The organism is Lysobacter stagni, assembly GCF_030053425.1.
Lineage (GTDB): Bacteria > Pseudomonadota > Gammaproteobacteria > Xanthomonadales > Xanthomonadaceae > Lysobacter_J > Lysobacter_J stagni.
Genome location: NZ_JASGBI010000001.1, coordinates 2,901,768 through 3,621,332 on the forward strand (window position 1 = coordinate 2,901,768; position 719,565 = coordinate 3,621,332).

At 67.6% G+C, this 719,565-nt stretch carries 658 protein-coding genes, 12 tRNA genes, 3 pseudogenes and 3 riboswitches (1 of these 676 cut by a window edge); of the genes and pseudogenes, 309 read left to right on the forward strand and 364 right to left on the reverse strand.

Translation table 11 applies throughout. The annotated features are described in order from the left end of the window. From QLQ15_RS13425 to QLQ15_RS13440, 4 genes are all read right to left on the reverse strand, one after another. Positions 1-2,107, reverse strand: the 5' portion of a protein-coding gene (locus tag QLQ15_RS13425) for a BAR domain-containing protein (RefSeq protein ID WP_283213270.1). Its footprint begins 557 nt before the window's first position; only the first 2,107 of its 2,664 coding nucleotides appear in the window; its start codon is at positions 2,105-2,107; its stop codon lies beyond the left edge, outside the window. A gap of 58 nt (positions 2,108-2,165) precedes the next feature. Beyond that, positions 2,166-5,282 (reverse strand): hypothetical protein, encoded by a 3,117-nt coding sequence (locus QLQ15_RS13430; protein WP_283213271.1) that lies wholly within the window; start codon positions 5,280-5,282, stop codon positions 2,166-2,168. A gap of 127 nt (positions 5,283-5,409) precedes the next feature. Next, on the reverse strand, positions 5,410-6,021 hold the full coding sequence (locus tag QLQ15_RS13435) for a hypothetical protein (RefSeq protein WP_283213272.1): 612 nt from the start codon (positions 6,019-6,021) through the stop codon (positions 5,410-5,412). Then, complete coding sequence (locus QLQ15_RS13440; protein ID WP_283213273.1) at positions 6,018-6,698, reverse strand: hypothetical protein; 681 nt, start codon at positions 6,696-6,698, stop codon at positions 6,018-6,020. Before QLQ15_RS13440 ends, QLQ15_RS13435 begins: the two co-directional genes overlap by 4 nt. Positions 6,699-7,106: 408 nt before the next feature. Here QLQ15_RS13440 and QLQ15_RS13445 point away from each other — a divergent pair, with 408 nt between their 5' ends. Next, on the forward strand, positions 7,107-8,048 hold the full coding sequence (locus QLQ15_RS13445) for an alpha/beta fold hydrolase (RefSeq protein WP_283213274.1): 942 nt from the start codon (positions 7,107-7,109) through the stop codon (positions 8,046-8,048). 39 nt (positions 8,049-8,087) lie between these two features. Here the strand turns inward: QLQ15_RS13445 and QLQ15_RS13450 are convergent, their stop codons facing one another. Further along, complete coding sequence (locus tag QLQ15_RS13450; protein ID WP_283213275.1) at positions 8,088-8,765, reverse strand: alpha/beta hydrolase family protein; 678 nt, start codon at positions 8,763-8,765, stop codon at positions 8,088-8,090. A gap of 9 nt (positions 8,766-8,774) precedes the next feature. Then, on the reverse strand, positions 8,775-9,482 hold the full coding sequence (locus QLQ15_RS13455) for a DUF72 domain-containing protein (RefSeq protein WP_283213276.1): 708 nt from the start codon (positions 9,480-9,482) through the stop codon (positions 8,775-8,777). Positions 9,483-9,899: 417 nt separating this feature from the next. Between QLQ15_RS13455 and QLQ15_RS13460 the strand changes: the two genes are divergently transcribed. Continuing rightward, positions 9,900-10,478, forward strand: coding sequence for a DUF4136 domain-containing protein (locus QLQ15_RS13460; RefSeq protein ID WP_283213277.1), 579 nt, complete (start codon positions 9,900-9,902; stop codon positions 10,476-10,478). A gap of 110 nt (positions 10,479-10,588) precedes the next feature. On the opposite strand, the gene QLQ15_RS13465 is transcribed toward QLQ15_RS13460, so the two are convergent. Both QLQ15_RS13465 and adhP read right to left on the reverse strand, forming a co-directional pair. Further along, complete coding sequence (locus QLQ15_RS13465) at positions 10,589-10,891, reverse strand: YciI family protein (RefSeq protein WP_283213278.1); 303 nt, start codon at positions 10,889-10,891, stop codon at positions 10,589-10,591. Positions 10,892-11,296: 405 nt separating this feature from the next. Next, on the reverse strand, positions 11,297-12,325 hold the full coding sequence (adhP, locus tag QLQ15_RS13470; RefSeq protein ID WP_283213279.1) for an alcohol dehydrogenase AdhP: 1,029 nt from the start codon (positions 12,323-12,325) through the stop codon (positions 11,297-11,299). A 278-nt stretch (positions 12,326-12,603) separates the two neighbouring features. On the opposite strand from adhP, the gene QLQ15_RS13475 reads away from it, so the two are divergent. From QLQ15_RS13475 to QLQ15_RS13485, 3 genes are all read left to right on the forward strand, one after another. After that, complete coding sequence (locus tag QLQ15_RS13475) at positions 12,604-13,716, forward strand: WD40 repeat domain-containing protein (protein ID WP_283213280.1); 1,113 nt, start codon at positions 12,604-12,606, stop codon at positions 13,714-13,716. Positions 13,717-13,845: 129 nt separating this feature from the next. After that, positions 13,846-14,145, forward strand: a complete 300-nt coding sequence (locus tag QLQ15_RS13480) for a hypothetical protein (RefSeq protein WP_283213281.1) — start codon at positions 13,846-13,848, stop codon at positions 14,143-14,145. 541 nt (positions 14,146-14,686) lie between these two features. Further along, positions 14,687-15,295 carry a porin gene (locus QLQ15_RS13485; protein ID WP_283213282.1) on the forward strand — a complete coding sequence of 203 codons (609 nt, stop codon included), beginning with the start codon at positions 14,687-14,689 and terminating at the stop codon, positions 15,293-15,295. Between the two features lie 67 nt (positions 15,296-15,362). On the opposite strand, the gene QLQ15_RS13490 is transcribed toward QLQ15_RS13485, so the two are convergent. Both QLQ15_RS13490 and QLQ15_RS13495 read right to left on the reverse strand, forming a co-directional pair. Then, complete coding sequence (locus tag QLQ15_RS13490; protein WP_283213283.1) at positions 15,363-19,463, reverse strand: response regulator; 4,101 nt, start codon at positions 19,461-19,463, stop codon at positions 15,363-15,365. Between the two features lie 29 nt (positions 19,464-19,492). Continuing rightward, entirely contained in the window at positions 19,493-20,614 is a 1,122-nt protein-coding gene (locus tag QLQ15_RS13495; RefSeq protein WP_283213284.1) for an HD domain-containing phosphohydrolase, read from the reverse strand. 174 nt (positions 20,615-20,788) lie between these two features. On the opposite strand from QLQ15_RS13495, the gene pgaA reads away from it, so the two are divergent. From pgaA to pgaD, 4 genes are read left to right on the forward strand one after another with little or no spacing between them, the layout of a single operon-like run. Next, positions 20,789-22,804: a poly-beta-1,6 N-acetyl-D-glucosamine export porin PgaA gene (pgaA, locus tag QLQ15_RS13500; RefSeq protein ID WP_283213285.1), complete on the forward strand. Its 2,016-nt coding sequence runs from the start codon at positions 20,789-20,791 to the stop codon at positions 22,802-22,804. Positions 22,805-22,816: 12 nt separating this feature from the next. Further along, positions 22,817-24,541: a poly-beta-1,6-N-acetyl-D-glucosamine N-deacetylase PgaB gene (pgaB, locus tag QLQ15_RS13505; RefSeq protein ID WP_283213286.1), complete on the forward strand. Its 1,725-nt coding sequence runs from the start codon at positions 22,817-22,819 to the stop codon at positions 24,539-24,541. Further along, positions 24,538-25,788: a poly-beta-1,6-N-acetyl-D-glucosamine synthase gene (gene pgaC / locus QLQ15_RS13510; protein WP_283213287.1), complete on the forward strand. Its 1,251-nt coding sequence runs from the start codon at positions 24,538-24,540 to the stop codon at positions 25,786-25,788. Before pgaB ends, pgaC begins: the two co-directional genes overlap by 4 nt. After that, on the forward strand, positions 25,788-26,246 hold the full coding sequence (gene pgaD / locus QLQ15_RS13515) for a poly-beta-1,6-N-acetyl-D-glucosamine biosynthesis protein PgaD (protein WP_283213288.1): 459 nt from the start codon (positions 25,788-25,790) through the stop codon (positions 26,244-26,246). The genes pgaC and pgaD overlap by 1 nt, the downstream gene beginning before the upstream one ends. 54 nt (positions 26,247-26,300) lie before the next feature. On the opposite strand, the gene QLQ15_RS13520 is transcribed toward pgaD, so the two are convergent. From QLQ15_RS13520 to QLQ15_RS13535, 4 genes are all read right to left on the reverse strand, one after another. After that, positions 26,301-26,708 (reverse strand): DUF1801 domain-containing protein, encoded by a 408-nt coding sequence (locus tag QLQ15_RS13520; RefSeq protein ID WP_283213289.1) that lies wholly within the window; start codon positions 26,706-26,708, stop codon positions 26,301-26,303. A gap of 319 nt (positions 26,709-27,027) precedes the next feature. Beyond that, entirely contained in the window at positions 27,028-27,216 is a 189-nt protein-coding gene (locus QLQ15_RS13525) for a hypothetical protein (RefSeq protein ID WP_283213290.1), read from the reverse strand. A 186-nt stretch (positions 27,217-27,402) separates the two neighbouring features. Continuing rightward, positions 27,403-27,717: a hypothetical protein gene (locus tag QLQ15_RS13530; RefSeq protein ID WP_283213291.1), complete on the reverse strand. Its 315-nt coding sequence runs from the start codon at positions 27,715-27,717 to the stop codon at positions 27,403-27,405. A 101-nt stretch (positions 27,718-27,818) separates the two neighbouring features. Beyond that, positions 27,819-28,067 (reverse strand): hypothetical protein, encoded by a 249-nt coding sequence (locus QLQ15_RS13535; RefSeq protein WP_283213292.1) that lies wholly within the window; start codon positions 28,065-28,067, stop codon positions 27,819-27,821. 324 nt (positions 28,068-28,391) lie between these two features. On the opposite strand from QLQ15_RS13535, the gene QLQ15_RS13540 reads away from it, so the two are divergent. Beyond that, on the forward strand, positions 28,392-29,642 hold the full coding sequence (locus QLQ15_RS13540) for a threonine synthase (protein ID WP_283213293.1): 1,251 nt from the start codon (positions 28,392-28,394) through the stop codon (positions 29,640-29,642). A gap of 177 nt (positions 29,643-29,819) precedes the next feature. Here QLQ15_RS13540 and QLQ15_RS13545 read toward each other — a convergent pair whose 3' ends face one another. From QLQ15_RS13545 to QLQ15_RS13555, 3 genes are all read right to left on the reverse strand, one after another. Next, positions 29,820-30,164 (reverse strand): ribonuclease E inhibitor RraB, encoded by a 345-nt coding sequence (locus tag QLQ15_RS13545; protein ID WP_283213294.1) that lies wholly within the window; start codon positions 30,162-30,164, stop codon positions 29,820-29,822. Between the two features lie 160 nt (positions 30,165-30,324). Continuing rightward, complete coding sequence (locus QLQ15_RS13550) at positions 30,325-30,813, reverse strand: hypothetical protein (RefSeq protein WP_283213295.1); 489 nt, start codon at positions 30,811-30,813, stop codon at positions 30,325-30,327. After that, complete coding sequence (locus QLQ15_RS13555) at positions 30,810-31,670, reverse strand: DUF2145 domain-containing protein (RefSeq protein WP_283213296.1); 861 nt, start codon at positions 31,668-31,670, stop codon at positions 30,810-30,812. Before QLQ15_RS13555 ends, QLQ15_RS13550 begins: the two co-directional genes overlap by 4 nt. A 206-nt stretch (positions 31,671-31,876) precedes the next feature. Between QLQ15_RS13555 and QLQ15_RS13560 the strand changes: the two genes are divergently transcribed. Next, the gene (locus tag QLQ15_RS13560) at positions 31,877-32,425 is read left to right on the forward strand and encodes a hypothetical protein (protein WP_283213297.1); all 549 of its coding nucleotides are present in this window, start codon (positions 31,877-31,879) and stop codon (positions 32,423-32,425) included. A gap of 21 nt (positions 32,426-32,446) precedes the next feature. On the opposite strand, the gene QLQ15_RS13565 is transcribed toward QLQ15_RS13560, so the two are convergent. The 7 genes from QLQ15_RS13565 to nirK (QLQ15_RS13595) form a co-directional block, all read right to left on the reverse strand. Continuing rightward, positions 32,447-32,680 (reverse strand): hypothetical protein, encoded by a 234-nt coding sequence (locus QLQ15_RS13565; protein ID WP_283213298.1) that lies wholly within the window; start codon positions 32,678-32,680, stop codon positions 32,447-32,449. Between the two features lie 26 nt (positions 32,681-32,706). After that, positions 32,707-34,677 carry a pyridoxal phosphate-dependent decarboxylase family protein gene (locus tag QLQ15_RS13570; RefSeq protein WP_283213299.1) on the reverse strand — a complete coding sequence of 657 codons (1,971 nt, stop codon included), beginning with the start codon at positions 34,675-34,677 and terminating at the stop codon, positions 32,707-32,709. Between the two features lie 64 nt (positions 34,678-34,741). Continuing rightward, positions 34,742-35,917, reverse strand: coding sequence for a PLP-dependent cysteine synthase family protein (locus tag QLQ15_RS13575; protein WP_283213300.1), 1,176 nt, complete (start codon positions 35,915-35,917; stop codon positions 34,742-34,744). A 64-nt stretch (positions 35,918-35,981) separates the two neighbouring features. Further along, positions 35,982-36,440 carry an azurin gene (azu, locus tag QLQ15_RS13580; RefSeq protein ID WP_283213301.1) on the reverse strand — a complete coding sequence of 153 codons (459 nt, stop codon included), beginning with the start codon at positions 36,438-36,440 and terminating at the stop codon, positions 35,982-35,984. Positions 36,441-36,483: 43 nt separating this feature from the next. Further along, positions 36,484-37,074 carry an SCO family protein gene (locus QLQ15_RS13585; RefSeq protein WP_283213302.1) on the reverse strand — a complete coding sequence of 197 codons (591 nt, stop codon included), beginning with the start codon at positions 37,072-37,074 and terminating at the stop codon, positions 36,484-36,486. Continuing rightward, positions 37,071-37,826 (reverse strand): formylglycine-generating enzyme family protein, encoded by a 756-nt coding sequence (locus QLQ15_RS13590; RefSeq protein ID WP_283213303.1) that lies wholly within the window; start codon positions 37,824-37,826, stop codon positions 37,071-37,073. Before QLQ15_RS13590 ends, QLQ15_RS13585 begins: the two co-directional genes overlap by 4 nt. A gap of 22 nt (positions 37,827-37,848) precedes the next feature. After that, positions 37,849-38,916: a copper-containing nitrite reductase gene (gene nirK, locus QLQ15_RS13595; RefSeq protein WP_283213304.1), complete on the reverse strand. Its 1,068-nt coding sequence runs from the start codon at positions 38,914-38,916 to the stop codon at positions 37,849-37,851. Positions 38,917-39,159: 243 nt separating this feature from the next. On the opposite strand from nirK (QLQ15_RS13595), the gene QLQ15_RS13600 reads away from it, so the two are divergent. The 5 genes from QLQ15_RS13600 (at position 39,160) to QLQ15_RS13620 (ending at position 45,084) form a co-directional block, all read left to right on the forward strand. Continuing rightward, positions 39,160-41,256, forward strand: coding sequence for a TonB-dependent copper receptor (locus QLQ15_RS13600; RefSeq protein ID WP_432277860.1), 2,097 nt, complete (start codon positions 39,160-39,162; stop codon positions 41,254-41,256). A 117-nt stretch (positions 41,257-41,373) separates the two neighbouring features. Next, positions 41,374-41,628 carry a hypothetical protein gene (locus QLQ15_RS13605; RefSeq protein ID WP_283213306.1) on the forward strand — a complete coding sequence of 85 codons (255 nt, stop codon included), beginning with the start codon at positions 41,374-41,376 and terminating at the stop codon, positions 41,626-41,628. A 28-nt stretch (positions 41,629-41,656) separates the two neighbouring features. Further along, positions 41,657-43,153: a UbiD family decarboxylase gene (locus tag QLQ15_RS13610; RefSeq protein ID WP_283213307.1), complete on the forward strand. Its 1,497-nt coding sequence runs from the start codon at positions 41,657-41,659 to the stop codon at positions 43,151-43,153. A 43-nt stretch (positions 43,154-43,196) separates the two neighbouring features. Then, positions 43,197-44,195 (forward strand): ubiquinone anaerobic biosynthesis protein UbiU, encoded by a 999-nt coding sequence (gene ubiU, locus QLQ15_RS13615; protein WP_283213308.1) that lies wholly within the window; start codon positions 43,197-43,199, stop codon positions 44,193-44,195. A gap of 1 nt (position 44,196) precedes the next feature. Continuing rightward, complete coding sequence (locus tag QLQ15_RS13620; protein WP_283213309.1) at positions 44,197-45,084, forward strand: U32 family peptidase; 888 nt, start codon at positions 44,197-44,199, stop codon at positions 45,082-45,084. 3 nt (positions 45,085-45,087) lie between these two features. On the opposite strand, the gene QLQ15_RS13625 is transcribed toward QLQ15_RS13620, so the two are convergent. The 11 genes from QLQ15_RS13625 to hemN all read right to left on the reverse strand — a co-directional run bounded on the left by QLQ15_RS13625 (position 45,088) and on the right by hemN (position 56,547). After that, positions 45,088-46,506, reverse strand: coding sequence for an L-aspartate oxidase (locus QLQ15_RS13625; protein WP_283213310.1), 1,419 nt, complete (start codon positions 46,504-46,506; stop codon positions 45,088-45,090). Further along, the gene (nadA, locus tag QLQ15_RS13630) at positions 46,503-47,519 is read right to left on the reverse strand and encodes a quinolinate synthase NadA (protein WP_283213311.1); all 1,017 of its coding nucleotides are present in this window, start codon (positions 47,517-47,519) and stop codon (positions 46,503-46,505) included. The genes QLQ15_RS13625 and nadA overlap by 4 nt, the downstream gene beginning before the upstream one ends. 9 nt (positions 47,520-47,528) lie before the next feature. Then, entirely contained in the window at positions 47,529-48,374 is an 846-nt protein-coding gene (gene ubiT, locus QLQ15_RS13635; protein ID WP_283213312.1) for a ubiquinone anaerobic biosynthesis accessory factor UbiT, read from the reverse strand. A gap of 102 nt (positions 48,375-48,476) precedes the next feature. Next, positions 48,477-49,754 (reverse strand): hypothetical protein, encoded by a 1,278-nt coding sequence (locus QLQ15_RS13640; protein WP_283213313.1) that lies wholly within the window; start codon positions 49,752-49,754, stop codon positions 48,477-48,479. Then, on the reverse strand, positions 49,751-50,002 hold the full coding sequence (locus QLQ15_RS13645) for a DUF2249 domain-containing protein (RefSeq protein ID WP_283213314.1): 252 nt from the start codon (positions 50,000-50,002) through the stop codon (positions 49,751-49,753). Before QLQ15_RS13645 ends, QLQ15_RS13640 begins: the two co-directional genes overlap by 4 nt. Positions 50,003-50,019: 17 nt before the next feature. Beyond that, entirely contained in the window at positions 50,020-50,160 is a 141-nt protein-coding gene (locus QLQ15_RS13650) for a hypothetical protein (RefSeq protein ID WP_283213315.1), read from the reverse strand. 10 nt (positions 50,161-50,170) lie between these two features. Further along, positions 50,171-50,569 carry a SirB2 family protein gene (locus tag QLQ15_RS13655; protein WP_283213316.1) on the reverse strand — a complete coding sequence of 133 codons (399 nt, stop codon included), beginning with the start codon at positions 50,567-50,569 and terminating at the stop codon, positions 50,171-50,173. Between the two features lie 10 nt (positions 50,570-50,579). After that, the gene (locus QLQ15_RS13660; protein ID WP_283213317.1) at positions 50,580-51,809 is read right to left on the reverse strand and encodes an NnrS family protein; all 1,230 of its coding nucleotides are present in this window, start codon (positions 51,807-51,809) and stop codon (positions 50,580-50,582) included. Positions 51,810-51,950: 141 nt separating this feature from the next. After that, the gene (locus tag QLQ15_RS13665; RefSeq protein ID WP_283213318.1) at positions 51,951-54,224 is read right to left on the reverse strand and encodes a nitric-oxide reductase large subunit; all 2,274 of its coding nucleotides are present in this window, start codon (positions 54,222-54,224) and stop codon (positions 51,951-51,953) included. A 147-nt stretch (positions 54,225-54,371) separates the two neighbouring features. Beyond that, positions 54,372-55,127, reverse strand: a complete 756-nt coding sequence (locus QLQ15_RS13670; RefSeq protein ID WP_283213319.1) for a helix-turn-helix domain-containing protein — start codon at positions 55,125-55,127, stop codon at positions 54,372-54,374. 19 nt (positions 55,128-55,146) lie between these two features. Then, entirely contained in the window at positions 55,147-56,547 is a 1,401-nt protein-coding gene (hemN, locus tag QLQ15_RS13675) for an oxygen-independent coproporphyrinogen III oxidase (RefSeq protein ID WP_283213320.1), read from the reverse strand. A gap of 258 nt (positions 56,548-56,805) precedes the next feature. Here hemN and QLQ15_RS13680 point away from each other — a divergent pair, with 258 nt between their 5' ends. From QLQ15_RS13680 to QLQ15_RS13690, 3 genes are all read left to right on the forward strand, one after another. Beyond that, the gene (locus tag QLQ15_RS13680) at positions 56,806-57,246 is read left to right on the forward strand and encodes a CopD family copper resistance protein (protein ID WP_283213321.1); all 441 of its coding nucleotides are present in this window, start codon (positions 56,806-56,808) and stop codon (positions 57,244-57,246) included. Between the two features lie 90 nt (positions 57,247-57,336). Further along, on the forward strand, positions 57,337-58,590 hold the full coding sequence (locus tag QLQ15_RS13685; RefSeq protein ID WP_283213322.1) for an alginate export family protein: 1,254 nt from the start codon (positions 57,337-57,339) through the stop codon (positions 58,588-58,590). A gap of 122 nt (positions 58,591-58,712) precedes the next feature. Beyond that, positions 58,713-58,970 carry a DUF2249 domain-containing protein gene (locus QLQ15_RS13690; protein ID WP_283213323.1) on the forward strand — a complete coding sequence of 86 codons (258 nt, stop codon included), beginning with the start codon at positions 58,713-58,715 and terminating at the stop codon, positions 58,968-58,970. A gap of 125 nt (positions 58,971-59,095) precedes the next feature. On the opposite strand, the gene QLQ15_RS13695 is transcribed toward QLQ15_RS13690, so the two are convergent. The 14 genes from QLQ15_RS13695 to QLQ15_RS13760 all read right to left on the reverse strand — a co-directional run bounded on the left by QLQ15_RS13695 (position 59,096) and on the right by QLQ15_RS13760 (position 75,499). Then, on the reverse strand, positions 59,096-61,234 hold the full coding sequence (locus tag QLQ15_RS13695; protein ID WP_283213324.1) for a methyl-accepting chemotaxis protein: 2,139 nt from the start codon (positions 61,232-61,234) through the stop codon (positions 59,096-59,098). Positions 61,235-61,343: 109 nt separating this feature from the next. Then, positions 61,344-62,066, reverse strand: coding sequence for an adenosylcobinamide-GDP ribazoletransferase (locus tag QLQ15_RS13700; RefSeq protein WP_283213325.1), 723 nt, complete (start codon positions 62,064-62,066; stop codon positions 61,344-61,346). Beyond that, on the reverse strand, positions 62,063-62,620 hold the full coding sequence (locus QLQ15_RS13705) for a histidine phosphatase family protein (RefSeq protein WP_283213326.1): 558 nt from the start codon (positions 62,618-62,620) through the stop codon (positions 62,063-62,065). The genes QLQ15_RS13700 and QLQ15_RS13705 overlap by 4 nt, the downstream gene beginning before the upstream one ends. Further along, the gene (gene cobT, locus QLQ15_RS13710; RefSeq protein ID WP_283213327.1) at positions 62,617-63,672 is read right to left on the reverse strand and encodes a nicotinate-nucleotide--dimethylbenzimidazole phosphoribosyltransferase; all 1,056 of its coding nucleotides are present in this window, start codon (positions 63,670-63,672) and stop codon (positions 62,617-62,619) included. Before cobT ends, QLQ15_RS13705 begins: the two co-directional genes overlap by 4 nt. Beyond that, positions 63,669-64,190 carry a bifunctional adenosylcobinamide kinase/adenosylcobinamide-phosphate guanylyltransferase gene (gene cobU / locus QLQ15_RS13715; protein WP_283213328.1) on the reverse strand — a complete coding sequence of 174 codons (522 nt, stop codon included), beginning with the start codon at positions 64,188-64,190 and terminating at the stop codon, positions 63,669-63,671. The genes cobT and cobU overlap by 4 nt, the downstream gene beginning before the upstream one ends. Then, positions 64,178-65,653, reverse strand: coding sequence for a cobyric acid synthase (locus QLQ15_RS13720; protein ID WP_283213329.1), 1,476 nt, complete (start codon positions 65,651-65,653; stop codon positions 64,178-64,180). Before QLQ15_RS13720 ends, cobU begins: the two co-directional genes overlap by 13 nt. Beyond that, a complete protein-coding gene (cobD, locus tag QLQ15_RS13725; protein WP_283213330.1) occupies positions 65,650-66,633 on the reverse strand; it encodes a threonine-phosphate decarboxylase CobD in 984 nt (327 codons plus the stop codon). The genes QLQ15_RS13720 and cobD overlap by 4 nt, the downstream gene beginning before the upstream one ends. Next, positions 66,626-67,549 carry an adenosylcobinamide-phosphate synthase CbiB gene (cbiB, locus tag QLQ15_RS13730; protein ID WP_283213331.1) on the reverse strand — a complete coding sequence of 308 codons (924 nt, stop codon included), beginning with the start codon at positions 67,547-67,549 and terminating at the stop codon, positions 66,626-66,628. The genes cobD and cbiB overlap by 8 nt, the downstream gene beginning before the upstream one ends. Continuing rightward, positions 67,546-68,841 (reverse strand): cobyrinic acid a,c-diamide synthase CobB, encoded by a 1,296-nt coding sequence (locus tag QLQ15_RS13735; RefSeq protein WP_283213332.1) that lies wholly within the window; start codon positions 68,839-68,841, stop codon positions 67,546-67,548. The genes cbiB and QLQ15_RS13735 overlap by 4 nt, the downstream gene beginning before the upstream one ends. A 2-nt stretch (positions 68,842-68,843) precedes the next feature. Beyond that, a complete protein-coding gene (cobO, locus tag QLQ15_RS13740) occupies positions 68,844-69,470 on the reverse strand; it encodes a cob(I)yrinic acid a,c-diamide adenosyltransferase (RefSeq protein ID WP_283213333.1) in 627 nt (208 codons plus the stop codon). After that, a complete protein-coding gene (locus tag QLQ15_RS13745; RefSeq protein ID WP_432277817.1) occupies positions 69,467-70,081 on the reverse strand; it encodes a hypothetical protein in 615 nt (204 codons plus the stop codon). Before QLQ15_RS13745 ends, cobO begins: the two co-directional genes overlap by 4 nt. 18 nt (positions 70,082-70,099) lie before the next feature. Beyond that, complete coding sequence (locus QLQ15_RS13750) at positions 70,100-70,678, reverse strand: hypothetical protein (protein WP_283213334.1); 579 nt, start codon at positions 70,676-70,678, stop codon at positions 70,100-70,102. Positions 70,679-70,709: 31 nt separating this feature from the next. After that, positions 70,710-72,578: a TonB-dependent vitamin B12 receptor gene (gene btuB, locus QLQ15_RS13755; protein ID WP_283213335.1), complete on the reverse strand. Its 1,869-nt coding sequence runs from the start codon at positions 72,576-72,578 to the stop codon at positions 70,710-70,712. A gap of 111 nt (positions 72,579-72,689) precedes the next feature. Further along, a riboswitch (cobalamin riboswitch) is annotated at positions 72,690-72,922 on the reverse strand. Positions 72,923-73,021: 99 nt separating this feature from the next. Further along, positions 73,022-75,499 (reverse strand): mechanosensitive ion channel family protein, encoded by a 2,478-nt coding sequence (locus QLQ15_RS13760; RefSeq protein ID WP_283213336.1) that lies wholly within the window; start codon positions 75,497-75,499, stop codon positions 73,022-73,024. A 268-nt stretch (positions 75,500-75,767) separates the two neighbouring features. Here QLQ15_RS13760 and QLQ15_RS13765 point away from each other — a divergent pair, with 268 nt between their 5' ends. The 3 genes from QLQ15_RS13765 to QLQ15_RS13775 are packed head-to-tail and all read left to right on the forward strand — an operon-like array spanning position 75,768 to position 81,245. After that, positions 75,768-77,204, forward strand: coding sequence for a Wadjet anti-phage system protein JetA family protein (locus QLQ15_RS13765; protein WP_283213337.1), 1,437 nt, complete (start codon positions 75,768-75,770; stop codon positions 77,202-77,204). Further along, a complete protein-coding gene (locus QLQ15_RS13770) occupies positions 77,201-77,827 on the forward strand; it encodes a DUF4194 domain-containing protein (RefSeq protein WP_283213338.1) in 627 nt (208 codons plus the stop codon). Before QLQ15_RS13765 ends, QLQ15_RS13770 begins: the two co-directional genes overlap by 4 nt. After that, entirely contained in the window at positions 77,814-81,245 is a 3,432-nt protein-coding gene (locus QLQ15_RS13775) for an SbcC/MukB-like Walker B domain-containing protein (protein ID WP_283213339.1), read from the forward strand. Before QLQ15_RS13770 ends, QLQ15_RS13775 begins: the two co-directional genes overlap by 14 nt. A gap of 122 nt (positions 81,246-81,367) precedes the next feature. Here QLQ15_RS13775 and QLQ15_RS13780 read toward each other — a convergent pair whose 3' ends face one another. The 3 genes from QLQ15_RS13780 to QLQ15_RS13790 all read right to left on the reverse strand — a co-directional run bounded on the left by QLQ15_RS13780 (position 81,368) and on the right by QLQ15_RS13790 (position 82,737). Next, the gene (locus QLQ15_RS13780) at positions 81,368-81,784 is read right to left on the reverse strand and encodes a hypothetical protein (RefSeq protein ID WP_283213340.1); all 417 of its coding nucleotides are present in this window, start codon (positions 81,782-81,784) and stop codon (positions 81,368-81,370) included. Between the two features lie 102 nt (positions 81,785-81,886). After that, positions 81,887-82,207 carry a hypothetical protein gene (locus tag QLQ15_RS13785; RefSeq protein ID WP_283213341.1) on the reverse strand — a complete coding sequence of 107 codons (321 nt, stop codon included), beginning with the start codon at positions 82,205-82,207 and terminating at the stop codon, positions 81,887-81,889. Positions 82,208-82,209: 2 nt separating this feature from the next. Further along, positions 82,210-82,737: a phage baseplate assembly protein V gene (locus QLQ15_RS13790; RefSeq protein WP_283213342.1), complete on the reverse strand. Its 528-nt coding sequence runs from the start codon at positions 82,735-82,737 to the stop codon at positions 82,210-82,212. Between the two features lie 148 nt (positions 82,738-82,885). On the opposite strand from QLQ15_RS13790, the gene QLQ15_RS13795 reads away from it, so the two are divergent. From QLQ15_RS13795 to QLQ15_RS13805, 3 genes are all read left to right on the forward strand, one after another. Continuing rightward, positions 82,886-83,260, forward strand: coding sequence for an ArsR/SmtB family transcription factor (locus QLQ15_RS13795; protein WP_283213343.1), 375 nt, complete (start codon positions 82,886-82,888; stop codon positions 83,258-83,260). Positions 83,261-83,304: 44 nt separating this feature from the next. Further along, positions 83,305-83,838, forward strand: a complete 534-nt coding sequence (locus QLQ15_RS13800) for an SRPBCC family protein (protein WP_283213344.1) — start codon at positions 83,305-83,307, stop codon at positions 83,836-83,838. Between the two features lie 82 nt (positions 83,839-83,920). Continuing rightward, positions 83,921-84,376 (forward strand): FKBP-type peptidyl-prolyl cis-trans isomerase, encoded by a 456-nt coding sequence (locus QLQ15_RS13805; RefSeq protein WP_283213345.1) that lies wholly within the window; start codon positions 83,921-83,923, stop codon positions 84,374-84,376. A gap of 173 nt (positions 84,377-84,549) precedes the next feature. Here QLQ15_RS13805 and QLQ15_RS13810 read toward each other — a convergent pair whose 3' ends face one another. Together QLQ15_RS13810 and QLQ15_RS13815 are read right to left on the reverse strand one after the other, a co-directional pair. Continuing rightward, a complete protein-coding gene (locus QLQ15_RS13810; RefSeq protein WP_283213346.1) occupies positions 84,550-85,536 on the reverse strand; it encodes an LLM class flavin-dependent oxidoreductase in 987 nt (328 codons plus the stop codon). Positions 85,537-85,669: 133 nt separating this feature from the next. Then, on the reverse strand, positions 85,670-86,140 hold the full coding sequence (locus QLQ15_RS13815; protein WP_283213347.1) for a hypothetical protein: 471 nt from the start codon (positions 86,138-86,140) through the stop codon (positions 85,670-85,672). Positions 86,141-86,227: 87 nt separating this feature from the next. Between QLQ15_RS13815 and chrA the strand changes: the two genes are divergently transcribed. Next, positions 86,228-87,418 carry a chromate efflux transporter gene (gene chrA, locus QLQ15_RS13820; protein ID WP_345782434.1) on the forward strand — a complete coding sequence of 397 codons (1,191 nt, stop codon included), beginning with the start codon at positions 86,228-86,230 and terminating at the stop codon, positions 87,416-87,418. A gap of 1 nt (position 87,419) precedes the next feature. Here chrA and QLQ15_RS13825 read toward each other — a convergent pair whose 3' ends face one another. Continuing rightward, entirely contained in the window at positions 87,420-89,084 is a 1,665-nt protein-coding gene (locus tag QLQ15_RS13825) for a serine hydrolase (RefSeq protein WP_283213349.1), read from the reverse strand. A 131-nt stretch (positions 89,085-89,215) separates the two neighbouring features. On the opposite strand from QLQ15_RS13825, the gene QLQ15_RS13830 reads away from it, so the two are divergent. Continuing rightward, positions 89,216-90,460 (forward strand): TIGR03862 family flavoprotein, encoded by a 1,245-nt coding sequence (locus QLQ15_RS13830; RefSeq protein WP_283214022.1) that lies wholly within the window; start codon positions 89,216-89,218, stop codon positions 90,458-90,460. A 6-nt stretch (positions 90,461-90,466) separates the two neighbouring features. Here QLQ15_RS13830 and QLQ15_RS13835 read toward each other — a convergent pair whose 3' ends face one another. The 6 genes from QLQ15_RS13835 to soxR form a co-directional block, all read right to left on the reverse strand. After that, on the reverse strand, positions 90,467-91,129 hold the full coding sequence (locus QLQ15_RS13835) for a hypothetical protein (protein ID WP_283213350.1): 663 nt from the start codon (positions 91,127-91,129) through the stop codon (positions 90,467-90,469). 67 nt (positions 91,130-91,196) lie between these two features. Further along, entirely contained in the window at positions 91,197-91,937 is a 741-nt protein-coding gene (locus tag QLQ15_RS13840; protein ID WP_283213351.1) for a sulfurtransferase, read from the reverse strand. Between the two features lie 52 nt (positions 91,938-91,989). Beyond that, the gene (locus tag QLQ15_RS13845; RefSeq protein WP_283213352.1) at positions 91,990-92,631 is read right to left on the reverse strand and encodes a DUF998 domain-containing protein; all 642 of its coding nucleotides are present in this window, start codon (positions 92,629-92,631) and stop codon (positions 91,990-91,992) included. A 5-nt stretch (positions 92,632-92,636) separates the two neighbouring features. Further along, positions 92,637-93,146 carry a DUF1993 domain-containing protein gene (locus QLQ15_RS13850; RefSeq protein WP_283213353.1) on the reverse strand — a complete coding sequence of 170 codons (510 nt, stop codon included), beginning with the start codon at positions 93,144-93,146 and terminating at the stop codon, positions 92,637-92,639. A 77-nt stretch (positions 93,147-93,223) separates the two neighbouring features. Then, positions 93,224-94,411, reverse strand: coding sequence for a glycosyltransferase (locus QLQ15_RS13855; RefSeq protein WP_283213354.1), 1,188 nt, complete (start codon positions 94,409-94,411; stop codon positions 93,224-93,226). A gap of 80 nt (positions 94,412-94,491) precedes the next feature. After that, the gene (gene soxR, locus QLQ15_RS13860; protein ID WP_283213355.1) at positions 94,492-94,953 is read right to left on the reverse strand and encodes a redox-sensitive transcriptional activator SoxR; all 462 of its coding nucleotides are present in this window, start codon (positions 94,951-94,953) and stop codon (positions 94,492-94,494) included. Between the two features lie 64 nt (positions 94,954-95,017). Here soxR and QLQ15_RS13865 point away from each other — a divergent pair, with 64 nt between their 5' ends. Both QLQ15_RS13865 and QLQ15_RS13870 read left to right on the forward strand, forming a co-directional pair. Further along, on the forward strand, positions 95,018-96,010 hold the full coding sequence (locus QLQ15_RS13865) for an NADP-dependent oxidoreductase (protein WP_283213356.1): 993 nt from the start codon (positions 95,018-95,020) through the stop codon (positions 96,008-96,010). A 104-nt stretch (positions 96,011-96,114) separates the two neighbouring features. Then, positions 96,115-97,458: an MFS transporter gene (locus QLQ15_RS13870; RefSeq protein WP_283213357.1), complete on the forward strand. Its 1,344-nt coding sequence runs from the start codon at positions 96,115-96,117 to the stop codon at positions 97,456-97,458. Here QLQ15_RS13870 and QLQ15_RS13875 read toward each other — a convergent pair. Then, entirely contained in the window at positions 97,455-97,664 is a 210-nt protein-coding gene (locus tag QLQ15_RS13875; protein ID WP_283213358.1) for a hypothetical protein, read from the reverse strand. The genes QLQ15_RS13870 and QLQ15_RS13875 overlap by 4 nt on opposite strands. A gap of 43 nt (positions 97,665-97,707) precedes the next feature. Beyond that, a complete protein-coding gene (locus QLQ15_RS13880; protein ID WP_283213359.1) occupies positions 97,708-98,637 on the reverse strand; it encodes an AraC family transcriptional regulator in 930 nt (309 codons plus the stop codon). Between the two features lie 179 nt (positions 98,638-98,816). On the opposite strand from QLQ15_RS13880, the gene QLQ15_RS13885 reads away from it, so the two are divergent. The 3 genes from QLQ15_RS13885 (at position 98,817) to QLQ15_RS13895 (ending at position 101,829) form a co-directional block, all read left to right on the forward strand. Then, entirely contained in the window at positions 98,817-99,809 is a 993-nt protein-coding gene (locus QLQ15_RS13885; RefSeq protein WP_283214023.1) for an aldo/keto reductase, read from the forward strand. Between the two features lie 100 nt (positions 99,810-99,909). Then, entirely contained in the window at positions 99,910-100,668 is a 759-nt protein-coding gene (locus QLQ15_RS13890; RefSeq protein ID WP_283213360.1) for an SDR family oxidoreductase, read from the forward strand. A gap of 129 nt (positions 100,669-100,797) precedes the next feature. Continuing rightward, positions 100,798-101,829, forward strand: a complete 1,032-nt coding sequence (locus QLQ15_RS13895; RefSeq protein WP_283213361.1) for an NAD(P)-dependent alcohol dehydrogenase — start codon at positions 100,798-100,800, stop codon at positions 101,827-101,829. A 27-nt stretch (positions 101,830-101,856) separates the two neighbouring features. On the opposite strand, the gene QLQ15_RS13900 is transcribed toward QLQ15_RS13895, so the two are convergent. From QLQ15_RS13900 to QLQ15_RS13960, 13 genes are all read right to left on the reverse strand, one after another. Then, complete coding sequence (locus QLQ15_RS13900) at positions 101,857-102,336, reverse strand: YbhB/YbcL family Raf kinase inhibitor-like protein (protein WP_283213362.1); 480 nt, start codon at positions 102,334-102,336, stop codon at positions 101,857-101,859. Between the two features lie 150 nt (positions 102,337-102,486). Continuing rightward, positions 102,487-103,116: an HD domain-containing protein gene (locus QLQ15_RS13905; protein WP_283213363.1), complete on the reverse strand. Its 630-nt coding sequence runs from the start codon at positions 103,114-103,116 to the stop codon at positions 102,487-102,489. Positions 103,117-103,137: 21 nt separating this feature from the next. Beyond that, positions 103,138-103,944: an arylamine N-acetyltransferase family protein gene (locus tag QLQ15_RS13910; protein ID WP_283213364.1), complete on the reverse strand. Its 807-nt coding sequence runs from the start codon at positions 103,942-103,944 to the stop codon at positions 103,138-103,140. 86 nt (positions 103,945-104,030) lie between these two features. Further along, entirely contained in the window at positions 104,031-104,594 is a 564-nt protein-coding gene (locus QLQ15_RS13915; protein WP_283213365.1) for an NADPH-dependent FMN reductase, read from the reverse strand. A gap of 82 nt (positions 104,595-104,676) precedes the next feature. Next, positions 104,677-105,018, reverse strand: a complete 342-nt coding sequence (locus QLQ15_RS13920; protein ID WP_283213366.1) for a zinc ribbon domain-containing protein YjdM — start codon at positions 105,016-105,018, stop codon at positions 104,677-104,679. 64 nt (positions 105,019-105,082) lie between these two features. Then, entirely contained in the window at positions 105,083-105,433 is a 351-nt protein-coding gene (locus QLQ15_RS13925) for a DUF1622 domain-containing protein (protein ID WP_283213367.1), read from the reverse strand. Continuing rightward, positions 105,426-106,391, reverse strand: a complete 966-nt coding sequence (locus QLQ15_RS13930; RefSeq protein ID WP_283213368.1) for a formylglycine-generating enzyme family protein — start codon at positions 106,389-106,391, stop codon at positions 105,426-105,428. Before QLQ15_RS13930 ends, QLQ15_RS13925 begins: the two co-directional genes overlap by 8 nt. Next, complete coding sequence (locus tag QLQ15_RS13935; protein WP_283213369.1) at positions 106,384-107,337, reverse strand: HAD family hydrolase; 954 nt, start codon at positions 107,335-107,337, stop codon at positions 106,384-106,386. The genes QLQ15_RS13930 and QLQ15_RS13935 overlap by 8 nt, the downstream gene beginning before the upstream one ends. Next, positions 107,337-108,962 (reverse strand): arylsulfatase, encoded by a 1,626-nt coding sequence (locus QLQ15_RS13940; protein ID WP_283213370.1) that lies wholly within the window; start codon positions 108,960-108,962, stop codon positions 107,337-107,339. The genes QLQ15_RS13935 and QLQ15_RS13940 overlap by 1 nt, the downstream gene beginning before the upstream one ends. A gap of 68 nt (positions 108,963-109,030) precedes the next feature. Further along, positions 109,031-109,705, reverse strand: a complete 675-nt coding sequence (locus QLQ15_RS13945) for a YidH family protein (protein ID WP_283213371.1) — start codon at positions 109,703-109,705, stop codon at positions 109,031-109,033. A gap of 17 nt (positions 109,706-109,722) precedes the next feature. Then, on the reverse strand, positions 109,723-110,133 hold the full coding sequence (locus QLQ15_RS13950) for a hypothetical protein (protein ID WP_283213372.1): 411 nt from the start codon (positions 110,131-110,133) through the stop codon (positions 109,723-109,725). Between the two features lie 213 nt (positions 110,134-110,346). Further along, positions 110,347-111,060 (reverse strand): DNA alkylation repair protein, encoded by a 714-nt coding sequence (locus QLQ15_RS13955; protein ID WP_283213373.1) that lies wholly within the window; start codon positions 111,058-111,060, stop codon positions 110,347-110,349. Positions 111,061-111,152: 92 nt separating this feature from the next. Next, on the reverse strand, positions 111,153-111,524 hold the full coding sequence (locus QLQ15_RS13960) for a VOC family protein (RefSeq protein WP_283213374.1): 372 nt from the start codon (positions 111,522-111,524) through the stop codon (positions 111,153-111,155). 200 nt (positions 111,525-111,724) lie between these two features. Between QLQ15_RS13960 and QLQ15_RS13965 the strand changes: the two genes are divergently transcribed. Continuing rightward, complete coding sequence (locus QLQ15_RS13965; RefSeq protein ID WP_283213375.1) at positions 111,725-112,222, forward strand: VOC family protein; 498 nt, start codon at positions 111,725-111,727, stop codon at positions 112,220-112,222. Between the two features lie 3 nt (positions 112,223-112,225). Here QLQ15_RS13965 and QLQ15_RS13970 read toward each other — a convergent pair whose 3' ends face one another. After that, positions 112,226-112,702, reverse strand: coding sequence for a hypothetical protein (locus QLQ15_RS13970; protein ID WP_283213376.1), 477 nt, complete (start codon positions 112,700-112,702; stop codon positions 112,226-112,228). A 152-nt stretch (positions 112,703-112,854) separates the two neighbouring features. Between QLQ15_RS13970 and QLQ15_RS13975 the strand changes: the two genes are divergently transcribed. From QLQ15_RS13975 to QLQ15_RS13995, 5 genes are all read left to right on the forward strand, one after another. Next, positions 112,855-113,244 (forward strand): BlaI/MecI/CopY family transcriptional regulator, encoded by a 390-nt coding sequence (locus QLQ15_RS13975; protein WP_283213377.1) that lies wholly within the window; start codon positions 112,855-112,857, stop codon positions 113,242-113,244. Then, positions 113,237-115,159 (forward strand): M56 family metallopeptidase, encoded by a 1,923-nt coding sequence (locus QLQ15_RS13980; protein WP_283213378.1) that lies wholly within the window; start codon positions 113,237-113,239, stop codon positions 115,157-115,159. Before QLQ15_RS13975 ends, QLQ15_RS13980 begins: the two co-directional genes overlap by 8 nt. 267 nt (positions 115,160-115,426) lie before the next feature. Continuing rightward, on the forward strand, positions 115,427-117,094 hold the full coding sequence (locus QLQ15_RS13985) for an FAD-dependent oxidoreductase (RefSeq protein WP_283213379.1): 1,668 nt from the start codon (positions 115,427-115,429) through the stop codon (positions 117,092-117,094). Between the two features lie 26 nt (positions 117,095-117,120). Beyond that, on the forward strand, positions 117,121-117,504 hold the full coding sequence (locus tag QLQ15_RS13990; protein ID WP_283213380.1) for a VOC family protein: 384 nt from the start codon (positions 117,121-117,123) through the stop codon (positions 117,502-117,504). 60 nt (positions 117,505-117,564) lie between these two features. Further along, a complete protein-coding gene (locus QLQ15_RS13995; RefSeq protein ID WP_283213381.1) occupies positions 117,565-118,029 on the forward strand; it encodes a GNAT family N-acetyltransferase in 465 nt (154 codons plus the stop codon). A 10-nt stretch (positions 118,030-118,039) separates the two neighbouring features. On the opposite strand, the gene QLQ15_RS14000 is transcribed toward QLQ15_RS13995, so the two are convergent. Continuing rightward, on the reverse strand, positions 118,040-118,306 hold the full coding sequence (locus tag QLQ15_RS14000; RefSeq protein WP_283213382.1) for a DksA/TraR family C4-type zinc finger protein: 267 nt from the start codon (positions 118,304-118,306) through the stop codon (positions 118,040-118,042). A 192-nt stretch (positions 118,307-118,498) separates the two neighbouring features. Between QLQ15_RS14000 and QLQ15_RS14005 the strand changes: the two genes are divergently transcribed. Both QLQ15_RS14005 and QLQ15_RS14010 read left to right on the forward strand, forming a co-directional pair. Further along, positions 118,499-119,566, forward strand: a complete 1,068-nt coding sequence (locus QLQ15_RS14005; RefSeq protein WP_283213383.1) for a tetratricopeptide repeat protein — start codon at positions 118,499-118,501, stop codon at positions 119,564-119,566. A 100-nt stretch (positions 119,567-119,666) separates the two neighbouring features. Further along, a complete protein-coding gene (locus tag QLQ15_RS14010; protein ID WP_283213384.1) occupies positions 119,667-120,479 on the forward strand; it encodes a methyltransferase, TIGR04325 family in 813 nt (270 codons plus the stop codon). Positions 120,480-120,533: 54 nt separating this feature from the next. On the opposite strand, the gene QLQ15_RS14015 is transcribed toward QLQ15_RS14010, so the two are convergent. Further along, on the reverse strand, positions 120,534-121,085 hold the full coding sequence (locus QLQ15_RS14015) for a DUF4136 domain-containing protein (protein WP_283213385.1): 552 nt from the start codon (positions 121,083-121,085) through the stop codon (positions 120,534-120,536). Positions 121,086-121,271: 186 nt separating this feature from the next. Here QLQ15_RS14015 and QLQ15_RS14020 point away from each other — a divergent pair, with 186 nt between their 5' ends. Further along, positions 121,272-122,261, forward strand: a complete 990-nt coding sequence (locus QLQ15_RS14020) for an HAD family hydrolase (RefSeq protein ID WP_283213386.1) — start codon at positions 121,272-121,274, stop codon at positions 122,259-122,261. Between the two features lie 27 nt (positions 122,262-122,288). Here the strand turns inward: QLQ15_RS14020 and QLQ15_RS14025 are convergent, their stop codons facing one another. The 10 genes from QLQ15_RS14025 to QLQ15_RS14070 form a co-directional block, all read right to left on the reverse strand. Beyond that, positions 122,289-123,707 (reverse strand): acetate kinase, encoded by a 1,419-nt coding sequence (locus QLQ15_RS14025; protein ID WP_283213387.1) that lies wholly within the window; start codon positions 123,705-123,707, stop codon positions 122,289-122,291. 97 nt (positions 123,708-123,804) lie between these two features. Beyond that, positions 123,805-124,305, reverse strand: a complete 501-nt coding sequence (locus QLQ15_RS14030) for a hypothetical protein (protein ID WP_283213388.1) — start codon at positions 124,303-124,305, stop codon at positions 123,805-123,807. A gap of 11 nt (positions 124,306-124,316) precedes the next feature. Next, positions 124,317-125,018 carry a C39 family peptidase gene (locus QLQ15_RS14035; protein ID WP_283213389.1) on the reverse strand — a complete coding sequence of 234 codons (702 nt, stop codon included), beginning with the start codon at positions 125,016-125,018 and terminating at the stop codon, positions 124,317-124,319. Next, positions 125,015-125,437 (reverse strand): hypothetical protein, encoded by a 423-nt coding sequence (locus QLQ15_RS14040; RefSeq protein WP_283213390.1) that lies wholly within the window; start codon positions 125,435-125,437, stop codon positions 125,015-125,017. Before QLQ15_RS14040 ends, QLQ15_RS14035 begins: the two co-directional genes overlap by 4 nt. Before the next feature lie 142 nt (positions 125,438-125,579). After that, a complete protein-coding gene (locus QLQ15_RS14045; RefSeq protein WP_283213391.1) occupies positions 125,580-126,866 on the reverse strand; it encodes a hypothetical protein in 1,287 nt (428 codons plus the stop codon). 439 nt (positions 126,867-127,305) lie between these two features. Further along, positions 127,306-128,619: a replication-associated recombination protein A gene (locus QLQ15_RS14050; RefSeq protein WP_283214024.1), complete on the reverse strand. Its 1,314-nt coding sequence runs from the start codon at positions 128,617-128,619 to the stop codon at positions 127,306-127,308. 146 nt (positions 128,620-128,765) lie between these two features. Beyond that, positions 128,766-129,440: a hypothetical protein gene (locus tag QLQ15_RS14055; RefSeq protein ID WP_283213392.1), complete on the reverse strand. Its 675-nt coding sequence runs from the start codon at positions 129,438-129,440 to the stop codon at positions 128,766-128,768. 92 nt (positions 129,441-129,532) lie between these two features. Continuing rightward, positions 129,533-130,159 (reverse strand): outer membrane lipoprotein periplasmic chaperone LolA, encoded by a 627-nt coding sequence (lolA, locus tag QLQ15_RS14060; RefSeq protein ID WP_283213393.1) that lies wholly within the window; start codon positions 130,157-130,159, stop codon positions 129,533-129,535. A 76-nt stretch (positions 130,160-130,235) separates the two neighbouring features. Then, complete coding sequence (locus tag QLQ15_RS14065) at positions 130,236-132,590, reverse strand: DNA translocase FtsK (protein ID WP_283214025.1); 2,355 nt, start codon at positions 132,588-132,590, stop codon at positions 130,236-130,238. Between the two features lie 208 nt (positions 132,591-132,798). Next, a complete protein-coding gene (locus QLQ15_RS14070) occupies positions 132,799-133,869 on the reverse strand; it encodes an alanine dehydrogenase (protein ID WP_283213394.1) in 1,071 nt (356 codons plus the stop codon). A 298-nt stretch (positions 133,870-134,167) separates the two neighbouring features. On the opposite strand from QLQ15_RS14070, the gene trxB reads away from it, so the two are divergent. The 6 genes from trxB (at position 134,168) to QLQ15_RS14100 (ending at position 139,726) form a co-directional block, all read left to right on the forward strand. After that, positions 134,168-135,121: a thioredoxin-disulfide reductase gene (gene trxB, locus QLQ15_RS14075; RefSeq protein WP_283213395.1), complete on the forward strand. Its 954-nt coding sequence runs from the start codon at positions 134,168-134,170 to the stop codon at positions 135,119-135,121. Positions 135,122-135,139: 18 nt separating this feature from the next. Then, positions 135,140-136,027 (forward strand): metallophosphoesterase, encoded by an 888-nt coding sequence (locus tag QLQ15_RS14080; protein ID WP_283213396.1) that lies wholly within the window; start codon positions 135,140-135,142, stop codon positions 136,025-136,027. Positions 136,028-136,034: 7 nt separating this feature from the next. Beyond that, a complete protein-coding gene (locus QLQ15_RS14085) occupies positions 136,035-137,186 on the forward strand; it encodes a GNAT family N-acetyltransferase (RefSeq protein WP_283213397.1) in 1,152 nt (383 codons plus the stop codon). Then, positions 137,183-137,944, forward strand: coding sequence for a leucyl/phenylalanyl-tRNA--protein transferase (gene aat / locus QLQ15_RS14090; protein ID WP_283213398.1), 762 nt, complete (start codon positions 137,183-137,185; stop codon positions 137,942-137,944). Before QLQ15_RS14085 ends, aat begins: the two co-directional genes overlap by 4 nt. Positions 137,945-138,039: 95 nt before the next feature. Further along, a complete protein-coding gene (gene infA, locus QLQ15_RS14095; RefSeq protein ID WP_031372296.1) occupies positions 138,040-138,258 on the forward strand; it encodes a translation initiation factor IF-1 in 219 nt (72 codons plus the stop codon). A 136-nt stretch (positions 138,259-138,394) separates the two neighbouring features. Next, positions 138,395-139,726: an aminotransferase class V-fold PLP-dependent enzyme gene (locus tag QLQ15_RS14100; RefSeq protein WP_283213399.1), complete on the forward strand. Its 1,332-nt coding sequence runs from the start codon at positions 138,395-138,397 to the stop codon at positions 139,724-139,726. Positions 139,727-139,834: 108 nt separating this feature from the next. Here QLQ15_RS14100 and clpA read toward each other — a convergent pair whose 3' ends face one another. Next, positions 139,835-142,117, reverse strand: coding sequence for an ATP-dependent Clp protease ATP-binding subunit ClpA (gene clpA / locus QLQ15_RS14105; protein ID WP_283213400.1), 2,283 nt, complete (start codon positions 142,115-142,117; stop codon positions 139,835-139,837). A gap of 136 nt (positions 142,118-142,253) precedes the next feature. Next, positions 142,254-142,574: an ATP-dependent Clp protease adapter ClpS gene (gene clpS, locus QLQ15_RS14110; protein WP_115841517.1), complete on the reverse strand. Its 321-nt coding sequence runs from the start codon at positions 142,572-142,574 to the stop codon at positions 142,254-142,256. 106 nt (positions 142,575-142,680) lie between these two features. On the opposite strand from clpS, the gene QLQ15_RS14115 reads away from it, so the two are divergent. From QLQ15_RS14115 to hflD, 4 genes are read left to right on the forward strand one after another with little or no spacing between them, the layout of a single operon-like run. Next, a complete protein-coding gene (locus tag QLQ15_RS14115) occupies positions 142,681-143,187 on the forward strand; it encodes a hypothetical protein (RefSeq protein ID WP_283213401.1) in 507 nt (168 codons plus the stop codon). Continuing rightward, a complete protein-coding gene (locus QLQ15_RS14120) occupies positions 143,187-143,663 on the forward strand; it encodes an NUDIX hydrolase (RefSeq protein WP_283213402.1) in 477 nt (158 codons plus the stop codon). Before QLQ15_RS14115 ends, QLQ15_RS14120 begins: the two co-directional genes overlap by 1 nt. Continuing rightward, the gene (mnmA, locus tag QLQ15_RS14125; RefSeq protein WP_283213403.1) at positions 143,660-144,781 is read left to right on the forward strand and encodes a tRNA 2-thiouridine(34) synthase MnmA; all 1,122 of its coding nucleotides are present in this window, start codon (positions 143,660-143,662) and stop codon (positions 144,779-144,781) included. Before QLQ15_RS14120 ends, mnmA begins: the two co-directional genes overlap by 4 nt. A gap of 14 nt (positions 144,782-144,795) precedes the next feature. Next, complete coding sequence (gene hflD, locus QLQ15_RS14130; protein WP_283214026.1) at positions 144,796-145,395, forward strand: high frequency lysogenization protein HflD; 600 nt, start codon at positions 144,796-144,798, stop codon at positions 145,393-145,395. A gap of 30 nt (positions 145,396-145,425) precedes the next feature. Here the strand turns inward: hflD and QLQ15_RS14135 are convergent, their stop codons facing one another. From QLQ15_RS14135 to QLQ15_RS14150, 4 genes are all read right to left on the reverse strand, one after another. Continuing rightward, a complete protein-coding gene (locus QLQ15_RS14135; RefSeq protein WP_283213404.1) occupies positions 145,426-145,554 on the reverse strand; it encodes a hypothetical protein in 129 nt (42 codons plus the stop codon). A gap of 331 nt (positions 145,555-145,885) precedes the next feature. Beyond that, entirely contained in the window at positions 145,886-148,471 is a 2,586-nt protein-coding gene (gene acnB / locus QLQ15_RS14140; RefSeq protein ID WP_283213405.1) for a bifunctional aconitate hydratase 2/2-methylisocitrate dehydratase, read from the reverse strand. A 44-nt stretch (positions 148,472-148,515) separates the two neighbouring features. Beyond that, a complete protein-coding gene (locus tag QLQ15_RS14145; protein WP_283213406.1) occupies positions 148,516-148,923 on the reverse strand; it encodes a type II toxin-antitoxin system VapC family toxin in 408 nt (135 codons plus the stop codon). After that, positions 148,920-149,165: an AbrB/MazE/SpoVT family DNA-binding domain-containing protein gene (locus tag QLQ15_RS14150; RefSeq protein WP_283213407.1), complete on the reverse strand. Its 246-nt coding sequence runs from the start codon at positions 149,163-149,165 to the stop codon at positions 148,920-148,922. The genes QLQ15_RS14145 and QLQ15_RS14150 overlap by 4 nt, the downstream gene beginning before the upstream one ends. 210 nt (positions 149,166-149,375) lie before the next feature. Between QLQ15_RS14150 and acnA the strand changes: the two genes are divergently transcribed. Beyond that, on the forward strand, positions 149,376-152,138 hold the full coding sequence (gene acnA, locus QLQ15_RS14155) for an aconitate hydratase AcnA (protein WP_283213408.1): 2,763 nt from the start codon (positions 149,376-149,378) through the stop codon (positions 152,136-152,138). Between the two features lie 151 nt (positions 152,139-152,289). On the opposite strand, the gene QLQ15_RS14160 is transcribed toward acnA, so the two are convergent. Then, positions 152,290-152,733, reverse strand: coding sequence for a YybH family protein (locus tag QLQ15_RS14160; protein ID WP_283213409.1), 444 nt, complete (start codon positions 152,731-152,733; stop codon positions 152,290-152,292). A 186-nt stretch (positions 152,734-152,919) separates the two neighbouring features. Between QLQ15_RS14160 and QLQ15_RS14165 the strand changes: the two genes are divergently transcribed. Next, the gene (locus tag QLQ15_RS14165) at positions 152,920-154,599 is read left to right on the forward strand and encodes a long-chain fatty acid--CoA ligase (RefSeq protein WP_283213410.1); all 1,680 of its coding nucleotides are present in this window, start codon (positions 152,920-152,922) and stop codon (positions 154,597-154,599) included. Positions 154,600-154,756: 157 nt separating this feature from the next. Then, complete coding sequence (locus QLQ15_RS14170) at positions 154,757-155,632, forward strand: crotonase/enoyl-CoA hydratase family protein (protein ID WP_283213411.1); 876 nt, start codon at positions 154,757-154,759, stop codon at positions 155,630-155,632. 36 nt (positions 155,633-155,668) lie between these two features. On the opposite strand, the gene QLQ15_RS14175 is transcribed toward QLQ15_RS14170, so the two are convergent. The 6 genes from QLQ15_RS14175 to QLQ15_RS14200 form a co-directional block, all read right to left on the reverse strand. Next, positions 155,669-157,846, reverse strand: a complete 2,178-nt coding sequence (locus QLQ15_RS14175; RefSeq protein ID WP_283213412.1) for an ATP-binding protein — start codon at positions 157,844-157,846, stop codon at positions 155,669-155,671. A gap of 17 nt (positions 157,847-157,863) precedes the next feature. Then, complete coding sequence (gene rpfG, locus QLQ15_RS14180) at positions 157,864-158,973, reverse strand: cyclic di-GMP phosphodiesterase response regulator RpfG (protein ID WP_283213413.1); 1,110 nt, start codon at positions 158,971-158,973, stop codon at positions 157,864-157,866. A 372-nt stretch (positions 158,974-159,345) separates the two neighbouring features. Further along, positions 159,346-160,863: a lysine--tRNA ligase gene (gene lysS, locus QLQ15_RS14185; protein WP_283213414.1), complete on the reverse strand. Its 1,518-nt coding sequence runs from the start codon at positions 160,861-160,863 to the stop codon at positions 159,346-159,348. Positions 160,864-160,997: 134 nt separating this feature from the next. Beyond that, positions 160,998-162,126, reverse strand: a protein-coding gene (gene prfB, locus QLQ15_RS14190) for a peptide chain release factor 2 (protein ID WP_283213415.1) whose coding sequence is annotated in 2 segments (ribosomal slippage) — positions 160,998-162,050 and positions 162,052-162,126 — 1,128 coding nt in all. Because the reading frame shifts where the segments join, the coding sequence is not laid out codon by codon here. Positions 162,127-162,298: 172 nt separating this feature from the next. Further along, the gene (locus QLQ15_RS14195) at positions 162,299-162,946 is read right to left on the reverse strand and encodes a YkvA family protein (RefSeq protein WP_283213416.1); all 648 of its coding nucleotides are present in this window, start codon (positions 162,944-162,946) and stop codon (positions 162,299-162,301) included. 75 nt (positions 162,947-163,021) lie between these two features. Next, positions 163,022-163,891, reverse strand: coding sequence for a LytTR family DNA-binding domain-containing protein (locus QLQ15_RS14200; RefSeq protein WP_283213417.1), 870 nt, complete (start codon positions 163,889-163,891; stop codon positions 163,022-163,024). Positions 163,892-164,049: 158 nt separating this feature from the next. Between QLQ15_RS14200 and QLQ15_RS14205 the strand changes: the two genes are divergently transcribed. Beyond that, positions 164,050-165,234, forward strand: a complete 1,185-nt coding sequence (locus tag QLQ15_RS14205) for an acyltransferase family protein (RefSeq protein ID WP_283213418.1) — start codon at positions 164,050-164,052, stop codon at positions 165,232-165,234. 58 nt (positions 165,235-165,292) lie between these two features. On the opposite strand, the gene QLQ15_RS14210 is transcribed toward QLQ15_RS14205, so the two are convergent. The 12 genes from QLQ15_RS14210 to hrcA all read right to left on the reverse strand — a co-directional run bounded on the left by QLQ15_RS14210 (position 165,293) and on the right by hrcA (position 182,623). Continuing rightward, positions 165,293-168,184 carry a DUF2135 domain-containing protein gene (locus QLQ15_RS14210; RefSeq protein ID WP_283213419.1) on the reverse strand — a complete coding sequence of 964 codons (2,892 nt, stop codon included), beginning with the start codon at positions 168,182-168,184 and terminating at the stop codon, positions 165,293-165,295. Between the two features lie 149 nt (positions 168,185-168,333). Beyond that, positions 168,334-170,058, reverse strand: coding sequence for a single-stranded-DNA-specific exonuclease RecJ (gene recJ / locus QLQ15_RS14215; protein ID WP_283213420.1), 1,725 nt, complete (start codon positions 170,056-170,058; stop codon positions 168,334-168,336). Further along, the gene (locus tag QLQ15_RS14220) at positions 170,055-170,999 is read right to left on the reverse strand and encodes a phosphoglycerate mutase (protein WP_283213421.1); all 945 of its coding nucleotides are present in this window, start codon (positions 170,997-170,999) and stop codon (positions 170,055-170,057) included. The genes recJ and QLQ15_RS14220 overlap by 4 nt, the downstream gene beginning before the upstream one ends. Continuing rightward, entirely contained in the window at positions 170,999-171,475 is a 477-nt protein-coding gene (gene greA / locus QLQ15_RS14225) for a transcription elongation factor GreA (RefSeq protein WP_283213422.1), read from the reverse strand. The genes QLQ15_RS14220 and greA overlap by 1 nt, the downstream gene beginning before the upstream one ends. A 264-nt stretch (positions 171,476-171,739) precedes the next feature. Next, positions 171,740-174,991: a carbamoyl-phosphate synthase large subunit gene (gene carB, locus QLQ15_RS14230; protein ID WP_283213423.1), complete on the reverse strand. Its 3,252-nt coding sequence runs from the start codon at positions 174,989-174,991 to the stop codon at positions 171,740-171,742. Between the two features lie 8 nt (positions 174,992-174,999). Beyond that, entirely contained in the window at positions 175,000-175,422 is a 423-nt protein-coding gene (locus QLQ15_RS14235; protein ID WP_283214027.1) for a DUF6973 domain-containing protein, read from the reverse strand. Positions 175,423-175,442: 20 nt separating this feature from the next. Continuing rightward, entirely contained in the window at positions 175,443-176,567 is a 1,125-nt protein-coding gene (carA, locus tag QLQ15_RS14240) for a glutamine-hydrolyzing carbamoyl-phosphate synthase small subunit (protein WP_283213424.1), read from the reverse strand. Between the two features lie 195 nt (positions 176,568-176,762). After that, the gene (gene dapB, locus QLQ15_RS14245) at positions 176,763-177,485 is read right to left on the reverse strand and encodes a 4-hydroxy-tetrahydrodipicolinate reductase (protein WP_283213425.1); all 723 of its coding nucleotides are present in this window, start codon (positions 177,483-177,485) and stop codon (positions 176,763-176,765) included. A 113-nt stretch (positions 177,486-177,598) separates the two neighbouring features. Then, positions 177,599-178,723: a molecular chaperone DnaJ gene (gene dnaJ / locus QLQ15_RS14250; protein ID WP_283213426.1), complete on the reverse strand. Its 1,125-nt coding sequence runs from the start codon at positions 178,721-178,723 to the stop codon at positions 177,599-177,601. A 118-nt stretch (positions 178,724-178,841) separates the two neighbouring features. After that, positions 178,842-180,761, reverse strand: coding sequence for a molecular chaperone DnaK (gene dnaK, locus QLQ15_RS14255; protein WP_283213427.1), 1,920 nt, complete (start codon positions 180,759-180,761; stop codon positions 178,842-178,844). 143 nt (positions 180,762-180,904) lie between these two features. Continuing rightward, positions 180,905-181,426: a nucleotide exchange factor GrpE gene (gene grpE / locus QLQ15_RS14260; protein WP_283213428.1), complete on the reverse strand. Its 522-nt coding sequence runs from the start codon at positions 181,424-181,426 to the stop codon at positions 180,905-180,907. 144 nt (positions 181,427-181,570) lie between these two features. Next, a complete protein-coding gene (gene hrcA, locus QLQ15_RS14265) occupies positions 181,571-182,623 on the reverse strand; it encodes a heat-inducible transcriptional repressor HrcA (RefSeq protein WP_283213429.1) in 1,053 nt (350 codons plus the stop codon). A gap of 133 nt (positions 182,624-182,756) precedes the next feature. Between hrcA and recN the strand changes: the two genes are divergently transcribed. Continuing rightward, entirely contained in the window at positions 182,757-184,424 is a 1,668-nt protein-coding gene (recN, locus tag QLQ15_RS14270) for a DNA repair protein RecN (RefSeq protein ID WP_283213430.1), read from the forward strand. Positions 184,425-184,646: 222 nt separating this feature from the next. Here recN and fur read toward each other — a convergent pair whose 3' ends face one another. Beyond that, entirely contained in the window at positions 184,647-185,048 is a 402-nt protein-coding gene (fur, locus tag QLQ15_RS14275; RefSeq protein ID WP_283213431.1) for a ferric iron uptake transcriptional regulator, read from the reverse strand. Positions 185,049-185,193: 145 nt separating this feature from the next. On the opposite strand from fur, the gene QLQ15_RS14280 reads away from it, so the two are divergent. Then, a complete protein-coding gene (locus QLQ15_RS14280) occupies positions 185,194-185,607 on the forward strand; it encodes an outer membrane protein assembly factor BamE (protein WP_283213432.1) in 414 nt (137 codons plus the stop codon). A gap of 33 nt (positions 185,608-185,640) precedes the next feature. Here the strand turns inward: QLQ15_RS14280 and QLQ15_RS14285 are convergent, their stop codons facing one another. After that, on the reverse strand, positions 185,641-185,919 hold the full coding sequence (locus QLQ15_RS14285; protein WP_283213433.1) for an RnfH family protein: 279 nt from the start codon (positions 185,917-185,919) through the stop codon (positions 185,641-185,643). A 1-nt stretch (position 185,920) separates the two neighbouring features. Further along, a complete protein-coding gene (locus QLQ15_RS14290) occupies positions 185,921-186,355 on the reverse strand; it encodes a type II toxin-antitoxin system RatA family toxin (protein WP_283213434.1) in 435 nt (144 codons plus the stop codon). Positions 186,356-186,413: 58 nt separating this feature from the next. Here QLQ15_RS14290 and smpB point away from each other — a divergent pair, with 58 nt between their 5' ends. The 5 genes from smpB to QLQ15_RS14315 all read left to right on the forward strand — a co-directional run bounded on the left by smpB (position 186,414) and on the right by QLQ15_RS14315 (position 193,085). Beyond that, positions 186,414-186,926: an SsrA-binding protein SmpB gene (gene smpB / locus QLQ15_RS14295; protein WP_283213435.1), complete on the forward strand. Its 513-nt coding sequence runs from the start codon at positions 186,414-186,416 to the stop codon at positions 186,924-186,926. Between the two features lie 185 nt (positions 186,927-187,111). Next, entirely contained in the window at positions 187,112-187,744 is a 633-nt protein-coding gene (lexA, locus tag QLQ15_RS14300) for a transcriptional repressor LexA (protein WP_283213436.1), read from the forward strand. Then, positions 187,744-188,367 (forward strand): translesion DNA synthesis-associated protein ImuA, encoded by a 624-nt coding sequence (imuA, locus tag QLQ15_RS14305; RefSeq protein WP_283213437.1) that lies wholly within the window; start codon positions 187,744-187,746, stop codon positions 188,365-188,367. Before lexA (QLQ15_RS14300) ends, imuA begins: the two co-directional genes overlap by 1 nt. 9 nt (positions 188,368-188,376) lie before the next feature. Next, positions 188,377-189,798, forward strand: a complete 1,422-nt coding sequence (locus tag QLQ15_RS14310) for a Y-family DNA polymerase (protein ID WP_283213438.1) — start codon at positions 188,377-188,379, stop codon at positions 189,796-189,798. Beyond that, entirely contained in the window at positions 189,795-193,085 is a 3,291-nt protein-coding gene (locus QLQ15_RS14315; RefSeq protein WP_283213439.1) for an error-prone DNA polymerase, read from the forward strand. The genes QLQ15_RS14310 and QLQ15_RS14315 overlap by 4 nt, the downstream gene beginning before the upstream one ends. Before the next feature lie 208 nt (positions 193,086-193,293). Here QLQ15_RS14315 and QLQ15_RS14320 read toward each other — a convergent pair whose 3' ends face one another. The 5 genes from QLQ15_RS14320 to QLQ15_RS14340 form a co-directional block, all read right to left on the reverse strand. Continuing rightward, complete coding sequence (locus QLQ15_RS14320) at positions 193,294-195,840, reverse strand: glycoside hydrolase family 3 protein (RefSeq protein WP_283213440.1); 2,547 nt, start codon at positions 195,838-195,840, stop codon at positions 193,294-193,296. 80 nt (positions 195,841-195,920) lie between these two features. After that, positions 195,921-197,441 carry a tryptophan halogenase family protein gene (locus QLQ15_RS14325; RefSeq protein ID WP_283213441.1) on the reverse strand — a complete coding sequence of 507 codons (1,521 nt, stop codon included), beginning with the start codon at positions 197,439-197,441 and terminating at the stop codon, positions 195,921-195,923. A gap of 42 nt (positions 197,442-197,483) precedes the next feature. Then, a complete protein-coding gene (locus QLQ15_RS14330) occupies positions 197,484-198,503 on the reverse strand; it encodes a cupin-like domain-containing protein (protein ID WP_283213442.1) in 1,020 nt (339 codons plus the stop codon). Then, positions 198,503-199,246: a SapC family protein gene (locus QLQ15_RS14335; protein WP_283213443.1), complete on the reverse strand. Its 744-nt coding sequence runs from the start codon at positions 199,244-199,246 to the stop codon at positions 198,503-198,505. The genes QLQ15_RS14330 and QLQ15_RS14335 overlap by 1 nt, the downstream gene beginning before the upstream one ends. A 184-nt stretch (positions 199,247-199,430) precedes the next feature. Continuing rightward, positions 199,431-202,619, reverse strand: coding sequence for a TonB-dependent receptor (locus QLQ15_RS14340; RefSeq protein ID WP_432277818.1), 3,189 nt, complete (start codon positions 202,617-202,619; stop codon positions 199,431-199,433). Between the two features lie 615 nt (positions 202,620-203,234). On the opposite strand from QLQ15_RS14340, the gene QLQ15_RS14345 reads away from it, so the two are divergent. Both QLQ15_RS14345 and QLQ15_RS14350 read left to right on the forward strand, forming a co-directional pair. Next, a complete protein-coding gene (locus QLQ15_RS14345) occupies positions 203,235-204,353 on the forward strand; it encodes a LacI family DNA-binding transcriptional regulator (RefSeq protein WP_283213445.1) in 1,119 nt (372 codons plus the stop codon). A gap of 101 nt (positions 204,354-204,454) precedes the next feature. Continuing rightward, positions 204,455-204,868 carry a hypothetical protein gene (locus QLQ15_RS14350; protein WP_283213446.1) on the forward strand — a complete coding sequence of 138 codons (414 nt, stop codon included), beginning with the start codon at positions 204,455-204,457 and terminating at the stop codon, positions 204,866-204,868. Between the two features lie 22 nt (positions 204,869-204,890). On the opposite strand, the gene QLQ15_RS14355 is transcribed toward QLQ15_RS14350, so the two are convergent. Beyond that, the gene (locus tag QLQ15_RS14355) at positions 204,891-205,112 is read right to left on the reverse strand and encodes a hypothetical protein (protein ID WP_283213447.1); all 222 of its coding nucleotides are present in this window, start codon (positions 205,110-205,112) and stop codon (positions 204,891-204,893) included. Positions 205,113-205,318: 206 nt separating this feature from the next. Between QLQ15_RS14355 and QLQ15_RS14360 the strand changes: the two genes are divergently transcribed. Beyond that, positions 205,319-207,652, forward strand: a complete 2,334-nt coding sequence (locus QLQ15_RS14360) for an arylsulfatase (protein ID WP_283213448.1) — start codon at positions 205,319-205,321, stop codon at positions 207,650-207,652. A gap of 280 nt (positions 207,653-207,932) precedes the next feature. After that, positions 207,933-208,175: a DUF6522 family protein gene (locus QLQ15_RS14365; protein WP_283213449.1), complete on the forward strand. Its 243-nt coding sequence runs from the start codon at positions 207,933-207,935 to the stop codon at positions 208,173-208,175. 246 nt (positions 208,176-208,421) lie between these two features. Here QLQ15_RS14365 and QLQ15_RS14370 read toward each other — a convergent pair whose 3' ends face one another. The 5 genes from QLQ15_RS14370 to QLQ15_RS14390 all read right to left on the reverse strand — a co-directional run bounded on the left by QLQ15_RS14370 (position 208,422) and on the right by QLQ15_RS14390 (position 215,085). Next, on the reverse strand, positions 208,422-210,755 hold the full coding sequence (locus tag QLQ15_RS14370; RefSeq protein ID WP_283213450.1) for a nitric-oxide reductase large subunit: 2,334 nt from the start codon (positions 210,753-210,755) through the stop codon (positions 208,422-208,424). Positions 210,756-210,926: 171 nt separating this feature from the next. Further along, positions 210,927-211,367, reverse strand: coding sequence for a hypothetical protein (locus tag QLQ15_RS14375; protein WP_283213451.1), 441 nt, complete (start codon positions 211,365-211,367; stop codon positions 210,927-210,929). Between the two features lie 89 nt (positions 211,368-211,456). Beyond that, positions 211,457-212,599, reverse strand: a complete 1,143-nt coding sequence (locus QLQ15_RS14380; RefSeq protein ID WP_283213452.1) for an SDR family oxidoreductase — start codon at positions 212,597-212,599, stop codon at positions 211,457-211,459. 984 nt (positions 212,600-213,583) lie between these two features. Then, positions 213,584-213,925 (reverse strand): hypothetical protein, encoded by a 342-nt coding sequence (locus tag QLQ15_RS14385; RefSeq protein ID WP_283213453.1) that lies wholly within the window; start codon positions 213,923-213,925, stop codon positions 213,584-213,586. Between the two features lie 131 nt (positions 213,926-214,056). Further along, positions 214,057-215,085 carry an AraC family transcriptional regulator gene (locus QLQ15_RS14390; RefSeq protein ID WP_283213454.1) on the reverse strand — a complete coding sequence of 343 codons (1,029 nt, stop codon included), beginning with the start codon at positions 215,083-215,085 and terminating at the stop codon, positions 214,057-214,059. 74 nt (positions 215,086-215,159) lie between these two features. Here QLQ15_RS14390 and QLQ15_RS14395 point away from each other — a divergent pair, with 74 nt between their 5' ends. Both QLQ15_RS14395 and QLQ15_RS14400 read left to right on the forward strand, forming a co-directional pair. Further along, positions 215,160-216,392 carry an MFS transporter gene (locus QLQ15_RS14395; RefSeq protein ID WP_283213455.1) on the forward strand — a complete coding sequence of 411 codons (1,233 nt, stop codon included), beginning with the start codon at positions 215,160-215,162 and terminating at the stop codon, positions 216,390-216,392. Between the two features lie 10 nt (positions 216,393-216,402). Next, on the forward strand, positions 216,403-217,434 hold the full coding sequence (locus QLQ15_RS14400) for an NADP-dependent oxidoreductase (protein ID WP_283213456.1): 1,032 nt from the start codon (positions 216,403-216,405) through the stop codon (positions 217,432-217,434). Between the two features lie 70 nt (positions 217,435-217,504). On the opposite strand, the gene QLQ15_RS14405 is transcribed toward QLQ15_RS14400, so the two are convergent. The 6 genes from QLQ15_RS14405 to QLQ15_RS14430 all read right to left on the reverse strand — a co-directional run bounded on the left by QLQ15_RS14405 (position 217,505) and on the right by QLQ15_RS14430 (position 221,895). Then, positions 217,505-217,732 carry a hypothetical protein gene (locus QLQ15_RS14405; protein WP_283213457.1) on the reverse strand — a complete coding sequence of 76 codons (228 nt, stop codon included), beginning with the start codon at positions 217,730-217,732 and terminating at the stop codon, positions 217,505-217,507. Positions 217,733-217,847: 115 nt separating this feature from the next. Next, positions 217,848-218,999 (reverse strand): hypothetical protein, encoded by a 1,152-nt coding sequence (locus QLQ15_RS14410; RefSeq protein WP_283213458.1) that lies wholly within the window; start codon positions 218,997-218,999, stop codon positions 217,848-217,850. Between the two features lie 91 nt (positions 219,000-219,090). After that, complete coding sequence (locus QLQ15_RS14415; protein ID WP_283213459.1) at positions 219,091-219,519, reverse strand: hypothetical protein; 429 nt, start codon at positions 219,517-219,519, stop codon at positions 219,091-219,093. 533 nt (positions 219,520-220,052) lie between these two features. Next, positions 220,053-220,733, reverse strand: a complete 681-nt coding sequence (locus tag QLQ15_RS14420; protein ID WP_283214028.1) for a hypothetical protein — start codon at positions 220,731-220,733, stop codon at positions 220,053-220,055. Between the two features lie 164 nt (positions 220,734-220,897). After that, on the reverse strand, positions 220,898-221,161 hold the full coding sequence (locus tag QLQ15_RS14425; RefSeq protein WP_283213460.1) for a hypothetical protein: 264 nt from the start codon (positions 221,159-221,161) through the stop codon (positions 220,898-220,900). A gap of 152 nt (positions 221,162-221,313) precedes the next feature. After that, complete coding sequence (locus QLQ15_RS14430) at positions 221,314-221,895, reverse strand: DUF7010 family protein (RefSeq protein WP_283213461.1); 582 nt, start codon at positions 221,893-221,895, stop codon at positions 221,314-221,316. Positions 221,896-222,498: 603 nt separating this feature from the next. Between QLQ15_RS14430 and QLQ15_RS14435 the strand changes: the two genes are divergently transcribed. Further along, on the forward strand, positions 222,499-226,653 hold the full coding sequence (locus QLQ15_RS14435; RefSeq protein ID WP_283213462.1) for an MBG domain-containing protein: 4,155 nt from the start codon (positions 222,499-222,501) through the stop codon (positions 226,651-226,653). Next, complete coding sequence (locus tag QLQ15_RS14440) at positions 226,650-228,359, forward strand: ShlB/FhaC/HecB family hemolysin secretion/activation protein (protein ID WP_283213463.1); 1,710 nt, start codon at positions 226,650-226,652, stop codon at positions 228,357-228,359. Before QLQ15_RS14435 ends, QLQ15_RS14440 begins: the two co-directional genes overlap by 4 nt. Positions 228,360-228,523: 164 nt before the next feature. Here QLQ15_RS14440 and QLQ15_RS14445 read toward each other — a convergent pair whose 3' ends face one another. After that, entirely contained in the window at positions 228,524-228,838 is a 315-nt protein-coding gene (locus tag QLQ15_RS14445; RefSeq protein WP_283213464.1) for a DUF3658 domain-containing protein, read from the reverse strand. 155 nt (positions 228,839-228,993) lie between these two features. Here QLQ15_RS14445 and QLQ15_RS14450 point away from each other — a divergent pair, with 155 nt between their 5' ends. Further along, the gene (locus QLQ15_RS14450) at positions 228,994-229,290 is read left to right on the forward strand and encodes an autorepressor SdpR family transcription factor (RefSeq protein ID WP_283213465.1); all 297 of its coding nucleotides are present in this window, start codon (positions 228,994-228,996) and stop codon (positions 229,288-229,290) included. Further along, the gene (locus QLQ15_RS14455; RefSeq protein WP_283213466.1) at positions 229,287-229,670 is read left to right on the forward strand and encodes a hypothetical protein; all 384 of its coding nucleotides are present in this window, start codon (positions 229,287-229,289) and stop codon (positions 229,668-229,670) included. The genes QLQ15_RS14450 and QLQ15_RS14455 overlap by 4 nt, the downstream gene beginning before the upstream one ends. 89 nt (positions 229,671-229,759) lie before the next feature. Here QLQ15_RS14455 and QLQ15_RS14460 read toward each other — a convergent pair whose 3' ends face one another. Beyond that, positions 229,760-230,599, reverse strand: coding sequence for a LysR family transcriptional regulator (locus QLQ15_RS14460; RefSeq protein ID WP_283213467.1), 840 nt, complete (start codon positions 230,597-230,599; stop codon positions 229,760-229,762). A gap of 115 nt (positions 230,600-230,714) precedes the next feature. Between QLQ15_RS14460 and QLQ15_RS14465 the strand changes: the two genes are divergently transcribed. Next, the gene (locus QLQ15_RS14465) at positions 230,715-231,200 is read left to right on the forward strand and encodes a lipocalin-like domain-containing protein (protein ID WP_283213468.1); all 486 of its coding nucleotides are present in this window, start codon (positions 230,715-230,717) and stop codon (positions 231,198-231,200) included. Between the two features lie 60 nt (positions 231,201-231,260). Then, positions 231,261-231,605, forward strand: coding sequence for a 5-carboxymethyl-2-hydroxymuconate Delta-isomerase (locus QLQ15_RS14470; RefSeq protein ID WP_283213469.1), 345 nt, complete (start codon positions 231,261-231,263; stop codon positions 231,603-231,605). Between the two features lie 33 nt (positions 231,606-231,638). Here QLQ15_RS14470 and QLQ15_RS14475 read toward each other — a convergent pair whose 3' ends face one another. The 3 genes from QLQ15_RS14475 to QLQ15_RS14485 form a co-directional block, all read right to left on the reverse strand. Then, positions 231,639-232,292 carry a GNAT family N-acetyltransferase gene (locus QLQ15_RS14475; protein WP_283213470.1) on the reverse strand — a complete coding sequence of 218 codons (654 nt, stop codon included), beginning with the start codon at positions 232,290-232,292 and terminating at the stop codon, positions 231,639-231,641. Between the two features lie 150 nt (positions 232,293-232,442). Beyond that, positions 232,443-232,532, reverse strand: a tRNA-Ser gene (locus QLQ15_RS14480). Between the two features lie 114 nt (positions 232,533-232,646). Then, positions 232,647-233,675 carry a LysR family transcriptional regulator gene (locus QLQ15_RS14485; RefSeq protein ID WP_432277861.1) on the reverse strand — a complete coding sequence of 343 codons (1,029 nt, stop codon included), beginning with the start codon at positions 233,673-233,675 and terminating at the stop codon, positions 232,647-232,649. A gap of 105 nt (positions 233,676-233,780) precedes the next feature. Here QLQ15_RS14485 and QLQ15_RS14490 point away from each other — a divergent pair, with 105 nt between their 5' ends. Then, positions 233,781-234,362: an FMN-dependent NADH-azoreductase gene (locus QLQ15_RS14490; protein ID WP_283213471.1), complete on the forward strand. Its 582-nt coding sequence runs from the start codon at positions 233,781-233,783 to the stop codon at positions 234,360-234,362. Positions 234,363-234,670: 308 nt separating this feature from the next. Here QLQ15_RS14490 and serS read toward each other — a convergent pair whose 3' ends face one another. After that, positions 234,671-235,963, reverse strand: coding sequence for a serine--tRNA ligase (gene serS / locus QLQ15_RS14495; RefSeq protein WP_283213472.1), 1,293 nt, complete (start codon positions 235,961-235,963; stop codon positions 234,671-234,673). Between the two features lie 133 nt (positions 235,964-236,096). Between serS and QLQ15_RS14500 the strand changes: the two genes are divergently transcribed. Further along, entirely contained in the window at positions 236,097-236,753 is a 657-nt protein-coding gene (locus QLQ15_RS14500) for an energy transducer TonB (RefSeq protein WP_283213473.1), read from the forward strand. 10 nt (positions 236,754-236,763) lie between these two features. Here the strand turns inward: QLQ15_RS14500 and aroA are convergent, their stop codons facing one another. The 4 genes from aroA to serC are packed head-to-tail and all read right to left on the reverse strand — an operon-like array spanning position 236,764 to position 241,553. Beyond that, on the reverse strand, positions 236,764-238,077 hold the full coding sequence (gene aroA / locus QLQ15_RS14505) for a 3-phosphoshikimate 1-carboxyvinyltransferase (RefSeq protein WP_283213474.1): 1,314 nt from the start codon (positions 238,075-238,077) through the stop codon (positions 236,764-236,766). Next, entirely contained in the window at positions 238,074-239,246 is a 1,173-nt protein-coding gene (gene hisC, locus QLQ15_RS14510; protein WP_283213475.1) for a histidinol-phosphate transaminase, read from the reverse strand. The genes aroA and hisC overlap by 4 nt, the downstream gene beginning before the upstream one ends. Continuing rightward, complete coding sequence (pheA, locus tag QLQ15_RS14515) at positions 239,243-240,454, reverse strand: prephenate dehydratase (protein ID WP_283213476.1); 1,212 nt, start codon at positions 240,452-240,454, stop codon at positions 239,243-239,245. Before pheA ends, hisC begins: the two co-directional genes overlap by 4 nt. Positions 240,455-240,467: 13 nt before the next feature. Further along, the gene (gene serC / locus QLQ15_RS14520; protein WP_283213477.1) at positions 240,468-241,553 is read right to left on the reverse strand and encodes a 3-phosphoserine/phosphohydroxythreonine transaminase; all 1,086 of its coding nucleotides are present in this window, start codon (positions 241,551-241,553) and stop codon (positions 240,468-240,470) included. A gap of 179 nt (positions 241,554-241,732) precedes the next feature. Between serC and msrP the strand changes: the two genes are divergently transcribed. Next, positions 241,733-242,701 carry a protein-methionine-sulfoxide reductase catalytic subunit MsrP gene (gene msrP, locus QLQ15_RS14525; protein WP_283213478.1) on the forward strand — a complete coding sequence of 323 codons (969 nt, stop codon included), beginning with the start codon at positions 241,733-241,735 and terminating at the stop codon, positions 242,699-242,701. Between the two features lie 13 nt (positions 242,702-242,714). Then, entirely contained in the window at positions 242,715-243,362 is a 648-nt protein-coding gene (gene msrQ / locus QLQ15_RS14530) for a protein-methionine-sulfoxide reductase heme-binding subunit MsrQ (RefSeq protein WP_283214029.1), read from the forward strand. Here msrQ and QLQ15_RS14535 read toward each other — a convergent pair. Continuing rightward, positions 243,331-244,131: an FHA domain-containing protein gene (locus QLQ15_RS14535; protein ID WP_283213479.1), complete on the reverse strand. Its 801-nt coding sequence runs from the start codon at positions 244,129-244,131 to the stop codon at positions 243,331-243,333. The genes msrQ and QLQ15_RS14535 overlap by 32 nt on opposite strands. A 105-nt stretch (positions 244,132-244,236) precedes the next feature. Between QLQ15_RS14535 and QLQ15_RS14540 the strand changes: the two genes are divergently transcribed. Then, positions 244,237-244,512 carry a polyhydroxyalkanoic acid system family protein gene (locus QLQ15_RS14540; protein ID WP_283213480.1) on the forward strand — a complete coding sequence of 92 codons (276 nt, stop codon included), beginning with the start codon at positions 244,237-244,239 and terminating at the stop codon, positions 244,510-244,512. A 1-nt stretch (position 244,513) separates the two neighbouring features. Here the strand turns inward: QLQ15_RS14540 and QLQ15_RS14545 are convergent, their stop codons facing one another. Next, positions 244,514-245,260, reverse strand: a complete 747-nt coding sequence (locus tag QLQ15_RS14545) for a DUF8198 family protein (RefSeq protein ID WP_283213481.1) — start codon at positions 245,258-245,260, stop codon at positions 244,514-244,516. Positions 245,261-245,361: 101 nt separating this feature from the next. Here QLQ15_RS14545 and QLQ15_RS14550 point away from each other — a divergent pair, with 101 nt between their 5' ends. The 5 genes from QLQ15_RS14550 to QLQ15_RS14570 all read left to right on the forward strand — a co-directional run bounded on the left by QLQ15_RS14550 (position 245,362) and on the right by QLQ15_RS14570 (position 251,001). After that, a complete protein-coding gene (locus QLQ15_RS14550; protein WP_283213482.1) occupies positions 245,362-246,627 on the forward strand; it encodes a patatin-like phospholipase family protein in 1,266 nt (421 codons plus the stop codon). A 72-nt stretch (positions 246,628-246,699) separates the two neighbouring features. Further along, on the forward strand, positions 246,700-247,596 hold the full coding sequence (locus QLQ15_RS14555) for an NAD(P)/FAD-dependent oxidoreductase (protein WP_283213483.1): 897 nt from the start codon (positions 246,700-246,702) through the stop codon (positions 247,594-247,596). Positions 247,597-247,697: 101 nt separating this feature from the next. Beyond that, positions 247,698-249,464, forward strand: coding sequence for a M14 family metallopeptidase (locus tag QLQ15_RS14560; protein WP_283213484.1), 1,767 nt, complete (start codon positions 247,698-247,700; stop codon positions 249,462-249,464). A gap of 52 nt (positions 249,465-249,516) precedes the next feature. After that, positions 249,517-250,584, forward strand: a complete 1,068-nt coding sequence (locus tag QLQ15_RS14565; protein ID WP_283213485.1) for an MliC family protein — start codon at positions 249,517-249,519, stop codon at positions 250,582-250,584. Between the two features lie 27 nt (positions 250,585-250,611). Then, positions 250,612-251,001 (forward strand): SpoIIAA family protein, encoded by a 390-nt coding sequence (locus QLQ15_RS14570; protein ID WP_283213486.1) that lies wholly within the window; start codon positions 250,612-250,614, stop codon positions 250,999-251,001. 16 nt (positions 251,002-251,017) lie between these two features. Here the strand turns inward: QLQ15_RS14570 and QLQ15_RS14575 are convergent, their stop codons facing one another. Further along, a complete protein-coding gene (locus QLQ15_RS14575) occupies positions 251,018-251,614 on the reverse strand; it encodes a YdeI/OmpD-associated family protein (protein WP_283213487.1) in 597 nt (198 codons plus the stop codon). A gap of 83 nt (positions 251,615-251,697) precedes the next feature. On the opposite strand from QLQ15_RS14575, the gene QLQ15_RS14580 reads away from it, so the two are divergent. Continuing rightward, positions 251,698-251,937 (forward strand): hypothetical protein, encoded by a 240-nt coding sequence (locus QLQ15_RS14580; protein WP_283213488.1) that lies wholly within the window; start codon positions 251,698-251,700, stop codon positions 251,935-251,937. Positions 251,938-251,959: 22 nt separating this feature from the next. Here the strand turns inward: QLQ15_RS14580 and thpR are convergent, their stop codons facing one another. The 4 genes from thpR to QLQ15_RS14600 form a co-directional block, all read right to left on the reverse strand. Beyond that, a complete protein-coding gene (gene thpR, locus QLQ15_RS14585) occupies positions 251,960-252,484 on the reverse strand; it encodes an RNA 2',3'-cyclic phosphodiesterase (RefSeq protein WP_283213489.1) in 525 nt (174 codons plus the stop codon). 80 nt (positions 252,485-252,564) lie between these two features. Then, a complete protein-coding gene (locus QLQ15_RS14590; RefSeq protein WP_283213490.1) occupies positions 252,565-253,125 on the reverse strand; it encodes an SRPBCC family protein in 561 nt (186 codons plus the stop codon). 69 nt (positions 253,126-253,194) lie between these two features. After that, complete coding sequence (locus QLQ15_RS14595; RefSeq protein ID WP_283213491.1) at positions 253,195-253,809, reverse strand: alpha-ketoglutarate-dependent dioxygenase AlkB family protein; 615 nt, start codon at positions 253,807-253,809, stop codon at positions 253,195-253,197. A gap of 83 nt (positions 253,810-253,892) precedes the next feature. Then, positions 253,893-255,767 carry an ATP-binding cassette domain-containing protein gene (locus QLQ15_RS14600; protein ID WP_283213492.1) on the reverse strand — a complete coding sequence of 625 codons (1,875 nt, stop codon included), beginning with the start codon at positions 255,765-255,767 and terminating at the stop codon, positions 253,893-253,895. A 180-nt stretch (positions 255,768-255,947) separates the two neighbouring features. Here QLQ15_RS14600 and QLQ15_RS14605 point away from each other — a divergent pair, with 180 nt between their 5' ends. Then, positions 255,948-256,880, forward strand: coding sequence for an oxygenase MpaB family protein (locus QLQ15_RS14605; RefSeq protein ID WP_283213493.1), 933 nt, complete (start codon positions 255,948-255,950; stop codon positions 256,878-256,880). Positions 256,881-256,886: 6 nt separating this feature from the next. Here the strand turns inward: QLQ15_RS14605 and QLQ15_RS14610 are convergent, their stop codons facing one another. Continuing rightward, on the reverse strand, positions 256,887-258,446 hold the full coding sequence (locus tag QLQ15_RS14610; protein ID WP_283213494.1) for a protein adenylyltransferase SelO: 1,560 nt from the start codon (positions 258,444-258,446) through the stop codon (positions 256,887-256,889). Between the two features lie 148 nt (positions 258,447-258,594). On the opposite strand from QLQ15_RS14610, the gene QLQ15_RS14615 reads away from it, so the two are divergent. The 6 genes from QLQ15_RS14615 (at position 258,595) to QLQ15_RS14640 (ending at position 265,883) form a co-directional block, all read left to right on the forward strand. Continuing rightward, positions 258,595-259,986: a metal-dependent hydrolase family protein gene (locus QLQ15_RS14615; protein ID WP_283213495.1), complete on the forward strand. Its 1,392-nt coding sequence runs from the start codon at positions 258,595-258,597 to the stop codon at positions 259,984-259,986. Between the two features lie 241 nt (positions 259,987-260,227). Next, the gene (locus tag QLQ15_RS14620) at positions 260,228-262,294 is read left to right on the forward strand and encodes a DEAD/DEAH box helicase (protein WP_283213496.1); all 2,067 of its coding nucleotides are present in this window, start codon (positions 260,228-260,230) and stop codon (positions 262,292-262,294) included. A 30-nt stretch (positions 262,295-262,324) separates the two neighbouring features. Continuing rightward, on the forward strand, positions 262,325-263,203 hold the full coding sequence (locus QLQ15_RS14625; protein ID WP_283213497.1) for an EamA family transporter: 879 nt from the start codon (positions 262,325-262,327) through the stop codon (positions 263,201-263,203). A 60-nt stretch (positions 263,204-263,263) separates the two neighbouring features. Continuing rightward, a complete protein-coding gene (locus QLQ15_RS14630) occupies positions 263,264-264,031 on the forward strand; it encodes a type 1 glutamine amidotransferase (protein ID WP_283213498.1) in 768 nt (255 codons plus the stop codon). Positions 264,032-264,133: 102 nt separating this feature from the next. Then, the gene (locus QLQ15_RS14635; RefSeq protein WP_283213499.1) at positions 264,134-264,691 is read left to right on the forward strand and encodes a phasin family protein; all 558 of its coding nucleotides are present in this window, start codon (positions 264,134-264,136) and stop codon (positions 264,689-264,691) included. Positions 264,692-264,908: 217 nt separating this feature from the next. Next, on the forward strand, positions 264,909-265,883 hold the full coding sequence (locus QLQ15_RS14640) for a restriction endonuclease (protein ID WP_283213500.1): 975 nt from the start codon (positions 264,909-264,911) through the stop codon (positions 265,881-265,883). A gap of 42 nt (positions 265,884-265,925) precedes the next feature. On the opposite strand, the gene QLQ15_RS14645 is transcribed toward QLQ15_RS14640, so the two are convergent. Beyond that, positions 265,926-267,917 carry an SDR family oxidoreductase gene (locus QLQ15_RS14645; RefSeq protein WP_283213501.1) on the reverse strand — a complete coding sequence of 664 codons (1,992 nt, stop codon included), beginning with the start codon at positions 267,915-267,917 and terminating at the stop codon, positions 265,926-265,928. 153 nt (positions 267,918-268,070) lie between these two features. Between QLQ15_RS14645 and QLQ15_RS14650 the strand changes: the two genes are divergently transcribed. Then, a complete protein-coding gene (locus tag QLQ15_RS14650; protein ID WP_283213502.1) occupies positions 268,071-268,328 on the forward strand; it encodes an acyl-CoA-binding protein in 258 nt (85 codons plus the stop codon). 41 nt (positions 268,329-268,369) lie between these two features. Next, positions 268,370-268,996 (forward strand): TetR/AcrR family transcriptional regulator, encoded by a 627-nt coding sequence (locus QLQ15_RS14655; RefSeq protein WP_283213503.1) that lies wholly within the window; start codon positions 268,370-268,372, stop codon positions 268,994-268,996. A 19-nt stretch (positions 268,997-269,015) separates the two neighbouring features. Here QLQ15_RS14655 and QLQ15_RS14660 read toward each other — a convergent pair whose 3' ends face one another. Next, positions 269,016-269,396 carry a hypothetical protein gene (locus tag QLQ15_RS14660; protein ID WP_283213504.1) on the reverse strand — a complete coding sequence of 127 codons (381 nt, stop codon included), beginning with the start codon at positions 269,394-269,396 and terminating at the stop codon, positions 269,016-269,018. 149 nt (positions 269,397-269,545) lie between these two features. Here QLQ15_RS14660 and QLQ15_RS14665 point away from each other — a divergent pair, with 149 nt between their 5' ends. Next, on the forward strand, positions 269,546-270,400 hold the full coding sequence (locus QLQ15_RS14665) for a hypothetical protein (protein WP_283213505.1): 855 nt from the start codon (positions 269,546-269,548) through the stop codon (positions 270,398-270,400). A 25-nt stretch (positions 270,401-270,425) separates the two neighbouring features. On the opposite strand, the gene QLQ15_RS14670 is transcribed toward QLQ15_RS14665, so the two are convergent. Next, a complete protein-coding gene (locus QLQ15_RS14670; protein ID WP_283213506.1) occupies positions 270,426-271,091 on the reverse strand; it encodes a response regulator transcription factor in 666 nt (221 codons plus the stop codon). A 101-nt stretch (positions 271,092-271,192) separates the two neighbouring features. Between QLQ15_RS14670 and QLQ15_RS14675 the strand changes: the two genes are divergently transcribed. Both QLQ15_RS14675 and QLQ15_RS14680 read left to right on the forward strand, forming a co-directional pair. Then, positions 271,193-271,267: transfer RNA gene (locus QLQ15_RS14675), tRNA-Val, on the forward strand. 40 nt (positions 271,268-271,307) lie between these two features. Further along, positions 271,308-271,508, forward strand: a complete 201-nt coding sequence (locus QLQ15_RS14680) for a hypothetical protein (RefSeq protein WP_283213507.1) — start codon at positions 271,308-271,310, stop codon at positions 271,506-271,508. Here QLQ15_RS14680 and QLQ15_RS14685 read toward each other — a convergent pair. Continuing rightward, positions 271,505-272,446, reverse strand: coding sequence for a GlxA family transcriptional regulator (locus tag QLQ15_RS14685; protein WP_283213508.1), 942 nt, complete (start codon positions 272,444-272,446; stop codon positions 271,505-271,507). The genes QLQ15_RS14680 and QLQ15_RS14685 overlap by 4 nt on opposite strands. A gap of 123 nt (positions 272,447-272,569) precedes the next feature. Here QLQ15_RS14685 and QLQ15_RS14690 point away from each other — a divergent pair, with 123 nt between their 5' ends. Genes QLQ15_RS14690 through QLQ15_RS14715 form a run of 6 tightly spaced genes read left to right on the forward strand, consistent with a single transcriptional unit; the run spans position 272,570 to position 278,006 of the window. Next, the gene (locus tag QLQ15_RS14690) at positions 272,570-273,379 is read left to right on the forward strand and encodes an SDR family NAD(P)-dependent oxidoreductase (RefSeq protein WP_283213509.1); all 810 of its coding nucleotides are present in this window, start codon (positions 272,570-272,572) and stop codon (positions 273,377-273,379) included. Between the two features lie 59 nt (positions 273,380-273,438). Beyond that, positions 273,439-275,013, forward strand: a complete 1,575-nt coding sequence (locus QLQ15_RS14695) for an MFS transporter (RefSeq protein WP_283213510.1) — start codon at positions 273,439-273,441, stop codon at positions 275,011-275,013. Continuing rightward, complete coding sequence (locus QLQ15_RS14700; RefSeq protein WP_283213511.1) at positions 275,010-276,035, forward strand: HlyD family secretion protein; 1,026 nt, start codon at positions 275,010-275,012, stop codon at positions 276,033-276,035. The genes QLQ15_RS14695 and QLQ15_RS14700 overlap by 4 nt, the downstream gene beginning before the upstream one ends. 46 nt (positions 276,036-276,081) lie before the next feature. Beyond that, positions 276,082-276,537: a carboxymuconolactone decarboxylase family protein gene (locus tag QLQ15_RS14705; RefSeq protein ID WP_283213512.1), complete on the forward strand. Its 456-nt coding sequence runs from the start codon at positions 276,082-276,084 to the stop codon at positions 276,535-276,537. A 25-nt stretch (positions 276,538-276,562) separates the two neighbouring features. Next, a complete protein-coding gene (locus QLQ15_RS14710) occupies positions 276,563-277,045 on the forward strand; it encodes a DUF6130 family protein (RefSeq protein WP_283213513.1) in 483 nt (160 codons plus the stop codon). 31 nt (positions 277,046-277,076) lie between these two features. After that, positions 277,077-278,006 carry an alpha/beta fold hydrolase gene (locus QLQ15_RS14715; RefSeq protein ID WP_283213514.1) on the forward strand — a complete coding sequence of 310 codons (930 nt, stop codon included), beginning with the start codon at positions 277,077-277,079 and terminating at the stop codon, positions 278,004-278,006. Between the two features lie 72 nt (positions 278,007-278,078). Here the strand turns inward: QLQ15_RS14715 and QLQ15_RS14720 are convergent, their stop codons facing one another. Further along, on the reverse strand, positions 278,079-278,534 hold the full coding sequence (locus tag QLQ15_RS14720; protein WP_283213515.1) for a MarR family winged helix-turn-helix transcriptional regulator: 456 nt from the start codon (positions 278,532-278,534) through the stop codon (positions 278,079-278,081). Positions 278,535-278,813: 279 nt separating this feature from the next. Here QLQ15_RS14720 and QLQ15_RS14725 point away from each other — a divergent pair, with 279 nt between their 5' ends. From QLQ15_RS14725 to arsC, 6 genes are all read left to right on the forward strand, one after another. Continuing rightward, positions 278,814-279,260, forward strand: a complete 447-nt coding sequence (locus QLQ15_RS14725) for an Ohr family peroxiredoxin (protein WP_283213516.1) — start codon at positions 278,814-278,816, stop codon at positions 279,258-279,260. Between the two features lie 78 nt (positions 279,261-279,338). Next, entirely contained in the window at positions 279,339-279,611 is a 273-nt protein-coding gene (locus tag QLQ15_RS14730) for a hypothetical protein (RefSeq protein ID WP_283213517.1), read from the forward strand. A 27-nt stretch (positions 279,612-279,638) separates the two neighbouring features. Then, positions 279,639-280,334 (forward strand): cytochrome c biogenesis CcdA family protein, encoded by a 696-nt coding sequence (locus tag QLQ15_RS14735; protein ID WP_283213518.1) that lies wholly within the window; start codon positions 279,639-279,641, stop codon positions 280,332-280,334. A gap of 2 nt (positions 280,335-280,336) precedes the next feature. After that, complete coding sequence (locus tag QLQ15_RS14740) at positions 280,337-280,912, forward strand: thioredoxin family protein (RefSeq protein WP_283213519.1); 576 nt, start codon at positions 280,337-280,339, stop codon at positions 280,910-280,912. A gap of 34 nt (positions 280,913-280,946) precedes the next feature. Further along, on the forward strand, positions 280,947-281,354 hold the full coding sequence (locus QLQ15_RS14745; RefSeq protein ID WP_283213520.1) for a cupin domain-containing protein: 408 nt from the start codon (positions 280,947-280,949) through the stop codon (positions 281,352-281,354). A 504-nt stretch (positions 281,355-281,858) separates the two neighbouring features. Next, entirely contained in the window at positions 281,859-282,212 is a 354-nt protein-coding gene (gene arsC / locus QLQ15_RS14750; protein ID WP_283213521.1) for an arsenate reductase (glutaredoxin), read from the forward strand. A 6-nt stretch (positions 282,213-282,218) separates the two neighbouring features. Here the strand turns inward: arsC and QLQ15_RS14755 are convergent, their stop codons facing one another. Next, the gene (locus QLQ15_RS14755; protein WP_283213522.1) at positions 282,219-283,496 is read right to left on the reverse strand and encodes a nucleotide sugar dehydrogenase; all 1,278 of its coding nucleotides are present in this window, start codon (positions 283,494-283,496) and stop codon (positions 282,219-282,221) included. Between the two features lie 67 nt (positions 283,497-283,563). After that, entirely contained in the window at positions 283,564-284,583 is a 1,020-nt protein-coding gene (locus QLQ15_RS14760; RefSeq protein ID WP_283213523.1) for a YeiH family protein, read from the reverse strand. Positions 284,584-284,654: 71 nt separating this feature from the next. On the opposite strand from QLQ15_RS14760, the gene QLQ15_RS14765 reads away from it, so the two are divergent. Next, the gene (locus tag QLQ15_RS14765; protein WP_283213524.1) at positions 284,655-285,548 is read left to right on the forward strand and encodes a LysR substrate-binding domain-containing protein; all 894 of its coding nucleotides are present in this window, start codon (positions 284,655-284,657) and stop codon (positions 285,546-285,548) included. Positions 285,549-285,552: 4 nt separating this feature from the next. Here QLQ15_RS14765 and QLQ15_RS14770 read toward each other — a convergent pair. The 22 genes from QLQ15_RS14770 to QLQ15_RS14875 all read right to left on the reverse strand — a co-directional run bounded on the left by QLQ15_RS14770 (position 285,553) and on the right by QLQ15_RS14875 (position 303,111). After that, positions 285,553-285,639, reverse strand: a tRNA-Leu gene (locus QLQ15_RS14770). A gap of 107 nt (positions 285,640-285,746) precedes the next feature. Then, a tRNA-Cys gene (locus QLQ15_RS14775) sits at positions 285,747-285,820 on the reverse strand. A 102-nt stretch (positions 285,821-285,922) separates the two neighbouring features. Beyond that, positions 285,923-285,998, reverse strand: a tRNA-Gly gene (locus QLQ15_RS14780). 153 nt (positions 285,999-286,151) lie between these two features. Beyond that, positions 286,152-286,718 (reverse strand): CDP-diacylglycerol--glycerol-3-phosphate 3-phosphatidyltransferase, encoded by a 567-nt coding sequence (gene pgsA / locus QLQ15_RS14785; protein ID WP_283213525.1) that lies wholly within the window; start codon positions 286,716-286,718, stop codon positions 286,152-286,154. Then, complete coding sequence (gene uvrC / locus QLQ15_RS14790) at positions 286,715-288,601, reverse strand: excinuclease ABC subunit UvrC (protein ID WP_283213526.1); 1,887 nt, start codon at positions 288,599-288,601, stop codon at positions 286,715-286,717. The genes pgsA and uvrC overlap by 4 nt, the downstream gene beginning before the upstream one ends. 187 nt (positions 288,602-288,788) lie before the next feature. Continuing rightward, positions 288,789-289,271: a low molecular weight protein-tyrosine-phosphatase gene (locus QLQ15_RS14795; protein ID WP_283214030.1), complete on the reverse strand. Its 483-nt coding sequence runs from the start codon at positions 289,269-289,271 to the stop codon at positions 288,789-288,791. A 4-nt stretch (positions 289,272-289,275) separates the two neighbouring features. Next, positions 289,276-290,058, reverse strand: coding sequence for a 3-deoxy-manno-octulosonate cytidylyltransferase (gene kdsB, locus QLQ15_RS14800; RefSeq protein WP_283213527.1), 783 nt, complete (start codon positions 290,056-290,058; stop codon positions 289,276-289,278). Continuing rightward, positions 290,055-291,095 (reverse strand): tetraacyldisaccharide 4'-kinase, encoded by a 1,041-nt coding sequence (gene lpxK / locus QLQ15_RS14805; protein WP_283213528.1) that lies wholly within the window; start codon positions 291,093-291,095, stop codon positions 290,055-290,057. The genes kdsB and lpxK overlap by 4 nt, the downstream gene beginning before the upstream one ends. Continuing rightward, positions 291,092-292,840 carry a lipid A export permease/ATP-binding protein MsbA gene (gene msbA, locus QLQ15_RS14810; protein WP_283213529.1) on the reverse strand — a complete coding sequence of 583 codons (1,749 nt, stop codon included), beginning with the start codon at positions 292,838-292,840 and terminating at the stop codon, positions 291,092-291,094. The genes lpxK and msbA overlap by 4 nt, the downstream gene beginning before the upstream one ends. Beyond that, a complete protein-coding gene (locus tag QLQ15_RS14815) occupies positions 292,837-293,274 on the reverse strand; it encodes an ExbD/TolR family protein (RefSeq protein WP_283213530.1) in 438 nt (145 codons plus the stop codon). The genes msbA and QLQ15_RS14815 overlap by 4 nt, the downstream gene beginning before the upstream one ends. 13 nt (positions 293,275-293,287) lie before the next feature. Beyond that, on the reverse strand, positions 293,288-293,923 hold the full coding sequence (locus QLQ15_RS14820; RefSeq protein WP_283213531.1) for a MotA/TolQ/ExbB proton channel family protein: 636 nt from the start codon (positions 293,921-293,923) through the stop codon (positions 293,288-293,290). A 24-nt stretch (positions 293,924-293,947) separates the two neighbouring features. Continuing rightward, the gene (locus QLQ15_RS14825) at positions 293,948-296,224 is read right to left on the reverse strand and encodes a DNA internalization-related competence protein ComEC/Rec2 (protein ID WP_283213532.1); all 2,277 of its coding nucleotides are present in this window, start codon (positions 296,222-296,224) and stop codon (positions 293,948-293,950) included. A 90-nt stretch (positions 296,225-296,314) separates the two neighbouring features. Beyond that, entirely contained in the window at positions 296,315-297,040 is a 726-nt protein-coding gene (lolD, locus tag QLQ15_RS14830) for a lipoprotein-releasing ABC transporter ATP-binding protein LolD (RefSeq protein WP_283213533.1), read from the reverse strand. Next, positions 297,033-298,277 (reverse strand): lipoprotein-releasing ABC transporter permease subunit, encoded by a 1,245-nt coding sequence (locus tag QLQ15_RS14835; protein WP_283213534.1) that lies wholly within the window; start codon positions 298,275-298,277, stop codon positions 297,033-297,035. Before QLQ15_RS14835 ends, lolD begins: the two co-directional genes overlap by 8 nt. Before the next feature lie 6 nt (positions 298,278-298,283). Beyond that, positions 298,284-298,733: a YgfX family protein gene (locus QLQ15_RS14840; RefSeq protein WP_345782426.1), complete on the reverse strand. Its 450-nt coding sequence runs from the start codon at positions 298,731-298,733 to the stop codon at positions 298,284-298,286. Then, positions 298,684-298,950 (reverse strand): FAD assembly factor SdhE, encoded by a 267-nt coding sequence (locus tag QLQ15_RS14845; protein ID WP_283213536.1) that lies wholly within the window; start codon positions 298,948-298,950, stop codon positions 298,684-298,686. The genes QLQ15_RS14840 and QLQ15_RS14845 overlap by 50 nt, the downstream gene beginning before the upstream one ends. After that, positions 298,935-299,357 (reverse strand): MAPEG family protein, encoded by a 423-nt coding sequence (locus QLQ15_RS14850; RefSeq protein ID WP_283213537.1) that lies wholly within the window; start codon positions 299,355-299,357, stop codon positions 298,935-298,937. The genes QLQ15_RS14845 and QLQ15_RS14850 overlap by 16 nt, the downstream gene beginning before the upstream one ends. Positions 299,358-299,421: 64 nt before the next feature. After that, positions 299,422-300,204: a succinate dehydrogenase iron-sulfur subunit gene (locus QLQ15_RS14855; protein WP_283213538.1), complete on the reverse strand. Its 783-nt coding sequence runs from the start codon at positions 300,202-300,204 to the stop codon at positions 299,422-299,424. A gap of 15 nt (positions 300,205-300,219) precedes the next feature. Continuing rightward, entirely contained in the window at positions 300,220-302,010 is a 1,791-nt protein-coding gene (gene sdhA / locus QLQ15_RS14860; RefSeq protein WP_283213539.1) for a succinate dehydrogenase flavoprotein subunit, read from the reverse strand. Positions 302,011-302,014: 4 nt separating this feature from the next. Then, on the reverse strand, positions 302,015-302,410 hold the full coding sequence (sdhD, locus tag QLQ15_RS14865; RefSeq protein ID WP_432277819.1) for a succinate dehydrogenase, hydrophobic membrane anchor protein: 396 nt from the start codon (positions 302,408-302,410) through the stop codon (positions 302,015-302,017). Then, positions 302,407-302,802, reverse strand: a complete 396-nt coding sequence (gene sdhC, locus QLQ15_RS14870; RefSeq protein WP_283213540.1) for a succinate dehydrogenase, cytochrome b556 subunit — start codon at positions 302,800-302,802, stop codon at positions 302,407-302,409. The genes sdhD and sdhC overlap by 4 nt, the downstream gene beginning before the upstream one ends. Before the next feature lie 60 nt (positions 302,803-302,862). Further along, positions 302,863-303,111: a DUF1674 domain-containing protein gene (locus QLQ15_RS14875; protein ID WP_432277820.1), complete on the reverse strand. Its 249-nt coding sequence runs from the start codon at positions 303,109-303,111 to the stop codon at positions 302,863-302,865. On the opposite strand from QLQ15_RS14875, the gene ygfZ reads away from it, so the two are divergent. Continuing rightward, positions 303,058-303,936, forward strand: a complete 879-nt coding sequence (gene ygfZ / locus QLQ15_RS14880) for a CAF17-like 4Fe-4S cluster assembly/insertion protein YgfZ (RefSeq protein WP_432277821.1) — start codon at positions 303,058-303,060, stop codon at positions 303,934-303,936. The two genes, QLQ15_RS14875 and ygfZ, sit on opposite strands and share 54 nt — an antisense overlap. Positions 303,937-303,949: 13 nt before the next feature. Here the strand turns inward: ygfZ and asnB (QLQ15_RS14885) are convergent, their stop codons facing one another. From asnB (QLQ15_RS14885) to QLQ15_RS14910, 6 genes are all read right to left on the reverse strand, one after another. Next, positions 303,950-305,890 carry an asparagine synthase (glutamine-hydrolyzing) gene (asnB, locus tag QLQ15_RS14885; RefSeq protein WP_283213543.1) on the reverse strand — a complete coding sequence of 647 codons (1,941 nt, stop codon included), beginning with the start codon at positions 305,888-305,890 and terminating at the stop codon, positions 303,950-303,952. Positions 305,891-305,900: 10 nt separating this feature from the next. Then, positions 305,901-308,168, reverse strand: coding sequence for a thiamine pyrophosphate-dependent enzyme (locus tag QLQ15_RS14890; protein ID WP_283213544.1), 2,268 nt, complete (start codon positions 308,166-308,168; stop codon positions 305,901-305,903). A gap of 61 nt (positions 308,169-308,229) precedes the next feature. Next, the gene (locus QLQ15_RS14895) at positions 308,230-308,880 is read right to left on the reverse strand and encodes a glutathione S-transferase family protein (RefSeq protein ID WP_283213545.1); all 651 of its coding nucleotides are present in this window, start codon (positions 308,878-308,880) and stop codon (positions 308,230-308,232) included. After that, the gene (locus QLQ15_RS14900) at positions 308,877-309,434 is read right to left on the reverse strand and encodes a GNAT family N-acetyltransferase (protein WP_283213546.1); all 558 of its coding nucleotides are present in this window, start codon (positions 309,432-309,434) and stop codon (positions 308,877-308,879) included. The genes QLQ15_RS14895 and QLQ15_RS14900 overlap by 4 nt, the downstream gene beginning before the upstream one ends. A gap of 13 nt (positions 309,435-309,447) precedes the next feature. Further along, entirely contained in the window at positions 309,448-310,611 is a 1,164-nt protein-coding gene (locus QLQ15_RS14905) for an acyl-CoA dehydrogenase family protein (RefSeq protein WP_283213547.1), read from the reverse strand. Between the two features lie 141 nt (positions 310,612-310,752). After that, entirely contained in the window at positions 310,753-311,556 is an 804-nt protein-coding gene (locus QLQ15_RS14910) for a glycine zipper 2TM domain-containing protein (RefSeq protein WP_283213548.1), read from the reverse strand. A gap of 163 nt (positions 311,557-311,719) precedes the next feature. Between QLQ15_RS14910 and QLQ15_RS14915 the strand changes: the two genes are divergently transcribed. Together QLQ15_RS14915 and QLQ15_RS14920 are read left to right on the forward strand one after the other, a co-directional pair. After that, the gene (locus QLQ15_RS14915) at positions 311,720-311,935 is read left to right on the forward strand and encodes a DUF6116 family protein (protein ID WP_283213549.1); all 216 of its coding nucleotides are present in this window, start codon (positions 311,720-311,722) and stop codon (positions 311,933-311,935) included. Continuing rightward, positions 311,936-312,706: a TatD family hydrolase gene (locus tag QLQ15_RS14920; RefSeq protein WP_283213550.1), complete on the forward strand. Its 771-nt coding sequence runs from the start codon at positions 311,936-311,938 to the stop codon at positions 312,704-312,706. Here the strand turns inward: QLQ15_RS14920 and QLQ15_RS14925 are convergent, their stop codons facing one another. Further along, positions 312,707-313,525, reverse strand: a complete 819-nt coding sequence (locus QLQ15_RS14925) for a tRNA threonylcarbamoyladenosine dehydratase (protein ID WP_283213551.1) — start codon at positions 313,523-313,525, stop codon at positions 312,707-312,709. It abuts the gene before it with no gap. Between the two features lie 85 nt (positions 313,526-313,610). Between QLQ15_RS14925 and QLQ15_RS14930 the strand changes: the two genes are divergently transcribed. The 3 genes from QLQ15_RS14930 (at position 313,611) to QLQ15_RS14940 (ending at position 315,968) form a co-directional block, all read left to right on the forward strand. Beyond that, the gene (locus tag QLQ15_RS14930; RefSeq protein WP_283213552.1) at positions 313,611-314,045 is read left to right on the forward strand and encodes a hypothetical protein; all 435 of its coding nucleotides are present in this window, start codon (positions 313,611-313,613) and stop codon (positions 314,043-314,045) included. Positions 314,046-314,188: 143 nt separating this feature from the next. Beyond that, positions 314,189-314,683, forward strand: coding sequence for a glycine zipper 2TM domain-containing protein (locus QLQ15_RS14935; protein ID WP_283213553.1), 495 nt, complete (start codon positions 314,189-314,191; stop codon positions 314,681-314,683). Between the two features lie 175 nt (positions 314,684-314,858). Continuing rightward, positions 314,859-315,968 (forward strand): M35 family metalloendopeptidase, encoded by a 1,110-nt coding sequence (locus QLQ15_RS14940; protein WP_283213554.1) that lies wholly within the window; start codon positions 314,859-314,861, stop codon positions 315,966-315,968. Positions 315,969-316,051: 83 nt separating this feature from the next. Here the strand turns inward: QLQ15_RS14940 and QLQ15_RS14945 are convergent, their stop codons facing one another. Next, positions 316,052-316,261 (reverse strand): cold-shock protein, encoded by a 210-nt coding sequence (locus tag QLQ15_RS14945; protein ID WP_283213555.1) that lies wholly within the window; start codon positions 316,259-316,261, stop codon positions 316,052-316,054. 216 nt (positions 316,262-316,477) lie between these two features. Here QLQ15_RS14945 and QLQ15_RS14950 point away from each other — a divergent pair, with 216 nt between their 5' ends. The 4 genes from QLQ15_RS14950 (at position 316,478) to QLQ15_RS14965 (ending at position 320,443) form a co-directional block, all read left to right on the forward strand. After that, entirely contained in the window at positions 316,478-316,963 is a 486-nt protein-coding gene (locus QLQ15_RS14950) for a DUF456 domain-containing protein (protein ID WP_283213556.1), read from the forward strand. Positions 316,964-317,040: 77 nt separating this feature from the next. Next, positions 317,041-318,222 (forward strand): phospholipase A, encoded by a 1,182-nt coding sequence (locus QLQ15_RS14955; protein ID WP_283213557.1) that lies wholly within the window; start codon positions 317,041-317,043, stop codon positions 318,220-318,222. Positions 318,223-318,265: 43 nt separating this feature from the next. After that, a complete protein-coding gene (locus QLQ15_RS14960) occupies positions 318,266-319,384 on the forward strand; it encodes a sterol desaturase family protein (protein ID WP_283213558.1) in 1,119 nt (372 codons plus the stop codon). A gap of 84 nt (positions 319,385-319,468) precedes the next feature. Beyond that, a complete protein-coding gene (locus QLQ15_RS14965; RefSeq protein ID WP_283213559.1) occupies positions 319,469-320,443 on the forward strand; it encodes a CBASS cGAMP-activated phospholipase in 975 nt (324 codons plus the stop codon). A 133-nt stretch (positions 320,444-320,576) separates the two neighbouring features. Here QLQ15_RS14965 and QLQ15_RS14970 read toward each other — a convergent pair whose 3' ends face one another. After that, positions 320,577-322,094: a fumarate hydratase gene (locus QLQ15_RS14970; protein ID WP_283213560.1), complete on the reverse strand. Its 1,518-nt coding sequence runs from the start codon at positions 322,092-322,094 to the stop codon at positions 320,577-320,579. 110 nt (positions 322,095-322,204) lie between these two features. On the opposite strand from QLQ15_RS14970, the gene sigJ reads away from it, so the two are divergent. After that, positions 322,205-323,074, forward strand: coding sequence for an RNA polymerase sigma factor SigJ (sigJ, locus tag QLQ15_RS14975; protein WP_283213561.1), 870 nt, complete (start codon positions 322,205-322,207; stop codon positions 323,072-323,074). Positions 323,075-323,193: 119 nt separating this feature from the next. After that, a complete protein-coding gene (locus tag QLQ15_RS14980) occupies positions 323,194-323,652 on the forward strand; it encodes a carboxymuconolactone decarboxylase family protein (RefSeq protein WP_283213562.1) in 459 nt (152 codons plus the stop codon). A 51-nt stretch (positions 323,653-323,703) separates the two neighbouring features. On the opposite strand, the gene QLQ15_RS14985 is transcribed toward QLQ15_RS14980, so the two are convergent. Then, positions 323,704-324,042 carry a HesB/IscA family protein gene (locus QLQ15_RS14985; protein WP_283213563.1) on the reverse strand — a complete coding sequence of 113 codons (339 nt, stop codon included), beginning with the start codon at positions 324,040-324,042 and terminating at the stop codon, positions 323,704-323,706. Between the two features lie 117 nt (positions 324,043-324,159). On the opposite strand from QLQ15_RS14985, the gene asnS reads away from it, so the two are divergent. From asnS to QLQ15_RS15075, 18 genes are all read left to right on the forward strand, one after another. Next, positions 324,160-325,554 (forward strand): asparagine--tRNA ligase, encoded by a 1,395-nt coding sequence (gene asnS / locus QLQ15_RS14990; RefSeq protein WP_283213564.1) that lies wholly within the window; start codon positions 324,160-324,162, stop codon positions 325,552-325,554. A gap of 10 nt (positions 325,555-325,564) precedes the next feature. Next, positions 325,565-325,933 carry an ADP-ribosylation/crystallin J1 gene (locus tag QLQ15_RS14995; RefSeq protein ID WP_283213565.1) on the forward strand — a complete coding sequence of 123 codons (369 nt, stop codon included), beginning with the start codon at positions 325,565-325,567 and terminating at the stop codon, positions 325,931-325,933. Beyond that, the gene (locus QLQ15_RS15000) at positions 325,930-326,235 is read left to right on the forward strand and encodes a hypothetical protein (protein WP_283213566.1); all 306 of its coding nucleotides are present in this window, start codon (positions 325,930-325,932) and stop codon (positions 326,233-326,235) included. Before QLQ15_RS14995 ends, QLQ15_RS15000 begins: the two co-directional genes overlap by 4 nt. After that, positions 326,232-326,543: a hypothetical protein gene (locus QLQ15_RS15005; RefSeq protein ID WP_283213567.1), complete on the forward strand. Its 312-nt coding sequence runs from the start codon at positions 326,232-326,234 to the stop codon at positions 326,541-326,543. The genes QLQ15_RS15000 and QLQ15_RS15005 overlap by 4 nt, the downstream gene beginning before the upstream one ends. Before the next feature lie 12 nt (positions 326,544-326,555). Continuing rightward, positions 326,556-327,188: an FMN-binding negative transcriptional regulator gene (locus QLQ15_RS15010; RefSeq protein WP_283213568.1), complete on the forward strand. Its 633-nt coding sequence runs from the start codon at positions 326,556-326,558 to the stop codon at positions 327,186-327,188. Position 327,189: 1 nt separating this feature from the next. Beyond that, on the forward strand, positions 327,190-327,975 hold the full coding sequence (locus QLQ15_RS15015; RefSeq protein WP_283213569.1) for an SDR family oxidoreductase: 786 nt from the start codon (positions 327,190-327,192) through the stop codon (positions 327,973-327,975). 87 nt (positions 327,976-328,062) lie between these two features. After that, positions 328,063-329,487 carry an aldehyde dehydrogenase gene (locus tag QLQ15_RS15020; RefSeq protein ID WP_283213570.1) on the forward strand — a complete coding sequence of 475 codons (1,425 nt, stop codon included), beginning with the start codon at positions 328,063-328,065 and terminating at the stop codon, positions 329,485-329,487. 12 nt (positions 329,488-329,499) lie between these two features. Continuing rightward, positions 329,500-330,171, forward strand: a complete 672-nt coding sequence (gene can / locus QLQ15_RS15025; protein WP_283213571.1) for a carbonate dehydratase — start codon at positions 329,500-329,502, stop codon at positions 330,169-330,171. Then, positions 330,168-330,620: a RidA family protein gene (locus QLQ15_RS15030; RefSeq protein WP_283213572.1), complete on the forward strand. Its 453-nt coding sequence runs from the start codon at positions 330,168-330,170 to the stop codon at positions 330,618-330,620. Before can ends, QLQ15_RS15030 begins: the two co-directional genes overlap by 4 nt. Positions 330,621-330,623: 3 nt before the next feature. After that, positions 330,624-331,154 carry a 3-hydroxyanthranilate 3,4-dioxygenase gene (locus tag QLQ15_RS15035; protein ID WP_283213573.1) on the forward strand — a complete coding sequence of 177 codons (531 nt, stop codon included), beginning with the start codon at positions 330,624-330,626 and terminating at the stop codon, positions 331,152-331,154. Further along, on the forward strand, positions 331,154-331,669 hold the full coding sequence (locus QLQ15_RS15040; protein ID WP_283213574.1) for a hypothetical protein: 516 nt from the start codon (positions 331,154-331,156) through the stop codon (positions 331,667-331,669). Before QLQ15_RS15035 ends, QLQ15_RS15040 begins: the two co-directional genes overlap by 1 nt. Positions 331,670-331,673: 4 nt before the next feature. Continuing rightward, positions 331,674-332,684: an amidohydrolase family protein gene (locus QLQ15_RS15045; RefSeq protein ID WP_283213575.1), complete on the forward strand. Its 1,011-nt coding sequence runs from the start codon at positions 331,674-331,676 to the stop codon at positions 332,682-332,684. A gap of 3 nt (positions 332,685-332,687) precedes the next feature. Further along, positions 332,688-333,056: a 5-carboxymethyl-2-hydroxymuconate Delta-isomerase gene (locus QLQ15_RS15050; protein WP_283213576.1), complete on the forward strand. Its 369-nt coding sequence runs from the start codon at positions 332,688-332,690 to the stop codon at positions 333,054-333,056. A gap of 4 nt (positions 333,057-333,060) precedes the next feature. Then, on the forward strand, positions 333,061-334,347 hold the full coding sequence (kynU, locus tag QLQ15_RS15055) for a kynureninase (RefSeq protein WP_283213577.1): 1,287 nt from the start codon (positions 333,061-333,063) through the stop codon (positions 334,345-334,347). Positions 334,348-334,403: 56 nt separating this feature from the next. Beyond that, positions 334,404-334,700: a GIY-YIG nuclease family protein gene (locus QLQ15_RS15060; protein ID WP_283213578.1), complete on the forward strand. Its 297-nt coding sequence runs from the start codon at positions 334,404-334,406 to the stop codon at positions 334,698-334,700. Positions 334,701-334,746: 46 nt separating this feature from the next. Further along, positions 334,747-336,114 carry an FAD-dependent oxidoreductase gene (locus QLQ15_RS15065; RefSeq protein WP_283213579.1) on the forward strand — a complete coding sequence of 456 codons (1,368 nt, stop codon included), beginning with the start codon at positions 334,747-334,749 and terminating at the stop codon, positions 336,112-336,114. 1 nt (position 336,115) lies between these two features. Continuing rightward, positions 336,116-337,558: an exodeoxyribonuclease I gene (gene sbcB / locus QLQ15_RS15070; RefSeq protein ID WP_283213580.1), complete on the forward strand. Its 1,443-nt coding sequence runs from the start codon at positions 336,116-336,118 to the stop codon at positions 337,556-337,558. Positions 337,559-337,605: 47 nt separating this feature from the next. Next, a complete protein-coding gene (locus QLQ15_RS15075) occupies positions 337,606-338,292 on the forward strand; it encodes a DUF2461 domain-containing protein (RefSeq protein ID WP_283213581.1) in 687 nt (228 codons plus the stop codon). A gap of 15 nt (positions 338,293-338,307) precedes the next feature. Here the strand turns inward: QLQ15_RS15075 and cfa are convergent, their stop codons facing one another. From cfa to QLQ15_RS15100, 5 genes are all read right to left on the reverse strand, one after another. Further along, positions 338,308-339,438, reverse strand: coding sequence for a cyclopropane fatty acyl phospholipid synthase (cfa, locus tag QLQ15_RS15080; protein WP_283214032.1), 1,131 nt, complete (start codon positions 339,436-339,438; stop codon positions 338,308-338,310). A 46-nt stretch (positions 339,439-339,484) separates the two neighbouring features. Further along, the gene (locus QLQ15_RS15085) at positions 339,485-340,354 is read right to left on the reverse strand and encodes a DUF3298 and DUF4163 domain-containing protein (RefSeq protein ID WP_283213582.1); all 870 of its coding nucleotides are present in this window, start codon (positions 340,352-340,354) and stop codon (positions 339,485-339,487) included. A gap of 82 nt (positions 340,355-340,436) precedes the next feature. After that, positions 340,437-341,195, reverse strand: a complete 759-nt coding sequence (locus tag QLQ15_RS15090) for a pseudouridine synthase (RefSeq protein ID WP_283213583.1) — start codon at positions 341,193-341,195, stop codon at positions 340,437-340,439. 119 nt (positions 341,196-341,314) lie between these two features. Next, positions 341,315-341,593 carry a GNAT family N-acetyltransferase gene (locus QLQ15_RS15095; RefSeq protein ID WP_283213584.1) on the reverse strand — a complete coding sequence of 93 codons (279 nt, stop codon included), beginning with the start codon at positions 341,591-341,593 and terminating at the stop codon, positions 341,315-341,317. A 35-nt stretch (positions 341,594-341,628) separates the two neighbouring features. Continuing rightward, positions 341,629-342,354 (reverse strand): hypothetical protein, encoded by a 726-nt coding sequence (locus QLQ15_RS15100; protein ID WP_283213585.1) that lies wholly within the window; start codon positions 342,352-342,354, stop codon positions 341,629-341,631. 211 nt (positions 342,355-342,565) lie between these two features. Here QLQ15_RS15100 and QLQ15_RS15105 point away from each other — a divergent pair, with 211 nt between their 5' ends. After that, a complete protein-coding gene (locus tag QLQ15_RS15105) occupies positions 342,566-342,751 on the forward strand; it encodes a hypothetical protein (RefSeq protein ID WP_283213586.1) in 186 nt (61 codons plus the stop codon). A gap of 43 nt (positions 342,752-342,794) precedes the next feature. Here the strand turns inward: QLQ15_RS15105 and QLQ15_RS15110 are convergent, their stop codons facing one another. The 4 genes from QLQ15_RS15110 to QLQ15_RS15125 form a co-directional block, all read right to left on the reverse strand. Beyond that, positions 342,795-343,397: a rhomboid family intramembrane serine protease gene (locus QLQ15_RS15110; RefSeq protein WP_283213587.1), complete on the reverse strand. Its 603-nt coding sequence runs from the start codon at positions 343,395-343,397 to the stop codon at positions 342,795-342,797. 17 nt (positions 343,398-343,414) lie between these two features. Then, positions 343,415-345,046, reverse strand: a complete 1,632-nt coding sequence (locus QLQ15_RS15115) for a POT-type proton-dependent oligopeptide transporter (RefSeq protein WP_283213588.1) — start codon at positions 345,044-345,046, stop codon at positions 343,415-343,417. Positions 345,047-345,226: 180 nt separating this feature from the next. Then, positions 345,227-346,036 carry a hypothetical protein gene (locus tag QLQ15_RS15120; protein ID WP_283213589.1) on the reverse strand — a complete coding sequence of 270 codons (810 nt, stop codon included), beginning with the start codon at positions 346,034-346,036 and terminating at the stop codon, positions 345,227-345,229. After that, complete coding sequence (locus tag QLQ15_RS15125) at positions 346,033-346,662, reverse strand: glutathione S-transferase family protein (RefSeq protein ID WP_283213590.1); 630 nt, start codon at positions 346,660-346,662, stop codon at positions 346,033-346,035. Before QLQ15_RS15125 ends, QLQ15_RS15120 begins: the two co-directional genes overlap by 4 nt. 156 nt (positions 346,663-346,818) lie before the next feature. Here QLQ15_RS15125 and ligD (QLQ15_RS15130) point away from each other — a divergent pair, with 156 nt between their 5' ends. Further along, positions 346,819-349,365: a DNA ligase D gene (gene ligD, locus QLQ15_RS15130; protein WP_283213591.1), complete on the forward strand. Its 2,547-nt coding sequence runs from the start codon at positions 346,819-346,821 to the stop codon at positions 349,363-349,365. 22 nt (positions 349,366-349,387) lie between these two features. Here ligD (QLQ15_RS15130) and QLQ15_RS15135 read toward each other — a convergent pair whose 3' ends face one another. Next, complete coding sequence (locus tag QLQ15_RS15135; RefSeq protein WP_283213592.1) at positions 349,388-350,305, reverse strand: LysR family transcriptional regulator; 918 nt, start codon at positions 350,303-350,305, stop codon at positions 349,388-349,390. Between the two features lie 115 nt (positions 350,306-350,420). On the opposite strand from QLQ15_RS15135, the gene QLQ15_RS15140 reads away from it, so the two are divergent. From QLQ15_RS15140 to QLQ15_RS15235, 20 genes are all read left to right on the forward strand, one after another. Then, entirely contained in the window at positions 350,421-351,122 is a 702-nt protein-coding gene (locus tag QLQ15_RS15140) for a pirin family protein (RefSeq protein WP_283213593.1), read from the forward strand. Positions 351,123-351,337: 215 nt separating this feature from the next. Further along, positions 351,338-351,862, forward strand: a complete 525-nt coding sequence (locus tag QLQ15_RS15145) for a hypothetical protein (protein ID WP_283213594.1) — start codon at positions 351,338-351,340, stop codon at positions 351,860-351,862. A gap of 128 nt (positions 351,863-351,990) precedes the next feature. Further along, entirely contained in the window at positions 351,991-352,899 is a 909-nt protein-coding gene (gene ku / locus QLQ15_RS15150; RefSeq protein WP_283213595.1) for a non-homologous end joining protein Ku, read from the forward strand. 24 nt (positions 352,900-352,923) lie between these two features. Continuing rightward, the gene (gene ligD, locus QLQ15_RS15155; RefSeq protein ID WP_345782427.1) at positions 352,924-353,790 is read left to right on the forward strand and encodes a non-homologous end-joining DNA ligase; all 867 of its coding nucleotides are present in this window, start codon (positions 352,924-352,926) and stop codon (positions 353,788-353,790) included. A gap of 62 nt (positions 353,791-353,852) precedes the next feature. Then, positions 353,853-354,287 (forward strand): low molecular weight protein-tyrosine-phosphatase, encoded by a 435-nt coding sequence (locus QLQ15_RS15160; protein ID WP_283213596.1) that lies wholly within the window; start codon positions 353,853-353,855, stop codon positions 354,285-354,287. 268 nt (positions 354,288-354,555) lie between these two features. Next, positions 354,556-356,973 carry a UDP-N-acetylglucosamine 2-epimerase gene (locus QLQ15_RS15165; RefSeq protein WP_283213597.1) on the forward strand — a complete coding sequence of 806 codons (2,418 nt, stop codon included), beginning with the start codon at positions 354,556-354,558 and terminating at the stop codon, positions 356,971-356,973. Positions 356,974-357,100: 127 nt separating this feature from the next. Then, on the forward strand, positions 357,101-359,368 hold the full coding sequence (locus QLQ15_RS15170) for a polysaccharide biosynthesis tyrosine autokinase (RefSeq protein ID WP_283213598.1): 2,268 nt from the start codon (positions 357,101-357,103) through the stop codon (positions 359,366-359,368). Positions 359,369-359,373: 5 nt separating this feature from the next. Then, on the forward strand, positions 359,374-360,816 hold the full coding sequence (locus QLQ15_RS15175) for an asparagine synthase-related protein (protein WP_283213599.1): 1,443 nt from the start codon (positions 359,374-359,376) through the stop codon (positions 360,814-360,816). Continuing rightward, entirely contained in the window at positions 360,809-361,885 is a 1,077-nt protein-coding gene (locus tag QLQ15_RS15180) for a right-handed parallel beta-helix repeat-containing protein (protein ID WP_283213600.1), read from the forward strand. Before QLQ15_RS15175 ends, QLQ15_RS15180 begins: the two co-directional genes overlap by 8 nt. 263 nt (positions 361,886-362,148) lie before the next feature. After that, the gene (locus tag QLQ15_RS15185; RefSeq protein ID WP_283213601.1) at positions 362,149-363,354 is read left to right on the forward strand and encodes a right-handed parallel beta-helix repeat-containing protein; all 1,206 of its coding nucleotides are present in this window, start codon (positions 362,149-362,151) and stop codon (positions 363,352-363,354) included. A 271-nt stretch (positions 363,355-363,625) separates the two neighbouring features. Then, positions 363,626-364,801, forward strand: a complete 1,176-nt coding sequence (locus QLQ15_RS15190; RefSeq protein ID WP_283213602.1) for a glycosyltransferase family 4 protein — start codon at positions 363,626-363,628, stop codon at positions 364,799-364,801. After that, positions 364,798-366,090 (forward strand): lipopolysaccharide biosynthesis protein, encoded by a 1,293-nt coding sequence (locus QLQ15_RS15195; RefSeq protein ID WP_283213603.1) that lies wholly within the window; start codon positions 364,798-364,800, stop codon positions 366,088-366,090. The genes QLQ15_RS15190 and QLQ15_RS15195 overlap by 4 nt, the downstream gene beginning before the upstream one ends. Beyond that, entirely contained in the window at positions 366,087-367,253 is a 1,167-nt protein-coding gene (locus QLQ15_RS15200; RefSeq protein ID WP_283213604.1) for a polysaccharide pyruvyl transferase family protein, read from the forward strand. Before QLQ15_RS15195 ends, QLQ15_RS15200 begins: the two co-directional genes overlap by 4 nt. Continuing rightward, positions 367,214-368,083, forward strand: coding sequence for a glycosyltransferase family 2 protein (locus QLQ15_RS15205; RefSeq protein ID WP_283213605.1), 870 nt, complete (start codon positions 367,214-367,216; stop codon positions 368,081-368,083). The genes QLQ15_RS15200 and QLQ15_RS15205 overlap by 40 nt, the downstream gene beginning before the upstream one ends. After that, positions 368,080-369,138: an EpsG family protein gene (locus QLQ15_RS15210; RefSeq protein ID WP_283213606.1), complete on the forward strand. Its 1,059-nt coding sequence runs from the start codon at positions 368,080-368,082 to the stop codon at positions 369,136-369,138. Before QLQ15_RS15205 ends, QLQ15_RS15210 begins: the two co-directional genes overlap by 4 nt. 15 nt (positions 369,139-369,153) lie before the next feature. Further along, on the forward strand, positions 369,154-369,918 hold the full coding sequence (locus QLQ15_RS15215) for a YdcF family protein (RefSeq protein WP_283213607.1): 765 nt from the start codon (positions 369,154-369,156) through the stop codon (positions 369,916-369,918). A gap of 302 nt (positions 369,919-370,220) precedes the next feature. Beyond that, complete coding sequence (locus QLQ15_RS15220) at positions 370,221-371,231, forward strand: polysaccharide biosynthesis/export family protein (RefSeq protein ID WP_283213608.1); 1,011 nt, start codon at positions 370,221-370,223, stop codon at positions 371,229-371,231. A 127-nt stretch (positions 371,232-371,358) separates the two neighbouring features. Beyond that, on the forward strand, positions 371,359-372,018 hold the full coding sequence (locus tag QLQ15_RS15225) for a glutathione S-transferase family protein (protein ID WP_283213609.1): 660 nt from the start codon (positions 371,359-371,361) through the stop codon (positions 372,016-372,018). A 50-nt stretch (positions 372,019-372,068) separates the two neighbouring features. After that, positions 372,069-372,716: a hypothetical protein gene (locus QLQ15_RS15230; RefSeq protein WP_283213610.1), complete on the forward strand. Its 648-nt coding sequence runs from the start codon at positions 372,069-372,071 to the stop codon at positions 372,714-372,716. 9 nt (positions 372,717-372,725) lie between these two features. After that, on the forward strand, positions 372,726-372,974 hold the full coding sequence (locus tag QLQ15_RS15235; RefSeq protein WP_283213611.1) for a hypothetical protein: 249 nt from the start codon (positions 372,726-372,728) through the stop codon (positions 372,972-372,974). 9 nt (positions 372,975-372,983) lie between these two features. Here QLQ15_RS15235 and QLQ15_RS15240 read toward each other — a convergent pair whose 3' ends face one another. After that, positions 372,984-373,292, reverse strand: a complete 309-nt coding sequence (locus QLQ15_RS15240) for a hypothetical protein (RefSeq protein WP_283213612.1) — start codon at positions 373,290-373,292, stop codon at positions 372,984-372,986. Positions 373,293-373,601: 309 nt separating this feature from the next. Here QLQ15_RS15240 and QLQ15_RS15245 point away from each other — a divergent pair, with 309 nt between their 5' ends. After that, positions 373,602-374,180 carry a mechanosensitive ion channel domain-containing protein gene (locus tag QLQ15_RS15245; protein ID WP_432277822.1) on the forward strand — a complete coding sequence of 193 codons (579 nt, stop codon included), beginning with the start codon at positions 373,602-373,604 and terminating at the stop codon, positions 374,178-374,180. Between the two features lie 44 nt (positions 374,181-374,224). Here QLQ15_RS15245 and QLQ15_RS15250 read toward each other — a convergent pair whose 3' ends face one another. The 3 genes from QLQ15_RS15250 to QLQ15_RS15260 all read right to left on the reverse strand — a co-directional run bounded on the left by QLQ15_RS15250 (position 374,225) and on the right by QLQ15_RS15260 (position 378,558). Beyond that, the gene (locus tag QLQ15_RS15250; RefSeq protein WP_283213613.1) at positions 374,225-374,995 is read right to left on the reverse strand and encodes a TerC family protein; all 771 of its coding nucleotides are present in this window, start codon (positions 374,993-374,995) and stop codon (positions 374,225-374,227) included. 622 nt (positions 374,996-375,617) lie between these two features. Then, positions 375,618-375,791 carry a DUF1328 family protein gene (locus QLQ15_RS15255; protein ID WP_283213614.1) on the reverse strand — a complete coding sequence of 58 codons (174 nt, stop codon included), beginning with the start codon at positions 375,789-375,791 and terminating at the stop codon, positions 375,618-375,620. Between the two features lie 70 nt (positions 375,792-375,861). Then, positions 375,862-378,558 carry a bifunctional acetate--CoA ligase family protein/GNAT family N-acetyltransferase gene (locus QLQ15_RS15260; protein ID WP_283213615.1) on the reverse strand — a complete coding sequence of 899 codons (2,697 nt, stop codon included), beginning with the start codon at positions 378,556-378,558 and terminating at the stop codon, positions 375,862-375,864. 194 nt (positions 378,559-378,752) lie between these two features. On the opposite strand from QLQ15_RS15260, the gene dinB reads away from it, so the two are divergent. Continuing rightward, on the forward strand, positions 378,753-379,868 hold the full coding sequence (dinB, locus tag QLQ15_RS15265) for a DNA polymerase IV (RefSeq protein ID WP_283214034.1): 1,116 nt from the start codon (positions 378,753-378,755) through the stop codon (positions 379,866-379,868). On the opposite strand, the gene QLQ15_RS15270 is transcribed toward dinB, so the two are convergent. The 3 genes from QLQ15_RS15270 to QLQ15_RS15280 form a co-directional block, all read right to left on the reverse strand. Beyond that, on the reverse strand, positions 379,865-381,364 hold the full coding sequence (locus QLQ15_RS15270) for a ComEA family DNA-binding protein (protein ID WP_283213616.1): 1,500 nt from the start codon (positions 381,362-381,364) through the stop codon (positions 379,865-379,867). The two genes, dinB and QLQ15_RS15270, sit on opposite strands and share 4 nt — an antisense overlap. 191 nt (positions 381,365-381,555) lie before the next feature. Continuing rightward, positions 381,556-383,235, reverse strand: coding sequence for a phosphoethanolamine transferase (locus QLQ15_RS15275; RefSeq protein ID WP_283213617.1), 1,680 nt, complete (start codon positions 383,233-383,235; stop codon positions 381,556-381,558). Next, the gene (locus tag QLQ15_RS15280; protein WP_283213618.1) at positions 383,232-384,056 is read right to left on the reverse strand and encodes a phosphatase PAP2 family protein; all 825 of its coding nucleotides are present in this window, start codon (positions 384,054-384,056) and stop codon (positions 383,232-383,234) included. Before QLQ15_RS15280 ends, QLQ15_RS15275 begins: the two co-directional genes overlap by 4 nt. A gap of 224 nt (positions 384,057-384,280) precedes the next feature. Between QLQ15_RS15280 and QLQ15_RS15285 the strand changes: the two genes are divergently transcribed. Beyond that, positions 384,281-384,997, forward strand: coding sequence for a response regulator transcription factor (locus QLQ15_RS15285; RefSeq protein ID WP_283213619.1), 717 nt, complete (start codon positions 384,281-384,283; stop codon positions 384,995-384,997). Beyond that, positions 384,984-386,255 carry a sensor histidine kinase gene (locus QLQ15_RS15290; RefSeq protein WP_283213620.1) on the forward strand — a complete coding sequence of 424 codons (1,272 nt, stop codon included), beginning with the start codon at positions 384,984-384,986 and terminating at the stop codon, positions 386,253-386,255. The genes QLQ15_RS15285 and QLQ15_RS15290 overlap by 14 nt, the downstream gene beginning before the upstream one ends. 27 nt (positions 386,256-386,282) lie before the next feature. On the opposite strand, the gene QLQ15_RS15295 is transcribed toward QLQ15_RS15290, so the two are convergent. The 27 genes from QLQ15_RS15295 to tpiA form a co-directional block, all read right to left on the reverse strand. After that, positions 386,283-386,672 carry a hypothetical protein gene (locus tag QLQ15_RS15295; RefSeq protein ID WP_283213621.1) on the reverse strand — a complete coding sequence of 130 codons (390 nt, stop codon included), beginning with the start codon at positions 386,670-386,672 and terminating at the stop codon, positions 386,283-386,285. Between the two features lie 47 nt (positions 386,673-386,719). After that, positions 386,720-387,358 carry a DUF5671 domain-containing protein gene (locus tag QLQ15_RS15300; protein ID WP_283213622.1) on the reverse strand — a complete coding sequence of 213 codons (639 nt, stop codon included), beginning with the start codon at positions 387,356-387,358 and terminating at the stop codon, positions 386,720-386,722. A gap of 139 nt (positions 387,359-387,497) precedes the next feature. Continuing rightward, the gene (pnp, locus tag QLQ15_RS15305) at positions 387,498-389,606 is read right to left on the reverse strand and encodes a polyribonucleotide nucleotidyltransferase (RefSeq protein ID WP_283213623.1); all 2,109 of its coding nucleotides are present in this window, start codon (positions 389,604-389,606) and stop codon (positions 387,498-387,500) included. Positions 389,607-389,790: 184 nt separating this feature from the next. Then, the gene (rpsO, locus tag QLQ15_RS15310) at positions 389,791-390,051 is read right to left on the reverse strand and encodes a 30S ribosomal protein S15 (RefSeq protein ID WP_194931017.1); all 261 of its coding nucleotides are present in this window, start codon (positions 390,049-390,051) and stop codon (positions 389,791-389,793) included. 196 nt (positions 390,052-390,247) lie between these two features. Continuing rightward, positions 390,248-391,207 (reverse strand): tRNA pseudouridine(55) synthase TruB, encoded by a 960-nt coding sequence (gene truB / locus QLQ15_RS15315; RefSeq protein ID WP_283213624.1) that lies wholly within the window; start codon positions 391,205-391,207, stop codon positions 390,248-390,250. 175 nt (positions 391,208-391,382) lie between these two features. After that, positions 391,383-391,754: a 30S ribosome-binding factor RbfA gene (gene rbfA, locus QLQ15_RS15320; RefSeq protein WP_283214035.1), complete on the reverse strand. Its 372-nt coding sequence runs from the start codon at positions 391,752-391,754 to the stop codon at positions 391,383-391,385. 9 nt (positions 391,755-391,763) lie between these two features. Then, positions 391,764-394,373, reverse strand: coding sequence for a translation initiation factor IF-2 (gene infB, locus QLQ15_RS15325; RefSeq protein WP_283213625.1), 2,610 nt, complete (start codon positions 394,371-394,373; stop codon positions 391,764-391,766). A gap of 89 nt (positions 394,374-394,462) precedes the next feature. Then, positions 394,463-395,950 (reverse strand): transcription termination factor NusA, encoded by a 1,488-nt coding sequence (gene nusA, locus QLQ15_RS15330; RefSeq protein ID WP_283213626.1) that lies wholly within the window; start codon positions 395,948-395,950, stop codon positions 394,463-394,465. A 62-nt stretch (positions 395,951-396,012) separates the two neighbouring features. Next, positions 396,013-396,588: a ribosome maturation factor RimP gene (gene rimP / locus QLQ15_RS15335; protein WP_283213627.1), complete on the reverse strand. Its 576-nt coding sequence runs from the start codon at positions 396,586-396,588 to the stop codon at positions 396,013-396,015. Between the two features lie 234 nt (positions 396,589-396,822). Then, positions 396,823-396,899 (reverse strand) — tRNA-Met (locus QLQ15_RS15340). Between the two features lie 83 nt (positions 396,900-396,982). Then, positions 396,983-398,428: an NADH-quinone oxidoreductase subunit NuoN gene (nuoN, locus tag QLQ15_RS15345; RefSeq protein ID WP_283213628.1), complete on the reverse strand. Its 1,446-nt coding sequence runs from the start codon at positions 398,426-398,428 to the stop codon at positions 396,983-396,985. 11 nt (positions 398,429-398,439) lie between these two features. After that, the gene (locus QLQ15_RS15350; protein WP_283214036.1) at positions 398,440-399,936 is read right to left on the reverse strand and encodes an NADH-quinone oxidoreductase subunit M; all 1,497 of its coding nucleotides are present in this window, start codon (positions 399,934-399,936) and stop codon (positions 398,440-398,442) included. A gap of 49 nt (positions 399,937-399,985) precedes the next feature. Beyond that, a complete protein-coding gene (nuoL, locus tag QLQ15_RS15355) occupies positions 399,986-402,163 on the reverse strand; it encodes an NADH-quinone oxidoreductase subunit L (RefSeq protein WP_283213629.1) in 2,178 nt (725 codons plus the stop codon). Positions 402,164-402,182: 19 nt separating this feature from the next. Beyond that, positions 402,183-402,485, reverse strand: a complete 303-nt coding sequence (gene nuoK / locus QLQ15_RS15360) for an NADH-quinone oxidoreductase subunit NuoK (protein ID WP_283214037.1) — start codon at positions 402,483-402,485, stop codon at positions 402,183-402,185. Between the two features lie 20 nt (positions 402,486-402,505). Next, entirely contained in the window at positions 402,506-403,141 is a 636-nt protein-coding gene (locus QLQ15_RS15365; protein ID WP_283213630.1) for an NADH-quinone oxidoreductase subunit J, read from the reverse strand. Between the two features lie 13 nt (positions 403,142-403,154). Then, a complete protein-coding gene (gene nuoI / locus QLQ15_RS15370) occupies positions 403,155-403,643 on the reverse strand; it encodes an NADH-quinone oxidoreductase subunit NuoI (protein WP_283213631.1) in 489 nt (162 codons plus the stop codon). 12 nt (positions 403,644-403,655) lie between these two features. Continuing rightward, positions 403,656-404,729 (reverse strand): NADH-quinone oxidoreductase subunit NuoH, encoded by a 1,074-nt coding sequence (nuoH, locus tag QLQ15_RS15375; protein ID WP_432277823.1) that lies wholly within the window; start codon positions 404,727-404,729, stop codon positions 403,656-403,658. A 3-nt stretch (positions 404,730-404,732) separates the two neighbouring features. Then, on the reverse strand, positions 404,733-406,961 hold the full coding sequence (gene nuoG, locus QLQ15_RS15380; RefSeq protein WP_283213632.1) for an NADH-quinone oxidoreductase subunit NuoG: 2,229 nt from the start codon (positions 406,959-406,961) through the stop codon (positions 404,733-404,735). Then, the gene (gene nuoF, locus QLQ15_RS15385; protein ID WP_283213633.1) at positions 406,958-408,325 is read right to left on the reverse strand and encodes an NADH-quinone oxidoreductase subunit NuoF; all 1,368 of its coding nucleotides are present in this window, start codon (positions 408,323-408,325) and stop codon (positions 406,958-406,960) included. Before nuoF ends, nuoG begins: the two co-directional genes overlap by 4 nt. 10 nt (positions 408,326-408,335) lie before the next feature. Then, complete coding sequence (gene nuoE, locus QLQ15_RS15390; RefSeq protein ID WP_283213634.1) at positions 408,336-408,863, reverse strand: NADH-quinone oxidoreductase subunit NuoE; 528 nt, start codon at positions 408,861-408,863, stop codon at positions 408,336-408,338. A 30-nt stretch (positions 408,864-408,893) separates the two neighbouring features. Further along, complete coding sequence (locus QLQ15_RS15395; protein WP_283213635.1) at positions 408,894-410,198, reverse strand: NADH-quinone oxidoreductase subunit D; 1,305 nt, start codon at positions 410,196-410,198, stop codon at positions 408,894-408,896. After that, positions 410,195-410,923, reverse strand: a complete 729-nt coding sequence (locus tag QLQ15_RS15400) for an NADH-quinone oxidoreductase subunit C (protein WP_283213636.1) — start codon at positions 410,921-410,923, stop codon at positions 410,195-410,197. The genes QLQ15_RS15395 and QLQ15_RS15400 overlap by 4 nt, the downstream gene beginning before the upstream one ends. Position 410,924: 1 nt before the next feature. Then, positions 410,925-411,497, reverse strand: a complete 573-nt coding sequence (locus QLQ15_RS15405) for a NuoB/complex I 20 kDa subunit family protein (RefSeq protein WP_283213637.1) — start codon at positions 411,495-411,497, stop codon at positions 410,925-410,927. Then, the gene (locus tag QLQ15_RS15410; protein ID WP_283213638.1) at positions 411,488-411,844 is read right to left on the reverse strand and encodes an NADH-quinone oxidoreductase subunit A; all 357 of its coding nucleotides are present in this window, start codon (positions 411,842-411,844) and stop codon (positions 411,488-411,490) included. Before QLQ15_RS15410 ends, QLQ15_RS15405 begins: the two co-directional genes overlap by 10 nt. A 151-nt stretch (positions 411,845-411,995) precedes the next feature. After that, positions 411,996-412,080, reverse strand: a tRNA-Leu gene (locus QLQ15_RS15415). A gap of 140 nt (positions 412,081-412,220) precedes the next feature. Further along, positions 412,221-412,739, reverse strand: coding sequence for a preprotein translocase subunit SecG (secG, locus tag QLQ15_RS15420; RefSeq protein WP_283213639.1), 519 nt, complete (start codon positions 412,737-412,739; stop codon positions 412,221-412,223). Positions 412,740-412,798: 59 nt separating this feature from the next. Continuing rightward, positions 412,799-413,551, reverse strand: a complete 753-nt coding sequence (gene tpiA, locus QLQ15_RS15425) for a triose-phosphate isomerase (protein WP_283213640.1) — start codon at positions 413,549-413,551, stop codon at positions 412,799-412,801. A gap of 92 nt (positions 413,552-413,643) precedes the next feature. On the opposite strand from tpiA, the gene QLQ15_RS15430 reads away from it, so the two are divergent. Next, complete coding sequence (locus QLQ15_RS15430) at positions 413,644-414,183, forward strand: DNA-deoxyinosine glycosylase (RefSeq protein ID WP_283213641.1); 540 nt, start codon at positions 413,644-413,646, stop codon at positions 414,181-414,183. A gap of 3 nt (positions 414,184-414,186) precedes the next feature. On the opposite strand, the gene QLQ15_RS15435 is transcribed toward QLQ15_RS15430, so the two are convergent. Continuing rightward, positions 414,187-415,137, reverse strand: coding sequence for an isopenicillin N synthase family dioxygenase (locus QLQ15_RS15435; RefSeq protein WP_283213642.1), 951 nt, complete (start codon positions 415,135-415,137; stop codon positions 414,187-414,189). A gap of 174 nt (positions 415,138-415,311) precedes the next feature. Here QLQ15_RS15435 and QLQ15_RS15440 point away from each other — a divergent pair, with 174 nt between their 5' ends. Beyond that, positions 415,312-417,147, forward strand: coding sequence for a DUF3413 domain-containing protein (locus QLQ15_RS15440; RefSeq protein WP_283213643.1), 1,836 nt, complete (start codon positions 415,312-415,314; stop codon positions 417,145-417,147). A 43-nt stretch (positions 417,148-417,190) separates the two neighbouring features. Here the strand turns inward: QLQ15_RS15440 and glmM are convergent, their stop codons facing one another. The 4 genes from glmM to trpB all read right to left on the reverse strand — a co-directional run bounded on the left by glmM (position 417,191) and on the right by trpB (position 421,631). Continuing rightward, positions 417,191-418,531 carry a phosphoglucosamine mutase gene (gene glmM / locus QLQ15_RS15445; protein ID WP_283213644.1) on the reverse strand — a complete coding sequence of 447 codons (1,341 nt, stop codon included), beginning with the start codon at positions 418,529-418,531 and terminating at the stop codon, positions 417,191-417,193. Then, a complete protein-coding gene (gene accD / locus QLQ15_RS15450; RefSeq protein WP_283213645.1) occupies positions 418,528-419,415 on the reverse strand; it encodes an acetyl-CoA carboxylase, carboxyltransferase subunit beta in 888 nt (295 codons plus the stop codon). The genes glmM and accD overlap by 4 nt, the downstream gene beginning before the upstream one ends. A gap of 80 nt (positions 419,416-419,495) precedes the next feature. Then, entirely contained in the window at positions 419,496-420,296 is an 801-nt protein-coding gene (gene trpA / locus QLQ15_RS15455; RefSeq protein ID WP_283213646.1) for a tryptophan synthase subunit alpha, read from the reverse strand. Positions 420,297-420,422: 126 nt separating this feature from the next. Beyond that, positions 420,423-421,631: a tryptophan synthase subunit beta gene (gene trpB, locus QLQ15_RS15460; protein WP_283213647.1), complete on the reverse strand. Its 1,209-nt coding sequence runs from the start codon at positions 421,629-421,631 to the stop codon at positions 420,423-420,425. Between the two features lie 76 nt (positions 421,632-421,707). Here trpB and QLQ15_RS15465 point away from each other — a divergent pair, with 76 nt between their 5' ends. Then, positions 421,708-422,595: a LysR family transcriptional regulator gene (locus QLQ15_RS15465; protein ID WP_283213648.1), complete on the forward strand. Its 888-nt coding sequence runs from the start codon at positions 421,708-421,710 to the stop codon at positions 422,593-422,595. A gap of 25 nt (positions 422,596-422,620) precedes the next feature. On the opposite strand, the gene QLQ15_RS15470 is transcribed toward QLQ15_RS15465, so the two are convergent. The 9 genes from QLQ15_RS15470 to prmB form a co-directional block, all read right to left on the reverse strand. Beyond that, the gene (locus QLQ15_RS15470) at positions 422,621-423,271 is read right to left on the reverse strand and encodes a phosphoribosylanthranilate isomerase (RefSeq protein ID WP_283213649.1); all 651 of its coding nucleotides are present in this window, start codon (positions 423,269-423,271) and stop codon (positions 422,621-422,623) included. Further along, the gene (truA, locus tag QLQ15_RS15475; RefSeq protein ID WP_283214039.1) at positions 423,268-424,071 is read right to left on the reverse strand and encodes a tRNA pseudouridine(38-40) synthase TruA; all 804 of its coding nucleotides are present in this window, start codon (positions 424,069-424,071) and stop codon (positions 423,268-423,270) included. The genes QLQ15_RS15470 and truA overlap by 4 nt, the downstream gene beginning before the upstream one ends. A 44-nt stretch (positions 424,072-424,115) precedes the next feature. Continuing rightward, on the reverse strand, positions 424,116-426,035 hold the full coding sequence (locus QLQ15_RS15480) for a type IV pilus assembly protein FimV (protein ID WP_283213650.1): 1,920 nt from the start codon (positions 426,033-426,035) through the stop codon (positions 424,116-424,118). A gap of 112 nt (positions 426,036-426,147) precedes the next feature. Then, on the reverse strand, positions 426,148-427,173 hold the full coding sequence (locus tag QLQ15_RS15485; protein WP_283213651.1) for an aspartate-semialdehyde dehydrogenase: 1,026 nt from the start codon (positions 427,171-427,173) through the stop codon (positions 426,148-426,150). Positions 427,174-427,255: 82 nt separating this feature from the next. Beyond that, complete coding sequence (locus QLQ15_RS15490; RefSeq protein ID WP_283213652.1) at positions 427,256-427,612, reverse strand: NIPSNAP family protein; 357 nt, start codon at positions 427,610-427,612, stop codon at positions 427,256-427,258. Positions 427,613-427,678: 66 nt separating this feature from the next. Continuing rightward, positions 427,679-428,707, reverse strand: coding sequence for a 2-hydroxyacid dehydrogenase (locus tag QLQ15_RS15495; protein ID WP_283213653.1), 1,029 nt, complete (start codon positions 428,705-428,707; stop codon positions 427,679-427,681). Continuing rightward, the gene (gene aroC, locus QLQ15_RS15500) at positions 428,700-429,803 is read right to left on the reverse strand and encodes a chorismate synthase (protein WP_283213654.1); all 1,104 of its coding nucleotides are present in this window, start codon (positions 429,801-429,803) and stop codon (positions 428,700-428,702) included. Before aroC ends, QLQ15_RS15495 begins: the two co-directional genes overlap by 8 nt. 87 nt (positions 429,804-429,890) lie before the next feature. After that, entirely contained in the window at positions 429,891-430,457 is a 567-nt protein-coding gene (locus QLQ15_RS15505; RefSeq protein WP_283213655.1) for a PH domain-containing protein, read from the reverse strand. 180 nt (positions 430,458-430,637) lie between these two features. Beyond that, positions 430,638-431,582 carry a 50S ribosomal protein L3 N(5)-glutamine methyltransferase gene (gene prmB, locus QLQ15_RS15510; protein WP_283213656.1) on the reverse strand — a complete coding sequence of 315 codons (945 nt, stop codon included), beginning with the start codon at positions 431,580-431,582 and terminating at the stop codon, positions 430,638-430,640. 98 nt (positions 431,583-431,680) lie between these two features. On the opposite strand from prmB, the gene QLQ15_RS15515 reads away from it, so the two are divergent. Together QLQ15_RS15515 and asd are read left to right on the forward strand one after the other, a co-directional pair. Continuing rightward, positions 431,681-432,334, forward strand: a complete 654-nt coding sequence (locus QLQ15_RS15515) for an SCO family protein (protein WP_283213657.1) — start codon at positions 431,681-431,683, stop codon at positions 432,332-432,334. Between the two features lie 97 nt (positions 432,335-432,431). Then, positions 432,432-433,277, forward strand: coding sequence for an archaetidylserine decarboxylase (asd, locus tag QLQ15_RS15520; RefSeq protein ID WP_283213658.1), 846 nt, complete (start codon positions 432,432-432,434; stop codon positions 433,275-433,277). A 45-nt stretch (positions 433,278-433,322) separates the two neighbouring features. Here asd and QLQ15_RS15525 read toward each other — a convergent pair whose 3' ends face one another. From QLQ15_RS15525 to QLQ15_RS15540, 4 genes are read right to left on the reverse strand one after another with little or no spacing between them, the layout of a single operon-like run. Further along, the gene (locus QLQ15_RS15525; protein WP_283213659.1) at positions 433,323-434,009 is read right to left on the reverse strand and encodes a lysoplasmalogenase; all 687 of its coding nucleotides are present in this window, start codon (positions 434,007-434,009) and stop codon (positions 433,323-433,325) included. A 5-nt stretch (positions 434,010-434,014) separates the two neighbouring features. Then, a complete protein-coding gene (locus QLQ15_RS15530; RefSeq protein ID WP_283213660.1) occupies positions 434,015-434,662 on the reverse strand; it encodes a DUF6891 domain-containing protein in 648 nt (215 codons plus the stop codon). A gap of 57 nt (positions 434,663-434,719) precedes the next feature. Then, the gene (locus QLQ15_RS15535; protein WP_283213661.1) at positions 434,720-435,256 is read right to left on the reverse strand and encodes a hypothetical protein; all 537 of its coding nucleotides are present in this window, start codon (positions 435,254-435,256) and stop codon (positions 434,720-434,722) included. Further along, positions 435,253-436,809 (reverse strand): transglycosylase SLT domain-containing protein, encoded by a 1,557-nt coding sequence (locus QLQ15_RS15540; RefSeq protein ID WP_283213662.1) that lies wholly within the window; start codon positions 436,807-436,809, stop codon positions 435,253-435,255. Before QLQ15_RS15540 ends, QLQ15_RS15535 begins: the two co-directional genes overlap by 4 nt. Before the next feature lie 222 nt (positions 436,810-437,031). Here QLQ15_RS15540 and QLQ15_RS15545 point away from each other — a divergent pair, with 222 nt between their 5' ends. The 5 genes from QLQ15_RS15545 (at position 437,032) to QLQ15_RS15565 (ending at position 441,462) form a co-directional block, all read left to right on the forward strand. Next, on the forward strand, positions 437,032-438,558 hold the full coding sequence (locus QLQ15_RS15545) for a helicase HerA-like domain-containing protein (RefSeq protein WP_283213663.1): 1,527 nt from the start codon (positions 437,032-437,034) through the stop codon (positions 438,556-438,558). Positions 438,559-438,635: 77 nt separating this feature from the next. Beyond that, on the forward strand, positions 438,636-439,130 hold the full coding sequence (locus QLQ15_RS15550; RefSeq protein ID WP_283213664.1) for a copper resistance protein NlpE: 495 nt from the start codon (positions 438,636-438,638) through the stop codon (positions 439,128-439,130). Positions 439,131-439,205: 75 nt separating this feature from the next. Next, the gene (gene greB, locus QLQ15_RS15555; protein WP_283213665.1) at positions 439,206-439,715 is read left to right on the forward strand and encodes a transcription elongation factor GreB; all 510 of its coding nucleotides are present in this window, start codon (positions 439,206-439,208) and stop codon (positions 439,713-439,715) included. Next, positions 439,705-440,169, forward strand: a complete 465-nt coding sequence (locus QLQ15_RS15560; protein ID WP_283213666.1) for a GNAT family N-acetyltransferase — start codon at positions 439,705-439,707, stop codon at positions 440,167-440,169. The genes greB and QLQ15_RS15560 overlap by 11 nt, the downstream gene beginning before the upstream one ends. A gap of 27 nt (positions 440,170-440,196) precedes the next feature. Beyond that, the gene (locus QLQ15_RS15565; RefSeq protein WP_283213667.1) at positions 440,197-441,462 is read left to right on the forward strand and encodes an MgtC/SapB family protein; all 1,266 of its coding nucleotides are present in this window, start codon (positions 440,197-440,199) and stop codon (positions 441,460-441,462) included. Positions 441,463-442,020: 558 nt separating this feature from the next. On the opposite strand, the gene rimO is transcribed toward QLQ15_RS15565, so the two are convergent. Continuing rightward, the gene (gene rimO, locus QLQ15_RS15570; RefSeq protein ID WP_283213668.1) at positions 442,021-443,370 is read right to left on the reverse strand and encodes a 30S ribosomal protein S12 methylthiotransferase RimO; all 1,350 of its coding nucleotides are present in this window, start codon (positions 443,368-443,370) and stop codon (positions 442,021-442,023) included. A gap of 142 nt (positions 443,371-443,512) precedes the next feature. Between rimO and QLQ15_RS15575 the strand changes: the two genes are divergently transcribed. From QLQ15_RS15575 to QLQ15_RS15615, 9 genes are read left to right on the forward strand one after another with little or no spacing between them, the layout of a single operon-like run. Then, the gene (locus QLQ15_RS15575; protein WP_283213669.1) at positions 443,513-444,181 is read left to right on the forward strand and encodes a dienelactone hydrolase family protein; all 669 of its coding nucleotides are present in this window, start codon (positions 443,513-443,515) and stop codon (positions 444,179-444,181) included. Then, positions 444,178-444,606, forward strand: a complete 429-nt coding sequence (locus QLQ15_RS15580; protein ID WP_283213670.1) for an HIT domain-containing protein — start codon at positions 444,178-444,180, stop codon at positions 444,604-444,606. The genes QLQ15_RS15575 and QLQ15_RS15580 overlap by 4 nt, the downstream gene beginning before the upstream one ends. Beyond that, positions 444,603-446,264, forward strand: a complete 1,662-nt coding sequence (gene pxpB / locus QLQ15_RS15585) for a 5-oxoprolinase subunit PxpB (RefSeq protein ID WP_283213671.1) — start codon at positions 444,603-444,605, stop codon at positions 446,262-446,264. The genes QLQ15_RS15580 and pxpB overlap by 4 nt, the downstream gene beginning before the upstream one ends. A 27-nt stretch (positions 446,265-446,291) precedes the next feature. Next, positions 446,292-446,456, forward strand: coding sequence for a LiaI-LiaF-like domain-containing protein (locus QLQ15_RS15590; protein ID WP_283213672.1), 165 nt, complete (start codon positions 446,292-446,294; stop codon positions 446,454-446,456). Between the two features lie 20 nt (positions 446,457-446,476). Then, positions 446,477-447,229, forward strand: coding sequence for a 5-oxoprolinase subunit PxpA (locus QLQ15_RS15595; protein WP_283213673.1), 753 nt, complete (start codon positions 446,477-446,479; stop codon positions 447,227-447,229). Further along, entirely contained in the window at positions 447,226-447,954 is a 729-nt protein-coding gene (locus tag QLQ15_RS15600) for a DUF969 domain-containing protein (protein WP_283213674.1), read from the forward strand. The genes QLQ15_RS15595 and QLQ15_RS15600 overlap by 4 nt, the downstream gene beginning before the upstream one ends. Further along, entirely contained in the window at positions 447,941-448,906 is a 966-nt protein-coding gene (locus QLQ15_RS15605) for a DUF979 domain-containing protein (protein WP_283213675.1), read from the forward strand. Before QLQ15_RS15600 ends, QLQ15_RS15605 begins: the two co-directional genes overlap by 14 nt. Further along, positions 448,903-449,562 (forward strand): pyroglutamyl-peptidase I, encoded by a 660-nt coding sequence (gene pcp / locus QLQ15_RS15610; RefSeq protein ID WP_283213676.1) that lies wholly within the window; start codon positions 448,903-448,905, stop codon positions 449,560-449,562. The genes QLQ15_RS15605 and pcp overlap by 4 nt, the downstream gene beginning before the upstream one ends. 26 nt (positions 449,563-449,588) lie before the next feature. Then, a complete protein-coding gene (locus QLQ15_RS15615; protein WP_283213677.1) occupies positions 449,589-449,882 on the forward strand; it encodes a hypothetical protein in 294 nt (97 codons plus the stop codon). A gap of 61 nt (positions 449,883-449,943) precedes the next feature. Here the strand turns inward: QLQ15_RS15615 and QLQ15_RS15620 are convergent, their stop codons facing one another. The 3 genes from QLQ15_RS15620 to apbC form a co-directional block, all read right to left on the reverse strand. Continuing rightward, positions 449,944-450,717 carry a M48 family metallopeptidase gene (locus QLQ15_RS15620; protein WP_283213678.1) on the reverse strand — a complete coding sequence of 258 codons (774 nt, stop codon included), beginning with the start codon at positions 450,715-450,717 and terminating at the stop codon, positions 449,944-449,946. Between the two features lie 136 nt (positions 450,718-450,853). After that, positions 450,854-451,423, reverse strand: a complete 570-nt coding sequence (dcd, locus tag QLQ15_RS15625; protein ID WP_283213679.1) for a dCTP deaminase — start codon at positions 451,421-451,423, stop codon at positions 450,854-450,856. Between the two features lie 87 nt (positions 451,424-451,510). Continuing rightward, the gene (gene apbC, locus QLQ15_RS15630) at positions 451,511-452,374 is read right to left on the reverse strand and encodes an iron-sulfur cluster carrier protein ApbC (protein ID WP_283214040.1); all 864 of its coding nucleotides are present in this window, start codon (positions 452,372-452,374) and stop codon (positions 451,511-451,513) included. Between the two features lie 363 nt (positions 452,375-452,737). On the opposite strand from apbC, the gene QLQ15_RS15635 reads away from it, so the two are divergent. The 6 genes from QLQ15_RS15635 to QLQ15_RS15660 all read left to right on the forward strand — a co-directional run bounded on the left by QLQ15_RS15635 (position 452,738) and on the right by QLQ15_RS15660 (position 458,974). Further along, positions 452,738-453,172, forward strand: coding sequence for a DUF2147 domain-containing protein (locus QLQ15_RS15635; protein ID WP_283213680.1), 435 nt, complete (start codon positions 452,738-452,740; stop codon positions 453,170-453,172). 129 nt (positions 453,173-453,301) lie between these two features. Further along, a complete protein-coding gene (gene metG / locus QLQ15_RS15640; protein WP_283213681.1) occupies positions 453,302-455,383 on the forward strand; it encodes a methionine--tRNA ligase in 2,082 nt (693 codons plus the stop codon). Positions 455,384-455,460: 77 nt separating this feature from the next. Further along, positions 455,461-455,904 (forward strand): Rnf electron transport complex subunit RnfB, encoded by a 444-nt coding sequence (rnfB, locus tag QLQ15_RS15645; RefSeq protein WP_283213682.1) that lies wholly within the window; start codon positions 455,461-455,463, stop codon positions 455,902-455,904. Positions 455,905-456,110: 206 nt separating this feature from the next. Next, positions 456,111-457,595, forward strand: a complete 1,485-nt coding sequence (gene nirK / locus QLQ15_RS15650; protein WP_283213683.1) for a copper-containing nitrite reductase — start codon at positions 456,111-456,113, stop codon at positions 457,593-457,595. 3 nt (positions 457,596-457,598) lie between these two features. Then, entirely contained in the window at positions 457,599-458,375 is a 777-nt protein-coding gene (locus QLQ15_RS15655; RefSeq protein WP_283213684.1) for a formylglycine-generating enzyme family protein, read from the forward strand. After that, positions 458,372-458,974 carry an SCO family protein gene (locus QLQ15_RS15660; RefSeq protein ID WP_283213685.1) on the forward strand — a complete coding sequence of 201 codons (603 nt, stop codon included), beginning with the start codon at positions 458,372-458,374 and terminating at the stop codon, positions 458,972-458,974. Before QLQ15_RS15655 ends, QLQ15_RS15660 begins: the two co-directional genes overlap by 4 nt. Before the next feature lie 34 nt (positions 458,975-459,008). Here QLQ15_RS15660 and QLQ15_RS15665 read toward each other — a convergent pair whose 3' ends face one another. From QLQ15_RS15665 to QLQ15_RS15690, 6 genes are all read right to left on the reverse strand, one after another. Continuing rightward, on the reverse strand, positions 459,009-460,004 hold the full coding sequence (locus tag QLQ15_RS15665; RefSeq protein WP_283213686.1) for a TraB/GumN family protein: 996 nt from the start codon (positions 460,002-460,004) through the stop codon (positions 459,009-459,011). A gap of 22 nt (positions 460,005-460,026) precedes the next feature. Then, positions 460,027-460,971: a DUF1684 domain-containing protein gene (locus tag QLQ15_RS15670; RefSeq protein WP_283213687.1), complete on the reverse strand. Its 945-nt coding sequence runs from the start codon at positions 460,969-460,971 to the stop codon at positions 460,027-460,029. Continuing rightward, a complete protein-coding gene (mutL, locus tag QLQ15_RS15675; protein ID WP_283213688.1) occupies positions 460,972-462,780 on the reverse strand; it encodes a DNA mismatch repair endonuclease MutL in 1,809 nt (602 codons plus the stop codon). Between the two features lie 105 nt (positions 462,781-462,885). Further along, positions 462,886-464,562: an N-acetylmuramoyl-L-alanine amidase gene (locus QLQ15_RS15680; protein ID WP_283213689.1), complete on the reverse strand. Its 1,677-nt coding sequence runs from the start codon at positions 464,560-464,562 to the stop codon at positions 462,886-462,888. Positions 464,563-464,649: 87 nt separating this feature from the next. After that, entirely contained in the window at positions 464,650-465,126 is a 477-nt protein-coding gene (gene tsaE, locus QLQ15_RS15685) for a tRNA (adenosine(37)-N6)-threonylcarbamoyltransferase complex ATPase subunit type 1 TsaE (protein WP_283213690.1), read from the reverse strand. Then, positions 465,123-466,631: an NAD(P)H-hydrate dehydratase gene (locus QLQ15_RS15690; RefSeq protein WP_283213691.1), complete on the reverse strand. Its 1,509-nt coding sequence runs from the start codon at positions 466,629-466,631 to the stop codon at positions 465,123-465,125. Before QLQ15_RS15690 ends, tsaE begins: the two co-directional genes overlap by 4 nt. A 25-nt stretch (positions 466,632-466,656) precedes the next feature. On the opposite strand from QLQ15_RS15690, the gene queG reads away from it, so the two are divergent. Further along, positions 466,657-467,739, forward strand: a complete 1,083-nt coding sequence (gene queG / locus QLQ15_RS15695) for a tRNA epoxyqueuosine(34) reductase QueG (RefSeq protein WP_432277824.1) — start codon at positions 466,657-466,659, stop codon at positions 467,737-467,739. A gap of 37 nt (positions 467,740-467,776) precedes the next feature. Here the strand turns inward: queG and pgi are convergent, their stop codons facing one another. From pgi to pcnB, 6 genes and pseudogenes are all read right to left on the reverse strand, one after another. Next, positions 467,777-469,285: a glucose-6-phosphate isomerase gene (gene pgi, locus QLQ15_RS15700; RefSeq protein WP_283213692.1), complete on the reverse strand. Its 1,509-nt coding sequence runs from the start codon at positions 469,283-469,285 to the stop codon at positions 467,777-467,779. Between the two features lie 7 nt (positions 469,286-469,292). After that, positions 469,293-469,673, reverse strand: coding sequence for an aspartate 1-decarboxylase (gene panD, locus QLQ15_RS15705; RefSeq protein WP_158730628.1), 381 nt, complete (start codon positions 469,671-469,673; stop codon positions 469,293-469,295). 147 nt (positions 469,674-469,820) lie between these two features. Further along, a complete protein-coding gene (gene panC, locus QLQ15_RS15710; protein ID WP_283213693.1) occupies positions 469,821-470,669 on the reverse strand; it encodes a pantoate--beta-alanine ligase in 849 nt (282 codons plus the stop codon). Between the two features lie 20 nt (positions 470,670-470,689). Beyond that, the gene (gene panB, locus QLQ15_RS15715; RefSeq protein WP_283213694.1) at positions 470,690-471,508 is read right to left on the reverse strand and encodes a 3-methyl-2-oxobutanoate hydroxymethyltransferase; all 819 of its coding nucleotides are present in this window, start codon (positions 471,506-471,508) and stop codon (positions 470,690-470,692) included. Between the two features lie 24 nt (positions 471,509-471,532). Then, the gene (gene folK / locus QLQ15_RS15720; RefSeq protein WP_283213695.1) at positions 471,533-472,066 is read right to left on the reverse strand and encodes a 2-amino-4-hydroxy-6-hydroxymethyldihydropteridine diphosphokinase; all 534 of its coding nucleotides are present in this window, start codon (positions 472,064-472,066) and stop codon (positions 471,533-471,535) included. Next, positions 472,063-473,370, reverse strand: a pseudogene (gene pcnB, locus QLQ15_RS15725) (polynucleotide adenylyltransferase PcnB); the annotation flags it as partial. The gene folK and the pseudogene pcnB, both read right to left, overlap by 4 nt. A gap of 141 nt (positions 473,371-473,511) precedes the next feature. Between pcnB and QLQ15_RS15730 the strand changes: the two are divergent. Both QLQ15_RS15730 and fdxA read left to right on the forward strand, forming a co-directional pair. Continuing rightward, positions 473,512-473,587, forward strand: a tRNA-Glu gene (locus QLQ15_RS15730). 182 nt (positions 473,588-473,769) lie between these two features. Beyond that, complete coding sequence (gene fdxA, locus QLQ15_RS15735) at positions 473,770-474,093, forward strand: ferredoxin FdxA (RefSeq protein ID WP_283213697.1); 324 nt, start codon at positions 473,770-473,772, stop codon at positions 474,091-474,093. Between the two features lie 90 nt (positions 474,094-474,183). On the opposite strand, the gene QLQ15_RS15740 is transcribed toward fdxA, so the two are convergent. Both QLQ15_RS15740 and dapA read right to left on the reverse strand, forming a co-directional pair. Further along, complete coding sequence (locus QLQ15_RS15740; protein WP_283213698.1) at positions 474,184-474,684, reverse strand: hypothetical protein; 501 nt, start codon at positions 474,682-474,684, stop codon at positions 474,184-474,186. Between the two features lie 18 nt (positions 474,685-474,702). Next, entirely contained in the window at positions 474,703-475,608 is a 906-nt protein-coding gene (dapA, locus tag QLQ15_RS15745; protein ID WP_283213699.1) for a 4-hydroxy-tetrahydrodipicolinate synthase, read from the reverse strand. 202 nt (positions 475,609-475,810) lie between these two features. Between dapA and QLQ15_RS15750 the strand changes: the two genes are divergently transcribed. The 7 genes from QLQ15_RS15750 to QLQ15_RS15780 all read left to right on the forward strand — a co-directional run bounded on the left by QLQ15_RS15750 (position 475,811) and on the right by QLQ15_RS15780 (position 482,936). Continuing rightward, positions 475,811-476,371: a glycine cleavage system transcriptional repressor gene (locus tag QLQ15_RS15750; RefSeq protein WP_283213700.1), complete on the forward strand. Its 561-nt coding sequence runs from the start codon at positions 475,811-475,813 to the stop codon at positions 476,369-476,371. 66 nt (positions 476,372-476,437) lie between these two features. After that, positions 476,438-476,920 (forward strand): peroxiredoxin, encoded by a 483-nt coding sequence (locus QLQ15_RS15755; RefSeq protein ID WP_283213701.1) that lies wholly within the window; start codon positions 476,438-476,440, stop codon positions 476,918-476,920. A 148-nt stretch (positions 476,921-477,068) separates the two neighbouring features. Further along, on the forward strand, positions 477,069-478,466 hold the full coding sequence (locus QLQ15_RS15760; protein WP_283213702.1) for a PhoH family protein: 1,398 nt from the start codon (positions 477,069-477,071) through the stop codon (positions 478,464-478,466). A 138-nt stretch (positions 478,467-478,604) separates the two neighbouring features. Beyond that, positions 478,605-479,285 (forward strand): YoaK family protein, encoded by a 681-nt coding sequence (locus QLQ15_RS15765; RefSeq protein ID WP_283213703.1) that lies wholly within the window; start codon positions 478,605-478,607, stop codon positions 479,283-479,285. Beyond that, on the forward strand, positions 479,282-480,106 hold the full coding sequence (gene thiD / locus QLQ15_RS15770; protein WP_283213704.1) for a bifunctional hydroxymethylpyrimidine kinase/phosphomethylpyrimidine kinase: 825 nt from the start codon (positions 479,282-479,284) through the stop codon (positions 480,104-480,106). The genes QLQ15_RS15765 and thiD overlap by 4 nt, the downstream gene beginning before the upstream one ends. Further along, a complete protein-coding gene (locus QLQ15_RS15775; protein ID WP_283213705.1) occupies positions 480,099-480,953 on the forward strand; it encodes an alpha/beta hydrolase family protein in 855 nt (284 codons plus the stop codon). The genes thiD and QLQ15_RS15775 overlap by 8 nt, the downstream gene beginning before the upstream one ends. 189 nt (positions 480,954-481,142) lie before the next feature. Further along, positions 481,143-482,936, forward strand: a complete 1,794-nt coding sequence (locus QLQ15_RS15780) for a sulfatase-like hydrolase/transferase (RefSeq protein WP_283213706.1) — start codon at positions 481,143-481,145, stop codon at positions 482,934-482,936. A 52-nt stretch (positions 482,937-482,988) separates the two neighbouring features. Here the strand turns inward: QLQ15_RS15780 and galE are convergent, their stop codons facing one another. Beyond that, positions 482,989-484,074 carry a UDP-glucose 4-epimerase GalE gene (galE, locus tag QLQ15_RS15785; RefSeq protein WP_283213707.1) on the reverse strand — a complete coding sequence of 362 codons (1,086 nt, stop codon included), beginning with the start codon at positions 484,072-484,074 and terminating at the stop codon, positions 482,989-482,991. A 369-nt stretch (positions 484,075-484,443) separates the two neighbouring features. Between galE and QLQ15_RS15790 the strand changes: the two genes are divergently transcribed. From QLQ15_RS15790 to QLQ15_RS15840, 11 genes are all read left to right on the forward strand, one after another. Beyond that, the gene (locus tag QLQ15_RS15790; RefSeq protein ID WP_283213708.1) at positions 484,444-484,953 is read left to right on the forward strand and encodes an XrtA/PEP-CTERM system exopolysaccharide export protein; all 510 of its coding nucleotides are present in this window, start codon (positions 484,444-484,446) and stop codon (positions 484,951-484,953) included. 11 nt (positions 484,954-484,964) lie between these two features. Further along, on the forward strand, positions 484,965-486,569 hold the full coding sequence (locus QLQ15_RS15795) for an XrtA system polysaccharide chain length determinant (protein WP_283213709.1): 1,605 nt from the start codon (positions 484,965-484,967) through the stop codon (positions 486,567-486,569). Continuing rightward, complete coding sequence (locus QLQ15_RS15800; RefSeq protein ID WP_283213710.1) at positions 486,566-487,303, forward strand: P-loop NTPase family protein; 738 nt, start codon at positions 486,566-486,568, stop codon at positions 487,301-487,303. Before QLQ15_RS15795 ends, QLQ15_RS15800 begins: the two co-directional genes overlap by 4 nt. Positions 487,304-487,384: 81 nt before the next feature. Continuing rightward, positions 487,385-488,668: an outer membrane beta-barrel protein gene (locus QLQ15_RS15805; protein ID WP_283213711.1), complete on the forward strand. Its 1,284-nt coding sequence runs from the start codon at positions 487,385-487,387 to the stop codon at positions 488,666-488,668. 4 nt (positions 488,669-488,672) lie between these two features. Then, complete coding sequence (locus QLQ15_RS15810; RefSeq protein ID WP_283213712.1) at positions 488,673-489,836, forward strand: glycosyltransferase; 1,164 nt, start codon at positions 488,673-488,675, stop codon at positions 489,834-489,836. Further along, positions 489,833-490,972, forward strand: a complete 1,140-nt coding sequence (locus tag QLQ15_RS15815) for a glycosyltransferase (protein WP_283213713.1) — start codon at positions 489,833-489,835, stop codon at positions 490,970-490,972. Before QLQ15_RS15810 ends, QLQ15_RS15815 begins: the two co-directional genes overlap by 4 nt. Positions 490,973-491,018: 46 nt before the next feature. Then, on the forward strand, positions 491,019-492,302 hold the full coding sequence (locus tag QLQ15_RS15820; RefSeq protein WP_283213714.1) for an O-antigen ligase family protein: 1,284 nt from the start codon (positions 491,019-491,021) through the stop codon (positions 492,300-492,302). After that, positions 492,299-493,333: a polysaccharide deacetylase family protein gene (locus QLQ15_RS15825; protein WP_283213715.1), complete on the forward strand. Its 1,035-nt coding sequence runs from the start codon at positions 492,299-492,301 to the stop codon at positions 493,331-493,333. The genes QLQ15_RS15820 and QLQ15_RS15825 overlap by 4 nt, the downstream gene beginning before the upstream one ends. A gap of 2 nt (positions 493,334-493,335) precedes the next feature. Continuing rightward, a complete protein-coding gene (locus QLQ15_RS15830) occupies positions 493,336-494,100 on the forward strand; it encodes a polysaccharide deacetylase family protein (protein ID WP_283213716.1) in 765 nt (254 codons plus the stop codon). Continuing rightward, positions 494,097-495,221, forward strand: a complete 1,125-nt coding sequence (locus QLQ15_RS15835) for a glycosyltransferase family 2 protein (RefSeq protein WP_283213717.1) — start codon at positions 494,097-494,099, stop codon at positions 495,219-495,221. The genes QLQ15_RS15830 and QLQ15_RS15835 overlap by 4 nt, the downstream gene beginning before the upstream one ends. Next, positions 495,221-496,459, forward strand: a complete 1,239-nt coding sequence (locus QLQ15_RS15840) for a glycosyltransferase family 4 protein (protein WP_283213718.1) — start codon at positions 495,221-495,223, stop codon at positions 496,457-496,459. Before QLQ15_RS15835 ends, QLQ15_RS15840 begins: the two co-directional genes overlap by 1 nt. Here the strand turns inward: QLQ15_RS15840 and QLQ15_RS15845 are convergent. Next, on the reverse strand, positions 496,456-497,199 hold the full coding sequence (locus QLQ15_RS15845) for a YdcF family protein (protein ID WP_283213719.1): 744 nt from the start codon (positions 497,197-497,199) through the stop codon (positions 496,456-496,458). The genes QLQ15_RS15840 and QLQ15_RS15845 overlap by 4 nt on opposite strands. A 120-nt stretch (positions 497,200-497,319) precedes the next feature. On the opposite strand from QLQ15_RS15845, the gene QLQ15_RS15850 reads away from it, so the two are divergent. Next, positions 497,320-499,173 carry a right-handed parallel beta-helix repeat-containing protein gene (locus tag QLQ15_RS15850; RefSeq protein WP_283213720.1) on the forward strand — a complete coding sequence of 618 codons (1,854 nt, stop codon included), beginning with the start codon at positions 497,320-497,322 and terminating at the stop codon, positions 499,171-499,173. Between the two features lie 94 nt (positions 499,174-499,267). After that, positions 499,268-499,783: a YybH family protein gene (locus QLQ15_RS15855; RefSeq protein WP_283213721.1), complete on the forward strand. Its 516-nt coding sequence runs from the start codon at positions 499,268-499,270 to the stop codon at positions 499,781-499,783. A gap of 156 nt (positions 499,784-499,939) precedes the next feature. Here QLQ15_RS15855 and QLQ15_RS15860 read toward each other — a convergent pair whose 3' ends face one another. The 5 genes from QLQ15_RS15860 to QLQ15_RS15880 are packed head-to-tail and all read right to left on the reverse strand — an operon-like array spanning position 499,940 to position 516,527. Next, the gene (locus QLQ15_RS15860; protein ID WP_283213722.1) at positions 499,940-501,436 is read right to left on the reverse strand and encodes a lipopolysaccharide biosynthesis protein; all 1,497 of its coding nucleotides are present in this window, start codon (positions 501,434-501,436) and stop codon (positions 499,940-499,942) included. Positions 501,437-501,440: 4 nt separating this feature from the next. Next, the gene (locus QLQ15_RS15865; RefSeq protein WP_283213723.1) at positions 501,441-502,301 is read right to left on the reverse strand and encodes an alpha/beta fold hydrolase; all 861 of its coding nucleotides are present in this window, start codon (positions 502,299-502,301) and stop codon (positions 501,441-501,443) included. After that, a complete protein-coding gene (locus QLQ15_RS15870) occupies positions 502,298-503,110 on the reverse strand; it encodes an alpha/beta hydrolase family protein (protein WP_283213724.1) in 813 nt (270 codons plus the stop codon). Before QLQ15_RS15870 ends, QLQ15_RS15865 begins: the two co-directional genes overlap by 4 nt. Further along, the gene (locus QLQ15_RS15875) at positions 503,107-509,232 is read right to left on the reverse strand and encodes a non-ribosomal peptide synthetase (RefSeq protein WP_283213725.1); all 6,126 of its coding nucleotides are present in this window, start codon (positions 509,230-509,232) and stop codon (positions 503,107-503,109) included. The genes QLQ15_RS15870 and QLQ15_RS15875 overlap by 4 nt, the downstream gene beginning before the upstream one ends. After that, positions 509,229-516,527, reverse strand: a complete 7,299-nt coding sequence (locus tag QLQ15_RS15880; protein WP_283213726.1) for a polyketide synthase — start codon at positions 516,525-516,527, stop codon at positions 509,229-509,231. The genes QLQ15_RS15875 and QLQ15_RS15880 overlap by 4 nt, the downstream gene beginning before the upstream one ends. A 440-nt stretch (positions 516,528-516,967) precedes the next feature. Here QLQ15_RS15880 and QLQ15_RS15885 point away from each other — a divergent pair, with 440 nt between their 5' ends. After that, the gene (locus tag QLQ15_RS15885; protein WP_283213727.1) at positions 516,968-517,648 is read left to right on the forward strand and encodes a J domain-containing protein; all 681 of its coding nucleotides are present in this window, start codon (positions 516,968-516,970) and stop codon (positions 517,646-517,648) included. A gap of 170 nt (positions 517,649-517,818) precedes the next feature. Here the strand turns inward: QLQ15_RS15885 and QLQ15_RS15890 are convergent, their stop codons facing one another. Both QLQ15_RS15890 and QLQ15_RS15895 read right to left on the reverse strand, forming a co-directional pair. Then, on the reverse strand, positions 517,819-519,213 hold the full coding sequence (locus tag QLQ15_RS15890; RefSeq protein ID WP_283213728.1) for a TIGR03013 family XrtA/PEP-CTERM system glycosyltransferase: 1,395 nt from the start codon (positions 519,211-519,213) through the stop codon (positions 517,819-517,821). Positions 519,214-519,358: 145 nt separating this feature from the next. Continuing rightward, the gene (locus QLQ15_RS15895; RefSeq protein ID WP_283213729.1) at positions 519,359-520,153 is read right to left on the reverse strand and encodes a 4'-phosphopantetheinyl transferase family protein; all 795 of its coding nucleotides are present in this window, start codon (positions 520,151-520,153) and stop codon (positions 519,359-519,361) included. A gap of 318 nt (positions 520,154-520,471) precedes the next feature. Between QLQ15_RS15895 and tviB the strand changes: the two genes are divergently transcribed. Both tviB and QLQ15_RS15905 read left to right on the forward strand, forming a co-directional pair. Next, positions 520,472-521,740, forward strand: coding sequence for a Vi polysaccharide biosynthesis UDP-N-acetylglucosamine C-6 dehydrogenase TviB (gene tviB / locus QLQ15_RS15900; protein ID WP_432277862.1), 1,269 nt, complete (start codon positions 520,472-520,474; stop codon positions 521,738-521,740). A 3-nt stretch (positions 521,741-521,743) separates the two neighbouring features. Next, entirely contained in the window at positions 521,744-522,805 is a 1,062-nt protein-coding gene (locus QLQ15_RS15905) for an NAD-dependent epimerase (protein ID WP_283213730.1), read from the forward strand. A 184-nt stretch (positions 522,806-522,989) separates the two neighbouring features. Here QLQ15_RS15905 and QLQ15_RS15910 read toward each other — a convergent pair. The 8 genes from QLQ15_RS15910 to QLQ15_RS15945 form a co-directional block, all read right to left on the reverse strand. After that, positions 522,990-523,066, reverse strand: a tRNA-Arg gene (locus QLQ15_RS15910). A gap of 208 nt (positions 523,067-523,274) precedes the next feature. Further along, positions 523,275-523,367, reverse strand: a tRNA-Ser gene (locus tag QLQ15_RS15915). 66 nt (positions 523,368-523,433) lie between these two features. After that, entirely contained in the window at positions 523,434-523,637 is a 204-nt protein-coding gene (gene csrA, locus QLQ15_RS15920; RefSeq protein ID WP_283213731.1) for a carbon storage regulator CsrA, read from the reverse strand. 140 nt (positions 523,638-523,777) lie between these two features. Then, the gene (gene alaS, locus QLQ15_RS15925; RefSeq protein WP_283213732.1) at positions 523,778-526,411 is read right to left on the reverse strand and encodes an alanine--tRNA ligase; all 2,634 of its coding nucleotides are present in this window, start codon (positions 526,409-526,411) and stop codon (positions 523,778-523,780) included. Positions 526,412-526,676: 265 nt separating this feature from the next. After that, the gene (gene recX / locus QLQ15_RS15930; RefSeq protein WP_283213733.1) at positions 526,677-527,183 is read right to left on the reverse strand and encodes a recombination regulator RecX; all 507 of its coding nucleotides are present in this window, start codon (positions 527,181-527,183) and stop codon (positions 526,677-526,679) included. An 18-nt stretch (positions 527,184-527,201) separates the two neighbouring features. Next, on the reverse strand, positions 527,202-528,239 hold the full coding sequence (recA, locus tag QLQ15_RS15935) for a recombinase RecA (RefSeq protein WP_283213734.1): 1,038 nt from the start codon (positions 528,237-528,239) through the stop codon (positions 527,202-527,204). Between the two features lie 203 nt (positions 528,240-528,442). Next, positions 528,443-529,099 carry a transcriptional repressor LexA gene (lexA, locus tag QLQ15_RS15940; protein WP_283213735.1) on the reverse strand — a complete coding sequence of 219 codons (657 nt, stop codon included), beginning with the start codon at positions 529,097-529,099 and terminating at the stop codon, positions 528,443-528,445. A 58-nt stretch (positions 529,100-529,157) separates the two neighbouring features. Next, positions 529,158-529,658 (reverse strand): CinA family protein, encoded by a 501-nt coding sequence (locus QLQ15_RS15945; RefSeq protein ID WP_283213736.1) that lies wholly within the window; start codon positions 529,656-529,658, stop codon positions 529,158-529,160. A 213-nt stretch (positions 529,659-529,871) separates the two neighbouring features. On the opposite strand from QLQ15_RS15945, the gene QLQ15_RS15950 reads away from it, so the two are divergent. Next, the gene (locus tag QLQ15_RS15950) at positions 529,872-530,372 is read left to right on the forward strand and encodes a hypothetical protein (RefSeq protein WP_283213737.1); all 501 of its coding nucleotides are present in this window, start codon (positions 529,872-529,874) and stop codon (positions 530,370-530,372) included. A 10-nt stretch (positions 530,373-530,382) separates the two neighbouring features. Here the strand turns inward: QLQ15_RS15950 and QLQ15_RS15955 are convergent, their stop codons facing one another. The 4 genes from QLQ15_RS15955 to QLQ15_RS15970 all read right to left on the reverse strand — a co-directional run bounded on the left by QLQ15_RS15955 (position 530,383) and on the right by QLQ15_RS15970 (position 533,414). Beyond that, the gene (locus QLQ15_RS15955; RefSeq protein ID WP_283213738.1) at positions 530,383-531,039 is read right to left on the reverse strand and encodes a hypothetical protein; all 657 of its coding nucleotides are present in this window, start codon (positions 531,037-531,039) and stop codon (positions 530,383-530,385) included. A 24-nt stretch (positions 531,040-531,063) separates the two neighbouring features. Next, positions 531,064-531,555 (reverse strand): RNA polymerase sigma factor, encoded by a 492-nt coding sequence (locus QLQ15_RS15960; RefSeq protein WP_283214043.1) that lies wholly within the window; start codon positions 531,553-531,555, stop codon positions 531,064-531,066. A 96-nt stretch (positions 531,556-531,651) separates the two neighbouring features. Further along, complete coding sequence (locus QLQ15_RS15965) at positions 531,652-532,197, reverse strand: response regulator transcription factor (protein ID WP_283213739.1); 546 nt, start codon at positions 532,195-532,197, stop codon at positions 531,652-531,654. Further along, positions 532,194-533,414 carry an ATP-binding protein gene (locus tag QLQ15_RS15970; RefSeq protein WP_283213740.1) on the reverse strand — a complete coding sequence of 407 codons (1,221 nt, stop codon included), beginning with the start codon at positions 533,412-533,414 and terminating at the stop codon, positions 532,194-532,196. The genes QLQ15_RS15965 and QLQ15_RS15970 overlap by 4 nt, the downstream gene beginning before the upstream one ends. Positions 533,415-533,527: 113 nt before the next feature. Between QLQ15_RS15970 and mutS the strand changes: the two genes are divergently transcribed. From mutS to QLQ15_RS15985, 3 genes are all read left to right on the forward strand, one after another. Then, positions 533,528-536,104: a DNA mismatch repair protein MutS gene (gene mutS / locus QLQ15_RS15975; RefSeq protein ID WP_432277825.1), complete on the forward strand. Its 2,577-nt coding sequence runs from the start codon at positions 533,528-533,530 to the stop codon at positions 536,102-536,104. Between the two features lie 426 nt (positions 536,105-536,530). After that, positions 536,531-538,711, forward strand: coding sequence for a catalase/peroxidase HPI (gene katG, locus QLQ15_RS15980; protein ID WP_283213742.1), 2,181 nt, complete (start codon positions 536,531-536,533; stop codon positions 538,709-538,711). Between the two features lie 125 nt (positions 538,712-538,836). Further along, on the forward strand, positions 538,837-539,454 hold the full coding sequence (locus tag QLQ15_RS15985; protein ID WP_283213743.1) for a DUF937 domain-containing protein: 618 nt from the start codon (positions 538,837-538,839) through the stop codon (positions 539,452-539,454). A gap of 107 nt (positions 539,455-539,561) precedes the next feature. Here QLQ15_RS15985 and QLQ15_RS15990 read toward each other — a convergent pair whose 3' ends face one another. Next, positions 539,562-539,984: an RNA-binding S4 domain-containing protein gene (locus QLQ15_RS15990; RefSeq protein ID WP_432277826.1), complete on the reverse strand. Its 423-nt coding sequence runs from the start codon at positions 539,982-539,984 to the stop codon at positions 539,562-539,564. A 127-nt stretch (positions 539,985-540,111) separates the two neighbouring features. On the opposite strand from QLQ15_RS15990, the gene QLQ15_RS15995 reads away from it, so the two are divergent. Next, a complete protein-coding gene (locus QLQ15_RS15995) occupies positions 540,112-541,599 on the forward strand; it encodes an MATE family efflux transporter (RefSeq protein ID WP_283213745.1) in 1,488 nt (495 codons plus the stop codon). An 18-nt stretch (positions 541,600-541,617) separates the two neighbouring features. Here the strand turns inward: QLQ15_RS15995 and QLQ15_RS16000 are convergent, their stop codons facing one another. The 6 genes from QLQ15_RS16000 to ffh all read right to left on the reverse strand — a co-directional run bounded on the left by QLQ15_RS16000 (position 541,618) and on the right by ffh (position 546,482). Continuing rightward, a complete protein-coding gene (locus tag QLQ15_RS16000) occupies positions 541,618-542,556 on the reverse strand; it encodes a Mut7-C RNAse domain-containing protein (protein ID WP_283213746.1) in 939 nt (312 codons plus the stop codon). A 113-nt stretch (positions 542,557-542,669) separates the two neighbouring features. After that, on the reverse strand, positions 542,670-543,050 hold the full coding sequence (gene rplS / locus QLQ15_RS16005; RefSeq protein WP_283213747.1) for a 50S ribosomal protein L19: 381 nt from the start codon (positions 543,048-543,050) through the stop codon (positions 542,670-542,672). 122 nt (positions 543,051-543,172) lie between these two features. After that, positions 543,173-543,964: a tRNA (guanosine(37)-N1)-methyltransferase TrmD gene (gene trmD / locus QLQ15_RS16010; RefSeq protein ID WP_283213748.1), complete on the reverse strand. Its 792-nt coding sequence runs from the start codon at positions 543,962-543,964 to the stop codon at positions 543,173-543,175. Positions 543,965-544,051: 87 nt separating this feature from the next. Further along, the gene (rimM, locus tag QLQ15_RS16015; protein WP_283213749.1) at positions 544,052-544,591 is read right to left on the reverse strand and encodes a ribosome maturation factor RimM; all 540 of its coding nucleotides are present in this window, start codon (positions 544,589-544,591) and stop codon (positions 544,052-544,054) included. A 35-nt stretch (positions 544,592-544,626) separates the two neighbouring features. Then, positions 544,627-544,884, reverse strand: a complete 258-nt coding sequence (gene rpsP, locus QLQ15_RS16020; protein WP_158985471.1) for a 30S ribosomal protein S16 — start codon at positions 544,882-544,884, stop codon at positions 544,627-544,629. Positions 544,885-545,114: 230 nt separating this feature from the next. Further along, the gene (ffh, locus tag QLQ15_RS16025; RefSeq protein WP_283213750.1) at positions 545,115-546,482 is read right to left on the reverse strand and encodes a signal recognition particle protein; all 1,368 of its coding nucleotides are present in this window, start codon (positions 546,480-546,482) and stop codon (positions 545,115-545,117) included. Between the two features lie 118 nt (positions 546,483-546,600). Here ffh and QLQ15_RS16030 point away from each other — a divergent pair, with 118 nt between their 5' ends. The 7 genes from QLQ15_RS16030 (at position 546,601) to QLQ15_RS16060 (ending at position 553,846) form a co-directional block, all read left to right on the forward strand. Next, positions 546,601-547,386 carry a cytochrome C assembly family protein gene (locus QLQ15_RS16030; protein WP_283213751.1) on the forward strand — a complete coding sequence of 262 codons (786 nt, stop codon included), beginning with the start codon at positions 546,601-546,603 and terminating at the stop codon, positions 547,384-547,386. A 99-nt stretch (positions 547,387-547,485) separates the two neighbouring features. Beyond that, positions 547,486-547,941, forward strand: a complete 456-nt coding sequence (locus tag QLQ15_RS16035; RefSeq protein ID WP_283213752.1) for a MarR family winged helix-turn-helix transcriptional regulator — start codon at positions 547,486-547,488, stop codon at positions 547,939-547,941. A 2-nt stretch (positions 547,942-547,943) separates the two neighbouring features. Continuing rightward, entirely contained in the window at positions 547,944-549,434 is a 1,491-nt protein-coding gene (locus QLQ15_RS16040; protein WP_283213753.1) for an efflux transporter outer membrane subunit, read from the forward strand. After that, positions 549,431-550,627, forward strand: coding sequence for an HlyD/EmrA/EmrK family protein (locus tag QLQ15_RS16045; RefSeq protein WP_283213754.1), 1,197 nt, complete (start codon positions 549,431-549,433; stop codon positions 550,625-550,627). Before QLQ15_RS16040 ends, QLQ15_RS16045 begins: the two co-directional genes overlap by 4 nt. A 197-nt stretch (positions 550,628-550,824) precedes the next feature. Continuing rightward, complete coding sequence (locus QLQ15_RS16050; protein ID WP_283214044.1) at positions 550,825-552,387, forward strand: DHA2 family efflux MFS transporter permease subunit; 1,563 nt, start codon at positions 550,825-550,827, stop codon at positions 552,385-552,387. Between the two features lie 110 nt (positions 552,388-552,497). Beyond that, on the forward strand, positions 552,498-553,349 hold the full coding sequence (gene purU, locus QLQ15_RS16055; protein WP_283213755.1) for a formyltetrahydrofolate deformylase: 852 nt from the start codon (positions 552,498-552,500) through the stop codon (positions 553,347-553,349). Positions 553,350-553,399: 50 nt separating this feature from the next. Next, positions 553,400-553,846, forward strand: coding sequence for a hypothetical protein (locus QLQ15_RS16060; RefSeq protein ID WP_283213756.1), 447 nt, complete (start codon positions 553,400-553,402; stop codon positions 553,844-553,846). Positions 553,847-553,875: 29 nt separating this feature from the next. Here the strand turns inward: QLQ15_RS16060 and radA are convergent, their stop codons facing one another. The 8 genes from radA to murJ form a co-directional block, all read right to left on the reverse strand. Then, positions 553,876-555,282 (reverse strand): DNA repair protein RadA, encoded by a 1,407-nt coding sequence (gene radA / locus QLQ15_RS16065; protein WP_283213757.1) that lies wholly within the window; start codon positions 555,280-555,282, stop codon positions 553,876-553,878. Between the two features lie 79 nt (positions 555,283-555,361). Then, entirely contained in the window at positions 555,362-555,649 is a 288-nt protein-coding gene (locus tag QLQ15_RS16070; protein ID WP_283213758.1) for a hypothetical protein, read from the reverse strand. A 270-nt stretch (positions 555,650-555,919) separates the two neighbouring features. After that, positions 555,920-555,995, reverse strand: a tRNA-Thr gene (locus tag QLQ15_RS16075). Between the two features lie 98 nt (positions 555,996-556,093). Beyond that, positions 556,094-557,050, reverse strand: a complete 957-nt coding sequence (gene ispH / locus QLQ15_RS16080; protein WP_283213759.1) for a 4-hydroxy-3-methylbut-2-enyl diphosphate reductase — start codon at positions 557,048-557,050, stop codon at positions 556,094-556,096. A gap of 16 nt (positions 557,051-557,066) precedes the next feature. After that, positions 557,067-557,570 (reverse strand): signal peptidase II, encoded by a 504-nt coding sequence (lspA, locus tag QLQ15_RS16085; protein ID WP_283213760.1) that lies wholly within the window; start codon positions 557,568-557,570, stop codon positions 557,067-557,069. Beyond that, entirely contained in the window at positions 557,570-560,383 is a 2,814-nt protein-coding gene (ileS, locus tag QLQ15_RS16090) for an isoleucine--tRNA ligase (protein ID WP_283214045.1), read from the reverse strand. Before ileS ends, lspA begins: the two co-directional genes overlap by 1 nt. A gap of 72 nt (positions 560,384-560,455) precedes the next feature. Then, positions 560,456-561,415, reverse strand: coding sequence for a bifunctional riboflavin kinase/FAD synthetase (locus tag QLQ15_RS16095; protein ID WP_283213761.1), 960 nt, complete (start codon positions 561,413-561,415; stop codon positions 560,456-560,458). A gap of 42 nt (positions 561,416-561,457) precedes the next feature. Further along, positions 561,458-563,050 carry a murein biosynthesis integral membrane protein MurJ gene (murJ, locus tag QLQ15_RS16100; RefSeq protein WP_283214046.1) on the reverse strand — a complete coding sequence of 531 codons (1,593 nt, stop codon included), beginning with the start codon at positions 563,048-563,050 and terminating at the stop codon, positions 561,458-561,460. 128 nt (positions 563,051-563,178) lie between these two features. Between murJ and rpsT the strand changes: the two genes are divergently transcribed. Then, positions 563,179-563,448 (forward strand): 30S ribosomal protein S20, encoded by a 270-nt coding sequence (rpsT, locus tag QLQ15_RS16105; RefSeq protein ID WP_216958655.1) that lies wholly within the window; start codon positions 563,179-563,181, stop codon positions 563,446-563,448. Between the two features lie 115 nt (positions 563,449-563,563). On the opposite strand, the gene cgtA is transcribed toward rpsT, so the two are convergent. From cgtA to rplU, 3 genes are all read right to left on the reverse strand, one after another. Further along, complete coding sequence (gene cgtA, locus QLQ15_RS16110; protein WP_283213762.1) at positions 563,564-564,637, reverse strand: Obg family GTPase CgtA; 1,074 nt, start codon at positions 564,635-564,637, stop codon at positions 563,564-563,566. A gap of 184 nt (positions 564,638-564,821) precedes the next feature. After that, positions 564,822-565,079, reverse strand: coding sequence for a 50S ribosomal protein L27 (gene rpmA / locus QLQ15_RS16115; RefSeq protein ID WP_194930872.1), 258 nt, complete (start codon positions 565,077-565,079; stop codon positions 564,822-564,824). Between the two features lie 15 nt (positions 565,080-565,094). Continuing rightward, positions 565,095-565,403, reverse strand: a complete 309-nt coding sequence (gene rplU / locus QLQ15_RS16120) for a 50S ribosomal protein L21 (RefSeq protein ID WP_137833398.1) — start codon at positions 565,401-565,403, stop codon at positions 565,095-565,097. 623 nt (positions 565,404-566,026) lie between these two features. On the opposite strand from rplU, the gene QLQ15_RS16125 reads away from it, so the two are divergent. The 4 genes from QLQ15_RS16125 (at position 566,027) to QLQ15_RS16140 (ending at position 572,713) form a co-directional block, all read left to right on the forward strand. After that, positions 566,027-568,105 (forward strand): S8 family peptidase, encoded by a 2,079-nt coding sequence (locus QLQ15_RS16125; protein WP_283213763.1) that lies wholly within the window; start codon positions 566,027-566,029, stop codon positions 568,103-568,105. Between the two features lie 88 nt (positions 568,106-568,193). After that, positions 568,194-569,078 carry an OmpA family protein gene (locus QLQ15_RS16130; protein ID WP_283213764.1) on the forward strand — a complete coding sequence of 295 codons (885 nt, stop codon included), beginning with the start codon at positions 568,194-568,196 and terminating at the stop codon, positions 569,076-569,078. Positions 569,079-569,267: 189 nt separating this feature from the next. After that, on the forward strand, positions 569,268-572,186 hold the full coding sequence (gene uvrA / locus QLQ15_RS16135; RefSeq protein WP_432277827.1) for an excinuclease ABC subunit UvrA: 2,919 nt from the start codon (positions 569,268-569,270) through the stop codon (positions 572,184-572,186). A gap of 140 nt (positions 572,187-572,326) precedes the next feature. Continuing rightward, positions 572,327-572,713 carry an acyl-CoA thioesterase gene (locus tag QLQ15_RS16140; protein WP_283214047.1) on the forward strand — a complete coding sequence of 129 codons (387 nt, stop codon included), beginning with the start codon at positions 572,327-572,329 and terminating at the stop codon, positions 572,711-572,713. 87 nt (positions 572,714-572,800) lie between these two features. Here QLQ15_RS16140 and QLQ15_RS16145 read toward each other — a convergent pair whose 3' ends face one another. Further along, positions 572,801-573,244, reverse strand: a complete 444-nt coding sequence (locus QLQ15_RS16145) for a copper chaperone PCu(A)C (RefSeq protein WP_283213765.1) — start codon at positions 573,242-573,244, stop codon at positions 572,801-572,803. Between the two features lie 53 nt (positions 573,245-573,297). On the opposite strand from QLQ15_RS16145, the gene QLQ15_RS16150 reads away from it, so the two are divergent. Next, positions 573,298-574,071, forward strand: a complete 774-nt coding sequence (locus QLQ15_RS16150) for an enoyl-CoA hydratase/isomerase family protein (protein WP_283213766.1) — start codon at positions 573,298-573,300, stop codon at positions 574,069-574,071. A 3-nt stretch (positions 574,072-574,074) separates the two neighbouring features. Here the strand turns inward: QLQ15_RS16150 and QLQ15_RS16155 are convergent, their stop codons facing one another. The 4 genes and pseudogenes from QLQ15_RS16155 to QLQ15_RS16170 form a co-directional block, all read right to left on the reverse strand. Beyond that, positions 574,075-575,412, reverse strand: a complete 1,338-nt coding sequence (locus QLQ15_RS16155; protein WP_283213767.1) for a substrate-binding domain-containing protein — start codon at positions 575,410-575,412, stop codon at positions 574,075-574,077. Positions 575,413-575,522: 110 nt separating this feature from the next. Next, a complete protein-coding gene (locus QLQ15_RS16160; protein ID WP_283213768.1) occupies positions 575,523-576,380 on the reverse strand; it encodes a sulfurtransferase in 858 nt (285 codons plus the stop codon). Next, positions 576,377-577,194: pseudogene (locus tag QLQ15_RS16165) on the reverse strand (CoA pyrophosphatase). Before QLQ15_RS16165 ends, QLQ15_RS16160 begins: the two are co-directional and overlap by 4 nt. A 153-nt stretch (positions 577,195-577,347) precedes the next feature. After that, positions 577,348-578,034 (reverse strand): FKBP-type peptidyl-prolyl cis-trans isomerase N-terminal domain-containing protein, encoded by a 687-nt coding sequence (locus QLQ15_RS16170; RefSeq protein ID WP_283213769.1) that lies wholly within the window; start codon positions 578,032-578,034, stop codon positions 577,348-577,350. Between the two features lie 218 nt (positions 578,035-578,252). Here QLQ15_RS16170 and QLQ15_RS16175 point away from each other — a divergent pair, with 218 nt between their 5' ends. From QLQ15_RS16175 to QLQ15_RS16250, 16 genes are all read left to right on the forward strand, one after another. Then, entirely contained in the window at positions 578,253-579,035 is a 783-nt protein-coding gene (locus QLQ15_RS16175; protein WP_283213770.1) for an enoyl-CoA hydratase/isomerase family protein, read from the forward strand. A gap of 17 nt (positions 579,036-579,052) precedes the next feature. After that, positions 579,053-579,457, forward strand: coding sequence for a hypothetical protein (locus QLQ15_RS16180; RefSeq protein WP_283213771.1), 405 nt, complete (start codon positions 579,053-579,055; stop codon positions 579,455-579,457). 17 nt (positions 579,458-579,474) lie between these two features. Next, a complete protein-coding gene (nth, locus tag QLQ15_RS16185; RefSeq protein ID WP_283214048.1) occupies positions 579,475-580,167 on the forward strand; it encodes an endonuclease III in 693 nt (230 codons plus the stop codon). 125 nt (positions 580,168-580,292) lie between these two features. Continuing rightward, positions 580,293-581,579: an OprO/OprP family phosphate-selective porin gene (locus QLQ15_RS16190; RefSeq protein ID WP_283213772.1), complete on the forward strand. Its 1,287-nt coding sequence runs from the start codon at positions 580,293-580,295 to the stop codon at positions 581,577-581,579. Positions 581,580-581,820: 241 nt separating this feature from the next. After that, complete coding sequence (pstS, locus tag QLQ15_RS16195; protein WP_283213773.1) at positions 581,821-582,840, forward strand: phosphate ABC transporter substrate-binding protein PstS; 1,020 nt, start codon at positions 581,821-581,823, stop codon at positions 582,838-582,840. A gap of 228 nt (positions 582,841-583,068) precedes the next feature. Further along, positions 583,069-584,157, forward strand: a complete 1,089-nt coding sequence (gene pstS / locus QLQ15_RS16200) for a phosphate ABC transporter substrate-binding protein PstS (RefSeq protein WP_283213774.1) — start codon at positions 583,069-583,071, stop codon at positions 584,155-584,157. Positions 584,158-584,491: 334 nt separating this feature from the next. Continuing rightward, the gene (gene pstC, locus QLQ15_RS16205; RefSeq protein WP_283213775.1) at positions 584,492-585,463 is read left to right on the forward strand and encodes a phosphate ABC transporter permease subunit PstC; all 972 of its coding nucleotides are present in this window, start codon (positions 584,492-584,494) and stop codon (positions 585,461-585,463) included. Next, positions 585,463-586,362: a phosphate ABC transporter permease PstA gene (gene pstA, locus QLQ15_RS16210; protein ID WP_283213776.1), complete on the forward strand. Its 900-nt coding sequence runs from the start codon at positions 585,463-585,465 to the stop codon at positions 586,360-586,362. The genes pstC and pstA overlap by 1 nt, the downstream gene beginning before the upstream one ends. A gap of 34 nt (positions 586,363-586,396) precedes the next feature. Further along, positions 586,397-587,212: a phosphate ABC transporter ATP-binding protein PstB gene (pstB, locus tag QLQ15_RS16215; RefSeq protein ID WP_283213777.1), complete on the forward strand. Its 816-nt coding sequence runs from the start codon at positions 586,397-586,399 to the stop codon at positions 587,210-587,212. 148 nt (positions 587,213-587,360) lie between these two features. After that, on the forward strand, positions 587,361-588,071 hold the full coding sequence (gene phoU / locus QLQ15_RS16220) for a phosphate signaling complex protein PhoU (RefSeq protein WP_283213778.1): 711 nt from the start codon (positions 587,361-587,363) through the stop codon (positions 588,069-588,071). A 301-nt stretch (positions 588,072-588,372) separates the two neighbouring features. Next, positions 588,373-588,747: an HvfA family oxazolone/thioamide-modified RiPP metallophore gene (locus QLQ15_RS16225; RefSeq protein WP_283213779.1), complete on the forward strand. Its 375-nt coding sequence runs from the start codon at positions 588,373-588,375 to the stop codon at positions 588,745-588,747. A gap of 57 nt (positions 588,748-588,804) precedes the next feature. Beyond that, positions 588,805-589,668: an HvfB family MNIO-type RiPP peptide maturase gene (locus QLQ15_RS16230; protein ID WP_283213780.1), complete on the forward strand. Its 864-nt coding sequence runs from the start codon at positions 588,805-588,807 to the stop codon at positions 589,666-589,668. Next, entirely contained in the window at positions 589,655-590,428 is a 774-nt protein-coding gene (locus tag QLQ15_RS16235; protein ID WP_283213781.1) for an HvfC family RiPP maturation protein, read from the forward strand. Before QLQ15_RS16230 ends, QLQ15_RS16235 begins: the two co-directional genes overlap by 14 nt. Positions 590,429-590,477: 49 nt before the next feature. Further along, positions 590,478-591,128, forward strand: a complete 651-nt coding sequence (gene rnt / locus QLQ15_RS16240) for a ribonuclease T (protein ID WP_283213782.1) — start codon at positions 590,478-590,480, stop codon at positions 591,126-591,128. Beyond that, positions 591,125-591,694, forward strand: coding sequence for a sugar O-acetyltransferase (locus tag QLQ15_RS16245; RefSeq protein ID WP_283213783.1), 570 nt, complete (start codon positions 591,125-591,127; stop codon positions 591,692-591,694). Before rnt ends, QLQ15_RS16245 begins: the two co-directional genes overlap by 4 nt. Positions 591,695-591,887: 193 nt before the next feature. Beyond that, positions 591,888-592,937, forward strand: coding sequence for a lipid A deacylase LpxR family protein (locus QLQ15_RS16250; RefSeq protein WP_283213784.1), 1,050 nt, complete (start codon positions 591,888-591,890; stop codon positions 592,935-592,937). 40 nt (positions 592,938-592,977) lie between these two features. Here QLQ15_RS16250 and sugE read toward each other — a convergent pair whose 3' ends face one another. From sugE to QLQ15_RS16280, 6 genes are all read right to left on the reverse strand, one after another. Further along, the gene (sugE, locus tag QLQ15_RS16255) at positions 592,978-593,295 is read right to left on the reverse strand and encodes a quaternary ammonium compound efflux SMR transporter SugE (protein WP_283213785.1); all 318 of its coding nucleotides are present in this window, start codon (positions 593,293-593,295) and stop codon (positions 592,978-592,980) included. 87 nt (positions 593,296-593,382) lie between these two features. Further along, on the reverse strand, positions 593,383-596,388 hold the full coding sequence (locus QLQ15_RS16260; protein ID WP_283213786.1) for a ligand-binding sensor domain-containing diguanylate cyclase: 3,006 nt from the start codon (positions 596,386-596,388) through the stop codon (positions 593,383-593,385). Between the two features lie 79 nt (positions 596,389-596,467). Further along, positions 596,468-597,211 (reverse strand): 23S rRNA (guanosine(2251)-2'-O)-methyltransferase RlmB, encoded by a 744-nt coding sequence (gene rlmB, locus QLQ15_RS16265; protein WP_283213787.1) that lies wholly within the window; start codon positions 597,209-597,211, stop codon positions 596,468-596,470. Positions 597,212-597,341: 130 nt separating this feature from the next. After that, a complete protein-coding gene (gene rnr, locus QLQ15_RS16270) occupies positions 597,342-599,786 on the reverse strand; it encodes a ribonuclease R (RefSeq protein WP_283213788.1) in 2,445 nt (814 codons plus the stop codon). A 149-nt stretch (positions 599,787-599,935) separates the two neighbouring features. Then, positions 599,936-600,967, reverse strand: a complete 1,032-nt coding sequence (locus QLQ15_RS16275) for an autotransporter outer membrane beta-barrel domain-containing protein (RefSeq protein WP_283213789.1) — start codon at positions 600,965-600,967, stop codon at positions 599,936-599,938. 2,076 nt (positions 600,968-603,043) lie between these two features. Next, positions 603,044-603,128: transfer RNA gene (locus QLQ15_RS16280), tRNA-Leu, on the reverse strand. Positions 603,129-603,411: 283 nt separating this feature from the next. On the opposite strand from QLQ15_RS16280, the gene rnk reads away from it, so the two are divergent. The 3 genes from rnk to QLQ15_RS16295 all read left to right on the forward strand — a co-directional run bounded on the left by rnk (position 603,412) and on the right by QLQ15_RS16295 (position 606,908). Beyond that, on the forward strand, positions 603,412-603,825 hold the full coding sequence (rnk, locus tag QLQ15_RS16285) for a nucleoside diphosphate kinase regulator (protein ID WP_283213790.1): 414 nt from the start codon (positions 603,412-603,414) through the stop codon (positions 603,823-603,825). Positions 603,826-603,908: 83 nt separating this feature from the next. Further along, a complete protein-coding gene (gene parC, locus QLQ15_RS16290) occupies positions 603,909-606,152 on the forward strand; it encodes a DNA topoisomerase IV subunit A (RefSeq protein ID WP_283213791.1) in 2,244 nt (747 codons plus the stop codon). A gap of 96 nt (positions 606,153-606,248) precedes the next feature. Beyond that, positions 606,249-606,908: a thiopurine S-methyltransferase gene (locus QLQ15_RS16295; RefSeq protein ID WP_283213792.1), complete on the forward strand. Its 660-nt coding sequence runs from the start codon at positions 606,249-606,251 to the stop codon at positions 606,906-606,908. An 18-nt stretch (positions 606,909-606,926) separates the two neighbouring features. Here QLQ15_RS16295 and bfr read toward each other — a convergent pair whose 3' ends face one another. The 4 genes from bfr to QLQ15_RS16315 form a co-directional block, all read right to left on the reverse strand. Further along, positions 606,927-607,412, reverse strand: a complete 486-nt coding sequence (bfr, locus tag QLQ15_RS16300) for a bacterioferritin (RefSeq protein WP_283213793.1) — start codon at positions 607,410-607,412, stop codon at positions 606,927-606,929. 98 nt (positions 607,413-607,510) lie between these two features. Then, positions 607,511-608,665 (reverse strand): threonine aldolase family protein, encoded by a 1,155-nt coding sequence (locus QLQ15_RS16305; RefSeq protein ID WP_283213794.1) that lies wholly within the window; start codon positions 608,663-608,665, stop codon positions 607,511-607,513. 115 nt (positions 608,666-608,780) lie between these two features. Then, positions 608,781-610,475 carry an asparagine synthase B gene (gene asnB / locus QLQ15_RS16310; protein ID WP_283213795.1) on the reverse strand — a complete coding sequence of 565 codons (1,695 nt, stop codon included), beginning with the start codon at positions 610,473-610,475 and terminating at the stop codon, positions 608,781-608,783. A 107-nt stretch (positions 610,476-610,582) separates the two neighbouring features. Next, on the reverse strand, positions 610,583-610,831 hold the full coding sequence (locus QLQ15_RS16315) for a hypothetical protein (protein WP_283213796.1): 249 nt from the start codon (positions 610,829-610,831) through the stop codon (positions 610,583-610,585). Here QLQ15_RS16315 and QLQ15_RS16320 point away from each other — a divergent pair. Beyond that, positions 610,830-613,181 (forward strand): penicillin acylase family protein, encoded by a 2,352-nt coding sequence (locus QLQ15_RS16320; protein ID WP_283213797.1) that lies wholly within the window; start codon positions 610,830-610,832, stop codon positions 613,179-613,181. The two genes, QLQ15_RS16315 and QLQ15_RS16320, sit on opposite strands and share 2 nt — an antisense overlap. A 40-nt stretch (positions 613,182-613,221) precedes the next feature. Here QLQ15_RS16320 and dapE read toward each other — a convergent pair whose 3' ends face one another. The 5 genes from dapE to map are packed head-to-tail and all read right to left on the reverse strand — an operon-like array spanning position 613,222 to position 619,035. Further along, a complete protein-coding gene (gene dapE / locus QLQ15_RS16325; protein WP_283213798.1) occupies positions 613,222-614,367 on the reverse strand; it encodes a succinyl-diaminopimelate desuccinylase in 1,146 nt (381 codons plus the stop codon). Beyond that, positions 614,364-614,726: a Spx/MgsR family RNA polymerase-binding regulatory protein gene (locus QLQ15_RS16330; RefSeq protein ID WP_283213799.1), complete on the reverse strand. Its 363-nt coding sequence runs from the start codon at positions 614,724-614,726 to the stop codon at positions 614,364-614,366. The genes dapE and QLQ15_RS16330 overlap by 4 nt, the downstream gene beginning before the upstream one ends. 8 nt (positions 614,727-614,734) lie before the next feature. Further along, positions 614,735-615,628 carry a 2,3,4,5-tetrahydropyridine-2,6-dicarboxylate N-succinyltransferase gene (dapD, locus tag QLQ15_RS16335; protein WP_283213800.1) on the reverse strand — a complete coding sequence of 298 codons (894 nt, stop codon included), beginning with the start codon at positions 615,626-615,628 and terminating at the stop codon, positions 614,735-614,737. Next, positions 615,629-618,262: a [protein-PII] uridylyltransferase gene (glnD, locus tag QLQ15_RS16340; protein ID WP_283213801.1), complete on the reverse strand. Its 2,634-nt coding sequence runs from the start codon at positions 618,260-618,262 to the stop codon at positions 615,629-615,631. It lies immediately after the preceding gene. Continuing rightward, on the reverse strand, positions 618,259-619,035 hold the full coding sequence (map, locus tag QLQ15_RS16345) for a type I methionyl aminopeptidase (RefSeq protein ID WP_283213802.1): 777 nt from the start codon (positions 619,033-619,035) through the stop codon (positions 618,259-618,261). Before map ends, glnD begins: the two co-directional genes overlap by 4 nt. Positions 619,036-619,374: 339 nt before the next feature. Between map and rpsB the strand changes: the two genes are divergently transcribed. Together rpsB and tsf are read left to right on the forward strand one after the other, a co-directional pair. Then, on the forward strand, positions 619,375-620,187 hold the full coding sequence (rpsB, locus tag QLQ15_RS16350) for a 30S ribosomal protein S2 (protein ID WP_283213803.1): 813 nt from the start codon (positions 619,375-619,377) through the stop codon (positions 620,185-620,187). A 135-nt stretch (positions 620,188-620,322) separates the two neighbouring features. Continuing rightward, positions 620,323-621,204 carry a translation elongation factor Ts gene (gene tsf / locus QLQ15_RS16355; RefSeq protein WP_283213804.1) on the forward strand — a complete coding sequence of 294 codons (882 nt, stop codon included), beginning with the start codon at positions 620,323-620,325 and terminating at the stop codon, positions 621,202-621,204. 369 nt (positions 621,205-621,573) lie between these two features. Here the strand turns inward: tsf and QLQ15_RS16360 are convergent, their stop codons facing one another. From QLQ15_RS16360 to QLQ15_RS16370, 3 genes are all read right to left on the reverse strand, one after another. Further along, a complete protein-coding gene (locus tag QLQ15_RS16360; RefSeq protein WP_283213805.1) occupies positions 621,574-624,414 on the reverse strand; it encodes a TonB-dependent receptor in 2,841 nt (946 codons plus the stop codon). 112 nt (positions 624,415-624,526) lie between these two features. Beyond that, positions 624,527-625,534, reverse strand: a complete 1,008-nt coding sequence (locus QLQ15_RS16365; RefSeq protein ID WP_283213806.1) for a FecR family protein — start codon at positions 625,532-625,534, stop codon at positions 624,527-624,529. Then, positions 625,531-626,343 carry an RNA polymerase sigma factor gene (locus tag QLQ15_RS16370; RefSeq protein WP_345782430.1) on the reverse strand — a complete coding sequence of 271 codons (813 nt, stop codon included), beginning with the start codon at positions 626,341-626,343 and terminating at the stop codon, positions 625,531-625,533. Before QLQ15_RS16370 ends, QLQ15_RS16365 begins: the two co-directional genes overlap by 4 nt. 288 nt (positions 626,344-626,631) lie before the next feature. On the opposite strand from QLQ15_RS16370, the gene pyrH reads away from it, so the two are divergent. The 13 genes from pyrH to rnhB all read left to right on the forward strand — a co-directional run bounded on the left by pyrH (position 626,632) and on the right by rnhB (position 640,217). Beyond that, complete coding sequence (gene pyrH / locus QLQ15_RS16375) at positions 626,632-627,354, forward strand: UMP kinase (RefSeq protein ID WP_283213807.1); 723 nt, start codon at positions 626,632-626,634, stop codon at positions 627,352-627,354. Positions 627,355-627,468: 114 nt separating this feature from the next. Then, positions 627,469-628,425, forward strand: coding sequence for a cation diffusion facilitator family transporter (locus QLQ15_RS16380; protein ID WP_283213808.1), 957 nt, complete (start codon positions 627,469-627,471; stop codon positions 628,423-628,425). A 119-nt stretch (positions 628,426-628,544) separates the two neighbouring features. Continuing rightward, positions 628,545-629,102 (forward strand): ribosome recycling factor, encoded by a 558-nt coding sequence (gene frr / locus QLQ15_RS16385; RefSeq protein WP_283213809.1) that lies wholly within the window; start codon positions 628,545-628,547, stop codon positions 629,100-629,102. A gap of 19 nt (positions 629,103-629,121) precedes the next feature. Then, positions 629,122-629,886: a polyprenyl diphosphate synthase gene (uppS, locus tag QLQ15_RS16390; RefSeq protein ID WP_283213810.1), complete on the forward strand. Its 765-nt coding sequence runs from the start codon at positions 629,122-629,124 to the stop codon at positions 629,884-629,886. Next, entirely contained in the window at positions 629,883-630,734 is an 852-nt protein-coding gene (locus tag QLQ15_RS16395) for a phosphatidate cytidylyltransferase (RefSeq protein ID WP_283213811.1), read from the forward strand. Before uppS ends, QLQ15_RS16395 begins: the two co-directional genes overlap by 4 nt. Positions 630,735-630,736: 2 nt before the next feature. Continuing rightward, a complete protein-coding gene (locus QLQ15_RS16400; protein WP_432277828.1) occupies positions 630,737-631,903 on the forward strand; it encodes a 1-deoxy-D-xylulose-5-phosphate reductoisomerase in 1,167 nt (388 codons plus the stop codon). Positions 631,904-631,927: 24 nt separating this feature from the next. Beyond that, a complete protein-coding gene (gene rseP, locus QLQ15_RS16405) occupies positions 631,928-633,289 on the forward strand; it encodes an RIP metalloprotease RseP (RefSeq protein ID WP_283213812.1) in 1,362 nt (453 codons plus the stop codon). Positions 633,290-633,375: 86 nt separating this feature from the next. Next, a complete protein-coding gene (gene bamA, locus QLQ15_RS16410; RefSeq protein ID WP_283213813.1) occupies positions 633,376-635,838 on the forward strand; it encodes an outer membrane protein assembly factor BamA in 2,463 nt (820 codons plus the stop codon). 21 nt (positions 635,839-635,859) lie between these two features. Further along, entirely contained in the window at positions 635,860-636,873 is a 1,014-nt protein-coding gene (lpxD, locus tag QLQ15_RS16415; protein WP_283213814.1) for a UDP-3-O-(3-hydroxymyristoyl)glucosamine N-acyltransferase, read from the forward strand. A gap of 126 nt (positions 636,874-636,999) precedes the next feature. Continuing rightward, positions 637,000-637,455: a 3-hydroxyacyl-ACP dehydratase FabZ gene (fabZ, locus tag QLQ15_RS16420; RefSeq protein WP_283213815.1), complete on the forward strand. Its 456-nt coding sequence runs from the start codon at positions 637,000-637,002 to the stop codon at positions 637,453-637,455. Between the two features lie 3 nt (positions 637,456-637,458). Further along, positions 637,459-638,244, forward strand: coding sequence for an acyl-ACP--UDP-N-acetylglucosamine O-acyltransferase (gene lpxA / locus QLQ15_RS16425; protein ID WP_283213816.1), 786 nt, complete (start codon positions 637,459-637,461; stop codon positions 638,242-638,244). 109 nt (positions 638,245-638,353) lie between these two features. After that, the gene (lpxB, locus tag QLQ15_RS16430) at positions 638,354-639,556 is read left to right on the forward strand and encodes a lipid-A-disaccharide synthase (RefSeq protein WP_283213817.1); all 1,203 of its coding nucleotides are present in this window, start codon (positions 638,354-638,356) and stop codon (positions 639,554-639,556) included. Next, complete coding sequence (gene rnhB, locus QLQ15_RS16435) at positions 639,546-640,217, forward strand: ribonuclease HII (RefSeq protein WP_283213818.1); 672 nt, start codon at positions 639,546-639,548, stop codon at positions 640,215-640,217. The genes lpxB and rnhB overlap by 11 nt, the downstream gene beginning before the upstream one ends. Positions 640,218-640,254: 37 nt before the next feature. On the opposite strand, the gene QLQ15_RS16440 is transcribed toward rnhB, so the two are convergent. The 3 genes from QLQ15_RS16440 to QLQ15_RS16450 form a co-directional block, all read right to left on the reverse strand. Further along, entirely contained in the window at positions 640,255-640,392 is a 138-nt protein-coding gene (locus QLQ15_RS16440) for a hypothetical protein (protein ID WP_283213819.1), read from the reverse strand. 100 nt (positions 640,393-640,492) lie between these two features. Further along, positions 640,493-640,693: a hypothetical protein gene (locus tag QLQ15_RS16445; RefSeq protein ID WP_283213820.1), complete on the reverse strand. Its 201-nt coding sequence runs from the start codon at positions 640,691-640,693 to the stop codon at positions 640,493-640,495. Positions 640,694-640,756: 63 nt separating this feature from the next. Further along, entirely contained in the window at positions 640,757-642,919 is a 2,163-nt protein-coding gene (locus QLQ15_RS16450) for a winged helix-turn-helix domain-containing protein (RefSeq protein ID WP_283213821.1), read from the reverse strand. Between the two features lie 142 nt (positions 642,920-643,061). On the opposite strand from QLQ15_RS16450, the gene QLQ15_RS16455 reads away from it, so the two are divergent. The 3 genes from QLQ15_RS16455 (at position 643,062) to dnaE (ending at position 648,265) form a co-directional block, all read left to right on the forward strand. Then, positions 643,062-643,700: a DUF1232 domain-containing protein gene (locus tag QLQ15_RS16455; RefSeq protein ID WP_283213822.1), complete on the forward strand. Its 639-nt coding sequence runs from the start codon at positions 643,062-643,064 to the stop codon at positions 643,698-643,700. 288 nt (positions 643,701-643,988) lie between these two features. After that, positions 643,989-644,612, forward strand: a complete 624-nt coding sequence (locus QLQ15_RS16460; RefSeq protein WP_283213823.1) for a hypothetical protein — start codon at positions 643,989-643,991, stop codon at positions 644,610-644,612. Between the two features lie 128 nt (positions 644,613-644,740). After that, positions 644,741-648,265 (forward strand): DNA polymerase III subunit alpha, encoded by a 3,525-nt coding sequence (gene dnaE / locus QLQ15_RS16465; protein WP_283213824.1) that lies wholly within the window; start codon positions 644,741-644,743, stop codon positions 648,263-648,265. A gap of 69 nt (positions 648,266-648,334) precedes the next feature. On the opposite strand, the gene QLQ15_RS16470 is transcribed toward dnaE, so the two are convergent. Continuing rightward, positions 648,335-650,794 carry a glycoside hydrolase family 31 protein gene (locus QLQ15_RS16470; RefSeq protein WP_283213825.1) on the reverse strand — a complete coding sequence of 820 codons (2,460 nt, stop codon included), beginning with the start codon at positions 650,792-650,794 and terminating at the stop codon, positions 648,335-648,337. Between the two features lie 179 nt (positions 650,795-650,973). Between QLQ15_RS16470 and QLQ15_RS16475 the strand changes: the two genes are divergently transcribed. Further along, positions 650,974-651,933, forward strand: a complete 960-nt coding sequence (locus QLQ15_RS16475; RefSeq protein ID WP_283213826.1) for an acetyl-CoA carboxylase carboxyltransferase subunit alpha — start codon at positions 650,974-650,976, stop codon at positions 651,931-651,933. Between the two features lie 507 nt (positions 651,934-652,440). Here the strand turns inward: QLQ15_RS16475 and QLQ15_RS16480 are convergent. Further along, on the reverse strand, positions 652,441-653,502 hold the full coding sequence (locus QLQ15_RS16480; RefSeq protein ID WP_283213827.1) for an NADH:flavin oxidoreductase/NADH oxidase: 1,062 nt from the start codon (positions 653,500-653,502) through the stop codon (positions 652,441-652,443). A 116-nt stretch (positions 653,503-653,618) separates the two neighbouring features. On the opposite strand from QLQ15_RS16480, the gene tilS reads away from it, so the two are divergent. The 3 genes from tilS to QLQ15_RS16495 are packed head-to-tail and all read left to right on the forward strand — an operon-like array spanning position 653,619 to position 656,119. Then, positions 653,619-654,935: a tRNA lysidine(34) synthetase TilS gene (gene tilS, locus QLQ15_RS16485; RefSeq protein WP_283213828.1), complete on the forward strand. Its 1,317-nt coding sequence runs from the start codon at positions 653,619-653,621 to the stop codon at positions 654,933-654,935. A 31-nt stretch (positions 654,936-654,966) separates the two neighbouring features. Then, positions 654,967-655,251, forward strand: a complete 285-nt coding sequence (locus tag QLQ15_RS16490; RefSeq protein WP_283213829.1) for an exodeoxyribonuclease VII small subunit — start codon at positions 654,967-654,969, stop codon at positions 655,249-655,251. Next, a complete protein-coding gene (locus QLQ15_RS16495; RefSeq protein ID WP_283213830.1) occupies positions 655,244-656,119 on the forward strand; it encodes a polyprenyl synthetase family protein in 876 nt (291 codons plus the stop codon). The genes QLQ15_RS16490 and QLQ15_RS16495 overlap by 8 nt, the downstream gene beginning before the upstream one ends. A 27-nt stretch (positions 656,120-656,146) precedes the next feature. Here the strand turns inward: QLQ15_RS16495 and QLQ15_RS16500 are convergent, their stop codons facing one another. The 3 genes from QLQ15_RS16500 to pmbA form a co-directional block, all read right to left on the reverse strand. Next, entirely contained in the window at positions 656,147-656,482 is a 336-nt protein-coding gene (locus QLQ15_RS16500) for a hypothetical protein (protein WP_283213831.1), read from the reverse strand. A gap of 14 nt (positions 656,483-656,496) precedes the next feature. Further along, positions 656,497-656,940, reverse strand: coding sequence for a DUF4870 domain-containing protein (locus QLQ15_RS16505; RefSeq protein WP_283213832.1), 444 nt, complete (start codon positions 656,938-656,940; stop codon positions 656,497-656,499). A 77-nt stretch (positions 656,941-657,017) separates the two neighbouring features. Continuing rightward, positions 657,018-658,403: a metalloprotease PmbA gene (pmbA, locus tag QLQ15_RS16510; protein ID WP_432277829.1), complete on the reverse strand. Its 1,386-nt coding sequence runs from the start codon at positions 658,401-658,403 to the stop codon at positions 657,018-657,020. 109 nt (positions 658,404-658,512) lie between these two features. Here pmbA and yjgA point away from each other — a divergent pair, with 109 nt between their 5' ends. Beyond that, a complete protein-coding gene (yjgA, locus tag QLQ15_RS16515) occupies positions 658,513-659,076 on the forward strand; it encodes a ribosome biogenesis factor YjgA (RefSeq protein WP_283213833.1) in 564 nt (187 codons plus the stop codon). A 191-nt stretch (positions 659,077-659,267) separates the two neighbouring features. Here yjgA and tldD read toward each other — a convergent pair whose 3' ends face one another. The 4 genes from tldD to QLQ15_RS16535 form a co-directional block, all read right to left on the reverse strand. Continuing rightward, the gene (tldD, locus tag QLQ15_RS16520; RefSeq protein WP_283213834.1) at positions 659,268-660,710 is read right to left on the reverse strand and encodes a metalloprotease TldD; all 1,443 of its coding nucleotides are present in this window, start codon (positions 660,708-660,710) and stop codon (positions 659,268-659,270) included. Between the two features lie 165 nt (positions 660,711-660,875). Then, positions 660,876-664,730, reverse strand: a complete 3,855-nt coding sequence (locus tag QLQ15_RS16525; protein WP_283213835.1) for a YhdP family protein — start codon at positions 664,728-664,730, stop codon at positions 660,876-660,878. Positions 664,731-664,826: 96 nt separating this feature from the next. Next, complete coding sequence (gene rng, locus QLQ15_RS16530) at positions 664,827-666,320, reverse strand: ribonuclease G (RefSeq protein ID WP_283213836.1); 1,494 nt, start codon at positions 666,318-666,320, stop codon at positions 664,827-664,829. Next, the gene (locus tag QLQ15_RS16535) at positions 666,317-666,901 is read right to left on the reverse strand and encodes a Maf family protein (protein WP_283213837.1); all 585 of its coding nucleotides are present in this window, start codon (positions 666,899-666,901) and stop codon (positions 666,317-666,319) included. The genes rng and QLQ15_RS16535 overlap by 4 nt, the downstream gene beginning before the upstream one ends. Before the next feature lie 145 nt (positions 666,902-667,046). Between QLQ15_RS16535 and QLQ15_RS16540 the strand changes: the two genes are divergently transcribed. The 4 genes from QLQ15_RS16540 (at position 667,047) to QLQ15_RS16555 (ending at position 672,192) form a co-directional block, all read left to right on the forward strand. Next, positions 667,047-667,796: an SIMPL domain-containing protein gene (locus QLQ15_RS16540; protein ID WP_283213838.1), complete on the forward strand. Its 750-nt coding sequence runs from the start codon at positions 667,047-667,049 to the stop codon at positions 667,794-667,796. Positions 667,797-667,799: 3 nt separating this feature from the next. Further along, positions 667,800-667,982: a hypothetical protein gene (locus QLQ15_RS16545; RefSeq protein WP_283213839.1), complete on the forward strand. Its 183-nt coding sequence runs from the start codon at positions 667,800-667,802 to the stop codon at positions 667,980-667,982. A gap of 134 nt (positions 667,983-668,116) precedes the next feature. Then, positions 668,117-668,794, forward strand: coding sequence for an energy transducer TonB (locus QLQ15_RS16550; protein ID WP_283213840.1), 678 nt, complete (start codon positions 668,117-668,119; stop codon positions 668,792-668,794). A 212-nt stretch (positions 668,795-669,006) separates the two neighbouring features. Then, positions 669,007-672,192 carry an autotransporter outer membrane beta-barrel domain-containing protein gene (locus tag QLQ15_RS16555; protein WP_283213841.1) on the forward strand — a complete coding sequence of 1,062 codons (3,186 nt, stop codon included), beginning with the start codon at positions 669,007-669,009 and terminating at the stop codon, positions 672,190-672,192. A 72-nt stretch (positions 672,193-672,264) separates the two neighbouring features. Here the strand turns inward: QLQ15_RS16555 and rlmH are convergent, their stop codons facing one another. Next, positions 672,265-672,735 (reverse strand): 23S rRNA (pseudouridine(1915)-N(3))-methyltransferase RlmH, encoded by a 471-nt coding sequence (gene rlmH / locus QLQ15_RS16560; RefSeq protein WP_283213842.1) that lies wholly within the window; start codon positions 672,733-672,735, stop codon positions 672,265-672,267. 119 nt (positions 672,736-672,854) lie between these two features. On the opposite strand from rlmH, the gene QLQ15_RS16565 reads away from it, so the two are divergent. From QLQ15_RS16565 to QLQ15_RS16575, 3 genes are all read left to right on the forward strand, one after another. Continuing rightward, entirely contained in the window at positions 672,855-674,402 is a 1,548-nt protein-coding gene (locus tag QLQ15_RS16565; RefSeq protein ID WP_283213843.1) for an alkaline phosphatase PhoX, read from the forward strand. Positions 674,403-674,605: 203 nt separating this feature from the next. Beyond that, entirely contained in the window at positions 674,606-675,517 is a 912-nt protein-coding gene (tesB, locus tag QLQ15_RS16570; RefSeq protein WP_283213844.1) for an acyl-CoA thioesterase II, read from the forward strand. 115 nt (positions 675,518-675,632) lie between these two features. Beyond that, positions 675,633-676,484, forward strand: a complete 852-nt coding sequence (locus tag QLQ15_RS16575) for a hypothetical protein (protein WP_283213845.1) — start codon at positions 675,633-675,635, stop codon at positions 676,482-676,484. Between the two features lie 267 nt (positions 676,485-676,751). Here the strand turns inward: QLQ15_RS16575 and QLQ15_RS16580 are convergent, their stop codons facing one another. Then, the gene (locus QLQ15_RS16580) at positions 676,752-677,384 is read right to left on the reverse strand and encodes an EF-hand domain-containing protein (protein ID WP_283213846.1); all 633 of its coding nucleotides are present in this window, start codon (positions 677,382-677,384) and stop codon (positions 676,752-676,754) included. A gap of 140 nt (positions 677,385-677,524) precedes the next feature. Between QLQ15_RS16580 and QLQ15_RS16585 the strand changes: the two genes are divergently transcribed. The 3 genes from QLQ15_RS16585 (at position 677,525) to QLQ15_RS16595 (ending at position 679,901) form a co-directional block, all read left to right on the forward strand. Beyond that, positions 677,525-678,259, forward strand: a complete 735-nt coding sequence (locus QLQ15_RS16585) for an arginyltransferase (RefSeq protein ID WP_283213847.1) — start codon at positions 677,525-677,527, stop codon at positions 678,257-678,259. 64 nt (positions 678,260-678,323) lie between these two features. Beyond that, complete coding sequence (locus tag QLQ15_RS16590) at positions 678,324-679,559, forward strand: endonuclease/exonuclease/phosphatase family protein (RefSeq protein ID WP_283213848.1); 1,236 nt, start codon at positions 678,324-678,326, stop codon at positions 679,557-679,559. Between the two features lie 6 nt (positions 679,560-679,565). Beyond that, positions 679,566-679,901, forward strand: a complete 336-nt coding sequence (locus QLQ15_RS16595; RefSeq protein ID WP_283213849.1) for a hypothetical protein — start codon at positions 679,566-679,568, stop codon at positions 679,899-679,901. Between the two features lie 727 nt (positions 679,902-680,628). Here QLQ15_RS16595 and QLQ15_RS16600 read toward each other — a convergent pair. Both QLQ15_RS16600 and purT read right to left on the reverse strand, forming a co-directional pair. After that, positions 680,629-681,039, reverse strand: coding sequence for a hypothetical protein (locus QLQ15_RS16600; RefSeq protein WP_283213850.1), 411 nt, complete (start codon positions 681,037-681,039; stop codon positions 680,629-680,631). A 9-nt stretch (positions 681,040-681,048) separates the two neighbouring features. Continuing rightward, positions 681,049-682,248, reverse strand: coding sequence for a formate-dependent phosphoribosylglycinamide formyltransferase (gene purT, locus QLQ15_RS16605; protein WP_283213851.1), 1,200 nt, complete (start codon positions 682,246-682,248; stop codon positions 681,049-681,051). Positions 682,249-682,405: 157 nt separating this feature from the next. On the opposite strand from purT, the gene QLQ15_RS16610 reads away from it, so the two are divergent. The 7 genes from QLQ15_RS16610 (at position 682,406) to QLQ15_RS16640 (ending at position 686,518) form a co-directional block, all read left to right on the forward strand. Then, positions 682,406-683,281: an SdiA-regulated/phytase-like domain-containing protein gene (locus QLQ15_RS16610; protein ID WP_283213852.1), complete on the forward strand. Its 876-nt coding sequence runs from the start codon at positions 682,406-682,408 to the stop codon at positions 683,279-683,281. Between the two features lie 87 nt (positions 683,282-683,368). Then, positions 683,369-684,232 carry an SPFH domain-containing protein gene (locus QLQ15_RS16615; protein ID WP_283213853.1) on the forward strand — a complete coding sequence of 288 codons (864 nt, stop codon included), beginning with the start codon at positions 683,369-683,371 and terminating at the stop codon, positions 684,230-684,232. A 13-nt stretch (positions 684,233-684,245) separates the two neighbouring features. Then, positions 684,246-684,524 (forward strand): hypothetical protein, encoded by a 279-nt coding sequence (locus tag QLQ15_RS16620; protein WP_283213854.1) that lies wholly within the window; start codon positions 684,246-684,248, stop codon positions 684,522-684,524. Beyond that, positions 684,521-684,703, forward strand: coding sequence for a type II toxin-antitoxin system antitoxin (locus QLQ15_RS16625; protein ID WP_283213855.1), 183 nt, complete (start codon positions 684,521-684,523; stop codon positions 684,701-684,703). The genes QLQ15_RS16620 and QLQ15_RS16625 overlap by 4 nt, the downstream gene beginning before the upstream one ends. Then, positions 684,700-684,873: a DUF4177 domain-containing protein gene (locus QLQ15_RS16630; RefSeq protein ID WP_283213856.1), complete on the forward strand. Its 174-nt coding sequence runs from the start codon at positions 684,700-684,702 to the stop codon at positions 684,871-684,873. Before QLQ15_RS16625 ends, QLQ15_RS16630 begins: the two co-directional genes overlap by 4 nt. A gap of 55 nt (positions 684,874-684,928) precedes the next feature. Beyond that, complete coding sequence (locus tag QLQ15_RS16635) at positions 684,929-685,726, forward strand: M15 family metallopeptidase (RefSeq protein ID WP_283213857.1); 798 nt, start codon at positions 684,929-684,931, stop codon at positions 685,724-685,726. Positions 685,727-685,831: 105 nt separating this feature from the next. Further along, positions 685,832-686,518 (forward strand): SEL1-like repeat protein, encoded by a 687-nt coding sequence (locus QLQ15_RS16640; protein WP_283213858.1) that lies wholly within the window; start codon positions 685,832-685,834, stop codon positions 686,516-686,518. Between the two features lie 3 nt (positions 686,519-686,521). On the opposite strand, the gene QLQ15_RS16645 is transcribed toward QLQ15_RS16640, so the two are convergent. From QLQ15_RS16645 to QLQ15_RS16675, 7 genes and pseudogenes are all read right to left on the reverse strand, one after another. Further along, positions 686,522-686,893, reverse strand: coding sequence for a hypothetical protein (locus tag QLQ15_RS16645; protein WP_283213859.1), 372 nt, complete (start codon positions 686,891-686,893; stop codon positions 686,522-686,524). A gap of 135 nt (positions 686,894-687,028) precedes the next feature. Further along, on the reverse strand, positions 687,029-687,703 hold the full coding sequence (locus QLQ15_RS16650) for a DNA-3-methyladenine glycosylase family protein (protein WP_283213860.1): 675 nt from the start codon (positions 687,701-687,703) through the stop codon (positions 687,029-687,031). 2 nt (positions 687,704-687,705) lie between these two features. Next, a complete protein-coding gene (locus QLQ15_RS16655) occupies positions 687,706-688,083 on the reverse strand; it encodes a DUF423 domain-containing protein (protein ID WP_283213861.1) in 378 nt (125 codons plus the stop codon). A gap of 112 nt (positions 688,084-688,195) precedes the next feature. Continuing rightward, positions 688,196-689,272, reverse strand: a complete 1,077-nt coding sequence (locus QLQ15_RS16660) for a polyketide cyclase (protein ID WP_283213862.1) — start codon at positions 689,270-689,272, stop codon at positions 688,196-688,198. Between the two features lie 344 nt (positions 689,273-689,616). After that, positions 689,617-689,685, reverse strand: a pseudogene (locus QLQ15_RS16665) (DNA-binding response regulator); the annotation flags it as partial. Between the two features lie 232 nt (positions 689,686-689,917). Then, complete coding sequence (locus QLQ15_RS16670) at positions 689,918-690,559, reverse strand: response regulator (protein WP_283213863.1); 642 nt, start codon at positions 690,557-690,559, stop codon at positions 689,918-689,920. Further along, complete coding sequence (locus tag QLQ15_RS16675) at positions 690,556-691,752, reverse strand: sensor histidine kinase (protein WP_283213864.1); 1,197 nt, start codon at positions 691,750-691,752, stop codon at positions 690,556-690,558. The genes QLQ15_RS16670 and QLQ15_RS16675 overlap by 4 nt, the downstream gene beginning before the upstream one ends. 151 nt (positions 691,753-691,903) lie before the next feature. On the opposite strand from QLQ15_RS16675, the gene QLQ15_RS16680 reads away from it, so the two are divergent. From QLQ15_RS16680 to QLQ15_RS16720, 9 genes are all read left to right on the forward strand, one after another. Beyond that, positions 691,904-692,512 carry a GNAT family N-acetyltransferase gene (locus QLQ15_RS16680; RefSeq protein WP_283213865.1) on the forward strand — a complete coding sequence of 203 codons (609 nt, stop codon included), beginning with the start codon at positions 691,904-691,906 and terminating at the stop codon, positions 692,510-692,512. Next, complete coding sequence (gene minC, locus QLQ15_RS16685; protein WP_283213866.1) at positions 692,509-693,300, forward strand: septum site-determining protein MinC; 792 nt, start codon at positions 692,509-692,511, stop codon at positions 693,298-693,300. The genes QLQ15_RS16680 and minC overlap by 4 nt, the downstream gene beginning before the upstream one ends. A gap of 25 nt (positions 693,301-693,325) precedes the next feature. Beyond that, entirely contained in the window at positions 693,326-694,135 is an 810-nt protein-coding gene (gene minD / locus QLQ15_RS16690; RefSeq protein WP_283213867.1) for a septum site-determining protein MinD, read from the forward strand. A gap of 2 nt (positions 694,136-694,137) precedes the next feature. Further along, on the forward strand, positions 694,138-694,404 hold the full coding sequence (gene minE / locus QLQ15_RS16695; RefSeq protein WP_283213868.1) for a cell division topological specificity factor MinE: 267 nt from the start codon (positions 694,138-694,140) through the stop codon (positions 694,402-694,404). Positions 694,405-694,515: 111 nt separating this feature from the next. Beyond that, on the forward strand, positions 694,516-694,995 hold the full coding sequence (locus tag QLQ15_RS16700) for a hypothetical protein (RefSeq protein WP_283213869.1): 480 nt from the start codon (positions 694,516-694,518) through the stop codon (positions 694,993-694,995). Positions 694,996-695,152: 157 nt separating this feature from the next. Then, entirely contained in the window at positions 695,153-697,165 is a 2,013-nt protein-coding gene (locus tag QLQ15_RS16705; RefSeq protein WP_283213870.1) for a M2 family metallopeptidase, read from the forward strand. Positions 697,166-697,322: 157 nt separating this feature from the next. Further along, on the forward strand, positions 697,323-698,783 hold the full coding sequence (locus QLQ15_RS16710) for an amidohydrolase family protein (protein WP_283213871.1): 1,461 nt from the start codon (positions 697,323-697,325) through the stop codon (positions 698,781-698,783). A 46-nt stretch (positions 698,784-698,829) separates the two neighbouring features. After that, entirely contained in the window at positions 698,830-699,918 is a 1,089-nt protein-coding gene (locus tag QLQ15_RS16715; protein WP_283213872.1) for an aromatic ring-hydroxylating oxygenase subunit alpha, read from the forward strand. A gap of 165 nt (positions 699,919-700,083) precedes the next feature. Then, entirely contained in the window at positions 700,084-701,358 is a 1,275-nt protein-coding gene (locus QLQ15_RS16720) for an amino acid permease (RefSeq protein WP_283213873.1), read from the forward strand. Positions 701,359-701,361: 3 nt separating this feature from the next. On the opposite strand, the gene QLQ15_RS16725 is transcribed toward QLQ15_RS16720, so the two are convergent. From QLQ15_RS16725 to QLQ15_RS16735, 3 genes are all read right to left on the reverse strand, one after another. Continuing rightward, positions 701,362-702,615, reverse strand: a complete 1,254-nt coding sequence (locus QLQ15_RS16725) for a multidrug effflux MFS transporter (RefSeq protein WP_283213874.1) — start codon at positions 702,613-702,615, stop codon at positions 701,362-701,364. Between the two features lie 164 nt (positions 702,616-702,779). Then, on the reverse strand, positions 702,780-703,202 hold the full coding sequence (locus QLQ15_RS16730) for a VOC family protein (protein ID WP_283213875.1): 423 nt from the start codon (positions 703,200-703,202) through the stop codon (positions 702,780-702,782). A gap of 157 nt (positions 703,203-703,359) precedes the next feature. Then, complete coding sequence (locus QLQ15_RS16735) at positions 703,360-707,124, reverse strand: ESPR-type extended signal peptide-containing protein (RefSeq protein ID WP_283213876.1); 3,765 nt, start codon at positions 707,122-707,124, stop codon at positions 703,360-703,362. A gap of 383 nt (positions 707,125-707,507) precedes the next feature. Then, positions 707,508-707,607: riboswitch (glycine riboswitch) on the forward strand. A gap of 1 nt (position 707,608) precedes the next feature. Continuing rightward, a riboswitch (glycine riboswitch) is annotated at positions 707,609-707,723 on the forward strand. Between the two features lie 59 nt (positions 707,724-707,782). On the opposite strand from QLQ15_RS16735, the gene gcvP reads away from it, so the two are divergent. Then, complete coding sequence (gcvP, locus tag QLQ15_RS16740) at positions 707,783-710,677, forward strand: aminomethyl-transferring glycine dehydrogenase (RefSeq protein ID WP_283213877.1); 2,895 nt, start codon at positions 707,783-707,785, stop codon at positions 710,675-710,677. A 105-nt stretch (positions 710,678-710,782) separates the two neighbouring features. Here gcvP and QLQ15_RS16745 read toward each other — a convergent pair whose 3' ends face one another. The 4 genes from QLQ15_RS16745 to QLQ15_RS16760 all read right to left on the reverse strand — a co-directional run bounded on the left by QLQ15_RS16745 (position 710,783) and on the right by QLQ15_RS16760 (position 713,530). Further along, positions 710,783-711,316: a hypothetical protein gene (locus QLQ15_RS16745; RefSeq protein ID WP_283213878.1), complete on the reverse strand. Its 534-nt coding sequence runs from the start codon at positions 711,314-711,316 to the stop codon at positions 710,783-710,785. 72 nt (positions 711,317-711,388) lie between these two features. Continuing rightward, positions 711,389-712,366, reverse strand: coding sequence for a hypothetical protein (locus QLQ15_RS16750; protein WP_283213879.1), 978 nt, complete (start codon positions 712,364-712,366; stop codon positions 711,389-711,391). A 34-nt stretch (positions 712,367-712,400) separates the two neighbouring features. Then, positions 712,401-712,679 carry a DUF4242 domain-containing protein gene (locus tag QLQ15_RS16755; protein ID WP_283213880.1) on the reverse strand — a complete coding sequence of 93 codons (279 nt, stop codon included), beginning with the start codon at positions 712,677-712,679 and terminating at the stop codon, positions 712,401-712,403. Between the two features lie 50 nt (positions 712,680-712,729). Further along, positions 712,730-713,530 carry a methyltransferase domain-containing protein gene (locus QLQ15_RS16760; protein WP_283213881.1) on the reverse strand — a complete coding sequence of 267 codons (801 nt, stop codon included), beginning with the start codon at positions 713,528-713,530 and terminating at the stop codon, positions 712,730-712,732. A 153-nt stretch (positions 713,531-713,683) separates the two neighbouring features. Here QLQ15_RS16760 and QLQ15_RS16765 point away from each other — a divergent pair, with 153 nt between their 5' ends. After that, complete coding sequence (locus QLQ15_RS16765) at positions 713,684-714,400, forward strand: response regulator (RefSeq protein ID WP_283213882.1); 717 nt, start codon at positions 713,684-713,686, stop codon at positions 714,398-714,400. Between the two features lie 232 nt (positions 714,401-714,632). On the opposite strand, the gene QLQ15_RS16770 is transcribed toward QLQ15_RS16765, so the two are convergent. Further along, positions 714,633-714,938: a hypothetical protein gene (locus tag QLQ15_RS16770; protein WP_283213883.1), complete on the reverse strand. Its 306-nt coding sequence runs from the start codon at positions 714,936-714,938 to the stop codon at positions 714,633-714,635. A gap of 653 nt (positions 714,939-715,591) precedes the next feature. On the opposite strand from QLQ15_RS16770, the gene rpoN reads away from it, so the two are divergent. From rpoN to QLQ15_RS16785, 3 genes are read left to right on the forward strand one after another with little or no spacing between them, the layout of a single operon-like run. After that, positions 715,592-716,977 (forward strand): RNA polymerase factor sigma-54, encoded by a 1,386-nt coding sequence (gene rpoN / locus QLQ15_RS16775; protein WP_283213884.1) that lies wholly within the window; start codon positions 715,592-715,594, stop codon positions 716,975-716,977. A gap of 7 nt (positions 716,978-716,984) precedes the next feature. Continuing rightward, a complete protein-coding gene (locus tag QLQ15_RS16780; protein ID WP_283213885.1) occupies positions 716,985-717,371 on the forward strand; it encodes a response regulator in 387 nt (128 codons plus the stop codon). After that, positions 717,368-718,837 (forward strand): sigma-54 dependent transcriptional regulator, encoded by a 1,470-nt coding sequence (locus QLQ15_RS16785; RefSeq protein ID WP_283213886.1) that lies wholly within the window; start codon positions 717,368-717,370, stop codon positions 718,835-718,837. The genes QLQ15_RS16780 and QLQ15_RS16785 overlap by 4 nt, the downstream gene beginning before the upstream one ends. The last annotated feature ends 728 nt before the right edge of the window (positions 718,838-719,565 follow it).

The following is a 719,565-nucleotide window of genomic DNA, read 5'->3' on the forward strand; positions in this document are numbered from 1 at the left end:
CGATGGGCTGGAAGGTGCTACCCGGGTCGGTGCCGCTATCCACAGTGCCGCTCAACTTCAACGTCACGAGTCCAGGCTTCTGGATATCGAGCGATGGAGCTACCGGCGATTCGCTCCAGTTCAGCCCCCCGGGCTTGCTGTCCTGCAGGATCCGCCACGTGAAGGGTTGTTGCCCTCTCGTTGCGGTGATCGCCGCGGAGTACTGCTTTCCGCGCGCGGCGGGCATCCAGGTCCCACCGACGATCTCGAGCGCGTCACGGCTGTCCATTTCGATCGGAACGTGCAGCAGGAACGGAACCTCCACCTGCGTTCCCGTGCCGACCACGGTGAAGCTGCCGTCGCCATTGGGCGCGTACAGCGTGCGCGTGACCGTGAGCCGCTTGGCATCCGTCCTCGGCAGGGCGCTGACGTGGTAGCTCTTGTGTCCGACGACCTGCGTCTCGCCCGTCGTGCCACGCACCAGCGCCGATGCCTTGGTGAAGTCGCCGATGGCACTCATCACCGAGGTATCCGGCCCGTTGCCGCCCTCCCCGTCGTACGGACAGGTGGTATCGATCGGCTGCGCAAACGCGATGAGTCCCGGCTGGCGCGGGTCGTCGATCGCCAGATCCAGGCGCAACCCCGCCGGGTCGATGCCCGAGAACGCCGTCAGGCTCATGCGCACTTCGTAGAAGTCGGTTTCCACAAGGCCCGGCAGTTCGTATGCGCTCGCGTCGAGTACGCCGACACAGGCGTTGGCCAGTCCGAGCTGCGGAATGCCATCCGTGTCGAGTTGCTGGTACGACTTGAGCGTCGTCGCTTTCGGGTAGAAGCGCGTTTCGGTGGCCGGCGGCGTGTACGTGAACATCGCCACGCGACCGGTGGCATTGCCCTGCGCGTCGGTCTCGTCGACGCGGAATCCGGACACGGTCTGTGCACCGGCGCCCGCACCCAGCTTGATCGAGTCGCCAGCGAACAGGTCGGCCGGCGTCTTGCGTCCGGCATCACTGGCGGCCGCGATGAGCTTGCCGACGTCGAACGTCGAGTCGTAAGGCGTGCGACAGAAGTCGACCACCGATCCACCGAGCGTCGCCGTGAACGCGGCGGGCCGTGCCGCATTCGCACGCAACGACCTGCGTGGCGCGGGCGATTCCTTCTTCGTCGGCAACAACACGCTCGCATCCAGAAGCGCGTCGGCGTAGCCCGTCATCGTGCGGACCTGGCCCGTCGTTTCGAACCACAGGTAGCACTTGCGTTTGCCGCCCGAGGTGCAATGCATGTCCATCGTCAGGCGCGTGGAGTCGCCCTTCGTTGCGGGCAGCGCGCAAGAAATCACCCCGGCGCGATAGAACACGTCCGTGCCCTGGCGGGCGCCCACGCTCACGGAGAGCTGCTGCGTCGCCGGATCGCAGGCGATCACCAGCGGATCGTCGGCCAGCTCCCACAGCTCGGTATCGGTGTAGCGCAGCTGATAGGTACCCGCCCAGATCGCCGGCGGCTCCTCGCCGCGATCGTGAAGCACGCCTGCCGCTGTGGAGACGCCGCGCTTTCCCTGGAGTTTCCGCGGTACGGAGTCCAGCGCCTTGATCGTCAGAACACCGTCGACCGTCACCTGGAAACGCTCGGCAAGCGCCTCAAGATCCGTGTCGGCTGCAGTGAGGTCGACCCCGTCCGCCGACGTCCCGAACGCGATGTCGAGCGCCACCTGATCGTTGTCGACCACCAGCCGTCCGTTGGCGAACGCTCCGCCCTCGCTCGGGCCGCGGAACACCTCGTCGGTGCCATCCAGCAGCAGGCTGATGTCGGTCGAGTTGATCAGCAGCGCATGCACGTGATCCTGCTCGTCGAGCAGCGCGTAGTTGCCGGCCCAGACGCCGGCATGCGCCGCATGCAACTGGTCGTACTGGGCGCCGAGGCTGGCCTGATCCGTCGCATAGCCCAGCGACTGGATCGCATCGTCGATCGCCTGGTTGACCTCATCGTCCGAGGGGTCTGGCTCGTTGTCGAACAGGTCGTTGACCGCCTGCGACGTTGCATTGAGCATCTCCAGTGCCGACATCGGGTCCTTGCCGTGCAGGAGTACGAGCGCGCGAGCGACCTGCTCGCTGGAAGTCAGTTGCGGTGCCATGGATTCCTCCTGGATGGGTCCTTGGTCTTGCGGATACGGCGCCGACGATGTCCCAGTGCTAACGGCGCGAAAGCAGTGCGGCACCGAGCGAGGCGCGGAAGATCACGCGGAAGTGGACGTCGAGGTTCACCTGCGACACGTCCTTGACCGCACGCAAACCGGTGTTGAGGCCTCCATCCGGAATCGACAGCTGGAACGGCACGTAGATGCCGCGTTTGTCGACGTACTCGTCGCTGACCTCGCCGGCCGCGTCTCCGGCCATGCCGTTGTTGGTCTGGTCGGATAGCGAAATGTCGGTGTAGTGAGCGAACTGCGTGCTGATGGCCTTCTGTTCGTAGCCGTAGTAGCGCGCGTTCGGCGGCACCTTCGCGTCGACGATGTAGGCGCTGGTGCCCAGCTTGATGTGGAACTGCACGGTGCCGCTGTCGGTCTGGATACCTTCGATCCACGGGTTGACGTGCGTGATGCGGATGTCCCAGTCGCGGCCCGCGATCAGCGGATAGGCCGCCACGCCGGTCGGGATCTTCGGCGCGGTGGTGGACGCGACGCCGGCCGCATCGATGTAGCGGCCCGTGAACGTCGCCGGCTGCACCACCTGGAGCCATACCGCGCGATGCGCCAGCAACGTGGTGAGCACTCCCGCGTCCTGCGGCGCGGAATTGCCGCGCACCGAGATGTAGAAGGTGCTCTTCTTGTCCACGGCGGTCGCGTCCGGCGCCTGGATCACGATCGACTGGCTGCCGGCGTTGTACTGCGCCAGGCGGTAGCGGACGCTGCTTGAATCGTCGCTGCCGACGACCGCACTCTTCTCTATGTCCCAGTTCCCGTCCGCCTGGTCCGCCATCGCCTGCGCGGATGTGGCGTCCGCCGCCGACCAGAACGCGGAGATGTTGCCGACGAAATCGTCGTCTGGCAGGTCATCGTCCAGCGTCACGTACGCGAACTTGCGCAACATCTGCGCGCGCAGGTCGGCGGTCCGTTCCAGATTGGCCAGGTACATACCGGTGTAGATCTGCACCGCATCGACCAGGTTGCCCGACAGCTCCTGCTGTGTGCTTTCGTCGAGCGTCTGCTTCTTCGCCAGCGCCGCCTGATAGTCCTCCCACTCCTTGGCGAGCTGGTAGACCTTGTCGTTGTAGTCCATCCAGATGTCATTCTTGTAGTTCACCTTCTGGCGCAGCGCAGCGACTTCATCGAGAACGTCCGTTCCCGCATCACCGAGAACCTTGGTGAAGCGCGACACGTAGGCGTCGATGTTGTCGAGCGAGGTGAGGATGGCCTGGTCGAGCCGGCCCACTTCCTGGTTCGGAACCATGCCGTTGACCATCTTTGCCAGGTCGTCGACGCTGCCCGTCATCTGATGGAGCTGGGTGATGACCGCGTCCTTGGCCATCGAGTTTCCCGTGTCGTCGGTGACGTCGTTCTTGGCCTTCTCGTAAAGGCTGAAGCCTTCTGCGGCGCCCATCGCGAATAGCGCGGGCGGGTCGCCGGCGACGAACAGCATGCTCTTGATCGATGAAAGGACGTCGTCCACGCCGATTCCGATGGCGCTGTTGACCTTGTCATCCAGGCCGGCGAGGTCCTGCCCCAGCCGTGCGATGGCCGTGTTGCAGTCCGAGTCGGCGGCGTTGAGCGCGCCGAGCATCGAGGCCGCATCCACGCCGCTGTTGTCGGTCGAACCGAACAGGATCTTCTTCAAACCATCGACTGCATTCTTGTGCATGTCTACGGCGTATTGGGCGGCGTTCCTCAGGTTCTCGAGGTCCGCGTTTGACTTGATCGCATCGGACAGTTGGGAGCGCAGCTTGATGTAGTAGTCCCGCACGTCCTTCTGGTGCACGAAGTCCTGGTCGACGTAACTGAAGATCGTGTCCAGCGGCATGGGCGAAACTGAGGTGACACTCATCCCCCACATCGTTTTGCCCGACAGGTACCAGGCATCCATGAGCTTGAGCGCGCGCGCGATGCTGTCCTTCGCCGACCGCTCCGGATCGTCCGCGACGTCGGCGATGCACTGCGCGCGCAGGTCGTCGCCGACATCGCCGAAGGCGTAGCAGTAGCGGTTGCTCCACTTGATCAGCACCCCCAGCGCGACCCAGGTCGGATCGATCGCGCTGGGCATGGTCATCGTCATCGGCTGGTTCTTGAGGTACTCCAGCTTGACGCGGTGATACAGCAGCGCCCAATAGTGCGCGTCGCACCCCACTGCGACGGCGGACACGTCGCCGACTGCCTGCGTCCCGCTGCCGTCGGCCGCGACCAGGTCGTCGGGCTCCAGCAGGATGGTGTCGTTGCTCTGTCCCGGCTGCACCGGCTCCGCGTACGAACCGTAATGGTTGTTCTGCTGCGAGGGATCGTAGGCCGCGCCCGGCAGGCCCGGATCTCCATCGGGTCCTGCATCGCTCTGCGCGCCGACCCAGTCGAGCAGATTGAGACTATTGCCGTCCTTGTCGACCACGGCATTGCACACCAGCCGCACCGTGCCGCCGTCGCCGCCGCTCCCGCCGCGCCCCGCATCGCCGCCGACGAGCCCGGGTATCCAGTTCTTCACGTTCTGTCCGCCCACGCCTGCGTTGCCGCGCGCGCCATTGGCCATCAGATTGAGTTTCTGATGCAGCACCAGCGTCTCGCACGCGATGTCGATGATGCCGCCACGGGCACCCTGCTCCGCCCAGCCCGCCCCGGGATCGGTGGCAAACCAGTTGCTCCACGGATTCGCATCGCTGCGGTGGTTGAGCGCATAGGCGATGTCGTCCCCGCCCCCCGCCTTCTGGCTGGCACTGGACAGCGCAACGCTGACGTCGGGCAGGATGTGCGTTTCGCAGCGATCGTCGACATAGCCCGAGACGTCGATCGTGGTGACCTTGTCGGCGGTCTCCAGAACGGTAAGGGTCCGGCAGCGGATCCGGATGTTGCGACTGGCCGAAGGTCCGCGATCGCGATGCAGCAGATCGCCCGCCAGGATCACGTCCAATCCGTAGACGACCAGGTCGTTCTCGTCGGCCACGACCGTGGCGTACTGCGCCAGCGCCAACGTCGAAGCGATGGTCACCTCGTCAACGGCCGAATAGATGACGGTGTTTCCCGCGGTCGTGATCAGCTGTGTAGCCGGATCCTTGACGGGAGGCGTGTCCAGCTGCAGGAAGAACGGATTGACCGCGTCGGCGAGATTCATGTTCGCTCCATCCACATTGGTCCGCCCGAAGGGCGATGCACGAATCCGGTTGTGGTCCGTGCGTTGGCGACGAAGATAGGAAGCGCGATTGGTACCCGGCAATTCCGAATCGGATCGAACCGTTCCCTCAGCGCTTCTCATCCGCCGCCGTGCCCACGCCGTCGTCGGATGGCGTCGCGGCGGGAGCATTCGATGGGCACGCGTACGACGCCGGCAGCACATACGAGGTGTGCTGCGGAAGGTTGAACTGGAATCGGTGGTACAGCGTCGCGCACATCAGACCCGAACCCAGCAGGGCGAGCACGATGCCCGGCGATGCCGTGCGCAAGCTGAACTTCAACTTCGGTGCCTCGCCTTCGAAAGACGAGTCGGGCATTTGCAGGCGTCCCAGGACAAACACGGCGCCCACCAGGCACAGCACCGTCCCCGTCAGGAATCCAAGGTGCAGCAACGAGGTCTGTCTGAGGACCACGGCATTGATCGTCTGTTGCCGGTGCAGCAACGCCTGATGTTCGAGGGCAAGCAGTCCGGCCCAGGCCTCGGGCATCGGCTCGCCCGGACGCGATCTGCCCTGCGGAAGCTCCAGACGTACCTCGCTGGGCTTCATCCTGAGGTCGGAATGCATCATCAGCACGTGCACGGAACTGCTGACGAAGAATGCAAGCCCGGCCAGGACGATGGCACGCGTCATGAACGGGAGCAGCGCTCGTTGCCATCCGGCATCGGTTGCCATGTTCATGGCGTTCTCCAGCCGGCTGCCTCAGTCGCGGAAACCGCGCCACCAAGACGTCGAATCACTTTCCGGTTCGCTTCGCGCAAGGCATCGAAGCAATGGCCGAATGCCCACTCGTACGGTTCCTTCCAGGACTTGTGGTAAGCGTGCCACGTGATGCGAAGCGCTCGCGCTCGCGCCAACTCCGATCGCATGACGGGCCCTCCCGCAGGCATGCAGTCCTCGTGCGACAGGACGCGATCCTCAAATGCACAGCGTCCCAGCGACGCGCGGCACTCGATCAGTTCCGACACGACGCCCCAGGTCAGATTCCGATATTCGAGGCGCGGACTTGGCCAACGGCGCGTCTGCGCGAACTCCAGAATCGTCCGCTGCCGCTCCAGTGCTCCGGCAGCTCGTGAAGCGTTTCGCACGGATCCAAGCTCAATCTGCGAGATCGAGTACGTGAGTCGCGCGACGACGAGGTCGATCGATCGGTTCTTGCACTCCTTGAGCACACGCGCAAGCAGCATCTTCTCGATGTCTCTGCTGCTGGTACGCATGGCGCATGGCCTGAAGACCAGGCAGAACAACTCGCGCGAAAACTCGTCCGGGACGCCCAGAATCGCCGCTTCGATCTCCTCTTCCGAGTGCCTTCCTTTACGGGAGCGCTGCCCTTGTCGCTCCATGACCGATCGCTCCATCGATGCGTCTCCTGTGAAGATGGTCCCTGAGCACCATCCGGGTGACGCGTCGTTGTACGACCAGCCACCGTGGGGCGCGCGCGGCTCGCAGGTGCGATGCCGGCGTCGACTCCCGAAGGAACGCATGTGTGTGGCTTGGAAGCGTGCTGGCGGGTTTGACCGCGACGCATCGCGCACTAGAGCCGACCGCTCGGGCGATACGTTATGTGGCGTCGTTCGTACCGGTCGAGTACGAGCTCCTCTGGAGACCGAGGGCTGTATCCGCTATCGGCACAGAGATCACCGCCGACGGTGGCATGAGTCAACCGTGGCCGATCACCACGCGCAATCCCGTTACCGCTATACAGCTTTCTGGTCTGCGCGGGCGCCGCCCCTGGGTCTCCTGCGCCCCCCAACAGGACATCCGACATGAATCGCCCGATCTCGATGGCACGAACGCTCATGGTGGCAATGCTGATCGCGGCCATGCCCGCACTTGAATCAGCTGCCGAGGTACGGCCGTTCCCGGACGGATTTCACGAGAGCCAGATGGCGGTGAGCGGAGGCACGCAGTACGTCCGCGTTGGCGGAAAAGGACCTGCCGTGGTCCTGCTTCATGGCTTTGGCGACACAGGCGACATGTGGGAGCCGCTCGCAGCCAGGCTCGTCAAGGACCACACGGTGATCGTGCCTGACCTGCGCGGCATGGGGCTTTCGTCGCACCCCGAAGACGGCTACGAGAAAGCGGCGCAGGCACGTGATCTGGCCGGCATCCTCGATAAGTTGAAGATCAAGAAGGCGCAGCTTGTGACGCATGACATCGGCAACATGGTCGGATACGCGCTCGCCACGCACTATCCGGAACGCGTCACGTCGTGGGTGGTGATGGATGCGCCCCTCCCCGGCATGGGAACCTGGGAAGCGCAACTGGTCAACCCGAGAGTGTGGCACTTCAACTTCCGCGGTCCCGACGTGGAGCGCCTGGTGGCGGGTCGCGAGCGAATCCTGCTCGATCGCTTCTACAACGATCTGGGCGGAGACCCCAGCCGTATCGACGAACAGACGCGCCAGCACTACGCCGAACTCTATGCCCGCCCCAACGCCATCCACAATGCATTCAGTGGGCAGTTCGAGGCGTTCTCCCGCGACGCCGAAGAGAACAAGGCCACGTTCGCCAGAACGGGGAAGATCACCATTCCGGTCCTGGCGATCGGTGGCGACAAATCGTATGGCACGTCCATGAAGACCGAGCTGGAGTACGTCGCATCGAATGTCGAGGGCGGCGTCATCCAGAACTCGGGACACTGGATCATGGAGGAACAACCTGATCAGGCGATCGATCTGATCGTACCGTTCATCGCGAAACACTGAGGCGGAACGAGGGCGGATGCTTCAATCGAACGTACGACCTCAATCCTTCAGCAAAGCATCGATCCAGGAAGCCATGCATTCGAGCATCTCGTCCATCACCTGCGAATCGGTTCGTCCAGAGCGTGCCGGCACGTGGAACGAATGGTCGGCATGCTCGAACAACTGCAGTGTGGCTCGCGAGCCCAGTCGCTCCGGCAGCGGCTGCAACAAGTCCAGTTGTGCCAGCTCGTCGCGGGTTCCCTGCAGGAACAGCATCGGCACGGTGATATCCGGCAGATGTGCGGCGCGTTCATCGGAAGGCTTCCCGGCCGGATGCAGCGGGAACCCGAGGAACACCAGACCACGCACGCCCGGCAGCGGCGACAGTGCCTGCGCCTGCGAGGTCATGCGGCCGCCGAACGACTTGCCGCCGGCAAACAACGCAAGCCCCGGCAGCCGTCGGCTGGCCTCCGCGACCGCCGCACGCACTGTCGCGTGCGCCAGCCGCGGAACGTCAGGACGTCGTGATCCACGTTCCATGTAGGGGAAATTGAACCGCAGGCTGGCGATCCCACGTTCATTGAGGCCCTGGGCCACAGCGGCCATGAACGGGTGCGCCATTCCCGCACCTGCGCCATGCGCAAGCGCGTAGCAGGCCCGCGCTTGCGCAGGCACCTGCAGCAGCGCCGACACACGCACATCCGCTTCGACTTCGATGCCAAGCTCATGCGTCGACATGCCCATCCTCTACTGCGCACCCAGGCGCATCAGCGTCTGCGCGTAACCCGGCGCGGTCGGCTCGTGCATGAAGTAGACATGGATGTTCTGCAATGAAGAGTCCAGCAGCCGTTTCGCCCACAGCGCAAGGTCGGTTTCGGAGTAGGACTCCAGCCGCAGCCGAACGTAGCCCCAGGAGGCGGTCTCCACCAGCGGCGGTGGCGCGTCGTCATCGCGCTCGGACAGGCACAACGCCACGTCGGCGGCCTTCAGTGCGTCGTAGACGGCTTCATCGAACCAGCTGTCATGGCGAAACTCGAATGCAGCGCGGTGGCCGGATGGGAGAATCTGCAGAAAATCCACCAATCTTGGTACGTCCTTCTTCAGGAACGGCGGAAACTGGAACAGCACAGGGCCGCGCTTGTCGCCCAGCGTTTCCAGGTTGCGGTACAGGTAGGCGACCGAATCGGCCGCCGCGTCGGCCTTCAGGCGTGCATCGTGCGTGATGCGTCGCGAGGCCTTGATCGCGAAGCTGAAATCGTCCGGGGTCGCCTGTGCCCAGTGTTCCAGCGTCGTCACCTTCGGCATCTGGTAGAAGGTGTTGTTGATCTCCACCGTAGGCAGGTGCTGTGCGTACCAGGCCAGCATTGCGTCGGGCTTGATGGTGCCCGGATAGAAGCTGCCCTTCCATTCCTTGTAGGAATAGCCACTGGCACCTACTCGCAATCGTGCAGTCATGTACGGACGCCTCAACCGGGAGCACCGACCGCTGTCGTACCGTCCGTTGAGTGAAAATCGTCGCGGACGGAGGCGACTTCGCGCCGAGGATACTCTCCTCGACACATCGATTCGGACGCACGACACGAAGCACATGGGACTCGCCCACTCGCCCCCCCGACATCGCGCTCCAACCCCGCCGAAGTACGGCCCGATCGCGCGTCGGGTGCGCCGCCCTGGCAGGCGGGTGCAGGACACCCATCCCCTCCCCCGTCGACACCTGGCGGCGACACGCGCAACCCGGACCGGACGGGGCGTGGAAACCCGCCCCGGCCCGGTTCCGCCCAGGCTGAATAGTTCAGAAAGTGCCGTCGCGTTTCACGCTTGCCACCCTCGCGCGGGCGTATGCTCGCATTGCCGCCACTGCGGGAGCCGGCCATGAAGCGTTCACTTTTGACCCTCGTCGCCATTGCGGTGATCGGGGGCTGCGCCACCACACCCGCCGTGTTCACCGACTACGATCCCGGCGTGAGTTTCGGCCAGTACCGCACCTATCAATGGACGCAGAAGCCGCAGGGTTTCTCGCCGTTGATGCAGCAACGCCTGGTAGCCGCCGTCGACGCGAAGTTGCGCGAACGCGGTTGGACGCAATCCACCAATCCACAGGTCAACCTGGTCGGCAGCGTCGCCACCGAAACCCGCTACCGGATGGACAGCTTCAACAGCGGTCCGATGTGGGGTTGGGGTGGCTGGGGCTGGCGCGGCGGCGGTTGCTGTTGGGGTGGGCCCGGCTGGGGCTGGGGCGGCGGGTTCAACACCACGACCACCATGCGCAGCTACACGCACGGCACGCTGGTACTGGACATGTTCGACGCGCAGACGCAGCGTCCACTCTGGCGCGGCATGGCGATGGGCACCGTACCCGAGTCGCCGATCGCGCAGACGACGGCCATGCAGGCCAGCGTCGACCGCATGTTCGCGCAGTTCCCGCCTGCGGTGGTTGCGCAGATGCCGTGAGCAGCGCATCGGGCGCCTGAACGCCCTGCGCTGACCGCCAATACGTACGACCGCGCGCCTGCGTGGAGTTCACTGCATCCGGTCGTCGCAATGCAGCAGTCGCATTGCGATCAGGATTCGGGGTCGTACATGATCTCGCGCACTTCCTGGGCGCAACGACAGGCCGAAGCGAACCTCGCCGCCCACATCAGGGCTTCATCCCGGGTCGGCACCTCGATGATCGAGAAGCCGCCGATGACCGCCTTGGTTTCCGGGAATGGTCCGTCGGAAACCGAACCATCGGTGGCGACGATGCTCGCCTGCTGACTGAGGATGCCACCGCCGAAGATCCAGACCCCCGCCGCCTTCGCCTCGCGCACGACGGCACGCGCGACATCGCCGACCGCGGGCAGATCCTCCTCGGGAATCACCATGGATCCGTCGTCGAACGAGATCAGGTATCGCTTCATCGACAGTCTCCTGTGCCCGATGGCCAGTGCGCATGAATCGAGTGTTGCAGTCGCCGGAGCTGCCTGGCCGCGCCAGCTCTACCTTCGCCAAAGCCGTACCGAAGCAATCATCAACAGCAGCCCGACGATCAGGCTTCCGCCTCCTATTGGCAACGCGTACGGAGATGCGTCAGGGACGAAGCGGTAATAGGCATGGTCCGTCGTCCACAAACGAACGGAGCTTGCCCCAACCACGACCGTGCCAGCCGACAACGCGCCCATCAGGGCGAGGAACGAGCCAACCACCGCAAGCAACCCAGCCAACAGCTTCCGTTTCATTGTCATTCCGGCCGATCCGTCGAAGGCGAATGAAGCGAACGAAAGAGCTTGCTATGCCGCCATGTCGAGAACGATGCGGCCCTCGATTTCGCCCTTGCGCATGCGATCGAAGATGCCGTTGATGTTCTCCAGTCGGTCGGGGGCAACCGTCGCGGCGACCTTGCCTTGCGCGGCGAACTCGAGCGATTCCTGCAGGTCGAGCCGGGTGCCCACGATCGATCCGCGCACCGTGATGCCGTTGAGCACCATGCCGAAGATGTCCAGCGGGAAGCTGCCCGGCGGCAGGCCCACGAGCGACACCGTGCCGCGACGCCGCAACATTCCCAGCGCCTGCTCGAAGGCCTTAGGCGATACCGCAGTGACCAGCGCGCCATGCGCGCCGCCGATCTCGCGCTTCAGGAACGCGGCCGGATCGGTGGTGCTTGCGTTGACGGTGACGGTGGCACCCAGGCGCCGCGCCAGTTCGAGCTTGTCGTCGTCCACGTCCACCGCGGCCACGTTCAGCCCCATCGCCTTGGCGTATTGCACCGCCATGTGGCCGAGGCCGCCAATGCCGGAAATCACCACCCAGTCGCCGGGGCGGGTGTCCGTCACTTTCAGCCCCTTGTAGACAGTGACGCCGGCGCACAGCACCGGCGCGATCTCGACGAAACCAATGTCCTTCGGCAGATGGCCGACATAGCCGGCGTTGGCCAGCGCGTACTGGGCAAAACCGCCGTTGACCGAATAGCCGGTGTTCTGTTGCTGCTCGCACAGCGTCTCCCAGCCACCCAGGCAGTGTTCGCAGAAACCGCAGGCCGAATGCAGCCAGGGAATCCCGACACGGTCGCCCTCCTTGAGATGGCCGACGCCGCTGCCGACCGCGACCACATGGCCCACGCCCTCATGGCCGGGGATGAAAGGCGGCGCGGGCTTCACGGGCCAATCGCCTTCGGCCGCGTGGAGGTCGGTGTGGCACACGCCGCACGCCTCGATCTTCACCAGCACGTCGCCCGGCCCGGGGCGCGGCACGGGAACCTCCTCGATCACCAGGGGCTGTCCGAACGCACGCACCACCGCCGCCTTCATGGTCCTGTCCACGGTTCGATCCTCGGGGGAAAGGTCGGGGCACCACATTACGCCGATCCAGCGGGCAGGACATCGACCGGCCGTCGACCGGCGTGCGATCCGTGGCAGGACTGATCGCCCCCTGCTCGCGAGGTGCGCCGGCAACGGTATTCGGGGGAGAATCCGCTGGAACGGCCCGGGGAAGCGGGTCCGGCAGTTCGCCCGACGCACCCGAACGCAGCGCGGTTGACGCTGCAGTGCCGACACCACCATCGAAGGGTCACATGGACGCGAGATCAGCATGGAAATGGATGGCCGCGCTTCTGCTGGCAGGCGCGATAGCCGCGCTCCTGTCGTGCGGCATGACATATCGGAACACACGCTCCGCCAGCGCCGGCTTCACGCAGAATTTCGTCGATCTGAACCGTCGCATGGACGACAGCGCGACTGCGGTCGCGTACGACGCGCATCTGCACGTCCTGGCCGTGGGGCGCGACAGCGGTCGGCTGGAACTGTGGGACACCCGCAAGACCGATTCGCGCATTGCCCGTCAGGCGCACACGATTCGCATCGACCACATCGCGATTGGCCGTGAGGACGGCATCGTGCTGACCGCGTCGGCCGGAGCGACCGTGATGAACCTGGATCCGGCGGGCATGCCGAAGGTATGGGACGCCCGAAGCGGCGAACTGCTCATCGCATTGCCTGGCGAATGGCTCGGCGGTCCGGTGGCTGCCAGCCCGGTGAAGGGTTACTACCTGATCGCCAGCGCGGACGCGCTGCGCCTGTACGGCCATGCACGGCGCGCAGTCGTTGGCGAGGAACTGCGGTTCGAAGGATCGGTTACCGCGCTGGGTTCGGACAGGAAGTCCGGACTGATCGCCGTGGGGACCAGCAGCGGCGAGCTCGCACTGCTGAAGCTGGCCAGCACGGCAGACGGCGCGAGACTGCAGATCGTCAGCAGAACCACAACGTATGGGATGGAACCTCGCACCGACGTACTGGCGGTCATGCTGCGCGACGAAGGCAGATCGCTGGTAACGGTGAACTGGTTGCCAAAGCGGATGCGCCGGGACAAGCCGCCGATCATCGCGGGACAGCAGGCGGAGATCGTCCAATGGAACACGCAGACATGGCGGCGCGAGCGCACCTATCCCTTCACCCTGGAGGCCGTGCACTGGGCGTCGTATACGCCGGACGAACCCTGGCTGGTGCTGGCCGGCAATGAATCCAGGCGAGGCAGGATCGAGCTCATCGATCTCAACGGCGGTGTGGCCTGGCGCTACAAGGCGAACACCACGCACCCGGTTGCCGTATTGCTGCCGGAAATCCGGACCGGCGTGATCCTGCAGAGCGGCGAAGCCACGCAGATCCGCTATCTGGATCAGCAGGAAGCGAACCCCGCGTCCACGACGCACCGATAGCGACCCACCCGCTTTGCCGAGACGGCCGACTAGTTACCGGTACGCGCATCCATGCCCAACGTCACACGCGTCTTCCGCGCGGCGCTGGAAGAATGCGCGCACGCGTAGAACGACCTGATCCAGCCATCCATGCGTGAGATCTCGATGACCACCAATCGGATATTCCTGGCCTCCAGCCCTCTCACGCTTGGCGCCATCGGCGTGCTGCTGATCGCGACGGCGTGCCTCATCGCATTTCCAGGCAGCATGGCCGTCTGGCAAGCCGCCTCGTGGTCACTCGTGGCGGCGCTCCTGGCGCTGTGTTTCCTCGTCCCGCTTTCGGCCTACTCGCTGGCCACCCTTCGCGTTACGAGAACCTGGCAACGCATTGCTTCGTGTGCGACGGGCTTCATCATTCTGGTGGTGGTTGCCATCGGGTGGCTCACCTGACATCGCTGGCCGGACACTCGCGGATAACTGAACGTATGCCGCGGTGATCGGACTCCCATGCCCCTTCACATTCCCTTGCGCCAGGATCCGCATACTTCCGCGCCGTCGTCCTCCCCAGTGCGCGTTGTCGCAAGGCAGTTCAAGGTAATGCAGTACGCGATGTCCGTCCCGTCCCCGGCAATGAGTTCCTTGCCCCCTGTCCATATCCTCGGGACCTTCACGCCCCTTTGGCACGACGCTCCGGCGCCGCGTGACTCGGACCATCCGGTGCATGCCTCCGATAGCGAGGCCGACTCCGTCGACCTGCTCTACCGCCGCTGGCTGAAGTGGTCCGGCGTCCTCTGATTTCCGATCTTCGCTGACACTCCGGCATCCGCCGGGAGCTCGGCGACCGGAAGGCGCTGCGTTCGCACCACCGCGAACGCCCCTTACCTGACACCCCATTCCGTTGCGACGAACCCACGCCGCGTGCCTGCACGCGGATCCGGGTTTCTGCGCACGCACGTTTCCCCTCCCCTCTCAAACCCGAGGCATCACCACCATGAAGCGTTTCATCCCTCTCGTTGCACTGCTCGCCGTGCCCTTCTCCGCGCTGGCATCCGAAGGCGTCAGCTACACGTATGTCGAAGCCGGCTATGCCGCCAGCAGCATCGACAACGGCGGACCGGACGCCGACGGCTGGGCCGTCAACGGCTCCTATGCCATCAACGATTCCTTCCACGTCTACGGTGGTTACAGCGGCCAGAAGACCGACGACTTCGACTCGCCCGTCGGCCGCGTCGATGGCGTCGACATCGACCAGTGGAACGTCGGCGGCGGCTACCGTTACGCGATCAACCCCAACCTCGACCTGCTCGCGCGCGTTGGCTACCAGAAGGCCGACACGGACGACGTCGGCATCGCTGGGGCGAACGTGCTCGGCATCGATCGTGACGGATGGAATGTCGAGACCGGCGTGCGTGGCGCGATGAACGAGTACCTGGAAGGATACGCGCTGGCCGGTTACGAGGATTACGATCGTGCCGACGGCGAGTTCTACGCGCGACTCGGTGCGCAGGTGAAGTTCAACGACTCCTGGGGCATCAACGGCGAAGTGAAGTACGTGGACGACTACGTTGCGTACTTCGTCGGTCCGCGCATGAGCTTCTGATCCCGGCGTGCTGCAGGCGGCGGGCACCGGTCGACACCGGACCCGCCACGCAACCACGACCCCGCGTTCAGGCGGCCACCTGCATCTCCGTGGCGCGCAGTTCCTCGAGCACAGGCTGCAGTGCAACCACAGCGCCTGTGACGAGTTCCGCGATGTCCGCGCTCGCCGCGTTGCGCTCGCACGCTTCCTCCAGCACCCTCGCGCGCTCCGCCACTTCCCGCGCTCCGATGCAGGCCGCGGTGCCTCTCAGGTTGTGCGCCAGGCGCCGTGGCAGCATTGCATCGGCATCACCGCAGGCTTCGGTGAAAACACGCTCGAAATCGGCGTAGTCGCGAACGAATCCAAGCAGCAGCCGTCGATACAGCGCCGGATTGTGACCGCAGGTGGCCAGCCCGGCGTCGCGGTCAATCAATCCCTTGCCCACTGTCGCGGAAGAGGTTTCGTCCGATGTGGACACCGCCGGCGACGTAAGCCGCTCGCACGGCTCCATCCATCGCGACATGGTCGCGAGCATCGCATCGACGTCGATGGGCTTGGGGATGTGGTCGTTCATGCCGGCGGCCAAGGCCGCTTCGCGGTCGTCCGACATCGCGCTGGCCGTCATGGCGATGATCGGAATGTCCTTGAGCCCCAGTTCGGCGCGGATCCTGCGTGTGGCCTCGTAGCCGTCCATCACGGGCATCTGGCAGTCCATCAGCACGCCGTCGAAGAACGGATCCTCCTCGAGGATTCGAACCGCTTCGCTTCCGTTCCCGGCCCACACCACCTCGACACCCGCGCGGCGCAGAAGGTCCTGCGCGAGTTCGCGGTTCAGGTCGTTGTCCTCCACCAGCAGGATCCGACTACCGACCAGTGCCGTCACGACACCGCTCCGATCGCGCGTCTGGCGATTGCTGCGCGTGACCGCGCCCTCTCCGTCCAACGCGGCCGAGATCGCATCGCACAACGCCCACGGTGTCACCGGCCTGGCCAGGACGCCGTCGATGACGATGCCGGAGCGCGCGGCTTCCTCACGCACCTGTTCCGGGTCGGACGTCAGCACGATCACCCGCGCGCGTTCGCCAGCGACCATGAGGGGTCGCAGCGCGTCGATGCCACCCGTGCCCAGCACCGCCCAGTCCAGGAGGACTACGCCGCCGGCATCGTGCTTCGTGATGCCTTCGCTGATGCGAACGTCCATGCCCAGTTCCTGCGCCATTGCGACCAGCGCGTCAAGCGACGACCCCCGGTGTGCGACGACCGTGACCTTCAAGCCGGCCAGCCGCCCATGCGCCTCGCGCGCCGACGCGTGATGTCCGGCTCCGAGACGAACCTGCACATGGAAGGTAGAGCCCACGCCGGGCACGCTGTCGGCGCGGATCGTGCCGCCCATGCGTTCGGCGAGCCGCCGCGATATCGCAAGCCCCAGGCCCGTGCCCCCGAAGCGGCGCGTGGTGGAGGCATCGCCCTGGGTGAAGGATTGGAACAACCGCGACATCTGTTCGGCGTCGATGCCGATACCCTGGTCCTCGACGTGGAAATGCAACTCCACCTCGCCATTGCCGACCGATCGAAGCGGTTCGATGTCCACCACCACTGCGCCATGCGTGCTGAACTTGATCGCGTTGTTGGTAAGGTTCAACAGGATCTGGCCCAGGCGCACGGCGTCGCCCACCAGGACGGTGGGCAGGTCCGCTGGAATGCGGTACACCAGTTCCAGTCCCTTCTGCTCCGCGTTGAGCCCTGCGACGCTGCTGAGGTGGTCCAGCACCTCGCGCAGGTTGAACTCGACACGCTCCACGGTCATCTGGCCCGCTTCGATCTTCGAGAAATCGAGGATGTCGTTGATGATGCGCAGCAGGTTCCCGGCGGATCGATGGATCTTCTCGACGTAACCACGCTGCCGCGGTTCCAGCTCCAGCTGCAATGCGAGGTAGCTCATGCCGATGATGGCGTTCATCGGCGTGCGTATCTCATGGCTCATGTTGGCCAGGAAATCGCTCTTGGCGCGTGCTGCCTGCTCGGCCAGCTCCTTCGCATGCACCATCGAGGCCTGCGCGGCCAGTTGATCGGTCACGTCGATGAACCAGGCCAGTGCGCCCATCTCCCCGTCATGATCGATCGGCAGGTAGGTGGCCACGATGTCGCGCTCTCGACGCGCATGGTCGTACAGCTTCAGCTCCATGGCCGGCAGCAGTTCGTGGTTCGCCAGGCGCTCGCGCACACGGGCGCGGTCGGCGGGGTTCACGTACAGCTGTTCCGGGTCGTCGCCCACCCCCAGCCCGAAGGTTTCGACGAACTTGGGATTGACGAAGCGGATCTCGCTGGCGGTTGCCACGCCCGCACTCACGGGGCTGTGGTCCAGGATGTAGCGCAGGCGTTCCTCGCTCTGTTGCAGCGCGTTCTCCATCGCGCGCCGCTCGCTCACGTCGCGCACCGATGCACATACACAGGTGCCCCGCCCTTCGAGCTCAGGCAGGAAGGACAGGCCGATCTCCACCGACAGTTCGCTGCCATCCTTGCGTACGCCGCGCAGATCCGCGTTCGAGCCACCCATGCGGCGGGCGATGCCCTGCGCGAAGAACGCTTGCCGAAGCTCCGCATGGCGCGCTGAAGCGGACGCTGGAACCAGTTGTTCGACCTGGATACCCGCAAGCTCGTCGCGCCCGTACCCGAAGAGGGTTTCGAGTTTCGGATTGCACAGGAGAATGCGCCCGTCCTGGCCGACGATCATCATGCCGTCCGGCGCGGACTCGATGATGCCGCGATACCAGGCCTTGGCCGCCTCGATGGTGTGCTGCTGCGCTTCGAGTTCGCGCGTCTGCGCCTGCAGGCTTTCCGACTGCAGGGCCATCTGCTCCTGCTGCGCCTGGCTTTCCGTCAGCAACTGGCGCGTGCGTGCGGTGCGTTCGACGATCTCCACGTTCATCGCGAGGATCGGAAGTACCTCGCTCAACAGCTCCCGTTGGCGCGTGTCGAGTTCGCACCTCACCGCCAACTCGATGACGCCCAGCAGGCGTTTGCGCCGTACCAGCGGGAAGATGAGCAGTTGCGCGGGCGGCATCGATTCCAGCGCCGACACGATCTGCGGCGATTGTGACGGCCCGGGCACCAGCTGGATGGGCTTTCGATCCACCGCACACTGGCCGGCGAGCCCCTCTCCGAACGCGATCACGGGCGCGGCCCCGTGATCGGCATACCCACCCTGCCGGACCAGGCGGAGGTCTGCGTCGTTCGCGTACAGGACGCCCCGCCCGATTCCGATCAGCGGCGCCATGAGCGCGAAGAATCGTTGCGCCAGCTCCGGAAGATCGCTCGCCGTCTGCAGCTCGCCTGCGATCGCGGCGACCTGCGTCTTCACCCAGCGCTGCGCTGCGACCTGACGCGCCTGCGCCTGGAGCGACTCGATGGCGCGCGCGAGCGATCCGGTTTCGTTGGGGTAATGGGTGTACGGAATCTGCGCATCGAGCTCGCCCTTGCTCAGCGTATCCAATGAATGGCGGAAGGCTTCCGCAGGCCGGCGGATCGAGCGGCTGATGAGTGCGCCGAACACCATGCCGACCAGCAGCACGGCCGCAAGCAGCGCCAGCGTCGCACGGATGCCGTAGCGGTAACGCGCATCGGCTAGCATGACTTCCCGGTCGGCGCCTTCGCGCTTGGCGCCCACGACCCGCGCCAGCGCTTCACGGGCGTTGCCGGCGCTTTGCAGCAGATCCGGCGTCAGCAGGCGCAACGACGCATCGGCACCGATCGAAGGCGTCTGGCGAAGCTGCGCCACCACGGGCAGTGCCTGGCTTCGATAGTCGGCGAACGCCAGGTCGAAATCGCGAAGACCCGCCCGGGTCGTGTCGCGGAAGGCCAATGGCCGCGCCATCTCCACGTCCCTGCGCAGGTGCGCGTCCGCCTCGACGAACAGACGCAGGGCTTCGCTGCGTGCGGGACCGGGTTCGACCGTCACCGCCTGGCGCAGGTACTGACTCATGTCCGCCAGCGAAGCGCGCGCCGATTCCAGGTGCTGCAGTCCCACCAGGTCCATGTCGTACAACCGGCTGATGCGGTCCATCTGCTGCCGGTTGAGGGTCAGGCTGAACGCTCCCAGCAGCGCGACCAGCAACAGCATGCCGCCGAAACCGAGCTGCAGGCGCCGGGCCAGCGGAAGTCGTTCCAGGCGTTCGAGCAGTCGGTTCATTCGGGTGGTCTCCCCTCGACGTCCGCACGCTACGCGTGCGCGTTGGCCGACGGGGTTTCATCGCCGGGCATGAACTCGCTGGCGATGGCGTGGAACTCGTCCTGCGTGTGCAGGAAGGCATCGGTGACATCGGGATCGAAATCGATCGAACGACGCTCGGTAATGAACTCGACCACCTGCCGGTGCGGCATGCCGGACTTGTACGCTCGCCGGCTGCTGAGCGCATCGTAGACATCGGCGATCGCCATCAACCGCGCCGATACCGGAATGTCATCTCCGCGCCTGCCTTCCGGATAGCCGCTTCCGTTCCAGCGTTCGTGATGACTGTAGGCCAACTCCTTGGCGAGCCGGAGGAATGGGACTTCGATGCCCAGTTCGTCCTCGGCGCGCTGCAGCGCGTCGCGGCCCATCATGGGATGCGTCCTCATGACCGCGTACTCCTCGGCGGTGAGTCGGCCGGGCTTGCGCAGGATGCTGTCGGGAATGCCGATCTTGCCGATGTCGTGCAGCGGCGCCGACTGGACGAGCAGTTCCCGCGTAGCCGGGTCGAGCTGGCTGGCGAAGCGCGGGTGATCCTTGAGACGTTCCGCCAGCACACGCACGAAGTTCCGCGTCCGACGGCTGTGGCTGCCGGTCTCGTCGTCGCGGGCGTCGCCCAGCGACGTGAGTGCGAGGATCGTCACTTCCTGGGCCCGGCGCGTGTCGGCCGTGCGACGCGACACCTCGCGCTCGAGGAAGGCTTCCCGATCACGCAGCAGGTCGGCCGCTTCCTTGGCGCGCAGGTGCGCAGAGAGGCGGGCCGTCAGCAGCAACGGGTGGACGGGCTTGGTGACGTAATCCACGGCACCTAGTTCGAGCCCGCGCGCCTGCTCGCGGACATCGTCCATCGTCGTGAGGAAGATCACCGGCAACTCGCGCGTGGCCTCGTCCTCCTTCAGGCGCTTGCAGACGTCGAACCCGGTGCAATCCGGCAGCATGATGTCGAGCAGCACGATGTCTGGCAGATCGCGTTGCAGCAGATCGAACGCCGCGCTTCCGGATTCCGCCGTCAGTACGCGGTACGACGAGGAAAGGAGCTCTTCCAGGAGCAGGCGGATGACAGGATTGTCATCCACCACCAGCACCGTCGCCCTCGTGTCGATGCCTTCCATGTGTCGGTCTCCGCGCCTGCCGGGAGCCGGTCGCGCTCGCTGGGCCGATGCTCTCCCTGTGGCGTAAAGGACGCGTGAAACCGTCGCGCCGACGGCGGGCTGCACTCACCCTCCTTTCACCCTGCGAGGGGAGACTTCGATCACCCTCGCGCCGACGGGTCTGCATCCCGCGCTGTGACCGTCACTCGAACAGTTGCGTCGTGCCTGACGGCAGCCTGCCTGTGCGCCGTCACGCCATCGCACGCGCGCGATCCGGCCGAGACCGCGCGGCAACTGACGCAGGAAGGCCGCGTCGCGCTGCACTCGGGCGACCGTTTCCTGGCACTTCGGAAATTCGCGATGGCACACGAGCTGCAGCCGGCGGATCCGGACATCCAGCGCGCCATGGCCGATGTACTGATGGAAATGGGGGCGCCGCAGGGCGCGGCACGGCTCCTGCCGTCATCAGGTTTGGGCGTTCCTGCCCGCCAGGCCGCCGAGCAGGTGCGTTGGGCGACGCAGGTGAACGACCCCGACCCCGCGCGCCATTTCGACGCGACCGATGCCGCCATCGCCCGCCTGCAATCCCTCATCGTGCAGGCGCGCGCGTTGCAGCCACCGGACCCGGGGCTGGTGCGCAGACTGCAAGGCGACATGGTGGTTGCGCTGCGCGATCGCGAGCGGTGGAACGACACCGTGATGCTCGCCGACGAGTTGCAGCAGACGGCCCCGTTGCCTTCGTACGTGCGCCAGGCACAGGCCGACGCCCTGCTCGCACTGCGACGTCCCCAGGAGGCGCTGGTCGCATACGAGGAGGTCCTCGCAACGGACCCTGCTTCCCGCGACGCGCGCGTGGGCCTGTTCTATGCACAGGTCGAGAGCGAGGACTTCGCCTCGGCCTTCGCCACTGCCGACACACTCGCCGCGCAGGGCGCACCCCAGCGCCGCATCGGCGTCTCCGTCGTGGCGCAACCCGATTCCGATTGGCTCGATGCGCAGGTGCTGCGTGCGCAGGCGCGCCGTTACGGGGACATGCCGACGCAGGCGTGGAACATGCTGCACCCGCTCGCCGATGCGGCACCGGCCGCGGCGTACCTGCGCGTCGAACAGGGCGAAATCGCGGCCGCACGCGGCTGGCCACGCCTGGCACACGAGGAGGCTCTTATCGCATGGAGCCTGGCGCCATCCGCACCCGGCATCCAGCTGGAACTCGCGCAGGCGGAATGGCGGCGGCGCTATTGGGACAGCGCGGACCGACGCGTTCGCGAAGCAGCCGTTCTGCGGCCGGATAATCCACGTGTACAGAGCATGCTGGCCGATATCGAAGCGCACCACGACGCACAGTCGCTAGTGTCGTTCGAACCACGCCAGGCCGATGGCGGCGGACGTAACGCGCCCGGTGATGGCATGCGGGGGACGGTGCGAATCTACTCTCCGCCGCTTGCCGAGCGATGGCGCCTGCTGGCCGCCGCCGAACGGGAGGTCGATCGACCCGAAGGCGAGAAGTTGACTCGCGACCGTTACGGCGCTGGCATCGAAGGACGTTGGCCGGACGTGACCTTCGAACTGGTGGGATGGGACAACCGCGGCCTGCTGGACCACGGCGGTGCCGATGCCAGCCTGCAATGGCAACCGGACGACCACTGGACCTTGCACGGCGCATTGCAGGCGTTCTCCGCCGACACGCCGCTGCGCGCCGTGCAGGCGGGCGTGCGCGCCGATGCGGCCGCGGTGGGGGCGACGTACGCATGGGACGACGAGCGCGTCGCCTCCCTGTCGCTGACGACGATGGACTTCACCGATGGCAATCGCCGCTGGCAGGCGACGCTGGACTACGCCGCGGCGGTGGTCGTCCGGCCGCGTCTCAGCGTGCTGCTCCGCCCTGCGCTCTACGCATCGCGCAATTCGCTGCGCGACGCACCGTACTTCAATCCTGAGCGCGACGCCTCGCTCAGCCTCGCGGCCGATGTCCGCCACCTGATCTGGCGAAGCTACGAACGGAGCCTGCGCCAGCGACTGGTGGCGACGGTCGGCGGCTACCGGCAATCCGGCTTCGGCAGCGACATCGTGGGTGGCCTGGCGTACTCGCAGACCTACGCTCACACGCCACGCACCGAATGGGAATACGGCATCGCCTGGGCCCAGAACGTCTACGACGGCGATGCCGAGCGGTCATGGACCGCGTTCGTCCGGCTGGACCAGAGGTTCTAGGCGATGAAGCGAATGCGATCAACGATCTACTGGATATGCATGCTGCTGTCGCTGGCGACCGTCAGCGCCAACGCGATGGCGCAGGCGCCCCAGCGCTTCGTGTCCATCGCGCTGCACGACGTGGTCGATACGCCAGCGGAACTCGACGGCGACAGCGTGACCAGCGACCGCCTCGTCGCGCTGTTCGAATGGCTCGCCGGCAACGGTTGGACGGCGATTTCGCTGGACGACATCGAGCGCGCGCGACAGGGTATCCAGCCCCTCCCCCCTCGCGCGGTGCTGCTGACCGCGGACGACGGTCGCCGCAGTCTGTACACGCGCGTGTATCCGCTCGCACTGGCCTACCGTACGCCCATCGTGGCGGCACTCGTCGGTGAATGGATGGACACGCCGGAGGACGGAACGATCGCATACGGCCCTCAGCGTCTTCCGCGTTCGGCGTTCATCACCTGGGAGCAGGCCCGTGAGATGCAGGCATCCGGGCTCGTGGAGTTCGCCTCGCACAGCCATGCGCTGCACGATGTGGTGATCGCGAACCCACAGGGCAACCCGCTGCCGGCGGCGCAGAACCTGCGGTACGCAGATGGTCGCTACGAAGGCGTCGCCGCGTTCCGCTCGCGCATCGGCAATGACCTTACCGTTTCGCGCGATCGCATACGGCAGGAGTTGGGAGCGGCGCCGCGCGCGATCGTCTGGCCTTACGGGCGCTACAACCAGGACGGGCTCGACGCCGCCACCGCGGCGGGATTCCGCTACGCGCTGACGCTGACACCTGCGCCGGCCGACGCGACACGGCCGTTGGAAATCGGCCGTTTCCTGCCTACCAGCGATCCGACACTCGGCATCGTGGTAGCCAATCTTCGTTTCGAGGATCCGTGGCCGTCGGCGCGCCGCATCGTCGAAGTCGATCCCGCACAGCTGGTAGGTGCGGACACGCAGAACACCAACCAGAGACTCGGCCGGATCATCGATCGCCTGGTCAAGCTCGGCGCGACGCACGTGGTGCTGGACGCAGCGACACTGTCCGCCGACGGCCGCATCGTCAGCGCATGGTTCCCCAACTCGCATGTGCCCGTGCGCGACGACGTGCTGTCCCGCTTCTCCGCGCAGATGCATTCACGTGCGGGCGTGGACGTGGTGGTGCGCCTGCCGCACGCCGCCGTGCTGCGCACGCTCGGCGACCGTCAACGGGCATTGGCGCTCTATGGCGAGCTCGCCGCGCACGTGCCGTTCGAGGCGCTGCTGCTAGAGGACGTGCCTGCATTGGGCGACGACATGGCCCGCGCGAGCGATGCGCCGTGGGATGTGCGCCGCCGTCGCGAGGCCAGTGCGACGTCGGCCTGGCCGCATGCCGATGCATTCGCACTGGAAGCATTCCGCGTGGCCGAACGGGCGAGACCCGAGCTGGCCCTGTACTGGCTGGCGCCGCCGACGCACCGGCTCGACCAGCCCTCTGCCCTGGCCGACGTCACACTGGTCCCGCGCGCCGTGAACGTCCCACCGGGCGACATTCCTCCCCTCCATGTCCCGTTGTCGCGACGCATCGGCGTGTGGTGGACATTGCCCTCGCCTGCGGACGCACGCGTGCTCGTGTCCGCCATCCGCGCGTACCAGATTCGTGGTGGCACGGTGTTCGGCTGGCGTCCGGACGATCCGGCAGCCGATATGCCCATGGCAGCCGCCGTCGCACCCGCGTTCTCGTCGCGCGAAGCGCCAGGTCCTGGAGTGGTGCCATGACATGGTCCGCGTTCGAGCTGGCCTTGGCCATCCTGTGCTTCGGTTATCCCTTCGTGATGGCGTGGTACTGGGCGCTCGGCGGAATCATGTTCCATTGGCTGCGCGAACGCGGTGAGCCCGATGTCGACTCGCCTCCGCCGCTGCATTTCTACCCGCCCATCACCGTGCTCGTGCCGTGCCACAACGAAGAGCACCAGGTGGAGGAAACGTTCGCTGCGCTGGACAACGTCATCTATCCAGAATTCGAAGTCGTGGCCATCGATGACGGCTCCAGCGACGCGACGGCCGAACGCCTGGACGCGCTGGTGGCACGCTACCGGCGGATGCGCGTGGTCCACCTCGCCCAGAATGCAGGCAAGGCCACGGCAATGAACGTTGGCGTGCTCGCGGCCCGGCACGAACTGGTCGTGTGCATCGATGGCGATACGCTGATCGATCCCCACGCGCTGACGTGGTTCGTCCGTCGCTTCCAGAACAATCCGCTGCTCGGCGGTATCACCGGAAATCCGCGCATACGCAACCGCACCACGCTGATCGGCCGTCTGCAGGTGGGCGAGTTCTCCAGCATCGTCGGCCTGATCAAACGCGCGCAGAACATCTACGGATCGCTGTTCACGGCATCGGGGGCAATCTGCGCGTATCGCAAGCGCGCACTGCGGGACGCGGGCTGGTGGTCCTCACGAACGCTCACCGACGACGTGGATCTCAGCTGGCGCCTGCAGATGGCGGGCTGGTACATGGCATTCGAACCCAAGGCGTTGGCCTGGATCCTCACCCCCGAGACGCTGGGCGGACTGTGGCGTCAGCGACTGCGCTGGAGCGAGGGCGGATCCAGCGTCGCACTGAATGCCACGCCGCAACTGCTCAGTGGTCGCGGCCTGCGCATGTGGCCGATCTGGTTCAACTGGCTGGTATCGATCGCATGGGCCTACGCGATCGTCGTGATGTTGACGGCGGGCCTGCTGCACGCGCTGGGATTTGGCAAGACCTTCGGGCTGCAGGGCATCGGCTTCCTGCCCGGGGATTTCGGAATCATCCTGGCCATTCACTACCTGATGCAGGCGTTCCTGGCCGCCGCGCTTGACCGCCGCTACGAGCATGGCGTGATGCGTACGCTGTTCTGGGTGGTGTGGTATCCACTGGTGTTCTGGGTGTTGCAGGCGGCGACCTCCGTGATCGGCCTGCCGCGCGCCTTGCTGCGTCGACGCGATGGGCGCTGGATCAGCCCTGACCGGGGGCTCCGCTGATGCGGTGGCCTCCTCTCATCGAGCAGGCGGACCTGCCGTTGTGGGCCAGGATCCGCGACACCGCGCTCACCGTGCTGGTGTGGGGCCTGCTGGCCTGGCTGCTGAAGGACGGGCTTCTCGTCCTGTTCTATGCGCTGCTCGACACCGTGGGCATCGGGCACCCGCCACCGCCATGGACGCGCGGTAGGCTGCTGCGGATCCTCGTTCCCTTCATGACTCTGGTCGCGTTCCTGATGGCATGGCTGGTGGCCTTCTCCATCGCGCGGTGGAAGTTGCTGACCGACACACGCGATTCGAGCACGCAGCCCGGTCCGCTGCCCCTCGAAGAGCAGGAGCAGGCGTTCGGTGTGCCTCCCGCATCGCGCATCCAGCTGCAGCAATCGCGCATTGTCACGGTGTCCGTGGGCACGGACATGCGCGAGCTGCGCGTGCAGGAACGCACGCCGCGCGACGCCTGAAACGGGGCGTCGCGTCGGCGGCTCCGGAGGGCGGCCCTGCCCAGCTCCGTCCGGTCAACCGCCAGACTTCGCCGCCTGCAAGTGACGAATACCCGTGTATGCGGCGGCAACCAGTTGCCTGAGTGCCATCGCATCCACGTCCTGTCCCGGCCTCAGCTTCACATGCCGCATGAATTTCCCGCTGCCTTCAAGCAGGCGCTGCGGATCATCCAGCTCGGGCCCGAGGAAGAAGCCAACATTGACGTGATGGGTGAATGCATTCACGTATCCGAACGCCGCATCGCCGACGCATGCCGTCGGATGTCCATCGTGCAGCAGCTCCCGAACGTCGTCGCCACAACCGCGCATGACCTCGAACCACTCCTGCGCGATGGAGCCCAGCGGCCCGGTGTGTCGCCGCATCCAGTCATCGACCGCCGGATCCCGCTTCACGGCGCTCGGAAATCGCATCAGCCGGCTCATGACTACCTCCCAGAAGCGGACATCGCTCGCCTGTCCGACAGCTGATCCAAACCGCACCACGAAGCGGCCTCGACCTGGACAGTGTCAGGAGTGGCCTTCGGAAAGACCGAGTGCCACTTGCCCAGGCGACAGCGGCCTTGCACTCGTTGACGGAATTCTTCCGGCTCCAAGGCAGGCAACGCTTTTCCCCTCATACGGAGGGTGGGGTTAGACGCCTAGTCGATGACCGCTTTGGGTCGAAAGCGGACATTAGCACCCGCTCCTACCCCAATGTCCGCTATCGGCCAGCACGGCCGCAATGCTGCGGGCAACCACCGAGCTATGCTTCATCTTCATCATCGAAATGGATGACACCAATCCCATCGGCTTGCAGCGGCCGAGTTGCACCTAAGGCTCCAGCTGCGCACCGCTCGTTGTAGTGCTCAACCATCCGAGCAAGCGTATTGTTCAAGTAGATCACACTATCGAGCAGCTCATCAGGAAAATGCGGGTTGTCGATATTCCTCATCCATAGCTTCGCGTTATCACTTGCGATGCTAGCCAAGGAAGCAGTGTGTCGCCATGCAGGCAAACTGCCGGCGCCCCTCTTGTGGGCAAGCGCACTATGGTGAGATTCGTTTCACAGCTCAGTATTTCGGCCTTCATCATCACTTCCCCTTGGGTTCGAACTTGATGCTCGGGCCAGAAGCGGACCTCATCCGCCAATGTGTTTCCGCACCTCATCGAGAGAACCGAAGTACGGATTTGAGTCCAAGGCCTTGGCCGTGTGCAGAGTTACCGCCAGCCGTCCGGCCTCGACAGCTTGTTCGAGGACGTAGGTCCCGCCGCCAACGAAATTTCCGGAGCGCTCTACAGGCTCGATAAAACGAGGGTCAAGGGCTGCTCCATTCTCATCCCAGAAGAGCCATCCGCCGGACTCGACGTCAATGCCTTCGCAGTAGTCCGTCAGCGCGGTCACGCTTGCGAACACATGAAGCATCAGATCATCGGTAGCGAGAGCGAAGTACATTCTGGTAGTCCCGATGTCTGCTTTGAGTCGAAAGCGGACATTAGCACCCGTCCCCGCCGGCTACCCTGCCCCAATGTCCGCTACCGGCAAGAAGCGGTGATTTAGTAGTCATCAATCGCTTCACCAGGACCAAGTGCCTGGCCGCCAAGCGTCATGTTGTTCACTTCGGACGCTTGTTGAATGTAGAACGTAATCTGGCCCATCCCACCGTCGCCAACGCAATCGCTGGTGGCATGGAAGTGCTGATCCGGGTCGGCCTTGATCATTTGCAACGAGGCGATGAGTTGGTCGATGTCTTGGGCCGACAGCCCAATTTCAACCTCAACCCAACCGTTCTTCCAGTCTTCCAACGACGCTCTCATCTATGCCGATCCAGTGTCCGCTTTGGGTCGAAAGCGGACATTAGCACCAGGTCCCGCTTTCCGCCCTGCCCCACTGTCCGCTATCGGCCATTAGCGGACGTCTGCGAACAGCTGCTTTTCGACCTCTGCGATGAAAGCCCGGACAGATGGATGCCGGCGCACCCACCGATCGCGTCGATCGCCCACGGGTGCCCCCGGTCAATGCCTCACGCGGCCATCGCCCACCCGCCGTTGACGAACAGGGAGAGCCGCGCGTGGTTGCAATCCGGGCGCGGGGCTGCGACAACGACGGACCTCAGATCGGGTCCGACCATGTCCTACGTCCGCTGCGTTCGCGGTATCGCCTCCGGCGTCGAGTATTCCGCCGACGTCCCGATGAACCTCGATCCCGTCGACGGCCGGCCGGTCGAGATGGTGCTCGACCTCGAGCGACTGGCGCGCGAGAAACCAGATGCGGCGTGGTATCGCCCGCAGCGTCGCGACCTGTGGCGCTTTGGCGCGTTGATGGCGCTCGATGCCGACGATCCGGTCGACGCCGCGCATCTCGTCCCGCTCGGCGAAGGCGCGACGCCGCTGCTCGATTACTCGACGCATCCGGTCGCGGCAAAGGCAGGCCTCGCGCTCCAGCTCAAGGACGAAGGCAAGGCGCATCCCGGCCACGGCGCGAACCCGACGCAGAGCTTCAAGGATCGCGGTATGGCGATGGTCGCCGCGCAGGCGCGACGCCTGGGTCTGACCAGGCTCGCGGTGCCGACGCAGGGCAACGCCGGCGATTCGCTAGTGCGTTATGCGCTCGAAGGCGGACTGAGCGTCGTTGTCGCAATGCCGGATGACACGCCGATGCCGATTCTCGGCGGCGTCGCCGCAGCCGCCAAGCGCTATCCCGATCGGGTGATGCTTGAGCTGGTCGGCCCGACCATCCGCGAGGCCGGCGCGTTCCTCAAGGAGCGCTACATCCCAAATGGCTGGTTTTCCGTCGCGACGTTCCAGGAGCCGGGGTGGCGGATCGAGGGGAAGAAGTCGCTCGGCCTCGAACTCGCTGAGCCGGTGCCGGGCGAAACACGCTGGTCGTTGCCCGATGCGGTGATCTATCCCACCGGCGGCGGCACCGGCGTGCTGGGCATGTGGAAGGCGTGGGACGAGCTCGAGGCGCTCGGCATGATCGGTGCGCGACGCCCGCGCATGCTGTGCGTGCAGAGCGCACGAACGGCCCCGCTCGTGCGTGCGTTCGACGACGGCGCGCCGGACACGACAGTTGTCGAGGCGGGCCAGACCCTCGCCGTGGGTCTCAACGTGCCCGGCGGCGTCGGTCATTTCCGCGTGCTGGACATCATCCGGGCGAGCGGTGGCGCGGCGGTCGCGGTCGATGAAGCTGAGATCGAAACCGAACTCGCCGCGACGTGGCGCCGTACGCACGACTGGATCTCGCCGGAGGGCGCAGCCTGCCTCGCGGCCCTACCGCAGCTACTCGATCGCGGCCTCGTCCGGAGCGGCGAGCGAGTGGTCGCGGTCAACACCGGCTCCAGCGAGAAGTACCTGCCGACGCTGCGCCACCTGCTATGACGGCGCCGGAACTGATCCGATCACAACCCCCGCATTCATCCGAGCCGCGAGCATGGCGGCTTTGGGTCGGAAGCGGACCTTGCCCGCCTCCGCCCGGATGTCCGCTATCGGTCAGTAGTGAACATTCGACGACGTCGCTACCACACCGATGAATGCCGCTCTGGCTTGAGCTGGCAGTCACGCGTGCATCTGAACGACGCACCCCCACCCGTCGTAATCGAGCCCGAACAACTCACATACGCACGCCATGAATCCGGATACTGACTGGATCGCGTGCTGCTCGATGGGCATATGGACAATCACCAGGATGCTGGGCGAATCGTCCAGGTCCTGGGCGGTCGCGACCCCGTACTGATAGTCGTTGATGAAACTGGCAACCGTGGTCGCCTTCTCTGCGGAGGGAGCGCGAAGCAGGAACTCGACGTCGCGCGCGATGCCAAACTGGTCCCCCTGTGCATCGAGCTTGCGGAGCAGGTCAGTGTCCGCGACAGCGGTTTCCATCAATGTGTCGATTACGGCCATAGCCCTAAGCCTGTCCTGATCCGACCCACAGGTCTGGCGGCATGCCTTGCACACAAGCAACCGTCGGTTGGGCCGATTGTGTCGGAACGTATCGCAACCCGCATGTCCGCTTTGGGTTGAAAGCGGACACCAGGATGGCTGCGGATCGCGCGGCGCCGACTTACCAGGCCTTGCTGGCAGCCTGGTCGGCCGCCTGCACCGTCGGCACGAATGCGAGCTCCGCGCCGCCTTCATCGTGAAGCATCCAGCCGCCGCCTTCGCCGCTGGGCTTGAAGGTCACGGTCTGGCCCACGCGGAAGGCCGCGGCGGGATCATCATCGCGATGCGGCCAGCGCAGCGTGGAGGTCTCGTCCTTGCCCTGCTGGTGCGCGACCAGTTCGACTTCGCGCCCGCCATCGGCCGTGGTGCGGACCGCGGTCACCTGCATCGGAGGGAGCGCGGCGGCGCCCGGCTTGCGGTCGATCGGGGCGCTCTTCTCGGACAACGCGGTCGCAACCGAAGCCGACAGGAACAGCGGCGTGGCCAGGCCCAGCGACAGATACAGCACGGACTCGTCCGACGGATCCATGGGCTCGCCGGCATAGGCGGGCGGCAGCGCCATGGCAGCGCCCAGCGCGCATGCGACCACCAGCGAAACGAACGTCTTCATGGGGCACTCTCCTGCGTGGCCGGCTCCGCCGGCGGATGGGGAACCGGGAAGTCGCGCTGCAGCAGCGACTTCGCCTGGAGGAAATCGAAAACGGACTCCACCGTGACCACCGAATAGTCGCCGCCGATGCGCTCGCCGGCAGGATGGTCGGTGACGGCGACGTGGTCGCTGAAGAATCGCGCGCCGATGCGTTCGTGCAGCTTCAGATGAAGGCGCGAAGGCTGGTAGTTGTTGCCGCGCAGCCAGCCTTGGACGGATGCGCGGTCGATCCGGGTGTCGGCGCCGGGGTCCATCGCGGCTGCGGCGATGACCTCGAGGATCCACTGGTTGGAGTTCTGGTACTGCGTGCCGAACGGATAGGCCACCATGCTGTAGCGCGGCTCATGCAGCGAGCGGGCACGCGCGGCCGGCGCAAGCAACCATTGGTGCAGGCGATGCGACAACGCGGGTTCGAACACGCCCACCCGCACGTCGCTGTGCAGTGCGCTCTCGCCAACGAAGTTGGCCAGGCCTTCCTGATACAGCGTGGACCGGTCCGTGCGGCAACGGTTGAGCAGATGCACCACGCGCCACGTGCCTTCCGGCTCGCGCATCGCGAGCGCGAGGTGGCTGTGCTTCAGACCGTAGCGCGACAGATCCTGCCCACCGCGAGCCAGCAGCACGACGTCGTGCCCGTCCAGACCGTCCAGTGCACGCTCCACACGGATGGCCATGTCGAACATGGCCTGCGTGGCCTGCGGGGTCGGATAGCGCTGGCCGCATGCCGGAGCGGCGAAGGCGGCGGTTGTGATGCAACCGGTCACCAGTAGAGCCAGCGCCACGCCCTGCATCGACCTGCGCCAATATCGCTTCCCCATCGCCCGTTCCCTGTGCGCCCCCGGACGCCGATTGTCTCAGAGGTCCGCCGGTGTCGCATCTGGACAGGCCAGGCAGCCGACAGAACGTTTCTGCCTTGCGCGCTTCCGCATGCCAGACATCGTCCATTCACCTCTGATACGGCGCGCCTCACGCCTCGGCGACGGCCCGCGCGCGATCATCGGACCCTCCACCGGGAAGCATTCCCATGCAGGGCGCATCCCCTACTTCGCCGGTCACCGGCGAACTGTCGAATCACAAGGTGGCCGCGGTATTCGCATCCCCGCACGTGGCGCAGCAGGCCGCGGACGCGGTCTTCTCCGAGCTGTCGCTGGGCGCTGCGCAGGTGCAGCTGATCCGGCCCGATGAACCCGAAGCGCGTTCCAGTCGCAAGCTGGAACCGGAAAGCCACGGCATCTGGCGCACGATCGTGGTCGCCCACATACGCCTGGGCATCGCAGGCGCCGTACTGGGCGCGCTGGCGTTCGCCGTGCTGTACGCGATGGGTTTGCCCTTCGTCGTCAACTCGGCGGTTGCCGCGTTGCTGGTGCTGGTGTTCTTCGGTGCCGTGGGCGGATTGATGCTGGGCGGCCTGGTCGCGCTTCGCCCGGACCACGACCGCTACGTCGAAGCCGCACACGAAGCCATGGCCACCGGCCGTACCACCGTGGTGGTGCACGCACTCAACGCTGAACAACGCTCACGGGCAGCGGATTTCCTCCGCTCCCGCGGCGGCGACGTGACTTCGACGCTGTAATCGGCCGTCAGCGGCGAACCTTCAGCCGCTGCATCCGCCGCAGCACACCGATGGCAGCTGGGTGATGTGCTCTGGCGCCACGGGTTGCCCGGCCATCAGCAGCACGGAGGCAAGCGTGCGGAGGTTGAATGCACCCGCGACGCGAAGCATCCCCTCCTCCTGATCGACCAGCGCGGCCGGGTCGACCGCACGCAGCGCGTCCTCGATGACGCCGAGGTCCGGTGCCGTCCCTGCGATCTGAACAATGAATTCCATGACTTCCTCCTCTCGGGTCGTTCCGTTCACGCCGCCCGCGCGAATGCGCGGATGCGGCCGGACAGGTAATCGAAGTAGCGATCGATGTAGCTGATGCCGTTGTTCGCATCGATCAGGTACGGGTTCATCAGCGTATGGCGCAGGATCACCAGGTGATCTGTGGCGGCGCCCATCGACGTCGGGTCCAGGTCCAGCGCGCCCAGGATGCGTCGCAGTCGTCGCTCGCCCAGGGACGCCGCGCGCAGCGTCGTCATCGAACCGAAGAACTCCTTCACCTGCAGCGGACGCGCCGGATCGCAGCGCAGGTCGTCGTGCAGCGTGCGGACGAAGCGGTTGGCGTGTTCGACATCGCGATTTCCGGCGAGGTTGATCGCCACGCACACCAGGTTGCTGTCGGGCGCGAAGGGAACGCACAGGTGCGCGACATCCGAAAGCTCGTGCGCGGCCTGCTCCGCACGGCGACGGAACGCCTCGGCGGCCAGCACGGTCTGACGCGGCAGCTGGCCGAACTGCGCATGGTCCAACGGCAACACCTTGTGCATGACGTAGACCGCGGCGGCCGATGCCCCCGCTTTCGATCCTTCGGGGATGTACTGGCCGAGCTGGCGGAAGCGCGTCATGTAATCGTCCGCGGCCGGGCCGTTGAAGACGTAGTCCGCCTCTTCCGAGAGCAAGGTCATCGCACGATGATCGCGGCAGACGAAAGCGCCCGCGCCGTATGGCAGGTAGCCCAGCTTGTGAGGATCGACCGTCACCGAATCGGTACGTCCCAGCGCGGCGAACGCGGCATGCACGGCTTCACCAGGGAAGTTCTCCAGCCCTTCGCCCACTTGCGCGCGCGTGCGCAGCGAGCCGTCGGGGTTGCGGAACATGGTCGCCAGATAGCCGCCCCATGCCGCATCGACATGCACACTGAAACCCAGCCCTTGTGCCTGGAAGCGGTCGCGCGCATCGACGATGCGGTCCACCGGATCGATCATGCCGTGCTCGGTCGTGCCGAGCACACCGACAGCCATCAACACCGGCTGACGCGCGCGAACACAGCGCTGCAGCGCTTCCTCCAGTGCGTCCGCGTCCAGGCGCATGTCGCGCTCGGGAAGCAGCGAGAGCTGCGCGCGCCCGAGTCCGAGCAGCTTGAGCCCCTTGCTCCAGGAATAGTGCGCGGTGACCGGCGCATAGACGCACGGTACGCGCAACGTGGGATGACGGGAGAAGAAGCCGGTGAGCCCCAGTGTTTCGATGCGCTCGGATTGCACGCGCACTCGCCAGCGCGTCGCGTCCTCGGGCGACAGCGTGGCCAACCATTGCTGCCATTGCTCGACCAGCGCGATGCCATCGTCCACGCTGAGGTTGAAGGCCTGCCAGTCGTCGTCGAAGGCATCGCACGCACCGGCCATTTCCACCGCGACGCCGGACGCGCGCAGCGCCACGGGGAACGCCTTCAGGGCCAGTGCCAGCCGCAGCGCCTGATAGTTCGCGACGGTGCCGCCCGAGGTGAGATGTCCGAACGCGCAACCGCGCTTGTCCGGGTCGGCGGGATAGCCCAGCATGCGCGCCAGTTGCAGGCCGACCTTGACCTCCAGGTCCACCGTCACCGGCGCGGCATCTTCACAGACGTTGTTGGGGTTGTACGGCAGTGTCAGCAGTTGCGCGGCCAGTCCCGGCAACAGCAGGTCGGAGGCCATGTGGCCGATGTAACGCGGGCTGTGGAACGGCACCGAGCGCTTCAGCGCCGCCGACAGCGCATGCAGCTCGCGGCGCATGCGTGCTTCCAGTTCGAGGTACGCGGGGTGCTGGGCTGCGCCGGTCGGAATCGCCGGGGGATCCTCGGGATGGAAGTTGCGCCGCCAGTAGACGTGGTCGCGCAGGAATTCCACCACCAGCTTTTCCAGCAGCGTGTCGTTCTCGCCGTAGGGCCCGAGGAAGCAGGCATGCAGTGCCTGCGGCGTGAGCGCGTTGGCCGGCGGGGGATCGGAAGGGGTCTGGAACGTGTCCACGCGGGTATCCGTCGAAGCGATACCTGCAGCCTAGGCATCGCCACGCGCGGCGCGCTGATCCAGATCAAGTCGGCAGGCGGACGCCTGGACCTTCACGCTCGAATGAAGGCACCGAGGCCGCCATGGCGTCGTTCCGCCCGCCCTCGGCATGCACGACGGGGACGTCGATCGCCTCGCCGTCCAGCGCCCGCGCCAGTGCGGCGTCGGCCTCGCGCGTGTCGATGCCATGCCGCTCGTACCACTCGGGCTGGTAGTAACTGTGTGAATAGCGCTCCCCGCCGTCGCACAGGATGGTCACGATCGAGCCGTCCTCGCCCGCCGCGCGCATCGCCCAGGCGGCACGCAGCACGCCGACGAAATTGGTGCCGGTCGATCCGCCGACGCGACGCCCCAGGCGTGCGCTGACCTGGCGCATCGCGGCCAGACTCAGGGCGTCGGGCACCTTCGCCATGGCATCGATGCAGGTGGGAATGAAGCTGGGTTCCGGACGCGGGCGACCGATGCCCTCGATGCGCGAGGTTCCCGCGCAGGCCGATGCATCCCCCCTCCCCCGCCCGACGCTGGCAGCGTAGTGATCGAAGAACGCGGAGTGTTCCGGGTCCACGCACAGCGTGCGTGTGTCGTGGCAGCGATAGCGCAGATAGCGCCCCAACGTGGCCGCGGTACCGCCGGTGCCGGCACCGCAGACGATCCACGCGGGCACCGGATGCGGTTCCAGCGCCATCTGCCGGAAGATCGACTCGGCGATGTTGTTGTTCGCGCGCCAGTCGGTGGCGCGTTCGGCGTAGGTGAACTGGTCCATGAAATGCCCACCCGTCGCCCGCGCCAGTTCGCGCGCATGCGCGTCGATGCTGGCGGCATCGTCGACGAGGTGGCAGGTGCCGCCCTGGAACTCGATCGCGGCGACCTTCTCCGGCGACGTGTGCGCCGGCATGACCGCGATGAAAGGCAAGCCCAGCAGCCGCGCGAAGTAGGCCTCGGACACGGCCGTGGAGCCGCTGGAGGCTTCGACGACCGTACTGCCCGCGTGCAGCCAGCCGTTGGCCAGCGCGTACAGGAACAACGAACGCGCCAGGCGATGCTTCAGGCTGCCGGTGGGATGGCTGGACTCGTCCTTGAAATAGACATGCACACCCGGATACGCCGGCAACGCCAGCGGGATCAGGTGCGTGTCGGCGGAACGGTTGAAGTCCGCCTCGATGCGCGCCACGGCGGAGGCGACCCAGTCGCGACGGATCATGAGTACGTATTCCCCATTCTGCAGGCCAGGTCGCCCGCTCGCGCGGGCGACCCTCGCCACCGGCTTACTTGGTGACGGTCAGCTTGCCCTTCATGAGCATCGAATGGCCCGGGAAGCTGCAGAAGAACGTGTAGTCGCCGCCGGCGGTGAGCTTCTTGCCGGGGAAGGTGACCTTGGTCTTCTCGCCGCCGCCCACCAGCTTGGTGTGCGCGATCACGCGCGCGTCGTTCGCGGCGATGTAGTTGTTCGCAGCGCCCGCCTTGATGCCGTCGCGCTCGATCGCCTGCATGTCCTTGGTGGCGCTGATGACCACGTTGTGGCCCATCGCGGCGGCCGGCATCTTGCCGGTGTGGGCCAGCTCGATGGTGATGGTCGGGCACGAGGCCGACACGGTGGCTTCCTTCAGGTCGAACTTCATCGCATCGTCGCCCTTGAGCGAGATCGTGCAGTTGCCGGCGGCCTGGGCATGGCCCGCGGCGCCCAGCAGGCCGAGTACGAGAATCGAGGTGGACAGGATCTTCATGGCAACTCCTATGAAACGTGGGTGAAAGGATGGGTGGATCGGATCAGGGGGCGGCGGCCAGCGTCTCGCGGACCTTGTCCACGAAAGCCGCATCCGGTTGCAGCCCGGTCACTTCGCTGCGTGCGACGATGCGGCCCTCACGGTCCAGCAGGATCAGCACGCTGGTGTGGTTGAACGTACCGTCCGGCTGCGCGCGGTAGCGGACGCCCAGCGCCGCGGCGAGCGTACGGACGTCGCCGTCCGACGGTCGCAGCAGGTGCCAGCGGTCGAGGTCGAGCTGATGCGTGGTTGCCACCTCCCTCAGCGCCGCCGGCGTATCGCGCGCCGGATCGATGCTGAGCATTGCCAGATCCAGCCCAGCGTACTCCTGCGGCGTTAGGCGCTTCTGAAGGGCCTTGCCGGAGGCCACGATGAGGGGGCACATCAGGTGGCAGTTGGCATAGAACATCGAGACCACGGCAGGCCGCCCGCGCAGGTCCTGCCAGGCGACGGTGCGCCCGTCCTGGTCGGTCAGCGAGGACTGCACCTGGTAGACCGAATCGCCGGGGAGCGCGGCAGCTTCGCCGGCCAGCGCGGGAACGGCCAGCGCGCACAGCGCCAGGCCGAGGAAGAATCGTTTGAACATTCGCTTCATGGTGTACTCCGTGCGCAACGGAAACCGAGGTTGCCCAGCGTGCTGCGCGGCTCCATCGCCGACAGCAGGGCCACGCGTTTGAGGACGGCATAGTCGTCGCGGTTGTTGAACGACAGCCCGCCCGATCCGCAGAACTGCAGGCGATCGCCATCCTCACCGCCGCGCTTGTCGGCATCGCCCATCAGCGTGGAAAAGTCGCCCACCCACTCCCAGGTCGTGCCGTGCAGGCCGGACACGCCGTAGGCGTTGGGCACGGCATTCGCTCGCGCATCGATGCCGCGCGGCGTGCCGTCGTCGAACAGGCGCGCCCGCCATGTCGCATCGCCACGCGCATCGCGCTGCGTGGGGCTGGCGGCGGCCACGTACTCCCACTCCGACCAGTCCGGCAACCGGGCGCCGACCGACTTGCAGTAGGCGTCGGCAGCGAACCAGCTGACGTGCGTGACCGGTGCATCGCCGTCGATGCCGGAGCGGTCCGCGTCCTGCCAGTTGGCCAGGTAGCCGCGGTCGGCCAGCAGCGACGGCACGCGGTCGCGCCGCCACTGCGGCTGGGTGTCCACGAAGGCTTCGAACTCCGCAACGGTCACCGGCGTGCGCGACATCGCGAAGCCGTCGACGTGCCGCGGCGCGTCTTCCTCCGCATAGCGGATGGTCGAACGGAATTCGCCGCCGGGAATGGCGACGAACTCCGTCGACGTTGCCGGCGACGGAGCCGCCAGCAACGCGAACCAGACGAGGGATGCGGCAAGCATGGCAGTGCCCTCCTTCAGGTCCTCAGTGACCGCCCTTGCCTGCGGCCGGGGCGTATTCCTCGTTGGACTGCTGGCCGGTGTAGATGGTCGGGTTCTTCTCGCCCTCGACCTTCAGGATGCCCAGCGTGCCCTTGTGGAACGTGCGGAAGATGCTGTGGTCGACCAGCACGAAGTTGCCCGGGACGTCCGCCTTGAACTCGACGATCGCCGAGCCGCCGGCCGGGATCAGCGTGGTCTGCACGTTCTCCTGGTACTTCGAGCCGCCCTCGGTGTAGACCTTGTCGAAGATCTCGCCGATCACGTGGAAGCTGGACACCAGGTTCGGGCCACCGTTGCCGACGTACATGCGGATCGTCTCGCCGGCCTTCGCGGTCAGCGCGTGGTCGCCCGTCAGCGCACCTTCGGAACCGTTGAACACCACGTACGTCGGGTGCTCGTCGATCGCCTTCTCGAGGCTGAAGGGCTGCAGGCCCGCGTCACCGTGCTTGCCCTCGGTGTAGAAGTCGCCCTGCATGACGTAGTACTCCTTGTCCACCTTCGGCAGGCCCTCCGGCGGCTCGACCAGGATCAGGCCGTACATGCCGTTGGCGATGTGCATGCCCACCGGCGGCATCGCGCAGTGATAGACATACAGGCCGGGGTTCAGTGCCTTGAACGTGAACTTGGTCTTGTGACCCGGCAGCGTGAACGTCGCTTCCGCACCGCCACCCTGACCGCTGACCGCGTGCAGGTCGATGTTGTGCGGCATGTGCGAGTCGTGCGCGTTCTTCAGGTTGAACTCAACCGTGTCGCCCTGGCGCACGCGGATGAAGCTGCCCGGCACCGTGCCGCCGAACGTCCAGAAGTTGTAGGTCACGCCGTCGGCCAGGCGCATTTCCTTCTCGATCACTTCAAGGTCGACGACGACGTTCGCCGGCGCGTTGCGGTTGGTCGCCGGCGGCACCAGCGGCGGCGCGGTCAGCACGGCCTTGATGGGCGCGCCGGTCGGCGGCGCGGCGTTGTTGTTGGAAGCTGCGACGGCGAGTGGTGCGCCGAATCCCAGCGCACATACCAGTGCGTAGTGCAGCAGATTGCGCGATGCACGGATCATGGACTGCTTACCTTGAAAATGGCCTGTCGGCCGTTGGGCGCACAGTAGGTCTGTGACCTCCATGCCGCCTTGACTCAAGTCAAGCCGATGAACGGGGAAATCGCGCGGCCTGCGGCGTTTGATCTGGATCATTTTCCGGCCTCTGGGAGCGGCACAGACTTCGCCGCAATCGCCGGTAATGCGTCTTGTCGCCGGCACCGGATTTCTTCCGAAAACTCGGTGGTTCCCATGACTCGGTCCGTTGTGCAGATTCCCGCCCGTCGCGCTCCCGTCGCGACACCGCTGGCGGTTGCACTGTCCTTCCTCATCGCCGGCGCCTGTGCGGCCGGCGAAAGCACGCACGTTCACGGCGCGCCTGCGTCGGCCAACACGGCTGATGCCGTCGTGACGCTCGATACGCTGGTGGTAACCGACATCTCGCCGACGCTGGCGATGACCTTCGTCGCAAACACCAAGCTGCCGCGGCAACCGGTTCCCGCCAGCGACGGCGCCGACTACCTCAAGACCGTGCCCGGCTTCGGCGTGATCCGCAGCGGTGGCACCAACGGCGATCCGGTTCTGCGCGGCATGTTCGGTTCGCGCCTGAATCTGCTGACCGACGGCGGCCACATGCAAGGCGCGTGCCCCGCACGCATGGACAACTCGCTGTCGTATGTCTCACCGGAAACCTACGACCGACTTGAAGTCATCAAGGGGCCACAGACCGTGTTGTGGGGACCCGGTGCGTCGGCAGGCACGGTGCGTTTCGAACGCGACATCCCGTTCTTCGACGAACCCGGCATGCAGTTCAACGGCAGCCTCACGGCAGGCAGCTTCGGTCGCAACGACGAGGTCGTCGATGCCGCATTCGGCAATGCCAGCGCCTATGCGCGCGTCACCGCGAACCGCTCCGAGTCGGACGACTACGAGGACGGCAACGGCGAGCGCGTTCCGTCAGCCTGGAAGAAGTGGAATGCCGATGTCGCCATGGGCTGGACGCCGGATGCCGACTCGCTGGTCGAAGTAAGCGCCGGCAACGGCGACGGCGAAGCGCGCTATGCCGTCCGTGGCATGGATGGATCGCAGTTCGACCGCACCAGCTACGGGCTGCGCGCGGAGCGTCGCAACTTCGATGGCGCGCTCGACAAGGTCGAAGCCAAGCTCTACTACAACGACGTCGACCACGTCATGGACAACTACACGCTGCGCGATCCGGACCCGACCAGCAGCATGCCGATGCCCATGGCCAGCAACGTCGCGCAGCGCACCTCGGGCGGCCGCGTGGCGTTGTCATGGAAGACGGAAACCTGGGACCTGCAGGCCGGCGTGGATGCACGCGACAGCCGCCACCGCAAACGCAGCGCCATGGGCCGCGATGCGTACCGCAACGTTCCGTGGACCACCGACGCGCGCTTCGACAACGTCGGCGTGTTCGGCGAACTGGGCTGGAACCTGACCGAGCGCCAGCGCCTCGTGGGCGGCTTGCGCCTGGATCGCGCATCGGCGAAGGACGAACGCCTCACCACCGGCAGCATGATGCCGCGACCGAATCCGACCGCGGGCGAGACACGCAACGAGACACTGCCCTCGGCACTGGTGCGCTGGGAAGTGCAGCCGGTGGATTCGGCGATCATGTGGCACGTCGGCCTGGGCCACGTGCAGCGCATGCCGGACTACTGGGAGCTGTTCTCGCCGACGATGGGGCCGGCGGGCAGTGCGAACGCCTTCGCCGGCATCGAACCCGAGCGCACCACGCAGCTCGACGTGGGCATGCACTACCGCGCCGGGCGCTGGGACGCGTGGGCATCGCTGTATGCCGGACGCATCCAGGACTACATCCTGTTCAAGTACTCCAAGGGCATGATGGGCGCCACCACGCAGGCCTACAACGCGGACGCGAACATCCGCGGCGGCGAGCTCGGCGTGGAGTTCCGTCCCGACACGAACTGGAAGCTGGGCGGCACCCTCGCCTACGCCTGGGGCGAACTCGACGACGAAGGTCCGCTGCCGCAGACGCCGCCGCTGGAAGCACGTGTCACTGCTTCCTACGACAACAAGCGCTGGTCCCTCGGTGCGCTGCTGCGCGGAGTCACCGCGCAGGACCGCATCAACCCGGGTTACGGCAACGTGGTCGGACAGGACCTGGACGACAGCGCCGGATTCGCGGTGTTCTCTCTCAACGGCGGCTACCGTTTCACCGATCGCGTGCAGCTTGCGGCGGGCATCGACAACATCTTCGACCGCGCCTACTCCGAACACCTCAACCTTGCCGGCAACAGTGCCTTCGGCTACCCCGCCGATCCGGTACGCATCAACGAACCCGGCCGCAGCGCGTGGCTGAAGCTCAACGTCAAATTCTGATCCGGCCATGCCCACAAGTGCGTCGCCCTTGACCTTCGTCAAGGGCACGCACGGCACGCGCACCTAGCCTGAGTGCATGCCGATCGCGGTCGGCTTCCCGCCCTCAGGAGATTCCCGATGATCGCCGTCAACCACGAGCACCTGCACACCGAACGCGAGCAGGCCCTCACGCAGGCCCTGCGCTCGATCGACCCCGAAGCGGTCGTCCGCATCGACCGCAACGGCGGACAGCTGAGCGTCTCGACCGTGCTGGGCGAAAGCGAGGTGCTGGCCATCCTGGAAGGACTTGGCGTGGATGCCGCACCGGTGCGCGGCGAAAGCGAGGATCCGCACGCGACCGGCGGCTGCTGCGGCGGCTGCGGTTGCGGTTGACCGGCGGCGTCCGTACGGCGAACCCTCGATGAGCTTCCACGACCTGCGCCAGTTCCTGGGCCGACTGTCCGAACGCGATCAGTTGCTGGAGATCGATGCGCCCATCGATCCAGAACTGGAAAGCACCGCGCTGAGCCTGCGCGCCCTGCGCGCGAACGGGCCGGCGTTGCTGATGCACAACCCGAAGGGCTCGACGCATCCGCTTCTGGGCAATCTGTTCGGGCATCGCGAGCGTATCGAGCTGGCGATGGGCGAGCGCCCGTTGAGTTCGTTGCGCGAGCTGGGCGAACTGCTCGCGGCGATCAAGGAACCGCGCTGGCCGTCCAGCCTGCGCGGTGCGTTGTCGACATGGCCGGAACTGGCCCAGTTGGCTCACGTGGCACCGCGGCGCGACAACGACGCCGCGTTCAACGAGGAAGTGCTGGAAGGCGACGACATCGATCTGGCGCGCCTGCCCATCCAGCGCTGCTGGCCGGAAGACGTGGATCGCCTGATCACCTTCGGCCTGGTGATCACCCGCGGCACGCGCCAGACGCGGCAGAACGTGGCGATCTACCGGCAACAGCCGATCGGTCGCAACCGCGTGATCATGCGTTGGCTCGCCCATCGCGGCGGCGCACAGGACTATGCCAGCTGGCAGGCCACGTATCCGGATCGTCCGTTCCCCGTGATCGTCGCCATCGGCGCAGACCCGGCGACGATGCTCGCGGCGGTGGCGCCGGTACCCGATACGTTGTCCGAGTACGAATTCGCGGGCCTGCTGCGCGGGTCGCGAACGCGCCTGTGGCGCAGCGAACTGACCGGCCTGGATGCGCCTTCCGGCGCGGAGATCGTGCTGGAAGGATTCATCCACCCCGGCGACACCGCGCTGGAAGGCCCGTTCGGCGACCACACCGGCTACTACAACGCGCAGGCGCGCTTCCCGGTACTGACCGTCGAGCGCATGCGCCTGCGGCGTGGCGCGATCTATCACGGCAGCTACATGGGCCGCGCACCGTTCGACGAACCTTCGGTGCTGTCGATGGCGCTGAACGACATCTTCGTGCCGATCCTGCGCAAGGTGTTTCCGGAGATCGTCGACTTCTACCTGCCGCCGGAAGCGTGTTCGTACCGCGTCGCCGTGGTCAGCATCCAGAAGCAGTACGCCGGCCATGCGCGCCGGGTGATGCTGGGCGTGTGGTCGTACCTGCGCCAGTTCACCTACACCAAGTTCGTCATCGTCACCGACGACGACATCAACGTTCGCGACTGGGGCGAGGTGATCTGGGCGATCTCCACGCGCGTGGACCCGGCCCGCGACAGCGTGTTGATCGAGAACACCCCCATCGACTACCTCGACTTCGCCAGCCCCACCTCGGGACTGGGTTCGAAGCTCGGGCTGGACGCCACGCGCAAATGGGCCGGTGAAAGCGACCGCGAATGGGGCCGCCCCATCACGCTGGATCCGCGCGTGGAACGGCGCGTGGACGCGATCTGGCAGCAGCTGTGCCGCTCGCGCGGCGACGAGGCCGATCCGCCAGTCTGATTCCGGCGCCCTACTCCCCCTCTTTCCGCCACAGGAATCGCCCATGCAACTGGTGTGTCCCGCCGGCAATCTGCCGGCCCTGCGCACGGCCATCGACGCCGGTGCCGACGCGGTCTACCTCGGCTTCCGCGACCAGACGAACGCCCGCGCCTTCCCGGGCCTGAACTTCGACGACAACGAGATCCGCCAGGGCATCGCGTATGCGCATGCGCGCGGCCGCCAGGTGTACCTGGCACTGAACACCTATCCGGACAGCGCACGTCTCGCACACTGGCACCGCGCCGTCGATCAGGCGGCAGAGCTGGGGGTGGACGCCATCATCGCCGCCGAGATGGGCGTGCTGGACTACGCATGCCGCACGCATCCGAAGCTCGCGCGACACCTCTCCGTGCAGGGCTCGGCAACCACCGCGCCGGCACTGCGCTATGCGTTCGAACGCTTCGGCATCGCGCGGGCGGTATTGCCGCGTGTGCTGTCGGTGCAGCAGGTGGAGCGGTTGTGCCAGAACGCGCCGATTCCGCTGGAGGTGTTCGCCTTCGGCAGCCTGTGCATCATGGTCGAAGGGCGCTGCCAGCTGTCCAGCTACGTCACCGGTGCCTCGCCCAATCGCCATGGCGTGTGTTCGCCCGCGCGCTTCGTCCGTTGGGACGAACACGACGGCGGTGAGCGCAGCGTGCGATTGAACGATGTGCTGATCGACCGCTTCCAGCCCGAGGAACCGGCCGCCTACCCGACCGTGTGCAAGGGACGGTACGGCGTGGGCGGCGAGATCTTCCATGCGCTGGAAGAGCCCACCAGCCTCAACACGCTGGAACTGCTGCCACGCCTGGCACAGGCCGGCGTGGCGGCGCTGAAGATCGAAGGACGCCAGCGCGGCGCGGCGTACGTCGATGCCGTTACCCGAACCTGGCGTGCCGCCATCGACCGCCATCGCGTGGCGCCCGAGGCATGGACCGCGCAACCGGCCTGGCAGAACACGCTCTCCGCCCATGCGGAGGGACACCAGACCACCCTTGGCCCCTATCACCGCGCCTGGCACTGACATGCAGCTCAGCCTTGGACCCCTGCAGTACTTCTGGCCGCGCGAGCGCACGCTGGCGTTCTACCGCGAAGCCATCGCCTGGCCGGTGCACACGCTCTACCTGGGCGAGACCGTCTGTTCGAAGCGACGCGAACTGCGCACGCGCGACTGGATCGCGCTGGCAGAGGAACTGGCCGACGCGGGCAAGCAGGTAGTGCTGTCGTCGCTGGCGCTGATCGAGGCCGAGTCCGAACTCAGTGCGCTCACGCGCCTGGTCGATCACGGTCGCTTCTGGATCGAGGCCAACGACCTGTCCGCAGTGCAGCTGTGCCGCGAACGGGGCGTGCCTTTCGTCGCCGGCCCCAGCCTCAACGTCTACAACCACGAAGCGCTCGCGATGCTGATCCAGGACGGACTGCGTCGCTGGGTACCGGGCGTGGAACAGGGGCATGTGCTGATCGACGAGCTGCTGTGCGCGCTCGACGCAAAGGGCGTGGCGCGACCCGAAATCGAAGTCATCGGCTGGGGTCGCCTGCCGCTGTCGTACTCGGCGCGCTGCTTCACCGCGCGGGCGCTGGACATCGGCAAGGACGACTGCGGCTTCCGTTGCATCGATTACCCCGATGGCCTTCCGCTGTCCACGCGCGAAGGGCGCCCGTTCCTGCGCATCAACGGCATCCAGGTGCAGGGCGACGAGATCGTGGACCTGGCACCCGAACTGCCGCGGCTGCGCGAACTGGGCGTGGACCTGCTTCGCGTGTATCCGCAGGAGGTTGGAACGGACGTCGCGATCGCGCATCTGGATCGCGCATTGACCGCGGAAACGCCGGTGGCACCGTTGGGACAGCGCAACGGTTACTGGCACGGCGAGCCCGGCATGAGCGGCCAGGCGCGACCGGACGCGGCGTAGTACCTACGCGGCGTCGGCGCGCCAGTGCGCGCCGAGGCTGCGCGTCCGTCGCAGGGCGGCCACCAGCAGGGCCCGCGCGACGCGCGCTTCCCAGCCCGGCATCCGCTCGCACAGGTCGATCGCCTCGCGCAGCCGGTCAGCGGTACGCACCGGCCCGGCGGCGTTCCACATCGCCCGACGCAGCTGCGTCAATGCACCGGGTGCCAGCGCCGCGCCGCGCTCCACCACGCGCGACTCGCCGCGCCCCTTGCGCGGACTGCGGTCGCGCAGGTGCGCACCGAGGTGACGGCCGCACACCACGCCTTCGAGCAGCGAGTTGCTGGCCAGCCGGTTCGCGCCGTGGAGGCCGTTGCACGCGACCTCGCCGACCGCATGCAGGTTGGGCACGGCGCTGCGCCCCAGCAGGTCGGTTGCGATGCCGCCCATGTGGAAATGCGCGGCAGCGGTGATCGGCAACGGATCGCGACGCGGGTCCATCCGCAACTCGCCGCAAAGCGACAGCACAGTCGGGAACGAACGCTCCCAATCTGACGGCAGCGCGGTGGCGTCGAGCAGAACCCGGCCGCTGCGGGAAGCCTCCCACACGCGTCGGGCGACGATATCGCGCGGCGCCAGATCACCGAGCGGATGGTGCCCCGCCATGAGCGCGCCGCCGCGGTCGTCGATCAGGCGTGCGCCCGCGCCGCGCAGGGCTTCGGTGACCAGCGGCAGGCGCGACCGGTCGCAGTCCAGCGCGGTGGGGTGGAACTGCACGAACTCCAGATCGCGCAGCCGGGCACCGGCGAACATTGCCAGCGCCAGCCCCGAACCGGTGTTGGACTCGACGTTGGTGGTACGCGCGAACAGCGCGCCGACACCACCGGTGGCCAGCACCACGGCATCGCTGGCGATCCATTCCTCGGTGCCGTCCGCATCGCGCATGCGCACACCGGCCACGGCGTCGCCTCGCATCAGGAGCGCGTCGGCATCGACGCCGGTGCACCAGTGGATGTGTTGGGCCGATCGCACGCGTTCGCGCAGCGCGGCGACAACGCGCCCCCCGGTGCCGTCGCCGCCCGCATGCACGATGCGGTGCAGGCCGTGCCCGCCTTCGCGACCGAGCTGCAGCGCGCCGTCACCGGAGCGGTCGAACGACACACCGATGGTTTCGAGCCAGGCGATGGCATCCGGCGCCTGCGAGAGCACGCTCCGGCTGATGGCCGAGTCGTTGTGGAACGCGCCGGCGATCAGCGTGTCGGCGACATGCGCGCCCACGTTGTCGCCAGGCCCCAGCGCCGCGGCGATTCCGCCCTGCGCCAGTCCGCTGCTGTTGAGACCGCCCGGATCGATCAGCACCACCTCGCGCGGTGCGGCCGCCAGTGCGGTGCTCAGGCCGGCGATGCCGGCGCCGATCACCACGACCGGCGTCGTGCCCGTCCTCACACGCGTTCCTGTCGCCCGATGGCCAGCATGCGCTCCAACGCGCGCCGCGCCTTCACCGCAACGTCGTCCGGTACCGTCACCTCATGACGCAGCTCGCTGAGGCATGCATGGATGTTCGGCAGCGTGATGCGCTTCATGTGCGGGCACAGGTTGCACGGCTTGATGAATTCGATCTGCGGGAACCGCGTGCGCAGGTTGTCGGCCATTGAGCACTCGGTGATCAGCGCCACGCGGTCGGGTCGTTCGCGTTCAAGCCAGCGTCCCATCGCGGTCGTCGAGCCGACGAAGTCGGCCTCCGCCTGCACCTCGGGCGGGCATTCCGGATGGGCCACCAGCACGGCGTCGAAGCGCTCGCGCGCGTGCCGCGCCTGTTGCACGGTGAACTGTTCGTGCACTTCGCAGACGCCGTTCCAAAGCACCAGTTCGATGCCGGTCTGCGACGCGACGTGGCTGCCGAGGAAGCGGTCCGGCAGGAAGATCACCTTGTCCGCGCCCATCGCCTCCACCACCTGCACCGCGTTGGCGGACGTGCAGCAGGCATCGGACTCCGCCTTCACCGCGGCGGACGTATTGACGTAGGTCACCACGGGCGCGCCGGGGTGCTGCGCCCGCAATGCCCGCACGTCCGCCGCGGTGATCGACGAGGCCAGCGAGCATCCCGCTTCCAGGTCGGGGATCAGCACGGTGCGGTTCGGCGCGAGGATCTTGGCGGTCTCGGCCATGAAATGGACGCCGCACAGAACTATCAGTTCCGCATCGCAGTCGGCCGCGGCCTGCGCCAGCGCGAGCGAATCGCCGGTGACGTCGGCGACGCCGTGGAAGATCTCCGGCGATTGATAGCTGTGCGCCATGATCACCGCGCCGCGCTCGCGCTTGAGTCGCGCGATCGCATCGATCCACGGCAGGTGCAGCGGCCATTCCAGGCACGGCATCAGCGGCGCCAGGCGTTCGCCGAGCTCCGCGTATTCTTCTTCCAGCTCCGGGCGCCAGCGTGGCGCAAGGGACGACGACATCAGGGTTCCTCAGACGACGGTGGCGTGAGCGTCGCGCGCCGCGCGCAGACCGCGCGCCGCACGATGCAGGGCGATGCGCACGCCCAGCGGCAGGGTTTCCCACGGCAGGCGATCGAGCAGGTTGCGCACCGTGAGACCCAGTTCGACATCACCGGTGAGCATCAGGCGACGCTGGAAGAACAGCGTGTCCGCGTCTTCCAGGCGGCTGGTGAGCAGCAACAGGTCGGTCGCGCTGCCGCGCACCATGGCCTCGGCCGGTCCGCGGCTGCGGCGCAGGCGCTCGCCGTCCACCTCCAGCACCCAGCTCAGGCCCAGGTCGACGACTTCGATGCCCACCCGCCGCCGTTGCACGGGTGCGAGCCAATCGTCCTGCAGCGAACTGGCCAGCGTCGTGGAAAGCGCGCGTTCGGCGAAGGTGTCGAGCACCGCGCGCGGCACCAGCGACAGTGCGCCACGCCAGCGGCGCGGCGGCGGAATGAGGCGCAGCAGGCGATCGCGTCGCTGGTCCTGGCGATGTGTGTTCGCGGATGCGCCGGCGCCGTCTGCCTTCGCACCGGGATGCATGGCCTGCTGCATGCAGGCATCGGTGATGAGCGTGTCGATCAGATGATCGGCCGACGAGGCCGGCACGCGCAGGCGCGCGGCCAGGTTGCGTGCGCGCTCATGCACGCGCTCCTCGCGTCCGGCATCGCGCAGCGGAGCATCCGTCGCTCGCTTTGCCGGGCCGACGGCCGAGACGAGTCGGCGCCGCGCCGCCAGCAGTACGATCATCGCGTCGTCCACGCGGTCGATTCCGACACGTGCGCCGCCCAGCGCCAGGCGCGCCAGTACGGGCACGGAGATGCTGCGAACCATGGACCTTCCCCTGATCGGTGTGACCGCGCCAGATGCTAGGTGCGCCCCACCCTGCCGCCATTGACCTGCGTCAAGTCGGGGAGACTGCCGCTTCCTTTGCCGTCATTCCCGCACCGGCAGTCGTACGGACGAACGAGCCGCCGGAATGCGTGCCTCGGCCACCACCCGGAACCGGCAGCGCACCAGCACGACGAGCGTCGACGCGTGCGCGAGGGCGATCAGCAGCCCGCTGGCGAGGTGGCCTTTCTGTAGCGCCAGTGCAGCCAACAGTCCGGCCGCGGCGATCAGATGCAGCGCCAGCACGATGCGTTTGTCGGCTTCCGGGACCAGGCGGCCCACGCCGGGAATCTGGCGGCCGCGCGGCACCACGCCGCGCAGATGGATCCATGCGAGGAAGCTGACGATCTCCATCGTCATGCCGGTCACCAGTACCGGCAGCCCGATGCCCAGCGCCAGCGTGCCCACCCACAGCGCGGTTCCCGTGCCCATGCTTTCGAGTGGCATCAGTGCGACCGCGCTGGCGATGGCGACCACGCCCACCGTCCATGAAAGCCGCAGCACCGGATTGCGCCGATGCGGCGAACGCAACTGCAACCACAGCGAGGCGGCCGCGAACGTCCACGCCGCCGCCAGCGTGGTGGCGGCCAGCAGCGCGGCCCCGGCCCATACACGCATCACGGCACCCGCGAGCAGGCCGACCATCGTGCACACAACCCAGCCGACCACCCATCGCGGCGGCACCGCGCGCGTGCCCTGCAGCATCGGCAGCGTCATCGCGCCGACCACGGCGATCAGCATCAACACCCAGCCCACCAGTCCGAATGACGCATGCACGTCGACGACGCGCTCCAGCGCGACGGATACATCGCCTGTCAGCGCCAGCAGGCCGAGCACGCCGAGGACCGCTGTCACCGCCAGCGAGAACAGGGCGACGCCCAACCCGCCGCGCAACCAGCGCGCCCCCTTGCCCCGGAACAGCGCGACACCGGCCAGGACTGCGAAGGCAAGCAGCGTGCCGCCCAGCAGCAACGCCGCCAGATGCAGGGCCAGGCCGATGCCCTTCGACAGGCCGACCACGAAGCTGGCCAGCCCGGCATTCAATCCGACATGCAGCAGCGGCAGTGTGCGCCGCCCCGCGAGCGGGCTCAGCGCCGCCACCGGCAGGAACTGCGTGAGCGCACCGAGCATCGCATTGCCCAGTACGCCAAGCACGACCACATGCACCAGCACCACGGTCGCGGGCGCCCAGCGTGACATGAGCGCACCCTCGCCCTGCACCGCCAGCCAGACACCGGCGAACATGCCCCACGCCGGCGCAGCCAGGAGGAAACGCATCGGCAGGCTCGGTGCGGGTGCCTGCGTGATCGCAAGCCCGCTCATGCAAGCCCGTCCGTTCCGTCCGCGTACGGAGCGCACACGATCACCACGTGGTAACCGTCGTCGACGGGCTCGACCGTGAACGCATGGCCATCGGCCTGCAGGATGGCCAGCAGCGGCACCGGGTGGAACGGTGTCCACGCTTCCATGCAGTCGCCCGGCGACAGCGTCGCCAGCGCGGCAAGGATGCGGTGCATCGGCTCCGGCGGTGCGAGGTCGCGCAGGTCGAGCGAGATGACGGGATGCGTCATCGCGTTCGCGCCAGAGGTCAGGCGTCGGGCCAGTCGGTATCGGGCGTATCGCCGCTGTCGGTCGCGCCACAGTCGGTGGGTACACCGGCCGCGTACAACGACTCGACCATCAGCGACAGGCCCACGGCCGATTCGGCGATGTCGAAAGCGTCGATCATGAAATGCTCCTCATCCGAACAGGTAGAACACGCCCAGCGGATGATGCGCGCGGGCGATGAAGTAGATCTGCGCGTACACCGCCAGTGCGCCGGCGAAGAACACGGCGCGCATGGCCCGCGTCCGTCCCGGCCGCAGCGCCAGGATGCCCAGGACGATGTACGTCACCACCAGAACCACCTTCACCGCCAGCCACCCGTTGGCGAACATCTCGCCGGGAAGGATGGTCAGCAGCATCATGGCGGCGGTGAGCAGCACGGTGTCGACGGTGTAACTGAGATAGCGCACCGGTGAGGCCATCGGCCAGCGCAGGCCCGCCAGCACGCTCGAACCGCGCAGGAAGAACAACGCTCCGCTGCACACGATTGCGGCGATGTGGACCAGCTTGATCTGCGGGTAGAACTCCATCATGACTGTGCACTCAACCGGGTTTGCCGTCGGCGCGCGGCGTGAGGTAGATCCAGCCCAGACGCGCCACCCATGGCAGGAAGGCGATCAGCCAGCCCATCGCCGCCGCGGCGTGCCATGCGTAGGCATCGGACACGACTTCCGCGGCAACACGCAGCACCGCCACGCCCTGCACCGCGACGAACGCGAACCAGGCGATGGCCGGCATCACCAGCGGACGACCCGAATGCCCTTGCGTCACCCGCGTCACCATCGCGATGAGCAGGCTGCCGAAGAAACCGATGAACAATGCGTGCGCCGGTGCGCGGCCCAGTGCGAAGTTGCCGGTGAACGCGTAGATCAGGCTCTGCGTGGAATACAGCGCGAAGGTGACCGGCAGCCACGCGGTGCCGATGAAGAGCACGGCCAGCAGCCCCGGCATGCGGCCGCGCGGCCACCAGTGCCACAGCGCCACGGCCGAGGCGATCAGCAGCGGAACGTCCGCCAGCCACAGCCACGCATAGGCATGCAGCAGCTCCATCGCCAGGTGCGCCATCAGCAGCGCCCACATCAGCCCCAGCCACGCCATCGGTCGCCACGGCTTGTAGCCCGGGACCGCGTTGCCGGCGAAGAACGGGAACATGCGGTGCGCCACGGTCACGTAGACCGGCAGCAGCAGGCCGACGGTGCCCAGCTTGATGCTCGCCATCACCCACATCGGCGAGGCGCCCAGCACGAAGGCCAGGAACGCCAGCAACCCGATCCATCCCAGCACCAGTGCAGCGAAGCACGAACGCGCGTGCCAGGTCTTGCCCTTCTCCTGCATCAGTACGCGGCCGAGGATGATCAGGCCCGCGGTCCAGCCGGCGATCGCCATCAACAGGCCGACGAAGAATCCGACCTCCCATCCGCAGGCGCCCAGCAGGATCGCGAGTTGGCCGCCCATCAACCCGGCGCCGACCGGCACGTACTGCCAGCGGTCCAGGTCCGGCAGGCCCATCCAGCGCGGGAACACCGTGAGCAGGAATCCGAAGATGAAACTGGGCAGCACCAGGTACTGCATCACGAAGGCGTGCAGCCAGCCCGCGGGCACCGGTGGCGTGTGTGCGGGCAGCAGGCCGGGCCAGCGCGTCGATACCAGCCAGCTCGCCCACCACAACATCGCCAGCAGCACGTTGCCGGCGCCGATGAAGAACATCAGCCGGTGCGGCGCCTGCACTAGGTTCAGCGCGGACGCGCGGGAATTGGGAGTCATCTGCAGCATGGCGGCAGTCTCCGGCGCGCCCGGTACGGACGCCTTGACCTGGATCATGCGCGCCCGCGATGGGCGCGTCCAAAAAAATGGCCCGACCGTCTCCGGCCGGGCCAATTGCAACTCAACTTCAACTTCAGGCTACGACTAGGATCAGGCCTCTGCCGGCAGCGCCTGCGGCGCGACCGCGCGGCGCGGCGCCACCCACAGGCGGAACACGAACCACGCCATCGACAGCGCGCCGACGCTGAACACCGTGTCGGCGGGCACGCGCATCCAGACCAACAGGTCGATGATCGGCTGCTGCATGAACTCGGCCGAACGGGCGTACCAGTAGCCGTGCTCCAGCGTGGCGATCAGCTGCAGGATGCCCATCGGCAGCAGGGTGAACAGCGCCATGCCGGCCAGGCCGATGTTCAGTGCCCAGAAGCTGGTGCGCAGCACCTTCTCGTTCCACTCCACGTCCGGCTTCAGGCCGCGCAGGCAGAACAGCATCAGACCGATGCCGAGCATGCCGTACACGCCGAACAGCGCGGTGTGGCCATGGGTGGCGGTGAGGTTCAGGCCCTGCATGTAGTACAGCGACAGCGGCGGGTTGATCAGGAAGCCGAACAGGCCTGCGCCCACCAGGTTCCAGAACGACACCGCGATGAAGAACTTGATCGGCCAGCGGTAACGCTGCATCCACGGCGTCGCCTTGCCCATCTTGTAGCTGTGGTAGGCCTCGAAGCCGACGTAGGCCAGCGGCACCACTTCCAGCGCGGAGAAGGCCGCACCCAGCGCGATGACCGCGGTCGGCGTGCCGGTGAAGTACAGGTGGTGCAACGTGCCCAGCACGCCACCGGCCATGAACACGATCGTCGCGAACAGCACGGCCGTCGTGGCGGTCTTCACCTGCAGCAGGCCCAGGCGGGTGAACAGGAACGACATCACCGCCACGGCGAAGACTTCGAAGAAGCCTTCCACCCACAGGTGCACGACCCACCAGCGCCAGTACTCGATCATCGACAGCGAGGTGTGCTCGCCCCACATCAGGCCGGCCGCGTAGAACAGGCCGATCGCGACGGTGGACAGGAACAGCAGCACGACGATCGAGCGCGACTCACCGCCATTGCGGATGGCCGGCCACAGCGAACGACCCACCAGCGTCAGCCACAGGCCCAGTCCGATGAACAGGAACCACTGCCAGAAGCGGCCCAGGTCGACGTACTCCCAACCCTGGTGACCGAACCAGAAATTGTGCTCCAGGCCAAGCTTCTGCATCACCGCCAGCCACTGGCCCGCGAAGGCGCCGATCACGATGATCAGCAGGCACACCCACAGTGCGTTCACGCCCAGGCGCTGGAACTTCGGCTCATGTCCGGAGATCGCCGGACCGATGTACAGGCCCATGCCCAGCCAGGCGGTGGCGATCCACAGCACCGCCAGTTGCGTATGCCAGGTGCGCGTCAGCGAGTACGGAAGGATGTCCGACAGCGCGAAACCGTAGGCCTGCTGGCCTTCGACCTGGTAGTGCGCGGTGATGGCACCCAGCAGGATCTGCGTGAGGAACAGCGCGATCACCACCCAGAAGTACTTCGCGGTGGCCTTCATCGACGGCGTGACCTTGATCGAGGCCAGCGGGTCGCTCTTGGGCAGCGTCGGCGCGAGTTCCTCGCCGTGGTTGACCGCGTAGTGCCAGCCCAGCAGGCCGATGCCGGCCATCAGGAACAGCACGCTGAAGACCGTCCAGGTGAAGGCGGCCGTCGTGGGCTTGTTGCCGACCAGCGAGTCGGACGGCCAGTTCGCCGTGTACGTGACGTCCGAACCCGGGCGCTGCGTCACCGCGGCCCATGCCGTCCACCAGTAGAACGCCGTCAGCTGGCGGCGGTGTTCCGCCTCCGGCACGGTGTTGTTGCGCATGGCGTAGGCCTCGCGCAGCTCCGCCGTCGCCGGGTCGTTGCTGAAGAGGCTCTCGTAGTGCGCGGCGACGTTGGAGATGGCCGCGATGCGGTCGCCATCCAGGCGGATCGTCTGCGTCTGCGGATCGTAGGTGTTGGGACGCAGCAGCGCCTGCACGCGGGCCTGGTAGGCGGCCTGCACGCTGGCGTCGAGCTTCTTGTAACTGTCCGCGCCCGCTTCACGGTGGGCCCAGACGTCCATGACGGCTTCGGCCTCGCGGTGCAACCAGTCGGCGCTCCAGTCCGGAGCGACGTAACCGCCATGGCCCCAGATGGAACCCAGCTGCTGGCCACCGATGGACTGCCACACCTGGCGGCCGGTCTCGATGTCCTTGCGGGTGAAGACCACTTCGCCGTTGGGTCCTGTGACCTGTTCGGGCATCGGTGGCTGCTGGCGGTGAATCTCGCTGCCGACCCATAGCAGGACGGCGAACGAGGCGATGAGCAGGGTCGCCAGCCCTACCCATAGCTTGCGGGTCGAATTCATGTTTGGCGCTCCGTGGAGAAACGCCGGCATGTTCCGCCCGGGCACCCCGCCCCCTCCATGACGCAGGTCAAGCCGACGCGAGGGGACCTGCGGAAAGCGGAGGGAAACGGAGAATGCCGCCACGCCGCACGGGCGTGGGCGGTGCGGTCAGTGCCGCAGAACGGTCAGCGCGATGGCTTCCAGGCGTGCCATGTCGAGGATCTCGACGTCGCGCTGCTTGATCGAGACCAGGCCTTCGCGCTCGAAGCGGCGCAGCACGCGGCTGACCGTTTCCGGCGCCTGGCGCAGGTAGTTGGCGATGTCGGTGCGCGACATCGTGAGCTGGAAGCGCTTGGGCGAGAAGCCGCGCTGCGCCAGCCGGCGCGAGAGGCCGATGAGGAACGCAGCCATGCGCTCGTCGGCGGAATGGTCGCCCGCGAACAGCGAGGCCACGCCGATGTCGCGGCTCATCAGGCGGAAGAGGTGGCGCTGCAGGTTCGGCAGGCGCGTGGCCAGCAGCGCGATGCGCGGGAACGAGAAACGGCACAGCATCACGGTGTCCAGCGCCACTGCGTTGCAGGGGTAGCGGTCGTCGTGGATGGCATTGAGGCCGATCACCTCGCCGGGCAGGTGGAAACCCAGCACCTGCTCGCGCCCGTCCGGATCGACCATGTAGGTCTTCACCGTACCGGCACGCACCGCGGCGATCGCGCCGAACGGGTCGCCCTCGCGGAACACGTGGTCGCCCGCATGCAGCGGGCCGACGTGTTCCACCAGCACGTGCAGGTCCGACAGCGCGCTCTTGTCCATGCCTTCGGACAGGCAGGCCTGCGAGAACGCGCAGGTGGAACAGAACGTCAGCGAATCGCCGTCGTCGGCGAGGATGCTCGCGTCGGTGCGCGGAAAAACGATTCCGGAACTCATGCGATGACGCCCGGGCCGGCTAGACGGTTCGCGAGAACTGTGTCGGCGCCACCCCGGCCTGTGGGGCCAGGTAGCGGTCGAAGCACGCCGCCAGCACGCGAAGCAACAGCCGGCCACGCGCGGTCGCGCGGATGGCCTGCGAGGACACGTCCACCAGCCCGTCCCCCTCCAGTGGTTTCAACTGGTCCAGAGAGTGGGCGAAATACTCAGCAAAGTCCACGACATGGCGGCGCTCGACCTGCGGAATGTCGATCTCGCCATGACACATCAACTGCTGGATCACGTCGCCGCGGATCACGTCGTCGGCGTCCAGGTGCATGCCGCGCCACACCGGCAGGCGGCCTTCGTCGATGGCGCGCTCCCAGCTCGGCAGGTCGCGCGGGTTCTGGCTGAAGCTGGATCCCACGTGGCTGATCGCACTCACGCCCAGGCCGATGAGGTCGCTGTCGGCGCAGGTGGTGTAGCCCATGAAATTGCGGTGCAGGTCGCCGCGCGACTGGGCGCGGGCCAGGTCGTCCTCGGGCAGGGCGAAGTGATCCATGCCGATGTACACGTACCCCGCCTCGCCCAGGCGCTCGATGGCCCGTTGCAGCAGCCCCAGCTTCACCTGCGGCGAAGGCAGGTCCTCGGCGCGGATCTGCTGCTGCGGACGGAACAGGTTGGGCAGGTGCGCGTAGCTGTAGATGGCCAACCGGTCGGGGCGTGCCTCCAGCGTGATGTCGAGCGTGCGGTCGAACCCCTCCAGCGTCTGCAGCGGCAGGCCGTAGATCAGGTCCACGTTGACCGAGCGCAGCCCGTTCGTGCGGCACGCCTGGATGATCTCCAGCGTCTCCTCCACGCTCTGGATGCGGTTCACCGCTTTCTGTACCACCGGATCGAAGTCCTGCACGCCCAGGCTGGCGCGATTGAACCCGGCCTGCGCGAGCACGCGGATGTCGTCGGGCGTGACGAAGCGCGGGTCCAGCTCGATCGAGCACTCGCGCTTGTCCGCATGCGCGAACGGGAAGTGGCTGCGGATGACGTCCACCACCTCGGCGATCTGCTCGGCGGCCAGGAAGTTCGGCGTGCCGCCGCCGAAGTGCAGCTGCACCACGTCGCGGTCGCGGTCGAACAGCGTGGAGATCATGCCGATCTCGCGGTACAGGCGCGTCAGGTAGACGTCGCCGCGCGCCTTGTCGCGGGTGATGATGCGGTTGCAGCCGCAGTAGAAGCACGGGCTGGTGCAGAACGGCACGTGCGCGTAGATGGACAGCGGCCGCGGGATCGGGTCGCCATTGGTGAGTGCTGCCGCCTCGCGCAGCTGCACCTCGCCGAAGTCCGCGCGGAACTGCGGCGCGGTCGGATACGAGGTATAGCGCGGGCCGGGCCGGTCGTAGCGGCTCAGCAGCTCCTGATCGAAAAGGACGGGCGAATTGACCATGTCCGCAGCCTACCTACGCGCCATACGGTCGCCTTGATCTCGGTCAAGATGATCGCGCCGGCGTCAGTTTCCAGTCACCGCCCACCCGTCTGAATGCGCCCCAGGCCGGCTCGCCATCGCACGGCCAGATGCGACCGGCTTGATCCAGGTCATGTCCGCGATGGCGGGCGAAGCCGATGCTGTCGCCCATCGCGTCGGCTGCCCTTCGCGACCAACCCTCCCCGGTCGCAAAGGCAGCACGGCGCGTCGGAAGTGGCCATGACCTATTACGTGATTCTCACGATCCACCTGCTGTGCGCCTTCGTGTTCATCGGCACGGTGTTCTTCGAAGTGCTGATCCTGCATGGACTTCACGGGCGCGTGTCGCGCCGCGCACTGGCCGAAGTGGAACGCGGTATCGGCGAACGGGCGCGACGACTGATGCCCTGGGTGCTGCTGGCGATGTACGGCGCGGGCATCGCGCTGGCCTGGCAGCACCGCGGTGCGCTGTCGCATCCGTTGGCCAGTCCGTTCGGCGTGATGCTGTCGATCAAGATCGCGCTTGCGATCAGTGTGTTCGGCCATTTCCTGTATGCCATGCACCTGCGCCGCAGCGGTCGCCTCACCGGCACGCGCTCGCGCCGATTGCACCTGAGCGTTTTCGTGCACGTGGTGTTGATCGTGCTGTTGGCCAAGGGCCTGTTCCACCTCGCATGGTGAATGAACACCTCCTCTTCCGCCCTGCTTCCTGCTGCTGCCTTCGGCGCGGCAGGCGGGGTCACACCTGTTTTTCCATCCCGAGGCACTCTCATGTCGCACCCTTTCGCCGCACGCGCGGTCCTGGTCGCCACGCCGCTCGCCATCGCCACCCTCGCCTTCGCCACGCCTGCCGTAGCGAAGGATGAAGGAACCGATGCGCGCCTGATCTTCGATGCGCGCTATCGCTACGAGCACGTCGACCCCGACAACGCCCTGCGCACCGCCGACGCCAACACACTGCGCACGCGCATCGGCTTCCAGACGGCCACCTGGTCCGGCTGGTCCGGCCTGGCCGAGGTCGACAACGTCACCCATCTGGGTCCGGAGCATTTCAACAGCACGCGCAACGGCCGTACCGCTTACGCCACCGTCGCCGATCCCGACGGTACCGAGTTCAACCAGGCGCTGGTGAAGTACAGCGCCGCCAAGGGTGGCGTGACGCTCGGCCGTCAGCGCATCAACCTGGACAACCAGCGCTTCGTTGGCGGCGTGGGCTGGCGCCAGAACGAGCAGACCTACGATGCCGCGCTGTTCCAGTTCCGCCCGACGCAGAAGGTCGCGCTGTCCTACGCGTACATCGACAACATCAACAGTGTCTTCGGCCCGGACAACGACAACGCCAACCGCACCAATCCCGCCAACTACGAGGGCCAGAGCCACCTGCTCAACGCCCAGGCGAAGCTGTTCCCGGCGCTGACGCTCACCGCCTACCAGTACTACCTCGACCTGGAGAACGTCGCCGTCACCGCCACCGCACCGTTGGGCACGCTGTCCAGCGTCACCACCGGCCTGCGCGCCAACGGCACGCACGGCGCCTGGAGCTACGCAGTGGAACTGGCGCAGCAGCGCGACTGGGCCGACAACCCGTGGAGCCTGGACAGCCATTACGCGCTGGCCGAGCTGGGCTACGCGGTGCAGAAGGTCCAGTTCAAGGCCGGCTTCGAAAAGCTCGGCGCCGGCGACGGCACGGGCAACCGCGCGTTCCAGACGCCGCTGGGTACCAAGCACGCCTTCCAGGGCTGGGCGGACCTGTTCCTCACCACGCCGGTCGATGGCATCCAGGACCGCTACGTCGGCGTCACCTCGCCACTGTGGGGCGGCACGGCGCAGGCGTGGTACCACGACTTCATCGCCGACCGCGGTAGCGCCGACTACGGCCGCGAACTCGACCTGTCCTACGCGCACGCCATCCCCGGGGTGAAGGGTCTGTCCGGTCTGGTCAAGCTGGCGACCTACCGGAGCGATGCGCCGGCGCTGACGGTCGACACGGACAAGGCCTGGGTGCAGCTCCAGTACACCTACTGAGATCGAACCACCGCTCCACGGGTGCGCATGTGCCCGTGGAGCGCTCCGGCTTGATCCGCGTCAAGGCCGGCACCGCCGCAAGATGCGCGAATGGCGCACCCCATCCCGCAGGAGGTCGGTCCATGAATCTGTATCCCTTCGACGCGCGCGGCATCGGCAAGCGTTTCCGCCATGCCGCGATCTTCGGCGCACTCGATGCCCTCACCCCGGGCGAGACCATGCGCTTCTTCAACGACCACGACCCCGTGCCGCTGCTGCGGCAGATCGAACAGCGCTACGGCGCGAACGTCGCCGTCGACTACCGCCAGCGCGAGCACGGCGTGGTGATCATCGACTTCACCGTGCAGGATTTGGCCGCCGGCCAGCTCGCGGCGGGTTGAGGGCGGTCGTCGCCCGCCTGCCCGCTTGACACGCCTTCAGCGCGTGCCGGCATTGCGCGATTCCCGCGAGAGCGGGAATCCACCTTCGAGCGCAGCGTGCCCCACTTCCGTGGGGCACTGGCTCATCACGCCGCCCGGGCCGCCTCGCGCACGCGGTCGATGCGGAACATCAGCACCGAGTCCACCAGCGTCCGGGCTTGTTGCTCCAGGGCCAGTGCCGCACCGGTCGCTTCTTCCACCAGCGCCGTGTTCTGCTGCGTGTTCTCGTCCATGCGGGTCACGGCCAGGCTGACCTGCTCGATGCCCGAGGACTGCTCGCGCGAGGCGGCGGAGATCTCCGCGATCAACTCGCTCACGCTGCGTACCGAGGTGACGATCTCGCCCATCGTCGAGCCGGCGCGATCCACCAGCGTCGAGCCCTCCGTCACCGCCTGCATCGATGCATCGACGATGCCCTTGATCTCCTTGGCCGCAGTCGCCGAGCGCTGCGCCAGCGCACGCACTTCGGCCGCGACCACCGCGAACCCACGCCCCTGTTCGCCTGCACGCGCCGCTTCGACGGCGGCATTGAGCGCCAGGATGTTGGTCTGGAAGGCGATTGCATCGATGACGCTGGTGATGTCGCCGATGCGCAGCGACGAAGCTTCGATGTCGCGCATCGTGCCCACCACGCCGTCCACCACCTCACCGCCCTGCTTCGCCACCGCCGCGGCGCGGATCGCCAGCTCGGCGGCACGACCGGCGGAGCCCGCGTTGTGGCGCACGGTGGACGTCAGTTCTTCCAGCGATGCAGCGGTTTCCTGCAGGCTGGCGGCCTGCTGTTCGGTGCGGCTGGACAGGTCGGCGTTGCCGGAAGCGATGCGGCCGGCCGCGCCATCGATGGCGGTGGACGCGTGCTGGATGCCGGACACGATCTGGGTCAGGCGATCCACCGTCGCGTTGGCGTCATCGCGCATGCGCGCGAACACGCCGTCGAAGTGACCGTCCAGGCGCGCGGTAAGGTCGCCGTCGGCCACCGCCTGCAGCAACCGCGACAGCGCGGCAAGGTTGGCGTCGCTGACGGTCATCATGGCGTTGAGGCCTTCGACCATCGTGCGGAAGTCGTGCTGGAAGCGCGTGGCATCGCCGCGCCGCGTGAAATCGCCCAGCGCCGCGGCGCTCGCAAGCCGCTTGATCTCGTGGTTGATGGCCTGCAGGTTGGCCTTGGTGGTGTCCATGGCCTGCGTGAGCATGGCCTTCTCGCCGGGCAGGCGCACCATGTCCACCGACAGGTCGCCCACGGCGTAGTGCTGCATCGTCTCGACCAGGCGCATCTGGTCCTGGATGTGTTGCGCGACCAGGGCATTGGTCTCGGCCACCATGCGCCCGAACGCACCGGGGAATGCCGCATCGTCCATTCGGAAACCCAACTGCCCCTGCTCGTGACGCGCGGCCATCTCACCCTGCGCTTCCAGCACCGCCTGCAAACGTGTCTGCATGCGCGCCATGCTGGTCAGAAGGCGCCCGGGCTCGTCGTGCGCCTGCGGGCCGATGCGATTCTCCAGCGCGCCCTCGGCGATGGCTTCGGCCACGGCGGTCGCCTGCCCCAGGGGCACCACGATGCGCGTGCCGATCCACCAGCCCAGCAACGCCACCAGTGCCACCAGCGCGCCGCCGCTGGCGGTCATGGTCCAGGTGAACGCCAACGCCTGCTTCTGCACGTCGTCCATGAACATGCCCGAGGCCACCACCCAGCCCCAGTCCGGATAGCCACGCGCGTACACCACGCGCGGCACGGGGCGCTGCTTGCCCGGCCGTTGCGAGGAGAAGGTGACGAAGCCGCCGCCACGGCGCGCGGCTTCCGCGCTCTCGCGATACACCGCCACACCGTCCAGGCTGCGCGCGTCGCCGACGGCGCGCCCGACCAGTTCCTTCTGCAGCGGGTGCATCAGCACCACCGGCTCCATGTCGTGCACGTAGAAGTAGTCGGCGCCGTCGTTGGCGCGCATCGCGGCGATGGCCTTGAGCGCGGCCGCCTGCGCTGCGGCGGTATCCAGTACGCCAGAACGCTCCTGCGCGCGGTATTGATCGAGCACGCCGGCGGTGAGATCAACCTGCGTTTTCAACGCGGCCTTGCGCGTTTCGTACAGGTCCAGGTACTGGATGCGCGCGGCGACGATCGAAAGGGCGACGATGCCGATGGCCACCAGAACCGTCAGGACGATCAGTTTGCGGCGGACGGAGAGATCGGCGAAGAAGGCAGACAGCGAGGCGGAACCGTTCATCGAGTGCAACCAGGAGGCGGGGAACGCGACGACGATCGTTTGATCGTCCCGCGTCCACACTATCGGCGCACCGTTTCAGGACTTGAGTTCCACCACGTTGCGCAATCGGTCATGACATCAACGAAATCGCGATCAGAACGACCGCTTCATTGATCTCAGTCAAAGCACCCGCCGTGTCTCCCGTGATACCGCCAAGGCGCCGCATGCACGCACGTCGCCACAGCACGAACACGATTCCGCTGCATGCCAGCGCGATCACACCGAACCAACCCGTGAGCACACAGCAGGCCGCGCCCGCGCACAGCATCGCGGCGCACGCCGCACGCGGCGCGTCGGCCAGCCCCGAACCCATGCCGCCGCTGCGCACGTAGGGCGTGCACAGGAACGCCATCGTCAGCGACATCCGCGCGACCAGCGGAGCGAGCCACAGCAACGACCACTGCGAAAGACTCGCCATCGCCGCGAACTTCAGCAACAACACCAGCACCACGACGGTCACACCGGCGGGACCGCTGCGGGGATCCTTCATGATCTCGAGCGTGCGTGCGCGATCGCCCATTCCGCCCACCCATGCATCGGCACTGTCTGCCAATCCGTCCAGATGCAGCGCCCCGGTGAGGAACACCCAGGCGCACAACAACACAGCGGCGGACAACAACGGGCGCCCCTGAGGCAACAACCACGCCATCGCGAACAGCAGCATGCCGATCAGCGCACCCACCATCGGATACCACGCCAGCGAGCGGGCGCGACCCGCCGGATCGGCGAACACGCGCGACGGCACCGGAATGCGCGTGAGGAATCCGAGCGCGACCAGGAACCCGTCGATCATGCAGGTGCCGGCCAGGACAGTGCATGCAGCGATGCGTGGGGGACATCGATGCCGGCCATGTCACCGAAACCCCGCGTCTCGGAAATACAGCGCAGTAGACGGATGGCACCGCCGTGGGTCACTACGAGCACGCGACGGTTGCGCGCCTCCGCGACGAGGGCATCCAGTGCGGACGACAAGCGCGTTCGGAAATCCGCGAACGTCTCGCCTCCCGGCGGTGGATGCGCGACCGGATCCGCCCAGAAACGGCCCAGTGCGTCGCCGTCGTCCTGCGCGATCGTTTCGATGGGGACGCCCTGCCAGCGACCGAAGTGGTACTCCACCAGACGACCGTCCACGCGCAATGGCAGGCCCCTCGCCTCCGCCAGCTCCTGCGCGAATCGCGCACAGCGCTGCAGCGACGAGGTGACGATGAGATCCCACGTCCGCCTTTCCACCGCACCGCGCAACTGCGCCCAGCCCAGTTCCGACAGAGGATCGTCGAGCTGGCCGCGGTAGCTGCGCTCACCGGTATCGCCGTGACGCATCAGGTCGATGCGGACGCGGTTGTTCATTGCGAATCCGCGATGGACACGCCGGCCTGCTCGAACGTGGCCATGCCCGCATGCAGCGCGCACGCCAGTCGCAACAGCGGCACGGCCGCAGCGGCGCCACTGCCCTCCCCCAACCGCAGGCCGAGATCCAGCAACGGCCGGGCCTCGAGCGCTTCGAGCAATCGTGCATGGCCGCGCTCGTGCGAGCGATGCGCGAACAGCAGCCAATCGCGCACGCCCGGGTTCAGGCGCACAGCGGTCAGCGCGGCGGCGGTGGTGATGAATCCGTCCACGAGCACCGGCATGCGCGCCTGCGCGGCGGCGATGCAGGCGCCGGTTAGCGCGGCGATCTCGAATCCGCCCAGGCGACGCAACTGCTCCAACGCGGTGTCGGCATCGGCATGGCGACGCAGGCCGCGTTCGATGACCGCTACCTTGCGAGCGATGCCCGCGTCGTCGAGTCCGGTGCCCGCTCCGGCGATCCGCTCCGGCATTTCGCCGAGCAACGCACACGCCAGCGCCGCCGCCGACGTGGTGTTCGCAATGCCCATCTCGCCACCGATGAACAAATCCGCACCTTCGTCCAGCGCCTGGTGCACGCGACCCGCGCCGGCCTGCATCGCGGCACGGAGTTGCTCGTCCGTCATCGCCGCGGCGTCGCAGAAGTTGGCGGTGGATGGCGCGATCACCGCACGCAGCACGCCCGGAATCGCGCCGGGATCGTTCACCGTGCCCAGGTGCACCACGTCAAGACGCGCGCCCAGCGTCCGGGCCAGCACGCTGATCGCAGCGCCACCGCCGACGAAGTTGCGCACCATCTCGCCCGTCACGGCCTGCGGAAACGCGGAGACGCCCTCTGCTGCGACGCCGTGGTCGGCGGCGAACACGCTGATCCAAACGCGCTCGATCCGCGGCCGCTCCACGCCCTGCCATGCCGCCAGTTGCGCGGCAACGTCCTCCAGCACGCCGAGCGAGCCCGGCGGCTTCGTCAGCTTCGACTGGCGCAGCCATGCGGCGTCGGCGGCTTCGCGATCCAGGGCCGCACACGGTTGCGACCACCACGGTGAATTCATGCAAGCGTTCCCTTGAGTACCAGCGGCAAACCCGCCGCGACGAACAACACGCGCTCGCAGTCCCGCGCGAGCGTCTGGTGCAGGCGCCCTGCCTCGTCGACGAAGCGGCGCGTCAGATCGCCCATGGGCACGATGCCCAGTCCGACCTCGTTGCTGACCAGCAGGATCTCGCCCGGCAGCGATGCGAGCGCGGCCACCAGGGCTTCCCGCTCCTGCTCGAACCGGCGAGCGTCTTCGTGTGCGAGCAGATTGCTCAGCCACAACGTGAGGCAGTCCACGAGCAGGCACCGATCCTCGCGCGCGTTCTGCTTCAGCGTCTCCGCCAGCGCGAGTGGCGCTTCGATGCAGGCCCATTGCGCAGGCCGGCGCGCACGGTGATGCGCGATGCGTGCGGTCATCTCGCCATCACCGGCCTGCGCGGTGGCGATGTAGACGACCTCCCGCCCGGAGGCCTGCGCGAGACGCTCGGCGAGCGCACTCTTGCCCGACCGCGCACCGCCGAGGATCAGGCTGCGCATCCGGCCTCCAGACCCAGCAAGCGATGCAGCGCATCGGTATCCAGATGCGATTGCACGGCGTCGGCGAGGCGTTCGATGGACGCTTCACGCAATGCGCGCACATCGATGGGTGTAGCGTCTCGCAGGCCGGCCCAGGCCAGCAGTGCAGCTTGCGCGGCGGGCTCGTCGAACAGCCCGTGCAGGTACGTTCCCAGCACTTGCCCGTCGGGCGACATCGCGCCGTCGAGCCGCCCGTCGTCCAGGCGACCGGACGGCCGCGCGAGCGCGGGCCCTTCGCTGACACCGCAATGGATTTCGTAACCGCGCACAGGTGCGTCGTCCAGCGCCAACCGACCGCGCACTTCGCGCAACTGTTTCTGCGTTGCCAGCGTGGTCTCCATCTCGAGCCAGCCGAAGCCGTCGCTCGACCCGGCGTTTCCCTCGATGCCCAGTGGGTCGTGAACCGCACGTCCCAGCATCTGGAACCCGCCACAGATGCCCAACACCTTGCCGCCGTAGCGCAGATGCCGCGCGAGCGCCTCGACCCAGCCGTTCGCGCGCAGCCAGGCCATGTCGGCACGCGTGGACTTGCTGCCCGGCAGGAGGATCAGATCGCAGGCCGGCGGCGTTTCACCGGGACCGACGAGAATCACCTCCACCGTCGGGTGCGCGCGCAGCGCATCCAGATCGGTGTGGTTGCTGATGCGCGGGATCGCCGGCACGACCACGCGCAAACGGGCGCCAGGCACGGCAATCCGCGCGGCGGGCAATGCGTCCTCGGCCTCCAGGTGCAATCCATGCAGGTACGGCAGGACGCCGAGCACCGGCTTTCCGGTCTCACGCTGCAACCAGTCCAGGCCGGGTTGCAGCAAGGCGATGTCACCTCGGAAGCGATTGATGACGAATCCGGCCACACGTGCGCGCTCACTGGCGGACAGCAGCGCGAGCGTCCCGACGAGGTGTGCGAACACACCGCCGCGGTCGATGTCCGCGACGAGGATCACCGGGCAGTCCACCGCTTCGGCGTAGCCCATGTTGGCGATGTCGTTCGCGCGCAGGTTGATCTCGGCCGGACTCCCCGCCCCTTCCACCACCAGCACGTCGTACCGCGCGGCCAGCCGCGCATGCGAAGCGAGCACGGCATCGCGCGCGACACGCTTGTAGTCGTGGTAAGCGACCGCGTCGAAGTTGGCCACGGCGCGGCCATGGACGATCACCTGCGCTCCGGTGTCGCTGTTGGGTTTCAGCAGCACCGGGTTGAAGTCGCTGTGCGGCTCCAGTCCGCACGCTTGCGCCTGCACCGCCTGCGCGCGTCCTATTTCCCCGCCGTCCACCGTCACGGCGGAGTTCAGCGCCATGTTCTGCGGCTTGAACGGCGCGACCGGCACGCCCTGCCGGTGCAGCCAACGGCACAGCGCCGCCACCAGCGTGCTCTTGCCGGCATCGGACGTGCAGCCCTGCACCATCAGCACGCGCGCGGTCACGACATCACCTGGGCGAGCGCGAGATCCAGCCGCGTGAATCCGGCCTCATCCGGAGGCAGGCCGAAACGCAGGCTCGCTGGTGACTCGAACAGGCGCGTGAGGATGCCGCACGATGCCAGCGCCTCGTGCAACGCCGGGGCGCGCGCGTCCCGACGCCACTGGAAGAACGCACATCCTGCCGACGGCGTGAGTGCGTGCGCGTCGAGCAGGCGCCGGAGCCGGTCGCCCGTATCGGCCAGCTTCACACGCGCGTCGGCATGCCACTCGCGATCGGTCAGCGCGTGCTTCAGCACGTACCGTGTCGGGCCAGCGACCGTCCACGGCCCGAGCAGGTCCCGCAGCGGATCGAGCACCGCGCGCGTGGCGCACACGAACCCTGCACGCGCTCCCGCCAGTCCGAAGAACTTGCCGACCGACCGGAACACGATGAGACCGGGATGTGCGGTGTCGGCGCACAGGCTGCGCTCGGGTGTCGCATCCATGAAGGCTTCGTCCACCACCAGCCAGCCCCCACGCGCGGACAGACTCTCATGCAACGCAAGCAGTGTGGAGCGATCAAAGCGATCGCCACCCGGGTTGTTGGGATGGATCAGCACGATCACGTCGAAGCGTTCGCGCGAGGCCAGCAATGCATCGGCGGGCAATGTTTCCACCGCGTGGCCGGAACGTCGCCACGCGTGCGCGTGTTCGGCGTAGCCCGGCTCGATCACGCCAACGCGACACGGGATGCGCAGCCGCGGCAGCGCCTGGATCGCCGCCTGCGTACCGGCAACGGACAAAACCTGCGGTGCGCCGTAATAGTCTTGCGCCGCTTCGATGAGGCCATCGTCGTCTTCGGGCAGGCGGTGCCATGCCGTCGCCGGCACTGCGGGTACGGGCCACGCGAATGGACTGATGCCCGTGGACAGATCGAGCCATCGATCGGGCGCTATTCCGTAACGACGCGCCGCGCGCAGCAGCCGGCCACCGTGCTCAAGCATGAAAGAGCCTCCACGCATACGACGCCGCGATCGCGACGACGATCCAGACCCGCACACCGTTGCGCACCATCCGCAATGCCGCGGCAATGGAATCGGCGTCGGCGGCGGCGCCCTCGCCCAGCACGGGACGCGTCTCCCAGGTTCCGTGGTACGGCGCGGGTCCACCCAGGCGAACCCGCAGCGCCCCCGCGCCGGCAGCCATCACCGGTCCGGCATTCGGACTGTCCCATTGGCGAGCCTGCACTCGCCAGCAACGTAGAGCGCTCGCGGTGTCGCCGAGGACGGCGTATGTCGCCGCGGTGAGTCGCGCGGGGATGAAGTTGAGTGCATCGTCGATACGCGCGGCGGCCCAGCCGAAGCGTGCGAGGCGCGGCGTGCGGTAGCCCCACATCGCATCCAGCGTGTTCGACAAGCGATACAGCACCGCACCGGGAGCGCCCAGGATCGCGAACCAGAACAGCGCGCCGAACACGGCATCGTTGCCGTTCTCCAACACCGATTCGGTGGTGGCAGCCGCCACCTGCGAGGCGTCCAGTGCGTCGACATCGCGACTCACCATGCGCCCGACCGCCAGGCGCGCGGTGTCCAGCGCTCCATCGCGCAGCGCGGTCTCCGCGCGACGCGCGTGTTCGCCCAGGCTTCGATGCCCGATGGCCGAGTACAACACCACGGCCGACCACGCCCATCCTGCGGTCGCGGACAACGCAGTGAGCCAGTGCGACGCAAGCGCGGTCAATGCGACGGCCGGTAACACCCCGAGGCACCACGCGAAGGTTCCGGCCATGCGCCCGTCGCGGTACAGCCGCGTTTCGATGGCGTGGGCCAAGCGTCCGAAACCAACCAGCGGATGTGCGCGGCGCGGTTCGCCCAGCACGGCATCCAGCAGAGCGGCGGCGAGCATCGCCAGCGCCGTCATGGGCGGAACAACCTGATGGCGGCTTCAGGGTTCGAGGGGAAGTAGAAATGCACGAAGCTGGCCGTCATGCGCGCCTGCCGATAGACCGCCTCCCGACTGGGACCGCCGTTCGGGTTGTGGCTCGATGCCAGGGCCGGTGAATCGATGGTTGCGCTCGCGTAGTGGAAGGTATGTCCGCGCAATTCACCCTCCGGCAGCACCACCGACTGCAGGCCCAGCGCAGCCAGCCGCGCTTGCATCGCCGCGCTTCCGCGCAGCAGCCCCGCCATCGGATGCGCCTGGCCTTCTCGGTCGGCCAGCGAATCGAGTGCGAACAGCATGCCGCCGCATTCGGCCAGCATCGGTTTGCCCGCGTCCCGATGCGCATGCAGGGCCCGGTGCAGGTCGCGCCCCTCCGACAGCGTCTGCAGGTGCAGCTCCGGGTAGCCACCGGGCAACCACACCGCATCGCAGTCTGGCAGGGCATCGCCCGCGAGCGGCGAGAAGAAGCGCAGTTCCGCGCCCGCCTCGCGCAGCAGGTCGAGGTTGGCCGCATACAGGAAACAGAACGCGGCATCGCGTGCGATCGCGATGCGCATCCCCGTCAGGGTACGTGGCACCGTTGCGCGCTGGCCGGGTGCGAACCCCACCTGCGGCGGCAGCCCGGTCGATGCATGCGCCGCCCACGCGTCGGCCAGTGCGTCCAGGCGTGCGTCGATATCGGGCAACTCGTCGGCGGAGGTGAGTCCAAGGTGGCGTTCCGGCAAGGCGAGTGCTGCATCGCGGGGCAACGCGCCGAGCCAGTGCAGCTCGGGTGGAAGGCTGTGGCGAAGCAGGCTGGCGTGATGCGCGCTGCCGATACGGTTCGCGGCCACGCCGAACACCTCCAGACCCTCGCGGTAGCGGGCCAGGCCCGTCGCGAGCGCGCCGAAGGTCTGCGCCATCGCCGAGCCGTCGATCACCGCCAGCACCGGCAACCCGAGTGCCTGCGCGAGGTCGGCGCTCGACGGCGCGCCATCGAACAATCCCATGACGCCTTCGACCAGTATCAGATCGGCCTCGCCCGCCGCGGCATACAGGCGCGCGCGCACATCGGCCTCGCCCGTCATCCACAGGTCCAGTGCATGCACCGGCGCCCCGCAGGCGCGTTCCAGCACCATCGGGTCGAGGAAGTCCGGGCCCGTCTTGAACACGCGCACGCGTCGTCCCTGCCGCGTGTGCCAGCGGGCGAGCGCCGCAGTCACGCTGGTCTTTCCCTGCCCCGAAGCGGGCGCGGAAACCAGCAAGGCAGGACAGTGACGAAGCTCGCCCATCGCTAGAGTTCGATCCCGTGCTGGGCCTTGATGCCGGCCTTGAACGCATGCTTGACCACGCGCATCTCGGTGACCGTGTCGGCGGCATCGACCAGCGCCTGCGGCGCACCGCGACCGGTGATCACCACATGCTGGCGCGCCGGCCGTGCGGCGAGCGCATCGAGCACCGCGTCGAGGGCAACGTACTCCTTCGCCAACGCGATGTTGAGCTCGTCCAGCAACACGAAGTCGTACGCCTCGTCCGCCAGCATGCGTGCGGCCACGCCCCACGCGGCGCCGGCCTTCTCCACGTCGCGTTCGCGGTCCTGCGTTTCCCAGGTGTAGCCCTCGCCCATCACGTGGTAATCGACGCAATCGTCGAAGTGACGGAAGAACGCCTCTTCGCCGGTACTGAAGCTGCCCTTGATGAACTGCACCACGCCGCAGCGGAAGCCGTGCCCGAGCGAACGCGCGAGCATGCCGAACCCGGACGAACTCTTTCCCTTTCCGTTGCCCGTGTTGACCACCACCACGCCGCGGTCGATGGTGGCCCGGGCGATGCGGCGGTCCACCAGTTCCTTCTTGCGTTGCGCGCGCTCGCGATGGTGCTCGTCCTCATCCAGGCCGCGGCGTTCCGTGCCGCGGCTCATGCGTGTGCACCGTGACGGGCGGCGAACCGCGTACGCGCCAGACGCCATGCCGCCCGCACCGCGAACGCCAGCCCGACGTAACCGGCCAACGTGCCGAGCGCGCGCGGATAGTAGTGCGGGATGCGGGCGATGAAGCCCGACAGCGTGGGTTCGGCATACCGGCCGGAGAAGAACCAGAAGCCGCCCTTCGACAGCGCATAGGCCACCGTCGCGCTGGCGACCAGCACCAGCACCAACCGTGGCACGCTGGCCAGACGGTCGCGATGCAGGCCGGCGTACACGTGGCCACCCAGCCAGAGCGACGCATACGCGAGCGCGAGCGCCCAGTAGGCGGGCGACAGACACCAGTCGGTGATGGTGCCGCTGGCGAGGCTTGCGATGTCGAGCAGCGAGGACAGTACGAAGAGCGCGGGCAACGCCCACAGGGGACGCAGCAACGCACCGGCCAGGAAGAACACCGCCCACGACGCGCTCGGCAGCGCATCGACGCTTGCGAAATGCTGGCCGCGCGTGCAGATCATCAATGCGGCCAGCGCGCCTGCGGTGAGGATCTGGGCGCGGGTGGTCGCCAACGGCAGTGCGGATTCGGAGATGGAAGGCGTGGCGGTCATGGCAATGCTCCCGTTCGATCAGGGCTGAGTGGCGTGGGCAGCGCGATCGCGCAACGCGCGCGTCGCCAGTCCGTGCAGGGCCAGCGCCACGACGACGTAGGCCATCGTGGTTCGCACGAACAGCGGCCCCCACTGCCAGGCCCGCGCGAGGTACTCACCCAGGTGCGGGTTCTCGTAACGGCCGCCCAGCCAGTAGAACGCGCCGTTCGAGATGGCGAACGACAACGTCGCGCACAGCAATGCAACGCCGGAAGCGCCCAGCATCGATATCCAGGTGGGCTGCAGGCGCCCTGAGAACGCGCGCCCGCCGTACCACAACACCGCGTACGCCGGCAGCAGGAAGGAGTACGCCGGCGTCACGCAGAAGTCGCTGACGCCCGCGTGCTCGATGGCCACCCAGTCGATCGCCACCGCCAGCGCGATGAACACCGCGAACTGCCAATGTCGCCGCAGGTACAGGCCGCCGAGGAAGAACAGCGCCATCGACGCATCCGGAAGGTGCAGCACATCGCCGAAGTGATGGAAGCGCGTGGCGACCATCAGCGCGGCGAATGCGGCGAACAGGACCAGGTTGACGCGGCGGGTCAGGGATTTCATCGGCGACCTCTCGAAGTGGCGGAGCGTTGGGTCAATGGGCGACCGGCTGGTAACGCAGGGTCAGCAGCCAGGTGCGACCCGGCTGGTTGTAGAGCGCGGCGGTCTCGTAGCGCTTGTCGAAGACGTTGGCGACCGACGCCTGCACGCTCCACGCCTCGTCGAAGGCCCAGCCCGCGCGCAGGTCCGCCAGACCGTAGCCGCCCATGCGGGTGGTGTTGGTGAGGTTGTCGTACCGTTCGCCGGCACCACTGACGCTGGCACCGACACTGAATCGATCGAAGCGGCGGTCCGCATCGATGCGACCGCTCTGCTTCGCGCGGCGCGGCAGCACGTTGTCGCGGTTGGGGTTGTCGCCGTCGTTGCGCGGATCCAGCCAGGTCAGGCTGCCGCGCAGGTCCCAGTCGGCCAGCGTCGTGCCCGCGACCAGCTCGATGCCCTGGATGCGCGCGCGGTCGATGTTGTTGGGACCGCCGAAATCGCCCAGCGATGCGTCGAAGGCGATCATGTCGTCGATCTTCGTATCGAAGGCATTGACCGACCAGTTGCCCCAGTCGTGCTCGCCGCGAAGTCCCAGTTCGACACTGCGCGATGTCTCGGGGCCCAGGTCGGGGTTGCCGTAACCGGGGTAATACAGTTCGTTGAACGTGGGCGACTTGAATGCGGTACCGACACTGGCGCTCAGGCGCAACGCATCGGTGAAGTCCCAGCCCCATAGCAGGCTGCCGGTGGTCTTGCCGCCGAACTGGCTGTCGTCGTCCCGGCGCGCGCTCAGCTGCAGCGACTGGTTGCCGAAGTCCTGCTGCCACTGTCCGAACAGGCCGCGGTTGATGCGGCGGTCGCGCGCATAATCGGTGTTGCTGTGGACCTCGTCGCCCAGCCAGTCGTAGCCCAGCGTGAGCAGTCCGTCGCCCAGGCCAAGGTCGCCCTGCAGCGAACCCAGCCTGCGTCGTGTATCGAAGGTGGACGAATACGTCCCGTTGAGGAAGTTCTCGCTCAGATCGGCGCTGGTGCCCAGGCCCAGAGTGAACTTCATCCGCTCGCCCGGCGCATAGCGGACGCGGCCACCGATCACCTGCTGCACGGTATCGGCCTCGTTGTTCGCGCTGCCGTCGTACTCGTTGCGGCCTTCCGCGCGGAAAGCGCGCACATCGGCGTCCCACTGCGGGTTGAAGCGCCAACCGCCCTGCACAGTCAGCGACGTGTTGCGATAGCCATCCTTGTCCGGATCGAAGTTGCGCGTACCGCGGTAAGCGTTGATCCCGTCGGTGTCCTGGTGTGCCGCATTGATCGCGTACCAGCCACGCGCGTCCGCATCGGACGAACGACCACCGATGCCGGCCGACAGCCGCTGCGTGTCCTCGCTGCCGATGGCGGCACTGAGGCTGGGTGCGAACGAACCCTGCGGCTTGCGGGTGAAGATCTGGATGACGCCACCGAGCGCCTCCGAGCCGTACAGGCTGGAGAAAGGCCCGCGCACGATCTCGATGCGTTCGACCTGCTCCAGCGGAATGTCCTGGAGCGACGCGCCACCGCTGGTGGCCGAGCCGATCTTGATGCCGTCGATGAGCACCAGCACGTGGTCGGATTCGGTACCGCGCAGGAACACGGACGTCGCCTTGCCCGCGCCGCCGTTGTTGGCCAGCGAGATGCCGGCCCGGCCGGTCAGCAGGTCCGGCAAGGATGCCGGTTGCAGGCGTTCGATCTCGGCGCGATCGATCACGGTTACTGCGGCGAGCGTCTGGTCCTGCGTGCGCGCGGTGCGCGTGGCGGTGACGACGACCTGGTCCAGGTCGGTGGCGGCGACGTCGGCCATGGCCGGCGCGATGGTGGAAATCGAAGACAGCACGGCAACCGCCAGCACGCGCCGACGGATGGAAGAAAACTGCGGATGCACTGACACACTCCTTGACCGCGCCTGCCCGCGCGGGAACGTTGGAAAAGGACAGGCGGAAGGAAGGTGTGATGGCGGCAACAGGCACGGAGTCCTGGCCGCATGACATTCGCCCACCGCATGTCACGTCGCTCCATGGCCGGTCTCCGGGCTCGCGAGCGAAGCAGGATTCACCTGGCTTCCGGTCCGCGCCTTCCCATGCGTGAGCACAGTGGCTTCGTGCGGATCGTTGTCTCGCCTACCGTTGCGGGGGCAGCTCCGGAATTGCCGGTCGTGCAAGCACGACGCGGCGCACCGGATTCCCGTTTCAACCGCCGGACAAGCCGGCGGTCACCTTGGGCGGGCGCAGTCTAGCAGCAGTACGGCCGGTTGCGCAGACCGGCGTCACATGGCGATGCGTCATATGTGCAGAGCCGGCCTGCTTGACGGAAATCAACGCAACACGGATGTGTTCATGCGCCATCGCCTGCCGGCTTGTGCGGCGGCGCTTGCGCCGCGAACATCGCGGCGATGTCGCCCGACAGGCTGCGCAGGTGCATGTCCTGCTGCGGGAACGGGATCTCGATGCCCGCCTCCGTGAGCGCCCGGTACATGCGCGTGACCAGCTCGCTGCGGATGCTGACGGAGTTGTCGTAATCGTTCGTCCACGCGCGGATCGCGAAGGTCAGCGAACTGGCGCCCATCGCGGTGAACAGCACGGCCGGCGCCGGATCGCGCACCACGCCAGGCGTGGACAGCGTCGCTGCGCGCAACAGGTCCGCGATGCGCGCGGGATCGGAGCCGTACGCCACGCCCACCTCCACGTCGATGCGGCGGTTGCGGTCGAGCAGCGTCCAATTGGTGAGCTTCTCCGACAGCAGCGTGCCGTTGGGCACCACCACGTCCGCGCCTTCGAAGGTCTTGATGGTGGTCGCGCGCATGCCGATGTCGCGCACGCGGCCGGACGTTCCGGTGATCTCGACCACGTCGCCGGGCTGGATGGGGCGCTCGAACATGAGGATCAAGCCGGAGACGAAGTTGTTGACCACGTTCTGCAGGCCGAAGCCGATGCCCACGCCCAACGCGCCGAACACGAACGCCAGCTGGCTCATCTGGAAGCCAGCGGCCGACAGCGCCACCACCACGCCCAGCAACAGCAACGCGTAGTACGTCAGCGAGGCCACGCTGTTGGCCACGCCGCGCGGTAGCGACATGCGCGTGAGCACTTCCTCCTGCAACAGGTAGCGCACCGATTTGGCCGCCCAGAATGCGATCAACACCGAAACCGCGAAGATCAGCACATGCCCCAGGCTGATCGTGATCTCGCCCAGCCGGAACGTGTACGACAGCACGGACGAGGTGAACGCGTAGATCGGCCGGAAGATGCGGAAGCGATTGGTCGTGAAGACCAGCCAGCCGATCGTGGCTGCCAGCACGATCAACCGTATCACCAGCAGCGCCAGGGGCGGCGCATGCTCACGCGAGAGCCGGAAGCGCGGCACACCGTGCCGGGCCAACAGCAAGCGCACCAGCGCGACGAACACCGTCACGCTCGCGTACAGCACCAGCGCCAGGTAGCCGCTGTCGATGACGCCGCTGACCAGCATCTCGGCCAGCGACACGTTGCCGAACACGTTGGAACCCACCGATATCGCCAGCAGCGCCACGCTGACCCAGGCCGCGATGTGGACGGCCTTGCCGACACGCCCGACCAGGCCCGAATGGCTGACATGCCGCGAGCGCCACAACAGCCACAGCGTGAGCAGCAGCGCCAACGTGCCCAGACCCAGGTAATAGATCCGGTACAGGAAGGCGTTGGCGATGAACAGGAACGCGACCCGTTCCAGCAGATACAGGCCCGCCGCCACGTACGGCCAGGGCCCGAGCAGCAGCCGCGCGTTCGGCGGGATCAGGCGCAGCACCGGCACCAGCGCGATCAGCATCGCGACCTGGTGCACCAGCAGCGGCGCGTCGGGCTCGAAGGCCAGCACGGCCATCATCGACAGCAGCAACCATGAGGATACGGGCCGGCGCAGCACGCGCATCGATGCCTCGTCCGCGTCGCTCGTCTCGGGGAAGCGACGGCTGCGGATCGCCAGCCAGATGAGCAACGGCAGCAGCGATACCTGGAACACATGCAACGCATGCTGGTTCCCGGTTCCGGCCGCGGCGTACTCCCTCGCGAACCGCGTCTCGATCTCCAACCCGGTGGCGATGGATGCCAATGCGCCCTTGTCATCGCCTGTCGTGGGCCGCGCCCGCCACAATGGCGGCGCATCCAATCGCACCAGGCGGCTGTCGATGTAGTCGATCGCAGCCGCGACCGCGCGCAACCCCGCCTGGATGCGTGCATCGACCGCGTTGGCGCGACGCCCCAGGTCGATCTGCCGCGCCAGCGGGCCCGACAGCTCCTGCTCGGCCTTGCGCAGCTCGTCCACCAGCGTGTCCACGCGCGTCACCAGCGCGACGGGCATGTTGCCGGCACGCGCCGCCGCCTGCGTGGCTTCCCAGTCGGCGCGCCGCTGCGCCAGCTCCGCCGCTTCGTGCGTGTACGGTGCGACGGCCTGGCGCATGTCGGTCTGCCAGCGTGCGAACCGGCGGGCGTCGAACTTCCAGTGGCGCTCCAGGCTTTCCAACCGCATGACCGGCAACGAGCGCATCTCGTCGGTCTTGATCTCGCGCAGCTTCTGGTCGACGGACTTCGCGATCGCCTCCAGCTGCGGCGACAGCTGGGCGATGGGATCGGGCGAGGCCACGCGCAGCGACACGCCTTCGGCAAAGCGCTCGTCGGTATCGGCGCGGTACGGGATGTCGGCCACCGCGATCGCCGTGGGCTTGCGCGGCGGGTCGGCATCGGTGCCCTCAGGCGTTGCGGTCTGGGCGCGCAGGCCGGACACCGGCGCCAGCGCCAGCGCGACCAGGCAGACGAGCCATCCGAACCGATGCAGCATCGTGCCTCCGATCGTGGTCGACCCGCTGCGTCGACCTGGACATGGGGGAATGGAAGCCTGCGGGCGAGTCTAGAGGATGGGCCGTGAGGCAGGACAACGCGGGCCGCGGGGACCTGCCCGCCCAGCCCCGGCGCCCGCGGAAGCCCGCCCCCGCCGCGATGGGGCCGCGCCCCATCGAAGAACCGCCCGAACCACGCTAAAGTCGCGCTGGCTCGGGACGGCCGAGGACACAGAAGACAGGGCACGTACCCGGCATGGGAGTCACCGCTTGACCGCATTCACCCCGGTGCCGCCCCTGTTCTCGGCCGTACCGGACGGACTCTTCGGCCCCCTGGCGTCCCCGCACCGCGCCCGTTACTGGCAGCTGCTGTGCCGCCTGTTTGGTGAATTCTTCGGCCCGGACGCCCCGGTCCCGCCCAGCCACGGCTTCCCGCGTCGCGAGATCACCGCGGCGATCGAACGGTTCCTGCTGACCGAAGACCCGTGGGAGGAGGACGGCATCGCGCCCGACGCCCCGCTGGCCGTGCGCGCCGCCGCCATCCATGAACGCTTCCGCGGTGCCGGCTGGCTGCGGCAGGAGCGCGTGGGCGCCCGCGAGATGGTCTCGATGACCCCGGCCGTGGCGCAGTTGCTGGCGGCGCTGATGGACTTCGCCGAGCGCGGCCCGGCCTACATCGGCGCGAAGGTGCGCTCGATCGAGCTGCAACTGAAACAGGTCGTGGACGGCCACGCCGGCGCCGACACCCTGGACGAAGCGGCCGACCAGTCGCGCCAGCTGCTTTCGCATGTGAGCGCCATCGGCGTGCAGGTGCGCGATCTCATGCCCGAACTCACGCGCGCCGAAAGCACCGCGCAGTTCGCGCGCACGTTGTTTGAACGCTACGTGCGCGAGTTGTTCGTGGGCGACTACGCCGAACTGCATCGCGAGGACCATCCCCTCGCCCGCCGCACGTCCATCCTGTCGATGGTGCGCGAGATCGAACACTCGGAACGCCGCGCCGACATGGTGCAGTGGTACTGCGACCGCGCCACGCAGGGCGACCGCGAACGCGCCGAACAACGCCTCCAGCGCAGCCTGCGCCGGCTGTACGAGCTGGACCGCATCGACGAATACCTGCAGCGGCTGGACGAGGACATCCGCCAGGCCAACCGCCGCGCACTGGCGTACCTGGATTACCGCCTGCGCGCGCCGGACCGCCTCGATGCCCTGCTCGAACGCGCATGCCGCGGCGCACAGGCCGCACCGGAAGACGCGCTGCGGTTGCCGGTCGCGCCCGGCGCACTGATGGACGAGGAACGCCTGCGCGCGCCGCAGTCGCGACCGCGCCCCATTCCGCGAACCGCCAACTCACTGGAAGCGCCTACGCCCGAGCAACTTGCGCGCCTGAACCTGCTGCGCCAGATGAAGCGCGCGCGGCTGGTGTTGCCCGAAGACCTGGGCCGCTATGTCGATCGCCAGTGGAAGGACGCCGACACGCTCGACTCGCAAGCGCTGGAGATCGCCGACATCGCCGATTTCCGCGCCTACCAGACGCTGCTCACACTCGCCCTGCGCAGCCGGCGCAACGGCGGCCTGCGCCGCGACGACCCCCTCAACCGCATGCTGCGCGGCTTCCGCATCGAAACCGTGGAAGGCCAGCGCACGGCCAACGACTACCTGCAGGCGCCGCGATTCGTCCTGCGCCGCATCCGGAAGACCGCATGAAACGTTCCTGGACCACCCTGAGCCAGCTCACGCAGGGCCTGTACACGCCGCAGGATTTCGAGCGCGCCGCGTACCGGCTGGTGACCGAGCAGGTGCTGTACAGCGCCGACCGCCGCTCGCGCAACGCGTACCACCTCGTGGAGAGCTGGTTCGACGATTTCGCGGCCGCGCTGGAGCCATTGGGCATGCGACTGGAGCGCAATGCGCACTACCGCTACGTGGTGGCCCTGCCCTCGCATGGCGAAGGCGTGGCGGTGACGCTGGACGAAACGCTGCTGGTTCTCGTGCTGCGCCAGCGCTACGACGCGGCCATGCGCGAGGGACAGGTGGAAGAACACGGCGATGTGACCGTCGAACTGCCCGACCTGCAGGAAGCCTACCAGGCGCTCACCGGCCGTCCGATGCCGGAAGTCGGTGCGCTGCGCGCACTGTTGCGCACGCTGCGCCGCTGGTCGGTCTGCCGCATCGACGACGCCGAGGCCGACGACGCACAACCTTTCCGCGTGCTGGTGCGCCCGGCCATCGTCGAGATCGTCGGCGCGCAATGGCTGCAGCGGCTGGACCAGCACAACCGCGACGAAGACGACAGCGTCGAGATGGAGGACGCCGATGTATCAGCTTAAGCGCGTCCATCTGGTGCAGTTCTTCCTGTTCCAGGCCGAGACACTGGAACTGGACCTGACCACCGCCGTCATCGCCCCCAACGGGGCCGGCAAGAGTGCACTGCTCGACGCACTGCAGGTGGTCATGCTGGGCGGCGACCGCAACCAGATCCGCTTCAATGCGCAGGCCGGCGGCAGTCATCGCGCGCGTTCCATCCGCGACTACTGCCTCGGCGTGTACCGCAGCGGTGAAGAAGGCCAGGCCCGCAAGACCGCGACCACCTACATCAGCCTGGTCTTCCAGGACCAGGCCAGCGGCGAAACGCTCACTGCGGGCATCTCACTGGGCGCATCGGCGGCCGAACCCGACCACCGCATGCACGGCCTGTACCTGCTGCCCGGCGTCGCACTGGAACTGGACGACCACCTCGAGCTCATCGATGGACGCCAGTTGCCGCTGGAATGGGCCACCTTCCGCGAACGCGTGGCGCGCCAGTGCAAGGATGCCGGCTCCCGCGCGGAACTGCACACCGGCAGCGACCGTTTCGTGAAGGACCTGCTGCACCGACTCCGCCCGGGCCCGACGTCGTTCCTCGACGCCACGGCGTATCGCAAGGCCTTCCAGAACGCGTTGAACCTGCAGCGCGTGAACGACATCGACCTGTTCGTGCGCACGCTGGTGGCCGAGGAACGCCCGACCGAAGTCGCGCGCTTCCGCGCTTTGCTGGAAGGCTTCCGCCAGATCAAGGAGAAGATCGAGCAGGTTGCGCGACGCATCGAGCAGGCCGAGGACGTGGACCACCACTACCGTCGGCTGTCGCACCAGGCCACGCGTGCAGCGTCGTCGCGCGCACTGGCCGCGGAGTATCGTCGCGACCTGCACTGGGAACAGGTCGACGCCGGCGAGCAGGCGCTTGACGCCGCACAGACCACGCTGCGCCAGAAGCAGCGCGCCCTTGCGCAAGCACGCAGCGACCGTGAAACCGCGCGCCTGGACGCGGAAGAAGCGGCCCGTCGACTGCAGGGCACGCAGGGCTACGGCGAGCAGGCGTCGTTCGAACACCTGCTGCGCCCGCACCAGGACGAACTGGCGCGGCTGAAGAAGGAACTGCTGGTCAGCGCGGGCTTCGTGCGCGACCAGCTGCAGGCCGCCGCGAGACTGGAGCTGGCCGACGTGGAGTTCCGCGTCGTCGAGCGCGCCATCGCGCCGTGGCAGTCGCTCTACCAGCATCTGGCCGCACTCGCCGGCGATGCGGACATCGAACTGGATCCCGAACAGCTGCATGCGCAGCTGCGCCTGGCCATCGAACTGGCGCAGCCGTTGATCGCCGCCGTCTCGGCACACGAGCGCGAACAGCACAACGCGCTGGAGCAGGCCCGGCAGCGTGCCACCGCCGCGCGCGAGAACCTCACCCGACTGCACGCAGGCAAGGCCGAGCTGCGTGCGGACGTGGTGCGCCTGATGGGTTACCTCGCCGACGCCGGCATTCCGGCGCAACCGGTGTGCGACCTGGTGCAGGTAACCGACCCATCGTGGCAACGCGCGATCGAAGCCTACCTGCGCAGCCACGTCGAAGCGTTGCTGATTGCACCCGAACACGAGGAAGCCGCGGTGCGCCTGTACCGCGACCTGCAGGGTGGACGCGCGGTCTATGGCGTGAAGCTGGCGTTGACCAGCCAGGCGCGTGGCGGCCGTGAGGCACAGTTCGGAAGCACCCACGTTGCTTCGCTGCTGGCCGGCGACAACGCCGATGCCCTCGCCTACCTGCGTCGCCAACTCGGCGACCTGCGCTGCGTGGACACCGATGCCGAGGTCGTTCGCACACGCCAGGGCCTGAGCAAGGACGGCCTGGTCGCCAAGGGCGGCGGCGTCGAACGCCAGCGCCTTCCCGCCGTGGGTGAGCTGAAGATCGGCGCGAGCAGCAACCGCGAACGCGCCCGCCTGCTGCGCGACGAACTGGAATCGGAAGAACGCCGCGCGCGCGAACTCGAAGCGCACTGGCGTCCGCTCCAGGCCTGCGCCGCGGGCTTGTCGCGCATCGGCGGCGCGGACGAGATCGCCGGCTCCGCACATGCCCTGTTGCTGCAGCACCGGGCCACATCGGCCCGATACCGGTCGACTCTGGAAAGCCGCGCGGCAACCGGGAATGCGGATCTCGTCCGCCTGACCGAGCACGCGCGCGAGATGGACCAGCACCGTCGCGAACTGGAAACCCGCGTGGAGACCCTCCTGCGCGAGGAGGCCATCGCCGAAGGAAAGCTCGGTGAAGTGGACAAGGCCCTGACCGCGCTGCGCACCCTCAGCGACGGCATTGCCCGCGCCGCGAGCGAGGCCTTCGCCCATGCAGACGTCGACGCGAACCTGGTCGAACAGCACCGCGAAGACCTCGATGCGAAGCATCCGGAACTGGAGGAGCGCGTGCGTCGCTGCCAGTCGCGCGCGGAGGACAGCGACCGCCAACTCGAACGCCTGAATCCCGAAGCCTGGAGCCGCCTGCAGCAGTACGCCAAGGACAATGCGCTCGCGCTGGAAATGGAACCGCACGAGTGGCGACGCGCCAGCGCGATGCTGCAGAAGGACATCGCCTACCTGCAGGGCACCGAGCTGGTGCAGCACCGCTCGGCCGCCGAAGAGGCCTACACGACGGCCGTGGAGACATTCCGCGCCAACGTCGCGTCCGCCCTGTTCGACAACTTCGCGCGCCTTCGTCACCAGATCGCCACGCTCAACCGAACGCTTCGGCGCAGCCCGGCGTTCTCGAACAACGAACGTTACGAGTTCCGTTACGAAGTCGCACCCGAGTTCCGCGACCTCCACCGCTTCATCGGCAAGGCCGCCGAAGTCGGCGAGAGCGATACCTTGTTCGGCAGTGCCGGCGAAGTCCCCGCGGCGTTCCGCGACATCATCGAAGACCGCGGCACCAAGGCCGCCGGCACGCCGTCGCCGCTGGACGACTACCGCCGCTTCTTCACCTTCGAGGTGGTGATCAAGCAGGAGGACACGGTGATCGGCACGCTGAGCGAGCGCATGCGCTCGGGCTCCGGCGGCGAACACCGCGCTCCGTTGTACGTCATCGCCGGCGCCGCGCTGGCCGCGGCCTACGGCAAGGGCGAAGGCCAGACGGGCGGCATCGGCGTGATCATGCTCGACGAGTTCGGCGACAAGATCGACGCGCAGAACGCGCGCGCGACGACCAACTACCTGCGCTCGCTCGGCCTGCAGTTGATCCTCGCGGCGCCGGACACCGCCCAGGGCACGCTGTCGGGCGTTCTCGACAGCTACATCGAACTGTTCCGCGACGGCGCCAACATCCAGCTCGAGCGCGTCGCCGTGGAGGAGCGCGGCCGGGAGTTGCTGGCCAGCGACCAGTTCCTCGTGCATCCGCACCTGCTCGAAGCGGAAATCGCGCGGATCACGACCGAACAGTCGCCTGCCTGACGGCAAGAATTTTCAGTCACCGGCGTACGGAAATCACCGGCGCCGGCCAGCTGGGAAGTTCAGCATTCGCTGCTTCAGGCATTCGTGGCAGCGCCCTTGACTGGGCACTCTCACGCTGCGGGCTAGCGGCAGGCTTCGCGAACCTGTTCGTCCAGTTTGCGCAGCAGGTCGAAGGTGCGCTTGAGGCCGACGCTGTCCAGCGTCTTCTGGCGTGCGGCCTTTGCGGCTTCGCATGCCGACGGCGCGGGATTGCGGACCGCGCGCGATGTCTGCGCGCGGCCACTGCCGACGCGATCGGTACCGGCGCGGCGCGACAGGAAATCCGATTCGGCGCGGTCCTGCTGCAGTTTGCGGTCGCGTGCCTGCATCTGCGCGGGCGTCGGCGGCGGTTCCGGATCCGCCGCCCAGCGGCCGCCTTCGCGCAGGCCCGCGGCGCACGGCGCGTCCTGGTAGCTCACCGCGCCGCCGGGGCCGATGCATTTGTGCACCGTGTTCGCACACGCCACGCCGGTCACCGACGCCAGCGCCCAAACCACCACGCTCTGAATTCGACGTCCCTGTCGCATCGCCCGCCATCCCTGGTTGGAATGGCCACAGGCTAGTCGTCTTCGTCGTTGGTGCCGCTGCGAGAGTTTCGTGGTTCAGACGGCACTGACGCGCGTCTGGCATTCCAGCACCAGCATTGCCGCGCCATTGGGCACGCACATGGAGGGGCTGGTCTCGAGCACCAGTGCACGTCCTCCGGCGAACACGCGCGTGCTGCCCTGCAACCATTGCCCGCCGGTGCAGCGCAGCGCTTCGGCCGGCGCGGCAAGATTGCAGTGCGCGATGGCATACGGCGCTGCGACAGTGACTACCGGATGCCCCGACAGCGTCACGCGCGAGTAAGGCACCGTCGGCACCGCGGGGCCACCGTGCGAGCAGGTGACGCTGGCTCCCAGGTGAAGGATCGCGCCGCTCATGGCTATACCACCGTCAACGCGCCGTCGTTGATGGTCACCATGGAACCTGCGAGCACGATGCTGGCACCGCGTCCGTTGCTGATGGTGATACCCGCCTCGTTGACCGCGATGGAAGCGCCGGTCTGTGTGCGCAGCACCACTCCGCCTTCGGGCCCGGGCAGATCGGAGATGGTCACCGCGTTCTGCCCTGGCGTCTGAAACACCAGACTGGGCGCGACCGCGTGCCCGGACTGCGCCAGCGGCGGCAGCTCCGCGGCGTCCACCCAATACCCGCCGACCCAGATCGGCATTTCGCTGTCGCCCCCTTCGAATTCCACCCACACCGGCGCTCCGACCGACGGCAACAGGAACACGCCGCTCTGGTGTCCCGCGACGGGGACGCAGGGCATCGCCCAGCGGGCATCGCCGTTGAAGACCTTGGGCACCTGCACCAGCACGCGGCCCAGTTGCAGCGGGTCGATGTTGTCCACCACCACGCCGCGGTGCTTTCCGTAATGGCGCTGCGGCGCGGCTTTGCTCGGATGCGGCATGCGTCTGATCCTTGAGCGCGCGACCCCCCCGTAGTTGGAAACGTGAACGGGAGCGGGCGCAGGACAGCGTTACCGCTCGTCGGAACGTTCAACCATATGGTTGACAATTTTCGCGCCCGGATAGACATTCAACCACATGGTTGAATATATGCCCGATCGCCTCGACGCCGTCTTCCGCGCCCTGGCCGACCCCACCCGCCGCGCGATGCTGCGAAGCCTTTCGCGCCAGCCGCGCAGCGTGGGCGAGTTGGCCGAGCCCTTCGACATTTCGCTGGCCGCTGCGTCCAAGCACATCAAGGCGCTCGAACGCGCCGGGCTTGTGCAGCGCGAGGTGCAGGGCCGCACGCACGTGTGCCGCCTGGATGCGCGCCCGATGCATGCCGGCATGGAATGGATGCGCCACTACGAGCAGTTCTGGAACCAGAAGCTCGATGTCCTGGAGTCGCTGCTGCGCGCCGAGGATCGCGCAACACCCGCACGCAAGACGCCACCCCCACGCCCGCCCGGGAACAGGAAGCGATGAACCCCGATCCCGTGCGTCTTCCCTCCCCCACTGGAGACACCACCATGAACGACTTCGGCACTGTCCTCGCAGCAGACACCGTGCGCATCGAGCGCACGCTTCCCGGCCCCATCGAGCGCGTCTGGGCTTACCTGACCGAGTCGGAGAAGCGCGGCAGCTGGCTCGCCTCCGGCGAGATGGACCTGCACGTGGGCGGACGCGTCGACCTGCAGTTCCACAACAATGCATTGACCGAGAACGACGCCCCGCCACCGCCCAAGTACGAGAAGTACGGCGGCCATGTCAGTTGCCCGGGGCGCATCCTCGCCTGCACTCCACCGCGGCTGCTGGAGTTCACCTGGGGCGAAGGCCCGGACGACAGCTCGCAGGTGCGGTTCGAACTCAGCCCGCAGGGCGATGACGTGCGACTGGTCGTTACCCACAGCCGACTCGCCAGCCGCGACGGCATGGTCAGCGTGGCCAGCGGCTGGCACGCGCACCTGGGCATCCTGGCCGATCGCCTCGCCGGCCGCACGCCGCCCGGCTTCTGGGCCACGCACACGCGCCTGGAATCGCAGTACGAGCAGCGCATCCCGTAGCAGGACATTGTCCGTCGCGGCGCCTGCCATGCGCCGCGACGGATCGATGACACGATCGCATCGGGCGCATTACGCTGTGCGCATGAAACCGACCCTGCCGCGCGTCACGCGCCTGCTCGCCCTCGCCGCCGTCCTCGTCCTGCTCGCCGCCTGCGCGGACCCGGGACCGCCGCCGGGCGGCACCATCGCGAAGTTCGAAACCATCGACGAAAAGGTCGGCACCGGCGCGGTCGCCGTGTCGGGTCAGGACGTCGTCGTGCATTACACCGGCTGGAACTACGACAGCCGCGTGCCCGACAAGCGCGGCGAAAAGTTCGACAGTTCGCGCGATCGCAACGAGCCCTTCACCTTCCTGCTGGGCGCCGGCCGCGTGATCCGCGGATGGGACGAAGGCGTGGCCGGCATGCGCGTGGGCGGCAAGCGCATCCTGATGATCCCGCCGGAATACGGCTACGGTCGCGAAGGCGCCGGCGGCTTGATCCCGCCGAACGGCTCGCTGGTGTTCGAGGTGGAGCTGCTCGAGGTGCGTCCGCACTGAGTGCGGCAGGAGCCCCTCTTCCGCCCCTTCGGGGCACCTTCTCCCACAAGGGGAGAAGGGAAAGGCACTGCTTCGGTTCGTGAATCAGCGCCCGCAACCGGCCTCGCGGTGTCCGCCTCTCCCCTTGCGGGAGAGGTCGACGCGCGCAGCGCGTCGGGAGAGGGGTTGCAGGATCACAACGCCTTGCACACCTGCGCGGCGATCTCGAACGAACGGACGCGCGCAGCGTGGTCGAACACGTTGGCGGTCAGCATGATCTCGTCGGGCCGGTGGCGTTCGATGAAGGCGGCGATGCCCTCGCGCACCGTCGACGCCTGGCCCACCACCGAACACGCCAGCGCCTGCTCCACGCCGCTCTTCTCCAGCGGCGTCCAGTAGGCTTCGATGTCGTCGATCGGCGCCGGAATCAACCCCGGCCGGCCGCGACGCAGGTTGACGAACGCCTGCTGCAGCGTGGTGAACAGACGCCTGGCGTGCGCATCGCTGTCCGCGGCGACGACGTTGAGCGCGAGGATTGCGTACGGCGCCTGCAATCGCTTCGACGGTTTGAACTCGCGCCTGTACATGGTGAGCGCGTGGTCCATCGCATCCGGCGCGAAGTGCGAGGCGAACGCGAACGGCAGGCCCAGCTGCGCGGCCAGTCGCGCGGAAAACAGGCTCGACCCCAGCAGCCACACCGGTACATCCAGTCCCGCGCCCGGCACCGCGCGCACCGCCTGGCCGGGCTGCACGGGTTCAAAGTAATGCAGCAGTTCCACCACGTCCTGCGCGAACATGTCCGCCGCTTCGAAGTACCGGCGAAGTGCGTGTGCGGTCGCGTGGTCGGTACCGGGTGCGCGACCCAGTCCCAGGTCGATGCGTCCCGGGTGCAGCGCGGCGAGCGTGCCGAACTGTTCGGCCACCTGCAGCGGCGCGTGGTTGGGCAGCATGATGCCGCCGGCACCGACGCGGATGGTCGATGTGCCACCGGCGACGTGCGCGATGAGCACGGCGGTCGCTGCGCTGGCGATGCCAGGCATGTTGTGGTGCTCGGCCAGCCAGTACCGATGGAAGCCCAACCGCTCGGCATGCCGCGCCAGGTCGAGCGTGTGGGCGAAGGCCTGCGAGGCATCGCTGCCTTCGGTGATCGGGGCCAGGTCCAGGACGGAAAAAGGAATCACGCAGGCACGCTCCTGTGCGTCGATCTGTACTTCTTGGGGACGCAGCGCCGCGATTGCCAGCCCATCGGCGTTCCATCCCCGCGCGTACAGCATTGCACGGACGGGCGTATCGGCATGTGGAGGCGCGAAGGCCTCACCACAGGTCGAAGATCACGCCCTCGCGCTCGTTGTCCCACACGGTGCTGAAGATCCACCAGCGTCCGTGTTCGTGGCAGAGCTGGATGCTGTTCGCGCCGCGCTTGAGCAGCACCGGCGAATCCGGCGCCGGACGCGCGTCGTAGCGGCTCCAGACATGCGCGACCTGGCCGAAACGCTGCACGCGCTGTTCGGTCTCCACTTCGAAGAAGGCGTTCTGCGCGAAGAACGGCTCGACGTTGGCGATGTACGACTCGACGTCGAACACCATCGCACGCGTGCTGCCGTCCTCCTCGACCACCGTGCGCAGGCTGCGCGCCTGCGCATGCTGGAGGAAGCGGAAGCGGTCCCAGTCGCGCGGCGCGCCGGCCGGACCGGAGATGCATTCGTACACGGCGCGCACGATGCTCGGGATGTCCTGGGTGTCCTGCCACCAGCCTTCGGGGTGCATTGCGATCTCCTTGCGCATGGACCAGGTGCATCCTTTCGCACAGCCTGCACGAAACCGGAAGGGCCAACCGGCATACTTCGCGCGATCCACGATCGGGGACCCGCCATAGCCACCTCCTCCGCCCTCGAGGTATTCCGCGTGTTCCTGCGCCTGGGGTGCACGTCGTTCGGCGGGCCGATCGCGCACCTGGGGTATTTCCGCGACGAGTTCGTGGTGCGACACGGCTGGATCGACGAAGCGCGCTACGCGCAACTGTTGGCCATCTGCCAGTTCCTGCCTGGGCCAGCCAGCAGCCAGATGGGGTTCGCCATCGGGTTGCTGCAGGCTGGCTGGCGCGGCGCACTGGCCGCCTTCGTGGGGTTCACCCTGCCCTCGGCGGTGCTGATGTTCGCCTTCGCGGGCTTGGCCCCGCACCTCTCGCACGGCATCGGTGCGGCGCTGGTGCACGGGTTGAAGCTGGTGGCCGTGGCGGTGGTGGCGCACGGCGTGCTCGGCATGGCGCGGCAGATGACGCCCGACGTCCGGCGCCTGCTGATGGCGAGTGGCGCGTGCGCGCTGGTGCTGTGGATCGGATCGGCGTGGTCGCAGGTGGTGGCGATCGCACTGGGCGCGCTGCTGGGCACCGTGGCATGCCGCCGTGTCAACGCGCGCGACGGCGGCGCGATCCCGGTGGCGTACGGACGACGCACCGCCCTGGTACTGATCGCGTTGTTCGCAGCAGGCCTAGCGCTTGCCCTGCTCTGGCCAACGCGCGAGCCGTCCGCGCCGGCGATGGCGGCCGCGTTCTACCGGGCCGGCGCGCTCGTGTTCGGCGGTGGACATGTGGTGCTGCCGCTGCTGCAGCAATCGCTGGTCGACACCGGATGGCTGCGCGCGGACACCTTCCTGGCCGGATACGGCGCCGCGCAGGCCGTGCCCGGTCCGATGTTCTCCATCGCGGCGTATCTGGGTGCGGACATCCCGACGGGACTTCCGCGCGCGGCGTCCGCGTCGCTCGCGCTTGCCGCGTTGTTCCTGCCCGGCTTCCTGCTGCTGTCGGCGGCACTGCCGTTGTGGCAGCGCGTCGCGTCGTTGCGCAATGCGGGGCCGATGCTGGCCGGCGTCAATGCAGCCGTGGTCGGCCTGCTGGCCGCCGCGCTCTACGACCCGGTGTGGACCCAGGGCGTTGCCGGCTGGGGCGACATGCTGATCGTCGCCGTCGGCTTCGCGTTGCTGTTGCGTCTGCGCGTGGCGGCGCTGTGGGTGGTGGCCTGGTGCGTGGCGGCGTCGCTCGCCACGCACCTGCTGGCCAACTAATTCAGCCGTTCTTCTCCGCGTTGACAGCGTCGGGATCCGGCACAGGTGCCAAACGCAGATCCTGGAAATCGAAACTGAAATCGGTGAGCGGCGAGATCGCCTCCATGCGCGCCTCGCGGATGCCGCCGTCGGCGTCCAGCGCGAACGTCACGAAGGCATCGGCGTTGAGCCAGCGCTCGTTCCAGCGCACCACGAAGGTGTCGTGCTGCCACGGCGTCATCGTGCCGACCAGCTGAGGCGTGCGACTGAAGCGCATCTCCAGCGCGTCGCCCTTCTGTTCGACGATGACGTCGCCGTACCACGGATCCCGATACGTACGCGCGTACTTGCCCAGCGGCAGCGACGGCGGGGCGTCGGGAGCACGTGCGGCCTGGTGCTTGCGCCAGTCCTCATCGGATTTGTCGTGGCTCTTGGCCAGTGCCGCGGCGTAGGCGGCGGTCCAGTCGGTCTTCGGTGCATCGAGGAACGCGTCCAGCACACGCAGGGTCACCGCGTTGAACGCACCGCTGGCTTCGGCATTGGTCAACACCACCACGCCCAGCTTCTTCTCCGGCACCAGCGTCACGCGCGAGACCATGCCCGGCCAACCGCCGGTGTGCCACGCCAGCTTGCTGCCGCGGTAGTCGGACAGCTGCCAGCCTTCGCCATAGCCCAGGAAATTGGGACGCGCGGCTTCCAGCTCGGGCACGGGCGGCTTGGGCACCGGGATCGGCGTGACCACCGACCACATCGCCTGCTGGCGTGCCTCGCTGAACAAGCGCTGCGTGTTGCCGTGCGCATCGACAAACGTGCCACCGGCCAGTTGCATGCGCATCCAGCGGCTCATGTCGTGCACGCTGGAGTAGATGCCGCCGGCACCGGACACGTTGCCCCACGACATGCGCGGAGCGGGTTTGAGATCCTTGAAGTCGGCCTTGGCGTGACCGGTGGCGACGTTGTCGCGCGGTCGCAGCGCGTCGCTGTTGAAACGCGTGTCACGCATGCCCAGCGGGTCGAAAATGCGCTGCTGCAGGAACCGTGCGTACGGCTGGCCACTGGCCTTCTCGACCACCAGCTGCGCAACGCCGTACAGGATGTTGTCGTAAGCGTACTGGCCGCGGAAGTTGCCGCTCAGCGGAACGTCCTTGAGCCGGCGCGCGACCTCCTCGGTGCTGTAATCCGTGCCGGGCCAGTACAGCAGGTCGCCCGCGCCCAGGCCCAGGCCGCTGCGATGCGCCAGCAGGTCGCGCACGCGCATTTCGCGCGTGACGTACGGATCGGACATGCGGAACCACGGCAGGTGGTCGATGACGCGGTCGTCCAGGCTCAGCTTGCCCTCGTCGGCCAGGATCGACAGCGATGCCGCGGTGAAGGCCTTGGTATTGGAGGCGATGGCGAACAGCGTGGTCGCTTCGACCTTCGCCGGTTTGCCCAGCTCACGTACGCCGAACCCGCGTTCGAACACGACCTCGCCGTCCTTCACGATGGCCACGGCGATGCCCGGCACGTCGAACTGTCGGCGCACGCCTTCCACGTAGGCGTCGAAATCGTCCAGCTGCGCGGGCAGCGTCGCGGCCGGTGCCGGGTGCACGACCTGCGGCGCCGCCGCGTGCGTTGGCGCGATCGCGCCCAGTGCCAGTGCCGTCCCCATCACGGCGCGCAGCGCGCCCGCCTCCCGATGCCGCATCCGCTGTTTCCTCTGGTCTGTTCCGTGAAGGTTCGGGCATTCGGGCCGTGATGGCGAGTGCCCACGGTCGAATCGGCATAATGCGCATCCCCTTCCGCGTCGCCCTGGCGACGCGACCGCAGCGCAGGTCGATGTCCACCACCCAGCCCCTTTCCGTTCGACTCGCCGTGATCGGCGGCGGCCCCGCCGGCCTGATGGCGGCCGAGACCGCGCGTGCGGCCGGCGTGGAGGTGGATCTGTTCGACGCCAAGGGCTCGGTCGGACGCAAGTTCCTGATTGCCGGCAAGGGCGGGCTCAACCTTACCCATGGTGAACCGCGTCCGGCGTTCGACAGCCGCTACGGTGCGCGCTCGCGGGAGATCGGCGCCTGGCTGGACGAGTTCGACGCGGACGCCTTGCGTGAATGGGCCCGCGGCTTCGGCGTGGAGACCTACATCGGCACATCCGGCCGCGTGTTCCCCACCGACCGCAAGGCCGCTCCGCTGCTGCGCGGCTGGGTGCGGCGCCTGCGCGAGGACGGCGTGCGCTTCCACGTGCAGCACCGCTGGCTGGGCTGGGATGCGAACGGCGCACTGCGTTTCGATACGCCCGACGGCGAGCGCCTCGTGCATGCGGACGCCACGGTGCTGGCACTCGGTGGCGGCAGCTGGCCGGAGCTGGGTTCCGACGGCGCGTGGGTGCCGACGCTGCGCGAGCGCGGCATCGACGTGGCGTCGCTGCTGCCGTCCAACTGCGGCTTCGACATCGGCTGGACCGAGTACTTCGCGAGCCGCCACGCCGGCGCGCCGCTGAAGCCCGTCGTCGCGCACTGGACCGATGCACAGGGTCAGGCGCGCGAACTGCAGGGCGAATGCGTCGTCACCGCCACGGGCATCGAGGGCAGCCTGGTCTATGCGCTGTCGGCGGAACTGCGCGACGCCATCGCCGCGCACGGCGAAGCGCGGCTCGAGCTCGATCTCGCGCCCGGACGCGAACTGCATCGCCTGCGCGAGGAGCTGTCGAAGCCGCGCGGCGGACGCAGCCTCACCGAACACCTGCGGCGGTATTCGGGCATCACCGGCGTCAAGGCCGCGCTGCTGTACGAGGTGCTCGGCAAGGACGCGATGCAGGACGTGCAGGCCCTGTCGCGCACGATCAAACGGCTGCCGCTGCGCCTGCTGCGCGCGCGACCGATCGCGGAGGCGATCAGCAGTGCTGGCGGTGTACGGCTGGAAGCAATGGACGAGGCGCTGATGCTGCGCGAGGCGCCCGGCGTGTTCTGCGCGGGCGAGATGCTCGACTGGGAAGCGCCGACCGGCGGTTACCTGCTCACTGCCTGCTACGCCAGCGGCCTGCGCGCCGGGCGCGGCGCGGTGTCGTGGTTGCGCCGCGGCTGAGGCCGCTTACTTCTTTTCGGCCGGCTTGTCGGCTTCAGCCTTGCTGGCGATGTAGAACGTGCTGGCGCACAGCTCGACGCCGGTAGCGCTGGCCGCCGGCAGGTCGGTGCCCTTGAGGCCGATCAGCTTCACGATCTCACCGCCGCCCTCGTCCACTTTCGCCAGCGCGATGAAGCCGGTGCGGCTGCCGCCGCACAGCGCGTTCGCCGGTATCTGCGTCGGCGGTGTTTCTTCCAGCACGCGGCGCAGTTCCACCTGCTGCTCGGCCGGAATCATCATCGCCTGCGCATAGGTCTGGCCCGCTGAATACTGGTCGCCGCCGATGACCAGCGCGACACGTTCGGTCGTGAAGCTGGCGCCGTTGTCTCCCTTCAGCATCGCGTCTTCCAGGCTGAGCTTGCCCGTCACCGCGATGGCGACCGGATTGCCCGGCTCGAACTCGCCCAGCGCCACCGGCGTGATCATCGGCGGCGCGGCGCGCTCGACCGGTTTCGCGTTGGCGTCCGGTTGCGGGTTGGCAGCCGGAGCCGGTGCGGTGATCTCTTCCGGTGGCGCGCTGTTCACCGGCTTCTGCGGCTCGCAGGCTGTCAGCGCCAACGTCGCCAGCCCTGCCGCGAACAGCGACAGGCCGTGGGACGAACGCAGGTTCCACACTCCGGACTTCGACATCGCCTTCCTCACAGGTCGCACTCCTCGCTCGGAGCGGACGCGACGCGAAGGGATCGCGCCGGCTGCCTCAGGCAGCGTCGTCCACCAGGGGTTGCAGTTCGGCATCGAGCGCGACGCGCTCGTCGAACACGAAGCAGCGACCATCGTAATGACGGCCGCCCACCTGTTCAAAGTAACCCAGAATGCCGCCGTCCAGCTGCAACACGTTGCTCATTCCCTCCGCGTGCATCCACAGCGCGGCCTTCTCGCAACGGATTCCACCGGTGCAGAAGCTCACCACGGTGCTGTCGCGCAGCGCTTCGCGATGTGGCTGCAACGCCTGCGGCAGATCGGTGAAGTTGTCGATCGGCAACGTCAGTGCGTTGGCGAACGTCCCGTAGCCGAACTCCTCGCGGTTGCGCGTGTCCAGCATCACCACTGGCTTGCCGGCGTCGTCGTGCCCCTGGTCCAGCCAGCGCATCAGCGTGGATGGCGACACCGCGGGAGCACGACCTTCCAGCGGCGATGAGTTCTCGCGCCGGAAGCTGATGATCTCCGGCTTCACCTTCGTCTTCAGTCGGGCGAACGGCTGGCGACGGCTGTGGCTGAACTTGACCGTCAGATCGGCGAATGGTGGTTGCGTGCGCAGTTCTTCGACGAACCCGCGCAGCGCGGTCTCGGTGCCGGCGAGGAACAGATTGATGCCTTCCGGCGCGACCAGCATGGTGCCGCGCAGGCCGACGGCGTCGGCACGCGAATGGAGCTGGCTGGCCAGCGTGGCGGGTTCGTCGATGCGGACGAAATGGTAGGCGGCGAGGTTGAGCAGCATGCGTCTATTTTAGACGCCCAATCGACCTTAAGAACTACTCATAACCTATTGATCAATAAAGGCTGCGCTCGGGCGTGCGGCGCAACCAGCCTGCGGCCAGCGCCAGCCAGGCCAGTATCGCCACGATCACCGCCTTCTGGCTCAGCCCCCGCGGCAGCTCGCGCCAGAGTGCGTGAACCCACAACGCGAGGAAGCACGCCACGGCCAGGCCGAAGCCCAGCGCGAAGTGGCGCCGCCAGTCCGGATCGGCACGGAAGCGCCAGGACTGCAGCAGCATCGCCAGCGTCGTGCCGAGGAACGCGATCGGCGCGGCGATGCCATGGATCCGTGCCGCGAGGGTGATTTCACCGCCACGACCCAGGTCGGTTTCTGCCATCGCGGTCACGGCCAGCGCCATCGCGCCGATCACGAACAGCAGCATCGGCACCACGCTGCGCCGGGCCGGAGGCGTTGCAGCGTGAAAGCCCGCGCCCAGCGTCGCCAGCGCGATGGCCAGCGCGATGTACGCCACCTGCAACCACAGCGCGTGTGGGCCGACGAGGTAGAAGCTCAGCGGCGCGCGCACCCAATCCAGGTCCGCGCGCACACCCTGCAGCACCGTTGCGACGGTGGTGAATGCCAGTACGCAGGCCAGCGCCAGCGTGCCCATCCCGCGCGCCCGCGCGAGCGACCGTTGCGCCGCCACGGCCGGCATGCCGATCAACGTGCGCCCATGAAGTCGAGCTTGCCCACCGGCACGCCGTTGTGGCGCAGCAGCGAATAGGCCGTGGTCACGTGGAAGAAGAATTGCGGCAGGCCGTACTGCAGCAGGTAGCCGCGGCCGTCGAAGCGACGCTCCTTCGGCGTGCCCGGGCGCAGCACGATCTCGCGCTCATCGCTGCCCTCGAACAGCAGCGGGTCCAGGCCATCGATGAAAGCCAGCGTGCGGGTGATGCGCGCCTGCAGGTCGGCAAAGCTGGCTTCCTCATCCGGGAAGGACGGCACTTCGACATCGGCCAGGCGTGCCGACACGCTCTTGGCGAAATCGCATGCGATCTGCACCTGTCGCACCAGCGGGAACATGTCGGGGAACAGGCGCGTCTGCAGCAGCACGCCCGGATCGAAGCCAGCCTCCACCGCGTGGGCCTCGCCCTTGGCAAGCACGCCGGAAAGCGCACCGAGCATGTGGCGGAACACGGGCACCGAGGTCTCGTGCATCGAAAGGGACATGGAAAGCTCCGGGGAACAGAATGGGAATACGCGAATCGTACACGCCCACCCTTCGCCGCACCGTGCCGTCGTCGCGCTCACGCCACGGCCGGCACTCCCCGCGATCCGGCCAGTGACGCATACAGCGCCTCAACCTGCCCCATCAACACATCCGTGCTCCAGCGTCGCGCATCGAGCCTGCCGCCATCGGCCAGCATTTCCCGGAGCGTCGGCGAGCGCAGCACCTGCGCGACCTTGCCAGCGAAGTCGTCGACGTCTTCCTGCGCGACCAGCGCGCCGCGCGTGCCGGCCAGTACCGTCGCGGTGCCCATCACCGCGGTGGAGACGATGGGAACGCCCAGCGCCATGGCTTCGATCAGCACCAGCCCCTGCGTTTCGGTGGGCGAAGCGAAAACGAACGCATCGCCTGCACGGTAGGCATCGAGCAACGTGGTGCGGCGGTCCAGGTTGCCGAAGAACCGCACGTGCTCCTGCAGGCCCAGCTCCGCCACGCGGCGCTTCAGGCGCGCCTCGTCCGGGCCTTCGCCGGCGACCAGGAACAGCAGCGCGGGAAAGTCGGGCACCAGGGTCCGTACCACGCGCAGCAGGAAGTCGATGTTCTTCTCCAGCGACAACCGGCTGACGGTGACCAGCGCCGGACGATCGGACGCGATGCCGTGCGCGGCGCGAAAACGCGCGCCGTCGCCGCCGGCGAATTCCGACAGCTCGATGCCGGTGGGCAGCACCGTGCGCGGCGTATCGATGCCGTAGCGCTGCAGCACGTCCACCATCTGCGCGCTGGGCACGATCAGGTGATCGACACCGTCGCACAGGCGGCGCGACGCCGCGCGCGCCACCCAGCGCGTCATCGCGGGCGGGAACCAGGGCAGGTAGTGGCCCACGTATTCCTCGAAATAGGTGTGATAGGTCTCCACCGTCGGCCAGCCGCCCTGTCGCGCCAGACGCACGCCCAACCCGTGCGCGCGGAACGGCGTGTGGATGTGGATCACGTCCCACTCGCGGTCGGCCAGCGCGGCCTGTACCTGCCGCGCCGCGCGCGCGTTGATCAGCCGGTCCTCGGGGTCGAAGAAGATCACCCGCGACGGCAGGCGCAGCACTTCGAACTCCTCGTCGTGCGCGGACTGCGCGCTGCCTTCGCCGTAGTCCGGCGCCACCAGCATGACCTCATGCCCGCGCCGCAGCAGCGAGCGTGCGAACGTGCGGATCGACGTGGACACCCCGTTGACGCGCGGGAAGTACACGTCGGACAGCATCAGGATCTTCATGGTGGCGTCCGCGATGGGTTCGCACGATTGCACCGGGCGAATGTGACAGTCGTGTCACACCGACATCAGGAGTTTGGGGCTCAGTCTTCTTCGGCGCATTCGGAACCTTCGGCCCAGCGCTGCGGGCCGGCGCCGTGTTCGCCCAGTACGTCGCCGGGGTTCGCCAGCCGGCAGCGGTCCAGCGACAGGCACCCGCAGCCGATGCAGTCGTCCAGCGTGTCGCGCATCTGGACCAGCTGCCCGATGCGGGCGTCCAGTTCCTCGCGCCACGCGGTCGACAGGCGTGCCCAGTCGCGCCGGGTGGGCGTGCGCGCCTCGGGAAGGCTGGCCAGCGCCTCACGTATCGTGGCCAGCGGCATGCCCACGCGCTGGGCCGCGCGGATGATGGCGATGCGCCGGAGCATGTCGCGCGAGTACCGGCGCTGGTTGCCCGCCGTGCGATGGCTGTGGATCAATCCCTTGGCTTCGTAGAAGTGCAGCGTCGATACCGCCACGCCGCTGCGCTGGGCGACATCGCCCACGGTGAGCTCGTCGTGCGTCATCGCGCTTGACCTCAACTTAACTTGAGGTTCTATCCTCCGCCCCATGTTCGATCCAGGTCAAGCCATGGACACACGGAATGCGCGCGACGGATATGCCGCCCGGTCGGCGCCGGTGCCGACGATGCAGGCCATCGTCTTCGACACGTACGGCGCGGCAGACGTGCTGCGTCTTGCGCAACTACCCCTTCCCCCGCCCGGCCCCGGCGAGATCCGCGTGCGCGTGCGCGCCGCCGGCGTGCAGCCGGCCGACTGCGCCACGCGCAGTGGCTGGTTCGCACAGCGCGGCATCGGCCAGGCGCCCTTCCCCCGTCAGCTGGGCAACGAGTTCGCCGGCGTCATCGATGCACTGGGCGCAGGCGTGACGAACCTGGTGGAAGGCGACGAGGTGCTGGGCTGGACCACGGCCAACGCGTACGCCGAGGCGGTGGTCGTGACAGCGACGCAGGCGGTGCTGAAGCCACCGATGATGTCGTGGGCCGTGGCGGGTGCACTCTCCGCATCGGGGCAGACCGCGCTCACCGCGGTGCAGGCACTCGACATCGACGCAGGCGACACGGTCCTGGTGCACGGCGCTGCCGGAGGCGTCGGCACGATGGCCGTGCAACTGGCGCGGCTGCGCGGCGCGCGCGTGATCGGCACAGCCAGCCGCGAGAACCACGACTACCTGCGATCGCTCGGTGCCGAGCCCGTCCTGTACGGCCCGGGTCTGGCCGAACGCGTGCGCCTGCTGGCACCGCGCGTGCATGCCGCCCTGGATGGCAGTGGCCGTGGCGCGCTCGATGCGTCCATCGAACTGGGCATCGAACCCTCCCGCATCGGCACGCTGGTGGATTTCGAGGACGTGCAACGCCTGGGCGTGCAGGCCATCCACAGCCGGCGCAGCCGCGAACGCCTGCAGGCGCTGGTGGACCTGCATGCCGCCGGACGCCTGCGGGTGCACGTGCGCGACATCTATCCCCTCGCCTACGCGGCCGTTGCGCATCGCGACGTGGAGAACGGGCACGGCCGTGGCAAGGTGGTACTGATGATCTACAACACCTTCGGCCACGCGCTGTGAACGACGCCCGCCACGACACACTCCGCGACGAGGCGGCGACGGATCCACGCGACCCGCCAGCGCCCAACAACGATTCCACCCCGGCAGCGCACCCGCAACAGAGCTTGTTCGATCGCCCGTATCGCGGCGTGACGTTCGGCGCGGTGGCGCTGGTCGCGCTGTACGCGTTCGAAGCACTGGCCGTCGCCACCGCGATGCCGACCGTGGCGCAGGCGCTCGATGGCCTGTCGCTGTACGCGCTGGCCTTCGGCGGCACGTTGGCCGCATCGGTGGTGGGAATGGTCGCCGCCGGGCGCTGGGCGGACCTGCGCGGACCGGCACCGCCGCTGCGCCACGGCATCGTGTGGTTCGCACTGGGCCTGCTGATCGCCGGCCTTGCGCCATCGATGGGGGTGCTGCTGCTCGGTCGCGTCGTACAGGGTCTTGGCGGCGGAATGATGTCCGTCGCGCTGTACGTCGCCGTCGGGCGTGTCTATCCGCCTGCGTTGCACCCCCGCATCTTCGCCGCGTTCGCGGCGGCGTGGGTCGTGCCGGCGGTGGTCGGGCCGACGATCAGCGGCGCACTGGTCGAACATGTCGGCTGGCGCTGGGTGTTCCTGTCGGTGCCGCTGCTCGCAGTCGCAGCGGCCGCATTCGTGCTGCCGGCGGTGCGCGGGCTGGGCGCGGCGTCCGGCAGCGCACACGACGCCGCAATCACCGAATCGAACCGTCTGGCCTGGGCGATCGGCGCCGCCCTGAGCGCGCTCGCCCTGCACCATGCGGGCCAGCAACGCGGCACGGAAGGCGCTGTATTGCTGGCGGTGTCCGTCGTCGCGCTGATCTCCTGCGCGTGGCGTCTGCTCCCACCAGGCACGCTGCGCGCGGCACGCGGATTGCCAACGGTGATCGCGATGCGCGGCATCGCCTCGTCGGCGTTCTTCGGCACGGAGGTGTTCATCCCGCTGCTGCTCTCGCGCGAACGAGGCCTGTCGCCGACGATGGCCGGCGCGGTGCTCACTGTGGGCGCGCTGGGCTGGTCGCTGGGGTCGTGGTACCGCAGCCGGCCGTCGCAGCCGTTCACGCCGCCGCAATTGCTGCGCATCGGCATGGGAATGATCGTCATCGGTGTGGGCGGCGTGGCGGCTTCGGTGTCGCCTTCCGTGCCGGTCGCGGTGGGCATCGTCGGCTGGATCGCCGCCGGTCTCGGCATGGGCGCGCTGTTTCCGACGCTGTCCGTACTCACGCTGGAACTGTCGCCGGTCAATCGCCAGGGTGTGAACTCCTCTGCACTGCAGCTGTGCGATGCACTGTTCACCGCCGCCGTGCTGGCCATCGGCGGCACCGTGTTCGCGGCGATGCTGGACCGCGCGCCGGCGCTGGCGTACCTCACCGGATTCGCGATATCCGCGTTGCTCGCGTTGCTGGGTGCGGTGCTGGCCTCGCGCGTTCGCGTGGCAATACCGGACTAACGCGCTTCTTCGCTGCGCGCCCAGCGCCAGCCACCGACGATTCCGACCGTCGCGATCGCCACCGCCAGCACCGTGCCGCGCGTGTCCTGTGGCCCGAACTCCAGCACCAGCCACACCAGGAAGGCCGTGAGCGCCCACGCCACGTACAGGCGCCACGACGTCACCCAGTCGAGCACGTGTTCGAGCAATTCAAGCAACAACGACATGGCGGGCACCCTGCCGCACGCGCGGCCCTTCGGGGCCGACAGACTAGCCCGCGGCCCCGCGCATCGCCATCACTTCACGTCGTGGCGGCGCGCCGAACAGGCGCCGGTATTCGCGACTGAACTGCGACGGGCTTTCGTAGCCAACGCGATGACTCGCGGTGGCCGCTTCCACGCCGTCCACCAGCATGAGCCGCCGCGCTTCCTGCAGGCGCAGTTGTTTCTGGAACTGCAGTGGCGTCATGGCGGTGGCGGCCTTGAAGCGCTCGTGCAGCGATGAGGTGCTCATGTGCGAGGCGGCGGCGAGCTGTTCGATGCGCAGCGGTTCGGCATAGCGCAGCTTGATCAGTTCGATGGCGCGCGCCACGCGCTGAGCAGGACCGTCGGCATCGCAGAGTTCACGCAGGCGCTGGCCCAGCTCGCCGGTGAGCACGCGGTAATGAATCTCGCGCAGTGCCAGCGGTGCCAGCACGTTGGCTTCTTCCGGCGTATCGAGCAACCGCACCAGCCGCAGCACCGCGTCCAGCAGGGTTGCGCTGGTGCGCGCCAGGTACACCGCGCGGCTGCCGTTCGACGACGCCTGCGATGCGGGCAGGCGCTGCACCAGCTCGCCTACCACCGCCGGATCGATGTCCATGCGCAGGCACAGGTACGGCCGTTCCGGCGAGGCCTCGATGATCTGTCCGGTGATCGGCAGAGACATCGACACGACCAGGTAGTTGAGCGGGTCGTAATGGAAGACCTCCTCGCCCAGCAGCGCACGCTTCCTCCCCTGCACGACCACGCAGATGCTCGGGTGGTAGACCGTGGGCAGTGGCAGCGAGGTCTCGCTGGCGCGGATCAGCGCCAGGCCCGGGATGGGCGATTCATGCAGACCGTCGCCGGGGACGTTTCGGGCAATCCGGTCGGCCAATTCAGCCTGCTGCGCGGCCAGTTCAGGACGGGCGGCGATCACGTTCAAGGCGTTGTCGTTCATGCGTTTGCGGCCCTCGATGGCGTGCGGCGATTATGCGCGTGCGCATGCGCGACAGGCGTGACATGGATGCTGCGGCGGAGGATCGTGCAAGGATCGGCGAGCAATGGGCTAACGCACGCACGGCCCGCGGGCGGAGGATGTGTCCACCCTCCCCACCCGTCCGGAGTCCCCACGTGAACATTCCGTTTCCCCGCCGCACGCTTGGCCGTCAGGGCCTCACCGTTTCCGCCATCGGTCTGGGTTGCATGGGCATGTCCGATTTCTACGGCCCCAGCGACGAGGCCGAGAACCTCGCCGTACTGAACCACGCACTCGACATCGGCGTGAACTTCCTCGACACCGCCGACATGTACGGCGTGGGCCGCAACGAGGAACTGCTTGCAAAGGTGCTGAAGACACGCCGCAACGACGTCGTTCTGGCCACGAAGTTCGGCAACGTGCGCTCGCCCACCGGTGAGTACCTGGGCATCGACGGCCGCCCCGAGTACGTTGCCGCCGCCTGCGATGCCAGCCTGAAGCGCCTGGGCGTGGACCACATCGATCTGTACTACCAGCATCGCGTGGACCCGAAGGTTCCGATCGAGGACACCGTGGGTGCGATGTCGCGTCTGGTCGAGTCCGGCAAGGTCCGGCACCTCGGCTTGTCCGAAGCCTCGGGCGCCACCATTCGCCGCGCGGCCGCGGTGCACCCGATCGCCGCGTTGCAGAGCGAGTACTCGCTGTGGACGCGCGATGTCGAAGACGACGCGCTGCGCGTCTGCCGCGAGCTGGGCATCGGCTTCGTGGCCTACAGCCCGCTTGGCCGCGGATTCCTCACCGGAGCGATCCACACCACCAGCGAACTGGCCGACAACGACTGGCGTCGACAGAACCCGCGCTTCCAGGACGGCAACATCGAGCGCAACCAGCAACTCGTGGACGCCGTGACGGACCTCGCGCGCGAACACGACTCCACGCCGGCGCAGCTGGCGCTGGCCTGGCTGCTGCATCGCGGCCCGGACATCGTGCCCATCCCGGGCACGCGTCGTATCGCGCGCCTGGACGAGAATGCCGGCGCTGCGCGCATCGACCTGACCATCGACGAACAGCGCCGCCTCGATGACGTGCTGGCCACCCACGAAGTGGCGGGTACGCGGTATCCCGCGGCGGGCATGGGTACGGTCAACGCCTGATCCATTCGCCGGCGCGCACGCGCCGGCTCCTTTCCCCCAACGAGCCCCTGCGGTCGCACGCGCGACCGCAGCGGCGTCCTGCACCCTGAAGGAGCCTCCCATGAGCATTTCCTCTGAATCCACCCTCGACATCCGCGGCAAGGTCGTCGCCATCACCGGTGCCAGCAGCGGCATCGGCGAAGCCACTGCGTTGCGCCTGGCCGCGCACGGCGCGATTCTCGCCCTCGGTGCGCGGCGCACCGACCGTCTCGACGCGCTCGCCGCTCGCATCCGCGAACACGGCGGCGAAGTCCTCGTGCAATCGCTGGATGTCACCCGCCGCGACTCGGTCGAATCCTTCATCTCCACCACGGTCGATCGCTTCGGCCGCCTCGACGTGCTGGTGAACAACGCCGGCGTGATGCCGCTCTCGCGCATGGCCGACGGCAAGGTCGACGAGTGGGAGCGCATGGTCGATGTCAACGTGAAGGGCGTGCTGTTCGGCATCGGTGCCGTGCTGCCCGTCATGCACGCACAGCAGTCCGGGCAGATCGTCAACGTCTCGTCGGTGGCCGGTCGCTTCGTGTTCCCCACCGCAGCGGTGTACTGCGCGACCAAGTTCGCGGTGCACGCACTGTCGGAAGGTCTGCGCCAGGAATCACCGTTCCTGCGGGTGACCACCATCGCGCCGGGCGCGGTGGAGTCCGAACTCACCAGCACCATCTCCGATCCGGCGATGAAGCGCGAAGTGGATGAAGTGTTCCGCAAGGACATGCTGCCGGCCGACGCCATCGCGCGTGCGATCGCCTTCGCGATCGGCCAACCCGCCGATGTGGACGTCAACGAACTGGTGGTCCGCCCGACCGCGCAGGCCTACTGATTCTTTCCGTTCGATGACAACGGTGCGGCCTGCTTCGCGCGGGCCGCATCGGTAAGCGCACGGTCGGATTGACGATGCGCATACCGCACGGCGCGCACACTGGCCTCCCCACCCGCCAGGAGGCACGCCATGAAGGCCGTCCGATTCGTCGAAGTCGGCAAGCCCGCGGAGATCGTCGATGTCCCGCAGCCGAAACCCGGCCCGGGACAAGTGCTGTTGAAGATCGGTGGTGCGGGCGTGTGCCATTCCGACCTGCACATCATGGACGAGGACCTCGGCCTCAAGGGCCCCTTCACGCTGGGTCACGAGAACGCGGGCTGGATCGCGGGCGTCGGCCAGGGCGTAGACGGCTGGAAGGAAGGTGATCCGGTCGCGGTGTACGGTCCTTGGGGTTGCGGCCGTTGCCACACGTGCCAGACCTCGGCGGAGAACTACTGCGAGAACCATGCATCGCTCGGCACCATGGGCGGCGGACTCGGTTCCGATGGCGGCATGGCCGACTACATGCTGGTGCCCTCGCCGCGCCTGCTGGTGCCGCTGGGAAAACTCGACCCCGTGCTGGCCGCGCCACTGAGCGACGCCGCACTCACGCCCTACCACGCGATCAAGTCCGCGCTGCCGATGCTCACGCCCGACACGCACGTGCTGGTGATCGGCATCGGCGGCCTCGGCCACATGGCCGTGCAGCTGCTGCAGGTGCTGTGCGCGGCAACGGTGATCGCCGGCGACATCGATGAAGCCAAGCTCGCGCACGCGAAAGAGCTGGGCGTACGGCACGTGGTCAACACGCACGACAGCAACGCGGCAGCCGAAGCGATCGGCAAGCTCACCGGTCCGCGTGGCGTAACGCTGGCGTTGGACTTCGTCGGCGCGCAGCCCACCGTGGATCTGTGCGTGCGGGTGGTGGGCCGCAACAGTCGGATCACCGTGGTCGGCCTGGCCGGCGGCACGTTGCACTACGCCGCCAACCGGCCACCGTACGGCTGCCAGGTGACCATTCCCTACTGGGGATCGCGCACCGAACTGATGGAGGTGATTTCCCTTGCCGCCGAAGGGAAGATCCATCCACTGGTCGAGAAATTCCCGCTGGAGAAGGCCGTCGATGTCTATCGTCGCCTGCGCGAAGGAAGCATCAAGGGGCGTGCGGTGTTGTTGCCCTGACGCCCGCCCCGTCTGCACTACGAGCCCTTACTTCCCCTGTTTCTGGTACGTGCCGATCAGCTCGGCCTGGCCGATCACGTGGCCTTCCATCGCCTTCAGCAGCGCGGCCTTGTCCGCATGCCCCAGGTCCGGAAGCACCGCATCCAGCGCATACAGTTTGTGGAAGTAGCGATGCCGGCCGATGGGCGGGCACGGCCCGCCGTAGCCGACGCGCTTCCAGTCGTTGAGCGCCTGCGCGGTGCCCTTGGGCAACTGTGCGGCGGCGACGCCTTCGTCCAGTCCCGACAAATCCGCCGGCAGGTTGTACAGCACCCAATGGACCCACACGCGCTGCGGCGCGGCCGGATCGGGCGCGTCGGGGTCGTCCACGACGAGCGCAAGGCTGCGCGTACCGGGCGGCACGCCGGTCCACTTCAGTGCGGGGGAGATGTCCTGCCCTTCGCAGGTGAACTTCGCGGGAATCGCACCTTCGTGCGTGAACGCGGGCGACGTCAGTTGCAATGACATGCTTGCCTCCCTGCCGCGACTCCACGGCGGAAACAACGCAAGTGCCAGCATCATCGCGAGGATGCCCATCGAGCGCGCGAGGGTCATGCGCGGGCCCTTGCCGGAAGGCCCCGATTGTACGGGCGGCATCATGCGCGCCCTCACGACCCGCTAACGTTTTTCGGTCACCGCGCGACGCAGGTTGCGACGCGCCTGTGCGTCGTAGCGTTCGTGGAAGTATCCACTCAGGTAGATGCGCGGGCGCCCCAGCAGGGCTTTCAGGAAACGACGTCGGTTGAGCTTGAACAGCCAGCCGGGCACATGGCCGCGATACTCGGCAGCGATGCCGCGATCGTAGGCGTCGAATACCTCGGGTGGCGCACCGAGGATCGCCATGTCGCAGTCGAGGAACAGCGCGGCTTCCTCGTCCACGTCGCCCGGCGAAAACGAGCCGTGCCGTGCGGTCAGTTCGATCAGGTCCATCACTCGGCGCACGTCGACACCGGCATCGGGCATCCAGCGGGCGATCTGTGCAACCGCCATTTCGGCGGACCGCGTTTCGTTGTCCTTGCGCCCGGCTTCGTAGATCGCGTCGTGGTACAGCACGGCCAGCGCGACTTCCACCGGCTGCCGCCAACCGGGACCGTTCGCGGCGTCGCGGTAGTGGCGAAGCACTTCCTGCACATGCGCGATGTTGTGGTACGCCCGCGGCGGCGACGCGTAGGCTTCCTGCAACGCGGAGATCTGCGCGTCCGGGGGCGAAAACGGCAGACAGGAAGCGAGTGCGGCGGTGTCGGACATGCGCCTAGTGTGGCGCGCGCTTCAGCCCGTGAACAGTGTTGCCAGTCGGGGACGCAGCTGCGGTACGTCAGGGGGTTCGATGCCGAACGTGCCGTCCAGCACGTCCAGCATCTCGTCCACGTCGCGCAGCGTGCGACGCTCGCTGGCACCGTCCAGCGGATGGAACGCCAGCTCGCGATTGCGTAGCGCATGCCGTCCGCCGGGCACCGGTCGCGCCACGGTCAGGCCGCTGGTGAAATGCGAAACCGGGTTCGTCGACAGGTAATGGTTGGGCGCCTCGTAGTCGACCGGATGCTGTCGCTGCAGATCGAACCGGTACAGCGTGGGCCAGCCCTCGCCCACCTTCGCCTGCATCCACCAGTCGCCGTCGCGCTGGATCAGGCGAAACGGTTCGTGCGGCGTGGATTGCTCGACGTCGGCGCGCAGTGCCAGCACACCGGTGGGCGTCATGCCGCCGAAACCGACGTCCACCAGCAGCGCACCCTCTTCCCCGGCGATCCGCAGGAGCATGTGGCTGCGCGGCGTGATGCGGTCGTCCGGCCCGTTCCACAGAACGCGCGCGGCCAGGCCGCTCACGTCGAAGCCGATGGCGGTCAGTGCCTGCCACAGCAGCAGGTTGTGCTCAAAGCAATAGCCGCCGCGCCGCTGCGACACCAGCTTGCGCTCCAGTGCGTCTGGCGACAGGTCCACCGATAGTCCGAGGAACGGAGCGAGATTCTCGAACGGAATCGTGGTGGCGTGCTTGAAGGCGATGGCTTGCAGCGCATCGGTGGTTGGCGCGACCGGGCCGTCGTAGCCGATGCGCTCCAGGTAGGCGTCGAGGTTCATCGAAAGCTCCGGAGTGACGGAGCGATTCTGTCACCCTGCGCCGGTCGCAGACGCGTCCGTCGCGCAACGGTGTTTCGCGCCGGCGTTCACCCGGCGTGCTTGCCCGCATGCGTGCGGACCCATTCGGCGAAGCGGTCCATCCACTTCTGCACGAAGTCGCGACTGCCTTCGGCCACGTTGCCGTCCGCGTCGAAGAAGCCTTCCTTGACGTGTATGAAGGCTTCCGGCTGACCCATCGTGGGTGCGTCGAGGTAGGCCAGGATGTTGCGCAGGTGCTGCTGCGACATCGCGGTTCCCGCCGCGCCGATGGAGGCACCGATCACGCCCGCCGGCTTGCCCGCCCACGCACTTTTTCCGTAAGGGCGCGACGCGTGGTCGATGGCGTTCTTCAACACGCCCGGCACCGAGCGGTTGTATTCCGGCGTGACGAACAGAAGCCCGTCCGCGCTGGAGACTTCCTGCTTCAGCCGTTTCACCGGCGCCGCCTGGTGGTCGTCGTCGTCCTGGTTGTACAGCGGCAGGTCGCCGATCTCGCAGTGGTGGAAGGTGAAGTCCGACGGCGCCAGTTTCGTCAGCGCAATGGCCAGCTTCCGGTTGATCGACTCGCGGCGCAGGCTGCCGACGACAAGGGCGATGCGGTACTGACTCATGTGCGGGCTCCGTCCGGCGCCACTGTGCGCCGGTCCGGGGTACTTTTGCGGGCCGCGCGTTACCGACCCGTGACGGAGGGACTCACGCCTTGCGCAGGAAACAGGTCTTGAGCACGAGGCCCTTGATCTTGTCGGAGTTGCCTTCGATGTGCTCCGCATCGTCCTCGACCAGGCGGATGTTGCGGATCACCGTGCCCTGCTTCAGCGGGATCGACGACCCCTTCACCTTCAGGTCCTTGATCACCACCACGGTATCGCCGGCCACCAGCACGTTGCCATTGCTGTCGCGCACCACCACGCCCGCCTCCGTCGTTGCGCCACCTTCCACGGGCCACTCGAAGCCGCAGTCGGCGCAGACGAAGTTCACGCCATCCACGTAGGTGTTGGCCAGGGTGCATTGCGGACAGGCGGGAGCGGAAGGCATGGGCATGGCATCGACGTCGGGGGCGTGCATTCTACGCCCGCGGGCGCTGCCGCGCCCACCGTGCTCAGGGATTTTCGCGCTGGCGTTCGCGCACTTCCTGGGCGTCGCGCTCGAGAAAATAGTTGAGGAAGGTTCGGATCACGGCCACAGCCGCCAGACGGCCGATGCTGTCCCAGTCCGGCGCGATGGACGATTCGACGATGTCGGCCGCCAGCTGGAAGGTCAGTGCGCCGACCAGCCAGTGCGAGTAGTTGATCCAGATCTGCCGGCGCTCATGGCGGTCGTGCTGCGACGACGCGAGGAAACGCAGCGCGTCGTACACCGCCCTGAGCGTACCGGCAATGATCACCGCCAGTGCGATGAGGTCGAGCGCGACGATGACCGGCTCGGTGAAGCGGATCAGCCACTCATCCATCGGCTGCATCCTTCGCGCCGCGCACCACGCAGCGGAAACCGACGTGGCACGTCGACGTATCGACCGGCTGCGCCATGCGTGCGGCGGGCCGGTAGCGGCGGCAATAGTTGGGCGCGCACAGGTGCGAGCCCCCCTTCATCACGCGGCGCGGGATTGCGTGGCTCGCGTCCATGCTGGCTTCACGCTCGCCGCCGCGCGGGTTCTGCAGCGTGCAGCAGGCATGCTGCTGTAGGCGGTCGTGCGCCTGGTACCAGTCCTGCGTCCATTCCCACACGTTGCCGATCATGTCGTACAGGCCGTAACCGTTGGGATCGAACGAACCCACCGGCGCGGTCCAGAGGAAGCCATCTTCCACGCGTGCATCCCAGGGAAACTCGCCCTGGAATGTGTTGGCCATGTGGCGCCCATCGGGAACCAGTTCGTCACCCCAAGCGAATTCGGTGCCGTCGCTGCCACCTTTCGCAGCGAACTCCCATTCGGCTTCCGTGGGCAGGTCCTTGCCTGCCCATGTTGCATAGGCCAGTGCATCCTCGTAGGCGACATGCACCACGGGGTGATCGTCGAGCCCCTCCAGATTCGTGTCCGGCCCGCGCGGATGGCGCCAGTCGGCACCGGGAACGTACTGCCACCAGTTGAAGTGATTGCGCAGGTCCACGCGCCCGGGCGGCGGCACGAACACCACCGAAGCCGGCGCCAGCATCGCTGGATCGGCGCCTGGATAGTCGGCCGGGTCAGCGGGCTTCTCCGCCAGCGTCACATAACCAGTGGCCTGCACGAAACGCGCGAACTCGCGATTGGTGACCGCCTGGCGATCGATCCAGAAGCCGTCCACCGCGACGCGATGCGCGGGCTTCTCCTCGGGATAGTGGTGGTCGGATCCCATCGTGAAACTGCCACCGGGAATCCACACCATGTTCCCGCGCGACGCGTCCACGCCCTGCCCGACCTGCTCATGCATGCCCATTGCCGTCATCCGCGAACACGCGCCCCCAGTCGTTCTTCATGCTGACGATTCCGATGCCGTACTCGCCGGCACGGTCCAGGCCTTCCTTGAACACGCTGAGCTTGAAGTCGCGGTCGTAGGCGAATTCGCGCGCGGCGTCGTCGTGGTGAATGTACCAGCCCATGCGCGGCCCCGCGCCACCCAGTGTGTAGCGGATCATGGCCAGGTCGCCATCGGAATTTCCGAACGCGAAGATCGGCCGGCGACCGATGTGCAGCGCGATGTTGACCACCTTCTCGTCGCGGTCATCGAAGCTGTCCAGTTCGGGCAACTTCCGTACCACCATGCCATCGCCGGAATCCTCCAGCTTCATCTTCGTGCTGGACCCGACGACCTGCTCCGGCGGAATGCCGTAGAGCTGTTCCGCCACCACCCGCACGAACTCGATGCCGCCCCCCGTGACGATCCACGTCCGGAAGCCGTTGGCGCGCAGGTGGTCCAGCAACTCCCGTTGCGGCACATACGCATTGGTGATGAACCGGCGACCCAGTTTCGGGTGCTCGGCCTGGCGTATCCATCGCCATGCATTGGCGTGGAATTCCTCCAGCGTCATGCCGGCGTGCGTGGCGAACGCCGGCTCGAAGACGTCCTTCTTCGGCAACGAGGTCAATGCCTTCAGGTCGCCTTCGACGAACGCCTTGAACGCCGGCTTCTGCAACAGCGAAGGATCCTGCTGACACAGCCGCTTCACCTCCGCCAGCGCGAAGAACACCTGCACCTGCAGCGGGTACTCGCACCATAGCGTTCCGTCGTTGTCGAACGCGGCGATGCGCTCGGCGGGCGGGACGAAGTCCGGCCCGCCCTCCTTCGTGACGCGCGCGACGAAGTCGAGAATGGCCGACTTCGCCGCGCCGTCGTTCCAGGATGGCAACGCTGCCATCAACTCTGGCGCACCGTGCATCAGCTCGACTTGCTCGATATCTCGTTCATCTTCTGCTCGGCCTGCTTTAGGTCGAAGCTGCCCGGTGTCTGAGCCGGCGGGAACTCCTTGTAGGTCGCCAGGTACTGCGCTGCGGCCGCCTGCGCGCCGTAGATCCAGAACGCGTTGTGGATCATCCAGTCCCAGTACACGTTCGAGGTGACGTCCGCCCGCTCATACGGATCCATGCGCAGGTTGAATATCTTCGGCATGCGCAACGGCGTGAACGGCTCGGCCCAGACCTGCATGGTGCCCCTGCAGCGCTGTTCCATGAACACGATCTTCCAGTTTTGCCAGCGTATGCCCAGCACGTCGCCGTCATCGCTGAAGTAGAAGAACCATTTGCGCGGCGACTTGTCGACCTCGCCCGTCAGGTACGGGAGAAGGTTGAAGCCGTCGATCAGGTTCTTGTACTTGCGTCCGTTGACCGTTGCACCCTTCTTGAGGCGTTCGATGCAATCGGTGTCGCCTGCCGCGGCCAGCAGCGTCGGCAACCAGTCGTGGTGCTGGATGATCTCGTTGCTCACCTTGCCCGCCGGGATTCGTCCGGGCCAGCGGATCAGTTCCGGAATGCGGAAGGCGCCTTCCCAGTTGGTGTTCTTCTCGCTGCGGAACGGCGTCATGCCGGCATCCGGCCAGCTGTTCATGTGCGGACCGTTGTCGGTGGAATAGATGACGATGGTGTCCTCGGCCAGGCCGAGCTCATCGAGCAGGTCCAGCATCTGCCCGACGTTACGGTCGTGGTCCACCATCGTGTCGTGATACGGCGACTGGTGATCGCCCGCCTGCCCCATGCTCTCGGGCTTGGTATGCGTGATGAAGTGCATGTGCGTGGTGTTGAGCCACACGAAGAACGGCGTACCCGACTTGTTCTGGCGCTTGATGAAATCGCTGGCGACCTCGACGAACTCGTCGTCACAGGTCTCCATGCGCTTGCGGGTCAGCGGCCCGGTGTCCTTGATCTTCTGCTTGCCGACCCTGCCCCAGCGCTCCTGCACGGTGGCGTCGTCCTTGTCGGTCGCCCAGCTGTGGATCACCCCGCGCGGCCCGAACTTCTCGCGATACCGCGGATCCTTCGGGTACCCGTACATCTCCGGCTCTTCCTCGGCGTTGAGGTGGTAGAGATTGCCGAAGAACTCGTCGAAGCCATGCACCGTCGGAAGGTGCTTGTTGAGATCGCCCAGATGGTTTTTCCCGAACTGTCCCGTCGCATAGCCCCGATCCTTCAGCAGGGACGCGATGGTGACCACCGAGTCGACCATGCCCTGCGAAGCCCCCGGAATGCCGACTTTCGACAGCCCCGTGCGGTGCACGCTCTGGCCGGTGATGAACGATGAGCGCCCCGCCGTGCAGCTCTGTTCGCCGTAGGAATCGGTGAAGCGCATGCCCTCGTTGGCGATGCGGTCGATGTTGGGCGTGTGATAACCCATCAGACCGTGGGTGTAGCAACTCAGGTTTGCGATGCCGATGTCGTCACCCCAGATCACCAGGATGTTGGGCGGCTTCCCCCCTCCACCGCCACTCTTCTTGCGGGCGTCGGGCCGGGCGGCTGGTTCGGCCGATTTCGCCACCTTGGTGGGGCGGGCTGGGGTCTTTGCCTTTGCCATGACGCTTCTCCTTGAAGCACTTCGGGGGAAACAACACTCGTTGCGACGTTCGATACGCCGGCATCACCTCATCCGGCGGCCAGATCGAAGGCCATGCTGACGATCGCGTACAGGCCGATCATCAGAAGGACCAATGCGGTCAACAGCGTGTAGGAGACGGGATAGGCGCTTTCGGCATGGACCAGCCCGTCGTGCGCCATGCGATTGCGCTCCGCGCGCAGGCCGCGCATGAAGTTGACGTGGTAGCCGATGCCCACGATCAGCAGCAGAACGCCCAGCGCCACCAGGGCCAGGCCGAAATTGCTGGGGGCAGCAGTGCCGATCTTCAGCAGACCCGAGTCGCGTGCCTTGGTGAAGACCTGGAAGATGGTGAATCCGAAACCGATCAGCGACAGCGCCGTGCGGATCACCGACATCAACGTGCGCTCCGCGCTCAGGCGCGTGCGCTGGAACGACATGCCGGTGCGCCGCATGGACATCTCGGTGCGGTTGGTGGACAGGTCGGTGCGATGCGTCGACAGGTCGGTCCGGTACTCCGACAGCGACGTGCGGTGCTCGGAAAGCCCTGTGCGGTGCGTGGACAGCTTGGTGCGGTGCTGGGAGTACTCCACCGACGCCAGGTCGGAGTTGCTGATGTCGACGTCCGGAATCGGCGGCGGCGGCGTCTCGGGCAGCCTGCGCGGACGCACCAGCTCGGTCGACGCTGCATCGGGATTCGGGTCGGGCTGCTCGTGCGAGGCCATGGGCGATGCTCCGGTGGTCACGCGCTGCGGTGCCTGCGCGCCATCCACCAGTGCGCAAGGCGATTGATCGGCCCGCGCATGATCAGGTAGGGGATGAAGCACAGCAGCACGATGAAGTTGACCGCCTCCAGCACGTGGAACGTGCCGAACACGCGGTACTGGTAGATGATCTCCATCACCAGGCCGAGCACGAGGATGCGCCCGGTGGCCTTCACGCCTTCGTTCAGCGATGCACTGCGGTGTACGGGATCGTGCGTGATGGTCCAGAAGTACGGCGCGCGCCCGACCTTGGCATCCTTGAATCCGTCACGCACGGCCATCAGCAGCGCCATGGTGGGCTGCAGCACGAAGCGGAACGTCATCGGCCCTTCCGCCCTGCCGATCAGGTCGGTGTAGAACCGCACCGCATCGTTGACGAATCCTTCCATCACGCCCCTTCGGCAAGGCCACGGATGGCAGAGCCAGTCGCGTGACGGGTCGTCCCGGCGAAAGCGGAACGGTCTTGTGCGCGGGTCGCAGCATGGCTGCCAAAGGCATGGCGAGACACACGACGAAGGCTTTTATCGTCGTGTCAGCGAGGTGAATGAGTCGTGATGGATCGATGCATGCTCGTTCAGCATGCGTGGCGATCGTGAGGGCGATTACTTGCGTGAAGCAGTCTTCGCGACCTTCTTCACCGCAGTTTTCTTCGTGGCGGCTTTTCGCGCGTCGGCCTTGCGAAGGTCACGCAGCGCATCCTTGCCCAGCCATCGCTCCGTGGCTACGTCGGACGTGGACAGGCGCTGCGCCAGTTCCAGCCCGGCCTCACGCACCTCGTCGCGGCGGCCGAGCGAGCGCAGCGCCCAGCTCGCACCCTTGCGCACGAAGTTGCGCTCGTCGCCTGCTTCTCTTTCAACCAGCGCCAGCCCGCGCCGGTACGCGGCTGCGTCGCCGCGGCCGTGCAAGGCCAGGCTGGCCAGCAGCGCGAACGCCGCGCGCTTCTGGAACTCGTCGCGACGCGATGCCCACTGATCCACCTTGCGCCATGCATGTGGTGTGCGGTCGAACAACACAAAGCACAGCGTGTCGCAGATGGCCCAGTTGTCGAAATCCCGGCACCAGCGATCCATCTGTGCGGCGGTCAAGAGCTCGGGTTCGGCGACATAGGCGGCCAGCGTGCGGGCTTCGTAGATGCCGGTGTCCCACAACGCCTGCGCGAGCGCGTGATCGCGGCCGGCCTGCTTCGCCAGCGACTGGATGTCCTTCATCCCCACGCCCAGCGCGTGGTCGGTCGGAATGGCGAATCGCGCCATGCCATCGCGCGTGGCGTGGCTGGCGTGTCGGCGCAGCCATTCGACCGCCTCGTCCACGCTCATCGCGCGCGTTGGCGCCGCACGGGGACGCGTTGCGGGAGTACGTCGCGCGGATGTGGTGGTCGTCGTTGTCTGAGGCATATGGGACGTCGCCGTCACGCCTTCGGATTGAGCTGGTGCAGCAGCAGCGAATTACCTTCGGGATCCACGCATACCGCCATCCGGCAGTTGGGGCCGTGGATCACATCGCTGCGGAAAGGAACCTCGTGCGATTTCAGGTCCGCGATCAACGTGTCCAGGTCATCGACCTCGAACGCGATGGTCCCGCCGGCCGAATCGCTCGGCTTCTCCTGCGTGAAATTGGTCAGCGCCAGACATCCGCCGCCGGGCAGATCGTATTCGATCCAGTACTGCTCGCCCTGGTTTCCCATCGAGCCGGGCGTGAGGCCCAGCCGCCCTTCGTAGAAGCCGCGCGCACGCGCCACGTCCGTGATGGGATACATCGTGAAGGCGACCTTCTTCAACATGGCGCGTTCTCCTGTGGGGGATGGCGAGCCGCGGGACCGCGCGGCCGAGCGACCGATATCCCGCGCATGCGTGCCGCCGTCAAGCATCGATGCGCGCATTCCGACGGGCGGATGTCGATTCCCGGGGTTCTGCCTCGTCGTCATTGCATACCGGGCGCAACGCAGGCCCGGTTCTTCCGCCACTGAACAGGAGCCCTTCCGTGCAGGACAGATTCCAGCGCATCACGCCGTTCCTGTGGTTCAACACGCAGGCCGAAGAGGCGATGCAACAGTACGCATCGATCTTCCCCAACTCCCGCATCCTGGAGACGTTCCGCTATGACGCGGAAGCCGCACGCGTATCGGGACGCCCTGAAGGCTCGGTCATGACGATCGAGGCCGAACTCGACGGCCAGCGGATCACCGGCCTCAACGGCGGGCCGCACTTCACGTTCAACGAAGCCGTATCGCTGGTCGTGAATTGCCACGACCAGGCCGAGGTCGACCACTTCTGGGACCGGCTGTCCGACGGTGGCGATCCGAAGGCACAGGTGTGCGGCTGGCTGAAGGATCGCTTCGGCGTGTCGTGGCAGATCGTGCCGGTCGAGATACTTGCACTGCTCAAGCATCCCGACCCCGTGAAGGCCGGCAAGGCGATGGCCGAGATGTTGCGGCAGAAGAAACCCGACATCGCCGCGGTGCGCGCGGCGATGCAGTAGCGGCTACTTCGCGCCCAGCGCCCGCCGGGCGAAGAGCACGCAGACCACGCCGAACAGCATGTGCGCCAGCACGCTGTAGGTGATCCAGTCTGCGTGCTCGAACGACGGCGAGCGCCCCACGCGCGACAGCGGCATCACCACGAAGTTCATCACCACGTACAACACCACGCCGTACAACACGCCCAGCACGACAGGGCGACGCAGCAGCGCGGGATTGCGTCGCGCGACGAGGGTGTAGATCACCACGAACAGGGTGGCCATGAATACGTGCAACACCGCGCCGAGCACGGCCGCCTGCGTGCCGCCATCGTAGCTGGCCTGGCCGAGCACGCCGACCGCGATGGTCTGGAACACGCGCTGCAACCCCGCGCCATCCCACGAGAACCACAGCGTCGTGGCGAACACGAAGTCGCCAAGGGCGACGAGCACACCACCGAGCAGGACTTGCGACCAATCGACCCTACGCGCGATTCGGGACACGACGCACCTCTCCTCGGGGCCACCCCGGGCCCGACCCGCGCATCCTAGGCGTTGTCTGCAGATCGCACCCATGACTTTCGTCATAGACAAGATTGTCTAGACAAGTCGTTCTAGTTGGTCTAGCGTTCGCACCATAGCCACCGGACCACGCCATGACCCGCAGAACCGCCAAGCCGCCCAAGCCCACCACCGCGGAGCTGGACCTTCTCCGCGTGATCTGGCGAATGGGCCCGTCCACGGTGAAGGACCTGCACCAGGCCCGCCTGGCCGAACGACCCGATGCCACCTACGCCAATGTGCTGCGGCTGCTGCAGGTAATGCATGGCAAGGGTCTGGTGGTCCGCGATGAAAGCCAGCGCTCGCATGTCTACGCCGCCGCGCATGCGCAGGACGCGCTGCAGACGAACCTGCTGAAGGACCTCATCCAGAAGGCGTTCGCCGGCTCCGGCAAGGCACTGGTGCTGGCGGCACTGAACGACCATGTCACCGAACGCGAGCGCGAGGAGATCAAGCGCTTCCTCAAGGAGCATCCCGATGGCTGACCTGCTCGATACGATCGTTCCCGCGCTCGGTTGGGCGCTGGTGCACTTCCTCTGGCAGGGCGCGCTGATCGGCGCGCTTGCCGCCGCAGCCCTGCATGCGCTGCGCGATGCGCGGCCGCAGGCACGCTACGCCGTCGTCTGCGTGGCCCTGCTGTCGTGCGTGATCGCCCCCGCCATCACCGTGGCCATGCGGCTGCTCGCGTCCGATGCCGTCGCCGCGATGCCGACGACGCTGACGGACACCGGCGTCACCGTGGTCCGCTTCGTTGCTGACACCGCCGGCGCGGGCTGGCGACTGGACGAAGCACTGCCGTGGATCGTGCTGACCTGGTTCTCCGGTGCGTGCGCGCTGTCGCTGCGCATGGCGACCGGCCTGCTCTGGGTGCAGCGTCTGCGTTCCACGCCGCAAGGGCCCGCGCATGCGGCATGGCAGGCGCGACTGGACGCACTCACGCAGCGTTTCGGCATGCCGCGCGTGGCGCTGCGGCTGGTGGATTCGCTGGACTCCCCGGTCTCGGCCGGCTGGTGGCGGCCGGTGGTGTTCCTGCCGACGGCCCTGCTCGCGCGCATGCCGGTGGATCTGATCGAGGCGTTGCTCGCGCACGAGCTGGCACACGTGCGTCGCCGCGACTACCTGGTCAACCTGTTGCAGAACCTCGCCGAAGCGCTGCTGTTCTACCACCCCGTGACGTGGTGGCTGTCGCGGCGCATCCGCAACGAACGCGAACTCATCGCCGACCGTCTGGCCGCCGACATCACCGGCGAACCGCGACGCCTCGCGCTGGCGCTGTCCGAACTGTCGGACCTGGTCCACGCAGGCCATGCCTGCGCCCACACACCCCATCTCGCACAAGCCGCCCATGGAGGCTCGCTGATGTCCCGCATTGAACAACTCGTCCGTCCCGGCACCCGCATCGCACGTGGCGGCGTCGCCCTGCCCTTCGTCGGGCTGGCGGTGGCCTGCGTTGCCTTCTACGCGCATGCGCAGATCGTCCAGCCCAAGGCCGCCATGCAACCGCAACCGGCCGCACAGGCAACGGCGCAGGCCGTTGCCGATGCCAGCGCGGCCGCGCGACCGGCCACCGTGGCGAAGCCGCAAACCGCCGCCAGACCGGCAACGGCAGCGACGACGGCGACGACCACCTCCCGGAACGTGGTCATGCACGGCCATTCCGACGATGCCTATGCATTGGTCGGTCGTGATCGCGAGCGGATCACCATGGACGGATCCACCGATGACCTGGTCGAGATCGAGCAGGCGCGCAGCAGCCTCAAGGACCAGGACTTCGTCTGGTTCCGCCGCAACGGCAAGGCCTATGTCATCGCCGACGCCGCCACGCTGACGAAGGTACGCGAGGCATGGCGCGACACGAACGCCATCGGCGACCGCATGGAAGCACTGGGCGCGCAGATGGAAGTGCACGGCAACAAGATGGAAGCGCTGGGCCAGCAGATGGAAAAGCTCGCGCAGCAGCCGAAGGACGAGGCCGCCATGGAAGCCGCATCGCAGCGCATGGAGGAACTGGGCCAGCAGCAGGCCGTCCTCGCCGCGCGCCAGGCCGAAGCCGCGGCCAACCTGTGGCGTGCCGACGAAGGCGAGCAGCGCAAGCTCAACGCCACCATGGAAGCCCTCTCGCAACAGCAGGAAGCGCTGGGCCGGCAGATGGAGGAACAGGGCAAGGTGATGGAAGCCCAGTCCCGTCGCATGAGCGCCAATCAGGCGCCGATGGAAGCGCTCGGCCGCCAGATGGAAGAGGCTGGCAAGCCGATGGAGGCGCTGGGCGCGCAGATGGATGCGCTGGGCAAGCAACAGGAAAAGGTGATCGCCGAAGCCGAGCGCCGTACCCGCCAGCTCATCGACGAAGCCGTCAGCAAGGGCCTGGCGCTGCCGGCCCCGCGTTACGGCGCGCTGTAACCGGCGTCACGTTGTAACAATCCGCTGCGACAGGCTGCCGCCTGTTGCAGCGCAAACGCCTGACTGGTGTGTTGATCCCGCTGCGTCCGGGCCGCTTCGCCTCATGCGCGAGTGCTCCATTCGGGCCGTTCGGCCCGTCGCCGGACAATGGGCCGTCGCCCGACCTTGCCGATCCTGTCCCCTCCGTGCCCCTGGCTGCGTTCTCCAGTACGGCAGGCAGTGCAGCGCACGCTGTGCAATGCCTGAAATGTTCAAGGGGCGACTCAATTGATCTTCGATTACAGGAAGGCGTCATCGCCGGCCGATCTGGAGGCGGACATCTGCATCATCGGTGCCGGTGCGGCCGGGCTCGCGATCGCATGGGCGTTCCTCGGGACGAAAACCCGGGTGTGCGTCGTCGAGGGCGGCGGCATCACCGCCGACGAGCGCAACCAGGCGCTGCTGGAGGGTTCCTCCGTCGGCAACCCGCCCTTCGACCCGGGCGCATCGCGCCTGCGGGCGTTCGGCGGCACGTGCAACTACTGGGGCCGGGGCTGCATTCCACTGGCGAACCTGGAAGCGCGCGACTGGGTTCCCGAAAGCGGCTGGCCCATCGGCTTCGCCGACCTCGAACCGCACTATCGTCGCGCCAGCACCTTCTGCGGCATCGATGCGCACGAGATCGGCGAGGACAGCTTCCTCACGCCGTCCACGCGGCAGCCGCTGTCGTTCGACGGCGACGCGCTGGAACACAAGATCTTCGCGACCAGCCCGATGATCTTCGGCCACGCGTATCGGGAAACGTTCGAGCGCGCCGACAACATCACCGTGCTGCTGCACGCGAACCTGCTGGAACTGGAAGCGGCCGCTTCGGCACAGGCCGTGCGCCAGGCGCGCATCGGCACGCTCGACGGCCGCCGCGGCGTGGTGCGCGCGGCGCACTTCGTGCTGGCCTGCGGCGGTATCGAGAACGCACGCCTGCTGTTGTCGTCCAACTCCGTCGTGCCGGCAGGACTGGGCAACCAGCATGATCTGGTCGGCCGCTATTTCATGGACCACCCCAGCGGCAAGCTCGGCACGCTGTTCACCGAGCAACCGCACGTGGTCACGCGGCCCTACGACCGCAACGTGCCCAAGGGCCGTCCGCAGGTGCATCCGGAAATCTGCCTGTCGGATGTCGCCCAGCGCAATTACCGCATCCTCAGCGGCCGCGTGCGTCCGTTCGCGTTCGAGGAGCCCGTGCCGGAAGGCCTGCAGGCGCTGCGCGACCTGCGCACGGCGATGCGCGCGCGCAGGCGTCACGAGAACTGGGCCATCAAGGCGCGCGTGTGCGGCCGCAAGAACGGCGAACCCGATTACATCGCCAAGGCCATGCCGCCGGCCGAGGACATCCGCGCACTGACGCTGCGCGCGGGCCTCAACGCGGGCGACATCGCCAAGGCCGTCGGCCGCAAACTGACGCGCAAGCCGACCGTTCGCACCGAACGGGTGGACCTGATCGGCTACTTCGAACAGGAGCCCAACCCCGACAGCCGCATCACGCTGGGCGAGGAACGCGACGCGCTCGGCCTTCGCAAGGTCAGCATCGACTGGCGCCTCACCGAGCTGGACCGCCACACCTACCGCACCGCGGCGAAGCTGTTCGGCGCCGAACTGGCGAACGCGTGCCGTGGCCGTTTCCAGTCCGAGACCTGGCTGGACGACGAAGCCGCCGTGCCGCAGGTGTTCGGCACCTCGCACCACATGGGCACCACGCGCATGGCCGACGCTCCGCACAAGGGCGTGGTGGATCGCGATTGCCGCGTGCACGGCGTGGACAACCTGCACGTGGCCGGCAGCTCGGTGTTTCCGACCGGAAGCTGGGCCTTCCCCACCTTCACCATCATCGCGCTGAGCCTGCGCCTGGCCGAACACCTGCGGAGCCGCCTCGAACAGGCGGCGCCCTTTCTCGGCTAGCGCGGAATGATGCCGCGGACGGCGCCATGAGCTCAGACCGCGTGTCCACCATCGGGCAGATCGCCGTGACAGTGGACGACGTGCCTGCCGCGCTGGCGTTCTACCGCGATGTGCTGGGCCTGCCGCACCTGTTCAGCGCGGGGCCGGAGCTGGCGTTCCTCGACGCCGGCGGCGTGCGGTTGATGCTCACCACGCCGCAGGGCGCAGGCACGTCGAGCGCGAACTCCATCCTGTACTTCAAGGTCGACGACATCGAGCGCGTGCAGGCCGCCATCGTCGCGCGCGGTGCGACGCAGGAACACGCGCCCCAGCTCACCGCGCGCCTGCCCGACCACGACCTGTGGATCGGCTTCGTCCGCGATCCCGACGACAACCTCATCGGGCTGATGGAAGAGCGGCGCCCTGCGTAGACGGCAGGACAGCGGACGCGTCCATGGCGATACTGGGACGACCCCACCCTGCCCGCCTCAATGGACATCCGAGTAGACGACCTCACCGGCGAACCGATCATCTCGCTGCTGGCCGAGCACATGCGTGCGATGGAAGCGACCTCGCCGCCCGAAAGTCGCCATGCCCTGGACCTGAGCGGGCTGCGGCAGCCGGAGATCACGTTCTGGTCCGTCTGGGACGGCGGCACGCTGGCCGGTTGCGGCGCGCTGAAACAGATCGACCCGCACCACGGCGAGATCAAGTCGATGCGCACGGCGGGCACGCACCAGCGTCGCGGCGTGGCATCGCGGATGCTGGACCACATCGTGGACGAGGCGCGCCGTCGTGGCTACGAACGCCTCAGCCTGGAGACCGGATCGATGGCGTATTTCGAACCGGCACGGCGCCTCTACGCATCGTTCGGATTCGTCCCCTGCGCACCGTTCGACCGCTACGTGGACGATCCCAACAGCGTCTTCATGACGCGACTGCTGGGCACCGGATGACGCGCGCGAATCAGCGCAGCTGGCTGTCCTTGCTGCCTCGGCGGTTATAGCCGCTGGCCGCGCCCTGTTCGCGGTCGTGCGCTTCCTGGCAGGCCACGCACAACCGCACGCCCGGCATGGCCTTGCGCCGTGCTTCGGGTATGGCGGTGTCGCACTCCTCGCAGTGCGTCAGGCCGGGACCTTTCGGAAGCTGGCTGCGGGCACGCTGGATGGCGTCCTTCACGGTGGCGTCGATCTGGTCCTGAACGGCGCCGTCACCTGCCCAACCGGTGGCCATGGGCTCGTCTCCTGGGGGATCGGAAAGTAGTAAAGCATAGCGCTGCGGCGCTGAATCTCCTGCGCAGGATCGTGCGCCATGCCCCTTGAATTGGCTCCTTCACGCCCCTGCCAAACGGCAGGCGCCGTCATCACGGCACGGGTCTAGAATGGCTTCAGTCCGTCGATGCGGCCCGGCCGCGAAGGCGCCGACATGAGCCGATGGCTGATCGCGTTGATGGCAGCAGCGTGGCTGCTGATCGCTCCCCGCGTGCCTGCCGAGCCGGTGTCCAGCGACCAGGTGATGGCCCTGCCCGCCGAGTTGCGCGACCGCCTGCACCGCGAAGTCCTGTACGAACGGCCCAACACGCAGCAGCGCCTGGACCGCCTGGTGACCTTCCTGTTCTCGCCCGAAGGGCTGGGCATGTCCTATCAGGAAGACGGCAACTACACGGTATCGGAAGCGTATACCGCGCGTGCTGCCAACTGCCTTTCCTTCACGATGCTCTTCATCGCGTTGGCGCGCGAAGCGAACCTCGACGTCTACCCGCAGGAGATCGAGGAAACACTGTCTTGGCGGCAGCACGACGGAACGCTGTACCTGAGCAACCACGTCAACGCCGCCGTGCGCGTGGGCAGCCGGCACTTCGTGGTGGACGTGGCGAACAACAACGTGATCGCCCGCGATGAAGCGGTGCCGATCAGCGACCGGCGTCTGCTGGCGCATTACTTCAACAACCTCGCCGTGGCGCGGCTGGAAGAAGGCGACTACGTCGCTGGCCTGGAGCAAATGGCACGGGCGCTGCAGCTGGATCCCGGCTATGCCAGCCACTGGAGCAACTCCGGCGTGCTGCACGTGCGCACCGGCGAGCTGGCGGCCGCCGACAATGACTACCGGCGCGCACTTTCCATCGATCCGCGCAACGCCAGCGCGCTGTTCAACGTGGCCAACCTGGCCGTGCGCACGGGCGACCATTCGCGCGAGAAGGAATTCCGCAACCGCCTGGTCGAAGTGCAGCGCACCGATCCGTTCCACCAGTTCCTGCTGGCGGTGAACTACGAACGCGACGGCGACCTCAAGCAGGCCATCCGCCATTACCGCCGCGCGATCCAGCTGCATCCGGAAGAGCATCGCTTCTACTCGGCGCTGGCCAACGCCTACGTCAAGAGCGGCCAGATACGGCGTGCGGTGCGCGCCCTCACCCGCGCCCAGGCGCTCAGCGACGGCGACACGCGCGCGGCCTACCGTGCCAAGCTCGACCGCCTGCGCGCGGCCCGCTGACGACGATCCACCCCGGGCCGCGTCCCCTTCCGGGCGCCTATCGCGTTTGCACTATCCAAGGACCGATCGGAAGGGGGCGAACGTGCGGCACGAAATGCTGATGGCGAGGAAGAAACTGGTCCGCATCGCGCTGGAAAGCGCGGAACTACCCGGACTCCGCCTGATCGCCCGCCCCCTGTACCGGCGCCTGTTCAGCCGACCGTACCGTGGCGGAAACGCCTATTACGGCGCGTACCAGTCGCATGCCGAAGCGCTGGCCGATGCACCCTCGCTGCCGACCAGCTACGACCAGCCGGGCACCACCGGCATGTACATGGACCGGCACCGCAGCATCCGCGTGAGCGACTACCCGGTGGTGCACTGGCTCTCGCAGTTGCTCGCCGACGGACGCCATCGCATCTTCGACCTGGGCGGCCACATCGGCGTGACCTATTACGGTTTCCGGCGTTACCTGAGCTATCCGGACACGCTGGAGTGGCGTGTCCACGACGTGCCTTCCGTGATCGACGCCGGCCGCGACTGGGCGCGCCAGTACGACCCGGACGGCCTGCTGCATTTCGCCGAGTCGCCGGAGGCGGCGGACTCGCACGACGTGCTGATCACCTGTGGCGCGCTGCAGTACCTGGACTACACGCTGCCGGAACTGCTCGGCCGCCTGCACAACGCACCGCCGCACGTGCTGGTGAACCTCACGCCGATGCATCCCGAGCGCGGCTACGTCACGCTGCAGAACATGGGCAAGGCGGTGTTGCCATACCGCGTGATGGCGCGCCCGCAATTCCTCGCGCAGATGCAGTCGCTCGGCTACACGCTGGTGGATCACTGGCAATCGAAAGAACGCCACCTGCGCGTGCCGTTCGAGCCCGCCTGCACGCTCGACCACTACGCCGGCTTCTACTTCAAGCGCGCCTGAGGCACGAAGCGACGAAGGCCTGCGCCGGACGCAGGCCTTCGCGACGCACGACGCTTATTTCGCCGGCACGCTGCCCGGTGGGAACGTGGCGAACATCTTGTCCACGCCAGCCTGCACCTTCGCGTTGACCGCCTCGGGCGAATCCGGAACCGTGCCGGACGCCGTGCCGCGCCACACCGCCTGCTTGGTCTTCATGTCGAACATGTCGAGCACCAGCGTACCGACCTCGTACGTGCGCACCGTCGTGGTCGCCGACCCCATGCCGACGCCGCCGCCCCATCGACCCCAACCGTAACCGCCCCAGGCCGGTCCGCTGTAGAAGGTATCCAGCGTCTGTTGCTGCTGTGTGGCGACGTTGGCTGCGAGTCCGATGTCGGCATCGGTCCCGCTGGTCTGCCGCCAGCCCTTGGCCGCAAGGTGCGCATCGATGGCCGCCGTCACGCGCTGGTCGACCAGCGGCGAGCGGCCTTCGGGCTTCTTCAACCACGTGTAGGTGTGGTAGCTGCTGAACTGCGTGCCCGGATCGTAATCCGTGTGCACGGTCGGCGTGCTGGCGCAGCCCGCCAGCGCAGTCAGCAGTACCGCGCTCAATGCGAGTGACTTCATGGGGGTTCTCCGTCAAGGGGAACAACTGGGTGGCACCGCGTCGCCGGTCAGCCCACCGCACATCGCCGCGGATGCCCGCGACATAGACCTTCCGCACGTGAAACGAACGTGAAGGATCGACGGCGTGCGATCCCGGAAAGTAGATACGCCGCAACGTGGCGTCCGTTCAACGTGAAGGAGCTTTCCATGCGACGAGCGATCGAAGGCGTTGTCCTTGGCGTGGTGCTGGCCTGCGCGTGGGCGCAGGCATGCGCGGCGGACGCCCTGCCTTCGTGGCGCGACGGGCCGTCGAGACAGGCGATCGTCGCGTTCGTGCAGAAGGTGACGACCGAAGGCGGAGCGGACTTCGTCGCGCCACCCGATCGCATCGCGACGTTCGACATGGACGGCACGCTGTGGGCCGAACAACCCGACTACGGGCAGGCGATGTTCATGCTCGACCGCATCCGCGCGCTCGCGCCGCAACATCCGGACTGGGCGACGACCGAACCGTACAAGTCGGCCATTGCCGGCGATGCGAAGGGATTGGCGGCAGCCGGCGAAGCGGGCCTGGCGAAGCTGCTGATCGAGACGCATACGGGCATGACGACGGAGGACTTCGACCGGACCGTGAGCGAGTGGATCTCCACCGCCAGGAATCCAAAGACCGGCAAGCGCTACGTCGACATGACGTACCAGCCGATGATCGAACTGATGGACTACCTGCGCGCGAATGGCTTCCGCACGTACATCGTTTCGGGCAGCGGACAGGAATTCATGCGCCCCTGGGCGCAGGCGACGTTCGGCGTACCACCGGAACAGGTCATCGGTAGCCTCGGCGAACTCAAGTACGAACTGCGCGGCGATACCCCGGTGCTGGTGAAGGGACCGAAACTGGTGCACATCGATGACGGCCCCGGCAAGCCGGCATCGATCGCTTACTTCATCGGCAAGCGTCCGATCTTCGCCTTCGGCAATTCCGACGGCGACCTGCAGATGCTGCAGTGGACAGCCGCCGGCGATGGTCCGCGTTTCGCCGGACTGGTCCACCACACGGACGGCAAGCGCGAGTTCGCCTACGACCGCGCCTCGCACATCGGCAAGCTGGACAAGGCGCTGGACGAAGCCACGCGCCGGCAGTGGACGGTGGTCGACATGGCCAAGGAATGGAACACGATCTACCCGCCGGCCAAGTGATCCGGCGACACAGGTCATCGATCCGGATCAGAACGAGATCGGCACGCGCGCGGTGAGCGTCATGTCCGGCGTGTCGCGGGTGACGCCCACGCCGAGCGCGACGTTCAACGAGACCTTCTCGTTGAAGCGGTAGGTGCCACCCAGCAGCAGCGTCCCCAGCGTGATGCGCACCGAGCCCGGTGTCGTCTGGCCGTTCTGCTTGGTCTTGCCGATGAGGCTGGTGTCGTAACCCAGGCTGATCGACGCCTTCTCGTTCAACGCCAGGCCCATGCCGAGGTTGAAGCCCCAGATGTCGCCGGCCTGCACGTCGCCCAGTTGTTCGGTGAGGCCGTTGAGCACCGTGCGCGAGACATTGCTGCGCTCGAAGTTGTAGAGGTAGCTGAAGGTGCCGAAGAACACGACCGGATCGGACGGATACAGCCAGGTCACGCCGGGCTGGATGGCCTCGAAGCCGGTGCCGGTGGGCAGCTCCAGCGGGAGACCGGTGCCGGTGGTGTTCTGCAGGCAGCGCTGCACGCAGTCGGTGACGACTTCGAACAGGTCCTTGCCCGTGCGGCTCTTGTAGCGCAGCCAACCGATGTAGAACGCCTTGTCCGGACCGCCGCGGTTGAGCTGGTAGCGCGCGGTCATCTCGACATCGCCCATGCCGTTGCCGTTGGCGTTGAACACGCGGTCCTGCGCGCTGCCGGTGAAGATCTCGCGGCTGACCGTGTCGGCGTTGAGGTAGACGTAGGGCACCTTGGCTTCCAGTTCGAAGCGACCACCGATGCCCATGCGCCCGGTGATCGTGCCGATGCCGGAGGTGGTCTTCACCTGGCGTACGTCGATCAGTCCGATCAGGATCGCCGGGATGATAGTGAAGCCCACCAGCGCCACGCGGTCGGTGGCCGAATAGCCGTACTGGATCGACGGTTCCAGGATGAACTGCCCGGCTGGCGTGAGCACGCCGGGCTGGTCGAAGATCTGCGCCACTTCCGGCGGACGCGTGACCGAATCCGGCGCCTGCCCGACCGGCCTCTGCCGTTGCGGCTGCGCCTGCTGCGGCGCCTGCTGCGCCTGCGCCTGTGCCTGTTGCTGCTGCGCCTGCTGCGCCGCCGGTGCGGGCGCCTGCTGTGCGAGCGAGGGCAGCACGGTACCGGGCGCGACACCGGCGCCACGTTCGTTGTTCAGACGCTCCTCGTCGAGCGCGCGTTGCAGATCGGCGACGGCGCGCTCCTGCTGCACCATCGATTGGCGCAGTTCGTCCAGGCGCTGTGTCTGTGCGTTGATCTCGCGCTGAAGGCTGTCCAGCCGTGCCGCCTCCGCCGGATCAGGGGGAGGCGGTACAGCTGCCCCGCTCGCCGTCGGCTGCGCAGCCGGGCGGGCCGGCTCCAGTCCCTGCCACTGGTCCGACGCCTGCGCCTGCGCGGCCGAGGTCGCGGCAAGCCACAGGCAAGGAACGAGCATCAGGCGGCGGGGCATCTGCGGCGGGGTTCTCATTCGTCGTCCTGTCGAAGGGTCCTTGGGTTACAACGCAGTCCGGAGACGGATCAGGGCGGAACGATCAGGGCGGCGTCGAGGCCTGCAGGATCGCGTTGTGCAGCGTGGACTGGGTGTTCAGGTCCTGGAACGCGGCCAGCGTGTCGACGCCGACGTTCACGGTGGTGAGGGCGCGGATGTCCTGCCCGTCCAGCGAGTTCTGGATCAGCACGCCACTGAGGTTGCCGGCGGGTTCGAAGTGGTTGTTCGGTCCCACCTGCACCACCACGCCATCGTTGAAGCGCGCCAGTTCGCGCGCCTGGTCCGGGGTCATGCGGGCCACGTCGGGAATCTGCACGCGCGTGGTGGCGGCCAGTTCGCCGTTGACGAACACGGCCCGTTCGATGCCGAAGGACAGCGTCATGCCGTGTTCGGTCATGAAGCCGCCGCGCAGGTCGTCCAGGAGCGCCGGATCGACCGCGACCCAGTCCGCCCCGAGGGCCGCGCCCGGAGGCGCGGCGGTGGCCGCGGCCGACGCAAGGGTCAGGCCGGCGGCAAGCAAGGTTGTCAGGCAAGGCGAGCGCATACCCACCCTCCTCAGATGTCGCCCGGACCACGCCGGGGCGTCACGATGTTGTAGAGGCTGTCGCGGGCGATGCCTGCGTCGAGCGGCGCCGGCGGTGCCGTACGCCAGTCGTTGGGCGCATTGAACTGCGCCAGGTCGCGCCGGTTGTGCACCACGAACAGAATGCGGTTGTCCCACAGTTTCTCGAAGCGGGAGCGCGGCATCGCACGCGTGCCGCGTGCCGGATCGCCGAGCAGTACCCGTCCGTTCTTCAGTCCTTTCACCACGACGAAATGGCGATAGCCGCGGTCGTTCAGCAGAACGATCGCGGGCAGGCCTTCTTCGGCGAGCCGGTCCAGCGGCTGTTCGAAACCGTCCGCCTGCAGGCCCATCGAGTTGAGATAGCGACGCATGTCGAGCATCGAGAAGCCGCGCTGGCGGATCTTCGCCTGGTCGCCCATCTCGTACATGCGCTGGAACACTTCGGCTTCCGTGACCGGCATGCCGTACTGGTAGGTCAGCAACGTGGCGGTGGCCGCCGATCCGCAGCTGAAGTCGAATTGCTGGCGAACGGTCGTCTTGAAGCGCGCCTCCTTGAGGCTGGTCACGTGAAGCGAATAGGCCCCGTTGGGCGGGACACGCAGATCCACCGGGCCGGCCAGCAACGAGCCCGGTAGGAGGATCCACGCCGATGCCGCCAGCCAAGCACGGCGCCGGAGGGCACGCAGCCTCATGGGCCGGTGTCCGCGAACTTCACGTTGACGATCATCGCGTTCTGGATCAGCACATTCGCGCCGGTGTTCTGGATCACCGTCGAGATGCCACTGGCGTTGGCGAACGATCCGGCGGTGACCGAGTTGTGTCCGGTCATCACGTCGTCGGCGACCGCGTCCTCGACGCGTCCGTTCACCCAGATGTCGTTGTCGACGTCGGTGCCGCCGCGCAGATCGCCCAGCGACTCCAGGTCCACCGCCGAGCCCAGTTCGCTCGAGTCGGGATGTTCGACGACGGCCACCGGTGGATCGGCGGCGATCGCGGTTGCCTGCGGTGGTGCGATCTCCGGTGTGGTCGCGTCCTGTGCGGACGCAACGCCGGTGCCGCACAGCGCGGCGGTAGTGCAAAGGCATATCAATGCAGAGCGGTTCAGTCGCATGGTCATGCTCCCTGCGTGATGCCCCGTTCGTGCGTCGCCTTCCTGGCGGAAGGCGTCCTGCCGGTGTCGGCCGACAGGACGCCCGTACGCACACGACGACGTACCGGAAGCCCGAGAGTCTCCGGCACGTCGAGGGGAGCGCTTACGGACCTACGGTCAGGTTGGCCTGCACGGTGACGCCCTGCTGGATCAGCGAGGAGAAGCCGCTGTTCTGCGCCGCAACGGTGATGCCTGCTGCGCCACTTGCGGTTCCGGTCATCGTGGAGGACATGTCGAACGAGCCCGCATCGGCATAGGCCGTGCCACCGGCACCGCCTGCACCACCGGTCGCGCCGTTGCCGACGCCGCCGTTGCCAGTGCCACCGTTGCCGGTGCCACCCGAGCCGCCCGCGCCACCCGCCGCGCCGACTGCACCAGCCGCGCCGTCACCGGCAGTGGCCGAGCCGTTGGTCGCGCTGGCATCGGCATCGCCGTTGGTCGCTGCACCGCCCGCACCGCCGCCGCCCGCGTTCGCGGTGACCGCGCCGCTTGCGCCGCCGTCACCTGCGGTCGCACCCGAGGTGCCCGTGCCCGCGCCTGCGGTTGCGGTCGAGCTGGAGGTCGAGGTCGAGCTCGGCGAGCCGCCGGCACCGCCCGCGCCACCGGTGCCCGTACCGCCTGCACCGCCCGCGCCGCCGTTGTCGTCGCCATCGCCGCCAGCACCGCCGCCGTCACCGCCGTCGTTGCCGCCGCCACCACCGCCGCCGCCGCCCGCGCCGCCACCGGCCAGAGAGCCGGAGCCGGACGCAGAACCGGCCAGGCTGGCACCGCCAGCGTCGCCGCTGTCGTTGTCGGCATCGCCACCGCGGCCGCTGTAGACGTCATAGACGTCGCCGCCACGACCGCCGCGACCGGCCGTCGCGTCGCCGATGCTCGCGTCGCCCGAGGTCGCACTGCCGTTCTCGGCACTGCCACCGCTGCCGCCGTCGCCGCCGTCGCCGCCATGGCCGCCGTTGCCGCCATTGCCGCCGTAGCCGTCGCCGCCATTGCCTTCGCCGCCATAGCCGTCGCCGCCTGCGCCGCCGCGACCACCGCTGGCGTCGCCATAGTTCTTGGCGACGTTGCCGATGTCGTGGGTATAGACGTCATACACCGCGCCTTCGAGCTTGGTGATGGCGACGATGTGGCTGGAGGTCTTGCTGAAGGTGGAAGAGTCGGTATAGGTGCTGGTTGCGGTGCCTGCGTTGTTCGCGGCTGCCGAGGCGTCGGACGCATCCGCGTCGCCATCGTTGTCGCGATTGTCGCCAGCGCTGTTATCGGAGGCGTCGATATTCGAAAGAATGTCGTCGCCGCCATTACCGTCACCGTTAGTCTGTTGTGCCCATGCCTGGCCCGCGAGGCCAAGGCCAACGAGCACTGCCGTTGCCATCAAGCTGGTACGAATGCGCATTGTTGTTCTCCTTTACGGTACGTCGGCTGGCACCCGGGGGAGGCACCGGTAAACGACGCAAAGAACTACACGCATGGCCGGTGCCAACTTTCGTTCAGGCAGCCAAACCCGCTGATCTGCAAGGAGAATACGGCTGAACACCGCGAAGGGCACGGACCGCAGGCCCGATCGGGGCGCGCGATCGCGCGCGGATGTTGCAAAAGTGGAACCGCGTTTGCGATGCATCCATGCAGGGGTGTCGCAAGTCGTGCGGCAACTGCCTGATCCGTTTGGGCAGGCGCGGCGGCGCCGGTATTCAGAAAGGCATTTCACGGTTGAAACGCTGGGCTTTGCAGCCATCTTTCAACGCATCCGATCGGCAATGCGTTCAATGCGTTGCGAGACGATCCTCAGACCGGACTGACGTTGCGACGCGGCAACGCCCGGATATTGTTGGGGTTCACTCCCCAGCTTCGCTCACGCCACCCTCACGACGCGCGGTATCGCGATCGGCCCGCAGGCGATCAAGCTTCTCCTTGAGTTTGATCTCCAGACCACGCTCCACCGGCTCGTAGTACACCCGTTCGCCCATCGCATCGGGGAAGCCCGTCTGCGCGAGCGCGATGCCGCCCTCGGCATCGTGGTCGTAGCGATAACCTTTGGAATATCCCAGTTGTTTCATCAGCCGTGTCGGCGCATTGCGCAGGTGCAGCGGCACGTCCTGCGTGCCGTACTCGTGCACGTCGCTGCGCGCGGCGTTGTAGGCGGCGTACACCGCGTTCGACTTGGCCGTCGTCGCCAGGTAGATGACGATCTGCGCCAGCGCGAGCTCGCCTTCGGGACTGCCCAGTCGCTCGAACGTGTCCCAGGCATCCAGCGCCATCGGCAACGCGCGCGGATCGGCCAGGCCGATGTCTTCCACCGCCATGCGCGTGATGCGGCGCGCCAGGTACGCGCGGTCGCAACCGCCGTCGAGCATGCGTGCCAGCCAGTACACCGCGGCATCGGGATTGGAGCTGCGCACCGACTTGTGCAATGCGGAGATCTGGTCGTAGAACTGCTCGCCGCCCTTGTCGAAACGACGCGTGCGGTCGGCCAGTACCTGCGCGAGCGTGGCGGGCGTGACTTCGCCGGCTTCTCCCTCGGCCAGCTCGGCGGCGATTTCCAGCAGCGTGAGCGCGCGTCGCACGTCGCCATCGGCGGCCTGCGAGATTTCACGCAAGGCTTCATCGCTCACGATCAGGCCACGATCGCCCAGTCCACGTTCCTCGTCGTCCAGCGCCTGGCGCAACGCCAGCGTGATGTCGTCGACGGAGACCGCCTCCATCACGTGCACGCGGCAACGCGACAGCAACGCGGAGTTCAGTTCGAAGGACGGGTTTTCGGTCGTCGCGCCGACGAACAGGATGGTGCCGCGTTCGATGTGCGGCAGGAACGCGTCCTGCTGCGCCTTGTTGAACCGGTGCACCTCGTCCACGAACAGCACGGTGCGATGCCCTTCGGCGAACCGCTGTGCGGCCTCGGCCAGCACCTGGCGCACTTCCGGCAGGCCGGACAGCACGGCCGAAATCGCGCGGAACTCGGCGTCGGCGTACCTGGCCAGCAGCAGCGCGAGCGTGGTTTTTCCGCAACCCGGCGGGCCCCACAGGATCATCGAATGCACGCGTCCGGATTCGATCGCGCGACGCAGCGCCGAACGCGGCGCGAGCAGGCGCCTCTGCCCGACCATGTCGTCCAGCGTGCGCGGACGCATGCGCTCGGCCAGTGGTTGCATCGCGCTGCGGTCGACGTGCAGCAGGTCTTCGGTCGCGGGGGAGGACGGGGTGCGGCGGGCCACGGGGCCTGTCTCGTGGAAACAATGCCCACACGATACCAACCCTGCGCGCCGGCGAGGCGCATACACGCTGGCCGTCGGCGGCCTCAGCGCGGGAGTGCGGCGGTCTGCGCGACCGGTGTGGCCGATGGCAGGTCGTAATCGAAGCGCAGCCACTGCGCGTCGCGACGGTCGTAGAGCGCGTGGATGCGGATGTCCTGGCTGCCGTCGCGACCGAAATCGGCCAGGCCGCGCGCCTCGATGCCCAGATAGTGCTGACCGGTCTCCACCGTCTCCACGCGGTCGAGCTGCATGCGCACGTCGTCCACGCCCAGCTCGCGCTGCAGCGTCTCGATCGCGCGGTCTTCCAGATGACGCAGTGCGAGGCTGTCGTTGGGAATCGGTCGTGCGTCGCCGCCCACGCCGAGGTCGATCTCCGGAGGGCCCGGCTGCCCCAGCAGGCTGTCGTAGATGCTGCGGAAATGGAATCCGATCCAGCCCGGGTCGCCCACGAACCGCAGGCTGCCCTCGCCTTCTATCGCACTGGTGCGCGCATCGATCGGGAGCATGCGCAGTGCACCGAACCTGGCTTCGACGGGCCGCCCCTGGAAACGCTCCGACAGGCTGCCGACCACGGTGCCGGCGATGAGCTTCTCCGTGGCCGCACGATCGTCATGCGTGGCCGCAGCCTCACTTTTCGCCGCCCTTGCACCCGGCCCGCCCGCGCAGGCGCAGGTGGGCAACAACACGGCAAGCACGACCCACGACAGACGCTGCTTCACGTATGGGCTCCCACCCGGAAAGCCCGGGCCCGCCCTCCAGAAAACGCAAAGGCCTGCCGGAGCAGGCCTTTGCGATCGCGATGGGCGCGGGATCAGCCGCCGCCGATCACATCCACGCCCTTCGGCGGCGTGTAGCGGAAGGTATCGGCGGGGAACGCCGGGTTGCGCTTCCATCCGCTGAAGTCGATCTCGGTGCGCTGGCCCAGGTTGTCGACGACCTGCATCTTCACCAGCCCACCCTGACCGAAGCCCAGGCGCGCGCTGCGGAAGCTGGCTTCAGACTCGTTCTTCGGCGTCAACGCCATCCACTGCAGGCCTTCGTTGGCGTCGAGTTCCTGCACGGTGAACTGCGCGTCCAGCTTCGCCGGATCGATCAGGGCCGAGAGCGGGCTGTTCTGCTCTTCCACGCCCTGCGGCCGCACGGTGACCTGCTGCAGATCCGGGTCGAACACCCACACCTTCTTGCCGTCGGCCACGATCAGCTGCGGGTACGGCTTCACGTATTCCCAGCGGAACAGGCGCGGCGCGGACAGCGCGACCTTGCCGGTGGAATTCTCCTTGAGCTTGCCCTGCGGATCGAACACGCGCTGGCTGAACTGTCCGCTCAGCCCCTTCAGGCCCTTGGTGAAGGCATTGAGGTCGTCGCGCGCGCCGGCGAAGACCGGCGAGGACGCCAGCAGCAGCGCCACGAAGGCGCCCAGGAAACGCTTTGCACGCATGAAGGACTCCGGGAAACGATTGCCGGCGAGTGTGCCGGTACTTTTCTGAATGCGGATGAACGACGACAGGCGTCGTTTATTTCGGCGGCGGCGGCGCGAGCACGCTGCGGTCGCCGTTGTGCTCCGGCGGCGTGACGACGCCCGCGGCTTCCATCGCCTCGATCAGGCGGGCGGCGCGGTTGTAGCCGATCTTCAGGCGGCGCTGCACGCCCGAGATGGACGCACGCCGTGTCTCGGTGACGATGCGCACGGCTTCGTCGTAGAGGGGATCGGACTCGTCGCCGCCACCGGCGTTGCTCTCCGGCAGGCCGGTCGCACCGACGACGACTCCGTCGCCCATCGTCTGCACTTCGTCCAGCACGCCCTCGATGTAATCCGGGCCGCCGCCGATCTGCTTGAGGTGCTCCACCACGCGATGCACTTCCTCGTCCGACACGAATGCGCCGTGCACACGTTCGGGCATCGCGGTGCCCGGCGGCAGGTACAGCATGTCGCCATGACCGAGCAGCGTTTCCGCGCCGGACTGGTCGAGGATGGTGCGCGAGTCGATCTTGCTCGACACCTGGAACGCGATGCGCGTGGGGATGTTGGCCTTGATCAGGCCGGTGATGACGTCCACCGACGGACGCTGCGTGGCCAGGATCAGGTGGATGCCGGCCGCGCGCGCCTTCTGCGCGAGGCGGGCGATCAGCTCTTCCACCTTCTTGCCGACGATCATCATCATGTCGGCGAATTCGTCGATGAAGATGACGATGAACGGCAACGTCTCCAGCGGTCGCGGCCCCTCGCCCAGTTCGGCGTTGGGCTTGAACAGCGGGTCCATCATCGGCTGGCCGGCTTCCTCGGCGTCCTTCACCTTCTTGTTGAAGCCAGCCAGGTTGCGCACGCCCACGGCCGACATCAGCTTGTAGCGGCGCTCCATCTCGGCCACGCACCAGCGCAGGCCGTTGGCAGCTTCCTTCATGTCGGTGACGACCGGCGCCAGCAGGTGCGGGATGCCCTGGTAGACCGACAGCTCCAGCATCTTCGGGTCGATCATCAGCATCCGCAGGTCCTTCGCGGAGGCCTTGTACAGCAGCGACAGCACCATCGCGTTGACCGCAACGGACTTGCCCGAACCCGTCGTACCGGCGACCAGCAGGTGCGGCATGCGCGCCAGGTCGGCGACCGTCGGCCGGCCGGCGATGTCCTTGCCCAGCGCCAGCGTCAGCGGGCTGGTGGACTTGTCGTATTCCTTCGAACGCAGCAATTCCGAGAGGAAGATCATCTCGCGCGAGGTGTTCGGCGTTTCCAGGCCGACCACCGACTTGCCCGGGATCACGTCGACCACGCGCACCGATTTCACCGACAGGCCACGTGCGATGTCCTTGTCGAGCGAGCTGATCTGGCTGACCTTCACGCCCGGTGCGGGCTCCAGTTCGAAACGCGTGATGACCGGGCCCGGATAGGCGCCGACGACCTGCGCATCGATGCGGAAGTCCTTGAGCTTGAACTCGATCTGGCGCGACAGCGTCTCGAGCGTTTCCTCGCTGTAGCCCTTGGGCTGCGGCTTGGGGTCGTCGAGAAGCGAGAGCGGCGGGATGCCGCTGCCATCGCCGACATGGAACAGCGGGATCTGCTGCTCGCGCTTGGCGCGATCGCTCTTCTCCACCACCGGCGCCGGCGGTGGCTCGATCTTCACCGGCGCGCGCTTGGCCCGCAGCTCGGTGTCGACCTTGCGGGCCTCCTCGCGTTCTTCGCGGTAGGCGCGCGTCTGCTGCCACTCGGTCGCCGACTTCTCGCCCTGGCGGAAAAGCTTGCTCAGCGTGGGACCCAGCGCGAGCACCCCCTGCCCGATCTTGTCCATCACCGCGAACCACGACAGCCCCGTCGCCAGCGTCACCGACACCAGCAACAGGGCCAGCAGGAACAGATTGCCGCCGACCGGACCGAAGCCGTTGTACAGCGACTTGCCGACCAGGCGCCCGAGGATGCCACCGGCACCGGCCGAGAAATCCGCGACCGCGCCCACGCGCAGGTACAGCAGACCGGTGGCCGAGACCAGAAACCCGACGATGCCCACCAGACGCAGCGCAGGACCGAGGTCCGCGTCGCCGTCGCCGTCCGCGTCCATTCCGAACAGGGCGATCCACGCGATCGCACCGAGCATGATCGGCAGCAGGAACGCCACGTAGCCGCACAGGTACAGCAGCACGTCGGCCGTCCACGCGCCGACGCGACCACCGACGTTGTGCAGCGGCGCGGTGACACTGCCCGAATGCGACCAGCCCGGGTCGTTCGGCGAGAAGGACACCAGGCTGGCCAGCAGATACAGCAGCAGCGGCGCGATCAGGATCAGCGCGATGTCGCGCATCAACCGCTGTCGACGCGGCGACGGCGGCAGCTTCTCGGCCTTGAGCTTCTTGCGACTGGCTGCGGACGCTTGCGCCACCGTGATGTTCTGCCTCAACAGGGTTTCGTTAGTCGTTGAATATACGACAAAAGCAAGGATTGGGGGCTCGCGGACGCGGATTCCGCCGGCCCCAAACGATCGTAGCCCGGGACGGTGGGGCCGCCCCGGGCTACGCGATTGTAGTTCGGGCCCGGGTCAGGCCGCGGGCACCGGCCCACGAATCCCGACCCGTGTCCCGATCCGGCCGTCAGACCTTCATGTCCTGCAGCGCCGGGTGGACGATCTTGCCCGCTTCGACGTTGATGCCGCGCACCAGCGCCTGGTTGTGGCGCCAGTCGTCGCCGGAGGCCAGCTTGTTGACCCACGGCAGGATCGCTGCGCAGATCGCCTGCGAGCTGGTCTGCGGCACGGCGCCCGGCATGTTGGTCACGCAGAAGTGGGTCACGCCCTCTTCCACATAGGTCGGCTCCTTCCAGGTGGTCGGACGCGAGGTCTCGAAGCAGCCGCCCTGGTCGATGGAGATGTCGACCAGCACGCTGCCCGCTTCCATGCCCTTGAGCATTTCGCGGTTCATCACGTGCGGGGCCTTGGCGCCGGTGACCAGCACCGCGCCGACGACCAGGTCGGCCGAGGCCACTTCGCGCGCGACGACATCGGCGTACGGGTACAGCGCGGTGACGTTGTTGCCCAGGCGCATCATCTCGTCCATGCGGTCCTGGCGCATTTCGAACACCACCACGTTCGAGCCGCCCGCCGCGGCCAGCTGCGCCGAGGCGCTGCCCGCCTTGCCCGCACCGAACACCACGACCTTGCCGCGCTCGGTCGAGGGCAGGCCGCCGAGCAGCTTGCCCTTGCCGCCCTGCGGCTGGTGCAGCAGGTGCGTGCCGACCTGGACCGCGATCTTGCCGGCGATGACCGACATCGGCGCCAGCAGCGGCAGGTCGCCGTTGGGCAGCTCGACGGTCTCGAAGGCGACGCCGGTCAGGCCGATGTCGAGCAGTTGGCGCGTGAGCTTGGGCTCGGCGGCCAGGTGCAGGTAGCAGAACAGGAGGTGGTCCTTGCGCAGGTGCGCCAGGTCGCCGGCGATCGGCTCCTTCACCTTCACGATGAGCTGGCCCTTCTCGTACAGCGCGGCCGCATCCGGGGCGATCTTCACGCCGAGCTGGGTGTACTGCTCGTCCTTGAAGCCCGACTTGATGCCGGCATCCTTCTCGATCCAGACCTCGTGGCCGCGCTTGACCAGGTCGCCGGCCGCGGCCGGAACGAGCGCAACGCGCCCTTCGAGGGTCTTGGTTTCCTTGGGAACGCCGATCCGCATGTCTCTACCTTCGATCGTTGAAAAGCCGCGCGGGCTTGCGCGGCTCGTTGGGGGAAAGTCCTGACGAAAAAAACGCCGCATCCGCGGCGCGTCCTGCGTATTGTCGTCCGTCGCGCGGGAGGCCTCACGGCGCAGTGCAACATTGCGTCGCGGGACGCGCCTTGTTTTAGATGAACCGCGCCTCCAAGCTATGCACCGACGTTCCATCGACACGCCTGCGTACGGACTTCCGAACAGCACGCCTGCGTATGGCGGAACACCTCGCGCCTGTGCGCATTCCAAGCCCGCGATTATACCCATGACCCCATCGAAGCACTCCAAAGTCATCATCCTCGGCTCCGGCCCGGCCGGCTGGACGGCCGCCGTCTACGCGGCGCGCGCGAACCTGAAGCCGCTGGTGATCACGGGCCTGCAGATGGGCGGCCAGCTGATGACGACCACCGAGGTCGACAACTGGCCCGGCGACGCGCACGGCCTGATGGGCCCGGACCTGATGGCGCGCATGCAGGCGCATGCCGAGCGCTTCGACACTGAAGTCGTGTTCGATCACGTCCACACGGTCGACACCTCGTCGCGTCCGTTCCGCCTGGTCGGCGACAGCGGCGAATACACCTGCGATGCACTGATCATCGCCACCGGTGCGACGGCGAAGTACCTCGGCCTGCCGTCGGAAGAGCTGTTCAAGGGCCGCGGCGTGTCCGCATGCGCGACCTGCGATGGTTTCTTCTACAAGGACCAGGACGTGGCGGTGATCGGCGGCGGCAACACCGCGGTCGAGGAAGCGCTGTACCTGTCCAACATCGCGCGCAAGGTGTACCTGGTGCATCGTCGCGACACGCTGCGCGCGGAAAAGATCATGCAGGACAAGCTGTTCGCGAAGATCCAGTCGGGCAAGATCGAACCGGTGTGGCACCACCAGGTCGACGAAGTGCTCGGCAACGATGCGGGCGTGACCGGACTGCGCGTGAAGTCGGTGCAGGACGACTCGACGAAGGAGCTCTCCATCCACGGCCTGTTCGTCGCCATCGGCCACACGCCGAACACCTCGCTGTTCGAGGGCCAGCTGGAAATGAAGAACGGCTACCTCGTCATCCGCACGGGTCTGGACGGCAACGCGACGCAGACCTCCGTGCCGGGCGTGTTCGCCGCCGGCGACGTAGCCGACCAGGTGTATCGCCAGGCGATCACCTCGGCCGGCTTCGGCTGCATGGCCGCGCTGGACGCCGAGAAGTTCCTCGACAAGGAAGGCTGACGGCCGCCTGCGTTCCGCGTGGACAAGCTCCTCGTCAAACAGTGCCTGTTCTACGGCAGCTGGCTGGCGTTCCCGTTCATTGCGTGGCTGTTGTGGCGCATGCGCCGGCCCGGCCGGCGCCTGCTGCTGGCGGTACCGCTGGCGGCGAGCCTGTTGTTCGTGTGGGCGCGTTTCGTCGAACCGCAGACGATCGTGGTCCGGGAAACGACGCTGCCCGGTACCGGCGCGAACCTGGACCTGGCGCTGGTCAGCGATATCCACCTGGGCGTCTACAAGGGGCGCGGATTCCTCGAACGCCTGGTCGCGCGGCTCGATGCGCTGCCCGTGCAGGCGGTGGTGATCGCGGGCGACCTCACTTACGAGCCGGGCGACGATTCGCTACAGGCGCTGTTCGCACCGCTGGCACAACTGCAACACCCGGCCTACGCGGTGCTGGGCAATCACGACCAGCAGCAGCCCGGACCGGACATCGACGTCGCCCTGCGCGCCGCGCTGCGCACGCACGGCGTGCAGGTCATCGAGGGACGATTCGCTGAAGGACCGGGCTGGCGTCTGGCCGGGCTGGGCGACCGCTGGGCGCTCAAGGACGACCCTGCGTTCCTGAAGGCCGTCCCTTCGCCGCTACCCACCATCGTGGTCGCACACAACCCGGACAGCGCGATGGGGCTGTCGCCGGACGACGCGGCGATCCTGCTCGCGGGCCACACGCATGGCGGGCAGATCCGCATTCCCTGGCTCTACCGCCATGTCATTCCCACCGAACACGACTTCGACCGCGGCGAGCAGTTCGCACTGACGCCGGCCGGACGCGTGCGCGTATTCACCACCTCCGGCGTGGGCGAGATCGGCCTGCCGATGCGCCTGTTCAACCCGCCCGTCATCGACATCCTGCATCTGCGACCATAGCCGCACGATGGTGGAAGTCCGCACGCACGATTCCCTGGCCGATGTCCCCGCACGCGCCTGGGACGCGCTGCATGACGGGCGCAATCCCTTCGTCGCGCATGCGTTCCTGTCCGGCCTCGAACAACACGGCTGCCTGCGCGCGCAATGGGGCTGGACACCGCAGCACCTCACGCTGTGGGACGGCGCGACACTGATCGCCGCGGCACCCGCATACCTGAAGGACAACTCGCACGGCGAGTTCGTGTTCGATCATGCCTGGGCGCACGCCTACGCGCGCCACGGGCTGGACTACTTCCCCAAATGGCTGTGCGCGGTGCCCTACTCGCCCGTGACCGGCCCGCGCCTGCTTGCACGCACGCCCGGGCATCGCGCACTGCTGGCGGCCACCATGGCGGAGCTGTGCGGGCGCAATCGCCTGTCATCGGCGCACGTGAATTTCCACGAGGAAGACGAGGACGCCGCATTCGATGAGGACTGGCTGCCGCGCATCGACGTGCAGTACCACTGGCGCAACGACCGCGGCTGGCGCGACTTCGACGATTACCTGTCCGCCTTCGACCACAAGCACCGCAAGAACATCCGCCAGGAACGCGCGAAGGTCGCGCGTGCCGGCGTGACGTTGCGCATCGCCGAAGGCGCCGGCATCGGCGATGACGACCTCGCCGCGATGCACGGCTTTTACCGGCAGACCTTCGCCGAGTACGGCAACCATCCCGCACTGACGCTGGAGTTCCTGCACCACCTGCGTTCGACGATGCCCTCGACGCTGGTGATCGTGCTGGCGCAGCGCGACGACCGACCGATCGCCGGCGCATTGTGCCTGCGCGGCCGCGACACGCTCTACGGACGCTACTGGGGCGCGCGGGAGAACGTGCCGGGGCTGCATTTCGAGGCCTGCTACTACCAGGGCATCGACTACTGCCTGCGCAACGGCCTCACGCGTTTCGAACCGGGCGCGCAGGGCGAGCACAAACTGGCGCGGGGCTTTCTCCCCACGTTCGTGCGCAGCCGCCACTGGATCGCCCACGATGAGTTCCGGCAGGCCCTGCGCGACTGGTGCGCCGAGGAGGCCACCGCCGTGCGGCGCTACGCCGCGACGCTGTCGGCGCATGCCCCATTCAAGTTGCCGCCCGGCGGTGCGGCATCATCATCGCCATGAGCCGCCTCCCGTCCCTGCTGCCGGACGACCCGACCGCACCGTTTCCGCCGGTCGAGCAGGCCCTGCGCCAGCCGGACGGGCTGCTGGCGGTTGGCGGCGATCTGTCGCCGACGCGGCTGCTCAACGCCTACCGGCACGGCATCTTTCCGTGGTACTCGCCCGGACAGCCGATCCTGTGGTGGAGTCCGGACCCGCGCACCGTGTTCCTCACCGACGGGGTACGCCTGTCGTCGAAATTCCGCCGTGCGCTGCGGAGCAGCACCTGGACGGTGCGTGCGGACACCGACTTCGCCGGCGTCATCGAGGCCTGCGCCACGATCCCGCGCCGCGGCCAGCGCGGCACCTGGATCACCCGCGACATGCGCGCCGCCTACCGCCAGCTGCATTCGCTGGGCCATGCGCATTCGATCGAGGTGTTCGACGCGGACCGGCTGGTCGGCGGCATCTACGGGGTAGGCGTCGGCCGGATGTTCTTCGGCGAAAGCATGTTCAGCGCGGTTTCCGGGGGCTCCAAGGTCGCCCTGGCGGCGCTGGCCTGGCATCTGCGCGACTGGGGTTGGCCGCTGATCGACGCGCAGGTCGAGAACGACCATCTCCTGAGCCTGGGAGCGCGGCAGTGGCCGCGGGAGCGCTTCGTCGCGCGCGTGTCGGATCTGTGCAACGACCCGGGGCTACAAGGGGTCTGGACGGCACGGCTGGGCGACTGGCCCGCGGCCCGGCTGGCCGAGCCCCAGGCGACCCGCCGGACTGGCGCTTAACCGATTTTTTGCGTAGACGCCACCGGCATGGCAAAATGCGTGGCTTCGTTGCCTGCCTCTCTGGCCGGCATCACGACCCCACACTCAGGAAACACATGGCAAAAGACGACGTGATCGAATTCGAGGGCACGGTGGCGGAAACCCTTCCGAACACCATGTTCCGGGTGCGCCTCGAAAACGGGCACGAGATCATTGCCCACATCTCCGGTCGCATGCGGAAGAACTACATCCGCATCCTGACCGGCGACAAGGTGAAGGTCGAGATGACCCCGTACGACCTGACCAAGGGTCGCATCACCTACCGCATGAAGTAATCCACTTCAGATAGTCGCGGTAAATACTTGACTGGAAAGCGGCCAATGGCCGCTTTCTTCGTTTCTGGTGACCGCGACGGGGCGTGTCCCGCGTTGTCCCGGTGAACTGGCCCACAGCCGCCCCGGGGTTACCGCAATGCCCAGTCGTCGCGCGTTCCTTGCCGCCCAGGGCGCTTTGTTCGCCACCGCCGTGGCGCCCTCGGGCCTGCTGGCGGCACTGGCGGCCAATACACCCCCCGTGCCCGAGTTGTCCGACTGGGACTCCGTGCGCCGGCTGTTCCGCCTCGATCCGGAATACCTGCACTTCTCCGGGTTCTACATCGCTTCCCACCCCGAGCCCGTCCGCCAGGCCATCGAGGCGTTCCGCCGCACGCTGGACGCCAACCCGCTTCTCACGGTCGAACATGGCATGTTCGGCACCGACGAGCAGAACCTGGAGCGGAAAGTCTGCGAAGCGGCCGCGGCGTACATCGGCGGCCGACCGGAGGAAATCGCGCTGACCGGCAGCACCACGATGGGCCTGGCGCTGGTCTATCACGGCCTGCCGCTGCGGCCGGGCGACGAGATCCTGACCACCGAGCACGACCACTTCGTCCACCACGAGGCGATCCGGCTGTCGACCCAGCGCAACGGCGCGACGGCGCGTCGGATCCGGCTGTTCGACCGTCCCGCCGACGCCACCGTGGAGGGCATCGTCGCGGCCGTGCGCCAGGGCATCGGCCCGAACACGCGCGTGCTCGGCATCACCTGGGTGCAGTCCAGCACCGGTTTGCGCGCCCCCGTGCGGGCCATCGCCGATGCGGTCGCACAGATCAATGCCGGACGCAGCGAGGACCAGCGCGTACGCATCGTCCTCGACGGCGTGCACGGCTTCGGCAGCGTGGATGCGGAAGCGGCGAAGCTGGGAGCGGACTACTTCTGCGCCGGTACCCACAAGTGGATCCTCGGGCCGCGCGGCACCGGACTGGTGTGGGCCTCGGCCGACAACTGGGCACGGCTGCGGCCCACCGTGCCGTCGTTCTCCGATCTGGAACAATACGAGGCCTGGCAGCAGGAGCGCGAACCGCGCAGGCCCAACGTCGCCGCGCGCGTGACACCCGGCGGGTTCCACGCGTACGAACACCACTGGGGCATGGCCAGCGCGTTCGAACTGCAACAGCGCCTCGGCCGTGCGCGCGCCACCGCGCGCATCGCCGAGCTCAATGGGCGCATCAAGGATGGACTTGCGGCGATTCCCGGCATCACCCTGCACACGCCACGCGATCCCGAACTGTCGGCCGGCATCAACTGTTTCGAACTGAAGGGAAAGGTGCCCGACGACGTGGTCGCCGCCCTGCTCCGCCGCAAGGTCCTGGCCAGCAGCAGTCCGTACGCGGTGAGCTATGCGCGGCTGTCGGGCGGATTGATGAACACGCCGGACCAGGTCGACCAGGCGCTTGCGGCACTGCGTGAGGTCGCCAAGGCCTGATAGCCCGCGTCACCGGACGGCCTTGTGTCGTCCGGGCAACACGAGGGCATAAGAAAGGCCGGTCGATGACCGGCCTTTTCCCGTTCCTGTGCGTTGCGGCCGCTGGCCTTACACCGTCGCCGGCAACAGCTTCTCCGGCTCGGCCTGCGCTTCCACGACCAGCTCGTCGCCCTTGACGTCGATCGTGACGCGGCCGCCGTTGACCAGCTTGCCGAACAGCAGCTCGTCCGCCAGCGGGCGCTTGATCTTGTCCTGGATCACGCGCGCCATCGGGCGTGCGCCCATCAGCGGGTCGAAGCCGTGCTGCGCCAGCCAGTCGCGTGCGGTCGGCGTGGTCGACAGGGCAACGTTCTTGTCGTGCAGCTGGGTTTCCAGTTCGATCAGGAACTTGTCCACCACACGCAGGATGTGCTCGAAGCTCAGCGCCTGGAACTGCACGACCGCATCCAGGCGGTTGCGGAACTCCGGGCTGAAGCTGCGGCGGATCACTTCCATCGCATCGGTGGAATGGTCCTGCTGGGTGAAGCCGATGGTGCGGCGCGACGCCTGCGCGGCGCCGGCGTTCGTCGTCATCACCAGGATCACGTTCTTGAAGTTGGCCTCGCGCCCGTTGGTGTCGGTGAGCACGCCGCGGTCCATGACCTGCAGCAGGATGTTGAAGATGTCCGGGTGGGCCTTCTCCACCTCGTCCAGCAGCAGGACGCAGTGCGGCGTCTTGACGATCTTCTCGGTCAGCAGGCCACCCTGGTCGAAGCCGACGTAGCCCGGGGGCGCGCCGATCAGGCGACTCACCGAATGCGGCTCCATGTATTCGGACATGTCGAAGCGGACCAGCTCGATGCCCAGCTGCAGCGCGAGCTGCTTGGTCACCTCGGTCTTGCCCACGCCGGTCGGGCCGGCGAAGAGGAAGTTGCCGATCGGCTTGTCCGGATTGGCCAGCCCCGAGCGGGCCAGCTTGATGGCGCTGGTCAGGGTCTCGATGGCCGGGTCCTGGCCGAAGATCACCATCTTCAGGTTGCGCTCGAGGTTCTTGAGCACGTCCTTGTCCGACGCGCTGACCTGCTTGGTCGGGATGCGCGCCATCTTGGCGACGATGGTCTCGATCTCCTCGACGTCGATCAGGCTCTTGCGGATGCCCTCGGCCAGCAGGCGCTGGCGCGCACCGGCCTCGTCGATGACGTCGATGGCCTTGTCCGGCAGCAGGCGGTCGCCGATGTGCTTGACCGACAGGTCGACCGCGGCCTGCAGCGCCTCGTCGGCGTAGGTCACGCCGTGGTGCGCCTCGTACTTGGGCTTGAGGCCCTGCAGGATCTCGTAGGTCTCGCCCACGGTCGGCTCGACGATGTCGATCTTCTGGAAGCGCCGCGCCAGCGCGCGGTCCTTCTCGAAGATGCCGCGGTACTCCTGGAACGTGGTCGAACCGATGCAGCGCAGCTCGCCCGACGCCAGCGCGGGCTTGATCAGGTTGGAGGCGTCCATGGTGCCGCCACTGGCGGAACCGGCACCGATGATGGTGTGGATCTCGTCGATGAAGAGCACGGCCTCGGGCAGCTTCTTCAGCTGCGTCAGCACCGCCTTCAGGCGCTTCTCGAAGTCGCCGCGGTACTTGGTGCCGGCCACCAGCGCGCCCAAGTCGAGGGCGTAGATGGTGGCGTCCATCAGGACCTCGGGCACCTCGCCGTCGACGATGCGCTTGGCCAGGCCCTCGGCGATCGCGGTCTTGCCCACGCCGGCCTCGCCGACGTAGAGCGGATTGTTCTTGCGGCGGCGGCACAGCACCTGGATGGTGCGCTCCACTTCGTCGCTGCGGCCCACCAGCGGGTCGATGCGGCCCTCGCGCGCGAGCTGGTTGAGGTTGACCGCGAACTCGGCCAGGGCATCGCCCTTGCCTTCACCCTCGCCGCCCTCGGATGCGCCGGAATCGCCCTCGTCGTGCGAGCGCGGGGATTCCTCGCCGCCCTGCTTGGCGATGCCGTGCGAGATGTAATTGACGACGTCCAGCCGGGCCACGTCCTGCTGGTTGAGGAAGTAGACCGCGTGCGAGTCCTTCTCGCCGAAGATCGCCACCAGCACGTTGGCGCCGGTGACCTCCTTCTTGCCGCTGGACTGCACGTGGTAGACCGCGCGCTGCAGGACACGCTGGAAGCCCAGCGTGGGCTGGGTGTCGCGGTCCACGTCTTCGGGCAGCACCGACACGGACGTGGCGATGGCCTGTTCCAGGTCGCTGCGCAGGCGCGGAAAGTCGACTCCGCAGGCCTTGAGCACGCCCTCGGCCGATGGGTTGTCGAGCAGCGCCAGCAGCAGGTGTTCGACCGTCATGTACTCATGGCGCGCCTCGCGGGCGCGCTTGTAGCACTGGCCGATGCTGTATTCGAGATCCTTGCTGAACATGGGGCGAAAGCCTCCGGAAAGCTACTGCCGTCCTAGATGGGGCCTGGCCTGGTGATTTCCATGCCCCCTACCGGTCCTGACCCCGGGCGATGGCGTTTGGTTCCACCCATCAGCTCAGACGTCCTGAGCGGAATTTTTAGGCCTTCTCCATCGTGCACAGCAAGGGATGTTGGTTGAGTCTTGAGAATTCGTTCACCTGCGCCACCTTCGATTCTGCAACCTCGCGGGTGAAAACGCCGCAGACGCCGCGACCGCGGGTATGCACGTGCAGCATGATCTGGGTGGCCTTCTCGGCATTCATGGCGAAAAAGCGCATCAGCACCTCCACCACGAAGTCCATGGGCGTGTAGTCGTCGTTCAGCAGAAGGACGGAATACAGCGGGGGGCGGGCGATTTCCGGCTTTCCCGTTTCCACCAGGACGCCGTGCTGATGCTCATGTTCGGTCTGCTTGGCCATGTGGGAATTATAGGCTGCCGCTCCAGACAGGTCGTGGACGCCCGAGCCCGGCGGCCGGCACAATGCGCCCACCCTCCACATCACCTGCTTCAATAAGGAATCCTTCATGCGTCAGCTCGTGCTCGCTGTGGCCCTGCTGTCCCTGCTGTCCGGTGTGCCCGCACTCGCCGCCACGAACTCCGCCAAGGCGGATGAAACAGTGCGTTCCGCCGATCCGGCGATTGCCCGCCAGCTCGACGGCCTGGGCTACAAGTACGAAGTGGATGAAGACGGCGATTACAAGCTGACCTTCGACATGGAGGACAACGGCCGCAGCCAGCTGGCCTATGTGATCTCGTCCGTGGAGAAGTTCGGCGAACTGCGCGTCCGCGAGATCTGGGCGCCCGCCTATCGGGCCGAAGACAGCGAGTTTCCCGCCGACGTCGCCAACCGCCTGCTGGCCGACAGCCACTCCAGCAAGCTGGGCGGCTGGGTCAAGCAGGGCAACATGGCGGTGTTCGTGGTGAAGGTGCCGGCCGACGCGCCCGCGTCGCAGCTGGAGGACGCCATCGACTTCGTCCTGCGCTCGGCCGACTCGATGGAGAAGGAGCTCACCGGCGAGGACGAGTTCTGATGAGTTACCGCGAAGGCCGGTTCTGGCAGCCCGACGTCACCGTCGCCACGGTGGTGACCGACGGCGGCCGGCTGCTGATGGTTGAGGAAACCGTCGGCGGCCGGCTCGTCCTCAACCAGCCCGCGGGCCATCTTGAACCCGACGAAACGCTGATCGAGGCGGCGCTTCGCGAAACGCGTGAGGAAACCGGCTGGGACGTCCGCCTCACCGCATTCGTCGGCGCCTACCAGTGGAAGGCGCCGGACAGTCCCGAGGGCACCGGACGTCACTACCTGCGCTTCGCCTTCGCCGCCGAGCCGGTTGCGCACGATGCCATGCGTCCGCTGGACGAAGGCATCGTCCGCGCGCTCTGGATGACCCCCAGCGAGCTGCAGGCCGCGCACGCGCGTCACCGCAGCCCGCTGGTGTGGAGGGCAGCTGCCGACTACCTCGCCGGCAGCCGCCATCCGCTCGAGCTGACCCGGCACCTGGCATGAGCACGGCACCGCGCACCGTCATCGGCATGTCCGGAGGGGTCGATTCCTCCGTGGCGGCACTGCGCCTGCGCGATACCGGCGAACCTCTCGCCGGCTTGTTCATGCAGAACTGGGCCGACGACGGCAGCGGGGACTGCCGTGCCGAAGACGACCGCCGCGACGCGGTCGCCGTCAGCGGCCGGCTCGGCATCCCGATCCACTTCCGCGATTTCTCCCGCGAGTACTGGGCAGGCGTGTTCGAGCACTTCCTCGCCGAGTACGCCGCCGGCCGCACGCCCAACCCGGACGTGCTGTGCAACCGCGAGATCAAGTTCAAGTATTTCCTCGACGCCGCCCGCGAGCTCGGCGCGCAGTACATCGCCACCGGCCATTACGCCCGCGTGGAAGCCCGCGACGGTCGTCACCTGCTGCTGCGCGCGGTGGACCGTAGCAAGGACCAGAGCTACTTCCTGCACCAGCTGGGCCAGGCGCAACTGGCAGCGACGAAGTTCCCGCTGGGCGAGCTGCTCAAGCGCGACGTCCGGCAGATGGCGCTGGACGCCGGCCTGCCCACCGCGGCGAAGAAGGACTCCACCGGCATCTGCTTCATCGGCGAGCGCGACTTCCGCGAGTTCCTCGGACGTTACCTGCCCGCGCGCGCCGGCGAGATGCGCACGCCCGATGGCCGCGTGATCGGTGAACACGCCGGCGTGTTCTATTTCACGCTCGGGCAACGCGAAGGCCTCAACATCGGCGGCGTGCGCGGATTCGAGGCCGCCCCGTGGTACGTGGTCGGCAAGGACGTAGCCAACAACATCCTGTACGTGGACCAGGGCAGCGACAGTCCATGGCTTCGTTCGCAGGCGCTGCGCTCGGAGCGCGCGCACTGGATCGCCGGTGCGCCGCCCGCCGCCCGTTTCGCGTGCAGCGCGCAGACGCGCTACCGGCAGGCCGACGAGACCTGTGAGGTGGTCGTGCGCGAGGACGGCACGCTCGACGTGCATTTCGCCCAACCGCAACGCGCGGTGACGCCGGGGCAGTCCCTGGTCCTCTACGACGGCGAGGTCTGCCTGGGCGGCGCGGTCATCGCCGCCACCGACGCGCCCCTGGAAGAACGCCTGAAGGCAAGAGCTGCATGAGTCAGAACACCTCGATGTCCACGCGCGTCCTCGCCCTCGCCGGCCTCGTGCAGGCCCTGGCACAGGTGCGACGCGTCGCCGACACCGGCCAGGCCAACGCGGCCATCCTCAACACGGCGATGGACTCGGTGTTCCGCATCGATTCGCCCTCGCCCAGCGCGGTCTACGGCGGCGTGGAAGCGCTGCGGCCGGGGCTGACGCTGCTGCGCGACTACTTCGGCACGACGCAGCGCGACGAACAACTGCCCCGTCTGGTGCTGGCCGTGATGCAGCTGGAGCGCCGCTTCGTGCGCGATTCGGCGATGGCGCAACGCGTGCAGGCCGGCATCCGCTCGCAGTCGGACAACGCCGAGCGTCACGGCAGCAGCCATCCGGACGTGATGTCGGCCCTCGGGTCGTTGTATGCGGAAACCCTGAGCCATCTTCGCCCGCGCGTGCTGGTGCAGGGCAACCCGCACTACCTGGGCCAGGCCACGGTGGTGGCGGAAGTCCGCGCCATCCTGCTGGCGGCGGTGCGCTCGGCGGTGCTGTGGCGCCAGTGCGGCGGCAGCCTGTGGGATTTCCTGCTGCGCCGCCGCGCCCTGCTGGAGGCGGTCAAGGACCACCTGGGGTAATCGCAGGCCGGGCCCTCGCCCGGCGCGTCGTCAGGCCAGCGGTGTGTGCATGCCGCCCAACCCGCACGCCCAGCACACGGCAGCGATCAACGCCAAGGCCGCCGTCCAGCGCAACGCCTGCTCCACCCGGTCGGACCGGGCCGGCTTGTCCATTTTCATGTTGTCCCCCTGCGTGCCGCACATGAAATAACGGCACCACACGCAAGTCCTTGACTGTTGTCACGCACTGCATCGGCGTGGGCGGCCAGCGATGGACGGCGATGTGAAGTTGCGACGGGTGGCACAAGGACGTCATGCGCGATGACGTCATCGGCACCGCTGTATCGAAGCCGCCATGCCCACGGAAGCGGAATCCACGCCTCCGACGCATCACCTCTTCCGGAAGTGCACCCTTATCTGCGAGTTGGATTCCCGCCTTCGCGGGATGACAGCCCAAAAAAGAACCCCGGCCAAGGCCGGGGTTCGTTGGTTAACGCGCCAACCGCATGGATCAGGCGCTGACCGTCTCCGCCACCTGGCGGTAGTCCTCGATCTGGTCGAAGTTCATGTAGCGGTAGATCTCGGCGCCGTTGCTGTTGATCACACCGACGTCCGCCATGTACTCCTCGCGGGTCGGGATGCGACCCAGGCGCGAGCAGATGGCGGCCAGCTCGGCCGAACCCAGGTACACGTTGGTGTTGCGACCCAGTCGGTTCGGGAAGTTGCGCGTGCTGGTGGAGAACACCGTCGCGCCTTCGCGCGCCTGCGCCTGGTTGCCCATGCACAGCGAGCAGCCCGGCATTTCCATGCGCGCGCCGGCAGTGCCGAAGGTGCCGTAGTGGCCTTCCTTGGTCAGCTCGGACGCGTCCATCTTGGTCGGCGGCGCGACCCACAGGCGGGTCGGGATGTCGCGCTTGCCTTCCAGCAGCTTCGCCGCGGCACGGAAGTGACCGATGTTGGTCATGCACGAACCGATGAACACCTCGTCGATCTTCGCACCGGCAACGTCGGACAGCGTCTTCACGTCGTCCGGGTCGTTCGGGCAGGCCAGGATCGGCTCGACGATCTCGTTGAGGTCGATCTCGATGACCGCGGCGTACTCGGCATCGGCATCGCCTTCCAGCAGCTGCGGGTTGGCCAGCCACGCTTCCATCGCCTTGATGCGGCGCGCCAGCGAGCGCGGGTCGGCATACCCTTCCGCGATCATCCACTTCAGCAGCGTGATGTTGCTGGTGATGTACTCGATGATCGGCGCCTTGTCCAAATGGACCGTGCAGCCGGCAGCCGAGCGTTCGGCCGAGGCGTCGGAGAGTTCGAACGCCTGCTCCACCTTGAGGTGCGGCAGACCTTCGATCTCGAGGATGCGACCGGAGAAGATGTTCTTCTTGCCCTGCTTGGCGACCGTCAGCAGGCCCTGCTTGATCGCGGCCAGCGGGATCGCGTTGACCAGGTCACGCAGGGTCACGCCCGGCTGCATCTCGCCCTTGAAGCGGACCAGCACCGATTCCGGCATGTCCAGCGGCATCACGCCGGTGGCCGCGGCGAACGCGACCAGGCCGGAACCGGCCGGGAACGAGATGCCCACCGGGAAGCGCGTGTGCGAGTCGCCGCCGGTGCCGACGGTGTCGGGCAGCAGCATGCGGTTGAGCCAGCTGTGGATCACGCCGTCGCCCGGGCGCAGCGCGATGCCGCCACGGTTGCTGATGAAGGCCGGCAGCTCGTGGTGCGTCTTGACGTCGACGGGCTTCGGGTAAGCGGCGGTGTGGCAGAACGACTGCATGACCAGGTCGGCCGAGAAGCCCAGGCAGGCCAGGTCCTTCAGCTCGTCGCGGGTCATCGGGCCGGTGGTGTCCTGCGAACCCACCGAGGTCATCTTCGGCTCGCAGTACGTGCCCGGACGAATACCCTTGTTTTCCGGCAGGCCGCAGGCGCGACCGACCATCTTCTGCGCCAGCGAGTAACCCTTGCCGGTGTCGGCCGGGTTCTGCGGCAGGCGGAACAGCGTCGACGGGGCCAGGCCCAGCGCTTCACGCGCCTTGGCGGTGAGGCCACGGCCGACGATCAGCGGAATGCGGCCGCCGGCACGGACTTCGTCGAACAGCACATCGGACTTCACCGCGAACTCGGCGATGACCTTGCCGTCTTTCAGCGCCTTGCCGTCGTACGGACGCAGTTCGACCACGTCACCCATGTTCATCTGCGACACGTCGAGTTCGATCGGCAGCGCGCCGGCGTCTTCCATCGTGTTGTAGAAGATCGGCGCGATCTTCGAACCCAGGCACACGCCGCCGAAGCGCTTGTTCGGGATGAACGGAATGTCTTCGCCGGTGAACCACAGCACCGAGTTGGTGGCGGACTTGCGCGAAGAACCGGTGCCGACCACGTCGCCGACGTAGGCGACCAGGTGGCCCTTCTCCTTCAGCGACTCGATGAAGGCGACCGGGCCGCGCTTGCCGTCTTCTTCCGGCTCGATGCCGTCGCGCTTGTTCTTCAGCATCGCCAGCGCGTGCAGCGGGATGTCCGGGCGCGTGGTGGCGTCAGGTGCGGGCGACAGGTCGTCGGTGTTGGTCTCGCCCGTCACCTTGAAGACGGTGATGGTCATCGACTCGGGCACTTCCGGACGGCTGGTGAACCACTCGGCGTCGGCCCAGCTCTGCAGCACGGACTTCGCGTTGGCGTTGCCCTTCTCGGCCTTTTCCTGCACGTCATGGAAGGCGTCGAACATCAGCAGCGTGTGCTTGAGCGCGTTGGCGGCGACGGTGCCGACTTCGGCGTCGTCCAGCAGCTCGACCAGCGGATGGATGTTGTAGCCGCCCAGCATCGTGCCCAGCAGCTCGGTGGCGCGGGCGCGGGAGATCAGCGCGTTCTTCTCGGTGCCGAAGGCGACGGCGGCGAGGTACGAGGCCTTCACCTTGGCGGCGTCGTCGACGCCGGCCGGCACGCGATTGGTGATCAGGTCGAGCAGGAAGCCTTCCTCGCCCGCCGGCGGGTTCTTCAGCAGTTCGATGACGTCGGCGGTCTGCTGCGCGGTGAGCGGCAGCGGCGGAATACCGAGGGCGGCGCGCTCGGCAACGTGGTGGCGGTAGGCTTCCAACATGGGTTTCTCCAATGAACTGCTGACAGATATCAAGGCGCCGTCGTTCAAGTCGCTTTCGGAACGATGAGCTTGAGGCCCTTGAAGTAATCGCGGAAAAAGGCGTCGTCGCGGGTGATCAGGCCGTCGCATTGCAACAGCGCGTGCGCGCCGATCAGGAAGTCGGCGACGACGCGCTCGCGTCGTCCGCCGCGCGAGCGGAAACGTTTGTTCATGTGCCCGGCGCGCATCGCAGCGGCTTCCAGCGTGGGCTGGTAGCGGATGCCGAGCGTGGCGAGCGTCTCCATCAGGTTGACGGAGGTGTCGAGCATCGACTGCACTTCGGCGACGACCGCGTCGCACACGACCACGTCCTCGCGCGCGAGCGCATCGCCGATGCACGTCTCGGACGCCTCCGCGTAACGCGGATCGCCGATGAGGACATCGAGGAGGACGGAGGAGTCGAGAGCGATCATTCGATCGGGTCGTTCGGCGCCCGGCCGCGCGTGGCGCGCAGGGCCTCGTCGGTGGTTTCCAGGCCGTCGACCAGCTTGAACTTGCCGCGCACCTTGCGCAGCGCCTCGCTGACGTCCTTGCGCAGGATGATGCGGCCGCCGTCCAGCTCGACCTTCAGCGTGGTGCCCTTGGTCAGGCCCAGCGCATCGCGCACGGCCTTGGGCAGGGTGATCTGGCCTCGTTCGGCAACGGTGGCTTCCACGGCGGACCTCCTCGACGGACAGATTTGGTATGCGCAAATGATACATACCTTCCCGCCCATACTCCATCGTGCGTGATCCGACAGGCGCACAATGAGGGCCCGCATTCAGGATCTGGACCGTCGTCCGGTCGCCTTAACACGAGCAGCGGATAATCGATCGATCTCCGAGCCAGACTCGCCATTCAGCCAAGCACCCGCCAGGAGGCCCCCATGTCACAAGACTCCTTCCAGACCCGCCGCCAGCTCTCCATCGACGGTCGCTCGCTCACCTACTTCAGTCTTCCCGCGCTGGGCGAACGCTTCGATATCGGCCGCCTGCCCTACTCCATGAAGATCCTGCTGGAGAACCTGTTGCGCCATGAGGACGGCGGGGCGACGGTGGGCAAGGAGCACATCGAGGCCGTGGCGAAGTGGGATGCCAAGGCCGAGCCCGATACCGAGATCGCCTTCATGCCGGCACGCGTGGTCCTGCAGGACTTCACCGGCGTGCCCTGCGTGGTCGACCTGGCGGCGATGCGCGACGCAGTGACGAAGCTGGGTGGCAACCCGAAGCAGATCAATCCGCTGATTCCGTCGGAGCTGGTCATCGATCACTCCGTGCAGGTGGACGTGTTCGGCACGGCCGATGCGCTGGACCTCAACGGCAAGATCGAGTTCCAGCGCAACATGGAGCGCTACAGCTTCCTGCGCTGGGGCCAGAAAGCCTTCGACAACTTCAAGGTGGTGCCGCCCAACACCGGCATCGTCCACCAGGTGAACCTGGAAAACCTGGCGCGCGTGGTAGTCGAGCGCGACGTGGACGGCGAGAAGCTCGCCTTCCCCGACACCGTGTTCGGTACCGACAGCCATACGACGATGATCAACGGCATCGGCGTGCTCGGCTGGGGCGTGGGCGGCATCGAGGCCGAGGCCGCGATGCTGGGCCAGCCTTCCTCGATGCTGATTCCGCAGGTGGTGGGCTTCAAGCTCACCGGCGCATTGCCGGAAGGCACCACCGCGACAGACCTGGTGCTCACCGTCACGCAGATGCTGCGCAAGCTCGGTGTGGTGGGCAAATTCGTCGAGTTCTTCGGCGAGGGCCTGCAGCATCTGCCGCTGGCCGACCGCGCCACCATCGCCAACATGGCGCCGGAGTACGGCGCGACCTGCGGCATCTTCCCGATCGATGCCGAATCGCTGAACTACCTGCGCCTGTCCGGCCGCAGCGCGTCGCAGATCGCACTGGTCGAGGCATACGCCAAGGCGCAGGGCCTGTGGCACGAGCCGGGCGCTCCGGAAGCGAGCTACTCCACCACACTGGAACTGGACCTGGGCGACGTGAAGCCCTCGCTGGCAGGCCCCAAGCGCCCGCAGGACCGCGTGTTGCTCAATGACGTCAAGCAGAACTATCGCGACAACCTGGGCCCGCTCACGATCAACCGCGACAAGCGCTCGACCGCCGTTTCCGATTTCGTGGCCGAGGGCGGCGGCGCCTCGGTCGGCAACGAATCGCTGCACAAGGGCATCGCCGACATCGCCATCCACGGCGAGAACGTGCGCCTGAAGGACGGTGCGGTGGTGATCGCCGCGATCACCTCGTGCACCAACACGTCCAACCCGGCGGTGATGCTCGGCGCGGGTCTGCTGGCACGCAATGCGGCGAAGCTGGGCCTGAAGGCCAAGCCATGGGTGAAGACCTCGCTCGGCCCGGGCTCGCTGGTCGTCACCGACTACCTGCGCAAGGCCAACGTGCTGGACGACCTGGAGAAGCTGGGCTTCTTCGTCGTCGGCTACGGCTGCACCACCTGCATCGGCAACTCCGGCCCGCTGCCGACGGAAGTCAGCGCGGGCATCGCCACCGGCGACCTGGTCGTGGCCTCGGTGCTGTCGGGCAACCGCAACTTCGAGGGCCGCGTGCATCCCGAGGTGAAGATGAACTACCTGGCCTCGCCGCCGCTGGTGGTGGCCTATGCGATCGCCGGCACGGTCGACATCGACCTCAGCCGCGAACCGCTGGGCAAGTCGACCGACGGCAAGGACGTGTTCCTGAAGGACATCTGGCCCAGCAACAAGGAAATCGGCGACGTCATCTCCGCCACCGTGGGTCCGGAACTGTTCGCGCAGAACTACGCCGACGTGTTCAAGGGCGACACGCGCTGGAACACCATCGCCTCGCCGGAAGGCGAGTCGTTCGCGTGGGACGGCGCCAGCACCTACATCAAGAACCCGCCCTACTTCGACGGCATGAGCATGCAGGTCGGTTCGATCTCCGACATCCATGGCGCACGCGTGCTGGGACTGTTCGGCGATTCGATCACCACCGACCACATCTCGCCGGCCGGCAACATCAAGAAGGACTCGCCGGCGGGCCGCTTCCTCGTTTCGCGCGGCGTGCAGCCGGCCGACTTCAACAGCTACGGCAGCCGTCGCGGCAACGACGACGTGATGGTGCGCGGCACCTTCGCCAACATCCGCATCAAGAACCTGATGTTCGGCGGTGAGGAAGGCGGCAACACGCTGTACTTCAAGGACGGCGCGGCACCCGAGAAGCTGTCCATCTACGACGCGGCCATGAAGTACAAGGCCGACGGCGTGCCGCTGGTGGTGCTGGCCGGCAAGGAATACGGCACCGGCTCCTCGCGCGACTGGGCGGCCAAGGGCACCAACCTATTGGGCGTGAAGGCGGTGATCGCCGAGAGCTTCGAGCGCATCCACCGTTCCAACCTGGTCGGCATGGGCGTACTGCCGCTGCTGTTCAACGACGGCGAGAACGCACAGACGCTGGGCCTGGACGGCTCGGAAACCTTCAGCGTCACCGGCCTGCAGGACGGCCAATCCAAGCGCGCCACCGTGACCGCCACGCGCAAGGACGGCAGCACCGCCTCGTTCGTGGTCAAGGTGATGCTGCTGACGCCGAAGGAAGTCGAGTACTTCCGCCACGGCGGCATCCTGCATTACGTGCTGAGGCAGCTGGCTTCGAAGAAGGCGGACTGACTCCGGAACGGCGGAAGCCCTAACCGCTGCAAGCCCCTCTCCCACCGGGAGAGGGGTTGGGGTGAGGGTCGGCGGAGTCATTGCGTCGATGGCCGCGACATGCCACAGAGGCTAATGACCTGCGTGACGCAGAGCTTTCCCTGATTTCCGTCTACAGCCTGGCTTCCCACCGCGCGCTGATGAGCCGCCATTCGCCGTCCTGCTCGCGCCAGCCGGTTTCGACCTCGTAGAGCCTGGCCGCGTCCGGCAGCAGCTGCCCGGATCCACCCGTCATCGCGACGCTGAAGCGCGCGGTCGCGTGGCCGGGAGTCATCTGGATCGCAACCGGGCCTGTGTTCGCGCCGACATGCCCATGCCTCAGGAACAGCACCTGCGCCATGCGCCGCACCCCGTCGCGGTCCAATGCATCGGGCCCGACGAAATCGTCCGCAAGCAGATCGCGGACGCCGGCCGCGTCCTTGCGTTCCACCGCCTCATGCAGCGCATCGATGGTCTCCCGCAGGCGCTGCTCCGGCGGCGCACGGCCGCAGCCGGTGGACACCGCCACCAGCAATGCCACCGCGCCCAGGCGTTTCACCGCCCTGCCGATCTCCATTCGACGCCCCCATGCGCACGTTCCGGCGACCATCCTGCCATGCGTCCCGGGCAAGCCGCGATTCGCCTTGCCAGCCCCCGGGCCCTATGCTCCAATCCGGGGAGTACCGTACGGTGGAGCATCCCAAGAATGCGACCGACGGGCTTCGAGGAAGTTGTTCCACAAGCGATTGGAGAGGGGATCGCGATGAGTTTCGAACGTCCGTGGCTGGCCCAGTATCCAGAAAGGGTCCCGGCCGAGATCGACATGGATGAGTTTTCGTCCGTGGTCGCGGTGCTGGAAAGCGCCATTGGGAATTACCGCGACCGCCCTGCGTTCGCGAATCTGGGCAAGACCCTCACCTACGCGCAGATCGACGAGCTCAGCGCACAGTTCGCCGCCTACCTGCTGGGCGAGCTGAAGCTCAAGAAGGGCGATCGCGTCGCGATCATGATGCCCAACTGCCTGCAGTACCCCATCGCCACCTTCGGCATCCTGCGTGCCGGCCTGACGGTGGTGAATACCAATCCGATGTACACCGCGCGCGAGCTGCGCCACCAGCTGGTCGACTCGGGTGCGAGCGCCATCCTGGTGCTCGACAACTTCGCGCACACCGTGCAGGAAGTGATCGCCGACACCTCGGTGAAGCAGGTCATCACCACCGGGCTGGGCGACATGCTCGGATTCCCGAAGGGCTCGGTCGTCAACTTCGTGTTGAAGTACGTGAAGAAGATGGTGCCCGACTACGAGCTGCCGGGCGCGATCCGTTTCCGCGACGCCCTCGCCCTGGGCCAGCGCCATGCGCTGCCCGAGGTGGAGATCGCCGGCGAGGACATCGCCTTCCTGCAGTACACCGGCGGCACCACCGGCGTGGCCAAGGGCGCCATGCTGACCCACCGCAACATGGTCGCCAACATGCAGCAGGCGGCGGCGTGGGTGGGCACCAACGTGCGGCTGGGCGAAGAGACCATCATCACCGCGCTGCCGCTGTACCACATCTTCGCGCTGACGGCGAATGGCCTGGTCTTCATGAAGTTCGGTGGACTGAACTACATGATCACCAACCCGCGCGACATGAAGGGCTTCGTCAAGGAGCTCAAGAGCGTCCGCTTCACCGCCATCACCGGCGTCAATACGCTGTTCAACGGCCTGTTGAACACGCCGGGCTTCAGCGATCTGGATTTCTCCAGCCTGCACCTCACGCTGGGCGGCGGCATGGCCGTGCAGCGCGCGGTGGCCGAGCGCTGGAAGCAGGTGACCGGCGTGACCCTGGTCGAGGCCTACGGCCTCACCGAGTCCGCACCGGCGGCGTGCATCAACCCCATGGACCTGGCCGAGTACAACGGCGCCATCGGCCTGCCCATTCCGTCCACCGACGCCTGCGTCAAGGACGAGAACGGCCGCATCCTGCCGATGGGCGAAGTCGGCGAGCTGTGCATCAAGGGCCCGCAGGTCATGAAGGGCTACTGGAACCGACCGGAGGAAACCGCCGGCGCCATCGATGCCGACGGCTGGCTGCACACCGGCGACATGGCACGCATGGACGAGAAGGGTTTCTTCTACATCGTCGATCGCAAGAAGGACATGATCCTGGTGTCCGGCTTCAACGTGTATCCGAACGAAGTCGAGGACGTGATCGCGATGATGCCGGGCGTGCTGGAAGTGGCCGCGGTCGGCGTGCCGGACGACAAGTCCGGCGAGGCGGTCAAGGTGGTCATCGTCAAGAAGGATCCGTCGCTGACCGCCGAGCAGGTCAAGGCGCACGCGCGCGAGAACCTGACCGGTTACAAGCATCCGCGCTACGTCGAGTTCCGCACGGAACTGCCGAAAACCAACGTCGGCAAAATCCTGCGTCGCGAGCTGCGCGACAACCCGACCACGCACTGACGCCCCGTCCGTCGGCAAGCCCCGAAAGCCCCTCCCGACCGGAGGGGCTTTTTCTTTTCGGGCGAACAACGGGGTGTAGCATCGCCCGGGTGGGCACCCACCCCTGCCGCTCGCTGCCCACTCCCTGCCTGCGGGCGGCTGTGCCGAGGACCGCAACATGAGCATGATCGAGAAGCTTCACCGCACGCGCGCCTACCCGACCCTGCGCGTCGAATCCGACCCCGCGGGCGACAGCCATTGGATGTACATGCACAACGACCACGCTCAGGGCGCGCGGCCGTGTTTCCGCACGGAGCTCATGGACGACATGTGGAGCTTCCTCAACTCGATCACGCTGCGCGAGAACCAACGCCAGAGCGGACGCCTGCGCCATGTCGTGCTCGCCTCCTCCGCTCCCGGCGCGTTCAATCTCGGCGGCGACCTGCAACTGTTCTCGCAGCTGATCCGCGCCAACGACCGCGAACACCTGATGGCCTATGCGCGCCGCTGCGTCGATGGCGTGCACCATTTCCACAACGGCCTGGGCGGCGACGTGCGCACCATCGCACTGGTCCAGGGCGATGCGCTGGGCGGCGGCATGGAGCTGGCGCTGTCGTGCCACACCATCGTGGCCGAGGAAGACGTCGACATGGGCCTGCCGGAAGTGCTGTTCGGGCTGTTCCCGGGCATGGGCGCGTATTCGTTCCTGTGCAAGCGCGTCACGCCACAGCTGGCCGAACGCCTGATCCTGGAAGGCACGATCCTGCCGAGCCAGGAATGGCACCGCATGGGCGTTGTCGACCATCTCGTGCCCAAGGGCGAAGGCGAAGCCGCGGTGAACGACATCATCCGCCGCCAGCAGCGCGCTCCGCATGCGCATCTGGCCATGAACGCCGTGCGCGCCATCGGCCAGCCGGTCGGTTACGACGAACTGGTGGGCATCACCGAAGTCTGGGTCGACACCGCCCTGGCCCTCGGCGAGAAGGCGCTGCGGACCATGGAGCGCATCGTGCGCGCGCAGGAACGCCGGTCGGGGACGGAAGCGGCGGCCTGATCGCGGGCGAAGGTCAGTAGCAGGACACAGGGGACATCAGGGGGTGCGCTCGCTTTCATCGCGGGCGCCGCGTCGCTGTTCGCGCGCGTCGAGCGCGGCCCTGCCCTGGGCCAGGCGTTCGCGCAGTCCGGCCAGCAGCGACGTCCCGTCTCGTGCCAGTTGCCAATCCGGCAAGCGCATCAGTTCGCCACTGGTGGCGGCGAGCTTGATCAGACCGAGGTTGCTGGCCACACCCTTGAGGGCGTGGGCCTGCTCGCGGGTGCGCTCCCATTCGGCACGCGGAATGGCCGCTTCGATCTGCTGCAGACACTTGTCCGCATCGAGCAGGCACTGCGCGATGAACTCGCGCTCGAAGCTGGCGCCCATGCCCAGCCCGCCCAGTTCGTCGAGTACCGAGCTGTCGAAATGGCTGTCGGTGGCCACCGGGTCCGGACGCGTCGTAACGACAGTCGTGGCCGCGATGCGGTTGTTGGCGGCGATATCGGCCAGCGTGTCGAGCAGGCGCGTCGTCGACACCGGCTTGGACAGGAACGCACGCGCACCGGCCTGCTCGCAGGCGCGGATCGATTCGGTGGTCACGTCCGCGCTGAGGATAAGCACCGGCGTGCGACGACCGCTACCGGCCTCCATCACACGCAACTGGCGCAGCAGATCCAGACCACTCACGTCCGGCATGTGCAGGTCGGTGATCACCGCGTCGTAGTCCGACGCCGCCAGCGCGTTGAGCACTTCCTCGCCGCCTTCCACGCAGGTCGCGCGGTGACCGGCCTTCTGCAGCAGGCGCTGCAGCACCATGCGGTTGGCGATGTGGTCGTCCGCGACCAGGATCGACAGGCTGCGCACGCGTGCGCGATGACGCAGGAACGGATCGGTGAACGCAATGACGTTCTGCGGCGCATCGCCACCCGCGGCGAGGCCGCCGGTCGGTACGGCCACCGGTTCCGGCAGGGCTTCGCGCGCACGCTCGAACGGCAGCTCCACCCAGAAGCGGCTGCCGCGCGGCTCGCTGCTTTCGAAACCGATGCTGCCGCCCATGGCTTCGGCCAGGCCCTTGGCGATCGTGGTGCCCAGGCCCGTGCCACCGTAGCGGCGCGCCAGGCTGACGTCGGCCTGCTCGAACGCCTCGAACAAACGTTCGCGCATCGCCAGCGGCACGCCGATGCCGGTGTCGGTCACGGCAAAACGCAGGCGCACGCGCCCGCTGTCCTGCTCTTCCACGGTGACATCCAGACGCACCGAACCTTCGTCGGTGAACTTCACCGCGTTACCGGCCAGATTGATCAGGATCTGGCGCAGGTGCACGACGTCGCCGCGCACCAGCTCCGGCACGCCGGCAGCGATATTGGCCACGTACTGCAGGCGCTTGGTGCGCGCCTGTGGTTGCAGGATCAGCCCGATGCTGTCGACCAGTTCGCGCGGACTGAAGTCGACGTGATCGAGCTTGAGCTTGCCGGCCTCGATCGCGGAGATGTCGAGCACGTCCTCCACCAGCGACAGCAGGCTGCGCATGGAGGCCTGGATCGTGTTGACGCACTCACGCTGCTCGGCGTCCAGGCGCGTGGTCGCCAACAGCTCGGACATGCCGGCCAGGCCGTTGAGCGGAGTGCGGAACTCGTGGCTCATGTTGGCCAGGAACCGGCTCTTGGCCTCGTTCGCGCGGCGCGCTTCCTCGGTCGCGGTGACCAGCGCGCGCAACAGGCCCGACAGGTACAACGGAATCGCGGCAAGGCCCAGCAGCAGGCCCACGCCGAGCACGCGGTTGGCGTGCCAGTAATCGTTGAACACGATGACCGAGCCGAAGCTCGCCAGTGCCATGCCGACTGCGCCGTACAGATACCCGTTGCCGTAGCGCAGACCGTTGCCGATGGTGACCCACATCAGGATCACGTAGACCCATGCCAGCGGCTCGCCGATGTGGATCATCGCCGCGGCCATCAGGCCGTAATCGGAGATCATGCCGATGATGCGGCGCACGTGGGATTTCGCCGGCCGCCACAGAATCCAGGCGATCAGCACCGCGCCGACGGCGAAGCCTGTCTCCACCATCAGCAGCACGTTGGAATACTGGTGCGAAGGCAGCGCACCGCTCGCGCCGCGCACGAGCATGTAGATCAGCACGACGGACAGCACCGCCAGGCGCACGAAGGCCTGGCCGTGCTCGCTGTCCGAGCGTCGCGACAACACCTTCTGCAGCTTGCCCAGGACTTCCTTCATCGGCCAACTCCTTCGGCTCACTCCAGGCCGGGACGCGCCGACACGGTCGAGAAACGGTTGCAGATGTCCTCGAGCCGTTCGCGGCTGCGGATCAGGGCGTCCACGCAGCGCGGGTCGAACAGCCGGCCCCGCTGCGCATACAGGTAACCCAGCGCCGCATCCACGTCCCAGGCCTTCTTGTACGGTCGCGGCGAGATCAGCGCGTCGAAGACGTCGGCGACCGCCACGATCCTTGCTTCCAACGGAATTTCCTCGCCGCGAAGGCCATCAGGATAGCCGCTGCCGTCGTAGCGCTCGTGATGACGCAGCGCGATCAGCGCGCCGGCCTGGATGAAACGGTTCTGGCTGCCGCTGAGCAGTTCGTAGCCGATGCGCGGATGGCGGCGCATCACCGCAGTCTCGTCCTCCGACAGCGGCCCGGTCTTCATCAGCACCGCATCGGGAATCGCGATCTTGCCGATGTCGTGCAGCGGCGCGGCCATCTCGATGACGCGCACTTCGTCCTCGAACATGCCCAGCTGTTCGGCGATCAGTCCGGCCACGTGTGCCATGCGCTCCAGGAACGCACTGGTGCCGGCGTCGCGGTATTCGATGGCGCGGGCCAGGCGCGACAGCGTCTCGCGTTCGCGCTCCTCGACCTCGTGCATGCTCGACAGCAGGCGCTGTTCCAGCGACAGCGCGCGCTGCTTCACGTTCTCGGACTGCTGGCGCAGCTGAAGCAGGTTGCGGCAGCGCGCGCGCAGTTCGCGCGGACGCACCGGCTTGACGAGGAAATCGATCACGCCCGCTTCCAGCGCGGCCTGACGCACGGGTTCGTCGCCGACGACGGTGACCAGGATGATCGGGATATCGCGGTGCAGCGGCAGGCGACGGAAGCGGCGTGCGAACTCCAGTCCGTCCAGCTGCGGCATGCGGTAATCCAGCAGCAACAGATCGGGCTGGTTCGTCTCGCACCACCCCAGCGCGGCCTCGGGATCGCCGAAGTCCGACACTCTCAGCTCGGACGAAATGTCCTCGATGATGTGGCGCAGCATCGTGCGCGCGGAAGTTTGATCATCGACGATGACTACATTCACACCGAGGGTCCGTTGAGCCGCCACCCCCCATGGTGGCCATGAGAGGAGCATACCCCGGGCCGACGGCGCTCGCAGCCGGGATCTGTGCCCCACCCTTGCTGGAATCGGCCGAATGCGCGCCGGCTTTAGCGGGGCTTCATGGCTACCGGGCGTTCAGCAGGCCACGCGGCAGTGCCGCGCAGCAATGCTCCGATGACCCTGCATTGCCATCCATGGCGTCACGCCATCGGCTTCGGGGCGCCCGGCCCGGCCATCCATGGCCCGGCGTTCGGCAGGCCACGCGGCAGTGCCGCGCAGCAATGACTTCGATGACGCTGCATTGCCATCCATGGCGTGACGCCATCGGCTTCGGGGCGCCCGGCCCGGCCATCCATGGCCCGGCGTTCGGCAGGCCACGCGGCAGTGCCGCGTCAGCGGCCTGCCTCACCCCTCGGGGCGCATGTAGGGGAACAGCAGCACGTCGCGGATCGAGGACGAGCCGGTCATCAGCATCACCAGACGGTCGATGCCGATGCCCAGGCCGCCCGTGGGCGGCAGACCGACCTCCAGGGCGCGGATGTAGTCGGCATCGAAGTGCATGGCCTCGTCGTCCCCGCCCTCCTTCGCCGCGACCTGGGCGCGGAAGCGCTCGGCCTGGTCTTCCGGATCGTTCAGCTCGGAGAACCCGTTCGCCAGCTCCTTGCCGTTGATGAACAGCTCGAAGCGGTCGGTGAGTTCCGGATCCAAGTCGTTGGCACGGGCCAGCGGGCTGACCTCGACCGGGTGGTCGATGATGAAGGTCGGCTGGATCAGCGTGTGCTCGACGGTCTTCTCGAAGATCTCCAGCAGCAGCTTGCCCCAGCCGTAGGCCGGCTTCACCGCGCAGCCCAGGCGCTTGCAGTGCGCGCGCATCTTCTCGACGTCGCGCAGATCTTCGCGGGCGATTTCCGGGTTGTGCTCCAGCACCGCGTCGGTCATCGACCAGCGGCGGAACGCGGGGCCCAGGTCGATGTCCTGGCCATCCCAATGCATCTTCGTGGTGTTCAGCACCGCCGTCGCCGAGTCGCGGATGACGTTCTCGGTGAGGTCCATGATCTCGGTGTACGTGGCGTAGGCCTCGTACAGCTCGAGCATGGTGAATTCCGGGTTGTGGCGCGTGGACACGCCCTCGTTGCGGAAGTTGCGGTTGATCTCGTACACGCGCTCCAGTCCACCGACGACCAGGCGCTTGAGGTACAACTCCGGCGCCACGCGCAGGTACAGCTGCAGGTCCAGCGCGTTGTGGTGCGTGACGAACGGCTTGGCCGCGGCGCCGCCGGGGATGTAATGCATCATCGGCGTCTCGACTTCGAGGAAGCGCCGTGCGTCCAGCCACGCGCGCATGGCGCGGATGATCTTGGAACGCTTGACGAACACGTCGCGCGACTCGGGCGTGACGATCAGGTCGACATAACGCTGGCGATAGCGCTGCTCGACGTCGGCCATGCCGTGGAACTTGTCCGGCAGCGGACGCAGCGCCTTGGTCAGCAGGCGCAGCGAGTCGGCCTTGACCGACAGCTCGCCGGTGCGCGTGCGGGTCAGCTCGCCCTCGACCGCGACGATGTCGCCCAGGTCCAGTTCCTTGAACACCTCGTAGCTGTCGCCCAGCAGGTCCTTCTTCAGCCACAGCTGGATGCGGCCGGACTCGTCCTGGATCTGCGCGAAGCCGGCCTTGCCCATGTCGCGCTTGAGCAGCACGCGGCCGCCGAGCGCGACGCGGTGCGCCCTGCCTTCCAGCGCCTCGGCGTTCCATTGCTCTGCGTCGGCGTACTGCGCCTGCAGGTCGCCGGCGTAGTCGGCGCGGCGGAAGTCGTTGGGGAACGCGATGCCCTGCCCGCGCAGCGCCGTGAGTTTGGCGCGACGCTCGGCGATCAGGAAGTTCTCGTCGGCGGGCGTCTGCGGAGCGGGCGTCTGGTCGGTCATGGGTCGTGAGATTGAGGAAGGGAGCGGCGTGGGGTCGTCGTTCCCGCAAGAGCGGGAACCCAGTGTCTTTCAAGGCGCCGCACGAAGCAAAGGCGCTGGATCCCCGCCTGCGTGGGGATGGCGGTGCGGGTGGATCAGACCGCGTCGGCGCGTTTCGACCCGGCCTCCAGGCCGGATTTCAGGCTGGCCTCGACGAATTCGTCCAGGTCGCCGTCGAGCACCTTCTGCGTGTCCGAGCGTTCGATGCCGGTGCGCAGGTCCTTGATGCGGCTCTGGTCCAGCACGTAGTTGCGGATCTGGCTGCCCCAGCCGATGTCGGACTTGGTCGCCTCGACCGCATCGCGTTCGGCGTTGCGCTTCTGGATCTCCAGCTCGTACAGCTTGGCCGCCAGCATCTTCATCGCGCGGTCGCGGTTGGCGTGCTGGCTGCGTTCGGTCTGGCAGGCCACCACAATTCCGCTGGGCACGTGCGTGATGCGCACCGCCGACTCGGTCTTGTTGACGTGCTGGCCGCCCGCGCCGGAGGAGCGGTAGACGTCGGTCTTCAGGTCCGCCGGGTTGATCTCGATGTCGATCTTGTCGTCGACCTCGGGCGAGACGAACACGGAGGTGAAGCTGGTATGGCGGCGGTTGTCCGAGTCGAACGGCGACTTGCGCACCAGGCGGTGCACGCCGGTCTCGGTCTTGAGCCAGCCGTAGGCGAAATCGCCTTCCACGCGGAACGTGGCCGACTTGATGCCCGCGACGTCGCCGCCGCTGACTTCCATCAGCTCGGCCTTCCAGCCACGCGACTCGGCCCAGCGCAGGTACATGCGCAGCAGGATTTCGGCCCAGTCCTGCGCTTCGGTACCGCCGGCGCCAGCCTGGATGTCGACGAAGGCGTTGGTCGCGTCCATCTTGCCGGAGAACATGCGCTGGAACTCGAGCTTCTCGACGTCCTTCGCATAGCGCTCGACGTCGTCCACCACGGCCAGCGCGGTGCCTTCGTCGTTCTCCATTTCGGCCAGTTCGAGCAGTTCGCCCGCACCATTGAGGCCGTCGGTGAGGTCGCGGATGCCGCTGACGACCTTGTCGAGCGAGGAGCGCTCGCGGCCCAGCGACTGGGCGCGCTCGGCGTCGTTCCAGACGTCGGGGCTTTCCAGTTCGCGGTTTACTTCTTCAAGACGTTCGACTTTGGCGTCGTAGTCAAAGATACCCCCTAAGCGAATCCAGCCGACCGGTGAGGTCGGCGATGCGCTGGCGGACGGGATTGAGTTCGATCATGTCCGGTGCGATGCGATCAAAGGAACCGGCGATTCTAGCAAACCCCCGCCCCTGCGCAGCGCGCAATGCAGTCAGACAGGAGCGCAGCAACCCGGACACGCCCGGCACGCCCGGGCTGAGCCCCTCCCGGGTGCCGCGTGGCTCACCCGGGTCACATCGATCGCGCTACGGATTACCGGCCAACCGAGAACCGCGGCGGTCCCGGGCGCCAGCCGGCGTCGGCATAGCTGCGGACCGGACCGTAGCCGCTGCTGCCGCCGTACCCGGTGCCGAAGCCGCTACCGAAGCCTCCGCGGAAATCGCGATTGCGCCGTTTGTGCATGCGGTCCTGCAGTTCCTCGCGGCGACTGTCCAGCCAGTCTGCTCGCCCAACGGCGGCCGGATCGAGCTTGCGACGCTCGGCTTCGCGTTGGCGGTACTCGACGAAATCGTTATAGGCCTCGATCTCATGCTGCAGCTCGCGCGCGCACAGCTCGATCATGATCGCGTCGTCGACGAAGCCCAGTACCGGGACGTTGTCGGGAATCACGTCCGCCCCGTGCGCGAAGTACGACAGTGCCGAACGGACGTTGGACCTGTCCTCGTCCCCCAGCGCCCAGCCTTCGTCGCGCATCATCGCCACCAGCGTGCCCACCAGTTCCAGCCGCTCCTTCACGAATGCCGGCGGGTTGCTCTGTTGCGCTTTGGACAGCAGGTCGGTGGCCGCATCGACGACCTGCGCGTCGCTGAGGCCGGCCGAGGCCTGCTTGGCAGACTCGACCACGCCGGCGAAGTGCTGCAGATCCTGGTCGGACAGGTCGAGATTGATGGTCAGCGGCATGACGCGGCTCCTGGAGGCCGGGGGAGATCTGTTCAGCCTAGGTGCGCGAATGTTGCGGCCGCGTCAAAGCCGCCGTCAGGCGAAGCCGGCCCGCTCGCGCAGCGCCTCGCGATGGCGGCGGCTGCATGGCAGGACGGTGCCATCGGCCAGGTGCACCCGTGCATCGCCGGTGTCCATGGGCTCGATCGAGGCCACCTGTTCCAGGTTGACCATGTAGCTGCGGTGGATGCGCGCGAAGCGCCCGGGGTCCAGCCGTTCCTCGATCGCCGCCATGGTGATCCGCAACGGGTAATCGTGCCCGCGCACGCGCAGGTTCACGTAATTGCCGGACGCCTGCAGCCATTCCACGTCGCCGGCCGCCACCAGGAACTCGCGCCCCAGCTTGCGCACCAGGAAGCGTTCCGGGCGCTCCACGGGTTCGACCGGCGGGCCTTCGTCGGGCTCGCCCAGCAGGCTGGCTTCGCCCTGCAGGCGGCGCCGGATGAAGCGGTACCCCTCGATCAGCACCACCATGCCGGCGTAGCTGCGCACATCCTTGAGGTATTCGTAGGCGAGCTGGCGCGGCCAGTTCCCGAAGTCGTAGTCCATGCCATGCGCGGCATAGACCGCTTCGCGTATCGCGACCATGCCGACCACGTGCACCAGGCAGAACACCACGCTGGCCAGCACGTGCCAGGGCAACGTCCGCCGCCAGGTGTCCCAGTGCAGCGGTGCCCGCCGGGTGAACCAGACCACCGCCGGCACCAGGGCCAGCATCAGCACCGCGCTGGACCACTCCCACGTCACCGGTTCCCAGCTGGCGAAACCGAGCCCGTTGTTCCGGACATCGATCAGCACGGTGATGCTGTTGGCCGCGGCGTTGATCAGGGCGGTCACGACCCAGAAGCCGACTTCGAACACCCGGCGCCAGGCGTTGGACCGGAACGGCGTGGAGGCAGCGGGCATGGGCGCATTCATTCGCCGGATTCTAGGCGGCGCCCGTCACGATTGGTCCCCCAGTGCCCGCAACTCGTCCCGGCGCCCCTCCAACTGGTCACTTCGCGCTGGAACCCTCGTTAGGCAAGGCGGACGGTGCAGGCATTCCGGACCGAACGGGTGATGCCATGGAACGCCGCTACTTCCTCGACTGGGTGCGCATCGGCGCATTCGCGCTGCTGGTGCTGTACCACGTGGGCATGTACTACGTGACCTGGGGCTGGCACGTCAAAAGCCCCTTCGCCAGCCACACGCTGGAGCCCTTCATGATGCTGACCTCGCCCTGGCGGCTGTCCCTGCTGTTCTTCATCTCGGGCGTGGCAACCGCTTTCCTGCTGGGCAAGGGCGAGGACGGCTTCCTGCGCAAGCGCTCCTGGCGGCTGCTGGTGCCTTTGATCTTCGGCATGCTGGTGATCGTCACGCCGCAGTCCTACTACGAGGTGGTCGAGCGGCTCCCCGGCGGCTACCACGACGGCTACCTCGCCTTCTGGTCCCGCTACCTGCAGGCCGATCCGCATTTCTGTCGCGACGGCGAGTGCCTGCGCGTGCCGACCTGGAACCACCTGTGGTTCGTGGCTTATCTGTGGGTGTACACGGTCGTGATCGCCCTGGCCCACTGGCTGATGCCTCGACGCCTTGCGTCGGCGGGCACGCGCGTGGCCGCGGCGCTGTCGCGCGGGCCGGGCCTGCTGCTGTGGCCGGCGCTGTTCCTGATCGTGGCGCGTGTCACGCTCATCGACCGCTTCGAATCCACCCATGCGCTGGTGGACGACTGGTACAACCATGCCCAGTACCTGCCGCAGTTCCTGCTGGGCTTCCTCGTTGCGAAGTCGCAGCCCGTGTGGAACCGCTTCGCTGCGCTGCGCTGGCCGACCGCCGTGCTGTCCGTGGCGTGCTATGCCTTCATCGTCTGGTACTTCGGCCTGTACTCGGATGACGCCGCTCCGCCGCCGGACCTGCTGCGTCTGTTCCAGCGTGGCGTGTGGGGGCTGTTCCAGTGGACTGCGATCGTGGCCATCGTCGGCTTCGCCGCGCAGTGGTCGCCGGGCGACAGCCGCGCGCGTCGCTACCTGACCGAAGCGGTGTTCCCGGTCTACATCCTCCACCAGACCGTCATTGTGGTGCTCGCACACAACCTGCAGCCGCTCGGCCTGCGGCCGATGGCGGAAGGGCCGATGCTGGTGCTGGCCACGCTGGCGCTGTGTTTCGCGGGATTCGAGCTGGTGCGCCGCGTCGGCGTGCTGCGACCGTTGTTCGGGCTGGGACGACGCGAGCCGCGCGCGTTGCCGCACGTCGCTCCCGGGACGGCCTGAGACTTCGTAAAGCCCGTACCGTTGCGGTGCACCGGGCACCGCAACGGCAAAGGGCGGGTTACTTCACTTCGAACTCGCCCACCAGAACGCTGTCGGAGCGCCCCTCCAATCGCAGGGTGATGCGCTGGTCTTTCTGACGTGGCGTTCCGAAACCCGTGCTCAGCCACAGCGACAAGGTGGTGGCGCCGGTAACGACCTGCTGCCGATCGCCGAAATAATGGGCCTGCACCTTGTACTTGCCCGGCTTGGGATCGCGCAGCACGAACTCCTCGGGACCGTAGCCACCGGTGAAGTCCTCGGAGAGACGGCCGCCCTGGTACGTCGAACGGTTGCTGTAGTAGCACTTCTCACCGTTCGGATCGGTCACCCACAGGTCCATGTCGCTGTTGTCGCTGTCCCAGCTCAGCACAGTGCGCAGGCCGACGGGCAGGTTCTTGAGCAGGCGTGGATCGATGCGGCCGGTGTCGAGGGCCGGTTTCGCGTTGGCCACGATGGCGTTCAATTCGGCCAATGCGATCTGCGCGACACCACCGAAGCGGCCGTCCCACTGGCGACGCACCACCTCGTACAAGGCATCGATCGCCTGCTGCTGACGGCGATCGGCCGCATAGGCCAGGCCGAGGTCGCGGAAGCTCTGCGGTTCCTCTTCGGAGATCAGCAGCACGCGCTCCAGCACCGGCACGGCCAGCGACGGCTGGTCGGCCTGCATCAGGCGATAGCCCAGCACGCGCAGCAGATGGCGGTTTTCCAGGTCCAGCTCGGCCAGGTTGGAAAGCACGCGCAGCGCGAGTTCGGGCTGCTTCTTCTGGAACAGGATGTCGGCCACGTCGAGGTAGAACGCGGGGCTGTCCGCGTACGAGTCGCGCTCGTCCAGATACTGGGCGTAGACCTGTTCCGGCGCGGCCTGACGCAGGCGGCGCGCGTAGGGAGAATCGGGCTCCCAGGGTTGCAACGCGATGGTGTTGGTCTGCGCTTCGGCACCGACGCGCGCCTCCTCGGCCGCGGCGGCAGCGGCTTCCATTCGCGCGCCCGTGACCTCGATGCGGTCCAGCGTGGCTTCATCCGCAGAAGCCCGCTGCGCCGCCTGCTCCTCGCTGCGGACGCGTTCCGCGTCAGCCATCATCGCCGCGGGTGCAGGGATGGGCGCTGCACCGCCCGTGGCCGGCCCCCTGTCCTGCTCCGGTTTCGGGGGATTGTTCTTCGGCCACTTCCGCGACCACCACTCGATCCGCTGCGTGTATTGCTCCGCAATCTCGTCCAGGTGCGTTTGCTGCGATACGCCTTCCTGCGCGCGTCGTTGCGCCTTGAGCGCATCGAACTGCGCGCGGTATTCCGCGGGCGGCACGATGTCGTGCTCCACATAGTCTTCGATGGCTTCCAGCACGATCAGCGATGTCTCCGGCGTGACGATGCCGAAGCGCTGGCCAATCCGCCCGATCGCGGTACGGTTTGCGGCGCGGTCGGACTGCAGGGCGCGGATCGAATACTCCGCCCACAGATGCGCGGCGAGCGTTCCCTCCTCGCCCCGGCTCGCCACCGGCACGTCGATGCGCCGCGTGCGTCCGTTGTCGAACACCTGCAGCCCGATCGTCGCGGACGGCTCGGAGAGTCGGCCGGCGATGCGCAGCAGCCCGTCCTGCGGATAGCGCGAGGCCGACACCAGGTCCGTCGCGCCAAGGCCTTCCATCGCCACCAGGTGCGGGGCGTCCTGCAGCAGGTCGGCCGCGGCGCGCGCGGCGTCGGCCGCGCCCTTCCATGCGATGACGCGGCCCTCATGCGCCTCCACCAGCGCGGACAGCCGTGCGTCGTCCGATGCCGCGCCGACCGAGTTGAGTGCGTAGAGACGCTGGCCCGGCTTGAGCTCCGGGAAATGGCGTTGCCCGTAGTTGAACAGCCCGTCGCTCACCAGCAGGTACTCGCCGACGTCGGCCTGCGGCGTCCAGCCGCCGGGATCGGTGGCACCGTCGTACACGGTGGCCTGCAGCGAACGACGCAGGTCAGCCCACTGACCACCGTGAACCACGAAACGCTCGACCGGCTCGGCACGGTCGCGCAGGCGAATCAGGCGGACCTCCACGTCGGCCGCGGCCTGGAAGTAGCGCTCCAGCACGGCCAGTTCTCCGGCGTGGTCGCGTTTGCGACCCGATGCCGAGCTGTCCCACAACAAGCCGATCACCTTCGGCAATGCACGCGGGGCGGGAGTGCCCTGCAACGGCACCTCGGCGAAGAAGTAGTGCTCGCCTTCGAAGGCCTGCGTGTAGCTGCGCGCTTCGGTGGCGACCGCGAACTGCAGGGCGAGTTCGCTGTCCGCACGGAACTGGTTGCGTTGCAGCTGCCCCTCGAATCCGCCGCCCTTGCGGCGCAGCACGACCGGACCGAAGGTGCCATCGATGCGTGGCTCGCCGCCGGTGACGCGCAGGTCCACCGCTGCCAGGCCCGCGGCGAACTGGAGCGGCAAACGCAGGCGCCAGCCATCGGTTCCGCGCTGCATCGGTTCGCTGAAAACCAGCTGCACACGGCGCTCCCCCTGCGCCGGAACCGGATAGACGCGCAGGCGGAACTGATTGCCGGCGGTCTGTTCCAGCAGGGCCGGATCGACGCGCTTGCGCTCGATCGCTTCGAAGGTCTCGCGGCCCTTGTCCTTCGGCACCGGCACCGCCGGGCGCATGACCCCGTCGATGTCCAGCGCGAAGCCGGTGATCTGCTGGCCCGGCAGCAAGGGGAACTGCAGCTCGCCTTCGAGGCGCCGGTCGTTGGGGTTGTGGAACACCAGGTCCACACTGGTCCGCGCCATGCCACCGTCGACGTGGACGGCGATCCGTGCGGAGCGAAGGCCGATGGGCTTCTCCGCGGTGGCGCCCATGGTGGACATCAACGGTGGCGCGACGCGCACGGGCGCGCGGGTCTGCGCCCCCGCCGCGAATGCCGCAAGCGCCAGCATGGCGCACATCCCCAATCTCATTGAGCGCATCATTCCCCTCCCCCCGAAGACAAGTTCCTCCCTTTAACGGCCGAAGCCCGCCAAAGGGTTAGATCGATTGCACCATGGCAACACCCCGTGCCCGTGCGCCACATTGGCCACGCCCGCGCGGCTGGCGGTCAGCCTTCCGGATGCGCTTCGCGATGCACCACCACGAGCTGCACCGCGTCCCCGCCGCGGTAGTCGTCGGGCTCCAACCGGTAGGCGATGCGAACGCGCTGCGGTGGCGCCAGGCCGGTCCAGCCGCCGAACTCGATCGCATTGAGGCGCAGCCCGGCGACGCCCAGTTCCAGCTTGAGGTGGCGTTCCCCGACCACGCGCCAGCCCAGCACGTCGAACTCGCCATCGAACTGCGGCTCGGCGAAGCCCTGCCCCCACGGACCGCCGTCGCGCAGCGCCTCGGCGCTGGCACGGCAGAACTCCGGCGCGTCCAGCTCGCCGTCGCTGAGCACGTCGGCCTGCAACAGTTCCGGCGTGAGCGCATCCGTCGCCACCTGCCGGAACGCTTCGGCGAACGCTGCGAAGTCGTCCGCCCGCAGCGAAAGTCCCGCCGCCATCGCGTGCCCGCCGAAGCGCTCGATCAACTGCGGATGGCGCGCATGCACGTCGGCCAGCGCATCGCGGATGTGGAAACCGGGAATGGAGCGCGCGGACCCGCGCAGCGCGTCGCTGCCCGGCTCGGCCGGCGCGAAGGCGATGACCGGGCGGTGCAGCCGCTCCTTCATCTTCGACGCCACCAGGCCGACCACGCCGGGATGCCATTCGGCATCGAACAGGCACACGGCCACCGGCGCGTCGCCACCGGTGACGGCGACGCGCGCCAGTGCGCGCTCGGCGTCATCGGTCATCTGTTGCTGCACGGCGCGGCGCTCGCTGTTGATCTCGTTGAGCGTGGCGGCGATGTCGCGCGCACGGGCGAGGTCGTCGGTGAGCAGGCATTCGATGCCCAGCGCCATGTCTTCCAGTCGTCCCGCCGCGTTCAGACGCGGGCCGATGGCGTAGCCGATGTCGGTCGCGGTCAGACGTCCGGCATCGCGCTGCGCCACTTCGATCAGCGCACGCAGGCCCGCACAGCCGTGTCCGGCACGCAGGCGTCGCAGGCCCGCGCCGACGAGCGCGCGGTTGTTGGCATCCAGCGGCACGAGGTCGGCCACGGTACCCACCGCAACCAGGTCCAGCAGCACCGAAAGATCCGGGTCGCGCTCGCCGAACGTGCCCTGCGCGCGAAGGCGGCGGCGCAATGCCAGCAGCACGTAGAACATCACGCCCACGCCGGCCAGCACCTTGCTCGGGAATGCATCGCCGCGCAGGTTGGGGTCGACGATGGCATCGGCCGGCGGCAGGTGTTCGCCGGGCAGATGGTGATCGGTCACCAGCACCTGCCAGCCGCGCGCCTTCGCCGCGGCGATGCCGGCGTGGCAGGCGATACCGTGGTCGACGGTGACCAGCAGGTCCGGCTGCAATGCGGCCAGTTCCTCCACCAGCGCCGGCGACAGGCCGTAGCCGTGCACGATGCGGTTGGGCACCGCGTGCGACACGCGGCGCGCACCAAGCATTTGCAGCCCGCGCACGCCGACCGCGCAGGCCGTGGCGCCGTCGCAATCGAAGTCGCCGACGACGACGATGTGGCGGTTGTTCGCGATGGCGTCGGCCAGCAGTGCGGTGGCCGAATCAAGACCGCCCAGGCTGTCGGGCGCCAGCAGGTGCGACAGCCGCGGCTGCGCGAGTTCGAGCGACGTCGCGCCGCGCGCGGCGTAGAGCCGGCGCAGCAGCGGCGGGATATGGTCGGGCCACTGGCCCGGATCGACGCAGTCGCGGCGTCGCAGGCGCGCCACCGGCTTCATCCGTTCGAGGCGGCGCGGACGAAGGAGACCAGCGGCCGTCGCCAGAAACGCCAACGCTGCGACCGGTTCACATCGAAACGCGCACCATCGGCGAAATCCAGGCGCAGCGACTTCACTTCACCGCGTGCCATTGCCGACAGCAGCGGCGCGAACCAGTCGCGCTCGAGCACGGCGAGATCGCGCGCGCCGCGCAGGTCGAACAGACGATCGCCCTGCCCCGCTTCGCCGCGCCACGCGCTGGGCAACGCCTGCACCGATGCGCCGGCAAGCGCACCCAGTGCGGTCAGCACTTCGTCGTCGCTGGCCAGGGACGCGTAGCGCGATTGCACGTGGTCGGGCAGCGTGCCGGCACCCCAGAACCACAGCGAGTTCACCGGTGCCAGGCCCGCGGCAGCGCGCTGGGCATTGAGCGGATGGTTGTGCAGCACGACCTGCGCTTCGCTCAACAAGGCGCGCCAGCGTCGCCCTTCAGGGCCCTGCGGCAGTTCGTCGAACATGTCCGCGCCGAGCGCCTGCTCCGGCGAGGTGAACGTGGGCAACTTCGCGCCCTGCGGCAGGCGCAGGTACCAACGCGACGGAGATGGCGCGTCGATCGGAAAACCGGCGTCGCCGAACAGGGGTTTCAGCGGGCGCAGCAAGGCTTCGGCATCCGACGCGCCCAGGTTCAACGCCTGCCCGTAGGACAGCAGCCGCGCACCGTTGATGTCGGGTTGGACGTAGGCGGGATCGGCGCGCAACCACAGCGCGCCCGCCGCATCGCCGACATCGCGTTGCCGCGCCGCCGCCGCGACGGGCCAGCCGCGCGGCAGCACGTCCAGTACCTGGGTCGTGGGATCACCCTGCGCCTCGCTGCGATCCGCTCGCGCCAGCGCCTTGCCGGTGGGCGCGGAAAGACGCTGCCCGCCGAAGCGTTCGCGTGGCGGCAGCAGCAGGGTGATCATCAGCCGGCGTAGCTGACGCCGACGATTTCGTACTCGCGGGTGCCGCCGGGGGCGTCGATGGTGATGGTGTCGCCCTCGTGCTTGCCGATCAGCGCACGCGCCACCGGCGAGGAGATGGCGATCAGGCCCTGCTTGATGTCGGCTTCCAGGTCGCCAACGATCTGGTAGCGCCGCTCTTCGTCGGTTTCGGTGTCGGCCAGTTCGACGGTCGCGCCGAACACGACGCGCGAACCGGCGTTGAGCGAGGACACGTCGATGACCTGCGCGTGCGACAGCTCGGCTTCGAGCTGCTTGATGCGACCTTCGATGAAGCCCTGCTGTTCGCGGGCCGCGTGGTACTCGGCGTTCTCCTTGAGGTCGCCGTGGGCGCGCGCTTCGGAGATCGCGTTGATGACCGCCGGGCGCTTGACCGACTTCAATTCTTCCAGCTCAGCGCGCAGACGCTGCGCGCCCTGAAGGGTAAGGGGTGCTCGCATTGCTTGTTTCCTGTGCGCCGGGCACGCGACCCGGCTTTCCGTTATGCGGATTCTCTATCAGATGGCGGCCCGGGTGAAGGTCAGCCATCCCACCACGGCCCCGAGCCGTCGTTCCCGCGAAGGCGGGAACCCAACGGTCCGCGCCATTCCGGCTTCCGTCGGGCGTGACGCTCTCAGGCTTGAATCCCCGCCTTCGCGGGGATGACGGCAAGGGCGCGATAGCGACGCGGGCAGCCCTTGGACGGGCCGCCCGCGCGAGGCGTCTTACGCCGCGCCCTGCACTTCCGCGTGCAGTTCCTGCAGCGACCACACCGGGCCGGTGCCGCGGAACTCCAGCGAGTTCACCAGCGCACGGGCACCCGACACGGTGGTCGAGTACGTCACGCGGTGCTGCAGGGCTTCGCGCCGGATCGAGAACGAGTCGTTGATGGCCTGGCGGCCTTCGGTCGTGTTGACGATGTAGACCAGCTCGCCGTTCTTGATCAGGTCGACCACGTGCGGACGGCCTTCGGTGACCTTGTTGATGCGCTCGCACTCCAGGCCCTGCGCGGTCAGGAAGGCGTGCGTGCCTTCGGTCGCGACGAGGGCGTAGCCGCGCTTCACCAGGTCCTGCGCAACGGGCAGCACGCGCTTCTTGTCCGGATCGCGCACCGAGACGAACACCTTGCCGCCCTGCGGCAGTGCCTTGATGCCGCCGGCCTCCTGCGCGCGCGCCATCGCGGCGCCGAAGTTGCGACCCACGCCCATCACCTCGCCGGTGGAGCGCATTTCCGGGCCGAGGATCGGGTCCACGCCCTGGAACTTGGCGAACGGGAAGATGGCTTCCTTCACCGAGTAGTAGTCCGGCACGATTTCCTTCGTCGCGCCCTGCGCGGCCAGCGTCTGGCCGACCATGCAGCGCGCGGCGATCTTCGCCAGCGCCATGCCCGTGGCCTTGGAAACAAACGGCACCGTGCGCGAGGCGCGCGGGTTCACTTCGATCAGGTAGATGGTTTCCTTGCCGTCCTCGTCAAAGGTGATCGCGAACTGGGTGTTCATCAGGCCCACGACCTTCAGCGACTTGGCCAGCGCGACGACCTGCTCGCGCAGCTTGTCCTGCACGGCCGGGCTCAGCGAGTACGGCGGCAGCGAGCACGAGGAGTCGCCCGAATGCACGCCGGCTTCCTCGATGTGCTCCATCACGCCGCCGATCAGCACGTTGCCGTCCTTGTCGGCGATGACGTCCACGTCCACTTCCACCGCGTTGTCGAGGAATCGGTCCAGCAGCACCGGCGAATCGTTGGACACCTTCACCGCATCGCGCATGTAGCGCTTGAGGTCGGCGTCGCCATGGACGATTTCCATGGCGCGGCCGCCCAGCACGTAGCTCGGGCGCACGACCAGCGGGTAGCCGATCTGCGAGGCCAGCACGACGGCTTCTTCCGGATTGCGCGCAGTGCGGTTGAGCGGCTGCGCCAGGCCCAGGTCCTGCACCAGCTTCTGGAAGCGCTCGCGGTCCTCGGCCAGGTCGATGCTGTCCGGCGAGGTGCCGATGATCGGCACGCCGTTGGCTTCCAGCGCGCGTGCCAGCTTCAGCGGCGTCTGGCCGCCGTACTGCACGATCACGCCCTTGGGCTTCTCCAGGTCGGCGATCTCCAGCACGTCTTCCAGCGTCAGCGGCTCGAAGTACAGGCGGTCGGAGGTGTCGTAATCGGTGGAGACGGTTTCCGGGTTGCAGTTGACCATGATGGTCTCGTACCCGTCCTCGCGCAGGGCGAGCGCCGCGTGCACGCAACAGTAGTCGAACTCGATGCCCTGGCCGATGCGGTTCGGGCCACCGCCGAGCACGATGATCTTGTTGCGATCGGTCGGGTTGGCCTCGCACTCGTCTTCATACGTCGAGTACATGTAGGCGGTCGTGGTGGCGAACTCCGCCGCGCACGAGTCCACGCGCTTGTACACCGGACGCACGCCGAAGGCGCGGCGCAGTGTGCGCACGGCGGTTTCATCGGTGCCGGTGAGCTGCGCCAGGCGTGCGTCGGAGAAGCCCATGCGCTTGAGTTCGCGCATGCGCGACTTGTCGAGCGCCGACAGGCCGGCCTCCGCGACGGACTTCTCGTTGGCGATGATTTCCTCGATCTGGTCGAGGAACCACGGATCGACGAACGACAGCGCGTGCACGTCTTCCACGCTCATTCCGGCGCGGAAGGCGTCGCCGATGTGGAACATGCGCTCCGGGCCCGGCTCCTTGAGCTCGCGCTTGAGCTTGGCGATGTCGTCGTCGTTCGACAGGTCCAGGCCAGTGGGATCCAGGCCGACCTTGCCGGTCTCCAGTCCGCGCAGCGCCTTCTGCAGCGATTCCTGGAAGGTGCGGCCCATGGCCATCACCTCGCCGACGGACTTCATCTGCGTGGTCAGGCGCGCGTCGGCCTGCGGGAACTTCTCGAACGCGAAGCGCGGGATCTTGGTGACGACGTAGTCGATGCTCGGCTCGAACGAGGCCGGCGTCTTGCCGCCGGTGATCTCGTTCTTCAGCTCGTCCAGCGTGTAGCCCACGGCGAGCTTGGCCGCGACCTTGGCGATCGGGAAGCCGGTGGCCTTCGACGCCAGCGCCGAGGAGCGCGACACGCGCGGGTTCATCTCGATGACGACGACGCGGCCGTCATGGGCGTTGATGCCGAACTGCACGTTCGAACCGCCGGTGTCGACGCCGATCTTGCGCAGGACCGCGATGGAGGCATCGCGCAGGCGCTGGTATTCCTTGTCGGTCAGGGTCTGCGCCGGGGCGACGGTGATCGAGTCGCCGGTGTGCACGCCCATCGCGTCGAAGTTCTCGATGGAGCACACGATGATGCAGTTGTCCTTCGTGTCGCGGACCACCTCCATCTCGAATTCCTTCCAGCCCAGCACCGATTCCTCGACGAGGATCTCGTGCACGGGCGACAGTTCCAGGCCGCGCTTGGCGATCTCCTCGAACTCTTCCTTGTTGTACGCGATGCCGCCGCCGGTGCCGCCGAGCGTGAACGACGGGCGGATGATGGTCGGGTAGCCGACCTTGGTCTGGATCTCGACGGCCTGCTCGAACGTGCGCGCGACTTCGGCCTTCGGGCATTCCAGGCCGATCTCGGACATGGCGACGCGGAACAGCTCGCGGTCCTCGGCCATGCGGATGGCATCGCGGGACGCACCGATCAGCTCGACGTTGTACTTCTCGAGCACGCCGTTGTCGGCCAGGTCGAGTGCGCAGTTGAGGGCGGTCTGGCCACCCATGGTCGGCAGCAGCGCATCGGGCTTTTCCTTGGCGATGATCTTCTCGACCGTCTGCCAGTTGATCGGCTCGATGTACACGGCGTCGGCCATGTTCGGGTCGGTCATGATCGTGGCCGGGTTGCTGTTGACCAGCACCACGCGGTAGCCCTCGTCGCGCAGGGCCTTGCAGGCCTGTGCGCCGGAGTAGTCGAACTCGCAGGCCTGGCCGATCACGATCGGGCCGGCGCCGATGATCAGGACGGTTTTGATGTCGGTGCGCTTGGGCATGGGGGTCCTCAGTAAAGTCGTTCCTGCCACGCGTCGGGCGCGAGCCAGGTGATCTGGTCGGGCGATCGGGCGTCGATCGCACCGTTCTTCACGGCAGCAAGCACCGCCTGCTGCATGGCGTTCCAGCTGTGGGCAGTCGCGCCGATGCGCGCGCCGAGCCGGTTGTTGTGCGCATCCATCGCACGGGCCGCATTGCCCTGCCCGTCGCGCTCCATCACGTTCGTCACCCAGTCCACGCAGCGCGGAGACAGCGTGTAGGCGACGATCGCGCTGGCGAGCGAGTGGCGGTACGCATCGGCCGGGCCGTTGCGACCGCCGGGCAGACCGGCGGCGAAGAACTGCGAGTACGTGGCTGCCATCACGAACGCCGGATAGGCGCCCAGCACCACCGCAAGAACGAACAACGTGCGCCAGTGGCGCTTCCTGCGGATCGGCCTGGCAGCCGCGACGCTCACTTGGCCTGCTGCATCGTCGCGACGAACCGGTCGAACAGCGGCGCCACGTCGTGCGGACCCGGACTTGCCTCCGGATGTCCCTGGAAGCTGAAGGCCGGCGCGTCGGTGAGCTCGATGCCCTGGTTGGTGCCGTCGAACAGCGAACGGTGGATCACGCGCACGTTGGCCGGCAGCGTCGACTCGTCGACGGCGAAGCCGTGGTTCTGCGAGGTGATCATCACGCGGCCGGTGTCGATGTCCTGCACCGGGTGATTCGCGCCGTGGTGGCCGTGGCCCATCTTCAGCGTCTGCGCACCGGCGGCCAGCGCCAGCAGCTGGTGGCCCAGGCAGATGCCGAAGGTCGGGATCTTCGCGGCGATGAATTCCTTGATCGCGGCGATGGCGTAGTCGCACGGCGCCGGGTCGCCCGGGCCGTTGGACAGGAACACGCCGTCGGGCTTGAGCGCGAAGACCTCCGAGGCCGGCGTCTGCGCCGGCACGACGGTCAGCTTGCAGCCGCGCTCGGCCAGCATGCGCAGGATGTTGTGCTTGACGCCGTAGTCGTAGGCGACGACGTGGAACTTCGGCTCGGCCTTCACGAACTCGTTGCGGTCCAGGTCGAGCTGGCCGTCGCGCCATTCGTAGCGCTCACGCGTGGTGACTTCCTTCGCCAGGTCCATGCCCTTGAGGCCCGGGAACTTGCGCGCGGCTTCCAGTGCCTTGTCGACGTCGATATCACCGGCCATCAGCGCGCCGTTCTGCGCGCCCTTTTCGCGCAGGATGCGCGTGAGCTTGCGCGTGTCGATGTCGGCGATGGCGACGATGCCGCGCGCCTTCAGCCATTCCGGCAGCGACACCTGGCTGCGCCAGTTGCTCGGGCGGCGCGGCACGTTGCGCACGATCAGGCCTGCGGCCCAAGCCTGTGCGGCCTCGTCGTCCTGGTCGGTGCAACCGGTGTTGCCGATGTGCGGATACGTCAGCGTCACCAGCTGGCGCGCGTACGACGGGTCCGTGAGGATTTCCTGGTAGCCGGTGATGGCCGTGTTGAATACGACTTCGCCGACCGAAAGGCCGGGCGCGCCGACGGAAACGCCCTCGAAGATGGTGCCGTCTTCGAGCGCGAGGATTGCGGGTTGGGTCACGGGGATCGCCTTGGCTGCCGGGGGGTGCTGACCCTTCCCGTCGCGCGAACACCGGCAAAACCGGGTTGCAGCAAAACGCGGACGCGGTGCGGGACCGGTCCGGCGGAAGGGGTTCAGGCGAGCCGGAATTCTAGCGGCCCGACGCCGGTAACGCCAGCGTCATCTGCGCTGGCCAGGCACATCGGGCCGTCTTGTTCAGGACAGCAGGTCGCGCAGGCGATAGCGCCCCGGAGCGCGCCCGGGCAGCCGCGAGGCCGCGTGGAGCGCGCCGCGGGCAAAGATGTCGCGATTGGTCGCGCGATGAACCAGCTCGATCCGTTCGCCCTGCGTGGCGAACTGCACCAGGTGCTCGCCGACGATGTCGCCGGCCCGCAGCGAGGCATAGCGCGGCGACGCCCCGCCGTGTTCCGCGCATGCGCCCAGCGCGAGCGCCGTTCCGGACGGTGCGTCCTTCTTGTGCACGTGGTGTGATTCGACGATGTCGCAATCCCAGCCCGGCAACGCCGCGGCGGCACGCTCCACCAGCTCGCCCAGGATCGCCACGCCGAGGCTGAAATTGGCCGCCCACAGCAGCGGAATCTTCTGTGCGGCGGCGTCCAGCGCCTCGCGCTGCTCCGGCTCCAGCCCGGTCGTGCCCGACACCAGCGCGGCGCCGCGTTGCTCGCACAGCGCAAGCACGGGATCGAAACCCTCCGGCAGGCTGAAGTCGATGGCCACGTCGAATTCCGGCGCACCCGGCAATTCCGACGCCGCGAAATGCGGCACGCCGTCCACGACGCGCTGCGCCGGCTGCGAGCGCTGCACCGCCGCGACCACGACCACGTCGTCGCGTTCGGCGGCCAGGCGCAGCAGGGCCTGGCCCATGCGACCGGAAGCGCCGTGGATGAGGATGCGGACGGGTGCGGGATCGGAAGTCATGCGCGACAGGCTAGCGACGCCGATGCAGCGCCACAAGCCGCTTCGCGCAGACGCCATGAAAAAGGCCGGCGTTTGCGCCGGCCTTCTCTCATCCATCGATCCCGACGTCGGCGTCAGGACGTCATGCGGTCCCAGAAACCCTTGACGCCGTCCATGAAGGTCGAGGACCGCGGCGAATGGCGACGCGCGCCCTCGCCCACGAAGGTGGCCTCGAACTTCTCCAGCAACTCGCGCTGCTCGTTGGTCAGGTTGACCGGGGTTTCCACGACGACGCGGCAGTACAGGTCGCCGGGCTTGCGGCTGCGCACGGACTTCACGCCGCGATCGCGCAGGCGGAACAGCTTGCCGGTCTGCGTTTCGATCGGAATGCGCAGCTCGACCTCGCCTTCCAGCGTGGGCACGCGGATGGTGTCGCCCAGCGCGGCCTGCGAGATGCGGATCGGCACTTCGCAGTGCAGATCGTCGCCGTCGCGCTGGAAGATATCGTGCTCGCGCACGCGCACGTCGACGTACAGGTCTCCCGGCGGCGAACCGGCGGGGCCGGCTTCGCCCTCGCCCGCCAGGCGGATGCGGTCGCCGTTGTCCACGCCCGCGGGGATCTTCACCTGCAACGTCTTGGTGCGTTCGACGCGCCCCTGGCCGTTGCAGTCCGCGCAGGGGTTGGGAATGGTCTTGCCGCGACCGCCGCAGTGCGGGCAGGCCTGCTGCATCGAGAAGATGCCGCGCTGGAAACGCACCTGGCCACGGCCGTGGCAGGTGGCGCAGTCCTCCAGCTTTCCGTCCGCCGAACCGCTGCCGTCGCACGTGGTGCACTCGTCGAGCGTGGGGATCTCGATGGTCTTGTCGACGCCGCCGACCGCTTCCTCCAGCGACAGCTCCATCACGTAGCCGATGTCGGCGCCGCGACGCGGCCCGCGTGCGGCACCGCCACCGAAGATGTTGCCGAAGATGTCGCCGAAGATGTCGCCCATGTCGGCGTAACCCTGGCCACCGCCACCGCCGCCCATGCCGTGTTCGAACGCGGCATGGCCGTGCTGGTCGTAGGCGCGCCGGCGGTTGCCGTCGGACAGCACCTCGTACGCTTCCTTGCATTCCTTGAACGAGGCTTCCGCAGCCGCGTCGCCGGGGTTGCGGTCCGGATGGAACTTCATCGCACAGCGGCGATAGGCCTTCTTCAGGTCATCGTCGCTGGCGTCGCGGGCCACGCCCAGCACTTCGTAATAGTCGCGTTTGCTCATGGAGCCGGGATTCGTGATTCGGTTTTCGTGGTTCGCGATGGGTCAGGCCGGACACAGGAAGGGGACCCGGAACCGGACGCGTCGTTCCGGACCCCGATCCCCGTTTCCGGATGCCGGCTTACTTCTTGTCGTCCTTGACCTCGGTGAACTCCGCGTCCACCACGTCGTCGGAGCGGGTACCGCCAGCCGCGCCGGCGTCGGCACCGCCCGGCTGGCCGCCCGCGGCGGAGGCCGCGGCGAACAGCGACTGTGCAGCCTCTTCCAGCGCCTTCGACTTGGACTCGATCTGGCCCTTGTCGTCGCCCTTCATGGCCGTTTCCAGCTCGGCGATCGCGCCCTCGGTGCGACCGATGACGTCGCCCGGCACCTTGTCGCCGTTGTCCTTGATCGCCGTGCGCGCGGTGTGGATCAGCGCGTCGGCGTGGTTGCGGGCCTGCACCAGCTCGTGGAACTTCTGGTCTTCCTCGCGGTGGGCTTCCGCGTCGGAGACCATCTTGGCGATCTCCTCCTCCGACAGGCCCGAACCGGCCTTGATCTCGACCTTCTGTTCCTTGCCGTTCTTCTTGTCCTTGGCCGACACATGCAGGATGCCGTTGGCGTCGATGTCGAAGGACACCTCCACCTGCGGCATGCCGCGCGGCGCGGCCTCGATGCCGGTGAGGTCGAAGCGGGCCAGCGACTTGTTGTAGCGCGCCTGCTCTCGTTCGCCCTGCAGCACGTGCACGGTCACGGCCGACTGGTTGTCCTCGGCGGTGGAGAACACCTGCGAGGCCTTGGTCGGGATGGTGGTGTTCTTCTCGATGATCTTGGTGAACACGCCGCCCAGCGTCTCGATGCCCAGCGACAGCGGGGTCACGTCGAGCAGCAGCACGTCCTTGACGTCGCCGGCCAGCACGCCGCCCTGGATCGCGGCGCCCAGCGCCACGGCCTCGTCGGGATTGACGTCCTTGCGCGGTTCCTTGCCGAAGAACTCGGCCACGGCCTGCTGCACCTTCGGCATGCGGGTCTGGCCGCCGACCAGGATCACTTCGCTGATTTCGCTGGCACGCAGGCCCGCGTCGTTCAGCGCGATGCGGCAGGGTTCGATCGTGCGCTTGACCAGGTCGTCGACCAGCGCTTCCAGCTTGGCGCGGGTCAGCTTGATGTTGAGGTGCTTCGGGCCCGAGGCGTCGGCCGTCACGTACGGCAGGTTCACTTCGGTCTGCTGCGCGCTGGACAGCTCGATCTTGGCGCGCTCGGCAGCGTCCTTCAGGCGCTGCAGGGCCAGCGGGTCCTTGCGCAGGTCGATGCCCTGGTCCTTCTGGAATTCCTCGACGAGGTAGTCGATGACGCGCTTGTCGAAGTCCTCACCGCCCAGGAACGTGTCGCCGTTGGTGGACAGCACTTCCACCTGCATCTCGCCGTCGACCGAGGCGATCTCGATGATCGACACGTCAAACGTGCCGCCGCCCAGGTCGTAGACCGCGACCTTGCGGTCGCCGCCCTTCTTGTCCATGCCGTAGGCCAGCGCGGCCGCGGTGGGCTCGTTGATGATGCGCTTGACGTCCAGGCCGGCGATCTTGCCGGCGTCCTTGGTCGCCTGGCGCTGGCTGTCGTTGAAGTACGCCGGCACGGTGATGACCGCCTCGGTGACGGTCTCGCCCAGGTAGGCCTCGGCGGTCTTCTTCATCTTGGCCAGCACTTCGGCCGAGATCTGCTGCGCGGCCATGCGCTTGCCTTCGGACGTCTCGATCCAGGCATCGCCGTTGTCGTGCTGGGTGATCTTGTACGGGACCAGGCCGATGTCCTTCTGGACTTCGGCGTCGGTGAACTTGCGGCCGATCAGGCGCTTCACCGCGAAGAAGGTGTTCTTGGGGTTGGTGACGGCCTGGCGCTTGGCCGAGGCGCCGACCAGGACTTCGCCGTCCTTGGTGAAGGCGACGATGGACGGCGTGGTGCGGTCGCCTTCCGAATTCTCGATGACGCGGGCCTTGCCGCCTTCCATGATCGCCACGCACGAATTGGTCGTGCCGAGGTCGATGCCGATGATCTTGCCCATGGTGATTGCTCCCTCTCGAATGCTTTGAATGCTTGGGGCGGTCAGTCCGCCGATGTTCGCTATCTGGGGTTCAGGCGTTGCCCTTCAAGGGCAAGGACCGCACGACGATGGCTGCGACGCGTTCGTCGCGCGCGCCAGCCCCCTCAGTCGTGCCGGGCGACGACCACCAGCGCCGGGCGCAGCAGCCGGTCGTTCAGCAACCAGCCCTTCTGGTAGACCTGCACCACATTGCCGGGCGCATGGCCGGCGGCCTCGACCATGCTCATGGCCTGGTGGTGTTCGGGATTGAACGGCTGGCCGACCGGGTCGACCGCGATCAGGCCGTTGTCGCCGGCCACCTTGAGCAGCTGACGCAGGGTCAGCTCCATGCCCTCGCGCAGGTGCGCGGCGGTGTCGCCGGGCACGGCCAGGCCCGCTTCCAGGCTGTCGATCACCGGCAGCAGTTCGGACAGCAGGCGCTCGTTGGCGAACCTGCGGGCCATGTCGAGCTCGCGCGCCATGCGCTTGCGCTGGTTCTCGAGTTCGGCGCGTTCGCGCAGCGAGTCCTCGCGCAGCTGTGTCAGTTCGGCCCGGGCGGCCTCGAGCTGGTTCGCCAGCGGGGCGCCTTCGGTATCGGGGGCCACGTCGGGCGTGTCGTTGGGTTCGCCGGTATTGCTGGAAGTCATGCGTTGCTCCATTCCCTGCGCCAAGGGCGCTCAAACATGCGGAAAACCGCGCACGAAGGCGCGTCAACGGCAGCAATGGGGCCGCTGTCACGGGTTTCAAGACGAACCGCACGACGGACGCCGGCCACGCGGCCGGCCACGGCCTCAGGTTTCGGGGTCGAGCGCCGCGCCCAGGGCGTCCGCAGCCGCCTGCACCACCGGAATCACCCGCTCGTATGCCATGCGGGTGGGCCCGATCACGCCCAGCACCCCGAGCACGCGCCCGCTGCCCGCCGCCACATAGGGCGCGCTCACCAGCGAGATGCCCTCCAGCGGGGCCAGCCCGGTTTCCTCGCCGATGAAGATGCGCACGCCCGGCGCCTGCACGGTGCGCTCCAGCAGCTGCAGGATCTCGCGCTTGCGGGCAAAGGCCTCGAACAGATCGCGCAGGCGGTCCAGGTCGGCCAGGTCCTGCACGCCCATCAGTCGCGTCTGGCCGGCAAGCACCATGTCGTCGCGGGCGGGTTCCAGGACCTGGTCGGCCAGTTCCACCGACTGCGACAGCAGCCGCTGCATCTCGTCCTGGGCATTGCGCAGCTCGCGCACCAGCGTGGCGCGGATGTCGGCCACGGTGCGCCCCGCGAAATGGGCGTTGAGGTAGTTGGCCACGCGCTCCAGCTCGCCGGCATCGAAGGCCCGCCGCGTCTGCACGATGCGGTTCTGCACCTCGTTGTCGGCGAACACGACGATGGCCAGCACGCGCTGGGCGTCCAGCGGGACGAAGTCGATCCGGCGGAAGGCGAACTGCTCGCGCCGCGGCACGCTGACCACGCCGACGAAATGGGTCATCGCCGACAGCAGCTCCGAGGCGCTGCCCAGCAGGGCCTGCGTGCCCGAGCCCGGCGGCAGCTCGCCGCGCAGCCGCGCCAGGTCGCTGTCCGGCAACGGCCGCACCTGCAGCAGCGAATCGACGAACAGGCGGTAGCCCTGCGCCGTCGGCACCCGCCCGGACGAGTGGTGCAGCGCGCTGAGCAGCCCGGCGTCCTCGAGGTCGGCCAGGATGTTGCGGATCGTCGCCGGGCTGACGTCGAGCCCCGCGTGGCGCGCGAGGGTCTGCGAGCCAATGGGCTCGCCACTGTGGATGTAGCGGCCGATCAGCGTGCGCAGCAGCTGGCGGGCACGCGGGTCGAGGCTGGGATCGGCGGGTTTGCGACTCATGGCGGCGATATATGACGGGTTCGCGGGCGACGCAAGGGTTTGACGTCGATCGCACTCCCCGCGCCCGTTCCTACGCGGTGAGACGGCGACCGGCTATCAAGCGGCAACCCACACAGGGCACAATCGCGGTCCGATGCTCGTCCACCTCTCGCTCAAACAATTCGCCGTGGTCAGCGAGGCCGAACTGGCCTTCGGCCCCGGCCTCACCGTGATCTCCGGCGAAACCGGCGCCGGCAAGTCGCTGCTGGTGGACGCACTGGGCCTGCTGTCGGGCCTGCGCGCCGACAGCGGCGTGGTGCGCCATGGCGCCGACCGTGCCGAACTGGTCGCCGAGTTCTCCCTGGACGACGTGCCCCTGGCGCGGACCTGGCTGCTGGAGAACGAACTGGACGAGGACGACGCCTGCCAGATCCGCCGCGTGATCCGCGCCGATGGCGGTTCGCGCGCGTGGGTCAACGGCCGCCCGGTGACGCTGGGGCAGCTGGGCGAACTGGCCGGCCGGCTGGTCGAGATACACGGCCAGCACGAACACCAGGCCCTGCTGTCGCGCCCCAGCCAGCTGGCCCTGCTGGATGCCTTCGGCCGCACCGAAACCGAACGCCGCGCGGTGGAAGCCGCCGCCGCGCACTGGAACGGCCTGCTCGCCGAACGCGACACGCTGTCGGCCCAGGGCGACGTGTCCGACCGGATCGACTGGCTGGAACACCAGCATGCCGAACTGGACCGCGAAGACCTGGAACCCGAATCCATCGCCCGCCTGCAGGCAGACCATCGACGTCATGCGCATGCGGCCGGCCTGATCGCGGCCTGCGATGGCGCATTCGCGCAGCTCGGCGGCGAGGAAGATCCGTCGCTGTCGCGCACGCTGCAGCACGTGCGCTCAGACCTGCAACGCGTGGTCGAGCATGAGCCGCGCCTGGGCGAAGTGGACGCCATGCTCGACGCCGCCGCGATCCAGATCGACGAAGCCCTGGCCCTGCTCGACCGCGTGCGCAGCGACCTCGACCTGGACCCGGCCGCGTTCGACGCCATCGAGCACCGCCTGGGCCGCCTGCACGAACTGGCGCGCAAGCACCGCGTCACGCCGGAGCAGCTCGGCGCCCACCGCGACGCGATCGCGGCGGAACTGGACACGCTGCGCGGCGCCGGCGTGCGCCTGGCGACGCTGGACGGAGAGATCGCACACGCCCGCCAGGACTGGCGTGCCGCCGCGGACGTGCTGGGCGCACGCCGCCGCGAGGCCGCGCAGCGACTGGCACAGGGCACCACCGCCCTGATCGCCGAACTGGGCATGGGCGGCGGACGTTTCGACGTCGAACTGGAACCCACCGACGGCGACCGCCCCGATCCGAACGGCGGCGAACGCGTGGAATTCATGGTCGCGGCCAACCCGGGCCAACCCGCGCGGCCGCTGCGCAAGGTTGCCTCCGGCGGCGAACTCTCGCGCATCTCGCTGGCCATCGAAGTAGCGGCGCTGGGCATGGATGCGGTGCCGACGATGGTCTTCGACGAAGTCGACACCGGCATCGGCGGTGCGGTGGCGGAAATCGTCGGCCAGAAGCTGCGCGCGCTCGGCGCGAGCCGCCAGGTGCTGTGCGTCACCCACCTGCCGCAGGTGGCCGCGCAGGGCCATGCGCACTACCGCGTCAGCAAGGCCGCCAGCGAGGGCGTCACGCAGAGCGCGGTGCAGTCGCTCGATGCGAAGCAGCGCGAAGAAGAACTGGCGCGCATGCTCGGCGGTGTCGAACTCACCCGCGAGGCGCGCGCGGCGGCGAAACGGCTGCTGGCGGACGTGGTCTGACGGCGGGATTCGGGATTCTCGATTCGCATGCTGTCATTCCCGCGAAGGCGGGAATCCATCGATCCGCCGCCATTGAGGCCTTCGTCAGCGTTGACGCATGCGAGCCTGGATCCCTGCCTTAGCGGGGATGACATCAACCGCGGGGTTCACGCACGCACACGAAAAAGCCCGCCATCGGCGGGCTTTTTCACGCACTCGAATTTCGAACATCCAATCCCGGCTTCACCGCTTCTTGCGCACGTACAGTACCAGCGAGTGCTCGTCGATCTCGTAACCGTGCTTGGCCGCGATCTTGCGCTGCAGCTCTTCGATCTCGGGACTTTCGAATTCGATGATCTTGCCGGTGTCCACGTCGACCATGTGGTCGTGGTGGTGGCCGCGGTCCAGTTCGTACACCGACTGGCCGGCCTCGAAGTTGTGCTTGAGCACCAGCCCGGCCGCCTCGAACTGGGTCAGCACGCGATAGACCGTGGCCAGGCCGATGTCCTCGCCGTGCTCGAGCAGATGGCGGTAGATGTCTTCCGCGGTCATGTGCCGCGGCTTGGACTGCTCCAGCAGTTCCAGGATCCGCAGGCGCGGATGGGTGACCTTGAGTCCGGCGTTGCGGAGGTCTTGCGATTCCATGGGATTACCCTCGTCAGACTCGAAGCGCATCGGGCGCCGGGGCCCGGAACGCTGGATGAACGCGGCGGTGGCCGCCGGTCCCCGCGCTTGGTGGATGCGCCCTTCAGTGTATCATCGCGACGTTATCCGCCTGTCGCAGACCCCGATGCCGAAGCACACGACGTACAAGCTCCTGCTGGTCCTTTCCATCGCCATGGTCACCGGCGGCTGCGGCATCCTCTACAAGCAGCCCATCTATCAGGGCAATCTGCTGGAGAAGTCCAGCGTCGATCAGCTCCAGACCGGCATGAGCAAGCAACAGGTCAACCTGCTGCTCGGCTCGCCGTCGATCGAAGACCCGTTCCACCACGACCGCTGGGACTACGCTTCCACGCAGCGCACCAACCGCGTGGGCACCGTCGAGAAGAAGAACCTCACCCTCTGGTTCGAGAACGACTCGCTGGTGAAGTGGGAAGGCGACTACTTCCCCGAGCAGGACGAACAGCTGGCCCGGCAGACGGTCCGCCAGTTCGGCCGCAACCTGCCGAAGGAAAAGAACGAGAAGCGTCGCGGCCGCTGACCGCACGCGCCAGACGCTTCGATGAAAACCCGGCTACGGCCGGGTTTTCTGTTTGAGCGGCCGGGATTCGGCGCGACGCCGGCGCGCGGTCTTGGGATCGGCCTGCAGCGGACGCAGCAGCTCCACGCGATCGCCATCCTGCAAGGGCACATCGCGCGCCACGCGCACGCCGAACACGGCATGGGCCACGGTTTCCGCATCGCGATCCAGGCCCGCCGCGACCAGCGCATCGCCGACGGTCGCGCCCGCTGGCAGTTCCAGCTCGATCGCCTCGAAGCGCCGCGGCCAGGCGCGCACGAGCTGGATCTTCACCTCAGGCCTCTTCGCCACGGTCCGCGACGCGGATGAAGTCGTCGACCATGCGATCGGCCAGGCCCTGGAACCCCAGTGCCATCGCCGGCCCCAGCAGCTTCACCTTCGGCTCGAATTCCAGCGTCAGCGTGACCTTGCACGCGGACTCGTCCAGCGCGTGGAATTCCCAGCGTCCGCCCAGGCTCTGGAACGGCCCCTCGACCAGCTTCAGCTGGATGTGGTGCGGCGGGCTCATGGTGTTCTCGGTGGTGAACCAGGTGCGCAGCGCGCCGAAGCCGATGTCCAGGCGCGCCACCAGCCGCCCCTCTCCCGCTTCCAGCACCTGCGCCGACTCGCACCAGCTGAAACGTCGCGGATAGGCCGCCACATCGTTGACCAGCGCGAACATGCGCGCGGCGGAGTGCTCGACGAGGGCGGTACGGCGGATGGTCTGCATGTGGTGCGTGGCCCGGTCCCGGTATCGCCCTGCCCCCGCTTTCGGGGACAATGGTGCGATGTCCAAGAATTCCAACAAGAAGACCGGCAAGGATAAGGGAAAGGGCGCCGGCGGCGGCACCATCGCACTCAACAAGCGTGCGCGCCACGAGTACCACCTCGAGGACAAGTTCGAGGCCGGTCTGTCCCTGCAGGGCTGGGAGCTCAAGGCGATCCGCGCTGGCCGGGCCAACATCGGCGACGCCTACGCCGTGGTCCTGCACAGCGAGATCTTCCTGATCGGTTCGCAGATCACCCCGCTGATCTCGGCCTCCACGCACGTCGTGGCCGACGACCGCCGCTCGCGCAAACTGCTGCTGCATCGGGCGGAGATCGACACGCTCATCGGTCGCGTGCAGCGCGACGGCTACACCCTGGTTCCTACCGCGCTCTACTGGAAGGGCAACAAGGTCAAGGCCGAAATCGCCCTGGCCAAGGGCAAGCAGGCCCACGACAAGCGCGAGGCCAGCAAGGAACGCGACTGGCAGCGCGAGAAGCAGCGCGTGATGCGCCGGCACAACAAGGACGCCTGACGCCCTGCCGCCGGTCGCCTGACCGGCGGTGCCCAGCCTCGATGCAGGATGAAATCAGCGCGGCAAGCCGCTGATTTTCAACGAGTCGCAATCCGTGATACGCCGCCATGGCCAGATCGGGCCAGCAACGGCTGCTTGCGTACGGCCGCGAAGGTAAATAGATTTTTACCTCTGCAGGAACTCCGATGTCCGACCTCACCGCCCGCCAGGCCCAGATCCTGGCTTACATAAAGGCCCATGCCGAAGCCGAAGGCATGCCGCCCACGCTGCAGCAGATCGCCGATGCGTTCGGCTTCCGCCAGGCCTGCGCGGCGCACAAGCATGTGCGGCGCCTGCAGGAGGCCGGCGTGCTGGACGTGCGGCCGAACCAGGCGCGCGGCATCCGCCTCGCCGGGCCATCGCCCTCTGCGCGCACGCACCGGACGCGCGATGACGACCGCCTGACGCTCGCCGTACTCGGTCGCGTGGCCGCGGGTGCGCCCATCGGCGCCGACGCCGGCATCGAGCGCGAACTCCGCCTCGACCGCGCCCTGTTCTCCACCGCACCGGACTACCTGCTGCGCGTGCAGGGCGATTCGATGCGCGACGACGGCATCTTCGACGGCGACCTGGTCGCGGTGAAACGCGCCCGCGACGCGCGCGACGGACAGGTCGTGATCGCGCGCATCGACGAGGAAATCACCATCAAGCGGCTGGAGCGCACAGCCCGGCGCATCCGCCTGCTGCCGCGCAATCCGGCCTATCCGCCCATCGAGATCCCGCCCGGCAGCGACTTCGCCATCGAAGGGCTCTACTGCGGCCTGGTGCGCCCCGACTGATGGCCGCCGAAGTCGTCCCGCTCGAATCGCTGCTCCTGGCACGTACCGTCTGGCGCGCCGGACGCAACGCGGCGGCCGCGCCGCTGGGCGAGACCACCGGTTTCGCCAATCTCGACACCCTGCTCCCGCATGGCGGCTGGCCGCACGGCGCGCTGACCGAACTGCTGATCCCGGCCGAAGGCGTGGGCGAACTCTCGCTGCTGATGCCCACGCTGTCGCGGATGACGCAGGCAGGGAAGCTGGTGGCGCTGATCGCGCCGCCGTTCTGCCCCTATGCGCCGGCATGGCAGCGCGCAGGCGTGGACCTGCGCCATCTGGAAATCGTGCGCGCCGATCCGCGCGGCGCGTTGTGGGCGTTCGAACAATGCCTGCGCAGCGCGGCGTTCGCGGCGGTACTCGGCTGGCCGACCAATGCCGACGGCCCGGCCCTGCGGCGGTTGCAGGTGGCCGCCGACAGTGGCGAATGCCTGGGCTTCGCCGTGCGCGACAGCCGCCATGCCGGCAACCCCTCGCCTGCCGCGCTGCGCATCGAACGCGTGGAAACAGCCTGGCGCGTGCGCAAATGCCGCGGCGGCCAGGTGCCCGCGCGCGGGTTCGCGCCGCCATCGGAGTTGGCGCGTTGAGCGCCCGCCATGCTCTGGGCCTGTCTCCAATTGCCGCATCTGGCGCTCGACGCCGTCCTCCGCCGCGTCGAGGACCCGCACCACCCGCTCGCGCTGGTGACGGGCCCCGCGCAGCTGCGCAGCCTGTTCGCGGTCAATGACGCCGCCGCCGAAGCCGGCCTGAAACCCGGCATGCGCCTGACCGCCGCGCACGCGTTGTGCGCGCAGGTCGCGCTGCACGAGCACGATCCGAAGGCGCAGGCGCACTCGCACCGTTTCCTTGCCGCGTGGGCGTATCGCCACAGTTCGCTGGTCAGCCGGCAATGGCCGGGCGCGATCGTGCTGGAAGCCAGCGCCAGCTTCCGGCTGTTCGGCCCCTGGCCACGTTTCGAGAAACGACTGCGCGAGGACCTCGATGCGCTCGGCTTCCACCATCGCATCGCGCTGGCGCCCACACCGCGCGCGGCGCTGGTGTTCGCGATGCTGCGCGACGGCTTCGCGCTGTCCAGCGCAGAGGGTTTGCCCGGCACCCTGGACCGCGTGCCGGTGCGTCGCGCCGCCCTGCCCGGCGATGTCGGCGAACGCCTGCACCGCATGGGCGTGCGCACGCTGAAGGACCTGCGCGAACTGCCGCGCGATGGCCTGCGTCGCCGCTTCGGCATCGAACTGCTCGAACATCTGGACCGGCTGTACGGCGACGCCGACGATCCGCTGGAGTACTACCAGCCGCCGGACCATTTCGATGCGCGCGTCGAGATGGGCTACGAGGTCGAAAGCCATCAGGCACTGCTGTTCCCGCTGCGCCGCCTGGTGCGCGATCTGGCGGTGTACCTGTCCTCGCGCGATGGCGGCGTGCAACGTTTCACGATGCGGCTCGAACATGAGGAAGGCCACACCGACGTGCCGGTCGGCATGCTCGCGGCCGAACGCGATGCCACGCTGCTGATGGACATCGCGCGCAACCGGCTGGAACAGGCATCGATCGAAAAACCCGTCGTCGGCCTGCGCCTTCTGGCGAAGGAACTGCCGCCGTTCGTGCCAGCCGCGCGCGATCTGTTCGACACGCGCCCGTCGCAGGCGGTGCCGTGGCCGCAACTGCGCGAACGCCTGCGCGCGCGGCTGGGCGACGATGCGGTGTACCGCATCGCACCGTCCGGCGACCCGCGCCCCGAGCGCGCGTGGCGGCGCGCCAGTGTCGATGACGATGCGGCCTGCGCGATGGATGCTCCCGTGCGCCCGCCACGCCCCACCTGGCTGCTGCCGCATCCGGTGCCGCTGCGGCAGCACGCGCGCATCGTATCCGGCCCCGAACGGCTGGAAAGCGGCTGGTGGGACGGCGACGACGTGCGCCGCGACTACTACGTCCTCGAAACCCTGCATGGACAGCGCGCCTGGGCCTTCGCCGACCCGGGCAAACGCGACGGCTGGATGCTGCACGGCTGGTTCGCATGAGCTGGGACGACGCCATCGACGGCGTCGACCGCGACACGCCCGGCGATCGCGTGCCGCGCGCGCTGCAGGTCGCCGTGCGCCTGCGCGAAGCCGCCAACGACGACCTCGACGACGACGCCCCGCCCTACGCCGAACTGCACTGCCTGTCGGACTTCAGCTTCCTGCGCGGCGCGGCGAGCGCGGAGGAACTGTTCGACCGCGCACGCCACTGCGGCTACCGCGCCCTGGCCATCACCGACGAATGTTCGCTGGCCGGCATCGTGCGCGCGCTGGAAGCCTCGCTCGCCACCGGCGTGCGCCTGATCGTCGGCAGCGAATTCCACCTGCGCGACGCCACGCGCTTCGTGCTGCTGGTGGAGAACGCCGCCGGCTACACGCGCCTGTGCGAACTGATCACGCGCGGGCGCCGCGCCGCCGACAAGGGCACGTACCGGCTGGATCGCGCCGACGTCGAAGCGGTCTTCGCCGATGGCAACGGCGTGTTCGCGCTGTGGCTGCCGGATCGCACACCGGGCACGTCGCCCGATTCCACCTCCGGACGCTGGCTGCAATCGGTATTCGGCGAACGCGTCCACCTGGCCATCGGACTGCACCGCGAGCAGGACGATGAAGCGCGTCTGCAGGCGCTGCTGTCGCTGGCATCGGAACTGCGCATGACGCCCGTCGCCACCGGCGACGTGCACATGGCGGTGCGGCGCCAGCGCACCCTGCAGGACACCATGACCGCGATCCGCCACGGCCTGCCGCTGTCGGAATGCGGCGCGCACCTGTTCCGCAACGGCGAACGACACCTGCGTGCACGACGCACGCTGGGCAACATCCATCCGCCCGCGCTGCTGCAGGCCGCCGTCGCGCTGGCGGAGCGCTGCACGTTCGACCTGCAGAAAGACATCCATTACGACTACCCCTTCGAGCTGGTGCCCGAAGGCGAAACACCGACCTCACACCTGCGCGCGCTGACCTTCGCCGGCATGCGCAACCGCTGGCCGGAGGGCACGCCGGACAAGGTCGTGCGGCAGATCGAATCCGAGCTGGCGCTCATCGCCGAGCTCAAGTACGAGGCGTTCTTCCTGACGGTGGAAGACATCGTCCGCTTCGCGCGCAGCCGCGACATCCTGTGCCAGGGCCGCGGCTCATCGGCCAATTCCGCAGTGTGCTACGCGCTGGGCATCACCTCGGTGAACCCGGAGGAAAGCCGCCTGCTGATGGCGCGTTTCCTGTCGCGGGAACGCAACGAGCCGCCCGACATCGACGTGGACTTCGAACACGAACGCCGCGAGGAAGTGCTGCAGTACGTCTACGCCAAGTACGGCCGCGACCGCGCCGCGCTGGCCGCCACGGTCATCCGCTACCGCGGCAAGAGCGCCGTGCGCGATGTCGCCAAGGCCTTCGGCCTGCCGCCGGACCAGATCGCGCTGCTGGCCAACTGCCATGGCTGGGGCAACGGCGGCACGCCGATGGAACAGCGCCTGGTCGAAGCGGGGTTCGATCCGGACAACCCGCTGATCGCACGCGTGCTCGCCATAACCGACGAACTGGAGAACCACCCGCGCCACCTGTCGCAGCACGTCGGCGGCTTCGTCATCTCGCAGGAACCGCTGTCCACCGTGGTACCGGTGGAGAACGCCGCGATGGACGACCGCACCATCATCCAGTGGGACAAGGACGACCTGGAGACGATGAAGCTGCTCAAGGTCGACTGCCTGGCACTGGGCATGCTGACCTGCATCCGCAAGGCCATCGCGCTGGTGTCGAAGCACCGCGGCCGCGACATCGACATGGCCCTGCTGCCGGCCGGCGACAAACCCACCTACGCGATGATCCAGCGCGCCGACACGGTGGGCGTGTTCCAGATCGAATCGCGCGCGCAGATGACGATGCTGCCGCGATTGAAGCCGAAGAACTTCTACGACCTGGTGGTGGAGGTCGCCATCGTGCGGCCAGGGCCGATCCAGGGCGGCATGGTGCACCCGTACCTGCGACGCCGCATGGGCAAGGAAAAGGTGGAATACCCCTCGCCGGAAGTGGAGGAAATCCTCAAGCCAACGCTCGGCGTGCCGCTGTTCCAGGAACAGGTGATGGAACTGGTGATGCACGCCGGCTACAGCGACAGCGAAGCCGACCAGCTGCGGCGTTCGATGGCGGCCTGGCGCGTGGGCGGCGACATGGAACCCCACCGCGAACGCATCCGCGACTGCATGCGCGGCAAAGGTTATGCGGAAGCGTTCATCGAGCAGATCTTCGAGCAGATCAAGGGATTCGGTTCATACGGCTTCCCGCAGAGCCACGCGGCCTCGTTCGCCAAGCTGGTCTACGTGAGCTGCTGGCTCAAGCGACACGAACCGGCGGCCTTCGCCTGCGCGCTGCTCAACGCGCAGCCGATGGGGTTCTACTCCACCAGCCAGATCGTGCAGGACGCCCGCCGCGGCGCGCCGCAACGGGCCGCGGACGAATTCGAAAGCGAGGCGGAACGTGCGCTCGCGATGCGCGAAGCCGTCGGGATACTGCCCGTGGACGTGATGCACAGCGACTGGGACTGCACGCTGGTCGGCGGCACGCACTTCGACGACGCGCGCAACGTGCAGCCGGCGATCCGCCTTGGCCTGCGCGAGGTGCGCGGCCTGTCCGAAGACGCCGGCCATGCCATCGTCGCCGCACGCACGCGACGCGCGTTCGACGATCTGCAGGACCTGCGCCTTCGCGCGCGACTGGACGACAAGGCCTGCAACGCGCTGGCCGAATCCAATGCCCTGCGGGGACTGGTCGGCAATCGCCATGTCGCACGCTGGGCGGTGGCCGGCCTGGAACACCGCCGGCCGCTGCTGCCCGGCAGCCCGCGCGAGGACGGGATCGACCTGCCCGCCCCGCGCATCGGCGAGGAAATCCTGTCGGATTACCGCGCCACCGGCCTGAGCCTGGCCTCGCACCCGATGGCGCTGCTGCGCCCGCAGATGCAGGCGCGTCGCATCAAGGGTTCACGCGACCTGCGCGAGATGCGCCACGGCCGCGGCGTGCATGTCGCCGGACTGGTCACGCAGCGCCAGCGCCCCGCCACCGCCAAGGGCACCATCTTCGTCACGCTGGAGGACGAGCACGGCATGATCAACGTGATCGTCTGGCCCGACCTCGCCGCACGCCAGCGCAAGCCGCTGCTCGATTCCACGCTGCTGTCCGTGCGCGGCCGCTGGGAACGCGTGGACGGCGTGGAGCACCTGATCGCCGGACAACTGCAGGACCTCAGCCCGCTGCTGGGCGAACTGCAGACACCGTCGCGGGATTTCCGCTAGCAGATCGGTTGGCTTCTGTGCTGTCATCCCCGCGAAGGCGGGGATCCAACTTGCCAGTGTTGCGTCCTTTCCGGAGAGCGTGATGTCGCGGACGGTTGGATGTTCGGCTCCGCCGAAGTAAAGCGGGGCTCGCCTTCGCGGGAATGACGGCAGGTCTGCTGAAGCGGGCGCGCGACCTTCCGCGCGCCCGCCTCCACCCATGCGCCCCTCAAGGCGCGCAGGGCAACACGTGCTCGGCCTCGTTCAGCGCACCCAGCTGCACGCGCGAGATCGACAGCTCCAGCTTGCCGGCGGTGCGCAGCTCCAGCAGCGACTCCAGCTTGCGGGTGTCGGCGCCGGCCTTGCCGAAGCACTTCAGCGGCACGCCGAACGTCGTCCACTGGTTCGCCGGCAATGCGGCGAGCGCATCGCGTACCGGCAACCGCGCCTGGCACGTTCCACCGCAGCTCACGCCGATGGTGACGTCTTCCGTCGGTACCTTCTCCGGACGCAGCGTCATCACCACCATGATGTCGCCGTTGGCCTCGCGCGCCAGATCCATCGGCGTCTGCGGCGCCAGTGCAAACGTGGCCGCCTGCGCGCCGGACCACACCAGACGGCGCGCGTCTTCCTGCGCCTTGTGGTCCACGGCGGTGACCTTGAGGCTGCCGTCCTGCAGTGCCGCCGGCAACGTCGTCACCTGCACCACCTGCCCACCCGCGTTGGACACGCGCATGGCGATGCCGTCGGCCAGCTGGCCGCGGGCGTAGAACGTGCCCACTTCCGTCTGCCCGCCCTTCACGCCGGAATCTTCCGGCAACGGTGCGAGGTCGCCCTTGTCGGCGTACGTCAGGCCGAAGCCGAACGGGAACAGCGGGTTGTAGTCCTTCTGCCCCACGTTGTTGGCGTACTGGGTCGCCAAGCGCGGCCAGCTGAAGCTGAGCTTGCCCTTGAAGTCGTACTGCACGCTGCCGTCGGCCTTGCGCAGCAGCACGTCGGCGATGCCCTCGCCTTCCGAGCCCGGCAGCCACGCCGCGACGAACGCATCGGACGCGTTGATCTCGCGGTTCATCCACAGCGGGCGTCCGCTCATGAACACCGCCACCACCGGAATGCCCTCGGCCTTCAGACGCTTGATGAGCTCCAGGTCGCTGTCGTTGCCGGGCTTGTACAGCAGGTGCGGAATGTCGCCCTGGAATTCGGCGTACGGGTTCTCGCCGAACACCACCACGGCCACGTCCGGCTTCTGCGTGTACTTGCCATCGATGGCCAGCACCGCTTCGCCACCGGCCGCCTTGGCCTGTCGCGAGATGCCTTCGTACACGGTGTCGGCATTGGGGAAGTCGGCGCGCTTGTTGCCGGTGCCCTGCCAGCTCAGCGTCCAGCCGCCGGCCTGCTTGCCGACATCGTTCGCGCCGTCGCCCGCCACCAGGATGCGCTGCTTCGGCTGCAGCGGCAGCACGCCGCCCTGGTTCTTCAGCAGCACCAGCGATTCGCGCACGGCCTGCCGCGCGATCGCGCGATGTTCCGGCGCACCGAGCAGCTCGAACTTGCCACCAACCTCGCGCTGCGACGGCTTGCCCGCCTCGAACAGCCCCAGGCGGAACTTCACGCGCAGGATGCGGCGCACCGCGTCGTCCAGGCGCGCCTGCGGAATCGTGCCGGCCTTCACCGCGGCCAGCGCGCTGTCGTAGAAACCCTTCCAGCTGTCGGAGGCCATCGCCATGTCGAGGCCGGCGTTGATCGTGGCCGGGCAGTTGGTGCTGGTGCAGCCGGGCACCAGGCCGTGGCCGTTCCAGTCGCCGACGACGAAGCCGCCGAAGTTCATGCGCCCCTTCAGCACGTCGGTCAGCAGCACCTTGTTGCCGTGCATGCGCGTGCCGTTGACGCTGTTGAACGAGGCCATCACCGACTGCGCACCGGCCGCGATGCCCGGCGGATAACCCGCCGCATGGATGCGCACCAGCTCGGCTTCGCTCAGTTGCGTGTTGCCCTGGTCCTTGCCGTTGGTGGTGCCGCCGTCGCCGAGGAAATGCTTGACCGAGGAGATCACGTGGCGGCCGCTGAGGAACTCCTTGGTGCCGACCTTGCCCTGCAGGCCTTCGACCATCGCGCCGGCGAAACTCGCCACCACGTCGGGCGATTCGGAATAGCCCTCGTACGAACGCCCCCAGCGGTCGTCCTGCGGCACGGCGACGGTGGGCGCGAATGCCCATTCCATGCCCGTGGTGCGCGTTTCCACCGCGGTGACCTGGCCGATGCGGCGCAGCAGGTCCGGGTTGCGCGTGGCGCCCAGGCCGATGTTGTGCGGGAACAACGTGGCGCCGACGATGTTGCTCTGCCCGTGCACGGCATCGATGCCGAAGATCACCGGGATCGCCTTGCCGCCCTGCGAGGTGTCCATCGACGCTTCGTAGAACGCATCGGCCAGTGCCAGCCATTCGGCGGGCTTGGCATCGTAATGACCACCCGGATCGGAGTTGCCGCCGGCGAGCACCGAACCCAGCCGGTACTTGCGCACGTCGTCCGGCGTGATGCTGGAAATGTCGCCCTGCACGATCTGGCCGACCTTCTCTTCCACCGTCATCGTGGCCATCAGGTCGGTGATGCGCTGCTCCAGCGCCGGGTCTTCCGGCAACGGCCAGGCCACCGAGGGCCACGGCGATTCGTCCGCCTTCGGTGCGCTGGTGCGATCGCCCTTGCAGGCACCCAGCGCCACTACGAGCGCCGCCAACAGCACGCCACCGCCGATACGTTTGAAGTTGCGTCCGTTCACCACGTTCAGGCCTCTCTGCGTTCCGGTTCGTTGCCAAGGGGACGCCCGCGCCATCGGGCGCGGACGGACGTGCGGTTGTGTCAGGCCGAGACCAACGGCTTGCGCGCGCCCCATACTTCGGGCGGGGCCTTGCAGTACTGCTCGATGAACGCCTGTTGCGATGGCATCCCGGTGACGGTCTGGTCGATGCGCTGGCGCAGCGACGACAGGAACTTGCGCATGTCGTCGTCGCCCAGCGTTTCCGACAGCGGGTGATGCTGCGCCGGGACGATGCCTTGGCCCAGCATCACGTGCGTCCACGAGTCCACGCGGAACAGCTCGTTGGCGCCCTGCCACGCGTGCGCACGTTCGCGCCATGCACGCAGTCGGATCGACAGCGAATCGGGCAGTTCCATCTCGCGGCAGGCCTTCCACATCGGCTCGTCGCGCTGGTTGGCGTGGTAGTGCAGGATGATGAAGTCGCGCACGTGCTCCATCTCGATGCGGCTGGTCTCGTTGAACACGTCCACCAGAGCCGGCGGAATGCCGTCGAAGGGGAACAGTTCGACCAGGCGCACGATGGCGCTCATGCCCAGGTGGATGCTGGTCGATTCCAGCGGCTCGATGAAGCCGCTGGCCAGGCCCAGCGACACTACGTTCTTGTTCCATGCCTTCAGGCGCCGACCGCTGCGGAACGGCACCAGCCACGGGTCCTTGATGGGCGGCGCGACGGCGTCCTTCAGCAGGCGTGCGCGTGCTTCGTCGTCGGACATGTGGCGGCTGGAGAACACCCAGCCGGTACCCACGCGATGCTGCAGCGGAATGTTCCAGCGCCAGCCGGCCTCATGCGCGATCGCGCGCGTGTACGGTCCCGGCGGTCCCAGCGATTCGGTCTGCACCGCGACCGCGCGGTCGCACGGCAGCCACTGGTTCCAGTCTTCATAACCCGACTTCAGCGTCTGCTCGATCAGCAGCCCGCGGAAACCGGTGCAGTCGATGAACAGGTCGCCTTCGATCACCTTCCCGTCTTCCAGCACCAGCGATTCGATGTAGCCCGATTCGCCGTTCTGCTTCACCTCGCGGATCTTGCCTTCGATGCGCTTGAGGCCGTAGCTCTCGGCCTTGCCGCGCAGGAAGCGCGCGTACAGGCCGGCGTCCAGGTGGTAGGCGTAATTGACCTGCGGCGTGGTCTGCAGCGTGAACTGGTCCTTGCGTGAGGCCACGGTCTCCAGGCAGTAGTCGCCGAGTTCGGACGACATGCCACGGCGCAGGCTGTCCAACCAGAAATGGTGGAACCCACACACCAGCGTGCTGGAGCCGGTGATGCCGAACGGATGGAAGAAGTGGTCGCCGGGGCGACGCCAGTTCTCGAACGAGATCGACAGCTTGAACGTTCCGGCGACGGCACGCAGGAACTCCTGTTCGTCGATCTGCAGGAAACGGTGGAAGTTGCGGATCGGCGGCACCGTCGATTCGCCCACGCCCACCGTACCGATCTGTTCGGACTCGACCAGCACCACGTCCAGCCGCTCGCGGAACTGGTGCGTCAATGCCGTGGCGGCCAGCCAGCCCGCCGTGCCACCGCCCGCGATCACCACCTTGCGAATCCTGCCCTTCTCCACCTGCCCCTCCCATCTGTCGCAATGGAGCCGGGACGCCCCGGCTCAACGATTGAGTTTGGCGATCAGCATCGCGCGCAGCTGCCGCGCGAGCTTCTCGTCGACCGGCCCCAGCACGTTGCGCGCCGCTTCGGGCAGGTGCCCGCCGGCGCGGTCGGCGGGGCCGAACACGTAGTGATCGAAGATCTCGCGCCAGGCCTGCTTCTCGCGTTCGGGCCGGTCGCGGATGGTCCACAGTGCGTGGTAAAGCGCATGCATCGGCGTGGGAACGTACGCCGGCACGCTGTTCCACCAGTAGTTCACGAGCACGGTGAACGGATCCAGCCCTTGCACGTGGTGCCACCACAGGCTGGGAATGAAGATCGCATCGCCGGGTTCGAGCACGGCGGTCTGGCCGGCAGCCAGCGCGTCGCGGAAGCCGGGGAAACGTTCGAAATCCGGTGCGCTGAAATCGACCACGCTCACCGCCTGCCCGCCGGGCGTCGGTTCCAGTGGGCCGGGATAGAGGTTGCCGATCTGCTCCGTCGGAAACAGGGTGAAGCGGCGGCGGCCCACGGCCGCGCAGGCGATGTTGCTCATCGCGTCGTAGTGGCACGACGCAGTGACGCGGTTGCCGATCCAGATGCTGGGCGGCGCATCGATGCCGCGCGCCGCAAGGTCCAGGTCGTTGTCGGCACGCAGGCCGGGAAAACGCGTATCGACCAGCAATGATGCGACGTAATACGTGGGCGGGCGCGCGTCGTCGGCGTGCGCCGCGATGCCATCGAGCACCGTGCCCAGGTCGCTGCGCCGCACCTCGCAGTTGATGTCGGTGAAATCGGCGGTGTAGAACGGCCGCCCGGCGACGTCGGGATCGCCCCACGAATACGTGACGGGTTCTCCGTTGTAGAAGCCGCGCAGGTACTCCATCGCCTCGCGCATCGAACGCTGGCCGGCCTGGACCAGTCTCCAGTTCCGCACCAGCCCGCGCAGCACTACCGGCGTACCCGACGCGACCAGCTCGTCGAGCGGCAACGCGTCCGCGGCGACCTCGATCTCGCGAATGCGGCCGGCGACTTCGACCATCAGGCGTTCTCCGCCTGGCGCAGCCGTCGCTGCTTCTCGGCCATCATGCGACGCAGGTTGTGCAGCGATGCCAGCACGAGGAACGCGCCCTCCAGATACCCCGCCTGGTGCAGGCGATGCAACGCCTGGGCGTCCAGCGAAGCCAGGCGTTCACGGTCGATGCCGTGCAGGCCGGTCAGGTTGACGCGGTGCGTGTCGTCGATCTGCAGGTCCAGTTTCAGTGGCTGGATCAGTTGCAGGGCATCGAGCGCGTCGAACATCGCCTGCCCCGCATCGACACCGTCGCGGATGCCACGCAGGACGGCTGCGATGTGATCCAGGTACGGGCTGTTTCCGCCATGCGGCAGGAACACCGGCTCGCCTTCACCCGCGCGAACGCGCGGATGCTCCATGTCGACGTGGATGACCGGCTCGCGACGCAGTTCGCCGTCGATGCGTTGTTCCTGGAAACCGATCAGGAACGGGCCCTTCGCGACCGCGCCGGGCAGATAGGTGGCGTTCCAGCGTTCGTCCTGCAGGAACAGGTTTTCCTTCTGGTCGAAACCCAGCAGCGCCACCGCCTGCCACTGGCCCGTCTCGCCGGTCTGACGGCGGAAGAAGATGGGGTACTCGCGCTGGAGTTCGGCGAACTCCGTGGGAAACGCCGGCACCATGCCGGTCTCGTCGCCGAATTCGCGACCGAAGCGCGTGACCACGCGCAGGTCCTTGTGCGTGATGTTGTTGAGCAGTTCGTATCGTGCCATGAGGTTCGCGATGGGCGGGTCCGCGTGATGTTATGCGCCTCCTCCGCGGGGAAGGAAAGAGCCCGTCGCCTTCACCCGCGCACGCGGCCGTGCCGCACGCGTGGACCACCCCGTCAGGCAGGGACCGTCGCGGCTGCGACGGTCCCCGGCCCGACACGGCATCCGCGACGGATGCCGTGCGAGATCAGAACTTGTAGCGAACGCCCAGCATGTAGCGCGGGTCCTGATCGACCAGCTTGACGATCTGCTTCTCGGAGCGGGCGTGCCAGCGCACGTCCTCGCCGGTCAGGTTGATCGCCTCCAGGCTGAAGGTCCAGTGGTCGTCGAGCGAGTAGTTCACGCTCGCATCCCACTGCTTGTACTCCTCGACGTAGAACGGGTTGCGGTTGGAGCCGTTCTCGCTCGAGGAGATCAGGTACTCGTCGCGCCAGTTCCACGCCAGGCGTGCCGACCAGCCGAACTTCTCGTACATGAACATCACGTTGGCCGTGTCGCTCAGTCCGAGCAGCGCGAACTGGTCGCGTTCGATCACGGTGTTGTCGAAGGCAACGTCACCGTCCACCAGCGTGTAGTTGGCGTAGATGCCGAAGCCCGTTTCACCGAAGAAGTACTGACCGCCCACTTCCCAACCGTGCAGATTGGCGTTGTTCTGGTTGACCGGCGTCTGGACGTCGAACTCGTAGAGCGGGTCATCCGCCTCGCCGACCAGGTCGTAGGCATTCTCCATCGCAAGCGACTGCGCGGAGCTGCCGTCGTACGCGGCCAGGCCGCCGGTCGCTCCTGCATTGCGCAGCATCGCCACCGCGGTGAACAGCGCGGTGTCGTTGGCCGAGCACGCCTGTGCCAGATCGCCACCGGCGGCCGTGACCTGCGCCGCGCACTGCGCGCCGGTCAGGAACGCCAGCGCCGCCTGCGCATCCGGACCCGAGGTCGGATCCGTCAGCCCGTAGAGCGGCTGGCGCACCACCGAGGTGCCGATGAAGTTCTTCACGTCCTTGTTCCAGAACGTCACCGAGACGAAGCTCGCATCGGCGAAGTACCACTCGATCGCCAGGTCGAGGTTGTCCGATTCCAGCGGATCCAGTGCAGGGTTCTGCGCATCGCCGTCCGCACGCGTGGACGGGTTGATCAGGATCGAACCGGTCGGCTGGTTCGGCGTGGGACCTGCGTAGAGGTTGCTGAACGGAGCACGCGCGATGGTCTTGCTGAACGATGCACGGCCCTTGATGTCGGACGTCAGATCGATCGAGAAGTCCAGGTTCGGCAGGACGTAGTCGTAGCTGTGCGTCTCGCTGAAGGGCTGCTGCTCAGTACCGCGCAGGATGCGGAAGTCGTTGTTCGCCTGCCACTGGATCGCCGTGGGAATGGCGACCTGCGAGGTCGAGGTGACGTACGTCTTCTCGTAACGCACACCGATGCGGGTACGCGTGGTCATGCCACCCAGCGTGCCGTCCAGGTCCACCTGCGCATAGGCTGCGTCGGTGTCTTCCTCGATGCGGTTGTCCGCCGCCATCTGCGGGTTGTAGCGGGTGGTGGCACCGTAGAAGTCGCCGGCCCAGAGCGCCCCGTCCGTGGCATTGCCGCGCCATGCACCCGTGGCCGCACCGCTGGTGTTGTAGTCGTTGAACATGCCGACGATGTCCACCGGACGCAGCAGTTCGGCCAGGCCCGGCTCGTTGCCGGTATTGGCCACGCCCCAGTCGCCCAGCGTCGAGTAGGCCTCGGTCGCCTGCAGGCGCTTCATCGTCGTGTTGGACGAATCGATGCCGAACGACAGGCGGCCATCATCGAAGTTGTACTCGCCGTCGATGCGGCCCTGCTTGATCTCGGTTTCCTGGCGCTGGTAGTTGATGCGCAGCACCTGCGAACCGATCTGCTCGATCGGGAAGTCCGGGTTCACGACGCCGTTAACGTCCGCCACGGCGGAAGCCGAATCCGGGAACCAGACGCGCGCGCCGATCGGCAGGCCGTTGTTGAAGGTCAGTTCCTGCGCCCAGTTGCCGCCGCAGTACGGGCCGACGGTGCAGTTGTTCGTGCCGGCGATACTGAAGAAGGTCGAGCCGCCACCGGTGACAGGGTCGTTGGGCAGGCTCTTGGACGTGGTGTTGTGGCCGTCGAACGACAGGCGGAAGCGGTCGGTCACGTCCCACTTGGCGTTGAAGCCCAGCGAATCGAGCTTGTATTCCTGTTCCTGTCGCTGCTGCTCGTAACCGAAGTCCTTGGTGCCGACGATGTCGCGGATGAAGACTGGCGTGGCGACCTGGTTGCCGGTGTCGAACACCAGATCGGTGAAGCTGTTGGCACGCTGCAGCCAGATGGTCTGCTCACCGCGGTTCTCGGTGATCTCGTTGGTGGAGTACGTGTAATCCAGGGTCAGCGTCACCGCGTCGCTCGGCGCGAACTGCAACACGCCCTGGGCGTTGATGCGCTCGCGCTCGAAATCGGCGAAGGCATAGCGCAGGTCGTTCGGCATGCCGTAGAGCTGGCCGATGGCCGGCGCATTGACCACGACCGCGTCCGGACGCAGTGCCGGGTCTGTGCCGGTCCAGCGCTGCATGTTCCAGGCGTTCTCGGTGGACTGCACCGAACCGCCATGGCGCTTCTGGTAGCTGGCCGACAGGCCCACGCCCCAGGTCTTGTCGTCGTTGGCGTAGCTGAAGATGCCGGACACTTCCGGCGTGATGTCGTTGTCGAACGGCTGCGACTCGTCGTACACCGCCTTGGCGCCGGCGCTGGCGACGATGGTGCCGCCCTGGTGGTTGAACGGACGATCGGTCTGGATGTCGATCGTCGCGCCGATGCCGCCGCTGGGCACGTTGGCCTGGCCGGTCTTGAAGACCACCAGCGAGTCGATGGCTTCGGAGGCCAGCTGCGCGAAGTTGAACGCACGCGTGCCGCCGTCGACGCCGCCGATCGGCACCTGGCCCGGCGCACCGAATGCGTCCGCGCCCGGGATCTGGCGACCGTTGAGGGTGACCATGTTGAACTGCGGACCGAAGCCACGCGCGGTGATCTGCGCGCCTTCGCCGTCGCGGCGCTCGATCGAGATGCCCGTGATGCGCTGCAGCGACTCGGCCAGGTTGGTATCCGGGAACTTGCCGATGTCCTCGGAGCTGATCGCGTCGATGATGCCCGCGGTCTCGCGCTTGAGTTCCATCGACTGGTTCAGGGCGTTGCGCATGCCCGTCACAACGACCGAATCCAGCGTGGTGGCGTCATCGGCCCCGCGCGTCTGTCCGGCCTGTGCGGCCTGCGCCTGTGTCGCCTGCGCCTGCGTGGCCTGCGCGGCCTGTGTGTCCTGCGCGTAGGCAGGGTTGATGACCAGCACGCCACCCACGAAGGTGAACATGGCGGTGGACTTGAACCGCTTCATCCTCTGGCTCATTGCCCCATCCCCTGGTTGGAAGAAGGGCCTTGGATGGCCTGACTCGCGAAATGCGGCGCGACTGCCGCCTTCGCCCTGGACGTCCTCACTGCGTGGCACCGAAACCGGATCATGTGGTCTGCCCTCTCACTTCGATCGATGGATGTTTGCCCTCCCCAGGGCACCTGCAGGCAGAGCCTGCTCACTTCCAGACCGAGCGTTCAACGAACCGCCCGTTGCAGCAATTGCCGATGGCTTTGGAGCTATTCCGTGCGAATCAGGACCGTGTACGGCGGTGTCGTTGCAGCAGACCTCCTTCCATTTCGTGACCCGTGGTCGGCGGGCGAACTGGTAGCGCTACCATGAACTTCCGCGAAACTAATCACGCTTTGCCAACCTTGTCACCATGCAGTGCAACAAATGTCTTCCGGCACCCCACGGCTCCCGGTGTCAGTTGGTTTCAGTCGAAACCGAATAACGATTACTTTCTTTTCGCCTGATAGCGTTACCACTCGTTCGTTGTTCCAACGTTGGTCATTCCGCAGGGCGGCCGGGGTGCCGTTCCACTTGCGCGGGATGCTGGCCGATGCCCAAGACGCATTGCATGGCGAAGGAGAACGCGAGTTGGAGAAGCCCGCGAAGGCAGTCCGCAGGAAAGGACGCGCCGTCACGATCGACGAAGTGGCCCTGCAGGCCGGCGTGTCCCCGATGACGGTTTCACGAGTGATCAATGGCCAGGGACAGGTGCGAGACAGCACACGCGAACGCGTGATGCGCACGGTGCACGAGCTGGGCTATCGGCCCAATCTCGCCGCCAGCACGCTGGCCGCGGCGCAGCACACCTGCATCGCGCTGATCTACACCAACCCCAGTTCGTCCTATCTGCGCGAACTGCTGGTCGGCGCGTTGAGCGGATCGGCACGCGCTGCCGCGCAGCTGGTCATCGCCAGTTGGGATGCGCTCGATGCCGACGCCCAGCGCAATGCCGCACGGCAACTGGCCGGCAACGTGGCCGGTGTCATCCTCCCTCCCCCGCTGTCGGAGTCCGAAGCGATCGTCTCGGAGTTCGTCAATGCGGGCATTCCCGTGGTGTCGATCGCATCGGGACGACTGGGCGACGACATCTCCTGCGTGCGCATCGACGACGTCCTGGCCAGCCGCGAGATCACCGAACACCTGATCCGTCACGGTCATCGCCGCATCGGCTACATCAAGGGCGACCCGCACCATACCGACAGCGAGCACCGCTTCACCGGTTTCAAGACCGCTTTGCGGGATGCAGGCATCGTGCTGGACGATGCGCTCGTCGCGCAGGGTTACTACACGTATCGCTCCGGCCTGGATGCGGCCGAACAACTGCTGTCGCTGGACGAACCGCCCACCGCGATCTTCGCCAGCAACGACGACATGGCAGCGGCGGTCGTGTCGGTCGCGCACCGGCGCGGCATCGATGTGCCGGGTGGGCTGTCGGTGGTGGGATTCGACGACACCTTCGCCGCCACCATGGTGTGGCCGGAACTCACCACCGTGCGTCAGCCCATCGCACAGATGGCCGACACCGCCATCGACATCCTGCTGCGCGCCCTGCGCCGCAGGGACGACAGTGCGCGCACCGTGATCAACCACGTGGTGCCACACCAGCTCATCGCGCGCGATTCGGTGGCGCCACTGGACGCGGCCACGTCTGCCCGGCCGCACCGCGACGCCGAGTCTCCCGAGGGCCCTCGCCCGCCGCACGGCTGACCGCCGTGCACGGCCCCGCGACGTGACCGGCCAAGGTTGCGTTTCGCGTATTTACGGATGCCGGCCCACCCACTCGATTGACTCCCCCGGATCAGATCACAGTGGACGTACCCCGCTATTTCGTCACCTATCGCCGCCCGGACAGCGGCGAAACCCGGACGTGTCCGTTCGGTCGCTTTCCCGATGCCACGTGCGCCGAACGCATCGCGCGCGCGCACTTCCGCGCTCACGGATTCGAAGTGGTTGCCATACGCGTCGAGACGCCGATCGAAGCGGCGCGCCACGCGATCTCGCGCTTCGTCACGCGCACGGCGCGGATCACGCTGGGCGTCGGCCTGACCCTGCTCGCGTATCACTACCTGTTCCGCACCGGCCCTCGCGTGGGCGACACACCGCTGGGCAAGGTCACCGTGAACATGGCCCTGACGTTCGGATTCCACGGACTGCTGATGGTCGCCGCACTGGTGTTCTGCTGGGACATCGCCTTCGGCGAAGGGCCGCACAACGGACGTTGAGCGCGCGGGCACCTGCAACGACTCAACGCCCCGGAACGGCCCGCCCCGCTTCAACGCGCACGCGACACGCCGGACTGCGCATGGCCCGTTCCGCCTTGTACGGCGTCGTGGCCGCGAACACCGCCGCACGACACGGCTCCCCTTCAGGCGGGCCATGCATGAGAGCCACCTCCAGCACGGTGACGGCGACCAGGCCCAGCAGGCTCAGCCATAGATACTTCGGATTGGGCAGGTGGTCGGACATCGCACACTCCGGTAAACCTTTACCGGACTATCGGTCGCGATGGCGGTTGACTTGATAGTGGGATGGCGGCGTCTTCGTGAATGCGGCACCCGCGTCGAGATGCGGAACAGCTTGATCGGCGGATCACCGAAGCCAGCCTTCGCATCTCACGCCCCCTAGACGGATGGAAACGAAGACTACGGCCTTCCCTTGTATGGAGGCGCGCAATGGCCAAGGCCGATCGGTCGCAACTGCCCATGCCAGACCCGCCGTTTGGCGGCAAGATCGGCCCGACCTACCAGGAGTCCACGCCGGAGTGGCCCGCATTGCCGGCCGCGCCCAAGGGCGCTCCGAATGTCGTCATCATCCTGCTCGATGATGTGGGTTTCGGGCAGGCCTCCACGTTTGGCGGACCGGTTCCGACGCCGGCGCTGGACAAGCTCGCCGACGCAGGCCTTCGCTACAACCGCTTCCACACCACTGCCATCTGCGGGCCGTCGCGCGCCGCGCTGATCACCGGGCGCAACCACCACAACTGCGGATCCGGCTTCCTGGCCGAGTGGGCCACGGGATTCCCTTCGTACAACTGCATGATCCCGCAGAGCACCGCGACGATGGGCCGCATCCTGAAGGACAACGGCTACAACACCTCATGGTTCGGCAAGAACCACAACACTCCGGACTGGGAATCCAGTGTCGTTGGCCCCTTCGATCGCTGGCCGACCGGCCTGGGCTTCGACTACTTCTACGGCTTCATCGGTGGCGAGACCCACCAGTACTACCCGGTGCTGTTCGAGAACACGCGGCCGGTCGAGCCGGAGACGTCGCCCGAAGACGGCTACCACTTCATGACCGACATGACCGACCGCGCGATCGGGTGGTTGCGTTACAGCAAGTCCGTCAACCCCGACAAGCCGGTGCTGCTCTACTTCGCACCCGGTGCTGCGCATGCGCCGCATCATTCGCCCAAGGACTGGCGCGACAGGTTCAAGGGACAGTTCGACCAGGGCTGGGACGCCGTGCGCGAGGAAACCTATCAGCGCCAGTTGAAGCTGGGCGTGATTCCGCCGGGCACGCAGAACACGCCGCGTCCGGAATGGGTGAAACCGTGGGACTCGCTCAGCGACGACGAGAAGCGACTGTACGCGCGCTTCATGGAAAACTTCGCCGGCTACCTGTCATTCGCAGATCACGAATGTGGTCGCCTGCTCGACGCTGTCGGTGAGTTGCCCGATGCCGACAACACCCTGGTGTTCTACATCGTCGGCGACAACGGCGCGAGCTCCGAAGGCGGATTCACGGGAACCGTCAACGAGGTGATGAACCTCAACGGCCTGCCCTCCAACCTCGAGGACAATCTCAAGGTCATCGACGAGATCGGCAGCCCGGATACCGAGCCGCACTACCCGCTCGGCTGGGCGTGGGCCGGCAACGCGCCGTTCCAGTGGGTGAAGCAGGTGGCCAGCCACCTGGGCGGCTCACGCAATCCGATGGTCGTGTCGTGGCCTGCGAAGATCAGGGATGTCGGCGGCGTGCGCAGCCAGTTCGCCCACCTCATCGACATCCTTCCCACGGTGCTGGACGTCGCCGGAATTCCCGCGCCTTCGACCGTCAACGGCATTGCACAGAAGCCCATGGACGGCGTGTCGATCGCATCGACCTTCGCCTCGGCCGATGCACGCCCGGTGCGCGAGCAGCAGTACTTCGAAGTATTCAGCAATCGCGCGATCTACGATCAGGGCTGGATCGCATGCGCCCAGCACACCTTTCCGTGGCGACAGGATTTCGCGCCGGGCAACTGGGACAAGGACCGCTGGGAGCTCTATCACCTCGACGAGGATTTCAGCGAGAACGACGACCTGGCACAGAAGCATCCCGACAAGCTCGAGACGCTGAAGAAGCTGTTCGACGAGGCCTGCCAGAAGTACAACGTGCTTCCACTCGACGATCGCGGCTCTGGCCGCCTGACCGAGCCCAAGCCGCCGCCGGGTGGTGCGGACCCGAAGCGCCGGCGCTTCACCTATTTCCCCGGCGCCGTGCGGCTGGCCGAAACGGCCGCGCCCAACACGAAGAACCGCTCGCACCGCATCGATGTCACCATCGAGAAGAAAGGCGACGGTGTGTTGCTCGCGGAGGGTGGCCAGTCGGCGGGATTCGTCCTGTACGTGAAGGGCGGAAAGCCGTACTACCACTACAACTTCTTCGAGATGGAACGTACATCCGTGGAGTCCAGCGTCGAGCTTCCGGACGGCCGTTGCACCGTCTCGTTCGAGTTCCGCTACGACGGTGGTGGCGCCGGCAAGGGTGGCGAGGCGGTACTCATCGTCGATGGCAACGAAGTCGGCAAGCAGCGCATTGAACGCACCGTCGCCGGCCGCTTCGGCATCGACACGTTCGGCGTCGGCTGCGACACCGGCTCACCCGTGTGCAAGGACTACAAGCCGCCCTTTGCGTTCGACGGCGTCATTGGCCAGGTCGACATCGTGCTCGGCGACCCCGGACTCAGCGAGGACGAAGAACGCGTGATGCAGGCCAGATTCCACGCGGGCATCAACTACTAGGACGCGCGGGCGGACACGCGAACGTCCGCTTTACCGATGGCGGACGATCGCTATCGGCGCGATAGCGTCATCCAAAGACGTCTCGCTCTAGCGGACTTCGCGCATACATCGTGCAACCCGGTGACACGAGTGACTCGCCCGACAGCAACCTTGCGGGCCCCTTCATGACGGGGTGTCCAGATCGCCCCATTCGCGTTGCCGGTTGACCTGGGTCAAAGGCGTCTGCCCGCCCAGGATGGATGCTTGAGCGTCCCGACCGTCAAGCTGGGGTGGAGTGGCAGTGAACGACAGCGCAGGTTCCAGGAACAGGACGATCGACGTCGACGCCGGGTTGGTGGCGGGCCATCTGGGCCTGGCGGTTGCCGAGTTCAAGCAACTGATGGAGCGCAGGCAGATCACGTTGCTGTGCGAACGAGGCGTCGCCGAGGACGTGGGCACGTATCGGGCCAGCTTCTATTACGCCAGGCGCAAGGTGCGACTGGTGCTGGATCATGCTGGGCGAGTGCTCTCCGTGACGACCTAGTTCCCGCAGGGTGTTCGAAGCGGCGCAAGCACAAGGCATGAGACGGCGTATGTGGATCGCCCGGGCTCATTGAAGCAAAGCCAGCAACGCACCGAGCGGATGATGCCGAACGCAAGCAGGCCAGCGCATAGCTCACCGCCTGTTGCCTGCGCCCTCGTCGCATCGTCAACACACCCAGCACCACGACAGCCTGCATGCCATTGCGTCGGGCGCGGCAGGCGGTCTCACCGCCTACCGCTCGGGTCATCAGCCGCGGTCGACTGGTTCACCCTCTCCGGACAGCGCCGTGTCGCGGTTCGGCGCGATCCACAGACGCAGGACGAACCAGGCCAATGCCAGGGCGCCGACGCTGAAGATCATGTCGCCGGGGACGCGCATCCACACCAGCATCGATACGATCGGCTTCTGCATGAACTCCGCGGAACGCGCGTAGGCGTAGCCGTGTTCGATTGCCGCGAGCAGTTGCATGGTGCCCAGCGGCAGCAGCGTCAGCAATGCCATCAGCGCCAACCCGATGTTGAGACACCAGAAAGCGGTCTTGAGCGCCCCGGTGTTCCAGCGCATCTGACCGCGCAGGCCACGCAGGCAGAACAGCACCAGGGCGATGCCCAGCATGCCGTAGACGCCGAACAGCGCGGTGTGGCCGTGCAGCGGGGTCAGGTTGAGCCCCTGCATGAAGTACAGCGAAAGTGGCGGATTGATCAGGAACCCGAACAGACCGGCACCCACCAGATTCCAGAACGACACCGCGATGAAGAACGCCACTGGCCAGCGGTAGCGCACCATCCATGGAGTGGACTGCCCCAGCTTGTAGGTGTGGTACGCCTCGAATCCAAGGTAGGCCAATGGCACCACCTCCAGCGCACTGAAACTGGCCCCCAGGGCCACCACCGCGGTTGGGGTCCCGACGAAGTACAGGTGATGCAGCGTGCCGAGCACGCCGCCGGCCATGAACACGATCGTCGCGAACAGCACCGCGACGGTCGCGGTCGAGGTTCGGATGAGGCCCAGACGGGTAAAGATCAGGGCCATCACGGCCGTCGCGAAGACCTCGAAGAAGCCTTCGACCCACAGGTGCACCAGCCACCAGCGCCAATACTCCACTTCGGAGATGTGGGTGTGCTCGCCCCACATCAGTGCCGAGGCGAAGAACAGGCCTATGGCCGCGGTGGACATGAACAGCAGACCGATGATGTGCCGCGCTTCGTTGGTCTTGTCGCGAAGCACCGGCCACAACGCCCTGCCGACCAGGCTGACCCATAGCAACAACCCGACGAACAGGTACCACTGCCAGAAGCGCCCCATGTCGGCGTACTCCCAGCCCTGATGGCCGAACCAGAAGTTGCGCTCGAGCCCAAGCTTCTGCATCACCGCCAGCCACTGACCGGCGAACGATCCGACGACGATTATCAGCAGCGAAACAAAGAGGAAGTTCACACCGAAACGCTGGTACTTCGGTTCGTGGCCGGACAAGGCCGGCGCGATGTAGAGTCCCGTGCCAAGCCACGCCACTGCGATCCACAGCACGGCCAGTTGCGTGTGCCAGGTCCGCGACAGCGAGTACGGCAGGATTTCTGACAGTGCGAAACCGTAGGCGTCCTGACCTTCCACCTGGTAATGCGCGGTGATGGCACCCAGCAGGATCTGCACCAGGAACAATGCCAGGACCACCCAGAAGTACTTGGCCACCGCCCGCATCGACGGAGTGACGCGCAACGTGGCGAACGGATCGGTCGCGGGAATGGTGTGCCCGGCCTCCTCCTTGTCATGGCTGACCGCGTGGTGCCAGCCGAGCAGCGCGATGCCAAGGATCAGGAACAGCACGCTGAAAGCGGACCACACCCACAGCGGTGCTGGTGGTGTATTGCCCACCAGAGGCTCGCTCGGCCAGTTGTTGGTGTAGGTGACCTGCCTGGAAACCACGCCGCGCTGATCCGGAACCATGGCATCGCCGGCTTCCTTGGGGCGCTCGGTCGTTGCCGCCCAGGCGGTCCACCAGAAGAACGCGGTGAGGGCCCGCCGATTCGCCGCATCGGGCACCGTGTCCTGTTTCATCGCGTATGCCTTGCGAAGTTCCAGCGTCGCCGGGTCGGAACCGAACAGGCTTTCGTAGTGCGCGGCGACGTTCGAGATCGCGACGACGCGATCCATCGTCAACGTGACCGTCTTCGTCGCAGGGTCGTAGGTGTTCTTCCGCAACTGCGCCTGCAGGCGCCCCTGCAATGCGGCCTGCTTTTCCGCAGGAAGTTCCCCATAAGTGGCCATGCCACCGTCAGCACGCGCCCACAGGTCCAGCATCGCGATCGCTTCGCGGTGCAGCCAGTCGGCGCTCCAGTCGGGCGCCACATAGCCTCCATGCCCCCAGATCGACCCCAGTTGCATGCCGCCGATGGACTGCCACACCTGGCGGCCTTTCTCGATGTCGGCGCGCGTGTAGACGACTTGACCGCTCTCCGCGACGACCTTCTCCGGGATGGGAGGCGCGGCCCGGAAGATCTCGCTACCGGCCCACAGCAGCACGGAGAACGAGGCGACAAGCAGGACCGCAAGGCCCAGCCACAGCTTTCGAGCACTGCTCATGCAAGCCTCCTGTAGAGGACGTCCTGGATCCACGTGCCAAGAACTGCTCGCTGCGCTGGACCAATTGGCCAAGCGTGTCCATTTGCCAGCTTACGACCTGAATGTGAGGATGCCGTGGACAACCAAAGTCCGCACCGCGAAAACGACGTCGGCTTGAATGAATCGTTCGGCCTAACGCCGACCAGAAAACTCGAACTCCTGAACTCGCATCCAGCCATCTCCGGGCTTGAGGAAGGCGACAAGAATTGCCTCCATATCGTCCACGGTTTCTGGCGCCTGCTTTGTAACTGCCTCGGCCATCTCGCTGCGATTCCGGTATACGGCCGCAAGCCCATGGCGTGGATCCAGACTGCCTCCTACCTCCATCGAGGTGCCAGGCGATAGAACCACCACAACCTGGTGAAAGCCGCTATCCCAATCGACGCTTCTGAGCGCTGAGCGCACGGAGTCCTCGGTGATGATCGGCGAGTAGACGGTTGGATCGTCTCCGAAGTTGGGGATGACATGAATCCCTACTTTTGACTCAACGGGATCTGTCTCCCAAGCATGCTTTTGGGCTGCAGCGCATGCTGGAAGAAGCAGGATTAGAACGCTGAGCAGCAGACGGTTCATAAGCGAGCCATGGTTAAAAGCAATGAGGCTGCGCGAAAACAGGCATCAGCATCAGCACCGGCCGGGATTCGCACGCTCATTCGCGACGACTACGCGCCCGCGCCGTGCCACGCCTTGAGGAGCTCCGCTTCCTGTTCGCGGGTGAGGCCGGCGCGCAGCTTGGCCTGACGCTCGGCCGGCTGGCTGCGGAACCAGGCGAGCAGGTCGGTCACTGTAGTTTCGAGCGGTCGATAGGTGAGTCCGGCCTGGATCGCGCGCACGTTGCTGACCGCGCCGTAGCCTGCGTAGGGGCCGCTCTTCCTCGACACCCAGATGGGCAGCTCGGGGACCTTCTGCGCTTCGAGGAACTCCGGCGTGACGCGCGTGTAGGTCGGCTTCGCGCCCGTGACCTTCTGGCAGGCGTGCAGCATCGCATCCATGGTCAGCGGTTTTTCCGGGCCGACGGCATTGAATGCACCTAAGGTGCCCGCCTCCGCCAGCCGGATCATCCATTCACCCAGGTCGCGGCCGTCGATGATCTGCACCGGATCCAGACCATCGCCGGGCACCAGCATTTCGCCGCCCTGCGCAACGCGGTGCGGCCAGTAGGTGAAACGGTCGGTCTCGTCGCGAGGGCCCACGATGTAACCCGGGCGCACGATCGTGACGCGCTCGCCGAACTGCTTGCGCGCTTCGGCCTCGCTCAGCGCCTTGAGCGGGCCGTACAGGTTCTCGATGTCGGCGCGCAGCGTCTCCTGCGTTTCGGCCATCGCGTCCTTGCCCTTGTAGACGGCGAGTGCATCGTCCTCCGCGATGCCAGGCCTGCTGCCATCGGCATACACCGAGATGGTGGAGATGAAGAGGTAATGCCCGACGTTGCCGGCCAGCACCTTGCCGGCGTCGCGCACCCAGAACGGCAGGCTGGTGGGGTTGTCGATGCACACATCCCACTTGCGCCCTTCCAGCGCTTTGAGATCGCCCGTGTTGCGATCGCCGAGCAGCTGCTCCACCTCGCCCGGCCACTCCGGCGACGGCCGCTTGCCACGATTGAACAGCGTCACCTTGTGCCCGCGCGCCAACGCGTACTTCACCTGGAACGGCCCCGTGAACCCGGTGCCGCCCAGAATGAGGATGTTCAACGGCTTGGCCGCCCGCCCCTTAGGTTTATCGCCACGCGCGAAGGCGAACGATGGCAGCGCAGCCGCGGCGGCGGCAAGCGCACTGAACTTGAGCAGGTCACGGCGGGTGGTCATCGAATGGCTCCTGTCTGAGCGGGCGCACCGTCAGACGCCACCCCTCGGCTGGCCCCCTCCGGCTGCAAACGGGCCAACTCTAATCCGCCCTGCCTGGGCACGCCAATGCGCCATCGAACATCGACAGCGACGAAATGATCCCATGCCGGCAACAAACCACAGCAAAGTGGAAATGCGCCGTCGGCTCCTTCAGCGTTTCCTTCGCCGCGCATGGTGGGTCCTGGCCTGCCACCACGTCCGCTCCGGATCGGAAGCGCACATCAACACTGCTGGACGCTGCACTCGCCCCCGACGACGATCCACCCTTTATCGGACCATGCGACAGTGCCACTTACGCGTCTTGATGGCCTGTTGCTCGGATCATCTCCCTGCGGGATACGCCCGACAAAATGAACACCCTGCCTTGTGTTGTAGATGGAGTCGATCAGCTGCGGAAACCGCATGGAAGTGAGCTCGGGAAGCGAGTACCCGGGATGGACGAAGAGCTCGCCCGATGCACCCTCACGCACCGCAACAAGTACCGACTTCCAGCTTCCGCTCCCGCCAGAACAGCCGTCATCGAGTGAGATCAACGCCACGTACCGAATCTCTGGCATCCCTTCCCAGCGCACGACGTTCCTGGGTTCGAACCCGACCTGGCAGCCGATCGAGTTTGCATACGATCGCACCACCTCGGGCAGGCGTGCGAGCTCCCTGGCTCGCGTCTCGTCCCACACGCGTATGTCTTCAGCCGTTTGCGACCATCCTGGCGATGGAATGCCCAGGAGTAGAAATGCAAGTACCGCAACGTCCCTGAGTTGCATCGCCAGCCCCGGGTTGTCATTCCAAAGTCAATCGAACGAGTACAAGTACAGATGCACATTGAGCCCGTGCCGTGTGGTGGGTGGCACATTCCGGCCCAATATCCGCTATCGGACAGAAGCGGACATGCACGAACGCATGGATCAAGCCGATCCGCGAAGCGGCTTCTGCTCCAATGAGCCGTCAGCGGACTGCCGTGACCGAGTAGTCAGCGGCATTGAGGCCAGACTCGTTGAAGCGGATGTCGACTGGATGTCGCTTCGAGCCGCAGGTGACTACCCAGCGCTCACGCCACACACGCGAGCCAGGCTCCCCTTGGGGCATCGCTACGACATATGGCTGGACGGAATCGATGTGCGTGCAGCCCAGCGTCGAGACCTGTTGCCTGACCCCCGTCATCGTGTCCTGCCTGAGCTTCTCGTTAGTCATCGTGCCCTCGACTGCAGCGCCTTCTTTGCCTGGTGAATCCGCATGAACGGAGAGCGCGGAAAGCAGCAGCGCTGTTGCGAGTAAAGGTTGACGCATGGTGATCCCTCCCCAGACCACATTGTCGAACCGGATGTCCGTTTTGGGTCGAAACCGGACAATACCACCGCTGGCCAGCGCCGCTGTCGGGACGGAACCAGAGATCCGAAGAAGCGGACGTTCGCGAACTCTCAGACCCGCCTCAGCCCCGCACCAACTCGCCCCTTGTAACTGACCTCCTGGCCACGCACAGCGCTGGGCGGCATGCCCATGATGCGTTTGAAGGCGCGACTGAAGGAGGCTTCCGAATCGTAACCCAGGCGTTCGGCGGCGATGGTCACGCGCATGCCTTCCTGCTGGATCCAGCGACGCGCCTGGAACATCTTCACCTTTGCGACATAGCGCGCCGGGCTTTCGCCGACGGTGCGCGTGAACGCTTCGGCGAAGCGCGAGCGCGATGCGCCCATGAGCTTTGCCAGTGCGGGCACGTCCCAGTTGCGCTCGGGTTCGGCGTGGATGGCCGCGATGACCCTGCCGACCTTCGGGCACTGCACCGCCGCGATCCAACCGGTGGAATCGCTGCAACCGCATTCCACCCACGCGCGGATGATGCTGGCGGCCAGCACGTCGGCCAGGCGCGCGAGGATGCCGCATGCACCGATGCGGTCCAGCGATACTTCACGCTCCATCGCTTCGAGCAAGGCGAGCACCGCCGGATCGCGCTTGACCAGATCGCCCGCATGCATGAGGTCCGGCATCATCGCCAGCAGCGGATGCAGCGGGTCCAGGTTGAAGCGCATCGCGCCGCAGAACATCACGCTTGATTCGGCCTGCGTTGCCTGCGTTCCATCTGGCGTTGTAGAACGCACGAGATACAGGTTCTCCGATACGGCTTCGCGCGAAAGCTGGTCGATGTCGACCGCCGGCACATCCGGCGAGCTCGCCATGATGTGGAAGCTTCCGCGCGGCAGCAGTACGGCGTCGCCGGGATGCAGTTGCTTCCACTCGGTGGACGGCGTCCACAGCCATGCGCCTCCGCGCGCGACGAAGTGGAAGCGCGCATCGCGCCGCGCGGGGAACGCGATCGCCCACGGTTCACTCATCACACAGCGACCGTATTCCACGCCGTCCAGACGCAGGCCCAGCAGCACGCGGGTCAGCAGGTCGCTCGCTTCGGGGGGCGGCACGGACGAGAGGAAGCGGGAGGAATGATCATGCATTGCGGCCGATCCGACATGGAAACGCCTGCATCGTACGCCTAACCTGCGCTGCCCCAACCCATTGGCAGCCCTTCGTGTCCTCAACCGAGTGTTCTGTCCGCGACTACGATGCCGCGCCATCGGCAGCGTCCGCACCCGCGCATTGGCCCGCGATCGTCTCCCTCACGCTCGGCGTGTTCGGCCTGGTCACCGCCGAATTCCTGCCCGCGAGCCTGCTCACCGCGATGGCGGCCGACCTTCGCATCAGCGAAGGCGCGGCGGGCCAGACCGTCACCGCGACGGCGCTGGTCGGCGCGATCGCGGCGCCGTCGATCCCGGTGCTCACGCGCCGCCTGGATCGTCGCCACGTGATGATCGCGCTCACCTTCGCGCTGCTGGCGTCCAATGCGATTGCCGTGTTCGCGTCGAACCTGACGACGCTGCTCGTCGCCCGTCTGCTGCTGGGCGTCGCGCTGGGCGGGTTCTGGTCGATGGCTGCGCCGCTCGCGCTGCGCCTGGTACCGGATGACCTGTTCCCACGCGCGATGTCGCTGATCCTCACCGGCGTCTCCGTCGCCACCGTATGTGCGGCGCCCATCGGCGCATGGATGGGCGATACGTGGGGGTGGCGCAGCGCGTTCGTTGCGGCCGGGGCGGTGGGCGTGGTCACGCTCGTCGCGCAACTGGCCACTCTGCCGGCCTTGCCGCCGAAAGCGCAGCCGGATCTGCGCGTGCTGGGCCAGCTGTTGGCACGGGGCCCGGTGCGTGCCGCGCTCGTTGTCGTGTTGCTGGTGATCTCGGGTCACTTCGCCGGCTTCACCTACATCCGCCCCCTGATGGAGAACGTGACCCACCTTTCGATCGGGGCGATCTCCGCCGTGCTGCTGGGCTACGGCATCGGCGGATTCTTCGGCAATCTTGCCGGCGGTTACGTCGCCGGCCGCAGCGAGCGCAATGCCATCGTGCTGGGCAGCGTGATCATCGCCACGCTTGCCGGCGCATTGCTGCTGGCGGGGCAATCGGCCGGTGTCGCATCGTTGGCCATCGTGCTGTGGGGCTTCGCGTTCGGCGCGTTTCCGGTCGGGTTCCAGATCTGGATCGTGCGTGCCGCGCCAGACCAGGCCGAGGGCGCGAGCGGCCTGCTCGTCGCGGCCTTCCAGACCGCCATCGCCACCGGCGCCATCGGCGGCGGCGTGCTGGTCGATCACATCGGCGCACTCGGCGGGCCGCTGTTTGCCGTGGTTGCCATGACGCTCGGCGCCTTGCTGACGCTGCGTTACGGTCCGCGGGGTTCCACTTCGATCACCGCCTCCACGCCTGCCAACTGAGATCCGAACCATGAGCGAACCACGCCTCAATCGCCGCATCACGCTGACCGCGCGTCCGCAGGGACTTCCGAGGACGAGCGACTTCCAACTGGAGACGCAAGCCGCGCCCGAACCTGCCGAAGGCGAGGTGCTTCTGCGCACGCGCTTCCTTTCGCTCGATCCCTACATGCGCGGAATGATGGACGAAGCCGGTCCCGGCTACGCGCCGGGCGTGCGTCTTGGCCAGACGATGGTCGGCGGCACCATCAGCGAAGTCGTCGAATCACGCAACCCACGCTTCAAGGTCGGCGACACGGTCCTGTCGAACGTGGGCTGGCAGGACTACGCGGTCTCGGACGGCGCCGGCCTCACGCCATTGGGCGATTTGCCCCAGCCGTCGCTCGCGCTCGGTGGCCTGGGCATGCCGGGCTTCACCGCGTACGTCGGTTTGCTCGACATCGGTGAACCGAAAGCGGGCGAAACCGTGGTTGTCGCCGCTGCGACGGGCGCGGTGGGTTCGGTGGTCGGACAACTGGCGAAGCTCAAGGGCGCGCGCGTCGTCGGCATCGCCGGTGGCGTGGACAAGTGCCGGCATGCCGTGGAGGTGCTGGGCTTCGACGAATGCATCGACCATCGCGAGCCCGACCTGAAGCAGCGTCTTGCCGTGGCCTGTCCCGACGGTATCGATGTGTACTTCGAGAACGTCGGCGGGGATGTGCTGGACGCCGTGTTGCCGCTGCTGAACCTGCACTCGCGGGTTCCGGTGTGCGGTTTCATCGCGCATTACAACGAGAAGGGAGGTGCACACGGCACCGACAAGCGCACGCAACTGCTCGCAACGATACTGGCCAGGCGCGTGCGCATGCAGGGTTTCATCATCCTCGATCACTACACCGACCGCTTCGCCGCCTTCCGTCGCGACATGTCGCAGTGGATCGCGCAGGGGCGCATCAGGCTTCAGGAAGACATCGTCGACGGCCTGGAACAGGCGCCCGCCGCGCTGATCGGTCTGCTGCAGGGCCGCAACTTCGGCAAGGTGGTGGTGCGGGTGACGGACGAATAGGAGGCGCGATCCGATGCAAGCCTCGGGGCTTGCCCCAGATTGAACCGGCCCTGGCAGCGAATCGGCAGGCTCAGCGGTTGTCGTGCGGATGGGTGAAGCCATCCAGCGCCCAGCGCAATGCGATCAGGAAACCGCCTGGAAGCACCAGCCCAAGCCAGGCAAAGACGCCCAGCGCCATGCCGAGCTCTCCATGGTGGGCATTCGCGGCAATCAGTACCGCCGTCTTCCCGCCGAACGCGAGGAGCCATGCCGCCCAGGCGACGAGATAAAGCCGCGTGATGCCTCTCTTCCAGTTCATCGGTTTCGTTCCTTCGTTCGGTCAGCCACTGAAACCCGTGGTCGGGTGGACAATGTTGCGATGGTCAGGCGTGCGTGCCCCGATGGAGCGAGCCATGCTCGCAGCACCGGTCGAATCACTGCTTGGGCACGTCGATGTCGTAGTCGATGCGCAGCGCCTTGCCATCGGGCCCGCTGGTTGCGCTGGACACGAAACGGGCGTGGGGGCCCACCTTCACGCGCAGGTATTCGCGCGTGGAAATGAGGCTCTCACCGCATTCCTTCGGCGTGCTGGTGATGTCGATGGCGTCGGACGTCTCGGCGCTGTAGCAGACACCGACGCCGCGGCGGCCGGTCGACCAGCGCCCGGCGGGCACGTCCAGTTGGCGTCGGACGGTTTCCTTCGGGCGCGTGTCCGGCATCCACGAGAGCGAAGGCGGCAACGCGCCGCGCTTGACCGACACCGCCAGCGTAAGCGCTCCCTCATCGCCATCGAAGGCTTCGGAGCGATGGAGCATCGCCTCGGCGCCGTATTCCTCCGCGACGAACTGCGCGACCGGAACGAAGTCGCCATCGCAGCGCAGCGGCTCGCCGGGCTCCGGCTTGAAGCCCTTCGGCAACGGGACCAGGCGGCGGCAGACCATCGGCTGGCCATCGTCGCCGCGCTTCCACCGCCATTTGCCCAGCTGCACCGTCACATTCGTCAGCCCGGCCTCCGCCGAGGTCATCGTGCCGACCGGCACCGGCGGCGGGAGGTCCTTGTCGACGACGAAGGCATAGCGCCCCATCCACGCGTGTTCGGGTTGCTGCAGTTGCTCGCGCATCTGCGGCTCATGGTTCAGCACGGTCAGCATGCGGCCCAGCACGCGCATCTGGGTTTCCTGGTCCAACGACACGCCACCCTGGCCGCCGACATACAGGTCACCGACGTAGTTGAGCTTGCCGGCTTCGACATTGAAATGCGGCGCCTTCTCCGGCGGCACCGGGAGGCTGTCGGAGACCCCGTAGAGTTGCCCGACGTAGTAGCGCCCGGCCTTCAGGCGGAGCGTCCAGATGCCCTCGCGGCAACCGATGCTGCCCGCGGCCTTGAACGACGCAAAGAAGCCGCCGCTGCTGGAAGTACCTTCCTCGAATACCTGTACACCGGCGACCGGGCCACCGCTGCAGGCGATGGTCGTGAGCAGGATGCCCTCGTCCGGTTTGAGCGCGTCGTTCTTGTCGAACGTTCCACTCCAGGCCGGCTGCGCCACGCACGCCGCCAGCACCGCAATCCACGCGATCCGCTTCATCCCTGTTCCCCGATTTTCCCCGCGCCGAGTCTGCCGGGCGGGCCATGGGAGTTCAAGCCGGGAGGGATGGCTTTGGACGCTGGACCATCGCTCAGCCCTTTCCAGCCGTCTGGACGCGGGGGAAGTTGCGCAGCACGAAGAACACGTACACAAGCCAGAGCGCGAACCAGACCAATGCCACGACAAGCAGCTTGACCGCGAACAGGATCAGGCTTGGCGCGAGGAACAGCAGGACGCAGCCGAGCAGCCACAGGCGATCGCCTCGACGCGAGTACCGGGCGCGTTCGATATCGTCGAGCCGTCCGCCGACTGACGCCCCGTAGTAGTAGAACGACGAGAACGCGAACGAGAACGTCGCCACGCCCATCACGATCAGCGTGGCCTGGTAGGAGAACCCGTCCACCTGGCCGGCGGCGTACTTCGGATACAGGAAGAACAGCAGGAACGTGAAGATCGCGATGCTCGACGCCGCGAGCTGGTATGACCGGTTGACATTGGCTGCAGCCACGTCTTCAGCCATGGGATCTCTCCTCGCTTCACAGGGTCCGTTTGCTCATGGGGTCACGAGACCTGGAAGATACTCCTTCCGGTGAAATTCGCCGGCTCGTGCAGCGGCGCTTGTTCGCGTCGGGGTGGGTCATTCCCGGCCGAGTCGACACGCTTCGCTGTGGAAGATGATCGACCCTGCGCGAGTGTTCGCGCGGTCGAAAGCAGGCATTTGTGCTGCTGCCCGCCGCTTCTGCCCCAATGCCCGCTAACGGCCAGAAGCGACACAGGCCAACGCCAGAATTAAGCTGGGCCGCGAAGCTCCGGCTTGAATGAACTGTCAGACCCGCTCACTGAGCAAACTCGACGGAGCAATGCCGAGGAGACGGATGTCTGAGTTAAGGACGCATGCTCCGGGACCACGAGCTGCCAGGATCAGGCGTAGCGCCTGACCGGATCCCCACCGCATGGAAGCCACGGCGTTGTGCTGCACACTGGTAGAAGAGGCCGGGCCACGAGCAGCGTTGGCCGCTGCAAGGTCCCGCAAAGGCACAGCCAACACGCCCTTCACTGGGCGGACCGAGCGTGTCCTTCATCGTTGTGTTGTGCAGTAGCGCCGCGACTTTGCACGAACTCCGGAAAGGTCTCCGCTAGCGGCGCCGTGTCCGGCAAGATGTAGAACACCCCGCCTTTCTCGAACGTCGGACGGATGATCTGCTCGTAGAATTCGGGCGAGACGTTGATGCAGCCATGCGTGACGCGGTTGTCGTCCGGCGAAGGCGACGCGAGGCGTTCGGGGCGTTTCTCGGCCGGGACGCCAGTAGCCGTCGGGTGCATGGAGACGGCGGAATCGTAGTCGACCCACAGGACGCGCCCAGCGTCGGTGGATGGGCCGAAACCGCCCACAAAGCGACCCGCGGGCGTGGTGCGATCCCGGCCCGGAATTTCGCGAAGCGCGAGACCGGCGACGCCGGGAGCTGAATGATCGCCGATCGCCGAGCCAAAGAGCCCAGGTGCCGCGCCGCGAAGCCGGCCGTCGCCCCCGAACACCAGGATCTGTGCGGCGGCCTTGTCTATGACCGCGAACGGATAGCCTTGGCTGTCCTTGGTTGCGGTAACCCAGCCCGCGAGCTCAATCACCGTGTCGGACACTTCCTGGCCTGGCGGAAGCTGGTCGACCGCGGTCACCGGTTGCGCGGCGGGCTCCTCGGCCCTGGCCACGCCAAAGCTCGCGAAAGCCAGCGCCAACACCAGCGCGCCATAAGCGGCACGGATTGCAGGATGCATGTACGTATTGATAAGACTGTTCCTTGGGACGAAGACTGAGTAAAGAAAAGAGACCGGTGGCCAGTTAAGACCACCGGGTCTCGAGTTCAAACCCTTCGTCACCTATTACGATTACGCAAGAGCGACTAACCGCGCGGCTTGCGACTCGGCGCCGCTTCGAGCTGCTGGACGCGGCCTTCCAATGCATCAAGTCGTGAGTTGGCCTGCTGCGCGCCCTGATTGGCGGATTCGGCGCTCTGGGCTGCGCTCTGGACCTTCGCGTCGAGTGAATCGAGACGCGAGTTGATCGTTGCAAACTCCTCTTTATAGGTGGCGCAACCGCCAAGACCCACGGCGGCGACGATCGCCACGCCAAGCGCCATCGCCAGATTTTTATTGTTCAGTAACATTCCAATCCTCCTTTCGTCTGGGATCTCGGACATATAGCAGCCCTTTTTGCCGGAACATGATGACGTTGTAACACGTGGATAGATTGTGAAGATGTGACCACTCGTGGAGTTGCGGCTCAATCCCCAGATAAGCGGGCCGTTTTTGCACCAACTCATGTTCGAAGACTAAGCGGCTGCGGCTTGAATGAACCGTCGGTCTTGCGCTGGCGATGAAGCCGGTTCAGTTGCCAGACGGAAACCAGGTAGGCGATGACGACGCCCACCGCCACCGCGCCGACCCTGTTTCCCGGGAACAGCAACCACCCACCAACGACCAGGAACGTCCGCAGCAGCGCATGGACCAGTCCGACCGGATGGCCAACGGTCCAGGAGAACACGATCCAGTGCAACCCATAACCAACCGCCATGCTCAGCGGAAAGAACTCGGGTGCGAGGAACAGCAGCGGCAGATGCACCGCCCACAGCAAGGTGACCATCAGACGACATTGCCCCGCCAGCCTCAGGAGCGGGTTCTGGGCGCCACCTCCGATCTGCTCGCCCCGGACGCGGGCAATCGCGATGGAGATCGGGATGAGGAGGAAGTAGCAGACGATGAGAGCGAGGTTGGCCTTGTCATGGGGCACAACGAAACTGGCGATGGCCGCGAGGGACCAGACGATGCAACCGGTGATGGGCAGCGAAAGACAGCCCTTGCGTCGTTCCATGAAGTCGGCACGCAGCTCTTGCAGCGTCATCGGAGTCTCCATCCGCGGGTTCGCCATGCCGGACCGGACGCGCGGAGGTTTGATCCAGGCCATCGCGGTGCCGCTTCTGGTTGCGGACACTAGCATCCGTCCGTCCGGTATGCCCCGACAGATGGCTGCTTTCGGTCAGGAGCGGACACTCATCCAGTGCGCTGCCGAAACGCTCAGCCCTTGCACTTCGGGTTCGACACAAAGCTGCCCTCAATGATCGAGCCAGCATCGTCAACCTTCCATGCGCCTGCGATCGCTTCGGGTGGCACGGCGTCATTCGACCCGTATGACCCGGCGATACGTAAGCCAAACCGTTTGGATTGCGCTTGGCTTCTTCACGAGTCGTGTCATCGATCTGAGTCGTCGGATCAAACATGTCCATCAATCCCCTCATCATCCCTATTGGACCGAATGCTTCGACGGCCATGCACCACGAGGAGCACTGGTGGCTGTTGCATTCGTTCGCGCCCTTGAATTGAAGGGGCGCGGGATCACAGGCCATTAACAAAACCTGCCCAAGAATTGCTTCTTTTCCGCTTGACTCGCCAGATGGCCTGGCAAGCACCGCGAGCGCGACACCGCTACGTCGACAGGATCCCGACAATGGTGGCGACGAAGGCTAGACCCCGGCTTCGCATCGGCCGGCTTTGCGTTTCAATCCTGGCCCATCTGGCGGTGCTTGCTTCTGCAACCGCACTGGCCGAGGAAGCGGGTGCAAGGCTCCAGTCGGGCAACGTAACGGTCAACCGCGACGGCACCGATACCCGGGTGACGCAGGCGACTGCACGCGCCGTCGCGGATTGGTCGAGCTTCGACGTGCTTGCGAACGAGTCGGTGACCTTCGTCCAGCCGGACGCGACTTCGGCGATCCTCAACCGCATCCACTCAGCCACGCCCAGCAGGATCGACGGCTCGCTGTTCGCACCCGGCCGGGTGATCCTGCAGAACGCAAACGGCATTATGTTCAGCGGCTCGGCCAGGGTCGACGTGGGCTCGCTGGTGGCGACGAGCCTGCAGGTCAACGCGGAGAAATTCCTCGAGTCCGGCGCGCTAGCACTCGGCGGGCCATTCAACCCGGATGCCGTTGTCGGCAACGCCGGCACGATTTCCGCCGCAGACCGCGGGCTGGTCGCGCTGATTGGCGGCCACGTAGACAACAGCGGCCTCATACAGGCCCGCCTTGGCACGGTGGCACTGGGCGCGGGCTCGGTGGCGACGATCGACTTCGGCAACGACGGCCTGGTCCAGGTCGCCATCACCGATCCCCTCACCCAGGCACCCACGCAAGCGGGCGCGATGATCTCCAACACCGGCCGCCTGTCGGCCGACGGCGGCTCGGTGCTGCTGTCGGCGCGCTCGGCAGGCGGGCTGGTCAGCCGCTCCATCAATCTCGATGGCGTGATCGAGGCGCGCGGCGTGGCGCAACACGCGGGCACCGTAAGGCTCACCGGTGGCGACGCAGGCACGGTCTCCCTTGGCCCGCGCGCGCTCATCGACGCGAGCGGCCCGTCCGGAGGCACCGTAGTGACCACCGGCCGTGCGGTCGACCTCGCTGAGGGGGCGCGGATACTCGCGATCGGCAATGCGGGCAACGGCGGCACCATCCGCTTGGGCGGCGATTTCCGCGGCCAGGGCAATCTGCCGCACGCGGATACCACGACCGTGGCCCGCGGGGCGCTGCTGGATGCATCGGGGTACGGCGGGTCGGGCGGATCGGTCATCCTCTGGTCCGACGGGCTGACCACGTTCGATGGTGCAATTCGCGCGCAAAGCCACGGCGGCGCCGGCGGTCTGGTGGAAACCTCGAGCACGGGTGTCCTCAATGTGGGTGACGGCGCAATCGTCTCCACCGCCAGCACCATCGGCCACGCTGGCACGTGGTTGCTTGATCCGGATGTCCTGCAGATCGTCGGCAGTGGCGGCAGCGCTTCGACGCCGGGTCAGGCAAACCTCGGCACCGGCGTGTCCTCCATCAACGCCTCCGCCATTGTTTCGGCGCTGGCAGGCGGCAAGGTGCAACTGGTCGCCAGCAACCTGATCAGCGTCGACGCCCCGATCATCGCCACGATGCTCGGCGGCTTCCCCACGCCGGGGTTGGAACTGATCGGAGAGGGCCCCAATGCGGACGTTTCGGTCAACGCCCCGATCCTGCTGGAGAACGGTCACCTGGCCATCCGCGCGGCCGGCGATATCCGGCTCGGCACGGACAATCCCGGCGCCACCGACTTCGAGCATCGCGCGATCATCGCCGTGGGCAACGGCACCGTGTGGATGGAAACACCGGAAGCCGGCTCCATCACCCAAGCCGCCAACAGTGCCGTGCTGGCCAACAACCTCGCCCTGATTTCCGGCTCCGTGGATGTGGGCAGCACGGACAACTTCGCCCTGAACCTCGCGGGCGAGGCACTGGACGGCGAGTTTGTCTTCAGGGCGAAGACCACCGTTCCGCTGGCGAATCTCATCGGCGGCACCGTGTGGGATCCCTTCGTGGCGACGCGAAGCCTGAGCGGTGTCACCGAAACACAGCTCACCAAGGTCGGTGAGCAGAACATCCAGGCGACGGCGTTTCCGGACTTCGTCAACGTGACCGTGCCCGATACGCCGCTGGCGCTGGACCCGGACGGTGGCGGCGATGCGCAGTTCGACACGATCGTCCTGTCGGCCCTGCCCTACCTGCAGGGAGACCCCGGCACCACGGACTCTTCCGATTTTGCGATACGCCGGCTGTCGTACCAGATCGGCGGCGAGTTGCATGACATCGCTCCGGAAACGCTCGACGCGGCATCGCCGACCGGATTCGAGCTGATACCCATCAACGGAAGGCTGGTCACGACCTACATCCTGATCAACGGCCAACCGCTTTTCAGCAACCAGGCATGGGGCATCGACTACTTCGGTGCAGACGTCGGCGGCACCGACACCGACGAGATCGGCTTCCATCCCGTCGACCACGTTTCCGAGGAGCTGATGGTCCGGTTGGGAGGAAGCGTTTCCCGGGTGGACGCCGTGTACCGGATGTTCCTGAGGGACGATTTCAACGGACTGACCGAGCAGGCCCACGTGGATTTCTACCGATCGGTCCAGGGCACGCCGACGATCGACGTAAGCCCCGCGCCGCTGACGGGCACCGCGTCGTCGTTCACCCGTACCTACGGCGATCCCAATCCGACACTCACCTTCGCCGCGGGCCCGGACGCATACCTGGCGGTCGATCAGTACCTGGCCTCCCAGCTGCCCGACGTCTATCCCCTGCCGCAGCCGATCCTGGTAACCGACGCGCGGATTGATTCATCGGTGGGGCAGTACCCCATCAACATCGAGATCCCGTCGCCGGACGAGTTCGTGTCGCAGCGTTATTCCAGGCAGTTCACTCCCGGCACGCTCACGATCAATCCAGCCGAACTGCTCGTCGCCGCCAACGACAAGTTCCGCCTCTACGGCGAGGAGAATCCACCGTTCACCTGGACTACCACGGGCTGGCGCAACGGCGACCAGAGCCATCTCTCCGTGCTGGCATCGCTCTCCACGCCGGCCACGCCCGCATCCAACGTCGGCGAGTATCCGATCAACGTGGACAGCGCCGCATTGAGCGATCCGCTGAACCGCAACTACGTGATCGTCACGATGCCGGGCACGCTCACGATCACCGCGTCCCCTCTGCTGCTCGTCGCAGCCGACGACAAAACGCGGATGTACGGCGCGCCCAACCCGGAATTCACGTTCACCGTGTCCGGCTGGCGCGGCGGCGACGAAAGCAGCAACGCCGTCACGGCGACGCTTCAATCGCCCGCGACGCTGCTGTCGAATGTCGGCGAGTACCCGATCCTGGTTTCCAGCGCGCTGTTGGCCGGCCCGGCCGCCGGCAACTACATGATTCGCACGCAGGATGGCGTGCTGTTCATCGTGCCCGCACCACTGACCGTGACCGCCGACCACCTGTCCAAGACCTTCGGCTCGATCGACCCGCGGCTGACCTACGTCGTTAGTGGGCTGCGCGGTAACGACACCGCCGCTGGCGTGTTGACCGGCGTACCGATCCGCGAGGCGGGCGAGAACGTGGGCGTCTACGCGGTGATGCAGGGTTCGATCGACCTGAGGACGCCGAACTACGAGCTGAGCTTCGTCGATGGTTCGCTACGGATCCTGCCGGCACCACTGGAAGTCATCGCCTATCCCGCCAGCAAGGTGTACGGCGACGTCGACCCTGAGCTGTTCTTCCGCGTCTATGGCCTGCAGTTGGGGCATTCGCCAGAGGACGTGCTCGCGGGCGGCGTTGCCCGCGATCCCGGCGAGAAGGTGGGTATCTATCCGATTGGCCTGGGCAGCTTGAGTCTTCTGAACTCGAACTACGTGATGAACTTCACCGGCTCGCTGTTCACCATCCTGGCACCCCCACACCAGCTTTCGGCGGACGCCCGCTTCTACAACACGTGGCGGCTTCGAGATTTCGAGCGAGGCCGCGATCCCGACACGCCGGCGGACGCGGTCTATCGCACGACCCGGTTCGAGAACCCCTATATCCCCGATCCGCTGATGCGCGCGTATGCGCTTGGTCGAGTGTGGACCGAAACCGCATCGCCGACTGCGCAAGCGCTGGCCAGCGAGGATTGGCTCGAGAGGGACAACGACCGCACCGGCCAGCACGCGGATCGAACCGGTAGCCCGCGCGCACCATGCGCCGCCTTCACATTGCACGTCTGGCCGGCGTGTGGCGCTGATCGTCTGCTGCGTGACTTCTGGCAAAGGGCAGCTCAGTGAGGCGGCGGCTGACCGCCGCGTTGTTCGTGCTGAGCGCCGCTGCACCCGCGGCCGCACAAGTGGCTTTGCCGGGACCGGCACAGATCCCCCAGGCACAGCGACGCTTCGAGACCCAGACAGCACCCGCCGTTTCGGAGCGCCGCGAGCTGCCGGTCACGCCCGACGCGATTGCGCCCCCACCCGGCGCCGAGAACGTCCGATTCGTGCTGCGCGCGGTCGATGTGGTCGGAGCCACCCGCTATGCGCCCGACGATTGGCGGCCGCTGTACGCATCTCGGCTCAACCAGACCGTCTCGCTGGCCGATCTCTACGCCATCGCCGAACAGGTCACCGCGCGGTATCGCCAGGACGGCTACCTGCTCTCGCTGGCGATCGTGCCCGAACAAGACGTCGAAGATGGCCGTGTGGTGATCCGCGTCGTCGAAGGCCGAATCGATCGCGCCGCGTTCACCCAACCTCTGCCCGGAGGCGATGCCCTTCCCCAAGGACTGGCCAACCGGATCATCGCCTCGCAACCGCTGGTCGCCTCGGTGCTGGAACGCAACCTGCTGCTGATTGGAGACCTGCCGGGCCTCAACGTGCAGAGCGTGCTACGGCCGTCGCCCTCGACCTTCGGTGCAGCCGATCTCGACATCGTGACCCAGTACACGCCATGGGAAGGCTTCGTCAGTATCGACAACCAAGGGTCGCGTTACATCGGCCCGTATGCGCTGTCGGCCGGCGCCAGCGGGTACTCGCTGCTCGGGTTCTACGAGCAGGCCGACCTCACCGTGGCGGTGGACCCGTTCGATGATTCGATGCACTACGGGCAGGGCGTCTTCACCGTGCCGGTCCATGCCTCCGGCGCGCTGATGGGCGATACGTTTCAGCTCGCTGGGCTCCACAGCCGCGCCACGCCCGATCTTTCGGAAGCGATCTTCCCCTTCGAGACACGCAGTACCAGTACTGAATGGCGCGCGACGTATTTCGTACCCGCCATACGCTCGCGCGAACAGAACCTGTCGCTGCGGCTGTCTTTCCTCTGGCGCGACTTGGAGAACCGCGTAACCGACTTTCCGCGCGACGCCTTCAATCCGGTCGAGGAGCACGTGCGCGTCTTGCAGCCGAGATTCACCTACGACCGTGTGGGCCGCCACAACGGGATATGGATCGTCGATGCGGCGCTCAACATCGGGTTGGATGCGTTCGGCGCCAGCAAGGATTCCGACCCGCGCCTGATCCGTGAGGATGCGGACGGGAAGTTCGTCTACCTGAGCGGCATGGCCGCCAGGCTGCAACCGCTCGGTCCCGGCTTCTCGTTGTTCGGGCGCGTGGACTTTCAGTGGAGCGACGACCGCCTGCCAACCACCGAGCGATTCGGCGTCGGCGGCATGCAACTGGGTGCCGGATACGCACCGGGCACGCTTACTGGCGACGACGCGGTCGGTGTCCGTGTGGAACTGCGTTACGGCACCGAAACAGGCCGCAGCTTCGTTTCGGGCTACCAGCTCTATGCGCACGCCGACTACGGCCGAGTGTGGGATCACGATGCGCCGGATCGCGAATATCAGAGTCTGTCGTCGATGGGAGTGGGTGCGCGGATCAACTTGACCCGCTCGCTCTCCTTCAATCCCGAGGTCGCGCAGCAGCTTTCGGGCCGGCCAAACGATTGCATCGACTGCCGGCACGAAACACGATTTCTGTTCAGCCTGACGCAACGTTTCTAGCATCTGGCCTGACTGGCCGGACACCTGATTTGCCACGACAAGGCGAAGCCATCGCACGCATGTGTAGATTGCGCGCTGCGCGTTCGGCCGAATTACAGGCGAGATAGAACGCCTCCTATGCGGCCCGGTCGAATGTCCGCTATCGGCCAGAAGCGGACATTCGCTCATGGACGTTCGAGAACAGGATTGGCGGGCAGACGGACTTCGCTGTATCTCATCCGATCCAGAAAGCCTTGGGCTTCCAGCTTGCCCTCTTCCACAAGTGCGCGAACTCGTTGCGCGTAGTAGATATCAGGAACTCCCCGCACCCGATCCGCATTTGTCATGGCAAAGGCCACCAGGTAGGCGACCTTTCTCCATTCGACGTGCGCAAGGTCGAGCAGCGCATCATCGATCGCCCGTAGCTGGTCGGCACTCAGCTCGGCGATCCTCTGTTGCTCTTCGGCGTCCAGTTCGCGATCCGGCGGTTCGAATTGCATGACACATGATCCCTGGGACATTCATTTGCGTGGCTATGACCGCTTTGGGTCGAAAGCGGACATTACCACTGCTGACTGCCCCTCCAGAGCAGACCATCTATCGGTTCCCATCAGAGCAACTTGACACAATTCGATAAATAGCTAAATATCGAATCATGAGCCTGGTATTCAAAGCCCTTTCCGACCCTACCCGAAGACAGGTGCTGCAACTCCTGCGCAAAGGCCCGCTGAGCGCGGGGGAACTGAGCGATCACTTTGACGTCTCCAAGCCGACGATGTCCGCCCACTTCGCGGTGTTGAAGGAGGCCGATCTGGTCCACGCCGAGAAGTCCGGAAAGTCCGTCATCTACCACCTGAAGCTGTCTGTGCTGGAAGAAGCATTGCTCGGCTTCGTTCATTCCTTCGGCGTTGGTGCCGAGAAACCGAAGTCCAGGAAGGAGAGAGCGCGATGAACAAAGAGCTGGTTTCAGACCTTGCCTGGGGTGTCGGCATCGTGGTGCTCGCGCTTGCATCGACTCACGCACGCAAGCTGGGATACATCGAAGCCGAGACGGTCACACGAATCGTCATGTGCGCCATAGGCTTGATGGTTGCCTGGTTCGGCAACCGGATGCCAAAGAAGTTCGTCCCAAATGCACGGGCACGCCAGGCCGCACGAGTCGGCGGCTGGTCCATGGCGCTCAGCGGGCTCATCTACGCAGCGCTTTGGGTGTTTGCCCCAACACAGGTAGCCGTAGTGGGAGGTTCGGCTGCCGTGATACTGGGCATACTGGTGACGATCAGTTACTGCCTGTCGTTGCGCAGCAAAGAGAAAACGCGTCCAGCGCCCTGAAGCGCGCCAGCCCTTCGTGCGCATCGGTACGGCATGCTCGAATCGAGCACGCCATGCACGCACCAACCTCTGCCCGATGACGCAGTCGCTCACTGAAAGGCCAGCGTGAGGACGCGCAATGCATCACGCGTGCGCCGGTCGTTGAGGTTGCTGTAGAGCACCACGTCCTGCGAACGAATCGGCGGCAGCGACAACAGCCCGCTGACATCAATCGTGCCCGGCGGCGCCGCGCGCCGTGCCAACACCGCCACCGCGAGGCCCGCGACGGCGGCGGCGCCCAGGATCGCGGCGCCCTTGCCGACAAAGACTTCGCGCCATTCGATGCCGGCCCGGTCGAGCGTGCGCACCGCCTCGATGCGGATGCGGCACGACTCGCCTTGCGTCGCCAGCGGCAATGGTTGGCCCGCGCGCGGCTCCCAGCCGGCCGCCGCGAACCAGGAAAAGGATTCCGCGAACACCGCCCTGCCCCGCTTGCCGCGATCTTCGGGGCGCAACACCAGCACGGCGTCAAGCTCGCCCTGTTCCAGGGCTCGCATGAGCTCATTGGTGCCCGCGATGCGCATCTCGACCTGCAGGTTCGGATCGTGGTCGCGCATCTGCCGCAACAGGAACGGAAGTTCGCTGCCGACCAGCTGCTGGTTGATGCCGATCGCCAAGCGACGCTGTTCGGTCTCGAAGGCGGCGGCCGCGCGGTCGTGGGACGACACCAGTTCGCGCGCCACGCCGAGAAATGCGAGCCCTTCGACCGACAGGCGAACATGTCGCGGCGTGCGTTCAAGCAGGCGGCGGCCGAGCTGCCCTTCCAGGCGCTGCAACTTCAAGCTGATGGCGGACTGGGTGGTGCCCAGCACGTCCGCGGCCCGGGTGAAGCTCTGCAGATCGGCTGCCAGCAGGAAAGCCCTGACGGCATCCACGTCCATCGCTTTCATTGATGGATTCGCTTTTGAAATGACAGATATAGTTTTAAATGCATTTTTCTTATTCATCAAGCGGCCTAGGATGGCGCTGTCGATCCCCCCATAAGGACTCACGGCGATGAAACCAATGACCGGCGCACTCGTCGCAATGCTGGCAGGGCTGTCCGCGCGTGACGCGCAAGTACCAACGCATGTGTTCCCACTACAGGGCACCTGGACCCTGGTCGCCGCGGACAAGGTCCTGCCGGACGGAAAGACGACGCGGGACTACGGCGAAAACCCCAAGGGCCGGCTCGTCGTCGATGCGCAGGGGCGGTATTCGCTGCAGATCTTCAAGTCCGAACGCCTGCATTTCACCAGCGACAGCAAGGCCGATGGCAGCGTCGACGAGTTCAAGTCAGCGGTGATGGGCAGCAGCACGCACTACGGCACGGTGACGATCGACAAACCGGCGGGGATGCTGGTGTTCGCCATCGAAGGCTCGTCCTTCCCCAACTGGGAAGGCACTACCCAGAGGCGCCAGTACACGCTGGACGGCAGCGAGCTGCGTTACAGGGTGCCGCCCCGGGCGGATGGGAGCATCCCGGTTTCCGTGTGGAAGCGGCTTGATTGAGCCTTATCCATTCATTCGGAGGCGACCGCCTCGATTCACGCTTCAACCAATGGAGCCACCATGCCGCACTTCGTAGTCGACTGTTCCAAGGCGATACTTCAGGTCCATGACGAAGAATCGATCATCACCCGGCTGCACGAAGTGGTGAATGCATCAGGGCTGTTCGAAGAATCGGACATCAAGATCCGCGTACACCCCTTCGAAACCTTTGCGGTCGGCGGAGGGCGGGAAGATTTCATCCACACCTTCGCCTGGATCATGCAGGGGCGCAGCGTCGAGCAGCGCGCGGCCTTGTCGAAGGCCATCGTCAGCGCGCTGTCGGAGATGTTTCCACTGCTCCCCCGCATTGCCGTGAACATCGCCGAGTTCGAGCGGGCAACCTATTTCAATCGCACGATGATGTGACTGACTGGCCCGCGCCTGGCGCGGCCAACCGGCTCAACGTTCTGGAATGATCGCTGCAGCGATGGGTGCCAGCACGGCCCAGCCCAGCTTCGCGTACAGGTTGCGGCCATCCTCCGTCGCGACGAGAAGCTGCGGCGTCGCCGAGGATCTTCTCTCAGCGCCAAGGGCGGCCATGACGGCGATACCCAGCCCCTTGCGCCGGTGGTCCGGTGCCGTTTCGATCCGGTCATAGATGAAGGCATCCGCCGTTTCCGCCGCGCATCCGCTTGCGGCCAGATCGCCGTCGGGCGAAAGGATGCAGGCGCGGGTGACGGCCCCGGCGCGATGGACATTCAACCGGTATCCATCCGGCAGCGGGTTCGCATCGCGGCATGCCGTCGTCGCGACCATGAAGTGGTTCCCTGGCTGGAGCTCCCAGCGGTCGGGCAGCGCACCTCGCAGTTCTTCGTCGGTGCCGCACAACTTCAGCGTGTGCCGCGGCGCCGTGATGCTGTGTGCGATCTCCCGAAAGCCATCGCACAGGTGCGGGAACACCCAGCGTTTCAATTCCGTTTCCGATTGGGTATCGACACGTATGCCGCCGCGATCATGGACCGGCGGGGGCGAGCCGCGGGCGATGGAATGTGCGGCTTGCCAGGCGAAGACGAGCTTGGGGTCGATGTGGGGCAAGGGCATCACGGATGGCATGGGGTGTCGGAAGGATGTCGACTAGAACATCGCGTCGTCTCTAGCGCTGAGACAACGTGAAACCCGGCTCTCCAAAGCAGGGAACGAAGCAGCGAACAGGTCGGCGCGCCAAAAAGAAAACCCCGTTTTCACGGGGTTTTCTCGAAAGTCTGGCGGAGAGAGTGGGATTCGAACCCACGGAAGGTTTGACCCTTCGGCGGTTTTCAAGACCGCTGCCTTAAACCACTCGGCCATCTCTCCGTATTGGCATCGCCTGCACCGGATCGATCCGCGTTGCGCGGCGATCCCCGTCCCGATCGACCGGGAACGCGGGCCCTGAAACGATGCGGCCCGCGTGGTGCGGGCCGCATTCTCTCATGCCTCGGTGACGATGCGGGGCGCGGGGGCGTTGGCCGCGGCGGCGGCCGCCTTCGCGATGTCCTCCGGGCACGGCTTGCCCTTGATCTCGCTGCATTGCAGGCGTGCGGACTCGACCAGTCCCGGGGCTTTTTCTGCGATGAAGTCGATGAAGACGCGCACCGCCGGCAGCAGGCCACGACGCGAGGCGAACACCGCATGGAAGATGCCCTGCGGCAGGCGCCAGTCGGGCAGCACCACTTCCAGCTCGCCACGCCGCACGGCCTCGGCGCAGATGGTTTCCGGCAGCAGCGTGATGCCCACGCCCTGCTGGGCCAGCTGCATCAGCATGGGGAAGTCGAAGCCCATCACGCGCGGCTTGAGCTCGACGCGGCGGACGTCGCCGTCCGGGCCGTGCAGTTCCCAGCGCTGGCGCGCGTCGTCCTCGCTCATGCTGAGGGTGACGTGGTCGCCCAGTTCGTCCGGGTTCTTCGGACGGCCCATGCGCTTGAGGTAATCGGGGCTGGCGACCAGCAGTTCGGCGATCTGGCCGAAGCTGCGCATCACCAGGCTGCCGTCGTCGTCGAGCTTGGAACGCACGCGCAGGGCAACGTCGATGCCTTCGTTGATGATGTCCACGCGGCGATTGCTGACCAGCAGCTGCACGCGAACCTGCGGGAAACGCGCGAGGAATTCCGGCAGCAGCTTGGGCATCTGCTGCTGTGCCATGCCCACCGGCACGCTCACGCGGATCACGCCGCGCGGTTCGGCGCTGAGGCGGTCCACCACTTCGTGCGCGGCCTGCGCTTCGGCCAGCATCGATTGCGCATGGCGGTAGACGCTGTTGCCCACGTCGGTCACGGCGAAGCGACGCGTGGAGCGTTGCAGCAGCCGCACGCCCAGGTCGGTTTCCAGCTGGCTGATGCGGCGGCTCAGGCGGGACTTCGGGATGCCCAGGGCGCGCTCGGCGGCGGCGAAACCGCCGTGCTCCACCACCATCGCGAAGTAGTACAGGTCGTTCAGGTCCTGCATGGCGATAATTCCAATTCCAGAACAGTTAGTGGTAGTTGACCACGTTTATTCCATTTTGGCAACGACCTAGAGTGTTCTCACCCCGGCGTTCCGCCGATCGTTCCAAATACGAGGCCCATCATGAAGCTGCTGCATCTGGATTCCAGTGCCCTTGGCACCCAATCCGTCACCCGCGAACTGAGCGCGGCCATCGTGGCCCGCTGGCAGGACGCCGTCCCCGACGTGAACGTCGAATACCGCGACCTGGACATCGACCCGCTGCCGCACCTGACCGGCCGCTCGCTGGCCAAGGCCGACAGCGCCGAGGCGGAAGCCGCCGAGGCGACGCTGCAGCAGTTCCTCGATGCCGATGTAGTGGTGATCGGTGCGCCGTTTTACAACTTCAGCATTCCCTCGACGTTGAAGGCCTGGATCGACCGCGTGGCGGTGGCCGGCCGCACGTTCCGCTACACCGAGGCCGGACCGGAAGGCCTGGCGGGCGGCAAGCGCGTGATCATCGCCAGCGGCCGCGGCGGCCTGTACGGCGACACGAGCCCGGCCGACTTCCAGGAGGCCTACCTGCGCCAGGTGTTCGGTTTCCTCGGGGTGACCGAGCTGGAGATCGTGCGTGCCGAGGGCGTGGCCTACTCGCCGCAGCATCGCGCCGATGCGATGGCCGCTGCGCACGCGTCGATCCGTTCCCCTCTGGCACAGGCTGCTTGATCCGAGCCAGCGCGTACCGGTTCTCCCCTCCCCGCTTGAACCGGAACGCCACGGGCCCGCATTGCGGGCCCGTTTCTATTGGGCGCCCGCATTGCGGGCCCATTTCTATTTGGGGCGCCCGCATTGCGGGCCCCTCCCCTGCGTGGCTTGAGCCCCTCTCCCCTCGGGAGAGGGGTTGGGGTGAGGGGTAACGAAGTCAGAGTGCTAGCCCGTGAGTGCAGTGAGGCACCGATGGTTTCCCCTCTACGCTACGTTTCCCTCATCCGCCCTTCGGGCACCTTCTCCCGCTGGGAGAAGGAAAGATCACCTCAGGCAATCCGCTCCAGGCCACCCATGTACGGGCGCAGCACCTCGGGCACGGTGATCGAACCGTCGGCGTTCTGGTAGTTCTCCATCACCGCGATCAACGCGCGGCCGACAGCCGTACCCGAGCCGTTGAGCGTGTGCACCAGCTCCGGCTTGCCCGTGGCGGGGTTGCGCCAGCGCGCCTGCATGCGGCGGGCCTGGAAGCCCTCGCAGTTCGAGCACGAGGAAATCTCGCGATAGGTGTCCTGCGACGGCAGCCAGACTTCCAGGTCGAAGGTCTTGGTCGCGGCGAAGCCCATGTCGCCCGTGCACAGCAGCACGCGGCGGTACGGCAGGCCCAGCTTCTCCAGCACGACTTCCGCACAGCGTGTCATGCGTTCGTGCTCGGCGTAGCTTTCCTCGGGCCGTGCGATCGTCACCAGCTCCACTTTCTCGAACTGGTGCTGGCGGATCATGCCGCGCGTGTCGCGGCCGTGGCTGCCGGCCTCGGCGCGGAAGCACATCGAATGCGCGGTCATGCGCATCGGCATGGCGTCGGCTTCGACGATGGTGTCGCGCACGATGTTGGTCAGCGGGACTTCCGAAGTCGGGATGAGGTAGCGCTTGTGCGCCGTCTCGCCGTCGCCCACCGAGGTGGCGAACAGGTCGTCCTCGAACTTCGGCAGCTGGCCGGTGCCGCGCATGCTGTCGGCGTTGACCAGCAGCGGCACGCTGGTTTCCTGGTAGGCGTGCTCGCCGGTGTGCAGGTCCAGCATGAACTGCGCGAGCGCACGGTGCAGGCGCGCCAGCTGGCCGCGCAGCACGGTGAAGCGCGCGCCACTGAGCTTGGCGGCGGTGTCGCCATCCAGCCAGCCATTGCGTGCGCCCAGCTCGACGTGGTCCTTGACCGGGAAGTCGAACAAGCGCGGGGTGCCCCAGCGGTGCTGCTCGACGTTGTCGTTCTCGTCGTTGCCCTGCGGTACGGACTCGTGCGGCAGGTTGGGGATCGTCAGCGCGATCGCCTCGATCTCGCCGCGGATCGATTCCAGGCGCGCCTCGCTGGTCTTGAGCTCATCGCCGAAACCGGCGACTTCGGCCATCAGCGCGGCCACGTCCTCGCCCTTGGCCTTGGCCTGGCCGATCGCCTTGGAGCGCGTATTGCGCAGGTTCTGCAGTTCCTGCGTGCGGATCTGGATCTGCTTGCGCTCGGATTCCAGCGCCTCCAGCGCACTCGCATCGAGGTCGTAGCCGCGGGTCTGGCGCAGGCGTGTGGCGAGGTCCGCGGGGTTCTGGCGCAGCAGGTTCGGATCGAGCATGGGGAAACCGTGTGGGACCGGCGAGGTGATCGAGGTCGCGATTATCGCGTGTAACGCGGCGGGAGGGCGACCGATTGCCGAACCATTAACGCCCGGCTCGGCAGAATCCGGGGAGCGCCCCGACGAGCTGCCCATGTCCGCACCCGCCCCTGCCCCGCACCGCCCCGCCTTCGACCTGTCCCATTGGCTTCCGGCCCGTCGGTCACTGTTGTGGATCCTGGCGGCGTTCGTACTCGGCCTGCTGCTGTTCGCGCTGGTGTTGTCGCGGGGTCGCAAGGACGACGCCTTCTTCCGGGCCGGCGACGGCACGCCGCCGACCGCGTCCTCGCCGAACTACGCCCCGTTGCCCGCGCCCCTGCCCGCCGCGCGCGACGACAATGCCAGCGGCATGGGTCAGGCGCCGGCGACACCGGCGCCCGACGCCAGTGCCGAGCGCCCGCGCCTGGTCGAGACCACACGGCCTGCCCCGCCACCGACGGTGCCGGGTCCAGCCGCGCCACCGCCGTCCGCGAACACGCGACCCGAACCCCTCGCGGGCCGGACGCCAGCGCCGCGTTATCCCACCCAGTCGCTGCGACGCGGCGAGAGCGGCACGGTCACCGTGCGCGCGCAGATCGGCGTGGACGGCGTGCCGTCATCGGTCGAAGTGGCCGGCACCAGCGGCTCGCGCAACCTGGACCGCGCCGCGGTCGATGCGGTGAAACGCTGGCGCTTCAGCCCCGCCACCAGCAACGGACAGCCGGTCGCTGGCACGGTGGTGGTGCCGATCAGCTTCGACGCGCAGCGCTGATCCGTCGGCCTCAGGCCACGTCCAGCGCCGCCCCGCAACCGCGCGCCAGCGTTTCGAAGCCCGGGAACGACGTCGCCACGTTGGCGATGTCGCCAATGCGCACGTCGCCCTCGGCGCGCTGCGCGGCCATCACGAAGCTCATCGCGATGCGGTGATCGCCGTGACTGTCCACGGTGCCGCCGCCGATGGGGCCCGGCACGATGGTCGCGCCGTCCGGGTGTTCCTCCACTTCCACGCCCAGTGCGCGCAGGCCCTGCGCCATGGTCGCGATGCGGTCGGATTCCTTCACGCGCAGCTCGGCGGCATCGCGCACGGTGGTGGCGCCGTCGGCGCAGGCGGCCGCGACGAACAGCGCGGGGAACTCGTCGATCATGTCCGGCGCGAGCTCACCGTCCACTTCGATGCCGTGCAGCGGTGCGTGTCGCACGATGAGATCGGCGACGGGTTCGCCGCCCTGCTCGGTGGCGTTCTCCTCGCGGATGTCCGCGCCCATGCGCCGCAACGCCGTGAGCAGGCCGGTGCGACGCGGATTCATGCCCACGGCCTCCAGGCGCAGCTCGGAACCGGGCACGATGCTCGCCGCGACCAGGAAGAACGCGGCCGAAGAGAAATCGGCCGGCACGTTCACGTCGGTGGCCTGCAGGCGATGGCCGCCGCTGAGCCGTGCATGGCCCGGCGAGAATTCGATCGGCCAGCCGAACGCGGCCAGCATGCGTTCGGTGTAGTCGCGCGTGGGGTGCGGCTCGTGCACGACGGTCTCGCCCTGTGCGTACAGGCCTGCCAGCAGCAGCGCCGACTTCACCTGCGCGCTCGCCACCGGCAGCGTGTAGTCGATGCCGTGCAACGCGCGTCCGCCGCGGATGCGCAGCGGCGGCACGCCGCCTTCTTCGGATTCGATCACCGCGCCCATGCGCGACAGCGGTTCGATCACGCGCCGCATCGGCCGCTTCGACAGCGAGGCATCGCCGATCAGCGTGCTGTCGAACGACTGCCCCGCCAGCACGCCGGCCAGCAGGCGCATGCCGGTGCCGGCATTGCCGCAGTCCAGCGGCGAGGCGCTGGCCCGCAGGCCGTGCAGGCCCACGCCGTGCACGATGCGCTCGCTCGCGCTGGGCGTTTCGATGCGCACGCCGAGCTGTTCGAACACCTTCGCGGTCGCACGCGTGTCCTCGCCTTCCAGGAACCCGCGCACGTGCGTGGTGCCTTCGGCCAGCGCACCGAGCATGACCGCGCGGTGCGAGACCGACTTGTCGCCCGGCACGCGCACGTTCCCGCGCAACGGCTGACCCGCGCGGGCGATCCAGTCCTGGCGCACGCCGCTCATGCGAGCACCGCGTCGAGCGCGGCCAGCAGGCGGCGATTCTCGTCGGCATTGCCGACCGTCACGCGCAGGCATTCGGGAAGGCCGTAGCCGCCCATGGGCCGCAGCACCACACCGCGTGCGGTGAGATCGGCTTCGATCTGCGCCGTGCGTGCCCCGAAGTGCACCAGCACGAAATTCGTCTGCGACGGATACACGCGCAATCCACGTGCGCGCAGCGCGGCGGCCAGCGCCGTGCGTTGCTCGGTGTTTCGCTCGCAGCTCCAGTGCAGGTGCGCCTCATCGCCCAGTGCCGCCTCACAGGCGGCCAGCGCGGGACCGTTGACGTTGAAGCTCTCGCGCAGGCGCTCCATCACGGCGACCAGACCCGGTGCGCCGATCAGGTAGCCCACGCGCAAACCGGCCAGCCCATAGGCCTTGCTGAAGGTGCGCGTGAGCAGCAGGTTGGCGTGCGAGGCGAGCAACGCGAGCGCGGTCGCGGCGTCGGCGTCCGCGTCGGCCATCTCGGCGTAGGCCTCGTCCATCACCACGATCACATGTGCCGGCACCTTCGCCATGAACGAGGCGAACGCGTCGCGACCGAACCAGGTGCCGGTGGGGTTGTTCGGGTTGGCCAGGTACACCAGCTTCGTCGCCGGGGTGATCGCCGCGGCGATGGCGTCCAGGTCGTGCCCCAGCGGCATGTGCGGGTGATCGTGCGGCAAGGCGTCCACGACCACCCGGTTCGCGCCCGCGGCCTGCGTGGCCAGCGCGAACACCGCGAAACCGTAACGCGAGAACACCACGTCGTCGCCCGAGCCCGCGAACACCTGCGCAAGCTGCATCAGCAGTTCGTGCGAACCGTTGCCGAGCAGGATCTGCTTCGTGTCCACGCCGTGCTTCGTCGCCAGCGCGCGCTTGAGGTCCGCGCCAAGCGGGTCCGGATAGCGATGCAGCGCGTGCAGCTGGTCGAGGATGGCGGCGCGCGCATCCGGCGACGGGCCATAGGGGTTCTCGTTGGAACCCAGCTCGACCAGGTTGGCCTCGCCGAACTTGCGGCGGAACGCGACCAGGTCGTGTCCCGGATCATAGGCCTTCAGGCCCTGCACGCCACGCGACGCGCGCGCGGCGAACCAGGCTTCGTCGTGGAGCGGTTGCGGGGCTTGGTCGTCGGAATCGCGCACGGCATTCATGCGATGGCGACCGGGTACGAGCCCAACACTTTCACGGCCTGTGCGTAATCGGCCAGGCTGTCCAGCGCGCGACGCATGGCCTCTTCTTCCACGTGACCGCCGATGTCGATGAAGAACGCGTACTGCCATAGCCCGGTATGACCCGGACGCGACTCGATGCGGTTCATGCTCAGGCCGTGCTCGGCGAACGGCGCCAGCACGTGGTACAGCGCGCCGGGCTGGTCCTTGATGAACACCATCAGCGAAGTGCGGTCGTTGCCCGACGGCGGGAACAGCTCGCGGCCGATGACCAGGAAGCGCGTGGTGTTGTCCGGGCGGTCCTCGATGGGGCCGGCGACGGACTTCAGGCCGTACACGTTGGCCGCGCTGATGCCGGCGATGGCCGCAGAATCGTCGGAGCTGCGCGCGCGGCGCGCCGCCTCGGCGTTGCTGGCCACCGGGATCTTCTCGGCCTTCGGCAGGTACTGGCGCAGCCAGGCCTTGCACTGTGCGAACGACTGCGGATGCGAATACACGCGTTCGATGCCGTCGAGGGTGCCGGTGCGCGAGAGCAGGTGCTGGTGCACGCGCAACTCGACTTCGCCGCAGATCTTCAGCTTCGAAGTGAGGAACATGTCCAGCGTGGACTGGATGGTGCCCTGCGTGGAGTTCTCCACCGGCACCACGCCGAAATCCGCGTGGCCGGCTTCCACTTCCTGGAACACTTCCTCGATGCTCGACAGCGGCAGGCCGTGGATGGAATGGCCGAAGTGCTTGTACACCGCCTGCTGCGAGTGCGTGCCTTCCGGGCCGAGGTAGCCGATCTTCAGCGGCTCCTGCTGGGCCAGGCAGGCGGACATGATCTCGCGGAACAGCCGCACCAGCACTTCGTCGTTGAGCGGGCCGTCGTTGCGGTCCACCACGCGGCGCAGCACCTGCGCTTCGCGTTCGGGACGGTAGTAGTCCACCGCGGCGGCGAGCTTGCCCTTGGCCTTGCCCACCTGGTTGGCGAACTGCGCGCGTTCGGCGATCAGCTCCTGGATGTGTCGGTCGATGCCGTCGATGCGCTGGCGCAGCGAGGCCAGGTCGAGCGGCGCGGCGTCGACCGGCTGCGCGACCGGCGCGTCGGCCTTGGCCGTCTTCTTCGCCGCGCCCTGCTTCTTCGAAGGCGGCTTGGCGGCGACCGCCTTGGCGGGCTTCTTCGTGTTCCCGTCGGATTTCCTGGTCATCGTTCCTGCTGCCTCAGCCGTGTGCCTGCTGGAATTGGCGCATGAAGGCGGCCAGCGCCTGCACGCCTTCTTCCGGCATGGTGTTGTAGATCGACGCGCGCATGCCACCGAGCACGCGGTGCCCCTTCAGCGAGATCAGCCCCGCCGCCTTGGCGTCCTTGAGGAACGCCGCGTCGAGCGCGGGGTCGTGCAGGAAGAACGGAACGTTCATCCGCGAGCGGACGCCCGGCGCGATTTCGTTTCGATAGAAACCACCGGAACCGTCGATGGTGTCGTACAGCAGCTTCGACTTGCGCGCATTGCGTCGCGCGAACTCCTCCACGCCGCCCTGCGCCAGCATCCACTTGAACACCAGCCCGGCGAGGTACCAGTTCCACGTGGGCGGCGTGTTGAGCATCGAGTCGTTGGCCGCATGCGAGGCGTAGCTGAAGATGTCGGCGCGCGGCTGGCCGGCGCGCTCGAGCAGGTCGCGGCGGACGATGACCACCGTCACGCCGACCGGGCCCAGGTTCTTCTGCGCACCGCCGTAGATCACGCCAAAGCGCGACACGTCCAGCGGTTCGGAGGCGATGGACGAACTGAAATCGGCGAACAGCGGCGCGTTGTCCACGTCGGGAATGTCGCGGAACTCCACGCCGTGGATGGTCTCGTTGGCGGTGTAGTGCACATAGGCCGCGTCCTTCGACAAGCGCCAGTCGGCGCGGGCCGGGATGTCGCGGAAACCGCCGGCCTCGCCATCGGCGGCGATGTTCACGTTCACGTAGGGTCGTGCCTGCTTGATCGCGGTCTTGCCCCAGTGGCCGGTGACCACGTAATCCACGGTCTGGCCCGGTGCGGCAAAGTTCAGCGCCAGCAGTGCCTGCTGCGCGGTCGCACCGCCGGCGAGGAACAGCACCGCGTAGTCGTCGGGAATGGACATCAGCGTGCGCAGGTCGGCTTCGGCCTGGCGCGCGACCTCCATGAACTCGGGCCCGCGATGGCTCAGCTCCACGATCGAGGCGCCCGCGCCGTCCCATTCGAGCATTTCGGCCTGGGCCTGCCGCAGAACCGCCTCGGGCAGGGTCGCGGGGCCGGCACTGAAATTGAAGGCGCGGGACATGAAACGCTCCGGTCAGCAAGGCGAAGAAAGGGTGAGCGGCCAAGTATGCCGCACTGCAGCAGCCTGCGGTTTCATGGTTTCGCACGCAACTTTGCCGACGGTATGCGGTCAGCTTCTATAGTGCGCAAGCGGCGCATTCGCGTTGCTGCACAAGCCCGCTCGCCGAAGCCGGAGTTGTCATGTCCCTGCGTGATGCATTGAAGGTTCCCGCCAACCAGATCACCGACGAGGCGGTCTACCGCGAGCGTCGCCGTCTGCTGGCCGCCTTCGCCACCGTGCCCGCGCTGGGCCTGTCAGGCTGCGTGGGCGCCGAGCCCCCGCCGCCTCCGAAGGTGACGCTGACGCCGGAACAGGCGCGTTCGGGATTCCGCACCGACGAAACCCTCACCCGCTTCGAGGACGTCACCACCTACAACAACTTCTACGAGTTCGGCACCGGCAAGGCCGACCCCTCGCGCGCACCACGCACGCTGCGGACGCGACCGTGGACGGTGGCCGTCGGCGGCCATTGCGCCAAACCCGGCAAGGTCGGCGTCGACGACCTGCTCAAGGGCCTCACGCCCGAGGAGCGCGTCTACCGCCTGCGTTGCGTGGAGGGCTGGTCGATGGTGATCCCGTGGCTGGGCGTGCCGTTGGCCTCGGTGCTCAAACGCTTCGAGCCGACCTCGCAGGCGAAATACGTGGCCTTCACCACCCTGGCCGATCCGAAGCAGATGCCGGGCGTGGCCTGGTCGTCGCTGGATTGGCCCTACCGGGAAGGCCTGCGCATCGACGAGGCGATGCATCCGCTCACGCTGCTGGCGACCGGGCTGTACGGGAAGCCGCTGCTGCAGCAGAACGGCGCACCGCTGCGCCTGGTGGTGCCGTGGAAGTACGGCTTCAAGTCCATCAAGTCGATCGTGGCCATCGACTTCGTGGAGAAGATGCCCGAAACCGCCTGGCACGAAGCGCAGCCGAGCGAGTACGGGTTCTTCTCCAACGTGAACCCCGCCGTCGACCATCCGCGCTGGAGCCAGAAGACCGAGCGGCGCATCGCCGGCACCGCCAGCAAGCTGTTCGCCGAACGCATTCCCACGCGGCCGTTCAACGGATACGCGGAACAGGTGGCCGGGCTGTACCGCGGCCTCGATCTGAAGAAATGGTTCTGAGCGCGTGCGGTTGCTGACACGCTCACCGTGGCGACCGGGCCCGAAGGCCCTGTTCGCGACCAAGACCCTCGTGCATCTGCTGGCGCTGACACCGGCGGCGATCCTGGCGTGGCAGATCCGCGAGGAATTCCTCACCGGCAGCGGCGGGCTGGGCGCGGACCCGGTGGCGGAGATCGAACACCGCCTGGGCTTGTGGGCACTGCGGCTGCTGATGATCACGCTGGCGATCACCCCGTTGCGGCAGATCACCGGCCAGACGGCGCTGATGCGCTTTCGCCGCATGCTGGGGCTGTACACATTCGCCTACGCGACGCTGCATTTCAGCGCCTATCTGGTCCTGGACCTTCGCGGCTACTGGACGCAGATATTCGAGGAGATCGCCAAGCGCCCGTACATCACGGTGGGGTTCACTGCGTGGCTGTTGCTGCTGCCGCTGGCGATCACATCCACGCAGGCGGCGATCCGCCGGCTCGGTCGCCGCTGGGCACAACTGCACCGGCTGGTCTATGCCGTGGCCGTGCTGGCCGTGCTGCACTTCTGGTGGCTGGTGAAGTCCGACATCCGCGAGCCGGCGCTGTACGCGGGCATCCTCGCGCTGCTGCTGGGCTGGCGGATCTGGAAACGCGCGGTCAGCGCGCGCCGTACAGCAGCAGCAGGCTGAGCGCGGCGGCGATCAGCAGCGCCGCCAGCAGCAGCCAGGGCATGCGCCGCACCGAGCGCGGCAGGGCCGACGGGACGCGGGTTTCCTCGACGACGGGCAGGCGCTTGGACGAGGGCGCCGGCGCCACCTCGCCGGCCGCGGCACGCTGCACCGGCGACTCGACCACGAAACGGTGCTGGTTGCCGAACACGACCTGATCGCCCGGTTGCAGCAACGCATGCCGGACCGGGCGACCGTTGACCAGGCTGCCTTCGACCGAGCCCAGGTCGCGCAGCACCACGCCATCGGCATGGGCTTCCAGGCGCGCGTGGCGTTCGGAGAAGGTGGGTTCGTTGATGCGGATGTCGCTTTCGCCGGCACGGCCGACGGTGCGCGGATGTTCCAGCGTGAAGCTGCGGCCGTGGTACGGGCCGCCCACGCCGCGCACCAGCATGCGGGTGTCGGTGCCACCGGAGAAACCGTAGTCGGCGGGTGCCGGCAGCGGCTCGCCTGCCAGCAGCACCAGCTCGGTTCCATCGACGAAGATGGCATCGCCCACGCGCAGCATCGCCACGCGTCGCACCGGACGCCCGTTGACGTGCAGTCCGGGTGCGCCTTCGCGCACCTGCAACCACACGCCGCGCCGGTCCACGCAGAACTGAGCGACGGCCCCATCGGTCGACACGGAACCCAGCACGCCCTGTCGATCGTAACCAATGGCATGCACGCCCGGACTGAGCGTCAGGTCGGCATGTTCCCGGTTCTGGAATCGCAGGCGGAGGGCATTCACGTTGGCGCAATCTAGCACACCGTCCGCGCGGCATTCGCGCAGGAATTACTTGGCCGCGCGAGGTCCGGCGAGCACAATACCGCTCACTTCCGCCAGGGCTTCACCATGTCGAACATCGATATCCGCCACGCCCATTCGCTGCAGCCGGAGCAGGCACGCAAGGCCGTGCAGGACGTGGCCGACAAACTGTCCGAACGCTTCGGCATGACCTACGACTGGAGTGGCAACACGCTCAACTTCAATCGCAGCGGCGTGGACGGACACATCGAAGTCGAACCCGGCGAACTGCACGTGACGGCCAAGCTCGGATTCCTGCTGAGCACGATGAAGGGCCCGATCGAAGCGGAGATCCGCCGCGTCCTCGACGAACGCTTCGCCTGAATCAGTCGACCGGGCCGCGGAACGGGTCCGGATCGCCCGCGAAGAGCCGACGCGAAACGTCGCGTTCGTCCTGTTCGATTTCGGCGATGAAGCGCCGCGCATCACCCAGGCGATCGAAGGCGGCGAAGCCACGTTCCAGGAAGCCCTGGAGTTCGGACAATCCCGCCGCACGCGCGGGGCCGCGCGACAGCTTCAGCAGCATCGACACCCCGGGCAGGCGCAACGCGCCGCCCAGTCCCAGGCCCACGCGGGCCAGCAGGTCGATCTGGTGCGACCGCAGCCGTGGAAGGCCGGCGCGGCGATAGGCCTGGGCGTACAGGTCCGCGTCCAGTGTCCGGCGCGACCCACCGATGCCCTCCAGCACCTGCGCCATTCGCAGGTCAAAGGCGTGCGTGAGCAGGCCCAGCTCGATGGCGTCGGCCACGGTCTCCAGCAGGCCCGCCGGCAACAGCTTCTGCATCATCGGCAGCACGCGCGCGATGTCGGCGTCGCGCTGGCTGAAATCGTGTTCGTTGTAGACGTCGCTGAGGAAGAACTGCGCCGCGGGGCGGCGGGCCGGATCCTTCAGGAACCGGTCGAAGCTGGCTTCCAGCCGCCGCGTCTGCCAGCGGCGCAGCTCGGGCAGCCACGGCAGGTCGTTGCGCGGGTCGCGGCCGGGATCGTGCAGGGCCTGGTGCTCGCGCAGCAGCCATTCCAGCCGGGCGCCCAGGGGGCGGCCATGGCGGCGGCGTGGCGTGCGCGGGGACATTGCGGCCGATCATCCGGGGCCGTGACGGCGGCCGCAACCCCGGCCCGGACGCGGCCCGGCAACCGGGCTACACTCGGTCCAACTTCGCCGATCGTGCCTGCATGCTGTCACTTCACTCCGCCCGGCAACGGCCGCGCACACCCGACCGCCCTGCCCGCGTGGGCCTGGCGATCGCCGGGGGCGGGCCGATCGGGGGCATGTACGAACTCGGCGCGCTGCGGGCGCTCGAGGAGGCGCTGGACGGCATCGAGCTGACCCGGCTGGACAGCTACGTGGGCGTCAGCTCCGGCGCGTTCCTGGCCGCGGGCCTGGCCAACCGCATCGACACCGCCGAGATGTGCCGGATCTTCATCACCGGCGACAGCAACGATGTGCAGTTCCGGCCCGAGACCTTCCTGCGCCCGGCCATCTTCGAATACCTGCGCCGTGCGGCCAGCCTGCCGCGACTGGCCACGCAGTGGTGGCAGGAGCTGCTGTTCTCCCGCAACGAGTCGCGCTGGTCGGACCTGTTGATGCACTTCGGTGCGCTGGTGCCGACGGGGCTGTTCGACAACGCGGAAGTCGAACGCTTCCTGCAGGACGTGTTCTCGCGCCGCGGGCGCAGCAACGACTTCCGTGAGCTGGACGCCAACCTGTATGTGGTCGCGGTCGACCTGGACAGCGGCGAGGCGGTGAAGTTCGGCGCCAAGGGCTGGGACCAGGTGCCCATCTCCACCGCCGTGCAGGCCAGCGCCGCCCTGCCCGGCCTGTACCCGCCGGTGGAAATCGGCGGTCGCCATTTCGTCGATGGCGCGCTGCGCCGGACGATGCACGCCTCGGTGTTGCTCGACCGCGGCGTGGACCTGCTGATCGGGCTCAACCCGCTGGTGCCCTTCAGCCAGGACGGCACGGGCCTGCCGGTCAGCCACGAACGCAGCCTGGCCGCGGGCGGACTGCCGGCGGTGCTCTCGCAGACCTTCCGCACGCTGCTGCAGTCGCGCATGCAGGTCGGCCTGGCGCGCTACGCGCAGCAGTACCCGGACATCGACCAGCTGATCTTCGAGCCCAACGCCGAGGACGCGGAGCTGTTCTTCACCAATGCCTTCAGCTTCTCGGCGCGTCGTCGCATCAGCGAGATCGCCTACCGCAACACGATGACGGACCTGCGCCGTCGCGCGGATGTGCTGCGCCCGGTGCTGGAGGCCAACGGCATCGGGCTGCGCATGGACGTGGTCGGCGACGAAGAACGCTCGTTGCTGGACGGCCTGGCGTCGTCGCCGCGCGACAACGACGCCACCGCGCGCCTGCGTCGCGCGCTCGACGATGTCGACCATCTGGTGGCCCAGCGGCGTCCGCGCCGCGAACGGGCGGGCCGCCGCGCCCCGTAACGTCGCATCCACGCCGGCGGTGATGCCATTGCAGGCATCGTCGCGGCTGCGGCCGGCACTTCTGGAAAACGCGTGAGCGAGGCGTTCGACTGCATCGTGGTGGGCGGTGGACCGGGTGGCCTCACCGCCGCCACCTACCTTGCGCGCTATCGACGGCGCGTACGGATCTTCGACACCGGCGCCACGCGCGCAGCGTGGATCCCGAAAAGCCGCAACTGCCCGGGCTTTCCGCACGGCGTCGGCGGGCCGGAACTGCTGGAGCGCATGCGCGAACAGGCACGCCGCTTCGGCGTGGAGACGGTGGACGTGGAGGTCACCGGGCTGCATCGCGACGGCGACGGCTTCGACGTGCGCCACGCCGATGCCGGACACCGTGCCCGCACGGTGATCATGGCGACCGGGTGCGAGGACGTGCTGCCGGACCTGTCCGGGCTGGACGACGCCGTGGCCTGCGGCGCGCTGCGCATGTGCCCGATCTGCGATGCATTCGAGGCGACCGGCCATGGCATCGCGGTATACGGGCCGGCGGACACGGCCGCAGCCCACGCGCGCTTCCTGCGCACCTATTCCAATCGCATCACGCTGGTGCCCTCGCAAGCCGGCGTTGACGAAACGGTACGGCGTGAGCTCGACGCGGCCGGCGTGCAACTGGCCGGGGTGCCACTGGGACTGGAATTCGACGGAACACGCTGCGTGTTCGCCTTCGCCGACGGACCGCGCGCTTTCGATGTGGTCTACCCGATGCTGGGCCTGGTATCGCGCTCGTCGCTGGCGGTCGGCGCGGGAGCGGAGTGCGACGCGGAAGGCGCACTGGTGGTGAACCGGCACCAGATGACATCGGTGGACGGCCTGTACGCCATCGGCGACGTGGTCAGCGCACTCAACCAGATCTCGGTGGCGACCGGCCATGCCGCCATCGCCGCCACCGACGTGCACAACCGCCTGCCGCCCAATCCGGCACAGGATTAGTCGCGCTGCTGCCATCGGGTGTCAGCAGCGTGACCCGGACGGCGCGGGCGGAGCCGTGGGCTCGGCTACCATGCCGCGACTCACTCACAGACGCCCGCACGATGACCCGTACGCTGCTTCTCGCCGCCCTGCTGACTGCCCTGCCCGCCGCGGCCGCCGCACCCGATGCCGCACTGACCACGCTCTCCGAGCGCAGCGGCTTCATCAAGACCGGCCGCTACGACGAAGTGATCGCCCTGTGCGAAGCCTTCGCCAAGCGTTATCCCGATGCCGTGCGCTGCCAGTCATTCGGCACCACGCCGGAAGGCCGGCCGATGAAGGTACTGGTGGTGTCGAAGGCGGGGGCGTTCACGCCGGAAGCGGCAAAGGCCAAGGGCCTGCCGGTGACGCTGATCCAGGGTGGCATCCACGCGGGCGAGATCGACGGCAAGGACGCGGGATTCCTCGCGCTGCGCCGCATGCTCGACGGCGAAGCCTCGCCGGGCGCGCTGGAGAAGCAGGTGCTGCTGTTCGTGCCGGTGTTCAACATCGACGGCCATGAGCGCTTCGCGCGCTGGAACCGTCCCAACCAGCGCGGCCCGGAGGAAATGGGCTGGCGCACGACCGCGCAGAACTACAACCTCAACCGCGACTACGTCAAAGCCGACACGCCGGAGATGCAGGCGATGTTGCGCCTGGTCAACGCGTGGGATCCGCTGGCCTACGTCGATCTGCACGTCACCGACGGCGCGAAGTTCGAACACGACGTGTCGATCCAGGTCGAACCGGTCCATGCCGGCGACGACGCCCTGCGCAAGGCCGGCACGGCGTGGCGCGATGGCGTGATCCAGCGCCTGACCGAGGCGGGCTCGCTGCCGTTGCCGTATTACCCCTCGTTCGTCACCAACGATGATCCGGCCTCGGGCTTCGAGGACGGTGTGGCCACGCCGCGCTTCTCGCACGGTTATTTCCAGCTGAGAAACCGCCTGGGCATGCTGGTGGAGACGCACTCCTGGCGCGACTACCCGCACCGGGTGAAGGTCACCTACAACACCATCCTCGCCCTGCTCGACCTCATCGCGCAGAACGGCGCGCAGTGGCGCGAACAGGCACTGGCCGCCGATGCGCGCGCGCAGAAGCTCGCCGGGCAGCCGATCGCGCTGGACTACAAGACCACCGACAAGGTGCGCACCATCGACTTCCGTGGCTATGCCTACACGCGCACGCCTTCGGATGTGTCCGGCGCGCTGATGACGCATTACGACGAGGCAACGCCGCAGGTATGGCACCTGCCGATGCGTGACGAGATCGTGCCCGACCACGTGGTCTCCGCACCGAAGGGCGGCTATCTGGTCCCGCCGGCGCACGCGGCGTGGGTCGCGGCCAAACTGGACCAGCACGGCGTGACCTATCGTCGCCTTGACGCGCCGCTGAAGAACGGCAAGGTGGAAGCCTTCCGCGCCGACAAGGCGACCTTCGGCGCGCAGTCCGTGGAGAACCACCAGCGCGTCACGCTGGACGGCAAGTGGACGCCCGAAACGCAGGACATGCCGGCCGGCGCGCTGTTCGTGCCGATCGCGCAGCCGAAGGCGCGCCTGGCGATGGCCCTGCTGGAGCCGCAGGCACCGGACGCGCTGGTCGCCTGGGGCGAGTTCAACAACTACTTCGAGCGCAAGGAGTACATGGAGGACTACGTCGCCGAGGAAGTCGCCCGCGAGATGCTGAAGGATCCGAAGGTGAAGGCCGAGTTCGAGCAGCGTCTGAAGGACGACAGCGCCTTCGCCGCCAATCCGCAGGCGCGCCTGGAGTTCTTCGCACGCCGGCATTCGTCGTGGGATTCGCAGTACCGGCGTTACCCGGTCGTCCGCACCGACCAGATCCCGCACTGACGGAACCACGACGCCGGTACGACTAGGCTGGCGCGATCCACGGAGGAAGGCCATGAACCTGCCTGTTCGATCCCCGTCGTCGCGTCGCCTGGTCCTTCTCGCCGCCACGCTGGCGCTGGCCGCCTGCCAGCCGCGCACCGCGACGGACGTACACGTCGAAAGCATTGCCGAATCGACCGCCCCTGCATCGCCACCCGCGACGCAGGGCGCGCACGCGATCACCGGCACCGCCGCGTACCGTGAGCGCATCAAGATGCCGCCCGGTGGCAGCCTGCGCGTGCAGTTGCTCGACAACCTTCTGGCTGACACCCCCAACGCGATGATCGCCGACAAGACCTTCAAGGATGTCGCCGGCCCGCCCTACGCCTTCAGCCTGCCCTTCGATCCGGCAAGGCTGCGGCCGAACGGACAGTACGGCCTGCATGCGTCGCTGTCCGGCCCGGATGGCGAGCTGTGGTTCGTCAGCGACACGCGCGTGCCGGTCGATCCCGAACGCAACCTGCCCGTCGAGATCCTCATGGTGCGCGTGCCCGGACCGGGCGAAGCCACCGCTGCCAACGCAACGCATTGGCAATGCGGCGACACGCGCGTCAGCGCGACGTTCGATCCGAAGTCCGAATCCGCCACGCTGTCGGTCAACGGCCGGCGACTGACGTTGCCCCTTGTACGTTCCGCCTCCGGTGCGCGCTACGCCGACGAACAGGGCAACGAGTTCTGGACCAAGGGCGAGAGCGGCACGCTGGCCCTGGTCGGCGAAGAGAAGAGCCAATGCACACCGGCCGAAGGCCCGTCGCCGTGGGATGCGGCGCGCGCGCGCAACATCGCGTTCCGCGCAGTGGGCAATGAACCGGGCTGGCTGGTCGAAGTGGGCCACGGCGAGACGCCACCGCTGCATGCGCAACTCGACTTCGGCGCGCGCAACATCGACATCGCCCAGACGCAGCCGATCAAGGACGGCCTGGGATTCACGGGCCAGACTGCCAACGGCACCCAGGTCGAGCTGCACATCGAGAACACACGCTGCCAGGACCCGATGAGCGGTGCCGTGTTCGAAGCCAGCGCGCGACTCAGCGCCGGCGGCAAGACCTACCACGGCTGCGGCGCCTTCCTGGACCGTTGACGCCAAGCATTCCCGGAGAGCCCGCCCATGATGGACATCCTTCCCTCGCCGTCGCACGTGGCGGCCTATCGCTTCAGCGGCACGCTCGACGGCCCCGACTACGACCGTTGCATCGCCGATCTGGAAAGCCGCCTGCGCCTGCACGAACGCATCGGCATCTTCTGCGACATGACCGGTTTCACCGGCCTCACCGCCGAAGCGATGGGCAAGGACCTGCGCTACGCCCTGAGCAAGTTCGGCGAGTACAAGCGCTTCGCGCGCGGCGCGATCCTGACCGACAAGCAATGGCTGGCGCGGATCAGCGAATTCGCTGGCCATTTCTTCCCCAACACCGAGATCCGCGCCTTCGCCCCCGGCGAACACGACGCGGCACTGGCCTGGGCGTCCGACGTGCAGCCACTGCCCCCGAAGGGCTGAACGCACGCAAGGCCGCTCAGGCCATGTACTTCCAGTTCCGCGACTTGCCTTCGGCCAGCCATTCCAACGTCTGCGCCAGACGGCGCGCACGTGTGTCCTCGCGCTTGGCTTCGGTGATCCATTCGATGTAGTCGCGGCGGTAGCTGGGTGCGAACCCCTCGAACGTCGCGCGCGCTTTCGCGTTGCGGCGCAGGGCGGCAGCGAGGTCGTCGGGTACCGCCGCTTCCGGTTTCGGTTTGGCCTTCTTCGCAGGCGCGCGCGTTGGCGCGCTGTCGATCAGCGCCATCGCCTGTTTCACGTATCCGGCCATCTCGCGTTTGCCGGGCAGTTCGCCGCGTCGGGTGATGCGGCCGAACTGACCCATCGCGTCATCGCGGCCTTCGGCGCCGACGATCTGCCGACCGTGCCAGAACCCGAAGCTGACGTGTTCCTTGAACGCGGCCATGTTGCACAGGATCTTGCCGCGGTAGGTGAAGCTGGGCATGCCCCATTTCACCGTTTCCTCCACCTCGGGGCAGGCGGTGTGCACCGTTTCGCGCAGCCAGCCCAGCAACGGTTGTGCGAACGCGGCGGACTGGGCGATGTAGGCATCGACGCGCGGATCGGTGGTCACGGGGCGCTCCCGGAATCGGTCGTCCTATTGTGCGCACGCTTTCGCGTTGGATTGAACAAGGGCATGCGAGGGGGAAACGGACCATGGCCACCGTCGATCGCCGGACGCCGCCCGGCGGAATCCGCATCCAGCGGCGCATGGGCCTGACCGGCCCGCAACGGGACATGCTGCAGGCCTGCGAGCGCTATGGCTGGCACCTGGCGTTCGTGCGCGAACCGCTGGATCACCCGCTGCCGGTGTTGTTCGCGACGACGCGCGACTATGTCGTAGTGCGCGAGGACGGCAGCATCGATCGCGTGCCGGATATCGCGCTGCGCCACTGATCCGCGACGCCAGGAGTCCGGCTCAACCCAGCGACCAGCGCCCGAGCACGTCGTACGGCCGGCCGGACCGGCTGTCGAACAGCACGAACTCGTTCACGTGCCAGGGCAGTGGCGTGATCGGGGTCGGCGGCAGGTGACGGTGCACATCGCGCTGGATGGTCAGGTGCGGCACGAAACTGCCGCTGGATTTCACCGGCACGCGGCGCTGCATCAGCGCATGACCGAGGGAATCCCACAGCGCACGCAGACCGTCGGGCACGGTCTGGCAGCCCAGCCATCGCACGTTCGCGCCGCGAAAGCTGCCCATGCAATCCAGCGGCAGGTCGAACCCGGGCACGCGCACCGAGGACGCGGCGGCGAGTGCGTCCTCGAGCAGCCGCTCCGGCACGGGTTGGAAGTCACCGAGGAACTGCAGGGTGACGTGATAGCGCTCGGGCTTCAGACGTCTTCCGCCCGCGGCGTGTTCGCGCTCCAGTGCCGCGGCGGTGTCCACGATGCGCCGCCGCAGGTCGTCCGGCGGCGTCAACGCGAAGAAGAGGCGGTGCATTTCGTTCGCCGACGCCTCACCGAATCCCAACCCGATCTGTTCCATCGGCACAGTCTAGAAGCCAATGCGCATCGGGCAAGTCACTTGTGCGCCTTGCGCAGGTAGTCCGCCAGTCCGCGCAACTGCACGGCCTGCACCTGGTCGACCACGGGCGCGAATTTGCCCAGATCGTCTGGCGAATAGCCGCCGACGCGGTAGTACAGCGTGATGCGCGTGCCGCCGTTGTCGGCCGGTGCGAGGCGGAATTCCAGCGCGCCGTGCAGGCCCATGCCCTGCAGTGGGCCCAGGCCGCCGACCATGCGCAGCGTGGTGCCCGGATCAACGAAGGTGACCGTCATGTGCTGCGCCTGGCGTGCGCCGGCAATCTCGCAGAAGCAGGCGCCCGCGCGCGCATCGATGGACAGCTTCGATTCCTTGCCCCACCAGGTGTGGTCCTTGGGCCACCAGCGGTCCACGTCATGCACCAGCGCCTTCCACGCGGTAGCCGCATCCACCGGCACCACTTCGACGTTCTCGACGGTGAAGCCGCTGGCGGAGGAGTCCTTCACGGCCGCGGTGGACACGCCACTCCAGGCGACCAGCGTCGTCAGTGCGAACGTCGCCCACCTGGGGGCCCGGTTCAATCGGGTGGTCCGTTGCATCGTCGCGCTCCACGGCTCGGGTGGGCCCGATTAACGCGCGCGGCAGCGCCGGTGCGCAAGCGTCTTTCGTCAGCGTGCCTTCGGGGGCCGTACGCGGTACGCCAGGCTGATGCGCGGACCGACCGGCTCGCGCGTCTTGGGGACGCCGTGCTCGTGCGTGAGCTGGGAAGCGTGGCTCATCACCAGCAGACTGCCCGGCTCAAGATCGATGTGCTGCGCCTTGCGCGAGGCCTTGTCGCGAATGGTCATGCGCCGCGGGGCGCCCAGAGACACCAGCGCGATCGGACGCCCTGCCACCAGCATGTGCAGCTTGTCGCCGTGTGGCGCCACGCTGTCGTTGCCGTCGCGGTAGAAGTTCAGGCCCACCGCGTTGAAGGGCTCGCGCAGGTGCGCGCGCACGCGCTCCACGCCATCCACCAGCGGCGCGGGCACATCCGCTTCCTCGAAACGGTAGGACGCCACCAGCCGTGGCACGTCGACGATGCGGTCGTACATCGGACGGCGCTGGGCTTCCCAGGCAACGGTCTCGCGCAGGGTCTGGAACCACTGCGTTGCGAGTTCCACCGGCACGAAACCGGGCCAGTAGCGGATGCCGCCCTGCGCGTCGTCCAGCAAGGTGCACGGCCCGGTGGCCGGCGCGGCGCTGGCAAACAGGTCTTCGATCGGCTGAGCGATGCGCGGCATCGCTCGAGTGTGCAGCGGTGGCGTCTCGCGGAATGAGATGGCGAAGGTCGCTCAAGCCTCTCCCGCGGTGAGAGCTTGACCGCTCAGCCTTCCAGCTCGTTCCAACGCTCGTAGGCGAGATCCAGTTCAGCCTGTGCCTTCGCCATCTGGTCGGTGTGCGCGGTGATCGCGGCGCTGTCGCGCTGGTAGAACGCGGGGTCATTCATCTGCGCCGTCAGCTCGGCGACGCGGGTTTCCAGCTGCTCGATGCGCGCCGGCAGTTGCTCCAGCTCGCGCGCGTCCTTGTAACTGAGCTTCTTCTTCGCCGGTGCCGGCGGCGCAGGCGCGACGGGAGTCGCCGGCGTTGCCGCCCTGGCGGGTGCGGCGGCCGCACCGCGCACCGGACGCTGCCGGAGCCAATCGCTGTAACCGCCAACGTATTCGCCGACGCGGCCATCGCCCTCCATCACCAGCGTGGAGGTCACCACGTTGTCGAGGAAGTCGCGGTCGTGGCTGACCAGCAGCAGCGTTCCCGGATAGTCCGCCAGCAGCTCCTCCAGCAGTTCCAGCGTTTCCACGTCCAGGTCGTTGGTCGGTTCGTCCATCACCAGCAGGTTGGACGGCTGTGCGAAGAGCTTGGCCAGCAGCAGGCGGTTGCGCTCGCCACCGGACAGGCGCGTGATCGGTGCGCGCGCGCGTTCGGGCGTGAACAGGAAATCCTGAAGGTAGCCGATGACGTGCTTGGACTTGCCGCCGACCTCGACGAACTCGCGACCCTCGGCGACGTTCTCCAGCGCGTTCCAGTCTTCGCGCAGCGTGGCGCGGTACTGGTCGAAATACGCAACCTGCAGGTTGCTGCCCAGCTTCACCTCACCCGACTGGGGCTTGAGCTCACCCAGCAGCAACTTGATGAGCGTGGTCTTTCCGCTGCCGTTGGGGCCGATCAGGCCGATGCGGTCGCCGCGGAAGATGGTCGTGGACAGATCGCGCGCCAGCACCCGGTCGCCGTAACCGAAGGTCACGTCCTTCGCCTCGACGACCTTCTTGCCGGACGATTCGCTCTGCGCGAAGTCCATCTTCACGTTGCCCTGCAACTCACGCCGCTGCGAACGCTCCACGCGCATCTGCTTGAGCCGGGTGACGCGGCCTTCATCGCGCGTGCGTCGGGCCTTGATGCCCTGGCGGATCCACACTTCCTCCTGCGCCAGCAGCTTGTCGAAGCGCGCGTTTTCCTGCGCTTCGGCGTTGAGGCGCTCCTCGCGGCGGCGCAGGTAGTTGTCCCAGTCGCCGGGCCAGCTGGTCACCTGGCCGCGGTCGATCTCGACGATGCGCGTGGCCAGCGAACGCAGGAAGCGGCGGTCGTGGGTGACGAACACCAGCGCCCCCTGCCATGCCTTGAGGAAGCCTTCGAGCCAGTCGATGGCCTCGATGTCCAGGTGGTTGGTCGGTTCGTCCAGCAGCAGCACGTCCGGCGAGGACACCAGCGCACGCGCCAGCAGCACACGGCGCTTCAAGCCGCCGGACAGGCGCGCGAACAGCGCGTCGCCGTCCAGGTCCAGCCGCTGCAGCGTCTCGGTCACGCGCTGGTCCAGGGACCAGCCGTGCGCGTCCTCGATCTTCTGCTGCACCTTCGCCAGCGCGTCGGTGTCCACGTGCTCGGCGTGGCTGAGGTGGTGGTACTGCGCCAGCCACGCGCCGAGTTCGCCCAGGCCACCCGCGACCACGTCCCAGACGTCGCCCTCGGCACCGGCCGGCACTTCCTGCTCCAGTCGCGCGATGCGCACACCGCCCTCGCGGCGGACCTCGCCGTCGTCGGCCTGGATGTCGCCGGCGATGAGCCGCATCAGCGTGGACTTGCCGGCACCATTGCGGCCGATCAGGGCGATGCGTTCGCCGGGTTCGATGGACAGGACGACGTCGTCGAGCAGCAAGGGGCCGCCGACGCCGTAGTCGACGTTGTTCAGGGTGATCAGGGGCATGACGCCATTCTACCGGGTGAGGGAGGCTGCTTACGCGGCATGTCGCGTGGCCTGCCGACCGCCCGGCCATGGATGGCCGGGCCGGGGCATCCGAAGCCGCTCGGATCGCGCCACGGATGGCACAGCCAATGGCGCGTGTCTCACGCCACGCGTCCTTCCCGCCCATGCGAAGATCCTTACATGCCCCTGACGCGTGCCCTCGCCGCTCCGGCCGCAGCCCGCATCCGCCACTGGGTGCTTTCGGCGTTTCCACGCGGGCAGAGCGGGATCGATTACGACCACCCTGCCGGCGACCCCGGACTGTTCGGGCCCGACAGCATCACCTGGCGCGTGCATTCCGATTTTCCCGGCATGCTGTCCGGCGGGCTGTGCGCATTGATGCTGCAGACACTGCACCCGTTGGCGTTGGCCGGCGTGTGGGACCACTCCAATTTCCGCACCGACCTCATCGGGCGCCTGCGCCGCACCACCAATTTCGTCGCCGGCACCACCTACGCCTCGCGATCGGAAGCGCACCGCCTGATCGCGCACGTCGCCGACATCCATCAACAGGTGCACGGCACCCTGCCGGACGGACGCAGCTACCGCGCCGACGACCCGCAGCTGCTGACGTGGGTGCACGTCACCGAGAGCTTCGGATTCCTCGAAGGATTCCGCCGCTATTCCCCGCTCGCCCTGCCCCCGGGCGCGGCCGATCGTTATTACGACGAAGCCCGCCGCGTGGCCGAAGCACTGGGCGCGCGCGACGTGCCCGCGTCCGAAGCACAGGTGCAGGCGTACTTCGAGCGCATCCAGCCGCAACTGCGCTTCGACGGCCGTTCGCGCGAGGTGCTGGACGTTCTGGCGCGGATCGAACTGCCCGTGCCGGCGCGCGGAATCACGCGCGACCTCTTCCTCGGCGCGGGCGCGGCGCTGTTGCCGGACTGGGCGCTGGCCAGCCTGCGGCGTACCGCGTGGCAGAACAGCCAGGCCGCCGTGTCGGCGCGCATGCTGCGTGCGATCGCGCCGCTGTTCCGCATCGCGCTGGATGACGGCGTGGCGCCGCGCGCCTGCCGACGAGTGGGCGTGGCGGCGGACACGTTGGAGCATTGGCCGCGGGCGCGCGCGGCCTAGCCGGCCTCAGGAACTGCAGGACAGCATCGAACACCCTGCGCGTTCGCGCGCCCAGTCGGGGCGTCGTTGCGCATACATCTCGCGACCGGGCTGGTCCTCGTACGGGCGTCGCATGACTTCGAGCAGTTCCGCCACGCCGCCGATGTCGCCCGCCACAGCGCGATCGATTGCCTCCTGCGCCAGATAGTTGCGCAGCACGTAGCGCGGATTGGCCTCGTTCATTCGCGCGCGCCGCACCGCGTAAGGAAGGTCCTGCTGTGCCAGGCGCGCGTCGTAACGCGCCAGCCACTCGCGCAACGCCGGTTCGATGGCCTCGCGCCGGGCCTCGTCGTAGAAGGCGCTCCGCAGCGGCGTGAGGTCGGGCACGCGCGTATCCACGTCCGCCAACCCGCGGAAGAACAGCGTCATGTCGACCTCGCCCTCCACCATCAGGTCCTGCAGGCCCTGCATCAGCACCGTGTCGTCCTCGCGGCACTCGTCCAGCCCGAGTTTGCGTGCGGTGTTGTCGCGGTCGGCCTGCGTATAGGCGTCGACGAAACGACGCAGGCCTTCCTGCAGGGGAGAGACCTCATCGAACAGCAGCGACAGCGAGCCCGCCAGCCGGCCCAGGTTCCAGTAGGCCACCTGCGGCTGTTGGCCGAAGCGGTAGCGACGGTGATGGCGATCGGTGGTGTTGGGCGTCCAGCCGGGGTCGAAGTTGTCGATCCAGCCATAGGGGCCGTAGTCGATGGTGAGGCCCAGGACGGACATGTTGTCGGTGTTCATCACCCCGTGCACGAAACCGACGCGGATCCAGTGCGCCACCATCACGGCGGTGCGCTCGCACACTTCGGCGAACCAGTCCGCGTACAGCGTCTGCCCCCGTCCGCGCAGGTGCGGGAAATCGCGGCGCACGCAGAAGTCGGCCAGCTGGCGAAGCAGTTCGGTGTCATTGCGCGACGCCGGCAGTTCGAAATTGCCGAAACGGATGAACGACGGCGCCACGCGGCACACCACCGCGCCCGGCTCCATCTCCGGATGACCGTCGTAGAACATGTCCCGCTCCACCCATTCGCCCGTGCCGACCAGGCTGAGCGCGCGCGTCGTCGGTACGCCCAGGTGATGCATGGCCTCGCTGCACAGGAATTCGCGGATGGACGAGCGCAGCACCGCGCGGCCGTCGGCGCTGCGAGAGTACGGCGTCAGTCCCGCGCCCTTGAGCTGCAACTCCCAGCGCTCGCCGTCGGCGTTGATCATCTCGCCCAAGGTGATCGCGCGCCCATCGCCGAGCTGGCCCGCCCACTGACCGAACTGATGCCCGCCATAGTTGGCCGCGAACGGTTCCATCCCCGGCAACAGCGCATTGCCGCCGAACACGCGGGCGAATTCCTCCGAGGCCACGTCGGCATCGCTGAAGCCCAGTCGATGCGCCATTTCCGGCGAATGCGCCAACAGGCGCGGCGCGGCGACCGGCGTGGGCTCCACGCGCGAGTACGCGGCCCCGTGGACCTGACGGATGCCGGGGCCGGCGTCGGGATCGCCGGGGAGATCGCGGACGAAACGGTTGTCGAAATGCGGGTTCAGCATGGGAACCAAGGGCTGGGTGCTGAGGCCGAGATGGTGGCGCCGCCGCGCGGGACAAGCGCGAGTCTGCGACGGCGGACGGCGTCGCAGTCGAACCGGGCCGTGCGCCCGTATGCTCTGGTTCATGTCGAACACACGGGGAGCCGATCGCATGACCGAACACCGCCGCACGCACGCCCTTTCGCACCCACCGGCCATGGCCCTGCTGGCCGCCGCGCTTCTGGCCCTTCCGGCCGCAGCGCAGGTTCCGGCGGGAACCCCATCGTGCCGCCTCGTCCAGGCCGGCCACCTGCTCGACCGCCCCGGACATCCGGCGCGCGGGGCCAGCACGCTGCTGGTGTGCGACGGGCGCGTGCAGGGGCTGCGCGACGGCTTCGTCGACGCGACGGCATTCTCCGCGGCTGCCGGCACGCCGGTGATCGATCTTCGCGACCGTTTCGTGCTGCCCGGGCTGATCGACAGCCATGTCCACCTCACCTCGGACAAGGCCGGCGTCGAGGGTCAGCTGGAGGGCGTGGCCAGCGGCGTGGCCGATCACGCCTACGAAGCCGCGGTGAACGCACGCAAGACGCTCGACGCCGGCTTCACCACCGTGCGCAATCTGGGCGACGAGGACGGCGTGACGCTGGCGCTGCGCGATGCAGTGGCCGCGGGCAAGTTGCCCGGGCCGCGCATCGTCGATGCCGGCATGGCCATCTCGACCACCGCCGGTCACATGGACCCCACCCTGGGCTTCCGCGACGAACTGCATGCCGCGCTCGACGTGCACGGCAACACCTGCGATGGCGCCGAGGAATGCCGCAAGGCAGTACGCCGACAGATCGCGCGCGGCGTGGACGTGATCAAGATCGCCACCACCGGCGGCGTCAACAGCCGCATCGGCGCAGGCCTGGGCCAGCAGATGTTCGACGACGAGGCCAAGGCCATCGTCGAGACCGCGCACCTGTACCACAAGAAGGTCGCTGTCCACGCGCACGGCGCCGACGGCATCGCGCTGGCCCTGCGTGCCGGCGCCGATTCGATCGAGCACGGCACGCTGATGGACGATGCCGACCTCAAGCTGCTGCGCCAGACCGGTGCGTACTACGTGCCCACCTTGTCCACGGTCAATGGCTACAAGGAACGCCTGGCGAAGAACCCGGACGCCTACACCGGCGAGGTGCGCAGGAAGATCGAATGGCGCATCGGCATCACCGGCAAGGCGCTGGAACGCGCGGTACCTGCCGGCGTGAAGATCGCCTTCGGCACCGACGCCGGCGTCAGCCTGCACGGCCGCAACGCCGACGAGTTCGAGCTGATGGTCGCCCATGGCATGACGCCCGCGACCGCCATCCAGGCCGCCACCGTCAATGCCGCCGACCTGCTGGGCCTGGCCGATGAAGTGGGCTCGCTCGAAACGGGCAAGCGCGCGGACCTGATCGCGGTGAGTGGCGACCCGTTGAGCGACGTCACCGTGCTCAAGCACGTGGAATTCGTGATGAAGGACGGGCGCGTGGAGAAGGATTCGCGCGGCGGCGCGGGTGCGTCGCCGATCGCGCGCTGAGCGATGAAGCCCCTCTCCCGCCGGGAGAGGGGCGGGCTGAGGGACGGGAACGCGACCGTTTCACCGGAAGGCCATCCGACGCGCAGCGCCTGCGCAACCACGGCAACGACACGCTGGGCAACGCATCCCGAGCCCTTTCCACAGGCGCCCGAAAGGCCCGCTACACGGCCGCCACACGCCGCTGCGTTACACTGTGCAGTCTTCCCGACCGGCGTCTGCCGGCGCTGCCGAGTTCTCCCCCATGAGCGCCGAGTCGCCCAGCTCGAACGATGCCCCGTCCCTGAAATTCACCGATCTCGCCCTGCCCGAGCCTCTGCTCAAGGCGTTGGCGGACGTGGGTTATGAATCCCCTTCACCCATCCAGGCCGCCACCATCCCGCCGCTGCTGGAAGGCCGCGACGTGCTGGGCCAGGCCCAGACCGGTACCGGCAAGACCGCTGCGTTCGCGCTGCCGATCCTGGCGCAGATCGAACCGGGCAAGCACAAGCCGCAGGCGCTGGTGCTGGCGCCCACGCGCGAACTGGCCATCCAGGTGGCCGAAGCCTTCCAGAAGTACGCCCATCACCTGCCCGGTTTCCATGTCCTGCCGATCTACGGCGGCCAGAGCTACTACCCGCAGTTGCAGGCGCTCAAGCGCGGCGTGCAGGTCGTGGTGGGCACGCCCGGCCGCGTGATCGATCACCTTGAACGCGGCTCGCTGGACCTGTCGGAACTGCGCTGCCTGGTGCTGGACGAAGCCGACGAAATGCTGCGCATGGGCTTCATCGACGACGTCGAGGCGGTGCTGAAGAAGACGCCGGAAACGCGCCAGGTGGCGCTATTCTCGGCGACCATGCCGCCGCCGATCCGGCGCATCGCGCAGACCTATCTGAAGGACCCGATCGAGATCGCCATCAAGGCGAAGACGACCACGGCCGCCAACATCCGCCAGCGCTACTGGGCGGTCAGCGGCGTGCACAAGCTCGATGCGATCACCCGCATCCTCGAGGCCGAGCCGTTCGACGCGATGATCGTGTTCGCACGCACCAAGCAGGCCACCGAAGAACTGGCGGAGAAGCTCGCCGCCCGTGGCATCTCGGCCGCTGCCATCAACGGCGATGTGCAGCAGGCGCAGCGCGAGAAGACCATCCAGAACCTCAAGGACGGCAAGATCGACGTGCTGGTCGCCACCGACGTGGCCGCGCGTGGCCTGGACGTGGAGCGCATCAGCCATGTGCTGAACTTCGACATTCCCTACGACACCGAAAGCTACGTCCATCGCATCGGCCGCACCGGCCGCGCCGGGCGCAAGGGCGAGGCGATCCTGTTCGTGACGCCGCGCGAGCGCGGCATGCTGCGCGCGATCGAGCGCGCCACGCGCCAGCCGATCGAGCCGATGGCGCTGCCGACCGTCGAGACGGTCAACGAGCAGCGGGTGAACCGTTTCCTGGGCCGCATCACCTCGGCGATGGAAGGCAACGACCTGGCGCAGTTCCGCGATCTGGTCGAACGTTACGAGCGCGAACAGAACGTGCCGGCGGTGGAGATCGCCGCGGCACTGGCCAAGCTGGTGCAGGGCGACATGCCGCTGCTGCTGGACGTGACCGCCGAACGCCTGCGCCCGCACGCGCAGGCCGGCTTCGAACAGCGCTCGCCGCGCGACGGTGCTCCGCGCGAGCGCCGCGATTCCCGCTTCGACCGCGATGGCGGCCCGCGCGCACCGCGTGAGGCCCGCCCCGAGCGCACCGAACGCCCGGCCCGCACGGAGTGGTCGCATCGCGACGCGACCCCCGCCGCACCGGCCGCTTACGAACGTCCGGTGATCGAGCGCCACGTCGACCGCCCGCAGAACGAGCGCTCGTTCAACGCTGCCGAGTCGGTGTTCGACGACGAGGCTCCGCGCGAACAGGCAAGACCGCCGCGTGAGCCGCGCGAAGCACGCGCGCCGGACGTCGGCATGGAAACCTTCCGCATCGAGGTCGGGCACGTGCATGGCGTGAAGCCGGGCAACATCGTCGGCGCCATCGCCAACGAGGCGGAGCTGGAAAGCCGCTACATCGGCCGCATCGACATCCGCGACGACCACAGCCTGATCGACCTGCCCGAAGGCATGCCGCGCGAGGTCATGGACCACCTCAAGCGCGTGCGCGTGGCGGGCCAGCCGCTGCGCATCAGCCGCGCCGACGAAGGCGGCCACGGTGGTGGTGGCTACGGCGCACAGCGTCCGCACGGCCGCCATGCGCGCGAGTTCGACGGCGGCGAGCGCCGCCCCCCGCGCGGTCCACGTCCGCACGGCGCAGGTCCGCGCAAGCCCTTCAAGCCGCGCTGATCCCCGGCACCGCCCACGCACGAGGCACGGATGCATCTGATTCTGTTCAGCGCTGCGTGCAGCGTGCTGGTGTCGGTGATCCTCAAGCTCGCGCCCCGTAAGAGGCTCGACGTCGCGCAGCTGGTGACGTGGAACTACCTGGCCGCGTCCGTGCTGTGCGCATTGCTGCTGCGGCCGTCGCTGGACGGCCTCGCCCAGCCGGGCACGCCATGGGTGGCCCTGCTGGGGCTGGCGGTGGTGTTGCCCTCGCTGTTCCTCGTGCTGGGCGCCAGCGTGCGCACGACCGGCATCGTCCGAACCGACGTCGCACAGCGCCTGTCGCTGCTGCTTTCGCTGCTGGCTGCATTCACCCTGTTCGGCGAGCGTGCCGACGAGCAGCGCCTGCTGGGACTGATGCTGGGCCTGCTGGCGGTGGCGGGCATCGTCGTGCGGCCCGAGGCGGGCCGTGGCGAGGAAACCGATGCCTCCGGTTGGCACGGCTGGGCGTTGCTGCTCACGGTGTGGGTCGGCTTCGCGCTGGTGGACGTGATGCTCAAGCGCATCGCGCTGGCGGGCACACCGTCCGCCGCGGCGCTGCAGGTCGCCTTCTGCATCGCCTTCGTGCTGATGCTGACATGGCAACTGGTCCGCCACGTGCGCGGCACCGGACGCCTGCAGTGGCGCAACGTCGGTGCAGGCCTGCTGCTGGGGCTGCTGAACTTCGGCAACATCGTCTTCTACGTGCGCGCGCACCAGGCGCTGGCCGACAGCCCCTCGGTGGTGTTCGCCACGATGAACATCGGCGTGGTGGTGCTGGGCACGCTGGTGGGCGTGTTCGCCTTCGGCGAGAAGACCAGCCGCTGGAACCGCCTGGCCATCGTGCTGGCCATCGTCGCCATCGCCATCATCGCGTCCGCGCCACGCGCCTGATCGCTTGAAGGCGCCGACGGATTTGGCATAGTCGGCGCTCGCTCCACGCTCGCCCCGGTCATGCCCCGCCTGCTCGTCTTCCAACACGTCGCCGCCGAACCGCTCGGCACGCTCGACCGGCTCATTCGTCGGCGCGGGCATCGCATCCGTTTCGCGAATTTCGAACGACAGCCGGATCTCGAACCCAACATCGACCGTTACCGCGGACTGGTGGTGCTGGGCGGTCCGATGAACGTGGAAGACCAGGCGCATCGACCGCACCTGCGCACCGAGCTGCTGGCGATCGAACGCATGCTCGAACAGGGCAAGCCGGTGCTGGGCATCTGCCTGGGCGCGCAGTTGCTGGCGCACGTGCTGGGCGCGCCGATACGGCGCCACCACGAGCCGGAGATCGGCTGGTATCCGTTGCGCACCACGCAGGCCGGCCGCGAGGACGCGGTGCTGTCGCCGCTGGGCGAGAGCGCGCCGGTGTTCCAGTGGCATCGCTACAGCTTCGACGTGCCGCGCGAGGCGGTGCACCTGGCGCGCACCGACGGCTGCGAGCAGCAGGCCTTCCGCTACGGCGACAACGCATACGGGTTCCAGTTCCACCTGGAAATGGACGAGGCGCTGATCGAACGCTGGCTGGCCAATCCGGCGTATCGGCACGAACTGGCCGAGCTGGCCGGGCTGGATCCCGAGCGCGCGGACATCACAGCGATCCGCGACCACACGCGGCAGCACATCGCCGGCATGCAGACGCGCGCCGACGAGGTCTTCAACCGGTTCCTGGACCTCATCGGCCGTCCGCAGCGTCGCTACACCCTGCCTTCACGCGAGTGGACCTGAGGATGCGCGGGATGCGCCGCAACCGCCCCTTGGTGTGAAAGCTCTAGACCTCCGGGCGAAGGTGGGCGCATCTCCAGCACACCACTTTCCGAGGGCATGCGCATGGCGAAGTTCAAGAAGGCCACCAAGAAGACGGCATCGACCGGTCGCGGCAAGGCGAGCAAGAGCGACGCACAGGCGCAGGCCGAACACCTGTCGAAGTCGCTGAGCGAATCGGCCCAGCAGATCTGGCTGGCCGGTGTCGGTGCGTTCTCCCGCGCTCAGGCCGAAGGCACCAAGCTGTTCGATGCCCTGATCAAGGAAGGCATGACGCTGGAGCAGACCGCGCGTCGTCTGGCCGGTGGTCAGGCCGATGCCGTACGCGACGTCGTCGGCTCGAAGGTCGGCCAGGCGCGCGAGCGTGCGGTCGATACCTGGGACCGTCTGGAAAAGGTGTTCGAGGACCGCGTGCAGCGCGCGCTGGTCAAGCTGGGCGTGCCCGGCCGCGACGACCTCAACGAACTCAGCCGCCGCGTCGATACCCTGACCGCGGAACTGCGCCGCCAGGGCGGCGCCGCACCGGCCCGCAAGACGGCTGCGCGCAAGGCGCCAGCCAGCAAGGCCGCCAAGGGGCCGGCCGCACGCAAGTCGCCGCGCAAGGCCACCAAGTCGGCCACCTGAGTCATCCGTTTCACCGTCCGGAGACTTGCGCCGGACGTTCAAACAAGCCCGCCAGTCCGCGTTTCCGTATGCTCCCCTCCCCTTACGGTTTCGGACTGGCGGGCTTTCTCATTGCCGGTCGCCTGCCGCCCCACGCCCCGTCGTCGCGTGATGCGCGCCACACGGGCGGCCTTGTCGCTGTCGTATAGTCGCGGGCCTCCGACCTTCCGACTTCCGCATGTCCGACGGCTTCTCCCTGACGATTGCCCTGCTGGTCACCGTGGTACTGGGTGCGCTTGCCACTGCCTTCCTCTGGCTGATGCGACGACGCCAGGCGGAAACCGCCGCCGGTATCGCGGCGCTGGCGGAAATGCGCTGGCGCGAATTCGCCCGCCTCGTCGTCGAGGCGCTGCGCGGACGCGGCTTCGAGGCCGAAGGTATCGACCAGGCACTGGACCGCGGCCCGCAGGCCGAACTCCGACTGCGCCGGGACGGCCAGACCTGGCTGCTGGCATGCCGGGTCGCCAGCGCCCGCTCGCAACTCGGCACGGGCCCGGTGCGTGAGCTGGCTGACGCGGTTCGCGTCAACGCCGCGCAGGGCGGCATCCTTGCAACGCCCGCACGCATCAACGCACCGACACGCAGCGCCGCCTCGCGGCTGGAGCTGTACGACGGCGAAGCGTTGTGGGCGCTGGTCGCGCCAATGCTGCCCAACGCCCTGCGCGACGACATCACTCTGCACGCGCGCAAGCGCAGCGTGCGCGAAACGGCGTTGGCCTGGACGGTGGCGGTGGCGCTCGGCGTGATCGCGGGCCTGGTTCCCGCCTTCGTGGGCGGCCCTGCCGAACCCTCGACCGAACCGGCCGCATCCGAGTCGGCTCCGCCGCCGGCCGAAGCACCTGCGCCCCCCGCCAAGCCTGCAGCCCCCGGCCCCGCACTCGACAGCGCCGCCCCGGCCGACCCGAACCGCGACCAGTTCGAACGCGGCGAAGTCATCCACGCCGTGAGCGTGCTTCCCTGGGTGGAACGCGCCCTGTGGTCGACCAGCTCGACGCTGGTGATCCAGCAACGCGAGGATGTGGACCAGCTGCAGATCGAGGAAATCTGCGCCGTGCTCGCGCGCTACGACGCGTTGCGCGCGTCACGCCTGCAGTTGCAGCCGCCTGCCGGCAGCCAGCGCAAGGTGCGCTTCCTGCAGTGCCGGGCGTACTGACGCACTGATGCCATCTCCCTCACGGGAGATGGCGAACGCGGGCTACCAGTGCACGCCGCGCATCAGCGCCGCGAACGCGATCTGCTCGCTGCTCGGCTTCACCTCGCCCTTCAGCGCCGCCTTGTCGCCGCGCGCGGCGGCCGAATCCGGGAACAGCTCGAAGGCCGTGCTCATGATCACTTCGTAGGCCTTCGGTGCCAGCGCGTTGATCACCGAAGCGAAGATGCCCAGGCGCGTGGCGATGCGGCTGGGCCGCTCGATGATGCCCTTCACCACCAGGTCCGCGGCCTCTTCCGGCGTCAGCGTGGGCACGCTGTCGTACATCTTGGTCGGCGCGATCATCGGCGTCTTCACCAGCGGCATGTTGATGGTGGTGAAGCTGATGCCCTTGCCCGACAGTTCGCCCTGCGCGCAGCGGCTCCACGCATCCAGCGCGGCCTTCGATGCCACGTAGGCCGAGAAGCGCGGTGAGTTGGCGAGCACGCCGATGGAACTGATATTGATGATGTGGCCCTTGCGACGATGGGTCATGCCGGGCAGGAACCCCATGATCAGGCGCAGGCTGCCGAAGTAGTTGAGCTGCATGGTGCGTTCGAAATCGTGGAAGCGGTCGTAGCTGAGCTCGATCGAGCGCCGGATCGAACGCCCCGCGTTGTTGATCAGCACATCGCAACGACCGTGTTCCTCCAGCACCGTCTTCACCAGGCGGTCGCAATCCTCCATGTCGGCCAGGTCCGCGGTGTAGGCGAACACCTTGCCGCCGGCGGCGTTCATCGCGTCGCGGGCCTTGAACAGTTCTTCCTCGCCGCGCGCGACGATGATGGTGATGGCCCCTGCTTCCGCCACGCGCTGCGCGGTGGACAGGCCGATGCCGGAGGACCCGCCGGTGATCACCACCACCTTGTTGCGCACCTTGCCCTTGAGGCTGCGGTCCACGAACAGGTCCGGGTCGAGATGGCGTTCCCAGTAGTCCCACAGCCGCCACGCGTAGGTTTCCAGCGCCGGCACCGAGATGCCGCTGCCCTTCAGTGCGCGCTCGGCCTCGCGGTTGTCGAAGCGCGTGGGATACGTCAGGAACTTCATCACCTGCTTGGGGATCTGGAAATCGCGCAGCAGCATGCCGATGAAGCGTCGAACCGGCGGCAGGTTGGCCACGGCGCCACGCACGCTGCCCGGGATGAAGGCGAACATGCGCGCATCGATGCGCATGGTCATTTCCGGCGAATGGCCGGCGCGCGCGAAGGTGTTGAGCACCTCGCCCACGCGCATGGGTTCGGGGTCGGTGAGGTGGAAGCAGTGGCCGTCCAGGCGCGGCTTGTGCGCGATGTGGTCCATCGCATCGACCACGTAGTCCACAGGCACGATGTTGATGCGTCCGCCTTCCAGGCCGAGCATCGGCATCCACGGCGGCAACATCTGCCGCAGCTTCTTGAGGAAGGTGAAGAAGTAATAAGGGCCGTCGATCTTGTCCATCTCGCCGGTCTGCGAGTGACCGACCACCATGCCGGGACGGTAGATGCGCCACTTCAGCCGCGTTTCCCGGCGCACCAGTCCTTCGGAATCGTGCTTGGTGCGCAGGTACGGGTCTTCCAGGCCTTCGGCCTCATCGAACATGTCCTCTCGGAACACGCCCGGGTACAGGCCGGCGGCGGCGATGGAGCTGGTGTGGTGGAACACGCCGGCCTTGATCGCCGCGGCCAGGTCCAGCGCGTGCTGCGTGCCGTCGAGATTGGCGGCCTTCTGCGCTTCAGGCTTGGCGGTGAGGTCGTAGATCGCGGCGAGGTGGAAGAAGTGCTTGACCTTGCCGGACAGCGCCCGGACCTGCGCGGCGCTGACGCCGCACTTGCCCTGCGTCATGTCGCCTTCCACGACGACCACGCGCTTGGCGTCCCAGCCCATCTTCTTCGCGATGGCATCGAACTTCCGGCGCGAATCCTTGCGCACCAGCACGTACACCGTGCCCTTGCGCTTGAGCAGCTTGCTGACCAGGAAGCGTCCGATGAAGCCGGTGGCGCCCGTGACGAAGTAACTCATGACCTTCTCCCTGACCGTGAGCTGCCGCCGTGCGGCACGTGGCGCCTACGTTGCCAGAGCCGATGCCGGGCCACAATTCCCGCCCGTATTGACCACCCCGACGGTGCGTGAGGTAATGCCGGCACCGTCTGGGTCGCCGGGAGGGGCGCCATCATGTCCGACCTGCAGAACGCATTCGAACAAGCCGCCAAGGATGTACACACGCTCCCGGAGCGTCCCGACAACGACACCCTGCTGCGCCTGTACGCGCTCTACAAACAGGGCTCCGAGGGCGACGTGAGCGGCGCCAAGCCGGGATTCTTCGATTTCGTCGGCACGGCCAAGTACGAAGCGTGGGCCAAGCTCAAGGGCACCAGCCAGGACGACGCCCAGCGCAAGTACGTCGACCTCGTGAAGAAACTGCGCGCCTGACCGCGCGTCCGCCCTCCCCCAGAGCCCCGCGAATCCGATTGATGGCGAAGCAGACGCGCCAGCGCATCCTCGACACCGCATTGACCATGTTCAATGCGCTGGGCGAGCCGAATGTCACCACCAATCACATCGCCGACGAGCTGGAGATCAGCCCGGGCAACCTGTATTACCACTTCCGTAACAAGGACGACATCATCGAGCAGCTGTTCGCGCGCTTCGAAGAGCGCATGGACGCCGCGCTCGCCGCGCCCCAGGGACGGCTGCCCGGGCTGGAGGACGTCTGGCTGCAGTTGCACCTGGTGTTCGAGTGCATCTGGGATTACCGCTTCCTTCACCGCGACCTGGTGGAAATCCTCAGCCGCAACCGCCGCCTGCGCCTGCGTTTCGCCCGCATCCTGCGCCGCGCCGACGAACAGGCGCATACCGTCATGCGCGGCCTGTTGCAGGCCGGCATCCTGCGCGCCTCCAAGGATGAGCTGGCGGCGACCGCCACCAACGTGCTGGTGATCGCCACCTTCTGGCTCAACTACGCCGCCGCGCGGGGCGACAAGGACGAGCACGTCGCGATCCGCGCCGGCATCGTGCAGGTGATGATGCTGCTGGCACCGTTCCTGCGCGACGCCGAACGCGTGCACCTGAACACCCTGACGCGGGCCTACCTCGACTGAGACCGGCCCGCGCGGGCGATCAACCGCCCTTGCGTGCCGTGCGACGAGCTGGCTTGCGTGCCGCGCGACGTGCCTGCGGCTTGGTCGCCTTGCGTGCCTTGCGCGCCGGGCGACGGGTCTTCGGCCCCAGGCCCAGCTTGTCGAGCACCGGCGCCAGGCGCGCCTCGACTTCTGCGCTGAACCGCACGACCGAGGGCTCGACCTGCCCCAGTACCCGCGCACGGGCGGCCTGCGCCAGCTCCTCGACGCGACCCTGCAACCCGGCTGCACGTGCCTGCAGACGGGCGGGCGAAGCCAGCAGTTCGCGCCGCGACACCGCGACCAGGCCAAGGCCGGCCAGCCAGACATGACGCAGCGTGGTTTCGCTCGTCGCACGGGATCTGGGTTTCTTTGCCGCCATGGGGAGACTCCAATGGACCGGGCCAGGCTGGCCGGTTTCACCCGCACTGTCCCGGCCGCCACTGGAGCAAACACACTACCGCCCGCCCCTTGTCAGTCACCGCCCGCAGGCGGGATGCTCCACCCTCCGAGCCGCCGAAAGGACCGCACATGGCCGCCAAATCCAGCTGGGCCGCATTCCCGCACGATGCCAAGGCCTTCGCCTACGCCGGCGACGCCCTCAGGAAGGCATGGCCAAAACTGCACGCCGGCGACACCGAGCCGTTCCCCGATGCCGCGCGCGCCGCCATGCTGATTGCCGCCGCTGGCAAGAACGCGCCCAAGGGCGTCAGTGCCGATGCATTGTCCACGGCCCTTCAGGACGCCTGGCGCGCGTTCCATCACGGCGACTTCAAGACCGCCTTCGACGCCGGACAAGTGCTGGGACCGGTCGGAGCGTCGGTGGCCGTGAAGGCATTGGGCATCCACGCCACCTACCTGGTGGACGACGACGGCGAACGCCTCAAGCGCTTCGAACAGGCTGCCTCCATCGCCGAGACGGCGGTGAAGGCGCTGCCGGACGAGGCGAACAGCCACTACCGCCATGCGTTCGCGCTGGGCCGTTACAGCCAGGGACTGAGCATCGCCAAGGCACTCAAGGCCGGTATCGCCGGAAAAGTCCGCACCGCACTGGAGGCCGCGCTGGACCGTTCGCCCAAGCACGCCGAGGCGCACACCGCGATGGCGCTGTACCACGCCGAGATCATCGGCAAGGTGGGCAGCATGATCGGCGGACTCACTTATGGCGCGAAATCCGCGGAAGCGGAAAAGCACATCGCCGCCGCGCTCAAGCTGACGCCGCAATCGCCCATCGCCCACATCGAACACGGCAACGTGCTCATGCTTCTCCACGGCGACAAGAAGGAGGCTGCAGCGGCCGGCGAATACGAGAAGGCGGCAAAGCTCAAGCCGCTGGACGCGATGGAAGCATTGGACGCCGCCTACGCGGCGTCGCAGCTGGAGTAACGAAGCAGCGCCACCTCCTGCTGCATCACGAATCCGGCGGCAGCAGTCCGCGCTCGCGTGCGATGCGCGGAAGCGCCGCGGTCGTACGCGCGCCAAGCTTCGCCATGAGACTGGTGCGATGGCGATAGAGCGTTTTGACGCTGATACCCAGATCCGCGGCGATCGCCTTGGGCGGAAGCTCCGAAAGCAGGCCCCGCAGGGTTTCCTGTTCCCGTTGGGTCAGGCCGAAGGTCTTGGGCCTTTCGACAGCCCGGCTCACGTCGCTGGACAGGGCAGTTCCGCCAGCCATGACGCAGTCGAGGACGTCGACCAGTTCCCCCATCGCCGTCGCCTTGGTCACGTATCCCTGGGCGCCGTGGTCGAGGGCGCGCATCACCACACCCGGATCGGCGTGCATGCTCACCACGACGCGGCGCACATCGGGCAGCATGCGCGCAAAGTCGCGCAACAAGGCGAAGCCGCCATCCGGATTGCCCAGGCTGAGGTCCACGACCGCCACATCGGCCTGGCGTGTGCGAGCCAGTTGCACGGCCTGCGCGGCCTCCCCCGTCTCGGCGACCACGCGATACGACGGCGAGGCCTGGAACAGGCGTTTGAAACCTTCACGGATGATGGCGTGGTCGTCGATCAGGAGGATTCGGATCATGAAGACATTTTCGCGAACTGCCGGTCGCCGGAAACACGGGAGCATTCCGATTTTCGGTCGCAGGGCCGCACGCCCCGCAGCGCCGCACTCGACGCGGACCTGTTGCCAACCCGACCGCTCCCTGGTGTATACTGCGCAGCCCTTACGGGCGGTTAGCTCAGCGGTAGAGCACTGCTTTCACACGGCAGGGGTCACAAGTTCGAAACTTGTACCGCCCACCAACTTAAGGTCGCGTAACGCTTTTTCCCGCTTGCGGGCGGAATGAGCGCAAAACGCATCAACCTCGCTGCCGCAGCGAGCGCAAAGCCACCGGCCACGCCGGTGGCTTTGTCGTTTCTGGAATTGGCCAACGCCTACACAGCGCGCAACTTGGCCGCCGGCTTGGGTACGCGTCTGCGCAAATGGGTCGACCATCTGGGCGACCCAGATTTCACTCGCTGCGATAAGTCGCGCAAACGCTAGGCCACCGCACGCCGCGCGTTGCGTCGAAGCACCTGCGGCGGGTGGCCGAATGCGCGCAGGAATGCGCGCCGCATCCGCTCGATGTCGGCGAATCCGGTTTCCACCGCAACCTCGCCCATGGAATGCCGCCCCTGCTCGATCATCACGCGCGCCGCTTCCACACGCATATTCTCGACGGCCTTCGCGGGCGACTGACCCGTCTCGGCGCGAAATGCGCGACTGAACTGGCGCGGACTCAAATGCGCCGCACCGGCCAGTTCCTCGACCGTCAACGCGGCAGTGAGATGACTGCGTGCGTAACTCAGTGCGCTCTGGATGCGGTCGCTCTTCGCATCCAGTTCCAGCAGTGCTGAATGCTGCGATTGGCCGCCACCGCGCCGGTGATATACGACCAGCTTCTGCGCCACCGCACGCGCGAGTTCTACGCCGAAGTCTTTCTCGATCATGCCCAGCGCCAGGTCGATGCCGGCGCTCATGCCCGCCGAGGTCCACAGCGCACCGTCGATGATGAAGATGCGGTCGTCTTCGACGACGGCCTTTGGGAATTGCGCCTGCAGGTTGCGCGAATGGAACCAGTGCGTGGTCACACGCTTTGCGTCCAGCAGCCCCGCCTCGCCAAGGATGAAGGCGCCCGTGCAGACGGACGCGATGCGCCGCACCGACTGCGCCGCCTTGCGGATCTGCTTCACCAGACCGGGGCTGGAGGCCTGGGGATGCAGCAAGCCCGTCACGATCAGCGTGTCGACTTTCGCACGTGACAGCACGCGCGTTTCAAGTGGAATACCAAGCGAATTGGTGACCGGCCCGCCGTGTTCGGACAGCACGCGGATCTCGTACAGGGGTTCGCCGGCCGTGGTGTTGGCCAGCTCGAACGCCGATATCGCGGCCAGCCCCATGATCTGGAACCCCGGGGGCGTGACGAATCCGATGGTGAGCATGGGGGCGCTCCGGTGACCGGACAGGGCATGTCCTGAAACGAGGTATATACGACATTTAAGACATCGGCAAGGACGCCTACATTTCCAGTCGCCCGGCAAACCCGCCGCTCACCTGGAAGCGCCATGAAGACCCCCATTCATCAAGGCACCGCCCTCATCACCGGTGCGTCTTCCGGCATCGGCGCGATCTACGCCGACCGTCTCGCCCGCGCCGGATACGACCTGATCCTGGTCGCACGTCGTGCCGACCTGCTCCGCTCGCTCGCGCAGGACCTGACCACCCGCACCGGCCGTTCGGTCGAAACACTGACGGCCGACCTGACCCGGGCCGACGACCTCGCCCGCGTCGAATCCGTGTTGCGCACCGATGCCAGCATCACGTTACTTGTGAACAACGCCGGTGTCGGCGCGACCGCGCCGCTGCTGCAGTCGGACGTCGCCGAGATGGATCGCATGATCGCGCTCAACGTCAGCGTCCCGATGCGCTTGGCCTACGCCGCCGCGCCGGCGTTCGTCGCCCGCGGCTCGGGCACCATCATCAACATCGCCTCCATCGTCGCGCTGCAGCCGGAACTGCTGAACGGTGTCTACGGCGGCAGCAAGGCATTCGTGCTGGCCCTTTCGCAGTCGCTGCAGCACGAACTGGCCGACAAGGGCGTGCGCGTGCAGGCGGTGCTGCCCGGCGCCACCGCGACCGGCTTCTGGAACGTCGCCGGCCTGCCGATCGAGAACCTGCCGCAGGAGATGGTCATGTCGGCTGAAGACATGGTCGATGCCGCGCTCGCAGGCCTGGCGATGGGCGAGACGGTGACCATCCCCGCCCTGCCCGACATCGCCGACTGGAACGCGCTGGAAACCGCACGCAACGCGCTTCGCCCAGGCCTGTCGCGCACCTCGCCCGCCGCGCGCTACCGCGTCGCGCGCGCCGCATGACCGATGCCGGAACTCCGGCGCTTGCCGAATGCGCCGGAGTTCGAACACGCGACCTCGCCATGAACGCCACTGTCACCGCCGCAATCGCAACCACCCCCACGCCGAAGTTCGGACGCATCGTTCCGACCGCGCTCGCCGGTGCGTTCTTCGCCAACCTCGCCAACCAGTTCACCAGCGCGCACCTGGCCGACATCCAGGGCGGTCTTGGCGTGTCGGCCGATGAAGCGTCCTGGATCACGACGATCTACACGATGGCCAGCTTCATCGGCATCGTCCTGTCGCCCGTACTGGTCCGCGCGTTCGGCCTGCGCCGCTACTTCGCAGGTGCCGCGCTGGTGTTCGCCGCGACGGCGTGGGCAGCGTTCGCGTCCACGACCTTGCCGGCGGTGCTGGTCGCGCGTGCGATACAGGGTGTCGCCGGCGGTTCGTTCGGTCCAATCGCTTTCGTGGCGATCTTCGCGCTGTGGAAAGGGCCTCGCGTGACGGGCGGGCTCGCGCTGCTGGCCGCCGTGCTGCTGCTTCCCGCCAGCGCCGGCCCGATCCTCGCCGCACCCATCGAAGCGGCGTTCGGATGGCGTGCGTTGTTCCTGGTCCAGTCGATAATCGCGGTCGGCCTACTCAGTGCGGGCTTGGCGTGGATGCCGGTTGCGCCCGTGAACCGCGACGCTTTCAAGACGCATTGGCCCGCCGTGACGCTGCTCGCACTGGGGCTGGCCTCACTGGTCCTGGTGCTCAGCCAGGGCACGCGCCGATTCTGGTTCGAAGACGACCTCATCGCCATCGCCGCCAGCGTGAGTATCGGCGCGTGGCTCGGCTTCGCGGTACTGCATCGCTATTCACCAACGCGCATTCTCGACATCGGACTGCTGCTTCGCCGCGAGTTCGGCCTTCCTATCCTGCTGAACCTGATCTTCCGCGCCAGCTTCACCGTTACCGCGTACTTGATACCGCTGCTGCTCACACTGACGCAGGGCTACCGCCCCCTGGAGACCGCGCAGTTGCTGTGGTGGTGCCTGTTGCCGCAGGTCATTGCGTTCCCGCTGGCGTGGCATCTGCTCGCGCGCATCGATGGGCGCAAGGTGATGTTCGCCGGACTACTGCTGTGCGCCGTCGCCACGCTGCTTGCTACCTCTTCGACCAGCCAGGCCGCGGGCGAGCAACTTCATGCGAGCCTGCTGCTGCTGGGCATCGGGCAGATGTTCTTTCTCGTTCCGGCGCTGCTGTCCGGCGCCAGCACGCTCGGTCCGGCGGACGGCCCCACCGCCACCGTCGCGTTCAATGCGACGACGCTAGGCGGAACTACGCTCGGTACGGGCCTCGTTTCGCAGTTCACCACGCAGCGCGAGAAGTTCCATTCCAGCGTGCTGGTCGAACAGGTGAGCTCGCTCCACGCATCCGCGTCCGACCGCCTGTCCTCGCTCGGCGGCCTGCTCAACGCCCGCCTTGGCGAACAGGAGGACAACCTCGCTCGCGCCCTCGCGCAGGCCGCGTCCGTCGTGCGGCGCGAGGCGTGGGTGTTGTCCATCAACGACGCCTTCCTCCTGGTGGGCGCAGGATTGCTGGCGTCCCTGTGCCTGGTCGCCTTCATGCGTCCAAGCCACGTCCGCCCCTCGCTGGCGGGAGAATCCCCATGAAATCCCGAATCGTCACCTTCATTGGCCTACTCGTGGCCGTCATCGCCACGGCCGGTGCGTCCGCCGTCATCCGCCCGGGCAGTGTCGTGCAGTCGTGGGATCGCCACTACACCGACAATGCCTTCGTGCGCGGCGACATCACGCAGATCAGTCCGAAGGTATCAGGACACGTCGTGCGCGTTGCGGTGAAGGACAACCAGAACGTGAAGGCCGGCGAGCTGCTGTTCCAGATCGACGACCGTGACTATCGCGCGCGATTGCTACAGGCGCGCGCCGCGCTCGCGGCACGACAGGCGGCGGTCGGCAATCTGGATGCGCAACTGAAGTTGCAACGCGCGTCGATCGAACAGGCGCAGGCGTCGGTGAGCGAGGCCTCGGCCGAAGCCGCACGCAGCGATCGTGATTCCATCCGCGCGCGCGCTTTGGCGAAGGACCAGCTCATCGCCGCATCGCAGCTGGATCAGCTGGTGTCTTCGGCGCAGATTGCCTCAACGCGTGTCGTCGAGACGCGCGCCGGCCTGGGCGCGGCGATGCAGCGCATCGGCGTGCTCGAAAGCCAGCGCCCGCAGCTGGAAGCCGATATCCGCGCCGCCGAAGCCGCGGTCGCACTCGCCGAGCTCGATGTGGAAAGCACGACGGTGCGCGCGCCGGTGGATGGCCGCGTGAGCGAACGCATCGCGCGCGTGGGCCAGTATGTCCGCTCCGGCTCACCGCTGATCGCGCTGGTCGCGTCGGATGTCTGGGTCGTGGCGAACTTCAAGGAAACGCAGCTTGAAGGCATTCAGCCCGGCGCGCCGGTGGAAGTCGCGGTCGATGCCGTGCCAGGAGCCCGCTTCCACGGCCGCGTCGAGAGCCTCTCGCCGGCGAGCGGTGCGCAGTTCGCCCTGCTTCCGCCGGACAATGCAACCGGCAACTTCACCCGAATTGCACAACGCGTTCCCGTGCGCATCGCCCTGCTCGACGACGGAGCGCAGCTTGCCAGCCTGCGTCCTGGCATGTCGGCGACGGTGCGCATCCACTGAGCGGACCACGCATCCGCAATCCCCCAGATCATTGAGGTAAGCCCCCATGTCCCAACGTCTCGACTACACCGAGATCGCACCCAAAGGCGTCAAGGCGCTCGGCAGCGTCTACGGCTACATCACCCAGACCGACCTTCCCGCTGAACTCGTCGACCTGGTCTACCTGCGCATCTCGCAGATCAACAATTGCGCCTACTGCCTGGACCTGCATACGCGCGATCTGATCGGTCGCGGGGTAGCGGTCCAGAAACTCGCGCTGGTGCAGGCCTGGGCCGAAGCCGGAACCGTGTTCAGCGACCGCGAGCGCACCGCGCTGGCCTGGGCTGAAACCGTCACGCGCGTCGCGCAGACTGGCGTGCCGGACGACGCTTACCAAGCCGCACGCGAAGTCTTCGGCGAGAAAGACCTCGTCGACCTGACCATCGCGATCGGATTGATGAACACCTACAACCGCATGGCGATCAGCTTCCGCCGGACGCCGCAGGCGGTGGCAGGTGAATAGGGTCAGTCCCAAGCGCCGTGCGTCGATGCATGGCCGCTTCGTCGCCACCGTGGCACTCGGGCTTGCCGTCGCGGGAACCGCCTTGGCACGGGAGGACGGGACGGCCTCGCAGTTCATCCCCGTTATGAATGAACCGCCGGCCGAACTGTTCCTCGACCCGCCCCTGCCGGGGCCGCTTGCGCGCGGCGCGGTGATCGTTCCCTATCGGACACGGAATTTTCGGATCCTGCCGGTGTTCGGAACCAGCGCGCTGGATGTTTCCCCACGCGCGGGCCATCTCCACGTCAGCGTCGATGACCTGCCCTGGCGCTGGGCCGACGCGGGCAACACCGGATCGGTCGTCGTCAACGGACTGCCTGCCGGGCCGCACAAGCTCCTCATCGAGCTCGCGCAGCCGGATCACAAGGTCATCGCAGCCGAGTCGGTGAGTTTCGTCGTGCCGGCAACACCTGCTTCACCGCCGGCCGATCACGCGCACCCTCCCGCGGGCCACCAGCCGACACGTTGAACAGATGCTCAAGTCACAGGAATCAACCGACATGAAACTTCCCGCTCTTCTGCTGGCGACCACCGTCGCCGCTGCATCCGTTACCGGAACCGCCGCCGCGCAGCCCGCGGAAACCGGATTCGTGCGCATCGACGACGACATCACGCTCCGCCGCCTCGTCGTCCGCAACGCACAGGCGAAGGGCGCCGTGCTGTTCCTGCACGGATTCCCCGAGACGATCCTTTCGTTCAAGGACATCGCCATCTCGCTGGGCGACGACTTCGAGGTGCATACCTTCGACTGGCCTGGCTACGGAGAGTCCTCGCGCCCGGCGCCGGATCGCTTTGCGTATGCGCCGACCGACTACGCGCGCGTGCTGAAGGCGTACATCGAGCACGAACGACTCGATACATCGAAGCTGACCATCTACGCCACCGACATCGGTGCATTGCCAGCGCTGCTGCTGGCGCTGGATGAGCCCGGGATCGCCCGCCGCATCATCGTCGGCGACTTCGCTCCCTTCGACCGGCCGCAGTACATGTACGAAAGTCTGCGCAACCTCAAGACGCCCGCCGCAGCCGAGCCAACGCGCGCGGCGATGAACGCGACCAGCGCGGAGATCCTCGCCAATGTCCATCGCCGCGATCTGCCGCCAGAGCTGCAGTACGACCTGCCCCCCGAACTTGCCGCCGACATGGCGCGCAACTGGAATCGCGACGGCATGACCACCGCCGACGCGTTCTTCCACTACTACGGCCACTTCACGCGTGACCAGCAGTTCTTCGAAGCGAACGTTGAGCGCCTCGGCACGCCCGTGCGCGTGATCTGGGGTGAACGCGACCTCTATATCCGCCCGGACATGGGCGTGGAGTTCGCCAAGAAGGCCGGTGTCGAGATCGACGTACTCCCTGGCATCGGCCACTTCCCGCACCTGCAGGATCCGCAGCGCACCGTGCGCGAAGTGCGCGCGTCGATGCGCTGACATCGAGTTTCCGCGCGGACGCGCTCCAACGGGTCTCCGCGCGGCGATCGGTTCGCGGCGCGGCACGGGCGTCTAGCGATCCTTCTCAACGAACTCCAGCAGGTTCGTGCGCAGGGCAACGATCTCCTTCTGGAGACGCGTGAACTCCTTCGCCGGCATGCCGCACGCTTCGACGAGGTTCGCGTCGAAGGCCTTCTCGCGCAGTCGCCTGCCGCTGCTTGTCAGCCGAACGCGTACCTGGCGTTCATCCGACGGGTCACGCGCGCGTTTCACATGCCCCATGGCCTCGAGCTTCTTGAGGATTGGCGTCAACGTGTTCGATTCGAGGAACAGCTTCTCTCCGAGGCCGCTGACGGTCTGATCGTCCTCTTCCCAGAGGGCCACGATCGTGACGTATTGCGTATAGGTGAGCCCCAGCTCGTCCAGGAGAGGGCGGTACACCTTCCCGAATGCGAGGTTCGTCGAGTAGACAGCGAAGCAGAGGAACTCGGCGAGACGGGTGCTCTTTGTGTTCTGGGCAGGTTTCATTGGAGGGTCTCCTTGGTGCTTCATTCTAATCGCATACGATGCAATCGCAATCGCTTTAACCGCGGGTGGGGCCTGGGATGACGCCTGAGCTGCCTGTGTAGCCCAGTCAGATATATGTATCGCATACGCTTCAATCGCGTCCGATAACTGCCAGCTTAACCGACACGTCCGGCCAGATTGACCCGAGCAGGCCACATGCCTAGAGTGCGCTCAATCGCATGCGATCTAATCACATGCGATATTACTTGCACCCCCCCCCTCCCCCATGAGTACCCCGCCATGAGCAAGATCGAGAAGCTTCTTTTCACCGGAAAGACCCACACCACTGTCGCCCGCGCCCCGTCCGGTGCCGACCATGGCACCGTCAACCTGTCACTGTCGTCGCCGTCGCACACGGGCCACGAGCTGGCGTTCCCGGACGTCGTCGCGCATCCGACTGCCGAAGAGCTGTTCGCCGGCGCCTGGTCGGCCTGCTACATCACCGCGATCTCCCTCGTCGCTGCGCAGAAGCGCATCACGCTGCCGCCGGACCTGTCGGTCGACATCGACATCGACCTGGGCCAGGCCGGCGCCGAGTGGTTGCTGGCGGCCCGGTTCGAAGTCCGCATCCCCGGGCTGCCGCAGGACGTCGCCGAGAAGCTCGCCCACGCCGCCCACGAAGTCTGCCCGTACTCGAAGGCCACTCGCGGAAACATCGGGGTGGTCGTGAACGTCATCACGTCGTGACACGCCTTGCGGCCGGCCGCCCTCTGTCGGGGGCGGCCGGAACCGCGCCAGGCAAACACACCACACCGAGAAATCGCCATGAAGAACGAACGCAATCCCTACCGCCCGATCAGCTGCGAGTTCCATGACCGGCTGGAAGACCTGGCGACGCTGCGCAGGATCGTCCGTATCGGCTACTTCAGCGAGACAGGTACTCGGTATCGGGACGCGGTGATCACCGATGTGTTCGCCCGTGCCGGAGAAGAGTTCGTTGTCCTCGATGCAAGTGAGCACGTACGTCTCGACCATCTGGTCGAGGTGGACGGCGCGCGCCTGGCTGACCATGAGGTGTCTGCCTCATGCCGGCTGTGACCCGGCTACGGCAGGCGGAGCACGCAGATGGTTGAGATCGCTCTCGCAGGTGCGGCAGGAATCGCGACGATCCTGTCGCCCTGCATCCTGCCGGCGTTGCCCATCGTCCTGGCCACGACGGCAGGACGGGACGCACACGAACCCCTGCTGATCATCGCGGGATTCGTCGGGTCGTTCGCAGTGGGGGGAATCGCACTCGCTGCCCTCTTCGATTCATCCGGCGAGCTGCAGCAGGTCTTCCGGACCGGCGCCATTGTGGTGTTGTTGCTTGCCGGGCTCGCGTGCTTGTGGAGCACACCATTCGAGCGCATGGCGATGGCTGCACAGGGCTGGTTCGTTGGGCTTCGTCCGCAGCCGAGTCCCGCAAACCGGCGGACGGGCCCGCTCCTGGTCGGCGCCTCACTCGGACTTGCGTGGACCCCATGCGCGGGGCCGGTACTGGCGTCGGTACTGGCACTTGCCGCGAGTTCGCAGGCTCCCGCGAAGGCGGCGACACTGCTGGCGGCTTACGCGTTGGGCGCCGGGCTTCCGATGCTCGCGATCGCGTACGGCGGCAACAACCTGTCCAAGCGGCTGGCCGTGCTCACGCGCAGAGCCGACGTCCTGCGAAAGGGCTTCGGCGCCATTGCCGTTCTCGTCGCTCTTCTCCAGCTCTTCCACTACGACATCGCCTTCATCGCCTGGGCGACGCAGTGGCTTCCTTCCGTTTCAACTGGACTATGAACATGCTCAAGCCCACCATCGCCGTCCTCGCCGCGTGCCTGCTCGGAGCCGCCTGCACCAGTGGCGCGCAGGAAGATCCGCTCGAGCCCGCACGCGGCCCGACCCTCGAGTCCCCGAAGGCCCCGGATTTCACGGGCATCAACCACTGGATCAACAGCCACCCGCTTTCACTGGGACATCTGAAGGGAAAAGTGGTGCTCGTAGAGTTCTGGACGTACGACTGCATCAACTGCATCCATGTCATGCCGCATGTGAAGCAGTGGCATGAGCGCTACAAGGACCAGGGCCTGGTCGTCGTCGGCGTTCACACGCCTGAATACGGACACGAGCGCATCCTCGGGAATCTCGAGAAGGCGGTGAAACGCTTCAACATCACCTATCCAGTGGCCCAGGACAACGATTACGCAACCTGGAATGCCTTCGGAAACCGCTACTGGCCGGCGCTCTATCTCATCGACAAGAACGGCGAGATCGTCTATCGCCATTTCGGCGAAGGCCACTACGAGGATACGGAGGCGGAAATCCGCAGGTTGGTGGGCCAGACGGCCGCTGGCCCGATGCCCGCCGCCGCTCGTTGAGAGCCGTCGATCCACGTACCAGAGGAGGTTCGTTATGAACACTAGAATCAGCAAGCGTGCATTCCCTGTGATATTGGCCCTGACGATGGTGGCGTCGCCCTTTGCGGCGCTCGCCCAGCAGTCGGGAATCACTCGCACCGAACTTCAGCGCCACGATCTTTCCGCGCCTGGGCGTGAGGTTGTCCAGGTGTTGGTCGCTTTCGAGCCGGGCATAGTGGCGGCAAACCACCACCACCCGGGCGAAGAGATTGTCTACGCGGTGGAAGGCAATCTTGAATACCGACTTGAAGGCCGCCCGCCCGTGACGCTTTCGCCCGGGCAAGTACTGTTCATTCCGTACGGTGTTGACCACGAGGTACGCAATGTCGGCCAAGGCCGAGGAGCGGAACTGGCGACCTACATCGTCGAGAAGGGCAAGCCCCTCGTGGTTCCAGCGAAATGAACCGGCTCGAAGGGCGTCGCTTTGCACGGCTCGACGCGCTACGCAACGCGCTGGCCGCAGCATTGATGCTGACAGCGGCAACTCACAGCCAATGGGCGGACGCCGGGCCGCCCACTGGCTTGGCAGCAGAGCCGCCCGTTAGGTCCGATATTCGGCTGCCTACGGAGGGCGCCCACTCACTTGCCCCGATCGACCCAAAGGATGGCAAAACAGACGCCTCTGCCCCGGAAGCGTCCCAGCCGTTTGTCAGATTCCGGTTTGCCGATGAGTACCCGATTCTGCCGAACATGTTCGACTCGGCTGAGCAACCGGCAGATGACAATTAGGGCGGCTCTTCGTGTCAGCCATGCAACATGACGTATCATCACGATGACCGCCCGAGCAATCACGGCCAGCGCTTCCTTCACACGGCAAGGGTCACAAGTTCGAAACTTGTACCGCCCACCAGTTTCAGGAAAAGGCCGGCGAAAGCCGGCCTTTTGCTTTTGGCGAGGACGAAACGTCATGAACGAGAGCCGCCTGTACCACAACCCGCGCTGCTCGAAGTCGCGCGGCGCATTGGAACTGCTGCGTGAACGCGGCATCGATCCGGTCGTGGTGCCCTATCTCGAAACACCGCCGAGCATCGACGAGCTGCGTGTGCTGTTGTCCATGCTGGACCTTCCGGCGCGAGCCCTGCTCCGAACCGGCGAAGACGAATACGCGCAACTGGGGCTGGCCGACGAATCCCTCCCGCAGGATGCGTTGATCGGCGCGATGCACGCACACCCGCGCTTGATCGAACGCCCCATCTTCGTCCACGGCGGCCGCGCCATCATCGGCCGGCCGCCCGAGCGCGTCCTCGAACTGCTGGACTGACGCGCGTCAAAGCCGCGCGTCGACGCCCTCGCGCGGATACAGGCTCTTGATGTCGTACAGCACGGCATGCGGTTGGCCGAAGGCGCGTGCACCTTCGGCGCCGAGTTCGCGGAACTGCTCGTGCGCCACCGCCAGGATCACCGCGTCGTACGCGCCCGCTTCCGGCGACGCCACCAGCTCGATGCCGTAGGCCGAACGCGCTTCCGCCGCGTCTGCCCACGGGTCGTGGATGTCGACCTTCGCGCGGTACTCCCCGAACTTCTCCGCCAGCTCGACCACGCGCGTGTTGCGCAGGTCCGGGCAGTTCTCCTTGAACGTGATGCCCAGGATGAGGATCCGCGCGCCGGCGACCGCGATGCCGCGCTGGATCATCAGCTTCACCACGTCCACCGCGACGTGCTCGCCCATCGCGTCGTTGATGCGACGGCACGCCAGCAGGATGTCCGGGTAATACCCCGTCGCCTGCGCCTTCTGGATCAGGTAGTACGGGTCCACGCCGATGCAGTGCCCGCCGACCAGCCCGGGCCGGAACGGCAGGAAGTTCCATTTCGTGCCAGCCGCTTCCAGCACTTCGGTCGTGTCGATGCCCAGGCGCTGGAAGATGAGCGCAAACTCATTGACCAGGGCGATGTTCGCATCGCGCTGCGTATTCTCGATGACCTTGGATGCCTCCGCGACGCGCAGACTGGATACCTTGTGCGTGCCGGCGGTGATGATGCTGCTGTACAGCGCATCGACGAAGTCGGCGGCCTCCGGCGTGGAACCGGACGTGACCTTGGGGATGTCGACGAGCCGGCGCTGGCGATCGCCTGGATTGATGCGCTCCGGGCTGTAGCCGACGAAGAAGTCCCGGTTGAAGACCAGGCCGGAGGCACGCTCCAGCTCGGGCACGCAGATTTCCTCGGTCGCACCGGGATACACGGTGGACTCGTAGACGACCGTGTCGCCGGCCTTCAGCGCGGCGCCGATGGTGCGGCTGGCCTGGATCAGCGGCGAGAAGTCCGGACGCTTGTGTTCGTCGATCGGGGTCGGGACGGTCACGACGAAGACGTTGCACTCGCGCAGGCGCGATGGATCGGCGGAAAAATCCAGGCGGCTGGCGGCAGCGATCTCGTCCGCGCCGGTTTCGCCGTTGATGTCTTCGCCGCGACGCAGGCGTTCGACACGACGGACATCGATATCGAAACCGAGCGTGTCGTACTGCCGGCCGAACTCCACCGCCAGTGGCAGCCCCACGTAGCCCAGCCCGATGACCGCGATGCGCGATTCCCGAGGATCCAGCATCCACTCCCCCGCTCGAATGTCCTGCGTCCGGCGTGGACGCGCGCGAACATTCTAGGCTGCGCGACGCTCAGCCCAACCAGCGCACCAGCACATATCCGCCCACGGACAGCCACAGGAACAGTACCGCCGCCAGAAACAGGGGCTTGGGCCCGAGCGCGCGCAGCCGGGACAGGCGTGTCTCCACGCCCAGCGCCGCCATTGCGGTGGCTAGCAGGAAGGTGTCCAGCGCCAGCAATGCGGCCCGGATCGACGAGGGAATGGCCACCACCGAATTCAGCGCCACCACCCCCAGGAACGCCAGCGCGAACCAGGGCACCACCATGGCGCGCTCGCCGCCGTTGCGCGCTTTCCGCCAACCCAGCACCAGCAGCACCGGCACCAGCATCAGCACGCGGGTGAGCTTGACCACCACCGCGGCATCGGCCGTGTCCGGCCCGATCGCACTGGCCACGGCCACCACCTGGGCGACCTCGTGCACGGTCGCACCGGTGTAGAGGCCGAAGGCGGTCGCATCGAGGCCCAAGTGCGGATACAGCTGCGGATACAGGAAGATGTTCAGCGTCCCGAACAGGACGACCGTGGCGACCGCGATCGTCACCTTCCCCGCTTCGGGCCGGATGACCCGCTCCACCGCGAGCACCGCGGCAGCGCCGCAGATCGCGCTGCCGGCCGCGGTCAGCAGTGCGGTGTCGCGATCCAGCCCGAACCAGCGCCGCCCTGCCCACACGCCCAGGCCAAGCGTGGACGCGACGACCACGGCGTCGATAAGCAGACCCGCCGCTCCCACGGCAGCGACGTCCTGGAAGCTCAGGCGCAGGCCATACAGCACCACGCCGGCGCGCAGCAGATGCCGCTGCGCGATGCCCAGGCCCGGCGTCAGCGACGCCGGCAGGTGGCTCGAGGCGCCGTTACCCAGGACCAGCCCCATGACGATGGCCACCGTCAGCGCGGACAGGTGCCACGCCGACGCCCACGCCGACCCGGAAACCCACAGGGCCAGTGCGCCCAGCACGGCGGCCAGTGCCATGCCGGACAACCAGGGAATCGACTGGAAAACGGATGCGGGGCGCGAATCGACGAAAGCCATGCCGCCATGGTCGGCGCCGGGCTTAATTAAGTAAATTTGAAAGTACTGAAGGATAGGATCAGGATTTACTGATGATCGGCATCACCCCTCGCCAGCTCGAGGTCTTCGTCGCCGTCGCGACCGCGGGCACCGTGCGCGCGGCGGCAGAACGGCTTCACCTGACGCAGCCCGCGATCAGCATGGCGCTGGCCGAACTCGAACGCGCACTTGGCGCACCGCTGTTCGACCGCACGCAGCGCCGTCTTCTGCTCAACGCGCACGGCCGCCGCGCCCTGCCCCTCGCGCAGGAACTGCTGGAGCGCATGCGCGAACTGACCTCTCCGGCGGTGGTCGATGCACAGCCGCTGACCGGCGAACTGCACATCGGCGCCAGCAATACCGTGGGCAACTACCTGGTCGGGGATCTGCTGGGCACGTTCGTCGTCGCACATCCACAGGTGGCGCTGAAGCTGCGCGTGGACAACACCGCGGAGATCGTCGCCGCCGTACTCGACCATCGCCTCGACGTTGGCTGCATCGAAGGCGCCGCGCTTCACTCCGACCTGGAGGTTATCCGCTGGCGTGACGACACGTTGTGCGTGTGCGCGCCGCCGGGGCATCCACTGGCCAAGCGTCGCCGCCTGACGCCGGACGATTTCGCCGGGGCGCGCTGGATCCTGCGCGAATCCGGCTCGGCCACGCGCAGCCAGGCCGAACGCGCACTCGCATCATTGCCGCGCGGCGAGACCGTGCTGGAGCTCGACCAGAGCGAATCGATCAAGCAGGCCGTCATCGCCGGCCTTGGACTGGCCCTGCTACCCGCGGTATCCATCGTGGATGCACAGGCAGCCGACCGCCTGGTCGTGCTGCGCACGCCGTTCCTCAACCTCAAGCGGCAGCTCAGCCTCGTACTGCATCGTCGACGCTACCGCGGCGTTCTGTTGCAGACGTTTCTCGACAGCGTGAAGCCCGCTCGGAAATCCTGAGAAGTGGTGCCCGGACCCGGGATCGAACCGGGACGGCCGCGAGGCCGGCGGATTTTAAGTCCGCTGCGTCTACCTGTTCCGCCATCCGGGCCGGGAACGCGCCGCCGTAGCTTACGCGACCGTGCGCAGCGCCGCGTTTTCGCGCGCGTTGAGCCGGAAAACAAAAAACCCGACCGGAAGGTCGGGCTTTTGCGGTGCTGGAGGCCTGGGTCGGAATTGAACCGGCGTACGCGGATTTGCAGTCCGCTGCATAACCACTCTGCCACCAGGCCGGTGACGTTTGAATCCGAAACCGGATTCTTCCACATTTCCGACCGGTTCATGCACCGGACCCGGAAACGACAAGGCCCCGTTTAAGGGGCCTGGTCCGAATATGGAGCGGGAAACGAGACTCGAACTCGCGACCCCGACCTTGGCAAGGTCGTGCTCTACCAACTGAGCTATTCCCGCAGAGGAAGCGACATTTTAGGCATGTAATGAAAAGTGTCAACACCTTTTCACTTCGTGGAAGGCCCCGTCACCGGGCTTTCCGAACCGGCCGACCGGGCTGCCACCGCCTGATCGGATCGTCGAACGCGTGTGCGTTCGCGATGTGAATATTCTCTATGAACGCGCGTCTTCGCGCAAGACCGGCCACGCCGCACGCAGGTACGCAAGACCGGACCACAGCGTGAGCAATGCGGCCGCAGCGAGCAGCCATTCGCCGATCAGGAAGATGTTCAGGCCGAGGAATGGTTCCTGGTACAGCAGGCAAACCAGCGCGACCATCTGCACGATGGTCTTGATCTTGCCGACGGTGGCGACTTTCACCGTCGCACGCTGCCCAAGTTCGGCCATCCATTCGCGCAGCGCGGAAACCGCGATTTCGCGACCGATGATCACCGCTGCCCACAACGCCATCCAGACAGTCGGATGCTTCTGCACGGTCAGCAGCAACGCGATGGCCACCATCAACTTGTCGGCGACCGGGTCGAGGAACGCACCGAACGCGGAGAACTGGTTGTAGCGGCGCGCGATCCAGCCATCCAGCCAGTCGGTGATGGATGCGAACGCGAAGATGAAAGCGGCCGCGAAATTCGTCCAGTTGTAGGGCAGATAGAAGACCAGCACCAGCACTGGGATCAGCATGATCCGCAGCAGGGTCAGCATGGTCGGCACCGTCAACTTCATCCTTCGCTCCGCGCACTGCCTGTTGGCTCGGTGGTGTCCTGGATCGCCGTGTCCGGCACGTCCAACCCGTGCAGGGTCGCATAGATACGCTCGGCGAGGGCGGCGTTGATGCCATCCACGCGGGCGATCTCCTCGATTCCTGCCGCCTTCAGCCCACCAAGCCCGCCGAAGTGCCGCAACAGATTAGCGCGTCGGCGCGGCCCGATGCCGGCGATGTCCTCAAGGCGACTGGTATTGCGCGCCTTCTGGCGGCGGCCACGGTGACCGGTGATCGCAAAACGGTGGGCTTCGTCACGGACCTGCTGGACCATCTGCAGCGCAGGCGACTCCGCGCCGGGACGCACGGTGCGCCCGTCGGGAAGCAGCAGCTCCTCCTCGCCGGGCCGCCGTTCAGGTCCCTTGGCCACGCCCACCAGGGTGACGCCTTCCACGCCCAGGTCCTCCAGCACGGCCCGAGCCTGCGCCACCTGACCCGCGCCGCCGTCGATCAGCAGCACGTCCGGAACGACGCCTCCCTCTTCCACCGCGCGACGGAAACGGCGCTCGATGGCCTGGTGCATCGCGGCGTAGTCGTCCCCGGGCTCGATCCCGGAAATGTTGAAGCGCCGGTACTGCGCGCGCACGGGGCCCTGCGCGTCGAACACCACGCACGAGGCCACGGTGGCCTCGCCCATGGTGTGGCTGATGTCGAAGCATTCGATGCGGGCGGGCAACGCCGGCAGCGACAGCAGTTCGCGCAGCGCATCCGCGCGCGCGTGCTGCGCGGCGTGGCTGGTGCGCTCGGCGGCCAGCGACAGCTCCGCATTGCGACGCGCCAGGTCGACGTAACCCGCGCGCTCGCCGCGCACATTGCACTTGATCTGCACGCGGCGCTCACCGGTGCTGGACAGCGCGTGTTCGATAAGTTCGCGATCGGGGATGTCGCGATCCAGGACGATCTCGCGCGGCGGCACCTGTTCGCCGTAGTACTGGGACACGAACGCAGCCAACACTTCCTCCGCACTCTCGCTGCCGTTGGTCTTCGGGAAGAAAGCACGCGTGCCGAGATTTCGGCCATCGCGGAAGGCCAGCAGCAGCACACAGGCCGCCGCGCCATGCATCGCGATGGCGAGTACGTCCAGGTCCGCGGCGCGGCCGTCCACGTACTGACGCGCCTGCAGACTGCGGATGGAAGCAACCAGGTCGCGCAGCCGCGCGGCTTCCTCGAAATCCAGGCGTACGCTTGCCGCTTCCATCGACTTCACCAGCTCGTCGCTGAGCTCGTCGCTGCGTCCGTCCAGGAACAGCCCCGCGCGCCGCACGCTTTCGGCGTAGTCCCGTGCGGGAACCATGCCCACGCACGGCGCACTGCAGCGTCCGATCTGGTGTTGCAGGCACGGCCGGCTGCGGTTGCGGAAGACGCTGTCCTCGCAGCTGCGCAGCTTGAACAGCTTGTGCATCAGGTTGAGCGTGTCGCGTACCGCGCCGACGCTGGCATACGGGCCGAAATAGCGCGCGGGAATGGAACGCGGACCGCGGTGCATGGCGATGCGCGGCCAGGCTTCCTGGGTCATCAACACGTACGGGTAGCTCTTGTCGTCGCGAAGCAGCACGTTGTAACGCGGCTTCAGCGATTTGATCAGCTGGTTTTCCAGGATCAGCGCTTCGGCCTCGGTCCGCGTCACCGTGACTTCCATGCGCGCGGTCTGCGCCAGCATGGTCATGATGCGCGCCGATTTCGGCGTGGCGTTGAAGTAGCTGGAAACACGGTTCTTCAGCACGCCGGCCTTGCCGACGTAGAGCACGCTCTCGTCCTGCGCGATCATCCGGTACACGCCCGGCGCGGTGCTGAGGTTCTTGACGAAGGCCTTGCCGTCGAAGGCCGGTGCAGGACTGCGACTCATGAACGGGCGGACCCCGCATCCGTGCGACAACACACGCGGTGCACCCGAAGGCGCAGCGTGGACAGCGACGGGAGAATGGCGGACGTTTCGGTCATGAGCGTGGGCTCAGGGATGGGGCCGATTATGCGTCAGCGCAAGGCTGCGCTGGTTGTCGCCAACGTTGTCGACAACGCGATCGCCGCCACATTCAGCGCAGTCGGTCGGGATGTTCCCGGCGCAGCCGCGCGATGACGCCATCGGCGGCGCGATCGAGCAACTGGAACACGTGCTCGAACTGCGCGGGGCCGCCGGTGTACGGATCGGGGATCTCGCCCAGATCCTCCACGCCCGCCCATTCGAGCAGCAGGGCCGTGCGCCCGTGTGCGCTGGCCGGCGCGCGGGCGCGCACGTCCCGCAGGTTGGCGCGGTCGGCGCAGAGCACCCAGTCGAACCGCTGGAAATCCGCCGACGCCAGCTGGCGCGCCCGAAGGCCCGCGATATCGACGCCATGTTCGGCGGCATTGGCGATCGCGCGGCGGTCGGGTGGCTCGCCAACGTGCCAGTCGCCCGTTCCGGCCGAATCGAGTTCCACGCGCCCGGCCAGGGTCGATATCGCGATGCGCGCGCGCAGGACACCCTCGGCCACGGGCGAGCGGCAGATGTTGCCCAGGCACACGACCAGCAGGCGGATCGGCTCAGCCATGTCCGGCGGCGATCCAGGCCTCGGCACGCGCCAGGTCTTCCGGTGTGTCGACGCCCGGCGGGAACGGCTCGGGCGTGACCCCCACGGCGATGCGGTAGCCGGCTTCGAGCACGCGCAGCTGTTCCAGCGATTCGATGCGCTCCAGCCGGCCCGGCGGCAGCGCGGCGAAACGCGGCAGGAAGCCCGCGCGGTAGCCGTAGATGCCGATATGGCGCAGCCATTCGCCCGACTCGGGCATGCGCGATCGGTCGCGGGCGAAGGCGTCGCGTGGCCACGGAATCGGCGCGCGGCTGAAGTACAGCGCGCGACCGTCATCGGCACGCACCAGTTTCACGGCGTTGGGATCCAGCAACGTCTCGACGTCGGTGACCGGCGCGGCCAGGGTCGCCATCTCGATCTGGCCCGCATGCATGAGCGCGGCGACGGCGCGGATGCCCGCGGCCGGTGCGAATGGCTCGTCGCCCTGCAGGTTCACCACGACGGTATCGTCGCTCCAACCGGCGATGCGCGCACATTCGGCAAGGCGGTCCGTGCCCGAGGCATGGTCGGGCGAGGTCATCGCCACGCGCACGCCCGCGCCTTCCAGCGCCGCGGCGATGCGCTCGTCGTCCGCCGCCACCCACACCTCGCGCGCGCCGGCCTTCAGCGCGCGACGTGCGACGTGCAGGACCAGTGGTTCACCGGCGAGCAGGCGCAGCGGCTTGCCCGGCAGGCGACTGGCGGCGAAGCGTGCCGGAATGGCGACGACGAAATCCCCTGCATCCGCACTGTTCATGCGCCCTTCCCTGCCGGTGCGTGGTGTTGGCGTGCGCGCGCGAGCCGGTCGAGCAGCGCCACCCAGAATGCTTCGGGCAGCTCCGCGCGCACCGGCACGCTGAAGTGACGGTCGTCGGCGAACGCGGTGCACTTCACCGCGTCCTTCTCGGTCATGAGCACCGGCAGTTCACGGCTGCCGAACTCGAAATCCTCGGCGCGGTACTGATGGTGGTCGGCGAACGCGTGCGGCACGACGGCGATGCCGAAGTCGCGCAGCATCGAGAAGAAACGCTCCGGGTCGCCGATGCCCGCCACGGCATGCACGCGCTGGCCCGAGAAGGAACCCAGCTTGCGCGCGCGACCGCCGAGCATGGGATCGGCCAGGTCGGCGATCAGGCGCATCGACCATTCGCCGAAGCCGGTGTCGCCGTTGCCGGCGCCGCCAGCACCCACGTTGACCACGCGGAAATCGCAGCGCGCTCCGCGCTCGGGCAGCTCCCGCAAGGGACCGGCAGGCAGCAGGCGGCCGTTGCCGTATCGACGCCGGCCGTCCACCACTTCGATCTCGATATCGCGCGCCAGGCGGTAATGCTGCAGTCCGTCGTCGCAGACGACGACGTCGCACCCGGCCTCGACCAAGGCGCGCGCCGCCGCCGCGCGGTCACGGTCCACGCGCACGGGCGCGCCGGTGCGGTGCGCGATCAGGACGGGCTCATCGCCTCCCTGGAAGGCATCGGTACGGGTGTCGACCCACAGCGCAGTGGACGCGTCCTCGCGCCCGTACCCGCGAGTGGCCACGCCGGGGTTCCAGCCCTCGGTGCGCAGGCGCTCGACCAGCGCGATGGTCAGTGGCGTCTTGCCCGCGCCGCCCGCGGTGATATTGCCGACGACGATCACCGGGACGCCGGGATGGCGACGCTTGCGCCAGCCCTTGAGGTAGGCATTGCGTCGCAGGGCCGTGACCGCGCTGTAAATCCCGGAGAGGAACCTCGCGCCCAGCGGAGCTGGCGTGTCGCCGTACCAGTACGCCGGCGGTTGCACCGAAGCCTTGCTCATTCGCCCTCGCGGAACTGCATGCGGTGCAGGTGCGCGTACAGGCCACCCATGGCCAGCAACTGCGAGTGCGTACCGCGTTCGACGATGCGCCCCTGGTCCAGCACGAGCACCTGATCGGCGTGTTCGATCGTCGACAGGCGGTGCGCGATCACCAACGTCGTGCGGTTGGGCATGAGGTGGTCCAGCGCCTCCTGCACCAGTCGTTCGGATTCGGTATCCAGCGCGGCGGTGGCTTCGTCGAGGATAAGGATGGGTGCGTCCTTCAGCATCGCGCGCGCGATCGCAAGACGCTGGCGCTGGCCGCCCGACAGGCGACCGCCCTTGGTGCCGATGTCAGTGTCCACGCCCTGAGGCAGGCGTTCGACGAACTCCATCGCGTTGGCGCCGCGCACCGCACGCTCCATGGCCTGCGCACTGGCTGCCTGCATTTCGCCATAGGCGACATTGGCCGCCACGGTGCCGTCGAACAACATCACCTGCTGGCCCACCAGCGCGATCTGCCGACGCAGGTCGGAAAGGCGGTAGTCCTGCAGCGGGTGTCCATCGAGCAGGATCTGCCCGGCCTCGGTGTCGTAGAAACGCGGGATCAGTTTGATCAGCGTGGACTTGCCGCTGCCGGAGCGGCCGATGATGGCCGTCACCGTGCCCGGGCGCGCGACAAAGCTGATGTCCGACAGGGCCGGCTCGGCCTGCCCCGGGTAGCGTGCGGTGACGTCGCGGAACTCCAGCAGCCCCTGCGCGCGGTCGAGCGGACGCGTGCCGGAATCGACCTCATCCGGCGCGTCGAGCACATCGAACAGACGCTCGGCCGAGGCCACGCCACGCTGCAGCATGCCCTGCACGTTGGTGAGCTGCTTCAGCGCCGGGATCACCGCCAGCATCGAGACCATGAGGCTGACGAAGTCGCCTGCGCTCAGGCGGTTCTGCATGGCTTCGCGGCCGGCGAAGAACAGCAGCAGCGCCAGGCCGATGGCGCCCATCAGCTGCACCATCGCCGAGGAAATGCTGCGCGTGGATTCCACCTTCAGGCTCAGCCGAAGGTGATGGTTGGCCTGGCCCGCGTAGCGTTCAAGTTCCGCCGACTGCGCGCCATACACCTTCACTTCCTGGTGGTTGGACAGCGCCTGGTCGGCCGACTGCAGCAGTTGCGCGCCGCTCTCCTGGATGCGATGGCCGATGCGGCGGTAGCGCCGACCCACGGTGTCCATCGTCCACGCCAGCAACGGGCCGAGCAGCAGCACCGCAAGCGTCACGCGCCAGCTCGTGTAGAGCATCACGCCGAGCATCGCCACCACCTGCAGCGCCTGCTGCAGCATCACCTTGGCGGCGTCGATGGCGGCCTGCGCCACCTGGTCGCTGTCCGAGCCCAGCCGCGTCAGCATGGACGACACCGGTTCGGTGTCGAAACGCAGGCCCGGCAGGCGCAGATATTTGCCCAGCACCTGCACGCGCAGGTCGCGGGCGATGCTGCGGCCGGCCCGCGCCATGAACGTGTCGGTGAGATAACCAGCGATGCCGCGCCCGACAAAGATGCCGATGATGGTCAGCGGCAGCAGCAGGCTCACGTTCGGATTGCGGCTGACGAAGGTCTGGTCGACCATCGGCTTCATCAGCTTGGCGAAGGCGCCGGCGGCGGCGGCTTCGATCAGCATGCCCACCAGTGCCACCAGCAGCACGCCGCGGTAGGGCGCGACGAAGTGCAGCAGGCGGCGGTAGGTGGTCCAGGGCGATACCTCGCCGCTCACCTGGCCGCCTCCCCATCGCGGGTCTGCGGCGCGGTCGCGTTCATCACCTTGCGGAAGCCCAGCTGGCCCAGCGCGTCGTACACGGTGACGACGGCCTGGTACGGCGTGCGCGCGTCGGCGCGCAGCATGACCGGCCGGTCGCGATCGGTGCCGGCGACCTCGCTGATGGTGCTCTTGAGCGATTCGACGTCGCTGCGCAGCACTTCGCGATCGTCGACGAAGTAACGGCCATCGGCGTTCACCAGCACGATCAGCGCCTTGGACGGATCGGTGGCGGCTTCGCCGGTGGCGCGCGGCAGCTCCAGCTTCAGCACGGAGCGCGCGTCGAAGGTGGCGGTGACGACGAAGAAGATGATCATCACCAGGATGACGTCGATCAACGGAACCAGGTTGATTTCCGGCTCGTCGTCGGCGCGGTGGTCACGGATGCGCATCGGTCGCGTCGCCTCAGGCGGCCTGCGGTGCGCGGACGGCCGCGGGACTGCGCGTGTCGAGCGTGTCCATCAGCGCGATGGCCTCGTGCTCCATGGCGACGATGTACTCCGCGATGCGACCGCGGAACCAGCGATGCGCGATCAGCGCGGGGATCGCCACGATCATGCCGGCCGCCGTGCACACCAGCGCCTTGCCGATGCCGCCGGCCAGCTGGTTCACATCGCCGATGCCGTGGTCGAGGATGCCCAGGAACATCTGGATCATGCCCACCACGGTGCCGAACAGGCCCAGCAGCGGACCGGCCGAGGCGATCGTGCCCAGGGTGTTGAGGTACCGCTCCATCTTGTGGACCAGATGGCGGCCGACGTCCTCGATGCGCTCGCGGATCTGGTCGCGCGGACGGTGGCGGACGTCGAGGGCGGCGGCCAGCAGCTCGCCCAGTGGCGAGGTGCGGCGCAGGGACTCGATGTGGGTCGGGTCGAGCTTGCCGCTGCCCGCCCAGGTGCGCACTTCCTTGCCCAGGCTGGGCGGCAGGACCGCCGTGCGCCGCAGCGTCCAGGCGCGCTCGACGATCAGCGTCAGCGCCAGCACCGACAGCAACAACAGCGGAATCATCGGCCAACCGCCGGCCTTGACCAGTTCCAGCACGCAAACCTCCGGCCCCAGGCCGTATCAATCTGGCCGATAGGATAGCCCAGCCGGATGCGCACCCCCGCGGTGCGCAGCGTCCCAGAGGCGCGGATGTGCCTCACGTCGCGCTTCCACGCTCACGCCACCGCGGCCCAGGCGCACGCGCAGCGCGCCTTCACGCGCCGTCTCGTGGACCCGGGCGCCCGCGGCGCTCCAGCGCCGGACGACCTCCTCGCGGGGATGCCCGAACCGATTGCCGTGCCCGGCCGAGACCAACGCCTCGCGAGCCCCCGTGGCGGCGATGAAGCCGGGGTCGGAGGAGCCCGCGCTGCCATGGTGGGCGACCAGGACGACATCGGCCTTCACATCGGCCGGCGCCAGCCGCAGCAGGCGCCGCTCGATCACCTCGCCGATGTCCCCGGTCAGCAGCGCCGCGCGGCCGTCGGCCTCGATTCGCAGCACACAGCTGGATTCGTTCTTCAGGTACGGGAAATCCGCGGGCGGATGCAGGAACCGGAATTCCACGCCGTCCCAGCGCCAATGCTCGCCCGCGCGGCAGGGGTGACCGCCATCGACCGGCGCCCCGGCCGGCGCCGTGACCGTCGGAACCGGATAGGCCTCGCGTACGGCGACGAGCCCGCCCATGTGGTCGTTGTCGCTGTGGCTGACGATGACGCGGTCCAGGCGGCCGACGCCCAGCGCATGCAGGGCGGGCACGACGGCGCGCTCGCCGGCGTCGAACCCCTCGGGCACCGCCGACCCCATGTCGAACAGCAGCGCGTGACGAGACGTGCGCACCACCACCGACAGCCCCTGCCCTACATCGACCACCAGGAGTTCTGCCTCGCCGGGCGCGGGTGCCCGGCGATCGGGCCACAGCAGCGGCAACCAGAGCAGCGCCGCCACCGCCTTGCCGGGCACGCCGCGGGGTAACAACAGCCAGAACGCGCCGATCAGCGCCAACGGCAGGGCCAGCCAGTGCGGCTCCGGCAGCCACCACACGGCAAGCGGTCCCGCAGCCAGCCACTCGAACAGCGACCAGACGAGGTCGAAGCACCAGGCCGCTGCCGCCCAGGCCCACTGCCCCATCCCCGCGCGAACGGCCTCCAGCGCCAGCCCCACCAACGACAACGGCACCACGACCAGGCTCCACCACGGCACCGCGACCAGATTGGCCGCAAGCCCCGCCAGCGACGCCTGCCCGAACAGCACCACGCTCACCGGCAGCAGGCCGATGGTCGCCACCGCCTGCGCACCGAGGAACTCGCGTACCGGACCGGTCCGTTGCGAAGGCAGGCACCACACCAGCCAGGCCACGCCAGCGAAGCTCAGCCAGAACCCCGCGCCGAGCACCGAGAGCGGATCGGCCAGGAGCACGGTCATCGCCGCCAGCGCCAGCCCGTCCGCCACGCCCAGCGAGCGCCGCGAGACCTTCACCGCGGCCACGAGGGCGATCATCAGTGCGGTTCGCACCGTCGGCAGCGCGAAGCCGGCGACGGCGGCGTAGAGCATCGCGCCGACCGCGCCCGCACCCGCCGCGGCGACCGGCGCTGGCAATCGCCGCGCCAGCGTCGGCCAGCACCACCACAGCCCGCGCGCCAGCAGGGCGAATACGCCGGCGACCAGCCCGACGTGGAAGCCGGAGATCGCGATCAGATGCGCGAGGCCGTTGGCGCGCAGCACGCTCCAGTCCTCGTCATGGATGCCACGCACATCGCCCAGGGCCAGGGCCCGCACGAAACGGGAGGCGGGGCGTTCGACCGTCGCTGCGATGCGCATCGACATGGCGTCGCGCCACGCGTCCACACCTTGTGCCGCGGCCAGTCGCCGCGCCGAGGACGGATCGCGCAGGTAGCCCGTGGCGGAGATGCGTTGCGCCAGCGCATGGCGCTCGGCATCGACTCCGCCGGGGTTGCGCAGACCGCGGGGCGCACGCAGGCGTGCGGAGAAACGCCAGCGTTCGCCTGCACGCAGTGCGCCGCGCGCAAGGGGATCGTCGTCATACCACGACAGGCGAATCAGGCGATCCCGTAGCAGCGCATCGGCGACATCGCCATCGACCCGGAACAGGAAACTGGTGCGTCGCGGCTCGTGCTCGGGCAGCGACACGATGCGGCCGCTCACCACGGCGTCGTGTCGCAACGGATACGCCGGCAGCTGCTGCGACAGCACGTACGCGGCCTGCAGGCCCGCCAGCGCCGCACCTGTCAGGAACCAGCCGGCGACACATGCGATGCGGTCCGCACGTCGTGCGCCGCGCCGGATCGCCCACATCCCCGCCATCAGCAGGGTCGCGGACACCCACCAGGGCGACAGCACCGGACTCCACAGGCAGGCGCATACGCCCGCCAGCAGCGCGACCGCAGAGGGGATTCCAAGGAGCGGCGTCCGTGCCGCGTCGTGCACTGGCTAGACCTCGCTGGGGTCCAGCTCGCGCAGCTTGCCTTCGTGCAGTTCCAGCACGCGGTCGAGCCGTCGCGCCAGGCGACGGTCGTGCGTGACCAGCACCAGGCTGGTGTGTTGCTCGTGATTGAGCGCCAGCATCAGCTCGAACACCGTGCCGGCGGTCTTCTCGTCGAGGTTGCCGGTCGGTTCATCGCCCAGCACGCAGGCCGGACGGTTGACCAGCGCGCGCGCCACGGCAGCGCGCTGGCGTTCGCCGCCGGAGAGCTCGCCCGGCTTGTGTTCGAGACGATGGCCCAGGCCCACGGACTCCAGCAACGACTGCGCACGCTTCGACGCCTCCGGCACCGGCGCGCCGGACAGCAGCACCGGCAGCATCACGTTCTCCAGTGCAGTGAACTCGGGCAGCAGGTGGTGGAACTGGTAGACGAAACCGAGCGATCGGTTGCGCAGAGCGCCGCGCGCCGCATCGGAAAGCGAACTCATCTTCTGCCCGGCGACGAACACCTCACCCGCCGTGGGTGTGTCCAGGCCGCCCAGCAGATGCAGCAAGGTGCTCTTGCCGGCGCCGGACGCGCCGAGGATCGCCACCGTCTCGCCCGACTGCACCGACAGGTCGATGCTCTCGAACACCGGCGTGTGCAGCTTGCCTTCCGAGTAGGTCATGGCCAGGCCTTCGGCGCGGATGGCCTCGCCCTGGTGCTTGCGGATTTCCATCACGGGCTCACTCATAACGCAGCGCCTCCGCCGGGGCCGTGCGCGCGGCGCGCCAAGCGGGATAGATCGTGGCCAGGAACGCCATCGCCAGCGCGACCGCCGCGATGATGATCACGTCGCTGGGCTGCAGGTCCGTCGGCAGGCCGGTGATGTAGTACACGTCCTCCGGCAGCAACGCCACGCCGAGCACCGCCTCGATGGCCTTGAGGATGTGCTCCAGGTTCAGCGTGAGCACGATGCCGCCGATCACGCCGATCACGGTGCCGATCACGCCGATCAGCGTGCCCTGCACGACGAACACCTGCAAGACGCCGCGCGGCGTCAGGCCGAGCGTGCGCAGGATGGCGATGTCGGCCTGCTTGTCGGTGACCAGCATCACCTGCGAGGACACCAGGTTGAAGGCGCCCATCGCGATGATCAGCGACAGCAGGATCGCCATGATGGTCTTTTCCATCTTCAGCGCGCGGAACATGTTGGCGTTCTCGCTGGTCCAGTCGCTGACGCGGAACGGGCCGCCCAGCGACACCGCCAGGTCACGCGCCACGTCCCAGGCCTTGTCCATGTCGTGCAGCCTCAGGCGCACGCCGGTCACGCCGTCGCCCATGCGCAGCACGCGCTGCATGTCGTGCATGTTGGCCACGGCCAGGCCCTTGTCGAAGTCGTTGTAGCCGGCTTCGAAGATGCCGCTGACGGTGAAGCGCTTGAGCTGCGGCACCGCGCCCAGCGGCGTGCTGCGGAAATCGGTGGTGGTCATCACCACGCTGTCGCCCACGCCGACGCCGAGCCACAGCGCCAGCTCCTTGCCCAGCACGATGTTGAAGTTGCCCGGCGCGAGCGAATCAAGCTTGCCCTGCACCATCTTCTCGGCGAGCACCGATACCCGGCCCTCTTCTTCCGGTACGACGCCGCGCACCATCGCAGGCTGGTTGCGCGCACCGGAGAGCAGCGCTTCCTTCTCGATGTACGGAGCGGCACCCGCGACGCGCTTGTCGGCCATGGCCTGGTCGACCGCGTGCCGCCAATCGACGAGGGGTTCGCCGTAGGCGCTGACGGTGGCGTGGGCGGCCATCTGCAACATGCGGTCGCGGATCTCGCGCTGGAAGCCGCTCATCACCGCCAGGGTGGTGATCAGCGCCGTTACGCCGAGCGCGATGCCCGCGATGGAGGCCAGGGAGATGAAGGAGATGAAGCCATTGCGGCGTTTGGCGCGCAGGTAGCGCAGGCCGATGGCGACTGGGATGGGTTTGAACATAGCGGACTAGGATGCCATCGATGCCGGTGAACGCGCAGGGCCTTGGACCGGAACGGCCAGCCGCAGTTCACGGCGTGCGGCAGGTGGCAGGGTGTCCGGCCACCAGGAGAGGTGCTGCCTGCGGCCGTCCTGGCCACGAAAGCGAAGGAATGCCATCGGCCCGCGCCACTGCAGATCCCAGTCGTGGAGCGGATGCCCGCCCAGGGTGGCTTGGCCGGATGCCGGAATCACTAGCCACACGGGCGAACGTGTCCACTCGCGCCGCGCGGCCCACATGCCCTGCCCGGCCGCCAGCAACGCCAGCGGAATGGACGCCGGCCACGGCATGCCGCTCAGGAGCAGGGAGATCGCGCCCAGCAGGCCGAGCATGACCAGCGCGCACATGAGCCAGCGCGAGGGGCGCCACTCAAGGCGGCAGGGAGCGGATGCGTGCGACGAGGTCGGCGAGGTCGGCATCGGTCGGTGTGTCGTTCCCCATGAACCAGTGCCAGAGCTTATCGTCCTCGATTTCCAGCAACCGTAGGAAAACCGCGTGTTCGGCGTCGGATGCCTGCCGCCAGGCACGGTCGAGGTAGCGCTCGAATAGCCGGTCGAGCTCGCGCATGCCGCGCCGGCACCGCCAGCGCAGGCGACTGAGTTCGCGTTCGATCTGCTCGCTCACCGGCTCCACCATCCGAACGCGATCGCGCCCCACAGCGTCCACAGCACCAGCGCGCCGGCGATGTAGGCCCAGAAACGGTGCATGACTTTGTTGTAACCGCACTGGATCGCACTGTGCACAACGCGCAGCGCGACGAACAACCATGCCAGTGCCAGCACCGCCCCGGTCCCCTGCCCCGTCGCCGCCGCTGCGGCCAGCGCGGCATAGAACAGCACCGGCAGTTCAAACAGATTGCGGAAATTGTCGGATGCGCGCGTGTCGCTCAGACGCTGCGCGACCTGCGCGGACATCGCGATCGACTGCGGATGGATGCGCTCGCGCCGCATCTGGCCGATGCGCACGACATACATGCGCACCCACACCACGAAGGTCAGCGCGACCATCGCCAACGCGGGAAGAAAGATCGACTTGGTATCCATGTCGCTCCTGGAAAAAAGGGCGCACTCGCGTGCGCCCTTCCGGTGGTCCGCGGGGTCGCGCCACTCAGGCGCGACGGGCCAGCATCAGCTTCTTGATCTCGCCGATCGCCTGCGCCGGGTTCAGTCCCTTCGGACAGGTGCGGGCGCAGTTCATGATGGTGTGGCAGCGGTACAGCTTGAACGGGTCTTCCAGATCGTCCAGGCGGGCACCGGTGTCCTCATCGCGCGAGTCGATGATCCAGCGGTAGGCCTGCAGCAGGATCGCCGGGCCGAGGTAGCGGTCGCCGTTCCACCAGTAGCTCGGGCAGCTGGTCGAGCAGCACGCGCACAGGATGCACTCGTACAGACCGTCGAGCTTCTTGCGGTCTTCCGGCGACTGCAGGCGCTCGCGATCGGACGGCGACGGGCTCTGCGTGCGCAGCCAGGGCTTGATCGAGGCGTACTGCGCGTAGAAGTGCGTCAGGTCCGGGACGAGATCCTTCACCACCGGCATGTGCGGCAGCGGATAGACCGGCACCTCGCCGTTGCTGCAGTCGCTGATGGCCTTGGTGCAGGCCAGCGTGTTGGTGCCGTCGATGTTCATCGCGCACGAACCGCAGATACCCTCGCGGCACGAACGGCGGAACGTCAGCGTCGGGTCGATCTCGTTCTTGATCTTGATCAGCGCGTCCAGAACCATCGGACCGCAGGTCGCCATGTCCACCTCGTAGGTGTCCACACGCGGGTTCATGCCGTCGTCGGGGTTCCAGCGGTAGACCTTGAAGGTGCGCGGCTGCTTGGCGCCCTGCGTCGCCCAGTGGCGGCCCTTCTGGATCTGCGAGTTCTTGGGAAGTGAAAATTCGGCCACGGTTGCTCGCTCCGGTCAGTACACGCGCTTCTTCGGCGGGACCACGGCCACGTCGTCGGTCAACGTGTACATGTGCACCGGGCGGTAGTCGATCTGGGTCTTTCCGCTCTCGTCGACCGAGCAGAGCGTGTGCTTCTGCCAGTTGGCGTCGTCGCGATCCGGGAAGTCCTCGCGGGCATGCGCGCCGCGCGACTCGGTGCGGTTCTCCGCCGAGACAATGGTGACCAGCGCCTGGTCGAGCAGGTTCGACAGCTCGTAGGTCTCGATCAGGTCCGAGTTCCAGATCAGCGAGCGGTCGCTCACCTTCACGTCGGCGAACGACGCGTGGATCTCGCGCATCTTCTTCACGCCGTCGGACAGCGTCTCGCCAGTGCGGAACACGGCCGCGTCGGCCTGCATCGTGCGTTGCATCTTGTCGCGGATGACCGCCGTCGGCGTGCCGCCATTGGCGTTGCGCAGCTTGTCCAGACGCGCCAGCGCCTGGTCGCAGGCGTCGGACGCGAGCGTGGCCTGCTTGCCGTCGCGCTTGACCGTCTCGGCCGCGCGGTTGGCCACGGCGCGGCCGAACACGACCAGGTCGAGCAGCGAGTTCGAGCCCAGGCGGTTGGCGCCGTGCACGGACACGCATGCGGCTTCGCCGATGGCGTACAGGCCCGGCACCACTTCGTCCGGATTGCCGTTCTTCAGCTGCACCACTTCGCCGTGGTAGTTGGTCGGGATGCCGCCCATGTTGTAGTGCACGGTCGGGATCACCGGGATCGGCTGCTTCTCGACGTCCACGTTGGCGAAGATGCGGGCCGATTCGGCGATACCCGGCAGCTTCTCGTGGATGACTTCCGGGCCCAGGTGCGTCAGGTCGAGCAGGATGTGGTCCTTGTGCTCGCCCACGCCGCGGCCTTCGCGGATTTCCATCGTCATCGCGCGGCTGACCATGTCGCGCGGGGCGAGGTCCTTCACGCTCGGCGCGTAGCGCTCCATGAAGCGCTCGCCGTTGCTGTTGCGCAGGATGCCGCCTTCGCCGCGCACGCCTTCGGTGATCAGGCAGCCGGCGCCGTAGATGCCGGTCGGGTGGAACTGCACGAACTCCATGTCCTGCATCGCCAGACCGGCGCGCAGCACCATGCCGCCGCCGTCGCCGGTGCACGTATGGGCCGAGGTCGCGGAGAAGTACGCGCGGCCGTAGCCGCCGGTCGCCAGCACCGTGCCCTGCGCCTTGAACAGGTGCAGCGTGCCTTCGGCCATGTCGAGCGCGAGCACGCCGCGGCAGGCGCCGTTGGCGTCCATGATCAGGTCGAGCGCGAAGTACTCGATGAAGAACTGCGCGTCGTGCGCCAGCGACTGCTGGTACAGCGTGTGCAGGATCGCGTGGCCGGTGCGGTCGGCCGCGGCGCAGGTACGCTGCGCCGGCGGACCTTCGCCGTAACGCGTGGTCATGCCGCCGAACGGACGCTGGTAGATCTTGCCGTCCTCGGTGCGCGAGAACGGAACACCGTAGTGCTCCAGCTCGATGATCGCCGGGATGGCCTCGCGGCACATGTACTCGATCGCGTCCTGGTCGCCCAGCCAGTCCGAACCCTTGACGGTGTCGAAGAAGTGGTAGCGCCAGTCGTCCTCGCCCATGTTGGCCAGCGCGGCGGCCACGCCGCCCTGCGCCGCGACCGTGTGCGAGCGCGTCGGGAAGACCTTGGTGATGCAGGCCGTCTTCAGGCCCTTCTGGGCCAGGCCGAAGGTGGCGCGCAGGCCGGCACCGCCGGCTCCGACCACCACCATGTCGAAAGTGTGTTCGTGGATCTTGTAGGCGGGCACGGCGTCAGGCTCCCAGCGCGATACGGACGACGGCGAGCACGCTGGCGATGGCCGCGAGTGCGCAGACGAAGATGTTGAGCAGGTGCAGCGCGCCTGCCGAGAACGGCGTGTGGACGTAGTCCTCGATGATCACCTGCACGCCCAGCTTGGCGTGCCAGAACATCGCGATGCTGAAGGCGACCAGCAGGATCGCGTTGCACGGATGCGCGACGGTCGCGCGCACGCTGGCGTAGTCGTCGCCGATCAGCGAGACGATCAGGCCGACGGCGTAGATCGACAGGAACACCAGCGCGATGGCGGTGATGCGCTGGACGATGAAGTGGCCGGTGCCGTCCTTCGCCGAACCCAGGCCACGGGCACTCTTCAGCGGATTGCGCAGGCGGGGCTTGTGCATGCTCATGCGCCACCCCGCTGCATCATCGCGATCACCCAGATCAGCACCGTCAGCGCGAGGCTGCCGAAGATCGAGATCCAGCTGTTGCGCACGAAGGCTTCGATCCGGTAGGCGTAGCCCGCGTCCTGCACGAGGTGGCGGATGCCGTTGATCAGATGGAAGGCCAGCGCCCAGCTCCAGCCGAACAGGATCAGGAAACCGATCGCCGAACGCGTGAACGCAGTGAAAATGCTCCACGCCTGCGGACCGGCAGCCAGGGCGAGCAGCCCCCAGGCGACGATCAGGCTGCCGACGACCAGGATGACGCCGGTCGCGCGGTGGAGGATCGAAGTCACCATCTGCACCTGCCAGCGATAGACCTGGAGATGCGGTGACAAGGGACGTTCGCGATTCGCCATGGACTTGGCGTTCTCTCGGCTGGGCGGCTGCGCCGCGTGGCGGGGATGCGTGGTGACGCGTCAGAAATCGATGCAGCGGCCGTTCTTTTCCCAATCACCGTAGCGGGTGGGTTCGGGGCCTTCACGCCCGCCGAACTCTTGCGCCTTCATGTCGCCCGCGGCCGGCGGCGGCTCCGGTGTCGGGGGCGCTTCGGGCGCTTCGACGGGAGTGGTTTGGCCTATCATCACGGTGCTGAATGTTAATTCCCGCCCCCCATGTATGACAACCCGCAGGCCGCGCCCGGCGCGGTTTTCGCCCTGCCCGACCATCGCCTGATCACGCTGATCGGTCGCGATGCGGCGACATTTGCGCAGGCGCAGTTCATGAACGACGTCGCGCTGCTCGAGCCCGGCCAGTGGCAATGGAGCGGATGGCTGACGCCCAAAGGGCGCGTGATCGCGCTGTTTGCTGTGCTGAAACGGTCGGATGAGGCGATCTGGCTGGTCCTGCCCGACGCCGAGCCCACCGCCGTGCGCGATGCGCTCAAGCGCTTCGTATTCCGGGCCAAGGTGGCCATCGAGGTCCGTGACGACCTTCAGGTGACGGGCGCGTTCGCCGCGCCGACCGTGGCCTCCGGCGCACGATTCGCGGGCGACGACGCCCGGGACGACCTCGAGCTGGACCTCTCCGGCGCCGGCGGCGCACGCACGCTGCGCATTGGCGCTCCCCAGGGCGCGCTGTCGGACGACGCCGACGCCGCTGCCCGCTGGCACGCGCAGGATCTCCTCCACGGGCTGCCCCGATTGCCGGCCTCCCAGGCGGAACACTGGACGCCACAGCAACTCTCGCTGGATCGGCTGCGCGCCTTCAGCGTGAAGAAGGGCTGCTACCCGGGACAGGAAATCGTCGCGCGCACGCACTTCCTCGGGCAGGCCAAGCGAGGCCTGGTTCTGCTCGAATCGGAGATGCCACTGGACGCCGGCGCGGACGTGCACGCCGGACCGCTCGCGCTGGGCAAGACCGTCGCCAGCGGAAACGACGGTCCGCATGCGCTCGCGCTGGCCGTGATGCCGATCGATCGCGAAGCGTCGCCGCTTCTGGTGGGCACCACGTCGGCACACGAACGCGCCTTGCTGGGCGGCCTTGCCAGGTGATCCCGGCCCGGGATCAGGACTCCTGACCCGAACGCTCACGCCGCCAGTGTTCGTGCCAGGCCTGGAACATCAGCACGTTCCACAGGTGCGTGTGCCATTTGCGCTCGCCCGCCAGAAACGCCTGCCACAGGCCGTTCACCGCGTCCGCGTCCAGGTGCCCCTCCGCGCGCAGGCGCGCGGGATCGAGCAATGACGACGCCCATTCGCGCAGGTCGCCCTTCAGCCATTCGCTGACCGGCGCACCGAAACCGCGCTTGCCGCGATCGACCATCGAATCGGGCAGGTAACGCCGCAACACACGCTTGAGCAGGTGTTTGTTGCCGTCGGGATGGCGCTTGAACACCAGCGGCAAGGACCATGCGAACTCCGCCACGCGCCAGTCCAGCAGCGGCGCGCGCGCCTCCAGGCTCACGGCCATGCTGGTCCGGTCGACCTTCACCAGCAGGTCCTCGGGGAGGTAGACGCTGAAGTCGGCCAGCATCATCGCGTCGGCCGGCGTGCCGGCGCCGCGCAGGGGATCGGGTTCGTCGTACAGCGTGTGCGGAAGCGATGCGCCGGGCACCACCGCGGCCGGGTCGCGCCAGCGCGCGATGCGCTGGCGGTACACCTCGCCGATGCCGCGTGCATCCATCTCCGCCGCCAGCGCCGCGAAACCGCCGGTGCGCGAGGCCTCGCCGTGCTCGCGCGCGCCGCGCGCCAGCGCCCGGCGCAGCGGCCCGGGAATGCGGCGCAGCCAGCCCCAGTTGCGCAGCGCGCGTTCGTAGCGTTTGTAGCCGAAGAACAGTTCATCGCCGCCGTCACCCGACAGGGCCACCGTCACGGCCGTTCGCGCCAGGCGCGCGACCAGCGCGGTCGGCACCTGCGACGCGTCGGCGAAGGGTTCGTCGAACATCGCCGGCAAGGTCGGGACCACCGCGAGCGCGTCGGCGCCGCTGACGTAGAGTTCGGTGTGCTCGGTGTGCAGATGTTCGGCCACTTCACGCGCCAGGTGCGCCTCGTCGTGGTGCGAGCGTTCGAAACCGATGGTGAAACTGCGCACCGGATGCCGGCTCTGTGCCTGCATCAGCGCGGTGACGACGGAGGAGTCCGTACCGCCTGACAGGAACACACCCACCGGCACGTCCGCGACCATGCGCAAACCCGTTGCGTCGCGGAGCAGTTCGTCCAGGCGGTTCTCCGCCTCCAGCACGTCGCCGGTGAACGGCGATGCGATCGCCGCCTGCATGCGCGAGCGTGGATCCCAGTAGCGGCGCTGGTCGCGATGCGGATCGTGCGCGCCGGCACCGCGCGCAACGGCCGCCGCGTCGATGCGCAGCAGCGCGCCTGGCAGCAGCTTGAAGGTATCCCGATGGATCGCGTGCGGCGCGGGGATGTAGTCCAGCCGCAACAGCAATGCCAGCGAATCCGGATCGACGCCGTTGTCGAACGCAGGATGCCGCCACAGCGCTTTCAGCTCGGAGCCGAACACGAACGTGTCGCCGGCCCAGCCGTAGTACAGCGGCTTCTTGCCCACGCGGTCGCGCGCCAGCCACAGGCAGCGCTCCTCGCGGTCCCACAGTGCGATGGCGAACATGCCGTTGCAGCGCGCGACGGTGTCTTCGATGCCCCACTCCACTACCGCGGCCAGCAGCACTTCGGTGTCGGAATGACCGCGGAACGCATGCCCGCGCGCGACCAGGACTTCGCGCAGTTCGGCGAAGTTGTAGATCTCGCCGTTGTAGGCCACCACGTAACGATTATCGGCCGAAGCCATCGGCTGATGGCCCAGCGGCGACAGGTCCAGGATGCTCAGCCGGCGATGCGCGAGCGCGATGCCGGCGGTGTCATCCACCCAGACACCGCGATCGTCGGGACCGCGGTGTTCCAGTGCATCGCCCATCGCGCCGGCCAGCGCGGTCAGGCGCCCGGCGTCGAGGTCCGGGGTCGGGCGCAACAGACCGGCCAGTCCGCACATGCGTTCGGGCTCAGGCCAGACGGTCGGCCGCCGCGACGATGTCGTCGTCGGACGGAATCACCAGGAACGCGGCGCCCGCGAGCGGCGTGTACGTGTCCACGCCCACCACCCGCTGGAACGGACGCGCGCCGTAACCGCCTTCGGCGATCGCGGTGAGCACGCCCTCGCCCACGCCGGCGCTATGGCGGCCTTCGTCGACGATGAGGATGCGCTTGGCCGTCTTCGCCTGTTCGCGGATGTAGGTCTCGTTGAGCGGCACCAGCCAGCGCAGGTCGACCACGCGCGCCTTCCAGCCGTGCTTGCCTTCGATGGTGCGGGCGGCGCGCAGGCTCATCGGCACGCCATTGCCGTAGGTGAAGATGACGAGGTCGTCATTGCCTTCGCCGTACACGCGGCCTTCGCCCAGCGTCATCGCCTCATCGGGCTTGGGATACGACGTCAGCCATTGGCCGTCGCCGGGTTCGTACAGGTCCTTGGTCATGTACAGCGCGATGGGCTCCAGGAACACGCTGACACGGCCATCCACCTTAGCCAGCGCCGTGAGCGTGCGCAGCATCGTCGCCGCATCGTCGCCGCGCGAGGGACATCCCACCACCAGCCCCGGAATGTCGCGCAGCGCGGTGATCGAGTTGTCGTTGTGGAAGTGGCCGCCGAAACCGCGCTGGTAGCCCAGGCCCGCGATGCGCACGACCATCGGGTTGGCGTACTGGTTGTTGCTGAAGAACTGCAGCGACGCCGCTTCGCCGCGGATCTGGTCGCAGGCGTTGTGGAAGTACGCCAGGTACTGGATTTCCGGAATCGGCAGCAGGCCGACGTTGGCGAAACCCTGCGCCATGCCCAGGATCATCGTCTCATCGAGCAGCGTGTTGAACACGCGGCGCGGACCGAAGGCCTTCTGCAGCCCCTTGGTCACCGTGTACACACCGCCCTTCTGCGCCACGTCCTCACCGAACAGCAGCGTCTCGGGATACTTGGCGAACAGGTCGTGCAGCGCGTTGTTGATCTGGATGGCGAGGTGGCGCGGCGGCTGGTTCTCCGGCAGTTTCGCCTCGCCGCCGAAAACCTCCAGGCGACGCGGCGCGAAATCGGCGCGTTCGGCTTCCTTCTGCACGTTCGCCGGCGTATACGGCGCCAGCGGCGCGATCACGTCCTGCAGCCGTTCCAGCTTCGGGCGGCGATCGGCCTCCTCAGCGGCGGCGAAGCACTTCTTCCGCGTCGCTTCGTACAGCTCCAGCACGTCGTCCTTCGACATCAGGCCCGATTCCAGCGCGATCGCCGCCGAACGCAGCAGCGGATCGGTGGCCTCCACCGCGCACAGCTCCTCGATCGAACGCCATTCGATCTCGAAGTCCGTGCCGGCGTGGCCCATGATGCGGGTCGTGCGCAGGTGCAGGAACGTCGGTCGGCGCGTGGTGCGGCAATGCTCGACGGCGCGCTGCACGTCGCCGTAGCCGCTGGCCAGATCGAGGCCGTCGGCGGCGAAGTAATCCAGCCCATCCATGTTGCGGAAGCGGTTGGCGATCCAGCCGCCGGGCGTCTTCACCGAGATGCCGATGCCGTTGTCCTCGCACACGAACAGCACGGGCGCGGGCAGCTTCTGGTAGGCCGTCCACGCGGCCGCATTGAACGCGGTCTGCGCGGTGGCATGGTTGGCGGACGCATCACCGAAGGAACACACGGCGATGCTGTCGTCGGGAATCGGCAACGCATGTCCCAGACGCTTGCCGGCTTCGATGGCGACGGCGGTGCCCAATGCCTTGGGCAGGTGCGAGGCGATGGTCGAGGTCTGCGGCAACACCCACAACGGCTTGCTGCCCCACACCTTGTGGCGGCCGCCGGAGGCCGGGTCGTCCTTGCTCGCGGCAAAGCTCAACGCCGAATCCATGATCGGATCCATGCCCGGCAGCTTGCGGAAGCGCTCGGCCATGAAGCCGCCCGAGCGGTAATGCAGGAACGCCGGATCGGTATGGCGCGTCAGGCGCGCGACCATCGCGTTGCCTTCGTGGCCGCTGGAACCGATGGTGTAGAAAACCTTGTTCTGCACGCGCAGCACGCGCGCCATCAGGTCCAGGTGGCGGCTGACCAGCTGCGATTCGAACAGCTCGCGGAAACCGCGCGCGTCGAGCGTGCTGCCGTCGAGGATGGCATCGCCCGGTGCGGGGCGCGCATCGGCGCGACCGGCCCAGGCCTTCACGAACTCGGTGAAGTTGACGTCGCAGATCTCGGCCCGGTTCAGGCCTTTCATGCGTGCGGGAATCGGATTCGGAATCGCGGACATGGGCGCTCGTGCTTGCTTCGTCGCCTGCGCAGGCCGGCGACCGGGGGATGGGTGTTCGGGGTCAGTCGGGCAGCGCAAGTCGCGAAGCGGCTTCGACCGGCGGCGACGGCATCGCAAGGAAACGCGGCGTCTGCCGCACGCGCTCCAGCCAGGCCTGCACGGCCGGGTAGGCAGACAGGTCGAAGCCGCCCTCGCCCGCCACGTCGGTGTAGGCGAACAGCGCGATGTCGGCGATGCCGTAAGCCTCGCCGTTGAACCATTCGTTCGACTTCAGGTGCTGCTCCATCACGGCCAGCGCCTGGTTTCCACGCTCGCGAAGTTGCGGCAGCGTGGCGCGGCGGGGCGAATCCAGGGGCGTCCAGCCACGCACGAAACGTGCGACGGCGATGTAGGGCTCGTGGCTGTACTGCTCGAAGAACAGCCAGCTCAGGACCTGTGCGCGCTGCCATGCGTCGCCCCCCCAGTACGGCGTGCCTTCGGCCAGCCAGCACAGGATCGCGTTCGATTCGGTCATGACGCGACCGTCGTCGAGCTCGATCATCGGCACCTTGCCGTTGGGGTTCTTCGCCAGGTATTCCGGCGTACGCGTCTCGCCGACGGTGCTGTCGACCTCGACCCACTTGAACTCGCGCTCAAGCTGGGTGAGCAGCAGGCGCAGTTTGTGGCAGTTGCCGGAACTGGAATAGCCGTAGACCGTGATCATGCGCGTCATCCCTTGGGTTGCTGGCGTTCACGCCGCGCGAGCCACTGCCCGCGCGACTGGCCCCAGATCTCGATGTCCTTCGTGTCGTACGGTGCCGGCAGGCGGCCCACGCGCAGCAATGTCGAGCCGAGCTTGGCGGCGACGGCCTTCGAATTGACGTTGTCCGGAGCGATGGTGTGGATCACCTCGCTCCAGTGCAGTTCGTCGAACGCCCAGTCGATGGCCGCGACCGCGGCCTCGGGCCCGTAGCCCCGGCCCCAGCGGTCGCGGACGATGCTCCAGCCGACCTCGGTACCCGGCCAGCCTTCCGGCTGCCAGGGGCCGACGCGGCCGACCCATTCGCCGGTGGCCTTCTCGATCACCGAGAACATCGCGGAGCCCTGCAGGTACCACACGCCGACCATCGCGGCGAAGCTGCGGTAGGCGGCCGAACGCGGCTCGATCCCGCCGATGTGGCGCGTGGCTTCCGCATCGGCCTTGAACGCCGCCCACGCCTCGAAATCGCCGGCCTGCGGCGGCCGCAGGATCAGGCGGGGCGTTTCGAGGGAGGGACCGAGCTGCATCGCCGGTCCCTGATCAGAACGCGTTGATGCCGGTGAGTTCGCGGCCGATCACGAGCTGGTGCACGGTTTCGGTGCCCTCGTACGTGATCACCGACTCCAGGTTCAGCGCGTGACGGATCGCGGCGTGCTCGGTGGTGATGCCGGCGCCGCCGAGCAGATCGCGGCATTCGCGCGCGATGTCGATGGCCATGCGGCAGTTGTTCCACTTCGCCAGGCTGACCTGCGCCGGCTGCATGTTGCCGGCGTCCTTCAGGCGACCCAGCTGCACCACCAGCAACTGCGCCAGCGTGATGCGACGCGCCATCTCGGCCATCTTGATCTGAGCGCTCTGCGTCGCCGCGACGGGGCGATCGAACAGGATGCGTTCCTTGGTGTAGTTCAGCGCTTCGTCCAGGCACGCGATGGCGGCACCGATCGGACCCCAGGTGATGCCGTAGCGCGCCTGCGTGAGGCAACCCAGCGGACCCTTCAGGCCCTTCACGTTGGGCAGGCGGTTGGCATCGGGCACGCGCACGTTGTCGAAGAACAGCGAGCTGGTGACGGACGCACGCAGGCTCATCTTGTGCTTGATTTCCTGCGCCGCGAAGCCGGGCATGCCCTTCTCGACGATGAAGCCCTGGATGCCCTCGTCGGTCTGCGCCCACACGATGGCGATGTCGGCCAGGTTGCCGTTGGTGATCCACATCTTGGAGCCGTTGAGGACCCAGTCGCCGCCGTCACGCTTGGCATTGGTCTTCATGTTGGCCGGGTCGGAACCGCCGTGCGGCTCGGTCAGACCGAAGCAGCCGATGACCTTGCCGGCGGCCATGTCCGGCAGCCAGCGCTGGCGCTGCTCTTCGCTGCCGTAGGCGTAGATGGGGTACATGCACAGCGACGACTGCACGCTGACGAAGCTGCGGATACCGCTGTCGCCACGTTCCAGTTCCTGGCAGATCAGGCCGTAGCTGACCGCGTTCAGGCCGGCGCAGCCGTACTTCTCGGGCAGCGAGGAGCCCAGCAGGCCCAGTTCGGCGATCTCGGCGACCAGTTCCTTCGGGAAGCGGCCCTGGTCGAATGCATCGCCGATGATCGGGATCACGCGCTCGTCGGTGAACCGCGCCACCGTGTCCTGTACGGCACGCTCCTCTTCGCTGAGCAGGGAGCGGACGTCGTAGAGGTCGTACGGATGCAGGGCCATGGCGCACTCGACTGGGGGAAAGACCGCCATTGTACGGGGCGTGCGCAGCCGGGGTAAGCCGCGTAAACGCTTGCAGCCCCGCAAATGCAGACGGGGCCGGATCGCTCCGGCCCCGTCGGGGTGCTGCATGTACGGCGTGGATCAGCCCTGGGTCGTACCGGCCGATGCCGAAGCGGTCTGGGTGACGACCTGGCCGTCGATGACCGGCAGGCGGTTGTTCACCGGACGGTCTTCCATGCGGATGGTCTGCTCCTGGCCGTTGTAGCGGTAGGTGACGTCATAGCCGACCACCTTGTCGTCCTCGCCCAGCAGGATGCGGCTGCCCGGCTTGCTGTCGGTACGCATGGTGCCGGTGGTGCCGTCCGGGTTGCGGAAGGTCACGTTGTAGCCGACGACCTTGGTCGACTGCGACGTCGACGAAGCGGTGTGGCACTGGCGCTCGGTGCGGCTGGTGACCTTGCCGCCGACGTGGCGCTTGTCGATCTGGTTGCCGATGAAGCCGCCGGCGACGGCGCCGCCCACGGTCGCGGCCTTCTTGCCGTTGCCGCCACCGACCTGGTTGCCCAGCAGGCCCCCGATGACCGCGCCCGCGACCGTGCCGCCGACGTTGCCGTCGCGTTCCGGCGCGCGTTCCTGCACGACGACGTCCTCGCAGACTTCATGCGGGGTCGAGGTGGTGCTGGTCTCGCGGATCGCGTCCGAACCGAGGACCGTGGCGTACTGCTTTTCCTTCTCGGAGATCGCCTTGACGTTGGTCACGTCGGCGTATTCCACGTTGCCCGAGGCGATCGCACCGTCGGCAGCGACGTCCTGGCCCTGTGCGGCCGGGTCGGACGAAAGTGCCGTCTGGGCATTGTCATGGCCGCGGAAACTGTTGAAGGCGGCAACTGCAACGCCGCCAACGAGAAGCGAGGCCAGAGCAACGGCGAGGATGTTCTTGTTCATTGTGAGCCTCTGCAGCGGGACGATCCCGCGGTGGTTGGATGGTGCCATTCGACCACTGGAAAGCTGAACGGCTGCCGATTTTTTAACATCAAGCTGTCGCGACTGTGAACTGGTTCAGGGGGCGTGTTAGCGTCAGTGAGACCGCCGTCAAACTGCATCTGCCATGGCCAACCCACTCACCGCCCCCCTGCTCTCCTTCCTGGGCAAGCTGAGCTTCCCGCGCCTGTTCCTGGTGACGGCGGCGCTGTTCGCCCTGGACCTGGTCGTGCCCGACTTCATCCCCTTTGCGGACGAACTGCTGCTGGGCCTGGGCACCCTGCTCCTGGCGGGCTGGCGCAAGCGCAAGGAACTCCCGGCTCCGCCGACCACGCCGCGCTGAGTGGACATGCTGGTCGACAGCCACTGCCACCTCGACGCCGCCGAATTCGACCCGGACCGCGACGACGTCATCGCACGTGCGCGCGCGGCAGGCGTGACGCATCAGGTCGTGCCGGCCGTCGATGCCGCCGGCTGGCCGAAGTTGCGTGACATCTGTGCCGCCGGCGATGGCCTGCATCCGGCGTACGGGCTGCACCCGATGTACCTGGATTCGCACCGCGACGAACACCTGTCGCAACTGCGCGGGTGGATCGAGAGCGAACGCCCCGTCGCGGTGGGCGAATGCGGACTGGACTATTTCGTCGAAGGGCTGGACCACGAACGCCAGCAGCACTTCTTCGAAGGACAGTTGCGGCTCGCGCGCGAATTCGATCTGCCCGTGATCGTGCATGCGCGTCGCGCGGTGGATGCGGTGATCGCATCGATCCGCCGCGTCGGCAGGCTGCGTGGCGTGGTGCACAGCTATTCCGGCAGCGAGGAACAGGCACGGCAACTGTGGCGCGAGGGTTTCCTGCTGGGCCTGGGCGGCCCGATCACCTACGACCGCGCGCAGCGACTGCGCCGTCTGGTGGCGACCATGCCACTGGAATACCTGCTGCTGGAGACCGATGCCCCGGATCAGCCCGATGCCGGCATCCGCGGCCAGCGCAACGAACCCGGTCGACTCACGGAAGTGCTGCGCACCGTCGCGCAGTTGCGCGACGAATCCGCCCAGCACATTGCGGCCACCACGACGGAGAACGCCCGCAGGCTGTTCGCCCTGTCTGCGTGATCAGCCGGCCGCGGCCCGCGGCTTGCGCAGCAATTCCAGCGCGCGCCCCACCGCCGCGAACGCGAACGTGCCGGTGATGTGCGTGGCCGCCCCCAGGCCGGCACCGCAGTCCAGCTTCAACGCGGCATCGCCGGATACCTGCGGGCGCAGGCCGCAGACGGTGCCGTCGGGCTGCGGGTACTTCACGTTCTCAAGCGAATAGATCGCCGAGATGCCGAAGTAGCGGTCGGTGTTCTTGGGGAAATTGAACTCGCTGCGCAGTTTCTTGCGCACCAGCGCGAGCATCGCGTCGTGTTCGGTCCGCGAGAGGTCGCGCACGCGCACCAGCGTGGGGTCCGTGCGCCCGCCCGCGGAGCCGACGACGATCAGCGGCAACTTGCGGCGCCGGCACCAGGCCGCCATGACCACCTTGGTGCGGAAGCTGTCGCAGGCATCGATGACCAGGTCGAAACCGCGGTCGAGCATTTCCTCCAGGTTCGTCGGCGTGACGAAACTGGGGATGGCCTCCACCGTGATCAGCGGATTGATGGCGCGGCTGCGCTCGGCCATCGCCTCCACCTTCACGCGGCCGTACTGTCCGGCGAGCGCGGGCAACTGGCGGTTGGTGTTGGACACGCACAGGTCATCGGCGTCGATCAACGTGAGATGGCCCACGCCAGTGCGCGCAAGCGCCTCGGCCACCCACGAACCCACGCCGCCCATCCCGACCACGGCGACCCGGCAGGTCGAAAGTCGCGCGACGGTACCCGCGCCATACAGCCGGTCGACGCCGGCGAAGCGTTCCAGCCAGGCTGGGTCGAGGGAAACTGCGGTATCCATGGGGCGGCATTGTATGCGCGCGGACGTGGCTTCCACCGCAAATGTGCGTGCTATCGTGCTGCGCATTCTTGAACGGAGGCCAGGCATGAGCACCCCGCCCAGTGGTTCGCGCAGCAACGCCACGAAGTATCTGTTCCTGTTCCTGGTCGGCCTGGTGATCGGCGTGGTCGCCACCGTGATGGCGGTGCGCGCCATCCAGGCACGCAAGGACCACTTCCCCGAGAGCGTGATGCACGTGCAGCAGTGGCATCTGGGCCAGCTCAAGCGCAAGGTCGAACAGAACCGCTGCGCGGCGACGGACATCCTGCCCAACCTCAAGGCGCTGCGCACGATGGCGGACGATCTGGAGTCCGCCTTCCCCGACCTGGCCGACGACAAGCGTTTCGCCGATCACGCCAGCCATCTGCGCGCGCGCCTGGATTCGGCGCTGGCCAGCCCGCCACTCAATTGCGCCGGCGTCGGCACCACGAACAAGGACATCGGCGATGCCTGCAAGGCCTGTCATCAGGACTTCCGCTGAGCTTTCCGGCGCACTCCCGCGCAGGTGAACGCCACCGCAAGGCGCGTCAAGCGCGTTGATGGGCAGTTCACCTGGGCGCATCTAGCGTGGACGCACGGCGACGGGCAACCCCGTCGCCCACCTCTCCACCACAGGAGTCGCGCATGAACATCCAGAACCTGCGTCTGCCTGGCATTGCCGCGGCGCTCACGCTCGCGCTTGCCGGCTGCGCCACGTCGTCGCCCGGCTACAGCAGCGCGCCGTCCCCCAGCTACGGCGGAAGCAGCAGTTATGGCGGAACGCCCGCCAACTGCTACGACTGCGGCACCGTGACCCGCATCGAGCAGGTTGCCACGGGCAGCAGCGCGCCCAGTGCGACAGGCGCCATCCTCGGCGGCATCGTCGGCGCCGTCGCCGGCCACGAGATCTCGGCACACACCGGCGGCAGCAAGGGCAACCAGAACGTCGCCGCGGCCGCGGGTGCGGTCGGCGGCGCGGTGGCTGGCAATGCCATCCAGAAGAACACCAACAGCGCGGCCTTCAACGTCTATGTGCGCATGAACGACGGCCGCACCACCGTGGTGACCCAGAAGGACCTGGATGGCATCCGCGAGGGTACCTACGTGCGCGTCTACAACGGGCGGGCCTGGGCCCAGTAGCTTTCAGCGCCGGCACTCGATGTTTCCGACGGCCCGCTCACGCGGGCCGTCGTTTTCTGGGCCGCACCCACGGCCTTTGCGCACCGCAGCATGACGCCGCGCTCACCCGGCCCCGCGCTAAATGTCGGACCACGCGCCATCCAGGAATCGCCCCCGGGCGTCTGAAGGACCAGAGATGAAGAACCCCGTCGTGCATGCCCTCGCCACCGGCGCCGTGCTGGTCGGCGCCATCGCCGCAACGAACGCGGCACTTCCCGACGCCACGACGAATCCGCTGCGCGTCAGCATGGTCGCCCTTCCGGGCAACGGCAGCGGCTTCCTCGGTGCGGTCGAGGTCACCGTGACCAACACCAGCCGCCACACCGTGCGGCTGCCGCAATGGCAACTGCCATCGGAATCTCCCGAGGCCCGCCAGTTCACCGTCGCTCGCGATGGCGAACCCGTGCCGTACGAAGGGCCGCTGATCAAGCGCGGGCTGCCGCAGGCATCCGACTTCGCGATCCTGCGTCCCGGCGAAACCCGACGCGCGGTGGTCGACCTCACCGCGACCTACGACCTGGCGCGCAGCGGCGACTACCTGGTCACTTTCAACATGCCGCTGCAGCATGCGTCGCTGTCGAACGGCCGCATGCTGCGCCAGGGCAATGGTCTGCCGATGACGGCACGCAGCGAGACACTGCGCCTGTGGGTGGACGGGAACGATCAGCTCGGCGCGCAACGCACCGAAGCCGTGAACGCGAAGAAGCCCGGCGCCGGCGGAACCGTGGTCAACGGCGTGACGTACAAGAGTTGCAGCACGACCCAGATCGACACGCTGGGAAGTGCGATCTCGTCTGCGCGTGGCTATTCGGAGAATGGCAAGGGGTATCTCAACGCAGGTACGGTGGGCGCTCGCTACAGCACCTGGTTCGGCGCCTACACGTCACAGCGATACACGACCGCGCGCCAGCATTTCGCCGCCATCGACACGGCCATGGACCAGGGCAACGGCGAGGTCACCATCAACTGCGGTTGCAACCAGAGCTACTACGCCTACGTCTACCCGACGCGGCCCTACGAGATCTTCGTCTGCCGCGCCTTCTGGAACGCGCCGCTCACCGGCACCGACTCGAAGGCCGGCACCCTGATCCATGAGATGAGCCACTTCAACGCGGTCGCCGGTACCGACGACGTCGTATACGGCCAGACCGGTGCGCGGAACCTGGCGGCGACGAATCCCGCAGCGGCGCTCGACAACGCGGACAACCACGAGTACTTCGCCGAGAACACACCGGCGCAGAACTGACCGGCGGCACAAAAAGAAAGCCCGGCATTCGCCGGGCTTTCACAAGCACATCGCGCGGTTCGCGCGATCGCCTCGAGCAGCAATCAAAGCGGCTGGACGGCGTCGGCCTGCAGACCCTTCTGACCCTGGACGACCGTGAAGGAAACCTTCTGGCCTTCCTTCAGGCTCTTGAAGCCCTGGGTCTGGATCGCGCGGAAATGCACGAACACGTCTTCGCCGTTTTCACGGCTGATAAAGCCGAAGCCCTTCGCATCGTTGAACCACTTGACGGTACCGGTTTCACGGTTCGACATTGTTGACTTACTCCTTGGAACGTTGCTGGTTGAAAACGCGACGGTCGCGTGCTGGTTGCAAGGAGGAAGCGAGGTGCAACGATGTAGCGGATCGATGATCAACCGCATCGGGCCACGATTCACGGTGACCCTGGCAAACACAGCGCCCGCACGGTACCCCGCGCTGGGTGAAAATGCAATCGGGGCAAAGTGCCCGTCGGAAGGGGGCAAGAACGCATGGATTTACAGGCGCTTTACTACGTCCTGGCGGGCATCCTGATCCTCGTCGGCATCGCCGGCACGGTGCTCCCCGCCCTGCCCGGACTCCCCCTGGTTTTCATCGGCATGCTGCTGGCCGCCTGGGCCGGCGACTTCCAGCGGGTGGGCTGGATACCACTGGTCGTACTGGGCCTTCTGACCGTGCTCTCGCTGGGCATCGACCTGCTGGCGACGTCGCTCGGCGCCAAGCGCGTCGGCGCCAGCCGGCTGGCAGTCACCGGCGCACTGCTGGGTACCCTGGCCGGCCTGTTCTTCGGACTGGTCGGGCTGTTCGTCGGCCCCTTCGTGGGTGCGCTGGTGGGCGAACTCATCCACGGACGCGAAGTGCGACGTGCCGCCACGGTCGGCTTCGGTACCTGGCTCGGCATCGCGCTCGGCGTGGTGCTCAAGATCGGGCTCGCGTTCGCGATGCTCGGACTGTTCGCGTTCGCCTGGTGGTTCTGACCGCCGCGAAGTTCATCAACGACCCGGCGCACCGGTGTCAAACTGCGCCCCCTGCGTTCGCCCCCCACGAGTCACGCATGCCATCACCCGCCCCGCTGCATCCGCACATCCGCCTGAAGCAGGAAATCCTGCTGGTCGCCCTGCTCTCGACGCCGGCCATGGCGTCCGCCCAGGTGCCGGCCAAACCCGCCACGCCGGAAGCGTGCGTGTCGATCACCGCCGATGCCGATCGCCTCGCCTGCTACGACGCGGCGCTGGGTCGGAACGCACGCGACACGCGCGGCGCGGACATCGCGGCGAAGGAAGCCAAGGCCATCCAGAAGAACCTGGAGCTGGCCGAACAGGTCGCCCCCGAGGCGACTCCGCCAGCGCCTTCGGCCGGCGGCGGCGGCGACGTGTACCCGCACGAAGACCCACTGCATACCGCGATCGCCAACGCGGGCAAGGGCTCCCTGCTCGACAGCCGCTGGGAACTGGCGAAGGACTCCAAGCTGGGCGTGTTCAATTTCCGCGCCTACAAGCCGATGTACCTGCTGCCCGCGTTCTGGAGCAGCACCCCCAACGAGACACCGATCTCACCCAACCCGAACAACACGGTCGACGCACCGATACCGGTGGACGCGCTGGAGGCAAAGTTCCAGATCAGCTTCAAGACCAAGGCCTGGGAGAACATCTTCGGCGACAACGGCGACCTGTGGATGGCCTACACGCAGAGCTCGCGCTGGCAGGTCTACAGCCCGGACACCTCGCGCCCGTTCCGCGAGACCAACTACGAGCCGGAGGTGATGCTCACCTTCCGCACCAACTACCGCCTGGCCGGCTGGAACGGCCGCCTGCTCGGCATCGGCGTCAACCACCAGTCCAATGGCCGCGCGGACCCGCTCTCGCGCAGCTGGAACCGCGTGGTCGGCATGGTCGGGCTGGATCGCGACAACTGGGCGGTGGTCGTGCGTCCCTGGTGGCGCGTGAACGAGAGCTCGAGCGACGACAACAACGCCGACATCGAGGATTACGTGGGTCGCGGCGATGCGACGGTCGTCTACACCTACGGCGGTCACCAGTTCTCGCTGATGGGCCGGCATTCGCTGCGCGGCGGCGACCGCTCGCACGGCGCCGTGCAGCTCGACTGGGGCTTCCCGATCCACAACAGCCTGCGCGGCCACGTGCAGATATTCGACGGCTACGGCGAGAGCCTGATCGACTACAACCACCGCGCGACCTACATCGGCCTGGGAATTTCGCTGCTGGAGTGGTACTGATCCCCCGGTATCCTCGACCCGGCCCATCAACGACAGGATGTCCATGACCCCGCCCCTCGACCGCCCCCGCCGCTCGTTCTTCGCCTATTCGGCCGCGCTGCTGGGAACGCTCAGCCTGTTCGCGGTGCTGTGCTTCCACTTCCCGGAACTGCTGACCAGCAAGGAGTTCCGCACCGTCTACAGTGAAGTGTTCGCGCGGCACCTGCTGCTCGTGGGACTGGTGGCCGCATTCTGCATGGGCACCGTGGCGATCCTGCGCGACCGCAATCGCCGGGTGGCACTGCTGGGCGTGGGCAGCGCCACGATGGCGGTGCTGCTGGGCGGCACCAACGTGCAGTTCGATGCCATCGGGCGGACGCCTTATTCGCTCGGCCTGGACTGGTTCGTCATTTCGCTGTTCTTCTCGGCGCTGGTGTTCGTGCCGCTGGAACGTTACCTCGGACAGCGCGCTGTCTCGCCGCTGCGTCCGGGCTGGCGCACCGACGTGACGTATTTCTTCCTGAGCCACGTGCTCGTGCAGTTCATCCTCATCCTGGTGACCGCATCGACGTCGACCGTGGCCACGCTGGCCGCGTTCCCTTCGCTGAAGGCGCTGATCCAGTCGATGCCGGTGTGGGCGCAGTTCCTGATCGCCGTGTTCGTCGCCGACCTGGCGCAGGCGCTGCTGCATCGTGCGTACCACAACACGCCGTGGCTCTGGCGCTTCCACGCCGTGCACCACTCCAGCCGCGAGATGGACTGGCTGGCCGGTTCGCGCATCCACATGGTGGAGATCGTGCTCACGCGCAGTGCGGTGATGCTGCCGTTGCTGGTGCTGGGCTTCTCGGCTTCGGCGGTGAACGCGTACGTGATCCTGGTCGGCCTGCAGGCCGTGCTGGCCCATGCCAACCTCGGCATCCGCTTCGGGTGGCTGGAATACGTGCTGGTGCTGCCGCGCTACCACCACTGGCACCACGCCCGGCACCGCGACTACATCGACGTGAACTACGCCATCCACCTGCCGCTCGTGGACATGCTGATGGGCACCTTCAAGTTGCCGCCGGAGCCGGCATGGCCGGAGGAGTACGGCGTGATGAAACTGGAAACGGTGCCGCGCGGCATCCTGCGCCAGCACGTGATGCCCTTTCTCTCGCGCAAGACCTGGGACGACCACGTCGCCTGAGTTCCTGCGACCGGCCGTGCCGCCGGTCGCAGCCGGTGCGATGCCTCTGGGCGATCATGTCTCCCGTTGGTTCCGGGAGATCGCATGCAGGGAGACGCCGTGATGAAGATGCGCCGCATCCTTTCGCTGGACGGAGGTGGCATCCGCGGGCTGGTCAGCTGCCTCTGGCTGGAAGGCGTGGAAGACGCCCTCGCCCAGGGCGGCAAGCCCGGCCTGCTGAAGCAGTTCGATCTGCTGGCCGGCAGCTCCACGGGCGCGATCGTCGCCTGTGGCCTGGCCATGGGCCTGCCGCCGACACAACTGGCCGAGCTCTACCGCAGCAATCGCCATCTGATCTTCCCCGGCATGGCCGACCGCCTGTGGTCACGGGCGACGCGTTTGTTCACACAGGGCGTGTCTGCGCCGCGCTACGACGCGAAGGGGCTGGAGAAGGTGCTGAAGAAGGTGTTCGGCGCCACCACGCTAGGCCAGGCGAAGAAGCCGCTGCTGGTCACCAGTTACGACACCATCGAACGCAAGCCCATCGTGTTCAAGAGCTTCAAGCCCGAACACGCGAACCTGCCGATGTGGGAAGTGTGCCGCGCCTCGTCGGCCGCACCCACCTACTTCCCTGCGTTCGCCATGAAGGTCGAAGGGCGGGCGCGTTCGATGATCGACGGCGGCGTGGTCGCCAACAATCCCACCGCGTGCGCCATCGCCGAGGCACTGCGCAAGGACGCACGCGTGGACAGCGCGCAGGACCTGGTGGTGCTTTCGGTGGGCACGGGCCAGCGCAACCGTCCCATCGACCTGAAATCCGCGCAGGAATGGGGCGCGGTGGAATGGGCCATCCCCATCATCGACGTGCTGTTCGACGGCAACACCGATGCGGTGGACTACATCGCGCAACACCTGGTCGGCGACGGTTACTTCCGCCTGCAGGCCGACCTGCTGACCGGACTGGACGACCTGGACGATGTCAGCGCGACGAACATCGCCGCGCTGGAATCGATGGCGCGCACCTATCTCCTGCAGGCGGAGACGCGGAAGAAACTGGCGGGGCTGGTGGCGAAGCTGTAGTTCGGCATCCCCGGTCGGCGCCCTTCTGTAACGGAACGTCGATGCAGTCGCTTCGCCGGCCCTCACCCCAACCCCTCTCAGCTCTGCACTCCCTTCGGTCGCCGCAGGGAGAGGGGCGCTCGAGCTTCGCGGTTTACGCGACGACCACCGGAATCTTGCCGATCTTCGCCTGCCATTCGCGCGGGCCTGTCTGGTGCACGGATTCGCCGGTGGAATCCACGGCAACCGTCACGGGCATGTCCTGCACGTCGAACTCGTAGATCGCTTCCATGCCCAGGTCGGCGAAACCGACGACCTTCGCGGCCTTGATCGCCTTCGAGACGAGGTACGCCGCGCCACCGACCGCCATCAGGTAGGCCGACTGGTGCTTGCGGATGGCTTCGATGGCGGCCGGGCCGCGCTCGGCCTTGCCGACCATGCCCAGCAGGCCGGTCTGTGCCAGCACCTGTTCGGTGAACTTGTCCATGCGCGTGGCGGTGGTCGGGCCGGCCGGGCCGACGACTTCATCGCGCACCGGATCGACCGGGCCGACGTAGTAGATGAAGCGGCCGCGCAGGTCGACCGGGAGCTGCTCGCCCTTGTTGAGCATGTCGACCATGCGCTTGTGCGCGGCGTCGCGACCGGTCAGCAGCTTGCCGTTGAGCAGCAGCACCTCGCCCGGCTTCCAGCTGGCGACATCTTCCTTGGTCAGCGTGTCCAGGTTGACGCGGCGGCCCTTGGAAGCGTCGTACGTGAGCTCCGGCCAGTCGGCCAGCGACGGCGGGTCCAGCATCACCGGACCGCTGCCATCGAGCGTGAAATGCGCGTGGCGCGTGGCGGCGCAGTTCGGGATCAGCGCCACCGGCAGGTTGGCTGCATGCGTCGGGTAATCCTTGACCTTGATGTCGAGCACCGTGGTCAGACCGCCCAGGCCCTGCGCGCCGATGCCCAGCGCGTTGACCTTCTCGTACAGCTCCAGGCGCAGTTCCTCGGCGCGATTCGACGCACCGCGCTGCTGCAACTCGGTGATGTCGATGGGCTCCATCAGCGCTTCCTTGGCCAGCAGCATCGCCTTCTCGGCGGTGCCGCCGATGCCGATGCCGAGCATGCCCGGCGGGCACCAGCCCGCGCCCATGGTCGGCACGGTCTTGAGCACCCAGTCGACGATGGAGTCGGACGGGTTGAGCATCGCGAACTTCGACTTGGCTTCGGAACCGCCGCCCTTCGCGGCGACGATCACGTCGACCGTGTTGCCCGGCACGACCTTCACGTTCACCACGCCCGGCGTGTTGTCCTTCGTGTTGGTGCGCTTGCCGGCGGGGTCGGCCAGCACGCTGGCGCGCAGCTTGTTGTCCGGATGGTTGTAGGCGCGGCGCACGCCTTCGTGGACCATGTCCTCCACGCCCATCGTGGCGTCGTCCCAGCGCACGTTCATGCCGATCTCGAGGAACACCGTGACGATGCCGGTGTCCTGGCAGATCGGGCGGTGACCCTCGGCGCACATGCGCGAGTTGATCAGGATCTGGGCGATGGCGTCCTTCGCGGCCGGCGACTCCTCGCGCTCGTAGGCGGCGGCGAGGCTCTGGATGTAGTCGACCGGGTGGTAGTACGAGATGTACTGGAGCGCGTCGGCGACGCTCTGGATGAAGTCTTCCTGCTTGATGACGGTCATGACTGCGGAATCGGCTGCCGGTGGGGTCGCGGATGGAGCCTTCCATTTTAGGCCAAACCGGCCACCGCCCCCGGCTGTCACAATGGGACGCCCCGTTTCGTCCTGGCCGCATGAACGCCACGAACGCCCCCGACACGGTCTTCGAGACCCAGCGCCCCCGCCTGTTCGCCCTCGCCTACCGCCTGCTCGGCAGCCGCAGCGAGGCCGAGGACGTGGTGCAGGACGCCTGGCTGCGCTGGCACCAGACCGACCGGGCCGCCGTCCGCGACCCGGAAGCCTGGCTGGTGACCGCGACCACCCGCCTGGGCATCGATCGCCTGCGTGCCGTCCGCAGCGAACGGATCGCCTATCCCGGCCCCTGGCTGCCCGAACCCCTGACCGTGGACGAATCGCCAGGGCCGGAGCACCGGAGCGAGCTGGCCGAACAGGTGTCGATCGCCTTCCTCGCCGTGCTCGAGCGGCTGGGCCCGGAGGAGCGCGCGGCCTTCCTGCTCAAGGAGGCCTTCGACTACGACTACGACCAGATCGCCGAACTGCTGGATCGCACCGAGGCGAACTGCCGCCAGATGGTGCACCGTGCGCGCGAACGCCTGCAGTCGGGCCGCCCGCGCTTCGAGGTCGAACCGGCACGGCATCGCGAGCTGCTGGAGCGTTTCATGCACGCGGCGCAGCGCGGCGACCGCGGTGCCATCACCGGGTTGCTCGACGCCAACGCGCGACTGGTGAGCGATGGCGGCGGCAAGGCGCGTGCCGTGATCCGCCCGCTGCTGGGCGGCGAACGCATCGCACGCCTGTACTGGGCGGTGGCGCGTCGCAACGGGTATTCCGACTGGCGGATGGGCACCCTCAACGGCGAGCCCGCGGTGCTGGGCTACACGGACGGTGTGCTGACTTCGGCGACGGTGGCCGTCAGCGACGGCGAACACATCCTCGAGCTGCTCACGCTGCGCAATCCGGACAAGCTCCCTATTCCCCACTGAGCATCCACGCCGTGCAACGCGGCGTTCCATGGATGCAGCCGCACGCTGTCACAACCTCGCCCCCGGCGACGTCTTCCTGATACCGCGGCCATTCGAGGCCGCTTCGAGGAAAGAAAGACATGAGCAGCTCCTACGTCAGCCACACCCCGCGCGTCGACTACATCAAGCATGCCAAGGAAGCCTTCCAGGCCCAGGTCAAACTGAGCATGGCGGTGCACGCCGGCAGCCTCGGCTCGAACCTGGTCGAGCTGGTTTTCCTGCGCGTTTCGCAGATCAACGGCTGCGCCTATTGCCTGGACATGCACACCACGGCGCTGCGCAAGGGGGGCGAGGACCAGCGTCGCCTGGACACCCTTGCCGGCTGGCGCGACAGCCCGCTGTTCGACGGCCGCGAACGCGCGGCGCTGGACTGGGCGGAAGCGCTGACGCGCCTGGAAAACGGCCACGTGGCCGATGACGTGTTCGAGGCGCTGCGCCCGCACTTCGACGACCGCGGCATCGCCGAGTTGACCTTCGCGGTCGGCGTGATCAATTCGTGGAACCGCATCAACGTCAGCCTGCGCACGACGCTGCCCTGATGCGCGCGACGCCACCGTCCCGGCTCCGGCCGGGACGCGTGGCGGGGTGTCTCAGGCCGCGTCGGCCTTCGTCGTGAACGATTCGCCGCAACCGCACTCGGCGGTGACATTGGGGTTGCGGAACAGGAACTGCTCGCCCAGGCGCTGCTTGACCAGGTCGATCTGCGTGCCGTCGACCAGCGGCAGGCTCAACGCGTCGACGTAGATGCGCACGCCATCCTGCTCGAAGACCGTGTCGTCGGCGCCCTGCTCGCGGGTCAGGTCGGCCTTGTACTGCCAGCCCGAGCAGCCCGTGCGGGACACGCCGAAGCGCAGGCCGATCGCGCCGGGATCTTCGACGAGATAGCGCTGGACGCGGGCGAGAGCAGCAGGAGCAAGGGTCACGGCCATGGAGACTCCGACGTTACATCAACGGGTTACGGCAAGGATTATAGCGACGCGATGCCGGGCGTTCGGTAAACTCCGGCCTTTCCCCTAATTGGCCCGAACAGGCCAGGATTCAAGAGCATGACGGTGGTCAGCGTCGAACAGGCGCTCGCGGGCAAGATCCCGGCGGGCGGCGAAGTCACGGTCCGCGGCTGGGTGCGCACGGTGCGCGGCACGGCCGGGCTGGCCTTCATTCATGTGACCGACGGTTCGTGCTTCGCTCCGATCCAGGTCGTCGCCACCGACACGCTCGCCAATTTCGACGACATCAAGCGCCTGACGACCAGCTGCTCTGTGATCGCCACCGGCACCCTGGTCGCGTCCCAGGGCAAGGGCCAGTCCTTCGAGATCCAGGCCAGCGCGGTCGAGGTGGTCGGCTGGGTCGAGGACCCGCTGACCTACCCCATCCAGCCCAAGCCGATGACGCCGGAATTCCTGCGCGAAGTCGCGCACCTGCGTCCGCGCACCAACCTGTTCGGCGCCGTCACCCGCATCCGCGACTGCCTGGCCAAGGCCGCGCACCGCTACTTCCACGAGAACGGCTTCTACTGGATCTCCACGCCGATCATCACCACCTCCGACGCAGAAGGCGCGGGCCAGATGTTCCGCGTCTCCACGCTGGACATCGCCAACCTGCCGCGCGGCGAGAAGGGCGAGGTCGACTTCAGCCGTGACTTCTTCGGCAAGGAAACCTTCCTGACGGTGTCGGGCCAGCTCAACGTCGAGGCCTACGCGCTGTCGCTGAGCAAGGTCTACACCTTCGGGCCCACGTTCCGCGCCGAGAACAGCAACACCACGCGCCACCTGGCCGAGTTCTGGATGATCGAGCCGGAAATCGCCTTCGCCGACCTCGCCGAGGACGCGCGCGTGGCCGAGGAATTCCTGAAGTACATGTTCCGCGCCGTGCTCGACGAGCGCGGCGACGACATGGCCTTCATCGCCGAGCGCGTGCAGAAGGACGCCATCACGCGGCTGGAGTCGTTCGTCAACGCGCCGTTCGAACGCATCGAGTACACCGACGCGATCAAGCTGCTGCAGAGCGCCAACAAGAAGTTCGACTTCCCGGTCGAATGGGGCCTGGACCTGCAAACCGAGCACGAGCGCTGGCTGACCGAGGAACACGTCGGTCGTCCGGTCGTGGTCACCAACTACCCCGAGCACATCAAGGCCTTCTACATGCGCCTGAACGACGACGGCAAGACCGTCGCCGCGATGGACGTGCTGGCGCCGGGCATCGGCGAGATCATCGGCGGCAGCCAGCGCGAGGAGCGCCTGGACATGCTGGATGCGCGCATGGCGCAGTTCGGCCTGGATCCGGCGCACTACGGCTGGTACCGCGACTTCCGCCGCTACGGCACGGTGCCGCATGCCGGCTTCGGTCTGGGCTTCGAGCGTCTGGTGGTCTACGTGTGCGGCCTGAGCAACATCCGCGACGCGATCCCCTACCCGCGCGCGCCCGGCAGCGCGGAATTCTGATCCGACGGCCATGACGGACACCGTCACGCTGTACCGTCCGACCGGTCCCGAGGAAATGGCCCTGCTGGAAGCCGCGGGCTTCCGGCGCTGGCCACCGCGGCTGCCCGAACAGCCGATCTTCTATCCGGTGACCAACCAGCAGTATGCGATCGAGATCGCGACACGCTGGAACATCAGGGACAGCGGTGTCGGCTATGTGACCCGGTTCGAGGTGGAGCGCGGGTTCATGGAACGCTATCCGATCCAGAAGGTCGGCGGCGCCCACCACACGGAATGGTGGGTTCCTGCCGAGGAACTCGAGGCACTCAACGACCATATCGTCGGCCTCATCGAAGTCGTGGGGGAATACCGCCCCGACACTGCAACGGAACACCTGTGATCCTTTTCTTTGCCCTGCTCTTCGTCGCCATCGCCATCGCGGGCTTCTGCGCGTTCGTGATCTTCTGGCCGCTGTCGCTGGTGCACATCCGCGACCGTCATCCGCAGTTGCAGTCGCAATTGGGCGAAGGTGCGTTCGCGCGGCCCTCGGCGTGGGGCTGGCTGCTCAAGCGCGGCTACCTGTTGGCGAACGACGGCAACCTCAACGGCCTGGCCAACCCGGCGCGCATCTCGCTGTTGACCATCATTTCCGGGCTCGTGTGCGCCGCCCTGCTCTGGCTGCTTTCCATGGTGATCGGATGAACGAAGAAGCCAATCGCGATCAGTGGTGGCTCGCCACCCTGGGCCGCACCGTGATCTGGGCGCGCCTGCGCATGCTCGACGCCGGCACCGCCGAAGTGCTCGACAGCGACGGTGTCAGCCAGCCGTACGACAGCGAGGACAGTGCCCGCGCGGCGCTGATGGACGCGGAGTTCGTCTCCCTCGACGGGCTGGACGAGGACGACGCGCGCGATCGCGGCTTCTCGCTCGACGAACTCACGCCCCCCAGCGGCGAACACGTCGACGTGCTGCGCCCGCAGATGGTCCAGCAGCTTCCTTCGCGTCACTGACGGAACACGGCCATGTACCTGCCACGCGCCTTCGCCGAACGCGACCTGGACGCGCTGGATCGCATGGCCGGGCGCGACCGTTTCATCACGCTGGTCACCGTTCGCGACGGCGAGCCCACCGTCAGCCATCTGCCCGTGCTGTATCGCCGCCAGGGCGAACGCGTCGAACTGATCGGCCACTGGGCGCGGCCCAATCCGCAGGCAACGCACGCGGGCCCCGCGCTCGCCATCTTCCACGGCCCGCACGCGTACGTGTCGCCGGGCTGGTACCCCGACAAGGAAGACGCCGCGCGCGTTCCGACCTGGAACTACGCTGTCGCACACCTGCGCGGCACGCTGTCCACGTTCGAGGATGACGCATCGCTCGCCGAGGTCGTGGACGGCCTGAGCATCGAGTTCGAGGCCACCGTCGGCGGAGACTGGCGCTTCGAGTCCGGACGCGACGAGTTCCGTCGACAGCTGCGCGGCATCATCGGCTTCCGTTTCGTGGCCGACGACATCGCGCTGAAGTTCAAGCTCAGCCAGAACCACCCGATGCCCAATCGCGAAGCCGTCGCGGCGCGACTGGAAGCGCAATCGCGCGAGGCCAGCCGCGACACCGCCGCGCTGATGCGCGAGCGTATGAACGAACCGACAGGAGACTGACGTGGACCTCGACCTCACCGGAAAGCATGCCCTCGTCTGTGGTGCCAGCCAGGGCATCGGCCTGGCCACCGCGCAGGCATTGGCGGACCTCGGCGCCGACGTCACGCTGCTCGCACGACGCGAAGAGCGCCTGCGCGAACTCGCCGCCTCGCTCGCCACCGACAAAGGGCAGACACACGGCTGGATCGCCGCCGACGGCGCCGACACCGACACGCTGCGCGCGAAGGTGCAGGCGCTGGTGAATGGCAAACCGGTGCACATCCTCGTCAACAACAGCGGCGGACCGCCGCCTGGCACCGTGCGCGGCGCGGACATCGCCGCGTTCGAAGCCGCCTACCGCCAGCACCTCATCGCCAACCACGTGCTGGCCGAAACGGTGATTCCCGGCATGGAGCGCGATGGCTACGGCCGCATCGTCAACGTCATCTCCACCTCGGTGAAGGAGCCGCTGCAGGGCCTGGGCGTGTCCAACACCACGCGATGGGCCGTAGCCAGCTGGGCCAAGACGCTGGCGACGGAACTGGCGCCCAAGGGCATCACCGTCAACAACGTGTTGCCGGGCTCGACCGAAACGCCGCGCATCGAGCAGATCATCGACAACACGTCGGCCAAGACGGGCCGCAGTCGCGAGGAAGTGTTCGAGAAGATGGTGTCGGAAATCCCGATGCGCCGTTTCGCCCGCCCGCAGGAAACCGCCGCGGCGATCGCGTTCCTGTGTTCGCCGGCGGCCTCGTACATCACCGGCGTGAACCTGCCGGTGGACGGCGGGCGCACGCGGTCGCTCTGAGGCATGGAGGCCCGCGCGAACCGGGCCTTCGGGCAGAGGCCGACCATACCCATCAGCACGGCACACCCGCACTGTTAAGCTAGTCCGATGCGCCTTCGCCACTTCATCGCCGGTGAGCCACGCGAGCCCGTATCGAACCGGTGGGGCGAAGTCTTCGATCCCGCGAACGGCAAGGCCTTCGCCGAGGTCGCGCTGGGCGATGGCGCCGACGTTGAGGCCGCCATCGTCGCGGCAGAGGCGGCTTTCCCGGCCTGGTCCTCCCTGCCCCACACCGAGCGTGCGCGTTGGCTGGAGAAGCTGGCCGACGCACTCGAAGCCAAGCTGGACGATTTTGCCCATGCCGAGTCGCGCGACGGCGGCAAGCCCATCAAGCTGGCACGCGAGGTGGAGATTCCCCGCGCCATCAGCAACCTGCGCTTCTTCGCGCATGCGGCCACGCAGTTTGCCAGCGAATCGCACCACGGCCAGGCCGGCCTGAACTACACGCTGCGCCAGCCGCTGGGCGTGGTCGCGACGATTTCGCCGTGGAACCTGCCGCTGTACCTGTTCACCTGGAAGATCGCCCCGGCGCTGGCCGCCGGCAACGCGGTCGTCGCCAAGCCGTCGGAAGTCACGCCGGTGACGGCGACGATGCTGGGCGAACTCGCGGCGCAGATCGGCTTTCCCAAGGGCGTGCTCAACATCGTGCACGGCCTGGGTCCCGAGGTTGGCGAACCGTTGGTGAGCGATCCCCGCGTGAAGGCCGTTTCGTTCACCGGCAGCACCGCGGTCGGTCGCCGCATCGCGGGCATCGCCGCTCCCCTGCTGAAGAAGGTCTCGCTGGAACTGGGCGGCAAGAACCCCACCGTGGTGTTCGCCGACAGCGACTGGCGCGACCACATGGACACCCTGGTGCGTTCCGCGTTCCAGAACTCCGGACAGATCTGCCTGTGCGGCTCGCGCATGCTGGTCGAGCGCAGCATCTACAGCGAGTTCCGCGACACGCTGGTCGAGCGCGCGCAGCAGTTGCGCGTGGGCGATCCTATCGACCATGACAACCACCTTGGACCGCTCGTATCCAGGCCCCATTTCGACAAGGTCATGGCCGCGTTGCAGCGCGCCCGTGACGAAGGCGGAAAGGTGCTGTGCGGCGGAACCTCGCTGGACCGCCCAGGCTGGTTCGTCGCGCCCACCGTGATCGAGGGGCTCGGTCCCGACTGCGCGAGCAACCGCGACGAGATCTTCGGCCCGGTGGTCACGCTGCAGCCGTTCGATTCGGACGAGGAAGCGCTCGCGCTGGCCAATGCGGGCGACTACGGCCTGGCCGCATCGGTATGGACGCGCGACCTGCGCCGCGCGCACCGGTTCGCCGCCCGCCTGCGCGCCGGCATGGTGTGGGTGAACACCTGGCTGCAACGCGACCTGCGTACGCCCTTCGGCGGCATGGGCGCGTCGGGCCTCGGCCGCGAAGGCGGATTCGAGGCGATGCGATTCTTCACCGACGCCAAGAACGTCGGACTGCAACTGGATTAGGACGTACCCGAAATGACCGACAGCCCACTGAACGAACTCCTCGAGAAGAACCGCGAATGGTCCGAGCGCATCCAGCGCGAAGACCCCGGATTCTTCGAGCGCCTCTCGCTGCAGCAGGCGCCGGAATATCTGTGGATCGGCTGCTCGGATTCGCGCGTTCCGGCCAACCAGATCATCGACATGGCGCCGGGCGAGGTGTTCGTCCACCGCAACATCGCCAACGTGGTGGTGCACACCGATCTCAACTGCCTGTCGGTCATCCAGTTCGCGGTGGACGTGCTGAAGGTCAAGCGCATCCTCGTCGTCGGACACTACGGCTGCGGCGGCGTGCACGCGGCGCTGCACGGACGGCGCGTGGGCCTGGCCGACAACTGGCTGCGGCACGTCTCCGACGTGGCCGAGAAGCACTGCGGGTGCATCGAACACGCGCACGAAGGCGAGCGCCACGACCGCCTGTGCGAGCTCAACGTGATCGAACAGGTGCAGAACGTGTGCCTGACCACGATCGTCCGCGACGCCTGGGCACGCGGACAGGAGCTGTCGGTCCACGGCTGGGTCTACAGCCTGCGCAACGGCCTGGTGCACGACATGGGCATCGACGTGGATTCGTCCGAGAAACTGGACACGCTCTACAAGGCCGCCGTGGCACGCGTGAACGGCTACGGCGGGGATTCGCCGCGATGAGCGATGTCATCCGCGCCAGCGCGGCGCCGAAGCCCGTGGGCCAGTACCCGCACGCGCGCCGCGTGGGCGAGTTGTTGTTCCTGTCCGGCATCGGCCCGCGTGACCCGGCCAGCAACGCCATCGTCGGCAACGTCCACGATGCCGACGGCCGGTTGATCAGCTACGACATCGACGCGCAGACGCGCGCGGTGTTCGCCAACGTGCGCACCGTGCTGGAAGCCAGCGGCGCACGCTGGGAGGACCTGGTCGACGTCACCGTCTACCTCACCGACATGGCCCGCGATTTCAAGACGTACAACGCGGTGTGGGCCGAATGGTTCCCCGACATCGACACCGCGCCGTGCCGCACCACGCTGGGCATTACCGCGCTGCCGACGCCGATAGCGATCGAACTCAAGTGCACCGCCGTCGTGCGCGGCGCGACATCCTCGAGCAAGGCACCGGAGTAACGCATGCTGCCCGCACCGCTCAACCTGCAGGCGTGGATCGACGAACACCGCCACCTGCTCAAGCCGCCGGTCGGCAACAAGGTGATCTACGTCGGCGACTTCATCGTGATGGTCGTCGGCGGCCCGAACCAGCGCACCGACTACCACTGGGACGAAGGCGCCGAGTGGTTCTACCAGCTCGAAGGCGAGATGGTGCTGCGCATCCAGGAAGACGGAAAGGTGCGCGATATCCCCATCAAGGCCGACGAGATCTTCCTGCTTCCGCCGCGCGTGCCGCATTCGCCGCAGCGCATGCCCGACTCCATCGGCCTGGTGATCGAGCGCCGCCGCCTGCCGGACGAACTCGACGGCCTGCTGTGGTTCTGCGAACAGTGCAACCACAAGCTGTTCGAAGCGTTTTTCAAGCTGCAGAACATCGAGACCGACTTCCCGCCGGTGTTCGACCGCTTCTATTCCTCGCGCGAGCACCGCACGTGCAAGGAATGCGGCCACCTGAACCCCGCGCCCGCCAAGTACGTGATGCCGGACACCTGATGCACCGGACCCTTCCACTGCTTTCCGTTCTCCTCGCCTTTGCGACCGGCGCCGCCGCTGCCGACGACGGCGCGATCGGCTATCGCCCGTCGAAGATCGTGATGCTTCAGCCTGATTGGCTGATCGGCCAGCGCGTCGACGTGCAGCCGCTGGCCGAGACCATCCGCGCCGTGCAGGCCGCCGCGTCGTTCTATCGCGTGGAAGGCAAGCCCGACGAATGGGTGAATACCTGCTCGATCTTCCTCGTCCTGCGTCCGCAATCGCACCTGCGCACCTGGTCGGTCTGCAATGACGAGGACGCTCCGGACCTCGACACGCTGATCGCCTCGTCGCTGCCCGCCGAATCCGTCGCCGACGTACGCGAGGGCAGCGTGATACTGCAACTGTCCGCGCAGGACGCGCCGTCCGGCCCGCAGGTCGGCACGCTGCCGCTGGCATGGCAACATGCCCTGCAGGGCCGTCGCGACGCGCCGCTCGAAGCGGAACAACTGGTCAACCAGATCTGGCCGATGTGATCCGATGCTGAAAATCGACACCCACGCCCACTACATGCCGCGCGACTGGCCCAACCTGGCGCGCAAGTATGGCGACGATCGTTTCCCGGTGATCCACCACACCGACGATGGCCGCCATCGCATCTACAAGGACGGCAAGTTCTTCCGCGAGATCTGGTCCAAGACCTGGGATCCGCAGGAGCGCATCGACGACTACGCGCGCTTCGGCGTGCAGGTGCAGGTGATCAGCACCGTGCCGGTGATGTTCAGCTACTGGGCCAAGCCGCACCACGCGCTGGAACTGCACCAGGCGCTCAACGAGCACATGGCCGAGGCCTGCCGCGAGTACCCGCGCCACTACGCCGGCATCGGCACCGTACCGATGCAGTCGCCGCGCCTGGCCATCCAGGAACTGGAACGCTGCATGGACCAGTTGGGCCTGCAGGGCGTGCAGATCGGCAGCCACATCAACGACTGGAACCTCGACGCGCCGGAGCTGTTCGATTTCTTCCAGGCGGCGGGCGAACTGGGCGCAGCGATCCTCGTGCACCCGTGGGACATGATGGGCGCGGCGACCATGCCGAAGTACTGGCTGCCCTGGCTGGTCGGCATGCCGGCCGAGCAGTCGCGCGCGGCGTGCTGCCTGATCTTCGGCGGAGTGCTCGAACGCGTGCCGAACCTGAAGGTGTGCATGGCGCACGGCGGCGGCAGTTTCCCCTACACCATCGGGCGCATCGAGCACGGCTTCAACATGCGCCCGGACCTGGTCGCCACCGACAATCCACGCAATCCGCGCGACTATCTCGACCAGCTGTTCTTCGATTCCTGGGTGGCCGACCCACGCGCGCTGCGCTATCTGCTCGACACCTGCGGCGTGGACCGCGTGATGCTGGGCACCGACTACCCGTTCCCGCTGGGCGAGCAGGAACCCGGCGCCGGCATCGCCGCATTGCAGTTGTCCGAAACCGAGCAGAAGCGGCTTTACCACGGCACCGCGCTGGAATGGCTGGGCCTGCCGCTGTCGCGCTTCGCCTGAGTCATGCCGCACGTCACGCTGCACTACACCGGCAACGTCGAGGGGTTCGATCCCGACGCGGCCCTGCACGCGATCAACCGCTGCCTGGCCGACAGCGGCCATTTCAACGAGGCCGCGATCAAGAGCCGCGCGCTGCGCCTGGACCATTACCGCATCGGAGTCGCCGAGGAAACGCGTGCGTTCCTCCACGTCCAGCTGAAAGTGCTGCCCGGGCGCGACGCGGCCACGCGCGCAGGCTTCGCCACGTTGATCGTTGCCGCGCTCGAGGCCACGCTGCCCGCGCGCCATCCACATCTCCAGCTTTGCGTCGAAGTGGACGAGCTGGACGCAGACACCTACACCAAGCGCGTGATCGACGCGCACAACGCCTGATCCCATGACCGACCTGTATTCCGATTCCTACGCACAGACCCAGGATGCCGCCGACCCGTTGCGTGCATACCGCGATGAATTCCTGATCCCGCGCCACGACGGCGTCGAACAGGCCTACTTCGTCGGCAACTCGCTGGGCCTGCAACCGCGCGGTGCGCGCGCGCACGTCGAGGAAGTGCTTTCCAAGTGGGCGGCCGAAGCGGTGGAAGGCCACTTCACCGGGCAGGCGCAGTGGCTGGACTACCACGACCTCGTGCGCGATTCGCTGGCGCGCCTCGTCGGCGCCAAGCCGCTCGAAGTGGTGGCGATGAACACGCTCACGGTGAACCTGCACCTGATGATGGTGAGCTTCTACCGCCCCACGCGCGAGCGTCCCGCGATCCTGATCGAGGCCGGCGCGTTCCCGTCGGACCGCTACGCGGTGGAGTCGCAGGTTTCCTTCCACGGCTTCGATCCTGACGTCGACCTGATCGAACTCCAGCCAGATCAGGCCGACGGCACCACGTCGATGGAGGCGATCGCACGCGCCATCGCCGAGCACGGCCCGCGACTGGCGCTGGTGCTGTGGCCCGGCGTGCAGTACCGCACCGGCCAGGCATTCGACCTGCCCCGCATCGCCAGCCTCGCGCATGCGCAGGGCGCGGTGTGCGGCTTCGACCTCGCGCACGGCGTCGGCAATCTCGATCTCGCGCTGCACGACAGCGGCGTCGACTTCGCCGTGTGGTGCCACTACAAGTACCTCAACAGCGGGCCGGGCGCGGTCGCGGGCTGCTTCGTGCACGAGCGTCACGCGCACAGCGACCGCCCCCGCTTCGCTGGCTGGTGGGGCCACGACCAGTCCACGCGTTTCCGCATGGGTCCACACTTCGTGCCCACGCCCGGCGCCGATGGCTGGCAGCTGAGCAACCCGCCCATCCTCGGCATGGCGCCGCTGCGCGCCTCGCTGGAGCTGTTCGACCGCGCTGGCATGCCGGCGTTGCGCGAGAAGTCCCGCAAGCTCACCGGCTATCTGGAGACGCTGATCCAGCAGCGCCTGGCCGGCACGCTGCAGATCGTCACTCCTGCCGATCCGAACCAGCGCGGCTGCCAGCTTTCACTGCGCGTGATCGGCGGCCGCGGCCTCACCGGTCGTGACGCCGGACGCGCCCTGTTCGATTACCTCGCCACGCAGGGTGTGCTGGGCGACTGGCGCGAACCGGATGTGATCCGAATCTCCCCCGCTCCGCTCTACAACACCCACGCCGATGTGTTGCGTTTCGTGCGGGCGGTGGAGGCGTGGCGGGATGCATAAAGCCGTCATTCCCGCGAAGGCGGGAATCCAAGGTTCAGATGCATCAAGGACGAACCATGCAGAAGCAACCGGCGGTCTACATGCTGGCGAGCAGCCGCAATGGAACGATCTACATCGGCGTCACGAGCAACTTGCTGGGTCGTACATGGCAACACCGCGAGCATCTGGTCGATGGCTTCAGCAAGTTCCATGACGTAACGCGACTCGTCTGGTATGAACAGTGTGACGACATGGCTTCTGCCATCGAACGTGAGAAGCAACTCAAGAAGTGGAACCGGGCATGGAAGATCCGGTTGATCGAGGAACGTAATCCGGAGTGGATCGACCTTTGGCCCGGCCTTGTCGGCCGCTGACAGTTGGATCCCCGCCTTCGCGGGGATGACAGCAGGGAACGATGAAGTGACCCAACCTGACAACCGCCACATCACCCTCATCGGCGCCGGCCTTGCCGGCGCAGTGCTTGCCACGCTGCTGGTACGACGCGGTTGGCGCGTGGACGTGTACGAGAAGCGTGGCGACCCGCGGGTTCAGGGCTATGGCGGCGGACGCTCGATCAACCTGGCGCTGGCCGAGCGCGGCCGCCACGCCCTGCGCCTGGCCGGCGCTGATGAGGCGGTCATGCAGCATGCGGTGATGATGCGCGGGCGCATGGTGCACTTTCTCGACGGCCGCACCGACCTGCAACGCTACGGCCGCGACGACAGCGAAGTGATCTGGTCGGTGCATCGTGGCGAGCTCAACGTGATCCTGCTCGACATCGCCGAGCGTGCCGGCGCGAAGCTGCATTTCGACCGGGGCCTGTCCGGTGTCGACTTCGACGCGCGCACCGCCCGCTTCACCGATCCACGCGACGGCAGCACGCACGAGGCGCGCTTCGAATCGCTGGTCGGTGCGGACGGAGCCGGTTCCTCGTTGCGCGCGGCGATGAGCGCGCACGTCGAACTCGGCGAGCGCACGGAGTTCCTTGGCCATTCCTACAAGGAGCTCGAAATACCGCCGGCCGCCGACGGCAGCTTCAGCATCGAACCCAATGCCCTGCACATCTGGCCGCGCGGCCGTTACATGTGCATCGCGCTGCCCAACGATGAACGCACCTTCACCGTCACGCTGTTCCTGCCCAACGAGGGCGACCCCAGCTTCGCCACGGTGCGCAATGGCGAGGATGCGCGCGCCCTGTTCGAACGCGACTTCGCCGACGCGGTGCCGTTGATCCCTGCGCTGGAAGAGGATTTCGAGCGCAATCCGGCGGGCCTTCTGGCCACGCTGTATCTGGACCGCTGGCACCTGGACGGCCGCGCCGTGCTGCTCGGCGATGCCGCGCACGCGATGGTGCCTTTCCACGGCCAGGGCATGAACTGCGCGTTCGAGGATTGCGTGGCGCTGGCCGAGCACCTGGACGCGAACCCCGATCGCGCTGCCGCGTTCGCCGCGTTCCAGGCCGAACGCCTTCCCAATGCGCGCGCGATCCAGGCCATGGCGCTGGAGAACTACCTTGAAATGCGCGATCGCGTCGACGACGACGATTACCTGCTGCAACGCGCACTGGAACGCACGCTGGCGCAGCGCCACCCGGAGCGCTTCATGCCGCGCTATTCGATGGTGACCTTCCAGCGCATGCCCTATGCGACGGCATACGAGCGTGGCCGCCAGCAGCGCGAGCTGCTGATCGACTTGACGCGCGGCCACACCAGCCTGGATACGCTGGACTGGTCCGCGGTGGACCACGCCGTGCGTGAACGTCTGACGCTCTTGCCGATGGATGCCTGACGTGCCGGCAAGCTTCCTGTTCTACGACCTGGAAACCTTCGGCGCGGACCCGCGCACCTCGCGCATCGCCCAGTTCGCTGCCATCCGCACCGATGCCGACCTGAACCAGGTCGACGAAGCGATCAGCGTCTTCGTGCGTCCCGCCGACGACCTGCTGCCCTCGCCCGGCGCGACGATGGTCACGGGCATCTCTCCCCAGCATGCGCTGGCCGAAGGCATGGCCGAGGCCGACGCCCTCGCGCTGATGTTCGAGGAGATGTCGCGACCGGAAACCTGCTCGCTGGGCTACAACTCGCTGCGCTTCGACGACGAGTTCGTGCGCCATGGGTTGTTCCGCAACTTCTTCGACGCCTACGAACGCGAATGGCGCGGCGGGAACTCGCGCTGGGACCTGCTCGACGTGCTGCGCCTGGCGCACGCGCTGCGCCCCGACGGACTGGTCTGGCCCCGCCGCGAAGACGGCGCCACCTCCTTCAAGCTGGAACACCTCGCCCACGCCAACGATGTGCGCATCGGCGACGCGCACGAGGCGTTGTCCGACGTGCGCGCGCTCATCGGCCTTGCGCGCAGGCTGAAGGTTGCGCAACCGAAACTGTGGGACTACGCACTGCGGTTGCGCGACAAGCGTTACGCGGCCAGCCTGCTGGACGTGGTCGCGATGAAGCCCGTGCTGCATGTCTCGCAACGCTATCCAGCCAGCCGCCTGTGCGCCGCGGCGGCGCTGCCGATCGCGCGGCATCCGCGCATCGACAGCCGCGTGATCGTGTTCGACCTGGACCAGGATCCGGACGCGCTGCTGCAGCTGGCGCCCGAGGAGATTGCCGAACGCCTGTACGTGCGACAGGCCGACCTGCCCGAGGGCGAATCGCGCGTGGCACTGAAAGAGGTGCACACCAACCGCTGCCCGGCGCTGATTTCATGGGACCACCTGCGCGGGCCCGACTTCGACCGGCTCGGCATCGATCCCGCCCTCGCCGAAGCGCGTGCCGCGCGCATCCGTGACGCCGGCCCGGGGCTGGTCGAGAAAGTCCGGCAGGTGTTCTCGACCGAACGCGAGCGCACGACGTCCGACGTCGACGCCTCGCTGTACGACGGTTTCATCGGCGACGGCGACAAGCGCATGTTCGCGCAGGTGCGCACCACGCCGCCCGAGGCGCTGGGGCTGGCCGAGTTCGGGTTCCGCGATGCGCGCCTGCCGGAGATGCTGTTCCGCTATCGCGCGCGCAACTGGCCGCAGACCCTGACGGCGCAGGAATGGTCGCGCTGGAACGACTACCGTCGTGCGCGCCTTTGCACCGAATCGGGCTTGTCCGAGTACAGCTTCGCGCGTTACGCCGAAGAGATCGCGATGCTGCGCGCCCTGCATGCACAGGACACGGCCAGGCAGGTATTGCTCGACCGGCTGGAGGCCTGGGGCGGCGACATCGCCGCAAGCCTCGCCTGACCTTTCCCCCTTTCACGAACCCGTCCCACGCGGGCTGCGACGTCACCATGGCTACCTATTTCAGCGACGCGAGTTTCAAGTTCCTGCGCGGCATCGCGCGACACAACGACCGCGCCTGGTTCCAGGCGCACAAGGCCGACTACGACGAGCACATCCGCGCGCCGTTCCAGCGCCTGCTCACCGATCTTCAGCCCATCCTTGCCGGCGTGAGCCTGCATTACCGCGCCGAGCCCAAGACCGTGGGCGGTTCGTTGTTCCGCATCCAGCGCGACACGCGCTTCGCCAACGACAAGACGCCCTACAAGACCTGGCAGGGCGCGCGCCTGTTCCATGAGCGCGGACGGCAGGTGGAAGCGCCGTCGTTCTATGTGCAGATCCAGCCGGGCAACTGCTTCATCGGCACGGGCCTGTGGCATCCGGAACCGGACACGCTGCGCCGCGTGCGCCACTTCATCCTGGACAACCCGGGAAGCTGGAAGGCCGCCGCGCACGATGCGAAGTTCCGTCGTCGTTTCGATCTGGACGACAGCGAAACGCTGACCCGCATGCCGCGCGGTTTCCCGGACGATTTCGAGTTCGCCGACGACCTCAAGCGCAAGAACTTCGTGGCCTACCGCATGATCGACGACGCGACCATGACCGGTCCGCGCCTGTTGAAGACGCTGGAGACGGACCTGCAGGGCCTGGCGCGCTTCACGGATTACCTGTGCGCGTCGCTGGACCTGGAGTTCTGATCGCGCAGCCTGGTCTCACCGCGGCGCCACGTAGCCGCCCTGCACGCCACGGGGCGAGAGCATCAGCTGCCACAGTTGCGAATGCCGACTGCGGAACGTGGCCATCGAGGCCGACAGGTAGAAGCGCCACATGCGGCGGAAGCGCTCGTCGTAGCGCGTGTCGAGCGTCGGCCAGGCATGCTCGACGTTGTCGCGCCAGGCCTTGAGCGTCTTCTCGTAGTCGGCACCGAAGTTGTGCCAGTCCTCCAGCACGAACAGGCCTTCAGTGGCCGCGGCGATCTGCGCCGCGGAGGGCAGCATCGAGTTGGGGAAGATGTACTTGCCGATCCACGGGTCGGTGTAGGTCACCGAGCGGTTGGTGCCGATGGTGTGCAACAGGAACAGGCCATCGTCGTCCAGACAGCGTTGCGCGACTTCGAAATAGGTGCGGTAGTTCTTCACGCCGACGTGCTCGAACATGCCCAGCGAGAACGCACGGTCGAAGCGTTCGTCCAGCTCGCGATAGTCCTGCAGACGGATCTCGATCGGCAGTCCGCTGCACAGTTCGCGCGCGTAGGCCGCCTGCTCGCGCGAGACGGTCACGCCCACGCCGCTGACACCGTAGCGCTCGGCGGCGAACTTCAGCGCCTCGCCCCAGCCGCAGCCGATGTCGAGCACGCGCATGCCCGGGCGCAGACCGAGCTTGCGACAGACCAGGTCCAGCTTGGCTTCCTGCGCGGCGTCGAGATCGTGCAATGGCGCACCATCGCGGTCGCGCCAGTAGGCGCAGCTGTAGACCATTCGGCGGCCGAGCATGGCCTGGTACAGATCGTTGCCGAGGTCGTAGTGGCGCTCGCCGACCTGGAAGCTGCGGCGGCGGCTCTGCAGATTGGTCAAACGCGCGCGGACCGCGTCCAGCGCCACGCCCCAACCGCGGACCTTCTCATCGAGGCCGGCGATCAGCAGGTGCGTGAGCAGGCCATCGAGCGAGGCGGTATTCCACCAGCCTTCCATGTACGACTCGCCCAGCCCCAGCGAGCCCTTCGCCAGCACGCGCGCGTGGAACCGCTCGTCATCCACGCGCAGGTCCCAGGGGCGGCTTCCGTCCAGACGGACGTCGGCCAACGACAACAGTTTCTCGACCCGATTACGCAATGAGGACATGATGGCCCCGGCGGTCTGGACGGTGCCCGGTCAGCGGGCAGAAACGATGCTAGCGCGGGGCGGGCTCCGATGCAGCTGCCGGCGGGGCCGACGGCACGGCAAACAGTGTTCTGAATTCCGGCGCGATGTACGGCAGCAACACCTCGACGGGTACTTCCACCGTCTGCGTGCCATCCGAATAGGGCCCCACCTGGTACGGCGCGAACACGAAGCGCAGCCCGGACAGGCGGCCGTCCGGCGCCTGCATCGGTTCGAACAGGGCGAAGTCGCCCGGCTCGGGCTGCGTGCCGTCGTCGATCATGCGCGAGGCGTTCTTCACCACCTCGGCGCGCTCTTCCGGCGGCAGGTCGTCGGCGTCCACGCGCTGCGACAGCGCCGCGTGCAGTTGTTCGCGCACGTAATCGGAGATGGCGGTCCAGCCGGCCGGAGTGTTGATCAGCTCGCCGGCGGTCAGCAGGCGGTTCTGTTTCGGCAGCCAGACGAAACGCGCGATCAGCGGCGCACCGTGCGCCCCACCGGTATAGCTGCTGCCGTCGGCGGCCACGGCCACGATGTCCGGCGTCTCCATCAGGCCGGTGAAACTGAGCGAAAGGTCGTACGGCGCGCTGGTCGCACCGCCCGGCGTGCTGCGCGCCTTGGCCGCCTCCATCAGGTCGGCGCGGGCGGCGTCGGCGTACTTCCTCAGTTCCGCCGCCAGCCCGGGGTAACGCTCCGACGGCACCTGGTAGCTGATGCCGATGACGTAGTCCGAGGTGGACTCGGACACATCCTCCAGGCGCGCGGACGCAGCCGCGCCTTCGCCCGGCGCGGGAGCGGTGGCGGAAGTCGCGGGTGCGGTGGGAGCGACGGCGGGTTCGGCTTCGCGCTTGCAGGCCACCAGTGCCGCCGCCATCGCGAGCAGCAGGAGCAGTCGCATCATGGGCAGTCCTTTGTCATGCAACGAAGGTTAGCGGCGCGCGCGTGATGCCCGAATCACAGCGTTTTCACTACCGCTGCGCTGCTCACCAGTGGTCGCGCTGGGGCAGCAGGCCCTGCAGTTCGGCGTCGGTGAGGTTGCGCCATTGGCCGGGTTTCAGGTGTCCCAGCTTGACGTTGCCGATGCGCACGCGCAGCAGCTGCTTCACGCGGAAGCCGAAGTGCGCCGCCATCAGGCGGATCTGCCGGTTCAGGCCCTGCACCAGCACGACCCGGAAGCCGAACTTGCCCAGCCGGCCGGTCTTGCACGGCAGCGTCGTCTGCCCGTGCACCGGCACGCCGCGGGCCATGCCGCGCAGGAATTCGTCGGTGACCGCGTGGTTCACCGCCACCAGGTATTCCTTCTCGAGCTTGTTCTCGGCGCGCAGGATCTCGTTGACGATGTCGCCGTTGCTGGTCAGCAGGATCAGCCCTTCAGAGTCCTTGTCCAGCCGCCCCACCGGGAAGATGCGGCGATCGTGGCCGACGAAGTCGACGATGTTGCCCTTCACGGTCGACTCGGTCGTGCAGGTGATCCCCACCGGCTTGTTGAGCGCGATGTAGACGTGCTGGCGCTTGCCCTTGGCCGCGGTGCGCACCTTCAGCGGCTGGCCGTCGACCAGGACTTCGTCGCCCTCGCCCACCTCGGCGCCGACGCGGGCGCGCACGCCGCCGACGGTGACCCGCCCTTCGGCGATGAGGCGGTCGGCCTCGCGCCGGGAGCAGTAGCCGGTGTCGCTGATGTGTTTGTTCAGGCGCATGCGGGCCGGCGCCTCGGGCGCCGCGGTCGGGGGACGGGCGCGCATGCTGTCATACCTGCGCGCCGCGCGCAGCATCGGTGGACCCCAAGGCCGGAAGCGGCGCCCCGCGCGACCTGTCGTCGGCGCCTGCCGCGACGGATCGCCGCCTCCGGGTCCTGGTCGGCCTAGCCGAGCTGCTGGTTGTATTCGGGGTGACGCTCCACCCAACCGGCGGCGTAGGCGCATTTCGGACGCACGTGCCAGCCCTGCGCCTTCGCGTACTCGAAGGCGGCCCGGACCAGTTCGCCGGCGATGCCGCGCCCGCCGATGGCGTCCGGCACGCCGGTATGGACGATGACCATCTGATCGCCCTCGCGGTGGTACTCCAGTACCGCGACCTCGCCGTCCACCTGGGTCGTGAAAACTCCCGTTACCGGGTCGTGCTGGATGGTGTGCGAGGTCATGCGCGTGCCGGATGGGGAGGGATCGTCATGATGGCTCAACGGGCGTCCCGCTTGCCCTGGTTGCGCCGGTCCTGGCTGCCCATGTGGCCCTGGATGGCCTGCATGCGCGTCTCGGCGGCATGGAGCTCGTTGGCCTTGGACGAAGCGCTGTCGGACTGGAAGCCCGGCTTGGGCACGTGGGCGTGCTCGGTATCGAACTGCTGCCATGCGTGAGGCTGGTGGTCGCGCTCGTGCTTGGCGGCGAGCAGTTCGTGGGTATTGGCCAGGGCCTGCTCCGGGGTGATCCGGGGCCTGGCGGCGCGGACGCGTTTGCGCGGAGCGGCGGTCTTGCGTGCCGTCGTCTTGCTGGGGGGTTTGCGAGCGGGCGCAGCGGCCTTCTTCGCCGTGGACTTGCGCACGGTCTTCCGGGCGGCCTTCTTCGGCGCAGCCTTGCGGGCGGCAGTCTTCGCCGGCGCCTTGCGGACGGCCTTCTTCGTCGCTGTCTTCTTCGCCGCCGCCTTCTTCGCCGCGGTCTTTCGGGCAGGCGTCTTGCGAACGACCTTCTTCGCCGCCTTCTTTGCGGCAGCCGTCTTGCGGACGGACTTCTTCGTCGCCTTCTTCGCGGCGGCCGCCTTGCGGGCGGTGGTACCGGTGGTCTTCTTCGCGACCTTCTTCGCCGCCTTCTTCGTCGCCTTCTTCGCGGTTCCGGCCGCCTTGCGGGCGGTGGCCTTCTTCGCGGGGCGCTTGCGGGTGGTGGTCTTGCCGGCCTTCCTCATCGCCATGCCTGGACTCCTGGGCACTGTCGGGAATTCCGGCATATCACGCGCGACATTCATGCCAAGTGATCGCGACCCACAGCGTCAGTCGATGCGAACCCATCACGGCCATCACTGACCCGACGCGTCACCCCGCCGCACGCAAACCCGCATACGGACGAATGGCACGGAATCTGCGTGATCCATTACCGGAATTCACGCTCCGGAGAACATCCCCATGACCGTGCATCACCTCACCTTCGACCACCTGAGCGACGACGCACTGATGTCGCGCCTGTTCGATCTGGCCCAGGCGGGCCGCCAGGACTCGGTCGAGACGGCGCAGATCGACGCCGAGGTTTACAACCGCCTGCTCCTGGCCTACGGCGAAGCTGGCTCCGACGCGGGCCTCCGCGCCGCCTGATCCACGCCGCATCGCGAATCCGGCCCGGCCGGATCGCCGGCGGTCAGCGGAAGGATGGGCTCATCAGCCGGTCCAGGAACAACGGGCCGATGCGCGGGTCCATCAGCAGCATGAACAGCACGCCGTAGATCGCGCCCGACAGGTGCGCGCTGTGGTTGATGTTGTCGCCGCCACGGCGGTCCATCCAGAACGAATAGCCCACGTACGCCACTGCGTACAGAAACGCCGGCACCGGCACCGGTACGTAGATCATCGCCCAGGGCTGCAGCAGGATGAAGGCGAACAACACCGCCGACACCGCGCCCGACGCGCCCAGGCTGCGGTAATGCGGATCGTGCCGGTGGCGTAGATAGCTCGGCAGGATCGCGATGACTATCGCCGACAGATAGAACAGCAGGAATCCCAGCGGCCCCATCAGCTGCGACACCACGTTCTCGATCGCACGACCGAAGAAGAACAGCGTGAGCATGTTGAACAGCAGGTGCGACCAGTCCGCGTGGATGAAACCGTGCGTGATCAGGCGGTCGTACTGGTGTTTGCGGTCGATCGCCGGCGGCCACAGGATCAACCGCTCCAGCAGCCGCGGCCGGTCGAAAGCCAGCCACGACACCACGACGGTCACGGCGATCAGGATGAAGGTCAGCATCGGTCGGGATTCCGGACTCAGGCGGTGCGGTAGTTGTCCTGCATCGGGTATGTCCGCGCGTACAGCGCGAACGCAGCCGCGGCGAGGAACGCGAAGCCGGCGAAGAAGAACATCAGGAAGGCGTTCTCGCTCAGGCCCGTGGCGCCGATGTGCGACATCACCGTTTCGTTACGCACGCCCGCGTTGGTCAGCAGCACCCACAGGCTGCCGAACGTGCTGGCCAGGTACCAGAACGCCATGATGACGCCCTTCATCGCCTGCGGCGCCTGGCTGTAGGCGAATTCCAGCGCGGTGGCCGACACCAGCACCTCACCGAACGTGAGCAGCGCATACGGCAGGATCTGCCACGCCAGCGAGACCGGATCGCCACCGTCGATCCACAACTGCAGGATGCCGGCGAAGATCCAGGCCGCGCCCGAGAACGCGATGCCCGCACCCATGCGGCGCAGCGGCGTGGGATTGAAGCCCAGATGGCGAAGCGCCGGGTACAACACCAGATTGTTGAACGGGATCAGCAGCATCACCAGCGCGGGATTGAGCGCCTGCATCTGCGCGGCGTCGCGCACCAGCCAGCTCGGCCACCACCACGCATCGTGCGGCATGGCCATCGCATTGCCCTGCAGCACCCAGGTCGACGCTTTCTGGTCGAACAACGACCAGAACGGCGTGGTCAGTGCGAACACGATCAGGATACGCAGCACCGCGCGCACGCCGTCGACGGCCGCATCCGGGTGCACGCCGCGGGCGCGCTCCAGTTGCAGCGAAGCGCCCATGCCGCCGAAGGCGATCACCGCGCCCAGCGCAAGGCAGGCCGAGATGACGAAGCCGAACGATTCGGGCCACCACGACAGCCCCACCGTCGCGTGCACCGCCCAGCCCAGCAGCAGGCCGGCGGCCAGCGCGAAGCCGCCCACCGCCACCGCGAAACCCGGACGTCCCTGCCCCGGCGCCTGCGCCAGCAGCGCGGTGCGCGCCACGTGCAGGAAGGAATCCGGATCGGATTTCGCCGGCGGCACGTTGATGTACTGCTTGCGGCCCAGCCAGAAGATGAAGGTCGCCACGAACATCAGCGCGCCCGGGATGCCGAACGCCACCGCCGGCCCGTACTCGCGCAGGAAGATGGGCATCAGCAGCGAAGCGAAGAAGCTGCCGAAGTTGATGATCCAGTAGAAGGCGTCGAACACCTTGCGCGCCAGATGCTTGTTGGTCTGGTCGAACTGGTCGCCGACGAAGGACACCACCAGTGGCTTGATGCCGCCCGAGCCCAGCGCGATCAGGAACAGGCCCGTGTAGAACCCGGTGCGGTGGTTCTCGAACATCGCCAGGCACGCATGGCCGGCGCAGTAGATCAGCGAGAACCACAGGACGGTCCTGTACTTGCCGAAGAACCGGTCCGAGAGCCAGCCGCCCAGCAGCGGGAAGAAGTACACGCCGATGACGAAGGTGTGGAACACCTCCTTCGCCATGCCCGCGCGTTCGGCTTCCGGCAGGTAGGCCAGCATCGCGCTGCTGGCCAGGAACTGCACCAGGATGTTGCGCATCCCGTAGAAGCTGAAGCGCTCGCAGCCCTCGTTGCCGATGATGTAGGGAATCTGGCGCGGGAGCTTTGCGGCGCCCTGTGCCGTGGCCGCGCTTGCGGAAATCGTCATCCGGTTCTGCCTGTGCTGGGGTCGCCGGCGAATCCGTTCGCGGGACGGGACAAAAAAACCGGCGGAGACACGCTCCGCCGCACCCCCGAGAGTACCAAGGGGCACGTGGCAAGCGAAGTCTTGATTCCCGTGGGCAGGGACGAGCGGCGGCGGCGCGGGTGTCGCGCCGCCGCGGCGGACTTACTGAACGGCGGCGTCCGTGGCGAGGTCCGCGGCAGCGTCCTGGTCGAGGGCGGCGGCGGTGTCGTCCGCCGGCTGAGCGCCTTCGGCCAGCACGTCGAGCTCGTAACGGAAGTTCTGCATCATCTGGCGCGGACCGTCGCGCCAGGCGGCGGAGATGGCGAGCTGGTGCTTGCCCGGCGGCAGCGGCTTGAGCATCAGCCAGTAACCGTCGGTGGTCGCCGAAAACACTTCGTCCGACATCGCGAAGCAGCCGCCGGCGGCGACGCGCATGCGTTCCAGCTTGCCGATGGGACGCCCGTCCAGCAGCACCAGCCCCGTGCCGACGTTGTCGGCCAAGCGAGCGGCGGCGGCCCGCTTCTCGTCGCAGGAAACCGTGTCGCCGCCCTGCCCCATCACCCAGTTGATCAACGGTACGAACAGGTGCTTGTCGGCCGGAACCGTGCAGGTGCGCACCGCATCGAAGCGACCATCGGTGCCGGCCAGGAACCACACCGGACCTTCCTGGTGCAGCGTGCACAGACTGCCGTCGCGGTCGGCGTACGGCACGCCGGTGTCGGCGCCGAAGCGACCCACCCATTGCCACCAGCGCGCGGTCCACTGCGCCTGGTTGAGGTCGCCGACGATGCCATCGGACGGAACCCAGCGATCGTCCAGCGTGACCACCGGCGGCGGCGGCGGGGCTTCGCGCTGTCGCGACCAGCCCATTTCCTCGCTGATGTCCTTGGCTTCCTTGCAACCGGAAGCGAGCAGCAGGCCCGTCAGGCACGTCGCGGCGAGCGCGGCGCGCCACAGGCGCGGAGGCGTCATGCCCATTCGGTCAGTCCCTCGCGTTCGTACAGGGTGGCGAACGAAGGCCGCGCCTTCATGCGCCGCGCCAGCTCGGCCAGGTGCGGCCACTCGTGCCCGGGACGCGGCATGTTGCGCGTCCAGCGCATCAGCATGGCCAGATAGAAGTCGGCAGCGCTCAGGCGTTCGCCGAGCAGGTACGGGCCGTTCGCGGCCAGATGCGCGTCCAGTCGTTCCCAGGTGCTTTCGATGCGGCGGCGCGCGCCATCCTTCACGGTGTCGGCATGTTCGCCATCGATGTCCTGCGGGTACCACCACAGGCGCAGCGGCGACTGCAGCGTGTTGGCCAGGTTGAGCACCCATTGCAGGTACAGCCCGCGCTGCGGATCGCCCTGCGCAGGAGCGAGACCCGCTTCGGCATGACGGTCGGCCACGTGAAGCACCAGCGCAGCGGCCTCGTACAGCGGTTGCCCATGGTCGACCAGCGTCGGCACCACGCCGTTCGGGTTCAGCCGGAGGTATTCGGGACTCTTCTGCTGCTTGGCGGCCGTATCGACCAGGCGCAGTTCGTGCGGCACGCCCAGCTCGATCAGCAGCCAATGGACGACCATGCTCGCCGCGCCCGGCGAGTAATACAGGCTGTACATGCGTCATTCCCCTTGAATGAGGCGTCCATCATCGCACGCGCGCGCGATGCCCCGGCAGCCATCGAAGGTCATGGTATCGCCACCTCCGTGGCCATTTCGCGTCGCCTCCACCGTGGCCGTCGGAAGGTGGGACGACCACCTCACTCCGGCGAAGCGATGAGCCTCACCGAATACCGCCGCAAGCGCCGCTTTGTCGGCACGTCCACCGGCACGCGCGAACCCGAGCCCGGCAAGCGCCTGCCGCAGGGCAAGCGCGCGATCTTCGTCGTCCAGCTGCACCATGCCAGTCGCCGGCACTACGACTTCCGCCTGCAGATCGGCGACGCGCTCAAGAGCTGGGCCGTGCCCAAGGGCCCCAGCTACGACCCCAGCGTCAAGCGCATGGCCGTGGAGGTGGAGGACCATCCCGTCGACTACGCGCAGTTCGAAGGCGAGATTCCCAAAGGGCATTACGGCGGCGGGCACGTGGCGCAGTTCGACCACGGCGTGTGGGCGACCGAGCACGACCCCGAAGCGCAGCTCGCCAAGGGGCATCTGCATTTCGAACTGTTCGGCGACAAGCTCAAGGGTGGCTGGCACCTGGTGCGTTCGGGGAAAGCCTCGCGGCAACCACAGTGGCTGTTGTTCAAGGACCGCGACGAATACGCCGGCACGCTGGAAGCCGACGATCTGCTCGCCGACGTCACTCCCCCGCCGGAGGAAGACGCAAGACGTGCGGGCCGCGGAAAGGCCACGCGCAAGCATCGTAGCGAGGTCCCCGTGCAGGCCGGCACGAAGGCGCGCGACTGGGCGAAGCTCGCTGCAAAGCTGACCCGTGCGCGCAAGGCGCCGGCGCCCACCGGGTTCTTTCCGCCGCAGCTCGCGAAGCTGGGCGGTGCGCCGCCCGAAGGCGACCAGTGGCTGCACGAAATCAAATGGGACGGCTATCGCATCATCGCCACCATCGCCAAGGGCCAGGTGCGGTTGTGGTCGCGCAATGCGCTGGAATGGACCGACAAGGTGCCCGAGATCACCGGCGCACTGGAGGGACTGGGCCTGAAATCGGCCGCGCTCGACGGCGAGCTCATCGCCGGCACCGGCACGCGCGAAGACTTCAACCTGCTGCAGGGCACGCTCTCCGGCGAACGCCTGGGCACGCTCTCGTACGCCTTGTTCGATCTGCTGCACCTGGACGGCGTGGACCTGTCCGAGGCGCCGCTGATCGAACGCAAGACGTTGCTGGAACAACTCCTCGGCACGGGCACGCGCCATCTTTCGTACAGCTCGCATGCCATCGGCAACGGCGAGGAAGCGTTCGAACTGGCGGGCCAGCAACACTTCGAAGGCATCATTTCCAAGCGCGCAGACCGACCGTACCGTCCGGGTCGCGGTGACGACTGGCGCAAGACCAAGAGCCTGCACAGCGACGAATACGCGGTGGTCGGTTTCACTGCGCCCAAAGGCAGTCGCAGCGGTTTCGGTTCGCTGTTGCTGGCCACGCCGGACCAGACTCACAGTTGGCGGTACGTCGGTCGCGTCGGCAGCGGTTTCAGCGACACGCTGCTGAAAGACCTGACGCGGCGTATCGGCCGCGCCGGCTCGAAAGAGCCGACCGTCTTCGTGCCCGAGAACGACACCGACCTGCGCAGCGCGAAGTGGTTCGAGCCGCGCTTCGTGGTGGAGGTGAACTTCCGCGGCGTCGGCGGACAGGGGCTGTTGCGGCAGCCTTCGCTCAAGGCCGTGCGCGAGGACAAATCGATCGACGACCTGCGCGACAGCGATCGTGGCGCAGGCGGTCCCGCGCGTAAGGCAGCCGCCGCGAAGCAGACCAGACGCAGCGCGAAACCCGTCGCGCGCACGCCGCCGAAACTCAGCAGCCCCACCAAGGTGCTCTACCCCGACGACGGCTACCGCAAGCTCGATGTCGCCCAGTACTACGAAGCGGTGATGGACCACCTGCTGCCGGAGATCGCCGGACGTCCGCTGTCGATCATCCGTTGCCCGGCGGGCACCGGCAAAGCCTGCTTTTTCCAGAAACACCACACGCCCGGCATGGAGCTGGTGCGATTCGTCCGCTTGAAGGAAGAAGCCGGCAACAACGCCAACTACCTCGTCGTGGACGATGCGGCCGCGGTGATGGAACTGGTGCAGTTCAACGCGCTGGAGTTCCACCCGTGGGGCGCACACGCGGACGATCCCGATCGCGCCGATCGCATCGTGTTCGACCTCGATCCCGGCCCGGACGTGCCCTTCGCGGAAGTACGCCGCGCCGCGATGGACGTGCGTCGCCGATTGGAGGAGCTGGAACTGGAATCGTTCCTGCGCACCACCGGCGGCAAGGGCCTGCACGTGGTGGTGCCGCTGCAGCCGCGCGACGACTGGACGCTGGTGAAACCCTTCGCGCAGAGCTTCGCCGAAGCGCTGGCGCAGTCCGAACCCGACCGCTTCCTCTCCGTCGCCAGCAAGCGCCTGCGCAACAAACGCATCTTCGTGGACTACCTGCGCAACGGCCGGGGCGCGACCGCGGTGGCGTCGTATTCGCTGCGCGCGCGTCCGGGTGCGCCGGTCGCCATGCCGTTGGCATGGAGCGAGTTGTCCAAGCTCACGCGCGGCGACGCATTCACGCTGGCCGACGTTCCCGCGCGGCTGAAACGCCGGCGCAAGGACCCGTGGGCCGGCATCGAACTGGTGAAGCAGAGCCTGGGACGGTTCCGGCCGAAGTGACAACGCATGGCCAGGGGCGACGTCAACCGTCTCGTTCGGCCCAGGGTGCCTTCTCGAACTGTTTCACCAGATGCTCGATCAGCACCTGCACGCGCGCTGGCCGCACGCGCCCCGGCGGCGTCACCAGGTGCAGCGCGATCGGCGGCGGCGCCCACTCGGGCATCACCACTTCCAGCCGGCCTTCCTTCAGTTCGCGCCAGATCAGGAACTCCGGCTGCAGCGCCAGCCCCATGCCGGCCAGCAACGCGGGGTTGAGCGCCTCGGCGTTGTTCACGCGCAGCGGTGTGGGCACGCTGATGGAAAAGTCGCCATGGCGCTTGTGATGGAAGCGCCACGCGTTGCCGAAACGCGACAGCGTGTAGAACAACGCGCTGTGCTGGGCCAGTTCGCGCGGATGGCGCGGACGGCCGTGGCGTTCCAGGTAATCGGGCGATGCCACCAGCAGCACACGCACGCCGCACAGCCGCCGCGCCAGCAGACTGGAATCGGCCAGCGCGGAGATGCGCAACGCCACGTCGAAACCACCGCCCACCAGATCGACGATGCCATCGTCGAAATCGATCTCCAGCGAGACCTCGGGGTGGCGCGCCATGAATTCGGGCAGCAGCGGCGAGACGTGTTCGATGCCGAACGACATCGGCACCGCCATGCGCACCTGTCCGCGCGGGCTGGACGCCTGCGCGGTGACTTCCGCCTCCACCGCTTCGCCCTCGGCCAGGATGCGGTTGGCGCGCTCCAGCGCGCCGCGCCCGCTTTCGGTCAGCGACATGCGCCGCGAAGTGCGGTGGAACAGCACGGTCTTCAGGCGGGTTTCCAGGCGCGTGATCGCCTTGGAGACGGTGGCCTGCGAAAGGCCCAGTTCCGCGGCGGCCCGCGCGAACGAGCCGGTTTCGGCGACCTTGGCGAAGATCGCCCAGGCTTCCAGGTCAGGCAGCTTCATTGGCGGCGCCCTCGATCATGCAATTAATGGAAACGATCATATTCGATCGGTTCCATTCTAATCCTGCCGGCGGACGCCTATCGTGTCGCCACTGTCCACACACCGGAGCAAGGCCATGATCGAACGCCGCCCGTTCAACAGCCTGGGTGGAGCCAACCACGGTTGGCTCGACGCCAAGCACCACTTCTCGTTCGCCAGCTACCACGACGCCGCCCGCATGGGCTGGGGCGCGCTGCGGGTCTGGAACGACGACACCATCGCCGCCAATACCGGTTTCCCGCCGCATCCCCATTCGGACATGGAAATCATCACCTACGTCCGCGACGGCGCGATCACCCACCAGGACAACCTGGGCAACAAGGGCCGCACCGAAGCCGGCGACGTGCAGGTGATGAGCGCCGGCACCGGCATCCAGCACGCCGAATACAACCTGGAGCCGGGCACCACGCGCATCTTCCAGATCTGGATCATCCCCGACGCCCGCGGCGGTGCACCGACCTGGGGCAGCAAGCCCTTCCCCAAGGGCGACCGCTCGGGCCGTTTCGTCACGCTGGCCAGCGGTATCGATGGCGATGAGGACGCGTTGCCGATCCGCAGCAATGCGCGCGTGCTGGGTCTGAACCTCGCCGCCGGCGAATCGGCGCAGTACGACTTCGCCGGCAACCGCTTCGGCTACCTCGTGCCGGCCAAGGGCGCGATCGAAGTGAACGGCGTGCGCATCGAAGCGCGCGACGGCGCGGCTATCCGCAACGAAGGCACCATCACCGTGAAGGCTCTGGAGGACGCGGAAGTGGTGCTGGTGGACTCGGCGCCGTAACGCGCGCCGTACTCGAAAAAGCCCCCTCCCCATCGGGAGAGGGGCTCGAGCGGGGATCCCTCCCCGCACCGAAGGCCTCACCCCCTTCGACCGCCCGTCGGCCCGTAACCGGCGCGCTTCCCGGGCATGGCAGCATCGTGATGGCTGCGACCGGTCCGACTCCCGCAGCACATTCGAGAAGTTCGAACCGCCCCGCTCCCACACGAGGTGACGCCATGCTCGAGCTGCTGAACATCACCCCCTTCGGTGCGCTGCACACGCTGATCGCGATCATCGGCGTCCTCGCCGGTTTCATCGCATTGTTCCGCCACCGCCAGATCCGACTGGACTCCACTGCGGGGCGCCTGTTCTTCTGGTTCACACTCGGTGCGGCCGTGACCGGCCTCTTCATCTTCCGCCGCGGCGGATTCGGTCCGCCGCACGTACTGAGCGTGCTGACGCTGCTGGTGCTCGGACTGGCGTGGTTCGCCGAGAAGCGTTCCGGCTTCGGAAGGCTGTCGGGTTACGCCGCGGTGCTGCTCAACCTGACCGCGCTGTTCTTCCATTTCATTCCGGCCTCGGTCGAGACACTGACCCGCCTGCCGCTGGGCGCACCCTATGCCGCCGGGCCGGAAGACCCGCGCCTGTTTGGCCCCATTGGCGCCGCGTTCGCGGCCTATCTGATCGGAGCCGTTTGGCAGCTGCTGCGCGTGCGTGGCGCCGCAAGGCGGGCCTCCAGCGCGGGCGCCGATCTGGCCTGACGCCATTCGCCTGCGTGAATTCACGCCCCGGCCACGCGCCGGGGCGGCGGTTTTCACCGCCTGCCAACGCACTGCGCCGGAAAGTCGCTCTCCCACCCTTCAGATTCGCGCCCCGGGAGAGGTGTCCCATGGCCCGCCCCATCTGGACCGGCACGCTGTCGTTCGGCCTGCTGAACATCCCCATCAAGCTGATGACCGGCGAGCGTCGCGTCGACCTGCATTTCCGCATGCTCGACAGCCGCAACAATGCGCCAGTCCGCTACGAGCGCGTCAACGCCGAGACTGGCGAGGAAGTGCCGTGGAAGGAAATCGTCAAGGCCTTCGAGTACGACAAGGGCAGCTACGTCGTGCTGGAGGAATCCGACATCGTCGCGGCTTCGCCGGATCACAAGGAGACCGTGGACATCGAGACCTTCGTTCCGATCGACTCGATCGGCCCGGAGTTCTACGAGAAGCCCTATGTGCTCGAGCCGGGAAAGAAGGCCGAGAAGGGGTACGTGCTGCTGCGTGAAGTGCTCAAGCGCACCGGCCAGGCGGGCGTGGGTCGCGTGGTCATCCGCACGCGCGAATACCTGGCCGCGGTGGTGCCCAAGGACGACGCACTGATGCTGCTGATCCTGCGTTTCGCGCAGGAGCTGGTGGACCCGGAGGAATACAAGCTGCCCGAGGGAAACCTGGAGAAGTGGAAGATCTCCACGCGCGAGATCGACATGGCCAAACAGCTCATCGAATCGATGAGCTCGGACTGGAAGCCGGACGAGTTCAGGGACGACTTCCGCGAACGCCTGACGAAGGTCATCGAGGAGCGCGTGAAGTCCAAGCACGTGGTGCGCAAGCCCGTCGCCGAGGACGCGCTGCCGGAGAACGCCGCCACCAACGTCATCGATTTCGCCGACCTGCTCAAGCGCAGCCTGGAGAAGAAGGGCGGCAAGCCCGCGCCGGCGCCCGCGCCAGCGCCGGCCAAGAAGGCGACCAAGAAGGCCGCGGCCAAGAAGGCGCCAGCGCCGCGCAAGCGCACCGGACGAAAGTCCGCCTGAGACCGGACGCACACGGCCACCGAGATGGACGCGCCACGCCTGACCAGCGCCGAGCGCGTCGTGTTCCCCGATGCCGGCATCACCAAGGGTGACGTCGCTGATTACTACCGCGCCGTCGCGCGCTGGCTTCTTCCCGAACTGGTGCACAGACCGCTCTCGCTGGTGCGTTGCCCGGATGGCATCGCATCGCACTGTTTTTTCCAGAAGCACCATGCCGGCGCGCTGGGCGAGCACGTCCGCGCGATCCGCCTGCAGGAACTGGAAGGCGAGGACGACTATCTGTACGTGGACGATCTCGCCGGCGTACTCGAACTGGTGCAGATGAACACGCTCGAATTCCATGTCTGGGGCGCGCGCGTGGACGATGTCGAGAAGCCCGACCGGCTCGTCTTCGACCTGGATCCCGATGAAGGCATCGCCTGGAACGACGTCAAGTCCGCCGCACGACAGGTGCGCGACCGCCTCGCGCATGTAGGCCTGCGCAGCTGGGTGCGCCTGTCCGGTGGCAAGGGACTGCACGTGGTGGTGCCGTTGCGTCGCAGCGCGGACTGGGGACAGGCGAAGGCGTTCAGCGATGCCTTCGCCGATGCGATGGTCGAGCACGCACCGGACCGTTTCGTATCCACGGCGTCCAAGAGCGCACGCACCGGACGCATCTTCATCGACTGGCTGCGCAATGCGCGTGGCGCCACCAGCGTGACCGGTTGGTCGCTGCGTGCACGCGCGGGCGCGCCGGTGGCGATGCCGCTGAGCTGGGACGAACTGGGCCGCGTGCGCCATCCCGGTGCGTTCGACCTTCGCAAGGCCATGCGCCGCGCACGCCTGCTGCGCCGCGACCCGTGGACCGGACTGCTGCGCGTGCGCCAGACGATTCCCGCCAGCATCGACTGAACTTCACGCCCGCCTTGCATGGGTGAACGTCGATTGCGGATGCGTTTGCTAGCGTGATTGGCATGAACACGCGGATCCTGCTCCTCTGCAAGGGAAACATCTGCCGCAGCCCGATGGCCGAGGTCATGCTGCGCGACCGACTGCGGCGAGACGACGTGCACATCGAATCGGCCGGATTGGCCGCGATGCGCGGCGCCCCCATCGACCCTCGCGCGCAGAACGCACTGCTCGCGCACGGCCTGAGCGCCTCCGACCATGTCGGACGTCAGGCCGATCGCATGGTGCTGCAACGCGCCGACCTGGTGCTTGCGATGGAGCAGCGGCAGGTCGCCGCGGTACTCGCGCAGTGCCCGATCCTGCGCGGACGCGTGGCGCTGTTCTCGCACTGGAACGGCGCAGACGACATCGACGACCCCTACGGCCGCGATCAGCGCGTGTTCGACGAAACGTATGAACGTCTGCATGCATGTATCAGTCAATGGCAAACAAAACTGTGACGCGGTGATTTCATTCGCTTCATGGTTGTGCTCGCGCAGTGAATGATTCATTCATCTGAACACAAGTTATCGCGATCAACAGGTTCACGAGGGTGAACCTGCTTTATTTCATCTCATCATCAACTCGCGATACATAGATTCGTTCGCGCATGGAGGCATGGCGTCGATATCGACATCGCGAACGATGCCTTCATGCCTGAGCGGTTGGTTGTTGTCGGTGCGCATGCACACGGAATCCAACATCACTGTTTCCATCCGAGGTGCGTGCATGAGGGACCCAAAGCTGGTTGCAGCCAGCGCCATTGCGTTGGCCGTGACGTTGTTCGCTCTCTTCTCCATGCGCACGTGGGCGAAGAAGATCGGCCTCGTCGACCGGCCCAGTTCGCGCAAGCACCACCGCGGAAGCATTCCGCTGATCGGCGGGCTGTGCTTCTTCCTCGGCACGCTGGTGGGATTGAGCTACCTGGGTTACCTCGACGGATTCGTGACCGCCCTGCTGGCCGGCAGCGTGCTGATCGTCGCCGCCGGCGCGCTGGACGACGCCAGCGACCTCAGCGTGGCCTCGCGCCTGCTCATCGAAGCCGGCGCCTGCGGGCTGGTGATCTTCATGTCCGGCTTCTATGTGCACGACCTGGGCGAGATCATCGGCACGCGCCACATCGACATCGGCCTGTTCGGCATACCGTTCACGATCATCGCCGTGATCGGGCTCATCAACGCCTTCAACATGATGGACGGCATCGACGGCCTGGCCGCCTCGATGGCGATGGTGTGCATCGTGGCCATCGGGATGTTCGACGATTCCGGCTGGTCGGTGCCCGGCGTTCTGGTGATGCTGCAGGTGTTGTTCGCGGCCCTGGTGCCCTACCTGTTCGTCAACATGGGCTGGCCGGATGGCCGCAAGGTGTTCATGGGCGACGCCGGCAGCACGCTGATCGGTTTCCTGCTGGCGTGGGGGCTGGTCTACATGAGCCATGCGAAGGTCGGACGACTGGCGCCGCCGGATGTGCTGTGGTGCGTGGCGCTGCCTGTGATGGACACCCTGGCCGTGATGTATCGCCGCATCCGGATGGGCAGCTCGCCGTTCCGCGCGGATCGTCAGCACCTGCATCACTTGCTGCTCGACACCGGGATGCCTTCGCGCCTGGTGCTGCTGTGCATGGTCGTCGCGGCCTGCGCGCTGATGCTTCTGGGCTATGGGCTGCGCAACGCGCCACAGTCGCTGGGGCTGGCCGCTTTCGTCCTGCTGATGGCACTGCACGTGTGGTGGGTGCCGAGAATGCTGGTACGACTGCGTGGACGCTGGCCCGCGCGCGAGCCACGCCCGGCCCCGGTCGCGTCGCCGCTGCAGAGCGCGCCCAACCATGGCATTTCCTTCCTCAGCGCACTCGCCCGCTTCGACGATGAGGACGATGAGCGCAGCTACAACGCGTCCCATCGCGTGGGCGTCGCCCTGGCGGCGGGGCCGCGCGCGGGGAATCCGTCGCCGGACGACGAAGGCCCGGTCGTGCCGGTGCGTGCGCTGTGCGTGCTGAGCGATTCACCGGATGCGGTGCAGGTGGCGCCGATCGCCCAGCAACTGGTGCGCGACGAGCGGTTCGAAACCACGCTGTGCGTGGCGTCCGAGGCCGAACAGGAAACGCCCACCGTGCTGCACCTGTTCGACCTGTCGGCCGACGTGCAGCTCGACATGCCCGCCGGCGACGACCACATGGAGGTCACCTCCGGTGCGCTGGGTGGAATGAGGCAGGTGATGGACCAGGTGCAGCCGGACCTGGTGGTTGTGCCGGGCGATGCGCCCGCGACGTTGGCGGCCACGCTGGCCGCGCATTACCACCAGGTCCCCGTGGTGTGCATCGACGGTGGACTGCCCACCGACGATGCCGCCACGGCGGTGGACGATCCGGGTCGTCGCATCGCGCGCACGCTGGCCTCGCTGCACGTGGCGTCGGATCAGTCCACCGGACGCCAGCTGGTGGCCGAAGGCGTACCGGCGCATCGCGTGATCGTCAGCGGCAACAGTGGGCTCGTCACGTTGCACGGCGCGCTGCAGCGTCTTCAACCGGGTGCCGACCTCGGGCGCGAGTTCGCCGAACGCTATGCCTTCCTGCGCGAAGGCGCGCCACTGGCACTGATGCTTCCCCTGGACGCGGAGGATGGCCACGCCACGCCGCTGCTGGACGCGTTGTACGTTGCGGCGACGCAGCGCCCGGCGATGGACCTGGTGTGCGTGGCCGGCCGCGCGAGCCACAGGTCCCGTGCAGACAACGTCCATCTGATCGAGCCGCCGGATTACCTCGCAGCGGTGTTCCTGCTGTGCCGCGCACAGATCGCGCACGTCGCACCGGGCCTGTACGCCGAAGCGTGCGCGATGCACGTGCCGCTGCTCGCGCTGGAACCGTTGCACCTTCCCGAAGGCGTGCGACCGCAGGTCCACCTGCTGGGCGGCGGGACCGATGCCATGGTCGAGCACCTGCTGCGCCTGGTGGACGAGCGCGCGGTCGCGCCGTCCACGCCGGCTTCCATGGCCGAGCGCGAAACGCTCCCCGGATTCCCCGACGGTGCCGCAATCCGCATCGTCGACGCCTTGGCGGGCCTGCGTTCTGCAGCCCATTCGTCGACCCTGTCGCGGGGCGCGGGTTCGCCAAACCTTGCCGGCGTCGGCCGTGCGTGGGAGGTCTCATGACCCACGCCAGCGCGATCCCGTTGCCGTACCTGCCGATGACCGTCCGGTCGTGGCCGCGAACCATGCAGAGCCTCGCGCCGTCGCGCGCGCTCGCGCTTGTCCCGCCCTCCCCCTACGGTGAAGAACCATGGCCACTCACGTGATCTCCCGGGCCGATACCGCCTACGTACCGCCCGCCGCAACCGCGGCCCGCGAAGACGATATCGACATCCCCACCCTGGTCTCGACGCTCAACGACAACAAGTGGCCGATCCTGATCGGCACACTGGCGTTCTTCGTGATCGCCGCGGCGTATGTGCTGATCGCGACGCCGAAGTACGAGGCCAATGCCGTCGTGCAGGTCGAATCGCGGCCGCCAACGGTGCCGGGTCTGAACAACAGCAACAGCGCCGCCCCCGCACCGCCCATCGTCGATGCACCCGCCGCGACGGAAACCCAGCTGCTCACCTCGCGTCGCGTGCTGGGCGAAGCGATCGAACGCCTGGACCTGGACACCGTCGCCAAGCCCGTGCGCATGCCATGGATCGGCGACATGGCCGCGCGTGCGCAGCAACGCATCGCACCGGGACAGCTGGCCTCGCCCATGTTCGGTCTGAACAGCTACGGCTGGGGCGGTGAACAGATCGACATCGGCCGTCTCGAGTTGCCCGACGCGCTGGTCGGCATGCCGCTCTCGCTCATCGTCGGCGAAGGCAAGCGCTACACACTGCTCGACCCCGACGGCCGCACGCTGGTGGAAGGTCGCGTTGGCCAGCCGGCCACCAACAACCGCGGCGTGACGCTCGACGTGCAACGCCTGATCGCCAATCCGGGCACGCGCTTCGAGGTGAAGCGCCTGAACTCGATGGCGATCATGGGCGAGCTCAAGAACGACATCACCGTCACCGAGCAGGGCCGCAATTCCGGCATCATCGCGCTGACCTATGCGCACGCCGATCCGCTGCGCGCAAAGCAGGTACTCGACCAGATCACCCAGGCCTACGTGCGCCAGAACGTGGCGCGCAACTCCGCCGAAGCCGCCAAGCGACTGCAGTTCGTCACCGAGCAGCTGCCCAAGGTGCGCCGTGAGCTCGCCGATGCGCAGGCGCGCCTGAACGACTTCCAATCGCGCACCCGCACCATGGACGTTGGCGTGCAGAACCAGGCGCTTCTCAACCAGAGCGTCGCGCTGGAGACAAGCATCCAGCAGTTGCAGGTGCAGCGCGCCGACATCGCCAGCAAGTACACGCCGGAGCATCCGGTGCACCAGTCGCTGATGCGCCAGATCGGTCAGTTCGAAGCGAAGAAGAACCAGATCCTCGGCCGCATCGGCGAGCTGCCGGACACGCAGCAGGGTCTGTTCCGCCTGAACCGCGATGTGGAGGTGATCAACCAGACCTACGCCAGCCTGCTCGACCAGGCGCAGCAGCTCAACATCGCCGCCGCCAGCGCGGTGGGCAATGCGCGCGTGATCGATCCTGCCGACGTGAACATGGACAGCCCGTCGTGGCCGAAACCGCTGCTGGTGGTCGCCGGTGGCACGCTGCTGGGCGCGATGCTGATGGTCGCCTTCGTGCTGACCCGACAGATGTTCCGTCGCGGCGTGGAAGACCCGGTGGACATCGAACTGCTTGGCCTGCCGGTGTATGCGTCCATTCCGTTCAGCGCCAAGGGCAAGCAGATCGCCGGGCCGCCGGGGCAGCGCCGTCGTGACGGCAAACAGCGCCTGCTGGCGTTCCGTTCGCCTTCGGACCTTGCGGTGGAAGCGCTGCGCACGCTGCGTACCAGCCTGCATTTCGCGCGCTTCGAGATGAAGAACAACATGCTGATGATCACCGCGCCCAGCCCGGGCGTGGGCAAGACGTTCGTCTGCGCCAACCTGGCGGTGACCATCGCCCAGGCGGGCCAGCGGGTACTGCTGATCGATGCCGACATGCGTCGCGGCACGCTGCACCAGGCGCTTGGCACGCGTTCGGAGAACGGTCTGTCGGAGCTGATTTCCGGCCAGATCGACACCCAGACTGCCGTACGCACCGTGCCGGGCACCGACAACCTGTCGTTCATCTCGCGCGGCTCCGTGCCGCCGAATCCGTCCGAACTGCTGATGCATCCGCGCTTCCCGGCGCTGATCGACCGGCTGTCGTCGGAGTACGACATCGTGGTGATCGATACGCCACCGGTGCTGGCCGTAACCGACGCGGCGGTGATCGGCCACCACGTCGGCACCTGCCTGATGGTGGTGCGCTGGGGCCTGAACCAGCAGCGCGAAATCGCGTTGGCCAAGCAGCGTCTGGAGCAGAACGGCGTGGAGGTGCGCGGCGCCATCTTCAACGCGGTGCAGAAGCGCGGTTCGGGCCAGTACGCCTACACCTACTACGACTACCAGCCGGTGCGCGACCCGGCCCCGGCCCGGTGAACGCGATGCGCGAACAGATCACGATGTCGCCCTACTACGGCACGCCGGACTTCTCGCGGCTGATGCAGACCGGCGCGCCACGCCCGCCGCTGGACCCGGTGTCGGTCGCCGACCTGCTGCGCAATGCCTTCGTCTATCCGCCGTTCTCGATCTACGAAGGCGTACGGCTGGTCACGTTCGGCTTCTGTCCGCACGACGACATGCACACCGCGCCGCGCTTCCACTTCAAGTTCCGCAATGCCGGTGAGGTACCCGAACACCCGGAATCCGACCAGGACTGGGTGGGCGTGTACCACCGCATGCTGTGCGACGCCGTGCGCCACACCTGCACCGGCATGCATTCGCCGTGGCTGATGCAGAGCGGCGGCAAGGACTCCACCACGCTGGCCATCGCCATCGCCGACGCGCGCCCCGACACCACCTGCATCACGTATCTGGGAGGCAGCGAGGAAGACGAGATCGCATCGGCCACGCACGTCGCGCGCACGCTGGGCCTTCGTCACGAAACTCTGGTGTGCGATCCGGCGCGCGCGTACGACCGCTACCTGGCCGTGGTGGATCGCATGCCACTGCTCACGGCCGATTTCGCGCTCCTGTCGTATGTGGACCTGGGCACCGAGATTGCGATGCACGGCGGCGATGGCGTCATCGACGGCCTGGGTGCCGACAGCTACTTCGGTACACCGATGAGTCGCAACCAGCACATCCTCAAGCGACTCTCGCGCGACCTTCCCCTGCCCGGCCGTCTGTCGGAGCTTCCAGGCATCGAACGCAGTTTCCGTCTGTGCTACCTGCTGAGCACGCTGCGGATGAACCCAATCGAGCGCGTCTTTCCCGGCTCGCGCTTCAGCGACGACGAAGTGGACGAGCTGTTCGGACGCGACATCGCGCATTCATCGCGCCAGCGCCTTGAGCTGTTCAAGGAGGAGATCGAGTCGGCGACCAGCTCATGGGAGTGGCGCGACATGTCCACGTCCATCGCCGGTTCCGCGGGCGCGTTCGCCAAGGGACTGTACGCGAGCGCGGCGCTCTCGCTGCAGGTCGCCTACCCCTTCTGCGATCTGGACCTGCGCGAATGGATCCATCACGAGGTGCCGCGTTACCAGAAGGTCGATCCGGCCACCAGGCTCAACAAACTCCTGATCCGCGAGCACATCGCCACGCGCTTCGACGATCTTCCCTACGTGCGCGGCAAGGGCAGCTTCCGTTTCGACGTTCGGGGACTGGCGCGCACGCGCTTTGATCGCGTCCGCGAGCTGGCCGAACGCTCGCGCGACTTCCTGCCGGGTGCCGTCGGCTGGCTCGACCGCAACCGCTCGCGACTGGACAACAAGTACCACGCCTCGCGCTTCTACCTGCTCGCCATCGTCCTGCCATGGCTGGAACACGCGGTCGCCGCCGGCACACGGGACGACAGGGAGTCGACGCGTACCCTCGCCCATGCCTGACCGCCAACGCCGGCGCGTGTCGTGGTGTCTGCTGCTGGCGCCGGCCGCGCCGGTGCTGGTTTACGCCGCCGCGCCGGCGCGTGGCGATGCAAAGGTCGACGTCCGCGACTACGATGCGCGCGGCAATGGCGTGGCGGACGACACGCGCGCCTTCCAGGCCGCCATCAACGCGTTGCCCGACAGCGGCGGCACCGTGCAGGTCCCGCCGGGCGATTACCTGATCAATCCCGTGGTCGGCGTACAGCTGCGCGACCGCATGCACCTGGCGATGGCGCCGGGAACGCGGCTGATGGCCAAGCCCAATGCGGCCGAACGCGCTTACGTGCTCAATGTGAATCGCGTCGAGGACGTGGAGATCTCCGGCGGCCGCATCATCGGCGAACGCGGTGCGCACCTGGGCTCGACCGGTGAATGGGGACACGGCGTGATGATCCGCGGTTCGCAACGCGTCACCGTGCGGGATATCCACATTTCGCACTGCTGGGGCGACGGCATTTCCATCGGCGGCGCGAAGGAAGGCGGCCGCATCGTGCCCAGTCGCGACATCACCATCCAGCGCGTGCAGAGCATCGGCAACCGTCGCCAGGGCCTGACCATCGGCCGCTCGCGCCAGGTGCGGGTGTACGACTCCACCTTCGCCGACACGGAGGGCACGCTTCCCGCCAGCGGCATCGACGTCGAGCCGGATGCCGGCGACATGGCCGACGACGTCCTGATCGCCCGATGCATCGTCCGCGGAAACCGGGGCGCCGGCATCCAGCTGTACAAGCAGGTGTCCAACGCCATCGTGCGTGAATGCACGATCGAGGATAACCGCGGCGCGGGCATCCTCACGCTGGGCGCGCGCCAATGCACCATCGAGGACAATCGCATCCGGCTCAACGCCCTCGGTGGAATAGCCGTGCGGCCGGGAACGCGCGAACTGACGATCGCGCGCAACGAGTTCTCCGACAACGGGCCGCGCATCCGCACGAAGGACGGATCAGCGCGCAAAGGCAAGCGGCACGTTGCCATCGGCGACGCCACGTCCGATATTCGCGTGGACAACGACAACCGCTATCTCGACTGAGCAATCGCGTGCGTCGTTCGCGCGTTGTGCATCGCAAATAGCGCAAGCGCAGTCATCAACTTGAACACGGCTCTGACTGAACGATTCAGTTTCGTTTGTTTGCGCGCGTCCGCAAAAACGCGAATCGCAGGCTGAAATTCAAATTCGTTGCGATAAGGTGCGTGGCAAGTCACGAAGATGATCGTGGCGTGAGGATGCTGAATCAGCATCTCCCGCCCCGCCGCACCACGCGGCAACGGGGGCGCTTTACTCCCGGAACCGACATGAATCCACCGCTTTCTCCTGCATCCGCGGCGACGCCTGAACGTCGCGAATTCCTCCGCAAGAGCCTCCTGCTCAGCATTCCGCCGATGCTCGGCTTCACCGGCATCGGAAAGGTCTTCGCCGCCACGGGCGCGACGACCGCCGCCACCTACTCACCGTCCGCGCGTGCGCGCGGCTCGGCCACGGTGAGCGTGCGCACCTATGGCGCGCAGGGAAACGGCAGCAATGACGACACCGCGGCCTTCCAGGCGGCGATCGATGCCCTGCCCTCCAGCGGCGGCACCGTGACCGTTCCGGCCGGCGACTACGTCATCGATCCGACCGTCAACGTCCGCCTGCGCAGCAAGATGCACCTGCAGCTGGCCAGCGGTGCCCGCCTGCGCGCCAAGCGCAACAGTTCCGAACGCGCCTATGTGCTGATGGTCTACAAGGTGTCCGACGTGGAAATCTCCGGCGGTCAGATCATCGGCGACCGCGATACACACCTGGGCACCACCGGCGAATGGGGCCACGGCATCATGATCCGCGGCGCTTCACGCGTCACTGTCCGCGACATGCGCATCTCCGATTGCTGGGGCGATGGCGTGTCGATCGGCGGCGCGATGGTCACCGGCGCACCGACCATTCCCTGCAACGACGTTGTCATCACCAACATCGTTTCGACCAACAACCGCCGCCAGGGCCTCACCATCGGCTGTTCGAGCAACGTGAAGGTCTACGACAGCGAGTTCAGTTACTCCAACGGCATCGCGCCGCAGTGCGGCATCGACATCGAGCCGGACTCGGACGATTCGCGAACCACCGACACGGTACTGATCCAGAACTGCCTGATCCGCCGCAACAAGGGCAACGGGATCCTGTCGTACAAGCGTGTGAAGGGCGTGACGGTGAAGAACTGCACGCTCGAGTACAACGGCGGCTACGGCCTGCTGACGGTGGGCGCCATAAGCGGATACATCGCGCAGAACCGATTCCAGCACAACTACCTGTACGGTGCGATGTTCTCGGCGGCCAGCAAGAGCTACCAGACCAGCGGCAACGTCTTCAAGAACAATCACACCCGCATGCATGGCGTGAACACGGCCACCACACCGTACGTGACCATGACGGGGCTGGTGGCCGGCAACAACGGCAATGGCGCGCACATCGCCAAGACCGGCGACAGCACCGACATCCGCGTGACGAGCAACCAGTACGCGAAGTAGACGGAACGCAACCCAGGCACGAAACGGCCGGCATCTGCCGGCCGTTCTCGTTTGTGATGCCTGCATCGAATCCGGCGTGCGAATCCGTGACACGCACTGCAATGTGTCGACTGCACGCGCGATGCAAAGTGTCGTTCATGTCCCGATGGAAAGATGATCGCAGCGTGGACGGCTGCGCGGATGCGTCTGGCTAGAATCCGGACGACCTTCCCGATGGACGCACGCCGCACGCATCGCAGCAGGGACCTTGCGATGCATGCCACCCACGACGATGCGCATTGCCCTCTTCGCAAACACCGACTGGTACCTCTACAACTTCCGGCTCTCGACCGCCCAGCACCTGCAGGCCAACGGGGCCGACGTGGTGATGGTTTCGCCCCCTGGCGAGTTCGGCGAGCGTTTCGCCGAGCACGGCATCCGTTGGGTGACGCTGCCGATGGACCGCGCCAGCCTCAACCCGCTGCGCGAGGCGTTCACGGTGCGGCACCTCACCGCCCTTCTGCGGCGCGAGCGACCCGACCTGATCCACAACTTCACGGTGAAGTGCGCCGTGTACGGAGCGCTTGCCGCGCGCTTGTCCGGCGTTCCTGCCGTGGTGAATGCCGTGGCAGGCCTGGGCTATGTGTATGCAAGCAACGGCCTGAAAGCGCGTGTTCTGCGCCCGGTGGTGAGCACCCTGTTGCGCGCGACGCTGGGCCACGGCGCGTCAAGGGTGATCGTGCAGAACCCTGACGACGCAGCCGCGCTGTCCGCATCGAACCTGGTGTCGGACGACAAGATCCGCCTCATCCGCAGCTCCGGCGTGGATGTGGAACGCTTCCAGCCGAGCGAACCCGACGATGCGCAACGCCCCCTGCGCGTACTGCTCGCCGCGCGCTTGCTGCGCGAGAAAGGCGTGGCGGAGTTCGTCGAGGCGTCGCGCATGCTGCAGGTGCGCGGTCGCAACGTCGAATTTCTTCTGGCCGGAACCCCGGACCCGGGCAATCCCAGCTCGTTCGCGCGCGAGGAAGTGGAACAGTGGGGCCGGAAGGGATTGGTGCGATGGCTGGGCCATGTCGACGACATGCCGGCGCTGCTCGCCTCGGTGGACGTGATGGCGCTGCCCAGCTACTACCGCGAGGGCGTCCCGCGCTGCCTGATCGAAGGCGCCGCCAGTGGTCTTTGCCTGATCACCACCGACCTTCCCGGTTGTCGCGAAGTGGTCACGCGCCACGGCGAAGACGGATTGCAGGTGCCGCCACGGGACGCGCCTTCGCTTGCGGCGCTGCTGATGCACCTGGACGATGATCGTGCGACGGTCCATCGGCTGGGCGCGAAGGCGCGGGAACGCGCGGTCGCCCATTTCGATGAGCGACTGGTCATCGGCAGGACGCTGGACGTGTACGAAGAGCTGCTGTCGACGCCGCTTCCGGCGCGCGTCGACGCGCTGGAATGCGCACGCGAATGAGCGTGAACGCATGGCGACCGGCGGCGACGGCGATCAGCCTGCTCTGGCTGGCCACACTCGCGGGCGCGGGCATGGTGTTCCTCGCGCAACTGCTGCTGGCGCGGCGACTCGGCCCCGAGGAGTACGGCCTGTTCGCCTCGTCGCTGGCGACGGTGAGCGTGATCGCGCCGCTGGCGGGATTCGGCCTGTCGCAGTTCCGCCTGAAAGCGTATGGCAGCGAAGGTTGGCAGGCAGACCGCTGGCTACGTCCGGCGCTGCGCTTCTCCACGTTCACGGGTGCGATCGCGATCGCCTGCGTCGTCGCGTGGGCGGTGTTCGGCAATGCGGTGGACGACGCAACCCAGCGGACGTTGCTGCTGCTGGTTCCGGTGATTGCGGGCGTGTTCGCGGTCGACCTGGTCGGCAGCAAGCTGCGCCTGGAGGAACGCCATCGCGCGCTCGCCGGTTGGCAGTTGCTGATGCCGGCGGGTCGATTGGCGGTGGCGACGACACTGCTGGCATGGCCCATCGCCAACGCCTCCGCGGCAGCGTTGGGCTATGGGCTGGTGGCACTGCTGATCGGTTCGCTGGCGATGCCGCAGTTGCTGGCGATGCAGCGCGGGCGTATCGAGCTGAAGGGCCATGGTCCGCGCCCACCCTCGCTGGAACTGTCTTCGCCCGGAGCGATGCAGCTGTGGTCGCAGGCGTGGGCGTTCGGCGTGGCGGCGGTGCTGTATCCGGTGTTCTTCCAGGTGAGCACGGTGCTGTTGAAGTACCTGCACAGCAACGCGCAGGCGGGCCACTACGGCGTCGCGCTCGCCGTGATGACCGCGCTCTACCTGTTCCCGGCGACGGTCTACCAGAAGTACCTGCTGTCGCGCCTGCACCGTTGGGCCGTGCACGACCGCCCGCGTTTCTGGCAGGTGTATCGCCTGGGAAACCTGGCGATGTTCGCCGCCGGGCTGGTGGTCGGGCTCGCGCTGGCCGTGCTTTCTCCGTGGGTGATCCCCTGGGCGTTTGGCCCTGCTTACGCGGATGTTCCCGTTCTGCTGGGAATCCTCGCAATCTGCGTGCCCATTCGATTCCTTTCGACGGCCGTTGGCTCGGCGCTGCTGACCGAACATCACATGCGCTATCGCGTCGTCGCGATGCTGCTGGCGACCGTCGTCGCGGTGCTGCTCAACTGGCTGGCGATACCGCGTTTCGGCGGTATCGGCGCGGCCTGCGCAACCGTCATCGCCGAAGCCGTGCTGCTTGCGGCGATGTGGTTCGGCGTACGCCATTGGGTGAAACGGGAGATCGTGCCTTGAGTCCCCATCTGCGCACCGCCTTCACCGGCTACTACGGCATGTGCAACTTCGGCGACGATCTGTTCGGCGTGCTCTGCGCGGCCGCGGCACGCCGCTACTGGAATGCCGATCCGCGACTCATCGGCCCGCCACTGGCCGGTGTGGACGCCGATGCCACCTGGCCATTGCCGCGTGCGCTTTACGGTTCTGGTGGCGCGATCGGCAAAGCGGCGCGGCTGCTCGGCTTCGCGCGCGGGCTGCGCGGGACCGATGTGCTGGTGATGGGTGGCGGATCGGTGATCAACGCGCGCGAATCCTTCCGGCAGCCGATGATGCTGTCGGCACAGGCGCGTGGCCGGCTGCAGCTCGCCGCCGTGGGCGTGTCCATCGGTCCATTCGCCGACGCGGCGAGCGAGGAAGCAGCGGCGCGCTTCGCCCGTCATTTCGCCTACCTCTCGGTTCGCGACCACCGCTCATTCGAACTGGCCCAGCGCATGGGGCTGGAACGTATCGTCCACCGCGGTCGCGATCTCGCCGGCCTGCTGCCCATGGTTTCGGCCCCACTGCCGGCCGCGACCGACGACGACCGCAGCGTGCCGCGCATCGGCCTGGCGCCGTGTTGCTACTCCGTTCGCGCCGACCATCCCGCGCCCACGCCCGAGCGCTGGCACGAGGACTGCGCCAACGCGCTTGCGCGCATGGCCGCGCGGACACCGTTGCAGGTGGATGTGTTCAGCCTGAACGGCCATCCCGTGCATGGCGACGCAGCATTGGCACGCGACCTTCACGCACGCCTGCGCGCGTCTGGCATTCCGGTGCGCGTGCGCCAGTACGCGGGCGGCGATCCGATGGCGATGGTGCAGGCCATCCGCGGCTGCGATGCGTTCATCAGCGCGCGCCTGCACGGCGCCATCGTCGCCTACGTCTGCTCCATCCCGTTCGCCATCGTCGACTACCACCCGAAGTGTCGCGATTTCGCCGACGACGTTGGTCTCGCCGCGCATCTTCGCATCGATGAACGATCGAACGGAGAAGAGACGTTCACGCAGGTGCTCGATGCATTGCTGAACGATAGAGCGTGCAGGCCACTGCTTTCACCCGACGTATACGCGCGGGAGGCCCAGGACATATTCCAATGCGCTCCATGGTCGAACATCCCCGACTTCGCGACGAGAGCCGCCTGATGACGTCCGACGCCTTCACCGCGCCGGTCTCGGTGGTGGTGCCGTGCTACCGCTGCGGCGACACCATCGGCGATGCCGTCGCCTCCATCGCGGCGCAGACGCTGCCGCCACGCCAGGTGGTACTGGTTGACGACGCCAGCGGCGACGGTACGGTGCAGGCGTTGCACGCACTGGCGTCCGGCTATCCGCGCGGGTGGATCGATGTCGTCGCGCTGGCGCGCAACGGCGGCCCCTCGCGCGCGCGCAATGTGGGTTGGCAGCAGGCGCGCCAGGAGTACGTTGCCTTCCTCGACTCGGACGACACCTGGTCGGAGACCAAGCTTGAACTGCAGATGCGCGCACTGCGCGATGATCCGAAGATCGTGCTGATCGCACATCGCATGCAGGTGCGCGACCGCGCCGTCTCGCCCCCGTCCGCACCCACGACTGCGCGCACGCGCATCGTGCCGCGACGCCGCCTGCTTCTGAACAACCCGTTTCCGACGGCCTCGGTGGTGCTCCGTCGCGACCTTCCGTTCCGCTTCAACGAGGACTACCGCCGCGTGGAGGACTTCCTGCTCTGGGGCCAGATCGCGTTCTCGGGCTACCGCTGCGCGAAACTCGACCAGGTGCTGGCGTACTGGCACAAACCGAACTATGGCGCCGGCGGCCTGAGCGAAGACCTGCGCGCGATGCATCGTGCCGGCCGCGAAGTGCGTCGCGAGTTGTTGCGCCAGGGCCTGGTGAGCCTGCCCGAGCACTGCTTCGCGCGCAGCGTTGGAATGCTGCGCAAGTCGAGGCAACGCCTGCTGCTGGCATGGCGCCGCGCACAGGCGGGAGGTGCACCATGAACGCATCCGTCGACATGCTCTCGGCTCCGCAACCAAGGCGGCAAGCGGACGCACCCGCCGCCGCGGCCCTCAGCGCGCTGCTGTTGATCGCCGTCGCGCTGTTCGGCCTGTGGCTGGTGGGCATGCGCTCGCCCGACATCGGCACCGACACGCACACCTATGCCGGATTCTTCGAGAACCAGAACGAACAGGGCGTGGAGACGCGCCTGGAGCCCGGGTTCGTCTACCTGACCTACCTGCTGTGGAAGCTGGACGTCGGCGTCATCGGCTACCAGATCGTGCTGTTCGCGCTGTTGCTTGGCAGCATCGTGGTCTCCACACGACGCTACTTCGATTACCTGGGCGATACGCGGGGCTACCTCACCTTCCTCGGCGCGGCACTGATGCTGCTGTATGTCTCGCCGATGTTCGTCAACGCCTCGATAAACGCGGTGCGGCAGGGGCTGGCGGCACTGCTGGTGTTCACCTCGCTGCTGTCGTTCAAGGAACGGAGGTGGTGGTCGTTCGTCATCTACGGCGCCATCGCCAGCAGCCTGCATCTGTCGTCCTTGCTGTACCTGGTCTTTGCACCGGTGCTGCTGTTCGGAACGCGCATGCAGCGCGTCATCGCGGCCACCGCCTTCGTCATGTATGTCACGGGCCTTTCGATGGCCCTGGTGCGCGCGCTCATTCCCGGGCTGTATGAGGTGGTGATGAGCTACACCGCAAACTCGTACTACCGGTCGGGCGTGCGCGCTGATTTCGCGCTGTTCTCCATCTTCTGGTACATGGTTCCGCACGCCCTGGCGCCGCTGGTTCGCGCCGAGTACCGGCAGAAGATCAAGGACAGCACCGCTGTGTATCTGGCGATGATGCTGCCGTTCTTCGGCATCGGCTGGGGCTACTTCTCCAATCGCTACCTGCTGCCGGCATGGCTGTCGGTATCGTTGATCCTGGCTGCGATGCTCGTTCACAGCCGGATCCCGCTGGTGCGGCATCCGCTGTTGCTGCGCTTCGGACTGCTGCTGTCGTGCGCTGCGTTCTATTACTACGTCACCCACGAAATCGTCATCTGAGGAAACGCACCACGCATGCAGTCGCTGCAGAAGCTCGCGGTCGCCCTGACCTACCCCCCTGCCCTGACCCTTGTGCTGCTGTTCCTCGCCGTCGCGCTGCTGCTGTTGCGCCAGAGGAAGGTGGGCCTGGTGGCGGCGGCATTTGGAATCGCATGGTCCGGATTCCTCTCGATCCCGGTGGCGTCGGACTGGGTGCGCGGGCGTCTGGAACAGCGCTATCCCGTCGTCGACGAATCGCAACTGCCGCTAGCCGACGCGATCGTGGTGCTCGGCGGCGGCAGCCGCTATCGCTGGCTCGATCGCCCCAACATCACCGCGGACGACCTGGAAAGCAGCCGTCTGGCCGCGGGAGCGCGCGCCTGGTTGGCAGGGCGTGCGCCACTGGTGGTCCTTTCGGGAGGTGGCGACGACGGTGGCGATGTGGACGCGAGCGAAGCCCATCGCATGGCGCGCGCGATCACGCGGCTCGGTGTCCCGAACGATGCGCTGCTGCTGGAAGACCGCAGTCGCAACACGCGCGACAACGCACGCTATACCGCTGCACTGGCGGACGAGCACCGCTTGCATCGCATGCTGCTGGTCACCTCCTCGCTGCACATGCCGCGGGCGATGATCCAGTTCCGCGATGAAGGAGTTAACGTGATACCGGTCCCGGTTCCGGAACGCGCGCACCGCGACCGATGGACGCAGCGGTGGATTCCTTCACGAAGTGCACTGTGGCGCAGCGGCCGCGCAATCAAGGAATTCGCAGGCATCGTGATGGCGCGTCTACAGAACTGAACGATCGGCGTTGCGCCTTCAGCAATGTGTGCGTCGCGATACTGAATGTTTCTGCACCGCAGCGAACGATAATCACGCGACTTGCGCCACATGCGCTATAGGCTCCATGTGCAGTACATGCGATGGCCATGGATGACGCCGCGCACGCATCGTTATCAGTCGGCACGTCGTACAGGGACGCGTGACGGTGGCATCGGACGATGCCATGCCATGAACTCGAGGGCCCCGCATTGAAGACGCTCACTCTTTCCTGTTCGATCGCCATTGCCGTAGCAACGGCAGGCTGTGTACCGGGTCAGCAGATGTCGCGCAGCGACGCGAGCAACGCACAGACCGTTGGCAGCGATGTACGGATGGTGCCGATCACGGCGGAAGTGGTTTCAGCGCCCGTCAAGGCTGCGGTGGTCGCTCCGGAACTCACCGCGTACAAGGGAGAGGCCTACCGCATCCAGCCCGGCGACACGCTGATTGTCACCGTGTGGGATCACCCTGAACTCACCACGCCTGCCGGCAACCAGCAGCAGGCCGTCACCAACGGCCGACTGGTGCAGCCCGACGGCACGTTCTACTTCCCCTATGCCGGCAAGATCAACGTCACCGGCATGACCATCGAAGACCTGCGCGGCACTCTGAGCACGCGCCTGGCGAAGTATCTGCAGAACCCGCAGCTCGACGTCAACGTCGTCGGATTCGGCAGCCGCGTGGCGCTGCAGGGCGCGTTCGAGGACACCACGCCGCAGGAGTTGACGACGGTGCCACTGACGCTGTCGCAGGCCATCGGCCGTGCACGCATCGATGTCGAACAGGCCGACCTCGCGGGCTTCGTGCTGACGCGCGATGGACGCAACTATCCGCTCGACCTGGACGCGCTGAACCGCGACGGGAAGATCGCGGCGGACATCTATCTCAAGCCGGGCGATCGGTTGTTCCTGCCGTTCAACGACCGCAAGGAGGTCTACGTGATCGGCGAGGTGCTGCGTCCGCAGGCCCTGACCTTCAAGACCACCGACATGACGCTCACGCAGGCACTGGGCCGCACGGGCGGCCTCAACCCGGTAACGTCGAAGGGCGAGGCGGTGTATGTGATCCGCGGCATCGAGGAAATGCAGCAGGCGCCCGCGACGGTGTACCAGCTCGATGCGAAATCGCCGGTGGCCTTCGCGCTGGGCGACAAGTTCCGGCTGAAGCCGGGCGATGTGGTCTGGGTGGGCCCGGCCGGCATCACGCGCTGGAACCGCTTCCTGTCGCAGCTGTTGCCGCTGTCGGCCATCCTGACCAACGCGGCGGCGGCGCAGTCCGATATCACGAACTGAGCCGGACCTGAGCGGCGCACGCCATCCGACGATGGCGTGCGCCTGCGTCGTCCGTCGGATGTCGATTCCCTCCCGCCCCACTCGTCGGAGAAGATGAGGCAGTCCGCCTCGCCTCCGGGGAGTCCCCATGCTGCAGCTGTACGCCCATCCGTTCTCGTCCTACTGCCAGAAGGTGCTGACGGCGCTCTACGAGAACGCCACACCGTTCCAGATGCGCCTGCTGGAATCGCCGCAATGCGAGGCGTGGCAGGAACTCGCGCGGATGTGGCCCGTGCAACGCTTTCCCGTGCTGGTGGAAGACGGCCGCATGGTGGCCGAGGCCAGCTGCATCATCGAGTACCTGCAACTGAATCATCCCGGGCCGGTGACGCTGCTCCCGCACGATCCACGCGAGGCGTTGGAGGTGCGGATGATGGACCGCTTCTTCGACAACTACCTTTCCACGCCGCAGCAGAAGGTGGTGTTCGACGCGCTGCGCCCGGAGGCCGAGCGCGACACGTACGGCGTGGCCGAAGCGCGGCGTTTGCTGGACACCGCGTACGGCTGGCTGGAAGGCGTGCTGTCCGACGGTCGTGAGTGGGCGACGGGCCCATCCTTCACCCTGGCCGACTGCGGCGCGGGACCGTTCCTGTTCTATGCAGACTGGACACATCGCATCGGCGCGCAGTTCCCGCGCGTGCATGAGTACCGGCAGCGCTTGCTCGCACGGCCCGCCTTCGCGCGTGCCGTGGACGAAGCGCGTCCGTTCCGCCCGTTCTTCCCGCTGGGCGCGCCCGACCGGGACTGACGCCCGTCGTGCAGGCATGATGTCGGTCGTCGCCGAACGGAATCACGCGCATGATCGCCCTCGCACTTGCCACCGCCGTCGTACTGGTCGTGCTGATTGGCCCGCTTCTGTTGGGCATCGCCGGCTGGCGGCATGTGCGCGCCGCACCATCGGCCGTCGCGCCGCCGGCATGGGACTGGACGCGGGTGATCGTCTCGGCGCTGATCTACACGCTCGCGTTCAACCTGACGTTCTTCGTGCAGGAATTGTTTCTGGTGCTGCCCAAAGCGCTCACGCCGGGCCTGCAACCGACGCTGTTCCACAACAACCATCGCTGGAACGGGGACAACCCGCTGGCGGGTCTGTTCCAGGGCACGGGCGCACTGGCGACGGCACTGGTCGGGCTTGCGTGCCTGTGGGCAGTGCGGCACCTGCCGCCGCGCTCGGTGAAGTCGCGGCTGTTCGGCATCTGGATGGCCTATTGCGGGCTGCTGATGGCATTGCCGCAGGTGGTGATCGGTGCACTGAGCACGGGCAGCGACGTGGGCATGGCGATGGAATACCTGCATCTGGCCGCCACGACGAAGGCCGCTGCCGCACTCCTGGCGTTGGCGGCCATGCCGCTGGTCGCGCTGCGGCTTGTGCGGCCGTTGCTGGAGACCGCACGCGAGCCGCTGCAGATCGGCGATCCGGTGGCGCGTACGCGCTTCGTCGTGTAGACGGCGCTGGTGCCGGTACTGCTCGGCACCGCACTCATCATTCCCTTCCGCGTGCCGCGCGAAGCGATCGAGGTGGTGCTGCTGCCGGTGCTGGTAGGCGTGATCGGCGTGCCGTGGATGCTGGCCGGCGCCTGGCGCGTGCGCGATGCGCGCGCCTGCGGCCGTCAGACCGATTCGTTCGTGCTGCCGCTGCTGGCGGCCATCGCCCTGCTGCTGGTGTTCCAGCTGCTGCTGCGGCCAGGCATCGACTTCTATTGAGCGCGCCGGTCAGCGGTGGACGTCGACCACCACCGCCGCGCCGTCGCTCATCACGTCCACGGCTTTGGCCTGCACCAGGGCGGCATCGCGTTCGGCCGGCGTGAGCTGCACGTACTTGCCGTCGACCAGGAACACCGTCGGCTTGCCGTGGTCCAGTTCCAGCTGGTTGGATTTCGCGTACTCGCCCACCAGGGCCGGCACCGACGCAAGGCCCTGCTCGCGCAGCGACTGCCCGGTATAGGTCGATTTGTGGGTGAGTTCGCCCGCGTGGGCGATGCCCGACGCCAGCAGGATGCATGCGACTGCCACACGGACCATGAGCGCTCCTTCGAATAGGGACGTACGAGGTGGATGGTGAGCATCGCTCGCATGCCCGTTCGGCAGGGAGCGCGCGCTATTACACGGGCCCGCGCGGCGGCGATCAAGAGACCCGCGGCTGCGGCCGACGGATCTGTGAACGCCGTGGCATCCGCGGGGGTCCGCACGCTTCGCCCGCCGATCACGCCCCGGTCCGGACACTGCGGCCTTGCCGGATCCATCGGCATCGATCGCGTATCCGGCGCAGCGCCGCCCGTGGCGTGCCCCAGCCGCTACGCTGGTCCTCCGCCCAGACGCCGTCGCGACGCCATGAACGTGTTCTCACCCACCGCTTCCCTGCCCACCGCGACCTGGTTGCGCGACTGGACAGGCATGCTGGTGCCGATCGGCGAGGCCGCGCTGATCCTGGTCGCCGCATGGGCGTTGCGCGCATTGCTGCGCCTGGCGCTCAAGCGCATCTGCGCGCGCTACGAGCTGCCGCCGGAACTGGCCATCGGCGCACGGCGCCTGCTGGGCACGCTGATCTACCTGGCCGCGGGGCTGCTCATCCTGGAACGGCTGGGCGTCTCCGGCGCAGTGCTGTGGACGGCGCTGACCGGCTTCACCGCCGTCGCGGCCGTGGCGTTCTTCGCGGCATGGAGCGTGCTGTCGAACATCTTCTGCACCTTCCTCATCCTCACCGCCCGGCCCTTCCGCCTGCACGACCACATCGAACTGCTGGAGAACGGCGAGAAGCCGGGCCTGCAGGGCCGCGTGGTCGACATCAACCTCATCTACACGACACTGCAGGAAACACGCACCGACGGTGCCGACACGACGCTGCAGATCCCCAACAGCCAGTTCTTCCAGCGAAGCATCCGGCGCTGGCGCAGCGAGGCGACGGGCTGAACGCGCGCCGGAGGGCACGGTGCCCTCCGGCGTTCGCAACCCCGTCAGTCGACGGCGGGATCTTCCACGTACCGCCCGAGCAGTTTCACCGGTTCGCGCTTGCGCTGTTCGCGCTTGCGCACCCACAGGTTGATCAGCTCCACGAACACCGAGAAGGCCATCGAGGCATAGATGTAGCCCTTCGGGATGTGCTGGCCGAAGCCGTCGGCGATCAGCACCAGTCCGATCATGATCAGGAAGCTCAGCGCGAGCACCTTCACCGTCGGGTGGCGTTCGACGAAGTCGCCGATGGGCCGCGCGAACATCAGCATGAATACGATCGAGATCAGGATCGCGGCGACCATCACCCAGCGCTCGTCCACCATGCCCACCGCGGTGATGATGGAATCGAGCGAGAAGACGATGTCCAGCACCATGATCTGGGCGATGACGGCGGCGAAGCTGGCCGTGACCGCCGCGCCCGCGCCGCCGCTGTCGCCGGCGCCTTCCAGCTTCTGGTGGATCTCGTGCGTGGCCTTGGCGATCAGGAACAGGCCACCGCCGATGAGGATCAGGTCGCGCCAGGAGAACTCATGCCCCAGCACCGAGAACAGCGGTGCGGTCAGGCCCACGATCCACGCGATGGTGAGCAGCAAACCCAGTCGCGTGATCGCCGCCAGGGCGATGCCCAGTCGCCGGGCCTTGTTGCGCTGCTCCGGCGGCAGGCGGCCGGCGAGGATGGAGATGAAGATGATGTTGTCGATGCCGAGCACCAGCTCGAGCGCCGTCAACGTGGCAAGGGCTATCCAGACTTCGGGATTGAGTAGGGTTTCCATCGGGCATTGCGCATCCAGTGGTCGAGGGACCACGACGCGGTTGCACCCGGGAATGAACGGGACGCACCTTCGCCGTGGAACGGCGAAGGTCTTGCCCACAGGCCGGACGGCCTGCTGCTGCACCGGAGGTGGATACCTCGTAGTGACGGCGACAGCACGATGGAGCTACTCCCCTTCGAGGGCGATCCTAGCACGGCCTCGCGAACCGGCAATGCGCGCCGGGTGCGTGGCCGGTTCAGGCATACCCGGCGCTGAGGCGACGCAGGCGCAGTTGGTGCTCGGCCCGGTCGGCACGTGTGGCGCGCGGCATGTCCTCCCGCGGCGGAACGGCGTCGCGGCGGGCCCGGGCTACGTCGCGTGGAACACGCGGCACGCGCGGGCGGGAAGCTTTCACATCGGGGGGCTTCCGGAGGCTCATGCGGGGGCACCTCTTCTCGGGTAACCAGCTTGTACGCAGGAGAGTTAAGACCCGGCGAAGCCCTGCCCCGCGCGTGCTCACGATGCATTGCGCCGCTGGTGCGCCGACGTCGCCGACCCACGTTGCGCGGGCTCGCGCCCCGCGCACCTCACCGCTCGCCATGACCTCATGACATGTCGTCATGACACCGCGGTGTCAGTTGCGTCAGCTCACCTTCCGCGCGATGGCCAGTCCGATCAGCAACAACACGACCGCGATGGCCAGGCCGACCCAGAACAGGAACTTGGCGATGCCCATCGCCGCACCGGCGGCGCCGGAAAAACCCAGCGCGCCGGCGATGAGTCCGATGATCGCGAAGATGATGGCCCACTTGAACATGACGTGCGCTCCGATCGAATCCGTATCCGCACGCTAGCCAGCACGCCGTCGCACCGGCGTGATCGGCAGGTCAGGCCGGCTCGATGGGCAGCGTGGCCACGACCAGGCCGGGATCATCGGGATGGGTCACCACCGAGAAGCCCAGTCGCTGGCACATGGCGATCATGGTGCGGTTTTCCTGCAGCACTTCGCCCTCGACCACGCGCAGGCCGAGCCAGCGTGCGTACTCGATCATGATCTGCATGAGCCGCCAGCCCAGTCCGTGCCCCTTGAGGTCCGAGCGCACGAGGATGCCGTACTCGCCGCGGTCGTAGTTGGCATCGGCATGCAGGCGGACGGCGCCGAGCATTTCACCGGTGTCGGGGGCGATGGCGACCAGCGCGATGGAACGCGCGTAGTCCAGCTGGGTGAGTTGCGCGATGAATTCGTGGCTGAAGTTGCGCACGGTCTGGAAGAAACGCATGCGCAGGTCTTCGTCGGACACGCGACCGAAGAAGGTGCGGAACATCTCCTCGTCCTCGGGACGTACCGGGCGCACGAACGCGGTGTCGCCGTCCGCCAGCGTGATCGTGCGTTCCCACTCCTTCGGATACGGCAGGATGGCGAAGCGCGGATGCCCCGGCCCTTTGTGCAAAGCGCGCGAGCGCGACACGCCGATGCGGGCATCCACGGCGATCAATCCATCGCGATCGGCCAGCAGCGGGTTGATGTCCACCTCGCGGATGCCCGGGATGTCCGCCACCAGCTGCGCCAGTTTGACCAGCACCAGCGCCACGGCACGTTCGTCTGCGGCGGGCACGTCACGATAGGCCTTGAGGATGCGCGAAACGCGCGTGCGCCCGATCATCTCGTGCGCCAAGCGCAGATCCAGCGGCGGCAGCGCCAGCACCTTGTCGTCGATCACCTCCACGGCCGTGCCGCCGCGACCGAACACGATCACCGGGCCGAAGGTTTCGTCGTCCACCACGCCGGCGATGAGTTCGCGCGCCTTGGGACGAACCACCATCGGATGGACGGTGACACCTTCGATCCGCGCCTGCGGGCGAAGCGCGCGTGCACGCGAGAGGATGGCATCGGCGGCCTCGCGCACGGCCTGCATCGTGAACAGGTTCAGGCGCACGCCATCCACATCGGACTTGTGGTCGATGTCCGGCGACAGGATCTTCACCGCGACCGGCGCGCCGCCGCCCAGCATCGGCGCCGCAACGCGCGCGGCCTCGTCGGGATCGCGCGCGGACGCAACCGGCGTGATCGCAATGCCGTATGCGCCCAGCACGCGCGCGACCTCGACGGGGTCGAGCCATCCGCGTCCCGCATCGATGGCGCCGTCCACGATGCTGCGCGCGGTCGCCGTATCGACGACCAGGTCGTCGGGCAGGCTCGGCGGCGTTTCCATCAGCGTCTGCTGCGCCTCGCGATGACGCACCAGGTACATGAAGCCGCGCACTGCGTCGGCCTCGGTCGCGTAGCCGGGAATGCGCGCGGCGTTGAGCCAGGCGACGGCATCGTCGTCCGCGCCCAGCCACACCGCGAACACCGGCTTGCGGATCCACTCCCGCGGCAACGCGCCGCGCGCCTCGGCCAGCGCCTTCGCGCGGCTGTTGGCGCTCATCAGCGCGGTGGGAACGTTAAGCACGAGGAGGGCGTCGTTGTTGGGATCGGCGATGAGCGCCTTGAACGCCGCGGTGTACGAGGCATGGTCGATATCGCCGTAGAAATCCACGGGATGGGTGCCAGGCCACGTCGCCGAGGCGATGTTGGCCACCTGTGCGCGCGCTTCGTCGGACAGCGTAGCCAGCGTACCGCCCATGTCGATGAGTCGGTCGGCGGCGAGCAGGCCCGTACCGCGACCGTTGGCGAGGATGGCGAGCCGGCGTCCGGGAAAGGTGTCGGTGCGGCCGAGCGCTTCGGCGGCGGCGAACAGCTCGTCCAGTGCGAGCACGCGCAGCATGCCCGCACGATGGAACGCGGCCGAGTACACCGCGTCGGGCGTCGCCAGTGCGGCGGCGTGCGTGGCCGGCTGTGCCACGCCCTGCGCGTGCCGTCCGGATTTCACCACCACCACCGGCTTCAGGCGCGCGGCTGCACGCGCGGCGGACATGAACTTGCGCGCGTCGCGGAGCGATTCGACGTAAAGCAGGATGGCCCGCGTGTGGCGGTCGCGCGCGAAGTAGTCCAGCAGGTCGGCGAAATCGACATCGACCGCGTCGCCCAGCGCCGCGACCGCGGAGAATCCGATGGAACGTACCGCGCCCCACTCCACCAGCGCCGCGGCGATGGCCGCCGAATGCGAGATCACTGCGATGTCGCCCGGCAGCGGCACGTGCGCGGCGAAACTGGCGTTCAAGCGCGCATGCGGCGCGATCACGCCCAGGCTGCTGGGGCCGATCACGCGCAGTCCGCGCGCACGCGCGATGGCCTGCAGCTGCTCGGCGAACGAGCCTTCCCCGCTACCCAGTCCCGTGCTGAGCACCACCACCGCCGACGCGCCCGCATCGGCCGCGGCTTCGGCGTGGACGGGGACCATCGGTGCCGGCGTGGCGATCACCACCAGCTCGGGCCTGAAGGCCAGGTCGGCCAGTCGCGCCACCGCGGCGACGCCTTCGATCTCGCGGTGACGCGGATTCACCAGACCGATGGGCCCGGAGAATCCACCGGCCTGCAGGTTGTGCAGCACCGCGCGGGCGATGGAACGCTCGCGCGGACTGCCACCCACCACGGCGACGGAAGCCGGATTGAAGATCGACTGCAGCGAATAGGTGCTCATGGGCGTTCGCGGATCATCCTGCGCCAATCCGTGCGCGGCATCTTGAGTGCCCTCAAGGCGAAGGCGCGGGCGTCGTGCTCACTATAGGCGGCGCCCGCAAAGCCCCGCTCACACCTGCATCGACGAATCGCGAATGCGGCGTTAGTATTTTCACTAACACGCCGCCCGACGCCGGCGTTCCCGTCGCCGCCTTGTTGCCCACGCCCCGCAAGATCCTGCATGTCGACATGGACGCGTTCTACGCGTCGGTCGAGCAGCGCGACGACCCCTCGTTGCAGGGACGTCCGGTAGTGGTGGCCTGGCGCGGCGCGCGTTCGGTGGTCTGTGCGGCCAGCTATGAAGCGCGGCGTTTCGGCGTGCGTTCGGCGATGCCCGCGGTCCGGGCCGAGCGGCTGTGCCCCCAGGCGGTGTTCGTGCCGCCGGACTTCAGCCGCTACAAGGCAGTGTCGCGACAGGTGCGGGAGATCTTCGCGCGCCACACCGATCTGATCGAACCACTCTCGCTGGACGAGGCCTATCTCGACGTCACGGTCACGCACACGGGCCTGCCGACGGCCACCGCGACGGCACAGGCCATCCGCGACGCCATCCGCGAGGAAACGCAGCTGACGGCATCGGCGGGCGTGGCACCCAACAAGTTCCTGGCGAAGATCGCCTCCGACTGGCGCAAGCCCGATGGGCTGTTCGTGATCCGCCCGCATCAGGTGGAAGCCTTCCTCGCGCCGCTGCCGGTGGGGCGTCTGCCGGGCGTGGGCAAGGTCATGGAGCAGCGCCTGCAGGAGCTGCACATCGCCACGGTGGCCGATCTGCGGACGATGGGCGCGGTGGAACTGGAGCAACGTTTCGGACGCTGGGGACGTCGATTGCACGAGCTGTCGCTGGGCATCGACGAGAGCCCGGTCGAACCCGAGCGCCCGACGCTGCAGGTGTCCTCCGAGGACACGTTCGAGCGCGACCTGCCGCTGGAAGAACTGGAACCGCACATCCGCCGGCTCGCCGCGAAGACGTGGGAAGGCCATGGCCGCGAAGTCGAGCGCCACCCGGGCCGCATCGCGCGCACGGTGGTGCTCAAGCTCAAGACCTCCGACTTCCGCATCCTCACGCGCAGCCTCACGCCGACGGAGCCGCCCGCGTCGGAAGCCGCGCTGGCGCAGCTCGCATGCGACCTGCGCGCGCGCGTGGCGCTGCCGGAACACACGCGCTATCGACTGGTCGGCGTGGGCCTGTCGGGTTTCAGCGACCGCGACGACGCAGCGGCACAACGCGACCTCTTCGCGCGGACCGACGCGGTGGACATCGCGTCCGACTAGCGACGCTCGTACGGGCCCGCGGCCTGCAGCCGGCGCGCAGCATCTTCAAGGGCCGCGGACGTGCGTCCATCGATGCCGGCGCGGCGGACGAAATCGGCCAGGTCGCGGAACACGCCCGCGTCGCGGCGGCTGCGCAATGCGCGCGTCGCCGTCGCCGCATCGATGCCCGGCAACGTCTGCAGGGCTTCGGCCTGCGCGGTGTTGAGATTCACCGCGATGTCCTGAGACGTCATGCCGGGCAACCGCGCCGCCGAGTGGCCCAGCAGCCACAGGTCCGGCCCCAGCGCCGCGCGCAGCATCGACGGCTGCCGCGCGACATCGGCTTGCAGCTGCGCCATCTGTGCACGCACCTGCTTGAGGCCGCTGACGTAGCCGGCCATATCGCCGATGCGACCACGCTCGGCCACGGCCTCGGTCGCGCGCGCCAGCGACGGATCCGCGGTGGCGCCGTAGGTAGTGTCCAGAACGAGAGTGCGCGATCGCGCGCAGTCGGCCGGCACGGCGACGCAATGGCGATCGACCAGTTCCAGGAACACCGGCGTGCCGGGTTCCAGCGTCCACGCACCGGACGTGGCCAGCGTGCGGAACAGCGTCGAGTAGCGTGCGACCACGCTGTCACGATCGCCGTCCCCCGGCACCAGCCAGCGATGGAACAGCGTGGCGATGACGCCCTCGGAAGACAGCATCTGCTGGCCGTTCTTCAGGCGCGCCATGTCCAGAGCGGTGCTTTCATTCGCGCGCGCCAACGCTTCGGCATCGTTCCCGGGCGGCACCAGCGGCAACTGGATGAACAGGTTGCGGCGCACACCCTCGATGCGGCCGGCGCGGTCCAGATTGCTGAGCCAGTACGGCAGGAACGGCTTGCCACCCAGGCCAAGCGTGAGGTCCTCCAGCGCGGGATTGTGCGAGTACCTGCGCACCAGGCTCTGGAAGTGCGTGGCGAAGCCTTCATCGAAGGCCGTGGGGTAGTCGGTCACGCTCATGCTGCTGTGCGGCGTGCGCGAGTATCCGGAAGGCAGGCCCGGTATCAGCCGGCGCAGGAACACGTGCCCCATCTCGTGGGCGAAGATCTCCTCGAAGCCGCCGTCGGCCACCGTGTCCTCGTCGACGACCAGATCGACGAACAGTTCGTCGACGAAGCGCCTGCTGCCGTTCTCTTCCAGCCAGAAACCGCGGCGCGCGAAGCCGCCGTCTTCCGCCGACAGGTACAGCCACGTCGGCGTGAGGATGCGTGCACCGGCGATGCGTTGCGCGCTTTCGTCCAGGGCCAGCACGGTGGCGAGGAAACCGTCGCGAGCCTCGCGCTGGATGCGGTCGTACAGCGCCCCGGAACGCACGCGCGTGACCACGGGTGCCGGCCGTCCAGAGGGGTCGTCCTGCACCTGCGGTGCACCGTTGGCCACGACAGGCGCCAGAACACCCAGCTCCGCTGCACCGGCAGGCATCATCGCCATTACCAGCATCAGACCTGCGCACCATCGCTGGATTCCGCCCATCGCCTCGCCTCCTCGTTGCAGGGGGAGGATGGCGGAACGCCCGATGGCACCGCGCCTGCCATGCCGGCCACCCACTGCCGACACTTGCACGGCCGTGCACATGGGCACCGGTGCCGGGCCTGAACGCGATGTCCTCCCCGCGCCCTCCAGGAGGAACGCGGCGACGGTGCAGGACCGGCAATGTCGCTGCGTCAGCTGCCCGTGCAGCGGCCGAACAGGTCGAGTCGAGCGTCGTACTCGGGTGTGCTGACCTGCATCAGGCCCAGCACGGAATGGAACAGGTTGTCCTGGCTCACCGGTGCGTCGCTGCCGCGTTTCATGCAGTCCACGTCCACGTCGCGGTCGGCCGCGAATCCGGGCGACAGCCACATCACCATCGGCACGTGCGTCTGCGTGTCGGGCGCGATGGCGTACGGCACGCCGTGCAGGTACAGGCCGTTCTCGCCCAGCGATTCGCCGTGGTCCGACAGGTAGATCAATGCCGTGTCGCGGTCCGTGCGCTCGGAAAGGAAGCGGATCGTACGGGCGAGGAAATCGTCGGTGTACATCACGGCGTTGTCGTAGGCGTTGACGATCTGTTCCCGGCTGCAGTCGCCCAGCTCGGCCGTGTCGCACGTGGGCGTGAACCGCCGCAGCCTCGATGGATAACGCTTGTAGTAGCTGGGTCCGTGATTGCCCAGCTGGTGCAGCACCACCACCATGTCGCCCGGCTGCCGTGCGATCTGCGACTCCAGGCCGTCCAGCATCACTTCGTCCAGGCATCCTTCCGCGTCGCAGACCTGCGGCTGTTTCGCGTGTTCGAAGGACTCGAACGCCAGGCCGTCGCACACGCCCTTGCATCCGGTCTGGTTGTCGCGCCACAGCGTGTGGATGCCAGCGTGCTCCAGCACGTGCAGCAGCGATTCGGAATGCTTGATGCGGTCCTTGTCGTAATGCGCGCGGCCGTACGGCGAGAACATGCACGGCACCGACACTTCGGTGGCCGAGCCGCACGAAGTCACGTGGCTGAAATTGATGGGACCGATGCCGCGCAGTTGCGGCGTGGTCTGCCGCTCATAGCCGTTGAGGCCCCAGTTCTGGGCGCGCACCGTTTCGCCGACGACCAGTACCAGCAGCCGTGGCTTCTGGCCGGCGACGCGGCCCACGACCTTCGCGTTGGCGCCCACCGGCATGCGCGGACCGTGATCCGCACCATCGTGCAGCGCCACGCGGGCCAGCGACACCACGTAGTTCCCGGGCGTGATGAGGTGGCGCACTTCACGGTGGTTGCGCATGAGCGCGGACAGGTTCTGGAACGACGACAGCGCCGCCCCACCCGCCACCAGCACCGCCAGCGCGATGCACGCCACCCGCACCAGCATCGCGCGCGTGATCGGTCGGCGCTTCAGCCGGACACGCCACACCATCAGCGAAGGCAGCACGCCCAGCCACAGCATCGGCGGCAGCACGCCCCACGACAGCAGCTCGCCAGATTCCTTGCCGTCGGTATGCAGGATGTTGCGCAGCATGTCGGCGTCGAGGTAAATCGTGTAGCGGCTCATGAAATGCGACGCCGCGGCCGTGGTCAGCAGCAGCACCGTCAGCAGCGGCTTGGCCGTCCAGCGGTTGAGCAGCACGCACAGCAGCGTCATGTTCAGCGCGGCGATCATCACCAGCAGCGCGACGCCTGTCAGCAGGCCGCCGGCGCCCTTCAGCGCGCCGGTCGCGGCGACCGCGCGGAAGAAGGCGGAGTTGCAGAACACGGCGAAGAACACGCTCGCCAGCAGGGCGAGTCTTTCGACGGTGATCTCGGGCCGATAGGAGAGCAGCGGGCCGAACCGGCGCGCAAGTTCCCCCAGGAAATCCGGGCGACGACGTACGACCGAGCTCATCGCAGCACCATCCAGGTCATGCCGTCGGGCGAGCGCGGCGCATCGGGACCACCGCGGTGCCAGAAGGCCACGTACATGCACACCGCCACGGCCCAGCAGATGCCGGCCGTCCATACGTCATGCGAAAGGAAGTGCGCGCCACGCAGCTGCTGGGCCACGCCGAACACCAGCCCCAGGGCCAGCGCCACCCACAGCCCAACCCATCGCAACCGCGGCTTCACCATCCACAGGAAGAAGTACAACGACAGCCACGCGTAGCCGCTGCTGGCGTGCCCGGCGGGAAAACACGCACCGCGCGAAAGCCCCACCGGCCGCATGCCGAACAAGCCCACATACGGGCGGCCGCCGCCGTAGCGCAGCAGGTCCCAGGGGCAATCCATGTTCGACCAGGACTTGAACCACGCCACCAGCCCGGCCGCGAGCGCGGTGGTCACGCACAGATACGCCAGCGGTCGACGCAGGTACGCCCAACGCTCGCGCAGACACGCCACGATCCAGGCCGCGAGCACGCCCAGCCACGCCAGGGTGCTGGCGTCGCGGCCGCCCTCGTGGGCCAGCGTGTCGGTCAGGAAGGCGTCGCGAAGCAGCCACTGGTGGCCCTCCCACGCGTAGATGCGGTCGGCCAGCCAGCGGTCGCCGTTGGCGCCCATCGACACCAGCACCAGCAGGACGAACGCCGCCAGCGGCACCCATGCGTGCAGGACGAAAAAGCGCCTGTCGATGCGGACGGCACCGGGTTCGGGCGCCGGCCCGAAGACGCGCGCCAGCCACAGCGAGGAACCGCTGCGGACAGTGCGTGGAGAGGAAAACGTGGAAGGCATGACGACGCGCGGAAACAGAAGGCGCGGGTATGATCGAAACGCCCTTGTCGGAGAGCGGTAGGAAACGGACGCGGCGCACACAACGCGCGGGGAACGATTCAGCTTCCTCCGTGAACCGCTGAACATGGCCGGGAAACGCGCTGTTTTTCCCACCGGTTTCCGACATGTGGCCACGGATACTGGTCAGTTGGCCGCGCTGCCTGCGGCATCCCGAAGGACGGCACATGCGCCTGCTCGTGGTCGAAGACAACCGCAACCTGGTCGCCAACCTCTTCGAGTACTTCGAAGCGCGCGGTCACGTCCTTGACGCCGCACCGGACGGCCCCACCGGGTTGCACCTGGCGATCACGCAGGAGTTCGATGCGATCGTGCTGGACTGGATGCTGCCGCGCATGGACGGACACGAAGTACTCAACCGCCTGCGCGAGGCCGGGCGCGACATGCCGGTGCTGATGCTGACCGCGAGAGACGAACTGCCCGACAAGCTCGCCGGTTTCCGCGCCGGCGCCGACGACTACCTCACCAAGCCCTTCCACCTGCCCGAACTGGAGGTGCGACTGGAAGCGTTGATCGCGCGCGCGCACGGTCGCGGTCGTCAGCGCCTGCTGCACGTCGGCGACCTGCGATACGACCCCGCGACGATGGAAGCCACGCGCGGTGGCCGGACGCTGCACCTCTATCCTGCCTGCCGCAAGCTGCTGGAAGTGCTGATGCAGGCCAGTCCCGCCGCGGTCACTCGCGAACGCCTGGAACACGCACTGTGGGGCGATGACCCACCCGACGGCGACATGCTGCGCTCCCACGTCTACGAGTTGCGCCGCAGCGTGGACGGGCCCTTCCCGGTCAAGCTGATCCAGACGCTGCCGCGCGTGGGCTATCGCATCGCCGAGCCCACCGAGGGCACGGCCCGCGCTGCGGAGGACGACGATGGCCTCGTCTAGGTCCGGCCTGCGCCGACGCATCCTGCTTTCGCTGCTGGGCTACGTGGTCGTGCTCACGATTGCCGTGATCCTGCACGGCTTCATCGTCAACGAACATGCCGAGCAGCTGGTGTGGCAGACGCTGCTCGATTCGGAAATGGACCACCTGCTCGAACTGCGCCGCCAGGACCCGCACTACCGCTGGGTCAACACCGGCAGCATGGCCATGTACGACGCCCACGATGCCGCCGGCCTTCCGCCGGCGCTGCGCGACGTACCGCCCGGCGTGTACGACGAGATCTACATCGACGGCATCGAGCGCGTTGCGCTGGTGCGTGAAGTGGACGGCCGTTCCGTCGCGCTCGCACTGGACATCACCGATCTGGAGGAACGCGAGTTCGACATGGGCGTTACCGTGATCGGATCGGCGATCACGATGATCCTGCTGCTCGGCGTTGCCATCGCGTGGAGCGTGAACCGGCTGGTGCGCCCGCTGCGCGACATGGCGCAGTCCATCGCCGGCCTGCGCCCCGACCAGTCGGGGCAACGCGTCCATGCGCCGGCGTCGGCCAGTTCGGAGCTGGTCGTGATCGCCGACGCGCTCAACGACTACCTGCAACGCAACGACCGCTTCGTCGAGCGCGAACGCGTCTTCATCGACAGCGCCAGCCATGAGTTGCGCACCCCGGTGGCCGTCATCGGCGGAGCGGCGGAGATCGCACTCCAGCAGCCGGAACTCCCGGACGCCGCACGCGGCCAGTTCGCGCGCATCCAACGCACCGCGCGCGAAGTCGAACAGCTCATCTCGTTGCTGCTGGTGCTGGCCAAGGATCCCGCACGCCTGGCGCGCTCCAGCGACCACGTCGCGCTGGATCAGCTGATCCCTGAAATCGTGGACGACCATCGTCACCTCACGCGCGACAAGGACCTGCAGATCGACATCGCCGCAATGCCGCCGTGCGAAGTGGTCGCTCCCCTGCCCATCGTGCAGGCGGCCATCGGCAACCTGCTGCGCAACGCGATCGAGCACAGCGACCGGGGACACATACGCATCCGCCTGGAGGCACCCGCCACGGTGGTCATCGACGACCCCGGCCACGGCATGACGCCGGAGGAGATCAGCGCGATCTACGCCAAGGTCGCTCGCGGCGGCGGACGAGACGGAGGCGGCATCGGCCTGGACCTCATCTCGCGCCTGTGCGAACACCTGGGCTGGTCGCTGGACATCGCCTCGGACGAAGGTGCGGGCACGACGACAACGCTGCGGCTTCAGCCTTGAACGAAGCAGCAAGCCCCTTGCGACTGATCAGTCGTTGCGTTTGATGACCCGGTCGAAACAGTGCCGACCGGCAGGGTGTTGCCATTCGGGATCGGGCCATGGGATCTCGAACGTCCTTCGGCGGCCGACGCCCGACGCCGAATCGGTCTGGAACGTCGCGCACAGGCGATAGTGGCGGGCATCCAGCACCACATATTCGTAAGGCGCACCGGTGAACGGGTCGCGCGTCGTCGGACGCCCCGGCTGCTTCGCGATCGCATCCAGATCGTCCGGCACGCTCCCGTGCGTGGCCGCCACCATCTGCGTGAGCATCACGATGCGCCGCAGGTCCTCGAGGCGCCGCTCGTCCTGCCGCGCACGGCGTTGCATCTGCGGCGTGCCCATCACGACGACGGCTGCCACCACCGTGGCGACCACGACGCAGCCGGCCACGACCAGAAGCCAGAATCCCGGGCGACGGGCGCTCATGCCTCCACCTCTTCACGGCGGAGGTCCCACAGGTAGTAACCGAACACGCCACCGGCGATGGCCGCCACGACCAGCACCTTCAGCACGAAGCGGGTGGTCAGCTCACCGCCGAGCAGGTTGTAGAGCAGCGTGGTCATGTCGCCGATGAGGATGGCCGCAGCGATGAACAGCGTCAGGTACGTCAGCCATCGGCGCACGGGCGACAGGCGCTTGATCGGGTATAGCGCGACGTCGCGGGAAACATAGTGCGAAACGTAGGCAAAGACGGGAAACGAAATGACGATGGCCGCCGTCGCCCAGCGCATGGAACTGCCCAGCCGGCCGTGAATACTCTGCGCAGGGTCCGGCCAGACATGGTTGATCAGATCGAACAGCAGGCTGCCCAGGTGGTAGGCGAAGAAGTACAGCGTCGCGAACATCACCAGGTACAGGAACGCTTCTCGCGCCGACACCGATGCGCGCGGTCGCGGCACGGGCACCTCGAAAGGCGTGTCGGAATAGGCGGCAAGCGCACCGCGGATCTGCTCCTCGCGCCAGCCTGCCGACAGCAGCGCCTGCGTGATGTCCGACTTGCCGTGCCCGCGCAACAGCGCATCGCGGACGAACACCTCCAGTTCCTGCGGCCCCGATGCCATGAACTTCCTCCGCTGAAGTTGGCCCGATTCTGGCAGCCGCGCAGGCGCCGTCAAGCGCGACGGGCGCCGCACAAAGAAAAAGCGGGCCGAAGCCCGCTTTTCCGTGTTCCGGCGAATGTCGCCGAAGGCTGCGCGCGGCTTACTCGGCCGCGACACCCTCGCCTTCTTCGACGGCCTTCATCGACAGGCGGATACGGCCCTGCTTGTCGACTTCCAGCACCTTGACCTTCACCACGTCGCCTTCCTTGAGCTTGTCGGAAACCTTCTCGACGCGCTCGTTGGAGATCTGCGAGACGTGCACCAGACCGTCCTTGCCCGGCAGGATGGTGACGAACGCACCGAAGTCCATGATCTTGGCGACCTTGCCTTCGTAGATGCGGCCCGGCTCGACGTCGGACGTGATCTGCTCGATGCGTGCCTTCGCGGCCTGCGCGGCGGCGGCATTGACCGAGGCGATGACGATGGTGCCGTCGTCCTGGATGTCGATCTGCGTGCCGGTTTCCTTGGTGATGGCCTGGATGGTCGAACCGCCCTTGCCGATCACTTCGCGGATCTTGTCCGGGTGGATCTTCATCGTCAGCAGGCGCGGGGCCCACTCGCTCAGCTCACCACGCGGCGCGGTGATGGCCTTGGCCATCTCGCCGAGGATGTGCAGACGGCCTTCCTTCGCCTGGGCGAGGGCGACCTTCATGATCTCCTCGGTGATGCCCTGGATCTTGATGTCCATCTGGAGGGCGCTGATGCCTTCCTTCGAACCGGCCACCTTGAAGTCCATGTCGCCGAGGTGATCCTCGTCGCCCAGGATGTCGCTCAGCACGACGAACGCGTTGCCTTCCTTCACCAGGCCCATGGCGATGCCCGCGACCGGCGACTTCACCGGCACGCCGGCATCCATCAGCGCAAGCGAGGAACCGCAGACCGAAGCCATCGACGAGGAGCCGTTCGACTCGGTGATTTCCGACACCACGCGGATGGTGTACGGGAACTCTTCCAGCGACGGCATCGTCGCCAGCACGCCGCGCTTGGCAAGGCGGCCGTGGCCGATCTCGCGACGCTTCGGCGCGCCGAAGCGACCGGTCTCACCCACCGAGTACGGCGGGAAGTTGTAATGGAACAGGAAGTTCTCTTTGTACTCGCCCGAGACGGCATCGATGATCTGGCCGTCGCGCGCGGTGCCCAGCGTGGTGACCACGATGGCCTGCGTCTCGCCGCGCGTGAACAGCGCCGAGCCGTGGGTACGCGGCAGCACGCCGATCTTGCATTCGATCGGACGCACGGTGGTGAGGTCACGGCCGTCGATGCGGACCTTGGTGCTCAGCACCGAGTCGCGCATGGTCGCGTACTCGAGGTCGCCGAACTCCTTGGCGTACTCGGCGGCCTGCCAGCCGGAGGCTTCGGCGCGGCCCGACAGCTGCTCCCAGGTGTCCTTGCGGATGACCGAGATGGCGTCGCGGCGCTCGCCCTTGTTGCGGATCTGGTAGGCCTGCGCCAGCGAAGCGCCCGCCGATTCCTTGATCGCGGCGATCAGCGCGTCGTTCTTGGCCGGGGCGACCCACGTCGACGGCTTGGTGCCGGCTTCGACGGTCAGCTCGTTGATCGCGTTGATGACCTTCTGCATCTCGCGGTGGCCGAACATCACGGCGCCGAGCATGACGTCTTCCGACAGCATCTTCGCTTCGGACTCGACCATCAGCACCGCGTTCGACGTACCGGCGACGACCAGCTCCAGATCGGAGTCGGCCAGCTCGGTGGCGGTCGGGTTGAGGATGTACTGGCCGTTCTTGTAACCGACCTTGGCGGCGCCGATCGGGCCCTGGAACGGCGTGCCGGCCAGCGCCAGCGCGGCCGAGGCACCGATCATCGCCGGGATGTCACCGTCGATTTCCGGATTCATCGACATCACCGTCGCGATGATCTGGACCTCGTTCTTGTATTCCTCGGGGAACAGCGGGCGGATCGGACGGTCGATCAGACGCGAGATCAGCGTTTCCTTCTCGGTCGGACGGCCTTCGCGCTTGAAGAAGCCGCCCGGGATGCGACCACCGGCGTAGAACTTTTCCTGGTAGTCCACCGTCAGCGGGAAGAAGTCCTGCCCTTCACGCGCGCTCTTGGCGGCAACGGCCGACACCAGCACCACGGTGTCGTCCATCTTGACGATCACGGCGCCGCTGGCCTGGCGCGCGATTTCGCCGGTTTCCAGGGTGACCTGATGGTTGCCGTACTGGAAGGTCTTGGTGATTTTTGCCACGTTGGGTTCCTATCGTTTCAATGCGTTCCGGTCAGGGCCCCTGCCCTGGTCCGGTGGCCGCCGGGAGATGCGGCCGGGAATTCGTGCTGCCGTTGCGGCGAGGGGGACCGTGGCACGGCGCGTCAGGTGTTGCGACCTCAAAAACGAACCGCGGCGCATCGCTGCGCCGCGGTGGGTATTGCGATTAGCGACGCAGGCCGAGTTTCTCGATCAGGGCCTTGTAGCGCTCGTTGTCCTTGCGCTTCAGGTAGTCGAGGAGGCTGCGGCGGCGGTTGACCATCTGCAGCAGGCCGCGACGGCTGTGGTGGTCCTGCTTGTGGACCTTGAAGTGGCCGGTCAGCTGCTCGATGCGGGCGGTCAGCAGGGCGACCTGGACTTCCGGCGAACCGGTGTCGCTGGCGCCGCGCTTGTTGTCTTCAATGATCTTGCTGGTGTCGATGGACATGTAGTGCCTCATGGATGCGTGGCCTGCAGAAGCGAATCGGTCGCGGACACTCCGCGCCGACGCACCGCCTGGCTCGCCGTTTGCTAGAAAGGGAAACTGCTAGGTGCTTGAAAAGCGGCGGAATTGTATCAGTCCGCCTCGACGAATGCGACCCGCCATGCGGCATTTGTCTTTGCACGCGCCGGCGCGCGCGCCTTCACGCGGGAGGCGTGAGGGCCCGTTCAGGCGATGCCGGCGGCTGCACCGCCCAGCGGAACAGGCGCTGCGGGGACACCGATCCGCCTTCACGCTGCCCCATGCCCAGGCAGCGCCCCGCCTCCGAGAACACGGCGATCGGGCCCTCGGCCCCCGGGGCACACGGCACCGCCTGGCCCAGGCCCAGCCGGCGGGCGGCTTCGGCGTCCAGCTCGACACGCGGAAAAGCGGTGAGCCCCGCCTCCACCGGCAGCAGGCAGCGCTCCAGGGCGCCCTCGCCTTCACGCGCGAGGAGCTCACGCAGCGCCTCCAACGTGAACATGCGCGGCTCGCGAAACGGGTCGACCCAGAGACGGCGCAGCGTCGCCACGTGCGCGCCGCAGCCCAGGGTCTCGCCAAGGTCCCGCACGAGGCTGCGCACGTAGGTCCCTGAGCCGCACTCCACGTGAAGCCGCAGCCGGGGACCCTCGTGCTCGATCAGGTCCAGGCGGTGCACGACGACGTCACGTTCTGGCGCCTCGATGGCCTCCCCGCGACGCGCCTTCGCGTACAGCGGCTCGCCGCCCTGCTTCAGCGCGGAGAAGATCGGAGCGCGCTGGCGGATCGACCCGCGCAGCGGCGCGAGCGCGGCCTCGATATCGGCCGCGGCAAGCGCAGGCACGGGACGTTCGCGCAGGGGCGCGCCGTCGGCGTCGTCGGAATCGGTGGTCAGGCCGAACACGGCGGTGGTCTCGTAGGCCTTGGACGATCCGAGCAGCAGGCCGGCGATCTTGGTCGCCTCGCCGAAGCACAGCGGCAGAAGGCCGGTCGCCAGCGGATCCAGGCTGCCGGTGTGCCCGCCCTTCTCTGCCCGGAACAGGTGGCGGGCCTGCTGCAACGCCTGGTTGGAACTCAGCCCCTGGGGCTTGTCGAGCAGCAGGATGCCGTCGAGTGAGCGGAAGCGGGTCTTGGCTTTCGTCATGGATCGTCCGCTGATGCCATCGTCCGGGGCGCGCCGTTGCGGCCGATCTTGCGCCTGATCGGCCGCGGCGGCAAAGCCGGGGTCGGCCGGCCATCGCCGGCGCGGATGCACCCGTCGGGTTACCCGGAGAGGAAGTAGGAAACCTGCACGACGCAGGCGGTCTGGCGACCGGGGTTCAGTCGTCCGCGCTGTCGTCGGACGGGCCCGACTGCTCGCGCAGCAGGTTGCCGATGCGCTCGCCGCGGTCCACGGAATCGTCGTAGTGGAAATGCAGTTCCGGCACGTGGCGCATCTTCACCGCGCGGCCGAGCTGGAAGCGAATCTGCGGGGCCAGTTCCTTCAGTGCCTTCACGGCCTCCTTGGAACGTTCCTGCTGCAGAGCGGTGACGAACACCTTGGCGTGCGCCAGGTCGCGCGTGACTTCGACATCGGACACGCTGACCGACGGCAGGCCGTGCTCACGCACGACCTCGTGCACCAGCGTGCCCAGCTCGCGACGGAGCTGGGCGGAAACGCGGTCGGTGCGATGGAACGACTTGCCTGCCATGTTCTTCAATTACAGCGTGCGCTGGACTTCGATACGCTCGAAGCACTCGATCTGGTCGCCCGGCTTGACGTCGTTGTACGCCTTCACGCCGATGCCGCACTCGGTGCCGTTGCGCACTTCCTCGACGTTCTCCTTGAAGCGACGCAGCGATTCCAGCTCGCCCTCGAAGATGACGGCGTTGTCGCGCAGCACGCGGATCGGCTTGTGGCGCTTGACCACGCCCTCGATGACCATGCAGCCGGCCACCGCGCCGAACTTGGAGCTGCGGAACACATCGCGCACTTCCGCGGTACCGATGATCTCTTCGCGGATCTCGACGCCGAGGATGCCCGACGCCACCTGCTTCACCTGGTCGATCACGTCATAGATGATCGAGAAGTAACGCAGGTCGAGGGCGTTGGACTCGATCACCTTGCGGGCCGATGCGTCGGCACGGACGTTGAAGCCGATGATGGTGGCCTTCGCCGTGAGCGCCGCGTTCGCGTCGGACTCGGTGATGCCGCCCACGCCGGAGCTGATCACGTTGATGCGGATCTGGTCGTTGGACAGCGCCGTCAGCGACTGGCGCAGTGCTTCGACCGAACCCTGCACGTCGGCCTTGACGACAAGGTTGAGGCTCAGCTGGCCCTCGCCCTTGCCCATCTGGGCCATGATGTCTTCCATGCGGTTACCCGCAGCGGCGACCAGGCGCGACTCGCGACGCTTGGCATCGCGCTGCTGCGCGACGTCCTTGGCCAGGCGCTCGTCGTCGACGACCACGAAGTCGTCGCCCGCATCCGGCACGCCGGACAGACCCAGCACCTGCACCGGAATCGACGGGCCGGCCTTGTCTACCTGCTTGCCGGTTTCGTCGAACAGCGCACGCACGCGGCCGTACTGCACGCCGCACACGAGGTAGTCGCCCTTCTTGAGTTCGCCCGCCTGGACCAGCACGGTCGCAACCGGACCGCGGCCCTTGTCGAGCGCGGATTCGATCACGGTGCCGGTGGCGCGGCCGGTCGGCACGGCCTGGAGCTCCAGCACCTCGGCCTGCAGCGAGATCGCGTCGAGCAGGTCGTCAACGCCCAGGCCGGTCTTCGCGGACAGCTCGACCATCTGGGTGTCGCCACCGAACTCCTCGGCCACGATCTCCTCGCCCAGCAGTTCGTTCTTCACGCGCAGCGGGTCGGCGTCGGACTTGTCCATCTTGTTGATCGCCACGATCAGCGGCACGCCGGCCGCCTTCGCATGCTGGATGGCTTCCTTCGTCTGCGGCATGACGCCGTCGTCGGCGGCCACCACGATCACCACAATGTCGGTGAGCTTGGCGCCGCGAGCGCGCATCGAGGTGAACGCGGCGTGGCCCGGGGTGTCGAGGAAGCTGATGACTCCCTTGTCCGTCTCCACGTGGTACGCGCCGATGTGCTGGGTGATGCCGCCGGCTTCGCCGGAGGCCACCTTGGTACGGCGGATGTAGTCGAGCAGCGAGGTCTTGCCGTGGTCGACGTGACCCATGATGGTGACCACCGGCGGACGCGGTGCCTTGTCACCCTGCGTCTCCTCGACGTGGGCCAGCAGCGCGTCTTCGGCGGTGTCGGCATCGGCCTTGACCACGACGTGGCCCAGCTCTTCCGTCACCAGTGCGGCGGTGTCGTGGTCGATGGCCTGGTTGATGGTCGCCATGACGCCCATCTTGAACAGCGCCTTCACCACGTCGCCGCCCTTCAGCGCCATCTTCTGCGCGAGATCCGCGACAGTGATGGTTTCGCCAATGGCGACCTCGCGCACGATCGGCGCGGTCGGACGGGTGAAGCCGCTGCCCGAACGGGACTGCTCGGCCTGGCGACGCGTCGGCTTGGATTTGCCGCGCGAGCTGGCGCCACGGCGGGCGCGCTCGGAGGCGCTCAGGTGCATCTGGCCGGCGAAACGGTTGGTGCGATCGTCGTCCTCGACGGTCGCGACCATCGCGTGCGAGCCGCGGGTCTTGTGCGCGGGCGTGCCACGTGCCGGTTCAGGGGCGCGCGGTGCGGCGGGCTTGGGATGGCCGTGACCGTGGCCGTGACCGACCGCGGCCGGCTTGCGGACCGGCTCGTCTTCCGAGGCGATCGCGCTGGCGTCGGCCAGCTTGGCGCGCTGTTCTTCCTCGGCCTTCGCACGTGCGATTTCCTCGGCCTCGCGGCGGACCGCCTCGGCTTCGTCCGCGCGACGCTTGTCGTCCGCCGCCAGGCGCTGCTGCTCGGCGATGTTGCGCTGCTTGGATTCCTCCAGCTTGCGCAGGATCTCGGAGCGCTCGTCGTCGCTGCCGGCCGCCGGGGATGCCTCGTTCGGCTTGACCAGCGTGACTTTCTTGCGCACGACGACGTCGACCGTCGTCTTGTTCTTGCCGCCGCCGACCGTGATTTCCTGCTTGCGGCTGCGGTTGAGCGTGATCTTCTTCGAGGCCTCGCCCGGCTCTTCGGCCTTGTCGGCCTTGCCATGAGCGCGCTTGAGGAAGCCGAGCAGCTTGACTTTCTCGATGCTGGTCACGACCTGGTCGGGGCCGCTGAAGGTCATGCCGGCCTCGGCCAGCTGCTCCAGCAACTTCTCGACCGGCGTGTTCACCAGTTCGGCCAGCTTGCGGATGGTGGTTTGCTGCGACATTCGGATTCCGTGTCCTCTTGGCGCGGGACGGGTCCCGTGCGTGTTGGCGTCATTCTAGCCCCGTGTTCCAGGGCAGGCCGACGCGGTATTCATTCGAACCAGTGCTTGCGCGCTTCCATGATCAGCGCGGCGGCACGGGTCTGGTCGATGCCTTCGATATCGGTCAGTTCGTCGGTGGCCATGTCCGCCAGGTCGTCGCGGGTGACCACGCCGCGCGCGGCGAGCGCGTAGGCGGTGGCCTCGTCCATGCCGTCCAGGCCCAGCAGGTCGGCCGCCGGCTGGTGCTCCTCGAGCTCCTCTTCGGCGGCCAGCGCCTCGTTGAGCAGCGCGTCGCGGGCACGCGAACGCAGCTCCTCGACGATGTCCTCGTCGAAGCCCTCGACCGCCAGCAGCTCGCCGACGGGCACGTAGGCGATTTCCTCGACCGTGCTGAAGCCTTCCGAGACCAGGATGCCGGCGATCTCCTCGTCAACCTCCAGCTTGTCCTGGAACAGCTGGCGCGCGGAGGCCTGCTCGGACTCGGACTTGGCGGTGACCTGGTCCTGCGTCATCACGTTGAGCTGCCAGCCCGACAGGCGGCTGGCCAGGCGGACGTTCTGGCCGCCCTTGCCGATCGCCTGGGCCAGGCGGTCCTCGGCCACGGCCAGGTCCATCGAGTGCTTCTCTTCATCGACGATGATCGACTGCACCTCGGCCGGCGCCATCGCGTTGATGACGAACTGGGCCGGGTTGTCGGACCACAGCACGATGTCCACGCGCTCGCCGTTCAGCTCGTTGCTGACGGCCTGCACGCGCGAGCCGCGCATGCCGATGCAGGCGCCGATGGGATCGGTGCGGTTGTCGTGCGCCAGCACGGCGATCTTGGCGCGGTCGCCCGGATCGCGGGCGCAGGCCTTGATCGACACCAGGCCCTGGCCGACTTCCGGCACTTCGAGCTTGAACAGTTCGATCATGAATTCCGGTGCGGCGCGGCTGATGAACAGCTGCGGGCCGCGCGGCTCGCTGCGCACGTCGAACAGGTAACCGCGAACGCGGTCGCCGGTGCGGAGCACGTCGCGGGGGATGCCCTTGTCCTTCGGGATGATCGCTTCGGCGTTGCCGCCCAGGTCGACGTAGATGTTGCCGCGCTCCACGCGCTTGACCACGCCGGTGACCAGCTCGCCGACGCGATCCTTCCATGCGTCAACGACCTGCTGGCGCTCGGCCTCGCGCACGCGCTGCACGATCACCTGCTTGGCGGCCTGTGCGGCGATGCGGCCGAACTCGGGGTTCTCGATCTGCTCTTCGATGTAATCGCCGACTTCCACGCCCTCGACTTCATCGATGGCGTCCATCATGCGGATCTGGCGGTCCGGCGATTCCATGACCACGTCGTCGGCCACGACTTCCATGCGACGGAAGGTCTCGTAACTGCCGTCCTTCTGGTCGATCGACACGCGAACCAGCACGTCCTCGTCGTGATAGCGCTTCTTCGCGGCAGAGGCCAGCGCGGCCTCGATGGCCTCGAAGATGACCTCGCGCGGCACGCCTTTCTCATTGGCGACGGCATCAACGACCAGCAACAGTTCCTTGCTCATCTTTCTAACTCCGCACGGTCGGCGACAGTGTTGCCGCCGGCATTGGGTGGTGATTTGGTTGGTTACTTCTTCGCCTTCGAAGCGCTGCCTTTCGGCCCGCCCTTCGCTGGCTTGTCCTTGCCCGGCTTGACCGGAGCGAACCCCAGCGCGGCCCAGTCCGGGACCAGCCGCGCCTTGTCGATGTTGCCGGACGGCACGACGAACTCGCCCGTCTCCAGCAGGAACACCACGTTGTCGCCTTCCACGCGCGCGATCTGCGCCTGCAGACGACGGCGACCGTCCTGCGGGAGCTTGAGGCCGACCTTCGCGGTCTGCCCGGCGAAACGCACGAAATGCTCCAGCGTGAACAACGGGCGGTCCAGACCGGGCGACGACACTTCCAGCGTGTACTGACCGCTGATGGGGTCCTCGACGTCGAGCTGTGCCGACACCTCGCGGCTCACCGCCTCGCAGTCCTCGATCGTCACCGAACGCGGCTGGCCATCCTCGCCCACGGCCTCGTCGGCCGGCACGTCGATGTACAGGCGCAGCACGGCACTGCCCGGCGCCGCCAGGTACTCCGCGCCCAGCAACTCGACACCCAGCGATGCAATCGTCGGGGCGAGCAGGTTCGCGATTTCGACTGCTTTATCCGTCACGCGTCTGACTCCCACTGGCGATCGACGATCGCCGCACTGCTCCGATGGTCCGGCCTGCGAACGCACTTTCCGAGCACAAAAACGACAAGAGGCCCTTGCGGGCCCCTTGTCCGTACAGCTGGATTTCGGTGCGACCGTGCGAGCAGAGCACGATCACCAAGCCCGAGCCTTTGGCCTTGGGAAAGCCCGGGATCCCGGACTTTCCGAGGGCCTCCATCAGGCCCTGGCCGAAGCTGGTAGCGGGGGCAGGATTTGAACCTGCGACCTTCGGGTTATGAGCCCGACGAGCTGCCAGACTGCTCCACCCCGCATCAGGCCGACCATCATAACGGCCGACATAAAACTGCGCAAGCCCGATTCATGAATTAAATCGGATTTGCGCGTAACTCCTTGCTCAGCCCGCGAATGCGCGCTGGCACCACGCCATGATCGGACTCCACGCAAGACCCAGCGCCAGCAGCGCAAGCGCGTTGACACCGAAGGCGATGCGCAGCGGGCGATCGTCGCTGGCCTGCAGCGCCTCGCCTTCCGGCTCGTCGAAATACATGGCCTTGATGACGCGCAGATAGTAGAACGCGCCAACGACGGCGAACACGATGCCGACGATCGCCAGCCACAGCATGTCGCCCTGCAACGCGGCACGCAGCACGGCCAGCTTGGCCCAGAAGCCAAGGAACGGCGGCACGCCGGCCAGCGAAGCCATGACGCACAGGATCAGGCCCGCCATCCACGGATTGCGCGCATTGAGGCCCTTGTAGTCGTCGATGCGATCGGCCTCGAAACCACGGCGCGACAGCACGATGATCGCGCCGAAGGCCGCGGCCGACATGATCGAGTAGCTGATCGCGTAGAACAGCGCGGCGGCGAAGCCCTCGCGCCCGCCGCCGGCCAGGCCGACGAACAGGAAGCCGACGTGCGACACCGTCGAGTAGGCAAGCAGACGCTTGAGATTGCTCTGCACCATCGCGCTCAGGTTGCCGATGGCCAGCGACAGCACCGCGGTGACGGCAAGCATCAGGCGCCACTGCTCCTCGAACGGCGCGGCGCCGATCTCGAGCAGGCGATAGGTCATGCCGAACGCGGCCAGCTTCGGCGCGGAGCCGATGAAGAGCGTGATCGGCGTCGGCGCACCGTGGTACACGTCCGGCAGCCACATGTGGAACGGCGCGGCACCGAACTTGAAGGCGATGCCGGCGACGATGAACACCACGCCGGTGATCAGCATCAGCGAGGACTTGTTGGCCTGCGCGGCGACGGCGATCTGATCCAGCTGCAGCGTGCCGGTCGAGCCGTACACCAGCGAGAGGCCGTACAGCAGCAGACCCGACGCAAGCGCGCCCAGCACGAAGTACTTGATGGCCGCTTCGGAGGCGAGCGGGCTGTCGCGGTCGACCGCGACCAGCGCGTACGAGCACAGCGCGAGCATTTCCAGGCCCAGGTACACCATCACCAGGCTTCCGGCCGACACCAGCAGCATCATGCCCGCGGTGGCGAACAGCATCAGCACGGACACCTCGCCCTTGTACAGCTCGCGGGCACGCAGGTACGGCCAGGTGTAGATCATCGCCAGGATGCCAACGATGCCGATGGTCACCTTCATGACGTCTGCCGCGATGTCGCGGATGAACATCCCGCTGAGCACGGTGCCCTGCCCGCCCACGCCGGTGGCGACCATGACGGTGGCGATCGCCAGCACGGCGATCGCGAACAGGTGGCTGACGACGCGTCGGCGCTCGTCCAGGAACAGGTCGAGCATCAGCAGCGCGAACGCGCCGAGGATCACCACCAGCTCGGGCAGCAGCGGCTGGATGTCGGCAAAGGTGCGGACAGGCATGTTCATGCGCTACAACCTCAAAGCTTCGACGCGGCGAGCTGCGTCGCCAGATTCGCAATCGACGGTTCCATCAGGTCCGTCAGCGGCTTCGGCCACAGGCCCAGCACCAGCACACCCGCCGCGAACACGCCCAGCACGAACGCCTCGCGTGGGTTGATGTCCTCCAGCTCGGCGACGTGCGCGTTGGCCACCTCGCCCCAGATCGTGCGCTTGACCAGCCACAGCGTGTACGCCGCGCCGATGATCAGCGTGGTCGCCGCGATGAAACCGATCAGCGGATGCGCGCGGAAGCTGGCCAGGATGACCATGAACTCGCCGACGAAGCCGGAGGTGCCCGGCAGACCCGAGTTGGCCATCGCGAACAGCACCATGAACGCCGCGAACCAGGGCATCACGTTGGCCACGCCGCCGTAGTCCTTGATCATGCGGGTATGCATGCGGTCGTACAGCACGCCGACGCAGGAGAACATCGCACCCGACACGAAGCCGTGGCTGATCATCTGCACCATGGCGCCCTGCAGGCCCAGGCGTGCGGTCTCGGTGCTGCCGTAGTCGCGCACCAGCACGAAGGCGATGAACGTGCCCAGCGTGACGAAACCCATGTGCGAGACGGACGAGTACGCGATGAGCTTCTTCATGTCGTCCTGCGCCAGGGCGACCAGACCGACGTAGACCACCGCGATCAGGCTCAGCGCAATCACCAGCCACGCGTACTCGGCGCCGGCGTCGGGGACGATCGGCAGCACGAAGCGCACGAAACCGTAACCACCGATCTTCAGCATGATCGCGGCCAGGATCACCGAACCGGCCGTGGGCGCCTCGACGTGCGCGTCCGGCAACCAGGTGTGGACCGGGAACATCGGCACCTTGACCGCGAAGGCGATCAGGAATCCGAAGAACAGCCACATCTGCTCGGTCGCTGTCAGCGGCAGCGCGTACATGTCCGACAGCTGCCAGCTGCCACCCTTCAGGTACAGGTAGATCAACCCGACCAGCATGAACAGCGAGCCGAGGAACGTGTACAGGAAGAACTTGATCGACGCGTACACGCGACGCGGGCCACCCCACACGCCGATGATGATGAACATCGGGATGAGCATGCCTTCGAAGAACACGTAGAACAGCATCGCGTCCAGCGCGGCGAACACGCCCACCATCAGGCCTTCGAGGATCAGGAAGGCGGCGTAGTACTGGGCCACCCGCTTCTCGATCGACGTCCACGCACCGATCATCGCCAGCAGCGTGGTCAACGTGGTCAGCGCGATCAGCGCCACCGAAATACCGTCCACGCCGAGGTGGTAACGGATGTCGTAGGCCGGGATCCACTCGCGGTTCTCGACGAACTGCATCGAGGCGGTGGTCATGTCGAAACCGGTCAGCAACGGCACGCTGGCCAGCAGCGTCAGCAGGGCGATGCCGGTGGCGAACCAGCGCGCCGCACCGGCACGCTCGTTGCCGAAGGCCATCGTTGCCAGGCCGCCGAGAATCGGCAGCCAGATCAGCAGGCTGAGCAGGAAGGAAGTGCTCTGCAAGGGCTCGGGGTTCACGTCGGGTCCTTGTTTATCAGCGCCAGAAGCGGATCAGCACGGCCAGTAGTGCAATCAGGCCGAGGATCATCGCGAACGCGTAGTGGTAGAGGTAACCGGACTGCATCCGGCGGGTAAGACGGGCGACGAGGTCGACGACACGCGCACTGCCATTGACCGCGACACCGTCAATGACGTGCGTGTCGATGGCGCGCGACGCCTTGCCCAGGCCCAGACCGCCGCCTGCGAAGCCGTCGATCCAGAGCTTGTCGAAGCCGTACTTGTTCTCGAGCACGCGCACCGGCCAGGCGAACAGCTTGCGGGCCTTCGCCGGCAGCTCGGGTTTCCACCAGTACATGACGGTGGCAAGCGCGAAGCCCGCCAGCGTCAACCAGAAGGCGGGCGCCTGGAAGCCGTGCAGCGCGTACTTGAGCGGGCCGTGCCAGGCCTCCTCGCTCACCAGCGCGACCGTGTCGCGCGCAGCGTCGAGGTCGATCGCGCCCAGGAAGAACGGCAGCTGCTTGTGATGGCCGGCGACGTCCGTGCCGAACAACATCGGACCTGCGGTGAGGTAGCCGATCAGCACCGAGGGGATCGCCAGCAGCATCAGCGGGACGGTCACCACCCACGGCGACTCGTGCGGCGTGTGCGCGTGGTGGTCGTCATGGCCGTGACCGTGATCGTCGTGACCGTGCTTCGCATCGTGGCCATGCTCCTCGGCGAGCGCGGTCTCGTGCTCGGTCGAATCGGCCTCGGGCGCGACGTAGTGGTCCGGCAGCGGATCGTGGAAGCGCTCCTTGCCGTGGAAGGTGAGGTACAGCAGACGGAAACTGTAGAACGCGGTGACGAACGCGCCCAGCAGCACGGCCCAGTAGGCGTACGTCGCCACCCAGCTGTGCGCCTCGTGGGCGTGATGCGCGGCAGCCTCGATGATGGTGTCCTTCGAGTAGAAGCCGCTGAAGAACGGCGTGCCGATCAGCGCCAGCGTGCCCAGCAGCATCGTCCAGTACGTGATGGGCATGTACTTCTTCAGGCCGCCCATGCGGCGCATGTCCTGCTCGTGGTGCATGCCGATGATGACCGAACCGGCACCGAGGAACAGCAGCGCCTTGAAGAAGGCATGCGTCATCAGGTGGTACACACCCGCGCTGTACGCCGAGACACCCAGCGCCACCGTCATGTAACCCAGCTGCGACAGCGTGGAGTACGCGACGACGCGCTTGATGTCGTTCTGCACGATGCCGATCAGGCCCGTCCAGAAGGCAGTGGTGGCGCCGATGAAGAGCACGAAGGTCAGCGCGGTGTCCGACAGCTCGAACAGCGGCGACATGCGGGCGACCATGAAGATGCCCGCGGTCACCATCGTCGCGGCGTGGATCAGCGCGGAGATCGGCGTCGGGCCTTCCATCGAGTCGGGCAGCCACACGTGCAGCGGCACCTGGGCCGACTTGCCCATCGCGCCGATGAAGAGGCAGATGCAGATGACGGTCATCAGCGACCAGCCAGCGATCGGCGACAGCCAGCTGCCGGTCTGCGCGAGCACCGGCCAGGCGTGCTGCAGCTGCGCCATGGCAACGGACGGTTCGCCGGCACGGGCGAACACGGTGCCGTAATCGAGCGAGCCGAAGGCCATCAGCACGCCGGCGATGCCGAGCAGGAAGCCGAAGTCGCCGACGCGGTTGACCAGGAACGCCTTGAGGTTGGCGAACACCGCGGTCGGACGCTTGAACCAGAAGCCGATCAGCAGGTACGACACCAGGCCCACTGCTTCCCAGCCGAAGAACAGCTGCAGGAAGTTGTTGCTCATCACGAGCATCAACATCGAGAAGGTGAACAGCGAGATGTAGCTGAAGAAGCGCTGGTAACCGTCGTCCTCGGCCATGTAGCCGATGGTGTAGATGTGCACCAGCAGCGAGACGAAGGTGACGACCACCATCATCATCGCGGTCAGCCTGTCGACCATGAAGCCGACGTGCGCGTCGATGCCGCCCACCTGGAACCAGGTGTAGATGTTCTCGTTGAACGGCGCGGCGCCATGCATCAGTTGCCACAGCACCTGCATGGACAACAGGCAGCTGATGGCGACGCCGAGGATGGTCACCCAGTGTGCGCCGGCGCGGCCGACCTGGCGACGGAACAAGCCGGCGATGATGGCGCCCAGCAACGGCGCCAGCACGACCGCCAGCAGTACGGTCTTGGAGATAGCGTGCTCCACGATAGCGTTCTCCACCGCGTCAGCCCTTCAGCGAATCGATTTCGGCGACGTTGATCGTGCGCCGGTTGCGGAACAGCGTGACCAGGATCGCCAGGCCGATGGCGGCCTCGGCAGCGGCCACGGTCAGGATGAAGAACACGAACACCTGGCCCGCCGGATCGGACAACTGGCGCGAGAACGCGACGAAGTTGATGTTCACCGCGAGCAGCAGCAGCTCCAGCGACATCAGCAGCATGATCACGTTCTTGCGGTTCAGGAAAATGCCCGCGACGCTGATGCAGAACAGCACCGCACCCAGCGCGAGGTAATGACCGAGCGCCAGCCCGGCTCCGAAGAATTCGCTCACGGCTTGCCCTCCTCTGCCGGAACTTCCGCCGCCGGCGCGACCGGCTTGACGGCGTCCATCTTGACGATGCGCACGCGATCGGCGGCGCGGACGCGCGCCTGCGCGGACGGATTCTGGTGGCGGGCGCCCGTGCGACGACGCAGCGTCAGCATCACCGCCGCGATCACCGCGACGGTCAGGATGGCCGCTGCCACCTCGAACGGAAGCAGGAACTGGGTGAACAGCGCACGGGCGATCCACTGCGTGTTGCCCGCCGCCGACGGATCGGCCGGGAACGCCGTGACGACGTTGGCCTTCACTCCGATCAGCGTCAGCATCTCGACGAGCATGATCACCGCGACCACCAGCCCGACCGGCAGGTAGCGCACGTAACCTTCGCGCAGGGGCGCAACGTCGATGTCGAGCATCATCACCACGAACAGCAGCAGCACCATCACCGCGCCGACGTAGACCAGGATGAGCGCCACGCCGAGGAACTCGGCACCGGCGATGATCCAGGTGCAGGCGACGGAGAAGAAGGTCAGCACGAGCAGCAGGACCGCGTGCACGGGGTTCTTCACGCTGATCACGCCGACGGCGGCAACCGTGGCGCAGGCGGCGAAGACGAAGAAGGCAATCTGGGCGAGATCCATGTTCGTCAGGCCCTCAACGGAAAGGTGCGTCGGCGGCGCGGCGCTCGGCGATCTCCGCCTCGAGGCGGTCGCCGATGGCCAGCAGCTGCTGCTTGGTAACGATGTTCTGGCCGCGCTTGTCGAAGTGGTATTCGTGCACGTGCGTCTCGACGATCGAGTCGACCGGGCAGGACTCTTCGCAGAAGCCGCAGAAGATGCACTTGAACAGGTCGATGTCGTAGCGCGTGGTGCGGCGGGTGCCGTCCTCGCGCTTGGTCGAATCGATGGTGATCGCCAGCGCGGGGCACACGGCCTCGCACAGCTTGCAGGCGATGCAGCGCTCTTCACCGTTCGGATAGCGGCGCAGTGCGTGCACACCGCGGAAGCGCGGCGACTGCGGCGTCTTCTCCATCGGGTACATCAGCGTGTACTTGGGCTTGAACAGGTACTTGCCCGTGAGAGCCAGTCCCTGCACCAGCTCGATGAGCAGCAGGCTCTTGAAGTAGGAAACGATGCGATTCATGCCTGATGCCCCTTACACGCCGGGCTCGAAGATTTTGAAGTACGCCATCACCGCCACCACGCAGATCCAGGCGATGGTGAGCGGAATGAACACCTTCCAGCCCAGGCGCATGATCTGGTCGTAGCGGTAACGCGGGAACGACGCGCGGAACCAGATGAAGCAGCTGGCGAAGAAGAAGACCTTGGCGAACAGCCACCACCAGCCGTCGACCGACAGTACCGGGATGCCCAGCCCGTGGAACGGGCTCAGCCAGCCGCCGACGAAGAAGATCGAGACCAGGAAGCTGATCAGGATCATGTTCGCGTATTCGGCGAGGAAGAACAGCGCGAACGCCGAACCCGAGTACTCGACCATGTGGCCGGCCACGATTTCCGACTCGCCTTCCACCACGTCGAACGGAGCGCGGTTGGTTTCGGCCACGCCGGAGATGAAGTACACGACGAACAGCGGCAGCATCGGCACCCAGAACCATTCCAGCGCGCCGGCGTTGCCGGCCTGCGCCATCACGATGTCGGTGAGGTTGAGGCTGCCGGCGCCGACCATCACGCCGACCATCGCGAAGCCCATCGCGATTTCGTACGAGACGACCTGCGCGGCGGCGCGCATGGCGCCCAGGAACGCGTACTTCGAGTTCGACGCCCAGCCGGCCAGGATGATGCCGTACACGCCCAGCGAGGTCATCGCCAGCAGGTACAGAAGGCCGGCATTGGCGTTGGACAGCACCATCTGCGTATCGAACGGCACCACGGCCCAGGCGGCGAATGCCGGGGCGAGCGCGATCAGCGGCGCGAGCTTGAACAGGAAGTTCTCCGCGCGCGTGGGCTGGATGACTTCCTTGAACAGCAGCTTGAAGACGTCGGCGAAGGCCTGGAGGATGCCCTTGCCCACGTACATGGGCCCGTGGCGCACGTGCATCCAGCCGATGAGCTTGCGCTCCCAGACCACGTAGAACGCCACGGAGATGATCACCGGCATGGCGATCAGCAGGATCTTCAGCACGATCCACACGATCGCGCCGATCATCCCGAACGACAGAAAGAACTCGCGCAGCGGGTCGACGACCTGCGTGGTGAACATTCCATTCATCGCTTACGCCCTCCCCGCCTGCACGCGGCCCGAGACAGGCGCGGTCGCGCCGTGGCCGGACTCGACCCATACGGTGCCGCGCGCGACCTTGTCGCTCACGACGACCGGCAGCGTCGCGGTACCCGCGGCGGTGTTGAACTTGCCCACCACGCCATCGGCCAGCCCCAGCGCGGACGCGTCCTGCGGGTTGAGGACCGCGCGCGGCTCGACGTTGAGCGGGTGCGACTGCAGTGCCGGGGCGCGACGTACGACCGCATCGCTGCGGTAGATCGCCACGCTCTTGGCCACTTCCAGACCGTCAGCGGCGATGCCCGGCGCCTGGCCATGGGCGACCTGCACCTCACGCATCTTCATGCTGGCGCGCAGACCCGTCAGGTCGGTGAATTCGAAACCCTTCGCCTGCAGCTCGCCACCCAGCGCACGCAGCACGCGCCAGCCGGCGCGCGCCTGGCCCGGCAGCTTGCCGCCGGCCACGGTCGCCTGCTGGCGGCCGTCGAGGTTGGTCAGCGTGGCGTCGATCTCCGGCAGCAGGCCGATCGGCAGGATCACGTCGGCGACACCGCGCGTCGAACGGCACGCGAACGTGCTGAACGCGATGACCTGGGCCGGATTCAGCGCCTTCGCCGCGGTCGCGGTGTCGGCGAAATCCAGGCCCGGCTCGATGCCGTAGAGGATGTATGCGGAACGCGCGTCGGACAGCATCGCCTGGGCATCGCGCGAGGTCGGCAGCACGCCGTAGTCGGACAGGCCGACGGCGTTGGCACCCTGCGGGATACGGTTGAGCGAGGCGCCGGTGGTGGCGGCGAAGTCGGCCGCGGCCTTGCGTATCTGCGCGGCGTGCGGGCCGTTCTCGGCCAGCGCACCGACGATCACGATCGCGCGCGTGCCGGCCTTGACGGCATCGACCAGCGCCGACTCGCCCAGCGCGGCCGCGATCTGCGACGGCGCGACGATGCGCTTGCTGGCGATGTCGAAGGTGAAGTCGAAGTCGACCGGGTTGACCACGTGCACCTTGGCGCCGCGGTTCCAGGCCTTGCGTACGCGTTGGTGCACCAGCGGCAGCTCGTGGCGGAGGTTGGAACCCACGATGACGATGACGTCGGCGTGATCGATGTCGGCCACCGGCGTGGCGAACGGAGCCGCGTCGGCGCCGTCGCTCAGGTCCAGCTGACCAATGCGGTGATCCAGGTTGCCTGTGCCCAAAGCCTCGGCCAGACGGGCCAGCAGAGCGCCCTCCTCGTTCGAGGTGGACGGATGGGCGAGGATGCCCAGGCGGTCGGCGCCGTTGTCGCGCAGGATCTTCGCGGCCTTGGCCAGCGCTTCTTCCCACGAGGCTTCACGCCATTCGCCGTCCACCTTGATCATCGGAACACTGGCGCGGTCTTCCGCGTACAGGCCCTGGTGGGAATAGCGATCACGGTCCGACAGCCAGCACTCGTTGACCGCCTCGTTGTCGCGCGGGACGCTGCGCAGGACTTCGCCGCGGCGCACGTGCAGGAACAGGTTGCTGCCCAGCGAGTCGTGATAACCCAGCGACTCGCGCGCGATCAGCTCCCACGGACGCGCCTTGAACTGGAAGACCTTGTTGGTCAGAGCGCCTACCGGGCAAACGTCGATGACGTTGCCCGACAGTTCCGTGGTCAGCGGCTTGCCGTCGAAGGTGCCGATCTGCAGGTTCTCGCCGCGGTACATGCCGCCCAGCTCGTACGTGCCGGCGATTTCCGCGGTGAAGCGGACGCAGCGCGTGCACTGGATGCAGCGGGTCATCTCGGTGGCGACCAGCGGGCCCATGTCCTCGTCCGGCACCACGCGCTTGCGCTCGGCGAAGCGGCTGACCGAACGGCCATAGCCCAGCGACAGATCCTGCAGTTCGCACTCGCCGCCCTGATCGCAGATCGGGCAATCCAGCGGGTGGTTGATCAGCAGGAATTCCATGACGTTGCGCTGCGACTTCAGCGCCTTCTCGCTGCGCGTGGTCACGCGCATGCCGTCCATCACCGGGGTGGCGCAGGCCGGCGCGGGCTTGGGCATCTTCTCGACCTCGACCAGGCACATGCGGCAGTTCGCCGCGATGGCCAGCTTGTCGTGGTAGCAGAAGCGCGGAATCGGGATACCGGCCTTGTCCGCGGCCTGGATGATCATCGAGCCCTTCGGCGCGGCCATCTCGACGCCGTCGATGAAGACGGTGACGTGGTCCGGCGGCAGGTTCGGATTGACGGGCTGTGCGCTCATGCGGCGACCTTCTCCACCACCGTGCCTGCGCGCTGGTCGTCGACCAGGAAGCGCTTGTTCACGATCGCGTATTCGAATTCATCCCAGAAATGGCGCAGGAAGCCCTGCACCGGCCACGCGGCGGCTTCGCCGAACGCGCAGATGGTGTGGCCTTCGATCTGGCCGGCCGCAGCGCGCAGCATCTGCAGGTCTTCCAGCGTGGCCTGCTTCTCGACGATGCGCGTGAGCATGCGGTACATCCAGCCAGTGCCTTCGCGGCACGGCGTGCACTGGCCGCAGCTTTCCTTGAAGTAGAACCGCGCGATGCGCTGGCAGGCGCGCACCATGCAGGCAGTCTCGTCCATGACGATGACCGCGCCCGAGCCCAGGCCCGAACCGGCCTTCTGGATCGAGTCGTAATCCATGGTGAGGCCCATCATGGTCTCGCCCGGCAGTACCGGCATCGAGGAACCACCGGGGATCACCGCCTTGATCTTCGCGCCATTGCGCATGCCGCCGGCCATCTGCAGCAGGTCGGCGAACGACGTGCCCAGGCGGATCTCGTAGTTGCCCGGCTTGGCCACGTGGCCAGACACCGAGAACACCTTCGGGCCGCCGTTGTTCGGCTTGCCCAGGTTGAGGAACCACTCCGCGCCGTTGCGGATGATCGCCGGCACCGAGGCGTAGGTCTCGGTGTTGTTGATGGTGGTCGGCTTGCCGAACAGGCCGAAGTTGGCCGGGAACGGCGGCTTGTAGCGCGGCTGGCCCTTCTTGCCTTCCAGCGACTCCATCAGCGCGGTTTCCTCACCGCAGATATAGGCGCCGGCGCCGAGCGCGCCATAGATGTCGATGTCCACGCCGCTGCCGAGCACGTTCTTGCCCAGCCAGCCGTTCTCGTAGGCTTCCTTCAGCGCCTGCTCGAAATGCTCGAACGGCTCATGGTGGAACTCGCCGCGCAGGTAGTTGTAGGCCACGGTCGAACCGGTGGCGTAGCAGGCGATCGCCATGCCCTCGACCACCGCGTGCGGGTTGTAGCGCAGGATGTCGCGGTCCTTCGCCGTGCCGGGCTCGGACTCGTCCGAGTTGCACAGGATGTACTTCTGCGTGCCGCTGCCCTTGGGCATGAAGCTCCACTTCAGGCCGGTCGGGAAACCCGCGCCGCCACGGCCGCGCAGGCCCGAAGCCTTGACCATGTCGATGACCGCGGACGGCTCCATCTTTTCGGTCAGGATCTTGCGCAGCGCTGCGTAGCCGCCGGTCTTGAGGTAGTTCTCGTACGACCACGGCGTGTCGTAGTGCAGCGTCGTGTAGACGACGTTGTGCTCCTGCGGGGCCGGACCGACCGGGCCGTAACCCTTCGAGTAGTCGTGATGCTCGTGCGCCATGGGACCCGCCTTACTTCAGGCCGTCGAGCAGCTCATCCACCTTCACGGTGTCGAGCTTCTCGTGGTAATGACCGTTGATGACCACCACCGGCGCGCCGCAGCACGCGGCCAGGCACTCTTCCTCGCGCTTGAGGAAGACGCGGCCATCGGCGGTGGACTCGCCCAGCTTGCAGCCGAGCTTCTGCTCGGCGTGGCGGACGAGGTCCTCGGCGCCGTTGAGCCAGCAGCTGATGTTGGTGCAGAAGGCCACGTTGTGGCGGCCGACCTTCTCCGTCTCGAACATCGAGTAGAAGCTGGCCACCTCGTACGCCCACACCGGCGGCAGGCCGAGATACTTGGCCACGGCCGCGATCAGTTCGTCGCTGAGCCAGCCGTCGTTCTGCTCCTGCGCGGCGTGCAGACCCTGCAGCACGGCGGAACGCTTGCGGTCCGGCGGGAACTTGGCCAGCCAGTGGTCGATGTGCGCGCGGGTCTTGTCGGACAGGGCGACCATCGGGTCGACATGCTGACAGGCCTCGAAATTTCCGGTCGCCTTCATTAGTCCAGTTTCCTCAACGGGCCGCCGCGGTCAGCGGTCGACCTCGCCGAACACGAGATCGTAGGTGCCGATCATTGCCACCACGTCGGCCAGCATGTGGCCCTTGACGATGGCGTCCATCGACGAAAGGTGTGCGAAGCCCGGTGCGCGCAGCTTCACGCGGAACGGCTTGTTGGCACCGTCGGAGACCAGATAGCAGCCGAACTCGCCCTTGGGCGCCTCGACTGCCGCGTAGGTCTCGCCGGCCGGCACGCAATAGCCTTCCGAGAACAGCTTGAAGTGGTGGATCAGGGCTTCCATGTCGTCCTTCATGTCCTCGCGGCTGGGCGGAGCGACCTTGAAGTTGTCGACGATGACCGGGCCCGGATTGGCCTTCAGCCACTTCACGCACTGCTTGATGATGCGGTTGGACTGGCGCATCTCCTCGACGCGCACCAGGTAGCGGTCGTAGCAGTCGCCGTTCACGCCCACCGGGATGTCGAAGTCGACTTCGGCGTACTTCGCGTAGGGCTGCTTCTTGCGCAGGTCCCAGGCGATGCCCGAACCGCGGATCATCGCGCCGGTCATGCCCAGGGCGAGCGCCTGTTCGGGCGACACGACGCCGATGCCGACGGTGCGCTGCTTCCAGATGCGGTTGTCGGTGAGCAGGGTCTCGTACTCGTCGACGCGCTTCGGGAAGTCGTCGGTGAAGGCGTCGAGATAGTCCAGCAGCGAGCCTTCGCGCCATTCGTTGAAGCGCTTGAGCTTGCCGCCCTTGCGCCACGGCGATTCCTTGTACTTCGGCATGCGGTCCGGCAGGTCGCGGTACACGCCGCCCGGACGGTAGTACGTGGCATGCATGCGCGCGCCGGAGACCGCCTCGTAGCAGTCCATCAGCTCTTCGCGCTCGCGGAACGCGTACAGGAACACCGCCATCGCGCCCAGGTCGAGCGCGTTGGAACCGATCCACATCAGGTGGTTCAGGATGCGGGTGATCTCGTCGAACATCGTGCGGATGTACTGCGCACGCTCCGGCGCCTCGATGCCCATCAGGGTCTCGATCGCGCGCACGTAGGCGTGCTCGTTGCACATCATCGACACGTAGTCCAGGCGATCCATGTAGCCGATCGACTGGTTGAACGGCTTGGACTCGGCCAGCTTCTCGGTGCCACGGTGCAGCAGGCCGACGTGCGGATCGGCGCGATGCACGACTTCGCCGTCCATCTCGAGGATGAGGCGGAGCACGCCGTGCGCGGCCGGGTGCTGCGGGCCGAAGTTCAGCGTGTAGTTGCGGATCTCGGCGCCGCTGCCGAGGCCCGACGTGCTGGAGATTCCGTTGGAGGACTGGGCGCTCACTTCTTCACCTCGGCGCGCTGTGCGGCTTCGCCCTGCGCGGTCTCGTAGCGGGCGTCGTCGCGAATGACGCGGGGCACGCCCACGCGCGGGTCGATCGAAACCGGCTCGTACACGACGCGCCTCTTGTTGGCGTCGTAGCGAACCTCGACGTTGCCGATCAGCGGGAAGTCCTTGCGGAACGGATGGCCGACGAAGCCGTAGTCGGTGAGGATGCGGCGCAGGTCCGGATGACCTTCGAACACGATGCCGTACAGGTCGAACGCCTCGCGCTCGAACCAGTTCAGGCCCGGCCACACGGACGAGAGCGAATCCACGACCGGCAGGTCGTCGTTGTCGGCGAACGTGCGCAGGCGCACGCGCTGGTTGTGCTGGTACGAGAGCAGGTGCGCGACCGCGGCGAAGCGGCGCTCCGGCGCGGCGGCGGCGCCATTGGGCTGCTCACCCCACACGAAACGACCGGCGCTCTTGCCTTCCACGCCACGCGAGAAGCCTTCCGAGGACACGTCGGTGTCCCACTCGTCGCTGCCGTAGCTGAGGTAGTCGACGCCGCTGAGGTCGACGGCCTGCTCGAAACCGAATTCGTCGCGCAGGGCCAACGCGGTGGCGAGCCACTGGTCGGCGGAGACGTCGAGGGTCACCTCGCCGCGCGGCTGCGCGACGACGACCAGCGCGTCGGCGAAGCGCGCGATGAGGCGATCGGCGAAAGCCTGTGCACTCTCGGCCATGTCAGCGCACGCCCTGCTTGTTGTCGCCGAAGTTCGTGCCGCGGCGGATCTTCTTCTGCAGCTGCAGGATGCCGTAGACCAGCGCTTCGGCGGTCGGCGGGCAACCCGGCACGTAGACGTCGACCGGCACCACGCGGTCGCAACCGCGCACGACCGAGTACGAGTAGTGGTAGTAGCCACCGCCGTTGGCGCAGCTGCCCATCGAGATGACCCACTTCGGGTCCGGCATCTGGTCGTAGACCTTGCGCAGCGCCGGGGCCATCTTGTTGACCAGCGTGCCGGCCACGATCATCACGTCGGACTGGCGCGGCGACGGGCGGAACACCACGCCGTAGCGATCCAGGTCCAGGCGCGCCGCACCGGCATGCATCATCTCGACCGCGCAGCAGGCCAGGCCGAACGTCATCGGCCACATCGAGCCGGTGCGCGCCCAGTTCCACAGCGCGTCCATGCTGGTGGTGACGAAGCCGTTCTGCAGCAGCGGGTTGTCGCCCTCGGGGCGCAGGATGTCATCCAGCCGCCCTTCCGGCAGCGGGTTGTGCATCAACTCAGAAACACTCTGGATCACTCCCATTCGAGTGCTCCCTTCTTCCAGACGTAGACGAAGCCGAGCAGCAGCATGCCGGCGAAGATGGCCATCTCGATCAGGCCGAGCGGACCGAGGTCGCGGAACACGGTGGCCCAGGGCACGATGAAGATGATTTCCAGGTCAAAGATGATGAACTGGATGGCGATGAGGTAATAGCGCACATCGAACTGCATGCGCGCGTCCTCGAATGCCTCGAAGCCGCATTCGTACGGCGAGAGCTTTTCAAGGGTGGGACGCTGGGGGCCGAGCACTTTGCCCACCACCAGCAGGGCGACGCCGATACCTCCGGCGACGATCAGGAACAGCAGGGTCGGCAGGTATTCGGCCAGCACTCGGTGTTCTCTCGCTTCGTATAGCTCGGTCGCCTGTGGCGACCTGGCTCGGCGGTAGCCGCCAGGGTCATCCCCGCGCGAGACCCGGCCCGCCGTACGTGCCGCACCTCGGTCGGTGGTGCTAGTTGCTGCAGTTACGTGTTATTCGGTGTGGTGCCCAAGGGGGGACTCGAACCCCCACGACTTACGTCGCTACCACCTCAAGGTAGTGCGTCTACCAATTCCGCCACCTGGGCAATCAAACCAACGTCATCACTGACGTGTTCGTCTTCCTGACCCGACCGCGCCAAATGCAAGCCCCGGTCGCTTCCGGTCATCGCTGACCGTACCCGGCTTTCCGTGCCGGGCCGATGAAAACAAAGTTTACCGCGTCCTATCAGCCGCCCGCAGGGGGCTGGGGCTTTGCCGGTTCCGGCGACTGCGTCGCGGCAGGCGCCTGCGTCGCGGCAGGCGCCTGCGTCTCGACCGGCGCCTGCACGGGCGCAGCCGGGACCGTCGCAGGCGCGTTCTGCATGGCCGGAGCCTGCGGAACGCTGGAGTTCGCCGGGGTCGTAGCCGTCGGCGCAGCCGGAACGGTGGCGTTGCCACCCTGCGCGGGCGCCGAAGGCACTTCGTCGGCCATCATGCCGGCGCTCGGCGCGGCAGCACCGGCGCGCTTGGCGGCCTTGTCCGTCGCCTGGTAGGCCATGAACAGACTGATGAGGAAGAACGCCACGGCCAGCCACTTGGTGGCCTTGGACAGGAAGTTGGCGGAACCACGCGCACCGAACACGGTGGCTGAGGCGCCGCCGCCGAAACCGGAACCGGCCTGCGCACCCGCGCCACGCTGCATGAGGATCAGCGCGACCATCGCGATTGCGATCAGCACGTAGATGACGTTGAGGATCAACAGCATCGTTAGGGTTCTGCTTATTCGTCTCGTGGGTGACGTCCGGCGGACGGATCCGCGTTTCGTCAGGGTGCCGCCGCAACCGCGATGGCGTGGAAATCGTCGGCAACCAGGGAGGCGCCTCCGACCAGGCCGCCATCGACGTCCGGCTGCGCAAACAGCGCGGCGGCATTGTCGGCCTTCACACTGCCTCCGTACAGGATCGGCAGCGAGCCAGCGATTCTAGCATTGCGTGCGGAGATTTCGCTACGGATGAACGCATGGACCGCCTGGGCCTGTTCCGGCGTCGCAGTCCGTCCGGTGCCGATAGCCCACACCGGCTCGTAGGCGACGATCGCGCCTTCGAACACATCCTCTCCGCCCAGCTCGAACAGGGGCTCCAACTGTTCCTGGATGCGCCACTGCGTCTGGTCGTCCTCGCGTTCGGACAGGCTCTCGCCGACGCACAGGATGGGCGTCAGGCCCGCAGCCTTGCAGGCCAGGAACTTGCGCGCGACCAGCTCGCTGGTCTCGCCCTGGTACTGGCGGCGCTCGGAATGGCCGACCAAGCCGTAAGCGGCACCCACGTCCCGCAGCATCGCCGCGGAGACATCGCCGGTGTAGGCACCCTTCTGGTTCTGGCTGACGTCCTGCGCACCGAAGGAAAACCCGCGCTCGCCGTAACGCCCGACCAGTTCGGCCAGGTACGGCATCGGGGGGAGGATCATGCGCTCCACGCCGGCCGGCACCTCGCGCGAGGCGAGCGCGTCGAGCAGCTCGAGGGCGAAACGCCGATCGCCGTGCAGCTTCCAGTTTCCGGCAACGATTCTGCGGCGCATGACCACTCCTTAGCAGCGTATTCGGGGGGATTGCCTGCGGCCGGGCCGCGAGCGGCGGCAAGTTTACTCCACGTCGGCGAGAATCCGACCCGATGGAGAACGCGCAAGGCGAAAACCCGGCTCTGCTGAAAGGCTTCGCGCCCATCGCCTCGCGCGATTCACGCGTGCTCGTGCTTGGCAGCATGCCCGGTGCGGCATCGCTGGACGCAGGCCGCTACTACGCGCATCCGCACAACCACTTCTGGCCGATCATGGGCGAACTGGTCGGCGCGTTGCCGGCCCTGCCCTACGAACGCCGGCTCGAACGCATGCAGGCTGCGGGCATCGCGCTGTGGGATGTGTTCGACCGTTGCGAACGCGTCGGCAGCCTGGATTCGGCGATTCGCGACGACACCGCGCAGGCCAACGATTTCGCGGCGCTCTTCGCGACACACCGCGGGGTGCGCACGGTGTTGTTCAACGGCGCAAAGGCGGAGACCGCGTTCCGTCGTTTCGGCCCGCCGCTGGCGGAGTCGGGCCTGGTCTTCCGGCGCCTGCCCTCCACCAGCCCCGCCAATGCCGCGACACCCGTCGCGGCCAAGCTGGCCGCCTGGCGCGACGCGCTGCAGGCGGCCGGGATCGAAACGGCTTGAGGCTTACTTCAGCTTGATCTCGCGCAGGCGCTCTTCGAGGTAGCCGTGCGCGGTGATGGCTTCCGGATAACGGCTCGGATTGTCCGCGGTGACGCACGAGGGCAGCACGTCGATCAGGAAATCCGGATTGGGATGCAGGAAGAACGGCGTGGAATAACGCGGCTGGCGCGCCTTCTCGCCCGGAGGATTGACCACGCGGTGCGTGGTCGAGGGATACACGTGGTTGGTCAGGCGCTGCAGCATGTCGCCGATGTTCACCACGATGGTGTCGGCATCGGCGGTGAACGGCACCCACTCGCCCTTGCGCGACAGCACTTCCAGGCCTTCTGCACTGGCGCCCACCAGCAGGGTGATGAGGTTGATGTCCTCATGCGCGCCGGCACGCACGTTGGGAATGTCGTCGGTGGTGATCGGCGGGTAGTGGATGGGACGCAGGATCGAGTTGCCCGAGTCGGTCTTGTCGGCGAAATAGTTCTCCGGCAGGTCGATATGCAGCGCCAGTGCGCTGAGCACGCGCGAACCCAGCTGGTCCAGCGCCTGGTACAGGCCATAGGCCTCCTGGCGGAACTCGGGCACTTCGTCGGGCCAAAGGTTCGGCGGCATCACCGCGGCGTGCTTCGAGTCGCGCGGGATCTCGCGGCCGACGTGCCAGAACTCCTTCAGGTCGTAGTGCTTGGAATCCTTGGCCGTCTCCACGCCAAACGGGGTGTAGCCGCGGGCGCCACCCTGGCCTGCGACGTGGTACTTGCGCTTGGCCTCTTCCGGCAGCGCGAAGAAACGCTTGAACACGTCATAGGACGCGTCGATCTGCTCGGTCGGGATGCCGTGCCCGCGGATGCCGGCGAAGCCCCACTCGCGATAGGCCGCACCGAGTTCGGCCACGAAGGCCTCGCGGTCGCCGGGGGCGGCCGGGTGGGTGAAGCGGCGGATGTCGAGGGTCGGAATTCGGTTCACGGGATGGGGCCTGCAGGCGGGGTTCTCTGGAAGGCGCACATGATACGCCGGGGCCCGGGGCCCGCGGCTTGTTCAGGATTGCCCACGGGGTTGCTGCCCTAGCACATGGGTGTTGCCGGATAATGTCGGCCTCAGACACATACACACCCCGTCATCCGAATGGATTTCGCTGCAATGTCCGCCCCGCCCAGGTTCCGTTCCGCCTGGCTGACGGGGTTCATCCTAGGCAACGCCCTGCTGGCCAGCCTGATCGCCTGTTCCAACATCCCGCTCTCCTCGGCGGGCGACTGGCGCTCGCTCCTGTTCCTGCTGCTGGCCCTGCCCGGTCATTTCATCTTCTTCGGCGGCCTGGTCGCCCTGCCCGCGTGGGCCGTGGGGCGACTGGTGCGTGATCCGCGCTGGATGATCGCCACCGCGGTGACGCTGCAGACCTTCTGGATCTGCCTGCTGCTGGCCGACGCCAAGGTCTTCGCGCTGTATCGCTTCCACCTCAACGCAATGGTCGCGAACATGATCTTCGGCGGCGCGCTGAACGATCAGGTCACCTTCTCGGCCGGCATGTGGGCGCTGATCGCGTTGGCGGTCGTCGCGCTCGCGGCGCTGGAATTCATTTCCGCGCGACTGTGGTGGCGCGCCCTGGACCACCGCCCGGGAATGCTGAGCGTGCGCTCTGCCTGGTGGGGTGTCGGCCTGTGGCTGGTGCTGGGCCAGGCGATGGCCGCGTACTCCGACGCGCGCGGCGATCGCGCCGTGCTCTCGCAGCTGTCCTACATCCCGTGGGCGCAACCGATCACGCTGAAGGGAACGCTGGAACGCATGGGCGTGGAGACGGTGGAGACCCCGACGCTTCCCGACGCCAGCCACAGCCACCTCGGCTATCCCCTGCACCCACTGCGCTGCGATGCGCAGCCGACGATGAACGTGCTGGTGGTGCTGGTGGAATCGCTGCGCCACGAGATGCTCGACCCTGCAGTCATGCCCAACACCTGGCGCTACGCGCAGGGCTCCGAGGTTTTCCGCAACCACTACAGCACCGGCAATGCCACGCGCTTCGGTCTGTTCGGACTGATGTACGGGCTGCCGGGCGGCTACTGGCAGGCGATGCTGGCCGAACAGCGCGGCTCGGCCATGATCGAGGCGATGCAGCAGGACGGCTATCGCATGCACATCTACGGCAGCGCGCCGCTGTACAGCCCGGAGTTCGATCGCACGGTCTTCTCGCAGGTGCGCGACCGCATCGTCAACGCGCCATCGGACCTGGACCGTGCGCAGCGTGACCGCTACGTCGTCGAGCGCATCGAGGCAGACATCCGCAACCATCCGGCCGGCGAACGGTTCTTCGGCTTCGTGTTCCTGGATTCCCCGCACGCGCCCTACCACCTGCCGGCCGGTTTCCAGTCGCCGTTCCAGCCGATGGCGAAGGACGTGAACTTCCTCAAGCTGGGCCCGGATCACGACCCCACACCGGAATTCAATCGTTACCGGGCGGCGGTGCACTACAGCGACCAGATGATCGGCCAGCTGCTGCAGACGTTGCAGGACAGTCCACTGGCCGACAACACGGTGGTACTGATCACCGGTGATCACGGCGAGGAATTCAACGACCTGCACCAGAACTACTGGGGTCACAACGGCAACTTCTCGGACTACCAGCTGCGTACGCCGTTCGTGCTGCACTGGCCGGGCCGCGCGCCGCGCACGGTCGACGCGGTCACCTCGCACGAGGACTTCGTGCCGACCGTCATGCGCCACGCGCTCAACTGCAGCAACGACACCGCCGACTACGCGACCGGCGTCGATCTGTTCGGTCTCATCCCGAACCAGCGGCCGCTGGTGGTGGAAAGCTGGTCGCAGCGCGCGATCCGCGAAGGCGAGCGCATTTACCTGTTCGACAACTTCGGCCCGTCCGACGTCGTGGACCGCCAGTACCGCCCGATCGTCGGCGCGGATGTCCCCTCACAGGTGGTGGGCCAATCGTGGGCCCAGCTGACGCGGTTCCAGAAACGCTGACCGCATCGCCGCCCTCCCGCGTTGCGCGGGAGGGCCGTGAACTTCAGACCGCTTCGCGCACCGCCTCGGCCAGGCGGTCGAGGGTGTCCTGCATCAGGCCGGCATCGTCGGCCTCGACCGTCACACGCACGACCGGCTCGGTGCCGGAAGGACGCAGGAAGGCGCGGCCGCGACCTTCGACCGCCGCCTGTGCCTGCGCCAGTGCAGCCTGCACGGACGGCGCCTCGACAGGCTTCGAGCCTGCCGCGAAACGCACATTGACGGTCTTCTGCGGGACCTTGCTGAAGCCTTCCAGCGCCTGACGCAGCGAGAGGCCGCGACGCTGCAGCACTTCCAGCACCTGCAGTGCGCTGACGATGCCATCGCCCGTGTTGGTGCGGTCCAGGCACAGCAGGTGACCCGACGCCTCACCGCCGAGCACGCCATCGTTGGCGACCAGTTGCTGGTGCACGTAACGGTCGCCGACCTTGGCTCGCACGAATCCGATGTTCCGCTCGCCGAACGCGCGCTCCAGCGCGTAGTTGGTCATCAGCGTGCCCACGACCGGACCGCGCAGGCGGCCGCTGCGCTGCCAGTCGGTGGCCAGCACGTAAAGCAGATCGTCGCCGTCGCACACCACGCCGTCACCGTCGACGAACAGCACGCGGTCGCCGTCGCCGTCGAACGCGATGCCCAGGTCGGCCTGCGTGCCACGCACGTGCGCGGCCAGCACCTCCGGGTGCGTGGAGCCGACGCCGTCGTTGATGTTGATGCCGTTGGGGTCGATGCCGATGGCGTCCACGCGCGCGCCCAGTTCGCGCAGCACCAGCGGGCCCAGCTGGTAGTTGGCACCGTTGGCGCAGTCCATCGCGATGCGCAGGCCGCCCAGGTCGAAGCCCTTGGGCACGGAGCTCTTGCAGGCTTCGATGTAGCGCCCCAGCGCATCGCGCGTACGCACGGCCTTGCCCAGCTGTTCCGACGGCACGGTGCGGAACGGCTGCTCCAGCGCGGCCTCGATGGCCAGCTCGGTCGCGTCGTCCAGCTTCTCGCCCTCGGCGGAGAAGAACTTGATGCCGTTGTCGTGGTGCGGGTTGTGCGATGCCGAGATCACGATGCCGCCGTCGGCGCGCATCGAGTGGGTCAGGTGGGCGACGGCCGGCGTCGGCATCGGGCCCATCAGCTGCACGTCCACGCCCGCGGCAACCAGCCCCGCTTCGAGCGCGGCCTCGAACATGTAGTTCGAGATGCGCGTGTCCTTGCCGATGATCACCACCGGGTTGCGCCAGCCGCGACGCGGCAGCGCATGGCCGTAGGCATTGCCAAGGCGGAGTACGAAATCGGCCGAGATCGGCCCCTCACCGACACGTCCGCGGATACCGTCCGTGCCGAAATACCTGCGGCTCAAGCACTCACCTCGTCGTCCTGCGGCTGCGGCTGCTTCATCATCAACGCGAACAGCGTGGCAAGACGGTCGCGCAGCTCGCGACGGTCGCAGATCTGGTCCAGCGCGCCGTGCTCGAGCAGGAATTCCGAGCGCTGGAAGCCTTCGGGCAGCGTTTCGCGCACGGTCTGCTCGATCACGCGCGGGCCGGCAAAACCGATCAGGGCTTCGGGCTCGGCCAGGTTGAGGTCGCCCAGCATCGCGAACGAGGCCGACACGCCACCGGTGGTGGGGTGCGTCATGACCGAGATGAAGGGCAACCCCTTCGCACGCATGCGCGCCAGCGCGGCGGACGTCTTGGCCATCTGCATCAGCGAGAACAGGCTCTCCTGCATGCGCGCACCGCCCGTGGCGGTGAAGCACACGAACGGGCAGCCCAGTTCCAGCGCGCGCTCGGCGGCGCGGGTGAAACGCTCGCCCACGACCGAGCCCATCGAACCGCCCATGTAGGCGAAGTCGAACGCGGCCGCGACCAGCGGACGCTGCTTGAGCGTGCCTTCCATCGCGATCAGCGCATCGCGTTCGCCGGTGGACTTCTGCGCGGCCTTGATGCGGTCGGCGTACTTCTTCTGGTCCCTGAACTTGAGGACGTCGGTCGGGCCCAGCTCGCCGGCGATCTCGCGCGTGCTGCCCGCGTCCATCAGCGCCGTGAGGCGCACGCGCGCGCGGATCGGCATGTGGAAGCTGCACTTCGGACAGACCTCGAGGTTCTCCTCGAGCTCGGGGCGGTACAGCACCGCACCGCACCGGTCGCACTTTTCCCACAGGCCTTCCGGCACGCCGCGCCGCTTGGCGGCGCTGGTTTCGGTGCGGATGCCCGAGGGCATGAGTTTCTTGAGCCAGGACATGCGTTCGGAATTCCCGTTCAGGCTTGACGAAAGCCGGAGTGGGGTCCGGCCGAGCGGGCCAGTTTAGCGCAGAGGGCCGCTCAGGCCTGCAGGGCGTCCAACGCCTCCCGGAGCGGCGTCAGGAACGCGCGTGCCCGTACGGAAGCGTCCGGTGCATCGGCCAACGCCGACACCAGCGCGCTGCCCACGACCACGCCATCGGCCTCTCGCGCCATCGCCGCGGCGCTGGCGGCGTCCTTGATACCGAAACCGGCCACGACAGGAACACGGCTGCCGCTGCGGATCGCGTGCAGGCGCGTCGTCGCAGCGCCGGTGTCGAGCCGGTCCGCACCGGTCACGCCAGCGAAGCTGACGTAGTACAGATAGCCCTGCGCGTCTTCGCACAAGCGTTGCATGCGCGCGTCGCTGGTGGTGGGCGATGCCAGCAGGATCAGCGCCAGGCCATGTGCGGCGAACGCGGCGCGGAACACGTCGGCTTCTTCCGGCGGCAGATCGACCAGCAGCACGCCGTCCACGCCGGCCGCGACCGCTTCACGCGCGAAGCGTTCGGCGCCGCGGATCTCGACCGGATTGAGGTAGCCCATCAGCACGACCGGCGTATCGCCATCGCGCTCGCGGAAGGTGCGCACGCTGTCGAACACGAACGACAACCCGGCGCCGCGCGACAGCGCCCGCTCGGAACTGCGCTGGATCGTGGGACCGTCGGCCATCGGATCGGAGAACGGCACCCCCAGCTCGATCACGTCCGCGCCGGCCTCGACCAGCGCGTGCATCACCGGCACCGTGGCCTCCAGCGATGGATCGCCCGCGGTCATGAAAGGAATCAGCGCCTTGCGGCGGTCGGCCTGCAGTCGTGCGAAGCGTCGGTCGATGCGGTTCATGGGTCTGCGTTGGCTGGGATCGCGTTTCCTCGCAAGGGGAAGGCCCGGAAGGCGGCGGGATGGGAGGGAGGGATGGTCCCGTCCGCGTCCCCGACCTTCCCCTTGCGAGGCAGCGAAGTGGGTGGCCTAGAACGTGATGCCTTCGCGCGCGGCGATGGTGTGCACGTCCTTGTCGCCGCGTCCGGAAAGGTTGCACAGCACCACGCCGTCGGGCGGAAGTTCGCGCGCGAGCTTGATCGCCTGCGCGATCGCATGACTGGATTCCAGCGCCGGCAGGATGCCCTCCGTGCGCGCGAGCTGATGGAACGCCGCCAGCGCCTCGGCATCGGTCACGCCGACGTACTGCGCGCGGCCGCTGTCCTTGAGGAAGGCGTGTTCCGGACCGACGCCGGGATAGTCCAGGCCCGCCGAGACCGAATGCGTCTCGATGATCTGGCCGTCGTCGTCGCACAGCACGTAGGTGCGGTTGCCGTGCAGCACGCCCGGACGACCGGCCGCCAGCGAGGCGGCGTGATGTCCCGTGGCAATGCCCTCGCCTGCCGCTTCGGCACCCACCAGGCGCACCGATGCGTCGTTTAGGAACGCGTGGAAGGTACCGATCGCGTTGCTGCCGCCGCCCACGCATGCGGTCACCGCATCGGGCAGACGGCCGTATTCGGCCAGCATCTGCGCGCGCGCCTCGCGACCGACCACGGCGTTGAAATCGCGCACCATGCGCGGGTAAGGATCGGGCCCGGCGACGGTTCCGATGATGTAGAACGTGTCGCGCACGTTCGTCACCCAGTCGCGCATCGCTTCGTTCAGAGCGTCCTTCAGCGTCGCCGAACCGCTGGTCACCGGCACCACGGTCGCGCCGAGCAGCTTCATGCGGTAGACGTTGATCTTCTGGCGCTCGATGTCGGTGGCGCCCATGTACACCACGCATTCCAGCCCAAGGCGTGCGGCGACCGTGGCGCTGGCCACGCCGTGCTGGCCCGCGCCGGTCTCGGCGATGATCCGCGTCTTGCCCATGCGGCTGGCCAGCAGCGCCTGGCCGATGGTGTTGTTGATCTTGTGCGCGCCGGTGTGATTGAGGTCCTCGCGCTTGAGCAGGATGCGCGCGCCGCCGACTTCGCGGCTCAGGCGCTCCGCGAAATAGATCGGACTGGGACGGCCGACGTAGTGCGCCAGGTCCGCGTCGAACGCGGCATTGAAGGCGGGATCGATGCGCGCGGCGTCGTAGGCCGCGGCCAGCTCCTCCAGCGGCCCAATCAGGGTCTCGGCAACGAAACGCCCGCCGTAACGGCCGAAGTGGCCGGTGGCGTCGGGGTAGGCGTGGTAGTCGGGCGTCGTCATGTCCGTGACTTTATCGGCGACACGGTCGCATTAACATGCATAAAATCGGCACTACCTGTCAGCAAATCTCACAGACATGAGCCGCGACCTCCCCCCGCTCAACGCCCTGCGCGCCTTCGAGGCCACGGCCCGGCTGGACAGCGTCAGCCGTGCCGCGGACGAGCTGCATGTCACCCACGGTGCGATCAGCCGGCACCTGAAGGCGCTGGAAGAGGCACTGGGCACGGCCCTGTTCGTGCGCGAGGGGCGCGGCCTCACGCTCACCCCCGCCGGGCGGCGTCTGCACGAAGCCGCCGACGCGGCCTTCGTTCCATTACGCCAGGCCTGGTCCGAACTGCGCCGCCGCCCCCAGCACGCGCCGCTGGTGCTGGGGTGCCCGGGTAGCGTGCTGGCGCGATGGATGATTCCGCGGCTGGACCGCCTGGCGCGCGAGCGTCCCGATCTGAAGCTCCACCTGTCCGCCAGCGAGACCACCCCGGACGCGGCGCTCACCGGTCTGGACGCGGCCCTGCTGATCGCACAGGCGCCCTGGCCCGCCGAGTGGCAGGTGCACGTGCTGGCGACCGAGCGCATCGGCCCCGTGATCAGTCCGCGTGCCGCCGATTTCGCGCGCCTGCGCGAGGCCTCTCCCCGTGCGCTGCTGGAGGTGCCCCTGCTGCACACGCAGTCGCGTCCGCAGGCGTGGGCGGACTGGGCTTCGCGCAACGGCGTCGATGCCGCCGCACTGACGCTCGGCACCGGGTTCGATCACCTCTACTACCTGCTGGAAGCCGCGCAGGCCGGGCTCGGCGTCGCCATCGCGCCGGAACCGCTGGTGGCCGAAGACCTGGCGGCCGGACGCCTGGTCGCGCCGTGGGGCTTCGTCGAAACGGAAGCGAAGTGGGTGCTGGTGGAACGAAAGCGCGCGGGCGATCCGCGCGTGCTTCGCCTGGCGCAGTGGCTCCGGGAGGCACTGGCGACGTGATCGGCGTCGTCCTGCGTCGCGACGTTCAGTCGGCAGCTGCGTCCGCGCGCCGCACTTCCTCGACGAACCGCCGCATCTTCACCGCATCTTTTTCGCCCGGCGCGGACTCGATGCCGCTGGACACGTCCACGCCCCACGGCTGCACGGCGCGGATGGCGTCGAACACGTTGTCGGGACCGATGCCACCGGCAAGCAGCAGGGGTCGATCGATGCCATGCGGAACGCGCGACCAGTCGAACGTGCGCCCGGTGCCGCCGCTGCCGCCGCGTGCATGGCTGTCGAGCAGGAACCCGGATGCATGCGGGTGGTGCGCGAAACGCGCCGCCACCGGCTCGTCATCCGTTCCGCCCATCGCCACGGCCTTGAGAAACGGCAGGCCGAAGCCACGGCAGTAGGCATCGTCCTCGTCGCCGTGGAACTGCAACAGCGTCGGGCGCACCCGCGCGACCACCTCGCGCACGAGCTCGGCCGGGCTGTCCATCATCAGCGCCACGACATCGACGAACGGCATCGCGTGCGCGCGCAACGCGGCGGCCTGCTCGATGTCCAGTCGGCGCGGACTCTTCGAGGCGAACACGAAGCCCACCGCGTCCACGCCCAGTTCGCCGGCGAGCGCCACATCCTGCGCGCGGGTCATGCCGCAGAACTTGATGCGGGTACGCAGCGGCGCGTTCACAGCGTGACCTCCTCGGGCAGGTTCCATTCCGCCGGATAGCGCGGGCCGAGGAACATCAATCCCGTCGGCGGTGCGGTCGGGCCGGCGACGGTGCGATCGCGTCCGGCCAGCAGCTCGGCGATCCAGCCTTCCGGCTTCTCGCCGCTGCCCACCATCAGCAGGCTGCCGACGATGTTGCGCACCATGTGGTGCAGGAATGCGTTGGCCTGCACTTCCACTTCGACCACGTCGCCATCGCGCGTGACACGGATGTCCTGCAGCTCGCGCCACGCGTGCGGCGACTGGCAATGCACGGTGCGGAACGCGGAGAACTCGTTCTCGCCCAGCAGCACCTGTGCGGCGCGGTGCATGGCGTCGGCGTCGAGCGGGCGGCGCTCCCAGCTCAGGTACTGGCGGCCCAGCGCGGCACGGACCGGCCGGTTGAGGATGCGATACCGATATCGCCGTGCACGTGCGGAGAAACGCGCGTGGAAGTCCGGCGGCATGGGCCGGCACCAGCGCACCGCGAGCGATGGCGGCAGGCGACTGGTCACGCCCAGCATCCAGCTGCGCGGATCGCGCGGCGCATGGCTGTCGAAATGCACGACCTGGCAGGCCGCGTGTACGCCGGCATCGGTACGGCCGGCGCAGATGGTTTCCACCGGATGCCCGGCGACGAAGGAGATGGCGCTCTCCAACGCCGCCTGCAGGGTTTCCTCGCCTTCGCGCTCGGGCTCGCCGTGCTTGCTCAGGCGCTGCCAGCCGCAGAAGCCGCTGCCGTCGTATTCCACGCCGAGCGCGAAGCGCTGCGAGCGCGGCACGTCCACGACACCCGCGTCGGCGGCGGACGGCTCTTCCGTCACGGTTACTCCAGGTCTTGCAGCATCCGCGACGCCTGCTGGCGTGCGGCCAGGTCGCCGTTGATCACCACTTCGCTGAGCAACTGGCGGGCGCTGTCATGGTCACCCAGGTCGAGGTAGGCGCGCGCGAGTTCCAGGCGCTCCTGGCCCGGCTGCATCGCCAGGCTGGGTTCGACATGGCCGCGGCGCCCGTTGCTGGCATCGACATGCCACGCCGGAGCGATCGGCGCCGCAGGTGCGGCCGGGGCCGGGCGTGCGGGCGCCGGACGGGCATTCGCGCGCGCAGGCTGCGGCGTCAACTCGAAGGCGGGCTCGGACGCTTCGCTCGCTTCCGCCACTTCGGCGGTCGCGGGTTCGCTGGGCTGCGCGTCGACGGCCGGTTCGACCTTCTCGTCGTCGATTTTCAGGAAGGCATCCATGATGGACGGCCGGGTGGCCGCAGGCTGGGTCGGTGCGCGGAACACCGGCTTGGCGGGGCGACGACGCAACCACCAGCCGCCGACCAGCGCCAGCAACAGCGCGCCACCGCCGATGATCCACGGCAACGCGGAACCACCGGTCTCGCTCGACGCCGCCTGCTTGTTGGCCTGCGCCAGGCGCTGCTGCGCGGCGGCCAGCTCGCTGTCCTTCATCGACATCAACTGCTGCTGCTTCTGCTGCAACTGTTCGAGGTCGGCGATGCGGCTCTTGAGTTCCTTCACCTCGGCCTCGCGGGCCGCGATGGTTTCCTGGTTCTGTTGCAGTTCCTGTCGAAGCATCTCGCCCTCACCACCGGCGTCGATGCCGGACTGCGTTCCCGCCTGCGTGGCGCGGCTGGCGCCAGGCGGGACGATTTCCAGACGCGCATCCGGTGCGGCCGAAGCCGTGCCGGCACTCGCGGTCGAAGCTGCGGCCGTCGCGCCACCGGCCGGAGCGCCGGAAGTGGCGGCCACCGCCCCACCCTCCAGCGCCGGCTGCGGCACCGCACGGCGCGCATCGCGCCATTGCTGGATCTGGCTGGCGACCAGGCGCCGTGCCTGTCCGGCATCCACGCTGGCCAGCTGGTCGCCGACGGGCACGTCGAGCACGGCGCCGGCCTTGAGGCGGTTGATGTTGCCGCCGATGAAGGCATCGGGATTGGCACGCAGCAGCGCGATCATGGCCTGGTCGAGGGTGAAGCCCTCGCCCTGCATGCGACCGGCGATTTCCGACAGCGTGTCGCCGCGCTTGACCGCGTACTGATCCGACAGCGCCTGTCCTGCCTGCGGCACGGGTGCGCGCGGCGGTGTGGCGACGGCGACCTGCGCCGGCGGCTCGGGCTGCGGCGTGGCCGGGATGGCGTTGTCGGCGTCGGCGCTTTCCTCACGCGCCAGCGCCTCGGCCACCGCTTCCTCGGCCGGCGTTTCCGGCGCGGGCGCTTCGGCGGCGATCGGCGTCGCGGCTTCGGGCTCGCGTTCGATCGTGTTGGGTTCGGAGACGACCGTCTCCTCGATGGCCGGCTGCAACGGCGCCGACACCGTGCGCGGGGCGTCGACCAGCGCGGCGTATTCGCGCACCAGGCGGCCCTGACCCCAGTCCACCGAGACCAGGAAGGTCAGCAGCGGCTCGCTGACGGGTTGTTCGGTGGTGACGCGGATGACCGGGTTGCCGCGGGAATCCAGCGCGGAGGTGAACTGCAACTGCGCCACCACGCCCATCGGCGGCTGCAGGCCCACGCGGGCGAAGACCAGCGGCGAGGCGAGCTCGGCCTGCAGGTTCTCCAGCTCCGCAGGGTCGCTGGAAACGATGGGGATCTCGGCCAGGAAAGGCTGGCCCAGGCGCGATTTGACCTCGATCTGGCCCAGGCCCAGCGCCGAGGCGGCGCCACTGGCCAACGCCATCGCCAACGCCAGCGCGGTGCGCGCGTAGCGTCTGGCGGAGCTTTGTCTGACAAGCTGTTGTTTCACTTCGGATCCCGTGCCCGTCCCCGGGGCGCGACTCTATCTGTCGCGGGGGCTTCGGGCAATTGAATCCGCCGCCGAATGCGACTGCGGCGGCGGATTCGGGGTTGCGGCCGGGTCAGCCGCGTTCGGCCAGGACCAGCTCGGCCAGCTGCACCGCGTTCAGCGCGGCGCCCTTGCGGATGTTGTCCGACACGATCCACAGGTTGACCGCCCGCGGGTGCGAGTAGTCGTCGCGGATGCGGCCCACGTAGACCGGGTCATTGCCGGAGGCGTGGGTGACCGGCGTCGGGTAGCCACCCGCCTTCGGTTCGTCCACCACTTCCACGCCCGGCGCCGTGAGCAGCATCTCGCGCACCTGCGCGGCGCTGATCTTCTCGCGCGTTTCCACGTTCACCGCCTCGGAGTGGCCGTAGAACACCGGCACGCGCACCGCGGTGGGGTTCACCTGGATGCTCTCGTCGCCGAGGATCTTGCGGGTCTCCCACACCAGCTTCATCTCTTCCTTGGTGTAGCCGTTGTCCTGGAAGTCGTCGATGTGCGGGATCAGGTTGAACGCGATCTGCACCGGAAACCGCTCCGGGTTCGGCTCCTGGAAGCTGAGCAGCGCGGCGGTCTGGCGGCCCAGTTCCTCCAGCGCCGAGCGGCCACCGCCGGACACCGACTGGTAGGTCGCCACGTTGATGCGCTCGATACCGGCCTTGCGGTGGATAGGCGCCAGCGCGACCAGCATCTGCATGGTCGAGCAGTTCGGGTTGGCGATGATCCCGCGCGGGCGGTTCTTCACCTGTTCCGGGTTCACCTCCGACACCACCAGCGGCACGTCCGCGTCGTAGCGGAAGGCCGAGGAGTTGTCGATCACCACCGCGCCGGCCGCGGCGAACTTCGGCGCGTATTCCTTCGACACGCTGCCGCCAGCCGAGAACAACGCGATGTCGATGCCGCTCGGGTCGAACGTCGCCAGGTCCTCCACCACGATTTTTTTCGCGCCGAACTCGACTTTCTCGCCGGCCGAGCGCGAGCTCGCCAGCAGGTGCAAGTTGCCAATGGGGAATTTCCGTTCGGCGAGGATGCGCAGCATCGCTTCGCCCACGGCGCCGGTCGCACCGACGATGGCCACGTTGCAGGAGTTCTTGGCGTTCATTGTTTCCTTCTTCGAGGTTGGAGGAGTACCGCTGGAGCGACCGCCGGACCCATTCCGGCGGGTGTTGCGAAAGACGTCGACGTCAGCCCGGCCCTGCGGCGCCGGCATTGCGGCGGCGCAGGTCCTCGACGGCGTCCGGAGACAGCCACAGTACCGTATCCAGGTACGTCCGGATCATCGCCAGCACCGCCTCGCGCGGGCCCTGGCGCCACTGCGCCGATCCGTAGAAGGCATCCTGCCGCGCGTTGAGGTCGGCGAGGTCGTCGTAGGCACGGATCAGGAAGTAGGCATCGTCCTGGTGCGGCGACGGACCGTGGGCGACCACGTCGTGATGACAGTCGCGCAGCATCGGCATGGCCTGCTCGATGAACGCGCGGTGGAACGGCGTGCGCATGCCGGGCTGGAGCTGGTACGAACGGATCTGGACGAGACGCTGCATGGCGGGATTTTCCGGGGCGGTGGAATCGCGCGGACCGGATTATCCGGCACGCGCGCGGCGACGCGGTCAGGCGCCGCGTTTGAGCCCCGGTTTTCCTGCAGCCGCCAGCGCATCGGCGTTCACCGGCGTGGGCGGATGCCCCGCCTGCGGGCCGCGGCCGAGCGCGGCAATCAGATTGTCCACGGCCAACGAGACCATCGCCCGGCGCGTGGCCAGGCTGCCGCTGGCGATGTGCGGGGTCAGCACCACGTTGCGCAGCGCAAGCAGGCGCGGATTCACCGCGGGCTCGCCCTCGTAGACGTCCAGGCCTGCCGCGGCGAGGCGACCGCCCGCCAGCGCATCGGCCAGCGCGTCCTCGTCGACGATGCCACCGCGTGCGATGTTGGTCAGCGTGGCGGTGGGCTTCATCTTCGCCAGTGCGCCGGCGTCGATCAGGTGATGCACCGCGCGCGAGTACGGCAACACCAGCACCAGGTGGTCGGCGCTGGTCAGCAGCGTGTCGAAATCGACGTACTCGGCATGGCACTCGCGCTCGATTTCCGCCGGCAGCGGCGAGCGGTTGTGGTAGCGCACGCGCATGCCGAAGCCGGCCGCGCGTCGCGCGATGCCCTGCCCGATCCGCCCCATGCCCAGAATGCCCAGCGTGCTGGCGTGCAGGTCCACGCCCAGCATCGTCTCGAAGCTCCACTGTCGCCACTGGCCATCGCGCAGCCAGCGCTCGGCTTCGGTGATGCGGCGCGCGGCAGCCATCATCAGCGCGAAGCCGAAATCGGCCGTGGTCTCGGTGAGCAGGTCCGGCGTGTTGGTGACGACGATGCCCGCGGCCGTCAGCGCCGGCACGTCGAGATTGTTGTAGCCCACGCCGACGTTGGCGATGGCGCGCAGGCGCGGCGCGTTGGCCACTTCGGCCGCGCCGATCGGGTCGTTGAGCGTGACCAGCGCACCGACACTGGACGACAACGCGGTCGCGATCTCCGCGGGCGGATGCTTGCCGACCTGCGTCGTTTCCACCACGTCGAAGTCTTCGCGCAGCCGTCCGACGATGTCGCCGAACAGCGGTTGCGAGACCCAGACGCGCGGACGGACCTCAGCCATCGATCTGCCCTGGGACCCGTGGCGTCACCTCGCCCACGTCGCCGCACTGCGCGCGGTGTCGCAGCGCCTGGTCCATCAGCACCAGCGCGACCATCGCTTCGCAGATCGGCGTGGCGCGGATGCCGACGCACGGGTCGTGGCGGCCGGTGGTGACGACTTCGGCGACGTTGCCGTCGGTGTCGAGGCTGTCGATCGGCAGCCGCAGGCTGGAGGTCGGCTTGAAGGCCACCGAGCAGCGCAGCGGCTGTCCCGTACTGATGCCGCCCAGGATGCCGCCGGCATGGTTGCTGGCGAAGCCCTGCGGCGTGAGCTGGTCGCGGTGCTCGCTGCCCTTCTGCGGCACCACGCCGAAGCCGTCGCCGATCTCCACGCCTTTCACCGCGTTGATGCTCATCAGCGCCGCGGCGAGTTCACCGTCGAGCTTTCCGTAGATCGGCTCGCCCCAGCCCGGCGGCAGGCCGGTGGCGATCACGTCCACGCGCGCGCCGACCGAATCGCCGGACTTGCGCAGCGCGTCCATGTACAGCTCCAGCTCCGTCACCTGGCGGGTGTCGGGCCAGAAGAACGGGTTGTCTTCAACGGCAGCCAGGTCGAAGCCGTGCGGCACGATCTCGCCGATCTGCGACAGCCAGCCCTGCACGCGCACGCCGAAGCGGTCGGCCAGCCATTTCTTCGCGATCACACCGGCGGCCACGCGCATGGTCGTCTCTCGCGCGGAGGAGCGCCCACCGCCGCGCGGGTCGCGGATGCCGTACTTCTGCCAGTAGGTGTAGTCCGCGTGGCCCGGGCGGAACTGCTCGGCGATCTTCGCGTAATCCTTGCTGCGCTGGTCGGTGTTGCGGATCAGCAGCGCGATGGGCGTGCCGGTGGTGACGCCCTCGTACACGCCGCTGAGGATCTCGACCTCGTCGGCCTCGTGGCGCTGCGAGGTATGGCGCGTGCGGCCGGTGGCGCGTCGTTCCAGGTCGTGGCGGAAATCGTCCGGCGCGATGGCGATGCCCGGCGGACAGCCGTCGATCACGCAGCCGATGGCCGGCCCGTGGCTTTCGCCGAAGGTGGTCACCGAGAGGAGTTTGCCGAAGGTATTGCTGGACACGGGCCCAACCTGCGTCGCGGAAAGCGCCAACTTTAGCAATCGGATTTGGTTGCTGCTGGAACCTCCCCTCGCGAAGCCGCGCTTCGCCTACCAGCCCGGATCGCGTCGGGGCACCATCGCGTTGAGCGCGGCCAGCAACACCTGCGGCTCATGCAGCGACAACAGCAGGTGCGGGCCGTCGCGTTCGGGCAGCCAAAGCACGCGCCGGCGCTCTGTCAGCAGGTAGAAGCCCTTGCCCCACTGGCGCGTGTGGAACCAGCCGGTCTGGTAGCCGGGCAGTGAAGCGCCGAGTGTCTTGCGGCCGGGCAGCAGTTCCGCCTGCCGCTCCAGGTCAAGGATGCGCGCACGAGCGAGTTCGATGGCGGCGACCGGGATGCGTCGTGTGTTGAGCCCGGCGCGGACCACCAGCATGTCCGATTCGATCGCGACCGACCGTCGCCATTGCAGCAGGCATAGCACGACCAGTGCGAACGCCGCGCCGGCAGTGGCCACCCACGAAGCAGGAGCGAACACACTGCCATGCCCGGACTGCGTCAGTACAAACGACAGGCCCGAGGCCACGAGTGCGGCGGCGAAGACGGCCACGATCTTCCACGTTGCCGATGGCGGCGCGACGACGGCATAGCGGTGGTTGTTGGCTCGCTGTTCGGCCATAGCGACGGTCCTTTGATTCCCCGTCGCGATTGTGGCCCCCGGTGATGGTGGATGGCCGGAGGAAGGTGCCGTTCTGCGAAGCGCTTGGCCCGCGCGTGATGATCGCCATCACGGTCCGGTTCATTGCATCTTCTGCGACGCGATTCGCGCCACCGCTTGATCGAGGAGTGGCGGCCGCCCTCAGGGCCGCGCGTCCGCCAGCGCCTTGATCTTCGCGTGGTGTTCGACCAGGTCTGCCCGCTCGACCACGAAGATGCCCATCTGCCCGACCTTGAACTCCACCCATGCCATCGGCAGCTCGGGCAGAAGTTCGACCAGCGCGTTCTCGGCCTCGCCGACTTCGCAGATCAGCAGGCCGTGCTCGCTCAGGTGGTCCGGTGCGTCGCGCAGGATCTTCAGCGCCAGGTCCAGCCCATCGTCGCCGGCACGCAGGCCGAGTTCGGGCTCGTACGAGTATTCCTTCGGCAGCGCGTCGGTCTCGTCGTTGGTGACGTACGGCGGGTTGGTGACGATGAGGTCGTACACCTCGCCCTGCAACTGGTTGAACAGGTCCGACTTGCGCAGCGTGATGTTGCCCGCGTGCAGGCGTTCCTTGTTTTCCTTCGCCAGCGACAGTGCCTCGTCGTTGATGTCCACGCCGTCCACCTGCCAGTGCGGGTGGTAGTGCGCGGTGGCGATGGCGATGCAGCCCGAACCTGTGCACAGGTCGAGCACGCGCTCGACATCGCGCCCACCCAGCCAGGGCTCGAAGCCGGTGGTGATCAGCTCGGCGATCGGCGAACGGGGCACCAGTGCGCGTCGGTCGCTCTTGAAGCTCAGGCCGGCGAACCAGGCCTCGCCCGTCAGGTACGCCGCCGGGATGCGCTCGGCGATGCGGCGCTCGAACAGCGCCAGCACTTTCGTCTTCTCATCGGCGGTGACACGCGAGTTGCCGTACACCGGGCTGAGGTCGTGCGGCAGGTGCAGCGCGTGCAGGACCAGCTGGGTGGCTTCGTCCAGCGCGTTGTCGTAGCTGTGACCGAAGGTCAGGCCGGCCTCGTTGAAGCGGCTGCCGCCGAAGCGGATCAGGTCGATGATCGAGACCTGCTCGAACTGGGCGGTCTGGAGGGGCGCGGAGCCGGTCATGGCGGGGCCTGGCGGGGGACGGCGATGGGGTCGGTGATTATACGGGGCCCGGCCCGGTATCATGCCGGCTCGCATTCCAGGGCCGGCCCGCACACGCCATGTTCAACCGCACCACGGTCACCATTCTGATCGCCGCACTGGCCGCGGCCCTGGGCCTGCTGGCCGCGCACCGCTTCTTCACGCCGGCCGTCCCGTCCTCGCTGCCGGCCACGCAGGCGGTGCGGTTGTTCTCGCCGCCGCGCGAGCTGCCCGCCTACAGCCTTCGCCAGTCCGACGGCACCGCGCTGATCCCGGGCGAACTCAAGGGCCACTGGACGCTGGTGTTCCTGGGTTTCACGCACTGCCCCGACGTCTGCCCGACCACGCTGGCCGACATGGCCAAGGCGCAGAAGCAGTGGGCCGCGCTGCCGGAATCCACGCGGCCGCGCCTGCTGTTCGTGTCGGTGGACCCCGAGCGCGATACGCCCGATCGCATCGGCGAGTACGCGCACGCCTTCCACCGCGACACGCTGGCGGCGACCGCCGACGTGCCGGCGCTGGAGTCCTTCGCCAAGTCGCTGAGCATGGTCTTCGCCAAGGTGCCGCCACCGGAAGGCATCCCCGCCGACCAGTACTCGATGGACCACAGCGCCTCGATGGCGGTGCTCGACCCGCAGGGCCGCATGGCCGGCATCGTGCAGCCGCCGTTCGATCCGCGCGCCATCGCCGCCGACATGATCGTGTTGACGCAGGCGTCGCCGAAGCGCCCCTAGTCTCGACTCCGCCGCGGCGCCCTGCGCGCTGTGCCTTCTTCCGCGCCGCGCGACGGCCGCCTGCCGCCGCGCAGGAACGACGAACGAATCCATCCGAATGAGCCTGGTCACCGCCCTCACCTACGTCCTGCCGCACCGCCTGCTGTCGTCGATGGCGCGCTCGCTTGCGTATTCCGACAACCCGCGCCTCAAGCAGTGGCTGATCGACACGGTGACGCGCCGCTTCGGCGTGAACCTGGGCGAAGCCGCGCAGCCGGACCCGACGGCATACCCCACGTTCAATGCCTTCTTCACGCGCGCACTTAAGCCCGGCGCGCGTGTTCCCGACGCCGATCCGCGCTCATTCCTGATGCCGGCCGACGGACACATCAGCCAGTGCGGCCCGATCGACAACGGTCGCATCTTCCAGGCCAAGGGCCAGTCGTTCACCGCCGCGGAACTGCTGGGCGATGAGGCATCGGCCGAGCCGTTCCGCAACGGCCTGTTCGCCACGGTCTACCTCTCGCCGAAGGACTATCACCGCGTGCACATGCCGTGGACCGGCACGCTGCGCGAAACCGTGCATGTGCCCGGCCGGCTTTTCAGCGTCGGTACGGCCGCAGTGGCGAACGTGCCGCGCCTGTTCGCGCGCAACGAACGCCTGGTGTGCCACTTCGACACCGACTTCGGCCCGATGGCCTGCGTGATGGTCGGCGCGCTGCTGGTCTCCGGTGTGGAAACCGTGTGGAGCGGCGAGGAAATCCCCGACTACGGCGACCGCATCAACCGCAAGGACTACCGCGGCCAGGGCATCACGCTGGAGCGCTTCGACGAGATGGCGCGCTTCAACTACGGCTCCACTGTCATCGTGCTGCTGCCGCCGGGCGTGGCTGCGCTGGAACCCGCGCTGGGTGCGGAATCGCCGGTGCGGCTGGGCCAGAAGCTGGCCACGCGCACCGCCTGATCCCTGCGTGGCCCGGGTGAGCGCAGCGCACCCGGGGTCACGTGCTCACGAGGTCACCGGCTCACGACTCGGGTGCGCTTCGCTTGCCGTGGCCACGGGCACCGAGCGCGCGATCAGCCACTGCGCCAGCCAGTAGCTCGCCAGCACCGCGGCGGAGGCCGCCGCGAACGGTGCGACGAAACGATCCCACGCCAGCAGCGCATCCGACAGGACGAAGAAGGCGCCGCCCCAGGCGGCACTCGCGCTGGCAGCGTCGTGTTGACGCCACCACACGGCCAGCGCCTGCGCGGCCATCGCCGCGAGCACCATCACGTACACCACCACCGGCGGACGCAGTTCGCCCGGCAATCCGGGCCAGAGCTGGCTCAATACCGCACCGGCAACCAGCGCGTACACCGCGAACGGCCATGCCGCGGCGAACCAGCGCCCGCGCTGCCGCAACGCCAGCAGGTAGGCGATGTGCGCCAGCAGGAAGCTGGCCAGTCCCGGCACGAAGGCGTCCATCGGCAACATCAGGAACACATCGCCCAGCGTCGACAGCAGCAGGCCGGCGATCAGCCAGACGCGGTAACGCGGCAGCGAGGTCGATGCGCGCCACGCGATGGACGCGATCAGCAGGGTGGTCAACGGCTTGCACACCCAGTGCAGCCAGGGCATGTGCGATGCATACGCACCCGCGATGGCGAGCAGCGCGCTGACCGCGATGGCACCGCGCAGCGCGGGCGACGTCATGCCCGTCACAGCGCCAGTCGCCGCTGCCACTGCAACCCCACGCGGATGCGCTTGCCCCAGTCGCCGTCCCATTCCACCGGAAGGCCCGCCGCGGACATCGCAGCGACGATGCTGCGCGCAACCGACTTCGCCGCCGTCTCGTCCTCCTCGACCGCGCCGTAATTGAGGTACAAGCCGTGGCCGTCGATGGCGCTTTCCGTGTCCTGCATGTGGAAGAAGGCGTAACCCTGCACGGCACCGCCGCGCTCGCGGGTGGCGCGCATCTCCTCGCCGATCTCGGCGACGCCGCAGGTACCGCAGCAGGTGAAGTTCTGCCGGCACACCACGCCCTGCGATTCCAGTGTCGCGAACGCCTGCTCCAGGCGGTCGTGGTCGGTCAGTGCGGGCCATGCGGCGCTATCGGTGCGATAGGCCGAGATCTCGTCCTCCAGGATGCGCTGCGCGTGGGTGCGCAACAGCGCCTCCCCGTGCGGTTGTGCGTCGACGACTTCCAGTGCGCCCTCGACGATCGCGTCCGGCGCCACGTAGCCGCCGCGCAGGTCGCGCACGATGTAGTCGCGAAGCTCGTTCACCAGTTCGTCGAACGCCTGCGCGTCCGCCGGTGCCACGCCATTACCGCGCCGGAAGAGTCCGGCGAACCAGTTCCAGGCCATGCCAACCCCCTGTCGTCCCCTTCGACCGGCGTAGCTTCCTCCGTCCGGGGGCTGTACTCAACCTTCCGGTGCCGGAGCGGGGGTCGCCGGTCGGGTGCACCCTTCGGGAACGTCCTCGTTGGCCGATCGCACGCCATCGGGTGGCGAGCACGGAACGCGCTCCAGGACGACCCCGTCGATGGTGCCGCGCACCCCGCACGACTCGGGAATGCACCCGGGCCCGGGGTACGAGGTGGTGATCGAGCCGCCGTGGAACTCCAGCACGAGCGGGCACTGCGGCTGACCGGAGCTGGTGGCGACCAGGCGCGTCCCTTCGCGTCGACCGGTGCCATGGAACGAGCACGAATGTCCGTTCGTCCAGACCGTCTCCAGGCCGACGTCGTACCCGCTGCCGATCGCCGGGCGGAGCACCAGCTCGTCGCGCAGCCGGATGCAGTCGCCCCAGCCGCTTTCGGTGGCGGCGGTGCGGAAGCAGATGTCCTTGGGCGCCGATACGTAGATTTCGGCCTGCGCCGCCCGCGGCGGTGCGGCCGGCAACGGCGCCGCGGTCACGGAGAGCACGGCCAGCAGGACGCCGACCGTGCGCGGGTTCATCCCTCGCAGCCCTTGAGCTTGAGCTTCTGTCCCGGCTTGATGGAGTAGCGCGGCGCCTTGAGCTTGTTGGCGCGGGCCAGGTCGCCGGTATCGCACTGGAACTTCTGCGCGATGGCGGTGAGCGTCTCGCCGCGCTTGACGGTGTAGGACGTCGGCCGCGACGGCTTCGCGCGCGCCTTGGGCGCACTCGGGGCCGGTGCGCCCGCCGAGCCCGTGCCGGCGCTCTCGGCCTCGTACACGGCGTCGTCCGACGGCAGCGGCGTCACCGGGCCGGTGCGCACGATCGCGGAACTGGCATCGCTGATCACCAGCGTATGCGCCAGGTCGGCGCGCTGGCCCTGCACGCAGTAGCGGCCATACAGGCCGACGATCTTCGTGGTCGCGTTGAGCGTCGTGCCGGTCGGCAGGTAGCGGTCGGCCTCGTAACGCGGGTTGAGGTTGCGCAGCGCGCGCATGAACCCCTCGCGCGTGCCGCCGTTGCCCAGGCAGATGGTCAGTTCGTAGATCGAACTGGGCTTGGACAGGCGCAGCATCGCCGGGTGCGCATCGACCTTCGGCAGGGTCAGGCCGTATTCCTTCGGATGCAGGAACAGCCATGCCGCGGCGATCACCATCGGCACGTAGTCGCGGGTTTCGGCCGGGAACTGGTTGTAGACCGACTCGTCCCAGAAGTTGCGGCCGCCCGTGCTGCCGTACACCCGCTGTGCACGGCCCTCGCCGCCGTTGTAGGCCGCCAGCGACAGCTCGATGCTGCGGTTGAGCTGGCCCAGGCGCTCGTTGAAGTACTCCGCCGCGGCCTGCGCGGAAGCACGCGCGTCGTAGCGCGTGTCGAAGCCGGTGCCGTCCTCGCCCAGGCCGAAACGACGACCGGTGCTGTACATGAACTGCATCGGCCCGGCCGCGCCGGCACGGGAGGTGGAATGCACGCGCCCGTTGGATTCCTTCGCCATCACGCCGAACAGCAACGCTTCGGGCAGGCCGGCGCGCTGGAACTGCGGCCACATCAGCTGGCGCATGTACTGGTAGTTCTCGAAGCTGTCGATCAGCGCCGGGCGCATGTCGGTCAGCCAGCGGCGGATGCCGGCCTGCACGGCCGGGTTGTACTGCACCATCTTCACGAACTGCTGGCCGTCGGCGCTGAGCAGCGCGGCGGCGCGCGCGGCCTCGGGCACGTCGGCGGTGACGCTGCCGGGGCCTTCGTCGTCGTTGTCCTCGGGCACTTCGTCGCCGGCGGCCACATCGGCGTTCTGCTTCAGCAGGCGCTTGTAGGCGGTGAGCATGGTCGTGGGCGAACAGCCCTTCTGCTTCACGCAGGCGGCCATCACGTCCTCCATGTCCTCCAGCGACGCATCGACCTCGGTGCGTCCGGCCGGGTCCGCGTTGGCGATGGCGACCAGCCCCTGGCGATAGCGCGTCTCCGCCGCCTGCATGCGCTGGTTGAGGGCATCGACCGCGGCCTGGTCACGCTTGGAAAGGGCATGGGCATCGGGCGCGAAAACGACAGCCAGGCCGAGCGCCAGCAGCGCAACGGAAGAACGGGCAAGTACAGGCATGGACGGCAACGGACAGCGGGGGCAGCCGGCAGGTTAGCCGCGTGCTTCGAGCCGCGGCAAGCCTTGTCGCCGTGAAGTCGCATGAACGGGGCTGCCATCACAATGCGATCAACCCCTTCGCCCGGAAATGCAAGAAAACCTCCTTCCGATGCGCCACCGGCCACGCTTCCGCTGCGGCGCGGCGCTCGTCCACAATCGCCGCACCTCCCCCTGGAGTCCGCCATGGACCCGATCCTGATCGGCAAAGCCGTCACCACGCCCACCTCGCTGCCCGACACGCAGGGGCACGTCTTCCTGCTGCCCCGGTTCGGCAACCGCCACGGGCTGGTCGCCGGCGCCACGGGCACCGGCAAGACGGTGACGCTGATGACACTGGCCGAAGGCTTCTCGCGGCTGGGCGTGCCGGTCTTCCTGGCCGACGTGAAGGGCGACGTCGCGGGACTTGCGGTGGCGGGGACGCCGAACGACAAGTTGCAGGCGCGCGCGGCGGAGATCGGCATGGACGGCTACGCGCACGAAGCCAACCCGGTCGTGTTCTGGGACCTCTTCGGCAAGCTCGGCCATCCCGTGCGCACGACGGTGAGCGAGATGGGCCCGACGCTGCTCTCGCGCGTGCTCGAACTCAACGACACGCAGTCCGGCGTGCTCGACATCGTGTTCAAGCTGGCCGACGATCGCGGCCTGCTGCTGCTCGACCTGGAAGACCTGCGCGCCCTGCTGGGGCTGGTGGCGGACGAGCGCAAGGACATCTCGACCAGCTATGGCCTGGTCAGCGCACAGTCCATCGGCGCCATCCAGCGTTCGCTGTTGCGGCTGGAACAGGAAGGCGGCGAGATGTTCTTCGGCGAGCCGGCGCTGGAACTGTCCGACCTCATGCGCACCACGCCCGACGGCCGCGGCACGGTCAACATCCTCGCGTCCGAACAACTGGTGCTGAAGCCGCGCCTGTATTCCAGCTTCCTGCTGTGGCTGCTGTCGGAACTGTTCGAGACGCTGCCGGAAGTGGGCGACCTGGACAAACCGAAACTGGTGTTCGTCTTCGACGAAGCCCACCTGCTGTTCGACGACGCACCGCCCGCGTTGCAGCAGCGCGTGGAGCAGGTGGTGCGTCTGATCCGCTCCAAGGGCGTGGGCGTGTACTTCTGCTCGCAGTTCCCCGACGACGTGCCCGACGAGATCCTCGGCCAGCTCGGCAACCGCGTGCAGCACGCGCTGCGCGCGTTCACGCCACGCGACCAGAAGGCGGTGAAGACCGCTGCGGAAACGTTCGTGCCCAATCCGGCGCTGGACGTCGCGAAAACCATCTCGCAGCTCGGCACCGGCGAGGCGCTGGTGTCCACCCTGCAGGACAAGGGCGTGCCGATGCCGGTGGAGAAGACGCTGGTCGCGCCACCGCGCTGTCGCATGGGCGCGATCACGGAGGTCGAGCGCGTCCACGTCCGCGGCACCAGTCCGGTCGGCCAGAAGTACGACCAGCGCGTGGACCGCGAATCGGCCGCTGAGATGCTCGCCACGCGCGCCGAGTCCGCCGCGCAGCAGGCCAAGGCGCCGCCGGCCCGCACGCGCGAACAGGATGAAGCGCAGGACAGCGGCTTCAGTCAGTCCGTGAAGGACGCGGTGTTCGGCACGAAACGGCGCCAGGGCATGGTGGAAACCATGGCCAAGCAGACCGCGCGCACGGTGGGCAACCGCATCGGCCAGCAGATCGTGCGTGGACTGCTTGGCAGCATTTTCGGCGGTAAGCGCTGATCCTGCGCTTCGCGCAGCATCCCGGGGGGCCCTTACCACGGGGGCTATCCTCCGACCCGCAACGCAAGGAGTTCGTCATGCATGAATCCCGTTCGATGTCCGCGACGCTCGCATGTGCTCTGCTGTGTGCACTCTCGCTGTCCGCGTGCAAGCCGAAGGCTCCGGCAGAGACCGCCGCGCCGCCCGTCGAGCCGGCCACGACCACACCCGCTGCCGATGCAGGTCCCGTCGCACAGAGGGCGCCGTTCGACGTGAAGGCCTTCGCCGGCACTTTCACCGGCACCCTGCCCTGTGCCGATTGCCCCGGCATCGACACGCGCATCGTCCTTGCAACGGACGGCACGTACACGATCACCGAGAGCTACCAGGAGCGGACCGCACCCGAGCTCCATGGCGACGGCACCTGGACGGTCGAGGAGAACGACCAGCGACTGCGCCTGGATCCCAACAGCAAGGACGAACGCGACCGCCTGTTCGCGATCCTGTCGCAGGACGAGATCCGCCAGCTGGACCTGGAAGGCAAGGCCATCGAAAGCAGCCTGCCGTACAACCTCAAGCGCGCCACGCCGTGACGCGCGCGGTGCGTCGATGATTGCGCTTCGCACCGGATACGCCACGATGTGCGGCACGCATTAACGGAGCACCGCATGGGTCGCTGGCGACCACCGCCTGAAAAGAGCACCGCGCTGATCACGCGCGCAGGCCACGACCGGCTCAAGTCCGAGCTGGACGACCTGTGGCGCGTGCAGCGCCCGGAAGTGGTCAAGGCCCTGGCCGCCGCCGCGGCCGAGGGCGATCGCTCGGAGAATGCCGAGTACACCTACCGCAAGAAGCAGCTGGGCGAGATCGACCGGCGCGTGCGCTACCTCAGCAAGCGCGTGCCGGCCCTGCGCGTGGTGGACACCGTGCCCAGCGATCCCGAAGCGGTGTTCTTCGGCGCGCGTGTCGAGATCGAGGACATCACCAGCGGCGAAACCCAGCGCTACCGCATCGTCGGTCCCGATGAGACCGATGCGAAGGCCGGCTGGATCAGCATCGACTCGCCGCTGGCGCGGGCGATGCTGAAAAAGCGCCTGGACGACGAGTTCGAGGCCATGCTGCCGGGAGGCGCCGCACGTTTCGTGATCGTCGACGTCGCCTATGACGATGCAGCCTGATCCCATCGCACTGCGTCCCGCGATGCCTGGCGACGCGGCCGCAATCAGCGTGCTGGTGCGGGGCCTTGCACGGCGCTGGATCGTGCCGGACTGCAGTGAGGAAGGCGCCGCCGCGCTGCTGGAGTCGATGTCCGAGGAGAAAACACGTGAGCGGTTGCAGGAAGGCTACCGCTACGTCGTCGCCGAACGCGGCGATCGCATCGTCGGTGTGGCCGCACTGCGCCTGCCTTCCCACCTGTACCACCTGTTCGTTGCCGAAGAGGCACAGCGCCTGGGCGTGGCGCGACGCCTGTGGGAATCGGTGCGCGAGCACGCCGACCCGGCCGCGCCGGTCACCGTGAACGCCTCGCGTCACGCGCGGGCGGTGTACGACCGGTTCGGATTCGTCGAAGTGCAGCCCGAGCAGCTCGACCGCGGCATCCTGCGCACCCCGATGATCTGGCACTGGCGCTGACGGCAACCCGCACGCGGCTGGTGTAGCGTGGCCGCAACGCGTATCGACGGAGCCGACGTGGACAACCAGGCGCAGGGGCTGCTCACCGCCATCGCCATCGGCCTGCTGATCGGCGTGGTGCGCGAACGCCATCATCTGGGCGGCGGACCCACCATCGCCGGTGTGCGCACGCACGCGATGGTCGCCATCGCCGCGGCGGTCGCGGCGACACTCGATCCGCTGGTGCTGGTCGCGGTGGTGCTGGCCGTCGGCGTGCTCGCACTCGCGGCGTACCTTCGTACCCGCGACACCGACCCGGGCCTCACCGGCGAGATGGCGCTGCTGGTCACGGCGACACTCGCGGCCTACGCGCACCACAACGCATCCATTGCCGGCGGGCTGGGCGTCATCGCCGCGGCACTGCTGTTCGCCAAACAGCCGCTGCAGCGTTTCGCCCGCGACATCGTCAGCGAACGCGAAGTGCAGGACGGTCTGTTGCTGCTGGCCTCGGCGGTGGTGATCCTGCCGATGCTCCCCGACACACCGGTCGACCCGTGGGGCGTGCTGGTGCCCTCGAAGCTCTGGCGCCTGGTCGTGCTGGTGATGGCGGTGGGCATGCTCGGCCACATCGCCCTGCGCACGGTGGGCGGGCGCTGGGGGTTGCCGGTGGCGGGCTTCTTCTCCGGCTTCGCCTCGTCCACCGCAGCCGTCGCCGGTTTCGGCCAGCGCACGCGCGACGACGCGGCGTTGACGGCATCGGCCGCATCGGCTGCGCTGCTGGCGAACCTCGCCTCGCTGCTGTTGCTGGTGGGCGTGCTGTTCGCGGTGGCCCCCGCGCTGGTGCTAGCCAGCGCATGGCCGCTGACGGCGGCGGCCGTCATGCTTGCACTGGCCGCGGCGATCGGCCTGCGCCGACAGGGCGAATCGCCCGACCTACCACGCGAACCCGAAGCGCGGGCCTTCAAGCTGAGCCACGGCATATTGCTGGCGGTGATCATCGCTGCCGTACTGGTGCTGTCGGCGTGGCTGAAAACGATCTTCGGCGAAGCAGGCGCGGTGGTCACCGCGATGCTGGTCGCCCTGGCCGAACTGCAGGCGGCCGCGGCGAGCATCGGCCAGTTGTCCGCCACCGGCGGACTGAGCCTGCCGCATGCGCAATGGGGCATCGTCGGCCTGCTGGTGTCCAGCACCATCGCCAAGACCGCCCTCGCCTTCGCCAGCGGCAACCGCCGCTACGCACTGCACGTGGGCGCGGGACTGCTGGGAATGGCGCTGGCCGGCGCGGGCGTGACGTGGTGGGTGGTGAGCGTATGACGCGGCCTAACGCGCAACTCACCTGAAGCGCTGTTGCTGTTGCTGTTGCTGTTGCTGTTGTCGTGGATTTTGCGACTTCGGAGCGAGCCGAGCACCGGAGCCGGAAAAGGGCGAAGAGTCGCCCACTGTTTGAGTGCCGCGAAGCGGCGCGAGTTTGGGCGACGACCCTTTTCTGGCGAGGAGCGCAGGGAACCGCCGCGCAGCGGCGGATCGCGGAGGGAGCCAGCGGTTTTGGTTACTTTTGCCAAGACAAAAGTAACCCGCCCGTTTTCGGGCGGAAGCTTTTGCTTTTGCTGTTGCCGTTGTCTTTGCAGTGGTTGCCGTCATTCCCGCGAAGGCGGGGTCTTCTGGGTCGCCGCATGGCGGCACTATCCACGTGCCCGACGTATCACGAGTGTGGCGACTGAAAGTTGGATTCCCGCCTTCGCGGGAATGACAGCAGTGGTCCAGCCTTCGCGGGATGACGGCATTGGTCCAGCCTTCGCGGGAATGACGGCAGTGGTGTCCCGCCGCCGCGGGATGACCCGTCAGGCAGCGACCGCAGCCACGTCCACCACCTCAATCGTCGAACGCAACCTCACCAAACAGATCATGCTCGTCGCTTCCCATGATCTCCACATCGACGAACTCACCCGGCTTGAGCCCGGCCATGAAACCGTTCTGGATCTGAACCAGTCCGTCGATCTCCGGCGCATCCGCCATCGAGCGTGCGATGGCCAGTTCACCGTCAAGCGCGTCGACCAGGCAGCGCTGCGTCGTGCCGACCTTGGCTTCCAGCTTCGCCGCGGAGATGTCCGCCTGGCGCTCCATGAAGCGCGCCAGGCGCTCCTGCTTCACGTCTTCCGGCACGGCGTCCGGCAGCGCGTTGGCCGTGGCGCCGTCCACCGGCGAATAGGCGAACGCACCCACGCGGTCCAGCTGCGCTTCGTCGAGGAAGTCGAGCAGCTCCTCGAACTCGGCTTCCGTTTCGCCCGGGAAACCGACGATGAACGTGGAGCGGATCGCGATGTCCGGTGCGATCGAACGCCAGCGCTGGACGCGTTCCAGCGTCTTGTCGACCGCGCCGGGGCGCTTCATCAGCTTGAGCACGCGCGGGCTGGCGTGCTGGAACGGAATGTCCAGGTACGGCAGCAGCTTCGGCATGCCATTGGCGCCGGTTTCCGCCATCAGCGGAATGATGTCGTCCACGTGCGGATACGGGTAGACGTAGTGCAGACGCGTCCAGATGCCCAGTTCCGACAGGCCTTCGCACAGCGCCTTCATGCGCGTGGCGTACTCGCGGCCGCGCCAGGTGCGCGGGGCGTACTTCACGTCGACGCCGTAGGCGGAGGTGTCCTGCGAGATGACCAGCAGCTCCTTCACGCCGCCCATGGCGAGCTTCTCGGCTTCGCGCAGGACGTCGTCGACGGGACGCGACACGAGGTCGCCACGCATCGACGGAATGATGCAGAAGCTGCAGCGGTGATTGCAGCCTTCGGAGATCTTCAGGTACGCGTAATGCTTCGGCGTGAGCTTGATGCCGGTGTCCGGCACCAGGTCCAGAAAGGGGTCGTGCTTCGGCGGCAGCGCCGCATGCACGGCGGTCATCACGCTGCCGTAGTCCTGCGGGCCGCTGATGGACAGCACTCCCGGATGCGCCTGGCGGATCTGCTCGGGCTTCTTGCCCAGGCAGCCGGTGACGATGACCTTGCCGTTCTCCGCGATCGCCTCGCCGATGGCGTCCAACGACTCGGTCACGGCCGAATCGATGAAACCGCAGGTGTTGACCACCACCACGTCGGCATCGTCGTAGGTCTGGACGATGTCGTACCCCTCCACGCGCAGCTGGGTGAGGATGCGTTCGGAATCGACGAGCGCCTTCGGGCAACCGAGGCTGACGAAACCGACTTTTGGATTGGCAAGGGACATGGAGGGATCGCTGTGGGACGTGAACGCGGAACAGGCGCACCGGCCATCCATCGGGACGGCAATCGGCGCGCGTGAGGGCTGCGGATTATACCGTCGGGGCTAGAATCGACCTGCCCCATCCCCCATTCAAACTGAACAGACCATGGCCCACTGGATCGATCTGGACACTCCGCACGGCCCTGTCCGCGCCTGGCGCGCCGATCCGGGTGGCCCGTCGCACGGCGCGGTGATCGTGCTGCAGGAGATCTTCGGCGCCAATGCGCACATCCGCGCCGTCGCCGAGCGCTTCGCGGCGGCGGGATTCGTCGCCCTGGCACCGGCGCTGTACGACCCCGTCGCACCGGGCCTGGAGCTGGGTTACAGCGAGGCCGACACACAGCGTGGCGTGGCGCTGCGCAACGAACTTGGCTTCGACCGCGCGGTGGACATCGTGTCGTCCGCGTTGGACGAACTGCATCGCGAAGGCCTGCGCGTGGGCGCGGTGGGGTTCTGCTGGGGCGGCAGCGTCGCCTTCCTCGCCAACACCCGCCTGGGACTGCCGGCGGTGTCGTACTACGGCGCACGCACGCTGCCGTTCCTGGATGAAACGCTGCGCGCGCCGATGATGTTCCACTTCGGCCAGACCGATGCCAGCATTCCCGCCGAGGTGGTCGAACAGCATCGCCAGAAGCAGTCCCACGCCACGATTCACGTCTATCCAGACGCGGGACACGCGTTCAACCGCGACGTGGACAACCACGTCCACGACCCGGCCGCGGCGGAACTCGCCTGGGGCCGTACGCTCGATTTCCTCGAGGAGAATCTGCGATGAACCGCGACGCCGCCCACGGCCCCTGGCAGCTGCATCCGCAGCTGGCGCAGGACACGCACCCGGTCGCGCACCTGGGGTTGAGCGAGTTGCGCCTGATGGACGATGCCAACCACCCGTGGCTGATCCTCGTGCCGCGCGCCGCCGAGGCGATCGAACTGATCGACCTGGACGAAGCGCAGCAGACCAAGCTGGTGCAGGAGATCGGCGTCGCGTCGCGCGCGCTGCGCGAGGTGTTCAATCCATACAAGCTCAACGTGGCCGCGCTGGGCAACGTGGTTTCGCAGTTGCACGTGCACGTGATCGCGCGCTTCCAGGACGACATCGCCTGGCCGCGTCCCGTCTGGGGCACGGCCACCGCTCAGCCGTACACGCCCGAAGCCCTCGTCACCCGCATCCGGCAGCTGCAGGACGCGCTGAAGCGGTGACCGCGCGGGACACCTGCGACATCGAACCGCTGGCCGACGACGGTTGGCTGCTGCGCTTCGGCGAGCGCCTGGATCCCGATCTCAACGCACGCGTGCATGCGATGGCGGCGCGCATCCGGGCGCACGGCGCGCCGTGGCTGCGCGACCTGGTGCCCGCGTTCGCCAGCCTGGGCGTGTTCTTCGATCCCGCCTTCGACCCGGCGCGCGTACATGAAACGCTGCAGGCGCTGGCGGACGACGAGGCCGACGCCGGGTCCGCGCACGCGCGCGACGTCCGCACCGTCGAGATCCCGGTGGTCTACGGCGGCGAATCGGGCCCCGACCTCGAGTCGGCCGCCGCCGAACTTGGCCTGTCGTCGCAGCAGCTGGTCGAACGGCATAGCGCTGGCGACTACACGGTGGCGATGATCGGCTTCGCGCCCGGGTTTCCCTACCTCTCGGGCCTGGAGGCACCGCTTGCCCTGCCCAGGCTGGCGACGCCGCGTGCGCGGGTGGCGGCGGGCAGCGTCGCCATCGGTGGCGCGCAGACCGGCATCTACCCGCGCGAGAGCCCGGGCGGTTGGCGCCTGCTGGGCCGCACCAGCCTTCCCCTCTTCGACCCCGCGCTGGATCCGCCCAGCCTCCTGCAGCCGGGCGATCGCGTGCGCTTCGTCGCGGTGGATTCCGCCGAGGCGCCACCGGCACCGACCGTCGCGAAAGGTCCGCGACCTTCCCGCGTAGTGCACGTGATCCGGCCCGGCCTGCTGACCACCGTGCAGGATGCCGGTCGCAGCGGTTGGCGCCATGTGGGCGTGGCGCATGCGGGCGCACTGGATGCGGACACCGCCGCACTGGCCAACCGGCTGGTTGGCAATGCGCCCGACGCTGCCGTTCTGGAGATGACCCTGCGCGGCCCGACGCTGCAGTTCGACACGCCGGTGCGCATCGCGCTGCTCGGCGCAGCGGTGTCGGCGCGATTCGACGGGGCGGCGGTCCCGATGGGGCGTCCGGTCGACCTGCCGGCCGGCACGCTCGAACTGGGTTCGGTGCGTGGCGGCGCGCGGGCGTGGCTCGCGATTGCGGGAGGCATCGCGGTGGCGACAGTGCTCGGCAGTCGCAGCACCGACCTTCGCGGCGGTTTCGGAGGACTGGAGGGACGTGCGCTGACCGCTGGCGACACGCTGCCACTGGGCGATGCGCCCATTCCGAGCGGCGCGTTGCCGCGCGCCCCGGCGTGGTGGATCGATCCGATGCACGACGAATCCCTGCATGCGCCGATCCGCTACCTGCCCTCGGCGCACCCCGCGGCGTCAGCGCTTGCGCGGCGCAAGTGGCAGGTGAGCAACAGCAGCAACCGGCAGGGCCTGCGCCTGCAGGGCGAGGCCTTGCCCGCGCCACCGGCCGACGGCGTGTCCGAGCCGGTCGCGCCCGGCACGATCCAGTTGCCTCCGGACGGGCAGCCCATCCTGCTGCTGGCCGACGCCCAGACCGTGGGCGGCTACCCCAAGCTGGGCCATGTCATCGCCGCCGACCTGCCCCGCCTGGCGCAGTGCATTCCGGGACAGTGGCTGCACTTCGCGCCCTGCGACGCGGCCACCGCTCGTCGACTGGCTTGCGCAGCGCGTGCGCGGCTCGCCAGAATCGCGCTGATGATCGATGCGCGCCCCGCCACGGTCTGAACCTTTCCACTCTCCAGACGGACACACATGAAATCCAACATCGTCGGCGCGCTGGTGCTGGTCGTGATCGGCACCCTGTTCCTGCTCAACAACCTCGGCTACACGGACATGAGCCTGGGCCGCCTGCTCATGACCTGGTGGCCGGCGATCCTGATCGTGGTCGGCCTGGGCATGCTGTTCAAGCGCGGCTGAGGCCGCGCTCCACGGACGCCGTGAACGCGCGCATCGATTTCAACTGCGACCTGGGCGAAGGCTGCGGCGACGATGCGGCCATCCTTCCGCTGGTGAGTTCGGCCAGCATCGCCTGCGGCGGACACGCAGGCGATGAGGAAACGATGCGTGCAACCCTGCGCCTGTGTCGCGCGCACGGCGTCGCCGCCGGCGCGCACCCGTCGTTCGAGGACCGCGAACACTTCGGGCGGCGCGCGTTGACGCTGCCGCCCGACGAGGTCGCGCGCATGGTGCGCGAACAGGTGCTGCGCCTGTCCGCCATCGCGCGCGAGGAAGGCATCCGCCTGGCGCACGTCAAACCGCACGGCGCGCTCTACAACGTCGCCGCCGACGACCACGGCGTCGCGGACGCCATCGCCGCGACCGTCGCACAGATCGACCCTTCACTGGTGTTGTTCGGCCTGTCCGGCTCGGCGCTCACGGACGCGGCTGCCGCGCACGGTCTGCCGGTCGCGCATGAAGTATTCGCCGAACGCGGCTACGACGCGCGCGGCCGTCTGCTGCCGCGCGGCACGCCGGGGGCGGTGATCGAATCGCTGGCCGAAGCCATCGCACAGGTGCGCCGACTGGCCCTGCATGGCGAAGTCGTTGCCCACGGTGGGCGCGTGGTGCCACTGCGCGCCGACACGCTGTGCCTGCATGGCGACCGCCCCGACGCGGCCGCATTCGCGCGTGCGGTGCGCGAGGCGTTGCTGGCCGACGGCGTCGCCATCGCAGCGGTGACCGCGGCATGAGCGATCCCATGAACTACTGGCCGCTGCTCGGCGTCGCCTGGGTCGTGGTCGGCTTCGTCCTGCGTGCCAACCCGGTGATCGTGGTGGTCAGCGCGGGCCTCGTCAGCGGGTTGCTGGCGGGCAAGTCGATTGGCGAGCTGCTGGCATTGCTGGGCGAGAGCTTCGTATCCAACCGCGCGCTGCTGATGTTCGCGATGACGCTGCCGACGATTGGCCTGCTTGAACGTGCCGGCCTGCGCGAGCACGCGCTGCGCTGGATCGCGCAGTGGCGCGGGCTGACGCTGACGCGACTGCTGGCCGGGTACCTGGCCGTGCGGCAGGGGCTGAGCATGCTCGGCCTGATCGACATCGCCGGACACGCGCAGACGGTGCGCCCGCTGCTGGCGCCGATGGCGGAGTCGGCCGCAGCCAGGCCGCATGGCGAGGTGTCGCGCGAGGACCGGCAGAAAGTGCATGCACTGGCGGCTGCCACCGACAACGTCGGTCGCTTCTTTGGCGAAGACGTATTCCTTGCCTTCGGCGCGGTGCTGCTGATCCAGGGCTTCTACGCGCAGCACGGCATCGTGCTGGAACCGCTGCAGATCGCGCTGTGGGCCCTTCCCACCGCCATCGCGGCGTTCGTGATCCATGCGGTGCGCATCGTCGTGTTCCAGCGACGGCTCGATCGTCGCACCGCGTCGGCGATCGCCGGCACCGACCCGGAGCGTGCCGATGCTGTCGATTGAGCACTTCTACTGGCTGATGGCGCTGTTCCTGCTGTACGCAGGATGGCGCAACCTGCGTGATCGCCGGTTCGCGCATGCGGCGTTCTGGGGTTTGCTGGCGGCACTCTTCGCCGCAGGCAAACCCATCCTCGATGCATCCAAGGCCGGGCACGCCCTGCCCTCGCAACTGGCCGGCGTCGCCGTGATCGCCCTCGCACTGCTCGCCACGCGCATGCGCCGCGAGCACATCGACGAAGCGCCGGAGGCGCAGCGCCTTGCCTCCGCGCAACGCCTGGGGCATCGGCTGTTCTGGCCGGCGTTGCTGATTCCGCTGGTGACGGTCGCGATCGTGCTGTTCGGGCCGAAGCTCGCAATTGGCGGCGCACCGGTGTTCGGCGAAGGCAGCATCACGCTCATCGGGCTGGCGCTGGCCTGCGTGCTGGCGACGTTCGCCGCGGTACTGGTCACACGCGAGCGGCCGGTCGTGGCACTGGGCGAAGGGCGTCGCCTGCTCGACACCATGGGCTGGGCCGCGCTGTTGCCTCTGGTGCTGGCGACCCTGGGCGGCGTGTTTGCCGCCAGCGGCGTGGGCGAAGCGGTGGCATCGCTGGTGTCGGCTGTGATCCCCGCCGACAACCGGCTGGCCTGCGTGCTCGCCTACGGGCTGGGCATGGTGGTGTTCACCATGATCATGGGCAACGCGTTCGCCGCGTTTCCGGTAATGACCGCCGGCATCGGATTGCCGTTGCTGATCCAGCAGCACGGCGCGGCCCCCGCGATCCTCGGCTCACTCGGCATGCTCACCGGCTACTGCGGCACGCTGATGACGCCCATGGCGGCGAACTTCAATCTCGTTCCGGCGGCACTGCTGGAGCTGGACGATCCCAACGCAGTGATCCGCGCGCAGCTGCCGACGGCCATACCGCTGCTGCTGGTGAACCTGGTGCTGATGTACTGGCTGGCCTTCCGATGAGCGAGATGCCGAACCGCACCGTGCTGCTCACCGGTTTCGCGCCCTTCGGCGGCGAGACCTGCAATCCCAGCTGGGACGCGGTGCAGGCGCTCGACGGGGAAACGATCGAAGGCCATCGCATCGTCGCGCGGTGGCTGCCGGTGGAGTTCGGCGCGTCGCTGGTCGCGCTGCGTCAGGCGATCCACGAACTCGCGCCATCGCTGGTGATCTGCGTCGGCCAGGCGGGCGGACGCGCGCAGATCTCGCTGGAGCGCGTGGCCATCAACGTGGACGACGCGCGCATCCCCGACAACACGGGCGCGCAACCGGTGGACGAACCGATCGCGCAGGACGGCCCCGCCGCGTACTTCACCGGCCTTCCGATCAAGGCCATGCTGGCCGCGCTGCGTGCGGCGGGCATTCCCGCGGAGATCTCGCAGACGGCCGGCACCTACGTCTGCAACCACGTCTTCTACGGGCTGATGCACGCGCTGCGGAATGTGCCGGCCGTCCGGGGCGGATTCGTCCACATTCCGTATGCTCCCGCGCAGGCCGCGCTGCATCCGGGTGCGCCCAGCCTGCCTCCGTCGGTGGTCAGCGACGGGCTGCGCCTGGCAGTGGCCGTTGCATTGACCGTCGAACGCGACGCCCGCATCGCCGCGGGCGCCACGCACTGAACAAACGCATCAACAGGGGATTCCACATGCGCAGGATTTTCGCCGCCGCACTCGTTGCGGCCTTGCTCGTACCCGCCGTCGCCATGGCGGCATCGCAATCGCATTACGACAAGAAGGCGGCGGCCGTGGCCAGCGAAGGCCAGCGGACCGTCAGCATCTACGTCGACGTCGACCTGGGCGCCCGCAAGAGCGGCTCGGCGGACGAGCTCAACCAGTCGCACCGTGCGTTCAACGCGAACGGCTACGACGTCGTCAGCGTTGTCGGCTACACCGAGAACGGCGACCTGCAGGGGTTCTTCGTGACGTACGTGCGGCGCTGATTGATACGAATGCAAAGGCCGCCCAGCGGCGGCCTTGCATCGCAGCCCACGGCGGACGGGATCACTTCTTCCGGGCGATGTACTGCTGCAGGTGCTTGATCCGTTCCGGCGAAGACGGATGATCGTCGAAGAACCCGGTCTTGCTCGCGCCGCCCTTCTCGGACAGCACCTGCATCGCGCGCACCGCGCCCTGCGGATCGAGCTTGTGCCGGCGCAGGAAGTCCACGCCGTACTCGTCCGCCTGCGTCTCGTTGGCGCGGCTGAACTTCGCGTTGAGCGCCGCTTCGCCGATCGCACCGACGTCCGAAGCGGCCAGCGAACCCACGGTTCCTCCCATCGCCGTGGCGCCGGTACGTGCGGCGCTGGCCAGGTAGGCGGCGCGGTAGTGGTCCTTGCTGTGGCCGTGCCTGACGTGCCCGATCTCGTGACCGACCACCGACATGAGCTCGGCATCGCCCATCGCGTCCATCAAGCCGGCGAACACGCGCACCGAACCATCAGGCGCGGCGAAGGCGTTGATGTCCTTTACAAGGTAAACCTTGAAATTCAGCGCCAGCCCGTCCTCACGCTGCATGCCCTGGGTGAGCCTGGCCAGGCGCTTGGCGTAGGCGTTGTCGGCCGGTGCGACCGGGTTTTCCCGGTCCATCTTCGCCACCGACTCCGCGCCCAGCTGCGCGACCTGTGCATCGGTGATGCTGATTCCCTGCAGCGCCTGGGAACCGGCCTTCTGCAGGTTCTGGTTGCCGAGCAGGTCGGCGAGCTTGCCGGCGTGGGCCGCGCCGGCCAGGCCCAGTGCACAGGCCAGCGCGACGATGCACGGCGTCGTCTTGTTCATGGTTCCGCTCCTTCGTATGCGCGATTGCACCCGGCCGATTGTGGCGACCGTGATGCATCGGCTCCCATCAGACAATTTCGAAGTCGCGACCGGCGCACGCGCAATCGAGCGGGCAACCGGACACGAGGGGGTGCGGTCAGGTCCGCGGCAGCGTGACGCCCGTTTGCCCCTGGTACTTGCCGCCACGGTCCTTGTACGAGGTCTCGCAGACTTCGTCGGACTGGAAGAACAGCATCTGCGCCACGCCTTCATTGGCGTAGATGCGCGCCGGCAGCGGCGTGGTGTTGCTGAACTCCAGCGTGACGTGGCCTTCCCACTCCGGCTCCAGCGGCGTCACGTTGACGATGATGCCGCAGCGCGCGTAGGTGCTCTTGCCCAGGCACACCACCAGCGTGTCGCGCGGGATGCGGAAGTACTCCACCGTGCGCGCCAGTGCGAAGGAATTGGGCGGGATGATGCACACATCGCTTTCGATGTCGACGAAGCTGCCGCTGTCGAAGTGCTTCGGATCGACGATGGTGGAGTTGATGTTGGTGAAGACCTTGAACTCGCGCGAGCAGCGCACGTCGTAGCCGTAGCTGGAGGTGCCGTAGCTGACGATGCGGTGGCCGTCGGCGGCGGTCTTGACCTGACCCGGCTCGAACGGCTCGATCATGCCGTGCTGTTCGGCCATGCGACGGATCCAACGATCGGACTTGATGCTCATGCGGCAGGAAGGGCCTTGGGTGCGGGAAGGTCGATTGTAGAGGCTTGCGGCGGCCGGGCGGACCCGGTGCGGCTCACCGCGGCGCGTTCACAGCAGCGAGGCGGACAACGGCGTGGCCACGCGCGGGCGCCGCGCCAGCTCGATCGCCATGCGCCGGGCCGTGGCCCGGTACGCACGCGCGGCCGCGCTGTCGGGCGCGGCGGCCACGATGGGCACCCCGGCGTCGCCCTGCTCGCGGATGCCGATCTCCAGCGGCAGGCTGCCCAGCAGGGGCACGCCGTACTGCGCGGCCATGCGCTGGCCGCCGCCTTCGCCGAACACGTGCTCGGCATGGCCGCAGTTGGAACACACATGCACGGCCATGTTCTCGACCAGGCCCAGCACCGGAACGTGCACCTTCTCGAACATCTTCAAGGCCTTGCGCGCGTCCAGCGTGGCCACGTCCTGCGGCGTGGTGACGATGACCGCGCCCGCGACGGGGATCTTCTGCGCCAGGGTCAGCTGGATGTCGCCCGTGCCCGGCGGCAGGTCGACGACCAGGTAATCCAGGCCTTCGTCGCCCGCGCCCCAGCGCGTTTCGCCCAGCAACTGGGTGAGCGCGGAGGTCGCCATCGGGCCGCGCCAGATCATCGGCGTGTCCTGTTCGACCAGCAGACCGATCGACATCGCCTCCACGCCGTGGGCGTGCATCGGTTCGATGGTCTTGCCGTCGGGGCTGTCGGGGCGGCCCGAAAGGCCGAGCATGGTCGGCACGCTGGGGCCGTAGATGTCGGCATCCAGGACGCCCACGCGTGCGCCGTCGGCCGCGAGTGCCAGCGCGAGGTTCACCGCGGTGGTCGACTTGCCCACTCCGCCCTTGCCCGAGGCCACGGCGATGAGGTTGCGCACCTTCGGCAGCGGCGTGAGAGTCGGTTGCACCGCGTGCGAGACGATCCGCGGGTGAAGCTCCAGCCGCGCCAGCGTGAGGCCTTCTGCCTGGACGGCCTGGGCCACTTCCGTCTCCAGCCAGGTCCGCAGCGTGGCGCAGGGGAAGCCGGGGGTGAGCTCGACGACGGCACGGCCATCGGCCACGACCGCGCGGATGCGGACGCCGGCGTCGGCCAGGCTGAGGTTCACGTCCGGCAGGGACAACGCGGCGATACGGGCTTGCAGGGAATCACTCACGACAACGACCTTGCGATGGGGGAACGGTACGGGCGCCATGTTACGTGGTCCGCCCTTCCGCGACGGCTGATGCAGGTCAAGCAGCCGGCCCCATCCATACGGGAACGGATGCGGTATAACAGAGCGCAACCAATCCCTGGGAGGGGACACATGCGTACGAAGTTGCTTGCCCTGCTGTTGCTGGCCCTGCCGATGGTGTCGTTCGCGCAGAACACGCCCGTCGGCACCTGGACGACGATCGACGACAAGACGGACAAGCCCAAGTCGGTGGTGGAGATCTACCAGGCCAAGGACGGCAGCCTCGCCGGCCGCGTCAACGAGATCCTTCAGTCCGATCGCGGCCCGAACCCGGTCTGCGACAAGTGTTCCGGCGACCGCAAGGACAAGCCGGTCAAGGGCATGGTGATCCTGTGGGGCATCCGCCAGGACGGCGAGAGCTGGGAAGGCGGCAAGATCCTCGATCCGGCCTCGGGCAAGGTCTACTCGGTGCGCGTGACGCCGATCGAAGGCGGCAAGAAGCTCGAAGTGCGCGGCTACATCGGCTTCTCGATGCTCGGCCGCAACCAGGTGTGGGTCCGCCGCTGAGGCAACGATCCCGCTGGATCCCGACGCCCCGGCCCGACCGGGGCGTCTTCGTTTGAGCGTGGCCACGCCGGGCGGATGAACGAAGGCGCCATGCGATAATCGCCCGTTCTCTTCGCATTCCGGCCCCCCATGTCCCGCGAGTTCGTCGTTTCCTGCGCCCTGCCCTACGCCAACGGGCCCCTGCACCTCGGCCATCTGGTGGGCTACACCCAGGCCGACATCTGGTGCCGTGCGCAGCGAATGTCCGGCCACAAGGCCTGGTACGTCTGCGCCGACGACACCCACGGCACGCCGATCATGCTGGCCGCCGAGAAGGCCGGCACCACGCCGGAAGCCTTCATCGCCGGCATCCAGATCAGCCACGAACGCGACTTCGCCGATTTCGGCGTCGCCTTCGATCACTACGATTCCACCAACTCCGAGCGCAATCGCATCCTGACCGAGGCGATCTACGCCAAGCTCGACAACAACGGCCACATCGCGCGCCGCTCGGTCGCGCAGCTGTACGACCCCGTGAAGGGCATGTTCCTGCCGGACCGTTACGTGAAAGGCATCTGCCCCAACTGCGGCACGCCGGACCAGTACGGCGACAACTGCGAGAACTGCGGCGCCACCTACTCGCCGACCGAGCTGAAGGAACCGCGCTCGGTCATCAGCGGCGCCACGCCGGAACTGCGCGAGTCGGAGCACTTCTTCTTCGAGGTCGGCCAGTTCTCCGGCTTCCTGCGCGAATGGCTTGCCGGCGACGTCGCCCTGCCCGGCGTGAAGGCCAAGCTGCAGGAATGGCTGGACGCCGAAGGCGGCCTGCGCGCCTGGGACATCTCGCGCGATGCGCCGTATTTCGGGTTCCAGATTCCCGGCCACCCGGGCAAGTACCTGTACGTGTGGCTGGATGCGCCGATCGGCTATCTGTCCAGCTTCCAGGCATTGTGCGAACGCGAGGGCCTGGACTTCTGGTCCTACCTGGCGCGCGACAGCCAGGCCGAGCTGCACCATTTCATCGGCAAGGACATCGTCAACTTCCACGGTCTGTTCTGGCCGGCAGTGCTGCACGGCGCGGGTTTCCGCGCGCCGACGCGACTGCACGTCAACGGCTACCTGACGGTCGATGGCGCCAAGATGTCCAAGTCGCGCGGCACCTTCGTGATGGCGCGCACCTACCTCGATGCCGGGCTCGACCCGGAAGCGCTGCGTTACTACTACGCGACCAAGACCACCGGCGGCGTGGACGACCTCGACCTCAACCTGGCCGATTTCGTCGCACGCGTGAACTCGGACCTGGTGGGCAAGTTCGTCAACCTCGCCAGCCGCTGCGCGGGCTTCATCGAGAAGCGCTTCGACGGCCGCCTCGCCGACGCGCTGCCGGACTCGGCGACGTACGCGCATTTCGTCGCGCAGCTGCGCCCCATCGCCGAAGCCTATGCACGCAACGAGGCCGCCACCGCGCTGCGCCTGACCATGGCGCTGGCGGACGAAGCCAACAAGTACATCGACGAGCACAAGCCCTGGGTGCTGGCCAAGCAGGAAGGCGCCGAAGCGCAGCTGCAGGCCGTGTGCACGCAGGGCCTGAATCTGTTCCGGGTGCTCAACGCCGCGCTGAAGCCGGTGTTGCCGCGCGTGAGCGCGCAGGCCGAAGCGTTCCTCGCGGCACCGGTTTCCAACTGGCACGACCTCGACGCACCGCTCCTCTCGCACCGCATCGCGGCCTACACGCCGCTGTTCACCCGCATCGACCCCAAGCACATCGACACCATGATCGAAGCCTCGAAGGACTCGCTGAAGTCCGAAGCCCCCAAGACCGAATCCGCCGTCAAGGCCGAAGCCAAGCCCGTTACCAAGCCCGCCGCCGCGCCTGCGCCTGCCACGGGCGATGCCGCGCAGTTCATCGGCATCGACGACTTCGCGAAACTCGACCTTCGCGTGGGCAAGGTGGTGGCGTGCGAGTTCGTGGAAGGCTCCGACAAGCTGCTGCGCTTCGAACTCGACGCCGGCGAGCTGGGCACGCGACAGATCTTCTCCGGCATCCGCGGCTCCTACGGCGAGCCGGAAAAGCTGATCGGTCGCAGCGTGGTGTTCATCGCCAACCTTGCACCGCGCAAGATGCGGTTCGGCCTGAGCGAAGGCATGATCCTCTCGGCCGGCTTCGACGGCGGTTCGCTGCACCTGCTCGACGCCGACACCGGCGTGCAGCCGGGCATGCCGGTGCGCTAAGCGCCGCTATCCGGGATTCGGGATTGGAGATTCGTCACAGCGATGCCATCAGGGTCGCCCACGCGAGATCAGATGCCATGCCTTCGCGAATCCCGAATCCCGAATCCCGAATCGCGGATCTGACCGAACGCCTCGACCGCCTGCTCCCGCAAACGCAATGCGGGCAGTGCGGCTATGCCGGCTGCCGTCCCTACGCGGAAGCGATGGCACGTGGCGAGGCCGGCGTCGACCACTGCCCGCCCGGCGGTGATGAGGGTGCACGTGCGCTGGCGCGATTGCTCGATGTGCCGCCCAGGCCTTACGACCGCACGCGCGGCGAACACAAGCCACCGATCGTCGCGCTGATCGTGGAGGCCGACTGCATCGGCTGCACCAAGTGCATCCAGGCGTGCCCGGTGGACGCGATCATCGGCGGATCGAAGCACATGCACACCGTGATCGAACCGTTGTGCACCGGTTGCGAGCTGTGCGTGCCGGCGTGCCCGGTGGATTGCATCGTGATGGTGGGCGCGGCCACGTAGGTCGCACGGCTGCTTCATCATCAGCGTGAAGACGCGCGACGGCGAAGCGCCCGTCGAAGGATCGAGCGTGCGGAACTTCACGCTGTCATAACCGGAAGCGGACGAGCATCCAGCCGGCCACCGGCAGTCTCGTTGCACGGTGGTCCGGTGCCAGCCCAGCGCTCACAAAGGGGCATTCCATGAGATTCGCGACGCGGTCCGCAGCGATGGCTGCGACACTCCTGCTCCTGCTTGGCGCGTGTGAGAAGAAGAGCGACGATCGACCCGTCGCCGCCACTTCCAGCGATACCGGCGGCTCGGCCAAGGGCGACCTTGGGCCGCCGCAGGGGCCGGACGTCAACGCCGTGCTGACCAGTCCGCCCATGGTGCCGCCGCCGACCGGGCGCAAGGCGCCTGCACGCGTCATCGTGCAACTGGACGTGATCGAAAAGGAGATGCCGATTTCCGAAGGCGTCACCTACACGTTCTGGACCTTCGGCGGCACGGTTCCGGGAAGCTTCATCCGCGTGCGCCAGGGCGACACCGTCGTCTTCCACCTGCGCAACATGCCCGACAGCAAGATGCCCCACAACATCGACCTGCACGGCGTCACCGGTCCGGGCGGCGGCGCGGCGTCCAGTTTCACCGCTCCAGGCCACGTCTCGCGCTTCAGCTTCAAGGCACTCAATGCCGGCCTGTATGTCTATCACTGTGCAACCGCACCGGTGGGCATGCACGTCGCCAACGGCATGTACGGCCTGATCCTGGTCGAACCTCCCGAAGGCCTGTCGAAGGTCGACCGCGAGTACTACGTGATGCAGGGCGACTTCTACACCGTCGGCAAGTTCCGCGAGAAGGGCCACCAGCCCTTCAACATGGAAGCAGCGATCGACGAGAACCCCACCTACGTGCTGTTCAACGGCGCCGAAGGCGCGCTGACAGGCGACAAGGCCTTGCCGGCGAAGGTGGGCGAGACCGTCCGACTGTATGTCGGCAACGGCGGACCCAATCTGGTCTCCAGCTTCCACGTGATCGGCGAGATCTTCGACAAGGTCTGGTTCGAAGGCGGAACCAAGTACAACGAGAACGTGCAGACCACACTGATCCCCGCCGGCGGCGCGGCGATGATGGAATTCCGCCTGGAGGTCCCGGGCAGTTACGTCCTGGTCGACCATTCGATCTTCCGCGCCTTCAACAAGGGCGCGCTGGCGATCCTCAAGGCGGACGGGCCGGAGAACCGCGCCATCTACTCGGGCAAGGAAGTCGATGCGATGTACCTGGGCGATCGTGCGCAGCCCAGCCTGCAGGCCGTCGCTGCCGCGGCCGCGTCCGCCAGCACCGGTGAGCTCTCGATCGAACAGCAGATCGCCGCCGGCAAGGAACTGTTCGCCGGCACCTGCTCGACCTGCCACCAGCCGGAAGGCCAGGGCCTGGAAGGCGTGTTCCCGCCGTTGGCGAAGTCCGATTTCATCGCAGCCAACCCCAAGCGCGTGCCGGAAATCATCCTGCACGGTCTGGTCGGGGCGGTGAAGGTCAACGGCAAGGACTACAACTCCAACATGCCGCCGATGAGCCAGCTGACCGACGACGAAGTCGCCAACATCGCGACCTTCGTGCTCAACAGCTGGGGCAATCCGGGCGGCCACGTGACCAGCGCGGACGCAGCGGCGATTCGCAAGGCGCAGCCGGAGACGGCCTCCGCGGGGCATTGAGCCATGCGCAGGAGCATCTCCGCGGCGATGTTCCTGCTCTGCACGGGCGGCGTACTGGCCGCGGCCGACACCGGCTTCGCGCATCTGACCGGCGGTTCGTTCCGCTCGGTGCTCAAGTACGAGGACGTGAAGAACGGGACGCGTGTGGCGCCCTTCGACCTGCAGCGCCGCCCCGTCACCAATGGCGACTTCCTGGCGTTCGTGCGCGCGAATCCACAATGGCGCCGCGACAACGTCGCGCGCGTCTTCGCGGAAGAGCGCTATCTGCAGCATTGGCAGGGCCCGGCCACACTGGGCCCCAATGCACTGCCCGAGCAACCGGTGGTATGGGTGAGCTGGTTCGCGGCGAATGCGTATTGCAAGGCACGCAATGCGCGCCTGCCGACCTGGTCGGAATGGGAGTTCGCTTCCGCCGCCGACGAAACCCGGCGCGATGCGCGCTCGGATCCGGCATGGCGCGAACGCATCCTCGCCTGGTATTCGCGCCCGTCGAACAAGGCGCTGGCGCGTGCCGGCCTGCAGGCGCCCAATGCGTGGGGCGTGCAGGACCTGCACGGCCTGGTGTGGGAGTGGACGGAGGATTACTCGGCCCTGCTGGTCTCGGACGACAATCGCAACCAGGGCGATCCGGACAAACTGAAATTCTGCGGCGCCGGCGCGCTGTCGATGAGCGATGTCGAGAACTACGCGGTGCTGATGCGCGTGGCCATGCTGTCCTCGCTCAATGGCGCGGATGCCACGGCCAACCTCGGGTTCCGCTGCGCGAGGGATTCACCATGAAACGACTTGCGACTGTGACACTCGGGATCGCGATGCTGGCAGGCGTGGCGATTTCCGCAACGGACGAGGCCTTTGCCGCACCTGCAACGGGCACCGCGCTGCCGGCCGATTCCGTCTACCAGCTTCCCCTGCAGCTCACCGACCAGGCAGGACAGGCCCGCGACTGGCGCACGCGGCGCGGCAAGCCACAACTGGTGGCGATGTTCTACACGTCCTGCCAGTACATCTGTCCGCTGATCGTCGATTCCGGCAAGGCGATCGAGGCGCAACTGACGCCCGCACAACGCAACCGCCTCGGCATCCTGCTGGTGAGCATGGACCCGAAACGCGACACGCCGGCCGCACTCGCCTCCGTCGTCGCCAAGCGCAAGCTGGACACGGCGCGCTGGACCCTCGCTGCGCCGCCCACCGATTCGGTGCGCGACGTCGCAGGCCTGCTCGGCATCCGCTTCAGGCAGCTTGAGGACGGTGAGTTCAACCACACCAGCGCGCTGATCCTGCTCGACGCGGACGGCCGCATCCTGGGCCGGACGGAACAGGTCGGCACGCGTCCGGATCCGGAGTTCGTGGCCCTGGTGCGGAAGACTGTCGGTTCCTGACCGTTTGCAGGCGCGTGTAGCGCCCCGGCACATCTCACTTCGCCGGAACGCTCGCGTCGCTCACGGGTGCGCAGGCAGAGCAGACGCGTTGCACCGTGTAGCCCTTCGCGCGCAGCTTCTCGACCACGCCGTCATCGCCCAGCAGGTGCAGTGCGCCGACCACCACCAGCGTGTCGCCCTTGCTGGCGCCGTCCAGCATCTGCTGGATCTGCGGCACCCAGGCGTCGTTGCGTTCGACGTTGATGATCCGGTACGTCTGTGGCGTCTTCTCGCGCATGTCCTCGCGCGTGAGCGAGTCCAGGCGCGCCAGGTCGCCATCGCGCCAGGCGCCGTGCAGGTCGCTGAGCATGCCGGGCATGTCGCTGGGCTTGTCGAGGAATTCCTTCAGCGCCATGACCTGCTCGTTCATCGGCGTGGAATCGAGCACCTTCAGTTGCAGGTCGATCGATTCCAGCCCGCCGGTCGCCTTGCCCTTCGCCGCGGCCTGCTGCATCAGGTACTGGTCCAGCCCCTGGTCGGATCGGAAGCCCATCTGCTGCGAGACGCCCATCAGCAGCGACAGGTTTACGAACCACGGCTCGTAACTTTCGAACTGCGCGATCGAGGCGCCGCGCTGGGCCAGGATGCGGTTGAACTTCTCGCGCAGCGCCGCCGGCAGCACCTGGCTCAGCGTGCGGCCATCCGCGTAGCCGGCCGCCGCGAGGAACTTCTGCGCCATCGCCGGATCCAGCATCTCTTCCGGCGGCACTTCGAAGACCACCTTGTCCGACGCCGCCAGCGCCTGCTCGATGTCCGGCGATACCGGGTAGTCGTCCTGCTTGAGCAGGTGGAACGAACCCAGCAGGTACACCGCGTTGTCGCCGTCGGACACCTTCCACAGCAGCGGCACCGGCGGCGCCTTGGCCGACGCTGGTGCAGGTGACGCAGTGACGGGCGCTGCCGGCGAACGTGCCTGTTCGACCGCCACCGCGACGGACATCAATCCGGCGACCGCGAACAACGACAGGCAGAGGAGTTTCAGGCGGCGCATCGTGAGCGAAGTTCCGTAGGGGTCAGGGGGTGGCGTGGGCGTAGGTCTTCTCGCCGGCCTGGATGGCCAGGTCGAGGCGGTTTTCCGGCGGCGGCAGCGGGCACGTCGCGAACGGCGTGAACGCGCACGGCGGGTTGTAGGTCTGGTTGAAGTCGAGCACGACATGATCGCCCGCGCCCGGCTTGGCGATGTCGAGGAAGCGGCCGGCCGGATAGCTCCCGTGCCCGCTGGTGCGGTCGGCGAACACGAGGAACAGCGTCTCCTCGCCTTCGTCCAGCGCCTCGATGCGGAAGGTCTTGCCGTCGCGTTCGAACTCGATCACGCCCGGATTGGGCACCGCATCGGTGGTGCCGATGATGTTGGCGATCTCCAGCGTCTTGCCCGGCGGATGCGCAACGAAGCGGCCCTGCACGCGCCAGTCGGTGCTCGCGGGCCAGTACTCCAGGCCGCGGAAGCCGGTGCGCGTGGGCGCATCGGCGTGCTTCACGCGCAATGCGTAACGCGGGCCGCGCTTGATGACAGTGGCGATGCCCTTGCCTTCGTCGAACTGGATCACGCTCGGGCCCGCCGGTGCGTCGTCGGCGCGCAGGATCGTCTCACCGGTCAGCGGCGCGCCGTCCAGCGTCATCGCCACGCCTTTCTCCGGCACGAAGCGCAGGCGGCCGTTGCTCAGCTCGACCATGCCGAAGTGCGCCGGCCCCACTGTCAGCTGGATGCCGTTGCCGGTCGAGCTGCCGATGTAGTGCGCGCCCGGGTCGATCCAGTGCAGGCCGACCAGGCTGGTCCAGCCATCGGGCTTGGTGAGCGCGGCCACGCGCTGCTGGCGGAACAGCGCCAGCTCCTGCGTGAAGGCCGCCTGCGCTGCCTTCGCCTGTTCATCGCTGGCGGCATCGCCGCCCTGCTTGCCGCATGCCGTCGCCGCAAACAGCACGGCCAGCATCAACGCCCCCTTCGCAACTGCAGTCATTCAACGTCCTCGCAGGAACCAGCGGTCGATGTCGGGCAGCGTGAAACGCGCCCAGGTTGGACGGCCATGATTGCACTGTCCGGAGCGCTCCGTCGCCTCCATCTCGCGCAACAGGGCATTCATTTCCGGCAGCGTGAGGCGGCGGTTGGCACGCACCGCGCCATGGCAGGCCATCGTGGCCAGCAGCTCATCGCGCGCGGCGGCCACTCGCCGGGACTGCCCGTGTTCGCGCAGATCGGCCAGCACGTCGCGCAGCAGCGCCTCGACATCGCCGTGCGCAAGCAAGGCCGGCACGCTGCGCAGCGTCAGCGACTGCGGGCCGCTGCGGGTGACTTCGAACCCCAGCGCGGCCAGGGTGTCGGCCTCGCGCTCGGCGACCTCGGCCTCGCGCTCCGACACGGCAACCGATGCCGGCACCAGCAGGGGCTGCGTGCGAAGGCCTTCGCCGTCGTGCGCGTGCTTGAGCTTCTCGTAACCGATGCGCTCGTGCGCGGCGTGCATGTCGACGACGATCAGGCCTTCGGCGGTCTCGGCCAGGATGTAGATGCCGTGCAGCTGCGCGATGGCGTAACCCAGCGGCGGCAGCGTGGCGTCGCCGGTCGCGGGCAGCGGCACGTGGGAGGGCATCGGCGCCATCGCGACATCCGCCGTCGACGGCGCCGCATACAACGCTGCGTAGCCTGCGCGCGCCTCGGCCACCTGCATCGGCAGCGGCGCCTGCGAGGTCCGGTCGAACTGCGCATACGACGGCGGTGGCCAGGCGGCAGTCGCGCCTTGCGCTTCCGGCGCGGCGGCCACGCCAGCGATTGCGCCGGCGCGCGTGTGCGCCAGCGCATCCTGCAGCGTCCGGTACACGAAATCGTGGATCAGGCGCGCATCGCGGAAACGCACTTCGTGCTTGGCCGGATGCACGTTGACGTCCACCCGGCGCGGATCGAGTTCCAGGAACAGCACGTACGCCGGCTGGCGCCCATGGAACAGCACATCGGCGTACGCCTGCTTGATGGCGTGCGAGATGCTGCGATCGCGCACGGCGCGGCCGTTGACGTACAGGTACTGCTGGTCGGCGCTGGCACGGTTGTAGGCGGGCTGGGCGATCCAGCCGTGCAGGCGCAGGCCCGCGCCTGCGTGGTCGATGCGCAGCACGTTGCGCGCGAACTCCTCGCCCAGTGCTTCGTGCAGGCGCACTTCCGAAAGCAGGTCGCCCTCGCCTTTCCACCGGCGCGACGGCTTGCCGTTGTGGGAAACACGCAGCTCCACGTCCGGTCGCGCGAGCGCGAGCTGGCGCAGCCATTCTTCGATGTGGCCCAGCTCGGTGCGCTCGGCCTTGAGGAACTTGCGGCGCGCCGGCACGTTGAAGAACAGGTCGCGCACTTCGACCGTGGTGCCCTGCGGGTGCGGGCGCGGCATCACGTCGCCGACGCGCCCGCCGTCCACGTCGAGGCTGGCTGCCTGTTCGGTGCCCTGGCGGCGCGAAGTGAGCGCGAAACGGCTGACGGAGGCGATCGACGGCAAGGCCTCGCCGCGGAAGCCGAGCGTGGCAACGCCTTCCAGGTCGTCGAGCGAGGCGATCTTGCTGGTGGCATGGCGCGATACGGCCAGCGGCAATTCGCCGGCGTCGATGCCCTTGCCGTCGTCGCGGATGCGGATGAGCCGGACGCCGCCCTCTTCCAGATCGATGTCGATGCGGCGTGCGCCGGCGTCGAGCGCGTTCTCGACGAGCTCCTTGACCACCGACGCGGGGCGTTCGATGACCTCGCCGGCGGCGATCTGGTTGATGAGGGTGTCGGGAAGCTGGCGGATCGTCACGGCCTGGGCGACACGCGGGGCGTCGTCGAAGGAATGGCGAGGATGATAGCCGACCCGGCGCCGGCGTGGCCGGCGCGATCGCCGCGCGCGAGGCTGGATCGCGCGTTAAAGGCTGCCGCCGGTGCCTGCGTCGGACGTCGCGAACTGCGCGTCGGCACGTGCCGCGTAGAGCGTGCCGGGAGGCGGCTGGCGGGTGAAGTACGTGTTGATGCCGTCGAGCACGGCACGCGCCAGGTTGCGCTGGTGAGCCGGATCGGTGAGGCGACGCTCTTCGTCCGGATTGGAGATGAAGGCCGTCTCGACCAGCATCGCCGGCATGTCCGAGGTGCGCAGCACGGCGAAGTTGGCGCGTTCGATGTTCGGCTTGTGGTTCGCGCCGACACGCTTGAGGCCGTCCAGGACCTGGTTGGCCGCGTCTTCGGACGCCTTCATGTGCCCGCTCTGGGTGAGATCCAGCAGCACCGAGGCCAGCGTGTTGCTGGTCTGCTCAAGGCGCACGCCGCCGATCAGGTCGGACGCGTTTTCCTTGTCGGCCAGCCAGCGGGCGCGCTGCGACGAGGCGCCCTTCAGCGACAGCACGTACACCGACGACCCCTTGGCCGCGCGGTTCTCGGCGGCGTCGGCGTGGATCGAGATGAACATGTCCGCCTTGCCCTGACGCGCCAGCTGGGCACGGCGCGGCAGCGGAATGAAGACGTCGGTATCGCGCGTGAGATAGGCCTTCAGGCCCGGCGTCGCGTTCACCTGGCGCGCCAGTTCGCGGGCGATGGCCAGCGTCACGTCCTTCTCGCGCTTGCCGCTGGGGCCGAGCGCGCCCGGGTCCTGCCCGCCATGGCCGGCGTCGATGGCGATGATGAGCGGGCGCATGCCGCGTCCACGCATCACGTCCTTCATGGTCTTGACCGGCGCCTGCGCGGCGGCCGGGCCGTTGTCGGACTCGACCGCAGCGGCCGCGGAGGCGGCGGCGCCCGGCATCGGCGTGGGCTGGCCGGTGGCGATGCGCGTGGGCACGCCGGTAGCGATGGTCGTGGCCACCGGCGGTTTCGGCGTCGCGGTCGCAAGCTGGGGCGCCGTGGTGGCAGCCCCCACGGCGGGACCGATGACCGGCGCCACAGGTGTGCTGTTCGTGGTCGTCGCCACTCCCGGCGCCGGCACAGAGGCCGGGGCCGACGGCGCAGCCGCCGTCGCGCCCGCGCCATTGCGGGCAACAATCTCGGTGATCAACCGGGTGGTGGCGGCCGAGGAAGCGGCGGCCGGATCGACCGCGGGCGCCGTGGCGGTCGACGGGGTCGAAGACGAGGGAAGGTCGTTCGCGGTTGGCGTCGCAGCCGGCGGCTGGGCGGCCACGGTCGCGGCCGGAATGCTGCTGCCGGCACCGTCACCGGGCCATTCCAGGACAAGGCGCGGCCCCGTACCGCCCTGTTCGATGCGCGGCTTCAGCACGGCGACCGGCTGGGCCAGGTCGAACACGATGCGCGCCGTGCCGGGCGTCGGCGCGCCGGTGCGCACGGACTTCACCACGCCCACGCCGCCGGCGGGAAGGTTGAACCCGCGCGCCAGGCTGGAGGCGGGAAGGTCGATGACCAGCCGGTCCGGGCCCTTGAGGTGGATGACCCTGAAGTCGGCGTCGCGGTCCAGGGCGATCTCGGCGCGCGTGCCAGTGGCGCCTTCGCGAAGTTCCAAGCCCTTGATTTCACTGGCGTGCGCGAGATTCCACGCCAGCGCGGCAAGCAGCGCAAGGCCGAGCAGACACTTCTGGACGGTAGCGGCATTGACGCGCATGGGCGGTAGTCAAGCACCGGCCCGCGACATTTGCAAGCACTTTTTCCTTACGAATCCGGGACCTGCCGAGCTTTCCTGCGAATCCGTTCAGGAGTCGGCCGCAACCCCGTGGCTTACGGTGAGCCGATCCAACCACTCGCGGCCGGTTTGGGAGCCCGGGACCAGCCGTGCCGCGCGCCCTGCCCCGCGCATCGCCAGCTCCACCGTCAGGTCCGGCGCAGGCAGATGGCCGGTGCCACGCTCCGGCCATTCCACCAGCCACAGCCGCACTTCCGCGCCGTCCAACCCGAGGAATTCCAGTTCGCCCGCGTCGGCAATCCGATACAGGTCCAGATGCCACGCTTCACCACCGTCGGAGAGCGGATAGCGTTCGACGAGCGTGTAGGTTGGACTGCGAATCGCGCCCTGCACGCCAAGCGCGCGCAACAGTGCACGTGCGAGCGTGGACTTTCCCGCGCCCAGATCGCCATGCAGATGCACCACGGCATTCGCAGGGCGCGTGTGCGCCAACGCAGCGCCGAGTGCATCGGTCGAATCGGCATCGGGCAACCAGCGTTCACTCATCGCATCGGCTCCGGAACGTATGGATCCCGGTTGGCGAAATGACGCAGCCATGGCATCAGATCGGATGGCAACAATCCGCGTTCACCGCCTTCGTGCGCGGCAGCATCGCCCGCGGCTGCGTGCAGCAGCGCACCGCAACTGGCGGCATCGAACGCATTCATTCCCTGCGCACGCAACGCCGCGATCACGCCGCTGAGCACGTCGCCCATGCCGCCGACCGCCATGCCCGGGTTTCCGGCTGCGACAACACGCGGTGTCTCGTGCGCAGCCGCAACGACGGTGCCCGCGCCTTTCAGCACGACCACGCACGCGTAGCGCTCGCTCAATGCACGCGCGGCGGCGAAGCGATCCTGTTGCACCTGAGCCGTTGTGATGCCGAGCAGCCGCGCCGCCTCGCCAGGATGCGGCGTGATCACCGCATCGGCCGGCAGTGCGAAAGGCCTGATCGCAAGCAGGTTGAGCGCATCGGCATCCAGCAGCAGCGGTTTCGCGCTCGCCACTGCTCGCTCGTAGAGATGCAACCCCCAGTCCTGCTGACCCAGTCCTGGCCCGACGGCAATCGCGTCGGCGCGGTCCAGCGCATCGTGCAGCGCGCGTGCATCGCCCACCTCATGCGCCATCGCCTCGGGCAGGCGCGACAGCAACGGCGCGATGTGGCGTTCGCGCGTGGCGACTTCCACCAGCCCCGCTCCGCTGCGCAGCGCGGCCTGCGCGCACAACATGATTGCACCACCGCTACCGTGCTCGCCGCCGATGCACAGCACACGCCCGTTGCTGCCCTTGTGGCTGTCGCGACGACGCGGCGCGAGCCAGCGTGGCAGATCGACCGGTGCGATGCGTTCGGCCTGCGGCGCGATTCCATCGAACACGTCGACGCCCAACTGCAGTGTTGCCAGTGTCAGCGTGCCAACATGATCCAGTGCCGCACCGGTGCGAAGCCCCGACTTGGAAGCGATGAACTCGACGGTGCGCGCCGCGTCGACCGCAGCGCCCGGAACGCTGCCGCGATCGGCATCGACGCCACTGGGCACATCCAGCGCCAGCACCGGCGCCGGATGCGCATTGACTGCCTCGATCAGCGCGCGCGTCGCATCGTCCGGCGCACGCGAGAAACCGATGCCGAACAGCGCATCGACGATGACGTCGCATGCCGGCAGCGACTGCGCGAACTCGACCACGCGCCCGGTGTACGCCTCGGCGGCGCGACGCGCCAGATCGCCACGCGGTGCATCTCCGGGCAGACGGACGACCTGCACGTCGCGCCCGGCCTGTTGCGCGTGCTGCGCGAGCACGTAACCGTCACCGCCGTTGTTGCCTGGACCGCATACCACGACCACGCGCTGCGCCTGCGGCCACACGGCCAGCAGTTCCCGCCATGCCGACTGGCCGGCGCGGCGCATCAGCTCGTGCGAATCGCCCAGCGAGCGCGCGGCCGCCGCCTCGATCCGGCGCAACGAGGCCGTGTCGTGGAGCGCTCCGGCAAACGGGATGACGTCGAAGGACATCGCACGATTCTATACTTGCAGGACCGTGAAACCCGCCGCACCTCCGCCGTTCGAAGCCACAGCCGACCCCATCGCGCTGGCACACCGCGTGCGCGAGCTCGCCCGCGAGTTCGGCTTCCAGCGCTGCGGCATCGCCGGCATCGAACTGGGCCAGGACGAAGCGCATCTGCGCGATTGGCTGGCGCAGGGCCTGTACGGCTCGATGGACTGGATGGCGCGCCATGGCGAACTTCGCGCACGTCCGCAGGAACTGCATCCAGGCACGATCCGCGTCATCTCGGTCGGGCTGGATTACGGACGCGACGGCGACGAAGCCTGGGCCACGCTCGACGACGCGGAGCGCGCCTACGTCGCGCGCTACGCGCTGGGCCGGGACTACCACAAGCTCATGCGCCAGCGACTGCAGCGGCTCGCCGACCGCATCGCCGAGGACTTCGGGGCGTTCGGGCATCGCGTGTTCGTCGACTCCGCGCCGGTGCTGGAACGCGCGCTCGCCCGCAACGCCGGGCTGGGATGGATCGGCAAGCACACCTGCCTGATCGACAAGGATGGCGGTTCGTTCTTCTTCCTCGGCGAGATCTACGTCGACCTGCCGCTGCCGGTCGATCCACCGGCCAGCGCGCATTGCGGCACCTGCCGGCGCTGCATCGACATCTGCCCGACGCAGGCGATCGTCGCGCCCTATCGCCTGGATGCGCGGCGCTGCATTTCCTACCTCACCATCGAGCATGAGGGCGTCATTCCCGAGGACCTGCGCGCCCCCATCGGCAACCGCATCTTCGGCTGCGACGACTGCCAGCTGGTGTGCCCCTGGAACAAGTTCGCCCAGCGCACCGACGAACCCGATTTCCGCACGCGCAACGACCTGGACAAGGCGACGCTGGTCGACCTGTTCGCGTGGAGCGAGGAGGAATTCCTGCAGCGCACGGAAGGATCGGCGATCCGTCGTAGCGGCCATGAGCGCTGGCTGCGCAACATCGCCGTCGCGCTGGGCAATGCGCCTTCCACGCCAGCGGTCATCGATGCGCTGCGTTCGCGCCGCGACTCGGCAAGCCCGATGGTGCGCGAGCACATCGAGTGGGCGCTGCGGCGGCATGGCATCGCCTGACCCGCAGCGCAGATTAACCCGCTCTTGCCACCTGCAATCAGCGCAGGCGCTGCAGCAGCTCGCGCGTGACCGGATCGTCCGCCTGCGCCTCGCCCGCCAGCGCTGGCAGCAGGCGACTGGCAACCTGCTTGCCCAGCTCGACGCCGAACTGGTCGAAGGCATTGATGCCCCACACCACCGACTGCAGGTAAACGCTGTGCTCGTACAGCGCCAGCAGCGCGCCGAAGGCGTGCGGCGTCAGTGCGTCGAGAAGGATCGTCGTGCTGGGGCGGTTGCCGGCGTACGCGCGATGCGGATCCTCGCTGGCCTGGCCGTTGGCGAAGGCTTCGGTCTGCGCAAGCAGGTTGGCCTGCAACGCCCGGTGGTTGTCGGCATACGGCGAATCGCTGCGCACCACGCCGATGAAATCCGACGGCACGATCGAGGTGCCCTGGTGCAGCGCCTGGAAGAAGCTGTGCTGCGTGTCGGTGCCTGCACCGCCCCACCACACAGGGACGGTCTCCACGCCCACCGGCGAACCGTCGGTGCGCACGGACTTGCCCAGGCTTTCCATCACCAGCTGCTGCAGGTAGTTGGACAACAGCTTCAGGCGTTCGTCGTACGCGTGCACGGCCTGCGTCGCGTATCCCAGCCCGTTGCGGTTCCACACGCTGGTCATCGCGTGCCAAGCGGCGAGGTTGCGCTCCAGCGGCGTGCGCAGCACGTGCGCGTCCATCTCGGAGGCGCCTTCGAGCATCTGCTCGAAGGCGTCCATGCCGATGGCCAGCGCGATCGGGAAACCGACCGCCGACCACAGCGAATAACGTCCGCCCACCCAGTCCCACATCGGCAGGATGCGCTCGGGCGGAATCTGGAAGGTGTCGGCGGCGCGCTGCACGTTTGCCGACACCGCGTACAGGCGCGACGTGCCGCCGAGCCAGTCGCGCAGGATCGTGCCGTTGAGCAGCGTTTCCTGCGTGCCGAAGGTCTTGGAGATCAGCACCGCCGCCGTGCGCGCGGGATCGAGCCCCGCCAGCACGCGCTGCGCGGCGTGGCCGTCGACGTTGCTGAGGAAATGCACGCGGAAACGGCCGGGCTTCGGGCCGCTCAGTGCATCCACCGCCAGGCGCGGGCCGAGATCGGAACCGCCGATGCCCACGCTGACGATGTCGGTGATGTCGGTGGCCGACAGCGCATCGATCAGCGCACGCATGCGCTGGCGCGCTTCGAGGGCCTGCGCGTGCGCCTGCTTCGCGACGGGCGCGTCGGACACATCGCCGCGCAGCGCGGTGTGCAGTACGGAGCGACCTTCGGTGAGGTTGATCTTCTCGCCGTCGAACAGCGCCTTCACCCGTGCAGGGGCGCCGGCACGCTCTGCGGTGTCGAACAGCGCCGCGAGCGCTTCGCGGTCGTAATGCTGGCGGGCGAAATTGGCGTAGACCGGGCCCACGCGCAGGACGAAATCCTGGGCGCGCGCCGGGTCGTCGGCGATCAGCTTCTGCAGCGGGTTCTGGACGACGCGCCCTGCCTGGGCGCGAAGATGGCTCAGACGGGCGTCGGTCGTCATGCGTCGATCAGGCTGCCTGGGCCGGCATCGAGCGGTTGGTATGCGTCAGCGCGTTGTGGCGGTCGACGTAGACCAGGGTCGGCTTGTACTTCGCGGCCTCGGCCTCGTCGCACACGCCGTAGGCGCAGATGATGACCAGGTCGCCCGGCTGCGCGCAGTGTGCGGCGGCGCCGTTGACCGAGATCACGCCGCTGCCCTCTTCGCCGCGGATGGCGTAGGTGACGAAGCGCTGGCCGTTGTTGACGTTGTAGATGTGGATCTGCTCGTACTCGCGGATGCCCGAGATGTCGAGCAGGCGACCGTCGATGGCGCACGAGCCTTCGTAATGCAGCTCGGCATGGGTGACGGTGGCGCGGTGGATCTTGGCCTTGAGGACGTTCAGTTGCATGGTGTTCGGCTCCGGCCGCGGGCTGCGGACGTGTGATAGGCAAAGTCTAGCAGCGCATGGCGCAGCGCAACATCACCCGGTCCGGCCTATTGGCACCAGCCGTGGAACGGTTCAGGCCATTGCGCTGACCGGCGTCCCGGCCTTCGTTCAGGCGTCGAACTCGAAGTTGTCGATCAGGCGGGTCCGACCCAGCCGGGCCGCGATCAGGGCGACCCGCGGACCGCGCTCGCCATCGCCGGGCTCGGTGAGGTCCGGCCGGCGGACGACTGCGTAATCGGGCGCGAAGCTGTCCGCCGCCAGGCGTTCGGCGGCCTGTTGTTCGACTTCCGCGCGCGGCTGCCCGGAACGGACGGCCGCCGCCATCGCCAGCAGGCACTGGCGGATGCGGGCGGCGTGCGCGCGCTCGTCTGCCGAGAGGTACTGGTTGCGCGAACTCATGGCCAGGCCGTTGGCCTCGCGGACGATGTCGGCGCCGACGATCTCGATCGGAAACGCCATGTCGCGGACCATGTACCGGATGACGGCCAGCTGCTGGTAATCCTTGCGACCGAACACCGCCACGTCCGGCTGCACCTGCAGGAACAGTCGCGAAACCACGGTGGCCACGCCATCGAAATGCCCGGGGCGGTGGGCGCCTTCCAGCGTGGTGGTCACGCCCGGCACCTGGACGCGGACGGTGGCGTCCACGCCGTAGGGGTACATCGTCTCGACCGACGGCAGCCACATCGCGTCGCAACCGGCGGCCTCCAGCCCGCGCGCATCGGCGTCGGGGGTGCGCGGATACTGGCCGAAGTCCTCGTTCGGACCGAACTGGGTCGGGTTGACGAACACGCTGGCGACCACGCGGTCAGCGTGGCTGCGCGCCAGCCGCACGAGCGAGAAGTGCCCGTCGTGCAGGTTGCCCATGGTCGGCACGAAGGCCACCGTCAGCCCTTCGCGTCGCCATTGCGAAACGCGCGCGCGCAGGGCGGCCAGGTCGGTCAGGATCTCGATCATCGGAAGGTGTGTCGTACGTTTCAGGCGTAGGAGTGTTCGGCGCCGGGGAAGCTGCCCTCGCGCACGGCCGTCGCATAGGCCTCGAACGCCCCCGCGATGGAGCCGCCCTGGGCCAGGAAATCCTTCACGAAGCGCGGGCGGCGATGGCCGGAATTCACGCCCAGCAGGTCGTGCAGCACCAGCACCTGGCCGTCGCATTGCGGACCGGCGCCGATGCCGATGGTGGGAATGCGCAGGTCCTTCGTGATGGCGGCCGCGACCGGCGTGGGCACGCATTCGAGCACCAGCAGCGACGCGCCGGCCTCCTGCACCGCTTTGGCATCCTCGCGAAGGCGCGCGGCGGCCGCTTCGTCGCGTCCCTGCACCTTGTAACCGCCCAGGCGCAGCACCGACTGCGGCGTCAGGCCCAGGTGCGCGCAGACGGGGATTTCGCGCTCGACGAGGAAGCGGATCACCTCGCATTTGTGTCCCGCACCTTCCAGCTTGACCATCGCCGCGCCAGCCTGGAGCAGTCGCGTGGAGGCATCCAGCGCACGCTCGGGCGTGGCGTCGGCCTGGAACGGCAGGTCGGCGATCAGCAGCGCCTTGTCGAGCCCGCGTGCAACGCACGCAGTGTGATAGGCGATGTCGGCCGTGGTGACCGGCAAGGTGCTGTCGTGCCCCTGCACCACCATGCCGAGCGAGTCGCCGATGAGCACCAGGTCGATGCCCGCGGCGTCCATCATGCGCGCGAAGCCGGCGTCGTAGCAGGTGAGCATCACCAGCTTGCGGCCATCGCGCTTGGCGTCGGCCAGGGCCGGGACGGTCCAGGGCTTGTCTTGGGGAGTTCCGCTGTACATGGAGGTCAGCGCTGGCGCGAACGCTCAGGCGCGGTCGTGGGGTTGCGCATACGTTACCCCCTCGAGCTCCGCGCTCGCCATCCCGGCCATGGCGTCCCGCACGGTGCCGATGCCGGGAATACGTGCCTCGGGCGCGATCTCCGCCAGCGGCACCAGCACGAAGGCGCGCTCGTGCAGGTGCGGGTGCGGGACGTGCAGGCCCGGTTCGTCCACCACCTCGTCCCCGTACAGCAGCAGGTCCAGGTCGAGGGTGCGCGGGCCCCAGCGGTCGCTGCCATCGGCACGCCGGTCGCGACCGGCAAGGCGCTCGATCTCGAGCATGTCCGACAGCAGCTCGCGCGGCGTGCGTTGCGTGTGCAGCATCGCCACGGCGTTGATGAAATCCGGCTGCGACGTCACGCCCCAGGCCGTCGTGCGATACAGGCGGGAAGCACGCAGCAGGCGGGTATGCGTAAGGGAGTCAAGCGCCGCGAGCGCCGCATGCAACGTGGCGATGCCGTCGCCGACGTTGCTGCCCAGGCCGACGAATGCGACCTGGCTGGCGGTGGATTCCCTCATTCGCCGCCGGAGGCGGTCTTGCGACGGCGACGGCGGCGCTTGCGCGGTGCATCGCCCTCGTCCGCTCCGTCCTCGCTCTGGCGCTGGGCATCGAGTTGCGCGGAGAGCGCGTCGCCCGGCTTCTCCTGCGCCTCGCGCCAGAACGCGACGTCCTCGGCGTGCTCGTCCGAGGCGGACAACCGCAGCGTGAGGAAATCGAACGCCGCACGGAAACGCGGATGCGCGAGCAGACGGAACACGCGCTTGCGCTGGCGTTGCGAGAAGCGCGGCTGCAGCAGCCAGATTTCCTGCATCGGCAACGAGAACCGGCGCGGCAGCGCGATCGCTTCCAGCTGGTGCACGGTGACGCGGTCGGCGGCACGGCGTTGCGCCTCGGCGATGTGCACGCCCTGCGCCTGCAGCGAGGCCAGCGCGCGGCAGTACGCCGGCCACAAGAGCAGCGCGAACAGGAACGCGGGCGAGACCGGCTCATCGTTGGCCACACGCGCATCGGTGCCCTTCAGGCCTTCCAGCAGCATGCGACGCAGCGCGCCGCTGCGATTGGACTTCAGCGCCGCCGCGGTTTCCGGCAGCAGTGCACCGAGCAGGCCATGGCGTTCCAGGCCCTGGAAACTGGCCACCGCATGACCCGAAAGGAACAGCTTCAGGCATTCCTCGAACAGGCGTGCCGGCGCCGCTTCGCGCAGCAGGGGCGCAAGCTGCGGAATCGGCGCGGCGGTGGCGGCCTCGATCTCGAAGTCCAGCTTCGCCGCCAGGCGCACCGCACGCAGCATGCGCACGGGATCCTCGCGATAACGGGTTTCCGGATCGCCGATCAGTCGCATGAGGCGGTTGCGCACGTCCTCGTAACCGCCGACGTAATCGCGTACCGAGAAATCCTCGATCGCGTAATACAGCGCGTTGGCGGTGAAGTCGCGGCGCACCGCGTCTTCCTCGATGGTGCCGTAGACGTTGTCGCGCAGCAGGCGGCCGCCCTCGTGCGTCTCACGGTCGCCGCTGCCGTCGTCGCTGTTGGAGCGGAACGTCGCGACCTCGATGATCTCGCGGCCGTAGACCACGTGGGCCAGGCGGAAGCGGCGACCGATCAGGCGGCAATTGCGGAACAGCGCCCTGACCTCTTCCGGCGTGGCGTCGGTGGCCACGTCGAAATCCTTGGGATGGCCGCCGATCAGCAAGTCACGCACGGCTCCGCCGACCAGGCAGGCCGTGAAGCCGCCTTCGCGCAGCCGGTACAGAACGCGCAGGGCGTTGGGGCTGATGTCGCGCCGCGAGACGTTGTGCTGGTCGCGCGGAATGATCTGCAGATGGGTTTGTATGTTGGGTTGCATCGAGCGGGCGTCGCCGCGGTCCTTGGAGACAAGAAGGCCGTTGCCGCCGGCAACAGCAGCGCATATACTAGCAAGCCGCGTTGTGTTGAGAGCCAGCGCGGGTTTTCACCGCCCCAAGCTCCCATCGTCTAGAGGCCTAGGACACCGCCCTCTCAAGGCAGTAACACGGGTTCGAATCCCGTTGGGAGTACCAGATTCCGAAGCCCGCGCAGCGATGCGCGGGCTTTTTCGTTCCAGCGCCCGCCCGGCGGGCCAGCGGACCGAGCCTTCGCGATCGGCCCGCCACGATCGGATTGGGACCGGTGGCGGCGAATCGCTAAACTAGGCAGATGCCCGCGGGCATCCCGCGCGCCTCTTTACCACGGAATCATCGCCATGCCCTTCGTCGTCACCGAGAACTGCATCAAGTGCAAGTACACCGACTGTGTCGAGGTGTGCCCGGTCGACTGTTTCCACGAGGGGCCGAACTTCCTGGTGATCGACCCGGACGAGTGCATCGACTGCACCCTGTGCGAGCCCGAGTGCCCCATCAACGCCATCTACCCCGAGGACGACGTCCCGGCCGGGCAGGAGGCGTTCGTCGCGCTCAACGCCGAGCTTTCCAAGGCGTGGCCGGTCATCACCACGCGCAAGGACCCGCTGCCCGACGCCAAGGAGTGGGAAGGCAAGCCGGGCAAGATCGACGTGCTGGAACGCTGAGCACCCTGCTCCGGCGCTTTCCCGCCGGAATGGATCGCAACGAAAACGGGCGCCCTTCGGCGCCCGTTTCGCGTTCGGGGAACCCCGTGCTTACTGGACGGCCAGCGCGGTGCGGAGCGCGTCGATCAGCTTCTTCGGGGCATCGCCGGTGGCCGGCAGGCCGCGCGGATCGACCGCCGACACATACGAGCCCTGCTCGGTACCCGCCACGCGCACCAGGAAGTTGGCGCCTTCATAGTTCACGTCGTACACGCCCAGCGCCTGCGCGCGGTTGGCGATGTTCACGCCCTGCACCGCCGCGAGCGCCTCGCCGACCTTGGCGAACGCGTCGTCGCGCGCGGTCGGCAGGGTGAAGCCGCCCGACGCCTGGCCCGACGCGACCGCATTGGTGGCTGCCTGCGAGGGCACGTTCACCGCGGTGTCGGTGCGCGGCAGGTCGAGATCCGGCGGCACTTCCAGCGGGCGCGTCTCCGGGCTCTGCGAATAGAGCTTGTCGGTCTTGCGGAACCAGCTGCAGCCGGAGCCGAGCGCGATCCCGGCCAGCAGCACGCTGGCCACGAGAACGCGGGTCATCGAAACGTTGGAACGCATGTAGATCTCCTGCAGGGTTCAGGCCACGAGCGATTCGCGGCTTTCCAGTTCAAGTTCGTCGATCAGCGCGGCGATGGGCGCAACGCTGCCGGTATGGGCTGCCGACAGTGGCAGCAGCGGCAGGCGCAGCCCGTGGCCGATGCCCTGTCGCGTCAGCAGCGCCTTGACCGGGATCGGATTGGGTTCCACACCGAGGAAGTCGTACGCGGCCTGCATGCGCGCGTCCAGCGCGACAGCTGCGTCGCGCTGGCCACCGCGGGCAAGGTCGGCCAGTCGGCGGAACGCACGCGGCAGCACGTTGGACGCCACCGAGATCACGCCATCGGCGCCGGCCACCATCGCGCGGCACGCGGTCGGATCGTCGCCGCTGAGGATCGCGAAACCGTCGCTCTTCAACTGCAGCAGCGCCGCCATGCGGTCGGGTTCGCTGCGCGCTTCCTTGATGCCGACGATGCGCGGGTGCGGCGCGAGCTCGGCGACGGTCTCCGGCAGCAGGTCGCCACCGGTGCGGCCGGGCACGTTGTAGAGGACGACCGGCAGCGCGCCGTCGTCGGCGATGGCGCGGTAATGCGCGATCAGCCCGGCTTGCGTGGGACGCACGTACGGCGGCGTCACGATCAGCGCGGCATCCGCGCCCAGTGCCGCCGCGCGGCGCGTCTGTTCGATGGTCTTGGCGGTGTTGGACAGGCCGGTGCCGGCCAGCACCGGGATGCGTCCGGCGATGCGCTCCACCGCACTGCGCAACAGCGCATCGAACTCCGCGTCGAACAGCGCCGCTGCCTCGCCCGTGGAACCGGCCACCACGATGGCCTGCGTGCCGCCGTCGAGCTGCGCGTCGAGCAGGCGATGCCACGCGTCGAAGTCAATTTCGCCGGTCGCCGTGAACGGCGTCGCCAGCGCGGTGATGCTGCCGGAAAGTCGCAAGGTGATGGTGTCCGATTCCGCGTTTTCAGAAGGGCCGGCGCAAAGCGCGCAGGCCGTCGATTCGGGGCCGATGGCGCCATGATCGCCCCGAGGATGTTACTTGCGGCCCGAAAGCGCGGGCAAGTATGCTGCCCTCCAGCACAGCCCCCTCACGGGCGACCATTCAGTATCCGAGCCCCGGCTCACCAGGACAGGCGCCGCCTTGACCGATCCCGCTTCCCGGCCGTCGCCGAACGAAAACCACCTCCTGATCAACGCCTATACGACGCATCCGGAGTCGCCGCTGCTTTCGGTGACGCGGCGCATCGCCGATTCGGGCTGCAACCTCGTCGACGCGCGCCTGGCCACGGTCGGTCGCGATGTGTCGGTCACCGCTCTGGCGATGGGCTCCTGGGACTCGGTGGCCAAGCTGGAGGCGATGCTGACCCGCCTGGAGCGCGAGGAAGGCCTGAAACTGGTGTGGTACCGCACCGGAGCCAAGCAGGCGCAGTCCAACCTGCTGCCCTACGTGGTCGAAGTGGTGGCCGCCGACAAGCCCGGCATCCTGTTCCAGCTGGCCGACTTCTTCGACCGCCAGGGCATCACCATCGAGAGCCTGCACAGCTCGCGCTACCGCGCCATGCAGACCGGCGCGGAGATGTTCTCGGCCCAGATCACCATCGGCGTGCCCTCCAGCATGCACATCGCGGCCCTGCGCGACGACTTCCTGGAGTTCTGCGACCACCTCAACCTCGACGCGATCATGGACCCCATGAAGTTCTGATTGACGAAATGCGCCGGCACGCGGCAACGTAGGCGCAGGCCGGCCTGGAGCGAACGAAGAAGCACGATGCTCGACACCGGCGACCGCATTCCGAAGAACGTCCTGACCCTGCCCCTGGCGCTGTCCAGCGGCGAAACCGCCTCGCTCAAGGATTTCGCCGGCCAGTGGCTGGTGCTGTACTTCTATCCGAAGGACAGCACGCCCGGCTGCACCACCGAAGGCATCGACTTCAACGCTCTGCTGCCGAAGTTCGGCAAACTCGGCGCCACCGTGCTGGGCGTCTCGCGCGATCCCATCAAGTCCCACCAGAACTTCTGCGCCAAGCAGGGGTTCAAGTTCGACCTGGTCAGCGACGCCGACGAAGCGCTGTGCAATGCCTTCGGCGTGATCAAGCCCAAGAAGCTCTACGGCCGCGAATACATCGGCGTGGAGCGCAGCACCTTCCTCATCGATCCCAAGGGCGTCATCGCCCAGTCATGGCGCCCGGTCAAGGTGCCCGGCCATGCACAGGCCGTCCTCGACGCGCTCAAGGAACACGCAACGCAGTGACCCTCTCCGCGCCCCCCTCGCCCTGCCGTCCCGCCCCGCGGGCCACGGCAGCGTCGCCATGGGCGCGCGGCGCGATTCTTGCAACGTCGCATCGCAATCCCGGCAATTCCACGCTGTCTCCCAGGTCCAACCCGCATCGGAGTGTTCGATGACCAGAAGCAAGCGGATCTACGTGCTCGACACCAATGTCCTCATGCACGACCCGACCGCGCTGTTCAAATTCGAGGAGCACGATGTCTTCCTGCCGATGCAGGTCATCGAGGAGCTCGACAACGCCAAGAAAGGCAACTCCGAAGCCAGCCGCAACGCACGCCAGGTCAGCCGGTTCCTCAACGAACTCATCGAGGCCGAAGGCACCGACAAGATCTCCACCGGCATCCCGCTCAACCGGCCGCAGGGCCTACAGCTGCGCGGCGCGCAGAGCATCGGTCGCCTGCGCTTCCAGACGCGCGACTTCGACTCGGGCAAGCGCTTCGGCGCGGTCATCCCGGACAACCACATCCTGGGTTCGATCCTCGCACTGAAGGAAGCCGAGCCGGACGTGCCGGTGGTGTTCATCTCCAAGGACATCAACCTTCGCATCAAGGCATCGATCGCGGGCATCGTGTCGGAGGACTACGAGAACGACCGCGCGCTCGACGACTTCAGCCTGCTCTACACCGGCGCGACCGCGCTGCCGGAAGACTTCTGGCAGCGCTACGGCAAGGACCTCAAGTCGTGGACGGAGAAGGGTCGCACCTTCTACGAGATCACCCGTCACGAGGACGACGACTGGCACCCGAACCAGTTCCTCTACCTGCCCGGCGACGACGAGTCGGAAATGAAGGTGGCGCGCCTGACCGACAACAAGGTCGTGCTGCAGATCGTGGACGATTACCGCCATCACCAGCACGCGGTGTGGGGCATCGCCGCGCGCAACCGCGAACAGAATTTCGCGCTCAACGCGCTGATGGACCCGGAGATCGACTTCGTCACGCTGCTCGGCACCGCCGGCACCGGCAAGACGCTGCTGGCGCTGGCCGCGGGCCTGGCGCAGACGATGGACCAGCAGCGCTACCGCGAGATCATCATGACCCGCGCGACGGTGAGCGTCGGCGAGGACATCGGTTTCCTGCCCGGCACCGAAGAGGAAAAGATGACGCCGTGGATGGGCGCGCTGACCGACAACCTGGAAGTGCTCACGCACAACCAGGACGGCGGCAGCTGGGGACGCGCGGCCACCAACGACCTGCTGGCCAGCCGCATCAAGATCCGCTCGCTCAACTTCATGCGCGGCCGCACGTTCCTCAGCCGCTGGCTGATCCTGGACGAAGCGCAGAACCTCACGCCCAAGCAGATGAAGACGCTGATCACCCGCGCCGGCCCCGGCACGAAGATCGTATGCCTGGGCAACGTGGAGCAGATCGACACGCCCTACCTCACCGAGACCACGTCCGGCCTGACCTACGCGGTGGACCGCTTCAAGAACTGGGAGCACAGCGCGCACATCACGCTGCGCCGCGGCGAGCGCTCGCGTCTGGCGGATTACGCGTCCGAGGTGCTCTGAGGCGCGCTTCGCCTGTCGTCCCGATGGCGCGTTCCCGATCAGGGGTTCGCGCCCTCGGGAAAACACCCATGTGGAGTGCCCGGCTCCTCGCCGTCCACCGCACAATGTGATCCACCGTCACGGCAAGGCGCCGCACCCATGATCACCCGACTGCCCACCTGGGTCTGGCTCGGCGCGGCCAGCCTGGCCATGATCGCCGGCATGGTGAACGTGGTCGGCTACCTGGGTTTCGAGCACCAGGCGATCACCCACCTCACCGGCACCACCAGTCTGCTCGGCGCGGCCATCGCGCGCGGCGACACGCGTTCGGAAACGCATCTGCTCGTCATCGTGCTGTCCTTCGTCGGTGGCGCGATGCTCAGCGGGCTGATCATCCAGGACAGCACGCTGCGGCTGGGGCGGCGCTACGGCGTGGCGCTGGCCATCGAGTCGATGCTGCTGTTCGCCGCGGTGCCGCTGTTCGAACACCGGCAGATCGCCGGGGCCGCGCTCGCGGCAGTCGCCATCGGCCTGCAGAATGCGATGACCGCCACCTACAGCGGCACGCTGGTGCGCACCTCGCACCTCACGGGCATGTTCACCGACCTGGGCATGTTCCTCGGCCACCGTCTGCGCGGTGTGCCAGCCGAACCACGACGCCTGTGGCTTTGCCTGGCCATCATCGGCGGCTTCCTCGCGGGCGGCGTGGTCGGCGGATTGCTGTTCCCCACGTTCTCCTATCGCACGCTGTACCTGCCGGCCGCACTGACCGGCATCACCGGCGTGGCCTACGCGATCTATCGCCATCGCCGCGGTCCGGCAGGCACACTGTCGCCATGAACGATGCTTCCCTGCCTCCCTGCGCGCTGACCATCGCCGGTTCCGATTCCGGCGGCGGTGCCGGCATCCAGGCCGACCTCAAGACCTTTGCCGCGCACCGTGTGCACGGTCTGAGCGCGATCGCCGCGCTGACCGCGCAGCACACGCGCGGCGTGACCGCGGTGCACGTGCCGGACACGGCCTTCCTGCGCGCGCAGATCGACGCCTGCTTCGACGACTTCGCCATCGGCGCGGTGAAGCTGGGCATGCTCGCCAACGCGGAGGTCATCCACGCCGTTGCCGATGCGCTGGAACACCACCGTCCCGCGCACGTGGTGCTCGATCCGGTGATGGTGTCCACCTCCGGCGCGCGCCTGCTGGAAACCAGCGCGCTCGATGCTCTGCGCACGCGCCTGATTCCGATGGCGACGCTGATCACGCCCAACCTGCCGGAAGCGGAGCTGCTCATCGGTCGCGCGATCGTCGACATCGACGCCATGCACGAAGCCATCGGCACGCTGCTCGGCCTCGGCGCGGGTGCGGTGCTGCTCAAGGGCGGGCACTTGCCGGTGGATGCATCGCCACGCAATGAAGTGGTCGATCTGTTCGCCGACGGCAGCGCCGTGCACGCGATCGCCCATCCGCGCCTGTCACTGGACGCACACGGTACCGGCTGCACGCTGGCCTCGGCCGTGGCGGCCAATCTGTGCCTCGGCCGCGATCTGCGCGGCAGCTGCGACGCGGCCGCCGACTATGTCCACGCGGCCCTGCGCAAGGGATATCGCCCGGGCCGCGGCGACGTGCTGGTGCTCGACCACTTTGGAGCCGCACCCCATGGATGATGCTCCGCCGCGCACGGTGCGATCGCTGGAGATCGACGCGCAAACCGAGGACGGCCATCGATACCAGTTGCTGGCGCGCGTGCCCGACGCACCGCGTTCGAGCCTGTTGTGGCTGCCGGCCATGGGCATCTCCGCGAAGCATTACGTTCCGTTCGCCGACGCGCTGGCGCAGCACGGCGTGGCCGTGTTCCTTCATGAATGGCGCGGCGCCGGATCCAGCCAGGTGCGCGCCAGCCGCGACGTGGACTGGGGGTATCGCGAACTGCTCACGCAGGATCTGCCGGCCAGCGAAGCGCTGGTCGCGCACCATGCGCCCGGTGTGCCGCGCACGCTGGGCGGCCACAGCCTGGGCGGCCAGTTGGCCTGCTGCCGCCTCGGTCTGTCGCCGGAGTCGGCCACGGCCTTGTGGCTGGTCGGCAGCGGTGCGCCGTACTGGCGTGCGTTCCCCGCGAAGTCGAAATGGTGGCTCCCGTTCGCCTACCGCTTTCTCGCCTGGCTGGCCGACCGTCACGGCGCCCTGCCCGGTCGCCGCATCGGCTTCGGCGGGCAGGAAGCCCGTGGCGTGATCCGGGACTGGAGCCTCACCGGCCTGAGCGGCCGCTACGCCGGCGCCGGCATCGATGTCGACCTGGAAGCCGCCATGGCGGCCCTGGCGGTGGACGTGCGCGCGGTGGCGCTGGCGCAGGACTGGCTCGGCCCCGAATCGTCGCTGCGGTTCCTGCTGTCGAAGCTGCGACGTTCCAGCCCCCGCATCGATGTGCTCGATGCCGCGACCCTGGGCACCCGCGCCGACCACTACGCCTGGATGAAGCAACCGCAGGCCGTGGTCTCGCACCTGCTGGACTGAACGCGCGACCGTTCGTCACCCGGGCGACCTGAGCCGTCGCCGATCTGCGTTCCCCACAACTAAGGATCGGTTTCCGTCATCAAACGGACACATCGGTCCGCATCCCGGCCAGCGCAGCCGGGCTGACAAGTGGTCCCGCCCTGGCGGGGAGCGCGTACCAACGGGGGGCTCGATCGCATGGGCAGTGGCGTGGTCAAGGCACCGACGGTGTGGATCGTCGTCAAGCTGGTTCTTCTGGCCCTCTATCTGCTCGGAACCAACCGCATGCTTGCCGAGCGCGTGGCCCATATCGGGCTGCAACCCGGCCTGGCGGTGTTCGCCGCGGTCTGGCTGCTGTGCGTGCTGTCGATGCTGGTACTCGCGTTCCATGCGCGCCCGTTCGCGCGTGTCGTGTGGAGCGCGATCTTCTTCCTCGGCAACACCTTCACGCTTTCACACGCGCTGATCACCTCGAGCTATCTGGGGCTGACCGAATTCGAACAGCTGCTGGGCCTGATCGGATTTGTCGGCAACCTGGCCGGCTTCCACGATGCGGAACTGATCGAAGCGGCAGCGTGGTCGTTGCTGGGGGTGGTGGCGATGAACCTGCCGCCGTGGCTCAGGGCGCCGGCGTCGCCGACGTGGCGCCACTGGCTGCTGCGCCACGCCGGGCTGGCACCGCTGCTGCCGGTGGCGGTGATCGCCGGCATCCTCTACCTGCGTGGCGGCGAAGGCTCCAACGGGTTCCCCGGGCAGTTCAACACCGCCGCATTCGCAACCGTGCTGGGACTGGAAAAGGTGCTGGCCCCAGCCAGGCCGGAGCGCGAGGACGTCGCGCTGGCGCATCCGGGGCGGCGGCCGCTGCGCCACATCGTGATGGTGATGGACGAGAGCGTGCGCGGCGACTACGTGGACCTCAACGTCGACGACGGCGTCGAGACCGGGCTGCAGCCGCTGGGCAGCGCACTGTTCAATTTCGGCGTGGCCGCCTCGTCCGCCAACTGTTCGTCCACTTCGAATGCCAGCCTGCGCTACGGCGTCACGCGCGACAGCTACCTGCGCGATCTGCAGGTGAATCCCTCGTTCTGGCGCTACGCGGCGCAGGCGGGGTATCGCACCATCTATCTGGACGCGCAGCGGCAGGGTGGCAAGCTGCAGAACTTCATGGACGAGCACGAACTGGCCGAGATCGACGAGTTCGTGCAGGTCGGCGACGGCTTCGCGCCCGAGCACCGCGATGTGGAAGCCGGCCGCCTGCTCAAACGCATGCTGGCGCGCGAACGCCCCAGCTTCATCTTCGTCAACAAGATGGGTTGCCACTTCCCCTACGAGGGCAAGTACCCGGCCGAGGCCACGCTCTATGCGCCGACGATGGAGCGCACCTACTTCTCCAATGAAGTCGACCCCGACAACGCCGGCTTCCGGCAGGCGGAGAACGCCGAGCAACGCTGGCGCCAGGTCAACAGCTATCGCAACTGCCTGGCCTGGAACACACGCTCATTCTTCCGTGAAGCGATGGCCGGGGCGTCGCTGGACGACGCGCTCATCGTCTACACCGCCGACCATGGCCAGAATTTCCACGAGGACGGCAGCCCCGGCGCGCAGACCCACTGCACCATCGGTCCGGCGTCGGCCGGCGAAGGCCGCGTCCCGCTGGCCGCAATGACGCGCAATCCGCACATGGCATCGCGCCTGCGCGAAGCAGCGCGACGCAACCAGGACCGCGCCAGCCATTTCAACGTCTATCCCACGCTGCTGGATGCGATGGGATACCGCCTGCCCGCACAGGACGCCGGCTTCGAGCCCACGCTCTACGCCACGCTGCCCGAAAGCCCGCCCAGGTTCCTGTCCACCTACTTCGTGCGCTTCGGCCGGGAACCGGTGTGGAACTCGATCGGCAAGCCCGCGCAACTGCGCGACGGCCTGCCGCAGGCGCTGGCCTCCGGCGATGAGCCACGCGCACGCGATGCGGTGGACGCCACTGCGGCCAGCGGGTCGCCCTGACGGCGTGACGCTGCCGCGGCGCGAGCGCGGCGCGCGGATGAACGCAGATCCCTCAGTAGGCGTCGGCCACCCGGGCCCCATCCGTCCGCGCACGACGCACGCGAGGTGCCGCCACGCGTCGCGGCGTGGTGCGATAGCCATCGGGATTCATCGACTGCCAACGCCACGCGTCGCGGCACATCGCGTCGACGTCGAGCTCCGCGCGCCAGCCCAGCAGGTTCCGTGCCAGCGTCGGATCGGCGAAAACCGCCGCGGCGTCGCCGGGACGGCGATCGACGATCTCGTACGGAATGTGCCGTCCACTGGCGCGCTCGAAGGCGTGCACCAGCTCCAGCACGCTGACACCGTGGCCGGTGCCGAGGTTGACGGTGAGGCTGCGGTCCTCGCGCACCATGCATTCCAGCGCGTCCACGTGCGCCCGGGCGAGATCCACCACATGGATGTAATCGCGCACGCCCGTGCCGTCGACGGTGGGGTAGTCGTTGCCGAACACGCGCAGGCATTCACGCTGTCCGACCGCGACCTGGCAGATGTACGGCATCAGGTTGGTCGGCTCGCCGCACGGGTCCTCGCCGATCAACCCGGACGTGTGTGCGCCCACCGGATTGAAGTAGCGCAGGTTGGCCGCTCGGAAGGATGGATCGGCCGTGCACAGGTCGCCGATCAACTGCTCGGCGACCAGCTTGGTGCGGCCGTAGGGGTTCATGACCTGCAGGCCGGCATCCTCGCGCACCGGCACGCTTTCGGGCTCGCCGTACACGGTGGCCGAAGAGCTGAACACCAGTCGGCGTACGCCCGCGTCCTGCATCGCCTGCAGCAGGACGATGGTGCCGCTGATGTTGTTGTCGAAATACTCCAGCGGCCGCCGGCAGGAATCGCCCACGGCCTTGAGTGCGGCGAAGTGCAGCACCGCGTCGAAACGGTGCGCGGCGAACAGGCTCGCGAGCGCATGCCGGTCGCGCATGTCGATGCGATGCAATGACACCGGTGTTCCCATCAACCGCTTCAGTCGCGGCACGACCTGCGGCGAGCTGTTCACGCCGCTGTCGGCGATCACCACCTGGTGACCGCGCTCGGCCAGCTGGACGCACGTGTGGCTGCCGATGTAGCCCGCTCCACCGCAGACAAGGATTCGCATGAGGCCCCGGCCCTGACAGGACGACGCGTCGCGGACGCCGGACGACGCACCGCTTCGCAGATGCACCCTGCTCCGCTGCGCAGGCTGCTCCCCGGACCCGACTCCGTGCCGGTGTCCTGACTGTTTCCAACGCAATGGGGGGCCATTTCCGGCAGCGCCGTCCATCGGCGACGCGAACGGCTGTCGCGGGCCTCGTGCGTGGCCGGATCGCGGCCTTCGTGGCGTTGATGGATATCGAACGCAAGGGGGTTGTCGATCATGCGAGTGTTCCGTCTCTTCACAATCATCGGTCTGATGCTGGTCCTGTGTGCCTGCGCTTCCTCGGGTAGTTCGGTCAAGGCGCCGCCGCCAGCCGAATCGGAAAATCTGGTGGATGCCTACCAGATCGGCATCGACGACATCGTCCAGGTCTCGGTCTGGCGCAACCCGGAGCTGGGCATCACGGTGCCCGTGCGCCCGGACGGCAAGATCTCGGTGCCGCTGGTCGGCGACGTCTCGGCCGGCGGACGCACGCCGGGCGAGGTCGCCAAGGAAATCCAGACCAAGCTGGCCGTGTTCGTGCGCGACCCGCAGGTGGCGGTGATCCTCACCGACCTGCGCAGCCACGAGTACCTGTCGCGCGTGCGCGTCACCGGCGCCGTGCGGCAACCCATCTCGATTCCCTTCCGCCAGGGCATGACGGTGCTCGATGCCGTGCTCGCCGCCGGCGGCGTGACCGAGTTCGCCGCGCCGGCGAAGTCGGACCTCTATCGCAAGACCGGTGACGGAACGCGCAGCTACGCCGTGCGTCTGGACCACATCCTCGAGGACGGCGACCTGACGACCAACTTCAAGGTCGCGCCCGGGGACGTCATCACCGTTCCGGAACGCACGCTGTGAACGGCGCGTCGATGGACCTGGTGGTCCCGGAGACGCGCCCCTCGGCCATCGTCGCGATGGTGCCGGTCGCATTCGAGGAATGGCGTCGCCGTCCGGTGATGCTGGCCACCGTCTTCACCGCCATCGCGCTGGCCGCGCTGGCGTTCGGTCTGGTGCTGCCGAAGAAATACAACTCGCAGACGACGATCCTGGTCGAGGAAAGCAACATCATCAAACCGCTGATGGAAGGCCGCGCCGTGCCGACCAGCGTGGCCAACCGCGCGGCGATCACGCGCGAGGTCGCCTTCAGCCGCAAGGTGATGACCGAGATCCTGGAAACCGGCGGCTGGATGGCCAAGAAGCCGACTCCGCTGCAGCAGGACCAGCTGATCGAACAGATCATCAGCCGGACGGTCATCTCCAACCCGCGCGACAACCTGATCCGCGTGTCCTACGTCGACACCGACGCGGTGCGCGCGCACGCCGTCACCAAGCGCTTCGCCGAGCTGATCATCCAGGAAAGCCTGGCGACCAAGGAGCGCGAAAGCCGCGATGCCTACGACTTCATCGATTCGCAGGTGCGCGCCTATCACCAGAAACTCACCGACGCCGAATCCAAGCTGGAGGCCTACCGCAAGTCCAACCCGGACGCGCGTCCGGGCATCGACGGCGATGTGAACTCGCGCATCGGCGAACTGCGTCGCATGGTCGACACCTCTCGCATGGAACTGATGGACCTGGAATCCCAGGGCGGTGCGCTGCAGGGGCAGATCAATGGCGAGAACGAGATCAACGTGGTGCAGACCCGTGCCGGCCAGCTGCTGGCCCGCATGGCCGAGCTGGAATCCGAGCACGACCGTCTGTTGATGAACTACACCGAGCAGCATCCTGACGTGGTCCGCGTGCAGCACCAGATCCGCGACCTCGAAGAGGAAGTGCGTCGCGAAGACGCGCGCCAGGCCGCGATCAAGTCCGGCGCGTCGATGTCCGGTTCGGGTTCCACCGCAGCGCCCGGCGGCAACGCCACCGCGCTGGGCGGCGTGGCTTCGTTCAATCCGCTCTACGGCGAACTCAAGAGCAAGCTTTCCGAGAACCGCCGGCAGGCGGCCGCGGTGACCTCTCGCATCAACACCAGCCAGACGCTGCTCGACCAGGAACTGGCGCGCAGCCGGCACATCGCCGCCTCCGAAAGCACGCTGGCCGAGCTCTCGCGCGACTACGAAGTCAACCGCGACCTCTACCAGGACCTGCTCAAGCGCCGCGAGAACGCGCGCGTGTCGATGAGCCTGGATTCCGAACAGCGCGGCCTGAGCTTCCGCGTGCAGGAGCCGGCGAGCTTCCCGCTGCGCGGCGTCGGCCTGCGCCTGGTGCACGTGGCCAGCGCCGGACTGGGCGCCGCCGCGCTGGCACCGCTGGTGCTGCTGTTCGGCTTCGTGCGGTTGGACCCGCGCGTGCGCTCGCCGTACCAGATCGAAACCGCCGCCGCGCTGCCCGTGCTGGGCACGGTGCCGCGCTACCAGACCGCACCGTCGCGTCGCCAGGGAACCCGCCGCTTCGTGATCGCCGCGATGATCTTCCTGGTGGTGCCCCTGACCTACGGTCTGGCCCTCGTCCTCAAGCTGGTGAGCAACCCATGAGCGCAGTGCCGAATCCAGTTTCCGACATCGACGACGCCCGCGACGAGAAACACGCCATCACACGTGCCGCGGGCGCGACGGCACTCTCGCCCAGCCAGCTGGAAGACCGCGCGATCATCCACCGCGGCGCCGTGTCGCGGCCGGAAGTCGATGCCTTCCGCGAACTTCGCACGCGGCTGCTCTCGGCGATGGAAGGCGGCACGTTCGTCGCGCTGGTCGCGCCGGTCAGTACCGGCAGCGGCGGCAGCTTCGTCGCGCGCAACCTCGCCACGGCCATGGCCTTCGACGAAACCAAGAGCGCGCTGCTCGTGGATTGCGACCTGCGCCATCCTTCGCAGCACGCCACGATGCAGATCGACACCGAAGCCGGCGGCCTGGTCGAGTACCTGGAGAATCCCGAGGGCGATCTGTCGGACGTGATCTACGACACCGGCGTCAACGGCCTTCGCCTGATTCCCGCCGGCAGGACACGCGAGATCGGCGCCGAGTACTTCTCGTCGGTACGCATGCGCCTGCTGCTGGATTCCATCCGCAGCCGCCATCCCAACTGCTATGTGTTCCTGGACGGGCCGCCGGTGCGGGGCACGCCGGACGCACGCATCCTGGCCGACATCGCCGACGTGGTGATCCTCGTCGCCGGCTACGGACGCGACACGGCCGCCTCGATCGCACAGGCGGCGGCGAACTTCGACCCGGGCAAGTTCGCCGGCGTCGTCTTCAATGAAGGCGTTTGACCGGGGGAGTGTTTGATGGCCAGCGGAAGACTCAGGAAGGTCGCGGGCGGGGCCCGCCGATCCGCGCTCTGCATCGCCCTGTTGGCGGCGCTTCCCGCCGGCGCGGGCGCTGCGCAGTTGAACTATTCGATCGGCGGGCGCGTGGAGCACAGCGACAACATCGCGCTCACCGAAACCAACCCGCAGGAAGAAAGCACGCTGGCGACCGATGTCGCCTTCGATCTGGTCGAAACCGGTCGCGACACCACGCTGACCGCGCGCGGTGGCGTGGAATACCTGTACTACACCGGGCCGCTCTTCGACGACGATATCCGCGCGTCGCTGGTGGGCACCTTCAACTGGAACACCTGGCAGGACCGCCTCAAGTTCATCCTCGAGGACTACGCCAACTACGAGCCGATCGACGTTCTGGCCGCCAACGCGCCGGACAACCAGCAGCAGGTCAACATCTTCGTCGCCGGCATGCAGTTCAACCTGCGCCCCGGCGCGGCCACGCGCACGCGCATCGACCTGCGCTACAACAACTACTGGGCCGAGGAAACCGACGACTTCAACGGCGACCGCTACAACGCCGCCTTCACCCTGTGGCAGGAGCCCAGCGCGACCACGCGCATCGCCGCCACGGTCGAAGGCAGCGAAGTGCGGTACGACCAGGTCAGCCTGGACACGCTCGGCGCGGACTACCGGCGTCTGGACACCTACGTAACCTGGAACCGCAATCTGGCCAACATCAACCTCGAGGTGCGCGCCGGCTATTCGTGGGTCGAGCTGACTGATTTCAACACCAAGGACGACGCACCGCTGTTCCGCACCGTGTTCACGTGGCGACCCACCTCGCGCAGCACGCTGGACATGGGCGTCTACTACCAGTTCTCCGACGCGGCACAGGAACTGATGGCCGACGTCGCCGATCCGAGCGTCGGCCCCACCGCGCCCGGTGGCGCGCCGACGGTCGATCCCGGCGACGTCACCATCGGCCCGGACCTGTACCGCCAGCGGCGCGTGGACATCGGCTATCGCTTCAACGGCGAGCGGTTCGACGCCAGCGTGCGTCCGTTCTACGAGGACAACGACTACGTCGACCCCACCGCGCAGAGCGAAGGCAGCTACGGCATCGGCATCGGCGTGAGCTGGGCGATCCAGCCCACGTTGTTCCTCACCGGATCGCTGTCCGCCAGCTACCGGACCTTCGACAGCTTCGATCGCGACGACGACGATTTTTCCATCTACGCGGGCGTCGTGAAGGTCTTCACCCGGCACTGGAGCATGGGTTTCGACCTGCGCCACCAGGAACGCAACAGCAACGTGCCTGAAGCGAGCTATGACGAGAATGCCGTCATCCTCAGCGTTCGCTATACCCGCTGAGCCCGTGGCCACGGCGGTCGCCGACCGGCGCATCCGCCTGCTGCTGCTCACCGACACGCCGGTGCTCGCGCCCGGCGGCAGCGAACGGTTCCTCCAGAACCTGGCTTCGCGGCTGGCGACGGACAGCTATCGGATCACGCTGGTGCAACTGCACGAGCAGCGCATGCCGGGCAACCACGGCCATGAGCTGCTGACGCGCCCCAATCTGCGACTGATCTCCCTGCCCGTGCATGCGGTGTACGACCGCAGCGGCCTGCACGCCTGGCGTCAGCTCGGCCTCATGCTGCGTCGCGAACGTTTCGACGTGGTGCAGTCGCAACACGAGAAGGCGGACATCCTCAACGCGCTTCTGCCGCGGCAGGCCGGAACGGTGCACATCTCCAACCGCCGCGACATGGGCTTCAAGAAAAGCCAGCGCCTGCAGCATCTGTTCCGCCGACTCAACGGCCGTTTCGATGCCGTGGTGGCGCCGGCGCGCCAGATCCTGAGCGGCCTGGCCGAATGCGAACACCTGGATCCGCTGCGCATGACGTGGATCCCCAATGGCGTGGACACGCGTCGCTACGCACCCGCACCGCTGCAGCGGCGCCTGGACAGCCGTCGCGAACTCGGCCTGGACGACGATGCCATCGTCTTCGGCTGCGTCGCGCGCCTGCAGCCGGTGAAGCGGCACGTCGACCTCATCGACGCCTTCGCGCAGGTGCACCGCACGCTGCCACAGGCGCGTCTGGTGCTGGTCGGCGATGGGCCTCTGCTGCCGCAGCTCCGCGAACGGATCGCCTCGCATGGCGTGCAGGACGCGGTCAGCCTGCTGGCCTCGCGCGACGACGTGGATGCCCTGCTGCCGGCACTGGACGTGCTGGTGCTGCCCTCGTCCAGCGAAGGGATGTCCAACGCCATCCTGGAAGCGATGGCCTGCGGCCTGCCGGTCGTGGCCACCGCGGTGGGCGGCAACCTGCACCTGGTGCAGCACGAGACGACGGGCCTGCTGGTTCCGCCGCTCGACCCGATCTCGCTCGCGGCCTCGCTGCAATGGCTCGCACAGTCCGCCCACGCGCGCCGCCGCATGGGCATGGCCGCGCGCGCGCGCATCGAGCGCGAGTTCTCTCTGGACAACATGGTGCAGGCCTTCGACCAGCTCTACCGGCGCCTGCTGGACCGGCTGTGAACACGCCGCGCCCCTTCGTGCTGCAGGTGCGCTCCAGCGCGGGCCTTTACGGCGCCGACCGCGTGGTGCTCGCACTCAATCGCGGCATTCCGCGACAGGGCGCACGCGCGCGGCTGTTGAGCATCAACAACTACCGAATGCAGGAGCAGGCGCTGCACGATACCGCCTCGGCCACCGGCCAGGACGCCGTGCTGCTGCCGTGTCGCGGGCGCGTGGACGCCGCGACGGTTTCCGCCCTGGTTGCACAGATCGGCGCGGCGCGCGAGCCGGTGGTGCACGTGCACGACTACAAGAGCGCCTTCTACGCGTGGCTCGCCACGCGCCGCAGACCCGCACCACTGGTCGCGACGCTGCACGGCTGGGTGGAGGAATCGACTTCGCTGCGCCTGTACACGCGCCTGGAACTGGCCCTTCTGCGGCGCTTCGACGCACTCGTTGTCGTCGCCGAGGAACAGGTCGGTCGCCTCGTGCGCGTGGGGATTCCGCGTTCGCGCATCCATCATCTCGCCAACGGCATCGACTGCCCGGAACGCGATGAGGACGGCGCGCGGATCTTGCGCGAACAACTGGGCCTTGCGCCGTCGTCGCGGATCTTCGCCGCCGTCGCGCGACTGTCCAGCGAGAAGAACCTGCCGATGCTGCTGCGCGCCTTCGCCCCCGTGGCCGCGCGTCATCCCGATGCCGTGCTGCTGCTGGTCGGCGACGGCCCACAGCGCGAGGAACTCCAGGCGCTGGCGGAACAACTGTCGCTGGGAAGCCAGGTGCGGCTGCTCGGATGCCGCCACGACATGCCTGCGGTGTACACGCTCGCGCACGCACTGGTGCTGCCGTCGCTGACCGAAGGCATGCCGCTGGTGGTGCTGGAGGCGATGGCCTGCGAAGTGCCGGTCATCGCCAGCGCGGTGGGCGACATCCCGCGGCTGCTGGCGCATGCCGACCATGGTCGCCTGCTGCCTCCGGGCGATGCGGCCGCGCTGGAGGCCGCACTGGACGAAGCGTGCACCCTGCCGGTGCGGCGCGACGCCGCCGCGCGTCGCCACGTGCTCGAACATCATTCCTCGCAGACGATGGTCCGCGCCTATCTCGAACTGTACGACTCGCTGCGGGAGAGGGCCCATGCCCGGCGCGCGTCCTGACGCAGATTCACGCTTCCCGCTCGCATCGCGGGCGTTGCGCGGAGCCATGCCCGCTGCGCGCGCCGGCACGACGGTCGCGGTCCGGGGCAACGCCGCCGCGCCCACCCGCGTGGTCGCCGCGCGCGCACCGCGCAACTGGGCGCTGTACCTGTTCCTCATCCTGCTGCCGCTGCAGAACATCACCGCCGGCTACCTGCCCAACATCGGCGGGGGTTTCAATTTCCTCAACGTGATGTTCCTGGTCTCGCTGTTCACGGCGATGGCGCAGGGCGGCAAGCTGGCGCCCGGCGAAGGCGTGAACACGTGGGTGGGGCTCTACGCGGGCTACATGCTGCTGTCGATGCTGATCGGCTTCCACTTCGTCGACGACCCCACCAACCACTTCAACCAGCTCAAGGACCACCTGGTCGGCCTGTTCGTGGTGTACGTGGTGCAGATGAGCGTGCGCGACTGGCAGGGCGTCCGACTGGTCGTGCTGGCAACGCTGGTGCCGCTTCCGTACATCGCCAAGGTGGTGTGGAACCAGCACTACAGCGTCGCCAGCACGCATTACTCCGACGACCTGCGCATCAGCGGCACGTTCGCCCTGCTCGGCGCAAACGAGTTCGCCGCGTTCTGCGTCACGGTCGCAGTGGTGCTGTTCGCGATGCTGCTGGCGTGCCGGCTGTCGCGCTTCTGGCGGCTGATGCTGATCGGCGGCATCGCCTGCATGGTGCTGGGCGTGCTCTATGCGTACTCGCGCACGGCCTACATCAGTCTGATCCTGGGCCTGGTCACGGTGGTGCTGGTGTGGCGCGGGCGACTGAAGCTGATCCTTCCGCTGATGCTGGCCGTGATCGTGCTGCCGGCCGTGCTGCCCAAGTCGGTGGTGGAGCGCTTCGACAGCACGACCGTGGAGGAAGGCAAGCGCGACGAGAGCACGGAGCTGCGCATCGAGTACTGGAAGATCGCCTGGTCCAACTTCCTGCGCAATCCGATCGTCGGTACGGGGTACCACACCTTCCACCACCGCGAGATCAATCCCTACGGTCGCGACACCCACAACCTCTACATCCGCATGCTCAGCGAAGGCGGCATCCTCGGCGCGATCGTGCTGGTGGGCATCCTGCTGTCGGTGCTGCGCACCGCGATGCGGCAGGTGGCGCATTCGCGTTCCGGCACCTGGGCATACGCCCTCGCGCTCGGGCTGATGGGCGCATGGGTGTCGATGATCATCAGCAACCTGTTCGGCGACCGTTTTACGTATTACCCGGTAGTCGCCTACTTCTGGGCCTATGTCGCCCTGGTGGCGAAATCCCGCCACCTGCCGCCCGAGGAGATGGGCCGATGACCGCCGAACTGCGCGCCTGGCTGCGCTATCTCGTGGCACTGGGCACCCATTACAGCGGTGCGGACTGGGCCTACCGCAAGCTCAGTGGCGCGGGGCTGGTGATCCTGATGCTGCACCGCCTGCGCGACGAACCCGATCCCTACCCGCTCAGTCTCTCGCGCGGGCAACTGCGCCAGATGATCGCCTGGTTGCGCGGGCGCGAGGCGCTGGTCGGGCTGGACGATGGTCTGCGCGGGTTGTCGCCCGGCGCTGACCAGCGCGTGTCCTACGCACTCACCTTCGACGACGGCTATCGCGACAACCTCGGCCTGATCGATGCGCAGCTCGGCGAGGTTCCGGCGGTGGTGTACGTCGCCACCGGACACGTGGGCGGCGAGCCGATCTGGGCGTACCGGCTGGCGCACGCGGTGGAATCTCGCAGCCGGGATGCGCTCGACCTGGGTGGACTGGGGCTGGGCCATTTCGATCTCGCCCTGGCCGACGACCGCCATCGTCTGTACACGCTGCTGCCGCCGCGCCTGAAGAAGCTGGAGCCAGCGGAACTGGAAGCGTGGATCGATCACGTCTGCGAGCAGACGCGTCCGCGCCCGCTGCCGCACGATCACCGCGAAATGCTGGAATGGGGCGAGGTGCGGCGCCTGGCCGCCAACGGCATCGAGATCGGCGGCCACACGTGCAGCCACGCCATCCTCAGTCGCCTGGACGAAGCATCCGCGAGCGAGGAGATCGGCCTGTCGCGCGCGAGCATCGCCGCCGAACTGGGCGCGCCACCGCGTCACTTCGCCTATCCCAACGGCGGTGCGACCGATTTCGGCGAACGCGACGTGCGCCTGGTGCGCGAAGCCGGTTTCGAAACCGCCACCACGTCGATCGAGGGCGTGAACCGCCCCGGCGCCGATCCGTACCGCCTGCTGCGCTTCAACGTGCACGAAGACCGCTTCCGCGCGCCTTCCGGGCGGTTGTCCAAAGCCTTGTTCTTCAGCGAGACCAGCGGCCTGCTCGGCTGGCTTCGCAGCCTTCGGATGGCCTGACCATGCTGCCGATCCTGATGTACCACGGCCTGCACCGCGATGCCGCTTCACGCGGGCGCTTCGATGCCGTCTACAGCGTGCATCCGGAGATGTTCGCGCGGCAACTGGACTGGCTGGTCGAACACCGCCAACGCAGCGTCCTGCTGGACGAGGCGATGGCGGGCGCGCACCACGTCGACGAACGCCACGTCATCATCAGCTTCGACGACGGCGACGTGTCCAACGTCGACGTCGCGCTGCCGCTGCTGGCCGAACGCGGGCTGCGCGCGGAGTTCTTCATCACCACCGACTTCATCGGCCAGCTGGGCATGCTCGCACCGGACGACATCCGCCGCCTCGCGGCGGCCGGCATGGGCATCGGTTCGCACGGACGCACCCATGCCTTCCTGCAGGACCTGCACACCGCCGCGCTGATGGCCGAGCTGGACGACAGCCGCGCGCGCCTGCAGGCGATCTGCGGACGCCCCGTCGACGCGCTCGCATTGCCCGGTGGCCGCGGCGGCGAACGCGAACTGCTGGCCGCGCAGCGCCTGGGCTATCGCCACCTGCTGGGCTCCGTGCCCGGCCCCAACCGGCGCCCGCGACGCGATGCCTTCCTGCAACGGTTGCCGATCACGCGAACCCTGACGCTCGACGATTTCGCCGCGCTGGTGCAATGGCGTGGCCTTCCGCCACGCTGGATGAAAGCGCGCCATGCCGCGCTGCAGATGCCCAAGCGCATGCTGGGCAACGACGGCTACCAGCGCCTGCGCGAGCGCCTGCTATGACTGCGGAAGTCGTCTTCTGGTTCTGCATCGCGCTGGTCGCATACGCCTACGCGGGCTACCCGTTGCTGGTGGCCGCGCTGGCGCGCCGTTACGGACAGGTCCCGCACGAAGCCGACACCGGCGCCGCACTCACCGTGGTGATCGCGGCCTTCGACGAGGAGGCCCGCATCGCCGCACGCGTGCGCGATGTTCTCGACCAGGACTACCCCATCGATCGCCTGCAGGTGCTGGTGGTCAGCGACGGTAGCCGCGACGGCACCGCACAGGCCGCGGCCATCGACGACGAACGCGTGCGCGTGCTGGCCCTGCCCGTCAACGTCGGCAAGGCCATGGCGATCAACGCCGCGATGCGCCACGTCGACACCGCACTGGTGGCGTTCACCGACGTACGCCAGCGCTTCGCGCCCGGCACGTTGCGTTCGCTGGTCGCACCGTTCGCCGATCCGTCGGTGGGCTCGGTCAGCGGCGAGCTGGTGATTGGCGCGGCGACGGGCAGCAGTGAGGGCGTGGGCCTGTACTGGCGCATGGAGAAACGCCTGCGCGCGGACGAGGCGCGGCTGGGCTGGCTGCACGGCGTGAGCGGTTCCATCCACGCCATGCGCAGCGCGTTTTTCCGGCCGATGCCACCCGGCACGGTGCTCGACGACATGTGGATGCCATTGCAGTCGGTGTTCTCCGGGCACCAGGTGTGGATGGCGCGCGAGGCCATTGCGATCGACCGCGCCAGCGCCAGCATCGACGAGGAATTCCAGCGCAAGCTGCGAACGCTGGCCGGCAACTGGCAACTCATCGCCCGCATGCCGGCGCTGCTGAACCCGCTGCGCAACCCGGCGTTCTTCGCGTGGTTCTCGCACAAGTTCCTGCGCTTGCTGGTGCCCTGGGCGCTGCTGGTCGCACTGGCGGCCTCGGCCTTCGCCGATGGCGCGCTGTACCGGCTCCTGTTCTTCGCACAACTGCTGGCCTACGGCGGTGCACTGGCCGGGCTGGCGCTGCCACGGGTGGCCGCACGCATGCCACTGCTGCCGGCCGCCAGCAGTTTCGTCATATTGAACTTCGCGGCGCTGCTGTCGCTTCCCGCCTCGCTGGCGATGGATCCCTCGCGTCTGTGGAAGAAGCACTGATGGCGCGCATCCTCGCGCTCACCAGCCGCCTGCCCTTCCCGCCCCGCGAAGGCCACCAGCTGCGTGCATGGCACCTGCTGCGCGCACTCGCCTCCCGGCACGAGGTGACGCTGCTGAGTTTCCAGCGCCGCGACGACCTGAGCCACGAAGCCGGCCCGCTCCACGAAGCGATGCATCGCGTGGAGACATTCCCGATCGACTGCGAACACAGCCACGCCGCGCTCATCGGCGCACTGTTGCGCGGCACGCTGACGCGCACGCCGTTCCTGGCGGCGAAGTACGACAGCCGCCGCCTGCGCGCACGACTGACCGAACTCGCCTGCGATGCCGACCTGGTCCACTTCGACATGCTGCCCTTGATGGCGCATGCCGACTGCGTACCGGCCGGCGTGCCCGTCACGTTCAACGCACACAATGTCGAGCATGCGTTGCTGGCGCGACGCGCGCAGATCGAAACGCGACCGCTGCACCGCGCGTTCCTGTCCACGCAGGTGTCGCGCCTGCAGGCGTTCGAACGCCAGGCCTGCCAGCGTGCCGACGCGGTGCTGGCCTGTTCGGAGATCGACGCGCAGGCGTTGCGTGAACTTGCGCCCGAACGCCCCGTGCACGTCATCGCCAACGGAGTGGACCTCGATGGCAACCGCCCCGCGACGCAATCGCCGGACCCGGACCGGCTGGTCTTCGTCGGGCAGATGGGCTGGTTTCCGAACCGCGATGGCGTGGAATGGTTCCTGCGCGAGGTGTTCCCGCGCATCCTCGCGCAACGCCCGCGCACGCGCTTCGAGCTGGTCGGCAAGGCCGACGGCTTCAGCGTGCCCGGGAACGTCGCCGCGCAGGTCACGCTGGCCGGCTTCGTGGACGACCTGCGCCCGCATGTGCACGAGGCCTCCGTCTACGTCGTCCCCCTGCGTGCCGGCAGTGGCACCCGCCTGAAAGTGCTGGAAGCGATGGCGCTGGGCAAGGCCATCGTGACCACGCAGGTGGGCAGCGAAGGCATCGCCCTGCGCCATGGCGACAGCGCCGTGTTCGCCGACGATGCGGAGTCCTTCGCGCAGGCGACGCTGGCCCTGCTCGATTCGCCCGAACGTATCGTCCGGATGGGTGAAGCCGCGCGGCGCCTGGCGCAGGCCGAGTACGGCTGGGACGCGATCGGCGCGAAGCTTCTGCGTTGCTATGAGCCATTGATCGGCGCCCGCACGCGCGATGCCGCGGCCGCCACCGGGCTGGTGTCAGCCTAGTCGGTGCGACGCGCGCGCCAGCGATAGCTGAGCGTTCCGGCGGTTTCGTACAACGCCAGCCGCGTTTTCTGCATCGCCGACAGTTGCGGCAGGAAGTAGCCGACGCTGCCCGGCGCGACATACGCCGAGTCGCTCGCCCACCCGCACGCCTGGAAGCCCGTCGCACGGAAGGCCAGCAGTGCGCGCGGAAGGTGCGTGGCCGAACTCACCACGCGAACGCGCGCCGGAAGCGTGTCGTGCAGTGCAGCCGCGCTCTCCCAGGTGTTCGTCGATGCGGTTTCCGTGCGCAGGTCCGCTGCCGGCACGCCCCAGTCCTGCGCGAGCCGCGCCAGCACGGTGGCTTCCTTGATGACGAACGGCCCGCCGCCCGCGATCACCATCGGCGCGGGATGGCGACGCCACAGCTCCACGCCGCCGCGCAGGCGCCGCCAACTGGCCGGCGTCAGCGCGATGTAGTCGTCGGTGGCGCGGGGTTCGTCCTCCAGCCCGCCCGCGAGTACCACGATGGGCGCATCGGCATCCGCGCCCGTACCGGCGCTGCATCGCGATGCGGCAGGCACCTGCCCTTCGACCCAGCGGATCAGTGCGTTCGCGCCCAGCGGCGTGCAGAGCACCAGGATGGCGATGCCCAGCGTGGCGAGCACCGCGCGCCATGCGGTTCCGGCGCGCCGCCATGCAAGCCACACGATGGCCAGCCACAACAGGCCCCAGGTCATCGGCGAGAGCAGGAGGTGGTGCATGGCCGGCGCAGTCTTGCATGAACGGGCCGTTCCGCACCACAAGGCCGGCGCGCAGCGCGCAACGCGTTCTTCACGGTATCGGGCACGCGCGCCCGCTCCCTCCCCCGTCCGGGAATCGCCATGTCCGCCCATCCGCGCCTTCGCCCCGTCCTCTTCGCGTTGCTGTCCTGGTGCGTGCTTGCGCCCGCGGCGCTGTCGGCATCCTCCGACGCATCGGCCACCACGTACTACGTGCGCACCGACGGTGGCAACGACGAGCAGTGCAACGGCCGCGCCGATGCGCCCTATCCGGGCAGCGGCAGCAAGCTCGACTGCGCCTGGTCGCACCCCAACTACGCACTGCCCGCCAACGACCGCCCGCGCATCGATGGCGGAGACACGCTGATCATCGGGCCGGGCGAATACATGATCGGCTGGGGTTCGCCGGGTCTGTCGCAGAACAGCCTGCGCTGCGACCGCAGCTCACTCTACGACTGTTACCTAGGCTCACCGCCCAGCGGCAAGGCCGACGCGCGCACACGCATCCTCGGCGCCGGCCACGACAGCGGCTGCAAGGCGCCGCCGAAACTGTGGGGCACCGAACGCTCCGAACTCGTGCTCAACCTGCAGGATGCCGACCATGTCGAAGTCGGTTGCCTGGAGATCACCGACGAGAGCGACTGCGTCGAATTCCACGCGGACGACAACGTGCGCTGCGAACGCGACAGCGCACCGTTCGGGCAATGGGCGTCCATCGGCATCGGCGCGAAGAACTCGAAGGACGTGTGGCTGCACGATCTCAACGTCCACGGCCTGTCCGGGCGCGGCATCATGGCCGGCGGCCTGACCGACTGGACCATCGAACGGGTGCGCATCGCCAACAACGGCTGGGCCGGATGGGACGGCGACGTGGGCGAAGGCGAGAGTTCCAACGAAGGCGACATCGTCTTCCGCAACGTGGAAATCGCGTGGAACGGCTGCGCCGAACGCTGGCAGACCGGCGAGCCCTACGCCTGCTGGGCGCAGGAAGAAGGCGGCTACGGCGACGGCCTTGGCACCGGCAAGACCAACGGCCGCTGGCTGGTGGAGGATTCGCGCATCCACCACAACACCTCCGATGGACTGGACCTGCTCTACACCGACGAATCGAAGACCGCCACCGTGGTCGTCCGCCGCGTCTACGCCGCCGCCAACGCAGGCAACCAGGTCAAGACAGCGGGCAACGCGCTGATCGAGAACTCGGTGATCGTGGGCCAGTGCGCGTACTTCCACGGCAAGTTCGACATGAGCGACGGCGACATGTGCCGCGCCTACGGCAACGCGCTCTCCGTGGGCGTGGGACCGAAGCAGACCGCGACGATCCGCCACAACACCATCACCGGCGAAGGCGACTGCCTCATCCTCACCGCCGGCGGCAACGCGACTTCGCGCGTTGACATCCTCAACAACGCGCTGATCGGGCAGACGGACGTCACCGCCAGCGATGGCGACCGTCGCAGCTGCGGCCACTATGCCGATGAAAGCGAAGCGGTCGTCACCTTCGCCGGCAACGCCTTCTGGAACGTGAAGGACGACCAGTGTCCGCCCGGCAACGTGTGCGGACGCAATCCCCAGATCGCACACATCGATCTGGCCGATTTCGATCCCGAGCCCAAGCCCGGCAGCCCGCTCATCGACCAGGCGCGCCAGCCGACCAGCGTCACCTCCGACTTCCACCGCCACGCGCGGCCCATGGGAGCGGCGGCGGACATCGGAGCGATCGAGTATCAGGGCGCGAAGACGGCATCGCCCGCCGCGACGCCATCGTCCGACGCCGCGCAACCGGTGACGTCCGGAACCGCTCCAGCCACACCGCACGAGGCATCGAGCGCGCTCGCACCGGAACGCTCTTCCGCCTGGATGATCGGCTCGCTCGCCGTCGCATCGCTCCTCACCGCTGGCCTGGCCGCCGCGGTGCGGAAGCAGCGTGCGCGCCGGCTCGAAGCAAAGGCGTGATGACGCGGCGTTCCCGCTTGCCAGACACTCGCGCGATGCGTTAAATCCGTCCCATCGACGCGCATACCTGCGCATCCCCCACGACGGATTTCCCATGCTGAAGATGCAGTCGCTTAATGCGACCGTGCTGGCGTTCGCACTGGCCTTTGCCGCACCCGCCGCCCATGCCGCCCCGGACGAAGCCGGCATCCGCGCGGTGATCGAATCGTTCCGCACGGCGATCATCCAGAAGGACCGGACGCGCTTCCTCGACCTGTTCGTCCAGAACGACGTTCCCTGGCAGAGCGTGCTGGAGGATCGCAGCCTGGCCCAGGTGCAGGCCAAACGACCGGAAGCCATCAAGGCCCGTTTCAAGTCGGGGAACAACCCGGTGGCCTTCATCGACGGCATCGTCGCCAGCAGCAACACGAGCGAGGAAACCTTCTCCAACGTCCGCATCGACTCCGACGGCGACGTGGCGACGGTCACGTTCGACTACCGGTTCCTCTCCAACGGGCGCGCCACCAACTGGGGCAAGGAGTGCTGGCTGATGGTGAGGACGGAATCGGGATGGAAGATCACATCGCTGGCTTACTCGGTGGTGCTGCCACCGGTGGCGAAGGCGGACTGAGCCCCGCCTCTCCCCTTGGGAGAGGTCGACGCGCAACGCGCGTCGGGAGAGGTGTACGCCCGCAGCGCATCGAAGCATGTCGCTTCGCCGTCCCCTCTTCCGCCCCTTCGGGGCACCTTCTCCCGCAAGGGGAGAAGGAACAGCGGCTAAACCCTTTCAGCCCGCCACGCCGGCGCCGAGTCGCTGTTCGACGGCCTTCAGCTTCGGACGGATGAACGCGCGCAGGCGTGCGTCGAGGGCGAGCAGCGCGAGCAGGTACGGACCGCCGATCAGCATGCCGCCGATGAGCATGCGCTGCCAGCCCGGCCGCAGCTGCAGCCGGATCGTGATCCATTCGCCTGCGATGCCCAGCGCGGCCGCCGCGAATGCGGTGGCCAGCGTTCGTCCGTCGGGAAACTGCCGCAGCGCAGGATTGACCAACAGGCAGGCAGCGGTGCTCGATGCCAGCGAACTCACCAGCGTCGCGTAGGCCGCGCCCATCACGCCGTACGACGGAATCCACAGCCAGTTGAGCAGCGCGTTGATGGCCACCGCGCCGCACATCAGCAGCATCACGGTCTTGGTACGCCGCTCCAGCACCAGTCCGAAGCCGCACACCAGCAGCACCGGCAGAATGGCGTTCTGCGCGCCCATCAGCTCGAACACCGGTCCCGACGCGGCCTTTCCGGAACCGCTGAGCGCGATGATGAGGTCCGTGCCCAGGCACCACAGCAGCAAGGCAACACCGATGGCCGCGTAGGTCATCGGCACCAGCATGGTGCGCTTGAGCGCGCGAACGGCGGCGGCGCCCTCGGTCACGTACACACGGTTGGCCGTGGGCGTGAACGACTCGAACACCGTGAGGTTCATGAACATGTGCACCTGCATCGCCAGCGCCGCGCCGACGCTGTAGATGCCGACGATGGCGAAATCGCCCGACAGGCCCTTGAGCATGATGCGGTCGATGGACACCAGCGCGACCGCGAGGATCTCCGTCGCCACCAGCGGCATGCCGTAGGCAAAGGACTGACGGATCGCCGCCGCGTCCACCGACTTGCGCGCGAAACGCAGGTGCCGATGCGCCCACGCCAGGTAGAACAGCATGCCCGCGACCACCGCCAGCAGGCGACCGCCGTACGCGGCGGTTGCCGAATGCTGGATCGCCACCACCGCGCCCAGCATCAGCGCCAGCTGCAGCCAGCGCGAGGCCACGCGCGTGAACATCACCATGCGCGACTGCTCCGTCACGCGCAGCACGGTTTCCACCAGGCTGGAGTAGACCAGCAGCGGCGTCATCACCAGCGCCATCCAGAACACCGGCGAGTGACCTGTGCCGGTGGCGTAGCCCTGCACGATCGCCACCGCGCCGACGAACGCCCACAGCACCATCGAGCCGAGCATCGGCAGGTAGAACAGATTGGTGGCGAAGGCGTGCATGCGCTCTTCGTCGCCGCCGTGCGGGTAGAAGCGCTGGATGGAATGCTGCGCACCCAGCTTGGCCACCGCGACGGCCATCAGCACCCAGGTCTCGTAGTACCCGAGGATGCCGTACTGCGTGTTGTCCAGCAGGCGCGTGAGCAGCGGGAACGACACCAGTCCTGCCAGCAACACCAGGATGTTGGCGGTGGAGTAGCGCAGGTAGTGCCTGCCGATGCCGGCCGATGGATCGCTCATGGGATCAGTTCGACTCCGACGGGCCGAATTCCGAACGCATCCAGGCCTCGATACGTGCGATCAGCACGCGACGATGCTTGCGCAGGTAGAAGGTGTGGTCGTACTCGCGCCAGTACTCCAGCGCGACCTGCGGCGCACGCGCCGCGCGGCCCAGGCCGGCGGCCAGCTGGTCGCGATGGTTGAAGTAGTGGTACGCACCGCCCGTGAACACGAACAGCAGGCGCGTGCCGCGGTCGACCATGCCCGACAGCATGCGTCGTGCGTCCGCCTTCGCCGGCCAGTCGCGGAAATCGGCCAGCGCGGGTCCGGCGTTGCGACGCGAGGCGATGTAACGCAGCACCTTTCCGGCATTGAGCAGGCGCGGCAGCACGTGTCGCAGCCAGAAGCCCGGCGTCGGGAACGCCACGCCGTCCAGCAGGATCGCGCCGCTCACGCGCGGATGCACCGCGGCGACGTGGAATGCGTCGTCCGCACCGGAACACAGTCCGCACAACACGAAGCGCATCGCCCCGGTCTGCTCGGCCAACAAGCGCATCGCGGCTTCGATCTCGTGCTGGCGACGGTCGCCGGTGGTGCGCACCGGCGCATCGCTGTCGCCGAGGCCTGCCTGGTCGAAACGCAACACCGGGAAGCCCCGCGCGGCCAGCGTGCGCGCGAGATCCACATGCAGGCGGAACGGCCCCGTGTGGCGCGTGAGGCCGGCGTTGAGCAACAGCACGCCCACCTTCGAACACGCGCGCGACGGACGCGTCACCACGCCGACGAGACCATCGCCGAAGCGATGCACGCTTTCCTGCGGCGCAAATTCGGGAGTGACATCGGCCACTTCCGCCAATGCGCGAAGGTTGTCGATCTGCAGGTTCACCAGGGCACCTGTGCGGTCATGCGCTGCGCCAGCTGTGCGACGGCGCGGCGCGGAAACACCTGGGCTCCGAAGCGCGCGGGAACGTCCCATTCGGGCCGCTCGCCTTCGTCCAGCAGCACCGCCTCCACCGCGACGCCGGCCTCCCGCTGCGCCTGCGCGAAACGGTCCAGGGTCTCGTCCATCTCCCACACCGCCATGCGCACGCGGCTACCGGCGGGCAGACGCCAGCGCGTCGGAGCGGCGTGGCGCAGTTGCGCAAGGAACGCCTCGTCCACGCGGAAGCCGAGCAGGTCATCCGCATCCGGCTCGTGACGTGCATGCACGTAGCGGCCGCTTTCGAGCAGCTGCTGGCGATGCTGTTCGCGCCACTGGTCGACCAGGCGACGGCCATCCAGTTGCGGGTCCCACAGCACCACGTCCACTGGCGCCGCGCGCGACGACAGGTACGCCAGCATCGGGATGGCCGCGCTGCGCAGGGCCAGCCATTGCAGCGTGGTGGCGCCGGAACGGCGCGTGAGCTCCTTCGCCGCTGCGTCCAGGTCCGACTGCAGGCCCGACAGGCTCAGCTCGAGGTCCTCGCCAGCGGAATCGCCCGTGCCGTACCAGTCAAAGGTGAGCGTGGGGATGCCCTGGGCACCCACCGCCTGCGCCAGCGACCACAACGCGCGGTGGCTGCGCGTGCCTTCCTGCAACAGCGGCGCGCACAGGACCAGCCCGTGCGCTCCTTCGATCCGCGGCCGGCCGTCGGTTTCGTGCAGCAGGCCAAACAGACTGCGCCCGGCCTCTCCGAAGAAGAACGGCGCGCTCATTCCACCGTCCCTGGTGTGCGCAGCAGACGCTTCATCTGCCGCGCCATCCGCGCGCCAACACCGCCGGATTTCTCCTCGCGGCCGAAAGAGACAGGAAGATCCGACGCGATCTGCGCCAGGCTCTGCGAAGCCAGCCGCATCAGCTGGATGCGTACGCCAGCCTCCTTCAGGACCCGGCTGGACATCTGCACCGCGAGCATCGAGTTTCCGCCGATGTCGAAGAAGTTGTCGTTCGCGTCCACGTCCACGCCGAGCAACTCTTTCCAGAGGGCGCGCAGGTAGGTCGCACGCGGGTCGTCGTTCTCCACCGCCACGCATGCGGCAGCTTCGTCACCGTTTTGCGGCGTAACGCCACCGCCATGACCCTGCGCGCGCAGAATCGCCGCGCTCAGCGTGGTGACCAGCGCCGGCGATTCGATCATCGCGCGATGGTCGCCCGGGATCGACACCACCTCGACGTCGTCGACCATGCGTTCCCAGCCCAGTGCTGGCTTGTTGCGCAGCTCCGTCGGCTGTTCGCTCGCGCGGAACAGGACCAGCGCACCGGCATACGGCTGCACGACGTACTTCACGTACGCGCGCATGTGCGTGGCTTCCAGCTCGGCGTAACGCACGTTGTGCGGCAGGGCCTCGCCGCTCTCGCGCGCCTGCTGCGCCTGCTGGCGCATCTGCCGTGCCTGCAGGCGTCCGTTGACGACACCGCCGATCGTAGCCAGGCGTTCGCCCAGCGACTGTCCCTGCATGCGACGGTGCAACCGCTGCACGCGCGCGGACAGGCCGCGCTGTGCTTCATCGCGATAACGGATTCCGAACTCCGCGGAGGTGTCCACCAGGCCGAGCATGCCGACCGTTTCGCCGGCCGCCAGCAACTGCTGCGCCATCTCGAAGGCGATGATGCCGCCCATCGAACCGCCCGCCAGATGGTATGGACCGTGCGGCTGCACCTGCCGGATCTCGTGCACGTAGCGTTCGGCCATCTTCTCCACGCGGTCCAGCGGCGCGGTGCGGCCGTCCAGGCCCAGGGCCTGCAGGCCGTACACCGGAATGCCTTCGGGCATCGCGTCGGCGAGCGGTCGGTAATTGAGTACGTTGCCGCCCACGGCATGCACGAGGAACAGCGGAAGCTGGTCGCCCTGCGGGCGGATCGGCACCAGCGGCGCCCACGGATCGGGCCGCGCGGTATCGTCCTGCGAGTCCGCATCGGCGCCGGCGCGGTGGTATTCGTACGCCAGTGCGCGCACCGAGCGCGCGGTGAGCAGCGTCGCCAGCGGCAGGTTCACGCCGGTCTCGCGGTTGAAACGGTGGAACATCTGCACCGCCTGCAACGAATGCCCGCCCAGCGAGAAGAAATCATCGTCCGGGCCGATCTCCGGCTTGCGCAGCAGATCGCGCCAGATTTCCAGCAGCTGCATGCCCAGCGGATCGAGTTCGTCGCCCAGCGCATCGTCGGCGCGCGGGACGGCAACAGGTTCCGCCACCGGCGCTGGTTCGATCGCGCGACCGAACTGCAACGGCTGGCCGTCGTCGAAGCGGGTGATCTCCTCCAGCGTGCGCGAGGGATCGCTGCCCAGCGCCTTCAGCACGGCGACGTAGCGGTCGCGCAGCAGCGCGGCGGTGTCGTCGAGGAAGATGTCGGCGTTGTAGATGAAGCCGCCCGACAGACCGGTGTCCTGTTCGACGAACCACAGGCCCAGGTCCTGCGTCGAGGCGGTCTGGAACACCGGGTAACGCTCGTGGGTGAGCGAACCCCAGGTGCACACGCGCTGGCGGATGTCCTGGAACGAGAACAGCGCGTGATAGAGTACGGCACCGCCTTCGCGGCTGCGCACGCTCAGCTCGCGCACCAGATCTTCCAGGCGGATGTCGGGATGGGCGAAGCTGTCCAGCACGACGTCCTTCACCTTCTTCACCGCCTGCGCGAAGCTCATCGACGGATCGATGTCCATGCGCAGGGGCAGCAGGCTGGTGAAGTAACCCATCAGGTTCTCGACCTCCGCGGTGTTGCGACCGCGTACCGGCGTGCCGAGGATCAGCTCGCGCAGGCCGGAAGTCCGGCTGATCAGCGCGTAGTACGCGGTGAGCAGCACCATGTAGAGCGTCGCGTCGACCTTCCGTGCCGTGTCGTGCAGGGCGTTGGTCACCTCGTTCGCCACGACGATGCGGTGCGTGACGCCGCGCCCGGACATGCCGGGGCGACGCGGCATGTCGGTGGGCAACGCTTCCACGCCCTGCCCCGCGCCGCCCAGTCGCTCGCGCCAGAACGCCAGCTGCTTCGCATACTCCGGTCCCTGCAGCCACTGGTGGTGCCAGGCCGAGTAATCCGCGTAGGTCACCGTCAGTTCCGGCAGCTTCGCTTCGCGCCCTTCCAGCTGCGCGGCGTACAGCTCGGCCATGTCGGTGTACATCAGATCGAACGACCAGCCGTCCCAGATCAGGTGGTGGGTCATGAAGAACCACACGTGTTCTTCCGGCCCCAGGCGGAACAGGCGCGAGCGGATCAGCGGCGCACGGTCCAGTTCGAACGGGGTCTGGATCAACGCGTCCATGCGACGCGAGACTTCGGCTTCGCGTTCGTCCTTGGGCAGCTGGCTCACATCCACCACGTCGGTGATGTCCACATCGACGACGTCGTGCACGATCTGCATCGGTTCGCCGTCCACCAGCCCGATGGTCGTGCGCAGCACGCTCTGGCGCTGGATCATCGCGTCGATCGCGGCCTGGAATGCATCCAGCTGCAGCGGACCGCGCAGGCGATGCGCGCTGGGCGTGTTGTAGGTGATCTGACCGGGGTTGAACTGCTCGAGCAGATACAGGCGCTCCTGCATCACCGACATCGGGCCGCGCGTGCGATCGGCCAATGGCTTGATGGGCTCGCGCTTGGGCGCTGCCTCGCCATCGATGCCCTGCACCATGCGCGCGAGCTTGGCGACGGTGGGGCCGTCGAACAATGCACGCAGCGACAGCGCGATGCCCAGTTCCTTGTTGATCCGCGAGGTCAGCTGCGCGGCCAGCAACGAATGTCCGCCCAGCGAGAAGAAGTCATCGTCCACGCCCACTTCCGCCACGCCCAGCACCTGCGCCATGGCTTCGGCGATGGTGCGCTCCAGCGCGTTGCGCGGGGCCACTCGTTCGCCCGACAGCTTCACGGTCAGGTCCGGCGCCGGCAGCGACTTGCGGTCGATCTTGCCGTTGGGCAACAGCGGAATGGCATCGAGGAACAGGATGTGCTGCGGAATCATGTAGTCCGGCAGCGATCCCTTTAGATAGGACGCAAGCGCCGACTCTTCCAGCGCGGAGGCGCCGTCGCCGACCACGTACGCCACCAGCCGCACGTCACCCGGGCGATCCTCGCGCGCGACCACGACCGCGCGCGCGACTTGTGGATGCGCGGCCAGAAGGGCTTCGATCTCGCCCAGCTCGATGCGGTAACCGCGCACCTTCACCTGGAAATCCAGGCGCCCCTGGTGTTCCAGCACGCCTTCGGCGCGCCAGCGTCCGCGGTCGCCGGTTCGGTACAGCAGCGCACCGGGCGCGGTGGAGAACGGATCTTCGACGAAGCGTTCGGACGTGAGCTCCGGACGGTTGAGGTAGCCCAGCGTCACACCATCGCCGCCGATCCAGATCTCGCCCGGTACGCCAAGCGGGCACAACTCGCCGCGGGGGTCGAGGATCCACACCTGTGTGTTGTCGGTGGGACGGCCGATATGGATGTCGATCGCGCCGTTGGCCGGCGCCACCACGCGCGAGCACGTGGACCACACCGTCGTTTCGGTCGGGCCGTATACGTTCCACAGCGAACCGCAGCGCTGCAGCAACTGTGCGGCCAGGTCCTGCGGCAGCGCTTCACCGCCGCAGAGGATCTTGAACGAGGCATCGCCCTTCCAGTCGGCGTCGAGCAGCAGCCGCCACGAGGCCGGCGTGGCCTGCATCACGGTCGCGCCGCTGTTGGCGATCAATGCCTTCAACGCGACGCCGTCGGCGGCGGTGACGCGATCGGCCAGCACCACGCGCGCGCCCACGCTGAGCGGCAGAAGCAGTTCCAGCACGGCGATGTCGAACGACAGCGTGGTCACTGCGACGAGACGGTCGTCCGCGCCCAGACCCGGCTCCTTCGCCATGCTGCCCAGGAAGTTGCTGACGGCACGGTGCGGTACCTGCACGCCCTTCGGCCGACCGGTGGAGCCGGAGGTGTAGATGACGTACGCAACCGACTCCGGCTGCGCCGCGCCTTCGTCACGCCCGATGCGCGAAGCCGGCAGCGCGGCCAACTCGTCGTGCAGCGTGTCCAGCGCCAGCACGGGGCGTCCGCGCAGATCGAAATGACCGGCGTGCTTCGTGGTCGTCAGCAGCGCGGCCAGGCCCGCATCGCCGGCCATGTAGGCCAGGCGCTCGGCGGGAAAATTGGGATCCAGCGGCACGTAACCGGCGCCGGCCTTCAGCACGCCCAGCAAGCCGGCGAGCATGTCCACACCGCGGTCCAGCACCAGGCCGACCAGCGTGCCGCGATGCACACCGCGCGCGCGCAACAGGTGCGCGATGCGGTTGGCGCGGTCTTCCAGTTCGTCGTAGCGCACGGACTGACCGTCGAATTCCAGCGCGATCCGATCCGGTGTGCGGTCGCACTGCCGTTCGAACGACTCGTGCATGCGGCACTCGCGGTCGAACGGCGTGGCCGCCGGCTGCAGCGCCTGCAGCTCGCCGCGCGCGGCCTCGGACACCACGGACAGCCGTCCGAAGGCGAGGTCCGGTCGCGCGACCGCGGCGCGCAGCAAGGTTTCGTACGCGGCCATCCAGCGGCGGATCGTCGCGTTGTCGAACAGGTCGGTGTTGTACTGGCACTCCAGGCGCATGCCACCCTGCACCTGCACCGCGTTGACGAACAGCTCGAAGTTCTCGTAGCTGCGCGGGTTGGTGATCAGGCGCATACCCAGGCCGTGGAAGCCGGTGCTTTCCTGGTCCATCGCCTGGTCGATGTTGAACATCACGCTGCACAACGGCAGGCGCGCGGGATCGCGCTGCAGCGACAGCTTCTTCAGCAGCGTGCCGAAGGTGTAGCGCTGGTGCTCGATGGAATCGAGCAGCGTGGACTGCGCCTGCGCGAGCGCCTGCTCGAACGGCTGCGCCTGGTCCAGCTCGAAACGCAGCGGCAGCAGGTTCACGCAGTGGCCGACGAGATGATCATGGCCGTCGATCGACTGGCCCGCGGCCGGAATGCCGATGACCACATCGTTCTGCGAAGTCAGGCGCGAAAGCACACCGGCAAAGCCGGCCAGAAGCGTGGCGAACAGGCTGGCGCCCTGGCGCGCGCCGAGGCGGCGGATGGCGGCGACCAGCTCGTTGTCGAGCAGATGGTCCTCGCGCACCGATGGGAACGTGCGACGCGTGGGACGCGGCCGGTCGGTGGGCAGGTCGAGGATGGGGCCGCCGTCGGCGAAACGCTGCAGCCAGTACGCCTCGTCGGCGCGGTAGGTTGCGCCGTGCGGGTGTTCGGCCTCGGCCAGCGCGTAGTCGGCGAAGGACTCGGCGGCAGGCAGTGGTTCCGCGGTCTGCCCCAGCGCTTGCGTGTACAGCGCGCCGAGTTCGCGCACGATCACCCACCACGACCAGCCATCGCAGACGATGTGGTGCGCGGTGAGCACCAGCTGGTGCCGGTCGGCAGACAGACGGATCAGGTCGCTGCGCAGCAGTGCGCCGTGGTCGAGGTCGAACGGAACCTCCACCACGCTGCGCGCGTGTTCGGCGATGCGCGCAGCGCTTGCGGCCTCGTCCAGTGCGGAAAGGTCGATCAGCGGCAGCGCGATCTCGCGCGTGTCGCCCACGCACAGCGTGCGGCCATCCGGGCCGAAGTTGGCGCGCAGGATGTCGTGGCGCGCCACCAGGGCGCGCAGTGCATCGTGCAGGGCCGGCACATCGAGAGCGCCGCGGAAATCCAGCGAGATCGACTCGTTGTACGCCAGCGATGCATCCTCGCCCAGGCGGTCGGCCAGCCACACCTCGCGCTGCGGCTCGGTGGTCGGCGCGACACGCGACAGCGGCCCGTCGGCGAAGGGATCGTAATCGACCGTGGCGTGGGCGCCGTTCGCCTTGTCCAGTGCGGCATCGCCCATAACGGCAGCATTCATGCGCTCACCTTCATGTACTTCCCGGGCTGCTCCGGATTGGGCACGAACCACGCCGGCGTGCCGTCGGGTTCGCGGCCCAGCCGCGCGCCCGGAACGACCGGCCTGGCAGCGTCCATCACCGTCTTCGGCGTGGCCGCGCGGCGCGGCAGGAGTTCCATGTCCTGCAACTCGGCCACGGACTCCTTGAAGGCCGTGGCGATGCGTGCGATGTCCTCGTCGCTGTGCGCGGTGGTGAGGAAGCACGGGAAGTTGTCGAGGATGTGGATGCCACGCACGCGCATGGCCGCGAACAGCAGGTCCTGCAACGGGTGGTTCTCGGGCCAGTGCGTCTTCCACGCCGAGGCGTACTGTTTCACCGACACCGGCGCACCGACATCGGCGCAGTAGGCGTTGATGTCCGCGGCCAACGCTTCGGCCTTCGCGTTGAGGCGCTTCTGCAATTCGCCGCCGTCCTGCTTGAAGTGCTGCAGCACGGCCTTGGCCGCGACCAGCGCCAGCGGGTGCCGCACGAACGTGCCGGCGAAATAGGTCACGCCCACCGTCGGCACCGAATCGTCGCCGTACTGCCAGTGGCCGCCGTCCAGCGCGTCCATGTACTCGCGCTTGCCGGCGATCACGCCGATGGGGAAACCGCCACCGACGACCTTGCCGTACGTCGCCAGGTCGGCCTTGATGCCGAAGATCGCCTGCACGCCGCCCGGGTTGGATCGGAAGCCGGTGACCACTTCGTCGAAGATCAGCAGCGCGCCGTTGTCCTGCGTCACCTGGCGCAGCTCCTTGAGGAACTCCACCGGACGGAAGTCCAGACGACGGCTCTGCACCGGCTCGACGATGACCGCGGCGATCTCCTTCGCACGCGACTTGATGATCTCCATCGCTTCCGGCGTGCCGTAGTCGAGCACCAGCACGTTCTCGGCGGTGTTGCGCAGGATGCCCGGCGCGGCGGGCACCGCGCGCAGCGATTTGGTTCCGCGCACGATCACTTCATCGACGATGCCGTGGTAGGACCCGGTGAACAGCACCACCGTGCTGCGCGCGGTCACGGTGCGCGCCACGCGCAGGGCGCCCAGCACGGCTTCGGAGCCGGTGTTGCACAGCGCGGCGCGGTCGTGACCGGTGAGCTCGCACACCAGCTCCGCCACTTCGCCGGCCAGCGGATGCTGCGGACCGATCTCGTAGCCCTTGTCGAGCTGCTCGCGAACCGCATCGAGCACGAAGTCCGGCTGCCAGCCGAACAGGCTCATGCCGAAACCGTTGAGCGCATCGATGTACTCGTTGCCGTCGATGTCGAACACGCGCGAGCCCTTCGACCGCTCCACCACGATCTGGTAGACGATCTCCTTGGTCAGCGGACGGAACCCGTTGACCACGCGCGGGTCGGCCAGCCGGTCGCGGTTGGCCTGCGTGTATTCCTTCGACTTGCGGGTGCGCGCGATGTAGCGGTCGAGGAAGGCGCCCAGCTTCTTCTGCTGCTGCGGGCTCAGGTCCAGGTCGTTGTTGTTGTCGATCCGGGCGATGGCGCCGAACGCCTTCTTGACGTCGTACTTCTGCTGCACGGCGCCGGTGTCTTCCTCGCCGTCGGCCTTCGGTGCCGTCGGCTTCGGCACGGGTGCGGGCGCGGGCGCCGCTGCCACCGGCTGCGGAGCCGGCGCGGGTGCGGCGGCAAGGGCCGCCGGTACGGTGGCCACGGCAACGCCACCGGACAACAGCGCCAGCTGCTGTGCCATCAGTTGCATCTGCTGCGCGATGACCTGGCGCGTGAAGTCGTTGCCGGCATCGAGCGCGGGCATCGCCATGGGCGCGGCGATGGTCTGCATGACGGGCGCCGGCGCCGCCGCGACCGGCGCGGCAACCGGGACGGGTGCGGGTTCGGCCTCGGCGGGCATCGTCTCGTCCAGCATGCCGGCCAGACGGTCCAGGCTGGCGCAGTCGCCCATGAGCTGGCGGAAGTTCACCGGCACTTCGAAGGTCTTCTGCAGCTGCACGGCAACCTGGGTCAGCATCAGGCTGTCCAGGCCGAGTTCGATGAAGTTCGTGTCGACGTCGGCGTCGGCCATGTCGAAACCGGCGACGTTCTCGAACAGGCCGCGCAGTTGCCCGATCAGGCGCTCGCGACGGCCGGTGGCGGCCGCGGGGGCGGCGGACGGGGCGGCGACGGGCGTGGACTGCGGCATGACGGTCTCCAGTACGGTCGGGGTTCGTGCGGTGGCCGCGACGGCCGGATGCGGGATGACGTTGGACGCGGCCGCAGGGACGGCCTCCACCCAATAACGTTGTCGCTCGAACGGATAGGTCGGCAGCCGCAGGCGATGGCGGATCGCACGGCGGTCGAAGCCGGCCGGATCGATCGCCACGCCGCTGCTCCACAGCCGGCCGGCGGCGGCGAGCACGTCGCGGCGCTCGCTGTCGGGCTGGTCGGCCAGCGAGGCGACGGTGGCGATGCGCTGCTTCTGCACCGCCGGCTGCTGGCGCGCCAGCGCCGTCAGCGTGCCGCGCGGACCGACTTCCAGCAGCACGCGCGCGGGATCGTCGAGCAGCGTCTGCAAGGCCGGCGAGAAGCGCACCGCTTGGCGCAGGTGCCGCGCCCAGTAATCGGGCGACGTCGCGCTGTCGGCATCGAGCCAGGTGCCGGTAACGGTGGAGACGATGCGCTGCGTGGGCGGATTCAGGCGCACGGCGGCAACCGCCGCGCGGAAGGGCTCCACCACCGGCTCCATCATCGCGGAGTGGAACGCGTGCGAGGTGCGCAGGGCACGGCAGGCGACACCCTCGCCCTCCAGTTGCGCCTGGAACTGCGAGATGCGTTCGGACGGCCCGGCCACCACGCAGGCCAGGGGCGAGTTCTCGGCGGCCAGCGACAGGTCGTCGGGAAGGCGCTGGCGCACCGCGTCGGCCGGCAGGCGGATCGACAGCATCGCGCCGGCGGGTTGCGCCTGCATCAGCGCGCCGCGACGTGCCACCAGGTGCAGGGCATCGCGCAGTTCGAACACGCCGGCCAGCGTGGCGGCGACGAATTCGCCGATGCTGTGGCCGATCATCGCCGCGGGCGTCACGCCCAGGCTCATCCACAGACGCGCCAGCGCGTACTCGATGGCGAACGTCGCCGGCTGCATCACCGAGGTCGGCAGCAGCGCCTGCGCATCGTCGCCGAACATCACCTGGCGCAGATCGAAGCCGAGCGCGTCCTGCAGCAACGCGGCACATTCGTCGATCGCATCGCGGAACACGGATTCACGCGCGTACAGGCCCCGGCCCATGCCGGCGTAGGTCGCGCCCTGACCCGGGAACAGGAACACCACCTCGCCCGCACGCGCCGGACGGCTGCGTGCGGCTTCGGCCAGCGTGTCGGGCAAGCGCAAGGCCGCGACCGCCGAGGCGACGTCGTCCGCCGCCACGGCGATGCGGTGCGCGAACGCCTTGCGGCCCACGGCCAGTGTCCAGGCCACATCGGCCAGGTTGGCGTGCGGCTGCGCGTCGAGATGATCGGCCAGCCGGTCGACGGCGGCGCTCAGCGCGGCGGGCGTGCGCGCCGACAGCACCAGCAACTGTGCGCCATCGGCAGGCGTGGATTCCGGCGCGGGTGGCGCTTCTTCCAGGATCGCGTGCGCGTTGGTTCCGCCCAGACCGAACGAACTCACGCCCGCGCGACGCGGGTTCACGCCATCGCCCTGCCAGTCGCTCATGTGCGCGTTGACCACGAACGGCGACGACGCGAAGTCGATGGTGGGATTGGGCGCGTCGAAGTGGATCGACGCGGGAATGCGCTTCTCGTGCAGCGACAGCGCGGTCTTGATCACGCCCGCCGCACCGGCGGCCGTCACCAGATGTCCGACATTGCTCTTGAGCGAGCCGATCCGGCAGAAGCCGGTGTCGTGCGTGTGGCGGCGGAATGCGCGCGTCAGGCCTTCGATCTCGATGGGATCGCCCAGCGGCGTCGCGGTGCCGTGCGCTTCCACGTAGCTGATGCTGCGCGCATCCACGCCGGCGCGGTCGTGCGCCATCGCGATCACCGCCGACTGCCCTTCGCTGCTGGGTGCGGTGAAGCTGGCGCGATTGGCGCCGTCGTTGTTCAGTGCGGTGCCGCGGATCACCGCGTAGACACGGTTGCCATCGGCGATCGCGTCCGACAGGCGCTTGAGCAGCACCACAGCGGCGCCATCACCGAACACGGTGCCCTTGGCATTGGCGTCGAAGGTGCGCGTGTGGCCGTCGGGCGACAGCATCGAACCTTCCTGGTACAGATAACCGCTGCGCGGCGGGCACGTCACGGCGATGCCGCCGGCCAGCGCCATGTCGCACAGCCCCGACTGCAGGCTCTCGAACGCCTGCGAGATCGCCACCAGCGAGGTCGAGCAGGCGTTGTGCACGCTGACGGCCGGACCGGTGAGGTTGAGCTTGTGGGCCACGCGCGTGGCGATGTAGTCCTTCTCGTTGCCCAGCATCACCTGCAGCGCGCCGACGCGGTTGACCAGCTCCGGATGCGCGGACGCATGGCGCTGGAAATACGTGGCGTTGTTCATGCCGGCGAAGATGCCGACACTGGACTCGGCCGCATCGGGAACGTGGCCACCACGCTCCAGGCATTCCCAGCACAGCTCCAGGAAGATGCGCTGCTGCGGGTCCATCAGCTCCGCCTCGCGCGGGCCGATGCCGAAGAACGCGGCGTCGAACAGCTCCACGCCGTCGATCACGCCGCGCGCGGCGACGTAGCCCGGATCGTTGCGATCGCTGGCGCCGACGGACGGATCGAGTTCGTCGATGCGGAACTGCGTGATCGAATCGCGCCCTTCGCACAGGTTGTCCCAGAACGCTTCGACGGTGTCGGCACCGGGGAAGCGGCCGGCCATCGCGACGATGGCGATCGGCTCGCGGGCAATGTCGGCGCGACGCGCCGGCCGCGTTGCGGCCTTGATCTGCGTGCCGCCTTCCAGTGCCGTCGCCAGCCGTGCCGGCGTGGGGTGCTGGAAGATCATCGGGGCCGCGACGCGCTGACCATCAGCCGCATTGCCCTGCCCGCCTTCGTGACGGATCTGTTCGGCCAGGCGCACGGCCAGCAGCGAACTGCCGCCGAGCTCGAAGAAGTTGTCGTTGCGGCCGACCCCTTCCACGTCCAGCAACGCGCCGAAGGCCTCGCACAGGCGCGTTTCCAGTGGCGTGGCGGGCGGCGCGTAATCGCAGGCCAGTTCCGGGCGACGACGGTCCGGCGCGGGAAGCGCGCGACGGTCGACCTTCCCGTTTGCGGTCAACGGCAGTTCGTCCAGCTGCACGTAACGCGTGGGCACCATGAACGGCGGCAAGGCCGCGGCCAGGTGCGCGCGCAGCTGGGCGGATCCCGTCTCCTTGCCTGACGCCACGTAGTAGGCGACCAGGCGTTTCTCGCCGGGGAAATCGGCACGTGCCGCGACGGTGCACGACACCACGGCAGGATGGCGCGCCAGCACCGCTTCGATCTCCGTCAATTCGATGCGGTAACCGCGGATCTTCACCTGCGCGTCGGTGCGGCCGACGAATTCCAGCAGTCCGTCCGGGCGATGGCGCACGTAGTCGCCGGTGCGGTAAAGCACGTCGCCAGCCTGGAACGGATTGGCGACGAAACGCTCGGCGTTGAGTTCGGGGCGGTTGAGGTAACCGCGTGCGACACCGACACCGCCCACGCACAACTCGCCGATCACGCCCGCGGGCACCGGCTGCAGGTGGCGATTGAGCACGTACCCGCTCGCGTCCTGCATCGGCCGACCGATGGGGATGGACGTGGCGCCGGCTTCCAGATCGCGTGGAATGGCGTAGGACGTGCACATGATCGTGCACTCGGTCGGTCCATAGCCGTTGTGCAGGCGCAGCTCCGGCGCAAGCGCCTGCATGCGGCGTATATGGTCCACCGACAGCGCTTCGCCGCCGACGATGACGTCGCGGAAGCCGCAGAACAGCGTCGGATCTTCATCGACAACGGCGTTGAACAGCGCCGCGGCCATGATGCCGGCGTTGGCCGCGTGGCGTTCGATCGTGGCCCGCATGCGCGCGGCCGTGGGCGCGGCCTCGTCGTGCACGACGATGGTGCCGCCGTTGAACAGAGTTCCCCAGATTTCCAGCCCGGAGATGTCGAAGCCCAGCGGCGCCTGGTGCAGCATGCGCGTGCATGTGTCGAGCGTGACGTAATCGATGCCGTGCAACCTGCGCACCAGCGAGCGGTGGCGGATCTCCACGCCCTTGGGCACGCCGGTCGATCCCGAGGTGAACAACACATAGGCCAGTGCGTCACCGTCCAACCCGGAAACGGCCTGGACCGGTGCGTCGTCGCCATGCACGGCCACACGCACCACGCGCTCCGGCAGCGGGTCGGTGGTGGCTGCGTCGAGCACCACGACGGCGCGCACGCCGGCGTCCTCGATCATGAAGCGCAGACGGTCGGCCGGCAGCGACAGGTCCAGCGGCAGGTAAGCACCACCGGCCTTGATGATGCCGAGCATGGCGGTGACCGATTCGAGCGAGCGCGAGAGCGCCACGCCGACGATGTCGCCCACGCCCACGCCTGCGGCGCGCAGTCGCGCGGCCAGCGAACCGGCGCTGCGGTCCAGCTGCGAATAGGTCAGCGAGCCTTCGCCATGCACGACGGCAATGGCCTCGGGCCAGGTAGCGCACGCCTGAGCGAAGCACTCGTGCACGGTGTCGAACGGCGTGCGCGCGGGAGGTGCGACGGACCATTCGTCCAGTTGCTGAGCGCGCTCTTCGTGATCCAGCACGTCGGCACTCGCGGCCGGTGCGTTCGGCGCCCTCGCGATGGCGCGCAACACGTTGAGCACGCAACGCGCCAGCAGGTCGACGGCCGTGGCCGTCAACGGCCACTGGTACGACACGACCAGGCAGGCATCGCCGGCCGGCATCAGGTGCCAGTGCGACGCGGCCACGACGGCTGCGTCCGTCGATACCGCGGCCCACACGGCGGGCGTCGCCTGTTCGGCAACGACATCTGCCGCCGCCAGCGTCTTCGCGAGCGCGAGCGCGCCGGCATCGCCCAGGACCACCGGCGCCTGCACGAGTCCTTTTTTCGTCAGCACAGTGGCCGGTACGTCATCGGCGCCGGTCAAACGCGCTTCCACGATCGACAGCGCGATCGCCAGCACCTGAGCGCCATCGACGTCCAGTGCGGCCAGCCGCGCGGCGACCGGTGCGTCGATGGCGAACGTCGCGCTGCCTGCGCCGTCGCCGGCGTCCGCGTGCTGCGGCAGGACATCCAGCAGCGGCGAATCGATGGCCGGCAGGGTGCCGGACGTGTCTGTGGTCTGCTTGCCTTCCACCGCGTATTCCTCCGCTTGCTCCCTAACCGGCCTTTCCTGCGTCCATGCCGTTCGCCGCGATCAGCGTTCGGGCCGTGCGATCGGACGGTCGAACGCAATCGCCTGTTCGTGCGTCCACGTGGTCCGCGAGGTCATTGCGCGCGGACGGTTCGTGCGGGCGGGAGGACATCACCGCGGTAGGCGGCGCAGGCCGCCTGGACGCGCGTGGGATCCGGGTGCGCGGGCAGGACGGACAACGCCCGAACCTCGACACCGGATTGGCTGGACACCCACGACATCGCTCACCCCGCATGTACGGCACGGTGGATGCACACCAGCATCCGGCCGATCCCTGCCCCTCTCCTCCAGGACAAACGCTTGACGCGTGCGCCAGCGGCCATCGGATGCGACGATGCGCACCGTCGGGAGTCACGCTAGGATGGGCGCGACAAGGGGGCCTCATGAGTCAGGACTTCGCGCTTCTGTACCAGCAGCTCGGCCTGCATCCGGACTGCGGCCTCGAAGACCTCAAGCGTGCGTACCGCGTGCGCGTGGCCGAACTCCACCCCGATCGCCACCTCGACCAGTCCAGCGAAGCGCACAGCGCCCTTACCGAACTCACCGCGCTGTACTCCGGCGCGATCCGCTTCCATCGCATCCACGGCCGACTGCCCGGCTCCACGCCACGTGCTGCATTCGCAGGCAATGGCGCTGCGCCGCGATCGTCCGTCGATACGCACGCCACCGCGCACACCCAGGCGCGCGGGAACGCCCGGCCCACGAACGAACCGCCGCTGCGTACCGCCAAGTTCGCCACGCTCGGCATCCTGGTGCTGGTGGTGGTGATGGTGGTGCTGCACTGGTCGGAAACCGATGTGCCCGCCGCCGATGTCCTGCAGACCGGCGCGGTGGCGGAAGCGCCATCCGATGCGCCACGCCTCGAGCTGGGCATGGAAGAAGCGTCGGTGATCACCATCCAGGGGCAGCCCGAACGCATCCAGGACGATGTATGGAACTACGGCTCGTCGTGGATCCGCTTCGAGGACGGGCATGTGGTGGACTGGGCCAGTGCGCCGCCGAACCGGTTGATGACCGTCACTCCGCGCCCCGTGCGCGAGGAAGAGGGCGTAGAGGAGCCGTAACGTTCGGGTTTTGCGCGTGCGAAGCGTGCGGGGTTTCCGGCGGCGCCTCCAGGGGTTTTCCCTCTCCCCTTGCCCTCTCCCGCATGCGGGAGAGGGGGAGTGATGGCCGTGCGCGTACCTCTTCCTCGCGGCTGACGCGATGTTCGCGCTACCGCTTCGGCAGCGTTCCCTTACCGGGAACCGCGTTGGAAGAGGACCACTTCGACCGTCTGCAGCAGGATGATCAGGTCGAAAACCAGACCGTGGTTCTTCACGTAGAACAGGTCGAACTTCAGCTTCTCTTCCGCATCGCGCACGGAAGCCCCGTACGGATAGCGCAGCTGCGCCCAGCCGGTCAGGCCCGGCTTCACGCAATGGCGTACGGCGTAGTAGCGGATCTCGCGGCTGAGCACATCGACGAACTGTGGACGTTCCGGACGCGGCCCGACGATGCTCATCTCGCCGCGAAGGATGTTGAACAACTGCGGCAGTTCGTCCAGGCGCGTCAGACGGATGAACCTGCCCACGCGCGTGGTGCGGTCGTCGCCACGCTGCGCCCAGCGCGCCACGCCATCGCCTTCGGCGTCCACGCGCATGCTGCGGAACTTGACCAGTTCGAACGGTCGCCCGCCCTCACCGATGCGCGTCTGCTGGTACAGGATCGGCCCCGAGGATTCCAGGCGGATGCACAGCGCGACCAGCGCCATGAAGGGCCAGGCGACCAGCAACAGCGCCGAGGCCGCCAGCACGTCGAACAGCCGCTTGTTCATGCAGCGAGAGGTGGAATGGTCGAACCCACCCGAGAACACCAGCCAGGACGGATCGACCAGGTTGGTGGTGACGATGCCGGCCTCGCGCTCGAAGAAGGTTGAAAGATCGGTCATGGCGACGCCGCGTTGCACGCAGGTGAGCATCTCCTCCATCGGCAGGCCGCCGCGCCGTTCGTCGGGCGCAACCACGATTTCGCTGATCTGCAGGCTGTGCGCCAGTTCGGCCAGGCTTCCGGTGGGCTGCACCTGCATTCCCGCCGGAACGGACGATTCCTGACCGGGAATCGGCACGAAACCCACCAGCGTGAAGGCGCGACGGTCGCTGCCGCGGCGCAGGCGGGTGTTGATGAGGTCGGCGTTGTGGCCGGCGCCCAGAACCAGCACGCGGCGCCTGAACAGTTCGCCGCGCACCACGTGCACCAGGCAGAACCGCAGCAGCGCGATGCCCATCATGCCCAGGATCATCGCGATGACGATGACGCCGCGGCCGATGTACGCGACCGGAACCAGGTAGTACAGCACCATCAGCCCGATGCCGCCGAGCGCGAACGACACCAGCATGCGCAGCGCGAACTCGAAACGGTTGAGGCGCACGTGCACCTCGTACAGCCCCAGCGCCGCCATCGCGGTGGTGGTGAACATCGCCACCAGCCACGCGCGCACGACGAGGTTCTCCGAGAAGATCTCGTGACCTTCCGGATCGTTCATGAAGCGCAGCCACGCCGCGCCCGTCACCGCGGCCATCACCAGCAGCACTTCCAGCAACCAGAGCAGCAGCAGCGCCCGGTTCTTGAGACTCGCCTTTCCGAACATCATGGGACCGCACTCCTGACACGGTGCGCGCCAGAGGCGCGCGCACGGGGATGCACTGCAGCTCGACCGGTTCGGGGGAGGTGCGGCGTGGTACGCCGTGCGTCGTCCGTCATGTGCATGACGTTCCCCTCCGACGCGTTCACTGGTTCTACAACGCGCGCTCGGCGGCCATCCGGCCAACGACCGGGCGCAGCCGGCGGCATTCGACCGCGGCATCGCACGGCGCTGCGACCGCCGCGGTCCATCGCTCGCCGACATCGAGCATTGCCAGCCGCACGCTGCACGCCGAGGAATCCCGCGCGCGGCCGGCCAGCGCGAACGCTTCGCCGGCACTGGCCCGGAAGGTGCTCATCTCGCGGGCCAGGCCCACGCCTTCCGCCTTCAGCAACGCTTCCTTGCGCACCCACAACGCGAGCAGCGCCCGGCTGTAGGCCGGCTCGGCAAAACCCGCGAGGGATTGGAGTTCCGACGGATGGCAGACGCTGCCGGCGATGCCGGGCAGCTCGTCCGCGCGGAACGAGGCCTCCACGTCCACGCCCACCGGGCCCAGCGCGCACAGCGCGAAGGCGGCCACGCCATCGGCATGGCTGAGGCTGGTGTGGAGCGCGTGACCGAACAGTTCATGGCCAGGCAGGCACGGACACCCGTCCGCATCGCGACCGATCGCTACAGATCGCGGCGACACATCGATGGCGTTCGCCACGAACAGGCGATGCAGCGCGTACGTCAACGCGAGCGCTTCGCGGTCGGCGCGGAAACGGCGTTGGCTGACACGCTGGCGTTCCTGCGTGTCCAGCAGATCCCAGGCGTCGTCCACCCAGGGCTGCCAGTCGCGCAGTTCGACGACGGCCACCGTGCACGCGCGCAGCGGCATCGGACCACAGGCGAATGCGCGCACGAGCGGATGCACCGCTTCGTCCTGGCGCCAAGCCACCGCTGCCATCCCCTGCCCCCTGTCCGGCCGACGCCGGTACTGCGCTGGATACATCGATCGGAAACGCAGCCGGTGACGAAGGCAGGACAAACGCGACGCGCCGGATGAGGGACGTCCTGTTCCGGCACGCCCTCGCGTTTACCTGCATCGAGGTGCCCTCTGCTTCGACGACGCCATCGTCAAAGTGCGGCATGGCGCTTCGATCCATACCACTTCGAAGAGCAACGGATGGACACGACCGATATCGGGGAACGGCTCGTCCACAGGCCGATGCGCGACGCGCAGGCGGCCGCCCACGGCGCCACGGAAACGCTTGCGCCGCCCGCACTGGAGACGGCCCGCGTGGGCGTGGTCGGCCTGGGATACGTCGGCCTGCCGCTGGCGGTGGCCTTCGGACACCGGTACGACACGCTCGGCTTCGACATCAACGCCGCCCGCGTGGACGAACTGCGCGCCGGCCGCGACAGCACGCTGGAAGTGGATGCCGAAGAACTGAACGCTGCGCGACGCCTGCGCTGCAGCAGCGATCTGGACGCGTTGCGCCAGTGCAACGTGTTCATCGTCACCGTGCCCACACCGATCGACTCGGCCAAGCGCCCGGACCTGGGACCGCTGGCGCGTGCGAGCGAAAGCCTCGGGCGCGTACTCAAGCGCGGCGACGTGGTGGTGTACGAGTCCACGGTCTACCCCGGCTGCACGGAGGAAGTGTGCGTGCCGATCCTGGAACGCGCCTCGGGCCTGCGCTTCAACCGCGATTTCTTCGTCGGCTACAGCCCGGAGCGAATCAATCCGGGCGACAAGGAGCACCGTCTCACCCGCATCCTGAAGATCACCTCCGGCTCCACGCCGGCTGCGGCGGAATTCGTGGACCGTCTGTACGGTTCGATCATCGAAGCGGGCACGCATCGCGCCGCGTCGATCAAGGTCGCCGAGGCTGCCAAGGTGATCGAGAACACGCAGCGCGACCTCAACATCGCGCTGATCAACGACCTGGCGATCCTGTTCAACAAGCTTGGCATCGACACGCTGGACGTCCTGCAGGCTGCGGGCACGAAATGGAACTTCCTGCCTTTCCGGCCGGGTCTGGTGGGCGGCCACTGCATCGGCGTGGATCCCTATTACCTGACCCACAAGGCACAGGAAATCGGCCATCACCCGGACGTGATCCTCGCCGGTCGCCGCACCAACGATGGCATGGGCGCCTACATCGCCGGCGAAGTGGTGCGATTGATGGTGCGCAAGTGCATCAATCCGGTGCAGGCGCGCATCCTCATCCTTGGCCTGGCGTTCAAGGAGAACTGCCCGGACCTGCGCAATACGCGCGTGGTGGACATCGTGCAGGCCTTGCAGGGCTACAACGCCCGCGTGGACGTGCACGACCCATGGGTGGATGCCGCGCAATCCATGCACGAGTACGGCATCGAACCGGTCGCCTCACCCGCGCAGGGCGAGTACGACGCGGTGATCGTCGCGGTGGCGCATCGCGAATTCGCGCAGCTCGGCGCCGCGGGCGTGCGCGCGCTCGGAAAGGACGTGTCGGTGGTCTACGACGTCAAGTACGTGCTGCCGCGCGACGCCGTCGATGGGCGGTTGTGACGCATGAAAGTCCTGGTCACCGGCACTGCGGGTTTCATCGGGTCGCACGTCGCGCTGGAGCTTCTGAAGCGCGGCGATGAGGTGATCGGCTTCGACAACCTCAACGACTATTACGACGTCGGCCTGAAGCATGCGCGCCTGGCACGCTTCTCAGGGCACCCGCGCTACACGCACGTGCACGGCGAACTCGCCGATCGCGAGGCGGTGGAGTCCGTGTTCCGGACGCACCGGCCGGATCGCGTGGTGCACCTGGCCGCACAGGCCGGCGTGCGATACGCGGCGGAGAATCCGCATGTGTACGTGTCCAGCAACGTGACCGGTTTCCTGCACGTGCTGGAAGGCTGCCGTCGGGACGGTGCCGGGCATCTGGTCTATGCCTCGACGAGCTCCGTCTATGGCGCCAACGCCGCGATGCCGTTCTCCGAACACCAGCACACCGAACATCCGTTGACGCTGTACGCGGCGACCAAGAAGGCCAACGAGGCGATGGCGCACAGCTATGCGCATCTCTATGGCCTGCCGTGCACGGGCCTGCGTTTCTTCACGGTGTACGGGCCATGGGGTCGCCCCGACATGGCGTTGTTCCTGTTCACGCGCGCGATTCTCGCGGGCGAACCGATCCGCGTGTTCAACCACGGTCGCCACAAGCGCAGCTTCACCTACATCGACGATATCGTTGCCGGCGTGGTTCGTGCGCTGGATCGCGTTCCCTCGGTCGATGCGGAATGGAACGGCTTGTCACCGGATCCCGCAAGCAGCGGCGTCGCTCCGTACCGGCTCTACAACATCGGCAGCCGCGAGAGCGTGGAATTGCTGCGCTACATCGAAGTGCTGGAACGCTGCCTGGGACGGAAAGCGGAGATGGAGATGTTGCCGCTGCAGGCGGGCGACGTGCCGGCCACCGAGGCGAACTGCGACGATCTGGCGCGCGACATGGATTACGCGCCCCGTGTGACGGTGGAGGAAGGCGTCGCGAAGTTCGTCGCGTGGTATCGCGAGTACTACCGCGACGAACAGAAGCGTGGGAGTACGGCGAGCGCTGCTGCGGAAGCGACTGCGGATTGAGCCGTGCTGTCATTCCCGCGAAGGCGGGAATCCAACTCGCAAACACCGTTGTGTCGTCTGGAGAGCGTGATACCCGGAAGGCTGGATTCCCGCCTTCGCGGGAATGACGACTAACAGGCGAATCCCGAATTCCGAACAAAACAAAAGGGCCGATGCTTTCGCATCGGCCCTTTTGCTTCTTGTGTGGCGCGCCCGGAGAGATTCGAACTCCCGACCACCAAGTTCGTAGCCTGGTGCTCTATCCAGCTGAGCTACGGGCGCTGAGTTGAAAAATTATGAAGGATCGTTGCCGACTCGTCAAACATTTTTCGAACATTTCCATTGGCACGGCGATCGGCCGGTCAACGGTGCACGAACCTTGCGGCTCGTGCGGAACGGGCATTGGATGTGCCGGGAATCAGGACCTGGGTCCGTCTTTCCGTGCCTGCATGCGGCTGCATGCGGGCGATCCAACCCGATCCGGTGTAACTGGCGGAGACTGAGGGATTCGAACCCTCGATGGAGCTTTTGACCCCATACTCCCTTAGCAGGGGAGCCCCTTCGGCCTCTCGGGCAAGTCTCCGCGATACATCAAACCTGCGGGGCCGCAAAGCATAACGGCTCGACCCGCGCACGGCAAACGGTTTTGTCAGCCGGCGCTCTTGCCCGAATCGTTATCCGTCGGCTCTTCGCCGCGCTGGATACGCTGATAGATTTCTTCGCGGTGAACCGCGACATCTTTCGGTGCGGTAATGCCAATACGCACCTGGTTGCCCTTGACGCCGAGCACGGTGACGGTCACCGAGTCGCCGATCATCAAGGTCTCACCGACGCGACGCGTCAGGATCAGCATCTAACATCTCCTATGCCGGCCCTTCCAGGTCCCGGCGTACGGGCGCTCCCTGGAGCGCCTCCTATTTCGATATAAAAACGCGAACCATCTTAGCGGCGGGTCAAACTGCACCGCAACCGCAAAGGGTCAACGTTCACCATTCAGACAAGCTTGTTTGCCACCCAACCGGCCACTCCTGCGAGTGCCTGGACCAGGGCCGGGCCGTCGTCGCCGCCGCCCTGGGCCATGTCGGGGCGACCACCGCCCTTGCCGTTGATCTGACCGGCAACGTGCGCGAGGAGTTCCCCCGCCTTCACCTTGCCGGCCGCATTACCGTTCACGCCGGCCACCAGGGCCGCCTTTCCGTCGCTCGTCCCTGCCAGGACGATGACGGCATCACCGAGCTGCTGCTTGAGGCGGTCGACCGCATCCCGCAGCGCCTTGGCGTCGAAACCCTCCAGCCGCGTCGCCACGACCTTCACGCCGCCGACATCGACGGCCGCGCCGGCGAGGTCGGACGTGGCACCGGAAGCGGCCTTGGCCTTCAGCGACTCCAGCTCGCGCTCCAGCTTCTTCTGTCGGTCCAGCAGGCCGCGCAGCTTGTCGGCAATGTCGCCGGCATTGCCGCCTAGCAGGCGCGCGGCCTCGTCCAGGCGGTGTTCTTCCTCGGCCACGTGGTCGAGGGCGCCCTGCCCGGTCAGCGCCTCGATGCGGCGCACGCCAGCGGACACACCGCCTTCGGACAGGATCTTGAACAAACCGATGTCACCGGTACGCGAAACGTGGGTGCCACCGCAAAGTTCCGTCGAGGCTTCGCCCATGCGCAGCACGCGGACGCGGTCGCCGTACTTCTCGCCGAACAGCGCCATCGCGCCGAAGTCCAGCGCCTCCTGCATGCCCATGTGGTGCACCTCGGCCGCATGGTTGTTGCGGACCTCTGCATTCACACGACGCTCGATCTCGGCCAGCTCGCCCGCGCCGACGGGCGCGAAATGCGAGAAGTCGAAGCGCAGGCGGTCCGGAGCGACCAGCGAACCCTTCTGGGTGACGTGGTCGCCCAGGACCTCGCGCAACGCGGCATGCAACAGGTGCGTGGCGGAATGATTGAGCACGGTGGCGGCGCGGCGGGCACCGTCCACGCTCGCACGCACGCGGTCGCCGCGCTTGAGCGAGCCACTGGCTAGGGTGCCCACGTGACCGTGGAACTGGCCGGCGAACTTCAACGTGTCGCGCACCGCAAAACGCGCGGCGCCCGCTTCCAGGTCACCGGTATCGCCAACCTGACCACCGCTTTCGGCGTAGAACGGGGTGCGATCGAGAATGACAGCGGCTTGCTCGCCCGCTTCGATGCGGTCGACCGCGCGCCCATCCTTGAGCAGGGCGATGACTTCGAGGCCGTCGTCCACCAGCTGCTCGTAACCGAGGAACTGGGTCGGCGGGAGTTGCGCGGCCAGTTCCGCCGGCATCGTCGTGGCATTGCCGAACTTGCCTGCCGCGCGCGCGGTTTCGCGCTGCTGCTCCATCGCGGCATCGAAACCTTCCATGTCCACCGACAGGCCGCGCTCGCGCGCGATGTCGGCGGTCAGGTCGACCGGGAAGCCGTAGGTGTCGTACAGGCGGAACGCATCGGCGCCGGGAATCGTGGTGTTCGAGCGGCCGGCAACCTCGTCGAAGATGCGCATGCCGGCATCGAGCGTCTCGGCGAAACGCTCCTCTTCGGCCAGCAGCGCGCGCTCGACGAACTCGCGCTTGGCGGTGAGTTCGGGATACGCATCGCCCATCACTTCGACCAGCGGCGCGACCATGCGATGGAAGAACGGCCCCTTCTGGCCGAGCATCCAGCCGTGACGCAGCGCGCGGCGGATGATGCGGCGCAGGACGTAGCCACGACCCTCGTTGCTCGGCAGCACGCCGTCGACGATGAGGAAGGCGCAGGCGCGGATGTGGTCGGCGATGACGCGCAGCGACTTGTTGTCCAGATCGGTGGTGGCGGTGAACTGCGCGGCCTTCGCGATCAGGTGGCGGAACAGGTCGATCTCGTAGTTGCCGTGCACGCCCTGCAGCACCGCTGCGAGGCGCTCCAGGCCCATGCCCGTGTCGACGCACGGCGCCGGCAGAGGCACGAGCGTGCCGTCGGGCTGGCGGTCGAACTGCATGAAGACGAGGTTCCAGATCTCGATGAAACGATCGCCGTCCTCGTCCGGCGAACCCGGAGGACCGCCGGCGATGTGCGCGCCGTGGTCGTAGAAGATCTCGGTGCACGGGCCGCAGGGGCCGGTGTCGGCCATCTGCCAGAAGTTGTCCGAGGCGAACGGCGCGCCCTTGTTGTCGCCGATGCGGACGATGCGCTCGGCGGGCACGCCCATGCGCTTGTTCCAGATCTCGTAGGCCTCGTCATCGGTGTGATAGACGGTGACGGTGAGGCGTTCGGCCGGCAGGCCCCAGACCTTGGTCAGCAGTTCCCAGGCCCACGCGATGGCGTCTTCCTTGAAGTAGTCGCCGAAGGACCAGTTGCCCAGCATCTCGAAGAAGGTGTGATGGCGCGCCGTGTAACCGACCTGGTCCAGGTCGTTGTGCTTGCCGCCGGCACGCAGGCAGCGCTGCACGTCGGCCGCGCGCACGTAGCCCGGCTTCTCGCTGCCGAGAAACACGTTCTTGAACTGCACCATGCCCGAGTTGGTGAACAGCAGCGTCGGGTCGTTGGCCGGCACCAGCGGTGCCGAGGGCACGATGGTGTGGGCCTTGCTGCGGAAGAATTCGAGGAAATCGCTTCGGATTTCGGTAGTGGTTTTCATGCCTGTCGCGCGAAGTCGATGACGGGGCCGGAGTACGCGGACCGGCCCATGCCCTCACGATGGGGGCGTCGACAGGAGCAGGCAACCCAAGCCCGAAAGCCGGCTAGCGTAGCAGGACCGCAGGGCCCTTGCTCGCACCGCGGCAGCTCGTTCAGGACCGTCGCAAAGCCTTGCGCGCTGGGGCGAAGGGATGCGTCGCACCGGCGTGCCACGGTCGCGAACACGCGCGGTGAATTGCTCCGCCTGAAGGCCGGGGCGCGGGGCTTCAGTCGTCGGGGTCGAAACGGGTCGCCGCGCGGACGCAGGCTGCGTCGAAGCCGCGGCGGATCAGGAAATCGGCCGCCTTGCGCTGGAGGGCGAGATCGTCAGGCACCGCGGGGCCGAAGCGGCGGCGAACCAGATCGCGGGCGGTTTCGGCCCAGTCGCCCTCGAACGTATCCATGGCACGGGCGATGGCCTCGCGGTCGAGGCCATGAGTGGCCAGCTCGGCCCGGATGCGGATCGGGCCATGGCCGCCAGCCGCGCGGCTGCGGACCAGGCTTTCGGCAAAGCGGGTGTCGTCCTGCCAGCCCTCGCCCGCCAGCCGGTCCACGGCGGCCTGCACCTCGACGGCGTCCAGGCCCCGCGAGGTCAGTTTGCGGTTGAGTTCCTTGCGCGAGTGCTCGCGACGGGCCAGCAGCCCCAATGCCCGTTGCTCCGGGGTCTGCTCGCGCGTGCGGCGGCGGCCCGAACCGCCACCGGCGCCTTCGCCGGTGGTCGGGTCGTCATGCATCGCGCAGGGCCCCGGTCATCAGTCGTCCTGACCTTCGCCGTCGCCCTCGCTACGCGAGGCTTCCTGCGGCACGAACTTTTCGCGCAGCGCCGCCTCAAGCTTCACGGCCACCTGCGGGTTGTCCTTCAGGTACTGGCGGGCGTTCTCCTTGCCCTGGCCGATGCGCTCGCCGTCGTAGCCGTACCAGGCGCCCGACTTCTCGACCAGCTTGGCCTCCACGCCCATATCAATGAGCTCGCCTTCGCGCGAGATGCCCTCGCCGTACAGGATCTCGGTGACGACCTGCTTGAACGGAGGCGCCATCTTGTTCTTGACCACCTTGATGCGGGTCTGGTTGCCGATGATCTCGTCGCCCTTCTTGATCGAGCCGATACGGCGGATATCCAGGCGCACCGAGGCGTAGAACTTGAGCGCGTTGCCGCCCGTGGTGGTTTCCGGGCTCTGGCCCGGCATCATCACGCCGATCTTCATGCGCAGCTGGTTGATGAAGATCACCAGACAGTTGGAGCGCTTGATGTTGCCGGTCAGCTTACGCAGCGCCTGGCTCATCAGGCGGGCCTGCAGGCCCGGCAGCTGGTCGCCCATCTCGCCTTCGATCTCGGCCTTAGGCGTGAGCGCGGCGACCGAGTCGACCACGACCATGTCGACGGCGGCCGATCGCACCAGCATGTCGGCGATTTCCAGCGCCTGCTCGCCCGTGTCGGGCTGGCTGACCAGCAGGTCGTCGACGTTGACGCCCAGCTTGCCGGCGTAGATGGGGTCGAGCGCGTGCTCGGCGTCGATGAAGGCGCAGGTGCCGCCCAGCTTCTGGCATTCGGCGATGGCCTGCAGCGTGAGCGTGGTCTTGCCCGAAGACTCAGGACCGTAGATTTCCACGACGCGGCCCTTGGGCAGGCCGCCGATACCCAGCGCGATGTCGAGCATCAACGAGCCCGTCCCGATGACCTCCGCGGCCTCGATCGTGCGATCGCCCATGCGCATCACCGAGCCCTTGCCGAACTGCTTCTCGATCTGGCCCAGTGCCGCCGAAAGGGCGCGCTTCTTGTTCTCGTCCATCGTGGGTTTTCCTTGTCAGTAGCGTGGAAGTCGTTGCGTGGAGGCAATCTAGCCGGCGCGTATCGCACGGGTTGAGACGCGTGCGTCGCGACTGCGAACGTGATGCCTGGAGTGCATGCCGGCCATGAGGGGTGCCCGGAGCAGGGTGTCGGGGAAACCCGCAACACCCTGCTCCGGAACGCCACTGACGCCGGTCGGAAGATTCATCGGTTGGGCCTTACCAGACCGCAGTACAGGCCTTCGATGGCGAAGTCCTGATCCGGCTCCACCTCGATCGGGGCGTAATCCGGGTTGCGCGGCAGCAGGCGGATGCGGTCCTTGCCAATCTTCAGCAGCTTGACGGTGATCTCGTCGTCGATGCGGGCGACCACGATCTGGCCCGAGCGCGCATCGCGCGTGCGGTGCACGCCGATGAGATCGCCATTGAAGATGCCCTCGTCGCGCATGGAGTCGCCCTTCACCTTGAGCAGGTAGTCGGGCGTGGGCGAGAAGAACACACGGTCCAGGAGGACGAAATCGTCCGAGCCGATGTCGGCGCCGATCGGGCGACCTGCCGCCACCTGGCCCAGCACGGGCAGGCGCAGCGCATGGCCGGAAGCGTCGGCAGCCTCGACCGGCCGCACGGGGACTTCCCCGGCCACGCCGTCCGGAACGGCGCACAGACGGATGGCGCGGGCGCGGCCAGGCATGCGCTGGATGGCGCCGGCCTGCTCCAGGGCCTCCAGGTGGTATTGGGCGGCCCGGACACTGCTGAACCCCATGGCTCGCGCGATCTCGGTCTGCGAAGGCGGCACGCCCTCGGCCTCGATGCGGTCGGCGATCAGGGCGAGGATGGCGCGCTGGGTATCGGTGATGTCCATTAGTAGCAATACTACTAACGAACTTTCCGGGCCGTCAACCCGACGGTGATGGCCCCGATCAGGCCATCAGTTCGGCCAGACCATGCAACGCGGCGGCGACGGTCTGGCGGCGCACGGCATCGCGGTCGCCGTCGAAATGGAAGGTCACGGCCGTGGGGTAACCGCCGCGGCGCTTCCAGGCGAGCCACACCGTGCCGACCGGCTTGTCCTCGGTGCCACCGCCCGGGCCGGCGATGCCGGTGACCGCCACGGCCAGCGTGGCGCCCGAATGCACCAGCGCACCGGAGACCATCTCGATCACCGTCTCGCGACTCACCGCACCGTGCTGTTCCAGCGTCTGCGGACGCACACCCAGTAGCGCCTGCTTGGCTTCGTAGCTGTAGGCCGCCATGCCGCACTCGAACCAGTTCGACGAACCGGGGATGTCGGTGAGCATCTTGGCGATCCAGCCGCCGGTGCAGCTTTCGGCGGTGACCAGGGTCTGGCGATGGGCGCGGGCGGCTTCGGCCACCTGCTCGGCAAGGCGCAGCAGGGCGGCATCGGTGACGTCGTTCTTCATGCGCGAACTATAGCCGGTCGCGGCGACGCCCCCGAAAACACGCGGCGTGCCCTGCCAGGGCGACGGGCACATGCCTGAATCCTCCAAATTCCCGACCACGCACCCCATGACCGCGACCGCCGTCACGTCGCAGGGCCGCGGTCCGCCGGACGGCCATTGCGCACGGCGCCGCGCATGGCAAGCTCCGCGCGTCGTCCTGACGCGGTCACCGCCATGCCCCGCATCGTCGCTGTCCTCGTTGTGCTGTGCCTGCTGATCCCTGCGCGTGCCGATGCCCAGCGCGTGCTGGGCTACCGCTGCGACACTGCCGCCGACCGGCTCGTCGTCTACTACCGCAATGCGGACGACATCGGCGAATCCGCGCACGCCACCGAAGGCAACATCGAATGGGACACGGCCGACCTCATCGCCTCGATGGCGGACGAGGACCACATCGGCGAGCTGACGACCGTGACAGGCACCTGCGCGCTGGCGCATGCGACCTACGCGATCCGCCTGGGCCCTACGCCCGGCAACTTCAACGTGCAGGGCCGCTGCGGCGCGGTGATCACGGGTTGGGCCGAGGTGTCGCGCGGCAACGAGGCAGTGCTCGCGCATCACGAGATGGAAGGCGACTGCCACGACACCACCACACCGATCACCACGAACATCGTGATCGCCAAGGACCGCCCGCCCGTCGTCACCGCCGTCCCCGCTGACGTGTTCTTCCACTAGCCGGCGGACATCAGTCGCTTCCGAAACGCCTCACATCGTCCAGCGCCGCCTGCGCGCGCCGCAGGCTGCTCGCCGCGGCGGTATCGCGCATGAAGCGGGCCAGCCGGGAATCCGGCGCACGCTGCGCGAGGTAGTGGAGCAACCACGTCCCGAGCATTCCCACCACACCGACAGCCAGGCTCCACGCGATCCACGCGGGCGTCGGCCCGGACGACAGCGGCCGGCCCGCGCCGGCGAAGGCAACGACCACCAGCACCCAGGCGACCCACCACGGCAGGCCGCAGGCGATGCCGTTGAGCGTGTGGAAGCGTTGCAGTTGCGCCATCTGCGTCTGGATGCGCAGCACCGGCGCGGTGTAGTCGATGCGAGCCATCAGCCCCAGCGTGATGGCCGCCGCCACCAGCGTCACGACGCCGAAGGCGTGCACGACCACACCCACCGCGAACAAGCCGGCCACGCCGAGGTTCTGTTTCCAGCAGGCCACGCCGAGCACGATCAAACCCACGCCCAGCAGGACCTGCAGCACCTGCCCCCAGAACAGCGGGCGCAGCAGTCCGCGCGTGCGGTCCAGCTTCTTTTCGCGCACCAGCTCCATCTGCACACGCCCCTGCTCGGCCAGTTGCGTTTCCATTGCCTGCCAGGCGGCTTTCAGTTCGTCGTTGTCCATGATCGTCTCCATGCGGGAGATGCCTCAGAGTTCGTTGTGGATGCGCTGCTTCAACCGGCCGATCTTGGTGGCGACGTTGCTCACGCTGATACCGAGGATGTCGGCGATCTGCGCATGCGGGCGATCCTCCAGGTACAGCAGCAACAGCGCGCGGTTGAGCGGCTCCTGCCGGTGGATGAAACGGCGCAGCGCGCCCACCTGCTGTTGCAATTCCAGGCTCGCCGCGGCGGAGTCGAGCGGCTCGTGCAGGCGTTCGTCCAACGGTACGGTCCGCGCGTCCTGGCGGCGCGCACGGAGCGAGGAGATCGCCACGTTCAGCGCGATGCGATACATCCAGGTGGAGAAGCTGCGCGCGGGGTCGTAACGCGGGAAGGCGCGCCACAGTTGCGTGGCGATTTCCTGCGCCAGGTCGGCGCGGTCTTCCGGATGCCAGGCATAGCCGTGCGCCACCTTCAGCACGATGCCGCGGTGCGCTTCCAGCAACTGGCCGAATTGCGTCTGCCTGTCGAAATCCATGGTGGCGGCGTGCTCCACGTCCGTCTCCGATTGTGTGTCGGATGGGTGTTTCGCACGAGGGCGGGAATCATCACATCCGCCCCGCCGGGACGGCGCCTACGGACGCTCGCGGACCGGGCGCTTGGCCAGTCGACGCTGAAGCGTGCGCCGGTCCAGCCCCAGCACGCGCGCCGCAGCGGACACGTTGCCACCGCAATCGGCCAGCACGCGCTGCATGTGTTCCCACTGCTGGCGCCGCAGCGGGACAGCCGTCTGCGGGGGCTCGGCCGGCACGGCCGTGTCCGGCGGCTCGGAGAACGCCTGCGCGAGCGTGTCGATATCGAACGGCTTGGGCAGGTAGTTCCAGGCGCCGCGGCGGATCGCATCCACCGCGGTGGCGATGCTGGCGAACCCGGTCGCCAGCACGATGCGCGCCTGCGGGCGGCGCGCCGCCAGCTCGTGGATCAGCGCCAGGCCATTGTCGGAACCGAGCTTGAGGTCCAGCAGCACGCCATCGGGGGCGAACTCGTTCATCGCGCGCAGCGCATCGGCGGCGTTGTGCGCCACCTGCGTGGCAACGCCACGGCGATGCAGGTGGCGGACCAGGATCGCGCAGAACGCCACGTCGTCGTCGACCAGCAGCATCCGTGCAGGCAGGCTCATGCGCCCTCCCGCGCCAACGGCAGTTCCACTTCGGTCACGCATCCCCCGCCTTCACGCGGGTACTGACGCACCAGGCCGCCACTGCGTTCGACACTGGCGTTGGAAATCAGCAGTCCGATGCCGAGCCCCGACCGGGGTTCGTCGAGTGCGGCCGGTGGGCTGTGCCTCGGACCGGGCCCGCGGTCGGCAATGGCGATCAACACAGTGTTGCCCTGCAGGCGTACGGTGACCTCCATCGGGTCCGGCGTACCGGTCGCCTCGTTGGCATCGGCGGCGTTGTTGAGCAGGTTGATCAACGCCTGCGGCAGCCCCGGATCGACGCGCACCATGACCGGATCGGCCTCGTCGCGCAGGCGCACCTGCACGCCGGGACGCAGCAGGCGCCAGCGCTCGATGCAGTCCCAGGCAAGTTCCGCGGCCGACTCCAGCGTGGTCTCGCCCAGCGCACCGCGGCGTGCGAGATCGCCCAGCGCGCGCACGTGGTTGCGGCAATGCATCAGCTGCTCGCGCATCATCGCCAGGTCCTCGCGGCCGGGCGCGTGGTCGGACGCGCTCCAGTCGTCGAGCAGCAGCCCCATGGTCGTCAGCGGCGTGTTGAGTTCGTGCGCCGTGCCCGCCGCCAATGTGCCCAGCGCGAGCAGCGATTCATCGCGCATCGCCCGCTCGCGCGCGGCGGCGAGCCGGCGGCGCTGGTCGCGCACGATGGCCATGAAGCGTCCCAGCACGACGGTCATGATCGTCGCGCTGAGCAGGAAGTTGACCCACATGCCGGTCACGTGGAGCTGGAAATCCTGCCCATGCGCATGCGGCAACGGGATGTGGTGTCCCAGCAACCAGGTGTACAGGGCGGCGGTGAGTACGGTCAGCGCGGCCATCGGCCCGATCCGCAACGCGCCGGCGGCCAGCGCTACGGGCACCAGATACAGCGATACGAACGGGTTGGCCGGCCCGCCGGAGAAGTACAGCAGCGCGGTCAGCGCCGCCTGGTCCACCACCAGTTGCAGCGACAGGGCCCATGGCCCGCCCTCGCCGTGCCGGCGCACCCACAGGTGGATGCACAGGTTGAACGCCAGCAGCGCCAGTGGAATGCCGACCAGCGGACGCAACGGGATCGCCAGGCCCAGGCGCTGGCTGACGAAGGCCACGGCGAGCAGTTGCCCCGCGACGGCCAGGTAGCGCAGATAGACGAGGAGTTGGATCAAGGCGGCGGCGAGCACGGAAACGGTTGGGCCGCAACCGGGCCAGAAGGGCCGCCGGCTGCTAGCCTATCGATTATCGCATCGCCGGCCACGACGCCGGCGCCACCATTCGCAGCGCAGATCCACGATCCATGAGTCCAGCCGACCGGCCGCAAGAGCACACGCCCCTGATGAAGCAGTTTTTCGCCGCCAAGGCGGAGCATCCGGATGTGCTGCTGTTCTTCCGCATGGGCGACTTCTACGAGCTGTTCTTCGACGACGCCCGCAAGGCGGCGCGGCTGCTCGACATCACCCTGACCCAGCGCGGCCAGTCCGCCGGCCAGCCGATCCCCATGGCAGGCGTGCCGCACCATGCCGCCGAGGGCTACCTCGCACGGCTGGTGGCGCTGGGCGAATCGGTGGCGATCTGCGAACAGATCGGCGACCCCGCGCTGGCCAAGGGCATCGTCGAGCGCAAGGTGGTGCGCATCGTCACTCCCGGCACGGTGACCGACGAGGCCCTGCTGAACGAGCGCCGCGACACGCTCCTGCTGGCGATCGCGCGCGGAAAGAATGGCTACGGCCTGGCCTGGGCCGACCTGGCCGGCGGCCGCTTCCTGGTCAATGAAGTGGCGACCGAGGACGCCCTGGAAGCCGAACTGGCCCGCCTGGAACCGGCCGAGACGCTGGTGGCCGACGAAGACGGATGGGCGGCATTCGTCGCCGAACGCACCGGCCTGCGCCGTCGCGCGCCGTGGCTGTTCGATGCCGACAGCGGCCGCCGCCAGCTGCTGCGCTTCTTCAACCTGCACGACCTGTCCGGCTTCGGGCTGGAAGACAAACCGTTGTCGATCGCCGCCGCCGCGGCGCTGCTGGGCTATGTCGAGGAAACGCAGAAGCAGCGCCTGCCGCATCTGACCTCGATTTCGGTCGAATCCGGCGACGGCGCCATCGCGATGAACGCGGCCACGCGTCGCCATCTGGAACTGGACAGCCGCCTGGACGGCGACAACCGCCACACGTTGCTGGGCATCCTCGATTCCACCGTCACGCCGATGGGCGGTCGCCTGCTGCGCCGCTGGCTGCACCGCCCACTGCGCGAGCGCGGGGTGCTACGCCATCGGCAGCAGGCGGTGGCGACGCTGATCGATTCGCGCGCGGGCGACGACCTGCGCGAACGCTTCCGCGCCCTGGGCGATCTGGAACGCATCCTCTCGCGCATCGCGCTGCGCAGCGCTCGCCCGCGCGACCTGTCCACGTTGCGCGACGGCCTGGGCATGCTGCCCGACGTGCGCGCCACGCTGGCGCCACTGGATTCACCGTGCCTGTCCGCGCTGGCCGCGGAGCTGGGCGAACACGACGAACACGCGCACCTGCTGAAGGCGGCGATCGTGCAGCAGCCGCCGGTGCTGGCGCGCGACGGCGGCATCTTCGCCGAAGGCTACGACGCCGAACTCGATGAACTTCGCCTGCTCTCGACCAATGCCGACCAGTTCCTCGTCGACCTGGAAGCACGCGAGAAAGCCGCCACCGGCATCGCGACGCTGAAGGTCGGCTACAACCGCGTGCACGGTTATTACATCGAGATCAACAAGGGCCAGAGCGACAGGGCCCCCACGCACTACACCCGCCGCCAGACGCTGACCGGCGCCGAACGCTACATCACCGAGGAACTCAAGCAGTTCGAGGACAAGGTGCTGTCGGCGCGCGAACGTTCGCTCTCGCGCGAACGGCTGCTCTACGAACAGCTGCTGGATGTTCTGAACGAACGGCTGGAAGCGCTCAAGCGCTGCGCCGCCGCGCTGAGCGAGCTGGACGTGCTGACCTGCTTCGCCGAACGCGCGCAGGCGCTGGACTGGGCGCAGCCCGAACTCACCGACGAACCGGGCCTGCGCATCGAACGCGGACGCCATCCCGTGGTGGAAGCGGTGCGCAGCGATCCGTTCGAACCCAACGACCTGGTGCTGGACGAGAACCGGCGCATGCTGGTCATCACCGGCCCGAACATGGGCGGTAAATCGACCTACATGCGCCAGAACGCGCTGATCGTGCTGCTGGCGCACATCGGCAGCTTCGTGCCCGCCTCGCGCGCCCGCATCGGCCCCACCGACCGCATCCTCACGCGCATCGGCGCGGGCGACGACCTCGCGCGCGGCCAGTCCACCTTCATGGTCGAGATGAGCGAGACCAGCTACATCCTGCACCACGCGACCAGCCAGTCGCTGGTGCTGATGGACGAGATCGGCCGCGGCACCTCCACCTACGACGGCCTTGCGCTGGCCGAAGCCTGTGCGCGCCATCTCGCCCACCACAACCGTGCGTACACGTTGTTCGCCACGCACTACTTCGAACTCACCACGCTGGCCGAACCGGGCAGCGGCATCGCCAACGTGCACCTGGACGCCGTCGAACACGGCGACCAGCTGGTCTTCATGCATGCCGTCAAGGACGGCCCGGCCGATCGCAGCTTCGGCCTGCAGGTGGCGGCGCTGGCGGGCCTGCCGAAATCCGTGGTGCAACAGGCACGCGGGCGACTGGCGGAACTGGAACAGCAGAGCCGCGACGCGCCCGTGCCGTCGATGGCGCCGGTCGCGCTGGATTCGCCGCAGCAGTTCGGCCTGTTCGCGCCCTCCTCCGCCGCGCTCGACGCGCTGGCCTCGATCGATCCCGACGACCTGACGCCGAAGCAGGCGCTGGAAGCGCTGTACCGCATCAAGGCCCTCTCCTGATCCGCTGACCTGCCGCGGCTACGCTGCCCACTCCAGGGGAAGGCTCATGAGGTTGCTGTGTTCCACAGCACGGGCTGAGCCGCCCGCTTCCATCGCGTGCCCGTTGGCGGAGCCGTCCGGCTCCGCCGTTTCCTGTGGCCGAACCCCCGGTTCGTTAGCTTTTTGTTGGATTTCGCCGGCCCTCTATAGCCTGCACGAATCGATCCATTCGGATCATTCGATTTCAACTGTCGATCGGCACTGACTAAGGTGAGTTCGACCCGGAGCTTGCCCGTCAGGCAAGCGTCACGACGCGAGTGGAGGATTGCGTCGGCACCCGTGCATCTGGCCGCAACATCGTTCGCGCCACCATGCCCACCGGTATACCCCAGGCGTACCGCTCCGGACGAACCATCACTGGAAGCACACGAACCAAGGAGAGAGCCGATGTCATTCGAATCGAAGTGCCCCTTCAAGCACACGGTCGGCGGTGGCCGCACGAACAAGGACTGGTGGCCCAAGCAGTTGCGCGTCGACCTGCTGCACGACCACTCGTCCAAGTCCGACCCGATGGGCAAGGACTTCAACTACGCCGAGGAATTCCAGAAGCTCGACTATGCCGGGCTCAAGAAGGACCTGGCCGACCTGATGACCGATTCGCAGCCTTGGTGGCCGGCGGATTTCGGCCATTACGGACCGCTCTTCATCCGCATGGCCTGGCACAGCGCCGGCACCTACCGCATCTTCGACGGTCGCGGCGGCGGCGGTCGCGGACAGCAGCGTTTCGCGCCGCTCAACAGCTGGCCGGACAACGTCAGCCTGGACAAGGCGCGGCGCCTGCTGTGGCCGATCAAGCAGAAGTACGGCCGTCGCATTTCGTGGGCGGATTTGATGATCCTCACCGGCAACGTCGCGCTGGAGACGATGGGCTTCAAGACCTTCGGTTTCGGCGGCGGACGCGAAGATGTGTGGGAGCCCGACCTGGACGTGTTCTGGGGCGAAGAAGAAGAGTGGCTGGAGGATCGCCGCTACTCGGGCGAGCGCCAGCTCGACAATCCGTTGGCCGCGGTGCAGATGGGCCTGATCTACGTGAACCCCGAAGGCCCCAACGGCAATCCCGACCCGGTCGCCGCCGCCATCGACATCCGCGAAACCTTCGCGCGCATGGCGATGAACGACGAGGAGACCGTCGCGCTGATCGCAGGCGGCCACACCTTCGGCAAGACGCACGGCGCGGGCGATCCCAAGAACGTCGGCGTGAACCCGGAAGGCGACGACATCGTCGCGCAGGGCCTGGGCTGGGCGAACAAACACGGCACCGGCATCGCGGGCGATGCGATCACCAGCGGCCTGGAAGTCACCTGGACCAGTTCGCCCACGCGCTGGAGCAACAACTTCCTGTGGAACCTGTTCGGCTACGAATGGGAACTGACCAAGAGCCCCGGCGGTGCGCACCAGTGGCAGCCCAAGGGCGGCATGGGCGCGAACACCGTGCCGGATGCGCACGATCCGGACAAGCGTCGCGCGCCGGCGATGCTCACCACCGACCTGTCGCTGCGCGTCGATCCGGTGTACGAGAAGATCGCGCGGCGTTTCCTCGAACGTCCGGATGAGTTCGCCGACGCGTTCGCGCGCGCCTGGTTCAAGCTCACGCACCGCGACATGGGCCCGCGTTCGCGTTACCTCGGGCCGGAAGTGCCGGCCGAGCAACTGATCTGGCAGGACCCGGTTCCTCCGATCGACCATCCGTTGATCGATGCCTCCGACGCGGTTGCGCTGAAGAAGAAGATCCTCGCATCGGGACTGTCCGTGTCGGAGCTGGTATCCACCGCGTGGGCATCGGCCTCCAGCTATCGCGGCTCGGACAAGCGCGGTGGCGCCAATGGCGCGCGCATCCGCCTTGCACCGCAGAAGGACTGGGAATCCAACCAGCCAGAGCGCCTGGCCAAGGTGCTCAAGGCACTGGAAGGCATCCAGGCCGATTTCAACGGCGCTGCGTCGGGTGGAAAGAAGGTCTCGCTGGCCGACCTGATCGTGCTGGGCGGCAATGCCGGCATCGAACAGGCCGCTAAGAATGGTGGGCATGAGGTCACGGTGCCGTTCTCGCCGGGCCGCACGGACGCCACGCAGGAGCAGACCGACGTCGCCTCGTTCTCGGTGCTGGAGCCTCATGCCGACGGCTTCCGCAACTACCTCAAGTACCGCTCCGGCGTGCCGGCCGAATCGCAGCTCGTCGACAAGGCGCAGCTGCTGACGCTGACCGGTCCGGAGATGACGGTGCTGGTGGGCGGCCTGCGCGTACTGGACACGAATGTCGGCCAGACATCGCATGGCGTGTTCACGACACGGCCCGGCACGCTGACGAACGACTTCTTCGTGAATCTGTTGAGCATGAACACGCAATGGAAGCCGACCACGGACAACGAAGCGGTGTTCGAAGCGTTCGATCGCAAGACCGGCGAGAAGAAGTGGACCGGAACGCGCGTAGACCTCATCTTCGGCTCGCATTCGCAACTGCGCGCCTACGGCGAGGTCTATGCCAGCAACGACGCGCAGGAGAAGTTCGTCGACGACTTCGTGGCGGCGTGGACCAAGGTGATGAACCTGGACCGCTACGATCTGGCGTGATCTGGATCGCACCCAAAAAGCCCGGCGGCAACGCCGGGCTTTTTTCTTGCGCGATTGCCTTCACACCATCACGACCGCTGAACGTCGCGGCGCTAGCATCAAGCCCCCACCTGGAGAGTCGCGCCATGACCACTTCTCTGACCAACGACCTGCTCAATCAGTTGCAGGGACAGCCGCTGGCCGACATCGGCAGCCAGCTGGGGCTGTCTCCGTCGCAGACCGAAGGCGCGGTGTCGGCGGCATTGCCGCTGCTGCTGGGCGCGCTCGGCCGCAACGCCAGTCAGCCGCAGGGCGCTGAAGCGCTGTTCGGTGCGCTGCAGCGCGACCACTCCGGCCTCGACATCGGCAGCGTGCTCGGTTCGGTGCTCGGCGGCGGTGGACAGGGTGGCTCGATCCTTGGCCACGTGCTCGGTGGTCGCCAGCAGAACGCCGAGCAGGGCCTGGGCGCGGCCACGGGGCTGGGGCAGAGCCAGGCCGGCTCGCTGCTGCAGATGCTCGCGCCGCTGGTGATGGCCTACCTCGCCAAGCGCATGTTCGCCGGCAATGGCTCGGGCAATGCGCTCGCCGCGTCGCCGCAACAGCTCGGCGACGTGCTGGGCATGGAGCATCAGGCGATCGCGCAGCAGGGCGGCATCGGCGGCGGCCTGATGGGTGCGGTGCTCGATCGCGACGGCGACGGCGACACCGACTTCTCCGACCTCATCGGCCTGGCCGGTTCGATCCTGGGCGGCGGGCGTCGCTGAGGCGTTCGTGTTGGCGATGAACCGGGAGCACTGACGCGCGCACGTCGCGCGTCCTGCTCCTTTTTCCGGCCCTCTGTGCGGTGCGCAGGGAGAGGGCTCAAGCAGGATCACGTGGCGTCGATGTCGCCCAGCGCGCGGATGAGGCGACGCGCGCGCTTGTCGGGTTTGGTCTCCGGCGCGCGGTAGCCGGTGCGTTCGGCTGCGCGCAATGCCCGCGCGTGTTCGCGCGCGGCGCGCGAAGCTTCGCTTTCGGCATACAGTGCCTGCGCGACGCTGGCCGACCCGCGCGTGTCGCTGAGCCCGCGCACTTCGATCTCGAACATTTCCTCGGCCCGCGCGACGCGCAGCGCGTCGCCCACGCGTACCGCGCGCGACGGTTTGGCGCGCTGACCGTCGACCTCGATCTTGCCGGTCTCGATCGCGTGCTTTGCCAACGAACGGGTCTTGAAGAACCGGGCTGCCCATAGCCAAAGGTCCAGGCGGACCGTCTGCACCGGGTTGGAGTCGTCACTCACGGGCGTATCGCGCATCGCATCTGTGGTCTTCCTGCTTGTGCATTATCGCAGGGTCCGGGCGATATTCGCGCGTGCGTTCAGGCATGGCTTCGCGTTCGCATCCGCGGTGCTACCGTGCGCCCTTTCCGCACGCGGACCCGCCATGGCGCCAACCACGCACAACCTCACCGAAGGACCCATCGGCCGCAACCTGCTCGCCTTCGCCCTCCCCATCCTGGCCGGCAACGCAGCGCAGTCGCTCAACGGCTCGGTGAACGCGGTCTGGGTCGGACGCTTTCTGGGCGAGGAAGCCCTTACCGCGACCGCGAACGCCAACAACATCATGTTCTTCCTGATCGGCTCGGTGTTCGGCATCGGCATGGCAGCGACCATCCTGATCGCGCAGGCCATCGGTGCGCGCGACGTGGGCCAGGCGCGCCGCGTGATGGGCACCAGCGCGACGTTCTTCATCGGCCTGTCGGCGGTCATCGCCGCGCTGGGCTGGTGGTTGTCGCGACACCTGCTGGCTGCCATGGGCACGCCCGCGGCCTCGCTGCACCTGGCCGAGGATTACCTGCAGGTGATCTTCCTGGCCATGCCGGCGCTGTACGCCTTCGCCTTCCTCACGGCCGCGCTACGTGGCGTGGGCGATGCACGCACGCCGTTCCGTTTCCTCCTGATCGCCGTGGTGCTGGACATCGTGCTGAACCCGTTGCTGATCTTCGGGATAGGTCCGTTTCCGAAGCTCGGCATTGCCGGTTCCGCCTGGTCCACGCTGGTCTCGCAGGTCGTGACGCTGACGGCCCTGCTGGCCTACCTGCGCCACAAGCGCCACGTGCTGTGGCTGGGCCGACACGAAGCGCACCTGTTCAAGATCGATCTCACGATCCTGCGCGTGCTGATCGTCAAGGGCGTGCCGATGGGCCTGCAGATGGTGCTGATCTCGCTGGCGATGATCGCGATGATGACCATGGTCAATCACCACGGCACCGAGACCACCGCCGCCTATGGCGCCGCGCTGCAGTTGTGGACGTACGTGCAGATGCCGGCCATGGCAGTCGGTGCGGCCTGTTCGTCGATGGCCGCGCAGAACGTGGGTGCGCACCGCTGGGACCGCGTGGCGGGCACAGCGCGCGCCGGCGTGCTGATCAACTTCCTTTTGACCGGTGCGCTGATCGTTCCGCTCATCGCGCTGGACCGCTGGACGCTGTCGCTGTTTCTTCCGCCGGGCAGCGACGCGCTGGAAGTGGCACGCCATCTCAACCACATTTCGGTGTGGTCGTTCCTGTTCTTCGGCGTGACGTTCGTGGTGTCGGGCGTCGTGCGATCGACGGGCGCGGTGATTCCACCGCTGCTGATCCTGGCGCTGGCGCTGTGGGGGGTACGCGTGCCCTTTGCGAACCTGCTGCAACCGCACCTGGGCGTGGATGCGATCTGGTGGAGTTTCCCCGTCAGCGCGGTCTGCTCGATGCTGATGGCGCTGGCGTATTACCGCTGGGGCGGATGGCGTCGCGCGCGCATGCTGCCGCCGGATCGCCACGAAGTCGCGGTGCCGGCCGAAGTGCCCGCGCCACCGCCCTCGCCGGTCGCCGACCCCAGCGCGGACCCGGAAGACGACGTGCCGCAGGCAGTACAGGAACCCGCACGCTGAGCGCTTGAACGGCACGCGTCAGATGGGAACGCCCACTTCCGCCAGCCGTTGCCGCAGACGCGTCAGGTGACTGCCGGGCCAGTACACCTGGCGACAATCGCGGCATTGGCTGAGGCGGAGCGGCCATTGCGCCGTCCGCCGACCGAGCTTGCCGGGATCCAGTTTCCCCGGCGGCGGCGGCGCCGGGTCGCCGATGTCGGGCGCATGCCCGGGATCGCGTTCTGACGGATCGCCCGGGTCGGGATCGCGTTTGCGCGGCGGCGTGCGATGCGGTTCGCGTTCCCGCGGCGGCACGCGGTCGGTGTCGTGTTCGTCCGGCGCCATGGCGTCCACCGGCCCGTTGCAGCGCGCGCAACGCGTGAACGGCGCGATGCGCGCGTCGAGCTGGAAGCGATCGAGCACTTCGCGCAACTGTCGGCGTGGGTCGGTCGCATGCAGGAACGCACCGTGCGTGAGCGCCGAGCGCTTCAGCAGGCCGGTGTCGCGCGTGAGCAGGATGCGACGCTGCGCCTGCGAGATCGCCAGCAGCTCATCGTCGTCGTAATCGTTGCGGTACAGCGTGTCGAATCCGAGAAGGCGCAGGTACGACGCCAAGCGCCCCAGGTGCACATCGAGCACGAAACGCGGCTCGCGCAGCGGCTTGGGACGAAGGTGGTTGTTCCCGCCGAGCTCGAAGCGTTCGAACATCGGATACACCGCGACTCGCTCGCCACCGGTGAGCCGGTGCGTGAACGGTACCGGCTCGCCATCGACGAGGATCAGGTCGACCTCGGTGTGCGGCACGCCGAGCGATTCGATGCGGTCCTTGACGCTGGGCGTGCCGTCGAACACGTGTCGGAAACTGCGCTTGCGACGTTCCGGCGCAAGGAAGTCGCCCAGCTCTTCATAGAAGCGGAACTCGCACTGGTGCTGTTGCGTGGCCACGGCATCGATGCAGGCGCGGCGATGCAGCCGCACGCCGCAGGCTACGCCGCGCGATGTCAGTGGCGTGGGAAGGCATCACCCCGGAAACGACAACGGCCGCCCGGAGGCGGCCGCTGGAGGCGTGGGCACGAAGCCCTCGCGCTGGATTACTCGGACTTCGAGTAGGCCGACAGATCTTCCTTGATGCGGGCCTTCTTGCCCTGCAGACCACGCAGGTAGTACAGCTTGCCGGCGCGGACCTTGCCGCGACGCTTCACGTCGACCGACGCGATGGTGGCGCTGTGGGTCTGGAAGACGCGCTCGACGCCGTAGCCGTGGGAAATCTTGCGCACGGTGAACGAAGAGTTCAGGCCGGCGCTCTTGATCGCGATGACCACGCCTTCATAGGCCTGGACGCGCTCGCGGTTGCCTTCCTTGACCTTCACGTTGACGACGATGGTGTCGCCCTGGCTGAAGGCGGGAAGCTGACGCTGGATCTGCTCGGCTTCGAAGTTCTGGACGAGCGTGTGGATGGAGGGCTTGTTCATGGCTTTGGCCTGTTGGAGTCGTTGTAGCGCGAGTGCACGTGGACCCGCGTCTGGCATGGGTGGAGCTAAGGGTGACGCGAAGCCGCGCATTATAGCGGCATTTTTCCTTACGGGGCTAGCGGTTACGCTTCGGACCCGGCCGGGCGCGAGGCCTCGGGACCCCGGGTCCCGGTCTCCGCGTTCAGCTGGGCCCGGTAGGCCTCCAGCAGCTTCCGGTCGGATTTGGACAGGGCGGCCTCGTCCAGCAGGTCCGGTCGGCGCTGCCAGGTCCGGCCGAGGGACTGCATCCGGCGCCACTTGGCGATTTCGGCGTGATTGCCGGACATCAGCACCTCCGGGACGGCGCCCAGCTCGTGCTCGACCGGCCGGGTGTAGTGCGGGCAATCCAGCAGACCGTCCTCGAAGCTGTCCTGCACGGCCGATTCGGCGTCGCCCAGCACGCCCTCGCGCAGGCGCGCCACGGCGTCCACGACCACGGCCGCAGCCAACTCGCCGCCCGACAGGACGTAGTCGCCGATGGAAATCTCCTCGTCGACCTCGGCGCAGATCAGGCGTTCGTCGATCCCTTCATAGCGTCCGCAGAGCACGATGAGGCGTTCGCGGCCGGCCAGTTCGCGCACCTTCGCCTGGGTCAACGGTGCGCCCTGGGGGCTCATGTAGATCACCTTGACGGGTGTCGGATCGGCCTCGCGCGCGGCCCGGAGGCTGGCGCGCAGCGGGTCGATCAGCATCACCATTCCCGGCCCACCGCCGAAGGGGCGGTCGTCCACGCGGCGGTAATTGCCCTCGGCGTAGTCGCGCGGATTCCAGCCGTGTACGGACAGCAGCCCACGCTCGACCGCGCGCCCGACCACGCCGAACGCGGCGCACTGGGCGACGAAGTCCGGGAACAGGCTGACGATGTCGATGCGCATGGGATTCGGGCGGGAGGCGGGAGAGTCGGTCGGCAAGCATAGCGCCGGAGGACGCAGCCTCCAGCGCGATTCACGCGCGGCCCGGACTCAGAACTCGGGATCCCAGTCGACCGTCACCACGCCCGCGTCGAAATCCACCGACACGACGTACTGCGGTTGCACGAAGGGAATCATGCGTTCGCGCTCCTCGTCGCGCGCGACGAGGACGTCGTTGGCGCCGGTGGCGAACAGGTGCGAGACGGTACCCAGCGGGACGCCGTCGACGGTCACCACGCGCAGGCCTTCCAGGTCGACCCAGTAGTACTCGCCGGCACTCGGCGGCGGCAACGCGGAACGCGGGACGTAGATCTCGGTGCCGCGCATCGCCTCGATGGCGTCGCGATCGCTGACATCGGGCAACGTGGCGACGGTGTACTTGCCACTTTGCTTGCCGCGCACGCCACGCAGCTCGCGTTCGTTGCCCTGCGGGTCGCGCAGGATCCACGGCTGGTAGCGGAAGATCGCGTCGCGCGGTTCCGTCCAGGATTCAAGTTTTGCTTCGCCCCTGACGCCAAAAGCGCCGGAAATCCTGCCCAGCAGGATCCGGCGCTCTTGGGATCCGGTGCGCTCCGGAGAGTCGCCCGTCATGTCGATCTGGCCGCGCGTGAAGCGCGGCCCGCGGATCAGGCGGCAGTCGCGGCCTTGGCCGCTTCCTTGTAGATCACGGCGACCTTGTCGGTCAGCTGCGCACCGTTCTTGATCCAGTGCTGCACGCGCTCGACGTCCAACTCGACGCGCTTCTCGGCGCCCTGGGCGACCGGGTTGTAGTAGCCCACGCGCTCGATGTTGCGGCCGTCACGGGCATTGCGGCTGTCGGTGACGATGACGTGGTAGAACGGACGCTTCTTGGCGCCGCCGCGAGCGAGACGAATCTTGACCATGGTTCGGTAGTTCCTGTGTTGCCCAGCTGCCGGAATGGCAGGGTAAGCCGGCAATTGTAAGGCATTGATCGGGGTGAGGAAACCCCGGATCCGGACGTGTTCAGGGCGCTTCGCTCCCCTCTTCCGCCCCTCCGGGGTACTTCTCCCGCGAGGGGAGAAGGAAAATCCTGGAGCACCCGCGCCCCTTGCGGGAGGGGACAGTCCGCCGCAGGCGGCCAGGGAGAGGGATATCAGCGGAACGGCATGCCGCCGCGCGCGCCCATCATGCCCTTCATCCCGCGCATCAGGCCCTTCATGCCGCCGCCGGACAGCTTGGACATCATCTTTTCCATCTGCTGGAACTGCTTCATCAGCTTGTTGACGTCGGCCGGGGTCAGGCCGGCGCCCTTTGCGATGCGGGCGCGGCGCGAGCCGTTCAGCAGGCCCGGGTTGCGGCGCTCCTTCTTCGTCATCGAGTTGATGATGGCGACCATGCGCGGCACTTCCTTGCCGGTGACCTGGTTCTTCACCGAATCAGGGATCTGGCCCATGCCCGGCAGCTTGTCCATGAGGCCGTGCAGGCCGCCCATGTTCTGCATCTGCTCAAGCTGGTCCTTCATGTCGTTGAGGTCGAACTTCTTGCCCTTGGCGACCTTCTCGGCGAGCTTCTGCGCCTTGTCCTTGTCGACCTGCTGCTCGACCTGCTCGACCAGCGACAGCACGTCGCCCATGTCGAGGATGCGGCTGGCGATACGGTCCGGATGGAAGACGTCCAGGCCGTCGGGCTTCTCGCCCACGCCGATGAACTTGATCGGACGCTGCGTGATGTAGCGCACCGACAGCGCGGCACCGCCGCGCGCGTCGCCGTCGGTCTTGGTCAGCACCACGCCGGTCAGCGGCAGCGCCTCGCCGAAATGCTTGGCGGTGACGGCGGCGTCCTGGCCGGTCATGGAGTCGACCACGAACAGCGTCTCCACCGGCTTAACGGCCGCGTGCAGCGCCTTGATCTCGGCCATCATCGCGTCATCGATGCTGGTGCGGCCGGCGGTGTCGACCAGCAACACGTCGACGAACGACTTGCGCGCATCGTCGATGGCGGCGCGGACGATGTCTTCGGGTTTCTGGTCCGGGCTGGACGGGAAGAACAGCACGTCCACCTGCTGCGCCAGCGTCTTGAGCTGCTCGATCGCGGCCGGACGATAGACGTCGGCCGACACCACCATCACCTTCTTCTTGCGCTTTTCCTTCAGGTGCTTGGCGAGCTTGCCGACCGTGGTGGTCTTGCCCGCGCCCTGCAGGCCGGCCATCAGGATGACCGCCGGCGCCGGCACGTTGAGGTTGAGGTCGGCGGCCTGCGAGCCCATGACCGCCGTCATCTCGTCGCGCACGACCTTGATCAGCGCCTGGCCCGGAGTCAGCGACTTGAGCACTTCCTGGCCCACCGCGCGCACCTTGATGCGCTCGATCAGCGCCTGCACCACCGGCAGCGCGACGTCGGCCTCCAGCAGGGCGATGCGCACCTCGCGCAGCGACTCGCGGATGTTCTCCTCGGTCAGACGGCCACGGCCGCGCAGGCGCTCGATGGTGCCGGAGAGACGCTGGGTCAGGGATTCGAACATGCGGATGCGACCTGCACGAAAGCGGAAAACGGGGGCGCGAAGTATAGCCCGCCGCTCCGTCGCGGTTCCGCGCATTGGGCCACTGCGGTTCGTCTCGCCGCTGTGCGACACTGCCCCAATGACAATCGTTCTCATCGCCATCGTGCTGTACCTCGTCGCGGCCGCCCTGCTGATCACCGGCGTGCAGCGGGACCACGTGTCGCGGAGCTGGCTGCCCGCTGCGGCGGTGGCGGTGGTGCTGCATGGCGTGGTCCACCTGCTGGCCTGGCGGCAGGCCGGCGGTGCGGACATGCACTTCTACGCGGCGATGTCGCTGGTGGGCCTGGGCATGGCGGCGCTCACCACACTGGTCGGCGCCGGCGGACGCATGGCGGCGCTGGGTGTGGTGGTGTTCCCCCTGGCCGCGTTGACGCTGTCGGGCTACCACCGCCATGGCCATGTCATTACCGAAACGCTGGACTGGCGACTGCAATTGCACGCATGGATGGCGTTGCTGGCCTACGCGACGCTGGCGATCGCGGCCCTGCTGGCGGTGATGCTGTGGCTGCAGGAACGCGCCCTGCGTCGACGCGAATTCCGCACCTGGCTGCGCGCATTGCCACCCCTGGTGGAGCTGGAAACCCTGCTGTTCAGGACCATCGCGGTCGGCTTCGCCCTGCTGACGGCGACGCTGCTGACCGGTTTGCTTTTCGTGGAAAACCTCTTCGCCCAGCACCTGGTCCACAAGACCGTGCTCAGCGTCCTGTCGTGGCTGGCCTTCGGCGGCCTGCTGCTGGGTCGCTGGCGCTACGGGTGGCGTGGGGCGACCGCGGTGCGCTGGACCCTCGCGGCCATGGCCCTGCTGATCCTGGCCTTCTTCGGCAGCAAGTTCGTCCTCGAACTGGTCCTGCGCCGACCCGGCTGAGCGCCTTCCCCGCTGTTCAGCCGGGTGAAACCCGGCTTTCCATTGCTGCAACAATATTTGCATTGACAAATATTGCCCGGGACATAAATATGCCCGGCCATGAAACCGCTTCCCCCTTCCGCCTGCAGTGGTTCGACGCTGGGCCTGCTCTTCCGGCAGGTCCGGGACGCCATGTGGGCGCGCATGGAGCACGAGCTGGCGGCCGCCGGCCATGAACTCACGTTCAGCCAGTACATCGCGCTGAAGAAGCTGTCCGATGGTCCGCATGGCGTCACCGACCTCGCCCGCGCCGCCGAACTCAACCCCGGTGCGATGACCCGCCTGCTCGACAAGCTCGAAGCCCGGGGGCTGGTCGCCCGCGTGGCGGACCCGGCCGATCGCCGCGCGCTGAACATCAATCTCACCGAAGCCGGTGCGTCCATGTGGCAGGACGTCAACCAGTGCGGGCAGCGCGTGCGCGAGCGCGCGATGCAGGGCATGAGCGATTCCGAACGCGAACAACTCACGCGCCTGCTTGAACAGGTGCGCGACAACCTTTCCTTTACCGACTCCTGACCATGGCCCCCACGACCCCACGCCCGCCCCGCGGGCTGAAGCCCGTTCTGTCCGCGTTGGCGATCGCCCTGCTCGTCGCCGGCTGCGCCAGTTCGCGCGGCCTCGCACCGGAAGGTCGTCCGCTGGATGCCGACTCGCTGCAGAGCCAACGCTCGCTGGCAGGCGCCTCCGATGCCGCGTTTCCCACGCAGGACTGGTGGACCACGCTGGGCGATGCGCAGCTCAACGCTCTGATCAATGAAGCCCTGCAGGGCACGCCGGGCCTCGACGCCGCCGACGCACGCGTGCGTCAGGCCATCGCGCAGGCCGGCCTGGCCGATGCCGCGCGCAAGCCGACGCTCAGCGCAAGTGCGCAGTACGTCGGCGTGCAACTTCCCGAAACGCTCGCGTCCCCACCGCTGGGCGGTTCCTACACCGACATCGCCATGCTGGGCCTGACCTTCCGGTACACCTTCGACCTCTGGGGCGGAGAGAAGGCCAAGTGGCAGGCCGCCGTCGGACAGACGCGCGCGGCGGAGATCGACGCGCAGGCCGCGCGACTCACGCTCTCGTCCAACATCGCGCGCGCCTATGTCGCGCTTGCGCAGGCCTTCGACGCGAACGACACGGCCAAGGCCGACCATTCGCGTGCCGCGCAGCTGCTCGACCTCGGCCGCCAGCGCGTCGCCGCCGGCCTCGACAACCAGCTGCAGATCCGCAACGCGGAAAGCGCGGTCGCCAGCGCCGAACAGCAGATGCAGGCCAGCGAGCACGAGATCGAAGTCACGCGCAACGCCCTCGCCGCGCTGCTCGGCAAGGGTCCGGATCGCGGCCGCGACATCGCACGCCCGGCCGTGCTCGATGCGCCCACGCCCGGCGTCCCGGGCGTGCTGCCGAGCGAGCTGCTCGGTCATCGCCCCGACGTGGTCGCGGCGCGCTGGCGCGTGCAATCCGCGCAGCACGGCATCAAGGCCAGCAAGGCTGCGTTCTATCCAAGCGTCAACCTCGCCGCGCTGCCCGCGCTCGCGGTGGGCGCCGGCGACCTGGGCGACATCTTCAGCGGCGATGCACTGCAGCTGCTGGGGACCGCGGCGATCAACATGCCGATCTTCGACGGCGGCCGCCTGCGCAACCAGCTGATGAAGAGCGACGCCGACTACGACCTTGCCGTCGCCACCTACAACCAGACGCTGGTCGGCGCGCTGCGCGAAGTCGCCGATGCGCTGCATGCGGCGCGCTCGCTCGATGGCCAGATCGTCTCCGCCACGCAGGCGCGCGATGCCGCGCAGAGCGCGTGGGACATCGCCACGTCGCGCTATCGCGCGGGCCTGGGCACGCAACTGGACGTGCTCGCCGCACAGCGTCCGCTGCTGGAACTCGACCGTCAGCTCACCGTGCTGCGCGCGCAGCGCCTGGCCGCGTCCATCGACCTCGACCGCGCCCTCGGCGGCGGCCTGGTCATCACCGCTCCCGATTCCACCGAACCGAACATCGCCAAGGCCTCCACGCCATGACCACCGAACCCAATCCCAACGCCAAGGCGGCCGCGCCGCAGACCGCCGGCAACGGCAAGCGCAAGAAGGCGCTGGCGATCCTTGCCACCACCGCGATCGTCGCCGGCCTCGGCTGGGCCTCGTGGTACCTGCTCGTCGCGCGCTGGCACGAAGACACCGACGATGCCTACGTGCAGGGCAACGTCGTCAGCATCGTTCCGCAGACGCAGGGCACGGTGGTCAGCATCGACGCCGACGACGGCATGAAGGTCGAAGCCGGCCAGGCGCTGGTGCACCTGGATCCGAACGATGCGCGCGTCGCCTACGACCAGGCCGTGGCCAACCTGGCCAACACGGTGCGACAGGTGCGCGGCCTGTACAGCGCGGTCGAATCCGGCAACGCCGATCTCGCCGCGCGCGAGGCGCAGGTGGCGCGTGCGCGCGCCGACCTCAAGCGCCGCGAAGGCCTGGTCGGCAACGGCGCCGTCTCCGCGGAAGAACTGGCGCACGCGCGCAACGAACTGGCCGTGCTCGAAGCCGGCCTGCGTGCGTCCAGCGGCAACCTGTCGCGCAACCGTGCACTGGTCGATGCCACCACCGTGAGCAACCAGCCGCAGGTCGAAGCCGCTGCGTCGCAGCTGCGCCAGGCGTACCTCAACCTGCAGCGCACCGCGATCGTCGCGCCGGTGTCGGGCTATGTCGCCAAGCGCCAGGTGCAGCTGGGCCAGCGCGTGCAGCCGGGCGTCACGCTGATGACCATCGTGCCGCTGGAACAGGTGTGGGTCGAAGCGAACTTCAAGGAAACGCAGCTGGCAAAGATGCGCATCGGCCAGCCGGTGAAGGTGCACGCCGATCTCTACGGCGGCGATGTCGAGTACGACGGCAAGGTCGCAGCGCTGGGCCTGGGCACGGGCAGCGCGTTCTCGCTGCTGCCGGCACAGAATGCCAGCGGCAACTGGATCAAGATCGTGCAGCGCGTTCCGGTGCGCATCGAAGTCGATGCGAAGCAGCTGGCCGAACACCCGCTGCGCCTGGGCCTGAGCATGCACGCCGACGTGACCGTTCGCGACCAGGACGGCGCCGTGCTGGCGCAGGCGCGCAAGGACGCCAAGCCGCTGTTCACCACGGCCGCCTACGAGAAACAGCTCAGCGATGCGAACGCACTGATCGACAAGGTCATCCGCGAGAACCTGCCGGGCGCGCGCAACGGCTGATCCGCGAGCCGTTCGCAGTCCACCCTTTTTGCCGTCATCCCCGCGCTAGCGGGGATCCAGCGACCTCCTCCCTCCCCCCGTGAGTCACTGGATTCCCGCCTGCGCGGGAATGACGGCCTCTCCACTTCCGTGGCGCACCCGGTGCGTCCGATCCTCAAGACCCCGCCATGTCGACCATCGCGCAACAGGAAGAGGAGATGGGCCTGCCGGTCACGCCGGAGCCGCCCAAGGCCGCCTTCCGTCCACCCAACATGGCACTGACGACGATCGGCCTTGCGCTTGCGTCGTTCATGCAGGTGCTGGACACCACCATCGCCAACGTGTCGTTGCCGACGATCTCCGGCAACCTCGGCGCCAGCGCCAACCAGGCGACGTGGGTGATCACGTCCTTCGCCGTCAGCAACGCCATCGCCTTGCCGCTGACGGGCTTCCTCACCCGCCGCTTCGGCGAACGCAAGCTGTTCACCTGGGCCACGCTGGCCTTCGTGATCGCCTCGCTGCTGTGCGGCCTGGCCAACAGCATGGGCCTGCTGGTCGCGGCGCGCGCGCTGCAGGGCTTCGTCTGCGGTCCGATGTACCCGGTCACGCAGGCGCTGCTGATCTCCATCTATCCACCGCACAAACGAGGACAGGCCATCGCGTTGCTGGCGATGGTGACGGTCGTGGCGCCCATCGCGGGCCCCATCCTCGGCGGCTGGATCACCGACAACTACAGCTGGGAATGGATCTTCTTCATCAACATTCCCATCGGCATCTTCTCCAGCATCGTCGTCGGTCGGCAGCTCAAGGGCCGGCCTGAGCGGCTGGAGAAGCCGAAGATGGACTACATCGGCCTGGCCACGCTGGTGCTTGGCGTGGGCGCGCTGCAGATCATGCTGGACCTGGGCAACGACGAGGACTGGTTCAACTCCACCAAGATCGTGTGGCTGACGGTCGTGGCCGTGATCGCGCTGGTGGTGTTCGTGATCTGGGAGCTCACCGAGAAGGATCCGATCGTCAACCTGCGCCTGTTCCGCCACCGCAACTTCGCCAGCGGCACGGCCGCGATGGTGATGGCATACGCGGCGTTCTTCAGCGTGGGCCTGCTAGTGCCGCTGTGGCTGCAACGCAACCTGGGCTACACGGCGATCTGGGCCGGTTTCGCCAGCGCGCCCATCGGCATCCTTCCCGTGCTGCTGACGCCATTGGTGGGCAAGTACGCGTCGAAGTTCGACCTGCGCATGCTGGCGACGTTCGCCTTCGTGGTGATGGCCAGCACCAGCTTCTACCGCTCCGGCTTCAACCTCGACGTGAACTTCCAGCGCGTGGCCGAGGTGCAGTTGTGGCAGGGCCTGGGCGTGGCGCTGTTCTTCATGCCGGTGCTGACGATCCTGCTGTCGGACCTGGAGCCGCACGAGATCGCCGCAGGCTCCGGCCTGGCGACGTTCGTGCGTACGCTGGGCGGCAGCTTCGCGGCCTCGCTCACCACCTGGGCATGGAACCAGCGCACCACCATCCACCATGCGCGGCTCACCGAGAGCATCGGCGCCTACGACCCGAGCATGCAGCAGGCCATCAGTGCCCTCGGCCAGGGCGATCTGCAGCGCGGCGCGGCCATGCTCAACGGCATGATCACGCAGCAGGCCGCGCAGATCGGTTTCAACGAGATCTTCCACCTGCTGGGCATCCTGTTCCTGGTGGTGATCGTGTTCGTGTGGTTCGCCAAACCGCCCTTCACGGCGAAGATGGGCGGTGGCGCCGCGGCAGCCGGCGGTCACTGATCGTTCGACAAGACCGCAGAAAGGGCCGGGAAACCGGCCCTTATTCTTTCCGGGGCCGCGCGCGGCGGCGCACTGCGTTCTACACGGCATCGGCCCGTCTGCGCAGCGCCATGCCCCACTACATCCTCACCCTCTCCTGCCCCGACCGTCCCGGCATCGTCAACGCCGTGACCGGCCATCTGCTGCGTTACGAGGGCAACATCCTGGAGGCGCAGCAGTACAACGACCTCGAGACCGATCGCTTCTTCATGCGCACGGTCTTCGCGCTGGCTCCGGAATCCATCGCCGAGGTGCGCGACGGTTTCGGGGCGCTCGCCAAGGCATTCCGCATGCAGTGGGCGATGCGTGATCGCAGCGTGCCGCGACGCGTGATGCTGCTGGCGTCGAAGTTCGACCACTGCCTGGCCGACGTGTTGTACCGCTGGCGTATCGGCGAGCTGCCGATGGAGATCACCGCGGTCGTGGCCAACCATCCCCGCGACACCTACCGCCATCTTGATCTGGATGGCATTCCCTTCCATCACCTGCCGGTGGAGAAAGGGCGAAAGCAGGAGCAGGAAGCCGCGCTGTGGTCATTGATCGAGCACACCGGCACCGAGCTGGTGGTTCTTGCCCGCTACATGCAGGTGCTCTCGGAGGAACTGGCGACGAAGTTGTCCGGTCGTTGCATCAACATCCACCATTCGTTCCTGCCCGGCTTCAAGGGCGCGCGCCCGTACCACCGGGCGCATGCACGCGGCGTCAAGCTGATCGGTGCCACGGCACACTTCATCACCGCGGACCTGGACGAAGGTCCGATCATCGAACAGGACACGCAGCGCGTCAGCCATCACGACACGCCGGAAGACATGATCCGGATCGGGCGCGACATCGAGCGCCGCGTGCTGGCGCAGGCGCTGCGCTACTGGCTGGACGACCGCATCCTGCTCAACGGGCACCGCACGGTGGTGTTCGCGGTGTGAATGAACCGGCGTTCTCGCCGCGCGCACGCGGCGGCGTCTATGTTGCCGGAATGGGCGCCGTACGCTGGATGCTGATGCTGTGGCTGGCCACCGTGGTGATTTCCACGGCCGTGGTGGCGTGGGCGGTGCTGTGGCACCGTCTGGACTTCCAGCGCGAAAGTGCGCAGCTGCGGGCCGCCTTCGATGCGCTGTGGTTCGACACGCCCATCGGCCGGGTGACGGGACAGGCGCTCACGGTCGTGAAGGTCGCGTATCAGATCGATGAAGCCCTGCTGGCTTCGGCAATGTATACGGGGCCCGCGCGCTGGGACGCACTGTGGTACGCGGCCGGGCCCGGCCCCAGTTACTTCCTCGCAGTCTGCGTGCTCGAATCGGGCAAACCGATGACCCCGCCACGATGGATCGTGCGCACGCTGGACGAGCCGCACATGCGCGCGGCATTGAACGGCGACCGCAACGCGCAGATGCTGGCGTTCAACGAGGCGATCCAGGCCTGAGCTTCAAGCGCGCAGGCCGTCGTGTCCGATCAGGCGCGCTCCAGCGCATCGGCCAGGCGTTCCACGCCCACCACTTCCATCTCGCCCATGCGCCCGCTCTTGGGCGCGTTCGCCTTCGGCACGATGGCGCGCTTGAACCCGTGCGTGGCCGCTTCCTTCAGGCGTTCCTCGCCGTTGGGCACGGGGCGGATCTCGCCTGACAGACCGACTTCGCCGAAGGCGATGGTCTGCTGTTCCAGCGGGCGATCGCGCAGCGACGAGAGCACGGCCAGCAGCACCGGCAGGTCGGCAGCGGTTTCCTGCACGCGGATGCCACCGACGACGTTGACGAACACGTCCTGGTCGCCGACACCGATGCCGCCGTGGCGATGCAGTACCGCCAGCAGCATCGCCAGTCGGTTGCCTTCCATGCCCACCGCGACGCGGCGCGGATTGGACAGCGGGGAGGCATCCACCAGCGCCTGCACTTCCACCAGCAACGGGCGCGTGCCTTCGCGCGTGACCATCACGCAACTGCCGGGCTGCGGGCGTTCGCTGCCCGAGAGGAAGATCGCGGAGGGGTTGGGCACTTCGCGCAGGCCCTTCTCGCCCATCGCGAACACGCCCAGCTCGTTGACGGCTCCGAAGCGGTTCTTGAAGGCGCGCAGCACGCGGAAGCGGCTGCCGCTCTCGCCTTCGAAATACAGCACCGCGTCGACCATGTGTTCGAGCACGCGCGGACCGGCGATGCCGCCTTCCTTGGTGACATGCCCGACCAGGAAAACCGCGGTGCCGGTTTCCTTCGCGTAGCGCACCAGGCGTGCGGCACTCTCGCGCACCTGGCTGACCGAGCCGGGTGCGGCGCTGAGTTCCTCGGTCCACAGCGTCTGCACGGAGTCGGCGACGATCAGGCCCGGGCGCATCTTCGCGGCGTGCTCCAGCACGCGCTCCACACCGGTCTCGGCCAGCGCGTGCACACCGTCCACCGGCAGACCCAGGCGCGTTGCGCGACCGGCCACCTGCGCCAACGATTCCTCACCGGTGACGTACAGGCCCGGCAACGTGCCGGCCATGCGACTGATGGCCTGCAACAGCAGGGTGGATTTGCCGATGCCGGGATCGCCGCCCACCAGCACGACCGATCCGTGCACCAGGCCGCCGCCGAGCACGCGGTCAAACTCACCGATGCCGGTGCTGACGCGATCTTCCTCGGAGTGGCGTACGTCCTTGAGCGCGGTGACGACGGGCGCATCGGCCTTGCCCGCCCAGCTGGCGCGGCGACTGGCTGCGACGCTCGCGCCGGCCTTCGACGCGGGCTCGACGACGAATTCGCTCAGCGTGTTCCACGCCGCGCACTCGGCGCACTGGCCCTGCCACTTGCTGTGGTCGGCGCCGCACTCGGAACAGACGTACGCGGTGCGGGCCTTGCCCGGGGATTTGGCGGCGAGCTTGGACATGGCGAGTGCGACGATGAATTGCCCCGCACTCTACCCGGCCGCCGTCGCGGAAAGCGAGACGACGCCCGGAGCGGTCGGATCAGGCCGCGTGCGGCAGGTGGCACTCCGGATACGACGCGTGCAGTTCCTGCTGCGGTTCGCCCAGCAGGCCCGCGACATCGCCCTGCGGCACGATGCTGTAGCCGCGCGCGTCGATGTCCTTGGCGATGCCGATCCAGTCCAGTCGCGGCACGGCCGACTCGCTCTCCAGACTCCAGCCGAAACTCAGCTCGCCGATGGCGGCCATCTCGTCGCCCGGCAACGATGCACCGCACGGCGCTACTACGAATCCTTCTTCCTTCCCCACCACGAAGACATCCACTCGCATGTTCAACACCCTGTCGAAGTCCTCGAAAACTGGCGGGCAATGGTGGCGACGCGCGTGCTAAAGAAGAGTGAACGCCGCATTGCCGATGAATGAAACATTCAGCCCGTGCCTGCCGATCCGTGTCGAGGTGCGCGAATCGAACGCGAGCGTGACGCGACCGTCTGACAGTCGCGTGACATGCGTTGTCTGTCGGCACGCGCGACCGTGTCGTGAGGAAATGCCTGACGGCGGAGAGGCAAAAAAAGAACCCCGCCGAAGCGGGGTCTTGAATGGTGCCGGAAATAGGAATCGAACCTACGACCTACGCATTACGAATGCGCCGCTCTACCAACTGAGCTATTCCGGCGGAAATCGGATGGCCGGGCCTGTGGGGGCCGGGCTGCGGAGTTCTCCGCGAGGCGGGAATTCTAGGCGCTGGGGCCGTTCCCGGTCAATCGATCCGGCTCAATCGACCAGTTGCAGTCGCAGCTCCTTGGGCAGCGCGAAGACCATGTCCTCCGGCTCGCCGGAGAGTTCGGCCACGTGCTGGGCGCCCAGCTCGCGCAGGCGTTCGATCACGCCGCGTACGAGCACTTCCGGGGCCGACGCGCCGGCGGTCACGCCGACCCGCTTGCGGCCCTCCACCCATGCGGGGTTGATCTCGATCGCGCCGTCGATGAGGTAGGCCTCCACGCCCTCGCGCTCGGCCAGCTCGCGCAGGCGGTTGGAGTTGGAGCTGTTCACCGAACCGACCACCAGTACCAGATCGCATTGCGCGGCCAGCTCGCGCACGGCGTCCTGGCGGTTCTGGGTGGCGTAGCAGATGTCGTCGTTCTTCGGCCCCTGCAGGGCGGGGAACTTCGTCCGCAGCGCCTCGATGACGCCACGGGTGTCGTCCACGGAAAGCGTGGTCTGGGTGGTGTAGGCCACGTTCTCGGGCTGGTCGATCTGCAGCGCGGCCACGTCGTCGTTGTCCTCGACGAGGTAAATGCGCCCGGCCCCGGCCCCGGCCTCGCGCTGCCACTGCCCCATGGTGCCTTCCACCTCGGGATGCCCTTCGTGGCCGATCAGCACCACGTCGCGGCCGGCCCGGCAATGGCGGGCGACTTCCAGGTGGACCTTGGTCACCAGCGGACAGGTCGCGTCGAACACCTTCAGCCCGCGGCGCCCGGCTTCCTCGCGCACCGCCTGCGACACGCCATGCGCGCTGAAGATCACCGTCGCGTTGTCGGGCACCTCGTGGAGCTCCTCGACGAAGATCGCCCCGCGGTGCTTGAGGTCGTCGACCACGAAGCGGTTGTGCACGACCTCGTGGCGCACGTAGATCGGTGCGCCCAGCGTTTCGATGGCGCGCTTGACGATCTCGATCGCGCGGTCGACGCCGGCGCAGAAACCACGGGGATTGGCGAGCACTACGTCCATGGGGTCATTCTACCGTTCAGGGTTGGCGCGCCGGTACGGCCGGCTTCGTGAACAGGCCGAACAGGGCGATGCCGATGGCACCCACCACGATGGCCGAATCGGCCACGTTGAACGCGGGCCAGTAATGGTCGCGCCAGTGCCACTGGATGAAATCCACCACGTGCCCGTGAATCAGGCGGTCGATGACGTTGCCCAGCGCGCCGCCGATGACAAGCGCGTACGGCAGCGCACTCTTCCAGTCGCGGCGCGGGGTGCGCGCCAGCCACCAACCCAGCAGCCCGCTGATGCCGACCGCCAGCACCACGAAGAAGTACTTCTGCCAGCCGCCGGCGTCGCTGAGGAAGCTGAAGGCCGCGCCGGTGTTGTAGGTGCGGTACCAGTTCCAGAAGCCCTCGATCACCGGGATCGCGGTGTACTCGGGCAGGGAACTGAGCACCCAGGCCTTGGTGATCTGGTCGAGCACGATCACCGCGACCGAGACCAGCAGCCACGCCAGTGCATTGGGACGGACGGTCGTCATCAGAACCACACCCGGTCTTCGCCGGCTCCCGTCACGTTGACCACGCAGCGGCCGCACAGCTCCGGGTGGGCGGCAACGCTGCCGACGTCGCCGCGGTACTGCCAGCAGCGCACGCACTTGGTCTTGGTGGTCGGCGTGGCAAGCACGGCGATGTCCTTGATGCCGTCGTCGGCCACCACTTCCACGTCGCCGCTGATGAACAGGAAGCGCAGTTCATCGGCGAACGGCGCCAGCCAGTTCTGGTCGGCCACGCCGGCCTTCAGGCCGATCTCGGCTTCCAGCGCGGCACCGATCTCACCGGCAGCACGCATGGGCTCCAGCGTCGCGCTGACCTGTTCGCGCAGCGCGAGCAGACGGTCGAAATCGTCCGCCGACAGCGGCGCGTCTTCGGGCAGCAGCGCCAGCCCGTCGTACCAGGTGACGAACAGCACGTTGTCCTCGCGCGGACCCTGCTCGGTCGTGGCCGGCAGGTGGCGCCACATCTCGTCTGCGGTGAAGGCCAGGATCGGGGCGATCCAGCGCACGAACGCCTCGGCGATGCGGTACATCGCGCTCTGCGCCGAGCGGCGACCGCGCGAATCCTCCTGCATCGTGTACAGGCGGTCCTTGGTCACGTCGAGGTAGAGCGAACCCAGATCGACGCTGCAGAAGTTCGACAACGCCTGCACGATCTCGGCGAAGTCGTAGCGTTCGTACGCGCTGGCGATGCGCTCCTGCAACTGTGCGGCGCGGTGCACGATCCAGCGGTCCAGCGCCACCATGTCCTCGAGCGGCCGCAGATGCACCGCCGGATCGAAACCGTTGAGGTTGGCCAGCAGGAAGCGCGCGGTGTTGCGCAGGCGGCGGTAGACGTCCGAGGTGCGCTTGAGGATGTTGTCCGACACCGACATCTCGTTGCGGTAGTCGGTCGCGGCGATCCACAGGCGCAGCACGTCGGCGCCCATCGCATTGATGACCTTCTGCGGCTCGACCGTGTTGCCGAGCGACTTGGACATCTTCTTGCCCTGCTCGTCCACGGTGAAGCCGTGCGTGAGCACCTGGCGATACGGCGCAACGCCGTCCATCGCCACGCCGGTGAGCAGCGAGCTGTGGAACCAGCCGCGATGCTGGTCCGAGCCTTCCAGGTAGAGGTCGGCCGGCTTGTGCAGCCCGTCGCCCGGACGCTGCGCCAGCACGCATTCGTGGCTTACGCCCGAGTCGAACCACACATCGAGGATGTCGGTGACCTTCTCGTAATGCGCGGCGTCGTCGCCGAGCAGCTCCTGCGCGGTCATGTCGTACCACGCATCGGCGCCAGCCTGTTCGACGCGGTCGGCAACCTGGCGCATCAGCTCGGGCGAGCGCGGGTGGATCTCGCCGGTCTCGCGATGGAAGAACAGCGCGATGGGCACGCCCCAATAACGCTGGCGCGAGATCGTCCAGTCAGGACGCCCCTCGATCATGTTGTAGATGCGTGCCTCGCCCCACTCCGGCACCCAGCTCACCTTGCCGATCTCGCTGAGCGCATCGCGGCGCAGGTTGGCCTGCTCCATCGAGATGAACCACTGCGGCGTGGCGCGGAACACCACCGGCGTCTTGTGACGCCAGCAATGCGGATAGCTGTGCGTGAGCTTGTGGGCGGCCAGCAGGTGGCCGCTGGCGCGGATCACGTCGATCAGCACGTCGTTGGCTTTCCAGATGTGCAGGCCGGCCAGCACGATGCCGTCCGCCGGCGGCGTCGACGGCAGGTACAGACCGCGCGCGTCGACCGGATTGATCTGTGCGGCGCTGTAACGGTCGGTCAGCCCGTACTTCAGTCCGACTGCGTAGTCCTCCTGGCCGTGGCCCGGCGCCGTGTGCACCATGCCGGTGCCGTCCTCGGCCGACACGTGGTCGCCGACCAGCACCGGGATGTCGCGCTCGGCATAGAACGGATGCTGCAGCAGCACGCCTTCCAGATCGTTGCCCAGCGCGCGACCGAGCACGACGACGTCCTCGACGCCGTAACGCGCCAGCGCCTTGCCGGCCAGCGCTTCGGCCAGCACCAGCAGGCGGCGGCTTCCGTCGGCCAGACGCGGACCTTCGACCAGCACGTAGTCGAGCTCCGGTCCCACGCTGATCGCCAGGCTCGCCGGCAGCGTCCACGGCGTGGTGGTCCAGATCGGCATCGCCACGCGCACGCCGTCTTCGACGTCCGTGCCGAACAGCCTGGCCAGCGCATGCGGATCGCGCGCGTCGTAGGCGACGTCGATCGCGGGCGATTGCTTGTCGGCGTACTCGATCTCCGCCTCGGCCAATGCCGAGCCGCAATCGAAGCACCAGTGCACCGGCTTGGCGCCGCGCACCAGGTGGCCGCGCTCCACGATCTTCGCCAGCGAACGCATGATGTCCGCCTCGTAGCGGAAATCCATCGTGCGATACGGGTTGTCCCAGTCGCCGGTCACGCCCAGGCGCTTGAAGTCGCGGCGCTGCAGCTCGATCTGCTCGGCCGCGTACTCACGGCACTTCTGGCGGAACTGGCTGGCGTCGAGCTTCTCGCCGACCTTGCCGTACTTCTTCTCCACCTGGTGTTCGATCGGCAGCCCGTGGCAATCCCAGCCCGGCACGTACGGCGCGTCGTACCCGGCGAGCAGGCGCGACTTCACGACCACGTCCTTGAGCACCTTGTTGACCGCATGGCCCAGGTGGATCACGCCGTTCGCGTAAGGCGGGCCGTCGTGCAGCACGAAGCTGCGCTCGCGCTTGCCGACCTTTTCGCGGATTCGCTGGTACAGGCCTTCGCCTTCCCAGCGCGCCAGCGTTTCGGGCTCGCGCTTGGGCAGGTCGCCGCGCATCGGGAATTCCGTGGCGGGCAGATGCAGGGTGGCTTTGTACTGGTTCGGATCTTGATTGGTCACTGCGGTCGCTCAGGCGAAGGCGTTGTGTCGGGTTGTCGAATGCTGCGAGAGGATCGCGCGCGCCTGATCGGCGTCGCGGTGCATCTGCGCGGTCAGCGCCGGCAGATCGGAGAATTTCAGTTCATCGCGCAACTTGGCGACGAACTCCACTTCGATGCGGCGCCCGTAGAGGTCGCCATCGAAGTCGAACAGGTGCGCTTCCAGCAGCGGCTCGACGCCCTCCACCGTGGGACGCGTGCCGAAGCTGGACACCGAAGCGCGTGGCGTGTCGCCCACGCCGTGCACCCAGGTCGCATAGATGCCGGACAAGGCAGGCGTCTTGCCACCGAAGCGCAGGTTGGCCGTCGGAAAGCCCAGCGTGCGCCCGAGCTGCTTGCCCGCCACCACGTGTCCGCCGATCGCGTACGGCCGACCGAGGAACCGCGCGGCGGTGGCGAAATCGCCCGCACGCAGCGCTTCGCGGATGCGCGTGGCCGACACGCGTTCGCCGTCCAGCAGCACCGGCGCGATCTCGCCCGCGGTGAAGCCCAGCTGCGTGCCCACTGCGCGCAGCACGTCGATATCGCCGCCGCGCGCCTTGCCGAAACGGAATTCCGGCCCGACCCACACCTCGCGCGCCGACAGTCGCCCGGCCAGCACGGTGCGCGCGAAATCGTCCGCGGACAGGCTGCTCAGGCGCCGGTCGAAACGCAGCAGGCCGACCTGATCGATGCCCTCGGCCAGCAGTCCCGCGGCCTTCGCACGCGGCAACAGAAGCCGCGGCGGCGGCTGCGCCGGTGCGAAGAACTCACGCGGCAACGGCTCGAAACTCAGTGCGACCGACGGCAACCCCAGCGCGCGGGCACGCGAAAGGGTGTGGCGCACCAGCGCCTGGTGGCCCAGGTGCAGGCCGTCGAATGCGCCGATGCAGACCACACTGCCGTGCGGGCACCGGGGCCCGCCCTCGACGTCTCGAAACAGCCTGCTCATCGGTTCGAAGTATAGCCGTGAAGGCGCCAGCCCAAGGCCGGATCAGTGCTCGCGCAGGTCGCGCGGCCGGAACCCGAGCGCCAGCAGCGCCATCAGGTACACCAGGCCACCGCCCGACACCAGCACCGCCAGATAGCCGATGCGCGCCCACTTGCCGATCACCGTGAACTCCGGCGCCCACAGCAGTCCGGCCCACAGCGCCGCGGACATCGCCGCGCAGGCGATCAGCAGGCGCATCACGTAGCGCATCCAGCCCGCCTGTCGCTGGTAGACACCGGCCTTGCGCAGCCAGTGCCACAGCAGCGCCAGGTTGAGGTAGCTCGCCGCCGCGCTGGCGAAACCGAGCGCCAGGTGCAGGCCCGGCGTCTGCTCCAGCGCGGTCATCACGCCCTTGGCGCGCACTTCCGGCGTGGTCCACAGCAGGTACAGGACCCACAGGAAGACGACGTTCAACACCATGTTGGCGATCAGCGACGCCACGCCCGCGCGCACCGGCGTGCGGGTGTCCTGTCGCGCGTAGAAGGCCGGCAGCACGATCTTCACCAGCGCGAAGGCCGGCAGGCCGAAACTCAGGCCGAACACGGACATCGCCGCCATGCGCGTGTCGAACGCCGAGAACTTGCCGTGCTGGAACAGCGTCGCCACCAGCGGCTCGGCCAGGAACATCAGGCCCAGCATGGCCGGCATGGCGATCAGCAGCGTCGTACGCAGACCCCAGTCGAGTGCCTTCGAGAAACCCTCGCGATCGGTCTTCACGTGATGACGCGACAGCGCCGGCAGGATCACCGTGCCCAGCGCCACACCGAACACGCCCAGCGGCAACTCGAGGAAGCGGTCGGCCTGCGACAGCCACGTCTGCGAGCCGACGAACAACAGCGAAGCGATCACCGTATCCAGCAGCAGGTTGATCTGCGCCACCGACGAGCCGAACAGCGTCGGCACCATCAGCCGCATCACCTTGCGCACGTCGGGATGGTTCCAGCCCCATTTCGGCAGCGTCAGCAGATTGAGCTTGCGCAGCGCCGGCAGCTGGAACAGCAACTGCGCGATACCGCCGGCGAGCACAGCCCAGCCCAGGGCGAGGATCGGCACGTCCAGGTGCGGCCGCAGCCACAACGCACCGGCGATCATGAAAAGGTTGAGGATCACCGGCGTGAACGCCGGCAGGCCGAACCGGTGGAAGCTGTTGAGCGCCCCGCCCGACAACGCGGTGAGCGATACGAACAGGATGAAGGGGAACGTCAGCTGCAGCAGATGGACCGTGAGATCGAACTTTTCCGGATTGTTCAGCGAGCCCGGACTGAAGACCGCGGCGATCTGCGGCGCGAAGAACAGCCCCAGCGCCGTGATGACCAGCAGGATGCCGCCCAGCGTGCCCGAGACCCGGGCCATCAGCTCCTTCAGGTCATCGAAGGAACGGGTTTCCTTGATCTCGGTGAACACCGGCACGAAGGCAGTCGAGAACGACCCCTCGGCGAACAGCCGCCGCATGAAGTTGGGAATGCGGAACGCCACCCAGAACGCATCGGTGCCGGCATTGGCACCGAAGGCCTGGTTGATGGCGATGTCCCGGACCAGGCCCAGGACCCGCGAGACCATGGTCATGCTGCTGAAGGACAGCAGCCCCCTGAGCATCCTGGGTGCCGTCACGCCAGCGCCCCCTCTTTCACACGGTTGACGCAACCCACTGAATCCTCCATACTTTCCGGTCTGACTGACCCCAGCCCCATTTCACTCTCTCTACCAGTTTCCAGGAATTCGCCGTGGCAAACATCAAGTCCGCCAAAAAGCGCGCCAAGCAGACCGTGGTTCGCAATGCCCGCAACGCCAGCCAGCGTTCGATGCTGCGTACCGCCGTCAAGAAGGTGCTGAAGGCCCTGGGCGAGAACGACGCCGCTGGCGCCGAGGCCGCCTTCGTCGTCGCGCAGCCGATCCTCGATCGCTTCAGCTCGCGCGGCCTGATCCACAAGAACAAGGCTGCCCGCCACAAGGCCCGCCTGAACGCCCGCATCAAGGCGCTCAAGGCTGCCTGATCCGGCATCCGTCGTCGGGCGCTTCAGGGCGCCCTTCGCGGCGGAACGGACCAGCACAACGGGGCAAAACAAAAACCCGGCCGATGCCGGGTTTTTTGTTGTCTGCGCCATGGCATCAAACGGAGCCATGGCCGTTCTCGGCGTCGCGTGCGGCTTCCAGCGCGGCTTCGCGCTGGCGATCGAAGAACGTCATGACGTCGAGCATGATCGGCCAGGTGCCTTCGCGGCCGATCGCCGACACCAGGTACCAGCGGTCCTTCCAGCCCAGCTCGTCGATGATCGACTTCACGATCGCCTGCTGTTCTTCCTCCAGCAGCAGGTCGGCCTTGTTGAGCACCAGCCAGCGCGGCTTGTTCAGCAGCTCGGGATCGTGTTTTTCCAGCTCGCGCTCGATCGCGCGCACCTGGTCCGCCGGGCTCACGCCCTCCACGCCGCCTTCCATCGGCGCGATGTCCACCAGGTGCAGCAGCAACCGGGTGCGCTGCAGGTGCTTGAGGAACTGCGTCCCCAGGCCCGCACCCTCGGCCGCACCTTCGATCAGGCCCGGGATGTCGGCGATGACGAAGCTGCGATGCGCCTCGACACTCACCACGCCCAGGTTCGGATAGAGCGTGGTGAACGGATAGTCCGCGACCTTCGGCGTCGCCGCCGACACCGCGCGGATCAGCGTGCTCTTGCCGGCGTTCGGAAAGCCCAGCAGGCCGACGTCGGCCAGCAGCTTCAGTTCCAGCTTGAGCTCGCGCTCCTCGCCCGGCAGACCCGGCAGCGCCTTGCGCGGCGCGCGGTTCACCGAGCTCTTGAAATGCATGTTGCCAAGGCCACCCTTGCCACCCTTGGCGACGAGCAGGCGTTCGCCATGACGCGTCAGGTCGCCGATGACCTCGTCGGTCTCGACGTTGGTGACCACGGTGCCGACCGGAACGGTGATGACCAGGTCATCGCCCGTCTTGCCGTACATCTGGCGCCCCATGCCGTTCTCTCCGCGCTTGGCGCGGAACTGCTTCTGGTGGCGGAAGTCGACCAGCGTGTTGAGGTTCTCGTCGGCGAGCAACCACACGCTGCCACCGTCGCCGCCGTCGCCGCCGTCGGGGCCGCCCAGCGGAATGAACTTCTCGCGGCGAAAGCCGACGCAGCCATTGCCGCCGTTGCCAGCGCTGACCTGGATTTCAGCTTCGTCGACGAGTTTCATAGGGAGAGCCGGGACTGGAGATTTCGGGATGGAGGACTGACAAGGACAGTCCGGCGGATCGCGATCATCTTAGGACGATCGATCGACGTGGAGCCCGCTTTCGCGAAGCGCCCGTCTGCAATTCCGTCGCTTGAAACGAAAAGCCCCGCCGAAGCGGGGCCCCTCGCGAACAGCTGTGTCGCGATTACTCGGCGACGACGCTGACGGTGCGGCGCTTCTTCGGGCCCTTGGTCGAGAACTCGACCTTGCCGTCGACCAGCGCGAACAGCGTGTGATCGCGGCCCAGACCGACGCCGGAACCCGGATGGAACTGGGTGCCACGCTGGCGGACGATGATGTTGCCGGCCTCAATGGCCTGGCCGCCGTACATCTTCACGCCGAGGTACTTCGGGTTGGAGTCGCGGCCGTTACGGGTGGAACCTACGCCCTTTTTGTGTGCCATGGCTGCTTCTCCTTCTTAGCCGGCGATGCCGGTGATTTCGATTTCGGTGTAATGCTGACGGTGGCCCATCTGCTTGCGATGGTGCTTGCGGCGACGGAACTTCACGATGCGCACCTTGTCGGCGCGGCCGTGGCCGATGACCTTGGCGGAGACGGTGGCGCCCTTCAGGGCATCGCCGACCTTCACGCCATCGCTGCCGCCCAGCATCAGGACGTTGTCCAGCTTGATCTCGCTGCCGACTTCGACATCGAGCAGCTCGACGCGCAGGGTTTCGCCCTGCATAACGCGGTACTGCTTACCGCCGGTGACTACTACTGCGTACATGACCAGATTCCTCTGTAGTTATTTTGGTCGCCTGCCGCACCCATGACGGGCGGACAGAAGCGGAATTCTAGTGCGATCAGCGGCTTGGAGCAAGTCCGACCCACCCGCGACACGCCCAGGGCCATGCCCGCATAACTGCCCGGCAGCGCACGGTTTGCCGCGCGTTCAGGTTTCCGGTTCGTCCCGGCGTCGACATGGCGCCTATTGCACCGCCCGGAACCTTGAACTACGTTCGGTCCATGGGCGGCTACAGGGCGCCGCCCATCCCATCGGACGAGCGAACCGCAGACCCGTGCATGCCATGGGCCAGGGGACGCTCGGCGAGATCGAGGAGGCCCTGTGCGAATGGATTCCGACCGCCTGCCCGCTCCATTGCGGACACGGCCACCGATGGCGCCGGCGATGCGCCTTTCTCCAGATCAAGCCCGTCACGCCGCACCTGCGCGACGCGCACCTTCCATTCCATCGACTTCCCGCGTGCCGGCACGCGGCGCCGCCATGGCGTCCGCGCGGCTGGCACACACCCCGTCGCGCGATACGGCATCCGCCGTCGCCGACTCGTACCCGACGCCACAGGGGGAGACGCCGGGCGTTCCTGCAGCAAGCCAACAAAGGACGTTGTCATGACTCGCAAAGCACGCACGATGAAGTGGACCGCACTCGCCATCGCCACGGCGATCCTCGTCGCACCGGCGGCCTATTCCGGCGGGAAGCTGCCCGTCGCCAACAAGGTGAAGGTATCCACCCTTTCTCCGCAGGCGGCCAGGGCCGCGAAGCAGCAGCCGCAGCAGTACGACCGCTTCATCATCACCTACCGGTCCGACGCCAAGCGCCTGACCGCGGCGGCCTCGAACCAGCAACTGGCGACGGCGGCCAATACGCTGGGCGTCGGCATCGCGCCGATGCGCACGCTGGCCACGGGCAGCTCGCTGATCCGCACCGACCGCAAGCTCGACAGCGTGGCGGCCAAGCTGCTCATGATCGAACTGATGAAGGATCCCAGCGTGCTGGCGGTCGAGCCCGACCGCCTACGCAAGCCGATGATGGTGCCCAATGATCCGCTGTACGCGCAGCAGTGGCACTACAAGAACGGCCCGGGCGGCATCAACGTCGAACCGGCATGGGACCTCAGCACGGGCGATGGCGTCGTCGTGGCCGTGCTCGACACGGGCATCACGCCGCATTCCGAACTCAACGCCCAGCAGGTTCCGGGCTACGACTTCATCATCGATCCGGAAGTCAGCGTTGATGGCGACGGTCGCGATGCCGACCCGAACGATCCGGGCGACTGGCACGACGGCGAATGCAACATCTTCGGCATTCCCGAGGACAGCAGCTGGCACGGCACGCACGTGGCCGGCACGGTAGCCGCCGCGACCAACAACAACGCCGGCGTGGCAGGCGTCGCCTTCGGTGCGAAGGTGCAGCCGGTGCGCGTGCTGGGCAAGTGCGGCGGTTACGAGTCCGACATCATCGATGCGGTGACCTGGGCCTCCGGCGGCACGGTCGCCGGCGTACCGGCCAACGCGACGCCGGCGGAGGTCATCAACCTCAGTCTCGGCGGCAGCGGCGCGTGCAGCGTGGCCGAGCAGGCGGCCTACACCGCAGCGAAGGGGCGCGGCACCACGGTCGTCGTGTCGGCCGGTAATTCCTCGGCGGATGCGGCCAACTTCTCGCCGGCGAGCTGCAACGACGTCATTACCGTGTCCTCGGTCGGTCCGACGGGCGCGCTGTCGGGCTTCTCCAACTACGGCAACGTGGTCGATGTCGCGGCGCCCGGCGGCTCCGGCGTGGCTCCGGCGGCGGACAACATCCTGTCCACGCTGAACCTGGGCCTGCAGGGCCAGGAAGGCGAAGGCTATGCCTGGTACGCGGGCACTTCGATGTCGGCACCGCACGTCTCGGGCGTGATCGCGCTGATGCAGTCCGTGGCACCGACGCCGAAGACGCCGGACCAGGTCAAGAAGATCCTGGAGAACACGGCGTATGCATCGGGCGGCTTCCCCGGTGGCTGCAGCTACAACAAGTACTGCGGCGCCGGCATCATCGATGCGCGTTACGCCGTCGCCGTGGCGGCCGGCACCGAACCGCTGCCGCCGGACGTCCCGCCGGCTCCGGAACCGCCGCCGGCCACCGCGCTCACCAACGGCGTCACCGTCACCGGCATCGAAGTGCTCGCCGGCGACACCGTGCGTTACCAGCTGCTGGTGCCCAACGGTGCGTCCAACCTGCTGTTCGCGATGTATGGCGGCACCGGCGATGCGGACATCTACGTGCGCCGCGGAGCCGACCCGACCCTGACCTCGTACGACTGCCGCCCGTACAGCTCCGGCAACAACGAGAACTGCTTCTTCCCGGCTCCGCAGGGCGGCACCTGGTACGTGACGGTCCGCGGCTTCAGCAACGCCGCCGGCGTGTCGCTGTACCCCAGCTTCACCGACGCCAACTGGCCGCGCGCGGTCGAGGCCGAGGCGATCCAGCTGGCCAACCATCGCACCCAGGTCACGCTGAACTGGACGCACGGCAAGAAGAACATCGACATCTACCGCAACGGCGCCATCCTCAAGACCGTGAAGAACAAGGGCACCGCGACCGATACGTTCCGCATCATCGGCAGCGGCACCATGAGCTACAAGCTCTGCAACAACGGTACGCAGGAATGCGCGGATCCGGTCGAGATCGACTACGCGTCTCACCGCTGAGTCGTCAGCTGCAGGAACGGAAGGGCCCGGCACGTGCCGGGCTCTTCTCCCCGACTTCGCCGAATCCCCGATCGCCGATGGAGCGCCCATGACCCCACCCCGCCCCGCCCGTTCGCCCGGACGATCCTTCGTCCGCCCCCTTCTCCTTCCGCTCGCGCTCGCGGCGCTGGCGACCGCCGGCTGCCAGCGCGACGCAGCCGCACCGCCCACCGCCACCGCAGCTACCACTCCCATCGAGACCGTCCCTGTCGCCCATTTCGACGCACGCCTGAACCTGGTCAACAACAACGGCCTGGTGCGCTTCGATGGCACGGTCGGCAACGCGAAGACGCGCGACGCAGTCGTCGGCGCGCTGACCCGCGCCTACGGCGCCGAACGCGTCTCTGGCCATCTCGACGTCGATGGCGGCGCCCGCCCCGCGCCGTGGGAAACCGCGCTTCCGCAATTCCTGGCCGCATTCACCCAGGCCGGCGCCGCGGTGACCTTCGAAGGCCGCCGCGTCGAACTGGGCGGATACGCCAGTGAAGCCGACCGCGAAGCCCTGCTCGCGCGGGCCGAGCTGCTGTTCCCCGGCTATGCCTACACCGGCCTGTTCCAGGGCGTCGGAAACGATGCCGCCGGCGATGCGGCCGACGCGGTCCTGGCGAAGGTGAAGCCAGGCACGTCAGGCAACGCCCTCGTTCAGGCCCTGAACGAGGCCGTGACGCAGACGCCGATCCGCTTCGAGCCCGGCAGCGCACGCGTTGCGCCCGACAGCCTCGCGCTGCTCAGCAAGGCGGCGCAGGTCATCCAGGCGTCCGGCGGCGCCCGCCTCGAGGTCGCCGGACCGTCCGGCGACGATCCCTCGCTCTCGCAGCAGCGCGCCGAGGCGATCAAGGTCCAGCTCATCGTCAACGGCGTCAGCCCCGCCGCCATCGAGACCGCCCGCCTGGCGGCGAGCGGCGATTCAGCGCGTTTCCGCCTGCTGCAGTAAGCGCGCGCCGGCCCGGAGGGGGCGCAATGCCCCCTCTCACGGGCGATCCCGCCAGCCACCGACACACGGACCTGAAGTCTCCTGACAGACTTTGGTTCCGGCCAATTGCCCCCATCTTCGCCAGTCGATACGCTGCTTCGTTCGCCGTCGCGTTCCGCGAAGGCGACCTTCCCCCCAGACAGGCAACCGATGGCGCTGGATTACATCCGCATCCGCGGCGCGCGGACGCACAACCTCAAGAACGTCGATCTCGACCTGCCGCGCGACAAGCTGATCGTGATTACGGGTCTGTCGGGGTCGGGCAAGTCCTCGCTTGCCTTCGACACCATCTACGCCGAAGGCCAGCGCCGCTACGTCGAGTCGCTGTCGGCCTACGCGCGGCAGTTCCTCTCCGTCATGGAGAAGCCGGACGTCGACCACATCGAGGGCCTGTCGCCGGCCATCTCCATCGAGCAGAAGTCGACTTCGCACAACCCGCGTTCGACCGTCGGCACGATCACCGAGATCTACGACTACCTGCGCCTGCTGTACGCACGCGTGGGCACGCCGCGCTGCCCCGACCACGGTTACCCGCTGGAAGCGCAGACCGTCAGCCAGATGGTCGACCAGGTGGTCGCGCTGGGCGATACCGAGGAAGGCCGCGAGCAGCGCTACATGCTGCTGGCGCCGGTCATCCGCGAACGCAAGGGTGAGCACGCGCAGGTGTTCGAACAACTGCGCGCGCAGGGTTACGTGCGCGTGCGCGTGAATGGCGTGCTGTACGAGATCGACGCGGTGCCGACGCTGGCGCTGCGCCAGAAGCACACCATCGAAGCGGTGGTGGACCGCTTCAAGCCGCGCGAGGACATCAAGCAGCGCCTGGCCGAATCGTTCGAGACGGCGCTGAAGCTGGGCGACGGCATGGCCCAGGTGATGTCGCTCGACAACGCCGAGGCCGCGCCCCTGCTGTTCTCCTCCAAGTACAGCTGCCCGGTGTGCGATTACTCGCTGCCGGAACTGGAACCGCGCCTGTTCTCCTTCAACTCGCCGATCGGCGCCTGCCCGACCTGCGACGGCCTGGGCGTGGCGCAGTTCTTCGACCCGGCGCGCGTGGTGGTGCATCCGGAGCTGTCGCTCTCGGCCGGCGCGGTGCGCGGCTGGGACCGTCGCAATGCCTACTACTTCCAGCTGATCCAGTCGCTGGCCAAGCACTACAAGTTCGACGTCGATGCACCGTGGCAATCGCTCCCGGCGAAGGTGCGCGACGCCGTGCTGTTCGGCAGCGGCGAAGAACTCGTCACATTCACCTACCTCACCGAGAGCGGCGGGCGCAGCCAGCGCAAGCATCGCTTCGAAGGCATCGTGCCGAACCTTGAACGCCGCTACCGCGAGACCGAGTCGGCGGCGGTGCGCGAGGAGCTGGCCAAGTACATCAGCGAGCGCGCGTGCACCGACTGCGGCGGCGCCCGCCTCAACCGCGCCGCGCGCAGCGTGTTCGTGGCGGACCGCCCGCTGCCGGACATCGTGGTCATGCCGGTGGACGAGGCGCTGTCGTTCTTCAAGGCGCTCAACCTGCCCGGCTGGCGCGGCGAGATCGCGATCAAGATCGTCAAGGAGATCGCCGACCGCCTGCGCTTCCTCGTCGATGTCGGCCTGGACTACCTCACCCTGGAACGAAAGGCCGATTCGCTGTCCGGCGGCGAAGCGCAGCGCATCCGCCTGGCCTCGCAGATCGGCGCGGGCCTGGTGGGCGTGATGTACGTGCTCGACGAGCCGTCCATCGGCCTGCACCAGCGCGACAACGAACGCCTGCTCGGCACGCTCACGCGCCTGCGCGACCTTGGCAACACCGTCATCGTCGTCGAGCACGACGAGGATGCGATCCGCCTGGCGGACTACGTGGTCGACATCGGCCCCGGTGCCGGCGTGCATGGCGGCGAAGTCATCGCGCAGGGTTCGCTGGACGACGTGCTGAAGGCGCCGCGCTCGCTCACCGGCCAGTACCTCAGCGGCAAGAAGCGCATCGAGATTCCGGCCAAGCGCCACAAGCCCGATCCGAAGACCACCTTCCACCTGCGTGGCGCCAGCGGCAACAACCTCAAGGACGTGGACCTGGCCATTCCGTCGGGCCTGTTCACCGCGATCACCGGCGTGTCCGGCTCGGGCAAGTCGACGCTGATCAACGACACGCTGTTCGCCATCGCCGCCAACGAGCTCAACGGTGCTTCGCACACGCCGGCACCGCATCGCGAATACGAGAACATCGAGCTGTGGGACAAGGTGGTCGACATCGACCAGTCCCCCATCGGTCGCACGCCACGTTCCAACCCCGCCACCTACACCGGCCTGTTCACGCCGCTGCGCGAGCTGTATGCGCAGGTGCCCGAAGCGCGCGCGCGCGGCTATTCGCCGGGCCGCTTCAGCTTCAACGTGCGCGGCGGCCGCTGCGAGGCCTGCCAGGGCGACGGCCTGATCAAGGTCGAGATGCACTTCCTTCCGGACGTGTACGTGCCGTGCGACGTCTGCGGCGGCAAGCGCTACAACCGCGAAACGCTGGAAATCCTCTACAAGGGCTACAACATCAACGACGTGCTGGAGATGACCGTCGAGGATGCACTGGGCCTGTTCGAGGCCATCCCGGCGATCTCGCGCAAGCTGGAAACGCTGATGGACGTGGGCCTGAGCTACATCAAGCTGGGCCAGAGCGCGACCACGCTGTCCGGCGGCGAGGCGCAACGCGTGAAGCTGTCGAAGGAACTGTCGCGCCGCGACACCGGTCGCACGCTCTACATCCTCGATGAGCCGACGACGGGCCTGCACTTCCACGACATCGAGCATCTGCTGACGGTGCTGCACCGCCTGCGCGACGACGGCAACACGGTGGTGGTGATCGAACACAACCTGGACGTCATCAAGACCGCCGACTGGGTCATCGACCTCGGCCCCGAAGGCGGCCACCGCGGCGGCACGATCCTCGCCACCGGTACGCCGGAGCACATCGCCGGCCTGACGCATTCGCACACCGGCCGTTTCCTCGCGCCGCTGCTGGGCATGACACCCGAAGCCCCGGCGCGCAAGAGCAAACCAGCCCCCAGGGCGAACAACACCAAGAAGAAGTCCGCTGCATGAGCGACACCGCACCACCGAAGGCCCGCACGCCCACCGCACGCAAGCGCAAGCCGGCGGCGAAGAAATCCGCACCGGCACCGGCATCGACCAACGCAACGCAGGCGGCCGCGCCGGCCGCGGCCACGACAGCGCCCGTTGCGCTGATCCGCGTGCCGCTGTCGGTACGCTGGCGCGATCTGGACGCGTTCAACCACGTCAACAATTCGAAGTACCTGAGCTACCTGGAAGAAGCCCGCCTGCGCTGGATGCTGAGCGTGCCCGGCCAGGGACTGGACGACCACGTCGCTCCGGTCGTGGCGGCCGCCAACCTCAACTACCGCCGTCCGATCGAATGGCCCGCGGAAGTGGACGTCGAACTGTTCGTCGAACGCCTGGGCAATACCAGCGTGACCATCGGCCACCGCATCGTCGATGCGAAGGACGACTCCGTGCTGTATTGCGACGGCAACGTGGTGATGGTGTGGATCGACCGCGAGACCGGTCGCGCCGCGCAATTGCCCGAGGACGTGCGCGCCTCCTGCAGCTGACCGCGCACGGCTTCGTCACGAACGAAAAGAGCGGCGTCGAAGGACGCCGCTCTTTTTCATTGGAAACGCGCTGTACGGAGCGTCCGCTTACTCGCCGGCCTTGCGCACGACGAACTCGCCCAGCACCTTGCCGCCGTCCTTCAGCTTGAACTCCACCGCCACCTTGCTGCCCGGCTGCAGCGCGGCACCCGGGTCCATCAGCATCAGGTGCATGCCACCCGGCTTCAGCACCGCCGATTGCCCCGGTGCTATGCGCAGCTCCGGCAGCGCGCGCATGCGGCTGACGCCATCGACGATGCGCGTCTCGTGCAGCGAAACATCGCCGAAGGCGGCGCTCGACGCGCCCACGATGGTGAGCGGTGTTCCGCACGGATTCTCGATGCGACCAAAGCCCGCCATCATCGGCATGCTGCCCGGTGGCATGCGCACCCAGCCCTCGCGCACGACCGGCGTGCAACCGCGGGCGAACGCGAGAGAGGACGCCGCCATCAACGCGACGGCCAGGCCAATACGAATGCAGGTGCGGTTCATGGGCCTATGATACCGCCAGGACGCCCCTTCTCTTCCCACCTGGACGCATCGCCATGAGCCTCATCGAAACCCGCGCCGCCGACGGCATCGTCGAACTCAAGCTCGCGCGCGCACCGGTCAACGCACTGAACCCGGAGCTGTGCAACGCGCTGCGCGAGGCGCTGGCGCAGGCGATCGCCGCAGGCGCCCAGGGCATCGTCCTGAGCGGCGGCGCGAAGGTGTTCTCGGCGGGTCTCGACGTGCCCTACCTGCTCTCGCTGGGTGACGACCGCGATGCGTTGATGGCTGCGTGGCAAGCCTTCTTCGACACCGCCAAGGCGCTGGCCGAATCGCCGATCCCCGTGGTCTGCGCGATCGGCGGGCACGCACCCGCCGGTGGCTGCGTGCTGGCGCTGTGCTGCGATTACCGCGTGATGGCGCGCAGCGAGGATCCCGCCAAGCCGTTCCGCATCGGCCTCAACGAAACGCAGGTCGGGCTGGTGGTGCCGGTCGGCATCCTGCGCCTCATGCAGCGCGTGGTGGGCACGTATCGCGCCGAACGCCTGGTGGTTGCCGGCGACATGGTCGATGCCGAGCGCGCCGAGCGCATCGGTCTGGTCGATGAACTGGTCGAGATGGACCGCGTGGATGCACGCGCGCGCGAGTGGCTGGCACAGCTGCTCACGCTGCCGCAGCCGGTCATGCGCCAGACGCGCGCCATCGCGCGTGCCGACGTTGTCGCAGCGATGCAGCCGGACCAGATCCAGCTGCCCCGCTTCATCGCCGCCTGGAGCGATCCGGCCACGCAGGCGGCACTGCACGCGCTCATCGCGCGACTGGGCAAGTAATCCCTACAGGACCCAGATCTCGACGCGCTCGTTGCGATACCGCGCGTTCGGACCGCCGGCGCGCATCAGCGGCACCTGCGCGCCCATGCCGCGCGCGTGCAGCACCGGCAGTCCGCGCGCCATCAGTTCGTGTGCTACCAGGTCCGCGCGATCGTTGCTCATCATCGTCGCCGCGACCTGGCTGCCCGCGCCCAGATCGGCGAAGCCGATCACCAGCAGGCGCTTGCCACGGTTCATCGGCAATCGCATGAATGCGTCCAGGCGGTCGAGGTCGCGCACTGCGCGACTATCGTACACGCTGCTGGCCACACCGCTGTCGTTGTTGCCGCTGAAGTTGAAGCGCAGGCTCAAGGGCACGCGCGTGGCGGTGCCAAGCAGTTCGCGATAGTCGTTGGGGCCGACCAGGGTCGTGGGGCGATAGCCCGGGCGCAGCGTCACGGCAGCATGGCCGGCCTGCGTCACCGCGTCCTGTCCGCGCTGGCCCATGGCGTACAGCGCGAAGCTGCGGCTGAGCGCGCCCATCATCTGGCTGCCGTACAGCGTGAAACGACGACTCAGCGGGTAGTCCTCGCTCTGCACCGCCAGGCGCGTGGGCGACACCGCGCGCCCGCCATCGGATACCGCGATGGGCCGTACGTTCGCGCCCCACGGCTGGCGCAGCGTGACGAAGCCGATGCCCGATGGATCGGCGGCGATCGCGCGCACCAGCGCCTCACCATCGGCATGTTCGGTCGCGGGCGCATACGACGCGCCCTGCATCACGCGTTCGTCCATCACGTCGCGCGCGGAATTCGTACCGGCCACCGTGTGCAGGTGGACCGCGCCGCGTCCTCCCACATCGCGCCAGTCGCGCACCTGTCCGGAGAACAGGCGGCGCAGTTGCGCGTAGTCGAGTTTGGCGATCGGGTTGTCGCGATGAACCACCACGGCGACGCCATCGAGCGCCAGCACGAATTCCTGGTCGTGCGACGCCAGGTCGCCCAGCTGCCAGCCGGCGTCCAGCTCGGCGGCAGTGGGGCGGCGCGTCATCATCGCGATGTGCGCATTGCCGTCGACCAGATCCTGGAAGCCCCGCGCGGAACTGGTGCCGGCGATCTCCACGATGAGCGGCTGACCGTCGCGCACCGCGTGGATCTCGGTGACCGACGCGCGCGCGGCCACGCGGCGAATCTGCTGATAACCGATGTCGCGCAGCCAGGATTCGGCCACGGCCGGCACCAGCCGCGCGGCCATGGTCTGCGAACCGGAAATGCGGACGCGCTCGGCGTCCATCTGCGCGTGCGCCAGCGCACTGGCGCACAACAACCACAACAACACCGTAATACGAGCAACGCGTGACATCGCGCACGCCCCCTATGCGAAATGGCGCAAGGATCGGGGGCGGATATGACTGAACGGTTACACCGCGCGCAATTCCGTCACATCAGACAGGAACGGGCGGATGCGGCACATCAATCGCCGAGCGCGACCGGACGGGAGGGGTCGTCTATCCAGCCACTCCACGAACCGGTGAACAACCGGGCGTCGTGCACGCCGGCATGCTCGAGCGCCAGCAGCAGATGGCACGCGGTCACACCCGAGCCGCACATGGCGACGACATCGCGGCCGGCGCGCCCCCGCAGCAACGCGTCGAATTCCAGCGCCAGTTCGGACGCGGGACGGAACACGCCGTCACGCATGCTCAACGCGTACGGACGATTGCGCGCCCCCGGCACGTGTCCGCCGACGCGATCGATCGGTTCGACGTCGCCACGAAAACGCTCGGCCGCACGTGCGTCGAGCAACACACCGCCCGCATCGAGGTGCGCCTGCACCTGGGTGGCGTCGAGGAGCCGGTCGGTGTCGAACGTCGCCGGATACGGCGCTGCCGGCGTGGCGACCGGCTCGACGGACTCGACCGGCAAGCCCAGCGATTGCCAGCGTTGCAGACCGCCGTCGAGCACGGCCACGCGCGCATGTCCAAGCAGGCGCAGCATGTACCACAGTCTCGCCGCGGCAAGCGCGCCGTCGGCGGCGTCGTACACCACGACCTGATGCTGCGGCGTGACGCCCCACCGGCCAAGCGCGGCGGCGAAATCGGCAAGATCCGGCCACGGATGGCGGCCGGCGTGCGCCTTGCGGTGATCGGACAGTTCGCGGTCCAGGTGTGCGTAGAACGCGCCCGGAACATGCGCCTGTCGCCACGCGGCCTCGCCGGCTTCGGGCGCGGCAAGGCTGTGGCGCGTGTCGAACACGACCAGGTCTTCGTTGCCAAGCGCATCGGCCAGATCTTCGGCCGACACCAGCGTGGTCCAGTGCATCGGGCTCATCGGATCGCCTCCAGGCGCTGGCGCAGGTTGAACAGCATCGACGCGGTCGCGCCCCAGATGCGCTGCGCGGGATATCGGTACTCGAAGACCTCGCGCGGACGACCGCGGAAGTCCAGCGTGTGCGTGGCCAGGTTGGCCGGATCAAGCAGGAACGACAACGGCACTTCGAACACGTCGGCCACTTCGCCCGGATCCGGATGCGCGACGTAGTCCGGCGCCAGCAGCGCGACCACGGGCTGCACGCGATAGCCGGTGATGGTCGCCAGCGGATCGAGGAAACCCAGCGGCTCGATCTGCCGCGAGGTCAGGCCGATCTCCTCGCGCGTTTCGCGCAACGCGGCCGCCACGGAATCGGCGTCGTCGCGTTCGATGCGGCCACCGGGAAAACTCACTTGTCCGCCGTGATGACGCAGTGCGTCGGTGCGGCGCGTGAGCAGCACCTGCGTGCCCTCGTGCCGCGGCACCAGCCCCACCAGCACCGCCGCGGGAATCGAAGCGGCGCCATCGGGAATCAGATCGTGCAACTCCGCCAGGTTCCAGCCGGGCCCCGCGGGCGGCATGGTCAGCGGATACAGCGCCGCTTCCAGGCCGGGCCAGTCGGGCACCATCGCACCGGAACGCGGCCGGTTCACTGCCGGCGCGACTCGCGCTCGGGCAGCACGGCTTCCATCATGCGCAGGCGTTCGTCGTCGTCCATGTGGGGCCAGCGTGCGATCTCCGCACCGGTGCGATGGCACCCCTGGCAGAAACCGTCATCGTCCAGACTGCAGACGCCGATGCACGGACTGAGCACGGCGCGAAAAAAAGTATTCATCGACCAACAACCGTAAGGCGGGCATGCGCCGGATTCAACCGCCGCAGCGTGTTCGACCCCACAAAAACGTCGAGCCGGCGGGGCCGGCTCGACGTGGTGGAACGATAGCGCCTGGCCGCAACGCCCGCGCGATGCGCGAGCGTTGGCAGGACGTTACTTGACGCTGACCAGCTTGATCTCGAACTGCACCGCGACGTTCGGCGGGAACGGCGTGCGCGGATCGGCACCATAGGCCTTGTCGGGCGGCAGGGTGACTTCCCACTTCGAACCGGCCGGCATCTGCAGCAGCGCTTCGCGGATGGCGGGCATCTCGATCTCGCTGACCTTGATCGACGGGACGTTCTGCGCCGGCTTGGGCTGCGCCGGACGCTCGCCCCACGGGTACGGACCGGCGAACTCGAGCTGCACGGTGCTGGCCTGCGTCGGCTTGGCACCGGTGCCCTTCTCGATCTCGCGGAACTGCACGCCGCTGGGCAGCGACTTCACGCCCGGCTTGGCCTTGTTGGCCGCGATGAACTGGTCGCTCTTGGCCTTGTTCTCGGAAGCGGCCTTGTCCCAGGCGGCCTTCGCCTTGGCCTGCTGGCGCTGCTGCATGTTCTGCACGGCAGTGCGCAGCTGGTCGACCGGCACGGAGGGCTGCTTCTTGCCGTAGCCGTCCTGCAGGCCCTTGATGATGGTGTTCACATCGACCTGCTCACCGCTTTCGACAGCGTTGCGGCCCAGGTCGTAGCCAAGCGCGTAGCTCAGCTTGCCCTTCTCGGTCGAAGTATCCTGCGCGACGGCATTGCCGGCGGTCAGAGCCAGGGCCGCGACGGCGGCAGCGATCAAACGCAACTTCATTCGGTGGAATCTCCGTGATGGATCGGGGCGGGACTACCGCTCCTTAGGTAAAGCCCGCACCGGTCGAATGGACCCGGATGGACGCGCTAGGATAACGGCGCCTGCGGCTGATCGCCACTGAGCGTCGTCACCGCTCTGACACCGCCCCCGGGACGAAGTTCCGCGCCCCCAAGGCCCCATTCTTCCAACGTTTTCCTGCCCCCGAAGGCCCTTCACCCATGTCCGAAACGCCCGTCCTGACCGCCGACCGAGGCGCCGTCCGCCTGATCACCGTCAACCGGCCCGACAAGCTGAACGCGCTGAATGCCGCCACCCTCGACGCGCTGCTGGCCGCCTTCGAGGCCGCAGCGGCCGATCCGGGCGTCCGCAGCGTGGTCCTGACGGGCTCGGGCCCCAAGGCTTTCGTGGCGGGCGCGGACATCGCCGAGATGAACGGACTGACACCGGTGCAGGGCCGCGATTTCTCCCTGCGCGGGCAAAAGCTGATGCGCCGCATCGAGAAGATGCCCAAACCCGTGGTCGCCATGGTCAACGGCTTCGCCCTGGGCGGTGGACTGGAACTGGCCATGGGCTGCCACCTGCGCGTCGCAGCGGACACCGCGAAGGTCGGCCAACCCGAAATCAACCTGGGCCTGATTCCCGGCTTTGGTGGCACGCAGCGGCTGATGCGACTGGCCGGTCGCGCCGCCACGCTGGAGCTGTGCCTGGTCGGTGCGCCCATCGACGCCAACCGTGCGCGCGAACTGGGCATCGTCAACCGCGTCGTGCCGGCGGCGGAACTCGAAGCCGAGACCATGAAGCTGGCCGAGCAGCTGGCCAACGCCGCACCGCTCGCGCTGCGCGGCGTGCTGGACTGCGTGAACGTCGGCGGCGAGTGCGGCATCGAGGAAGGACTGGAGTACGAAACCGCCCAGTTCGGCCTGATGTTCTCCACCGACGACATGCGCGAAGGCACCGGCGCGTTCCTCGAACGCCGCAAGCCGCAGTTCAACGGCACCTGAGTTCCGCCCGGTCGCGCATGCACGCATCCGCATCGCCATCGGCCGAAGACACCGCGCCCTGCCCGTGCTGCGGGTGCGGCGCGCGCACGCACGTGCACGCGATCGCCGCGGCGCTGATGCAGGACGATGTCGACGGCGCGCTTGATCTGGGACTGCTCGACACCCACGACTGCATCGACTGCACCGAGGCGTGCCGCACGATGGTGCGCACGGTGCGTGAGGAACGCCGGCGTGCGCTCGCCGCGCGCGAACGCCATCGCGCACGTGATGCACGCTTGCAGCGCCGCGCGGCGGAACGCGCGGCGCGTGCGGCACCACCGGTCGCACCGTCGGCCACCGTCGCGGCACCGGCACTGCCTTCCGCCGCCGCAGCCGCGCTCGAACGCGCGCGCGCACGCGCCGCCGCTCGCCACAAGCCATGACCGCCACCACGAAGAAGATGACCGCGGCCAAGCGTCCGCGCCGCGGGCCGCGCCTGTCGCCGGCGGAAATCGAGACGATGTTCGAGCGCCTCAAGGCGCTCAATCCCAAGCCGGTCACCGAACTCGAATACCGCACGCCCTACGAACTGCTGGTGGCGGTGACGCTGTCCGCGCAGGCCACCGACGTGGGCGTCAACAAGGCCACGCGCAAACTCTTTCCCGTTGCCAACACGCCGCAGGCCATCGCCGCGCTGGGTGTCGAAGGGCTCAAGCCGTACATCTCCACCATCGGCCTCTACAACACCAAGGCGGCCAACGTGGTGGCGATGGCCCGGCAGCTGATCGAGCAGCACGACGGCCAGGTGCCACGCGAGCGCGCAGCGCTGGAAGCGCTGCCCGGCGTGGGACGCAAGACCGCCAACGTCGTCCTCAACACCGCCTTCGGGGAACCGACCATGGCGGTGGACACCCACATCTTCCGCGTGGCCAACCGGACCGGACTGGCCCCGGGCAAGACCGTGCGCGCGGTCGAGGACGAGCTGCTCCGGGTGGTGCCGCCGCCGTTCCTGCACGACGCCCACCACTGGCTGATCCTTCACGGACGCTACGTCTGCAAGGCGCGCAAGCCCGACTGCCCGCACTGCGCCCTGCGCGACCTGTGCCGCTTCAAGGACAAGACGCCGGGCGAACCCGATCCCGTCGCCGGCTGACCGCCCGTCGGCGCGCACCGTCACCGTTGCGTCATCGGGAAGAAATAAGTCAGCGCTGTCACATTTACGCAACTTTCACACCCTAGCCTGCGCAGCGTCTTCTCAACGCCTCCAAGGCTACGTCCATGAAACTGTCCCGCAGCACCCTTTCCGTTGCGCTGCTCGCCGTCCTCGCCGCTCCGGCCGCCCACGCCGAAATCGCGCTGGACGTCATCGGTAACTCCGAGGTCTCGTTCGAAGGCCTGGTGCAGGCCGACTACAACTACTTCGACAGCGACTTCGCCGACCTCAACGCCGGCGGCGACGCCGTGGACGGCCGCGACAGCGACAACGAAATGCGTCGCGCCGAGCTGGTCCTGAAGGGCAAGGGCCCGGGCAACATCGAGTGGGTCCTGGGCTACGACGCCAAGGCCGACAAGTGGCTGGACGTGAACGCCAAGTACAAGATCCGCGGCGATTCCAACCACTACTTCGTGCTGGGCCAGTTCAAGCAGCCCAACAGCATGGAAGAGCTGTCGTCCACGAAGAACAACGACTTCATCGCCAAGGCGCTGGTCACCAACACCTTCGGCGTCGCCCGTCGCCTCGGCGGCCAGTACCGCTACGGCACCAACGACTGGGGCATCACGGCCAGCTACTTCACCCGTGAGCTGACCGAGCATCCGGCCCCGACGCCGCACGGCCCGGGCTTCGGCCTGCGCGGTAACTGGGCGCCGATCAACGAGAAGGGCAACATCTTCCACATCGGCCTGTCGTACGTGGATTACGACACCTTCCAGGACACGGTGCGCGTGCGTGCCCGTCCGGGCGCCGACCTGGCTGGCACGCGTCTGGTCGATACCGGCAACATGACCAACACCGACCGCCAGAGCACTGTCGGCGCCGAAGCGATGTGGGTCACTGGTCCGTTCAAGGTCCAGGGCGAGTACATGCAGACGAAGGTCGAGCGCTACTTCAACGGCAATCCGCGCCAGTCGCACAACTTCGACGGCAACAGCTGGTATGTCAGCGGCCTGTGGAACATCACCGGCGAGACCTGGGGCTACAAGGAAGGCACCCCGACCACCCCGCTGCCCGACGAACCCGCCAGCGGCATGTGGCAGGTGGGTCTGCGTTACGACTCGATCGACCTGGACGACGGCACCGTCATCATGCCGGCCCTGCCGACCGCCGCCGCGGCTGTCGACGGTGTCCTGGGTGGCGAGATGAGCACCTGGACGATCGGCGCGAACTGGTACTGGCGCTCCAACTTCAAGTTCATGCTGAACTACGTGATGGTCGACAGCTCGAAGTTCATGGCACGCACGCCGGCCACCGGCCTGGTCGATCCGGCCAACCAGAACGTGCTCGTCAACCGCAAGATCGACGACAACCCGAACATCGTCGAAGCCCGCGTCCAGTTCTACTGGTAATCGCTTCTGCTCCTCCCCCTGCTCGCAGGGGGAGGGAGCAAAACATCGCAGGCAGCCGTCGGTTCCAGCCTCCCGCATTCCTCCCCCTCAGGGCGCGCTCCAAGGTGCGCCCCTTTTTTTGCCCGCGTTCCAGCCATCGCCGGTAACACGGTTGTCACACACCGGTCCCGGCACTGTCATCCAACGGTTATCAAATGCGCGGCGTACGGGTCAGGCCCGTCGTCACTCCAGGAGACCATTCGTGTTCAAGTCCATCCAGTTCCGCCTCGCCGCGCTCGCGCTGGCCGGCGCCTTCGCCGTCAACGCGCAGGCTGCCGACGTCACCGGCGCCGGTGCGTCGTTCGTGTACCCCGTGATGTCGAAGTGGTCTGCCGACTACGCCAAGGCCAACGGCAAGAAGGTCAACTACCAGTCCATCGGTTCCGGCGGTGGCATCGCCCAGATCAAGGCCGCGACGGTCGACTTCGGTTCGTCCGACGCCCCGATGAAGCCCGAAGAGCTGGCCCAGTTCGGCCTGGCCCAGTTCCCGTCGGTGATCGGCGGCGTGGTGCCGGTCGTCAACGTGCCGGGCGTTGCCTCGGGCGCGCTGAAGCTGGACGGCGAAACGCTGGCCAACATCTTCCTGGGCAAGATCACCAAGTGGAACGACCCGGCCATCGCCGCGCTCAACGGCGGCGTGCAGCTGCCGGACCGCAAGATCACCGTCGTGCACCGCTCGGACGGTTCGGGCACCACCTTCAACTTCGTCAACTACCTGTCCAAGGTCTCGCCGGAATGGAAGACCAAGGTCGGTGAAGGCACGGCCGTGAAGTGGCCGGTCGGCATCGGCGGCAAGGGCAACGAAGGCGTGGCCGCGTACGTGAAGCAGATCGTCGGCGGCATCGGCTATGTCGAGCTGTCGTACGCGCTGCAGAACAAGATGGCCTACTCGCGCCTGAAGAACGCCGCCGGCAACTTCGTGCTGCCGTCGGACGAGACCTTCTCCGCCGCGGCCGCCAGCGCCGAATGGGGCAATGCGAAGGACTTCTACCTGGTGATGACGAACGCCCCGGGCGCGAACGCCTGGCCGATCACCGCCACCAACTTCATCCTGATGTACAAGCAGCCCAAGAATGCCGCCGGCGCCAAGAACGCCAAGGAATTCTTCCGCTGGGTCTACGCCAACGGCGACACCCAGGCCAAGGCACTGGACTACGTGCCGCTGCCGGACGCGCTGGTGCAGCAGATCGAGACCTACTGGTCGGCGAACATGAACTACTGATCCCTCGCGGATCGCGACACACGGGAGGCGGGCCGCAGGGCCCGCTTTCTTTTTGCGTGGCGCCTCGCCTGAACAGGCCTTGCGAGTCCTGGCCACTGGCGTGGCATGCCTTTGGCTACAAAAATGTGACGGTTCGATGTCATCGCCCTGTAACAAAAAGATCATCAAATGGCGCAGCCCGGGCACGAGCCCGGAATCCCCACGTCCCGTCTCCTACCGGAGTTGCGCATGAATTCGTCGGCCCGTCTCGCCGCCCTCACCGTCGTCATCGCCCTGACCGTCGCTGCATGCAAGCCCGCAGGCGAGAACGCGCAGGCGCCCGCGGGTGAGGCGAACGCCCCCGCCGCCGCTCCGGCCGGCGACAAGGTCGCCGCGCAGATCACCGGCGCCGGCGCGACCTTCATCTATCCGCTGATCTCGAAGTGGTCCGACGACTACAACAAGGCCACCGGCGCGAAGGTGAACTACCAGTCGATCGGTTCTGGCGGCGGCATCGCGCAGATCAAGGCCGGTACCGTGGACTTCGGTTCTTCCGACAAGCCGCTGCCGTCCGACGAACTCGCCGCAGCGGGCCTGGGCCAGTTCCCCTCCGCCATCGGCGGCGTGGTGCCGGTGGTGAACGTCGAAGGTATCGAGGCCGGCAAACTGCGACTCACCGGTCCGCTGCTGGCCGACATCTTCATGGGCAAGATCACGACCTGGAACGACGCGGCCATCGCTGCGGTGAATCCGGGCGTGACGCTGCCGGCGACCAAGATCAACCTCGTGCACCGCTCCGACGGTTCGGGCACCACGTTCAACTTCACCAACTATCTGTCGAAGGTCAGCGCGGACTGGAAGGGCAAGGTCGGCGAAGGCACCTCGGTGCAGTGGCCGGGCGGCGTCGGCGGCAAGGGCAACGAAGGCGTGGCCTCGTACGTGAAGCAGATCAAGGGTTCGATCGGCTACGTCGAACTGGCCTACGCGCTGCAGAACCAGATGGCCTACGCCTCGCTGCAGAACGCCGCCGGCAACTGGGTGCAGCCGAATGCGGAAAGCTTCCAGGCCGCGGCCGCGGGCGCCGACTGGGCGAACGCGAAGGACTTCAACCTGGTCATCACCAACGCCAGCGGCGCGCAGGCGTGGCCGATCACCGCCACCAATTTCATCCTGATGTACAAGCAGCCCAAGGACGCCACGCGCAGCGCGGACACGCGCGCCTTCTTCAAGTGGGCGTTCGAGAACGGCCAGCCGCAGGCGAAGACGCTGGACTACGTGCCGCTTCCGCCGGAGCTGGTGAAGCAGATCGAGTCGTACTGGGCTGCGGAGTTCAAGTGACGCATCGGCGCGCTCGCGCGAAGCGTGAGCGCCCTTGCCGATGCGTCATCCCCGCGAAGGCGGGGATCCAGGTGTCCGATCCCTCTCTGCCTTCCGTAGAGCGTGATCAACCGGACAGTTGGATTCCCGCCTACGCGGGAATGACGAAGGAACACGGCGTACCCCGCAAGACCGCATCCCGCCTCACGTCATCCCGCGAATGCGGAGGACCCATGAACGCGCCAACCGGATCGCCCTCCCTCCCTCCAGGCGGTACGGCCTCGATGCCCATGAATCTCCGCGTTCGCGGGAATGACGGTCGCAACAACGGAACCGGCCACAAGAAGCCCACCGGATGAACACCACCACCCTCCCCTCTGCCGATCTTCCCGGGTCGCGCGACCACAAGGACGCGCGCAACGACAGGCTGTTCCGCTACGTGCTGACCGGCACGGTGATCTTCGTCCTCATCGCCCTGGCCAGCGCCGCCCTGTCGATGCTGTGGGGCGGCCGCCATGTGCTGGCCGCCTCGGGCCTGGATTTCTTCATCACCACCGAATGGAACCCGGTCGAGGACAAGTACGGTGCGCTGGTTCCGATCTACGGCACCATCGTCACCGCGTTGATCGCGATGCTCATCGCCGTGCCGGTGAGTTTCGGCATCGCCTTCTTCCTCACCGAAGTCGCGCCTCGCTGGGCGCGCGGCCCGATCGGCACCGCCATCGAACTTCTGGCCGGCATTCCGTCGATCATCTACGGCATGTGGGGCCTGTTCGTGCTGGTGCCGGTGATGACCGAGTACGTGACGCCCTGGCTCAACGACCACCTCGGCACCTGGCCGGTGATCGGCCCGCTGTTCCAGGGACCGCCGCTGGGTATCGGCATGCTGACCGCGGGCATCGTGCTGGCGATCATGGTGATCCCGTTCATCTCCTCGGTGATGCGCGAAGTGTTCCTCACGGTGCCCACGCGCCTGAAGGAATCGGCCTACGCGCTGGGCTCCACGAAGTGGGAAGTGAGCTGGGACATCGTGCTGCCGTACACGCGCTCGGCGGTGATCGGCGGCGTCTTCCTGGGCCTGGGCCGCGCACTGGGCGAAACGATGGCCGTGGCCTTCGTCATCGGCAACAGCGTCAACTTCTCGCCCTCGCTGCTCGAACCGGGTACCACCATCGCCGCGCTGATCGCCAACGACTTCGGCGAGGCCACCGAAACCTACCGCTCGGCGCTGCTGCTGCTCGGCTTCGTGCTGTTCATCGTCACCTTCGTGGTGCTGGCGGTCGCACGCTTCATGCTGCTCCAGCTGTCGCGCAAGGAGGGCAACTGATGAGCGCGCCCACCGTTTCCATCAAGACCGCACGCGAGTTCAAGGTCGCCGACGCGCTGTACCGCCGCCGTCGCGTCGTCAACGCCCTCTCCATCGCGCTGGCCTGCGCCGCGGCGCTGTTCGGACTGTTCTTCCTGGGCTGGATCCTGTGGACGTTGATCTCCAAGGGCATCGGCGGCGTCAACTGGGCGCTGTTCACGCAGAACACGCCGCCACCGATGCAGGAAGGCGGCCTGCTCAACGCCTTCTTCGGAAGCGCGGTGATGTGCGTCATCGCGATCCTGATCGGCACGCCGCTGGGCATCGCCGCGGGCACCTGGTTGGCCGAGTTCGGCCACGCCCGCAAGATCGGCACGGTGGTCCGCTTCGTCAACGACATCCTGCTCTCGGCACCGTCGATCGTGCTGGGCCTGTTCGTCTACACGCTGGTGGTGATGCAGACCGGCGGCAGCTTCTCCGCGCTCGCCGGCGCGATCGCGCTGGCCTTCATCGTGCTGCCGGTGGTGGTACGCACCACCGACGAGATGCTGCGCCTGGTCCCGTCGCAGATGCGCGAGGCGGCGCTGTCGCTGGGCGTACCGCAGTGGAAAGTGATCATGCAGGTGCTGTATCGCAGCGCGTCGGCCGGCATCGTCACCGGCGTGCTGCTCGCGCTGGCGCGAATCAGCGGTGAAACCGCGCCGTTGCTGTTCACCGCCTTCGGCAACCAGTACTGGAGCACCAACGTGCTGCAGCCGATGGCGTCCGTGCCGGTGGTGATGAACCAGTTCGCCGGCAGCCCGTACGAATCGTGGCAGGTGCTGGCCTGGGCCGGCGCGCTCGTCCTGACCGTCTTCGTCCTCCTCATCAGCCTGGTGGCCCGCGCCATCGTGCTACGCAACAAGATCAGCCATGACTGACCTCACGACTCCGAACTTCCCGCGGACCCCGGCCATGAACGACGCCCGCATCTCACTCGCCACGCCGGAACGCAGCGCCGCCAGCACGGCCGTTTCACCGGTCAAGCTCGCTGCGCGCGGCCTGGACTTCTACTACGACAAGTTCCACGCGCTGAAGAGCATCCACCTGGAGATTCCGGAAAAGCGCGTGACCGCGCTGATCGGCCCCTCCGGTTGCGGCAAGTCCACGCTGCTGCGCATCTTCAACCGCATCTACGCGCTGTACCCGAAGCTGGAAGCCAGGGGCGAGGTGCTGCTGGACGGCGAGAACATCCTCGACGCGCGCTATCCGATGAACCGCCTGCGCAGCAAGGTGGGCATGGTGTTCCAGAAGCCGGTGCCGTTCCCGATGACGATCTACGAGAACGTCGCCTACGGCATCCGCCATCACGAAAAGCTGTCGCGCGCGGAGATGGACACTCGCGTGGAGCATGCGCTGCGTCAGGGCGCGTTGTGGGACGAGGTCAAGGACAAGCTGGGCCAGAGCGCGCTGGGTCTGTCCGGAGGCCAGCAGCAACGCCTGTGCATCGCACGCGCGGTGGCGCTGCGGCCGGACGTGCTGCTGCTGGACGAGCCGACTTCGGCGCTGGACCCGATCTCCACCAGCCGCATCGAGCAGCTGGTCGAGGAGCTGAAGAAGGACTACACCATCGTGATCGTCACCCACAACATGCAGCAGGCCGCACGCGTCTCCGACTTCACGGCCTTCATGTACCTGGGCGACCTGATCGAACACGGCTCGACGGAAACGATCTTCTCCAACCCGACCAAGCAGCAGACCGAGGATTACATCACCGGAAGATTCGGGTGATCGCATTCTCCTCCCCCTGCTCGCAGGGGGAGGCCGGGAGGGGGTTGCGAGGCGCGCAGCGCCGAGCGTTCCCGCGAAGGACTTCACCCCTCCCCAACCCTCCCCTGCATTCGCAGGGGAGGGAGCTGAACCCAGGGACATTCCAAACATGAGCACCCAGATGCACGACCACATCGTCAAGAGCTACGACGACGAGCAGCGCCGCCTGCTCAACGAGACCCTGCGCATGGGCGAGATGGCCGCCTCGCAGCTGGAAGCGGCACTGGACGTGGTCCAGCGTCGCGACGACAAGGCCGCCGAGCGCATCATCGCCAACGATGAGGCGATCGACGCGCTGGAACAGGAAGTCAGCCACGACGTCATGAAGCTGGCGCTGCGCGGTCCGATGGCACGCGACCTGCGCGAGATCCTGGCCGCGATCCGCATCGCCTCGGACATCGAGCGCATCGGCGACTACGCGGCCAACGTGGCCAAGCGCTCCACCGCGCTCAACCTGTCGCCGCCGTTGCCGCACGTGAGTGGTCTGCACGCGATCGGCACTCTGGCGGTGCAGCAGGTTCGCGACGTGCTGGTCGCCTACCGCGACAACAATGTCGAACTCGCCCAGCGCGTGCGCGCGCGCGACGCCGACCTGGACGTGGCCTACACCGCACTGTTCCGCGAGCTGCTCACCTACATGATGGAAGACGCGCGCAGCATCACCCCTTGCACGCATCTGCTGTTCATGGCGAAGAACATCGAACGAATCGGCGACCACGCCACCAACATCGCCGAGAACGTGTGGTTCCTGGTGAAGGGCGACGAGCAGCTCCCGCCGCGCGAGAAGCGCGACAGCAGCAGCACGACCGCGGCACCGTGACCGCGTCGACAACGTGAACCCATTCTGAATTCCGGCGCGGGCCACAAGCCCGTGCCGGTTTCTTTTGCGCTGCCCCCGACTCTTGGCCTATGCGCCGGCGCGCCCGATTGCGCACAGTTCCACTCCGGAGAGGCCAGCAGACCTCACCGGCGCGTGCTGCGCCGCACCAGAAGCCTGTTCGCAACGGCACAACGGTTTCTTTCACCACGCGCTAGCCTGTCTCCTGCCATCGTTTCCCGGCCCAAGCCCCCGGGCCTTCCTCCGCGGCCCCGCCCGCATCGAGTCACAGGAGTTCAACGTCATGTCGAACCGCAACAGCAAGATCAGCAAGTCCGTCGTTCTCGTCGCCGGCGCAGCCCTGGCTGGTGGACTCGCCCTGTCGGGCTCGGCATTCGCGATGACCGACCTGGCCTCGGGCTACATGCTCAGCGCCGGCGAAGGCACCAAGGCCGGCGAAGGCAAGTGCGGCATGGAGAAGATGGACACCGACAAGGACGGCAAGGTTTCGCAGGCCGAGTTCGGCGCCGCCCACAAGGGCGACACCAGCAAGTTCGCCACGCACGACGCCAACAAGGACGGTTTCCTTTCCGCCGACGAGCTGAAGCCCAAGGCGGGCGACAAGAAGGGCGACATGGAAGGCAAGTGCGGCGAAGGCAAGTGCGGCGGAATGGCGTAAGCCACGACACCCGGAGCCCGCATCGCACGGTGCGGGCTTTCCTTCGCAATCCATTGCATGTCCCGTCCGGCTGATACCAGCGTCGGCCTTGGCCTGCGGCGTGCCCTTCTGGGCGCGCTGCAGTCGGCTGCGCCCGAGGATTTCGACTTCCTCGAATGCGCGCCGGAAAACTGGATCGGCGTGGGCGGCCGGCTGGGCGACTCGCTCGACGCACTCACCGCACGCCATCCACTGGTCTGCCACGGGTTGTCGCTGTCGCTCGGTGGCTTCGCGCCACTCGACGAAACCTTCCTCGTACGCGTACGTCGCTTCCTCGACCGCCATCGCGTCGCGCTCTACAGCGAACACCTGAGCTACTGCAGCGACGACGGCCACCTCTACGACCTGCTGCCGATCCCCTTCACCGAGGAAGCCGTGCACCACGTCGCCGCGCGCATCCGGCAGACGCAGGACATCGTCGGCCGGCGCATCGCGGTGGAGAACGTCTCCTACTACGCAACCTTCCCCGTGGACCGCGACCAGCAGGCGCTGGACGAAGCCACCTTCATCAACGCGGTATTGGCCGAAGCCGACTGCGACCTGCTGCTGGACGTCAACAACGTCTACGTCAACGCCATCAACCACCGTTACGACCCGCATGCGTTCCTCGCCGCGATGCCGGCGCAGCGCGTGGCGTATTTCCACGTTGCCGGCCACTTTGATGAAGCCGACGACCTGAAGGTCGACACGCACGGCGCCGCCGTGAAGGACGCGGTGTGGGATCTGCTGGGCGAGGCATATCGCCGCTTCGGCCCGCGCCCCACGCTGCTGGAACGCGACTTCAACATTCCGCCCTACGCGGAGCTGCTCGACGAACTCGCCACGGTACGTCGCGTCATGCACGAACATGCGTCGACCGAGGCCTGGCATGCACGCGCCTGAAGTACCGGCGCGGCTTCGCGCGCAGCAACTCGCCCTCACCCGCCATCTTCGCGATCCGCAGGCGCAACCGGCACCGGAAGGTGTCGAGGACCGACGCCTGGCGGTCTACCGCGAACTGCTGTTCAACAACGTCGCAAGCCTGCTGGCCGGCAACTTTCCGGTCATCCGCACGCTGCTCGACGACGACACATGGCATGCATTGGTACGCGCGTTCTTTCGCGACCATCGCTGCCAGACGCCGCTGTTTCCCGAACTCGGCCGCGAGTTCCTGCGCTTCCTGGAATCGCGCGACACGCTTGAACCGCCGTTCCTGGCGGAACTCGCACATTACGAATGGGTGGAACTGGCGCTGCAGATCAGCGAAGCCACCGTGCCTGCGCACGATCCGGATGGCGATCTGCTCGACGCGCGTCCGCTGCTGTCGCCACTGGCCTGGCCGCTGGCGTACGCATGGCCGGTGCATCGCATCGGCCCGGATTACCGTCCCGCTTCGCTGCCCGATGCGCCGACGCTGTTGCTGGTACGCCGCGATACGGACGGCACGGTACGGTTCTCCGAACTCAGCCCCCTCGCCTTCCGCCTGTTGCAACGCATCGAGGAGTCGCCCCAGTTGCACGGGCGCGCGCAGCTGCTGGCGCTTGCCGCTGAAGCCGGCGTTGCCGATGCCGACGCCTTCGTTGCCCAGGGCCTTGGGTTGCTGCGGCAGATGCAGGGCGCCGGTGTGATTCCGGGCACGGTCCGCGACGATCCGGCCGACTGAACGCCGCCGTATCGATCGGGTGTCTGGAGGCGTCTGTTAGGCTTTTGTCATGCCCAACGCCGCAAACTCCCCCGCCCCGTCCCTGCTGACCACGCGTTTCCGCGGCTTCCTGCCGGTGGTGGTGGACGTGGAAACCGGCGGCTTCGACTGGAACCGCCACGCCCTGCTCGAGATCGCCGTCGCTCCGATCGACGTGGACGAGAACGGCCTGCTCGTGGTCGGCGAAGTCACCAGCAGCCATGTCGTGCCCGCACCCGGACTGGAGATCGACCCCAAGTCGCTGGAGGTCACCGGCATCGACATCGACCATCCGTTCCGCGATGCGAAGTCCGAACGCGTGGCCCTGGAAACCGTGTTCGCGCCGGTGCGCGTGGCGCTCAAGAAGCATGGCTGCCAGCGCGCGATCCTGGTCGGCCACAACGCGCACTTCGACCTCAACTTCCTCAACGCCGCGATCGCGCGCAGCGGCCACAAGCGCAATCCGTTCCATCCCTTCAGCGTGTTCGACACGGTGACGCTGGCGGGCGTGGCGTACGGACAGACGGTGCTCGCGCGCGCGGCACAGGCGGCCGGCCTGGCCTGGAACGCCGAAGACCAGCACTCGGCCGTGTACGACACCGAACGCACGGCGCAACTGTTCTGCAAGATCGTCAATGCCTGGCCGTCGCCCCTGCCCGGCAGCGACGCCCCAACACCATGAGCGCCACGCCGATGCAGCGCATGCTCGCCGGCGAGCTCTACCGCGCCGACGATGCGCAGATACAGGCCGCACAGGCCGCCACGCGCGAATGGCTGGTGCGCTACAACGCCGCACTGGAGCTTGCGCCAGCGCAACGGCACGCGCTGCTGGCCGAACGGCTGGGTGCGGTGGGCGCAGGCAGCGAGATCCGGCCACCATTCCATTGCGACTACGGTTTCAACCTGCGCCTGGGAAGCGGCGTGTTCCTCAACTTCAACTGCGTGATCCTGGACGTGGTCGAAGTGGAGATCGGCGACGGGACGCAGATCGGACCCGCGGTACAGATCTACGCGGCGGACCATCCGCGCGATCCGGCGCAGCGTCGCGACGGCTGGGAATTCGGGCGTCCGGTGCGGATCGGCCGCAATGTGTGGATCGGCGGCGGCGCCATCCTCCTGCCCGGAGTGACCGTGGGCGACGACGCCCTGATCGGCGCAGGCGCGGTGGTCACGCGCGACGTGCCGGCGGGCGCGACCGTGGCGGGCAATCCCGCGCGCATCGTGTCGCCGCGCACGCCCACGGCATAGCGGACGCATCGACGCAGCGCCTGGCTGCGTCGTTCTTAAAACATTTTTAAAGCGACGCTGCTGGAATGCTCCGTCGCGGGGATCGCGTTCGCATTTGCGGATCGCGATGCGATCCTGTGCGCCCCCACCGTCCCGGTGCCGCCTTCGACAACGAGCGCGGCTCGGACGTCGTCACACACCGGAACACGATTCCATGATCCGTCACCGATGGCTGCTCACGGCGGCCGTTGCCTTCGCGTGCGCCACGAACGCGCACGCCCACGGCCGCGAGGAATGCACCCACGGCCACACGCGCCTGCCGCCCATCGTCAACCTGCGCGTGGACAACGACCTGCTCGGCGGGCAGGACCAGGGCTACAGCAACGGCGTGCAGCTCACGCTGGTCTCGCCCAACCTGCGCAACTACACGAACGACCCCTGCCTCCCGCGCCTGGCGCGATGGGTCAACCAGTACCTGGCGGCGCTGCAGCCGGAAACGTTCGAACAGCAGAACATGATCGCCACGTTCGCGCAGGGCATCTTCACGCCCGGCGATTTCAGCCGCAGCGATGTGATCCCGGACGATCGACCGTACGCGGCCGCGCTGCTGGTGGGACTGGGTTACAACGCGCGCGAGGGCGATCGCCTGCGCACGACCCAGTTGCAGGCGGGCATCGTGGGGCCGGCCGCGCTGGGCAAGCAGGCCCAGGATGCCGTTCACCACGTCACCGGGAGCGAGACCTTCCGCGGCTGGGACAACCAGCTGGAGAACGAACCGGTCTTCCGCATCGTGCATGAACGCATGCAGCGGTTTTCCTCCAGCGACGGCGCGCACGGCTGGGGCTGGGACACCATCGCCCACTACGGCGGCAGCCTGGGCAACCTGGCGACGTATCTCAACGCCGGCGCGGAGTTCCGTTTCGGCCTCAACCTGCCCGACGATTTCGGCAGCACGCCGCTGCGCCCCGCCGGCGAGAACACCGCCCCCACGCGCGAGCCGCAGAGCCAGTACACGCCCGGCGCGCACCTGTTCCTGACCTTCGACACGCGCTGGGTGATGTACGACATCACGCTGGACGGCAACACCTTTCGCGACAGCCACAGCGTCGACAAGCGCAACGCCGTGGCCAACATCGGCTACGGCGTTGCGTTGATGCGCAACCGCTGGAAGTTCGCGCTGGCGCGCTACCACGGCACGCGCGAGTTCGACGGCCAGCGCGAAACGCCGGTGTTCGGCAGCTTCACGATCAGCCGCGCGTTCTGACGCTTGCGTTTCCGGGTGCTCGCTGCGGGTCGGCGAGGAATCAGGGCGAGGCGAGCTTGAGGCCCACCAGGCCGGCCACGATCAGCGCGACACTGACCAGGCGCAACGGGTTCATCGGTTCCTGGAACAGCACGATGCCCAGGATGACCGTGCCGACCGCGCCCACGCCAACCCAGATCGCATAGGCCGTGCCTACCGGCAACGACTTCATCGCAATGCCCAGAAGACCCAGGCTGATGACCATGGCGACCACGGTGCCCACCGTGGGCCACGGGCGGGTGAAACCGTCGGTGTATTTCAGGCCGATCGCCCAGCCCACTTCGAAAAGGCCGGCGAGAACGAGGATGATCCAGGGCATGACAGCTCTCCAATCGTGAATGGGGCCGTCCCCGAGCGATGATGGAGCGGCGGGGTCGTCCCCGCTTCCTGCTGCCCGGCAATTATTTCACAGACGCGCCTGGGGTGGGTTTTCGTCGAAGCAGATGATGTTGCGGCCCTGGTTTTTGGCGCGGTACATCGCCGCGTCCGCGCGCTCCACCAGACGCGCGGGCGTGTCGTCCAGACGGCATTCAGCGATGCCCACGCTGAACGTGACGCGCAGTTCGGCGACATGCGCCCACGCGCCGTGTGCGCGGAAGGTGTCCTGCAGGCGGCCACAGATCGCGACGGCTTCATCCAGCGTGGTGTTGGGCAACAGCAGCGCGAATTCCTCGCCGCCCAGTCGCGCGAGCAGATCGGCCGCACGGCAATCCGCCGACATCAGCGCCGCCGCCTCGCGCAGCACCGCGTCGCCGACGCCGTGCGACCAGGTGTCGTTGATGCGCTTGAAATGGTCCAGGTCGATCAGCGCCAGGCACAGCGAGTAGCTGCCACGCTGCGCCACGGCGATGTCGCGACGTAGCACTTCGTCGAAACGCCGGCGGTTGGGAAGGCCGGTGAGCACGTCCTCGCGCGCCTGTCTTCCGTAGGCGGCGGCCTGTTCGCGCAGGCGCTCGAGCAGCTGCGCGCGGTCGCGGTCGACGGCACGCAGCTGTTCCGCCTGCGCCTGCAGATCGCGCGTGCGTTCGTCGACCAGTTCGGCCAGGCGCTGGTTGTGCGTGCGATATCTGCGCAGCAGCCAGCGGTACATGCCCCATAACGCGATCAGGAATGCCAGCGCGAACGCACCTCGCGTATCGCTGCGCTGCCACCAGAGGGGTTCGATGCGGAACGCCCAGCGCGCCACCTGCGCGCTCCATGCGCCACCGGGATGCGCGGCGGCGATTTCCAGCACGTACTCGCCCGGCGGCAAGCCGATGAACTCGACGTTGCGCTGCGTGCCGCGTTCGATCCAGCGATCCTCCAGCCCGAGCAGGCGCGTGCGGTAGCGGATGCGCTCGGGCAGCAGGTAACTCAGTCCCGCGTACGAGACCGAAAGGCGACGTCCACCGGGCAAGCTGTTGCGGTGGATCCACGGAATGTCTTCATTACCGAGGTTCACGTCTTCGATCACAGACGGCGGCGGCCGCCGGTCGGCATAGCGCCGCATGCGCGCGGGATCGACCGCGCTCACGCCGCCGGCGGTGGCCAGCCACAACGTGCCGTCGGCGCGCAGGATCGCCGAAGGCGACGAGCTGCCGTTGCCCTGCGAACTGGCCAGGCCATCGGCTTCGGTATAGCGCTCGCTGCGAAGCGGCAGGTCGCGACCGTCAGCGGCATCCTGCAATGCGTCCATGGCCACGCGCAGCACACCGCGGTTGCTGGTGATCCATGCGTGGTCCTGGCGGTCCGGAACCAGCTGGAACACCGCATCCATCGGCAGGCCCTGCTCCAGGCCCACGCGCGCCAGATGGCCGTCCCGATAGCGGTACAGGCCGCGATCGGTGGAGATCCAGACATCGCGACCGACCGCGCGGAATCCGAACACCGAACGCGCACCGCCCAGGGCTTCGACATCGACCCGCTCGACACGATCGCCGCGCAGCACGCTGGCGCCTTCGACCGAACCGATCCACAGCGCACCGTCGATGCTGGCCAACGCGGTGATCAGGCCCGAAGGCAGCCCTGGCACCTGCGGCGCGGGCATGAGGCCCTGCGCGCCGAGGCGCACCAGTCCGCGCTGGGTGCCGGCCCAGACGACGCCCGTCCCATCCACCGCGATCGCGCGGACGTGGCCGCTGGGCAGGCCTTCGTCCATGTCGAAGCGCGTGGAGACCTGGCCGTTGCGCAGCCGGAATATGCCGTCGGCAAACGTGCCCACCCACAGATCGCCGTCATGGCCCTCGGCCAGGCTCAGCACCGACACGTCGTCGCCGTTCTTTGCCACCACGGGGACATGCGCGATGGCGCCGTTGCGATCGAGGCGATCCAGGCCGCCGCCACCGCCGATCCACAGATCGCCGCGACGGTCTTCCATCACGGCACGGATGTAGTCGCCGGCCAGTCCATCCTTGCGCGTGTAGCGGGTGAACAACGTCTCGCGCAGGCGGAACAGACCGCCGTTGGCGCCGACCCACAGGCTGCCTTCGGCATCCTCAAGGAGGCTGGCGATGCGTCCGTTGGGCAGCACGTCGCCCGCGGGCAGGCGTTCGACGCCGTGCGCACCGATGCGCACCAGGCCCTGGTTCTCCGTGCCCAGCCACAGCTCGCGGTTGCGGTCGCGCAACATCGCGGTGAAATGACCTACTCCGGGCATGCGCTGCACGAGCACCGGACGACCGCCACGCACTTCGTACACACCTTCGTCGGCGGTCAGCCAGAGCGTGGCGTCGGGTGCGAGGTAGGGCCACACGAGGCCTTCGGGCAGCCCCCACTGCGCGGGCGCGCGGTGCCAGCGGCCGTCGGGCTCGCGGATGACCAGACCGCCCATCGTGCCCACCCAGATGCGGTCCTGCGCATCGATCGCCATGCGCGGAAAGCTGGCCGGCAGGCTGAGGTTCTGCGGAGGCGGCTCGTACTCGAAGCGGTCGTCCGGATCCAGTCGGCCCAGGCCATGGCCTTCGAACAGCAGCCACATCCTCCCGCGCGAATCCATCGCCATGTCGTGGATCAGCGCCTGTGGCCAGGAGGCCGTCCGTTCCCAGAAGCGCCATCGGCCGTCCGGCTCCTTGCGGCCGAGGTTGCCGCGCGAATCGCTCAGCCACAGCCGGCCTTTCGGATCGACGTAGAGCGAGCCCACGCCGTTGTCGCGCAGCCCGGGCTGCGTGCCCCGTCCGACCACGCGGAAATCGAGGCCGTTGTAGCGGACCGCGCCTTCCCAGGTCGCGAACCACAGGTGGCCTTCGGGCGTCTGCGCGATGTCGCGCAGCGAGTTGTGCGGCAGACCGTTGCGCGTGGACCAGGCATCGACCTCATAGTCGCGCAACGCGGGCGGGCCGGATGCGGCCAGCGCCCATGCGGGCAGGCCGGAGACGAGGACGAGCAACCACAGCGCATACGCGCGCAGCTGCTGTCGTGTCCCCTTTGCCTGCATCCGATTACCCGGCCCCCTGACTCACGCCGGCATTATCGGCGTGGCGGCGCCATCCTTGATGGCAGGGCGTGCAATGCGTTCAACCGCGCTGGCGAACGGCCTCGAACAGCGTCACGCCGGCGGCCACCGAAACGTTGAGGCTTTCCACGCCACCGCCCGGCATGGGGATGCGGACCAGCCGGTCGCAGTTCTCGCGGGTAAGACGGCGCAGGCCGTCGGCTTCGCCACCGAGCACCAGTCCCACATTGCCGGTGAGGTCCAGCGCGTACAGCGAGTCCTGTGCTTCACCGGCCAGGCCGTACAGCCACACGCCCAGCTTCTGCAGGTCGCGCAGGGTACGCGAGAGGTTGGTCACCGGGATCACCGCGACACTGTCGGCGGCGCCGGCCGAGGTCTTGCGCACGGTCGCGTTGACCTGCACCGACTTGTCCTTGGGGATGATCACCGCGGTCACGCCCGCGGCGGCCGCGCTGCGCAGGCAGGCGCCGAGGTTGTGCGGGTCCTGCACGCCATCGAGGATCAGCAGCAGCGCGCGGCCTCCGGCGGCCTCGACCAGCCCTTCCAGTTCGTTCTCATTCCACGTTTTCGCCGCCGCGTAACGCGCGACCACGCCCTGATGGCGCAGGTTGCCGACCACACCATCCAGCGCCTGCGTCGCGACACGGCGCACGTCGATGTCCAGTCGGCGGGCATTGCTTTCGATCTCGGTGAGGCGCGGATTCTTCGCACCGGCTTCGATCAGCACTTCACGCACGTGTTCGGCGTCGTGCTCCAGGGCCGCCGACACGGCGTTGATGCCGGCGATCCATTGTTTCTGGCTCATGGTATTTCCATTGATGTTGTTGGGCGCCGCTCGACGCCCGGATTCCCGGATCGTCATCCCCGCGAAGCGGGAATCCAGCGCCTTGCTTCCGTTCGAAGCCACTGGGTTCCCGCTTCCGCGGGAACGACGGTCAATACTTCTGTTTCACCCGCCGCGCCGGCTGCCCACGGGGCGGCAGCGGTTTGGCGCCGCGCTCCTCGACCAGCCGGAAATCGATCTTGCGCTCCTCGACACTGGCCTTCATCACCACGATGCGGACGCGATCGCCGAGGCGGAACTCGCGTCCGCTGCGCTCGCCGGACAGCGTCTTTCGGATCGGGTCGAAATGGTAATAGTCGTGGGGCAACTGGGTCACGTGCACCAGGCCGTTGACCTTGGACTCGTCCAGCTCGACGAACAGGCCGAAGCTGGTCACGCCGCTGATGACGCCCTCGAACTCGCCGCCGACGTGCTGCTCCATCCAGGCGGCACGGTAACGCTCGTCGACCTCGCGCTCGGCCTCGTCGGCACGGCGTTCGCGCTCGGAGCACTGCAGCGTCAGCGCCGCCATCTCGCTGGGCGAATAGCGGTACTTCTCCGGCTTGCCGCCGCTCAGCGCGTGCTTGATCGCACGGTGCACCAGCAGGTCCGGGTAACGGCGGATCGGTGAGGTGAAGTGCGCGTACGCCTGCAGCGCCAGGCCGAAATGGCCGACGTTGTCGGGCGAGTACACCGCCAGCGACTGGCTGCGCAGCAGCACCGATTCGATCAGGGCCGCATCGGCGCGCTCGCGGATCTTGCGCAGCAGCGCGGTGAAATCGCGCGGTTCCACGCGGCCCCACGCCGGCATTCGCAGCTTGAACTCCTTCAGGAACTCCTGCAGGTCGGCGTACTTCTGCTCCGGCGGCTTGTCGTGGATGCGGTACGGCGCCGGCACGTGGTGCGAGATCAGGTACTTCGCCGCCTCCACGTTGGCGGCGATCATGCACTCCTCGATCAGCTTGTGCGCGTCGTTGCGCTGGAGCATGCCGGCCTGGACGACTTCGCCCTTCGGGCCGAGCACGAAACGCACCTCGCTGGATTCGAACTCGATCGCGCCGCGTCGTTCGCGCGCCTTGGCCAGGATGCGGTACAGCTGGTGCAGCCGCTCCACGTTGGGCAGCAGCGAACCGATGCGCCCCAGCGCATCCTCGCGGTCGGCTTCGGGGATGTTCTCGCCCACCGCATTCCACACCTGCGTGTAGGTCAGGCGCGCGTGCGAGTTCATCACCGCTTCGTAGAACTTCGACCGGGTGACCTCGCCCTCGCGATCCACCTGCATGTCGCAGACGAAGCACAGGCGGTCGACCTTCGGGTTGAGCGAACAGATGCCGTTGGACAGCGTCTCCGGCAGCATCGGGACGACGAAGCCGGGGAAATACACCGACGTCGCGCGCTTCTGCGCTTCATCGTCCAGCGGCGTACCGGGGCGCACGTAGTGCGACACGTCGGCGATGGCCACGATCAGCCGGAAGCCGTTGCGGTTGGGCTCGCACCAGACGGCGTCGTCGAAGTCCTTCGCGTCCTCGCCGTCGATGGTGACCAGCGGGAGCTCGCGCAGATCCACGCGCTGCGCGGCGGTGGCGGCGTCGACGGTAAGCGGCACGGCCGCGGCTTCGTCCAGCACCGGCTGCGCAAATTCGTGCGGAATGTCGTGTCCGTGGATGGCAGCCTGCACCGCCAGCGACGCCGTGAGGCGGTCGCCCAGCACCGCCAGCACGCGGCCGATCGGCGCACGCTGCGGGCCGCGCTCGTCGGGCGATTCCACCAGCTCGCACACCACCAGCTGCCCGTTCTGCGCGCCCAGGCGTTCGTCCGGCGGAATCTGCACGTTGCGCTGGATGCGGCGGTCGTCGGGCACCACGTAGCTGATGCCGGCCTCCATCACGAACCGGCCGATCAACCGGTTGAGGCGGCGTTCCAGCACGCGCAGGATCGCGCCTTCACGACGTCCCCGGCGGTCCACGCCGGTGACGCTGGCCAGCGCGCGGTCGCCGTGCATGACCTTGCGCATCTCCATCGGCGGGAGGAACAGGTCATCGCCGCCGCCGCCGGCTTCCGGCCGCAGGAAGCCGAAGCCGTCGGGATTGGCGATCACCACGCCCGGCACCAGGTCCAGCTGCTGGGCGGGCACGTATTCGCCCATGCGGTTGCGCAGCAGCTGGCCGTCGCGAACCATCGCCGACAGGCGCTTGCCCAGCGCGTCGAAACGGTCCGGTGCGGACAGCCCCAGGCGTTCCGCCAGCGCCTCGGCGGGCATTGGGCCGTCGGACTGCATCAGCATCTGCAGGATCACTTCGCGGCTGGCGATGGGCTGCTCGTAACGGGCGGCCTCGCGCGCAGCATGCGGATCGTGGAAGGCCGTACGCGACGGCGCGCGCCCACGCGGCGGCATCGGTGGCGGTTCGGGCAGCCAGCCGGGGCGCTTGGGCGCCTTGCCCGGCGCCTTGCCGGACTTTGCGGAATGGGGGGAGTCCGTCGACTTGCGCGACGGTGACTTGCGCGATGCGGCCTTGGGGCCGCCGGACTTGCCGCGGCTCGGCGTCTTTCTGCTCATTCAGACATGGTCGCACATCGGCATGAACACGGTGTCGGCGGCGGCCAATCCGGTCGTGCAGAACGAAAAACCGCCCCGTTGGCGGGCTATCGAACTCCGGTCGGGTTACAGCACTTGTTCGCCCGCGACAGTGCGCTTTGCGCGGTGGATCAGAACGCCCACGACAGGAACAGCCTGAGTTCCCAGACGTCGTTGTCGCCCTGGCCCAGGCTGAGGTAGCCAGCGCTTGCTTCGACGAACATGGCCTGCGACACGAGAGCGCGAGCACCCACGCGCGCGGATCCCAACCAGGCCGAAGTGGACGCCAGGCGCAGGTCGGACGTCAGAATCCCGCCGTCCTGCGGGCGAATGAAGGCGTAGTTCGCGCCGAGCTCGCCGTAGGGAATCACGACGCTGCGCTCCGTATGGAAGGTCCTGCTCACTTCCAGCAGGCCTTCGATCGTGCCGTTGTCGTAGCTGTCCTGGGCGACTTTCAGCGCGAGGGGCGTGTCGAACACGGTGCCGGACAGCGAGTAGGCATCGTTGTCGTAATGGCTGTAGCTGAGAGTGAACTTCGGGCGAAGAGTGAATTCCCCCGTCTGGTACTGACCGGTAGTGTTCAACGCGAGCGACACGCGCGTGGAGTCGTAGCTGCCGGTGAGCACGGCAACCCGGGAGTCGTTGGACAGCCACGAGTACACGACCGAAGCGTCCATCGCCCATCGCTGCGACAGCGGCTGCGCCAGGTAAGCGCCGATGCCGTAGCCATCCGTTTCCTGGTGAAGGCTGCCGTCGAATCCGTCGCTCTCGTTGTTCTCGTACGACACCATCGCGCCGGCGACAACATCGTTCCCGAGTCGGCGGTCAGCACCAAGGGTGAAGTAGTTGCCGCTGCCATCCGTGTCCAGCCCATGTCGCTGATCGGATGTGTCGAGCGTGCGGCCGTCGAACCACAGGTTCCAGCGCGTGGGTGTTGCGAACTCACGCCCGGGCGTGACGGGGACGGATTGGCCGAACCCCGATTGCGCCTGCTCCGCGGCGATGCGATCGCAATCGCTGTAATCCTCGGCGTCGCTCGAGCGCCCATCGCGCGCCCACTCCGGGCAATTCACGGCCTGATCCAGAACCGCACGCCGCTCCAGCGTGGCGTCGTCGATCGCCGGCACCGGCGAAGCCGGTGTAGTCGGCGCAGGAGGCGTCACGCCGGCAGGCGGTGCGGGGACGGTGGGTGTAAGCCCGGTCGGCGGAAGTGTTGCCACAGGAGGCGTCACGCCACCGGGCAATGCCGGCGTCACTGCGGTCGGTGGTGCCAAGGGAACACCGGGCGTGAGGCCCTCGGGTGGGAGCGTTGCGATGAGTGTTGCGACACCACCGGGAATCGCGGGCATCGCACCGCTGGGTGGACGTACTGCGACGGGTGGCGAGACACCGCCCGGTTGTGTCGGCATGGCTCCGGAAGGCGGCAGTGTCGCGATCGGCGACGCAACGCCACCGGGAAGCGTGGGCATCACGCCACCGGGTGGAAGTGCTGCGACAGGCGGCGCGACAGCGCCTGGACGCGAAGGCATCACGCCGGCAGGCGGCGGCGCAGGGAGAGCGGGACGCGCCGGCGTTGCACCACTGGGTGGGCGTGTTGCCATTGGCGGCGCGACACCGCCCGGCAGCGTGGGCATCACACCCGAAGGCGGCAGCGTCGCAATGGGTGGTGCAACTCCGCCGGGAATGGTTGGCATAGCGCCGGCCGGTGGCAACGTTGCCACCGGCGGGGCGATCGCGCCGGGCCGTGACGGCATCGCGCCGGAAGGCGGCGCTGCCGGGAGAGCGGGACGCGCCGGCGTTGCACCACTGGGTGGGCGTGTTGCCATTGGCGGCGCGACACCGCCCGGCAGCGTGGGCATCACACCTGAAGGCGGCAACGTCGCAATGGGTGGTGCAACTCCGCCGGGAATGGTTGGCATCGCGCCGGAAGGCGGCGCCGCAGGAGGACCTGGCAGCGTCGGCATCGCGCCGGTGGGCGGACGTGTTGCGACGGGTGGCGCTACACCGCCGGGCCGCGTCGGCATCGCGCCGGAAGGCGGCGCCGCAGGACGGCCTGGCAACGTGGGCATCGCGCCAGTGGGCGGCAGCGTCGCAATGGGGGCCGCAATGCCGCCAGGCACCGAGGGCGTGAGCGGCGTGAGGTTCCCGGGCGATGACGATCCGCCGGGTGGGCGGCCTCCCCCGGGCGGACGAAGTTCGGGCAGGTGGATGAACGACGGAAAGGTGATGCCACCCTTCTGGTTCTGCGAATCGATCATGCAAGGTCGATTGCCTTCGATCACGAGCAACTGATGCACGCCGCCATTGCCGTTGGATACGACGGGCGACAGCGTCACGCGCAGGCCGCGTCGGCTGCGCTGCCACTGGTCGACCGTCTGACTGCCCTGAGCCGATTCCAACTGAAACGAACCCGCGCCGGTGGCCGACAACCAAACCGAGCGCGCTTCGTTGGCCGTGACCCCCAGGTACGCCAAGCCGCCACGGTCCTTGCACTGTTGCGCGTGAGCCGCACCAGACGCGATCAGCGATGCCGTGCCCAGCAGTATCGCAACGGGGAGTGGACCGCCGAAGGTGCGTGTTGCCGCGGCGGTTACGGCGTCATCCGGTGCCGTGGCGGGATCGTTGATCGCCTTGCGCATGGCTCTCCCAACGCGCCCCTGGCAAGACGAGGCAGAGCGCATTTTTCGACGGGCATGATCATCAGAACGTGATGGCGTCAGGGTTCACGCACCCGCATGGCGCTCAATTCACTCGTGCACACGCACCCGGACGACGGTCCTGGTTAACCACGAAAAAGTGGGCTGGTGTTACCGCAGGGGCCGGAGCGTGTTCAGCGATGGTTGCGACCATGGGAGCCGCATCGGGAGTCGACAGGTGGCGCCGGAGGCGCGGAGCAGTGCTCGCGCGTGGTCGCGGCATGCCGAGCCTCCGCCAGGCTGACCTCTCACAGGTTGCCGGGCGCGATCCGATTGCCGCGGCCGTTCGGCCGGATGTATTTCAGTCGCCAGTGTCGCTCGCCCGACTCCGCGATGATCGCGCGGAGTACTCCGCCGTCGTAGGGCGGAGAATCGGCCGGCTTCACGCTCTTCAGATGCGCTTGCGGCGTCTTCGTAGCCGTATCCCCATGGCCCAAGGGGCTGCAACGGCACTCCTGGAATGCCGGAAAACAAAAAACCCCGCTATTGGCGGGGTTTCTGGCTACTTTCCGGAACGTCTTGAGACGACCTGAAACTATGTGTTGGTGCCCAGGAGAGGACTCGAACCTCCACGGTTTTACCCGCTAGTACCTGAAACTAGTGCGTCTACCAATTCCGCCACCTGGGCAATCTCGCCGGTTTGCGCCGTGCGAGGCCGCGTATGTTGCGTCGCGGCGGGCGCCTTGTCAACGCCCCGTGACAGAAATTTTCATTTTTCCCGCCGCGCCCGTCCATGCGCGTCGCAAGCGATTGATCCGCCTCAAGCCCCGTCTCACGCCAGCGGGCGCATCATGCGGTCGTGCCGGCGCTGCCGGTTGATGCGTCCGCGGTTCGGGGCTATGGTCCCCGGACATTACTGATCAGCGGGCGGCGCACCGTGTGCGTCGCCCGCACTGCTTTAGGAGACCTGCATGTCGACACCGACCACCCCCCTGCTGCTCTCTCGCCTCGACGTGGAGCGCCTGGAAGCCCTGCTCGAGCAGCCGGCGGCGCAGGGCATCGACACCTCCGCGCTGGAGGCCGAGCTGGAGCGCGCGGAAGTGGTCGAGCCGGCGCAGATGCCGTCCGATGTCATCACCATGAACTCGACCGCACGCTTCCTCGACGAAACCAGCGGCGAGGAACATGAACTCACGCTCGTTTATCCGCGCGACGCGGACGGCAGCCACGACAAGGTGTCGATCCTGGCGCCGGTGGGCACCGCGCTGCTGGGCCTGCGCGTGGGCGCGAGCATCGAATGGCCGGTCCCCGGCGGACGCACGATCCGCCTGCGCGTGCTGTCGATCCGCTTCCAGCCCGAAGCCGCCGGCGAACTGCATCGCTGACTCCGTGCCGCGTGCACGGCCCGCGCGCCGCACGCGTCGCTAGAATCGCCCCATCCTGACGTCACCTGGTCCGCTTCCGCTCCATGAACGACACCGTCCGTCCCGCATTCCACGGCTTCGAACAGATCCCGCTGCGCGAGTATGCCGAGCGCGCCTACCTCGACTACTCGATGTATGTCGTGCTCGACCGCGCCCTGCCCTTCCTTGGCGACGGCCTGAAGCCGGTGCAGCGCCGCATCATCTATTCGATGAGCGAGCTGGGCCTGAGCGCCGCCTCCAAGCCCAAGAAGTCCGCGCGCACCGTGGGCGACGTCATCGGCAAATACCACCCGCACGGCGACAGCGCCTGCTACGAGGCGTTGGTGCTGATGGCCCAGCCGTTCTCGTACCGCTATCCGCTGATCGAGGGCCAGGGCAACTTCGGTTCCACGGACGATCCCAAGTCGTTCGCGGCCATGCGCTACACCGAGTCCAAGCTCACCCCGATCGCCGAGGTGCTGCTGGGCGAGCTCGGCCAGGGCACGGTGGACTGGTCGCCCAACTTCGACGGCACGCTGGAGGAACCCAGCTGGATGCCGGCGCGCCTGCCGCATCTGCTGCTCAACGGCACCACCGGCATCGCCGTGGGCATGGCCACCGACGTGCCGCCGCACAACCTCAATGAGGTCGTCAGCGCCTGCGTGCGCCTGCTCGACGACCCGGATGCCACCACGCGCGACCTGTGCGAGCACGTGCGCGGCCCGGACTACCCCACCGCGGCCGAGATCATCACGCCGGCGGCGGACCTCCTGCAGATGTACGAGACCGGCCTGGGTAGCGTGCGCGCCCGCGCCGTGTACGAGAAGGACGGCAGCAACCTGGTCATCACGGCGCTGCCGTACCAGACCTCGCCGGGCAAGGTGATCGAACAGATCGCCACGCAGATGCGTGCAAAGAAACTGCCGTGGCTGGAAGACATCCGCGACGAGTCCGACCACCTCAATCCGACCCGCATCGTGCTGGTCCCGCGCAGCAACCGCGTGGACGCCGAACAGCTGATGGGCCATCTGTTCGCGACCACGGACCTGGAGAAGAGCTTCCGCGTCAACTTCAACGTGATCGGCCGCGACGGCCGACCGCAGGTGAAGGGGCTGAAGGCATTCCTCAGCGAATGGCTGGCGTTCCGCACCGACACGGTGACGCGCCGCCTGAAGCACCGCCTGGAAAAGGTCGAGCGCCGCCTGCACCTGTTGGAAGGCCTGCTGGTCGCCTTCCTCAACCTCGACGAAGTGATCCGCATCATCCGCACCGAGGACGAACCCGCTCCGGTCCTGATGAAGCGCTTCAAGCTCACAGAGGAACAGACCGATTACATCCTCGAAACCCGGCTGCGCCAGCTCGCACGCCTGGAAGAGATGAAGATCCGTGGCGAACAGGCCGAGCTGGAAGCCGAGCGCGAACAGCTCATCGCCACGCTCGACAGCAAGGCCAAGCTGAAGAAGCTGATCAAGGACGAACTGCTGGCCGACGCGAAGAAGTTCGGCGATGCCCGTCGCTCGCCGCTGGTCGCGCGTGGTGCGGCGCAGGCGCTGTCCGAAACCGAACTGGTCACCAGCGAGCCGATGACGGTGGTGATCAGCGAGAAGGGCTGGGTGCGCGCCGCCAAGGGCCACGAGATCGATGCGGCCGCCCTCAGTTACCGCGAAGGCGACGAACTGCTGGCCTCGACCAAGAGCCGCAGCACGCAGCAGGTCGCGTTCCTCGACTCCACCGGCCGCTCGTATTCGACCGTCGTGCACTCGCTGCCGTCGGCGCGCGGCAACGGCGAGCCGTTGACCGGCCGATTCTCGCCAGCACCGGGCGCCTCGTTCCAGGCGCTGGCCAGTGGCGACGACGACACGCGTTTCGTGCTGGCTTCCAGCCATGGCTACGGCTTCGTCACCCGCTTCGAGAACCTCACCGGACGCAACAAGGCCGGCAAGGCGATGCTCTCGCTCACGCCGGGCGCGAAGGTCGTGCAGCCTGCGCCGGTGACGAACGTGGACAGCGACCGCATCGCGGTGGTGACCAACGTCGGCCACCTGCTCGCGTTCCCGGTCGGCGAACTGCCGGAGCTGGACAAGGGCAAGGGCAACAAGCTCATCGACATCCCGAAGGCGAAGCTCGGCACCGAGCGCGTGGTGGCCGTCGCGGTGGTCACGCCGGGCGGCACGCTGGTGGTGAAGTCCGGCGCGCGCACGATGTCGCTGTCGTTCAAGGACCTGGACGAATACCTCGGCGCCCGCGCCACCCGCGGCGGCCTGCTGCCGCGCGGCTGGCAGAAGGTCGAAGGTCTTTCCTCCGAGTAAATCGCCCGCTGGTGCGGACTCCCGCAACGGCGGGAGTTCCGGCCGCGTGTCTCGTCACTCCGCCTGCGTCCGCGCAGGCTCAACGAACGGATTCCCATGCAGCCCGACTTCTGGCATCAGCGCTGGCACGATAACCAGATCGGCTTCCACCAGGACCAGCCGACGCCGCTGATGCTCAAGCACTGGCCGTCGCTGCAGGTGCCAGCGGGCACGCGTGTGTTCGTGCCGCTTGCCGGAAAGTCGCGCGACATGGCGTGGTTCGCCGCGCAGGGCCATCCGGTGCTGGGCGTGGAGTTGTCGCGCATCGCGGTGGAGGCCTTCTTCGCCGAACACGGGCTGACGCCGGCCGTGCGCGAATCGAAGTACGGCCGCCATTACGAAGCCGAAGGCATCGAACTGATCTGCGGCGATGCCTTCGCGCTGGATGAAGCGGCGCTGGCCGACTGCGGCGCGGTGTTCGATCGCGCCGCGCTCATCGCACTGCCGCCCAACCTGCGTGAGCGCTACGTGCACGAGCTGTATGCGCGGCTGCCATCGCACTGCCGCGGCCTGCTGATCACGCTGGAGTACCCGCAGCATGAAAAGGACGGACCGCCTTTCAGCGTGATCGAGGATGAAGTCCACGAACGCTATGCGCGCGACTGGAACGTCACGACGCTGGAACGTCGCGACATCCTCGCGCAGCAGCCGCGGTTCGCGGAGGAAGGCGTCACCGCTCTCGATACCGTGGTGTACCGCCTGCAGCGCCGGGACTGAACCCGGCGCCTTCGAGGATCATTCCTCTGACGGTTTCTGCGCCAGGCGCGCGGTCAGATAGTTCTGCAGACCCAGGCGCTTGATGAGGCCGAGCTGCTGCTCCAGCCAATGCGCATGGTCTTCCTCGGTGTCCTGCAGCTGCACGCGCAGGATCTCGCGGCTGACGAAATCGCCGTGCTGCTCGCACAACGCGATGCCCTTGGCGAGCGCGCCACGCACGTGGTACTCCACTTCCAGGTCGCGCTGCAGCATTTCCTCGACGGTATGACCGGCGACGAACTCGTCCGGCCGCATGTCCGGGTCGCCCTCCAGGAACAGGATGCGTCGCAGCAGCGCGTCGGCGTGCTCGGTTTCTTCCTGCATCTCGTGGCCGATGCGCTCGTATAGCGAGTGCAGGCCCATGTCCTCGTACCGGCGGGAATGGATGAAGTACTGGTCGCGCGCAGCCAGCTCTCCGCGCAGCAGCACCTTCAGGTAATCGACGACTTCGGGATGGCCTTTCATGGGGGGACCTCCTGGAAAACGCGCCCATGGTGCCCGATCGCGACGGACCGCGTTCTAATCGGAATCACTCGCAATTGGCACGGGACCGCCCGCTCCCGTCACCCCTTCGCGGCCGCCAGCAGACTCTGCGCGATGACCTCGGGGCTCGCCCGCAATACGCTCGGATTCACCTGCATGGCGTACTCGCCTGAATCCGGGTTCGGCCGCGGCAGCAGCACCCCCCGGCTTCGCGCGCGCTCGCGAAGCGCGGCTCCATCCACGCCCGCGACCGAGAGAAAGAACCGGCTCGTACCCATCGGCACCTTGCGGACCTTGAATCGGCGATCCTGTTTCAGCAGCGCGATGACGCGATCCGTCACCTGCCATGCCCGCGCGTAATCCGCCTCGTAGCTGTCGACGTACTGCGCTGCCACCGCCGCCACCGGCCACGCCTGCGGCAGCGATCCGCCGAACATGCGACGCGTGTGGTACAGGCCCTCGATGAACGCGGCGTCGCCCGCGAGGATGGCCCCGGATGCGCCGTTGAAATGCTTCCACAGCGAGACGAACACCGTGTCGAACATCGCCGCATACTCCTGCACGCCGTGCCCGGAGTGATACGGCAGATTGAACAACCGCGCGCCATCCAGATGCAGGCGAATTCCCTGCTCGCGCGCACGGCGACACACGCGCTGGAGCTCGTCGAAATCGACCATCTCGTGGTCGCGGCGCCGCACGGGCGATTCGATCGAAAGCACGCCCACCTTCATGGGCACGCGTCCTCCGGCAGAGCGTTCCACCCAGTCATTCACTTCGTCCAGCGTGATCGTGCTGCGGCCCTCGGCCAAGGGGACGAGGTTGAGATCGCTGAGCACCCCGCCTGCATCGCCACTGTCGGCATAGAAATGGCTTTCCGCCTGCACCAGCACGCGCCGGTCGGGACCGGCGAGCTTGCGCAGCGCGATGTGGTTGGCAAGCGTGCCCGTCGGCACGAACATCGCCGCCTGCTTGCCGAGCTTGCGCGCGAAGGCGGCCTCAAGCTCCTCGATCACGCCGCCGTTGGAATAGTTGTCCGCGGGCAGGTCCCGGCGGGTCGTCGCCTCGTGCAGTGCCGCCGCGTACTCACGCGGCGACAGGCCTAGGCCGTCGTGGATGAAGTTGACCTCGCGGAACAGGGCTGCATCCGCGTCGTGGACATCGCCTCCGGTCGACTGCGCCAATACCGGCGACGCCGCAGCAAGACCACCCACGGCCAGAAACTGGCGACGATCCATCGGCGCTACTCCGATTTTGGCGAAGCGACAAAGGTACCTTCCGCCGACGACGATTGCATTTGGCGACCAGCACATCTGCCCGATCAGGTCGGCAGGCCTGCCGACGCAACCGGCGTCACACAAGCGCCGACTGGTGCACCCCCGCCACCGCGCGGCCGGAAGGGTCGGCCATCTTCGCGAACGCTTCGTCCCAGGCGATCGCAGCCGGCGAGGAACACGCGATCGACTTGCCGCCAGGCACTGTCTCGGCGCACGCGGCACCCGGGAAGAACTGCTCGAAGATGTGGCGGTACAGGTAGGCCTCCTTGGTCTGCGGCGGGTTCACGGGGAAGCGGCTCGACGCCGCGGCGAACACACGATCGCTGATCTGCGCCTGCGCGTGCGCCTTGAGGCCGTCGATCCAGCCGTAACCGACGCCGTCGCTGAACTGCTCCTTCTGCCGCCACAGGATCGAATCGGGTAGATAACCCTCGAACGCTTCGCGCAGGATCGCCTTCTCGATGCGGCGCTTTCCGTCGGCACCGGTACCGGCCATCTTGTACGTGGCGTCCATGCGCATGGCGACCTCGAGGAACTCCACGTCCAGGAACGGCACGCGCGGTTCCACGCCCCAGGCCATCATCGACTTGTTGGCGCGCAGGCAGTCGTAGTTGTACAGCGCGTCCAGCTTGCGCACGGTTTCCTCATGGAACTCGCGTGCGTTCGGCGCCTTGTGGAAATAGAGATAGCCGCCGAACACCTCATCGCTGCCTTCGCCCGAGAGCACCATCTTCACGCCCATCGCCTTGATGCGCCGTGCCAGCAGGAACATCGGCGTGGACGCGCGGATGGTGGTGACGTCATAGGTTTCGATGTGGCGGATCACCTCCGGCAACGCGTCCAGACCTTCCTCGAAGGTGTAGGTAAAACCGTGGTGCACCGTGCCCAGGGCCTTCGCCGCGATCTCCGCCGCGGCCAGGTCGGGCGACCCGTCCAGGCCGATCGCGAAGGAGTGCAGGCGCGGCCACCAGGCTTCCGTCGCGTCGTTGTCTTCGATGCGCTTTCGCGCGAAGCGTGCCGCCACGGCAGCCACCAGCGACGAGTCCAGGCCACCCGACAGCAGCACGCCGTAGGGGACGTCGCTCATCAGCTGCCGGTGCACCGCACGCTCGAAGGCTTCACGCAGTTCCTGGTGGCTCACCTCCACGCCGCGCGTGGCATCGTGATCGCGCCAGGGCCTCTCGTAGTAGCGCACCAGCTCGCCCACTTCGCTGTCGTAGTAGTGCCCGGGCGGGAACTGCGCCACGTCCGCGCAGGTATCGGCCAGCGCCTTCATCTCCGAGGCCACGCACAGGCGACCGTCGCGATCGTGCCCCCAGTACAGCGGGCACACGCCAATGGGATCGCGCGCGATGAGGTAACGACCACGCGGGCGATCCCACAGCGCGAAGGCGAAGATGCCGTTGAGCGCGTTGAGCCAGGCGCCGATGTCGGGCTGCTGCCGGTACAGCGCGTTGATCACCTCGCAGTCCGAGCCGGTCTGGAACGCGTAAGGCGCCGCCAGGACCTGCTCGAGTTCGCGGTGGTTGTAGATCTCGCCGTTGACTGCCAGCACCAGGTCGCCGTCAGCCGAACGCAGCGGCTGCGAGCCGCCGGCGGGATCGACGATGGCCAGACGCTCATGAACGAGGATCGCGCCTTCGTCCAGATGCACGCCGCTCCAGTCGGGGCCGCGGTGGCGCTGGCGTTGGGACAGCTCCAGTGCGCGGCGTCGCAATGCCTGCACGTCGTCGCCGGGCTGGAGGCCGAAGATGCCGAGGATGGAACACATGGTGATGACTCCTTATCGATGACGGGGTGAGTTTTTGGAGGGCATAAACGACGAAGCCCGCGCTTTTCGGCGCGGGCTTCGTGAGTGATCTGGCGGTTTACAACGCGCTAGTCACCGGCCCGCGGGAGGCTGGCGTTATTGCGGTTGTTGTTGTTCAGGCCGGCCACGGGCTGGCGGCCGCGAAGAGCGGCGTCGGCAACGTGGGCAAGGGCCTGGACGGAGGTCATGGGTCGATCCTGCTTGAGGTTCCGACGGCTTGCAAGCGTTTCATCCGAAACGATCGGCGCGTCAGGGGCCTTCCCGGCCCCACGCCCGTCGCGAGGGCAGGTAAAGTCGGCGCGGGGAGGATTGTTCATGACGAAATGGATCAAGCGCGGGCTGATGGGCCTGCTGGTGTTGCTGCTGGCCGCCGTGGCGGCCGTGTGGTGGTTGATGCGCGGCAGCCTGCCGTCGCTGGAAGGCGAGCTGGCATTGCCCGGACTGTCGGCGCCGGTGACCATCGAGCGCGATGCGCTGGGCGTGGCGACCGTATCGGCCGCCAACGAAGTCGATGCCATGCGCGCACTCGGCTACGTGCACGCGCAGGAACGCTACTTCGAGATGGACCTGCTGCGCCGCACCGCCGCGGGCGAGCTGTCCGAACTGTTCGGCCCCGCCGCCCTGGACCTGGACAAGCGCCACCGCGTACACCGCATGCGCGCACGCGTGGACGCCAACCTCGATGCCGTGCTGGGCGACAAACGCGAACTTGCCCAGGCCTACGTGCAAGGTGTCAACGCGGGCGTGGGCGCACTGAAGACGCGCCCGTGGCCGTACCTGCTGCTGCGCACGCAACCGCGTGCGTGGACCGTGACCGATTCAGCGCTGGTCGGCTATGCGATGTACTTCGACCTGCAGGACGCGCAGAACGAACGCGAGCTGGCGATGTGGCGCATCCGCCCGCACCTGCCCGCGGCGCTGTATGCGTTGCTTGCGCACGACGGCTCAAGCTGGGACGCCCCACTCGCCGGGCGCGCACGCGGCGACGCCGCATTGCCCGATGCCGCCACCGTCGACCTGCGCACGCTGCCCATGCCGAAGAGCGGGAACCCGGCGCAGGTGCCGGAACGCTCCGACGTGGGCAGCAACAATTTCGCGGTATCGGGCCAGCTCACGCGCGACGGCCGCGCGATCGTCGCCGACGACATGCACCTGGGCCTGCGCGCGCCGAACATCTGGTTCCGCGCGCGGCTGCGTTATCCCGACGCGCGCGCCGCCGATGGCCGCGTCGACGCCACTGGTTTCACCCTGCCCGGCCTGCCGGCGCTGGTGGTCGGCAGCAACGGGCGCGTGGCCTGGGGTTTCACCAACAGCTATGGTGACTGGCTCGACTGGCAGCGCGTTCCCGCCTGCGCGAACGCGCCCTGCCCCGGCGTGACGCGCACGGTCGAACGCATCCGCGTCGCGGGCCAGGACGATGTGGAGTTCCCCGTCGATGAAACCGCATGGGGCCCCATCCTGCAGCACGACAGCGACGGCAGCGGACTGGCGCTGCGCTGGGTCGCGCATCTGCCGGGCGCGATGAACCTGGGCCTGGCTGACTTCCTTCACGCACATACGCTGGACGATGCACTGACAGTCGCCGATCACACCGCCATCCCGGGGCAGAACCTCACCATCGGCGACCGCGCCGGACGCATCACCTGGCGTCTGCTCGGCCCGGTACCGCTGCGTCAGCCAAGCTGCGCCGCCACCGAGGTCACCGATGCGGCAAGTTGCGCACCGTGGTCGTTCACCACCGCCTCGGGCGTCGCGTTGCCGATCGGCTCCGTGCAGCGGGTGTGGACCGCCAACGCGCGTGTGGTAGACGGCAACCTGCTCGCCCGCGTCGGCGACGGTGGCTACGCCAACGGCGCGCGTGCCAGGCAGATCCGCGACGACCTGTTCGCGAAAGACCAGTTCGCCGAGCGCGACCTGCTGGCGATCCAGCTCGACGACCGCGCGTTGTTCCTGCAGCGCTGGTGGCAATTGCTGCGCGAGCGCGATGCCGCGGCCTCCTCGCCTGCGCTGCACGAACTGGCAACGGCCGCGACGAAGTGGCAAGGCCGGGCCAGCACCGATTCAGTGAGCTACCGCATCGCGCGCGCGTGGCGCCTGGCCGTGCACGATCGTCTGCTCGACGGCCTGACCGCGCCGGCGCACGCCGCGCTCGGCGATGCGTTCGAGATGCCCAACCTCTCGCATTTCGAAGGCGTCGCATGGCCGCTGGTCACGCAGCGTCCGGCGAATCTGCTGCCGCGCCGCTTCGCCAGCTGGGAAGCGCTGTTCGAGGATGCCGCCCGCGAAGTACGTGACGAACTGAAGCCGCAGGGACCGCTCGACGCACGCACGTGGGGCGAGCGCAACACGGCGAAGATCTGCCATCCGCTGTCGCGCGCGATGCCGGGCTTCGCCAAACCGGCGCTGTGCATGCCCGCCGACGAGCTGCCCGGCGACAGCGGCATGCCGCGCGTGCAGGCCGCGGATTTCGGCGCATCCGAACGCATGGTGGTGTCGCCGGGCCACGAGGCCGACGGCATCATCCACATGCCCGGCGGACAGAGCGGAAACCCGTTGTCGCCATTCTGGGGCGCCGGCCACGACGATTGGGTGCACGGTCGCCCCACGCCGTTCCTGCCGGGCGCGACGAAGTACTCGATGACGCTGACGCCGTCGGCGCAGCGATAAGAGACGTGGCCCGGGCCAGTGCGCCCGGGCCACTGATGCGCTAGGCCAGCAGCATCCGCTCGATCAACGACTGGTACAGGGCCGGAAGCGCCTGCAGGTCGGCGACGGACACGTGTTCGTCGACCTTGTGGATGCTCGCGTTCACCGGACCGATCTCGATGCACTGCGCCCCCAGGGGCGCAATGAAGCGCGCATCGGACGTACCGCCGCCGGTACTCTCCTCTGGCGCGGCGCCCGCGTGCGCGCCCAGCACCGCCCGCGCGGTGGCGCGCAGCGGGCCCTCGGGCGTGTAGAACGGTTCACCGCCGCGATGCCAGCGCACCTGGTATTCCAGGCCGTGGCGATGCAGCACGTCCTCGCATTCGCGCTCGAGCTGCTCTGCGCGCCAGTTCGGGTTGAAGCGCAGATTGAACAGCACCTGCAACTCGCCCGGGATCACGTTGTTGGCGCCGGTTCCCGCGTGGATGTTGCTGATCTGCAGGCTGGTCGGCGGGAATGTCTCGTAGCCGCCGTCCCAGCGGCGCGCCGCCAGTTCGCTCAATGCAGGCATCGCCTGGTGAATCGGGTTGCGCGCCTTTTCCGGATAGGCGACATGGCCCTGCACGCCGTGCACGGTCAGCGTGGCCGACAGCGTGCCGCGACGTCCCACGCGCAGCAGGTCGCCGAGCTTCGACGTCGACGACGGTTCGCCGGTGATGCACCAGTCCAGGCGCTCGCCGCGCTTGCGGAACACGTCGGCGACCTTGCGCACGCCGTCCACGGCATCGCCTTCTTCGTCGGACGTCAGCAGCAGCGCGACGCGGCCGGGATGGTCCGGGTGCGCCGCCACGAAGCGTTCCAGCGCGATCACGAACGCCGCCACGCTGCCCTTCATGTCGGCGGCGCCGCGGCCGTAAAGGACGCCATCGCGGATGTCCGGCACGAACGGATCGCTACCCCACGCCTCGCGCGGACCCGACGGCACCACATCGGTGTGACCCAGCAGCACCAGGGTGGGACCTTCACCGCCGTGCACGGCCCAGAGGTTGTCGACATCGCCGAAGCGCAGGTGCTCGCAGCGGAAATCCGCAGCCAGCAGGCGCCGCGCGATCAGCGCCTGGCAGCCGGCGTCTTCCGGCGTAACCGAACGACGCGCGATCAGCTCCCGCGTCAAGGCCAGCACATCATCATGCGCGGTCGTGTTCATCCACCGATCCCGAAGCGCTTCTTGAATCCGTTGTCGCTGAACCCCTGCGTCACTGCGCCGTCGCCGGTAACCACCACCGGACGCCGGATGAGCTGCGGATATTCCTTCAGCAGCAGCTTCCACTCGGCATCCGACGCGGGCGATCTGCGCGTGTCGGGCAGCGTGCGCCAGGTGGTGGACGACTTGTTGATCATCGCCTCCCAACCGCCCAGCGCGTCCTTCCACTCCACCAGCGTTTCCGGCGATTGCCGGTCGTCGCGGTAGTCGATGAAGGCATGCGCGACACCGAAACGGTCCAGCCACTTGCGGGCCTTCTTGCAGGTGTCGCAGTTGTTGAGTCCGTAGAGCGTGGTCGCCATTGCGGCCGTCACTCCGCCAGCCCGCGCAGCAGATCGTTGATGCTGGTCTTGCTGCGCGTCTTCGCGTCGACCTGCTTGACGATGACGGCGCAGTACAGCGAATGCGGACCGTCCTTGGCCGGCAGCTGGCCCGACACGACCACGCTGTACGGCGGCACATAGCCGTAGCTGACCTCGCCGGTCGCGCGGTTGTAGATGCGCGTGCTCTGGCCCAGGAACACGCCCATGCCGATCACGCTGTGATGGCCGACGACCACGCCTTCCACCACTTCCGAACGTGCGCCGATGAAGCAGTGGTCCTCGATGATGGTCGGACTGGCCTGCAGCGGTTCCAGCACGCCGCCGATGCCGGCGCCGCCGGACAGGTGGCAATGCTTGCCGATCTGCGCGCACGAACCCACGGTCGCCCAGGTGTCGACCATCGTGCCCTCGCCCACGTGCGCGCCGATGTTGACGAAGCTCGGCATCAGCACCACGTCCTTGCCGATGTGCGCGCCGCGTCGCGCGATCGCACCCGGCACCACGCGCGCGCCGAGCTTGCGGAAATCGGACTCGCCGAATCCGTCAAAACGCGCCGGCACCTTGTCCCAGTAGGGCGCGGGGTAGCCCTCGACCACCTGCATGTCGTTGACGCGGAAGTACAGCAGCACCGCCTTCTTCAGCCACTCGTTGACGGTCCAGCCGCCCTTTCCGTCCGGCTCGGCCACGCGGAACTCGCCGTTCTCCAGGCCGGTGATCACACGTTCCACCGTGGGCCGCGTGGAGCCTTCGATCTCGTCCGGCGTCAGCATGGCGCGCCGTTCGAACGCGCTGTCGACCATGAACTTCAGTTCGTCGATGCCCGGGCCCTTCGGTGCGGCCTTCTTGCGGACGGTCTTGCGGGCGGTCTTCTGCAAAGCCATTCAACAGTCTCCTTCGAGGCAGGCCAGCAGTGCGGTGCGCAGTGCCTGCCGTTGCGTTTCGTCGAGCGCTTCATCGCGCCCGTCGGGATGGGGATGGGTGATCTGGAACACGTCCTCGGCGCGCTCGCCGAACGTGGCGATGCGCGCGTCGTGCACACGCAGGTTCTGGCTGCGGATCGCGTGCGTCACGTCCGCGAGCAGGCCCGGGCGATCGGTGCAGACCAGGCTGAGCATCGTGCGTGCGCGCTCGCCTTCGCCAAGGGTGTCGAAGCCGATCTGCGGCGCGATGCGGAAATGCCGAAGATGGCGTGGCTGCGCGCGACGCGCGGGCTTGATGCGTTCCAGATCGCCGGCCAGCGCCGTGGCAAGGCGGTGCTCGACCTCGTCATTGCCGGGCGGACAGCGCGGATCGATCGGCACGACCTCGAAGCTGTCGAAGACCATGCCGTTCGGACCATCGAGCACGCGCGCCTGCTGGATCGCCAGACCCAGACGATCGAGCGTGGCGACGATCGCCGCGAACAGGCCGTCGCGGTCCGGCGAGTGCACGAATACTTCCAGCGCGCCGGCGTGTTCGCCCAGCGCACGCGCACGCACGCGCGTTTCGCCCACGGACACGCCGCGCAGCGAAGCCGCCTGCCACGCGATCTGGTCCGGGCGGCCACGCTGGAAACCGACTTCCGGCATGCGTGCGTACAACGCATCGATCTCGTCGTCGCCGATGCCGAGGGTGGCGAGCATCGCGCGCGCCGCGTCGCGGGTTTCGTTCGCGCGTTCGGCACCCGCCACGGGGTGTTCCAGTCCGCGCCGCAACGCCAGGCGCGTGGCGGTGTAGAGATCGGCCAGCAGGCGGTCCTTCCACGCGTTCCACAACTTGGGCGACGTGCCGGCGATGTCGGCGCAGGTCAGCAGGTAGAGGTGATCCAGGTGCTCGCGGTCGGCGACCTTGCCGGCGAAGCGGTGGATCACCTCCGGATCGGCGATGTCCTGCTTCTGCGCGGTGACGGACATCAGCAGGTGCTGGCGCACCAGCCATTCGACCAGCGAGGTGTCGGCCTGCGACAGGCCCATCGTGCCGCAGAAGATGCGCGCGTCTTCGGCGCCCAGCTCGGAGTGATCGCCACCGCGGCCCTTGCCGATGTCGTGGAACAGGCCTGCGAGCAGCAGCAGTTCCGGCTTGCGAAGGCGCGGCCAGACTTCGTGCGCGATGCTGAAACGCTCGTCGGCGATGCCCGAGGCGAAACGCGCCAGGTTGCGCAACACGGCCAGCGTGTGCTGGTCCACGGTGAACACGTGGAACAGGTCGAACTGCATCCGGCCCGACACCTTGGCGAACGCCGGAATCCATCGGCCCAGCACGCCCAGGCGCGCCATGCGTTCCAGCGCATGCACCGGGTGCGGGCCGCGCAGCAGCGAGAGAAAGCGCTCGCGCAGCGCCGGCTCGGCCTGCTGGAAGGCCGGTACACGCGATAGGGATTCGGCCAGCGCGCGCGCGGTCTGCGAATGCAGGCCGCGCACGGCATCGTGCGAGGCCCACACGGCGAACAGCGCGAACACGTCGTAGGCATCGCGCGGCCAGTGCGCGTCGCGTGCGGCGAGGTAATCGCGGCGCAGTTCGAACGCGTGGTCGATCGCGACCGGTGCGCTCTCGCCCTCGATCTGCTCCTCGAATCGCTGCAGCAGCCGCTCGCCGATGCGCAGCACCAGCGCAGCGCTGCGGTAGAAGCCCTGCATCATCTGTTCGACGGCAAGGTTGTCGGCGTTGTCAGTGTGCCCCAGCCGCTGGGCCAGCAGCTTCTGGTAGTCGAAACGCAGGCGCTCCTCGCGCTTGCCCGCGACCAGATGCAGGCCGAAGCGCAGGCGCGACAGCGCACGACGCTCGCGTTCGAGCGTGGCCAGTTCATCGGCGCCGAACTGACCGATGGCGACCAGCGACTCCAGATCGCCCGTCCCCACGATGCGCAGCGCCATCCAGCGCAATGTCTGCACGTCGCGCAGACCGCCTGGGCCTTCCTTCAGGTTGGGCTCGAGGTTGTCGGCGGTGTCGTCGTAGCGCGCGTGGCGCAGCCGCAGCTCCTCGCGCTTGGCGGCGAAGAACTCGCGCGCGGGCCACACCAGGCTGGGCGCGATCGCCGCCTGCAGTGCGTGCAGGTGTTCGACCTGCGCGATCAGCGGACGCGCCTCCAGCATCGAGGTGAGCACGGTGATGTCGGACGCCGCCTCGGTGCACTGCGTGGGCGAACGCACCGCGTGACCTACCGGAAGTCCGGCGTCCCACAGCAGCGCCACGAAGCGCGAAAGCGCTTCGGCATGCATGGCCTGCGCATCGGGCTCGGCAAGTACCAGCAGGTCGACGTCGGACTGCGGGAACAATTCGGCACGGCCATAGCCGCCGGTCGCGAACAACGCCAGCGGTGCATCGCCGGGAAGGCAGGCCTTCCATGCATTGCGGACCTGTGCGTCGATCGCTCCGGCGCGCGCCTGCAGCAGGCGGTCGATGTCGGCGTTCGCATCGGCATCGAAGGCCTTCGCCAGGCCAGCATCGACCGTGGCGATGGCATTGCGGATGGAAGCAGCTCTGTCGACGCCCTCCAGCGCCGCCGGATCGGTCTCGGCGGCGACCGAGTCAGTCATAGGTCGTTGTCGTCCCCGGGCGTGCGCGTGAGGATTTCCACACCGTCCTCGGTGACGGCAACGGTGTGCTCCCACTGCGCCGAGAGCTTGCGGTCCTTGGTGACCACGGTCCAGCCGTCGGGCAGCAGCTTGGTATGGCGCGTGCCTTCGTTGATCATCGGCTCGATCGTGAACGTCATGCCCGGCCGCAGCACCAGCCCTTCGCCGGCGCGCCCGTAATGCAGCACCTGCGGGTCCTCGTGGTAGATCCGGCCGATGCCGTGGCCGCAGTACTCGCGCACCACGCTGAAGCGCTCGGCTTCGGCGAACTGCTGGATCGCCTGGCCAATGTCGCCCAGGGTCGCGCCCGGCTTGACCGTGCGGATGCCGCGGAACATCGCCTCGCGGGTGACGTCCACCAGGCGCTTGGCCATGACCGAGGGCGAGCCAACCACGTACATGCGGCTGGTGTCGCCATGCCAGCCGTCCTTGATGACGGTGACGTCGATGTTGATGATGTCGCCGTCCTTCAACACCTTGCCCGGGCTGGGGATGCCGTGGCAGATGACGTTGTTGACCGACGTGCAGACCGTCTTGGGGAACCCCTTGTAGCCCACGTTGGCCGGAATGGCCTGCTGCACCTTGACGATGTGGTCGTGGCAGATGCGGTCCAGTTCCTCGGTGGTAGCGCCAGCCTTGACGTGCGGCGCGACGACCTGCAGCACCTCGGCGGCCAGGCGGCCGGCGACGCGCATCTTCTCGATCTCTTCGGGGGTCTTGATGGTGATCGGCATGCCGGCATTATGGGCCATCCGGAGCGCATTCAGAGTCCCGAGCGGCCCAAAGTTGCCTGTAACAGACTGTTACGGCTACAATTCCGCGGCTCTGCGGCCGGCCCCGTGCCCGCCCAGCCGCCCACGCCAGGGCGTAAGCCCCCGGGTCCCAACCCGGAGGCAGGCGAATACACACCCTCAGCCACCCTCCGTGCCGGGGTGCTGGCGATCCCCCAGGGGTCGCCGGTTCGGCCACGGAAGCTGGGGGGAGGCCCAACCCCGGAACCCCGCCCCCGGCTCTGCCGCGGGCACCGCCATCCCTTATCCGGCGGCCGGTTCCACTGCCTGGAGTTCAATGCAATGCCCCAGATCACCATGCGCCAGATGCTCGAAGCCGGCGTCCACTTCGGCCACCAGACCCGTTACTGGAACCCGAAGATGGGTCCGTACATCTTCGGTGCCCGCGGCAAGATCCACATCATCAACCTCGAGAAGACCGTTCCGCTGTTCAACGACGCGATGAACTTCATCTCGGGCGTCGCCCAGAAGCGCGGCATGATCCTCTTCCTGGGCACCAAGCGCAGCGCGCGCGAATCCATCAAGGAAGAAGCCGAGCGTTGCGGCATGCCGTACATGACCCAGCGCTGGCTGGGCGGCACGCTGACCAACTTCCGCACCGTGAAGCAGTCGGTGCAGCGCCTGAAGGATCTGGAAGCGGCCGAAACCGACGGCACCTTCCAGAAGCTGGTCAAGCACGAAGTGCTGGGCCTGCGCCGTGAGCGCGACAAGCTGGAAGCCTCGCTGGGCGGCATCAAGGACATGAACCGCCTGCCCGACGCGCTGTTCGTGATCGACATCGGCCACGAAGACATCGCGATCAAGGAAGCCAAGAAGCTGGGCATTCCGGTCATCGCCGTGGTCGACACCAACTACGATCCGGAACTGGTCGACTACGCGATCCCGGGTAACGACGACGCCATCCGCGCCGTGCAGCTGTACGCCCGCGCCGCCGCCGACGCCGTGCTGGAAGGCAAGGCCGCCTCCCCGCAGGCCGCCAGCGTCCGCGAGGAAGACTTCGCCGAAGCCGCCGAAGGCGAGGAAGGCGCTGAGCGCAAGGCTCCGCGTCGCGCGCCCGCCAAGAAGGGCACCAAGAAGGCCGAAGCGGCCGAGTAAGACCCGCGTCATGCGGCCGCGCGATCATGCGCGGTCGCATCGCCGCTTTCTCCGGCCCGGGTCACGGCCCGGCCGGGGACTCCGAATCGCACAAGGCGGGCCCATCCCGCCCTTCATTATTTTTCGAGGTACCCCATGGCTGAAATCACCGCTTCCCTGGTCAAGGAACTGCGCGAGCGCACCGGCGCCGGCATGATGGAGTGCAAGAAGGCGCTCACCGAGAACAACGGCGACATCGACACCGCGGCCGAGTGGCTGCGCAAGTCGGGTCTGGCCAAGGCCGACAAGAAGGCCGACCGCGTGGCCGCCGAAGGCCGCATCGCCGTCGCCCAGAACGGCGGCAACGCCGTGCTGGTCGAGATCAACTCCGAGACCGACTTCGTCGCCAAGGACGAGAACTTCCTGGCCTTCGCCAACGCCGTCGCCCAGGCCGCCCTGGCCTCCGGCGCCGCCGATGTCGAAGCCCTGAAGGCCGCCAAGCTGGCCTCCGGCGAAACCGTCGAGGAAACCCGCGCCGCCGCCATCGCCAAGCTGGGCGAGAACATCCAGATCCGTCGCCTCGCCCGCGTCAACAGCGCCGGCAACGTCGCTGCCTACGTGCACGGCGGCAAGATCGGCGTGCTGATCGAAGTCACCGGCGGCGACGCCGAGCTGGCCCGCGGTCTGGCGATGCACGTCGCCGCGATGAACCCGCCGCACAACAAGGCTGCGGACGTCCCGGCCGAGTTCGTCGCCAAGGAAAAGGAAATCGAGCTGGCCAAGATGTCCGACAAGGACAAGGCCAAGCCGGCCGAGATCCTCGAGAAGATCATCAGCGGCAAGATCGCCAAGATCGTCAACGAGGTCACGCTGTACGGCCAGCCGTACGTGCTGGACACCAACCAGACCGTCGAGCAGGTGGTGAAGGCCGCTGGCGCCGACGTGGTCGGCTTCCAGCGCCTGGTGGTCGGCGAAGGCATCGAGAAGGTGGTGGAAGACTACGCCGCCGAAGTCATGAAGCAGGCGGGCCTGGCGTAAGCCAACCCACCGGCGGGACAAAGAAAAAGGCCGCGAGCGATCGCGGCCTTTTTCCTTTTGCGGACGGCACCGGGGAGGTGGCGCCGTTAGGGGGAGGGTCTGGAGAAGCCGTCCGGGGCTTCTCCAGAGGGGGATCGAAACGGCAGGGTCCATTTCGATCCCGGTCGGCAGGTCCCGTGGTTCCCGCCGGTAACGCACCATCCTGGTACGCATCACCATCGCGGCCGTTCCGTCGGCCGCTTCCGGAAGTGCGCCATCCTTGGCGCGGCGCTTTCCTTTTCCGGAAGCACGACTCCATAACGTGGGCACGGGGCATCCCCCCTACCCTCCGGCAGATTCTTTTTTCGACGGCTTGTTTTCGACGGCGTGTCAGAAACGCCAGGCGGCGCTGAGCAGGTAGTAGCGGCCGCGCGGATCGTCGTAGGCGATGTCGTAACCGCCCTTCACGACGTCGTAATTCACCGGCTCATGGTCGGTGAGGTTGTTGACGTTCAGTGAGAACCGCCAGTCCTGCAGGCCGCCCCAGGCCACGTACAGGTCGGCGGTGGTGGCCGACGGTGTCGTGCACTTGCCCACGGCCACGTTCCATTCCGGGCACGGCTGGCCCGGCACGGCCACGTCGGCGGGACCGAACTGATGCACGTTCAGCGTGGTCAGCCAGTTGCCGACGTTCCATTCCAGCCCGAGCAGCGCCGCCCGCTGTGGCGCGCGATGGCCCGCGTAATCGAGCACTGGGCCGCCCGCCGTGAGCTGCCGGTCCAGGCGCGTGAGCCAGCTCGCAGCGAGGCGGACGGTGAAGCGCCCCCACTGCTGCAGGTCGTGGCGGTATTCGGACTGCAACTCCCAGCCCTCGACTTCAGTGCGCCCCACGTTGGCGAAGTAGTCGTTGACCGCCACCAGTTCGCCCTGCTCGTTGCGCTCGAGCGACGCCGGGAATGCTTCGGGGTTCGAGAGCGCATCCGTGGTGACGATCTCGTTGCGGCGGCGGATGCGGAAGCGGTCCACGCTGAGATCGAAGGTCGAACTGGGCGCCCACACCACGCCGAGCGTCGCGCTGCGCGAGGTCTCCGGCGCCAGGTCGGGGTTTTCGATCGCGCCGTGCTCGACCAGGCAATAGGTCACGCCATCGTCCAGCGTGCTCGAGAACAGGCACGGCGCGAGCGCATCGGTCATCACCACCGCATCGATGGTGCTCGACACCGTGGGGCGGCGCAGCTCGAACAACGATGGCGCGCGGTAGCCCGTCGCGGCCGTGCCGCGCACGGTGATGGAACGCGTGGGCTCCCATTTCAGGCCGAGCATTGGAGAGGATTCGGTGCCGTAGCCCTGGCGATGGTCGATGCGCCATGCCGCGTCGGCGTGCAGCCAGGTCGCGATGGGCATGCTCAGTTCGGCATAGAACGCGGAACTGTAGCTGTGGTCGTCCAGGCGGCTCTTCTGCGCACCCAGCGCCACGTCGCCATCGAGCATGCGCTGGTCAGGCCGGTTGTCCAAGGCATCGCGCGACCACTCCACGCCCAGCGCCGCCTGCGTCTCGCCACCGGGCAGGTCGAACCAGGGGCCATTGACGTCGAAGATGAGCTGGTCGAAGCGTGCATCGCCTTTCACTTCGACGCGCGGCGACAGCGCGCGCAGCAGCTCGGGCGGGTTGTCGCGCGAATTGAAGCGGTAGGTCTGTTCGTCCACCGCCTGCGCGAAGGCGCTGTTGCTGATCATGCGATCGATCTGGTTGTCGACGCTGTTCAGGTGATGCGACAGGTCCGCGCGCCACTGCCAGCGATCGAAGTATCCCGACAGGCCCAGGTCGATATCCGCGGTGCGCGCACTGCTGCGGCTGCGTACCGGACCGACGTCGAAGAAGGCGTAGTCCAGCAGTGTCGGCACGTCCTCGTTCAGATCGTCCGGATGCCCGAACGGCAACAGCACGGTGCCGTGCAGCGGCGCGCCCTCCAGACGCTGCTGCACCTGGCTCAGGCGCAGCGAGGCGTCGAACTCCACGCTGCCGCCCAGCGGCTGGCGCAGGAGCGCATAGACCGCGTTGCTTTCCATTTCCGGCTGCAGCGTGAGATAGCTCGGCGTGTCGAGCAGGCACGCGCCGTTGGCGTCGCGAACGTCATCCGGGCAGGCGTAGCGCACCAGCGACACGTCTTCCAGGCTGAAGTAGCCCAGCGGCAGTCGCCAGTCGCCCAGACCGAAGCGGCGCAGGTCCGCGGTGCGCCAGTCGCGCTGCGAACCCAGCAGTGCATCGCGGTGGAAATGATCCGCGCTGATGAAGAAACTGCCGCCGTTGGACAGCTGGTTGCCGTAGCTGAAGGACAGGCGACGCTGCTCGGCGTCGCCGCGTTCGGACAGCCCGTATCGCGCGATGACCTCGCCGCCCTGCTGTTCCTTGCGCAGGATGATGTTGATCACGCCAGCCATCGCGTCCGCGCCGTAGATCGCCGAGGCGCCGCCGCGGATGATCTCGATGCGATCGATCAGGCTCAGCGGGATGCCGTTGAGATCGGTCAGCCCGCCCAGATCCGCCGAGGCCAGGCCGTAGTTCGCCACGCGTCGCCCGTCGATCAGGAACAACGTCGCGCGCGGCCCCAGTCCGTACAGGCTGGTCGTCGCGGCGGCGGCGAACGGCTGCTGCGACTGGAAGCTGCCGTCGGTCGCCACGTCCACCGGATGGTGGCTGATCATGCCGGGCTGGTAGCTCAGCAGCTCGAACAACGTCTGGAAACCGCTGGCTTCGATCTGCGCTCGACCGATGCGCGTCATCGGCGCGGGCGTGACCACTTCGATGTCGGCGCGCGGAATATGCGTGCCGGTGACTTCCACGGTCGCAAGTTCCGTGGGTTCGCGATGCCGCGGCGGTGGAACCGCGGGCGCGACGGGTGGAGCATCGCCGCGTTCGATCAGGAAGGTGTTCGCGTTGACCGCAACCGCGCGCAGACCGGCACCGCGCAGCAGCAGGTCGAGTGCTTCCTGCGGCGGCAGCTGTGCCTGCAGGCCCGGCGACTGGTGTTGTTCGACCAGCGCAGGCGAATAGAGGATCTGCACGCGCGCCTGCGTGGCCAGGGTCTGCAGCGCGCGATCGAGTGAACCGGCAGGAATGACGAAGCGCACCGCCGTCGGCGGATCGCCTGCCGCCAGCGAGGGCGGCGCCGCGCACGCCCAGGACAATGCCCCGAGGATGGCGAGGGTAAGGCGGAGCGTCCTGGCCATCCGTACGGTGTACTGGGTCCGAGACCCGCACCATACGAGAGCGCGCCCGCGGCGCGCAATGCATCCTTTCGCGGGATGGCGCCCGCCCTTGCCGCGACCGCGTCAGCCGCCTTCAGTCACGCGCATGAAGAACGATTTCATGTTCGCCGGTGCGCTCGGCGCGCAACGGCCAGCCGCGTTCCAGGACCGCGACCAGCGCATCCTGGTCGCCCGCGTGGAACACGCCACTCACCCGCAGCGAACCCAGCGCCGCATCGGCCAGGCGGATCTGGCGCGGGGAATAGCGGTTCATCTCCGCCACCAGTTCGTCCAGGCGGCGCTGCCTGAAGACCAGGTCGCCTTGCGGCCAGGCGCGGGCCATCGCCACGTCGAGCGGCGCCCGTTCGCCGATGCGCCCGTCGGCCTGCACGGTCACCTGCTCGCCCGGTGCGAGCGTGCTGCGCTGCACCGCACCGCCCGCGCGGGAGGACACGTCGACACGGCCTTCCAGCAGCCCGACGTTGACCACTTCGCCCATGCGGCTGACCTGGAACGTGGTGCCGATGTCACGCACCGTGCTGACCCCGGCCTTCACCAGGAAGGGGCGGCGTGCGTCTTCGCCGACGTCGAACTGCGCGCGTCCGCGCCGCAGTTCGACGACGCGTTCGCGGCCATCGAAACGGGTCGTGAGCGTGGAGGCGGTGTCCAGTCGCATCACCGTGCCGTCGGCCAGGGTCACATCACGCTGTTCGCCCAGCGCGGTCGCGAAATGCTGGATCTGCGCCGGCGCTTCGTGCTGGCCCCAGGGCAACACCATCGCCACCGCGACGACCGCAACGACCGCAGCCGCGGCGGCGGCAGACCACCACGCGCGCGCATGGCGAACCGGTGCGGGAGCAGGTGAGGATGCAGGTGCGCGGCGCGCGGCGCGGCCGGCGGCGCGCAGCAGCTCGTCCGAACGCAGCTCGGCAGCCAGTGCGTGCACACGCTCGACCTCGACGAACGCTTCCACGTTCCGCGGCGACTGCGCCAGCCAATCCTCGAACGCGGCGCGCTCGGCCGCACTGCAATCGGGCGCCATCAACCGGGCCAACCAGTCCTCGGCAACGGTGTCTTCGGGTTGCATCGTCCTTGCGCTCATGACCGGTCCTCGCGGTCGACACCGCCCTGTTTCAGCCGGGCGCGCAGCATGGCCAGCGCCTTGCCGATGTGCTTCTCGACCGCCTTCACCGATATCCCGCAATGCTGCGCGATCTGCGTGTAACTCATGCCTTCGATGCGATTGAGCAGATAGACCTGGCGGCAGCGCTCCGGCAGCTGCAGGATCGCCGCGCGCACCAGGGCCAGTGCCTGTTCGTGCTCGATGCGTTGTTCGTGGGCCGGTTCCAGCGAGGCCAGGCCGATGAAGTCCTGGTCCAGGCTGACGTGCGCGAACACCTGCCGCGTCGTGTCGCGGCGTCCCCGGTCGTGGATGACGTTGATGGCGATGCGGTACATCAGCGGCCGCAGCTGTTCCGGTGGCTGCGCGCGATAGCGCATCAGGCGCACCATCGTTTCCTGCGCGATGTCCTGCGCATCGTCGTCACCGATCCGGCGACTGAGGAACGAGACCAGCAGCCCGCGGTGTTCACGCAGGAAGCGGTCGAAGCCGTCATCGCCATCGTTCCCGGGCGCGATGGCGTCTTCGTCGAATGAATCCGGAGGCTGGATGGCGGCCACCATGGCGGGCTTCATCCGCAGCATCCCGCGGTGTTCCGGGGCGTTCCGGAGTACGAACGAAGGCTCGAACGCATGCAGGGCACCGGCGGTGGCGGGGGAGTCGTGGCGATCGTCCGACCCGTTGGCGGGGTCATCGTGTCGCGACTCAAAGTTGTAGCACGCGCGCAGGGCCACTGCAGATGCCTCGGCCGCCTCGAGGTCGCCCGGCTCCGCCAGGATCGCGTTGTGCATCCGTCCGTCCATGCCCAGATCAACGCAAGGTACTGCGGGCCACCCCACCCGCCGGACAGTGGCGGGCGTCGCAACCTTGCGCGCCGGCGCGAGGCTCGCGGCGGTTCAGCGCACGTCGCCGCGGCGGCGCGTTCGGGAGCGGGCGGCGTCCTGGCTTGCGCTTCCCGGCGCGGCGCGCACCGCCTGACGCCGTGAAGGCCGCGTCAGGATCCGCCGGTCGCCCGGCGCGGGGAGCCCTTCCCTTATCCCGTACAATTCCGCTGTTTGCCCCCATCCGACGAGGTTCCCATGTCCCAGCTCGCCTATCGCCGTGTCCTGCTCAAACTGTCCGGCGAGGCGCTGATGGGGGACGAGGACTACGGCATCGACCCGAAGATGATCTCGCGCCTGGCGCGCGAGGTGATCGAAGCCCAGCAGGCGGGCGCGGAAGTGGCGCTGGTCATCGGAGGCGGCAACATCTTCCGCGGCGCGGGCCTGGCCGCCGGCGGCATGGACCGCGTCACCGGCGACCAGATGGGCATGCTTGCCACCGTCATCAATGCACTGGCGATGCAGGACGCGCTGGAGAAGCTCGGCGCCAAGTGCCGGGTGATGAGCGCGATCAAGATCAACGACGTGTGCGAGGACTACATCCGCCGCCGCGCGATCCGCCACCTGGAGAAAGGGCGCATCACCATCTTCGCCGCCGGCACCGGCAATCCGTTCTTCACCACCGACTCCGGCGCGGCGCTGCGTGCGATCGAGATCGGCGCCGACCTGCTGCTCAAGGCGACCAAGGTCGACGGCGTGTACGACAAGGATCCGAAGAAGCACAAGGACGCCGTGCGCTTCGAGAAGCTCAGCTACGACGAGGTCATCAGCCGCAACCTGCAGGTGATGGACACCGCCGCCTTCGCGCTGTGCCGCGACAGCGACCTGCCGCTGCGCATCTTCGACATGGGCCATCCGGGACAGCTGCTGAAGATCCTGCGCGGCGAGGAAATCGGCACGCTGGTACGGGGCCGCAGCTGAGCGCCGCCGCCCAGGTCTGACCGGAAGGGCCCGACGTCCGCAACGCGAACGTCGGGAACCGGGCTCATCCCGCTGTAATAGAGTCCGCCGCACGCCCCGTGCCACCATTCGCGCATGGGACACGGCCATCACGCTCACGACCACACCAGCTCGACGCGCGCGTTCGCCACCGTCACGCTGATCAACCTCGCCTACACGGTGCTGGAGACCGGCTACGGCTTCGCCACCAACTCGCTGGCGCTGTTGTCCGATGCCCTGCACAACTTCGGCGACGTGCTCGGCCTGGGCCTGGCGTGGGGCGCCGCCGTGCTGGCCAAACGCGCCCCGACCGACCGCCACACCTACGGGTGGCGTCGCGCCACGCTGCTCTCGCCGCTAGCCAACGCACTGCTGCTGGTGGCCTTCTCCGGCGCGCTGGCCTGGGAGGCCATGCGACGTTTCAATGCGCCACCGCAAATCCCGGCCCTGCCGGTAATGCTGGTGGCGGCGCTGGGCATCTTGGTGAACCTCGGCGCAGCATGGCTGGTGCGCGACGGCCATGAGCACGACCTCAACCGCCGCGGCGCGTTCCTGCATCTGATCGCCGACGCCGCCGTGTCGCTGGCGGCGGTGCTGGCCGGCGTGGGCATGTGGTGGCTGGGCTGGGAATGGCTGGACCCGGCGATCGCGCTGTTGATCGGCGTGGTGGTGGCATTGGGCGCCTTCGGCCTGCTGCGCGATGCCTTCAACGCCGCGATGGACGCCGTGCCGCGCAGCATCGACGGTACGCAGGTCCACGATTTCCTCGCCTCCCAGCCCGGCGTTACCGCGGTGCACCACGTCCACATCTGGTCGCTGGGCGCAGGCGAGATCGCGATGACCGCACACCTGGTGCGCCCGGACAGCCACGGCCACGATGCCTTCATCGACCGGCTCAACCACGAGCTCGATCACCGCTTCGGCATCAACCACCCCACCCTGCAGGTCGAGCAGGGCGGCGCCTGCGAGCACGACCGCCACGACCGGGCGCCGCACGGGGACACCCATCACCACGATCACGATCACCCGCAGGATCGCGACCACGCGCACTGAGCGCCGCCCGCGGGCGCGGGCCTGAACGACATTGCCCCGTCCCGGCCGCCCGCGGCGGGCGGGGATGCGCGGCCTGCCTATATAATCCCGCGATTACCGCAACAGGACCGGAGCCGGCGATGCTCAACGAGATCAAGAAAGACGCCCAGACCCGCATGGCCAAGAGCGTCGAAGCGTTTCGCCACGACCTGGTCAAGATCCGCACCGGGCGCGCCTCCACGGCGCTGGTCGACCACCTCAAGGTCAACTACTACGGTTCCGAGATGCCGCTGTCGCAGGTCGCCTCGGTCGCCATCTCCGACGCACGTTCGCTGACGATCACCCCGTGGGAGAAGCAGATGGTCGCCGCCGTCGAGAAGGCGATCCTCGCCTCCGACCTGGGCCTGACCCCGAATACCGCCGGCACCGTGATCCGCCTCAACCTGCCGGCGCTGACCGAGGAACGCCGCCGCGAGCTGTCCAAGCTCGTGCACTCCGAAAGCGAGAACGCCAAGGTCGCTGTGCGCAACATCCGCCGCGACGCGAACCACCAGATCAAGGAACTGCTCAAGGAAAAGCAGATCACCGAAGACGACGCCAGCCGCACAGAGACCGAGATCCAGAAGATCACGGATTCGGCGATCAAGGACGTCGACGAGGTGGTCAAGGCGAAAGAGCAGGAACTCATGGCGGTTTGACGGGTCTGTTCGTCCCGTCATGTCGTCCGAATCCGCCCCCGAGATCCGCGTCCCGCGCCATCTTGCCGTCATCATGGACGGCAACGGCCGCTGGGCGGAGCGTCGCCGGCGCCCGCGCGCCATCGGCCATCGCGCCGGCGCGCGTGCGGTCAACGTGTGCATCGACTTCTGCCTGGATCGTGGCATCGAGGCGCTGACCCTGTTCGCGTTTTCCAGCGAGAACTGGGGCCGCCCCGAGGACGAGGTGGGCGCGCTGATGAAGCTCTTCCTCGGCGCGCTGGAGCGCGAGGTCGACGAACTCGAACGTCGCGGCGTGCGCATCCGTTTCATCGGCGAGCGCGAACGCTTCAACACCGCGATCCGCGCGCAGATGCAGTCCGCCGAGGACCGCACCCGCGCCAACACCCGCCTCCACCTCACCATCGCCGCCAGCTACGGCGGCCGCTGGGACATCGCCCAGGCAGCGCGTTCGCTGGCGCAGGACGTTGCCGCCGGCCATCTGGACCCGGACGAGATCGACGAACGCGCCCTGGGTTCCCGCATCTGTCTGGCCGACCTGCCCGCGCCGGATCTGTTCATCCGCACCGGCGGCGAAACCCGCATCAGCAACTTCCTGCTGTGGCAGCTGGCCTACACGGAACTGTGGTTCACGGACCTGTTGTGGCCCGAACTGGATGCCGCCACACTGCAGCGCGCCCTGGACGACTATGCCGGCCGGCAGCGCCGTTTTGGCCTGACCGGTGCCCAGGTGACGCAGGCCCCGACCCACGAGACCTCTGAATGACCCGAACCCGCCTGCTCGCCGCGCTGGTGATGGCGCCGCTCGCGATCGCCGCGATCCTGCTGCTGCCCACGCCGTGGATGGTGGCCCTGGCCGCGGTCGTGTTCCTGGCTGGCTTGTGGGAGTGGTTCGACCTGGCCGACATCGAGGACACGCTGGCGCGCTCGGTGCTGCTGGTGGCGCATCTGGCGGTCATGGTCGCGCTGGTCTGGGCGTCGCGTTCGAGCAGCGGTTACAGCATGGTGCTGTTCCAGCTGGCCGTGGTCATCGGCGTGGTGTGGTGGCTGCTGGCACTGTTCTGGTTGGGTCGCTATGAGTTCGCCAGCGACCACGACACCCACGCACGCGTCTTCAAGCTTGCCGCGGGTGCGCTGAGCGTGATCCCGGCGTGGTGCGCGCTGGCCTGGATCCATGCCAGCCAGCCCGCCGGCCACCGCTGGCTGCTGACCGCGCTGGCCATCGTCTGGGCCGCCGACAGCGGCGCCTACTTCGCCGGTCGCAAGCTCGGCGGACGCATCTTCGGTGCGCGCCGGCTGGCGCCGCGCATCAGCCCCAACAAGACGCTCGAAGGCCTCGCCGGCGGCGTGGTCGCGGGCGTGGTCGTGGGCATCGCCTTCGCCCTCTTCGCCGGTGCCACGCCAGGGCAGCTGCCCGCGGTGGCGCTGGTCGCCCTGGTGGCGGTGCTGTTCTCGGTGGTCGGCGATCTGTTCGAGAGCCTGCTCAAGCGCCATGCCGGGGTGAAGGATTCGGGCAATCTCATCCCGGGTCACGGCGGCATCCTGGACCGCGTGGATGGCGTGCTCGCCGCACTGCCGGTGTTCGCGCTGGGCAAGGCGGTATTGGGCTTCTGAGCATGCGTCGCGTTGCCGTACTGGGAGCTACAGGTTCGATCGGCGCATCCGCGCTGGACGTCATCGCGCGCCATCCCGATCGCCTGCGCGCCTGCGTGCTGGCCGCGGGCAGCAACGTGGCCGCGCTGCTCGAACTGTGCCGGCGCCATGTGCCCGAACATGCCGTGATCGCCGATGCCGCGGGCTTCGTCGCGCTGCGCGACGGCCTGCGCGAATCAGGACTGGCCACGCAGGCGCATTGCGGCGAAGAAGCCCTGGACGCACTGGTGTCCGGCGACGCCTGCGACACCGTGGTGGCCGCGATCGTCGGCGCCGCGGGTCTGTCCTCCACGCTGGCCGCCGCACATGCGGGCAAGCGCATCCTGCTGGCCAACAAGGAATCGCTGGTGCTCGCCGGCGAACTGCTGATGCAGGCCGCACACGCCGGCGGCGCGACCATCGTGCCCGTCGACAGCGAGCACAACGCCATCTTCCAGTGCCTGCCGGACGCGCATGCGCATGCCGGCCTCAAGCGCATTCTCCTCACCGCCTCAGGCGGCCCGTTCCGCGGCCGCCGTCGCGAGGAGCTGGGCGCCGTCACGCCCGAGCAGGCCGTCGCGCACCCGAAGTGGTCGATGGGGCCGAAGATCTCGGTCGACTCGGCCACGCTGATGAATAAAGGCCTGGAGGTCATCGAGGCCCATCACCTGTTCGGCGTGGACGGCGACCGCATCCAGGTGCTGGTGCACCCGCAGAGCCTGGTGCACTCGCTGGTCGAATTCATCGATGGCTCCACCCTCGCCCAGCTGGGCCTGCCCGACATGCGCACGGCGCTGGCGGTGGGCTTCGGCTGGCCCGAACGGATGGCCTCCGGCGTGGCCGGGCTGGACATGCTGACCCACGGCCGCCTGGACTTCGAGCCGCCGGACCTGGAGGCCTTTCCGTGCCTGCGACTGGCCTTCGAGGCGCTGGCCGCCGGCGGAACCGCACCGGCGGTGCTGAATGCCGCCAACGAGGTCGCGGTTTCAGCCTTTCTTCAGCGCCGTATCGGTTTCCTAGCGATACCCGCGCTGGTCGAGGACACCCTCGCCGCGCTCCCCTCCACCCCGGCGACGTCGCTGGCGGCCCTGCGAGACGCCGATACCCGGGCGCGTCGCCATGCCGACCAGAGCGTCGCTGCCCGCGCATGATCTCCGCCCAGAGCCAACATCGTCATGAGTGAGTTCATCGGCTCAATCTGGTGGCTGATCGTCGCCCTCGGCGTGCTGGTCACCTTCCACGAGTTCGGCCACTACTGGGTCGCCCGCCGTTGCGGCGTCAAGGTGCTGCGCTTCTCGGTCGGCTTCGGCCGGCCGCTGTGGATGCGCCGCGGCAAGGACGGCACCGAATACGTCATCGCCGCGATCCCGCTGGGCGGCTACGTCAAGATGCTCGACGAGCGCGAAGGCACCGTGCCGGCGAACCTGGTCGACCAGGCGTTCAACCGCCAGAGCGTGTGGAAGCGCATCGCGATCGTGATCGCCGGACCGCTGGCCAACCTCATCCTGTGCGTCGCGCTGTTCTGGACGATGTTCGTGGTCGGCCGCCCCGACTACGCGCCCGTCGTGGGCGAGGCGCAGGGCATCGCCGCCAGCGGCGGCCTGCATGCGGGCGATACCGTGCTCGCGGTGGACGACCGCCCCACGCCGACCTGGAGCGAGGTGCAGCTCGCGCTGATTCCGGCTGCGCTGGACCATGCCGACACGAAGGTGCGCGTGCGCACCGTGCTGGGCGACGAAGCCACGCGCACGCTCGCGCTGTCCAAGCTGCCCGATTCGTTCGACGAACGCCGCGCGGTCGAAGCCATCGGCATCACCCCGCGCCACCTGCTGATGCCCGCACTGATCGGACGCGTCCTGCCGGACACGCCGGCATGGGGCGTGCTGGCCGAAGGCGATCGCATCCTCGCCATCGACGGCGAACCGGTGACCTCCTTCGACGACATCCCCGCACTGGTACGCAAGCTCGGCGAACGCGGTGGCAGCGCGATGATCGAAGTGCAGCGCAAGGACGACCGCCTCGCGCTGGAGCTCGCGCCGCGCAGGATCAAGAAGCCCACCGGCGAAACGGACTGGGGACTGGGCATCGGCCCCGCGGTTCCGCAGGAGCCGGCCAAGGACGCCGTGCTGCGCTATGGCCCGGTGGCCGCCGTACCCGCCGCGGTGCGCGAGGGCGTGCACCAGGCCAACGAACTTTTCGCCATGATCGGCCGCGCTTTCAGCGGTCGCGTGTCGGTGCAGAACACCGTCGCCGGCCCGATCACCATCGCGCGCGCCGCCAACATGTCGGCCCAGCACGGTGCCGGGTGGTTCCTGCAGTTGCTGGCGATGCTCTCGCTCAGCCTGGGCATCCTGAACCTGCTGCCGATCCCGATCTTGGACGGCGGTCACCTGCTGTATTACCTTATCGAGCTGGTCAAAGGCAGCCCGGTCAGCGAACGCGCGATGGCGGCCGGGCAATACGTGGGCCTGGCACTGATCGCCGGTTTGATGGGCCTGGCGTTCTACAACGACATCATGAACAACCTGGTGCGCTGATGCCGGTTACCTGCTTGCGCCGACACGCCCCTGCCTCGAACCGACGCCCGGCCCCGGGCCAACACGACCCTCAACCGGACGCACTAATGACGCGAACCCCTAATCGCCGCCTGCTCGCCCTCGCCCTGTTCTCGGCGCTGGGCTCGACCGCCATGCCCGCGCTGGCGCAGTCGGCCGACCCGTTCTCGCTGGCGGCAGCGCCCGAGACGGCCGTGGCAGGTTCGTTCACCGTCAGCGACATCCGCATCGACGGCCTGCAGCGCATCTCGGCCGGTACGGTGTTTACCTACCTGCCGATCGAGCGCGGCGACACGGTCGACTCCTCCCGGATCGGCGACGCGATCCGCGCGCTCTACAAGACCGGCTTCTTCGAGGACATCAAGGTCGGCCACCAGGGCACGATCCTCGTGGTCACCGTGACCGAGCGTCCGGCGATCAACAAGCTCACGCTGACCGGCAACAAGGACATCAAGACCGAGGACCTGCTCAAGGGCCTGAAGGAAGCCGGCCTGTCCGAAGGCGACACGTTCGACCGCCTCGCCCTGGACCGAGTGACGCAGGAACTGACGCGCCAGTACAACAACCGCGGCAAGTACAACGTCGAGATCACCCCGACGGTGTCGCGCCTGGACCGCAACCGCGTCGACGTGACCATCGCCGTCAAGGAAGGCAAGGCCGCCAAGATCCGCCACGTCAACCTGATCGGCAACGAGAAGTTCGCCGACGAGGACATCCTGGAGACGTGGGAATCGCGCGAGCACAACTGGCTCAGCTGGTATCGCCGCGACGACCAGTACTCGCGCGAGAAGCTCTCGGGTGACCTGGAAAAGCTCAACTCCTGGTACCTGGACCGCGGCTACGTCGACTTCGCCGTGGACTCCACGCAGGTCTCGATCAGCCCCGACCGCCAGGACATGTTCCTCAGCGCGGGCATCACCGAGGGCGACCAGTACAAGGTCTCCAGCGTGAAGGTGACCGGCGACACGATCCTGCCGAAGGAGCAGATCGAGCGCATGGTGCTGGTGAGGGAAGGCCAGATCTTCTCCCGCCGCCTGCTGGAGATCAGCTCCGACTCGATCACCGCGACGCTGAGCAACATCGGTTACGCGTTCGCGCAGGTCAACCCGATCCCCGAGGTCAACCGCGAGGACAAGACGGTCGGCATCAACATGCAGGTCGTGCCCGGCCCGCGCGTCAACGTGCGCCGCATCGTCTACAAGGGCAACAACCGCACCAGCGACGAGGTCATCCGTCGCGAGATGCGCCAGTTCGAAGGTTCCTGGTATTCGCAGGCCGCCATCGACCGCTCCAAGATCCGCCTCCAGCAGCTGGGCTACTTCGAGACCGTCGATGTCGAGACCACGCCCGTGGCCGGCACCAGCGACCAGGTCGACGTGGTCTTCAACCTGAAGGAAACCACGTCGGGCAGCTTCGTCTTCGGCCTGGGCTTCTCGCAGCTGTCCGGCCTGACCGCGCAGGTGCAGCTGTCGCAGACCAACTTCCTGGGCAGCGGTAACCAGGTGTCGGTGCAGGCGCAGCGCAACGACTACATGCAGCGCTACGACTTCTCGTTCCGCAATCCGTACTTCACCGACAACGGACTGTCGCTGGGCTACAACCTGTGGTGGCGCGAACTCGACTACTCCGACTTCAACACCGCGCAGTACTCGACCAACAGCGGCGCCGCGCAGGCGGTGTTCGGCCTGCCGATCACCGAAACCGACACGGTCACCGCACTGCTGGGCATCGACACCAACGAGATCATGGTGTTCCCGGGCTCCACGCCGCCGAGCATCGTGGATTACATCCTCGCGCTCGACCAGCAGACCTTCCACGCCTGGCGCGCGGAGATCGGCTGGGGTCGCAACTCGCTGGACAGCTTCCTCACGCCGACCCGCGGCATGCAGCAGCGCGTGTGGCTGGAAACCACGCTGCCGGGCTCGACCGTCGAGTACTACAAGCTCAACTACAACATCTCCAAGTTCTGGCCGCTGTCGCGCCACCTGGTGCTCAACACCCGCGCCGAACTGGGCTACGGCGACAGCTACGGCGATGCCGTCACCCGCGACATCTGCAGGACCGCGGGCAACTACACCTGCCCGCCGGGTTCCGCCGACTACATCCGCACCGTCACCGCCGACGGCCTGCCGTTCTTCGAGAACTTCTACGCCGGTGGTGTGCGCTCGGTGCGTGGCTTCACCGACAACACGCTGGGTCCGCGCGAGTTCAACCAGCCGCTGGGTGGCGCGTTCAAGACGGTCGGCTCGCTGGAAATGTATTTCCCGACCCTGCTGGACACGCCGGCCGCGCGCGTCTCGGCGTTCGTCGACGTGGGCAACGTGTACAAGGATTACGACTCCTTCGACGCCGGCGAGCTGCGCGCTTCGACGGGTATCGCGCTGATGTGGCGCTCGCCGATGGGTCCGATCTCGATCAGCTACGCCTTCCCGATCAAGAAGCAGGACGCTGTCTACGACACGGACGGCACGCTGATCCAGCAGGCCGACGAACTGGAACGTCTGCAGTTCACCTTCGGCGGCACGTTCTGATCCGGCGGGCGCACGGGTTCCATGCAGCCTAGTTCCTTCACCGCCGGCGACCTGGCGCAGCGCTTCGGCCTGCGCCTGCACGGCGGCGACGTCCGCGTCGACGGCGTCGGCACGCTGGCGCGCGCGCAGGCTTCGCAGCTGGCGTTCCTCGCCAATCCGAAGTACCGCGGCCAACTGGCCGAAAGCCGCGCGGGCGTGGTCGTCATGCGCGAGGACGATGCACAGGGATACGCCGGCACCGCGTTGATCGCGCGCGATCCCTACGCCGCGTTCGCGAAGATCTCCGCCCTGTTCGAACCGCGTCCGGTGCGCGAACCCGGCGTGCATGCGTCGGCCGTCATCGATGCTTCCGCCTTCGTCGATCCCTCGGCGCATGTCGGGCCGTTCGTCAGCATCGGCGCGCGCAGTCGCGTCGAAGCCGGCGCGATCATCGGCCCCGGCTGCGTCGTCGGCGATGACTGCGTGGTCGGCGCCGCCACCGAGCTGGTCGCCCGTGTCACGCTGGTCACGCGGGTGCGCCTGGGGCAGCGCGTGGTGATCCATCCGGGCGCGGTGCTCGGCGCTGCCGGCTTCGGCCTTGCGATGGAAGGCGGGCGCTGGCTCAACGTGCCGCAACTGGGCGGCGTGGTCGTCGGCGACGATTGCGAGATCGGCGCCAACACCTGCATCGACCGCGGTGCGATCGAGGACACCGTGCTCGAGGAGGACGTCCGCCTCGACAACCAGATCCAGATCGGCCACAACGTGATCATCGGCGCCCACAGCGCGATGGCCGGCTGCTCTGCGGCCGCCGGCAGCGCGAAGATCGGTCGCTACTGCCTGATCGGTGGTGGCGCCGGCGTGGTGGGGCACCTGGAAATCTGCGACAAGGTCACGGTGACGGCGATGAGCCTGGTCACCAGTTCCATCCGCGAACCCGGCGAGTATTCCTCCGGCACGCCGCTGATGGACAACCGCAGCTGGCGCAAGAACGCCGCCCGGTTCAAGCAGCTCGACACCCTCGCCCGCCGCGTCGGCGGCCGCAGCGACGACTGACCGTACACCGCCGTCGGGGGGCGCAGGCGCGCCAGTCGCGGTACGATTCGCCCCTGACAAAACCGGGCCTCCGCCCGGCACCGGACATGCCGTGCAACGACGCGGCATGCGCGAGCAAGGAATCCCATGACCCACAACGTGCAACTGCCCCTCGACGTCAACACGATCCAGACCCTGCTGCCGCACCGCTATCCGTTCCTGCTGGTGGACCGCGTGGTCGAGTTCGAGCCGCACAAGCGCGTGCTGGCCTACAAGAACGTCACCTGCAACGAGCCCTATTTCCAGGGCCATTTCCCGGGGCATCCGGTGATGCCGGGCGTGCTGGTGGTCGAGGCGCTGGCGCAGGCCGGTGGCGTGCTGACCCAGCTGTCGAACCAGAGCACGGCCGATGGCCGGCTGTTCTACCTGGTGAAGATCGACAACGCGAAGTTCTCGAAGATGGTCGTGCCGGGCGACCGGCTGGACCTGGAAGTGACGATCAAGCGCGTCATCCGCAACGTGGCCATCTATACCGGCGTCGCCAGCGTCAACGGCGAGCAGGTCGCCTGCGCCGAGGTCGTCTGCGCCGAAGCCAAGAGCTGAGCCATGAACGAACCGCGCATCCATCCCAGTGCCGTCGTCGAACCGGGCGCACGTCTGGCCGCCGGCGTGCAGGTCGGCGCGTTCTGCTACATCGGCAACGACGTCGAGGTCGGTGAGAACACGGTCTTCGGTCCGCACTGCAGCGTGCAGGGCCCGACCCGCATCGGCCGCGACAACCGCTTCATCGGCCATTGCGCCATCGGTGGCGAACCGCAGGACAAGAAATTCCACGGCGAGCACGTGGAGCTGGAAATCGGCGACCGCAACCTGTTCCGCGAGTTCTGCACCATCAACCGCGGCACCGGCACCGGTGGCGGCATCACCCGCATCGGCAACGACAACTGGCTGCTGGCCTACACGCACGTGGCGCACGACTGCATGGTCGGCAACCACTGCGTGTTCTCCAACAACGCCACGCTGGCGGGCCACGTCGAGATCGGCAACCACGTCATCCTCAGCGGCTTCGCGGGCATCCACCAGTTCTGCCGCGTCGGTGCGCACGCCTTCATCGGCATGGGCGCGCTGGTCAACGGCGACGTGCCGCCGTTCGTGATGGTGGCGCAGGACGGATACGGCCGCCCGCGCGGCATCAACAGCGAAGGCCTCAAGCGCCGTGGTTTCGATGCCGACCGCATCGGCGCCATCAAGCGTGCGTACCGGGCGCTGTACATGTCCGGCGCGTCGCTGGAGGAATCGCGCGCCAAGCTGGCCGAGCTGGCTTCGGGCAGCGACGACGCACGCGCGTTCCTCGAGTTCATCGACGCTGGCGAACGACCGCTGCTGCGCTGAACGCGATGCACCCTTCCGGCCGCGTCGCATCGCCGGCGCGCGCCGCGCACCCAGGGCTTATCATCGATTCCACGACGGCTGCGCCGTATCCCACGCACGCGAGTCCGACTTGACCCTCCCCGAATCGCCCGCCTCGAATCCCCGGCCGTTCCGCATCGCGCTGTGCGCGGGCGAAGCGTCCGGCGACCTGCTCGGTGCGGGCCTGGTCCAGCAACTGCGGCAACGATTCCCCGATGCGGAGTTCGCCGGCATCGGTGGCGACCAGATGCGCGCCGCGGGGCTCGACGCCTGGTTCGATGCCTCCGAGCTGGCGGTGATGGGACTGGCCGAAGTGCTGCGCCATCTGCCACGCCTGTTGCGCCTGCGCCGCGCCTTCCGCGAGCGCCTGCTGCAATGGCAGCCGGACGTGTTCGTCGGCATCGACGCGCCCGACTTCAACCTCGGCATGGAAAAGTGGCTGCGCGAGCGCGGCTTCCGGACGGTGCATTACGTCAGTCCGTCGGTATGGGCCTGGCGCGAGAAGCGCGCCGAGAAGATCGGGCGCAGTGCCGACCGCGTGCTGTGCCTGTTCCCGATGGAACCGGCGATCTACGCGCGCCACGGTGTCGATGCGCGCTTCGTCGGCCATCCGCTCGCCGACGAGATGCCGCTGGACCCCGACCGCGACGCCGCCCGCGAACGACTCGGCCTGGACCTGCAGCGGCCGGTGCTCGCACTGCTTCCGGGCTCGCGCGTGGGCGAAATCGAACGCCTCGGGCCCGATTTCCTGTCCGCCGCCGCGCGCCTGCTGGATGCCGACGCCACGCTCCAGGTCGTCGTTCCGATGGCGAACGAACACGCGCACGCCGCATTCCGCCGCGTCCTCGCGGCGCATCCGGACAGCGTGCGCCTGAGCAGCGCGTTGCGCGTGATCTCCGGACAGGCACGCACGCTGATGATCGCCAGCGACGTGATCCTGCTTGCTTCGGGCACCGCCACGCTGGAGGCCATGCTGGCCAAGCGTCCGATGGTGGTGGGCTACAAGGTCGCGCCACTCACCTACTCGCTGGTGAAGGGGCTTGGCCTGCTGAAAGTGGCGCACTACACGCTGCCCAACGTATTGGCCGGCGAAGAAGTGGTACCCGAACTGATGCAGCACGACTGCACGCCGGAAAACCTCAGCGCCGCCGTCACCCGCTGGCTGCACGACCCGGCCGCCGCGGCCGCACTGCAACCGCGCTTCCGCGCGTTGCACGAGCAACTGCGTCGCAACGCGTCGGCCAGCGCGGCCGATGCCGTCGCCGAACTGCTTGAGGCGCGCCATGGGCCATGACGGTTCCCAGCTTCCGCTGGACCTGGGTGCACGTCGCGACGGCGCGCCGTTGCGCGTGGCTGGCGTGGACGAAGCCGGACGCGGGCCGCTGGCCGGACCGGTGGTGGTGGCCGCGGTCGTGTTCGCGCCGGGGCGCACGCCGGTCAACGGACTGGACGATTCGAAGGCACTCACCGCGGAACGACGCGAAGCGCTCTACGAACGCATCGTCGAACGCGCGGTCGTGTGGCATATCGAATTCGTCGCGGCCGAGGAAGTGGACCGCATCAACATCTACCAGGCGACGATGACCGGCATGCAGCGCGCGATCACCTGCGTGAGCCACGCCATCGACGTCGCCCGCGTCGACGGCAACGCGTTGCCGCGCGGCCTGCCCTGCCTTGCCGAAGCATGGATCGGAGGCGATGCGCGCGACCGTTCGATCATGGCCGCGTCCATCCTGGCCAAGGTCGCGCGCGACCGTTACATGCGCCGCCTGCACGAGCAGTTCCCGCTGTACGGATTCGACCAGCACAAGGGATACAGCACGCCCGTACACCTGGCCGCACTGGCCGCGCACGGCCCGTGCCCGGAACACCGCCGCAGTTTCGAACCGGTGCGACTGGCACTGCGCGAAACGGCAGCGATGGAAGCGACGCTCCTCTCCGCGCCGGCGCAGTAAGCCGCCGGCGCGAAGGTTCGACGCAGGGCATCCGTCCCTACTCTTCCTCTTCCTCCTCTTCCAACGGTTCGGTGGCGTCCATCGCCTTCTTGGTCGGCTTGGTGCTGGTACCGCCGCTGTTCTCCTGCGGGCCCGATGGTTTGGTGTTGGTCGGACGTTCGTCTTGCTTCGCCATGTCGTACTCCTGCTTCATGCCCTGATCCATGGCGTCGGGCCGGCGCCGGGGGACGCCTGCCCCTGCCGTCCACGGGACGGCTGTGCTCCAGGACGATTCGTCACCCTTTCGGTCGTGGGATGGGCGGTATCTCCGTGATCACCTCGACCTTCTTGGGCGGCTTGACCGGCGTGCCGCCGCCGTCCGCGGGCCCCATGTACCGGCAGACAATCTCCAGCGAATCCGGCATTTCGTGCACGTCTAGCTCCACGCGCAGGTGCGTTTTGCTCACATAACGCGCTTCAAGCTTCGGACCTTGCATATCGTTCTCCTTGGGGGAATGTCCTCCACGCACCAGCGGCGGACGGACGCTTTGAACGCGCTGTTACTGCCGGGCCAGTCCGGCGCGACGCAGCACGTAATTGGTATCGATCAACGCGGCGCCGATGCCGTTCGCGCGCGCGGTTTCCACGCAGCGGCGCGCGTTCTCGCGGTCGCCAAGCGCGGTCCATGTCTGCGCGTTGAGCAACGCGACCTCGCCCTTCGCCGTGCCGAGCGATTCGGCGCGGCGCATCAGGTTCTGCACGTCGTCGCGTTCGTCCAGGTTGGTGAGGTACCAGGCCAGCGCAGCGATGGCCTTGGCGTCGTCGTGGCGGACCGCCGTGTAGCGACGTGCGCGCGTAGCGGCCTCGCGGAAGGCGTCGCGCGCATTGCCGGCCGACGGATCGGCAATGAGCGCATCGCCGAGATAGCCCCAGGGATAGAAGTCGCCCGGATCCAGTTGCGTGGCCTGCCGGTACATCGCCGCCGCCGCGGCGTAGTCGCCCGTCTGGTACTTCAGCGTGGCGAGGTTGGCCGTCGCCGCATAGTTGGGCTCCAGCGCGTTGGATTGCTGCAGCGCCTTCTCCGATTCGGCGGTATCGCCGTTGGTGAGGTGATAGAAGCCCAGCGCGGCCCACAGCACCGAGCGCTCCGGTCGCAGTTCGAGCGCACGCTTGGACGACTCGATCGCGGCCGGCAGGTCGTCGTTCTGGTACTGCTCCCAGGCCATCGTGCTCCACGCGTACGCGTTGCCCGGGCTGACCTGCAACGCCTTGCCGAACAGCTCGATGGCGCGCTCGTGATGGCCCTGCACGGATTCGAGCTCGGCCAACCCCACGATGGCGTTGGAGGCGACCTCCGGGTCGTCCTTGGCGCTGGTGTAGAACTCGCGCGCGCGACGCAACTCGCCGCGCACGCGGTACAGGTCGCCCAGGGCGAGCTTCACCGTGCCCATCGTCGGGTCCATCTTCTGCGCGCGTTCGCAGGCCAGGCGCGCGTTGTCGAACGCATCGGCGCCCCGCATCGCTTCGAACCGGTCGATCTCGGCCTGGCAGATGCCCGCCTGCGCGCGCGCGAAGCTGCTGTCGCCATCCAGCGCGGTGCGGAACGAAGCGATGGCGTTGTCCGACTCGCCCACGAGCAGCGACTGCACGCCTCGCAGATAAGCGTCGAATGCCGCCACGTTCTGCGTGGGGTGCAGGCGCCGGCGCAGGCCTTCGCCGGAGTCAGGCAGCACACCGATCAGCGCGGTCACGACCTGCTGGGCGATGTCGCTCTGCGTGGCGAACACATCGGCGACGTCGTGCTCGTAGGTACGGCTCCACAGCGTGTAGCCGGTGCGTGTGTCCGACAGTCGCGCACTGATGCGCACGCGGTCGTGGTCGCGGCGCACGCTCGCGTCGAGCACCGTCGCCACGCCCAGGCGCTCGCCCATCGTCTTCGCGTCGGCACCCTTCACGGCATCGGGCGGCAACCACGTCGCGACCTTCAGGCCGTGCACGCCAGCCAGGGCCGAGTGCATTTCCGTGGCCAGGCCTTCGGCGAAGTAGCGGTCGTCGGTGCGGTCGCTGAGCGTTGTGAACGGAAGCACGGCGATCGACGGCTCGGCCGCGTGCAATGCCCCGCCCCGCCATTGCGGCAGCCAGGTCGCCACCGCCGCGGCCACCAATACCCCCGCGGCGAGCAGCCACGGCCATCGGCGGGCATGGCGCGCGACCTCGGCGTGGAGCCGCTCGCTGGCGGCGGCCTCGGCGGCGGCGTGAGGGTGAATCTCCGGCGTTTCCGGCACGGGTGCGGAGACGGTCGTCGCCTGGGGCCGTGCGATCGCCGGGGCAGACGGCACGGCCCCGGACCCGGCTTCCTCCGGCGGCGCTTCGTCTGCCAGCAGCTCGCCGATGAACCGGTAGCCCAGCGCGTGCTGGGTCTGGATGTAGCGCGGATGGTGCGAGTCGTCCCCCAGGGCGCTGCGCAGCTGGGCGATGACCCGGGTCAGCACGCCCGGGGTGACGTGCCGATGGCCCCAGACCTGGTCGAGCAGGTCGTCCCGACCGACCAGCTCACCGGCCCGGCGCAGCAGGATCAACAGGACCGAGAAGGCCTTGGGCTCCACCGTCTGCGGGACACCGGCGCGCAGCAGGACATGCGCCGTGGCGTCCACGACGATGTCATCGAAACGGTAGCTCTCGGCCGTAGGCCCGCCTTGGCCTGCCGTCCTGAGGGTGTCCATCGGCAAAACCTCATGGCGACCTCATCAACCTGAGCGGACGATGAGGAAAGGCGCGCCCGGCCATCATGACTCAAGCCCGGGGGCGGTGGAACCTGTCTGGGCGCCGGAAAAAACGGTGCCAGACCCTTCCCCGGAGACCGTCATGAACGCCCTTTTCTCTTCCTCCAACCCGCTGCCGTCCATCCTGGCCAAGCCCTTCGAAGGCCCCGCCCGCCGCCGTTGCATCAACGGCTTCCAGCTGGACACCGCCGAAGTGGACCGCTTCAACGCCTTCCTGGCCCGGGTCGGTGGCCATGAGCTGGAAACCGACCAGCTCGCCTCGGCCGCCCGCGAACTGTGCCGTCCGGGCCGCCCGGACACGTCGCCGCCGTGCATCCGCCAGCGCCTGCGCTGGATCGCCGCCGTGGAACAGCTGCTCGGCGACCGCCAGTGGCAGCCGGCCAACGAAGCCACCGAGACCGCCGCGGCCATCGTCGACTACGCCCGCAGCCGCGACGACCTGATCCCCGACTGGCTGCCGATGGTCGGTCGCCTGGACGATGCGATCGTGGTCGAGGCCGCCTGGCCGGTGCTGGCCGCCGAGGTGGACGACTACCTCGACTACTGCCGCGTGCGCAGTCAGGAAGCCCGCATGCGCGGTCACCGCCCGTCGGACTACAGCTTCAACCGGGCCGACTACGAGCAGGTCCGTTTCGAAGCGGCGGTGCTGGCCGAACACGAGCGCCGTATCCGCGAGAGCAGCTACCTGTCGTCCTCGCCCGCGATGTTCCGGGTGCATTGAGCGGTTCGATTCGCCCATCGCGGTGCGGCGCACACACCGCCGCACCGCACGAAGAAAGGGCCGCCATCGCGCGGCCCTTTCGCTTCGTGAGGGTCTGATGGCCAGCCGCCGCGGCGCCAGGGAATGACCAAAGATCCGCTCGGCCTCCCTTGCGCACCTGAACGCGGCGCATGCACGGGACATGTACCGGGCGTGGCGCATCATCAGGGAATCCGAAAAGGGCTCGCGCGGCACCGCCGGCCGCCGCGTGCGTCGCGACCGCGGCCGGAAGCGAGGTGCGTCATGCGCATGTTCCATCCCACCCCGACTGCGCAGCCCCTGCCCTTCGATCACCTGTACAGCGGCATGGCGGCGCCCGACCTCGAGGCGATTCCGCTGTCCGATCGCGCGGTCGTTCAGTTCGACCAGCTGTTGCACGAGATCCATGCCGACGCGCCGCGCGTGAACAACGATCGGCTGCAGCAGCTGGCGTCCTGGCTGATCCGCCAGCCCACCGACGATGCGCACCAGGTCATCGACTCGCGCCTGCAGCGCGTGCACGAACTGCGCGCGATGCTCGCCGACCCGGACTGGGACGTGCACGACGCGGTGCGCGCACGCATCGACAGACTGCTGGCCTACATCGACCGCGAGGACGACCTGATCGCCGATCGCACGCCCCTGCTGGGCCAGCTCGACGACGTGCTGCTGATCGAACTGGCCTGGCCCGCGTTCGCGGAGGACGTCGAGGATTACCGCGACTACTGCGCGTACCGCCGCCTGGCCCACCCCACCGGCGACCCGCCGGAGCGTCGTGCCGCGTGGGTGCGCGATCGCATGGACGAACTGGCGCTGTGGCAGCACCTGCTGTGGGTGCGCGAACAGCATTACGCGCCGTGGAACCTGCCGACACGACTGTTCCAGGTGTCGTGATCCGCAGGCTGGGGAAGACGGGCTGGTCACTTGAGGATGAATGCCGCAAGCCCCCAGCCCCCGCCCCCAATCCCCTGCAAATAACAAGACTTCGCCGCCACCCGCCGGGCTGCTAACCTGCGTCCGGCATGCCAGCAGTTCCCTTCGTCCACCTCCATCTCCACAGCGAATATTCGCTCGCCGACTCGACGATCCGTATCGGCGAGATGGTCAAGCGCTGCGTCAAGCTCGGCCAGCCGGCCGTGGCGTTGACCGACGTGGACAACCTGTTCGCCGCGGTGAAGTTCTACAAGGCGGCCGAGGGCGCGGGACTGAAGCCGATCCTCGGCGCCGACGTCGGCCTGGCCGACGGCAACGAAGCCGCCTCGCGCATGACCCTGCTGTGCCGCGACCGCACCGGCTACCTCACGCTGTCGCGCCTGCTGTCGCGCGCTTGGATGGAGGGCCACCGCACCGACGGCGTCGCCCTGCGCCCGGAATGGCTGCGCGAGGACAACACCGGGCTGTTCGCGCTGGCCGGCCGCGGCAGCCTCGCCGGGCGCCTGGCCATGGGCCACCGCCACGAGCTGGCCGAAGCATGGCTGATGGACTGGCGCAGCGTGTTCGGCGAACGCCTGCATCTGGAACTCACCCGCACCGGCCGCGACGGTGAGGACGTCTTCAACGCCTTCGCGCTGCACGCTTCGGCCGCGCGTTCGCTGCCGCTCATCGCCAGCAACGACGTGCGCTTCCTCGATGCCGAAGGCTTCGACGCGCACGAGGCGCGCGTATGCATCGCCTCGGGCCGCGTGCTCGACGACCCCAAGCGCCCGAAGGACTACAGCGCCGAGCAGTACCTGAAGTCCTCCGAGGACATGCAGGCACTGTTCGCCGACGTGCCCGACGCGATCGACAACGCATTCGCGCTGGCCATGCGTTGCAACGTCGAGATGAAGCTCGGCGAATACGCGCTGCCCGCGTTCCCGGTGCCCAGCGAACACACCATCGAAAGCTGGCTGCGCGGCACGGCACGCGACGGCCTGGCCAAGCGCCTCGAGAAGAACCCGCTCGCCCCCGACAAGACGCGCGAGGACTACGACGCGCGCCTGGACGTGGAACTGGACGTCATCATCAAGATGGGGTTCCCCGGTTACTTCCTGATCGTGGCGGACTTCATCAACTGGGCCAAGGACCACGACATCCCGGTCGGTCCGGGGCGTGGTTCCGGTGCCGGTTCACTGGTCGCGTGGGCACTGGGCATCACGGACCTGGATCCGTTGCCCTACGACCTGCTGTTCGAGCGGTTCCTCAACCCCGAACGCGTGTCGATGCCCGACTTCGACATCGACTTCTGCATGGACCGCCGCGACGAGGTCATCGACTACGTCGCGCGCAAGTACGGCCGCGACCGCGTCTCGCAGATCATCACCTACGGCACCATGGCCGCGAAGGCCGTGGTGCGCGACTCCGGCCGCGTGCTGGGGCACCCGTACGGTTTCGTCGACGGCATCGCCAAGCTCATCCCGAACACGCTGGGCATCAGCCTGGACGATGCGATGGGCGAGTCGGAGGCCTCGAAACAGGACAACACGCTCACCTCGCCCGACCTCATCCAGCGCTACCACAGCGAAGAAGACGTGCGCGACCTGGTGGACCTGGCGCGCAGTCTGGAAGACCTCACGCGCAACGCCGGCAAGCACGCCGGCGGCGTGGTGATCGCGCCCAGTCCGCTCAGCGACTTCTGCCCGCTGTTCGCCGAACACGACGGCGAAGGCCGCGGCAAGAATCCGGTCACGCAGTTCGACAAGGACGACGTCGAAGCCGTCGGCCTGGTGAAGTTCGACTTCCTGGGCCTGCGCACGCTCACGATCATCGACTGGGCGGTCAAGGCCATCAACAAGCGGCGCCATGCCGAGGGCCAGGCACCGCTCGACATCGCCGCGCTGGAACTGGACGACAAGGCCAGCTACGAGCTGTTCGCGCGCGGCGACACGGTCGCGGTGTTCCAGTTCGAATCGCGCGGCATGCGCGAGCTGCTCAAGCGCGCAAAACCCGACACCTTCGAGGACATCATCGCGCTCGCCGCGCTGTTCCGTCCCGGCCCGCTGGGCTCGGGGATGGACCGCGAATGGGTGGACCGCAAGCACGGCCATACCGAAGTCACGTATCCGCATCCGTCACTGGAACCGGTGCTGTCGCCGACCTACGGCGTCATCGTCTACCAGGAACAGGTGATGCAGATCGCGCAGGTGTTGGCGGGCTACACGCTCGGCGGCGCCGACATGCTGCGTCGCGCGATGGGCAAGAAGAAGCCCGAGGAGATGGCGAAGGAACGCGCCAAGTTCGAGACCGGCTGCGCCGAGCGCGGCATCGATGCGAGGCAGGCCTCGCCGATCTTCGACCTGATGGAGAAGTTCGCCGAGTACGGCTTCAACAAGTCGCACTCGGCCGCCTACGCCCTGGTCGCGTACCAGACGGCGTGGTTGAAGGTGCACTACCCGTCCGAGTTCATGGCTGCGGTGCTGTCCTCGGACATGGACAACACCGACAAGGTGACCAGCTTCCTCGACGAATGCCGCGTGATGGGCCTGACCGTGCTGCGTCCGGACGTGGACGAGTCGGCGTACATGTTCGAAGCCAAGGACGCGAACACGATCCGCTACGGCATCGGCGCGGTGAAGGGCGTCGGTCGCGGCGCCTGCGAGGCGATCGTCGAGGCGCGACGCGCAGGCCCGTTCGAAGACCTGCTGGATTTCTGCAAGCGCGTGGACAGCGGCAAGCTCAACCGTCGCGCGATGGAAGCGCTGACGCAGGCCGGCGCGCTCGACAAGCTGGGGAAGAACCGCGCCAGCCTGATGCTGCAGCTGCCGGAAGTGCTCAAGGCGACCGACCAGCTGGCCAAGGAGCGCGAAGCCGGACAGGTCTCGCTGTTCGGCAGCTTCGAAACCGCCGCGCCCGCGCTGCACCTGGACCTGCCCGAAACCGACGAGTGGCCGCTCACGCAGATCCTGCACGGCGAGCGCGAAACGCTGGGGCATTACCTCAGCGGCCATCCGTTCGACCCCTATCGCGACGAAGTGCGCGGGCTGATCGGCAACGACCTCGGCGCCCTGGAGAAGATCTGGGAGAACCGCCCAGAGCAGCGCGGCAGCTGGCGACAGGAAGTGGAGACGGTCGTCGCCGGTCTCGTCGTTGGCCTGCGCAAGAAGGGCGACAGCCAGATGTTCGTGCAGATCGAGGACGGCCGCGGCCGCATCGAATGCGCCTTCTTCGCCGAGACCTACAGCGACTACGCGCCGTTGCTGTCGCGCGACCGGTTGCTGGTGATCCAGGGCGGCCTGCGAGAGGACAGTTTCAGCGGCGGTTTCGCCCTGCGCGCATCGCGCTGCTGGAGCTTCGAGCAGATCTGCGAGAAGCATGCACAGCGCCTGTCACTGCGCCTGGACCTGCGCGAACCGGGAACGATGCAGCGCGTCGATGCGCTGCTGGCCACGCATCGCCCCGGACCCACGCCCATCCGCATGGATCTGCTGGTGAAACACGGCGCCGCAGGTTCGCTCGACCTCAACGGCACCCAGTCGATCCGCGCAGACGCGGACCTGCCCTCACGCCTGCGCGCGATGCCCGGCGTGCGCGCGGTGAAGCTGGCGCTGACCAAGCCCTGGGCGAACTGAGCGCATCTGCCGTTCCTTCTCCCCTGGCGGGAGAAGGTGGCGCGAAGCGTCGGAAGCGGGGGGGCGACGTCAGTCGCGCAGTTCCGCCCGCCAGTTGCGCCGCGCGTCCGCCACGTTGAACACCACCGTTCCCGCCTTGGCGTCGTAACGCCAGCCCTTCGCCTCGATGCCGTCCACCGCCACCGACGCCGGCTTGCGCAATACCCCGAACACCGTCACCTGCGCCTGGTTCCACCACGGCGCGAAGCCATCGTGTTCGATGTGCGATGCGATGGTCGTCGCCGGGCCGACCGATTCGCAGGCATACGAAACGCGCAGATACGCACCATCGCGGTAAGCGAAGCTCTCACCGTCGTCCTGGTACAGCGCGCCGCCGCATTCGGCCTTCGCTTCGGAGGAAGGCAGGTACACCTGCAGCTGCAGCGGCCCCTTCGGCGATTCGCCGGTGTGCTGCACCAGCGGCTGCATCGGCACGATCGCGCCGGCGCGCGCGTAGACGGGCACGGCTACCGGACGGGGATCGAAGCGGAACGGTTCCTTCCCCGCGACGTCACGCTGCGATGTACCGAACGCGTACCACTCGCCGGGCGGCAACGTGACTGCGTGCGCATCCAGCCGTTCATCGACGACAGGGGCCACGAACAGGTCCGCGCCGAACAGGAAGTCGCGATCGTTGCCGTAGGACGCCTGTGCCTGCGGGTATTGCAGGAACACCGGGCGCATGATCGGCAATCCCGTGCGTGCGTTTTCCTCGGCGGCGGTGTACAGGTAGGGCAACAGGCGATAACGCTGCTCGATCGCCGCGCGCCGCAGCGCTTCCTGTTCCGGCCCGTCCACCCATGCTTCGTGCGGACGCGTGTCGGTGGCGGCGTGGTTGCGGAACACCGGGTTGAACGCGCCCAACTGGAACCAGCGCGTCAGCAGATCCGGCGGCGGCGAACCGATGAAACCGCCGATGTCGTCGCCCGCCAGCGCGACGCCGGACAGCCCCAGGCTCAGCAGGTTCGGCGTGCTCTGCGCGAGGTGGTGCCAACTGGCGGTGTTGTCGCCGGTCCAGGTCGCCGCATACCGCTGCGCACCCGCGTAGGCCGCGCGCGTGAGCACGAACGGACGCTGCGACGGCTGCAATGCCAGCAGGCCTTCGTAGGTCGCACGCGCGTTGAGCATGCCGTAGACGTTGTGGATCGCGCGGTGGTCGCGCGTGGTGCCGTCGTCCATGCGATGCACGGCATCCAGCGACATCGTGTTGCCGGGCACGTTGAACACCGACGGCTCGTTCATGTCGTTCCAGTAGCCGGCCGCGCCCATCGCCGCGAAGTCGCGGTACAGCGCGCCCCACCAGTCGCGCACGCGCGACAGGGTAAAGTCCGGGAACACCGCATCGCCCGGCCACACCGGCCCGATGTACAGCGAGCCATCGGGATTGCGGATGAACACATCGGCGGCCATGCCGGAGTCGAACGGCGCATAGCCCTTGCCGGGATCGTGCTTGATGTGCAGGTCGGTGATGAGCACCGTGCGCAGACCCTGCGCGCGCAGGTCGGCGATCATCTGCTCGAAATGCGGGAACTGCGCACGATCGATGGTGAAGGGCGCGTAGCCCTGCTGGTAGTCGATGTCGAGGTAGATCGCGTCGCTGGGAATGCGCTGTTTGCGCAGCATCGCGGCGACTTCCCGCACCTTCGCTTCCGGGTTGTAGGTGTAGCGCGACTGCTGGAAGCCCAGCGTCCACAACGGCGGCAGCGGCGTGCGCCCCGTCAGCGCGGTGTAGCGCTCGACCACCTGTGCCGGCTTCGGACCGGCGATGAAGTAGTAGTCCAGTGCACCGCCGTCCGCGCCGAACGACAGCGTGGCGTCGGTTTCCTTTCCGAAATCGAAACTGCTGCGGTGCGTGTTGTCGAAGAACACGCCGTATGCGACACCGCCGCGCAGGCCGATGAAGAACGGGATCGACTTGTACAGCGGATCGCTGGTGCCCTGCCATCCGTACGATTCGGTGTTCCACATCGCGAAGGCGCGACCGCGACGGTCCAGCGGGCCGGCCTTGTCGCCCAGGCCGTAGTAGTGCTCATCGGTCGGCATCGATTTCCAGACGCGCACGCGCGTGTCGTGCTCGCCTGGCAGCCAGGCCATCGGCAGCGAAGCGTCGTCCGCAAGGAGTACCCGGCCGTCGTCGTCGACGAAATCCACCCGCAGCGGCGAGCGGTGCACGACGGCGGTGAGGCGGTCGCCGTGCACGCGGACCGCGTCACGGGTTTCCTCGATGGTCACGCTCGACGGCCCGGCACCCTGCACGACCGCCCATAAGGCGTCGCCATCGAGCCTTCCGTCCGGCGCCAGCCGGACACGGAACACGCCATCCGCGTGGACACTTACCTGCACTCGAGCGGGGCCGCTGCGGACGATGACGCCGTCCGGGCGGCGCTCGATCCGGTCCGCATCGCCCAGATGGCGCCAGCCGGCGGCACTTGCCGGCCCCACGACCGCGAACAGCAGCGCGACGACCCGCGCCCACCCCATGACCTTCATCCCCATCCCCTTCCGATCCGTGTCCGGATTCAAGCACGGGGGCGGCGGGACGGCCCGATGAAGTCGTTTTCAATGGCCGCCGGCAGCAGGTGTTGTGGATTCCATACTGCAAACACACCTCTCGGTACGGTCACCCGGCGTCGGCTAGACTGTCCCACTTTCCGGCCACCGGCCCGAGCATGAACCCGAATTACCTCGACTTCGAGCAGCCCATCGCCGACCTGGAAGCCAAGATCCAGGAACTGCGCCATGCCAGCAACGGCCCGGCCGTGGACGTGGACGCCGAAGTGCATGCCCTGCAGGACAAGCTGCGCCTGCGCACCGCGCAGATCTTCCGCGACCTCAGCCCGTGGCAGGTCTCGCAGCTGGCCCGCCACCCGGCGCGCCCGTACACCAACGACTACATCCGCGTGATATGCGACGAGTTCCAGGAACTCGCCGGCGATCGCGCCTACGCCGACGACGCCGCCATCGTGGGTGGCCTGGGCCGCATCAACGGCCGCAGCGTGGTGATCATCGGCCACCAGAAAGGCCGCGACACCAAGAGCAAGATCAAGCGCAACTTCGGCATGCCGCGTCCGGAGGGCTATCGCAAGGCGCTGCGCCTGATGAAGCTGGCCGAGCGCTTCAAGCTGCCGCTGCTGACCTTCATCGACACTCCGGGCGCCTACCCCGGCGTGGGCGCGGAAGAACGCGGCCAGTCCGAAGCCATCGCCCGCAACCTGCTGGAGATGAGCGAGCTGAAGGTGCCGGTGATCTGCACCGTGATCGGCGAAGGCGGCTCCGGCGGCGCGCTCGCCATCGGCGTGGGCGATCGCACGATGATGCTGGAATACAGCACCTACTCGGTGATCTCTCCGGAAGGCTGCGCGTCGATCCTGTGGAAGGACGCCGCCAAGGCCAAGGACGCCGCCGAGCAGCTGGGCCTCACGGCCAAGCGCCTGCTGGGCCTGGGCCTGATCGACAAGATCGTGCGCGAGCCCATCGGCGGCGCGCATCGCAACCCGAAGCAGATGGCCACGCGCCTGAAGGCCGTGCTGCTCAACGAACTCGACGCGCTGGAGCAGTTGCCGGTCGAGGACCTGCTGGATCGCCGTTACAAGCGGCTGCGCAGCTACGGGGCGTACGAGGCGGCGTGACGATGATGAGGCTCGCCCTCATCGCGAGCCTCATGCTCATTCCGAGCATTGCACAGGCCTGCACCTGTCCAGCCGGAACGGATGCCTGGTGGAAGCAGGCAGCCGACGTCGCGCTGATACGCGTGGAAAGCGTGGGTTGGCAAACTGAAGATCCGATGTCGCGGAGACAATGTTCCGTCGGACCGATGGCGTCGCGGTGCTACCCAAAACAGGTCGCCCGCTTCACGCAGATCGAGGCGTTCAAGGGGTCGGTCAACCGCGTGCCGACCGTGGCTTCCGGTTATGGCGGCGGAGACTGCGGGATTCCGCTGGTCGCCGGCGCGCACTACGTGGTGTTCCTGGATAAGGGCGACAGCAACATAGGCATCTGCAACGCCGCGGCCCCCCTATGTCTACCTGAAGCACGCGGAACCGTTCCTGCAGTCGCTGCGCAATATCGCGCGCGATCCCAAGGCCAAGATCGCTCCGCGCCCGCCGCGTCAGCCTCTATAACCGACGTACGGCGCTTCACCACGCCCGCAGATACTGCTCCGGCGCATGCAGCTCGCCTGACAGCTCCTTCGCCGCGCGCCGCGGGAAATACGGATCGCGCAGCAGTTCGCGGGCGATGAGCACCACGTCGGCATCGCCGTTCTCCACGATGGACCCGGCATGGTCCGATTTCGTGATCAGGCCCACCGCACCCGTCGCGATGCCGGCCTCGTGCCGGATGCGCGAGGCGAACGGCACCTGGTAGCCGGGCTCCAGCGGGATCTTCGCGCTGTGCACCAGCCCACCGCTGGACACATCGATCAGGTCGATGCCGCGCGCTTTCACGATGCGCGCCAGCTCGATGCTCTGCCCTACGTCCCAGCCACCCTCGGTCCAGTCGGTCGCCGACACGCGCAGCCACAGCGGCAGGCGCTCCGGCCACACCTTGCGCACGGCGTCGATCACTTCCAGCAACAGACGGATGCGGTTCTCGAACGAACCGCCGTACGCATCGGTGCGATGGTTCGACAGCGGCGAGAGGAACTGGTGCAGCAGGTAACCATGCGCGGCATGGATCTCCGCCAGCTGGAAGCCGGCAGCCTGCGCGCGCCACGCGGCGCAGGCGAAATCGTCGACGACGTTGCGCAGCTCGCCTTGCGTCAGCGCGCGCGGCACCGGCGAGGTTTCGCTGAAGGCGATGGCCGACGGTGCGACAGGCGTCCAGCCGCCGTCTTCCTCCGTCACCGCGATGCTGCCCAACCACGGCGGCGCCACGCTGGCCTTGCGTCCGGCATGGGCCAGCTGGATGCCCGGTACCGCGCCCTGGCAGGCCATGAAACGCGCGATGCGCGACCACGCCTCGGCCTGCCGGTCGTTCCACAGACCCGTATCGGCCGGCGAGATTCGGCCTTCGGCCGAGACGGCGCTGGCTTCGGCGATGATCGCGCCGGCGCCGCCCACGGCGCGGCTGCCCAGATGCACCAGGTGCCAGTCGTTGGGCACGCCGTCGACCGCCGAGTACTGGCACATCGGCGCCACCACGAGGCGGTTGCGCAGGGTCAGCGAGCGTTGCTCGATCGGATCGAAAAGCCGGGCCACGGCGATACTCCTGGAAGGCGGACAGCGGGATGCAGGACAGATGGTGCGTCCGTCCGGCCGCCAGCACAGCCCCATGCATGGGTTGCTGCATTCCACCGCCATGGCACCATCCGTGGATGATCCCGCCGCCGCCCGCCCCGCTCCTGCACGCCCTGCACGACCGCCCTGCGGCGCCGCTGTGCGTGGGCTTCAGCGGCGGGCTGGACTCCACCACGCTGCTGCATCTGCTGGCAGTGCACGGGCGCGAGGGCGGGCTGCGGGCGATCCACGTCCACCACGGCCTCCACGCCGATGCCGATGCATGGACGCAACACTGCGAACGCGTCTGCACAACGCTGAACGTTCCGCTCATGGTCGTCCGCGTCGGGGTGGTTCGCGACGGCCGTGGGCTGGAAGCCGCGGCGCGCGAGGCACGGCATGCCGCGTTCGAATCCACGCTGTTGCCGGGCGAGGTTCTCGCGCTGGCACACCATCGCGACGACCAGGCCGAGACGTTCCTGCTGCGTGCGCTGCGTGCCTCGGGGCCGGACGGCCTGGCGGCGATGCGCCGCTGGCGTGAGTTCGGCCCCGGCCACCTGTGGCGCCCACTGCTCGACACCGCACGGGAAGACCTGCTTGCCTACGCGCACGCGCACGGGCTGGCGTGGATCGACGATCCCAGCAACGAAGACGAAGGCCTGGATCGCAACTTCCTGCGCCACCGCGTCCTGCCATTGCTGCGGGAACGCTGGCCGCAGGCGGAGGCGACCCTGGCACGCTCGGCCGTACTGTGCGCGCAGGCGCACGAACTGCTGGCCGATGAGGACGCGCACGCGTTCGCGCGTGTGGCCACGGCCGATCCGCAGTGCCTCTCCCGTACACGGCTGCGTTCGCTTCCCACGATGCGGCGCGCACGCGTGATCCGGCACTGGATCGCCTCCCTCGGGTTGCCGCCGCTGCCCGCCAACGGCATCGAACGCATCGAAGGCGAACTGCTCGATGCGCGCGAGGATGCCGAGGCGTTGTTCCAGTGGCATGGCGCGGTCGTGCGCAGCTGGCGTGATCTGCTGTGGGCCGGCGGACTGCAGCCCGCATTGCCGGGGGACTGGCGCGTCGAATGGGATGGGACCACGCCACTGGGCCTGCCCCACGGGGGATGGCTGCACCTGGAAGGCGCTCCGCATTTCGACCGCCCGCTGATCGCACACGCGCGCCGCGGTGGCGAACGCATCGTCCTGCCCGGCCGTGCGCATTCGCACACGCTCAAGCACGTCCTGCAGGACCTCGGCGTGCCACCCTGGGAACGCGAGCGCCTCCCCCTGCTGAGCGACACCGACGGCGACGTCCTGGCCATCGGCGACCTGGCCTATGCCGCGTCCTTCGACCGCTGGCTGCGCGGGATCGGCGCCCGACTGCACTGGCAACCGCGGCCGGACGCCCACCACGGCAATTGATTCCGTTCCCTCGCGGCGCCACACTTCGCACATGGCCCGCAAACCCGCCAACGAAGAATCGAACGCCGCATCGCCGGTCAGCGATTTCGAGAAGTCGCTCGATGCGCTGGAGCAACTCGTCGACAAGATGGAACACGGCGAGATGAGCCTGGAAGACTCGCTGGCGGCCTACGAGCGCGGTGTCGGCCTCTACCGCCGCTGCCAGAGCGCGCTGGAAGAAGCCGAACTGCGTGTGCGCCTGCTGACCGATCCGCAGTACCCGGCGAACGCAGAGCCGTTCGCCACGCCCAGCCCGCAGAACGGCCACGATGGCTGACCTCGCCGGCTGGCGCGAACGCGCCGACGCCGCGCTGCAACGCGCACTGCCCGATCCTTCATCGCCGCCGCAACGCCTGCACGCGGCGATGCGCCATGCCGTCCTGCTCGGCGGCAAGCGCATGCGGCCGATGCTGGTGTACGCCGCCGGCGCGCTGTTCGACGTGCGCGCGGACGTGCTGGACGCGCCCGCCGTCGCGGTCGAACTGATCCATGCCTATTCGCTGGTGCACGACGACCTGCCCGCGATGGACGACGACGCCCTGCGTCGCGGTCAGCCGACGGTGCACGTCGCCTTCGACGAAGCCACCGCCATCCTTGCGGGCGATGCATTGCAGTCGCTCGCGTTCGAGGTGCTGGCGAACACGGGCGCCAGTGATTCCATCCGCGTCGAGCTGCTGCGCACGCTGGCCATCGCCTCCGGCGCCGCCGGCATGTGCGGCGGGCAGGCGCTGGACCTGGCGGCGACCGGCAACGGCACCTCGCTTTCCGTTTCGCAGCTGGAAACGCTGCACTCGCTCAAGACCGGGGCGCTCATCCGCGCGTCGGTGCGCATGGGCGCGCTCTGCGGTGGCGCTTCCCCGGACGATCTGGCCCGCCTCGATCGCTACGCGGACGCGCTGGGCCTGGCCTTCCAGGTGCGCGACGACCTGCTCGACATCGAAGGCGACAGCGCCACGCTCGGCAAGACCGCCGGCAAGGACGTGGCGCAGGACAAGGCCACCTTCCCCGCGTTGATCGGACGCGACGCCTCGCGCGCGCGCCTGGACGAACTGCGCGCCGCGATGGCGGATGCGCTGGCCCCGTTCGGCGCGCGTGCCGACGGGCTGGCCGAGCTGGGCAGGATGGCGATCGAACGCGATCGCTGATCGCGCGGCAAGCGACGATCCGCCTTGTCAGGAATACAGCCGGACGCGAGCCTCGCTGCCCAGCAGAGGGCGCAGGGCCGGCAACATGCCGACCTGGCCTAGGTGTTCCAACAGACAGGTGGCGACGGCGTTCTCCGCATCGCCACCTCGCGCCACCTCGCCGTCGATCAAGCCGGCGAGACACCGAAGTTGCTGCACGGAAGGCTTCGCGCCCGACACGAACGGCAGGAACGACTGGTACACCGAATGAAGCGATTCACTCGGCCACGTCGCATCTTCCTGGTCCAGTTGCCATTCGGAACGGAACGCCGGGAATATCGCGCACAGACGCTCCACCAACTCTTGCTGCGGTGAAGCGTCCATGGCCGATGGTCCGGCTACTTCACCAGCCGCCACGAGAACGGATAGCGGTACGCGATGCCGTCATTGGCCTTGATGGCCGCAATGATGGTGAGCACCAGCCAGGCAATGCCGGTGATCAGGAAGCCCGGGACGGCGATGATGATGCCGACGAAGGTGAACACCAGCAGCCACAGCACCACCCAGACGATCGCCACGGTGATATTGAAGTTCAGCGCTTCCTTGGCCTGGTCATCGACGAAGGGCATGCTTTCCTTCTTCACCAGCCAGATGATCAACGGCCCGAGGAACGTGCCCCAGCCACCGATGCCGGAGGTCAGGATCGCACCGAGGATGGCGGCCAGGTGCGCGAACATCGCCCACTGGCGTTCCTGCGCGGCGACGCCGCTTTGATGGTGATCCTGCGGCGGAGGCGGCGGTGGGGCTGCGGGCTGGCCCGGATCGACGGGGTTCTCGCTCATACGGCAATGCTCCATGGAGGTCCAGGAGCACTTTCCGCCCGGCGCAATGACAGGTCAAGCGCGTGGCGCTGGCGCGGTCACTCGCCCGTCTCGCCCGCCACGGTCATGCGGCCGACCAGGATCGAACCGGTCCGCACGTGCGAGCGTAGGTCCACGTCGCTGCCCACGGCTTCGATGGCGGAGAACATGGCCTTGAGGTTGCCCGCGACGGTGATGCCGTCGACCGGGTACTGGATCTGTCCGTTCTCCACCCAGAAGCCGGCGGCGCCGCGCGAATAGTCGCCGGTCACGGTGTTCACGCCCTGCCCCATCAGCTCGGTGACCAGCAGACCGCGGCCCATGCCCTGCAGCATGGCGTCGAAGTCGCCCGCGTTCGCCTCGACCTGCAGGTTGTGCACGCCGCCGGCGTTGGCAGTGGTCGCAAGGCCCAGCTTGCGCGCGGAATAGCTGCCCAGGATGTAGCGCTGCAACACGCCGCCCTTCACCAGCGGGGATTCGCGCGTGGCCACGCCTTCGGCATCGAACGACGCGGAACGGAAACCGCGCGGCAGGAACGGATGCTCGTCGATCGCGAACCAGTCCGGGAACAGCTGCTGGCCGGCGGAGTCGACGAGGAAGCTGGCGCGGCGGTACAGCGCACCGCCCGAGACTGCGCCCAGCAGATGCCCCACCAGCGAACGCGCCATTTCCGAGGCGAACAGCACGGGGTATTCGCCCGTGGCGATCTGCCGCGGCTCCAGTCGCGAGGCCGCACGCTGCGCGGCCTTGCGGCCGACCGTCGCGGCCGATTCCAGATCATCGGCCGACAGACCGAACGTGTACCAGCCGTCGCGCTGCATCGCATCGCCCTGGCCTGCGATCAACGCGCAGCTGAGGCTGTGCTGCGTGCTGCGCTCGCGCCCGACGAACCCGTGCGAGTTGGCGTACACGCTGACGCTCTCGCCGGTGCCCACCGACGCGCCATCGGAATTGGCGATGCGCGAATCGGCTTCGCGACCGGCCTGTTCGCTGGCCAGCGCGAGGTCGATCGCGCGGTCGGCGTCGATCATCCACGGGTGCCATGAATCGAACTCGCGCAGGTCGGTGGCCATCAGATCGGCCTCGGCCAGGCCGGCGGCGGCGTCGTCCTCGGTGTGGCGCGCGATCGCGCAGGCCTGTTCGACCGTGGCGTCCAGGCTGTCTTCACGCAGGTCCGCGGTGCTGGCGCTGCCCTTGCGCTTGCCGAAGTACACCGTGACGGAGATGCCGCGGTCGCGCGTGGACTCAACGGTTTCCACCTCGCCCATGCGGACGTTGACGCTCAGGCCGGAATCCTCGGAGCACGAGACCTCCGCCTGGGTGGCTCCGCGGGCGCGGGCGCTCTCCAGCAGGCGCTGCGAGAGGTCGGCAAGGACGTCCAGGCGCGCCTGGCTGTCGCCGAGGGAGGCCGCGTAGGCCGGCAGCGGGGATGCGATCACGTTCAATGGCTTATCCTTTCACTTGCGATCCCGCAGCCGCGGGACGGTATTTGACAGCGTAGGCGCTCCGGGCCCGGCCCCGCCGCGTGCGCGACGATCCATGGAACATCGAAGCATGCGTGGCAGAGACGAAGAATCCGGCGAGTTTTTCAGCCCCAGCCGCAGCCAGAACCGGCGCGACGCGCTGGAGGTGCTGGCGCTCGGCGAGAAGCTGGTGGCGTTGACCGAGGCGCAGCTGGCGAAGCTGCCGATCCCCGATTCGCTGCTCCCGCACATCCGCGATTGCAGGCGCATCACCGCGCACATCGCGCACAAGCGCCAGCTGGCGTACCTGGCCAAGCAGATGCGCCGCGAGGACGACGACGTGCTCGACGCGATCCGCGACGCGCTCGACGAGGACGGCGAAGCGGCGCGGCGCGAGGTCGCGGCGATGCATCGCGTCGAAGCGTGGCGTGAACGCCTGCTCGCCGACGGCGACGCCGCGCTGGCGCAGCTGCTCGACGAATACCCTACGGCCGACCGCCAGCACCTGCGCGCCCTGGTGCGCGGCGCGGTGGACGAGCGCAACAAGAACAAGCCGCCGCGGCAGTTCCGCGAGCTGTACCGCGAACTGCGCGAGTTGATCGTGGGTGGAAGCGCGGGCACTGACGAGGAAGACGCGGACAACGTCGAGGATTGAGGGCGATACGGCGCCATCGCTCTTGACCGTTCGCCCTGAGCGTAGCGGCGAAGCCGCGAAGTCGAAGGGGTGAAAGACCCGGAACATCGCCGCGGCGACATCGCTCCTCCGTTCTTCCTTCGACTTCGCTGCGCTGTTCTCAGGACGAACGGTGAAAGTCATCATGGTGCCCGCGCGACGAAGCGCGCCGCTCACGCCTGCGTACCGCCCACCGTCAGCTGGTCGATCAGCAGCGACGGCTGGCCGACGCCCACCGGGACGCTCTGGCCATCCTTGCCGCACACACCGACGCCTTCGTCCAGCGCGAGGTCGTGGCCGATCATCTTCACGCGCTGCATCGTCTCGGGGCCGTTTCCGATCAGCGTGGCACCCTTCACCGGCGCGGTGATCTTTCCGTCCTCGATCAGATACGCCTCGGTCGCGGAGAACACGTACTTGCCGCTGGTGATGTCGACCTGGCCGCCGCCGAAGTTGACCGCGTACAGGCCCTTCTTCACCGAGCGGATCATCTCTTCCGGATCGTGCTGGCCGGCGAGCATGTAGGTGTTGGTCATGCGCGGCATCGGCAGGTGCGCGAACGATTCACGACGACCGTTGCCGGTGGGCGCCATGCCCATCAGGCGCGCGTTGAGCGTGTCCTGCATGTAGCCCACCAGCATGCCATCCTCGATCAGCGTGGTGCAGTGGGTGGGTGTGCCTTCGTCGTCGACGTTGAGCGAACCGCGACGTCCGGCCAGCGTGCCGTCGTCGACGATGGTCACGCCCGGCGAAGCCACGCGCTGGCCGATGCGGCCGGCGTAGGTGGATGTGCCCTTGCGGTTGAAGTCGCCTTCCAGGCCATGGCCCACCGCTTCGTGCAGCAGCACGCCCGGCCAGCCGCTGCCCAGCACCACCGGCATCACGCCGGCCGGTGCGTCGATGGCTTCCAGGTTCACCAGCGCCTGGCGCAGTGCTTCGCGCGCCAGTCTTTCCGGCTTGTCGCCGTCGAGCAGTTCGGCGTAGCTGTAGCGCCCACCGCCGCCGGCGTAGCCGCTCTCGCGGCGACCGTTCTGCTCGACGATGACCTGCACGTTCAGACGCACCAGCGGACGCACGTCGGCGGCAAGCACACCGTCGGTGCGCGCCACCAGCACGGTGTCCACGCCACCGGACAGGCTCACCATCACCTGCTGCACGCGCGGATCGGCCGCGCGCAGCAGCTTGTCGATGCGGCGCAGCGCTTCGACCTTGGCTTCGTTGGCGTAACCGTCGATGGGGTCTTCGGGCGCATAGAGCTCGCGGCCGCCGTTGCGCACCAGTGCGTGCGCGGGGTGCACGGAACCATCGCGCGCGATCGCACGCGCCGACTTCGAGGCCGACAGCAGCGCCTGCGTGTTGATCTCGTCCGAATAGGCGAAGCCCGTCTTCTCGCCGCTGATCGCGCGCACGCCCACGCCCTGCTCGATGGAATGCGCACCGTCCTTGACGATGCCGTCCTCCACCGTCCAGCTCTCGCGGCGCGAATGCTGGAAATACAGGTCGCCGAAATCGACGCCGGGGCCCATCAGGGTGCCGAACGTGCGCTCAAGGCCACCCGCGTCCAGGCCGGCGGGCAGCAGGAGGCGGGTTTCGGCGATCTGGATGGGCAGGGTCATTCGCGGGGTGCTCTCGGGAAAGGGTCGGTGCCGCGCCGGTGGGGCCGGCGGGCGGACGTCCCATGCGGGACGGACGGCAAGTGGCCGTCATCGTGCATGAGATGGTGGCACAAGCGGCGAATCCAACCGGTGAGCGCGGGCCCGCGCCACCGATGCGCGCGCCGTTCAGCCCGACGGCGGTGAGGCCTCGGCCTCGGCGCGTCCCTGCTCGCTGCCCACCACCTCGACCTTGGGCTCCTTCCACGGTCCTGTGACGCGGTAGGTGCGGGAGGTCATCTGCCCCAGCGGGCGCTGCAGCACGGCGTTGGCCGCCGCGCCGATGGCCGCGCCGACCGGACCGCCGGCGATGGCCCCGGCCACGGTCAGCAGGTTGCCGGCCTTGGGGCGCACTTCGATGGTCTGGTCGAAGCTCTGCGCGCGCAGGTTGGCGCTGCCGCGTATGGCAATCGATGCGGCCGGGCCGTCGATCATCATGTCGTCGCTGTGCGCGGTGCCGTTGGCGAAGCGCACCGTTCCTCCGGCTTCGTTGAAGGCGAAGCCCTTGGAGAAGAAATCACGGAAGTCCAGCATCAGGCGGCGCGGCAACTGGGCCAGGCTGAGCAGGCCCAGCACGCGACCGGCGCCGGGCTCGACTTCGAGCAGCCGGCCGTCGCGGATCTTCGCCTCCAGACTGCCATCCAGCGTGGCCAGGTTGAACGCGGCCGGGCTCCCGGCCCACGCCGCGTCGAAATGCATCGTGCCGTTGCCGCCGGCCAGCTGCTGACCCATGCCGAAGCCCGACAGCATCTGCCCCAGGTCCTGGCTTTCGATGCGTACGTCCAGCGCCGTGCGTGCGACGTTGCCGCGCCCGGTCCAGTCGCCGGTCACGTCGATGTTCTGCTTGGGCGCGCGCATCTGCACCTGCGCGATGCGCATGCCGGTCGCGGTCGGCTGCGTGCGCAGCTTCGCTTCGCCCAGGTGCGCGTCGGACACGCGCAGGTCGGCGATGTCGATGGTGAGCGGCGGAATCTTCGCCGGATTGAACGGATCCTCCGCTGGCGCCACGGGTGCGGCGGCATCGGTTGCGGCTGACGCTGCAGCCCGCTTGGGCGCGCGCCAGTACATGCGGTCGAAGCGGCCGGCGATGGCCGCGCCTTCGGCCGCGGGAATGAGCACCGCGCCCTGCAGCGCCGCACCTTCGGCCTGCACCGCGGTCGCGCCCTGCGGCGCGGGCACCACCACCAGGTGCGTGTCGGGAAACACGCCGCCCAGCAGATTCAGGCGCTGCGCGGTGACATCGATGCGTTGCAGTGTCAGGCCATTGCCGCCGTCGCCGTGCAACAGCCCGATCCAGTCGATCGCGTCCAGGCTGGCGGCACGCCCGGTCGCGACCAGCCCACGCGCGGGCGGCACGTCATCGACATGATTGCTGCCCAGCGCCAGGCGGATGCCCGTCCGGCTCGCACCCATCGAGTCGGTGGTGCTGCGTGCGCGCACCGCGATCACGCTGCCCAGGTTCACGCGCACATCGCCACTACCCATCGGCAACGGCGTTTCCACCGACGTGGCCAGCGCGTCGCCAGCAGCCTTGCGCAGCGGCGCAGGTAGATCCAGCGCGGTGCCGACCAGATTGGTCTGCAACTGCAGCAGCGTCGGCGCGGTCTTGCCGGGCGCGGCCTTGGGAATGGCGATCCCCACCGTCCACGCCGAACGCCCGCTCACGTGCGGCTTCAGCCACGCCAGCTCCGGTGCCCGATCCAGCAGTTCGGGCGCCGACATCTGCGCGTCGAGTCCGGCTTCGAACACGTTGCCCTTGTCGCGCACGTAAGCCTCGCCCGCGCGCAGCGACAGCGAGCCCGGCTGTCCTTCGTGCCGCACCTTGAGGTTGTCGGCACGGAACCCGCCGCGACCGTATTCCGCACGGCCATTGACCTGGTCGAACGCCAGCTTCCAGCGCGGATCGGCCAGCTTGGCGTCCTTGAGTTCGACGGTGCCGTCGATCGACGTCGTCGCCCCCGTATGCAGCGGCATGTTCATGGCGAAACCGACCTTGGCCGGCCCGCTCGCGCTGATGCTCCGGAGCGTGTCGCCGTGTTCCTTCTGCAGCGGACTCTCGCGCAGCAGCTGCACCAGTTGCTGCGCGTCCGCAACGCCCTGCGCCTGCACGGTGAGCGCACCGTCGCGGTAGTGATCGATCGCCGCGTGCACCTGCTGGACGCCGACGCCCGCCAGGCGCCCCTGCCCGTCCACGGTGAATCCGTCCGCGATGAAGGCGACGTTGGCGTTGAGCCCTTCCATCGCCGGCCAGTCGGGCTGGAACTTGACGGAAGCGTTGTCCAGACGCGCGCGCGCTTCGAACAGGCCGTTGCGATCGCGGAAAGGCCAGTCGTCCAGGTCGCCGGACACGACCGCGTGACCGTCGAGGAGGCGACCGCCGACCAATGCGTTGTCGAGCCATTCGACCACGCGAGGCGGCATGAGGTGACGGATCCAGAAGCCCTTTGCGGCCGGCACCTGGGTTTCGTCGATGTCGGCGGCGATGTCGATCCACGGACGCGTGCCGTCGCCCTGCCACCACAGACCGCCACGCGCACGCACACCGAAGTTCTCGCCCTTCACGTGCAGGTCCGAGGTGCCCACGCGCCAGCCGGCACCCTCGCGCCAGCCGCCGACCGAACCGTGCAGCGACACCGCGTGCGTCACGCCAAAGCCGCTGGGCCAGTCGAAACGCATGGGCGAGGACGGATCGAGCTGCAGCATGAAGCCGTCCGCGTCGCCGTCGAATTCGCCTGCCAGGCCATTGAGGCCGGGTGCGTTGCCGACGGCGCCGAATCCGAACGAGGCGATGCGGGCATGCGCGCGCATCGCACCGCCGCGCACGCCGGCGACTTCGATGCGCTGCAGCGATGCCTGCGGCCGTGTGTTCTGCAACCACACCCGCAGACCCGGCGCGAGACGGTCGCTCAACGCCGCTGCGGCCAGCAGCGGACCGGCATCGATGCGGTCGGCCAGCAGCGCGAAGCGCTCGCCGCCCGCCACGGCCAGTCCGTCGAGTTTCTGCGGCAGGCCGGTGCTGTCGATGCGCAGCTTCGGCGCGTCCGCACGCCAGCCGCCATCGATGATCTGCCAGCGCGCGAGCGCCTCCACGCGCGAGAACGCGACGCGCGGCACCGCACCGCTCTCAAGCGCGGCACCGCGCAGACCGACGCGCTCGAGCGCGACGTCGGCCAGCACGCGGGTGATGCGATGGCCGCGCAGGTCGGCCCAGGCTTCGGCGCGTCCCTGTCCGGACTCGCTGCCGATGCCGGCGATCTGCAGCAGCGGCGACCACGCGGCCAGGTCGGCGCGACGCGCGCCCACGTAAGCGCGGCCGTCGCCCTGCTTGCGGTCGAAATCGAGCACCGCATACAACGGCGACGAGGCCGCGCCCGGTACGCCGTCGCTGGGCCAGGCGCGCACACCGGCGCGCACGCGCGGGCCATCCACGCGCAGGCGCATGTCGATGCGTGGAATGCGCGCGTCCAGACCGAACGCCGGCGCGATGACGCGCAGCTTGCCGCCGATCACCTGCAACTCGCCCAGACCCTCCAGCGCGGACAGCGGATCGCGCTGCGCGGGTTGCTCCTGGCCCGGCAGGCCCCGTACTTTCCAGCGGCCGTCGTCGGCACGTTCGAGCGTGAGATCCAGATCGCGCAGGCGCAGTTCGGAGAACGCATGGCCCGGCAACAGGCCCGCGTAGACGGCCACCAGCATCTCCGCGTCGCCCACGGTGAATGCCTGGTTTCCCGCGCCCACGCGCAGGTTGTCCAGACGCAGCAGCGGGCCGCGTCGCGTCCACGCCGTCTCGACACGATCGAACGTCACAGGCCGGCCGGCGCGCTCGCTCAACCATGCCGCGATGCGCTGCGGATTGCTCTCGGCCAGCGGCAATACCTGGCTGGCCAACGCCAGCAGCAGCGCGACCAGCACCAGCGAAAGTGCGATGGCGTAGGCCACCCCGCGACGGGCCAGGCGCATGCGGCGGCGCAGCGGCGTTGGCATCAGCGCGCTCCGCCGGTGATCAGAACTTGGCTACGCGAACGCGCGCAAACCATCTCGCGCTTGCGGATCACGAAGCCCGGATTTCGGATCACGGCTTTACAGCAGAACGACATCGAACTGCTCCTGCGCGTACTGGTCGTCCGCCTGGAAGCGGATCGACTTGCCCAGGAATTCCTCCAGCTCCGCCACGGCCGCCGACTCTTCATCGGTGATGCGCGCGACGACCTTCGACGAGGCGATCACCATCAACCGCTGCGCGTCGAACTGACGCACCTGCCGGACGATGTCGCGGAAAATCTCGTACGTCACCGTTTCCGGTGTCTTCAACGTGCCGCGCCCGCCGCATTCGTGACACGGCTCGCTGAGCTGGCGCTCCAGGCTTTCGGTGGTGCGCTTGCGCGTCATCTCCACCAGGCCCAGCGGCGAGAACTCGTACACCGTGGTCTTGGCGTGGTCGCGCGCGAGCGACTTCTCCAGCTGCCGCAGCACCTGGCGCTTGTGCTCGGCATCGGTCATGTCGATGAAGTCGATGATGATGATGCCGCCCAGGTTGCGCAGGCGCAGCTGGCGCGCCACCGACTGCGCCGCTTCGAGGTTGGTGCGGTACACCGTCTCCTCGAGGTTGCGCTGGCCGAGGAACGAGCCGGTGTTGATGTCCACCGTCGTCATCGCTTCGGTCTGGTCGATGACCAGGTAGCCGCCGGACTTGAGCGGCACTTCCTTGTCCAGCGCGCGCTGGATCTCATCCTCGACGCCATACAGGTCGAAAATGGGGCGCGCGCCGGTGTAGTGCTCGATCTTCTCGTCCAGGCCGGGCATGTACTGCGCCGCGAACACGCGCAGGCGCTCGCAGGTCTCGCGCGAGTCCACGCGCACCTTCTCCACGTCCTTGCGCATGAGGTCGCGCACGGCGCGCATGGGCAGGTTGAGATCCTCGTACACGCGCTCGCCGACGCGCGCGCTGCGTGCACGCTCCTCGATCAGCCCCCACACGCGGCCCAGGTACGCCACGTCCTCGCCCAGTTGTTCTTCCGGCTGGCCTTCGGCGTTGGTGCGCACGATGTAGCCGTGGCCATCGCCGGCGGGAGCGAAGGACGTGATGTGGTTCTTCAGGCGGGCGCGCTCGGCTTCGTCCTCGATGCGCGCCGACACCCCCACCACGCGCGTGCGCGGCAGCAGCACCAGGTAGCGCGAAGGGATGCTCAGCTGCGTGGTCAGGCGCGCGCCCTTGCTGCCGATCGGGTCCTTGACCACCTGCACGATGATCTCCTGGCCTTCGCGCAGGAGTTCGGCGATGGGGCGCGTCGGCGTGGGCGGCAGCGGGGCCTCCTCGCCTTCGCTCTCGCCCTCGGCCACGGGCGTGGGCTTGACGATGTCGGCCGCATGCAGGAACGCGGCGCGCTCCAGGCCGATCTCGACGAAGGCCGCCTGCATGCCGGGCATCACCCGCTGCACCTTGCCCTTGTAGATGTTGCCCACCACGCCGCGACGCCAGCCGCGTTCGATGTGCAGTTCCTGCAGCATGCCGTTCTCGACGACGGCGACGCGGGTCTCGCGCGGGGTGACGTTTACAAGGATCTCTTCGCTCACTTCACCACCCCGAACTCGCGCAGCAGCGTGGCCGTCTCGTACAGCGGCAGCCCCATGACACCGGAATAGCTGCCGGACAGTCGGGTGGTGAAGGCCTCGGCGAGGCCCTGGATGGCGTAGGCGCCGGCGCGGCCGTGCGGCTCGCCGCTGGCGACGTAGGCGTCGATCTGCGTCGGGGTCAGTTCGGCGAAGGTCACTTCCGACACCGACACCGCCTGCGCTTCGCGCGCGGGCGAGACCACCGACACGGCGGAGATGACCTGGTGGGTACGGCCCGACAGCCGGCGCAGCATGGCCGCGGCATCGGCATCGTCGGCCGGCTTGCCGAAGACCTCACCGTCCAGCACCACTTCGGTGTCCGACCCCAGCACGACCGCGGCCGGGTTGCCGACCACGCGCAGCAGTCCGGCGCCGGCCTTCTCGCGGGCGACGCGGCGCACGTAGTCCTCGGGGGGTTCTCCGGGTTGCGGATGCTCCGGAATATCGATGTCGAGGACGCCGAATTCGGCACCGGGCTGGCCCGACAGGAGTCGGCCCAGCAATTCGTGACGGCGGGGGGATTTGGAGGCGAGATACAGCATCGGCGAAGCATAACCCGCACTGACTGGAGCACCGAACGGGCATCATCGGTAACCCCGACCGGGCTCACGAATCGTTCACCGGATCGCCAAGACCCTAGGGCCCGTCGCGGACGGCCGGCCCTTCATACCCCCAAGAGGAGTTGTCATGCCCCAGCTGTCGCCCCGCACCACCTTGCGCCCGCTCGTCCTTGCCGCTGCCCTCGCCTTCGGAGCCCTGCCCGCCGTGAGCCCCGCCCAGACCACGCCCTACGTCGCCACCGATGGCACGCTGCTGTCCGTGTCGGCCCAGGCCGAGGCGCGACGCGCGCCGGACATCGCCACCCTGTCCACCGGCGTGGTGACCCAGGCCGCGGACGCCAACGCCGCCATGCGCGCCAACGCCGAGCAGATGGCCAAGGTGGTCGCGGCGATCAAGGCCGCCGGCATCGCCGAGCGCGACGTGCAGACCAGCGGTGTCAACCTCAACCCGCAGTACAAGTACGTCGAGAACCAGTCGCCGACCATCACCGGCTACCAGGCGATCAACAACGTCAACATCGTCGTGCGCGACATCGCGAAGCTGGGCAAGATCCTGGACGCGCTGGTCGCCACCGGTGCCAACCAGATCAACGGCCCCACCTTCGACCTGGACGATGCGAAGAAGGACGCGGCCTACGACGAAGCGCGCCGCGCGGCGGTCGAGAAGGCCCAGGCCCGCGCCGAGATGTACGCCAAGACGCTGGGCAAGAAGGTGCGCCGCATCGTCAGCATCAGCGAGGGCGGCAGCTTCGCCCCGCCGCGCCCGATGCCGATGATGGCCATGAAGGCGATGGATCGCATGGAATCCACGCCGATCTCACCGGGTGAAAACACCTTGTCGGTCAGCATCGACGTGGTGTTCGAACTCGGAAACTGATCCATGTCGAAGTCCGGCAAGACCGCTCCGCCCGCACCCGATCCCCGGCCCGGCCGCAATCCGGGTTATCCCGAGCCCGCGCCGCGCGATCGCGAGGATGCGCAACACCCGCATCCGAAACACAAGCCCGACCCGGACGAAGGCGGGCTTGGACGCGAGCCGGAGCACCCGCCGGAACCGGACTGATCACCGCGCCATACGCAACACGCAACGGGCCCGCACTGCGGGCCCGTTTCTTTTTCCGCGATCGTTCGCAACGTGCAACCCCGCCGCGCTTCCTCAGGCGTTTGCCGCCAGTGCACACCACAGGAGGCATTGCCATGGCCCATGCACACGCGCTTCCGTTTCCCGCACACGCACACGCACGCGAATCGCTTGATGCCACCCGCATCGCGGCCAACGCGGGCACCATGCTGGTCAACGCCGCGCTGATCCTGCTCCTGCTCGTTCCGTTGACGGAGCGCATCGCGGCGCCCACATCGAAGGTCGACGACGTGATCACCCTCTTCGACATCCCGCCGAAGAAGGATCCACCCAAGCGGCAGGAGGTGGAGATCGTCCGTGAACCGCCGAAGCCCTCGGCAACGCCGACGCCGCGCCCGCAGCCGCAGGTCGTTGCCGTCGAGCAGCCCGTCGTGGATGCGCAGCCCGGCGACATCGCCGTCGAAGCGGCGGAGGTCACCGGCGAAACGTTGACCACGCTGGATCCGCAGCCGCCGCCGGCCGGCACGCAGTTGCAGGCGCTGCAATCGCCACCGCCGCCGTATCCGGGCCAGGCCATGCGCGAAGGACTGCGCGGCGTGGTCGAGCTGGAAATCCTCGTCGGCATCGACGGCCGCCCGCTCGAAGTGCGCGTGGTGCGCAGCAGCGGTCATCGCTTGCTCGATCAGGCCGCCCTGCGCACCGTGCGCACGAAGTGGATGTTCCAGCCGGCCATGCGCAACGGCCAGCCGGTGCAGGCACTGGGGCGCGTGCCAATCGAGTTCACGCTGCAGTGATCGTTACGCGATTCGCTGAAGTAGACATCGGGAGCCCGCGGATGCGGGCTCCCAACTTGCATGTTCGATGACACAAATCCGCAAGGAAAGATTCGCGTTTATCGATTCCTGGAACGTACCCAGACTCTCGTGTGGCCCGGAGCATCTCTCGCACTCGCGCAGAACCGCCTCGAATGGATGGCCACCGTGTTCGATCAAACCAGGAATGATTCATGCGCATTCGCAAGCTCACGCCCAATCGGCTCTCCCTTTCGCTTCACCTTGCTCTTCTAGCTTCGCTTCCTTCAATCGCAAACGCCCAACAGCTCATCGCGCTGACCGGGCAGGCGAAGACTGCCACCGGCACCTACGCGGACGGCACCACCAACGGCTTCACCCTCGCTGCGGAAGGCACCGGAGCGTCCATCACGGGCAGCGCCACGGTGCGTAATACCGGACGGAATGGCGCGGCGCTGTTCTCGAATCTTGCCGGAGACATCTCCCTCGCCAACTCCACGATCAGCGCGAGCGGTGCGGATGGCACGGGCGTGTGGGCGCAGGATGGCGGCACCGTGAACCTCACGGACAGCACTGTCGATGCCACGGGACCCCGTGGATCCGGCGTGTTCGCATGGGATGGCACCGTCGACATGAACGGTGGCTCCGTGACCGTCAGCTTCAGCGTCCTGGGGGCGAGCGCGATCCACGCCCGCGGCACGGGCATCGTGACGTCCAGCAACCAGACGGTGACGACCGCTGGCATGGGCACGGCAGCTGTGCTGGCGTCCGAGGGCGGGCACGTCACCTTGAACAACAGCAATGCGAGCGTGGATGGCGCTGACAGCTACGGAGCGTACGCGACCGGCGCTGGCAGCACGATCGAGACCACCGACGCGGAAATCGCGGTCACGGGGCCCGCGTCGCACGGCGTGGTCGCCGATGCCGGCGGCACCGTTGCGCTCGTCGACTCGACGGTCATCTCGAGCGTGATCGCCGGCAATCACGCCCTCCTCTCCATGGGCACCGGCAGCCTGATCACGGCGTCGGGCACCGACATCAACTCAAGCGGCTCTTCCGCGAGGGGCGCCGGCGCGCAATCCGGAGCCGCCATCCGCATCGAGAACGGATCGAGCATCACGACCACTGGCCTGGGTTCGCTCGGAGCTACTGCGCTGGGCACCGGCAGCACCCTCACGCTCGACGCCTCAACGGTCGACACCTCGGGACTGGATGCCATCGGTGCCGCGGCGGCCGACGGCGCGCAGGTATCCGTGATCAACGGCGCCACCGTTTCGACGACGGGGCTGGGGGCTTATGGCGTGGTCGCCACCGGCTTGAACTCCCTCCTGACAGTCGATGGCAGCGTCGTGCACACGTCGGGCAGCCAGGCCCCGGGAGCCGTCGCACAGGCCGGCGCCCTGGTTTCGCTGACCAACGGCGCCACGGTCGAAGCCTCGGGCAACAGCTCAAACGCCCTGGAAGTGACTGGCACTGGCAGCCGCGCCACGTCCAATGCCTCCACGATCACCAGTACGCAGGCGGTCGGCGTGGTCATGTCGCAAGGCGTCTCGGTCGATCTGGTCGACACGACGGTGAAGGGCCTGCCCCACGCCGTCGGCTTCGTCGCGGTGGGAACCGATCCGGCCATCACCACGCCCGCCATCCTGACCGTCTCCGGCGGCTCGCTGTTTTCCGAAGGCGCCCTGCTGCAGTCCCAGGACATCCATGCACAGGTGACACTGGCCGATGACGTGAGCGCCCTGACCACCAGCGGGGAACTGGCGCGCGCAAAAGACGGCAGCGTCCTGCTCCTCACGCTGCGCAACACTGCCGTGCAAGGCGATGTGATCGCCGAGAGCGGCAGCGCGCTCGACCTCACCATCGATGCGCAGGGTGCGCTCGAAGGTGCCGCCTACAACGGCCGGCAACTGTCCATGCTCGGTGATTCGCTGTGGACCGTGACGAATTCATCGACGTTCGCGTCGGCAACCAATGTCGGCCAGATCGCGTTCGCCGCACCCACCGGCGGCAACTTCAAGACGCTCACGATCAGCGGCGACTACACCGGAAACGGCGGCACGGTCGTGCTCAACACCGCGCTCGGCAATGACGCTTCGCGGACCGACACGCTCATCGTGCAGGGCAATACGTCCGGCACCACCGCCCTTCGCGTGAACAATGCCGGCGGTGCAGGCGCGTACACCACCGCCGATGGCATCCAGGTCGTGCGGGTGGATGGTGCGTCGAACGGCAGCTTCGCGCTGGACGGCCGCGTGGTGGCGGGCGCCAACGAGTACCTGCTGGCGCAGGGCGGCAAGGCGAACCCCGCCGACGGAGACTGGTACCTGCGCTCCGAGGCGCCGCCCCCGCCGGCGCCGGAACCGCCCCCGGCTGATCCCACGCCGGTGGAGCCTGCTCCGGTCCCGACCGCGCCAGTCATTCCCACGGTGCCGGAGCCCGCGGGGCTCCCCGTCTACCGCCCCGAACCCGCGGCCTACCTCGCCAACCAGGCGGCATCGGTCGGCATGTTCGAGCACTCCATGCATGACCGCATGGGCGAACCGAACCTGGGCAAGCGCGGTGACGACGGTCGCAGCGAGGCCGCATGGGTGCGCGTGGTGCGCAACCAGATGGACGGCCAGACCGGCGCGGGCCAGCTCGATGCCGGGACGGACCTGTCGGTGCTGCAGATCGGTGGCGAGATCGCCCGCTGGAACGGCGATGGCCGCTTCCACCTTGGCCTGATGGGCGGCACGGGGCGCGCCCACACGCAGGTGGCGTCCAACCTCACCGACTGGCACGCGAAGGGCAACGTCACCGGCTACAACCTCGGCGTGTACGGCACCTGGTTCGCCAATGCCACCAACGCCACCGGCGTCTACCTCGACGGCTGGTTGCAGTACGGACGCTACGACAACCGCGTGCAGGGCGAGCGGCTGTCCGAGGAGCGCTACGACGCGCACACGCTCTCGGCGTCGATCGAAGCGGGGTACGCATTCGCATTGAACGACGGCGGCAATACCCGACTGTTCATCGAACCGCAGGCACAGGCGATCTTCACCGACTACTCCGCATCGAAGCACCGTGAGGACAACGGCACGCTCATCGATGACAGGAACGCCGGCGGCCTGACCACGCGACTGGGTGTGCGCTTCTATGGCCACGCGGCAACCACCGCACACAACCTCGTGCAGCCGTTCGTCACCGTCAACTGGTGGCACGACAACGACCGCAACGTGATGTCGTTCAACGACACCGCGCTGGCACTGGGGCTGCCGCGCGATCGCTACGAGTTGAAGCTCGGCGCGCAGGGACAACTCGGCGGCGGATGGACGGGCTGGGGCAACCTGGGCCTGGCCGCCGGCGCGGGCGATTACCGCGACGTCACCGGCCAGCTCGGCCTCAACTATCGCTGGTAGGCCGCGTCGTCACCGTGCAACGAACGAGGCCACCCCGGATGACGGGGTGGCCTTCTTCGTTGAGCTCCACGCTCAGGCGCGGTGATACGGGTGGTTGGCCAGCAATGCCGCGGCGCGATACAGCTGCTCGGCCACCACCAGACGCACCAGCATGTGCGGCAGCGTGAGCGGACCCAACGACCAGGACTCATCGCCGCGCGCGATCACCTCCGGTGCGTGCCCCTCGGGTCCGCCGATCAGGAATGCCAGGTCGCGCCCCTGCGCACGCCAGTGTTCCAGGCGCTGCGCGAGCTGTTCCGACGACCACGTCCGTCCGCGTCCATCGAGCGTCACCACCAGTGCATTCTTCGGCAAGGCGGCGATGACGCGTGCGCCTTCGTCGTGCATCGCGCGCGCGGCATCGCGGCCCTTGCCGCGCAGGCCGGGCTCCACTTCCACCAGGTCCAGCGGCAGCCAGTGCGACAGGCGCTTCTGGTATTCGCCGAATCCCTCGGTCACCCAGCGCGGCGCGCGTTCGCCGACGGCGATCAGTTTCGCTTTCATCGGCGAGATGGTAGCGGGTGCGCGTCACGGTCCGGCGGCCTGACTTGCCGATGTCATCGTTTGGCCACGCCACGCTCCCAGCATTCGGGCTTCCCCCAGCCCCGCAGGAGAAGCAAGCGATGGATTCGTTCGATCCCTCCCGCCGCCAGGTCATCAAGGGCAGCGCTGCCGCCATGGCAGTCGGTGCCATCGGCAGCCTCAGCGCGCTGTATACGCGCCAGGCCCTCGCCGCCGGCGACCCGACCCGCCTTGCCCCCATCCCCAGCCGTTACGGCCCGCTGGCCCCGGTTGCCGACCGCAGTACCGGGCTGCCGTTGCTGCAGTTGCCGCGCGGCTTCAGCTACCGCTCCTTCGGCTGGAGCGGCGATGCGATGAGCGATGGCCAACCCTGCCCCGACCGCCACGACGGCATGGCGGTGGTGTCCGTGCGCAAGCCCGGTCGCGGCCCGCACGATCACGGCCGCGGCAATGGACATGCCCACGGCCACGAACTGGTGCTGATCCGCAACCACGAACGCGGCGGCGCCACCCCGATCAACGCCCCCGGCGTGTACGACACCGGCGACATCGGTGGCGGCCAGCAGGCCGGCGGCGGCACCACCACGCTGACCTTCCGCAACGGCGACTGGCATTCGGTCGAAGCCAGCCTGGGCGGCACCCTGGTGAACTGCGCCGGCGGCCCCACGCCGTGGGGCAGCTGGCTGAGCTGCGAAGAGATCAAGACCGATGCGGCCTCCAGCGCCGGCAAGAAGCACGGCTACGTGTTCGAAGTCCACACCGATGCCGAACGCACCACCGGCCGCCCGCTGGTCGCCCTGGGCCGTTTCAGCCATGAAGCGGTGGCGATCGACCCGCGCACCGGCATCGTCTATCTCACCGAGGACGACCGGAACAAGGCCGGGCTGTACCGCTTCGTGCCGAACGACCGCGCCGGGCGTTACGGCTCGCTCGAACACGGCGGTCGCCTGCAGGCGGCGCGCGTGCGCGGCCGGCCCAACGCCGACCTCACCGTGGCCGCGATCGGCGATGAGTACGCGCTGGAGTGGGTCGATGTGCCCGACCCGGACCTGGACAGCATCGTCGCGCCGTCCGGCTTTCCGGACATCTCCGCCGGCGAAACGCTCAGCGGTCCGTTCGCGCAGGCCTGGAGTTCCGGCGCGCTGCGCATGAGTCGCGGCGAAGGCATCTGGCACAGCGGTGGGCGCATGTTCATCGTCGACACCAGTACCGGCGTCGATGCGCAGGGCCGCAAGGGCCGGGGCAACGGTTCGGTGTGGGTGCTCGACCTGGCCACCCAGCGCATCCGCGCCCTGTTCGTCAGCGGCAACCAGTTGGCCGCGCACAACCCCGACAACATCACGGTCAGCGCGCGCGGCGGCGTGCTGTTGTGCGAGGACGGCGGCGAGAGCCCGGACGAGTACGGCCCCGGAGCGCGCCTGATCGGTCTGACGCGCAAGGGCGAGTCGTTCTATTTCTGCAAGAACAACATCGAGCTGACGTCCACGCAGATCGCCGGTGCCGGAAAGGTCATCGAGGAAGGCGACTATCGCGAGGCCGAGTTCTGTGGCGCCTGCTGGGACCCGTGGGGCCGCACGCTGTTCGTGAACATCCAGACCCCCGGCATCACCTTCGCCATCACCGGGCCCTGGGAACGCGGGCAACTGTAATCGCTTGTCGGGTGAGGCAGGCCGCTTAGCGGCACTGCCGCGTGGCCTGCGGAACGCCCGGCCAGGGATGGCCGGGCCGGGCGTTCCGAGGCCCGTCACATGACGCCATGGATGGCCGCAGCGGCACCTTCGGAGGCGGCCACGAGCGAAGCCCGCCCACCCCCACCGCTATACTTCACGCTCGCAACCCACGAGCGCACCGCATGACCGCCCCCGCTTCCGAGCAAGTCGTTCACGAGCTGGTCGAACTGCTTTCGCTGGAGCGGCTGGAAGACAACCTCTTCCGCGGACAGAGCCGCGACATCGGCACCAAGTACGTCTTTGGCGGGCAGGTGCTGGGGCAGGCGCTCTCGGCCGCGCAGGCCACGATGAACGTCCCGCGCAGCGCGCATTCGCTGCACGCCTACTTCCTGCGTGCCGGCGACATCGCCGCGCCGATCGTCTACCAGATCGACCGCACCCGCGACGGCGGCAGCTTCTCGGTACGCCGCATCACCGCGATCCAGCACGGCGAGGTGATCTTCTTCATGGCCGCCTCGTTCCAGGAGATCGAGGACGCCGGCGAACACCAGTTGTCGATGCCCGAAGTGCCCAAGCCCGAGGACATCGAGCCGGCGCCGGCCGTGCCCGAGCACGTGATGGCGACACTGCCGATCAAGATCCAGCGCTGGCTGTCGCGCAAGGGGCCGTTCGAGTTCCGCCACGTGTATCCGCGCGACGAACTCAATCCGCCCAAGCGGCCGCCATACCAGCAGTTCTGGTTCCGCCTCACCGAACGCGTCGGCGACGCGCCGGAACTGCACCGCGCCCTGCTCGCCTACGCGTCCGACTTCCACCTGCTGGGCACGGCCACGTTCCCGCACGGCATCAGCTACTACCAGCCGAACGTGCAGATGGCCTCGCTCGACCACGCGCTGTGGTTCCACCGCCCGTTCCGCGCCGACGACTGGCTGCTGTATTCCATCGACAGCCCCAGCGTGCAGGGCAGCCGTGGCCTGGCGCGCGGGCAGATCTTCGACCGCGACGGGCGGCTGGTGGCCAGCACCGCGCAGGAGGGCCTGATCCGCGTGGTGAAGGACGCGGCGGCCGCCGCGCACGTGCCGGCGAAGGAATAGCGGCTCCGCAGACCGGTAACCGGGGCGTGAAAACAAACGCCAGCGCCCCGTGGGTCTCCCGCTTTCGTCCCCACATCATCCCCAGCCCCCCCGCACCAGGTCCCGAGCCCCACCCATGAGACAGGTTTTCAGCAGCCAGCGCCTGGAAAACGTCGAGTCCGTCGCGCAGATGCTGCGCGATGCCGACATCGAGGTACGCATCACCAATGGCCGCTCGTACAAGGGCGGGCGGCGCGGCACCTTCAGCTACAGCGACGAGGCCGCGCCCAAGGCGGCGGTGTGGGTGGTGCGGTCGGACGACACCGTGCGTGCGCGCGAGATCCTGCGCGAGGCCGGCTTGCTGGAGAGCACGCGTGAGAGCTTCGCCGGCCCCACGTTCCACCTCAGCAGCAGCGAGACGCCGGCCCACGTCAAATCGCAGACGCGCGCGCTGCGCATCAAGCTGGTGCTGCTGGCAGGCATCGTGGTGGTGGGTGCGTTGGCGATCATGAATGTACTGAAGACCGACATCCCCACCGAAGCGCTGAAGAAGCACCCGCTGGACGGATCGCTGGCCGCCATTCCGCAACCGCTCGCCGCGGCGGTATTCACGCAGGAGTTGCCGAAGGCGCGCATCGACGTGTTGTGCCTGTCGATCGACGGGCAGGACGTTTCACCGGAGCTCGCGCAGGCGATGCAGCAGCAGCTGAAGGACGGCAAGCGCCAGGTGGTGCCCGCCTCGCAATGCGTACGCAGCGCCAACGAGGACGTGGGCAGCAAGCACCGCGCCTCCGGTCGCCCGGCGCTGATGATCGACGTGCACGCCTTCCGCCCGCAGACGCGCGACGAGAAGACCGGCGCCATCACCGGCCTGATCGAATACACCGCCTACCACCACCGCATGTCGGCGTCGTACAAGACGCTGGAAGTGAAGCAGGGCGAAAGCGCCTGGCAGGTTGTGCGCACGGTTAAGCACGTGGCGATGTAACGACTGCCAGCAGCCGTTGGCGCTTGCGCCGGCGACGACGCCAACCTCTCCCCTCGCGGGAGAGGTCGACGTGCGAAGCGTGTCGGGAGCGCGCGCGCCAGCGCGAACGCCCCCTCTTCCGCCCCTTCGGGGCACCTTCTCCCGCAAGGGGAGAAGGGAAACGCAACCGCAAAAAGAAAAGGCCCGTGCCGGGGAGATACCGGCACGGGCGCAACCGTGGACCTGTCGGTCGTCGTGCCGGTTTGGACCGCACGACCCCGACATGGTTCAACGATGCATCGGAGGCTTCAGATCGTCGCGGGTCAGGAAGCCGTCGCGGTTCTCGTCCAGGAAGGCGAAGGCCTTGGCCAGGCGGGGCATCTTCTCGGTCACCTCGACCCGGCTCAGCTTGCCATCCTTGTTGAGGTCGGCCTCGACGAAGCGTTCCTCGGCGCGCTTGGCGTGCTCGGCCTCGCGCTGGGTGCGCATGCGCTCGTGGTACTTGGTCAGCTCGCTACGGACCAGGAAGCCATCGCGGCTGGCATCGATGTCGGCGAACTTCTCGCCGATCCACGGCAGCGTGGCGGCCTCGGTGCGGCTGATGCGGCCGTCGCCGTCGGTGTCGGCCTCGGCCACGCGCCCGATGCCACCGTCACCGTGCCCGCCGCGGCGGCCGTGCCCCTTGTGCTGCGGGCGCTCGGAGGCATCGAGCTTGCCGTCGCGATTGCGGTCGAGCTCGTCGAACTTCGCGGCCAGGCGCGGGAATGCCGCCGCTTCGGTGCGGTCGATCGCACCGTCGTTGTTGGTATCGAGCGGCGCCCGGCGCGGTGCGTCGCCGGCCTGCGGAGCCGCGAACGCGGTGCCGGCGACGATCGCCGTGACAGCGGCGGCGAGCAGAACGGAAAGGGTATTGCGCTTCATGGATACGACTCCTGCGGGCGGCACCGGATGGCGCCGATGACCAGAACAACGCCCCCGCGTCCCGTCGGTTGACGGCGGGCCAACCGCGTTCAGTCAGACGACAGCGTTCCGCTCACACGCGGCGGCGCTATGCTCCGGCCATGGGTACCGAACCACAGGACAGCGACGATCTCCGCCTGTTCCACACCGGCGAGCACGCGTGCGGCTACTGGCCCGAACGCCTCGCCCGCGACCTGGTGCTCGACCCGCGCGACCCGCGCCTGCGCCAGTGGTACCCGCACGCGCTGGGCTGGGGTTTCCGACGTTCCGGCGACATCGTCTACCGCCCGCACTGCGCGGGCTGTCGTGCCTGCGTGGCGGTGCGCATTCCCGTGGACCGTTTCGTTCCCGACCGCAGCCAGCGCCGTTGCCTGGCACGCAACGCGCACGTGGAGATGCGCGTGCTGCCTGCGCAGCGCACGGGCGAGCAGTTGGCGCTCTATCGTCGTTACCTGGCCGCGCGCCACGCCGGCGGCGGCATGGATGGCCACGGCGCGCCGGAGTTCGACCAGTTCCTGATCGGCAGCTGGAGCGAAGGCCGCTTCCTGGAACTGCGCGACCCTTCGCCTCAGGGTCCCGGCAAGCTGCTTGCGGTGGCGGTCACCGACTGCACCGAGACCGCGCTGTCGGCGGTGTACACCTTCTACGATCCCGAGGAAGCCGACCGCGGTCTGGGCACGCTGGCGATCCTGCGCCAGCTGGAATGGGCGCGACGCGAACGCCGTCGCCACCTGTACCTGGGCTACTGGATCCAGGACCATCCGAAGATGGACTACAAACGCCGCTTCCGGCCGCTGGAAGCCTTCGACGGACGGCAATGGCACGACCTGCCCTGACGCGCCCTCACCACGCGCCATCTCCCGTCATACGGGCTGCGCAGGGCCGTGACAGAATCGCGCGATGTCCAGACTCCTCCCCGCCTTCGCGGCTTCGCTTGCCGTCGTCCTCGCCGCCTGCACCCAGATCAACATCAAGGGCGATCCCGAAGCCTGGGCACGCTCGATGAACGGTGATTCCACGCTGCGCGTGGCGACCTACAACACCTCGCTGTACGAGGACGACACCGGTGGCCTGATCCGTCGCCTGGAAGGCGCGGATGCGGGCGCGCGCAAGATCGCCTCGGTGCTGCAGCGCGTGCGCCCGGACCTGGTCCTACTCAACGAATTCGACTACGACGAAGCCGGACGCGCGGCGGACCTGTTCCAGCATCAGTACCTGGAAGTCGCGCAGCCGGGTGGCGGCGATCCGCTGCGCTATCCCTATCGTTACCTTGCCCCGGTCAACACCGGCGTGCCCAGCGGGCTGGACCTGGACCGCAACGGCAGCGCCGGCGGCGAAGGCCGCAACCGCGGCAACGACGCCTGGGGTTACGGCCTGCACCCAGGCCAGTACGGCCTGCTCGTGCTGTCGAAGTACCCGATCGACGCCGACCAGGTACGCACCTTCCAGCTGCTCAAGTGGAGCGCGATGCCCGGCGCACGCCAGCCACGCGATCCCTCCACGGGCGAGCCCTGGTATCCGCCGCAGGTGTGGTCGCAACTGCGGTTGTCGTCGAAGTCGCACTGGGACGTGCCGGTGCAGACGCCGACGGGCGTCGTGCACTTCCTCGTCTCGCACCCCACGCCACCGGTATTCGACGGCCCCGAAGACCGCAACGGCGCGCGCAACGCGGACGAGATCCGCCTGTGGCACGAATACCTCTCGCCCGGCGACAATCCGTGGCTGTGCGACGACCGCGGCCATTGCGGCGGCTTGCCGGCGAACGCGCGTTTCGTGATCGCCGGCGACCTCAACAACGACCCGGTCGACGGCGACGGCCGCCACGAGGCCATCCTCGAACTGCTCGAGCACCCGCGCGTGGCGCGTTACGCCACGCCGCGCAGCGAAGGCGCGGTGGAAGTGACGCGCAAGTACGCCGACACCGGCGTCGCGCACCGCGGCTCACCCGCGCACGCCACCGGCGATTTCGGCCCGAAGGCCGGCACGATGCGCCTGGATTACGTGTTGCCGTCGGTGGGTTTCGCGGTGAAGGGCAGCGGCGTGTTCTGGCCGTCCGCCGCTGCACCGGAAGCCGCCATTGCCGACGGTAGCGACCATCATCTGGTGTGGGTGGATCTGGACGCCGGCGGAGAGTAATCCGAGATGCCGCGGCTGCGAACGCCTTACGAAAAGGCGGCAGGCAAACTGATCTCGGCGATCCAGAAGGAATGGGGCGCCGAGAGCGGACTGTCGACGGCGGACTTCTCCGAAGGCGTCATGGACGCAGCGCATCACCTGTTGCAGGCGCGCACACCCGAGGCCGCGGCGCGCCTGCTGTCCTCGTTGACCGTGGGTCAATATCTCGGTGAGTTGTGGGTGCGACGACATCCGGCCGTTACGCCGTTCATCCGCGATGTTGAAGCTCTGCTGCCGAAGCAACTGAAGACGATCAGGCGCTGCTCGGCAGAGCCCCATAGCCCCCGGATGCGATGCCGTTGACGTTGACGTTGACGTTGCCGTTGCCGTTGCCGTTGCCGTTGCCGTTGCCGTGGATCTTGCGACTTCGGAGCGAGCCGAGCACCGCAGCCGTACGAGGGCCGAAGAGCCGCCCATGTTTGAGCGTAGCGAGTTTGAGCGGCGTGCCCTCGTGCGGCGAGGAGCACAGGGAACCGCCGCGTAGCGGCGGATCGCGGAGGGAGCCAGCGGTTTTGGTTACTTTTGCCAAGACAAAAGTAACCCGCCCGTTTTCGGGCGGAAGCTTTTGCTTCTGCTGGTGCCGTTGCCTTTGCAGTGGCTGCCGTCATTCCCGCGCAGGCGGGAATCCACGTGTCCGACGTATCCGGCCTTCGGAAAGAGTGCGATGACTGAAGATTGGATTCCCGCCTTCGCGGGAATGACGAGCTTCAACAACGTCGATATCAAGAGCAACAGCTTCCGCTCGCAAGCGAGCGGGTTACTTTTGTTTCGGCAAAAGTAACCAAAACCATCCGCTCCCTACGCGATCCGCCGCTGCGCGGCGGTTCCCTGTGCTCCTCGCCAGTCAGGGGGACGTCGCCCAAACTCGCTCCGCTACGCTGCGCTCAAACATGGGCGACTCTTCGCCCCCTGCCTGGCTGCGGTGCTCGGCTCGCTCCGAAGTCGCAAGATCAACAGCAACAGCAACCGCAACCGCAACTGCACCTGCACCTGCAACTGCAACTGCAACTGCAACGAACCTTGCTCGCCCTTACTCCGGCGGCAACTTCGCCACCGCCGGCACCACCATGTCCACCTTCGGCTGCACGAACTCCACCGGCGTCTGCACCGGGTGCGCCGATGCCAGCGGCGCGGGCGGTAGCGCGCCTGCCACCGGTTCGACCGCCACGCGCGGGCCGAAACCGAACACCCCGTCGCTGCGCGCCGATACGATCATCCGCACCATCGCCGACGGGATCATCAACTCCACCGCGATCGCGTGCCCTTCAGCGGTGCGGCCCTCCAGCGTCATCTCGATCAGCGCGCCGCCCGTGTCGATGGCGCTGCACATCACGTGCGGCCCGTGCGGGCCGTCCTGCAGATAGGGGCGGATCGCAGTGCCCAGCACTTCCAGCGCCTGCGGATAGAGGAAGACGGCGTATCCCTGGGTCTCGTCGAGCATGGCCTCTCCTCAGCGCAGTTCGATCTTCAACGCCGCGGCGGCATCTCGTGCGCGTTCGCGGGCCTGTTCGATGTCTTGTGCCAAGGCGAGCGTCACGGCAACGCGACGATGGCCTTCCACGCGCGGCTTGCCGAACAGGCGCAGCTGCGTGTCGGCCTGCGCCAGCGCCGCGTCCACGCCCTCGAATACCGGCACGCCATGGCCCGTCGCCAGCACCGCGCACGATGCCGAAGGCCCGAACAGGCGGATCGCCGGCACCGGCAGGCCCAGGATCGCCCGCGCATGCAGCGCGAACTCACTGAGGTCCTGCGAGATCAGTGTGACCAGACCGGTGTCGTGAGGGCGTGGCGATACCTCGCTGAACCATACCTCGTCGCCTTTCACGAACAGCTCCACGCCGAACACGCCCCAGCCGCCGAGGTCGTCGGTGATGGCGCGCGCGATCTGCTGCGAGCGCTCCAGCGCGCGTGACGACATCGGCTGCGGCTGCCAGCTCTCGCGGTAGTCGCCATCGCGCTGCAGATGGCCGATCGGAGCGCAGAAGGTGGTGCCGCCGGAATGACGCACCGTCAGCAGGGTGATCTCGTACTCGAAATCGATGAAGCCCTCGACGATCACGCGCCCGGCGCCGGCACGTCCGCCGGTCTGCGCGTATTCCCAGGCCGTGTCGATGTCGGCCTGGCTGCGGACCAGGCTCTGGCCCTTTCCGGACGACGACATCACCGGCTTGACCACGCACGGCACGCCGATCTCCGCCACCGCCGCGCGGTAGTCCTCGAGCGTGTCGACGAAGCGGTAAGGCGAAGTCGGCAGGCCGAGTGTCTCGGCGGCCAGCCGACGGATGCCTTCGCGGTCCATCGTCAGTCGCGCCGCGCGCGCAGTCGGAATGACGCGCACGTCGCTGCCGCGCGCGGCGAACTCGCGCTCCAGTTCGACCAGCGTCTGCGTGTGGATCGCTTCGATCTCCGGAACGATCAGATGCGGGCGTTCGTGCGCGATGAGCGCGCGCACCGCGGCGCCGTCGAGCATGTCCAGCACATGGCTGCGATGTGCGACCTGCATGGCCGGCGCATCGGCATAGCGGTCGGCGGCGATGACTTCCACGCCGTAGCGTTGCAGTTCGATCGCCACCTCCTTGCCGAGTTCGCCCGAACCGAGCAGGAGCACGCGGAACGCATGCGGGGACAGAGGGGTACCGAGCGTGACCATGGGTCGTCCACGTGGGGGAAAGACGTCCAGTTTACCGGGCGGGGTGCATCGGATCGGCAAGGACGGACTATGGCGGCACGCGGCCGCATGCGATCCTGTCGCGATGCCCGGCCCCCACCCGCGCGACTTCCTTCACTGCATTGCCCTCGCACTTGCGATGGCCCTGACCGCGTGCGCGCGACCGGCGCCCGAGCCGGAAGGAACCACGCGTGGCACGCGGCTGGCCGGCATGCTGCTCGATCCGCAGCTGGACGAGATCAGCGGGCTGGCCGCATCGCGCAGGCATCCGGACGTGCTGTGGATGCTGGACGACGGCGGCAATCCGGAGCGCCTGTTCGCCGTCGGCACCGACGGCACGCGGCTGGCCACGATGCGCGTGGAAGGCGTCACCAAGACCGACTGGGAGGACATCGCTGCCTTCCGCCTGGACGGACGCGACTACCTGCTCATCGCCGACACCGGCGACAACGGGGGCCTGCGTCGCAGCCTGCAGCTGCACATCGTCGAGGAGCCGGCGCGCATCGAGAACGCACGCGTGCGCCCGGCGTGGTCGATCGCATTCCGCTGGCCCGACGGAGCGCGCGACTGCGAGGCGGTCGCGGTGGACGCGGAGCGCGGACAGATACTGCTGATCTCCAAGAAGCGGCAGCCACCGGAGCTGTTCGCGCTGCCGCTGCGACCGCGCGGTCCGGCATTGCAGACGGCACAACGACTGGGAACGCTGGCCGGCGTTCCGCAGCCCGCCGCCGAGGCCCTGCGCCGCAACGCGCAACGCGCACGGCTGGAAGGCCAGATCACCGCCGCCGACATCTCACCCGATACGCGCACGCTGGCGGTGATGACCTACCGCTGGCTGCTGCTCTACCCGCGTCGCGGCAACGAGGACTGGGGCCAGACCGTCGCCCGCGCGCCCCGCGTGCAGGCCTTGCCGTGGCTGCCGCAGGCCGAGGCCCTGGCGTGGAGTGCCGATGGCCGCCGCCTGTACGCCACCGGGGAATTCATCCCGGCGCCGCTGTACCGGATCACGCCCTGACGACCGCCCGTCGGCACGGTTCCGCCGTCACTTGCGTCGATTGATATCTTTTTGATATCACATCAGGCGACGACAGGAGACAGTCCGATGAAAGAGAACCCGATCCGTTCCCTGCCCGGCATCCCGACGCTGCTGGCGCTGGTCATCACCGCCCTGGCGGCCGCCGCGCTGGCCGTGAAGGCCGTCTCCGGGGGATACCCGGGCCTGCTGGTGGTGGCCGTGTTGCTGGTGGTGGGCGTGATCTTCGTGGCGGCCGGCTTCTACATGGTCGAACCCAACCAGGCCGCGGTGCTGGCACTGTTCGGCAAGTACGTGGGCACCGTGAAGGACAACGGCCTGCGCTGGAACAACCCCTTCTACACGAAGAAGAAGGTCAGCCAGCGCGTGCGCAATTTCGAGAGCGGCAAGCTCAAGGTCAACGAGCTGGACGGCAGCCCGATCGAGATCGCCGCAGTGATCGTGTGGCAGGTGATCGACAGCGCCGAAGCCGTCTACAACGTCGACGACTACGAAAGCTTCGTGCACATCCAGTCCGAATCCGCGTTGCGCGCGATGGCCACCAGCTACCCCTACGACCAGCACGAGGAAGGCCAGCTGGCGTTGCGCAGCCACGCGGCCGAGATCAGCCAGCACCTGCAGGACGAACTGGCCGAACGCCTGGCCGACGCCGGTGTGCGCGTGATCGATGCGCGCATCAGCCACCTGGCCTACGCGCCGGAAATCGCCCAGGCCATGCTGCAGCGCCAGCAGGCCAATGCGATCATCGCCGCACGCACCCGCATCGTCGCCGGCGCGGTCGGAATGGTCGAGATGGCGCTGGCAGAGTTGCAGAAGAACGGTGTCGTGCACCTGGACGAGGAGCGCAAGGCACAGATGGTCAGCAACCTGCTCGTGGTGCTGTGCGGCGAGCGAGCCACCCAGCCCATCGTCAACGCCGGCACGCTGTACTGAGGACGCGCCCGGAATGCATGAACTCATCGTGCCCGCGATCCTGACCATCAGCGCCCTGCCGGCTTTCGTGGTCGCCCGGCTGATGGCCCGGGGCCGCCCGCAGGGCGCACCGATGCCGCGTCTGGCGCGGGTGATGCAGCTGGTGGGGCTGGCCATCCTTGCCGGCGCCGTGGGCCTGTTCTGGGCGGGCGACAACGGCACGCGCCGGCTGGCGGTGATCGTGGCGATGGTGGTGGCGGTCAACGGACTCGGCGTGATCCTGCTGGTCTCGATGGGACGCGGCCGCCGATGAGCGAGAAGAAGGCCTATCCCCTGCGCATCAACGCCGATGTCCTGGCGGCGGCGCAGCGCTGGGCCGACGACGAGCTGCGCAGCCTCAACGCCCAGATCGAATACGTGCTGCGCGATGCGCTGCGCAAGGCAGGCCGCCTGCCCAACCCGCCCCCTGTTCCGGATGAGGAGTCGCAATGAACTGGACGTATCAGGTCATCGAAATCGTGCCGCGGATGCTCGGCCCGGCCGTGAGCGAGCGTTTGCAGGAAGAACTCGACCGCCTCGGCGCGGAAGGCTGGGAACTGGTGTCGGTGATACCGGTGACGCCGTTCGACCATCTGCGCGCGGTGCTCAAACGCCCCGCCTGAACCGGGCCCCGCGACTGCATGGCATCGCCTGCCCCGTGCGGTTAACCTGCGGCCCATGCGCGGCCAGCCCAGGATCCTGATCAATACGCCGGAGATCGAACTCTGGCCCAGTGGACTATTGCGCGCGCGCAGCAATTTCGATGCGCGGGCGCTGGCGCGCGCACGCCATGTGCTACGCCGCAAGCGCGACGGCCGGTACCTCGCGGCCGACCTGCCCGAAGGGCTGCTCGCGCTGATTCCGCAGCTCCGGCGCGAACCCGGCCTGGACGCCGCACTGGATGCCATCGAAGCGCCGCCCGCGCACCTGCGCGCCGGCATCGAACACGTGCGCGAACTGCCGCTGGATCGCCTGGAAGAACGCCTGCACGGGCTTGGCCTGGATGGCGAGTACGGCGAACGCACCGGTCTGCCGCTGGTGGCCGAACCGGACTGGCTGGCCTTCGCCGGTTTCGACCGTTATCGCCGTCCGTTGTGGCTGCACGTCGGAGCCGCGCGCGCGTGGACGCACCTGCGCGAGGCCGCGCAGCGCGACGGCCTGGTGCTGGAGGCGATTTCCGGCTATCGCAGCCACGATTACCAGCTCGGCATTTTCGAACGCAAGCTTGCGCGCGGCCTGACGGTGGAGGAGATTCTCACGGTCAACGCCGCGCCCGGCTACAGCGAGCATCATTCCGGTCTGGCGCTCGACATCGGTGCCCCGGGCGAACCGCCGGCGGAGGAATCGTTCGAGAACACCGCCGCCTTCGCCTGGCTGCGCGACAACGCGCAGGCCTTCGGCTTCGTGATGAGCTATCCGCGCGACAACCCGCACGGCATCGTCTACGAGCCTTGGCATTGGTACTTCACCGGCTGACCGGCGCGTCGCGCCAATTCGCAATTTCAGCACTTGTCCGCAGCACGCGGGCGGCGTAAAGAAACCGGGCCGCACCCACGCCACCGCGCTGGAAAGGACCTGACGATGCGCTACCGGATCGCCCTGCTGGTCGTTGTGCTGCAGTTGCCCTTCGCAACGATGGCCGGCGACCAGCTCCATTGGCGCGAGCGCAACGTCATGGCCGACGAAACCTACCTGCGCTACCACCCCGACCAGCAATACCGGAACCTCGCGCTGGAGGCTTACGCACAGCAGGACTACGCGAGCGCACTGTCTTACTTCCTGGAGGCTGCACGCTACGCGGACAAGGCATCGCAGGCGTTCATCGCCGGCATGTACTGGGAGGGCCTTGGGGTGCCATCCGACCCGGCGATGGCCTACGCATGGATCGATCTGGCCAGCGAGCGGCGCACGCCCGAGCTGCTCGCGTATCGCGAGCACTACTGGTCGCAACTCGATGCGTCGCAACGCGAACGGGCATCGGCGATCGGTCTCGACCTGTACGCGAAATACGGCGACGACGTCGCGCAGGAACGACTGGAACGCGTGATGTTGAAGGGACAAAGCCGTGCCGCCGCGACGCGCTCGCCGTATCTGTACGTCAACGGACACGTGGAGTGGTATCAGCCGAAGTTCTGGCGCCCCACGCAGTACTGGGCGTTCCAGGAAACGTTGATACGCGACGCCATGCCGCCCGTCGATGCGCAGGGCAAGGTCCGCGTGCGTCCGCTGGAACCCATCCGCGATCGGCCTGCCGACGACCGGCCCTGAGGCTCACTCCTTGTCGAGCGTGACCCGCACTCCGGCGACGGTCTGCTGCGTGATCGCCAGTTCGAAGTCCGCGCTGTTGCCGCGCTTCTTCACCAGCACGTCCTCGCCATCGTCGACCTCGACCTTGTAGCGGTCGCCGAACTTGGCCCGCAGGCTGTCGCGGATCAGTCGCGCGATGTGGTTCTCGCCGGCGTCCTTCGGTACCTGCACGGTGACATCCACCGGCGGCGCATTCGTCGGCGCCAGGCGGATCACCAGGACACCGTCGCTATCGGCGTCGCTGCTGACCTGGATGCGCCACTTGTTGGAGGGAGCGGCCATCGCGACACCCGCGAGCAGGGCGAGAACCAGTGCGACGACCGGGGCTTTCCGCATTGCCGAACGTTGGAGCGATCGCATGACGCACCTCCTGCAGGGATGAGGGTCCTTGGCGACGCGAGTCTAGGCATGCGCGCGTCATGCCGGCGTCGCTGCAGGATCACGCTGGAACCGGCCGCGAACGGCCTGCGCTCACCCCTGCGAACGTGGGGTCGGTGTCTTTGCCTCGGCCGCCAGGTCGGCGATCCGCCACAGGTACAGGCTGGCGTAGGTCCGGTACGGGCCCCAGCGTTCGCCGGTGGCCAGCAGCTCCTTCGGTGTCGGCATCGTTTCCAGCTCGTCCACCCGCTGCGCGCCCTTGCGGATGCCCAGGTCGTCCACCGGCAGCACGTCCGGCCGGCCCAGGCGGAACATCAGCATCATCTCCACCGTCCACCGGCCGATCCCGCGCACGGGCACCAGCGCCGCGATGATGGCGTCGTTGTCCATGGTGCTCATGCGGCGCAGGTCCGGGATCTCGCCACGCGCCTCGCGCGCCGCCAGGTCGCGCAGGGCCAGGGCCTTGTTGCCCGACACACCGCACGCGCGAAGGCCCGCATCGTCGATGCGCGCGAGCGTGTCGCAGTGGAAGCGCGCACTGTCGATGGCCGTTTCCACCCGGCCCACGATCGTCGCAGCGGCCTTGCCGCTGAGCTGCTGGTAGAGGATGGCGCGCGCAAGTGCGTCGACCGGATCGAACGATTTGCGCCAACGCGCATCGGCCTCGATCGGCCCCAGTTTCTTCATCCACCGCGCCAGCTTCCGGTCGCGCTTGAGCAGATGCGCATGCGCCGCTTCGGTGTCGAATCCCCGCGAATGGCGCGGCATGGTCAGTGCCTCAGGGCGTCGATGGCGATCAACAACCAGGACACGATCATCGCCATTCCGCCGATGGGCGCCAGCGTGGTCCGCGTTCCAGCGAACACCGCCAAGGCGAGACTGCCGGAAAACAGCAGCGTCCCCAGCAGCAGCGTGGACAGTGCGAACGTGCGCAGCGCGCGCGGACGACGGGCCGCCAGCGTCGCGAGCGCGATGCCGTGACCGAACGCGAACAGCGCTGCGTTGTGCATGCGGGAGGCGTCGACGCCCTGAGCCGCGTGCGCCGCATAGGCCGCCATCGCGACCGATGCCGCGGCGAGCAGCGCACCGGCAGCCGCAAGCAGGCGCGTGGCGAGTGGAGCGGAATGCAGGCTCGGGTAATGGGTCATGCACGTGCCCGGCTTGGCGAACAGTCGCCACGATAACAGCCCGCACGCAACCCCAAAAGAAAACGCGCCGCGGAATCCGCGGCGCGTTGTTCCCGAAACGGTGCTGGCGGGATTACTTGACCGACCAGAACACGTCGAAGTCGCCTTCCTCGGTGAAGCCGCCGGCAATGCCCGACTTCCAGGCTTCGTACGGACGGTCGACCGTCTCGTAGCCGTGGGTCAGCGACCAGCCGCGCAGTGCATCGCGCACCTTCGGCAGGTTGGCCATGTGGCCCTTGAAGCCCGGCACCATCGCAACGCGACCGGCCTCGTTGAACACGGCGGTGACCGGACCTTCGAGCTTGATGTCGAGCTTGGTGGCCGGACCCGTCGCGCCGATCTTGCGAACCGGCTGGGCGACGTCGAAGGAGTACATATCCGAACCGAACTCGTTCGTGATGATGCGCACCGGACCATCGGCTTCCAGGCCGTTGGCGGCCATCACCTTCTTGATCCATTCGATGTTGCTGTTCATCTGGCCCATGACCTTCTCGTTCGTGCGCTCGACGGCAGCGGTCACGACAAGCAGGTTCTCGGCCGGACGGTCGACGATCTTCGGCGCGCGCGCCGGGTCGTCCTTGCTCAGCTCGGCGTAGTCGAAGTTCGGCACGGCGGCGAGCATGTTGGTCAGGCGACCCAGGCTCATCTTCATGTCCTCGCCGACGCTGCTGCTGACGTACAGGCCAGCGTAGCGACCGATCAGGTTCCAGCCGTAGTCGACGTCGTAGGTCTGGTTGATCTCGACGTTGCGGCCGCCGCGACCGGTCGGCTTGAAGGTGAACTCGGTGCGCTTGTTCTTGCCCGGCTCGATGTCGGTCAGCGCATAGGCGACGCGCTTGCCCGGCTCGCTGGCGGTGATCTCCCAGCTACCCTGGCGCAGGCCCTTTTCCTTGGAGTCGTAGTCCAGACGCGCACCCACGCCCGATTCCGGGCCCGACAGCGTCAGCTTCATCTGCGGGTCCTTCAGGACGAGGATGTTCCAGTCCTTGAAGCGGCGCATGCTATTGAGGGTGTCGTACACGATCGTCAACTTGCGGTTGGTCTCAACCGAGTGCTGCAAGTGACGGCTCGACGGCAGCGCGATGCCTACGACGAGGAACAGCGCGGCAACGATTGCCAAGGAAATCAAAATCTCAATCAGGCGGGTCATTCAGGTTTCTCCGAGGGCCGGACCCGGTTGGACCGGGGCACAGACCGGCAATCGTATCAAGGAAGCCGCGGACGGGGCAGCCGTCCGATGCAAGAAAATCGAGTTGCCGGGCACGGGCCGTGGGACCGCTGCCGCAAAGACAAGTTCGGCAAGCTGCACGGCCGGGGAGCGTCCCTTTACCCCCGGCTCAGCTGGCGCCGAAAGCCTACGCTGGGCCGGCAGCTCCCCCGGAAGCGACGCCCGCCGGGCCGGAGATCGTGTCGGTCGGATCACCTGCAGCCCAAAGGCCTTGAGTACCTGCGCGCGAACGCCCGGCGCGCTGCGCCGGGCCGGGCATCCTGCGGTCAGACCAGCTGCAGCTCGAAGGCCTTGAGCACCGCGCGGGTACGGTCGCGTACGCCGAGCTTGGACAGGGTGAGCGCGCATGTCTGCGAGCCATCGGCTCGCATGCGCGCGAACGCCCGGCGCGCTGCGCCGGACCGGGCATCCCTGCGGTCAGACCAGCTGCAGCTCGAAGGCCTTGAGCACCGCGCGGGTACGGTCGCGCACGCCGAGCTTGGACGGGGTGAGCGCGCATGTCTGCGAGCCATCGGCTCGCATGCGCGCGAACGCCCGGCGCGCTGCGCCGGGCCGGGCATCCTGCGGTCAGACCAGCTGCAGCTCGAAGGCCTTGAGCACCGCGCGGGTACGGTCGCGTACGCCGAGCTTGGACAGGATGTTCGAGACGTGGTTCTTGATCGTGCCCTCGGCCACGCCCAGCGAGTTGGCGATCTCCTTGTTGGAGAAACCACCCGCCATCAAGCGCAGGATTTCCGTCTCGCGCTCGGTCAGCGGATCCGGTCGGTCAAGGCTGACGAAGTCGTTGCGCATGTGCTCCAGCCCCGACAGCAGACGCTGGGTCACCGCCGGCTGCACCAGGGAGCCGCCGTCGGCGACGGCCTGGATCGCGCTGACCAGCTGCTCCAGCGAAACGTCCTTGAGCAGGTAGCCCTTGGCACCGGCCTTCAATCCGGCCAGCACCAGCTGGTCGTCGTCGAAGGTGGTCAGGATGATCGTCGGCGGCAGGTTGTTGGTGCGCGCCAGCGATTGCAGCGCTTCAAGTCCCGACATCACCGGCATGCGCATGTCCATCAGGACGACGTCCGGCTGGATCTGCGGAATCAATTCGACGGCTTGCCGACCATCGCCTGCCTCGCCCACCACTTCGATGCCCTCGGCCAGCGCCAGCAGCGAACGGACGCCCTGCCGGACCAGCGTCTGGTCGTCGACTATCAACACACGGATCATGCGATGGCTCCTTCGCAGGCAGCGGCCGCGGCCGCCGATGTCGGCAGCGTGAGGTGAAGGCAGAAGCCTGCCCCCGGCCGGGTTTCGATTTTAAGGTCGCCACCGTGCTGCTGGAGGCGTTCGCGCATTCCACGCAGGCCGTTGCCCGCGACGAGGTTGTCGGCACCGTGGCCGTCGTCGCGTGCGCTCATGACGATGCAGTCCGCATGGCGTCCGGCGTTGATCCACAGATTCCGCGCGCCCGCATGGCGCACGGCATTGGTGATGATTTCCTGGGTGCAGCGCAGCAGCACGTGCGCGCGCTCGGGGTCGTCCAGGGTCAGCGGGGCCTGGATGTCCATGTGGATGTCCAGCGCCGGCACGTTCTCGGCCAGCGGCAGCAGCGCGGCGGAGAGGTCGATCGCACCGCCCTCGCGCAGCTGGCTCACGGCCTCGCGCACGTCGGTCAGCAGCAGGCGCGCCAGCGTATGCGCCTGCTGGACGTGCTCCTTGACCCGTCCCTCGGACAGGTGCCCGGCCACTTCCAGGTTGAGGCTGAGCGCGGTGAGGTGGTGGCCCAGCAGGTCATGCAGCTCGCGTGAGATGCGGGTGCGCTCGTTGACGCGGACGCTCTCCCCCAGCAAGGCGCGAGTGGCGCGCAGCTCGGCATTGAGGCGCCGTTGCTCCTCGCGCGCCTCGGCCTGCTGGCGTGCGACCAGGGCCGTCACGAAGACCAGGCTGGAGAAACCCATGTAGCCCAGCGACTGCAGGATCGCCGACATCAGGGGGAAATCCAGTGCCTTCACGAACACCGGGATGATCGCGACATTGCCACCGATCAGCCACGCCAGCCCCCACCGGACCGGCATCAGCCAGGGCAGCAGGCCGGCCACGACCATCAGCAGGATGCTGCCCAGGCCGGTTCCGGAGAAATAACTCACGCCGATGGCGCAACCGGTCAGGACCAGCAGCAGGAAATGGTCCACCGGGCCCGGCCTGCGCTGTCCCAGCTGACGGGTGATCCACCAGTAAACGGCGCCGAAGGCCAGGTAGACCGCCAGCCAGCGCAGCACCTGCAGGGCCGCAGGGCCCTCGGTTTCAGGGGCCAGGATGGCCGGGTCGAGCCAGACGTTGAGCAGCCACAGCCCTACCGCGCCCCAGGTGAACAGGCCCGCGTAGCGCAGCAGTCGGGTGTGGTTGAGGCGGGCCAGCATGCCGGCATGCTAACGGTATCAAGGGTCTGTGGAGCCGTCCGAAAGTCATGCCTCATATCCGAAGCCCGGGTCGCCCGACCGTGACGGCCATGCGATAATCGCCCATCCGGACGTGCCATGCGTCCGGGCCGAGTAATAGCTGGAGTCTGGAATGTCGATCGTCGTCCGCGACGTGCGAGAGCACGAGCTGGATTCCGTCCTTGCCCTCAACAACGCCGCCGGTCCCGCCATCCTCCCGCTGGATGCGGCCAGACTGCGTCACTTCTTCGATACCGCCGAGTACTTCCGCGTCGCCGAGCGCGACGGTGCCCTCGCCGGCTTCCTGATCGGCATGGGCAGCCACGCGGACCATGACAGCAGCAACTTCCGCTGGTTCCACGAGCGCTACCCGAATTTCTTCTACATCGACCGCATCGTGGTGGCCAGTCGGCGCCGCGGCGGTGGTGTCGGCCGCGCGTTCTACGCCGATGCGCAGAGCTACGCCGAACTGCGCTACCCGCAAATGGCCTGCGAGGTGTTCCTCGAAGGCACCAACGATCCCGCCCTGCTCTTCCACGGCAGCTTCGGTTTCCATGAGGTCGGTCAGCACGTGATGGAAGAAGCCGGTGTGCGCGCCGCCATGCTGATGAAACCGCTGTGCAGCTTCGGCTGGGTACGCGAGACCTACGGCGACGCCCTGCCGCAGGTGCCGTGGATCACGCGTCCGCGCACCTCGTCCGGTCCCGCGCACGCCCGTCGGCCCACGGGAACCGCCCTGTGAGCGCGGCCGTGGATTTCGAGCCGGCTGGCGAACTCAAGATCGGCCAAGTCGGCATCGCGAACCTCCGCATCCGCACCCTCGATGTCTCCCGCCTCGTCGAAGAGATGCGCGGCCGCGTGCAGCGCGCGCCCAAGCTGTTCGCGCGCGCCGCGGTGGTGATCGATTTCGGCGGCCTCACCCGCACGCCGGACGAAGCCACCGCGCGGGCGCTGATCGCGGGCCTGCACGAAGCCGGCGTGCTGCCGGTCGCCCTGGCCTACGGCACCGCCGAGACCGAACGCCTGTCCGAAGCGCTGGGCCTGCCTCTGCTGGCTAAATTCCGCGCTTCCTACGAGCGCGACGAGTCCGGCACCGCACCGGAAGCGGCCGCACCCGCACCGCGCCGCGAGCCCGAACCCGTGCCGAAATCCGCTGCGAAGGGCGCGCCGCCTGCGGCCGCGACGCCGGCATCGAACAGCGCACCAGGCATGATCCAGTCCACGCCCGTGCGTTCGGGCCAGCAGATCTACGCTGAAAACCGCGACCTGACCGTTCTTACAACGGTGGGTGCCGGTGCGGAAGTCATCTCCGACGGCTCGGTGCATATTTACGGTCCGTTGCGTGGACGCGCCCTCGCCGGCGCACAAGGCAACGAACAGGCCCGCATCTTCTGCCGCGAGTTCCATGCCGAACTCGTCGCGATCGCGGGGCACTACAAAGTAATGGAAGAGATTCCCAAGGAACTGCGCGGCAAGGCCGTGCAGGTCTGGCTCGAAGACCAACAACTAAAGATCGCGGCTCTGGATTGAGACCGCATTACCGGAGGATTTGAACTTGGCCGAAATCATCGTAGTCACCTCAGGCAAGGGCGGCGTGGGTAAGACCACCACCAGCGCCAGCCTTGCCTGCGGCCTCGCGCGCCGCGGCCACAAGGTCGCCGTCATCGACTTCGACGTCGGCCTGCGTAACCTCGACCTGATCATGGGCTGCGAGCGCCGCGTGGTATACGACTTCGTCAACGTCGTCAACGGCGAAGCGAACCTGAAGCAGGCGCTGATCAAGGACAAGCGCTTCGAGAACCTGTACGTGCTCGCCGCCTCGCAGACGCGCGACAAGGACGCGCTGACCAAGGAAGGCGTGCAGACGGTGCTCGACGCCCTGGTCGCCGACGGCTTCGACTACATCGTGTGCGACTCGCCGGCGGGCATCGAGAAAGGCGCCTACCTGGCCATGTACTTCGCCGACCAGGCACTGGTCGTGGTGAACCCGGAAGTCTCCTCGGTACGCGACTCCGACCGCATCCTCGGCCTGCTCGCGTCCAAGACGCGCCGCGCCGAGAACGGCGAGCGCATCAAGGAACACCTGCTGCTCACCCGTTACAGCCCCAATCGCGTGGAAACCGGCGAAATGCTGTCGGTCGGCGACGTCGAGGAAATCCTCGGCCTCAAGACCATCGGCGTGATCCCCGAATCGCCGGACGTGCTCAACGCGTCCAACAAGGGCGAGCCGGTCATCCTGGAAACCGAATCCAACGCGGCCCAGGCCTACGACGACGCCGTCGCGCGACTGCTGGGCGACACCCGGCCGATGCGTTTCACCACTGCTGATAAGAAGGGCTTCTTCAGCAAGATCTTCGGAGGTTGAGGATGGGACTGTTCGATTTCCTGCTCGCCAAGAAGCAGACTGCCTCGATCGCCAAGGATCGCCTGCGCATCATCGTTGCGCACGAGCGCGCCGGCCGCGGCGGCAACAGCCCGGATTACCTGCCGATGCTGCAGCGCGAGCTGCTGGAGGTGATCCGCAAGTACATCAACGTCGACGCGGAAGCCGTGAAGGTGGACCTGATCGGCGAAGGCGACAGCAAGGTCCTGGACATCTCGGTCGCGCTGCCGGAAAACCCCGCGCAGGCGTGAACGCGCCCACGCCCCTCTCCCCGCGGGAGAGGGGTGGTCCCGGCGCGAGCGACGCATCGCCATCGTTGCAACGCCATCGCGCCGCACGCCATACGCTCGATCCGCAACACCATGCTTACTCTCGCCGACATCGACTTCGACGCCGTCGCCGCGCTTCTCGCCGGCTATGGCCTGCAACTGCATCGCATCGATGACGGCCAGCCGATTCCCGGCAGCTACTGGGGCGAATGCGAAGCGGGCCTGATCGGCCACAACGTCTACGCACGCGGCGATACGCCGGTGCATTCGCTGCTGCATGAAGCGGCGCACCTGATCGTGTTGCCGCCCGAGCGACGTGCGCAGGTCCACACCGACGCCACCGATTCGATCGAGGAAGAAGACGCCGTGTGCGTGCTGCAGGCGTTGCTGGGCGATGCCCTGCCCGGCGTCGGCCGCGACCGCGTGCTGGCCGACATGGACGGCTGGGGCTACACCTTCCGGCTGGGCTCGGCGCGCGCCTATTTCGAGCACGATTCCGACATCGCCTGGCAGTGGCTGCATGTGCGCGGTTTGGCGGATGCGCAGGCCCGGGCGCTGTCGTTGCCGGCCTGAACACGGCCTCCGCGCCGCTTCGTCCCCCGTTCGCGCACGGCACGCACGTTTCGCTGCGCCGCACCAACCGGCAGTTCCCTTGCACTGCCGCAGCGCGCCCTCTAGCCTTCCGGGGCCTGCCCGCCGCGCGCGCGCAGACCAACCCGGAGAGAACAGCATGAAACCCGTACGCGCCCTGCTCGCGCTTACCATCACCGCGGCCGTGATCGGCCTGGGCGGTTGCAAGAAGGAACCGACCCCGACCACGACCGGCGGAGCGCCGACCACCGCGCCGGCAGGCGAGACCGCCGACCAGTTCGTCGCGCGCGTCAACGACGAGTACCGGAAGATGTATCCGGAGATGACCGCCGCGCAGTGGCTGTCGTCCACCTACATCAACGACGACAGCGGCCTGCTCGCCGCCAAGGCGAACGAGCGCTACCTCGCGCAGCTCAAGAGCTGGATCGACCAGTCGTTGAAGTTCGAAGGCCAGCAGATGTCGCCGGAAACGGCGCGCGCGATCCAGCTGCTCAAGCTGGGCACCGCGATGCCGCCGCCGAAGGATCCCAAGCATCTGGAAGAGCTCACCCAGATCGCCGCGCGCATGGAACAGATGTACGGCGCCGGCACGTACTGCAGTGGCGAAGGCGACGCGAAGCAGTGCCGCCAGCTCGGCGACCTGGAAGACGTGCTGCGCAACAGCCGCGACTACGACGAACAACTGCAGGCGTGGCAGGGCTGGCACACGATCTCCAAGCCGATGCGCCAGGACTACACGCGCTTCGTCGAACTGGTGAACGAAGGCGCGCGCGACATGGGCTTCGCCGACACCGGCGAGCTGTGGCGCTCCGGCTACGACATGTCGCCGGCGGAAATCGCCGCCGAGAGCGACCGCCTGTGGGGTCAGGTCAAGCCGCTGTACGAACAGCTGCACTGCTACGCGCGCACGCGCCTGGAAGCGAAGTACGGCAACGACCGCGGCCATGTCGCGGGGAACATGCTGCCTGCCCACCTGATGGGCAACATGTGGCAGCAGGACTGGGGCAACCTGTGGGACATCCTGGCGCCGTATCCGAACGCCAGCGTTCCCGAGATCACCAGCGCGCTGGAGTCGCAGTACCGCGCCACGCATGAGGCGCAACTGGCCAAGAACCCGGGCAAGCGCGCACCCAGCGAGCTGGCGCAGATCGAGCAGGACGCGCGACTCGCCTCGGCCAAGCTGATGACCGAGCGCGCGCAGGACTTCTACACCTCGCTCGGCATGCCCAAGCTGCCGGAGAGCTACTGGAACCGCACGCAGTTCATCAAGCCTCGCGACCGCGACGTGGTCTGCCACGCCAGCGCGTGGGACATGAACATGGCCGGCGATGTGCGCACCAAGATGTGCATCAAGCCGAACGAGGAAGACTTCACCACGATCTACCACGAGCTGGGCCACGTCTATTACTACCTGGCCTACAACAAGCTCCCGCCGCTGTTCCAGCAGGGCGCGCACGACGGTTTCCACGAAGCCATCGGCGACACCATCGTGCTGGCGATGACCCCGAAGTACCTGCAGTCGATCGGCCTGGCCGGCGAGCAGCAGGTCAGCGACGAAGCCGTGATCAACGCGCAGATGCGCATGGCGCTGGCGAAGGTGTCGTTCCTTCCGTTCGGCCTGATGATCGACCGCTGGCGCTGGGGCGTGTTCGATGGCTCGATCAAGCCGGGCAACTATAACCAGGCATGGTGGGACCTGAAGGCCAAGTACCAGGGCGTCGCTCCGTCGACACCGCGCGGCGAGGAGTTCTTCGATCCGGGCGCCAAGTACCACGTGCCGGGCAACACGCCGTACCTGCGTTACTTCTTCTCGCACGTGCTGCAGTTCCAGTTCTACAAGTCGCTGTGCGATGCCGCCGGCCACAAGGGCCCGCTGTACGAGTGCAGCTTCTACGGCAACAAGGAAGCCGGTGCGCGCTTCCAGGCGATGCTCAGCAAGGGTGCCAGCCAGCCGTGGCAGAAGACGCTGAAGGAACTCACCGGCGGCGAGAAGATGGACGCCTCCGCGGTGCTGGAGTACTTCGATCCGCTGCAGAAGTGGCTGAAGCAGCAGAACGAAGGCAAGACCTGCGGTTGGGAATCGACCGCTGCAGCTCCGGCCGCTCCGGTGGCGCCGACTGCGCCGAAGCCCGACGTGCCCAAGCAGGGTTGATCCCTGCTTCCACGCAGACGAAACGGCCGGGCTACCCGGCCGTTTCTCTTTCCGGGAGGCCAATCGCGGCATCGCGCCGCGTTTTCCGCCAGTGTTCGCATCGCGCTGCGCGGCGCTGGGGCAGTATGGTGCGGTCAGCCATCGCCACACTTCCTGCATGAACACGCATCCGTTTCTGTCCATCGCCCTCGCCACCACTCTGCCGCTCGCGTCCAACGCGATCGCCGGCGAACACGTGGACCTGCTGGTTCGCGATGCCACCGTGGTTGACGTCGTCGCCGGTTCGCTGCAGCCGCATCGCAGCATCGCCGTGCGCGATGGCCGCATCGTCGCGGTGGTCGATGCGAAGCAGGCGCGCGCCTACGACGCGACGGACGTGCTCGACGCCAAGGGCAAGTTCGCCATTCCCGGCCTGTGGGACATGCACGTGCATTTCGGCGGCGGCGACGCGCTGATCGAGGAGAACCGCAATCTGCTGCCGCTGTACCTCGCCCACGGCATCACCGCCGTGCGCGACGCCGCGGGCGACCTGAGCCCCAGCGTGTTCGCGTGGCGCGACGCGGTCGCCAGGGGCGAACTGTCCGGCCCGCGCATCTTCACGTCCGGCCCGAAGATCGAAGGCTACAAGTCGATCTGGCCGGGCGACCTGGAAATCGGCTCGATCGCGGAGTTGAATGCCGCACTCGACCAACTGCAGGGCTGGAAAGTCGACTTCGTGAAGATCACCGACAACACGCTGTCGCCGGAATTGTTCCTGGCGGCGGTGAAGGAAGCAGACCGTCGCGGACTGAAGACCTCCGCGCACGTGCCGTATGCATTGACGTTGGACGAGGTCAGCGCCGCCGGACTGGATTCCATCGAGCACCTGGATTACGCCTTCAAGGCCGGGTCGCCGCTGGAGAAATCGCTGGGCGAGAAGATCGCCAAGGGCGAGATCACCAGCCACGATGCCTGGACGCAATGGAACGCCACCTTCGATCCGGCGCTGGCACGGGCCGTCTACACGCGCCTGGCGCAGCACGGCACGGCGATCACGCCGACCATCAATGGCAGCCGCGTCGTCACCTACCTCGACCAGGACGATCACCACGACGATCCGTACCTGAAGTACATCGGTCCCGGCCTGCAGGCGACCTACACCTGGCGCGTCGAACGCGCCGCCAAGGACGACGCGCAGGCCATCGCCAAGCGTCACGAACGCTTCGAGAAGAGCGCCACCGTGCTGCCGATGCTGCAACAGGCCGGCGTGACGATCCTCGCGGGCACGGACGCAGGCTTTCTCAATTCCTACAACTACCCCGGCATCGGCCTGCACCAGGAGCTGGGCTGGCTGGTGCACTACGGCCTGACGCCGCAGCAGGCGCTGCAGGCGGCGACGATCAATGGCGCGCGCTTCCTGGGTCATCAGGATGAATACGGCACGCTGGAGGCCGGCAAGGTCGCCGACGTGGTGCTGCTGGACGCCAATCCACTGCGCGACATCGGCGCGACACGGAAGATCCATGCCGTCGTGCAGCACGGGCAGATCCACGACCGCGCCGACCTCGACGCGATGCTGGCCGATGTCGCCTCGCGCGTGGCCCGCCAGCGCGAGGCGGCGGCGAAGGCCGGGCCGTAACGCTCCGCGCTTCCCCAAACGCGGGCGGTGGTCGTACGCTGCGGCAATGAACCGCGCCGACCGCCTTGCCGACCTCGCGCCACAGGCGCTGGACTTCGCCACCGCCCTGCCCGCCCGCTGGTATGCGGACCCAGCGACCGTCGCGATCGACCGGCGCGCCATCTTCGATCGCGGCTGGCAGCTGATCGCGCACGTCTGCCAGCTGCAGGGCGCGGGCGACCACGTGATCGGCGATTTCGCCGGGCTGCCGGTGATCGCGGTGCGCGGCGGCGACGACGTGATCCGCGTCTTCCACAACGTGTGCCGTCATCGCGCCGGGCCCATCGCCAGTTGCGACGGACTGGCAGCCAAGTCGCTGCGCTGCCGGTACCACGGCTGGACCTACACACTGGATGGCGTGCTGCGCTCCGCACCGGAAATGGGCGGCGCGCAGGACTTCAACGTCTCGGACGTGCGTCTGCCGCAGTTGTCGGTGCGCGTGTGGCACGGGCTGGTTTTCGCGACGGTGGACGAAGCGCACGCACCGGCGTTCGACGAGTTCGTGGCCGGCATCGACGAGCGCCTGGGCGCGCATCGCGGACTGGAGCACTACGGCCACCACCACCGCGTGAGCTACGACGTCGCGTGCAACTGGAAGGTCTACGTCGACAACTACCTCGAGGGCTACCACGTCCCGCACATCCATCCGGGCCTCAACAAGCTGCTGGATTACCGCAGCTACGTCACCGAAACGGCGGCTTGGTACTCGTACCAGTGGAGCCCGCTGGAAAGCGGCGACGCGCTCTACGGCGATGGCGATGCCCTGTACTACTGGATGTGGCCCAACACGATGCTCAACATCCTGCCCGGCCGCCTGCAGACCAACCGCGTGATCCCGAAGGGCGTGGACCGTTGCCGCGTCGAGTTCGATTTCTACTACACGCCCGACGATTCCGGCGAAGCGCGTGCGCGTCGCGACGCGGACCTTGCCTTCAGCGATGAAGTGCAGTTGGAAGACCTCACCATCTGCGAGGACGTACAACGGGGTCTGTCGTCCGGCTCGTATGAACCGGGCCGCCTGAACCCGCTGCGCGAGAACGCGGTGCATCACTTCCACGAATTGCTGCGTGCGGTTTATCGCGCGGATGCGGGTTGAATCCTTGCGCTGTGAGCCGTCATCCCCGCGAAGGCGGGGATCCGACTGCGGATGTATCACGCGCTCCGGAGAACGGAATTTCACCGGACGCGTGGATCCCCGCCTTCGCGGGGATGACAGCAGGTGCAACGCTGACTCCATGCCGCAGTACGGGACTGTCCGCGCATGAGCGCATCGCGTCCGCTGGGCGTCTGGTCCGCCGCCGCCCTGGTCGTCGGCAGCATGATCGGCTCGGGCGCGTTCCTGCTGCCCGCGGCGCTGGCGCCCTACGGCGCGGCCAGCCTGCTCGGCTGGGGTATCACGCTGGCCGGCGCTGTGTTGCTCGCACTCACGTTCGCGCAGCTGTCGATGCGCTGGCCGCAGACCGGCGGCCCGTATGTGTACGCACGCAATGCCTTCGGTGAACTGCCCGGCTTCATCATCGCGTGGAGTTACTGGATCTCGATCTGGTGCGCCACCGCAGCCATCGCGGTCGCCTTCGCCGGCAGCATGGGCGCCATATTCCCCACACTCACCGCCACGCCGCTGCGCGCCGCGTTGTGCGCATTGGGTGCCCTGTGGCTATGCAGCGCCATCAACCTGGCCGGTGTGCGCGAGGCCGGACGCGTGCAGCTGCTCACCACCGTGCTCAAGTTGCTGCCATTGCTGCTGTTCGGCGGCATCGCGCTGTGGTGGGTCGACACGCGTCACTTCACGCCATTCAACCCGACGGGCCAATCGCTGCCGGCCGTCGCCCACGCAACCGTTGCGCTGACCTTGTGGGCACTGCTTGGGTTGGAGGCCGCCACCGTTCCCGCCGGCTCCATAGAGAACGCCGAACGCACGGTGCCGCGCGCGACGGTGTTCGGCACGCTGTTGGCGGGCGTGGCGACCATCCTGGCGTGCACGGCCGTGATCGGCCTGCTGCCGATGGAGTCGCTGAAGGAATCGCAAGCCCCCATGGCCGATGCGGCGCGCGCACTGTGGGGACCGGCTGCCGGCATCGGCCTGGCAATGGCCATGGCCGTGTCCTGCTTCGGCGCGCTCAACGGCTGGGTGTTGCTGTCGGCACAACTGCCATTGGCCGCCGCGCGCGATCGCGTGTTTCCCGCGTTCTTCGCGCGACTGGATGCGCGCGGAACGCCGGTCGCGGGCATCGTGGTCAGCAGCCTGCTGTCCAGCGCGCTGGTCGCCGCGAACTACAGCCGCTCGCTGGTGCAGGTGTTCACGTTCTCGATCCTGCTCTCCACCGCCGCGACGCTGCTGCCCTATGTCGTCAGCAGTGCCGCATGGCTGGTGCGCGGCGTGGGCGTACCCGGCCGCATCGTCGCCGCGCTTGCGCTGGTCTACAGCCTGTATGCCCTGCTGGGCATCGGCGGCGAGGCACTGGTGTGGGGCGGCGTTCTCGTTGCCGCCGGATTGCCACTGCACGCGTGGCTGCGCCATCGAAAGCCGGGCTGAGGCTTACAGCGTCTCGCCCGGCACGGTACCGGCGGCCTCGCCCAGGCTGCGCGTGCGCGAGACACGCAGCTCCCAGCGCCAGAACATGAACCCCAGCATCAGGAACACGATCGCCGAAGCCACCAGCCACAGCGCATGGTCGCTGATCCACGGCGACAACACGCCGGCGATCGCCGCGTTCAACACCAGGCTGGTGAACGCCTGCAGCGACGACGCCGAGCCGCGCTGGCGCGGATACATGTCCAGGATCGCCAGCGTGACGATGGGAAACACCAGCGCGATGCCGAACGCGTGCAGCATCATCGGCAGTACGGCCCATGGCACGCGCGGCACGTCGACCAGCAGGTTGTAGCCCAGGTTCAGCGCCACGGCGATGGCCGAGCAGCCGAAGCCGATGGCCACCAGTCTCTCGCCCGTCACCTTGCCGGCGGTGCGGCCGGACACGAACGCGCCCATCACCATGCCGCTGATCATCGGCACGAAGAACCAGCCGAACTCGCGCTCGCTGAGCTTGAGGATGTCCATCACGAAGGCCGGTGCGGACGCGATGTACACCCACAGCGCGGCGAAGTTGAACGCGCTGGCCGCGGCCAGTCTCTGGAAGCGTGGGTTGAGGACGATGGCGATGTAGTCGCGCAGCAGGTGGCGTGGCACCAGCGGCAATCGCGCCGCCGGCGGATGCGTCTCGGGCAGCACGCGCCAGGTCGCCACCAGCAGCACCACCGAGAACACGACCAGGAACCAGAAGATCGCCGGCCAATGGCTCCAGCCCAGGATCCAGCCGCCGATGATGGGCGCCACCGCGGGCGCGACGCCGAAGATCATCGACACATGGCTCATCAGGCGCTGCGCATCGTGACCGTGCAGCACGTCGCGGATCACCGCGCGCCCGACGATCAGGCCCACGCCCGACGACAACCCCTGCAATGCGCGGAACGCGAGCAGCGTCGGCAGGTCCTTCGCCAGCGCACATCCGGCCGATGCCAGCGCGAACACCACCAGCCCGCCCAGGATCACGCGACGCCGCCCGATCGCATCCGACAGCGGGCCGTGCACGATGCTCATCAGCGCGTACGCGACCAGGTAAGCGCTGATGGTCTGCTGCATCGCCAGCTTGTCGGCACCGAACTGCGCGCCGATGGACGGAAACGCAGGGAAGATCGTATCGATCGAGAACGGGCCGAACATCGCCAGGCCGCCGAGCAGCAGTGCGAGACGTCGGACGGAGATGGAAAGCGTGGCGGGTTGGCTGGGCATTTGGTACGGCTTGTGTGTTGTTCGTCATTCCCGCGAAAGCGGGAATCCAATTGTCAGAGCCGATTCCGCCTTCCGTAAAGCGTGATGCCGCCAACGTTGGATTCCCGCCTTCGCGGGAATGACGGCACCTGCTTTCGCGGGAATGACGTGGGAAAGGTAGACGCTCAGGGAACGTCCGGCGGTCCCTTGAGTTCGACGAGGTTGCCTTCCGGGTCGTAGAGATACTGCGACGGGCCTTCGCCTTCGGCACCGTAGCGCGTGCCGAACTCGGCCACACGAACGTCGTGCGCGGCCAGATGCGCGACGATGGCCTCCTGGTCGAAGGGTTCCGCACGCAGGCACAGGTGGTCCATGTTGTGGCCGTCATGGCCCGGCGCCGCGCCGCCCTTGAGGCCGAGCGTGCCCTGCACGTCGACCAGGTCGATCAGCGAACGGCCCGCGCGCAGCTGGATCAGGCCGATGGCCTCCTGCCGGCGTTCGATGCTGCAGCCCAGCACGTCGCAATAGAACGCCATCATTCCGACGACATCGCGCACGCGCAGTACGACATGGTCGATCTGCTGCAGCTGGAAGGGCGGTGCGGGCATGGGCGGCCTCCTTGCGCGGTGACGACAGGATACAGCCAGGCCTGCTTGCAGGACCCGCCACTTCGCGCGCGTCCTTCGCAGGCCGTCACAAAAAGGACGGGGCGGTTTCCCGCCCCGTCCTTCACTGCCGCTCCATTGGCCATGCGATCGTCGGCGATCAGAGCCTGTGCGCGAAGCCCACGCCGATCGAGTGGTCGCTACCGCTGAACGCGGCACCGAAGCTGATCTGGCTCTTCTCGCCGATCGGCTTGGCGTAGCCGGCGGAGATCGCACCATGGCCCTGCTCGGAACCCAGGCCCACCGACCATGCACCGTTCGGGTTGCCCACCGCCGCGGCGGCGGCACCCGACGCCATCTGCGATTCGGCCATCGACATCGCACCCTGCTGGCTGATGCGGCTGTCCTGCTTGGCCATCTGCGTGGCGAGCTTGTCCATGCCGGTCCACACGTCGCCGATCTGCTGGTCGGTGTAGCTGTTGGCCTGGACCAGCACCTCGGTGGAGTTCTGCTGCAGACGCGTGTTGAGCTGGGACACATTGACCGCGTCGTGATCGGCCACGCCGTCGGCGACGTTGTGGACCGTCACGGCCGTGGTCGCGCCTTCGCCGCCCATGGTCATGCTGCTCTTGTCGGCGTTGTCGTAGGTCACCACCGACTTCGCTTCGCCGTTGGCGGCAATCACGCCCGCCGCCTTCAGCTGGCCCAGGTTCACCGCGTCGTTGTCGGCCTTGGCCATGGCTACGCCCGTCACCACGCGGTCGCCCGCCGTGCCGGCGACATTCACCGATGTGCCGTCGCTGTCCTTGGCCACGGTGATCTGGCGCGTCGCGGCGTCCTGCTTCACCAAGCCCACTTCACCGTTGCTGATCTGCGTGGTGAGGTTGTTGATGGCCGAAGTGTTGCCGGCGATGGCGGTGGTGTTCTGGTAGACGCGGTTGTCGATGTTGCTGATCGCGCCTTCCACACCGTTCACCTGCGAGGTCGTTCCGTCGGCATTGGTCACCGAATAGCTCGGCGCGGAGATCGTGCCGTCGGCGTTGACCACCGAACCACCGCCCAGCGCGCTGGCCATCGACTGGCTCACCGCATGCAGCTGGCCACCGTTGACGGCGTCCTTGCTGCCGGCCGCCACGGCGCCGTCGGCGACGTTGGTCAGCTTGCGGGCGTTGCCGCCGTTATCGGCGAAGTCCACTTCCGTACCGTCCGTATCCTTGCCCACCGTCAGCTTCGCGCCTGGCGCAGCCTGCTGCACCAGGCCGATCGTGCCGCTGCTGATCTGCTGGTTGATGGTGCTGATGGCAGTGGTGTTGTTGTAGAGGCGGCCGTCGAGGTTGGTGACCGCATCGCCCACGTTGGACACGGACGACTTCGAACCGTCGGCGTTGGTGACGTAGTACGTCGGCGCGGTGATCGAACCGTCGGCGTTGACCGCGGCCCCGCCACCCATCGCGTCGGTGACCTTCTTCAGCTGCGACACGTTGACCGCATCCTCGTCCTCGCCGCCAGCCGCCACGCCCTTCAGGCGACGGGCACCCACAGTACCGCGGAAGTCCACGGCCGTGCCGGCCTTGTCCTTCGCCACCGTGACCAGGCCCGCCGTATCGTCGTACTGCACCAGGCCGACGGTGCCGTCGTTGAGTTGCTGGTTGATCGTGGTGATCGCAGACGTGTTGCCAGCGATGTCCTGCGTGTTCTGGTACACGCGGCCATCGAGGTTGCTCACTGCGCCTTCCACGCCGGACACCTGCGAGGTCGTGCCGTCGGCATGGGTCACCGTGTACACCGGCGCCGAGATCGCACCGGTGGCGGTGTCATAGCTCGCACCGCCGCCGAGTGCGGCAGCCGTCGCCGCACCCGCCTGGTCGGCCTTGCCTTCCACGCGCGCCACGTTGGCATCGGTCGCATTGAGCTGCGACATGTTCACCGCATCGGTATCGGCAACGCCCGCCGCCACGTTCTTGAGCGTGCGGGTGTTGCCGTTCTTGTCGGCGAAGTCCACGTCGCTGCCATCGGTGTCCTTGCCCACCGTCAGCTTCTGACCGGCACCGGCCTGCTGCACCAAGCCGATGGCGCCGCTGTTGAGCTGGTTGTTGATCGTGGTGATCGCAGACGTGTTGCCAGCGATGTCCTGCGTGTTCTGGTACACGCGGCCGTCGAGGTTGCTCACTGCGCCTTCCACGCCGGACACCTGCGAGGTCGTGCCGTCGGCATGGGTCACCGTGTACACCGGCGCCGAGATCGCACCGGTGGCGGCGTCATAGCTCGCACCGCCGCCGAGTGCGGCAGCCGTGTTCGCGCCCATCAGGTCGACCGTGGCGTCTTCCGCCTGCAACTGGCTGACGTTGACGGCATCCGTCGCCGCCGAGCCCGCCGCCAGATTGGTCAGGCGGCGTTCCTTGGTGGCCGCGCCGATGGAGACTTCACCGTTGGCCGTCGACGCCGTGCCCGACAGCGCGGCGCTGCCAGGGTTGTAACCGGCGGCGGTCAGGTCAGCCGACGTGGAGGAACCTCCACCCAACGCCACGGAATTCGTGGCGGAAGCGTTGGCACCCGCGCCGAGGGCCAAAGCCTTCACCTGGCTGGCACGGGCGCTGTTGCCCACGGCGATGGCGCTGTCCTGGCTGGCCGAAGCAAAGAAGCCCTGGGCGATGGAGAACTTGCCACTTGCATTGGAAGCGCCACCCAGCGCCAACGCCGTGTTGCCAGCCGCAGTCGCCGACTGACCGATAGCAACAGCACCGCCACCGGATGCATTGGCCCAGCTACCCAGTGCAAAGCCACCATTGGCCTGCGCGCCGTTGCCAATCGCGACGTCGGCGCTGCCAGAGCTGACGGCATTCGGACCAATGGCCGTCGAATCCGCACCCAGGGCCTTGCTGTCGAGGTCGCTGGAAGCAACGTGGAAGTACTTGATGCCGCCGCCGTTCGTGATGTTGGTGACGGTGGTATTGAGCTTGCCCAGCGCGCCATCGACCTTGGCGAAGCCTGAACCCACATCCGTCGCCGCACCGCTGGTGCTGCCGATGGCGTTGGCGTTGGTCAGCGTGTAGCTCGGCGCCGAAATCGCACCGGTGGTGGCGTTGTAGCTCGAGGTACCGCCCAGCGCGGCCGCCGTGTCGGCGCCCTGCTTGTCGACGGTGGCATCCTGCGCCTGCAGCTGGCTGACGTTGACCGCGTCGGTGGCGGCCGAACCGGCAGCCAGGTTGGTCAGGCGGCGTTCCTTGGTGGCGGCGCCGATGGAGACTTCACCGTTGGCCGTCGACGCCGTGCCCGAGAGCGGGGTGCTGCCGGGGTTGTAGGCGGCGTTGGTCAGCGTGGCGGTAGTCGTCGAATTCGCGCCCAGCGCGACCGAGTTCTGCGTCGTCGCAGAAGCACCGTAGCCCACCGCAACCGCAGAGGTTGCCGACGCGAGGGACGTGACACCAAGCGCCATGGCCTTGTCCTGGGTGGCGTCCGAGTACGCACCCAACGCCGTCGCATTGTCGTGCTGTGCGTTGGCGTTGTAGCCGATCGCGATCACGCCAAGGCCATTGCCGATGGAGCTGGTACCAATTGCGATGCCACCGGGTTGGGTCGAGGAGTAAGAGCCCACGGCGCCGCCCATCACAACCGTGGCGTCCGAACCGATGGCGACCGAAGCATTGGCCTCCGCCTTGGCATTGGCGCCGACCGCGGTCGAACTTTCCGCCGTGGAGCTGCTTGCATGCGCGCCGGGACCGACGGCGACACCCGTGCCGGTGACGACGCCGCCATCCAGACTTCCTGCCGCAGCAACACCGGCGAATCCAACAGCGCTGGTCATCAGCACCGCGGCCAGGACTGTGCGACTCGAAGACGCCTTCTTGCGGCCCTTCGCCATTTCGGACGCAACCACCCAGCGCCCGGTCATGCGGTTGAAGACGATTCGATAGATCTTGTTCACGGAGGTCACCTGAGAGAGGGCGGTCGTGCGCCCGGAATTCGAAGCCGCGAATTCTTCTCAGCCGCTCAGGCGGGACGAATCAGACGAATCCGAACTTTGCTTAGGTGTTTCCCGACCCCCTGCACAGGGCTTCCCGACACGTTCTTCGGAATAGCCCGAGCAAAATATTTGCCTGCTGTTTAGGTTCCAGCCCACCCGCGCGTGGCAACTGCGCCAACCCGCGCCACCCGGAACCGAGCCGGAGAAGTCCGCTGAGCTGCTGCGCGCGCGGGGCCCGGGGCCGGGCAATCCTGGTGAACCGCCCACCACACCGGCCAGCGGTAGGACCCGGCGGGCGCCGGGCGTCGCAGCGCCGCGACCCCACCGGGTATAATTCCCACCGCAAGCAGACGGTGGGAGAAGCGGTCCAGCCTGAACGGCCCGGATCGCTGCCGAAGGCGCAAACGCCCGGAATCGCTCAGGCCCCGATACCGCCGTCGGCTCACACTCTGGAGAGACCGACCGCAGCAACGCGGAACCGGCGCCGAAGGGGCAAGAAGGCAGCGGGGTCATCCTCCCCCGCCCCGCGCTTCCAAACTCTCAGGCAAAAGGACAGAGGGGCACTCCATGTGCGCGATCGCGCACGCCCGGCTATCGAGCCAAATCCGGACGCCCCTGCATGAGCCAGAAGACCACCCTGCGCGACCTTGAGCACCACGACGCCTTCATCGCGCGCCACATCGGACCCAACGACGCCGAGATCGAACAGATGCTGGGCGTGATCGGCCACGCCTCGCTGGACGCGATGACCGACGCCATCGTGCCTTCGTCGATCAAGTCGCCCAATCCGCTGGCGCTGCCGGCGCCGATCACGGAAGTGGAGGCCATCGCCAAGATCCGCGCGATCGCCGACAAGAACCAGGTCTTCCGCAGCTTCATCGGCCAGGGCTACTACGGCACGCATACGCCGAACGTCATCCTGCGCAACATCCTGGAGAACCCGGCGTGGTACACGGCCTACACGCCGTACCAGGCGGAGATCTCGCAGGGCCGCATGGAAGCGTTGATCAACTTCCAGACGATGTGCGCCGAACTCACCGGCATGGAGATCGCCAACGCCTCGCTGCTCGACGAAGGCACGGCGGCCGCCGAGGCGATGACGCTGGCCAAGCGTTCGGCCAAGAGCAAGTCCAACATCTTCTTCGTGTCCAGCGGCGTGCATCCGCAGACGCTGGAAGTGCTGCGCACGCGCGCCGAACCGCTCGAGATCGAGCTGGTCGTCGCCGACGACGCGGAAGCCGCCAGCATCGACAGCTTCGGCGTGCTGCTGCAGTACCCCAACACCTTTGGCCAGATCCACGACTACAGGGCACTGAGCGATGCCGTGCACGCGCGCGGCGGCCTGGTCGCGGTGGCCACCGACCTGCTCGCGCTGACGCTGATCGCCGCGCCCGGCGAATGGGGCGCGGACATCGTGGTCGGCAATACGCAGCGCTTCGGTGTGCCGTTCGGTTTCGGCGGTCCGCACGCCGCGTTCATGGCGTGCCGTGATGCCTACAAGCGTTCGATGCCGGGCCGCCTGATCGGCGTGTCGATCGATGCCGAAGGCAAGGCCGCGTACCGCCTCACGCTGCAGACGCGCGAGCAGCACATCCGTCGCGAGAAGGCGACGTCGAACATCTGCACCGCGCAGGTGCTGCTGGCGGTGATGGCCTCGATGTACGCCGTCTACCACGGCCCGGATGGCCTGCAGCGCATCGCGCGCCGCACGCACCGCCTGGCCGCCATCCTGGCCGCCGCGCTGCGCGACGCCGGCGTCACCGTCGGCCCGGACTTCTTCGACACGCTGCACGTGGTCGATGTCGACGCCGGCGCGATCCACGCCAAGGCAGAAGCCGCGCGCATCAACCTGCGCCGCATCGACGGCCGCAGTGTCGGCATCAGCCTGGACGAGACGACCACGCGCGACGACATCGTCGCGGTCGCCGCGCTGTTCGGCGCGAAGCTCGACGTCGACGCGCTGGATGCGAAGGCCGTCGACGCGCTGCCGTCCGGCCTGCTGCGCGCCAGCGCGTTCCTCACGCACCCGGTGTTCAATACGCACCACAGCGAGCACGAGCTGCTGCGCTACATGCGTTCGCTGGCCGACAAGGACCTGGCGATGGACCGCACGATGATCCCGCTGGGCTCGTGCACCATGAAGCTCAACGCCACTGCCGAGATGATCCCGGTGACGTGGCCGGAGTTCGGCAATCTCCATCCGTTCGCTCCGGCCACGCAGGCCGGCGGCTACAAGCAGCTGATCGACGAACTGGAAGCGATGCTGGTGGAATGCACCGGCTACGACGCCGTCAGCCTGCAGCCCAACTCCGGCGCGCAGGGCGAGTACGCGGGCCTGCTGGCCATCCGCGCCTACCACCGCGCCAACGGCGAAGCGCACCGCGACATCTGCCTGATTCCCGAATCGGCGCACGGCACCAACCCCGCGTCGGCGCAGATGTGCGGCATGCAGGTGGTGGTCACCAAGACCGACGCCAACGGCAACGTCGACATCGAGGACATCCGCCGCGCGGCGGAGAAGTACAGCTCGCGCCTGGCCGCGATCATGATGACCTACCCGTCCACCCACGGCGTGTTCGAGGAAGACGTCGTCGAGATCTGCGAGATCGTGCACAAGCACGGTGGCCAGGTGTACACCGACGGCGCCAACATGAACGCCCTCGTCGGCGTGGCGAAACCGGGCAAGTGGGGTTCGGACGTTTCGCACCTCAACCTGCACAAGACCTTCTGCATTCCGCACGGCGGCGGCGGCCCGGGCGTTGGCCCGTGCGCGGTGAAGTCGCACCTTGCGCCGTTCCTGCCGCGTGCATTGGGCAGCGAGGGCGTGAAGACGCAGGGCGTGGGCGCAGGCGACGTCGGCATGGTGAGCGCGGCGAGCTTCGGTTCGGCCTCGATCCTGCCGATCAGCTGGATGTACGTGACGATGATGGGCGCCGCCGGCCTGCGCCGCGCGACGCAGGTCGCGCTGCTCAACGCCAACTACATCGCCAAGCGCCTGGCGCCGCACTACGAGACGCTCTACACCGGTCGTAACGATCTGGTCGCGCACGAGTGCATCCTCGACCTGCGTCCGCTCAAGGATTCGACCGGCGTGTCGGCCGAGGACGTCGCCAAGCGCCTGATCGACTTCGGCTTCCACGCGCCGACGCTGAGCTTCCCGGTCGCCGGCACGCTGATGGTGGAGCCGACCGAGTCCGAGTCGATGCACGAACTCGACCGTTTCATCGACGCGATGATCCAGATCCGCGACGAGATCCGCGCCATCGAGGACGGCAAGCTGGACCGCGAGGACAACCCGCTCAAGCACGCACCGCACACCGCCACCGCCGTGTCGGCCAGCGAGTGGACCCACGCCTACCCGCGCGAGCTGGCCGCGTTCCCGCTGCCGTCGCTGAAGCTGCAGAAGTACTGGCCGCCCGTCGCGCGCGTGGACAACGTCTACGGCGACAAGAACGTCATGTGCGCCTGCATCCCGGTGGATGCGTACAAGGACGACGAAGCGGTCGAGGCGTAAGGGAGCACATCGCCTTCCCCTGCTTGCGGGGGGATGGAAGAAGACAAAGGCCCCGCATCGCGGGGCCTTTTCGTTCCTGCATCCATGCCCGCCAAGGCGAGCGCATCATCTTCGTCGTCCGAGCGAGGCTGCGGTCATGCCCGCATTCGCGCGCGGCAGGCGGTGGCCATCCATCGCGGCATTAGCGTTGCAACCCTGCGTTGGCCACACCCGCGACAGGCGCAGGCGGATCATGCAGCCCAACGCGACCCAGCTTTCGCCGCGCTCTTCGACACTCGCGCCCGGGATACGCTCCGGCGTTATGCCGCGGCGTTGTCCGCCGCGCGGGATTCCAAGCGCCTGACGACGCGAGGCGCTGCGTGTCGCACTGACCTGGCGCCGATCGATACTCGCTTCGCGCGGCGCATGCACGCGCACCGCAGGAAGATCGTGCACGCGAAGCTCCGCTTGCGCGCGCGCCATCGCCGGCGCGCGCTCGCGCTCGACCGTGGCATACACGCGCACGGTCGGCAGATCGAAGATGCGTTCCGCCTGCGGTTGCTGCTGCGCGACGGTCTCGCGCGCGGAGGCGGTACGGGTGGAGATGGAATGCGCCGCGGCGACCAGCGCCAGTGCGGCCATCAGGTTCATGGTTTTCATGTGCGTACTCCGGGGGAGCGGTGGCCGGATGGGCCGGCCACCGTGTCGTTCGATGGGGCATGCGAAGGAAGTTCAGATGGACTGGACGATCGGCTCCAGCGCACCGGCGACACGGCGCTGCTGTGCTGGCGTGGTCATCTCCGTGAACAATCGTTCGAAGCGCGGGTGCTGTACGCCCGAGGCGATGTACTGCCAGCGGTACGCGCCGCGCAGCACGCTGGCCACGCGATCTCGCTGGCGCTGTCCGAACGGCCGGTCGCAACCGGACAGGAAGTACGCGGCGTCCGCGTCGGCCTGCGCACGGAGGATGTCGTCCACCGCGCCGACCAGGGAGATCAGGTCGTCCACCGCCGCGTCATGTTCGTCCTCGCCGATGCGCTCGTACTCGGCCTGCCATTCCAGCTCGTCGACGATCGAGTGCTGGCTTTCCTCACGCCAATGGAACAGGAACACGTCCTTCCACAGCGGGCACAGGTCCATCTGCGGCGCGATGCTTTCCTCGTAATGCCGCTGCGACATCAACTCGATCGACAGGATCAGCGCCAGCACCGCCCAGCTGCGACGACCCAGCACCGCCTGCGCGACGGCATTGGGTTCGGCGACCTTGGTATGCCCGACGGGCATGCGCGCGTCCATCAGCGCTTCCAGGCGCCGGAACAATTCCTGGTGCTTGATCTCCTCGTCGGAGAAGCGCACCAGTGCTTCCAGCGCACGCTGGTCGCCCAGCCAGTGCTGGCCGGAGGTCTGCAGCATCTTCGCGCCGATGAAGCGTTCGACCAGGCCGAACATCCACGCGTAGGTGCGTCCCTGCACCTGGCTGAAGAAACGGCGCTCTCCCTCGTCGAGGAAATCCAGCGCATCGACGAGGGAGAGGCCGGGGGGAAGGAAGGTGCGGTCGTGATCGAAATCGCGTCCGCGGATGACATCGGCATCGATGTCCCAGCGCACGCGCTTGGACACCTGGACGCAGCGCGCATAGCGCGCGCTGTCGTCCGCCGCCACGTTGGCGTTCCATCGCAGGGCGGCTTGTCGGGCAGTTGCAACGTTCATTCTTGACTCCGGTGATGCGGTCATGCGCGCCGGTTCAGGCCGGCGCCATGGTGGGTTCCATTACGGACTTCACCTCCGCGATGGCGTCGGCGGGAATGCCGGCGCGGCGGGCGTGCTCGCGGATCAGTTCCGGATCGCGCGCCAGGTACACGCAGTAGGTCTTGTCGTCGACGACGTACGAGTGCAGCCACTGCACGCCGGTGCCGAGTTCGTCCAGCACACGGTTGGATTGCAGTGCGATGCCGCACAGCGCTTCGACGGGTTCGGCGCCGATGCCGGCGACGTTGCGTTCAATGACGTACTTCCTGAGCATGACAACCTCTCTTGTGAATGCGTCCGCGCGGACGCGTCGTGGATGCCGGCTCACGCCGACGGATCGATGGGGCGGACGGCGTGCACGTTGACGCCGTAGGCATGCAGATGACGATGGAACTTGCGGTCGATGCCGGTGCCTGCGAAACATTCGAAGCGTTCGGTGATGCGCACCTGCGTCAGGCCGCATTCGCGCAGCAGTTCCGGCAGCGCTGTTTCGGTGAGGGCGCCGGCGACGCACGCCGTCCACAGGTCCGCGTTGGCGCGCACGGGCGCGGCCAGTTCGCGGTCCAGCACCACGTCGGCCAGGAACAGCTCGCCACCGGGACGCAGCACCCGCGCGATCTCGCGGACCACGCGCGGCTTGTCCGGTGCCAGGTTCAACACGCCGTTTGAGAGCACGTAGTCGACGCTGGCGTCCTCCACCGGAAGGTCTTCGAAGGTGCCTTCATGCAGCATCACCCGATCGATCAGTCCGGCCTGTGCCGCCGCTCGGATCGCGCAGCCGCGCATCGCCGGCGTCAGGTCCACGCCGATCGCGCGCCCCTGCGGGCCGATGGCGCGCGCCGCCAGCAGCAGGTCCATGCCGGCGCCGCACGCATGGTCGAGGACGACGCTCCCGGCACGAATCGTGCCGATGCGGTGCGGGTTGCCCACGCCGGAGAAGCGATCGGTGCTGACCGCCGGCAGGCTCGCCAGTTCCGCGGCGTCGTAGCCCAGCCGCTGCACCGCGTAGTCGCCGCCGGTATGGAAGTGGAAGCCGCTGCCCGGCGCGCGTGCCACGCGGTCGTAGGTCGCGCGCACCTGCCGGTTCAGGTACATCGTGTCGAGGGCGAGCGGGCAGCGTTCCATGGTGGTCTCCAGTGCGTGGCCGGCGAATGCGTCGGCATGGAGGCCAATCTAGGCAGCGCGCGTATCGGTCCGATGTCTCGTGGGCATGGGTTTGTAACGGTTGGTAACGCGGGCGGATACTTGCCGCCACGGTTTCCCTGGTAGGGCCCCGCAATGGCGCACACGCCCTGTGTCCTGGTGGTGGACGACGACCGCCCGACCCGCGAGATGCTCGTGGAGGCGCTCTCGACGCACGGCTTTCGCGCCCTGCAGGCCGAAGACGGCGCTGCAATGCGACGCGAACTCGAAAGCGAGGCGCCGGACCTGGTGCTGCTGGACATCCGGCTGCCCGGCGAGGACGGCCTGAGCCTGGCGCGTTACCTGCGCGAGCGTTTCGACGTCGGCATCATCATGGTCACCGGATCGGGCGACGTGATCGACCGCATCGTCGGGCTGGAGATCGGCGCGGACGATTACGTCGCCAAGCCCTTCGACCCGCGCGAACTTCTTGCACGCGTGAAAAGCGTGCTGCGCCGCATCCAGGCGCGGCCGGATGCGACACCCGCGGCGACGGATAACACCACCGCCCGACGCATTGCCTTCGGTCGCTGCACGCTGGATCTGGACGCCCACCAGTTGTTCGACGCCGACGGCAGCGAAGTGATGGTCACGCACATGGAGTTCGACCTGCTGCGTGTGTTGCAGGAACACGCGGGCAAGGCGCTGTCGCGCGACCAGATCCTGACGCTTACGAAGAACCGTGAGTGGGAGCCCTTCGATCGGTCCATCGACATCCGTATCGCACGCCTGCGCCGCAAGGTCGAGGCCGACCCAGAGAATCCGCGGGCGATTCGGACGGTGCGGGGTGTGGGGTATATGTTCGTGCCGTAGCGTGCTCGCCGCGCGGAGGTGCAGTCGCAGTCGCAGTTGCAGTTGCAGTTGCCGTTGCGGTTGATCTTGCGACTTCGGAGCGAGCCGAGCACCGGAGCCGGAAAAGGGCGAAGAGTCGCCCACTGTTTGAGTGCCGCGTAGCGGCGCGAGTTTGGGCGACGACCCTTTTCCGGCGAGGAGCGCAGGGGACCGCCGCGCAGCGGCGGATCGCGTAGGGAGCCAGCGGTTTTGGTTACTTTTGCCAAGACAAAAGTAACCCGCCCGTTTTCGGGCGGAAGCTGTTGCCTTTGCCATTGCTCTGCAATTGCCATTGCTCTGCAATTGCCGTTGCCGTTGCCGTTGCCGTTGCCGTTGCCATGGTTGCCGTCATTCCCGCGAAGGCGGGGTCTTCTGGGCCGCCGCATGGCGGCACTATCCACGTGTCTGATGTATCACGGCCTTCGAAAAGAGTGCGATGGCTGAAGGTTGGATTCCCGCCTTCGCGGGAATGACCAGCTTCAACAACGTCGACATCAAGAACAACAGCTTCCGCTCGCAAGCGAGCGGGTTACTTTTGTTTTGGCAAAAGTAACCAAAACCATCCGCTCCCTCCGCGATCCGCCGCTACGCGGCGGTTCCCTGTGCTCCTCGCGGCGCGGGGGCACGCCGCCCAAACTCGCTACGCTGCGCTTCGCTCAGACACGGGCGGCTCTTCGGCCCCCGCACCGCTGCGGTGCTCGGCTCGCTCCGAAGTCGCAAAATCCACGGCAACAGCAAACAGCAAACAGCAACAGCAACAGCACTTGCGCTGTTCCTTCTCCCCTCGTGGGAGAAGGTGCCCGAAGGGCGGAAGAGGGGGCGCGCGAAGCGCGCAGCAGCCTCAACGATCAGCCGTCATCGCGGCATCTCCGGCAAGAGCCCAATCTGGCCCACACTTTGCACACCCCCGATCACGCCACCTTTCCGGCACCCGACCCGCCACGGATTTCCGTCACAAACCCCAACTGTGACGACCATCTCCGTGCCCTTTCGCGTCAACCCCTGACCCACGCGGCACAGCGTCGTCGGAAACACGTCGCAATGTAGGGGTGTCCCCGACAACCCGACAGGTTTTCCCCGAGGAGTGTCCGGGTTCGCCCCGATTCGTTTGCCGGCACCTTCACATCACGATGACTTCCGTGGCCGCCGGTTCCGGCGGATGGGGACACAAACGTGAAAGCAACGATGAGCCCGAAGCTAGGGCTCGGCGTCAATCTGACGCCGCAGCTCCTGCAGTCGATCCGGATGCTCCAGCTCACCGCGCCGCAGCTCGAGATGGAGCTGCGCCAGGCGCTGGAACGCAATCCGCTGCTCGAGCAGGAAGAGCCCGAGGACGACATCGACGACGCGTGCGCCGATGCGCAGCTCGAGACCGCCGCGTGGGACGAACTGCCCGAGCCCTCCTTCCTGTCCGGCGGCTCCGTCGGCAGCGACTACGACGATGCCGCCTCGCGCGTCGCCGAATCCGCTTCCACCGACCCGCGCGTGCGCCTGCTGCAGTCCCTCGCCCTGCAGTGGGACGCGCGCGACCTTTCCATCGCCGCCTGGTGGCTGGACCAGTGCGACGACCGCGGCTACCTGGAAGCCCCGCTCGACGAACTGCACCTGCTCGGCCATGGCGCCTGCAATGTGGATGCCAGCGAGCTGGAAATCGTCCGCCAGCGCCTGCTGCACGGCGAATGGCCGGGCGTGGCCGCCGTCGATGCCGGCGAATGCCTGCGCGCGCAGTTGTCGATGCAGCCCGAATCCGGGGCACGCACGCTGGCCATGCGCATCCTGCGCGACCACGTGGACCTGCTGGCGATGCACGACGAGGCCGCATTGGCCAAGGCGTTGCGCGTCGATGCCGACGCCGTCCGTGCCGCGGTCGCGCTGATCCTCACCCTGCGCGCGCATCCGATCGAGGATGCTCCCGCTCGCGAACACGACGTGATCGTGCCCGACGTGGTGGCCTGGCGCGCCGACGGCGCCTGGCGCGTCGCGCTCAATGCGCGCTCCACGCCGCGCGTGCGCATCGCCGCACACTGTGAACGCGCCCTGGCCGACGCCCCGGGCGACGTCAGCGCACTGCGCGGCATGCTCGACGAAGCCCGCTGGCTGGTGCGCGGCGTGACCATGCGCAACGACACCCTGCTGCGCACCGCGCGCGTGCTGGTCGAACGCCAGCGCGCGTATCTGGAACAGGGCGACGAGGCCATCGCACCGCTCACCCTGCGCGAAGTGGCCGACGCCATCGGCATGCACGAATCCACCGTCTCGCGCATCACCAGCGGCAAGTACCTGCAGACCCCGCGCGGCACGATCGAGCTCAAGCGCCTGTTCGCGGTGCGCCTGGAAGGTGCGGACGTGTCGGGCAGCGCGGTGAAGGCGATGGTCAAGCGCCTGATCGACGATGAACCGGCGCATGCGCCGCTGGCCGACGACACCATCGCCGGCCTGCTCGCCCGCCAGGGCGTGCGCGTGGCGCGCCGCACAGTAGCCAAGTACCGTGACCAGCTGGCCATCGCGCCGGCGCGCCAGCGCCGCCGCACCCCGGCCGTGCTCGCGAAGGCAGGTTGAAACCATCATGCGTGAACTGCGAATCCTCATCGTCGACGACCACCCGGGCTTCATCAGCGCGGCGATCCGTCACCTGCGCCGCCAGCCGTGGGCCAACATCGTCGGCACCGCCGGCAACGGCATCGAAGCCATCACGCAGTGCGAGACGCTGCGTCCGGACGTGGTGTTGATGGACATGGCCATGCCCGAGATGGGCGGGCTGCAGGCGGCGCGCCTGATCAAGGCGCAGGACGAGCCGCTGCCCTACATCGTCATCGCCAGTCATTTCGACGACACCGAACACCGCGAACATGCCCTGCGCGCCGGCGCGGACGCGTTCGTCAGCAAGCTTGCCTACATACAGGACGTGCTCCCGCTGCTGGAGCGCCTTGCCACGGAAGACACCACGTCATGAGCGAGTCCCGCATTCTGTTGATCGACCAGGACATGGCGCGCGCCGAGCGCATCGCCACGCTGCTGGAGTTCATGGATTTCACCCCGCGTCTGGCTAGCGACGCGGACGAAGTGAGCCTGGAGCGCGCGCGCGCCAGCGACTGGGTCGCCGTCGTCGTCGGTGACACCGGTGACGGGGTGGCGTGGGAGCGCTTCGCGGCGTGGCTCGGTGCGCAGCCGATGCATCCGCCGGTACTGGAACTGGCCGGGCAGGACGACAACGCCGCCTGGCGTGCACAGATCCACCCCGACACCGTGTGGCCGCTGGATTACCCGATCCGTCGCCCGCAACTGCAGGACGTGCTGCGTCGCGCCAGCCTGAAGCGCCTGGACGACGACGCGCGCCGCGAGATGCCGCCGATCGGCCCCACCGGCCGCAGCCCGGCCGTGCTGCGCCTGACGCGCATGATCGACCAGGTCGCCGCGTTCGATACCACCGTGCTGATCCTGGGCGAATCCGGTACCGGCAAGGAAGTCGCCGCGCGCGCGATCCACGCGCGTTCGCCGCGCCGCGAGAAGCCGTTCGTCGCGATCAACTGCGGTGCGATTCCGCCGGACCTGCTGGAAAGCGAACTGTTCGGCCACGAGAAGGGCGCCTTCACCGGCGCGCTGACGCAGCGCAAGGGCCGTTTCGAGATGGCCGAGGGCGGCACGTTGCTGCTCGACGAGATTGGCGACATGCCGATGGCGATGCAGGTGAAGCTGCTGCGCGTCCTGCAGGAACGCTGCTTCGAGCGCGTTGGCGGCGGCGCGACGATGAAGTGCAACGTGCGCGTGATCGCCGCGACGCACCGCAACCTCGAATCACACATCGCCGAAGGCAAGTTCCGCGAGGACCTGTTCTACCGCCTCAACGTGTTTCCCATCGAGATGCCGTCGCTGCGCGAGCGCGCTGCCGACCTGACGGACCTGATCAACGCCATCACGCGCCAGCTGTCCGAGAGCGGCCGCGGCCGCGTGACGCTGGCCGGCGACGCCGTCGCGATGCTGCAGCAGTACGCCTGGCCGGGCAACGTACGCGAACTGAGCAACCTGCTGGAGCGCCTGTCGGTGCTGCATCCGGGCGGCCTGGTGCGCGCCGACGACCTGCCGGCGCGTTACCGCACGCAGCTGCCGGCGGAAACGCTGGCGGCGATCGACCGCATCCAGCCGGAGGAACCCGCTCCGGTGATGTCGCTGCTGCGCGAAGCCGAAGCCCCGGACCCGTCCACGCTGTCGCCGACGACGACGCTGCCGCCGCAGGGCATCGACCTGCGCGGGCACATCGCCAACATCGAACTCGACCTGATCCGCGCCGCGCTGGCCCAGACCGGTGGCGTGGTCGCCCACGCGGCACCGCTGCTCGGCCTGCGCCGCACGACGCTGGTGGAGAAGCTGCGCAAGTACGGAATCGAGCGCGACACGATGGAGCTGGCGCCGGAGTTCTGAGGATTCGATTTTCGTGCGGTGAGTGTTAGCGCTCCCGCTGCTGGTCGGACATGGCCCGGGCATGCGAAACGCACCCGGGCTTTTTGTTGCCCGGGCGAAGGGCATCGGGGCTGCTGTGGTTCATGAGCCCCCGGGGCGCGGCCCGGGCTGCAGTCGCAGTCGCAGTCGCAGTCGCAGTTGCCGTTGCAGTTGCCGTTGCAGTTGCCGTTGCAGTCGCAGTTGCCGTTGCAGTCGCAGTTGCAGTCGCAGTTGCAGTTGCAGTTGCGGTTGATCTTGCGACTTCGGAGCGAGCCGAGCACCGGAGCCGTGCGAGGGCCGAAGAGCCGCCCATGTCTGAGCGAAGCGCAGCGTAGCGAGTTTGGGCGGCGTGCCCTCGTGCGGCGAGGAGCGCAGGGGACCGCCGCGCAGCGGCGGATCGCGGAGGGAGCCAGCGGTTTTGGTTACTTTGCCAAGACAAAAGTAACCCGCCCGTTTTCGGGCGGAAGCCGTTGCCCTTGCCGTTGCTCTGCGATTGCCGTTGCCATGGTTGCCGTCATTCCCGCGAAGGCGGGAATCCAACCTTCAGCCATCGCACTCTTTTCGAAGGCCGTGATACGTCGGACACATGGATTCCCGCCTTCGCGGGAATGACGAGCTTCAACAACGTCGATATCAAGAGCAACAGCTTCCGCTCGCAAGCGAGCGGGTTACTTTTGTTTCGGCAAAAGTAACCAAAACCATCCGCTCCC

Bases quoted from the DNA above. Each gene is read 5' to 3' on its own strand.
- QLQ15_RS13430 (WP_283213271.1), bottom strand. From the start codon at position 5,282: ATGAATCTCGCCGACGCGGTCAATCCGTTCTTCCTGCAGCTGGACACG.
- QLQ15_RS13435 (WP_283213272.1), bottom strand. From the start codon at position 6,021: ATGAACATGGCAACCGATGCCGGATGGCAACGAGCGCTGCTCCCGTTC.
- QLQ15_RS13440 (WP_283213273.1), bottom strand. From the start codon at position 6,698: ATGGAGCGATCGGTCATGGAGCGACAAGGGCAGCGCTCCCGTAAAGGA.
- QLQ15_RS13445 (WP_283213274.1), top strand. From the start codon at position 7,107: ATGAATCGCCCGATCTCGATGGCACGAACGCTCATGGTGGCAATGCTG.
- QLQ15_RS13450 (WP_283213275.1), bottom strand. From the start codon at position 8,765: ATGTCGACGCATGAGCTTGGCATCGAAGTCGAAGCGGATGTGCGTGTG.
- QLQ15_RS13455 (WP_283213276.1), bottom strand. From the start codon at position 9,482: ATGACTGCACGATTGCGAGTAGGTGCCAGTGGCTATTCCTACAAGGAA.
- QLQ15_RS13460 (WP_283213277.1), top strand. From the start codon at position 9,900: ATGAAGCGTTCACTTTTGACCCTCGTCGCCATTGCGGTGATCGGGGGC.
- QLQ15_RS13465 (WP_283213278.1), bottom strand. From the start codon at position 10,891: ATGGTGATTCCCGAGGAGGATCTGCCCGCGGTCGGCGATGTCGCGCGT.
- QLQ15_RS13475 (WP_283213280.1), top strand. From the start codon at position 12,604: ATGGCCGCGCTTCTGCTGGCAGGCGCGATAGCCGCGCTCCTGTCGTGC.
- QLQ15_RS13480 (WP_283213281.1), top strand. From the start codon at position 13,846: ATGCGTGAGATCTCGATGACCACCAATCGGATATTCCTGGCCTCCAGC.
- QLQ15_RS13485 (WP_283213282.1), top strand. From the start codon at position 14,687: ATGAAGCGTTTCATCCCTCTCGTTGCACTGCTCGCCGTGCCCTTCTCC.
- QLQ15_RS13490 (WP_283213283.1), bottom strand. From the start codon at position 19,463: ATGAACCGACTGCTCGAACGCCTGGAACGACTTCCGCTGGCCCGGCGC.
- QLQ15_RS13495 (WP_283213284.1), bottom strand. From the start codon at position 20,614: ATGGAAGGCATCGACACGAGGGCGACGGTGCTGGTGGTGGATGACAAT.
- pgaB (WP_283213286.1), top strand. From the start codon at position 22,817: ATGCGATCAACGATCTACTGGATATGCATGCTGCTGTCGCTGGCGACC.
- pgaC (WP_283213287.1), top strand. From the start codon at position 24,538: ATGACATGGTCCGCGTTCGAGCTGGCCTTGGCCATCCTGTGCTTCGGT.
- pgaD (WP_283213288.1), top strand. From the start codon at position 25,788: ATGCGGTGGCCTCCTCTCATCGAGCAGGCGGACCTGCCGTTGTGGGCC.
- QLQ15_RS13520 (WP_283213289.1), bottom strand. From the start codon at position 26,708: ATGAGCCGGCTGATGCGATTTCCGAGCGCCGTGAAGCGGGATCCGGCG.
- QLQ15_RS13525 (WP_283213290.1), bottom strand. From the start codon at position 27,216: ATGAGGAATATCGACAACCCGCATTTTCCTGATGAGCTGCTCGATAGT.
- QLQ15_RS13530 (WP_283213291.1), bottom strand. From the start codon at position 27,717: ATGTACTTCGCTCTCGCTACCGATGATCTGATGCTTCATGTGTTCGCA.
- QLQ15_RS13540 (WP_283213293.1), top strand. From the start codon at position 28,392: ATGTCCTACGTCCGCTGCGTTCGCGGTATCGCCTCCGGCGTCGAGTAT.
- QLQ15_RS13545 (WP_283213294.1), bottom strand. From the start codon at position 30,164: ATGGCCGTAATCGACACATTGATGGAAACCGCTGTCGCGGACACTGAC.
- QLQ15_RS13550 (WP_283213295.1), bottom strand. From the start codon at position 30,813: ATGAAGACGTTCGTTTCGCTGGTGGTCGCATGCGCGCTGGGCGCTGCC.
- QLQ15_RS13555 (WP_283213296.1), bottom strand. From the start codon at position 31,670: ATGGGGAAGCGATATTGGCGCAGGTCGATGCAGGGCGTGGCGCTGGCT.
- QLQ15_RS13560 (WP_283213297.1), top strand. From the start codon at position 31,877: ATGCAGGGCGCATCCCCTACTTCGCCGGTCACCGGCGAACTGTCGAAT.
- QLQ15_RS13565 (WP_283213298.1), bottom strand. From the start codon at position 32,680: ATGGAATTCATTGTTCAGATCGCAGGGACGGCACCGGACCTCGGCGTC.
- QLQ15_RS13575 (WP_283213300.1), bottom strand. From the start codon at position 35,917: ATGATCCGTCGCGACTGGGTCGCCTCCGCCGTGGCGCGCATCGAGGCG.
- azu (WP_283213301.1), bottom strand. From the start codon at position 36,440: ATGAAGATCCTGTCCACCTCGATTCTCGTACTCGGCCTGCTGGGCGCC.
- QLQ15_RS13585 (WP_283213302.1), bottom strand. From the start codon at position 37,074: ATGAAGCGAATGTTCAAACGATTCTTCCTCGGCCTGGCGCTGTGCGCG.
- QLQ15_RS13590 (WP_283213303.1), bottom strand. From the start codon at position 37,826: ATGCTTGCCGCATCCCTCGTCTGGTTCGCGTTGCTGGCGGCTCCGTCG.
- nirK (WP_283213304.1), bottom strand. From the start codon at position 38,916: ATGATCCGTGCATCGCGCAATCTGCTGCACTACGCACTGGTATGTGCG.
- QLQ15_RS13605 (WP_283213306.1), top strand. From the start codon at position 41,374: ATGATCGCCGTCAACCACGAGCACCTGCACACCGAACGCGAGCAGGCC.
- QLQ15_RS13610 (WP_283213307.1), top strand. From the start codon at position 41,657: ATGAGCTTCCACGACCTGCGCCAGTTCCTGGGCCGACTGTCCGAACGC.
- ubiU (WP_283213308.1), top strand. From the start codon at position 43,197: ATGCAACTGGTGTGTCCCGCCGGCAATCTGCCGGCCCTGCGCACGGCC.
- QLQ15_RS13620 (WP_283213309.1), top strand. From the start codon at position 44,197: ATGCAGCTCAGCCTTGGACCCCTGCAGTACTTCTGGCCGCGCGAGCGC.
- nadA (WP_283213311.1), bottom strand. From the start codon at position 47,519: ATGTCGTCGTCCCTTGCGCCACGCTGGCGCCCGGAGCTGGAAGAAGAA.
- ubiT (WP_283213312.1), bottom strand. From the start codon at position 48,374: ATGGTTCGCAGCATCTCCGTGCCCGTACTGGCGCGCCTGGCGCTGGGC.
- QLQ15_RS13640 (WP_283213313.1), bottom strand. From the start codon at position 49,754: ATGAGCGGGCTTGCGATCACGCAGGCACCCGCACCGAGCCTGCCGATG.
- QLQ15_RS13645 (WP_283213314.1), bottom strand. From the start codon at position 50,002: ATGACGCATCCCGTCATCTCGCTCGACCTGCGCGACCTCGCACCGCCG.
- QLQ15_RS13650 (WP_283213315.1), bottom strand. From the start codon at position 50,160: ATGATCGACGCTTTCGACATCGCCGAATCGGCCGTGGGCCTGTCGCTG.
- QLQ15_RS13655 (WP_283213316.1), bottom strand. From the start codon at position 50,569: ATGATGGAGTTCTACCCGCAGATCAAGCTGGTCCACATCGCCGCAATC.
- QLQ15_RS13660 (WP_283213317.1), bottom strand. From the start codon at position 51,809: ATGCTGCAGATGACTCCCAATTCCCGCGCGTCCGCGCTGAACCTAGTG.
- QLQ15_RS13665 (WP_283213318.1), bottom strand. From the start codon at position 54,224: ATGAATTCGACCCGCAAGCTATGGGTAGGGCTGGCGACCCTGCTCATC.
- QLQ15_RS13670 (WP_283213319.1), bottom strand. From the start codon at position 55,127: ATGAGTTCCGGAATCGTTTTTCCGCGCACCGACGCGAGCATCCTCGCC.
- hemN (WP_283213320.1), bottom strand. From the start codon at position 56,547: ATGGTCAATTCGCCCGTCCTTTTCGATCAGGAGCTGCTGAGCCGCTAC.
- QLQ15_RS13680 (WP_283213321.1), top strand. From the start codon at position 56,806: ATGACCTATTACGTGATTCTCACGATCCACCTGCTGTGCGCCTTCGTG.
- QLQ15_RS13685 (WP_283213322.1), top strand. From the start codon at position 57,337: ATGTCGCACCCTTTCGCCGCACGCGCGGTCCTGGTCGCCACGCCGCTC.
- QLQ15_RS13690 (WP_283213323.1), top strand. From the start codon at position 58,713: ATGAATCTGTATCCCTTCGACGCGCGCGGCATCGGCAAGCGTTTCCGC.
- QLQ15_RS13695 (WP_283213324.1), bottom strand. From the start codon at position 61,234: ATGAACGGTTCCGCCTCGCTGTCTGCCTTCTTCGCCGATCTCTCCGTC.
- QLQ15_RS13700 (WP_283213325.1), bottom strand. From the start codon at position 62,066: ATGATCGACGGGTTCCTGGTCGCGCTCGGATTCCTCACGCGCATTCCG.
- QLQ15_RS13705 (WP_283213326.1), bottom strand. From the start codon at position 62,620: ATGAACAACCGCGTCCGCATCGACCTGATGCGTCACGGCGATACCGGT.
- cobT (WP_283213327.1), bottom strand. From the start codon at position 63,672: ATGAATTCACCGTGGTGGTCGCAACCGTGTGCGGCCCTGGATCGCGAA.
- cobU (WP_283213328.1), bottom strand. From the start codon at position 64,190: ATGCGCAGCCTGATCCTCGGCGGTGCGCGGTCGGGCAAGAGTGCGCTC.
- cobD (WP_283213330.1), bottom strand. From the start codon at position 66,633: ATGCTTGAGCACGGTGGCCGGCTGCTGCGCGCGGCGCGTCGTTACGGA.
- cbiB (WP_283213331.1), bottom strand. From the start codon at position 67,549: ATGACGGCGCTGGCGATGCTCGCCGCCGCTCTGCTGGATGCCGTGCTG.
- QLQ15_RS13735 (WP_283213332.1), bottom strand. From the start codon at position 68,841: ATGGGCGAGCTTCGTCACTGTCCTGCCTTGCTGGTTTCCGCGCCCGCT.
- cobO (WP_283213333.1), bottom strand. From the start codon at position 69,470: ATGAGCCGCGGCACGGAACGCCGCGGCCTGGATGAGGACGAGCACCAT.
- QLQ15_RS13745 (WP_432277817.1), bottom strand. From the start codon at position 70,081: ATGACCGCCACGCCTTCCATCTCCGAATCCGCACTGCCGTTGGCGACC.
- QLQ15_RS13750 (WP_283213334.1), bottom strand. From the start codon at position 70,678: ATGAAATCCCTGACCCGCCGCGTCAACCTGGTCCTGTTCGCCGCATTC.
- QLQ15_RS13760 (WP_283213336.1), bottom strand. From the start codon at position 75,499: ATGCTGCATCGGTTCGGATGGCTCGTCTGCCTGGTCGCGCTGGCGCTG.
- QLQ15_RS13770 (WP_283213338.1), top strand. From the start codon at position 77,201: ATGAAACGTTCCTGGACCACCCTGAGCCAGCTCACGCAGGGCCTGTAC.
- QLQ15_RS13775 (WP_283213339.1), top strand. From the start codon at position 77,814: ATGTATCAGCTTAAGCGCGTCCATCTGGTGCAGTTCTTCCTGTTCCAG.
- QLQ15_RS13785 (WP_283213341.1), bottom strand. From the start codon at position 82,207: ATGAGCGGCGCGATCCTTCACCTGGGAGCCAGCGTCACCTGCTCGCAC.
- QLQ15_RS13790 (WP_283213342.1), bottom strand. From the start codon at position 82,737: ATGCCGCATCCGAGCAAAGCCGCGCCGCAGCGCCATTACGGAAAGCAC.
- QLQ15_RS13795 (WP_283213343.1), top strand. From the start codon at position 82,886: ATGCCCGATCGCCTCGACGCCGTCTTCCGCGCCCTGGCCGACCCCACC.
- QLQ15_RS13800 (WP_283213344.1), top strand. From the start codon at position 83,305: ATGAACGACTTCGGCACTGTCCTCGCAGCAGACACCGTGCGCATCGAG.
- QLQ15_RS13805 (WP_283213345.1), top strand. From the start codon at position 83,921: ATGAAACCGACCCTGCCGCGCGTCACGCGCCTGCTCGCCCTCGCCGCC.
- QLQ15_RS13815 (WP_283213347.1), bottom strand. From the start codon at position 86,140: ATGCGCAAGGAGATCGCAATGCACCCCGAAGGCTGGTGGCAGGACACC.
- QLQ15_RS13825 (WP_283213349.1), bottom strand. From the start codon at position 89,084: ATGCGGCATCGGGAGGCGGGCGCGCTGCGCGCCGTGATGGGGACGGCA.
- QLQ15_RS13830 (WP_283214022.1), top strand. From the start codon at position 89,216: ATGTCCACCACCCAGCCCCTTTCCGTTCGACTCGCCGTGATCGGCGGC.
- QLQ15_RS13835 (WP_283213350.1), bottom strand. From the start codon at position 91,129: ATGTCGAAGTCCGGAGTGTGGAACCTGCGTTCGTCCCACGGCCTGTCG.
- QLQ15_RS13840 (WP_283213351.1), bottom strand. From the start codon at position 91,937: ATGCTGCTCAACCTCGCCGCCTACCATTTCGTCCGCATCGACGAACCC.
- QLQ15_RS13845 (WP_283213352.1), bottom strand. From the start codon at position 92,631: ATGCCGGCCGTGGCGGCGCAACGGTCGCTCGCGCGGGCGCGCGGGATG.
- QLQ15_RS13850 (WP_283213353.1), bottom strand. From the start codon at position 93,146: ATGTCCCTTTCGATGCACGAGACCTCGGTGCCCGTGTTCCGCCACATG.
- QLQ15_RS13855 (WP_283213354.1), bottom strand. From the start codon at position 94,411: ATGAAGATCCTGATGCTGTCCGACGTGTACTTCCCGCGCGTCAACGGG.
- soxR (WP_283213355.1), bottom strand. From the start codon at position 94,953: ATGACGCACGACGAGCTCACCGTGGGCGATGTCGCCCAGCGCAGCGGC.
- QLQ15_RS13865 (WP_283213356.1), top strand. From the start codon at position 95,018: ATGGACACACGGAATGCGCGCGACGGATATGCCGCCCGGTCGGCGCCG.
- QLQ15_RS13875 (WP_283213358.1), bottom strand. From the start codon at position 97,664: ATGTCGTTGTTGCTTGAATTGCTCGAACACGTGCTCGACTGGGTGACG.
- QLQ15_RS13880 (WP_283213359.1), bottom strand. From the start codon at position 98,637: ATGAACGACAACGCCTTGAACGTGATCGCCGCCCGTCCTGAACTGGCC.
- QLQ15_RS13890 (WP_283213360.1), top strand. From the start codon at position 99,910: ATGAGCATTTCCTCTGAATCCACCCTCGACATCCGCGGCAAGGTCGTC.
- QLQ15_RS13895 (WP_283213361.1), top strand. From the start codon at position 100,798: ATGAAGGCCGTCCGATTCGTCGAAGTCGGCAAGCCCGCGGAGATCGTC.
- QLQ15_RS13900 (WP_283213362.1), bottom strand. From the start codon at position 102,336: ATGTCATTGCAACTGACGTCGCCCGCGTTCACGCACGAAGGTGCGATT.
- QLQ15_RS13905 (WP_283213363.1), bottom strand. From the start codon at position 103,116: ATGTCCGACACCGCCGCACTCGCTTCCTGTCTGCCGTTTTCGCCCCCG.
- QLQ15_RS13910 (WP_283213364.1), bottom strand. From the start codon at position 103,944: ATGAACCTCGACGCCTACCTGGAGCGCATCGGCTACGACGGCCCGGTC.
- QLQ15_RS13915 (WP_283213365.1), bottom strand. From the start codon at position 104,594: ATGAGTCAGTACCGCATCGCCCTTGTCGTCGGCAGCCTGCGCCGCGAG.
- QLQ15_RS13920 (WP_283213366.1), bottom strand. From the start codon at position 105,018: ATGCCTTCCGCTCCCGCCTGTCCGCAATGCACCCTGGCCAACACCTAC.
- QLQ15_RS13925 (WP_283213367.1), bottom strand. From the start codon at position 105,433: ATGGATGAGTGGCTGATCCGCTTCACCGAGCCGGTCATCGTCGCGCTC.
- QLQ15_RS13930 (WP_283213368.1), bottom strand. From the start codon at position 106,391: ATGCATGAGCAGGTCGGGCAGGGCGTGGACGCGTCGCGCGGGAACATG.
- QLQ15_RS13935 (WP_283213369.1), bottom strand. From the start codon at position 107,337: ATGCACGGTGCGCCAGAGTTGATGGCAGCGTTGCCATCCTGGAACGAC.
- QLQ15_RS13940 (WP_283213370.1), bottom strand. From the start codon at position 108,962: ATGGCAAAGGCAAAGACCCCAGCCCGCCCCACCAAGGTGGCGAAATCG.
- QLQ15_RS13945 (WP_283213371.1), bottom strand. From the start codon at position 109,705: ATGGCCTCGCACGAGCAGCCCGACCCGAATCCCGATGCAGCGTCGACC.
- QLQ15_RS13950 (WP_283213372.1), bottom strand. From the start codon at position 110,133: ATGGAAGGATTCGTCAACGATGCGGTGCGGTTCTACACCGACCTGATC.
- QLQ15_RS13955 (WP_283213373.1), bottom strand. From the start codon at position 111,060: ATGAGCGTGGACGAGGCGGTCGAATGGCTGCGCCGACACGCCAGCCAC.
- QLQ15_RS13960 (WP_283213374.1), bottom strand. From the start codon at position 111,524: ATGTTGAAGAAGGTCGCCTTCACGATGTATCCCATCACGGACGTGGCG.
- QLQ15_RS13975 (WP_283213377.1), top strand. From the start codon at position 112,855: ATGACCCGCAGAACCGCCAAGCCGCCCAAGCCCACCACCGCGGAGCTG.
- QLQ15_RS13980 (WP_283213378.1), top strand. From the start codon at position 113,237: ATGGCTGACCTGCTCGATACGATCGTTCCCGCGCTCGGTTGGGCGCTG.
- QLQ15_RS13990 (WP_283213380.1), top strand. From the start codon at position 117,121: ATGAGCTCAGACCGCGTGTCCACCATCGGGCAGATCGCCGTGACAGTG.
- QLQ15_RS13995 (WP_283213381.1), top strand. From the start codon at position 117,565: ATGGACATCCGAGTAGACGACCTCACCGGCGAACCGATCATCTCGCTG.
- QLQ15_RS14000 (WP_283213382.1), bottom strand. From the start codon at position 118,306: ATGGCCACCGGTTGGGCAGGTGACGGCGCCGTTCAGGACCAGATCGAC.
- QLQ15_RS14005 (WP_283213383.1), top strand. From the start codon at position 118,499: ATGAGCCGATGGCTGATCGCGTTGATGGCAGCAGCGTGGCTGCTGATC.
- QLQ15_RS14010 (WP_283213384.1), top strand. From the start codon at position 119,667: ATGGCGAGGAAGAAACTGGTCCGCATCGCGCTGGAAAGCGCGGAACTA.
- QLQ15_RS14015 (WP_283213385.1), bottom strand. From the start codon at position 121,085: ATGAAGTCACTCGCATTGAGCGCGGTACTGCTGACTGCGCTGGCGGGC.
- QLQ15_RS14020 (WP_283213386.1), top strand. From the start codon at position 121,272: ATGCGACGAGCGATCGAAGGCGTTGTCCTTGGCGTGGTGCTGGCCTGC.
- QLQ15_RS14025 (WP_283213387.1), bottom strand. From the start codon at position 123,707: ATGCTCGTTCCTTGCCTGTGGCTTGCCGCGACCTCGGCCGCGCAGGCG.
- QLQ15_RS14030 (WP_283213388.1), bottom strand. From the start codon at position 124,305: ATGCGCTCGCCTTGCCTGACAACCTTGCTTGCCGCCGGCCTGACCCTT.
- QLQ15_RS14035 (WP_283213389.1), bottom strand. From the start codon at position 125,018: ATGAGGCTGCGTGCCCTCCGGCGCCGTGCTTGGCTGGCGGCATCGGCG.
- QLQ15_RS14040 (WP_283213390.1), bottom strand. From the start codon at position 125,437: ATGCGACTGAACCGCTCTGCATTGATATGCCTTTGCACTACCGCCGCG.
- QLQ15_RS14045 (WP_283213391.1), bottom strand. From the start codon at position 126,866: ATGCGCATTCGTACCAGCTTGATGGCAACGGCAGTGCTCGTTGGCCTT.
- QLQ15_RS14050 (WP_283214024.1), bottom strand. From the start codon at position 128,619: ATGCAACCACTGGCCGAGCGCATGCGTCCGCGCACGCTGGACGACATG.
- lolA (WP_283213393.1), bottom strand. From the start codon at position 130,159: ATGCGTGCAAAGCGTTTCCTGGGCGCCTTCGTGGCGCTGCTGCTGGCG.
- QLQ15_RS14070 (WP_283213394.1), bottom strand. From the start codon at position 133,869: ATGCGGATCGGCGTTCCCAAGGAAACCAAGACCCTCGAAGGGCGCGTT.
- trxB (WP_283213395.1), top strand. From the start codon at position 134,168: ATGACCCCATCGAAGCACTCCAAAGTCATCATCCTCGGCTCCGGCCCG.
- QLQ15_RS14085 (WP_283213397.1), top strand. From the start codon at position 136,035: ATGGTGGAAGTCCGCACGCACGATTCCCTGGCCGATGTCCCCGCACGC.
- aat (WP_283213398.1), top strand. From the start codon at position 137,183: ATGAGCCGCCTCCCGTCCCTGCTGCCGGACGACCCGACCGCACCGTTT.
- infA (WP_031372296.1), top strand. From the start codon at position 138,040: ATGGCAAAAGACGACGTGATCGAATTCGAGGGCACGGTGGCGGAAACC.
- QLQ15_RS14100 (WP_283213399.1), top strand. From the start codon at position 138,395: ATGCCCAGTCGTCGCGCGTTCCTTGCCGCCCAGGGCGCTTTGTTCGCC.
- clpA (WP_283213400.1), bottom strand. From the start codon at position 142,117: ATGTTCAGCAAGGATCTCGAATACAGCATCGGCCAGTGCTACAAGCGC.
- clpS (WP_115841517.1), bottom strand. From the start codon at position 142,574: ATGGCCAAGCAGACCGAACATGAGCATCAGCACGGCGTCCTGGTGGAA.
- QLQ15_RS14115 (WP_283213401.1), top strand. From the start codon at position 142,681: ATGCGTCAGCTCGTGCTCGCTGTGGCCCTGCTGTCCCTGCTGTCCGGT.
- QLQ15_RS14120 (WP_283213402.1), top strand. From the start codon at position 143,187: ATGAGTTACCGCGAAGGCCGGTTCTGGCAGCCCGACGTCACCGTCGCC.
- mnmA (WP_283213403.1), top strand. From the start codon at position 143,660: ATGAGCACGGCACCGCGCACCGTCATCGGCATGTCCGGAGGGGTCGAT.
- hflD (WP_283214026.1), top strand. From the start codon at position 144,796: ATGTCCACGCGCGTCCTCGCCCTCGCCGGCCTCGTGCAGGCCCTGGCA.
- QLQ15_RS14135 (WP_283213404.1), bottom strand. From the start codon at position 145,554: ATGAAAATGGACAAGCCGGCCCGGTCCGACCGGGTGGAGCAGGCGTTG.
- acnB (WP_283213405.1), bottom strand. From the start codon at position 148,471: ATGTTGGAAGCCTACCGCCACCACGTTGCCGAGCGCGCCGCCCTCGGT.
- QLQ15_RS14145 (WP_283213406.1), bottom strand. From the start codon at position 148,923: ATGATCGCTCTCGACTCCTCCGTCCTCCTCGATGTCCTCATCGGCGAT.
- acnA (WP_283213408.1), top strand. From the start codon at position 149,376: ATGTCACAAGACTCCTTCCAGACCCGCCGCCAGCTCTCCATCGACGGT.
- QLQ15_RS14160 (WP_283213409.1), bottom strand. From the start codon at position 152,733: ATGGAGATCGGCAGGGCGGTGAAACGCCTGGGCGCGGTGGCATTGCTG.
- QLQ15_RS14165 (WP_283213410.1), top strand. From the start codon at position 152,920: ATGAGTTTCGAACGTCCGTGGCTGGCCCAGTATCCAGAAAGGGTCCCG.
- QLQ15_RS14170 (WP_283213411.1), top strand. From the start codon at position 154,757: ATGAGCATGATCGAGAAGCTTCACCGCACGCGCGCCTACCCGACCCTG.
- QLQ15_RS14175 (WP_283213412.1), bottom strand. From the start codon at position 157,846: ATGAAGGAAGTCCTGGGCAAGCTGCAGAAGGTGTTGTCGCGACGCTCG.
- rpfG (WP_283213413.1), bottom strand. From the start codon at position 158,973: ATGCTCCTCTCATGGCCACCATGGGGGGTGGCGGCTCAACGGACCCTC.
- lysS (WP_283213414.1), bottom strand. From the start codon at position 160,863: ATGACCGACCAGACGCCCGCTCCGCAGACGCCCGCCGACGAGAACTTC.
- QLQ15_RS14195 (WP_283213416.1), bottom strand. From the start codon at position 162,946: ATGCCGCTGACCATCAATCTCGACCTGTCCGACCAGGATCTGCAGCAC.
- QLQ15_RS14200 (WP_283213417.1), bottom strand. From the start codon at position 163,891: ATGCCCGCTGCCTCCACGCCGTTCCGGTCCAACGCCTGGCGCCGGGTG.
- QLQ15_RS14205 (WP_283213418.1), top strand. From the start codon at position 164,050: ATGGAACGCCGCTACTTCCTCGACTGGGTGCGCATCGGCGCATTCGCG.
- QLQ15_RS14210 (WP_283213419.1), bottom strand. From the start codon at position 168,184: ATGTGCGCCATGCTGGCGCTTGCGGCATTCGCGGCGGGGGCGCAGACC.
- recJ (WP_283213420.1), bottom strand. From the start codon at position 170,058: ATGAAGCCGGTGGCGCGCCTGCGACGCCGCGACTGCGTCGATCCGGGC.
- QLQ15_RS14220 (WP_283213421.1), bottom strand. From the start codon at position 170,999: ATGATCACCCTGCTGCTGCCGCCACGCGAACGCTTCGGCGGGCAGCGT.
- greA (WP_283213422.1), bottom strand. From the start codon at position 171,475: ATGCGAGCACCCCTTACCCTTCAGGGCGCGCAGCGTCTGCGCGCTGAG.
- carB (WP_283213423.1), bottom strand. From the start codon at position 174,991: ATGCCCAAGCGCACCGACATCAAAACCGTCCTGATCATCGGCGCCGGC.
- dapB (WP_283213425.1), bottom strand. From the start codon at position 177,485: ATGACTTCCGATCCCGCACCCGTCCGCATCCTCATCCACGGCGCTTCC.
- dnaJ (WP_283213426.1), bottom strand. From the start codon at position 178,723: ATGAGCAAACGCGACTATTACGAAGTGCTGGGCGTGGCCCGCGACGCC.
- dnaK (WP_283213427.1), bottom strand. From the start codon at position 180,761: ATGGGCAAGATCATCGGCATCGACCTCGGCACGACCAATTCGTGCGTG.
- grpE (WP_283213428.1), bottom strand. From the start codon at position 181,426: ATGACTTCCAGCAATACCGGCGAACCCAACGACACGCCCGACGTGGCC.
- hrcA (WP_283213429.1), bottom strand. From the start codon at position 182,623: ATGAGTCGCAAACCCGCCGATCCCAGCCTCGACCCGCGTGCCCGCCAG.
- recN (WP_283213430.1), top strand. From the start codon at position 182,757: ATGCTCGTCCACCTCTCGCTCAAACAATTCGCCGTGGTCAGCGAGGCC.
- fur (WP_283213431.1), bottom strand. From the start codon at position 185,048: ATGGAATCGCAAGACCTCCGCAACGCCGGACTCAAGGTCACCCATCCG.
- QLQ15_RS14280 (WP_283213432.1), top strand. From the start codon at position 185,194: ATGCCGAAGCACACGACGTACAAGCTCCTGCTGGTCCTTTCCATCGCC.
- QLQ15_RS14290 (WP_283213434.1), bottom strand. From the start codon at position 186,355: ATGCAGACCATCCGCCGTACCGCCCTCGTCGAGCACTCCGCCGCGCGC.
- smpB (WP_283213435.1), top strand. From the start codon at position 186,414: ATGTCCAAGAATTCCAACAAGAAGACCGGCAAGGATAAGGGAAAGGGC.
- lexA (WP_283213436.1), top strand. From the start codon at position 187,112: ATGTCCGACCTCACCGCCCGCCAGGCCCAGATCCTGGCTTACATAAAG.
- imuA (WP_283213437.1), top strand. From the start codon at position 187,744: ATGGCCGCCGAAGTCGTCCCGCTCGAATCGCTGCTCCTGGCACGTACC.
- QLQ15_RS14310 (WP_283213438.1), top strand. From the start codon at position 188,377: ATGCTCTGGGCCTGTCTCCAATTGCCGCATCTGGCGCTCGACGCCGTC.
- QLQ15_RS14315 (WP_283213439.1), top strand. From the start codon at position 189,795: ATGAGCTGGGACGACGCCATCGACGGCGTCGACCGCGACACGCCCGGC.
- QLQ15_RS14330 (WP_283213442.1), bottom strand. From the start codon at position 198,503: ATGGTCGAAGTCGCCGGCCGCATTCGCGAGATCGAGGTCGCCGCGGAC.
- QLQ15_RS14335 (WP_283213443.1), bottom strand. From the start codon at position 199,246: ATGGCACGATACGAACTGCTCAACAACATCACGCACAAGGACCTGCGC.
- QLQ15_RS14340 (WP_432277818.1), bottom strand. From the start codon at position 202,619: ATGAAGCGGTTCAAGTCCACCGCCATGTTCACCTTCGTGGGTGGCGTG.
- QLQ15_RS14355 (WP_283213447.1), bottom strand. From the start codon at position 205,112: ATGTCCGACCACCTGCCCAATCCGAAGTATCTATGGCTGAGCCTGCTG.
- QLQ15_RS14360 (WP_283213448.1), top strand. From the start codon at position 205,319: ATGGCCAAGGCCGATCGGTCGCAACTGCCCATGCCAGACCCGCCGTTT.
- QLQ15_RS14370 (WP_283213450.1), bottom strand. From the start codon at position 210,755: ATGAGCAGTGCTCGAAAGCTGTGGCTGGGCCTTGCGGTCCTGCTTGTC.
- QLQ15_RS14375 (WP_283213451.1), bottom strand. From the start codon at position 211,367: ATGAACCGTCTGCTGCTCAGCGTTCTAATCCTGCTTCTTCCAGCATGC.
- QLQ15_RS14380 (WP_283213452.1), bottom strand. From the start codon at position 212,599: ATGACCACCCGCCGTGACCTGCTCAAGTTCAGTGCGCTTGCCGCCGCC.
- QLQ15_RS14385 (WP_283213453.1), bottom strand. From the start codon at position 213,925: ATGCGTCAACCTTTACTCGCAACAGCGCTGCTGCTTTCCGCGCTCTCC.
- QLQ15_RS14390 (WP_283213454.1), bottom strand. From the start codon at position 215,085: ATGCATGATCATTCCTCCCGCTTCCTCTCGTCCGTGCCGCCCCCCGAA.
- QLQ15_RS14400 (WP_283213456.1), top strand. From the start codon at position 216,403: ATGAGCGAACCACGCCTCAATCGCCGCATCACGCTGACCGCGCGTCCG.
- QLQ15_RS14405 (WP_283213457.1), bottom strand. From the start codon at position 217,732: ATGAACTGGAAGAGAGGCATCACGCGGCTTTATCTCGTCGCCTGGGCG.
- QLQ15_RS14410 (WP_283213458.1), bottom strand. From the start codon at position 218,999: ATGAAGCGGATCGCGTGGATTGCGGTGCTGGCGGCGTGCGTGGCGCAG.
- QLQ15_RS14415 (WP_283213459.1), bottom strand. From the start codon at position 219,519: ATGGCTGAAGACGTGGCTGCAGCCAATGTCAACCGGTCATACCAGCTC.
- QLQ15_RS14425 (WP_283213460.1), bottom strand. From the start codon at position 221,161: ATGTTACTGAACAATAAAAATCTGGCGATGGCGCTTGGCGTGGCGATC.
- QLQ15_RS14430 (WP_283213461.1), bottom strand. From the start codon at position 221,895: ATGACGCTGCAAGAGCTGCGTGCCGACTTCATGGAACGACGCAAGGGC.
- QLQ15_RS14435 (WP_283213462.1), top strand. From the start codon at position 222,499: ATGGTGGCGACGAAGGCTAGACCCCGGCTTCGCATCGGCCGGCTTTGC.
- QLQ15_RS14445 (WP_283213464.1), bottom strand. From the start codon at position 228,838: ATGCAATTCGAACCGCCGGATCGCGAACTGGACGCCGAAGAGCAACAG.
- QLQ15_RS14450 (WP_283213465.1), top strand. From the start codon at position 228,994: ATGAGCCTGGTATTCAAAGCCCTTTCCGACCCTACCCGAAGACAGGTG.
- QLQ15_RS14455 (WP_283213466.1), top strand. From the start codon at position 229,287: ATGAACAAAGAGCTGGTTTCAGACCTTGCCTGGGGTGTCGGCATCGTG.
- QLQ15_RS14460 (WP_283213467.1), bottom strand. From the start codon at position 230,599: ATGAAAGCGATGGACGTGGATGCCGTCAGGGCTTTCCTGCTGGCAGCC.
- QLQ15_RS14465 (WP_283213468.1), top strand. From the start codon at position 230,715: ATGACCGGCGCACTCGTCGCAATGCTGGCAGGGCTGTCCGCGCGTGAC.
- QLQ15_RS14470 (WP_283213469.1), top strand. From the start codon at position 231,261: ATGCCGCACTTCGTAGTCGACTGTTCCAAGGCGATACTTCAGGTCCAT.
- QLQ15_RS14475 (WP_283213470.1), bottom strand. From the start codon at position 232,292: ATGCCATCCGTGATGCCCTTGCCCCACATCGACCCCAAGCTCGTCTTC.
- QLQ15_RS14490 (WP_283213471.1), top strand. From the start codon at position 233,781: ATGAAGCTGCTGCATCTGGATTCCAGTGCCCTTGGCACCCAATCCGTC.
- serS (WP_283213472.1), bottom strand. From the start codon at position 235,963: ATGCTCGATCCGAACCTGCTGCGCCAGAACCCCGCGGACCTCGCCACA.
- QLQ15_RS14500 (WP_283213473.1), top strand. From the start codon at position 236,097: ATGTCCGCACCCGCCCCTGCCCCGCACCGCCCCGCCTTCGACCTGTCC.
- aroA (WP_283213474.1), bottom strand. From the start codon at position 238,077: ATGAGCGGCGTGCGCCAGGACTGGATCGCCCGCGCGGGTCAGCCGTTG.
- hisC (WP_283213475.1), bottom strand. From the start codon at position 239,246: ATGAATGCCGTGCGCGATTCCGACGACCAAGCCCCGCAACCGCTCCAC.
- pheA (WP_283213476.1), bottom strand. From the start codon at position 240,454: ATGACCAGGAAATCCGACGGGAACACGAAGAAGCCCGCCAAGGCGGTC.
- serC (WP_283213477.1), bottom strand. From the start codon at position 241,553: ATGTCCCGCGCCTTCAATTTCAGTGCCGGCCCCGCGACCCTGCCCGAG.
- msrP (WP_283213478.1), top strand. From the start codon at position 241,733: ATGTCCCTGCGTGATGCATTGAAGGTTCCCGCCAACCAGATCACCGAC.
- QLQ15_RS14540 (WP_283213480.1), top strand. From the start codon at position 244,237: ATGTCGAACATCGATATCCGCCACGCCCATTCGCTGCAGCCGGAGCAG.
- QLQ15_RS14545 (WP_283213481.1), bottom strand. From the start codon at position 245,260: ATGTCCCCGCGCACGCCACGCCGCCGCCATGGCCGCCCCCTGGGCGCC.
- QLQ15_RS14550 (WP_283213482.1), top strand. From the start codon at position 245,362: ATGCTGTCACTTCACTCCGCCCGGCAACGGCCGCGCACACCCGACCGC.
- QLQ15_RS14560 (WP_283213484.1), top strand. From the start codon at position 247,698: ATGACCCGTACGCTGCTTCTCGCCGCCCTGCTGACTGCCCTGCCCGCC.
- QLQ15_RS14565 (WP_283213485.1), top strand. From the start codon at position 249,517: ATGAACCTGCCTGTTCGATCCCCGTCGTCGCGTCGCCTGGTCCTTCTC.
- QLQ15_RS14570 (WP_283213486.1), top strand. From the start codon at position 250,612: ATGATGGACATCCTTCCCTCGCCGTCGCACGTGGCGGCCTATCGCTTC.
- QLQ15_RS14580 (WP_283213488.1), top strand. From the start codon at position 251,698: ATGGCCACCGTCGATCGCCGGACGCCGCCCGGCGGAATCCGCATCCAG.
- thpR (WP_283213489.1), bottom strand. From the start codon at position 252,484: ATGCACCGCCTCTTCTTCGCGTTGACGCCGCCGGACGACCTGCGGCGG.
- QLQ15_RS14590 (WP_283213490.1), bottom strand. From the start codon at position 253,125: ATGCAACGGACCACCCGATTGAACCGGGCCCCCAGGTGGGCGACGTTC.
- QLQ15_RS14595 (WP_283213491.1), bottom strand. From the start codon at position 253,809: ATGCCGCGCATCGCTCAGCCGATCGAAGACCTGTTTGCCAGCGCCGCG.
- QLQ15_RS14600 (WP_283213492.1), bottom strand. From the start codon at position 255,767: ATGCCCCTGATCACCCTGAACAACGTCGACTACGGCGTCGGCGGCCCC.
- QLQ15_RS14605 (WP_283213493.1), top strand. From the start codon at position 255,948: ATGCCCCTGACGCGTGCCCTCGCCGCTCCGGCCGCAGCCCGCATCCGC.
- QLQ15_RS14610 (WP_283213494.1), bottom strand. From the start codon at position 258,446: ATGCTGAACCCGCATTTCGACAACCGTTTCGTCCGCGATCTCCCCGGC.
- QLQ15_RS14615 (WP_283213495.1), top strand. From the start codon at position 258,595: ATGACCGAACACCGCCGCACGCACGCCCTTTCGCACCCACCGGCCATG.
- QLQ15_RS14620 (WP_283213496.1), top strand. From the start codon at position 260,228: ATGAGCGCCGAGTCGCCCAGCTCGAACGATGCCCCGTCCCTGAAATTC.
- QLQ15_RS14625 (WP_283213497.1), top strand. From the start codon at position 262,325: ATGCATCTGATTCTGTTCAGCGCTGCGTGCAGCGTGCTGGTGTCGGTG.
- QLQ15_RS14630 (WP_283213498.1), top strand. From the start codon at position 263,264: ATGCCCCGCCTGCTCGTCTTCCAACACGTCGCCGCCGAACCGCTCGGC.
- QLQ15_RS14635 (WP_283213499.1), top strand. From the start codon at position 264,134: ATGGCGAAGTTCAAGAAGGCCACCAAGAAGACGGCATCGACCGGTCGC.
- QLQ15_RS14640 (WP_283213500.1), top strand. From the start codon at position 264,909: ATGTCCGACGGCTTCTCCCTGACGATTGCCCTGCTGGTCACCGTGGTA.
- QLQ15_RS14645 (WP_283213501.1), bottom strand. From the start codon at position 267,917: ATGAGTTACTTCGTCACGGGCGCCACCGGCTTCATCGGACGCTTCCTG.
- QLQ15_RS14650 (WP_283213502.1), top strand. From the start codon at position 268,071: ATGTCCGACCTGCAGAACGCATTCGAACAAGCCGCCAAGGATGTACAC.
- QLQ15_RS14655 (WP_283213503.1), top strand. From the start codon at position 268,370: ATGGCGAAGCAGACGCGCCAGCGCATCCTCGACACCGCATTGACCATG.
- QLQ15_RS14660 (WP_283213504.1), bottom strand. From the start codon at position 269,396: ATGGCGGCAAAGAAACCCAGATCCCGTGCGACGAGCGAAACCACGCTG.
- QLQ15_RS14665 (WP_283213505.1), top strand. From the start codon at position 269,546: ATGGCCGCCAAATCCAGCTGGGCCGCATTCCCGCACGATGCCAAGGCC.
- QLQ15_RS14670 (WP_283213506.1), bottom strand. From the start codon at position 271,091: ATGCTCCCGTGTTTCCGGCGACCGGCAGTTCGCGAAAATGTCTTCATG.
- QLQ15_RS14680 (WP_283213507.1), top strand. From the start codon at position 271,308: ATGAGCGCAAAACGCATCAACCTCGCTGCCGCAGCGAGCGCAAAGCCA.
- QLQ15_RS14685 (WP_283213508.1), bottom strand. From the start codon at position 272,446: ATGCTCACCATCGGATTCGTCACGCCCCCGGGGTTCCAGATCATGGGG.
- QLQ15_RS14690 (WP_283213509.1), top strand. From the start codon at position 272,570: ATGAAGACCCCCATTCATCAAGGCACCGCCCTCATCACCGGTGCGTCT.
- QLQ15_RS14695 (WP_283213510.1), top strand. From the start codon at position 273,439: ATGAACGCCACTGTCACCGCCGCAATCGCAACCACCCCCACGCCGAAG.
- QLQ15_RS14700 (WP_283213511.1), top strand. From the start codon at position 275,010: ATGAAATCCCGAATCGTCACCTTCATTGGCCTACTCGTGGCCGTCATC.
- QLQ15_RS14705 (WP_283213512.1), top strand. From the start codon at position 276,082: ATGTCCCAACGTCTCGACTACACCGAGATCGCACCCAAAGGCGTCAAG.
- QLQ15_RS14710 (WP_283213513.1), top strand. From the start codon at position 276,563: ATGCATGGCCGCTTCGTCGCCACCGTGGCACTCGGGCTTGCCGTCGCG.
- QLQ15_RS14715 (WP_283213514.1), top strand. From the start codon at position 277,077: ATGAAACTTCCCGCTCTTCTGCTGGCGACCACCGTCGCCGCTGCATCC.
- QLQ15_RS14720 (WP_283213515.1), bottom strand. From the start codon at position 278,534: ATGAAACCTGCCCAGAACACAAAGAGCACCCGTCTCGCCGAGTTCCTC.
- QLQ15_RS14725 (WP_283213516.1), top strand. From the start codon at position 278,814: ATGAGCAAGATCGAGAAGCTTCTTTTCACCGGAAAGACCCACACCACT.
- QLQ15_RS14730 (WP_283213517.1), top strand. From the start codon at position 279,339: ATGAAGAACGAACGCAATCCCTACCGCCCGATCAGCTGCGAGTTCCAT.
- QLQ15_RS14735 (WP_283213518.1), top strand. From the start codon at position 279,639: ATGGTTGAGATCGCTCTCGCAGGTGCGGCAGGAATCGCGACGATCCTG.
- QLQ15_RS14740 (WP_283213519.1), top strand. From the start codon at position 280,337: ATGCTCAAGCCCACCATCGCCGTCCTCGCCGCGTGCCTGCTCGGAGCC.
- QLQ15_RS14745 (WP_283213520.1), top strand. From the start codon at position 280,947: ATGAACACTAGAATCAGCAAGCGTGCATTCCCTGTGATATTGGCCCTG.
- arsC (WP_283213521.1), top strand. From the start codon at position 281,859: ATGAACGAGAGCCGCCTGTACCACAACCCGCGCTGCTCGAAGTCGCGC.
- QLQ15_RS14755 (WP_283213522.1), bottom strand. From the start codon at position 283,496: ATGCTGGATCCTCGGGAATCGCGCATCGCGGTCATCGGGCTGGGCTAC.
- QLQ15_RS14760 (WP_283213523.1), bottom strand. From the start codon at position 284,583: ATGGCTTTCGTCGATTCGCGCCCCGCATCCGTTTTCCAGTCGATTCCC.
- QLQ15_RS14765 (WP_283213524.1), top strand. From the start codon at position 284,655: ATGATCGGCATCACCCCTCGCCAGCTCGAGGTCTTCGTCGCCGTCGCG.
- pgsA (WP_283213525.1), bottom strand. From the start codon at position 286,718: ATGAAGTTGACGGTGCCGACCATGCTGACCCTGCTGCGGATCATGCTG.
- uvrC (WP_283213526.1), bottom strand. From the start codon at position 288,601: ATGAGTCGCAGTCCTGCACCGGCCTTCGACGGCAAGGCCTTCGTCAAG.
- kdsB (WP_283213527.1), bottom strand. From the start codon at position 290,058: ATGAACAGTGCGGATGCAGGGGATTTCGTCGTCGCCATTCCGGCACGC.
- lpxK (WP_283213528.1), bottom strand. From the start codon at position 291,095: ATGAGCAAGGCTTCGGTGCAACCGCCGGCGTACTGGTACGGCGACACG.
- QLQ15_RS14815 (WP_283213530.1), bottom strand. From the start codon at position 293,274: ATGCGCATCCGTGACCACCGCGCCGACGACGAGCCGGAAATCAACCTG.
- lolD (WP_283213533.1), bottom strand. From the start codon at position 297,040: ATGAGTGAGCCCGTGATGGAAATCCGCAAGCACCAGGGCGAGGCCATC.
- QLQ15_RS14835 (WP_283213534.1), bottom strand. From the start codon at position 298,277: ATGTTCAAACCCATCCCAGTCGCCATCGGCCTGCGCTACCTGCGCGCC.
- QLQ15_RS14840 (WP_345782426.1), bottom strand. From the start codon at position 298,733: ATGCCGACCTCGCCGACCTCGTCGCACGCATCCGCTCCCTGCCGCCTT.
- QLQ15_RS14845 (WP_283213536.1), bottom strand. From the start codon at position 298,950: ATGGTGGAGCCGGTGAGCGAGCAGATCGAACGCGAACTCAGTCGCCTG.
- QLQ15_RS14850 (WP_283213537.1), bottom strand. From the start codon at position 299,357: ATGGATACCAAGTCGATCTTTCTTCCCGCGTTGGCGATGGTCGCGCTG.
- sdhD (WP_432277819.1), bottom strand. From the start codon at position 302,410: ATGAGCATGCACAAGCCCCGCCTGCGCAATCCGCTGAAGAGTGCCCGT.
- sdhC (WP_283213540.1), bottom strand. From the start codon at position 302,802: ATGGCGAATCGCGAACGTCCCTTGTCACCGCATCTCCAGGTCTATCGC.
- ygfZ (WP_432277821.1), top strand. From the start codon at position 303,058: ATGTATGACAACCCGCAGGCCGCGCCCGGCGCGGTTTTCGCCCTGCCC.
- QLQ15_RS14875 (WP_432277820.1), bottom strand. From the start codon at position 303,111: ATGGTCGGGCAGGGCGAAAACCGCGCCGGGCGCGGCCTGCGGGTTGTC.
- asnB (WP_283213543.1), bottom strand. From the start codon at position 305,890: ATGTGCGGACTGGCCGGTCTGTTGCGCCCGACCCCGGACCTCGACGCC.
- QLQ15_RS14890 (WP_283213544.1), bottom strand. From the start codon at position 308,168: ATGTCCGCGATTCCGAATCCGATTCCCGCACGCATGAAAGGCCTGAAC.
- QLQ15_RS14895 (WP_283213545.1), bottom strand. From the start codon at position 308,880: ATGACGCGCATGATCACGGTCTACGGCTATTCCAGTTCCGGCAACTGC.
- QLQ15_RS14900 (WP_283213546.1), bottom strand. From the start codon at position 309,434: ATGCAGCTCGGTCCCTCCCTCGAAACGCCCCGCCTGATCCTGCGGCCG.
- QLQ15_RS14905 (WP_283213547.1), bottom strand. From the start codon at position 310,611: ATGGCCCTGCATCCGTACGACCTCTACGACGTCCGCTCCCTGCTCAGC.
- QLQ15_RS14910 (WP_283213548.1), bottom strand. From the start codon at position 311,556: ATGAACAAGAACATCCTCGCCGTTGCTCTGGCCTCGCTTCTCGTTGGC.
- QLQ15_RS14915 (WP_283213549.1), top strand. From the start codon at position 311,720: ATGGCCAACCCACTCACCGCCCCCCTGCTCTCCTTCCTGGGCAAGCTG.
- QLQ15_RS14925 (WP_283213551.1), bottom strand. From the start codon at position 313,525: ATGGATACCGCAGTTTCCCTCGACCCAGCCTGGCTGGAACGCTTCGCC.
- QLQ15_RS14930 (WP_283213552.1), top strand. From the start codon at position 313,611: ATGAGCACCCCGCCCAGTGGTTCGCGCAGCAACGCCACGAAGTATCTG.
- QLQ15_RS14935 (WP_283213553.1), top strand. From the start codon at position 314,189: ATGAACATCCAGAACCTGCGTCTGCCTGGCATTGCCGCGGCGCTCACG.
- QLQ15_RS14940 (WP_283213554.1), top strand. From the start codon at position 314,859: ATGAAGAACCCCGTCGTGCATGCCCTCGCCACCGGCGCCGTGCTGGTC.
- QLQ15_RS14945 (WP_283213555.1), bottom strand. From the start codon at position 316,261: ATGTCGAACCGTGAAACCGGTACCGTCAAGTGGTTCAACGATGCGAAG.
- QLQ15_RS14950 (WP_283213556.1), top strand. From the start codon at position 316,478: ATGGATTTACAGGCGCTTTACTACGTCCTGGCGGGCATCCTGATCCTC.
- QLQ15_RS14955 (WP_283213557.1), top strand. From the start codon at position 317,041: ATGCCATCACCCGCCCCGCTGCATCCGCACATCCGCCTGAAGCAGGAA.
- QLQ15_RS14960 (WP_283213558.1), top strand. From the start codon at position 318,266: ATGACCCCGCCCCTCGACCGCCCCCGCCGCTCGTTCTTCGCCTATTCG.
- QLQ15_RS14965 (WP_283213559.1), top strand. From the start codon at position 319,469: ATGCAGGGAGACGCCGTGATGAAGATGCGCCGCATCCTTTCGCTGGAC.
- QLQ15_RS14970 (WP_283213560.1), bottom strand. From the start codon at position 322,094: ATGACCGTCATCAAGCAGGAAGACTTCATCCAGAGCGTCGCCGACGCG.
- sigJ (WP_283213561.1), top strand. From the start codon at position 322,205: ATGAACGCCACGAACGCCCCCGACACGGTCTTCGAGACCCAGCGCCCC.
- QLQ15_RS14980 (WP_283213562.1), top strand. From the start codon at position 323,194: ATGAGCAGCTCCTACGTCAGCCACACCCCGCGCGTCGACTACATCAAG.
- QLQ15_RS14985 (WP_283213563.1), bottom strand. From the start codon at position 324,042: ATGGCCGTGACCCTTGCTCCTGCTGCTCTCGCCCGCGTCCAGCGCTAT.
- asnS (WP_283213564.1), top strand. From the start codon at position 324,160: ATGACGGTGGTCAGCGTCGAACAGGCGCTCGCGGGCAAGATCCCGGCG.
- QLQ15_RS14995 (WP_283213565.1), top strand. From the start codon at position 325,565: ATGACGGACACCGTCACGCTGTACCGTCCGACCGGTCCCGAGGAAATG.
- QLQ15_RS15005 (WP_283213567.1), top strand. From the start codon at position 326,232: ATGAACGAAGAAGCCAATCGCGATCAGTGGTGGCTCGCCACCCTGGGC.
- QLQ15_RS15010 (WP_283213568.1), top strand. From the start codon at position 326,556: ATGTACCTGCCACGCGCCTTCGCCGAACGCGACCTGGACGCGCTGGAT.
- QLQ15_RS15020 (WP_283213570.1), top strand. From the start codon at position 328,063: ATGCGCCTTCGCCACTTCATCGCCGGTGAGCCACGCGAGCCCGTATCG.
- can (WP_283213571.1), top strand. From the start codon at position 329,500: ATGACCGACAGCCCACTGAACGAACTCCTCGAGAAGAACCGCGAATGG.
- QLQ15_RS15030 (WP_283213572.1), top strand. From the start codon at position 330,168: ATGAGCGATGTCATCCGCGCCAGCGCGGCGCCGAAGCCCGTGGGCCAG.
- QLQ15_RS15035 (WP_283213573.1), top strand. From the start codon at position 330,624: ATGCTGCCCGCACCGCTCAACCTGCAGGCGTGGATCGACGAACACCGC.
- QLQ15_RS15040 (WP_283213574.1), top strand. From the start codon at position 331,154: ATGCACCGGACCCTTCCACTGCTTTCCGTTCTCCTCGCCTTTGCGACC.
- QLQ15_RS15045 (WP_283213575.1), top strand. From the start codon at position 331,674: ATGCTGAAAATCGACACCCACGCCCACTACATGCCGCGCGACTGGCCC.
- QLQ15_RS15050 (WP_283213576.1), top strand. From the start codon at position 332,688: ATGCCGCACGTCACGCTGCACTACACCGGCAACGTCGAGGGGTTCGAT.
- kynU (WP_283213577.1), top strand. From the start codon at position 333,061: ATGACCGACCTGTATTCCGATTCCTACGCACAGACCCAGGATGCCGCC.
- QLQ15_RS15060 (WP_283213578.1), top strand. From the start codon at position 334,404: ATGCAGAAGCAACCGGCGGTCTACATGCTGGCGAGCAGCCGCAATGGA.
- QLQ15_RS15075 (WP_283213581.1), top strand. From the start codon at position 337,606: ATGGCTACCTATTTCAGCGACGCGAGTTTCAAGTTCCTGCGCGGCATC.
- QLQ15_RS15085 (WP_283213582.1), bottom strand. From the start codon at position 340,354: ATGATGCGACTGCTCCTGCTGCTCGCGATGGCGGCGGCACTGGTGGCC.
- QLQ15_RS15090 (WP_283213583.1), bottom strand. From the start codon at position 341,195: ATGCGCGCCCGTCCCCCGACCGCGGCGCCCGAGGCGCCGGCCCGCATG.
- QLQ15_RS15095 (WP_283213584.1), bottom strand. From the start codon at position 341,593: ATGACCTCGCACACCATCCAGCACGACCCGGTAACGGGAGTTTTCACG.
- QLQ15_RS15100 (WP_283213585.1), bottom strand. From the start codon at position 342,354: ATGGCGATGAGGAAGGCCGGCAAGACCACCACCCGCAAGCGCCCCGCG.
- QLQ15_RS15105 (WP_283213586.1), top strand. From the start codon at position 342,566: ATGACCGTGCATCACCTCACCTTCGACCACCTGAGCGACGACGCACTG.
- QLQ15_RS15110 (WP_283213587.1), bottom strand. From the start codon at position 343,397: ATGCTGACCTTCATCCTGATCGCCGTGACCGTCGTGGTGTCGTGGCTG.
- QLQ15_RS15115 (WP_283213588.1), bottom strand. From the start codon at position 345,046: ATGACGATTTCCGCAAGCGCGGCCACGGCACAGGGCGCCGCAAAGCTC.
- QLQ15_RS15120 (WP_283213589.1), bottom strand. From the start codon at position 346,036: ATGACGCCTCCGCGCCTGTGGCGCGCCGCGCTCGCCGCGACGTGCCTG.
- QLQ15_RS15125 (WP_283213590.1), bottom strand. From the start codon at position 346,662: ATGTACAGCCTGTATTACTCGCCGGGCGCGGCGAGCATGGTCGTCCAT.
- ligD (WP_283213591.1), top strand. From the start codon at position 346,819: ATGAGCCTCACCGAATACCGCCGCAAGCGCCGCTTTGTCGGCACGTCC.
- QLQ15_RS15135 (WP_283213592.1), bottom strand. From the start codon at position 350,305: ATGAAGCTGCCTGACCTGGAAGCCTGGGCGATCTTCGCCAAGGTCGCC.
- QLQ15_RS15140 (WP_283213593.1), top strand. From the start codon at position 350,421: ATGATCGAACGCCGCCCGTTCAACAGCCTGGGTGGAGCCAACCACGGT.
- QLQ15_RS15145 (WP_283213594.1), top strand. From the start codon at position 351,338: ATGCTCGAGCTGCTGAACATCACCCCCTTCGGTGCGCTGCACACGCTG.
- ku (WP_283213595.1), top strand. From the start codon at position 351,991: ATGGCCCGCCCCATCTGGACCGGCACGCTGTCGTTCGGCCTGCTGAAC.
- ligD (WP_345782427.1), top strand. From the start codon at position 352,924: ATGGACGCGCCACGCCTGACCAGCGCCGAGCGCGTCGTGTTCCCCGAT.
- QLQ15_RS15160 (WP_283213596.1), top strand. From the start codon at position 353,853: ATGAACACGCGGATCCTGCTCCTCTGCAAGGGAAACATCTGCCGCAGC.
- QLQ15_RS15165 (WP_283213597.1), top strand. From the start codon at position 354,556: ATGAGGGACCCAAAGCTGGTTGCAGCCAGCGCCATTGCGTTGGCCGTG.
- QLQ15_RS15170 (WP_283213598.1), top strand. From the start codon at position 357,101: ATGGCCACTCACGTGATCTCCCGGGCCGATACCGCCTACGTACCGCCC.
- QLQ15_RS15175 (WP_283213599.1), top strand. From the start codon at position 359,374: ATGCGCGAACAGATCACGATGTCGCCCTACTACGGCACGCCGGACTTC.
- QLQ15_RS15180 (WP_283213600.1), top strand. From the start codon at position 360,809: ATGCCTGACCGCCAACGCCGGCGCGTGTCGTGGTGTCTGCTGCTGGCG.
- QLQ15_RS15185 (WP_283213601.1), top strand. From the start codon at position 362,149: ATGAATCCACCGCTTTCTCCTGCATCCGCGGCGACGCCTGAACGTCGC.
- QLQ15_RS15190 (WP_283213602.1), top strand. From the start codon at position 363,626: ATGCGCATTGCCCTCTTCGCAAACACCGACTGGTACCTCTACAACTTC.
- QLQ15_RS15195 (WP_283213603.1), top strand. From the start codon at position 364,798: ATGAGCGTGAACGCATGGCGACCGGCGGCGACGGCGATCAGCCTGCTC.
- QLQ15_RS15205 (WP_283213605.1), top strand. From the start codon at position 367,214: ATGGTCGAACATCCCCGACTTCGCGACGAGAGCCGCCTGATGACGTCC.
- QLQ15_RS15210 (WP_283213606.1), top strand. From the start codon at position 368,080: ATGAACGCATCCGTCGACATGCTCTCGGCTCCGCAACCAAGGCGGCAA.
- QLQ15_RS15215 (WP_283213607.1), top strand. From the start codon at position 369,154: ATGCAGTCGCTGCAGAAGCTCGCGGTCGCCCTGACCTACCCCCCTGCC.
- QLQ15_RS15220 (WP_283213608.1), top strand. From the start codon at position 370,221: ATGTCGCGCAGCGACGCGAGCAACGCACAGACCGTTGGCAGCGATGTA.
- QLQ15_RS15225 (WP_283213609.1), top strand. From the start codon at position 371,359: ATGCTGCAGCTGTACGCCCATCCGTTCTCGTCCTACTGCCAGAAGGTG.
- QLQ15_RS15230 (WP_283213610.1), top strand. From the start codon at position 372,069: ATGATCGCCCTCGCACTTGCCACCGCCGTCGTACTGGTCGTGCTGATT.
- QLQ15_RS15240 (WP_283213612.1), bottom strand. From the start codon at position 373,292: ATGGTCCGTGTGGCAGTCGCATGCATCCTGCTGGCGTCGGGCATCGCC.
- QLQ15_RS15245 (WP_432277822.1), top strand. From the start codon at position 373,602: ATGAACGTGTTCTCACCCACCGCTTCCCTGCCCACCGCGACCTGGTTG.
- QLQ15_RS15250 (WP_283213613.1), bottom strand. From the start codon at position 374,995: ATGGAAACCCTACTCAATCCCGAAGTCTGGATAGCCCTTGCCACGTTG.
- QLQ15_RS15255 (WP_283213614.1), bottom strand. From the start codon at position 375,791: ATGTTCAAGTGGGCCATCATCTTCGCGATCATCGGACTCATCGCCGGC.
- QLQ15_RS15260 (WP_283213615.1), bottom strand. From the start codon at position 378,558: ATGAGCACCTATTCGCTGCAGTCGATCTTCAATCCGGCTTCCGTCGCC.
- QLQ15_RS15270 (WP_283213616.1), bottom strand. From the start codon at position 381,364: ATGGGCGGAATCCAGCGATGGTGCGCAGGTCTGATGCTGGTAATGGCG.
- QLQ15_RS15275 (WP_283213617.1), bottom strand. From the start codon at position 383,235: ATGAGCTCGGTCGTACGTCGTCGCCCGGATTTCCTGGGGGAACTTGCG.
- QLQ15_RS15280 (WP_283213618.1), bottom strand. From the start codon at position 384,056: ATGCCTTCCACGTTTTCCTCTCCACGCACTGTCCGCAGCGGTTCCTCG.
- QLQ15_RS15285 (WP_283213619.1), top strand. From the start codon at position 384,281: ATGCGCCTGCTCGTGGTCGAAGACAACCGCAACCTGGTCGCCAACCTC.
- QLQ15_RS15290 (WP_283213620.1), top strand. From the start codon at position 384,984: ATGGCCTCGTCTAGGTCCGGCCTGCGCCGACGCATCCTGCTTTCGCTG.
- QLQ15_RS15300 (WP_283213622.1), bottom strand. From the start codon at position 387,358: ATGGCATCGGGGCCGCAGGAACTGGAGGTGTTCGTCCGCGATGCGCTG.
- rpsO (WP_194931017.1), bottom strand. From the start codon at position 390,051: ATGTCCATCGACACCAGCAAGATCATTGAAGACAACAAGCGCGGCGCC.
- truB (WP_283213624.1), bottom strand. From the start codon at position 391,207: ATGACGAAAGCCAAGACCCGCTTCCGCTCACTCGACGGCATCCTGCTG.
- rbfA (WP_283214035.1), bottom strand. From the start codon at position 391,754: ATGGCAGGCAAGTCGTTCCATCGCACCGACCGCGTTTCCGCCCAGCTC.
- infB (WP_283213625.1), bottom strand. From the start codon at position 394,373: ATGTCGCAGCAAACCACCATCCGCAAGCTGGCCGAACTGGTGAACACG.
- nusA (WP_283213626.1), bottom strand. From the start codon at position 395,950: ATGAGCAAGGAACTGTTGCTGGTCGTTGATGCCGTCGCCAATGAGAAA.
- nuoN (WP_283213628.1), bottom strand. From the start codon at position 398,428: ATGAACATGCCTGTCCGCACCTTTGCCGACATCCAGCCGCTGCTGCCC.
- QLQ15_RS15365 (WP_283213630.1), bottom strand. From the start codon at position 403,141: ATGGATCTCGCCCAGATTGCCTTCTTCGTCTTCGCCGCCTGCGCCACG.
- nuoI (WP_283213631.1), bottom strand. From the start codon at position 403,643: ATGAATCGCATCGTTTCCTACTTCAAGAGCCTGCTGCTCATCGAGCTG.
- nuoH (WP_432277823.1), bottom strand. From the start codon at position 404,729: ATGAATGGAATGTTCACCACGCAGGTCGTCGACCCGCTGCGCGAGTTC.
- nuoG (WP_283213632.1), bottom strand. From the start codon at position 406,961: ATGAGCGCACAGCCCGTCAATCCGAACCTGCCGCCGGACCACGTCACC.
- nuoF (WP_283213633.1), bottom strand. From the start codon at position 408,325: ATGGCGCACGAGCATCACGACTACTCGAAGGGTTACGGCCCGGTCGGT.
- nuoE (WP_283213634.1), bottom strand. From the start codon at position 408,863: ATGAAGGCGACCGGAAATTTCGAGGCCTGTCAGCATGTCGACCCGATG.
- QLQ15_RS15400 (WP_283213636.1), bottom strand. From the start codon at position 410,923: ATGGCCGAGAGTGCACAGGCTTTCGCCGATCGCCTCATCGCGCGCTTC.
- QLQ15_RS15405 (WP_283213637.1), bottom strand. From the start codon at position 411,497: ATGGGAGTGATCCAGAGTGTTTCTGAGTTGATGCACAACCCGCTGCCG.
- secG (WP_283213639.1), bottom strand. From the start codon at position 412,739: ATGCTGTTGATCCTCAACGTCATCTACGTGCTGATCGCAATCGCGATG.
- tpiA (WP_283213640.1), bottom strand. From the start codon at position 413,551: ATGCGCCGCAGAATCGTTGCCGGAAACTGGAAGCTGCACGGCGATCGG.
- QLQ15_RS15430 (WP_283213641.1), top strand. From the start codon at position 413,644: ATGGAGAACGCGCAAGGCGAAAACCCGGCTCTGCTGAAAGGCTTCGCG.
- QLQ15_RS15440 (WP_283213643.1), top strand. From the start codon at position 415,312: ATGTCCGCCCCGCCCAGGTTCCGTTCCGCCTGGCTGACGGGGTTCATC.
- accD (WP_283213645.1), bottom strand. From the start codon at position 419,415: ATGTCCTGGCTCAAGAAACTCATGCCCTCGGGCATCCGCACCGAAACC.
- trpA (WP_283213646.1), bottom strand. From the start codon at position 420,296: ATGAACCGCATCGACCGACGCTTCGCACGACTGCAGGCCGACCGCCGC.
- trpB (WP_283213647.1), bottom strand. From the start codon at position 421,631: ATGACGACGCCCGACTACCACGCCTACCCCGACGCCACCGGCCACTTC.
- QLQ15_RS15465 (WP_283213648.1), top strand. From the start codon at position 421,708: ATGAGCCGCGACCTCCCCCCGCTCAACGCCCTGCGCGCCTTCGAGGCC.
- QLQ15_RS15485 (WP_283213651.1), bottom strand. From the start codon at position 427,173: ATGAACGCCAAGAACTCCTGCAACGTGGCCATCGTCGGTGCGACCGGC.
- QLQ15_RS15490 (WP_283213652.1), bottom strand. From the start codon at position 427,612: ATGCAGCGTCTCGTCCAGATCCGTTCGTACCAGCTCCAGCCCGGCATG.
- QLQ15_RS15495 (WP_283213653.1), bottom strand. From the start codon at position 428,707: ATGGCTGAGGTCCGTCCGCGCGTCTGGGTCTCGCAACCGCTGTTCGGC.
- QLQ15_RS15505 (WP_283213655.1), bottom strand. From the start codon at position 430,457: ATGGCCGAACAGCGAGCCAACAACCACCGCTATGCCGTCGTCGCGCCG.
- prmB (WP_283213656.1), bottom strand. From the start codon at position 431,582: ATGACCGGCTCCGCGCCCCTCCAGACCGCCCAGTTCGAGCAGGTCTCG.
- QLQ15_RS15515 (WP_283213657.1), top strand. From the start codon at position 431,681: ATGTTCAACCGCACCACGGTCACCATTCTGATCGCCGCACTGGCCGCG.
- asd (WP_283213658.1), top strand. From the start codon at position 432,432: ATGAGCCTGGTCACCGCCCTCACCTACGTCCTGCCGCACCGCCTGCTG.
- QLQ15_RS15525 (WP_283213659.1), bottom strand. From the start codon at position 434,009: ATGACGTCGCCCGCGCTGCGCGGTGCCATCGCGGTCAGCGCGCTGCTC.
- QLQ15_RS15530 (WP_283213660.1), bottom strand. From the start codon at position 434,662: ATGGCCTGGAACTGGTTCGCCGGACTCTTCCGGCGCGGTAATGGCGTG.
- QLQ15_RS15535 (WP_283213661.1), bottom strand. From the start codon at position 435,256: ATGAACCCGCGCACGGTCGGCGTCCTGCTGGCCGTGCTCTCCGTGACC.
- QLQ15_RS15540 (WP_283213662.1), bottom strand. From the start codon at position 436,809: ATGCCTGTACTTGCCCGTTCTTCCGTTGCGCTGCTGGCGCTCGGCCTG.
- QLQ15_RS15545 (WP_283213663.1), top strand. From the start codon at position 437,032: ATGGACCCGATCCTGATCGGCAAAGCCGTCACCACGCCCACCTCGCTG.
- QLQ15_RS15550 (WP_283213664.1), top strand. From the start codon at position 438,636: ATGCATGAATCCCGTTCGATGTCCGCGACGCTCGCATGTGCTCTGCTG.
- greB (WP_283213665.1), top strand. From the start codon at position 439,206: ATGGGTCGCTGGCGACCACCGCCTGAAAAGAGCACCGCGCTGATCACG.
- QLQ15_RS15560 (WP_283213666.1), top strand. From the start codon at position 439,705: ATGCAGCCTGATCCCATCGCACTGCGTCCCGCGATGCCTGGCGACGCG.
- rimO (WP_283213668.1), bottom strand. From the start codon at position 443,370: ATGTCCCTTGCCAATCCAAAAGTCGGTTTCGTCAGCCTCGGTTGCCCG.
- QLQ15_RS15575 (WP_283213669.1), top strand. From the start codon at position 443,513: ATGGCCCACTGGATCGATCTGGACACTCCGCACGGCCCTGTCCGCGCC.
- QLQ15_RS15580 (WP_283213670.1), top strand. From the start codon at position 444,178: ATGAACCGCGACGCCGCCCACGGCCCCTGGCAGCTGCATCCGCAGCTG.
- QLQ15_RS15590 (WP_283213672.1), top strand. From the start codon at position 446,292: ATGAAATCCAACATCGTCGGCGCGCTGGTGCTGGTCGTGATCGGCACC.
- QLQ15_RS15600 (WP_283213674.1), top strand. From the start codon at position 447,226: ATGAGCGATCCCATGAACTACTGGCCGCTGCTCGGCGTCGCCTGGGTC.
- QLQ15_RS15605 (WP_283213675.1), top strand. From the start codon at position 447,941: ATGCTGTCGATTGAGCACTTCTACTGGCTGATGGCGCTGTTCCTGCTG.
- pcp (WP_283213676.1), top strand. From the start codon at position 448,903: ATGAGCGAGATGCCGAACCGCACCGTGCTGCTCACCGGTTTCGCGCCC.
- QLQ15_RS15615 (WP_283213677.1), top strand. From the start codon at position 449,589: ATGCGCAGGATTTTCGCCGCCGCACTCGTTGCGGCCTTGCTCGTACCC.
- QLQ15_RS15620 (WP_283213678.1), bottom strand. From the start codon at position 450,717: ATGAACAAGACGACGCCGTGCATCGTCGCGCTGGCCTGTGCACTGGGC.
- dcd (WP_283213679.1), bottom strand. From the start codon at position 451,423: ATGAGCATCAAGTCCGATCGTTGGATCCGTCGCATGGCCGAACAGCAC.
- QLQ15_RS15635 (WP_283213680.1), top strand. From the start codon at position 452,738: ATGCGTACGAAGTTGCTTGCCCTGCTGTTGCTGGCCCTGCCGATGGTG.
- metG (WP_283213681.1), top strand. From the start codon at position 453,302: ATGTCCCGCGAGTTCGTCGTTTCCTGCGCCCTGCCCTACGCCAACGGG.
- rnfB (WP_283213682.1), top strand. From the start codon at position 455,461: ATGCCTTCGCGAATCCCGAATCCCGAATCCCGAATCGCGGATCTGACC.
- nirK (WP_283213683.1), top strand. From the start codon at position 456,111: ATGGCTGCGACACTCCTGCTCCTGCTTGGCGCGTGTGAGAAGAAGAGC.
- QLQ15_RS15655 (WP_283213684.1), top strand. From the start codon at position 457,599: ATGCGCAGGAGCATCTCCGCGGCGATGTTCCTGCTCTGCACGGGCGGC.
- QLQ15_RS15660 (WP_283213685.1), top strand. From the start codon at position 458,372: ATGAAACGACTTGCGACTGTGACACTCGGGATCGCGATGCTGGCAGGC.
- QLQ15_RS15665 (WP_283213686.1), bottom strand. From the start codon at position 460,004: ATGCGCCGCCTGAAACTCCTCTGCCTGTCGTTGTTCGCGGTCGCCGGA.
- QLQ15_RS15670 (WP_283213687.1), bottom strand. From the start codon at position 460,971: ATGACTGCAGTTGCGAAGGGGGCGTTGATGCTGGCCGTGCTGTTTGCG.
- QLQ15_RS15680 (WP_283213689.1), bottom strand. From the start codon at position 464,562: ATGCGCGTCAATGCCGCTACCGTCCAGAAGTGTCTGCTCGGCCTTGCG.
- tsaE (WP_283213690.1), bottom strand. From the start codon at position 465,126: ATGAGTGAACGCTGGTTGCCCGATGCCGATTCGACCGATGCACTCGGC.
- QLQ15_RS15690 (WP_283213691.1), bottom strand. From the start codon at position 466,631: ATGTCCTTCGACGTCATCCCGTTTGCCGGAGCGCTCCACGACACGGCC.
- pgi (WP_283213692.1), bottom strand. From the start codon at position 469,285: ATGACGACCGACGCCCGTCTGAGCCATCTTCGCGCCCAGGCAGGGCGC.
- panD (WP_158730628.1), bottom strand. From the start codon at position 469,673: ATGCAACTGAACGTCCTCAAGGCCAAGATCCACCGCGCCACCGTCACC.
- panC (WP_283213693.1), bottom strand. From the start codon at position 470,669: ATGATCGAGATCCTGACCGACCTGGCCGCCCTGCGCGCGCGCGTTTCG.
- panB (WP_283213694.1), bottom strand. From the start codon at position 471,508: ATGTACAGCGGAACTCCCCAAGACAAGCCCTGGACCGTCCCGGCCCTG.
- folK (WP_283213695.1), bottom strand. From the start codon at position 472,066: ATGAGGGAATCCACCGCCAGCCAGGTCGCATTCGTCGGCCTGGGCAGC.
- fdxA (WP_283213697.1), top strand. From the start codon at position 473,770: ATGCCCTTCGTCGTCACCGAGAACTGCATCAAGTGCAAGTACACCGAC.
- QLQ15_RS15740 (WP_283213698.1), bottom strand. From the start codon at position 474,684: ATGCGTTCCAACGTTTCGATGACCCGCGTTCTCGTGGCCAGCGTGCTG.
- QLQ15_RS15755 (WP_283213701.1), top strand. From the start codon at position 476,438: ATGCTCGACACCGGCGACCGCATTCCGAAGAACGTCCTGACCCTGCCC.
- QLQ15_RS15760 (WP_283213702.1), top strand. From the start codon at position 477,069: ATGACCAGAAGCAAGCGGATCTACGTGCTCGACACCAATGTCCTCATG.
- QLQ15_RS15765 (WP_283213703.1), top strand. From the start codon at position 478,605: ATGATCACCCGACTGCCCACCTGGGTCTGGCTCGGCGCGGCCAGCCTG.
- thiD (WP_283213704.1), top strand. From the start codon at position 479,282: ATGAACGATGCTTCCCTGCCTCCCTGCGCGCTGACCATCGCCGGTTCC.
- QLQ15_RS15775 (WP_283213705.1), top strand. From the start codon at position 480,099: ATGGATGATGCTCCGCCGCGCACGGTGCGATCGCTGGAGATCGACGCG.
- galE (WP_283213707.1), bottom strand. From the start codon at position 484,074: ATGCGAATCCTTGTCTGCGGTGGAGCGGGCTACATCGGCAGCCACACG.
- QLQ15_RS15795 (WP_283213709.1), top strand. From the start codon at position 484,965: ATGGACCTGGTGGTCCCGGAGACGCGCCCCTCGGCCATCGTCGCGATG.
- QLQ15_RS15800 (WP_283213710.1), top strand. From the start codon at position 486,566: ATGAGCGCAGTGCCGAATCCAGTTTCCGACATCGACGACGCCCGCGAC.
- QLQ15_RS15820 (WP_283213714.1), top strand. From the start codon at position 491,019: ATGCCCGCTGCGCGCGCCGGCACGACGGTCGCGGTCCGGGGCAACGCC.
- QLQ15_RS15825 (WP_283213715.1), top strand. From the start codon at position 492,299: ATGACCGCCGAACTGCGCGCCTGGCTGCGCTATCTCGTGGCACTGGGC.
- QLQ15_RS15830 (WP_283213716.1), top strand. From the start codon at position 493,336: ATGCTGCCGATCCTGATGTACCACGGCCTGCACCGCGATGCCGCTTCA.
- QLQ15_RS15835 (WP_283213717.1), top strand. From the start codon at position 494,097: ATGACTGCGGAAGTCGTCTTCTGGTTCTGCATCGCGCTGGTCGCATAC.
- QLQ15_RS15840 (WP_283213718.1), top strand. From the start codon at position 495,221: ATGGCGCGCATCCTCGCGCTCACCAGCCGCCTGCCCTTCCCGCCCCGC.
- QLQ15_RS15845 (WP_283213719.1), bottom strand. From the start codon at position 497,199: ATGCACCACCTCCTGCTCTCGCCGATGACCTGGGGCCTGTTGTGGCTG.
- QLQ15_RS15850 (WP_283213720.1), top strand. From the start codon at position 497,320: ATGTCCGCCCATCCGCGCCTTCGCCCCGTCCTCTTCGCGTTGCTGTCC.
- QLQ15_RS15855 (WP_283213721.1), top strand. From the start codon at position 499,268: ATGCTGAAGATGCAGTCGCTTAATGCGACCGTGCTGGCGTTCGCACTG.
- QLQ15_RS15860 (WP_283213722.1), bottom strand. From the start codon at position 501,436: ATGAGCGATCCATCGGCCGGCATCGGCAGGCACTACCTGCGCTACTCC.
- QLQ15_RS15870 (WP_283213724.1), bottom strand. From the start codon at position 503,110: ATGAGCGCGCCGTTCTTCTTCGGAGAGGCCGGGCGCAGTCTGTTTGGC.
- QLQ15_RS15875 (WP_283213725.1), bottom strand. From the start codon at position 509,232: ATGAATGCTGCCGTTATGGGCGATGCCGCACTGGACAAGGCGAACGGC.
- QLQ15_RS15885 (WP_283213727.1), top strand. From the start codon at position 516,968: ATGAGTCAGGACTTCGCGCTTCTGTACCAGCAGCTCGGCCTGCATCCG.
- QLQ15_RS15890 (WP_283213728.1), bottom strand. From the start codon at position 519,213: ATGATGTTCGGAAAGGCGAGTCTCAAGAACCGGGCGCTGCTGCTGCTC.
- QLQ15_RS15895 (WP_283213729.1), bottom strand. From the start codon at position 520,153: ATGGCAGCGGTGGCTTGGCGCCAGGACGAAGCGGTGCATCCGCTCGTG.
- QLQ15_RS15905 (WP_283213730.1), top strand. From the start codon at position 521,744: ATGAAAGTCCTGGTCACCGGCACTGCGGGTTTCATCGGGTCGCACGTC.
- csrA (WP_283213731.1), bottom strand. From the start codon at position 523,637: ATGCTGATCCTGACGCGTCGCGTCGGTGAGACCTTGATGATCGGCGAC.
- alaS (WP_283213732.1), bottom strand. From the start codon at position 526,411: ATGAAAACCACTACCGAAATCCGAAGCGATTTCCTCGAATTCTTCCGC.
- recX (WP_283213733.1), bottom strand. From the start codon at position 527,183: ATGCATGACGACCCGACCACCGGCGAAGGCGCCGGTGGCGGTTCGGGC.
- recA (WP_283213734.1), bottom strand. From the start codon at position 528,239: ATGGACGAGAACAAGAAGCGCGCCCTTTCGGCGGCACTGGGCCAGATC.
- lexA (WP_283213735.1), bottom strand. From the start codon at position 529,099: ATGGACATCACCGATACCCAGCGCGCCATCCTCGCCCTGATCGCCGAC.
- QLQ15_RS15945 (WP_283213736.1), bottom strand. From the start codon at position 529,658: ATGAAGAACGACGTCACCGATGCCGCCCTGCTGCGCCTTGCCGAGCAG.
- QLQ15_RS15950 (WP_283213737.1), top strand. From the start codon at position 529,872: ATGCCCCGCATCGTCGCTGTCCTCGTTGTGCTGTGCCTGCTGATCCCT.
- QLQ15_RS15955 (WP_283213738.1), bottom strand. From the start codon at position 531,039: ATGGACAACGACGAACTGAAAGCCGCCTGGCAGGCAATGGAAACGCAA.
- QLQ15_RS15960 (WP_283214043.1), bottom strand. From the start codon at position 531,555: ATGGATTTCGACAGGCAGACGCAATTCGGCCAGTTGCTGGAAGCGCAC.
- QLQ15_RS15965 (WP_283213739.1), bottom strand. From the start codon at position 532,197: ATGAGCCTGCCTGCACGGATGCTGCTGGTCGACGACGACGTGGCGTTC.
- mutS (WP_432277825.1), top strand. From the start codon at position 533,528: ATGAGTCCAGCCGACCGGCCGCAAGAGCACACGCCCCTGATGAAGCAG.
- katG (WP_283213742.1), top strand. From the start codon at position 536,531: ATGTCATTCGAATCGAAGTGCCCCTTCAAGCACACGGTCGGCGGTGGC.
- QLQ15_RS15985 (WP_283213743.1), top strand. From the start codon at position 538,837: ATGACCACTTCTCTGACCAACGACCTGCTCAATCAGTTGCAGGGACAG.
- QLQ15_RS15990 (WP_432277826.1), bottom strand. From the start codon at position 539,984: ATGCGCGATACGCCCGTGAGTGACGACTCCAACCCGGTGCAGACGGTC.
- QLQ15_RS15995 (WP_283213745.1), top strand. From the start codon at position 540,112: ATGGCGCCAACCACGCACAACCTCACCGAAGGACCCATCGGCCGCAAC.
- rplS (WP_283213747.1), bottom strand. From the start codon at position 543,050: ATGAACAAGCCCTCCATCCACACGCTCGTCCAGAACTTCGAAGCCGAG.
- trmD (WP_283213748.1), bottom strand. From the start codon at position 543,964: ATGCGCATCGACATCGTCAGCCTGTTCCCGGACTTCGTCGCCCAGTGC.
- rimM (WP_283213749.1), bottom strand. From the start codon at position 544,591: ATGACGGGCGACTCTCCGGAGCGCACCGGATCCCAAGAGCGCCGGATC.
- rpsP (WP_158985471.1), bottom strand. From the start codon at position 544,884: ATGGTCAAGATTCGTCTCGCTCGCGGCGGCGCCAAGAAGCGTCCGTTC.
- ffh (WP_283213750.1), bottom strand. From the start codon at position 546,482: ATGTTCGAATCCCTGACCCAGCGTCTCTCCGGCACCATCGAGCGCCTG.
- QLQ15_RS16030 (WP_283213751.1), top strand. From the start codon at position 546,601: ATGACAATCGTTCTCATCGCCATCGTGCTGTACCTCGTCGCGGCCGCC.
- QLQ15_RS16035 (WP_283213752.1), top strand. From the start codon at position 547,486: ATGAAACCGCTTCCCCCTTCCGCCTGCAGTGGTTCGACGCTGGGCCTG.
- QLQ15_RS16040 (WP_283213753.1), top strand. From the start codon at position 547,944: ATGGCCCCCACGACCCCACGCCCGCCCCGCGGGCTGAAGCCCGTTCTG.
- QLQ15_RS16045 (WP_283213754.1), top strand. From the start codon at position 549,431: ATGACCACCGAACCCAATCCCAACGCCAAGGCGGCCGCGCCGCAGACC.
- QLQ15_RS16050 (WP_283214044.1), top strand. From the start codon at position 550,825: ATGGGCCTGCCGGTCACGCCGGAGCCGCCCAAGGCCGCCTTCCGTCCA.
- purU (WP_283213755.1), top strand. From the start codon at position 552,498: ATGCCCCACTACATCCTCACCCTCTCCTGCCCCGACCGTCCCGGCATC.
- QLQ15_RS16060 (WP_283213756.1), top strand. From the start codon at position 553,400: ATGGGCGCCGTACGCTGGATGCTGATGCTGTGGCTGGCCACCGTGGTG.
- radA (WP_283213757.1), bottom strand. From the start codon at position 555,282: ATGTCCAAGCTCGCCGCCAAATCCCCGGGCAAGGCCCGCACCGCGTAC.
- QLQ15_RS16070 (WP_283213758.1), bottom strand. From the start codon at position 555,649: ATGCGAGTGGATGTCTTCGTGGTGGGGAAGGAAGAAGGATTCGTAGTA.
- ispH (WP_283213759.1), bottom strand. From the start codon at position 557,050: ATGGACGTAGTGCTCGCCAATCCCCGTGGTTTCTGCGCCGGCGTCGAC.
- lspA (WP_283213760.1), bottom strand. From the start codon at position 557,570: ATGACGACCGTCCGTCCCAATGCACTGGCGTGGCTGCTGGTCTCGGTC.
- ileS (WP_283214045.1), bottom strand. From the start codon at position 560,383: ATGCGCGGCGACCTGCCCAAGCGCGAGCCCGAAACGCTGGCGCGCTGG.
- QLQ15_RS16095 (WP_283213761.1), bottom strand. From the start codon at position 561,415: ATGAGCAGGCTGTTTCGAGACGTCGAGGGCGGGCCCCGGTGCCCGCAC.
- murJ (WP_283214046.1), bottom strand. From the start codon at position 563,050: ATGCTCAGGGGGCTGCTGTCCTTCAGCAGCATGACCATGGTCTCGCGG.
- cgtA (WP_283213762.1), bottom strand. From the start codon at position 564,637: ATGAAACTCGTCGACGAAGCTGAAATCCAGGTCAGCGCTGGCAACGGC.
- rpmA (WP_194930872.1), bottom strand. From the start codon at position 565,079: ATGGCACACAAAAAGGGCGTAGGTTCCACCCGTAACGGCCGCGACTCC.
- rplU (WP_137833398.1), bottom strand. From the start codon at position 565,403: ATGTACGCAGTAGTAGTCACCGGCGGTAAGCAGTACCGCGTTATGCAG.
- QLQ15_RS16125 (WP_283213763.1), top strand. From the start codon at position 566,027: ATGACTCGCAAAGCACGCACGATGAAGTGGACCGCACTCGCCATCGCC.
- QLQ15_RS16130 (WP_283213764.1), top strand. From the start codon at position 568,194: ATGACCCCACCCCGCCCCGCCCGTTCGCCCGGACGATCCTTCGTCCGC.
- uvrA (WP_432277827.1), top strand. From the start codon at position 569,268: ATGGCGCTGGATTACATCCGCATCCGCGGCGCGCGGACGCACAACCTC.
- QLQ15_RS16145 (WP_283213765.1), bottom strand. From the start codon at position 573,244: ATGAACCGCACCTGCATTCGTATTGGCCTGGCCGTCGCGTTGATGGCG.
- QLQ15_RS16150 (WP_283213766.1), top strand. From the start codon at position 573,298: ATGAGCCTCATCGAAACCCGCGCCGCCGACGGCATCGTCGAACTCAAG.
- QLQ15_RS16155 (WP_283213767.1), bottom strand. From the start codon at position 575,412: ATGTCACGCGTTGCTCGTATTACGGTGTTGTTGTGGTTGTTGTGCGCC.
- QLQ15_RS16160 (WP_283213768.1), bottom strand. From the start codon at position 576,380: ATGAGCCCGATGCACTGGACCACGCTGGTGTCGGCCGAAGATCTGGCC.
- QLQ15_RS16170 (WP_283213769.1), bottom strand. From the start codon at position 578,034: ATGAAGTTGCGTTTGATCGCTGCCGCCGTCGCGGCCCTGGCTCTGACC.
- QLQ15_RS16175 (WP_283213770.1), top strand. From the start codon at position 578,253: ATGTCCGAAACGCCCGTCCTGACCGCCGACCGAGGCGCCGTCCGCCTG.
- QLQ15_RS16180 (WP_283213771.1), top strand. From the start codon at position 579,053: ATGCACGCATCCGCATCGCCATCGGCCGAAGACACCGCGCCCTGCCCG.
- nth (WP_283214048.1), top strand. From the start codon at position 579,475: ATGACCGCGGCCAAGCGTCCGCGCCGCGGGCCGCGCCTGTCGCCGGCG.
- QLQ15_RS16190 (WP_283213772.1), top strand. From the start codon at position 580,293: ATGAAACTGTCCCGCAGCACCCTTTCCGTTGCGCTGCTCGCCGTCCTC.
- pstS (WP_283213774.1), top strand. From the start codon at position 583,069: ATGAATTCGTCGGCCCGTCTCGCCGCCCTCACCGTCGTCATCGCCCTG.
- pstC (WP_283213775.1), top strand. From the start codon at position 584,492: ATGAACACCACCACCCTCCCCTCTGCCGATCTTCCCGGGTCGCGCGAC.
- pstA (WP_283213776.1), top strand. From the start codon at position 585,463: ATGAGCGCGCCCACCGTTTCCATCAAGACCGCACGCGAGTTCAAGGTC.
- pstB (WP_283213777.1), top strand. From the start codon at position 586,397: ATGAACGACGCCCGCATCTCACTCGCCACGCCGGAACGCAGCGCCGCC.
- phoU (WP_283213778.1), top strand. From the start codon at position 587,361: ATGAGCACCCAGATGCACGACCACATCGTCAAGAGCTACGACGACGAG.
- QLQ15_RS16225 (WP_283213779.1), top strand. From the start codon at position 588,373: ATGTCGAACCGCAACAGCAAGATCAGCAAGTCCGTCGTTCTCGTCGCC.
- QLQ15_RS16230 (WP_283213780.1), top strand. From the start codon at position 588,805: ATGTCCCGTCCGGCTGATACCAGCGTCGGCCTTGGCCTGCGGCGTGCC.
- QLQ15_RS16235 (WP_283213781.1), top strand. From the start codon at position 589,655: ATGCACGCGCCTGAAGTACCGGCGCGGCTTCGCGCGCAGCAACTCGCC.
- rnt (WP_283213782.1), top strand. From the start codon at position 590,478: ATGCCCAACGCCGCAAACTCCCCCGCCCCGTCCCTGCTGACCACGCGT.
- QLQ15_RS16245 (WP_283213783.1), top strand. From the start codon at position 591,125: ATGAGCGCCACGCCGATGCAGCGCATGCTCGCCGGCGAGCTCTACCGC.
- QLQ15_RS16250 (WP_283213784.1), top strand. From the start codon at position 591,888: ATGATCCGTCACCGATGGCTGCTCACGGCGGCCGTTGCCTTCGCGTGC.
- sugE (WP_283213785.1), bottom strand. From the start codon at position 593,295: ATGCCCTGGATCATCCTCGTTCTCGCCGGCCTTTTCGAAGTGGGCTGG.
- QLQ15_RS16260 (WP_283213786.1), bottom strand. From the start codon at position 596,388: ATGCAGGCAAAGGGGACACGACAGCAGCTGCGCGCGTATGCGCTGTGG.
- rlmB (WP_283213787.1), bottom strand. From the start codon at position 597,211: ATGAGCCAGAAACAATGGATCGCCGGCATCAACGCCGTGTCGGCGGCC.
- rnr (WP_283213788.1), bottom strand. From the start codon at position 599,786: ATGAGCAGAAAGACGCCGAGCCGCGGCAAGTCCGGCGGCCCCAAGGCC.
- rnk (WP_283213790.1), top strand. From the start codon at position 603,412: ATGTCGACACCGACCACCCCCCTGCTGCTCTCTCGCCTCGACGTGGAG.
- parC (WP_283213791.1), top strand. From the start codon at position 603,909: ATGAACGACACCGTCCGTCCCGCATTCCACGGCTTCGAACAGATCCCG.
- QLQ15_RS16295 (WP_283213792.1), top strand. From the start codon at position 606,249: ATGCAGCCCGACTTCTGGCATCAGCGCTGGCACGATAACCAGATCGGC.
- bfr (WP_283213793.1), bottom strand. From the start codon at position 607,412: ATGAAAGGCCATCCCGAAGTCGTCGATTACCTGAAGGTGCTGCTGCGC.
- QLQ15_RS16305 (WP_283213794.1), bottom strand. From the start codon at position 608,665: ATGGATCGTCGCCAGTTTCTGGCCGTGGGTGGTCTTGCTGCGGCGTCG.
- asnB (WP_283213795.1), bottom strand. From the start codon at position 610,475: ATGTGTTCCATCCTCGGCATCTTCGGCCTCCAGCCCGGCGACGACGTG.
- QLQ15_RS16320 (WP_283213797.1), top strand. From the start codon at position 610,830: ATGACGAAATGGATCAAGCGCGGGCTGATGGGCCTGCTGGTGTTGCTG.
- QLQ15_RS16315 (WP_283213796.1), bottom strand. From the start codon at position 610,831: ATGAACAATCCTCCCCGCGCCGACTTTACCTGCCCTCGCGACGGGCGT.
- dapE (WP_283213798.1), bottom strand. From the start codon at position 614,367: ATGAACACGACCGCGCATGATGATGTGCTGGCCTTGACGCGGGAGCTG.
- QLQ15_RS16330 (WP_283213799.1), bottom strand. From the start codon at position 614,726: ATGGCGACCACGCTCTACGGACTCAACAACTGCGACACCTGCAAGAAG.
- dapD (WP_283213800.1), bottom strand. From the start codon at position 615,628: ATGGCTTTGCAGAAGACCGCCCGCAAGACCGTCCGCAAGAAGGCCGCA.
- glnD (WP_283213801.1), bottom strand. From the start codon at position 618,262: ATGACTGACTCGGTCGCCGCCGAGACCGATCCGGCGGCGCTGGAGGGC.
- map (WP_283213802.1), bottom strand. From the start codon at position 619,035: ATGCCGATCACCATCAAGACCCCCGAAGAGATCGAGAAGATGCGCGTC.
- rpsB (WP_283213803.1), top strand. From the start codon at position 619,375: ATGCCCCAGATCACCATGCGCCAGATGCTCGAAGCCGGCGTCCACTTC.
- tsf (WP_283213804.1), top strand. From the start codon at position 620,323: ATGGCTGAAATCACCGCTTCCCTGGTCAAGGAACTGCGCGAGCGCACC.
- QLQ15_RS16360 (WP_283213805.1), bottom strand. From the start codon at position 624,414: ATGGCCAGGACGCTCCGCCTTACCCTCGCCATCCTCGGGGCATTGTCC.
- QLQ15_RS16365 (WP_283213806.1), bottom strand. From the start codon at position 625,534: ATGAGCGCAAGGACGATGCAACCCGAAGACACCGTTGCCGAGGACTGG.
- QLQ15_RS16370 (WP_345782430.1), bottom strand. From the start codon at position 626,343: ATGCACAACGCGATCCTGGCGGAGCCGGGCGACCTCGAGGCGGCCGAG.
- pyrH (WP_283213807.1), top strand. From the start codon at position 626,632: ATGTCCCAGCTCGCCTATCGCCGTGTCCTGCTCAAACTGTCCGGCGAG.
- QLQ15_RS16380 (WP_283213808.1), top strand. From the start codon at position 627,469: ATGGGACACGGCCATCACGCTCACGACCACACCAGCTCGACGCGCGCG.
- frr (WP_283213809.1), top strand. From the start codon at position 628,545: ATGCTCAACGAGATCAAGAAAGACGCCCAGACCCGCATGGCCAAGAGC.
- uppS (WP_283213810.1), top strand. From the start codon at position 629,122: ATGTCGTCCGAATCCGCCCCCGAGATCCGCGTCCCGCGCCATCTTGCC.
- QLQ15_RS16395 (WP_283213811.1), top strand. From the start codon at position 629,883: ATGACCCGAACCCGCCTGCTCGCCGCGCTGGTGATGGCGCCGCTCGCG.
- QLQ15_RS16400 (WP_432277828.1), top strand. From the start codon at position 630,737: ATGCGTCGCGTTGCCGTACTGGGAGCTACAGGTTCGATCGGCGCATCC.
- rseP (WP_283213812.1), top strand. From the start codon at position 631,928: ATGAGTGAGTTCATCGGCTCAATCTGGTGGCTGATCGTCGCCCTCGGC.
- bamA (WP_283213813.1), top strand. From the start codon at position 633,376: ATGACGCGAACCCCTAATCGCCGCCTGCTCGCCCTCGCCCTGTTCTCG.
- lpxD (WP_283213814.1), top strand. From the start codon at position 635,860: ATGCAGCCTAGTTCCTTCACCGCCGGCGACCTGGCGCAGCGCTTCGGC.
- fabZ (WP_283213815.1), top strand. From the start codon at position 637,000: ATGACCCACAACGTGCAACTGCCCCTCGACGTCAACACGATCCAGACC.
- lpxA (WP_283213816.1), top strand. From the start codon at position 637,459: ATGAACGAACCGCGCATCCATCCCAGTGCCGTCGTCGAACCGGGCGCA.
- rnhB (WP_283213818.1), top strand. From the start codon at position 639,546: ATGGGCCATGACGGTTCCCAGCTTCCGCTGGACCTGGGTGCACGTCGC.
- QLQ15_RS16440 (WP_283213819.1), bottom strand. From the start codon at position 640,392: ATGGCGAAGCAAGACGAACGTCCGACCAACACCAAACCATCGGGCCCG.
- QLQ15_RS16445 (WP_283213820.1), bottom strand. From the start codon at position 640,693: ATGCAAGGTCCGAAGCTTGAAGCGCGTTATGTGAGCAAAACGCACCTG.
- QLQ15_RS16450 (WP_283213821.1), bottom strand. From the start codon at position 642,919: ATGGACACCCTCAGGACGGCAGGCCAAGGCGGGCCTACGGCCGAGAGC.
- QLQ15_RS16455 (WP_283213822.1), top strand. From the start codon at position 643,062: ATGAACGCCCTTTTCTCTTCCTCCAACCCGCTGCCGTCCATCCTGGCC.
- QLQ15_RS16460 (WP_283213823.1), top strand. From the start codon at position 643,989: ATGTTCCATCCCACCCCGACTGCGCAGCCCCTGCCCTTCGATCACCTG.
- dnaE (WP_283213824.1), top strand. From the start codon at position 644,741: ATGCCAGCAGTTCCCTTCGTCCACCTCCATCTCCACAGCGAATATTCG.
- QLQ15_RS16470 (WP_283213825.1), bottom strand. From the start codon at position 650,794: ATGAAGGTCATGGGGTGGGCGCGGGTCGTCGCGCTGCTGTTCGCGGTC.
- QLQ15_RS16475 (WP_283213826.1), top strand. From the start codon at position 650,974: ATGAACCCGAATTACCTCGACTTCGAGCAGCCCATCGCCGACCTGGAA.
- tilS (WP_283213828.1), top strand. From the start codon at position 653,619: ATGATCCCGCCGCCGCCCGCCCCGCTCCTGCACGCCCTGCACGACCGC.
- QLQ15_RS16490 (WP_283213829.1), top strand. From the start codon at position 654,967: ATGGCCCGCAAACCCGCCAACGAAGAATCGAACGCCGCATCGCCGGTC.
- QLQ15_RS16495 (WP_283213830.1), top strand. From the start codon at position 655,244: ATGGCTGACCTCGCCGGCTGGCGCGAACGCGCCGACGCCGCGCTGCAA.
- QLQ15_RS16500 (WP_283213831.1), bottom strand. From the start codon at position 656,482: ATGGACGCTTCACCGCAGCAAGAGTTGGTGGAGCGTCTGTGCGCGATA.
- QLQ15_RS16505 (WP_283213832.1), bottom strand. From the start codon at position 656,940: ATGAGCGAGAACCCCGTCGATCCGGGCCAGCCCGCAGCCCCACCGCCG.
- yjgA (WP_283213833.1), top strand. From the start codon at position 658,513: ATGCGTGGCAGAGACGAAGAATCCGGCGAGTTTTTCAGCCCCAGCCGC.
- tldD (WP_283213834.1), bottom strand. From the start codon at position 660,710: ATGACCCTGCCCATCCAGATCGCCGAAACCCGCCTCCTGCTGCCCGCC.
- QLQ15_RS16525 (WP_283213835.1), bottom strand. From the start codon at position 664,730: ATGCCAACGCCGCTGCGCCGCCGCATGCGCCTGGCCCGTCGCGGGGTG.
- QLQ15_RS16535 (WP_283213837.1), bottom strand. From the start codon at position 666,901: ATGCTGTATCTCGCCTCCAAATCCCCCCGCCGTCACGAATTGCTGGGC.
- QLQ15_RS16540 (WP_283213838.1), top strand. From the start codon at position 667,047: ATGCCCCAGCTGTCGCCCCGCACCACCTTGCGCCCGCTCGTCCTTGCC.
- QLQ15_RS16545 (WP_283213839.1), top strand. From the start codon at position 667,800: ATGTCGAAGTCCGGCAAGACCGCTCCGCCCGCACCCGATCCCCGGCCC.
- QLQ15_RS16550 (WP_283213840.1), top strand. From the start codon at position 668,117: ATGGCCCATGCACACGCGCTTCCGTTTCCCGCACACGCACACGCACGC.
- QLQ15_RS16555 (WP_283213841.1), top strand. From the start codon at position 669,007: ATGCGCATTCGCAAGCTCACGCCCAATCGGCTCTCCCTTTCGCTTCAC.
- rlmH (WP_283213842.1), bottom strand. From the start codon at position 672,735: ATGAAAGCGAAACTGATCGCCGTCGGCGAACGCGCGCCGCGCTGGGTG.
- QLQ15_RS16565 (WP_283213843.1), top strand. From the start codon at position 672,855: ATGGATTCGTTCGATCCCTCCCGCCGCCAGGTCATCAAGGGCAGCGCT.
- tesB (WP_283213844.1), top strand. From the start codon at position 674,606: ATGACCGCCCCCGCTTCCGAGCAAGTCGTTCACGAGCTGGTCGAACTG.
- QLQ15_RS16575 (WP_283213845.1), top strand. From the start codon at position 675,633: ATGAGACAGGTTTTCAGCAGCCAGCGCCTGGAAAACGTCGAGTCCGTC.
- QLQ15_RS16580 (WP_283213846.1), bottom strand. From the start codon at position 677,384: ATGAAGCGCAATACCCTTTCCGTTCTGCTCGCCGCCGCTGTCACGGCG.
- QLQ15_RS16585 (WP_283213847.1), top strand. From the start codon at position 677,525: ATGGGTACCGAACCACAGGACAGCGACGATCTCCGCCTGTTCCACACC.
- QLQ15_RS16590 (WP_283213848.1), top strand. From the start codon at position 678,324: ATGTCCAGACTCCTCCCCGCCTTCGCGGCTTCGCTTGCCGTCGTCCTC.
- QLQ15_RS16595 (WP_283213849.1), top strand. From the start codon at position 679,566: ATGCCGCGGCTGCGAACGCCTTACGAAAAGGCGGCAGGCAAACTGATC.
- QLQ15_RS16600 (WP_283213850.1), bottom strand. From the start codon at position 681,039: ATGCTCGACGAGACCCAGGGATACGCCGTCTTCCTCTATCCGCAGGCG.
- purT (WP_283213851.1), bottom strand. From the start codon at position 682,248: ATGGTCACGCTCGGTACCCCTCTGTCCCCGCATGCGTTCCGCGTGCTC.
- QLQ15_RS16610 (WP_283213852.1), top strand. From the start codon at position 682,406: ATGGCCCTGACCGCGTGCGCGCGACCGGCGCCCGAGCCGGAAGGAACC.
- QLQ15_RS16615 (WP_283213853.1), top strand. From the start codon at position 683,369: ATGAAAGAGAACCCGATCCGTTCCCTGCCCGGCATCCCGACGCTGCTG.
- QLQ15_RS16620 (WP_283213854.1), top strand. From the start codon at position 684,246: ATGCATGAACTCATCGTGCCCGCGATCCTGACCATCAGCGCCCTGCCG.
- QLQ15_RS16625 (WP_283213855.1), top strand. From the start codon at position 684,521: ATGAGCGAGAAGAAGGCCTATCCCCTGCGCATCAACGCCGATGTCCTG.
- QLQ15_RS16630 (WP_283213856.1), top strand. From the start codon at position 684,700: ATGAACTGGACGTATCAGGTCATCGAAATCGTGCCGCGGATGCTCGGC.
- QLQ15_RS16635 (WP_283213857.1), top strand. From the start codon at position 684,929: ATGCGCGGCCAGCCCAGGATCCTGATCAATACGCCGGAGATCGAACTC.
- QLQ15_RS16640 (WP_283213858.1), top strand. From the start codon at position 685,832: ATGCGCTACCGGATCGCCCTGCTGGTCGTTGTGCTGCAGTTGCCCTTC.
- QLQ15_RS16645 (WP_283213859.1), bottom strand. From the start codon at position 686,893: ATGCGGAAAGCCCCGGTCGTCGCACTGGTTCTCGCCCTGCTCGCGGGT.
- QLQ15_RS16650 (WP_283213860.1), bottom strand. From the start codon at position 687,703: ATGCCGCGCCATTCGCGGGGATTCGACACCGAAGCGGCGCATGCGCAT.
- QLQ15_RS16655 (WP_283213861.1), bottom strand. From the start codon at position 688,083: ATGACCCATTACCCGAGCCTGCATTCCGCTCCACTCGCCACGCGCCTG.
- QLQ15_RS16660 (WP_283213862.1), bottom strand. From the start codon at position 689,272: ATGACCCGCCTGATTGAGATTTTGATTTCCTTGGCAATCGTTGCCGCG.
- QLQ15_RS16670 (WP_283213863.1), bottom strand. From the start codon at position 690,559: ATGATCCGTGTGTTGATAGTCGACGACCAGACGCTGGTCCGGCAGGGC.
- QLQ15_RS16675 (WP_283213864.1), bottom strand. From the start codon at position 691,752: ATGCTGGCCCGCCTCAACCACACCCGACTGCTGCGCTACGCGGGCCTG.
- QLQ15_RS16680 (WP_283213865.1), top strand. From the start codon at position 691,904: ATGTCGATCGTCGTCCGCGACGTGCGAGAGCACGAGCTGGATTCCGTC.
- minE (WP_283213868.1), top strand. From the start codon at position 694,138: ATGGGACTGTTCGATTTCCTGCTCGCCAAGAAGCAGACTGCCTCGATC.
- QLQ15_RS16700 (WP_283213869.1), top strand. From the start codon at position 694,516: ATGCTTACTCTCGCCGACATCGACTTCGACGCCGTCGCCGCGCTTCTC.
- QLQ15_RS16705 (WP_283213870.1), top strand. From the start codon at position 695,153: ATGAAACCCGTACGCGCCCTGCTCGCGCTTACCATCACCGCGGCCGTG.
- QLQ15_RS16710 (WP_283213871.1), top strand. From the start codon at position 697,323: ATGAACACGCATCCGTTTCTGTCCATCGCCCTCGCCACCACTCTGCCG.
- QLQ15_RS16715 (WP_283213872.1), top strand. From the start codon at position 698,830: ATGAACCGCGCCGACCGCCTTGCCGACCTCGCGCCACAGGCGCTGGAC.
- QLQ15_RS16720 (WP_283213873.1), top strand. From the start codon at position 700,084: ATGAGCGCATCGCGTCCGCTGGGCGTCTGGTCCGCCGCCGCCCTGGTC.
- QLQ15_RS16725 (WP_283213874.1), bottom strand. From the start codon at position 702,615: ATGCCCAGCCAACCCGCCACGCTTTCCATCTCCGTCCGACGTCTCGCA.
- QLQ15_RS16730 (WP_283213875.1), bottom strand. From the start codon at position 703,202: ATGCCCGCACCGCCCTTCCAGCTGCAGCAGATCGACCATGTCGTACTG.
- gcvP (WP_283213877.1), top strand. From the start codon at position 707,783: ATGAGCCAGAAGACCACCCTGCGCGACCTTGAGCACCACGACGCCTTC.
- QLQ15_RS16745 (WP_283213878.1), bottom strand. From the start codon at position 711,316: ATGAAAACCATGAACCTGATGGCCGCACTGGCGCTGGTCGCCGCGGCG.
- QLQ15_RS16750 (WP_283213879.1), bottom strand. From the start codon at position 712,366: ATGAACGTTGCAACTGCCCGACAAGCCGCCCTGCGATGGAACGCCAAC.
- QLQ15_RS16755 (WP_283213880.1), bottom strand. From the start codon at position 712,679: ATGCTCAGGAAGTACGTCATTGAACGCAACGTCGCCGGCATCGGCGCC.
- QLQ15_RS16760 (WP_283213881.1), bottom strand. From the start codon at position 713,530: ATGGAACGCTGCCCGCTCGCCCTCGACACGATGTACCTGAACCGGCAG.
- QLQ15_RS16765 (WP_283213882.1), top strand. From the start codon at position 713,684: ATGGCGCACACGCCCTGTGTCCTGGTGGTGGACGACGACCGCCCGACC.
- QLQ15_RS16780 (WP_283213885.1), top strand. From the start codon at position 716,985: ATGCGTGAACTGCGAATCCTCATCGTCGACGACCACCCGGGCTTCATC.
- QLQ15_RS16785 (WP_283213886.1), top strand. From the start codon at position 717,368: ATGAGCGAGTCCCGCATTCTGTTGATCGACCAGGACATGGCGCGCGCC.